Genomic DNA, 922,746 nt, shown 5'->3' with positions numbered 1-922,746 from the left:
CTACACAATTGGGGGGACTTGCCGTAAAAGAAGCGGTAAAAAGAGCCTCCCTATTAGCCGACGACATACAGGAAGCTTATATCGGTAATGTATTATCAGCCAATCTAGGGCAGGCTCCGGCTACCCAGGTCATTAAATTGGCTGGACTGGGAAATATTCCTGCAACAACGGTCAACAAAGTCTGTGCATCCGGAACAAAAGCAGTAATGCTCGCTGCTCAGAGCATAGCTTTAGGTCATCAAGATATCATCATTGCCGGCGGCACAGAGAGCATGAGCAATGTACCCTATTATCTAGATAAAGCTCGAACAGGGTATCGATTAGGCCATCAACAGGCAATTGATGGCTTGATCAGAGATGGTCTGTGGGATGTGTATAATGATTACCATATGGGGTCAGCGGCCGAATTATGTGCTTCTTCTTGTAAAATTTCCCGAGAAGAACAGGATCAATATGCTATTAGTTCTTATAAACGAGCTCAAAAAGCTGAACGGAATGGCAAGTTCAAACAGGAGATCATACCTCTTGAGGTAACCGATAAAAAAGGAAATTCAACAACTATTGACACCGATGAAGAAATAAACAATGTTTTTTTCGACAAGATTCCTTCATTAAAACCCGTTTTTCAGAAGGAAGGCACCGTTACGGCAGCCAATGCCTCTACACTAAACGATGGCGCTGCAGCACTGGTGCTCATGAGCAAAACAAAGGCCGAACAGCTTGGTGTTAAACCGCTGGCCCGTATTTTAGGCTATGCGGACGCACAGCAAGATCCGGAATGGTTTACTACCGCCCCGGCACAGGCAATTCCACTAGCTTTAGAACGAGCCGGGGTATCGGCAAAGGAAGTTGATTATTATGAGATTAATGAAGCCTTTTCTGTGGTATCGATCGCAAATAATCAGCTTCTTCAACTTGATCCCGAAAAGGTTAATATTTATGGAGGTGCTGTGTCGCTCGGGCACCCACTGGGTGCCTCCGGTGCCCGTATTTTGGTAACACTGCTATCAGTTCTGCGACAGGAAGACGGAAACCTCGGCGTTGTAGGAATTTGTAATGGCGGAGGCGGTGCGAGTGCACTCGTAATTGAACGATTGTCATAATAGTAAAGCTTGAAATTGAAAATATGCAACTAAATGCTAAACGGGCACCGCTACTTTTATTTTTTATATCAATCATTTACATATCAGGTTTAAGGGCTCAAACGATCGAAGTCAATCATGTGTTACTCGATAGCTTGAACCACTTGGGTTACAAAATGTATAACGAAACCAACGAACCGGAGCGTTTGCAAGCCAATTACATATTCATTAAAACCTTAGTCCAATACTTAAAAAGTCCGCATTCGATCGACGATACCAACCTGGATACCTTAAAGATGATAGCCATTCGAAGAGAGCCGAAAAACAATTTCCGCATTTTTTCATGGCATATCCGATTAAATGACGGCTCCTATAGATATTACGGAGCAATCCAATGGCGAACAAAAGATGGATCGCTCAGTTTAAAGGCACTGGTTGACAAATCTCCTCTTATAGATAAACCGGAGGAAGCCTCTCTAGACAATAACAATTGGTACGGGGCCCAATATTATGATATAATTCCCATGAAGGGTTTACCTCAGCATTACCTACTATTGGGTTGGCGCGGCACAACACCTAAGGTGACACAGAAAGTAATTGATGTACTTCATCTTACTGAATCTTCCGTTGCATTTGGTAAGAAAATTTTCAAAGACCCTGCATTTGCTACGGCCTCCCGGTTGATTTATAGTTATAATGCCCGTGCTACGATGTTAATGAAGTACGAAAAGGACAAAGATCGGATCGTAATGGATCACCTAGCACCAGCCACACCATCCTTGAAGGGGCAATTTGAGCACTATGGCCCTGACATGAGCTACGATGCATGGAAGATCAAAACCGATTACCTGATATTGGAAGAGGACTTACCACTGAAGAATGAAAACTAAGCGTTCTTTAAGCGCTTTGCATTGGTATAAATTCAACAATGCTATTACAATAATTAGATTTCCTATGATATTTTGTAATTTAGACGCCATGTTTGCTGTCTCATTAAAACAATATCTATTAATAACACCGCTATAGCAAAGAACTCAGAATAGCATACTAAACCTTGCAAAGACAAATTACATATTTATAATACCATAAAATGAAACTACCTTTAATCATATTGATGCTTATGGGAAGTACAGCGCTTGCCCAACCTCCTAAAAACATAACACTTGAGGATATTTTTCAGAAGGGCACCTTTGATACCAAAACGGTGAGCGGCTTACGTTCACTTCGAGACGGAAAAACTTATGTATCGATAGAAAGCAATCCGGAAACTAAAATCGCTTATGTAGCCAAAAGCAACTACCGCGACGGTAAAATTGTCGAAGCGATCTATACCGAAAAGGATATTATATTTAAAGGCAAAAAGCTGCCACTCAGTACAGATTTTAATCAGGATGAAACGAAAGTGCTTATTGCTGCCGATAGTGAACCGATTTATCGCCGATCATCAAAAGCCAATTACTATGTTTTTGATCTAGCTTCAAAGAAAATTACGGAAGTGTCTTCAAAAGGAAAACAGCAGTTTGCCACTTTTTCACCGGATGGTAGTAAAGTAGCCTTTGTACGTGATAATAATATTTTTATTAAAGACCTGCTTAACCTACAAGAAGTGCAAATCACCCAAGATGGGGCTTCCAACAAGATAATAAACGGTGGGGCTGACTGGGTGTATGAAGAAGAGTTTGCTTTTGCAAAGGCCTTTTTCTGGAGTTCTGACAGCAAAAAAATTGCTTATTATAAATTCAATGAAACCGAGGTGCCGGTATACTCGATGACGATATTCGAGCAATTGTATCCACACGAGTATCAATATAAATATCCAAAAGCAGGAGAGAAAAATTCGATTGTAAGCATACATTGTTATCAATTGGCAGATGGGAAGACAACACGCATTGATGTTGGGAATGAGCAAAACCAGTATATTCCTCGCATAAAATGGACGCAAAACCCAAATTTGCTTTGCGTGTTGCGCATGAATCGGCACCAAAATAAGCTCGACTACCTATTTGCGGATGTAACCACCGGCACTTCGAAAGTGGTACTCACGGAGGAAAACAAATACTATATTAACGTCAATGACGACCTCACTTTCCTACAAAATGGCAAGCAATTCTTATTGACAAGCGAACACGACGGGTACAACCATCTTTATCTTTATGATATGGACGGAAACAAGATACGTCAAATAACGGCAGGCGCATGGCTTGTTACCAAATTATATGGTGTCAACGAAAAAACCGGAACCGCTTATTATCAATCGACCGAAAAATCACCTCTTCAGCGTGATATTTACGCCATTGATGTAACCGGTAAAAACAAAAAACAACTTAGTAACTCCCCAGGCACCAATAGTGCCACCTTTAGTACCGATTTTAGTTATTACATTCTAAATCATTCCGATACCCATTCGCCCGCCTATATCACATTAAATGACAAGGATGGCCGTCTTGTACGTGTGTTGGAAGATAATAAGAAAGCCAAACAAATCGCTGACCAATACGGCATAAAAGGTTCGGAGTTCTTTCAATTTTCAACCGCAAATGGCATCAACTTAAATGGCTATCTCGTTAAGCCGGTTGATTTTGATCCAAGTAAAAAATATCCGGTCCTAATGTATGTCTATGGCGGCCCGGGGAGCCAAAATGTAACCGATTCCTGGACCGGATCCAGAAGTTTATGGTTCTATTACTTAGCACAAAAAGGCTACATTGTGGCCTGTATAGATAATCGGGGAACCGGTTTCAGAGGTGAAGAATTTCAGAAATCAACCTATCTCAATTTAGGCAGACTTGAAACGGAAGACCAAATTGAAGGGGCGAAATGGTTATCCAAACAGCCTTATGTTGATCCTGAAAGAATCGGTATTTGGGGTTGGAGCTATGGTGGTTATATGGCATCGCTCTGTATTACCAGAGGTGCCGATATTTTCAAGCTCGCTATTGCGGTTGCCCCCGTCACTACCTGGCGCTATTATGACAGCATTTATACCGAACGATACCTACGTACCCCACAAGAAAATCCGCAAGGATATGACGACAACTCTCCTATCAATTACGCAGATCGTTTAAAGGGCAAATTCCTTTTGATCCACGGTACCGGTGATGACAATGTGCATTTTCAAAACAGCATTATGTTCTCCGAAGCGCTAATACAAGCTAATAAGCCCTTTGAACAAGCTTATTATCCTAATAAAAACCATGGAATTCACGGTGGCAACACCAGCATTCACTTATATGGTAAAATGACTGATTTTATAATGAAAAACTTATAAATATAAGATCGAGATGGCGCAGGGTCGAAAGAATTTCTATTCTGTTTTTTTCCATTATTAGCAGATAAATTTTGTTATAATGAGGCGGTCTAGCTATCTTGCGCCATTTATTAAATACACTAAGGTCACACAAAAAACAAAAAACCAACATTGTAATAAGTTTAAAATCAACCTTTAAACAAATCAACAACATGAATCAAACGAAAACATTATCACAAGAACCACAATCAAACCAGCAAAGTCATCCCAAAGGACTTTATGTACTGTTCACCACGGAAATGTGGGAGCGCTTTAATTTTTACGGGATGCGGGCGTTACTTACATTATTTCTCGTTAACGCGCTTGCTTTTTCAGACAAAGATGCCTCAATTGTTTATGGCGGTTTTCTCGGTCTAAGTTATTTGACTCCCATGATTGGAGGCTATATTGCAGATCGTTATCTGGGAAACAGAAACTGTATCCTACTAGGTGGAGCAATTATGGGTATTGGCCAGTTGTGCCTATTCTTTAGCGGATCAGTCTATGCATCTAATCTCGATCTTGCAAAATTTGTGATGTGGACTGCTTTAGCTATTATTATCGTTGGAAATGGTTTTTTTAAACCCAATATTTCCTCGATGGTAGGCCAACTCTACAATAAAGGAGATAACAGGCTCGACTCCGCTTTCACCATTTTTTACATGGGTATCAATGTAGGCGCATTTCTCGGGATGTCTGTATGCCCTTTCCTGGGTGACGTTAAGGTGGGTGACGTGCGTGTGGTCGAAGCCTTTAAATGGGGATTTCTGGCGGCCGGCTTAGCGATGTTTTTGGGTACCGTTATGTTTTTTTTCCTGAAGAACAAATACGTAACGTCACCCGATGGAAAGCCTGTTGGTGCCAAACCTTCTTTTCATCCCGATCATAAGCAAGCGGAAGAAGAATCGGAAAAGGCAAAATTTACGACAGGCTCAATTGTGGCATCCCTGTTGGTATTGGTAGTTCTGTATATTATTTTTCACTTCCTTTCACTCGATCCAAATCCCATTAAAAGCTGGGTCTACCCTTTTATATACGCTTCGGCCTTAAGCTTAGCTTTTCTGATATTAACGGATAAAACCATTACCAAAATAGAGCGCGATCGTATTGTAGTGATGTACATCATCGCATTCTTCGTCATTTTCTTTTGGTCAGCTTTCGAACAAGCGGGCTCATCGCTAACCTTCGTTGCCGATAAACAGACTGATTTAAACTTCTTGGGCTATCAGCTTCCGCCTAGTTTTATTCAAAACGCCAATTCCATATTCATCATCATATTTGCCCTTCCTTTCAGCTGGCTTTGGCTAAAGTTGCAAAAACGTAATCTGGAGCCAATTTCTCCTGTTAAACAGGCTATCGGACTCTTGTTACTAGCCATTGGTTACTACATCATTGCCGTTCAAGTTGCCAAGATTGGATTGACCGGCAAGCTGGCTGTTCATTGGCTATTCATTATGTATTTATTCCATACACTAGGTGAATTGTGCCTCTCTCCAATCGGGTTATCGCTGGTTTCCAAGCTCGCACCTAAACGTTTCTCATCCCTACTGATGGGCGTGTGGTTTATAGGCAATGCAGCAGGTTACGCCCTAGCAGGTACTTTGGGAGCGTTGATTCCTCCTACAGGGGATAAATTCGAATTTGCCGCGTCTAAAGGGATTGACCTACAGGGAATATTGGACGGAGCCGTAAAACCGACGGCAGAGCAAGTGGCTATATTAGCGCAAGAGAAAATTGATATTGTTTACCCAACTTTTGTAGGCTTCACCGTTCATAATCTATATGAATTTTTCATGGTTTTCGTAACGCTTTCCGGCACAGCTGCACTTATACTGTTTCTTATTTCAGGAATTCTAAAAAAGATGATGCACGGTGTAAAATAATTGGAATGAGCTATCGGAAATAGGCTATCAGCAACAGAAACGAGACATTACTGAAATCTAATAGCCGAAAACTGATAGCTCATAATATTTCCTTATTTTCGTAATTTGAAAACCAAAACTGGAAAGAAGCCGTGTCAGACAGCATCGTTATCATACCCACTTACAACGAAAAGGAGAATATAGAAAGGATTATCCGCAAAGTGTTTTCGCTTTCTTTTCCTTATCACATTTTAGTTATTGACGATGGATCGCCTGATGGAACGGCTGATATTGTAAGGGGTTTACAAGCAGTGTTTAACGGTTCCCTACATTTAGAAGAGCGGAGAGGAAAGCTCGGGCTGGGTACGGCTTACATCCATGGATTTAATTGGTGTCTAGAAAGAGATTATCTGTATATATTCGAGATGGACGCTGATTTTTCACACAATCCGGATGACCTTATCCGCCTACGGGGGGCATGTATCGAAGGAGCCGACCTGGCCATTGGATCACGTTACATCAAAGGGGTAAACGTGGTAAACTGGCCTATGAAAAGGGTGTTAATATCTTATTTTGCTTCGGGGTACGTACGATTGATTACCGGGACCGACATTCGTGATGCCACCGCCGGTTTTGTTTGTTACAAACGCAAGGTACTCGAAACTATACCGCTCGACAAGATCAAATTTGTGGGCTATGCCTTCCAGATAGAAATGAAATTCACCACCTTGAAGTATGGGTTTAAAGTAGTGGAAGTTCCGATCATTTTTACGGATAGAACGGAAGGTACATCAAAAATGAGTACCAAAATCTTTCGGGAGGCCTTCTTCGGTGTTATACAGATGAAAGTTAACAGTTGGTTTAGAAAATACAACAGGCCCTAAAACCTCTAATTTTTTTAGTATTTTTGTTATCAGCAATCAGCTGTCAGTTATCGGCCACCGGCTTAAAGCAGACAGCTGATAACTAAAAACTGACGGCTAAAAGCTTCCAACATGAACGAACATTTAAATCCCAATGCAGAGCACCTTAGCAAGACGGAGAAAGAGGTAGAAAAGGTGTTGCGCCCCCAGGCATTTGAAGATTTTACCGGGCAACACAAAATATTGGAAAATTTACGGATTTTCGTTCAAGCAGCTAAACTTCGTGGCGAGGCGTTAGACCATGTACTCCTTCACGGCCCTCCCGGATTAGGAAAGACAACACTTTCACATATTATTGCGAATGAAATGGGCGTGGGCATTAAGATTACTTCCGGACCGGTATTAGATAAACCCGGTGATCTAGCTGGCCTACTTACCAATTTAGAAGTGGGTGATATCCTGTTCATTGATGAAATCCATCGCCTGAGCCCCTTAGTAGAAGAGTATCTTTATTCGGCGATGGAAGATTTCAAAATTGACATCATGCTCGAAACCGGACCGAATGCCCGGTCAGTGCAATTATCCCTCAGTCCTTTTACCCTTGTGGGGGCCACAACCCGATCAGGTTTGTTAACAGCGCCACTTCGCGCCCGCTTTGGCATTAATGCGCGTTTGCAATATTATGATGCCAAACTCTTAACAACCATCGTACTTCGGTCTGCCGGGATATTACGGACACCAATCAGCGAAGAAGGTGCCTATGAAATCGCCAGGAGAAGCCGTGGCACCCCACGGATTGCCAATGCCTTGCTACGAAGAACCCGTGACTTCGCCCAAATCAAGGGAAATGGCAATATCGATACGGAAATTGCCCAATACGCGCTCAACGCGCTCAATGTTGATGAGCATGGATTGGACGAAATGGATAATCGGATTTTATTGACCATAATCGATAAATTTAAAGGAGGGCCGGTAGGACTGAAAACCATCGCTACTGCAGTAGGAGAAGATGAAGGGACGATCGAAGAGGTATATGAACCTTTTCTTATTCAGGAGGGCTATATTATGCGAACTTCAAGAGGCCGCGAATGTACCGAACTAGCCTACAAGCATCTGGGAAAAACAAACTATCCCAAAGGAAATACGTTATTTTAGCTAGTTGGAATGCAAGATATAAGTATCAAGACATAAGATAGCTATCAATGAGCCCTTCGGGGTTTTTACCATCCCTCCGGGAGGCAGGCTTTTGAATTTTTATTTTTTACTTTTCTAATGAACATCATCATAAGACCACTTGGACTTTCAGATTATAATGATTTAAAAACCTCTATGGTTGAAGCCTATCACGGCACAGCGGGCGGTATATGGCCCAAATCAAGCATCAAACATTTGTTGAGCATCTTTCCCGAAGGGCAATTGTGTGTCGAAGTGGACGACCATGTGGTTGCATGCGCTTTATCGATTATTGTCGATTCTAAAAAAACAGATAGAACGCATTCGTACGAAGAAATTACGGGCAAATACACGTTTAACACCCATGATCCTGAAGGCGATGTTTTATATGGTATCGAATTGTTTGTTCACCCGGACTATAGGGATTTACGCCTGGGCAGGCGCCTATATGATGCGAGAAAAGAACTTTGTGAACAGCTCAACCTGAAAAGCATCATTGCCGGCGGACGGATTCCCAAATATCATGAGCATGCGGATACACTTACACCCAAACAGTATATTGAAAAGGTTAAACAAAAAGAACTCTATGACCCTACCCTAACCTTTCAGTTATCTAATGATTTTCACGTAAAAAAGATCCTAAAAAACTATCTTCCCGAAGACCGTGAATCATTGGAATATGCTACTTTACTTGAATGGAATAATATCTATTACGAACCGAAAACCAGTTCGATTTCACCTACCAAGCAAACCATTCGCTTAGGTCTTATCCAGTGGCAAATGCGCCTTTTTAATAATGTTGAGGCCTTTTACGATCAGATTGAATTTTTCGTGGATGTCGTTAGCGGATATGGTGCGGACTTTGCGCTTTTTCCGGAGTTTTTCAACACTCCCCTAATGGAGCCTTATAACCACTTACCCGAACGGGAGGCGATGCGCATGTTGGCCAAACACACTGAAGAAATCAAAGAGAAAATTCAGCGCTTGGCGGTTTCCTATAACGTAAATATTATCGCAGGATCTATGCCTTCTCTTTCGGCCAATGATCGTCTGTATAATACAACCTACTTATGTCATCGAAGCGGTAAAGTCGACGCCTACAACAAAGTCCATATTACACCTAACGAGCTCAAATATTACGGCATGTACGGTGGAGACAAAGTACAAGTATTTGATACAGACTGCGGTAAAATAGGCATTCAGATATGCTATGACGTCGAATTTCCTGAACTAAGCAGGATCATGGCCGATCAGGGGATGAAAATCCTATTTGTTCCGTTTTTAACCGACACACAAAATGGCTATACACGGGTACGGAACTGCGCACAAGCACGGGCGATCGAAAACGAATGTTATGTGGCCATTGCCGGATCCGTTGGCAATTTACCAAAAGTGAACAATATGGACATACAATATGCGCAGTCGGCCGTCTTCACTCCGTCGGATTTTGCCTTCCCTACCAATGGCGTAAAAGCCGAAGCGACACCAAATGCAGAGATGGTTTTATTAACCGACGTGGATCTCTATGCACTAAAAGAACTGCACGAATACGGTACGGTAAAAACCATGAAGGATAGACGAACAGATTTATATAAAGTCAATCTACTGAAATAAGGATATCGAAAAAAGATCTTAGTTTTTTCAAGATGCTTCCAGCAATTTCATCAGTAATTTTTTTCCTCTACTCTGCATCGCAGCGCTACCATCTTTTAAATAAAAAGTAATTTGCGCGTTTAGCTCATCTTTAATCCACGGAAATAAAGGAACGAGGTTATAAAGTATTTCGATGCAGTTGACCCTTACCGCAACCGGTGTTTCAGATTTGATCAGCCACTCGAATACACGCTCTACCACTTGTTCTTTATGTGTTGTTGTCAAGTGACTGAAAGCTTCTTTACGAATCGTTTTAGCTTTTCTATTGGTATAATTCATCAAAATCTTCGTAAAATGCCGCTGACAACTTGCATTATGTTGATGCGTAAGTTGCTCAATAAACTCGACTAATAAAGGGATAAATCGGTCAGGCGATTTGTTTTCGACAAATTCCAGTATCCAGGCCGCTCGAAAAGCAATGGCTTTCTGCGGATGATAACAAAGCGACAAGAGGTCGGACATGGTATAATGATCTGATATGGCGAGCTGTGCCAGTACTGTGGCTTTCATCTTCGACACATTTTTGGATATTTCCAACAGAAATTGTTCTTTCGTCATTCCGTGCAGCGATAATATTATCATAGAGTGCACCTTTAAGCTAATCCTCTTCACATTACGCTTTCAATTCGCTATCTTTGCCCCCTATGATTAGTGTTTCAAATCTTTCTTTACGCTTTGGTAAACGCGTTTTATTTGACGAAGTTAATTTAAAATTTACACAGGGCAACTGTTACGGTATAATCGGCGCAAATGGTGCCGGCAAATCGACCTTTTTAAAAATTATTACCGGTGATGTAGATCCAACAACCGGATCTGTCAGTATCACGCCGGGAGAGCGTATGGCCGTTCTTAGTCAGAACCACTATGCTTTTGATGAATATTCCGTTATAGAGACGGTTATGATGGGGCATAAAGAGCTCTACAACATCATGAAGGAAAAGGACGCCATTTATGCCAAGGAAGATTTTACCGATGCAGACGGAGAAAGAGCAGGCGAGCTGGAGAACTTATTTGCTGAAATGGATGGCTGGAGTGCCGAAAATAATGCCGCTACCCTACTTAGCAATCTAGGTATTTCAGAAGATCTACATTATAAACTGGTAAAGGATTTAGATGGTAACCAAAAAGTAAGGGTGCTATTGGCGCAAGCACTATTTGGAAATCCGGACATACTGGTATTGGACGAACCTACCAACGACTTAGATATCGATACAATCGCTTGGTTAGAAAACTTTTTGGCAGATTATCAAGGTTTAGTTTTAGTCGTATCGCACGACCGTCACTTTTTGGATGCAGTATGTACGCATATTGTCGATATTGATTTTAGTAAAATGACGATCTATACCGGTAACTATACTTTCTGGTATGAATCAAGTCAGCTGGCCTTAAAACAACGCGCAGAACAGAATAAAAAGCTGGAGGATAAAGTTAAAGAACTGCAGGAATTTATTCGCAGATTTAGTGCAAATGCTTCTAAATCAAAACAGGCAACAAGTAGAAAAAAGGCCTTGGATAAGATCAATTTAGATGAAATCAAGCCTTCTAGTCGAAAATACCCAGCCATTATGTTCAATGAAATGAACAGAGAACCAGGCGATCAAATTCTACAGGTAGAAAACTTAGGCAAGGTATCGAATGGTGAAGTCTTATTCGATAAGGTATCTTTTATGATGAACAAAGGTGATAAGATTGCCATATTATCCGAAAACAGCTTAGCAACTACCGCCTTCTACGAAGTACTTACCGGAAGGGATAAAGATTATAAAGGCGCGTTTAAATGGGGGGTCACCATCAGTATAGCTGATATTCCTATGGATAACGCTGCCTATTTTGAAGGGAAAAATGAAAACCTTATTGATTGGCTGAGGGAATACTCTTCAACAGATCAGGATGACCAATTTGTACGGGGCTTCCTTGGTAAAATGTTATTTAGTGGAGAAGAAGTGCTGAAAAAATGCTCCGTACTATCCGGAGGAGAAAAAATGCGTTGCATGTTCTCGCGAATGATGCTACAAAAGGCAAATTTTTTACTTTTTGACGAACCCACTAATCACCTCGACTTGGAGTCTATTACAGCTTTGAATAATGGGATGAAAGATTTCAGAGGACCGATACTATTTACTTCGCGCGACCATGAGTTAACACAAACGGTAGCCAACAGAATTATTGAACTGACCCCAAAAGGTGTTATTGATAAACTTATGTCCTATGATGAGTATATCAATAGTGAGGAAATAAAGAAGCAACGCGAAAGCATGTTGAAATAAATAAATAGGGTGTCCGAAAAACTTTCAGACACCCTTCTGTTTATTTTCTGTTTTTACATTTCTTAGCTTCGTCAAATGCCCAGCTACTAATTTTAGTCACAGCCTGTTTTATACGTTCCCGTCCTTCTAACGTATTCACATCAATTTCGCAAAAGGTGCTTCCGTTGTTTTTCGCATGTAGTACCAAATAATAAATACCGGCAACCTGTAGCGCAACAATCCCCCTTAAATCTACCGTTGTGTCACTGAATAATGGATCCGTTAACCGAAAAAGGTCACTGCCCAACTCTTCTCTGGCATTAGCGATTTCGCGCATTAACGAGCTTTGTTTACTGATTTCCCAAAGTACAATATTTTGCAGTTCGTCTGCTCCGAAAAAAAAATCGAGTTGCTGGGTCAGCAAATTTGGCAAAGCCACTTGCCCAAAATCTTGCTGGAACGAATCTGCAACATTTATTTTATCAACAAAACTGACCCAATAATCTTTTTCCCGAACATATTTCTCCACCAAGTTGTCGACACTATCAAAATACCTATAAATCAATTTTTTGTTTACACCGGCTATTTGAGCGATCTTATTAACGCCCAAGCCTTGGTAGCCTTCCGTCCGTATTATTTGACCCACTGCACTTAAGAGCTTTAATTTAGTCCGCTCTCTATCCCTAATTTCTCCTTGCGGTCGTTTTCTTTCTTTTTTCATCTATTTATTTCTTGATGGAGCCTTATTAATGTAAAACCTTAAACATCATTTCCTTCAGCAAATCTTCGGCTTCGAGATTAAAGGCATCTACTCCCTTCGACTTTAAATCGTACTCCCGAAGATAGCCAATAATATGAAACAGTTTCATAATCGGATAGTTCCGGGCGGCCAACTCATAATCTTTCACAAAAAAGGGATGAACCCCTAATTCTTTGGCAGCGCTTTGCTGGCTTTTATCAGGCAAATAATGAAATTTCAAGATTTTTGAAAAATAACCGTATAGCGATCCCATCACGACGGGAATCGGATTGGATTTCGGATTAGCAGAAAAATAATCGATGATCTGATTTACCTTTAAGACATCCTTTTTTCCCAGGGCGGTATTCAGTTCGAAAATATTAAAATCTTTACTTATCCCGATATTATTTTGAACGTCTGTAACACCTATTTCCCTATCCTTTGGCACATTGAGCATCATCTTGTCTAACTCATTTGCTACTTTCGAAAGCTCTGTACCTAAATATTCACCCATCATCGCTGCAGCTTGTGGATGGATCTTCATCCCACGCTCCTTTACATACTCATCAATCCAGGGTGCTAATTTATTATCATAAATCTTAGCGGATTCAAGCACAACCCCGCTCTTTTCAATGGCCTTGTATATTTTTTTCCGCTTATCAAACTTGCTATATTTGTACGCAAAAGCTAATACGGTAGTTGTTAAAGGTTTCTCCACATAAGCTTGAAAAAACTCATCTGCCTTATCCCATTTTAAATTCTGAGCCTCTTTTATAATGACAACTTGATAGTCGCTCATCATCGGATATCGTTTAGCTGTATTCAAGATCGTGACCCAGTCTGTATCCTTTCCATATAGAATCGTTTGATTAAAACCCTTTTCAGCTTCACTCAGCACCTTATTCTCTAAAGCATGGACTATCAAGTCAATGTAGTATGCTTCTTCTCCATGCAAAAGATAAATCGGTTTCAGCTTTCTCTTATTGATATCGGCTAAAATGTTAGATGCACTCATATTCTTTTATTAATCTAATGGGCTAACAGGGAACTATCAATTAGCCTAGGTATAGGCTAGACCACGCTGCAAAATAACAATAATTTTTAAGGTTTGACAACTGTCAGCGGTAAGCTTTAAGCGGTAAGCTATAAGCAGTAAGCTTTAAGTATAGGCCTTTGCTACGGTCGCTGAGACTGCTATTTGTGAACAAGGGAACCTGTTAGCAGTGAACCTGTCATACTTCCTACTAACTACTCCCTACTAACTACTCCCTACTAACTACTAACTCCCTTATTAGTGAACAAGGGAACCTGTTAGCAGTGAACCTGTCATACTTCCTACTAACTACTCCCTACTAACTACTCCCTACTAACTACTAACTCCCTTATTAGTGAACAAGGGAACCTGTTAGTAGTGAACCTGTCATACTTCCTACTTCCTACTAACTACTCCCTACTAACTACTAACTCCCTTATTAGTGAACAAGGGAACCTGTTAGTAGTGAACCTGTCCTACTTCCTACTAACTACTCCCTACTAACTACTAACTACTAACTACTAACTACTCCCTACTAACTACTAACTCCCTTATTAGTGAACAAGGGAACCTGTTAGTAGTGAACCTGTCATACTTCCTACTTCCTACTAACTACTCCCTACTAACTACTAACTACTAACTACTCCCTACTAACTACTAACTACTAACTACTAACTATATAACGTACAACTTATAACTAATTAAAAAAATCTCCCTAGCTTTGTATCTTTAAGACATCCGCAAACACGGTCATTATGTTAAGCCCCATTCCACTTAATTTACCCTCCTATCCGCTAAAACTCAGCAAAGATGAACATCGCCTGTTCATTTATGATGAGTTAAGAAAAAAACATCTCTTATTAACGCCCGAAGAATGGGTGCGGCAACATTGGATTCAACATCTTATACAAGCTAAGGGTTTCCCTAAAGCATTGATTCAAAGTGAAGGCGGACTAAAATTAAACTCACTGCAGAAACGCACCGATATCGTAGTTTTTAATCCCTCGGGTAAACGCCTATTAATAGCAGAACTAAAGGCTCCTTCAATAAAAATCACGCAGGCCGTATTCGAACAGATCGCACGATACAATATGGTTCATAAAGTTCCTTACCTGGTTGTGAGCAACGGCTTAGAACACTATTACTGTCTCATTGACCATGAAAAGGAAAGTTACCGGTTCTTGGAAGACATTCCTTTCTACCACGAAATAAAATAAGCCGTTGTTTTTGTAAACAAACGGCTTAACAAAGATATGTCTATTATATATCGTGATCTATCTATTTGGCAGAAACACTTAATTCTACCACATTAGCATAGATAAAGTTCATGGCCTTATGATTAGATTTGACCGGATTCTCCTTTTTAAATTCATCCAGCAATGTAACTTCCAGGTTATCGGTTCTATCTATATCCAATACACCCCCTAAACAAGGATACTTCTGACCTAAATCACCGTCATTGAAGCTCTCAATATGAGCAAAACCATCCACATTAGCATAAAAGTTAGTAAACGTAACCGGCAAAAAGTTATTTGCTTTTACCATATCTTTTAATGTGGAACCTACTCGAATACCTTCTTCCAATTGATAGGGTCCCATTTCATCCGATACGCTCAATTTCACCGCCTTGGTAAAAGGAGCGGTCGTTTCTGCCCAAAATACTGTTACTTCTTCAGGTGTATCTTTGAATACTTTAGTAACGCTCACTTTCTTACCTTCTACTTCCTTCGTTGTATCAGCCAATTTATCGGCGCCAAATTCCTTTTCAAGATCCGCATGGCTATAGCTTAATTTTACTTTACCTATGCCCTCGCAAGTGATTAAATTCGGGTCCTGATCGGCCGCTTTCTCTTCCTTTTTGGAAGCACCACCGCAAGATGCTAGAACAAAGCCGATAAGTGCTAGACTGAGAATTCTTTTCATGTTAATAACTTTAAGTTTTTATAATTTAATATCCTCACGAAGATAATAAAAGCTTTGAGCTATCGAAAACGGAATAGTAACATTAAAGTGACGCCAAACTTTCTTCTAAAATTTTAATCTTCGCAAGTGCATCTGCTTGCTTATTACGCTCATTCTGCACGATCTCCGGCTTCGCGTTTTGTACAAATCGCTCGTTTGATAGTTTTGCGTTCACCGATTTCAGGAAACCTTGTAAATACGTGATTTCATTTGTTATTCGCTCACGCTCGGCCTTCACATCAATATTTTGAGCTATGCTTACAAAAAACTCATCTTTGCCTGCTATAAATGCTGCCGTCCCCACTTGTTGCTCCAAAACGAAGCTTACGTCGCTGATGTTCGCCAATTTTCTGATACTATCTAAATAGTTTTCGTAAGCAATATCGGTATTCACTTTGATAGCAAGTGGAAGTGTCTCTTTAGGAGAAATTTGTTTCGTGTTTCGCACGTTACGTATTTCAGAAACAACTTGCTGAACCACCTGAAAGTCATTTAGAAGCTCCCGATCGATCTTTGAAGCCTTAGGATAGGCTGCCACAATACAGCAATCCAACGCACTCCGACTTCCAAACAATTCATCGTGCCATAGCTCCTCCGTGATAAATGGCATAAAAGGATGAGCAAGGGCCAATACCTGCTCAAAAAAGTCGATCGTAAAGGTCAATAGATCTTTAGCAATAGGCTGTTGATAAGCCGGCTTTACCAGTTCAAGATACCAGGAGCAGAAATCATCCCATATAAGCTTGTAAATGGTCATGAGCGCATCAGAAAGTCTATAGGCGGCGAAATGCTCCTCTACTTCGATCACAGCTTCACTAAAGCGGCTCTCAAACCATTCCACGGTTTTAAGCTCTGCTTTTGTTGCCGGTTTGTTAACCGTTTCCCAGCCTTTAACTAATCGGAAGGCATTCCAAATCTTGTTGGCAAAATTTCGGCCCTGCTCGCAGTAGGCCACATCAAACATGAGGTCATTGCCTGCAGGAGACGACAACAACATTCCAACACGCACGCCATCCGTACCATATTGATCCATCAACTCAATCGGATCCGGCGAATTCCCCAATGATTTAGACATTTTTCGTCCAAGTTTGTCGCGCACGATACCGGTAAGGTAGACATTTTTAAATGGTGCCTTTCCTCGAAATTCGTGCCCTGCAATCATCATACGCGCTACCCAGAAAAACAATATTTCAGGCGCTGTTACCAAATCATTTGTAGGATAATAATAATTGATATCGGCTCCGTTTGGCTCTTTAAATCCGTCAAAAACGGATATAGGCCATAAGCCTGACGAAAACCAAGTATCTAGCACGTCCTCCTCCTGATAAATACCCTTTGTGCTTTTTCCCAAGCGCTCAAACTCGACTATCGCTTCCTCTTCAGTTTTAGCTACAACCCAATCTTGATTTTCATTGTACCAAGCCGGGATTCGTTGGCCCCACCAGAGTTGCCTCGATATATTCCAATCTTTAACATGCTCCATCCAATGGCGATAGCTATTGATAAATTTGTCAGGAATTAGTTTAACCTCGCCACTAAGCACGTAATCCAGTGCCGGCTTTGCAAGGTGCTCCATCTTACAAAACCATTGCATAGATAGCTTTGGTTCAATAGCTGCATCGGTCCGCTCTGAAAAGCCAACCTGCGACTTATAATCTTCAACCTTTTCCAATTGCCCTGCTTCTTCCAGCATTTTAGCAATTTTTTTACGGGCGATAAAGCGATCCTCTCCTACTAATATCTGCGCTTTTTCATTTAGCGTTCCATCGTCATTTAAGATGTCGACAACCTCTAATTTATGCTTCTGGCCCAGTTCATAGTCGTTCAGATCATGTGCCGGCGTTACTTTTAAACAACCTGTACCAAATTCCATCTCAACATACTCATCCTCAATGATGGGTATTTCCCTGTTTATTATAGGAACCAGTACTTTCTTTCCTTTTAAATGCTGATAGCGTTCGTCATTCGGATTGATACAAACGGCCGTGTCAGCCATAATCGTTTCCGGCCGGGTTGTTGCGATGGTGATGTACCATCGTTGTTGGTTATTCGTTGTTCGTTCTTCGTTGGTGTCTACAACTTGATACCTGATATAATACAGCTTCTGGTTTACTTCTTTGCGAATTACTTCTTCATCTGAGACAGCGGTTTTACCCTGTGGATCCCAGTTAATCATGCGGATACCTCGGTAGATATACCCCTTCTTATAAAGGTGAATAAATGTATCAATTACCGCATCGCTCAAGTCGGGTTCCATAGTGAAGCGCGTCCGGTCCCAATCGCACGAGGCTCCCAGCTTTCGCAATTGATCGAGAATAATTCCGCCGTATTTTTCCTTCCATTCCCAAGCGTATTTCAAGAATTCTTCACGTGTGATATCGCTTTTATTGATTCCGCGCTCTTTAAGCATAGCGACTACCTTTGCCTCGGTTGCGATAGACGCATGATCGGTACCGGGCACCCAACAGGCATTTTTACCTTGCATCCGGGCACGGCGAATTAATACATCCTGAATCGTATTATTTAGCATATGTCCCATGTGCAATACGCCCGTGACGTTAGGAGGAGGCATGACAATCGTATAGGGTTCTCTACCATCCGGTATAGAACGGAAAAACTTCTTTTCCAGCCAATAGGCATACCATTTATCTTCGGTTTCTTTGGGGTTGTATGTCTTCGCTATGCTCATGGTATAAATAACATTTAGTATACTATTGTATACATATAAAGAGGTGCAAACCTACTATAAAATTCGCTTATTTGGAAATGGAGATCGGCTTTCAGCAATGAGCTATTTTCGCTAGCAAGTACCATATAATTTTTATAACTGTCGGATATAACTCCTAAAAGCAACAGGTGTTTGCTTTTAGAAAAGGAAGGATTTTTTAGTCAGTTTTTTTATAAAATATTTGTTCTTTTCTCTTTGAAAGAAAAGAACCAAAAGTTCAAGGCTGCACATCCTTCGCTAAAGATTTAGGTCCATCGCTCAAATCATGTGGAGCCGCTCCTCCCTCCAAGCCACGCTTCACTTTTTCACATGATTTTTTTGCCTTGGCTATCCTAAATCTTTTTAACGCTCACGCTGTGAGGCCGTTCTTCCCAACCCCTTGCAAAACCGTCCCGAAGTACTTACATGGCCTTGGAGGATACCGACGCAACGAGCAGCAAAGCATTTGCTCCTCTGCTCATATTGTAGTATCCAAGCGGATTGAGGAAGTGAAACGGCTCCAATACGCGCCAGTGATGCTTTGCCATCAGGTGCAAGGTAGTCTACAAAGCCTTGATGTTTGCCTCTCTTTGCATCAAGGTAAAGAGAGATCAAATTAATATAAACACCTTCATCTGTATGTTAAAGGCGAAACCGACCAAAGGGAGTTCACTGAAGGTAATCCCTATTTTAGGGAGAAAAGCCGATAGTCGTATAATTTTTATATCTTAAGGAAAATTTTTCATTTTATGCGTTACCTTTTTATTCTCTTTACCTTATTATTCTTGAGCATTTATAGCGGAAAAGCGCAAAACACAAACGGCAATAAGGCGGCAAAATTCATCTCGCTCATGGTTGATTCCAATTACAAGGAAGCACTTGATCTTACTTCAGCTGATTTTAAAGCGAAGGTTAACCCAGCGACATTATCAAAGATATGGAAGGGTATTAACCAGCAATTTGGTGCTTTTGAGCAGGTAGAACCACTCGATAGCATTACTAACAATAACAACTCGTTGATACTGCAAGCCACTTTTAAAGATTATATTGTTCCCTTAACATTCCATTTTAACACGAGCGGAGATATTTCGGCATTTTTAATGCAACAACAACCCAAAATCAGGGCCAACACCAATAGGAGTCCGGCTAATTTCCCCGAAGAGGCGTTAAAAATCAAAGTAAATGGAGGTATTATCAGCGGAACTCTTATGACTCCAAAAAATCCGCAAGCGGGTACTCCCGTCGCTTTAATCATTGCGGGTAGCGGTCCTACGGATCGCAATGGCAACAACCTTTATGGCGTGAAAGCCAACAGTTACTTATTATTAGCGGAAGCGTTAGCGGATAACGGCATCGCCAGTTTCCGATACGATAAGCGTTTGATCGGCGAAAGTGTAAACTTTCAGACAAGCCAAAATAACTTGGTGTTTAACGACTTTGTAGATGACGCGGTGATTCTTGGAACATTTCTCAAAAATCAAAAAAAATTTCAAAAGCTGTTTATTATTGGTCATAGCGAAGGTTCAAACATCGGCATTATTGCATCTGAGCAGCTGAATCCGGACGCCGTTGTTTCTTTATGCGGCCCGGGAGAAAATCTTGCTACTGTGTTAGAAAATCAATTATTAACACAACCTTCCTTAGTTAAAGAAGCTACGTCAATTATCAACCTGCTGAAACAGGGAAAAATGACAAATAATGTTCCGGCCGAGCTCAATAGTTTATTTGCCCCGGCTATACAACCCTTCCTTATTTCGTCTTTCAAAATCAATCCCGAAGAAGAAATCACGAAGTTAAAAATACCAATCCTGATTGTGGGAGGCACTACGGATTTGCAAGTACCGACCAGCCACGCCGAAAAGTTAAAAGCAGCGAATCCCAAAGCCACGCTCTTACTTATAAAAAACATGAACCATACACTAAAAACAGCACCTGCAAATAAAGAAGCTAACTTGAAGACTTATTCAAATCCAAATCTCCCGTTAAACAGCGATTTAGTAATAGGCTTGGTTAATTTCCTTCGATGAGGGAGAAGGTAGAAAGGTATAAGGTTTAAGGAAAGCCTTACACCCTATACCCTATCACCTTATGCCCTTTATTACACGTCTATCTTCGCATATTTAGCGTTACGCTCAATAAACTCCCGGCGAGGTGCCACTTCATCGCCCATTAACATGGAAAAGACACGGTCGCACTCCGCCGCATTTTCTATACTTACTTGACGTAAGGTGCGGGTTTCGGGGTTCATGGTAGTATCCCACAACTGCTCTGCGTTCATCTCTCCCAAACCTTTATACCGCTGAACATGTACGCTATCCTCTTTACCGGCACCTTTCAACCGTTGAATAGCTGCCAGTCGTTGATTTTCATTCCAAGCGTACTCATGTTCTTTACCTTTTTTTACTAAGTACAACGGAGGAGTAGCAATATAGACGTAACCTCGCTCTATTAATTCCTTCATATAACGGAAATAGAAGGTCAAGATCAACGTTGTAATATGCGAACCGTCCACATCGGCATCCGTCATAATAATGATTCGATGATAACGAAGTTTTTCCAGATTCAGCGCCTTCGCATCTTCAGGAGTACCGATACTCACCCCTAGGGCGGTAAACATATTCTTAATTTCCTCGTTCTCGTAGATTTTATGCTCCATCGCTTTTTCTACGTTGAGGATTTTACCACGCAAAGGCAGGATTGCCTGAAATTCCCGGTTTCTCCCCTGTTTTGCGGTTCCTCCCGCCGAGTCTCCCTCTACGAGGTATATTTCACATTTAGCAGGATCATTGTTTGCACAATCGGCCAACTTACCCGGCAAACCGCTACCTCCCATTACCGTTTTGCGCTGCACCATATCACGGGCTTTGCGTGCAGCAGCGCGAGCTTGAGCCGCGATGATAACCTTCTGTACAATTGCCTTTGCTTCGCGTGGATTTTCTTCCAGGTAAGTACCCAAAATCTCGCCTACAGCGACATCTACGGCGCCCATTACTTCGTTGTTCCCGAGTTTGGTTTTTGTTTGTCCTTCAAACTGCGGCTCAGCGACCTTTACAGAAATAACAGCCGTTAAGCCTTCTCGAAAATCATCACCTGTAATTTCTACCTTTAGGTTCTTTAACAGGCCCGATTTATCTGCATAAGCTTTCAAAGTACGGGTTAAGCCTCTCCTAAATCCGGCAACATGAGTACCCCCTTCAATGGTATTGATATTGTTCACGTAGGAGTGCACGTTTTCGGAATAGGTATCATTATATTGCAAAGCTAACTCTACCGGTATACCCTGTTTTATTCCTTCCACATGAATGGGGTCAGGAATTAGAGGCTGACGGTTACCATCCAAAAATTTAACAAACTCGCTTAGGCCACCTTCAGAATAAAACTCTTCATGACGTAATGCTCCATCTTCTTGCTCCTCGCGTTCGTCAAGTAGGGTAAGTCTGATTCCTTTGTTTAAATAAGCCAACTCACGCAATCTACCGGCAAGCGTATCATAGCTATACGTGGTAGTCATGGTAAAAATACTTGGATCCGGATGGAAAGTAACATTCGTTCCGGTACGATCGGTTTCACCAATTACTTTTACATCATACAGAGGTTTTCCCTGCGCATACTCTTGTTTAAATATTTTACCTTCCCGATGTACTTCAGCTATCAACAAGGTAGAGAGTGCATTCACACAGGAAACACCAACACCATGTAAACCACCGGAAACCTTATAGGTGTCCTTATCGAACTTACCACCGGCATGGAGCATAGTCATGACCATTTCCAAGGCTGATTTGTTCTCTTTTTTATTGATTCCGGTTGGGATACCCCGTCCGTTATCCTCCACTGTTATGGAGTTATCTTTATGAATGATTACATGAATGTCTGTACAGTAACCGGCTAGCGCTTCATCAATGGAGTTATCAACTACTTCATACACCAAGTGGTGCAAACCTTTCACGCCAACGTCTCCGATATACATTGACGGTCTTTTTCTTACGGCTTCTAAGCCCTCTAATACCTGTATATTATCTGCGGAATAGTTGGATTTGTTTTTGTTTTCTTCGCTCATGTATAGTTTAGTTCCAAAAACACAAAAATACGAAATTTTACCGACTTTGAGTAATTTACTCCTTATATAATAGCTATTTAATGTTCTTTTTTTCTAGATAAAAAAACACAGAGAATAGGATTGGAACGCCTACAATTCCTTTCCTATCCAGTCAATTTTTTGCTGACATACACCTCATAAAATCGGTTTCTCAATATGCATGATTCCCTGGCGCATTTAAAAAAAAATTGCTTAGTATATGATTTTTATGTTAGGTTTGCGTTTTGATTGCATGGAAATTAAACAATAAAGACATAAGATGAACAAACCATTCGCTTCTATAGCAAAAATTTCATTAGGCTTGATGCTGGCTGTGGCGGCAGTATCATGTAATAACAATGCAAATAAACCGGCGGCTAAGTCCGGCAAAGACAGCACTGCTGCCGCAGCCACTGAAGGACAGATCGTATATGTAAACTCTGATTCGCTATTAGCCAATTATGAGTACTTTAAAGATATGCAAGCCAAGCTTCAGGAAAAAGCAAAAAAGACACAGAGCGAGCTACAAGCGAAAGGCAATGCTTTTCAACGTGAAGTGGCTGAGTACCAAAAAAACGCTGCTACCATGAGTGCAGAACAGCGCCAAAGTACAGAAGAACGTTTGGCACGTAAGCAGGAAGAGCTCGGCAAATTCAACCAGAATGCGAATCAGTCATTTGCCAATGATGAAGCCCAAGAACAAGAAAAGTTATACAACAAGGTAGCCGATTACCTTAAATCGCATGCGAAAGAGAAAGGCTATAAATTTGTATTAACTTATGCCAAAGGAAACCCAGGTGTACTGTTCGCAGATGAGAGCCTTGAAATCACCAAAGAAGTGGTAGACGGCTTAAATGCTGCTTATAAAAAGGAAAAGAAATAATTAACGTTTAAATAGGTTATAAGGAAGGGTTGATGAATATCAACCCTTTTTATTTTTAGCACTTACTGTGGCCTTTTCTTCTACAACCGCCGTTGCTGCTGCGATTTTTTTTTGCTTATGAGGTCTCGTTTTTCCGAATGAACCCATCGTGATCTTCCCTCTTTTGGTTTTTTTATCTCCTTTTCCCATACTGAATCGTTTATTTTTTTAATAAAAACTTAGTTAATAAAAGTGATAGTCCAAAGTACAAAATTTCAGGGTAAGAAACAAACCTTTAACAGAGGTCCGATTTCAGCATTTAGTCAATCCGCCTGAACCGCATCATAGCAATATCTCCCATAATAAAATGAAGCGTTTTACCTTCATCGGTAATATCATAACGATTTACCTTTTCGAGCGTACTGATGAAGGTCGGCTCTCCCTGCCCTTCGCAAAACATTTTCGTCATTCCTAAACCTTCTTTAAAGCTTATATTATGACCATCACGATTCAGTTTTCCGAAAAAGTTATTGCAACTGGTATTGCCACTCACGCGGTTACTGTCTACTTCAATTTTTATAAAGGGTTTTTTATTGGGATACAAGCCTTCAAATGCAATGCGAGGACCGCTGATATAGTCCAATTCCCATGTTCCGTTCAATGCATCTTTTTTGGACGTCATCCCCTTTTTCGCTGTACAGGCAGCAACGACGATGGTTAACATCGTGATTAGTATAAAAACTTTTCTCATATAATCATTATTTACAACCGATAAGACTATTTTCAGCACAACAGGTTTAACTATAAAAAGTTTTTTCAACATATGATCCAATCGAGCGTAACAATAAAAAGAACGTTTATTTTATACATCCCACTTGCTGCGCCCATTGGGGCAAGGTGCTTTGGCTTGTCTATTCCGTTGCAACCCGTGGTCAGATGCCCATCCGTGAATCGGAGCCACCCTCTTGCGCAATGGCGTGCCCTTCGTTCGTCGATTCACTGATTACCGTCTGCTTCGCATAATAATGGTGAGGGGCATCTTTGACTGCCGGTTGCTGCCTCCATAGACTAGGCCATTATCGTCCTTTGGAACGATTTTGCAACGGGCTATAGCGCAGGGCATAACGGCCTTCCAGGGTGAGCGTAAAGAAAATTCGGTTAGCAGGGCGTGCTAAAGTGTTATGCGAAAAAGCGAAGGGAAGGAGTTGTGAATAGGGGCGGCTCCGCAGAACAGAGGGATAGGAACCGAATTTTTAGTGAGCACTGGATAGCCTTGATTGTTTGGTTCTTTATGATCAAGCATAAAGAACATATATTAAAAAAGTTGAATAAAATAAACGTTCTTTTAAAATGAGCATTACTCCATGTAAAGTGCAATAAGTCTAACCCATACCACCTATTTCATTTACTGTAATAGAAATTCCTTAACTTTGTAACAAAAGATGACTATGCAAACGAAAGAGCCTTTTGATATTACTCTCAATGAGATTGATTATGCGATCTTCCCGGAAGAAGAGGACATCTATACCGTTTATAAAGATGGTGTCGAATATATGAAAATCATGAAAGACACGGAGAATAGCTGGATTAAATTGGATTCGGAAACCGAGCTACCTCGTTTTGAAGCGGACGATGAAATTAACGCTATTGGAAGAGAAATTATAGCTTACGAAGCTCAGTAGTCACCACACGCACACCCACTTTTTCTTTTGCTAAAGCTAAATGGGCTGCCTTATACCATCCGCTTAATGCGATTTCGCGTCCCAACCAAAAACAACACCAGGTAAATAAAGGAGCCGCCAGCACATCGATACTGTAATGCACATGCTGAATCAGCACCATGCTTCCGACCAATAGCGTGGCTATTAAAGCCAATAGCTTATCCACTCGATTTGGTAAACATAAAAAGATAAGAAACATCGTGGAGGTGTGACCGGAGAAAAAAAGATCTTTGGTAATAAAACCGGCCTTTCCATAGGCAATATTGCTTAACGGATCCACTAGAGGAATTAATCCGGTGGGAGGGTCTAATGCGACCAACGAAATGGTCAGCATCCGCATAAATACAACCAGCAAGAAGCCATATAATGCGGTAATCATAATGGCAGGGCTAGAAAAACACCGATACAAAAGCAACGCTGCCATCCCCCATATACATACAAATATGGGCGTTGATAAATCCATGGTAGGTAAGAGGTTCAGCAACGGATCATATAAAGGCACTCCATCTCTCAGCTCGATATGATCAAAGAATTGGGGCAGCACAAATAAAAGTACAATAAACAAAAGATGGCCAGCGATCAGCCAGCTTTTAAAAGCCCAACTTTGCATCGCCTGTTTCCAGGTAATGGTTGCCGGGTATTCCATTTGAATTAAAGGTTGCATCTCCTCTCAAAAAAACATTTGCAAATTTGGCTTAACATTTTGATAATATGAAATTAATTTTTTCTAATCTATATTTTTTATGCTCAGACGAATAAAGAACAGATTAAATGTAAGCTTCTTTGTAACGTAAAAGTGAGATAAAGCGCTACTATTTCGTATTGCTGTCACCGTTTTTTAACAACAATGACACATTTACTTTTTTAATCTAATTTCCGAAGAATCTTTCGATCGATATAGAACGTCCCAAAGGGCACGATACAAGCCAGTAGAACCTGCCATGTGGTGGTTCTAAATTTCCATTTTTGCTCTATTCCTACACTAAGCGCATTAAAAACAAATAGCAAAAAAAGCGCACCATGAATAGGGCCCATTAATTTAGTTAAAGAAGGGTTATCGAAATAGTATTTCATCGGTACCGCGACAAAAACGAGTATTAATAACGATATTCCCTCGGCTACACCTATCAGACGGAGCGTAGCAACTTTTGATTGTTTCAAGTGTATCATATTATCTAAAATAAGGTCTGCTAGATAAAGGTGAAAATGGCCATGGAATGGCTATAAAAATAATAAACAAGGCTATTGAAAACCATATCAGCATGGTCCTAAACTTTTCTCCATCTTCCGATTTACGCTTAGCTAAAGAAGAGCCAACAGTAAGGACAACCACCGCGCTAAACATCAAGAAGGCATGGAACAGGGCAAAAAATGCTACGTCCCAATTCGACGAGGTCTCCTCGGTTTCCTTCCAGAAATATTTTATAATAGGGCTTTTGGTATAAAGGATAATTCCAAGCACCAGTTGTATGTGTGCAATGGTGGCCGTCCAATGCCTAATTGCATTATCCGTTTTTGAAAAGGGCTTAAGCTGATTAACACCTAGATAGGCACGAACAATAGCGACGACTAGGCTGACTAGCACCAACCACCTGAAAAGAGAATGAAGAAAAATAAGTGTAACGTACATCGTTTTTTAATTAACGAAGCAAAGATATAACAAAACATACTACTCAGTATGTTTTTAGATAAAAAAATTATCTCAGCGAGTTCAAGTAATTCTTAAGTTCCTTTAAATAAGGAACATATACCGATCGATTGTTTTCAAGTTTGCCGAAATTACGGATACCCCAATAACCCGACATAACAAAAAAAGTAACCTGTTTTGCGTCCACGTTCTGTCGTATACGTCCGTCTTTCTTTCCTTTTTCGATCGTTGCGATTAAAGACTTATTCCATTGATTGACGAGTTCGTCAAGTGCTTTCGCAAAACGCTCATTCCAAGGGGCCATTTCTTGCGTTAGATTAGCGGCAGGGCAACCATATTCTACTTTTAGAAATTCGTTTTCCATCAATAGGTGGTACATCATATTATATATGCGTTCTATAGGGTCCTGATCGTTTTTTAAAGGATCAATGAAATTTTTGGCAAAATTAGGTTTAAGAATTTCATTGATAATGGCCAGTCCCATTTCATCTTTATTCTTGAAATGGTAATAGAAGGCTCCTTTCGTTACTTTTGTTGTTGCAAGAATATCATCAATGCTCGTTGTTTGATATCCCTTCGTGTATATGAGTTCAAAGGCTTTTCGTAGAATACTGAATCGAGTTGCTTCCGCCTTTTTCATGCCGGTTTCTTTTGCACAAAGGAAAAAAATTTATTGATAGCAACAAAATGTGAGCTCTTTTCACAAGCAGCGAATTCGGCTCATTTTAAAAGATCCTGCATTTCTCGCCAATGATAAATTTTTACTTTTTCCTTTTGATTTTGTGCAGCCTTTATCATGGCATTAGCCACACGCTCTCCGGCAATACCTCGATATTTTTCAAGCCCCTTCCCTATTAACAGCGGTCCAATAAACCACCATATGGCCATAAAAAATTTTTCCAATGGCCTATTCTCGTCCCGATTTCCCATTAACATGGAAGGTCTGAAAATATGTGTATGATCGAACCCTTGTGCTATGAGATCCCTTTCCACTTCCCCCTTCGTCCTTAAATAAAACACACCGGAGCTAGGATTCGCACCGACGGCCGTCACTAAAAAAACGGCTGTTGCACCTTGTTCTTTGGCTATTTTTGCAGCCAGCACCGGATAGTCGTGGTCTATCTCGTAATATGCCCTTTGATCAGGTGTTTTATTTTTCGTAGTTCCCAAGGTTATATAAACTTCATCGGCTTTAATATCTTCTTTCAGACTAGGTAAGCTATGATAGTCGCCTATTAACAGTTTCAACTTAGGATGATGAATAGTCAATTTTCTCCGAACAACAACCGTTACGACTTCATAATCTGTACTATTGAGTAATTCCTTTAAAAGATACGAGCCTATGAGGCCGGTGGCACCAAATACAACTGCTTTCTTCATCAGCGTAAAATAATTAATGAATTAGACTTATGCTTCCCTGCCATATTAGTGGAAGGTTTCATTCGCAAGACAAATTACTTCTTTTACAGAAGTAATAACGTGCCAAAAAAGTTTTCATTATCGTCGTTTTTGTGAAGTAGCTCGGGCAACTACCGAAAGCTTAAAAATACTTTTCAAAAGCAACTCCATAGGTAAATAATAGGTTTTCTCGATCTGTACGATTAATACGGTTATATACCAAAGAGCCTTTTAAACTAAGCCATTTATTTAGTTTAAATGCAATATCGTTGTTTAATTTAATATTAAAGTCTGCCGCATCGGTGAGCGAAGGTTGGTAGAAATTACTGCCCTGAATAATGATAAGCTCTTTAAAGACAAATTTGTAAAGGAGTCTAAAAGAGTTTCGTACCGTTTGATAATCTATAGGTAACTCATTTTCAAGAATACTGCTTGCGTCATAGAGAAAGCCGTCGCTTATGTTAAGAAAAACTTCGTTTTTGTCAATCAGGTTATAAGCAACGCCGGCTCCCGCCAATAGTTGGTTTCTAATCTTTAAAGAAAAGCTCGTATTGTAATTCACTAAACCCCAATAGAAAAACCGAAGATCTTTCCGATAAATATTAAAATCAAGTGAGCTTGAAAAATCGTTATTTGACTGGCTCCCATCCTGGCGTCCATAGAGCCAGTTATTGTTGAAATTTAGTTTAATCCGCTCTTTTGCGATGGAAAAACGGAGTGCGTTGTTCAATAGAAATGCGCTTTTGTCATTTGTTTTATTAATCGAATTCGTGGACGAGAACTGGACGTAATAATTTGTGCTATCCTGCGTCTGACCGTGTGCGAGGCTAATGAAAACAACAAAGAGAACAGAAAACCATAGCTGTTTGACCATTACTAGACAAACTTAGCCAAATTGACAATAAAACACAAGCTAACCTATTGCTTGGTAAACTCACTTACAAAAGACCTTTTCCGAGTAAAAACCCAAACGCAACAGTGATCCAAACGATTCCCCAAACAAATAAAGGAATAAAATATAAATCGTGCTTTCTACCTTTACGTTTAAGATAAAGCCCCAAGGGAACGATTATAATACCGGAAACTAACAAACTGTAAAGAAACCCACGTAAAGTCGAATTTCCTGCTTCGCCAAAAAGCGATATGCCAATCATTATACATACAATGGGTATTAAAATGGCTAAGATTCCCCAACCTCGATAAATCAACATAGTTATCTTATTTTATATTTCAACAAGTTCAGGATTGTAGAATTTTATTTTTCTCGGCATCAAATTCCTCTTGATTGATTATACCTGCATCTAATAAATCCTTCAAATCAAAAAGTGCCTGTTTCTTTTGTGCCATATCCATACCCGCCTGTACGGCTACCTTTGGCATTTCTGCCTGCATCGGCCCGTCAACTATATCATTTGATTGAGCACCAAAATCGATTAATAGGGCGGTTATCTCGTTGAAACCTTGCATATTAGCATAATCGATAGGCTTTTGCTCCAACGCGTTGGCTAAATCTGTGGTTGCGCCATGCGTTAACAAAAACCGGACAACATCTTTCTTACCATAAGCCGCTGCATAATGCAACGCGGTATTGCCTGCGGCGTCTTGCTTATCAATCGCTGCTCCCGCCTCTAACAGTTGTTTTACTAAAGAAAGATAACCGGATTTCGCGGCCGTCTGTAACAAAGTCTCGCCTGCATAATGCGGTTCAAAGCCTAATATAAAAGTACGCGTACCGGTTCGCGCAATCAATTTCCGAATATAATCCCCGTCTCGGCCATCGAAAGAATCGACCGGCCTTGCATAATCGGGAGACAATCCTTTAGATAGAAATAGCGCCAATAGCTCCTTTTGATTATTGCCACACACGTACCACACCGGTGATATACCTTCGGCCGATTCAGCAAAAATATCAGCACCCTGTTCTACTAAACGTTGCGCAATTAAACGGTTACCTAATTTGGTTGCTAAAAGCAGTGGACCTTCACTATGATCATTCAATATATTGACAGCCGCTCCATTGTCTAAAAGCTTATTAACGATCGGTACCGAGTTCTGTTCAACAGCCAAATTTAACGCCGTATTTCCCTGCTTATCACTCACATTTGCTTCAGCTCCATTATCTAATAGTAATTGCACCATCGGCGGGTACTTATATTGCACAGCAATCAATAAAGGTGATTCCGCCTCATTGTTTAAAGCGTTAATATCGAGTCCGTCAGCGATCAATTTTTCGGCCACCTCCTGTTGTCCGGTTCTTGCGGCAATATGCAATAAACTGTTACCCAGAAAGTCGTTTATTCGTATATCAGCTCCCTGGTTCATTAAAAACAAGGCCGTTTGTTTCTGTTTTTGCAACAAGGCAAAGTACAGGGGCGTTTCTCCCTGATGGTCTTCATAATTCAGATCCGCACCTGATTCAACTAATTGCTTCACTAGATCCAAATAACCGCGATGCGCCGCATAATGTAATGCTGTACGGCCTTTTTCGTCAGTATAACCCACATCAACTTGTTGTTTTTCCAAAAGGATTTCAGCAATCTTCCTTTTACCTCCTTCACAGGCAATGATAAATGATTGAGACATAATACAACTTATTCTTGTGCTAATAATAATTCTACTGTTTTTGATTTCAGATTGTCACCCATCGCATAATCTATCGCTTTTTTATCGGCTATATTTTCTAATTTGGCATCTACACCTTGTTGTAATAGAAATTTCACCTTTCGGTACAGTTCTTTTGCCTTTGGTTCATCATAGTTCAAATCAATCATGCATACCTTATGCAATAACGTGTTGCCTTCATTATCGCGATAGTCGAGATCGAGAGCACCTCTGTGTACCAAGCGCTCCAGTAAGTTGTATGACTTCTCTAAAGCCCAGTCAATTCCTGTTTTTGGCCGATGGTAATAGTCCGACGGCTCCTTAAGGTAACCTCCATGATCTAATAACATATCCAATATTTTATAATTATCATCATTCTCATATACCATGGCGCGCAAAAAACCATTTAAGAGATTCTCTTTTTGTTTGGTTAAAGCATAAAAATCCGGGGTCTGATAATGTAAAAACAACTCCATTATTTTTGCGTCGAATTGTAAAACAGCGGCATGAAAAAAGGCGCTCTCTCCCTGCTTATTTTCAACATTGGGGTCGGCACCGGCTTCCAACAACGCTTTTATCACCTCTATATTCCGCAAACGAACAGCAACATGAAGGGGTGTATTCCCCTCAACATTGGCAGCATTTATATCTAGGCCTTCTGCTATCAACCATGTTACAAGCTCACTTCGATAGGCTTCGGGTTTCATCCCGTAATTACATATCTTGTAAAGAAGCGTTTGGTCGTATTTATCTTTCCGATGAATGTCTGCCCCTTGATCCACTAATATTTTCAATAAGGAGACGGGCGCATTCACCTCAATCGCATAGTTGAGTAAAGTAATCCCCCCTACTTCTTCGTCAATTTCATCGATCCGGGTGGCAAAAGTTTCAAACCAAGCTAAATAACCAGCTAAGTCCTGCAATTGCAGACTATCGATGCGTAAGAATGTGTTAATAATACTATTGTCAAATTTGTCGTATAGATAAAGATCCGTTTCGATCAAACCTTTCCGAATAAAAAGGTCGATTATTTCGTATTGACTCGATTTAATCAACTGAGTGACGGCAGATCCAAGTGCATAATCTTGAAAATCTTTAGCACTTGTAGCCTGTTCGGTTATCGCCTTGAGTTGTTCCGAATCTTTAGCCCTTGCGGCGGATTCTATTGCTCTTAATTCGTCGTTTGTCATATTTCTAATGGGATGTGAACAAAACTAGCGAATTTGCCACTATCGGCTGCCCCTGAAATCAGCTATTTTTTGAAGAGCCGGATAGGGCGTGTTTTCTGTCTACACAGCAAACTTGAAGCTTAAGTTAGGTGGGCACGAGCTGCTAAACTTCTATTTTATTTCACAAAAGTATGTTTCATTTTATATTTGGTATAAATAAGAACCCATCGAAAACTTTTTTTTTGAAATACTATTGCTTTCTTAAAAATATTATCTATATTCACAGAAATGTTACAATTATGAGAGACTAAATTCAATTAAAGTCAGACTAATACAAACACAAGAACAATACAAGCAACCGATCAATACATTTTATTGATAGCAACAGAGAACAGAATTTAAGCCATCAACCAGCTTAATCCCTCGTTTATTAAACATTATTGTGCAATAGATCCTTAGAGGTTTTCTGTTATTCTCAATAACTTAATCGTGTAATCGATCGTAAAGCACTTACCCTATCAATTTATTTACGGACTCGATGCTGTGAAGCAGGCGATCACATTTGTGAAACAAAAAAATGTGCGCTGGGATATTATTGTGCTTTTTGAAAGCATTTGCAGGCCAACCTAATGTAACACAACCCGTTCTTAAACAACAATTTATAACCAAAATCACTTAACATGAAGAAAGTTTTGCTATGCTTAATGTTCTTTAGTCAATGGCTCTTATTGGGAGCGCAGACAAGAAGTATCATCGGAAAAGTATCCGATCAGACGGATGGCCAACCGTTACCTGGCGTATCCATCAAAGTAAAAGGAACGAATACCGGCACTTCCACCGACGAAGAGGGCCGATTCAATTTACAAACCAGTTTAAACAACTTATCGCTTGAAGTTTCATTTTTGGGTTACGAATCGCAAACTGTTACCGTCGCAGCCAATAACAACACCCCTCTTAATATACGTTTGGTTGCGTCAGACAATAAACTGAACGAGGTGGTAGTTACCGCTTTGGGGATTGAACGCAAAGCTAAAAGCTTGACTTACTCTACCCAGACTGTGAAGGGCGATGAACTGACGCGTGTTAAAGATGTAAACCCGATGAATAACTTAACCGGTAGAATTTCGGGACTTCAGATTAACCGCAGCTCGTCCGGGATGGGCGGCTCTGTTAATATTGTCTTAAGAGGTATGAAATCGAACCGCAGTAATCAACCGCTTTATGTAGTAGACGGTTTGCCGATTACCAATACTGCGGGCAGTGGTTCTGAGGGGCCTTTTGGTGGCGGAACAGACAAAGGCGACATCCTCAGCACCCTGAATGCAGATGATATCGCTAGTATCAACGTGTTAAAAGGCGCCTCTGCTTCTGCACTCTATGGCAGTCAGGGAGCCAACGGAGCCATTATGATTACCACTAAAAAAGGAGCGGCCGGGCGTATGCGACTGGATATATCCTCTGGCGTGACAATTGATAAACCTTTTTACTTACCCAAGCTACAATATAAATATGGCCAGTCGACGCCCGATAGTGAAGAAAGTTGGGGTGAAGCAGGCTCCTTTTCAGACCCTGTAAAAGATTTCTTCGATACAGGGACCACCTTTATTAATTCAGTTAGTTTTAGTGGCGGCACGGAAAAGATGCAGAATTATTTCTCTTATGGCAACACCACGAATAAAGGGGTACTTCCAACCAACACATTCGATCAGCATACCGTATCGCTTCGCAATACATCCAACTTCTTCGACAATAAATTGTCCTTCGATGGCAGCTTAATGTACTCCTATCAGAAGATACATAATCGCCCTGCCTCCGGTTTGTATTTCAGTCCCTTAAGTGGCCTATATATGTTTCCTCGCGGGCAGGATTTCGAAAAATATAAAACCTTCGAATACTTTTCGTCGTCAAGAAATCTATATTTACAGGACTGGTGGAATATCAATGCCGATGCTGGTCTTACGGGCACGCACCATCAGCAGAACCCGTTCTGGGTATTGCATCGAAATCCGACTGATCAGAACCGCAACAACATTATCGGCCAGGCGCAACTGCGTTACAATATAACCGATTGGCTGAATGTCACGGCACGAGGGACCCTTAACAAGCGTTGGGATAAGTGGCAACGCCGAACCTATGCCGGTACCCAAGGCGTCATTTCCGGAGAAACCATCGCGGGTGTGCTGAATGATAATGGTCGATATCAACGCGAAGAAGGAGAAAGTACCGCCTTATATGGAGATTTATTAGTCAACGGAAACAAGCAGTTCGACGATTGGAATCTGACATTTACGGCAGGTACGTCCATTAATGATGTACGCGAAAGCGGTTGGATATTGGATCAGCGCCGATTAGCTATTGCCAATGTTTTCCTATTAAGTAATATCTACCGAAATTCGCCCATCACCAGTCTAACAGAAACTGCCAACAAAAGACAGGTTCAGTCGTTATTTGGCTCAGCCAACATCGGTTACAAAGAGAAGGTTTATGTCGATCTCACCGCACGGAACGACTGGTCCTCAACATTGGCTTTCACGCCCAACAAAAGCAAAGGGTATTTTTACTGGTCGGCCGGGTTAACCACCATCCTGTCCGAACTGATGACACTTCCAACTTTTATCAATTATAGTAAATTACGCTTCTCTTACGCACAGGTAGGTAACGATGTAGCCGCCTTTTCAACATTTCCGGTAAATACGTTAGCCACCGGAACACTGACGGCTAATGTTTCTGGCCCGTATAAAGGGCTTCCGCTTAAACCCGAAATTAGCAGAAGTTTTGAACTTGGTTATGAAGGTCGCTTCTTTAACGACCGCGTTAACATAGATTTAGCACTATATAAGACCAATACAAAGAATCAATATTTCTCTTATGACGGCCCCGTCGGCGCGGTATATACTACCGTGTTTCTCAATGCCGGAAATGTCGAAAACAAAGGGATTGAGCTTGCCTTAGGTGTTGACGCGATCAAAACCGAGCGTTTCACATGGAATACGGGCGTGAACTTTACGGCAAACCGCAACAAAATATTAGAGTTGGCGCCCGGCCTTGGCGAACGCTATAGTATTGGTGGCAATTTCAATGTTCTGCGCCTGGGTGGATCTTTCGGTGACTTTTGGGGACGCACATTCTTACGTGATGCGAATGGTACTCTTATCGTGGACGAAAACGGAAGACCTCAAGGCGGGCCCGATGGCTACCTTGGCAATAATAATCCCAAATCTATCATTGGATGGAACAATACGGTAAGCTATGGAGACTTCTCGCTGAGCCTTACCATCGATGGCCGTTTTGGTGGCCAGGTTATCAGCATTACTCAAGGTTATTTAAATTCTTTCGGTGTGAGCCAAGAAAGCGCCGATGCCCGTGATCGGGGCGGTGTAGATGTTCCGGCGGTACAAGCCGATGGCACGCCGTGGCAAGGTCTATTACCAGCACAGGCTTATTATGGTGCAATCGGTAACCGGGATGGAATTATTGAAGGGCAAATTTACGATGCCACCAATATTCGCCTACGCGAGCTTTCTATCAGTTATAAATTGCCGATCAAATGGCGCGCGGTTCAACAAGCTTCGCTCAGTCTTTCCGGAAGGAACCTGTTTTTCTTTAAAAACGATGCTCCCTACGATCCGGAGCTTAACACAACCACCGGTGTCGGAGGCCAGGGTTATGATATTTTTGGCTTACCCACTACCAGAAGTTTCGGTTTAACATTAAAAGCATCTTTCTAATTGACAACATTATGGACACGATCAATAAATTTAAAAAATACAGCATACTTTTCATTGCGTTCATCGGATTAGCCGTCGGTCAGAGTTGTACGGACAAGTTCGAAGAGATCAATACCAGCCCTGTGGGCGTTACAGATGATCAGGCAAACGCCGATTATGCTTTAATAGCATCCTTCCTAGCACAGGCACAACGCGACATTATTCCGGAGGATGTGGGCGAATACCAATTAGCCAATAATTTGTGCAGCGACGCCTATGGCGGTTACTTTGGTGCGCAGGCGCCTTTTGTGGGTAATGCCAATAATCTAACCTATAGCCTAGTGCAAGGTTGGTATCAGGCTATTTGGGTGCAGCGTTATATTAAAGCGATGAATCCGTTATATCGTGTGATCGAATTGACGAAAGAAGATCAAAATTTACAGGATATTTACGCTTTTTCCCTTGTGCTAAAGGTAGCGGCCATGCATCGTACTAGCGATAAGGTCGGCCCGATTATTTATAGTAAGTATAATGTGATCAACGATGATGGCGGAGTCTCTTATGACTCGCAGGAACAAGCCTATACCCTATTTTTTGAGGACTTAAATAAAGCGATTGACATCCTTAAAACGATTCAAAACAAGGAGGATTCTCCGGCCATGCAGAAGGCCGACCTTGCCTATACCTCGAAACGGTATAGCCATTGGCTTAAATTTGCCAATACATTGCGTTTGCGACTGGCTTTACGCATCGCTTATGTCAATCCTACATTAGCTAAAACCGAGGGCGAGAAAGCCCTGGACCCGGTAAATGGCGGTTTATTGGAAAATGTAGTCGATAACTGCTACATCACCTTAAGTGTAGACCATCCCTTAAACATCATCACCAGTAGTTGGAGTGATACCCGACTGGGTGCTCCATTTGAATCTATTTTACGCGGTTACAACGACCCTCGTCTACCCAAACTATTCCTTACCGCAACGGACCCCGCTGTCGCCGGACAATATAAGGGGATCCGTTCCGGTATTAACATTGATGCCAAAAGCCGGTACGACAATTACTCCAAATTGCAACCACAGGCTATGAAGATGCAATTAATGGTAGCTCCCGAAAGCTGGTTTTTGAAAGCCGAAGCGGCATTGAGAGGTTGGAGCAATGCAGGAGATGCGAAAACCAATTATGAGACAGGCATCGACCGGTCTTTTGAGATGTATAATTTAACCGCTCAAGCAAGCGCTTATAAGACTGATGCAACAAGCATGGCTATGCCTTACGTAGACCCGAAGGCTGTTAAGAGCGGAGAAAATGATGTCCCCGCTTCTTCCCCATACTTGAGTAAAATCACAATCAAATGGGATGATGCAGCTGCTAACGCAGTTAAGTTGGAACGCATCATTACCCAGAAGTGGATTGCTATATTTCCGGATGGTGATGAAGCCTGGGCTGAATATCGGCGCACCGGTTATCCTATTCTATTTCCTGTTGTAGTGAATTATAGTGGTGGAACGATACCTACTATTCCCGGCGTTAGACGGATGCCCTATCCGCAACGTGAGTATAACAGTAATAGTGCCGCAGTAGCCGAGGCTGTTGAGATGCTAGGCGGGCAAGATAATGGCGGGACCCGTTTGTGGTGGGACGTTGCTGATAAAACCTTCTAATAATTAAGCTTTAAAAAGGTCTGAATAGTTAAATTATTCAGACCTTTTCTATTGTTTTAAAAAAGTCTGATTTTCGATATTCCTATTATTTAGATTACACAAAATATTCCGATATTTTTTCTTTAACAAAAAAAATTATTATCTTGCAACCTACTGATAAGAAGCCTAAATTTCTTAAACCTGTTCCTAAACGCAGGGCTCAGTTATCGGAAAAATCACAAAGGCTTCTTCTATTTTGCGTTATGGCGCTTTAACCTTTAGGTTTTGCACATGTAATCGCAGACTAGGAAGATAGAGAGGGAAAGATTTATTGTTCTTAAACATATAGGCACCGCTTTAAACGAAGCGCTGTGCCTTCAAAAGATCTTAGGTGATTAGCTTATGGCTTTTCGCTTAAAAGGTTTTGTTCTGTGTTTGTTTGGCACACGCCTGCGGCCCTCTCCCCGAGGGCTGCTTACGGCGTGGCATGGAAAAACAAATACAAATACAAAAAAACCCCGGCACTGCATGCAGTGCCGGGGTTTTCTTTTAGCTTTTTTTACTTAATAAGTAGTAGTATCTTGCTCGGTAACTGTTGTATCCCCATCTTGCGAGCTTTCAGGCGCCTTATCAATCAGCTCCATAAATTGATCCAACTTAGGTGTAATGATGATCTGGGTACGTCTGTTGCGCGTTCTTCCAGCCTCCGTATCATTGCTTGCAATTGGGTTATATTCTCCACGTCCACCAGCAGTAAGTCGCTTAGGATCTACCCCGTAGTCGTTTTGCAAGGCCTGTACCACCGATGAAGCACGCAGCGCACTTAAATCCCAGTTGTTCCGGATGTTCTTCTGCGAAATTGGTACATTATCCGTATTACCTTCAATTAACACTTCATACTCCTTGTAATCCATGATAATCTTAGCAATTTTACCTAATGTTTCGCCGGCAGCCGGAGAAATTTCATAACTACCCGATTTATAGAGCATGTTATCCGAAAGCGAGATATAAACCACACCTTTTAACACTTGAACATCCACATCCTGCATCTCTTCACGGCTCAAGGAGCGCGTCAGATTATTGGTCAACACCATATTAAGCGAGTCGCTTTTAGCCTTGGTATTCACCAAATGCTGGATGTATTTGTTAGAAGCATTAATTTCATCCACTAACTTGGCGATGTTGGCATTGCCCTGGCCGCTGTTGGTTAAACATTTATCCAAAGCCGCCTGTAGCGAGTTTACATTCGACTTGTACTGCGCGATCTGTTCTTCTAGATCCGTTACGCGAGATTTGGCATTCGTCAATTCATGCTGACTATTCAGAAACTTTAAATCCAAGTCCTTATACTTCGTTTGCAACTCGGTATAATCGCTTTGCAAAGCTGTATACTTTTTGTTGCCCACACAAGCACTTGCAAGTAGCGCTATGGCTAGAACTGCAAGGGGCAAACTAAACACTTTCTTGTACATAATTGTTTTCATTTATCAATAAGCAATGTCTTATATGTAAATATCGTGCCAAAAGTAGAAGGCAGTAGGCTATAAGCTATAGGCTTTAGGTTAAATCGTTACATAGAGACGTCCTTGATCCGACCTTGAGCCGTGCTCTATCCGTGTCCTATTCCCCCTATATCCCAGTGATATCCCTATACAGTACGTAAAAAAGCCCAAAACACGGCTTTTTAAGCAATACCTATCGGACTACTATTGGACTCGAATATAGTAAGGATGTGCATCAGTTTATAGACGGCTGCTACAGCTGTTAAAATATGTTAAAGTTGCTAGCCAGGTAGGTTGAGCTTTTTAATTGGCAGAAATAGCAATAAATCCGGCACCGTGTCTGCCAAAATCAACTTTACTTTAAAGATGTTTGGAATTAACTTAATTACAATTAAGACCAACACAATTCCAACTGCTTTTACAGCAAAAGCAAGCGGATTCACTATAATCTCATCTAACTTTATTATAAATATAACGAACATCAACGCTACATCGTCTAACTTTATTACAAAGTTGTATGACTTAGAAACAAAGTCATACGGGTTTGCTTTAATTCCATATAACTTTACTACAATTCCGATCAGAATTGGTACAAAGCCATACGGAAATGAGATGAAGATGACTAACTTCAAGTTAAACCCGAACGTCTTTGTTACAAAGTCAATAGGATCTATGATAAAGACCATCTGTAAAGTTCTTTTAGGACGAAACAGTCCGAGAAAACCTAAAGTCTACAGAGGCACCCAACTTGAAGGATGCATTTGACGGAAGTCGGATTCCTCTGGTAATCGATACCATACTTTAGGCACAACAATCAGCCTGTCAGGATTAGTATTCAACCACGCCGCCCACCAGCTAAAACTACTATTAGAAATAATTGCGTGCTTACAATTACTCATTAATTGCATATCCCGATAGCTCTCCATCCCCTTATTCCAATCTATAAATTTTGCTTCATTATCATTAAGTGGCAGATTTTCCTTGCACCAGGGCATATCATCTGAGAATATATAGAACATAGTGTTTTCCAACCTTTCCTTGATTGTCAAAATTGCCTTTTCAAAATATTGCCGGTCAACAAGCCCCCCTAAATAAGGGTCTTTTAGATAGTCTCCCCTCCTAACATGTATTGCTACACTTTGTGGGCTTTGCTTAAGCTCATTCAGCAACTCAAGGTTTTTCGACGGTTTTAAATCAGGAAAAGTAAAGTCTTTTCTCAATTGGTCGGCAACACGTTCTACATATAAATGATGTTGCCAATAACCCCAGTAAATTTTAGAAGTGGGGTCATCAAACAAGGAAGCGTTATAGGAAAACAGCTTTGCCTCTTCGTAATATTCACCCTTCAAAAACAATAATCTTCGCAATTTACGATATTTCCATTGCCGATTGCGATGGTCAAGCAAATTGACTTCCAATGCAGAGGCACGCTTTAGCCTGATATCAAACACATTTTCTAGTTCAAAACCATTATGCAATTTATATGCTTTAAACTCTCTTATGTCAGCTTTAACAGTAGCAAATTGTTTTTCAAGCGCTTTATAGAAAGCGTACTGAAACATTTGATTTCCTAGCCCTCCTAAAAATCGAACTATTTTCATTGATTAATTTCTCTCTTTTTTCTAAACCAAAAGCAGCCACATCCATAAAACTGCTTAGTTAGCAGTGCATCAGAAGGGTCAATTACTAACCCTCCATCCTCTTCATTTTCTGGAATCAACGCAAATTCAACAAGTTCCATATCCGAAAAAATCGATAAAATTTGTGCCTTGTCATAAATCCGATGTGCATTAAAGCAGATGACATTTTTTGCGCCCAAGGGAACTACAAATAAAAGCGAACCTCCCGGTGCTACCACACGCTTCAATTCGGCTATTGCTTTCAAATCGCCGTCATAATCTAATGGGTCACCATATCGCCCTAAACCGACGTGCTCTATTGTATGCATACACGAAATCGATTTTATACTATTACTCTCAAAAGGCAACCGAACCAAATCCGCTGGCTCTGACTTTAAATTATCCAACACTAGATTGGCAGGCCTATAATCATAGAATTCAACAGGGACAAATGCAGAGAGTATGGAGCAGAAATACAAAGTGGAAGAAATATCAATATGTTTTATCGGATCAATGCCTTTTATAATTCTCGCTGCCCACGCTGGATGGTAGATATAATGCCTATCAAAATTAGTATTAGATGTGTCATCTCCATAGCAGGGATGTAAATTTGACTTATCTAACTCAAATCTCTTAATAGTCATTACCTCCAGTCTGCCAAAAACATCAAAATCTGTACGAAATTTATTTTTATTGGCTTTACCTGAATTCCATTTAATCCTTCCTATTTTCATCATAATTGAATTTATTAATATTTACTCTCCTATCTATAAAAAATAATACGGAGTCTTTCATTTACCTTCTATCTCATGCTTCGCGAGTTGAAAATTAAATTACCTTTGCAAAGTAAATACTAATATCGTTATTTTAGAAGATGAAAGTTGCTTATGTTTTCCATCAAAACAACAAATATACCTATGCTGCCGATACAATTGCTTTAGGTTTTAAACGGGTTTTTTTAGATATTGGTGCTGAATTTCGTTTTTTCAACACAGCGAAACTATCAAAGCTTGGCTTTGAAAAACTTAAATTACGCCTTTATGATCCGGACCTTATCTTTACTTCTATGGAGAATATTCATTTACTCCCTTTAGATTCTTTAAAGCAAAAGAAGTTGGTGCTGTGGGGTCAATTTTATACTCCATGTAATTACGAAGAACAGCTTCACGCTATTACAGCTGAAACTAAATCCTTATTGAATAAATATAAGGACAAACATGATATATTGGTCTGGTCTCAACATGACGATGATATTAATGATCAATTCTTCTCAGAATACGAAAAAGAACTTTGCCTCAAATTTATACAACTTTTGCATGGCGCAGATAAAACATTATTTCTGCCTCCACTTGCTCAACCAACGCATGACTTTATATGGATTGGAAATATATGGCACAGAAAAACGCGTTATAATGCAACAATAGAGCCTCTAAAAAAAGACTATCCGAATTTTTGGGAGTTCACTGAACACGCTCGATTATCACCTGACGAAATTCTTGCCAAGCAACTTTATCGACAAAGTTATTTTGCTCCGAATATCCATACAGATGCTCAAGTTCAATATCGAATTTTAATAAATGAACGTGTCTTTAGTTCTTCAATACAAGGAGCATTTCAAATTTGTGACAATCCGTTAGCAAGAAAATATTTCTCAGAAGAGGAACTTATTATTGCACAACACGTTGAAAACTATCGTGAAATTTTAACATACTTCAAAAACCATCCAAAAGAAAGATTAAACATGATAAATAGAATGACGAAGAAGATATTAAAGGAACATACGTATCATCACCGAGTCTACGAAATCTTTAGGGCTTACGGAATTCACAGCCCATCCTTATTAAGCCATCTAGCTAGTTAAATGGAAAAGCTTTTTTGATCGAGTAAGTAGAAAAGCATAAAGTTTAAACGACGCGATTAAATCTGCGGTTGAAATCACCTTTTAATTAGGCTTTTTAATGTCAATTTTAAGATTCTTCTACTTTGTTTCCATGAAAGCAGTCTCATCTGAAACAAGCTTTTATCTAGGAGATATGGCAAGGCATTTCTCTTTCCCACTTTGTTCATGGCCAGATCGTACCAAAATGCGTATAGTCTCTTTTCAAAACCTACAATCGGAAACTTTGCGTATTGCCTATTCTTCCTCTTCAGCTCCAACAAAAATGCAAAAAATCTTTCGACCGAAAACTTCTCAATTTCCCACGACAAAAACGCGTTAAACATATCGCCAAACTCGCCAATGTCAACTCCAAGCATTCCCAACTGTAGATTCTTCACTTCCTTCAAGCGTGTAACAGCCAAATCATATTTTGTTTTTGAAATATTATTATTGTGAATTCTATAGTATACCAAGGCTTCGTTAAATGTATGGATATCGTACTTATCCGCAATTCTCACAAACAAATCATAGTCCTCTACAGGAGCCATGTCCTTATACCCTCCTAAATCAACCGCTATTTCACGTCTGTACATAACACTGGAATTGATAAATATATTTTTAAAAAACAACAGTGTCTTCAAATCATGTGGCTTAAATTTCTTATGTATTAACCCTTTTTTTAATACACCATTTTCGTCTATTTCAACCGCATTCCCCCCGCATAGGGCTATTGAAGGATTACGCTCCATAAATTCATATTGGAGTTTTAACCGATGAGGCATGGCTATATCATCGCTATCCAAAATTGCAACATATTTGCACCCCGCTTCTTGCAAAGAAAGCATTCTTGCATAAGAAAGTCCTCGGTTTATTTCACTGTCTATAAATCTAATTCGATCATCCGAAAAGGACTTTATGATCTGAGCAGTTTTATCTGTTGACCCATCATTATAAATCAGCAATTCAAAATCTCCAAATGACTGATTTAATATACTTCGGATGGCTTGGTCTATATATTTTTCAGTATTATAAGCCAACATCAGGACGGATATCTCTGGCATATTTTAGTAATTAAGGCTCCTTTCTGTTACTCCTAAGCAAAGCTATGAATATTCAGTGACGTAATTTGATTTATTTTTGACTCGATTCGCGAGAAAGCACAACCAAAGCACTACTTTCATACTCAATTTTTTAACAACTCAGTATAGGATTTCTCAAAGAGCGCTTCAGAAAAATTATTTCTTACCAATTTCATAGCATTAAGCGAAAAATTTCTTAAAAGTTCTGGGTTGTTTGAAATTTCTTCTATAATAGACACGAAACGTGTAACAAGCAAGTCATCGATATCATTTTCTACAAGAAACCCTGTTTCCAGCTTTTCTGAAACATAGTAAGGTATTTCACCAACCGCTGTTGAAATCGGGACAGCGCCATATGCCATGCCTTCTAAGAGAACCATAGGAAACCCTTCAAATATTGAAGTAATCAGTATTAAATGCGCTTTTTTATAATACCGATTTAAAACGTCTTTATTACGTATGGTACCTGCGAAATGAACGAAATCAGCATACATTTGATAATCCTCTTCAAAATTACCGATGATGGTAAAATTAGTTTTAAGTCCTTTTTCCTTACATATTCTGGCAATTTCTAAAACAAGTCTAGGTCTCTTCTCAGAAGAATTTCGGGCTACGAAAATAATTTCGAGCCCTGTCTCTGAACTTTTTTCTAGAACTGACGAGGGTGAATCAACTTTATTCTTTATTATTTGAAAATGACTGGCATAAGAGGGTGAGATATTATGTTCAGAATAAATTTGCCTAAATGCTTGAAGAGCAGCTTCGCCCAATACGATACGTTTATAAAATCGATCAACAGTTTTGAGACTCAGCACTTCGCACCAATTTCTGTCCGGAGTAATTGAGTGGGTTAAATCAACAATTCTTACCTGAGGACTTAAGTACGGTATTAGGTCGTAAAAAAAAACATTGTTACTCCCAAATACAAAGGCATTAGGATTACGGTTAATAATTTTAGATAACACCTTCAACATTGTTTTTCTAAAGGATTTCTTTGTTCCCCACCGCCACAAATAAATCATCAAAGCATTATTTCTAAAATCAGTTTTTATTCCCTTGTCATATTGGACGTCAGTAATTATACATACAGGCTTGAATATTTTGAAAGCCTTCAATATATCAACATGTACTCGTTCGCCTCCGCCGATCTGCCAAGATGGAAAGATAAAATAACAATTCCGTTTATGCCATACTAGCTTAAACAGTATAAAAGGAAATACTATAAGGGAAACGATGGTATGAAAAAGTTTTGATTTCTTCGACATCAACTAAATTGTTAAAATAAAGTATTTAGAATATTGTTAAATCTCACTGCTATCAAAAGCATCATCTAATATTGAATAAAGAACTCCGGTTTCATGGTTCCTTTGAAAATACCTTATAGCTTGATGATTCAGCTCCCGATATAAATCAACATCATTCAAAACTGATGAAATATGTTGAACAAATTGCTCCGCATTATCGGCAATCAAACAGCCATTGTCGGTTTTATTTATTAAACCATCTGCTCCTCGAGGGGAACAGACCACTGGAATGCCATTTGAAAGCGCTTCTAGCACCTTTACTTTTACTCCGGTACCACTTAACATCGGACACACCGATAATCTCGAACGAACATAATAGCCATTTAAATCTTGCACAAATCTATATTTTTGAATTCCTTTAAGATCTGGAACAAAATCAACAATTTTTCCGATTACGCATATGGAAACCGAATCGCTTAATTTCGGAAAAACTTCAGCGAAAAACCAACTCGCAGCCCTTATATTATGGTGATTATCTCCTGCTACATATATTAAATCGAAATTTTTGGCAGATATGGACGTATAATTGCCCGCTAATGTCATAGGGACATACCGTATCCGGCTTTTGCAAAACTGGCTGAACAAATATCTTTCCTCTACAGAAAGCGTCCAGATTTCATCAAATAGATCCAGTCTTCTCATCTCTTCTTTGAACATCTTTCCGATATCCCCTACATCTTGCTCCTGTGCTGTAAGAAAATCATGTGTATCGATGAACAATTTAGCTCCGTTAAACAGCTCTTTATTTTTTGCAAAATCAGCCCAATAGGCATAGCTTATAACGATGTAGTCATATTTATTGTCCTTTAATATCTCCTTTACTCGCTTTTTATTGTATGGATTTACAAAATTCGGAAGTTCTTTATGCTTAAAAATATCCCTATAGAGCCTATGAAACTTATATTTAGCCCAATAGTGAGGAGACAACCAGCTTTTTGGTTTTTTCTCTAATTTGAATACATGCTTAACAGAACTATTTTTTAACAGCTTATCGATCTCGTCGTGGGACAAGGTTCCTGTACTCCAAAAATCAGCACTATACACATAGTCAACCGAAAACTTTTTATACCTAAAATAATTGAGTAGGGTCCAAGCACGAGTAAGATTACCCGCATTACTTTTCATCAAGTTTTGAGGAAAAAAATACAGAACTTTCTTCATTTTCTATAGCTATCTAAGAACTCCCAATATAAGACCTACCATATCAGACAAATCACTAAAACCACGAAAAGTATTAGCTTAACAAGCTTGTACCGATTGAATTGAATAAAATGATTTTTTTTTCGGATACCACTATAATTAAAATGCCTAAACAAACCTGTCCAGAAACCTTGCGACAAGTTTTTGAACAAAACGCCGGAATCGTAATAGATTTTCATCGTTGCCGAGTAGTATATCATGGCTATAGATGGCTTTCTATAGCTACGCCGCAAATAGAAATAACTCGCAATCGCTTCTATTAAAATCACTCCTGGAATTGCAATACCTATTGTGTCCAGATATTCAGGAAAAAACAATCCGCTAACCGCAAGCCCTATTAAAAGAAAAAACAGGCTTTCCGGGGTAGTAGGAAAATCATATCTTGTATATTGGGGATGGAGATGCATTAGAAATGCTGCGCCGTTCCCGTACCGGTAAGACCTTTTGAAGTTTGGTTCTCCATTGTTCCACCACGGATGCCATACTTGTGCCTCGGCCAATGTTTTCAAATTCTTAAAATTATTCCGCGCTCTGAATCGAAGAAAAAAATCAACATCTTCTCCTCCTCCCCCTTTTGGGTAAGCTTCATTAAAACGGATAGGTCCCAATGCCTCCCTTTTTATAGCAATATTAGCCGTTGCTCCCCAAGTATAAGAATCTTTAACAGAGGCTATACTGAAAATATCAGCCGACCCGCTGGCCATGGTTGCTTTGGTAAAAGCGGAATCTGCCGGAGGAAGGCTAACCAAGCCAATAAATCCGATTTCTTCCGGATTTCTATTGATCGCGTCCTGATATATGCATAGCAAGTTTGGTTCTATCTTAATATCGTCGTCAAGAAATAAAATCCAGTCTCCACTCCCGCTATCTATTCCTTTATTTCGGGTTAGGGATGCACCCAGATTTTTTTCGTTTATGATCAAATAAACCTCGTTATTATCTACAGCTTGCAGCAGTTCCTCATTTATCGAAATCGCAGGATTATCTACTATGATGTAAAATCGGACGGTAACACCTTCGGGCCGTATTAATTGGATAATCGGCAAAATATATTCTTTCTGTACTCTAAACGAAGGTACGATAACGTCTATGCTTTTCAACATGTATATTTTTCCAATAGTCGCCTTTAAACCGACAAATTGATTATCAAGCTGACTCTTTAAAAGCTATTTTAAGTTTAAGGTTACAAACCTAGACAAATTCCCCGGCATAGCCAATAAATCACATTGCGTATAAAGGGAATGCAATCGCTCCGGTGCCTCCAGAATGTTATTTTATATCAGAATAGATTACCGATATAGAATTAATTTACTAAGACAACTTATGCCAATTCAAACTGTTGGCCATGAGGGACAGGGTGTACCTCATGATACCCATTTTTGCACTGCTGTATATTCTTCTGTAATGTATTTCTCAACGAAAATCCATGCTTTTCTTCATTAGTACGGGAAGCCAGGCGGTGGGTTAAATGAAATTGTACCGCTTTTAATTTCAGCTTCTTTTTCATTACTCCGCTATTTACCAGCCGTGCAGCTAGCTCTTCATCTTCGTGCCCCCATCCCTGCAGATCGTTATCATAGCCGTTTACCGTAATAAAATCAGCTTTCCAAAAGGCGAGATTAGACCCCCTAACGCTTTTCGAAGAATTTCTCTTCGTTGTAAAAAGCCAAGCCAAAAAAGGAATCCTAAAGGCATTAAACCTGTTCTTAACCCCCTTATTGAAACAAGAAAAATGAATCCGCTCTTCGTCAAAAACAGCAGGCAATAGTTCTTCCTTTATATGTGCACGGGTGCCCCTAACGAAGGTCCGCTTCTCCATCACGCTTAAATGATCCTTTATAAAGTGCTTGTCAAGGATTACATCTCCATCAATCTGAACGATGTAATCGCTTGAAGCAACTTTAATGGCTTTGTTTAAGATGAGTGATTTCCTGAATCCCTCATCTTCATGCCATACATGATGTATAGAAATATTTTTAAGCTTCTTTTTAAAAGAATCGATTAAAATTTTGGTTTCTTTACGAGACCCGTCATCAGCAATAATGATCTCATTTGGCATGTAAGATTGCTTCCGAACGCTCTTTAAACAGAGGTTCAATGCCTGAGGCCAATTGTATGTAGAAATAATTAACGAAACGGATGGGTACATATTTTCTGTCTTACTTAACCAACAGTAAACACTAAACGGACATCAGCCAACTAATGCTACATTAAAAATATTACTGTGTATTAAGTCATTTATCATGCCATTTTTTATAGTGGGAATATTCAGTTTTATTTCAACTTTGCTCCGCTTCCGGTATTCCGTGAGTCAACCTGACTTTTTCCATCAAGGCTATTTCCCGATATCCGTTTTCAGCTTGCTTCCGCCCTTGTGCAATAGTCTTTTCAAAAAAAAGATGGTTATCTTTTTCCTTTGCCCTCGAAGCTACTTCATGATAGATGTGATAACAAACAGCAGCAAGCTTCAAATGCTTTTTTCTTTTATTAATATTAATCAATCTTGCGGCCAATTCTATATCTTCATGCCCCCAGCCTTCTATCGTATTATCATAGCCATTCACCTGTATAAAATCCGAACGCCAAAACGCCATATTACATCCTCGAATGTTTGGATTTGATGGGTCGGTTTTAATTAAAAAGGAGAAAAAAGGTAACCATAATGCGTTAAACCGATGTTTTATCCCCGGGCTAAATGGATGAAATGAAATTTGGCTGCTATCCAGTATCTCCAAAGATTTATTCTTGCTGATTTGAGCTCTGCTTCCTTTTATAAAGTAGTCGTTTTGGGCCGCCTCTATATGATCTTTCACAAAGCAAGGATGAAGAATCACATCTCCGTCAATTTGAATAATGTAATTCCCTTCCGATTCAGCAATCGCTTTATTCAAAATGACTGTTCTCCTAAACCCTTTATCTTCATGCCAAATATGTTTTATCGGAATAGGAAACCTAGCCTTAAACATATCAATCAGCTCTTTCGTATGTACAGTAGACCCATCGTCTGCAATAATGACTTCATTCGGTAAAACCTTTTGGGCCAATACGCTTTTAAGCGACAAACTTAAAGCCTCCGGCCAATTGTATGTTGATATTATTAAGGATGTCGTCGGCTTTTTTTGCTCCATAATCTAAGTATAACGCTCTTGCTAAAGTACTAAACGAAAATGCTACCAAGTTGCTACACTGCTGTCAAAAGCTTTTATAAACGATAAATAATGCGATTAACACGCTTATTTTGCTATTGAGCAGGTTAACTCAACTATTACTTAAGCAAAACATTTACCTTCTCAAAATCCATATTACTGCACAAAAATCCTGCCATGATACATTCTATATCTTCACATTTTGTTCGGAAAGTTTAGTCTTCCTCAGCAAACCATTCGTCTTTCAAGTCGTCAATCTCTCTCCTATCTTTCTTAGTAGGGCGGCCAGTCCCCCGATCGCGTTTTAAAACCGGCGCATGGAACATCGATTTATAACCATATGTTTCTTCTACAGGTGTTAAATCTTCATAAAAAGTAACCGCCGTTTTTGCATCCACACGCTTATCTAACAAATCAAGCACTTTGACTACCTTTTTTTCAATACCTTTTTGAATGTGATAGGTTTCACCCACTTTTACGACATAGGAAGGCTTAATATTTTGACCGTTTAACTTCACCCGACCAGCTTTACAGGCCTCTGTTGCTAAACTTCGTGTTTTAAAAATGCGGATCGCCCATAAATATTTATCAATGCGGAGCTTCTCTAACTCTTTGGCCATAATTTACAAATGTACCCTTTTAAGGGGAAAGCTCAAAATGGAGCTTTTTCTTGTTACTTTTAAAAAGAACGTTTATTTTAACTTCTTTCTTTCTTTTCATTAAGTTTTCGTTTTTTAAGGCATTCAAGCTTTCCCTAAGGGGAAGGTCCGCGAAAGAAAAGAAGCAAAGAGCCGACCGTAGGGAGTCCATGAACACCTTTGAAAATAATGAAGTAGTGAATAAAATCGCCGCTTCCTGCCTACCGCAGGCAGGCAAAATTTACAGGAATGGTAGTGCCTCCCACTGCATGATGTAAATTTTGGAGGCGGCATTTTAGTAGAACGATGGACTTTTACTTTTAACCAAGCGTACTATATCTTCAGCCCTAAATATAGTCCTGTGAGTGGGTAAAACGGCCTTGGAGGATACCGAGGCAACGAGCCGCAAAGCATTTGCATGTCTGTTCATATGGCAGTATCTAAGCGGATTGAGGAAGTGAAACGGCTCCAATACGCGCCAGCGATGCTTTGCAATCAGTTGCAAGGTAGCCTGCACAGCCTTGGGTTTATTCACCCTTGCTTATTTCAAAGGTGTTCATGAACTCATCACTACGTTCTTCGGTTTGTTCCTTTTTGCCAAGAAACCTTCCCCTTAGGGAAAGCTTGAATGCCTTAAAAACTAACTAGTGATGAAAAAAGTTGATTAAGAAAAGTGTTCTTGTAATATAAACACCCTGCATCTATATGTTAAAGCTTGTTTAGAAGCAAGGCATTTAAATTTGATACGCTACCCCCCCTAATCCTTATTAAAAGCGCTGTTCTTAAAAATAGCTCTAAATATAACCCAGATAAGACTACCTGAAAGCACACCTACTACCGCACCACCAAGAATATCAAACGGATAATGAACGCCATTGTAAATTCTGCTGTAAGAAACCAGCAAAGCCCAGAACAATAAAATGATCTTTAACCAATTATATTTTGCAGGCAGTAAGAAGAAGAGAAACGTTACAAGCCCAAATGCGTTGGCACTGTGAGATGATACAAAACCATATTTACCACCTGGACCCGCATCGCTTAAATGAACCAGGCCGGCTAAAGTTGGTTCATGAGAAGGTCGAAAACGTTTCACCAGATTTTTCAAAAGTCCGGAAGCAGTTTGATCACACAAAGTAATAGTTACCGTAATTGCGAGTAGAATATAAATGGTGAATTTCTTATAAATTCTAACTAAAAAAAACACTATCACAGCGTAAAACGGAATCCAGAACAATTTATCACTTGCCCAATACATTATCGTATCAAAGAAAGCATTGTGCTTTCCGTTGATTGCTAGGAATAATTCTGTGTCAAACTGTTTTAAATCTTCAAGCATTGATTTCATTTAATAAAGTTTTTAGGTTAATGTCCGAAATGGATTTTTTATTTCAATAACTGACTGCTATATTAACCTGACGTGACCATGGTATTCAGAATAGCCGTTAAACATTAAATCCTGATGAGATATTTGTACAATTTCAGGACTTTCTTTACTTTGCGTTTAATCAACATTTTATTTGATGCTCTACTTATTTCCCTGAAACAGTATTCCGAAGACAGTCCCGACAAAGATGCATATTCCTCACTGATAATCCTCAGAATTTCTTTATCAAAGGTGAGATCAAGGGTGAGTTTTCCGAAATTTTTAAGTCTTTTAGGTATCTTGATACTAGCATAAACGTTTATTCTATTCAAATCAACCATATAAAAACGATAGGCGCCATTTTCTTGTCTGATCAGAAAATTCCCGGCCGTATTATCAATAAACTGAATACCGTTTTCATGTAGAGCATAGATTAATGCAGTATATTCCTTAATAATCTCCGTTCGTCCGGGAAAATCTCTGTTAAAAAGAACGTCCGCCAAAGTAAAAGCATTTTCGAGGTGTTCACTTATGTAATAACTTGAAGTTAAACCAATGAAATCATGATTTTCGATATAGGCTACAGGTTTAGGCGTGCAAAAATTTTTATCTAAAAGTAACTGTGCGTATTCAAAAGACCTTCTTGCCTTAGACTTTCGGTAAAATTTATAAACATGTCGGTTGATAATGTTATGCTGTTTGAAGGATTTAAAGTTGAATAGTAACCCGCTAATTTCAAAAATTTTAACAACGTTTCTATTTCCGTTACCAATGATTGTCCCGCTTGTTTTAAATTTTTTTAAAGTAAGGATGATTTCCTCGTTATACTGAGAAAAATCTTTTGCAAAAAACACCTTCATTTCACTTATTTCACCGTTTAATCTTTGTTCAAAGCGTTGTAGATTAACTGCATAATTTTTTCATTATCAATATGATTGGTATTAACTGCAAAACTCTTGCCGTTATATGGCGCATAGACGTCTTCATCACTTACAGAAAACAAGCCAATCGTAGGTATGCCTGAAGCACTTGCTAAATGCATTACCCCGCTATCAGCTGCAATGAAGAGTGCAACATTTGCAATAAAGCCTCCCATTTCACGAATATCCGTACTGTAAAAATGAGGAATCTTAAAATTTAGCTTCGATATATTTTCAACGGGTAACAACTCAATAATATTATAATTCGGAAAATTTCGCTGTAATATCTCATAAAATTTCGCCCACCACTCTTCAGGATAACATTTTTCACCCGTTGCGTTGGTAAAAAGACAAATAGTATCCCTGTGGTTGCGCGTTAAATTCTCCAATTTTTCTTTCCCCAAAGCAATTTCAGTTTGGTCTAATTTGAGATCGAGATTCGGAATGGTGGCGGAATTTTCGTTATAGCCTAACTTTGATAAATAGTCTCTTAGGTTATAAATTGAATTTTTAGCCAAGTGTCTATAATCGGAGTATTTAACTTGTATTTCTTCACTAAAGTCACCAAAAAACTTATAGCGTGAACGAGCAAACAGTGTTGATAGTCTACCTGATGAAGAACCCGCAGTTGAGTTGATCACAAGATCGTATTTTCTGGCTCTCAAAAGGGCCCAGCCTTTTAGGTATTTGAATAAATCGCTGAAAGGTTTTTTAGGAAGCTGAATTATTCTATCAATATTTTTATAGTTCTTAAAAATTGAAGGTGACACTCCGCCTTTCACAAAAAGGTCTACTTTACTATCCGGAAAAACATTGATAACTTCCTGAACGAGGGGTGTAATTATCAAAAGATTTCCTAACCGGTGATTAGGCCTCGTAATTAATATCTTTTTTATGACAACATCCTTTTTTTTATCTACTACAGCATGGGATTTCCCAATATCTTTGGTAAGATTTCTCATTACAGCTCTTCTAACAGCATTCGTTTTTTTCATTGTTGCCTGGTGTTACATCTATATTGATCGTATTGTAGTCTTCCCTAATTAGCTACACTCAAAATTAAAAAATCCGGTCAGAATTGCAGATAAACGCATTTAAAATTGGCAAATAAAGTTGAAGTAGGTATTATTGTCTCATCCTGCTTTCGATCTTTTAGTAATTAACAGATGATTTTTATTTCGGTTGACCTTGTGGCCAGGGAAATTCTCAAAATATTCGTGAAGAAAGGTTTTTGCCTGTGCATAAGGTAAAGATATCTGCTAAAAACCCTTCTTTAAACCTATTTTACCAACATAACAACACCTAAAAAGCGAAAAGCCAGGCATGATTTGTACGTTTTAAGGTTTAAGTTTTATGTTATGCTTGTGCTTGAGGTAAGTAGTCATCCAATCGCCTAAAGCCTCCTATCGCTATATCAATAAATTTTACTTTCTTTGTTAAACTTTTTTATTGAAATGACTGCAGAATTAAAAAAACTAATTGAAGAAGCCTGGGAAGAAAGGCACCTAATAGAATTTAAAGAATATAGAGAAGCGATTGAGACCACTATTCTTCACTTGGATGAGGGAACTTTGCGTGTTGCTGAAAAGGTTGCGGGAAGATGGCATATTAACGATTGGATTAAAAAGGCCGTTATTTTATACTTTCCCATCCGTCAAATGAACGAAATTCACGTGGGCCCCTTTGTTTTCCACGATAAAATGAAGTTGAAAACAAACTATAAAGAAGCGGGTGTTCGGGTAGTACCGCACGGTTTGGCCCGTTATGGCGCCTTTTTAGCAAAAGGAGTTATTATGATGCCTTCTTATGTTAACATTGGTGCTTACGTAGATGAGGGTACCATGGTGGATACTTGGGCTACTGTAGGATCTTGTGCACAGATTGGGAAAAATGTGCACTTAAGTGGTGGCGTCGGTATCGGCGGCGTGTTAGAGCCAGTACAAGCTGCACCGGTTATTATTGAAGACAATTGTTTCTTGGGCTCACGAGCCATTGTGGTAGAAGGTGTACGTGTGGAAGAGGAAGCCGTATTGGGTGCAAACGTCGTGCTGACCGCATCTACGAAAATTATTGATGTGACCGGCGAAATTCCGAAAGAGTATAAAGGCGTGGTACCTGCACGCTCAGTGGTAATTCCCGGATCTTATACAAAGAAATTCCCTGCAGGCGAATATCAAGTACCATGTGCGCTTATTATCGGACAACGCAAGGAGTCAACGGATAAGAAGACCTCTTTAAATAACGCCTTAAGAGATCATAACGTAGCAGTATAGCTAACGAATCTGCTGTTGATAAAATGAGAATAGGATATGACGCGAAGCGGGCTTTTCATAATAAAACGGGATTAGGCAACTATAGTCGATCTCTAATTGATGGCATGTGCCGTTTCTATTCTGAAAATCACTATTTCTTATTTAATAGTAAGCCTTCGGTTTTATACAAAGCTGAAGGCTTACATGTTCAGGAAGTGCTCCCTTCGAAAGGGCTTGCCAAAAAGTTTTCTTCTCTATGGCGTACATTTACGCTAAACTCGCTGGCACATCAATATAATCTGGACATTTATCATGGATTAAGCCACGAATTACCTTTTGGCTCTAAAAAAGGGAAAACCAAATGGGTTTTAACCGTGCACGATTTGATCTTTATCCGCTACCCTCATTATTTCAAACCCATCGATCGGAGCATCTATACCTATAAAATAAAAAAAGCATGCCGAAAGGCGGACAAGATCGTTGCGATTAGTGAACAAACGAAACGGGATTTGATGGAATTTCTAGGTATTGCAGCGCAAAAAATAGAAGTTGTGTACCAGAGCTGTCACCCGCAGTTTAGCCAAACAGTGGATGAGGAGGAAAAGCGAGCCGTACAAAAGAAATATCAGCTACCGACAACCTATTTATTACAAGTTGGCACGATCGAAACGCGAAAGAATCTATTACTCACGATCAGAGCTTTAGACCGTATTCCAACCAATATTCATCTTGTCGTCATCGGCAAAGAGACCGCTTATTTACAGCTTATTCAACACGAAATTGCAAAGAGAAACTTACAAAAACGGGTTCTTTTATTGCATTCTGTACCCTTTGACGATTTGCCGGCTATTTATCAAATGGCGCATATTTTTATTTATCCGTCGCGTTTCGAAGGTTTCGGGATACCTATAATTGAAGCCCTACATAGTGGGATACCTGTTATAGCAGCTAGGGGTTCTTGCCTAGAGGAAGCAGGGGGGCCAAATAGCCGATATGTTGATCCGGATGATGTAGAGGGAATGGGATCTGCCATAAATGATATTAATACGAATAACGTGTTAAGATCGACGATGATTAAGGAAGGCAACGAGTATGTACAACGTTTTAATCCAAAAAACCTTGCGGAAGATTTATTCAATTTATACAAGAGTATATGATGAACAATGATATTAACCAAGCACTTCAAGTATTAAAATCCGGTGGCGTTATCCTCTACCCTACCGATACCATTTGGGGCATTGGCTGCGATGCCACCAACCCGGAGGCGGTGGATAAGGTTTATCAGCTAAAGGGGCGCTCGAAAGATAAAAGCTTGATCATTTTACTTGATAATGAGCATAAACTAGCCAGCTATGTTCAGGAAATCCCTGACGTGGCTTATCAATTAATTGAATACACTGAAAAACCCTTAACCATTATCTATGATGGCGCGAAAAATCTCGCCCCAAACTTGGTAGCTGAAGATGGCAGTATTGGAATCCGAATTGCGAAACATCGCTTTTGCGAACAACTGATCCAACGTTTCCGGAAGCCCATTGTTTCTACCTCTGCGAACATCAGTGGCGAACCATCCCCTAAAAATTTCCTAGAAATAAGTGATGAAATAAAGAATGGCGTCGATTATATTGTTGAGTTTGAACAGGATGACCTAACCCCGAAGCAAGCGTCAACGATTATGAAGTTGGATGCTAGCGGTGCATTTAGCTTTATAAGACGCTAGCAACTAGCTTTTAGCTGTAAGCTGACAGGCTAAAAGCTAATACCTAATGACTAATACCTAAAGGCTAATAGCTAATTTTTCGTATTTTTGCCCCACTGATGAAAGAGTACTTGCAACTTCCCGTTTTTGAAACGCTGAGCAATTTGGCCAACCAATACAATACAGAAATTTATGTAATTGGCGGATACGTACGCGATCGATTGATGAAAAGACCCTTCAAAAATGACATTGACATCCTGGTTATCGGAAGTGGTATCGAATTTGCCGAAAAGGTGGGCAAGCACCTAAATACCAAAGTGTCCGTTTTTAAAAATTTTGGAACAGCCATGTTGCGCTATGATCAGATCGATATTGAATTTGTGGGTGCAAGGAAAGAATCTTATCGTAGAGACTCACGCAAACCGATTGTGGAAAATGGATCCTTGGAAGACGACCAAAAGAGACGCGACTTTACGGTTAATGCAATGGCCTTAAGCCTGAACAAACAAAATTTTGGCGAATTGTTAGATCCTTTTAACGGCGTGAAGGATATCCAGATCAGAACCATTCGCACACCTTTGGAACCGGAGGCTACTTTTTCTGACGATCCGCTACGGATGATGCGGGCTATACGTTTTGCCAGTCAGCTACAATTTAAAATCAGTTCTCCAACCTTTAATGCGATTAAATCGCAGCGCGAGCGTATCAAGATCATATCAAGGGAGCGTATTACCGATGAGCTCAATAAAATCATCTGCTCAAAAAAACCGAGTATTGGCTTTAATTATCTTTTCGACACCGGTCTGCTGGAACTCATTTTCCCCCTTATGACCCAGCTTTATGGCGTTGAAATTATTGACGGCAAAGGACATAAAGATAATTTTTATCATACATTGGAGGTCTTGGATAACATCGCCGAAGTGACGGACGACTTATGGTTGCGATGGGCCGCGATTCTGCATGATATTGCAAAACCTGCCACTAAGCGTTTCGATAAAAAACAGGGATGGACATTCCATGGCCATGAAGATCGAGGGGCTCGAATGGTTCCGAAAATATTTGCTGATCTGAAGCTTCCTCTTAATGACAGAATGAAGTTTGTGCAAAAATTAGTGCTACTCCACCTTCGTCCCATTGTACTGGCAAAAGATGTCGTAACGGATTCTGCGGTAAGACGTTTACTTTTTGAAGCAGGGGACGACATTGACAGTTTAATGAAGCTCTGCCATGCGGATGTAACAACCAAAAATGAATACAAACGCAAAAAGTATCGAGACAATTTTGAGCTGGTAAAACAACGTATTAAAGATGTGGAGGAACGTGATCAGATACGAAACTGGCAACCACCGGTGAGTGGCGAGGATATTATGAGATCGTTCAACCTTCGTCCCGGGCCGGAAGTAGGTATTATAAAAAAGGCAATTCGCGAAGCAATCTTGGAAGGCGACATAAAAAATAACCGGGAAGAGGCGCTTGCCTATATGGAAAAGAAAGGAAAGGAACTCGGCCTTATCATACAGTCGTCATAATATGGGACTGCGACTCCTTCGTGCTCCAAAAAACGGCCTTTTCTCCTGGAGCCATCAGCAAGGTTTTCACTTTTTCACTCTCCCTACGAGAGGCAAGTTTTTTAATTATTGAGGTTTTGTTTGTTTTTTTAAGGCATCAATGAGCCCTTCGGGGTTTTTACTTTTTACTTTTGAATTTTTACTTTTTTAGTGATATTAGCATTTTAAAACAAAAACAGGATTTTCTGTCATGGCTATTTATAGGTTTCGAGTTACTTTTGAAGATTACGACGATATTATCCGCGAAATTGATGTGCTCTCAACGCATACCTTTTTAGATTTGCATCATGCAATTCATCAATCCACGGGATATAACCCGGAAGTCTCCTCTTCTTTTTACATTAGTAACGATCAGTGGATGAAAGGTGAAGAGATTGCCTACTTGCCAAGTAAACGCAAGGAAGAGCGCGGAATAGCGCTAATGGAAAATTCCAAATTGAATAAATTTATTGACGATCCGCATCAAAAGTTTTACTATACTTACAACTTTGACAGGCCCTTTGATTTCCACGTTCAATTGATTAAAATATTAAAGGAAGAGAACGGAAAAACGTATCCACTCACGGTAAAAACAGTTGGCCTAGCTCCGAAACCATTTGGTGCCGCTGTTATTCCTACTGAAGCTTCGGCTTTGAAAAAAGAGGACAAAGAAGATTACGACTTCCTCAACGAAACCGAATACGGAATTGATGAAGCCGAGGATATGGATCTAGATCTGATGGACGACGAAGAAACCCAAGACGGCTCCGAAGAAAAAGATGATTTTTCCGGCGAATTTTCAGACAACGAGAATTACGAGGACGACTACTAATTAGCTAGTTTTCAAATTAGCTAATTAGCCAATATTTTCACAACTCTTCATTGGCTAATTTTCAAATTAGCTCATTGGCTAATTAAAAATATTATCAAGACACTCATCACCATAGTAGGTCCTACGGCAATCGGTAAAACGGCTTTAGCTATTGAAGTAGCAAAAGCATACGACACCGCTATTATTTCTGCCGACTCAAGACAATTTTATCGTGAAATGGCGATTGGGACAGCAAAACCGAGTAGAATGGAACTTCAGGCTGCTCCTCATTTTTTTATTGATTCGCTTAGTATATTGGATGATTATAGCGCAGGGGATTTCGAACGGGAGGCCTTGGCCAAATTGGATGACTTATTCAGCTATAAAAATGTAGTGGTGATGGTGGGAGGAAGTGGATTGTTTATAAATGCCGTATGTGAGGGACTAGATGAACTTCCTCGCCCACTACCGGGGATTCGCGAAAGTTTAAACGAACAATATAAAGAGAGGGGTCTGACATTCATACAGGAAGAATTGAAACGTAAGGATCCGGATTATTATCAAGAGGTTGATATACATAATCCTCAGCGTATTATACGTGCGCTAGAGGTGTACGAAAGCACCGGTAAACCTTTTTCTTTTTTTAGAAGAGACAAATCTAATCCAAGACCTTTTCAGATATTAAAGATTGGGCTCAACACGGAAAGGAGCGTCCTATACAATCGTATTAATAAGCGCGTAGACCTGATGATGCAACAAGGCTTATTGGAAGAAGTAAAAATGCTTATCCCGTATAAAAAGCGGCCTCCGCTACTTACGGTAGGTTATGCAGAGCTCTTTGATTATTTAGATGGTAAGTATACGTTAGAGGCGGCTGTCGATAAAATAAAACAACATACACGCCAATTTGCTAAACGGCAGATCACCTGGTTCAAAAAAGATAGTAACACACATTGGTTTGAACCAAGCCAATCAACTGAAATTATTAGTTTCCTTACAGATACACTTAAATAAGTTAAAGTTAATACGATTAGCAACGCAGACGCTTGCTGTATCTTTTGAGTTTTTACTTTTGAATTTTGACTTCAGTGCACTTATCAATTTAAGCCATTTTTTTATTACATTTTTGTTGCACAAAAAAAATAAAAATTTTACATTTGAAACACTTTGTAAAAGTAACAGCTAACACATTATAAACTTAGAACTTTCAAGGGAGCGCATTCTGCTGCTCCCTTGAAAGTATAAAAAATCAATCCGGTACACTTTCTTAAGCTTCCGATTTCAATTGTTGTTTTTCCGAATTAAAGGGTAAGGTCAGTTTTTTGTACGTACAGATACGCATCAAAAAATTTGCAATTACTACAAACCTTTATTACTTTCGTTTGTAATTATTATGCAAGCATAATAAAAACGATAAACCAATTGAAGAACACCTATTTAAACTTTACATTATGAAGAAGATGATTTTAATGGCAAGCATACTTGCCGGTTCGTTTTTCTACTCTGCAAAAGCTCAAGATGATTACAACAAAGGTTTCTATATCAAAGCTGGCGGCGCCTACTTCTTAAAAGTAACCCCTGTTGAATTTCCTGCCATCGGTGGTCAACCGGCAAGAGATAAAGTGTTTAATATCATTCCAGGGAATCCACCAACGCAACAAACGGTATCGGAAAGTACTATTACAGGCTCTTTCGGCGAAGGCTGGCGGGTCGGCTTAACTCCCGGGTATCGCTTTAGTCGAATATTAGGTGTTGAAGTGGGGCTGAATTATTACAACAGTCGTTCACAAGATATGATGCGTCAAAGAGGCAGCCTAGGCGGCAATGAAGTACTAAATTTGCATAATAGCGGCAAGGTCAAGGCATTTGATGTTGCGCCAGCATTAGTAGCTCATATTCCCACTAATAGCAGTGTAAAACCTTACATGAAGGCGGGCGTAATTATTCCTATAGGTGGACATCTTGAAATTACTACGACAGCAAACGACCAAACAGGAAGCGTGGCAGAAAGCATGCATATGACATCCGGTTTACCTCCTAATGCAATAATGACCTTACATAATGTAAAACGGGTTGACCGGATCAAAGCAAATCCTACAGTAGGCTTTCAGAGCGCCGTCGGCTTTGACTGGATGTTGAACGACCGCATCAGTATATATGCTGAACTTGAATATCGAAACATTTCGGTAGGAGGTAAAAAGAAAGAATTACATGAATTAAGCGGCGAATACAATGTTGTTATGAGCGGGCAACCGTTAACAAGTGGTACGCTTAGCAAAGACGCCGCCAGTGAAAGTAGTAAATTAGTAAACTATCATAAAACCATCACAGCAGGCGACAATGTTGCCGGATGGGAGGGATTTGACTCTAATAAACCGGCCGATGAACTGCGTTCTTACATCAATATTGGCGGCTTAGGTGTTAATTTAGGAATTAAGATACCTTTTGTCAATTGACGGCCTTTAGCCCCTCTTTAACCCCATTAGCTAATTAGCCAATTAACTAATTAGCTAATTCATTTTCGTTTTTTCTTATAACTTATCTCGACCTTCACCGTTCCCGACTGAATGATTCCCAATCGACGAGCCGCTTTTTTCGATAAATCGATAATCCTTCCCGAAACGAACGGTCCTCTATCGTTAATCCGTACTTTTACAGTTCGCCCGTTGTCTAGGTTTTTTACTTTAACTTTTGTACCAAAAGGCAGCGTCTTATGGGCTGCGGTCAACTTATATTGTCTGAATTTCTCACCACTGGCCGTGCGTCTCCCCTTAAATTTGTCAGCGTAGTAAGAAGCGCCTCCTCGTTCGTGCAAGCGTGGAGTACACGACGCCAGTAAAAATAAACAGGCACTGAAAATCAGTGCCTGCTTAACTATATCACAAAAATATCTCATTATTCGCTATCTATTGCCGATTGTGGCCAACTATCCTTCTTCTTTCCCCACTTCTTGTTCGGCTTCTCTCCCATTATAAACTCAATTTCCCCGCCATTTATTATATCAGCATGTGTAAAATAAGTCTTATCGTATTTTTTACCATTAAATCTTACTTCCTGCACATATATATTTCTCTTACTGTTGTTAATAGCTTTAAAACGCAATTCTTTGCCTCCTCCGGGCCTAAAAATCACCTCATCGGCAGCTGGGCTGCCTATTACATATTCACTGCTAGCAGGGTTGGCTGGATAAATACCGGCAATGCTCCATACAGCCCAAGCACTCATTTGCCCGCAGTCTTCATTTCCTGCGTAACCGTCCGGTTGATCGTGATACATCGAGTCGACAATCTGCCGCACCCGTTCTTGCGTCTTCCAAGGCTCTCCCAAGAAACTATACATGTATGCTATATGATGACTGGGTTCATTACCATGGGCATACTGACCAATCATACCACTCACATCCGGTGATGTATTCCCTCCCGTTAATTCCGATTTAACCGAAAACAGCGAATCTAATTTTTGACTTAATTTACTATGGCTGCCATATAAATTAGCCAAGCCGCGCACATCGTGCGGAACAAAGAACGAGTGTTGCCAAGCATTTCCTTCTACATACTGCGCTTTCACTTCATCGTGCTCTGACAAGTAAGGATCAAAAGGAACCACAAATTTACCATTGCTGTTTTTGGCTCGCATAAAGCCTGTATTTTTATCAAAAATATGCTGATAAGCTTGGGCCCGCTTGCTGAATTTCCGGTAGTCTTCTTCCTTTCCAAGTTTCTTCGCCACCTGGGCAATACACCAATCATCATAACCGTATTCTAACGTTACGCTTGCACTGTGTCCCATTTTATCCTGTGGCATATATCCATACTTAATATATTCAGGTACACCCCGGCCCGTTTGAAAGGCAGAGGCTAGCATCGCTTTGTATGCTTTTTCTTTATCAATGCCGGGCCAATCTTTTAATATGGCATCCGCAATGACGGGTATAGCATGATATCCCGTCATGGTATTCGTTTCCCAGGTACTTAAATCCCAGACCGGTAACAAGCCGTTTTCATCATAGAAAGCAAGCATACTATTAAGCAGGGCCGTATACTTCTCAGGTTGGGTAATAGTAAATAGCGGATTAAGTGCTCTGAATGTGTCCCACAACGAATAAACGGTATACCTTTGATTGTTATTTGTCATTTTTAGTACGTTGCCACTTGCATTTTTATAGGCCCCGTCAGCATCCGAAAATAAAGAGGGAGCTATACAGGTATGATAAAGTGCAGTATAAAATACACGCTTTAACTTTTCATCAGAAGAAGAAACCTGCACTTTTTGCAGCTCGTGTTCCCATTTATCGGCAGCTTCATTTTTTACGCGCGCAAAGTTCCAATCGCCTATCTCGCCGAGAGCCTGGAGTGCCTTGTTCTCGTCCGTCATAGACAGGGCTACCTTGATTTCAATATTCTTTTGCTGCTCATCAAATACTAATTGAGCACTGATTCCTTTTCCTTTTTCTTCGGTTTTGGCCGCTTTAATTTGTGCCGACTGCACGCCGTGACCCGCTAAGATAGCCTCCTTAAATGGTTGAGAAGTTCTTAGCGCAAAATATACACGTTGTACCTTAGCCCAGCCGGTAGAATAACGGTAACCAACCAATGTGGAATCATCCAAAACCTTCACATAGGTTTCAGTGGGTGAATCCCAATTGAGGTGAAATCCCAAATCCAGTCGCAAAACAGGAATACTCTGATTCGGGAACTGATAACGATGATATCCTACCCTCTCTGTAGCTGTCAATGCTGCCTTTATCTTATTATCAAGTTCAACTTCGTAATACCCGGGCGAAGCTTTTTCGTTACGATGGTTGAAGGTCGCCCTGATGTCTGCAGTTTCATCTTTTAAGGGGTATAGTAAAGGCATTACTGATATATCTAACCAATCGCCAATACCTGTTCCACTTAAATGTGTGTGACTAAAACCCGCAATGTGATTCTCGCTATAGTGATAGCCGCTACACCAATCCCAACCTGCCTGGCCGTTGTCCGGACTCAATTGTACCATGCCAAATGGAACAGTTGCTCCGGGAAAAGTGTGGCCATGCCCCCCTGTGCCAATAAAAGGATCGACATAATCAACTAATTTTCTCTCTTGTGCACTTACAAGCAAAGGTAAACTCAATAATGCACTACATACGAACCGAGAAATATTCTTATTCATTTTAAAGTATTTATGTTAGCCTGATGTTAAGATGGCTAAAATAAAGAATATATTTCAAAAGAGCAGTACTAAAACGATTTAATGGCTTATGGCCTTACAAGTGGCCAATAACAAGGCAATGCACAATACTATATGTTCGACCAGTTAAATGTAGTGTTTTCCGAGATCATAACTATCCCATACAATTATTTGTTGGACTGCTCAATCGTCTGGAGCTTACGATATACTTTCCGTTACTTTTCTAACGGAACAAACTTCATAGAAATGGAGTTGACACAATGTCTGGTATTTTTTGTTGTAAATCCTTCTCCTAAAAACACATGCCCAAGATGCCCGCCACAATTAGCACACACAATCTCCGTTCGCATGCCATCCGGATCAGGAATCCGTTTAACGGCACCTTTTATCTCATCATCAAAACTCGGCCACCCGCAATGCGATTCAAATTTATCTTCAGAGCGATAAAGGGGTGCATTGCATTTGCGGCAAACATACACGCCTTTAGCCTTATTGTCTAGTAAAGCACCTGTAAAAGGTCTTTCTGTACCTTTTTGTTCTATGACCCAAGCTTCTTCTGCACTTAATTTATTATAATTACCGGCCGACTTAATAGTCGTATCTATTTGCTCTTTTGATTCCATTTGTACTTTTTTTTGAGTTGATTTATTTTCGCGCGACGCGTTTTGTGCACAGGCTTGAAAAAACAAACCTAAACACAGCAATAAAACACTAATGTTCCTCATATTGTTCAGCTATTAATACAATATACGAAAAAAGCCCGATTTTTTTTCGGGCTTTCTATTTATGTTGTCAGCTGATCGTAATTTAACATTTAACCTGCAGCTTCCATATCAATGATCTTTTTAATGAAGCTTAGGCTTGTACTTTCGCTAATTCTTCAGCGATAGCAACACCGATTTCGGCAGGAGATTCTACTACACGGATTCCGCATTCACGCATGATCTTCATTTTCGCTGCTGCGGTGTCGTCAGCTCCACCGACGATCGCTCCGGCATGTCCCATTCTGCGTCCCGGAGGCGCAGTCTGTCCGGCAATGAAACCAACCACTGGTTTAGTGCCATGCTCTTTGATCCAACGGGCTGCTTCAGCTTCCATTCCGCCGCCGATTTCGCCAATCATAATAATACCCTCTGTCTCGGGATCGTTCATCAATAACTCTACTGCCTCCTTTGTAGTGGTGCCGATAATAGGGTCTCCACCAATACCAATAGCTGTTGTAATTCCTAATCCGGCTTTTACCGTTTGGTCTACTGCTTCATATGTTAAAGTACCCGATTTGGAAACAACTCCGACATTACCTTTTTTGAAGATAAAACCAGGCATGATGCCGATTTTCGCTTCATCAGCAGTAATAATACCTGGACAATTCGGTCCGATTAAACGAGATTTTTTATCTTTTAGATATTCCTTCACCTGGATCATATCTTTTGTAGGAATACCTTCTGTAATACAAACGATAACTTCCACTCCTGCACTCGCAGCTTCCATGATTGCATCCGCAGCAAACGCGGGGGGGACGAAAATAATGGATACGTTAGCACCCGTAGTATCTACCGCGTCTTGAACCGTATTAAACACAGGGCGGTCTAAATGAGTCTGCCCTCCTTTTCCAGGAGTTACACCACCTACTACATTGGTACCATACTCGATCATTTGTGACGCATGGAACGAACCTTCAGTGCCGGTAAAGCCCTGAACTATAACTTTTGAATCTTTATTTACAAGTACACTCATTGGTCGAATTTTTGTATGGCAAACTTACTAAATTCATTTTAAAATAAGGGAAAGAGATTTAAAATAGCTTTCAGCCAATTGTACGTTTTAAGTTATAAGTTTTAAGCCATAAGCTTTAGGCTGTAGCCTTTAGGCTGTAAGCTATAAGCTGCGATCCTTAAAGATACTTGTTTCGATTGCAAGGGCCCTAGATTTATGTACACTGCAACCAGCCGCAGGGTATCCCGTCGAACAACGAATAACCGGCAACGAATTACCAACAGCCACATTAAATGCCCGCAGAGTGGAACTGCAAATCATATAAGCGCTTATAATAGCCATTTAGATGAAGGAGTTCCTGGTGATTGCCTATCTCCTTTATTTCACCATGGTCGAGCACAATGATTTTGTCGGCTTTCTGAATAGTAGACAAACGATGAGCAATGACAATGGAGGTTCGATTTTTCATCAGCTTGTCAATAGCGGCCTGAATCAGCAACTCTGTTTCAGTATCTACGGAGGAAGTCGCTTCGTCAAGCACGAGGATCTTGGGATCGTGGACCAAAGCTCTTATAAAGGATATTAACTGGGCTTGACCTGCCGACAGAGTGGATCCTCGTTCCCTAACCTGATAATCATAACCGCCAGGTAGACGCTCAATAAATTCATGTGCTCCCACCCTCTTTGCTGCTTCTATCATGGCCTCCCGAGTAATGCTTGGATCGTAAAGACTTATATTATTAGCTACCGTATCGGAAAAAAGAAAAACGTCCTGCAGGACGGTTGCAATTGTTTTACGCAGATAGTTAATGTCATACGACCGGATATCGACACCGTCTAATCGGATCGATCCTTTACTGATCTCATAAAACCTACTAAGAATATTGATGGTGGAAGACTTACCTGCACCGGTTGCGCCGACTAAGGCCAGCGTTTCACCGGCCTTTACGGTAAAGCTCACATCCTTGAGCACCCATTTTACGCTGTGATCGTCAACGATCGGATCCGGTAAGTTTAATTTCTTGTTCGTTTCAATATAATCGTCATAGGTAAACCAAACATGATCGAAAGTGATATCTCCCTTTATTTTTTCCGGTTTTAAAATTCCATCGTTTGGAGTCTTTTCATCCGTATCTAAAACAGTAAAGATACGCTCTGCCCCTACCATTCCCATCTGGAGTGTGTTAAATTTATCAACTAATTCTCGGATAGGCCGAAAAATCATATTGATATACATAATAAAGGCAACCACAACACCGGGTGAGATACGCCCTGCCAAAATAGATTTAGAACCATACCAAACAAGTAATCCCAAGGCGATGGCCATGATAATCTCGATAACCGGAAAAAAAATGGAAAAATACCAATTAGAACGAATATGGGCATTTCGATGTTCCGCGTTAATCGCTTTAAACTTATCCATTTCTTGTTTCTCACGCGCAAAGAATTGGATAATGCTCACACCTGAAATATGCTCTTGCAAGAAGGTATTCAAATTGGATACCCAATGCCTCACATCCTGAAAGGCAGACTTCATGGCTTCTTGAAAGAAATGAGTAGCAATAACCATCAACGGCATCGGTATTAATACAATGAGTGTCAACTCCCAATCAGTATAGAACATGACACCTATGATCACAATCAACTGCAAAATATCACCAATGATTTGTATTAATCCCTCAGAAAATATATCGGCAATGGTTTCCAAGTCCGATATTGTACGGGTTATCAGTCTACCAATTGGAGTCTTATCGAAATACTTCAGCCGAAGATCCGTGATATGATTAAAGGTCTCAATTCGGAGATCGCGAATAACAGACTGTCCCAACGAATTGGTCAGCAAGGTGTGATAATATCTGATAGCGGTTTGAAAAATCAGCAAACCGAACATGATTAAAGTCATGATATTCAGTCCCTGATAGTTGTTCTTTAAAATAAACTGATCAAGGGTATATTCTACCAACATCGGTAAAAGAGGAGAGATACCTGCTACAATAAGGGTGAGTATAACCGACCAAACAAAATAGGTTCGATAGGGTCTTAAATATTTTCCCAGTCTGCGTAACAGTTGGGTGTCATATGTTCTACCTGTTATCTTTGCTTCACTCATTTTTACATTCGCTGCGTTCGGCCCTCAGATATCAGCCTACAGCTTTTTAATTATTGATACACCGTCCGTTTTTAAAGGAACTTTTTACTTTATTTTTCGTCCCAGGGATACAAAACCTCGGTAAGATATAATCCACAAGCAGGCACCGAAACACCTGCCATGCTTCTGTTCTTGCTATTGATGACTTCGTGAATATAATTTAAATCGCGTTTTCCGTTTCCAATTTCCATTAAAGTACCAACTATTGCCCTTACCATATTCCTCAAAAACCGATCAGCCGATATATAAAAAACCAGACGCCCTCCATCAAGCCATTGCCATTCTGCCTTCGTAAGCTGACAGTTATTGGTAAAAACTTGTGTATGTGATTTACTGAAACAGCTGAAATCCTTATATTTCATCATGTGTCGCGCGGCCTCGTTCATCGCTTCCACATCCGGTCGATCCCTTAATTGCCAAGAAAAGCCATGTAGGAATGGATTCTTACCGAAGTGTATATGATACTCGTAAGATCGTTTGATCGCATCAAAACGAGCGTGCGCATTAGGAGCAACAACAAAAAGTTGCTTTACCGCAATATCTGTCGGTAATAGCGCGTTCAAACCTGTCACAATGCGTTCTTCATTGCCTTCAATCGCACCAACCGCATCGTCAAAGTGTGCAAAGAGCTGCTTTGCGTGTACACCGGTATCCGTTCTTCCGCAGCCGACCGTATTAACTGGCACCCGTAATAGGGTACCCAAAGCTTTATTAAGTACCTCCTGCACGCTAATTGCATTTTCCTGTATTTGCCAGCCATGGTAAGCTCCCCCATGGAAAGCAAGTTCTACAAAATATCTTTTCGTTGCTGATTTCACTACCTGCAAACTTAGATAAAAGTAGGTAGATTTTTGACATCCATAAGAAAGACTTTCTCCATATCCAAGGTGTACTTATACCTTGCGCGTTGATACGAATATATTATCTTTGTAGCAATATATATTTTTTACATGATACAACGTATACAAACTGTTTGGCTATTGTTGGCTTCGGTGACTATCCTGGTCTTATTTTTATTCCCATACGCGCAATTTTCTGACAACAGCGGGATTGCCATGGCATTAAAAGTAACAGGGGTTTTAAATAACGCCGGAGGCCGTAATCAGTTGAGCACGTCTTTCACTTTTATCCTTCAGGCAATCGCAACAATTTTATTGGCGGTATTACCGCTGATCACCATTTTAAAATATAAAAACAGAAAAAAACAGGTAAGTCTGATATTAGTTACTCTTTTATTGGTCATTCTCTTTGCTTTTTGGCTGTTTCTGTCTGCTAATAGTGCTGTTGAAACAGTTAACAAAAGTCTCGAGCTAAATAATATCGGTATCGGTGCGTTACTTATCCCTCCCTATATTATTTTTCTACTCTTAGCGCTTAAAGGCATTAATCACGATACCAAACTTATCAAGTCGGCAGATCGTTTACGATAACTGTACCTTTTTGAGGAAATGTGTGAAAAAGAGCGAGAAATCGTCCTTTTTTTAGCACATTTCCCACTCCTCCTCCCAGACAAAATCACCTAATAATCAATTCGTTACATCAGCCAAGCAGGAAATGGTCTAATTTTTGGTAACACAGCATCAAATTTCAGAAAACAATTTAGAAACGAAATTAAATTTTATGATCAAAAACTTTAGACTAAAAAAAACCAACTCTCTAGTCGCTTTAGCACTTTTCGCTTCTGCGCCTGCATTTGCTCAGACCACCCAGGTAAATGATGTTAAGCCATTTGCACCTGAGAGTGAATTTAGAACCTGGTCAATCGGTGTCGGAGCCGGGGTGATTAATCAATGGAACATTATCGGATTAAGAAAGGACTTCGGTTCCTCAGAAAGTCAATTGGGTTATAATTTTTACGTAAAAAAGCAAATTACACCTGCATTCGGACTGAGAGCTGAATATTTAGGAGGAAAATTAAGTGGTAGCGCCGAAGGAAGTAATGATAAATTTTCCACTAAGCTTCCGTGGTCGGCCGCTTTAAGTGCCGACATTACATTGGCGAATATTAGTTGGAGACATCAACAGGGTGTAATTAAGCCTTATTTGACAGTAGGATTGGGAGCACTCAATTACAATCCGACAATAACAATGGGCGGTGTGGAACAAGAGCTTGGCTCAACCACCAAAGCGTTTATTCCTGCAGGCTTAGGTTTTAAATTCGGTGTAGCTAATGGGATCAATATAGATTTAGGTTACCAAGTCAATCTGGCAAATACCGGTACGCTTGATGGTTTAAGCACCAACAAAGTAGATATGTTCTCTTACGTACATGCCGGTCTTGAATTCGCTTTGGGAGATGCTACAAAACCATTCCTAGGCAATCGTAATCCTGTAGTCGATATGCGTAAAGAATACCAGGCAAGTTATGACGAATTAGCGGCAGCTTTGAAAGCACAAAAAGAGGAAAATGAAGCGTTAAAAGCTCAATTAACAACTGATTTAGCAGATGATGACGGTGATGGTGTTGCGAATAAATTTGATAAGTGCCCAGGCACCGCAGCTGATGCAAAAGTAGATGGATCGGGCTGCCCGCTTCCTGAAGCTAAAAAAGTAGTACAACAAATCACCGTAACGGAAGAAGATCGTCGGGTAGTAGATGAAGCTATTAAAAACTTAGAGTTTGATCTAAGTAAAGCAACGATTCGTCCTACATCTTATCCAAGCTTAGATAAGGTGGCCAGGTTATTAGTAGAGAAGAATTTCAGTCTTAAATTGGCAGGACATACCGATAACACAGGTTCAATGAAATTGAATATGCGTTTGTCAAAAGAACGTGCGGAAGCTGTTAAAGCTTACTTAGTAAGTAAAGGAGCTAATCCATCACGTATTGAAGCAACCGGTTATGGACCAACTCAACCAATTGCGACGAATGCGACAGCAGAAGGACGACAAGCTAATCGTCGAGTAGAGTTCACACTTTATTAATGAACATTATCGTTATCTAAAATAAAAAGGACATCAATAGATGTCCTTTTTATTTTAGATATTTTAAGAAACTCCAAGCCTTCCTAACCTTCAGATAATTTTTTTGCTCATCGTTAATATATGCTTCGCGCTCAAAACAAATAGTTCGATAAGCACGATTCGGATCCTTACAAATCCACCATCTTACCAGCCACTCACCAATATACCAAATGTAAAAGGGTAAAATCAACAATTCCAATTGTTGCCTCAGATGAATTTTTTCATGTCTTAACAACTGCATAGAAACCCCTCGATTTCGCAGCGATGTATTCGCAATGACAAAAGGCCATAAAGCCATTGCTTGCACTTTACTGCTTGCCGGGATAATATAGTAAACCTTCATAAGCCTTATGCGCGATCAACTCACCTAAGTTACTAAAAACTGGTAATTACACGAATGCCGCCATAACGAAGATTCATATTTTGATTGGATAAGCTACCGATTGGAATCTTGAAAAACGGTTCAACGGCGATACCCACTTTTCTCGAAATAGGCATTTTTCTTCCCACTGAAAAGTTGAGAAACCCGGAATAGCCATTCCCTTGAAATGGTGTCTCTTCCGCTTTTTCACTGACGTTATTCACTTGGAATTCCGGCTGGCTGAAAGCATAGCCTTCCGTGTTTTGAATTGTCCTATTTGTTGGTGTCCGAGTCAAAAAGTTATTGGTCCGATCTTCATTTAATACCGCAAAAAAGGAAATGCCCGCACTGGCATAAAATTGTTTACTCACCTGATATTTAATATCAATTGGGATGTCCAAAGCTAACAAATTAGTATTTATCGACGTTAGCTCTTTGGTTTCAAGCGATTTTGCATTTAGTGTCGGAGATGCGTCGCTTAGTGAAGCTGAAACGGGCGAATTCATGGTTCCGTTCGATGCGTTGGGTGACGACTGATGGAATCCTAAATCAACCAAAGAAACACCAGAACCAATAGATACTTTTTTGGATATGTTATACGCTACGGTTACCCCCCCTCCCATATTGAAACGTTCTTCTGTTAGCGAGGGCGCAAACACAACGCCTACATTCCAGCGCTTATTTCCGGAATAGTCGGCATTATTCATCAATGCACGTTCAGAAGAATTCGACGACGAGCTGTTCTCCCTCAACATGCTAATTAATGCTTCTTCTTTTTCTTTAGATGTATCTCCGATAATTTTGCCTTTTTGTTGCACTTGCTCCGAATTCGGCTCCTCTCTTTCGATACTAGAGCCATTAGAAGATAAAGCTTCATTTTTCTTTTGATCAAATTGCGCTATGCGATTATCAATTTTGGTTGGTTGTTCCTTATTAAATACTTCTGCGAAAGTAGATGCGCTTTTTCCTTCAGAACCTCTGTTAGATGACTGGGCCAGTACGCTCCCATTACGTTTGTTATTATGCTCAGCACTTGTCTCCCCAGTAATCACCGGAGAGGCTTGTTTCAGCAAAGAATCTCCTTTAGATTCCCCAGATCCGTTATTTTGTGTATAAGTTATTGCAGGTGGAATTTGCCTGTCAACATTATTTCTATTCATAAAAAGCGCCACCCCTAATAAAACGGCAGCTGCCACGCCCCCAAGGTACCAAATTGGTACAACCTTTCGTCCTTGCTTTTGCGTGCTTGCAAATCGTTCCCATGCCCCTTCTCTATAAGGCGCTGAATGCTCTCGCAAGACTTCAGCCATACGATCGATCAGTTCCTTATTATCTTTTTCTTTCATAGTAAATTCTATACTTTATTGTTTTCCTATGGCGAACTCCTCAATATAAAGCTTCCGTAACCGCTGTTTTGCCCGGGTTAAGTATGTTCTGGATGTACTGTCAGGTATATTTAACATTTTTCCAATCTCTTCATGTGCATATCCTTCGATTTCGTATAAGTTGAAAATGATCCGTTGAATTTCGGGTAATCTCTCTAAAAGCTTTAGGATATCTTCTGCAAAGAGCTTGTCGGAAGCATTAACCAAAACCGGTTTAACTTCTTGCTCACCTACATCCTCCATTGCCACCATATTTTTTTGAGATCGTAATAAGTCAATGGATAAATTTGCTGCTATTCTTGCTAGCCAACCTCTAAATGATTTTTCAAGAACATTTCCTTCACCTACTCTGTTGAATCGAGGCAGATTTTTAAACGCTTTAATAAATGTTTCATTTACCAGCTCTTCCGCATCGTATTCGCTTTTTATATACCTTGCCACTACTGCTAACACGTATCCATAGTACTTTTTGTAGATAAATTCTTTAGCCCGTTCCGCATCCGTTTGGACACAAGCATCCAAGGCACTTTCTAGTGTTAATGTCTTCTTTTTACTTAAAAATCCTAAACGGTAATTCACTACAGCAATACTACTAATTGGAAAGCCCCATCTATTTAATTAGCAAATAAACAAAGCTTATTCAAAAATACGCAAACCTGCTAAAAAAGATGTTCTTATTTTTGGTACACAAAGGATTTCCCTGATACACCTTTTTATTTTCAAATTAGCTTGTAGCTGCTGTCAATTCCGTCTCGTAGTTCTTTTTAACCATACATCGGTATAACGATAAAAACAACAAAACGCTACAGCACACGTATTGATAAATAACTAAAAACCGCTAAAATACACTCCTTTTTACGCCTTACTCCTTTGCATATCAGGCCAATTTTATCTAAGTTTGCGAAAAATCAGAACCGAGGTTATTTCGTAAATCAGTATACAGAAGCCCATGTTCTTTCTCCTTCAAGTGAGTACATATTTTAACTAAATGAGCAGCATTTTATCAGAACAGGAAGTATTGCGCCGACAGGCTTTAGATCAATTGATCCAATTAGGAATAGAACCTTATCCTGCAGAGGCATTTGACATTAATGCTAACGCACGGGACATCCATGAAAATTATGATCGCGACAAGCTGAATTATAAAAATATTAGTATTGCAGGTCGTATGATGAGTAGGCGAGTGATGGGAAGTGCTTCTTTCTTTGAACTTCAAGATTCGACAGGTCGTATTCAGGTTTATCTGACAAGAGATGAGCTTTGCCCCACCGAGGATAAAACATTATATAACACCGTCTTTAAAAAATTATTGGATATTGGAGATTTTGTTGGTGTAAAGGGACACGTTTTTACAACGCAGACCGGAACAATATCCATCCATGCAACTGAATTGACATTGCTAGCAAAATCGCTGAAACCTCTGCCGATAGTTAAGGAAGCAGACGGAAAAGTGTTCGATGCCGTAACCGATCCTGAATTTCGCTATAGACAACGTTACGTTGATTTAGTAGTAAATCCGCACGTTCGGGAAACGTTCACCAAAGTAACTAAAATCAAATCTGCCATAAGGCAATTTTTGGATGAACAGGGGGCCATTGAAGTAGACACACCGGTATTACAAAGTATACCGGGCGGTGCTGCTGCAAGACCGTTTATTACGCATCATAACGCACTTGACATCCCGTTATATTTACGGATAGCCAATGAGCTGTATTTAAAGCGCTTAATCGTTGGCGGCTACGATTGGGTGTATGAATTCAGCAGAAACTTTCGCAATGAAGGAATGGACCGAACCCATAATCCTGAATTTACGGTACTCGAATTCTATGTGGCATACAAAGATTACCTATGGATGATGGACATCACAGAGCAGCTCTTCGAGAAGGTGGCGCTAGCTACAAACGGAAAGACCACCATAACGGTTGGCGATAAGGAAATTAACTTTGCAGCTCCCTATAAACGGATCAGCATATATGATGCAATAAAAGAGCATACGGGCTTTGACGTTTCAGGCTTAGATGAGGTGGGATTACGGGATGTATGCAAGCAGCTTCACATCCCAGTAGATGAAAGCATGGGTAAGGGAAAGCTTATTGACGAGATATTTGGTGAAAAATGTGAGCATCATTATATTCAACCCACATTTATTATTGATTATCCGGTAGAGATGAGTCCTTTAACGAAGAAACATCGCAGCAAGGAAGGACTTGTTGAACGTTTTGAACTCATGGTAAATGGAAAGGAATTAGCGAATGCTTATTCCGAACTTAATGATCCAATAGACCAGCTTAAGCGTTTTGAGGATCAGTTGAAGTTAATGGAGCGGGGTGATGATGAGGCGATGTTTATTGATTACGACTTTCTAAGAGCGTTGGAATATGGCATGCCTCCTACCTCAGGAATCGGTATTGGTATTGATCGATTAGCAATGCTGATGACCAATCAGGCAAGTATACAAGATGTGTTGTTTTTCCCACAGATGCGACCTGAGAAAGTTATCAAAACCGCTTCTGTGACTGATTACGAGGCTCAAGGAATTCCAGCTGTTTGGGTTCCTGCATTGCAGAAGATGGGACTTATCACCATTGAGTCTTTAAAAGCAGCCAATCCAAACAAAGTCTTCAATGATTTAGGCGGATTACGGAAAAAAATGAAAATTGAATCTGCCATGCCTACGAAGGACGAGGTGATGGAATGGTTTAAATAAAAGTTGTGAGTTGTTGGTTACGAGTTGTGAGTTTTGTAAATTAAAAAGCTCATAACCCACAACGGGCAACTCACAACTCCGAATGTCTATCCAACGATTTCTTATAGGTCTTACCCGTCTGCTTAATAATAAACTCCTTCCGGAGTAAAAAAGACAATTTGCTACTTAAACGATTGAGAAATCCGGGAATATAAGTCGATTTTCTTTTTTTGAAAGCCAGCAATCCTTCTTTTGCAACCTGTTGTACCGGCATCAGATAACCGCGAAGTTCATTAAAGCCGTCGCCTGCCGTCATTTCCGTAGCAATACCTCCCGGTAAAAATATCGTAAGCGACAATTCTTTATTATCTAGCTCCTGTGAAAGAGCCGAAGCGAAGTTAAGTAGAAACCCCTTAGTACCTGCATAAGCTGCCTGGAAGGGTGTTGGGAAAATTGCTGCCATACTGGAGACGATCATGATACCACCGACAGATTTTTTTTTCTCAAAGTACGCGACCAATTGGGTTGTCATATAGGTAACGCTAATGATATTGATTTGGATCATTTGGTTAAATTGTTCCTTTGGCAGCGCCAAGTGCTTCCCCAAATAGGTAACGCCCGCATTTAAGATAGCTGCATACAAGTCTCGTCGGCTTATAATTGTTTCCAGAATTTCTTCAATCTGCTCGGGTTGGGATAAATCTGCAACAACAATATCAACACTTGATTCCGTTTCACTTTCTATGGTAATCTTCAATTGTTCCAACCGCTCTTTACGACGAGCTAGCAAAATTAAATTCGCGCCATGTTGAACAGCTAACTGCCTCGCCATCTCCTCTCCCAATCCCGATGAGGCGCCGGTAACCAATATCCACTTATCCTTAAAATTTAGATTTTTCATGTATTTGCAATTCGTTATTCATTATTGGCTGTTGGTCAGATTCGGCCATGCGTTTCATAAAAATATCACAAGGCTAAAACCAATAAGCATCATGAACAACTTCATAACCAAGCTTAAGCTTGCGCTGTTGGACCTCCGAAGTTCATTGGAAATGGGGGTTCCTCATGCGTATCAATTTTGCCATTCATGGCTTCATACTTCGCGATATTATCTTGAAAAGCCTTCATTAATCGTTTCGCATGCTCAGGTGTTAAGACGATTCTCGACTTTACTTTCGCTTTTGGAATTCCTGGCATTACGCGAATGAAGTCGACAACAAATTCTGTATGGGAGTGCGTTATGATTGCTAGATTTGAATATATGCCTTCGGCGATATCTTCGGTAAGTTCTATGTTCAATTGATTATCCTGTTCTTCCATATTGATTTAATGGTAAGCATGTATGTCTAAATGATATCTAGCGGTAAAGATAATAAATAGGAAACAAAAAACCCCGAAGAACACTAGCCTTCGGGGTTTTATAATATAAAGTGAATAAACAACTATTAAACTTCTTCTTTAGAAGCCAACAACTGATCATATTCCTCTTTAGATCCAACGATGATACGGTCATAATTACGTAAACCGGTACCCGAAGGGATTAAGTGTCCGACAATAACATTCTCTTTCAATCCTAGTAAATCATCGCGTTTACCACTAATAGCCGCTTCGTTTAACACTTTGGTAGTTTCCTGGAAAGACGCTGCCGATATAAACGATTTGGTTCCCAATGATGCACGTGTAATACCTTGAAGCATTGGACTGGAAGTAGCAGCAATTGCATCACGCACCTGTACCAATTTTAGATCTCGACGTTTCAAACTAGAATTCTCTTCTCGCAGTTTACGTAGAGACACGATCTGACCAGCTTTCAGTACATTTGAATCACCTGGATCAGTTACCACTTTCTTATCGTACATACTGTCGTTCTCCTCGATAAAATCCCATTTGTTAACAGCATCCTTTTCCAAGAAGCGGGTATCGCCTGGGTCTTCGATCATGACCTTTTGCATCATTTGATGTACAATTGTCTCAAAGTGTTTATCATTAATTTTCACACCTTGCAGACGGTAAACTTCCTGAATACCGTTTACTAAATACTCTTGTACGGCAGCTGGCCCCTTTATCGCTAAAATATCGGACGGCGAAATAGAGCCGTCAGAAAGCGGCATACCAGCCTTCACGAAGTCATTATCTTGTACTAAAATGTGTTTAGAAAGTGGCACTAAGTATTTCTTCACTTGCCCATCACGTGATTCTATTTGAATTTCACGGTTACCACGTTTAACACCACCTAACGTTACTACCCCGTCGATTTCTGTTACGACAGCTGGATTGGAAGGGTTTCTTGCTTCAAACAATTCAGTTACACGCGGTAGACCCCCCGTAATATCGCGGGTCTTCCCAGCTGAACGAGGAATTTTCGCGATAATTTCTCCCACTTTTGCTTTACCGGCATTATCCACAGCAATGTGGGCACCAACCGGTAAGTTGTAGGTACGGATTACATCACCTGCATTATCCAAAATTTTGATCGCCGGGTTCTTCGTTTTATCACGCGTATCGATGATTACTTTCTCGCGGTGTCCGGTTTGTTCATCAGACTCTTCACGATAGGTAACACCTTCTATGATCGCATCAAATTCAACCTTACCTGCAAATTCAGAAATAATAACCGCGTTGTACGGATCCCAAGAACAGATTCTATCGCCCTTCGTTACCTTATCACCATCGGCAATGTATAGGAACGAACCGTAAGGAATGTTATTGGTCATCAGTACCTTCTTAGATTCCGGATCAAGAATGCGGAATTCACCTGAGCGGCCCAATACGATGTGCAATTTACCTTCTTCCGTTTCGCGCTCTACCGAACGCATATTCTCGAATTCAACGATACCGTCAAATTTAGCAACGATTTGCGACTCAGCAGCAATGTTAGAAGCCGTACCACCCACGTGGAACGTACGAAGTGTAAGCTGTGTACCTGGCTCACCGATAGACTGAGCGGCAATAACACCAACCGCTTCTCCCATTTGAACACGTTTACCCGACGCAAGGTTACGTCCATAACACAAGGCACAAACACCGCGCTTGCTTTCGCAAGTTAATACCGAACGAATTTCTATACCTTCTACTGAAGAACGCTCTATCTTCTCTGCAATCTCTTCCGTAATATCTTGATCAGCACTAACCAATAGTTCATTGCTTACCGGATCATACACATCGTGCAGCGAAGTACGTCCTAGTATACGGTCATATAAAGGTTCAACGATGTCTTCGTTATCTTTCAGAGCAGTAGTGAAAATACCTCTCAATGTACCACAATCCTCCTCGGTAACGATCATATCTTGCGCAACATCGTGCAAACGACGAGTTAAGTACCCGGCGTCAGCTGTCTTTAATGCCGTATCCGCAAGACCTTTACGAGCACCGTGCGTTGAGATAAAGTACTCGAGTACCGATAAACCTTCCTTAAAGTTGGATAAAATTGGGTTTTCGATAATTTCACCTCCTGACGAACCGGATTTTTGCGGTTTCGCCATCAATCCCCGCATTCCACAGAGCTGACGAATCTGCTCCTTAGAACCACGGGCACCTGAATCCAGCATCATATAAACCGAATTAAAGCCTTGGTTATCATTGGATAAAATATCCATCACATTGGCAGTCAAACGGTTGTTAATACGCGTCCAGATATCGATAATTTGGTTATAACGTTCGTTATTGGTAATGAATCCCATATTATAGTTATTCATCACTTCTTCTACTTCACGTGTTGCTTGCTCAATTAAACCAGCTTTCGCATCCGGAATATTAAGATCTTGTAAGTTAAATGATAAACCTCCACGGAACGCCATTTGGAAACCAAGTTCTTTAATATCATCCAAGAACTTCGCTGCTCTGGCCATACCAGTGGTTTTCACCACATCGCCGATGATATCACGTAAAGACTTCTTCGTAAGTAGCTCATTGATATAACCTACCTCTTCCGGAACTACTTGATTGAATAAAACCCTACCAACGGTTGTATCAATTAATTGCTTAACGATATTACCATCTTTATCCTTTACATTAGTTTTAACCTTAATAAAGGCGTGTAAATCAATTTTCTTCTCGTTATAAGCAATGATAACTTCTTCCGGCGAGTAGAAGGTCATATCCTGGCCTTTTACCACACGCGAATCATCTGTTCTACGTCCCTTTGTAATGTAATAAAGTCCCAAAACCATGTCCTGAGAAGGTACGGTAATCGGTGTACCATTCGCCGGGTTCAAAATGTTATGAGCGGCTAACATTAGTATTTGAGCCTCCAAAATAGCTGCATTTCCTAAAGGCAAATGCACCGCCATCTGGTCACCGTCAAAGTCGGCGTTGAACGCTGTACACACTAAGGGGTGAAGCTGAATCGCCTTTCCTTCCACTAATTTCGGCTGAAAAGCCTGGATACCTAAACGGTGCAACGTAGGTGCACGGTTAAGAAGAACAGGGTGTCCTTTCAATACGTTTTCCAAAATATCCCAAACAATCGGATCTTTACGGTCAACGATTTTTTTGGCTGATTTCACTGTTTTTACAACCCCGCGTTCAATCATTTTACGGATAATAAACGGTTTGTATAATTCAGCAGCCATATCTTTAGGCAATCCGCACTCATGCAGTTTCAGGTTTGGTCCAACCACAATAACGGAACGTGCCGAATAGTCAACACGCTTACCTAATAAGTTCTGACGGAAACGCCCTTGTTTACCTTTTAGGATATCGGAAAGTGATTTTAGTGCACGGTTACCTTCCGTCTTCACGGCATTCACTTTACGGGAGTTATCGAATAATGAATCCACAGCTTCCTGAAGCATACGCTTTTCGTTACGTAAAATTACTTCAGGTGCTTTGATTTCGATCAAACGTTTTAAACGGTTATTTCTAATAATAACACGGCGATATAAGTCGTTCAAATCTGACGTAGCAAAGCGCCCACCTTCCAAAGGAACTAAAGGACGTAACTCGGGAGGAATAACCGGAACGATTTTAACAATCATCCACTCCGGACGATTTTCAATACGCTCGCGTGACCCGCGGAAAGCTTCAACTACTTGAAGGCGTTTTAATGCTTCATTTTTACGTTGTTGCGAAGTCTCATTAGCGGCTTGGTGACGTAAATCATATGACAATTGATCTAAATCAATTCGCTGCAATAATTCTTCCAACGCTTCAGCCCCCATCTTCGCCACAAACTTCTGAGGATCCTTATCGTCAAGATATTGATTCTCCTTTGGTAAAGTATCCAATATATCCAGATACTCTTCCTCCGTTAAGAAATCCATGTACTGGATGCCATCTTCTTCCTTTATACCAGGCTGGATTACGACATATCGCTCATAGTAGATAATCATATCCAACTTCTTAGTTGGCAAACCTAGTAAATATCCAATCTTATTTGGAAGTGAACGAAAATACCAGATATGAGCTACCGGAACAACCAAATTAATATGTCCCATGCGCTCTCTACGCACCTTCTTTTCAGTAACTTCTACGCCACATCGATCGCAGACGATACCTTTATAACGAATACGCTTATACTTACCGCAATGGCATTCGTAATCCTTTACAGGACCGAAGATACGCTCACAAAACAGACCATCACGCTCCGGCTTATAAGTACGGTAGTTAATGGTTTCCGGTTTTAATACTTCACCGCTGGAACGCTCCAAAATAGCTTCTGGAGACGACAAGCTGATCGTAATCGAGGTGAAGTTGCTTTTTATTTTATTATCTTTCTTGTAAGACATAGCTCTTTTTAGTTATGAGTTATACGTAATAAGTTGTACGTACAAATACTTAGGACGTACAACTTAAAATTTAAAACTCTATTCTAACGTGATATCTAAACCTAAGCCGCGAAGCTCATGTACCAATACATTGAATGATTCAGGTACAGATGGCGTAGGCAAATTATCGCCTTTAACGATTGCTTCGTAGGTCTTGGCTCTACCGATAACATCATCTGACTTAACAGTAAGAATCTCTTGTAGAATGTTGGATGCACCAAATGCTTCCAGCGCCCATACCTCCATCTCACCAAAACGTTGGCCACCAAATTGCGCTTTACCACCAAGCGGTTGCTGCGTAATAAGGGAGTATGGTCCGATAGAACGTGCGTGCATCTTGTCGTCTACCATGTGACCTAATTTAAGCATGTAAATTACACCAACAGTAGTTGGCTGGTCAAATCGCTCACCCGTTAAACCATTATATAAATAGGTTCTTCCGGAAGCAGGTAAACCGGCTTTAGCGACCCACTCCTCCACTTCTTCAGTGGAAGCTCCATCAAATATCGGTGTTGCAAACTTCACACCTAGTTTTTGTCCTGCCCAACCAAGAACGGTTTCATAAATCTGTCCAAGGTTCATACGAGAAGGTACCCCAAGTGGGTTTAATACAATATCTACAGGTGTTCCGTCTTCTAAGAAAGGCATATCCTCATCACGTACAATACGCGCTACGATACCCTTATTTCCGTGACGACCCGCCATCTTATCACCTACTTTAAGCTTGCGTTTCTTCGCGACGTAAACTTTAGCCATCTGCACAATACCGGATGGTAGTTCATCACCTACTGTAATGGCAAATTTATCACGACGATAAGCTCCAAGCTCCTCATTCAATTTGATATTATAGAAGTGTAAAGCCTGTTTTACCAGCTCGTTCTTGTCGTCGTCTGTGGTCCATTTAGAAGGGTTGATATTAGCAAAGTCAAGTTCAGCCAACATCTTCTGCGTAAATTTAGCTCCCTTAGGAATCAAAAGCTCTTTGTATACGTTATACACACCTTGTGATGTTTTGCCATTTACAATAGCAAATAATTTATCGATCAGGCGTTCTCTTAATTGACGAACGGCACGCTCATGATTAAGATCCAAACGTTCCAAAGCAGCTTTTTCCTCTTTCTTGTCAGCTTTTTTAGCACGCGAAAAGAGCTTTGTATCAATTACCACCCCACGGATTGACGGAGGTGTTTTTAAAGATGCATCTTTTACATCGCCTGCTTTATCACCAAAGATTGCACGTAAGAGCTTTTCTTCGGGAGAAGGATCGGATTCACCCTTAGGTGTAATTTTACCAATCAGGATATCTCCTTCGCGCACTTCTGCCCCAATACGGATAATACCGTTTTCATCTAAATCTTTGGTTGCTTCTTCAGAAACGTTGGGAATATCAGAAGTAAGCTCTTCTTCCCCGCGTTTAGTATCACGCACCTCCAATTCAAATTCTTCGATATGTAAAGAAGTGAATATATCTTGGCTTACCACTCGTTCAGAAATAACGATCGCATCCTCGAAGTTATATCCTTGCCATGGCATGAAAGCAACTTTCAGGTTACGCCCCAAAGCGAGTTCACCGTTTTCGGTCGCATAGCCCTCGCATAACACTTGTCCTTCAACCACACGTTGTCCTTTACGAACAATAGGCTTCAAGTTAATACAGGTGCTCTGGTTTGTTTTCTTGAACTTGATTAAGCGATATGTTTTAATATCATCGTCGAAAGAAACTAATTTCTCATCTTCGTTCCGATCATAGCGAATTTTTATCTCGTTCGCATCAACGTACTCAACCACTCCGTTGCCTTCCGCATTAATTAAGGTACGGGAGTCACTCGCTACACGGCCTTCCAATCCAGTACCCACAATAGGCGCTTGTGGACGCAATAATGGAACTGCTTGACGTTGCATGTTTGATCCCATTAATGCACGGTTCGCATCATCGTGTTCCAAGAACGGAATCAATGAAGCTGCAATCGAAGTAATTTGGTTCGGTGCAATGTCCATTAAATCTAAACGTTCCGGTTCGATGATTGGGAAGTCACCTTCGAAGCGGGCTTTCACTTTCGGTGTAGTGAAATTACCTTTTTCGTCATATTCTGCATTGGCCTGTGCGATGGTTTTGCCATCTTCGTCCTCTGCCGATAAATAAACGACGGGCTCTTCCACCACTACCCTACCATCTTGAACTTTTCGATAAGGAGTTTCGATAAAACCGAGGTTATTGATTTTTGCGTGTACACATAAGGAAGAAATCAAACCGATGTTCGGACCTTCCGGTGTTTCAATCGTACATAGGCGGCCGTAGTGCGTATAGTGAACGTCACGAACCTCAAAACCGGCACGCTCTCGCGAAAGCCCCCCCGGTCCGAGGGCAGAAAGACGACGCTTATGTGTGATTTCAGCTAATGGATTGGTTTGATCCATAAACTGCGATAACTGGTTGGTTCCGAAGAATGAATTGATAACAGACGATAAAGTACGTGCATTGATCAAATCAGTTGGAGTAAACACCTCGTTATCTCGAATATTCATTCGCTCGCGAATTGTACGTGCCATACGAGAAAGTCCTACCCCAAATTGGGCATATAACTGCTCGCCTACGGTGCGCACACGTCGATTAGACAAATGATCAATATCATCCACTTCCGCCTTCGAATTGATCAGATTTATCAAGTACTTAACAATGGCAATGATATCTTGCTTCGTTAATACTTTGATCTCATCAGGCGTATCCAATTGCAATTTACGGTTAATGCGGTAACGTCCCACATCACCCAAGTCATATCGTTTATCAGAGAAGAATAAGCGCTCAATAATACCACGAGCTGTTTCTTCATCAGGTGGTTCCGCATTTCTTAACTGACGGTAAATGTGCTCTACCGCTTCTTTCTCTGAGTTGGAAGTATCTTTCTGTAAAGTGTTATAGATGATAGAATAATCAGCGTTATTTGAGCTATCTTCTTTAGTGAGAATGATAGACTTAACACCGGCATCTATAATCATGTCGATATGATCGTCTTCCAGAATCGTTTCACGTTCCAGGATAATTTCGTTACGATCAATCGATACAACTTCTCCGGTATCTTCATCTACAAAGTCTTCAACCCATCTTTTCAGAACTCTAGCAGCCAATTTACGGCCAACTAATTTCTTCAAGCCGGATTTGCTAACTTTTACTTCGTCGGCCAATTCGAATAACTCAAGGATATCTTTATCCGAGTCATAACCAATAGCACGCAAAAGAGTCGTTACCGGGAATTTCTTTTTACGGTCGATATAAGCGTACATGACATTATTAACATCAGTAGCAAATTCGATCCAAGACCCTTTGAAAGGAATCACCCTCGCAGAGTATAGTTTGGTGCCATTGGTATGGCGGCTTTGGCCAAAGAATACACCGGGCGAACGGTGAAGTTGCGATACGATTACCCGCTCTGCGCCATTGATAACGAAAGTACCTTTGGGTGTCATATAAGGGATAGTTCCCAAATACACATCTTGTACTATGGTTTCGAAATCTTCGTGTTCTTCATCATTACATGATAAACGTAACTTAGCTTTTAGCGGAACGCTATAAGTTAAGCCGCGTTCGATACATTCCTGAATATCATAACGTGGCGGATCGATGAAATAATCCAAAAATTCAAGCACAAAAATGTTTCTTGAATCAGAAATAGGGAAGTTTTCAGAAAAAACTTTGAACAGCCCTTCCTGGTGGCGGTTATCAGAAGTTGTTTCCAATTGGAAAAACTCCTTGAAAGACTGCAATTGCACATCCAGAAAGTCGGGATAGTCGATGACTCTTTTGCTGGTTGCAAAGTTTACTCTTTCGTTACGAATATCTTTGTTTGCCAAGGGAATTATATTTTAGTTTAAATTAAACTTCACGCGACATGTTTTAACCGAAAGATGGTTCTGTACAGTCCAACAGTATTTTTGGGATAATATAAACGGCAATAGACCCCAGTAGAAATACCGGAGTCTAAAACCATTTAGGATCTCTTTAGATGAGAATTACTTAATCTCAACAACAGCTCCTGCTTCTTCTAGTTGTTTTTTCAAAGCTTCAGCTTCATCTTTAGCAACACCAGCTTTTAATTCTTTAGGAGCGCCGTCAACTAAATCTTTAGCTTCTTTAAGGCCTAAACCAGTTAAATCTTTCACTAATTTAACAACAGCCAATTTCTGACCACCAGCTTCTTTCAAGATTACATCAAAAGATGTTTTCTCTTCAGCAGCAGCAGGAGCATCACCACCTGCAGCAGGGCCAGCAACAGCTACAGCTGCAGCAGCTGGCTCAATACCATACTCATCTTTTAAGATTTGAGCTAACTCGTTAACTTCTTTTACTGTTAAGTTTACTAACTGCTCAGCAAACGCTTTTAAATCTGCCATTTTATTTTAAATTTTTGAATTTACTTTTTTCTATTAAACTATTGTTACTTGAACGGTTTTAATGGTTCCGTTAACCTCTTTCCTGTAAAGTTTTCACCAAACCTGCGATTGTACTTCCACCCGACTTAAGAGCAGAAACAACATTCTTAGCAGGTGATTGAAGCAATCCAATGATATCGCCGATAAGCTCTTCTTTCGATTTCAGAGCAACTAACGAATCTAATTGGGCATCCCCAACAAATACCGAAGCATCAATATAAGCTCCCTTCAAGATCGGCTTATCACCCTCTTTACGGAGTTCTTTGATCAATTTCGCAGGAGCATTACCTGTTTCAGAGAAAAGGATAGTAGAAGCACCTTTTAGCACCCCTTTTAGTTCTTCTGAATCAACTCCGGCTGCTTCTAAAGCTTTAACGATCAATGAATTCTTAGCTACTTGAATTTTGATACCTCTTTCAAAGCATTTGCGACGGATATTGTTAACTTTTGCAACAGTCAAATCAGCAGTATCAGTAATATAGAAATTACCGTAAGATTTGATCTGATCAGTTAAAGCTTGAACAATTTCTTGTTTTTCTTCTTTTCTCATGATTAAATCCCCGCTACTGATTTAGTTTCCACTTGAATACCCGGACTCATTGTTGAAGAGAGGTGGATACTCTTAAAATATGTTCCTTTCGCTGCAGACGGCTTCAATTTCGAAATTGTTTGGATTACTTCCAACGCATTATCATAAATCTTGTCTGCATCGAATGACACTTTACCAACTGAAGCATGAATGATACCGGTCTTGTCAACCTTGAAATCAATCTTACCGCCTTTTACTTCAGTAACTGCTTTACCCACATCTTGGGTAACCGTTCCTGACTTAGGGTTAGGCATTAGGTTTCTAGGGCCTAAAATACGACCCAATCTACCTACTTTAGCCATCACGCTAGGCATGGTAATAATGATATCAACATCGGTCCATCCACCCTCAATTTTGCTGATATACTCATCTAAACCTACATAATCCGCACCCGCTGCTTTAGCTTCTTCCTCCTTATCCGGAGTACACAAAACTAAAACACGTACGGTCTTACCGGTTCCATGAGGCAAGGTAGCTATACCACGAACCATCTGATTTGCTTTACGTGGATCTACGCCCAAACGAACATCGATATCCACGGACGCATCAAACTTGGTAGTGGTAATCTCCTTTACAAGTGCTGCTGCCTCCTGCAAAGTATACGCTTTACCAGCTTCAATTTTGGATAGTGCCGCCTTTTGATTTTTTGTTAATCTAGCCACTTTCTTAAACTGATTTCTGTTAATTAATTGTTCCAGGGTGCATCACCACTTACAGTGATACCCATACTACGTGCTGTACCAGCCACCATTTTCATGGCCGACTCTACTGTAAAAGCGTTTAAGTCGCTCATTTTATCTTTGGCGATAGCTTCAACTTGTTCCCAAGTAACTTTACCTACCTTTTTACGGTTAGGTTCGCCCGAGCCTCCCTTTATGCCTGCTACTTCAATAAGTTGAACAGCAACCGGTGGAGTCTTGATGATAAAATCGAAAGACTTGTCAGCATACACAGTAATTACAACCGGTAATACTTTGCCTGGCTTGTCTTGGGTACGTGCATTGAACTGCTTGCAAAATTCCATGATGTTCACCCCTTTTGCACCTAAAGCAGGTCCCACAGGGGGTGATGGATTAGCTGCGCCACCCTTCACCTGTAATTTCACTAACGCACTGACTTCTTTTGCCATTTTTCGATTTAATTTAAATTACTAAATGTTTGTTAGTAAGTTGGAAGCAATATAACGTAACATTTGTTTTTTTCTCACTCAAGTGGACTAAATTACGAGAAGCCCTTACACTTTTTTAGAGTGCGCAAAAATACAACAAAATTCAGAGAATAACAAAATATTTTTTTGTAAAATCTGAACTTTGTTGTATTAAGGCGAAAAATATTCGTTGGGATCGAGTAATAGAAGATTACTCCTTTTCAACTTGCATATAATTTAGTTCCAGCGGTGTCTTTCTACCAAAGACTTTCACCATCACCTTCAACTTTTTCTTCTCTTCGTTCACCTCTTCTATCTCGCCGGAGAAACCATTAAATGGTCCATCCGTTACTTTAACAGACTCTCCCACATAGTAAGGAACATTCATCATCTCGCCCTGCTCACTCATTTCATCTACTGTTCCCAATATGCGGTTAACCTCAGCTTGTCTCAGCGGAATGGCATTACCAGCTTTGTCACCTAAAAATCCGATGACACTATTGATATTCTTTATAACATGCTCCAATTCTCCATCTAAAGCTGCTTCGAGTAAAACATATCCCGGATAATAATTTCTTTCTTTGGCGATCTTCTTTCCCTCGCGCATCTGAAAATATTTCTCCATCGGGATTAAAACCTGAGGAACCAAATGATTTATTCCTAAGCGATTAATCTCAGCCTCAATATATTGCTTTACTTTCTTCTCTTTACCGCTTACCGCGCGTACAACATACCATTTCAATTGCTGATCTGCCATTCTATAATCCTCCTTGATTTTAGGCCGTCGTACCGTAAAAAAGTTTCAATATTGCACTTGATGATTGATCCATTGCTAGTACAATCAGTGCTATGATGATTGACGCAACAAGCACCACCACCGCTGAATTCTGCAACTCCGACCATGTTGGCCAAGACACCTTCTGAGTCATCTCATGATAGGAGTCTTTTATAAAATCAAGTACATTTGCCATTGTATGATAGAGATATGTTCTTTAGACTTTAGCTAACGGTTCACTGTTAACCTTTTCACGCCAACGAAACCGACTGTTATTTAGCACGGGCACAAGGATTCGAACCCTGATCAAAGGTTTTGGAGACCTCTATTCTACCATTGAACTATGCCCGTAAAACGATTAGCTAATTGGCTTTTCACCAATTAGCTAATGCCTATATGCTTAATTAAGCGATAATTTCAGTTACCTGACCAGCACCTACTGTTCTACCACCTTCGCGGATAGCAAAACGTAGACCTTTTTCCATAGCAATTGCGTTAATCAATTTTACGTTGATTGTAACGTTATCACCAGGCATAACCATTTCCACACCTTCTTGAAGCGTAATTTCTCCAGTAACGTCTGTTGTACGGAAATAGAACTGAGGACGGTATTTGTTAAAGAATGGCGTGTGACGTCCACCTTCTGCTTTTGACAATACGTAAACCTCTGCCTTGAATTCAGTGTGAGGAGTTACACTACCTGGTTTACAGATAACCATACCACGACGGATATCAGTTTTTTCAATACCACGTAATAATAAACCTACGTTATCACCAGCCTCACCGTAGTCAAGGATTTTACGGAACATTTCCACTCCTGTTACAGTAGATTTCAAGTTTTCAGCACCCATACCTAAGATCTCAACTGGATCACCGGTATTGATTACACCACGCTCGATACGTCCTGTTGCAACGGTACCACGACCTGTGATTGAGAACACATCCTCGATAGGCATCAAGAAAGGTAAGTCTGTCAAACGTGGAGGAATAGGAATGTAGTTATCAACTGCATCCATCAACTCCATGATTTTGTCTACCCACTGAGCTTCACCGTTCAATGCACCTAATGCAGAACCTTTGATTACCGGGATATCATCACCTGGATATTCATAGAATGACAATAGTTCACGAACTTCCATCTCTACCAAATCCAACAACTCAGGGTCATCAACTAAGTCAGTTTTATTCATAAATACTACAAGAGCAGGTACACCTACCTGACGAGCTAATAGAATGTGCTCGCGAGTTTGAGGCATAGGACCGTCAGTTGCAGCAACAACGATGATCGCACCGTCCATTTGTGCAGCACCTGTAACCATGTTCTTTACATAGTCAGCGTGACCTGGACAGTCAACGTGAGCATAGTGACGGCTTGCAGTTTGATACTCTACGTGAGCGGTGTTGATTGTAATACCACGCTCTTTTTCTTCAGGAGCCGAGTCAATTGAATCAAATGAACGAGCTTCTGACAAACCTTTATCTGCCAAAACTTTAGTAATAGCAGCAGTTGTAGTGGTTTTACCGTGGTCAACGTGACCGATTGTACCAATATTTAAGTGTGGTTTACTGCGGTCAAATTTCTCTTTTGCCATTTTTTATGCGTATTAGTAAGTTAATTTTTATTTTGGTTCTTTTTTATTTACACTTACGAGCCAATGATGGGACTTGAACCCATGACCTCTTCCTTACCAAGGAAGTGCTCTACCGCTGAGCTACATCGGCTTGTTTGAACAACAAAAAGCTAAAGCCGATACCGGTTTTAACTCTTTGATTCAAGAGCGGAAGACGGGTCTCGAACCCGCAACCTATAGCTTGGAAGGCTATCGCTCTACCAATTGAGCTACTTCCGCTTATTTATGATGATTTTATCGGATGTATGTCATTACAACATCTATTTTATCAGAAAATCCGATCGATGAGTACAAACACCAAACAACATCTAAATGGTGGGGGGAGAAGGATTCGAACCTTCGAAGCCGAAGCAACGGATTTACAGTCCGTCCCATTTGACCGCTCTGGAATCCCCCCAACTTAGAGCCCCCTGCCGGGATCGAACCAGCGACCTACTGATTACAAGTCAGTTGCTCTACCAGCTGAGCTAAGGAGGCAATACTATTAAGAACTTTCTACCCTTTTTGGAACCCTCTTTTCTTGATCTGACCCCCTGTGTTCCCTTTGGGACTGCAAAGATAGACAAGAAAGTATTAATTCAAAAAAAAAGTGAAAATATTTATGCTAAAAAAATGCCCGCCTGACCAAATAGCTTAATTATCAGGGAAATATTTTTCCAAATTTTTCCGCTTTCAGATAACTTCCCTTCGCTACAGTTGTAATGAACGAAAAAAATCCCTCAAGGACTTTCTCCTTAAGGGATTCTTCCAATAAAAATTGAATACGACTAGCCGAGCTCTTCTTCCTGCACTTCAGCCAGCACTTCTTTATGATGTGTCACTTTAGTTCTTGTCTTTGTTTTGTGTTTATTTATTTGCCTACGCAATGACTCTATCGCCAAATCCGTCGCTTCTTCAAAGCTTTTGGCCTGCCCTTTAGCAAAAAGCTGATTCCCTGGGATATTTAACTTAAACTCCGTAATTTTATTAGCTTCGTCTTCCACGTTTTCCAGCTTCAGATAACATTCACCTGCTATGATCTGATCAAAAAACTGATCCAGCTTGTCTACACGACGTTGAATAAAGTCTACCAATTTTCTGTCTGCTTTAAATTGAATAGATTGCGTGGTAATGTTCATAAATCCTCCTTTTTTAAGCTTTGGGATGAGCTTGTTTGTAAATAGATTTCAATCGTTCCACAGAATTGTGCGTATATACCTGTGTTGCGACTAGATTTGCATGACCTAATAACTCTTTAATAGCATTTAAATCTGCCCCTTTATTTAATAACGCTGTTGCGAAGCTATGCCTTAGCACATGGGGGCTCTTTTTTTGCTGAGAGGTTATCAGTGACAAATAACGAATTACTACTTGATAAATAAGCTTTGGATAAGCTTGTTTACCTTTTATAGTAACGACTAAAGTTAAGGAATTGTTATCTAAATTTTCAATTTTTTTTAATTTTAAATATTGTTCGATTAAAAGTTTTAAATGAGGCAGCATAGGCACTATCCTTTCTTTATTTCGCTTGCCTAAAATGCGGATCGTCTGATTATAATAGTCGATATCTTTCTCCTGTAATTGTATCAATTCAGTCAAACGCATCCCGGTTCCAAAAAGCAATTCGATAATGAGCCGATCCCGTTGTCCTTCAAAATTGTCCTGAAAGATATGATCGTGATCCAGTAACTGGTTCAATTTATCTTCTTGGATAACGACAGGTAACTTTTTCGGCTTTTTTAAGGCTTTAACCAATAAGGTAGGATTTGCTCCGTAAAGACTTTCCCTTTGTAAGAATTTATAATAGGTACGTAATGAGGATAATATCCTATTAATGGAAGACGCCTCTAGGCCGCTGTCCATCAGTATCGATAAATAGTACCGCAATTGCTTGTGCCCCACTTCCTCAAATGATATCTGTTCGGCAACCCAAAACTGCAGATAACTACGGACATCTTTTTCATAGGCCTTTAGCGTATGTTCGGAATAATGTTTCTCAAACCGCAGAAAGGACATAAATCGTTCTACATACATATCTTCTTTTTTTGGTGTTGACTTGTTTCTACCAATATTTCATCCGAAACGGACACCCTACTTTAAAACTGCTTATACCGCTTTGCATTTCAGTTCTTAAATATCGTAAAAACAGATCATATTATAGCTGTTTCCTAGCCACTTTACCTTTTACAATGAAAAGTTTGACAATGGCTTTCTTATCAACAATGGTGTCTCCTGCATATTCCGGATTGGCCGCTCGCAATACGAGCTTAGTATGATCTGAGTGCGGAAACAGCAATTTTACGGTAACCAATTTATTGGCTTGCTCATTGGTAACAACCAGATAGGCTTCCCCCCAAAGGATCACTTCCAAGTTTGACACTTCCTTAACGATGATTATATCCCCGCCGGTAAATTTCGGGTTCATGCTATCACCGTATATTGGTAGATAGGCTGTACAATCATTAAAAGGACGAAAATTGACATAAAATTCGGGCACTTCCTGAAAAACATCCGCTCCGTTAAATACCATATCGGGCTGAATATTATAAAAAGGTACTTCTCTCTCTAACGATTCATTTGCCGAGCGAACGTCTTTCCCTCCTTGTCTATGCTTATAGGGTATATTTGATAAAAATGGCGCGCCCTCTTTCTTTTCAAGCCACTTCAAACTTATATTATGATAGTCGATAATATCTTTTGCTAACCGTTTTCCTACAACCCTACCACCGTTTTCAATCGACGAAAAATTATTGACATGTTTGGCAATTCCACCATAAAACTGCTCTAAAGTCATCTTTTTTAACAATCGTGCCTCTTTAAATAAAGGCCCTAATTCCGCTCTATCTAAGTGATCTATCATAATATCAAAAAATATTTTTTATAACATAAAAATATACTATATTTGAATACCTCTAAGGTACGCAATTATGAATAACCATCAATACAATTTTTTTAAACTTTAATTTATGGAAAATCTTCACGAAGCAATCCGAACAAGCAACTTTCGTTACCTAACGGAAGATGCTATCCAAACTCCCTTATCTTTTATCGAAAACTTCTGCTATTTTGAAACAGAGGTGGAAACTTTCAGGAAAGACATCCTTTTTTTTCTTCATGCCGCTACAACAAGAAAATCAGATTTCAACGGAAAGTTTTATGTCAATTCTGAAGACTATGCTTATAACTGTCGACAACTAATTTCAGTCATTGAGGTGCTATGGGTACTGTATCATCAACCTATACCTCAGCTAAGAATTCCGGACACCCATCCCCTTTACCAAAAATCATCTTGGGCAACAGACCGTATCGATATTGAAAAAAGAATAAATAGCGGCGCTGCACATTTCAGGAAGCTGGAAAATCGGGAAATAAACGATATCGGATTTTTTTTGGAAGAATTCTTTTTATATCGTAACCTCAATGAGTGGCGAGAAATTTTGGATGACCTGCTAACGTATGCTTATACCAACGAAAGTATCTTCGATGGTACCGAATTATTGTATGAATCTGTTGCGATTTACGAATACCTGGAAAAAGCAGTCGAAGCAATTTTCTTAATTGCAGATCTAAACTTTAAATACAACAAATCAACCGATGATATCCAAACAAAAGGTGATCAGGAAACAAACCTAAACCCTACTGCGCAAATCAACGGAATCACTTTACCCAGCCCAATTCAAGAAGTACCGTCTTTAGATGACGACACCTTCACCAATAACCTGATACAATATCTCGAAAAATTTTGGAGTCATCTGGAAGAGGGCAATGGAAATCATTCATATGGGCCCGTCATGTTTACAGAAACACTTGAAAAGGAACTCCTGTCCTATTTTGAATCTTTTCATCCTAAATTTCTTAGCCGAAATTTCCGGAGAATTTATATGGGATATCTCGAGCATTTATTTGCAAATGGCACCCCCTGGTATTACCATGAACTACGAGCTTTCACCGCTCATATGGACACATTTTTTGAACTTCTGGAATTGGCAGACCAAGAAACCGCACACTGGCCTCAGGAAGATCGTATAGGATGGGATAAAAACTAAACAAAAAAGCCGTTCACAGAACCTTGTTGTGAACGGCTTATATAATTGACATCTACTTTCTAAACCGTATCTTGGTTCAATGATTGTTTGTAGATCGCTTTTTTAATTTGAGTACGGCGGGTAACAGATTTTTTTTCGTATGCTTGGCGCGCACGAAGCTCTCTTAACACTCCAGTTTTTTCAAATTTTTTCTTAAAACGCTTCAAGGCTTTATCTAACGATTCGCCATCTTTTACATTTACGATAATCATGCTCTTTATACCCCCTTTCTATTGTCAAAATTTGGGACAACAAAGGTAAACATTAATCCGTTAAATTAAAAGCGATTTTCAACATTCTTTCACTTTTAATTCCTCTCCTATTTATATTAGATGGCAATGCAGTAAAAACAGCTTATTTCTTAGTCTCCTTTTAGTAGGGTGGCCCTCAACGCTAAAGACGCAATATGTGTATTGGCATAGGTATATTGAACCTCTGCTTTAACAAAACCGCTCCCTAGCAAAAGGCCAAAGCCACCCGCTGCTACGGTTTCATTAATACTCGATTTAAATAGGTCTCTATATTCATAGCCTGTTTCTTCCACCACATCCCGGACATACGCATCATTAATTTTCAGTTTGAAAACACCATTAGTTCCCAAATCACTTGTTTGATGAACAACTCCCCCATGTCCATAAATCTCTACAAAAGAGTTTACCCGATAGTTAAAAAAAGCTAAAGCCTGTTGTGTTTTAGTGTGATGTGATAACTCCAAGGAAGTGCCCGCTGTACTAAAATAGTCATTATTAAAGGTTAAAAAACGTTCTCCGTTCGGTGTAAAACTCGTCTTGTTTCGCATATATGAAAGCAGTAAGTTAACGGTAAAGTTAGGATCTTCATCGTCAGTAAACCATTGAGAAATATTATGTCGGATAGCCCCGCCCCATGCAGATACATCCACTTTACCCTCATTTAATCCTATCGCAAACGGCATTACTCTCAAAGACAATTCGGTACTTTTTCCGAGCCCCACACTCAGTTGCGGCATGACGAAGGGAGTGACTCCTACGCCGGTGCCGATCCCATCAATCATATTGAAATTTGCGCTCAGATAATCACCCGTAACTGGATTAACTAATCTATTGTTTGTGGCAGGGTCTAATAGAAAAACACTGATAGCACCTCCTTTGGCATCTGTGAACATACCAGGGGTTAAAGGGGCAGCGATTACGTTTGCGCTTTGATATAATTGATCCATGCGAATATAACGATTCCCGTCATTGATAGGAATAATAGCGGTGGATCCTACTAAACTAAAAGACAAATGACCTGCCTGCTTCGGTATAGCCCCGCCTTGCCAGCCCTGATTGAGGGAAAAACCAAAATTAGAAGAAAATAAATTGGTATACGCTGCAAAATAGCTGTTACCAAATCGTTCAATATCTCGCACCTGCATTTCATAGTCTTGCAACGTTTGGGCTTGCACCACATTGCTAATCAGTAGAACGAGTAAAAGCCAGCTACACTTCATTAGCCTAGGAATATAGGACACCCTTAATTTAATCATGATTGGAAGGAATGAGAGTAGCATATCCTATTTGAGAGCTACCATTCGTTAAACTTATGTTGAGAGAATCGTAGTCTGATTCAAGAACTTGAAAAGTTAGCTGCTCTTTTAATGCATCCGATACAGCAGGAACCGTAATTCTCAATTCTTTTTGATTTGACCCTTCTAGCGAATAGGTGGCAAACACTTCTGATTTCTCTCCGAAAAGCTCTTCAAAGACGCCACACACACCTTCTGCCACCGGAGCATCAATTTTCACTTTTGCCCCTTTTCCACCCTTATAAAATGTGAATTTTAACCCTTTTACACACTGCCATTCCGGTCTTTCTGTTACATCCAATTTATCCTCATCGTAGATACGGTCAATCAACCAAGTTTTCTCTCCGCCATTCTGATTAAGTTGTTGAAGGGCTAAATGCAGATAGATGGCCGAACTATTAATCGTATTTCTCAGCGTTGCATTGTCAGCATATGAAAAAATTGCCTTACAGCCGGCGCTTTCAATAGACTTTTGGGCCAAACGCCCCAGCTCAGCCTGATTTGACCAGCTGTTAGTTCCATCAGCATACCGAATATCGATGAAGGGAATCGAGGTTTGGTCCGTGGGTAAAACCAGTTGACTCTTCGACAGGCTATCAGGTTCAACGGCATGTTGTCCTTCCGTGAAATCGCGTTCATTGGTATATACCTTTATATAGGCTACCTCTTCAATGGTTTGCTCGGGAAAGATATAGATATAGTCCATTATGTTACAGACTTTATCGTGCTCGCAGCTTGAGAGGCAAAACAAAAGTAGTCCTAAAAATAGTGTTGTAAAAGCTTTGTTCATATTTAAACTTGTTAACATCTGAGCCAATCTCCCTATGGAGTTGGTATTGCGCTTCTGTATCAACCATTCGGCTCATTATTTAATTGAGATCGGCGCATTGTGTCTTGCATTCCCAGATATACGAATAACGAGCAGGCAATGCATATCGTGATATACCAATAAAAGTAATTTTCGTGTCCTATATCTTTAAACCATAAGGCAATGTATTCTGCTGATCCGCCAAACACTGCAACAGTTAACGCATAAGGTAAACCAACGCCCAAGGCCCTAATTTTTGCCGGAAAGAGCTCCGCTTTGACAATAGCATTTATGCTCGTATACCCACTAACTATTATCAATGCTAGCAGTATCAACCAAAAAGCCTGCCATTTATCTTCGACATGTTGTAAAGCATTCAATAAAGGCACCGTAAAAAGAGTTCCCAGCGCACCGAAAGCGAGTAACAGGGGTTTTCTTCCGATTTTATCCGATAGTAAACCGAAAATCGGTTGCAGTCCCGCGAAAATCAATAAAGCAAGAAACGTGATTAAAGTAGCATCTGCATTAACAAGCCCAACGGTATTAACAAGAAACTTTTGCATGTACGTGGAGTAAGTATAAAAAGCCAAGGTCCCCCCTAACGTCAAACCAATGACCGTCAATATCTCCTTAGGGTGCTGTATTAATAGCTGTAAAGAACCTTTTTTTTCCTGTAGTAGTTCCTGTTGTTTAAAAGCTCTCGTTTCATCCAGATGCTGTCTCAAATACAGGGCCACCACCGCCAAAACTGCTCCGATAAAAAACGGTATCCGCCATCCCCACATAAACAGATCCTCTTCGCTCAGTAAAAGCTTCTGTAAAAGTAACTGGATTCCCAAGGCGATTAACTGTCCTCCAATGAGTGTTACATATTGAAAGCTCGAATAGAAACCACGCCTATCGGGTGTAGCCATCTCGGAAAGGTAAGTAGCCGATACACCATATTCTCCACCTACACTCAACCCCTGCAATAATCTTGCAATTAACAACACAATAGGAGCAATCACGCCAATCTGGTTATAGGTAGGCGAACAGGCAATAATCAATGAACCGAGAGACATTAATAAAACAGATAAAGTCATTGATTTTTTCCGACCAAACCGGTCCCCGATAAAGCCAAATACATATCCGCCTAGCGGCCTCATTAGAAATCCAACAGCAAATATAGCTGCTGTATTTAAAAGTTGCAGGGTACGGTTGTCTCCTGGAAAAAAAGAAGCAGAAAAATAAATGGTAAATGCAGAATAGGCGTACCAATCGTACCATTCAACTAAATTACCGATAGACCCTCCAATAATAGCTCTTAAACGTCTCCTTGAAATAGTACTTGACATATGCTTATAATTGATAACAGTACTTGCTTTAGCTGGCAAATTATAAATTTTATTGATTTTTTCTTATTTTAAGCCCTTCAAATCACTATATAAACACTAACCATTCGATGAAAAGAACAGCATCCAAATTCGTTAACACACTCTTTGGCTTGATGGCTATAATATGCCTTCTGATTCCCCAAACATCAATTAAAGCACAGGACAATCAATTCGGAAACTGGTACGCATGGTTTAATAATATTAAATTCAATGCCAAGTGGGGAATGAATAACGATATTCAATTTCGGGCAGGGAAGAACTGGAACGAAAACTCACTTATCTTAATCCGGCCTGGAGTGAATTATTACGTCAGCGCCAATCAAACCGCTTCAGCGGGGTATGCAACGACTCTTGTGACACACAAATTAACAGGTGATCAGCCGCGATTAACGGAACACAGAATTTGGGAGCAATATATCATCACCGGTAGGCTTCTAAATATCCCTGTTCAACATCGATTCAGACTTGAGCAACGTTTTTTAAAGCGTCCTGATGAAAGCGTTTTTACTCAGAGGGCAAGATATTTTATTAGGGGAATTATTCCTATCAATAGCCCTTTACAACAACCCTTTAATAAGGGATGGTTCCTCGCACTTCAAAACGAATTGTTCTTTAACATTCAAAATAAGGATAATGTTAACGGGAGCCTATTTGATCAAAACAGAGCCTATGCAGCTTTCGGCTATCGATTTTCACAAAAATATGATTTAGAAATAGGCTATATGAATCAATTTTCGAAAAGAAATACCCAACCAAATCTGCTAAACCACATAGCGCAGATTGCCTTCTATACACGACTATAGAAGGCTACTGTAATCATTATTGTATCTTTTCAACAAGCAATTTAATATCCGGATCCTTCATAAAAAGATTCCATATTAAACCGGTGCGTGCATTTTCCAACATAATGGGAACAATTCCTTGGTGAATAGGGTCAAAATTTCCGGAAACCCAGTTATCTTTAAAATTAAATTCATCCCTAAACCCATATTCTGTCCATAAAAAACTTCCCAAGTTTCTGTAATAATTTTTGAGCGCTTCCATAGCGATCGTGGGTGTATATGGATAAGTCGCAATGGCTGCGGAGGGATTAAAACGATTTACAAAAGCCGAATCCTTCCCAACATAAGGCCACAGTAAATTTGTTATGCTCACAAACTGTTCACCGCTGTCCAAAGCTGCCCGATAGTAAATCATTGACAAATCACATTGATTATCAAAATAATTGACCGTGCTATCAATAGGGCTCCTCGGATTGATAGCCAAAAAAGGCAGTTGCTGTTCTATCAGTGAAGTTTGAACGGATCCCGCCACCAATCGGATTCCGTAATAGGTACTGTCGATCATGAATGATTCACGATTATAAAGCTCGGGCTTTTCCCCATTTTTCCCAAAAAGTAACGTATCACTAACAGAGGTCGACAATCTGCCGATAGCAGGACCAACATACTTCAGTGGCTGTTTAAATCCAAGCTTATAGGAGGCGGGAGTAATTGCGTGACTTGGTGAAGCGATTGCTAATAGATAAGCGATCAAGCTACCGTTGTACCCTCCTATTGGCGCCGACTTAGTAAATGAGCAGGCAGGAGACCAGACACTGTATAGATGATAGCCATTTCCTTCCTTCACAAATTTCGTCCAATCCACCCCGTTCCATAGAGAGGAAATAGCGTCTCTCAATTCACTCTCGTCAGCACTCTCCTTATCAAAATAATTTCGAGCAACCAGCAAACCTTGCATTAAATAAGCCGTTGACTCAATATTGGCCGCTATTTCACAAGAATCAGTCATGATAGGCTTACCGGATCTCCCGTTAAGCAATTCCGGAAAAGCGCCATGATAAGTAGTTGCCCTTCCCAAAAATTTAACGATTTTCTTTAAACGATCCAACAGTAGTTGCCGCGGAATAAATTTTCGTTCTACACCAATTACTTGAGCCAAAATGCCAATCCCCGTCCCTTTCACAGAAATACTGGCATCACTAACCAACGGAGAAATTTTATGCATGCCGCTATTGAACTCCGTTTCATTTGTGAAATAGGCGATATGCGATTTCTCAATTGAATTTAACAGGTCTTCATCTCCCGCCAATTTAGTTTCAGCTGTTTTAATTTCCGAAAAGGGCGATTCCCGATACTGATAATCAACCCAAGCGATTTTGTAATAATAAGACACATTGGTGCGCGGAACGAAGTCAGTATACTTGTTAAATGAGATTGGTCTAACGGCAACCGGGACAAAGTTTTGGTTATCTTCAGATCGGTATATTTTGATGTAGCGAATACTGGGCGTGAGGGGTAACTGCCACATAATATCAACGTGTCTTTCATGAGCCTCTACAGATGAGAGTACAGCCTTGCCGGTAAGCTTCATATCGGGGGTTTTAGTAGGCAAGAATTCAATTTGATCAATAAATAACCGATGTTCCTTGCCATCCATATTCGTTCCCTGCTTAAAAATTATACTGCTTATCGGTGCTTGGTTGTCTAAATTCCCTATGCCTTTCAAAGGAATTTCAACCGACAACCACGCATTATCCTGATAGTTCTTTATAAAAGATTGAATTTTAACCTCTTCGGAGATATTTTCACCTTGAGCGAGTTGTATATTAGGTAATTCCGTTTTCGTAGTAGCACTTGAAACAAAAATCTTAAAAATCAATAAGTCGTTGTTTTTGGGTAAATGACCATAATCGCTGCTATAGTGGATAACCGATTTCCACTCACCCTCATTTCCGGAAATATAATTCAACATAAGCGAATTTCCCGGAGTAAAAAAAACACTATCCACTACCGGTAGATGGCCATTCATGTGGTTGATCCAACTGTTACCGGCAAAGGACGACTGTGAATAGTAGTAACTTTTTGGCATCAAACTGTTTTCGAACAGCACCTCGGGATAGTTAGAGGCCTCAGCTTGAATGCTTAATAGAATAGCAAGTAAGAAAAAGTATATTTTGTTCATATTAGCGTATCTTAACAGTCAAAGATTGGAGCAAAAACCAAGCCATGGCATCTTTGACAGCTTTCAAGAATCTCTCTTCTCATTTACCGATAAAATTAGGTCTTTTACCGACAAACTGTGTGCATCCGCCAAGTTCTGTTGAAACTAAAGTGAAATATTCATTTATATTTACAAAAAAAAGATAAAGTATGAACAATCTATGTTATGCAGAGAACAGCAATATACATGATTTTTCTCATACGATCATCAATAAATACTATACATATGAATAACTATAAAGCTCCTCAACATAGGTCAAACTCCGGCAGAGTGTGGGTAGGACTTATTATTATTATCATCGGTTTTTCCATGTTATCAAAAACACTTGGCTTTATATTCGATTTTCCTAACTGGCTATTCTCGTGGCCTATGTGGTTAATTGTTATCGGCTTGGTACTGGGAGCCCGAAATAACTTCAAAAAGCCCTCATCTTTTATATTGATTCTTATCGGTTGTTTCTTCCTAACAGAACGGATGTTCGATGTAAGTCTTGGTAGGTTTTTTTGGCCCGCTTTTATCATACTCCTTGGTTGTTGGCTAATTGCAGGCAGAAACAGGGGCCGCTTTTCCTCTCCCCCTCCCGTTGACCCCCAAAAGGGTCCTTACGGAGAACCATCAAAAGAAACAAGCCCTTTCTCGAATTACAGCCCACCACATCAATCTGATCTTGATTGGGATAGAAGGGTGAGCAGTGAAGCGGATATTTCAACAGAAGATGAAAATCAAGAAGGTTCGGCCCCGAAAGCCGAACCTGATGCATTTTATGAACAGGCTGAACAGTCATCGAGCAAAGTTAACGAAGATTATATCGACTCCGTTTCTATCTTCGGACAGGTAAAAAAGAATATTTATTCTAAGAATTTCAAAGGCGGAGACATCGTCAATATCATGGGAGGAGCCGATATTAATTTAATCCAAGCAGACATTCAACATCCTGTCATTTTGGAAGTCGTACAGATTTTCGGAGGTACAACCATTCTCGTTCCTGCTCACTGGAAAGTAAACCCGGAAATGACGGCTATTTTTGGAGGAGTGGAAGACAAGCGATTTATTAATAATGTAGCTGTAGATAATCGCAAGAATTTGATTATAAAAGGCACCTCAATTTTTGGCGGTATTACAATCAAAAGTATCTAATCATTATCATTTTAAGCATTTATCTAATGGCGTCAACCCCGCTCATCACGTCAAAGCAAAAGCTCATTGCAGTCAGCTGTGTATCCGTTTGGGTAGGTACGCTTATTATACAAACCGGCTTATTGCTTTGGTTTGATTTTAACGTTGAACTCACGCTCCTTGACAGTTTAATCAGCGCCACAACCATCGCAGCGGCGTGTTATATCATTGCTAATAATTTAAATTATTATCAGCCTCGCAAGGAACGTTATTTTTACATTATAATTTGGGGATTATGCTTGGCCGCGATCAGCCTAACCATCAATCGCTATGTGATGCAATATATTATAAGCGACAAATCTTATTTAGCGTTCCTTGATTTATCCCTTCCTATACGCTATTGCACCAATAGCTTGATAATCGCATGGGTAGCAATTATGCAGGTGCTTTGGAACACACTACATGATCAAAAGGAAAATGAACAGCGAAAAGCAGATGCTGAGAAACTGGCTCGCGAAGCGGAACTCTATAATCTCCGACAGCAGCTTCAACCGCATTTTCTTTTTAATAGTTTAAATTCCATCATTGCGCTTATTGGACGAAAACCCGAAGAGGCAAGAAACATGACTTTTCAATTATCTGACTTTTTGCGTGGAACTCTTCGAAAAGACGATCAACAACTTATTCCGCTGAAAGACGAGATTGAACATTTGAAACTCTATCTAGAAATAGAGAAAGTCCGCTTTGGCCATCGGCTAGATACGGATATACTTATGGAGGACTGCGAAGAATGCCTCTTACCTGCTATGATTTTACAGCCTCTCGTAGAAAATGCCATTAAATATGGTTTGTATGACACTACGGGCCAGGTAAAAATTGCCATTTGGGCAAAAAAAGATGAAAACCACTTATTGGTGGCCATTCAAAACCCTTTTGATAAAGAAAGCAGCAACCCCCATAAGGGTACTGGTTTTGGACTACGTGGTGTACAGCGGAGATTATTTTTATTGTTTGGACGCACAGATTTGTTGCAAACTCATCATACAGCGCATATCTTTACAAGCAATATAAAAATACCACAACAATGATTAAAGCTGTTTTGATAGACGATGAACCACTTGCGCGAAGCATAATAAGTGAATATTTAGCCGACTATAAGGAAGTACAAATCGTTGCAGAATGTAATGATGGGTTTGAAGGAGCAAAAGCGATTATGCAATATCAGCCAGACTTGGTTTTTTTGGATATCCAAATGCCAAAAATCAATGGTTTTGAAATGCTTGAGCTGATTGACCAGCAACCGCCTGTCATTTTTACAACAGCTTTTGATGAATACGCAATTAAAGCATTTGAAAAATATGCAATAGATTATCTGCTTAAACCAATCAGCAAGCCGCGTTTCGATCAGGCCATGAATAAATTTCTCCAGCAACGTAATTTAAAGAGCACAACTGAACAGGAGCAAACAAAAAAGATGCTAGAGACCATGAGCCCCTCCCCTTCTTTGGAACGCATTGTAGTAAAAACCGGCAGTAAAATCAACGTAATCAACACCGATAGTTTGATTTGTCTGGAAGCGGATGATGACTATGTACGCCTACATACCACAACAGGAGCCTATTTAAAGAATAAAACAATGGCTTTTTTCGAAAAAGAGCTCGATCCTAACATATTTGTAAGAATTCATCGTTCTTATATAGTACGCGTGGATAGCATTGTGCGACTTGAACCTTTTGAAAAGGAAAGCCACATCGCAATACTAAACAACAACATGAAGGTAAATGTAAGTAAATCAGGCTATTCAAGACTCAAACAGGTTTTAGACATTTAAAATATTTTCAAACTCACCATTAATGTTTCGATATTCGCTGATCGCTATTTTCTTTCTTTTTGTTTGTCATCTGTGCTCAGCCCAAGAAGAAAACAGCAGTAAAATAGTAAACAGATTCAAAAACTATTTCAACAAACATCAGGCTGACTCCATTTATCAACAGTGGAACCAGCACGCAAAGACGACCGTGTCGAAAGCCCAGCTCGACTCGCTGCTAATTAAGCAACTTTACCCACTAGGTACTATAGAAACTTCTTCATTTATAAAAAATGAGAATGACCTCGAGCATTTTAAACTCGTCTTTTCTAAAAAGACCTTGAAGCTCATTTTGCGGGTTGATTCTAATGAAAAAATAGAAACATTCCTTTTCCAACCCTTTGAGGAATCCGTCAATGAAAGAGATACAATACCATCTGTGAAAAAAGAAGATCCCATAGAGGATACAACAGAACATAGGCTAGCAGACGAATCAAAAACAATGGAAAGCACCATTGATAATTTAGTCGATTCACTTGCGCTTCAGTATACGAACGACCCCAGTACTTGTGGTCTAGCCATCGGTATTATTCATAATGGTAAAGCGGGTTACTATTATTACGGCGAAACCACACGGGGTAATAAAACACTCCCTGATCAGGAAACTTTATTTGAAATTGGATCCATCAGCAAAGCTTTTACTGCCACCCTTCTAGCAAATGCAACGTTGACAGATAGTATCCACCTAAATGATCCAATTGTTAAGTATCTCCCGGATAGTATCGCTCAAAACAAAGAACTCGAGAAGATCACCTTTCAAAATTTAGCGACCCATACATCCGGTTTACCACGCTTACCGGACAATATAGTTCCAAGCGAACCCTTAGACCCCTATAAAGATTACGATCGTAAAGCGTTATTTTCCTATCTTAAGAATTATAGCCAAATAAACAAACCCGATTCCGTTTATGAATACAGCAATCTTGGATACGGGATTATCGGAGACTTATTGGCTTATAAAAAGAATTCTTCGTATAATGAATTAATAGAAAAAACGATCTGTGACCCATTGGAATTAGAAAACACAACCGAATTTCCGAGTGGAGATAAATTACCGAAATTTATTCCGACTTATAATAATAAGGGAGAACTGACTCCGCATTGGCATTTTTTGGCTCTGAGCGGAGCGGGATCGTTAAAATCCACAATAAGGGATTTGCTTAAATTTGCCGAAAGCAACATAAACATCCCGAATACTGTACTAGGTAAAGCCATTGCGTTGACACATAAACCGTCTTGGCTGGTTTCGGAAACTCAGGATCTCGGCTTGTCATGGCATATTAATATTGAAAACTTTCAGGAAATTTTCTGGCAAAATGGGGGAACCTTTGGAAGCAGTAGCTTTTTAGCTTTCGTTCCAGGCAAGAAAGTTGCCGTTGTGGTACTTGCAAACGCGGCAAAATCGGTAGATAGTATAGGTTTTTCTATAATAAATAACCTTATCACGAACCGCTGATTTACCCGAAACATCAGCAAGAGAAACCTTAACGGGGAAAAAGACTAATTAATCAGTTATCTTATGCCCCTCAACTCTTTTCAAGAGGTTTTCAATAACTTTAGGGAAATATTGATGCTCCAACTGTTGTCCCTTAAATTTTACCATTTCTAAATTGTCATCTTTTTCTATTTTGAAACGCGCTTGATAAATGATCTCTCCCTCATCAAAGCGTTCGTTTACATAATGGATAGTGATGCCCGACTCCTCCTCCTTATTTTCCAATACAGCCTTATGTACACGATCTCCATACATTCCCTTTCCACCGTAGGCAGGTAGTAGGGCAGGATGTATATTAATAATTTTATTCGGAAACGATTTAAGTAGATTTTCCGGAACTAACCATAAGAAACCGGCAAGAACAATTAAATCTATTTGCATCCGGTTTAACAACTCAACTATATTATCGGTATTATAGAACTCGTGACGGTCAAATACGTGAGAGGGAACTTCAAAGTTATCGGCACGTTGTAATACGTAAGCTTCGGGATTATTAGTCAATATTAAAGAAACTTCCGCGTCGTGGCTATACTTAAAATGCTCCATGATCTTTTGAGCATTAGAGCCGGAGCCGGACGCGAAAATAGCTATGCGTTTTTTCATAAAGTATTTTGTTTTTATACGATGCGCTTTACCGATCAATCTCGCCGATTCCACTTATTGCGAAGGATCGCTAAATTTTATCTAAGTATTTTGCCGCAAAGTTAATTATTATACAGCATTTATTTAGTTTTTGGTCAACATCTCAGCGTAAAATTGGTTCAACCTTCTACGGGTTTCCACCATAATACTTATTTTTACCCTTCAAATTAGTATGTATTCGTATGGGTGCAATCAATAAGTCCAACATACACCATAAGCTTTTGAATGTAAACAGACGCTGTCATTGAATTTATTATAATATTATATATGAAAAGCAATATCCATTCCTGCGCTGCTAACCTTATCGTAGCTTTCGTTTTCTGTTTCGCAAGCGCCTGCGCTCAAAAAACCAACCAGGTTCCAAAAGAAATCCCTGAGTTCACCTTCTATACTGTTGATAAGGATGCTCCTTTCACCCGTAATAATCTTGCTTCCAACGGGAAAAACATCGTTATTCTCTTTTTCGATCCCGGCTGCAGCCATTGTCAGCAAGAAGTCTTGGCGCTTGGCAAAAACTATAATAGCATAAAGAATATCAATCTCTACATGGTGGCCATGCAGGAAAAAAATTTAATCAATGCTTTTATGTCCATGTACGGAGGGCAGCTACGAAATAAAAAAAACGTGACGCTCTTGCATGACAAAAATTATGAGTTTATTGGCAGATTTAAACCGACCCAATATCCCGCAACTTTTGTTTATGGGGGTGATAAAAAACTTAAAAAATATTGGGATGGCGAAAAAAAAACAGAGGAAATCATTAAGGCACTGAACTTATAACCCCGGGATGGCAGTCCCTTCGGAAGCACTCAGAAGAGAGTCGCAACTAATCAATATAAAATGCTAACTTTGCATTTTTTAAAGCATCAATAATGAGTCATCCCGTTAAAATCAAAAACGCATTAATTTCTGTTTACTATAAGGACAATTTGGAGCCTCTCGTTAAACTATTACATAGTTATGGAGTGCACTTTTACTCAACCGGAGGAACTGAAAAATTTATTCGTGACCTTAATATTCCGGTCACACCGGTAGAAGATTTAACCGGATACCCTTCCATCCTCGGAGGACGGGTAAAAACCTTGCACCCGAAGGTTTTTGGAGGTATCTTAAGCAGAAGGTCTCTAAAAGAAGATAAGGAGGCCCTTGAAACTTATGAAATTCCGGAGATCGATTTAGTAATTGTCGATTTATATCCATTTGAAGAAACTGTTGCATCAGGTGCAACAGAAGAGGAAATCATAGAAAAAATCGATATCGGTGGTATTTCTTTAATTCGCGCCGCCGCCAAAAATTATAATGACGTCGTTATCATATCTTCTAAAAACGACTATCGAGAACTAGCGGAGATATTAAAGGAAAACGAGGGTTACACTTCTTTAGCGCAACGGAAATCATTCGCTAAAAAAGCTTTCAATATATCTTCTCATTACGATACGGCAATTTTTAACTACTTCAATAGAGAAGAACCTTTAGAAGTGTTCAAATACAGTGAGCAGAAAAAGACAGTATTGCGCTATGGGGAGAACCCGCATCAAAAGGGAGCTTTTTATGGAGATCTCGATGCGCTGTTCAGGAAATTAAACGGAAAAGAACTGTCTTATAACAATTTAGTAGATATCGATGCAGCTGTTGCTTTGATAGACGAATTTGAAGAACCTACCTTTGCTATTTTAAAGCATACAAATGCTTGTGGCGTAGCCAGCAGAAACAATATACTAGCTGCCTGGAAAGATGCTTTAGCGTGTGATCCTATTTCCGCTTTCGGTGGCGTACTGATTTGCAACCGCCCGATCGAACAGGACGCAGCGGAAGAAATCAATAAATTATTTTTCGAAGTGCTGATAGCGCCTTCGTTCACGGAAGAAGCACTTCGGATATTAGTGAGCCGAAAAAATCGGATTCTACTTCAAAGAAATGATATTGATTTGCCTAAAAATCAATTTAAGAGTCTTTTAAATGGCATCATCGAGCAAGACAAGGACCTGGTTATTGAAAACAAAGAAGGGATGACAACAGTAACGGACCGCGCGCCTTCCGAAGAAGATTACGCAAACTTGTTTTTCGCCAATAAAATCGTAAAGCATACCAAATCGAATACCATCGTATTCGCAAAAAACAACCAACTCTTGGCTAGCGGGGTTGGTCAGACGTCTCGCGTAGATGCATTAAAGCAGGCTATTGACAAGGCTAAATCATTTGGTTTTGATTTACATGGAGCGGCTATGGCCTCCGACGCCTTTTTCCCTTTCCCCGATTGTGTGGAAATAGCCGCAGAGGCAGGTATTGCAACTGTACTTCAACCGGGTGGATCGATCAAGGACAAGGACTCTATTGACATGGCTAATAAAAAAGGGATATCAATGGTGACAACCGGTATCCGACACTTTAAACATTAAAGCATTAATGCTTCAACAATAAAAAGACTAGCACCTAACAACTGCTAGTCTTTTTTATAAGCGCCTCAGAAATACCACTTTACTTAAATCCGTCTGGTAGATAGTATTTATGAACTGCGCAAATGTAGCGTATTTTTCAGGCGCAAACAGCCCCTCCCTGAGTATTAACTGCCTGTAGAATACCAAATTGTTTCCCTTTAAGTATAGCTTCATTGAAAACGAACCAAATTCCGTATCAAGCTGCACATCAGCTGGCTTTAGATCAATAACATAACTTTCAGGCAAGGCAAAGACCAACGAATCGACATCTCTATACCCACGATTTATAAAAAACGGCATCTTTCGTTCATGAGTTATCGGAATGGACGACTTACGGTTAAAAACATTTGGAATTAAGTAGATTCTCGTCCCACTTTTAGGGGCATACTTTTGGATTACAATGCTTAACTGTTCGATTAGCTGCGGACTAAGCCTGTTGTCTTCTTTATAGTTTATATCTTTAAAAGTGATATTATCCACCGCATACAGTTCTTTTAGCCTTTTATCCTGCTCCTGCAACGGAAGTCCTAACATAGCTAGTTGGTTATCGAACTGATTACCATAGAAAGAGGTGGACAATAACCCGTCGATATCTCCCCCGTCACTTAAACGAAACTGCCCATGCCTCTTTTGTAAACTTTCCTCTGTAGACACCTTTGGTGTACGCATTAGTTTCCCACCTTTCTCGGTGCAAGCGAAAACGATCCTATCGTCTGTAAAACTGCCGAGAAAACCAAAGGGCGTTTTTTGGCTTGTACATTCCAACCATATTGTGTCCTTTTTTAGAGGCACTGCTAATATCACATGATTCCCTTGGTCCATGCTGGCAAAGTTTTCATCCATATCGTGTTTTATATCGCCAGCGTTAACAACACAATAGTAAGATGGTATATTAACAATGGATAAAAGAGATTGCATATAGTTGACCAGTGCCTTACAATCGCCATACCCCAACTGCTCCACCTGGCTGGCTGCCATAGGCTGAAATCCTCCTATTCCGATTTGAACACTTACATACCTCATTTTTTCTTGAAGATACCTATATAAAACCCTCACTTTGTCAATATCATCATGAATATTCATTGTTAAAGTGTGAACTTTTCCGACCATTTGCGGAGTTGGTTTTTGTCGTTCAGCTAACAAATTGGTAAAAACCCATCCACCTAACTCTTCCCAATTACTATACGCACCCTTCTTGCCATAATAATAAAACTGTTCAGCCGCAACCTTCACTCGTATTTGGTACTTTTCTTTCGGTGGTGAGAGAGGCTCATTTTTACTTGCCGGAATACCCCGAACTGTCCATGTATAGATTCTTTGCTTATCATTCTTCTCTTCCAGTTTCTGCCCTTCAAAATTGATTTCCTTTATATTGATTCCGTCCGATAACCCACAACGTAACGTATAACTGCTCTGCTCAATGGATAAGTCCCGGGAAGGTTTAGGTACCCAATCGGGAATAACAAGGTTTTGTTTTAATTTCAGTTCATACTCATAACTTACTGTAAAAGGATACTGCATTGCATTTGGAAGAAAATGTTTAACACGATTATCTTCAAACAAGGAAAAATGACTAACCGCACTCTCGTCTATGAAATCTTTTACGCTTATTTTTTTTATTACTTCACCGCTATGATCCTGAAGTATGCCGCTAATCGATTTAATCTGGGTGCTTTTATCGTATAGTATTGCTAGCCTCGCATGTTCCAAACCAGCCCTGTTGAGGATTGTCAGTACTTGCTTAACATGTAAAATAACATCATCGGATGATCGTATATTGACCGTCCATTGTTGATCCCTTACAACGGCATTTGCCCGCTCCGTCAACTTTTGGGGGATCTCATCCACAGGGAAACGGTCTTGCGCAATGCTTTGTACAACTGAAAATAAAAACAGTATGCACGCATAGTATCTGTTTAACATAAACAAGGTTTCTTAAGATCTTCTTATTAAATACGCTTTTTTAGAACGATATCCGTCTTTTCCAGTTGAATAATTCGACTGAAAAACTCCTTTAAACTCAAATATTCATCAGGTGCAAAAATCATTTTGTTGAATCGCAGCACTTGCTCACAACGCAAACGATTATTTTCCAACTTTATGCGGTTAAAAAACTGCCCTCCTCTTTCAGCGAGCACTATATTGACATCCGCGGGCTTCGAGACTAAATCATAAACTGTAGGTAAGGCGATATCCAATTCATAACTCTCTTCTGATAAATTTCCAAAATCCACGGGATAAGTCCTTTCGGAAAGAGTGAACGGATTTTTGCTTATCTTCTTCAAAATGAACGGATTGAAATAAGCATTTTCGGATGGCAAGCTATCAAACAATTTAATAGTTACCTGATAATTTTCTATCAGTCCAACATCCGTGGAATCAATACCTGCTACGTTAGCTTCGACGATTTCCATTCCTACACTTTCTTCCTTTTTCTTCTCAATAAACTGATCAATATTTGGATAACTAGCGATCTCTTTTCTTTTAAGATAGGCCGCGTAATTAAAACTCGCTACTTTTATTTTGCCTCTCAAAATCCCATCATCCGATAGCTCGCCGGTTAGTACATAATTCGTATGACGTTTCATATTGGACTTAATATCAATCCAGTATGAGGGTTTGTCCAATGGCAACACTCGTCCTTGATCGTTTAGGCAACGCAACGGCAGCATACCAAAAGGTAAAAAAGGATCAGACGCATCTAATAAATAACTTTCTCCGTCGACATTTAATTGGCTAATAACATAATTGAATTCCGAAATAACCGGGTTAAGCTTATTTACTATTCCATGCTCTCTGGTCGAAAGGATAACTGCATTGGCATCCAGTCCGGCAGCCGACAGAGCGGCAACCAGTGCAAGATTTATATCAGCTATGTTTCCCTCATGTCGTTCTAAAGCCTTTTTTATTCCAAGTTCACTGAAAACGCCATAATAGGCATTCCATTTAATTTGATTTTTTATGTAGGTATAAATAGCCTTCGCTTTTGCAAGATCATTTATGTCAGCGGATATTATATTCGCCAACAGTTTTTCGAATATTGCTTCTTGTTTTATCTGCCCTCCCAAGCTTCTATCAGTCAACAGCTCCCTATCCACATTTTTCCATTCCTTTGTATAATGATGTTTAGAACCATTTCGTAAATAAACAGTAGCCAGTTCAAAATAAATGGCCGATTTAAAATTAGACGCTGCCGTCATATAGTCTTCTTCGATAAAAGCCGGAATATTCTCCATGATATAGATCATCCGCGAACAGTCAATCGGCCAACCGGGCAAGCGGAATCCCTCCCGAAGTATGGAAGACTTTTGCTCTTTCAATTTATACGGCCCTCTCATGATAACATTATATGTATATGTGGCCGGTATAATCGCTTCAAATTCACTTCTGATTTTAGGAATGTCTGCCTGAAATCGCCAGGTTCTAAAGTTATATATCAAAGGAGAAATGATCCGATAACTGTATTCAATAATGCTACCGTCTTGAATATCGGGCATGCTAAACTTCGTTAATTTGACATATTTGCTTAACTCTTCTTGATACGTATTTTTAGTATTCAACCAAGTTTCTGTTTTTCTACCATCGCGAAAATTATAGGTTACCGCTTTAAGATCTTCCAGATATTCTGCTTTATCGTCGCTTATACGCAAGGGAATCTGGATATTTGCCTGACTAGGATCATCTTTATTAAATATTTTTAACCTTACATGGTGCGTGAAAGCGATATTCAACTCACCGCGCTGATCATCAAAAACAAACATCGCTGTCCCATATTCGTTAAGAACAACAGCATTTGAGATACTATCCAGTTGATAGCTCTTTACGGCTCTTTCTGTATCGCTTATCAGTCCAAAAGAAAAATCCTCTGCTGTTCCCGAAAAAAACTGAAACAAAAGGCAGATCGATAAAAAAAATCTGGTCATGAAATAGGGTTTAGATCGTTAATGAAGTAAATATAGTAAAATAACAAAAAAGTTGTAGAAGCTTACAATAACCCATTACTGAATATTCCCGAATTGTTCGTTTGCTAACCCTCAATAGAGCTTTCCGAACCGTTGTTTTTTTTTCTCGCTATTGTAGCATATCGGGTTCATATTGTGATATTTTTGTTTTAATTTTGCGGACTATATTCAAGAAACATTTAAAAGATTAGCGAATGGGGCTATTTAACTGGTTTACTCAAGAAGTTGCCATAGATTTAGGTACGGCAAATACCCTAATAATACATAATGACAAGGTGGTAGTAGATGAGCCCAGTATTGTGGCTTTCGATCGCACCACGAACAAGGTGATTGCTATCGGTAGGCAAGCCATGCAAATGGAGGGTAAGACCCACGACAATATACGGACAGTAAGACCATTAAAAGACGGTGTAATAGCCGATTTCAATGCTGCTGAATATATGATCAGAGGCATGATAAAAATGATCAACAACGGTAAAGGTTGGTTTTTCCCATCCTTAAGAATGGTGATCTGTATCCCTTCGGGCATTACCGAAGTAGAGAAACGAGCCGTAAGGGATTCAGCCGAGATTGCCGGAGCTAAAGAGGTATATTTAATTCACGAACCTATGGCTGCCGCAGTCGGAATTGGCATAGATGTAGAGGAGCCGATGGGCAATATGATTATTGATATTGGTGGTGGTACAACAGAAATTGCCGTCATAGCTCTTTCAGGGATCGTATGCGATCAATCTATTCGGGTTGCCGGTGATAACTTCGATTCAGATATTGTACAGTATATTCGCAGACAGCATAATATCATGATCGGAGAACGAACTGCCGAAAAGATCAAAATAGAAGTCGGAGCCGCGCTTCCGGAATTACAAGACCCACCTCCTGATTTTGCCGTTCAAGGTCGCGATTTAATGACCGGAGTCCCCAAGCAGATAACCGTGTCCTATACAGAAATTGCCCATTGCTTAGACAAGTCTATTTCTAAAATTGAAGAGGCTATTTTAAAGGCCTTAGAGATTACACCACCGGAATTGTCTGCCGACATTTACCAAACCGGCATTTATTTAACAGGGGGCGGCGCCTTACTCCGAGGTTTGGATAAGCGCGTTCAGGCCAAAACCAAATTACCTGTCCATGTAGCAGAAGATCCACTAAGAGCTGTAGTACGCGGCACGGGCATCGCGCTTAAAAACATCGGCGGTTATAAATTTTTAATGCAATAATAGCATCGATCATCTATGGCGTACATTCATTTATTTTTGGTACGCCATCTTATTATAAATTCCAAAACAACATATGCGCAACCTTTGGATATTCATTAGTAAGTATAATAACTTCTTTTTGTTTATCCTTTTTTTTAGCGCCGCCGTTGCACTTATTGTAAAAAACAACGGCTTTCAGCGGGCCAGTGCATTAAACTCCTCTAATACTGTAATTGGTGGTATCTATCAAAAGATTGATAATTTCACGCAATATTTAAATTTAAAACAAACCAATAAAGACTTATCCGAGGAGAACGCGTACTTACGAAGTCAATTAAAAAGCTCATTATACAGCAAGTTGATTGAACAAGATTCTGTATTGGATTCACTAGGCCAAACACAATATACCTACATCGTAGCCAGGGTTATCAATAATAGCATCCATCAGAAGAACAATTACCTAACGATCAATCGGGGTAGCGAAGAAGGAATCGTTAAAGGAATGGGCGTAATTTCTTCACATGGCATCGTCGGGATTGTGTTGAATGTCTCTCCTCATTTTGCTACCATTCAGTCGCTACTACATGCTGACACGAGAGTAAGCGCTAGTTTAGCGAATAGTAACGCATTCGGCTCTTTGGTTTGGGGCACAGAAAATTTCGATTCGCGCAAAGCAATTTTAAAAGACATTCCCAATCATGTAAAAGTGCGCCCTGGTGAAGAGGTAGTAACTTCCGGCTATTCTTTATTTCCTCCCGGTATTTCTATCGGACGAGTGATAAAAACGGGCAAAAGCGGCGACAGTTTTTTGGATATTGAGGTGAAGCTGAATAATGATTTTAATACACTGCAATATGTTTATGTCATCAAAGATCAGTTCGCAAGCGAAAAACGGCAATTAGAAGGAGACACGATAGCAACAAATGAGTAGGATTTTACTGTTAAATATCATCCGATTTATAGTTTTAATAACTATGCAGGTATTCCTTTTCAAGAACATGGGATACTACAATTTGGCTACACCCTATCCGTATATTCTTTTCTTACTCATGTTGCCTTTGGGTATGCCTAAATGGTTATTATTTGTTATCTGTTTTTTTACCGGTCTTATTGTAGACGGCTTTTATGACACGTTGGGTGTAAACGCGGCAGCGTGTGTAGCACTCGCCTTCTTACGTACAACTTTTATCAGCATCACCGTTCAATTGGAAAATCACGAAACATTCGCCACCCCTAGCATCAGTGAGATGTCTTTTAGATGGTTTTTCATTTATTGTCTCGTATTGTCTCTTTCGCATCATTTCGTTTTAACACTATTGGAAGCGTTCACCTTCAGCAACTTTCATTATACACTCGTTCGTGCTGTTTTAAGTTGTATATTTACGGTACTATTAATTTTACTTTTTTCTTTACTTTTCTATCAAAGAAGTAGACGCTAATATATGGTGTATCCTTCATTGAAAAGCCAATATTCTACTAGCACATGAATAACAGTTTTTTTGAAAGAAAGTACGTCGTTCAAGGAATCTTTATAATAGCTGCCTTTTTATTGGCTTGTCGACTTTTTTATCTACAAATCATCGACGATTCGTATATACTCTCTGCAAACAATAACGTATTAAGAAAAGTTGTTATCTATCCCGCTAGAGGCGTTATTTTAGATCGAAATGGCAAAATATTGGTCCAAAACGAACCGGTTTACGATCTAATGGTCACTCCAAGAGAGGTCAAGCCTTTTGACACCTTGGCACTTTGCGAGCTGATCGGTATTGACAAAGAAGGCTTTGATAAGCGTTATCAAAAAGCTGTCAACTTTTCTCCCTATCGTGCATCCATATTTGAAAAACAATTATCAGCGCAAACGTACGCCAGACTACAGGAGAAATTATTCCAATTCAGGGGATTCTACGTTCAAAATCGAACGGTACGAAGCTATCCGGATTCGGTTGCCGCTCAATTTCTTGGCTATATCAATGAAGTTACGGAAAAAGATATTGAGCGATCCAATAACTTTTACCGTCCTGGTGATTACATCGGAGTAAGCGGGGTGGAGCGTGCTTATGAAGAACTATTAAGAGGCCAACGTGGAGTACAGAATTTAATGGTTGACGCCTTTAATCGTCCAAAGGGGCACTTTATGGATGGAAAGTACGACACCCTCGCAGTCGCAGGAGAAGGCCTTGTCTCTTCTCTTGATTTAGAATTGCAAAAACTTGCTGAAAAGTTCATGAAGAATAAGCGTGGCTCGGTAGTTGCCATAGAACCCTCAACAGGAGAAATTTTGGCCTTTGCCAGCACCCCAAGCTACGATCCGAATCTAATGGTGGGGAGGGAACGGGGTAATAATTACATGAAGTTGCTGAATGATCCCAATAAACCTATGTTCATTCGCCCCATTCAGGCTCAATATCCTCCAGGATCAGTGTTTAAGGTTGTAAGTGCACTCGTAGCGCAACAGGCAGGCATGATCGATGAGCATACCCGATGGAATTGTCCCGGTGGTTACAGTTATGGAGGAGGTAGAGGCTTTATGCGCTGTACTCACGTCCATGGCACGATCGATCTTCCCGCAGCTATTCAAGGCTCTTGCAATACTTATTTTGGCCATGTATATGCAAGAATGATTGATCAACGAAAAATGAAGTCAACTAAAGCCTATTCACTTTGGCGAGATGCTATCATGAAATTTGGTGTCGCCCAGGAATTGGGCGTCGATCTTCCAAATGAGAAAAAGGGACTTCTTCCGACGGCCGACTTCTATTCCAAACGTTATGGAAACGATAAATGGGGTTCAGGATACAATATCTCAAACTCCATTGGACAAGGAGAGGTTGAAATTACCACTTTACAAATGGCCAATATCATGGCAATCGTTGCCAATCGAGGGTATTACTTTCGACCGCACCTGATAAAATCCATCGGAGAAAAAAAAGTAGTAAAGAAGGAGTTTGTTGAGAAAATACCTGTTGGCATCGACCAGAAATACTTTGAGCCGGTTATAGAAGGAATGAGCCGCGTCGTTAAATATAATGCCAATATTCGAATCCCGGATATAGAAATGTGTGGAAAAACCGGTACAGCTCAAAACCCTCACGGTAAACACCATTCCGTTTTCTTTGCTTTTGCTCCAAGGGTAAATCCAAAAATTGCCATTGCTGTTTTCGTAGAAAATGTAGGCTATGGTGCAACCTATGCAGCGCCAATAGCAAGTATGATGGTTGAAAAATACCTAAAAGATACCATCAGCATGTCTAAAGCTGTACAAGAAAGAGTATTGAAAGAAAGCAATTTAATCGTGCCCGAGCCTCCTAAAAATACTACGGAACCGGTTATCAGTAAAGCAAACGGCAATAAACCGCAATCAAGAAAGCGCGAAAGCTATGTTAAACATAATGAAGTGGCAGTTATTAATGAATTGAAAAGGCACATCGAATACAAAAACAGCGAAGGAAGATAACATTCATGAATCAAACAAAAAAAATATACGGTGGCTCTATTGATTGGATAACAGTATTCATCTGGTTGACCCTTTGTATTATCGGCTGGTTTAATATTCGTGCTGCCGTCTTTGACCCACAACACGCCAGTTTAATAAGCCTGAGCACCAATTATGGTAAACAGTTCATTTACATTTTAGTGTGTTTGTTAGTTGCTTGTGCAGTGATGATTATCGATGGTAAATTTTACAATTATATATCCCCTATTCTGTACGGGATTACTCTTCTTCTCTTGGTCATCGTTTTAATCGTAGGACGCAACGTGGGCGGTAACCAAGCTTGGATTCCAATCGGCACCTTTAGGTTGCAACCTTCAGAATTTGCTAAATTGGGCTCTTGCCTACTATTGGCAAGGTATTTAAGTTCACATAGCAATAAAATGCCAAATCTTAAAACTTTGGCATTTGGAGCACTCATCCTTTTTGTACCGGTACTTCTCATCATGCTTCAACCGGACACGGGCTCTGCACTTACCTTCTTTGCACTTACGCTTGTTTTTTATCGTGAAGGCTATGTCTCGGGTCAATTCCTCGCATTCGCATTTATCTGTATCATTCTCTTTATTCTTACGCTACTTTTCTCCCAGTGGTATATCATTGGTGTACTCGCTATATTAGCGGCATTGTCAATCTATATGTTTAAAAGAAGCCGTAAAGTAATTCAGTCAATTGCAATTGCTTTTATAGCCTCTGCTGTTTTTGTATTGCTGGTTGATTTTGCTTACGAACATGTTTTACAGTCGCACCAACGCAATCGGATTGATGTAATTCTCGGAAAAGTAGATGATCCCCGAGGACAGGGTTATAACCTGAATCAATCCAAAATAGCCATCGGGTCGGGGCAGCTTTTTGGAAAGGGATATTTACAGGGAACCCAGACAAAGTATAACTTCGTTCCCGAACAAAGTACGGATTTTATTTTTTGCACAGTAGGTGAAGAATGGGGTTTTGTTGGTTCAATGGTTATTGTATTGCTGTATATGACCTTACTACTGAGAATAACCCAGCTGGCAGAACGACAGCGATCCGCATTTGCCAGAATATATGGCTATGGTGTTGCCTCCATTTTCTTTTTTCATTTTTTTATCAATATCGGTATGACAATAGGCATTGTACCCGTCATTGGTATCCCGCTACCTTTCCTTAGCTATGGAGGCTCTTCTCTACTGAGTTTCACCCTGCTGCTCTTTATCCTACTGAAATTTGACTCGAACAGAAAAGGAGTTGTTTAATAAAAAATCCAGGCACTCAAAGATACCTGGATTATCTCATTGAACAATCGTGTCAAACACTATTAAGCGAATCTTTGCCGCAATATGGCATATAATTTATCCACTGTGGCTTGTTTATTTGCCCAGTTATTCTTTTGAGCATAATTACTCTGCAGGAAGGCATCCGCATCGGCAAAATTATCATAACGGCTTAAGAGCTCAATCGCCTCTGTATAAGCTAAACTATAACCATTGAACAAGTCTTTGATAAATAGCAGCTTGTCATTCAAACTAACAGCTGATTTTATATCCGTAATCCGTTTAGTGGTAGTCGGGGATTCTTGTTTGGCAAAATTACCGGACGCTTGCTGTTCATTCAATATACCTTGCTCTTGCTTACGTTGAGCAGAGAACAATTCGTTTAAGGTCATTGGACGCTTTGGTTCTTCTTGTTTTGGCTCAGGCTTGTTTTGATCATTTGGAATAACAACTGATTTGGCCTCCTCTATAACCTGTTTTGATACGGGCTCCCCTTCTCCCGCCGACATAGTCTCTTTCTCTGTTTTTTCCTTTTCTACTTCGTTTTCCCCCATAAATCCTACACCGGTTCTATCTACTTCTTCCTTCTCTTCTTCATCAGGGTCCTTCTCCAGCATACGCTCAGTATGAATTTGTTGATCATCTTCTTCGCTGCTTTTTACAACCGCTGTTTCTTCAGCCGTATCTTCTGGTTGCTTTCTGTCATTTATAGGATAATCGATCCGTTCTCCTGATTCCCCCTGTTCTCTTCTTTCCTCCTCTTTTTTATCGCGCTTATCCTCTAATTTAAATTCCTCGGCTTTCTCGTCTTCACTTGCTGTGGCAGGCGTAAAATAGGTCTCTTTCACTTCTTGTTGATCTACATAATTCAATGCAGACGTTTGTTCGCCTTCTTCCTCCCTTAAGGTTACTTTTTCGTCTACTGCTTGCTCTGCACTTATTTCAGGTATCGAAATCTCCGGCTTTTCCTCTTTTTTCGCATCAAGTCCTGTCTCGTGTACCTTGCTAGCATAACTTTCTGTGGTATCCAAAGAGGTGAGTTTTTTTAATATCGTTACATGCCCCATTAGATAAGTCATATTTGCCTCAAAAAGTTCCAAATGAAGACCTTGTTGTTCCTTTGGATTTTCCTTTAGAAACTCATACTGTTCAGTCAAATCCTGCAACAGACCACCTATCTTTTCAAAAATGCTTTTCTGTGTTACCATAATATGTATTAACGCTTATTTATCCTAAATGTTGAAGAATATTAGTCAAACTTAGATAAAATAGCATGGATTGGCAAGAGCTATCTTGCTCTATTGGTTATTATTAAGCAACCATGCTTTCTTATAGCGAAGCCACGCGGCAAAACCAGAAATAAATGCCGATATTAGCATCCCTTTTTCTAAGGTGATTTTAGTGTTAAAGAATAAAAACAACAATCCATGCTGTTCAGTGAGCATAATTTCATAAACAAAACAGGCCCGAAAGGAAGTATAGAAGTGATATGTGGTTCTATGTTCTCCGGAAAAACCGAGGAACTGATTAGAAGATTGAGAAGGGCACAAATAGCAAAGTTGGAAGTTGAGATTTTTAAGCCAACTGTTGATACGCGTTACGCGACAACGGAAATTGTCTCACACGATAAGAATAGTATTCAATCCACGGTTGTGGAGATGTCTTCTGCTATTTTATTATTGGGAACACAAACTCAAGTAGTTGGCATCGATGAAGCGCAGTTTTTTGACGACAATCTTCCCGAAGTATGTAACATACTGGCAAATAAAGGAATAAGGGTTATTGTCGCCGGGCTAGACATGGATTATATGGGTAGACCCTTTGGCCCAATTCCAAACCTAATGGCTATTGCCGAACATGTTACCAAGGTTCACGCCGTGTGCGTATGTTGCGGAGCCCCCGCCAACTATTCCTATAGAATTTCGACCGGCAATACCAGAGTGCTCATAGGAGAAAAGGAGAGTTACGAACCTCGTTGCAGAAATTGTTTTTATCAAGGAAATAAATAGCCTAGAGTCACACAATATTCATTTGTTTTTTGCGTTTTTAACTATATACCCAATTGGTATACAGTTTATTTACATCATTTTTGACGTTATATTAACATAAATTTAACACTATATTTTAGAATTTTTTTGTTCTCTTGGCTATCTTTGTTTGAAGTAATAGACAACCATCACATTGGTTTTTATATAAAGATCCTTCTCATAATTTAGGTTTATAATTGGTTAAGTTAAGGCTGTTCGCCCATCGAACAGCCTTACTTTTTTTTATTTTTTTTCAACATTATGTGTACCAAAGTCCACAAAAAGCGGATTTTCTACACAGCAATCCTTTGATTATCAATATAATAGTTACAAAATCTGTATAACAATACCGCAAACTTTATTAAATCATCTTTTGTTAAGCTTTTTGATCGTCAGTTAAGATAACCCGTCACTTGCTGACGAGACAATCAATTATAGTAAAAAAGCAAAGAATGAAACGAAGTCGTTACACCCAAATTGTATTTATCTTAAGCCTAATCCTCCTTGGCTATTACTCAAAAGGCGCTACCGTAAAAACCACACATGCAAGCAATAAATCGGATCTGCTTCTTTCCTATCAGGACACGACCATGCAAGACACGACGAAAAAACCGGTTCTCGATACTATCCGGATACAGGGCGTGGTCACAGATTCTTCCGGCAAACCTTTGGCTAACGTTTCTGTAAAACCTAAAGGTTCAAGGGACAGCGTACTAACGGGCCAGGATGGAAAATATGTTATCAACAGTCCAGCGATAGGCGTGTTAATTTTCACCTCTTCCGGTTACCAAACAAAAGAAGAACCCGTCAATAAAATGCAGGAGATTAATATCGAGTTGCAACTGATAGAAAAACCTGTGGCCAGTTCGTCTCAACCTGCCGCTAACGTTACACCGGATACAAACAAGATAGCCAATGATTCGCTTCGCCGTGACAGCACGCAGGTAAAACCGGACACTGCAAAAACAGATAGTACACAAGAAAAAATTACCGGTGTTGTAAGGGATACAAAAGGCCCCATCCCGGGCGTTAGCGTAACTATTAAAGGCAAAAAAGAAGGCGTTATTACGGATGAGCAGGGCAAATACAGTGTAGCCGCACCAGGCAATGTTGTACTCGTATTTAGTTCTTTAGGCTACGATACGAAAGAGGAGTTTGTAAACAACAGAAAAGTAGTCAATACAACACTTAGTGAGGAGGCTCAAGCTTTAAAAGAAGTGGAGGTAGTTGCTGTCGGTTACGGAACAATGGATCGCTCTAAATTAACCAGCTCTGTATCAAGTATCGGAAGTGATCAAATTGAAAATGATGTATTGCCTAGTGTAACACAGGCTATTCAAGGTAAAGCCGGCGGTGTTCAGGTTACGCAAAAATCGGGATCACCTGGAGGTGGCCTCAATATTCGTGTACGCGGAACGACCTCAATCAATGCAAGCTCCGACCCGCTTTATGTAGTAGATGGAATTCCCGTAAATAGTACCACAAATTTTACAGGTGGAACGAATTTTAATTTTGGCGGCGGTACACAGGGGATTAATATTCTTTCATCTATTAATCCGTCGGATGTACAATCTGTTGAAGTACTTAAAGATGCTGCCTCATCCTCTATATATGGTGCACGCGCGGCTAACGGTGTTGTACTAATAACCACAAAAAAAGGACAGGCGGGCACAAGTACATTTAATTTCAATATGTATGAAGGTTTTTCTGAAGTACCGAAGGAACGTTGGTACGATATGATGAACACAGCACAGTACCAAGATTACATGCGGGATTATTATAAGTATCGGATGGAAATGGATTCTACCGTCACGGCCATCCCGGATCAGATCTTAGCAAACCCCAACATTAACACCGACTGGCAAGATGCTATCTTCCGTACGGCCGCCACACGTAACTATGAATTGTCAGCGAGCGGAGGCAGCGAAAAAACACAATATTATACTTCAATCGGCTATATGAAACAGGGCGGGGTGCTGTTAAACTCAAATTTTAACCGTTTAAGTGCCCGCCTTAATCTTGACCATCAACATAGTGAAAAATTACGTTTCTCTACTTCTATTAATCTAACCAGGGCTATTAATGATCGCGTTCAGGAAGAAAACTCAAAAGAGGGAGCCACAAAAAACGGCATTGTAGCGCCACCAAATATTCCGGTTTATAATCCGGATGGCAGCTACGCCTTCGATGAAGTAAGCACTTCTCGGGAAAATCCAGTAGCCATGCTAGAACTTCCCACCAACAATGCACAGACATTTAGGGTGTTGGCAAACGCTTCGGCTGAATATCGCTTTATACCGGAACTGGCACTTAAAACAAGTTTCGGCACCGATTTAAGTTTTATTGATGAAACTTTTTTTATGCCTCCGCAGGGATTGCGTTCTTTTGCTAGTCAGGGAGGAATAGGTGCCAGACGAAACACCCGTGATCAACTATGGATTAATGAAACAACATTAAGTTTTGACAAATCCTTCGGCGATCACAGTATTAATGCGCTGGCAGGTTTTTCTGTTCAAGAGTCGCGATTGGAATTTGTTGATGCACAACGCTCTAATTTTCCTTCAAACGATATTGAGTACATTTCTTCGGGAGGTGTTATAACGGGAGCTAATTCATATCCTGAAGAATGGGCTATTGCATCAGGATTCGCTCGGGTAAATTATGGTTTTAAAGGAAAATATTTATTTACAGCAAATTTCCGCGCTGACGGCTCCTCTAGATTTGGAGAAAATAACCGGTGGGGGTATTTTCCTTCGTTTGCCGCTGCATGGAGGTTGTCGGACGAGGATTTTATTAAAGATATCAAAGCAATTAGCAATTTAAAACTAAGGGCGAGCTGGGGGATTACCGGTAATCAGAATATCGGCAACTATGCTAGTTATTCGCTTTATACAGGTGGACAGAATTATTTAGGCCTACCTGGGTTCATACCTAATGTTTTGGGAGATAAAAACTTAAAATGGGAAACCACCAAACAATGGGATATCGGCTTGGATTTAGGTCTCTTCGGTAATCGAATTTCCTTATTGGCAGACTACTATTTGAAAAACACCTCTGATTTGCTGATCGGAATACCTGTTCTCACAAATTCGGGCTTTCAAAACAGATTCACCAATTTCGGCGAAATCCAAAATAAAGGGTTTGAATTTGAGCTGTCAACGCAAAACCTTGTGGGGGAATTTAAATGGAATACCACACTCAACATGACGTTCAACCGCAACAAGGTGGTGTCTTTACCTGTTAACAGGATTCTTGGAGGAGTAGGTGAGTTAAATATTGCACAACCGGGACTTCCCCTCGGAACCTTTTATGGATGGAAAATGATCGGTGTCAACCCCGAAACCGGACTGATTGATTTTGAAGACCAAAATGGCGACCCAACCACGCCTACTAATCCGGATGATCGACAAATTATTGGTGATCCAAATCCCGATTTCTTTGGTGGTATAACGAACACTTTCCAGTACAAGAATTTTGATTTAAGTATCATGGGACAATTCTCCTACGGAAACGATGTGTTCAACTATAATTTAGCAACCGGTTTAGAGGGGTATAACGCAAGTAGTAATGGCTTTACCGATTGGACCCGTCGGTGGAGGAACCCTGGAGATATCACGGATGTTCCACGACCAAGTCCAGGCGATCTGAATAACGGTGCTATTTCCGACCGTTTTGTACAAGATGGATCTTTCTTTAGATTGAGAAACATCACCCTAGGGTATACTTTCCCAACTAAAATGATTGAAAATATCAACTTAAGTCGACTGCGGGTTTACGTAACGGTCCAAAATGCCTACGTTTTCACCAATTATCGGGGATACGACCCGGAAGTAGGATCCAGTCATGGCGGTGCTAACACCGGCCTCATTTACGGTTATGATTATGGCAGTTATCCTCAGCCTCGCATATTTACAGCTGGCGTAAACTTAACTTTTTAATAGTTCAAAATAGACTTGAAAACAATGAAGACATTCTTTAATATCGTTATAATAACGTTGCTAGCAGCCTCCTTGTCGGCTTGTAACGACTTCCTTGATAAAGAACCGATTAGCCAGATTACACCCGATGAGTATTTTAATTCAGAAACAAACGCTAATTCAGCCGTAATTGGCATGTACCGGACAATGCTAAACTCCTTTTCTTTTGGCCAGTCCATCATTATCGTTCCCGAATTTTCCGCAGGTCATGTAAGTCATGCTTCGGTCTATCCCGAATACGAAAATTTCCGAACAAATAATATCCAAGTAAACAACCCTTGGACCAATAATATGTGGCAAGCGACCTATGCCACTATCAATGCAGCCAACAATATTATAACCAGGGTTCCTGAAATGCCCGAGAGCAGCATCTCAACTGAAAAGAGACAGCAATTTGTCGGAGAGGCTAAATTTGTTCGGGCGCTCAATTACTTTTTCCTAGTAAGGGCCTTCGGCGCTGTACCTTTAAAGACAACTGCTACAACAGAAGAGGAAAACATAGCGATTCCACGCACACCCATTGATCAAGTTTATCAACAAATTATTACCGATCTACAGGACGCAGCCACACTTCCGGACAGTTATGGCGATGATGCCACATCCAAAGGCCGAGCAACGAGCCTTGCAGCGAAGGCTTTGCTCGCTAAAGTGCAATTATACAACGGTCAGATTACAGGTGATTACTCCCAAGCTGCGAGCCTCGCGCAAGAAGTTATTAATAGTCAACGTTTCACGCTGATACCTGATTTCGCGTCTATATGGACAACGGAGAATACGCAAGAATCCATTTTCGAATTACAATTTGATGATCAAGCAACCAATCCCTTGGCCTCAGTTAGCAACGATAATCCAAGTATGCTCTTTTATGCAAGAGGAACTACTGTATACGAGAAATATGCCGAGGGAGATAAAAGAAGGGACTTCACGGTCAAATTCGGATCGCGCGATCGTTATTATATTGGCAAATTCCCCAAGGCAAGTCCCGCAACACAAAATCTGCCGGTTATTCGAATTGCTGAAATTTTTCTGATACATGCTGAAGCACAGGCGAGAGTGGATGGCACAGTCAGCGATGCTGCCTATCATTCTTATCAAGAGGTACAAAAGCGGGCCGGCCTAACCCCTCCCCCAATAAATTCTTTTGGCAGTATAGAGAATTTCATCACAGCGGTGCAAGAAGAAAAAGAGCGCGAGCTCATGTTTGAAGGTGAAGCTTGGTTCGATTTCTGTAGAACGGGCCTGGCATTGGATCGAATGCTTGTTATAAAAGATCCCAACTACTATCTTTATCCTATACCAAGCAGTCAGATTGTACTAAACGGCGAACTAACGCAAAACCCAGGTTACTAACAGATCGTTAACAATCAGAGTGCATAGATCTTTGTAGATCTATGCGCTTCCTAAAATATTAATAATAATCAGTCTTTCCTCTCCCTCTTATGGCAATTTATTGAAATCGATCGTTGGTTTGTCGCCGTTCGTCGATCTGCTAAATTGTGCTCCAATGGGGGTATAATGACTAAAAAAACCAAAATTATTCAGAAAAAATTTATCCTGCTCACTTCCACCGCTGTAATCCATCCGATATCCGACGCGGGCTGTATTATCAGCAGAAAATTTAGCTCTTTTCACCTCATACCAACGCCCTTCTTTATCAATGACCCACTGGTTTCCGAAATAAACCTTTCTTTCGAAAATTCCCTCCTCAGGTGAAAAATTCTCTAAGAAAGAATGAAAGCCTTTAAGCCAGCTTGATGTTTGAGGTCTACTAAAACTAGCAATTAATTTCCATTCAGCAACTTCAGGTGCGTAGAACCACGCCGTATAATTTGTATAATTATTAGCTACTGGTTCGCCTTTTAACAAAAACCTATAAGTGTTACCAGCTATCCAGTTAAATTTATAATAACTTTGTCCACCGGCTCCTTCATTACCGAATTCACCCGTATGTACTCTTTCACCTTTTTTTAATAGTTTTATTTGATGATCCGGTGGAATGGTTTTCGGATCGTCTGTTTGGAAAGGGCTCCATACGGAAAATAGAATACGTCTTTCACTTTTTGAGTTAACCTGCATACCAAAATAACCACCGCTAAAGCCATTGGCCATAAAATAAGACCCAATAAGGTCATTACCTTCCGGTACTGTTACTTCATTATAATAATACATGATATCCTTTTCAGGCAATTGATAATTCAGATGCGTAGAGGGCCCACGTCTACCCCAATAGAAAAAATTTCCTTCATCATTTTTGACAAAATGAGCACGATCATTAACCGCAGTGCCATGGATTCCTAAATATTCTATATTACTCAAATTAACTGGTCGACCATGTATGTTAATGACTGTATATCCTGTATCACGGATGACCCAGTCGCCCAGGTAAACCATTTTTTTATGCTGGGCCTTCAGATTCACGGTTTTCGTCTCTCCTGCAACCGTAACCCGCAAGGCACTGGGTTCATTAATTTTCGCATCTAACCAAATTGTTAAGGCACCTACTTTTTCTAGCCGTACGAATGTCTTGAAGCCTTTCTTCGGGTCGTCCCATTGTTTGATACCCGCTTTCGAAATTAGATTATCCTTTCCGGAAGTCGTACCCGTTTGCCAAGAATTTCCGCCAATCGGTATTTTCACAATGTTTTCCGGAATGGGCTTGGTTTGTCCGAGACTTTGATAAATGATAATTAACAAACTGCTAAAGAGAAGCACGACGCGTTTTACTTGCATATCATAATTGATTTTGATGGCAAACTACGCGAAATAAAAGAAGATAGAAAATGAAAAGGGGGATCAACCGATTGCGTAAAAAAATAAACGAAAAAAAGGACTGTCTTCTAAGAACGGTAGTGAACAAGATTGAAAAACGTGTCATTGCGACACGTTCTTCAATTTCCGTATACGGTCTTTATTTTCGTAAAATGTATTTGTCAGCCAGCGCCCCGGTTATTTTATCACCGTTCATATCGAGCTGTGTAAGGGTGTTTTCACCTACAAAGTACTTACCGGGTGCATCCCTGCCTCCTTTTAACTCAATCGTGCTCCCATCAATCCAAACATAGCGGCCATCTTCTTCGAAGGACTGACTGTCTCCTTTACCCAAGTAGCTATTTTTTAATGTGTAAGTGCTGTCTGCTTTCAATTCCAACTCGGTATTTATCCCTTCACAATCGGCACAGGGTAGCACACCCTTATAAATTCCAACAACATCTAATGAGTTTTGTGCATTATGCATATCCGCCGTATCAGATGTGGCATCGATTGGTACATACTCCTCAGTCGTAGTGTCGGTAGTATTTATATCCCCGGTGCCTTTTGTTCCGTTATTGCAGCTCCAAAATATGCCGCTGACAAGTACGTAAGTCAAAATTCTTTTAATCATAGCTTTATTTTTACTGCTATTTAGCAAAAGCGATACCAAATCGAAACATTAATTGTCAACTTGTTTCATTGCCTCAATTACAGCTTCGGCTACTTCAATATTAATTGCTTCGTGATCGACCATTATCCATTCACCGTCTCGCTTGATCATTAGGAAGGGTTTAATTCCCGGGTATTGTATCCGCCACGCTGTAGAATCTTTGTATTCTTCAGGATACGCATTAATATTTATAAATGCCTTGGTACCAGGCTCCCGAACAGTAATCGTCATAACAAACTCCTTTCTTTCTTTATTAAAACATTGACCATTGCAAATTGATTGAAAAATTTAAATTTTTATCAAACAAAGACCGTATGAAGAGATACGGCCATTCTACAATTCAAGAAAACAGACCGATCAGGCAGCTGTATACGAACTTGCGAACGGCTATTGATTTTGTACTATAAAATTCATAAGTTAGCCAAGCAAAACTTTTTAGTTAAGCAACACTAAAAACATTCTGAATATATTGTCTGTTTGAGGATAGGAATTACATTTTTATTAAACGAAAACATTGAACAACCAACACAAATCGTTAGAGGAAGTACATCAAAGCGTTGAGACCGATATAAAAGGGTCGCGATTTAAAAAGATCTTGAGTTTCTTTGGCCCCGCTTATCTAATAAGCGTAGGCTATATGGACCCGGGAAACTGGGCGACAGATCTAGCAGGGGGCAGCCAGTTTGGCTATACACTAATTTGGGTCTTATTAATGAGTAACATGATGGCACTGGTGTTACAAAGCTTAACGGCACGACTCGGCATAGTTTGGGGCAAGGATTTAGCCCAGTGTAATCGGGAGACCTATCCGAAAAAAATGAATTTCATTTTGTACATTCTTGCCGAGATAGCTATTGCTGCCTGTGATTTAGCAGAAGTGTTAGGTATGGCAATCGGACTGAATCTTTTATTTGGATTGGATCTCTTATGGGGTGTTGCTATTAGTTTCCTGGACACTTTTCTGCTACTTTATCTTCAACGCTTAGGAATGCGAAAGATGGAAATGTTCATTATTGGTTTGATTTTCATGATTGGCATGTGTTTTCTGGTAGAAATGATTTTGGCGCAACCGGATATGGCCTCTATCGCCAGCGGTTTTATACCATCCATCCCGAACACAGCCGCGCTCTATATTAGCATCGGGATTATCGGTGCAACGGTAATGCCTCATAATCTTTATCTGCATTCTGCTCTTGTGCAAACCCGCAAAATCAATCGAGATGAATCTTCTATTAGAAAAGCACTGAAGTATAATTTTTGGGACACGGCAATTGCCCTCAATCTTGCGTTTTTCGTCAATGCCGCGATCTTGATTCTGGCTGCTTCCGTGTTTCACAAAAACGGCATGAATAACGTTGCCGAATTACAGGACGCGCATAAATTATTAGCACCAACATTGGGCAGTGAATGGGCACCCAGACTATTTGCCGTCGCACTGATTCTGGCCGGTCAAAGCTCAACTGTTACCGGAACATTGGCTGGGCAAATTGTGATGGAGGGCTATCTACGCTTGCGTATTAGCCCAGCTTTACGACGCATGTTGACGCGCTTATTGGCCATTGTTCCTGCTATTCTAGTAATTTATATTGCCGGTGATGACGAAGTGGGACCAATGCTTGTTTTTAGTCAGGTTTTATTAAGCATGCAGTTAGCTTTTGCAGTTATTCCGCTTATCCATTTTGTCAGTGATCGGAAACGGATGGGGGTCTTTGCTATTTCAACGGGTCTTAAAATAATTGCATGGACAATCGCAGCCATTATATCCTTCCTAAACTTTCAGTTGGTATACGAAGAAATCACAAACTGGATTAAAGTATTTAACAACCCTTGGCTGACGGCACTACTGATTATAGGTGGCGTGGGATTATTTGTACTGTTGCTACTAACGGTCCTTTACCCTATAATTAAACTTAAGAAAAAAGTGAATATGGAAGTCCATCCGCCTTTTCAAGATTCTGTATTGGAAACACCCGCTTTCAACCGTATCGCACTAGCACTAGACTATTCTTCATCTGATCCCTTAGTGGTTTCATATGCACTTAAGCTTGCCAAACCCGGCACGCAGTTTATTCTAATCCATGTGGCGGAAAGCGCATCTTCCCGAATGATGGAAGAAGACACAGATGATTACGAGAAACGTCACGACGAAGCAAGAATGTCCCGTTATATTCAGCTTTTTAAAGACAAAGGCTTTGAAACAAGCTTTGAGGTGGGCCATAGAAACCGGGTGAAATTCATTGCCAAGGTATGCAACTATTACCAAGCAGACCTCCTGATCGTAGGTAGCCATGGGCATCGCGGTCTTAAGGACTTTATTTATGGGGAAACCGTTAATAGGCTCAGACACCGCGTCGATATTCCGGTCTTTATTGCCCAATAATCTGCCCGCTCTTCTAAAATACTAAGCAACAGCAGTGTCATCCTTTTTTCTTACCGTTGTTTTACGATGCATATTCCCCCAGTCGGACATTGCCTGCAACATAGGCCGCATCGTTAGGCCAAGGTCTGTCAATTCGTACTCAACGCGAGGTGGCACCACAGCATAGACATTACGTTTTACAATATAATCCTTTTCCAACTCTCGGAGTTGAGCCACCAACATTCGCTCAGAAATGCCGTCAATTGAGTTCTTCAGATCACTATAACGCATTTTCCCATAAGCAAGTCGACAAAGTATGGCCGGTTTCCACCTGCCTCCAATAATAGATAATGAATATGCCATACCGCAAGTATCATTAATTTGCTTCTCATTCAAAGCATTGGTAGATGTTTCTTTTCTCATTTCTTACGTTTTTGTTAGTACCTAACAATTTAATCTGTACTTACAAATATAAAGTTAAGAACCTACTTTTGGTAAAAAAAATTACCAATGGAAAGATTGAAAAACAAGATAGTCTTGGTTACAGGTGGCAGCAGAGGAATTGGTGCCGCCATTGTAGAAAAACTCGCTACAGAAGGAGCGCATGTTTCATTTACCTATGCAAAATCGCCGGAAAAAGCTGAACAGCTCCTTGATAGACTTCAAAAAGCGGGCAAACAAGTAAATGCCATACAAGCAGATAGCGCGGATCCGCAGGCGATACAAAGCGCTATTCAACAGGTTGTATCTGCCTTTGGTCCTATTGATATTCTTGTTAACAATGCCGGTATTTATATTGGTAGGCCCTTTGAAGAGCATACATTGGAAGATTATGAACAAATTATGAATATTAACGTTCGGGCCTTGTTTATAGCAGCATTGGAAACAGTAAAAAGTATGCCCAACGGTGGTCGGATTATTAATATTGGAAGCAATATGGCGGAGAATGCACTGAGTGCACAAACAACACTTTATACAATGAGTAAATCTGCATTAACCGGTTTTACTAGAGGGCTGGCTCGGGACCTAGGACCAAAAAACATCACCGTTAATGTTGTGCAACCAGGTCCAATTGATACAGATATGAATCCTGCAAACACCGAGTTGGCAGATTTTTTACGAAGCAGAATGGCGTTATCAGATTATGGTACCGGGAGTGATATTGCCAATTTAGTGGCGTTCTTGGCAAGTGAAGAAAGCAAGTATATCACCGGCACTTCACTTACCATTGATGGCGGTTTAAACGCCTAGCCAAAGTCATTTACTAACCATCTGGCAGGCCAAGGCTGCCAGATGGCATCAACAAAAGCGCAACCATCGCCTAAACTAATATACTTCTCTTCTACGTCCATCGAATGGTCTTGCTAAATGGAAGTTTTAGTATTATCTTGCAAATCGGTATTGCCCGAACTTCGAAAAAAAAGGGTCAACAGGTTATTGAGAAGATGAGAACTATATTACTCCTACTATTGGTACTAATAAATGTGGGCTGCGATCAAGTATCAAAACGCATCGTTCGTGAAAAAATTGATTACTATGAAGAGATTAAGATTGTCGACAGGTATTTTGTCTTAACTAAAGTAGAAAACAGCGGTGCTTTTTTAAGCTTGGGCAACAACCTGCCCGGAATCGTAAAAATCATATTTCTATCCATACTTCCTGCCCTAATTTTACTATTCGGTCTTTATTACTTAATACAGCAAGAGAAAAACTCAGCCTGGCTATCGGTAGGTATTGCCTTTGCGCTTGGTGGCGGAATAGGCAATCTTTACGACAGAATTCTCTATGGATCGGTCACGGATTTTATGCACATTGATTACCTTTTCATTAAAACAGGTATTTTTAATATGGCGGATGTATCGATTATGACAGGAATGATTTTGATAATCATTGGCTTTTGGGCTCAAAGAAAGAATGAATTAACGCTTTCCGAAATTGAACAAAACACTAAACATAACATTTAATATCGCCATGAGCAAACATGCCTTAGGCTATCAATCATAATAAAGGGAATGATCGACAAACTTGCACTCATTGAAATTAAAGACGGCCGAATCCTATCGACACGCAGCAGAGGGAAAGACACCTATTATCTTCCCGGCGGTAAGCGTGAGGCAGGCGAATCAGATATAGAAGCTCTAATTAGAGAGATCGCAGAAGAGTTGACAGTGACTATAATTCCTGAATCGATCAGATTTTATGGAGAATTCTCCGCCCAAGCTCATGATCATCCAGTAGGAATTATGGTTAACATGCGCTGCTACACAGCATCCTTTCACGGTATTTTGCAAGCGTCGGCTGAAATTGAAGAAGTCGTTTGGCTATCGTACAATGACAAGCCAAGAGTTTCTGAGGTTGATAAGATTATATTTGAAGATCTAAAAGAAAAAGGGCTACTCAGGTAAGCCTAAATTACATTTAAAATTTTGTAGCTGTGAATCAGGCCTATGCACCATATTCTTAAAAAAAACGCATCTTTTTTTTAAGAAAACTTTGGTGAATTCAAAAAAGACACTACATTTGCAGTCCCAAAACAAACGAACGGAAATAAAAAAGCCAACGTTTGACGGTACCATAGCTCAGTTGGTAGAGCAAAGGACTGAAAATCCTTGTGTCACTGGTTCGAATCCAGTTGGTACCACAAAAAGCCTTAGATAACACTGAGGCTTTTTTGTTACACAATTCTCGAAGTGACGAACCAAACCAATACGCATATCAATACAATCTCATTTTGTCGTATTAGATAGTTATTTGGTCGAATATTTTTGCATTTTGCGTCCCGGCTTCTGAACTTTGGAAATGGGAAATCGGTTCTAATGAAAGAGAATAAAAATACCGAAAAACAGGGATTGTTTGTCACCATTCATCTCTCTACCTTTGCCAGAGTGGCGTTATTTTTTCCAAAGCTGAATTTAATATAATAAATTTAGAACAATTGTACGGCCTATTCTTTCAAAAATTATTTTTACAAACCATCCTGGTTATATAAAATCCTTAGTAAGCCGCCCTCTTTTTTACTATGTCGTCTGAGGGCGGTAAAGCTAAGGACAAAATCAGTTAATAAAACGCTCAAAAAACTCGTAAGTACGCAACATCTGGTCTATACGTTGCCTATTATCTCCACTACGTGTAATTTCGTGGGTAGCACCGGGATGCCTCACATATTCAACCGGCCTTCCTAATATCTTTAAGCTTTTATATAGCATTTCGCTCTGTATAACACCCGTACGTAGATCATTCTCACCGTGAAAGATGATATACGGAGTTTTTATATTTGACACATAATTAATAGGCGATTCCCGTTCGATCGTTTGTCTGGTTTTCTCTTCCCAAGGATAACCACCGAAATAGTTCGGCACCAGCCGCCACGCGTTTCCTTCTCCAAAAAAGGTCTTTAGATCATACACACCTCGTTGACTACACGCTGCCTTAAAACGTTGGTCGTGCCCAATAATCCAACTTACCAGATAACCGGCATAAGAACCGCCTGTCAGCAACAGTCTACTCGTATCAGCCCAACCTTCCGCTACTGTTCGATCCAAAGCCTCCAAAACATCTTTGGCAGGTCCCTTTCCCCAATTATCCATATTTGCCCGAAGGAATCTTTCACCATACCCTCCCGATCCTCGCGGATTACAATAGACAATACCATAACCTTTTGCACAGAAAAACTGATATTCATGCCACATACTATTCTCGCCGGGGCCCCACATGGCACTCGGTCCACCATGAATCTCCAGCAATAAAGGATATTTCTTCCTCTCTTGAAAACCAATGGGCTTCATTACCCAATACTCCACTTCCATTCCCTCCTCGTTCTTGAAAACATGCTTTTCCGGCAAACTGAGTTTCCTGTTCTTCAACCAGCTTGCATTGAAAGAACTTATTCTCTGGGTTTGCTTCATATCCATATCGGCTATTTCCAGTTCGCACGGGTTGTTTACACTCGTCTTGGTATAAACTAATACTTTTTTTCCAATCACGTAGTCTTCAATTCCTACATGTTCACTCGATAATTTCTCCAGCTTGGCTCCCCTTAACGAAAATCGATAAAGTGGAATCCCTCCGTTGCTTTGAGCGGTAAAATAAACCTGATCTTCTTTTTCAGCCCATTTGAAGTTTCCCATATTCCGATCCAAGTCAATTGGATACAAGTGTTTAGATTCCGTTAAATCCATCACATGCACACTTGGTACATTCGGTGTAGCGACCATGGATTCGCTATATATCAGATAGTTCCCGAATGGAGATACCGTGTTGATTCTATAAGACAGCTCTTTTTTTCCCAATATTTTTTGAGGAAGAGGATTACTCAAGCTTATTTTATAGACAGCGCTTTCTAATGCACGATCCGGAAATATTGTATCCGAAAGCCTCCCATTAACGACGATTTGGTCGTTGTTGCAAAAATAAGGATCACTATAACTGTTAAAACCCGTCGTGATTGCTCTTGGCGCGGTCTGCGGTGCACCATCTAAAACCGCAATGACGAACAAATGGGTAAAGCGCATTTCACTCGAGGTAGCAGCTTCTCCCTGAAACTGTAGCTTATTGATTACTTTTGCCTTATATTCCCTTTCATTCTGAGCCAGATAGGCCTTTACTTCTGCAAGATTTCCATTTGGATTAGCTTTTGCATCCGACCTTCCGAGATAATGATTATCTCGATAACCGGGTTTTTCACTCAACCATAAAGGCAGTTGTTGCTTCGGATTTAATAGCGAATCCTGCAGGAGCTCTTCCAATTTCAAGGTGGCACTAAATACTATTTTCTTTCCGTCAGGGCTCCATTTTGGTGAGCTTGCACCATATTTAAAATCGGTAAGCTGCATCGGCTCTCCTCCGGATAACGACATTAAAAACAGCTGCGGTTTACCTTTTATCGTCCTAACAAAAAGAATATCGCTTCCCTTCGGGCTGAAAGAAGGCTGACTTGGATTCTGCTCACTATAGGTAAGTTGCCTTAGCTTATATTGTTCTTCCCTGTTCGCCATCCAAAGCTGGTTATCATATTCATAATTATCTACATCACTTTCTCGCCCCTTTATTTTTTGAACATTAAACAGGATCAGTTTTTTATCCGGCGAAATTTCAAGCTGATTGATACGTTGTATGTTAAGCATATCTGTAACTTGAATAGATTCAGTAGGCTGCTGCGCCGTTACCGCACAGCTGATAAAAACAGATAATTTAAGTAGGAGTAGTCTTTTAACCATAATCGAATGAATTACTTGAGGAAAATAAATAAAAAAGGCAAAAAACATGACATGTACCTGGTTTTTTACAAAATCGTACCGTATTGCGTGAGAGGTCCTAAAAAATCATAACCTCTTTTATCGCGTAATAAGCAACACCTTTAGCATCATATCTGGCAATTTAAATCTTTTCTAAATTTTATTTATTATGCAAGCATAATAAATAGTTTTATGTAACTTCGTAAAAAACCATATTGTATGATAGGCCAAATTATCTTTGCGATCATTTTATTGACGGCAATTGCTTTAGTAACTTATAACGCGCGCAAGATTATCCGGAATATCAAGTTAGGAAAACCGACAGATAGGAGTGATCAGCCTGGTGTGCGATGGCGAACCATGCTTCGTGTTGCCTTCGGCCAAAGCAAAATGGCCAAGCGCCCCGTTCCCTTTGTATTGCATCTTTTTGTTTACCTAGGTTTTATCATCATCAATATAGAAATGTTGGAGATCGTTATTGACGGCTTAGCGGGCACCCATCGTGCTTTTTCCAGTTTGGGCGCTCTGTACAATTTACTGATAGCATGCTTCGAGTGGTTGGCTCTTTCTGTACTACTCGGCTGCGTGATCTTCTTACTCCGAAGAAACATTATACATGTAAAACGTTTCTTCGGAGTAGAGATGACCCGTTGGCCAAGAACCGATGCCAATCTTATTTTGCTTGCAGAGATAGCTTTAATGACGGCATTCTTATCTATGAATGCAGCTGATTATAAATTGCAATTGCAAATTCATAGCACATCGATCACCGGCTCTTTCCCGATAAGTTCTCTGCTGCTTCCTTTATTGCCTGAAAATCCGGATTCGCTTCGGGTCATTGAGCGCAGTTGCTGGTGGTTTCACATCGTGGGTGTATTGGTTTTCTTGAATTATCTTCCCTATTCAAAGCATTTACATATTGTATTGGCCTTCCCGAATACTTACTTTTCCAACCTAAAACCGAAGGGTCAATTTACAAATATGGACGCTGTGACGCACGAAGTCAAAGCGATGCTCGATCCTTCCTATGCGCCGCCGGTAAGTGATCAACCTGCACGCTTTGGTGTAAAAGACATTACGGATCTCACCTGGAAAAATTTACTGGATGCGTATACTTGTACCGAATGCGGTCGTTGTACCGCAGTATGCCCGGCGAACATCACCGGAAAATTACTTTCACCGCGGAAAATCATGATGGATACTCGGGACCGTATGGTAGAAGTCGGAAAACAAATAGATAAAAACGGCTCATTTACAGAGGATGGGAAATCGCTATTAGATAATTATATTTCGCGGGAAGAACTTTGGGCTTGCACAAGCTGCAACGCCTGCACAGAAGCTTGCCCTGTTAATATTAATCCCTTGGAAATTATTATGGATATGAGACGATATATTGTCATGGAAGAATCACAGGCACCATCCAGCTTGAATACAATGTTTGCTAATGTTGAAAATAACGGAGCTCCATGGAAATATGCACAAGCTGATCGCGTAAACTGGAGAGAAGGCCTTTAGTTATCGAAAATACAAGGCATAAATATATATCAAGAGGACGCACATCCTTTACACTTAGTCATGATACTTAAATAAAAATAATGGATAACACGCTACATATCCCTACTATGGCCGAAATGGCAGCCAAGGGGAAAAATCCGGAAATACTATTTTGGGTAGGTTGTGCAGGTAGCTTTGACGAGCGTGCTCAACACATCACTCGTGACATTTGTAAGATCTTGAATCATGTGGGCCTTAAATTTGCCATACTAGGAACCGAAGAAGGTTGTACCGGAGACCCGGCTAAACGGGCTGGCAATGAATTCCTATTTCAAATGCAGGCTCAAATGAATATCCAAACATTAAACACGTATGAGATAAAGAAGATCGTAACCGCTTGCCCGCACTGCTTCAATACGCTGAAAAATGAATACCCTGCATTAGGCGGACAATATGAAGTGGTTCATCACAGCCAATTGATCCAACAATTAATTGATGAGGGAAAACTCAAGCAAACGGAGGGAAAACCATTCAAGGGTAAAAGAATAACTTTTCATGACCCTTGCTATTTAGGTCGCGGAAACAACGTATATGAGGCTCCTCGAAAAGCACTCGAAGTACTTGATGCACAGCTTGTAGAGATGAAACGATGTAAAAGCAATGGACTATGCTGTGGTGCCGGCGGTGCCCAGATGTTCAAGGAGCCTGAAAAAGGAAGAAAGGATATTAATATCGAACGGATTGATGAAGCGCTGCAAACCGATCCACATATCATAGCAGCAGCATGCCCCTTCTGTATGACAATGCTCAAAGATGGTGTTAAAAACTACAATAAGGAGCAGGAAGTGCAGGTATTGGATATCGCAGAGATAACAGCCAGAGCGAATGATCTTTAGAAGTTCTTAGCTGTTAGCGATTAGTTTTAGCACTTCATTTCAAAAGACTAACCCCTAATCGCTAAAGGCTAAAAGCTATTTCAATATAATAACCTCTACCCTTCTATTTTTTTGCCTACCATCTGCAGTACTGTTCGTTGCTACCGGTTTACTTTTACCATATCCTTTTGTTTTGATGTTGCTTCCATTAAGCCCTATGGATACCGCATAGTTCTTAACCGATGCTGCACGTTTCTCGGATAACCATTGGTTATAATCCGCTTCACCTGTCGAGTCGGTATGGCCATTGATCTGAATTTGTGCATTCGGGTAATTCTTATTAATGTAGGCCACCATGTTCTTCATTGTTACTTTCGCCTTTTCCGACAGATAAGAAGAGTTCGTGGCAAACAGTACATCGGATTCAAAAGTAAGGACCACCCCTTCGTCTGTTCTGGAAACGGTACCGCCTTCAATATGATCTGGCGTACCACCTGTATTGACAACTTCGGCACCATCGTTCACAATCAGCTTTTTACTTTTACAACTTACGAAAAACGTAGCTGCTCCTAATGCAACAATAAAAGCAATTTTGTTAAGTTTCATCTATAGTTATTTGATTTTTTAACAGGATGAGGCAAAGCATCATCTAACAAACGGTAAAATAACTCAAAAGTAGCATGAAAAGCAAACTTTTCGATAAAACGTAAACCGAAATCCTTTTTACCAAACGAAGGTAGCAACCGATCCACCTGGTAGGGTAGCCGGTACATTTCGTTCCGATTCTTCAAATGTGAAGCTTTGTTCCTCGCTTTCCACATTGACAACAATCAACACCCTCTTTCCCTCAGGAGTTAAGAAGGCCACATTGGGTAAACTATCCATCCATGTAGAGGCTATACGCTTGGATCCCGTTGGAACGAACTTGGAGACATGGCCTATAATATAATAAGCTACATTACGACTTACGCGGTCGCCATCTATGGTTAAAGCCCCTAGGCAGCTGGTACAACCACCGTCGGGTGTATGCGGGTTATAAGAGGCATCAGCTGCCAGATTCCATTCAAGTACATTCCTGCTCCAATTACGCGTAGCACCTATAACAAGCGTAGACACATGCCACTTCAAATCTTCCGGAAAATTGCCGGGACCGCCCACCCATTGTTCGGTAAAGTAGAGACTTTTATCAGGAAAAGCCTCATGCACTTTCGACAATGCTTCAATTTTGCCACCGTACAAATGGAAGGCAGCTCCATCTACATATTTTGCTGCATCTTTATCTGCATAAATTTCCAGCGGGTAGTCGGGCCGATCTGCATTATGATCATATACGATTATTTTGGTTTTTATGCCCGCAGATTCAAAAGCAGGACCTAAAGCCGTTTTAATAAAATCGGCTTGATCCTTTGCTTCCATGTACATACTCGGTGTGTTCCCCGGGTGCAAGGGTTCGTTCTGAATGGTAATCGCATCAATTGTAATACCTTCCTTTTCCATCTCCTTTATATACTTAACAAAATACTGCGCATAACTTGCGTAGTACTCCTTTTTCAGGCTTCCACCTTTAAAGGCTCCATTTGTTTTCATCCATGTAGGAGCCGTCCAAGGGGAGCCCAGTATTTTAAGATCAGGATTGATGGCCAGTATCTTCTTCAGGACCGGAATCAACGTCTCCTTTTCCTTGGCGATCGAAAAATAGTTCAAGTCCGGATCGGTTTTACCCGGTGGCATTTCATCGTAAGTAAATGTAGTGGCACTTAAATCAGATGCTCCAATGCTTATACGGAGATAGTTCACTCGGATTGATTGCTCCTTATCAGCAAAAAGCTCTTCCAGCAAGCTATCCTGCTTGGTGTTCGACAAAGAAGCGATAAGATCGGCACTTCCCCCCGTCAATGTATATCCAAATCCATCAATCTCCTGATAAGTTTCCAACGTGTTTACCACGATATTTTTAGAGGCTTTACTTCCGCCAAAAGACAGCGAAGATTTTTGCAATAAAGCCGAACGGTCTCCTCTGGTTAAATAAGAAGTAATCTCGCTGCCGGTATCGCTTGCTTGTGCTTCGCTACGCTCTTTCTTTGAAAGACCTTGTTTACAAGACAGAAAGATAATCAAGGCCAATATTGCCATATATAGTTTCCCAAACTGCATATCTACCATAATTAGTATCCCGGATTTTGCGTCAATTGCCCATTTCGGTCTAATTCCTGTTGCGGCATTGGCAACAGCAATTTCTCCGTCGTCATATTATAATCCACTGGCTGATTGGTGCGTAAGTCGATTTCATTCAGCCCATTCATTACATCCACCGCCAAACCGGCGCGCTTTAAATCATCCCATCGTTGTGCTTCTTGACAAAGTTCCAGCCTTCTTTCTTTCAAGATGGCCGCTCGTAGAGCTGATTGACTGTTGGCTTCGGAGGGACTGATCTTTGCTCTCTGTCGGATTTGATTTAAAATTTCCCTTGCTTCCGCCGTTCTACCCAATTCATTTAGAGCTTCTGCTTTCAGCAAAATAATATCCCCTAAACGAAGTAGATACTGCCTATTGGAACTGGCCCAACCGCTGGCACTTTTCCACTTATAGGCAAAAGGAACTTCACTATCGGCCCGATTTCCCCAGAACTCATCCAACCAATTTACTTTTTCAAATAAAATGCTGCTATTTTTCCGTACCACATCTGCCTCGCTATCGAAAGCATTTACCAAGTCATGGGACGGAGTTACAAATTTTCGCCAGGTATCCCCACTCAATGACGGTGGCAATAACATCTGCGGACCAAAATTACCCTCGGGAGCGCCAACATATTGCACTTCCAAAATCGACTCGGCATTATTGTAATGCGCCCCATCAAATAATTCCGAAAAATTGGCCAACAATTGATAATTGGCCGGACTGTTTATTACGGCATCGCAATAGCTTAACACGCGGTTATAGTCGCGATCTGGTCTTTGGGCGTGCACTTTCGCCAATAAAGCATTTGCGGCACCTTTTGTTGCCCGAGCCTTATTGATACTGCTTTCATCGGAAAAAGTATCCGGCAGCAAAGCCACTGCTTGTTCCAGGTCAGCAATAATTTGATCATACACCTGGCTTTCAGTTGATTTGGAAATGATGTATTCTTCTGTTTTGCTCGCCTCCACAGGCACCAAGATCAAGGGCACGCCGCCGAAAAGTTTCACTAAATTAAAATAATGAAAGGCTCTAAGAAAATAAGCCTCTCCCAGGATCTGATCCCGTCTTCCGCTTTCGTCCAATTGCGGATCGGAAATACCCGGCACCTTTTCCAATACGGTATTTGCCCGGGCGATCCCTCCATACAGCTGCCCCCAATTGGTGAATAAGCGACCATTTGTAGGAACAATTTGTAATTTATCAACAGCAAAAATCTCCGGGTTATCTCCCCCTGCGTAGTAATTGTCGGATATTACATCGCTGAATATGATGTTGTCCCAAACATAGTATTCCTGCTGCAGCGCGTCATAAGCTCCTGTCAATGCTGCTTCTGCTTCCTTTGCTGTGGTATAAGCATTTTCATTAGTGGCCTCAGAAATCGGCGTTAAATCGGTAAATTTATTACAGGAAATGATGGTTGTCGCAACAAGGCAGACGACCATACCTCTTATTATATGTCGTGTCATATCTATCTTCTTTAAAATGAAACATTCAAGCCAAAGATTAAGTTACGCGTTTGCGGGTACGTTCCGTAGTCGATTCCCACAAAAGTGTTTTTGTTCTGCGTAGCATCATTGGTATTAGTGAAAGCATTAACTTCCGGATCAAAGCCCTTATAATTTGTAACGGTAAATAGGTTTTCGCCCGTTACATATACTTTTACGTTGCTTAGTTTCAACCTACTCAATAATGTTTCCGGCAAATTGTAGCTTAAGGTTACTGATTTTACGCGCAGATACGAACCATTTTCAACAAAACGAGTGGAGTTCCGTGAATTATTGGTATTATCCGGTACAGCTCGCGGAACATTGGTAAGCTGCCCTGGACTGGTCCAACGATCGAGCACCGCCGTTGTTTGGTTCTTAGCATCAATCATTCCTTCCATTTCTACCCGCGTACCATTGTAAATATCGTTGCCTTGACTTCCCTGTAGAAAAATACTGAATCCAAAGTTCTTGTATCCAAAGGTGTTGGTTAGTCCATAAATGAAATCAGGGTTAGGATTTCCAATAATTCGGCGATCATCCGGGGATGGATTGTTGGAGCTTGTTCCGTCGTTTCTTAAATATAGAGCATCTCCCGTCTGCGGATCTACTCCTGTGAACACATAACCATAAAACATGCCGATGGGGTTGCCTACGGTAGTATAACTCAAATCTCCCCTTCCGGATATATTGGCACCGAAAATAGTGGTACCTGCCAAATCGCTTACTTTGTTACGGTTCAATGAAATATTTAGATCGGTTTCCCATTTGAGCGCGCCCGCTAAGTTTCGGGAATTTACCTGAAATTCTAAACCCTTATTTTCCAATGCTCCCGCATTTTGTAAGACATAATCAAAACCCGTTGCTCGAGGTACAGGAACGTTCAGTAATAAGTCGCTCGTCTTCTTTAAATAGGCATCGGCACTGAAATTTAACCGAGCATTAAATACACTGATGTCAAGGCCAATATTGGTTTGCTTCGTCTCCTCCCATTTCAAATTATCATTTTGTAAAGTGGATGGCCGGGTTCCCGGGGATATAACACCTCCAAAGGGATAATTAGCATCACTAGCTACACGCCCCCAATAAGCATATTCACCTACATTATCATTTCCAACAATTCCCCAACCTGCGCGCAACTTTAAATCATCCAACCAGGAAACTTCATTTAAGAAATTTTCCTTTGACAAACGCCATCCGGCAGAAAACGATGGAAAGTAACCCCATTTGTTTTCCGAACCGAAATTGGAGCTATTGTCTGCACGAAAGTTTGCGGTAAACAGATACTTACCATCAAAATCGTAGTTAACTCTCCCGATAACGGAAACATTTGCTTTTTCCCTTTTCGACACATTTGCTATCCGTATCACGGAGCCTGCATTGGGTGTCGTAATCGATGTACCGGAAAAACCGGTACGTTCGGTTTCACTGTTTTCCCACTGGGTTTTTTGTGCCACCATCCCCAGTAAAGCACCGAAATTGTGTTTTTCAAGCTGTTTGTTATAAGTTAAGGTGTTGTCAGCAATCCAGTAATTACGTTGATCGGTATTGTAACGTCCAATACCTTCCTGCGCACGACCATAGCTTGTACGGATCGGATCCAGGAAATATTCATATACACCACTTCCTGCATCAATACCAAAATTACTGCGGAACTTTAATCCGGGAAGAAAAGTGATTTCTGCATAGGCATTTCCTATGACCCGTTGATTTCTATAACCCCGTTCAGATCCATCTGTAAATGCAATGGGGTTTTCCCAATCCTGAAAGGGGTTACTGGTGAAGGTACCGTTAGGATTGTAAATTCCAATATTGGGAGGTGTAGATAAAATCCCCATAATGACCCCTCCTTGATTAACTGCTTGATTGTCGGCCACATCTACATCATGGTAACGCGTATAACCTAAGTTGGTACCTAACGTCAGCCAATTATTCACTTCTTGTTGCAAATTTACCTTAAAGTTATAACGATCCATTTCGGCGCTTCTTACAGCTCCCTTTTGCTTGGTCCAACCGCCGGATAAGTAATAAGTTGTTTTATTGCTTTTCCCCGAAAATGCTAATTGGTAATTCTGGGATGCCCCTTGTTGAAAAACTTCATCTTGCCAGTTCGTGTTGGCTGTGTATCGATCCCAATCCGTGTTTCTTCCTAACGCTGTCATCAACTCCCGATATTGACTCGCATTTAGCACATCGAGTTTACGCCATACAGAAGAAAAGCCGGCATAGGCATTTAGGTCAACGCGAGTCTTCCCCTCCTTGCCTTTCTTTGTGGTGATTAGTACAACGCCGTTTGCTCCCTGCGCACCGTAAATAGCAGCCGATGCGGCATCCTTCAAAATAGACATACTTTCGATATCAGCGGGATTAATCGAACGTGTATCAGCTATCGGTACGCCATCTACTACATACAGTGGGTCGCTGCTCGATGTAATGGAACTCGTTCCACGGATACGAATGTTCAACCCCGCATTAGGTTTACCGCCGGGGGAGGATACTTGCACCCCTGCCGTTTTACCTTGCAAGATACTTCCAAATTGGGTGTTAGGTCTAGACTCAAAAGCTTCTTGTGAGACGACACCTACAGCCCCCGTGATATCTCCTTTACGTTGCGTGCCATAACCTACAACTACTACTTCATCTAGCTCTTGATTGGAGGGCAATAGTGTAATTTCAAGTGTACTGCTTCCCTGTACGGCTTCTTCCTTTACCTGATAACCGATATAAGAGAAAATCAATACCGCATTGTCTGGTGTCTTTAGCGTAAATTGCCCATTTCCATCGGTAGTGGTACCCCCTGTCCCTCCTTTCACCTTAACAGATACACCAGGCAGGGCATCTCCGGATATATCCTTCACCACGCCTCTCACAGTGGTCCCTTGCCCGTAACTTGAGATGCAGATGAAAAATAGGAAAATCATTAGTAAAAGCTTCCTCGACATAGTTTAATAAATTGGTGTAATTAAAATTGTTTACTTGTTAGCTGGCTATTTATTCCGGGACAAATATAGATGGTAAAACAGGAAAAAAACAAATATTTTTATATGTAAATAACTGATATATAGATAATTACAAATTAATTGATACGCTTTAATACCGGAATATAAAGCGGGTCGCAATGCTTGTGTTTCAGCACCTTTCCTTTAAAATAGAAGCATGTGTACTAAATACACTATGATACGCTTTAACACCGTCGATTTTTTAATTTATTAGCGCCCATAATCTACTTTTACTAAGGCTAAAAAAGCAATTCACTCCATCCTTTATCGCCCAATTTCCGAAAGGTTAGTTTCTTCTCTTCTATTTGCTGTTTAATTTTTTTACTGTATGCCCAGCAGGTGCTCTGCCTAATCGATAAGATATCTGATAACTTGTGTGAGGATATTTTTCCTTTGGTAGAGTAGATTAAATAGATAAGGTAGAAAGATTTGTTAATAGGTATACGTATATTTTGCAGGAGCGTATGGGCCGTCGCCGACTCTTCGTAGCCACAGTTCGAACAACGCCTGCTATAAGGTAAATGCCCAGGATAATAAGTGGTGGTTGCACATTTCTTACATTCATAACCTTCCCTCCATTTAAGCTCTGCTAAAAATTTCAGGCAGCTCTCCTGATCGGGATAGAGTTTACTGAATTCCTCAAACCGAACACCTGTTGATAGCACACGCGCACGAGTAACCTGTTCTACATTTTCTTTCAGTTCTTCATTATCTTTATTAAGCAGCGCATTGATCCGTGCTATTTCATCACGCTGCTCCTGAAGGGTATGATTGGCTGAAAAAAGCGCTTCGTTTTGCTGCTCTATAATCGAGGACTTTTCCATAAGTTCTTTGGTGCGCTCCGTCACTTTTGCTTCCAGCTCTCGGTTAATATTATCTTTAAGCTCCTGATTAATTTTCATTTGTTTGATGATGCGCTGTTGCGCGCGATCGCGACTGTATTTAAGCACACGCACGCGGTCACCCACGGCTAATGACAAAAAGGTCATTTCCATAATAAAACAGAAGCTTAATATATAATAGGAAATGATCCCAAAATTCAGCCAAGTGAACCCTAACATAATGAGAAACTTTACGAGATAGCCGAAGAATAGGAAGCCATAGCCAATAACAAAATATCGAGCAGGGCGATAGCCTGTCGTCCATATATAAATTCCTGAACCAAACGCGACAAGAAGTGGCACAGCTTCCAGAAATTTATAATTGAAAAGACTTTTATCAAAAAGCAGGCAATAAGCAAAGAACAATAATCTGGCAGCAATAACAACAGAGATAAAAAAATGCAAGCGAGGGGCCTTTCGGTGCAGCAGCAATAAACGCTGTGTAAATAATAAGGCGAATATGCTCATCAAACATAGAACAATCCCAAAAGCAAATTGATTCCAGTTTGACAGACGGGGCCATAGATAATGATAGGCGATACCGTCTGTACACATTTCAAATAGGGCAACACATAACAGGTAACAAACGTAGTAAAGGTAGGCTCTCTGTCTTACGGCGAAGAACATAACCATATTATAAAAACAGAATATAAAGATCATGCCGTAGAAAATACCGAAACTAAAATACTCTCCCAAGGCATATCCTATAAAATAATCAATGGAACGAAGGACGATGATAACATCTGCTACCTGAGATGATTTAATACGGAAGTAGTAGTCATGCGTTCCCTGTAATTCGTTATACAAAGGAATCACAAAGTTTTTGTGCCTAAAAGGACGGGCAGAAAACGTTAACTGATCACCCAATACGACCTGTGCATATCTGCCTTGCCGGGTGGGAATATAAGCTTCAATCTCATCAATAGTTTGGTCAAAGAATTCTAGAACAAACAACTTTTCCCGCGTATCCCGGTGATCAATGCGTAATTTATACCAATAGTATTTGTTGGTTTCTGTATTCTGTGGAGTGCTGCTTTTATTGGTATTAAATAACGACGCGACGCGAGCTTGCTGAATCTGCTCGAATGTTAACCTATCTGTTGTATCTACAATGGATTTGAGTTCTCCAAAAGTGAACATATGTTGATGTAGGCTATCTGTTAGTAAAACCGGCTGCTGTGCCTGAACCGAAAACAATATTCCGGATAAACCGATAAAGAAAAAAAATGTGATTACACATCGATTAAGCATAAACAAAGATACAGCTTCGGATTAAACACATTTTAACAAACCTATTTTAAAATCAACTGTTCCATAGGAAGAATACGAACTTAAGAAAAAGCATTATGAATAAGGATAAACCGAATATTCAAAAGAACGAAGAGATTCCCAATGATCAGGCCGATCGTGGTAATATAGAAAATTTACGTTATAATGAGCGGGAAGATAGCTTTGAGTACGATATTGATCCGAACACGAAGGACTATCCGAACGAAGAAAGAGAGTATCAACATGAAGATCCTTATGATACTGCTGCGCCGCAGGGGGAAGATGACAATTCGGATTGGGATGAAGCTAATCAGTATGTAGGCGATGAATACGACCCCGACAAATCGTTAGAAACTGATGTCAAAGAGTTAGGCATGCATATCGACAATGGACGGATCACACGCTTAAGTAAAGAGGATGAAAAATTAGCAGAAACACCTGAAGATGAAAGAGATGATCTAGATGAAGAGGGTTATCCAAAACGAGATTAGGACTGCTTATAGGGGCTTTAGCCTTTAGGTGTAGCAATTAATATAAATAAATGCAACAGCCAATGGCTCAGGCCTCACGGCTAATAACTTATTCAAACCCCAGGTTGAATTCTTGTCTTAATTTATCCACTAAAGGATTTTTAGCGACCATTGCCTGATACTTCTCTTGATTGGTATAAGGTTTACGTACGACATTCGATTCGGCTTGTACGGGAATCAGGTCTATAGAAAAATTTTTCAATCTGACCCGTAATTCATTTAGCATATCAATTTTAGATATGGACAATAAATTTTCCTGAATGGCATTTTCTACGATTACCTCTACCTTGAAATCATCCCTGAGTTTAGGAGGATTAGCGGTCATTAAGGTAAAAAGCGTAATCTTGCTTTCGGCCTTCGCTTTATCTGCAAAAGCGTGCCAAACCTTTAAAAAATCGTCATAGGTAAAGTGCTGCTGGTCCGATCCCGTTATATATTCGGGATCAGCGTTAGGATCCGTTTCCTTTTTATCTTTAAAAACGTCACTTAAGCTGGGAATCGAGGACGATAATTTGATATCCTTAAAACTAGGAATCTTCAGTTTTCCCGAGGCTGTGGACTCCTGCAATTTCGGCGAAGAGTCTGCCGGAGACGTGGGTTTCATCGGCTCCTTTGGCGTCGCCGTCACAGGAGGAGGGGCTGAAACCACGTTAACTGCTAAAGTATCAGGTTTTTTTTTTACCGACTCAGGCCGGTTATTCATTTCGATTGCTTGCTTATTAAACTGGATTGCTGATCGGATGTGGCACATTTTTAACAGAGCGAGTTCTACTTGCAGTCGCTGGTTTTTGCTCGTTCGATAATTTATTTCGCATTGATTGGCGATATTTAAAGCCGAAAGCAACAGGCCCACCTCCGCTTGTTGTGCCTGCTCTAAATAGCGTTGACGAATATTTTCACTTACTTCCAATAATTTAAGTGTACTGGCGTCCTTTCCTACTAATAGGTTTCTAAAGTGAGATGCTAAACCCGAAATAAAATGGCTGCCATCAAAACCATTGGACAGTACCTCATCAAAAACCAATAGTGCATTCACCGAATTTTCGGAAAAGATCGCATCGGTTAGCTTAAAATAATAGTCATAATCTAAGATATTCAGATTATCAATAACTGCTTGATAGCTAACGTTCTTATTGGAAAAGCTAACAATCTGATCAAACATGGATAAGGCATCCCGAAGTCCCCCATCTGCTTTTTGTGCAATGAGATGCAATCCGTCCTGGTCATAAGCAACGCCTTCTTTATTCGCTATGTTTGCCAGGTGACCGGCAATATGTTCAACTTTAATCCGGTTAAAGTCGAAAATCTGGCAACGAGATAAAATCGTAGGCAATATTTTATGCTTCTCAGTAGTCGCCAGAATGAAAATAGCATAAGCGGGAGGCTCCTCCAATGTTTTCAAGAAAGCGTTGAAGGCCTGCGTTGAAAGCATGTGCACCTCATCGATAATATAAATTTTATACTTACCGGTCTGCGGGGGAATTCTAACCTGTTCAATCAGACTTCTTATATCATCAACAGAGTTATTAGAAGCTGCATCCAGTTCGTGAATACTAAAGGAATTGCCGTTTTGAAATGACTTACAGGAGTCGCAGGTACCACAAGCCTCTATTTCCGAACTTAAATGTTGACAATTAATTGTTTTTGCTAAAATGCGTGCACAAGTCGTTTTCCCCACCCCACGTGGACCGCAAAAGAGAAAGGCCTGTGCTAACTGACTGTTCTTAATGGCATTCTTAAGCGTTCCGGTAATGTGCTGCTGCCCCACTACCGTTTCAAAGGTTGAAGGCCGATATTTACGCGCAGAAACAATAAAATTATCCATCGGCACGAAGGTACGGATTTTGCCGGAATTAGCCAATCGGCTTTTGTTAGTTGAGAAGTAAAAGTAGTCGAGCCGTTGAGTTGTTATGTTTCTGTTGGACCATCAAATACTCTCCTACTTAACTATTTCTCCACTTAACTACTTAACAACAAGCAAAAGAACGTTTGCAATTATAAAAACATATACCTATCTTTGCGCTCCGCTTTGTGCGGACATTATAATAACAAACTTTTTAACAAAATGCAACAATACGAAACCGTAGTAATTCTTACCCCGTTGTTATCAGAAGAGGTTGCGAAAGAGGTAATTGCCAAATTCAAAAACATTCTTACTGAAAACGGAGCCGAAATTATCCACGAGGATAATTGGGGTTTGAAAAAATTAGCGTACCCTATTGAGAAAAAAACAACAGGGTTCTATCACCTAACAGAATTCAAGGCTCCAGGTGAATTAATCAGCAAACTGGAACTTGAGTACAAACGTGATGAACGTGTTATGCGGTTCCTTACCATTTCGTTAGATAAGCATGCAATTGCTTATAACGAGAAAAAGCGCAGCGGTGCTTTTAACAAGAAACCTGAAACGAAAACTGAGGAGGTAGCAAAATAATGGCAAAAGAGCAAATTCAATACGTTACTGCCCCTAAAGTAGAGGATAACCGTAAGAAGTATTGCCGTTTCAAAAAGAACGGTATTAAATATATCGATTATAAAGACGCAAACTTTTTATTGAAGTTTGTAAATGATCAAGGTAAGATTTTACCTCGCCGCCTAACAGGAACTTCTTTAAAATTCCAACGTAAAGTGGCACAGGCTGTGAAACGTGCACGCCATATTGGTTTATTACCTTATGTAACTGATTCATTAAAATAATCTGGAGGTAAGAACGACATGGAAATTATTTTAAAACAAGATATTAAGAAACTTGGCGAGAAGGATGATATCGTAACCGTAAAAAATGGTTATGGTCGTAACTACTTAATTCCTCAAGGTTTAGCGATTTTAGCTACTCCTTCAGCCAAGAAAGTGCTTGCAGAAAACATTAAACAAGCGCAATTTAAACAAGAAAAAATCAAAAAGGATGCTACCGATCTTGCAGCTAAATTAGAGTCTGTTAAATTAACAATAGGCGCTAAAGCTGGAGAAACCGGCAAGATCTTCGGTTCGGTTAACACGATTCAAATCGCTGATGCTTTGAAAAAAGAAGGTTTTGAAGTTGATCGCCGTCGTATCACTTTTGATGTAGAGCCAAAAGAGCTTGGCGAATATACTGCTAATTTAAACTTACACAAGGAAGTTAAAGTACAAGTTCCTTTTGTGGTTGTAGCAGAATAACGTCCTCCTAAGAACAAAGAAAAGCCCTACCTTACAGTAGGGCTTTTTTTGTGAATATACTTTCTTGGAGTAGAAAAACACCGTAACTTCATTTGATATTGTTTGAGGATTCCAAGATATTAGTAGATTCGGGTAAAATGACATCACTTCTTCGGCTTGCCGGCTTAACGATTAGCTTTTTAACTTTCCCATTCTTCACCTCCACCTCAACGGTCGTCTGCTTAGGAGCATGCAGTTTGAAAGCTACATCGCAGTCCAGCGGCCACGACGGAAGCACATAGATTTTATCTCCTACGGTTTGCAACAACATTTCCTGCAAACCGATCATACCCGAGCCGCCCCAATTATGGTCGGGCACCCAGTCAAAACCCGGCCCCCAGAATGCAGGAAATCGACGAGGTGCATTGCTTAATTTTAATCGATTTAACCGTAAAGCTTCATCTGTTAACCCTAAACGGGCAGCGAATATGTTATCCTGCTTCCAGCCAATATGACTTCTAAATTTCAACGCATCCCGATCGAATTGATAGGTATTACGGGCCGTATCTAAGCCTGGCTTCCCAACCCCATAGAGTCCCCAGGGAAAAACAGGGTATAATTGAGGTGATTCGACATTATTTACACGTTCCCACAGTTTTGCCGGCGCCAGTAAGATACGATTATCTATCGTTCTATAGCTTAAGGGAGGAATACGGGATAGCATCTTTTTCCATTCGGCCTTTCTTGAAGAAGGCAATAATGTATCAGGAAGCGTCAACAGTCCCTCCGTAACGGTTTTCAAAGCTGCTATGGTGGAATTTGCATTGTAAGCCATTTTATAGGTTTCAGCAGCCGATCCGGGATAAAGCACAAGCTGTCCATCTCCATCCAGAGCCTTCCGTCCTCTCTTCTTCGCTAGGTATTGATAATGTTCATCAAAAAACTGTAAACAGCTTTCTATTAAAGGCATATATGGACGAATATTAGCGCCGGTATAACGATGGCTTTCCAATATCATCATGCAGAACTCCAATACGGTATCCCATTGATATTCCAACCAAGCATTATACTCCATTCCCCGATCAAAATCCACAGGCCGCTTCCACCCATATTCGGCCGGATTCGGCAGGCCAAAGTTTTCGATTTGCTCGGTAAAGCTGGCGCCCTTGTGGCCCCAATAGGTTTGCGTTCTCAACTCAGCATTGCTTAATATCCTACGGTAAAAGTCAAATGCAGGCTTCATCAAATCGACATCTCCGCTCTTTAGCATGGGCCAGTATACCAAACGTTGATTTTGAGCCGTATGAGTGCCTCCACCCCAATTCCTGAAATCAGGGGTATAGGTCATTGCCGTATCTATCCTCGACGGATCATAGGTAAAAAGTCCACCATTAAATTTTGTCGGATATACTCCGTAAGCGTTACAAGCCAGCATATACCTAAATAGCTGATAATTCCGGGCCATTTGCCAATCAATATCGCTGGTGTCTTTACTCCCGGGCTTGATGCAGATATAACTTCGATCCCAGAAATTCGCCCACCATTCCTTGTTATGAACAGTAGCCCCCTTATCCTTCTTCGTTTTAGCTAAGAGCAACAATTCCTTCTTCCAAGTATCTACCGATTTTTCTTGTTTTGTATGAAGGTAAATTTTGATTGATTGTTTTTTTGTTGGTTTTTCGGTCGTTAGACGCCACCCCTTAAAATCTGTATCTTGGTATTTGCCTGAAGTTTCACCAGCTTGTTGCATACCTTCACCGATCAGGAATCCACCAAAGGTCAGGTCAGACAAGGGATCGAATAACTTCTTTTTAACACTATCCAGACCTTGTTGTTTCACAGTTACATCAAAAACGGTATTTTCCTTATTTCGATGATAAAATAAAACTCCGCTACTACCTTCGTAACCTACGATATCTTTTTTTGCAATAACATCGCCAGGTGGCGCCCATTTATAGGAATTTGCATTGTTTTCCTTACCTTTTGTGACCCGATCTTGGTACCGCCAATTTTCGTAAGTAGCTGTTACTTGCAGCGGTTTATCAGCCGCAATGTCTACATGAACGATCGGTGCAAACACGTCCACCCACAAGTTGATCTTTGCTGAAATCTCTTCGTTCTTCGCTTCAATATATACGGTCCCCTCCCGAAGCTTCAATTCCTGTTTAAAGGTGCCACCATGAAATGGATTAGGAGATAAGCGCAATCTAACGCGCCCTAATTTCAATAACGTATTGTTTTCGTCAAAGGTTCCGCTGCGCGCAATATAAAATAGCACGTCGTCCTTCTCTGTCCATACATTCAGTCCCACATCCCCTCCCCCACAAGGCATGGATTCGCTCGAATTGTTACTTTGGCTGTTCCATATAATATTATATGAACTTAGATCTACCTCTTGACCAACGGAAAACTTCCAAAGAAAAAAAAAGAATAGGATAAAATATCTTTGCATTATTTTTTCAATTTTTTTTAGCTATCGGCTATACACCTTCAGCTCGCTCCTATCGCTATAGGGCTTTCCATTATCACATCATCACATTGACTAATATCTCCGTATAACCTTCTCAACCACTTCCCTACTTAACAACTTAACCATTTTACCAATTATCCGTTCTAAAGGATGCAACGGGCAAGCCGGCAGTACTAAATAGTTCGCCTCTTACAAAATCTTTAAAGGCGTAACGGACTGCCAGCGGCTTCACTACGGAAGGCGAGCTTAGGATAACGGTATTGCCTTTAATCAATCCCTGCGCCGGGTAAAAGACTTTGTCTTCGCCTGCTATTTCAAAATTATGTAATTCACCTCCAAAAGCGCTTAGACCAAGGGGAGCATGCTTAAAATGTACAATCACCTGTCCTGCTTGCACCTCCATTGATTCATAAGTAGGGGAAGCCCAGGCAAAACCTTTTTTGCCGTATACCTGTGACAAGGCAATTAAAGCAAATCGTTCTCCGCCTACTTTTTTGTTAGCAGGGTGGATACAATTTTCTTCGCCTACATCCATTAAAGAAATCATTTCGCTATTAGGTATTTTCTCCAGTGATTTTCTTTGCGCATCCCGCAAAAAGGCCGAATTATTTTTACCACCTGCATGATAAGGTGGCAGCTGCGCATAATTATACGGTGCGATTTGCGCATAATAAAAAGGGAAATTTCCTTGATTCCACAAGGCTCTCCACCTCTTCACCATGGCCGGAAAAAGCTGTTCATATAGATCAGGGTTTTCATAATTTGATTCACCTTGATACCAAATACATCCCTTAATTGTATAACCAACAATTGGGTGAATCATCCCGTTAAAAAGGGTTGTTGGGGTCCGATTCTTTACCGGAATACTGTCTTTTGGTAAGGAAACCTCCTTAAAATCCTGCAACAGTTCACGATCCATCCAAGCTTCAATAGTTGATCCGCCGTAGCTGCTGTGAATCAGTCCAACCGGCACTTGCAGAATCTCTTGCAGTAAGCGCCCGAAGTAATAGGCGGTAGCACTGAAGTTAGCTACATTTTCAGGATTTGCCTCCTTCCAAACCGACGGTTTGCTATCGTCCTGAGGCTGTAACTGAGAGGATCGAGGCACGGTATATAAACGAAGGTGGTTATTTGCCGAATGAAGAATTGCGTCATTTGACCCGATAATGGGTTGTCCTCTAAAGCCTTTTAATGGCATTTCCATATTTGACTGACCGGAACATAGCCATACTTCACCAATTAGTATGTCTTTTATTGTATGCGGCGTACCGTCATTTAAAGCCAGTGAATAGGGCCCTCCAGCGTCCGGTGTTTGCACCTTAACAAGCCATTTGCCTTTCTCGTCGGCCTTTACATTATATTTTTGATGGTTCCATGAACTCTCGATCGTTACGTTTGTACCAGGAGACGCCCATCCCCAAATAGGTACGGCCGACTGCCGTTGAAGTACCATGCCATCCGTAAAAATGGCTCCCAACCTAATTTCGGCAAAAGCACTGCCATAAATGAAGAGGAAAGAAAGTATAAAAAGTGCTCTTCTCATTTTACTAAATTATTTTTATCAAGACATAAGACTTAAGATAAAGGACATAAGATTTATGTTCAGTTATCAGTGATCAGCTGCCAAGTCGACCCATAGGGTGCGATGTTGATTTCGTCTTACTATTACTCCTAATAACTAACAACCAATAACTAACAACCAATAACTAATAACTAACAGGCATCCAAACCGTCATGTCCGTATGTCCTCTATTACCCCAGGTAAAATAAGGCACGAATCGGAGCGGTATCGTTTTCTTAATGCCCTTGTCTATTTTTCTGTAAAGAACACCGTCCCAATTCTGCTGTTGGTCGATTACCTTTGCTTCCCCTGTTAAAGAGGTAACAGGGCAGTTGTCAATCAACTGGTTTTCTGTCTGAAAGGTCATATCAGCAGGAATTGCTACATCGAATATGCTCTTGCCTCGGGGCAAGTCCGAAGATTCCAAACAATACACAATAGGGCCACGTTTCACGGCTACTTGGTTTCTGCTTTCCTCTACCAATGGGTTAGCTTGCATCAAATGAGCTTCCATGGGCATCTTCAAGAATACAACATCCCCTTTTTTCCACTTTCTCCGTATCATGGTATAGGAGCCTGGTTTCAAAACTTTGTTCACGTCCTGCCCGTTTACCTGAATCATGGCTTGGTCCGCCCATCCGGGAATACGCAAAAACAAAGAAAAGTCATCTTTAACAGCTTCTTCTACCACAACTTTGATCACTCCATCCCAAGGATAAGCCGTTTCCTGTTTTAATTTAACCGTACCCCCATTCGGCAATGACGTCTTTAACTCACTTCCACCGTATAGATTAATCCATATGCCCTCATCCGAAATGCTATAAAAATAATTATGTACCTCTGCAAGGGTCCTTACTACATTTGGCGGACAACAGTTGGACAATGCGATATATGGCACTCTATCTTTCGACCATCGCTGTTTAAAGGGTAATTTATCCGAGTAAGCCAGTGGATTTGTATATAAAAACCGTTCTCCATCTAAGCTAATACCCGATAGAACGCTATTATAAAGTGCCAACTCTAAAACGTCAGCAAACTTTGCGTTACCTGTTAGTAGTAGCATCCTCCAATTCCATAGCATATTTCCGATATTGGCACAGGTTTCATTATGAGCGGTGAAGTTAGGTAATTGGTAGTCTCGTCCATAAGCTTGATGGATCTTCTGGACCTCTTTGGGATCATAAGAAGTGCCATCCGGCGAAACTCCATCATATAGCGAACCACAACCACCGGTTATATACATTTTATGAGAGGTGACGTCCGTCCACATTTTATGGAGTTGATTAAAAAGACTGGTATCACCTGTCTCGGCATAGACGTCCGCAACACCGGCATAGAGGTAATTTGCCCGCACCGCGTGTCCCATTACGTTTTGCTGTTCCCGAAAGGGAATTCGATCCTGATTATCGTCGGTTCCGTCCTCAATCTGGCCTTTTATATCAATTAGGTGTTTTGCCAGCTCCAGGTATCGTTTATCGCCTAAAGTACGATACATCTCAACTACCCCCATATAATGAGAAGGACAAATGGCATTTCGCGCTAAGGTTGGTGAAGCCGATTTGTAAAACCGATAGAGATAATCAGTGGCCTTAATCGCAACATCCAATAGATTACGTTTTCCAGTAGCTCGATAATGTACGCAGGCGGCCGTCATTAAATGCCCAATGTTATAGGCTTCAAAACTTAAGCGATCTTCAAATTGATTTTTTACACCAGTTTTGCGTTGCTGAATCATCGACAATGTATAAATGTAACCGTCTTCCCGTTGCGATAGAGCAATGGTCTTGATCACTTTGTCCATTTTCTTGTCCAGCGCCGGATCCTTCGTAACAGCATATAGACTCGCAACGGCTTCCAACATCTTATAATAATCACCGTCATGAAAAGATGGCCCACTATGACTCCCCGTGTCCAAACCTGCAGCTATTTCAAAATTCTTATAGGCGTGGCTGATATGTTCATCGTTATAAACACTCCATAGTTGCGGAACCATACGTTCTTTGCACACCTCGAATCGGTTTGCCCAAAAACCTTCCGTCCAATGTACCTGGTCCATTCCCACAGGTTTTAATTTCGCATAGGGGCTGGCAGAGGTGTTTACCAAGGCGGCTTCCTGCGCTTTTAAATTAAGAGTAGCACATACTCCTAACCAAATAAGACTTTTTATAGCATTTTTATATATCATCATACATAATAATTGATCAAAGGCAGATCCTCATCTTACCTACCGGGATTACCTCGATGAACTCCCGTTGGTCGGTTTCGCTTTTAAAAAAGGAACGTTTTTCCTAATCAGGTTTTTTAATTTGTGTTACTTTCTTCCGCAGAAAGTAACCAAAGACTCATCGCTTGGAACTTTGCTACGATGGTAGTGCTTCAACCTGCAAGCCGCAAACTTCCTAGGCGATATTTCAGCTGAACGGAAAGCTTTTGCGGACAGCCATATGGCCCCCGAGTATCGGATAAACGGCCTTGGAGGATACCGACGCAACGAGCAGCAAAGCATTTGCATGTCTGCTCATATTACGGTATCCAAGCGGATTGAGGAAGTGAAACGGCTCCAATACGCGCTAATGATGCTTTGCAATCAGGTGCAAGGTAGCCTACACAAGCCTTGATTTTGCTCAACTTTTATCAAGAAAAGTTGAATAAAAAAAACAGTCTTTTAATATAAATACCTTCATCTGTATGTTAAAAGCGAAATCCCTTAGCTTACCTACGGTAGGCTGCTAGGCTCTCGTTGTAAGATACTGCTTCTCATTCATTATCTCATTCACTTATAACTCATCGTTCATTATTTCCATTATCACATTAGCTAATTAATGAATTGGCTAATTAACTTCTTCTTCCATCAAACGCACCGTCCCAATAAGGCCGGCCTTCAACAAAGGCTGCCCTTCTAAACGGAAGGGTGCCGTTGTTTGCGTAATGCGTTTCTCCATTGGCAATGCCTGATCGCCGATCAGTCGATTCGCCCAGGTATTCGTTACAGCTATCTCCAATTGGTTCTCTCCTTTCCGTAAAACCTTATTTATATCAACGCAATAGGGCGCAGTCCATAGTGTCCCGCAGTCCACGCCGTTTACTTTTATGGTAGCGATATTGGCTACTTCTTCCAACTGCAGCCATATTGGCGAATGCTTGCCTTCGTCCTCCCAGCGAAAAGTCGTCTGATAACAGGCTGTACCGGAATAATTCCGTATAGCCGGGTCATCAAACTCGCTCCAGCTTTTTAACTCCTTCATTGTGATTGCTTCTTTTGGCCCACCGTAATCGGGATCAAATTGAACATTCCAGGGGCTATTTAATTTCTTTTTCTCCCGTAACTGCAGCCAGTTCCTTGCTGATTTAGCTTCTTTTAAGTTGGTTTCTTCCTTAAAAAGAACAAATAAAGAAGCATTACGAGCAAATTGAAGCGGAATTTCCGTGCGATCCCCTATGATACGCCATTCGCCCAAGGGCTTCCCGATATTACTTACCGGATCATATAGGTACGGAACTTTACCCGCTACCCGGAATGACACGAGCAGTTTTCGATCTTGCTCCCGTTGATTGGTCAAAAAGTAAATATCTTTTTCATCGGTTCGCCGATGGTTAAAGCCCAAGCCAGTGGCTTCTGAGCCATCCAATTCACTAAAATGAACATCAGGTCGCACTCCGAATTGATTGAATGAAGAGAGCAAATAGGGTGCCTTGATAATCATACCCTTCCCAAGCTTTTTAAAGAGCACGGATTTATTGCCTTCTTCCATTTGCTCGAAAGAGCCGTCCCAGATAAGTGCTGTTATTCGATTCAATTCAGTATCTGCCATCGGGAAACCCGATAATCCCAGCGTACGCAGTGGTTTATTACTTAGTACAACTTTGGCACCTTCAGTGATAAGCTGTTTCAGTTTACGCGCTACTTCCAAGCTCATGGCTTGATCATTCGGCTGCAAAGCATGCCTACCCAGGAGTACCAATATTCCGTAAGCCGCGCCGGTAGGAAGTACAATGCGCCCGTCCTCCACTTTTGCTTGCAACAATATGTCGGGATTAAGCGAATCATAAGTATAACCACGCAGTGCATTCACCCAATCTTCAGGCTGCACCATATTCGCACTTGTACTTACCCCTGCTATTTTCTGCATGGGTAAGCCTTTATTAGCTAACCGGGCTCGCTCCGTCAATACACGCTTTTCACCAAAGATACCCGGTAGGGTTGAGACCATGCGATCAGGAAGAATGGCTCTTCTTGGGAGCTCTTCACCGGTAAAAACAGCCAAATCGGTAACCGGCGTCCCTGCCTGCAGCAGCTGTTGTACACGCGTAGCGTAGTCAACCCATGCTTTTCCTTGCTTCCACCAAGTTTGATCACGCTGAAAATACAGACCAATACTACTAAGTGTCATGCCAGGTTTTCTATTCAGCCATGGATTATGTACGTAAATATGATAGACCAACCGATTTACGCCAAGGGCGTAATTTCGATCTTGCAATGTTTTGAGATTTCCGGGATGCTCATCCCACTCCATCCGTATTTGGGTAAAAGCCTCGGCCTGCACAAGGGGTTTACCATAGATATGAGCGCCGGATACTGCATCGAGCACATCGTTGAACTTGTCGTGCGACGGACTCCTTAACCAAAATTCTCCCATGGGTATGTCCACCGTCTTAAAATGAGCCATACCGTCGGTTAACATTACCGGCGCTGTCGTTTCTGCGCTGAAAACAGCTCCGTGCTTATGTGTAAAGGCTTTTATGGGTTCAAAGAAATTGGTATTTACTACTTCGGCAATCGTTTGGCGAATGTCATACAGATACCGTTCTGAAAAATCGGCACTCGCTATCGGATATCCGGCCATTGCCGGTAAATAATCGACTGGATCATACCCCCTTCTTCTTTTAAATTCATTACGAAAAACGGGCGACCAGTTTTGGCTACCGCATTCCCAGCTATCAACATGAAAAATTTTTAAGACTTGACGGGCTAAGCTATCACCTGCCACATCAATCGCTTTTTGTAACCAGCCTTGCAACTGTATTTCAATGGCTTTCGGGTTCATCTTATCGCATTCCAAGCCTTTACCGTTTCCAGCAGTTTCGTTCATATGCTCGGTTGATGTATGCCCCATACGCAAAATCTTCCATACTCCCGAAGGTGCCTTCCAAGTCAATGTGCCGTCCGCCTGTACAGAAGAAGAGATATTAATCAGCTGGTCTTTCTTGATGCAATCGGTGTCTGCAATTTGCAAAGAAGTGCTTGGCTCACTGATTCGCCAAGCTACGCCTGATTTACCTTCGTATTGATGGATACGCGATGTCGACAATAAATGGATACCCGACAACTTTAAGCTAGGCTTCCATTTTGCTGCGTCCAGGTCTTCTCCCCCCGGTTCGCTGCCTTCAGGGTCATACACAAAACGAAAGTATCGCGCCGTAATCGGTTCTATCGCATGCGTCAGTCCAACATCCCAATCAAGCCAGCCCGCTCGCGGCGGTTTGAGCCGGCTTACTTCCTGAAAATGAATACCATCGTTACTTGTTTGAATGATAAGTCTGCCCGATTGATAGTTAAAACCTTCAACTTCTATTTGGATAGCGCGACAAGTGTAAGGTTGCTTATACGTATACTGAATCCAACAGGGTTCTTTACTGCTAAAATTTTTCTTATTCCCCTTAATTGTTAAAAATTGAGCTTCAGTGCGCGTACTGGTGCTTACGGTGGGCTGATTATCTTCACGTTGATAATCCTTTACTGGCAGAGCAAAAGTCGCTATATCACGGTAATAACCTTGGTAGGCTTCCGGTTGGGGCAATGCCAGTCGCACATCTTTCCCGCCAGCAATAACGGTATCCGCCCATACCACTTTCTGCATCGACAGCTCTGGACTTATCCAACTTCCACCGGCGGTCGCGAAACCGTCTCCCGGCAATAATGCAAGCTTTATTCCAACACGATCAGCTTCTTCCAACGTAAAGCGTATTAAATCCCACCAAGCGGGTGTCATCGTTTCTATTACCGGTTCGTACAAAGGAGGATCCGTTTTACCCTTAATAGGTGCTAAATAAGCGCCCGAAATCCCAATTTCTTTCATCGCTTCCAAATCAGCTGTAATCCCTTCTTTGGAATAAGCAGAATGCATCCAATACCAAAAGACCCAAGGCTTCGCTTGTTCAAGCCCCTGCCCGTTTACATATTCCATATGGGAGGACAGCTTTTCATGCTGCGCAAAAACAACGTGCAAACACAGCATGAATAAAAACAAAAAACAGCTCCCTATTTTTTTCATTTAATCTTTGTTTAATATCAACTTTCAGCTAACAGCCTTCGGCTTTAATTGGTGCCGCTGCTACTGCCTCAGTGAACAAGGAAACCTGTTAGTTGGGAACATGTCTTACGTCCCAGAAAGCCTAGTAACTATTCCCTACTCACTATTAACTATTCCCACAATTCATCACTCATCATTCATCATTCATCACTCACTCCTCCCCCTCTCCATCCATAAGCCAGCACCACTACAAAACAGACTAAAGGCACGATATAACCGATCTGTATACTATCACCGGCATAATCTATTAAGCTACCCATACCATACGGCAAAATAGCGCCTCCTACAATGGACATAATAAGCCAGGATGAGGCAGCCTTTGTTTGGTCTCCTAAACCTTCAATGCCCAGCGCAAAAATGGTGGGAAACATGATGGACATAAAAAACCCGATTGATCCCAATGCATATACTACCGACATCCCTTCACCTAAAATAGCCGCCAAACAGAGAAGAAGGGCAAACGCAGTGAAAAGAATCAGCAGTTTGCGCGACGAAAGAAAGCGTAATAAAAAAGTTCCTACAAATCGACCCAGCATAAATAAGAACCCATAGATACCTAAGTAATAACCAGCTGTCTTTTCGTCTACATTCGCACCCTGCTGGGCCATGCGAATAAAAAAGCTCGTGATGCAAACTTGCGCGCCCACATAAAAGAATTGAGCTACCACACCGAAACTAAGATTCCGATATTTCCACACTGAAAAAAAGTTGCTATTTTCAACATGTTCCGGTTGTTGACCAACTTCCGGAAGTTTGACAAAAAGGAATGCAATTGCTACTAGCAAAAGTACAGTGCCTAAGATAACATAGGGTAGTTTCACCGAGGATGCTTCGTCCATAAAATAATGCAAACGTTCGGTCTCCTGCATAGCTGCCAAGGCGTCTTTACTATATTCTTTTCCAGACAATATAAAGTTGGCTCCTACTATGGGCGCTACCATAGCAGCCAAACCGTTAAAGGAGGCCGCTAAATTTAATCGACGCCCTGCTGTAGCAGGACTCCCCAAAACGGCAGCATAAGGATTGGCCGTGGTTTCCAAGATAGCTAAACCGCAACCGATGATAAAAAGTGCCAATAAAAAAATCTCATAGCTCAAATTGTTTGCTGCCGGCACGAATAGATAGGCCCCACCGGCAAAAACTAGTAAACCAATGATAATGCAGTGTTTATATCCGAAACGCTTCAATAAAAACCCGGAAGGAATGGCCATGATAAAATAGGCAAAAAACACCGATGTGTCGACAAGTGCCGATTGACTATTGGTCAAATTACATGCTTTTTTCAAATGAGGAATCAGGATAGAATCCAGATTATGGGCCATTCCCCAAAGGAAAAACAGGCCTGTTACCAATATAAAAGGCAGTAAATATTTTTTCGCTGATTGTCCCGTTTTTGATTGAGCTAAGGACTCATTTACTAAAATCTCCATTGGTCAATGGGGTTTTAAGGTTTCTTTTTAGCCAATAGAATATGATCGGCAACCAGCACAACCTCTCCACGTTGATTGATGATCTCTACATGCTCCGTTACGGTACCATAGGCTGGATTTTTTGCTTCACTTTTATTGCTTATCGTCACTTCCGCGTGAATGGTATCACCAATAAAAACAGGCTTGATAAAACGTAGACGATCATAACCTTTCGAGAAAGCTTCTGGATTTATCTCGGAGGCTGTTAATCCAATACCAATGCTAAACACCATCGTTCCATGTGCTATACGTTGACCGAATGGTTGCGTTTTACACCACTCTGCATCTAAATGATGCGGGAAAAAGTCTCCGGTATGCCCCGCATGAACAACGAAGTCTGTCTCCGTCAGCGTCCTTCCCAATGTAACACGTTTATCTTCCAACTGATAGTCTTCAAAAAAAATTGATTTAAAGTACATAATGACCGGTTTATGTTAAAATTCGGTTTGTATCGGTATTCCTCCTTGATCACTACTCTGATAAGCCGCTTCGACAACAGCCATCGTTTTGATAACATCTTCTACATGAGCGCTCAACCCATCGCTCTCACCATTTTTATAGCGCATAAGGGCCGCCATACTTCCAATAAAGGCATCAGGAAACCAAGACCCTTCGATGGCTAAAGACCGCCATTGGGGCTCCTCTCCTTTCGCTTGTATACAATATTCAAAGGCGTCAGGAACGCCGTGTGGGTAATTCATTAACAAGCCCATCTTAACTTTTATCGCCCCTTTTGTTCCTTCCCATTTGATATAACTTTCTTGGTGTTGAGGACCAAAATCGTGGTCATGATTGGTATTAATAACCGCCCGTAAGGTGTCCCCATAGTCTAATATGATCGTAGAGCGGGACGAAGACAATTGTTTCGCAGGGTGCTTTAAGGTCTTTGCGAATACACTTATCGGTTCACCAAGGAAGGAACGAATTAAATCGATATAATGAATACTGTGATATTGTATTTCCAAACGTGGATGTACCTTCACCAACGGAAAAAGCTCCCAAGGTGTTTGTACGGTCACCTTAACTTCCATGTCGTATAGCTCACCGATAAACCCTTCTTCAATTAGATAGCGGGCAGCATTTATATAAGGTGCTACGCGCAACTGACAGTTAATGGCTGCGGCTAGTCCTTTATCCCTACAAACCGCTAAAATCTCCTTGCTTTGTTGAAAATAATCTCCCATCGGTTTTTGAATCAGTACTGCACTTTCGTCCGGCAGCTTCTTCAAGGTCTCTACAAACTGATCGGGCATAATGGTAATATCATAAACCGCATTGGGCGTAGCCTGAGCTACAGCTGCTTCCACAGAGTGATATACATGTGGTATGGCGAACCGTCTGGCCAATCGTGTTGCTTTTTCTTTGGTGCGATTCGTAATACCGATAACGTCAAATCCGGCTTTCTTATAGGCTGGTAAATGCGCGTCTCCTACGATTCCACCCGCCCCTATTACAATAATAGGCAACGGACGCTTCGGCAAAACAGCTTGATAAGGTATGTGTATTTCTTTATTCATGATCCAATATATTGATATCCTCTTGTGCCTGTTCCAATAAAGAGGCAATCACCTCATCTCCATTAAGAACTTCTTGTATTAACTGATCGATCCTATTAGCTATAGCTGCCCAATTCTTTTTCCGAGGCAAGGTCTGCGATTGCTCATGCAAGAGCTCAAGTTTATAATAGTAAGGGATCATTTGATTCACAAAGGGATCCTTCCAGGTAGACACACGGCATCCAATCCCTCCGTTTAAGGTAAGCTGTTTGTCCATCTGCCTACTAATGGCAAAACGTATAAAATCATAGGCGATAGAAGCATACTTACTACCAGAGCCAATGGTATAGAGCCAATAAACATTCAGAGACGTTCCCTGCCCGTTATTTCCTGCCGGTACCGATGCAATGTCAATTTTCCCTCTTAATGCCCCTTCTTTTGTTACCTCGCAAACCGAAGCAAAACCAAACCAATTCACCATCATTGCCGCTTCCCCACGTGCAAAGGCAGCACCTGCCTGTACCGACTCATATTGAAAGGAGTTGGGGTGAATACAGTCCGACTGCGATACAAGGGTTTTATAAAACTGCAAGGCTTTCTCCGCTTCTGTTGTATTTAATCGGATTTTTCCAAGCGCATCCACTAAGTTCCCCCCTCTACTCCATAATTGCAGACAAAAATCAAATACAGCATTATGCCCATCAGGATAGAGCGCCACCACACTTCCGTACAATTTATCCATTGGCCGATGGAAGAACTGTGCCACTTCCACATATTCATCCCACGTTTGGGGGACTTTCAGCTCTCTTTTATATTGTTTGTAAAAGGCTGATTTATTTTCTTCTTGTTCGAATAGATCCTTTCTGTAAATCAGGCATTCGGGCCCATCATGAAAAGGTAAACCGACCACTTGCTCATCGAAACGCTGCATGCTGAGGAGTGATGTGCTCCATCCATTAGGATAATCTTCCGGTGGGTTCGCTTGAAGCCAAGGCGCCAGATTGCAAAGCGCATGATCTGTATAAGCTTCACAGATCCAGTCCGTATTAATATGAGCGATATCCCAAACACCTTTTTTTAAACCCTGTTGCTGAATAGTTTCGTTATAAAGCTCATGTAAGTCCATAGCCACCAACTCCACTTCTAAGGAGCAGCCGGTCGTCTTCGCATAAGCTTCCCAAGCTTGCTTCATTGACCGTTCAAAAGGTTCGAACTTTCTCACCGCTATACGTAGAGGTTTATGACTCACGAATCACCTCCCCTCCGAATTCCTTCCAAATCGACTCATTATCCTGTCCTAACATCGGCGATCCAATCGGAGAAATCAGGTATTCACCATCAATTCGGATCGGGCATCGCGTGGTTCGGTAGGTATAACCATCTTGCATTCTTACCTCCTGTATCATCTCCAACGTTTGGAAGCCTTCATGAGTCACCAGCCGATCCCAAGTTAATACCTCTGCACACCATATGTCCGCTGGTTCCAAAAGGTCTAACCATTGTTGGGTGCTTCCTCCTTTTAAATGCACAGCGATAATCTGTTTTATCTCATCGCGCTTATCAAACGCATCAGACACCAATGGGTAGTTTTCGAGATCAGGGCATTTTAACAATTTGCCCAAAACCGGAATGGAACCCATTGCTAAGGCGATATAGCCGTCAGAGCTTTGATAAATTCCATAAGGAGCACCCAGATAGGCATGTGCATTATTCACTTTTGTTCGTTGAGGCAAAGCACCTCCGTCTCTATAAAAAGTCGTAATGGCTTCAAATTGAAAATCATAGGCTGTTTCCGTCATGCTTACCTGCACCAGCGCCGCCTGTTCCGTGCGGGATTGTTGAATTAAACAGGCAAGTATTCCCTGCACAAGATTTGCTCCCGCCAACATATCGACTATAGACAAGCCCATAGGTACTGGACCGTCACCCGCGTTTCCACTGAGCCAGGTTAATCCGGTAAGCGATTGCAATAGCAAATCCTGCCCCGGTCGGTCCTTCCAAGGGCCCTCATTTCCGTATCCTGATATCTCCCCATACACAATACGCGGATTGATCTTTATAATCTCGTTGAAATCAAGCCCTAGTCGTTCCATAACACCTGGACGAAAGTTATGGATCATCACGTCGGCCTGCTTTAATAACTTCTTTATTAGAACAATGTCATCCGGATTCTTCAAATCAGCTGATAGACTTTCCTTGTTACGGTTAATGGCATGAAAAACGGAAGACTCGCCATTCATAATCAGGTCCGTCGTATACAGGCTTCTGCAAATATCGCCTGTTATCGGTTTCTCCACTTTAATAACACGTGCACCCAAATCCGCTAGGCGAAGGCTAGCCGAGGGGCCAGACAAAAATTGGCTAAAATCAACGACTAAATATCCTTCCAGTGGCTTCATCTTATACTATATTGAACTCATTGACAATATCGTCGGTGTCCTCACCTACTTTCGGCGCTGCCTTAGTGGCATATAACTTCTCTCCATTGATACGTATGGGATTTCGGGTTGTAGTCAGCTTTTTTCCGTCAGCCAATATCACTTCTTGTGTCATCTCCAAAACACGGAAGGCTTCGTGATCTAATGCTTGACGATAATTGAGAACCGAAGAACACCAAATGCCGTCTTTTTCAAGTCGAACTCGCCAATATTCTGTACTATTATGGCGAAAATGTTTTCCTAGCTTGCTAATAATAGCATCTCTTTTTTCGAACCAAGAAGATCGGTCTTGATAAGCTGTTAAGTCGCAACCCATGCTGGTTCCTATTTTCATTAAGTCGCCCATTGCCAAGGTCAGGTAACCATCACTTGTTTGATAAACACCGTAGGGAGCACTTAAATAAGCATGTCCGCTTCCCCGCATAGCGCTACGTTTCGGCAACTTTCCGCCATCATTTAAAAAGGTGGTAAGCAACTCAAACTGTAGATCAAGAGTAGATTCCAATAAGCTGACTTCAACCAAGGCGCTTTTTCTTGTCTTATTACGCTTTAATAAGGCGGCCAAAATACCCTGGGTCAGGTGCGCACCGCAGGCCATATCCGCCACTGCTAATCCAAATGGTACGGGTCCATCGCTTTTAGTACCCGAAAGCCAGCTAAGCCCCGACATGGCTTGTATCAGTAAGTCTTGACCAGGTTTATTGGCCCAAGGGCCTTTCTTTCCATAGCCTGTTACCACACCATATATAATTTGTGGATTAATCTTACAGGCCGCATCATACGTTAGTCCTATTTTCTCCATGACACCTGGTCGGAAATTGTGCGTCATTACGTCGGCTTTGGCAATAAGCTGTTTAACCTTTTTGAGGTCTTCCGGGTCTTTCAAGTCGGCAGCATAGGATTCTTTATTTCGATTTATGGTGTGAAAAACCAAGCTATCACCGTCAACAAACAAATTTTTAATAGCGATTTGTCTTCCACCCTCACCCTTACCCGGCCGCTCTATTTTAATAACACGGGCACCCAAATCTGCCAGTTTGAGACCCGCCGTTGGACCGGCCATAAATTGGGCAAACTCTAACACCAATATTCCTTCTAATGGCTTCATACTAATGCTTTAGACTCTTGATAGAGTTCATTTAATTTTTGCAATACGGCTTGTTCGTTTCCGCCATCGATAATAAAATTGCGCACCACATCTCCTGCATGATCCTGAAAAAACATATGGCCGTGGTAACGTGGACGAAGAAAAGCACGCTGCAATGCCGGCAGCGTATTATAAAAGTAATTTCCGCTCATTTTATTGGTGTGTACCGACTGCCAAGCTTTCAGATGCCCAGGTTGACCGCCATTATCGAAATACAGCCCAAGTTGACAAGCCGGAGAAGCCACATAGCGTACATAATCCATCGCTTCCTGCAAGTATTGACATTTAGCCGAAACCGCTAAACCTGTGCCTCCTAAGGTGCTCCGCATGTTTTCCTTTCCATCGAGACTTACCAGATCATGAAAGTCCAGTACGCGAGGGGCGTAGCCATGACGCGCATAATTCGAATACCCATACGCAAAAGGGCAATAGGCAATGTCATCGGTATTGGTCATATACTCATATACCTGAATCGGGTTTAAATGGTGAAAGCGCTTATGCACTTTGTCGGCAAGCCGCTTAAAAAGCTGCAGGGCTCGAACGCCAATAACCTCACTGACGACGTGTTCGTCTGTCTGACAGGGGTCCTCACCCAATGAGCAGCAAAACATATAGAAGCTCATCAGTGTATCGATCGGTATGAGTGCGAAACCGACGAATCCACGATCAGCAATTTCCAGTAGTTCTTCGTAGGTCGCAGGAAGTGTTAACCCATGTTTTCTTAGTAGGTCAGGCCTACTCGATGCAACTGGTGTTGCTGCATCAATGGCCAGCGCCCATTGATGACCATCAAACTGATAACTTTTATGAGAATGGCCTACACTATTTTCTTCGAGATCTTTTAAAAAATGGGATGACAAATAGTCGTCTAAAGGTAAAATGCTTTTAGTACGCGCCGCAAAACCTGCCCATGGATGATCGATGACCAATAAGTCATAGCGCTCTGCCAGCTCCTGAACTGAAAAATCGGCAAAGGCCTGTAATGAGCGCTTTTCCCATTTTATCTCAATCCCGGCGTGCATTTCGCTAAATCGTTGCGCCGTGGCATGCATGGGTGTAACCCCTCTGCTGTGATTCCAAGTAATTCCTTTTAGTTCAATTCGTTTCATTCCTATTTTGTTTAAGCACCTTCGTCTTATTCCTTAGAATTTAATTGCTTTGATTCTTTCTGACTGCTTACTTACGTCTCCCTTGAAAGGCAATAAGTAAAAACTATAGTGATAATCTTTAGCAGGCACTTGATATTGTGGTAAAGGTTGCGAGACTGCCGACCATGAATCGTTACCACCAACGCCCATTTGTATGAGATCGATGTTCAGGGTAATATAGCCGGCATCTTTTAACAGATGATGATACTTGGCTGTCACGATCTCTTCTTCCGTGTAAGGCCAGGCGCTCATGCTCAACAGGCTACCGGCAACAACCAGCAATCCATCATTTTGAGCATTTGACAAATGCATCCAACGAACATCGGTACGGTTGGCATTTTCCTGCGGGTACACATAAGGCTCGATGAATGTTTCAAGCGGCGCCTGATAAATACCGGCGGCAAAGCCCGATCTCCGATCTATATAGTTTTCGGAAGGGCCCTTACCATACCAGGCCAACTGATCGAAACTACGTTTTATCCCCCCTTGCATTCCTACCTTAGGCAGATTAGGTAGCTTGTTCGAAGCGTGTAACTGATAGTTTACCTTTAAAACCCCATCTCCATTAAAGACATAACTAACTTGTACCGAAGCACTGTCTTTGATCAGGTGATAAATACTGGTAACCGCAAGTTGTCCTTTTTGCGTACTGTCTACGGATAGTTCAACTAAGCTTGGTTTTGTCTCATACCAAACCTTTAACAGCTTAGATGGTTTCCAGCCTTTTCGATCATTATCGGTTTGGGGACGGGTGAAATGAGGTAAAAACGGCTGAGCGATTTGCTCCATGCCATCGCTTTTATAAGAAATGAGTGCGCCGGTCTTTTTACTGATAATTACTTCCATGCCGTTATTACTTTGCAGAATAACCTGCTCCTTATCCGACCGACACCTTACTTCTCCAAATTTACGGGGGCTTGTTTGCCCGCTTCTTATACTTGTCAGAGCCAGCTGATCCGTAGCTATTTCATAACCTTTGGCTGCCCACGACTTTTCTTCTGTTAACCGGTAACTGATATTGAGTAAATACTCTTTGTTGTCTTTTAGCTTTGGTAGATATTTACGAAGCAATACAGTGGTGTCTGATCCTGCCTTCAAGGGGTATTTTCCTAGATTTTTTGTCAGGAGTACCTCTCCATCACCAAGTAAGGAAATAATTAGGTCATAACTATCCAAATTGCGAACAGCATGACGATTGAAAATTTGCAATCGCACTGCATTCGTATCGATCAACTTCGTCTCGATCGGTTGATACACATGCTTACATTCATACATAGCCGCCTTCGGTCGGCCATCGGAGGCAACGATGCCATCGATGCAAAAATTACCATCGTGCCTTTTCTCACCAAAATCACCCCCATAGGCAAAATAGGACTTTCCCTGCTCATCTCTTTTTATTAACCCATGATCTTTAAACTCCCAGATAAATCCGCCAATCAATCGCGGATGACTTCTGAAAATATCCCAAAACTCTTTCATATTCCCTGTCGAATTTCCCATTGAATGCGCATATTCGACAAACAAGATGGGCCTTTTATCTCCATTCTGCTGATTCAACAACAGTTCCGGTGTAAAAATCCCGGGATAGAACCTGCTGATGATATCTACATAATATTGATCCCTTGGATTACCAAGTCGATGTGCGTGGTCATTGGGTTTTAGGTACCTCGGGTCGGAGGGATCAATATAACCCTCTTCTCTCGGGCTTCCCATAGCCGGCTCGTAGTGCACCGGTCGTGTAATATCAAAATCATGGATCCACGCGGCCATAGCCGCATTATTCGGCCCTCGGCCTGCCTCATTCCCTAAACTCCAGATAATAATGGATGGATGATTTTTATCGCGCATGACCATGCGACTCGTTCGTTCCATGAAGGCATGTGTCCACTGTGGATCGTTGCTTAGTTTCCCCCCAAGACCGTGCGTTTCGTAATTAGCTTCATCCATTACAAAAATGCCATACTCATCACATAGATCGTATAAATAGGGATCATTGGGATAATGGCTGGTTCGAATGGCATTAAAATTAAATTGTTTAATCAATTGAAGGTCTTTCCTGATATCTTCCCTCGACAAGGCCTTTCCTTTTTCAGGATGTGCGTCATGGCGGTTAACGCCGTACAGATAGGTCACTTTCCCGTTTATCAGTAACTTTCCGCTATTCTTATCAAATTCTATACTACGAAAACCGACACGACAGGTTTTTACCTCCAATATTTTTCCCGTATTATCTACCAATGTCAATAAAAGGCGATATAAATAAGGTTCCTCGTCCGACCATTTTTTAGGGTTAAGCACCTTCGTTTCCAATAAGCCGAATTTCACATTATCGAGTCGTGGGTAGATCTCATTCACAATATCATTGGCGGAGCGCTGTAAAGCCTTTTCAAAAACCGGTTCCCCTTCAGCATTATATAGTTGTGCACGTACACTATATCCGTTGATGGAATCGCCTGTCAAGTTCTCTATGCGTGGTCGTATACTCAGTATCGCATCTTGATAATCCTTATCCAATTTAGCCTGCCAGTGGAAGTCGGCGATGCGCACTTTTGGCTCGGCCAAAAGCATTACTTCCCGTTGGATGCCACTCATACGCCAGTGATCCTGATCCTCTAAATATGATCCGTCGCTCCACCGGATTACCTGTACCGATAGTACATTCTCGCTGGCCCGAAGGTAGGGTGTTATATTAAACTCTGAAGGTAAGCAGCTGTCTTCCCCGTATCCTAAAAACTTACCATTCAGCCAGACTTTAAAAGCAGAGCTTACCCCGCCAAAATGAAGCGTAACATTTAAATTGTTCCAGTCTTCGGGTATCGTAAAGGTTCGCTGATAAGAGCCAACAGCATTATAGTCCTTCGGAACCCTCGGCGGATCAACCGGACGAAATGGGTAGACCGCACTTTTATAGATCGGGATATCATAGCCCTTCATCTCCCAATTGGAGGGCACATCGATTTTATTCCATCCACTCACTTTAGCTTTATAAAAATCCTTCGGCGCATCAGCAGGTTTAGTCACAAAAGCGAACTCCCATTTGCCATTCAATGATAACATTCTACCCGAGCTTTCCCGATTGTCGGATAAGGCGTCTTGTTCTGTACTATAAGAATAGGCCGTTGCACGAGCCGGCTCTCTGTTTACACTCGTTATTAATGGATCTTCCCACGGTTCTGCCTGATATACAGAAGGAACAGGTGGTATGGTGGCTGGAAGACCATCCACGGTTTGGGCACTTAGACTTGCCGAAAGCATCCCACAGATCAAGATTACTAAATTACTTTTTAAACGACAATTGCTTATAATCACGGTTCGTTCTAATTTGCTGGCTAGTGAGTATCAAAAATAAAAGTAGGGAGCTTATCTTTTCTGTAAGAAATTGGCTAGCTGTTATAGGATATTATCATCATCTCGTTCCACTTTCTTCCGCTGAAAGTGGAGCAAAGACTCATCGCTTGGAACTTTGCTACATCGTTAGTGCGTCAATCTGCAAACCGCAAATTTCCTAGGCGATATTTTAAGCAAAACGGAGAGATTATGCGGCCAAGCACAACGGTCAGTTAATGAGAAAGCATCTGATAATTAATAATGTAATCCGTGTTACTTAAAATTTCTATTTCATAAAGGCCTTTACTTTTCTCAACGGCTTTTATTCCTTTTCCGTAAGGCATTACCTTACTTCTTACCCTTAGTATGCCATTTCCTGCGTCAGCCTTTACCTTTATCTCTTTTTTACTGCAATAAAGTTCAATATGCCCGGATGGTGTGGGTACTTTTCCTTCCATCCAATCCAGTCCTCCTAAATTTGGCTCAATCAAAAAGCTTGCATAACCAGGTGCTGTGGGTTTGACACCTAAGTAATACTTTCCGAGCAGATAAATGGGGCTTGCTCCCCAAGCATGACAAAGACTTTTTCCGAAAGGGCGACCGTACATGGCGTAATGTTCCGCTCCTTGCTTATCGGGATTATATTCTTCCCAAAAGGACGTAGCACCTAAGCGCAGCATCCCTCCCCAATAGTTTTTCATTTCCTGTAGAACGTATGTTTGTTCGCCCATAGCGCAGAGCGCTTCCAATTCATAAAAACGCATATAAGGGGTGGTAATCTTTGGTACGGATTGGTTTAGTAAAACATTTGTTTTTACACCTTCCTTTTGCTCTTCGGTCAGGTAGTCGAAAAATATAGCAAACATATTGGTATAACGCGTCACATGATCGCTCGCCTTACCATCTATGCTGCTATGTACAAAGGCGTTCTTATCGGCATCCCAGTATTGTGAGAATATTTTGCTTTTCAGTCGTTTTGCTTCGTCTCGATATTTCGAAGCGTCCTCATTACCGAGCAAGTCGGCACATAAGGCCATTGTTTCCAGACTGCGACAAAATAATAATTGTTCAAAGCTAAGCGCCCCTTTTTTGCTGAGGTTTTCCGCCCAATCGATAAACACCCAGTCGCCGGCCATTCCTTCCATAAAACCTTCCTTATTCCGCCTGCTTAAACAAAAACCCATCAGACTTTGCATTCTGGGATAAACCAACTGAATAAAAGTTTTATCGCCTGTGTACAAGTAGTAATCATAAATACCCAAGAACCAGTAAAACGTATAATCCATAATCGTATTAATATGACTACTAACCGGTTCTTTACCCCGAAGGGCCAAGGTGGTGCGTTTTACGGAAGGACTATCAAAGAAAAGGTAATAATTCATGAGGTAACTCTGGTAGGCGTCACCCGACCAGATCCAGCGATCGCGTTTGATGCCGTCAATAAAAAATTCGCGGGTGGTTAACTCCATCGTATATTTCCCCACATCCCAGATGCGATTCAACTCTTCGTCGGATGAACGAAAACTTCCTTTTGTTTCCAGTGGCAGATATTCATAGAGCATGGAAATGGAATCAATTTTTGTTTGCGCCGAAGGCTCTACATACACATAGCGGAAAGCTTTTGATAAGTTTAAGGTGGAGTCAATGGACTGTTTGCTGTTCACTTGCACGCGATCCAAGGTCTCGCAGCTTTCGGTCGACAAGGCCTCCTCTTCCGATTCTCCATAGTAAAGCGATACAATACCCTCACCTTCCAGTCCGTGAAGTTTTATAAACCCAAAGGTTTCCTTTCCGAAATCTACGAGAAAGCCTTTTCCTTTGACTGCCCGTGACACTGCCTGTCTAGGCGTAGTAGCTAAACGGAACTGTGAAGGACGCTGCACGGGACTCTCGAAATTCCATGAACCTGCTTGCAGCCAGGTAGTACCGGATTGATCGGACGCCTTTCCTGTTTCGTCAATCCATTCCTTATCTTCGTTAGTAACCAACCAAGTACTATCCGACACGATGATCTTCCCCTGAACATAGATGGCCGGCACCCGATCCTGCGCATATACTTTTAGATTGATCTTGTGTTTCCCGGCAGGTACATGAATGGTTTTGGGATAGCCCTCCAGCATTTTTCCATCGAGTTTTACATTATACTGCCCCTCTGTATATATGTTTACATCTTCCGGTTCTTTTAGATCGAAAACCTTATGGAAATCCACCAGCACATAGGGATTGTCCATTCGCCAAAAAGGAGGAAAGAAAGTAGCGCGCTCTGTTCGACGATTCTGCATTTGATTACTTAACCAAATTTCAAAATCACCCGGATACCAAATCCACGTAGCTTTGTTCTGTGCAAATGAAGTGGCATGAATCAAAGAAAGTATTAGAACAAGCCAGCCAAGTAATTGGATCCTGTTTTTTGGACGATATACGGACATGATTTATAAGCGTTAGTAGCTTCAAAGATAAAACTCTTCGAGCTTCTACGACTGTAAGATGTTAACCAGCTTTTGTAGTATATTAGCTAGAAAAATGGAACGTTTCTTTTAATCAACTTTTCTTGATAAAAGTTGAGCAAAATCAAGGCTGGTGTAGGCTACCTTGCAACTGATTGCAAAGCATCATTGGCGCGTATTGGAGCCGTTTCACTTCTTCAATCCGCTTGGGTACTGCAATATGAACAAACGTACAAATGCTTTGCTGCTCGTTGCTTCGGTATCCTCCAAGGCCATTCGTCCCATGCACAGGGCTATCCTAAGGCTGAAGATAATAATACGTTCGGTTAAAAGTAAAAACGCTCCGTTCTGCTAAAATATCGCCTAGGAAATTTGCGGTTTGCACGTTGATGCACTACCACTTGTAGCAAATTTCCAAGCGATGAGTTTATTCACTACTTAGTATTTTCAAGGTGTTCATGGGCTCCCTACGGTCGGCTCTTTGACTACTTTCTTTGCGGAAAAGAAAGTAGTTGGCGGTGTCGCTGCCATTAAGCGACAAAAAAATGGTTAATGCCCACTGAAAATGGCATAAAGCAACATCATGACCACTATTAAACTTCCCCACGCCCATTTCACGGTTTTCGTTGTTTTTACGGCCAGATAAGGTATCACCGCTAAGTCTTCCTTTCTCCCAACAAATGAAAGTAGGATCGCTGCTCCCATCAAGATAACAAAAATATAAAACGATAACAGCAGATAATGCGGCCAAAAAGTATATTTATCTGGCGTAAATACCCATAGATAAGCGGCACCTACTCCCAAACTGAAAGCAGATCCCAAAGAAAGTACAACATTAATGGCCAGACGACTTGTCCGTTTCCAAAATACCGTCAAAAGGAAGACAACGGATAAGGGCGGTGCAATAAATCCGAGTACCGATTGGAAGACGTCGAAGAGATTAAGCCCTTTAATCTGGTCGATCGCCAAGGCCATCATAATAGCAAAGAGACAGCCAACAAGAATGGTTAGTCGCCCTACCCGGACAATTTGCGCTTTACTAGCTGTAGGATTCAGGCGTTTGACATAGATGTCCATCGTGAAAACCGTACTCAATGAGTTTAAGGAAGAACCGATCGTACCCACCAAAACCGCTATCAATACCACAATTACCAATCCATTGAGCCCCGTTGGAAATAGGTTGGTCACCATCGTCAAGTAGGCCTGTGTTGGATCGGCTAGATTTGGGTATAACACGGCGCATAGTACGCCGGTAAGAATAAAAAGAGGGAGCGACAGTATCTTTAACCAAGCGATGAAATTGACGCCTAGCTGTCCTTGTTCCAAGTTCTTCGCTCCTAAGACGGATTGTACCATCGCTTGATCCGTGCAAAAGAAAGCAATCGCAGCCACCGGATAACCTAGGAGAATGGCATGCCAAGGGTAATCTGGATCAGATGCCGGTCTTATGAGGTTCCAGAACCCGCTCGGTACGCCTTTATAGAGAGCCGAAAAGCCGCCCACTTGATGCAAGCCCAACACCGTTAGCAAGCAGGAAACCGCAATCAATAACAGCATTTGAAAGATATTGATGCGGGCAATGGTTTTCAATCCGCCAATGTAGGTAAAGAAGGCTGCAAAAAAGACAAGCACCACCACCGAAATCCACATCGGAACACCCAGTACCTGTCGAATCAGAAAACCTCCGGCAAAAAGCCCGAGGGATAACCAGGAGATCAGCATTTTCACCAATGAATACCATGCCAATATACTGCGCGTTGTATCGCCGTAGCGTTTCCCCATAAACTCGGGTAAAGTCATAACATCGGCTGCTAGGTAACGAGGCGCAAAAACAAGGGCTAACAACAATAAAAACACAAAAGCATACCAATCGAAATTTACCGCTACGATACCGGTCGTATATCCAATGCTAGCAAAGGCCAAAAGCATGGAAGGCCCAACATTGGTTGCCCACATATTAAAGCCGATACTTGCCCAACCCAATGATTTGTTAGCAAGAAACAACGATTCCTGCTGCTTTGCTTTACCTAGTAAACTAGATCGAAGTCCAATGATAAGCAATAACGCAATATATCCGACAATAATTGCATAATCAACCCAGGTCAACTTTGACGCAATACTTTCCATCCTTCAATCCTTTATCTAATTGGGTTCTCTAAACCGAATTCATCATATAGTTCCTGTAGCTTTACAGGGGTTCCAAGGCGTAATGAACGGTCCATCGCTTGTAATAAGATAACGGTACCTATACCTTCAGTAATATCAGGATAAGCAGTGGTCCCGGCCGCTATATTATCGGCGAAGTATTCGAGGTAGTTTTGGTATTCACCGGCGTGATGGCTTTTTCCTTCAAATCGGAAATAGTGTTTTAGCTTATGTTCCCAAGTGATTATCTTTTCCTCTCCCTCAGCGGTGGTGACGGCATAACGCAAATCCATATAATCACCCTGACTGCAGCCTGTTGTTCCCCTCAGAATACAGCTCATTTCGCTATCCCGCATTACGGGTTGAATTGGCCCCGTGTAGGCTCCGCTGACCCTCGCTATACGGCCATCTTTTGCTTTGAAAATGAAATGCATCGTGTCTTCGTTTTTTAATCCTCCCGCTTTCCCGTTACTGCTTAACATGCCGTACCCCATTACCTCTTCAATATCGGGCAGATACCAACGTATAAAATCTACCGGATGGCTTAAGCCGCCATACAACCATTTGAAGTTAGATTCTAAAGACCACGGTTTCGCTAAAAACCAACGATGATCGGCATGATAATAAGCCTCTATCGTAATCAATTCTCCGATTACACCTTTTTCAAAATCGGCACGCTGCCTTTTCATGGGCTCAAAAAAACGCGAACTTTGTCCGATAAAAACTTTTTTTCCACTCGACTGCGCTAACTCCAATAAGGGCTTGGCATCAGCCAAATTATCAATAAAGGGTTTCGTGCAAACCACATGTTTTCCATGCATGAGCGCAAGTTTTACGTGTTCCGCATGAAACTTATCAGGTGTATAAACAGCGATAGCGTCTATTGATTTGTCTTTTAGTAAGTCGCTGTATTGCGTAGTATACGCGTAAAAGTTAAACTCTTCAGCTCTTTGTTTACACAGCGCTTCATTCAGATCACACATTTTTACCAGTTCAATTTTTGAACTGTTCAAGGCCGCAGAAATCGTACTACGGCCTTCACCTAAACCTAAAATCCCTAGTTTTAACATCTTCGTTATTGGTTGTTTGTTATTGGTTGTTCGTTGTTAGTTGTTAGTTATTAGTTATTGGTTGTTAGTTATTAACTATTCGTTGGTAGAAAGCGGCAAATCGATATTGGATGCTGCTTCGTATTCCTTAAACCTTAGAGCCTAAAGCTTATCGCCTATAGCTTTTCTCAAACCGCACAACTCTCAGCTCATTGATCATTCAACATTCACTCATCATTCAACGTTCATCATTCATCACTCAACATTCATCATTCAACGTTCATCATTCATCACTCGATCATTCACCATTCAACGTTCGTCGCTTCAAACCGCACCCAGACTTCTCCTACCTTGGTACCAGGTAAGCCTTCCTGATAAGTGGACATCAAACGATTCCATTCATCGACTCGTGGATTGTTTTCCACCGTTCTTTTATTGAGTTCTTCAAAATTTGCTCCTTCCGGAATATCGATAACCAATAGTAGCTGTCGACCAGCCTTGAACAGTAGCACTTGCTGAAATGCTGCGCGGCAAAAACCCGCTGATACTTCCGGCCATTCATCAAATTGCCGACGGTGATAATCGAGATACGATTGTTGCTTGGCACGATCAGCCACTAGATTGGCCGATAGAATTAGATGATCTCGCTTTCGACTATTTTCCTTACCGTCTGTACATCGCGTCCTATCAAACACATAAAAAGGTTCGCGGACTAACATCACTTCTGCTTTTGGAAACCGTATTTTACTTTGCTCATAAAAGGCAATAGCCTCCTCCTCCTTTCCATAAAATAAAAGGCGATTTCTCCAATGGTATAAACCATCCTTACTTCCAGACTGATTCAGCAAATCAGCCATCAACTCAGCAGATAAGGTGTCACTATCGTTCAATACAAGCTGTACAAATTGATAGGGCTGTCCATGCTGCTGTGCAAAAGAAGAACAGGCGAACAACAACCAAAGGAAACAACAAGTAAGTTTTTTCATATTACTCAAATAACCAATCGATGTTCCGTTCATCAGGTGGCACACCAATATTAGCGTCATAATTTTTTAGTTCTGTAGTTCCATCTATAAATCCCAACAACAAGAGTTGTCCCTTTGGCAGGGTTAAGCTGTGCTTGCCCGCAGCAAAGGAATAGGTGTGAATGTCTACAGCGGGTTGATCGCCTAAGGCTATCGCATTGGCAATAAAGACTTCCGACTGACCATAGTCGTTGGCAGATGCATCGTGTTCCAAATCAGGCGCCGGTGCATATGAATTTTCACTGCGCTCCGCTCCGAAGGCAAGGTCTTTCTGTCTAAAATATCCCACCAATAATTTAACAGGCTTTGTTGTACTAAAGCGAATGGTTGTCAAGGTATCAATCAAGTTTTTGCGACGAACACCTTTTAAGCTCATTAAATCGGGAGCTAAATCCAATATAGTGTCCCCCTGATTGGTATATGGTACAGCTCCTATTCTCAATGGATAATAGGCTAGTCCTTTATCTTCCAATTGAACTTCTACCGAATGAAGCTGATTGACTGCAACGTCTGCTCTTCTGGAATTTTTTTTCAACGAATCAATCTGTTGCCTGAAGTGGACCAACTCTTCTTCATAAAGCGGCAATAACTCTTCCCAAGTTTTATATTTTCCGTCTACGCCGCGAATGGGAATTTTACGTTGCGTAGTCTGCATACTGTTTGCATACCAATAACTGTGACGGGTTAGTTCCGTCAACTGTCGATAATGTTCAACGCTCCGTTCCAGATAGGGTAAGGCTTGCTGTAAATCAATTATATCATTTGAATATTTGTAGCGCAATACCGCAATTGCAGCCCTTGCCTTTTCGGCATAAAAGTTGGCCAAGGCTTGATAGCAATACATATCATTGCGAATCCGTTCAAACTCCTCTTTATTGTGTTGCACCTTACCCTGCACTGCTTCAATCCCCTCAACTGCTTTTCTACCATGTTCTGCCACCTCATCCGCCACTTGTATTGGAGTTTCGCCTACATGCGGTTCTTCGTTCCATTCTTTCTTGGCATAATCGATGATCATCTCTCCCTCGGGTGCTTCCGACTCATAGAGCAAAGTAAAAAGTCCGTAGCGATAAGGGTTGATCAGCTGCGTCATAAACATGCCAAGACTTAATGTTTGGCGGTTACCATCAGTAATGCCATAACGACGCAAAAGCTTAGGGGCAATTTCTCCCATTTCTTCGTAACTTTTTACTATTGCAAGCCCTGCTTCTTTATTGACACCAAATTGCCGCGCAAACAAACCCGACCAATAATCATTCTCCTCAACTTTATCCCGATTGGCTTTCCAAGCGTAGCGTGCCCACGCTTTATACCAGAGCCAATCCCGATCAACCTGTAATAGTCGCTTATTCCCCATATTGTCGATCTTATCGGCGGCATAAGGCCAATCCCAGTAAGACGCTTGTGGATATAAATGCAATCCGTTCGCTTGATACACCTGATGCATGGCTTGCACGCTTTTCTGAATAAAATCCGGTGAACCATAACGGAAGGGCTCTAAATTTGCCAGGATATGTACATTTTGTATATGCACGGGTGCTGCCTTGCTCAATGTACGATGCAAATCGGCCCATTTCCCTCTCGGCGTATACGTTGTTAAAGCCTCACCGTTATACTTAGCCATCGTGTAGAGGTTTTTATAAAGAGGAAGCGCTGCCTTCATCACCCGAGGAGCATCCGTATCATGCGCCCTTAAAACAATCGGTGGTTCTTGCGTTAATCCCAAGCGTTTCAGGCCGTCCTGTACACCGGGAATAATGGTTTTGGTAAACCAATCCACGTCATCTTGCCCTACACCTTCCATCGCTTCTCCAAGGGTAACCAGTAAACCCACATTTGGATACTTCTCCACAAAAGCGGCAATCGACTTCCGGGTATAATCCGCAATCATCGGTATGATGGGGCGATTTCGATCCTGGGTTTTGAGTTGGTGTTTTTCAGCAAATGGTTTGGATATAATAATATTGTAGAACATTTGAATAATCCAAATCCCTCTTTTATCTGCCTCCTCCGTAATGAACTTAAAGATGGCTTCGTTTTTCATGAATGTCTCTTCATCCACTTCTACTGCGTAAGGATATTCGGGTAAGCGCACTAAAGATGCAAAAGGATGTCCGTTCCACAGATAAAGCGAATTATACCGATTTTCCAATAGCATATCCAGATACCGTATCCACTGCTTTTTATCATATAACCATGGAAACTCCGCTGGTGTATAGGGATATTCGTACACCGTTCTTCCCGGCAGATAGTGTGTTTTTTGAATACCGATGGCCGTCCCTCTCAATACCATTTCCGGGTGATCTTCATACTGTAAATCCGTCGGTAATAGGCCACCATTTTCCAGGATAATTTCCGTTAATTTTAACGTCCCGTATAAGATACCACTATCATCCAGCGCTTGGATAGCGCCTACATTTGCACTGAGTTTAATATGAAAACCTTCCTTCTCATCAAGTCCCTCAGCAGGTTTCCATCTTCCTGAAAAATCCGAAACTTTTCCGATTAAAAGTGATCGTCTTTTCGATGTTTTCCCCATACCACTGGAGTCTGTATCCACCTTATATCCCGCCGAGAGTAAAGTTCTCGCCAAGCTATCTACACCATACTTGAAGCGCGGTGCCATATTCTTCGGTACCACTAAAACAAGTTCCTTTTTATGTTCAGACGTAGCTGCTGATGAAAGCGAAAAAAAGGAAAAGTAAAACAATAACGCGAATCCAATATTTCTCATAATTTTTTTATAATCCTTGATAAGCCGGGTTTTGCGTAATCGCCGGATTTTGCTGAATAACTATTTGCGGAATAGGTAATACCGTTTGGTTTTCGTTCTTGATCGGCTTCGTCTTACTTACAACCGCTACCGCCCGGTCGGTCCGCTTCAGATCAAAGAATCGGTGAAACTCCAAGGCGAGCTCTACTCTCCGCTCATGCTCAATAGCTAAGGCTAAGCTATTATATTGACTACTCGGATAAGCATCGCTACCATACAGCGGTAAATTGACCCGCGCCCGCACTTCGTTCAAATAACGGGGATCGTTTGTCGCTTCGGACAACATCAATAATACATCTGCGTAGCGCAGTACCATGAAATTATTATTGCTCAGCTCTTCGCCGGAGGGAGCTGGCGCTTCTTTATCAACCCATTTATTCTGAAATTTAATGGGAATAAAAGTTCCTTCTTTATTGGTATATCCCAGGGATACGGTTTGTTCTCTTCGCGGATCGCCTTCCTCAAACTCACCATACAAGTCGTCCGTTACCTGATTCATTCCGCCACCATACAAGGTAAGCACAAAATTCTCTGTCGGCGCGTACTCACGCCAGTATCTACTAAAAGGCAAATTAGGACTTCCGCCCTGATACTGGATTTCAAAAATGGATTCGGCTGTATTTTTAACATTTGCACCCCACAAAGCTTCATACCGTGGCATTAAGCTAAACTTCCCATAAACCTGCAAGAGACTCTCCGCCGCTTTGTCCTTTTGGTTTAAAGCTAAATAAACCTTCCCCAATAAGGTCAACGCAGCATATTTCGAAGCTTTACCTGCTAGGGTGACGGCCGTGGGTTCGGGTAAATTGGCCGCAGCATATGCTAAATCTTCTACCACAAAGGCATGTACCTCCGACTCCGGTGAGCGCAGGGTGGCATAGCTTTCTTCAACGGAAATCGGCCGGCTCACCAACGGAATATCTCCCCACATTTGCACCATATTGAAATAATATAGGCCACGGAGAAAACGCATCTGTGCGATTACTTCCGTTTTATAGGTTTCGTTGAGTTCTGCGGATCCAATTTTATCCAATACAATATTGACGTTATACAAAGCTTTGTAACACTCTTGCCAAAAGCGATAAACTTCTGTATTAGATGGCTTCAGATTATAGTCTTTAAAAGCCCAACGATCTGACTGAATACCCGCCACATTATACAGGGTTGCATTGTCGGATAGTTGTTCGGCAAAGTAGGATACTGCACTTGTCGGGCCGTAAAAGGTATATAAGGTGGCGTATGCAGCATTAACTGCTAATTCAAAATCCTCAATGGTTTGATAGAAGTTCGACTGGTTGGCATTGGAAATAGGTGCCAGATCGAGAAAAGATTTTCCACATCCATTCAGGACGAAGATGATGGACAGTGATATATATACTTTAAATAAGCGTGTCATAATAATCATTTTTATCCTTAAATCTTGTTTCTAAAAATCGATTTTCGCGCCAAACGTAATAACGCGCGGCAACGGATAAGATCCGTAATCCACTCCTAAAAATGCACCGGATGGAACACTTACTGTTGATGTTGCAGACGGCACCGCATTTGAAAATATATTGCTATAGGATGTCGATTGGTAAGTGGTATTCTCCGGGTCATAATTGGTGTATTTACTCCACAAATAAACGTTTTCTGCATTGGCAAAAATGCGTATTCCTTTTGCCGGTGTTTTTGACACCCAACGTTGTGGCAAGGCATAGGAGATTCGGATGTTCTTCAGTCGAACAAAGGTGGCATCTTCTACCCAATAGCTGGAGAAGCGTTCTTGATAACCTTTAGGATCAACCGTTGGCTTAAAATGCCAGCCATCTCCCGGATCGCTTTCCGATTTCCAATAATTGGATACCTTAGCAAAGGCATTGCGTCCGGCATTCCATATACCATTAAATCGAACCAGCTGATTGGTAATCTCACCGCCAAATGAACCTTGGAAAAGAAAGGATAGCTCAATCCCTTTAAACGAAAAGCTATTGTTCAAACCTACAATAAAATCGGGTTGGTTATTGCCTATAATGGTTCGATCGGCTTCTGTAATACGGCCATCGCCATCTACATCCCTAATTTTTGGATCTCCGGGTTTTGTAAAGCCGTCACCTCTGGCCGGACTCGCTTCTATTTCTGCCTGATTTTTGTAAACACCATCATATATATAGCCAAAGAAGTTTGATATAGGCTGGCCAACTTCCGTTTTTACCTGCACAACGTAATCTGTATAAAGTAGAGGCGCATTACCGGGACCCAATTGCAGAACCTTATTTCTGTTCAAGGACAAATTAAAATCGGTACTCCACTTAAAATCACGGTCTATATTCCGACTATTAATATTCACCTCAAATCCCCGGTTACGTAATTTACCCACATTGGTTAACTGTGTCGCAAAACCGGTGATATCCGGTACGGGTACATTGAGTAAAAGATCATTCGTAACAGAATGGTAGAATTCGGCACTCAAGCGGAAGCGGTCTTGAAGGAAGGCGACATCTACACCCAGGTTTAGCATATTGGTTCTTTCCCACCGCAAATCCGGATTAGGAATATTGGTCAACATTAAACCTGTTGCCAGCTCACTTCCATAAACATAATTGGACGCTCCCAATAGGCCAATCGGACCGTAGTTTGGAATCTGATTGTTACCCGTTGCCCCATAACTTGCCCGTAATTTCAGGTTATTAATTGCTTTTACTGATTCGAAAAATTGTTCATCGGATATCACCCAGCCCGCGGAGACAGACGGAAAATAACCAAAGCGGTTATTTGCTCCAAAACGTGAACTTCCGTCCCGGCGTAATACTGCCGATAGAAAATAGCGATTTTTATAATTGTAATTCACGCGACCTAGATACGATATCATGGCCCATTCGTAGGCCAGGGAAGTTCCACCATTCACGGTTCCCGCATTTAATGTCGGTACCAGATTGTTGGGAAAGTTACCGGCAGAAAGCGCTTGGTATTCATCTCGCTGCTTTTGCACCGTGTATCCTAGTAAGACAGCCAAACCGTGATCATTGAACTGCTTATCATAATTTAAGGTGTTTTCCGACAACCAGTTAAGCATAAATCGAGAGTTAGCGTTTCCCTGTGCAGGAAGGGCCGACGAATACCCATACTTCTGATCTTTATTCCAGAACATTTCGTAACGTGTATTCAGCAGATTTGCATTGATGCTTGTCTTAAATTTAAGCCCATCAAGAATTGTGTATTCAGCAAAGGCATTACCAAGTGTATTGAACGATTTATTCTGCTTGTGAAGTTCTCTTGTGAGTGAATAGGGATGCCATAGCTGCAAATCCGTATATTGCGCAAAACGGTACCAGGTCGAATTCGGGTCCTTAAATCCAAGGTTACCGTTTTCGTTATACACCGGAAATATAGGTGCACTTTGCAAACCTAGACTGATGACATCGCTCTTTCCTTCCGTTCCTTCGGTACGATCGTAAACGCCCGTCACACCTAAATTTAATCCGACGGCAAATCGATCCGATACTTGTTGCCGAATATTGGAGCGCAGGGTTAAACGCTTTAGATAATTCTGATCTAATACCGCTTCTTGATCGAGGTAATTGCCGGAAAACAGAAATTGTGTTTTTTCCGTACCTCCTGAAACAGATAACTGCGCCTGATGCGAAGGGGCTGTACGAAACATAACGTCCTGCCAATCGGTTCCTGTACCCAAAGCAGCTCGTTTCACTGGATCGGTAAAGTCTTCCGGGATTTGAAAAGGCTTGGTTCGAACACTATTTGGATCGCTAGCACTTCTACCTTCTCCCGAGTTGATCCACCCATTGTTATGCGCGTCGACATAATATTGAATGTATTGTTGTGCATCCATCAGATCAATGCGCCGACTCACTTTTTGGATACCATACTCGTAGTTGAAACCGACATGAGTTGTACCCGCTTTACCCAATTTGGTCGTTACCAATACGACGCCATTGGCTCCTCTCGAACCATAAATAGCTGCTGACGAAGCGTCTTTTAGTACTTCCACAGATTCGATATCTTGTGGGTTGATATTATTTAAATTAAAGTTCTCTATAGGCATGCCGTCTACGACGTAGAGCGGATTAGTTCCGGCAGTAATAGAACTCGTTCCACGGATTCGAATGTTCGGCGACTGCCCCGGCGCCCCTTGAGATTGGGAAATGTTTACACCTGCTAACTGCCCTGCCAGCGACTGTGCTACATTACTGAAAGAGCGATCCTGAAATTTTTCGTGACTAATTGATGCTACCGCCCCTGTTACCGCACGTTTAGTTTGCGTACCGTAGCCTACTACAACGACTTCATCAAGGCTTTGCTCTTGCTCCACAAGCTCAATTCGTAGCAAACCCTGTTGCTGAACAGGTACTTCTTTCGTCTCATAGCCAATGGATGAAATAATAAGGCTCTTGGTATTTGGGGAGATTACGATACGAAAACGGCCCTCGGCGTCCGTCACACTACTTTTCGTGCCATCTTTCGTCTTAATTCCCACTCCCGGAAGCGGTTCCTTCGTTTTGGCATTCGTTACCATTCCCTGCAAGGAACGTTCTTGGCTGTAGGCTATCCCCGACAACAGCCAAAGGCTTGTCATTAACATGATTAACTTCATTGAATTAGGTTTATATCCACAATAAAAAAATTCAACGCTCAAATTGGTTTAAGCGTCAAACTTACGTTTTAAACCTACTGAAGTTTTGTAAGATATTTGCTTGCTTGTGTAGGATATTATCAAAGCTCTTCTTACTTTTTTCCCGCAAAAAAGTAAGCAAAAAGCTCGTCGCTTCAAAATTTACAGGAACAGTAGTGCCTCCCAGTACAACTTGTAAATTTTGGAGGCGACATTTTCGAAAACCAACGGATGATGCTTTTAACCGGACGTACTAGCTTTAGCTGTAAAAGTTGCCTTTGCCCGTTATTAGTTATGAGGAGAGGTGGTGCGACTAAAAGCTGACTGCTGATGACTGATAGCCGATCAAAACAGCCTTGAAGATTGTTATGGCTCGTATGCACAAATCGAAAAACAATCCAGATAGGCTGTTAAATTGGGAAGATATTCAACACGATTTCGGTTAAGCTGTAGGCCTTAAGCGATAAGCTATAAGCTTTGGAGGATACGGTCTATGTCCAAAATTCATCGCCCATAACTCCTAATCATCATCATAATATTAAGTACTCACGACTTAAAACTTATAACTTAAAACATCACTCTTTCCAAAGCCTTAACCAACCATACGCGTCCTCCAATCCTGCTTTTCTTTTTATCTCTTCCGATACCATAGGGCCGTTATTTTCCCAAACATTGTTGGGGCCATTGGCATTTTGCAGAAATTTCTCTTTCGGACACCAATTGTTTTTAACAGTAAAATAGGCCGATCCTTCGTCCGTATAAAGGTAAAACCAATGTTCAGGCAAATGGGCATAAGGAGCGGTATAGATGCTATCGATATAGTTATTTTCGATAACAGAGCCTGGTTGCGCAGAGAGTGTATAAATACCGGCTACATCATTCATGTACTTGGCGTAATGGTGAATTTTATTGGCAATAACACGATTATTAGCCATTACATTCACCGTTGGCGTCCAGCCCCAACCTAAACTAATACCTGTATAGGCGATCTCACTGATTTCGTTATGCCGGATATCGGTATTGTTGACATAGCCTGCTCCTATAGCCACACATCCCCAATCTTCCGTTGTGACATTTTTAATGAGGTTATTCTCTACGCTATTATGGGAGGCCACAACCCGCCTGTCCGATGGGTTATAAGGCAGGTGTGTTTCAAACGCCTCATCCGAAAACACACCTAGCAATATACCGGATCCGCCTATATCATGAAACACATTTCCTTGAATCTGATTGTACTGAACTGCTTTATGATAATCCAATCCGGTAGAGGCTAAATGTTCAAATCGGCAATTCTCAAAGGAAGTATGCTGTGCATAAGACACGCTCACCGCAGCTGACGGCCGACCAATCCAAGCTTGATTTTCGAGTCCCTTTTTGTCGGGCGTTCCGGGAATCTTTAGTTTATAAGCGTCCAATAAGTACATACCGGCTTGCAAAGCTACATGTCCTTGCTGTGAGGGCCGAAGCCATGTGCTATGCTGCCAACTGATGCCGGAAAAATGGATATGCTTTACAGGAGCATCTAGCGTGCCCTCTATGCGGAGCAGGGTTTCTAAATACGGAACAATAACATTCGCGGTAGCTAAATGTTCATCTTTTTGGGGCCAATAGTAAAGCTTTCGACGGAGCTTATCAAGATACCACTCTCCCGGCTCATCCAAAAATTGGATCGAATTGCTTAGATAAAAGGCAGAGTTTCCGGTCTCTTTCGATATCCATGGTGCGGGCCAAGGGTGCTCGGATTGTATTTTACTCTCCGGTTGCAAAAATGATAGACGCACGCTATCCCCCTGTACAAATGCTTCTTTTACGCGTAATACAGCAATGGCCCACCATTGATGAATGAAAAACTCCATCCCCGATTGCCAGCTGAACCGTGTCGATTTAGGCTTGGGAATCCAACAGGTTTGGGCTTGATGATCCCAGGATAATATCCTTTCCATGCGATCGCCTTCCGTGCTCTTTGCACGCTTCGCTTTCCGGTTATTAACCCAAAGTTGCCTAAAGTCAAGTACCTGATCACCCATTAGTGGTGCTTCGATTTCCCAAACTTTTCCCTGGGCTGCTGCGGGTAACCCTTCAATTCTTCTATTTACTTTTTTCCAGCCATGCGGCAAGCTGATGCCTCCGCTGATAATCGGATGTGCATTAGCGGAGGCTTTAATATGTGTTGGACTATCCGCCGTTCCTGCATCTTCCGGGCGGATAAAAATAGCTTCATGTAATGTATAGGTTCCATCCTGTAAAATAATGTCAATCCCTCCGGATACCTCCTTGGCCTGTAAGCGCCTCCATTCCCTTGCCTTCCTTAATGCGGCACTTATAGAAGCCAAGGGTGAATCAATACTGCCTCTGTAGGTGTCCTTTCCCTTGGGAGACACCCAAATCTCTGCCCCGCTTACTCCCTGAAAAAGCAGCGTAAATAATAAGTAAATTGGAATGAAGTAGTTGATTTTCATTGTCCTAATAAATAGATCATTGTTTATAACGAACCCCTAAGCTGTAAACAAAAGTTTAAAGCAATATGCTGTGGCGTATTCTCTTTAATCGACTGAGCGGTTAAGGAGGCCATCTGTTTGTAATCGGTACTGATGGTCGTAATACCACCGGCAATGTACTTTTTTAATGGTGCTTCATTGTAAGAAATAATTCCCAAATCCTTACCCAACACGAAAGCTGATGTCGAAACTTTATCCAACAGATTCACCATATCATCATCGTTTACACAGATATATACCTCGCCGCTATTTAATTCAATATGATCCACCTTATCCAAAATAGCACGTTCAAAAGCATATTGCTGACAAAACTTATTAAAGCCGCGCTTAATTTCATTAGGGAGGTAACTCTTTCGATGAAGGATGAGTTTTAAAGTATGGTATTTTTCGAGCGCAGGTAAGGCTTTCTCCAAAGCCTGGTAAATATCCCATTCAAAGTCTTCATAAATCGTACTATGATTCCCTTTAAGTCGTTTCAGGCGCTTATCCAGTAGGATTAATTTGTCTTTTGGAAGTGAGTCGATCAAAGCCTCCGCTTCGTCTTGGTTATCAAAAAAATGAGGCAGTATCACATAGTGGCTATAATCGTGCCGTTGATTTAATAAACGCTTAAACAAGAAAAAATCGTTGTTATATACATAAAAGTCAATTGGAATATAGTTACCTAATGATGCTACCAGTTCATGATAAAAAATACTTTTCCCTTCGCTGATTTTGTTAACCAACAAGCAAATACGACCAGGACTACTGATCTCCGTGGTTGATATAAAATGTCCCTTCCCCGGCACGGCCTTTAGGATACCTAAATACCGCAAGTATTTATACCCTCTATCGGCCGTTTCCCTCGAAATCTCTAAATGATTGGTAAGCTCATTCAAAGAAGGCAACACATTGTCTTTTTGAAACTTTCCTTCTTTAACGGCACTTAATATCGCATAGGCGAGTTGCAGGTATTTTGGCGTTGAAGAATAGTTGTCAACACGGATATGATCAAAAAAAATGCTGTTGTTCATATTATTTTAGTTATTAGCTGTTAGTTATTAGTTATCAGCTAAGAGCTGTCAACGTTCGGCATCACTGCTCGTGCTACTGCTACTTAAAAACACTCATCCCTCATAACTCATCATTCATCACTCATCATTCATCATTCTCACCACCTTCAGTTTCAACGCCGCTCCTTTTAACCCTTTTGCGCTTGCTTTTAAAATGATTTCTCCTGTGTTCGCTTTAGCTTGAATAATAGCTAGGCATTTGCCGTTATACGCTCTCTTTCGGTTTCCTTTCAGCGAGGATAAATCCGCCTGAAAACCATTATCAAGGCCTGCTATAAATCCTGGCCCTTGTATATCAAACACAATTTCATTATCTGCTATAGGTACCGGATTTCCCTTGTCGTCCATGATGTCCACCGTAACAAACGCTAGATCATTTATCCCTGCACGCAATTTATTTTTATCTACCGTAAGCCGAATGCTGGCTGGTGTGGAAGCGGTTTTAATTTCTTTTACTAAAACCTCCTTTCCATTTATGCTGGAAACGGCTTTTAACGTTCCTGGTTGAAAAGGAACTTTCCACGAAACGTGGATATCATCCCCTTGCTTTCGCCGAGTTCCTAAGGATTGGCCGTTCAGAAAAAGCTCCACTTCATCAGCTTGGTTAAAATAGGCCCATACATCAATAGTTTGCCCCGCTTGCCAGTTCCAATGTGGCAATAAATGCAACACAGGCTTATCAGTCCATTCGCTTTGGTACATATAGTATACGTCCTTTGGAAAACCTGCCAAATCAATAATACCGTAATAGGAGCTTCGCGCCGGGAAATCATAAGGCACCGGCTCACCTAAATAATCAAAGCCGGTCCAAACAAAAAGTCCGGTCATAAAATCACGTTGCTTAACGGCTTTCCATGCTTGTTCATGGCTTGTGCCCCAATACGCTGCAACCTGATCATAGGCGGATACGGTAAAATCCGGATTTCCGTTCTTAACAAATTTCTCTTTTGCACTCGGTGGCCAGAACCGTAAGGTATCATGCCCTAAATCATAATGGCCTCGAGTTGCTAACGCAGAGGTCGTTTCCGAAGCGATGAACTTTTGTCCCGGAAAATTGATCGGCAGGCTATCGTATTGTTCATACTTATAATTGAATCCCAAAATATCCAATGCCTTAGCCTGCGCAATAAAGTTCTTTTCCAAATGAGTTTCAGTTAATGCAGCGGTAACCGGGCGGGTATTGTCCTCTCGACGGACAATAGCTACCAGCTCTCTCGTAAGCGCTGTACCGCTGCTGTCGAACTGCTCTCGTATTTCGTTCCCTATACTCCACATGATAACCGATGGGTGGTTACGGTCACGTTTGATCAGGTCAACCAAATCTTGTCGATGCCACTCATCAAAGTCGAGCGAGTAGTCAAACTTATTCTTTTTCTTCCTCCACATATCAAAGGCTTCATCCATCACCAAAAAGCCTAAACGATCGCATAAATCCAAGAACTCCGGAGCTGGTGGGTTATGAGATATTCGAATGGCATTAGCCCCCATTTCCTTGAGCAATATGAGTTGTCTTTCCATGGCCTTCTTATTGATGGCCGCTCCCAAGGCACCCAGATCATGATGCATGCAAACACCCAGTATTCTTTTTCTTTCGCCGTTGAGCGAGAAACCTTCCTTCGCATCAAAAGAAAAGTAGCGAATGCCCATCGGTACCTTATATTGATCCACTAGTTGTTTTCCAACGTAAACTTGTGTTTCGACTTGATAACAATACGGGTTTTCGGGACTCCAAAGGATTGGCTGCGGCACTTCAACTTCAAAGTTTGCCTTACTTGTACCCAAAGGCAGTTGCTGAGGAAAGCTTTTTTTAACAACTGCCTTATTCTCTTTATTAAATATCGTAATCACTATATCTGCCGATACAGCTTTACCTTCTAGGTTTTTAAAAGTAGTCTGCTGTTCGATAATAGCCCGCTCCTTTTGAACCGATGGGCTCCTTACAAAAGCACCCCAATGATCCACCGCAATCTTATTTTTGGTTACCAACCAAACATTCCGATAAATGCCGGAACCCGAGTACCAACGGGAATTAGGTTGCTGGCTATTGTCAACCCGAACTGCAATTACATTTGCTTGTTTACCGACTTTTATATAAGGTGTTAAATCATAGCGGAAGGACGTGTAACCACTCGGCCGTTTTCCAAGGTAGTGTCCGTTAATCCAAACTTCACTATAGCGATAAATGCCGTCAAAGTCGATATATACTTGCTTTCCCTCTATCGTATCGGCTAATTGAAAGGTCTTTCGGTACCATGCAATGCCTCCAGGAAGCGCGCCGCCCTGGTTAGTTGACGGGTGTTCTTTCGAAAATGTGCCTTCAATGCTCCAGTCGTGTGGCAAATCCAGCTCCCGCCAGGTTGCATCGTTAAAGTCTGCCGATTTTGCTTGTGGCTGATCGCCCAAATGAAACTTCCATTGATCATTAAAGCGTGCTTTTCCCCATTCCTGCCCATACAGTGCAAAGGTGAATAAATAGAGAAAGAAGAATGAAGTAATGGCTTTAAACATTTCTGAGAAATTTTATGGTTGTTTTTTTGGGTTTACAGGCGGAGCAACAAACTGCAGCTCACTTTTTCCTAAATCTTTAGAAGTAGCAACGGCAATTCCCCGCTGCTCATCTTTATTCACTGCGCAATAAAAATGATAGACTACGCCCTCGTGCTTCAACACAAAAGATTTATGCGCATATAAGGCATCAAAGGGTTCAGAAGGCTCGATCAAGTTTTCACCTTCCCAATCCGTCCAGTGGACCAGATCTTTGGAAGCTGCAAAACGATTGAACGCACCCTTTCGATCTTGCCAAAAAGCACCGAAATAAAACATAACGTAGGTATCGCCCATCTGTTGAATGACGGCATCACCGGTGATACCTACCGGATGATGGACAAGCGGCTCCTGAAGATAGCGTTTCCAATGGACCATGTCGTCTGAAACGGCCATACCGATCCGCTCAAACCACCGTGTTTTCAGATTATTTTGAGCTGAATCACCATTGGCGTTATAATACATCACAAAACGATGGCCGCTTAGCCGCTTCTTGTCTTCGATCACTGTGCTTTTAAATAACTTACGATTTTCCCACCATCGCACGTCCGCGTCTTTTGCGGTGAATAAAGGTTTTTCCATACGTGTCCACTCATGGGCTATCCAAGGTTTCCCTTTTGTATAAGCCATGCCAACGGAGAGATTACCGGCTTCATACCCTCTACCATCGCCTCCAAAATAAGACATCCAATATTTTCCTTTGTATTTGTTTAGCTCATAAGTACCTCCCCAAGTTATATCCTGTAGGGCATTATATCCGGCCTTTTGATGCGCATCCCAAGCCTCATGATCGGAAAATGACATTAATTTGCCTAAGGTTGTCCATTTCAATAGATCAACACTGCTAGCCAGCCAAGTCTCATAGCCACGTCCATCGAAGATTAAATAGGTCATATACCATTTATCGCCCTTTCTGAAAACCGTAGGGCAATCCATTTTTTTATCATTATTAGGCGGTACCATCACCAAGCCATATTTATACGGTGTTTTAACCTCGCGGTAGATGCTTTCCATCTCTTCGGGTGTCACTGCTACCGCTTGCGCATAAAGAGGAACTCCCTTGCCGAGAAGAATAAAAAGTAAAATAATATATAGGTGTTTTTCCATTTTTTGTATTAAGACTTAGGTATGATAAAGTAAAAATTCAAAAGTAAACCTGCCTGCGGTAGGCAGGAAGTAAAAAAGCCTATTCTCCCACCGTTCATCACTCATCACCCATCATTCATCATTCTTTTTCAGCTTTCAGTCGCACGAACCTTTCTCACAACTCACAACGGGCAACTCGCAACTCATCATTCATCACTCATCATCACTTTAAACCGATAATCCCCCGATCCAATCTGAACGATCATGCGCCCTTGCTCCTTGCCTATTATTTTCCAGTCTGTGTCATTCATCATTTTTCCACTTTCATAAATGGAGGCTCCGTCCTGAACGGGTAAGTAAATCGCGGCTCGCGTATTCGGCGGAATCTTTACTGCCAATTCAAACTGGCCTTTCTCCTTTTTCCATGCTGAACGAATCAAGCCGTAGGGAGAGTCGTAGGTTCCTTCTGCACTGCGGACATCCCCGACTACCTCCGGTCGGATTTCGATTTGATCAAAAGCGATGCTTCCCTCTTCTTGTCTAATCCCCGCTAAGCCCCTGTAAAGCCATTCCATTAAATGCCCTAGCATGAAATGATTATTGGAAACGGTGGGTAACGCTTGCCATGACTCGGTTAATGCGGTTGCACCTTTAGCCAGTTGATAGCCATAGCCTGGCACATCGGTACGGCTGTTCATATCATAAATGACGTCCGACCGACCGGCTTGCTCCAAAACCCGGAGTACATAGCGATAACCAATATCGCCAGCTGTCAATGCGTTATTCCGATTCCGGATGTCTTGAATCAAATTATCCAAAACAGCTTTTCTATAGGAGGGGTCGACCAGCTCCATATAAAGCGCCATGGCATTTGCGGTCTGACTCCCGCTAGCATATTGTTTGGTATTGACATGGAAAAAGGTATCATTAAACGCTTTTTTAACCTCTTCCGCCAGCGATGCGAATGCCACTTGATCTTTCGTTTCTCCAAGCTGCTCGGCAATTTTCATCAATAAACTTAAATTGTAATAATAAATAGCAGTTCCCGTAACGCCCATAGGCGTCAGTTGAGAAACGCCAGGTGGTTTTGGCCCAAGGTCATACCAATCGCCCAAGCCTTGTTTAAGGATATGGTTAGTTGCTTTCGTTTGCAAGTAGCCTATATAACGTTTCATCATCGGATAGGTCGTCTTCAACATTTCTTTGTTCCCATACCACTTGTATAAGTACCAGGGAAGAACGATGCTTGCACTTCCCCATTCCGGTGAATCGCGGAACATGTCGCCTCCCCAGTTGAATTCGACATATTCCGGGGCAATTTCAGGTACCAGGCCATTCGGCAACTGCGACTTCCGCATATCTTCTATAATCTTTTGAAGAAGTCTTTCTATATCGTAGTTGTAATGTACGGAAGCGCCCATGAGATGAGTTTGTTCCAGCCAACCAAGTTTTTCGCGATGCGGACAATCAGTGAATACACTCATCATATTGCTTTTGATTGCCCAATCAATCAGCTGATGTGTGCGATTGAATAATTCATTGGACGACTGAAAAGAACCAACCTGTTGAGCTGCATTGCGAATATGTAACCCTTGTAGACTGATGATTTGAGGCAGTTTTTCACCTGCTGACTGATCTTTTGGTGCTGCACCGCGTACTTCCACATAACGGAAGCCATAATACGAAAAACGGGCTTGCCAACGTTCTTCATTTTCACCTTTTAAGATATAGGTAAAGTAATAAGGACCACCGCTTGCTTTTTGGGTAACGGCTTCTTCTTTCAATAGTTCGCCCGGATATATGCGAACGGTATCCCCACGATTTCCTTTCAGTTTAATCTGCACAATACCGGAAGCATTCTGACCCAAATCATAAACCCAATTTCCGGCGCTTGTTTTTGTAATGGTCTTCGGATCGAATCGCTCCATGATCTTTAAGGGCTCCGTCATTTGGGGGTTAATTTGGGGAGGACCTTCCACTACGACAGCTTGCTTCCAGGCGGTATCGTTAAAACCGATATCATCCCAGCCTTTCTGCTCTAAACGTGCATCGTAATCTTCACCACCGTAGATACTGGAAAAGGTAATGGGCCCCTTATCGGTCTTCCAAGTACGGTTACTGACAATATCCTCTTGGCTGCCGTCTGTATAACGCAACTGCAAACGGCAGATCATCTTTGGATAGCCAAAGGCTACCTTTTGTTTTCGGTATCTCCCTTTTACGGGAGGAATGTAATAAAAGCCATTTCCCAAAAGAACACCGATCGCATTTTCACCTTCCTTTAAGTTTGTAGTAACGTCAAATGTCTCATACAGGGCTTCTTTATCGTATTTAACCCACCCGGCATCTAAAAAATGATCGCCTACTTTATCGCCATTTACATGCACTTCAAAATGTCCTAGACCGCTGATAAATAAGGTTGCTCGTTCTATTGTCTTTTGAACCTGAAATGACTTCCTGAATAAGGGAAGCACATTATTATCCTGATAGGTATCTTTTTTATCAGCTTTTGGCAAGGGATCCCGTCGTTCTTCCGGCAAGTCCTCATAGGCAATCCATTGGCCTCCTTTCCAGTCTTCTTTGGTAGAAAGTCCCATCTGCCAATAGGCGGGTGCTGACCATGTTGACTCATTGCCGTGATTATCCCACACTTTAACTTTCCAATAATAGCATTGAGTGGCCGACAACGGCTTCCCCCGATAAGGAACCTGAATACTTGTACCGCGCTCCACTTTTCCTGAATTCCAAACAATGTGCTTATCATCCGCCCAACTGCCTTGCTGATCCGACACCAGTACCTGATAAGCTACTTGTTTTGTATTTCGTAACTGGCTTTCAAGTTTCCAGCTTAACAAAGGTTGCAAACTTACGATGCCCCTCGGATTGCTTTTGGACTCCACGCGTAGGCCTGTCGCCTTCAAATCAGCGGCAAAGTTATTTCCCCAACAATGAAACAACACCCATAATATAATGATAATCCTACCCATTTTTCAGTTTATAAACCTGGTTAGTACTCGTATAAAGCCTCAGGTTTATGGTTAGCCCTTGTTGCAAAGATAAATGGACTGGAATATATCCGCTTATAACAATTTTTCCTTGTATTGTAGGATATTATCTTTAAACGGCGATCTGGTTTTGAAATTGTAAATTTTTGTTTTTTACATAGTGTTCTTCTTGACTCGGGGAATTCGCCTCCATCTACATGTTAAAGGTGAAACCGACTAACGAGAGTTCACCGAAGATAATCCCTGGGTACCGCACTTGGATTTTTAGGAGGCACTGTTTAATTACTTGATTACCACACATCGGAAATAAAATAACGATATAAACTAGCAATACAATCGTTTCGAAGTTTATCCGGCGCATCTAGGTCCGTTGTATTGCAACCGTTGGTAATCACTACAAAACCATATTTTTTAGCAGGGTCGAAAAACATAGCACTGTATAAGCCGTAAGCGGATCCCGTATGCCCAAGCAAGGTTTTTCCCGGAAGGACTGTTTTTGTAGATAGTAAGGCTAATCCATAACCGCTACTTGGATCCAAAACCGTTTGCATGCGGCGAGAACTGGCCGCTGTGATGAGCTGTTTTCCTTTAAAAGTTCCATAATACATATGCATACCCATATATAGGGCCAAATCCCTAGCTGATATTTTCATCCCTCCTGTAGGAGAAAAAATCGGCGTACTTACTCCCGTTTGATAAACAGCTATTTCTTTCCTTCTCGGAGCATAAGCATCAACAGCTAATTTGAATCCTGCCGTATCATATTCGTATAATTTAACAAAGCAGGTACTGTCTAAACCATCAACCCAATACCCTCCATACAAATTTAACGGATCAAGAATATGCGTCTTCACATATTGGTCAAACCGCTGTCCGGATATTTTTTCCAAAATAGTACCGGCAAGATTAAAGTTTAGATTACAATATTGATAGCCCTCTCCTGGTGCATAATCATGATAACATTTTTCCCATTCCGCATTTTTGTCCGGATTCAGCACATCCAAGGTAAAATAACCATTTTTATCACTCAAGCTGGAACGATGAGAAAGGATCATCTCTAAACTGATTTTCCTATCCGGAAAACGTGGGTTTCTCACCTTAAAACCAATAAGATTACTTACATCATCATCCAAGGATAATTTACCCGCTTCCACCAATTGCATTAAAGATGTCGCCGTAAATGATTTGGAAATGGAGGCAATACGGAAAATATCATGATTCCGGATTTTTTCTTTTGTAGTGAGGTCCTTAAAACCAAACGATTGGTTATACACGATTTTTTCACCTTTTAGCACTGCAACCGATAGGCCGACGGCCTCATACTTTGCCATTATTGCTTTTAGCTCTTTTGCTACTTGTTTTTTCTGAGCATTAGCCGACGGCAAGAGGCATAACGACAGGAGGAATAAAACGATTTTTTTCATCAATTGCTAAAATATGAAGATTGCGTCAACCTATTTATTACTGGTCTATTGTAACGTTTGTAAATTAAAAAAAATCGCTCAATATTGATGAAAAAATTGCATGAAGAACGTAGGTTATTGAATCCCTTCTCAGTACCGAAGCAGATGTTTGTGCAGTATTACAGAGTCTCGTTCGCGAAATCCCCAAAATATCGCACGTAGTTATATTGTTCGCTTGGGAAGCTTAGGTTCATTTCGTTTAGGCAGTAACAGCTTAGGCAGCGATACAGAGGAAGGGGTAATTGCAAGTTGCATCACACGCTTGTTAATTTATCCTAAGCCTGGAGTCAGGTCGGAAATGTAAAATTTAACGTTTGCAAAAGTTAGAGTGTAGGATAAAACCGTCTAAACAAAAGGAGGAGACTGTCTAAGACAAACAGCCCCTTCTTTTGCTTCATTCATAAGTGTTTCCAAATTAAGGAGTTTCGTGTTCTTGCGCCCAAAGCTTTGGTGCATAGGAAGTATATGGTGTTATCCAACGGTATAGTCCATAATTCGCTTCATTCCCCGCCCTAAGAGGCTGATCAAACAATTCGTATATGATAGCCGCTTTAACTTGTGGGTTGTTTTGGCATTTGGCCAAAAAGCTGTTCAAAAAGTTACGTTGTACACTATCCGGATCGGTCCCAGAATTTTTTGAACCTGTCTCAGTAAACCATATTGGTTTGGTGAATTTTGAAGATATATATTGTGTAATATCTGGGATGAAATATGGTGATCCGGCAGCATTGGTTTCCATGTTATCGTACCAATGATAAGCGACAATATCAAAGTTAACACCATAGTCTTCGAGCATTTGGAGATATTTGTAATGTAACCATCCCGCTACGACCATCGTCTCGGCATCAGGATCCGCCGCTTTAATACCTTCGTCCATGCCTTTCAGATGCGCTGCGATTATTTTAAACTTAACCGAATCGTAATCAGACTCATTTCTGCCAGTGCCGGTTTTGATACATTCATTGTCCAACTCATTTCCTAAATTATAGTATTTAAAGTCGTTTTTATATTGACTCCCAAAGTTAAATGCTCTTGTATAGCCGCTTTGATAAGCCGCAGTTTCCGTTCCTGTGAAATTTAAGGTAGCTGTAGGCACCATAGGAAGTAATGTAATTCCCGCAGAATCTGCGGAACTTTTAATTCGTGCGTAAGCGCTCAAATTAGAGATTTGGCCAGTACTGGACGAGAAGGGAACGTCGATTCGGTAAACACCCATATTGAGCTTTTCGAGAAGGTCGATTTGCTTATATGCAGGCGTGTTATAAGCAGCTTGGTTGAGAGGATGTCCATTAACTCCTAACATAAAATCACTTCGCGTAAGTGTGAGCTTTGTGACCGTATTTGTCAAAGAAGTTGCTACTGACTCTTCTTTTAAAGACTCCTTAGAACATGAAAATGTCAGTAAACCAATTAAAACATAATAAAAAAAGGAAGTATTCTTCATATTTTCACAATTAATTTTTTTTAAAGATAAAAGTTTTTTTATGTTTTACGCTTTATTTTTAAATGATTATTTGCACACAAGAGATTATGCAATTATTAGAATTATTAGCATTTAAATACTTAACGATTTCTTAACAAGAATAGCAAGGGCATAGGCTTTATGTTACTGTTTACAAGAGACTCCAGCAACGCTGCAATCCAGCAACTTAAAATAAATATCTTTAGTTTAATAAAAATTTAAATGAATTGTTAATTTGAGTATAGCAGCTGTTTGCGACTCCATATGTTCGAAATTAAGACACTTTGTTGGTAGAAAGCAACTTCATGAACGACAATATTGAGCTAAACAGCTTTATTGGATTATACAAAAAAACTTTAGATAAAAAAGTTTAGTAGAAAGTGATGAGTTTTTAAACCTCAGGAATGAAAACTGACACACCCAAAAGCAAAATTAAACTCAAGACTTTTGATTCGCTAGTGGATGAGCTATAAACTTTACACTACTCCTCTTTTTGAACGTGAATTCAAAATACTTTGTAGAAAACATCGATCTGCAAATGTATACATTATTGCTTTCATAAAAACGTTGGAAGAGCATCCTAAACAAGGAATAAGTTTAGGTAAAGACTGTTTTAAAATCCGAATTGCCATCAAAAGTAAAGGGAAAGATAAATCAGGTGGTGCAAGGCCTATAACACGTGTTCGAATCACCTACGAATCAGTTTATTTGCTTTCTATTTATGACAAATCGGAGAAAGAAAGCCTATCTGACAAAGAATTAATGGATCTATTGAAAGATTTGAACGACTAGCTCAAATTAATCCCTAGTTATAACCATCTTACCGGCAACTTCGAAATCCGGATACCTATTCTTCCCCCTCTATTTTCGTATATCGGATATCTTTCAAAATAACCGAATCACCACCATCTGCTGCAATATGCTGATAAACTTTCTTGGCAGGAATATCGAAGTCAACCTTGCTAAAGGTAATATCTTGTGTATTTACCAGATGGACCATTGAGTCTTGACTAACCAACTTTGCGTTTTCAATAGCTATGTGCCTGGCATCCTTTATATCAAAAAGCCTTTCAGTCTTGGCTCTCACCTGACGAATTTCTACTTTTTCCAACGGAGCTTCCGGGATACCATCTATTCGAACAAAGTGTGAAGCATCTTCAACGATTAGATTACTGATCTGAATATCCCGAAAATGGGGCGTTAGTTCATTAAGCTCAACTTTCTGAGAACGATCTGCAGCCGCTCCCACATGGACAGCACTTCCCAACATATCCCATCGCAGCGCTGTTTCCCCTACACGTAGGCGAATGCGATCATAAAACAACTGCTCTCCACCACCTCCTCGCGGTCTTCTTGTTTTAAAACGGATGCCATTTCCTTCGTTGTTAAAAACACAATCGTGTACATATAATTTACGAATCATACCAGCGGTCTCACTTCCAATGGTAATCCCGCCATGCCCCTTTTCTGCCAGACAATAGCGTACCACCACATTTTCGGTAGGCCTATTAACGCGCAATCCGTCCCAGCCTCTCCCTGCTTTCATCGCCAAGCAGTCGTCACCGGTCTGCAACGTGCAGTATTCGATTAGTACATTCGTCGACGATTCAACATCGATACCATCACCTCTTGGGATGCCAATCGAGTGAATCGTTACCCCTCTTATAATGACCCGATCGCAATATTGCGGTACAATATTCCAGAAGGCAGTGCGCTCAAGTCGGACTCCTTCAATAAGTACATCCCTGCAGTTAATAGGAGCGATAAACATGGGAGGAAAAATAAAACTTCCGTCCTTCCCGTCGTATATACGTTCGGCTACTGGTTTATCATGTGGAACAACATTTTCAATTACATCGTGGGTCATAATTTGTTTCCGAACGGATCCTTCTGCAGGCCCTATGAGCCGTCCCTTACCCGTAATAGCGATATTTTCTTGATTATTTGCGTAAATACAGGCGCCTAAAGACATCACTTCCACACCTTCATTACGCGTGAAGACAACGGGTAAATAATCGTTGATCTCTCCACTAAAATATAGCTCCGCACCCTCCTCAAGGTGCAAATTGACATGGCTCTTCAAAGCAATTCGTCCCGTTTTCCACTTGCCTTTTGGTATGCGTAGTGTTCCCCCTCCCGTAGCGGATAATTCATCGATACCCTGTTGAATAATAGCCGTTACTTGGGCATCTGCTTTAGCTCCTAAGTCCACTATATTTTTGCTTTGATCCGGAAAAACGGGTTGCTTCAGATTTTCCATGGGAAACGGTGCTTTTATCGGTGCAATTGAATCCGGCATGCGAGCCGCGCCAACTTCCCGAGCCGTAGGGATAGCATGCACCTGTTGCTCCTTTTTTTCTTGTCGGCTATTACAAGCTTGAAGCAAGCAAGCCAAGAGCAATATAGCGCTGACAAAAGGCTGGACGAAACTCATGATGCTTGAAAAATTTTCTTCATATAACGTGTATTCGCGCCGAAGTTCCCCCGTACGTCGCGTGGGTTATTGGCATCTCTGGAGCGCTCTATGACCAGCCATCCCTTCCATCCCATATCTTCCAATGTTTTTTTCACTTCTATCATATTCAAGCGTTTATTATTTTCGAGCCATACACCATCTTCATCCGTACAATGTATTTGACAGATATAATCTTTTCCCAAGATCCGCAATTCTTGATGCAGATCACGTCCATTTTTTAAGGCGTTCGAAAAATTGAAATAGCTTCGGATATAGGTTGAACCGATATCATCCAAAAACTTCTTTTCTCCCGCAGCGTCCAGCGCCGTCTCGATGCCAATCGTTACCTTTGCTTTAGCCGCCATTTTTCCGATAACTTTCAAACGCTCCACCAAGACTGGTCGCAGTTCGGGATATTGGATCAAGTCACATTGTATACCCAAAGGAAGGAAAGCAACCTTCACACGCATCGCTTTCATGGTGTCAATGCAATCCTGCACCATTTGCTGGTATGTAGCGCGCTTAGCAAGGGATTGTGCGTAAAAACCAGTCATAGCCAAGGAACATATTTCAATGTTCAGCGCTTTTAGTTTATCCAAGTAAGCCTTCCGAGTTGCCGGATCGGCGAGTTTATTATCAAATGTATCCCGATTACCTAAACCACCCATATCAACCTCCACGCCATCCGCCCCCAATTCATGCGTTAAATCAAGTGCGCTGATTTTTTGCCTTTTCAGCATCATCAAATCTATTACGCCTATTTTATAAGGGTTTTTAGCGGAGGCATAGATTGTATTGGGTAATAAAGCTGTTCCCAAGACCACCGCAGTGGCTTGCTGTAAAAATTTTCTTCGGTCTATTGTTTGTACAATTAACTTCATGAGTAGGAATTGAATATTTTTTAATTGTTTTTTATTAATCGTGTTACTTTCTTCCGCAGAAAGTAACCAAAGACTCATCGCTTGGAACTTTGCTACAATGCTAGTGCATCAACCTACAAACCGCAAATTTCCTAGGCGATTTTTATGTCGAATGTAGGTTTTCTGCAAACAGTTATTTAGGAATTGAGCGTGGGAAAAACGACCTTGTAGGATACGGCGGCAACGAGCAGCAAAGCATCTGCAGAGCCAATCATATTGCTTTACCCAAGCGGATTGACGAAGCGAAGCGGCTGCAATACGCGCCATAAATGCTTTGCAATCAGGTGCAACGTAGCATACAAAGTCTTGATTTTGCTCAACTTTTATCAAGAAAAGTTGATTAAGAAAAAACTTCATTGAAACAACTTCTCTAAATTTTCATAACCTTTCAAGGCATTTCCAGGAAGTTTTTCCCCATTCTTCCCAAATACATAAAGTGCCTTTTCATCTTCGATCGTACATTTACTTTCGTCGTAATTTCCCTGTTTATCTTTTACGGCTTTTTCGTTCAAACCGAAATGTTTGATCATAAAATCATATACCGGTTTCCGCTTGGAAAAACCGAAATCATGTCCATCTTGCGGTAGATGGATATTCTCCATCAGTTCTCGCTTCCCGTAATAACTGTATAGTTTTTGCAAATAAGGCAAATCATGCTCAGGCATATGGGCGGTCCAATCCCCGCCATCAGATATAACAAGCTGTGGATTAGGTGCGGCCATAGCTGCAAGTTCCACATTATTCGTTCCACCACCACACAAATGGATTGGCATGCCGCTTTCACAAGGACATCCTCCATAGAAGTAGGAGGACAGTGAAACGACAGGAATGCTTAATTTAATACGGGGATCGAGGGCTGCCATCAACACGGTTTGACTACCACCGCCGGAGCCTCCGCAAATAGCTACCCGCGAAGTATCTGCATCGGGCAAGCTTAATAAATAATCGAGCATACGTACGGCTCCCAGTGTCTGTACGGTTTGCGATAAGCTCTTTCGATGATCCTCGTATTTAAATTGTAAACCGGATTCGCCCCAACCGAACAAATCGTAACTGAAGGCCATCGCTCCCATTCTAGCTGTCATGGCAAAACGGATTTGTGCATCTTTACGGAATCGATGGCCTTGCCAGTGTCCGTCCGGACTTAAAACGACGGGTATTTTTCCCTTTGCTTTCATTGGCCGATATAAGGATCCGTTCACATAGAGTCCCGGTAATATTTCAAGGGCAATATTCTGAACCGTATAACCATCCATTTTCCGTACAGGTGTAACTATCGGTTTCGAGACAGGCTTAGCGGGTAATGGACTTAATTTTAATGCGTTCCATAATTCTTTTCTAAGGCTGTCTTTCCTTAATTCCCAACTTGCTTTGTCGTGATATCGAGCGGCCAGCGTATCCAGTTTCTCCCAACCTTCTTGCACAGGCCAACGGTAGTATTCGTACTCTTTTAACTTATAAACACCTTCTTTTTCCTTATTCACTTTTAGGTCCAGAGGCGCTAAGACCTGAGATAGGGTCTCATCTACCGTTGGTCTAAACCGCCATAAGGCATAGGTTAAGTTTCGATCTTTTACCTGATTTTCGTTGTATTTGATCTTGACACCGAAGCGAGCCTCAATTTGTTGCAGTACGTCTTTAAGCGGCATCCGGTATTGACGATCGCTGTCCTGCGCGCGAGTTGATCGCATAAAACATAGCTGACTTATTACCAGCGATATGAGCAATATGAACGAAATCTGACCTGTCATAATTAATCTTCCTCTTTCTTATATTCTTCTAACTTAGGAGCTGTGTAGCCCTTTACTTTCGGCCATTCGCCATTCTTAATAGGCAACAGCTTGAGTTTCTTTGGATCAACGACGACATGTTTTATTTTTTGTCGCCTCCAAGTATAAATAAAGTGCAACAAGCCATCTTTCGTTTGGATCACGGCGGGATAGGAATACTGGCTAATGGGTGAATCTTCCAGTATCAATGCGGCCGACCAGTTTTTTCCGTCTTTAGAGACCGATACGTTTAAAGGTGTCCGGGGGCCTTTAGCCAGATTTCCCGGAGGAAGTACATGGTTATAAACCAATACATGGCGACCGTCGGCCATCGTTACCGCATCGGTTCCTGAGTTATTATTCGGTAAGCTTGTTTTTTCGAGTGGCGACCAGGTTTCGCCGTTGTCGGTCGACCATGATTGCACTAAAGCCCGGTTGCGACTACGAGCGAGCAACTGTAAGGTGCGATTACCATGTACGAGGATGCTTGGTTGGATCGCGTCAATACTATCCTTCGCGGCCAAAGGGCCAATTTTACGCCAAGTCTTCGCAAAATCCGGTGTTACTTCGAAATGGATTTTCCAGCCGTTACCTTCGGTGCTGCTGGGGCAAAAAAGTTGTCCGTTATCGAGTAAGACGGGTTTATTTTTCACCGGACCGATATGGCCATTTGGTAGCTTTTCGGCAGTCGACCAGGTTTTTCCCCCATCTTTCGAGCGCTTTAGCATCCCCCACCACTCCGAAGGTTTTGGACCGATTTTATAAAACAAAAGTAAATCACCTCCCGGAATTTGATAGAGCACGGGGTTCCAGGTAGGTAGGCGCTTACCTTCTGCCTGTACGCCGTCTGCAGCCGAAACCGGAGCCGTCCAAGTGCCGTTTTCAAAGCGGCAAACATAAATCTCCACATCGGGATGACGCTCCTTGGTCCCACCAAAAAAAGCGGCGACTAAACCGGTGGGTGTTTCAGCAATCGTTGCTGAATGGCACGACGGAAATGCCGCTTTTTCATACAAAAACTCTTCTTTTAAGATGCCCTGTTTCCACGGCTGTTTTTCTTGAGCATGCAGGCCTATAAATACACCAAGCATAAGCAAGGTTAATAAACTAATCTTCATCTTTTTACCCATTATTTTTCTCCTTTGCTTTTTTCGCCTTTGCCGCATCGACATAGGCTTTAAATAGTTGACGCCAGTTCCGGCCATTTGCATTGAAATACTGTTCAATTTTGGTTTTGTAAATCTCGAAAACAGCAGATATCTGCTTCATACTTTTGTAATCCACCGCCTGCTCCCGTGCCTGCTCGAGGTTTTGCTTGATCACCTCCCGTTCTTTTGCTGTTAAATCGGGAACAATCGCTTCATAACCTTTTGTTGTAAAAGCCACTTTACCGATCGTGTATTTATCCAGAATAGTGCCTACCTGCTCTTCAGTCAAATCTTTTCGCAAACCGTCCATTAATTGTTGATGAACTTCTGTCGGCATGGCACTATCCGCAATGATTTGCCGATCGAGTTCACTTAACTTATTTCCCGTCGCGGGATTGATACCCGCCGGTACCTCCGTAAACGGGTGACTATTGTGCCAATCCCGTACGGCCTTTAGATGCCCGGATATCACCTGCACCACGCGTGCTTCTTTTGTTTTGTCGTGCAACTGCAAATTTTCGACCCATTCCTGTGCTTTCTTGAGCTGCTCGGCATCCGACTTTTCCAAACGCGCCGCATCATCTTGGCCATGACTCGCAAAGGCGAATAGCAACAAAGCAAACAGGAAACTTAAGGTTTTGATGTTTTTTAATTGTTTCATCTCTACAATTTATTTTTATTAGCTATCGGATTTCGGTTATCAGCAATCAGCTTTCAGTCACACAAACCTTTTTCACAACTCACAACGGGCAACTCATCATTCATCATTCATCACTCATCACTCATCACTCAACCAAGTCAACACTGAACTGATACGTTCCGGCTCCCACCTCAAATACACTATGGCTGTTTTCTTTTTTCACAAATCGAAGGCCTTCCAGACCTTCTATTCCTTCTCCATGTTCACGGATTTTTTCCTGATCTGCTGTTGGAAAATAAACCAGCGCGGTTGTATTGCCCGGTACTTCAACCGTCCATTGCAGTTTATCTTTTCCTTTTTTCCAGCTGCTCCGGATCTGTCCATATGCCGAACGATGGGCCCCTTCTACCTGCATGAGCGGGAGACTGAAATCGGGCTTCATAACAATTTGCTTGAAACCCGGTTTATTTGCTTTTATGCCAATTAAATGTTCATAATACCAGATCAGTAAATCACCCAATAGCATCACGTGGTTTTGGGAATTCATGGAAGGATTTGCGGTATCACCATTCCATAGTTCCCAAATCGTTGTTGCACCTTTTTCCACCATATATCCCCAGCTGGGGTAGCTGGTGTTTGTCGCCAACTGAAAGGCTAGGTCAGCACGCCCCTGATTGCTAAGTCCTCTCATTAAGTACTGCGTACCAATGACACCCGTGCTGATATGTCCCTTGTTCTCCTTCGTAATTTTGGTAACGATATTTTCAAAAACCTGCTTTCGGTATTCATTTGGAACCATATCGAAATAAAGAGGAAGTAAATTTGCCGTCACCGTATTATTACTATACTGTCCTAAACTCTTGTTCAAATACTTTTGGTTAAAAGCTTCCTTTATATCCGCTGCTTTGGCCTCAAAGAATTGCTTATCAACCTCATTGTTTACAATATCCGCAAAGCCTTGCATCAGTCGCAACAGCTGATAATAGCTTGCCGAGGCCAATAACATGCCCTCCGTTTGACGTAATGGATCTTTGGAATGGATCAGCTCTTTGGATTCCGGTGGCACGCACCAATCACCATACTTATCCTTTGTGATCAATCCATTTTCTTCATAATTTTCCCACATATACTGTATCCATCGTTTCATGGATGGATAATGCTTCCTGATAGCATATACATCCCCATATTGTTGGTACAGCATATTGGCAACGGTCAAATAGGTTCCCGGCCAAGTTACATTATCACTGTAATAGCGCCAAAAAGCAGGTGCTACATCCGGAATGCTTCCATCCGGCAGTTGAGCACCCTGAATATCGTCCAGCCATTTGGCATATAACTTCGCGTTATCAAACAAAAAACTCTCTCCATAACAACCTGTTGTACGGTCACCAAGCCAGGGCTGTCGTTCGTTCCGCTGAGGGCAGTCAACCGGCATGCCTTTGTAATTTCCCGCAATCCCCCACCATGCATTTTGGTAAATCGCATTCAAGATTGGCCGGTCGCTTGTAAAGCTGCCGGTAGTTGCCAAGGCATCATAAACAACTAAGCCTTGCAAATCGTCTAAGGTAGGTTCCCCCGGATAGCCGCTTATTTCTACGTATCGAAAGCCATGATAAACAAAGCGTGGTTCCCAATATTCCGTTCCTTCGCCACGTAAGGTGTATACATCCGTTACTTTCGCGTCTCTTAAATTAGCAACAAACAAGCTCCCATCTGCTTGAAGGGATTCGGCGAAACGCATCTTTACAGCCGTTCCGGAAGCGCCTTTTACCCGAATTTTCAGCCAACCGGTCATGTTCTGCCCCATATCGACGATATAGGTGTTCTTATGAAGTAGACGAATCGTTTTCGGTCGCAAGGTATCCATTACTTGCATAGGTTCATTGAGTTGTGCACGAGGCATACCGCCTGGTTCCTGTACAAAAGACGCTTTGAGCCAAGTTTGATCGTCATACCCTACCTGATGCCAACCAAGCAACTCTTTCCATGCATCACATTCTTCACCATCGTATTCATTGTTGGTTCGTATGGGGCCGTCCGCAGTCACTTTCCAGGTGTCGTCCGTGCTGATTGTTTCCTTCGTGCCGTCCTCATACCATATATCAAGATTTAAACGCATCTTTGGATAGCCAAAGGTTTTTATTTTATAAGGTTTATAGGCTTGCCGCATGGTGTAAAAACGACCATTGCCTAATATAACGCCAAGCGCATGCTTACCGCGCTGACCAAGGTATTGGGTTACGTCAAACGTATTATATTTTACTTCCTTCGTATAGTCAGTAGGAGCTGGGGCTAGTACTTGTTTTCCTATCTTTTCACCATTTATATAAAGTTCATACAGGCCTAATCCTATGATATAAACCATTGCCCGTTTGACCTTTTTATCCGCTTGAAATTCCTTGCGGAAATAGCGCGCCGATAACCTGGAGAATTGATCTTCACGGTCCCAATCAAAGGATCGATCGAGACCAATCCATCTACCTTTCCAATCATTGTATCGCAAAAGACCGACAGTCCAATAAGCAGGTTCACTCCACCGAGTCTCTCCATCATCTGTCCAAATTTTCACCCGCCAATAACATTGATCGCGACTATTCAGTTTTTCTCCGTTATAGGGTACTTGTATACTACTATCACTTAACACCTTACCTGAATCCCATCGATCGGCGTATCCTTGTTTCAATAAATCCAAAGAAGACGCCACCTGTATCTGATAAGCTGTTTGCATCAGACCCCGTTTACTGCCGATTAGCTGCCAACTCAGTCGCGGAACCTCTTGATCAATCCCCAATGGATTAGTTAGCGATTCACAGCGTAGATCGCTTAACCGCACATCGGTCATCTCGGCAAAAACTGCCGGAAAAAACCATAAAGTACAGAAAAGAAAAACCAATAAACGCTTACTTTGCATGTTATTCTTGCTCGTTAAAATCAAAATACAAGGTCAACTCTTTTGCCCTACTCGGATCTTTTTCATAGTCGTAAAATATGTTTTTCATACCCATTGGGCCTGTATTTTCCCTCTTTTGGGTTTTCGTCCCAATTCCTGAAATCCCTTGCATAAAGGAGATATCACCCGAAGGGAAGACGAGATCATAATTTTTCCACGGGTCTTCCTTAAACGCAGGTGTGTACAGTCGCAGAAAGATATCTTCATCGGGAGTTATTACTTTAAAGGAATGGTTTTTAGTCTTGATACGCGCCCAGTATAGATTCGCGTGATAACCTTTAAATTCAGGATACAACCACGGTGCCTCGCCCGTTTCACTCGTATTATATGCTTTGTCCCATACGCCCAAACTTTGCCCCTTCATCCTATTTTTCCACACGCGATAGGGTCCTCTACCCATATAAGTAACACGCAACATCTCCTTCTCGGGAAGTGAAAAATTCAGGCCAACATAATCGGTGAAATAATCCCCCGGAAAATAACGTACAAAAAGTTTCACCAATCCCGAAGGGTAGAAAGTCCACTCCAATGTATTATAATTTGTTTTTGTGTCGAAAGTTGAAGCAAACACCAGCTTAGCACCGTCCTGATGTAATTGAAAATTGCCAAAGTTATTTATGCCTTGCTGCAGAACGGGACCGTCATGGAAAGGGATCGTTCCTTTTCCATTTGTCACCTGTAACAATTGGCCATTTTGCTTATTCAAGGTCAAGCGCAGCGCTCCTATATGCACGAGAAGTAAGCTATCCCGCTCTTCATGGGTTATTTTATTCGTTCCCTCTTCTTTAATTAATTGGCTGGCCACTTCCTTTGGAATTTGCACGGGAAACGACCAGGTAAACAGTTCTTTTTTATAAGGATCGCGGACTGTAAGATACAAGACCTGATAATTTCGCCAGTTTTGGGGAAGTGTTATATGTAAGGTTCCTTTTTCAAATGGCTTAATATCTGGCGATGTTATAGTCCCACTAACAGAATCAGTGGCTAGGCCATCGCCCGACCAAGTCTTCAACTTCCAGGTAAAGGAACATTGGTTTAGATTGGTAAAGGCATAGCGATTTTCAATGGACAAGACACCATCGAAGGCGGGTGTAATTTCCCTGCGCTCGATAAATACAGGACTCCATATTTCCTTAATGGCGTAGAAGCTCCCCTCCTTTTCGCGATAGGGCCCCACGATACCGTCGGCACCACGATTGCCATCGGTATCGATGGAATCCTTTTTATCCTTTCGTACCACGCCTTGATCGGCGAAGTCCCATAAAAACCCTCCTGCTGAAAGCGGTTCTGACCACATATGTTTCCAATAGTCTTCTAATCCGGCACCGTGACCGCCATCGTACATGCCATGGAGAAACTCGGTAGGCATCACAATATCCTTCCCATGATCGTAATTCCCAATGCCATAATTATATTCTCGGTAGTGTTGCGTCTCGATCCCGCCGAATAATTGCCAGGGGTGTACAACAGGGCGTTGCTGCCTGTCCTCTTGTAGAAAAATGCTATCTAAATCAAAGTTATGGCCGCCCTCGTTTCCATTGGCCCATAGCACGATGGATGGATGATTTTCATCATGAACCATCATCTCCTTTAGCAACTTGGTACCTGTTGAGGTGTCATAATGCCCGTGCCATCCCGCCAATTCATCCATTACATAAAGTCCGAGCGAATCACAGACTTCCAGGAAATGATCGTCGGGTGGGTAATGTGACATCCTGACCGCATTCATATTCATGGCTTTCATCAGCTCGACGTCTTCGATACTTAAGGCTTTACTGGTTGTCCTTCCTGAGCTGGGCCAAAAGGAGTGTCTGTTAACTCCTTTAAATTTCATCTTTACCCCATTGACGTATATACCATCTCGCTGCTTTACTTCCACCGTTCTAAAGCCAAATCGCTGCTTAACCCGATGGATCAATTTGTTGTTATCATATAAGTCGAATATGACTTCATAACGATGAGGGAATTCGGCCGACCATAACAAAGGCTTTTCTATATGGCCTTTAAGACTGATCTGCGCTTGACCACCAGCCAGTGATTGCTGCATAACATTGCCAACGGCCTTACCTTCCAGTGTATAAATTTGTGCTTGTATCCGGTCAGCTTGTCCATTAACTTTTACAAAGGATTCGAAGGCACCATTTGCTAAGGCATTGATCGAAACGCGCGCGATATGCCGTTGAGGCAGTACTTCTAGCCATACGGGACGGAAGATACCACCAAAAATCCAGAAGTCGCCTTTCCGCTCTGCTGCGTTTACCGACTCGTTGGCGGAGTGTTTAGATACCTTCACTTCGAGCACATTCTCTTTTCCGTAATGCAAAAGTTTCGAAATATCGTACTTAAAGGCGTAGTAAGCGCCTTGGTGAACGGGACCGGCCAACTGACCATTAACCTTCACTTCGGCGTCCGTCATCACGCCTTCAAACACGATGTTAACATATTGCGTCTTCCATTCTTTAGGAATCGGAAAGCGATATTTATATAAACCTTCCTCTTTCCCAACCTGCTCGGTTTTATCAAAGCCATAATTATAGTTCCCAAAACCTTCCAACTCCCAATTGGATGGAACGGGAATAGAAGTCCATTTTCCTGCATGAGCTCCGTCTGTGCAATAGAACTCCCAATTTACCCGATTGTCTTTCCCTGTGCCCGATAGGTAAAGGCGTTCCGCTTCTTGGGCTTGGGAAGAGAAGAAAAGGCAGAGTAAGCCAAATAGAAAACAAATGTATACAATAGGCCTCTTCATCTCATTTACTTAAGGGTTCAGCACTGAAGTCTTGAATATAATAAACCGCCTCTTTCACCGGATCTCCCGGATTTTTCAGGTCAAAGTCTTGGTCTGTTGGTGTATCCGCATCGGGGAAGCGCCTCACTTCACCCGTTCGAAAGGCCACACGACTAATACTAGCTACCGGCGCGAAAAATATTTTTGTTCCTTTCTGCTCACCATTGACAGCAACTGTATACGAGCGACTGCTTACATCCAGATTTAACTCAATTTGTAAAGCTTTCCCGTTTTCATACGTACTGAGCTTTGAATCCCGATAACCTGCTTTGATTTTTAAGAGGCTATCCTTGTCCAATATCAAACGTACAGCGGCTTGCCCTTTTGCATCCATGCATTCTATATGGAGGAGTCCGTGATCAACCTGCTGTGGGACCAAGGTAAACTTTACCGATAACTTTTTGCTTTCAGGTACTACGCGTTCTGCCTTTGCATAATCATAAGGGTCTTTATCCCTTAAAGCCAAAACCTTGTTTCCATCAGCTGTTTTCTCCATCTTAACGGGCGCCCAAAGTGGACTGTAAAGGTTCCAATCGTTTAATTCTTTACCATCCGTCATCCGGCTAAAGACTTCTTTGATCGGTTGCGTGACTTCGGAAGTAATCGGAACAGGGACACGGGCTACCCACATATCTTCCTTATTCATACTGTAAGACACCCACATGGCCTGCCCCGGGGGATTACCATTACCTTCCACAATTCCACGCACATACTGCGGACCATAAGATTTATAGTTTCCGCCATAGCGCATAGATGAAATCTCACCATTTACTAATAATAAGTCCTTATAGTGAAGACCATCATCACTAGTGGAAACCGCGAGTGGCCACCTAAATTCAGAAGGGTTGTACACCGTAGCATAGCGCCCATCTTCTGTGCGCTGGCCCCATATTTTGGCATTGCTGTTCACAAATCCCGGTGCGCGCAGCGGATCATACGCCCAGGTTTTACCTCCATCGGTGCTAATCGAAGTCAATGCATGCTTCCATAAGCCCACCACCTGCCCATTCGGAAGGTGGTAGTAATTGAATGCTTTAATAGCGCGTTTCAATGGAATTAAGGGGTCGTCCCGATCTGCTTCCTCTACCCATTGCTGCATCATCAGGGGCTGTGCCAACAGCTCTTCACAGGCTTTCACAAATCCTTTGTCCTTACTTTCGGTAAAAAACGGAAAGGCTGATAACTTTTTATCCCAGGAAGCATTATTACGGATAAAATGAATTGGACCGAAACGACCGTCTCGGTATATCTCACGAATCACCCGCCCGATGCCATTTCCGTCATTCGGATCATCCTTTGCATCCATGGCCACGCCGTAATAGCCTAACACGAATAAGCGATCGCTCTTTGACACATAAAAACCCATGCGCTGATGCATGATGGCGTAGAGGTCTTTGGCAACCTTATCATTTCCTTTCTTCTTCCAACCATCGGGTATTTTATAAGGCGGGAAGACTACCACGGGATCTGACCATTGATAACCATCCTTCGATGTCTGTAATAAACTTTCACTTGGTGGAATATGCTCACCAATGGGATCGCTCAAAAACTCCAAAAAGAATTGATTGTTCCAATAAGCAAGCATGGGTTGATGATTGTAGGTCCAGTTATGTCCTCCTGCCAATTCAGGGTGCTCTCTATTAGCTCTAAATACCTGAATATTGTGTACGCCAACGGCCGGACTTAACTGACCGTGATGGTAATCTACATTGGATAAGGTGGTGCCGATGTATTTTACTGTGTCCTGAGCGGCTGCCTTTCCTACTTGAAGTAGATAGGAGAGGCTAAATACTAATATTGTTGTTTTTAGTTTGAATATCATTTTATAGATTCTTTTAATGACTATCGGGTATCATACCCAAAGCCCTTATTTTTAAATTCGTGTTACTTTTTTCCGCAAAAAGTAACCAAAAACTCCCGGCTTGAAATCTCCTATGAAAACTTCTGCCATTCCTTAGCCTCTTCTATCCGGATATTTCTAGGCCGGATTTATCGCTAACGACCAGTGACTGCCTAGCAAAACCTTCTTAGGTAAACTTTCCGATAGTAATTTTCTTTTATGGCAATCGTTACACCTGAAAACGATATAGTTAAGATTGCTTCACTCCCACGTCATAACCAATCGCTTCGGTTTGCAAGGACGTACATAGTATCGTCACTGCGGGGAGGTACAACGAAAGCAGTCATATCATCCCTTCTTATTCCACTTCCTTTTTCAATCCCTTCAAAACGCCTTTGCTTGCTTTGAAAATGGTACCATGTTTATGCCCTTCAGGAATACTGACCTCGTCGTCGATCGCTTTAAATTGCTTAAAATCCTTTGTACTTACGGCTTTATATTTTTTATCACCATATGAATCGAAATAAATCAGATAATCTTCTCTTGCTTTAACCACACTCGGTCCTTCTGTTTTTTCACCTGAAAAGGGTTGGGAAACATCGTGATAAGGTCCTAAAGCTTTTTCAGCGAAAGCCACCTTTAAATTACGATTTGGCCTTGTATTATCTTTAAGCACCAGCACATAATCTTTCGGTTTTCTTTTGACAATCACGGCATCAATGACACTAAACCCAGGGTCAAGAAAGAGTTGTGCCTTCGTAAAGTTTTTAAAATCCTTTGTAGTGGTATAGTACATTCGGTGATTGTTTTTCTCTTCTTCCACGCCCTTCTCGAAACGATAAGGAATAGTGGAAGCCCATATAATGATGTACCGCTTTTCCTCATCATCATAAAACAATTCAGGAGCCCATACATTTATCGTTTCCGGCTCATGTTCCATAACCGGTATAAATCGTTGTTCCGACCAATGGATCAAATCTTTCGATGCTGCATAACCGAAACCTTTGTCGCCTTTCCAGCTACAGGTCCAGACCAAATGAAACAGGCCATCCGGGCCTCGAACAATTGAGGGATCACGCATTACCTTTTGGGTACCCACCGTAGGTTTAAGAAATACATGGTTCAAATCTTTCCAGTGGTAAGCATCTTCACTATACAACAACCGTAATCCCGCATCCGCCGGCTCATGAAAAGAACTAAACATATATATATTCTTAGAGCAAGAGGCTAAAAAACCTGCCACTGTCACCAACAGCACGATTTTAAATGATGAACGTATATTAACGATGAATGATGAATGATGATTGATGAGTGATGAATTCATAATTTTCAAGGTTTAAACGCTATCCTTTACTCCCCTCCATAATACCAATAACCAACACGAATAACCAATAACGAACAACTAATAACCAACAATTAAATCGCCTCTAAAACCAATACCCAATCATTCCCCTCCTTCTTTCCACCTGGTGCTTCAAAGCTTTGCCCATCTGCATTTTGTATCTCACCGATTGTGGTATATACGCCAGTACGCGGATCGAACCACGAGGCTTTCAGTTTGTCGCTTGATAATCTTGTCGGATTAACTTTAACAGTTCCTCCATTATAAGTATAGATCAACGCATAATCTTTACCTCGGGTTGCGACTTTGTAATCATAGCGTTCTCCGTTTTCTGCCAATAATGACTGGTCGGGCACGCGATCTAAAAAGGATTTTGATAACATCAGTTCCTTTAAATAACGCATTTGTCCGGCTCCTGGATTCTTTATAGCATCTCTCCATAATTCTGTGGCACCGTAAGCTGCAGTTGAATCGTTATCGCTTTCGTTTAGAAACTGCATCACCGAGTTATTACCATAGGTAAAGCCGAAAGCACCGGAGAAGACCGACCAGTAGGCATAACGACGTATATCTTTATCTGTCCATCTCGGTTCTTTCGGATCGTGCAGACCCTGCGGAATCCCCTCATAAGATGGTTCGCCATCTATTGTTGGTTTTGTAGGTGTTAGTTGATAATCGCCTTTTACGAAACGCCAGTTGTCCTCACCATAATGATTGGTTTCATTTGCAGAGGTGTCTTGGTCGTAGCGCCGATGGCCCGACTGGAACATATTGAAGTCAAGCCATGATTCTTGATGAAACCATTCAGATGAAGTAGTGCGCCCTCGAGGATGAAAGGTAATAAGGTGATTAGAATCGAGTTGATTTAAGGTATTTCCAATCGTTTTCCAAACTTCAATTGAATCACTTCCTTTCAAATCGCCTCCGTTTAACCAAATGATATTAGGTGCCGATGCATAGCGCTCGGCCAAGAAAGTAGCATAGGTTTTAGCCTGCTCGCTACTTACGCCGCCCTCTTTTACATTGGTGCCCCAAACCGGCACTAAAGCCAGGTATATGCTTTTTTCGGCCGCTTTTTTAACCGTGTAATCCACTAATTGCCAATAGGCTAGCTGGGTGCTATCTTGCCCGGTTGTATCTCCAATCGCTGGATTTGCTACATTTCCCATTATGAGTGCGGAATCGCCATACGTATTTTTAGCTTTCAACGTATGCAATAGCATCACTTGAATCACATTAAAGCCCTTCTCTTGCCGATCTTCTAAGTATCGGTCGATTTCCTCTTTGGTAAGCTTACTAAATAATAACCAGCCAGTATCTCCTAGCCAAAAGAAGGGCTTACCATCCTCCGTCACAATGTAACGCCCATTTTCAGACACTTTCAAACGTGGAAGAGAATCTTCTTTCTTCTGTTTGTTAGTGCAACTCATAAAGCAGAAAAAGGCCAATATGAAAGCATAGTTGCTAAATTTCATCATAATATGTCGGTTGTTAAGCACGGTGTATCCACACAATGCTTTGGTTAGTATTTCTTAGTTGAATTCGTTGTTTTTTACCACTTTGTAAGTGTTGTTTTCCCTTAACCTTTCCAGTTGCCGGATCAAGGTAAAGCACGATGTATCGCCCCTTACCGTTGGGCAGATCGACTTCCAGTTCGTTTAAGCCGTCAGCGTAAATAATTCGCTCTCCAAATTCTCCTTGCAGCATATACATCCCCGCCTTTCCGCTTGCTTGTGGCTTCATCTGTGAAGCGGCGGATAAAAAGCCGCTGGGTAGTGAGTTTGGAATGCTTGCCAACGAACCTCCTCCCATGAATACCGCCCAGCCATTACTTTCTGCGCCGTTTGCCGAATAGATCACCGCCTTATCAGGGTACTGTTCCCGATAAGTGGATACAGCCTGATAAACTTGCTCGAAGGATGTTTTCTTCGGTTTGAACAACCTGGCCTGCTGTCGTGGTGCCAAATGCTGCCCCCCTTTGGGCTCATAAGTGCTACCATCGGCCTGTTTGTACCAATATCGGATGTCAATCACCTTGACGATTTTATTACGCTTTGCATCGGCCAATATCGCATCCTGTACATCTTTCGTAGTGCTCAGCCCGATTAGCGCCTGCTGCTTGTTTTCTATTTCCCACTCCTCAATGACATCCAGCCAAAATTGAACGAAATGCAACGGTCCGGTATACTCTGCGCCCGTTAACTGCAGTACGCCTTTATTTTCCTTGAAATTATTTAGACACTGCCTGATATAGGCACGGTGGATAGCCGCCCGATGTTGATTACTAACATCATAAAATAGGGCATCCATAAAAATCCGCTTGTCGCCGGCATAGGGTGGAGGTTCAGGAAAACCTGTTTGGTTAATATTATTTGCTGTACGCCATGGAAAATCAGCATAATGGGCGCCCGCTTCGATAATATTATGCTGGAAATAGTTTTGATGAACGAGCAAGATGTCCTGTGCTTCTGCGAGGTTGGCGAAAGTTTTTAATCTCGACCAGTACCACTTATTATATTTAGTTAAATCATACTTACTTAAACCATCCCAAGCGAGTCCTTCACCGCTTCTGGCAAAGGGTAATTCGTAAAACGGAGGCCATACATCGCCGTCCATACGACGTATACGTTCATGATCGTCTCTTCTCCGATCGTACCAAAGCCCATAATTATGTTCAAACGCAACAACCTGCTGATTCTTCAAGGTGTCGACAACGTCCTTTAAATTATCCGTCAGGCCATTTCCTACCTGTCCGGGAACAAAACGGGTGATATGTGGGCGGGCTTTTTCCAGCGCGTAGCGCCGTGCACTGCCGTTCCACCATTGCACATCCTGCCGCTTTCCGGTTAGTACACCTTTTTTACCTACAAGCCAACCATTTTCTATATGTATAGTCGACGGCGATGAAGTAATTGAATTTTCGGCTTTCGGTGAAACCGCAATAATCAGCTTGGCTTCTTTGGACTTTAAAGATATAGAGGTGCGTTCACTAGCTTGATCAATAAATTGACTCAATGTCAGTTTGGGCTTGCCAGCTAATTGGGTTAACTCCTCGGCAACTTCTACCGAGGGGCTGCTGGATGCCTCCGTTTCTTCGGGCATTAAAATTGCTCGTCCGACAGCACGATCATCCAACCGTTGACTTAACTGCGCATAATACAAACTGTAGGGTTTAATATGCTCATTAGATTGTTCCCAATAAGCATTCCCCACAAATTGTGCCCAAGTTCCAAAAGCCCAATTTTGGGCCGTTGGAGGTTGATAACATTCTACGCGAGCAGCCGAACATTGCCAAAACACGCTATTCGCGGCCGCCCAGCCGGCTCCATTCCCGTCCTGTTCCAAATTGGAAAAACGCAGCGCTTGGCCATCAATATTTATACAATCGAACAAGTTCCCAGATGACCAACTATCAACCGCTCCGCTAAAACTGAAAGGTTGTACTGCTTGGCATTGCACAAAGGCATTAGGCCCTGCCGCCATGAAGCCTACTGCATAATCGTGATAACCATATTCTGCATAGAGGCGTTGAAATAGGGTTTGTTGCCCATTGGTAAAAAAAGTATTTCTACGCTGCCCGCCGATCTCTGATATAGGGTCTGTCGATTTACAATCCTCTACGGTTATCCGTTTACCTGTTTCTGCTACATAAACTGCTGAGCCTGCAAAATGTTTAAAATTGACTTGCCGAACCCAAGCATCCTCTACGTTTTCCATTGTTATGGCCGTCCATCGGTGATCTTCATCTTTAGGATTGGAAGCTTCAAAGCTCGACTCCAAACTTATATTTTCAATACCGATTTGCCCAATTCGTCCCTTCCATTGATAGACACTAACTGCTGCTGTATCATAGCGATGATCCAGCGCCGTCGTAATAGGCGCATCAATATAAACTTTGTTTCCTTCAACTTTTGTAATCTTCCGGTCCCAATAGATATCCCTCTGCCCGGGTTTCCATCCCAGGGATGTAATACCACCTCCAAAATGATCGGTCCCTAGGGTTTTAATCCAAGCCGCTGACGAACGCCTATGAATGGTGATTCCATCGCCCGGTTTAAAAGCCTTACTATTTGTCACTTCGAATGCCATGGCATTCACGGGTACATATTTTGTTTTAATTTTCTGTGTATGGCTTTGCGTACTATCCATTACTCCGACAATTCGGATCAAGGTTTCCCGATTGGTGCCGGTGCCAATCAATACGGTTCCATTCTCCGTTGCGCCACTGCCACGTAAGACGATGCCCGAAGCGGGAATCACCAAACTGCCATCAATTTGATAAGTACCTTTTTCAAGCAATATAGCACCTCGAAATCCATTTTGATCAAGCGGCAATTGAGCAACGTAGTTTATGGCCGACTGGATAGTAGCCGTTGCATCGGACGTTTGATGTTTAACCAAGGCCTTTGCTTCCACCAAAGGGATCGCTTCCTCCCCTCCTTTATATCCACTGTAGGAAAAATCAGGAATACGATTGCCCAAACTATCTGCCGTATATACTAATTGATTGCTTTCCCATTTCAACGGCGAATCGAGTGCGTCTTGGGCATAAAGCGTGTTACCCTTACCTAAGCAGAGCGCAAAGGTAAGGGACCACACTAACCAACTACTAAAACCACAATAAACCATATTAAACCAATCGCAACCAGCGATAATCTTAATTCTTTGCTAAAACCGGCTTCACCGTCTTTACATCTACCAGGCTATTCAAATAATTCTCAATATTCGTATAACCATTATCCGTATATTTCGATGCGTCACTTGGATCATTGGGATTTAAACCATTCTTTTTTTCCCACTCATCCGGCATCCCATCCTTATCACTATCCTTATAAGGCGTCCCTTTGTACTCAGGATAGCCGCCTACCTGACTAATATCGGTAATAATACCTTGTTTATAGGAGTCAATTGGCAATCTACGATGTTCAAATTGCGTTTCCGGCAATTTTACATCTTTTAAATAGTTTATCTTTCCTGTTCTTACCTGTTCGATAACACGTGTATCCACCGGATCTCTTTTGGGAAGCGTTGCTCCTACATTTTCCAGAACGTAATTATAAGCTTCTTTGGTAGGCAATATGCTGATTTTAGCCATCGGAAGGGGCTTATCATATTTCATTTTGGCAAAATAGGTCTTGGCAGTTTCCAAACTCATTTCATTTCCATCTTTTCCTTCAATTTGTACGCCGCCATCCCAATTATCTTTGGTAACACGTTCATTCCCTTCAACAATATTTCCGGCTACATGCAATCTACCGAATACCACGTAAGGCAATTTGCTTCTACCCGATTCCGGTTTAATGATGCGATAGCCCACCGGCGAGTCCTTCGGTGTGAGTGGACCGGGCTTGTAATAATTATTGATAATATTATACATGGCCTTATAATCGCCCCCATCCGTTGAACGATGCACCCAGTTGAATACTACATTATTAGCAAAATTGAAAACACCATTCCAGCCAATGGAAGGATTTCTACCTGCATTATCTGCCCATAAATTCCGCATAAACGTACAATTTTCGCCACCTAGGGTACTACCAAAAGCATGGTTCCAGGTGTCTAAAGCTTCTGAGAAAATTGAGTTTTGAATGGTAATATTTACGGTTCCAAGCTTTTCCTCCATCGCTTTCCCGGTACTATCATTATACATGTGGCGATACATCGACATGTTTTCATCCAATCCCCAACTTGCTGAAACATGGTCAACCATAATATTGCCAATCGGATTGCCGCCAATGGCATCGTCTCTTCGTCCAACCCATGTTTCGCCTCTGCGAAAACGCATAAAACGGATAATTACATCATGCGTATTAATCCAAACAGACTCCCCGGCGACACAAACCCCGTCTCCTGGCGCAGATTGACCTGCGATGGTGATATACGGAGCGCGAATAATCAAAGGTGTTTTTAAACGAATAATTCCTGCAACATTAAATACGACGATGCGTGCCCCACCTTGTTCGCAAGCCTCCCGCAATGTACCGGGGCCACTGTCTGCTAAGCTCGTAACTACAATTACTTTTCCACCGCGACCGCCAAAAGAATAGGCTCCGCCCCCCTCAGCACCGGGAAATGCCGGAATATCGGCCTGTGGCAAATCAATGGCCTTCGATGCCCAAGGCACATAGGGTTTCCCGTTTTTTGCTTCTTCTTCAATAATAGGCAGGGCTTTTTGCCAAGCAATTTCAGATTGCCATGCTGCGGCCTTCATCATCGAGTCACTCTTCCGCTTGACATCTTGTGGTATTTTTGGGTATTGGGCATATGTTGTTGCAACGATCCCAATAAAAAAGGGTAGCACTAAAAAAAACTTCTTCATTAGTTTATAGCATTTACTTAAAGGTTAGCTTTTGTTTACCCTACCCGAAAGTAAGGAACCTTGGTTAAATATACAGTATCAAATATCGTCAAGATGACACGAAATATTCTATAGTATATTGACGCGATATTATACAATATTATCTTTCACGAATTTATTACATAGAGAAGGACATTTTTCAATTATTTAGTTGTTATTGCAATCAAGGCTTTAAAAATCGGCAGATAACACTACTATTCTGCTAATAGATCTAGTCAATATCCTATGCTCATTTCGCCGTCTATCATCTAAAAACAAAAAAGCGACACAATCATTAAGATTGTGCCGCGTATCACCAAAAATTAAACTAATGTATTACAAAAAAGAAGAAACTTATTATCAGTCGTTTTGATGCATTTTAATAACCGGCATCTATTTGAATAAGCGGTTCATCACCAATAACAACATTGTATAAGGTAAGATCTGTAAACGAGGTTATACCATGTCCGGTGAGATCTGACCCATCGTAAACCAAAATATCAAAGTTCTCAGAACTAAAGTAGGGACTGTTAAAATTAATCGTATAAGTACCCTTAGGTAGGGTACCTAAAATACCCGAATCAAAGGTGTCATCATTTGTTTCGAAAGTATAAGTGTCACTGCCACTTGTGAATGTAATAATCCAATTGTTGAAATTACCTGTGTAGGGCAAAATAATAGGAACCTCTACATTCTGCGCATAACTACTCTTAAAACTAGCGAGTAAAATAAAGCTAAATATTACCAACCCTCTCACCATTTGTTGCTTTTTCATATTTATTTAATAAAAGGTTAAACATAACATTCAATTACAGCTTATTGCTGATAGTCATAAGTACCACTAGCCCCGGAATAATCCAACCAGCCTTTTGTCTGCGCCAGCCAAGAGTTGTTACTCAACACCGTTGCCGAAAGCCCGGATAGGTAATAGTTGGGACGGAATAGGATGGTAACCGGTGCATTGTTTACGCGATCCCATTCTTGGTCTAATGGTGTCATCACAAAGTAGTTTTGATAAATTGCCTTTAGCTTGGCGATTTCTTCATTAAAGTTCGCAGCATCAGGATCAATCAGGATGTTTCTATCGGCATTGGTCAGCGGATCCCTACCAAAGGTTTTTGATTGCCAGTAATAGCCTGTACGTTTCGTACCATTTATCGGGCTCAAGCCTAGCTTCTGTACCGAATTGCCACTTTCCTGGATATTATCATAAAGCATCCAACGTTGTATATCCCAAAAGCGCTTTCCTTCATAAGCCAGTTCTACCCTTCGTTCGTATAAACATGCCTCCAAAGCAGCGTATTTAGAGGTCGGCATGCCTATTCCGTAATTATTCGCCGAGGGAATACCAACCCGTTGACGAATTTTGGTCAGGTAGTTCACCGCGTTTCCAATCTCTCCTCGAGCAGCATAACATTCTGCTATATTAAGCAACAGCTCCGCATAACGATACTCAAAGATATCCGTACCGGAAAAAGCAAAGCCGGTGCTATCTGCCGCAGGATCGGACATTTTGCGAACTAGTGCAGGGCTATTGGTTTGGTCATTCGCATAATAGGTCACCTTGGTAGATGTTTCATTGTCTTTCCATCTATAGAACCAGGTCGATTTATTTTCGTTACCCTTAATTCCCCATTTTGATCCGGAGAAAGCGAATGTTCGATAGAACCGAGGGTCTCTGTTTACAAAGAAGAAGGTGTCTACATAATTGTCGGCATTAGGGCGCGAACCATCGGCCATTGGAAAAAGATCGAGCATCTCTTTTGGCGCAGCCAGACCTCCACCTCCCCGATAAGAAGCTGGACGAACCTGATTTTCCCATCCGTTATTATAGCCCGCGGAACCGGTGGAAGTATTTGATAGTAAAAAAACCATCAATGCCTCCGGATTAAACGAATTGTCATTTCTAAAGGTCATTTCCGCCCAATCCTTTGCATTTGAACCAAATAATCCATAGCCTGCGCCGGTCAATTTTGTTTCTGCATCCAGGCTGGCTTCCAAGGCCTTTTGCCAACGTTCATTAGCCGGGTTATCCCAATCTTTATTAAACAATGGGCTGGCAGCCGTCAATAGAACACGACTTTTCATAGCCAGTGCACCTGCTGCGGTAAGTCGCCCATAGTTGTTTGCTTCGCCGTCCCATCGCATCGGCAACAGTGCGGCCGCCGAATCCAAGTCCTTCACGATTTGCTCAAAACATGCCGACGAGGTAGCTCTTGGCTCTCGAATGGTTTCATCAGTAGCACTATTTTCTTGGACAGTAGTTACCAAAGGTACACCTCCATAAACCCTAACAAGATCGAAGTACTGTAGGGCCCTTAAGAAATACATCTGTCCTTTGGCGGATCTTTTAAAGGAGTCTGACAGTCCTTGCCCCGACTGGTCGATTCTGCCGATCAGGAAGTTTGCAAATCGTATGCGAGTGTAGGGATTATTCTGTACACTGGCCGTTACCGAGTTACCATAATAGCCGTCGGCTTGTGAGGCTAATTGTAAAGTCTTAGTCGGATTGATATAGTCGCCCACCGTGCCTCCTATTTCTTCTGTCATTCTTGACCGATCGTCTTTATACAATCCAACTACCTGCTGTAGCGGGTTTCGGTAACTCACAAAATAATAGTTATACATCCGGTCGATATACCAACCTGTTTGGAGTTCGTTCTCAAAAATACTGTCGTCGTATTTATCGTAACTTTTCATTTCCTCCAAAAAATCTTTCTTGCATCCGACTATTGTAAGTACGGTCATTGCAAAAATCAATATCTTCTTGTTCATGATGATCAAATAATGGTGTGTTATAAGCCTAAATTTATACCCAAAGACCAAGTTCGTAATGTTGGATAACCCAAGCCCGGTGAATCATACATATTACGGTATTTGTTCGGGTAGGGGTTATATAAATCCCAAAGATTGTTTCCCGAAAGAAAAATCCGTACATTATCTACCTTTGCCTTTGTCAACCACTTCTTTGGCAGGGTATAGCCGATGCTCAAATTACGGACAAACATTCTAAATGTAGGAAGCAAGAAGAAGTCGGAATTTGTTCCACCGAAATCATCGTAATAGGCAATATTGGGATATTTACCATTCGGATTCGTTTCCGGATCGTACATATCGGTCAGATAAATGGACTGCGACCACAACGCGTTTGTGCTGCTGGTACCTTGCTTGACATAATCCAAGTAGTTGGCTCCTCCCCAGGAGGTTGAAATTTGGGCTTGAAACGAAATACCTTTCCATCCCGCAGTCAAATTGGTGGTGATGCCGTAAGTCATGTTTGACTTTTTCAGAATTTCCCAATCTTGTCCGGAATCCTTTTCTATGACGCCATTTGGACCGCCGTAGGTCTGTGTACTTTCATCCAATGCACCTCGAACATCCTCATATACCAGCATTCCCTTTCTCATCTGCGATTTATCGGTAATACCCATAAAATTAGGTTCAGCCCCCTCAATACCCGAATTATTCGCATTTTCCGTCAAATAGTTCCAATAGGCATCAATGTCTGCATCGGTACGTAACATACCGTCGCCTCCGGATGTGTGCTTCCATGTTTTATATCCCCAAACAGGATTGCCATATCCGGTATTACCCACGGCGCGCCGCGTAGTCATTTCAGAGGGATAATCAAATGGTTGATCGAAGTATCGCGTGGTCTTGTAATTACCTAAACCGAAGTTCATACCTACGGAGTAGTTCACCTCATTGACATGGCTCTTCCAGGTAACCGATACTTCGGTTCCCCAAGCCTTTACACCTGCGTAGTTCTGTTCAGCAAAGGCCCCTCCCACAGAGATAGGTACTCCGATAGCTCCGGACATATCCGTTAACATGTCGGTAGTCGTATTGTAATAACCATCAAGAGACATGCTAAGTTGTGACTTCAAAAAAGACATGTCTAAGCCGAAATTACGCTGCACGGTGCGGTCCCAACGAAGGTCCCGATTAGGGTCAGCATCCGGTGTTATACCGGTCGTATACATTCCACCGTTACTTCCAAAGGCCATTCCTTTATCGGTCGCTGCTGTATATAACCGAGTCCATTTCCATGGATTTACATTGTTATTTCCGGTAATCCCGACAGAAGCGCGCACCTTCAAATAATTCATCCAGGCAACATGTTCTGTGAACCAATTCTCATCCGATACAACCCAACCTGCAGAAACGCCAGGGAAGAAGCCCCAGTAATTCTCGGGTGCAAACTTTGTGGAAGCATCGGTACGAAATACAAATTGTAAAAGATATCGGCTCTTATAGCTATAATTAACACGTCCCAAATAAGAAAGTGTTCCACTTTCTGTACGATAGGTGATGCTGTTAGACGTGTTTAAGGTTCCGGCAGATATAGAAGTCCCGTTATATACTCCTCTCGTTGGGTTATCGTAAATCTGGTACCGGTCTTCCCATCCGGCGGTTGTTTTTTCAACGCTGAACATGGCACCAATATCATGGTCGCCAAATTTTTGGTTATAATTGGCAAAGAAGTTCAGCTGTTCATTCTTGGAAGTTGTGTTGTCATAAGTAACGCGGGAATTGGCCCGATTAAGTACCGGATCATCCCATTGAGTGGTGCTAGAGTATAAATGGTTATCTGCCGTATTAATGTTACGAGCCCGTGCTAACAATAGCGGCATCTGAACCTGCTCTGTATTGCCTGACGATTGAATAATTCCATAATTAAATTTGAACGAGAGTCCTTTTAGGAAAGGCACATCGTATTGCAAAGAGAAATTGGCATTATAATTAAAATCCTTATTGGTGGTCTTGGAACCATTATTCAACATATCATAATAGTTCCAATTACTTAGGGAATTATTGCCCGATACATTTCCCAACTTATTGGGCCCTAACGCAGGAGAGACATACTGGTCGACGCCGTTTATATTATACATCCACGGAATGTATTTAGGCATATGCAGTAATACGCTATAATCATTCTGTTCACCACCGACAGCATATCCGTCGCTAAAATTGATCTTTGTAAAGGAGCGCTCTAAATTAGTATTAGCTGCGGCCAATGTAGCGCTCAAGCGTAAATCACTCGCTACCTTCACTTCGGTACCCGCCCTGAAAGTCCACCTATTAAAGTCCTGCGATCCCAGATTGGCACCCTGTGTATAGTAAGAAGCGCCTGTATAATAGGTTGCTTTTTCAGAGCCTCCGCTAACGTCCAATGAGTGCTGCATGGTGTGGGCAGCTCGCCAATCGTTCGCCAACCAATCGTAATTCAGTGATTCCATTTGCGAAAGCTCTGCATCCGAGTAAAAGTAATTGTCGTTCCAACCGAGCGCCCTGCCAAACTTATTGGCAAATTCCCCATATTGCCGAGCGTTCATTACTTTCTCATGGCTTACGGCATCGTTTGTTTGAAACTTAGCGCTATAGGAAATCCGCGGCGCGCCCACTTGGCCTCTTTTTGTCTTTACAACAATGGCCCCTTGGGATGCACGGGAGCCATAGATGGCAGCGCTGGCGTCTTTTAATACCGTTATACTTTCAATTTCTGAAACATCGAGCATATTGAACCGTTCCATAGAAGGCTTGCCATTTTGCGGATCCACCTGAATCACATCGTCAATGATGATCAATGGATAGTCATTTCCGCCATCTTTGCCCCAATTAAATTGTTGCCGGACACTTAAGGTAGCCATGGCTCCGGGTCGGGTACTGCCTCCCGTAACATTCAATCCGGGAACCTGCCCTCTTAGTGATTCAGAAACTGAGGCAACGGGTATATCAGCAAGTTTCTTAACGTCCACTGAAACGATCGCCCCGGTCACATCTTTAGCTCGCTGCGAACCGTACCCTACTACAACTACTTCATCTAATGCGCTATTATCTTCCTGTAGAATGACTTCGATTGAGCGCTGGCCACCCAACGCCACTTCCTTCGATTTGTATCCCACATAGCTGAAAATCAAAACTTCATTCCCTGTGGGTAAGTTCATTCGAAAAACACCGTTCTGGTCAGTCGTGCTAGTGGTTTTGCTCCCCTTTAACTTGATGCTTACACCGGGAAGAGGCTCTCCCTTTTCATTTTTTACGGTTCCCTGAATGTTGATCCGTGCTGCCGTCGCGCTATTTGCGACCTTAGACGTCTTTGCTGTTGATGCACCCCACGATTTTGATATAGTTAAGATGCTACAACCTACCAGCGCCCACAAAACAAATTTGCTCGCGGCAATAACTGTTTTTTTTAATAGTACGTTCATAAGGTTTGGTTATGTATTTTCGGTTAGTTTAAGGCGAAATCAGTTTAATCCTAATTTCGTTGGCTCTGTTGTTTTTCTTTTAGTTTTTTCTCCCATACTTGTCTGGCAATCTTGGTCTCCACGCCTTCCTTTGATAAATAGTTATTGATTTTCCCCTTGTATTTACCAAACCAAGCATGTTTGGCTTCTGATGAACCTGCATCCATTGCCTTTTCCCTTGCTTCGGTAAGATAGCCGAGAATCTGTGCTTTTTGTGTCTCCGTTAAACTGGGAAGCATATCAAGATAGCCTTTATAGGTAATCGGTAACACATTATAGGTCATCTCATTTTTTACCTGCTCAATCTGTTCTTCATTGAGCTCCTTCCCCAAACGCTTCAGGTACTTTCCGTGAAGTTTGACTAGTTTTGCTTGGGCAATCTCGTAAGCTTTCTCTGATTGCAGTTTAGCATCTTCTTTCGCTAAACTTGCCTTATAGGATTGCTCTTTCTGTTCCAATTCAGTATGAATCGTATTTAAATCGCGATATTGCCGTACAATAATCGTCCGAACCGCCAAACGTTTCGCGTCATTTAAATTCAGTTTGTCAACAATCTTCTGTGCTCTTTTGGTAATAACTTGGGTATAGTCGTCTTGTTCAAAAGCATACAGCTTTGGCAATAGGATCACCAAGAACAGCATGATAACCGAGCATATTCTGAGACATTTTTTAGAATCATTCATGGTAATATATTTGGTTAAAGTCCAAAAAACAGTAGTGTTATTATGACATTTTTTATACAAGGAAAAAATTATTCACTCTCCCTTTTACTGTTAATTTTGTGGAACAGATCTATAATTTGTACTATTTCCTTATGGTTAGTAATGCAAATATCAACGCTTACCTGTGTAATTTTTTAGCGATTATTATCTACTTATTATAGGATGTTAGCATAGCTTGAGATCCAAAATCACCGGAATCGATTGCGGAAAAAAGGACTTAATAAAAGCATCAAAATGTACTCGTTATTGAATGTCAAGATTTGAAATAACTAAACCGTTCGATTGAGGCAGTGTCAGCGTTACAACATACTGCCCTGCATTGATCATGGTAGCGGTATTGCTGTATGAATAACTCCACTTCCCAACACGTGAAGGGGTAAAAAGCGTATTTTCTTCGTGCAATAGGCTTCCATCTAACGTTCGTAGCGTCAATTTCCCCTTTATGGGCTGCTTTAGGGTGTTGGCATACCTCAAGGTGATACTATAAGTATCGGCTACGCCCGTCTTGATCGTCCAATCAATCTGAGCGGGTCCGTTCGCAGGAAGTTTGATCGCCTCCTTTTCCAAATAACGGATAGCTGTTGTTCCACGGGAACGCGTTGCGGTGCTAGGCTTATAGGTTATTGACGTTTTCAGATCATGTGCTGATTGGAGCTTACTTACCGGTACAACCATTACGGGCGCTAATGGCGGATTATTTTTTCCAAACGAAAGATGCACAAAGCTATTCTCCTTAAAACGTTTTCGGTAGATTTTCCAGATTGACGGGGTAGGTCCTCCGCTTGCTATTTTCATTTGTGTATCTTCATAATCCGCTAAGCTATTGTAAACGTTACGGTTATCTTTTGGTAGCAGAACATATACGTCAACATCCTTCGATACATTAAAGGAAAGCGACTTTTGTTGGCCCGTCAGATTGGCAGGAAAGCGCAGCCAGGTAGCGCCAAATAGCGCTGGCGGAATTACCGTAAAATAGTCGGTTTTTCCGGAAAAGACTTCGTCTCCGATGTCAAGCCAAGTTGATGGCGACAAATCTACAGAATCAGGATCAAATCTTGCTTGCTGAATAAGAAGTGGTGAAGGTGCAGCTGCTTTTATTTTTTCCTTCGCAGCGATGGCGATAGCTGAAACCAACGCCTGGCCAGCTGCTATCCTTGGAAAGTTAATGACAATGCGTCCGTTCTTTGCTTTTGCTGCATACGTTCTCTTCAATACCTGGTCATGCCCTACTTCGTTCCATATATCAACATTGCTATCCACAATAGCACCATTGATGGCGATATCGAATAAACGCCATCCTTTGCAATCCATCCCTCCTCCGGTGCCAAACCAAGGTTCGATAAAATACAGTTCCACTAGGTAATCCCCGTCCGGCACGGGAAATTGAAAACCCAATTTTTCTTTCCCGTATCGAAAGGTTTGCAGAAGCGACCAATTGCGGGTCCCTTTTATGGGGTCAAAAGTACGCCGCTGACTTGCAAAAGTCGCAGGCAAATTATCAAAACCGTTGGTCCAGGAAGAAGATCCCCAACTGTCATCAGCCGTTAATGGGCGGTCAGCTTCCCAAACATGTCCTTGTTGGTCTACATACCTTGGTCCCCCGCAGTTTACTCGGTAAATATATTTGTACCCGTTCGTGTCTTTTACTTTTTCATCATCTGTATACAAGCGATTAAAGGCGGGCGCTTGCGGTAAGCCCTGTAAAACAATGAGATCTTCCGCAACTACTTTATCTTTTACATAAGCCTTTGCATGCAATACATTAAACATAATCGGCACCTTATTCCACACAAATGGCTTGCCCATTCCCTCCCTTTTCTTTCTTCCTAGTGACGATCCGTTCACATCATTAAAAAGTTCAACTTCGTCACAATTCGAATAAACAGTGATGTCATTTTTTTCTCCGGGACTTTCCCAACGATTGGGCCAGGTATGCGAAACAATATAGACCATCGGCGACTTTCGCGGATCTACAAAGTTTGCCCGATACATATAATAAGCATCTGTAGGTTCATCCCAGGGCGTGAAGAGCCCTTTGTAGTTTACGGGGCCAATACGATCTAGCTCTCGGATTCCTTCGCCTCCCTGCACTCTACCGGGATTATCGTGGGAATTGAATAGCCAAAAGAAATGACCCGCAACACTGTCCTTCACCTTATCGGCAAGTCTTACTTTGGTTTCCATTAACTCACGCATTCGGTCTTCTGTATTGGCGCTCGTTTTCGTAAACGGTTTTTCGGCATGAAAGTCGATGGTACGCCAGGCACCATATTCCCCTACTAAAATTTGCCTTTTTAAATCTTGGTCGTACACCTCGGGATCACCACCATAAGTTCCGGTCCAATTTTGGGGCACATCCCAATCCGTTCCACTTCCACCGTTACAGGTAGTTACCTTTCTTTGTGAAGAGGTAGTAGGGTCTAAATTCCGGATCAGTTCGGTACATTCCCGAGCAAAGGCTTCCGGTAATGTACTTTCGTTTTCCAGGCCCCATAAAATTACAGACGGACTATTTCTCCGCTCGATAACCCAGTCGGTGAGTAACTTTTTAAAATTCGCCTTAAATGAATCGTTGTTAAACCAAATATGTGCCGCCATTTGGGTCCAACTCAGTATCCCCAAACGATCCCAGTGTTCCTGATAACGCAGATTATGTGGTTGGTGCGCGTCCCGAAAAGCATTGAAGCCCCCCGCTAGGATTTGATTAACACGGGCATCTATTTGTTCATTGCTGAAAGCATGACTTCCCCCCAACATGTGTTCATACTCAGCGATTCCATTAATAAAAAAAGGCTTACCATTAATAAAAAAACGTTTATCACTTCCTTTTCGATCTATTGGCCAGCTTATCCAGCGAATGCCATAAGATGTTTCTACCTGATCCACAACTTTACCATCGATACTTATTTGTGAGGTAATCGTATAGAGATAAGGATCTTGGGGCGACCATAGACGGACGAAGTTCTTCAGCTCAAGTTGTTGCCGGATTTCTTCGGTGCTCTCACCGGCAATTGTTCTTTGTTGACGCTCTTCTGCAATTACATTTCCTCCCTGATCTTTTATCTGTTGCATAATCACTGCGTTTTTTGCTTCCCCACCATAATTTTTAAAGCTCGTGTTTAAAAACAGCTTCGCGTATTTGGAAGTAACGGTGGTATCATTCCATATATGCACACCAAAAGGTTCAATGCGAACGGGATCTGTCACATATAAATGCACCGGTCTAAAGATTCCCAAGGGTTGCGAGCCCTCGGAGAAGCCACGTTCTTCCGAGCAGCCACCACATACCCATGGCAAATCCCGTATAGCAGCCGGATGGTCTGCTCTTACAGCAAGAATATTATCTTTGTCAAATCGCACTGCGTCTGTGATGTCTAATGTAAAGGTAGTGCGGCCACCTGCGTGATATCCTATTTTCTTACCATTTAACCATACCGTTGCGTAAGCTCCCACGCCCTCAAAATAAAGAAAATAACGCTTATCCTTACCTTCGTTTTCAACTCGAAACTTTTTTCTATACCAAGCATAACCATGTGTATTGCCATGAAGTAGTCGGCGATAGCCGGCATAAGTATCCCAATTATGTGGCACCTGCACAGAAAGCCAATCTACCGAGTTATATCCGTCTTTTTCAAAGCCGCTAAAGGCCAACGAATCGGTTTCATGCATGGTACTCACCCAATTATCCGTTAAGTCATACTGCTTACGCGGCTCTTGCGCAAGCGCATATAAGTTAAAGCATATACCTATCCAGAAAAGTCCCAGTCTAATCTTTTGCATTGTTAAAATCGTTTCATGATTTGGCGAACTCTACATTGGTTCTTTGCAAAGAGACACGTCGGCAGGCTTAGATCGCTAAGCCTGTGACGGTCTTCACCAACATTGCACCAACAATTAAATCTTCATTTGGAGTTTCTATTGAGTTTTAGACTGCTATCCAAATAATATGTTTGTCCTTTTTCAGTTTGAAATTGGATTTCTTTGTCTCGATATCGAAGGGAGCACTTCCCGCCTGCGTGCGAGAACACTTCCAAATGGGTCAATAGTCCATTTTGCCATTGATAGCTCAATTCGAAACCGCCCCTTGCACGAATTCCTTTAACAGCACCTGCGTACAGCGCTTTTGGTAATGCCGGAAGAATATCAATGCTACCGAGGTGGCTCTGCAAAAGCATTTCCGCCACACCGGCTGCACCTCCAAAATTGCCATCGATTTGAAAGGGAGGATGTGCGTCGAAAAGATTAGGATAAACACCCCCTCCTGCTTCCTCCGGACTCAGCAATCGGCTGACCATTTTATAAGCGTGCTCCGCATCTTTAAAACGGGCCCAAAGGTTGATCTTCCATGCCAAACTCCACCCTGTCCCGCCATCACCTCTAAAAATCAATGATTTTTTAGCGGCATTCATTAATTTAGGACTGTCTTGCCAGTTAATTTCGCTACCCGGATACACCGCCCAAAGATGCGAAACATGCCGGTGCTTATTATCAGGATCATCTATGTCTTCCAACCACTCTTGCAACTGTCCATGTTTTCCTATTTGATTGGGAGCGATTTTTTGGCTTTTTTCCGATAACCTTTGTACAAATTCCTTATCTATATCAAGAATCACAGCAGCGGAAGCGACATTTCTAAACAATTGCCTGATTAGCTGATGATCCATGGTTGGCCCCGCCACCAAGCCTCCTTGTTCCGGAGAATTTGATGGCGTACTAATCAGCCACCCGGTTTTTGGATCGCTAACCAAAAAATGATCAAAAAACAAAGCCGAAGCTTTCATAATGGGATAAGCTTGCTCACGTAGAAAACTTTCATCTTGCGTATAAAGAAAATGCTCCCATAAATGTTGACAGAGCCATGCTCCGCCAGTTACCCATATTCCGTGATTAGGATTATTAATTGGAGCGGTTCCGCGCCATAGGTCTGTATTATGATGTAGCACCCAACCTGGTGCATCATAATACGTTTTTGCCGTCTTCTGCCCTACAACGCTAAGCTCCTTAATCATTTGAAAAAGGGGCTCTTGCAGCTCAGAAAGATTGGTATTCTCCGCTAACCAATAATTCATTTCCGCGTTGATATTGGTGGTGTATTTACTTCCCCAAGGTGGTGTCAGTAAATCGTTCCATATGCCTTGCAAATTAGGCGCCAATCCACCGGATCTCGAACTGGATATCAACAAGTACCTTCCATATTGGACAAATAAGGCCAATAAATTCGGGTCACGCGATTTTACAAACTGTGCAATCCGTTGATCAGTAGGGAGTGAGTTTGAAGTTTTGTCCGCTTCAAACTTTAAAGAAAATTTGGTAAAATATTGTTGATAGTCGTGTATATGCGCCAGTCGTATCGTGTCGTACGGTTTATTTTTGACCCTGTTTAGTTGCAATTTGGCAATCTCCTCAGCATCACCCGACACGTCGTTATAGCTTTTATAATTTGTGGCCGCCGTTAGGAATAAGGTTGCTTGATTAGCACCCAATATTTTAATTTTTCCGTCTCCGACATGGAGTTCTCCTCCTTCATGCCTTACATGCAAAAATCCTACGCCTCTTAGAACTCCTTGTTTAACCTGAACCGAAATCCGAATGGTGGAATCGTCAACTTTTTCCACGTTATAAGTCTTATGGGGAGACGCTAAGGATGCATCAAAACTAATTTGCCGAGGTCGATCAGCTGTTAAGTGAATTGCTAAACACGCATCGGGTGCACTGGAGAAATAGGTTCGTTCGAAAGACACACCATTCTGTACGTAACTTGTTTTGCAAATCGCTTGCTCTACATCAAGTGTGCGTTTGTAATTGCTAAACGGTGCCTGAGCTCTAAAATCCAGCAGCAAATCACCGAATGGCTGATATGACTCCTGGTATTTTCCTACCCGAGGTGCTTCATCGTTTTGTATCCAGTATTTCCACGTATCCGTTAAATAAACTGATTCATCTGCCGTATTTTCCTTTAGAAATACGCTTAATTTCCGACTGGAATCTTTATAGCCTACCAAACCACCTTTGTCATCGTAATTGATCACCTGGATGGCAATTTGATTTTGTGCTTTTACTAAATCTTTGGGAATGGTATATAGCCTTCCTTGATTTGCATCATGAGTAGTGCCGATCAATTTACCGTTAATATAGGTAAAATCCTGATCCCGTATTTTCCCCAAGTCTACAACTAATTCCCGCCCGATCCATTCTTTCGGAACGGTGAAAGTAGTCCGGAGCCAAACGGCGCCATCAAGTCCCTGAAAACCTTCCTTTTCCCAACCGTCTCGCGACGGGACACGCATTTCTCTCCATGTCTTATCCTCAAAATGTTCTTGTGAAGGATTTTTAGGCTGTTGCTCAATTGCTCTTACGGCCGTTAGCCAAGGTTCGGGTGGATCGGAAATAGACTTAGTTCCCATGAAATGATGCCCAGCCAGCTCTTCCGCAGCTTGCTGCTTTCCTTCAGATAATAGCTTTCTAATCTCGCCGAGATAATTCTTTGCGCCGGGTTGATTATAGTTTCTGGGACCACCCGTCCATAACGAGGATTCATTAAATTGAATACGATCCGCTTGTACCCCCCCAAATACCATGGCACCCAATTTTCCGTTGCCAATGGGAAGTGCTTCCGTCCAGGTATTAGCGGGATGCTGATACCATAGTGTTAAATCCTGTCCATACAGATTTCCCCTTATGAACACAATAAAGCAAAAGACGCAAAAGAATCGATATAGTTTTATCCAGCTCATTTTTCTAGGGTGACGGCGTTTTCAGGAGCATCGCTTATATATAAAGGGTTTTGAACAAGACGTAGGTCATTCGCCTTCAAGAGTAAAGCCTCCGTCTCATTACCGCTCGCTTCGAGAAATGTCTTAATGGGTTCCATGATCAAACAATTGGCAATAAAAGCACGTTTTACATTATTGAATTTCAATGTTGCGCTACCGCTAAAACCGGCAGCGGTCCGCAACCCATTGATCTGTAAACCGCTAACATTGGTAGCAGCAATTGCCGGTCCGGTGGAGGGATTAACGGATACATTGGAGAACACAATGCCTTTCGACGCCCGGATATCGAAACCTGTTTTTGTTTCCATCACCATATTGCTGAACGATACATTTTCAATAGGCATCTCTTCCAGTCCATTTAAATAGCCCGCCTGCTCACCTTGCGCAGTAATGTTACTCAAGTGGATATTTCTAAACCTAGGAGTTCGTTCGGAGACCGGCTCCCTATCCGTTTTGGCATACTGCATATCCAGCACAATGGCTTGCTGTTTGATGTTATTCATGACGATATTACTTACTTGGATATCCTCAACAACACCTCCTCTTCCGCGCGCTGTTTTTATGCGGATACCACGATCCGTACCATCGAAAATACAATTCGAAATGACGATCTTTTTTACGTCACCCGACATCTCGCTGCCTATGACAACACCTCCGTGACCTGATAGCATGGTACAGTTGGTGATGGTATAATTTTCAGCGGGACGAGCTTCTTTCCTTCCTGAACGGTCTTTTCCTGACTTAATCGTAATGCAATCATCGCCAACGCTAATGTGGCAGTTGGATATATGGACATTGCTGCACGACTCGGGGTTAATACCGTCGGTGTTAGGCGATGGGGGATTATTAATGGTAACTCCATCGATCGTTACGTTATCACAAAACTCGGGATTGACCGTCCAAAATGGCGAGTTTTTGATGGTAATACCATCTATGCGCACGTTTTTACAATACATGGGTTGGATAAAGGGAGGCCTCAAAAAACCACGTTCCACCCACCCTGGTAAATCCGGATGCAGTACATTCTTATTCAACTTATGAAATTCTTTCTGCCATTTTGATTCGGGCGAGTTCTTTACATGAACTTCAGAGTAAGCCCACCATTTCTTTCCATTCCCATTAAGCGTTCCTCTTCCGGTAATGCGGATATTCTCTGCTTCATACGCGTAAATGAAAGGGGAAAAATTGGCAACCATGGTTCCCTCCCACCGGCTTGGCACCATGGGTAAGTAATGGTCGAAATTATCACTAAAACAAAGTTCTGCACCTGCTTCAATGAAAAGGGTAATATTGCTTTTTAAGTGGATAGGACCGGTAAGATAGGTTCCCGCGGGAAAATAAATGGTGCCACCACCGGCTTGTGAGGCTTTTGCTATCGCTTCTTTAATCGCCGTAGTGGCTAATGCCGAGCTATCGCTTTTCGCGCCGAAATCCAATACATTCAACGCCAATTGTGCTTGTGCAACGAAAGAAAATAATGTACAAAAAAGTAAAAGATATAAGCTGCGCATTTTTTAATTGATTTTAGCGGTCAGTTCGCCCAGGCTTTTGCCGGAGGCAACACGTTTGCCATCTACGAACAAGATAAGTCCTTTGCCTTTGCCATATTTTTTGCCGGTTTTATCCCATAAAACGGTTAATGTTCGACCATGATAGACGAGGTTATCCAAACAAAACCAATCCCATGTATCCGGTACAAGTGGTTTAATGCTTAGGTGATTCGTACTTCCCGGCTTTAAGCCTATAAGATCATTAATCACTAAATCACAAAATCCGGAGTGGTTATAAAAAGTGCTCCGCGGATTATCTCCTTTTAACCAGTATCCGGTTTTCTCATCCTGATACTCGCCAATATATGGTTTCCCATTTTTTTGATGCGAGCGCGCATATTGATGCAGCTTTTCATAGAATAGCTTACGATCTATGCCATCGCGATTTCTATAATTCGTGAGCAAATTTGCCAGTCCTTTCAGCGTCTGGGTAGTGGCAAAAGGCCAGATGGCGCCGTCCCACTCGCAACTATGTCCGGTACCACGTGTACGGAAAGTAGGCTCTCTTCGCTCGGCGGTGGTTAAACCCCAAGGCGCCTGGAAACCTGCAGTATCGGTAAGTTGTAGCCAAGCTTTCGCAAACTCGACTTGATCGGGGGGCAGGTTAAAGTACCAGGGAATAAATCCAATGGCCTCGCGTGCGGCAAGTTGACCATCCGGATGACGTGTACGGAAAAAATTACCTTCGGAGCCCCAAAGGCTGTCAACCACCAACTTTTCAAGTATACTTGCTTTGCGATTATATTTATCAACTAAACTATCTATTTGGAACAGTTTACCCATTTTTGATAAGGCTTGGGCATTGCCAAACATATAGCTATTGATGCTTGGTCGCCTATTTTGTACTCTTCTTCCCCCACTTACGGATTCTTCCATCCCGTCTTTTACATCATACTGCCAGAATAGTCCGCTGGGCAATTGACGTTCGCTTTCCCAACGTTCATAGTCTTTATCCAATAACGGTAGCCATTTCACCAATTGCTCTTTATTTTGTTGCACCAGGTATAAATTATACACAGCATCACTCAACCAGCTACTAAAGGAATGAAATTTTGAAGGTTTAAATGTTGGTTCTTTGATCAACCAGAAATCGATATATTGTTTGATATATTCTTGATTTCTAAGCCACCTTCCCTCATAGATATGATGCCCCAATGCACAACTGATCGCACCATATTTTCCCTCGTGTTTAACCGGTTCAATAAATTCCGTAAAAATGAAGCCATGGGGTGTTTCCTTTAAGTGCTTTCTAAAACTCCACCACCGATAATTATATATTTGTTGAATGGCTGAGTCAGGACATTCAAATAGGGGAATATTTTTCGCCAACCATTCAAACGATTGGCTATTGGACACGAAGTTGACGACTGCTTCACTATCAATGCTATTAAAATATGCCACGTCTCGTTTTAAAGCTTCCGTTGTCAACACGAAAGGTTTGGCTTGTCCAAAAGACGAAAAGCCCAAACCGACGCAGAATAAAAGCAACAACAGTGTATATCTATCTCTTCGTTTCAGTATCATCATTCGCATTATTTTCGTTTTGATCACGCTATGTTCAGCTCAAAGCAATATCGGTAGGAATATCGAGTTGCTTAGCTAATATCGTATAATCTTTGTATAGTTTATCGATTGCCAATTTAACTTGCGCATCGAAGTTTCCAGCTTTTCTCCGACTATACAAGGATATATTTAATCCCCTTTTTTGTAAAAAATATTTTGCAACAATAGGATATACATGATGCATAACATCCATATTGTCGGTTAGAAACTGCTGCACTAACGCCATTTGTTCTGAAAAACCAGAATCATTGCAATGCTGACATAGCCAAACAATCAACTCGGGGAAATAATTACCCTGTATACAGGACAAACCGGCAGCACCTGCTTTTAGCGATTCAACAGCATGTACCATGTAAGCGTCATATAAGCCGAAGTCAGGATTTTTAACCTGAGCCAGTTTAGATTGAATTTGTTTAATATCCAAACAAGTATCTTTGTGATAGATAATCCTTCCGGAAGCAACAAAGCGCCCCAATTGATCAGGATGAAGGACACGTTTATAGGGTTCAGGGCATTCGTAAAAGCCTAATGGAATGTTCTCGGTTAATTCAAACAGTTCAAATATACGTTCCTCGAACACAGCGTCGCTTTCGTCTTCAGCAGCAATTAAACCTGTTATCAGAATGACGGCATCTACGCCTAACGAATATACCTGGCGAACAAAATCTGCTTGGACAGCAATATTCCCTTTAACAGAACTGGCTGCCACGACCGGAATTCGTTCATCTACCTGTTCTACCACCGCCCGAATAACCCGTAAACTTTCTTCTGCAGAAAGTTCAAACATTTCACTCGACTGGCAGTTCGCGAAAAGACCCGACGCGCCAGCCGATATATAAAATTCCGTTAGCTGGCGAAGCCCCTCAAAATCTATCTCCCCATTCTCGAGATAAGGCGTAAGCATAACGGGGATAAATCCCTTTTCTTTCTGTTTCATTTCTATAGATTAGTTCTTTTTTGGCTATCCGATTTGCGACCTTAATATGAGTTCTTCAGCATTCATAACAAGATGCAAATAAATGGTTAGAACAATAGCAAAGTTATTCCCGCTTTAAAGATGTTTCTTATAATATGTTTGCTGTAAATTATAGGATATTAGCGTATGAGGCAATAAGCTGTAAGCTATAGGCAATAAGCAATAAGCCTTAAGCCGTAAGCTATAAGCTATAAGCTATTCATCGTTCATCATTTATAATTCATCACTACTTAACTACTCAACTACTCAACTTTTTAACCATTGGCTAATTATCAAGCTTTCTGCAATCAGTTATCTGCTTTCGGTCGCACTAGCCTCTCATTATCACATTGGCTAATTAACTAATTGGCTAATTAACGACTCCCTCCTTTCCACGAAGATAAGCAGCGAACGTCCCTACCAAATAGATCGTCAATGTGCCAACAACAATGATCATATTAGCGTGCAAGGTGCTTTTGAGATAAGGATAATCTGCCGGAATTAAATACGAGAGACTCGTCCAGATAATTACCAGTATGCCTACAATGGTTGCCAGAATCGCGTCACTGTTTCCGGCATGCTTATTTAGAATTCCCAATAAAAAGAGGCCCAACATACCTCCTGCAAATATTCCCGATAGTTGCCACCAGATGTCTAAAATGCTTTTTACACCGATCATCATAATTCCAGTCCCCATTCCTAGCAGACCAAAAACAACCGTAGCCACGTGCAATAAACGTAAGGTTTGTTTATCATCTTGATCTTTCCTTATATACCGTTGATAAATATCTACCGAAAAAACAGTCGCCGAAGCATTCATTCCCGAACTGATCGTGCTCATGGCCGCTGATAAAATAGCCGAAACTATGAGGCCTATCAGCCCCGTCGGAATTTTAGTTACCATAAAATGGGGCATTACTTTATCCCCATAATCTGCCGGTGTTAAAGTGGCAGCCAATGCTGACAGGTCGTGGGATGACGCCGCTGCACCCAAACGTTCTGCAGCAACTTGCAATTTTATCGGTTCAATTAGCGCTGGATTAATCTCATAATAAGCAAACAAGCATGCTCCAATAATAAAAAACAACAGAGATGCCGGAAGATAGATCCAAACACACAACCAAACGGATTTACTGGCTTCACGAGGCGACGATGCCGTATGATAACGCTGTACATAATTTTGGTCCATCCCAAAGTTATTTAGGTTTATAAAAAAACCATACAGCAGTACCACCCAAAATGTCGAATTTGTAAAATCGGGAGCGAAGCTACCTAAACTAAACTTGCTATTGGTTTGGCCAATCTCCACAATCTTGGGGATTCCCCCTGGCATATTGGAAACAATCAAATAAATAATCAATACGGCTCCAAGTGTTTTAATTACGCCCTGTACCACTTCTGTCCATATAACAGCTTCTATCCCACCCATAACCGTATAGATGATAATACAAATACCCGTAACTAACATAATAGCTTCCATTGAGTAGCCCGTAAGTGCTTGCAAACTGAGCGCAATGCCAAAAAATACGGAGCCCATCCGAGCAAGTTGTGTTAGCAGAAAACAAACCACGGCATAAGTTCTTGCCCAAGGCCCAAAACGATGCTCCAAATGCGTATAGGCGGATACTTCTCCCGAGCTGCGATAGAACGGAACAAAGTACTTAACAGCAATCCAAGCAGCCAATGGCATTGACAGACTAAACACAAAGGAGTTCCAATTACTACCGAAGGCTTTTCCAGGCACTCCCAAAAAGGTATTACTACTTAAAAAAGTTGCATATATAGATAAACCGATCGCCCAACCGGGAATTAACCCAGCCGCTTTTGTGAACTGTTCAGCATTTTTGTTCTTTCTCGAAAACCAAACGCCAACCAATACCATAGCTAACAAATAAAAGGCGATGATTACCAAATCTATAATCGGAAGGTTTTGCATCATTGTAATTAGTTAGTACCCATCTCGTCACCACCGAAGTGACTAAGTCATAAAGGTAAGGACAAGTTACAAAAGTGAAGCTTTTTGACGTTTTGTTCTTCAACATTCTTAGCTTTTTTCTATATGAAATTATCAAGTAACGCTTTTTCTTCCGAAAACCCTAGACAATTGCAATAAAGAAAAGAACGATTATTTTTGTCACTTTCTTCCGCAGAAAGTAACCAAAGACTCGTCGCTTGGAACTTTGCTTTAAACGATAGTGCATCAACGTGCAAACCGCAAATTTCCTAGGCGACATTTTCCAAGGCCAACGATTGATGCTCTTAACCGGACGTATCATTTCTTCAGCCCTCAATTTAGCACTGTGCGAGAGAAAAACGGCGTCGGTGTCCCACAAGGCCGTTCTTCCCACGCACATGCCCTCTGGTGAAAGATAGAGCTAATTCGTCCGGTTAAAAGTAAAGACTCTCCGTTCTAAAAAAATGCCGCCTCCAAAATTTACAGCTAGCACTAGGAGGCACTACCATTCCTGTAAATTTTGAAGCGGCGAGCTTTCTTTGCTTCTTTTCTTTCGCGGAGAAAGAAAGAAGTTAAAATAATCGTTCTTTTAATCTTAACATTCGATTGAATATTACTATCCGAATTCCACGAAAGCAATTTCAATACCATTAAAATAGACACATTTAGAAAGCCAAACAACTAAAATTGTGCTATTAATTTCTCAATCAGGGTGTAAAACCTTACCTTTAGGGCTTAACCTCAAAACTATTAAACTTATGGATCCGTCTTTATCTCCCATACTCATGATTGTAGGAGCTATCATAGCGCTGTTTTTGCTCCTTTATATATTACCGGTGAACTTATGGTTTACGGCACAACTTTCGGGAGTACGTATCAATCTACTGAATCTAGTACTTATGCGGCTACGCAAGGTATCACCTTCTTTAGTGGTTAATGCCATGATTACCTCAACCAAAGCAGGGTTAAACATTACTTCTAATGATATTGAGACCCATTATTTGGCTGGTGGAAATGTAAATAATGTGATAAAAGCACTAATATCTGCTGATAAAGCTAATATTCCTCTTGATTTTAAATTAGCAACAGCTATTGATTTAGCCGGTAGGGATGTATTTGACGCCGTTCAGTTGTCGGTAAATCCACGTGTAATCAATACACCTCCTGTCGCAGCAGTTGCAAAGGATGGGATACAACTGGTCGCCAAAGCTCGTGTAACGGTGCGTGCAAATATTAACCAATTGGTTGGCGGTGCAGGCGAAGAAACAATCTTAGCAAGAGTGGGCGAAGGTATTGTTACCACAATCGGTTCCGCTAATAATCACAAAGAAGTTTTGGAGAACCCTGATAGAATCTCTAAAACAGTGCTGGAAAAGGGCCTAGACAGTGGTACTGCTTTCGAAATCCTTTCCATTGACATTGCCGATATTGATATTGGAGAAAACGTTGGTGCAAAATTGCAAACGGATCAGGCGGAGGCTGATTTAAAAGTTGCTAATGCCAGAGCCGAAGAAAGAAGAGCAATGGCAGTAGCTTCCGAGCAGGAAATGCGTGCAAAAGCACAAGAAGCACGTGCGAAAGTAATCGAGGCTGAATCACAGATTCCGCTTGCCATGGCAGAGGCCTTTCGGAGCGGAAATTTAGGGGTAATGGACTATTATAAAATGCAAAATATACAAGCCGATACGGATATGCGCGAATCCATCGCTAAACCCGGTGCTGAAAACAAAGGAAAAAACAAGTAACATCCCCACTAGTATATAAACGCTTATAACATACAACGTATAACTTAAAACGTTTTCCTAACTTTGCATGTTATATGAGTAATGCAAATCGACCCATCACGGATAGCGATATACTTTACGAGGATAATCACCTGATCGCTGTTAATAAGCGTGCGGGTGATATCGTACAAGTGGATGACACAGGAGATGAACCGCTGGATGAAAAAGTAAAACAATATCTTGCCAAAAAATACAATAAGCCAAACGGCGCATTTCTCGGTGTAGTGCATCGCTTGGATCGCCCGGTAAGCGGGGTCATTTTATTTGCAAAAACGAGCAAGGCACTCGACCGAATCAATAAGATGTTCAAAAGCAGGGAGATGCATAAAACTTATTGGGCAGTAGTTCGTAACAGGCCTGCTCAAACTGCCGGAACTTTGGTTCACTGGCTTGTAAAAAATTCAGGTAAAAATGTAACGAAGGCTTATGATCATGAAGTAAAGGGAAGCCTCCGGGCGGAACTGCATTATAAGTTGATTGGTGAGCTGAATGGTTATTACTTAGTTGAGGTGAATCCGGTTACAGGCCGCCCTCATCAAATCCGCGTTCAACTAGCTTCACTAAATTGCCCAATCGTGGGTGACAATAAGTATGGATACCCTCGTGGAAGTTTAAAGAAGAGCATCTGCTTGCATGCCCGAAAGCTTGTTTTTGAACATCCCGTGAAAAAGGAAGAGGTGAAGATTTTTGCCTCTTTACCCAGAGATGGATTTTGGGAACGTTTTGAGGTTTTTGGGGAGTAGTTGAGTAGTGATGAATTATGAATGATGAGCGATGAGTGATGAATTGCCTTTTTACTTCCTGCCTACCGTAGGCAGGTTTGCTTTTGAATTTTTACCTTTGAATTAGTGAACAGCGAAGTACCTGAATCGTTAAGTAGTTAATTAGTGAGTAGTTAATAGGGAGTAGTGAAGTACTATCCGTAGGGTCGGCAGGCTTTTCACTTTTGAATTTTTACTTTTTACTTTTGAATTTGTAACCATGGAACGAATTTGGATATATCAAGCGGCTAAATCTTTCTCAGAAGGGGAAGAAGCACGTATACTCAATAAATTGGAAGCTTTTACCGATCAATGGGAAGCACACAAAGAAAAACTGACAGCAAGGGTCGAAATCCGATATCATTTATTTATCATTATAAGTGTCGACTTATCGCAGGTGCTGCCAAGCGGCTGCTCAATTGATAAATCAGTTCATCTACTGAAAGAGCTGGAAAGCGAGTTAAACATCTCCTTATTTGATCGGATGCAAATCGCTTATCGCAAGGGAGACGAAATTCAGGTAGTACCCCGTGCAACTTTCGAGCAGCTGTTTGCGACTGGACAAATTAACGAAGATACCATGGTTTTTAACAACTTAGTGGATAACGGGGAGGATTTGAAAACCAAGTGGGAAGTTCCGTTTAAAGATAGTTGGCATGCCCGTGTATTTGCTTAATCGGGAATGCTGCTGTGTCCCATATAGCGAACAATCGCATTCGCTTTTCTATTAATGTAAGAAGTGGGCCTGGCTGGCGACCAACGTCGGGGATTTGGCAGTACAGCGATGATCAAGGCGGCCTGTTTTTTTGTAAGTGATGTGGGCGCTTTGCTAAAATACGCGTGAGTGGCTGCATGTGCACCATAAAGCCCGTCGCCGGTTTCAATCACATTGAGATAAACTTCCAAGATTCGCTTCTTACCCCACAATAATTCAATTAGCATCGTGAAATAACTTTCAAAACCTTTTCGGAGCCAAGAACGACCGGGCCATAAGAAAACATTTTTTGCGGTTTGCTGGCTAATGGTACTCCCCCCTCGCATTGCCTTTCCTGCCTGGTTCTTTTTATAAGCCTCTCGTATCGCTTTGATATCAAAACCGACATGTTGCATAAAATTAGCATCTTCTCCGGCAATTGCTGCTCGTTTTAAATTGTCAGACAATTCGTCATAGCTTACCCAACGCTTTTCCAACTTCCAGTCCTTTCCATCAAATTTGCGTTCAACGCCTCGTTGTAACATGAGCAAGGTGAAAGGTGGGTTGACAAAACGAAAAATCAGCACCCAGCCACCTGTAATAATAATAAAGTACAAGGTCACATATGCTAAGAAAACCCCGAATTTTCTTTGTTGAAGAAGCGTTAGCAGTCGATCTTTAACAGGAAAGGTTTTACTATTTTTATGTTTATACGAACTTTTATTCCGAAATTGATTCTTTTTCGGTGTCCTTTTAATTGCCATTTGATAAGAGGTACTGTTGACTTTTCGTAATTTGGCTGCAAACCTAAAAATAAATTGTGATTATCTCATACTGTATTATTATATCCGCAAGGAAATCGTCTTTAATATGTAGATGAAGGTGTTTATGTTAAAAGAACGATTATTTTATTCAACTTTTCTTGATAAAAGAGTTGAGCAAAATCAAGGCTATGTGGGCTACCTTGCACCTGATGGCAAAGCATTCATGGCGCGTATTGGAGCCGTTTCACTTCCTCAATCCGCTTGCATATTACCATATGAACAGAAGTGCAAATGCTTTGCTGCTCGTTGCCTCGGTATCCCACAAGGCCATTCTGCCCACGCACAGTGCTAAATTGAGGGCTGAAGAAATGATACGTCCGGTTAAATGCATCGATCGCTGGCCTTGGAAAATGTCGCCTAGGAAATTTGCGGTTTGCACGTTGATGCACTATCGTTTAAAGCAAAGTTCCAAGCGACGAGTCTTTGGTTACTTTTTTCATCATTTGTTAGTTTTCAATGGCATTCAAGCTACTTCGTGGTCTGCGGAAGAAAGTGACAAAAATAATCGTTCTTTTAATATTTAACAGTACATTAACATCTTAAGACGACTGCAATTTTGCTAGCTGTTCATCGATCAACTTCAATCCTTCTCCAAAACTATGAGGCACATAATCCAGTCTTTCATACGCTTTATCTAATATAAAACCTGTTCTTTTCGGACGTCGGGCATCTTGCTTAAGCGCTTCTGACTTTTCTTTGCATATAAAGGAAGCATCCAAACGATAGTACGCAGCAACCGCCTCAACAATCTCGCAGATGCTGAACATGTCTTTTCCCGAGATATGATACATACCGGTAGCTTTTCGTTCAGCAATGGTCAAACAGGCCTTTGCTAAGTCTTCCGCTAAAGTGGGCATCCGCCATTGGTCATTTACCACACGGATCGACTGCCCATTTTCCAATGCATCTTTCGCCCATAACACGATATTACTTCGGCTCATATCCCGAAGAACGCCATATACCAAAATTGTACGAACAATAGCCCAAGGGCATGTTGCTTTTTGTATCAACTCCTCCGCCGCAAGCTTATGCTTGCCGTAAGTATTCACCGGGTTAGGTATATCCTCCTCTTCATAAGGGCCTTCTTCACCATCAAACACAAAATCAGTTGATAGGTGAATCAAATGAATGTTTTTACGTTCGCAGACTGCTATTAGATGAGCCACGGCAACTACGTTAACTTCATAGCTCTTTTCGGGCTCTCTTTCGCAGGCATCCACATTGGGCATTGCCGCTGTGTTGATGATAATATCCGGACGATAAGTTTCAATAGCTTTTGCCACTTGTTCATGATGCGTAATATCTAAATCAAGATACCGATAACGGGAGCTCGTCCCAAATCTGTCCGATCCTCGTGAACTTGCTATGTATTCAAACTCCGGAAACTGACCTTGTAGTAAAATATCCGTTATCTTCTGCCCCAATAAACCATTGCTTCCCGTAACCAATAATCTCTTCATGCATATATATATTTAAATGCTCCGGTAAATTGCGATAAACGCATAAACCGCCTATTTTAAAACTACTTTTAAACTTAAGACCGAAATTGGGGCTAATTGTTTAGACCCATCAAAAATATTCTTCTCGGAAGCAAACAATTCGTATGGCAAATGCAACATAAAGAACTTATTTATAAACAGTGGATTAGATTGCCAGCTCCTCAAAAAACGCATCCGGTGCTTATGAAAAGGCACATGATCAAAAGAGTCATTTTTACGAACAAAAAATCTTTTCATTTAAGTATTTGATATTCCACTAGAAAGCGTATTTTTGCAGTCCGAAATAAAGCCCTTAAATGGCAATAAATCTGTACATTATTTAAAAAAACATAGTTTCTTATATGTCCAACACCGGAAAAATAGCGCAAATAATCGGACCAGTAGTAGACGTCAGCTTTGCAGGCGGTGCTAAATTACCGAAAATTTTCGACGCATTGGAAATCGAAAAAGCAAACGGACAACGTATTGTTTTAGAGGTTCAGCAACATTTAGGAGAAGAACGCGTACGTACGATCGCCATGGATTCTACCGACGGCCTTGTACGGGGTATGCCTGTAAAAGATACAGGAGCTCCTATAAAGATGCCAATAGGCGATGACATTAAGGGCCGTGTATTTAACGTAGTTGGAGATGCCATTGACGGTATTAAAGAACTCGATAAATCAAACGGACGTCCTATTCACAATTTACCGCCAAAATTCGAGGATCTTTCTACCGAAACCGAGGTGCTTTATACCGGTATCAAAGTAATCGATTTATTAGAGCCTTATGCTAAAGGTGGTAAAATCGGTTTGTTTGGAGGTGCAGGTGTAGGTAAAACGGTACTTATCCAAGAGTTAATCAACAACATTGCGAAAGCTTATTCCGGATTATCGGTATTTGCCGGCGTAGGTGAGCGTACCCGTGAAGGAAACGACTTATTACGTGAGATGATCGAATCGGGAATTATCAAGTATGGCGACGAGTTCCTTCATAGCATGGAAAAGGGCGACTGGAATCTAGAGCAGGTCGATACCGACGCTTTAAAAGAATCAAAGGCGACTTTCGTTTTTGGCCAGATGAACGAGCCTCCCGGTGCACGTGCGCGGGTTGCGCTTTCAGGACTTACCATTGCCGAATATTTCCGTGATGGTGACGGTGAAGGAGCGGGAAAAGACATTCTGTTCTTTATTGATAACATCTTCCGTTTTACACAAGCAGGGTCAGAAGTATCGGCACTATTAGGACGGATGCCTTCTGCCGTGGGTTACCAACCAACATTGGCAACCGAAATGGGTTTAATGCAAGAACGTATTACTTCAACAAAACGTGGTTCGATTACCTCTGTACAAGCGGTATATGTACCGGCGGATGACTTGACGGATCCAGCTCCGGCAACTACCTTTGCCCACTTGGATGCTACCACTGTTTTGTCGCGTAAAATAGCCGAGTTAGGGATCTATCCTGCAGTAGACCCACTGGATTCAACTTCTCGTATCTTGAATCCTACCATCTTAGGAGATGAACACTATAACACTGCTCAACGCGTTAAGGAAACTTTGCAACGCTATAAAGAATTGCAAGATATCATCGCCATCTTAGGTATGGACGAGTTATCAGAAGAAGACAAGTTGGTAGTAGCCCGTGCTCGTCGCGTGCAGCGTTTCTTGTCACAGCCTTTTCACGTTGCTGAACAATTTACAGGTTTAAAAGGCGTGTTAGTGGATATTAAAGATACAATAAAAGGTTTCAATATGATTATGGATGGTGAGGTTGATGAATATCCGGAAGCTGCATTTAACTTGGTAGGCAGCATTGAAGATGCCATTGCAAAAGGTAAGAGACTGTTAGAAGAAGCAAACGCATAAAATGATAGTATCGCGTGTTGAACATCCGGTTCAGTACGCATGATCTAGTATATATGGAACTTAACATTATTACACCAGACCAATCAATATTCAGCGGACAGGCCCATTCTGTAACCGTACCGGGAAGTGCAGGCTCTTTCGAAATTTTGAAAGATCACGCCCCCATTATATCTACGTTAGAGGATGGAAAAGTCATTATCCGCAACAATAAGGATATCGAAGTCATTATTATTAAAGGCGGGGTGGTTGAAGTACTCGACAATAAAATTACCGTGCTTGCTGAAGGTGTTGTAACTGAAGAAAACTAGAAAAAAAGCAAAAAAGAAAGCCCGGTAGTCAATGATTACCGGGCTTTCTTTTTTACAAGTTTTTTTCCCCATTTAGCAATTTTACGAAGAAAATGGCGAGAAATTATTATGCATACATAAATATGTACCGTATACCAAATTAGGTTTTAGTCTATTTATTGACCATTTATATAGTTAGACAGCTATAATTGACAAAATAAAATTTGGAACGAAACAATATTCATAAAACAAAATATCAAATTTAATAAATCTCCACTAGCTATTGCCTTTGTAATTATAAGCTACTATTTTGGGAAAACAATATATAGTAATAAAACCTATAGTAAAACAAGGCCCGTTGGTCTATACTATTTTGCAGATCAAATAAAGAAAAATAATATATTAAGTGCGACATGCTAACTGAACAAAAAACTGAACTAAACAAGTACAGCAAAGTGTTTACACAGGACAAAACACAACCTGCTGCCCAAGCCATGCTCTATGGCATTGGCCTTACGGACGAAGACATGAATAAAGCACAAGTCGGCATTGCAAGTATGGGCTACGACGGTAACACTTGTAACATGCATTTGAACGATTTGGCACAAGTGGTCAAAAAGGGCGTGTGGGATCACGACTTGGTAGGTTTAGTATTTAATACAATCGGTGTAAGTGATGGTATGAGCAACGGAACTGATGGGATGCGCTATTCGCTGGTAAGCCGCGATATTATTGCCGATAGTATCGAAGCGATCTGCGGGGGACAATATTACGATGGCCTCATTACTATCCCAGGCTGCGATAAAAATATGCCGGGATCTATTATGGCCATGGGAAGACTTAACCGTCCATCGATCATGGTATACGGCGGAACGATTGCCCCTGGGCATTATAAGGGAGAGGATTTAAACATCGTATCGGCTTTCGAAGCACTGGGAAAGAAGATAGCAGGAACCATTAGTGAGGAAGATTTTATAGGAGTCATCAAACATACCTGTCCCGGCGCGGGCGCCTGTGGGGGAATGTATACCGCAAATACTATGGCCTCTGCCATTGAGGCTTTGGGAATGAGCCTCCCCTACTCCTCTTCTAATCCTGCTGTAAGTGAAGAAAAAAGAAAAGAGTGCCTAGAAGCGGGGAAATACATCCGCATCTTATTGGAGCGAGATATTAAACCATCCGACATCATGACCCGCAAGGCTTTTGAAAATGCCTTGCGCATCATTATTATCCTTGGGGGAAGCACTAATGCTGTATTGCATTTTATCGCAATGGGAAAAAGCGTAGGTGTTGAAATTACACAAGATGATTTTCAACGCATGAGCGATACAACACCGGTATTGGCAGATTTTAAACCAAGCGGTAAATATCTTATGCAAGATCTTCATCAACATGGCGGTATCCCGGCTGTTATGAAATACCTTTTAAACGAAGGCCTGCTCCATGGCGACTGCTTAACGGTTACCGGTAAAACCTTAGCTGAAAACCTGGAAAATGTGGAACCGATCAATTTAAAGGAACAGGCGATTGTACAAACTATCGATAATCCGATCAAACCTACCGGCCATTTACAGATTTTGTATGGCAACTTGGCAGAAAAGGGAAGTGTAGCCAAAATCTCCGGCAAAGAGGGTGAGCGCTTTGAAGGACCGGCGAGAGTGTTTGACGGTGAAAAAAATCTAATAGCCGGTTTGGCCAATGGTACCGTAAAAGCAGGCGATGTAGTGGTTATCAAAAATGAAGGCCCTAAAGGAGCTCCCGGAATGCCTGAAATGTTAAAGCCTACCTCTGCCATCATTGGTGCCGGTTTAGGGAAAAGCGTTGCCTTGATTACCGACGGTCGTTTTAGCGGTGGTACGCATGGTTTCGTAGTTGGTCATATTACACCTGAAGCCTATGATGGCGGACTGATCGGATTGGTGGAAGATAATGACATCATTGAAATCGATGCCGTCAATAATACCATCACCCTAAAGGTAGCCGATGAGATTATAGCGGAACGAAGACGAAATTGGAAACAACCTAGCTTAAAAGTAAGCAAAGGGGTTTTATATAAATATGCAAGAACCGTTTCAAGTGCGGCAGAAGGCTGTGTTACCGATGAATAAATCGGGAAGTCTGCACACGTATATAGACGGCTGACAACCGATGACTGAAAGCTGATGACTAATAACTAATAACGAGTAACAAACAACAAAAAGGACATGAATACGCTCGAAATAACAAAAGACACGCCTCAGCAAACACAGGAGGAAAAGGCAAAAACAACAAAAATTTCAGGCTCTCAAGCCGTATTGGAGGCATTTATTGCTGAAGGAGTGGACACCATATTCGGTTACCCAGGGGGTGCGATTATGCCTATTTATGACGCATTGTATGACTATAATGACCGATTGAAACATATATTGGTGCGCCATGAACAAGGTGGTATACATGCGGCGCAAGGCTATGCCCGTACTTCGGGAAAAACCGGTGTTGTCTTTGCTACCAGTGGTCCGGGCGCAACAAACCTAGTTACCGGCCTGGCGGATGCCATGATTGATAGCAACCCTATTGTATGTGTTACAGGTCAAGTATTTGCACATCTTTTGGGCACCGATGCTTTTCAGGAAACCGATGTTATTAATATTACAACACCCGTTACAAAATGGAATTACCAAGTAACGGATGCGTGCGAAATTCCAGCGGCTTTAGCAAAGGCGTTTTATATAGCAAGAACAGGCCGGCCAGGCCCTGTATTAATTGATATAACAAAGAACGCACAACTGCAATTGTTCGACTATGAAGGCTATACCTCTTGCAACCATATAAGAAGCTATCGCCCGGCTCCAATCGTTCGAAAAGAATATATTGCAGCGGCCGCAGAGCTGATTAATCAAGCAAAAAAGCCTTTTGTGCTTTTTGGTCAAGGCGTCATTTTAGGGAAAGCCGAAAATGAATTTAAGGCGTTTATCGAAAAAACAGGCATTCCTGCTGCATGGACAATTATGGGACTGAGCGCACTGCCAACTGATCACCCCTTAAATGTCGGTATGTTGGGTATGCACGGCAATTACGCACCCAATGTCTTAACAAACGAATGTGATGTCCTCATAGCCATCGGTATGCGTTTTGACGACCGGGTTACGGGGCGACTTGATAAATATGCGAAACAAGCTAAAGTGATTCATCTGGATATCGATCCGGCGGAAATAGACAAAAATGTCAAAACAACGGTACCCGTTTGGGGCGATTGTAAAGAGACCTTGCCTTTACTTACAGCATTAGTTCAAGCCAACCAGCACAGTGAATGGGTACAGAAATTCCGTGAGCTTGAGCAGGAAGAAGTAAAAGAGGTCATTCATGCTGAATTGAATCCGGGTGAAGGTGAAATGACGATGGGAGAAGTAATCAATGTGCTCAATGAATTAGCCAATGATGATGCGGTTATCGTAACCGACGTGGGTCAGCATCAAATGGTGGCTTGCCGTTATGCCCGTTTTAAACAGTCGAAAAGCAATGTTACTTCCGGAGGTTTAGGCACAATGGGATTTGGACTGCCCGCAGCTATAGGTGCTTGGTATGGAGCTCCCGAGCGCAATGTGGTAGCAATCATCGGTGACGGCGGTATTCAGATGACTATTCAGGAACTGGGTACCATCATGCAATTTGGTGCGAAGGTTAAAATTTTGATTCTGAATAACCAGTTCCTGGGTATGGTTCGCCAATGGCAGCAGTTGTTCCATGACAAACGTTATTCATTTGTAAACATAACAAGCCCCGATTACGTAGCAGTGGCTAAAGGATATTACATTCCCGGAAAACGCATAGATCAACGAGCTAACTTAAGGGAGGCATTACAAGAAATGTTGAACCATGACGGCTCTTATCTATTGGAAGTAATGGTAGGGAAAGAGAATAACGTATTCCCTATGGTACCGCAAGGAAGTAGTGTAAGTGAGATAAGGTTGAAGTAAGTCAAAAATAAAAAGTAAAAATTCAAAAATAAAAAGGTCCCCTTAGGGGGTGGTAAAAGTGAAAAAATGTCTTTTGGAGTCAACAAAATATATGATATAAAGGAAAGGACATTTCTCTTTTCGAAACAGATTATTTTGTTTGTAAAAGACACAAATTTTGACAGGACTTTTTCTTCAATCTTTGACCAGTTGGTTCGTAGTGCTACATCAGTCGGAGCTAACATAGCCGAGGGTAAATCGGGCTCATCGAAAAACGACTTTTTAAAGTTTCACATTATCGCATTAAAGTCAGCCAATGAAACAATCTATTGGCTCAAACTAATTAGAGAAACATTAAACATAGATAAAAATAAAGCAGATTCGTTGATGTTGGAAGTTGAAGAGATAGCAAAGATCCTTGCAACCATTATCTTAAAAAACAAAGCTGCATAGTTTTTAACTTTTGAATTTTACCTTTTGAATTAAAAAAATGGAAAAACAAGAATATACCATCACGGTTTACACAGAGAATAGCATTGGTATGATCAGCAGAATTGCTATCATATTTTCTCGTCGTAAAATAAACATTGAGAGCTTAAACACTTCACCTTCAGAAGTACATGGCATCCATCGCTTTACGATAGTAATCACCGAATCGGAGGAAGTAGTGCGAAAATTATGTAGACAAATTGAAAAACAGGTTGAAGTGCTCAAAGCCTATTATAATACCAATGACGAGGTCATATGGCAAGAGCAGGCCTTATATAAGGTTCCCACCAGTGTGGTAACTGAAAAAGCGCCTATTGAACGCTTATTACGTGAATATGGTGCACATGCTGTAGTGATCCGAAACGACTACACCGTATTTGAAACTGCGGGACATCGCGAGGAAATCGATAAGTTAACCGAAGCCTTAGCCGAATACAATTTAATTGAATTTGTTCGGAGCGCGCGCATTGCCATCATTAAAGATAGCGAAGGATTCCACAAGAAATTAAAGCAATTTGAACTGGCAGAACCAGCAGAAGAAATTGTTGAGAACGAATACCTTGATAAGCAGGATAAAGTCTTTACGATGTAGTTATGGCAATAAGCAGTATCGACATAGCCCTCCAGGTAAGAAGGAATTTTATTGAGTTGATGGACAATATGACCATCGGGGAACTTAATACCATCCCTTCGGGATTTAATAACAATATTGCTTGGAACTTCGGGCACATTGTAGTGAGTCAGCAAAAACTTTGCTATACACTATCCGGCTTGCCCATAAAGCTAGATGAACAGTATATGCTTAAGTATCAAAAAGGTTCAAAACCTGAAAAATTTATTGATCAGGATGAAATTGACTACTTGAAGGAACAGGCTTACACACTTATCGATGAGTTGCTGGGGGATTTAGAAGCAAGCATTTTCCATAATTTTAATCCCACTAAACTACATTTCGGTCTCGAACTAAAAGGTATAGAAGACGCGATCAATTACTTTCAAAACCATGATGCATTACATCTAGGCTTTGCTACAGCTATAAAAAGAGCGATAATAGGAGAAAAACAAAAGCTATCGGCTAATGCCTAACAGCTAAAAACGTTATAAAATCAAAACAGTAATCGTCAAACATTAGATAAAACAATGGCAAATTATTTTAACACCCTACCACTCAGAGAGAAATTGAACCAATTAGGCGTTGCCGAATTTATGGACATCCGTGAATTTACGGATGGCGTGAGCGCATTAAAAGGTAAAAAAATCGTTATTGTGGGCTGCGGTGCTCAAGGCCTAAATCAAGGGCTTAATTTAAGAGATAGTGGACTTGATGTTTCATATGCGCTTCGTAAGGAAGCAATCGAACAAAAGAGAGATTCATGGAAAAACGCAACCGATAATAACTTTACGGTGGGTACTTATGAGGAACTTATCCCTACAGCTGATCTCGTCAGTAACCTAACGCCCGATAAACAACACTCTTCCGTTATTGATGCTATTATGCCTTTAATGAAGGAAGGTGCTACCCTATCCTATTCACACGGCTTCAATATTGTTGAAGAAGGAAAGCAGATCCGCAAAGATATTACGGTAATCATGGTCGCTCCGAAATGTCCAGGCTCAGAAGTTAGAGCTGAGTACTTACGTGGTTTTGGTGTGCCTACGCTCATTGCCGTGCATCCGGAGAACGATCCTCAAGGTAAGGGCTTAGCTGAAGCTAAAGCATACTGTGTAGGTACCGGTGGTCATAAAGCCGGCGTGTTGCGTTCGTCATTCGTAGCGGAAGTTAAATCAGATTTGATGGGTGAGCAGACCATCTTATGCGGGCTTTTACAAACCGGTTCGATCTTATCGTTCGACAAGATGGTAGAAAAAGGGATTGAACCCGGTTACGCCTCAAAACTAGTGCAGTACGGTGTCGAAGTAATCACAGAAGCATTAAAACAGGGTGGTATCACGGCTATGATGGATAGGTTAAGCAATGTAGCTAAAATCAAAGCATTTGAGGTTTCTGAAGAACTTAAGAACATTATGCGTCCATTGTTTCAAAAACACCAAGATGATATCATGAGTGGCGAATTCAGCCGCACCATGATGGAAGACTGGGCGAACGGCGACAAAAACTTATTGGCTTGGCGCGCCGCTACAGGTGAAACAGCCTTCGAAAAGACGCCTGCAGGGGATGTAAAAATTGGAGAACAAGAGTATTTTGACCATGCCGTATTTATGGTTTCTTATATTAGAGCAGGCGTTGAATTAGCGTTCGAAACCATGGTGGAAGCGGGTATTAAACCGGAATCTGCTTATTACGAATCATTGCATGAAACACCGCTTATTGCCAACACCATTGCCCGCAAAAAGCTATTCGAAATGAACCGCGTCATTTCCGATACTGCTGAATATGGTTGTTATTTATTTGATCATGCTTGTAAACCATTGTTGGCTGATTTTATGAAAACCGTTGATACAGACATCATCGGCAAAAACTATAATGATGGCAAAGATGGAGCGGTTGATAACCAAGAACTAATTGCTGTTAATGAGGCTATCCGCAACCATCCGGTAGAAAAAGTAGGTGCAGTATTACGGAAAGCAATGACTGCCATGAAGGCTATTAAAACAGTGTAAAAAACATCCGGGCCGGTTTTGGAGTTAACCGGCCCGGACAATTTCTAATGTACATAAACAGGCCGAGTTGGCACTTAGTTGCAAAAAAGGCTTGATAGTATAAAAAACCAGTTTGTATAAGTTTGTATTAAAACAACGACACCATATTAAAAAGGCATTCCAGCCCATTCGGCTATGATTAATCCCTTCGTCCATATTACCCATTTAAGTCTTCAATATGCACATGATGTTATATTGGATCAGCTCAATTGGCAAATCCTCCAGGGAGAGCATTGGCTTATTGGTGGAAAAAGTGGTTCGGGAAAAAGTTCATTGGGAAAAGCGCTCGCTGGACTTGAAAAAACAAGTGGCGATATGCAATTCTTTTTCAATAAATCTTCCGCCCTTCCCGCCCGAGTACTGTATGTATCTAACTGGTATCAGTTTACCAACCTGGAAGGCGATCGCAATTTCTACTATCAGCAGCGTTATAATAAACAACAACGCAATGATACCTTGACGGTATATGCTGAATTAATGCATTATGCCAAAGAGGAAAGCCTAGCGTTTGAAGAAGTTGAGAAATACTTAGATCTTTTCGATTTTATCGATTTCAAAAATACGCAGCTCATCGAACTGTCCAGTGGAGAGCATAAAAAATTACAATTGATAAAAGCACTCTGGCTTAAACCGCAACTGTTAATTATTGATGAACCGTATACCGGATTAGATAAAGCGTCGCGCAAAAAGCTAAATCACTTTTTGGAAGAGTTGGCTGAAGCAGGTGTACAGTTGATTCTTATCACAAACGATGAAAACATACCAAACTGCATCAACCGATTTGCGGAAATTGAAAATGGAAAGTTAAAACACCTATCTTCTATTCAAAATTTATCCAAAGATGTGGCTCGCGAACAAAAGCCTTTACCGCATTTCCTTCAAGAAGAGCCGAGGGAATCGGCCGATATTTTCGTCCATATGGAAAACATCCATGTTCGATATGGCGAAAAAGAAGTATTAAAGAATATCAGTTGGACAGTACGTAAAGGCGAAAAGTGGCTTCTGCAAGGGCATAACGGCTCAGGTAAGTCGACCTTGCTCAGTCTTATAAATGGCGATCATCCACAAGCGTATGCAAATGAGATCCATCTTTTTGGCAACAAGCGAGGAAGTGGAGAAAGTATTTGGGATATTAAAGCTCACTTAGGTATTGTTTCGCCTGAATTACATTGGTACTTTGATAAAACTGCGAAAGTGTGGCAAGCGATCGCCTCCGGCCTGTACGATAGTATTGGTTTATTTCGACAGCTAAACTATGAACAACAACAGCGGGTTACCCAGCTATTAGACTTCTTTGAGTTAACAACCTGTAAGGACCGCCTGTTAACAACCTTGCCTTTAGGTAAACAGCGACTTGTTTTATTGGCTAGAACCGTCATCAAAAATCCGTCGCTATTGATATTAGATGAGCCCTGCCAAGGCCTGGATTACGCGCAGACCGAACATTTCAATGCAGTTGTGGACGAACTTTGTAGCTTTGGAAAAACATTGATTTACGTTGGTCATTACGAGACACAACTACCGAGCTGTCTGAAAAACAAAATTGTACTAGAGAAAGGTGAAATAAAAACAATACAAAAGATAGCCGCATATGCTTAGAAAGATGGAACAGACCGTTATTGTCAACCATATACAGCTATCCTAAATATATAGTAGAAATAAAAAAGACCCAGTATGTTACATAATCCTAATCACTTATACATATTCGACACCACGCTTCGTGACGGAGAACAAGTCCCTGGTTCACAATTGACCACGCCCGAAAAAATCATTATCGGTGAAGCACTTCAGGCTTTGGGAGTGGATATTATTGAAGCAGGTTTTCCGATTTCCAGTCCGGGTGATTTCCAAAGTGTAGTTGAATTATCAAAGGTTGTACGCGAACCGATCATCTGCGCTTTAACCCGCGCAAATAAAGGCGATATTGATTGCGCAGCAGAGGCTTTAAAATATGCGAAACGGCCCCGTATCCACACCGGTATCGGGGCATCTGACATGCATATTAAATATAAATTCAACAGTACCCGTGAAGCGATTCTTGAGCGTGCTGCGGAAGCGGTGAAATATGCTAAACAATTTGTAGAAGATGTTGAGTTTTATGCGGAAGACGCCGGAAGAGCAGACAATGTATATTTAGCTCAAATGATCGAGGCAGTGATCGCTGCCGGTGCAACGGTTGTCAATATTCCTGATACCAACGGCTATTGCTTACCTGAGCAATACGGTGCTAAAATTCGTTTCCTAAAAGAAAATGTTAAGAATATCGATCAGGCGATTATCTCCGTCCATTGTCATAACGACTTGGGCCTTGCTACCGCTAATAGTCTTTCGGGAATTCAAAATGGTGCTCGGCAAGTCGAATGCACAATAAACGGCATCGGTGAGCGTGCAGGTAACACCTCTTTAGAGGAAGTGGTCATGGCACTCAAAACACACTATCAAACACTCGGGTTCCAGACCAACATTAACACCAAACAATTATATCCGCTTAGCACGATGGTAAGCCGCATGATGCGTATGCCTGTGCAAGCTAACAAAGCTATTGTAGGACGTAACGCCTTTGCACACAGCTCCGGCATTCACCAAGACGGAGTACTTAAGCACCGCGAAAATTACGAAATTATCAATCCGGAGGATGTTGGTATAGATCAGTCAGAGATTATCCTTACTGCTCGTAGCGGACGGCATGCACTTAAACACCATTTAGAACGCCTCGGGTATACTATTGATCGCATCGATTTGGATCAGACCTATCAGCGTTTTCTCGCACTTGCCGACGAAAAGAAGGAGATTAAGGATGATGATTTGTTGCGCTTAATGGGTGATGAGGCAGAAACCAATTTTAAAAACGGCGTTACTATCAGTTCTCTGCAAGTTATAACCGGTGATCAAAGCGATCCGCAAGCGATCATTAAACTGAACTACAAAGGTACCGAACGGGAAGCAACGGCATCTGGTAACGGCCCGGTGAGTGCTACCATTAAAGCCATCGAAAGCATTATTGGAAGCCATAATGAAATCAAGGAATTTAATATACACTCTATTCATGGAGGAAGTGACGATGTAAGTAAAGTAGATATGCGTGTTATCCATGATAATCAATCCTATATGGGATATGGATTCAGTACCGATATCGTAAGAGCATCGGCTAATGCTTATCTGGATGCATTAAATAAGTTTGTGTAAATTAGCTTTTTCCATTATCATCGGAGTGAGACGAAACAGAGACGAGAAAGCGATAAACTGAGCAGTACTAAATAGCAAGAAAAATTAAAATCTAACTAAATAAAAATGAGCAAGACGTTATTTGATAAAGTGTGGGACTCGCATGTAGTACGAAAGATTGAGGGCGGTCCCGACGTGTTATTTATCGACCGTCATTTAATCCATGAGGTTACCAGTCCGGTGGCCTTCTTAGGGCTTAAAACCCGTGGTATTAGCGTATTATATCCGGAGCGTACATTTGCTACCGCCGACCATAACACGCCAACTATTAACCAACACCTTCCTGTGGCTGATCCGCTTTCAGCCAATCAGTTAAAGGCATTGGAAGAAAATGCCAATGCTTACGGTATTAGACACTGGGGGCTTGGCCACCAAAAAAATGGTATTGTACATGTGATCGGACCGGAAAACGGAATTACACAACCTGGTGCGACCATTGTATGTGGTGATTCGCATACGTCTACACACGGAGCCTTCGGAGCCATTGCATTCGGCATCGGTACCTCAGAAGTAGAAATGGTATTGGCCTCACAGTGTATCATGCAGCCGAAACCCAAAAAGATGCGCATTAACGTAACGGGTTCTCTTAGTAAAGGCGTTACACCTAAAGATGTTGCCTTATTTATCATATCTAAATTAACTACCTCGGGTGCTACCGGGTATTTCGTTGAATATGCGGGTGAAGTTTTCGAAAAGATGAGCATGGAAGGCCGTATGACCGTATGTAATTTAAGTATTGAAATGGGCGCAAGAGGCGGCATGATTGCCCCGGATGAAACTACGTTCACTTACATTAAAGATCGGGAGTTTACGCCAAAAGGTGAAGCATGGGATAAGGCCATGGCCTATTGGAAAACCTTGAAAACAGACAGTGATGCGGTATTCGATAAAGAGTTTACCTTCGACGGCAGCAGCATCGAACCGATGATCACCTATGGAACAAACCCCGGTATGGGAATCGGTATTTCCAATCATATTCCGGATGCGTCTGAAGTAGAGGGCGGTGTGGCCACTTATGAAAAGTCCTTAGGTTATATGGGCTTCCATGAAGGGGAATCCATGATTGGTAAAAAAGTAGATTATGTTTTTGTAGGTAGTTGTACAAATGGACGTATCGAAGATTTCAGAGCTTTTACCTCTTTAGTTAAAGGAAAGAAAAAGGCAGAGGATGTTACCGTATGGCTTGTGCCTGGTTCGCATATCGTGGAAGAACAGATTAAAAGAGAAGGACTATTGGATATCCTGACAGAGGCTGGATTCACGTTGCGCCAACCTGGCTGTTCGGCGTGTTTAGCAATGAATGATGACAAGGTGCCGGCCGGTAAATATGCGGTAAGTACTTCGAATAGAAACTTTGAAGGGCGCCAAGGTCCGGGTGCACGTACCATGCTCGCAAGTCCGCTTGTAGCAGCAGCTGCCGCTGTTACTGGTGTTGTTACCGATCCAAGAACTTTAATTTAATCTCTATGGCTTACGATAAATTTAATATATTGACAAGTACAGCGGTTCCACTTCCAATCGAAAATGTGGATACCGATCAAATTATTCCTGCACGTTTTCTTAAAGCAACTAAACGAGAAGGCTTTGGCGACAATTTATTTCGTGATTGGCGATATAATTCGGATAATACTCCCAAAAGTGATTTCGTTTTAAACAATCCTATTTACGGTGGTAAGATTTTGGTGGGCGGAAAAAACTTCGGTTCCGGTTCTTCGCGCGAACATGCTGCCTGGGCTGTTTACGACTATGGTTTCCGCTGTGTGGTATCTAGCTTCTTTGCGGATATCTTCAAGAACAACTGTCTTAACATCGGCGTGCTACCCGTACAGGTAAGTCCTGAATTTCTAGAAAAGATCTTCAGTGCTGTTTTTGCCGATCCGAAAACTGAATTGGAAGTGAATCTTCCGGAACAAACCATTACCCTTTTGCCAACTGGCGAAAAGGAGAAATTTGATATTAGTCCCTATAAAAAGGACAACTTATCAAATGGTTTTGATGATATTGATTACCTCCAGAATATAAAAGGAGAGATTCAGGACTTTGCTTCGACACTGCCGTTTTAAAGTTTCCAGTTGTGGGTTGTCAGTTGCGAGCGATAAAATAGTAACGGTAGCCGTTGCCGTAGCGGTGACAGTTGCAGTGGTAGTGGCACCTCCGGGAGGCAAGCTTTTTTACTTTGATAGGCGTTAACAGTTGGCGTTTAGGTATTAGATGTAAAACCGGCACGCCTGACAGACTTTTTGAATTTTTACTTTTGAATTTTTAATTAAAAATAAATGAAAAGGAAAATAGAAATAATGGACACCACTTTGCGTGATGGTGAACAAACCTCGGGTGTGTCTTTTTCTATTTCAGAGAAATTAACAATTACACAATTATTATTGGAAGAATTGCTGGTAGACCGAGTTGAAATTGCATCGGCGCGTGTTTCTGAAGGAGAGTTCGAAGCGGTAAAAACAATAACTAGTTGGGCTAAGGAAAACGGATATCTCCAAGCTATTGAAATATTGACTTTTGTAGACAATGGTATTTCTATTGATTGGATGTTGAAGGCAGGTGCAAAGGTGCAAAACTTACTTACCAAAGGGTCTTTAAATCATCTCACTCATCAGCTCAAAAAGACACCTGAACAACATTTTGCCGAAATCGCTGATATTATCGCATTAGCAAGTAAAAAGGGCATTGACACCAATGTGTACTTGGAGGACTGGAGCAATGGGATGAAAAATTCACCTGAATATGTATATCAATATTTAAATTTTCTCTCCAAACAGCCTATAAAAAGGATACTATTGCCTGACACGCTTGGCGTATTGACACCGAGTGAGACCTTTCAGTATATCGCAGAGCTACGGCATAAGTATCCGGACCAACATATCGACTTCCATGCGCACAATGATTACGACTTAGGGACGGCCAATGTACTGGAAGCAGTGAAAGCGGGGGTGAATGGCTTACACTTAACAGTAAATGGCATGGGTGAAAGAGCCGGTAATGCACCTATGGCCAGTGTCGTAGCAGTAATGAACGATTTTCTTCCGGATGTAATGGTTTCCGTTAAAGAATCTGCGATTTATAAAGTCAGCAAGCTAGTTGAAACCTTTTCAGGCATCAGGATTCCTGCAAATAAGCCAATCGTCGGCGAAAACGTATTTACGCAGACTGCAGGTATCCACGCCGATGGTGATAATAAAAATAATCTTTATTTTAACGACCTACTGCCCGAACGTTTTGGCAGAAAACGCAAATATGCGCTCGGCAAAACTTCCGGTAAAGCTAACATCGAAAAAAACTTGCAAGAACTCGGATTAAAGCTTAATCAGGAAGACCTGAAAAAAGTCACACAACGAGTTATTGAGTTAGGTGATAGAAAAGAAACCGTCACTAAAGAAGATTTACCCTATATTATTTCCGATGTACTAGACAGCAATCTATATGAAGAAAAAGTGAAGGTGGAATCATATGTTTTGACGCATGCAAAAGGATTACGTCCATCGGCTACTATCGCTGTCTGCATTGATGGTAAAACAATGGAAGAGCATGCGCAGGGTGATGGACAATTCGACGCATTTATGAAGGCCTTGGCTAAAGTATACGCAAAAAAGAACCTGCGTTTACCAAAGCTAGTAGACTATACCGTTCGTATCGCACCAGGCAGTAGCTCAGATGCGCTATGTGAGACCATTATCACTTGGGAAACTGGCAGTCGAACCTTTGTAACTCGAGGTCTCGACTCGGATCAAACCGTCTGTGCCATCAAGGCGACACAAAAAATGTTGAATATTATTTAGTGTGCTTAGATATAAGTATCAAGACATAAGACACCTGCCTGACGGCAGGCAGATAAGTAGTAAGACAAGAGCCATCGGAGTTTTGACCATCCCTACGGGAGGCAGGTTCTTTAATTATTGATATCTTGTTTGTTTCTTAAAGCATCAATGAGCCCCTCAGGGTTTTTAATTTTTACTTTTGAATTTTTACTTTTTAATTAACACTATGAACTTAAATATCGCTCTTCTAGCAGGAGATGGAATTGGCCCGGAAGTTATCGACCAGGCCGTAAAAGTAGTCAATGCAGTAGCAAAGAAATTTAATCACCAAATCAACTGGACAGCAGCGTTAACAGGTGCTGCGGCAATTGATGCGGTCGGCGAACCTTACCCGGATGAAACCCATGCGGTTTGTATGGCAGCGGATGCGGTGTTATTCGGTGCGATTGGCCACCCCCGCTTTGACAATGATCCAAAAGCTACGGTACGTCCCGAACAAGGCTTGCTTAAAATGCGCAAAAAACTAGGCCTATTTGCTAATGTTCGCCCTACGTTTACCTTTCCTTCCTTAATCGATAATTCTCCGTTAAAAAGGGAGCGCATTGAGGGTACTGATTTAGTGATTTTACGCGAATTGACCGGTGGTATTTACTTTGGTGAAAGAGGACGCAAAGATAATGGCGATACTGCGTTTGACACCTGTACTTATACCCGTGAAGAAATTCAACGTCTTGCCAAGTTGGGCTTCGAAATGGCGATGGGCAGGAGAAAAAAACTATGCTGTGTAGATAAAGCCAACGTATTGGAAAGCTCTCGCTTATGGAGAGAAACGGTACAGGATATGGAAAAGGACTTTCCGGAAGTAGAAGTAAGTTATGAATTCGTTGATGCCGTTGCCATGCGCCTCGTACAATGGCCCAGTTCGTATGATGTCATTATAACAGAGAACTTATTTGGCGATATTTTAACGGATGAAGCTTCCGTTATCTCGGGATCTATGGGCTTAATGCCTTCTTCGTCTATCGGTATTCATACCTCCCTTTTTGAACCGATTCATGGTTCTTACCCGCAAGCTGCAGGAAAAGATATTGCTAATCCACTTGCTACTGTATTATCAGCTGCCATGATGTTCGAAGACGCCTTTAATTTAAAAGAAGAAGCAGCAGCCATTCGAGCAGTAGTCAATAAATCGCTAGCCGAGGGGATTGTAACAGAAGACTTGGCAGGAAAGAATAATAAAGCTTATAAAACCAGTGAAGTTGGCGACTGGTTGGCAGCGAATATTTAAGCGCTTGCCTCAAAAAGATACCAGATTTGTCATTATTTTGACTGCTCTGGTATCTTTTTTAGTAATACCGATGAAATGGATTTAACATTAAACTATAAAACGGCAACCACCCGTTTAAGCGGCGTAATAAATCGCACCCCGCTGGTATACCACCCCAGGCTTTCGGAAAAATATGCTTGTCACGTTTATTTAAAACGGGAGGATTTACAACTGGTAAGATCCTATAAACTTCGCGGGGCTTATAATATGGTAAGTTCGCTAAGTGATGACCAACTTAAACGGGGCGTCGTATGCGCCAGTGCGGGTAACCATGCGCAGGGCTTTGCCTACTCTTGTAATAAGTTAGGCGTGAAAGGGGTGGTTTTTATGCCGGAAATCACTCCAAAACAGAAGGTAACGCAAACGACCATGTTTGGGAATGGACAGATCGAAATTGTGCTCGTAGGTGATACGTTTGACGATTGTTTAAAAGAGGCCCTCGCCTACACTGCCGCCAATAACATGACCTTTATTCCTCCGTTCGATGACTATCGTGTTATCGAAGGACAAGGCACCGTGGGGGTCGAAATTTTGGAAGATCAGCCTGATATCGATATTGTAGTTATACCGATTGGAGGAGGAGGCCTTGCCGCGGGAGTTGGAAATTATTTAAAAAGCGAAAATCCTGCCATCAAAATCTTAGGTGTGGAGCCGGCCGGTGCCCCTTCCATGACGGAAGCATTAAAAGCGGAGCAACCCGTAACACTCAGTGAAATCAATCGCTTTGTAGATGGCGCTGCTGTTAAACGGATTGGTGAGTTGACATTTCCGCTCTGTAAGGAGATCCTAGAAAAAGTAATATTGGTTCCAGAAGGAAAAGTATGTACGAACATTTTGAAACTTTACAATGAAGACGCCATTGTTGTAGAGCCTGCAGGAGCGCTTTCAGTAGCAGCTTTGGATTTCTGTAAAGAAGATATAAAAGGCAAAACAGTGGTCTGTATCATTAGCGGAGGCAACAATGATATCGATCGGATGGCAGAAATAAAAGAGTTATCCCTTTTATACGAAGGCCTCAAACATTACTTCATCGTTCGTTTTCCGCAACGTCCCGGTGCATTGAAGCTGTTTGTAAACGAAGTATTGGGACCTCATGATGACATCACCCGTTTTGAATTCATCAAGAAAACAGAGCGCGAAAGAGGACCTGCACTTGTAGGTATCGAACTTCATAAAGCAGAAGATTATGATGCTTTGTTGAGCCGCATGCGTCAACATCGTTTTGATTTCAAAGAAGTTAATACCGACCAGACTTTGTTTGAGTATTTGATATAAGTTTAACTAATTAGCCAATGTGATAATTAGCCAATGCGATAATTGGCTAATCGGCTAATTAGCTAACTAAATAGTGAATACTACTCCCCCATAGCATACTTTATGCCGCCCAAGAGATGTTTCCGAAAATCCACCTCATCATAACTTTCTTTCGTGTGTCCCAAGCCTGTATAGAAAGCTCTTCCACCATCATAGTTATGATACCAGGCAATAGGATGATTATCTCCATTTTTACCACCTTCATAGCTGGTTTCATCCAGTTTCATTAATACTTTTGTATCTGGATTTATATCTTTATAATTGTACCATTCATCCCATCTGCGCCAAGTATCTGCTAAATGTTCAGTAGCTGGATGATTTTTATCCAACACCAATAGGGTTGCGTCCTGTTGCTTTGGGTGACTCAGAAACCATGCTCCCACCAATTTGTTATACCACGGCCAATCATACTCGGTATCGGCTGCTGCATGGATCCCCATAAATCCTCCACCTTGCTGTATATAATGCTCAAATGCCGTTTGTTGTGCATCATTTAAGATATCGCCTGTTGTACTTAAAAAAACAACTGCCTTATATTTTTTCAAATTATCTTCTGTAAAAACGGAAGCATCTTCTGTATGTTCTGTAGCAAAGCCATTATCTTCGCCAAGTTCTTCGATGGTTTTCGCCCCCTTTTCAATGGAGTCATGCCTAAATCCCGCGGTTTTTGAAAACACGAGTACCAGCGGTTTCACTTGCGAATGGTCGATATTCTTTTCCGATTTACAAAAGGAAAAGCAAATACCCGCAACCCAAATGAGGGCGAAGATAGATGCATAACGTTTTAGTTTCATAAGTTTTATAAAGTTATTAATCAGTTAATAAAAACATCCCTTGAAGACAGAGCATCCCGAGGGGTCTCACGAGTCCTCTCGGGAGCCAAGCTTTTGACTTTTTAATTATTGATATCTTGTTTGTTTCTTAAGGTATCAATGAGCCCTTCGGGGTTTTGACTTTTTAATTCAATAATGAACGATAATAATCCAAGCTTTCAAAAATTTGTTCTTTTTGAATATATAGGTCAAAATCGCAACTTCCTATTTTATTTAGAAGCGCAAAACCAATTTTATCACCGGTGTTCTTTTTATCATTCAGCATATAAGTATATAAAAACTCATATATGGCTTCGCCAAATGAATAGCTTGGGAACAGATGCATGATATAGCTTCGGATCTCGTTCAACGATTCCAGAGACAACCCGTTATGACGATGAGACAAATAAGCTTCACAGATCATGCCTACTGCAATTGCTTCGCCATGAAGCAAAGGAAAGGAGTCGTTTGCTAAAGAATAACTTTCAACCGCATGTCCAATTGTATGCCCAAAGTTTAAAATCTTTCGAAGTCCTTTTTCCGTTGGATCCTTTGTAACAACATCATTTTTTATGGCAACGGAGCGGTAAATATAATCCTCATCCAATTCTTTTAAATCAACTCTTTGTAACTCTCCAAAATAACCCTGGTCATAGATCAACCCATGTTTTATCATTTCAGCAAAGCCAGAAACCATTTGCCGTTCGTCTAAAGTAGCTAAGAAGTCGCTATTAATAAGTACCGCTTTTGGCTGTGTGAACGTGCCAATAATATTTTTTACCCCATCCATATCAATTCCGGTCTTCCCCCCTACCGAGGCATCGACTTGCGATAATAAGGTTGTAGGTATTTGAATAAAATCAATTCCTCGTTTAAAGGTCGACGCAGCGAAACCACCGATATCCGTTATAACCCCTCCCCCCAGATTAATGAGTAAGCTCTTTCTGTCAGCACCAAAATCCAAGAGCATTTTCCAGATACCGATACAGAAATCAATATTTTTATTCTCTTCTCCCGGATCAATTTCTATTAAATCGTATGCCGTTAATTCCGGCATCAACGATGTAAACACGGGCAAGCAGTGCTCGCTGGTATTACGATCGGTTAAGATAAAAATTTTGGAATAAGTGTTTTTATTTAAAAATTCGCGCAAAGCGTTGAACTGTCTCTCAAAATATACGGAATAAGTATTACTTTTTATTTCTTTGATCATTTTTTAGCCTTTAGGGGTTAGGGTTTAGGTATCAGCAGTGTTATTCTAACTGCTAACTGCTAATACCTAACAGCTAATTCACCACTATTTTATATTGTAAAAACTCAATGACATCACCCTTTCTAACTTTATAGCGCTTCCTAAACTCCGTGACGCCATTACAGCTCACGAGCCCCTCACTTACAACAGCTTGTGCTTCTCCACCGTTCTCCACTACATTGACAGCCTTTAGCAATTGAATAAGATGGATATATTCACTATCAAGTGTAAAATTTATCATAAACCAAACCTACATAAAATTCTTAGATGAAAGCAAACGAAAATAACATTTTCTGCTATTAAGCCATCGATTTTTTCTCTAAGTTTGCTCCATGATTTCGCCATCAAAAGAACCACAATCTGTTGCCGCGAGTGATCTTACTTTCGACAACACTGAAATCGCTTTTCGCAGTAAAAGCAATGCCGAATTAAACAGAGCTTATTGGCTGTTTAAAATTATTTCCAGTAATTTTTTGACTAAAGTAGGTCCTCCGGTAACGAACTTTGCGCTTAATATCGGCCTACCTATTACAAGTCTCATCAAGAAAACGATATTTGAACATTTCTGTGGCGGAGAAACAATTGAAGGCTGCGAAAAAACCATTCAACAATTGGCTTCTCAACACGTTGGAACCATCCTCGACTATTCGGTAGAGGGTGAAGAAAGTGAACAAGCTTTTGATCACGTGTTGGCTGAGACCATTCGCACGATCGAGCGCGCTAAAAAGGATACAAACATTCCGTTTTCCGTTTTTAAAGTAACGGGCCTGGGCCGCTTTGATTTGCTGGCGAAGGTAAATGCAGGCGAACCATTGACGGAAACAGAAGCGGCTGAATTTGCACGTGTAAAAAACCGGGTGGAAAAAATATGTGCATTTGCACATCAAGCAGGCGTTGCCGTGTTAGTCGATGCCGAACATTCCTGGATACAGGATACCATTGATGACTTGGCTAGAGACATGATGCGAAAATACAATACGGAAAAAGCAATCGTATACAACACCTATCAGCTTTACCGCCACGATATTTTGGCTGCGTTAAAGGCAGATGTCTACTTAGCTCAAACTGATAATTTTTATGTTGGGGCTAAGTTAGTGCGTGGCGCCTATATGGAAATTGAACGAAAGCGAGCTGAAGAAAGGGGCTATCCATCCCCCATACAACCAAATAAAGAAGCCGCTGATCGTGATTATAATGAGGCTATCCATTTTTGTTTGGACAACCTTGATCGAATAGGTTTTATGGCGGGGACACACAACGAAGCCAGCAGTTACCTCCTAGCAACGGAATTAGATAAAAGAGGAATCTCGAGGAACGATCGTCGCGTATATTTTGCTCAATTATTGGGCATGAGTGACAATCTTAGCTTTAATTTATCCGCTGCCGGATACAATGTGGCAAAGTATATGCCTTACGGGCCGGTAAAAGCGGTAATGCCCTATCTCTTTAGACGAGCACAGGAAAATACATCCGTTGCCGGACAAACCGGCCGCGAACTGAGTCTTATCATAAAAGAAAAAAATCGTAGAAAAAAATAGCCGATGGGACCATCGGCTATTTTTCAAAGAAGCTTTCGCCGTTGAACCAAGAGTTCTAAGGTATCAGGAGCGGTCAATAATTCCGTCTGTATTCCCAGCTTTTTGGCTGTAACAAGATGCTGGGGGCTATCATCAATAAATAATGTCTTTTCCGGCTCGAGCTGGTGTGTCTGCAAAACAAATTCAAAAATATTCGAATTTGGCTTTCTCATGCCTAATAAATGAGAGTAATAATCTTTGATAAAAAAGCTGCTGTTATCTTCCAAGGCATGTTCTTTTTTCAGGTACTCCATAATGGATTGATAGTGGATTTCATTGTTATTACTAAGTAAAAAGGTGTTGTATCGATCTTTTAGTTGCCATAATAATTCGTGTCTACCTTTAGGTACACCTATTAACAAGGAGTTCCATGCATTATCAATTTGTTGGTCTGTTAAGTCAGCTTTTCCCGTAACTTCACGTATCCCATCTCTAAATTGCGCGGCAGAAACTCGTCCCATATCAAAATCATCAAATAAAGCATTTTGTTCGGTATGGGCAAACACTTTTTCTACTCCCTTGACACCCAAATCGGTAAAGGCTTTATGCGCCTTAGCGAAGTCGATCATGAAGATTACATTGCCGTAATCGAAGATAATATTTTCAATATTTTGCATAATTAATTTTAAAATGTGCCTACAAATATGTAAAATTGCACTCGCAAATCAGCAATGGTTGCCGCTCCTATAGCTCAGTTGGTTAGAGTAGAAGACTCATAATCTACAGAGTTATAGAATTGAAAACAAGCTGTTTGAGCTTTGCATCTTGTAAAAACTTTGAGGGTTTTTCAAAGTGAAAAAAGATGATGTTAGCTTGAAAAATTTGTTTAAATTTGCATCACGCATGCAGCAAAAAAATGCGTATGGACCTATAGCTCAGTTGGTTAGAGTAGGACACTCATAATGTTTTGGTCGATGGTTCGAGCCCATCTAGGTCCACAAAAAAACCGTCTTACAAAGAAATTTGGAGGCGGTTTTTTGTTTTTCTGATGCTGATTACCGTCAGCAACTATGCCTTTAGGAAGCCCCCTAAAAGCAGGTTTTACATAATTTTTTGTTGAACTCCACGCAAAACCGTTACAAATACGTTACAGAAATTTTGCGTGCTAATCCAAATGAATTATGGCAACCGTTAGCGCCAAGGTGTTTGAACACCACAAGAAAGCAGATGGCACCTACAATGTAAAAATCTGTGTCCATCACAACAACCAAAGAAAGTACATTGACACTGTACACTATGTAGTCAAGAAGCAATTGACTGCCAAAATGAAGATCAAGGATAATTTTGTCAATAACCTGATCGATGAACAGCTGAAAGGATACCGCAAAGTTATCAGCGAACTCGGCGAGAAGCTTAACTTCTTTAATGCCGAATCCCTTACGGACTATCTCCGTGAAAAAGATGCCGATGTGGATTTTATCAAGTTCTGCGCGGTGCATATCGCTCAGAGTGAAAAAGATGGTAAAAAGGGTACGGCTCACAACCATCGTGTAGTCCGTAACAGCCTGATCGACTATTTTAAACGTGAAGCTGTGTCAATAACAGAAATCAACTCGAATATGTTGCTCTCCTACGAACGCTTTTTAAGAAGTGAACGCGTGATGGTACGCTCCAGTGGACAGAAAGGTCTCACCAAACAAACGATAAGTAAAGGAGTATCTGATAGTGGACTTCATAACCACATGCGAGACATGCGTACCCTGTTCAACGCCGCCCGCAATATGTACAACAATGAAGACCTGGGCATTTACAGAATTAAACATTATCCATTTAGAAAGTACAAAATTGGCTCCGCCCCACTTACTAAAAAGAGGAACAATAACTTAGAGCAAATAAGGATCATCCGCGATTGTACACCAAGACCCGGAAGCCGGGCAGAAATGGCAAAGGAGCTCTATATGCTTTCATTCTACTTATGTGGTATGAATGCGGTAGATTTTTATCATTTGACAAAAGGGAATATCAGAAATGGTAGGATAGACTATAATCGGTCGAAAACCCAAGGTCAAAGAAAAGACAATGCTTTTATAAGCATCAAAATTGTTGATGAGGCCAAACCATTACTTCAAAAATATATAGAAACACTTTCTGCCCGTTATGCAAATTCTGATGGCCTGAACAAAGCCCTAGAAAAGGGAATGAAAGAGTTGCGAAAGATCACAGAAATTGATGGACTGACACTTTACTGGGCGAGGCACACGTTTGCTACTATCGCCCGCAATTCCTGTAGAATGAGTAAAGACGATGTAGCGCAGGCCCTAAACCATGTAGATAGTGAACATACTACAACGGACATCTACATTGAGAAAGATTGGCGCATTGTTGATGAGGTACAACTTAAAGTCGTTACTCTTTTGAGAAAATCAGATGTAAAAGTTACAAAACAGAAAGAAAGATTGACATCCTTAAAAGAGGTTGCATAAAATGGTTCTTACAAAGCCATTAGTTTAATTGAAAACCTTAAATTTGAATATCATGAAAAATCTAATTCTATTTTTCCTGACATGCATTGTTGGTACTGGTGCATTTTTGGCTGGTACGACTATGGAAAATCCTTTACCAGCTTTTGTAGTTGGCTTTGGTGTTTGGCTGTTATTTCTTTATCGTATAAGCAAGAAGTAGAGGATGTTACCTGTATTGATTGCTAAACGCTACCTTTTCCCTTTTATCAGTGAGAAGCGCGTTGGTTGAATGAGTATCAAAAACTTAGTCCAAAAAATAACGCATCGACTTATGATCGATGCGTTATTAAGCCATTTATAATATTAATTTCTAGTAATATGTATTTTGTTGGGGTGTAAAACTTGCCCAACCTGTTGTCCAATCAGTAGTGCCAAAGGCACCGCGGTAAGTAACAATCTCAAAGCCAGATAATCCTGTAAAACTTGCTCCGGATAACAGTATCGAACCTGAATTAGGAAGAAGTTTAGGTGTTGAACCAAGGTCAAAGATACTTGCATCAATTCCTATGTCCTGCCATTTTGGAAAAGTCTGGTTTCCAAATGAAGTTGTTTTAAACCAATCTTCAGCTGTTTGGCTACCAACATTACCACTAGATTTTATTTCTACGCCGATAGGATTTGGAAATGCAGGGGAACCACCTGTTCCGTAACCATTAGTTCCCCATCCATCAACGCCGGCAAGGATAATATTTTTGAGTATCAATTCTCCATTTGCTGCATTTGCCAGGGTTGTTGAGCCATCAATAAATAATCCATTTGGATAGCCTGTAAAAACAGAATTATATATTTTCAGTTTATTATTCCGTCTTAGGTGCATCGCATTCTGAAATTGAGCTGAAATGGTCTTATCTTTATCTTTTTTAGGCCCGATCATAGTCATATTGGAGAACTGTGCTGATGTAAATGGCGTAGAAGATGTGCCTGAACCATCATTATCAACTTCAAATCCATTTGAACCGGATTGATCGGCTGAATTTGCATCACGGATACCAATGCCAAATTGTACAGTTCCACGGAAGCCAAAGTCCACATCAAAATCATCATCTAACCCCCGATATGCAATAATGTGTTTAACATTTACCGTTCCGCCAAACCATTCAAAAGCATCATCCAAACCATATGAACACTGCACATATTCGATAACTGTTCCGCTACCTATTGATCCCATTGTTAAAGAATTCACTTCCTGATTAGGGTTAATTGGCGTACCGGCATACTCGATTCTTACATATTTAACAATGCCGGAATTATCAGCATCATTAGTCCCGCCATGCCATCCTCCATATTGTCCTTCTAATTCCGCTTCACCACTTGGTTGATTATTCACTGCCTTTCCACACAATACCAAACCTCCCCAGTCGCCTGCTTCACGGAAACCAGGTGCTTTTTCAGACGTGAAAACTATAGGCTCTGTAGCTGTTCCTTCGGCAATAATTTTATTTCCTCTTTGTATGATGAGGGTGCCCTTTGTTTCTCTGTCTCCAATGATTACTGTACCTGCTTCAATTTCTAGTGTGATACCTTCTACAGCAGGAAGCCCCTGGGTGTTTTTGGGATCTCTTCCAACTCGTACAAATCCGTTAAGACGGTAAACCTTGTCTTTTGTCCACTTCGTATTTGCCGTGATATTCCCAGCTGACACTTCCACTATAGTTTTTGTTGAACCACCTGGATTTGTTGGGTTTGTTGTTGATCCCGCTTCATTATATTCAATGATGGTCGTTTTTTTGCATGCCCCGAAAATTACTGATCCGAGCAGGCAGAATGCCATTATCCTAAATGAAGAATTACTGATCTTTGGCATGTAAATGTGTTTCTTATTCATATTTATTATATTAAAATTAAAAGGATTTAAAAGATTTTATAGGTTAAGGTTAAGCCGAAAAGACGACCATTTTTAAAACGAGCTATTGCCTGATCATTTAATCGATCAAAACTTCCATCTCCATTGCCATCTTGAAGCAATAAGAATTCCTGATTTAAAAGGTCATTGAAATTTGCTCTTAGACTTATTTTGTTAGAGAATGTTTTGGTTACGGTTAGGTCTACAATGTTCCGGGGCATTTCATAGATATCTGGATATCCGTCATATCCAATATACGCAAGTCGCCTTCCTATCACATTATATAAAAGATTGACTTGCCATTTACTCTTCAGATTGTTGTAAAATAACGCAGTGTTTAAGATATAAGGTGCCTGTCCTTGTAGCGGACGTTCATTTGATTGTCCCGCTGCTATGCTCCCCAATTCAACTCTACTGTTAATATAGGTTGCATTCACTAATAATGTTAAATCATCCAAAAACTTTGACTGTGTTATACCTGCCAATGATTTACGCATTTCAAGCTCTAAGCCTAGATTATTCGCGGATTGGGCATTACCGTATGTAAAAGTTTTTGCACCTCCAGAACCGGCTCCAGGAATAAATACAGTTTCTATTGGATTTGTAAATCTCTTGTAAAACGCGGATAAGCTAATCAATTCGGCTGAGGATGGATACAATTCAAATTTTATATCGTAATTGTCAATTCTGGCTGTTTTTAAGGCAGGGTTACCCTTATTTGTGAAATTGAGGTCAAAATCATAAAAGCTGAATGGTGCCAATTCACGGAACTCGGGACGGTTTAGTGTTTGCCCATAAGCTAAGCGTAGCAGAGATTTTTCACTGATATTATAAGAAAGATTTGCTGATGGCAAAACCCTTGTAATATCATTATTCACATTCACCGGGCCCTGATCATCTGCACTGGATAGGGTTTGGATATTGTTTTCAACTCTGACGCCTGCTACCAGGGTAAGTTTGTCTTTAAAAGGCAAAATAAAATTAGAATAGCCCGCGAATAGCTTGTTAGAAGATGTGTAGTTATCGTTCGGGTTAGATTGTTCATCAATCCTAATTCCTGTATTTGTATTGATATTTTCCCATTGAAATAATGTATCAATTGGCTTGTTGAGCAAGGAATTATCGAACAATGAGGAATTTGCCCTCACATAACCAATATTGCGGGAATTGAACGTTCGATTTTTATCTTCCAAATATCCGCCGATTTTTAAAACCGGCTTGAAAAGTTTGGCTTTTGAACTCAGGTTTTGTTCGATATTAAATGAGCCTGTTTTAACATCCTCATTCATTTTTGAGTAAAAACGGCCTAAAAATTCTGCCGCGGCTGCACCAGTGGGTACATAAAGAATACTTTGACCACTGTTTTCATCTTTATCAGATCGGTAACGTTTATAATCCGGCTGGTCTCTATAAGATTTTCCGTATCCGGCGACCCAATCAATTTTAGTGTTTTCGTTGTTGAATTTGTGATTTCCGGTAATCTGACCAGAATAAACTCCTCTGTATAAAGTATTAAAAGAGTAGCTATCTGGCGAATAACTTGCCTCGAAATTCCGTCCTGTACGATTGGTAAATTGAGAAGTACTCAGCTGATTAAATAGGTTCTTGAACTCAAACGTATTGTTGTTATTCAACTTGAAGGCCCAATTATGTATAATTCCTAAACGAACGTTATAATTGAACTGGTTGTCATCATAATTGTAGATGGCCGAAGAAGTCTGTGAAGTGGCATCGTAAGTATTATAGTCGCCTCTAAATACATCATTGTTGGTTTTTGTGTTGCTATAGCTAAGCGCAGTAATGTTCCCTAATAGCTTATTGTTCAAGTTAAAGCGTTTACTCCCATAAATATTCAATTTCTGATCAAGGTTACCCGTATTTGTAACTGGTGCCCAGCTATTGGCTAAAGCATGACCTGCAGCATTACGCATACTTGAAGAAACTGTTCTTAGATTTGAAGGGAAATTTACAGGGAGGTCATTATCTCCAGTGTTGAAACCGGAAAAATATAGATGTCCTGATGACGGTCTACTGAATTTTTGAAATGTAGCATTCTGACGATAACCAGTACCATAATCAATAGTTAGCCTGTCTTCATCTGGTACGCTCTTTAAAAAAACCTTAACTGCACCACCGGCAAAATCGGCAGGCAAATCAGCTGATGGACTTTTATAAACTAATACCCTATCAATTTGATTGCTCGGAATAAGGTCAAAAGAAAAAGACCTTATATCTGTTTCCAGACTTGGGGCAGCTACGTTATTCAATTGAACACTATTGTAACGTTCTGAAAGCCCACGAATATTTATGAAGCGATTGTCAACAACAGTTATTCCTGGTACTCGTCTTACTACCTGGGCAGCATCAGAATCGCCTGATTTTTGAATGGTCTGACTGGAAATCCCGTTTGCAACAGAATTGGTTTTTCTTATTTCTGCAAAAACTGCCACTTCGGTTCCTGTAAGTCTTCTACCTGAAACAACGACTTCACTTAGAGCAGATTGGTCAGTTTCCATTTGGACATTCAATTGTGTGGTTTGCCCGGCAACAACTTTAATATTTGAAAGAATTTGTTTCTTATACGATACATAAGAGAATACGACCTGGTAGGTGCCGGGATTCACGGTATTTAGGCTGTAATTTCCATCGACATCGGTTGAGCTTCCTATAGATGTACCCTGAATAGAAACAGATAAACCGACAAGGGTCTCGCCAGTAGTTTTGTCAATGACTTTCCCTGAAATTTTGCCGGGTTGTTGTGCAGAAGCAATAGAAAATGTGAAGCTAGCGCTTATTATTATCAGATACTTGCAGATATTTTTTTTAGCTTGATAAATTTTATCCATACTTAAGTAAAGGTTATTGCATTTTTATGTTGCAAAGATTGTTACTTTACTATTTTCGGATAATTATGTTATCATTTAGTTAGGATAAGCTTAATGTTAAATAATTGTTAACATTAAATTTTCGTTAAGAAAGGTTCTTCGATGGAAGGTTAGTATTTTTACCAAAATTTTTCATCAATAAGGAAATAATACCAAACAAGGGGCCAATTGCTATCAATAAGAATACATAATGAGAACCAGTTATCTTCAATAAATTGGAGGTGAGTTGAATACTGATTATAGTGACAGAAAATCCTAAACAATTTGCAATGGTCAATGCCGCTCCTCTGGCATGGCGAGGAGCATTTTCTGCCATTAGCCTGGAGAATAGTGGAGAATCACTTACAGCAAAAATATTCCATAACATTAGAAAGGTGACTAATAATACTATCGATTCCACATTTAAAACAAATGGGGATAAGAGACAACAAATAGCCGAAGACAATAGAAGGAAAGTTGCGAATTTCTTGGAATCAAATTTTCGTGAGGTATACCCGCTGACAATGCAACCGATGCTGCCGCAAGCGATAATCAAAAAGGATAGTATTGGAAGATTTAATGAATGTTGCTTATGCTGATCGGCATAAATGAGTAATATTTGAGGAACGCAAGACCAAAAGGCATAAAGCTCCCAGGTATGTCCAATATATCCGAACATTATAGTTCTAAATTCTCTGGAACGAAAGGATTGAAAAAATGAATCAAACTTTAATATCTCTGTCTTTTTTCTAAACGGGCCATTATCGACAAATAAAAGTGTGGTTAGACCGCCAACGACCGCCAAGACAGATGTACAAACAACAATGTTAGCAGTTACGGCTTCTAAATTTATGCTTTTCAATAAATGAGGGGTAGCAGTGCCCATTACAAGAGCACCAACTATAAATCCCATAGGTTTACCCAAATCAGATTCGTAATGATCAACTGCTATTTTCATACCCACAGGATAAATTCCCGCCAGAAAAAATCCAGTTAAAAATCGAAAAGTGAGTAAACCTTCTAAAGGTAGGGATGGGTATATAAGCAAAAGATTACTTAATGATGCTAATAATGAACTCCAAAAAAAAACGTGAGAAGGCGAATATCGATCAGCGATAGCGAATAAAGCATAAAAGAATGTACCAATAATAAATCCAGCCTGTACCGCGGATGAAAGGTGACCCAATAATACCGAATCATTCGCATGTTGAGTGTTTTCAATAGCCGAATTACCTGCAAACCAAAGAGAAGTACAAAAGAATTGAGAAAGTACAAGAATAGTTAAACGATATTTATACACGAAAATTTATTGTGCTAACAAAATCAATGAACTTGCCCAACCTATTTGCAGAATTTTTCCTGTCACTTTGCTTCTACAATCTTGTTTTGCCACCTTCTCCGCAAAGTCATTAAAAATCATTTTAAAAAGATCAGAAAATGACCAAAAAGCATCCCAGTTTATACAATAGCTCGACCTCACGATAGAGGTACTGCCTTTTATCAGGCCAGCGTTTTCTAAGGCCTTCAGATGTTTTACAACAGACGATTCTACGATTGGCAAATCGTCAATCGATGTTTCACTGATACAATTTTCTTCTTTAGCAAGCCGCATCATAATGGCCATCCTAGCTGGATGGGCCATTGCTCTCATAAATTCAGATAGTTGCTTTTCTAAAGGCTCATAGTCACTTTTTTTTGCTGGCATAGTATTTAGATTTGGTTACGTTTTTTGTACCGGACATCAAGTAGCTGGCAACTTTCTTTTGCAAAAATCTACATATGTCATTGGCCATCTTTATTCTCTTTTATCGTCACATTGAATTGTACTTTATTACCTGCTAATCGATATTCAGATTTTTTGATTTCTTAATTACATTCCCACCATTTCTCTGTAGGAATCTGCTGACAATAAATTTTCAGCCTCGGAAGGTTGCGAAATTTTTATTTTAACCATCCATCCTTGTCCAAACGGATCTGTATTGATCCATTCGGGATTTTTATTAAGCTCTTCGTTGGTTTCAATGATTTCTCCCGAGATTGGCATAAATAGATCGCTTGTAGTTTTTAAAGCCTCCACTGAGCCAAATTCTTCATCTTGTTTAAAAGATGTGCCCGGTTTAGGAAGATCGACATATACAATTTCTCCTAGTTCTGACTGAGCAAAAAAAGTGATCCCAACTAAAGCAGTTTCACCTTCTATTTTAAGCCACGTGTGTTCTTTTGAATAAAGATTGTTTTCTGGGTTTTTCATAATGCTATATTTTAGTATGCTTTTCTTAATCTGTCTGCAAACTCGTTTGGTAAAGGACTTTGTTCAATTGCTTGTGCTGCTTTTTCTACGTCATATTCAAATCGCAAAAAATCAACTTTTATGTTTTCATTTGAAATACCGGATTTGGCTTCCGACAATTCGAGCATAACATAACCACCAAAAGGATTGTTGTCTTTAGGTTTACCGATTGAACCTGTATTTATGATATGCTTTGGACTGCCAGATGCAGCTTGAATAATCCTGTGATATGGCTTGTGGGAGTGTCCAACGCAAAGTATATCTGCCTGAGCTTCTTCCATTAATTGCAGTACATAGGTTTCTTCAGTATCTTCTAAAACATATTCATCTACACTGCGGGGACTACCATGCACCAGCAAAATGTTAAGGGTATCATTATTCAACTTAAATTCCAGACGTATATGTGCGGGAAGTGTAAGTAAATAATTGCGTTCCTGTTTTCCTACAATATGGTAGGCATACTTTTTTCCAGATTCTTGAAGTTCATTTACATTGACTGCTTTAAGATTTAAAACTTTTAGATCATGGTTGCCAGCTAATGTGGCTATTTTACGGGCCCTGATTTCTCTTATAACTTCATTGGGCCAGGTGTTGTATCCTATCAAATCACCAAGACAATAAACTGCGTCTGGCTTTTGCTTCTCAATATGTGCAAATGCGGCCTCTAGCGCCGGTAAATTTGCATGTATGTCTGATAAAAGTGCTATTTTCATTTAATTTTTATTAAGAGGTATGGTAAAAGATACCTCTTCCGGTGGAAGACATTGCTTATCATCACAAACCATATACTCGATACTGCCTTTGACATTAGTCGCTCCTGGTTTAAACTTTATTTTCTGTTGGAATATGACTTGCTTGGAAAAAAAACTCACTTTCATATTGAAAACTTTTTCAAAAGTTGTTGTTGGTTTTGGCTCAATAGTTTTTCCAATTAGGGTAAATGATGAGGAAGGGGCAAATTTGATTGATGTTTTAATAGGCCCACCCTCTGCAATATGCTGAGAATAGAGATGCCAGCCATCATCTATTGTTGCCTTTAAATAAAGTACAGCCTCACTTGCATTGATTTTTTTTGCCGCATAGCTCCACTTTACTGGTTTAAGAATTTGCGATTGAGCGGTAAGTGAAACGGTTATAAAAAATGCTGATAATAATAATCTTTTTATATTCATAGTTTTCTGCTTAGCCATTACGTAACATATCTGCATACTCGTTCGGTAGAGGGCTATCTTCTACGGCTTTAGCAGCCTTTTCTACATCATATTCAAATCTGATAAACTCGACCTTAATGCTATCTTTATTTTTTACTGAACTATCGGCATTAATGGTCAAAATTACATAACCCCCTCTCGGATCTTCGTCTTTTGGCTTACCAATCGAACCTATGTTAATAGCATGTCGATAGTGCTCGGTTCCATCCGTTCCAGAATTTAATATGCGGTGATATGGCTTATGTGTATGTCCAAAAAGCATCACGTCTGCATCAGCTTGTTCCATAATGCGCAGAAGGCTTTTTTCATCCCTGTCCTCAAATAAATATTCGTTTACTTTGCGGGGGCTGCCGTGTACCATCAATATGTTTCTCTTTTCATCATTTAGCTGATACTCTAATCTGATATGTGAAGGAAGGGTTCTTAAATAGGCCCTTTCTTCCGGATTTACGGTTTCATTGGTATAAGCGATAGAAACTTTACCCAAAGCTTTCTCTTCGTCAGTCTTATAGGCGCAACCGCAATCGTCACTGGAACGCCCAATACCCCAATCGTAATTTCCGGCAATGGTAGGGATGCCCCGTTTGCGAATTTCATTGATGACTTCATTGGGCCAGATATTATAACCTACCAAATCACCTAAGCAATAAAGTGCATCTGTGTTACGGGTTTCAACATCTTTAAAAAATGCTTCTAATGCCGGAAGGTTGGCATGTATGTCTGAGAATAAGGCTATTTTCATTTTATTATCTGTTTATTTTTTAATCTTCGTTTATTATTTTAATATTCCGGGAATAAATTTACCTACACTGCCACTTGGTGATTGAATGTCCAAAATCCCGGATAACGTAATTGCTATATCGGAAACTTTAGTCTCAGAATAATCTTTCCCGGCACTGATATTTTTACCGTACCAAATCAATGGTACATGAGTATCATATAAATTGGTAGATCCATGAGTAGTACCGGTTTTAGAACCTGAACTCCCTAACCAGCCACTATTCATCACAATGGTTATATCTCCACATCTTTGATAGTAGAAGCCATTTCTGAGAAGAGATAGCGGACTGTTTTCATTACCGGAAACTAATATTTCTTCTTTGGAGTAAACAGAATTAATGGACTCTTGGGTTAAAAGAGTTCTTTTGATTTCTGAGACAACATCGCTGTAAGAAATGTTCTTTTTTTGGATGATTTTATGGTCTAAATAAAGTTGAAGGTTTTTAAATGCTGTGATTGGCTCTATTCCGTAAACTGTTTTTAAATGGCTGTTGAGGCTATCTACAATCCCACCATTGGCATAGCCGCCAGGGAGTTTATTGTCCTCTAAAAAAACTGGATTTTCCGCGGCACCATGATCCGCAGTAAGGCAGATCACATAATTATCTTTACCTACTTTAGTGTCTAAATAACTTAAAAAATCGCTTAAGTCCTGATCAAATTTAATATACATATCTGCAACTTCAATTGATCTTGGGCCAAATTGATGACCTATATAGTCAGGAGATGAAAAGCTTACGTTTAACAGGTCTGGAACAGTATTTTTTCCCAATTTCTCGCCCTCAATTGCTGCTCTTGCCAGATCAAATGTTAATTTGTTACCATTAGGAAGACTTCTTATCAATCCATAATTGTAGCTTTTTCTGATTGACGGAATGTTATGGGGGAAAGTTGGCGAGGCTTCACCTTTAAATTTACCTTCATAAACAACATCATCCTTTGTGGAGGTTGATTGGTACTTTTCTATTGGAAGTGACGTTTTCCAAATTTCGGATAGGTATTTATCACTTAATTTTTGATTATTAAAGGATGTTAACCAGCCGGGTAGCGCATTTGTATAGTAAGAAGATGAAATAAATCCACCTGTGGTTTCGTCAAACCAATATACTCCCGTGGCATTATGTCCGGCAGTCAGTATTGCTGCCCGATCTTTTAGAGCAACACCAATGACCTTAGACCTGAAATTTGTAGCTAACCTTAGCTCATCGCCCACAGTTGTTGTCAATAAACTACTCGGCGACATTTTACCAGCCTGAGAATTAGAACCTATTGTAGAAACTGAATTATCCGATGTACAGTAAACACTTTTTTGTTGATTACGGTCATACCAGTCATTTCCTACAATTCCGTTTAAAGAGGGGATTGATCCGGTAGAAATGCTTGCATGGCCCGCAGCAGTATAAGTGGGGAAAAAATTATAATTCGTATTCTTATTGGAATATCCCTTATTTACAAGCCTTTTTAATCCACCCTCACCAAAATAATCCCAGTAACGACTAATGTAGTCTGCTCTCATTTGATCCACTACCATCACTACGACCAGTTTTGGTTTGTCCTGACTGGTCTGAGCAAATGAGGATGATAAAAAAAGTAATAGTAGTAAAATGGCAGATCCAAGTTTTTTCATAGTATAATGGTTTAATTTATTTGGATTAATAATGTGTTATTTGATGTGTCTAAGTACTTTCGCCTCTAAATAAAAGATGATTTCCTCAGCAATATTTTTGCTCTGATCGCCAACCCGTTCTAACCTTCGAATGATGGACAGAACATTTAGAGCTTGCTCAGTTTTCTGAGGATGCTTATGAATAAACTCAGCTATATTTTTATTGGCCATTGCATTGATTTCATCTAGCTTTTCGTCCTTTTCAAAAATACTTCTGGCAAGTTTGGTATCCTCTTTTTCAAAAGCATGAAGAACATCGGTTACGATTTGGTTAGCTGCTTTAAACATTTCTTCAAACCTTGTGATCTTCAATAACTCCTTATCGAATGGCTCTTTTTCGCTGATAATAAACTTGCTTATGCCTTCGGAGATATCGCCAATACGTTCCAGGTTATTATTGATTTTTAAGGTGGCCAGAACAAATCTTAAGTCAACGGCTACCGGATTGTATAGCGCAAAGATGTTCTCGCAATCTCTGTCTATTTTCAATTCCATTGAATTCACTCTTTTTTCGTTAGAAACCACCTCTCTTGAAAAATCCTTATCAAAAGATTTAAGAGAATGCAAGGTTTTATCCAATTGGCTAATGACCAATTTCCACATTTCAATGGTATCTGTCTTTAAGAGTTGAAGTTCTGTTTCTAAGTGTGTCATACTAATACATTTACGTGAACTAGCTTTTTAAATATTGTTAGCCAAATCGGCCTGTTATATAATTTTGTGTAGCGTCTTTTGCAGGATTGGTAAATATTTTATCTGTATAATCGTATTCGATTAATTCTCCCAAGTAGAAAAATGCAGTCTTGTCACTAACCCTGGCGGCCTGTTGCATATTGTGTGTCACAATAACGATTGTAAAATCATTTTTCAGTTCATAAATCAGTTCTTCGATTTTAGCGGTTGAAATTGGATCGAGTGCTGATGCGGGTTCATCCATCAATAGTACAGATGGCTTAACAGCAATAGCTCTGGCAATGCACAATCTTTGCTGCTGGCCGCCAGAAAGAGCCATAGCAGATTTATGCAGATTATCTTTTACCTCGTCCCATAGGGCTGCTTTTTTTAATGCATTTTCTACAACTTCTTCAATAGCGGAACTTGATTTTTCACCGTTGATCTTTAATCCAAATGCGACATTTTCAAAAATTGATTTTGGAAAAGGGTTAGGTTTTTGGAATACCATTCCTATTTTTTTACGATACTCATAAACATCGATTTGATTTTTGTAAATATCAACATCATCTATCATCACTTGTCCTTTTATTGTAACATCACTAATTAGATCGTTCATTCTGTTAAAACAGCGCAGAAAAGTAGACTTTCCACATCCAGAAGGCCCAATAAAGGCGGTCACAGTATTTGCAGTGATATTGATGGATACATCTTTTAAAGCCTGCTTGGCTCCATAAAACAAGTCAAGGTTTTTCGCCTTAAGCTTGTATAGTCCATATTGTGGCTCTATTACAGTTTTGCTTTTTTGTACCATCTGTTTCTTAATGTTATGGCTATTCCGTTCAATAAAAATGTAAATACAAGTAATACGATGATACCTGCTGCTGCATTTTCTATAAATCCCAATTGCGGGCGGGAAGTCCAGTTGAATATTTGTATAGGTAATGAAGTATATTGGTCTAATGGGCCCTCTGGAATGAAAGGAACATAGGCTAAGGCACCCACCACAATCAGTGGTGCAGTTTCTCCTATGGCTCTTGACACAGATAGGATAATGCCGGTTAAAATGCCGCCGAAAGAGGCAGGCAATACTACTTTTTTAATAGTCTGCCATTTAGTGGCCCCAAGTCCAAATGCAGCTTCTCTCATAGAATCAGGTACTGCTTTAATGGCTTCCCTGGTAGACACAATAATCACTGGCATAATCAATAATGCAAGTGTCAGAGAGCCAGATAGGATACTATTTCCCAATCCAACAGTCCGAACGAATAATTGAAGTCCCAATATTCCATAAATCACCGAAGGAACACCTGCAAGATTAGAGATATTGATCTCAATAAATTTGGCGAGCTTATTTCTTTTCCCGTATTCTTGAAGATATATACCGGATAAAATCCCTATGGGTAAGGCTATGAGTAGCGTAAAGAGCAACAAGCTTACCATGCCGGCCAATGCAGTATATATTCCAGACTGTTCCGGAAAACGGGATGGCAGGCTGCTGAAAAATGACCAGTTCACACGTGATACTCCTTTGATCAAAATATCCATAATCAATAAGAGTAGTGTTGAAAGCGCAGCACAGGTACATAAAATAGCAAAGGCTTTGAAAAGCCTGTCTTTTGCCTTTGCAGAAAGTAATGCTTTATTCATAGCGTTGCTGATATTTTTTTCTGATCCAAAAACTAATGTTGTTTAATAAAAAGGTAAATAAGAACAGCGTAATCCCTGCCGCAAATATGGTTCTGTATTCTAAAGAGTCCTGAGGTACGTCTCCCATGCTCACCTGAACGATATAGGTAGTAATTGTTTCCACAGATTGGAGTGGATTGAATGTTAACTTAGGTTCCTGACCAGCAGCAATAGCGACAATCATGGTTTCTCCTAATGCCCTGGATATGGCTAAAATCACTGATACGATAATTCCCGAATTTGCTGCCGGAACCAACACTTTGAAAGCGGTTTGAAAGCGGTTCGCACCTAAGCCGTATGAAGCCTCTCTTAATGATTTAGGTACAGCTCTCAAAGCATCTTCGCTGAGCGAAGTAATGTATGGAATAATCATAATACCCATTACAATACCAGGTGATAAAGCATTAAAACCAGATAAACCGGGTATAACTTTTTGCAGTAATGGTGTTACAAATTGCAAAGCGAAAAAACCATACACAACAGTTGGAACTGCGGCTAAAACTTCGAGTAAAGGCTTGACAGTGGCAGTGAATTTTGGAGACGCGTATTCATTGAGGTATACAGCAATCGTAATACCTACAGGTACTGCTAACGTAACTGCAATAAATGTAGTAAGCAGTGTGCCTGACAGCAAAGATAAAATGCCAAAATGCTTATCTTCAAAAAGAGGTGTCCATTGTGTATCGGTAATGAAATCAAAAAGAGAGACTTCTCCAAAAAATTTAAATGTATCAATAGATAGTACCAGAATGATGCCTATTGTCGTTAGTACTGACACCATGCTGCAAAGCAGCATGATGATTTCCATAATTTTTTCTGATTTTATTTTTACGCTAACCATCGCTTACTTTTCTGATAATAACTGAAATAAGTCCACCCCAACAATGGACTTGTTTTCGAATACCGAACCTGATTTAAGATTTTCAAACCGTTTATAAGATAGATCATATACAGAAGTGGGCAGTGGAATATATCCAACCTCTTTGGCTAGCACAGCAGCATTTTCCATATAAAATTTTATGAATTTTTTAACGAATGGTTTGGTTGCAGCTTTAGCATTAACATATATAAATTCTGGTCTCGACAAAGGCTGGTAGGTGCCATTTTGTACGGTTTCTTCTGTTGGATAAATTGCCTTAGCTTCCGCCGTTACTTTTACTGGGATAAGTTTTAGCTTATTTTTATTTTCAGAGTAATACGCTAATCCGAAGTAGCCCACGCCATTTCTATCCGAAGAAACTCCCTGAACAAGCACATTGTCATCTTCACTTGCAGTATAATCTCCTCTGGATGATTTTGCTTTTCCGTTAATGGCTTCCGTAAAATAATCGTATGTTCCAGATGATGTTCCTGCTCCATATAAATTTAAAGGAACATTTGGCCAGGAATCTCTTACTTGTTTCCATGTAGTGACCTTTCCCTGACTTTCCGGAGCCCACATAGTTCTTAACTCCTCAACGGTAATATAATCTACAAAATCATTTTTCGGACTTACCACTATAGCCATTCCATCATAAGACACAGGTATTTCAATAAACTGGATACCGTTCTTTCTGCTTATTTCTAATTCGCTTTTACTTATTGGACGGGAAGCATCGCTGATGTCCGTTTCGCCTCTAAGAAATTTTTTAAATCCTCCACCCGTACCAGATATTCCAACCGTAACTCTTACATTAGGTTCTACCTTTCTAAATTCCTCCGCCACAGCCTCTGTCAAAGGGTAAACACTGCTCGAACCATCAATATTGATTTTTCCATCATACTTCTTAAAGCAAGCGGATAGAGAAAATGCAAGTATCAATAAGAAATATTTGGCTTTGGACGAGTTCATTCTAATAGGTTTAGGCTTTGACAACAGTTTCAGAAGAGTAATATCTTTTCTTAAGCCAGAATGCAACATTTACTAATGCTATCAACGCCGGTACTTCTACCAACGGCCCAATAACTCCGGCAAATGCCTGGCCTGAATTGATTCCAAAAACACCAATGGCAACAGCAATAGCTAATTCGAAATTATTTCCTGTTGCTGTAAAAGCGATGGAAGCATTTTTAGAATAATCCGCTCCGAATGATCTGCCTATAAAAAAGCTGAACAGAAACATGAATACAAAATAAATAACAAGGGGAGTTGCAATTCTCAGCACATCCATTGGGATTTGTACTATTAATTCGCCTTTAAGGCTAAACATAATAACGATGGTGAAAAGTAATGCGATAAGTGTGATGGGTGATATCACCGGTACAAACTTTGTCTGAAACCATTCTTCTCCTTTCAATTTAATTAATGAGTATCTACTGATGATGCCCATAGCGAAAGGAATGCCCAAATAAATAGCTACACTTTCAGCAATTTGAGAGATAGTGATGTTGACTTCAAAACCCTTCATTCCAAATAATGGTGGCAATAGCGTAATAAATACGTAAGCATACACGCTATATAGAAGCACTTGAAAAATACTGTTTAAAGCAATAAGGCCAGCCGCATATTCCCGGTTACCTTCTGCCAAATCGTTCCAAACTACGACCATTGCTATGCATCTGGCTAATCCGATCAATATTAGGCCGATCATATATTCAGGATAGTCTCTTAGGAAAGTGATGGCCAAAATGAACATTAGAACGGGGCCAACAATCCAGTTTAAGATCAAAGAGGTCGTTAAGACTTTCGTGTCTTTAAAGACTTTGCCCATGTTTTCATATTTCACTTTGGCCAGTGGTGGATACATCATCAAGATTAGGCCAATAGCCAGAGGAATGTTAGTTGTGCCGCTGGAAAAAGAATTGATGAAGCCTGATGATGATGGTATAAAAAAGCCAATGGATACTCCGATAGCCATAGCTAAAAAAATCCAAAGAGTAAGATAGCGGTCCAAAAAGCTAAGCTTTTTTCTTTCGGCTACGGGAGCACAATTTGTTGCTGACATATTATAATTATTAATTGTTGTGTAATACTATTAATGGAACTGTGGTGTGTATAGCGATTTTTTTTGTGGCACTATCGTGAAAAATACGTTGTAAAAATCCCAGCTTTCTAGGTACAGCGATTAGGATATCAATCTTATTTTCTGTTGAATATTCGCTAAGACTTAAAATGACCTCTTTACTCCTTAAGTAATGAAATTGAGTACTCAAGTTTTTAAATTTTTCGTGTAAGAGGGTTTCTGTCTCCATCAGGTTTACCAATCCTGTTTCTTCATAGTCGACATTTACAACGTGAAGATTAGCATTAGCTGTCTGCACAATGTTGGTAAGCTGATCAAAAGGTGTTTGCTCGCTAATATATCGAAGGTCGCAAGCAAACATAATCTGACTAATTTTACCGATCACCGCAGTTTCAGGGACAAGCATAAGAGGAAAAACCTGCTCACCAATAAGCGCCATTGCATTTCGTCCGACGATGTTTTTTTCCTTGGCGTGAGATCCAGATAACCCTGCTATTACCAGGTCGATGCTATGCCCATCAATAGTTTCCCTGACCCCTTTAATTAGTGGAAGATCATTGATCATAGATTTTATGTCAACTTTCGATGAAAGCTTAGAAAGCATTTGTGATTTTAAATCATCCAGTTCTTTTAAAGCATTCTCCTTAATATCTTTTAAATCATCGGGTACAGGCACTAATAAATCGTCAACAAGAATTATATCTGTAGCATAACGTTTATTATATGAATGATAAAGGACAATTTTTTCAATACCCCACTGTTCAGCGATATTGCAGGCATATAATGCCGCATGCGTCGCCGGAGGAGAAAAATCCGTTAAGATCAGTAATGTTTTCATATTACTTTTTTAAATGTTCATTCACAAAGCTTTCACTGTATTGCTTGATCATATCCCTTACAATTCTGAATTGATGGATAACCTGATTTTCCGTTCCGGTAGCTTTGGCCGGATCTGGAAAGTTGGAATGCAGTTTTACCGCTTTAGTCGGGAAATAAGGGCAATTTTCTTTTGCGTTGTCACAAACAGTTATTACATAATCGAAATCGATGTTGGCGTATTCATCAATGTTGTTTGATGTATGACCAGAGAGGTCGATTCCATCCTCAGCCATTATTTGTATCGCTTTTGGGTTTACACCGTGAGTTTCTATACCCGCGCTAAAGATTTGTGCATGATCCCCTGCAAAGTATCTTAAATAGCCCTCTGCAATCTGACTACGGCAACTGTTTCCTGTACATAGTATTAACACCTTTTTCATTCCAATATAAATTAGCAGCAGCCTCCACCAGGTGTACAAGATGTACCTCCATCGGCAAGATTTTTCATTTCAACTTTCTGTTTTCCCGTTGGCACACCACATTTGTCCATTGCAAGGCAAGCAGTTGTTTTTGCCAATAGAAGGAAATCATTGCCATCGAAACCTAAATCATACTTACCAATGGTTGCGGACTGATACTCAACTTCAATTTCCAAATCATCCATACCCAAAACCTTTTCCGATAGCGAGATAATATTCAGTAGTTTACCCGCTTTTAAACGGTGCTCGTAGTCGTCGGCATCCCATAACTGAAAATTAGCTACCTTTTCATGTCGTACCGTACCTCCACAATCAATAAAATCTTTGGTAACAATACCTACTTCTGTTACGTGGAAGTGTTCCGGCACCATATCGCCGTGTTCCAATTTAAAATTTACACCTTGTACGGTGGTCAGGATTTCTTTAATTTCTGATAGTTTCATCTTTTTTATATTTAAAGTATTATTGCAATATTGCGATTTTAATGTTCAAAAAATTTTAGCAGCAGTCTGCTTCTCCTTTATAGGATGAAAAGAAGCTACCAAGCTGACCTTCTAGTTTTTTCCATATCGAAGGATTGATACAATAACAAACACTTACCCCTTCAATTGTTCCTTGAATTAGACCAGCAGTTTTTAATTCCTTAAGATGCTGAGATATTGTTGCCTGAGCCAATCCCAATTCCTCTACAAGATCGCCACATATACAAGTATTCGATTGTAAAATCCTTTGGAGGATGGCAATACGAGCTGGATGCGCCATAGCTTTTAATAATAAAGCCAATTCATTTTGCTCCTTCGAGAATATATCTGTTTTTGTAAGTCCCATATCTTTTTTGTTATTGCAATGTTACGATATATTTTGTTTGCTACAAAACCTTTTTGAAAAATAATCGTATTATTACATTATTACGATAAAAAGCATAACTTTAAAAAGTTGACCGAGTTCAAACAGTTAGTAGAATACATCAGTAACGCTACTAAAGAGTTTTTTTCACAACTATTATTTACGGATAATAGGTTACCTTTTTTAAATTTTCCCTATGATAAAAGCACAATATGAAGACAAATTATTAGTAATTGAATTGCTAATGAAGTCGTTTGATGATAACCAAAGTGTAAATTATATCATCAAGCAAGACCACGAAAGGACACAGCGTATCTATGCACTTATGGATTATTCTTTTGCAATGTGTTACCGATTTGGAGAAGTATGGCTATCAAATGATAAGCAAGCCTGCGCTTTGATTTTATATCCTCATCAGAAAAAGACAAGTTTACAATCTGTTTGGTGGGATATAAAATTGATTTTTCAATCCATTGGCGTTAACAGAATAGGTAAAGCCATGAAACGTGAGGCGCTAATTAAGAAAAAACAGCCCAGCGAACCGATGGTTTATCTTTGGTTTATAGGAGTGAACCCCAAGTACCAGCATACCGGGATCGGTAGCCGCCTGTTAAAGGAAGTTTTGGTTGATGCCCAAACAAAGGGATTGCCCATTTACTTAGAAACATCAACGGAAAAAAACCTTCCCTGGTACCAGCGTTTCGGGTTTAGGATATATGATGAATTGGTGCTGACCTACGTGCTCCATTTCTTGAAATATGAACCGGCTAAATAATACTTATTATGCTGGTGTTCGGGACAGAAATGCATATAGTAACCTTTATCTTTTCAGTGCTGGAAACAGGGATGTTTATTTTTTTGCTACCTGGTTATCTAAGCAGGTCGGATGATAAGTCCCGGTTCTGGTACCTGATCCTGCTTTTATTACTGATCGTTTATAATGTGACAGGCGGGCTGCTGCCAGACCCTGATTATCCCATTCCTATTTATGTGCAGAATATTATTGCCTATGGCAGCGGCTTTCTAATGGCATCCTATTTCCCGTTTTATTTTTATAAAGCTTTTGATCTGAAACTACTCCGTTTTCATGCCCTGTATGGTGTGCCGTTTTTTCTGCTGTTACCTTTCCTGCTATTTTTTGTCATTTCCTATTCTATCCACCAGAATCTTTCCCTTTCTATCAAATACGGTATTATTGTACCTTTCTTTTATTCCATCGTGCTACTTTGGGCCATTTTAAGGGCTATCCGTGTCGCCTACCGGGAGAACCGTCGTAAGAATTTCTATGTGGAGGAAATCGTCGTTTATGCTGCGGTCGCTCCCTGGGCATCGATGACCATTATCTCCTATTTTGAGTTCAGTCAATTGACAGAAGCATTGTTTACCAACCTTGGATTTCTGGCTGTTACCGGTATGTTTATCTTTAAATCCGTACGCCAAGACAGGGAATTAATCAGTAAGTTAAAGGATATTTCTGCAAATGGCATCCGGCCGGAAGTCTTTGAGGAAAACTGCTTACGTTTCCAGTTTACTGCGAGGGAAACCGAAGTTATCATATTATTGCATGAAGGTCATCACACCAGTGAGATTGCAGCAAGATTGCACATCGCCGAACGGACAGTAACCACTCATATTCAGAATATGATGACCAAGACCGAAACACATAGCCGTATGGAATTATTACGGAAATTGGAATATGGCGTCTTTGAAGTGTAAATAGAATGCCTTTCTTTGCTAAGTCAATTTACGTAGTATTTAAAAATCTCCTTTTAACGTATTTTTTATCTTGTCGGGGTTGAGGACTTTTGTTGATTAGTTTTATACACCAATCATCTATGTAAATTACTCAATTATGTATGACGGACCTGTTATTTTGTTGAATTGGATGGAGGATAACATTCATCCCCAAAAACTAACCAGTTCACCGCTAATGGGCACAACTGTGCTCTTCTTAAAGGAAGATCTTGCTAACCAAATCAAGATGTTCAGGAAAAACGTATTTAAACAGTTAATCTTCTCTAAAAGAGAGGCCGCTGCCAGTATGAAACAACTGGTCAAGGTTAGCAATACGGTTCACAACTATCTTTATCGCCTTGCGCCTGCGTGGAACCAAAGCCTGCCTGCCGCACAAATAAGAGGCCTTTATATCTATATCCTTAATTTAATGCAGGAGTTACTGGAAGACTTGGGCAGGCTGGCACCCAAGCTATACAGACAGGCTCCAGTAACCCAGCATAGCCTGCCGGAGGTAATGACGAAACTTAGAGGACGCTATCGAATTTTTATATACCAGCTGGATCAGCTGGCTGTTGACAAGAACCTTATCGTACTGGTTAAACAGGGCATTTACCAGATGATCTTTAAAAAGGAAATCAGCCTGCTGAGTGCGGAATACTGCTGCCAGCTGATGACCTTTGTTAGCGGTGCCGTTATCCCAGATACCCAGATGTTCAAAGATATGCTTTGCATAAACGGATTTAACCTGCCTGAATTTTACCTGTACTGCGTCAATGATTATAAAAATTCCCTGAACAATATTCCCAGTCTACATGAACAGCTCGAAATGGTGATGACTGAGCAGGACAAGGTGACCAGCCTGCCGGTAGACATCAAAGCAAAGATGCTTCCAGGCGTCGCACCCATCGGTGAGCAGCTCCGGGGTTTTCTTTTAGAAAAGAAACAGCATATCAAACAGATACTCAAACTACGGCGCATCATTATCCAGGATGACCAGCTGGCTAAATCGATGACGCGCTTAAGGATCAACCTACCGGTTGCCCAGTTCGCACTGTTCATCCGGTTACAGATCGAAAAAGGATTATTGCTAAAAGAAAATATAGGAGAGCTGTTCAACTTTTTTGCTGCTCATTTCTATACGCCGCAAACCCTGTTCATTTCTGCGGAAAGCCTGCGTAAAAAATCGACAGAGGTGGAATTTAGTACGGCACAGAAATTAAAGGCGCACCTGATTGGCATGCTGAACTGGTTGAACGAAAATTATAACTTGTCCAATTACAAGGGCTCATAGCTGCCGTTGCTGAAACTCACTTAGCAGCCCTTGTTCTTTGAGCAGGGTCAGCAAGTCAGCATACCATGTATAAGTAAAATCTTTTTTTTTGCTTAATGTCTCTATTTTGGAATTAATTACATCGGCCAAAGTGACCAGTCCTAAACGACGGGACTGTTCAACGAAAAGTGCGTCCAAGTTCAGCTCAGTCAGCGGTATATTTGTTGAAGTCATAAACTAATCAGGATTTCCGTTTTGAAAATAAATAATAAATATTGATTGTCCGTTAAATTTAGGTAATCATATTTGAATTATGAAGTATACTTCATAATATCCCAGTAATTTCTATTGCAATTTCGCTGGGTGAAGAATGTCCGCAATGAAAACATTATAAAAGCACTTGGCCAGCGAGTACGAGACCTGCGCAACGACAAAAAGCTGTCGATGGAAAAACTGGCCGAACTGTCGGGCATCGACTACCGCCAGCTGTCCTATATAGAACTGGGCCAGACCGACCCCGGCCTGAGTACCCTATATGCTCTATGCAATGGCTTGGACATCACACTGGCTGAACTCATGGATGCCGAAAATCTTAAATAGCCGCTTATTTCTTTAAGCTGAGAAACCGCTTTAATTTCCCGTAAAAACCCCACTTTTTGACAGGGGGTGCCTGCCTCAGGTCACCCCCTGTCCCTGTTTTGGCCTACCCCTTTTTTTTTGCTTTGTCCCGGAAATGATAGTTAAACCAAGATTTTAAGGAAAGCAAAATGAAGCTGAATGACCTGATACACCTGTTAAAAAATGCTGCTCAACAAGGCACTGAAAAAGCCCTTGCAGAAAGCGGTCAGCTACCGGATCAGCTCACCAAAGCCGAAGCCTACCGGCTATATGGCCGGGGCAACGTGGATCGCTGGATCAGCGAAGGGCTGATAGGCCACGCCACGCCCAAAGTTGCCCATTCCCGAAAATGTCTTGACCGGGCCAGACTGGAAGCTATTGCAGCATCCAGCAACCGGATCACTTACCTGCCTGCGGCAGAAAGGTGAACCTATCATTTCCGTCAGGTCTTTGACGTAAGGGGATGATGCATTATCCCGCGAGGAGCGGGAAATTTTGCGAAGGTGAGGTTAGGTACCGCGCCGGTTCGGGCTGCTTATGCAGTCTGGTGCCGGGTAAGGTCAAGCACCAACAACCGAAAGCGCATTGGCAGGCTGAGAGGCCCGTATCGTAGGATACGACGCAGGTAGTCCCGAACCTAATAAACCGGCAAAAGCGGATTGCTCCGGGTTCGTTGCCCGTTGCCGGTTCCAAAAGAACTTCACTTTTTTTACTTCCTCGGGATTTTAATCATGAACATATTACTTACCAGCCACCAGCTCGGCCTGCTCTTACGGGATGCCGCAGAAATGGGGGCCAAACTGGCCCTTGCCAAAACCGGCAGGATCAAGCCCTACCTGAACAAGTCGGAAGCATTCCGGCTTTACGGCCGGAAAAATATTGAGCACTGGATCGGCCAGGGCCTCATTACTTCCCGCAAGGACGGCAACCATTCGGCCACCTGGCGCATCGACCGCATGGAAGCGGAAGCGATCCTCAAATCACTGAACGCTATACGCCATCTCTGAAACCGCTACTAAATAAATACAATATGATAACAACAGTCTTAAATGCCGATTCCGTCAGGGAACAGATAACCCTAGACATGCTTTTGTCCCGACTGGGCTACCAGCCCGCCAAAAGCTCCGGTGATGAACAGTTATACCTGAACGTGTTAAGGGATGCTGAACCCAGCCCGACCTTTGCCATTAATACCCGGCTGGATATGTGGTTTGACCGCTTGACCAAAAAAAGCGGTGACATCGTTGATTTTGGTATGGCCTACTGGCCGGGCTTCGATCAAGACCAGGTGCTGGAAAAGATCAGTCAGCTTTGTGCCTTTTCCCAGAAAGTTCCTGACAGCAGTGGCCGGGCCGGAAGAAAAAGAAGGGCGATCAAAATTCCTTATTACCACATCGCCGAAACCCGGCCGCTCGGCTGTACCTCGGAGATCACAATGTACCTGCAATCCCAAGGCATCTGGGAGATCGCCCTCGGACAGCTTAAAGAGGTCTATTATTATGTCGTTGACGAAAAGCACCGGCGCAAGGATTTTTTTGCTTCAGGCTGGCAAAATGAGAACGGTGGCTGGGAAGTTCGCAGCAGGAATTTTGAAGGCTGCCTGGGCAGCAAAGGGATGACCTTTATACCCGGTGATGAAAACCGTCTGGCCCTTTTTATGGACTATATCAGTTACCTCAGCTGGAAATATGCAAACCGGGCTTCAACCGACAGCATCCTGGTCGTGAACGCCCCCGAATTTTTGCCTGCCGCAAAAAGCAGGGCCGCAAAGTTTGCGGTGGTTACCAATCTTTTTGGTGAGCAGCACCCGTAAGAAAAACTGTTATGAGCCATCTAAGACCAATTCCCAACCAAAATTGATTTGCCATGCCTAAATATGTTGATGTTTCCACGCTGGCAGATATTTCTATCGTGGATTTCCTGGCCCGCTTGGGCCACCATCCGGTTAGAAAAACCGGAAAAGAACACTTTTACCACAGCATGCTCCGTGAAACCAAAAAAGATACGCCCTCATTTACGGTGTGGGATGCCGGAAACTGCTGGAAAGACTGGGGCGGCCCTAACGCAACAGGGATTTTTAAAGGCGGTATCGTCCAGCTGGGCATGGCTTACTGGCCTGATTTGTCCTTTGTGGATGTGCTGAACCGAATACAGGAGGTCTGCGATATGGACACCGCACTGATCCCGGAATACGTCCCGCCTAAAAAGTATGCACCAGATCCTGAAAAAGGAACTTTTGAATGGAACATGGTGGGCGTACGGGAACTCGGCAGTAATTTCGTGCTTAGCCAGTACCTGCATTCAAGGGGACTTTTTGACATCGCTAAAAGCCATCAGGTAAAGGAAGTCTATTACAACCGCAAAAATAATCCTGAGAACACTTCGGTGTATTATGCGGTCGGATGGCAGAACGAAAATAACGCCTGGGAATTTTCCAATGCAAAGGGTTTCAAAAGCTGCATCGGTGCCAAAGGCATCTCACTGATCCCAGGCGATGCGCATCACGTTGCCGTATTCGAGGGTTATATGGATTACTTGAGCTGGCAGAAATTACATCCAGAGACTAGGCCAACAGTTATCGTCCTGAACGCCATCACCATGCTGGGGTATGCCCTGGAAAGGATCAGGAGTTTCCAGACCGTCGATGTTTATTTTGACAACGATAGTCCAGGCCAAAAATGTACGGGATTATTACTAAAAGAAATACCACATGCTGTTGACCGCTCTTATGAGTACCAAGGCTATAACGACTATAACGATAAATTGAAGGCCGATCTGCAAAACATCAACCTCAAAGCCAAAGAATCACCGTCAGAAATCGTAAGCCGTCAAACCGGCCCCAAACGATAACCCCGTTCACCTATCTCTTTATCCAGTTATAAACTATCCAGCTAAACGTATAGCTGTTTAGGTAACTAAGTATTCATCCTTATATATAATGCTATGGATATTCATCTATACCTACAGACAGTCATTTATACGCCTGTTTATCCGACTATATGGATAGCTGCCTATATAGCTAAACTACTATGCCTTTATCTGCCGATATGGATATACAGCTATCCGATTATGTATATGCCCGTTTATCCGTTTATCTGAATAGGCGGTTAGTTTTATAAACAGCTATACAGTATTTGGCATAGCTGTTTATGCAGGCATACAGCTATACAGATAACTGCCTGTCTGGATATTTCCATAACCAGTTAAGCATATACATAACAGCATAGCGTGCTGTGTATGTGGCTATCTGTCTGTACAGTACCAAGCCGCGCCCCAAAATTCAGGTCGGGCACCCCCGTTTTTAACCTGAACGGCATTACCGGCTTTTTTTGTTTTGTATTCGGCAAGTTGTGTTTTTGTCCGTACAGCCCGCCTCCGGCTGGGCTGACCGACAAAAACGAACTTGCCTTAATCTTGCCTAATCCCGCTGGGGAAAGGCAAGACCAAGGAAGAAAAAAGGTCGCAACTCCCTTTTTTTCCGGCAAAGCGTTCATACTACCGCCTATTAGGCAAACCGCCCATTCCAATTTTTAACCCTTAAAAATTTAACGTATGCTATTCAGTTATCCTGTTATGACGAAGGTCATCAGGGCGTTTCCGTGCCCGCTTTTTCCCGCATTAAACAGTTCATTTAAAAGCACTGCCGATGTTTAGACACGGCAGCCTATTCAGCGGCATCGGCGGTTTTGACATCGCCGCTACCTGGACGGGATGGCAGAATATCTTCTCTTGTGAAAGGAACCCTTTCTGCCAGACCATACTACAGCATTATTGGCCTAACACAATTCATTATGACGACATCTTTCAATTCAGCGCAGCTCAGTTTAGGGGAGGCGTTGACATCATCAGCGGGGGATTTCCCTGCCAACCGTTCAGCCAAGCCGGACGGCGAAAGGGCAAAGCGGATGACCGCTACCTCTTCCCGGAGGCTTGCCGAATTATTACAGAAGCAAGGCCCCAGTGGATTGTTCTTGAAAACGTTGCTGGACTTTTCAGCATTCTCGAACCAGACAGTCTATCTGAAATGGAAATTAAAGCGGTTGAGCTTTTTTGTCAGGACGGTGAGCAGCAAGCGGACAGCACCATTATCCGGCTCCAGCGACGGGTCATTGGAAGCATCATTTCAGAAATCGGAGCAGCAGGATATGTACTACCGCAGCTTGAAGACGGCACACCAGTCGTTCTGTGTATTCCGGCTGCTGCCCTTAACGCCCCGCACCAAAGGGACAGGGTCTGGTTTGTTGCCCACGCCGACAGCTACGGAAATGAGCAGCAAGGCAACAACTTTGGCACAAATACAGGAAGGCCGGGAACTGGCCGACCGGAAGAACGAGAGGGGAACCGGGGGCCAGGTGTCCTTAACGGATTTTCTGGTCTACCATACGCTTCAGGCGCAATCAGCACCGTACACACCACCACCGGAAAATACGCCAGTCTCAATATTGCAGCGCCTGATCCGCATATTGCCCACCGCGGAACAGACTGGCGGTACCGCGTTCCCAGCTGGGAAACATGGCCAGCTGAACCCCCGTTTTGTGGCGGAAATGATGGGCTTCCCGTCGAACTGGACGGAATTGCCTTTTCTGCCTGGCGCACCGAGAGCGTAAAAGCCTACGGCAATGCCATTGTTCCCCAGGTCGCCCTGCAAATCTTCCGCGCCATACAGGCTATTGGCCAGTACACTTAATCAGCTATTTATGGGAAACAGCTATCCATCGAAAGACAGGCTTTCCGCACCGAAAATACGCCGCTTTGAACTAAGGCTAAGCGAACCGGAGTTGCAGCAATTCCTGCAACTGGAAAAATCTTTGGGTATCAGCCGTGCGGATATTGTGCGTATCCGGGTGCTGAAAAATTCCGCTAACATGCTGGTAAATGCCAAAGAGTTGATGAAGCAGCTGGACGGCATCGGCGCCAAACTTGGCCGGTCAGGCAATAACATCAACCAGCTGGCCAGGCATGCCAACATACTCCACAACCAGGGCCTGCTCAGTCAAAGCGTAGCCACTGAATTTAACAGCCTGCTAGGCCATTATATTACTGTTCAGCGGGAACTGGAAAAAATCATCAGGCAGATCATCCGCCAAATGAAAAGTTAACTATGATTGTTAAGATACTGCTCCCGTCCGCCACCTTTAAAGGCGTCGGTTATAATACCAACAAAATAGAAAAGGACAAAGGTGAGCTGATGAAGGTGGAAAATTTCGGCGCCCTGCAAGCTCTGGAACATTTGAAGCCAAAGGATTATATCAATTATCTTGAAGCCCGTTCCAGGACAAGCGCCCGGATCAAGTATCCCCAGTTCCATGCCGTCATTTCCTGTAAAGGAAAATCGCATAGCAAGGAGCAGCTGACCGACATTGCCACCCACTGGCTTAAAGGCATGGGCTACGGGAATCAGCCATACCTGCTGGTATTTCATAAGGACACCGGCAACAACCACATTCATATTGTGTCCACCCGGGTTGATGAAAACGGCAAAAAGATCAATGACAGCTACGAGAAGATACGCGCATACCAGGTATTGAACCAGGTCATGGGCATAGACGAAAAAGAGCAGGTCAGCAAAGACCTGGACAAGGCGCTCAGCTACAATTTTTCAACCCGTCCCCAGTTTATGATGCTCCTGGAATCCCAGGGCTATACGCTGAAATTGACGGAAGGGCAATACCGGCTTTTCAAGTACGGCAAGCAGCAGGGCTGTATTGACGTCGCCAAAGTGGATGCTCGGATCAACCTTTATCACCAGAACATTGACCGGCTTGCGCAGCTCCGGGCCATTACAGCAAAATACAGAGTAAGCCATAACCCGGCCGTTATTCCCGTAACACATCCACTGCCTGGAGGCAAGGCGGCCAAACCCACCGGCTATACATCACAGTTGGCCGAACTGCTGGCCTCAAAGTTCGGTGTGCAGGTGCTTTATCACGGTAAGGAAGGGATGCCGCCATACGGCTATACCCTGATAGACCAGGCACAAAAGACCGTCTATAAGGGCGGTGAGCTGATGCCGGTAGCAGAATTTATCAGGCCATCGGAAAACCAGCTCCCGGAACAGGAACGGCCCGTTACCGACGATCCGGTGCCACCCGCTCTGGCGCTTACCAAATGGCCGGAGGTTACTAACGAAGCGGACTACGCAAAGAAACAGGATGAAGACAGTTTTCCGGCCGTACAGGATCAGCAGGCTGAACCTGCCGGTTATATCGAAGAAAATGCAGCTCCTGGCTGGCTGCCGCAGATCAGTCTGGATATTACAGACGACATCGACGACGAGGCCGTATTCGGCCGCAACCGGCAGCGCAAGCGCAAAGCCCGGACAAATACACGCTAAAATTTAAACCCTACAATCATGGTTATACTTATCGGAAACCAGAAAGGCGGTGCCGGAAAAAGCACGCTTACCCTGCTTTTTGCCAACTACTTGACCCAGGTGAAGAAACGAAAGGTCACCGTCCTTGATATGGACTACCAGCAATCGCTGGCCTCAAAAGCCGAAAAGGCGAAGATCCTGGAAAACCAGCCGCTTTACGAAGTGGTGCCGGCCGACCTGAAACATTTCCCGTCCCTGCACAGTGCCCTCAGTAGTCGCTCCGGCGAGATCATCCTGATCGATCTTCCGGGAAAGATGGACGATGATGGCCTGCTGCCGCTGTTCGCAGCCGCCGAACTCGTGCTATGTCCGTTTGCCTATGACGAATTTTCTGTGGACTCAACCCTGCTGTTTGCAATGGTGCTGCGAAAGATCAATGATAAGGCGCCGTTCATCTTCATTCCTAACCGTATCAAGAACACGGTCAAGTACGAGACCAAAACAGAAATTGAAAAGGTGATGCAGCGTTTCGGGGTGATTGCCCCCGGCCTGGCCGACCGCGTGGATTTCCAGCGGATCAGCACGTTCCAAACACCACTGATCCTGTACCCGGTCGTCCTGCCGTTGCTCGACCTGATCTATAGCCAATACCTGGAATGGGAGGAACAAACATGAACCAGATCAAATCACTCGCGGACGAGCTAAGGGAGACCATTAAAAAAGACGACGGTGCTAAAAAAGGCAATCCTTCCAAAACAACGCTTGTAAAAAAAAACAACCATTCAAGACAAGAAAGAAAACCTGCGGATGCCTCACTCGAAAGTCTGTTTGAAAATATCCTGGCCTTTGACCTGACCGGGAAGGAGAAACTGCTGATCCGTCTTGACGACCGTACGATATTCCTGTTGAAACAGCTGAAAATCGCCAAAGCCATTGATATGAACAAGCTGATAGCCTACAGCCTGAAAGATTTTCTCGACCGGCATACTGAACTTATCCAATACATCAAAGAAAACATCAAAACCATCGAATTATGAACTGGACTCAATTTCTGCTCAGCGTTGCCGCTGTTTATGCCCTGTATTATCTGCTCAATATAATTTTTGACCTGTTAAAGTCACGAGCGCAGTCACCCGACGAAGGAGAACAAGATGAACTGGTCTTTTCCGAAGAATACCAGCCGCAGGAGATTGATACTGATGCACCGTCTACCAGCGTCGCACAAACAACGGACGCGGAACCCCAAAGCCGGCAGGCCATTTCTTCCGGCCCGTTGCATACCACCGGCGGGGTAAGCATCAAACAACTGCTGACCTTGGTTCAGGACGACTTGATCGAGTACACCAAAGCTATTCCTTATTAAACACCGATGAAATTTAGGTATCCACTTTTAAAGACAACCCCGGTTGTCTTTTTTTTTGCCCTGCCTTTTATTGGCATGGCCCAAGCACCGCCGGGCATCGGTGAATTTTACCAGGCCAGCGGTGAAATGCACCGCTGGTATTTCAGCCTTTCCGACCTAGTGCTCGTGCTCGGCGCCATCAGCGGCATTCTGGGCGGTCTGCGGGTATATGCTAACTGGCAGTCCGGCAAGCATCATATCGACGCTCAGGTCATGGGCTGGTTCTTTTCCTGCCTGTTCCTCTCGATCATTGGGGCGGCGCTCAAAGCCCTGTTTGGGGTGCATTAAACAGCTATTTCAATTTTTTATTCACTTTTAATTTCTTAATCCATGACAGTAAAAACCAAAAAAGGGTTTGCTATCGCTGCGCTTTCAATGCTCGCAGCACAATTTTCATTTGCCCAGGGAGGCGGGTCAACCGGCATCAATGCCGCCACTTCCTCACTAACCAGTTATATAGACCCCGTATCTACGCTGATTCTGGCTATCGGCGCCGTGGTTGGCCTGATCGGCGGTGTCCGCGTTTACATCAAATGGAACGCGGGAGATCAGGACATCAATAAAGAATTGATGTCGTGGGGCGGTTCATGTCTGTTCCTGGTATTGGTTTCGGTGGTCATCAAGGCTTTTTTCGGCGTATAATGACCGCTAAGTATGCAATCTATAAGGGGCTTCAAAAGCCCCTTATTTACCGTGGATTCAAAGGCAAATTCATTTACTGGGGCATCGGCTCCCTGGCGGGTGGCCTTATTATGGGTGGCCTGATCGGGGCGCTCACCAGCATGTACCTCGGTGGTTTCCTCACTATTGCCCTGATCTGCGCAGGGCTGGGCTATACCTTTTTCCGACAAAAGGACGGCCTGCACGCCAAATCCCGGCATACCGGGGTCATTATTCATCCAGCCCATTTAAAGATCAACCATGCAACGAGAAAGAAAAACAGCATTTAAAATGCCTTATGCAGGTATCGATACCTATAACGGCCTGCACATATTGTACGGAGAGAAAGGCGATTTCTCTATGATCCTGCACATCGATAACCCGGTGCTACAATACGGCGCCGACCCGGACGCCTATACGGCTTACCAAAGCCTGCTGTTGAATATCATCAAGATACTGGGCGAAGGGCATATCATCCAAAAGCAGGATGTTTTTATCCGCAGGCAATACAAGGCCGTACCTGCCGGCGAATTTTTACAGCAGAAATACCATGCGCATTTCGAAGGGCGCGAATATACCGACATCAGAACCTATCTAGTCATTACCCGCCAAGTCAAACGCGGTGCCTTTTACACGTTTGATAAAAAGGTGTTGGCCGATTTCTTCCAGAACATGGCCAAACTTTCCGACCTGCTGGCCAGTGCCGGGCTCAATCCGCGCTTTTTGAACGAGGCAGAGATTAACCGCTACGTGAGCAAGGTGCTCAGCATGGAATTTGCCTCGACCTATACCGCGCTCAATAATATGCGTTGCGGGGACGAGCAGCTAAATTTGGGTAACCTGGCCATCCGCAGCATCAGCCTGGTCAATACCGACAGCGTGGATTTACCGGAAAAGGTAGGCCCTTATATTGAAAAACAAGACAATAAGGGGATGCGGGATTTCCCCGTCGATAACCTTTCTTTTCTGCATGAGGTTCCCGGATACCGCGTCATTATCTATAACCAGCTACTGGAAATACCGGCCCAGCAGCTGACGCTCAATAAACTGGAACTGAAACGCAAACGCCATTCCGGGGTGCCTGATCCGGCCAACCTGATCTGTGTAGAGGACATCGATATGCTGCTGGTCGATGTGGCCAGGGAAAACCAGATGCTGGTCAATGCCCATTACTCGATGGTTGTCTGTGCGGAAAATGAGCAGATCAGGAAGGCAGTCAATTACATAGAGGCCGCACTTTTTCAGCAGGGTATTATACCCTCACGTAACGCCTACAACCAGCTGGAACTGTTCCGTTGCGCCCTGCCGGGTAATGGTGTAGAGTTAAAAAAATACGATTGGTTCCTGACCACCGCCGATGCCGCGCTCTGCTTCTTTTTCAAGGAATCCCTGCTAAAGGATGAACCGTCTGATTTTTTGGTTCGCTTTACCGACCGTCAGGGTGTGCCAGTAGCGATTGACCTATCCGATTTGCCGATGCGCACAGGGCGCATCAACGCGCGGAATCGCTTCTGTTTAGGGCCGTCAGGCGCTGGAAAATCTTTCCTGATAAATTCACTGGTCGAGCAGTATATGCTCTATAATATGGATGTGGTGATTGTGGATACCGGACATTCCTACTCCGGCCTGTGCGCCTATTACCAGGGAAAATACATTACCTGGTCGGACAGTAAACCGATCACCATGAACCCATTCGCCATTGCTGAAAGCGAATACAACATTGAGAAAAAAGACTTTTTATGTACCCTAATCAGCCTGTTATGGAAAGGCGCGGACGGAACGGTAAGCACCGTGGAACGGGATGTGATCGCCAACGTGATTTCTGCCTATTACAGCCAGTATTTTACTGCCGAGACCGGCCAGGAACTTATATCTCATCTGGATTTCAACTCTTTTTATGAGTTTGCCTTAAAGAAAATCCCGCAGATCAAAAATGAGGAACAGATACCTTTTGACCTGGACGAATTCCGGTATGTACTAAAAAAATTCTACCGTGGCGGTGAGTTTGACAGCATCCTGAACGAACCGGCCGATCAGTCTCTGTTTTCCGAGCGCTTCATAGTCTATGAAATTGACAATGTGAAAGAAAATAAAATTTTGTTTCCAATCGTCACCCTGATAATTATGGACGTTTTTATCCAGAAAATGCGTCACCGGACAAGCCAGCGCAAGGCCCTCATAATTGAGGAAGCATGGAAGGCCATCGCGTCCCCGCTGATGGCCGGGTACATTTTGTACCTCTATAAAACCGTTCGGAAATTTTGGGGCGAGGCCATTGTAGTGACCCAGGAGCTGGCCGACATCATTGGCAATGCTGTAGTTAAAGACAGTATCCTGAGCAATTCGGATACTATCTTTCTGCTTGACCAGAGCAAATTTAAGGAGAACTATAAAGAAATAGCCAAACTCCTGTCTATAACTGAAACCGAGCAGAAAAAAATATTTACCATCAACAAACTGGATAATAAGGATGGACGCGGACGGTTTAAGGAGGTCTATATCCGCCGCGGTGCTGTCGGGGAGGTCTACGGCGTTGAAAATTCTATTTACCAGTATCTCACCTATACCACGGAAAAACCGGAAAAGGCAGCTGTTGAAGTCTATATAAAGACATACGGGACATATCAGAGCGGCCTGGAAGCCTTTGTTTCCGATATGCAACAAAGCGGCCTGCCTCTGGACGTCTTTGTGCGAAAGGTCAACAGTGAAGGGCTGCCCGCCGCCGATTCCACTGAATATTTTAAACCTGATTTTGTATGAAACGACTAATTTTAATAACAGGATTCTGCCTGGCGTGCCGCGCCGCTTTTGCCCAGATCTATGTAGACCCGACCACGGCCGGCGCAATGGCCGTCCATTCCGGCGTCATCAACGGACAGCTCAATAAGACCAATGACAACCTGACCCTGATTCAGCGCGGACAACTGGCCGTTACCGGGCAGCTGGTCATCGTGAACGATTTGCAGCAGCAGATTTACCAGGGCCTAAGCGAAGTGTCCGCCGCCGTTCGCTCCCTGCTGGCCATCCAAGACATTGCAGAGATCAGCGCAGATATTGTCATCGATGTGAACAAGGCCGTTAACCTGGCTCAAAGCAACCCTGTACTGCTCTTGTTTGCCGAAGGCGGTGCCCGCGAGTTCAGGCGAAGAGGAACGGCCCTGGCCACCGAGGTCAGCTCCTTTGTATTGCAGGGTGGCGTAAATAACCTGATGGACTCAGGCGAACGCGCCAAACTGCTGAACAGGATCAGGACAGAGCTCATGATCCTGCGGGGCGTCGCCTATGGTATGCAGAGAACCATGTTCTGGGCAAGGCAACGCGGTATCCTTAATTCCCTGAACCCCTATGCAGGCTATATCAATATTGATGTGCAGATCGCAAATGACATTATCAGAAACGCCAAATACCTGAAACAATGAAAGGAACCATCACACTGATTTGCCTACTTTTCGGGCTGCAAGATGCCTTTTGCCAGCTGAACGTGGGGCTGATCCACCAGTTGGTGGCCGAAAGCAAGAGCGAACACAGCAGGCAGGACGAAGCAAAGAACAAACAGGCCGTTACTTCTGCTAACGAAGAAGTCAACAGAGCAGAAATGAGCAAGCTAAAGACAAAGTACCGGGAACTGCAACGCCGTTTCCATACCGTCGGGCTGGCCATCGACGCTGCCCAAATCGGACTGGAAGCCAGCCCTGTTGTTTTGGAGATCATCCGGCAGCAAAACATTATTTACCAGCTGGCCAGTGATAATCCCGTCCTGATCGCGCTTGCTTTTCAGACGGAGAAAGACCTTGCTGACCGGGCAAGGATGCTGGCCAATTATATCGCCGGACTGGCCTTGAGCATCGGCGACATTAACCAGATGAAGGCCAGCGACCGCAAAATCCTTTTCTCACATGCCCTGACGGAGCTCCGCCTGATCGAAGGGGCCAGCAGAGGACTGGCCGCCACTATGATACAGGCAAGCTACAAACGCGGACTGAACCCCTTTGCCGATTTCATAGATCAGGATAAACGGCTGGTCGATGACATTATACGGAACGCCTCGATCATTAAAAATCCATAGCCATGAGATATAAACTTTTTATCGCCGCCGTTTTTTTGTTCATCCGTGCGGGAAGCACAAAGGCCCAAAGCATTGTTTTCGATCCCGGTCATTTTGCGATTGTCAACGAGAATGGTGCCGTACGTCTGGCCGCTGAAAATACACATAACAATTACCTGAACACCATCCGCAACCGGCTGGACGATATTACTCTAAACATCAGTTCAGTGGTGATAGTGCAGACACTGATCCATAATTCGCTTACCCAAGTCAATCAGGCGCTGAAAAGCGGCATTGCCGCCGCCCAGGTCGCCCGGATCAGCGCGGAGATCATTCAGGAAAGCAATACCATGATCGCCATTGCAGGCAGCGAACCATACCTGCTGCTGTTCGCCGAAGATGTTGCCCGGCAGATGAAATCCCGCGGGGTCAACCTGGTCAGCGAGGTATCCGCCTTTGTACTCAAAGAAGGCACTAACGTACTGATGGATTACGAAAAAAGAGATGCGCTGTTACGCAAGGTCATCTTAGAGCTGAAAGTCATGCGGGCGCTTTGCTACAGCATGGGCAGGTCAATGTACTGGGCCAAAATGAACGGCGTACTGAAAACGGCCAATCCTTACCGCGATTTCATCAACCAGGATACCCGCATGGCAACAGACATTATCCGCAATTATCAACTTTTGAAAGAATAAGCTATGAAACATTATTTATTAGCTGCCGCCCTTTTCGCATTGATCGCTCCGGCAGCGGCGCAGCAGGTGATCCGCGACCAGCATATCATTAACCAACAGGAACGTATGGTATTCAAACAGTGGGACAGAAAGAAATTTACCCCAACCAGCGGTTTCCTGGGCCTGAACCCCAACTACTGGCTCACTTGGGCCTGGCACCCAGACTATCCCAAAAAAGACCTGCGCCCATTGGGGCCCATAGGGCCACAGACCCAACGCCTGGCATTTGCCGCTGCGATGCAGAATACAGAAAATGCCTATAAACTGCATGCCGATACCCTAAAGAACACAGCCGTAACCGAGGCGGTCAACTATTCGGCAGTCTTTTCGACCGCCGATCCCTTATGGTTGCTCTATTACCGCTATGAATTTGAACCACTTTTGAACCAACAGGAAGCCGACCTGTTAACGGGCATCGCTGTTAAGGAACGTGACTATCTGTTACGCACTGGCGTCTATGACTGGTACCGGGAAGAATCCGCCGGCATCCGAGAACGGCTTGACGGCGCCATGAATGCCACCCTTGACCGCGGCTCACGCATCCTGGCCTATCACAGGCTTTTTTTGGAATACCGCAGGCTAAATACTTCTTGGGAAGCCAAGAAACAGTATGCCCGAAAATTCCTATCCCTGACCGAATCCGCCGGTAAGATGAAGTCTAGGGAACAGCCCATAGTGCAAAGGGAGGGCTACCGCACCGATCGTCAGATCGCCGACGACATCCTGAGCAAATCCAAACTTTAGATCAACAAGATGAACATAACCAATTTACTGACCGGCACCGCCGGTTTTTTTATGCAATCAGGTTCCGGGGACGTGCCGGACTCCTTTAAAAAGACCTTTAACTTTTTGCAGGGCAACGGGGTGTACGAGGAAGGCATGATGCATTTTTTAAAAGCGATGAAAAATACTATCTGGACGCACTATGATGCCTTTATAGCCGATGCGCAGGCGCTCTCCGCCATATTCATGCTCATTTTTTTCGCTATCAAGTCCTATGAGATGATGTCGGGCGACAAGAAAATGGAAATTATGCCGCTGCTCAGGCCCTTCGGTCTGGTCATGGTCATTCTCTGGTGGTCTACCTTTACCAGGGTGGTCGCTTATCCGACCGACCTGATCGCCAATAAGACCGAGCTCATGTTTAACGACAGCCAGACCCAGGTCAATAACCTGCGGTTGGAAAGGGCCCAGCTCATGGTGCAGGTCGCCGACCAACTGCTTACCGTACAGGCGCAGACCGAGACTGCCAAACAGGAAGCGGACACCTGGTATGAAAATGCCTGGGAGTCGGTCAAGTCCACGGTCAAGGAAGGTTTTGCCGAGGTATGGAACCCGATAGTAGAACTGCGCAACCGCATGCAGGTCGGCTTACAACTACTGGCCAGTTCCATCCTGGAAACACTGGCCTTGTGGATACTGCGTATCTGCGTGTACATCATCTTTATTATCCAGATCATCTTTTCCACCATACTGATAATCCTGGGGCCGTTCTCCGTGGCCATCAGCATTTTGCCCGCATTCAGGGACAGCTTTAGTACCTGGATTGCCCGCTTTATTTCAGTCAACCTGTACACAGGCATCGGTTTCCTGGTGCTGTACATCGCCTCGCTATTCCAGCATTATGCAATGGAGGCCGAAATCAGCCGCTATAAAGAATTGGTCGGCACGTCCGGCGAAAGCCTTGAAAAGCTGGGCTGGTTCGCAGGGAACGGCCTGCTGTCTTTCGGTATCGTGATTGTCACTTTTCTGATCGGCGGGCTCACCATGCTAACCGTACCGAGCATCAGTACCTGGATCGTGTCTACTTCCGGTATCAGCTCTGCCGCTTCCACGATGGGCCGCGGCGCTTCCAATATGTCCAGGATGCTCACCAGAATGATGAAATAATGATTATCAAAAACATAGAGGCCAAAGTGCGCCTGGCCACCTTTTTATCCGCCACCAGTTTTGTAACGGCGGTCATGATCGTCTTGGTCGTTTCCTTTTTCGCCTACCGCCAGGTTGCAGACGCCCGTAAAAGCGTCTACGTTCTGGACGCGAACAGCGTGCCGCTGCTGGCCCGCCAGACCGACGTACAGCTGAACCGCGCCGCAGAATACCGTTCGCACGTCAACCTTTTTCACAGCCTTTTCTTTTCACTGACGCCCGATGATAAATACATCGAATACCAGATGAAAAGGGCAATGTACCTGGTCGATGAAAGCGGTGCGCTCCAATACAACAACCTCAAAGAAAAAGGATTCTTTAACTCTATCCTTTCTTCCAGCGCGGTATTGACCCTGCAAACGGATTCCATTTTTATCGACGAGGGCCGCAGGTATTTCCGCTATTACGGTAAGCAGAAGATCGACCGCCGAAGCTCTGCCATTATCCGCTCACTGGTGACCGAAGGCTACCTGAAAGACTTGGAAATACGCTCTGATAACAATCCCCACGCGGTACTGATTACCCGCTGGAAAACACTGGAAAACAAAGACCTTGAAAATGTACAGAAAAACTCATTTTAAACCTCGCCCTGACCTTTACCGGGAGATAGGTAAAGAGTTCGGGGCCTATTTCTCCCGGTTGGGTGACCTCTGGAAGCGCATCAGCGCCAGGTACCCCAGGCAGATATTTATATTGATGCTGGCTAGTATCCTGTTCTCCGGCGTGCTGGCCTTTACGGTCATGCGGGTAAAAGATACCGCGCCGCTGCCATCCCTTTCCGGCACAGGCACCAACGTGACCCAGGGTTTCGGCCAGATTATCGGCGCCGGTCAGGCGTTGCAAAAAGTGCTCGACCTGCAAAACCAGATCAACACCGTGTTGCACAAGGACAGCCTGACCGCGGCCGACAGCCTTTTGGTCAAAAATGCGATCCGGCAGCTGGAAATCATCCATCACAAACTTAATGTTAAACCAACCCAGTAATTATGAAGATTAATTTCAAGCAACCACGGTATATGCTGCCGCTGATCCTGCTACCTTTCTTGTGCCTGTTTTTTTACACATGGAAAAGCAGTTTCGGCAAGGAAGCGCCCGTACAGCGACAGGGAAGTACGCTACAGGAGAATGTGGCGGACGTTTCCGAAGACGTTAAAAACAAGGGCCTGGAAGATAAGCTGGACGCTTATCGGAAGCAATATAAAGATGCGGACGGTTACACAGCCGTCGGGGAGATCGGCTTGGAACAGACCAGCAGGCAGAACGTGCCCGATCTGTACAATCAGCAAGAAAAGCGTATGCTAGACTCCATCGACCGGGAAATGAAACGGAAATACGGCGCCACTTCCGCCGAACCGCGTAGGGCGCATGCCACATTTCCCGACGCCGGCCCCAAACAACAGCCCCTAAGCACTTACGATACCGACCGTGACCTGGCAACCGCGCTTTCAAAGCTGAAACAGCAGCCGCCCGTAGGTAACGCTTCTAGCAGCCCCGCTCAAACCGATCCCATGAAGATATTCCGGGAACAGATGGCCCTGATCGACAGCATGGGCAAGGCCAACGACCCGGACTACAAAGCGGAACAGGCAAGAGAAAAGGCAATGGTGCTGGCCGAACAGGAACTGAAAAAACATAAGAAACTCAGCGTTTCCAAAACTTCGGCCGCAACGAGGCTTTTCAATACCATTTCGGCAGACAACGAGGACAGTTTTATCCGCGCCATCATTGACCAGGACATCACCGGCTATGCCGGTTCACGGCTCCGCATCCGCCTATTAGATGATATGAATGCCGGCCGCTTCCTGGTCAGAAAAGATACCTACCTATACGCCCAGATCACCGGCTTTACCGGCCAGCGGGTAAATCTTTCGGTCAGCTCTATTTTTCAGGATAACCATATCCTGCCCGTCCGGCTGGACATTTACGATAATGACGGACTGCCAGGGCTGTATGTGCCCGCTTCCGCTTTCCGCGAGTTTTCGAAAGCGCTGGGCAGCGATGCCAGCCAGGGCATGACCATCCAGCAGCAGGCCGAAAATAATAACCAGATGGTCATGAGCATGGTTCAAAAGATGTTCCAGTCCACCACTACGGCGGTGAGCAAACTGATCCGCAGCAATAAGGCGAAACTGAAATACAACACACAGGTCTTCCTGATTGATCCCGAAGAACTCAAAAACAACCAGAACAAGTATTAACCCATTATCATTATGAAGAAACTGATCGTTTTTTTAACGGCCATCCTTTGGGTGGCCAAGGGACTTTATGCACAAGCCCCAGCAGGCATATCCCGCAAAGACCTGCCTGATATTTTAATCAGCCGGGATATTTCCCTGCACTTTATTTCCCCCGAACCTATTCAGTACGTGGATATATCCACGCACGCCATTGCGGGGGACCTGCCCTTAAAAAATGTCCTGCGGTTAAAGATCATACCAGATTCCGCCTTTTTTGGCGGTTCAGCAAATGGTGCTATCGTGACTATCATCGGGGAAAGTTTTATTGCCCAGTATAACCTGCGCTACACGGACGGTGAGGTAATCGCTATTCCCTCCCAGGTCAATATCATGCCGGAACATACCCGACCGCTGGATGTTCCTGGCATCTCCCTTACGTCAAAAGAAATGCAGGATTTCGCTATGCGGATCTCACGTGAACCGGCCGGAAAGACCCTACGGAAGGCTAAGGCTTTCGGCCTACAGGCTAGGTTGAACCATGTATATACCGCTGGGGATCATATTTTCCTCGACATCACCTATTATAATCAGACAAATCTGCCTTACCAAATCGATGAACAGCGCTTTAAGATCGAAGACAAAAAGATTACCAAAGCGACCAATGTACAATCCGTGGAAATTAAGCCGGTATGGCAACTGTACCCGAACACTTCCTTTAAAAAGCAGTATCGGAATATCTATGTATTGAAAAAGGCCACCTTTCCCGGCAATAAGGTGCTGAACATCGAACTGACCGAAAAGCAGATTTCTGGGCGGGTGCTGACCTTGCGACTTAAATATGGGGATATATTAAAAGCAGACATCCTGTAACGTTCTGCTGTTGTTAAGACCCACAAAGGCTGCCTTCGACCTCTAAAACACCAATTACTTATGGAAGAAACCAAAGAACAACAGAGCCTGCACAGGTTCCTGCAATTTGGTATCTATTTGTCCGTTCTGATCGAGGTTTTCCTGTTTTTCTATGCCGGTAAACTGATGACCCAGGACTACACGGACAAATTCAGCCTGCGCTTTTTTGCGATCAGGCTGGCCAGGATACCATTTTATCACCAGCTGCTTTACAGCAAATTGTTCACCTTGACCCTGATCTGCCTGGTTTCTGTGGGTACGCTTAGCCGGAAAAAGAAAGACCTGAACCCCACAAGCCAGATCGTCTATCCACTGGCGGCCGGGCTGATTATTTTCTTTTCGGGCATCTGGTTCCAGGGCAGGCAATCGCCTGCCGTCTGGATGGACGTGGGCTGGTATGATCTGGCCTACATCGCCAGCGCTATTGCCGGAACCCTGTTGATCCACGTGGCAATGGACAACGTGTCCAAAATGATTAGTTCCAAATTGGGTAAGGACAAATGGAACGTAGAGGGGGAATCCTTTATGCAGCCGTTAAAGCCAATCGATACCCCTTACTCGGTAAATATCCCGATGCTGTTCTATTATAAAAACAAAGTGCGAAAAGGATTCATCCCGCTGTCGAATTTATTCAGGAGCCTGCTTTTAATTTCAGTGCCAGGGGGTGGCAAGACGTTTTCGGTTATTATTCCAGTGATTAAGCAATTCATAGCTAAATCTTTCACATTATGCGTGTATGATATAAAGTACCCGGATTTGGCAAAGGTTGCCTATTATCATTACCTGCTGGCCAAACAGAAAGGAAAATGCCTGAACTATAAGTTTCATGTGCTCAACCTCAACGACCCAGAGAAAAGTAAAAGGGTAAATCCTTGGAAAAGGCAGTACCTCAATACGCTTGCAGATGCTTCTGAAACTGCCGAAGCACTGGTAGAGGCAATGAAAAAGGGAGATAAATCCGGTGGTAGTGATCAGTTTTTTACACAATCGGCCATCAATTTTCTGGCTTCCTGTATTTATTTTTTCAGCAAGTATCAAGGCGGCCGCTATTCCAGCCTGCCGCATGTACTTTCCTTTCTGAACCTTTCCTATGAGGAAATTTTCAGTACGCTCTTTTCAGAACCCGAACTGGTATCCCTGCTTTCTCCGTTCAGGAGCGCTTACAATACCAAAGCATTTGATCAACTGGAAGGCCAGGTAGGAACGCTTAAAATCTTTATCAGCCGGCTGGCGACCAAAGAAACCTATTGGGTGTTTTCGGGTGATGATTTTGAGTTGAAAATCAGCGATCCTAAAAACCCCTCGATCCTGGTACTGGCCAATGATCCTTTGACACAAAGCATCAATTCGGCCTGCTATTCCGTTGTGCTCAACCGGGTGACAAAACTGGTGAACACAAAAGGCAATCTGCCCGTAGGACTGGTCATAGACGAAGCGCCCAGCCTCTATATTTTTCGTATTGAGCAGGTGCTCAGCCAGGCCAGAAGTAATCTGGTGGCATCTGTTTTGGGCATCCAAAGCCTGCAACAATTTCAGCAGCAATACGGCAAAGAAACTGCCGCAACCATTACTTCGGTAGTGGGTAATGTGCTATCCGGTTCGGTGCAAAACAAGGATACCCTGGACTGGCTGGAACGGTTGTTCGGAAAAGTGAAACAGCAAAATGAAAGCCTCAGCATCGACCGGCACAAAACATCCATTTCACTAAGCGAAAAACTCGAACCGCTGATACCGGCCGGAAAGATCGCCGCATTAAGGGCCGGGGAAATGGTTGGCATGCTTGCCGCTGATGCTGTAGCGGATTACACCGGGAAGTTTGAGCCCTCGGCCGTTCACTGCCGCATCAACCTGGATGTGAATGCCATCAAAAAAGAAGAACAAAGCTACCGCGAACTGCCGGTTTATTACGACTTCAAAGGCAAAAAAGATGAAGTCCTGAGGCAGAACTTTTACCGCATCAACCAGGAGGTACAGCAACTGGTAAAACAGTTCACCCCCGTACAGCCATCTGCTGCCATGCCCCAGCCCAAAGGCATGATGAAGCAGAGCTTTAAAAAGTAAGCGGAACCCCGCAAAGAAAGTCAATTTATTTTTTTACTAAAATTTAACGTTATGGAAGATTTAACCGGCCATCTGGTCATGGTACACCCCAAATTAGAGAACGATCCGGTACAGCGCCAGGGACAGGTAGGCGTGATTACCAGTGCAGACCTCGTAAAGGACGAGATTTATGTAGGCTTTGGGAACAGCCCTTTGGGCCTGTATTCCACCGATGCGCTGCTGGTGCTGAAACCGCATCATGTGCTGTATGCGGATATACTCACCCATATCAAGGAAATGGATACCCCGGACTTTAAGACGCTAATGGAGATTACCATTCTCCAGGAAAAGAACTCGGTAAACTACCTGCGCGATGCAATGGAGTTGGCAACCACCAATGAAAGGACGCTCGCCTACAGTACCGTGTCCCTACAGGACAAGCTCGGCCTAGTCAGGGAAGAAAACCGGGAACAGCAGCACACAACCGGTATTACCCGATAATCCGCGCCATGAACGGGCACCTAAAACGGGCCTATGTACTGTCCCTGGTGCTGTTGTTTTCTGTCAGTTCCTTTGCGCAGGATGGCACGAACGTCAGCCTGCCTTTGCCGCAGCTGCGGGTTACCTCATCTTTCGGCAAGCGGGTTCACCCAGTTACCGGGCTCCCTGACCTACATAAGGGAATTGATCTTGCCGCCCGCTGCGATCCTGTCCTCAGTGTTATGGACGGTACGGTAATCGATACCGGATTTAACCCCATTCTGGGCAAGTATATCCGTATTGCGCACGGCGAGTTTCAAAGCATTTACGGACACCTTTCTTATATCCTGGTTACGCCGGGCGAACCTGTATCAGGCGGAGAATTTATAGCCGTCACCGGAGCAACGGGACGGGTTACGGGGGAACACCTGCATTTCAGCATACGGTACAGGGGCAGGTACATCAACCCACTGCATTTTTTACGGTCGCTGCTACTGCCCCGGCGGCCACCATCACCTAAATAATTTTTATGGAACCCTATTCAAGATCACTCGAAGATAAATTAAACACGCTTGCAGCTGGCCAGGCCATCGGCCTAACCGCCGCAGAAGCTGCTGTTTACGGCGTGGATTATGCCGACATGCTGCCCGAAGATGAAGACCCCCAGGAGGTGGGACAAGATGACGAATGACAAAATAAAGGCCCTACACGTTCAGGTCGCCGAAAAACTCATTGAACAGCTTAAAGCTGGTACAGCCCCCTGGCAGAAGCCCTGGAATAGTGATAACTTGCCTGCCTTTGAACTCCCTTATAATGCGGTTACCGGTAACCGCTATAAAGGCATTAACACATTCTCCTTATTGCTCAACGGCTATGAAGACCCGCGCTGGATGACCTTTAATCAGGCATCGGCCAATGACTGGAAAGTCAGAAAAGGTGAAAAGGCATCGCTGATCCAGTTCGTTAAGACGACCGACCTGGTAGCCAAAAGGGATGAAAGCGGTAAACCCGTACTCAACGAGGAAGGCAAACCTGTCAAGGTTTCGGTAAAACTGGATCGCCCTATCATTACCACTGCCTGGGTATTTAATGCCGTGCAAGTGAACGGGATACCGGCCCTGCAAAAACCGGACATCAAAACGCTTGACTGGAACCCGATAGAACGGGCGGAAAAACTCATAGTGGGCTCCGGGGCCAATGTTAACCACCGGTCGGGCGACCGCGCTTATTACAGCCCGCTGCGGGACAAAATCACCATGCCGCTGAAAGAACAGTTTGATGCACCGGACAAATACTACGCAACCCTGCTGCATGAACTGGGCCACTGGACGGGCCACAAGGATCGCCTCGACCGAAGCATTATAAACAAGTTTGGTACGGAAGCCTACGCCCGTGAAGAATTACGGGCAGAGATCGCTTCTTTACTAATCGGGCAGGAATTTAGGATAGGCCACGATCCGGGCCAGCATGCCGCATACGTGGACAGTTGGATCAAGGTTTTGCAGGATACGCCCTTTGAAATCCATGCCGCTGCCGCAGATGCGGAAAAGATATTCAACTACCTCACCGGACTGGAACAGAAAAGAGAGGTCAAAGCGGAAGTGAGGGCCCTTCCCGAAGCGCAGCCCCCGAAATACGGCACAGATTCCAAATATCTTTCATCGGGTGATGAAATCGCCTACAACAATACCGTGTACAAAGTTCAGGGCCACTTAAAGCAAGGGCGCCTGCGGATGGAAGACCTAACTACCGGCCAAAACTTTGTCCTTTCCAAAGCCGATAGCCTGTACGATTCCCTGCTCCATGCCAGACAGCACCCGGAGAAACATACGCGCAGCGCAGCGGAAACAGAAATCCCCGTTTCGCAGAAGGCGGAAACGGTCGCCGCTTACGGCATCAGACGCTAAATCATTACGAATTACAAGCATTTAATTATGGAAACATTAATTAAGGAAAACGAGTTGCCCGTTAAAGAACTCGAAAAGCTCGGACTGTACCAGGAAGGTCAGTTGAACCTGAGCAGTGAAGACGTCGATGCCTTGCTGGCGGGACGAAGAACAGACATGCGCAGCATGTTCCATTTAAAGATGGACGGGGTTTCTATCCGACAGCTGGATGCCAAACTATCCCTGAACCGCAACGAGGACGGCACTGTTACGTTGAACCTGCATCCAATCTACAAGGAAGTTAAGCCGCATCCCTTGCTCAGCGCGGAAGAAGCCAGAGTGCTTCTGGATGGCAAGCTGCAATCGGTACAAAAAGTCTACGAACAAGCCGATAAAAAACTGGCGCAGCTGATTATTGAATATGACAAACAAACTAGGGAATTTGTCGCCTACCATCCCGATCAGGTAGAGGTTCCTCTAAAAGTCAATGGGGAAACGCTGTCAGAAGAACAGAAAAAAGCATTCCAACGTGGAGAAGTGGTAGAACTAACGGACGGAACCCGCATCCAACACAGTGCTACCGACAGCAAGGGCATCAGGTCGGACAGAAAGGCAATGATACTTTCGGTATTGTTGGATGGTGGCATCTCTTATCTACTGCTCCGCGGAATTCGCAATCTTGCCGGTAATAAGGACACGCAAAAGGAAGGATATACCAAAGGCTATAACCAGGCCTTGGCTGATAGCATGGTCGGCAAACCCAAAAGAGAAATGGAAATGACCGTAGGTGAGCATTTTGATTATTCCAGAAACTCACAGCAAAGCCGTGGTTACGGACGCACAGCATCACGCTGATGTCTCCGTTCGTCAATACCCACCCGTCAGGCATCAATACCGCAGTGCTGGATTTTTTCAAAGATCGCATACACGTTCAGGATGATGCTTTCCTGTTCTCCTATGAGAACAACTACGGGAAAACCGGGACGGAATATTGGTCGCCCGGTCTGCATAAGGTTCCGGTATCCGTCGGTATCTGGCTGGTACATGAAGGATCACTAGCACAGGTTAGGCACTTGTTTTTAAGCCACTCTGCCGCAGATATTCTTTGCTTCTGCCAGCTTAGTCCGGACTGGTTAACCTTGCCGGGGAACGTGGCCTTTGCAGCTTTAGGGCTGCTGGCCATTGCCGACCAGGTACGCTTCCTGAAAGAATGTTTTGGCAATGCTAAAGTGCATATGCTCTTTGATGCCGAGATTACTGGCAGGGTAACAGACTGTAAGGCCGCATTGTGGCTGTCAGGGAAAGATGCCACATTCAGCATTTTTGACGATATTGTACAGATTGGTTACCGAAGACGAAAATTCAATATTCCTGTACCTGTCTTTTCCCTGCACCGCTTTGAAAAAACAGTTGCCCTGCGCAGTAATATCCGAACACATAAACCCAAAGGCGGCTTCAGCTCTTATTATCAGCTGTTTGTAAATAGCTATTAACACATCAGTAATTGCACCCTGGTTCCTACGGGCCAGGGTGCTTTGCTATGCTTAAAATTCAAGCTGGTCAGGATAATATTAGGAACAAAAGAATAAACCAATTAACAACAATCATCATGAACATTGAACTAAAAAATATCAAATATTACGAATCTTTTAGTGAAGAAACACTGGCTTTTCAGGCCAACCTGTACATCGAAGGCAAGCGTGCGGGAACCGCAAAGAACGATGGCCGCGGAGGCGCCACTTATTACAGCGGAGATAACAAAGAGGGATGGGAGCTTATCCGCCAGGCAGAGGACTACACCAAAACACTGCCCGACAAAAATTATCCTAAAGATGAATACATGGAAGGGTTTTCTATACCTATGAACCTTGAACATTACATTGACGACCTGCTCAATGATTACCTGGCAAAGAAAGACCTGGAGAAAATCCAGAAAAAAGTCATCAAGGATATGGAAAAAGGGATCGTCTTTGGCAAGCCCAATGATAATTCCTGGATCGTACAGACTTTCAGCGTACCGCTTAAAGACGTATTGTCGCATCCCAAAGGCGCCGAGATCGTAAGCAACTCCATAGCTAAAAATATATTTAAGGAACTAAAGGACGGTGTGAAGATATTAAATACAAACATTCCTGAAAGTATTTTAAAGAGGGCCGGGCTGTTTCATGAACAGTATGTAAAACCATTGGTTCAGGATATTGGGCAACAAGGAATGAAACCCAGTAGTGACAGTGAAGAACAAAATAATTCACGAGGTCGGGCAAGGTAGTGGAGAAGACTATAATACTGCAAGCAGCTTTGTCCTTTTGGATTTATTGAACAAATATCATTGACACCCTGGTTCTTATTGGATCAGGGTGTTTTCATATCCTGATTTTAAAGACTTGAACAGTTACTCTTTATCCCAAAAAAAACCGTTACAAATACGTTACGGAACAAAATTTTGCGGTTTCAAAAAAAGTGATTATATTGCTTCTGTAAGTCAGAAATGCACTTTTTGTCCCATAATAGGGCGGTTAGAGTAGAAGACTCATAATCTTTTGGTCCCTGGTTCGAGCCCAGGTGGGAGCACAAAACAAACCCCTCTTTTCGAGGGGTTTGTTGCTTATCCATCTGAGATAGACTATTCATTCGATCCTGATAAACACCTTTTTTATTTTCCGGTGATTCTTTACGTTCCTTTTCAATAGGGCGTACGGAAAATTTTCGCCTTGTAAAACTTTGCACCGCTTTTTGTCCGATAATATTGAAAGTAGCCATCGCTGGAATAAATATCCACATAGCGTGTACACCAAGTTGGACTGGTAACAGGATCCGGTAGCTCGGTTGTCTTCTCCGAATCTGGACGTGTAAGTACAAATAGACCGGACTGCTGTCGGCTGATGCCTTTCACAAAAGTCTTGTTAAGCAGATTAGGAGCATCCGTAAACGCTTTTGTTGTTTTATCAAAGCGATAAACACCTCCATTGGTGCTCACCCATAATATATTAGGGTCGTTTAGGTCTCGGGATAGATCATGCCCATAGGGATTGGCACTGCTGGTTGTGTTCAAACGCCCCCGTCTTTCCGGTAGTTCCGTCAAAGTAGGAGCGGCATCTGTTCCGCCTACCTGCATGGCCATCACAAAATCATTCCCCGTTGCCCAAAGAATATGCTCCACCGGATCATATAAAACGGCATGCGCTTTATTCAATCGAACCGCAGCATGAGTTAAGTTATCGTTTCCAGTAGACGAAGCAAAAAGCAAGACCGAATCTTTATCTGTAGCAGCAACGGCGATGTTTCCATTTGGTAACAATTCTACACCATGCGGATTAAATCCGAGATTATATGCCCATTTCTTTATCCCCCCAGGATAAGAAGCAATCGTAACTAAACCATTTGAACAGGAAGCAACTAAATGGTTTCCTCCCCATACGTTAACAGTGCGGACTTTGAAATCTGTCGGCAGCCCCCAATTGTCTAGCGCATATTGAGAATAGCCTTTAGCTGCCTCGGGTTTCCACGACCATTTCAGCGCAGTGGAGCTATTCCAGTCTTCGACCCCCGGATCATAGATTTCAATTTTATTAGTAGCCTGATTACCGGCCCATATCCAGTCGTCAGTAACCGCTTCCGTCACTCCTTTAGCTTGAGCTGACATGGTTGTGCTTTTCTGTAAAAAAGCTTGTTTATCTTCTTTGCAGCAGGCGAAAATAACGGCCATACAAAAAATTAATAATCTTTTCATTGAATTATGTAGATTAATGAACTTATTCATCGTAAAAACCTAGTAACCCGGATTTTGCGTTAGATTTGGATTTTTTATAATCTCCTCTGCAGAAATCGGATAATAGTTATGAAACGGTTTGATATTTGCCGCTCCTATCGGATTGTCGTCAGCAACCGATTTAACGGCCTCCACCAGCTTATTCCATCTAACTAAATCCCATCTTCGTTGAAATTCACCGGCAAATTCAATGGCACGTTCTTTCATGATCTCCTCACGTAGGTTTTCCTGTGACGGGTTTGCGAGCTCATTCAATTTAGCGCGTTTCCTTACTTCATTAAGCCATTTTGTACTTTCTGCTATATTTCCATCTTCATTATAAGCCTCTGCCAGAATCAATAAGACATCTACGTAACGTAATATATAAAGGTTCTTACCACTTGCTTGCGCATTGGCATCTAGATCCCAAAATTTAGGCCCGAACCAGGGGTGGTCCGGTCTCGGCCATTTGGTAAAGGTCTGCCCATTATAACCATAGCCGAGCACAACATCCTTACGCTGATCGTTCGGTTCGAACATCTTCGCTAATTTAAGCGTTGGCCTGCAGACGCTCCATCCATCGATAATATAATTCCCGAAGTCTACACCTGCATACGTGCTTTTGCCTGGATCTCTCGCAGGCATATAATAGGATACCTGCTGGTGTGTTTTGATATTGGTGGCAGTGGCAGCATCACGAAGAAATTGAACTTCGAAAATGGACTCCGCATTGTTTTTAAAACGATTATGCACATCAAAAACATCGGCATAATTTGGTAACAGCGAATATTGACCACTTTGAACAACCTGTAGTGCGGTTTGCTGCGCATTTGTCCACTCTTTGTTATAAAGATATACTTTAGCCAAAAGGGTCAAGGCCGCTCCTTTAGTTGCCCTACCTACATCGCTCGTGCCATAGCTTAATGGAAGTGTTTCAGCAGCCTCGCTCAGGTCTTTTACAATCTGAGCTCGAACTTCAACTAGTGGTGTTCGTGCAAGCTGACTTACCGCATCTACATTCAGCTCGTCCGTCCATAGCGGAACATCTCCCCAAAAATTAGATAGTATGAAGTAATAAAGAGCCCGTAGAAATTTTGCTTCTCCAACAAGCCGTCCTTTTAATTGTTCGTCAATAGGAGCTTGTGATACGCGGTTGACTACCATATTTGCGTTCTTAATAGCCGTATAGGCTGCGCTCCAAATGCCACCGGTACCTGTATTTCCGGAAGTGAAGGTATATTCATGCGGGATGAGATTGTTTGCATCTTCCGTATAAGAAAGATCGGTACCCAGATCTACAATCCGCCAAAATTCCGGCGATCCATAAATCGTGTTTAAAGATCCATAGACGCCGTTGACGGCTTGTGTACATTGCTCGCCGTTGGTAAAAAACTTATCCGGAGCAATGAAGGTCTTCGCATCTTCGTCCAAGGCTTTTTCGCATCCTCCAATCAGCATGCTCCCAGTTAGCAGGAACATAAACAGATATATTTTCATTGTTATTATTCTTGTTTTCATTGTCACTTTGGATTAAAAGGTCATATTTAGTCCGAGGGTTATTGTTCTACTATTCGGATAGTTCCCATTGTCAGTAGCAATGATTGTTGAACTACTACCGCCACTATTTACTTCGGGATCAAATCCATTATACTTTGTCAGCAGAAACAGGTTCGTGCCACTGACAAACACCTTCATATCTTTAACAAGCCGTTTCAACAACAAACCCTTTAGGCTATAACTGAGCTGAGCTGATTTAAGCCGAAGGATAGAAGCATCATGCAATAATCGGTCGCCCGGTATGTTATCACGTGATTCCACTGCCGGAATATCCGAAGTTGGATTATTTGGCGACCAACGGTCAACCATATACTTGTACTGGTTCGTTAAAGAAGAACCCATCCCTGCGAAAAATTCCATGGCATTGAACATTTTATGGCCTTGACTAAACTGAAAAAAGAAATCAAGCATAGCCCGTTTGTAAGTAAATGTACTTCCAAATCCACCAAACAATTTAGGATTTGCCGGTGCAAGGTAATGGTAGTCCATCGCGTTTAGTGCCCCATCCTGGTTGTAATCAACATATCGTGGTCCTCCGGGTCTATAAAGATTGGCCGTTGAGACCAGGGTTCTCTCCCCGGCAGGCTTGCTCAATTCGGCATCTATTTCTTCCTGACTTTTCCAGGTTCCTGCATATTCAACACCATAATTAGCACCGATGGGTACACCTTTTTCTAAATAACTCGTAAGTACGCCGTAACCGATGCCGGCATCTAAAGAAACTCTGCTGAGCGGACCGATATCGGTTACTTCCTGTCGGTTTGTTGAGATGTTGATGAGTGCGTTCCATGTGAAATTACGATTTCGGATCACATCGCCACTTAGTGAAAAATCAAAACCCTCATTTAATGATTTTCCGAGATTAACAATACGTGATCCGTACCCGGTTTGTGATGGAATCTGAACGGTCAGTAACAAATCTTTGCTCACCATCCGATAATAGTCGGCCGTAAAGCTCGCTCTTCCATTAAGGAATTCAACATCAAGTCCAGCGTCCAATTGAGAGGTGGTCTCCCATGTCAACCCGTCATTGCCAATATTTCCCTGCGTATAACCCAACGCCTGCGTACCTCCGAAAATATACGCATTACTGTTTGCCGATAATGAAGCCAAAGACTGGTAGTTGGCTATACCCTGATTTCCCGATAAACCGTAGCTGACCCGGAGGGAAAGATCGGATATCGCGCTACGGATCTTAGCATGCTCAAAGAAGGATTCATTAGAGATTCTCCATTTGACAGCACCTGATGGGAAAAAGCCCCACTTCTTTCCTGCGGCAAAATTGGAGGCGCCGTCTCTACGACCTGTAAAGGTAAAATAGTAACGATTTTTGTAATCGTAATTAATGCGTCCCAAGAAAGAGACAATCGTATTTTCATCCAGGTTGGAAGCGATGCCCCGATTCTCCTGTTCTGTAATCCCTAGGTTATTGTATTGCGTAATATCATTCGTAAGTCGCGAACCCGAAGCATATAAGCGGTCGATATCCCTGGTCTGGTAGCTCGTTCCAAGAAGAAAATCGAAGTGATGCTCTCCGAAGCTTTTCGTATAATTCGCTGTGTTCTCATTAATTAAGCTACTGGTATTGTAGATATCAGAAGAGGCCGAGCCGTACATAACCTTGTTATAAATCTTGCTTGGCATATCCGAAGGACTGTAGTAATCCGCACGCTGATTGATAAAATTGATACCCAAGGAAGACCTTAGCTTTAACCCGGGAATCGGTTCGTACTGAAGGTAAAAGTTACCAATAACGTTGTTAGCGAGCTGCTTATTGGTGATCTTATTCACAATCGCTACCGGATTATCAATATGTCCTCCTGTATACCAGATAGGATTGAATGTCTCATAGCTTCCGTCCGCTTTATAGATAGGTATAGTAGGTGCTAAAAAAATATAAGAGGATGACCAGCCCGTATTCGATCCTAAATTCATGCTACTAAGCTTCTTGTTTTCGCGGCTGATATTAAGATTAACGCCAAGATTAACCTTGGACGAGAGGTTCTTCGTAAAGTTAAGACGCCCCTGATAACGCTTAAAATCGGTATTCTCAATAATACCCTGCTGGTTTAATACATTACCGGACAAATAATAAGTATAACCATGATCCCCTCCTGCTCCTCCCGACGCTGATAAGTCATAACTTGAAAACGGAGCGTCACGAGTTACCGCATCTATCCAATTTGTACCTTCTTCGCCGACTATATTGATGACTGAATCTACATTCGGATATAGCGCCGGCTGCTTCCCGAATATACGGGCTTCGTTTATAAACTCAGCAAACTCTCTCGCATTCATCATTTCCGGCCGCTTTGCTAGTTGCGATACCCCCTGATTCGTAGAAAAACGAAAATCATTTCTACCCACCTTCCCTTTTTTAGTCGTAACCAGTACTACCCCATTGGCGGCTCGGGAGCCGTAAATAGCTGTTGTAGAAGCATCTTTAAGGATATCAATGCTTTCGATATCGGCGGGGTTAATTGAGTTCAGGTTTGTTCCACTTGGATCAACAATACCATCAATGACATAAATGGGTTCGTTGGTCGCACTTATGGATCTGGAACCTCTCACACGAATGGTAGTAGGACTTCCCGGGGCGCCGTTTGTTGATTTAACATATACGCCTGCTGCGCGCCCCTGCAACATCTGATCAATTCTGGTTGCAGGTAAGTCCGCTAACTTTTCTGTTGAGATGGTACTTACCGAACCCGTCAGATCCTTCCTCTTGCTTGTACCATACCCAATTAGCACCACTTCGTCCAGCATCGTTTCCTGAGGCTTTAATTTAATATATATGGAGCTGGTAGACCCCTGATTGGTAAGTAACTCTTCGCTGTATGGCCGATACCCCACCAACCGAAAATTAAGTCTATAGGTAGCGTTGTTTTGTAAGCCGTTAACCTGAAATAGCCCCTGTTTGTCTGTAATTGTGGTTTTTACAGGCTGATTTTCCCTCAATTGAACGGTTACCGTTACCCCCTCCAACTGTCTACCGGCAGTATCAACAACTACCCCTTTAATACTTGCTTGTTGCTGCGCAAGTCCCGGTTTTGCCAACACGAGCAGCAACAGTAGCCAAAAGCAACACTCAAAAGTTTGTTTCTTCATAAATTGTCTGTTTATCTTATTTTAATTTTTTACACAATAAGAAGCCATACCGCAATTTTTGCAGTTCATCGCTGTTTATATTTTGATTATTTTATTGTTTTCTATGAATCAGGATAGTATCCCCACGTTGATCAAATAAAAGATTATTCATATTACAGATAATAGAAAGTGTAGTTAACAGTGGCATATCTTCGTCGAGGTTACCGGTAAAATACAGATTCTTGACATCCCGATCCTTATAATCAATCGACACCTTATAGTATTTTTCTAAGGTTCTGAATGTTTCTGAAATCGAGGTATTTCGAAATGAAAGAGAAACAGTCGATTCTTCGGTTTTTAAAGATGGTATTTTCTTAAGTGATTGTGTCCGTTTAATTGCAGTAACCTCCACTAAACCTGTTTCCAAGTTTAAACTGAGTTTTTTCCCAGGTATTAAATACGTCTCTTTCTTGAAATCTTTGCCACTATAAACGACTACCTTACCTTTGAGAAGTTTAACATCAGCAGCGTTTTTGCGCTCGAGGTTAACATCAAATACGGTCCCCAGCACCTTCGTGATTAAACTTTTACTTTTCACAATAAACGGAATTCCTGGGTTTGGCTCCACCTCAAAGCGGGCATGCCCCTTCACCAGCTCAATGTTCCGATTGTCTTTGCCAAAATCTTCGTTATACAGAAAAACGCTTTGCGGGTATAGCGTTACTTTCGATCCGTCCACGAGTCTAAGCTCACGCACATCCTTTGAAAAATTCTGTTGTTGAAAAATCTTTGACCGGTGCTTATTTTCGGTTAATAACATTTCCTTTTTTTCAGGGGCTTTTGAAAAGTGTCCAACCAGCGCTCTTGCTATAAGTGCGAACAGAAATACAGCAGCAGCATACTTTATGTAACGGAAAGAATAGTAACTTCTGTTTTTAGGCGTTTCCGTGTTAATCTGTTCCATCAATCGGTATTTGATCGTTTGAAGGTGGTCTGGCTCTCTCTTCATAGTCACATCCTCCTGATCGATCAATTCCCGGATCTGTAAACGTAATTCTCCTTCGTCAGCGGTACCAAAGTACGCGAAGAGAGCATGTAGTTCCTCCGGCGTACATGCATTTTCAATATACTTTTTAAGTAAGGGGGTAATGGGGCGTCGCTGTTTATCCACTTTTTGCTCTTTTATTACCAATATGCGCGAGCAAGAAAAACACACTAATCACTTTTGATTTTTTTTATTTTTTCCTGATTTAACGAAATGCAATCGTCTTATTTCGATTTTTCATGGAGGAAAAAGTTGGGGATGAAGCTTGTTAAATTTATCACCTAGCGATAAACCATATAGGCGGTTACAACGATCATTGCCATGTCGGTGGACTGAAATAGGGTTTTTCGAACGATAGCGGTTGCGCGAACAAGATGATTGCTAACGGTTGATATCGATATATCTAATTGTAATGCCGCTTCTTCATAGCTTTTTCCTTGCAAACGGCATAACTCAAAAACCTCGCGACAACGTGGTGGCATATCGGTCATTGCATCCTGTAATAGTTTGCGGCTTTCTTTGAGGTAATAGTCCTCTTCCGTATGGGTGTAAAGTTCATCAAAGGTCTGTAGAATATGCGTTTGTAGTTTGACATCCAATGCCACCTTTCGATAGAACTTATAAATTTCGTTTTCAGTAACCCTATACAACCAAGGCTTAAGCGAATAATTTGAATCCAATGTATGGCGATTTTCCCAAACTTTTAAGAAGACGTCCTGAAGCATTTCATCGGCAACAGCACTGATCTTCACAAATTTCAGCAATTTACCATAAATCGCCTGGCTGTAATGATCATAAATTTTTCCGAAAGCTACCGGATCACCGGCTTTCATTTGATCTATAAGCTTTTTCTCGGCAAGCACAGTTGAAAAGGAGGTCGTCATAGCGTTGAATTACCAACAGAATATTTCCAATCATCAAAACTAAAGTCCCTTTATTAATAAATCATGAATAAATCTTAATGTTTTATCTGAGCATGAATATTTCCGTCGCCCCTCTTTTGATCAAGAAGCGCCTCAAAATAACCTAAATAATAACTTTTTGAATAGCTGGTTTTTTTTCGGTTATGACAGTAGGTATAAGCATGAAAAGAGCCTTCTTCAAATTGTGGTGGAAGTTCTACTTCGATACGTCCGTCTTTACGATACCAAACCTGATCACTCTTGGCGCCTATGCCGAGCTCGGGACTGATTACAATTAATACCAGTTCATCGCTATCTCTTGCCATTGGATGTGGTTCGTTCGTAAAAAAGACTTCCAGTATACCGGGCGATCGCACTACATCGGCTATGGCAGGCGGGGGTAAAGCTCCCATGCTGATCATTACCCTTTCAGGAACAATCATTTGATCAGGATAGGTGCCTGCAACCGCCTCCTGTATTACTTTTTTTAATGCTTGCCCAAAGGCTTTACTCTTTTTACCATTGCCATATTGGCTCCAACCCTCGTTGATAACAGGACGTAAAGGGTTCAAAAAGGCCATTGCCAATCTCATGCGCTGTTGACTGGCAAGCTTTCCATAAGGTTCTTTTTCCTTTTTCGGTATATTTGCATCAAAGAAAAATTCCATAAGCTATATTATTGGTTATTGGCTATTAGTTATTGGTTGTTGGTTGTTGGCTGTGGGTTGTGGATTATTGGTTATAGAAAGATATTTGGTAGGAGAAACTCGTTTTTTTTGGCTATCGCTAAGAAATAACCATACATGAATACACTCGCCTTCTAATGCCTCGTATCTAACCGTAGCTTCCGCTTGATAGCGCAAAGGTGTGGTGTCTGGCGAATCAAACAGGCCACTACTCACTGTATAACATAAAATATGAACCTGATCATCTAAGGAACCACCCAATCCATAGGTTTTCGGATTCCAGGTTACTTTTATCTGCCCAGGCTTCACTATCTCCAATTTTTCAGCCCCCGCGGTAAATAAAGTTCCCTTGCTGAATTGAATCAAACTATAGTTTAAATGTGGCTCGTTATTTTCGTCAAGTGAAAAAGCATGATCAAAATTCTGCTGAAAAGCAATATTACGCGCAGTAGCTTTGCGTAAGTAATTTCCGAAACCCACCTCCACCACTTTTTTTATAGGAATAAAAAACTCATTTAGTAATTTGAATTTTTTATAATGCAAAACTTGCTCTTCACTTGGTTTACCTTTATTCTTGTAAGTCCGCGAAAAGCCTTTAATATAATTTACACCTCGCCAACGACTGCCAATAATGCTACCTGTTTTACCACTAAAAGGTCCATTTATGCCTTTGTTGTAAGTTCCCATAATTTAGATTTAAATGCCTAAATCGCTTTTCTCTCTGTTGATAGGACTTATGCCCATCGTTTACAATAAAAATAGAAAAAAATAAATTTAAATAGAAAAAGAAATATATAAAAAATGCAGATTTATCGTAAATTGATCGTTTTTTTATCGTAAATTCATCGTATATTTTACGATCATTTTATGATAAAAAAACTATTAAAAAACTATGAAATTGGATATTTAACTATTGTCTTTATAATTTTTTATTCTTTTTTTGTTATGTTTTTTTAGTAGGATAGCAAGAAGCTTTCTGCCACTCATTTCAAGCCCAATCAGCTCTTTAAAAAGCAAATGCGGCGCTAACTAGGAGCTTCACGATCTTATGAGCATTTCCTCACCATTTAAGAAATTTTAATATCTTAGCCCTCTATAACAATAGAAATGCAACTTGAACGGGTTACTACATTCATTTTAGATAAGTTAAGGCACGAGCTTACTGCCTCTTTTAGCTATCACAATGTGGACCATACGCAAGATGTTATGCATGCGGTAAAAGAAATCGGCTCACAGGAGCATATTACCGAGAATGAATTACAGCTGTTATCGACTGCAGCACTTTTTCATGATACGGGTTTCTTAATATCTGCTAAAAATCACGAACTACACTCATGCCATATGGCGCGCAAGTATCTCCCTCATTATTCCTATAGCGAGCAGGATATTAGCCAAATTAGCGACTTAATCAGGGCCACGAAAGTGCCACAGCAACCAAAAAATCACCTGGAAGAAATTATCTGCGATGCAGATTTAGATTATTTGGGGCGAACAGATTTTTTTGAGATAAGCGAAAAACTCTATCGTGAAATGTTAGCGCTTGGCACCGTATCTTCTCATCAGGAGTATATGCAGCTACAATTGGAGTTTCTCTCAAATCATCGATATTTTAGCAATACCGCAAAAGCATTACGTAATAAATTAAAAGAAGAAAATTTAACCAAATTAAAGACAAATTCGGAATCTTAGCAATATGAACTCAAAATCGACGGCGATCGCCCGTGACATTATTTATGTAGTTACGGGTATTTTATTCTGTGGTTTTGCCTTAAAAGGTTTTTTGGTCCCTAATCAGTTTTTTGATGGTGGTATCACCGGAATATCTTTATTAATACACGAAATCTACCATGTTAACATTGCTTATGTCATTGTACTCGCCAACCTTCCCCTCATTATAATGGGCGCCTTCCAGGTAAGCAAGAAATTCGCTTTAAAAACATTGGCCTGCGTTATATTATTAGGTATATGTTTGCTATATGTTCCTTACCCGATTATCACATCCGATAAACTACTGGTTTCTATTTTTGGTGGTGTTTTTATGGGAATTGGCGTCGGTTTATCCATGCGAGGCGGTTGCGCTTTGGACGGTATTGAGGTGCTCGCGCTTTATACCCTTAAACGGAGCAGCTTTACCATCAGTGAGATTATTTTAGGTATCAACATTATTATTTTCTTGATTGCAGCGGTTCATTTGGGACTTCCGACTGCACTCTATTCCATTCTGACTTATTATACCGCATCAAGGGCTATTACTTTCGTAATTGAAGGGCTCGAAGAGTATACAGCGGTTAATATTATATCAGCCCATAGCGAACTGATTAAGGAAAGGTTAGTAAAAGACATGGGAAAAGGCATTACGGTCTATAAAGGTGAGCGCGGCTTCTTAAAAGAAAGTTTTGATGTGAGCCACCCCGTTGATATTGTTTTTACGGTGGTAACTCGATTTGAAGTACGAAGGCTCAAGAATATGGTACATCAAGTTGATCCGCAAGCCTTCGTATATACGAATACCATTAAGGAGGCGGCGGGCGGTATATTGAAGAGAAGAGCAAGGGAACATTAATCCCTTACTATGCAGTCACTTCATAAATATTGACAGGATTCGCTTTGTTTTTCAAGTTTACGGTTCCAAGCGATGAAAAGCCGAACGATTGCTTGGCCTGTTCATAAACATGTTCAGCAACAACGATTTGACCCGCTTTGGCTATGGACTGCAAGCGTTGGGCTAAGTTAACGGCATCACCTATAACGGTATAATCTAAGCGTTTCAGCGAAGCTGATCCAATATTACCGGAAATTACCTCGCCGGTATTGATGCCTATAGAGACGTCGGGCTTAAAGGTGTGATCGCCGGATCGAATCGCCTCAATAGCTGCAATCTTTTCTTTCGTTGCCAGCGCCGCATCAATTGCCCGGTCCAAGTGATACTCTCCTTTAAAGACAGCCATCACCGCATCGCCCATAAATTTATCGATGTGTCCATTGTAACTGATAATTTCTTTCACGATTACATCGAACAGGTCGTTAATCAGTTTTACGACATCATCAGCGGCGACAGTTTCCGTAATGGCCGTAAAACCACAAATATCAATAAACACAACTGTTGCCTCAATGGTCTCATTGATCAATAAGCTTTTTTCAAATTCCTGATGCGTCATAAAATTGAGCACATTCTCATCCACATACATCTTTAGGATATTATTCTCTTTAATGGCCTTTAATGTGCTTTTGATCTGTTCCACATGTCCCAGTGTTTTTTCTATTGTTACATCCAGATCATCAAAATTCACCGGTTTGCAGACAAAATCAAACGCACCTCGATTCATTGCCGTACGGATATTTTCCATATCTCCATAGGCCGAAACCATCACGGCTTTGATTACGGGATTGGCCTCCGGGAGTTTAGTAAGCAAGGTCAATCCATCCATACCAGGCATATTGATATCACTCAAAATAATATCAATATCCTCTTCTTCTTTTAACAATTGGAGCGCCTCCAAGCCATCCTTGGCAAAAACAAATGAATAGATTTGCTCTCGGATTTTCTTTCTAAATTTTTGCCTGATCAAAAGTTCGAGATCTGCCTCGTCGTCTACAACTAATATCTTAGCCATGCTCTTCTAAATTTTTTAATTTTTCCCTTAACAAGTTAAAATCAAGTGGTTTCGTCAAAAAGTCATTAGCACCTAATTGCATCGATTGCCGATAGTTTTCTTCGTCTCCATAGGCCGTAATCATCATCACAAAAGGTGGTGTCCCTCCGTGTTTCTGCCTGATATGCGATAACAAGTCCAACCCACTCATACCTGGCATATTGACGTCAGACAGGATAAGAACAACTTCGGAACCATCGTGAAGAAGATATTGAACAGCTTCTTCTCCAGACAATGCGAACTCAAAAATGATGGATCCCGTTTTGATTTCCTTACGAAATCGCTGTCGGAATAAGGGCTGTATATCGATCTCGTCGTCAACAACTAATACTTTCATTGCTTGTCGGGTATAGTAATAATAAATTTTGCGTATTCTCCTTCTATCGTTTCTACTTTTAACTCTCCTCCGTGCATTTTTGTAATAATATCATAGCTCATAGATAATCCCAAACCGGTGCCTTGACCAGTTGGCTTGGTCGTGAAGAAGGGCTGATATATTTTTTCTAAGACGGCACTTGGTATGCCTAGGCCATTATCGGCCACCGTAATCTTAATCGATGCTTCTTGAGCATCATCAACTATATGTTCGGTAATAACGGTTACTCTTGGCATAAAACTCCCACCTATGTGTTTTCTCTTCTCGTTGACAGAATAAAAAGCATTATTGAAAAGATTAAGCAGCACACGGCCGAGATCCTGCGGTACCACTTCAATGGAAGGCAAGGCGGTGTCAAATTGAGTATCGATAGTGGCATTGAACGATTTATCCTTGGCTCTCAAACCGTGATAACTCAATCTAACATATTCATCCGCTAGTGCATTAATATCGGTCATTTCTTTTTTTCCACTGCTGCTACGAGAATGTTGGAGCATACTTTTGACGATACCGTCAGCCCTTTTACCATGAAAATTAATCTTGTCTAAGTTCTGCGTTAGGTCTGCTATAATTTCTTCTGCCTCCTCTTGTTGAGCTCCTTCCAGTGCCTTCAGAGGCCCTCCTTTCAATTCGTTCAATAGCTCGATACTCACTTCCGAAAAATTGTTCACAAAATTCAGGGGATTCTGTATCTCATGGGCAATACCGGCCGTGAGTTCACCTAAAGAGGCCATTTTTTCCGATTGAATAAGTTGGGCTTGGGTATTTCTTAATTCGTCGAGCGTCACTTGCAACTCTTCTTTTTGTTTAACCAGCTCGGTCGTGCGTTGTGCTACTTCGTGTTCTAAATCGACTTTCAGCTGCGCCATAATCCGATGTTGCGCCTCTTCCGCTTCGCGTCTAGCCCGTTCCCTCTCTAAAGCTTTCCGTTGATTTCTGTTCACGAGCCACATACCTCCGTACCAAAGAACGCCAAACAACACGGCACTCTCGAAAAAATCATCTGTTTTTTTGTAAAATGATGAAAAAAACTCCCGGACAAAAGAGCTGATAAATGAAAGGATAGCATAAGGCAGTATCGAAAAAATCATGTGCCTTCCCGCCTGTAATTCCTGTCTGCGGTAAACAAGGTACAATAGAGCAAATAGGAAGACTTGTACAAGCAAAGTAACCAAATAAGTGCTTGAAACAACGTCAAGGATGATCAATGCGATACTCACATAAAAGCCAAACTGAAGATATTTAGCCAAATCGTAATCTACCTTTTGATAGTTGACCTTCTTTTTAAGGAAACTAATCAGGAGAAGTGCAAATATGGGCTCTAGTGTCATAAAACAAAGGTTTAGCTTGCCAATAAGTAGCTGTTAAAAAAACTATAACTTTTTGCTCAAACATAGATAAAATCACCTGCACCTACAACAACAATTCGATGGAAGGCTAAACTTTTTGCGCTACTTCTTGTTTTAGACAATAGTAGATAGTGAAGGGGGCGAAACGTAAAAATTATTGATCAAATTACTGTTATGTTAGAAAGATTTGCAAAATGGGCCCATGAAATAGACCATGAATGGACGGGCTATTCCACCACTTATGACAAACAATCGTTCATTGTCTTTGACAACTTAAAGAATGAGGTTGCTCGTATCGATTATAATGACGGCCGATATGACATATCGGGTAACAACACACCAATTGTCGAAAAGTTAACCAATATGACGCAACACCGGCATTAGTTATCGTGGCGTTATTTTCAATGAAAAAGTAAAAGGGCCATTATAGGGTTCACCTGCCATTTGATTTTCGCTAACAACGATACGGTAGACTCCGGGTTCTTTTATGTTATACTCCATGGTTGGGCCAAAAGGCCCGTCTGCTACATTATTAGGAAGAAAGATCTGAGCAATACGAACATTTCCATTGGGTTCGCCGGGTTTAACAGAAGCGGATAACTTTCCAAGGTTTTTTACATTAAATGAAAATACCACATGTTTTCCCTTTTCCATCCTGGCTTCTTGGGCCGCCTCCCCATTAATCAGTTGTAGATTAATGGAATCTCTATTGTCCTCAAGTGGTGCCACTGAGGCGGTTGTTTTATCAATGTCGGCAGCATCGGTTTCATTAGTCTGATCTGTTGTTTTACTATTATTGCAAGCTGCGAATAAAAAGAAAGAGAGTATTACTGAAAAGCCAGTTATTGTAATTGCTTTCATTAAGATACAAGTTTTGATTTATAACGTAACAGCAGGATTTTTGAATTGTTTCAATGTACAAAAACCATGAGGGAAGACTTTCTCTTGTTTTACAAATAATTTGCAGTTATAAAGTGAATTACTATCTTTGCCGACACAAATTCTTTTGGGGGTTTAGCTCAGCTGGCTAGAGCGCTTGCATGGCATGCAAGAGGTCACCGGTTCGACTCCGGTAATCTCCACTAAAATGATCCCGCAACCGGCGGGATTTTTTATGCTCTTTTGATCCGCTTTTTCACTTATCGGCTATTGTCTCAATAACCTTCCCTAGTATATTATTCTAAGATATCAGTGTTTCAGTAAACACATTGTAAGGCTAAAGCACGCCATATGAACAAGGTGAAGCAATTTGGTTAAAACATCATTTCACGCCAATGAATTTTAGCAATACTATAAAAAAATCCCCGCCGGAAATGACGGGGACTTTTTATGGTATGTTCTCTTTCGCTTAGTTAAAAGTATACTTAAACCCAATACTGAAACGGGAAGGTTCAAAATCCGACTCGTCCGTTAGGTTCCACCAAGGTTTCCAATCAAAATGGAAAGCTAAAGGAGCAGAAGGCACTTTATATTCCAAGCCTAAAGCAGGGCGGATGGCAAAATACGTTTTATTACCAAACGGTCCCTGGTCAATAAAGCTTAGTTGCGGACCTACACCGATATACCAGTTAAGCCCTCTCGCTCCGCTAATCGCTTGGTTATACGAATAATCCGCTCCAAGCAACACATGGTTATCGGCAAATAAAACTTGCACATTAGCAGCATCTTTTGAGTTAAAAAAATGCTTTAATTGCGGTCCAACCAAAGTACGTCCATCCCCTAAATCAATACCTAAACCCAAGGCATTGCGGTATTGCGCTTTGGATTCCTGTGCTAAGAATACAAATAAAAAAACAGTTAATAAAGATAAAAATCGATTTCTCATAATAAATAATTTTGTTTTTAAACTAATTTTTTTACATCCACCAGATGTATTTTGTCCTGTTGTAGCAAATTTCTTGCCAAAGATACACAGATTTTCACATGCGCAGATTCAGTTCGGCCAGTGCGGCGATTACCTTCGCCATCGGTCGGTTTCGAGTTTAAAATATTAAATGCGAATCCCTGAATCCCAGCTGATTTAGTTGACTTTGAAATAGGTTTGAAAGAGATATGCTTTGGTATTAAAAGTCACATTGCTCAACAACTAGGGCTGCCGCTCCCAGCAGCTGCACTTCTTTAGACAAGTCAGACACGGCAATGGTGGTTTGTTCCGATAACCTGGGAATGCAGAACTCGTTAATTGCTTGATGAATCGGAGCCAACCATATCTTACCGGCCGCTGCCCCTCGTCCACTTAACACAATTCGTTCGGGATTCATGATATGAATCAGTGTTGCCAGACCTTTGCCAATCATAAAGCCGCCCTCAGCAAGTAGAGAAACCGCCAAGGGATCACCCGATCTCGCTGCATTCAATAAATGTTCGCCGGAAAGATTATGATCGTCCTGAAAAAGTTGTTCCAATTTAGACTTTGCGCCTATCATCATCTCTCTCTTCGCTTTTTCAACTAAAACCAACAGGGAGGCATCCACTTCCAAACATCCGCGTTTGCCGCAGGAACATAGGTTATTACTATTTGCCAAAGGGATATGGCTAAACTCCCCGGCGTAACCGTTATGCCCACTAAAAAGCGCGCCATCTACAATCATGCCCAATCCGATACCCCAGCCGATGTTGACTACCATTACATCTTTATAACCTTTAGCCGTGCCAAAGTTTAATTCAGCCATCGCAATAGCACGTGAATCATTGTCAACATAAACAGGGAGTCCCAGCTTTCTGCTTAAATGTTTTGGCAAATGCTGATGATCGGGGAAAAACGTATGATTAATCCCCTCCTTCATATTGTATACACCGGGCATGGCAATTCCTACACCTAAAATCTGATCGGCCGGCAGCTTGCTTTCCGTAAGAACTTGCTTGATACAGGCAACAAGATTATCAATTGCGATCGGATTCTGCGAAATTTCTAAGCGAAAGGATTTTATGGGTTGAACAAGCTCATTTCCGAGATTAAATATACAGATCCGTGTTTCAAGCTGATCAACAGCTACTGCTAAAATAAAGCTGTTTTTTTCCCGGTTCAAAAGATAGGTAATTGGGCGCCTTCCTCCTGTTGAAGGAGCTAATCCATACTCAACAATATATCTTTCTTCCAATAGTGCTAATACAGACGATGACACAACGGGTAAACTTTTAGATGTCATCGTACATAAATCGGCCAGCGATAAGGCACCATTATAATATAGTTGCCTTAGAATAGCTTTTCTAAGGTGTTGTTGTTTTAGTATTTTTGCTGTCAAACCGGTTAGTATTAATAATTATCTAAAATTAAACAATAATCACGTATTGTCCTAATATTGATTTTCATTCGAATAATCCGTCTTTAAAAGGTAATGAAGTTTGCTTACCTGTGCCGACTGAGCTTATTTACCCATATCCTTTTGAGCGGCAGCCAAGCAGTTCATTTATCATCCACCATGCAGCAATAGCGTTGCCAAATTCAGAAATCGACCTTACTCCCTCTCAAACAACTATTTCATTTAGACGTTGTCCGTTAATGAACATTAATTGTTCATTAACGGACAATCAAATATAAAAAAGAAACGGGCCGAAAGATCTTTCGGCCCGTTTCTTTTTATTAAATAATACTAAATATTTTCTTCGACTAGCTGTTGTAGCTCTAATATTTCACTGCTTCTCCTCCGGGTTTCACCGGCCAATTTTGCATCAGTAGCTAACGATTTACCGTAAGATGGGATCATCTCTTTAAATTTATGTTCCCAGGTTTTAACTTGTTCGGGGAAGCATTTTTGCAACAGTTTGATCATAATAGAAACTGAAGTTGATGCACCGGGAGAAGCACCAAGTAGAGCAGAAATAGAACCGTCTGCACTGCTTACCACCTCGGTACCGAATTCGAGCACGCCGCCGTGCACCGGATCTTTTTTAATAACCTGTACACGCTGTCCGGCTATTTCTAATTCCCAATCTTCTTTACGAGCCGTCGGCACGTATTCCCGCAGCGCCTCTATTCTATCGTCCGGTGATTGTCTAACCTGATCTATTAAATATTTAGTCAGCTTCAGGTTATCTAGTCCTGCCGCCAACATCGGTCTAATATTATTAATCTTGATGGAAGCCGGTAAATCCAACCATGATCCATTTTTAAGGAACTTTGTGGAAAAGCCAGCGTAAGGACCGAAAAGTAAGGCCTTCTTACCATCGATGATACGTGTATCAAGATGCGGAACAGACATCGGTGGAGATCCAACCGCTGCCTTTCCATAAACTTTCGCTTCATGTTGAGCGATGACGTCCGGGTTGGTGCATCGAAGCCATTGACCGCTTACCGGGAAGCCACCGAAGCCTTTCCCTTCTTTAATATCTGATTTCTCGAGTAAAGGCAAAGCACCTCCACCAGCACCGATAAATACAAACTTTGCAATAACCGTGCGTTTACGCTTGGTTGTGCTATTCCTCACTTCAATCTTCCACCTACCATCCGATAAACGCTCTAAATCGCGCACCTCATGAGCTAAACGAAGTTTAAAATTAGGCTGCTTCTTTAAATATTCAAATAGACAACGAGTAAGTGCTCCGAAATTGACATCCGTACCAATATCCATTTTTGTAGCTGCAACCGGTTGATCAGGGCTTCTACCTTCCATAATCAAAGGAATCCATTCCTTGATGGTAAGCTGATCCTCGGAATATTCCATTCCTCTAAAAAGATGATGATCCTTCATTGTCTCATATCTCTTTCGAAGGTAAGAGACATTAGCATCTCCCCAAACAAAACTCATATGAGGCACACTTCTTATAAATTGAGCCGGATTCTTCAGAACTCCCTTGCTTATCAATTGCGCCCAAAATTCTTTTGAGACTTCAAATTGTTCTGCAATATTAATGGCTTTTTTAATTTCGACGGAACCGTCCGGTAATTGTGGCGTATAGTTTAATTCACACAGGGCAGAGTGTCCGGTCCCTGCATTGTTCCATGCATCTGAACTTTCCGCTGCTACTTCGTCTAAACGTTCAAAAACCTCTATACTAGCTTCTGGCTGAATCTGGTTTAACATGATGCCCAAGGTAGCGCTCATGATTCCCGCACCTATCAATACAGCATCCTTTTCTTGAATGGTGTTTTTGTTACTTTTAGTCATTTCAATCTATGGTTTGCAAAAATAACACCATCCGATTACATTTTCTTAAAAAAATAACAAAAGAACAGAATTATTTACATATATAATACAAAGTGACTTCCGTCATGGTTTTGCAATTATTCGTTACCGCCATTTTTTTATCCAATACAGCAATCATGATTTTTAATCGCTTTTTCCAGCTCGGAGCACTTCTCTGGAAATGACCATTTTTTGTATTTCGGAAGTACCTTCTCCTATCGTACAAAGTTTCGCGTCCCGGTAAAACTTTTCCACTGGAAAATCCTTGGTGTATCCATATCCACCAAAAATCTGAACGGCTTCTGTAGCAACCTTCACAGCTACTTCAGAGGCATAATATTTAGCCATAGCGGAAGCTTTCGTTACAGGGATTCCCTTGTTCTTCCATTCTGCAGCTCTTTGTATTAAGAGTTCAGCCGCTTCTACTTCAGTAGCCATATCCGCTATTTTGAACGATATCGCTTGGAAATTTGCTATTGGCTGTCCGAATTGATGGCGTTGCTGACTATATGTGATAGCTGCATCCAGTGCCCCTTTGGCAATTCCCAAGGCTAGAGCCGCTATTGATATTCGTCCGCCATCCAATACCTTCATCGCTTGCTTAAAACCCTCTCCCTCCAGGCCCAATAAATTGCTTTTTGGTACACGAACATTGTCTAAAATAAGTTCAGTTGTTTCGGATGCACGCATCCCCAACTTATTTTCTTTTTTCCCATGCGTAAAGCCAGGTGTACCCTTTTCGATCATGAACGCAGAAATTCCACCTGACTCACCTTTATTACCCGTACGGGCCATCACCACCGCAATATCCCCGCTCTTTCCGTGGGTAATCCAATTTTTGGTTCCATTAATAACATAATGGTCGCCCTCTAAAACAGCAGTCGTAAGCATATTTAATGCATCAGACCCTGTATTCGCCTCAGTGAGCCCCCAAGCACCGATCCATTCCCCCGAAGCTAGCTTCGGCAACCAGCGGGCCTTTTGCTCTTCATTTCCAAAAGCAAGCAGGTGTCCGGTGCAGAGTGAATTATGCGCTGCCAGGGAAAGGCCGATCCCTCCACACACACGCGCAATTTCGACTATTACATCAACATATTCGTGATAACCGAGTCCAGCCCCGCCGTAATGCTCAGGCACCAATACCCCCATTAGTCCCAAAGCCCCCATTTGACCAAACAATTCGCGAGGAAAAATCTGCTCTTCGTCCCATTCCATAACATGTGGAAGAATATTTTTTTGTGCAAAGTCACGTACCATTTCCCGAATCATGGATTGATGGTCCGACGAGAAATAAGATGTTTCTCTATTTTCAAGCATAATAATTTATAATATGGTAATATACAATAATAACCAAATTATATCTTAAAAAAGAATATAAAATCAATATTTAAAAATAACAAAACAGTATTTGGTATAAAATCAAAGCCTATTCGTTTAGAATCGTATTAAGTTGTAAGTTATAAGTTTTGCGTGATACGTAAGGGTTAGTAGTGCAGCAATACTTTACTATCCACTCTTAACAATTGATCAGCGCTTAGGAGAGATTTTCGTAACATTCTTTCTAAACACGTGTCTTATATTCGTTAAACACATTTAATGCAATCAAAATGATAAAGAAAATTTCCATATTCTTACTCTTATTATCTGCCTTAACCATTGTAAAAGCCCATAATAAAACGGCAGAAGAACAAGGCAAACAATCCGTGCTATTAAAGATGAACCTAAAAAAAGGTGCTTCTTATCTTTTTAGCACCAGCATTGACCAACTCGTCAATCAGGAAGTGATGGGAAATCAGATGGACATCAAGCAACAAACGCAGGTAGATTATATCTATGAAGTGGTTGAGAGCAATACTCAGGGTATGAAAATCAAGAGCACTTATCAAACGATGGCAATCAACATGGAAACACCTCAAGGAAGCTTTCATTTCGACTCAAAGCGTACAGACAATCCGGAAAGCCCGCTAAAAGCAGTTGGAAAAATGGTCGGCAAAAGCTTTGTTATGTATTTAAGTCCCGAAGGCGAAGTGACGAAAGTCGAAGGCATGCAGGATGTTTTGAATTCCATTGGTGGAGAAGCAAGCACGCAACAGTTGTTGAAACAGCAATTTAGTGATTCGGCTTTCATGAACATGATGAATGTCTCATTAAATATCTACCCAAACAAAGAAATTCAACCCAATGAAAGCTGGCAGAAAGACTTCAAAATGCCAATGGCCGGTATGATGGAGATGGACCTGCAAAACCAATACACCTTAACCGCCATCAATGGAAAACAAGCTGATATTTCAGTACATTCGACGATTAAATTAAGCCCTCTCGACTCTGAAAGCCCTTTGGGCAATATGCAAATCAACCTTACAGGGACTCAGGATGGCAAGGTTCAAGTGGACAGCTCCACTGGTCTTATCAACTCGAGCACAATAAATCAACAAATCAGCGGTGACATCTCCGCACAGGGGATGAAGATTCCTATGAAGATTACCTCTAAAATTACATTAACGGGAAAAGCGTTGTAGGGTTGCTGAGTAGTTAAGTTTGGAAGTCGTTAAATAGGGAAATAGTTGAGTAGGAAAGTAGTTAATTATTCGTAAGTGTTTTCTTTTTCGGCACTCATGAGCTTCCTACGGTCGGTTAGCCGATGTGATAATGGGAAGGGCTGGTGCGACCGAAAGCTGATTTCCGAAAGCCGAAAGCCAACTTTCGAAAGCTGCTAGTAGATAAGTTTGGAAGTCGTTAAGTAGCGAGCTGTAACTACTATTCAACGACTTAACTATTCAACGACTTAACTATTCAACAACTCAACTAATAATTAATAACTAACAAGGGAGATAAGCTGATTGCTATAGGGCAAGAGACGTTGTCTCCCGTTTAAAAAATCTAAACTTATTACAAAACTATATCCTGCTATTATTCCACCAAGTTGCTGAATCAGCTTACTAGCAGCGACTACCGTTCCCCCGGTTGCCAGCAAATCGTCATGAATCAAAACGCGAGCGCCCGGTTCAAAAGCATCGGTATGCATCTCTATAGTAGCTGAACCGTATTCCAGATCGTAGGATTGTTTGGTTGTTTGAGCAGGTAATTTCCCCTCCTTCCTTATCGGAACGAACGGTATTCCTAGATGATTTGCCAACATCAAACCAAACAAAAAGCCCCTACTTTCAATGCCGGCGACTACATCAAAGGGTACCTCTTTTAAGCGTGTTGCAAACTCCTCAATCACGAGATTACACAGATGGGCATTTTTTAGTATTGGGGTAATATCTTTGAATACGATACCGGGCTTGGGAAAATCTACAATATCTCGAATAGTAGCTTTCAGCAGATTGTCAATCATTGATCAAATATTATATAAGGTGCAATTTTACGCAAATATTTCCCATCGAATACAGGAATTCGTGATAAATCTTCCAAGCTTTTATAGTTACCGTGTTGATTTCTATAAGCGACGATCAGCCGTGCATACTTCGCTTTGATATAAGGATGCTTCCGTAACTCGTCAAGACTTATGCTGTTAATCGCGATGCGTTTTACATCGGTACTATCAACTTTTAAATAGGGTTCAATTTGTTGGTATCTTATCGTATCCATTCCATATACCTCCCGAAGTTGCGAAACTGAATAGAAACCGCCTAATAAATCGCGGTAACGAATGATGCGCGAGGCGAACACCGGTCCAATTCCAGGCAAGGGAAGCAAGGAAAGGCTGTCTATCTTGTTTAAATCCAATACGGAAAGCACGATCTGCGCCTTGCCGGATGTAGGTATTTTTTCTATAGGATGACGAATAGGGAAATCACTTTGAGATCGCGTTGCTGTCTCTACGCTTTTGATAGTTATATAGGGTTCGAGACGTTTATAATCATCCTGTGAAATTGTATATATTTTAAGTAGGTCATCTTTTTTCCTAAAACGGCCTCCCTTCGCCTCAAAATTCTTAATATTCTTAATTTGGCGTTCTTTAAGTCCCAGCTGTTGCCACTTGATTATTGGTAGATCATTCGGATCGAATTTGAAATAATGTGCGACGGCCTCTTGCTTTGATGCTTGTGCGCCAAGCTCTTCGGAGCGGTCAATCTCCACATCCTTCCAATCCGCTTCCAAGACTTCGATACGGGGACTATCCGGTTCATAAAACATACTGTACAGAAGCGGAATCAGCCATATAACCACGATTAAAAAAAGTAAACCGGAAATGCCGTTCAACTCTCTTCTGTGAAAGCCAAAATGCCTTTGCAGTCTTCTCAACATTTTTGATTAGTTTTTATTCCCAATTAAATAATATACAGGAATGCCCATCAATACAATAATCAGTCCCGGCCAAGTAAAGGTAGGCTGGTAAATTAGCAGTCCGATACAAATTGAGAACGCAGCTATGACGTAAATAGCAGGAAGCACCGGATACCCAAAGGCTTTATAGGTCCGGGGTATATCAGGTCGTTTCTTACGAAGAATAAATACGCCGATGATCGTTAACGCATAGAAGATCAATACGACAAAAATCACATAGTTCAATAAGTCGCCATACTTACCTGTCAAGCAGAGTGCCGAAGCCCAAACGCATTGAGCCCATAGCCCCCAGCCAGGTACTTCGAACCTGTTCAGCTTTCCTGCTTGTTTAAAAAAAACACCATCATTTGCCATGGTATAGTAAACGCGTGCTCCGGATAATATGAGTCCGTTGTCGCAGCCAAAAGTCGAAATCATAATCATAACAGCGATTACGACGGTACCGACATTGCCGAAAATGGCATGAGAAGCCACAACAGCGACGCGATCAGCCGGTGCAAAAGCGATATCCTGTAAAGAAACCGTAGCTAAATACATGACATTGGTAGACACATAAATAACTGTCACGATCAATGTGCCTAAAAAAAGGCTTAACCCTATATTGCGTTCAGGGTTTCTTATTTCCCCTGCTATGAATGTCACATTGTTCCAGGCATCACTGGAAAACAAAGAACCCACCATCGCTGATACAATTGCTGCAAAAAGTGCGGCTCCGCTGATATTGACAAACATCTCGCCACTGAAATCCCATGTTTTAGGCGTCCAGGCATCTGTCCAGTTCAAATTCCATATTTCCGATTTAAAAGCAGTTATCAATCCCAGGATAGTCAATCCCCCTAAAGAGAGTATCTTAACGATGGTAAGCACTGTTTGCAAAATCTTACCATTTTTTACGCCTCTTGTATTAAGCCATGTGAGCAAGACAATCACGGCAATTGCTGTGATTTGGGCCGCATTTAACTGAAATATATTATACTGATATAAGATGTGCTCATCACTTACTGCCGGAAAAAGGTAAGCCGTAAATTTAGCGAACGCAACACCAACCGCTGCAATAGTCCCTGTTTGAACAACGGCAAACAAAGCCCAACCGTACAGAAAAGCAATCAGTCGATTATAGGCCTCCCGAAGATAAACATATTGTCCTCCGGCCTTGGGGAACATGGCAGAAAGTTCACCATAGCTTAAGGCTGCCGTAAGCGTAATGGCACCGGTAAGCAGCCATATAATAATCAACCATCCGGCACTTCCAACCTGACGTACAATATCGGCGCTAACAATAAATATGCCTGAGCCTATCATGGATCCAACCACCAACATGGTCGCATCTAATAGGCCTAACTCTTTTTTCATATGATTTTCGGATTGTGCTTGATTCATCGTGGCTTCGGGTTATTCAAAACGAATGTAGAAAAATATTTTTGTGATTTTTTAAAAAAATAAATTTGATTATCTCGATAACCCTGTTTATTTTCAGCGAATTATTTTATTTGTATTTGCTGCTGAGAGCTCGAGTAAATAATGATTGCCATCTGTGTCAATATTATTTACATCTCGGTTTCAGCGAATTATTTTACCTTACGTTGGGTAACGGAGCCATTTAGATAAAACCTTTAGATACATTATAAACTCAATTGAAATTATGGATTTTCTACACAGTAATTTAATTTACATCATACCGATGTTAGGGCTTATAGGAATTTTGGTCATGATCGGCAAATCAAGATGGGTCAGCAGGCAGGATGCAGGTGATTCAACCATGCAGGAATTAGCTGGTCATATTGCGAATGGTGCCATGGCATTTTTAAAGGCCGAATGGAAGATATTGTCTTATTTTGTCGTTATTGCAGGTATATTATTAGCGTGGTCGGGCACCTTAAGTCCGTATTCCAGTTGGGTTATCGCAGTCTCATTTGTGATTGGAGCGGTTACGTCGGCCTTTGCCGGCTACATCGGGATGAATATTGCAACGAAAGCCAATGTACGGACTACCCAGGCGGCTCGCACGAGTTTGGCGAAAGCCTTGAAAGTGTCTTTTACCGGTGGTACGGTTATGGGACTCGGCGTAGCCGGTTTAGCCGTCTTAGGTCTTGGTTCTCTATTTATTGTCTTTTATACCATTTACGTTATCAATACAAATGGCGACATCAATGGGCTAGAGATGGAGAGAGCATTGGAAGTATTGGCAGGATTTTCTCTAGGGGCCGAATCCATTGCGCTATTTGCACGTGTTGGAGGCGGCATCTATACCAAAGCTGCTGATGTGGGCGCAGACCTTGTCGGAAAAGTAGAAGCGGGCATTCCGGAAGATGACGTAAGGAACCCTGCAACCATTGCCGATAATGTAGGCGATAATGTGGGCGATGTGGCGGGCATGGGAGCCGACTTATTTGGTTCTTATGTGGCTACCATCCTTGCTACGATGGTCTTAGGAAGAGAAATTGTCTCCGACGATAATTTCGGCGGCATTGCACCAATTCTGCTACCCATGCTCATTGCGGGCCTAGGCCTATTATTTTCTATCGTCGGTGCATCTTTGGTAAAGATCTCCAACGAAAACGGAAATGTACAAAAGGCACTAAATGTGGGCAACTGGAGCTCCATTGTATTGACAGCGATCGCATCTTTTTTCGCGGTAAACTGGTTATTACCGGACACAATGGTTATCCGGGGATTTGAATTCACCAAAACCGACACTTATTTAGCCATCGTTGTTGGTTTGATTGTAGGGGCACTCATGAGTATTATCACTGAATATTATACAGCCATGTCTAAAAGGCCGGTAAGATCTATTGTTCAACAATCATCGACCGGTCATGCAACCAATATTATTGCAGGTTTAGCAGTAGGGATGGAATCTACTGTTCTTCCTATTCTTGTCTTAGCCTCAGGTATTTACGGATCTTACCATTTTGCCGGCTTATACGGGGTTGCAATAGCAGCGGCGGGCATGATGGCGACCACAGCCATGCAACTAGCTATCGATGCCTTCGGACCCATCGCCGACAATGCAGGGGGGATTGCTGAGATGAGCCAGCTCCCAGAGGAGGTGCGCGGCAGGACCGATAACCTGGATGCCGTCGGAAATACCACCGCAGCAACCGGTAAAGGTTTCGCCATTGCCTCTGCCGCCCTAACCTCTTTAGCTTTATTTGCAGCTTTCGTTGGAATTGCCGGCATCGATCAGATAGATATTTACAAAGCCGATGTGCTTGCCGGCTTGTTTGTTGGCGGTATGATTCCTTTTATCTTTTCAGCCTTGTGTATCTCAGCCGTAGGCAGGGCCGCTATGGATATGGTACAAGAGGTTAGAAGGCAATTTAGGGAAATACCTGGAATCATGGAATATAAGGCCAAACCCGAGTATAACCGATGCGTTGAAATTTCGACCAAAGCCTCGATCCGGGAAATGATGTTACCCGGCGCCATTGCTCTTATTGTGCCGATTGTAGTTGGTTTCAGTTTTGGTCCGGAAGTATTGGGAGGCTTGTTAGCGGGCGTCACGGTTTCAGGTGTCCTCATGGGAATGTTTCAGTCCAATGCAGGTGGCGCCTGGGACAATGCCAAAAAGTCTTTCGAAAAAGGCGCTCATATTAACGGCGAAATTTATTATAAAAAATCAGAACCTCATAAAGCATCTGTTACGGGCGATACAGTGGGAGATCCTTTCAAAGACACTTCCGGTCCGTCAATGAATATTTTAATTAAATTGATGTCAATTGTGTCACTTATCATCGCTCCTCATATCAATGTTAACAAACATACGATTAGCAGTAAACAAGCAAAGCCAAAAACAGAAGCCTTTCAGACGGCAACCAGCCGACAGAATGTAACAAATACACAAAAATACGACCTATAACCCTTCGAAGGCGCTAAAATAACTTAGCGCCTTCTTTGTTTCTCAAATAAAAGTTGTAGGTTTGACTTTCTTTTAATAAAAGATAATGATTTTAAGTAAAAAAGACATCAAATCACCCAAACATTACATTATTTTAGCAAAATCACACCATATTTTAACAATAAATACAATTCACACAACCACAAAGTAAAAACCACATTTATGTTTTATAAAAAATCGATCCCCTCACTGATTAAGGAAGCACAAGAAAGTGGAGAAGGCACCTTAAAACGAACCTTATCAAGTTATCATCTAGTAGCTTTAGGAGTTGGCGCTATCATCGGTGCGGGACTTTTTTCACTGACGGGCATTGCTGCTGCGGATAATGCCGGACCGGCTGTTATACTTTCGTTTATCATTGCAGCTATCGGGTGCGGCTTTGCCGGTTTATGTTATGCTGAATTTGCATCTATGATCCCGGTTGCCGGGAGCGCTTATACCTATTCTTATGCCACCATGGGTGAGTTTATTGCCTGGATTATCGGTTGGGACCTTGTCCTGGAATATGCCTTGGCCGCAGCAACCGTATCGGTAAGCTGGTCGCAATATTTTTCTCAATTTTTAGCCGAAATCGGCATCCACCTGCCTGCTTCTCTCTTGCATGGCCCATGGGAAGGTGGTATGATCAATATCCCGGCTATCGTCATCGTATGTCTTTTATCGCTCTTATTGATGCGAGGAACACAGGAATCTTCTTTTGTGAACAACCTTCTTGTGATCGTGAAAATAGCGGTTGTATTAATATTTATCGCCTTAGGCTGGAAGTTTATCAACCCGGCAAACCACAGTCCTTTTATCCCTGCAAATGCCGGAGAGGAAGCTTTAAAAGCCGGCAAAATAGGTTTCTTCGACTTTTTTAGTAGCCCCGACTTTGGGCATTTTGGCATTAGCGGTGTGCTAAGAGGTGCAGGTGTTGTATTCTTCGCATTTATTGGATTCGATGCCGTCAGTACTGCGGCACAAGAAGCTAAAAATCCTCAAAAAGGAATGCCTATCGGTATTATCGGTTCATTACTTGTTTGTACACTATTATATGTGGCATTTTCTTATGTGATGACAGGATTGGAACATTATACCGCCTTTGAAGGTGATGCAAAACCTGTAGCTACAGCGTTTGCTAAAACCGGTTATACATTTTTGAATTTAGCGTTAATGATAGCGATTCTGGCCGGCTATACTTCCGTTATTCTGGTGATGTTACTGGGACAGAGCCGCGTATTTTATAGCATGAGTAAAGACGGTTTATTGCCGAAGTTCTTCTCTGATCTCTCTAAAAACCAAACACCATGGAAATCTAATTTACTTTTCATGGTCTTCGTCAGTATTTTTGCCGGTTTTGTGCCTGTTTCTGATTTAGGCCATATGGTAAGTATAGGGACATTATTTGCTTTCACGCTTGTCTGCATTGGTGTAATTATACTTAGAAAAAAAGACCCACAGTTAGATCGGCCTTTTAAAACGCCGCTTGTACCCCTCATTCCAATCTTGGGTATTATTATTTGTGTTACGATGATGGCTGGCCTTCCCATAGAAAGCTGGGAGCGTTTAGCGATCTGGATGGCGTTGGGTATTATCATCTATTTCGGTTATAGTAAATCACATAGCCTTGCACGACTGGCAGCTGAACGTGATAACACTCCATAAATAAAAGGGCCGGCCGGCCCTTTTATTGTGAATAAGGAAATCGTAAATAGCCAACGCCTGCTTTTGTGTTGCATCGCCGTACATCAAATGGGCAACTTACACGTTCTCTAACAATCCGGTCAGCTAAATATTCGATTCAATTAAGGCAGGAAAATATAGCCATTGGATATAAACCAAGTTTTATATAAGTTTGATTTATAAAACCAAAAACATGTTTTTCAACATTAAGGAAATTGCGTCTGTTACGATGATCCTTTTTGCGATCATCGATATATTAGGATCCATTCCGATTATTATTGATCTCCGTCAAAAAGCAGGAAAAATTGAATCAGGAAAAGCAAGCATTGTGGCCATGGTACTCATGATCGCTTTTCTCTTCATAGGTGAAAGTATGCTGAAGCTTATCGGAATTGATGTTGCTTCTTTTGCAATTGCCGGCTCATTGGTTATTTTCTTTATTGCTATGGAAATGGTTCTAGGGATGACTTTCTTTAAGGATGACAGCTTTGAAACGGCTTCCATCGTGCCTTTAGCCTTCCCGCTGATCGCCGGAGCCGGAACCATGACCACCATTCTCTCTCTTAAATCAGAATACGCCACACAGAATATCATTGTCGGCATACTGATTAACATAGCTATCATTTATATTGTATTAAAAAACACATATCGCTTGGAAAAGCTTTTGGGGCGTACGGGATTAGCTGTGTTAAGAAAAGCTTTCGGAGTAATCCTGCTGGCTATTGCTATCAAACTTTTCAGAAGCAATACAGGATTGTAAATTCAAAAGTAAAAAGTAAAAAGCCTGCCTCCGTAGCGATTCTACAACTTGTTTTCAGCGCTCGGCTATCGGCTTTCGCCAGTGTTACTGCTACTGCCACTATTACAAACCGACTGCCACGACCCTCACTATTAACTGTCCCCTACTCCCTACTCCCTACTAGCTCACTACTAACTATTCCCTACTCACTACTAGCTCTCCTTCAACTTGCTAAGCAGGGGAAAAATTCGTATTTTACGGGAAAACCGAATTTTATATGGAATTATACTACTCATTCTCTGTACTTATCGTCCTTTCAGCCGTTTTCTCTTATATAAACGAACGGTTTTTAAAACTGCCTTCTACTATTGGCGTTATGGTGATTGCCCTTTTGGTATCATTGGGTCTTATTCTGACCGACAAGATTTTCCCTCATACCTTTCAGGAATTCTCCACCTTTATCTCCTCCGTTGATTTTACAGAAGTGCTCATGGGAGCGATGTTAAATTTTTTATTATTTGCCGGGGCAATCCATATCCGGTTAAGTGACTTGAAAGAGCAAAAGGCGCCGGTAATGGTCTTTTCTACTGTAAGTGTTATCATCTCTACTTTTGCCGTCGGCTTTATGTTATTTTACATCTTGCAATGGTTACACATGGGAATACCGCTCATTCAATGTTTACTCTTTGGCGCACTGATCTCACCAACTGATCCAATAGCCGTTTTAGGTATTTTAAAACAAGCAGGTGTTCCCAAATCATTGGAGACAAAAGTTGCCGGTGAATCCCTCTTCAATGATGGGATTGCTGTTGTAGTTTTCATTATTATGTTACAGCTTGCGCAAGGTGAAGATGTAGATTTATCGTTCGGTAGCATCTCCTGGTTGCTCGCGAAAGAAGCGCTTGGCGGTGTAGCACTGGGATTACTACTAGGTTATATCGCCTCTAAAACAATAGGAAAAATCGACAATTATAAAGTGGAAGTTCTGATTACCCTTGCGGTGGTAATGGGTGGCCACCTGGTGGCAAGTGCGATACATATGTCCGGCCCCTTAGCTATGGTAGCCTCCGGGTTAGTGGTTGGAAACTACGGACGCAGCTTTGCGCTAAGCGAAGTGTCTAAAGATTATTTAGATAAGTTCTGGGAATTAATCGATGAAATCATGAATGCCATATTATTCCTGATTATTGGCTTTGAACTCATTCTTATAACGAATATTGGTGACTATTGGTTGATCGGTATAATAAGCATCGCAATGGTTTTGCTAGCTCGCTTTGTTTCGATATGGCTGCCGGTTAATATCATTCCGATGAAGACTAAATTTAATAGGGCAACGATTACCATTCTTGTTTGGGGAGGTTTAAGAGGTGGTGTATCCGTAGCGTTGGCACTCTCTATAGATAGCCATTTGAATAAAGATTTATTGCTTTCGATTACTTACTATGTTGTTCTTTTCTCCATCCTTGTACAGGGTTTAACAATTGGTAAGCTAACCAATAAGGCCCGGCAAATTGCAACCGAAGACGTTTAGTAAGTTACAACGGATTTTTAATGAGCCGGGCAACGAACATGGTATCCGCCCGGTTTTCATACCCTTTTAAGAGCGTCGCCCGCTCAAGGCGCAAACCTAATTTTTCTGCAAAAGCGACTTGTTCTTCATTTTCCGCTCCATATACAGAACAAGTAATATAGATTAAGGGCTTATTCACTTTCAAATGTCGTATAACATTTTGCAAAATACGCCGCTGCAAATCAACAAAATAACGCAACTTCCCCTCGCTAAACTGTTGCATCATTTCCGGGGTCCTACCCCAAGTTCCCGACCCTGAGCACGGCGCATCCAATATAATACCATCGAAAGTATCGTTCCCAAGAATAATGGACGGATCTTTGGTAAGATCAATAATTTTTCTCCGATAATCCTTAATGGCTGCTTTCTCAAAACGTTCATCCAAATTTCTCAATATGCTGGATCGAACATCGCTCACTAATAAATTGACCCCTGGGTAAGTTTGCATTAACAAGAGCGATTTTCCTCCCGAAGCGGCACATGCATCCCACCATTTTTCACCCGCTTTCGCCTCAAAATAGTCGCCGGTTTGCTGCGACGATCGATCTTGCACCTCATACATCCCACGAAGTTCTTCATACTGATCAAGCTTCGTCCCATTTTCCAGCGCAAGGCACGACCGCCCGATTCGCTCATAATTGATTTGGTTACGTTCTAAGCACTTTAAGACAATGCTTTCAGCTCCCGGACGAAGCCTTAAAAAAAGCTTGGGCTGTCGAAACAGACTCTTTAGGAAAAGACCGGTATCCAAATCTGCTGACACGTGCGCTATCAAAGGAAAAACCTCATGAACATCAAAAGAAAAACGATTGGCTAATAAAAGTAATTTTCCATCAATCGTCTCTGTTATTGTATGACTCAAAGCAGGATCTAACAGAGCCACGACATCGCTTTCCGTGCAGCACAGGTATTCGGCAATAGTTAGACGTTCCAATACCGGCAAAGCCGGTAGCCCCTCACCTAACCGAAAATAATTATAGCTCCATCGAGATAGCGTACGCCTATCATTCGATCCCATTTGTCGGTTTTCCTTAAAAAAAAGGGTAAGAAACCTGGAAAGTGGTTCCTTACCCTTTACATAGGTATCTAAAAGACGTTCAAAGCTTCTTAGTTGCTGTGAAAGACGTTTTTCATTCATTAATTTTTCCTAAAAGGGTCTATAAAACTGGCCATTAAAGCGCAATAAACGTACACTGGTATTGATGTAACCTAACGCTGGATCATGTACGAATTCAAAGCCAATGGAGGCTCCCATATGTTTCTCTTTGACAAGCTTCTCGGCATAATCCGTTGGATATTTAGCTAATAAGCGGCCGAAGAATACGCCGGTATCGTATCCCTTAAAGGCAAATTCTGAAGGAATCACTTTAAAGAGCGAAAAATAGTCTTTTCTAAACTGCTGTACTTCCGGTTTTTTTTCATCAATAAAATAGGAAGAGCTTATACAGGTACGAAGTGCCGATAAATATTCCGGATTTAAATCCAGCTTACTCCAGTTGGGATGACCGATAAGTGAAATGTCATAAGCACTCTCCGTTTTCAACTTATTTAAACTTGCCAACAGCTGAGCAATAAAAAATTGGTTAGTCGAAGCATTTATAACTATATTTTTTCCAACGGTATTTAAACTAGCCTCTATCTCGCTTAATTCGTTGAGTTCGCTGTATTTCACCTCTTTTTTATCCAGTGCTGCACGAAGAGGAACGAGGAGCTTTTCACTATCCTCATCAATATTGTTTAATATTACTACGTGATCTCCGATTTCATATTCCGAAGCAATATAATTTGCCAAGGTCTGCGCATGCATGTCAATCGGAGGCGTTACCGTTACCAATTTGTTTGTCTGATATTGAGAGGGGCTACGAGCCGCCAAGGGTGAAATCTGCAATTTACCGCTAAGATTCGCCACATCACTGAACGCGTTGATTTCAGTTGGAAAGACCGGGCCTACAACTAATGCGGCCTCTGTTATGCTTTTCCCTACCGCTATTTTTCTGACCTCAGCAACATTATCACGCGTGTCCAACACATCAAGTTTAAAATTATCGCCGCTTGACGTAAGGTTATCCAAGCCTAACTTGAAACCCTGGTAAAAATCCAAGGCTAAGCTAGACCGCTCCACATCCCGTTTATTCGGTACAGAATCGATCACTTTGTCCAACTGGAAAGGTAGTAACAGTGCAATATTATTGAAATGTGCACGCTTCTCCACAGCCTCTTTCTCCCGATCTTTAACTTTCTTGTCCGGCGTTTCCTTAGTGGGTTCTTTTGTCTCCTTACGGCCTCCCGGTCTCAGGACCTTAGGCGAACAAGCTCCCAGCACACTCAAAAGCAGTGCAAAAACCAGTATTTTACTCCCACTCAATGGTAGCCGGTGGTTTTGAACTAATATCATAAACAACTCGGTTTATCCCTTTTACGTGATTAATAATTTCGTTTGATATTTTTGCTAAAAGATCATAAGGAAGGTGAATCCAGTCTGCTGTCATCCCATCCAAAGATCCAACGGCTCTGAGCGCAATAACGTATTCATATGTACGCTCATCCCCCATTACTCCTACCGATTGCACCGGCAAAAAGATAGCACCGGCCTGCCAAACTTTATTATACCAGCCCGACTCGCGTAAGTTTCTGATATAAATGGCATCGGCTTGCTGTAAGATATTAACTTTTTCGGCGGTAATTTCGCCCAGGATTCGTATGCCCAATCCAGGTCCCGGAAAAGGATGGCGGCCTAAAATAAGTGGATCGATTCCCAAGGCAGCTCCTACCCGTCGCACTTCATCCTTAAATAGGGTATTTAAAGGCTCCACCACTTTCAGTTTCATAAAATCGGGAAGGCCCCCTACGTTATGATGCGATTTAATGGTGGCGGAAGGACCTTTAACGGATACCGATTCAATGACGTCCGGATAAATAGTTCCCTGCCCCAACCACTTCACTTCCACGCCTTCCGGCAGCTCTTGCTGCACTTCGTGCGCTGCACTGTCGAACACGTCAATAAAGGCACCGCCAATGATCTTTCGCTTTCTCTCGGGATCGGTTACCCCTTTCAACTTATCATAGAAAAGTGCTTTTGCATCGATACCTTTGATGTTTAATCCCATGTGTTTATACGAATCGAGCACTTGTTCGAATTCGTCTTTACGAAGCAAACCATTATCGACAAAAATGCAGTGCAGGTTCTTTCCAATTGCCTGGTGTAAAAGCACGGCTGCCACGGAAGAGTCTACCCCTCCCGATAGTGCTAAAATTACATGGTCATTTTGAAGTTTATCTTTTAGCTCTGCAATTGTTGTTTCAATAAAAGTATCCGGCGTCCAGTCCTGGCTGCAGCCACAGATATTCAGCACGAAATTCTCCAACAACTTTTTCCCGTCCAAACTATGGGTCACTTCGGGATGGAATTGAATACCATAGGTATTAGAATCCTTAATATGATACGCCGCTACCTGCACTTTATCCGTACTCGCGATAATCTCGAAACCCTCCGGCACATATTTAATGGTATCACCATGTGACATCCATACCTGAGAATCTAAAGGAATACCTTTAAGCAGGGCACTTTCTTGATTAACGAACAGTAAGTTTGCACGCCCATATTCTCTGATTTCAGAAGGCGTTACTTCGCCCCCCGAATGTTGTGCGATATACTGGGCTCCATAGCAAACGCCTAATAGCGGAATTTTTCCGTGAAATTGATTAAAGTTGATTTGTGGAGCATCATCCTGACGAACAGATGAAGGACTGCCCGACAAAATTACACCTTTTACATACTCGTCAAATGTTGGAAGATGGTTGAAAGGATGTATTTCACAATATACATTTAGCTCTCTGACCCGGCGAGCGATCAACTGTGTGTACTGCGAACCAAAGTCAAGAATAATAATTTTTTCTTGCATGGGCCAAAGTTAGGTATTTTGTTTACTTTTTTAGGGCAAAAAAACAAAAAGCTTGCTGTAGTCTTAAGGAATTCGCCTTTAACTTTTGGATGAAGGTGTATATATTATAAGAACCTTTTTCTTTCTTAATCAACTTTTCTTGATAAAAGTTGAACACGTTTTTCCCGTGCGCAAGGCTTATTAGGGCTAAAGAAATAATACGTCCGGTTAAAAGCATCAAATGTTGGTTTCTGAAGATGTCGCCTAGGAAATTTGCGGTTTGCACGTTGATGCACTACCGTTGTAGCAAAGTTCCAAGCGACGAGTTTTTGCGTCACTTTTTGCGGAAAAAAGTGACTAAAGAAAACGTTCCTTTTAAAGCGAAACCGACCAACGGGAAGCTCACCGAAGGTAATCCCTGGCTGTTGTTTAGCTGGTAAAAAGGCAAAATTACTCTACGACTACTCCCATCGAACAGAATTTCTCGATACGGTCATTCACAAGTGTATCAATCTGTCTATCATTTAGTTCGACGATATCTTTTATAAGCTGTTCTTTTATTGTGTTTGCCATTTGCTCAGGGTCTTGATGAGCACCGCCTAAGGGTTCAGGCAATATACCGTCAATAAGGCCATTGCTGTACATATTCTCCGCAGTGAGTTTTAAGCACTCCGCAGCTTTTTCTTTATAATCCCAGCTTCGCCACAATATGGAGGAGCAGGACTCGGGCGATATAACCGAATACCAGGAGTGCTCTAACATATATACTTTATCTCCTATACCGATACCGATCGCTCCACCGGAAGCACCTTCACCTATAATAATACAGATAACAGGGACCTTTAAAACCGACATTTCCAGTAGGTTTCTGGCAATCGCTTCAGCCTGCCCACGCTCTTCGGCCTCAATACCCGGATAGGCACCCATGGTATCAACGAATGTAATAACTGGTTTTCCAAACTTTTCAGCCATGCGCATTAACCTTAAAGCTTTCCGATATCCTTCCGGGTTAGCCATACCGAAGTTACGGAATTGACGTTCTTTGGTGTTTTTCCCTTTCTGATGACCAATAATCATTACGGAATGACCGCCCAGTTTCGCTAAGCCGCCAACGATAGCCTTATCGTCACGCACATTGCGGTCACCATGTAATTCTACAAAATCTTCACAGATCATCTGAATATAATCAAGCGTTTGCGGTCGATCTGCATGACGTGCCATTTGCACTTTTTGCCAGCCGTTCAGATTGCTATAAATTTCCTTGCGGGTTTCCTCTAATTTCCCTTGCAGTTCGGTGATCGTGGCAGACATATCCACCTTTGTCTTCTCAGCCACTTGGTTCACCTTCTCAATTTGCATTAATAAATCAGCAATCGGCTTTTCAAAATCAAATGTTGTTTCCATAAAGAAAATTTGGGGTTGCTAAGGTACGGATATTTTTTTATTAGCCTAAAAATTCTTTCAATGTAGGGCGGTAATAGGTGTTAGCTGTTAGGTTTTAGGTATTAGGTATTAGGCGGTCAGCAGTCGGCTTCAACTTAGTTCAGCTAAGTCGAAGCCTATCTCGGAATGCAATTTTAGTTGTGAGGCGCGGATGTGAGTATCTCCAGCACAAACTGATGCGTATAACGTATTACTTAGAACTTAAAACCCATACTGTTTAGAACATTTCCAAATAAGGCCTTAAGTCCTAAAGATATACATTTCATCTCTTTTTTTTGTAAATTCGCCTCGCTTTAATAGCTGATAATGAGTGCAGCAAAGCAATTTAGCTGGGTTTGTTGCTCCACAACAGCCCCTAAAGCATTGTAAAATCCAAATAAAACATTTATAAAATGGCATTTGACATTGAAATGATCAAAGCGGTTTACGGACGCTACGAGAGCCGTATAGCAGCAGCCCGCAAAGTTGTCGGTAAACCTCTTACTTTAACTGAGAAAATTTTATATGCCCATCTTTGGGATGGTGAAGCAAATGAGGCTTATGGCCGTGGAAAATCTTATGTAGATTTTGCCCCGGATCGTGTAGCAATGCAGGATGCAACAGCACAGATGGCCTTACTTCAATTTATGCAGGCTGGCCGGCCACAAGTAGCCGTTCCTTCGACTGTACATTGTGATCACTTAATCCAGGCCAAAGTTGGTGCAGAAACTGATTTGGCAGTAGCAACCGATCAAAACAAAGAGGTTTATGATTTCTTAGCCTCGGTGTCAAATAAATATGGTATCGGATTTTGGAAACCGGGAGCAGGTATCATTCACCAGGTCGTATTAGAAAATTATGCGTTTCCCGGTGGTATGATGATCGGAACAGATTCGCACACACCAAATGCGGGCGGTTTAGGTATGATTGCTATTGGCGTCGGCGGTGCTGATGCTTGCGATGTAATGGCCGGGCTCCCTTGGGAGCTAAAATTCCCTAAACTGATCGGTGTAAAATTAACCGGCAAATTAAGTGGCTGGACAGCAGCAAAAGACGTTATATTAAAAGTTGCAGGCATTTTAACTGTAAAAGGTGGAACCGGTGCCATTGTGGAGTATTTCGGAGAGGGTGCGCGTTCTTTATCGGCAACGGGTAAAGGCACTATTTGTAATATGGGTGCAGAAATTGGTGCTACAACCTCGATTTTTGGTTATGACGAAAAATCGGAGGCCTATTTACGTGGTACCGATCGTGCCGATATAGCTGATTTAGCAAATGGCATTAAAGAACACCTTACAGGTGACGCTGAGGTGTATGCAAATCCCGAACAATATTTCGATCAGGTAATTGAAATTAACCTTTCCGAATTGGAGCCTCATATCAACGGTCCTTTCACGCCTGATTTGGCTTGGCCTATTTCAAAATTTGCAACTGCTGTTAAAGAAAACGGTTGGCCCGAAAAATTGGAAGTAGGCTTAATCGGTTCTTGTACAAACTCATCTTACGAAGACATCAGCCGCGCAGCTTCATTGGCACAACAAGCAGTAGAGAAGAATTTAGTTGCTAAATCAGAATACACGGTTACGCCAGGCTCGGAACAAGTTCGCTATACCGTTGAGCGTGATGGTTTCTTAGAAACTTTCGATAAAATTGGCGGTGTTGTTTTAGCCAACGCTTGCGGACCTTGTATTGGTCAATGGTCTCGCCATGGTGCCGAAAAGAAGGAAAGGAATTCGATTATCACTTCTTTCAACCGTAACTTTGCGAAACGTGCCGATGGGAATCCGAATACACATTCCTTTGTAGCTTCTCCTGAAATTGTGACGGCTTTGGCCATATCAGGATCGCTATTGTTCAATCCTTTAACGGACACACTGACAAACGAAAAAGGTGAGCAAGTTAAATTGGACGAGCCACAAGGTCTTGAGCTACCGGTTAAAGGTTTTGCTGTTGAAGATGCCGGGTATCAAGCCCCTGCCGAGGATGGTAGCCAGGTTCAGGTAATCGTAAGTCCAACATCAGATCGCTTACAACTGCTTGAACCATTTAAAGCATGGGAAGGTACAGACCTTACCGGCTTAAAGCTGCTTATCAAAGCAAAAGGTAAATGTACGACGGACCATATTTCAATGGCAGGACCATGGTTAAAATACCGTGGGCACTTAGACAATATTTCAAATAATATGTTGATAGGAGCTATCAACTATTTCAATGACTCCGCTGATAATGTTAAAAATCAGTTAACAGGGTCATATGGTCCAGTTCCTGCGACGCAACGTGCCTACAAAGCGGCTGGAATAAACACGATTGTTGTAGGAGACGAAAACTATGGAGAAGGCTCTTCCAGAGAACACGCGGCCATGGAACCTCGTCATCTCGGTGTTCGTGTGATATTGGTCAAATCCTTCGCCCGTATTCATGAGACAAATCTTAAAAAGCAGGGCATGTTGGCATTAACCTTCAACAATCCTGCTGATTATGATTTAATCAAGGAGGACGATACGATTGATATTATCGGTCTAACTGATTTTACACCTGATAAACAATTAACTGTTGTATTGCATCATACAGACGGAAGTGAAGATCGCATTCAGGTGAATCACACGTACAATGCACAGCAAATAGAGTGGTTCAAAGCCGGTGGTGCTTTGAATATTATTCGCAAGAATCAAGCTCAACAGGCTTAAAAAAATAAAGGTGCTCTTTGGGGAGCACCTTTATTTTTTTTGCTATAAGCGATTAGCTTTAAGCTTATTAGCTTTCGGATATCAGCTGTCAGCTTTCAGTGGTAACCGACCGTAGGAAGCTCATGAGTACCGAAAAAAGCAAACACTTACAAATAATTGGCTCATCGGTTAATTATCAAGCTGTAAGCCCTAGGCAATAAGCTTCAGCTATTACCAAGTTATAAGTTCTAAGTTATAGGTTTTAAGTAGGGCATCTACTACTGCCAGTGCTGCTGGTAATCACATCACATTGGCTTATCGGCTAATTGGCTAATTAACTATTTTCCTACTCAACAACTTAACGTCTCAACCACTTCCCCATGCTCCCTCCTTAACGACTCGTCTTTTAACTAAAATTTCACATAAAATTAATCCACAGCTCATACGTGATTCCAAACTTTGGTAAAAACACGTTTACGACCATGGAAAGCTTCAAAATTGAAATCACTGACAATCAATATTTGATACGTTTACAGCGATCGGAATTTGACCTAAACTCGCTTTATACTTTATTGAAAAGTCTAGGTGCGGAAATACCATTTAGAAATTACCGTGTAGATTTAGATGATGACATGATTAAAAGTCATCGAAATGATGAGGACTTTGGCGATCGCTTTGACTATTTATTGGATAAATAGTCGTTTAAACGCATAATATTTTTTCATTTTTTTAGTAGACCCCAAAAAAGAGAAAAAAAAGCGAGAATGAGCTGCCAGGTCGTTTTTTTTTCAAAAAAGAAGCTTTTAATAAACTAGTTTTTTCAGCCATTGTTAAAATCTATTTGCATTATTAGAAAATATTGATTTATATTTATACCGAATCGGAGAACTTAAACTTAAAGATTTGACAATGGGAGATTTTGACAACAAAGAACGGGAAGAAGTTTTTTCAAAAAAGGTTAGAGCAGGAAAGCGCACCTATTTTTTTGACGTGAAGGCCACGAGATCGAATGATTACTATGTAACCATTACAGAAAGTAAAAAAAGACTGGAAGACGGCGTGTTTGTAAAACATAAGATTTTCTTGTACAAAGAAGACTTTGAAAAGTTTGCCGAAGGACTTAATGAAACTGTTGACTATATTAAGGCCCATCAAGAAGTAGTTGAAAAACGTTATGAGTTTAGTGAAAATGGCATAACAGCTGACGCTAAAAAGGATGACGATTTTTCGTTCTAAAGACTGCTTAATTGACTGAAATCAATTAAGAGCCTCAACCATTTGAGGCTTTTTTTGTTTACCAAGCATAACCATTAATCTTATATATTTATGCGCTGGAAAGGCAGAAGAGAAAGTGACAACTTCGAAGATCGAAGAGGTATGTCCGGAAGAGGTTTAGCAGTTGGTGGCGGAATCGGGGCGATAGTCATTGCGCTAATCGTCAGTTTTTTAGGAGGTGATCCCGGACAGGTGTTGCAACAGTTACAAACTGCTGCGCCGCAACAGGAACAACCCGTAGAAATCAGTGAAGAAGAAAAAGAGTTAACATCCTTTGTCAGGACGGTTTTAGCTAGCACTGAAGATGTCTGGAGTCATCTTTTTGAGCAAGAAGGCGCTGCCTATCAAACGCCTACTTTAGTCGTGTTCCGCGACCAAACTGCTACTGAATGCGGCGCAGGCATGACCGCCATGGGACCTTTCTACTGCCCTGCCGATCAAAAACTCTTTATTGACCTAAGTTTCAACGATGAACTAAAAAACCGGTTCGGTGCTCCGGGAGAATTTGCAATGGCCTACGTTATTGCCCATGAAGTTGGCCATCATATACAGCATTTGAATGGCACAATGAATAAGGTGCAACAAATGCGTACCCGTTTAAGTGAGAAGGAGTATAATAAATTATCCGTTAAGCTAGAACTACAAGCGGATTTTTTAGCCGGTGTATGGGCACATCATGCCAATAAGTTAGAACAGCTACTCGAGGAAGGTGACATTGAGGCCGGCTTACAAGCGGCCAATGCAATAGGAGATGATAAACTTCAAATGCAGGCTCAGGGTCAGATTGTTCCCGACGCTTTTACACACGGGACATCAGCGCAAAGAGTTTACTGGTTTAAAAAAGGTTATCAAACAGGAGATGTTAACCAGGGAGATACTTTTAATAACGATCGGTAGAGCTTCCCGCGCCCTAAATGTCATTTTTTTAAAAGGGGTTAAGACTAAAGTCGGACTTTGATTCTATCTATTTCTTCTATAAAGACTAGTAGCCAACGAGAACCGAGCTCAGCAAAGGTAAGAAGCAAATTTATCCTGTATACGTACCGTTTTCATGCATATAAAAATAAATTTGTCTAAGTTTGCGGGAGGGTCGCATGGATATTTCTCGCATTTGAGAATAGCCTCGACCAGTCAGGGTGATAATTACGATTTAAAATCACACATTCAGCAAATCAAATTGTTCAATTTACATGACTCAAGATAGCCGTTCAAGCAAGTTTATTCCCGCCTTTCCTGCCATGTTGAAAGGAAAATGTCCACGTTGTAGACAGGGCAATATGTTCAAGAGCTTTTTCTCCAATACAATGTATGAAGAATGCGGCCATTGTGGTTTAACTTTTGAACGCAACCCAGGCTACTTTTATACAGCCATGTACGTTACCTACGTATTTAATGTAGCAGAAATAGTAACGCTTGGAATAGCGACGTTCGTTTTATCCGGCGGATCTGACAATCCCTGGTTATATGTTGGCATAATCATTCCGGGAATTTTGCTTTTGGCTCCTCTCAACTATCGATACTCGCGCATTATACAAATGTATTGGTTAGATCCGACGCTCAAATATAGACCGGATTTATCAGGAAATAAAAACGATCAGACACCCGCATAAAAAACAGCACCTATTGGCTTTTTCGAATATTCCTGCGTGCCAAGCCTAAAACAAGCGCGACAATGGCAAGCACCAATAGTATGTAAATCAAGTTTCCCACGGCATATACAAAAGTACCCAAAGCCCACCCAATCAACAATATAATAGCAATAATATAAAATAACGCTCTCATAATATCCTGTCTAATACAAGAACAACCATTTAAGTATATCTTTTGTTTTCCGGCATCGGTCATCACAATAAATCAATTCGCATATCCACATTCATTTCTCCCTTACCGTCAACTATGTTTTTATGTTCATTGAATGACGAACAGCCTTTCGGTCATTGCATATGAGACCAATTTTATCTATTTTTGCAAATAAAATAGAATAATTCCATTAGCTTGAGGCAATTACGAGGATTAGCAGGGAAAAAGAAAAAAACAAGGTTTTATACGCTCAACCAAACAGATTTCTAATGCAACAATCTATATTATTAAGTGGTCTAAAGTTTCAAATCACCATTCAACGTCTTTGCCAACAGTTAATTGAAAATCATCATGACTTCAAGAATTCAGTGATCATCGGTATCCAACCGAGGGGCATTTACTTGGCAAAACGGATACGGGAAGAACTACAAAGAATATTACAGATCGACTCCATTTTATTCGGTGAGCTTGATATTACTTTCTATCGGGATGATTTTCGTCGCAAAGAAAACGGTCCGCTAGTTCCTAACAGTACAAACATAAATTTTGTGATCGAGAACAAAAAAGTCATCTTGATCGACGATGTACTGTGGACAGGCCGGACGATCCGATCATCGTTAGATGCCATACAAGCTTTTGGCCGCCCTGAAAAGGTGGAATTACTGGTACTTGTTGATCGCAGATTTTCAAGACATCTGCCCATTCAGCCAGACTATATTGGCATTCAAGTGGATTCCATTAATTCGCAACGGGTCATTGTTAACTGGCGCGAAACGGACACACAAGACCAAATCATCCTTCTAACAGAAGAAAACAATTAGAAATTTTTGATTGCATATACAATGGCAGAAACAGCACAACAGCTAAGCACCAAACACTTATTAGGCATAAAAGACTTGTCCGCAGAAGATATCCACCTGATATTGGACACAGCAGCCACTTTTAAGGATGTCATCAACCGCCCAATCAAAAAGGTACCTTCATTACGTGATATTACAATTGCCAATGTCTTTTTTGAGAACTCGACACGCACCAGACTGTCCTTTGAGCTCGCCGAAAAACGTCTGTCGGCAGATGTCATCAACTTTGCGGCTTCTTCTTCTTCAGTCAGCAAAGGCGAAACACTCATTGACACGGTAAATAACATCTTGGCAATGAAGGTAGATATGATTGTTATGCGACACCCTTATCCCGGTGCAGGCGTTTTTTTAAGTAAACATGTCGATGCCCAAATTATAAATGCAGGAGATGGAGCACACGAGCATCCAACACAAGCCTTGCTCGATGCGTTTTCTATAAGAGAGCAATATGGCGATGTTGCCGGAAAAAAAGTAGCCATTATTGGCGATATCTTACATTCAAGGGTCGCCCTTTCCAATATTTTATGCTTACAAAAGCTCGGGGCCGAAGTACTGGTATGCGGTCCTACAACGCTTATTCCTAAATATATTACTTCGCTGGGCGTTAAAGTGGAGCATGACCTGCTCAAGGCGCTTCACTGGTGCGACGTAGCCAATATGTTACGAATTCAGCTGGAGCGTCAGGATATCAATTATTTCCCCTCTTTAAGAGAATATTCGATGCTGTATGGTTTGAATAAAACGATACTTGAATCCTTAGATAAAAAGATAACCATCATGCACCCCGGGCCGATCAATCGTGGTGTAGAAATTACAAGTGATGTGGCCGACAGCCAGCATTCGATTATTCTGGATCAGGTTCAAAATGGCGTAGCAGTGAGAATGGCTGTATTGTACCTCCTTGCCGGAAAACGTGTTTAAGGAAGCATCAATCAAAAATATTTATCGTACACATTATTTCACAATTATTGCCGTTATAGTAAGAGGTTATTAACATTTGTTAAGTAATAGTGTACAAAACTTCATAACATCCCATTAATTTAGCATAAAAAGAATTTGAACAACATGTTTAATAAATTCACTCGTATTAGTCTAGCACTTAGTCTTTTCGCCAGCAGTGCCCTCGCCCAACAAAGTGCTTGGCAATCTCTTAACCAAGCTTATAAAACAGGTATGGAGCTGTACGAAAGGGGAAAATATGCCTCGGCTTATAACCAGCTTGGTAAAGTTGAAACCATCCGTACCAATACGACTATACAACAAGATGAAAGTGACCAAATTTCATTACTGAAAGAAAATGCACGTTTTTATCAAGCGGTTTGTGCGCTTGAATTAGGCAATCACGATGCCGAAGGCCTATTTCTAAAATTCATAAAAGATCATCCAACAAGTGCCAATACGAAAGCTGCCTACTTTCAGGTAGGACGATCCTATTTTGCAAAAAAGAATTATCCGAAAGCGATTGAATGGTTCAAGAAATTAGACGGTGGAAATCTAAGCGGTTCTGAAAACACCGAATATCGCTTCAAATTGGGTTATTCGCTCTTTATGACAGAAGATTATAAAGCAGCAAAACCCTTATTTGAACGCCTAAAGGAAGAAAGAGGCCAATATCAAGAGGCTTCCATCTACTATTATGCTTATCTGTCCTACCTGGATGCGGAATATAAAATCGCATTAAAAGAATTTGAGCGTTTAAAGGGATCAAAAGCATACGAGAACAGCTATCCATACTACATCGCGGCGCTCTACTTCCTCGACAAACGTTATGATGATGTTCTTTCTTATATACTGCCCATTTTAGAACGAACTAAACAGGAGAACGAAACAGAGATTTTCCGTATCGTAGGTGCCACCTACTTTGCTAAGAACGACTTAGCCAAGGCGAAAGAATACTATGACAAATTTCAAGCCCAAGATCAAGGGAAAACCCAAAATAATCAAGATGATTATCAGATAGGATATATTGCCTACAAGAATGGCAATTATGAGAAAGCTATTAAAGAACTGGAAAAGTTAACGGAACCGGACGCTTATTTCCAAAGCGGAATGATCATCTTAGGGGATTCCTTTTTAAAATTAGGCAACAAAGAGAGTGCTCGTAATGCTTTTTTCAGAGCATCGAAACTTGATTTTGATCCTTCCATGAAAGAGCAGGGACTGCTGAATTACGCTAAGTTGTCTTATGAGCTGGAATTTCACCAAGTAGCCTTAGACGCCACCCAAGAGTACTTGAAAACCTACCCACGTTCTAAAAACCTCGACGAGGCGAAAACGTTGCTGGCAGAGGTTTTATTGAGTACAAAGAATTATCGATCGGCAGTGGATATCCTGGAATCCATTCCGAAAAGGACCAAAGAGGCAAATGCCGCTTATCAAAAAGTGACTTACTTCCGCGGTTTGGAATATTACAATGAGCGGGCTTTTGAAAATGCCATTTCGATCTTTATGCGTTCTGAACAGAACCCATACGATCCGGAACTCCTAGCTTTAGCAACCTATTGGAAAGCGGAAGCGATGTACGAAGTCAGAAAATACGGTGAAGCCACAACAAATTTCAGCAAGTTTCTGCAGTATCCGGCAGCAAAAAACACAGACGTTTATAATTACGCCAATTATGCACTTGCTTATGCGGCCTTCCGTAACGATAATTATCGTACTTCTGCCAACTATTTTGCTAAATTTCTAAATAGTGGAGAGCCCATTGAGCTGAATACAAGAAATGATGCCATTGCGCGTTTAGGCGATTCATATTTTATGTTGAAGGATTATGGTAATGCGATGGAGCAGTACAATAAGCTCATGAGTACAAAAGCTAAAACACAGGATTATGCTTTGTTTCAAAGTGGTATTATCAGGGGCCTACAGGGCGACGCCGATGGCAAGATCAGTATTATGACGGATTTATTGGCGCGATATCCCAACTCCAACTATGCAGACGACGCAAACTTTGAGATACCCTATACTTTTTTCCTTAAGGGAGAAAATGAAATAGCGATTCAAGGTTTACAGGATATGATTGAGAAATATCCACGCAGTAGCTACGTGCCGAGAGCACTTGTCACCATTGGTTTGGTTCAGTACAATAGTGACAACAACGACGCTGCGGTCAGAACCTTTCAACGAGTAGTTGAACAATATCCAACAACAGAAGAAGCAAAACAGGCGTTAAAGTCGATACAGAATATCTATATTGATAAAGGGGATGCGCAAGGATTCTTGGATTATGCAGGCACAACGGCCATTGGTGATTTGTCGACGGCTGAACAAGACAATATTACTTTTCAAGTAGCAAACAATTACTTCTCCAGAGGTGATTATCAAGCAGCTATTGAAGCAGTGAATGCCTATTTCGATAAATTTCCGAAACCTATACAGGAAAAATTTGCACGTTTCATACGTGCGGAAAGTTTGTACAAAACCGGGCATCCGCAAGAAGCTTTGCATGACTTTAACATTATTTTGAACGATTGGACAAGTGCCTACACAGAACGAACCTTATTGAGTGTGTCCAATTTATATCTTGATCAAAAGAAATATAACGAGGCGATTGCACCACTGAAAAAATTAGAGCTTACTGCTGAGTATAAATCGCACTATAACTTTGCCATCAATAACCTGATGGTAGCCTATTTCAATATTCATGACTTTGACAATACGCTTATGTATGCGCGATATGTGAAGGAATATGAAAAGTCTTCTGTTGAGGATAAGGCAAAAGCAGATCTTTATGCTGCAAAAGCGCATATGTTAAAAGGCGACTTAAGCACTGCCCGAAAGGAATTAAATCAGGCGGTAGCCAACAGCCAAACGATTGTCGGTGCAGAAGCAAAATACAATATCGGTAAGTTACAATATGAAGCTGGCGAATATAAAGCCGCTCAGGAAACCGCTTTCGATTTAATTAAGAATATGCCGTCTTATGACTACTGGGTTGCGAAAAGCTTTATTTTATTAGCCGACTGCTATACAAAACTAAAAGATGAATTCCAGGCGAAAAGTACTTTACAGAGTATTATCGAGAATTACGAAGGTAAAGATGATATCATTCCTACAGCAAAAGAACGTTTAGAAAAATTAACCGGAAAAAAAATAGATACTAAGAAAGTAACAGATAGTGTAAAAACAGAAAGCGATTCTACTGCGGTAGACAGTACGGAAACTGACAGTACTACTTTAGATTCATCCGCGGTTGAGAAACAAGCTTTATAAATAAGTTCATTCATACTATCTAAATAACGAAATACCATGATATTGAATTCTTCAATGTTAAAATATACATTACTAATCGGCTTAGGTTTTTGTTCCTTCGTTGCGTTTGCGCAAGAAGAAGAGCAAGTACCGCAAGAGGAGGCCAAAGGAAATTTAGGGGAAATTGAAGTTGTTCGGGACTACAAACCTATTTTGGCTGATGCGGTAAAAATCAGACAAAGTCCCGACCTCACGAATAATCGTAAATACCTGTCTAAACTTAACTATTCTGTTTTCGACAGAAAACTAGATATCAATACGGGAACACATCGCTTAGAAATACAACAATTGCCTGCGATGCGACCAGATATATTAACCAATAACTACGCGAAAATAGGGGCCGGAAACTTTAACACCCTCTTAGGGGAGGTCTACATTAGTAACGGTGAAGATCAAGCACTTCAAGTAGGCGGTTTTGCAAAACACCTCAGTCAAAAAGGATCGGATTACGAGGGGCAGAATTTTAGCGAGCAAAAAATCGGGTTATTCGGAAGAAGTATCTTAGACAGAATAACGTTGAATGGAGAAATCGGCTTTAATCGTTATGCAACGCGATATTATGGTTTTGTTCCCCTTCAGCCGGAATTAAACACCGACCCTACGAAGCAGCATTATAACGACCTTTACCTTAAAGGAGAATTGAACAGTAATTATGAGGATAACGAAGAGTTGTTAAGCTATTCGCTTAAAGTAGATGGATACCTGTTCGGCAATGCTTTCTCAACGAAAGAAAATTCCTTTGCCCTCAGTGCTAACATCAACAAAAAAGTCAACGCTTTTAATGTGGGGGCGAATGTTTCGGGAGATTTTACCAGTCTCAAGAGTAATGATTTAAGCTTAGGAAATCATATCGCCCGTTTGAATCCCTATATCCGTTTTCAGGGAAAGAATTATAAATTGACCTTGGGAGCTACTTTAGTAAGCGAATTTGGCGGGGAAGAGAATAGAAACAATATTTTCCCAACTGTCGACTTTGATTTCGCCTTAGTGCCAGAATATGCGAGCATATATGCCGGTGTGAAGGGAGATGTTGTTAAAACCTCATTCCGGTCGTTAGCTAATGAAAACCCTTTTCTTACGGAAAGCCCTTTCCTGGACACAACAAGCAATAGCCTAGTTGTACGTAATATGTTGGAAAAACTGCACGTTTTTGGAGGATTAAAAGGCAATGCCGGCGCTACCTTTGGTTATAAAGTTGGCGTCTTTTACAAACAAATCAGCGACCTGCCTTTTTACGCTATTCAGCCTAATTCACCTTCAAGATATGATATCATATACGATCGTGGAGAAAAGAATAAAGTCTTTGGTTTAGAAGGAGATATTAACGTCCGCGTATCTGAAGCGGTCAGCTTAGGCGGTAATTTATTGTTTAACGAGTATGATTTGGAAAATGAAGCTGAAGCTTGGTATATTCCAAAATTGCGCCTCGCTGCTAATACTCGGATCAATATCAGCAAAAAGGTATACATAGATGGCGAGCTTTTCTTCAACGATGCGATGAAAGCTAAAAGTTATCAGCAATATGCCGGTGTAAGCGGTACAGATCCAAATGCACCTGTTACTGTATCCATGCCATCGTTTGTTGATATTAGTGCCGGATTGGAATACCGCGCTACAAAGCAGATTGGCGTATACGTCAGGGGAAATAATTTACTAAACAAAGGTTACGAACGCTTCTTATACTACCCACGCTTAGGCTTTAATATAATAGGCGGTGTAAACGTTTCGTTTTAATTGTTAAGCTTTCTAAATTTGCCGACTCAAACGAAAGAAGGAATGTTTAATTTAGGCCAATACTTGCATCAACTCTTACTTATACATCCACAAGTCGGGGTACCGGGTATTGGTGTTTTCACCAAAGCGCGCATTGCAGCTCGATACGATGAGCAATTAGAAAAGTTTTTGCCTCCTACAAGCAGCTATTCGCTCATTCCTCACGCAACGACCGATAATTACCTAGTTGACTATGTTGCTAAATCCATGCACTTATCCAATGAGGAAGCAATTGACGTTGTCGATAAAACAGTAAATCGTTTGCTGACTGATATTGACGAACAGGGTGAAGCGAAGTTAGAGCCAATAGGTTATCTAAAGCAAATGGATGGAACGTATACGTTGATTTCAAAAGAACTTCAATCGTTTTGGGGCTTACAGCCGGTGGATGATTATAAAGAAGAGTCTTTACCGGAAGAGTTACCGGCTGTACAGGAACAGCCCGATACGATACTACAAGAACCTGCGATTCCTACTGAGCCGGAACAGCCTGAAATTAGCTATGAGACCGTAGCGAACCAAAGGGAAACAAATAATAATGTTTGGCTTTGGGTAGTAACCGGCATTATCGCTATCGGGCTAGCTGCATTTTTATTCTGGAAGCGTCAGGAGCCCGGTATTCCGCCGCATCAAAACGAAATTAACGTTGCCTTGAAAGATACAACGAATGGCTCAGCAAACACAGCAAAGGACACATCCACTAACCTACCAGATACAACGACAACCGGCCTTCCGGCCGACTCTTTAGCCGATTCGCTGAATCAGCGTGTATCTAAAGAAGAAAAAGAGCCGCTTGTACGAAAGGCATCAAAAGAAAAACCGTTTTCAATTGTAATCGGCTCGTTTAAAACCATGAAATTAGCGATTGAACAAGCAAAATATTTTAGAACGATCGGTATTAATGCATTTGTCCTGGAAAGCAATATGCCCAATAATAGAAAAAAGATATGCTATGGGTCCTATCCAACTAAAGAGGCTGCAAAGGAGCAATTGGAAAAAGTTAGGAACGAGATAACGAAAGAAGCATATATATATCCCTAGTGTATAAATGCCGGGAATAAATTTTATCTTGGTACCGATATTAAACAAACAGTGTAAAACAAAATTATTATTTATAAAACATGTTTTTATTACAAGTTACAGACACACCCGCTACATTGGACTCGATGCTTACCGCACCGGGCCCTTCTACTGCACCGATTGAAGATTTAAGTTTGTTAGACCTGCTTATTAAAGGAGGATGGGTGATGATTCCTATCGCCATTCTCGCTTTCTTGGGTTTGGTAATTTTTATAGAAAGGTACTTGACCATAAAAAAAGCTTCCCGTTATGATTCGAATCTTATGATTCAGGTCAAGCAGAACATCATGTCGGGCCGTTTGGAGGCCGCATTGGCGCTTTGCAGGAATAGTAACGGACCTTTAGGGGCCATGCTTCAAAAAGGGCTTACCCGTATCGGTAGACCCATTAAAGATATTGAAGGAGCGATTGAGAACGTCGGTAAACTGGAAGTATCAAAACTTGAGAAAAATATTAATATATTAGGTATCATTGCAGGTATTGCACCAATGCTAGGTTTTGTTGGTACAATCATTGGGGTGATTACAATTTTCCATGAGGTCTCCATAAAAGGAGTAATTGAAATCGGCACCGTATCCGGAGGCTTATATACAAAAATGATTACTTCTGCATCCGGACTCATTATCGGTATTATTGCCTATGTAGGGTATCATATATTGAATATGATGGTTGACCGTTTAATTCTTCGCATGGAAACAGATGCCATTGAGTTTATCGATCTATTGGACGAACCAGGCAGCTAAATTGGTTTTTGGCATTACTTCCACTGAGATTTGAAACTTTCAGGCACCGGTAATGTTCAGGGCCATTAATTCAAAAATGTATTTCCAATGAATTTAAGAAAAAGACACCATAGACCAGCTGCAGAGGTCCACACATCGGCCTTAAACGATATCATGTTCTTTTTGCTACTATTCTTTTTATTGGCCTCGGCAGTTGCCAACCCTCAAGTAGTGAAACTCTTGTTGCCCAGGTCACAGTCGGGAGAACAGTCGGTAGCTAAACGAACCATAAGCTTGTCAATTAATAAAGATTTGCAGTACTTTGTAGAAAAAAAACAAGTATTGCTCGATCAATTGATGCCCACCCTACAAAGTTATGTACAGGAAGGGCAGGAATTGACCGTGCTTTTATATGTTGATAGAACAGTAGCAATTGAAGATGTGATTCAGGTGATGGACATTGCCAATAAGTTAAAAATAAAGCTTGTTTTGGCCACCGAACCAAAAGAGAAGAGTTAGGCATTTAAATCGGAGAGTGTGCGATGAATCATCAGCATAAACAAGACAACAATTACCCCAAAGCTTTTGCAATATCGGCAGGCGTATTTGCTGCGTTCCTGCTGTTAAGTTTTTTTTGGATGCTGAGCCAACCAGCTGTTGAGTTTGGAACCGGCGGGTTAATTGTGAACTATGGTACCGTCGACGAAGGAATGGGCGATGATTATATGAGCTTGGATGAGCCTTCAATGGATCCCAACGCTAATCAAACACAACCTGATAAAGTTGTACCAAATGAAGAACCTACACCGGTAGCCTCGCAAGAAACCAATGATAAAACAGTGGTTACACAAGACGTAGAGGATGCCCCCGCGGTGGTGACTAAAGAGAAAGCAAAACCGACTTCTACTACACCTACCATTACACCGGAGAAGAAGGAAAGCAAACCGACCGTTAACCCCAACGCCCTTTATACCGGCAAGAAGAATAAAGGAGTGGGTGTTGGCGATGGTACGGGATCGACCCCTGGGAATCAAGGTAGTTTGCAAGGGAATAATATGGCCACTAATTACGGTGAGGGTGGCTCGGGTAATGGCCTTGTAGGCTTACCCAACAGATCTTTTGCAGTAAGGCCGCAGATAGAAGATAAAGGTCAGCTTTCCGGTCGGATTGCGGTAGAAATCACAGTAGATCGGAATGGCGTGGTAACCCGTGCGAGAGCAGGTGCTAAAGGCACCACCTTGTCAGACGCTTCACTTTGGGAAAAATGTGAAGCGGCGGTTAGAAATGCACGGTTAAATGCAACCGACGGAGGACCTGAATTTCAATCGGGTATTGTAGTGTTCAACTTTAAAGTAAAGTAAGCACTCGTTTTCCATATCATGAACTATATTGAGGTAATTGATTATCTATACGGCCGTCTTCCGATGTTTACACGGGACGGCTCTTCTGCTTTTAAGAAAGATCTAACCAATATTCGCGCACTTTGTGCGGCCTTGGAAAACCCGGAAAAAGCATTCAAAGCTGTACATATAGCAGGCACTAATGGCAAAGGGAGCAGCTCACATATGCTGGCAGCGGTTTTACAAACAGCTGGATATAGAACCGGTTTATATACCTCTCCTCACCTTTTGGATTTCAGAGAGCGAATAAAAATTAACGGGGTATTGATACCGCAGGCCTACGTAATCGATTTTGTCAAAAACAATCAATCGTTGATCGAAACGATACAGCCTTCTTTTTTTGAGGTTACCGTCGCCATGGCTTTTCGTTATTTTGCTGATATGCATGTTGATATTGCGGTTATTGAAACCGGCCTAGGTGGTCGGTTAGATTCCACAAACATCATCAGCCCGATCGCTACTTTGATTACCAACATCGGTTATGATCATATGAACATGTTAGGGAATAGCCTAGCGGAAATTGCCTATGAAAAAGCCGGCATCATAAAAAGTCATACGCCCATTGTTATCAGCGAGCGGCAACAAGCTATAGAACACGTTTTTATCAATCGAGCACAAGAGTTGGTGGCACCCATTTTCTTCGCCAGTGATGAATGGAAAATAGATGAAATCGCAGTGGACACCGAGTTCCAATATCTAAAAGCAATACCTGAAAAAGAAAAGCCGTTTGAGACCTTGGAGCTGTGTTTGGATTTAAGAGGAAGCTATCAACAGAAAAATCTGCCTGGTGTTCTTAGCACGATCCGTATATTGAAGGAAATTGGTTTCACCGTTTCCGAAAACGAACTAGTCGATGGTTTAGAAGGGGTTCAAAAACTTACCGGTTTGATGGGCCGCTGGCAGAGGTTGTCGGCACAACCCTTAACGATATGCGATACGGGACACAATGAGGACGGCTGGAAAGAAGTAATTAAAAATATTACCCGTACACCCTTTGAAAAACTTCATATGGTTATTGGAGTAATGCGCGATAAGGACCTTGAGCACATGCTAACCTTGCTTCCTAAGGAAGCCAATTTCTACTTTTGTAGCCCCGCTTTCCAACGGGCTCTTCCGGCAATAGATTTGCAGTCACAAGCCGCTAATTATGGATTAGTTGGGGAGGCCTATGATAGTGTACAGCATGCTGTAGAAACTGCCGGACAAATCGCGTCAAAAGAAGATCTGATTTTTATCGGGGGAAGCACCTTTGTGGTGGCAGAAGCCTTGCCACTCTTTCAATGAAATTTGTTAGGGTAATAATATAAGATGGCGTCAAAAAAGTGCTACGTTTGAATAACACTTTTTTGACACCTCTTTATCTCTAAATTATTTTCCTTCTCTCGAAAGCGAATAAGGCACGTCCTCGTTTCCGACACCACGTGTCTTGTTCGGTTGACTGCCCATCTCAAACTGAATGGTTGCTCCTTTTACCAGTTCTTCATGCGAAAAGAAATTTTTAGTATAGGCTTTGCCATTAAGTAAAAGCTTAGCAATAAACCTGTTATCTAAACTATTATTAGGGGCATCCAAGCTAATCTCTTTCCCTGTGGGCAATTTAATCTTAGCATGCTTAAATAAAGGCGCTCCGATAACATACTGGTCGGTTGCAGGCGCCACCGGATAAAAGCCCAATGCTGAAAACACATACCAAGCCGAGGTCTGCCCATTATCTTCATCACCGCAATACCCATCAGGGGTAGGCAAGTACATTCTATTCATGGTTTCGCGAACCCAATACTGTGTTTTCCATGGCTCGTTCGCATAGTTGTATAAATAAATCATGTGTTGAATTGGCTGATTCCCATGAGCATATTGACCCATATTTGCAATCTGCATTTCTCGAATTTCATGAATTACCTGCCCGTAATAACTATCATCGTAAATAGGCGGCAACGTAAATACGGAATCCAGTTTATTAGCAAATGCTTCTTTACCCCCCATTAAATCGATCAGTCCTTGTATATCATGAAATACGGACCAGGTGTAGTGCCAACTATTCCCTTCGGTAAAAGCGTCTCCCCACTTGAAAGGATTAAAAGGTTTTTGGAAATTTCCATCTTGATTTTTACCCCGCATTAAACCCGTTTCAGGATCGAATAACTTCTTATAATTTAAACTTCTTTTTTTATACAGTTCAATTTCCTTTTTTGGTTTATTCAATTTCTTAGCAAGCTGATATATGGCAAAATCATCATAGGCATATTCCAAAGTCCGAGCTGCATTTTCATTGATGTTTACATCATAAGGCACGTAGCCCAGTTTATTGTAAAAATCAGCTCCTGCACGACCTACCGCAGTTAGCGGACCGGCATGATTGGCCCCATGCAGCAAAGCTTCATATAAGGTTTCAATATCGTAGCCGCGTAGACCTTTAATATAAGCATCAGCCACTACAGACGCCGAATTATTACCAACCATGACATTTCTTAAGCCGGGACTTGCCCATTCAGGAAGCCACCCACTTTCTTTATACGCGTTTACCAAGCCTTCTTGCATTTTGGTATTCATTTCGGGGTACACGAGATTCAGGAATGGAAATAGACACCGAAACGTATCCCAAAAGCCTGTGTCTGTGAACATATACCCCGGAAGTACTTTTCCATTATAAGGGCTATAATGCACTACCTTTCCATTCGCATCATATTCAAAAAACATGCGTGGAAATAAAAGTGTACGATATAAATTTGAATAAAAAGTACGCACCTGGTCAATACTGCCCCCTCCTACTTCTACCCTACTTAAAGCCTCATTCCAAACATCCTTACCCTCCTGTTTCAAGGTTTCAAAACTCTTATTCCCAATTTCCTTTAAATTTAATGTCGCTTGCTCATGACTTATAAAAGAGGAAGCGACTTTGATGTTGATCTGCTCACCTGCTTTGCTAGTTTTGAAGTGTATCAGCGCTCCAACATGTTCTCCGGTAGACTCTAAAATTCCACTTCGAAGTGTTTCTCCGTTAAAAACAGCAACACCGTCGAAGTCCCGATCAAATTCCATCACAAAATAATTCTTGAAATTTTCCGGTACTCCTCCACTATTCTTAGTAGAATAACCAATAATTTTGTTCTCATTCGGAATCACTTTGATATAAGATCCTTTATCAAAAGCGTCAATTACGACATAAGCACTGTCTGTTTTCGGAAAGCTCATTCTAAACCGCGCTGCTCTCTCCGTCGGAACGATCTCTGTTGTTACATCATGATCAGCTAAATAAACACTATAGTAGTATGGAGTTGCGACTTCTGCTTTATGAGAAAACCAGCTTGCACGGTCATCTTCTTTAAAACGGGCTGCCCCGGTAACCGGCATAATCGCAAACTGGCCATAATCATTCATCCAAGGTGATGGTTGGTGGGTTTGCTTGAATCCCCTGATTTTATCAGCATCGTATGTATACATCCAACCGTCGCCCATTTTTCCGGTTTGCGGCGACCAAAAATTCATACCCCAAGGGCGAGCTATCGCCGGATAAGTATTGCCGGTTGATAGGCTGTGTTTTGACAGGGTACCCACAAGCGTACTTACATAATCGACAGGATTCGACACAGTTTTCACTTCCTGCCCACAAAGCGTGGAAGTAACAAGGTACATAGAAAATAAAAGGATAATGCGTTTCATTAGATTTTAGTTTTGCTTGATTCAATATAGTGCTGACTTTGGTTAGTGAAAAATAAGCTCACGGAGCTAATATATAGAAAATTTTCAATATTGCTAAAACGTTAAAGCTATAAATTGCTTAGAAGTCGCAAGCTCGTTCCGGAACAGATGGCTGACGAAGCATTCTTAACGTCAAACAACGTTTAGCATTCGCTATTAAATTTCGGATGGAAACTTCTGCAAGCGAATATTGAGCGAAACTAAAAAGTACCGTGCGAGTCGATTATTTTGCATATCCATAATACTATTACCTAAAATTTCTCTCCTAACACCTGTATTTTTATTAAACAGGTCAAAACCCTGTAAGCGGATCGCCAGCATATCATTTTGTAGAAAAGACTTCTCTATGTAGACATTGAGCAACGTTGGGTTTGCGCTAATCGAACTACTATACCCGGAGTTAAAATTTTGCGAAAAATCGGCACTGATAATCCATTTTTTAGGAAGATAGCCTTTCCCACCAAAACCAAGACTAAATGTATTAGCGCCCGCGTCCATAAAAGATGGAATATTATACCTTATCTTATTTATCGTATAACTGCTCCGTAAATCAGCCTCCAACAAATCTTCAATTTGAAAGTTGACCTGCAAATTTTGGGAAAATATCATGTTTCGGCCAACATTTCTCACATTATTGATATAAGTTAGATTATTGGTGTAATCCATTGAACCATTCAAATTGAGCGTCAGCACCTTTCCTGCCAGCGGCGCACTATAATGATAAAAGCCTCTTAAGTCATAATAGCCATTTGCATTTAAAAACGCTGTTTCCTGTATGGTGCTATTAGGTGTACTTATCCGATTTGTCACTACTTTATCCTGTATATGCGTAAAGGAGAAATTGGTAAAAAGCGAACTCCCATTTTGTATGTTGAAGCTTCTGTACTGAACACTCACCATATTCATAAACTCCGGTTTCAAATTAGCATTTCCAACTACAATATACTGTGGATTTGATACATCCCTAATTGGTTGAATTTGTGTAAATGCAGGCTGGTTGTTTTGTCCTCTATAATTTAACGAGAGGTTGCTGGTCTTATTAATCGCATATTGCAAGCGGGCACTGGGAACAAAGTTCAAATTATTAATATGCGTTACCACGTCTCTAGAAGGCGTTTTCCCATCCAACTTCGTGGGTTGCAAGGCAAAGCCAACGGTATACTTCAGTCGATCAAGACTGCCCTGGTAATTAATACCGAATTGATGCGTCTGGAAAAGGTAATCGTAATCAATACTTAAAGAATCTACCAACGACTCCCGAGCAGTAACAGAATCTATATCGAAGGTATTTCTAGCATTTGCAATGGAGTTAGATTCATATTGATAATTCAACTCCAAATAACTTCGTTTGGTTACCGGCTCCATATAAGACATACCCAGTAACATACTTCTATTATAGCTGAAGTTGCCTACCCGTTGCAAAAACTGCCGGTATCCGACCTGAGGATTATTATAACCTGAATCAATACTCGTTGAAAAATCATTTGCCACATCGCTTCTGGTACGCTTATAATACTCAAACTTCGCGATTACACTTAGGTTTCTACCTCTTGTCGGAAAACGATGATTATAAAATAAATCGATATCAAAGTTCGGATCACTATACGTGCCCGAAGTTTTATAAAGCCTGTCTGTGAACACTCTTTTATCCGTTATTGCGCTGTGGCTCTCATTTAATAAATCATTTGTAATATAGGAGGCCGTAGGCGTGATTTTCAAGTAATTTGCCGTATCAATATTCGCCTCCACTGTCCATGTAAGCTTATGCTTGATATTATCTGAAAGTGACTTTACTTCATCGAGGGAATTAATCTGCCGATTTTGATAAATACTGGTTAATCGAGTTGTTCCGATTGTTTGATTTCTACGCTTCGTAAATGTATAGCCCCCATAGACAGATACCCCTTTTGCCACTTCGTCCCGATAGTTCATGCCTATGGAGCTTGCACTATTGATACCATCCCCTCCGTCAATCATGCTACTTAAATCAGTGCCATCACGGCTACCGGCTCCACTGATATCGCCAAAGCTAAATAAGCTGGTATTCGTATTATTAGTGGATCCTAAAATAGATACTTGCTTATTCCCTTTAAACTTATTAGCCGAGAAACTACCGATATATCTGCTATGCGCCTTGTCATTCGCATCCACACCGCCTCCGGCGGTAACCTGACCGAAAGTTCCAAAATTTTTATCTTCTTTAATGGTGACATTCAACACTTTTTCCGGTTCTGTATTTTTGATGCCGGTTATGTTAGCCTGATCGCCATAGTCATCTATGATCTGCACATTTTCTACGATCTCCGCCGGTAGGTTGCGTGTCGCGGTCAACACATCACCATCAAAAAAATCCTTTCCATTTACCTTCACTCTGGTAACGCGCTGCCCCTGCGCGTCAATATTCCCATTTCTGTCTACCTGTAAACCCGGCATCTGCTTGATCATTTCCTCTAATAGAGCGTTCTTACGAACGGAATAAGCCTTTGCGTTATATTGAATTGTGTCTTGCTTGATCACAACCGGAATAACGCCATATACGGCTATTTCCTGCAGTTCATGTGGTTGCTCCTTCAAATTAACGGTTACAAGCTCCGTTATGGGCAGTAATACATTGGAAGTATAATGCCTTTCGAATAATTGAAAGCCAATCAGGCTAAAGGTTAGTTTAAAATCACTGGCCGCTACCTTGTTAAAAATGAAACGTCCATGCTCGTTTGTGCTGGCCATCATTGTATCACTTTTTGCGTAGAGCCGAACAGTCACACCCACAAGCGGCCTGCCGGTAGAATCTTGCACTACACCGCGCACCTCTCTTGTCTGTATCTGTCCCTTTGCAATTGTAACAAAAGAAAAAATCACAATTATGCAAACCAATGCCCTGTGCATATAATATTTTAATCCTACCGATGCTTTATTAGTAACGAGAAATAACTTTAAATCTTATAAACACTCTAATATAGTTGAATTAATGCTTATTTCATCTGCAAATATTTTTTTTATCCATAGGTTGGGGCCTGTCTGATCGGCGATGATACCGATCCAGCTGACGCACGTTAGCACATAAGCCGTCAAAAAATTTACAGAGTTGTTGCTTAGTCATAAAATTTAAAGATGGATATTTAAAGCGATCGGCTCTGTAATTTATATTATGGTATTTATGATTCAATAAAAAAAGGAAAGCCCTAGTTTATCACTAAAGCTTTCCTTTTAAAAAATTATTAACAGCGCTTACTCCGCGTTATAACTTACTTTAGGTATATGTTTGTCGATTTCCCAACGGCCGGTTCCCTCTTCTCCAATAACATCAAACATTTCTAAAATTCTTCTTGCTACATATTCTTCTTCAATTTGTTCCGCCAAGAACCATTGAATAAACTGAAAGGTAACAAAATCTTTCACTTTAAAGCATTTTTCAGCGATGTTGTTAAATTGAGCGGTCACATGCATTTCTTGTTCCAACGCCAATTCAAAAACACTTCTGAAAGATTCGAAATCCTTTGGTACGTTAACAATTTCCGGCGAAATGGCCTTTCCTCCACGATCGTTAATATAATTAAACAGTTTCAGCATATGGTGGCGCTCTTCATCAGCCTGTTTGGCAAAATAACCCGCGCTGAAATCGAAGCCTTGATCATCACACCAAGACGACATAGCTAAATAAATAGCAGAGGAATGCGCTTCCACTTTAACCTGCTCATTTAATATTCTTTCTATTTCTTCATTTAATGAAGTTTTTAATCTCAATAGATCTTTCATATTCAAAATCGTTAATACTTAGCGGCGATAAAATGCCGTTAATCTTTATACAAAGATAACAGAAACGAGACTTAAGTTGCTTAAAATAAAATCAATACGTATTCAGTCTAAATTACTAAACCGCATTAACACATTCAAAGACGGCCTCGTCTCCTAGACGAGGGAATGCAATAAAGCGCTCAATGGATGAGGGGGTTACGACCGCTAGACCTTGATAACTAATAACTTTGCAGGGAAGATACTTTCAGACAGTCCTTAATGACACCAGGTAATTCCATCATAAATTTAGCCCCTTGCATCAGTTCTTTTAATCTCACTACTTCAGTCACATTCAACACAAAGCAACGTTGAGATCTAAAAGGCATCAAAATGGTTAAATCAGAGCTTGAAGTAGGCGCACATAACAATTCATCGACAGCTATGGTATCCACTTGTTTTCTAAAACTTATAAAATCGGCCACTTTAAAAGGCGTACAATCACCTGCAAATTCCAACCAGTAGCAGTTTTTATTGCTGCATTGTAATACAGCGCCATGTTCTGTTCTAAAAATCTCCTCTAAACTTGCAAGACCACAAAGCATATTCTGCAAACATTTTAATTTTACCAATGCGAATATAGCGATTATGTATAATCAGTCCAAATTAATGAATATTATTTTTCACTATTTCTTGCTGATTGAGAAGCGTTTCTAAATAATTCCGAACAGAGACCCTCCCCGACTAGCTAATTGATCAACCCGTTTTTCGATTTCGGGCACCTTTTCCAGAGGTGGTGCATGGTGAGGTTTGTTACGCGCGTCAATAATCAGTGGCCCCTTACATCCCCAATGCTTATACTCGACAAAGCTATTGACGCCATAAATATCATGCGAAGGATTGCTTCGTGTAAAGCACACCCAAACGAAATTATTGATATTTTCAGCCGTAAATTGCAGATCATCGCAAAGCACAATTAAAGCAATGCCGCTTAAATCCATGGATGTGAGCTCTTTTGCAAACACTTCCAGTTCGTCTTTCGCTTGCGGATAAGCAGTGAAAGGAGCTGCCTGAACAGCCAGTACACCGGGGACTACTATTTTTTTTTGTGCAAAGTTCCTGGGAAAATCTAGGCCGGCAGGCATTTCCGGCCACAAGATCCTCTTTACATTCCCCGCAGCGGCAAAGACTACCTTTGATCCCGAATTAAGTCCTTCGCCGCTATAATCGAGGGTATCTATCGTTGTCCGTGTATGAAAGTGAAGATCTCTTGCAAAATCCATTCGTGACAGTACATGCATAAGAAAAGCCGGAATATCATGTATATTCAATGAAGGATTATCCTCTTTCGCCGCTATAAACAAGTATTTAGCTAAACTTAACTGATTTTTTCCCAATACTTGATTGGCTATGGTTAATATCTCCTGCGGTCTATCGATTTTAAGATAAGGCGTATATCGTTCCGAACCAATGGCAAAAAGCAGCGGGTGTACGCCAGCCGCATCCACGGCATGAACAGCATGCAGACCATTGATTTCCTTAGGAATAGCCGGGCCGCTAATTTCATGAATCAATTCGCCAAAGCTTGTGTCTTCTTGTGGAGGTCTACCGACTACCGTGAAAGACCAAATAGCATGCTTGCGGTAATACACGTTATGTACATGCATCAGTGGGAACGGATGTACTAAGCTATAATAGCCAATATGATCACCAAAAGGCCCTTCGGGTTTATTTTCATTGGGATACACTGTTCCTGTAATAACAAAATCGGCATCGGCGGAAATACAAAATCCTTCACTGTCGTAAAAATAGCGAAACCTTCTGTTACCAAGTGCACCCGCAAAAATCATTTCTGAAAGCCCTTCCGGTAAAGGCATTACGGCTGCCAAAGGGTGAGCAGGGGGCCCTCCAACAAAGATGCTCACTTTGAGTGGTTTTCCACGTTCGTTGGCCTTTGTCTGATGCACACCTATTCCCCTATGGAGTTGGTAATGAAGCCCTACTTCCTTGTCTTTTATATAATCATTTCCACCAAGTTGGATACGGTACATGCCTAAATTGGCCTGCATAATCCCAGGCTTTGTCACATCTTCCGTATAAACCTGGGGCATGGTAACAAAAGCCCCCCCGTCCATTGGCCAATTAACAACCTGCGGTAATGCACTGATCGTCGTCTTACCATAGTTTATCGGACTATTCTTACCAACTTTCATGGGTAGAGCCGACAATGCATTTAAAGAAATGCTGGCATATTTTAACGGGTTTTTAAGCGCTCGCATGGGATCCATTTTAAGATCGACCATCAATTTCATTTTATGAAGGGTATCCCTAAACATGAAGCGCGACCGCTCGAGCGTACCAAACAGGTTAGACACCGCAGGAAATTTGCTCCCTTTTACTCGCTCAAACAGAAGAGCTGGGCCACGATGCTCATATACGCGCAAATGAATCGCAGCCATTTCCAAATACGGATCCACCTCCTCTTTAATCCGCACTAGGTGTCCATTTTGTTCCAAATCTCTTACACATTCGGCTAAGCTTTTATATCCCATGTAATTTCATTTCTCTTGGCGCCAAAATAGACAAAAAGCCCTTTTTTCACAAATATTTAGTCCTTATCTTAAGCCACAGTAATAGCTTCGGAGCGAATAACCGAGGCCAGCGAAACATCTACGCCCGTATAAAGAGATAGAGGCCTTCGCAGTTTGGCCAAAATTCACATTAATGCATAGCAATTGTTACTGCTTTGCCTTTTTACGAATTTGAATATTTGTTATCTTCGTTCTTAGGTCGTCATTTGCTTTCGTCGTACTTTTAAGGGTACTATAAAAGGCTTCACGTTATATCTAAGGCATTTCTATGGATGAAATACGAAGGCGCTTTGGTGAGATATCAGAAAAATATGACCAAGAGCGCGAACAATTAATCCCCTGCTTTCAGGACTTCTATCATATCAGTCTTCCACTGATACAGAACCATTACCATGCAGAAAATCTGTTGGATATCGGAGCGGGAACCGGCTTATTTTCTTACTTCGTCTATCAAGTTAATCCAAAGCTAAAGTATACGCTGCTCGACATATCGCCTGAGATGCTTGCTGTTGCGAAGAGACGGTTTACCGGTTTAAGTCACTTTTCTTACCTGGAGATGGATTACAGGGAACGTTCTCTTCCCGGAAAATATGATATCATTATTTCTTCGCTCTCAATCCACCATTTAACGGATCAGGAAAAATCCATTCTTTACCAACGGATCTTTAAAGCTTTGAAGCCAGACGGCTTGTTTATTAATGCCGACCAAGTAAAAGGTCGTACACCGGCGATCGACAATTTTTACCAAGATCAATGGCGTCGTTCGGTTATTGAATCAGGACTGAGTCAAGAAGCCATACAAAATGCGTTTAAACGGACTGCTATGGATAAGCTTGCTCCCCTATCCTGGCAATTAAACGAGTTGCAACGGATCGGCTTTAATGAAGTGGATTGTATTTACAGATACCACAACTTTGTAGTCATGATTGGCAGGAAGAGCTAAAATTTAACCGCATTTACTCCAAATCTATTCAGAAAGTCGACACCCTCATCCGATGTTAAGCCTTTGTATTCAGCATAAGAGTATTTATACAGCACTTTGACGATACCTGCTGAGTAAATTAACCGAGCGCAGGGTAAACAAGGTGATAACGTAGTATACAAGGTTGCACCTTGTAAACCTGCTCCATTTTTTACCGCATATAAAATGGCATTCTCCTCGGCATGTAAAGCCAATGAACAACTTCCTTTGGAATCGCGAGCACACCCTTCCAATGGCCACTCTTGATCGCAGTTATGCGTCCCGGACGGAGGTCCGTTATATCCGATCGATATAATTCTGGTATCCTTTGCCAATACTGCCCCTACATGCGCCTTTACACAATGAGAGCGTTCGGCAAGCTCGAGTGCCAAATTCATAAATATTTCATCAAAACTAGGTTTTGTCATCTCTTCTGATTGTTACATTGCAAAACTGTTACAGAGCCACTTAATGATAAAAAAATAGGGGCCTCAAGCGTAAATAACTTTACTTAACAGTGTTACAAAAATAGAATTAAAGCCCAAAATTCCTGTGACTTTTTTCAACAGAAACTTCCATTTAATATTTTTTTCTTATACTTGCAGCTCAACCAAGTAATGAAAATATGATTGAAATAATCATTTCCGGTGTTGGTTTAGGAATTATTTTATCTTTTCTGACCGGCCCGGCTTTCTTCGCATTACTGAAAACAAGTATAGAAAAAGGCTTCTATGGTGGTCTTTCTTTTGCATTTGGCGTATTCGTAGCCGATGTCATGTATGTAGCACTTGCCCTATATGGATCTTCTTACATTGCTCGTGAAAAAGAGATTCTTTTACCTCTTGGCATTATTGGCAGCTTTGTATTACTAGGTGTAGGCATTCATTATATTCGCAAAAAAGTCACCATCAAACGCACGAAGTGTCTATCTAAAAAAGAGCATAGTGGGTACTTTATTAAGGGGTTAGCCATGTGTATTTTCAACCCAACACTGCTACTTTATTGGATTAGTGTGACAAGTGGCGTTGTTTCTATCAGTAATACCTTTGATTTAAAGCGGATCGTACCTTTTTTTGCTTGTGTACTTTTCACTCAGTTAGGCATTGATTCGTTGAAAGCTTTTTATGCCGACAAGCTAAGTCATAAAATCGAAGAATGCACATTGAATAAAATCAATAAGTTCGCCGGTGCGCTCATTATCGTTTTTGCTTTGCGATTGATGTATGAGTTGGTGTTTACGCATACGATTATCTAAGGAATAAGGAAGTAGTTAGTTTAGTTAGTAGGGAAGCTGTATGGAAGGTTTTTACCTCCCCTATTTTAACGGTACCATTTTCGTCGACTGCCCATAAGCAACGGATTAGCTATTCGTTTATTCTAAAAATCCGGGTAGCATACATTCATATGCTCAAGAAAACTTTTTATTAAAAAAACAGGCTGAGATAAACCCGACCTGTTTTCCATCTTTTGCTATTTAGCTTTTAACTGTACTAAGCCGAGTAGTAGGCACGTACGTTTTTACCTTCCACCCAATTCATAAAAGCGCGGTTGACTACTTTGTTCCCACCAGGCGTCGGGTAATCCCCTGAAAAGTACCAGTCGCCTTTATTCTTCGGACAAGCGATATGTAAATCTTCCAACTTTTGGTAAATCACTTCTACCTTTGCTTTGATATCAATCGGAGTCACAATACGCGCAATCTCAGCTGATATTTCCTCATATGTGAATGGTTCATAAATAGCTTTGACATGATTTGGCACCAATGTTTTATCCATATCCAATGATTCCACACATTTTTGATATACGTCATCAATGATGTAATTCATGCCATTTTTTCGCAATAGTGAAATGGCAGCCTCAAAAGCAACAAATTCACCCATTCTAGACATATCAATACCATAACAATCAGGATAGCGTATTTGCGGAGCAGATGAAACAATGATAATCTTCACCGGATTTAAGCGATCCAAAATTTTCAAGATACTTTGTTTTAAGGTCGTGCCACGTACGATGGAATCATCAATGGCCACAATGGTATCCTCACCGCTCTTCACCACACCGTAGGTTGTATCGTATACGTGAGCCACCATATCTTGCCTATCCGCATCCTGCGTAATAAAAGTTCGTAACTTCGCATCTTTAATGCTCAGTTTCTCAAAACGAGGCGATATATTAAGCATATCCTCCAACTCGGTGTCCGATATCTTATCAGTCCGTTTTAATAAGGTATCTTTCTGTAATTTACGAACATACTCGTTAATTCCATCCGTCACACCATAAAAAGCTACTTCAGCAGTATTTGGAATAAAGGAAAAAACGGTATTTTTTATATCGTGATTGATCGCTTCTAAGATACTGGGGCATAACAACCTTCCCAACTGTTTCCTTTCCTGGTAAATCTCGGCATCGCTACCCCGTGAAAAATAGATACGCTCAAAAGAACAGGACTTTTGTTCTTCCGGTTCCCGAAACATTTCTTCGGTAATTGTTCCATCTTTTTTGATAATAAGCGCATGCCCCGGTTTAATCTCGCGAATATTTTCAAATTTGATATTGAAAGCGGTCTGAATAGCCGGGCGTTCTGATGTAACCACCGCTATTTCATCATCATAATAGTAGTACGCCGGTCTAATCCCTGCCGGATCGCGCATAACGAAAGCATCTCCATGGCCGAAAATACCACTAATGGTGTAGCCACCGTCCCATGTTTTTGCAGAACGACGAAGAATATTGGCAACGTCAAGATTTTTTGCAATAAGCGCACTTATTTCAACATTGGAATATCCTTCTTTTTTAAATTTATCAAAAAGCTCTTGGTTCTCGGTATCCAAAAAATGGCCTATCTTCTCCAAAACCGTCACAGTATCAGCCTGTTCTTTTGGATGTTGCCCCAATTCAAACAATTGTTCCAATAATTCATCGACATTAGTCATATTGAAATTACCGGCTATTACTAAATTACGACTCATCCAATTGTTTTGTCGCAAAAAGGGGTGGCAATTTTCAATGCTATTTTTGCCATGGGTTCCATAACGCAAGTGTCCCAGTAGGACTTCGCCAACAAAACTCATGTTCTCCTTTAACCAATGGGAATCTTGAAAGAGTTCGGGTTCAGCTTGTTGAATAGCCGCAAACTTCCGTTGAACATATTCAAAAATTTCCGAAACAGCACTTGGTCCCATTGCTCTATATCGGCTGATATACCGATTACCCGGCTTAATATCAAACTTAATGGTGGCAATACCGGCTCCATCCTGGCCTCGGTTATGTTGCTTCTCCATTAATAAATAAAGTTTGTTGATGCCGTACAGAGAGGTACCGTACTTCTCCTGATAATAAGAAAGAGGCTTTAGCAAGCGGATTAATGCGATGCCGCACTCGTGTTTGATTGAGTCACTCATAGTTGGAATTGAGCATGCAAAATTACATATTTAAACAACTTTGCAAAAAGAAAGCGACCTAAAAATAAACACCCCTATGTAAAAAAATTGGAGCCTCTCCCATCAAGAGGCTCACTGATTCAAACACTGCTGCCTGAAGATATTGGTTTGGTTAATTAGAGTTTCTCACCATGTTGACTAATATCTAATCCCATTTCCTCCTCTTCAGGAGAAACACGTAACTTGCTGATCGCGTTTGTCACACGCAATAAAACAAATGCTACAATAAATGTATAGGCTACAGACCCTATCAATCCTATAAGTTGCGCCCAAAACAAGGAGGTTTCGCCAAAAAACAACCCATCGGTGGCCACTATTGGGTTAACGTGCTTTGAAGCAAAAACGCCTGTTAGCAACATACCAACCATTCCGCCAACACCATGACTTGGAAAAACATCCAACGTATCATCCACATTCGAACGTGTAGTACGCCATTCAACCAGTAAATTACATATAATTGCCGTCACAACCCCTATAATCAACGAATGCGGAACCGTAACAAAGCCCGCCGCTGGGGTAATGGCAACCAAACCGACTACTACGCCGATTGAAACGCCCAAAGCGGAAGGCTTCTTCCCCCGTGCCGCGTCAAAAAAGATCCAAGCCAGTGCCGCAGCAGCCGATGCTGTAGTGGTTGTGGCCAGGGCTGATGCGGCCAAGTGATTTGCTCCAAAAGCAGAACCTGCATTAAAACCAAACCATCCGAACCATAATAGCCCCATACCAATTAAAACATAAGTAACACGGGCGGGATCATGTCCATTGCTATTCCCCCTCTTCAAGAAGATGGCAGACATGAACGCAGTTACACCGGCCGACATATGCACCACCGTCCCTCCTGCAAAGTCTAACACCCCCATGCTTGCCAGCAGACCTTCGGGATGCCAGGTGGCATGGGCTAAAGGAGCATATATAAAGACGAAAAATAAACAAACAAATAAAATATAGGAAGTAAACCGAATACGTTCAGCGAAAGCTCCTGTTATAAGCGCAGGTGTGATGATTGCGAATTTTAATTGATACATAGCAAAGACGGCCAATGGAATCGTAGGAGCTCCCACCCAATTTGGTCCGTCCAACACGCCCTTAAACATAAAAAAGGTGCAGGGATTTCCGACAATTCCGTGCCATGATTCGCCAAATACCAGACTAAAACCGAATACGACCCAAATAACGGCCACGATGCACATACAGATAAAACTTTGCAGCATGGTCGAAATTACATTCTTTTTCTTCACCATCCCCCCATAAAAAAAGGCCAATCCCGGAGTCATGATCAATACTAAAGCGGTAGACGTTAGCATCCAAGCCACATCTGCACCATCGTATTCCGCAGTAGCTCCACCCCCAGATAGAGGAACTGATGGAAAAATTAGCGCCAACAGCACTACAAGCAAAAGAAAAATAAAAGGAACAGTTGATTTTTTCGAATTCATATTATATTTTAACATAAGTTGGACCAAATATATACAATATTTCAAAAACAAAACACATATTTGTATTTTTTTAATACAAAAAATCAAAATAAATTAGAAATAACACAAAATAAAAAGAAAAACGTACATGAAAATATAAAACCACACCAAAAACAACACAGAATGAATTGATTTTCGAGTAAAAAACAGCAAATAAAAAAGAACAAAAAAGAAAGTGGAGAAAACAATGAAAAAAGAGAGCGGTTTAAAATCGATTAACTAGCCATAGGCAGGGACCGGAATGCTTGCCAACTACTTATTTAACCAAAAATCAAAAAACGCTAGTTTTAAAGTAAATCAAGCAGAAAAGCGGGGAATATTCCAAACAGAAGCGTTAACAAGCATAAAAGAAAGGCTACAATAAGCAAGCCGTTCATTGTTCCCGACTGCTTCGGTTCCATGTTTGTATTTTTTAGAAAAGCTTGTAGGGGAATCTTGAAATAAAAGAATAAGGCTACAACAGTAGTAATGGCCCCGGTAATCAATAGAAATAGCCAAGCCGGATTTGCGTTGCTTTCATAGGCATTAAGTACAGCCGAAAAGGTAAGCAATTTAGCGACGAAACCTACTGTCGGTGGTAAGCCGACGAGTGACACCATAAATAAGGTTAACACGCCCATAATTAACGGATTTGATCTCCCAAGTCCTTCGTATTGCGTAATTTCCGTAAAACCAAACTTTTCTTCCAAATAATCGGCAAGCATAAACACGCCCATATTCATTACCACATAAGAAACCAAAAAGAAAAAAAGAATCGGAAATGAACGCTCAGCATCCGTTAATATAATCATAACCAGAAAACCTGTGTGTCCAATGGATGAATAAGCCATCATCCGCTTCATATTACTTTGTCTAATCGCCACTAGATTCCCTAAAAGCATACTAATTATAGCGATGACAGCCAACAGGTAAAACAGCGGCATCGGTAATGCTACTGTGCTTTGAGACCAAGCTAAAACAAAGCGTCCTAAAAGCATAATTGCACCTACTTTTGGAGCCGTTGACAAAAAAGCGGTCACCGGTGTAGCTGCTCCTTGATAAACATCCGGACTCCAAAAGTGAAAAGGAACAAAGGATAGTTTAAACCCGATGCCCGTTAATACAAAAAGTGCGGCAACGATAAACACGGGGAGCGGCATGCTCATCAAGCTGGCTAAATGTTTCGGGTCAACGAAATTGAGACTTCCGGTATATCCATAAAAAAAAGAAAGTCCATACAGCATAATCGCTGAGCAAACCGTGCCGAACAAAACATATTTCATGGCGGCCTCACTCTGCTTATTATTCCTCGATAAATAAGCCACCATAATATAGGAACCTATGGATACCATTTCTATTGTTATATAAGCCATCAGCCAATTCACAGCAACAACCATTAAATTTAAGCCAATATGAATCGCCAACAGTACGCTCAGTAAATCATCTATTTTCTTTGGGTGCTTTCTCAGCGGCTGATTATAATACACGAACACACAAAACAGTAAGCAAACTACACTAACAAGTGCTTTGAGTGTTGCTCCATGCGTATCCGGTAGAATCATTCCGAAAAAAACGGGTTCAACAGCAGGAGAAAAGCGCTGCATAACTGCGGTAATACCAGCCAGGGTTATACCTATGAAAGTAAAACACCAAGTAAGCGTGGATTTTTCCTTCCGTGCAATGCCTGAGAAAATAGTCATCAGAAAAGTAATCGTCAATATAAATTCGGGCAAAAGGAAAGGCAACCCTTCCCAAACGCCGTTTAACAAATTACTGATTTGCGGAATATACGCTCTCATAAACAACACTAATGATTTACGCGACTGACCAGTTCGATTAAAGAAAGTACGGAAGCATTTATCTTGTCAAAAACAAGGGATGGCATAATGCCAAATAACAAGGCTAATAGAACCATTGGAACCAGTGCCCACGTTTCTCGCCGACCAACATCCGTCAATGCAGCCTCCCATTGGCTTCCTCCCTTTAGACGCGTATGCCCAAAAAACATACGTTGCAAAGTCCACAAAAAATAAGCGGCGCTTAATAGAATACCTACCGCTCCACCAATAGCCATCCACCTAGGGAGAAGACCATTAACGCTCTCAGCGTTAAACGCGCCAATAATCGTAAAAGCTTCAGCGATAAAAGCAGAAAAACCGGGAAGTCCTAATGATGCAAAAAAAGCGATCGCCACGAAAGCCGTGTATTTTGGCATGATAGAGGCCAAACCTCTAAAATTATAGATCATCCGATCGTGCACGCGATCATACAAAACCCCCACGAGGAAAAACAACATAGCGGACAAAAATCCATGGCTGATCATTTGAAACATTGCCCCACTAATCCCTTCCGGTGTCAATGATGCAAGTCCCAAGAGTACAAATCCCATATGAGAAACGGAAGAATAGGCTACCAACCTTTTCAGGTCTTGCTGCGCCAACGCGTTCAGTGCCCCATAAATGATTGAGACTACACCGATCAAACCTATCCACCACGAACCGTTGAACGCAATATCAGGAAATATACTATAGCATATCCTGATGATGCCATAGCCTCCCACCTTCAACAATATGCCGGCCAGTATAATAGATATTGGAGTTGGTGCCTCTACGTGCGCATCAGGCAACCACGTATGCAGCGGCACGATAGGAACCTTAATTGCAAAAGCGATGAAGAGGATAATAAATCCGAGTAGTCGAGCCGATATTCCGAACAACTGATAGTTACCGATCCAGGAGAATAGAGCACCATCGACGTAGTTCTTACCATCCATCATGTGTAACAAATTGAAGGTATGATTGCCGGTGACGGGGTCGGTAACCGAAAAATATAAGCCTACCATGACCAGCAACATGAAAACTGATCCAAATAAGGTATACAAAAAGAACTTAATAGCCGCATATTCTCTCCTTACCCCGCCCCAAATACCGATAAGAAAATACAGAGGTAGTAGCATGACTTCGTAAAACACGTAAAACAGGAAAAAATCAAGCGCTACAAAAACGCCCATAACTGCGGTATTTAGCAGTAATAAGAGGGAGAAGAATCCCTTCAGTTGCTTATCGATTTTCCATGAAGCGATTACCGCTATCAGCATAACCAGAGCGGTAAGAAACAAAAACAGCACGGAAAAGCCATCCACGCCAACGAAATAGTCGACCTCCAAGCTTCCTAAACTACCCAGCTCCAGCCTGATCCATGGAAGTTTTTCCACAAACTGATAACTCTCCAAAGCGGAAACCCCAGGTAACTTGCCATCAAAGGAAGCGTACATATAAGCGGCAAGCAATAGCTGTATTACACTTATGCTTACCGCTATATACTTATATATCGTTTTATATACCGTAGGTATCAGCAATACAAACAGAGCAGCACATAGGGGCAAGAAGATTAAGACAGACAATAAGCTCATATTTTCAGGTTAAGGATTAAAAACTTTTAATCCAACAAATAACACAATTAATAAAACTAAAAACATACTAAATATATAGTATTGTATTTTCCCCTTTCTGGAGCCACGTAATACTCCTCCCATTAAAAAAGCGCCTTTTCCCAAACCATTAACAATAGCGTCCACGAAGTAGCGATCAAGCCATTGTGCAAAATTGGCAAGCGAACGTATAAAGCCTGTAGCCGCTCCTACAACGCCGTCAATTACGACACGATCTATCGCATATAAAATCTTTGAAAGACCAAGCAGGGGTTTCACCAATCCTTTTTCATAGATTAGATTTAGATGCCATTGAGAAAAGGAAAACCGGTACAAAGGCCCCTGAAGACCTACTTTTGGATATCTTCCTTTTGCATACCACCTCCAAGCTATGAAAATCATTACAATAGCCAGCCCGTTAACTGCTGCAGGAATTACTGTATGATATATATTGACTCTTTCCAACGTTTCCGGCAACTCAAAACCTTTGATCAGCCAAGTATCTTCAAAAATTAACGGATTGTATGAAAACAGTGGAAATAGCGAACACAAGCCCAGAAACAACATAGGAAACAGCATAATCTTAGGCGCTTCATGAGGCTGGTATACATTTTTATTATTTTCTTCAAGCCGCAGCTCACCGTAAAAGACCTTGAAAACCAACCTAGCGATATAGAAAGCAGTTAGCGCACTGGTAATTAACAACGATATTGGTATCAGCTTCCACCAAGCAACTTGCCACTCAGACCACTCAAAAGAAAATATCAGGATAGCGTCTTTTGATAGATAACCTGCCGTCAAAGGTAGACCTGCCAAAGCAAGCGCAGCTACCAAGGTCAATCGAAAAGTCTGCGGCATATATTTCTTTAATCCGCCCATATTCCGAATATCCTGTGGATCTATCGTAAGGTTATGTTTTGCCTTCAAATGTTGCATCTCATGTATGACTGCTCCTGCAGAAAGGAAAAGTAAGCACTTAAAAAAAGCGTGTGTCACAAGATGAAAGATAGCGACGCCAAATTGACCAATACCAATGGCCACCATCATAAAACCGAGTTGTGAAATGGTTGAGAAAGCCAGGATTTTTTTTATGTCCTGCTGGGTCAACGCAATTGTGGCCGCCATTAGCGCAGTAAAAGCACCAACCGAGCCGATCAGCAAAAGCACTTGATCGTCGAAAAGGGGAGCTATTCGCACCAGCATGAAAACACCCGCAGCAACCATGGTAGCCGCATGGATTAGGGAAGAAACGGAAGTAGGGCCCTCCATGGCATCCGGCAACCAAATATGAAATGGAAATTGGGCCGATTTAGCCATTGCTCCAAGAAAAAACGCTCCTCCTGCGACCGTCAACCAGATAGCTGGCATGGTATGTTCGTCATATGTCCATTGGAGCCCATTGTTTAAAGCTTCCCTGACCATTCCTCGATCTCCAAAAAGAGCGACTAAATCCAGTGTTTGAAATTGGGTATAAATAATCGCTATGCCTACTAGAAAACCTAAATCACCAATCCTATTAATGAGAAAGGCCTTCTTATTAGCCTTAATGGCAGCCGGTTTCGTAAACCAAAAACCAATTAACAAGTATGAGGCAAAGCCAACCAATTCCCATCCTATGTACATCAGTAGCAAGCTATCCGCCATCACCAGTCCTAACATGGCAAAGCAAAAGAGGCTTAAGTACAGCCAATACCGATGAATACCGGGGTCACCTTTCATATACTTCATAGAATATATATGAACTGGCAGTGCAATAACACAAACCAGCAACAACATGATGGCCGATAAGTTATTTAACAGTATACCTGCGCTAAAAGTATTGTTGCCAATTTGAAACCAAGAAAGCTGTTCATGGACTTGTTCCCTATTCCAAACCCTAACAAATACAAAAACAGCGGCTACCAAGCTGACGGAGATAGCCACGGTAGCAGGCACTCCGGTTCGCAGCCGCTTGCCGGCAATAGCCGAAACAAAAAAAGAAAAGAGCGGAGCTAACAGCACAATCAGTGCCGCCAAAACAGGTATCGATAGCTGATTTAGTTGCTCCATTAATCTTTTAAATCGTTAATATCGTCAGGGTTAATGCTTTTATAGTGTTTATATACGTTCAATATAATAGCCAGCGCGACAGCCACGGCAGCAGCAGCCAAAACAATGGCAAATAAAGCAAAAGTTTGCCCCCCATAAAATGTACCATCATACCTTCCAAATGCCACTAAATTCAATACCGCGGCATTGATCATCAATTCGATACCAACCAATACCAAGATAGCATTCTTCTTTGCGAGAACAGCATACATTCCGGTGGAAAACAATAAGGCACTGACGATTAGAAAATGGCTTAGGCTTATCACTGTAGTCGCTTCTCCTTCCTCGCCAGGTGAGCAGCGCCCATTAATGCCATCATTAAAAATATCGAAACTACTTCAAAAGGTAATATGAAGCGAGTCATAAGATTGATTCCTAAATGATGTATTGTATTATCATGATGTTGTATTAGCAGTTGCTTTTCCTTCGCATCCGTTATCCATTGCGGTTGGTTAGTCGCCACTTGCCATACTACTGTCAACAGAACTGTAAACAGCGCAAGAGAAACCATTCCAGCCTGCCAGGAAGGTAGGGAAAATACCCCCTTAAACCCTGACTGCAAATCATTTAACAGCACTTTATTTGATAGCATAAAAGCAAAGAGCATCAATACCAGTACGCCGCCAACATACACGATTACCTGTGTAACAGCCACAAAATCAGCAAGCGCAAACACGTAAAGTCCCGCAACGGCAAACAGGGTTACAAAAAAAAGAAACAGGCTTCGTACTAGATTCTTCATCGAAACAATCAGTATAGCAGATCCTACGGCAGTGAAAGCCAACACATAGAATAGAAGTAGATTTATATTCATGACTTCCGTTTTGCCGCCTCCTTTTCAGCTTGAAAACGCGCCAATTCGGCCCGCTTTTCTTCGATTTCTTCGTCCGTCATCTCCGAAAACTGATAAATCAGGTCCGATAAATTTGAAAAGCTCCGATCGTAATTATCAGTCATGGTGATACATTCTGTTGGACACACGACGGTGCACAAACCACAATACATGCACTTGGCCATATCGATATCGAATTTAGCCGCATATAAGCGCTTCACACTTCCGTCAGAAGTCTTTCCGATGGCCTCTGTCGCCTTAATCGCTTCGATGCTGATGCAGTCTACCGGACAAGCTTTGGCACAAAGGTCACAGACAATGCAATCATCAATCTCAACATCTAATTGGTATCGGGCAACTTCCGGTATCGGTATTTCCTGTTTAGGGTATTGAATAGTGGTAACCCCTTCTTGTTTTTCAAAATAATTTTCCTGTTTGATATCCAATTCTTTACGTGCCTTGCGCGCAGCAAAAAAATGCTTAAGAGTAATACTTAACCCCTTAAGTGCTGTTCCAAACGCATGTAAAGTTCTTTTTAACATATTTCTTCTTAGCTGTAAGCTATAAGCACTAAGCTTTAAGCTGTTCGTTCATCATTCACTCATTTCAGCTATTGGCTTTCAGTCGCACAAGCTCTTCTCCTATCACGGAATTGGCAATTTATAAGGCTATAGGCCATATGAATAAGCTTTAAGCTACACAAACCCCATCATCACATTGACTAACCGACCGTAGGGAGCTCATGAGTACTGAAAAAAGCAAACACTTACGAATAATCGGCTAATTCTCAAATTGACTAATCAACTATTCAACCATATTCATCGTTCATCATTTATAATTCCTGCCTACCGGCAGGCAGGCATCATTCAATACTAATAAAACTCTACTCAACCACTTAACTACTAACCGACCATAACCAAAATTCGCCAGATACCGGATATTGCCATACATAAAAAGGCCAACGGTGTTAATACCTTCCAAGATAAACTCATCAATTGATCCACACGTAATCGGGGGAGCGTCCATCTAATTAAAATCTGAATGCCAACAATTGTTAAGGTTTTCAGTAACACCCAAACAATCCCCCATACTATTCCCGTTGTCCAAGCTGCCAATTTCAAGGCTCCTATATTTGGCAGTGGTGTGTTCCATCCGCCCAAAAAAAGCACTACGCCAATCATGGATACCAAAAACATCAAACAATATTCGGCCAGAAAGAAGAAGGCAAAGCGTAAGCCTCCATATTCCGTATGGTAACCCGATACCAGTTCCGATTCCGCTTCCGGAATATCGAAGGGGGCCCGATTACACTCAGCCAACGAAGCGACAAAATAAATGATGTAAGCTAATATTAGATGAGGTGCTTGAAAGATATTCCACGCAAAAAAACCACCTATTTCACTTACATCCCAAAAACCAAGGAAAAGTAGACGTTCATTTGTTAATATTCCTTGATTAATGGTCATCTCCTGCATATCCAGTGTCTGCGTTATCATTACTGCAGCAATTAAGGCTAAACCCGCCGGTATTTCATAAGAAACGATCTGTGCAACTGCGCGCAGCGATCCCAATAAAGAAAATTTGTTATTAGAACCCCATCCCGCCATCAGCACCCCAATAGCCTCTACTGATATGATCGCAATTACATAAAATAATCCCAAATTGAGTGCTGCCGGTGCCACATTTGGCGCCCAAGGCATAGCTGCGAAACCTAGGTATACCGCAACGAATACAATAACCGGAGCAGCTGCAAACAACACCTTATCGCCGCTAGCAGGTGATATAAACTCCTTTTGCAAAAGTTTAAGAATATCGGCAATCGTCTGCAAGCTGCCAAATTTACCGGTTTCCATAGGACCCAGTCGATCTTGCACAAAGCCTGCTACTTTGCGCTCGGCATACACGGCAAAAAGCGTAAACCCAGCTAAGAAAGTAAACAACAGAATGGCAACCAGAATATATATGATGTAAAAATTCAAGACAAAATTTGCACTAATTGTAATAAATGCAAACTTAATGATTAAGCATGAAAATACTAAATGGAAAATAAACTTATTTTGAATGATTCTAATAACTACTTATTCTGTAGAGCTGAGCGTGGTTATGAGTTGCAGATACCGGTATAAGGCGGTAAGCTCTAAGCTGTAGGCGTACCGAATTACCCTAGCCGGTTATAAGTTCTAAGTTATAGGTTTTAAGTAAGAGCTTTTGCTACTATAAGGCCGTAAGCTATAAGCTCTAAGCTGTAGGCGTACCGAATTACCCTAGCCGGTTATAAGTTCTAAGTTATAGGTTTTAAGTAAGAGCTTTTGCTACTATAAGGCCGTAAGCTCTAAGCTGTAGGCGTACCGAATTACCCTAGCTGGTTATAAGTTTTAAGTTATAGGTTTTAAGTAGGGCTTCTGCTACTATAAGGCCGTAAGCTCTAAGCTGTAGGCGTACCGCTGCTACTGCCTGTGTTACTGCAACTATTATCACATTGGCTTATTATTCACTGTCTAATTACTTTCAAGGCTTTAATGAACTGACTTCGTTCGGTTATCACACTAGCTATTCACGATTTTCCTACTTAACAACTTAACTACTCCCTATTTAACTATTCCCCATTAACTGCTCCCTAATAAAGCTCCTTCAAATGCTTATAATTGCTCTTAACGGTATCAAGCACTTCATCCATTCGTCCATTGAGTATCATTTTTCCCATTGTAATGGCATAACCCTTCATCTGAGAGAATTCTATCTTCGGCGGCATTGCCAACGAGTTCGGATTCGTTTTTGCGTGCACCAATACGGGTCCTTGATAAGCCAACGCCTCCTTAATGCCCTGCTCTACCTTATCCGGTTCATCGATGCATATTCCCTTCATACCCATCGCCATGGCAACCGTTGCAAAATCCGGATTGTACATATCTGTTTGCCAATCGGGCAAGCCAGCCACTTCCATTTCCAACTTTACCATACCCAGTGAACGATTGTCGAACACAATTACTTTTATTGGAAGATTATACTGAACAATCGTAGCTAAATCACCTAATAACATTGATAGTCCGCCGTCACCACAAAATGCGATCACCTGTTGATTAGGCCGGGCAAAGGCGGCACCAATAGCCTGCGGCATAGCATTGGCCATCGAACCGTGATTAAATGAACCAAGTAATTCCCGGTTAGCGGTAGCTTGTATAAATCGTGCTCCCCAAACACAGCTCATGCCGGTGTCAACCGTGAATATTGCATCATCTGTGGCTAACTTATCAATCGTATGAGCTAAATATTCGGGTGATATATTATCCTTTTTCCCTCTGTCGTTCACATAAGTCTGCTGCGTCTCTTTTACTTTTTCATAAAGCTTCAATTGCGCTCGTAAAAAACTATCATCTTGATTTTGGTCCAACAGTGGCAACAGTGCTTGCAAGGTATGTTTAATATCGCCCATTAGTCCCATTTTGAGCTTAGCCCTACGTCCCAGCCGTTCCGGCTTTTCATCAATTTGAATAATACCACAGCTTTCCGGCATAAAGTCTTTATACGGAAAATCAGTTCCCAATAATACAAGCAGATCTGATTCGTGCATGGCATGGTAGGCGGACGGCAACCCCAAAAGTCCAGTCATTCCGACTTCATTCGGATTGTCGTATTGCACATACATCTTACCTCGAAACGAATAACCAACTGGTGCATTTAATTTCTTTGCTAAAGCCACTACCTCGTCATGGGCTTCTTTACAACCAATACCACAAAAAAGGGTAATCCGTTGATGTTGATTCAACAATTGCGCGAGACTTTGTAATTCTTCGTCATTTGGACGTACTACGGGCCTTTGTTTTAACAAGCTAGTTTCCGTCAATATATCAGCAGCATCTTCCATGGCTACATCACCAGGCATACCAATAACCGCCACACCTTTTTTACTATAGGCATGTTGTAAGGCTGCCTGAAGCATTCTCGGAAATTGTTTCGGCGTCGTAGCTATCTGATTGTAAACACTGCAATCGTCGAATAGCTTAATTGTATTTGTTTCCTGAAAGTAATCAGAACCCATTTCGTCGGTATGCATAGTTGACGCAATCGCTAATACAGGAGCCCCGGATCGATTGGCATCATATAGGCCATTGATGAGATGTACATGTCCAGGACCGCTGCTGCCCGCGCAACAAGCGACACCATTCAACTCAGCTTCCGCAGCTGCGGCATATGCTCCTGCTTCTTCGTGGCGAACATGTACCCATTGCATCTTGCCATTTCTTCGTACGGCATCATTTACCTCATTTAGGCTGTCGCCCGTAACTGCATAAATACGTTTAACTCCTGCGTCCCAAAGGGTTTCAACTAGCTGATCTGCCACTTTTTTTGCCATGATAAAAAATTTAAGGTTGTTAGTAAGATCTAGTAATAACAACACATTGGCTTATTAGTTTGGGCAGCGATAGTTCTGAGTATATAATAGACGATTAAAATTAAGCAAATTCAACCCAATTGCCGTCAGCTCGGATAATTTCTATCAGCTCATTCAAAGCATCTGCAGACTGCACGTTTTTCTTCACAACCTCTTTTCCCCGATAGAGTGTCACCCTATCGGGCCCTGCACCCACATAACCGTAGTCTGCATCGGCCATTTCACCCGGACCATTTACAATACAGCCCATAATGGCTATCTTTAATCCTTTCAGATGATTCGTTCGGCTCCTGATCATTTGCGTGGTTTCCTGTAAATCGAATAAAGTGCGACCACAACTTGGACAGGAAATATATTCAGTTTTTGAAATTCTCGAACGCGTTGCCTGCAAGATAGCAAACGACGCGGATGCAAGCTTATCGGTTGGAATGGAAGCTGCATCAATCCATATACCATTGCCCATTCCATCTATCAAGAGCCCTCCTAAATCAGTTGCAGCATATAATTGCAGTTTAGAAATAGGTTCTTCAGGACTCATCATATCGCCTACCGGTCCGCTAAATTCTACCGGATCATAAGATCGCTTCACAATAACCGGCATCTCCAGTCCCCAACTCCTTAGCTTTACAAAAAATTCCCGTTGATCGGCCATACCATGCAGCTGTCTTGTCTCCAAAACAAAAACCAGGGTTTGATCCATCGGTAAATTTTCGAACGCTTCGCTTTCTAAGTCATCGTGAAAAATGCGCACCAAATTAAGATTGGTATCACGTTCACTAGCATTTATATAATCATGGAGTGTATATAATGGATGCGCATTCTCTTTATTCGTTAAACCCAACCAGGTGGCAAAGTTGTAAACCTGTTTTAAGTTTCCCGGCATGGTAAAGGAGGGCAAATTATCACCAAAAAAAACAAAATCAACGGATTGATCACCCATATGATATTTATCCAACAGGGGGTCGTATATATATCCGATATCCTTTAATACCATAGGGTCTATCAATCGCTTGTTAGATAAGTCAGCCACCACACGGGGGACCATTGATCCGCCGATAAAGGCATTCACCTCTTTCGTTTCATGTCGGCTGCCCAAGTTTTCTACGATAAGTTTCGAATTAGTTACAATTTCTTGTGAATAATTGATCTCCAACACTTGTTCTGCACGTTTTACGTAACGGTTTACTAATGCTCTAGCCACCGGTGCCTCCAATTCCGGCTCTTCTGTTAACGATACCCTCACCGTGTCTCCAAGTCCATCTTCCAATAAGGTACCGATCCCTACGGCCGATTTGATTCTCCCATCCTCTCCATCGCCCGCTTCTGTGACACCTAAATGTAAGGGATAGTTCATCCCTTCGGCCACCATCTTTTCCACGAGCAAACGATACGCTTGTACCATCACCTGCGGGTTACTTGATTTCATTGAAATGACGAGGTTGTAATAATGAAGATCTTCACAGATGCGGATAAACTCGAGTGCAGACTCCACCATACCTTCGGGCGTATCGCCATAATGACTCATGATTCGATCCGATAAAGAACCGTGATTTGTACCGATTCGCATGGCGGTACCATACTCCTTACAGATTTTTACCAAAGGAGCAAACTTGGTATAGATTCTCTCTAGCTCTGCCTGATAGGCTGCATCGGTATAAGTCAGCTGGTCAAATTTCTTCTTATCAGCATAATTTCCGGGGTTCACTCGTACCTTTTCAACAATACGCGCTGCTACTTCTGCCGCATTTGGCGTAAAATGAATGTCAGCAACCAGTGGGACTTTGCACCCTCTTTTGAGTAGCTCTTTTTTTATCTCAGCTAAGTTTTGCGCTTCCTTGATACTGGGGGCCGTGATCCGCACATACTCGCAACCGGCCTCCACCATTCGTAACGTCTGTTCAACAGAGCCCTTGGTATCCATCGTATCCACCGTTGTCATACTTTGAATGCGGATCGGATGCGTACCTCCCATCGGAACATCGCCGATTTGCACCTCTCGTGTAAGCCAACGCTTATAATGCGTCAACGATTCACAATATTTTCCGGGGAGCGTTAATTTTTTCGTTAAATCCATAACCTGTATGTGTTGCACAAAGTTAGGTAATTTTCCTATCTTTAGCCATGGAACAACAGATTACCTTACCTATATTAACTAATGAAGAACAGCGGGTATTGGGTTCTTTAATGGAAAAAAGCAAAACGACACCCGAATATTATCCGCTAACATTAAACAGTTTGACAGCGGCTTGCAATCAAAAATCATCGCGGAAGCCTGTCGTGCAATATGACGACGACACCGTTATAGCGGCATTGGATTCTTTGCGGAAGAAAGGTTTAGTTGCTACGGCTACCGGAGGCACCAGCCGCACCATTAAATACAGACATACCTTAAGTGTTTTATATCCGATTATACCCGCCGAAGTAGCTATTTTATGTCTTCTGCTTTTAAGAGGTCCGCTAACCGTTGGCGAGATCAACAGTAATTCCGGCCGGCTTTACGAATTTGAATCATTGGCAGAAATTCAGGAGTATCTAGATAAGCTGAGCAAAGAAGCGGAACTGCCTGCCATGATTATTCAAGTTCCCAAGAGACCCGGACAAAAAGAGGTTCGTTATATGCATCTTTTTGGTGGCATGCCTGATTTTGAAAGCAGTGAATTCAATGAAGTGTCTGCTATAAACATCCAAGATACAGGCGTGTTGGAAGCTCGCTTAGCCAAGGTAGAACAAGAACTTGAAGAATTAAAAGAGGCATTTGAAAAGTTAATGAAGGAGCTTTATTAGGGAGTAGTTAAGTTGTTAAGTAGGAAAATCGTGAATAGCCAATGTGACAATTAGCCAATGAGCAAATGTGACAATTATTCGTAAGTGTTTGCTTTTTCGGCACTCCTGAGCTCCCTACGGTCGGTTAGCCGATGAGCTAATTGGCCAATGCGATAACGAAGGGCCAGTGCGACTGAAAGCTGATTTCTGATAGCTGGCTAGTTGTCCAATGCAATGACGGCTCTTACTTAAAACCTATAACTTAAAACTTATAACCGGCTAGGGTAATTCGGTACGCCTATAGCCTAGGGCCTATAGCTTACGGCCTTATAGTAGCAGAAGCTCTTACTTAAAACCTATAACTTAAAACTTATAACTGGCTGGGGTAACAAGTTCACTTATTAACGACCTAAAGCTAAAGCTTACAGCTTGAACACTTCAGCTACGGGACTAAATAAATAAATTTTGCCGGTCGCTATTTCTTCGCATCGAAAACGGGTTCGATTTTTTTCCCCTTTTTTAAAGATTCGTCCATTGGGAAGTGCAAAAGCACTACCCAATGCTAGTTCTTCCACCCTAACATGCCCATTTTTAGGATGATCATATTGTTTCAATATACGATACAACGTTAGATCAGAGCAACTGGAAGCAGCCGGATTTGCCAAGTAACTTAATACCGCTTGTCTCACATCATCTGGGAACACCTCCATTTCAAAAAAAGGTTTCATTAATAATTTAAAATTCTGTTTCCATTCTATACCATGAGGTTTTGCCTTTGTTCTGTGTTCATTCCAAGTTTTCAGATGCGCGAATTCATGCACTGTTGTTACCAAAAAAGCATAGGGGTTCAGGTTATGGTTGACCGAGATACGATGTCCTTTGTCTTTGTACGGCGATCTGTAATCACCAAACTTAGATGTCCGGCTTTTGCTGATCTTAAAAAGGCAGGGTGCTTGATGAATCCAACGGGCAATTATTGGGGCAGCCTGCTTCGGAACATATTTTTCTAATGCTAACCTTGTTTTTTCAATCATTTTAAATACGACGCTAAAAATAGCAAGATATTCAGAATAAACAAGGCTTTCACGGCAAGTTCCGGAACACCTAATATTTACATTGGAATAATGCCTGTAATAAACGAACGTTTTTCTTAATCAATTTTAACTATCGCGCTCTGGATAAGCTCGACTCGACACGAAGACACTTTTGTCTATTTTAACAATTGGAACACCAATAGAGAGGAAAAATAAGCCAAAGCCGTCATGTAGGTCAACTGGATAATTGGCCACTTCCAACTTTTAGTTTCCCGATGTACCACCGCGATGGTACTGATACATTGCATGGCAAAAGCATAAAATATCATAAGAGAAAAAGCCGAGGCTACCGTATAAATCGGTTTCCCTGTTATACTATCCTTTGAGCTGAGCATCTTTTGTCGAATTGTTGAGGTATCGTCTTCAGGTTCTTCTACACTATAAATGGTAGCCATCGTTCCCACAAAAACTTCACGTGCAGCAAAAGAAGTAATCAGCGCTATACCAATTTTCCAGTCGAAACCCAAGGGTCTTATAGCCGGTTCAATCGTCTTTCCCAAGATACCAACGTACGAATTCTCCAGCTTCTCTGCTGATTCCAAAAATTGCCGTTCCTCTTCCGAGTAGTTGTTTACGTAATCTTCAGTTTGATATTTTTCTTCGATAGCCTCCATTCGTCCCGGAGGACCGTAAGTTGCTAGCACCCACAAAACAATGGACATGGCAATAATTACCTTCCCTACCTGCAAAACAAAAGTCTTCACTTTCTCGTACATAGTTAAGAAGACATTTTTCCACCGCGGTGCCCGATACACAGGCAATTCCAGGATAAAATAGGATTTCTCCTTGGTTTTGATGACTTTTTTCATAACCCAGGCAACTACAATGGCTCCTATCGTACCTATTAAATACATGCCCATCAGGGCCAAGCCTTGCAGATTAAAGAAACCCCAAATCTTATCGTTTGGCACAACCAAAGAAATTAGTAAAGTATATACCGGTAAACGTGCCGCACAGCTAATGAGAGGCGTTACCATTATGGTAATAATCCGATCTTTCCAGCTTTCAATATTTCTCGTCGCCATAATAGACGGTACGGCACAGGCTAAACCGCCGATCATTGGCACGACCGCCTTTCCGTTCAACCCAACTTTTCGCATAATCTTATCCATCAAGAAGGTGATTCTGGCCATATAACCCGTGTCCTCCAAAATGGCAATAAAACCAAAGAGAATGGCAATCTGCGGGATGAACACCAATACCCCGCCCAGCCCTGCTAAGATGCCGTCCAATAAGAGATCAGCTAAAACTCCTTCGGGGATATACTGTCTTCCTATTTCATCCAGCCAGGCAAAAAAACTTTCTATTAAACCCATAGGATACTCGGCCCAGGCAAATATCGCTTGAAAGATGAGTAAAAGAATAGCCAGGAAAGAGACAAAACCCCAAACCCGATGCGTCAAAATACGATCGATTTTACCTGTCGGTGTTTCCGCTATATTCTTAGGCATTTGCTTTACCGATTCCTGTAAAACCGTGCTAATAAAATCATATCGAGCAATCGTTTCTTTGGTTTGCGAATGTTGAGGCTGGAATGCGTTTGCCTGTTCCAGCGATTCGATATGGTTGCTCTCTTCCTCGGTAAGATAATCTAGTATCTCATGTTGATGAGCAAGTAAAAGCGCTACATAATCTTCCTTTATACGAATATCCTGCTTTATCTGCGAGATCAGTGCCGGAGCAATTTCACAAACCTCAATACTTTGCTTTTGCAGCGCAATGCCGGGTGCGTCTGCAATAGCCTGCTTTAATAATTCTATATTCTCATTTTTTCGGGCACTGATAGGCACCACTTGTACGCCCAACTTTTGAGACATTTTATCTACATCGATCAGGATTTTTTCTTTCCGAGCGGCATCCGACATATTCAGCGCCAAAATAATCGGAATTTTAAGATCCGCAACTTGCGTAAACAACAACAGATTCCGTTTAAGATTGGTAGCGTCCACCACCACCACGATCAGATCCGGATGAGAAGCATTTTTGGGATTCGTCAATACTTCCAGCACAATTGCCTCATCCCGACTTTTAGGATAAAGGCTATAACAACCCGGCAAATCGATGATTTCCACATGCTTTCCGTTTGGAAGTTTAGTGGTTCCTGTTTTTTTATCAACGGTAATACCTGGAAAGTTCCCAACTTTTTGATTGAGTCCGGTCAGACTATTGAACAAAGTTGATTTACCCGTATTCGGATTCCCTACTAACGCTACTCTCATGAATATCTGTACTTATCTATCTATATTTTACAATCCCTCAACAATAATAGTTGCCGCTTCTTCCTTTCGCAAACTAAGCTGATAACCGGCAATCGACACCGCAATGGGATCTCCCAAAGGAGCCACCCGTTCAAAAGTAATCCGTTCTCCCGGTAAACATCCCATTTCCATAAGCTTTATGGAAAGGTTTAGGTCAGTAAAATCTTTAATAATACCGGAACTTCCGATTTTTAATGCTGTCAGTTTCATCCGTAAATATTTTTTATCTCTAGTCGACGGTCGACCTGCCGGTAGGCAAGGCTATATTCAAAACCTAAAGGTTTATGAATACAGATTCAACATCCGACATCGTGAAATGCGACATTTCCCTAGGTGCCTTTCCAATCCGTCGACAGTGACGACCCACAGAAGGCAAGGAGCCTTGTCGCAAACAAATCCAAAGGTAAGCTTTATTTAGAATGATTCAAAAAAAGATATTAGCTTCTTACAAATTCACGACTAAATCAGCGCTTCATAAACTCATAGCTATCGGTTCACGGTTCTATAGTGTTTACTAATTGGCGGGCAATTACATCCTTTTTTGAAAAGTCCGCAAGAACTAAGCAAGAGGCATAAGCCAACTAAAAAGAAAAGGATATACCTATTGTTCATATAAATTTTCATTCTATGTTAAAAAACTCAGATACTTCTTGTTTTAACTTTTCACGTTATATTTTTGCTGCCCTATAGCTTCTATGCAACACGAGGTACGAAAATAATCCCATACCCGTACCAGTCATGTCGGCAAAAACATCCCACCAATCACCGCTACGATAGGTAAAGAACTGATACTGTAAAAATTCTGTAAGTAAAGCAAATATTGCCGAAAAAATGAGCGCTTTCAAAAAAATACCGAATTGAGGCTGATGAGTTTTCTTTTTTCTTGCGTAACCTAAACAGAGCAAAACCGAAAAAACAAAGAAAAATCCAGTATGTACCAATTTGTCCATTCCTTCAAAGTGCGGTACTTTTTCTGTCGTGTTATCCATTGGCAAACAAGTAAGTAACAATACAACTACGGCCCACAAGATGGCCCATATAAAATGCTTCATAGCTTAGCGCAGGGGGAGAATAAAAGTATCATTCTATAAAATGATCAAGAAATAAACCAATAGTAAAAAATTAAAGCGATAGACTACTATTAAAAGAAGCAATCTATCGCTTTCACTTGTCTCGTAATACGTAATATTAATGACAAAATCGAATTCGGTAAAGCAGCGTATTAAGCTCCTACCAATGCTTGATATGCTTCAGCAGAAAGTAATCCGTCCAGCTCTGCACTATTACTGATTTTCACTTTAATAATCCAACCGTCACCATAAGGGTCATTGTTTACCAATTCCGGCGACCCATCCAACGCTTCATTTAAACTTAACACAGTTGATGTCACCGGCATGTACAAATCAGAAACGGTTTTTACTGCTTCCACCGTACCAAATACGTCATTAACAGCCACCTCATCACCCACCGTATTGATGTCTACAAAAACGATATCGCCTAATTCACGCTGAGCAAATTCAGTAATTCCTATGGTTGCTTCATCGCCCTCTACACGGATCCATTCGTGGTCTTTCGTGTACTTTAATTCAGCTGGAAAATTCATTATTATTTTGTTTAGTGCTTTAGTAACCCTTCTTCGTTAAGAAGACCGGTATATTCATGTTGTTTTTTTGCCAAACTTAGATAAAATTGCTTTCAAATGCAATTTTCATTGCGTGGCTCTATGCTTTAGCCCCTGAGCGGGATGGGGAACTTGTTAGTAGGGAATAGTGATTTTTAGCTATTAGTTTTTAGCTATCAGCTTTCGGCTATTTGGTTATAAGTTCTAAGTTATAGGTTTTAAGTAGGGGCTTCTGCTAATGTGGTAACCATTATCACATTGGCTCATTCACCAGTTGTCAGTAATCAGCTTTCAGTCGCACAGCCCTTATCACATCATCACATTGGCCAATTGGCTCATTATCACATCGGCTAACCGACCGTAGGAAGCTCATGAGTGCCGAAAAAGCAAACACTTACGAATAATCAACGAGCTTTCAGTAATCAGCTTTCAGCTTTCAGTTGCGCTAGCCTCTCATCATCACATTGGCTCATCGGCTAATTATTCACTATCTGTTTTTATTATTAAGGTGTTCATGAGCTCACTTTGTTCGGTTATCACATTGACCAATTAACGTCTCAACAACTCAACTATTTCCCTACTCAACTATTTCCCTATTAACTACTCCTTACTGCAATAATATCCTCAAATTGAATCCGAAGTTGCTATAGGCCGTTGCATAGGTTTGCGAAGTATAAGGCTTCACTGCATTGCTATCGAAGAACATTCGGATATTAAAACGATTATTGAACATATAATCGATAGACGGTCGGTAAGTAATATTTTTATTTCCTGAGGCCATTTCAGAAAACTCGGAATCGGACCGGTATACCAAGGTTTTCATATCATTGATAGCCACATCCAGTTTAAAGGTCAAATCGTTTGAAACTTTTCTATCTGCAAACCAACCAAAGGGAAATCTAAAATTAGCAACACGATAGCCTGCCCCCAAAATGAAGCCTTCATCCAGTAGCTGTGCCAATTGACTGTTCTGTAGGCTAAGGCTTAAAGTCCGAGCCTTCCTATATTCCGCATTGGCTGTTAGGTTATTCTTGAAACGAGCGTTGAAGCCAATCAGGGGTAAAAATTGCTCTTGTAAAGTAATTTGTGAGAATTGATATTGTGGCAAAAAGTTTCCATTGACATCTCTCACCGAAGACGCGCCATTCGTTTCACCATATCGAATAAGTGTGGTGTAACCATTAATATTATAGAGTGTTCGATAACCATGTACCAGTTCCAACGAGGATAAATAATCGCTAAAGAAAGGATATTTCGCCAATCCATTATACATAATACGCCAGTTAGGTATTGGTATACGCGGGAACACACCTAAGCTCTGCTTCTCCGGGCTTTTGCCTGTATAAGCCGCCAGAAAAGCGCCAACTACTACGTCTTGTGCCGTATTTCCATATCCATCAGCAAAATCGCCGATCGTTCCTTCCGAATTGGGATTTAATTGTCCCAATCTTCGTGAGATTGTCCCTCTGTTTCTTTCAAAAGTTCTGAAAAGCTCATCTTTGTTCGAAAAGGCCGTTTTCAAAGAGAGATACGATATACTGTAATCCCCTGCTGTAACCGGTGTTACCCGCTCAAATCCTTGCGTATCTTCGTTAAAGAGCACTTGCGTGGTAAAATTTCTATTTTCAATCCGCGTAGCTGTCAAGTCGATCCGTAGATCCTTAAAGGGCTCCAGTGTAGCGCGGATACTCAAATCCTCGCGTAAAGACTTCGCATAAAGTTGCGTTTGCAGGCTATCGGTACTCAACCATCCATTGGCAATCGCTTTTCCCAATATATCCCCTTGTCCACCAAAGATGAATCCGAAGCCCGGGGCATTCATATCGAAGTCCAAACCCAGCATATTTGTTTTCCCGAGATATCCGGGTAAAAACGTTCCATCAACCCTGGTGTAAGCAGCGTTAATATCCTTAATGCCGGAAACAAAGTTTGCCAGGATTTCAGTTCCTTTGTTCGGACTTCGTCCATTTCGCGCATCCCTAAAGAAAGGGAATTTATTAAAGAGCCCCAAAAGATTGAACCGCGGATTTAGTTGCAAGGTCCGCGAGTTCTGAATCGTATTTCCGATATTCAGGTTCGGGTCGTTGATTGCCAATAAGGGTTGGGTCTGCCAAGCGAACTGACTTCCATAACGAGCGGCTACATTGATCCAATCAAGTCCCGGAATTTTATCCAGCGGCACATTATAGGTTAAATTCATCATATGGTTATAGTCAGTCGTTCTCCCCAACTTCCAGAAGTTTTCCCATAAAGTATCCCGCTTTAAGCCATCCAAACGTCCCTGCGGTTCATCTATAATAGAATAGTTAGTAGCATTAAAATCCAGCTTTAGTGAGCGAGTAAGATTCCAGCTAATACCATATAGCCGCGTCATCGTAAAATTCTTATTATAGAGGGTACCTATATTACCGGCAGGCAGGTAGTTATCCGGTGAACTGCCAGTACGAAGTGTGTTCTCGGTGTAAAGTCTTTGTACATCAATCCGAAAATTAATAAAAGAAGGCATCAAATTAAAGTTCAGATCACTTAATAGACGAGTATATCTTCCTTTAAATAATTTCTTCAGCGGTTCTATGTACTTATCTTTATTTTGCACATAATCGTAAGATAGTGAAGCGCGATAATTGTTTTGAACGGATTTCTCTGTCAAATAATCACGATGGTAAAACTGTGAGAAAGCATAGGAGACGCTAAAGTTCTCGATATCCCATAAACGTACCGGTTTTTCGTTATCCATACGCAACTTCCGCACGTTCATGAAGCTGATACTTTTGCGCGTCGTATAATCCTGCGTCAGGCGCAGAAGGGAATCTTTTTGATTATCATTCAGTCCATCCAGTGCCGATTTCATTTCAATGTCCGGCATTAAGGGATTGTATTGTGGGGTACGCACCTGACTTGAATAATTAAAATAAAAAGGAATTCTGATGCCCGTGCGTTCGGGGAAGAACTTACCCAGTTCCACACTACTTGTAAAGTCAAAAAATCGATCTTCCGTCCGATTTCGCTCATTGATTCGCGCGTCGATTGCACCAAAGCCAATGGTACTCTTACTTCCAGAAACCGTCACATCCGCGAAATCGGCCAATTTAGCATTTAAACGAGCTGTTGCGGCCCATCCCCCCTTATCCTCATAATCGGTCAAACGTAATTCATTGAACCAAATAACACCTGATTTCTCCATCCCGTCATCATTTGCATTATTTTGTCCTTTCAACGGATTTTTGACACCCAGCATATAGAATCTGATTTTACTGATGTCCGGTTGTCCTTTAATCGTCACGGTATTTGTGCCATCCACAAAGCTATAGGGCAAATTGATCGGCCAAGGACTACCATCGGGTAGGGTAGCTTTATTTCTTGCTTCTTTTGCTTCCTGGAATAGCTTAATTTCGACATTCATACGATTACTTGACGGCCAAATGGCGTCTGGATCCCGGCTTCCCGGCGTCGTTACTTCGAGTGGCATTTCGTACTCATAATAGTTTTCGATGCCATCGGTTCCCACCCTTATAAAACCATGTAAATCTCCACTTCGCAACTCATCGCCTTCCGCGTGAACAAACATCTGCAAGCGTTTGTAAGCTCGAAAGTCATTGGTGGAAGTACGATAGGCCGCTTGTCCATAACCATCTCGCAACCGGTTGACGGTGACCGACAAAGCCTGCTCATTCAATTGTACATTTGTGTTATAATTGCCATAATCGATCTGTCGTTCGATGCCCGGAGGAACTACGTACGGAATCGGTTGCCTGTTCCCGTTTTCTTCAATACTAACCGCCGCTACTTCAATGGTAGAATTGTCTAAACCCGGATTATTTAAAGTTGGATCTGCAATGACTTTTGTAGGCGATCGTTCCGAATTGAATCGCCGCCATTCGCCCCTTACCAATTGTAATCTCGCCATTCTTAGGATAGACGTATCCGCGAAATTTGTCATGAACATCCGTATAAAGCGAATAGACTTAAAGTCTTGGGGATCGCCTGCCTTGGATTCGTATTGCGTAATTGGAATGCGTAGTTGATACCATTTCACATTTTCCTTCTTACCATTGGCCAAGGTAACGGGTGCATCAATCATATCCACAATAAAGTTCTTACCCACCATCATATCCTGCGGACGAACAGAAACACGGTACTGATAATACTCGTCGATCTGGTTCATGGTATTATCCCGATTGACATCCTCCCCATCGGGTAATAAGGTAGATGCCGACGTATTGACTCCATCTCCTGCTCCGGCCTGCTCCGCAGTTTTGCTATTACCCTCCGTCCCGTTAAATCGCTCATACCGTTTTAGAATACCGGCATTCTGCGCATCCAATTCGGCACTTCTAAAATAGCTGAAGTTATCGCTTGAGGGGTCGTTATTTAACTCCTGTAAAGGTTGCGGGTTTAACGTTGCACTAGCTTGCGACAGAAAGTTCGAAAAATGATTTCGTTCGTCGGCATCGTTCAAGGCATCTAAGCCGACATCCTGTAATGCGCGTTGATCGGGATTATTCGCGAAGGCCTGCACCATGGGTTGCAGTTTAGGAACTCTTCCCCAATTGGTTAGGTCCATTTCTGCATAATTGCCATTCGTAGGCAGTGCGTTTTCCACGGCCCGACGTCCGTCTTTTAAGATATCTTCCGAGATATTTCCCAAGTTGAAATAAAGATCCCCACCCTCATCCTGTGGTTTATAAATGAACGGATCCATCATCCAAAGCTCGATAAATTCGATATTTTGTGCTTCAAAATCAGGCGTTTGAATTTGTCGGAACATACCTCCCCAGCGGGATTTGGGATTGGTTAAGGTACCATCACTGTTTACACCTGAAAGCGTATAGTTATAAGGGCCTCTTATTGTAGGATAAAAACTGAGGTCAAGTGTAGACATGAACAAAGGCTGTCCGGTAACCGTTTGCTTATTCGGAAACACCTCCTGTTCCAATACCTCCCGTACGTAATGGTTCGACAATTCCGTTAAATTACCCCTAATATTCGCAGGTGTAAGACTATTATCATTCCGATAAAAAACCGGATCAATATTATAGAAGGCTAGTCGGGCCCTGTTGTAGCCATAGCGTAAATCATTAGATAGCTGTGACTCGGGAAACAATTGAGGCGTACCCGAAATTTGCCAGCTATAGGCGCCTTTTAAATCAATTATAGACCGACTGTTTTCAAAATCATCAATATAGCTGGCGCCATTTCTGGATCCGGCGATATTGGTTGCCTTCGAATGTCCCGGTATCAGATTAGCAAATTCGCCATAGAAGGAAATAGTAGATTCCTCACGTGTATTAATAAATGGAATTTTATCCACCATACGCGTAAGCCATCGAGAAGGAGCGTTATAGTTCACATCAAATCCCCAAATGGTATTGGAGATTGGTTCTTGCGCTAAATTGACTTTTTGCGTTAGTGGTCGTTCCGATAAATTCATAATAGTACCGCCCAGTTGAAGCTGGTCGTTCACCATATAATCTAATCGGGACCCAAATAAGGTCCGTTGTTGTAAGCCAAAGAGTTCATTGTTTTCCATCTTTATTCGAATGGCCTGCCCGGATCTTAGTAGCGCCTCATTTAAGATGCGTACCCTTCCAATTTCGTAATCCACCGTAAAGTCTGCCCCTTCTTGCAAGGGAATCCCACCTGCATAGACCTGTACCGACCCTCGGGGGATGTTAATCGCTCCTAGCTGGAACTCCGATCCTGCTTCGGATTCATAGGTGCCGCGTATTGCGTATCTATTTTTGTTGGCAAACAGTTGCTGTGCAACCACCTTGGTTGAGTCATAGAGTTCTTGAAACGCATACCGCTCTGCCAACTGCTCCTCTCCCGGGGCGAATAAGCTCTTCAAATCCTTTCCGAAAGGTTCCACTACCGGGAATACAACCCTTCCATATTCCGGGTCGATCGTCAGGCCTTCCAAAAAGTCAAAAACCCCGTCAGGCTGTCGATCATTCTGTGGATTAAGTCGGTCCAAGCCTGTCAACTGCAGCCATAATTTGTTGGTGGTATTTTTCCCTTCAAACATCACCGGCCGTTCAACCCCCGTTTCGTCTTCCAGTCTAAAGACATTCAGAATAAAATTATTTCGTCCTACCCGATAAGCACCGATCGAGTAGATGTTTTTCATCATTAGGTCCCAAACAGGTAAATTAGGCTTCAATACTTCATTTTTCAACAACTTGGTAAAGAGCACCTGTGGATTGGATGGGGTAATAGGAATATCCGTAGAAAATTCGCCTACCTGGTATTCCCTCCCGTTGGCTGTATAGCGATAAGCAACCGCCAGTACCTGATCAGCGTTTAATGGTGTATTTAAGGAAATATATCCCAACCGTCGATTCACAGTATACTCCTTTTCCGTTAATTTCCGTGCATTGGAAAGGCGAGCATAGTTGTCGTTAGCTCCACTACTTTGGAAAAGGGCGGCAACAGCATTTGATGAGCTATAGCGGGCATCGGGGTATTGCTGTTGCAAAATCTGCAAGAGCCGGTTCGACTGTTCAGGAAAGGCAGGGTCGCCTACCACACCCGCCGCCGGTAACTGAGAACCTCCCGGCTGATTAAACATCGGATTCCAGGGGCGACTTTCTCCTAGGTCCATAAAAGCCAATACATCTCGGCTATTTTCGATCGAGTTACTCCTATTCGTAACCCAAACTTCGATCTGCGTAATATTAACATTCGTTAATAATAAAGGAGCATTGGACATTGCTCTATTATAATTGTCGCGAAAGTACTGCGCAAGGAAGTAATGCTTGTTCTGTTCGTACTCGTCAGCTTTCAACGAAAACTCATTTTGCTGCGCGCCATTGGTAATAGTGATCTCCTTGCTTTGCGATCGTTGCTGTGAAAAGACACTCGTTACCCCCAATTTACCAAATTGCAATTGCGTCTTTACACCGAAAAGAGCTTGTGTGCCTGAAATTAATGTAGAATTTAAAGGCATACTTACATTACCCACTTCGATACGACGAATGATTGCGTCATCTTTTCCCACGTAGTCAAACTTAATCTGATTTTCAAAGTCGAACTGCGCCTCCGTATTATAATTGGTAATGATGCGCATTCGATCACCGATCTGACCGGTTAAGTTCATCTGGATACGCTGATCGAAATCAAATCCGAATTGCTTCCGTTGGCGCTCATTGAACATGGGATTATCGTTTTTATTATATTGTCCCATAATGGTAGCATCCACACTTCCCCTAGGTATAATATTAATCGTATTTCCACCAAAAATCTTCTCGAAAGTAGGGCTATTCACTTGAATACTAGGAATCCATCCATCTTTCCGCGCACGTCTGGAAAAGTCATCCGACAGCTCTCGCCAAGTACGTTCTTTCAACGATTGGTTTTCATATTGCTGATATTCGTCAATACTCAAGTACTGTGGCGGACGGTACATGCTGCTTCCAATATTATCTCGAATGATATATTGCCTACCAATGGGATCAAAGTCTATTTCCCTTTTGATAGTCCCGGGCTTACGAAGATGAATACCATTATCTCGTTGGTATAAATTTAGGAAAGGTTCGTCCTTAATGGGATAAAGCACTCCCGTACTGTCACTTACATTCTTAGTACTATCTCTATTAGTTGATAATGCCGGCTTTTGCCGGGCCAAAACATCTATCGCCCCCGGAACTGAAAAGAAAAAAAGAAAAAATAGTATACTCGAAAAGGTATTTCTCACAGCACAGGTAAATGAATGTACTTGCTTTATAATATAATTGATAACTTGAGTTCAGGCCATTACTATGGCTTAAAAAAACACCACCAATTCAGGTACAAACGAACAAAAAAGTGCACACATGGCCTTTGTTCATTTTGTTCAGATTTTAGCCAAGAAACACTAATTCGTAGATAATTATTTTTCCCCGTGTATAAGAAGAGAGGCCTTCTTTTTTATTCAAGGAGCAAAGCCATTAGCTTTGCTTTTAGATTGTCAGGTGTATTACGAAGGCTATCAAAAATAGCTTCCGACCGGAGCTACACGTTCGACCCAAGCCCCCGAGCTTGCCTGAAGTACGTATTCACTCAGACCGACTTCGGGGCTGTCAGGAGCCCAATCATACGTATAACCTAAGCGAGTCCAAGGATAATGAAAATCAGCAGAACCGGAGAGGGTTCTATAATAAGCAAAAAGAATATAATTATTGAACCAAGTGTTATAAGTTTCTGAAACGTTATTACTTAATACTGCCCCTGCTGTCCGTGTAGCAACTCTCGGATCTCCAGCAGGTCGATACAGGCGTTCGGGGTTTACCCACATTTCCGCAATATGTGTGTTGCTTCTTTCGTTGGCTGGAGGCAGACCTAAGAGCTGACAGATACGCATGGTCGTATCACTGGTAGTCTGTAAGTCTTTGCCAATGCGCGCTTTCATTTGTTGAGGAATAAAGACCCAAGATTCGCCCCATACGTTCGTAATGGAATCTCCTACCGGGTAGCTGTTCGGATAGCGCATAAAGCTGGCTAATAAAACATAGTCTTTCCCATTGATTGTTTTCCATTGCAGCGCCGTGTTCTCTTTCGAAATTTGCCAAAGTGTGTCAATGACTTCCGAACTATCGGCTACCATTGCATCCAAAATAGCGTGTTGATAAAGTTGGGCCATTGTAAGTGACGGAACTTCCGGGGTCGGGTTGACGGGATCATCCTTTTTACATCCGCCAATGAAGATCAATATGAACAAGACACATAAAATTAAGCAGTTACGGTTAATTGTTAAAATACGCATAAAATTATTAAACGAATTAAGTTAAAAGAAGGCTAAAATATCTAATTCGGTTTATTTCCTATAATTCAGAACCTCAAGTTTCATCCTGACGATTTTCATCACTTAGCTGAGAATCACGCATATTTTGACAAGAAACGGCAGTGAAAGTCGAAAAATCATGATCTAAAGTCGCTTATTCATCTTGTTCATTTTCTTGAGCAATAAACGATCTAAACTACCGGAAAACCTGTAGAAAAAATAACTCATTTATGAGGATTGTAGAACCATACGGAATCAAGCAATTTTGTTAAGCTAATGTGTATTACAGAAAGAGTCCATAAAGTATTTTATTAGCCCTTTACCTGAACAAACAGAAACGTATTAAATAACAAGTTGGATTATGAAAAAGTTAATTGTTTGCTGTGCCCCCCTGATTTTTTTGTGTGTGGCCAGCGTGAAAGCGCAAAGTTTATTTGATAAAGTAGACCAAGCATTAAACAAAGTAGAAAAAGCATCTAACACAGCCGATAAAACAAAAGGAACCGGTGATAAAGTGTTAGGCTTTTTTAAGAAAAAGGAAAGTGCGGAAGAAGATTTTACGACCATTAATATTTCCGGTATTAACCTCACGAATCTTAAAAAGCTAAACGAGCAGGTTGAGACGTGCAAGGGAGTCGAAAGTACCAAGATGAAATTCAGTCCATCCGGCTCTGTGATCTTAGTAGACTACGAAGGATCGGCAGAGGATTTACTCACTGCCATTCAGGAGAAATCAAAAGACATTTTTACCGATGAGCACATTGAAGGTTTGGACGAACACTCGATCACGATTAACCTTAGTAAAGAAAAATAGTTGAATAGTAGAGTAGTTAAGTTGTTGAGTAGGGAAATAGTTAAGTTGTTGAGACGTTAATTGGTCAATGTGATAACTAGCCAATGAGCCAATGTGATAATTAGCCAATTAGCCAGTGTGACAATTAGCCGATGAGCCAATGTGACGATTATTCGTAAGTGTTTGCTTTTTCGGCACTCATGAGCTTCCTACGGTCGGTTTGCCGATGTGATAATGAGCCAATTGGCCAATGTGATGATGTGATAAGGGCTGTGCGACTGAAAGCTGATTACTGACAGCTGGCGAATGAGCCAATGTGATAATGGTTACCACATTAGCAGAGGCCCCTACCTAAAACCTATAACACAGAACTTATAACTGGCTAGGGTAATTCGGCACGCCCCTACGGCTTAGAGCCTATAGCTTACGGCCTTATAGTAGCAGAAGCCCTTACCTAAAACCTATAACATAGAACTTATAACTGGCTAGGGTAATTCGGCACGCCCCTACAGCTTAGAGCCTATAGCTTACGGTCTTATAGTAGTAGATGCCCTTACGTAAAACCTATAACACAGAACTTATAACTCCGAATAGCCGAAAGCCGATTTCTGACAGCTGATTACTGATAGCTAACAATCAACAGCGAACAATTAAGAATTGAGTAGGGCGTTGTGCGTTAACAACTACTTAACCATCGCCCTACTCAACCACTTAACAATACTATATTAATCCGTACTGAGCCAAAGCTGATTTCGTCGTTGCTACATCGACATGTTCAACACCCTGTATACCCAGTTGGCAAGCCGCCTCAATAAAGACCGGGCGATCGTCTAAATAGACGATTTCTTCAGGCTTTACCTGTGCCAGATCGATTGCAAGTTGATACATATCCATATCGGGTTTTCGCATATGCACAAAACAAGAAGAGGCAAAAACATCAATAAAACTCTTTAGGTCAAATTGCTGAATGCGGTAGTCGTTCAATTCCCTGCCTTCATTATTCACGGCGATGGTGAGAAGATGATGCTTCCGTTTTATGGTACGGATCAATTCGATCATCTCGGGATAAGGTTGCGACTTTTGCATCATAAATGCTTTAATATCCTCTCGTGTAAAATTGCGTGGTTTATAGAATATTAACAAAGTCAAATATTCGTCCAAAGTAGATTTACCTGACTCATAGGCGTCAAAGATGATACGATGTCTTCCATTCAGTTCCTCAAAATCAAGTCCGAATTTGATTGCTGCTTCTTTACGAGCTTCTGTATCCCAGCCATTTGTTAAAAACACTCCTCCTATATCCAGAAAGAGTGCTTTAATGGTGCTATTGTGTTCAGGCATTAGGAAACCACCTCCTTGCGTTTCTGTGCAAGCACGTCCATCAAGCTATCAAAAGGTTTAATAAATTTCTGAATCCCTTCTTCTTCCAGGTGTTGCGTAACGTCGGAAAGCTTAATGCCAACAATATCTTCCAATTTGTACAGCGTATAACGTGCGTGCTCAAGGTCATCTTTTAAGCGTGCTGCGGGGTTGCCATGATCGCGATAGGCATTCAAGGTTTCTTTTGGCAAGGTGTCTACTGTTTGTGGGCCGATAAGTGCTTCAACATACATTAGATCATCATAGGCTTTGTTTTTCACACTGGTGCTGGCCCATAGCAAACGCTGTGGTTTAGCACCCTTGGCTTCCAATTCCAGAAAACGATCAGACATAAAAAGTTCGTTATAAATACTATATGCCACTTTAGCACTTGCGATTGCGACCTGTCCTTTAATCTGCTTTGCCGCTGTAGCTTTACTCGGATCATTTTCAGCAACCTCGTCTAACATCGTATCTACCATTGTGTCGATGCGACTTAAAAAGAAACTTGCTACCGAGGTTACTTTTTCCAGGGGTTCTCCTCTTTCTGCCCGTTCTTCTAATCCTGCAATATAAGCTTCCGCTACTTCGCGATATCGGTCTAAACCAAAAAGTAGCGTTACGTTGATATTAATGCCTTCGCTTATCAACTGTTTAATGGCCGGCAAGCCTTCCTTTGTGCCGGGAATTTTAATCATCACATTCGGACGGTCAAGTGCTTTCCAGGACGATCGTGCCTCTGCAATAGAGCCTTCGGTATCCAATGCCAAACCGGGTGAAACCTCTAGACTTACGTAGCCATCCAGTCCTTTGGTCTGTTCGTAAACCCCCTTAAAAACATCAGCGGCATGCTGAACATCCTCAATAGCCATTTTGAGAAAAATTTCCTCATTCGACATATCCGTCTTTCCCAATTCACTGATGGTATCATTATAGTCTTCACTACGTGCAATCGCTTCTTCGAAAATTGCAGGGTTTGAGGTAACTCCTCTTAAATTGTCTTCGTCTATCAATTTCTTCAATTCACCGGATTGAATAAACGATCTTTTGATATAATCCAACCATATACTTTGGCCGAAATCAGGGATCTTTGCTAATGGATTTTTCATCTGATTAAATTAGACTTTTAGTGGCGATGAAGCTATCAGATTCATTCATACCCCTGTGTGGTTTGAATAAATCATGATGGTTTCATCTGATTAAATTAGACTTTTAGTGGCAATTCAGCTTGCATGAGCCGCGTTAATCACGCTCTTTTTTGAGCGGTAGCTCATGCAGGTTTCATTATAATAATTATTTATTTGTGTCTATTTCCAAAGGTATGCATGCTGCCTTCGGTGGCAAGAAGCCATCGGAAATCAGCTATCAGCTTTCGATTATCAGTCGCTCGAACCTTTCTCACAACTCACAACGGGCAACTCATAACTGATCACTCATCATTCATTCGTTCATCAATTATAATTCATCACTACTAAACTAATTCCCTACTCAACGTTTCAACAACTTAAGGGCTCGCTCGTAAACATGCTTGGCAGTAAAACCAAAATGTGTCATCACCGCTTTGCCTTCACCCGATTCACCGAAGGTATCGATGCCTATTACATCTCCGTCTGCACCAACATACTGATACCATAGTGGCGTCACACCTGCTTCCACGGCTAACCGTTTGGCCACATGAGGTGGCAGAACCTGCTCACGATAGGCCTGATCCTGTTGATTAAACAGTTCAAAGGAAGGCATACTGACAACCCTGGCGCCAATGCCTTCCTTCGTCAGTTGCTCTTGCGCTTCTAAAACGAGTTGCACCTCCGACCCCGTGGCTATAAGAATAATATCAGGGGTACCATCGGTGTCACTTAAGACATAGCCGCCTTTGCTTAAATTATCGCCGGAAGCGTAACGCTGCTGATCGATAACCGGTAACTTCTGTCGCGACAAGATGAGTGCTACCGGCCCCTTTAGTCGACTCATAGCAACTTTCCAGGCCGCTATCGTCTCAAAAGCGTCTGCCGGCCGTATGACCGTCAAGTTGGGGATTAACCGCAAAGCCGAAACATGTTCAACCGACTGATGCGTAGGGCCATCCTCACCTAAGGCAACACTATCATGCGTAAATATATAGGTGACCGGTGCTTTCGTTAAGGCTGCCAAACGAATGGCTCCTCGCATATAATCCGAAAATGTCAAAAAGGTACCGCCATAGACACGCGTACCCCCGTAAGAGGCCATACCATTTAATATTGCGCCCATACCGTGTTCGCGGACACCAAACCAAATGTTGCGTAAGTCGTAATGTCCCGGCTGGAAACTTTCATCTCCTTTAACAGGCGTATTGTTCGAACTTGCTAAATCCGCTGAGCCGCCAATCAACCAGCTTATGTTTTGGCGCAATACTTCCAATACCTTTCCCGAAGCCTCTCTGGTTGCTAGCGCATCCGCGGCATTGAAAGTAGGCATCCCATTATCCCAGCCCGCTGGCAATTCACCTTCAAAGCTAATTTCAAGGTCCTTCGCTTCTGCTTCAAAAACTACTTTATAAGATGTAAATTGCTCGTTCCATGCCTGTTGCAATTCAGCTCCTTTTTGTCCTCGGCCCAAAAGGTAATCGCTCACTTCTTCCGGTATAAAAAAGTTTTTCTCCGGGTCCCATCCGAAAAACTCCTTCGTTTTCTTTAGATTTTCGATACCCAGTGGATTGCCATGTACCTTATTCGTTCCCTGTTGCGGACTGCCATAACCGATAATCGTTTTAACGGATATTAAAGAGGGTTTTTCGGTTTCAGCCTGCGCTGCTAAAATGGCCTGCTCAATGGCATCCAGATCATTGCCATCCTCTACCGTTAAGGTTTGCCAGCCATAAGCCCTAAAGCGTGCAGGCACATCCTCTGTAAAGGCCAAGCTGGTCGGCCCATCGAGGGAAATCGCATTATCATCATATAAATAAATAAGCTTGCCCAACTTGAGGTGTCCTGCTAAAGATGCCGCCTCTGAAGCGACCCCTTCCATTAAATCGCCGTCGCTAACAATCGCATAGGTATAATGATCTATTAAATCGTAGCTCTCTTTATTGTATTTCGTCGCTAAAAACCGCTCAGCAATAGCGATTCCAACGCCATTTCCAAACCCCTGCCCTAGCGGACCGGTAGTCACCTCAATTCCCGGAGTCAACACCGATTCCGGATGGCCGGGTGTTTTTGATCCCAGTTGCCGAAAGTGTTGCAGTTCAGTCAGCGGCAGATCATATCCGTATAAATGCAATAAACTGTACAATAATGCCGAGCCGTGGCCGGCAGAAAGAATGAAGCGGTCGCGATTCGGCCATTTAGGATCTTTCGGATTAAACCGCAGAAAACGATTCCATAAAACATATGCCATGGGCGCGGCTCCCAGCGGAAGCCCGGGATGGCCCGAATTTGCCTGTTGCACCATATCGGTCGCCAGGAAACGGATGGTGTTAACACTCAGTCCGTCTAAGGGGTTACTGTTTTCTTTAGTCATGGATAACTTTTTATGATCATTCAATTTGGACCCACCTTTGTATGTTCAGCTTTTGCTAGAACTATAACAAATTTAAGCAGCTTCGGTGTTGGATTTTTCTATATAACGTAATAATTGACTGATTGATTCTAATCATAAAGTCATAATTGTTTTAATTCAAATTCAGAAAACAGTGCTTACGCTTCACAAATTTTCGGCATTTAATTTGTAATGATTTCGGCATCCAGCTCTTGGGCTATTATAGAAATAGTCTATATTTACAAACCAGTTCAAAGAAATTAGGTTAAATAATGGGAGACTCCTTTACAAATGCGGCGTACAACCCTTTTGGGAATGATGCCGACTTTTTGTTGCACAATTTGGTTTACGACTCAGCGGTGGCTATTTATGCCTGTAATACCGAAGGCACCATTATTTTTTATAATACTGCTGCAGCCACCCTTTGGGGCCGAACGCCCAACCTGCAAAAAGACCGTTGGAGTGGTGCTTACAAGGTCTATAGCCCCGATGGGAAGAAACTGGCTGAAGAAGAATTTCCGACTGCTTTAACGGCTAAGGGTCTAAATCGCACCGATCAATCCGAAGTAATCATTGAACGACCTGACGGGACAAACCGAAAACTCTTGGTGTTTCCCAAGGTGCTTTATAACGCCGCTGGTGAAATTACCGGCACTCACGCTACACTAGTTGACATCAGTGACCGTACCCCCTTGGAAGAGCGGCAAGCTTTCCTTTCATCCATTGTCGAATCATCGGATGATGCTATTGTCAGTAAAGACCTTCAGGGTATTATTACTAGTTGGAACATTGGTGCCGAGCGACTTTTCGGCTATACAGCGGAAGAAGTAATGGGGAAATCCATTACCATTTTAATCCCCAAACCGCGCTTAAGTGAGGAAGATTATATTTTAGGGCAGGTCCGTAAAGGAGAAAAAGTTGACCATTATCAAACGGTACGACTCAATAAATACGGAAAGGAAATACTTATATCGCTCACCGTGTCCCCGATTAGAGACAAGCAAGGTAAAATTATAGGTGCATCCAAAATCGCCCGGGATATATCGGAAGAAGTGAAGGTACAAAATGCTATCTATCAGTACACGCGGGATTTGGAAACCCTCAATTCTATCAGCCGGGCTATCTCTTCGAAATTGGATGTACAGAGCACTTTACAGCAAGTGACAGATGCGAGTAAAGAAGTGACCGGCGCAGCCTTTGGTGCATTTTTTTACCATTTAGTTGAGGTAGATGGAACAATAAAAACCCGATTTACCGTATCGGGTTATCCAGCCGAAGCACTTAAGCATTTGGAAATGCCGCGCGACACACCCCTGCTTCACCCAACCTTCAACGGCAATGAGATTGTACGATCCGACGACATCAGAAAAGATTCCCGTTACGGTCAAAATTACCCTTACTACGGAATGCCGCATGGTCATCTTCCCGTCGTGAGTTATTTGGCGGCTCCCGTTGTTTCTGCCAAAGGGGTCGTAATGGGCGGACTGTTTTTAGGACATCCGGAGCCCGGCAAGTTCAATGTACACCATGAAAGCTTGATCAGTAACATCACAGCCCAAGCAGCCATCGCCCTCGACAATTCCAGGTTATTCGAAGAGGTCAAGGCCTTAAGCGCAAAGAAAGATGAGTTTATCGCATTAGCCAGTCATGAGCTTAAAACACCACTTACAAGCGTTTACGGCTATCTGCAATTGTTGGAAAAGAAACCCGACAGTAAAATGGCGTCTCTGTTTGTTGATAAAAGCGTAAAACAATTAGACAAACTAAACAAATTGGTGTCCGAATTATTGGATATTTCCAAAATCGAAGCTGGTAAGCTTCAGTTTAATACCGAACTGTTCGATCTTGGCGAGCTGGTCCAAGAAACCGTAGAGTCTTTTCGCTTTTCCGTCAATAGCCACGATATTTCGTTGAACCGCCCCGCATACCCGATTACCATTAAAGCCGATAAACAACGAATCGAACAGGTTATCGTTAACCTCTTAAGCAATGCCGTTAAGTATTCACCGAACGCCAATGAGGTTTTTGTCCAATACGAAAAGAAAGAAACCGTTGCTACCATCAGCATCCGAGACGAAGGCATGGGATTGACGTCTTCTCAACAACAACAAGTCTTTACCCGATTTTATCGTGCCGATAATACTTCGGGTATAGCAGGGTTAGGAATCGGGCTTTATCTTTCCCGGGAGATCATTGAACGACACGATGGTAGAATCAACGTTGTTAGCGAATACGGGAAAGGCAGTGAATTCGTTATTACACTTCCATTACCGAAAACACCTTAAACCCTCCTCGGCCTTTAACAGGTCCATATTTGGTCGTATGAAGCTATGCCTCGGTTACCCTCATACCCATGCATTTTTTTGGCAAGGTTTTTTCTACGTCCTAATAAACAGATATTATCCTAGTATAATCCACTCGTCCGATCCCACTATTGCGGAATCATAATGTCCATTTCGGGGGCATTATCGATACGGCATGATATTATCATAGTTAAATCCAATAGTTTAACTAAAAGAGAATCAGCTATGTTTTTTCACGACAGAAGATTACAGTACAAGGTTCGGGTTGATAAGCCCAACCCGCAATTCGCGCGTTTGTTACAACAGGCAATCGGCGGTATCGAAGGAGAAATTAGAGTATGTCTACAGTATCTTTTCCAAGCTTGGGGCAACCGGGGGCCGGCAAAATACAGAAACATGCTTTTGGAGACGGGAACGGAAGAAATTTCGCACATCGAGATGTTGTGTACGGCCGTTGCCTTAAACTTGGAGGGAGCGAAAGGCTCTATTATTGACGAAGTGGTGTCGTCCAATCCGGTAACAGATCATGGGGGGAATGGACCCTCGCCACTACCTTTCTGCCGGTTTAGCGGCTATGGCTGCCGATGCCAACGGTGTACCGTTTAACGGCTCTTGGGTGGTAGCAAGTGGTAACCTAGCAGCAGACATGCACGCAAATGTCATGGCGGAAGCTACCGGGCGTACCTTAGCCACGCGTTTATGGGAATCAACTACCGATCCAGGCATGAAAGACATGCTAGCCTTTTTGATTGCGCGTGATACCATGCATCAAAATCAGTGGCTAGCCGTTCTCGAGGAATTAGGTGGCCCAAGCGCGCATCCTATTCCGAATAGCTTTCCGCAGGAAGAAGAAGTTAGCTCCGTTGCCTACTCCTTTATTTCTACTAATATTAATATGCCCGAAAAACCGATTGCTCGATGGACCGATGGAACCTCCATTGACGGCAAAGGCGTTTTTACCTACGAGCATGGCACACCCATGGGCGAGGAACCTATGCTAGCTCCCCCCATTAGAGAAGGTTATGCCCAAGCTGAACAAATGATAAACAAAAAAGATAATATATGAAATTTATCAGTAGACGCGTTCACGCTATGTTAGACTATATAGTGGGAATCTTATTAATTCTTGCTCCCACCTTACTGGGTTTTTCCCATATCCCGGGGGCAAAGTACAGTGCTATCATTGCCGGTGTTTTAGTATTGGGTATGGCTTTACTTACCCGACATGAAGGCGGAGTTGCCAAGGTTATTCCGATGTCAACGCATTTGGTAATGGATGTCATCTTGGGCATATTATTGGCCTTATCGCCTTGGCTGCTTAATTTCAGTGATCAGGTATTTTTGCCTCATCTCATCGTCGGTGTATTCTCCATTATTGCCGGCCTCTGCACCGTGCCCGCCAGTCAACATGGTGTGGCCCAGGGCGGCGTCTTAAGTTAAACTAGCAGGCTGCCTCCCATAAAAGGCAGCCTGCTTTTTGAATCTACGAAATTCACTCATGTGAACAAAAAATTGAAATATTATGCTAGTAAGAATCTTCCCCCGAATACTGCACGCCGTATTAGATTATGGCGCTGCCTTACTGCTAATAGCTGCCCCCTTTCTTTTCCATTTTAGCGAGGAGCGACCGGCTACTATGCTGAGTATGTTGTTTGGTGTAATGATTTTAGGTATGTCCTTGTTAACAAACTATGAAGGAGGTGTACGGAAAACCATTCCCATGGACATACATCTATATGCCGACATCTTCGGAGGCGCTTACTTGGCCTTATCGCCGTGGTTATATTTATTTTCAGAAACTACCTATGCTTTTCATCTGCTGATGGGTATCGGATTATGCATCTCCGGCTTAATTACCGTTCGCGAGTCGCAACGGATTGTTATGCCAAAACCAGGTGATCAACATATATATACTTCAAAAAAACAACGGAAAAGAAATGTTAGCATTAATGGATAATTTTCCATCGCATGTGGTGGCTTATCGGGCGCAAGGAAAAGTTAACGGCGAAGAATACAAAGAAATTGTAGTGCAGCGTATCGCCGAGGTTGCGAAAGCTTATCCTCAAATCAATTTTATTGTATTGCTAGAAACGGGTTTTGAAGATTACAGTCTTCAGGCCCTTTTAGAATATATTAAAGTCAGTTTTGAACACTTTAGCAAATGGAATCGAATGGCCATCGTATCCGATCAGCAGTGGGTTCGCAAAATCTACGATATACTCAGCCCCTTGGTACACGGTGAAATCCGGACTTATCGACTGGAAGATCAGCAAATAGCCTGTGAATGGGTTTCAGCGCCATTGCCCGCTTAGTTTTAGTCCACAAATCTACCATGTTTTGGTATGGCGATTTTATCAAATTCTGTTATCAAACGACTCAAACCCATGGTTAAATCCTTTCCCTCCATTGCCTCACCATGTCCGGCAATTAAGAGAGCAGGCCTTAGCTGTTGTAGCTTTACGGCTGAATCATAGGCTGCTTTCCAGTTAGTCGTCAAATATCGCGGTGGCCCATTAATCTCCTTTTTTTGCATCAACACCTTATAGAGTGCATCTTGCCTTACCGTCACAATGGCATCGGCAGACAATAAAAGACGATCTCCTTCTCGGAACAAAGCTATTTGACCCGGAGCGTGTCCCGGTACGTGTATCCATTGCCAATCCGATAAAAAAGGTACTTGGCCGTCTTCCGGTAAAGGGAACAGTCGTTCCTTAATATCGATCGATTCATGTGGATAAATGGCCGCCAATTTCGCCAACATACCCCCTTCCACTGAAGTATCCGGCTCTGGATAGTCCTGTAGCCCTGTTAAGTAAGGGAATTCCAAGGGATGCGCAAAAACCGGCACATCGGGCCAATGGGTCAATAAGTCGACTACATTTCCCACATGATCAAAATGCCCATGGGTCAACACGATAGCTGCCGGAGGATGTTCGTCAAAACGAGATCGAGCCACCGCTATCATTTCGTCTGCACACTTCGGCATACCGGTATCCACCAAAACCCATCCTTCTTTTCCAACTTCACCAATCATGACGATATTAACAATTTGATTGGTATAGTAAAACACATCCTTGGTAACTTCTTGTCCGCTATTGCTATTGACCGATGTCATCGGTATAAATTTATTATCACTGTTCTTTTTCATCATGTACTTTAATTTTTTTAAGCGAAAGAAGGAGCACTTGGCGGTGCTCCTCCGACTTGAAGAATTAGAAAGAAATTAGGGATTAATTTGAGTATTCAAAGCTTTCGCATCTTCCAAATGCGCTTCAAGGGTTGGCAATTTTTCGTTCGCCCAAGTCCTCAAAGCACTGTTCGGTACACCGCTCTGACTCGCTGCCTCGGAAAATAACAAAACCGCATCTTCGTGCGATTTCACCATGATCTGCGCAAAAGCTTTGTCAAAAGCTTCTCCCGTAAGTGGTGTCAGCTGGTCTAGGTTCGCCTTTTCCTTCGCTGCAAGTTCCATGGGCACCGTAAAGCCCTGCGTCTCCGCTATCGCTTTCAACTCTTCACCCGCTTTCCCGTGATCGTTCACCATAAGCTCTCCGTAACTTCGCACGGCTTCAGCACTTCCTTTTTCAACGGCCTGCGCTCCTGCCATAATTTCAAACTGATTGCTGCTCGCAGCCGTCGAAACAAAAGTTTGGTTATCCATCATCACCGGGTTGGTGTCATCATCATCACTGCACGATAAGACGAAATGGCTTATCGTCAAATACACAAACGCAAAAATCAAATACTTTTTCATAGGCAAATTTTATTTATATCAGAAGTATACGCATGATCCATGCCTCGAATCTTCATTTTTATCGTTTAATTGAATAATACGGAAATCAGTATCGTATCCTATTCCAGCCTGATACGATTCGGTCACCCCATTTCCCGGCAAGGTTTTCTCTATGTCCTAAAATTACCATAGCGATGCCTTTTAAATTTTAGTATTCGCATACGAATCGCCTGAATCGGTGTAATGGCGATCACAACTTAATGTATCAGTAATTCAATCACGGGATTCGTTGGATCGGCTATGACACGAGCGCGCCCTCCAATTGGAATGGTTATCATTGGAAGGGTATGGCCAAAATCGATATTGGCAATAACCGGAATACCGTCGAGTTGCTTTTTTGTCTTGATAATTTTCGTAAGAATCTCTTTGGTCATCATCGAGTTCTGTTTAAACCGACCAATAGCGAGCGCTTTTACCCCACTAAAGCTAGGTTGATTGAGAAGCGCTTGCAACTGGTTTTGAACGTTTTTATAATCTTCCGGACCGTTGTCTTCCAAAAAAAAGATACTGTCACTTGTATCAGGCAGATACTCGCTGCCCTGTAAAAAGTTAAAAGTTAAGAAATTCCCTCCCAGAATTTTCCCTTCCACATCTCCTTCATTAATTACCCAATAACCGGGATTATCCAACTGTTCATGTTCCCATATAGAATTATAGTAAAATAGCGAAGGGCTAAGGCTTATCGGCTTATCGTCAAAAAGACATGCGCGAAAATAATCGAGAGAGAAACCAAGATCTTCTCCCGCACTCAACATATTGAAATGAGGGCCGTAGTAGGTCACTACATCGGTTTTAGCATAGACGGCGTTTATTAGAGCCGTGATATCTGACAAACCACAAAGAATTTTAGGGTTGTCTTTTAACAATTTATAATCTATATAGGGCAATAACTGGTTAGATGTTGTTCCTCCGGATACCGCTAAAATTGCCTTCACCGATTTATCTTCGTAAGCTCGATGTAGATCCGCTAAGCGATTGTCTATGGTTGTTGATCCAAACTCATCTATTTCATGGACGTGATCTCCAAAGCTTACCGTTAAACCTAATTCCTCTAACCTCTTCACGCCCCGAATACGCATCTCTTGCGTTAATTTGGGCATTAAGCTCTGTGCAGGGGCGATGATTTGGATGTGATCACCGGGTCTTAATTTGTCTACGATCATTCGTTGCTTTTCCTTTTTATATACAAGAATCTCTCCAAGCAAAAGCATGATTGACAGGTCTTGCGAGCATATGCAAGCCCTTAATCAAACCGTATTGAACAACTATGTAGGGACCTGTGTTGATTAGCTTCATCAGGCTATTCCTTTGGCGGCGTCGACCATATGACACATGCATCTTCTATGCTATAGTAGTGTAAGTTTTTCAGTACCATATAAAAATCATTCCAAATGCACACTATATCATCAACACGTTCATTCATCCCGACGGTGCCTACATGCGTGGAACGTTATCGCACTAAAAAACACCAATCTTTTTTGAGTTATATCTTTTTAAGGATACCGGCACTATTCTGATGCACCATTGAATAGTATAGATTTTAATTTCAATGGGGATGGATATATGGATAATATAATGGGTCGGCAAAGGGTTTATATCACGCACGTGATGCCCACTATCGATAATGGTACCTATCCCTCAAAAGCAGTGATAAATGATGAAACTTCCTTTACCGCTGATCTTTTTGCTGACGGACACGACCAAGTATCTGCAAGCCTTTTCATAAAGGCGCAGCATGCAAACGAGTGGCAGGAGGTTGCCATGCAGCATGTGATCAATGATCATTGGGCAGCAACCTTCCGCTTTCCCGCGATAGGTGTTTACTTTTTCTGTATAAGAGCTTGGGTCAATCACTATGCTTCCTGGATCAATGGCTTGCAAAAGAAGGTAGAGGCCGAACAAGATGTTTACGTTGATTTGCTAATCGGCGCAAATCTGCTCGAAGAGGCCACAACCGAACTTCCTTTATTGCTCCCCGAACTGCAAAAGTGGGGAGCGGTTTTGCGACAAGGCGCAATAGAAAAGGATTTACTAAAGACATTAAAGGAGGAGACATTACCCATTATGCGGCAGTACCGCTTAGAGCCCTTTACTTCTATCACCCAAGTTTACAAAATTGAGGCAGAACGTCAAAAGGCTGGTTTTAGCACCTGGTATGAGCTTTTTCCACGATCCACCGCTGAGATACCGGGACAACATGGAAGCTTCCAAGACGTCAAGCGGCTATTACCGAGAATCGCAAAAATGGGCTTTGACGTGCTTTACCTCCCTCCTATTCATCCCATCGGTGAAGTGAAAAGAAAAGGAAAGAACAACGCACTTATCGCTAATCCGGAAGAACCCGGGTCACCTTGGGCAATCGGTAATCGACATGGCGGACATAAAGCGATTCATCCGCAACTGGGCAGCTTAGAAGACTTCCAGGAACTAATCATATCAGCCAAGAAATATGATATCGAAATAGCCATGGATATCGCTTTTCAATGCGCCCCCGATCATCCCTATGTGCAGCTCCATCCCAACTGGTTTAAATGGCGACCTGATGGATCCATCCAATACGCTGAGAACCCACCAAAACGCTATGAGGACATCCTACCTTTCGATTTTGAGACATCCGACTGGCAAAATCTATGGAGCGAACTAAAGAGTGTCCTATCCTACTGGATTGCTATCGGGATTAGCATTTTCCGTATTGATAATCCGCACACCAAAGCACTCGCCTTTTGGGAATGGGTGATACCGGAAATTCGGAAAGACCACCCGGCAACTATCTTCCTAGCAGAGGCTTTCACCCGACCACGCATTATGGAGCAATTGGCAAAAGGAGGCTTCAATCAGTCGTATACTTATTTTACCTGGCGAAACACCAAATGGGAGCTCGAAACATACCTGTATGAGCTCACAAAAACTGATATGCGATACTACTTTAGGCCATGTTTTTGGCCTAATACGCCCGACATTTTACCCCCCATGCTAAGTGAGGGTGGAGAAAATGCCCATATCATGCGTGCCATCCTCGCAGCAACGCTTTCTGCCAATTATGGCATTTACGGCCCGGTTTACGAATTTGGTCTCAATGAAGCGCATCCGGGAAAAGAAGAATACACAAACAATGAGAAGTATGAGATAAAGCATTGGGACTGGAACGCACATACGCGGATAGGCGAAATCATTGCACGACTTAACCGGATCCGGAAACTGCACCCCGCATTACAAAACACGTATAATATTGAGTTTGCGGAGGTACAAAATGACCAGTTGATCTGTTATGTAAAAACGGATCAACGCAAGCAGGACCGGTTAATTATTGCCGTGAACCTTGATCTTTTCAATAGCCAGGGAGCCTTCGTTAAGATTCCATTATCGGCCCTTCATTTAGATGCTGATAAGCCCTATCATTTATTCGATCTGCTAAGCGGAGACAAGTATGAATGGTTTGGCGAATGGAATTATATAGAACTGAATCCTTACCTCATGCCTGCCCATATTTTTTATGTAACTCAATAAATTGTTATGAAAAACGGCCAATTAGACAACCAACTTCACTGGTACAAAGATGCCATCATATATGAGTTGCACATCAAAGCGTTTCGCGATGGAAATGGCGATGGGGTGGGCGACTTTGAAGGGCTGCTTCAAAAACTTGATTATTTACAGGACTTAGGTATTACCGCCATTTGGTTACTCCCATTTTATCCTTCGCCCCTTCGAGATGATGGATACGACATAGCCGACTATTATAACATCAATCCGGCATACGGTAACATCAAAAAATTTAAACGCCTTCTTAGAGAGGCACATAAACGCGGCCTAAAGGTAATAACTGAGCTCGTTATCAACCATACCTCGGATCAGCATCCGTGGTTTCAACGAGCGCGAAGAGCTCCTAAAGGCTCCGGACTTCGAAATTATTATGTGTGGACCGATGATCCCAATCGGTACGCCGAGGCACGGATTATTTTTCAAGACTTCGAAAGTTCCAATTGGTCGTGGGATCCAATTGCTCAGCAATACTATTGGCATCGATTCTTTCATCATCAACCTGATCTTAATTACGACAACCCCTTGGTGCAAAAGGAAGTGTTCGATATTCTAAATTATTGGTGCGCCATGGGGGTAGACGGCTTTCGATTGGACGCTGTCCCTTACCTTTTTGAGCGAGACGGCACTAATTGCGAAAACCTACCCGAAACCCATGCCTTTTTAAAGAAACTACGGGAGCACATAGACCTGCATTACCCAGGCACCCTTCTTTTAGCGGAAGCCAATATGTGGCCGGAGGATTCTGCCGCTTATTTTGGAGCCGGAGACGAATGCCACATGAATTACCATTTCCCCATTATGCCGCGGATGTTTATGGCATTACAGATGGAAGACCGATACCCCCTGACCGATATTTTTGAACAGACGCCTTCCATCCCTCCTACCTGCCAGTGGGCAATTTTTCTGCGGAACCACGATGAACTTACATTGGAAATGGTAACCGACGAAGAGCGTGATTATATGTACAAGGTTTATGTCAAGGATCCTGTAGCCAGAATTAATTTAGGGATCAGGCACCGATTAGCCCCTTTATTAGAGAACAATCGAAAGAAAATTGAGTTGCTTAATGCCTTATTGTTTTCATTACCGGGTACTCCCGTAATCTATTACGGAGACGAAATAGGCATGGGCGACAATTACTATTTGGGCGACCGAGACGGTGTTCGTACCCCTATGCAATGGCATCCCGATCGTAACGCAGGCTTTTCTGAAGCTAATCCGCAACGATTGTACCTCCCGCTCATTCTAGACCCTGAATATCACTATGAATCAGTCAATGTTGAATTACAATCGCGCAACACCTCTTCTCTACTTTGGTGGATGAAACGAATGATCAGCACTCGTAAAAAGTATAAGGCTTTTGGTCGTGGCGACATTCAATTCGTGTACACGGAAAACGCTAAAATTTTAGCCTTTACAAGAACATATGACAATGAAATTATGCTCGTAGTGGCCAATTTGTCCCGCTTCTCGCAGGCTGCGGAGCTATTTCTAGAGACTTACAAAGGGTTTGCCCCGATCGAAATTCTAAGTCGCAACCGCTTCCCTGTCATAAAGGAAGATATACCCTATTTTTTCACATTAGGCCCTTATGCAAGTCAAGTGTTCTTACTCGAAAAAGCACATCCGGAGCTGGCGGATGAAGCAAGATTACATTTAATCGAGATAGACGAGTGGAAAGAGCTGTTAGACGAGCCTGTTATCGAACAACTGGAAAACCGTATTCTACCGGATTACATCATGAAATTACGTTGGTTTGGAGGAAAAGGCAAGGGACCTGAAAATTTCCGAATCATTGATCACGCTACTATTGGCTTGGAAGAAGGAACCGCCTTTTTATTGCTTATCGAGGTATCTTATCATGATGGCTTACCGGAAACCTATCAATTGCCTGTAGCTTTCGGCAAGGGGCAATTTTCCTATCGTTTACAAGACAATTGCCCGCAATCAGTAATCGCCCATTTGAAAGTAGGCCACACGGAAGGCGTTCTTTATGACGCCATTTATGGAATTGAGTTGCAGCATGCCATCATCGCCAATATGGTTGGTAACCGACACATAGGTCAAAAAAACGGACAAATAAGCTTTTTGGGAAACAAAAAAGTAAAAAAACATATCAAGGAAAATCCAAGGCCCAGGCCTCGTGTATTGAGTGCAGAGCAGAGCAATACTTCTATTATTTACGATAATACGTTTTATCTTAAAATCTATCGAAAGGTCGACGCAATCATTAATCCCGACGTGGAAATGATCGCCTATCTTTCGGGAACGGCTCGGTTCAAGCACGTCCCCGCTTATTTAGGTAGAATACAATGGGAATTTAAATCAGGCCATACGATGGTTTTAGCCATGATGCAGGAAATGGCCGTAAGCAACAGCGATGGATGGACTTATATGCTCGATCGCTTAAACGATTTCAATGAAAGAGTATTGTCTCACGCTGATCCCAATTCACTGCTGGAAGAAGTAAAGGGAAAGCTATTACTTCCCTTAAATTTTGATGAGATACCTAACAACATGAAACTGCTGCTGGAAGGCAATCTTGCAGAATTGGTAAAGCTGTTAGGTATAAGAACTGCCGAAATGCATCTCGCTTTAGCAAAACCAACGGAACTACCCGAATTTAAACCTGAGCCCTTTTCGCTCCATTACCAGCGCTCCCTATATTCCTCACTCCAATCACTGGTGCGAGCAAGCTTTCAGAGTCTTCAAAAAAATATGGAAAACCTAAGTGCAGAGGTTCAGGAAGAAGCAAAAGAAGTGCTGTTACTCCGTGAGAGAGTCCTCAGTACCATGAAACGTATCTATCAGCATCGAATAGATGCTGTCAAAACCCGAATTCACGGAGACTACCATTTAGGTCAGGTACTTTTTACGGGCAAAGATTTTTTAATACTCGACTTTGAAGGCGAGCCGGCTAGAAGTTATAGTGAACGGCGCTTGAAGTTTTCGCCCTTACGTGACGTAGCCGGTATGTTGCGCTCCTTACACTACGCTGCCTTCGGCAGCCTGCTTCTTGATAACCAGATCCGAGAGGACGACATCAAAACGCTAACTCCATTTATCGAGCAGTGGTACCACTATATGAGCGGCTTTTTCATGCGTGCCTACCTTGACAAGGTTAATGAAGCAGCATTTATACCAACCCGGTTGGAGGATCTACAAATCATGATGGACGTATATTTGCTACAAAAGGCCGTATATGAACTGAATTATGAGATTAACAATCGTCCCGACTGGGTACTCGTTCCGCTCCGAGGCATTAAATCCATTTTAAAAGAAGTTTAAGGCATAAAATCAACGATCATGAACACCGCTCCGCATACCGACCCTAAGTCACGTTTCACCGCCTTTGATCTCAGTTTGTTTAAGGAGGGCAAACATTACCAGCTTTACGGTAAGTTGGGTGCTCACCTTGCTAGCGAAACGGATGCACAAGGAGTTCACTTTGCTGTGTGGGCGCCCAATGCCGAACAAGTTTCCGTTGTCGGCGATTTTAACCATTGGGATCGAACGGCTAATCCGATGGGGCGAAGACCTGATGATTCCGGAATATGGGAGCTATTCATTCCCGATCGGTTGGAAGGTGAGTGTTACAAATACTATATTAAAGGATACAATGGCTACGAAGTGGAAAAAGGCGACCCCTACGCGTATGCTTGGGAAGAACCGCCGCGGACTGCATCACGAATTGCCCACTTAAACTATGCCTGGCAGGATGAGTCGTGGCTAGAAAAACAAACGCGCACCGATATCTTCACCGTTCCATTGAAAATTTATGAAACGCATATTGGTTCATGGAAACGCCACAACGATGATCCCACAAGCTTTTTAAGCTATCGCCAGTTGGCTTCAGAACTACCAACTTATTGTAAGGAACTTGGATTCAGCCATGTCGAGTTTATGCCCGTGATGGAACATCCGTTTTATGGCTCCTGGGGCTATCAGGTTGTGGGCTACTTCGCACCAAGCAGTCGATATGGATCGCCACAAGACTTTATGTATCTCGTAGATACGTTGCATCAGCACGATATCGGTGTCATACTGGATTGGGTACCCTCACACTTTCCAACAGACGAGCACGGTTTAGGTTATTTTGATGGCACCCACCTCTACGAACACGCCGACCCCAAGAAAGGCTTCCATCCCGACTGGAAAAGTAGCATCTTTAATTACGATCGAAACGAAGTGCGTTCTTTTCTGATCTCCAATGCCCTCTTTTGGTTAGAAAAGTACCACATTGATGGCCTACGTGTCGACGCCGTTGCCTCTATGTTATACCTCGATTATTCGCGCGTCGAAGGTCAGTGGATTCCGAATAAGTATGGAGGTAGGGAAAATTTAGAAGCTATTCAATTTCTGCAAGAGCTAAACGAGGCCGTGCATCTATATTGTCCACGGGCCTTTACAATCGCAGAAGAGTCAACCGCTTGGCCTAGAGTAACAGCCCCCGTACAGCTTGGCGGTTTGGGTTTCGATTTCAAGTGGATGATGGGTTGGATGCATGATACCCTATCTTACTTTCAAAAAGACCCTCTTTATCGTCGTTATCATCAAGGTCAATTAACCTTCAGCATGGTTTATGCCTATTCAGAAAAGTTTATTCTTCCTTTATCGCATGACGAAGTAGTGTATGGAAAAGCATCTTTGTTAAAGAAAATGCCGGGCGATGCCTGGCAACAATTTGCTAACCTTCGTTTATTATACGCTTTCATGTACGGACATCCGGGCGGAAAAATGATTTTTATGGGGGGTGAGTTTGGTCAGTCGCACGAATGGAAACACGATGATGGTTTGAGCTGGGACGAATCTCTTGGAGCGCCCAATCGGGGGCTCGTAGCGTTTATTCAGGACTTAAACAAGCTTTATCAAACCGAACCGGCGATGCATGTACACAATTATGATCCCGCGGGTTTTGAGTGGAATGCAATAGACGATGCCGTTAACAGTGTTATCAGCTGGATTAGAAAAAGTGATGAGCAAGATGATAGTCTTTTATTTGTAGCTAACTTTACGCCCGTAGTGCGTAAAAATTACCGCATAGGTGCACCCAAAAAAGGATTTTATAGTGAAGTCCTTAATTCAGACAATCTCAAATATCATGGAAGCGATGTGTTAAACGATGCAATTATTGAAACTGCCCCTATTCCTTATCATGGTCGGACACATTCTTTGTCCCTAATATTACCTCCGCTCGCTGTGATTGTGTTGAAATATCAATATGACGAATAATCTGCTATGCGCGGCTTAGCTCAATAAAGCTTTGCGTATGGTACCGTATCAAATTATCGATAAAAAGCCCTTTGTTATCTCACGACAGCAAAGGGCTTTTGGAAAAAATACTAAAAACAACACGTCACATAGATAAAAACAAGAATCCTACCATTCTTACAGTTGCGGGTAGGTAACCTATATTTTTTTATTGTCGTTAATCTGGCAAAAAAAACCACGATGTCATCTCGACAACGTGGTGGCACTAAACTTTACAATTTAGAAGAAAATTTATTTATCTATAATGTTTGCCATCAAAAACAACTTCCTTTAGCTGTCCTTCGTGATCGACAAGCACTTGCTCCAATCTATATATCCCTTCCTTATTAGAAGCCAATAACTTCACTTCCTTCACAAGCGACTGAAATACACCGTCTCCTTCCAAGGCTGCTCTAAGCGAAGCGGTAAGGTTTAGAACAGCTTCATTTTTCGTTGTTTCTTTTTTAAGCACCATTATTTTTGGGTTTACGTGCGAACTGCATCTAATCTCAAGAAATTCTTGATACCATAATGTTCATGCAGCCATTGCTTTTAGGTACTACTGTTAGAAAAACAGGAACATTCGTTCCACTTAATCGGGTGCGAATAACACGCCTTTCCCTGTTCGTGATCGCTGCATTCACCACCTGATGATGATAGGCAGGCAAGGAGGCGCATAAGACATCCCAGACATTATATCCTCTAACGCTCCTTTGATCACAATTAAGTAATTTAGCCGCTGTATAATCGATATCCAGAATCATTAGACGCGGGTCTACGTCTAACGAGCCTGAGTCACCAATCGGTTTCCACCGAATGCCGCCTCGCGGCCGTGTAGGTGGTTCGCTTAAAGAAAGTTTATTCATGTTTATAAGTAACAGGTAGGTAAGCTATTGCCAAAATCGTTCCAATAGAGGCGCACACCATAGGTGCCCTTAGTCAAATCTTTCTTCTGCGTCCAATACAAGGCCGCTACCACTAAGCATGATCTATAAAGAAGACAGACGTGATTTTTTTTTAGAACAGCGGCACCAATTTATTGGTCAGTCGGTTTTTGCATATTACCCATTCGCTCCGTTGCCGCTTCGTCCGTACTTAAGTTTCCGATGGCGACTTGCATTTTGTTTTTAAATCCGGCGACCACCATATCTTCTCCTTTCATGAGCGCCTCGTAGCCTTTTCTGGCAACGAAAGCTGGATCTGCCAACTCCTGCTCTTGGACAATCTTTGATTCTTCCATATCTGCTTTCCTAAAGAAATCGGTATCGGTTGCTCCGGGTAATAGCGACGTTACCGTCACGCCGGTATCCTTCAATTCGCTACGGATTGCCTCGCTAAAGAAATGAACAAAGGCTTTAGTACCATGATACACCGCCTGATAAGGGCCGGGAATTTTGCCTGCTATTGACGATAAATTTAAGATCTTACCATAACCTCGTTGTACCATATCCTTGACAAAAAATTTGCTGAGCACGACACAAGCACTAATATTTAGATGTATGATGTCCAACTCGCGCTGCAATTCCGTTTCTATGAACTTTCCATACACCCCTTGTCCGGCGTTGTTTATCAACACATCGATATCAATGCCATAAGCCTTCACTTCCTCGTATACAGAAAAGGGAGCATCCGGGTTAAAGAAGTCGGCGACCACCGTAATAACCTCTCTTCCGTTAGTACGTAATTCTTCGGCAGTCTGAACCAGCTCCTGCTCGTTTCTAGCCACCAACACTAAATTGTAATCATTCTCTGCAAACAACTTTGCCAGCTCCAAGCCAATACCGCTGGTCCCGCCGGTAATTAAGGCGTATCTTCCTGTATTTTCTCTATCGTTCATAATATCAACACTTTACTTGTTCCTTTTTTTATTATCCATGTTACTATTGCCGATCGATTCATCTTCATCGAACGACTTTGGTTCCTTCTTACCTTCCTTTTCCGTCGCTAATGCGGAATCCCCGACCGATTCATCCACATCAAACTGGGTGGGTTTCGGTGTTGGTTCTTTTTCATGCTTTTTCATTTCCCTAAATGTTTATGGTTATTCCTTTATAAGTAAACCAATATGTTGCCAATCTCCGTTTGCGTTCTATTACACCATACAGGGTAGGTAAAAAACAACGCATCGATTTTGGTATGGATGCAGTGTCCTAATTAGCAAATTGATGTGTTTATTTATCAAGGCAATGAACAGTATTGCTTGGGTTTGGCTTATGTTTCCACGCGTTTCCACATAACCGAGGTAGAGGCCGAGTCGGTCTTAAAGAGCATAAAAAAGGCCCGGTAATGTCCAGGCCTTTTAGCATCTCTTAATCATTACCGGACGTTTTCACGATTTTGTTGTAAATCCCTAAAAGTAGGAAAGGAGCCGCCCATTGCCCTACGAAAAGAGCACTATGCTTGCATCCCATGCATTTTAAGGTTAACGATGCGCCCATCGAAACGACAGCAGCTGCCAAAAAAACTGTCGATGGGATCTTTGCCGTTTGATTTTCGATTTCCTTTGTGTGTTGCCCTTCGTCGGGCGTTCCAAAATTTGCCATAACTGCATGTTTTTAAAGTAGATATTAAAACAACGACCTAAATCGCTTAAAGTTTTTGAAAATTTCATTTAGCATATCAAATGCTCAGGGAACTCCCGGGGCCGCCCATTTCGTCAACTAAAATAGCTCCTATGCTATCTTTGCTCGCTCCCATTTTTATTGAACATTGTGTCCAAAATATTGCCACGGTTATGAATTAAGAGCCTATTTATCTTAAGTGAAAACCGATACCGGTCAACGACTTAATTACACACTTGTTACACATTCTGTAGAATTCAGGCTTGTGTTGAGAATAATGGCGCAGCTATTGTTGCAAAACTATAAGCTAAAGACAAAGCCCATTTTATGGAAAAGAAAGTTGTTATTCTTGAGGACGATGCCGACATTCGCGAAATCATCGAATACATTTTAGTAGAAGAGAAATTAGCCGTTCAAAGCCACGCACGGGCAGAGAGTTTTTGGAAGGATGTTCAAGATAATCACGCCGATCTCTTTTTGTTGGATGTGATGTTGCCTGACGGAAACGGGATTGACATATGCAACCAACTGAAAGCCAATCAATCTACCTCACATATACCCATCATTATTATGTCGGCGCACCATCAACTCATGGGCGATGGTAAATGCCCCGCAGAGGATTTTATCAAAAAACCATTTGATATTCACGATTTTGTACAACGAATTCAGAAGCAGCTGTTGTAAATACGATCAGGTGGCAAACCAACGAATGACTTAATTAGCTTTGAGCAGTGAATGGGATAATAGAAATACTTCCGTTTCTTTCTAAAACGGCATACTTTATTTGGTTCAACTGTTCCAGCCCATGATTAAGACGAGCTGCTTCCATAATATCTTCTTCTTCCACACCTGCTCGCTTCATTCGCTCTTTCAAAGGTTGACCTTGATCAATTAATATCAGGGGTGTCCCTTCCAGCATCTTATCCAACCGTGGAAAACGCCCCTTAAATTTGCCCAAAATCATATCGAGCCCGATCAGCACCGTAATGAGAATCAAACTATTCGTCATTGAAAAATCTTCGCCCAACAACGCTTGTTGCGTAGCTTCTCCTATAATTAATAGCAAAACAAAATCAAAAGTTGTCGTCTCTGCTAAACTACGTTTGCCCAATACCCGAAAAAGTACCAGCAAGAAGAGATAAATGGCAATACCTCGTATAATTGGATTCATCGTATTTAAGGATAAATAAACTGATTGATTTGAAAATTGTGGTGATTAACTTCCCATGTTCCCTTTGCGCTCCCCGGTTTTTGTGCATGCAAATAGAAATGGAGAATAGTTTCCCCCGTTTTATCAACGTTAAAAGTATAAACGACCTTTCCGTCGGAAATGATGCTCTCATTTGCCTCCGGTACTATCTTTTCGATTTTAAAACAATCGAGGTATTCAATTGGAATAGCTACCTGCACATTGGCTTGATTCGAAAGACGAAGGCTAACATCCATCTCTTTCTGATACCGTAGATAACGTTCATACTCCACTGTGATATCCCCGTTTACTATTTTTCGGGCACTTAAGGGCCCTTCACCGAACAACCCAAGAGCTGTCAAAATCATTAAAATCAAGATGAGCAGACCACCCACTTTTTGGGTCTTCCATCCCTTTATATGCAAGGATAGATCTTCTTCGAGTGTTAACGAGTGGTTTACTCTTTCAATTGCATTGTTTGCGCTCATATCTTTTTTTAAGCTACATACACGATTAGCCCGCCGATGCCTACGTTCACTTCTCAAAAAGATCGGCTTTAAATAAACAGAAAACAAACCCGATTGTTCTACCACTTATCAGTGGAATTTATTTTCGCCCGTATGACGTCAAATAGATTTCCAAGGCCTAACATCGTCTCCAGGTATCCTTTACTTTTTGTTCGGGCTCTTTATCCTTTTTCCAAAACTGTATCATTTATAGCTTGTTACTAAAGGGAAGCAGATTGTTGCTATCGGAAAAAATTAAGTTATGAAAAAGGATAAAAAAGCGGTCGACGCTGAAAACGAAGAAAAAAGGCAACAGGCAGAGGCGAAGAAGAAAATGGATCAAGAGTTAGACGATGAGATCGAACAGAGCTTTCCTGCCAGTGATCCACCCTCCTATTCACAGCCACATCACCATAAAAAGAGCTAAAAATCAAACGCGGATGCTGCTAACAGGGTAGAACCTGCGTAACAGCGCCAATGTATAACCTCTTCGGATATGGATTTCGATGGTACAACAAAAAGTAGATGTCTGTCGCTTTCTTGCCTCATTGTTGTATATAAATCAAAACAATTAAAAAGTAAGAGCGCTGGCTCCCGTCGCACCATGAGCTTGCCAACTAACTGCAGTAATTTGGCCAATGTTTTGAATTTCTTCTGAGGGTAAACCAAGGGCACAAGCGCGATCCTATGAAGAAAGAAGAAATAAAATTGACGGACATACAACGTATCCTATTTGGAGAAACGCCCGCGGCCTTTATGCTAGAAGTGTTCATACGGACGATTATTATTTATTTGGCCTTATTGCTTGTCCTCAAACTATTAGGAAAACGCATGACGGGGCAGTTGACGATAGCGGAAATGGCGGTGATGATTACCATGGGTGCCATTGTGGCTGTGCCTATGCAAATCCCCGATCGAGGAATTGTACAAGGGATAATCATACTGCTGCTCGCGGTCGCTTTTCTACGGGGCCTTAATTATCTTTCGTATAATCGCCAAGCGAGCCAGTAAGAGCGAAAAATTCGAGCGCATTAGTCAAGGTAATATCGATACGTTGGTTGAAAACGGAGTCCTATGCCTGCAAAATATAAGAAGCACTACATTGACCCGAGAACGCGTTTTTGCACAATTGCGTTCCGAGCATATCGTTCATCTAGGTCAGGTGAAAAGACTTTACATTGAGCCCAACGGCAGCTTTACCTTAATTGAAAATGAAGACGACCTCGCCGGTTTATCCATTATTCCTGCGAACGATACGGCTTACCTACATCGCTTTCAGCTTACCGATCAAACCGTCTGCGCTTACTGTGGCTTGGATCAGGGCAAAGATACAAGCTGTAAAAATTGCGGGAAGTCCAGTTGGGTGCAAGCCATTTATCGAAGTGAAAAACCGAGTCGCGAAAGTTCTTTCTAAAGCCGGCTACAAATGCGATACAATATCAGGCTCAAGTTGTCTACAGCACCTATCTTCGCAAAAATTTTTTCTTTTGTCTCATCGATCAATCTTTTATTGCTTGTTAAACGTTTCGAGATTTCCTTTGTAGTATAACCCTCGATTAATAGATCCAGTACCTCATTTTCCTGATCGGTTAAGGCAACGTTAGGATTAAATGCATCCAAATAATTTTCGTAAGGTGCCAAACGTTCAAAAAACAAAAAGGGTAAAGATGGATCGATAAAAAAGTTGTTTTTTTTAACAACCCTTAAAACCTGCGGAAAATCATCTAAATTAAACGTACTGGAAAGATAACCATGCGCACCTAGTTTTTTAAACAGGGCTGGTCTTTGTAGGTTCGAAGCAATATCATAAACTATTACTTTCAATCCGGAGGCAACCGCTTGCTGAATGCAATTTTGCCATCGTTGATTTCCGTACTGATCCACAAAACAAAGCAGTAATTCCGTGCTCTTCGGTAAGTCATCCAAGTGTTGCCCGGCAAATACAACGTCTAAATCGTGTTTTTCGAGGGTCTTTTTTACGCCTTCCCGATGGATCGGATTATAATCTACGACAGCAATCTTCATGTTTCAAATTTAACTAACAATTAAATACTGTCATAGTAACAAAATAATAGTCATTGTAGTTTCTTTCTTTAAAAAAAATGACTTGGGAAAAACCGTGGAATTGTTTAAAGTCAATTACACACTGTAGTGATTAATGGTATTAATGAAATGGTCGATATCGAAAGGTTTTTCGATAAAATCGCGCACACAATGCTCCGTTTCAACTAAATTGCGCCTACCGTGTGCTGACATGAGTACGACTGGAATGTCCTTCGTTTTTTCATCCCGATAGAGCTCTCGACAAAGATCGACACCATTCCCATCCGGCAACATGATATCTAGCAAAATGAGGTTCGGTTTATTACCTTGTATACGTTGCCTAAACTCTTTTACATTTGCACAACTTTTCACATCAAATTGTTCATTAACCAATAGATATTCCACTAATTCTCTTATATCTTTGTCATCTTCTACAACGATTATTTGTTTCATGTATGTAAACTGATTAGTATCTTTTGACTTCATTCTTAGAACGGGTTGGCTCTTATTCATCAGGTTAGACAATAATAAGAACATGCTTAACGCTCATGTTTTCAAAAACAAGAAGAAATCCGTATTGTTTTAGCTTACACGAAAAAAAATTAGCTGTAGGTAATGATCTCCCCCAACCAATGTTTGTATACCTAAAAAAGTAATTCTATATTCCTATAGAAAAAGTCGTAAGTTTTGCTAATTTAGTTTCTGAAGATAAACCGGGATCTTAAAACGCTACACGATGCTATTTTCAAAACTTCGCCTCAAATGTTTCTATCTATCTTTTGCGATTTTTCATATCCTCTTATGCGCGAATGCCCAACAGAAAGACAACAAGCCGGAGCGAGTTGCCTGGTTTCAGGATTTAGCCTTCGGTATGTTTATTCATTGGAACGTAGACGTCTCCTTGGGTGGTGTTATTAGTCACTCCCTAGCCGGTGCATCGGACGATTATGTGAATCGCTACATCGAAGAGCTTCCTCATTTTTTCAACCCGAAGGAGTTTAATCCCGACGAATGGGCGATGATGGCCAAATTGGCAGGCATGAGATATGTAGTATTTACCGCAAAGCATCATGCCGGTTTCTGTATGTTTGATACCAAGACAACGCCCTTTAATGTAATGAATACGCCTTATAAAGGGGATATCACGAAGCAGCTTATTGACGCCTTTCGAAAGCAAGGCATCGCTATCGGCATTTATTTTTCGCCGGAAGATTTTTATTTCCTTCATCGCCAGAAACTTCCTTTAGGTCGCTTACAGCATCCTATGCATTATCCGGCAAATAACAAAGCCTTATTTGACTATGATAAAGCGCAGTTGAAGGAATTGCTAACCCATTATGGAAATATCGATATCCTTTTCATCGACGGCCCGGGAGATGGACTTCGCGAATATGCCTGGAGTATCAATCCTGATCTGGTAATTACGCGCGATCTGATGAAAACACCGGAACAGCGTATTCCTGATGTTCCCTTACCTCGTCCGTGGGAAGCCTGTTATACGATGGGCACTGACTGGCAATATAAAGCCACCAATGATCCGCAGAAAAGCGGCACGGAAATCATTAACATGTTAATCGAAATTCGAGCAAAGGGCGGTAATTTTCTATTGAACGTGGGACCAAAACCAAATGGATCCATGCAAATAGAACAGGAGAACCTGCTTCGTGAAATAGCCCTTTGGAACTTTGCCAACAGTGAATCAATTTATGAGGTAAAACCGCTACCTATTGTACGTGATGGCAATATCTGGTTTATACAAGCAAATAATAATAAGGCTATTTACGCCTTCGTTACCCGTAAAGAGCCGTCCGACTGGGCTTACGGCACCCGGAGAAACTTCTTACTTCCCTATATCATCGGAAGTGAACAGACCAAAGTGAGTATACTGGGTTACAAAAGTGAGCTAGTTGAGTACCAAGAAGGGTTATCAGCAAAAACAATAGCTAGCACAAGCCCGGCCGGCCTCGCTGTGAGTGCTGTCAATGGGCAACGTTTCTACACCAACAATCAATGGCCCAATCCAGTCGTACTGAAAATTGAGTATGCGCAATTTAAAGAGCCCCAAAATTCAAAAGTAGAGAGATCGGAACTAGAAGGAGCCAAATAAATTCGCTTCAACCTTCATCTGCTGTTATTCCTTCTCGGGTCATGATAATCGGCTCGATGGTGCCATCTGACCTATAGTAAAGGGAGTTGAGGCAGACCGATCGTCTGTGACTGCCTCCTCCTTCTAAAGCTCCATTATGATAAAAAAAATAAGATTTTCCTTGAAAATCAAGTGTCGCCGCACGATTCGTTTCACAGTTATAGGGCATCTTATTGATAACTCCTTTGAAATCCCACGGCCCATGCACGGTGGGGCTCATGGCATAGGCTATGTCTTCCGGAAAACCATAACCATACATCAAGTAATACCATCCATTCCGCTTAAAGACGTGTGCCCCTTCCCCAAATGCGGGGACATTCACCACTTGGATGTCACTGTCCAACTCGATCATATTCGCCTTCAACTTCGCGTAATAACAGGTCGTATTTCCCCAAAATAAATAAGCTTGTCCGATGTCATCGATGACCACACTCGGATCCAGGTTTGCCTTTTCCGTTGTGGGACAGGGTAACATATCGCCGGTAATCAGCGCCGACCCTTTAGCATCGGTAAATGGACCTGTTGGCCTATTGGACACCGCTACACCGATTGCTTTTCCGAAAATTGATCGATGGGAAACGGCTACATACCAGTAAAAAATGTGATCACGACACACCACATTAGACGCGAAGGCATCACCCGAAGCCCAGGAAAAATCGGTCGCCTTTAGTGGAGTCGGATGCTCTTCCCAATTCATTAAGTCGTTCGAAGAAAAACAGCACCAATCGTTCATTACATAATCATCAACTCCAGGAGGCGGATCATCATGCCCGGTGTAGAGGTAGACGCGATCACCGTAACTTATAACTGTTGGATCAGCTGTATATTTATGTTTAATAATGGGGTTAAAGAAAGCCGTCATAGCCACACCTTGCTGTTCCCAATAGAAACCTCCGATTCTTGCTAAAAGTTTTGCATAAAAGAAATTAGCGGTATTTACTTTTCTTCGTTCTCATCAATGACCGGTCTTTTCCGCCAATAATTAGCCAATAAAGATCCGGAAATATTCATCCATGGACTGAATACAGCAGCGGCTAAACCTACGGTTGCCAATTTACCCATACTTCCTGCTAAGCCCGATGCCATCCCACCATTTTGTAAACCTACTTCAAAAGCAATGGTGCGGGCGGAATTTTTATCTAATTTAAAAAGGCGGGCAAGCCAGTAACCGAAGAAGTAACCAGCACCATTATGCAAAACCGAAGCCAAAAATAAGAGCAGCCCCACTTGTAACAGATGCTCCCTGCCGGCAGCGGTAGTTACCGTGGTGAAATAAACAATGCCAAACATCGATACATAGGGCACTAACTGATCAATACGCTTAAAGCGGAGATAAAGAAGGTGATATAGTCCGCCCACAATAAATGCCCCCGTAAAAAAGTTCAGGACAGTCAAAGATTGGCCGGCCGGCACCGAGAAATGCGAGGCTAATAAATCCCATAAAAATAGCACCTGCGAGAAGAGCCAACCGGCGCAGACGAGTCCGATGACGACCACAAGCTTCTTTCGTGCGGACTTGGCCGTTTTGAGGTAATCATGTAACAGGGCCGCTCCTATAGGCACGATGACGATCTGTATAATTTCCAGCATCATCGGCAAAAATTTCACTTCAATCAATGTCCCTGCCAGCAAACGCATCAGCAAAGGCGTTAAAAAAGGTGCCGCCAGCGTGGCCATCGCCGTAACCGTTACCGATAAAACCAAGTTTGCCCGCGCGAGGTATACCATCACGTTGGAAGCCAAACCGCTCGAACAAGAGCCTATGAGAATAATGCCGGCAGCGATTTCGTCATCAAAAGGGAACAAACGTGTCAATAAATACCCAACCAAAGGCATCACCGAAAAATGGCAGATTAAGCCAATCAAAACTCCTCTGCCCGTACTACCTAGACCCGAAAAATCACGAATGCTCATTTGTATTCCCATACCGAACATAACGAGCTGTATAATGATTAGGATTAACCATTTATTCCTCAAATCCACTTCACCCCATTGCATAAAAGCTCGTGGATAAATCATGGCCGAAACGACTGCAACAATAATCCAGGCTGTGTATTGGTAATTTCTCAGTATATCGATGCTTCCGATACCCACCGCTAGGCCCAAGGCGGTACAAACCGCAGCAGGTTGCCAGATGGCTTCGTTTTGCAACACAATCCCAAGTAATAGGAGAAGGGCGGCAATGCCACTTACTCCCAAACAGGCTCTTCGTAAATGCATCATGGGCATCCTTAGACTAAGTTTGCAATATATTGGATGGCATTAGGAGGACTGGCTAAGATCGGTACCCCCTTATCTTCATCTGCTAATGTATCAACCACTCGTGCCATACTTGCTTGGGCTAATAGAATAACATCCACTTCCTGCGTCAGTTGACGCAATGCTTTTGCTACTAATTCATCGTGTTTAGCGGCATCACCACCCATTAAGGCTTCAAATGCGCCCTCACATAATCGTGCATTTATTTCAATTTCCTTTCCTAGCAAGGCAGCTCTTCGTTGCACCAGGTCGGCTGTTGGCTCCAGGGTAGTTCGGAGCGTTGCGATAACACCTATCCGTTTACCTTTCTGTACAGCCAGGTCGGCCATCGGTTGATCTACCCTAAGTACCGGCACCCTGACAGTGTCGGCTGCCGCCTCTACCGCAGCACCGATGGACGAGCAAGTAACCAGAATATAATCGGCACCTGAATCTTCCGCTGAGGCGACATAATCTGCCACCCGCTTGGAGATGGACGGCGTAAGTTTACCGCCTCGTGCAATAATATTCTTCACCAAACTATCATCTACAATATTGAAGAGATTTACGCCCGGCAAATATTGCTGGCATAGTTGCTGAAATACCGGAATCAACGTAGCCGACGTATGAATAAGTCCTAAAGTTTTTGGTATCATATCATAAAATATTTAAGAAGCGTTCGCGCCCCATAGCTTAATAAAATAATGTTCATCCCCTACTTGTCCTCCCTTGAAATTAATTTCTATTCCATCCAAGGGTGTGTTAGGTGCGAAGGCCCGGCATAAAGGTGCACCGGGTGAAAACGGAGCAATCATCTCTACTGCTTCTATTCCTAAAGCACGCGCAATGAGGCTTGAGGTATCGCCTCCTGCTACGCCAAGACGTCCCAAATCAGTAGTCCTTGCAATATAGCGAGCAATTTCACCTAACACTTGCCCGTGAATGCGGGCTGTTTGTGCACTTATCTCCGTTTCGGCATATCCTTTCTGACGCAGCAATTCACGCGTTTCCGCAATTCGTTCATCCTCTTGACCTAAACTGGTATGCAGAATTACGGGAAAGCCCGCTTCCATAAAAGCAAGCGTTTGTTCTATACAGCTGCGCATAAGCGTTTGTAAATCGGCAGCGGGATCAACAGCAGAAGCAGGAACAGCGACTGCCCGAAAACCATGAAGAAGCGCATACTCGATTTGCTTCGCCGTTACAGGCGAGCAACTGCCCGAAAGTACCAAAAGCTTTCCGACACGGTTTAAAGCTGGCCAATCCACCGTTTGTTTCGCCACCCCCCTGGTCTTCCAATACATACCGAAAGCCATTTCTACGCCTGAAGATCCTATTGAAAACAGGGGTTTCTCCAGTGTGCCGTATGCATCCAGCACCTCGGCGATCGGCATTAAATCCGAAAGATGAAGAGCATCAAAAAGCACCATCGGAATTCCCAGGTCTAAGCATGCCTGCGTTTTTATCCTAATTTCCTCCACCCCCTGATGAACCGATAAAATGTCCACCAAGCCAATGGGTAATTCCGTTTGTTTGGATAAATGCAAACGCAAATCCGCCTCTTGCATGGGTGTAACGGGATGGTAACTGATAGCAGGGTGGCGATCCAGGCGATAAATATCGCCTCGACTACCGATTCCCATTTTGGCAAAAAGGTTACCGAATAAACAAAATCTTCCCAAAGGCGGGGCAGCCACCAATAAGGGAACAAGGCGGGGATTAAAGACACTGATCCCAACTTCTGCGGCCGTACCGATACTCCCTATTTGCGGCGAGGAGTCGAAGGTTGAACAAACTTTGTAATGCACATGTCGAGCTCCCAACGCTTTTAAAGCAGCAAAGGCTTGCGACAACTCGTTTCCCATAGCCACCGGATCCATGGTTCGCGTCATGCCGGCAACACCAATAGCCTGTATCCCGGGATAGCGTGCCAACTGTTCAACGTTCGGCACATCAATAAATAATACGGTTTTTAACCCCGCCTGATTGAGACATTCTAAGGCATCGGTAGATCCGGTAAAATCATCACCATAATAGGCGAAGAAAGGGGCCTGCATTGCATCCATGTTTATTGCTGACCAAATTTTTGAACCGATTGGGCAAATTCAGGATATAGTCGAACGGCCTCTTCCATGGAAAGTCCTTTAACCGCGCCCTCCCAAGCCTGTTGCAAGGCCACCACACCCCCACCGGGACCTTTGGGATGCGCCATAATCCCGCCTCCTGCCATGTACAATAAATCAATGGTTTTCGTACGCCTGTAGGTTTCAAAGGCTTGCCCTCCCCACTGACCGGAAGATACCACGGGCAATAATGTTTCACGAGAAAATAAAGGCGTTAAGCAAGCTTCGATGGACTGTACCACCGAGTCATCCGATTCCCAGAATTTATTCTGAATTCCATTTACATGTAGCTGATCTACGCCTGCCAAGCGCCAAAGTTTTTGGTAGGCCGTAAATTCAATACCCAGCAGGGGGTGCCTATTCAGCATACCCCAACCATTCCGATGACCGTGGATAACCAATGCACCCTGATCACATATTTTTTTTACGCCGGCAAGGCCAATACTATTGATACTGAGCATGGCGCAGGTCCCGCCTGCCCTGACGATATAGTCATAACGAGACAACATGCTATCCAATTCATCGCTAATGTTAAAAGCATACATGACCTTTTTCCCGGTTTTGTCCGCATGCGTATTGATGACACGCATAATGGCGTCAACCCGATCTTCCAACTTGGAGTTAGCTGCTGCTGATTGCAGTTCGTCATCTTTTATGAAGTCAATACCGGCCTCCACCAAGGTTTTCACCAATTTAGCACTATCCGAAGGGCTCATGCCAATACTCGGTTTAATAATGGTGCCGATCAAGGGTCGTCCGTCCACCTTTGTACTTGCTCGGGAACCGGCCACTCCAAAACGAGGCCCCTCAAAATGAGCGACATAGGCGGTAGGAAATTGGATATCTAATAATTTTAAGCCCGTGAACTGACTGAGCTCATAAAGATTCCCTTGCAAAGTGGAAATAAGCACCGGTAAATTATAGCCAAAATTTTCTATCGACCAGGAGATTTCGATATAAGCTCGTTGATACCGTTCGGATGTGAACTTCGGGCTCGGAATGGCCGGCTGTGAAACCGATCCCAGCAGGTGAACGCTTTCCACACGCGCAGCAAAGCGTCGCTTTAGATCTTCCGTTTCACCGGGAACTGACACAAAGGTACCCGATGATTGTTCGCCCGCCAAGATCAAAGCCGCTTTTTCCGGATCAAAGGGAGTTTCAATATAGTATTTCGCAATAATTCTTTTCATAGCCTATTGAATCGACCTAATCCGTTAGATTGATAATCAGTAAGCTATGCGTAAAAAGGTTCTTTGCCGTTTTACACCTATTGATTATCCACTAGTCAAACAGATTAGATTTATACTGACAAATTTATCAGCGAGAACAATAGTGCTATTGTAGTATGTATGCAAGCTATTGTAGCATATTAGCTTTTTGCATACAGCTATTTCTTTCAGTCCGTCTTGAGCAATTGGTATTGATACTTTCTTCCGATTTTTTGCGCATCCACAAAACCGTTCTTCAAGAGGTAATTCATCCGCACCGCCAAAGCGTTCTCCAGTTTGTATTTATCCCGGTCCGGTTGCGCCTGATGGATTTCGTTTAAAATGGCATCGCGGTCGCCCGTTCCTAAACGTGTGAGCGCATAGGCAATTTTTCTATCCAATTTACCGAAAGGGTCGAATTTTTCAACAGGCACCAGAACACCTCTCCTCCATTTCGCTGGGGAAGAAACCGCCTCTTCTGTTGCAGCATCCATCATTTTGGGTTCATGAAAAACAGAAATTTGCTTTCGTTTCTGCACGATATCAATGGTACATTGTATGGCGTCAATTTCGGCACGAATACTTTCAGCGAACTCTTTCAGAAAGGCGATTGTTTGCTCATCTAATAGCGGATTTTTTGTCATGAGATTAATTTAGGTTGATTCTACTGAGACAAAAGTAATAAGTTCGTTAGTTAAAAAGAAAAAATTGAGACCCAATTGTGAAAAAACTGTATACCAACCAGTTTCATACTACGTGAACACCGCTTCCCTGTGTAAATTATTGAAATAATCACAGTATACGTCACTAAAAAGAAATAAATAATTCTTAGCTTGCAAACAAAGTAAGTGAAATTTACGTCTATACGTTTACCTAACATGAAATGCATATGAGTGAATGGAAATTAAAAAGATCATGGCGACAGATTAAAAATCAGATAAGAACGAAATGGAGTGAGCTCACGGAAGATGACCTATACTATGAAGAAGGTAAAGAGATCGAGCTGGTTCATCGTTTAGAGCAGAAAACAGGAAAAAGTAGAGAGGATATCGTTGACTATCTCAATCACCTCTCCTTTATTTCCGATCTTAAATTAAGAGCTTAACGAACAACAAGGGGCTAAAATGGGTAACCAGGCCCCTTGTTTCACTTAAGGCGTGGCTTTCCCTTTCTGATCCCAATGGTCTTTAATGAGGCGTCCTTCCTTGTCAAACTTAAGTCTTCTAGCGTATCGTTCACCCCGTATATTCCCATTCGCATCCTTCTTGCCCATAAAAAGCAAAATAGGCCTCCCCTCTTCATCGGTTTTAAACATCAGATCGTAACGCTGAAAAGTTAATTCCACCAAAGATAATGGATCATACTTTTTACGCAGCAGCTTCAAGATCGGTTCCTTCAATGCCATAATCGCAGTTCTTTTTTAAGATAACCCAATGTACCGGTTATTGTTTGGCGTCAACTACAGTCTACACGAAATTGAAACAGCAGATAGGTAATCAAATCGTTTCGTCTAAAGAAAAAAAATATCCTAACAGGATGAAACAAAAGTTTTGCTTCTTCGTTTTATTAAGATGATTAAGTCCGATTTAGTCCCTTAAGGGTACTTTGTAAACCGGAAGAGACAACAATTAATTTATTAAATAGTACTTTTACGAAAAAGCGCTACAAATTACAGGAGAACGATAACATGACGATCAGAAACTATGATGCTGAATTTTGCGGAAAAATACCCCTACATAATGTTAATTTAATTCAGCCTCATGGTTATCTCTTAGCTTTAGATCCGGAACATTTGGAGATCGTACAAGTGAGCGAAAACATTCAGACGCTATTTAATCAGCCCTTAGACACGGTTATTGGAACCTCCATCAATGATTGGCTGGACGAACCGCTGCATGCCGAAAAGCTTACCGGCAATCACTTCAGCAGTCAAAAGATTCCATTTCACCTACGTTTGGCCGACAGCTTATTTTTAGCGCTAATCCATATGAAAGGCCCTTATCTATTAGTAGAATTAAGCCCCACAAGCGAAGAAAAAAGTTTTTTGGAAATTTATCAAGCGCTTCGGTATAATTTTGCAGAGCTAGAACAAAAGCATGACCTGCCCACACTTTTATCAGCTACGGCCCAACAATTCCAGCTACTTTCAGGTTTTGATCGCGTGATGATTTATCAGTTCGATGAAAATTGGAATGGAAAAGTCGTTGCGGAGGCAAACCATAGCGGGAAGGTGAGCTATTTAGGCCAACAATTCCCGGCTTCCGATATTCCGAAGAGCGCAAGAGAACTCTATAAAAAAAGCCCCTATCGCTTGATACCGACCTCCCATTATGAACCGGTAAAGCTTTACCCGATTATCAACCCACTCAGTATGTCGTTTGTTGATTTGTCTGATTGCCATCTACGGAGTGTTGCACCGGTGCATTTGGAATACCTGCATAATATGGAAGTAGATGCCAGCATGTCTGTGCGGCTTCTCGTAAATGATACACTTTGGGGGCTGATCTCCTTTCATCATAATACACCGCGTTACCCGGATTTCGAAACCTGCTGTCAGTTTGAGCTACTGGCTGATTTTGTTTCGAAACAACTTGCCAATCTGTTAAATGCCGAGACCTTTGCTTTCAACAGCACCATCTCAACTCATAAAAATGCTATCCTTCGCAATCTATACCGCGAAGTTTCCCTTGAAAAAGCACTTTTTGATAACGAATATCATTTATTGAAACTATTTAGTGCGCAAGGGGCCGTATTAATATACGACAATAAATACTATAGCACCGGCGCTGTTCCAACCGAAGAGCAATTACAAAACCTTGTCTTTTGGTTACAGGAAAAGCAATTAGAACCGGTTTTTGTTAGTAATAGTATGACAAATGAATTTGAAGAAGCGCAAGCGTACTCGAATATAGGCAGCGGTTTATTGGCCATCGAAATAGACAAACACAAGGGAAATTATCTGTTGTGTTTTAGATCTGAACACCCTTATACCATTGACTGGGGAGGAAATCCAAACGAAGCCGTGAATTTCGAGCAGGATGCCGGCACTTATCATCCACGTAATTCCTTCCGGATTTGGAAACAAGAGGTGAAGAACTCATCCATCCCTTGGAAAGAAGAAGAAAAAGAGGCAGCTCACGCCATCCGACTCTACCTATTTGAGTATTTAAGTAAAAATGCGCAGGAATAATTATTATTATTGCAGTATCATCTTTCTATGACCGAAAAAAAGGATATAAGAGAAACGGCCCATTATATAGTAGCCATTGGAGCCTCTGCCGGTGGCTTAGAAGCTATCAATAGCTTTTTCGATGCCGTACAGGATTTTTCACAATTATCTTTTATCATTATACAACATTTATCGCCCGATTATAAGAGTCTTTTAGTGGAATTGGTTTCCAAGCATACCCAAATGAAAGTGCTGGAAGCCAAAGACAATATGGCGGTGGAGCGAGCGGCTATTTATGTCATCCCTAATCGGATGAGCATGACCATTCATAATGGGACCTTATGCTTAGCCGAAAAAGTGGTCAACAATGTTCCCAACAACGCCATTGATATTTTTTTGGACTCGCTGGCAAATGACCAACAGGAAAGGGCCATTGCGGTCATCCTCTCCGGTACGGGAAGTGATGGGACCAAAGGTATTCAGGCTATAAAAAAGAACAAAGGCTATGTGCTCGTACAAGAGCCGAATACAGCTAAATTTGACGGCATGCCTAATATGGCCATTATGAGTGGCTATGCGGATGCGATATTACCTCCTAAGGAAATGCCTCAGCAGATGCTGGATTATATACAGCTCATGAATGGGGAAGATGAAGCGCTGAGCGGTGAGCTGAACGATCAACAGGTGGATCGTATTTTAGCGCTGGTGCATGAAAACAGTGATCGCGACTTCAATTATTATAAAACGCCGACGATTATCCGCCGTATTTCGCGGCGCATACGGCTGCAGCAAATAAAAAGCGTTCAAAAATACATCGAATTCCTGGAAGGAAATGCGGACGAGGTGCATAGTTTAGCAAATGATTTATTAATCAATGTGACGCGTTTTTTTCGGGACCCCGAAGCGTTCCGTTACCTAGAAGAACAAGTTTACCCATCGCTGGTCAAGCAAAAAGCAACCGGGGAGACCTTTAAGATATGGGTTTGTGCCTGTAGTACCGGCGAGGAAGCCTATTCATTGGCCATATCGCTGGATCAATACCTTCAGCAGACGGCAACTCGGCTTCCGGTAAAGATTTTTGCCACCGATGTCGATGAAAGTAACATTCGACTTGCCAGCAGAAATCGATATCCCTTATCCATTGAAAAAGATGTACCCTCTTCGATATTGAAACGCTATTTCACGCTAGAGGATAATCACTATACCGTTATACCACGTATTCGAAAGCAAGTTGTTTTCGCTCACCATAATGTCATCAAAGATCCGGCTTTTATAAAGAACGATCTGATCAGTTGTCGCAATATGCTGATCTACATGAACAAGGTATTGCAAGAGAAAATATTGTCGATCTTTCATTTTGCCCTGAAACCGGGCGGTGCCTTATTTTTAGGACCCAGTGAAACCACCGGGGCTCTTGAAAACGGGTTTGAACAAATATCGGGCAAATGGAAAATTTTCAAAAGATCACCACATCAACTGAAAAAGTACTTGGGTGAATATGGCAATGCACTTGGTACCGTCAGCACTTCGTATGTTCCCAGGAAAGCCACTGAATCACTGAGTGTTAGTGAAAGCCTTCGTCGTGATTTTCAACAACTCATGTTGGACGAACTCGGTTATACCGTTATCTATATAGACGGCTACAATGAGGTCAAAGAAACCCTCGGCAACTACCACAATTATTTGAGCCTTCCCAAAAAAAAGCTGAATTTGAATATCCTCAGTATGGTTCCCGAGGAGGTAAAACTACCATTGAGCAATGCCATACGTGAATCGAGACAAGAAGGAATAAAAGTATCGTTGACCGGCTTAAGCTTCCATAAGGATGACCAGATCAATCACGTCAATATTCACATACACCCAGCGGCACCTCCACACGAGCATTTATCCATGCTGGTCTTTATTGATGTAACCATCCCGCTGCGGGAACATGAACCCCTATCGACGTTTACGCCGCGCAGCGATTCGCCGGATGAAAAGCGCTACATTCAAGAGCTGGAAGAGCAATTGAGCGAAACACGTAATAATTTGCAATTGGCGATAGAAGGATTGGAGACAACCAATGAAGAACTCCAGAGCTCCAATGAAGAATTATTATCCAGTAACGAAGAGTTACAAAGTTCCAACGAAGAGTTGCAGTCGCTCAATGAGGAGTTGCATACATTAAACACGGAGCACCAGCTGAAGATTAAGGAGCTCATCGAGTTGAATGATGACCTTGACAATTACTTCAAAAGCACGGAGGTCGGTCAGGTATTTCTGGACAAGGATTTAAAAATCCGGAAGTTTAATCCGCAAGCCATGCGCCTAATTAATTTAATAGAAGGTGACATCGGACGGCCCATCGGCCATATTTCCAATAATCTTGCCAATGATAACCTGTTGGAAGATATTAAGAAAGCGCAAAGCGACAAAGGCTTTTACGAAAAAGAGGTGCAATTACAGGATAGCCGCATCTACCTTATGCGTATTTATCCTTTTGTTCGGCGCGACAAAGAGATTGATGGCCTTGTATTAAGCTTCATTGATATTTCCGCTTTGGAAAACCTGAACAGCATCATCAAAGCCGTATTTGATGCCAGCTTAGAAGCCATATTTGTGCTAGCGGTCAATAAAGACGCTTCAAGCCCCGATCAACAATTTGCCTTGCTCACCCAAAATGAAGCAGGAATCAATCTGTTAGATAAACTAGCTATTCATAAAGAACATCCGTCCTTTTTCGGGCATTTAAGCAAACGCCTCGGCCAGCGGGTCACCAAAAAACTACTTGACACCTATTCTTCCGGAACTGCTCGTAAGATTGCCTGTAATTTACAGATCGACAACCGCGAACAGTGGTTTGAGATAAGTATGGTTAAAATGAGAGACGGCCTGGCGCTCACGTTTAATGATATTACCCTGCAACGAGAGACGACAGACAGACTGCGCAAAAACTATAATGAACTGGTTGTTACCCGCGAACAGTTAAAGAATCTGAATAGTGGCTTGGAAGACGAGGTAGCGAAAAGAACAGCGGAATTGGCCCTCAGCGAAGAACGTTTTCGGTTGGTAGCTCGTGCCACCAACGACTGCATACGCGATTGGGATCTTGTTAATAATACGGTATGGTACAGCGATAATTTCTATTCCATCTTCGCCTATAAGTCGGAAGAGAATTTAAAGGAAATCAATCAATGGTTCAGCAAAATCCATCCCGAGGATGTGAAAGCTGTACGAAAAGATTTGCTTAAAGCGATTAACCAAGGTGCCGAACAATGGAGCGGCGAATATCGTTTTCACAAAGGGGATGGCTCTTACTGCCACGTGTTCGATAGAAGTTTTATCCTGAATAATGAGTCCGGTATGCCTTTTCGAGTAATCAGCTCATTAATGGATGTAAGTACATTAAAAGAAGCCGAGTTAGCTACCAGGGAATTAGCTACCAAGAAGGATGAGTTTATGAGCATTGCCAGCCACGAATTAAAAACGCCTATTACGAGCATGAAAGCCAGCTTGCAGCTTATCGATCGACTAGCGGAAAAAGGCGGGCCCAATGGTATGCTTAAAACATTTGTAGCGAAAGCTAATCAGCAGGTCGACAAGATTACTTTCTTAATCGAAAATCTGCTGGACGTAACGAAGATTCAGGCAGGGAAGATTATCTTACAGAAATCAACGTTTAACATCAATGAATTGATACAAGATTGTGTGTACGAGGTAAAAAATATGGGGGGCCATACGATTCAAATACACGGCAATATAGATGTCGATGTATATGCCGATAAAAACCGCATTGAGCAGGTATTGATTAATTTTTTGACCAATGCCATCAAGTATTCGCCCAAAGCGGACAAGGTTGACTTATTTACAGAACGGAACGAGTCCGAAGTGAAGATTTCGGTAAAAGATTACGGCATCGGCATACCACAGGAAAAGCTCGATCTGGTATTTGACCGCTTTTTCCGCGTAGAGGAATCCTCGTCACAATTTTCAGGACTGGGTTTAGGCCTGTTCATTTCGTCGGACATCATTAAGCGTCATCAGGGTCAAATCGGCGCAGTCAGTTCACCGGGCGAAGGTTCCACGTTTTGGTTCAGTCTACCCATTCAACAGGCCTAGCTTGGATTTTGCTTCCGTCGCACTCGCAGCGCTTCCTTTATCCCCTTGACGTCGGCTTTCCACTTGGGCAACAGCCACACCATGATGGTTTCTTCGAGTAGATCTAAAGTCGTCAAGGCGACCGCGATATAAAATAAGGGTAAAGAAGGCGTGGTAAGAAAAAATGACGGTATTAAGAAAAGTGCTTGGGCAACGGCGGCCACTTTAGCGAGGTAGGTATGAAAGCTGGTAAATTTTCCGTAACGAATCAACGCTGAGCCAACTTGAATGAGAAAGAGAATAAGCAATACGAGTATCCAACTATACTCCCTGTATAGGAAATCCTTGTGATAGACAAATAGCCCAATAACGGCCACCAATATGGTTAAATCGTCCGCAATGGAGTCCATCTTGGCGCCCATAACACTCACAACCTTGTACTTTCTAGCCAAAAAACCGTCGATGGCATCGGTAAAAAAGCTGAAGGCTAGTAACCATTTGAACCAGTTAAGCTGTTCAGAAAAGATAAGAAACAGGAGAAAAGGAGCGGCTATTAAACGATAAAACGTAATGCCGTTAACCATATAATAGCTTCCCTTATGCATATACAAGCCTTTTTGCACTAAAAAAGACGGCCCAAGTTTCTACCTAGGCCGCCTTGACTTTTTTAATTCCTTCGTTGGCATTACCCAAATCAGGTTCAATGGGTTTATTCTCAGGCTTATTAAAAGCCACCCCTTTAAAAAAATCTATATAGATAACATAGTGGTTTCTTTTTTGTTTGGATTTTTTTTTAAAAAAGCTAAAAGCTTTACGCTATAGGCTATAAGCTATAAACAGTGAATAAGGGAATTGTTAATAGTGAATAGTTTGCCCTACGCGTAACGTCCTCCTGCTATTGCTATCGTAACTGTCAGCCATTCCTATGATAAGTCTGCTCAACGAATGAACCATTCAACCACCCAACTATTTAACAAGCCAACCATTTAACTACTCAACTATTTAACGACTTAACTATTTAACAACTCAACCATTTAAAGCCCCAACTACTCAACTACCGCCCACTATAAAACGTTCCTCCGTGTGGGTACTCAGCACTTCCAAAGGGTCGCCAACCTTAACAAAACCACTACCTTGATGTATAAGATTCTGTCCGAATAGAATTTTCTTTTCCCTTGAACGGTACGAGGCCAATGTTTTTAACGGTTCTTTCGCCTTTTTTGCACTTTGTTGATCAATTGTAGTCATCACACACCGCGCACAAAGCTTAACGCCGTAAAAATCGATCGTGCCACCAATCCGTATATGGTTCATGCGATCCTCTTCAAAGGCAATGCCCCCGGTAAATACGATATTAGGCCTAAAGCGATTCATGGGAAGAGCGATCTCCATCCGGGCGTTTAAGTCATCCAATGATGCTTGTCCTATCATCAAAAACGGGTAAGCATCCGAAAAAGAAGTAATCATGCCTTTAGGCGCGTAGCGTTGATCCACTTCGCGCTTGGTACTGTCCGGCATATACACCAATCGGCAGGTCAAGCCCAGGGCATCACTAAACCAGGCATCCACCTCACGGCTCACGGAAACCGCTTGACAAGTATCTTCCCAGATGACAACTTCGCTTAATTGAGCTTCAACCGGCTCAAAAGGTATATGCATTTCCCCCCGTTCAGGATGCGTTACCGACAAGCCATCACCCCCTATCTCAAGCTTAAACAAAGCCATTTGCGGGTGGACGCGTTGCGTAAGAAATTGATTGTTTTCATCGATCAACATCCATCGCCGATCGTATTTAAAGCCTCTATCGGTGACTTCGGCCTCCGAAAGCGAAATACCGCCCAACGATTTGACTGGATAAATAAAGAGTTTGCTAATTGTTAACATAGGCTATGAGTATAGTAAACAAAAATAGAAATGCTTTTTTGTTTTTTAAATTAATGCAGATATCTCGTTTTTAGACTGCTTCACTCCTTTCCAGACTCCACTTCTTCAGTTCGCCTGCCTGCGGTAGGCAGGCAATGACGTGGATAGGAACATCTCTGCGAGGAGGCACGACAAAGCAGTCTATTTGTAATACTTATAAAATCTGTCCTCCTTTTTCTTGGAAATCGAGCTTCAGCCGTTGATATCGTTCCAGATCAATGGCACGGGAGGCGCGTTCAATAATACCAGCTTTAAATCCCAGGTCAAGGGCATCATTGGCTGTATAATAGACGCAATAATCGGCTGCAAGACCACAAACTGCTACTTCTGTTACACCTCTTCCCTTTAAAAAGTCCGCCATACCTGTCGATTTCTTCCTTCCATTATCAAAAAAGCCGCTGTAGCTATCAATATGTTGATCCATGCCCTTTCTAAAAATAGCTTCGACCGCATTCGTTGACAGTTTCGGTGCTAAGGCCGCTCCCGCTGTTCCCTGTACACAGTGTACCGGCCAAAGCACTTGCTCCAAGCCATTCCATTGAATTCGCTCAAAAACCTGCTTTCCCGGATGTTCAGTAAAAAAACTTTTATGATTTGTCGGATGCCAATCCTGCGTAGCTACTACTAACTTGTAAGACGATTGCAATTCATTGATAATCGGAATAACTTCGTCCCCTCGTTCCACCGCAAGAGCGCCTCCCGGCAAAAAATCGAGTTGTATATCGATAATAATTAGTGCTTTCATTTCAGATACTATTCACTTACTTTCAAAAATACGTATTTTCCTTTTAGGCTATAAGCCTTAGGCAATAGGCTTTAGGCATTAGCTTTTAGCTATCAGAAATCAGCTTTCAGCCACTAGCCTGTTCATTATCACATTGGCTAATCAAGCTATAAGCCATAGGCAATAGGCTTTAGGCATTAGCTTTTAGCTATCAGAAATCAGCTTTCAGCCACTAGCCTGCTCATCATCACATTGGCTAACCGACCGTAGGGAGCTCATGAGTGCCGAAAAAGCAAACACTTACGAATAATTGTCACATCATCACATTAGCTAAATTAACTACTCAACGACTTAACCACTTAACTATTCAACGACTCAACTACTTAACCACTCAACGACTCAACTACTTACAATTCAACCAAAACCGCTCCATAACTTCCTGTTATACCCTATAAAAAAAGCTCGTTTAAATCTGATACAGATAGCACCTAGATTTGCCACCATGGAAAAGATAAAAGAAACTTTTACAGATGATGAGACGGCCCGGCAGGAAGTTTATCGGTTGACAAAGTACACGAAAATCCTTACATGCCTTATCTTGCTATTAATCGGGTCGTGTATTTATATCCTCCATGGCAGGACCGTACAGGTTCCCATAGTCGGCCCTAATGCGGAAAAAACGACAGCAGGCGACTATCTATCCTACGTAAGTGAGGCCGTAATCAGACCTTTCGACAATAGTAAAGAAGGTGAACTAGCTGCTTACGGCCATCGATTAATCACGGAAACCTATAAATATCTAGGTCCGGAAGTAAAGGAAGGAATGGTTACCGGTAACAATCTAGCCTGCTCCAGTTGCCATCTAAATGGAGGCACCAAAGCTTACGCTGCACCCTATATTGGTCTGTCCGGCGTTTTCCCTATATACATCGGACGCGAAAATAAAGTTGAATCTCTAGAAGAGCGCATCAATGGTTGCTTTGAACGAAGCATGAACGGAAAAGCTATTCCGGTTAATAGTAAAGAGATGCGCGCTATGATCAGCTACATAAAGCATCTCAGCCGAGATGTCGCAATCGGTAAGCGTATCGAGGGGCAAGGATTCGTTCAACTAAACAAACCCAATCGAGCGGCTGATAGGATAAAAGGAGCCGCTGTATTCAAACGATATTGTATAACTTGCCATGGCGAAAATGGACAGGGTAACCGTCGAGGTCAAAGTGGTGATGGAAAAGGATATCTATACCCTCCGCTTTGGGGCAACGATTCTTTCAATGACGGAGCAGGCATGGCCCGTTTATTGACAGCGGCTCGATTCATCAAAGGGAATATGCCCTTGGGCGCAACTGCTGAAAACCCGATTTTAACGGATGAAGAAGCCTATGACGTAGCTGCTTATATCAATTCCTTTAGCAGACCGCAAAAAGCAAATAAAGAATTGGACTATCCCGATCTGACCAAAAAGCCAAAGGATTGCCCTTATCCGCCTTATATAGATCAAGTTACCATAACACAACATAAATTAGGACCTTTTAATTTTTAACATTAATACCATATCGATCATGAAATCATTGAAACCATTTATTCTCGCTACTGCTTTATTTTTAAGTCTAGCATCTTTTGTTTATGCCCAAGATAGCCAAGCCATTATCCGTAACAGGGCTTATCAAGGCGCCGAGGCGATCCAACCTCGGTATCGCGCCATCTATCAACTGGATAGTAACGCTCCGGCTACCATCGAAAAAGCCATACGGAACATCAACAATGTACTGCAAGATCCGCGACTAAAAGAAAAAATCGAAATAGAGCTGATCGCTTTCTCCGGAGGTACGGAAGCGTACCTAAAAAATGGCAAATATGAAGCCGCATTAAAAAGCTTAATCGATCAAGGCGTAATTGTAGCCCAATGTTTAAATTCTTTAAAGGAAAGAAAACTGAAAAAAGAAGAGTTGTATGACTTTATTGCCTATGTGCCCAGTGGAAATGGCGAGTTGGTTATTCGCTCAGCCCAGGGCTGGACGATTATTAAGCCTTGATCGCTTACCAATCAGAACACACAGGAAACAAGACACAGATCAGGAGAACAAACACGATAACAATCAAAACATGAAGACAACATTCTTTTTTATGGTAAGTATACTCGCCTTTCACTTGGCTAAGGCACAACAAGATCACCATTATGATCCACCTTGGAATACGCCACCGGAATCGAGTGTTCAATTTACCGTACCCGGTATAAACAATGTACCTGATTTGTATGGTGATGTGGAAGATCCGCAACTCGTTGTATTCTTCGCGGGTAATCAATTTATGTGCATCGATGAATTACTTAGTGGATTTAAGGAGAAGCATCCCGAGTACCAACGCATCTTTGCTGAAACACTTCCGCCCGGTATACTGGCAAAGCAAATAGAAGGCGGTTCGCTGACTATGGGTAATCTACGGATTACACATCGACCCGATGTTTATACCGCAGGAAAAAATCGCATCACGGAGATGGCAAGCTATTTTGATCGCACAGAAGTCTACGCGTACAATAAATTAGCCTTAATGGTTCCAAAGAAAAATCCGAAAAAAATTAAGGCCTTAAAAGATCTAGGAAAAAAAGATATTCGGGTCAGCATGCCGAACCCGGCTTGGGAGGGAATCGGGCGTCAGATTGAAGCCGCCTATAAAAAAGCTGGGGGAGAAAGTTTGCATAAAACCATCATGCAGACAAAAGTAAAGAACAACAGTACCTATTTAACGCGCATCCATCATCGCGAAAGTCCACTGCATATATTATACGGACAAAGCGATGTGGCTCCCGTGTGGTACTCCGAAGCTTATTATCAGAAAATGATCGGCCACCCGGTTGAATTGATTCCGATAGCGGATGAACAGAACATACGCGCGACTTACATGGCTGGTAGATTGAAGCAAGCACCCCATCCCCGAGCCGCTGCCGATTTTTTAGACTATCTAACCTCCGAGGAGGCAAAAGCGATCTACAAGAAATATGGCTTTGAAACCGACTAAAAGTTAGTCATGGAGCAAGGCAGTCTCGCTTTTAAGACAGCCTTGTTCTTTTTATTATTTACCACCTTTGATTACGCGGAGGGTGGAGCAAGTAAACTAATACTTACGTTTCAAATAGGCTTGCGATGTTAAAGAGATTAGATTATGTTTTAATGCTTCCAACACTAAACCCACTCTACTTTTCACACCAAATTTCGCAAACAAGCAAGCCCGATAACCGTCGATTGTTTTAATGGAAAGGCACATGCAATCAGCTATTTCATGGTAATTTAAGTCGGAACAAGCTAAACGAAGAAACTCCAATTCTCGGTCTCTTAAGTCCATCCAATCTGTATTGGAAGCCTGAAACCCCATGTTTGTCAGGTAATTGTTGTAATAACCCTTCATCCATATCTCCTGAAGTGCACCTTCCAATTCTTCTAATTCTATATTTTTTTGCAAATACGCACAGCAACCGGCTCGGATCATTTTCATAACACTGACCGAATCGTCGAGCCCGGAAATCGCAACCAATTTAACGTTTGCATATTTTTTTTTGACGCGTGCTGCCACCTCATCTCCGTTCATTTCAGGCATGAGCACGTCTATTAACAAAATATCTGGTACCGATTCCCCTTTGTCTAACTGTTCAAATAGAGAGAAACCGCTATCCGCCAGTAAAGTCACCTCAAAACAAGAGAAAGAGCTAATAATAATTTCCAAGGACTTTAACACTAACGTGTGATCCTCCACAATGCCAATGGTTGCTTTCATAGGCTACCGAATTATAGTTGATCGAACCAGGTTGGATTCGCTTTCCTAGCTTTATAATTGATGAATAAAGTAACTGAAATTATTTCGGTTCATCAAGTATAATAGCCACTATTATCGGGCCGGAATGATTAAATGCGAAATTGTGAGAAATATTCTCAATGATCACAAGCAAATAAATCTGGTATTTATTGCAGGCTTCTATTAAGCCTATTATTGGTAATAATTCTTGAGTAGATGGATCGATTTAAAATCCAGGATATCGGTGATATCATAAGTCGAAAGTGAGGTGGAAGCATAGGTTTCTAGATTATTCAGTTCTACTTCTTTATTAACCGGATTTTCTGTGAGGACATAACGTTCGTTCAACTGAATCAGGCTGACATCGCCTATCGTGAGGATTTCTGCCTTGAGCAGTTTTCCAAGGGATTCTAAACTTAGGGGCATAACTGTATTTCAATAAGATAGTTGGACAAAATTACGCTATTTTATTTTAAAAAAAATGACTTTTATCATGTTTTCCTTTTTAAATGAGCATCACGTCTACCTAATGATTGGGCTCAGAAGATTATGTAGCGACGTCCCCTTATACAAGTTGCACATCATTTCCTAACATTTATTTATCAATTAAATAATATTTCATTTTATTAAAAATAGTTATCTTTTCACTTTAAAATTATTAATTTGTATTTTTATTATGGACGGGATTACAGTGAATTTTCAGGTGAGACAGGGGCAACAACAGTATATCACCATACCAAAGGAGCTTTCCAAAACTTAAATATTAATAGAATGAAAAAAACAGTCTTAGTAGTTGTAAGCGTGTTATGTTTAGCAGCCTGCAAACAGGTAGAAATGAACGCCCCTAATGATTCAGCTAAAGCAGCCTCCTTACAAGCAGCGCCTAATCTGGCCTTGCTCGCCAGTGGAAACCCTTTTAAGGTCTTATCCTTTAATGTCAGGCATCATGATGACAGCGATCCACAAAGCATTGATGAGCGAAAGGAAAGTATCCGTCAGATTATTGTAGACAGTGCCCCCGACGTGTTTGGCGTACAGGAATTTTCTGACGACTCCTTCGAAACGTGGTTTAGAGCCCAAATGGCTGATCTGGGTTATGGCGAATATTACGACACAAGGATCACCGGCACACCCAAAGCCATTTTTTATAAAAATGTACGTTTTAGTCTTCAACGAAGCGGCACCTCACGATTAGGCGCCTCACCTATCATTAATACCGCTACCTGGGTGGTATTACAAGATAAAATCACCTCCAACCGATACTTTATCAGTAACAGTCATTGGCAATATGATTCGCAAGCTATACGAATTGAGAATGCGAAAGCGCTGGCGGCCTTGGTAAAGCAAGAGAATACGGACAACCTGCCGGTGATTGTGTTTGGTGATTTTAATGCAAAGCCTGGTACCACCGAAATTTTAAATCTCAAAAATGAATTGGACGTGGTAGATGCCTTGGGAGATAGCTCAGGCGACTATACCTTTCACGGCTGGGATGCTACAGGCAGTTCCAAATTGGATTGGATCATGAGCGACAGAAGCATGGCCTTCACCTCTTCACGTGTTATTACCACCAGCTATAACGGTTATTGGCCTTCCGATCATTGGCCCATCATGGCTACTTATGTCCCTTGCATCTTTGGCGGTCCGCACAACGATGTCAATGGCAAAAGCAGCAGTGCCGGTACCAACTTTTATTTTGCCGATGTAAACGGCGACGGGAAACAGGACAAGATTTATTGGAACCCCAGCTATGATAGCGGTAGGCCACAAGTATTCCTTTCCAATGGAGACGGCACTTTTGCCGCTTCGGCAATTGCGCATGCCGCCAGCGCTTCCTCCCTAAGCACTAGCCGTTATCATTATGCGGATGTGAACGGCGATGGTAAGGCCGATCAGATTTTATGGGATCCAAACTTAAATGCCGGTCACACCCGTGTTTATCTGGCGACCACGGGCGGTAATTTCAGTTCGACGGTTGTGGATAATCCCGAAGGAACGAGCGCAGGCAAGACCACGATATTTCATTTCGCCGATGTGAATGGTGATGGCAAGGCCGATAAAATTTATTGGAACTCGACTTTCGATTCTGGTAAAACAAGAGTATACCTTGCCACGTCGGGCGGCAACTTTAGTAGTACGGTAGTTAACGGTTCAGAAGGCGCCAGCACCACCGCCGGCACCACTTTCTATTATGCTGACGTAAACGGTGACGGCAAAGCCGATAAAATGCTATGGCATCCAAGCTTAAACGCCGGAAAAACCATGGTGTATCTCTCCGATGGTGATGGTACCTTCACAGCATCCAGCGCCTTCAGCAATTCAGGCGCCACCAGCGTTTCGGCATCCACGACCTTCTATTTCGCCGATATCAATGGTGATGGCCGGGCCGATAAAATCTACTGGCGGCCGGATCTATATTTGGGCAAAATAAAAGCCTATTATTCAACTACCGGTAATACCTTTGATGGCCCTATTTATTCACTAAGAGGCACCTCGCAGAGCACCAATACCAACTTCTATTATGCAGACATCACTGGTGATGGAAAAGCAGATCAAATCCGATGGAATTATGCGGAAAATGAGGGTAACCTACGGAATTACTTCGCTAAGTAATCTTATTTAAAAGGGGGTGTCTATTTCCATCATCGTCGTCATTACTTCGCCGCCGTTCTTCTGGTTCCCAATGACGACGATGTCAAAAAAGCAGATTGTTTCGTCATTCTCCCTCGCAATGACGCGTTTTCTAGGTGTTCACCACCTTTTGACACTCCCGTTTTTACACATAATAGGCGGATGTCCGCTTCCACCCCATCAACCGTAATATTTTGTGTACGACCTGTACTATTTGCTAAACATGACACCTATTTGCCAAAATAGTTTTACCGCCGCTATTTTTTTCCGTTCGTTGCGCATCGTTAAAAACTTTCCTGTTTTCTTCTACCCAAGTCTTCGTAGCAGTCTGTATCACCGCTCCGCTTAAATCGGTGCATTTGCCCCCAATCGCTCAGCGTTTGAAATACATCTTGAAGCGTTCCGACATATTTGGTAAGATAGTATTCGATGCGCAGGGGACGTAGCTTCATGTTAATTTTTTTCTGCACAAGGCCATGCAGTTGCAGATGCCTGAGTTCTTTCGCCAGGCAATGGGCCGATATGCCATCAACCGCATCCTGAATATCTTTAAACGTGCAAACTTCTTTTGAAAGTGCAACAATAATCCGTAGCTTCCACTTCCCGTTCAACACACACATTGTCTCTTCGAGGAAATCAAGTTTAGCGTCATCGAAATAAAACATCGATCTATCAACGGAATCAGTAGTCATAGCCATAATTTATTTGTCCATTCAATTGCAGACAAAAAAATTGCAATTATGCTTCCAATTATCCATTGATCACTTCTCCCCCATTTACATGAATCACCTGTCCGGTTATAAAAGAGGCGTCGTCAGAAGCTAAAAATACATAAGCGGGACCGAGTTCTGAAGGCTGCCCAGCACGTTTCATAGCGGTTTCACTACCAAACTCCTGAATCTTTTTCTCGTTGAATGTCGATACAATCAGCGGTGTCCATACAGGGCCGGGAGCCACACCATTTACTCGAATGTTTTTTTCACTTAAGTTTGTAGCCAATGATCGTGTAAAAGTAGTAATCGCACCTTTGGTCGACGAGTAGTCGATCAGCGCAGGCGAGGATCGGTAGGCCGTAACTGATGTTGTGTTGATAATGCTATCGCCCGCGGTCATGTGTTCCAATGCTGCTTCCGCAAAATAAAAGTACGCATAGATGTTCGTCCGGAAGGTAATATCTAGTTGCTCATCCGTGATATTCTTCACATCCTTTTGCGGAAATTGCATGCCCGCATTATTTACCAGCACATTTAATTTGCCAAAATGCGCCACGGCCTGTTTTACGGCATCTTTACAGAATGTACTGTCTTTGACGTCACCTTTTATTAATAGGCATTTTTGCCCGGCTTCCTCTACTAACTGCTTTGTTTTCTCAGCGTCTACATCTTCATCCAGGTAAACAATGGCAACATCTGCTCCTTCCTTGGCGTAATGAACAGCAACAGACCGTCCAATACCGCTGTCACCTCCCGTAATCAAAGCGACTTTTCCTTTCAGTTTTCCTGCGGCCTTGTAGGTGGGTTTTATGTATTCAGGCGCGGGGTTCATCTCTGCTTCTATCCCCGGCTGGCGGTGTTGCTTTTCCGGTCGATTGTTTTTTGTGTTTTCCATCATCCTAATAAATCTTATACTGTTTACGAATGATGTATTAACAACCATGGGCCGGACTTGTTTACATTAAGATCCGCTCATTGAATTGCCGTAATTCTCAAAATATGTAAACTGTGACAGATATTGTTCTTTCTCTAAGTCATTTTCAGCGAAAAGCAAATCAATATCAAAAAATTCGTCAAGACTAATAATGTCATTTTTATTTTCTTTCTTCCTATAGCCAAGTCTCCAGCGCATATAATCCCGGTGCTCGCGTAGACCCATATAAAGTACAACGAGGTTAAAATGGCGGCCGTCTTTCTGAATAATCCGTGCTAACTTCTCAAGCGCTTCAAAAGAGCCTTCCAATACACCTAAAAACCTTCCTTGTAGCTTGGACGAAAATAAGCCTTCGGCATACAACAAGATTCCGGTAATATCATGAATGGGGTTATAAAAGGTTGCTTTTTGATCTATTTCTCGGAGCTGATCGACCGACAACAAAGACGTAGCTTGGCTCGTATAGATTAATTGATAGGTTTCTTCTTTCATAAGGTTGTTTTAGTACGATAAAAGAAGAACCAAAACCATGCCGCCTTTGTGATGTGGTCATTTACACGGTTTTGCGACGACACAAAACAAATTCAAAATAAACCTGTTGACTTCTATGGGAACCCATATAGAACATGGGCGTCCATACATTTACTTAAAAAGAAAAACAATGGAAAACACAAAAGTTAAAGCAGAGGTATTAAATGATCTGATCGAAATCAACAATGATCGGATCGCCGGTTATGAAAGAGCCATCGAAGAATTGGATGACGCAAATACGGATCTGGCAGCTCTTTTCCGGGATATGATTCAGGAGAGTCGGAACTACAAAATGGAACTGATATCAGAAGTTCAAAAGACCGGTGCTGAAATTGAAGAAGGCACCACGGCGAGTGGCAAAATTTACCGAGCTTGGATGGATGTAAAAGCGATGTTCACAGGAAGTGATCGCAAGGCGGTATTAGCGAGCTGCGAAGGAGGCGAAGATGCAGCACAGAAAGCGTACAAGATGGCAATTGAAGAAAGTGAACTTGCGCCAGACACCCTTGCGCTTATTCAAAAACAACAAGCGAGTTTAAAGCTGTCGCACGATAAGATTAAAGCTTTACGCGACAGCGAAGTGTAAGTATATAACGGAATTGCCTTTTAGTGTTTGGTTATGGTCGTAAAAATGAATCCCTCATAAGAGGGATTTTTTTAAAGGACGGCGTTAACATATTTGCGTTTCAATAGACAATTACAATACCAAAAAAGATGTATAGCTATTTTGTTACGGAGATTTCAATATATATAGGTTATCGGAGTATCAATTTTGGAAAATCGATCGCGAATGATGACCCCATTCCTTCTTCACTTTTAACATTTATGGATCCAAAATGATCACTGATAATCTTCGAAGCCACGAAAAGACCGATACCCAGTCCTTTATATTGGGAATGAGCCATATCGCTGCGATAAAATTTTTCAAAGATCTTCGCTAGCGTTTCATTCGACATACCGATACCTTCATCTGCAACCGTAATCCGCACGACATCATCTTGAACAGCTGTCCTAATCGATATGGTTGTTCCCTTTTCGGAATATTTGATAGCATTACCTACAATATTAGCCAACGCCTGTTCAATGCGATTTTTATCGATTTGCATTTCACAGTCGGCACCTAATTCATACAAAATTTTATGGGCAGGGGCTAATAATTTAAAAGACTCGATGACCGACAACATAAAATCCTTGAAGGGCACCCACTCTTTATTGTACGTAAATTGGCCGTGTTCTATTTTAGAAACATCGAGCAACTGCTGCGTAAGCGTCACCAGTTTTCCTGCCTGCTTTTCCACCTTTTGCAAGTGACCGTACAATTTAATCTCATTGGGATCAACCAGCCGCAACGAAATTTGTGATAAAGCTCTCAATATTGTAATTGGTGTATTCAATTCATGACTAGCTATTGATAGGAACTCACTTTTCTGCTCGCTTAAGTACTTCGCATGTATGAGTTCAAGCTCCTGTTCCTGATTAGTTGAACTGAGTGCGGCATTTCGCAATTTTAATTCCTCATACGCACTGATTGGCCCTTGCAGTTCAATCTGCCGTTTAATAAGAACCATCTTTTGTTCGTCCATCTTACTGGATGTTGGAATTGCCATCTGTAGCAAAACAAAACCCTCTTGCTCTGAAAAGCTCGCTTCCATTAAAGGCACTAGCTTACGCGCGTAATCAAAACCCTCATTATGTTTTGGAAAGTCTTCATCAATACGAAAGTGCAGCTTCGCGCTGAGTGCATAGCGGTCTTTCACTTGTGTAAAGCCAATGGTACAGGCACCTTCAAAAGCTTTATCCATAATTTCCCTGCTGACCTCGGACACTGCCGTAGCAAAAACTGTTTGCGTAGCCACCGTCAATTTAATCAATTCGGCTACTTGGATCGACTTTTTATAAGCGAGCGTCAGATCCATTTCATTTTCGAGGGTAATATAGGCCAATTCAGTCATTTTACATATTGATAACAACAACAGACATGTCATCGGTTTGTCGGGCATAGTCTTTATAAATAGCTGCGGCCAAAACGGAGGGATCATGCCGGATTATTTGCGGATATTTGTTAATCTCCCATCGCGACCGGATGCCGTCCGAGCATAGAATCAATTTGCTATAATAGCGTATATCTAATATGTGGTCGTTCATAGTTCGCGGAATGTTATGTCCAATAATACCATTATACGGAAGCTGCGTTTTTGAAAGTGCAGCGCCCTGTAATCTCGTTGAGATATTACCAACACCGGAAATTTTCAAATGTTTTGTTTTCGTGTCAAGTACCGCAACTGTCGCAACCAGGCCCCGTGTTTTGCGTACTTCCGGATGTATGAACTGGATAATTTCCGTTGGCGAATCGAAAGGACAACGCTTAAACGCTTCCACCGCAGCGTTCATTGCTAAATTAGCGTCCGGCCCATGCCCCAAACCATCAGCTAACATGAATTTGATGTTGTTTCCAATGATTTTTTTGTAAAAGCCATCCCCACTGGTGAGCTCGCTCGGCTTGGCAATCACGAGCGGTCGTACATCTACGGCAACCTTTTCTTTTTTCCGCACCGTATGTTTATATACTCTGCTGAGCACGATAGTTCCCCAATTTGGTTGGGAAAACAAATCAAATTCGTCTGATAAGCGCGATATGCTACCCAAACCATGCCCCAAGGTACTTTTGGTTGATACACCGTCCGCCAACATCGATTTAGCATCCTTCATGCCCGGCCCATTATCGATGCAAATCAGTTCGACATAGCTAAGATCAGCATCGCCCATAATGCCTGCTAAAATCTCGCCACCTTTTGTATATTTGTGTAGATTGGAGGTTAATTCGGCCAGTATTAAATCAATTTTATCAATTTTTTTCGGATCAAAGCCCGCCGAAGCCACCATGCTGTGTATCTCTTTCTTTAAGATGGAAAAATAACTCCGGTCTGCAGCAAAAAAGCGCTGATGCGTAGCGTCAACCATTAGCCCATTTTGTTATGGTAACCTTCGTTCCAGCTCCTAATTCACTTTTTATCTCAAATTCATTCACGAGCCGCTTTGCGCCCGGCAAGCCCAGTCCTAAACTTTTACCGGTAGAATAGCCATCTTTCATGGCCAGCTTGATGTCCGCTATTCCCGGCCCCTTATCATTAAATGTGAGCCTTACACCGTGTTGTCGACCTAAAGAGACGATCTCGATCAGTACATCACCGCCGTTAGCATAACGTAACATGTTCCGCACAAGCTCGCTTGCCGCCGTGATGAGCTTCGTTTGATTCACCAAACTCATCTTAATTTTTACGGCGTACTCCTTTACCCGATTACGAAAGGGCACTACATCCTGCTCCCTGCCGATAGACATATTGTCTTTATTCAGCGAGATAATCTTCGTTATCATTTGTAGGATCTGTTTCATCTTCTTCTGTCAACTGAACCTTTGATCTCAATAGATCCATGCCTCTTTCCACATTTAGCGCCGTGTAGACACCCTGCAAGGGCAAACCAAGTTCAACCAATGTGATGGCCACTGCGGGCTGCATGCCTACCACAACTGTTTCCGCATCCAATAACTTAGACATCACCCCTATATTACCAATGATTCTACCCATGAAGGAGTCAACGATACTAACGGCTGAGATGTCAATCAATATCCCTTTTGCGCCGGTTTTACTTACCATTTTTACCAAGTCGGACTCTAACTCCAGCGCTAAGCGATCGTATAAATCTACCTGAATTGTGACCAGTAAAAACTGGCCCATTTTCAATATTGGAATTCTATCCATCACTTATAATTTAAACCAACGGAATTACCTGCTGACCACTTTTTTTACTTCTAGCTTTAATGATGTAAAGGCAAATGCCAAGGCACTGGCGAGGGACGCCTTGGTAACAATGCCGGTTAAGTCGATACCCAAATGAACGATCGTTTGCGCAATTTCGGGACGGATCCCGCTGATGATGCACTCCGCTCCCATCAAACGGGTCGCACTGACCGTTTTGAGCAGATGCTGAGCGACCAGCGAATCGACTGTGGGCACGCCCGATATATCTAATATGGCTATGCTGCTGCCAGACTCAACGATCTCCGTCAGTAAGTTTTCCATGACCACCTGTGTCCGCGCGCTGTCTAAAGTACCAATAATCGGCAAGGCCAATATGCCATCCCAAACACGAATAACCGGCGTCGATATTTCGCTGATTTCGTCTGTCTGGCGTAGAATTACCTCCTCACGGCCTTTTATAAAAGTTTCGAAGGTTACGATGGAAAAGCTGTCAACCAAACGGCTAACATTCAATGTTGCGGCTAATAACTCAGCAGGATCTTTAATTTCCTCCTGCAAAACTTGCAGCAAGGCTTCCTTCAGGCTCATAATATAGAGGCCCGTTTCTCTCGGGCTAAAGCCTTGTTTAGCTCTAGACAACGATATGCCGCCTAATAACTCAATCACATGGTCGAAATCCGAAGATTCGGGACTGCCTAGATTTTTCTCGTTTATGCTTTTTATCAGCGCCTCAACCAATTCGTCCGACTCTTCCCGTAACTCTTCATTGCTGATTAAGTCCTCCCTTAACAACTCATCGGCGAGCTGGTTTTTCATCCAGCGATCGGCAATTGCCGCCTTTTTCTTCTTAAAGATTTTTGTGATTTCTGCTGCCATCGTATTAGTTAAATTATTTTGTAATGTTACAGTATTTTTCACAAAAAAGAAAATTGATCAGCTGATTCTCATCCGCTAAATATTTTTCTGTCACTTTTGCAAACCGGGCCTTCGCTGCATTGCCAGTACAGCGCAGATATAAAATGCCAACTTAATGTTTGCCATTATTCGGTTTATGAATAAGATCAGCTGTTTCGACTATCCTTTAAGAGGTTAGCACTCCCAATATAGAAGCCTAGCTATAGCCATGGTATAAGATCTTTACCACTGATTATAGCATTTATCGTGTTAGTTTGAGAAATAATGGGAGTTTATATCCGGTTCGGGAAATAGTGTTATCAATTTGGACAATTATTAAGAGGTAAACATTTACGAATAAAAACAAAGAGGCCCTATTCCGAAGAATAAGGCCTCTTCTTCTATGTGAACTAGTCTAAAGGCTATTTAAATAGTTGACAACTTCTTCTCGTGTTTGGCCGGTCTTCTTTTGAAGCTTACCGATCAATTCTTCTTCCTGTCCTTCTGCATAGGTTAAATCGTCATCCGTTAATTCACCCCATTTCTGTTTCACTTTTCCTTTCAGCTCGTTCCACGAACCTTTTAATTTTAAATCGTCCATAACCTGTCTCCTCTTTTTGTTGTTTATTTAATAACGCCGCCCATGCCTATTTGTTTGAATAATATTATGACGCCTGTTTAGATCTGAAAAAGGACTTTTTCTTTTTCTGATCAGTGCCTATCAAATATCCGAAGGGCTGTAAGGCCGGAACATTATCGCAAATGATCTTAATGATCCCAAGCAGCGGAATAGCCAATACCATACCCCCTATGCCCCAAATCAATTCGCCCAAAACCAATGCGATGATCGTGAATAAAGGATTAATATTCACTTGATCACCTACTACCAGAGGCTCTAGAATATAAGTTTGCACAAATTGAACCACCAGGTAAACAACGAGTACGCCAATGATCTTATCGCTTCCGCCTCCTTGAGCAACCGTAGCTAATACCGTAAGGGAAGTTCCCGTTATATTGCCAACAAAAGGGACTATTTCAAGCACTCCACAAAGAATGGCAAAAAACAGCGCATTTTTTACACCGACAACACTAAAGCCGATGCCGTAGAGGATCCACAACATGACAATCATCAGGGCAAGCCCGGCTAAGTAATTCTTAGAAACATCGGCGGATTTATTGATGATTTTTTCAGTTTGATTTTTCTTGGTATTATCCACCAACTTAAGGATGAAGTTTTTTAATCGAGAACGATATAGAAGAAAGAGAAAGGTATAAACCAGTACCAACAAGCTGTCTACCAAAATACTCATGGTGCCACCGGCAAAAGACAAAATCGTACTGCTTCCTCCGCTACTTCCGATCGACTGCTCCGCCTTATCCACCAACGCTGCTTGCTGGTCCGAAGATATACCCAAAGTCTGGTTTATCCAAGACTTTAATTTTTCGAACAGGACAAGCACCCGTTCTTGCATGCCGGTCAGATTTTCGGAAAAATCACTTAAACGCCAAACTAACAAGGCTATTATTGTTGCAAATGCAAGCACAATCAACAATACACCAATTAATGAGGAAAGGGCTCTATTTAGCCCCCAGTCTTCCAGCTTTTTCGCTATACCAACAAACAACGTGACCAACACACCTGCCAGCGCTATGGGAATAAGAAATGGCTTTCCGATATATAATATGGCGATAACCAGTACAAGTAAGAGTAATTTGTTAACTGCTAGTTGGATTTTAATCATATCGAATTTTTTATGGTAATGAGCTTGCCAAGGCTTAAATTGTTGCTTTTATTGATAGCCATGATTTGGTAAACAAAATATAACATAAAAAGTTGTATCAATAGTTTTTGAGCTTATGTTATCGAACGTACCCACACCTATATCGCCACGTAAACGACCACGCTACAGGTGTGTTAAATTAGTCGGTTCAGATGGCCGCCCGCCTTTGAATATTTCGTCTGCTTCCTCTTAATGGAACAATCCTGCCGCATAGGCGGGATCAACGTGCGATTACTATTATGGCGGGAAATAATGCCTTGAGAATAGCGCAATGCACCTATCTACATTGCCGACTAAAAATTATTTTATCAACTTATTGATATTGTTCAACTCCCCAAATAGCACGAGGATGTCACCTTCCTCCAAAATGGTGGTCGATTTTGCAATACCCGTCACCTCCTTAACGGTGGCTGTTGTGCCTTCTACATTTCCTTTGCGCTGTTTTATAGTGGTCAATACAATCACTTTATAAGCATTGGTAAGGTCTGCTTCTCGTAAGGTTTTTCCAATATAGCGTTCAGGAACCACCGCTTCTACAATACTGTATTTTTCAGAGATTTTAAAGCTGTCAACGATGTCAACATTGTCAAGCCTCACGGCCAGGCGCTCGGCCGACTCTGTCTCTGGTCGGATATATTCGTCGATTTGCATGGCCTCCAACACGGTTAGTTGCAGCTCCGAAACAACGCGGCCAATGATACGTTTGACTTTCAATTGTTTGAGCAGAGCGGTTGTTAACAAGGAAGCGCCTTCATCTTCGCCAATTGCTACAATAACAGCATCACTGTCATAAAGCGGAAGTGCACTTACAGCATCTCTATCGGTTGTATTGAGGCATACGGTATGCGTTATCTTTTCCTTTAGGTTTTCAACCTTCGTCATATCACGGTCCACACCTATTACTTCGTGCCCAAGCGCAGTCAGTCGAATACTTAACGCCTTTCCGAAATTACCTAATCCTAAAACTATATACTTCATTGATTGTGATTTGATTATTTATTTTAGGCATGCACAGTACCTACAGGCATTATTTGCTAGAACAAAACTTGCTCCTGCGGGTATCTATATTTTTTAAACGTTGTCTCTTTTATCAATGCAACCAACAAGGTAAGTGCACCAACCCGACCAACAAACATACTGGCCGCTAGAACCATTTTCCCGCCGTTACTGAGTTTCGGTGTGACGCCCAGACTCAACCCGGTAGTACCATAAGCAGAAAAACACTCAAATGCCAGCGATTGGAAGCTTTTATCGCCGTCAGTAAGCGATATAAAGAAGAAAGCTAGTCCGATCCCCATGAAGGACAGAAAAACTACGGCGGATGCTCTTTTAAGTGAGTCGGTTGATATTTCCCGCTTAAACACTTCTACCCGATCCTTACCTCTCACCAAACTAACCACATTCAATACAATAATGGCAAAGGTTGTGGTCTTAATTCCACCACCGGTAGAGGCAGGAGAAGCACCAATCCACATGAGCAACATCATGATTACCACCGTGGGCATTCCAAGATTTTCCATGGGTACACTATTGAATCCGGCGGAGCGCGGACTTGCCCCCATAAGAAAAGAGGTGGTCAATTTTCCTGCCAGGCTCTTATGTTCGGCTAATGTGTGGTGATATTCTAACAGCATATAACTGAGCGTACCAAAAATAAGTAATATAACGGATGTCCAGGCAATCAGTCGTGAATTGAAACTTATTATCCAGGCTTTATACGTAAAAGGTTTAGCGTAAACAACCCGCATGAAAATATTGATTACCCAACGTTTAATGAAAGCAAAACTGTTGAACATAATACCAAAGCCAAGCCCTCCAAAGATGAATAAGAAAGATGTCACCCAAATTAATGGATAATGAAATCGTAGCTCTTCATGATTCAGGCCGCCTGGGATAATAGAAAATCCCGCATTGCAAAAGGAGGACACTGCATGAAATATCGAAAAAAACAAGTGATTGACACCGAGCTTATTGGCAACATCCGCAGTATAGAAGTAAATCAGAATTGCTCCGAGAGCTTCAACGGAGAATGTTATAAGAATGATCTTCAGCAAGGTATTAATTACGGAACCCAGCTTTTTTTCACTCAGTAACTCCGTATACATCAGTTGATTTTTATACGAAAAACTGCCGGAAAAAAAATAGCCGAAGAAACCGGTAAAAGTCATGATTCCCAGGCCGCCAAGTTGTACAAGTATCAACAATACCCCCTGTCCGAACATGGAAAATTTTGCAGATATATCCACTACGGAAAGCCCTGTAATGCAAACTGCGCTTGTCGCCATAAATAGCGCATCTACAAAACTAAGTGACGCACCAACCGTTACTTTGGGCAATAAGAGCAGGGCTGTTCCTAACAACACTAAGAAAAGAAAACTAATTACAAATAACAAGGTAGGGTTGAAATAAAAGCGATCAAAAAACAAGCTATTTTTTGAAATTTCAACCAATAGAACAGCGAATATTCCGACAAAAAGCCATTCACCCTGCCGAAATAAGGCCTCTGCTGAAACCGGACCGAAAGTTCGTTCAGCGACTATAAACCAGCAATAGAGGCCCAAAAGTAGGTCGGTATACTGAAAGCCGGCTTTTTGATACTTAAAAAAGAAGCGAAGAATTGCTTTTAGCAATAGAAGGAGGGCAAATCCATAAAAAATAGCCTTAATGGTTACGCTTAAGAACGAGGCTACCTGAGGATCCGAATTATAACCAACATGAACAAGAATAAATAAAGAACCTATTAAACTCACGTATAGCATGAATAAATCCGTATACTTTAGTCCTTTTATCAGCTTCTCTTCTTCTAAAAATTTCATTGACCTTGTCGGTTTATTTGTAAACAAACTTAACGTTTCCAAACACATTTCACGAAAAATTGTCCCAGTTTCTCTTTTTTGCTTTTTCTGAAACCATATTTTTTTCGCTTTTTAATTTGAATTTCAATAATATGCTTCTACTTTTAGCATATTTAATAGATTTCTAATCCATAAATTAATTAATCATGCAAGATTTATCAATTGAAAATGTAGGTCAAATTGAAAAGCATTGGGACAAGTTTATTGATTCGGTCGTTGCTCATGCACCGGGGTTTATTTCCGCAATCATATCAGCCATTCTGATACTGTTAATAGGCTTATGGATCATTAAATTACTCAGCCGATTTATCGAAAAGATATTCGAAAAACAGCACATCGATGTTTCAATCAGGCGCTTTTTGGGCAACTTGATCAACTGGGTGTTGAAAATCATGCTGTTTATTGTGGTAGTTACCCAGCTCGGTGTGCAGACATCCACTTTTGTAGCTATTATAGGTGCGGCAGGTTTAGCGATAGGCTTAGCACTACAAGGGTCATTAGCGAATTTCGCGGGCGGTGTATTAATACTAACATTAAAACCTTTTAGAGTTGGCGACTTTATATCCACTGCCAGCGGAATTTCGGGTACCGTACAGATTATAGATATTTTTAATACCCGGTTAAACACACCACAAAATCAGGTTATCGTCATACCAAACGGTGAATTATCGAATAGCAGTATTACTAATTATAGTGGAATGCCAACACGACGTACGTGGTTTGATATTGGAGTTGGTTACGGTAGCGACTTGAAAAAGGCCAAAGAGGTTTTGCTTACCGTAATTAAGAACAATGAATTCGCTTATGATGAACCGGCGCCTCAAGTGGTGGTGACAGCGCTTGGCGATAGCGCCATCAATTTGTCCATAAGGGTCACCACTTCAAATGAAAACTTCTGGACGATGCATGAACAATTAATTATCGACTGTAAGGAAGCACTGGATGCCGCTGGTGTCGAAATTCCCTTTCCCCAGCGCGATGTCCATTTGATAAATAAAGATACTTAAGGGTTTTACTACCTATGAGGGTGTCAAAACGATGCGGTTTCAGGCACCCTCCTAAAATAAAAGATAATTATTATTTTAGAAGCGCTTCCGAAAAAGAAATGAAGCTTTTATATGGACATTTATAAACTAATTGAAAAATTTAATATATCGTCGGAGCGCGAGGAATATGGTTTAATTCATGAAACTGTAGAAAAAGGCATTTACTTCAAGGGAACAAATCTTTGGATTCTGATCTTTGCCATCGTTATCGCCTGTGTGGGACTGAATGTCAACTCAACGGCCGTAATTATCGGCGCCATGTTGATTTCTCCGCTGATGGGACCTATTCTCGGAATGGGATACAGTTTGGCTACCTATGACTTTAAGTTATTCCGAAAAGCCCTTGCAAATTTCGGCTTCGCGGTTGGTGCCAGTCTTGCCACTTCCACCTTGTACTTTTTGCTAACCCCGCTGAGTGAAGCTCACTCTGAATTACTTGCACGTACACAGCCAAATATCTACGACGTTATCATTGCTATGGTAGGTGGTTTAGCAGGTATCGTCGCCCTTTCCAGTAAACAAAAAGGCAATGTGATTCCGGGGGCGGCGATCGCGACGGCCTTGATGCCTCCACTGTGCACAGCAGGTTATGGTTTATCGACCGCCAATTGGTCATACTTTTTTGGAGCCTTTTACTTATTTACTATAAACACAGTCTTCATTGCAGCGGCAACCTTGGTAACTGTCCGCTTTCTGAAATATCCAATCTGGCATCAAACCGAGGAAGGCCTTAAGCAACGCGCGAACATGTGGGTGAGTATTATCGTCACAATAACCATGATACCGAGTATATACTTCGGCTACGTACTTGTCAAACGGGAGCGGTTTAAACAAGAAGCGACTCGTTTTATAAAAAACGAAACGTACATCGAAGGAGATTACCTCTTGAAGTCGGATATCGATCCTTTGCAGAAGATTATCCATTTAACTTATGGCGGAAAGCTCATACCCGAACCCACCAAGAAAAAGTTACAGGAAAAATTAAAGAACTATACCTTGATGGATGCACAAATCACTATTCAACAGGGTTTTTCCTTTGCCGATGCGGATAATGATTTGCTTGAGCTAACCCAGCAACAGGCAGAAATAAACCGACTACGCTCCGAATTGTCACTCAATCTAAAGCGCCAAGATAGCATACAGCAGCGTAGCCTTTTAGGACAGCAACTTTTAAAGGAGTTGAAGCCTTTATTTCCGGAAGTGCAGGCATGTGCTACAGCAGAGCAAGTTTTCTACAACGATTCGCTGAAAATGCAACGCTATCATTCGTTAACACTTCAAAGTAGGGATATCAAAAAAACGTTTGCAAACAAAGAACGTATTACGACATGGTTCCAACATCGCTTGCAACTAGACTCTATTCGGGTGTACATCGAAAGAGCCTTATAGCGGCTCGTAAAAATACGGCTCATGCCAATAATTCATCAAAATGAATAGGCAGCCTATTGATGCGCTTGCCCGTAGCGTGGAATATTGCGTTTGCAATCGCCGCGGGCATGGCGACTAAGCCGATCTCGCCAACTCCCTTCGTGCCTAACTCATTAATCAGCTCATCTTTTTCATCCGCAAATATAACTTCCAATTGGTGAATGTCCGCATGGGTGGGAATATGGTATTCGGCCAGATTAGGGTTAACATATTTACCGAGATTTTCGTCGATAACAGACTCTTCGTGAAGTGCTTTACTAATGCCCCATACCATCGATCCACTTATTTGGTTGCGTGCCGTTTTTGGATTGATAATTTTACCGGCCGCTACAGCGGTAACGGCACGAGTAACTACAATCGTTTTTAAGTCTTTGTCTACCTCCACTTCTACAAAGGATGCGCTATGCGTCATTTTACTATATTTTCGCAGCTTCAACAAGTGAGGCTTTCCCATTTTGGTGGTTTTGATAACCTGTCCCTTATTAGCCGCAACAATCGCCTGGAAACTGACATGCACAGACGGATCGTTCCGCAGTGAGATACTTCCATCTTTAAAGGTTATATCTTTTTCAGCAACGCCAACCAGCGGTGACTCAGGCATCTCCTTTGCTTTTTTCAGCAGTTTTTCCTTAAGGGCCTTCGCAGCCATAACGATCGCCACACCGGTAGAACTGGTCATCGACGAACCACCTTGAAACATGGAAAAAGGCTTTTTGCTGTCTCCATACCCGAAAATCACGTCTTCAATAGGCAATCCCAATTCATCTGCGGCAATCTGGGTCATCACCGTAAACGTTCCGGTTCCAATATCGGTAACCGCATTATTTATCTTCAATTTTCCTTCTTTTGTTATCATAGCCTGCACGCGCGACGGAAACTGATAAGCGTCCCACACACCCGTTGCCATACCATAGCCAACCAGCTTATTACCACGTTTCATGCTGCCCGGCTCGGGGTTACGCTCGCTCCAGCCGAACTTGCTTGCCGCCTGTTGGTAACATTCCCTGAGTGCTTTGCTAGTGAAGGGCTTTCCGGTTGATGGATCGACCTCTGCATAATTACGCAGCCTTAATTCAAGCGGATCGATGCCTAATTTGTATGCCAACTGATCCATTGTGCATTCGATGGCATGCATAGCGGTTACACCGCCCGGTGCCCGCATATCGATAGGTGTAGATAGATCAAGGGGTACCACCTTGTATTCAAACCGTGTGTTGGCTATCGGATAGAGGCGATGGCTCCAAGAAGAAATAACTTCGGTGTAATCTTCATAGGAAGACGTTTCCACAAAAGCCGCGTGACGGGCCGCCATCAACCTTCCATTTTCGTCGGTAGCGAACTGCAGTCGCTGCATATTTTGTGGCCGATGCGCCAAGGTGAACATCTGATGGCGATCCAGCACAACCCGGACATTGCGTTTAAGATAAAGAGCCGCCATTACCGATAAAAAAAGCTGATATTGAGGTCGCAGGCCCGAACCGAAGGCTCCGCCCACATAGGGTGCCAATACACGCACGTCCTTATAGCGAAGACCGAAGACATTGGCTACGAAAAACTGATTGTTGATGGTACCTTGCGTTTTATCATAAATAGTCAGTTTGCCATCGCCTTCAAACACGGTTGTGGTTGCGAAAAGCTCCATCGGGTTGTGATGTTCGATGCCGTGCTGATATTCAGCATCAACTTTAATCAGTGCTGCATCATAAACCTTTTCAAAGTCACCCGTAGGCGCCGGTGGCGGTGGTTTCAACGCCGTAGCGATTCCTTTTTTGGCCGCTCGTGCTGCACCCAAATTGGCCTCAACAGAGGTCACGAATGATTCCTCTTCATAATTCAGTTGAACGAGCGTTGCCCCATAGCGGGCCATCTCAAAATCTTCCGCCACAACCAATGCCACGGGCTGGCCGTTAAACCGTATTTTATCGTCGCATAATGGTTTGAAAACCGTACCGGGAGGCGCATCCATATCGGCATATTGCAGGTCGAACCAAGCAAGGCTTGGCCGGTTCTCGTGCGTCAATACCTCCACCACACCCGGCAACGCTTTTGCTGCGCTGGTGTCAATACGAATAATTTTGCCTTTGGCAATCGTACTACTGACTACGTATCCATACAGTAATCCCGGCACCTTGTAATCCGCTGCATATTCGGCAGCACCGGTCACTTTCTGCCTTCCTTCCAAGCGGCTAAGCGGTTGTCCTACGCTGGGTTTCATTGCCATAATCTTGCCTATTAAATCAAAGTGAAGGTTTTGCACCCGGTCGCTGTGACTCAGGTTCCACGGCCATCATACCATTACGGATGATCGCCCGTTTGGCTAATTCTATTTTAAAGCTATTGTGTTCGTATCCTTTGGCGCCCCGTAAAATAACAGCTGCTGCTTCAGCGAAATTTTCAGGTGTCGCTGCCTTGCCTTTTAGCGACTCTTCGGCTTCGGCAACCCTCCAGGGTTTATGCGCAACACCGCCTAAAGCGATCCGCGCGTCCTTAATCACATCACCATCCAGTTCAAGCCCGGTTGCCACAGACACGAGGGCAAACGCATACGATTGCCGGTCGCGCAGTTTCAAGTAGGAATAATTTTGCTCAAATCCCTTTGGAGGTAAATCTATCGAAGTAATCAACTCGCCATGCTGCAAATTATTATCAAGGTCAGGCTGATCACCGGGTAATCGGTGAAAGTCGGCAAACGGAATACGCCTTTCGCCATTTGGGCCGGTTACGTTCACAACCGCCGCGAGAGCTGCCAAACCTACGCACATATCCGAAGGAAAAACGGCGATACAGTGCTCACTTGCTCCCAAAATGGCATGTATGCGATTATATCCGTTGATCGCAGCACAACCGGAACCCGGAACCCGCTTATTGCACGGCGCATTGGCATCGTAAAAATAATAGCAGCGTGTTCGCTGCAACAAATTACCACCATCGGTCGCCATGTTACGTATCTGCGCAGAAGCCCCGGCAAGGATCGCTTTAGAAAGCAAAGGGTATCGCGACTCAATCAAAGGATGATAAGCCGTATCGGCATTAGTAACCAATGCCCCTAATCTCATGCCACCGTCCACCGTTTTGGTGATCGCGCTACAATCCGGCAAGTGATTAATATCGACCAACAGCTCGGGGTGCCTCAGGTTATATTTCCAAATATCAATGAGATTAGTGCCGCCGGCAATAAAAGCGGCGTGGGTATTGGCGTTAACGGCACGTACGGCATCATCCGCATTTTCAGCTCGCAAAAAAGCAAAGTTATTCATACAGGCCTCCGTCCTTTACTTCCATAATAGCATCGATGATGCCAACATTGGCGCCACAGCGACAAAGATTTCCGCTCATCAGCTCCTGCACCTCTTCCCGCGTCTTTGCCTTTCCTTCTTTCAGCAAACCAATTGCACTGCATATTTGTCCGGGGGTACAGTAGCCGCACTGAAAAGCGTCATGTTCAATAAATGCTTGCTGCATTGGATGAAGTTGCGTATCACCGGCAATGCCTTCTATTGTTAAGATCTCAGCGCCATCTTTTAACACAGCCAACGTCAGACAGCTTAGGATGCGTTTGCCATCACAAAGAACGGTGCAGGCACCACATTGCCCATGGTCGCAGCCTTTTTTTGTCCCCGTGAGGGTTAGGTGTTCGCGCAGGGCGTCCAAGAGACTTACCCAGGGCAATACCTGCAATTTATACTCTTCCCCATTGACCCTTAAGCGAACCGTTTGCAGTCCGTTGAATTGCTCTTTATTTTCCATTGGATTCGATTCTAACCAAAACCTATGCTCCCTGAAAGCACGTCATTTGCTATCCATTGAACAATTTGCCTTTGCGATAGTTTCGGATAATTTGCAGAACCGTAGAAAATCGATATGTTGGTTACTAGGTGTGCTGGCTCTGTTGCTACCCAAAATGAAACTTCCCGGACAACTACTTGCGAGAACAGGAAAATTTCTTTAAGTTTGGTTATATTTGACTTGACGAAACCAATATAGCCTACCATAAGCATTTTTTGAGGGTGTTAAAATAGCAAGTGTCATGAAAGCACGCCCTACTGATGAATTTTCTGTCGATCGCTTCCGTAAGGGGGACGAATCTGCTTTTGATTATCTGTTCAGGCAGTTATACGGTCCGCTATGTACCTTCGCCGAAGGAATCGTCGGTGATGAATATATTGCTGAAGAACTCGCACAGGCTGCTTTTATCAAATTATGGAAAAAACGGAGCGGATTTGCTTCGCTATTAAAAATAAAAGCCTTTCTGTATATCGTGATAAAAAATGACGCCTTCAATCACCTCAAAAAAGAAAAAAGCAGGCTCAAAATAGAACAGCAGCTTTCCCAAAAACTGCCCTTCTCGGAACAGGACATTACCGATCGCATCATTTATACGGAGATGATGCTTATCTTGGACCGCGCAATTTCCGATCTACCGGAACGATGCAAAAAGGTAATTGAATTGAGTTACCACGATGAAAAATCATCCAAAGAAATAGCCGAGGCAATGGGTGTATCTGTCAGCACTGTTGACAATCAACGGGCACGGGGCATTCAATTGCTGAAGAAATCACTTGCAAAGGTTGGCTTACTCTCTTTTCTCCCTATTTTATTGGCCTAACCAAAAATATCGTTTTGCTTTTAGAGATTTTTCCATTGGCGTTGTTTTTATATAAAAACGTTGAGCAACCCTAATGTTTCAAAATCTGAATGTGAAAAACATAGAAAAGACGATCGAAATGGCAGCTTTGCTGCACCGGTACCACCAACAGCAATTGAATGAGACCGAACGGCAGAAACTGTCCGAATGGCTTGAAGCCAGTCCCGAAAACCGTGCCCAATTTAAAAGAGTGCTGAGGGAATTGAAAGGCGAGCACAGATTCATTGGATCGAAATACGATCTCCGTGTTGAGGCAGCACTCGATCGGGTTAAAGGGAAATTAAATAAAAGTGCCGGACAGTCGTATAAGCGCTATCTGCCTTACGCTGCTGCCGTTGCACTCATTATACTTTCCACAATCATCTATCAAACAAATTATGGCGCTGTGGAGATACTGACCGCAAAAGCGGAAACCAAGAAGCTTTATCTGGCCGATGGTACGCAAATCGTTCTCGAACCGGACAGTAAATTGAGTTACCACAGATCATTCGGAAAGTCTAACCGAAGGGTGACGCTGGAAGGCGGGGCCTATTTCAGGGTGGCAAAAAATGAACGACATCCCTTCGTTGTGTCCGGCGAGACCGTTAAAGTAGATGTGCTGGGGACCTCCTTTCGGTTAAAAAATTATACCGGCGATGAAGAGGCCAGGGTACTGGTGACTTCCGGCAAGGTTAGAGTGAAGGCCACACTGCGATCCGCTCCGGCCGCTGTGCTGGAATATGGTGAAGAATTGGTGTACAACAAACATGAAAAGCTGAAGAAGAAGAAATACGACAAAAAGGAGATAGCGAAGATTGATGCCGGCATTACGGTGTATGAAGGTGAAAGCCTTAAAAAGATCATCCGGGATCTGGAACGGAGTTACGGTGTCCGGATCGATTGCGCGCAGGAGCTGCAAGAGCGCCTCTTCTTCGGCGATTTGAATACTACCGGAAAACTATCTTTCTTTCTGGATAAACTGGCAATGACCGTACATGCCACATGGAAAAAAACGGGCGATAATCAATATAGCATTCAACAAATTAAATAGTGTACATATGATCTGATGAAAAGATAAAATGACAATCGCCTGCTTAGAGCAGACGATTGATCCTAGACAATAAATCAACGGGAGAAACCTTTCACCTTTTGCTCCCGCGAATATGCTAAACTTAACCATAAATGTATGAATAACTATCTATACCGACAAATACAAGGATGGAGGCTGGTAGCGTGGATGTTCCTGCTAATCTTTTTTCAGCCGCTGCTGTCCTTCGCCAACCACAATGCCGATCCACTTCTGAACAAACGAATATCCGTTAACCTGCATAATGCTTCGCTCAAGGAAGCGCTGGACTTATTATCGGAGAAGACCGGGATTGCCTTTGTGTACAGTGATCTGTTCAGCAACCGGACCGAACGTGTAAACATCAATGCGAAAAATATTTCTGTGCGGGAAGTGCTCGATAAAATGATCAACGCAAGTCTATTTTCTTACACCGTCATGGGAAAAGAAGTAGTCATCAATGCCAAAACTAAACAACAGCAGATCCGTGGCCTGGTAACTGACCAGACAAAAGCACCCCTGCCCGGGGTTTCTGTCCGGATTAAGGGAACAAATCAAGGCACCAGTACCAACGAGGATGGTCGTTACGGCCTCACCGCTCCGGCGGACGCGACATTGGTATTTTCCTTTACGGGTTATGTGAAACAGGAAATCCCCATCAGTGGAAGGAACGTGATTGATATCCAGTTGAATGAAGACAACAATGAACTGAATGAGGTGGTAGTGACCGCCCTGGGAGTCCGTAAGGAGCGAAAAGCGTTGGGATACGCGGTTACAGAGGTAAAGGGTGAAGAGATAACCACGGCAAGAGAAAATAACTTCGTGAATTCGCTTGCAGGAAAAGTAGCTGGCTTGGACATAGGAGCTACCTCGGGTGGCGTTGGTGCCGCCAGCAACGTAATTATACGGGGTGTATCCAGTATCGGCCAGGGCAATCAGCCGCTGTATGTTATCAACGGTGTACCGATGGAAAGCAAGCCCGTCGGTCGGTTCAATACGAATCCGAACGGTAATTCGGGAAGTCAGTGGGACAACGCGCCGGATATGGGTGATGCGATCTCCAATCTGAACCCCGACGATATTGAAACCATATCGGTGCTTAAGGGCGCAGCAGCTTCCGCTTTATACGGCTACCGTGCCAAAGCGGGTGTCATTATGATTACAACCAAAAGCGGCAAAGGAAACAGCATTGATTTCAGCTCCAATTATGTGGCCGAACAGGTCATGAACATGACCGATTGGCAATATGTATATGGGCAGGGTTCAAATAATGCCAAGCCGATCGATCAGGCGGGCGCAGCCCAAGTAGGAGGTTCCAGTTGGGGCGCACGTCTAGACGGAAGTCAGGTAGTGCAGTTCGATGGAGTCGAAAGGCCTTATGTGGCCCAGCGCGACAACCTCAAGAACTTTTACCGTACCGGCGGGAGCTGGACCAATACACTGGCTTTGAACAAAAGCTTTGATTTCGGGACGGTCAGACTTTCGGGAAGCAACTTGGATAACCGCTCGGTTGTGCCTAACTCGGGCATGGATCGGCAGACCTTCAACTTTAGCGGTGTATTCGATCCGATCAAAAACCTGAAAATTGATGCACGGGTCAATTATATCATGGAAGATGTGCAAAACAGGCCTTATCTATCAGACGGGGCAGGAAATGCCAATTACAATGTAACCTTCCTTCCAACCAGCGTTAATGTGACGGATCTCAAACCTTGGGTGAACGCGGATGGAACAGAACGCGCTTACAATGCAGGCAACACCTTTGCAACCAACCCATGGTTTGCCGCCTATGAATTCCGGAACAATACCAAGCGCGAACGTACCATCGGTTCCATTACGGCGCGATATGATTTCGATAGCGGTTATTTTATTCAGGGCCGTGTGGGACGGGATAACTACTCCAACAAATACACCAATGTGGTACCGAGCGGAACTGCCTATAGGCCCTTGGGTTCAATGACCGAGCAGATCACGCTTTTCTCCGATCTGAACGCCGATTTTCTGGCGGGAGGGTCCTTCTCTGTGGATGATTTTGTCATCACACCCGCCGTTGGTGCCGCCTTTCGGCGAACGAAAAGCGAACTCTCCATTCAGAATGGACAGGATTTTTCCGTTGCCGGCTTGTATAATATTCTGAATACCGTAAATAAAACCGTAGGCTTTGTGCCGAGCGATCAGGAAACGCAATCCGTTTACGGAAATGTCGAGTTTTCCTACAGAGATATGCTCTATCTTACCGGTTCCTTGCGCAGCGATTGGTTCTCTACACTGGCAACACCGGGCATTGACAATAAATTGAATACCGTCTACCCCTCGGTAAATGCTTCCTTTGTGTTCTCGGAGCTGTGGCAACCGAGCTTCCTTTCCTTTGGCAAAGTGCGGTTGGGCTACGCTACAGTTGGACAGGCAACGGACCCTTACAGAACCCAGTTGATGTACAATTTCCTTAGCGAAACGCTCAACGGAAAACCATTGGGTAATATTATCAACACCGCCATACCCAATTCGGGCTTAAAAGCTTCCTCCGCATCTGAATTAGAATTCGGTGCAGAACTCAGCTTATTCGATAGCCGGCTGAATGTGGATGTATCCTATTACAACAAGCAGTCCAAGGACGAGATCGTCGACGTCACCACGTCAACCACAACGGGCTATCAAGGTGCCGTACTGAACGTAGGCGAGATGGAAAATAAAGGTGTTGAACTTTTGTTAACGGGACATGTATTCCGCAATCCGGATGGATTCAACTGGACCACCAGCTTTAACGGCACCTTGAACAACAACAAAATAAAATCCCTGGCCGAAGGCACTACCGTGCAGCCCGTGGCCACCTCCCGGTCAAACGTCGGTTTCCTCCAGCATCGCGAGGGTTTGCCAGCTTTTCAGATTATGGCCTTTGACTTCAGTTATGACGAAAACGGAAATATCATGTACTTACCGAACGGGGCACCCGTACGGGGTGAATTGAAGCCTTACGGTTCAGCCATGCATAAATGGATGTTGGGATGGAATAATGAGTTCCGGTACAAAAATCTAAATTTTTCCTTCCTGATTGATAGCAAGTGGGGAGGTAAGATCTTTTCGGCCACCGATTACTATGGGTATATCTTCGGTCTGCATCAGGCCACATTGGAAAACAGAGAAGGCAGCTTTGGTGAAAGCGGGGTGGAAGCATCGGAATATTACAGTCAGTATGCCAATAATGTATCGAAACAGTTCGTGCAGGACGCCAGTTTTATCAAGTTGCGCCAGATCGTCATCGGTTATACCTTTCCTTCTGCTATGTTCAATAACAAGATCAAATCCTTGAACATCAGCGCGGTGGCGCGCAACCCGTTTATTTTGATGAGGCGAACGGATAACATCGACCCCGAAGCGAGTTACAATGCCAGTATACCGGGCTTGGAGTTGGGTGGAGTGCCGCCTGTAAGAACCTTCGGACTTAACTTAAGTGCTAGATTCTAAATCACGATGATATGAAGAAGTATATAATCCATAAATTATATGTAACGGTGCTAGCCTGTTTTTTTGCTGCGGGCTGTACCAGCGATTTTGACGAAATCAATACCGATCCCACGGCTTCGCCGGGCAGCGGATTTAACCCGAATTACCTGCTGACAACCGCGCAGCTGACCTATACCGGTAGTAATGATTTCGCTTATGACACCTGGCGGGCCAACCTCATTTACTCGGCCACCATGATGCAGGGGATGGCAACGGTTGTTTCTTACTGGGCCGGCGATAAATACCAGAATAACCCCGGTTATACCTCGGCCTACTGGGAAAGAGCCTACGATGAACAGATCAAACGGATTGTGGACATTGTTGAATTCACTAGGGATAAACCCGAGTACAATAATATTCATCAGGTGGGTAGAATCTGGCGAGCCATGGCTTTTCAACGGATTTCGGATCTGTATGGGGATATACCCTATACCGAAGCAGGAGGTGCTTATTACACCGGAATACTTTACCCAAAATTTGATAGTCAACAGAGCATCTATACGGATATCCTAAAAGAAGTTGACGAAGCGATCAATGCGATCAATCCATCGGGCGATGCGGTAACCGGCGATGTAGTTTTCAATGGCGATCTGGCTAAATGGAGACGTTTCGGTTATTCGCTGATGTTGCGTATGGCCATGCGTCTGACCAAGGTGGATGAAACGCTGGCTCGCAGCTATGTAGAGCGAGCAATCGGCAATACAATGGAAGGGAACGGAGACAATGCTTTTCTGTTGCATGATGAAAGTGGAGGCAGGGCTACCCAAAATAGAAACAGCCAGGTGCTGCTGGGTGATGGTGGGCAGGAAAACTATTATGTAAAGTGGTCGGATACCTTTATTGACTTTCTCCGACAGCATGAAGACCCCCGATTGGACAGAATTGCCGTAAACAACATCTATATGTCGGAGGGGTCTAAAGAACAGAACCCCGGATACGTAGTGGGCGGAGCGTCCCAAAAGGGTATGCCGAACGGCAAAGACCTCAGCAATAATCCCTTGTACCGGATCAATGACGATCCCAGCTATACCGGCTTCCCCGATTATTCATCGCCGCATCCGCAAATGATTGCTCGTAATGCGCCTACTTTCATCTTTACGTATGCAGAATCGGAATTTTTGCTGGCTGAAGCAGCCGTTCGATGGGGCCTGGGCAATGCTGCCGAGCATTACAAAAATGGTTTAAAGGCCTCGCTAACCTTTTTGTCGCAATGGGGCAATGCGTTGGCGATTTCCGATGGCGACGCGGAGATGTATGCTTCAGCGCACCCCTTGAATATGGCCAACGCCCTGAACGATATTGGCAATCAATATTGGGCCAACGCTTGTACCAGTTTTAATTTTTATGAAGCATGGTTCAATTGGCGCAGAACGGGCGTTCCTGCCCTAACACCGGTCAATTACATCAATAACGCAACCAACGCTACGATCCCAAGACGATTCCCTTACCCCATCGCAGAGGAGAATACGAATCCCGAAAATTATCGCGCTGCTTCAGGTGCCGTTATCGGAGGTGATTTATTAACCGGAAGAGTATGGTGGGATAGCGAATAAGGAGTAATTACTATAAAAAGCGCCCGGCATCTAAAATCACCGGGCGCTTTCATTTTAACTCCCAAACTTTTGTATTCGGTAATTAAACGTTAAAATAAAGTAACGGGCTAGGCGATCACTTTGCCGGTCAACAATTTCATTATCGAACACGTCTCTGGAGATTCCGGTGTTTTCATTGAAGAGGTCAAAGCCTTCCAAGCGTACCGTTCCTTTGTTTCCCTTAAAAAACCGATACTCCACGTATACATTTAATAAGGTAGGATTTGCATTTGTGGCATTAAATCCCTTATTGATGGTTTTGGAAAAATCATAACCCACCGTCCAATCGTTAAAGAGGTAATTCCGACCTCTCAGACCAATAAAAAGTTGATTGGTACGGCGGTCGTCAAAAGTTGATGAACTATAATGTGTGCTGTTGATGGTGTAGTTAGCATTGAGCTCCGTATCTATAACATCATCCAGATCGATCCTGAATTTAAGCCCCTGCCTAAATTCCGTGTTTTTTCCGATGTTCCTTTCATTATTTGTAAAGGCAATGTTATTGCTGTAGTTTACATTTCCATAATAAGTAAGCGTATATTTCCGGTTGTCAAAAGGTTTCGATATCGAATAGTTGCCCCTGGCGGTATAGAATCCATCGGTGTTCATATAGGTAGTAACCTCCTTTAAACTGTCCGGAATAATTTCTTTGGTGGTGACAATCTTATCCCGTGTCTGAGTAAAACTGAGTTTAGAGAACAATACATAACCTGTTTCCCAATTCGCTTGCCGATATTCCAGTCCTATGTTATCCGTATATTCAGGCTTGAGGTTCGGGTTACCCGTCACCACATTCTGGATATCCGAATTATCCGTAATAGGCTGCAGTTGATTGAATGCCGGTTGGCTGCTACGTCCGTTATATTTCGCGGTCAATTGATGTTTCTCCGAAAATCGATATACAAATCTTGCATTGGGAATCCAATTGAAAGAACGCTTATAGGTATTCGTGTTCCGGGTCAGATCAGTACCTTCCAATACGGTGGGTTGCGCCATTAGTCCCAAATTGTATTTAAACTTTTCCCGATTGGTACGCCAGGTGAGCCCTAGCTGATTGGTGGTAAACTTATAATTGAACGCATTACTCAACTGCGGGTTATACATCCAAGTATCCGCCGAATCAATATCATTTACCTCCTTTGTATTCTCGGTTGATCTTCTGTTCCACTGATAACTGGCTTCCAGTACGGTATGTTCCGTAACGGGCTCCATATAGGATGCCTTCAATCGGAGGTTTGCGGTTTTATTATGATTAAAACGAAATTGGTGTTGGCGCTCATAACCCTCTCCCAGCGAATCGACAAAATAGTATTCGTTACTTACCTCCTGCTCTTCCTTTCCGTCAGCATAACTTAAATCTCCACCTGCACTTAAATTCCGACCCTGTTTCGCAAACTTATGGTTATAGAACCATTCAATACCATAAGAGCCTGATTTTGCATGCTGCTCCAGCTGGCTATTCCTTACGGAAGATGTATTCAATAAATTAGTCGTACTTACCCCCTGACCGGTAGCCCGACTGTTTTCATAACGGATCTCGGGTTCAACCTTCAAATAATTAGCCGTATCCGGGCGGTATTCCAGGTTCCAATCCAGTTTATATTCTGATTGGCTGTTATAATCGCTGTTATTTTCATCCTCCATACGCGTATAATCGCGGTAAAATTGCTGACTGGCATTACGTTCCTGCTTTCTGTTAACGTTATTATTAAGACGAAGACTTCCATAGGAGGTCAATTGCTCGCTCCAGTTATCCCGGTAGTTCATTTTGAAGGATTTGGCATCCGTTAAGCCGGCAGATCGCGCCGAAGTATTGTTAATCGAGCCATCGACCGAAATCTGCTGATCTTCCTTAAACCTGTTGCCTCGCAAACGACCCGAATAGCGGTCAAAAGAGCCCACTCCACCACCTACTTTTGCAAAGTAGCCATTCCTTTTATCAGGCTTCGTATTGATGTTGATAATTTTTTGGGATTCCCCGTTCTTCACACCCGTTACATTTGCCTGTTCGCCATAATCATCAATAAGCTGGATATTCTGTACAATATCAGCCGGAAGATTCTGCAGTGCAGCCGCAGCATCGTCGCCAAAAAAATCCTTACCGTTCAATCGCACCTTCATAACAGGTTCACCCTGTGCCGTTATGTTTCCATCTGCACTCACCTCCATACCGGGGAGTTTACGAACCATTTCTTCCACCGCATCCCCTTCCCGTACCTGGTAAGCCATGGCATCAAACGCAATCGTGTCTTCCATCACCGTTACCGGATGAACACCTGTAATTTCTACCTCGTCTAAAAAGTTAAAAGCTTCAGCCAAGATAATGGCCGGAATCTTAAATACCGGTTCATTGTCATCTATCGTATATTTCCTATTAAAAGAATGGAAACCAATCGTCGAAATCGCCAGCGAAAGCCTTTTTGCCTTTACATTTATAAATGCAAAAAGGCCCCGCTCATCGGTAACGGTAATCATCGTATCCCCAGGTGCTATAAGTTTTACCAAAGCTCCCGGAATAGGCTTACCCAGGCTATCTTGGGCAAGCCCCTCCACGCTGTGTTTAACCTGTCCAAGCCCTTGATTGACAAGTACAAAAAAGAACGCGCATAAAAGGATTATTTTCATTTAATACGACTATAAAACAGGTTTTACGTGAGCTTCGTCTACTAAACTATTTAAATAATTTTCGATATTGGTATAGCCGTTAGCGGCGAACTCCTGCCCATCCGAGGTCTTATTGGCATCTAAACCACTCTTCTTTTCCCATTCGTTCGGAATCCCATCCGAATCGCTGTCTATATAAGGTTTTCCTTCATAAGTCGGATAACCACCAACCTGACGGATATCCGTAATGATCCCACCTTTATAGGAATCAATAGGGAGCCTCCTATGCTCAAATTGTGTAGTTGGTAATTTCACACTCTTCAGGTAATCGATTTTCCCGGTTTTCACCTGCGCAATCACACGCTTATCGACCGCATCACGGATTGGTAAAGTGGCGCCGGCATGCTGTAGTACATAATTATAAGCCTTTTCAGTTGGCAAGATATTAATCGCTGGCATTGGTAAAGGAGTATCAACTTCCATTGCATCAAAAAAGGATTTTGCCTGGTCAAAAGTTAACAATTCGCCATCCTTTCCTTCAATCTGTATTCCGCCATCCCAGTTATTTTTTGTAACCTGCTGGTTCCCTTCCACGATATTGCCTTTTACATAAGCCCTGCCAAAGACAACATAAGCGAGCTTACTCCGCCCCGATTCAGGTTTGAGAATTCGATAACTAATGGGCTTGTCTTTCGGCGTTAAAGGCCCTGGTTTATAATAGTTATTGATAATATTATATTGCGCCGTATAGTCGCCGCCATCTGTGGAGCGATGCACCCAATTGAAAACAACATTATTGGCAAAATTGAAGACGCCGTTCCAGCCGATCGACGGATTTCGTGCCGCGTTGTCCGCCCAAAGGTTCCGCATAAACGTACAATTCTCGCCACCTAGGGTGCTTCCAAAAGCATGATTCCAGGTATCCAACGCTTCCGAAAATATAGAATTCTGGATGGTGATATTGACTGTTCCGAGCTTAACTTCTTTTTTACCTGTGCTATCGTTATACATATGCCTATACATCGACATATTCTCATCCAGTCCCCAGCTTGCAGAAACATGATCAATCATAATATTTCCGACTGGATTTCCCCCAATGGCATCATCCCGTCTTCCTACGTTTGTCTCGCCTCTACGAAAACGCATATAGCGGATCACCACATCATGCGTGTTAATCCAGACCGATTCTCCTGCCACACAAATACCGTCGCCCGGAGCCGATTGCCCTGCAATGGTTATATAAGGAGCCCTTATAATCAAGGGGCTTTTTAACCGTATAATTCCGGACACATTAAAGACAACCGTTCTAGCACCTCCCTGTTCACAGGCATAGCGTAATGTACCCGGGCCACTGTCGGCCAAACTGGTAACCACATAGGTTTTGCCACCTCGTCCACCAAACGAGAACGCACCTCCCCCTTCAGCACCCGGGAAGGCCGGTATTTTGGCCTGCGGCAGATCGGTTGGTCTACCGGCCCAAGGTATGAAGGGCTTTCCCTCTTTCGCTTCCTGCGTTATTTTAGGGAGTGCCTGCAACCATGCGCTATCCGATAAGCGCATCGTCTCATCCATCAATACCTTCGTAGCTTTCTGTACCTCTTGGGGGATTTGCGGATATTGCGCCCAGGCAATGCGGCTCATCAATAAGCCCGTTACCAACAGAAAAGCCAGTCTCGATGTAAGCAACTGTATTCGAAGTGTTTTTATCTGCATAACATTAAGTTTATACGATAAAATAAGGTTATATTACCCGAATAAAAAACAATATGCGGATGAAGCGCGATATTTACCGATTGAAGTAGGAGTATTTATAGATGAACCTACCTCACCTTAAGCCCGCTATGCGGTGGTCCGTAACTGGGTGTTAGCTATTGCCCGAGCCAAATTTTAAAATTTGGAGTTTTCTGGCTGCTGATAACGATATCTGATCCATCCGCTAGGGCCGGATGCAGCATTAATTTCAGGCGTCCTTTAAAGTAAGGGTGAATTTCATGTACCGCATCAATATGAATGATAAGTTTACGGTTTACATGAAAAAATAACTCCGGATCCAATAGTGTCATCAAGTCATCCAGCGAATAATCGACAGGAAAGTTCCTGCCTTCTTTATCCACTAACAGCGTAAGCTTATTGCTCGAAAAAAAGTAGGCAATCTGTTCGATTTTGACTGGCTTTATTTTCGTCCCGATTTTTACCATAAACCTGGTTTTATAAGGCTGCTTTTGAATCTGGATTACTTTCACCAATTTATTAAAGTCGATCTCCGGTAATTGCGGTGCAGGACGACCGAGCATCGTATTCATTTTCTTAAGACTTTTTTCTAGCTTTTCATACTGTAAGGGCTTTAACAGGTAGTCAATGCTATGGAATCGAAAGGCGTCTAGGGCATATTGGTTATAGGCTGTGCAGAAAATAATGGGCGATTGGATTTTCACCTCATTGAATATCTCAAAGCACAATCCGTCGGCCAGGTGCACATCCAGAAAAATGAGATCGGGCTGCCGGTTTTCCGAAAACCATTTTATTGATGCGCTGATAGACGACAGCACGGCTAATATGCGTATCTTCGAATCGTATTGTCCGATCAGTTCAATCAACCTTTCGACGGCGGGTTCCTCGTCTTCAATTACTAAAACATCCATCATTTACACGTTTTTTCTGATTATTCCTCCATTTCAAATAAGGGCAACTCTACTTTATAATGCGGACCATCTATTTGAACAACTGGTAGTTCATCCGACAAATGCATATAACGTTTACGGATATTATCCATCCCCGTCCCGGGCTTATTATGATTAGCCAAGGATAATGGCTGGTAATTATTGATAACCGTTAAACTATTCCATTTCGTTAAACGAACATCCACTACCAAAGGCGTTTCTTTGGCGATCACATTATGTTTCACGGCATTTTCAATGAGCATCTGTAGCGCCATGGGCGGTATCGCCAATGGGTTGCTTTCATCAATTGTGACCTCTAACGTGACGCGCAGCGCCTTACCGAAACGTTGTTTCAACAAATGGACATAAGCCTGTACGAAAGACAACTCAATGTGTAAAGGTACGAGGTCTTCTTTCCGGTATTGCAATATATAACGATACACCTCGGCAAACTTTTCCAGGAAGTATTGTGCACTTTTGCCATCCTTTTCAATCAGTCCGGCCAGTACATTTAAGCTATTGAACAAAAAATGAGGATCAACCTGTAAACGAAGTGCATCAAGTTGGCTGCGCAGATGCCTTTCATTGAGTAGGTTTGACTTAACTTCCGCCTTCTTCCACAGCATCATAAAATAAATACCAAAATTGATCGACAAAATCGGTATGATGAACAGTAGGCCATAAATGTTGAGCACCAGCATCTGAGCATGATCGGGTGGATCCTCGTTCACCCATCGCTTAAAAAGGTAATACGTCAGATTAATAACAGCTAACGAAAATATACTACTGCATATCAATTGTAGAAAAAACCTTGCGGAAGGGTGTTTAAGCCAAGGAACCGATTGGTCCAACAAGCGGTAGAGATATCGATTTCCAAACCACAATAAGATAATGACAAAAAGTATCCATAGCAAAACCACGGCATATAGCACATCCAGCTCATCACTAAAAACCTGCACACCCACAAACACCGCGAGCGTGATCAGTGCGATCGCAATGATGTAAATTACAGTTGATTTCGACGATCTTGCCATATTTTCTTCAGAATGAAATTTCTTTTATTTTATCCCATGTGAAGTAATTATAAACTCCATTTTTTGACCGGATAATTACTCCCCAATTTCTGTCACTTACATCATTCTCCCACCCGAGCAAATATGTTTTCCCATTGTTAAGCAACACTTTTGTATAGCGCTCTTGCTTTGGCACCAGTTTCCTGATCTCGCGGAAAGGAATCTGGTAATGCAAGCCATCTCGGCGCCCTTCCAACAATTCCATATCCCATTCTTCATCCAGATCGAAAATACAGACTCCCTTTACTTTTTTATTATCTTTTGTCAAGACCTCTGCCTGTAAACGTTTTGGTTTAATATAATCACGATAAGACAAGCCTTCTTTGGGCTGTTCTGTAAATTTCACCGACTCAAAGGCCTTCCATTCAACCACCACTCTGCCCAAAATGGGATGCATCACGACAATTCCCCTGATGGATGTACCTACATCACGCGTTCCTTTTAACCGATATTTCTTCCCATCCTTTAACGTAATTTTAGCAGCGTTATCATCTTTTTCAATTTGTAGTATTCGTTGAAACGCATAGCGCTTAAGTTTTCCTACACCGTCTATTTTCCCCGTCAATTGATGGCTGTCAAGGTACTTGTATTTGTCCCATTGAATAAATCCGGTAATTGCACCTTTAGAAGTATATACCGTTCCATAGAGCGGCTCACCATTGGCAGCTCTCATATCTTTTGGCATTTCGCTGAATTCAATCGAACCTATTTCGTCCCAGTGTATCGTACGCGAATCACCTTTGTAATAGACAACGATGCTTCGGCCTAAATGCCGGTTGTCCTTCTCTTCCTCGGCCACCCGTAATTTCTCGCCATTTTTGAAATAGATCTGGGCTTCCCTATCGCCTTTTACATGGATCATGCTGATATCTCCGAAGCGGCATAATATTTCGGCCTGTCTTTTTGGATTTTTATCTTTCCATAGGCTCATAAATTTCCAATCGAGCTCTTTTTCGTTTCCGGTATTGAGGAGACGCTTCCGCTGCGGGCCCGATAGGTATCGCCATGCGTTATGCGTCGTTTTGCTGACAACAAGCACATCGCTCCACAGACGCTGATGGGCGCTCCATTTGATCGGACCGGTATAAGCCTGCTTATTCTTCAACGTTACTTTTCCATAGATAAAGCCTTGGTACTGAGCACGACAATCTACTGGATAAAAAAAACACAACATCATAAAGCCAACACTTCGAAAAAAAAATCCTAACCGCATCCAATAAGGTGTTATCAAAATAAACTTCTAAATAAAGGCATTCGTCTAAACTAGACAAGTTAAACAAGATCAATCAGGATTTTGGCCTTATGAATCGGGATATTTTCTTTATCAAGCATCGATATGCTCAATTTGCCTTCAAAAACAAAGAACTACTAGAATGTTCGCTTATTTTCACAGCTTTTAAACTATTTTAACTGATCCGTCACCACGTGATATGTTGGGTCCTCCAAAATGTTCACTTCGATCAGGTCTTCGGCATTTTGCAGCAATTTCCGGCAATCGCTGCTCAGGTGCTTAAGATGCAGTGTTTTCCCCGCCTTTTTATACCTTTCGGTGAGTTTGTTTAACGCTTCAATTCCCGACATATCTGCTACTCTACTTTCCCTAAAATCAATAACAACCTCCTGAGGATCATGCAGCACGTCGAACTTTTCATTGAAAGCCGTTATCGAACCAAAAAATAGCGGCCCATAAATTTCATAATGCTTCGCACCCTTTTCATCTATATATTTTCTGGCGCGGATCCGCTTGGCACTCTCCCAGGCAAAAACCAGGGCCGATATTACAACACCTATCAATACAGCGAGCGCAAGATTATGAAGCAATACCGTAACAGCTGCTACCAGCACACCTACAAAGATATCCTGCTTCGGCATTTTTCCGATCATCCTAAAACTGATCCACTCAAAAGTTCCTACGGCCACCATAATCATTACACCCGTTAATGCCGCCATAGGTACTTTCTCGATTAAAGGAGCACCGAACATGATAAACACAAGTAACATCACAGCAGCTACCATTCCGGATAAACGTGCCCTGGCACCGGCAGAAATGTTTATCAGGCTTTGTCCGATCATGGCGCAGCCGCCCATACCCGAAAATAGTCCGCTCAGCATGTTTGCGGCACCCTGTGCCACACACTCTTTATTCCCTCTTCCGCGTGTTTCGGTAATTTCGTCAATTAAATTTAAAGTGAGCAGGCTTTCAATTAAGCCAACCCCTGCCATAATAGCGGCATAGGGAAAAATAATCTTCAGTGTCTCGAAGTTAAATGGAACGGCAGGCAGATGAAAGGGCGGAAAACCACCTTTAATCGAAGCTATATCGCCTACAGTTTTAGTTTCCAGTCCGAGACCAATCACCAGGAGAAAGACCACAATAATTGCTACTAAAGATGCAGGCACAGCTTTGGTTAACTTAGGTAGAAAAACCATTATGGCGATGGTAAGTGCCACTAACCCCAGCATCATCATCAGCGGCTGCCCACTTAGCCAGACCACTTCACCATTAACGTCGGCTTTGAACTGATCCAGTTGCGACATAAAAATAATAATAGCCAATCCGTTCACAAAACCAAACATAACAGGATGTGGCACCAAACGGATCAGCTTCCCCAGGCGTAACAGGCCCACAAGGATCTGAATGGTACCGGCAAGTACCACCGTAGCCAGCACATATTCTATCCCATGTGATTTTGCCAGAGCGACAATTACGACAGCTACAGCACCCGTTGCGCCGGAAATCATTCCCGGTCTTCCGCCAAAAATAGCCGTTATCAATCCCATAACAAATGCGGCATATAAACCGACAAGCGGCGGCAGACCGGCGATCATTGAAAATGCAACGGCTTCGGGGATCAGTGCAAGTGCTACCGTTAAGCCGGCTAAAACTTCGATTTTGTAATCGACCTTTTGCTTAAAGTCGAAGAGACGTAAGTATTGATTCATAATACGATCGTAAAAAGTAAAAAAATAAAAAGAATGCGATTATTTATCGGAGAATATCCATAATAACGACCTGCCACTATAGGACTATAGTGATTAAAAGGGGAAAAACATCATTCTCAGGGCGGAGTAACCTGACTACTTTGCTTTTTTCTGGTCATGGTTACAAAAATAGAAATAATTCCAAAACGATGAAATATATAGCATTTTTTTTAGAAAAGTCCTATAAGCACTAGGTGATAAATTATAAGTGTTAGACAGCGTCAATACCATTATCGCATTAGCTCATCGGCTAATTAAAACTTTCCTACTCTACTACTCCTCTACTCAACAATTTAACTAATCTCACAACCGGCAATAAGCAACCCTAAATTCATCACTCATCACTTTAAAAAACCGACTCCTCTACTTAACTCACGCAGCTGAAAACACATAACTATAAAGCTAAATCATTCAATTGAAATATTATTTAACAACGAGTTATTTTCTTAATAAACAACACTTTAATAAAAAAAAACATTAGTTTGAAATATCGTTATAACTATTTTTTGATTCGATTTAAATCAGGCGAATAGCTAGTTTTAGCAATCAATATAAGTAAACCGATTAATAGCTTTTACCTTTATATGAACCAGAAAATTCTAGTTGTAGGCAGTTCCAATACAGACATGGTAATTAAAGCGGCTAAGTTTGCATTACCCGGGGAAACGATTTTAGGAGGCGAGTTTTTTATGAATCCGGGAGGAAAGGGAGCAAACCAGGCGATCGCCGCCTCTCGATTGGGTGGTGATGTAACCTTTGTCGGCAAAGTCGGCAGCGATATATTCGGCCGCCAAGCATTGCAGCAATTGACAAAAGAAAACATCGAAACGCGTTTCGTTATAGTCGATCATGAATATCCGTCCGGCGTCGCCCTGATTAATGTAGATAGCAAAGGACAAAACTGCATCGTTGTTGCGCCGGGTGCAAATGGCCAATTGCAACCTGCTGATATAGATCACGTTTTATCGGAAGTACCCCAGGAAAACTTAGTATTGGTACAATTGGAAATCCCCATTGATACTGTCACCCACCTGATCCGCAAAACAGCCGAATTGGGTAACCGATTGATACTCAATCCGGCTCCTGCACAAAATTTACCCAATGAGTTATTCGCTTCCATCTATACCATCACTCCCAATGAAACCGAGATCGAATTGCTCACTGGGATACGTGTTAAAGACATAGGTTCTGCCAAAGCAGCCGGTAGCAAGTTATTGGACCTAGGGGTACAGCAGGTCATCATCACACTTGGATCACAAGGCGCTTATCTCCATACTAGTTCAATTTCCAAACTGATTGCAGCACCAGAGGTGACTGCGGTAGATACCACTGCTGCCGGCGACTGCTTTAATGGAGCGCTTGCAGTGGCTTTGGCTGAGGATATGGGTATGGAAAGCGCCGTACATTTTGCATGCAGGGCGGCCGCGATTTCCGTTACCCGTATGGGGGCACAACAATCGATTCCATATCGCAAAGAACTGCAGCAGCGCTAGTTACCGGCCAACCTATACAAACAATACTAACCATCAAATTATGAATACAATACCCATTAAAATCTGTACGGCCATCTGCGCCTTTAATTGGGCAATAGCAGACCCCTGCTTCGCTTCACCCGTACCTTCATTTATTCGAAAGGAATTTGCGCAGCAATCCATCGCGTCCGGAACCGTTCGGGACGGGAATGGCCAACCATTGGAAAACATTAACGTCACTTTGAAAGGGAGCGCTGTTGGAACGCAGACCAATAGCCAGGGGCAATACCGCTTAGCCATTCCGACCGCTACAGGCATCTTGGTTTTTTCTGGTATTGGCTATACCGCCAAGGAGCAAACCTTACAGGGATCGGGCACCTATGATGTAGCGCTCGATGAAAATACGGCAGACTTGGATGAAGTAGTAGTAGTAGGCTATGGTAGCCAGAAGAAAAGCCAGATAACCGGTGCCATTGCATCTGTAAGTTCTGCGGAAATCGCCGCAGTGCCTGTTACATCACCCGACCAAGCACTGCAAGGTCGGGCGGCCGGTGTGGATGTAGTAGCTAGTGGGAATGCCCCTGGACAAGGCGCCACCATCCGCATTCGGGGTGCCAAGTCGATAACAGCGAGCAATGATCCGTTGTTTGTGGTTGACGGCATACCCATTTCCGGTGGTCTGAATGATATCAATCCCAATGTTATCGAGTCTATGGAAGTACTAAAAGACGCCTCTGCAACAGCAATCTATGGTGCGCGTGGTTCGAACGGCGTTGTACTGATCACGACAAAACGAGGGCTTGATGGCAAAACGCGCATCAATTATGACACCTATTTTGGCTTGTCGAGCATCTTGAACAAAGTGGAAGTCCTAGGCTCGGACGACTGGGTAAAATATAAAAGTGCCTCCCGCGGAACCGACGTATTGGAGGATCTACTCGATCCTATCGAGCTCAATAATTATCAAGCAGGCCGCAGTGTCGACTGGCAAGATCTGGTACTTAGAAAGGGTAGGCAGCAAAGTCATTCAATTGGCGTGTTAGGAGGTAATGCCAAAACGAAATTTGCACTAAATGCCAATTTTTTAGAACAACAAGGCATCGTAAAAAGTTCAAGTTTTGTCAGGGGTTCTATACAAGCCAATCTCGATCACCAGATCAATGATCATTTTAAAATAGGCTCATCTACCCTTCTTTCCATGTCAAAAGAGCAAATCCAGAACATGACACAAGTTTTGGGACAAGCGATGCGCATAGGGCCTCTTGGCGACCTTTACAATCCCGACGGATCTTACCGTATGTTTCCTACCAGCGAAGCCTTACTGGCCAATCCGATGCTCGATCTCGAAAACGACATTAACCGACGTATCCGCACGCGTATTTTTGCCAGCTTGTTCGGCGAATACGAGTTTATGAAAGGTTTAAAATATCGCCTCAACTTCGGGCCTGATATTACCTTTGTTGATGAAGGCAGAATGATCGGCACGAATACTTCCACCATTCAAGGTGGTTTAAATAGAGCCTCCAATGCGAAGATGGACACAAAAGCCTACACACTTGAGAACCTACTTACCTACACCAAAAACTGGCACGATCAGCATAACCTTGAAGCAACCTTATTACAAAGTATTCAGCAACAGACTTACGAATCCAACTCCTTAGAAGCCCAAGGAATACCTTCGGAGGCCATGTTATGGCATGATTTGTCTGCAGGTCAGATCCGGAACTTCGACTCCGATCAACAGCAGTGGTCTATTTTATCTTACATGGCCCGGATTAATTATGGATTTAAAGATCGATACTTGTTGACGCTCACCGCGCGTAGAGACGGGTCCTCACGATTCGGACAAGACAGAAAATACGGCTTTTTTCCTTCCGTAGCTGCTGCATGGCGTCTTTCGCAGGAGAACTTTCTGAAAAATACAAGCTTCCTAACTGATCTTAAACTACGTGCCAGTTATGGCGAAATCGGTAATACAGCGCTAGACCCTTATCAGTCACTTGGCCGTTTAGTACGACGCTCGTATATGTACGGCTCAGAAATAGCACTCGGTTTTGAGCCGGGTACCTTACCAAATGCCGATTTAATGTGGGAAACGTCCAAGCAAACCAATATCGGTATTGATTTCGCTTTGTGGAACAGCCGTCTATCGGGGTCGGTAGAACTCTATAATATCCGGACTACCGACCTACTGCTTAACCGCGCGCTTGCACCACATACGGGCTACCAATCGGCCATTACCAACATCGGCTCTACTGATAATAAGGGTTTTGAATTGAACCTATCATCCATCAATCTTGAGCTCCAAAGTGGATTTCGCTGGACAACCAACCTTAACCTCGCGATCAATCGCAATAAAATCATCGACCTCTATGGCGATCAGCAAGATGATGTGGGAAATGCACGCTTTATTGGCCAGCCAATTAATGTGTATTATGATCTCCAATTCGATGGCATTTGGCAGGAAGATGAAGCAGAGCAGGCAGCTCGCTATGGCCGTACACCAGGGCAAATTAAGGTGCGCGATACGAACAACGACGGGCAGATCAATGCAGAAGACCGCGTGATCCTCGGCACACCCTTCCCCAAATGGAGCGGTGGTATTACCAATAATTTCCAGTACAAAGGTTTCGATCTATCCGTCTTTTTAAATGTACGGCAAGGCTTTTTGATCAACAGTGGCATATATGCCCTAGATAATCTAGAAGGAAGATATAACCTCCCAACCTTTGTCAACTATTGGACGCCGGAGAATCGCAGCAACGATTTCCCCAAGCCGGTAACTCCGGGTGCCAACAACCCCAACCTGAGTACCCTACGATATAAGGATGGATCTTTCGTACGCATACGAAATATCAATTTCGGTTATACCTTCAAGCCAAATCAATTAAAACATTTGCGTATGGAATCACTGCGCATCTATTTAAGCGCTCAAAATCCCTTCACCTTTACAAAATACAAAGGATGGGATCCTGAGGCAGGTAGCGAAGTAAACAGCTACCCAAGCGCAAAATTGTTCTTACTTGGATTAAATGTCAGCTTTTAACCAAAACCAACTATGAAAGCGAAATTATCTATATCGGTGTTGCTGCTCCTATGCATGCAAGCCTGTAAAAAAGACTTTTTGGACGAAACCCCACGTTCCGTGCTCAACCCCGTCACCTTCTATGTGGACGAAACCGCGCTCAATGCCGGACTTAATGCCGCTTACGCAGACTTAAGGCCTATTTACGGCGAAAATGAAGAACCCTTTCGATTAACCATTCTCGGTACGGATATCTATACCCATGGAAAAGGAACGCAGGGTTTACCCTTTAATATTTACGATCCGGATCTAAATGCATTCTCTTCCGAGGTAAATTTCATATGGTCTAACTGTTATAAGATCATCAACGTTTGTAATACCGTCAACGCCTCGGCCGAAAATATCGATATGGATGAGCAAAAAAAATTGCAGATCGTGGCAGAAGCCAGGTTTATCCGGGCATTAGCCTATTATTGGCTAGTTCAGCAGTTCGGTGATGTACCCCTAAAGCTCAACCCTACAGTAACCGTTGAAACAGAAGCCGAGAGAACACCGACTCCTCAGGTTTACGAAGCCATGATTGCCGACTTAGTCTTTGCGACAGAGCATCTAGCGCCCAGTTCGTCGCAGTGGGGACGTGCGCGTAAAGGCGCCGCACAACATTTGCTCAGCAAAGTGTACCTATTGACACACGATTGGGAAAATGCCGCTCGTTATGCGCAAATCGTTATCAATGACAAAACGAATTATGCCCTCGAACCTGTTTTCAGTCGGATTTTCCATCACGAGAATCAAGAAAATAAAGAAATTATATTTTCTGTACAATTTGAAAACGACCCGACCAATTCCGGTAACAATGGTAACAGAACGCACCTGTATTTTCAGAATTCATATTCAGATATACCGGGCATGACACGTGTACTTCAATGGGGAAGACCATTTTCGCGCTATGCACCAACTGCCTACCTGATGAGCTTGTACGACGACGAGCGCGACCAACGAAGTGATATCTGGCGTACCTTCGACGATTATTACTATAATTTTGAAGCGACGTTGCCTGCAGGGAAGTCGGTAGGTGACCCTGTGGACGAAAGCTGGCGAAATAAAATCGAATTTCACCCTACCTTGCTCAAATATTGGGATCCTACACGACCTACTGTAAACGAAGAGCGTGGGAACAAAGACTTCATCGTTTTCCGTTTAGCAGAGACCTATCTAATTGCCGCCGAAGCACTCATGATGGCAGGTAAAACCAATGATGCCGTCAGCTATTTCAATGAGGTTCGCAAGCGAGCCAGCAGAACGGGTTATAACCTATCCATTAACCCCTCTGATTTAAACATTGATGTGATCCTTGAAGAACGTGCTCGCGAATTAGCCGGCGAAATGCATCGCTGGTTCGATCTGGTACGTACAGGAAAGGCGCTTGAGCGAATCAGGGCTTATTCGGCCGCGGGCCAGCAGATACAACCCTACCATTTATTGCGCCCTATCCCGCAAACACAAATTGATCTGTTAACCGTGCCTTTTGCACAGAATCCAAACTACTGATATGAGACCAACAAAATGGCTTGTTTACCTGTCCGTTTTCTATATGCGTGCCATGGTCATCTATGCGCAGACCCCTGTTATACTGGACGCCGATATCGATTCAGATGTTGATGACGTAGAAGCATTGGCCATGCTGCATCATTTGGCAGACGATGCTAAAGTATCACTGTTGGGTTTAATAGTAACGAGTGACGATCCATATGCAGCCCTTTGTGCCAGTGCCTTTAACACCTACTTTGGAAGGCCGCACTTGCCGATCGGCGTGCTCAAAAATCAAGTTGCGCTCCATAATCACTCCAAGTACACCAAACAGATCGCTCAAAACTATCCCCGCAAATTGCAGACACTATCAACTGCTGAAGATGCCACCACCTTGTATCGACGCTTACTTGCATCCAGTGCCGATTCGTCTGTTATTATCATAACCATCGGCCACCTTTCCAACTTCAGCAATCTGCTCGCTTCCAAACCGGATGAGATTTCGACTTTATCGGGGAAAGCGCTTGCCGAAAAAAAAGTTAAGAAATGGGTATGTATGGGCGGTCAGTTCCCGGAAGGAAAAGAAGCCAATTTCTATCGCCCAGATCCAGCCTCAACCGTGTATTGCGTAACTCAATGGAGTCGGCCGGTTACTTTTGCGGGCTGGGAGGTGGGTGAAAAAATAATCACCGGCGGAAGCTATTTGCGTGATCGCTTACCAGCGGGTAGCCCCGTTCGTCAAGCCTATGCATTATATAATAATTTCAAAGGCAGGCCTAGTTGGGATCAAGTAGCAATTTATGTCCTATGTAGTGATGCCGATAATTATTTCGAACAAATTGGCAATGGCCGTTGTGAAGTGCGTCCCAACGGAAGCAACTATTGGCGATCCGGCGAACCAAGCAATCATCATTTTTTGCGCCTTCGAAAAGGCGCAAATCTTGTTGAGCTGGCGAAGAAAATGGATGATATGGCTATTAAATAATCAAGAAGAACTACTACAAATTTGCTTTTATGTTCATTTTAGATAACTACGCGCTTGCAGTCACCTTTTGCTTTGTAACGATGTTGTGTTGGGGTTCCTGGGCCAATACCGGCAAACTTGCCGATAAGGGATGGCGATTCGAACTCTATTATTGGGACTATGTATGGGGCGTTTTATTACTTTCGGTGCTTTCCGCCTTTAGCATGGGAAGTATCGGATCTGCGGGCAGGTCTTTTCTAGACGATATCCATCAGGCCGATTATGCCAATATCTATAGTGCTGTCTGTGGTGGTGCTTTGTTCAACCTTGCAAATATCTTGTTGATGGCTGCCATCGCAATCGCCGGCATGTCAGTAGCCTTTCCCGTCGGCATCGGTATCGCACTTATTCTAGGTATTATCGACAACTATATCGCACAGCCGTTGGGGAATCCCGTGGTATTGTTTGCCGGTGTCCTCCTAATTGCACTAGCCATCGTTCTGAATGCCATAGCTTTCGGAAGGTTAAACCGATCCGATAAACGTCTATCTACAAAAGGATTGCTAACTGCGATAATAAGTGGTTGCTTAATGGGCTTGTTTTACGGATTCGTTGCCAAATCGATGGCCACTAATCACAGCTCACCGGAGCCTGGCATGTTGACACCTTATACCGCAATTGTTTGTTTTTCGGTTGGGCTGTTATTGAGTAATTTAATACTAAACACGCTTTTAATGAAAATACCGTTGGAAGGACAACCGCTTACGTTTGCGGACTACTTTAAAGGAAGCACAAAAAGTCATGTCATGGGCCTTTTGGGTGGAATGATTTGGTGCTTGGGTATGTTATGCAGTATTATTGCCTCTGATAAGGCCGGGCCCGCCATTTCCTATGGCTTAGGGCAAGGGGCCACGATTGTCGCCGCCATTTGGGGTATTTATATCTGGAAAGAATTTGCCAAGGCTCCACCAGGTACATTGAAAATATTAAATTGGATGTTGATTATATTTGTTGCGGGGTTGACCCTGTTGATAACCGCTCGCATTATTTAAAACGCGCGTTATGAGGAAAGCTTTTCTTAGCTATGCCAGATTCGTCATTTGGATTATGTTATTTCCCCTTTTTGTAGGGGGAACCACGAAAACTCAGCAGTCAGTAGCCAAATGGACAACATTTGAACAAAGTTTCCATAGTAATAAGCAGTATGGCAACCCCTTATATGAGGTCGGTGTATTCGAGATTACCTTTACCTCGCCAAGTGGGCGTGAAAAAACGGTAGATGGATTTTGGAATGGCGCATCAGATTGGTTGGTAAGATTTATGCCGGATGAAACAGGGCGCTGGAAGTGGACATCCCGTTGCTCAGATAGCACCAACATGGGTTTACATAAGCAGGAAGGGCAATTCAATTGCGTTGCAAACGATCAATCCAATGAGCTCCTGCGACACGGCCGGGTTTTACACAACAAAGGAACTTACTATTTATCACATGCAGACGGAAAACCGTTCTTTTGGGGCGGATGTACCGCATGGAACGGTCCGCTTAAATCAACCGAGGCCGAGTGGAAAGACTACCTGGCACACCGCGCATTAAACGGTTATAACTTGATTCAATTCGTCGCCACTCAATGGAGGGGCTGCGATAAAAACAGCTTAGGGCAGGTGGCCTTTGAAGGTAGCGGCTACATTGCGATCAAACCGGAGTTTTTTAAGCATCTCGATCAAAAAATCGACGAGATAAACGCCCACGGTTTAGTAGCTGCACCGGTATTATTGTGGGCATTAGCAACAGTTCAAGGAAGAGAGCTCAGCCCAGGCTATTATCTACCTGATGAGGAAGCCATCCTCTTAGCCAAGTACCTAGTTGCCCGATATGGAGGACATCATGTTGTTTGGATTTTGGGAGGTGATGGCAATTACGTCGACGAAAATGAAGGACGATGGAAACGCATTGGCCGTGCCGTATTTGCGGGTAAACACGAAGCGCCAGTTGCACTTCATCCCGGCGGTCGTTCTTGGATCGGCGACGCTTACAATGGCGAAGACTGGTTGGACATCATTGGTTATCAATCCGGACATGATAACAGTTTAGGTTCAGTTAACTTTATCAATCGTGGCCCCATAACCAACCGATGGGCGCAATTGGCACCCCGCCCGATCATTAATATGGAACCGCTTTATGAAGAAAGTCAGCGCAATATCCAGCCGCTCGATATTCGAAATGCAAGTTATTGGAGCCTCTTCAACGCCCCTACAGCGGGTATTAGTTACGGAACCACGGGACTTTGGTCATGGCTTCGCGTTGGCGAAAAAGTATTAAACCATGGTTTTGCCGGTGCAGAAGCGAGCCGATGGAGGGCGGCAATGTCATTGCCTGGCAGCATTCAGGTTGGCTACCTGATCCGATTGATGCAGGGACTGCCCTGGTGGGAACTGCGGCCGGCAGCTGAGTTATTGGCAAAAGAGTCAGTATCGGCAGACCTCTCGGATTACGTATCTGTAACACAAACCCGCAATCGAGAAACAATAGTGGTTTATTTACCTCGAGTCAGAAAAGTTGTTTTAAATAACGTGAACGGAAATTCCTATCGCGCAACCTGGTTTTCTCCTGCAACAAATAGATGGGTAAAAGGCAGTCTCGTCCACAAGGAAACACTACTGGAGCTTAACCCGCCACCGTCCGACCAAGACATGGTGATTGTTTTAGAAAACAAAAAATCAATCTTATGAACTCTACCTAATTAAGACTATATTAGAGCACGTTGCATACGTTTCTTTGCGTCATCGCAGCTTCAACCATCGATCTCAAACAGCTATCCTATGGCCGGTATTGCACAGCTAAGTACACTTATCCGTTCGCTTTCCAAATCAGAGAAACGCTATTTTAAATGGTCTTATACCCGCGGGAATAACGACAAAGTATATCATTACTTGTATCGTGTTATCGAAAAGGGTGTTAGGGATCCAGCCTATATAAAAAATAGGTTAGAAAAGAATTTCCCAGACGCAAAGCTAGAACCTGCGTGTAAGCATCTGTATAAAATGTTGATGCGTAGTTTACGCAGTTTCGAAGCTGATAAATCCACCGAAAACAGACTTTCCAATCTATTAGGGGACATCAAGATACTCTTCGATAAAGGATTATATGAATTATGCTTTTCCGAATTGGATAAAGCAAAAAAGCTGGCTTTGAAGCACGAGAAATTCGCTTTCTATATTTTATTGGCCAAACAAGAACTTTTATATCTCACGAATCTGGAGTTTCCCGGCATTGATGAAAACGCACTGATACAAAAGCAAGAAAAGATTGTCGACCTATTATACCATGAGCTGTACATTAGCCGACACGCATCGCTGTACGAATTACTAATGTTCAGGTATCAAAAAAACGGCAACGTCAGAAGCGAATTGGAAACCACAAAATTGAATGATCTCCTGTTGGAAGAGTTTCAAGTGAACGCCATGAACAAGTATACTTCGTTTGAATCCGAAAAATTACATCTTCACTTTCAGTCTATTTACTTCTTAATGACGGGCAGCCCAAAGCAGAGTTTACAAATATTCGAAGAACTAAATGTTCTCTTTCAAAAAAACAAACAGCTTTGGGGCGACTCGCCCGTCCATTACATTTATATGTTACATGGTGTTCTTACCAATCTCTATCTGACAACTAGGAACAAAGAAATGCCTTACTTCTTGCACGAATTGGAAAAAGTTGTGACCGACAGCGAAAGTGTTTTACTTTTGCGAGATCACATGGTATATTTCCACCGTTTAGGCTTTTTACAAGCAACAGAAAATTTTTCTGAAGCGAATGAACTAGCCAAGCAGTATGAAAATCGATTTTTATCAAAGAACCTAGTTGTTGCACCGAATGCATCAGCGGAGATGTCTTTCCGTCTGTCAGTTCTATATTTTTGCCTTGGCAAGTTTCAGCAATCCCTCCAGCTCGTCAATTCCGTATTGAATAGCGCAGGTCTATTCATTTCCCTGCAACTTTACATTCTTGGAAGATTGTTGCACCTGTTAATCCATCTGGAGTTGGAAAATGATGATTACCTATATTATGAAATTAAGTCTGTAGAGCGAAAATTAAAAAAAGGTAAAAAACTATTTACGCTTGAGAAAATCACACTGCGCATGTTAAAAAAATGGCTGACGCTTGAAAATAAAGAAGAACTGCTATACGACTACCGGAACGCATTATTAGACTTGGAAAAAAACGACTATGAGAATCAGCTGCTCCGCCAGTTCCCCTTTCAACACTGGATAGCCAGCAGACTGCAAAAAAAACTGATTTGTGAGTTAGTGTATTAAGCTCCTATGAATTAGCTTTTAGTTTTCGACTTTCGTTAGTGCTCCCGCTTCTGAAACTGCTACTAATAGGGGCATAAGCTCAAAACTATGGCATTAGGCAACACCAGCCCCATCATCACATTGGCTCATTGGCAAGGTAGAAGCACAATTATTATTCGTCGAAACTAGTTATTAAAAGGATAAAACAAGGAAAACTTGCGATGAGAGTTTTCGGAATGCTAAAGCAACGGTAGGCATCTCCTACATTGTTCGGAACAACCCTAGGAGACGCCCCTTACTATCACTTACCCTCCTTCGCCACCGTTGAGATGGCTGAGGCTACAATACCCGCCGTAGCCAAATAACCGGCTATGGTAACTACTGTTGCCGGTAAAGTAATGGGAGCCGTTAATAAAGCCGCTCCTACTGCACCCAAGGTTAAACCGATAGTTCTTATCTTTTTAAAGAACTTTGGCGTGGGGGATTTAATTCTTTCTGTTATTTCGTTCATTTTCGTTATTGGTTATTCGTTGTTAGTTATTGGTTATTCGTTGTTGGTTATTTGTTGTTGGTTATTGGCTTTTGGCTTACAGCCTATGGCCTACGGCCATTCTCCAAAAACTCCATCCGCTGTCGAAGTAAATTATAATTCGCTTTTAAATCCGCTTTCAAGAGCTGTATGCTTGCTTTCATTAAAGCTACATCCTGCTCCATTTTCCGGAAGTTTCCATGTAATTGCTTTAAGAAATAGGCTATGATTGATAATAAAATACTGATGATCGTTCCTAATAAGGTTATTAATTCTAATGATTTCATTGTTATTTAGCTTTTAGGGGTTAGAAATTAGGTATAAGCTATCGGCTTCCGGATGTCAGCTATCAGCGATCAATAAGATGTAAGCTTTAAGCTTTATGTAGCCAAAACATTATCATATTGGCTAATGATCACATTGGCTAATGATCAAACTACTCCCCGCGGCAGCACATTCAGCTAATAAAGGATACACCCTTTTATATGCGTCCGCGGAATGCAGTACCCGATAGTCTCCGTCAATAAGCTGATAATAACTTCCGGTTAAGGGGCAACCACGGGTGTCGGTGTGGTAATTGCCGATATGGAAGAACACCAAACTGAAATTGGGAATACCTCTGATTTCTACCATTCCCTTATGCATGGAACTGTATCGGCTCTGATATTTCGCATTCATACCAGCAAGCTTATTCAAGCCGAGTTGATAGGTTCCGGCCGGAATGGCCGTTTCTCCTAGGATTTTTTCATCCCGTATTTTATCTTCCAAGATATAGCACTGGAAGAGATTGTCAATGTATAACTGGCCGAGGGTCGTATGGATGCCTTCGGCGATTCTTATTAGTTTAATCATCGTTTTTGTTTTTAATTCATTTACTTTTTCTTTTCTCCCAAAAGAAAAAGCTAACAAAAAGAAAAGTCGCGACTGCAAACTTTTCTACAACGTTTCTGCAGTTACTTGGCTTGTGACAACCGAAAATTTTGGAGGTCGCCTTTTAGCTTATGATAGTTATCTCTTCGACAACGTACTATTCACGGCTGTAAGGTGAGTACTCATGCCATTGAAATTCAAAATTCATCATTCATAATTCCTGCCTACCGGTAGGCAGGCATCACCTGCCTCTAGCTTTCGGCCATCAGCAGTCGGCTATCGGCAGGTAAGCTTCATTATCAAATTGGCTCATCAGCTAATTGACTAACGCCCTACTTAACCACTCAACTACTCGACGACTCAACTACTGAACGACTCAACTACTGAACGACTCAACTACTGAACGACTCAACTACTGAACGACTCAACGTCTCCACTATACCAAAAACGCTCCCATATACCTGCTGTCGGAAAAAAACTTATTGTCGCGGCGGCTCACGCAGACATATACCTGCAAGGTACTTCCGGGGGGTTCTGCCTCTAGGTTAATACTTATAGACTCTGTATCCCGAAAAGCCTCTTCCATCGCCATACTTCTTGCGGCTACATGATACGCCATCAGATAGACGCGATCGTCGGCAAAGGAGTTAAGAGAAGGCCACCAGCGCCAGCTCAATACCAACCGCTTTTCCTCGACGCTAAGCTCTGCATCCAAAATATTCGGCACCTTTCCCTGACTGATTATCACCTCCTCGGGCCTGATATATAGGTCCGGGTAACTTCCGCCTATGGCGTTGCGCATGGCATGGCCGACAGCCATATTCATCGCGGCCGTTCTTGACTTTACCCGATACGAAGCCGCAAAGCCTAGGTAAACCATTTCCTTCAAAGGTTGAAGGTAAGCCCCCACCAAAGCCATTTTTGCCCGGATGGTGAGTTGCTTTTGGGAAGGCGGCTTAAGTGATTTTTTCGGTTTACTACGGATGTAAAAACCGAAAGGTCCCAGGCAGCCCACCATATTGCCGAATGTGCCCGAAAAAGTTGTCATATTGATAAATCTTGCCATTTGTTTTTCGTTTAAAAAGCTTGCGCCATCAGGCGCAAGCCGGGTTCAACCATTACTTACTCGAGTGTGTGCGCACCCACGTAGATCGTTTCCGAAATGAGCAGTCCGTCGCGACTGGTGGTAAAAAGCCACACATCCGCCGTATGCCCTGCGGTATCCGCATCGAGCGGAATCTCCACCTGTCCGTCCGAGCGTCGCACAATGTCGTCGGAGGTATAAAACAGGTTCAGCTCCCGATCGTACAGCAATGGATACATTTCATCGTCGGCATGCCCGTTGAATCTATTGGTAGCGGGATTCCACGAGACGGTTGCTATGCCGGGGGTTATATTCACCACTGGATTGCGAGGCTGCAAGAGTGAGCCGTTGCTAAGCCTGACCTTGCTATAATCAATGGTAAAGTCGGGATATTCCCCCGCCACGGCGGGCAGGTTGCGCGCCATCACCAGATTGAATAGTGTTGCCCTGGAGGTATCCAGGTTGGCGAAGCCGATTTGCATCAGGCCGCGCAGCGGCAGCAGAAAACGCCCCATGAGGCCGAAACGCTGCTGTTGGGCCAATTGGCTCTCGGTATAGGGCTTTGTCCGCTTCTTGCTGAGCCCGCGCATGTAATGGATACTCCGCCAGCTACTGCCGATCACGCTACCCACTTTTCCAGAAAAGGTGCCGATTGCACCGTTGACAAATTTTGCCATGTTCTTTTCTCCTTTTTTAGTTAAAAATTAAACCACAGCGTCTTTGCAATACCGGTATTATTACGCTGACGGAGACAAACATAAAAAGCTCTTTATCAACATCCTATAGCACCGGAACGCTTGTCCTGCAAGTGTCCTGCAGAACCGATCTTTTGTCCGGTAAGTGTCCTGTAACTGTCCTGTAGCCCTTTCGGAGATGGCCTCTATGTTTGGTGCCAATTTGAGCGGAACTGAATGGGCACTCGTTGGGGCGGTTCCCCAAGGAGCTCGCATCAAGCGCCCATTCAGGACCCACTGATATAGCAGGCACCACCGAAGCCAGTAGGAAGCCATATAGAAGCCGATAGGGAGCCGGCTATTCACCCCGGTAATACCTCCGGCAGCGGTCGATGTCGCTTTTACGGAACTGGCGTTTTCGGTTTACGTAACTATGAATCGGTAGCATCCCTTGACCGGTGAGACGCGATATGGTTTTCTCGGACACACCTATCCGCTCGGCCGCATACCTTGCGTCGTGCAGCGTGTCTTCTTCTTTTTCCTTCAGCTGCTCACTGGGATCAGAGGAGGTAGCGCTTAGCGTCTTGAGCGCATGGAGTAACTCCTTTAACTGCTCCTTTTGGAAATCTATAAAATTACTGGTAAGAAAATTTTCAATATTGGTAAACTTGTCCTGAATAGTTTGTAATTGAGTTAAAAGTTTGTCAAAATTGTTCATTGCTTGTCTATAAGTGGAGTAAAGAAGTAGTACTCTCCCTTGGGATGCGCTCGCTGTCACATTACATTGAATACGACTCCTGTAAATAGATTTTTAGGTTTCGGGTGAAAGACAAGAATGCCTAAAGATAATTATTTATCCAATTATAGGCAGTTTAAGACAAGTATAGAAGATATCATCTTTAATCGAAACATCCAGTTTCGCTTTATCTTCGTAATAATCGATCAGCCTGCTCTTCAAATTTTGCAAGCCAATATGCAAATGTTCCGCGTCGTTACTTTTCTTTATTTTATTTTCAGTAGTAAATTGGAGCGTGTTATCGATTCGACGTATTGTTATTACTGCGGGTTGTCGTTTGTTATCTAAAATACTATGCCCTATCATGTTTTCCAACAATACAATCAGACTTATGGGCATACACTTTTTGTCGAGAAGTGTATGGTCGATATCACAAAATACTTGTACGTCACCGTTTCGTAGCCTAGACGCTAACAATAGCAAGCGCATAAAGCGCAGCTCATCCTGCAGCGTTACCCATGTTAATTTTTCCATTTGCATCCCATGGTATCTTAGCATGTAACGGATCAGCTCAATAATTTTAACCGCTTTTTTAGGTTTGGTGGGTATCAAATCTTTTGCTAAAGATAGCAAGTGGTACCATAGATGGTGAAAAGCCTGTCTATTTTCAGTCTGTATCTGTGAAGCTGTTAATTCCTGCTCCAGATCATCGCGCACCCGTTTTGTCACCCAGAGCTTTGACAATAAATGAAAAGCCTGCCAACAGAAGTAATAGCCTAAATTCAAGCCTGTATATAAAACCCATGGCCCTAATACGGCTTTCTTGTGATACAATTCACTGAAATCAAAAAATGCAAGGGCCATCCGCACTTCCATTCTTCCGGCCAGTACGCTGATAATTACCGCTATCAGAAAAAGCAATAAGCTTTCACCTCCAATAAAAAGTGGCACTTTCCACCACCACCCTTTTATATTGGAGAAGATATGCGGAAAGAGGTATCTTATATTCAAATGAAAGGCAGCATAAATCAAACCGTAATAGATCAACTGGTTCAACAATATGTTTGCATCCGGCGCGAACAAGTCTGCCTCAAGGAGCCATTGTTGGTAACTGATCAGCGCAACCACTAGTACAAGTGTAAACCAGAATGATTCGATCTGGTTCTTTAACCGACTAATAACCTCGAAGGTATTTTTCCGTTCAATATTTCGTTCCATCCTTAAAGTTCGGTTTAGAGAAGATACGTCTTGAACGATGAAAATCGGCCAAAGCCTCCAGGTAGGTATCGCCGATTTTGATCGGCAAATCAACACCATATACACGAATCTGCTTCGCTTCCAGATTAATGCTCCGGATGTGTCGTCGATTCACCAAAGCGCTCCGACTCGAGCGCAAAAACAGGTTCATGTGAGCAATTTGCAGCTCCATAGACTTCAATGATGTGGAAACAATCCACTTTGTCTTTTTAGCTTTCGGTGTATATACGTGACAATAATTACCATCGGATAAAATACACGGAACTTGGGCCATATCTAACGCTTTATGCTCATTCTCGTCGGCTTTAAAATAAACCACGAAGTCTTCCTGAGCATCCAAGTGCGATAGCGAAATTTTTTTGAGTAGCCGTAAGGTATACTCTTCTCGCAGCGGCTTCAGCAAGTATCCGTCCACCCCATGGTTATAAGCCGACATGGCATATCTATCATAATGCGTAACCAATACAAAATAATGAAAGTGCCCATTAAGTATATCCTGTGCTTTTAAACCATTAAAATCAGGCATCTCCTGATCGCAAAAAAGTATATCCACCTTCAGATTTTCTTTTATGAGAAAATCTAATGCACTCCTCACCGAAGTGAAGGTTTCGAGAAGTTTGATTTGATTAAAAGATCGAAAGTGCTGAGCAATTAAAGCTAAGTCTTTCTTATCATCATCAATAGCAATTGCTGAAAAAGACATTGTTCTAAGTTTAAGTGTTAGTTTTCATTTAGGTCCTTAAATATACCAATATGAAAAAAAATTAAAAGGAAAAAAGGCTCGGTTTGTAAGAAAAAACCGCCAGTTGGTCATTTTTTAACACACTTTTTACTTTTCAAGGCAGATATTGAGCTTATCTAACAACAAATCAATTATACTATTATGAAAATAATCGTTAAAAAGCTGCCGATTTTAATCTGTTTCTTAATCACCTATTTTGCCTTGAAGGCGAAAGAACAGCAAGCGGATCATGCCGTTGAGATGCTGCAGGTGCCTACACCTGAACGGGCTCAATTAACAAATGATCAGGACATCCAAAGTGACAAAGACAAAGAATGGTCAACGATCCGCTATTATTTTTTTGTACGCAGCACACCTGTCCCGACAATGTCAGAGCGGCAACTAAACATACTAGCTAATTACGGGGAGTAAGTAAAATGAAGAGCCTGAGACATAGTATCTACCTATTGCTTGCATCTATACATTTTGCTTTAATTATACTATACAACCTTCATAGTATACTTTCCGAGCATGGGCAATACCCGTTGGAGCGCTTCGTTCGGATAGTGAACGGAATACCGCTCATCCGTCAGTACTTAATCTGGAGCGGTACCGAAACGGTCTATGGTTTTTTTGCGCCAAGCGTAGGCAGCCAACATATCCTATTGCTATATACAAATGATAAAAATGAGGTAGTTAGTTATCCGATATTCAGCAGTAAAAAGGGTCGATTCCGCTATGTAAGCTTTCTCGCGCAGCTAGATGATCGACTTCGCGATACGGACACGCTGTTGCAAAGCTACGGTAAAGCGCTTTTGAAAGGGCTCGTAAAGCAATACGAGAAACGGCCTGACGCAAAGCAGATTAAATTGCTTGAATTATACGTAGCAATTCAGGCCACCCTTGCCGAACCGCTCGCCCGACTTCGCTACAAAAGGATCTATCACTTATCGTTATAATCTACCTTACTATGAGTTGGCAAGCATCAGGCTACCATTCAAAATTGGCGCAGCGCATATTGGCCATCGGCTCAGGCACACTGCTATTCATCTCCATGTTAAGCATATGGAATGATCTTCCGTTGCTATACGGAGCCGATGCACTTTTCCCAAGTGAACTACTCTATTTCCGAAATGATTTTGAATTAGGAGTCGGCCTGCAGCTATGGAGTACATCAGCCTATGCGGTAAAAGCGCTGGGTCTTCTGTATCTGGTACTATGCGTACTGTTCTGTTGTAACATTGGTGGCCGTTATACATCTCTTGTTCTTCTGCTCTTACATTTAAGTTTCTTTAGAGGGACTGTATTTTTTACTTATGGTTTTGATCAACTAGCTACCATTGCCTTGTTCTATTATATGATGTTACCATTAAATGGAACCTTGTGGATGTTTCGCATGCATCTATGTCTCATTTACTATTTCGCCGGATTAGACAAAATGCTTGGTCCTACTTGGTGGAATGGAGAAGCCTTATATAAGGCGCTGACTCTTCCCTATGGGCATCAGGCACTATTACCTCTTTTTCAGTATTTGGCGCAATGGCCTTTACTGTACAAGATTAGCGGCATCGGCATTTGGGCTTCCGAGCTTATCTATCCCCTATTCTCCTACATTAAGGATGGACGCTATGCGTTATGGTATGCGATTACGCTTCACCTGTTAATCGCCTGGCTCATGCAACTTCATTTATTTTCAGGTCTCATGCTTGTACTGAACCTCGCAGCCTGGCCTCCAAAAATATTATATCGTATGCTCCACATTCATAGCGATTTATTGAACAAAGCAATTGCGCAATTATGGAACAAAATAAAGAGAAAGGAGGCCATCGACAAAAACTATAACTAAAAGACAAGAATATCCTCCCTGTTTGGATGCGCTAGCAGGGAGGTTTATTATTTATCCAATGACAAAGCAGTAAAGTTACATTACACATGCAAAGATTATTCGATTTTTGGGAGCGTTATATGCATATCCCGGATGATGCCCGCCTGTTTTTGGAAAACCATGGGCTGATCAGGCAATATAGAAAAAGTACCATTTTCAGCTCACCGGACGAACCAAAATACTACTGGTGTTTTACCTTGGAAGGCTTGGTGGCCGGATTACATTATGCAGAAGATGGCAAAAAAGGCAGCTTCCGATGGCTTTCCATACCGAACAGCTATTTCACGGGAACCGAGCACACCTTTACGCGGAGAGCCGGCAACGTTTATACCACTTTCCTAAAAGATAGCACTGTTTTTCAATTGCGTGCCGATGCCGCCTCCACCGCACAACAACGTTATACCGCTGTATCGGAATTATTTCATATTCTCAAACAGCACCAATTAACCCGTTTGCGTAACCATGTTTTGTTGTTACAAACAAGCGATTATTATGAGCGTTACCGTATGTTGGTGGAAGAAATGCCGGAGATCATTCACCACTGTGATGTGGGCATTCAACAAAAGTATGCCAACCTTTCGCATGGAACTTTCTATCGAATGAAGAAACGCTATCTAAATCAGCGGTAGTCATTATTTTCTACCAAACTTGGAAGCATTTTTCTTCCGAGCACCTAATAACTTAGCCTTGTACAAAAACCAAATATTATGAAATCATTTTCCAATCAACACCCTCGCAGATTTGCAGTATTTCCGGGCAGGCCGGTGTGATCTCTTATTCCCAGTAGATTTTCTCAAGATGAGAGAAAGTAAAAGAAGTCATAATAAAAATCAAAAAAAACAAGGAGGATAATATGTATACTCAATTAAAAAAAGGTTTAAGCTTTGCTTTTGCACTGGCGATGGCAATCATGGTATCGGGCAACGCCTATGCTACCGAAAAAACAGATAAAGAAAGTAAAAAAGAGAAGGCTCGCGTAACAACCACTTATTATTTTCACAGTAATAATCTGAGTGAAGCGGCCAATCCGGCCCAGTGGAGTACCACTCCCAGCGGCTTTAATTGCGCGGGATCTCCAGAGTTACCATGCCAGATTACGCTCGTTGATGAAGATATCGAAACTTATCTGGAAGATAAAGATCCGTCCGACGTCATGGCCGATCCAAATGTAGCCAAGCGTCCACAACAATAATAGCCGGCAGTCCTGTGTTAAAAGCCTGTACCGATTTTTGGTTACAGGCTTTTTCATTAACGGGGATTTTGTGGCATCCCGGTCCGATCGATAACGTCCTCCGGTATAGGCAGTGCATATCTCAGGTCGTTTGGAGGCAATTCGTAAATTTTTCCTTCCACCTTTCTTCTTATACCGATATTTCTATCGTCTTTATTCAAGCGTTTGATATCCGCCCAGCGCAGCCCTCTCATGAGCAGTTCTTTCCTTCGTTCGGTGAGCACGATATCCAGTGCTTCGGATGCGGACGAAGCGGTCTTGAATTTGTATAGCGACGTACCGTCTTCTACTTTCCATCTGGTTTTCAACAAAACGTTCAGATAAGATAGCCCTCCGTTTACATCGCCTTGGCGTATAAGGCATTCCGCCAGTTGTAAGTACAGTTCATTAACGGATAATCCGGAAAACAGTGCCAGGCCTCCGAAATAACTTCCGCGGAAACCAACTGTACCATCCCCGTTATCCCTGAAGAATATTTTTCTCCGCAGATCATCGGCAGCATAAGAGCTGTATAGATTTGAGTCTATTTTGGCACGATTGATATTCAACGCCTGCGGGGCTGCCATATAACTTGCAAATATCACCTCCTTATTAAATTCTTTGATAGGAAACAAAGCATCTCCCTGCAGTTCGTTATAGTCCATCAAGTCATTTTTCAACCGCAAACTAAGCTCACTGTAGTGCAAACAATTGGTGTAATCTCTCATGTAGAGATAGGCTCTTGCAAGCATACCATAAGCGGCGGCCCGGGATGGCCGCACCGGGTGTACGGACGAATCTTTCAATAACAGGGCAGCCTCACTCAGATCCTTAATGATCTGTTGATAAGTATCCGCTAAACCGGCTCTAGTTGAAGGAATGTTAAAGTCGGCATTCAGCCGCAGGGGAATCCCCGGCTCATTGTTTGCATCTTCCATATCATAAGCCTGTGCCCAGACTGTGGCGATGTCGAGAAACGTTTTCCCACGCATAAAAAGAGCCTGCCCCTTAAGGTCATCCCACTCGTTTGTGTTATTATGATTTCTATCGATATTTTCGATGTTCTCCAACACCACGTTCGACCAATAAACGATACGGTAAGCGAAGAGCCATGCATTTGCGGAAGAGGAAAAAAGATAGTCTTTTTCCCAAACGTACATTCTCCGTAATCCTTCATCGGCCAATGATCGCCAGTCGTTGGACGTGAGATAATAGTCGTCTGCACTCACCTCCCCTTCTCCGATCGTAAGTATCATATTATTATAATCGTCTAACAGTCCCTGCAAGTCGTTCAATGTATGCGGAATTACCAATCGTTTATCGGGTACCTTGTCCAGATATTTTTTGCAGGAAAAAAAATTTGAAACGCAAGCTATCAACAGCAATACAGATATTTTTTTCATCTTATTATTTACTTTTTAATGGTTGATGAGAGCTCGAGTAAATAATAATTGCCCTGTGTGTCCATTATTATTTACATCTCGGTTTCATCTTGATAAATTGTTCTTTAAAGGTGAAGAAGCCATCAGATTTATTTTTCATTTTTTGAATGTTTTTCAGTAGCGTTCAAGAGAGCGCTATGCTTAGTTCATCCGCTGTGTGGTTTACTTAAATCATGATGGTTTCTTAGATCAACAGTTATAGATTCATTCTTAAACCGAGGGAGATGCTTTTGGCCGGAGGAACAGCATTTGCCGAGCGGTACTCGGGATCTATATTCTCCTTATTGGCGCGCCATAATATCCCGAGGTTATTTGCATTCATATAGAACTCCAGGCTTTTTATACCCATTCTGGTTACCAACTTACGGTCAAGACGATAAGACATCGACACATACTGTAGACGGATATGGTCGCCACGCTCCACAGTAACATCGGAATTCGCATAAAGATTGTCCCTGTTTGCCATTGCCGGATATAACATGGCAGGAACATCTGTAAACTGCTCGTCCCCGGGTTGCTGCCAGCGATGCGCGTATTCGGGATGCCCTCCGCTCCCCGAAGAAAACAGATTGTAATAATGAATGGCATTACGTCTGTAATAATACCCCAACTTGAACAGCACGCGGACGGTAACCGAAAAGTTCTTCCAACCAAATGTATTCCCCAACGAGCCGAAAGCTGTGGGCAAGGCAGGACCACTGTATACCAGATCATGCACCGTAGTGGAATCTCCAACTATAGCACCATAATTCTTGCTATCCCTACCGTTGATCACGCCTATAGGTTCGCCGGTTGCTCCGTCGAGCCCGCGCCATTGATAAGAGTACACACCATACAGGGGTTTTCCGACAAAACCTGACAGGTTCGGCGTAACACCCGTGATATAATCCCTGCCCCTCAGGGAGTTTTTATAATAGTCTACATACTTATCCCTGTAAAAGGTAAAGTTGAGCTCACTTGTCCAGTTGATCGGTCCGTTTAAATTAAACGAATTGAGTCTCAGGTCGACCCCTCTTCCTTTAAAGGAAGCCACGTTCCGAACCACCGTTCCCGAAATACCCGTAGTATAATCCATCGGATCTGGGCCGAACAGATCGGTTGCATACTTCCGGTAAAAATCGATGCTGCCGTTCAGCCTGTTGCCCTTCAATCCAAAATCAGCCGCCAGATTCGTCATGCCAACCTTCTCCCAACGGAGATCAGGATTGGCATGCTGTGATATGGTAGCCATCGGCCCGAGCGTATAGGGAGAAGAAGCCAGGGGACCGACACGGTAGGAAATAGTTGTCACCGCACTTCGGCCAAGGTCTACATTACCGCTGAAGCCATGCGTGAAACGCATTTTCAGATAAGGTATCAGCTCCGAACGATAAAACCGTTCTTCACTTAGGTTCCACGCCACACCGGCCGACCATAGAAGGTTCCATTTATCGTTGGTATTCACACCGAAAAGATTGGACGCGTCCCTCCTGCCGCTCAGACTTAACGTATACTTACCCGCTAAGGTATATGCGGCATTTGCGAAGGCTGACAGGAACCGGTTATTGGCATGTGTAAAATAAGTATTGTTCGGTATAAATTCGTTGATGCCATTGGTAATATTACGATAAGGACCGGTAAAATCCACATTTGCAAAAGTTAGAATATCGGGATTATAACCGTAGATCCTGACATGGTCACCAGTTGCCGTTCTTTCCTTGGCCTCTCCACCCAGCACCGCGTGCAGGCGATGCCTGCCCCACAGCTTATCCATATTAAGCTGCGCCCGAAGATTGTGTGCGGCCATTTTATTTCGGCCCGCATCCAGAATCGCCCCCAATGGCACGTGGTGATCGATATTTCCCGATATTGGGTCAATATGGGTAAATTTATTGATCATATCCCGGGTGAAATAGCTATCCCTACCGTATAGCATATCCTCTGTTCCCGTCTGCTGCTCATATTGATACCGCAGAACCAGACCCAGCCAGGGCAGCACTTTATAATCCGCATCGAAATTCAGGAGTATATCCGTTAATCTGCTATCCAGATCGGTATGCCGATAATCGTCCAATAGATAATAATTCCAGTCCAATAACCTTCCACCGCCCACTGTGTCGAGATATTGCTGTCTGTAAAACCGTGTTACGGACAGGGCTTCCCCCGCACTATTGGCCAGGGCAGTATAGGGAGGCAATACATAGTTACCCATTCTAACGGTACCATATACCGGTTTGCCATTCGTACTGCCCATTTGTGTAAAATAAATCCCCGTGTTGATCTGTAAGGCCTTAACCGGCCGGTACGTATTTCGGAAGCTTGTGTTGAACCGGTTATATCCGGCAGATAGATCGGAAATATTCCGATCGTAACCCATCGAAAAGTACCAGGAGCTCTTATCTGTCCCACTGCTCAGATTAATCGCGTACTGCTGATTAATGGCTGGTCGGTATATATAATCGGTATAATCGCGCCTCAGATCCTGTTTGCCCAATTGTTCCAGCAATGCCTTTTTTTCGATGTCGCCCATTTCTCCTGCCCGGTGTTTAAAAAGAATTTCGTAAACGGGCGAGAAAGCCACATGCCGCACAGAGGCTGTATCTGCAAACCTATAACCTTTATCGAAAAGAAACTGTTCCACCTCTATGTACTGTGAGGGAGTCAGTTGTTTCGGATAAAACAGGTCGGGCTTGTCCATGAACGTCACGTTCGCATTGACTTCAATAGCAAGCGGTTGATTAAGTCCCCCTCTTTTCGTAGTGATTACCACCACGCCATTTCCTGCCCTCGTGCCCCATATCGATGAAGCGGCAGCGTCTTTTAATAGTGTAATGCTTTCCACATCATTGGGGTTGATGTTATTGATATCGCCGTCATAGGGAAAATTGTCAACAACCACTAAAAGCTCTTTGGGACCCGTGAGTGAGCTCTGCCCTCTAACGGTCATTCCTCCGTTTACGGTAGACCGGTCTACGCTGAGCCCGTTGGCCACTGATTCCAGCCTCTCCAGAATACCCGTAGCGACCTGCTCGTTCAATTTATCTTTATCAATAAAATCAAAGGCCCCCGTAGCCCGTTCTTTAGGTAGTACCTGATAGCCCGTTGAAACTTCGACCTCTTCCAAACGAAAGGCGTTGCTTTCCAGCTGAACGATTAACGGTTCGTTCAGGGGGATTTTGCACCTTACTTCCCTGCTCTCGTATCCCAGATGCGATACTGACAGGACGGGTTCCTCCTCATTGATACGCAGCGAAAAAACACCAGCTGAATCCGTCCGTACACCCACGGTCGTGTTTTTTATTTTCACACTGGTCCCGGCAATAGGCCGTCCATTTTTATCGGTTACTTTACCCTGCAAGAGATACTGTGCAGCACTTAAATGCGGGATCAGGTATATGCCGATAATGCATAAAAATTTTGTCATTTTTAAAAAGGTTTAGATCGGTTGTTTATAACAGCTTATTTTTATTGATGACCAGCTTTTTCAGATACCGCTCTTCTTTTGTTAGTTCCAGTCCGTAGCCGATAAGCTTACTTCTGAGCTCACCGAGGTCTTCCGGATCAAACGCAAGGTTGATATCGATTTTGTAATCAACACCTGACTCATTGATTATCGGTGGCAGATTTTTGCTATTGTTGAGCCATTTGACTAGCAGGACAAAAGGTGCATTCCGCAGTCTGATGCTATTGTTCTCCCCATCATAAGCTTTAAGGAGGTCACCGCCTTTTGTTTTTAATCTGCCGGTACTGCTTTTTTTAGATCGCAGCACCAGACATTCCGTTTTTACCGCTTCTACGCTCGCATGATAAGGCGTTGCATTGTTAAGCTCTTCCAATATCGATGGGTACAATTTTTCTACGTTTGACTTTCGAAGTTGGAAATCGATACTGTATTTTTCTGCTGCTGTTTCGTTCAATAAAAGGGAATCATCACCGGCTATGTTAAAGAGAAAAGACTTATCGTTGAAATCATCGATTAGGTGTCTGCCAAGCACCATATAAATTCGCAACAGCGAATTGTTAAAAAATGCCTGTCCGTATTGCTTCCCGTCTGCTATTCTGCTTCTGGCGCCGACCGGCAAGCCCTCTACCTTTCCTTTCACCACAATGGCATATTTTTCGAGCGATAGTTTTTCGGGAAAATCCGGCAACAAAAAAAGGGGCCGATCGATATCCATGTCTTTTTTCGGATCGATATTCAGCTCATTACCAATAATCGCTTCTTTTACATTATGCTCCGTTACTTCTCCGGAGGTAGATAACGCCATCACTTCACCTTGCCGGCCTATCCAAATGATATGCGGCAACATCTTATGCGGAAAAAATTGGTTAAAAACTATCGGTTGGTCAACAATGGAAAGAAGCTTCAATTCTTTCAGGTACTTATTGCTCTTAATAAAGCGCCTCACCAACTGTTGTGATTCATAAGTAATCGGAAGTATTTTCACGTTACTGTTGAACCGTCGGTTCAGGCTGTCCAACTTCGGCATGGCTGCTATACAGCTACCGCACCAGGTCGCCCAAAAGTCCAGAATAATAAGCTTGCCTCTGTAATCATTGAGTGTTACGGTAGTGCTTCCCTCCTGCCCTGCTTTTACCATTTGCAGAGGCATATGCCATAAAGCTTCTGGAATGGTATCTCCTATTTGCAGGGGCTTGATAGAATCCGTGGATAAAGCAACGCCGTGGGCAGCCTCCGGAGAGGAGGACTGCCGGGCGTGTGCCAAACAAACACAGAACAAGATCTTTAGGGTTATAAGGTATACGGTGTAAGGTTTAAGGACGCAGAGGCCACTATCTCTTGTGATCGCGACCTTGCGGATCGCCGTCATTTCGACCGTTTGGAGAAATCTCCAAACAAACGCCATCAAGTGTCCGACTCGACTACTATAACTATTATTACTACTTAACTTGAATTGGGCAAAGAGCTCCCTGATGTAGCTTGTAAAAAGCTTCATTTCTGTAATGATTTAGATTGTTCATGTAAAATAATTTGGTTTGAAAATCCTTTACAGTGGGGCGCCTTCACCGAAAGAAGATGAAGCCATAAAATGGCCAACCACCTCGCCTATTCGGGAGCGCTAAAGATGTTTCTTAAACAGAATTTTTTGTTAGGTTTAGCTATCATAACTCGTTCTATTAACGAGCCTCTGCGGTATATAGAACCAGACTATAGCTGGGCCCTATCAACCATACTGCAGGCTTCCGACGGCCGAACGGAACGGATTTACGATAAGGCCCGTGACGCTATAGCTATGCAAAAGTAAGCAAAAGTCGCCACAGGCATTAACTTACCGTCTCGTCCGTTCGCAAAATGTCGGAATTTGCAGTCGAGACTTTTTATTAGTGCCTTTTTAAGAATATAAGAACATGCTTTATGCAAGCCCTTGTTATTCATAACACAAATATAAATAATAAATATCAAAAAAAGAATTTATTTACCTCTTTTGTTGTTAATAACGCCCCGAGATTAGCCTAATGGCTAATTTGAACAAAGAATTAATAAGAAAAAATATTTTTAAACTGCTAGACTACTCAGGATTGACAGATCTTGCATTTGCTAACGTTCTTGATCTCTCAGAAAAACAGTTAAGATTAATTAAGAACGAATCGGCGGAATTCAGCATCGACGATATAAACAAAGCATGTGACTTTTTCCGAAAATCCATATCAAGTATAAATAATAAGGAGATAGAAGTCGATCGGAAGTTTCGAGATAAACTTATTACCCAACATAAAAATAATCCAGAATACAGCATTATTTTAGAAAAACGGCCTTCCATTACTTATGCGATAAATTTCGAACTATTTCACAACGAAAAGTTTGCAACAGAAGGTATTGGTATTGGAAGTATCAAAGCGCTTTTTGAAGATCGAGGCTGGAAATTTTCAAGTGGCTATATCTCAACAGCAATGGATCGAAATTCCGACAGGATAAAGCGAATACCGAATCCTGAAAGAGCAGGTTGGTATCTATATAAGCTGAGATGAATCAAGAAAGGAGCTCTAGACATCTATATCCATATGTAGAATAAGATGATGGCTAATCGAGATATACTACAATCCAGACCTATAAGCGAGCAGAAATTTTCGCATATGCTGGCTTAAAAAATGAAACGAACAACATTAACCGGTCACTAAAGGTTCTCGAAACAATGAATTTGGTTGAAATGACAATCAAAGATAAACCCAGGAGCAGTCTACAGATGTATCAATTGACCGACAAAGGAAAGGAATTGTTAAGGAAAGTCGGGGTCGAGATTTGAGCTATGTATAATTTTTAAACGAAATAAAATATAGAGAGAGAATATTTTGGCATTGTGAGCGCCATCTGTATTAATAAATAAGCATTTACAAGAAGCATAACGCACGAGAAACGTTTTAGATCTAAAAAAAACCGGTAATAGATTAATTTTCTAGCTTGCGTGCATTCTCCGTTAATTCCATTGAAATTAATCCATCCATTCTTTTTGTTTTATCGTTAAATAACTGACATTGAAAACCTAGTGATTCATAAAACGGAATAAGCCATTCAAAACGATCTGAATCCTGGGGCGAGAGATCTCCATATATTTTTTTTATGTCAGCTTCCCTAGCTTCTGCTAATGCAAACTCTATTAAAGCCCTACCATAACCACGGTTACGCTCCTTTGAAACAAAATCTACTATTTTGAGATCATTTCCAAATTTTTGAAAATCTATCTTACTATCGTAAAATGAATTATCGCTATTTTCTCCTAAAAGATAAATGGTATCAAACATCTCCTCCTTTCTGTAAATCACCGAAACAATCTCACCCTTTTTTGTTAATAGTAATTCACGTTTTTCACTTTTATTGTTTTCGATAATATACTTTATGCGGAGCAGGCGGTTATTTAAGAGTTTATTCTCATTCGAAAGTTCAGCTATCTCTTCTCTCAATTCGGTTCTCATTTTATAAGATTCATGCAGTTTGTTTTTCTCATCATTGAGTTCTTCTTTTAAAATAAATCTGGCAACTCGCTTTAAAAAAAACTCATTCATGATGTGTAACGGCAATAATATAATATTTATAAAATTCATAATAATGAAGGATTATGTTGATCGATAACAGCAGCCGTATTTACGGTGTGTGATCCTGAATTGGTAGTGTAACTTAATATTTGCTTTCACAATCCCATATCCCTAACCAAAGTAAAGTTTCCAAATTTCTTCCTGGAGATTTCAGAATTAGGTGAGTAGAAATCAAAGGTTCCTGAGTCATTTAAGAAGCCGTCATAATATATTTCTAAGTTAAATTCAGATTTTGCATTTTGTTTTGAAGCGCGACATACCATAACACCTAAAAAGCGTAAATTCTTACGACTCTTACTTTTCTCGAAACAAATATTGTATCCAGTTGTGTGCAAAGATTTCACTGATGGGTAGGTGAAAGCGTCTACATCGTTGCTACAGAAAAATTGTTTATAGATTGCGTGGGAAATCCTATATTTATATTCCTGTCCTTGTGGAACGTAGCGCGTGAATTCTTCTCTTAGGAAGTTTGACATCATTGCTATTTTAGCGTTCTCAAGTTCATCAAATTCGGGGAAGTGATTGTCTATGTGAATTTGAGAAACACGCATCTGACCAACGTTTTTGTAGACAATTACAAAAAAATAGTCTCCTTCAACACAATTTGTTTCATACATGGCATTGGAAAGCTCACTTGATGCATAAAGAACGGATTGGTTAACATCATTTAATCTTCCTCTCACTTTTATTTTTGATTCCGGCGTTTCCCAAACATCAGATTCGTTACGGATAGACTCAAAGTTCTTAGTATAAATATTTTGCACGTCTTCATTTTTCAACTTCCTAATACGATAGAAGAAAAATTTTTGATGTTCATGAGTATATGTATCAGTTTTAAGAAAAAAGGTCGCTTCTTTGCCTCGGAAATTAACATAAAATAAACGTGAAAGTTCTTGTTTTAAGCGATCTTCTGATATTGTACGTGGGTCAACTGTTCTTTTGAAATTACCTATTCTGTCTTGTATCTCTTTGATATGAATAGTACTAAGGCATTTTTTAAATATATCCACTTGGTGCTGTTCCATCGATAAAATTAATTTTTCAAATTTATAAACTATTTATGAGAGAGCTATCTGTGTCATTGACAACACACCTTAAAATAATAAGGGATTTCTTTTTCGGGCACTAAAATTGTTATAAATTTGTGAACAGCAAACTAAACTCTCTGTAATGAGCCAGCAAGACTACATCAAGGATATTGCACGTTTCGGGTTGGAAAACGATCGTGAAAAGCTGTTGGCTACATTGAACGAGTTTATAGATCACGCTAAGAGTACCAAGAAGATTAATTTTGCTCTGCAACTGCAATCTATCTTAAAAGATGCAGTACGTAAGCAGGAAACTAGTGGCATGTTAAAGGTGGGGTCTCCATCGCACTATCAACAACTGACGGATAGAGAAACGGATGAACTGATCTTGGAAAAGCTCACTTCTGATTATTCTTTAGAAAATTTGGTATGCCCACCCGAAGTGAAGGATAAATTGCTTAACTTCTTAAATGAGCACAGTCATGCCGAGCTATTGAACAGGCACAATTTACCTCTATCTAACAAACTACTACTACACGGTCCATCAGGCTGTGGTAAAACATTAGCGTCCTATGTGATAGCTGGTGAGCTGAAAAAACTCATGATTGTGGTAAATCTGGGCGCTATCGTTTCTGCCAAATTAGGCGAAACCAGTAAGAATCTGGCTAAATTATTCAGAAAGGCAGCACAAGAAGATTGCATCATCTTTATTGATGAGTTTGACTCGTTGGGTAAGGTTCGTGATTATAGCCAAGATCATGGAGAAATGAAGCGTGTGGTAAATACCATCTTACAGCTTTTTGATTACCTACCGCAAAGCAGCATGGTGATTGCTGCCACTAACCAAAAGAACATGCTTGACGAAGCGCTGTTACGCCGCTTTGATGTATCCATTGCTTTTGAATTGCCTACCAAAGAAGAAATTTATCAGCTGATCGACCTTACATTGAAGCAGAGTGAATTTTCCTTCGATAAAAAGACTATAGCAAACAACATTATTAAGGAGGCCGAAGGCCTTTCCTACTATAGCATCCAAAAGACATTGATAAATGCGATGAAACGCAGCCTGTTTGGAACAAATAACTCCAGAGCTTTAAAGCCGAAAATCGACACCTCAATCTGGAAGCAATTGGTAGCGGAAGAAAAAGAAGCGTTGACTGTATAGATTACCCCTCTGTTTCCACCTCTGCTTCGCCAAAGGCTTCGGAAATAGCAATTGTCTCATTCGCAGCGATCATATCATTGTATAAATCACCGGTAAGTTTATTTTCCTTCAGCATCTCCTCAATTGTAATTGCGATTGAAAATAGATTATCCCTCAAATAATAGTCTTCTTGTCCCGGGCGAAGTTGTGGGTGAACACGACAATGTACGGCTAACTTAAATGTTGATTGCTCTTTTACCAACTCGTCCATGTTTACCGGAAAGCTGATTTTCTGAACATTGGTGTATGGTATAGGTTTACTTACATCACGCCCATTTTGCGACCACATACTTCTATTTACTTTTATCCGAGAACGGATATGTTTTTCCTTCGCTAAAATATCTGTTCCTGATTGATTTTTAAAAAAACCAAACGCCATGTGTAATGGGCAATAGCCCTGCTGATTTTCCAATACCGGCTTAAATTGGAAACAGAGTGTAGCAGTTATCAGCAAAATGCCATTTTTCTTTCCTAGGTCACGCTGTGTTAAATATGCTGGAAAGTTAATTGGAATAACCTTTAATTTCCCAGAATCGATTGTCTCTTCGACAACTATTGTTAAGCGGTTCTCATTTGAAAAGACAGCTTTTTCTTCATCTAACAACCCATGTCCAAGCACATTGTGTTGGAATATACTTTGAAGATCAATTAGTTTATCACTGGAGCTGTTCACAAGAAGTGCTTTGATTGATGCTGCTTTTAACGAGGGATATTGCTTCTGGATTTGAACGGCTACGTTGGCAGCCAATGGTGCAGAAAAGCTTGTTCCCATATGCTCGTAAAAGCTTTCCGTTGGGTTAGCAGATAGTAAGTCAAGGCAACTAGGTCCAACATCGGTCAACCGACCGTTTTTGTCATAACCATAATCTCCACCGCATTCTATAAAGTCCGGTTTAAAAAGTGATCGATTTACTTTTGCCCCATTTGGCAATAAATGAAAGGCAATATGTCCTTTACGAGAATATATTGTTGGATATTCTTTGCCATTGGAAATACCATGGTGTGCACCATTTTTCAAAGAATAAGAGGCTGCCCCAACAGTTACATTGTTCATCGATTCCCCTGGTACACATAAATTCATACATTCTTCATCGAAATAAGGAATATGATAACCATTTGTTTTCATTATAGCATCCCCGTTATTACCTGAGCTGATAAAAATCAAGCAGTCGTTTTCATAAGAGAACTGATCAAGTGCATAGGCGTAGGTCGAATAATCTTCATTATACTTTTTATGTTGGCGATAACCGATGGTCAATGTAAATATCTTAAGTTCCGGATAACGCATTTTAGCTAGACGCAGTTTTTCCAACACCTGGTTTTGAGAAATATAGCCGCCAGCGGCGCTTAGTGTTTTAATAGGAAGTATCTTAGCGTCTGCCACCATCCTTCCTTTGTAGCTCTGAGCATATGGCTTCTTACCTAATGCAGCAAGTGCGGCAACAGCTGTTCCATGTCCCCTCCCACCGTCTTGCTCATCCGCATTAACTGGCTCTGATGTCAAGTTAAGATCTTCATCAGCAATTACGAGTGGAGCAAGCGGTGTTTTTGCACTGACACCTGTATCAATAATTCCTATTAAGGGTAAACGATCGCCGTTAGTGTTACTTATCTCGAAACCATAACTGCGTTCAACCAAGTTAAATTGATTCGGTCTTACTAAAGTAGCTAGTGAAGAAGTTACCTGAAATATAATATCGTAATTCTTAACTATTTCTTGAAGCTGATGTTCATTAAGATTGCTGACTTCTAAATTCTCGGTCGCTTCGTCTAAAGAATACAGCAATTGATTTGCAGTCAGGTATTCTTTCAAAGCCGCCAAAATTGTCTGTTTCTTTTCTTCTTCCAACGTTATTCGTGTTAGCCTGAAGTTCATCAGAGGCTCTGGTGAAGCTTGTAAAATATCGTCGCTTGTCAATAACTGAAAAGATCGGACAAATAATATGTTGCTGGAATAAGAAGCTTGTGAGTTTTGTTTGCTTTCCTTATAGATAAATCCTTGTACGCTCGCGAGAAAGTCTTGAAAACGATCACTGATAATAGCGAAAAGGACAGTTGTCCCGAAATTGCATACTTGCACAGCTTCCAATCCAAAATAATTATAATAAGATTGAAAAAATTCGTTAAGCGAATATTGGGACTGAAAGTCAATCTTAATATAATCAATGTGATAAGGAATTTTTAGATCAGGATTCCGTTCTCGCTTGCGGGTACTTGTATCGTTATTCCATCTCTTTAAATCTGCCCGGAAAGTCTCGACCATATGGAAATAGTTTGGATCAGCGTTCTCTTCGCGAGCATCTTCTCCGTACCCATAATTGAATTTTAATACTATAGGTGGTTCTATTTGCTTATTTGTATTAAGCTTTACATGTGGTTTATTGGCCATAATTTAAAAGGTTTAAGTATTTCGATCTGTAGCTTTACAGCCCTAGGTGGTTATTCGTTAGTTGTCTAAGCTATTGCTGGCAGCGGATCGAATATGACTTATTACTTTTTGATTTGGTTTAGTTAACATTTTAGTTTAGTTCTACTAAGTTATAAATTACACAACATTTCTCCAAATATGTGAAATTTGAGAAATACAATCTCCTATTCTAACATACCTAATACAGGTTTAATAAGGACCAAACAGATTCACTTTTCTTTCAAGCGGATCCATACCGGCGCATGGTCGCTGCTCTTTTCCCATCCACGGACATGCCGGTCGATGCCACCCTCGATTAACCGGGGCGCAATTTTGGGGCTCAGCAAAATGTGATCCAATCGGAGGCCTGCATTACGCCCATAGGCATTCCAGAGGTAATCCCAAAAGGTATAGACTGCCTGATCGGGAAATAGCCTACGGACGGAATCCATCCATCCCTGTTTGAGCAGAGATTTAAATTCCTTTCTTGCCTCCATGCGGTACAGGGCGTTGTTTTCCCATTTTTGGGGTTTGTAAACGTCCAGCTCTGTAGGGATAATGTTAAAATCACCGATTAAAATGGCGGGAATGTCCATTTTTATTAGCTGGGCAGCCCGTCTTTTAAAGCGTTTGATCCAGGCCATCTTATAGTCAAATTTAGGCCCGGGATAGGGATTGCCGTTGGGCAGATACAAACAGGAGATAAGCGTGTCATCAATGATCGCCTCGAGGTACCGGCTATGGTTATCTTCCACGTTACCGGGAAGCACGCGGGTCACCTCTGTGATCTCTCCCAATTTTGATAAAATTGCCACCCCGTTCCAGCTTTTCTGTCCGTGCCAGATAGCTTGGTAACCTGCCTCTTGGATGGCTTTTAAGGGAAAGCGGTTTTGGGGCGCTTTGAGCTCCTGCAAACACACCACGTCGGGCTCTTCTTCCCGTAGCCAGCGGAGCAGAACGGGTAAACGGCCATTGATGCCGTTGATATTGAACGTAGCAATTTTCATGAAAGAAAGCGGGGGAGTTATCGGAAACCGGCTATTTTTTCAGGTGCTTTATGATTTTCTCCCGATCGTTCCCCACAGCTTTTATCGCATCTTCCACATCGGCACGGCTCACGCCCAGTTCTTTTACAAGGTAATCGATTTCGTAGCGTTCATCGCCCGCTACCCTGCTACGGTCCCTGCCGTCCCTTTTGCTTTTATCATCTGCCATAATATTCGTTTTTCCTTTTCTAACAAGTGCAAAGCAAAAGTGTTTAACTGAGCCGCTGAAATTAAACAAAAGCCCTATCCGTATTGTTCCGGAATATATGGCAGATCAACGATCGAAACGAAAATTGCCCGAACGCATCAGGCCTATGCTCTGCACTTTGGTAAAGGAGCCGGTAGACAGCGATGCCTATCTATATGAAATCAAATGGGACGGTTATCGCATCATCTCCTTTGTGGAAGATGGAACGGTGCGGATGGATTCGAGAGGTGGTCTCAACTATACTTCCAGGTATCCGCTGATTGAAAAAGCGCTCCGTAAGCTGAAGCACAACGTCATCATCGATGGCGAGGTGGTGATCTTCAATGACGACGGGAAACCTGACTTTGATGCCATACAGCTCTATAATGGAAAAAGTACGCCCATCAGCTATTGCGTGTTTGACCTGCTTTGGCTAGACGGAGAGGATCTGCGGCATTATCCGCTGATCGAACGGAAGGAACTGCTGAAAAAGCTGATCAGCGGACACGAAGTGTTGCGCTTCAGCGAAAGTTTTGAGGACGGCCGGGCTTTATACCGAGAGGTGCTGAATATGAACCTGGAGGGGATAGTGGCCAAACGAAAGGACAGCGAATACCTGGAAGGCGACCGCAGTTATAACTGGCTGAAGATCCCGACACGGAAACGGCAGGAATTCGTTATAGGAGGCTGGGCGGAGTCCGATAAATCGCGCTCTTTCAAACACCTGCTCTTCGGTGCCTATGAGAAGGGTAAGTTCCGTTGGATCGGCCGCAGCGGCGGAGGTTATAAGCAGAAAGATATGCCCGGTATTCTGAAGAAACTGAAGGAACTGGAAATCGATGAATCGCCGTTCACCAATCAGGTACTGGATACCAAGGGAGCTAAAACCCATTGGGTAAAACCGCTATTGGTGGCCAACTTTGAATTCGCTACCTGGACGAAATCGGGTCGCATCCGTAAACCCGCCACCTTCCTGGGCTTCCGTTATGATAAAAGGCCCGATCAGGTGGTACGGGAGGTGCCGGAATCTGCCGCATCGGTAGAGGTGATTGCCGAAAAAGTGGAAACGCTCCCTACCGATGGCAAGGGTTCCCTGCCGGATGGAAAAAAGGTTTATCTCAATGAAAGCAGCAACTGGCAACGGGTGGACGAATCGATGGAAGGCAGGGAAGTTTCGGACTTCCCGATGAAACATTGCACGGTGAAGCTGCACGATATCGGTCGGGAGCTCTGGAAAGGCGTGGCCAAGGGAGACCTGGTTTTATATTACAACAGGATTGCACCCTACATCTTACCTTACCTGAAAGACAGGCCACAGTCGCTCAATCTGAAGCTGACGCATGCCGGAGGCCCGACCACTTTTATCAAGGACATGGAAAACCGACAGCCTGATTGCGCAGCTATCTTTACCGATGAACGACGGGTGAAAAAGAAAGGAAAGCGCGACCGGATCGATTACCTGGTATGCAACAATCTGGAAACCCTGCTCTATATGGTGGATTGGGGATGCGTGGACATCAATCCATGGGCTTCGCGTGTGCAAAAGCCCGATGAGCCGGATTATATCTGGCTCGACCTGGACCCGACGGTTTCGGGCAGGAAGACGGAAGATAAGGGTTTTGAAATGGCGGTTGAGGTGACGCTTGCGGTAAAGGAGGTATTGGATTCGCACAGTCTGAAAGGCTACGTGAAGACTTCGGGCAAAACCGGTATGCATATTTATATTCCCTGCAAAGGGTTCACTTTTACGCAGAGCCGTGCCATAGCCAATGCCCTGGCGGATGAGGTGCATGCGTTGGTTCCGGACAGCAGCACGCGCAGCGAAACGATCGATCACCGTAAAGGCAAAGTGTATATTGATGCCAACCAAAATGATTATGCCGATACACTGGCGGCACCTTATTCGGTACGCCCTTATCACCTGCCGATTGTCAGTACGCCGCTCGATTGGAAAGAAGTGAAACGGGGCCTCGACCGCTATGCTTTTACCATGGAGACAATCCCGGAACGGCTGAAAAAGAAAGGTGACTTGTTTAAAGGGCTGACGGCTCTAAAAATTATAAATAGCAATCGGATAAAACTACAGTGGCTGTTGTCTTCATAAGAAATAAGGTAACTATAAGTTAATATTTTTAGTGTGTAATCCATTAGATATACCTGTATAAAATCGGATTATAAAAAGGCATAGGTACCGGACCGGTGGTTACTTCGATTTAACCTGCTCTTCCAGATAGCTTGCGATTGCCTGCAACAGTCCCGGTGTCAGCTCTTTTGACGTGTCGGCAGTCGGATCTACCAGCACGGCCCGGTAATTCCGTTCCTCATCGGGTTCGAAATGCACCGGGGTGCCGTATACGTCCACCTCGATCTTATGGGTATAGCCCATCCAGCGGATACGGCTTTCGAAACTATGTTCGGTATTCCGGTAATTTACGGTTATGAAAAAGGATTCGTCCATCTGTTCTGTTTAAATAATTCCAAGCCTTATATTTTTTCGACCCGCTTTTTTACATCAAGAAGGAGCTGCCTGATTTCCTGTAGGTCGGTTCGGGCTTGAGGCAGTTTGTCGGTCTGGTGCTTTACATACTGCCAGATTTCCAGTACTTCCTCGACTCCTACGGTATAGGGCGCGTAATTTTTATTGAGCGAGCGGAGCAGTACGGTACCGTCCCGCTGCAGGGTAACCTGCTTGAACACGAAATCCCGTTCACCTTTGAGGATAACGATGCACAGGCTGTCGGGCTTCAGGGTTTTCCAGTCCTGCACATAACGGGCCACCACATCGCTCCCCTCGGGAACGGGCAGCATCGAATCGCCCGTAGTGGGGAACATCCGATAGGTACCCCCGGCCGGAAGGTTCGGCAGCGAAAATTTGGGCAGCGCCGCCAGAAACTCGGGATCGGCATGGCCCGCGGCATAGCCTGCCTTGGCCTTTACGGGTACATACTCCATGTTTTCCTTATTATCGGGCGTAACGGTAATGGAGAGTACGCGCAGGTTCTTCCCGTTGATATATTCCTTTGCCCCCGTTTCCAGCTTGCGCAGTTCGTATTCGCTCCAGCGGCCCAGGTCCTGCCGGAGCAGGTAATCAACGGGGATTCTGAAGAACTCGGACAACCGGATCAGGTCGACCAGCGGCGGATTTTCGGTCTGCCCGTTCTCCAGTGCGGTATATTTACTGCGTGTAAGGCCCAGCAGCTGCGCCAGGTGTTCCTGACTGTATTTTTTGCGGTTGCGGAGAAACCGGAGATTGCTTCTGAAAAAAACTTTTGCAGCTTCCATTTTGTATTGTTATTATTGATGACATTCATTTTGTCACCAATGATGACAAAGTTAAAAATAAAATCGGGATATGGAAACCTCGTTGAAGAAAAAGTCAGTGGTGGAGGAGCTGCGGAAAATGATTCTGGCAGCGGAGGGTTTTTCCGCTCCGAACGGAAGCGATGAACTGCCCGGGGATCTGGGGCCGATGGAAAAGGCCTTCCCGATGGGTACCTTTCCGCTCGGGGCCATCCATGAATTTATCAGTAACAGTGCGGAGGAAGCGGCGGCATCTACCGGCTTCATCGCCTGCCTGATCGGCCGTCTGATGCAGCGGAAGGGTCCCTGCCTCTGGGTGAGCATCGGCAAGCGTTTGTTTCCGCCCTCCCTGCTGGGTTTCGGCATTGAGCCCCACCGGGTGATCTTCATCAACCTGCATGGGGAAAAGGATGCCCTCTGGGTGCTGGAGGAGGCGCTCAAGTGCCCTTCGCTTGCCGCTGTGGTGGGCGAAATCCGCGAGCTGGACCTGACGGCCTCGCGCCGCCTGCAGCTGGCCGTGGAGCAGAGCCGTGTTACGGGCTTTCTGCACCGCTACCGCCCACGCCGCCTGAACAACCTGGCCTGCGTCTCGCGCTGGAACATACGCCCCCTGGGCAGCCTGCAGGACGGACGCCTGCCGGGCATCGGCCACCCGCTGTGGGAAGTGCAGCTCGGGAAGATACGCAACGGAAGGCCCGGCACCTGGCACCTGTGCTGGAAGGCCGGCAATTTCCGGCACATTGCGCCCGATGCCCCCGTTAAAAAGAAAGTTTATACACATACCGGTACCTGATGAAAAGATATGTTGCGATAGCATTCCGTCATCTGCTCACGGATGACCTGGCCATCCACCGGCCGGAACTGCGCGGAAAGGCTTTTGTACTGGCCGCGCCTGAGCGGGGGCGTATGGTGATCCGGGCCCTGAGCCCCGCGGCAGCGGCGGAAGGTGTTACCGTGAATATGGTACTGGCCGATGCGCGTGCCCTTTATCCCGATCTGGAGGTCTTCGATTATGAGCCCCACCGTGCGGAAAAATTGCTGAAGCGTCTGGCCGAACAGTGCCTGCGCTATACGCCGATGGCGGGCGTCGATCTGCCCGACGGACTGATACTGGACGCCGGCGGCTGCACCCACCTATGGAAAGGGGAAAGGCCCTATATGGGAGAGATTGCGGGGAAACTGAAAGGCGCGGGCTATGATGTGCGGATGGCCATGGCCGACACCATCGGAACGGCATGGGCCGTGGCCCGTTATGGAACGGATGGCGCCGTGGTTGCTCCCGGCGGGCAGCCGGCGGCCCTGATACCCCTGCCTCCCGCCGCGCTGCGTTTGGATGGGGCCATAACGGAACGCATGCAGAAGCTTGGCTTTACCCACATCGGTGATTTTATCGGCATGCCCCGTACGGTACTGCGCCGCCGTTTCGGTGAGCAGTTGCTCAACCGCATCGGTCAGGCGCTGGGCACCTCTCCCGAACCGCTGGAACCGGTGCGGCCGCCGGCACCTTATGCGGAACGCCTGCCCTGTCTGGAGCCGGTACGGACGCGAAAGGCCATTGAAATGGCGCTGGAGACGTTGTTGGAAATGCTTACACAGAATCTGCTGAAGGATGGGATGGGGCTGCGGAAGGCGGTTTTCCGGTCTTTCCGTATAGATGGTAGGGTACAGCAGATCCAGATAGGCACCGGCCGCCCTTCGCGTGACCGGCACCATCTCTTCCGCCTGTTCGGCGAAAAGATCGGCACCATTGCCCCCGGTCTGGGCATCGAGCTTTTTATACTGGAAGCGCCCGTTGTGGAGGATCTCGATGCCCGACAGGAGAAGTTGTGGAACGATGGCGGTGCCTATGAAAGTACGGAGATCGGCAATCTGCTCGACCGGATCGCCACGCGTGCCGGCCACGATGCCATCCGCCGCTATCTGCCGGATGAGCACCACTGGCCGGAGCGCTCCATCAGGCCCGCCACCTCTTATGACGAACAGCCGGCCATCCCCTGGCCCATCGGTGAGCCGCGCCCGATTTACCTGCTGCCCGAGCCGGAGCCTATCCGGGTATCGGCTCCCGTGCCGGATTACCCGCCCATGGTTTTTGTATACAAAGGGAAGAGGCATAAGGTAAAAAAGGCGGACGGGCCCGAGCGCATCGAAAGGGAATGGTGGATCGAGACGGGTCCGCAGCGCGATTACTACCGTGTGGAAGATGAAGACGGCGCACGCTACTGGCTCTTCCGATCGGGGCATTATGATGGCGAGGGCGAGCCGGAATGGTTCATCCATGGTTTTTTTGCTTAACGGTTTATGGATTATACGGAATTACAGGTCACTTCGAATTTCAGTTTCCTCCGCGGTGCCTCGCACCCCGAGGAACTGGTGGAACAGGCCGCGGCGCTCGGTTATGGGAGCATGGCCATAACCGACCACAACACCCTGGCGGGTATTGTGCGGGCACACAGCGCTGCGAAAAAGCACGGTCTGCGTATCATCCCCGCCGCACGCCTCAATCTTGTGGACGGCCCTCCCCTGCTGGCCTACCCGACGGACAGGGATGCCTACGCCCGTCTCTCGGCGCTGCTGACCGAAGGCAACCGGCGGACGGAAAAGGGGAAATGCGAGCTCTATAAGGCCGATGTATACCGCTATGCAGAAGGGATGATCTTTATTTCCCTGCCTCCCGTTGATCTTGATGACGAATTTGATTTCGGAGAGGATTTCAGAAGGGAGCTGCTGGAATATAAAAAGGCCTTCGGCCGGCAACTCTATGTGGCGGCCTCCTGGCTGTACAGGGGCAGCGACGCCAAAAGGCTCTACCGCATAGGGGAACTGGAAGCGGATTTCGGCATACCGATGGTGGCCACCAACGATGTGCATTTCCACAGCCCCGAGCGGCGGCAGCTGCAGGACATCGTGACCTGTGTGCGCGAAAAGAAAACGATCTACAATGCGGGTTACCTGCTTTACGGGAATGCGGAACGCTACCTGAAGCCCGCCGGGGAGATGGAACGCCTTTTTGGAAAATATCCGCAGGCCATCGAAAACACCCGGCGGATCGCGGAGGCCTGCCGCTTCAACCTCGACAGTCTGAAGTATGTGTACCCGAGGGAGATTATGCCGGACGGGCGCACGCCCCTGGAGGAACTGACCCGGCTGGCGTGGCAGGGAGCTTACGACTTTTTCGGTGATCCGCTGCCGGAAAAGGTTTCATCGGCCATTGAACACGAACTGAAATTCATTGCGGAGATGGATTATGCGCCCTACTTCCTGACGGTATATGACATTGTACGGGAGGCCCGCTCACGCGGCATCCTCTGCCAGGGCCGCGGCTCGGCCGCCAACTCCACCATCTGTTTCTGCCTGGGCATCACGGCGGTGAACCCGACGAAGTTTGACCTGCTCTTCGAGCGCTTTATCTCTTCGGCCCGGAACGAGCCGCCCGACATCGATGTGGATTTTGAGCATGAGCGGCGCGAGGAGATCATCCAGTATATTTATGAAAAGTACGGACGCGACCGCGCGGGCATTGTGGCTACGGTGACCCAGCTCCGCCAGAAAGGCGCGGTACGGGATGTGGCGAAGGCCATGGGCATGTCGGTGGATGCCATCAACCGCCTGTCGAGCTCCATCTGGGAGTTTACCGACGAATGGTTTGAGGGCGATCGCATTTCGGAGCACGGCTTCAACCCGAAGGACCCTCACCTGGTAAAGGTGCTGGAACTCACACGGCAGTTTATGGGTTTTCCGCGCCAGCTGGGCCAGCATACGGGCGGTTTTGTGATCACGGACGGTAAACTGACCGACCTGTGTCCGGTGATCAACGCACGGATGGAGGACCGTACCAACATCGAATGGAACAAGGACGATATCGATGCGCTGGGCTTCCTCAAGATCGACGTGCTGGCGCTGGGCATGCTGACCTGCATCCGCAAGGCCTTTGATCTGGCACGGGCACATCACGGGCTGGAGCTGACGCTGGCCACCGTACCGCAGGATGACCCCGAGGTGTACGATATGATCAGCGCGGCCGATACCATCGGGGTATTCCAGATCGAGAGCCGCGCGCAGCAATCGATGCTGCCGCGCCTGCGGCCGCGGAACTTTTACGACCTGGTGATCGAGGTGGCCATTGTACGGCCGGGCCCGATCCAAGGGGATATGGTACACCCCTATCTGCGCAGGCGCAACGGTGAGGAGGAGGTGGAATACCCCTCTCCCGAGCTGGAAGCGATTCTGGGCAAGACACTGGGCGTGCCCCTCTTTCAGGAACAGGCCATGAAAATCGCCATTGTGGCCGCGGGCTTCACCCCTGCCGAAGCGGATGAACTGCGGCGCAGCATGGCCACCTTTAAGGCAAAGGGTCTGGTGAGCCGGTTCGAAAGGAAGCTGATCGACGGCATGGTATCACGGGGCTATAAAAAGGAATTTGCCGAAAGGGTGTTCCGCCAGCTGGAAGGTTTCGGAAGCTACGGCTTTCCCGAAAGCCATGCGGCCAGTTTTGCCCTCTTGGTTTACGTTTCCTGCTGGCTGAAGCATCGCTACCCCGACGTGTTTGCCGCAGCGTTGCTGAACAGCCAGCCCATGGGCTTTTATGCCCCGGCGCAGATTGTGCTCGATGCGCGGGAGCATGGCGTGACGGTAAGGCCCGTTGACGTCAACTTTTCCCATTGGGACAATACCCTGGAGGAGAAAACAGGCCCCTACTGCGCGCTGCGCCTGGGTTTCAGACAGGTTAAAGGAATGAACCGGGAGGAAATGGAAGCGCTGGTACGGGCGCGGAAGAGACCTTATACGCACATCCATTTCCTGCCGGATGCAGGGGTTTCCATCGCTTCGCTGGAGCGCCTGGCGGATGCCGATGCGTTCCGCTCGATGGGCATGGACCGCAGGCGGGCGCTCTGGGAGGTGTCGGCCCTGCACGATCGCCCTGTCGGCATTTTTGAAGGGCAGCCTTCGGCGAGTACGTTGGAAGAAAAGGTACAGCTGCCGGCAATGTCAGAATCGGAACATGTGCTGCAGGATTACAGCTCGCTGGCACTTTCACTGAAGGCGCACCCGGTGAGCTTTATCCGGCGGCAGCTTTATGAGCGGGGTATCCTGACCACGAAGGAACTGGACCGCTGGCCCGATGGCACGCCTGTTCGGGTGGCCGGACTGGTGCTGGTGCGGCAGCGCCCGGGAACGGCGGGCGGTGTCTGTTTCATCACGATCGAGGACGAAACGGGCGTGGCCAACCTGGTGGCCTTTGCGAGTCTCTTTGAACGGTACCGGAAGGAAATCCTCTACTCGCAGCTGTTGATGGTAGAGGGTAAACTGCAGCGCGAGGGGCAGGTTACCCACGTGGTGGCCAAAAGGCTCTACAATCTCTCCGGGCTGCTCACATTGCTCGGTCAGAAGGAAAGAAAGCAGGCTGAGCTGCGGACGCTCTCGCCCGCCGATGAAAAAGACGGCCATGTCTTCCCTGCCAAAAACAAAAGGACGCAGGTACGGGTTGATGCTCAACTGGAGCTGTTTCCGAAAGGACGGAATTTCAGGTAAATTTTAATTGAATGGAGATGCAGGGGAAACTGTTTGATGATAACCGGCAACTGGTACTGCCACGGGAACTGATGGACTATACGCCCGGCTTTCTGGAACGGCCGGAGGCGGATACGCTGCTTACTTTTTTATTGCATAATGTGCCCTGGCAGCAGACCAAGGTTAAGATGTACGATAAGGAAGTGCCAACGCCCAGATTGACGCATGGTACGGAGACCGCCCCCTACGGGCGTGATTTACCTGCACTGGCTGTTGCGGGAGACAGTCTTTACCAAGTATATGCAAATACACTATACGATAAGATAACCGAACTTGATCGGCATTCTCCGAAACATTGGGTGATAGATCTGAGAAACAACCGTGGTGGTGTGGTCTGGCCGATGACGACCGGGCTTAGTAAATTGCCATTGTAGCTGTAGCTATTTTAATTCAGAAATTATCCATATTTATGCTTGTATAAGTAGGTGCGACAAAACATATTAAAGGCTACTGCAAACAACATTATATAAGTGCCAAAGCCTCTCCTACTACGGCATCCGAAAGAAACCGATAAACGCGATGAAGCGCTAGCTATTAGTTAGAAAATGGCATTTGCAAAAGTGTTTAACAGAGCCCCCACCGATAAAAGATTTTTTAAATTCGGTACTGAACTGAAGTCGGATAAATATGCACGTACTTATCCAACTTCAGAAAATGGATAGCGGAAGAAAGATTTCTTGAATGGAATCTTTCTTCATTAATTACATTGCTCTACATTCAGCAGCGCACTGCTTACAGATATCAGCGCATTCTTTACAATGTTCCGTATCATGCTTCGAACATTCATTCCCGCATTCTTCGCATATATCTGCGCAAATTCTACAGATATCTCTTACCTTGTCACTTCCTAAGCTGATCAATTGAGCAGCTGCATAACATATGGCAGCACATTGCATGTCGAGCTCGATACAGCGTGCCATCATTTTAATGTTCTCTTCCTTAGTACAAGATGAGGCGCAATGATTGCAGATTGCGGCACAGCGCAAACATGCGTCGATACATTTCTGATACTGATGATAACCATTCATAATTACTGTGTTTTAAAGGATTAAAAAAATGAAACTGAAATTTCTCAAATTGCTTATATGCCATGCAGGGGCCAATGTGGCGCCGTATAAGCAAGATACTCGGGCCGTTCAATCGTAACTTCCGCTTGCATAATAGTCATTTGTTGCCTGAGCACTTTTGCCATAGGGCATTCGTCCGGCGACATGGTTGAACCGTCCGGATAGTACGCTTTCCAGGAACCACACCAAAGGTCTTGGTTGATTTCCGGTTCTCTGCCCCACAACTCGGCCGCAGCGCGATTATAAAATGTAATACGACCGGATGGATCACATGTATACATCGCAACAGGTGCGTGATCCACAAGTAGATGTTTTGGAACAGCTTGCTCTTTACCGGAATTACATGAACTGGATAATTTGTCCATAGCGTTTCATTCACAAAGGGTATTGTTTGGCATACACTCGACACCCAACCCTCTTTCCAACTTCTGATTTTATTTCAAAGAACAGTCAACAAATCTGAAATGTTCTGTGCCCGATGAATTTCGTTCTGTATATAGTTGCTTCATGCTAATTGAACGGGACACGCTGTAAAAACTTTCACATAAAAAAGGAAGTGTCTAAAAGTCCATCATCACGCCAACCAGAGGAACAATATATATGCGAAATCTATTAGATTAACGAGGATAATGAATTGCTGATGATCGACTATTATTTTATTCCGGGCGGCATTCTTAAAGAAGTAAACTTTATCGCCAATGAAACGACCGGCTTAAACGCAGATGGTAAAACTTTAATCGGATAAAATTAAAGTCGCTGCTATCCTGATATGGTATGAGTTGATATACTTTTATTTCCTAGACGAGATAAATAGCGATCAATAGACCCAAGAGGATACTCCAAACTAAGGGGTCAGAAAAGAGAAATTTAAGATATTTCATAGGTTATGTCATTTATATAGGAACAGTTTGAATTAGCATCCAAACTATTCCTGCATTAAATTAAGCTGTACCTCTAATCACTCTCAGCAATATCGCAATGATGGCAATAATCAACAACGCGTGAATAATTCCACCATCTGCATAACCGCCAAAAAAACTAATTGCCCAAATGATTACCAGTACCACGGCAATGATATAAAGGAAATTTCCCATAGTGTTTTTGTTTTGTGTTAACTAGTAATAATTTTTGTGGCTATTTTGTTTCGGAAATTCTATCACAGGATGAATTCGCATATTCTACGTGGTAGCCGGAATCATTGCAAATCGATAAAACATTTCATTGGGCCTGTAAGTTATTATCCTAAATAAATTAACAAAGCAGGATTTGCCAATCTTGATAAATCAGAACGATAAACAGATAGGCGTCAGTTAATACTAAAATTTAAACAATATGAGCACTGATAATTTGCACGGAGAAAACGCTATTCAAAAATTACGCGAGATGGTGGATAAAATTAATATTGGTATGTTATGTTCTAATGTAGCAGAGGAAGCATTGCATGCTATCCCTATGAGCCGACAAGAAGTAGATGAAAACGGTGCGATCTATTTTCTCTTTTCGTCAGAAAGCGAAACGTTTCAAAACGTCCAAAAAAACAAAAATGTAAGCCTTTTATATTCAGATATTAAAAATTATAATTTCCTTAGTATTAACGGTACGGCTGAAATTTCCAGCGATAGGGCTCGGATTGATAGGTATTGGAATAAAATGATGGAGGCCTGGTTTGAAAAGGGAAAAGATGATCCGACCATTCGAATTTTAAAAGTTACACCTTTAGCAGCCCATTATTGGGATAATAAAACCAATAAATTGGTAACTTTCTTTAAAGTTGCGGCAAATGCCCTAACAGACAGTCAATCAAATATTGGAAGACATGGCAATTTGGACCTTTAATCCAATGTATAGTAAAAGTGAAGCACATCTTCTTCTTCCGTAGGGTTTGTTTTCCTATAAAAATCGACAGCGTAATCGTCTATTTTGTCGGCCTGTACAAAGACCTCCGAATAACCATTCTGCCGGAAGTAAGATTTTGTATGCATAATCAGGGCATTTCCTATGCCTTGCCGTTGCCATAGGCTGGCGACTGCTAAATCAAAAATGTAGGCCAACGGTTCTGGGAATAGTATTGATTCAAGGTGTAAGCGGTTAACCCTCCTATTACGGAACCCTCTTTCAGAGCTACAAATACATGGAAGTTTTCCTTCGCCAGCAACTCACGGAGATATTCACTTGTTGGCATAGAAAATTTTTTCATTTCGAAAACTGCTTCAAACAGGATAATAAGATTTTCGAAACAGGATACATCGGTGACTGACAACTTCTTGATAAGCAAATCATTCATCATATTCTTTTATTTTTAGTAACGTAAATATCGAATTAATGCAGCAACACCTGTTGTACAGTGCCCTTCAAAATCTACATAACTGATATAATGCCGACTAAAACTGATTATTTATCTTCTTTGGACGTGCTACCGTCCGGATTCAATATTACTGTCTGTTTTTTTGATCCATTAATCACATTGAAGTGATAGTCATTCACATTGTTTCGTTCACCAACAATTTTTTGAAGGTTCACAGATACGGATATTTCCTTATTTCGGTCGAAATCTTTATTCGTATTCTCGTACAACATTATCAACTGGACTCCCATTGGAAATGACTCTTGTACGAGACCATTCCAAATGAACTGAAATGACGCTGCGGCACCCCCGCCTTTTACTGTGACATCCAACATATCATTCTTCCGGACTACCTGCAAAATTTCGAAAACGTTTTCCGAATTTCGAGCCTTCATCGTGTTGATGAACAGCTGGTTCCCTACGAAGAGGTTGGTTTCCAATTTATATGGCTCTTCAATATGCGTTTCGTTGTTCGCCTTTCCGCAACTGAAAAAAAATACTGAAAACAAAGCGAGCATAAACACTGATGGCCTAAGTAGCGGTTGATTTTTCATATTTATGGTCTTAATCGTTAGCAATTTCTTAGAATCAAACACTTTTTATAGTTGATTCGCTACATGAACGTAAAAATAAAACCGTTAGAATAATCCCTTGAATGATACGCAAATACCATTTATTCCCCCTATAGACATAATAGCTATCATTTGCAGTGGCGCAGAAGACTCGTTAAGTTATTGGTGATCTGTTCGATCGTTAGCTTTTCTGTGTCGTACTCAATGTCCGCTGTCTCTTTCAATAGTGGTTGAATATTTTTAAAGTTCCGGATAATCTCGTTCCGTTCTGCTACGGTCCGCCCGTAAGCATTCGATTGCCGCTCGGAAACTCTTTCAAGTATAGTTTCAATTGAAGCAGATAGTAAAATAATGTAATCGAAAAATTTATAGAATTTGGATTGATTGCTACAGCATCCGGAAATGAAAAGAGCGTCCTCTTTTGTTGACTCCAAAAAATCATACATCTTTTCTTCGTTTAATATCCACTCTCTATCGGATTCAGAAAATACTTTCCAATTATTGTAATCGGTGTCAACTGCGCGGTAACCGCGATTTCGTAAATTGGTTATTATCGAAGATTTACCGGTTCCGGACATTCCCGTTAAATAAATACGCTTTGCCGATGAGGTAATTGATAGCATATGATAGCATGATAAGTTTGCCTTCAGAAATTCGGTACTAAGCCTTTTCTCTTTACCTAGATATTTGATCGAATTTTTTAATAGAAAGCGGTTTAAACTGTTGTAAATTTAGTACTCACCGATTTAGTTTTTTCCGTTGGTATTTATCAGTTCGAACTTTAACTCCGCGAGCTTTTTAATTCTTTGAGACCACTGTCTTTGAAGCAACCAGAGTTGGCCTGTAAATACAAGGCCGATAAAAGCAATAGATAATATCCTAAAAATAGCCACATCCAATCCGTAAATGAAAAAAAACAGCATACCACCCGTGAAGATTATTCTCGAGCATAAAGAGCCCCATTTAAATCGCTTGAGTTTTTTTAGATATACGGCTATTGAAGTTATTATATTATCACCATATACAAGATTTCTTGCGGCCAAATAGCCGGTAAAATTAAAGGCAATTGCTTGCAGCACACAGATTATAAGTACCAGGTTAGCTGCCAAAGGTCGCTTTTCACCGTCAAACATATTGTAGTATACACATAAGATAATTAGCCACGAGCCGATTTCCAGTAACAGCTGTTTTCTGATTCCTTTAAGGATTGGATGAGATTTTTCTGTAAGCATTTCTGCCAGTGCTTCATTCGGCTTTATTTCAATGGGCTGTGCTGCCCAAAGGCTTTTCATTTCTTCAATTCTCATGATTGCTAGTTAATAGTGTTCTGATTTTATCTTTTATCCGGGAAACCCTCACGCAAACATTGTTCTCTGTTATGCCTATGATCTCTGCGATCTCTCTATAACTATACTCATCGAGGACTAAAGCTATAATGGCACGATCTCCTTCTGCCAATAGTTTAATTGCAGCCATCAATCGGTCCTTACGATCGGCTAAAGCTCCGTCCTCGTTTTGGGGCGACATTTCCGGCACTTGATCCACATAGCTTATCACATTTTTTCGATCAGTCCTGAATGTTGCAATAGCGGTATTAAGAGCAATGCGATAGATAAATGTGCTAATTTTTGACTGCCCCCTGAAATCATCAATAGAACGCCATAGCTGAAAAACGATTTCCTGAAATAGATCTTCTCGATCAGGCGGTGTGTCTCGGTATAATCGACAGACCTTATGAATGATTCCCTGGTGGACTGAAACAAGTTGTAAAAATTGATCTTCATTCATACTATGGGCATGCGTTCTGCTAAGATATCAATACTTTTGCGACTGTTTCCGTCTCACCTTATCCTTTCTAGCTTTTCTATTCTTTTATTAAGCGCACCAACGCTATCAAGAAGTACGTGGTTCTGCCGTTTCAATGAGTCAAGCTGTTCGACGATCTGTTCGTCTCTAATAATCGACCTGCCTTCCGGAGAAGATTCGCGACCACATGCGCTTATTGCGAAAAGAAAAATCATGGCTAGTGCTCTCATATTAATAATTTTTGGAGGTTAGTTGCATTTTATGGGGGAAACCTTACAGGTTGCGTCAGAAATTTTTAGCTTTACTCTTTTATTAAGAGCGAATTGATACCTGATATCGTAGCCATTCTTTTCTTGGTCATAAGCGAATTATCGTCAGAAAATTGTAGCGGTATGTTAGGTAATAGCTCTTGCTGGTAGGTGGAGTACAATTTGCCATCCGCTAGGTATATTTGCAGCATACCATAACCGCCATCCAGCGTGTAGGTGCCTACATAGCCTCTTTTCTACAGCTGAAACTTAATGAAAAAGCTCTCGATCCACGATCAAGAGCCTTTACTTTTCTTATAGGTGTTAATGACCAAATGGCCGGCTACCGTATCATCTCCTCTGGTTGGTAAAACCGGACCGTGATCAATTTTTACCGAAGATTGAGGTATCCGGATAAAAGGTAACTACGCCTGTTGTAATATCGTGAATGCCGCCGACTATTCCGATTTCGCCGCTTTCTATCATTTCTTTTAGAATTGGGCTACGCTCTATTATCGATTTGACCGAACGGTTGACATTTATAGCAGAGACCCTTTCAACAAATTCGCTATTTTTGGAACTACGGTTCTCCTTTGTGGTCAATTCTTCATCAACAGCGGGTCTAATTTTCGAGAGTAAAGCGGTTAGGTTTCCCATTTCCACATGATCGCATGCGCCTTTAATTGCACCGCATTTGGTATGGCCTAACACGACAATTATTTTTGCACCCGCCACTTTGCAACCAAATTCCATGCTTCCTAAAACGTCTTCGTTAACAATATTACCGGCAACCCGGATACTGAAAACATCGCCCAAGCCTTGGTCGAAAATCAATTCGGCGGATGTGCGACTATCGATACAACTTAGAATTACAGCGAAGGGATGTTGGCCGTCTGAGGTCTCATTTGCTTGTTGCAAAAGGTTTCGATTGATTTTTAAATTATTAACAAACCGTTTGTTGCCCTCTTCCAATAGGTTTAAGGCCTTTTGAGGTGTTATTGCCTGTTGATCTTCTTTTGTTAGCGTTCTCATTTTGATGTTTTATGTTGTGCAATCTATGAAAAACGTTAAAAAGTTGAAAGCAATTCACTGCCGTCTTTTCACAATAAATAATTCGTATATGGTTATAGCATTATTAGCAAGGGCATAGGCTGTTAAATGAGATCGAAGCCGACCGATTGGTCTGACTGATTCCACAGTTGTTAAACTACATGCATATCCCAATTATTGGGCAGCATTACGCGGTGATTTAGAAACTGCTCGAAGGGTATCTCTAGCGCTGCTTTTAGCAACAATACAGCATCTGCTTGCGGATCTATCCAATCACAGTCAAAAAATTCGACAACCATAGGTACCCAAATTGGATCGTCAAGACTAAATTGGAGCGGAGCATAAAGAAAGGTTATGCCTTTTGCGTGAAGCTGTTGCACGATGTCTGGAGTAAGCGTTACAATCATATTTAATTTATATCTATAACTTGCAGTGATAACGCAAGCAATACAGACTTTCTAACAAATTCACAAGCCATCATGTTTGTAGAGGATAATTTATCGTTTATCATGATGCCCTAAGTCATAATTTGTTGGCAGAAAAAAAGGAAAAAGCTCCCGATCCTTGATCAAGAGCCTTTACGTTTTTCATAGGGTGTTAAAGTATTGCGTATATTGAAGCAATAGAAGTGCCAAAACATACCCATCACACATTTGTTACATGCTCCTGTTTATTGCCTATCGCGTTATAGGTAACTAATAGCCGCCGGTCTCAAACATTTCAATCGCTTTTGGGGTTTTCTTGTTGATAATGGCTATAAATGATTTTGATTTCTAACATGGGAATTGAAGGAACGAGATACTAGAAAAACGCTTGACGATTTAATAGAAGGCAAACTTAACATGTACTTGTAGCCAAGTTAAGCCGAAAAACAATGATGAATCACAAAAATTTTAAAAAAAAACTGATTGGTGGATTGCTGATTATCTCTTCAACGGTAATGATTTACGCATGTGGATGCGATAGTCAATCGCCCGACGATGTCCAGGAACAGTTTGATGCCGATACTATAGACGCACCAAAGGCGCAGGACTCCACGCTCAGTGAAAAAATGTATCCGATGCAAACCGACAGTGTTGCCGAAAAGGATGCAAGTAAACCGTAAGGCCGTACACCCTATCTTCCGGGGCACATAGCAGTAAGAACAACCATTGGAATGCGATGGTGCTACCCAGTTTGAACTTCGGGTATTGGGACGCGCCTGCAGTGCTTTTTTGGTGCCGAGTATCAGCACATTCTTTTTATTCCATAACCAGTCTTCTACCGCTCCTTCGAAACCAAAAAGCTCTGGTATAGCTTGGTGGGAGGCCACTTGAATCCGCTCTGCATCAGGGAACCGCTCGAGTATTTCGCGTCCTCTCGGATATGCCATAACCTTTGGCTCGTGGTATATTCTGCTGATTGATAGCAACTGACAGATTTTATTATCCTCTAGCATGAATTAGTTCCCTTCGAATTAAATTTGGATATAGTTTGGCAAACAAATCGACTTATCCGAAAATGAACTGATATTCGGCTCCCTTCGATACGAGATCAACTCAACAGTTAATTATTTAGATTCCTCATTTCCGATAGATTGTTGTATCTTTTCGTTTTTATAATTTCTACTGGTTAATGCCACGCCCATACTGAAAACTACATGAGCCAATAGCAGATGTCCATAATACCGGTTAAACGGAATCGGAGGCGGGATTTGGATGAAACTTGAATACCGCTTTCCAAATTAATATTCCCGACAAACCACTAAGTACACCGGCAATTAAACCTTGCTTTATACCGGGATTGGTTTTTGTCTGTTTCCATATTTGCTGGAAAACGAAGGCCATACTGCAGCCCATGGTGAAATGCATTGTCCAGCCACTTATACGAGCGAGTTCTTTTTCTTTTGTTAATTTTTCGACCATTTCAGCCAAAAGAGCTGGTTCCTCAAATTTCTCGCCCTTTGACGCCGCTACCATATAGCTAAATAGTGTCATCAACGTTGTTCCAACGGTACCTGCAACTATGGGATGATGTTTTTCCATAATATGTGATATTATTTTCAACTGACTATATAACATTAACAAGAACACCTTGTTATAGTTTGACTACCGATCGCAAATGGATCTTTAATCTCTACGTATCAACTTAGCGCATCTAAACATATGCAAATGAGTGAACATCAATTGTCCTTACTTATAAAAAGTATAAAAGACTTTTGAAACTTGAAACAGACGGTTTGAAAATAGTACTTTACCAAACATTTATTGAAGATCTGCAAACATTGTTGCGATTATGAGGTTTGGCAACTAATCTAAAACCTTCTTGTGTTTGCATTGTTGTGGCAATAGTTGTTTACACAAAAGTTTTAGTTTGCAAGTTGTTCATAGTAAGAGCAAAGCCCCTATGGCGGGGCTTTGCTTTTTTAGCCTCCGCAAACACTAAGAAGTTTAAATCGTTATTTATAGGTATCAGACATATAACAGATGGAACAGGATAAAACGAATAGTTCAAAAACGACAATGGAAACAAATTATGCCAAGCATGAAGATAATCCAGGATTACCGAAAGTGGCTCTTGACGAAAAGGATGACAAAAAAGTTGGCTTTACGATCCACTGGTCGATTATTGTTGCCGTAATTGCGCTGGCAATAGCCTATTTTTTCTTTAGGTAGTAAGAGAACAGATTTTTATACTATGGCGACATCAATTAGCCTTATTGAACAAAAGGAGCGCTGTACTTATTCGATAAAATAACCGCGCACACTTTAAAGTGTAGGGAATAAGCCCCCTGATGAAGAGCTTTGGGACCAATAATCCGTTACTATCGTTTGAAGCAAGGAATAATCCAACGAACATTTATTTTTATATTTTTAATAGGCATATGAAATCGGATAAGAAGAAAGAAGTAGCTAACGAACCGGCAGCTACTCCGCGGCAGAAGGAAAAGTTTGAAAAAGAAAAAGCCAAGCAGATCGATAAGGACGAACCGCAATTTGATCCGGACTCTGATGGAGATACCACCGGAAAAAGTGAAGTCTTAAGAGAAAAGAAAGTACAAAAAAACTAGAACAGCCAAACTGAAAGTAGTGTATTAGGTGAAGTAATTTCGGATTCAAACTACGCTGAGATCTCTTATGCAGCTCATTGCTAGCACCTATTTCGGCAACTGTATATAAAAAGTAGTGCCTTGGCCTTCTTCACTTTCGAAGGTTATAGTGCCTCCATGCCATTCGATAATCGTTTTAATGATATGCATGCCCAAGCCTGTGGAGCTCTCGCCACCAAGGCCTCTACGTCTTGCCGGGCTGAACTTATCAAATAAAGTTGCATGATATTGTTTAGGGATGCCAATTCCGGTATCGGCAATGGTTATGTAAATAGTTGTGTCACTTTCATCAAGTGAGATTGTAATGCTGTCGTCCGCTCTCGTAAATTTAAGGGCATTAGACAGGAGATTGTTTATTACTTGTGGCAACTTCGCTTCATCAATCTCGGCGTAAATGGATTTCTTATTACAATGAAAGCGTATCGACCGATTCAATTCTACTTGCATTCCGGCATACTCCTCTATCATACGCTGAACTAACTGCACCACGTCTGTCCTCCTTTTCAGTAATCTGATTTCCGCGGTCTCCAAAAATTCCGTATCCAAAAAATCGCGTATCAGATGTAAGCATTCCCTACTTGCCCTGTCAATTATGGATAGAAATTTTTTGACTTTAACATTATCGGGATCTACTTCCCGATTCAAAAGCACCGTGATGTTTGTTATAAGTCCAATGGGACCGGCGAGATCATGCGACATGATACCCAAAATAGCATTTTTTTTATCGTTGTGTCTATTTAGGTTTTCATTATGTTCTTTATAAAGGCTAATGTCTTCTGCGTGTCCTACCAGCAGTTGATTGTCGTCATCACGTACTAAATGCGGTTCAATTCGGAACCAATATTTTTTTTCATGCAAAACAATTCGACATTCCAGACTGTGAACTACCTGACCGTTTAAGCAATCGAGCAATTTCTCTTTTACATATTGCCTATCTTCGTAATGAACTTTCTCAAACAGAAAAGCAAGATCTAAGTTGTCGCTCGATCGTCCAAAAAAAGATTCGAAAGCAGGATTAACATAAGTAAACCTGTTTGTTTTGCAATCATACGAGAAGAAGAGCAACTTAGAACTTTCAGTTAACGAGGTGATGGGCGGCAATATAGTCATAAGAGAAATAAATAAATCTGTTCGCGGGTGCTACAAATATATTGTAACGTTTTTTGATACGAGTTTATTGTTTAACAGATTATAAATCAAGCTTTAACGCATTGCACATCAAGCCCAAAAAGCGATCGATCACAAAGTTGTCCTATCTTCGTTATTTATTAAGGCGATTCCAAAAGGTAGGGCAACATGCACTATTGGTTTACAGATCAATAAGTAGTTTTAACAATTTCAACGTTCGTAGTGTTCTTATGCGTAAGAACAGCCGGCAACTCTAACTAATGTTATCAAACGTTGATCGAGAGAAAAGGTTTGTGCCGAGATGCTATTTTTACAAATAAAAACTACATCTATGTGCTACTGAGGTCGGAAGTGGATTCGAACCACTGTGAGATCTCTTGCGGAGCTCTGCCTAACCACTCAGCCATCCGACCTGTTTTGTGGAAACAAATCTAAGAATGTTCGGCTAGTTTGCACTACCCAATTCCTGCCCGGAATTTGCACAAATAGCGTTGCTTATTCCAAAGGGTATTGAATATTATTTAGAATGTATCTAAAAAATTTACAGAAAGGTTATGCATTTTTCATCTTAAGGCATTAGCTTCGTGGCATCCAAACACATCCAAATGAATAAACATCAATTATCCTTACTGATCAAGAAGTACCAAAGACTTATCGAGCTTGAAAAAAACAGTTTGAAGAAAGCACTTTACCAAACATTTATTGAAGATTTACAAACATTAACATGATTGCCCTGTTGTTAAAGTAGTTGTATACATTAAAAGTTATAGTTTTACAAGTTGTTTTAGTAATAGCAAAACCCCTGATTCAAAAGGGGTTTTGTTTTTTACAGCAGGCACATCCGCTGGTGGAGTACTGCCTTTATAACACTGTTTGATCACACACCACTTGATGGTGCCGCTTATTTTATCCTTCATCACATCTCCATAAACCGTCGATACGGGTTACCACATCCAATGAGAATTTCTGGATCATGCAAGAACAGTTAATCATTAATTGCAAAGAAGCGTTGGATGCGGCAGGTATCTCGGCTAAACTGAGATCTATGAAGTAAAAGATAATTATTATTTTAGAAGCGCCTTCCGAAAAAGAAAGGAGCCTTATATGGATGTTTATAAACTAATCGAAAAATTTAATATATCATCAGAGCGTGAGGAATATGGTTTAATACACGAAACGGTAGAAAAGGGAATTTACTTCAAAGGAACGAATCTTTGGATTCTGATTTTTGCCATTGTTATCGCCTGTGTTGGACTAAATGTGAATTCAACTGCGGTAATTATCGGCGCTATGCTGATTTCTCCATTGATGGGCCCTATTTTGGGAATGGGGTATAGTTTAGCTACCTATGATTTCAAATTGTTTCGAAAGGCGCTTGCCAATTTCGGCTTCGCCGTAGGTGCTAGCCTTGCGACCTCTACATTGTACTTTTTACTTACCCCGCTGAGCGAAGCGCACTCTGAATTACTAGCACGCACGCAACCAAATATATATGATGTTATCATTGCTATGGTAGGTGGTCTAGCAGGTATCGTAGCGGTCTCCAGTAAGCAAAAAGGAAATGTGATTCCGGGAGCGGCCATCGCAACTGCTTTGATGCCCCCACTATGCACTGCGGGCTATGGTTTATCGACTGCTAATTGGTCATACTTTTTTGGAGCCTTTTACTTATTTACTATAAACACGGTGTTCATTGCGGCGGCAACCTTGGTAACTGTGCGTTTTTTGAAATATCCAATATGGCATCAAACCGAAGAAGGCCTTAAGCAACGCGCAAATATGTGGGTCAGCATTATTGTGACAATAACCATGATACCAAGTATATACTTCGGCTATGTGCTTGTCAAACGGGAAAGGTTTAAACAAGAAGCAACTCGTTTCATAAAAAACGAAACTTATATCGAAGGAGATTATCTCTTAAAATCCGACATCGATCCCTTACAGAAGACGATCCATTTAATTTATGGCGGAAAGCTGATACCCGAACCCGCAAAGAAAAAGCTACAGCAAAAGTTAAAAAACTATGCATTGATGGATGCAAAAATCTCCGTTCAACAAGGCTTTTCTTTTGCCGACGCGAATAATGATCTGCTTGAGCTGACGCAGCAGCAAGCGGAAATAAATCGCCTACGTTCCGAATTATCACTCAATCTAAAGCGCCAAGATAGCGTACAACAGCGAAGCCGATTAGCGCAGCAACTCTTAAGCGAGTTGAAACCCATGTTTCCGGAAGTGCAGGCATGTGCTACTGCTGAACAGGTCTTCTACAACGATTCCTTGAAGGTGCAACGCTACCATTCGTTGACACTTCAAAGCAGCGATATCAAAAAAACGCTGGCCAGCAAAGAACGTATCGCAACTTGGTTCAGGCATCGCTTGCAACAAGACTCCATTCGGGTATACATCGAAAGGACCTTTATGTAACTTCTGAGCCCTATCAAATACCTAATTCTTAGAGCTCAAATGTTTAGCGGAATGGCGAAGCAGGTTCTAAACAAAAGTGCTATCCGTGCTGTTAAAGACTATATGGCCTGGAACAACAAAAAAACTGAACAGATGTAGCAGATCCAAAAACTATAAATTGCAGACATTTTAAGTGTAACCAACAAGGCGTCTAATAAGAGGCCTTGTTGGTTTTCGAAATATCAGCCACAGGAACGCCAGCTATCTGAAAATCTGCTACTTTTAAAAATTAAACGTTTTATGCAATTAGTGAAAGATGCATCATGCTTGGAGAATTAAATAAGAAAGAAATAGTCGATTTATTGAAAAGCCAATTCATCGGCCGGCTTGGATGCCACGCAAATAGCAAAACTTATATAGTGCCAATCAACTATGTATACCAAAATAATGCGATATATGCTCATTCCGGTGAAGGTAAAAAAATAGAAATGCTACGGAAAAATCCACGCGTCTGTTTTCAGGTTGATGAAGTTGAAAGCATGTTCAAGTGGAAAAGTGCTATTCTTTGGGGAACCTTTGAAGAACTGAAAGACATGGAGCGTCAACAGGCCATGCAAGGCCTCATTCTACGTATTATGCCAAACACCAATGATCCGGGACGGGACCCTTCTCACGCGATAAGTCCTGAGCTTCGGAATAGCTTGATCGTTTATCGAATAAATATAGAAGAAGGAACCGGACGCTTTGAATCTCATGAGGAGCAATAGGGTGGATAAAAGAAAATATCGATTAGTACCTTTTGCCAAACCAAAATCCGAGACCAATCAACAAGGCAATACCGCCTAGCAACCAAACCTCATAAGGTTCGTATGAAACTTGTTGCGCGTTCCGGTTCTTATCGGTCGCTTGTCGACTCGATTCCTCCATTTTATAGCCCTTGACCGAAGTAGACTTCCCTGCTTCTTTTCCTACGGGAGCATTCTGCCCAGTCGTTCCGGGATCTTTCGACCGCCGCCCTGATCTTGCCCGACCTTCAACAGGTTTTCGAGGTCCCGCCACCGCTTTCGCAGTATTACCCTTTACAGAGGTGAATGAACTTGTATGAATTTTACCCAACTGTTCTATCAGATTACTTACCAGTTCCTTATTTTCTGTACTATTAGCCGTTTGCTTTAGGAAATCTGTCAAGGCCCCATTTCCAAATACATTGTCAGCGCAGGAAAGTCCCGTTTCTTCAGTAGTTTTCAGGTATTCGGTTACCAGCTGCTGCAAACGCTGTTCATCAGGCTTCCAGTAGTTTTTCCTGACCACTTCCAACATCCGTGCTAGCATCGTCTGGTAAGCATACATGTTACCGGCTTTTGCAAACCGCTCTTTAACGTCTAGGTCGTACCGATCATTGACATAAGTATCCATCCAATCCTCCCATTTCTGTGCATCGATCGCCTCCGGCGTTGTTACCTGCCACCCCCACATATTATCTGCCACCTGGCCGATCATCCGTGCTCCGGCATATCCTTCATCCAGCATTTTTTCAATCCATTTGGGATTAAGATAACGGGCATTCATTTCCCTTCCGATGAATTTGTCCAGCGATTCCTGGCGGGTATTTCCCGGGTCGGCCAGGTTGGTAATCATCACATCGGGCGACGCCCCATCAACATGGCGTACCGCCATCGCCATCCCACCCAATGCCTGAAAAAAATCGTCGTTATCCAACGCGCCGTAAACATTGGTAGAGCGGCTATGAACAACTGCCTTCGTCCCGGATAAGGCACTTTTAAAAAGCGATACCGCTAGGTCCTTTGCTGTTTCCAGGAGTTCCCCATCCGGTATGTTTCCCCAAAGACCCTGCCCATATAAATGTCCCATCCGGTTAAAGTAAACGGCCCCAACCTCCTGGTCTTTTTTCCACTTATCGGAGGCCTGAACCACATCGTTCAAGCCGTTTCCGTAACTTCCGCTCTTCGTGCTGAACAGGCGTATACTAGCCAGCTGACGGGCGAGGGTAGTGTCTTTGAGTCCGGAAGACAACAGCTTGTCCACACTTTGGTCAATATGTTCCCGCAAATAGTTAGCACCATCTTGCTTATAAGCCAAAGAAACCGCTTTATCTAATAACAGCATTAGATTGGGAAATAGGTCGCGATACAAGCCGGACGGCGTGATGACCACATCGATACGCGGTCGCCCAAGCGCAGTATCTGCAATTGCTTCTACTCCTTTCAACCGCCCAAAGCCATCATAAGTAGGTTTTATCCCCAATAAACTCAATATCTGAGATTCCATAATACCTTCATGGCGGATGGTTTCCACCGACCATAGGTTAAATCCCACCTTATCCGGATACTGCCCATCGTGTCTGCCACGGTAATCAGCGATCAACTGATTAGCAAGCTTCTCCCCTTCCCGATAGGTGTCTATGGTAGGGATACGGTCGGGATCAAAGGAATAAAAATTCTTTCCTGTAGGCAATGCCGAAGGATTCCGGATGGGGTCATTACCTGAACCCGCTTCTATATACTTTCCGTTAAGGGCTGTCATCAGTGCATCCAGCTCTCGTGGTCCACTGATCATAATGCGCTGGTAAACATCCATGAGTAGCACGGCAAGGGAATCCTTGGGTATCCCTTGCATCCGCCCAACGATAGCTTCCGCCGTTTTCATCGCCATCACCGAATCCGGTGATTGCCCAAAGGTATGCATTCCCATTGGGGTAAGCGTCTCCTGGATTTCCTGCAGGTAATGTTCCAGTCTTTGTACATCTTCTGCTTTAATGTCGCCATCAATACCTAGATCCTTCCCTATATTTGCCTCCCTGGCCAGCCGATTGATTGTGCGCAGGTGAACAGCCGCGAGTGCTTCACTTTTGCCGGAAGCCACATCATAATCGTTGATGGCTCCCGCAAGTTCACGCAACTCGGGTCTTAAGGTGGCCTGATCAAAGGGCGGCGTTAAATGATCAATAATCACGGCCATTCCACGCCTTTTGGCCTGTGTTCCTTCCCCTACATTGTCCATAATGTAAGGATAGATGTTAACCAGGTTACCCATCAGCGCTTCCGGAGCATCGTCATCATCAAACCCTACTTCACGTCCCGAAAGCCATTCCTGTGTTCCATGTGTTCCCAGATGGATGACCGCATCGGCGGGCATACCTTTTTGTAGGTACAGATAAAAGGCAACGTATTGGTGATGTGGAGGAAGCGAAACATCGTGGTACAAGGCCTGAGCGTCTTCGTCCCAACCCCTTGCCGGTTGGGGCATCAGGTTAATATTGCCGTAGGCGATTCGAGGCAAAACAAAATAAATCTTTCCCTTCGGATCGCGCCAGGTCATGATCTTCGAGTCTTCGGGTTCACCCCACTTTTTTATCACCTGCTTTTGGAAAGCAGGATGCAACTGTCCGAACCATTTTTTATAGGTCTCCACCGGAACCAGTACGGGCTGCGTTTCCCGGACCAATCTATCCAGTTCCGCCGGCGCCCAGGTGCCGATGTTACGGCCTCCGTTCATGACGTCATCAAACACGGCACCTGAATCAGGAGCTTGACCACCAAGGTCATATTTCGCTTCGTCCATACGTTTTAAAATGGCTGTCAGGCTCTTGGGCAGCACATTCAGGTAACTGGCACCAATATTATTTTTACCCGGATGCCCGTTATAATAGATCAGCGCAATTTTTTTATCCCGATTTGCTAGGCTTTGCAATCTTGACCACGCCTTTACACGCCCCACCAACCTTCGTATACGGCTTTCAGGTGCGTATTTGACGCGGTATCCGGCTGCACCGGCGGGTGCCACGGATTCGGTAGTTGCCGCTATTATCGGCTGTATCTGACCGCTTAGTTCTTGACGGGCAAGCGATAAGGCACGTGCCGCAAGTGGTATTCCCAAGGAGGAAGCATGCCAAGTTGCTGTATCGTCACTGATTGTGATAGCATTAATTACCGGTACACCCATACGAGAAAATGTTGCCTGAAGCCGTTCATTGGATGCTCCCGGCAAAGACGAAAAATTCAACAGGACCGATAAGCGAGAACGTCCGTCGGCATCCAAACAATGATCTTTGATTGCCCGATCAAGTGGATGGCCAAAAAAGGGCATCACATCAAAGCCAGCCGTATCTAAGGCGTCCGCATAAGGCTTCATATACTCCCACTGACGGGTAACTGCTTCGTAACGAAACATATACAAACCTACCAACGGGCGCTTCCCCACTCTTTCGGCCTGGGCATATCGCTCAAAGTTTGCATATACCTCCCCACTTCGAAGGGAAACAATGCCATTTTCGGGAAAAGAGACGACCGGCTTTACCGGATAGGTCGATTCCAAATGTCTATTCAACAGCATTAGTATCATATTGGCCAGATTATCCGGGCTGGGATGCTCGAAATAAGCAGCCACTTTCTGGTCGAAACGAATGCCCTGCTTGCCATAACTATCCGCTTCCGGCGTGTTACCAAGCGCATACACATGTCCGCCACGTTTAACGATGCGCTGTAGCTCAGCAGAAAAACGCTGTAGTACGACCGGGGTATGCACATAGCAGACGGCTAGATCTGCACCTCCCACATCCGCTGCGGCATTTCCGTCAATGGCTGTTGACACCAGATAGGCATCGGTGAAGCCAGGAAGCTTGTGCAGTTGGGCAATTGCCTCGGCAACAGGTTTACTATAATTTTCGGAAACCAGTATCACTATCTTTTTTGGTACAGGCGCACAAAAAGCCTCCAACGCAAAGCACAGAACAAGCTGACTCCATAATACGATACGAATAAATACTATTTTACTGAACATTTTCCGGCACATAAATAATCTGTCCATCTTCCAATTGATAGGCCGTACCTAAGCGTTCGCCATGGCCGGCAGCTTCTTGTTGCGATAATTTCTTAACTTTGATTTCCCTTCCCTTCTTGGAGATGATTTCCATTTGACCCTGTGCATTTTTCTTTGTTAAGGTTACCTCCGTATTGGGATCGAACAATTCCAGCACGTTGAGCGCCGTCATCAACGCAACGATCATAGCAACAATGAGCACTACACTGATATCGAAAAGGTTCGCAATTCCGCTTATGGGATCTTCGAGAGGTGTCTGATCCTCCCTACCATGGTGTACTCTTAATAATTTCATGCTAAAGCGATTGATTGTAAACGAGGGAAGAATCGGTTTCCGCTTGCTTTAAACCGGCAAGCCTTAAACGGGTTTCTGCTTCTACTTCACAGGTCAGAAAATCTGCATGCAGCCATTTTTCCCATTTCAAGCTAATCAGGTAGGCCACCGTTCCACAGATCAGTCCGATAATGGTAGAGGTAAAGGCAGTCAGCATATTACCTGACATGGCGGCCATATCGCCACTGGACAAGGAAGACAGTGCCTTACCCATGGGAATCAGCGTACCGACCAACCCGATGGATGGCCCCGTTTTGATCAAAAAACGAATGTTGTCTAAACGGTTGTTCTGCCTTTTTTCCCAAGAGCGAACCAGTTCCGTCAACCGGATATCGGGATAGGGGTTTTCCGTTAGTAAAGCGGTTATTTCGCCTTCATGCTGAGCGAAAAATGTATGAACAGCTTCCCTGGGTTTTCGTATGCGCATCAACCAAGTGCGCAAAAAGGCCCCAATACTGATCAGTGTCCAGACGACCATGCCAAAAAGTGCAAATAGAATCGGGGCATGCAAAAGCTCTGTGAGCTGAAAGAGAAAACGATCAATAAATTCGGTCATTTTTTTTAGTTTTTTGTTTTACAATTGATAAGATATTCCCGCAAAAACACTCCTTCCTGGCGCATAGTAATAACTGGTCGGGGAGGTATAGCTTCCGTAATAGCGTTTATCGAACAGGTTAGTCACATTAACGTTCAGTGTCAATGGGCCGATGGCCTTGCCGAGCCTGATGTCGAAAACTGTCACTGCAGGCATGGTTCTTTCCGGTGTGTTTTCCAGATCGCCGTAATAAGCTCCCGTATGTCGGCCCCAAAGGCTCAGATGAAATAGTTGCGTGCGATCAAATATGAACGCTCCACTCATATTGTGGGATGGGTTATCACTCATATCATTTCCTTCATATTCCGGGTTGGTTTCGTACCGTTTTATCTCTGAGGAATTATAAAAGTAGCTTGCCTGTACCGAGAAGTCTGGAGTTAAGCGGTAACGGGCAAAGCTTTCCGCTCCCCATAGATTCACTTTTCCAATGTTGATATACTGCCTTATCGGCAGCCCCTTAACATCCAGGTAGGCAGGCACTTCGTTCGCATCTATTAGCACTGCGGCAAGAAAATCACTGTATTGAGAAGTATAGAGTGTACCGGAAAGTTCCAATTTGTCTGATAGTTGGAAATCCACACCAATATCATAGGAATACCGCATCCGCTCGGGTTTCAAGCGCGGGTTCCCCAAACGGAAAGACGAGCCCAAGGGGGCGGCGTTGTACATATAGAAACTGCTTGGTGCTCGGAATCCGGTAGCGTACACCGCTCTTATACGTAGGTTACGTAGTAGGTCATAACTGATTCCCACTTTGGGATTGACGATGTCGGAACTAGCGTTATCGTAAGAGATGGCTATATCATTGCCAGACATATTGTCAAAGAATTTCCCGTTTCGGTTAGCCCAATGGTCATACCTTAGTCCTATGTTAGCATGGAGGCGATCTGTAATATCCAAATCGTCATTAACGAAGAAAGAAACGAAATCCTGTCTGCCGGTAAAATCCTGAATACCTTGTTCGTAGTAATATTTACGGGATACTACTTCGGTAAATCGGATGTCCGCTCCCACCGTAACCACATTTGCTCCCCAAGTGCGATGTACTTTAGCGATCAGTCCGTAGGTGTCCAACGGCACCCGTGAATCGTAATAGCGCTCATCAAAAGCATTGCTTTCCTGATTCCATTTAATGGCGTTCGACTCACGATCCTGCACATTATAGTAGACAAGTACATCCGGAGCGTATAGGGCTGCCGGATTGGTATAACGTAGCTGGTAATTTCCCGCAGCACTACGATCGTCGTAAATGGTAGTTGTACCCGATAAAGGCTGTTGCAGATTGTAATCCGCTATGGCCGTAAGGGTTCCTGCAGACAGGAAATGATAAGATACTTTGGCATTCACATTGAGCAGTTTCATGCTCGGCTTTACATAATAATTCTTCCAGAGGCTGTCGGCCATATAAGCATAACCATCCGTTTTCTTGTATTCCGCAAATACTATTGCCCCCCACCGATCGGAAAACTGCTTGCCTGCCTTAACACTTGCCTGATAGGTATTCATCGAACCGTAGCGAAAATCTGCGCCAAGGGTAGGCTTATCCGAAGGGCTTTGCGTAACGAGATTGATGGTACCTCCCATGGAATTAGAACCATAAATCGAAGAGCCCGGTCCCCTTACCACTTCTATGCGTTCAATGCTATTCCCTGCCAGACTGTTCCATTCGGAAACTCCTCCCGTATAGGCGTCGTTGATGGGCACGCCATCTTTCAATATCAGGGTTCTATTTGCCGATCCGGTTCCGCGCATGATGACACCGGTATGCGTTCCGGTAGTTGTTAGGCCCCGAGAGCGGTCGACTGAAACACCTGGCAAATAGGCCAATGCCTCGTCTATCGTTTGGATCTGCCGGAGTTCGGGGGCACCTTTTTGTAATACAGAAACACTTGACGAAATTTTTCTGAGTTCAATTGGTTTGGCGGAGGCAGTCACCGAAATAAGGTCCAACATATTGACTTTGGGGTGAAGAACCCAATGATACGAGGGGGATGAAATAGAATCCACATCAACCTCCACAGATTGATAGTTGATATGCCGTAAGGTAAAGAATTTGATCTGCGACCGGGAGATCGCAAAGTTACCGCTGCTGTCAGAAGACGCGACGGTCCCCTTTTCACGAATTTCGACTGTAACACCGGCGATTGGTTTATTTGCGGAATCGGTCACTAATCCGTTCAGGTCTGAAGGTTTGGCATTTTGAGCAGATACAGGTAGATGAAAAACAACTAATAGAAAAAAAATAACAACGGATAAGAATTGTGCAAACCGTTTGGAACAGTTTGTAAAATATTCAGAATACTTCATGAAAATCAGCTATAATGTGTCGTAAATATCGGACGGATATGATTATGCAACTATGTGTATTTAAAAACGAATTAAAGGCATGAATAGGAAGCAATTGCTTTAACGATCGATCATAGCGAGCACTTACAAACCATTATGATTCGCACCTCGGCCTACCAAACCTCGGCGACCGACGATTGAAAGTATGCCAGCTATTTCTCCGGCTTCTATTAATTTGATTTTATGTAAATCAAGGCGTCAAGACGATGCCTAGATGAATGGTTTAATCAATATGTATGAAAAATTGCTTAATAACGGCTAGGGGGGCCGCGTAGGTAAAGGGCGTCACAACACCTAAAATAGCGAAGATCTACTGGCAACATATTGAATGCATCCGCTACTGGAGGTATAAGAAAGGTGAAAAGCAGTTCACAGAACTCGCCGCTCCCCAGCAAGTGAAAGGTACAGATCTTACACTCCTCCTGATGTTGGTAAATTTTAATACCGTGTTTGTCGCTGCTCGCCAAACAGCCTGCATGTTCATGAAAAACTTTTGCCACATGAACAATCAGCACTAATGCCAATAGCATATGGGCAATAATTTTCTTGTCAGCGATATTCTTTAAAACAAACACACATCAAAGATAAACCCATTCCGACAAATATGCAACTATATTGCATTTTAATTTAGAGACATGTATGATTCAATGTATTGGCAGTGTAATAACCTGTACCAATTTTTTCTACAGGAAACAAGGTAATCTTATCAACTACTTTTTATATCCAGGCATCTGTGAATACTCTGGGATAAGTAGTTCAATTTCATCTCAACCATTGGCATCTTCAATTGTTGAAATTAAAGGACAACATTTTCTAACATCTTGTTTATGGAAAAAAGGGGGAAAAAGAAGTTAATGCCCAGGGCATTTCAGATATTGAAGGCTTCAATCAACGGGTTTATGGAGCATAACGTTACGAAAATGAGTGGTTCCTTAGCCTATTATACCGTATTTTCGATGGCTCCCTTATTGGTACTCGTTATCGCCTTGTGCGGCTTCTTTTTAGGGAGGGAAGCGGCTGAGAATCAAATATACGGCCAGTTGAGTACTTTTCTTGACAAGAATACGGCCTTGCAGATACAGGAAGTGATAAAGAACGCGAACATCAATGGCAGCAGTACCACGGCCATTGTTATAGGTGCCGTAACGTTATTGATAGGGGCCACCACGGTTTTTGCCGATATTCAGGATTCCATCAATCACATTTGGGGCATCAAACCCAAACCGAAAAAAGGATGGTTAAAAATGCTTCAGAACAGATTCCTGTCCTTTTCGGTGATTATAAGCTTAAGCTTCATTTTATTGGTATCTCTGCTTATAACGACCTTTTTGGACAGCTTCAGTGACCGATTGAGCGTTCGATATGAAAATGTTTCTATTGTATTCTTTTATATATTAAATCAGATCATAACGCTCGCTGTTATCTGGTTTATCTTTGCGGTGATTTTCAAGGTGCTTCCCGATGCCCGTATACGATGGAAAGATGTACTTACAGGCGCTTTTGTTACTGCAATCCTGTTTATTTTGGGAAAATTTGCCATCTCGTTCTACATTGGCCGGAGCGGTGCAGGAGACGCCTTTGGTTCTGCTCGTTCTCTTGTAATTTTACTTCTATGGACGTATTATTCGGCTATGATCCTTTATTTCGGTGCAGAATTCACCAAAGCCTATGTGATAGCATATGGTTCCGAAATCAGACCGAACACCTACGCCGTTACCACGAAGGAAGTTGAAATAGAAACCGGAAAGGCATCCGTACAAGAGAGTGATGAGAAAGCAAAGCAGGTTCTGAAAGGATTGTAGCACACGAGTGTTACAGCGAAAATCGGTTACATTTCATGAAAGTTCTCACTTTTTAACAATTGGCGTTATTCTTTTATACAATCAATCCGGCATAAAATCCTTGCATTAAGCGCAGCCGTATATACCCTTAATGTTATTTGTAGGAAAATACCGGCGCAGCCTGGCCATTTTAAAAGAAAGTGTTGCCGAATGTTGCTCGCCCAATAAGGGCTGGCTGCCGTTGGCTGCTTGTATTTTTCTGATCGTTCTTGTTCTATCCGTATTGGCAAAAATAGATCAGCAAAAATTGCCTGCGGAAGAGAATGAGCTGACCGGCCTAACTATCCTAAAAAGGCTCGAAAATGATTTGGCGAAGGAAAACGCGGTGATTCATCAATTCGACAGCAAAATAGTTGCTTTGCTGGACAGTATAGAAGCGACCAAATTGTTAGTAAAGCACACACAAACGAAAAAGTTTAGCAAGTTATGGCGAAGCAAACTGCAAACGATTAAAAATTACACTGAAATTCCTATATTCCAATTTAATCAAATCCCAACTTTTCCGACAGACAACCGTTCTTTAGACAGTTTGATTATTTTTTACAACCAATTGCACACCGAAAGAGCGAAAACCCAAGCAGCAGATTCGGAAAGTGGAGTATCCTTAAGCCAAACGCTTATACAAGTTCGGTTAGCGATTCTGACATCATTAGATTCCATGCTAAGACTAAGTCCTCCCGGGCATAACTACCCCTTATCACCCTCTTTGATAAACCGGTTGAATAGCTTATTAAAATCCCGGGATGAAGCGGCCAACCGATACGAACTCATGCTACACCAATATCAGTCGTCTTTTGACCAACTACCAAAACAGCTTGTCACATCCATTGAGCTAACAGAAGCTAAACCTTTAAAACCATTAACGAATCGAAATCTTTCCCGATCACCTTTCCGGTTCGCTGTTATTTCATTTTTGCTCTCGTTACTAATAAGTCTTCTCATTATTTATTACAAAAAATATCGCTTTCCATTCGTATTAAGAACTGCGGATTTAACGAGTAACGACCAGGCCCATTTTCACGTCTGGACGGACATCGATTCCAAAAGGAATCTTCTCAATCTAATAAAAAGCAACTCCTGGTCTGCCGGAACCATCGTCAATATCACTGCCCTGACGTATTCGAGCTACCCGAAAGAATTACAAGAAAATTTAATCGAGCCGCTACTGAAGACTGGCGTGCGTGTGGTACTTATACACCTTGCGCCCATGGGAGATGAACTCGAAGTCTATAAAGATCGAAAATTCCTACAAGATTATGTGCGGGATCCTTCTGTACACATCGAAGAAATAGTACATCGTGATAGGGCTTTGCCACTTGACCACATTTTTTTCAGTCCCCCATCCTTAAAGGCGAAACAGGAAAATTCACTTTTAGTCTCCGATGATTCGTATTGGTCCTTACAGCGCAGTCTACTCAGTGAACGTTTCAAATTTCTTCTACAGGTGCTCAAAAATGATCATTACTATGTATTGATCCTACAGCCGCCCCCCATTGATCCGGTATATTTTCCATTGTACTTATCATGCAGCGATATGTATCTAAATATTTTTAAGTATAACGCCTGTAATAGGCGATCCGCCGAAAAAATAGCTAGGCAAGGTGCCGGTCAGGATAAAAAGACAATCAATATACTGGATAAATCCACTATATATAAACAATTAAATCAAAGAAAGCATGAAAAAAACAGCCATTAATTTAGGTTTGGCCGCCCTATTTTCAGCGGCCACCATCTCAACCTATTCGTTTGCAAGTGGTAATCCGATAAAAAAGGAGACAACGAAATCTGTGAAAGCCAAGGAATCTTTTAACAACATTGAATTCGGTTTTGACAAAGCGACTATTTCAAGATATTTTGAAGCCGAACTGGACGAACTGGTAGCAGTAGCAAAAGAAAATGGTTACGCCATTAAACTCAGCGGACATGCCGATGCTATAGGTGAATATGTTTACAACTGGAAATTATCTAAATCGCGTGCAGACCATGTTAAAAATTATTTAGTAAACAAGGGGGTAAGCGCTTCTAAAATTGCCGCCACCGAGTTCGGCGACACCAAACCCATTGCTTCTAACGCCACCGCGGAGGGCCGGAAAAAAAATCGTCGGGTAGAGATCGAAATAGTTGATTGAATATTTTTGAGAAAGAGCAGGCCACTTAAACGTGACCTGCTTTTTTTTATGTCAGATTTTACCGGCAACCACCATTTGATCTAAGCTAGGTACTTCAGCCCCGCCCTCTTTTTCGATGGTAATGGCAAACATTTCTGCTCGCTGCACCGTTTTCATCTGCTGCACTGCCTCTAAACTTCCTTGATTGAAAACGCCTGCACTTACCGGTTTTCCGTCAATAATGGCCCATAACTGATATTGTTTTCCTTTCGGTAGTACCGCTAATTGATTAGGCGCCAAATAAACTTCTTTTGTAGTCGTGTTCCAATAGATAGCAGCCGCTCTTCCTTCATGGCCCGGCACCCCCTGTAGATCCAGTTTCCGTATGCCCGGTTTAGCCACAATTGCAAGCTGTTGCCGGAGTGTATCTGCCCGATCTCGATATTGCGTGAGCTCAGCGTTTAAAGATCGCTGTTGGGTGGCCATTAGTAGGATTTCCGTTTTGAGTTTATTAACGGTATAAAGATGGTAGATCGCTCCCAATATCAATAATATGATTGCTGCTGCAGCGACAAAGACGGCTGTAGAGCTTCGGCGTTGCCTGCTATCGTGGATGGGTATAATCTCCGATGTTGACGATGCAATTGAGTCCGATTGGGTATCTCGATCGCTTAATAAACCTTCTTGCTGCAAGGTTTGTAATATGCGGTTCTTACTCTCTGCAGGCGGGGTGGAAGCATTGGCTTGAGCGAAGCGTTCCATTCCTTCCTGAGCTTCCAACAAAGCTTGCTGTATTTCCGGATATCGTATACATAGGTTCTCCAGCTCACGAGCTTCTGCTTCGCTGGCAATACCGAGCGCGTACATCTCAATAATTCCTGACGATATGTATGCCTTTATATCCAATTTAATTCAATATTTGTCGTAATTGTGCCAGTGCTAACCTTGCTCTTGACTTTACCGTTCCCAACGGTATGTCCAATTCTTTTGCTATTTCTTCTTGTGTATATCCTTGGTAATACGCCAATTCGATAATAATTCTGTGCTCATCCTTCAATTTATCCAACCCATTGCTCAGGCCCAAGTGATCGACCTTCGTATGCGTTTCATTTCCTCTTACATGCGTGCCGGGTTCCAAGCTGTCGGTATGCTGTTCTTTCTTTCTCATCCCCGATCGCAAATAATCAATGGCTACATGACGCATGATATTGAGCATCCAGGTAAACAACTTTCCCTTGCCTACATCATACTGTTCAATATTCTTCCATACTTTTACAAAGCCCTCCTGCAATATATCGGTTGCCTCTTCGCCCTCCCCTACTATACGCTGAATAACCCCGTAAAAAGCGGCAGCATAGCTATCATATAGGTAACTGTACGCCTGCTGATCCCTGCGCTTTAGGAGGGCTACCAACTCTTCTTCTGTATAGACGGATTTTGTTGACAAAGATAATCAGATAAAAATCTAGTAAATATAGTTAACTTTTTCACTTTACAACATGTTCCTCTATGCAATTGTTTTGGTTGTCGTCTCGAAACCATATACGGTAAAATTTGTAGATAGGATTTATAAATTTCATATTGTGCTGTATTTGTGCATTACGCCCATTAAGATTAGCATCGCCATAGTCGCTGATGGATGAGTTTCGTAACTTTTTTAATACAGGGATCTTGTGGTCAACCAAGATTTACCTCATTTCGTATATATAAAATATAGTGGAGCTAGATTTTTGGTAGCTATCAGAAAAGTTACAAGTATTATGAAAAAGACAGTTGTGATCCTTGAGGACGATACAGATATTAGAGAAATAATAGAATATATTTTGCGAAAAGAAGGGATGAAAGTGAAGAGTTATAATAAGGCTAAGAGTTTTTGGGCGGAGGAACACAGCGACGCCAGTTTATTCTTGCTGGATATCCGTCTGCCCGACGGTAACGGATTAGAAATATGTTGCGACCTTCGATCTCGACAAGAGACGGCAGGTATCCCTATTGTTATGATGTCCGCTCATACCGATCGCATTCTTAATAGCGATTGTATACCCGCCGATTTTATTAGAAAGCCGTTTGAAATCGACGATCTGGTGAGTCGAATAAAGCACCTTATACGTTAACCAGGATCATTATGCAGCCAAATCTACAGCGAGTGCCGGTAAATATAATGCTATTTTCTCACGGCCATAGAGATCAGTATGCCCGATAAAGAGATTAAGTTTAAGGTCGGCTTTACTTACCTTGAACTGGAAGAGAAGGAAGTATCGAAAGGGAAAGTAAGATACCGGATACGATTATCGGAGAAAAAAGGTAACGATGTCCTTACCTTGGAAGCAAACATCATGTTACATCATGTAAAGCAACTACATCTATTTACCGGAAATATACTGCAAGAAAGGCAAGAGGAGATTAGCACACAGGAGCGGTTAGTAGCCCGACGAATGGAACGGCTTGAACAGCTCTATCGTGAATCGGAAAGCCTAGGTTTTTTCACACTGGAAACCATTGAGCAATTAAGTGCATTGGGTATTCCGGTTATTTCCTTCTTGGCGGCAGAACTGAGAATGTCCGCTCAAGAGCTTAAAGATTACTTGGCACTGAATAACCTGCCTTTCATTTTTTTTAAAAATTTATACCAAAAAGGAAAAGAAATTATTGATTCCAATATATGAGACCAATGACAAGCCAAAATCACGCTATATGTTTCCTAATGGTGTCCACGAAATCCGTAATATTGAATGGCTTGCATATAAAATCGTCAGCGATAAATTCACCGGCCTTCGCTAAATTATAATGCGCAGACATCATGATAACGGGAATATGGCGAGTCCGACTATCCTGTTTTAACTGATTACATATATCCATTCCGTTACCATCGGGTAACTTGACGTCGAGTAGAAAAAGGTCGGCATCCATGTCCGATATCTCATTTAAAAATGCGGTGGCACTGGCGTAGCTCTGTACTTCGAAGCGCTCTCTAAGTAAGATCAAAGCGATAACCCGACGGATATCCGGATCATCTTCCAGCACCATAATTTTGGTTCCCATATATGCCAATTCTGTTTTAGATCTATTAGCAACTCAATCGTACATCTGCAATAGGCGACCGCATTGCCATAAGCCTATTTTGAATCCCAAATATATGCATCCTTTTTAGCGCGACAATAATATATGGTGCTTTTTTTCAGAATCAAACTATAGATAAAATTTATCAAGAAATCGAATATTATTCAGTTTTGACTATTAGCGGCATTTAGCGTATAATAGCACTCATTTCAAAAAATTATTAATCTTGTCATTTAAGGGATACATTTGTATACTAAAGATGACGTTATGACTAAGATACAATCGCAAAAAAAATTAAAGCATGAGCAGGTACAGTATATCGAGTTTCTCTCAACTGATATTAATCGAGCCAAAAAATTTTACACAGATAGTTTCCGTTGGAAATTACGGATTACGGGCCGGGATACACCGCTTTCGAAGGCGACTATGTTGATGGCGGCTTTACTTCCGGCGAGCCAATTAACGGAAGTATTTTAATCGTTCTTTATTCGGAAGATATTGAAACAAGCAAGCGTAAGGTGATAAGTGCCGGAGATGTTCTTGTGAAGGATATCTTTAACTTTCCAGGGGGTAAGCGCTTTCATTTCACGGACCCCGATGGTTACGAGCTAGCGGTGTGGTCAGAATAATCCTATTTAAGCGAGTTTGTTCGAAAATCTGCGTATCATTCGTTTTCTCAATGTATCACTTTTTATTATAAAAGGTTTTTAAGGCGAAGATATTGCAGTAATATAATCGTTTTGCCGTCCTTAATTTCGCCGGTTTCCATCATACGGAGGGCATCGTCAAAAAAGAGTTCCAATACTTCAATGTTTTCTCCTTCGTGTTCCAAGCCACCTCCAGCTGTGATTTTCATTTCATTCGTGTATTCTGCTATAAAAAAAGATAGCATCTCCGTTACGGAGCCTGGCGACATGTAAGCCTCCAATACTTTGGTGATATTTGTAACCTTATAGCCCGTTTCCTCTTCCGTTTCTCGGCGTATACAATCTATTGCATTATCCTTATCCAATAAACCTGCACAGGCTTCAATTAACATGCCGGTTTCGTTGCCGTTTATAAAGGTTGGTAATCGAAACTGCCGAGTTAGAATGATCGTTTTTTGCTCTCTATTATAGAGTAAAATGGTGGCACCATTTCCTCTATCGTAAGCTTCTCTTGTCTGAACCTGTTTTTTCCCGTCGCCTTTTAGGTACTCGTAGGTAATTTTCTTCAAAATATACCAATTATCAGACAAGATTTCTGTCTTTAGGATTTTCACATTACTCTGCATCGGGAACATCTTCGATATGATAGTAGATCTTTAATCCTCTTTCTTTTGCAATTCGCACATCTTCATCTGCGCCTTTGGATGCCCCTTCTATCCGAAGTACGGCATCACATTTTTCAAGTAGGCGATGAGCCACCGGATATTGCACCTCCTCCCATGCTTCGTCGCCCGGTTTTGTAGAGCCTGCAAGATGGATAAGAGGGAGTGCGACCCATTCGCCAATGATAGGAACATGGCCTTTTCTAAAGAGTGGTAAAGCGACCGATTCAAGTTTATTTAAATTTTGCCGCATTAAGTTTACATCATCGTTAGTTCCGCTTCGGTAAGGACCTGCAATAAGTATGAACATAGTTTTTTATTTTGTTACAAAAAAACTGAACGGACGTAAGAAAAAAAATAATGTAGTTTAAGAAATCCTTTTTGTTCTTTTATTTCTTCGCAGCATACTCAAAAATTCCGGTGTGATACCTAGGTAGGAAGCAATCTGCTTTTGTTTAACCTATTTTACTATCTCGGGATACTTGCTTAAGAAAAGATTATATCGTTCATTAGCCGGGAGCGAGAGGTTTTGAATAACGCGAAGCTGTTCTCTGATGTATGCATTCTGCATTATTATTCTGAAAAACCTTTCGAACTTTGGAATTTTGATGTACAATTTATCCAGATCGGCTTTTAACAATTGCAGCACAACGCTATCTTCTATTGCTTCAATATTGAGCATGGCGGGCTGTTCATTTACGAAACAAAACATATCGGTAACCCACCAATCTGTGATAGCAAACATAATGGTTGATTCTTTCCCAGTTTTATCTCTGTAGTATGCTCGCAAAGCACCCGATTTAACGAAGCTGATCTCTTTACATACCTGCCCGTCTTTTAAGATCATGGCTCTTTTGGAAACTTTCTTTTCTTTCAGGAGCGAGGTAAAGTAGGAAATTTCATCCGTATCCAGTGAAATGTGTTTGTTTATGTTTTTCAAGACTACATCGTAGGCCATGGGCGCGTCTCTTAAAATGAAAGCACAATATCTAAATTATTTTTCATTGTTCTCAAGAAAACCTAAAGTTAGTAAGGTTCCAAACGATCTTTGTAACAGTGCTTCAGGGATGATATCGATTTCGTATTGATGGTATCTGATGGTAATTTCTTCGGAAGTATGATTCAGGTAATGACGGAATAGTAAGCGTATCGGTGATTATGTGGTCCGATCTAATGGAATCGGACCACATGAAATAAGTCCGCAGGGTCCTATTTTTTTGTTTTTGCTGAGGCTACGGCTTCGCGAAGTGACTTACCGGGTCTAAATTTAGGGACCTTGGTAGCCTTTATTTTAATGACGGCTCCAGTGTTGGGGTTACGTCCACTACGGGCGGCACGCTGGCCCACTGTAAAGGTTCCGAAGCCTATCAACGACACGCTCTCGCCTTTTTTCAAGGTTGTAGTAACCGAATTAGTGATACTGCTCAGCGCTTTTTCTGCCTGAACTTTTGTAATGCCCGCATCTGCGGCAATCTTTGTGATAAGATCAGCTTTGTTCATTGTAATAGAGTTAAGTTTACAAATCGGCAAACCAATAGACCTAATACCCATTGGTTTTATATGCCATAAATATAACTTTTTTATCTACTGTCTCCAAAAGATATATTAGCGAGCGAGCGTCTTTTGTTGAATTATCTATGATATTTTCAATATTATGCAGGTTGTTGATACGCATTATCGAAATTTTGAAACGCATTGCCTTTGTGGATAAAATCGATTTTCCTTTTTTTGTATAAACCCATTATAAATGATTCACATGCGCAGCTGCCTAATTATTAGCCTCCTCTTAGTCTATTATACAAACACGTTGTTGGCTCAAACACCAACCGTAAACCGCCAAAAATTCGACAAAAAAGCCGGCGCGGATTTAAACTACCGCAATGATATATTGGAAATAAAATGGCCTGCCGGGGATAACCGCTATGGCCAGGTTGAACTTAATATGCAAGCAGGGAAACCCTTGTTCAGTCGTATTTTGCTGACGAAAGGCAAAGTGAGCAAACTTATCTCATCGAATCTGGATCCATCTTTTCTTCTGACTATCGGTAAACGGGATTTAGTCTCGCAGAATGGCTGGAATATCTTTTTTGATAAAGTTCCCCAAAAGCCTTATAACACGCATGAAGTAAAACTAGAAAAATCCGACGCGACGGTGGAAACCATCGGTAGTCGCACCGTAGTAAAAATCTCTTCGCTTAAGGCCGATCGCTTTAGCGGCGACCTTGAGATTACTTTTTATAATGGCAGCCCGCTTTTTAATGTTGCCGCTGTCATGTCTACAAATGCAGATTCTTCTGCCATTGTTTATGACGCCGGTTTGGTAAGTCGTGAGCCGGAATGGAAAAGTATATCCTGGATTAACACAGCGGATAGCCTGCAAACTACGGATATGATTGCTACGGATACTTCCAAAAACGTGGCGGTTAAATATCGCAGCATTGCCGCAAAGGGAAAAGAGGGTATTTTGACGCTGTTTCCTGCTCCACATCAATACTTTTATCCATTGGATGAGGCCTTCAACTTGAAATTTACCTGGTATGGAAACAACTATCGGAAAATGGTTGATGGATATGGCATCGGAATCCGACAAGACCTACAGGGAGATAAGCGATTTGTTCCCTGGTTCAATGCTCCTCCGGGGACCAAACAGCGCCTGAACTTTTTTTGCATGTTGAGTACGGAAGATGAAGACAATGCCTTCGCTGCCATAAAAAAATTCACGCACAATGATGCCTATGTAAAACTTCCCGGATATAAAACCATGTCCAGCCATTTTCATAATGAATTCATCATGAATGTTGTACTGGCAAACAAACCCATTCCGGAAGTCCCTGACTTTGTCACCGTGTTTAAACGAATGGGAGTTGACATGGTGCACTTAGCAGAGTTTCACTATACCGCGCACCCTAAAGGACCTGATGAACAACGGTTAAAAGAGCTGCATGCTCTTTTTGAACAATGTAAACGCTTATCAGATGATCGCTTTCTTCTGCTCCCTGGCGAAGAGCCCAATGAGTTCTTTGGAGGCCACTGGCTTGCTCTCTTCCCCAAACCGGTTTATTGGATTATGTCTCGTGAAAACGGAGCGGCCTATTCAGAAAACCACCCTTCCTATGGGAAAATATACCATATTGGAGACAAGAAAGACATGTTGAAGCTTCTCGAGCAAGAGCAGGGCCTTGCATGGACCGCTCATGCACGCACTAAAGGTTCGGTAAACACACCCGATCTTTATAAAAATGAGGACTTTTTTAAATCGGATCGCTTTATGGGTGCCGCCTGGAAGCCTATGCCCGCCGATTTATCTTCGCCAAGATTAGGCAAACGCGTGCTGGATTTAATGGATGATATGAATAACTGGGGCTTAAAAAAAACCGTTATTGCTGAAGCCGATCTTTTTACGATAACGCCCGAAAACGAAATGTATGCTCACATGAATGTGAATTATTTGATGCTCGACTCGCTACCTAAGTTTACCGATAGTTGGGATCCCATACTCAACAGTATGCAAAAGGGCCGATTTTTCACTACAACCGGCGAGGTATTGATGCCACGCTTAACCATCAACGATAAACATTCGGGTGAAACTATAACGCTCGATAATTCAGGAATGGCCACCATTGAACTGGCACTAAATTGGACTTTCCCCATGAATTTTGTAGAAGTTATCTCCGGCGATGGACAGCAGGTATACCGGGAAAGGATCGACTTAACTAAAACAGAAGCCTTTGGTTCGCAGGTGCTCCGGTTTAAGACCAAGCTTGAGAAACGCGCATGGGTACGCCTTGAAGCTTGGGATGTTGCCGCTAATGGAGCCTTTAGCCAGTCGTTTTACATAGCGGAGTAATCCGGTAAATGACGGCAGTTTCATCGGGCGCTCCCTATAAATTTATAGTTAAAACTCACTCGCCGTAAGCCTTTCTGTCCGATGAGCAGAACGCATTTTCTAAAGAACGGGAGATTATTACCTGTGTAGACATCTTTACTTAACAGCTCTCCATCGTCGATTGCTCCTGACCGGTATTGCTTGCCCATTGGCAATGCAGTTGGCATCATCCCCTCTTTCCATTTTGAAACTTTCTTTTTTTACTCATCACACTAAAGAAAAAAATGCGGTACGTAAATCCAAGTTCCCCTTATTATCGTAAGTCTCTTTAAACAATTGCAAACGCTAAATAAATTATCTATGAATGATTATTATTTAAAGGAAAAAGAAACTTTGTATAGTACAGAGAACTTAACTACTTCGTCATTAAAAAGACGTTCCTTTTTGAAATATGCCGGCGCCAGTATGGCCGTTACAGCAATAGCCGTTACAGGCTGTAACAAAGACGATGATGACTTCCCGGGAATGGATGAAGGTGTGTATTTGGGAAAAGGAGATATTGCCATTTTAAACTATGCTTATGCATTAGAACAATTAGAGGCAGCTTTTTATACGAAGGTTGCGGAAACACCTTATAGTGGTATTTCGGAGCTGGAAAAAAATTTACTGACCGACATCCGCGACCATGAAATTGCGCATCGCGAGTTTTTCAAAGCGGCTTTGCAAGCGAACGCTATTCAGGATTTAGAAGTTGATTTTTCATCCATTAACTTTGGCAGTAGGGATAGTGTACTGGCCACAGCGAAAGTGTTCGAAGACCTGGGTGTATCGGCTTACAATGGAGCAGGACAATTGATTGAGAAAGGAGAATATTTACTATTGGCAGGCAAAATCGTCTCGGTGGAGGCAAGGCACGCTGCCTTAATTCGTGATCTAATTCAAAACGGAAGTTTTGCAGGTAGCGATGTAGTGGATATGAATGGGCTTGAAAAATCGTTAAGCCCGACAAAGGTATTAACAGCTGCCGCCCCTTTTATTAAAACAAAAATAAACGCAAGAGATTTACCCACTTATTAACTTGACTATTATGAATCTTTTTGAAATAATTAAGCAAATTGAAAATGTGGATGCTGAAATCCACGAGCGATTGAATCCACGTCGGGCCGCGATCAGAGCCCTCAGCACTTTCAGTGCAAAGGTAGCATTGGCGGGTATACCGCTGGCAGTGAGTACCATGTTTAAAAAAGCATATGGACAAACAATTCCACAGAAAATAGTAGACGTTCTAAATTTTGCCTTAACCCTTGAGTATTTAGAAGCCGAATTTTACACGAAGGGCCTTGCTGCCGGCGGATTAATCCCTAATGCAACGGCCAGAGGTGCTATAACGGTTATCAAAGACCATGAAGACCAGCATGTAGCATTTCTTAAAAGCGCGTTAGGGTCAGCCGCAGTGTCAAAACCGACATTCGATTTTACTGCCGGTGGTGCGTTTTCCGATGTGTTTACAAATTATGATACATTTCTCGCTGTTGCCAACGCCTTCGAGGATACGGGTGTAAGGGCTTATAAGGGTCAAGCAGGTAATTTAATGGAAAACGATGATATTCTTCGTTACGCTTTAAATATACATTCGGTGGAGGCCAGGCATGCATCGCATATCAGACAAATGCGCAGAGCGAGAGGGGGTGCTGCAGCAAATCTCAAGCCATGGATCACCGGGGCTAACGACACAGGCGTTGGTGCGGTGGATCCGATTTATGCGGGCGAAGACAATAAAGTACAGGCAGGTGCCGATATTACGACATTGAATGGTGTGGGAGGAAAAATCAGTATAAACGCTGCAACGGAAGCTTTTGACGAAGCTCTTTCAAAAGAAGCGGTGCTTCAAATTGCCGGGCTTTTTATTGTGAATTAACCTTAAACAAAGGGGATGTTATGTGTAGAGGGGGAAGTGTCCAAAAGGGCACTTCTTCTTTCTTTTACTTCAGTGCTTTTTCATAATTTCAATATCGAAAAAGTCATGATCGTTCATTAGCGCCCGAAGGTTGGAACTGCTTATTTATTCAACGGTCTCCTGTGGAAAAAATTGAAATAGACGGACAAAATTGCGACTAGGCCAAAACATACGCCTGTTGTTATATCTATGAATTCAGCATTTGTACTGCGATCGAAAAGTTTGTCGCACACATACTTAATAAATGAATTGGGCAAGTTACGTTCGCCCAACTTATCCTTCACCTGCCATTGCCAATCTGTTATGGGACAATAGCCAAATCCGAACCAGAACCCTAACACCAACCATGAGCATGCCGTTAAACACACCATATAAAAGTGAAGTTTCCGCGTTACTTCCCATATCCAACCGAAGAGATTAAAAACTATTATTAAGATGTGGATGATTGTAAAAAGCAGATCAAGTAGATGGAACAGATTACTTGCATAAGCAGGAAGGCGTTGAAGTGCCCTTGAACTGCAAAGCCCCCAAAAAGTCAGACGCTTTATGGGGGACTTTATCACACTATTTTTTCTCTGCAATTTTTTGGATATGATCTAAGTGCGTGCGCAGCACGGGGAGTGTTTTATCAATAAACTGCTTCATCTCCGGATCCTGCACCCTGTTGGAAGCTTCTTCAAAAAGTGTCACATCTTTTTTGTGATCCGCCAACATTTCTTCCACATAAGCTTTATCGAAATCGGCACCTGTCTTTGCGGAGATTTCCTGCATCTTCTTTTGCTTCTCCTCTGCAGGCGCTGCGGGAAGCGCAATGTTCTTCTTTGCAGCGAGCGCCTTTAACTCTTCATTGGCTTTTGAATGATCTTTCACCATCATAGCCCCAAACTCCTTAACTTTTGCGTCCGACGCCTTCTGCTCGGCTAGTTTCCCCAATTCTACCTCAGCAAGACCACCGCTTGCCGCTTCGGTAGCAAATTTCGCATCCTCTGTTTGCGCGGCAGTTGTATCGGTGGACATTGTCGACGTGTCTGCCATGGATTCGTTAATACTGTCGGCGGTTTCTTTTGCATCCTTGTTGGAAGCATTACCGCAACTACTAAGGGCCAGTATAATACAGGCCGCCCATAAAATTAACCTATTTTTCATAAGATAGCTATATGTTTACACTAGAACAGTGTGTACAGGGAAAATGTTCTGGATTTTTTACTAGTTTTGATACGGGATTTCAAAGAAAAAAGTTGCACCCTGTCCCGGAACGCTTTCTACGCCTAGTATGCCATTATGTTTTTTAATAATTTCGGAGACAATATATAGACCGAGTCCAATGCCTGATATATTGTCGTTTCCCTTATTAGTTACCCGAAAAAAACGATTAAATATTTTTGACTGGTCTTCAGCCGCAATACCAACTCCGTAATCTTGTACACTTACTTTGACGCCGTAGCCTAGATCTATCGCTTTTATATGTACTGCCTTACCTTCAGGAGAATACTTAACCGCATTTGAAATTAAATTAGTCAGCACTTGATTGATCCGATTTTTATCTGCGATCAGGTACGGAATCTTCTCTTTATGAAAAATCAGTTTGTGATCGATACTGATGGGCTGTAAATCTTGAATACAGTCATCGATCAATTCATTCAAGTCTATATCGCCTAGTTGCAGCATCAAGTGCCCGCCGGAAATATTAGAAGTATCAAGCAACAGGTACACAAGGTTTGTTAACCGATCTACCTGCTTGCTTAGTTTATTGATAAAAGAAGCAGGTGTATCGTCTGTCGTACTTTTTTTTAATAACTGAGTATAAGCCTTTATACTAGTAAGCGGTGTCTTTAATTCATGGCTAGCCACACCTATAAAATCGTCTTTCATTTTCTCGACTGCTTTTTGTCTGGTAACATCGACTGACACTACCACCGCAGACTCCGGCTTCCCATCCGAATTAAAAATTGGTGATACGTGATTATTGACCCAAATCAAGGATCCATTTTTACAAATTAGTCTTTTCTCAATCTCATAAGGAGTACCCTCTGCTACCATTCTACTGAAGAGAAGATTATTGCGTTCCAAATCTTCAGGATACATCAAATCAAGCACCGTTAATTTCATCATTTCTGAAGGACTATAACCCAGCATTTTGCAAAACTGATCATTTGTAAAAACAACTTCGCCTCGAAAATTCAGCCGAAGGATTCCCACGATGCTTTGATTAACGATTGCCCGATAACTCTCTTCCGATTTTCGCAGCGCCTCCTCTGCCCGTAGTCTTTCATATCGATTCCAAAAGCGATTTGCCAATTCGTTGCCCAGTTTAATTTCAGTATCTAGCCATTTACGGGGTTTACTATCGTACAGATTAACCATACACAGCCACCGGCCGTTACGGATCAGCGGAATGCTGATGAAAGAGGCAATACCGCGCATGGCATATCGTTCAAAGCCGGGATGGGCTGAGCCTTTTAAATCTTCTACAATAAAGTTTTTGCCTGCTCGCATGGCCTGTTCCCAACCAGGCGAAATATAGTCTGCAATAGCATACACACCTTTTATCGAATGAAAGCCCTTTCTATGCCACTCATGTACAACGGTTGCCTGTTGCTCTGACTGGTCAATTTCTGCAAATGCACAAAAGCCGAGGTTTAAGTAATTCCCCAATCTTTCACAAAAGATTGTAAGGGCTACCTCCGCACTATCGGCGCGGGAAAGTTGCTCTCCCATACCGGCAAGCTCGGCCAAATCCAAATCTTCACGCCTTTGAGCGGTGATATCTTTAAAAAGGATGGCCACCTGATTGTCTGCCGGTTCTCCCACTCGAAAGGCGTATACGTCGTAAATGCGATCCAATTGACTTGCGACCATTTGGAAGCGCTCCGGTTTGCCGGTCAATGCGATGCGACCATAGACTTCAAACCACAGGTTTTCATGCAATGGAGCGATATCCCGCATTCGTCGCCCTTCAGCATCGACAATTCCTGTCAGTTGCTCGAATGGTTCATTAACTTCTATGAATCGATAGTCGACCGGACGCTCTTGGCGATCAAAAATCACTTCAATTATGCAAAAGCCCTCATCTATGGAATTAAAAAGATTATAGTAGGTTTCGTCCGATAATTTGAACCGCCTTTGGGTTGATAAGCTACTTGATGTAGCGTTGCCACGACGCACAGATGAGTGCCCCTGCCTACTTCGGTCTTCAGATTTGCCGTATGTGCCATGCTCCGTTTTCTCTTTATCTTCCATATAAGTATAGCCGGTAATTTTCAGGTAGAGCCCTCAAAATTAACTCGTAGCTAAATGTTCTTATACAACAATTCAAGCAAGCTAATGTTCTTTTGTCCTCAACTAAATAAACTTAAAGACGAAATTGACGGAGGCCTTCATGAGGCTTCGGATTTAGCCATAAATGTTTCCGGCACAACGAAATTTAATAGGCTCACCTAGGCGTTTCGTCCGCTATTTGTGCATTTCGTAGAAAATAAAAGGAAGAACGAATCACCGAAACTATTTTTGACTGTTAACATTTTTCAATATGGATAAAAAGACGAAAAATATTGCCCGGATCATTGCTATCGCTATGATCATCGCCGTACTCTATACGGAGTCCTCTTGCCAATCCGGCCTTAGTAAGAATCATTTTGACAACAATGACACCCATACCCTAGACGGTTCTTTTACTGATAAATATTGGGTGCTCACTGATTTTAAAGCCGAGCCGGGGATCGATTGGGATATAGATGGCGAAATCGAGACGGATATTTTGGCAAAGCTTGATCCCTGTGATAAAGACGATGCCATTATATTCCGTAACGACAATAAAATATACCGACATCTTGGGAGTGACAAATGTGACGAAGAGGAGGAGGTCGAAAAAGAAAACGGCACCTGGAAATATATGCCTTCCACGAAAGAACTGACGATGACCGATGATCAACAAAAGGCACGGGTTTATGTTGTGGCCGCAACGAATGCGAACACCCTGGTACTTCGCCATTATTTAGATGGCAGTGACGGACGACATCTTCTAACCGCTACGTATAAAATCAAATAATCAGACTTTTGACATTGGGAAGGTAATTCCTTCCCACGCTCAATTCCACCCCGTTATCCAATACGATAAAGGTTCTATGAATATCTTTATACAGCTCACGCACATGAGCCAAGTTGATAATTACCGACCGATGTATACGAAGAAACAGAGCAGGATCAAAGTGTTGAAGAATGGCGCCTATGCCAACGGAACTTATGTAAGTGTTAGCAGTAGTATATATCTCGGTATAGTCGCGATCAGCCTTCATGTAAACAATATCTACGACTCGGAGATTCACAAAGCGCCTTCTACTTTCTACCATCACATGGTCGGGATATTTTCCGTTACGCGATGAAAAATGCGAGACAAGATTTGGAAGGAGCTTAGGTATCGGTCCGATTCTGGTTATGGCGTCGTTGAACCGATCTTTGGTATAGGGTTTTAATAAATAGTCGATAGCATTTATCTCAAAGGCTTGGATAGCATATTGATCAAACGCCGTTGTAAAAATAACCTTCGGCACATGTTCCACCCGTTGCAGAACTTCAAAGCCATTTAATCCAGGCATTTGGATGTCCAGGAAAACCAGTTCCGGTTCCAACATATTAATATATTTTACCGCTTCGATACCATTATGGCATTCGCCCGCTAGCGAAAATCCGGCATGTTCTTTTAGGTATTGCTTAATGAGCAGCCTCGCATGCTCTTCGTCATCGACGATCAAAACAGATTGTTTGGACATAAAACCTAATGTATTATGTTAACATCAAATTTAGCATAATTTTCTACAAGCGGTAGCATCGTCTGTTTAATAACAAATGTGACCGACAAATCATATTTCCGATTTATTCTTAAATTGTACAATGATTTTTATTACAAGCGAAATGCAACGTAATCCATCCATATCCAATGCAACACGTCAGGAAATCCTGCTTTTTGTTTCATGTTTCCTTATAATGAGCATCCTTTATGCAACCCCAAGTCTCATAAATACCAGTGTGACAGCTCGCTATATCAAGGAATTATTAGTCGACTGTCTGTTTATGGCTATAGCCTGTTTACCTGTATGGTGGCTACATTTCCGAAGGCTAGCTCATTGGTCGTTAAAAAAAAGATTTTTCCTTCACCTATTTAGTGCGGTTTTGTATTATAGTATCTGGATGTTGTTATATCAGCTCTATAATCCGTTGGATGGAAAGCTACCTATGACCAATCAGCAGATATTGCAGAATTTAGGTCCGAATTTACTTTTTTATATCCAAGTATTCAGCATCCTCCACATGTATCATTTTTTCCGCGAGCGGGAAATGCAAGTCCGTCTTGAAAAGGAATTACGAGAACTTGCCTATCGCGGCGAGATTAACGCCTTGAAAGCGCAGATACAACCTCATTTCCTATTCAACACATTAAGCAGTATAAGCGCTTCACTGCCTCCGGAACAGGAAAAAACCAGGGTATTGATAGCTCGCTTAGCCGACACTTTTAGGTATGCACTGCTATCAACGAAAGAAGCATTTGTGCCACTTGCAAACGAGCTTAGTTTTATGGAAAAGTACCTTTCGCTCGAAAAAGTGCGATTTGGCAAACGTCTTCAGTACCGGATAAACATAGCCCCCAACGTTCCTCAAATACAGATCCCTCCAATGTTGTTGCAGCCGCTGGTTGAGAATGCTGTAAAACATGGCATTGAACCGGCATTGGAGGGAGGAGAGATAGAGATCTCGTGTATAGTAAAGAGCAAAAAGGTTTGGATTAAGGTAAATAATACCGGCAGTGCATACCCCGGATCCCTCGAACAACTCTTTCAGCGTAAGGGTGTTGGTATTTCAAACACAGCCAAAAGACTGGAGCGACATTATGGCGAAGAGCTAGCTGTTTCTCGTAACATTTCGCAAGGATTATGCTTTGAATTTTGCATTCCAATCCCGACTAACCAATAAAGATTTACTCCGCTTCAGTTATTTTCTGATTCTGTTAGTAGATTTCTCATGAACACGTTGAACAACCGCCTCAGCCAGTGCTGCCGGCTCTAAAACAGCAGAGGGATTATTATCCCTGATCACAGCCAATGGCATTTGAGGGAATTGCGAAGAAATGGGACTCTGACTCATGACCAGACCGCATCGTTTTTCAACGGCAACGGCCCCTTTCAAGCCGTCATTGCCCCCACCTGATAAAATAATAGCAATGGCGCGTTCTCGAAACGTTTCGGCAAGAGAAAGAAGAAAGATGTCAACGGCCCTGTTAATGTCTGATTCCTTTGGCCGCGGCCTTTTCAACAGCTTTCCGTCAGCACATTCCAAATAACTATCTTCGGTAATAACATATATATTTCCCGATGCGAGCTGCACATCCTCCTTCACTGCGATAACTCGATAAGGCGTATAACGTGCTAAAATAGCACTCAAATTACTGACATACCCACGCGATAAATGAGTGATAGCAACAAAGGCAATATGAAGAAAGGGCATTGATTCAAAAAAGGTCTGCATGGCCTGTATCCCTCCACTCGATCCGCCTATTCCTACAAGAAAGAAATCATTTGCTTCTGTCTTCATAACAGCATAGAACTCTCGTGTTTATCGCTTCTATGGAAAAGCGGGCTATCGGAACACGATGTTAGTAATCGCTAAGTACAAAGGACTTATATCCAAGCGTGCTCGTCCGTTTGCCCTTCTATTTCCCAAGGTTCCTTTTTTAACTTAGACTTAATGGCTTCTGTCAACTCGCTTTTCATATGGTTGAAATGTTCAATTTGATCTACCGCCTGCTTTCGAAAACCTTGCGCCAGGTTTTTCATTGAATTAGCTGATTTTTCTCTTGTATATTCACCTTTATCGGGTGCAAATAATATCCCAATAGCTATTCCAGCTCCCAAACCTGCTAAAAATGTAATTACTCTTCCAACGTCGTTCATATTTCTTGTATTATCAGCTCATTAAACTTGCGATGTTTTTTATAAGACAATATTCAGAAGCAAAAGTTTGGTTATTACCTCAACAACTCGCATATCGTCTTTAGAAGACAATATAAGAATTTACAAGCATGCAAGAAAAAAACAAGCAATCAACTGCGGAAAGGTTATTCAAGATCCGTTACAAATATTAGCCAGCTTAGCTTTGAAAAAAAAGTATGGTGTAAGAGACAATAATTTTAGGATCTGCTCGTTTTATTGTTTCGATAATTACTATAAATATACGCGGCATTTGGGGGAGCTAGGTCCAATGCAAAAGCAAAGATACCTATCCCCCAAATGACTGCACCAAAGAGCTTTGAACATCGACCTTCATTAGCAACCACCACATCATCCAAATAAAGAAAATTCATTAGGACATCAATCAGATCCGCTTTATTTCTATGATTAAGCCTCCAATCTTTCCATTATCTCTTTTGTATCTTTATAACGACTGGTATCGTACAGTACCCATTCGTGATTGCCACTAATCAGTGCTTTTATCGACTGGATGTAACGAGTTAGCTCACGATCCATTTCTTCACCAAATGAAGGAAGAGTACGTTCCAATTCCTGCAAGCGCATTAGATCAGCATCATGTATATGCAGGGATTCCCTTATTGCTTCTTTAAAGGATAACTTCTTTTCTTTTGCCAGGATGATCACTATATTTTCTGCTCCCTCTTTGTTGAGTTCTTTGCCCAGGGAATGAATATCATTAGCCCAGCTAGCCGTTCTAACTGCCATCAGCAGCATTTGTTGGACCACAGGATGCTGGTAGACATAGAAAGGAAAACTAAACTTGCTTGCCAAGGAGAGCAAGCAGCAACACACATTACCACCGGAAAAATAAGGCCTCATTTTCATATAATCCGCTAGACTTAGCCCCTTCTCCGTTTTAATCAGCTCCGCTTCCATTTGCCAAGACTTGAGCATTTTTAACATCTCTTCCACAAACCATCGCTGCCAATCTTGATCCGTATGTTGCTTTATTTGCTGCCAAAGATCACTAAAGCAAGCACCAAGGTTATTGCCGATACGCATCGGTACCGTTTTATGATGAATAAGAATGTCGATTACGTCATCCTTCAGGGATGTTAAAATTTTTTCGTTATGATTGCTTGGATTTACCATCATATCATCAGCAATGAAAAACAAAGCCGTCCAGCATCCTACCAGATACAAACCGGTTTTATCGGCGAAGGGAAAGGTTCTGGCAGCCCACCAAATATATTTTTCTTCTCTATAACGCTGAACCGATTCTTCCGTAGAAAGAAGTCCAAAGCTACTAATCCAGTTGAAAATTTCATCATGGGTTTCTTCGACAAAAGGCGAAATGCCAAAGGAGAATGGATAACGAATTTGACGAAAAATTTTTTCCATTTTGTTTTGTGTTTAGTATAATATCCAACAAGATTTTATTTTCGGAATGTCAATAACATTATTTATTTTTAAGCTTACTTGCAATCTGCCAATTATCGAACGACAGATGATAAAAAGAGAGCAACCTACGGATCACATTTTCAATCAAAATGTCCGGACAGGATGCACCACTTGTTAAATGTATTACCACGGAATCCGATGGCAAATAGTCTTTAGTCAGCTTTAATTGCTGATGGTGAATATCCCAATGTTCTATCGCTGTCTTTGACAGCAAGCTTTCACTGGCGGAAATAAAATAAGTAGGCAGCTTTGCCTCGCATAATTCTACAAGATGAGATGTGTTAGAGCTGTTATACCCACCTACTACAATTGCCAGATCGGCATCCAGCGACAACATTTCTGTTACGGCACTTTGGTTGTCATGCGTAGCATAACAGAGGGTATCCCGCATATTCGCAAAGTGATCGGCTATATGATCATTTGTCAATTGGTAATGTTCTACCATGGTCTGTTGCAAAAAATCAGCTATTTGCTGTGTTTCGTTAGCAAGTAAAGTAGTTTGATTTACTACACCGATTCTCTTTAGATCTTGCGTGACGTGAAAGCCTTTGGAATACCGTCCTTCAAATAGACTATAAAAGTCAGCCGAGGGCCTTCGATTCCTGATGAAGTCGGCTAATAGTTCTGCTTCCTTTAGGTCTTTAATAACCATCGAAGCACCGACGCTTCTACTGTGCGAAAAAGTAGCTCTCGTTTCTTCATGGTCGGGTTTTCCATGCACAATCACGGTATAACCTCTATCAGCTATTTGAGATACTCTTGTCCACACCTTTTCGACAAATGGACACTTACTTCGGTAATATATCCGGTTGATTTTCTTCCGCTTTAGCATCTGCCCTACTTCCACTGTTGTGCCAAAGGCTGGTATAATGACTACATCCGCAGGCGTTATCTCCTCCCATGGAATAAGCTGTCTGCCATAGGTATCCATAATAAATTTAACGCCATTTTCCTGAAGGGCTTGGTTTACGTGCGGGTTATGGATAATCTCGCTCAATAGATAAATCCGCTTATGTGGATTTTCTTGTATGGCAGTATATGCAGTTTCAATGGCGTTCTCCACACCATAACAAAAACCGAAGTGACGAGCCAGATTAATCCGAACTTTTCCAAAATCAAGGATAGAAGGGCTGAAATCCTTTTTTAGATGATCACGCTCCTGCCTGCTTTTCTTAATAGCCGTAACCATCTCACTTTTATACGCGGTTGGAATATCAAAGACTTTCATGTTTGACCAGCTTTTGTATCATCCGTTCCTGTTGAAGCATTTCTTTTACAACCGCTTTGATTCCATCTTTATCAAAGCCACATTCCTTATGCAATTCTGTTACTTTACCGTGTTCGACAATACAATCGGGAACGCCTAATATCCGTACGTCGGCGTGATAATTATTAATTGCCATAAATTCCAATACCGCACTTCCCAGCCCACCGATTATTGTACCATCCTCAACGGTAATCAGCTGTCGGTAATGCTGAAAAACATGGTGCAAAAGATGCTCGTCGATCGGCTTCACAAATCGCATATCGAACAGTGCCACATTCACTCCATCCGCCTCCAATTCTTCACAGGCCTCCAGGGCGAAGTTCCCAGGGTGACCAAAGGAAAGAATGGCAAGATCCCGCCCTTCACGAATTTTCCGACCGGTGCCGATCTTTATTTTTCGGAATGGGGTTCTCCAATTAGGCATTACTCCCTTTCCCCTCGGGTATCTGATCATAAAAGGCTGTGTGAGTCCGGAAAGTTGCGCAGTATACATCAGGTTTCGCAATTCAGATTCGTTCATGGGAGCGCTGATAATTAGGCCCGGTAAGCATCGTGAATAGGAAATATCGTATATGCCATGATGGGTAGCGCCATCTTCCCCTACCAGTCCTCCTCTATCAAGGCAGAAAATAACCGGTAGCTGTTGCAACACGACGTCATGCACGAGCTGATCATAGCCTCTTTGCATGAAGGATGAGTAAATATTACAGAATACCGTCATTCCCTGCGTAGCTAGTCCAGCAGCTAAAGTTACCGCGTGTTGTTCACATATGCCTACGTCAAAGGTTCGTTCGGGCATCTTCTCCATCATAAATTTGAGAGAAGAACCGGACAGCATGGCAGGCGTAATACCTACAATTTTATCATTGCGCTCGGCGAGTTCGACCACGCTATGTCCAAACACATCTTGGTATTTGGGAGGTTGCGGTCCATCAATGATCGCTTTCTGTATCTTCCCCGTGACCTTATCAAAAAGTCCGGGAAAATGCCATAATGTTTTTTCCTGTTCTGCCGGTGCATAACCTTTACCCTTGGTTGTAATTACATGGAGTAATTTAGGGCCCGGAATATGGCGCATGTACTGCAATGTTTCCACTAATTTCAATACATCATGTCCGTCCAGTGGCCCAAAATAGCGCAAATTTAATGCCTCAAAAAAATTTGCTTGCTCGGATAGCATGCTCTTGATTCCTGACTTTGTTCTATGCAGCAGCTCTTTAGATCGTTCCCCGACCAGTGGTAACTTCGTGATTGTTTTTCCTACATTTTTACGGAACTTGTTATAAGTTCCGGTTAAGGTCAGGTGTGTCAGATAGTCTTTTAAGGCGCCCACATTCTGATCAATGGACATGCAATTATCATTTAGAATAACGATTAAGTTGGTATCTGACGCACCGGCATGATTGAGCGCTTCGAAAGCCATACCTGCCGTCATGGCACCGTCACCTATCACCGCAATGTGCTGCTTATCGTGCTGTCCACTAAGTTTGGCAGCGAGCGCCATACCGAGGGCGGCAGAAATAGACGTCGAAGAATGGCCTGTTCCAAATGCATCGTATACACTTTCCTCTCTGCGTGGAAAGCCACTGATGCCCTTATGTTTGCGATTGGTATGAAAAGTGTCACGTCTCCCCGTTAGGATTTTATGACCATAAGCTTGATGCCCTACATCCCAAATTAGCTGATCGTAGGGCGTATTCATAACATAATGCAGGGCAGCCGTTAGCTCAACCGTACCTAAACTGGCTCCGAAATGTCCTCCGTGCCTGCTTACAGTTTCGATTATGAATTCCCTTAGTTCGTCACATAACTGGGGAAGTTGCGACCTTTTCAACTTTTTAAGATCGGTGGGATTATTGATCTGGTCGAGCAAAGACAACTTGGTTTTCTTCATAACGGCGTACAATTTGACGGTGATTATATAATCGTAGATTTACCTATTTAAGACTGTCTTACTAATAAGGAATTCGCCAATTCCATCAGCTTTTCCTTTTTATCAGCTTTTCCTTTTTAAAAACAGGCACATCAATCTCTTCTAGATTACCGAAGGCAATTGCTGTATATGACTCGATCGCTTTGGTGGCCCATTGATCTACCTCCAATGCTTTATAACTGTTTATAACGGCTTGGACTTTATCTTGTCCCGTTTGTAAGAAAGCTTCCTTTAACATTATTTTCTGTTTGAAGTCGGCCACTTCAAAAGCTTTGACCAGCAACACCGTTTTTTTGTTTTCCAAGATATCGCCCCCTACCTGTTTCCCGGTCCGGGCAGTCAAACCAAAGGTATCCAGATAGTCATCCTGTATCTGAAAAGCAATACCAATGTTCTTGCCGAATTCATACAAACTGATCTGTTGTTGCTCATTCGCACCACCCATAATAGCTCCGCACTGAGCTGCACAGCCCAACAGTACCGATGTCTTCCTTGTGATCATTTCCAGGTAATCGGCATAATGTACAGCGTCCATTTCCATCTTTTCTAAATCGATATCCATCTGCTGTCCCTCGCAAACCTGTTTGGCCGTTTCTGAAAACAATTCGACAATATGCGTTCGGTGAATTAAGTCCACTTTGTTGAGTAACAAATAGCAATAGATAAATAAGGTATCGCCGGCGAGGATGGCTGTACCTTCGTCATATTTTGTATGTAAGGTAGGGCGACCTCTGCGCAGGGGGGATCGATCCATGATATCATCATGAATGAGCGTAAAATTATGAAAGAGGTCGATTGCATGCGCTATTCTATAACTATCGGATCGAATAGGAGTAAATAATTCATTGGCCATCAAGCAGAGAGCGGGCCTTATCCTCTTACCGGGTAAATCCAAAAAATAATTGATAGATCCGTAAAGATTTGAGGGGGTAAGCGGGAACACTAACGAATCTCTTTTTTGCTGATAGAGGTCAGATATTGCTGAAAAAGAATGCATGGTATCTCATAATTTAGTGAAGAAAACCGACTCTCACGGAATTTACGGCCAATCAGAAATTATAATCCGTTTATTCTAAATTAACTAATTTTGCAGGAAGAATAAATGTTCAACTTGTTCAGTTTTTCTTTATTAAGAATCTAACACCAACAAAGTCGCTAACAAACAACGTGTTAAAAACACCACACAAACTTGCTTTACCAACAAATAAAAAATTACCCAATTAATTTCGAACGGTTGCGCGTTAAATTAATATAATATCAATATTAACTATAGCTTTCGATCATAACTAATACCGTACGGAAGACGCCTATTTACGATTGGTAACTTGGGTACTTTCGGCCAAACCATAGACAGTTCAACTGACAGCAGCATCAGATATCTCTAATTAATTAAGCGATCTTAGGATAAGCTCGAGACTAGAGATTTCCATAAGAGGCCCGTACACATATCCTACACGAATTAATAAGTTAATTAGTCATTCACAAAAAGGGCTTTACTTGTTCGTAGCTTTCTTTTTTGAGAGAAAGAACTCGTTGTTTGCTTTAACGACAAAAAAGCCGCCCGCAGTAGCCCAAAACCATTCTTGCATTGGATTTCAGAAAACCGAACATCTCTTGTAGGCTTTGGATTACCTACTTTTTAAGCAAACAATAGTATGGTGGTTATGTATTTTTAAATAAGTAAACGGTTTATGAAAGTGGAGTGGAGTAAATTGGTCCGACAGTTTACACTAGCAGGTCCTGAAAGCGACATAACTAATCAGCTTCGCTTGGCTTTAGAAAGTTCGGCACTAGTCGCACCGATTGATGATGTTTTGGTCTTCAGTTATACATTTGATATAAGTGAAACTTGTCGAGAAGCAACCGTATATTATTAACCTGAAGCTTTTGAAAAATGTTATTTTTATAAGTCCCAACGGTAGAGGTATGCAATTGCAGCTGTGCGGCAATATCGCTTAATCGAAGACCTTTGACCATCAGTTTACAAACCTCTAATTCGCGGTTAGACAATAATTCAAATGGATTACTTTGTATCGATTTACCTTTTTTGAGCCGGCTTTCCCAAATCATATCTTTTATCGCCGTACTGATATATTGCTTACCAGCCGACACGTTGCCGATCGCTTTTCTAAGTTCTTGGTCATTTGCCGTTTTTTGTATAAATCCATGTGCTCCCTGATCTAGATATCGCAGGGCATACAGATGTTCGTCAAAAGCGGTAAACATTAATACTTTAAGATAAGGCTTTTTTGTTCTCAACAGGGAAATCATATCAAGACCTTTGCCTCCCGGGATTTCGATATCCAAAATGGCCAAATCAATTGGATAGTGGTCAATCAGCTCAGTCGCTTTGCCCCATGTTTCGGCTTCGTGAATAACGGGATTTCCGAACATTTCCTTAATAATAAAAAGGACACCTAACCGGATAACACTGTGATCATCGACTAACAAGATATTCATTTTTATTCGTTATCGTTAAAACAATACTTACTTTAATTTATTGGTTTAGGTTGACCGGATCAGTAGTTTAACGAATAATAACTATATAATAATGCGTTGACTTATGTTGGCGTAGTTTATCTGTTGTGACGGTTAAACGAATGAATAGATGCCGTATTTTTTGCGATTCGATACACCTTGATGATGAACTTTCATTTGCTTTTGCTTGAACCTCGTTCTTCACTTGTAGAGGGATATATCAGGTGTTTTTTTTTCCGCGTTCTAATTAGAGCTCCAATACAGTAAATTCCGTCCTTCTATTCAGTTGATGTTCTGCTTCTGAGCACTTGATGCCATTAACACAACGGTTCAACAACTTACTTTCACCGTATCCCTTGGCAATCATCCTATCTCTAGCAATTCCTCGGCTGACTAAATAGTCGACAGCAGCCTGTGCACGTTTTTGAGAAAGCGTCATATTATATTTATCCCTTCCTCTGCTATCTGTGTGGGATGAGAGCTCTATTTTTAGGGTCGGATTGTCTTTCATGATTTTTACGAGTCCGTCCAAAATAACCGCGGCATCTTTACGGATATTAAATTTATCAAAATCATAATAGATATTATCCAACCGGAAAGTCTTCCCTTGTTTTAACTGATCTAGGTATAAAGCAACTTTCACCGTATCGCCTGGATTTAATCCATTGGTATTAGTAAATGCCGAATCGGCAATGTAGCCAACTTTTTCGCCTAATACTTGATAAGCCTGCTCTACATCCACTTCAAATTCAAATCGACCTGCCGATTCGCTCGTTTTCTTAGCCAATAAGGTACCTTGTTCATCAAGCAAACTAACGTTTGCGTCAGCTAAAGATTCTTCGGTCTCCTTGTCGTAAGTTACTCCGGCAAGCAGCACCGTAAATTTCGGTTTTAAATAAGTAAAAGAATATATATCATCACTACCCAAGCCTCCTTTTCTATTTGAAGACATAAAACCCGCCTCGGTGAGATTGGTAATATCGTTAACCGTGTAGGCAAAATCATCAGCAGGAGAATTAACAGGAAAACGCATATTAACCGCCTTAGACCAAGTTTCTTTAGCTCCCATTGCGGTAAAAACATCTAGATTCCCCATACCTGGCCAACCATTACTTGAGAAATACAGAACACCTTCCTTTGTTATACTGGGAAACATTTCGTCCCCGGTACTGTTAATCATCGGACCCGCATTCTTAGGTTCACCCCATTCACCGTTCAACAAGCGCTCACTATACCATATATCAGTTCCGCCTTGTCCTCCCGGCATATCCGAGACGAAATATAATGTTTCACCATCTTGACTCAAGGCAGCATGGCCCACCGAGTATTCGTTTACCCGATTGTAGGCAAAAGGAGTCTCGTTCCAGGTACCATTATCATTTGTGTAAATATATAGTTCCAAGTTTTTGGTACGGTATCTTTTTCTATCCTCTTTCTCCTTTTGTACCTCTTTACCGGGATGAGTACGCGTTACATAAAGTGTCGTTCCTTCTTTATTAGACGCCACGGGCCCCACATGATAAGGTTCATTGTTAAATGACGCCTCTGCAATGTTTGATTCCTTCAGGATGTTTCCTTCGTTATGCTTCGCGCTATAAACTCTTAAAAAAGGATTACCCGTCCATCCGTAAACATTCTTGAACATAATAGCATCAGGTTCCCCAACATAATAAACTTTATCTCCAACGGTATATCCTCCAAATTCTGCCAAGGCTGTGTTTACAGAAGACTCGTTTCTTAACTTATGCGTAGTCGGTTGCTGCATCCAAACAATGGCAGAATCGCATCCTTTTATTTGCAAATCAATTTCGCTTGTGCTACCGGATTTATTCGCATATTCCTGAAAGACCTTTTTTGCCTCGGCATATTTTGCATTAGCCTTTAACACTTCAGCATATCGTAATTTGTTAATCGGATTGCTTGTGCTATCTTCCAATACACGGACATACCAATTCTCCGCCATTCCGTAATTATTCATCTTCCTATAGCAATCCGCCAAATTTTCCAAATCACTTTGCCTCGGTTTTTTACTATCTACCAAGCGCTCGTATAACTGGGCGGCCTTCGCAAATTGGTATTCATTATACAGTTGATTTGCCCGATCGCGCAGCGTAGGTTGTTCTTGTGCTTGTACCCCCGATCCTAAAAGGATGAGCACTAATAAATAGGGATATATGTATAATTTCTTCATTGGATTCTGCTTTAGCTGATTAATTCATTACCTGGCCTAAAAGAATCGTGGACTTATGAGTCTATAACCACTTTGAGGAAAGGTTAAACCAATAGTGACCTCATGTGTCCCGTTTTGCACAGAGCTCAAACGGCTTAATATGTGGTCGTATGAATAACCGATTCGCAAGCGTTCGGTGACGTAAAACTGCGCCACACCTGTAATTGCATTAGAGCTTCTCAGATTCTGCTGTCCGTTAGCGTATGATTTACCCATTTTCAATCCCATTCGGTATCCTGCTCCCAACCACACTCGTTCCCCGAAGATAAACATGGCATTCAAATCAACATTTGTGGGTCCCTTAAAATCCTCCATAACCATTACACTTGGTCGGAGTTTCATATCTTCTGATAGATCAAACAGGGCTCCTCCAATCAAATACATATGGCGTTTACGCTTTAAGTTGGAAGTGGCATTCGCATCCCAACGGAAAATATTATTGGATTGATCACCGGAAAGCAGATCCATCATGGAGACACCTAAATACCAACGAGGGTTATAATAGTAAACGCCAAAACGTATGTCCGGAATAGTACTATTGATTTTTCCCGGTGGAATTGTTGGATCGCCCGGATAGGTTGTTCTCAGTTCATTTCCATCCAGTCCGTATTGTGTAATACCTGCCCCGATTCCAAAACTTAGCCTTTGGGTATCTTCAGCATCTAAGCGCAAACGATAAGCATAATTGGCATAGACGGAAGTAGCACTTTGTGCCCCCAATTTATCTGCAGTAACTTGCAAACCTACGCCTGTATTCTTATTCATCCCCAGCACGCCGTCTATTGATGCCTGTCCCGTTTTTGGCGCACCATCAATACCAGTCCACTGACTACGCAAAGCCATTTGCGCAAACCATTCCTCTTTGTAACCGGCATAAGCGGGGTTTACACTCAGTGAGTTAAAAATGTATTGCGTGAATTGGATATTTTGCTGAGCCTTGACCTCTCCCAAACCGAGCGCCAATGTCAGTACGATGACTAATCTCTTTATATTATGCTTATCCATAGCGTTTTATTTTCATTCGAATCCTTTGCTTTATGAAGCAATGTGGTTTGTAAGGCCTTGTCCAAAAGGTTTTCCATTTTCTTTTTGGACAATCCTTACAACCTATGTCCAATATCTACTGTCTCTTTAATAATACCCAACCTTTTTGCGTTTCCACTTTATCTTCCTTAATCAGTTTGATCAAGTAATAGTAAGTACCTTCATTCAGGTTCTGACCATCCCAATTATTATTGTAATTTGGATTATTATATACTTCATTGCCCCAACGATTGAACACATAGAGTTCAACCCGATCATAGCCTTCTATTCCCATAATCTCAAACTGGTCATTCTTACCATCACCATTCGGTGTAAAGGCATTCGGTATGAACAATGGGTTCGGAATCACATTAACCATGACAGTGGCAGCATTACTTACATTGCCTTTTTCGTCTTTCACTGTATAAGTGAATCTATCCGTACCGACATAACCCTTATCCGATGTATACGTCACCGTTCCGTCTGCGTTTACTGCAACTTTACCGTTCTGAGGCGCATTCACAATTTCTACTGAGGCGACATTCAATGGCCATCTAGTAGCTCTATCATTTGCCAACACATTGATGGTAACCGGTGTTGCCGAGGTTGTTTCCGCTTCGTCATCCGCCGCTTCCGGTAATTGATAATCAACCGGTATTTCCGGTGTTTGATCCTCATCATCCGGATCTTGCGTAACCGGTTTATCTGGACCCCAAACTTGGATACCATTGCTAATTACTGCCGGCGCTTCTGCATTAACCAATCCCGTTATCTTCATCGTAATCGTTCCACCTCTAGCTACTTTTGTATTAGCTATGACAGTAGCTGTATTTCCATTACCGCTTGCTGTACCATTACCTGAAGTCACTTCATACCCGGTAATGCTTAATCCTTCACTTGGTAGTTCAGCAATATTGATTACTTTACCACTCAAAATATCTGAAGGACCATTGTTCGTGATAGTTACGGTGAAGCTGGTAGACTCACCCGCTTGGACTCTCGCCTGATCCGCTACTTTTGTAATACTCAAGTTTGATACATAATCAACTGGTATTTCCGGTGTGTCGTCTTCATCGTCCGGTTCTTCTGTTGTCGGTTTGTCCGGACCCCATACGCTGATACCATTGGTTATGGTTGCCGGAGCATCGGTCGCTACCGTCGCGGTTACCTTGATAATAATGGTTCCGTTAACAGGAATTACTTTATTTGTAGTAACCGTTGCAGCTGTTGCATTTCCGCTAGCTGTTCCATTACCGGAGGTCACTTCGTAACCAGTGATGCTTACGCCGCTTCCCGGTCTTTCAGTTAAGGTAATCACCTTACCACTAGCGATTTCAGCAGGACCATTATTCGTGATTGTTACCGTAAAGCTGGTGCTTGTACCAGCCACCACCCTTGCTTGATCTGCAACTTTTGTTATGCTTAATTGCGCGTCACGATCAACAGGTATTTCCGGTGTATCATCTTCATCATCCGGATCCTCTGTTATAGGTTTATCCGGACCCCAAACGCTGATACCATTGGTTATGGTTGCCGGAGCGTCAACCGCTATTTGTGCAGTCACTTTCACCACGATGGTTCCATTAACCGGTATGTTTGCACTGGTTGTCACCGTAGGCGTATTACCTGTTCCATTGATGGTTCCGTTACCTGATGTCACTTCGTAACCGGTAATGCTTACACCATTTCCTGGTCGCTCTGTCAAGCTAATCACTTTTCCGCTAGGAATAGCCGTCGGACCTTCATTGGTGATTGTCACAGTAAACGTAGTACTTTCGCCGGCTTTTACTCTCGCTTGATCGGCAACCTTGGTTATACTTAAGTTATAAGGTCTTACAAAGTTTACAACAACCGGGCTACCACTGATACCCATTCCATCTACCGTAGCTGCAATAGTCGCTTGACCAGCACTTGTACTGGTTATACGTACTACTGCTTTACCCGCTGCATCCGTCGTTGCCGTTTGCTGGCTGGTAGTGCCGTCAACGTTCGTGATATCGAATACCACATCCTTGTTAGCAATTGGATTTTCAAAGGCATCCACAATGGTGGCTGTTGCTTCGTTATAGTCTACACCGTCCGCTACTGCTCCGTCCTTCGTTACTTCCAGCTTGCTCTTACCAGTGTCTGTGGGGTTCACTACAAAGTTCACAGTTACTGGACTACCATTGATCGCTGTGCCATTTACTGTCGCTGCTATCGTCGCCTGACCTACTTTTGTGCTGGTCACACGTACCACCGCTTTACCTGCCGCATCCGTGGTTACCGTCTGTTGGCTGGTAGTGCCGTCAACGTTCGTGATATCGAATACCACATCCTGGCCTGCGATCGGGTTATCGTTCGCATCCACTATCGTGGCCGTTGCTTCGTTATAGTCTACGCCGTCCGCTATTGCTCCGTCTTTCGTCACCTCCAGCCTGCTCTTGTCATGATCAACAGGACCCGCTACGAAGGTTACCGTTACCGGACTGCCGCTGATGGCCGTGCCGCCTACCGTTGCTGCAATAGTTGCCTCACCTGCTTTTGTGCTGGTCGCACGTACCACCGCTTTACCTGCCGCATCCGTCGTTACCGTCTGTTGGCTGGTAGTGCCGTCAACGTTCGTGATATCGAATACCACATCCTGGCCTGCGATCGGGTTATCGTTCGCATCCACTATCGTGGCCGTTGCTTCGTTATAGTCTACGCCGTCCGCTACTGCTCCGTCTTTCGTCACCTCCAGCCTGCTCTTGTCGTGATCAACAGGGCCCGCTACGAAGGTTACCGTTGCCGGACTGCCGCTGATGGCCGTGCCGCCTACAGTAGCCGCGATAGTTGCCTCTCCCGCTTTTGTGCTGGTCACACGGACTATCGCTTTACCTGCCGCATCCGTGGTTACCGTCTGCTGGCTGGTAGTGCCGTCAACGTTCGTGATATCGAATACCACATCCTGGCCTGCGATCGGGTTATCGTTCGCATCCACTATCGTGGCCGTTGCTTCGTTATAGTCTACGCCGTCCGCTACTGCTCCGTCTTTCGTCACCTCCAGCCTGCTCTTGTCATGATCAACAGGACCCGCTACGAAGGTTACCGTTACCGGACTGCCGCTGATGGCCGTGCCGCCTACCGTTGCTGCAATAGTTGCCTCACCTGCTTTTGTGCTGGTCACACGGACTATCGCTTTACCTGCCGCATCCGTGGTTACCGTCTGCTGGCTCGTGGTGCCGTCAACGTTCGTGATATCGAATACCACATCCTGGCCTGCGATCGGGTTATCGTTCGCATCCACTATCGTGGCCGTTGCTTCGTTATAGTCTACGCCGTCCGCTACTGCTCCGTCTTTCGTCACCTCCAGCCTGCTCTTGTCATGATCAACAGGACCCGCTACGAAGGTTACCGTTACCGGACTGCCGCTGATGGCCGTGCCGCCTACCGTTGCTGCAATAGTTGCCTCACCTGCTTTTGTGCTGGTCACACGGACTATCGCTTTACCTGCCGCATCCGTGGTTACCGTCTGCTGGCTCGTGGTGCCGTCAACGTTCGTGATATCGAATACCACATCCTGGCCTGCGATCGGGTTATCGTTCGCATCCACTATCGTGGCCGTTGCTTCGTTATAGTCTACGCCGTCCGCTACTGCTCCGTCTTTCGTCACCTCCAGCCTGCTCTTGTCATGATCAACAGGACCCGCTACGAAGGTTACCGTTACCGGACTGCCGCTGATGGCCGTGCCGCCTACCGTTGCTGCAATAGTCGCCTCACCTGCTTTTGTGCTGGTCACACGTACCACCGCTTTACCTGTTGCATCCGTCGTTACCGTCTGCTGGCTGGTAGTGCCGTCAACGTTCGTGATATCGAATACCACATCCTGGCCTGCGATCGGGTTGTCGTTCGCATCCACTATCGTGGCCGTTGCTTCGTTATAGTCTACGCCGTCCGCTACTGCTCCGTCTTTCGTCACCTCCAGCCTGCTCTTGTCGTGATCAACAGGGCCTGCTACGAAGGTTACCGTTACCGGACTGCCGCTGATGGCCATGCCGCCTACAGTAGCCGCGATAGTTGCCTCTCCCGCTTTTGTGCTGGTCACACGTACCACCGCTTTACCTGCCGCATCCGTGGTTACCGTCTCCTGGCTGGTAGTGCCGTCAACGTTCGTGATATCGAATACCACATCCTGGCCTGCGATCGGGTTATCGTTCGCATCCACTATCGTGGCCGTTGCTTCGTTATAGTCTACGCCGTCCGCTACTGCTCCGTCTTTCGTCACCTCCAGCCTGCTCTTGTCGTGATCAACAGGGCCCGCTACGAAGGTTACCGTTACCGGACTGCCGCTGATGGCCGTGCCGCCTACCGTTGCTGCAATAGTCGCCTCACCTGCTTTTGTGCTGGTCACACGGACTATCGCTTTACCTGCCGCATCCGTGGTTACCGTCTCCTGGCTGGTAGTGCCGTCAACGTTCGTGATATCGAATACCACATCCTGGCCTGCGATCGGGTTGTCGTTCGCATCCACTATCGTGGCCGTTGCTTCGTTATAGTCTACGCCGTCCGCTATTGCTCCGTCCTTCGTTACCTCCAGCCTGCTCTTGTCATGATCAACAGGGCCCGCTACGAAGGTTACCGTTACCGGACTGCCGCTGATGGCCGTGCCGCCTACCGTTGCGGCAATAGTTGCCTCACCTGCTTTTGTGCTGGTCACACGTACCACCGCTTTACCTGCCGCATCCGTCGTTACCGTCTGCTGGCTGGTAGTGCCGTCAACGTTCGTGATATCGAATACCACATCCTGGCCTGCGATCGGGTTATCGTTCGCATCCACTATCGTGGCCGTTGCTTCGTTATAGTCTACGCCGTCCGCTATTGCTCCGTCTTTCGTCACCTCCAGCCTGCTCTTGTCGTGATCAACAGGGCCCGCTACGAAGGTTACCGTTACCGGACTGCCGCTGATGGCCGTTCCGCCTACCGTTGCTGCAATAGTTGCCTCACCCGCTTTTGTGCTGGTCACACGTACCACCGCTTTACCTGCCGCATCCGTCGTTACCGTCTGCTGGCTGGTAGTGCCGTCAACGTTCGTGATATCGAATACCACATCCTGGCCTGCGATCGGGTTATCGTTCGCATCCACTATCGTGGCCGTTGCTTCGTTATAGTCTACGCCGTCCGCTACTGCTCCGTCTTTCGTCACCTCCAGCCTGCTCTTGTCGTGATCAACAGGGCCCGCTACGAAGGTTACCGTTACCGGACTGCCGCTGATGGCCGTGCCGCCTACCGTTGCGGCAATAGTTGCCTCACCCGCTTTTGTGCTGGTCACACGTACCACCGCTTTACCTGCCGCATCCGTCGTTACCGTCTGCTGGCTGGTAGTGCCGTCAACGTTCGTGATATCGAATACCACATCCTGGCCTGCGATCGGGTTATCGTTCGCATCCACTATCGTGGCCGTTGCTTCGTTATAGTCTACGCCGTCCGCTACTGCTCCGTCTTTCGTCACCTCCAGCCTGCTCTTGTCGTGATCAACAGGGCCCGCTACGAAGGTTACCGTTACCGGACTGCCGCTGATGGCCGTGCCGCCTACCGTTGCGGCAATAGTTGCCTCACCCGCTTTTGTGCTGGTCACACGTACCACCGCTTTACCTGCCGCATCCGTCGTTACCGTCTGCTGGCTGGTAGTGCCGTCAACGTTCGTGATATCGAATACCACATCCTGGCCTGCGATCGGGTTATCGTTCGCATCCACTATCGTGGCCGTTGCTTCGTTATAGTCTACGCCGTCTGCAATTGCACCATCCTTCGTTACTGCAAGATTGCTCTTCGTAAAGTCTACTTCTTGAGCAGTAACTGTTAATGTAGCTTGTGCAGAAATCACATCACATCCTGTAGTTGAAGAAACAACTACACGATAAGTGTATACTGTACCCGCAGGAACCAATGGAACCGTCAAGCTCAAGCTACTGTTTGTTTCACCCGGAAGCGCTGTCCAAGTAGTTCCTTCCAGTTGTTCCCACTGATAAGTCAAACCAGTTCCTGTAGCGACAACATTAAAGGTAGCCGTGCTTCCCGGCGCCAACGTTAAATTAGCGGGTTGTTCTGTTATTTCCGGCTTATCATTAATAACCAATTTAACCGGTATACGCTCACCGTAACAGATTTCACCACCGGTATTTGTACGGAAGGCTACTACTTCATAAATAACTTCGCCCGTTTTATCCGTCGGTGCTGTAGTTGTTACGGTCGCTCCTTCACCTATTAGATTACCTTCATCGTCAAACCAGCGCAATTGCGTATTTGGTGCTGCTGTAGCGGATAAGGTAATTTCATCACCCTGACAGTAGGCAGTACCATCAACCGGTTGGATATCGGTTGGTGCCGGTAATTCGAGATTTGCACCATGTATGCGCAGACCGTTTGCCAGTAAACCAACTGCTTCATATTGTTCAATACGAACACGGTCGAAATCAGCACCTGCAATAAATTTAAATTGTTGTATTGTTGTACTTCCAGGGAATAAGGTGATATCTAATATCGCTCCTGTTTGACTTCCGTCATTATTATTAGTTGCACCGTTGTAAGTACCAATATTTAAGCCTCCTAAGATGCTTGCATCTAAGATTGAATTGTTTCCACTTAGCCATACGGAAACGGTATCACCTTGTTTACCCCCATTCGGGAAGATTAATTCTTGCCATACTTTACCCAATACATTGACTGTTCTCTGTAGCACAGCGTATGTCTCCGGATTGCCATCTACAGCATTGCCGGCATCGGAAACGCCACATAATAAGCATATACCATTGGTACCATTTGTTTGCGCATTTGCCTCCAAACAATCATCATTGATCACCTCGGTTACATTAACAGTAACCGTTACTTTTGGCGATTCACAAAGTGCCCCCACCTTGCTCCGAACAGATACCTCATATGTTTTAACGCCTACCGGCAAGTCATTTGGCACCGTAAAGGTTGCTCCTATAAATTCGGCAGGTGTCCCGTTATTATCATATGTCCAGACAATCTCATAATCTGCAGGATCGCCTGTTTGTGTTTCGCCTAAAGCGGCGGTTATATCGATGCTTTGACCTACACTTACAGTCACCTCTGTTTGTACACGCGGTGCTTCAACAGTCGCATTTACATTGATAGTTACTGACACCGCAGCGGATGCATCGCCTTCGCATACATCATCTCCGGATACAGTCACATAGAACGTATTTACACCTGTTGCTAATGTAGTTGGCATAAAGCTAGCTCCTTCTACCGGTGTATCAGATAAGTCAGCCGTTGTATACCAACGGAATATTGGGTTGGTAACGGTCGTACTGCTGGCCGTGAAGGTCACCTCTTCACCTGCGCATATATCAGTAGGATAGGTCGCTATATCTATATCTCCCGGAACTCCCTTACGGTTAATGGTAAAGGTTACAGAAGTTCTATCAGCCGCTGGTGTCTCGCAGTATTCATCGCTGCTTACACCCACAGTATACGTATAGGTACCAGGCGTTAAGACTAGTTCCAAAGTACCGTCTTCACCACCTGTAACAGCTGCTCCTGCACCATCATACCAATGGAATACCGGATTAGTTAACGTAATAGCAGCATCAACCGTTGCAGCTAGCACCACATTTCCAGCGGGGTCTGTACAGATACCGGTGCTCGGCGTCTGGCCATTAATCGTTACCGTAATTGGTTCAGTGAACACTGGTTTCACACCGGCAGTAATTGTAGTACGTTCACCACTTATACAGCCTCCTGCATCCCGTGATTCTACCAGGTAGCTAACGCTCGCTGTAACATTGTGAATAACAACAGCGTTGGTAGTTACATCATGACTAATTAGAGCCGGATCCGTTATCTCTACGCCATTCGCATCATAGAAATGGTAGGTAATGCTTGGCTGGCTATTTGTAAGCGTAAAGCTTGCATTTTCACCTTCGCAAACTAAAAGATTAGTTGTATCAAATGTCGGTGCATCCAGTTCACTGCTCACGGTTACATCCACCGCTCTTCCTGATTCATTTTCACAATAACCATCTGCTGACATTGTTACATAGAAGGTGTATGGAGTTGCATTTATTGGTAAACCGGTTATAGTTAATACTCCCGTTGCCGCGTCTATCGCATAAGTGATGCCCGCTACAGTTCCGTTGACAATCTCAACCGATTTATCAGCCGTGCTGTACCATTTGAATATTGGGTTTGTTACATTCGCGTCACTCGCACTAGGAGTTAACACTACCGGCGATCCGAAACAATGCGCCCCCTCTCCGATTACATTGATATCAGTGTCAACTGCTTGTTTGTTGATAACAAAAGTTACTGATTTGCGATCAGCAGGTAAGCTTTCACATACATTATCCCCACTCACACCGACCTGATAGATGTAAGTTCCGGCAGCTAATACACCTAAGTTTAAGGTACCATTCTCGCCACCACTTACGGCTGCCCCTGCTTCATTATACCAGTGGAACACGGGGTTAACAACGGTACTGGTTGCGCTTAACGATGCCGTCAATACGACTTCTTCATTTGGCTCCAAGCATAATGGCGCCGTAGGTTCAGCTCCATTTACCAATATGTTATTAATATCCGCTTCAACAGCTGTTGGTTTAATGGTAACTGTGATTGCTATTCTAGCGCCTACTTCGCAACCTTGGCGAACCGCCTGTACATAGAATGTGTGTTCGCCGGCAGCCAAACCATCAGGTAAAGCGAAACGGAAACCATCGGAAGTAGTCAATTCATTACCGCCTTCAGCAGCATCAAAGATTTTATAAACTGTACAATCATCAACTTTGTTCAATTCAATTGAATCGCCCAGGCATAATTTTAACTCACCATCCGGGTCCACTACAGGACTAATGGTTGGCTTTAAGTTGATATCGTAAATATTGGTTGTATTACCCAATACACTAGCTACACTTCCATAACTGATACGTACTCGATCAAAAGGTTCGTTGGTTGGCGCAACAATAATTGCTGCCCTTTGACTGCTGCCAAGTAAACCCAAGAGCTTAAGATTTAATAAACCGCTGTCCTCATCCAATGGTTCACCTACTGGTGTTTCACCTAGGTAGCGTTGAATCGTATAGCCTTTCAAAAGCTCAAGTTGTAAGATCGGATCATTAGGCACTTCTGTAACGATGCGGATCGAATCGTTCAGCTGACTTTGTGTTTTGAACGCTACGGTTAAGAATGCTTCATTCAATACAGCTGCAGCTCTTGAAATCGTTGCAAACGACGTTGTATCATTATCTACCGCATTCCAAGCATTGCTTACAGAAGAAGTCGCACTTAACGCTCCTAAGCCAATATCCCTCACTCCATGTAATACATCAATCACGTTCGCTTTAACACCAGGAACCACAGGTGCACAATTGTTTGTTGTGCTATTCTGCGTAACGTAAGCTCCGTACACTCTTGTATTCTGTGCAACACTTAATACGGCCGCTTGTATAACACGTACTCCTTTATAATTTTTAGGACCACTATTATCTGCTGGTACAAAAGTAAACTCAGCAACATTGTCGCCTACTAATAAATCTAGCAATCCGCCTTGTACATTTTGTGGTCTTCCTATTTCATTTCCATCTGCATCTAAACCTACTACCGAAACACCCGATATAAGACCCACAGCACTCAGTTCTTTACCAAATTTCACGCTAACCGGTGTTCCAGCTTCTACTTCTTGCGCAAATAGCAAATTTTGGCGAACGCTACCGATTCCGGCTACGCCCAATAATGTTCTTAGCGTAGCATGTGTTTGCGGGTTACCATCTACTGCATTAGTCGGGTTCTCTACATCTCCTGTAAGCACCGCACTCCAAGTTTGCGTATTGGCGTAAACCCGTTCTACCAATGGAGGACAAGCATTCTCATCGTATACGGTTATTACAACCGTTGCAGAAGCCGAGCAACCACCATTCGTTACAACAGCTGTATAGGTATATACACCAGGTGTACTAAATGTTGGATTTAAATTAGTAGTTACATTACCATCATTATCATACCATGTTGGTGTTAGACCAGTAGGATCTGTTGTCACACCTGGGATTTGAACAGCCTCTCCCACTTTAGCGGAAATAGCTGCATTTCCATTTATTGTAATCTCAGGGGTCGGATTCACCGTGATTACCAGGTCAGTAGAAGCAAGGCTTGTACAACTGGTGTTTGGATCAGTTACCATAACCGTGTAGGTGCCTGCCTCATTAACGGTGAGTGTTTGCTGCGTTGCACCTTGAATTTCAACACCATCCTTAAACCATTGGTTTCCAGCGGTAGCACTCGAAGTTAAAGTAACTTCAGTGCCGGAGCAGATAGCCGCGTCGCCATCTAACTGAACAGTTGGTTGAGCAGGACGTGGATTCATTTGCACAGCAAAACTTGCAGACACTGAACTTTCACATCCACCCGCATTCAAAGCAATTACCGTATACTGGCCGGCAGTGCTCACTTCAAGGTTTGCACTGGTTTGCCCGGTAATTTCCACCCCATTGTTAAACCATTTATACGAATCGGCATTGCCACTGGCTACGAGGGTAGTGAAACCTCCTTCACAGAAAGGATTGGCTCCTGTAGCTGTGATGGTAGGTGTTTCAGGCATCGCCGACACCGTTACGCTAATCTGAGCTGGTGGATTATTAAAGCAGAATCCGTCACCTTCAACCACTACGTAATACGTGGTATTGACTTCGGGATTCAGGGTAATAGATAATCCGGTTAACGGTGTACCGGAAAGATCCGCAGTGGTATACCATTTCACCGAACCGGCGCTAGGTGGCGTTGTTAAACCGGAGAATGCTGCGGTCAAGGTAATCTCTTCGCCGGCACATATCGGATTTTCAGCCCCGGCAAGTGTAATATTAGATGCATCAATTGGCGTACAATCCGTTGGCATACTATGCGTAGCCGTTTCTGATTTATCGGCCGTATTATCTTCGTTTCGATAAGTTGCTGTTACACTATTATCGATGGACGTAACAACCGTTGGGTCAATTGTATTGACACGTACCGTAAAGGTATATGTCTGGGTTTCTCCAACAGTAAGTGTCGGAATTGTTAATTCAAGATTATTTCCGTTTTGCGTAAAGTCGCCAGCACTTTCAAGCGTCGTATTTTGTGGAATTGCATCTACCAAATTAACATTTGTTAAGGCTTTATTACCATTATTGGTTACCGTAACCGTATAAGTGATTACATCATTCGATACAGCTCGTCCACTATTTGCGCCATCGCTCGTACCGGTCAGTGCTAAATCTAAATCGTGAAGAGGCGTTACATCCAACGGTGTGCCGGTTGTACCGGTAGTATCCGGTTCACTTGGTGTTGTATTATCAACCGGAGGGAAGCTTTCAATAGGTGTGGTCAGTTCATCACTTACCACAGTCGCCAAGTTCCGGATTACATCGATACCGGTCAAATCTTCATTTACTTTAACCGTAAATATCTGCGGAGTGGAAGTCTGACCTGCCGCTAAACTAGGTATCGTAAATGTTACGGTATTGCCAGCAAAACTACCTCCTGAAACGTAGGTAAGTCCCGCAGGCAAGACATCGGAAATCACCACATTGGTTAGATCCTGATTTCCATTATTTCTTACATAGATTGCATACTCAACCGTCTCACCTCCGCGAACAGCCGTACTATCAGCACTACCGTTAACCTTATAAGCTTTCCAAGATACCAGGTTGTCGGCTGGAGCTACCGGAATAACCGTACCTGTACCACCTGTATCATTTGGTTCAGTCGGATTTGTATTATCTACCGGCGGGAAGCTTTCCGTAGGCGTACCAACCTCATTGCTTGTCACAGCGGCGACATTTCTAATCTCTGTAAGCCCGGTTAAATTAGCTTTCACCTTAACCGTAAATACCTGAGGGCTTGAAGTTTCACCAACAGCTAAAGTTGGTATCGTAAAGCTTACAGCGCTGTTCGCCGATGTCCCACCTGACACGTACTCAGTTCCGGTTGGAATAGGATCTGTAATATTTACGTTAGTCAGGGCTTGGTTACCCGTATTTCGTACATAAATGGTATATTCAATTTCTTCACCACCACTAACAGACGTGATAGAAGCATCGCCATTTACTTTATAAGCTTTCCAGGACACGAGAGATGAAATTTGATCTACAGGAATATTAGTTCCGGTAGGTCCGCTTGTATCCGGATCTGTAGGAGTAGCATTATTTGCAGGCGGATAAGTTGGTTTACCAGGGTCATTGGCATCCGTTTTTACAAAAGCCGTATTACTAATTTGAGTAACACCGGTTAGGTCGGCATTTACGGTCACCTTAAAGCTCAATGTAGTGGTAGCACCTGCTGCGACAGCCACATTCTCGAATGTAACAGCATTGCCAGCCAACACACCGCCCGATCCGTCGACATAGGTAGTATGGGCCGGTATTGTATCTGTTACAGACAATCCTGCCAGATCCACCGTACTCGTATTTCTAATATGGATCGTATAAGTTACTTCTTCACCTCCTTTTACTGAAGCAATAGAAGGATCGGCATTTACCGCATAGCTCTTCCAAGCTACGAAATCTGATACCGCGTCACAATCTTGCTGAATATAATAGAGCCTTACATTCGGAACCACGGTAACACCTACCAACGATCTTAAACGAATCGCCAGTTCATCTACTGCTACATCAGGTGACACACTGATTTCGGGACTAGCGCCGTTGTTGAATAATTGCAATAGGTTAACATTTCCGACAACCGCATTCTCTAAGGTTTCAACATACACTTCCTGTCCGTTGTTATATCCTACCACATCAATTCTTCCAAAGACACCGGCATCCAATGTTCCTGTGCCAACAGCCATTTTAATTTTTAAAATGCTGTTTGCTTCGATTTCTTTGTTGAATTGAACATTTTGTTGAATAGCTCCGGCAACGCTTAATGCACCTAGGCTAATCTCAGAATAGTCACCGTTATTATTATTGTCAAGTACACGATAAGGATTCTGTACTCCATAATTTCCAATACCTGTTAGGCCAGCGGTTAAACCTGAACCATCAAAAGAAGTGGTAAATGCTTCTGCACAACCTTCAAAGTCGGTTTCATAGCACATACCATAAACATTCATGCTGTTATTTTGTCCCAATAACAATGCGTCAGTATGGTCTTCAATGCGAACACTTTGGTAGGCCGTGTTAGGTGTGATAGCTAAGTAGTATCGCCCTGCATTATCCTGAACGACACGAATTTGCTTATTCGGATTCATACCCGTTGTTGACCCTGTAAATGAATCTTCGCTCGATCCTGAAACTACAGTAGCTCCGCTCGCATCTTTTACATAAACATGGAAGTAGTGATTACCTAGCACGACGTTATTCAGAATATCCGTCAACACTTTACCTACACTTCCCGCTAACAATGCGTCTAATAACCCGCCTTCGATATCAATGCGTATATACGACGTAGTACCTGCTGCAACCGGGGCAGCATAACCGAATTCCACATGACCTGAATATTTGGTTACACCTGCGTCCGAACGAATCGTTGCATAACTATTATGATTTCCGTCAAATAAGTTCTGCAAATCGTCGGTATGTTCAGCGCTTACCAAATCATCGGCGCAAACCGGGTTCCGATAAGGAGGTTCCAAGAAATCCGGGTCAGGACAATTTTCAGAGATTCGACTTACTCCATAAAATCTCAGAGGAGCGCTGGTATTTATACTTGCTACCGATTGCAAGCCAAATTGTACGCGGTCGTACACAACACCTGGTGCAATGGTCAATTGGATGATGCCGCCCGTATTAAGCAGCCCTAAAAGGTCTAGATTATTGATCAGTGAGCTTTGAAGTGGTTGGTTATATACTTCATCATCTCCATTAAATAACTTAATTCGGTAAGATCCTGCCAAATCTACGTTTAAAATCCCTGGCTGATCTAATTGTACCCGTAATCTCAGTGAATCTGTTGCAGCTGATTTTGTTTTGAAGTAGATATTTTGATACACGGTAGCACCGACGCCTGCGACACCTAAATTGATGGTGGAGTAATTAGATGAATTTTCATCGATTGCATATTGTGAATTGAAAACACCTCCTTTACTGATATCCAATAAATCTAAAGTAAGTCCCGAACCATCGAACGAAGTAAAGGTTGCTTGCTCGCAAGGATTGAACTCAGTTTCTCTGCACATGCTGTAGACGTTCATGGTAGCGGTGTTATTACCACCGATCAATGCGGCCAAACCATGCGTGATACGAACCGATTGATAAGGGACATCAGCCGTCACTGCTATGTAAAAACGACCATTAGCGTCTTTGACTACTTTTACCGCTTGATCGCTAAAGCCGTCGACGCTGGATGCGTTATATATCTGGTTACCGTTAGCGTCTTTCAGCATCACTTCAAAATAGTGATTGCCCAGTAATAAGCCACCAGCTAAATCGGCCAGGGCACCGCCTAAACTTCCTCCTAATAAGGAGTTCAACATATCATCTTCGAAATCGATACGGATATAGGACGTTTCTTTTGCGGGGATAGCATTCGGATAAGCCAGTTCAATGTGGCTGCTAAAGGCACCTAAGCCTAGCGCTGTACCTGTACCGGCATATAACGTAGCATACGTATCGTTTTTCCCATCGATCGTATTAAGAGGGAAGTTCGTGTTTTCGAAACTTGTTACCGTTGTTCCACAATCTTGGTTATTAAACGGCGGTGTCGTTACGGGTGGATCTTGTAATTCCGGATCCGGACAAGCTGCACTGAAACGCTCAATGCTGAATACCTGTAATGGATTATTAATGACGTTTGCACTCAACAAAGACTCAATACCTACCGCTACACGGTCGAAAGGTCTTCCGGGACCAAATGGTAAGGATAGTACTTGTCCGCCTTGTAATAAATCGAGCAAGTCAAGATCAGAGACCAGTCCATCTCTAAGTCGTTGCGAGAAGACTTCTTGGTCACCGTTAAAGGCTTTAACCACGATACTTCCCAATACCTCGGCAGATAAAGCAGAACCACCGTCCATTCTCAACTTTACGCGGAAGTGATCTGTTTCCGCCGATAACCCATGGAAACCGACATATTGATAAACGCTTGCTGCTATACCCGCAGCGCCAATACTAATAGAAGAAGCAGTATTTACATCACCGTCAATTGCGTTTTGCGCATTGCTTACACCTGCATTGCCTACACCCAATAAATCTAATGAAATGCCATTAGAGGCTGTGTAAGTGACAAAAGCTTGCTCACAAGGTTCAAAACCTGTAGAATAGCAAGCGTGGTAAATATTCATATGTTTGACCGTTCCAACTCCTAACAAGGAAGAAAGACGTTCAGTAATTCTAATACTACTGAAAGCGGTATTAGAAGTAAGAGCTATATAATAGTGACCATACTTATCTTGTACTATTTTAACTTTTCCTTGGCCTTGAGCACTCAGGCCGTTTTCACTAAACGCCTCATTACTAGACCGTGTCAAAACCGAAGTAGCTCCATTTTTAGCCTCTACTGTAAAATAATGGTTCCCGAATAAGGTACTGCCTACTACATCATTAAGCAATCCCCCCAGAGTGCCATCAAGTAACGCGCCCAAAACCTCATTGTCGAAATCAATCCGCACATAGACAGTTGTATCGGCAGGTATCGGCGCACCAAGGCCCAATTCAATATGACCGGAATAGGCGCCTAAGTTTGCAGCAAGTCCTGAGCTTGCTTCTAATGTTGTATAAGAATTGGTTCCACCATCAGCTGCATTAAAAGGAAAGTCTGCATGTTCGTAGGAGATTACAGTATTAGCACATGCTCTATTGTTTCCTAGCATATGCTCATTGCCACCGGTGAACGGAGGATTTGGATCTACGCATGTAAGAGTGGACCCAGCAGAACCATAACGTTCGACATGATAAATTCTTAAAGGCGAATCGGCTAATCCCACATTCGCAATAGCACTTATCCCTATCGAAACGCGATCGAAGGGTACTCCAGGCCCGAAAGGAATTGTTACAGGGTTTCCATTTTGCAATAAACTGAGCAAATCCAAACCGTTGATCAAACCTCCTTGCAATTTTTTGCTATAAACTAGTGTATTACCGTTATAAGCTCGAACCTCATAATTCCCTAATAAGCTGATATTTAAAGCCCCGCCCCCAATTGCAAGCTTAATCTTAAAATAATCTTGCTGACCAGAAAGACCATTAAAATAGAAACTTTGGAAAACTGAATTTCCGACTCCCAAGGTTCCTGCAGTTAATACAGAGAATGAACTAGTGTCCGCATCAATAGCTCTTTGGGGATTTTGAACGACATCGGTCAACGAAGCCGTAATGCCGGTGGTTTCACCCACGCTTGCGAAATTAGCAACACCGCAGGTAACGTCGTCAATAGAAAATGCATTATAGACGTTCATTGTGAACTGACCGATTTGGACAAGTCCGTCAGGAAAGCGAAAGATTAACTTAACTGCATTATATTGATTCAAACCATTCGGGGTAACGGCCAAATAGTAATTACCACTACCATCAACAAGCATCTTGGTGAGAACCTCTGTATCTATTTTAGTTCCAACTCCGTCATCAGAATCAGACGCGCCACTATATATTTCTGCGGTAATTGAAGAGCCAGCCAGCCCTAGGATATCACCCAAACTTACATTTGCTGCATTTAGCGCTGGTTGAGATATTCTAATTAAAGTGGTTGTACCTGCTGGCCTACTTGTAGGAAACTTTAACTCTAGTGCAGCATCACTTCCCCTTACAACGATGCCTAAAGCCGCTACACGATCTGCCATTACAGTAGCAAATTCACTTTCGGTAGGTATTGCTGCATTGTTTTTGTTAGTAACGCCGCCATCGCCCGGAAGTAAACTCAATCCAATAGGAGTCAATTTTTCAGCACTAGGTGTCCAAGTCGCATAAGATTTCGTTTGCCCATATCCCTTTCCGGTCATACCAAATACGGCAAAGAATACCGCTAGGACAGTAAATACAAAGTGGGAAAAAGATTTTCTGAACGTAAAAGTTGTTTCCATACAACAGCTGTTAAGTAGAATGTCTATTTTTGAAGAATAATCCAAATTCAGCTATCACTCCGCATTAAAATGAAAGCATATTAAAAAGGCAACTATAGTTTCCCTCCATGCAAACATTTTCATTCGAAACCGATAACAATAAATTAGTGAACTATTCGTTGTATAAATGGTGAGTAATTAGTGATACAATACACACAGTATTACTCATTATTATCGCATAATAATTGTCATACAAATGTATTTCACCAAAATGAAGAATTAGTTGTTCACAATGTTCATTTAGAATTAGGCGTGTTCACGGTGTTCACTAATACAAATTCATGTTCAGTTTGTTCAGTTTTTAAAACAAACAACACATTTATTCACAATTTTTTCACACTAATCACACTGTTCAGAACTTACTTATCAATAATTGATTGCTAGGTTATTGATGTAAAAAGATTGTTAAAAAGCTATAAAACAAAGGATTTACATATTAAGTAGATGGAAAACACTAACTGCTCTCCTACTTTACGCTCTCAAGAAAAAAAAGTGCTTTTAAATTTTGCGAAAGAAATTTTCATTTTTATTAAGCTTTCTGTTTTTGTTAACCAAAACTTTAACTCTTATCTTTATCACACGGTGCATTAACACAGTTGTTGACCAAAACAGAAAGCATGAAGATATTTTTACAACCTCATATTCAAGAGTTAAAAAATAAGGTATTAGAAATTGCGAAGATTGATAACATCATCGCCGCTGATTGCTATAAACTTGCATTGGATATCTCAACCAAAACGCACAAAACGATCAGTCAAACGACGATCAAACGTGTATACGGTTTTGCACACGCCCGTTATGCGCCCTCTACTTTTACGTTGAATGCGCTATCGCAGTATTGTGGTTACGATAGTTGGACAGACTTCATCAAACAGATGGAGACGCAAAAAGATGATTCCAAAGAACATATTACCTGGAACGAAATCGCACAAGCTGCACATAATATCACACGTTTTACCATCCAAACAAATAAACATAAGTGTGGAATTTCCTATTTATATACCATTGAACGGCAGTCGATCACAGATCATATTCAGCGTTTTTTAGAGACCGATACCACGGGCTGCATTATCAGTGCACCTTCAGGAATGGGCAAAACGATTGGTATCACGCATTGGGTAGATAGGCAATTGGCCGCAAACCATGTAGAAAACAGGAGTAACATTTTTCTACATGTGAACAGCTCTTCGCTCTTTTTTGCTGCGGGTTTTGGATTTCATAGCAACAAATGGCTGGCACATTTACTTAATTTTCCTCAACAACAACATTTTGAAGATTTTATCTTACAGTATGAAAAGGGAGCACCGGGAAATTTTTATATCATCATAGACGATTTCAACAATAATCTTATCAATAATCGATTATTTGACATTGTTTTTAAACAACTGATTGATATGACGGTCTATCTATCCAATTATCCCTGGATGAAGATCATCATTACGCTTCGTCCCTCTACTTGGCAAAAGTACGGGCACCTCATCGAAAATCATTCAGAAATCAATAAGCTCTGGTTTACCGATTTCCCTTGCAGCAAACGCGCAAATGCCGTTAACCTACCAGCCTTTACAAGCCAGGAGATCCATGAATTAATTGACAAGATTAGCAATGCCAAGGCTATCGACACAGATTATGCCAGAAAATATTTTCCGGTAATTAGCTTGCCCTTACACTTTCAATATTACTATCAGTTAAAAGGTGATAGTCTGGGAGTTGATCAACTAAATCCGGCAGATGAATTTGCAATTGCCTCTTTATACTTACACAAGAATATTCTTAAGGGCGCATTGGCTGCTGAAAAACAGGTTATGCTCAGCCAGCTGATTAGAATGGTGAATTTTTCGGATGATCACGCATACATCAACAAAAAAGAAGCATATGCCATTATTAAAGAAAATAACAGCATTTATAGCGAACTTTTGCATGCAGGCATCCTTTATGAACATCAAGAAGAAAAAGGTACGAGAGCCGCTTACCAGATAAGGTTCAAGTCGTTAGTTCTTGCTTCCTATTTTATCACTCAGGATGTTCTCGACAAACAACATGGGCAGGTCGATAAAGCCTTGATCGATTGGGTTCAAAGCAGCCCTTATACGGATAGCATAAAACTTACATTATTAAAGTGGTTTATCATTTTTTCACTTGAAACAGGTGATTTGGATATTTTCAACCACATGCAAGACGTTGAGTTCATTGAACCCTATCAAGCTTCGCTCATTTTATTTACCTGTAGCAACCTCGATTACGTAATAAATGCCAATCCAGCGATCGGTAGCACCCTTAATCGGGCTTTTGCCAACTCAGCCTTTATTGATATCGCCCTGGACCATATACTATTGGAAACAGAATATGAGCTAGCACTTAAAAAATTGCTTCAATATCATATTTCTCCACAACAAAAAATTTTACTTCACACTTCACTAGCCTTTTTTGAATTGCTATATCTGCGTGATGAAGAGACCTTGAAACATATTGAAATATTACGTTCAATGCCTCGAGAGCATTTTGCAGACTTTTCATTGAATCCCTTGCTCATTATCGAAAATATCCACCATTATTATCGGCATAACGTTTTAAAAGAAGATGCCATTGACGAAATACGTTTATTTTGCCGTTATCCTGAGCGGAGCACAAATCTTGTACATAAACAACTTATTTATGTCTTGGGCTACATTTTGTTAAAGATTAAAACTTCGGAGGAAATCACCTTGCAATATCTTCAGATTGTAAATCAGTATGGCTTGGATATGAATAGGAAAGTGACCAGCGACTTTAAAGCCTGTATTCAGCTGGCATTCGCCGAACGATATCTAGCGATGGATCAAACAGACCTTGCTTTACAAGCAAAGGAAGAGGCTGTACAGACAAATAGCTCCCACACGATCAATCGACTACAATTAGGCTTATTGGATCTGGACTTGTTAAGAAACCAGCATAGAGATTTCTTGCACCTTGCCCGCCAATTAATATTGATTTCAAAACAGTTTAATCTGAAGTTTTACGAGGCAAAAGTCAGAGTTTATGTTCTTTCCTCATTACAAGAAGATCAAAAGAGTTTAATAGCAGAACATCAAACGGCTTTGCAAGCCTTGTTCGAGCACAGTCGATATAAACCGGAAAGTTTTTATAACCTCCGTAAGGCCTCTTTAATCAATTCTTCGACGGTAAATTGAGCTATGTTGCTTTTTTGAATTTCGGTTAGTACTTTTTCAGCTTGCGCTTTATTGAAACCAAGCATTACTAAGGCTGTAAGAGCCTCCTCAGGCACAGACTGATGTTGGGGAACCGATATCAGGGTGTCGGCGCCCTCTTTCTTTAACTTGTCTTGCAGCTCTAATATAATGCGTTGCGCAGACTTAGGTCCGATTCCTTTAATGCGTTGTATTTGCTTTACATCGCCTTGGACAATAGCGGTTTGGATTTCAGTTGGCGTAATCGATGACAGAATCATTCGTCCTGTACTCGCTCCAATACCCGAAACAGACAGTAAGTGATTGAATAATTTACGTTCTCCTTCTTCTGCAAATCCATATAGTGAATGAGCGTCCTCTTTAACCTGAAAACTAACATAGAGCTTACATTGCTCACAATCCTTGATCTTACCGAATGTATACAAAGAAATGTTAACATGATAGCCGACGCCATTCACATCCAGTACCACATACGTGGGACATTTGTATACCAGTTTTCCATTTAAATATTCGTACATTTCTTTAGGTATTAACCTTTAGTTGTTAGTATAATTACTAGCTAGTTGGTTATCACCGACTAGCTAGTTAAAAAATCTACTTCTTTTTCTCTTTCCCTACCGCTTCTTTCTCTTTGGCTTGCACGTCGACGACCGCAATAGTGACCATATTCACAATTTCTCGGACAGAACTGCCTAGCTGTAAAACGTGCACCGGTTTATTAAGTCCCAACAAAATTGGTCCTACTGCCTCTGCTTCTCCTAACTCTTGCAATAATTTATAAGCAATATTACCTGATTCTAAGGTAGGGAAAACCAATACATTGGCGGGGCCGCCACTCAAATTGGTAAACGGGAAATTCTCTGCCAACATTTGACTATTAGTGGCAAAATTGGCCTGCATTTCTCCGTCCACTACAATATGAGGATATTTCTCATGCAGCGTTTTAACTGCATTACGCATCTTTGTAGGGATCTCCCCTTCGTTTGAACCAAAATTTGAGTAGGACAACATGGCAATTCGCGGGTCAATATTCATTTTCTTGACCGCATCATGCAGGAGTACCGTGATGTCTACCAATTCTTCTTCAGTTGGATTTTTGTTTACAGTTGTATCTCCAAAGAAAACAGGCCCTTTCTTTGTTAGCATCATATACATACCTGCAACGCGGCTACCTGAACGAGTACCAATGACATGCAGTGCCGGACGAATAGTTGTCGCATAATTTTTTGTCAAACCGGAAATCAGGCAATCTGCTTCACCGAACTCGACCATACTTGCGCCATAGTAGTTACGATCTAACATAAATTTATTAGCTTCTAACAAGGTAATACCGCGACGTTGCCTTTTTCTATAAAGTGCCTCTACATATTGTTTAAATTTTGGCGTATCGATCTCCTCCAACGGATCAATGATTGTAACATTTGGTAGGTCTAAAGCATGCTCGGAGATGATACGCTGGATCTTCTCCTTTCTACCCAGCAGAATGGGGTGAGCAATACCTTCATCTTTAACGATTTGGGCTGCTTTTAGGATTTTATAGTTATCTGCCTCCGCAAAAACAACACGTTTAGGGCTTTGCCGCGCTGCAGCACTTAAGTCGCGCATTAAGACGTCATCTAAACCTAAACGCTTTCTAAGATTTTCTTTATATGCTTCCCAATCTTTAATTTCTGCCCTTGCAATACCGGATTCGATAGCTGCCTTCGCAACAGCAGGGGCAACTTCCGTAATCAAACGCGGATCAGTTGGTTTAGGTATGATGTAGTCTTTACCAAATTTGAGGTTGTTTATATTATAGGCGAGATTTACAGATTCCGGCACCGGTTCTTTCGCCAACTTCGCAATAGCATATACCGCCGCTAATTTCATTTCTTCGTTAATACCTGTAGCTCGTACATCAAGGGCACCTCTGAATATATAAGGGAAACCTAATACATTATTCACCTGATTTGGATAATCAGAACGGCCTGTCGCCATGATAACATCCTTACGCGTTTTTACGGCCAAGTCGTACGCGATTTCAGGATTTGGGTTTGCCATGGCAAAAACAATGGGATTTTTGCTCATGGTTTTTAGCATATCGGCTGTTAGTACATCGGCCGCAGAAAGGCCGATGAATACATCGGCGTCTTTAATAGCCTCTTCTAAAGTATGAATGTTCCGATCAGTCGCAAATTCACCCTTTAATGCGTCTAGGTTTTCCCTATCTTTTCTTATTACACCCGCCCGATCAATCATCACAATATTTTCCGGCTTTGCACCTAGCGAAACATAAATACGTGAACAAGAAATAGCAGCAGCCCCAGCTCCATTAACAACGATTTTAACTTTTTCCAGCTTTTTCTTTTGTAACTCACAGGCATTGATTAAGGCAGCACCGGAGATAATGGCGGTACCGTGTTGATCGTCATGCATAACCGGAATAGACATTTCCTCTTTTAATCGACGCTCAATCTCAAAACATTCCGGCGCCTTGATATCCTCTAAATTGATTCCTCCAAACGTAGGTTCCAATATTTTAACCGTGCGGACAAAATCATCTACATTCTTGGTATCAAGTTCTAAGTCGAAGACGTCAATATCGGCAAATATTTTAAACAAAAGACCCTTTCCTTCCATAACAGGTTTCCCCCCCTCAGGTCCGATATCACCCAGTCCTAACACGGCAGTTCCATTGCTGATAACAGCCACCAAATTTCCTTTGGCTGTATATTTATAGACATCCTCTTTATTGGCGGCAATTTCCAAACAGGGATCAGCAACGCCCGGTGAGTAGGCCAATGATAAATCTCGTTGCGAATTCGTTGGTTTGGTAGGTATTACGGCAATTTTACCCGGACGGCCGTTAGCATGATAGTCTAGCGCATCTTGCTTACGATTAATTTTGCTCATTTTAATTATTTCTTTTATTCTATATTCTTTCTCATTTTTACCAACAATCGTATTTGTATGGCAAATCTGATGAAGCACCAAAGGTAGGAAGTTTTGTGAGTACTACCTAGCATTTCACCTATTGATTTGAGCAAGTGTTAAGATCATGGAAGGAAACGCGAATATATGCCCTAATCGGTATCACTTAACAGCGATGCCGGCTTAAAGCACCTATGAAGTATCTTTCGTGTAACCTTAAAGTACCTTCTCTGTAAATACATATTTTTGGCTCGTACATTTGCTTCATGTCTATTTAAACCCTAGCTATGATCAGATGAGGAGGTTAAGGATGCAGCAGTACATGATGATTAACGAGGGCCTATGATATAGTATAAGTTTTGTTAAAAATCTGTTAAAAAACAGAAGTAAATGAATAAATCGATAAATTAGCGATTTATAAAAAATTCGACAATCACTATATGAGACAGCTCAACCGATATTTACTTTTTGCTATTTTATCGTTTTACAGCCTACAAGTCTGGAGTCAATCCCGACAAAAAGGAATTAATTTAAATACCATTGTTGAAAAAACCAATACCTTAGCTACGCAGCAACCTATTGAAAAAGTTTATCTCCATTTTGACAAACCCTATTATGCTGTGGGCGACACCATATGGTTTAAATCTTATTTGACCAGTCATCATCAACTTTCGAACCTTAGTAAGGTTGTCTACATAGAGGTGCTCAATAGCCGAGATTCCTTAATGAAAACCTCCATGATTCCCAGCAATAACGGCACGGGCAATGGAAGTCTCGTTTTAGATCCGCTTATCTATAAACAGGGGAATTATCGCATTAGAGCATATACAAAATACATGATGAATTTTGACCCGGATTATTTTTTTAATAAAAATATCATTATTGGAGACGTTTTCAATAAAAGGGTAAAAACTCACGCTAGTTTTGTTGCTGCCCCTGGAGGAAAAGCAACAACTGTTAACGGCCGGATCCGCTATACAGACGAAGAAGGGAAGCCATTAATAGATAAACGGGTTTCCTGGGAACTTATGCGCGGCACAAGCAGCTTAAGCAAAGGAAGAGGTAATACTGACAAAAATGGCTATTTACAAGTAAGTCTATCGAATGAGCAACAACAGGCTTTAAAAGACGGGATATTAAATACGTCCATCAGTTTAGACAATAACCGTTCCGTTAACACAAGTTATCAACTACGTGGGGCATTTCAGACACCGGATGTCCAATTTTTTCCGGAAGGAGGATATTTAATTGCCGATTTACCGAGTGAAGTTGCCTTCAAGTCGATAGGAGGTGATGGATTGGGAATGGCTATCACAGGCAAAGTGGTAGATCAGCAGGGCCAAGAAGTTGCAAGCATTGAGACCCAACATCTAGGCATGGGCAAATTTAATCTAACACCTAAAGCAGATGCCGTGTACACTGCAAAAGTTACTACCGAAAATGGCGCTACGTACAGCTATCAACTTCCGAAGGTGCGGCCTTTCGGAACGAGTTTAGCCATTGATCCTTCAGACAGTTTAAACATAGCTGTGAAAATAATTTCGAATGATCTTTATCTACAACAAAATCAGAATAAAGTTTTCTCATTAGTCGCGCAAAGCGATGGTGTAATTTATTACGCAGCACAAACTCCTTTGAACAGTGCGAGCATCAATGCCTCCGTACCAAAAAATAAATTTCCATCAGGCATTGTACAATTCACGCTACTTTCTCCTTCCGGTATCCCTTTGAGTGAGCGACTGGTCTTTATTCAACGTGCTAACGAACTTAAACTTACATTAAGCTCCGATAAAAAAAGTTATGCAGCGAAGCAGGCCGTTCAATTACATTTAAATGCATCCACGGATAGCTCACAATCCGTTGGAACTTTTTCTGTTTCGGTTATTGACGAGTCGAAGGTTCCTTTCAACGAAAATGCAGAGACAACAATTCTTAGCAGCCTGTTGTTAACCTCAGATATCAAGGGTTATGTGGAGCAACCGAACTATTACTTCAAAAAAGTAACACCTGAAACTCGCAGCCATTTAGACATACTTATGTTGACGCAAGGGTATCGCCGTTTTGATTATAAAGATATTATCGGTGATAAAATACCTCCTGTTTCTTTCTTACCGGAACAGGGCATTGATATCACCGGCACACTCCGCCTATTAAACGGAATAGCAGTACCTAACGGCAAACTCGAATTGAGCATAGGCAATGATAAGAAGACAGTTGAAACTTACTCCGATGAACAGGGTAACTTCAAGTTTAGCAATGTTATGTTTACTGACTCGGCACAGGTCACTATCAGCGCAAGGAACAATGAGAACTATAAAAATTTAAAGATCACATTGAATGGAGACGCATTTCCTGCTATCACACCAGGTTTCACCGCACCGGACGAAATACTTAATATAGATAGTACATTAACGCCCTATCTTAAAAATAGTGCAAGGCAGTATCGAACTGAGCGGCTTTTAGAAGAAGTCGTTATTACGGAAAGAGTAGCACCAAAACCTCGCCATACGCAGTACCCGGCTTTATCAGGCTTAAGCCCTATCCCTGACCACCTGATTGACGGCGCTCGATTCACCGGTTGTAATCTGCTTATTAATTGCTTACAGACAGCCGCAATGGGTTTAACCTTTATGGACAACAACTTTTACATCACACGAGATTATAACCAAGGAAATCGGACACCGGTACAGGTGTTTTTAAATGGAATGGCCATTGATGTGAATGGCATCAATACCGTCAGTCCGGCAGAGGTGGAGTCAGTGGAGATATTTTTACGTGATGATTTGGGCACTGTAAACAGAACCTACCAAAGCAATGGCGTATTGGTGATCAACACGAAAAAGAAACCACAAGGTACGCGCATCAGCAAGGCTGAATTGGAAAATCTTTTGCCAAAATCTAACATCGTAACGATTACACCTTTAGGCTACCAAGCTGAACGCAGCTTTTACCTACCGAAATATACGCCAACCAGTACTCCCGGAATCGATTGGCGTACCACCGTTTATTGGAATCCGGATGTTATTACCGATAGTCAAGGGAAAGCGAGTTTCCAATTCTATAATGCTAGCGGCCTAGGCACTTATAAAGCTGTGGTAGAAGGCATCGATGAGAACGGCAATATCGGGCGGGCTGTTTATCGTTACAAGGTGGAATAAAAACAATCGTCAATGTGATAACCGCACAAAGTGGGTTCATAACCTTGCGATTACAATTAGCGAGTAGTTAGCCAATATGCAAATGTTGTATTGGCTAACGTTCTCTTTTTTTTCCGATTAAAAGTAAACCACATACACCTGCACAGGTAGCTAGCCCGTAGATTAGAAAAACCAATATACTGGGTAATTCGGGATGCAGCATCATGTAAATAATTCCAATAAAAGATATAAACCCGGAAACCATCGCGATCAGTGGTAACGATTTTTTCATACTTAGTAGTCTTCGATATTCAAAGCTAGGTAAAATCTTTTTAACAGCGTCCATTCTTTAATTTTATCGCCACATAAAAATGACAAAGTATGTATAGATAAGCTGTGTTAATGACTTGCAAATGAAGGGCATTTTGTCTATGTTTGTGCCCTTAAATGAAGAGATCTTAAAATGGGTAACAACCAGCTAAATCCCTCTTAAACAGCTTTATGCTCTGTTACTTAGATTGAAACTGCGTCTATAATTCATACATGAATGAACTTAAACATAAATTTTCAAGAGAAATTTGAGGAACGCCATATTGCGCCGAATAAGCAAGATGTTCCTGAGATGCTTAAAACTATTGGCGTTAATAGCATCGATCAGTTGATTGATGAAACCGTTCCAACTAAAATTCGTTTAAAAAGTCCCTTAAGCTTACCACCAGCTTTAACTGAAACGGGATATTTACAGCGATTGAAGCAAATTGCTTCTAAAAACAAAGTGTTCAAATCTTACATCGGCCAAGGATATTACGATGTGATTACACCCAGTGTTATTTTGCGAAATGTATTTGAAAATCCAGGCTGGTATACACAATACACACCTTACCAAGCTGAAATAGCACAAGGCAGATTACAGGCGTTATTAAATTTCCAAACGGTTATCATTGACCTTACCGGTATGGAAATAGCGAACGCATCCTTATTAGACGAGGCAACTGCTGCAGCAGAAGCGATGTTTATGCAGTATAGCCTACGTAAAAATAAAGATGCCGATACTTTTTTTGTATCAGAGAATGTTTTTCCACAAACCTTAGATGTATTAAGGACACGTTCCGTTTCTTACGGCATCAAACTTTTAGTTGGTGATCATACTTCGATCGAATTTAATGAAAATATCTTTGGAGCTCTAGTCCAATATCCGGCCGGCGACGGTAAGGTATTTGATTACCGCAGCTTTGCTGAAAAAGTTCATGCACATCAAGCAACTTTGAGTGTTGCGGCCGACCTGATGAGCCTTACCTTGCTAACGCCACCGGGAGAATGGGGAGCAGACATTGTGGTTGGTTCCTCGCAACGCTTTGGTGTCCCTATGGGTTTTGGCGGTCCTCATGCAGCTTTCTTTGCAACAAAAGACGCTTATAAACGTAATATTCCCGGTAGGATTATTGGGGTCACCATCGACTCATCGGGGAATTACGCGCTGCGAATGGCTTTACAAACACGTGAACAGCATATTCGACGGGACAAAGCTTCCTCTAATATTTGTACGGCGCAGGCGCTTCTTGCTATTATGGCGGGGTTTTACGCCACCTATCACGGACCACAAGGCTTACGCGCTATTGCAGAAAGAATTCATGGACTAGCTGTGCTTTTGTCTAATACGCTTACATCGCTTGGCTATAGACAAGAGAATGAGGCCTATTTTGACACGCTAACCTTCCATCTTGGGGATTTATGTAATCCGTTACACGCAGAAGCGCTGAACCATGAAATGAACTTTCACTACCAAGGCGAAACCGTCCATATTTCATTAGATGAGACTACCAGCTTGGAGGATATCAAAGAAATTGTTCGTGTTTTTGCGAAGGTAAAAGCAAAAAATTTGGCGGATGTTGAATTCAAAACATCAGCACTGGAAAGCGTAATCCCAACCGCGCTACAACGTACCTCGGCCTATTTAACGCATGAAGTGTTTAACACGCATCATGCTGAGCACGAAATGCTACGCTACATCAAGTCACTCGAAGCTAGAGATTTATCGCTCTGCCATTCGATGATTCCACTGGGATCTTGTACGATGAAGTTAAACGCTACAACCGAAATGATACCTGTATCTTGGGAGTCGTTCAATAGAGTACATCCTTTTGCCCCCATCGATCAGGTTGGTGGTTATATGCAAATGCTTGACGAGCTAAACCGGTGGCTTTCTGCCATCACCGGCTTTGCTAAAATGAGTTTTCAACCCAATTCGGGTGCACAAGGTGAGTATGCAGGTCTCATGGTTATTAGAGCATACCATGAAGATCGAGGCGACCATCACCGCAACGTCGTGCTCATTCCATCGTCTGCACATGGTACCAACCCGGCCTCTGCTTCGATGGCCGGCATGAAAATCGTTGTTGTAAACTGTGATGAGCGTGGTAATATTGATGTGGCCGATTTGCAATCCAAGGCTGAACTGCATAAAGATAATTTAAGTTGTTTGATGGTTACCTACCCATCTACCCATGGGGTATTTGAAGAATCGATTATCGATATTTGCCAGGTTATCCATGCAAATGGCGGTCAGGTATATATGGATGGTGCCAACATGAACGCGCAGGTTGGTTTAACAAGTCCTGCAAGTATCGGCGCAGATGTTTGCCACCTCAATCTTCATAAGACTTTTTGTATTCCGCACGGTGGTGGTGGCCCCGGGATGGGACCTATTGGTGTTGCCGAGCATTTAGTACCCTTCTTACCTGGCCATGAAGTGGTTAATATTAATGAAGGCAAGTCTATCTCTGCCGTTGCAGCAGCACCGTTTGGATCAGCTTCTATTTTACTTATCTCGCATGCTTATATCGCGATGATGGGTGCCGACGGCCTAACCAATGCTACTAAATTTGCTATTCTTAATGCCAATTATATTAAGGCTAGGCTTGAACACGATTATAAAATATTGTATGCAGGCGCTAGTGGCCGATGTGCCCATGAAATGATTCTCGACTGTCGAAGCTTCAAGAGTTATGGTGTTGAAGTAGGCGATATTGCTAAACGCTTAATGGACTACGGCTTCCATGCACCAACGGTGTCTTTCCCTGTTGCCGGTACGCTTATGGTAGAACCGACAGAATCGGAGCCAAAAGCAGAATTAGATCGTTTTTGCGATGCGCTTTTGGCTATCAGAAGGGAGATTGCTGCCATTGAGTCGGGAGCGGTGGATAAAAACGAAAATGTATTAAAGCATGCGCCACATACTTTGGCAGTAGTTAGTGCCAATGAATGGAATAGACCTTATACAAGGGAAGAAGCCGCATATCCTCTCCCATATGTTGCTGCACATAAATTTTGGCCCGCAGTAGGAAGAGTGAATGATTCTTACGGTGACCGCTCTTTAGTATGTTCTTGCCCGCCTTTAAGTGAATATGAGGAGGCAGCCGCGAGCTATTAGGAGGTAAGCGGTTAGGTATTAGCTATTAGTTGTTCGCTAATGGCTAATACCTAAATGCTAACAGCTAATTAAACCGTTTTCACAAAACGTTCGTCGTAATTTTCTATATCAATAATATAATGGTTTTGAATGAGGAAATCAAAGAGTGGTTTGGCTTCCGGAGATACCGGCATATTTTGAGTAGTTATGATTTCATTGTTTTTTCTATCTAGATAAGGATAAACATACAGCTTTACGTTTTTACTGAACATGCCACTCACGTAGGCTAACAACTCATCAGCATAACTTTCACCGTAGTTTTTGGAGTTGAAGATATTACGGAGATTGGAAATATTAGTAGAAATACCGACATTGTTTGGTTTAAACTGGGCAAGGAATTCAGCCAATTTATGATTTCTCGTGAAATTAGACACCAGAATATGATTCCCCGTAGCACATAGTTCTTCAGCTCGCTTAGCGAAATATTCCAAATCTTCGTTACTCAGGACGGGATGATCCTCCAACGCGTTTGACATCAGCACCTCAATCATAACAAGAAGATTTTTATCCTTGATTCCCAGGTTGCGCTTAAACTGATCAACAGCCAAATTGAATAAATCAAAATTTGGATTGGATTTCTGTTTATATTTTGTTCTCAGAATAATAACATCCTTTTTGTAAAGAAAGTCTTTTGCCTGATGTGCATGCCCCTCTTCGTCGAAGATTGCAGCCCGTGAGAAGCCTTTAGCGATGAGGTACAAATTAACCAGCCGTTCACTCACATTTTTAAATGCAGATCCATTCAGCTTAACTAAGTCGATTTCAACCGATCCCGCAGCTAAATTGTCCACCAGGCTTTCAATCATCGTTTGTACATCATGAATATAAAAATAAGCCGCGAATACAAGATTAACACCTAATACCCCTAAAACTTTTTGTTGCAATGAAGCGTCGCTATCTAAGAGGCGTACATGAAAAATAATATCATTTGGCTCCCCTCCTACTTCCGATTGAAAGCGAAGTCCAATCCACCCATGTGGATCGTTCGTTTTACTAAAATTCAAGGTAGTTACCGTATCGGCAAAGGCAAAGAACTTACGGTTCTGATATTTAGGCCCTTTCAGTCGATCGGTAAGCAGCTGGTATTCATGATCGAGCATCTTCTCCAAACGCGAACTACTCACATAGCGTCCGTTTGCCTCAGCGCCATAAATGGCATCGCTAAAAGCCATATCGTATGCACTCATAGTTTTAGCGATGGTTCCCGACGCCGCTCCAGCGGTGAAAAAATTTCGTGCTACTTCCTGTCCGGCACCTATTTCCGCAAAAGTGCCGTAGATCTGTTCACTTAAATTAATTTTTAGCGCTTTACGCTTATTTTCCAAAATCTCTCTTGCCATGGGGCAAAGGTAAAGATTTAGTTAAGAGTTCTAAACGATGAATGAGGAGTTTTTTACAACTCATAAAGCGCATAAAAGAGTGCTGCCGTATGAAGTGCTTGGCCAATCTTATTTTCTTTTAGTAACCTTTTGACGTCATCAACTGAATAAAGCAAAATCTCAATTTCTTCCTGATCATCCAAAGCCTGTTCTTTCACTTTCACCCCACCTTTAGCCACATAAGTTGTCGTAATATTAGTGCTCGTTGCAGGGTTAGGATACAAATCCACGAGTTTTTCCATTGTCGTGAAAGCGTAGCCGGTTTCTTCCAGCATTTCGCGTTTAGCAGCAGTCAGTGCATCTTCACCTTCATCAATGACTCCTCCCGGTATTTCCAAAAACTCTTTACCAGCGCCATGGCGATATTGCCTTACTAAGATTATTTCGTTTCTTTCAGTAAATGCTACCACATTTACCCAATTCGGATATTCCAATACATAATATTCCGGCACGATATGGCCATTAGGCATTTCGCACGAATCTTTTCTTAAGACGGCCCAAGGGGCCTTTACTAAATATTCGGATGTTAGGGTTTTCCACTTCATGTGTTTAAGATAGATGGGAGGCGTATTAGTTTTGAATTTCTTTTAACCGTTGTAAGCAGTTTTTTAGGCTATCCCGCCAATTCGGTATAACCAAATTGAATTGCTTTTTTATTTTTGATTTATCCATTACAGAATACGCCGGACGCTTCGCTTTTGTAGGAAAATCAGCAGTTTTAATCGGAAACAGGCGGATATTGGTATTGCTCAATTCAAAAACGGCATAGGCGAAATCGTACCAACTTGCAACTCCCTCATTGCTATAATGATAAAGACCGTATTCATCTTCTGTAATATTGTTATCAATAATTTTGCATAAGACTTCGGCCAAGTCGCGTGCATAAGTAGGAGTTCCGACCTGATCTGCCACTACCTTGAGTTCCTCGCGATCTTGAGCGAGTCGCAGCATCGTTTTAACAAAGTTATTGGCATACTCAGAATATAACCAGCTTGTACGGATAATAATATGCTTATTCCATATTTGCTGAATGGTCGTTTCGCCATCTAACTTAGTTTGTCCATAAACACCGGTCGGATTGGCAATACTCGTTTCCTCTAACAGACCCGTTTGATTACCTTCAAACACGAAATCAGTAGAAATATGAATTAAAATTGCATCGAAGCGTTTGCATAACCTGGCCAGGATACCCGGTGCTATCGTATTGATTTTACTTGCTTCCTCTTTTTCATCTTCCGCTTTATCAACGGCGGTATAGGCCGCACAGTTGATAATATGACTGGGGTTATACTGAATGAACCATTGCTCCAATTGAGCTTCATTACTAATATCGGCCTCTTTCGATGATAAAAAAACCATGGCCTTATCTTTGCAAACGGATTGCAAGCACTGCCCCAGTTGCCCCTGGCCTCCTAGTACTATAATTTTACTCATTTTTTTATTGACAATTAAACCTATATCTCTTCTTCGATCATTATACGTATAAAGAGATAACTATTTAGTCATTACTACGGGTTTTATAAAACCATTTTCGTCAAAATACATTCTATCTATACAGGTAACGCGGTGGTGGGCACTCGTTTCTCCTAAAGGACGACGGTGATAAACGATATACCACTCGTCTTTTTCTTTTCCTTGTATGATGGAATGATGTCCTGCGCCTGTAGCAATAGCGGGGTCCTGCTGTAAAATTGTTCCGATTCGTTTGAAAGGGCCGAAAGGCGAATCGGCTATCGCATATGCTACTTTATAGTCGGGCCCGGTCCATCCACCTTCCGACCACATAAAATAGTATTTTCCATTTCTAACGAACATAAAGGGCCCTTCGACATAGCCTTCCGGTGTTACTTCCCTATAGGTAGTGCCATCTTCAAAAGGAGCAATCCCGGTAAAATCATCTTTTAATTTTACCACATTGCAATGCCCCCATCCCCCATAGTACATATAATAAGTTCCATCAGTATCTTTAAAGACGAATTGATCGATTGGTTGAGCGCCATTCACTATTTCATTGATTAGGGGTTTGCCGAGTAAATCGCGATAAGGGCCCTGTGGTTTTTCAGCCTCCGCCACACCAATTCCACCAACTTCGCCTTCATGAACATCATTTGCGCCAAAAAACAGGTAATATTTTTTATCCTTCATTAAAACAGCTGGCGCCCACATTGCCTTTTTTGCCCACTTTACCGCAGCAGTGTCAATTATTCCGGCGTGTTTTTTCCAATTTTTCAAATCTTTGGATGAGAACGCGTCCATAAACACCTGTTCTTCGTAAGGCGCTGAATAAGTTGGAAAAATCCAATATTCATTGCCATATCTAATACCTTCGGGATCGGCATACCAACCATCGAAAATCGGATTTGTTTGCGCTTTACCAACTGAAGCGGCTAAGAAAAAGCTTAGTAAAAGAAGTGCTGCGTAATAGCGATAAACTCGAATCATTTCAATCAATATTATCTGTTTAAGATTTCAATAAATAATGTGCCTAAAAGTAACAAATTAATGCGACTATCCTTTATATGCTAAATCGATTTTCTAATTTAAATCGGGCGGCAAAGAGTTTAAGCAGCTGAAAAAGAAAAATTTTTATTCATTTGTTTTTGTTCTTATGTTTGACTATTAACAGCATATACTACCTATGAACGTTTTTATATATAGTCTCTCTTTATTAACTATTTGTTTTACCCTCATTCCCCTTATTAAACACGAATATTGGATTTTTAGGGTTTTCGATTATCCGCGATTGCAAAAACTAGTATTGACAGCCATTTGTTTTGCACTATTACTTGGTTATTTTGACCGTTCGGTAATCTTTGACTGGATTGCACTTACCGTGATCATGATCAATGGCATTTACCTATCGTCACAAATTATGCCCTTTACGCCGCTTGCAAAAAAGCAGGTATTATATGCCAAAGGCAATATACAAGAGCAATCGGTGAGTTTAATGGTATCTAACGTTTATCAAGACAATAAAAACACTGCAGGGTGCTTAGGAGAAATAACCCGGGCTAATCCCGATGTTGTTTTATTGCTTGAAACCAACAAGCGATGGGACCTTGAGACACGCAGTTTATCCCAAGAATATCCTTATCATGTACGCGTGCCCTTAGAGAATACGTATGGCATGCTGCTATATTCCAAATTACCATTGTCAGCTACCAAGATCGGCTATTTGGTTGAAAAGGACATTCCTTCGATTCATTGCGTATTAACGCTCCGGAGTGGACTTGAGGTGCAATTATATGCTGTGCATCCTACTCCCCCTGTGCCGAATGAAAACCCACGATCTACGGAACGGGACAAAGAACTGTTGCTAATAGCAGAGTTAGCTAAACGAAGCAGTAGACCGGTTATTGTCATCGGCGATCTAAATGATGTAGCATGGAGCTATACAACGGAATTATTTTTAAAAATGAGCGGATTACTCGATCCACGCCGCGGCAGGGGATTTTACAACACGTTTCATGCACATTATCCCTTTTTGCGTTTTCCACTTGATCATGCCTTTTTCTCGACAGATTTCAAACTTAGGGAGTTGAAACGACTATCGAATTTTAATTCTGATCATTTCCCTATCTTTATAAAAATACAATATGAAGCAAAGGCTTCAGAGCAACAAGAGGCTTTGATACCCGATGCCGAAGACATACAGGAAGCAACAGAGAAAAAGCAAGAGCCGACAGAAATTTAAAACGAGCGAGTTTAGTTGGTTTATCAAAAAACGATGAGGTAAGGAATGATGTTAAGAAAACACTATATGCTACAGCATGTAGAGAACGACATGAATAAACCAAGCTTATAAGCGGGTTTCATGGCCATTAAAAGACAATTTATTCTAATGAAAAAAATATTCGCATCAAGGGATACGCACGGTTTCGATTGGATCGATTTAACAGATCCTTCTATGGAAGAAATCCTGGACATAAGCAAACGATTTGCATTACATGAAACATCTATTAAAGATTGTATGCAGCCCGACCACTTACCGAAGCATGAAATCGTAGACGGCTATACCTTTATAATCGTCCGAGTATACACACAGGACCCCATGAATGACGCGGATACCATACAGGAATTAACAAATAAAATTGCCATTTTTTATACTTCCGACTATGTCATCACTGTTCATAGAACTGAACAACCTCTTATCGCCGACTTTAAAGCCAAAGCGATAGATGCAGGAGGCTGTAAAGACACCATATGCATAGTAAACCGTATTGTACGGGCGTCCTTGCTTACTTTTGAAGAGCCTAGCGTGAAGTTGGCACAGTCGTTAGATTATTTTGAAGAGAATGTTTTCCTGAAGCAGCGCAAGGCACCTGTTTTAAGAGGGCTTTATTATGTAAAACGAAAAGTCGATGTGATCAAACGTCTCTTGATCTTGTCTTATGAGATTATCGATAAAATAGATACTCCCAAACAACGAAATATCTATACCCGGGATTTACGGGATCAATATGTGCGAATGCAAAATATATACGACAATCTTTCAGAGAATACCGCACAGCTTCTATCGGCTTACTTTTCTATCGCTTCCCATAGAACAAATGAAATCATGCGCATATTAACGATCTTCTCTGTTTTTTTTATGCCATTAACGTTTATAGTAGGTATATACGGCATGAACTTCCATTATATGCCGGAACTTAACTGGCACTTAGGATACCCAATCGTAATGCTTGTCATGGCGATTATCACCTTAGCTATTTATTTTTGGTTTAGAAAAAAAGGATGGCTATAGTTATAGATTTTTTGAAACTTCGATTAATCCCGCAGACCAGGACAAGCCAACGCCGAAACCGGCAACAATAACAGAGGCCTTTTCTTCTGTTAGATCGTCCTTGCAATAGTTTTTCAATGCAATGGGTATGGTAGAAGAAACGGTGTTTCCACCATCACGTAGATTGATATAGAACTTTTGAGGAGATATTGTTAAGCGTTCTCGCATCACTTTTAACATGTGGGCATTTGCTTGATGAAAAATAAACTGCCCAACGTCCTCCTTCTTTACAGCGTTGAGCGTAAGAACTTCCTCAATAAAAGGAGGCACCACGGTGCTGGTGAAACGGAATATTTCGGGCCCGTTCATATAAAGATTATTTTCAGTATAAATATTGCCTCTACCATAAAGGTGCTCCACAGCTTGGCCATCAACAGGAAATCGAGTACCACCGTTCTTAACGATTAATTTATTATACCCCTTTCCGTCGGTACCAAATTTGAATTTATGGATTCCGTTGTCATCATTTGACGAAATAACAGTTGCGCTTGCCGCATCGCCAAAGATCGCTCGATTAGACCGGTCTTTCCTATTGATATATTTTGAGTAGGTATCTGTTGTTACCAATAACACGTGATTAGCTTGGCCGCTTTCTATGAAAGCTTTCGCCATACTCAAGCCATAGGTATAACCCGAGCATCCCAAATTGAAATCAAAAGCGCCCACTGTCTTGTTAAGAGCCAGACGATCCTGCAATATACAAGCCGTTGACGGCATAATATACTCGGGGCTTTGGGTACAATACAAAATATAATCGATTTTAGCCTTATTAATGCGTTTAAAAAGTTTTAGGCAAGCTTTTTCGGCTAAGTCCAAAGCGGTTTCATTTGTTCCGGCAACATACCGACTACTTATACCTATCTTATATTCAAACTTAGAAAAATCATAATCCGGAAATTCCTCACTAAGATCTTGGTTGGTAATTTTTTGTTCTGGAAAATAGTATTCTATTGCTTGTATTCTAGCACCCATAAAAGGTTTTATATTAACAAAATTTCAATAAAGAGTGCAAACCTACTCCTTTTCAGGGTATTTTCCACACAACCGACAAAGAAAATTACATAAAAGTGGCGGAGAAAAATGGCTTTAAATCAAACTCTGAAACGGTATTTGGTTCAAAAAATCAACTAAACACATCAAACAAGATATTTACAACGGATGACGTTGTTTATTTAATAAATAAAAGAGTCTTTTGTATTTTTACTATTCAATTGATCAAACGTTAGCTGATTTAAAGGGAATACGAAAACTAAACGTAGAACCTTTTCCCTCTTCACTCTCTACGTAGATGTCTCCATGTTGCAATTTAATCAGCTGGTAGCAGATATACAGGCCCAAACCGGTGCCAGGCCTTGCATTTTCCTTTCCCGCTTGATAATATTTAGTAAATAATTTGATCTGTTGTTCTTGCGGAATGCCAATACCGGAATCTTTAATACGTACCGTAAGTTCCTGCATACCGTCTTGCTCACCTTTTTTCATTGTGCAATACACCTCCACCCCTCCAATGTCCGTATATTTAATGGCATTCCCAAGTAAATTGATGACCACCTGCTTCAGTCGAAAAGGGTCGCCATAAACCATCTCGTCCTGAGAACCGTCAAAACTAAAATTTAAGGATATATTTTTCTTAATGGCTATGAAGCGCATGGTTTCTACCGTTTCCTTAATTTCATGAAATGGAGTAAAAGAAACAACTTTAAGTACTTCTGACTGTTGGCTTTCAACTTTAGTCATATCCAAAATATCATTCACGGTATCCATTAACATATCTGAAGAAGCTTTTATTGAGCTTACCATACGGTTCTGCTCAGCGGTCAGCGGTGTATTTTTCATCAAATAAACGAACCCGGTTATCGCTGTCAACGGATTTCGAATTTCATGGCTCATTGTAGCAAGCATTTCCGATTTCTGTTCCGCAAGCGCAATAGCACGAGCGTTTTCAACTTTATACTGATCTTCTGCTTTAGCAGCTTTTTTGATATAGAACAAAAGAAGCGCAACAAAAATCAGCACCATGATAGTGGCAGTAATCGTAAAACTGTCTAAATCATCAACAGCTTCTTCATATTGAGCTAAGGTTTCCCGTTGATTTCTTTCCCAAGTCAATAAGTAATTATCTTTGATTTGATCGATAAGCTGCCGTAATTGTATGATGAGTGATAAATTCGAAGATATGAGCTGTTGTTGAGATTGAGCAAGTAATGTATGTTCTTTGCTTAACCTTTCCAAGAGCTGTTGCTGCCCTTTTTCATTCTGAATCTGCAACTCTCTTGCAATCGAATCCCGCACAGCATTTTCCCGCGCAACGAGTAGTAACTTTGTACGAAGTGTATCTGAACCGGGGGAGAAAACTTGCCTTAAACGTTTTAAGAACCCTTTTTTCTTGACCGCTGACGCCACTTCCCTTATGATGGTATCTTGCTCTGCATTTCGGCGTATTTGTCTTCTTTCCTTAGCTATCCTAACTTTGCTGTTCCCAAAAATATTTTCATCCGTACTTTTTATCAGTAAAGAGTCGAAACTTTTCTTTAGCGCGAAAACTTTGAGCGAAAGATCCAGCTTTCCATCCACATATTTTTTAAATTCTCTTTCGTCCAATGAATTGCCTAGACTGTCCGCCAATATTGGATATTCGTGCAAAATAGTATCGATTTTAGCAAAGACGCTCAATACTTTTCGTTGATACTCATCGAGTTTATCACCATAGCCGTAAAGACTAGCTTGCTGAAAGTCATTTTCGGCGCTACTTAGCTCCAGTAAGACATTACTTATTTCGCCTGTTTCGGGAGGTGCTTTAAGTTTTACGCTTAAATAAGCCAGCTTCTCTGCAATGGAGTGTCTTAAAAGAAGCGAACCGGCCGTGAGTAAAAACACAAATATTAAGAAGACAAATAGTAGTCTTTGTAGAATACCGGAAGTCTTCTCTCGTTTTCTTTGCACCTTAAACTTCATAGATCATCATTCTATTTATCCCCTTCTTTTCTGCCACCTATAATGACGCATTCCCGTATACCAACCTACAACATACTACTCCCCATATGATCCAAATCGTTAACGGGTCTCCTGTTTACCAATCCTAATCTTATTTTAATCTGTATCTAATATTAGACAGGTTAACTTTGCAAAGTTAAACTAAAAAATATATTATGCTTTATTCAATATTACTAGGTGTCATTGGCGGGCCTGAATTGGGTGTCATTGTTATTGCATTGTTATTGCTCTTCGGCGGCAAGAAAATCCCCGAACTGATGCGTGGATTGGGGCAAGGCGTACGTGCCTTTAAAGAAGGACAATATGATGAAAAGCCAACACCCGAGCCTGCAAATAAGGAGGAATCAGCTTCTAAATAAAAGTGTAGCCATGAGATTGAACGACTCTTCTATCGCAGCAAACTGCTTGTTCTTTGATTCTATCAAGTCTTGTTTCGGAACTTTGATCGCTTTTAGATATTGATCATAGAGACTTTCAATGGCTACAACATTTTGCAGATTCTCCACCCCCCAAGTACCGAGATAGCTATTTAGCTTTTTAACATTTATTCCGACGTAAGGAACCGCATAACTCATGGCTGTTATGGCGCCGTGTAAACTGGTACCGATGTAACATTGCGCATTGGCAATTAAATACATAATGTCCCAAATAGTAACGTCGTTAAAAAATTGAGCATCGCCGTCCAAATGAGGGAAAATCAATTGCAAAGCTTCGTCATCATTATGATTTGATGCTTTTCCTATCGGGCATAAACAGATGTCTGCCCCGGTTTCATGGTGAATAGCATTTAGAAGTGCAGCTATTTTTTCCTCTTTTTGTTTTGCGTGATTTCGATTAATCTGAAAAAACACATATTTCCCTTTTTTTAACGCCACAAAATGCCGCACATCAATATTTACCAATTCGTCCAGGTGTTCAATAGCGTAAAATTTAGACATAAGGATAGCCGAATCAGGGTATAATTTCGTCTCGACTCCCTTATTTTTCAGATTTTTCCGGGTAATGGTGTCTCGCACGGAAAAATAGTCGACATTCTTTAGTTTCTGCTGTAAGCCCTCTATTTTAGTGAAAATTTGCTCTGGTATTTCCGAACCACCCAGTGAATTGAACAAGACGTGATCAACGCTCTTAAAATCTGTTTTATTGAACACAAAAGGAAGCACCGTTTGTCCTTTCAATTTGCGTTTCGCCCATTTATTAAGGTCAATAAACTTCTCTAAATGATGCTGGTAACGCCTTATTAACCGATACCTTTCATTCAAAGCCACCAACAAAGAATTCCAAGTGACTGCGATAGCCTCGCCTCCCGCAACGATGATATTGGCTCTTTCATTGTTCGCATTACACGCACGATAAAATGCCTGTATATCTTGAGTCGGTTTTCCTCCCAAATCGCTTAAATCGCTTTCTATCATTCCAAAATATCCGATATCTAGCGGGTGTCCATATGTTTTTAATTGTTGCTCGATGATAATCGGGAATAATAAATCGCCGTAGTTAAATCGGTCAAAAGCCCCTATAATTAATATTTTATTCATTTGTTAGCAATTTAGCCGGTTATTTTCTGTTTTATCTTGTCCATAAAATTACGCATCAATATTTTTTCATCTGCACATAAACCGAAGAAATAGATGCTCAATCCAAAAACAAATCCCGTGAGCGGGATCGTAATTAAAAATCGATAATGATAGTGGATATATTTTGTTGCCAATACGCCTACGAGTAAAACTATTATTAACGGAATAACTTCCCGATAGACTACTCTTGACAAGTAAGTGCGAATGGATAAGCCTCCTAAATGTCTTAAAAAGAACATTCGTAGCACACAGGCTATGAATTCAACAACGGCATAACTTATGATGACAGCATATACCGGGTAATGAAGTGAGAGTAAAATATAAGCAATTGGCAAATTTAATAGCAACGTAGTACCTACCACTATCTGATAATATTTAATATTGCCAATAGCTTGTGCTGCCGATTGCAAACCGATTGTTAATTGATTGATCAGGGTAGCTATGAGAATAAGCTGACAGAAAACGACCGTATGTGGTGGTACATTTTTCAACCAAAGTTTCAGGATCGCTTCCATTTCAAAACAAGCCGGAACGGCAATAACCGCGAGCAAGAAAAAGCCGAATTTGCTGGCCATCATAGCCAGACGTAACATTCTCGGCCGATCATTGGCCCCTTCGCTTTTCATAATTTGAGGATTGAGTGCTCGCAGTAAGGTTGCGGAAAAAAAGTTAAGTTGGGCCGCTACTTGATTAGCGATCCCATACGCTGCATTGATAACGGCCCCTAAAAATATATTCAAGAGGATGGCTAGACCCTGTGTTCTTCCTAGCCCACATAGTGTACCCAATAGATTCCATCCGGCGAAAGTGGACAACTCCTTTAATAATGGCTTATCAGCTTGTACTGTAATTCCACTTAAAGAACAATCAGCATACTTTCGTAAACAATAAAAAGCATAAAGTAAGAAACTGACAACACTAACGAGAGCGGTAAGTGCCCCGTAAACCATTAGTCTGTCATAAGAAAGCACTGTTAATAATAAGGCAATTCCCAACTTCAATAATGTTTCTATTACATTCACGACAGCCACCCAGATCATGTTCTCATGAGCAATTAAAGCCCCATTAAAAGGAACAACCACTACATTAAAAAAAACGGTGGCCGCCATAAAATGATAGACAAAGCGTGTTGCTTCCAGTCTATTCGCCGGAATATTCAATGTTCCGTTAAACAAGAACAAACCCGCGATTTCCAGAGCGGCTACGATAATAATAGCAATTACAATATGTAATAGCATACTATTACTAAACACACGTTTTTGCATCGCTAAGTCGCCCGCTCCTTGGTAAAATGACAAAAAACGCTGTGTGGATGAGGCCATGGTGGTATTGAGGAAGGACAGCATCAATACAATACCCGCAACCAAGTTAAACAAGCCGTAATCAGTACTTCCAAGTATATTTAGTACTATTCTTGTCGTATAGAGCGTTATGCCGGTAGTAACCAACATTCGTAGGTAAAGTATGGATGTATTAAGAGCTACTCTATTCGCTGCACGCATTTGTTAGTTTTAGTTACCTTTGTGTTGGCCTTAGAAGATATATAGTCAAACCCTTCGTCTCCTTTTCAAGCTACGAAATTAATAACACGGCCATACCTATATAAAAATCGTGCCGTTCCTCTTTAAAAATTGAACTATTGGACTGAAAATTGTTAGTTAAGGGAAAACGTTATACATCCATGGTTGAATTTTCCATTTGCATACCTGCTTATAAAAGCCGATACCTACAATTGTGTATAGAAAGTATTTTGCAACAAACCATCGATAACTTTGAGTTGATTATATTGAACGACTGTTCCCCCGAACCTGTAGATCTTATCGTGCAACAATTTGAGGACAATCGGATACATTATTACCGCAATGACAAAAATGTCGGAGCCATTAATCTCGTTGACAATTGGAATAAGTGTTTATCGCTAGCCAAGGGAAAGTATCTGATGATTATGGGCGATGATGATGAATTAGAGCCGGATTATTTGCAGGAGTTCTCGAAACTTATTCAACAATATCCAACATTAAATGTATATCATTGTCGAAGCAAAATAATCAACGACGAAGGTGAAACCATGATGCTAACACCGGCACATCCGTCGTTTGAAAACGTATATGATAGCATTTGGCACCGCTTGGCTCAGTATCGTTCAAACTACATTTCTGACTTTGTATATCGCGTTGAACCACTTAGAAAGCAAGATGGATTTTATAAGCTCCCCCTTGCCTGGGGTTCGGACGATATAACAGCTTTTATGGCTACGGGACAACTCGGTATTGCACATACTAATAAGGCTGTTTTCCGATACAGAAGTAACGCTTTGTCCATCACCTCAACGGGAAATAACTTACATAAAATGGAGGCAAACATCGGCTATGCGAACTGGTTAAGAGCATTTCTTAGTGAAAAACCAGCTAATGAAGAGGCTCTTGTTATTCACAGGTATCTTGTGAAGAAGCAAGATTATCTCATGAGCAAAAGAAAAATTTTCACGATGGCGCTATCCATGCGCTATTCCCTATTTGGCAATTTTTGGCTGTGGCTCAAACACCGTCGCGTGTTTGACATACAAATAAAGGATATTTTTATTGCCGCAGTAAAGAGTATAAATTTAAGAGAAACGAAATAGTGAAGATTGTATTCAACCCGCCGGATAATAAAGAAAATCAATATATCAGCTTAATGGTCGCCCCATTACGTGAATCGGGTTTTGAGATCTACCCGTTGGACAGTTTCTTTTCGTCATATAAGCATTTCAAATCAATTGATCTAGTGCATCTTAACTGGTTCGAAAATGTTGATGACAGCAGTTTTTTTGTCGCTTTTCGGAGTTTTTTCCGAAAAATGGTTGTACTTCTAGCGATTAAATTATTTAGAAAGCCGCTCATATGGACCATGCATAATCGAAGTTCGCATGAAAAAGGCCTTCGTTTCTTTAGTCGCACCCTTACTGCCCTGCTTGTCAAATGGGCCGACCGCATCATTATTCATAGCCATGCCTCAGCCAGTATATTAGCACAACGCGATAGACAAACCACTGCCAAAATCATATACATACCCCATCCAAACTTTATTAGCGTATATGGACCTATTCAGCCGGGCCCGGAAGATTCCAACTTATTAAAGTTGCTTTTTATGGGAGTCGTTAAGCCTTATAAAAACATTGAATTGTTGATTAAATTAGCATGGGAATTTAACAAGGAATTACAATTGACCATAGCCGGAAAGCCTTCGACAGATAAATACAGACAAGAACTGGAAAAGATGGCTACAGGTACGGATAACTTAAATCTTCAGTTACGTTTTATTGACGACGCCGAAATACCCAGCCTCTTTAGCGAAGCCGATTTATTAATATTACCCTATGATTTAGAAAGCAGTTTAAATTCGGGCACTGCTATTCTAGCATTTTCTTACGGAAAAACTGTGATTTGCCCCCTTATTGGTACAATAGCAGATATGGATGAAATGCATGCTGATATGCTTATCTATAACTATGACGACAAGCATGAGCACGAACCTATATTGAGAAAAACCATCGCCAAGGCCGTTGCGTTAAAGAAGCATAGCAATCATATTTTTAAGGAAAAAGGGGATCGATTACTTAGGTACGTGCAATATCGAAATAATAACCATCAAATCGGAGTGGATTTAATCCGTACGTATAGGGAACTTTTAACGGATAAATTCAATAAGAACACCTAATTTGATGAAAGAAAACATAAACTGTACCTCTGATAGATGAAGTATCATCGCGCTAAGATAATTTATTATCATGAAAATACTCTATATAAATGCCTTATATAGCCCCCTTATACAGGGGGGAGCAGAAATCTCCCTAAAAGCTATTGCGGAGGGGATGCAAGCCGCCGGGCATGAAGTTGCTGTACTGAGTTTAAAGCCCACAGGTGATTTGAGCACAGAAGAGATTGACCATATAAAGGTTTATAGAACGGCATTAAAAAATTTATACTGGCCTTTTGAAAAAATACGAGCAGGAAAACTAGATCGAATGTTTTGGCATGCACGGGATCGATACAATGCAGCCATGAGGCAAGTCGTTAAAAAGGTTATCGAGAAAGAAAAGCCTGATATTGTTTCATGTCATAATTTAGTTGGCTGGAGTGTTGCAGTTTGGGATGAAATAAAAGCTGCGAATATCCCAATTGTTCAGGTACTCCACGATTTGTATTTGCTATGTCCAAACAGTGATATGTTTAAAGATGATGCTTCGTGCGACACGCAGTGTTTTAGTTGTGCTTTATTAAGGCAAAAGCATAAAAAATTGTCGGGTAAAGTAGACGCGGTGATTGGTATTAGTAAGTTTATTCTGAGACGCTTTGAACAGTATCAATACTTTGATAAAGCCAAAAAATACGTCATATACAATACCAGGGAAATACCTGAAACGCCATTACCACAGCCAAGAGCGCATGATACTAATTTCACCATTGGCTATATAGGCACCTTAGCAGAAAAGAAGGGGATTGAATGGTTATTAGACCAATTTAAACGCCTTTCGATCAATGCTCAACTACAAATTGCCGGTGGTGGAAAAGAAGACTATGAGCGCTTCTTAAAAGCCAAAGCCGAGGGTGCGAATATTTCGTTTATCGGCTATACAGATCCGGCGGCATTTTATAAAACTATTGATGTGTTAGTGGTTCCATCACTTTGGCAGGAACCCTTAGGCATGGTGGCAATAGAAGCGCTTGCTTACCATCTGCCGGTTATTGCGAATGCCGTGGGAGGTTTACAAGAGACCGTTATAGAGGGCTTTAATGGGTTATTGTGTACATCAGAAGAGATGAACTCGTTGGGCGATGCGATACAGCGTTTGTATGACGAGCCCTTATTGTACGATACCTTGGTAAAAAATGCGCGCAAATCGGTAGAAGCTATTCTCAGCAAACAAAGGATGATAAATGAGTATTCAACTGTATTAAATGAAACGATCCGTGGAAGCAGGGCATAAACGTTATTTTTTAACAGAGCTATTATTCTGTTTAGCCATACTGAGTGTGTTTCTACCGTGGAAAGTATACCCCATTGTGTTTCTTCTTGCATCGGTTATATTTTTTATCAGCGCATATCAATTGGATCCAAAAAGCCTGAAAAAGTTCCTGCGGCAACCCTGGTTTTTAGCTATCAGTGCGTTCGTTCTCTACGCCTGCGGAAGCTTCTTCCTTACAACAAATGGACAACCGCAAATACGGGACAGCCTGATAAAAATGCTTATCAATATCTGTTTTTTTATAACCGGCATTTACCGGTTAAATCAGCTTGACAAAGCAAGTCTTGTCCGTATAATCGACTGGACGATGCATATTATCTTTTTACTGTGTTTTATACAATTACTTGTATACCATCAAGCGTTCCATTTTCATTTGTTAACAGGTGCCTCTTCTTCCGCTAAGGGCAGCGCTCTATATAATAAAGAATTATTTTTTTGGGGATTAAGTGATAAAAATATGTTTGGAGCCAGACTGGCCTTATTAGGCTTCACCTACCTCTTAATTCCGCTGGTAAGGGATTCCCGTATAAGTTGTCTGCGGATCTTACTTGTTTTTTTGCTCGCCTTTCTTTCACTATCGAGAACGCCTATCGTAGCTTTACTCATTGGCGTGTTTCTTGTTTTTTGGTTTTTTGCAAAAAAGCCAATCAGAGCTGCTTTGCTTGTTGGTCTATGTGCATTGACGCCTTACCTATTTGTAAAAGTTTTACGTGTAGACACACTCACGGCTTCCAATGATGGTATGGGGGTACGAATAACTTATTGGAAGGCCTTTTTTCAACATTTTGATGAAATCCGTCCGTGGGGCAATGGTTTCTTGAAGGGAGGGGATTTTTTACGGCGACACGCAGCTTACTACCATGGTGAGCCTCATATTCACAACACTTTTTTGTCCAATTACCTAGAACTTGGTATCGTAGGATTCATCTCTTATTGCCTCTTCCTTTGGTTTTTTTATCGCTACTGTATACATATGAATAATCTCCGCAGTTTCTGGCTGGCAGTATTTTTGCCTCTACTAGCCATTATGATGATTCTTTATTCAGGATATGATAACGACATCATACTTTATTTACAGTTGGCATTTGTATTGGGAACTTTTCAAACAATAGTTAAGGAAAAAATAAAAATCGGATTTTAAATGAACACAAAGGTGCTTATTGACGGCAGGTGGGCAGGAAATACAGGAATTGGCAGGCTGTACCGAGAGGTAATGGACAGAAAACCACCACATGTAGTGGGTGAGCATGTTAAAAGCAATATGCGATTGGGGAGCCTTTATTCCCCCTTCATGTTGGGAAAAGCAATCCGTTCTTCTACTGCAGACATTTTCTACAGTCCATCCTTTATGCCACCCGCTTTCTCCAGCATACCTTTTGTCATTACGATACACGACTTGATGCACTTATTTTATTACTCTCCTCTACATAAAATATACTATCAACAAGTCATTGCGCGATTAGCAAAGAAAGCAAAAAAAATAATCACCGTTTCACACCACAGCAAACAGCAACTGGTCCAACTTCTTGGTATTGATGAACACCTCATTACCGTCATTTACAACGGTGTAGACGAACGGTTTATTCAGAATGAGGAGCGTATAAAGCTTGACCGTCCTTACCTATTGTATATTGGTAACCGGCGCAAGAATAAAAACATTCCTGCAATGATTCGCGCTTTTGCGCGTGCTGCAATAGATAAAGAGATAATTTTCGCGCTTTCGGGTGAGCCTGATACTTTCTTGCTTCAAGAGGCAGAGCGTTCGGGTGTCCGCGAAAGAATAAAATTTTTAGGTTTCATACAAGAAGAGACTTTGCCACAACTTTATAAGGGTGCTTTGGTCACTCTTTACGCATCCTTAATGGAAGGATTTGGATTACCTATATTGGAAGCGATGGCATCCGGCACGCCTGTTTTGACGTCAAACGTCAGCTCACTTCCGGAAATAGCCGGCCCCGGTGCTTTATGCGTTGACCCTTTCAATATTAACGAAATGGCAAATGGAATCGAGCAATTGGTTAACAATAACGAACTTAGGAATTATTATATCGAAGAAGGAAGGAAACGAATAAACGCTTTTCAGTGGGAACATACCGCAATTCAGACCTGGAAAGCAATACTTTCATAACTCGTAGAGCATGTCAAGATGAAAAAAGTGCTACTTACAAAATTCTGGTTTATTTCTATGAGCCTCATTCTTTGGTGCTGTTCATGCTGCCAAACAAAGCCGAAATCCAACAAGGGCGCCGATACCAAGAAAACCGAAAACACACAAGTTTATCAGGTGTTGAATGTACAAGCCTTTCAAGCGAAAGGAGACGGTAAGGCAGATGATACGGAAAATATACAACGAACCATCAAGGCGGCACAAAGAGGAGATACTATTTTGATCCCGGAAGGGACCTACTTAGTAAAAACACTGGTTTTGAAGTCGGATATTAATATAAAATGTTTAGGGTTATTAAAACAAGTTCTTCCGAGCGACACGCAGAACTTCACCCGTGTTGTCCAAAATTCCTCCGCTCCTCTATTCTTTGGAAGAAATTTAAGGAACGTAAACCTGCGTTTTCGCGCATTTACCGTAAACGAAGCATTGTATGTCTCAAAAAGCACCAATATTCGCATTACAGATACCCACATCAAAGGAAATGACAAAAAAATATATGCCTTTCCCGGCATGCTGTTTTATGAGTGTGATACCATCGCTATTAGGAACAGCAACATCACCTCCTACGGTTCCGCGCGCCAGTCAGCCTCGACCTATCAAGCAGGAACCGGGATTCGATTACTATCTTGCAGTAACATTAAGATCGAAAACAATAAGATAATAAAAAATGGCGAGAATGGTATTTTTATGCACGGAAGCGGCAGAGCAACTATAAAAAATAACCACATCGCGTACAATGGAATGAGTGCTATTCAGATTGGCTTCGGGAAAGCAAAAAAAGAGCAGTACTTTGACATTTCCAACAATACATTGAATCATAACGCGGCTGATGCTATTGATATCAACAATAAAATAACTTCCGACCCTTTTCCCATTCACTGTATTATAAAAAGCAACAGGAGCTTGAATAACGGATTTGTTGCAGGCAAATCAACAGTGGACGGATCGGGATTGGCTACTTTAGTTAATGTAAGCGAAGTTCAACTCTTCAATAATAGATCGCAGCGATCGAATCGCCCGGCACTTTACTTAGAACGCTGCGGTATTATCCAGGCCGAAAACAATATCACTGATAATAAAGTAGAAATTGTAAAGTCGTTTAATACGATTTTTTTAAAGAATAACACGTTCGATGCCTTAACTGCACTTGCAAACACGAAAGGTACTACTTTACAATTAGCAGGGAATAAGCTCCGAACTTTATTGCTACCAAATGGTATTACGATAGATTCGCTCATTTTAACCCGTAACTTGCTTACCAATGCGAGCTTGAATATTAACCTGCAAGGTCGTGTAATACTGAACGAAAATAAGATTTTCAGCAACCAACCAACCGGCGCCGTCCTACTTGTCAAATCAAAGAGTGCTTCACTTGCAAATAATAGTATAAAGAGTACTTCCGGTTATGCTATTACTGTTAGAAAGACAGCCGATGCAGTTCGTCTGGAACACAATATTATCGAATCGGTTAACGCTTGTATTATAGATGAAGGCTCCAAGAACTTAGTAGTAGAGTTTAACGAACTTATTTCTCTTCAGGGTGGAAAATTAAATAGAACATTAATAAGCCAAAACCCTAACAACCTTATACTGAGAGGCAATACGCATAAAGGTGGCAAAACGGACAACTCAATTCGTTTAGAAGGTACCGGACACGCCTATATTGCCGACGAGGAAATTGTTAGCGGATATCCTGATTATGGTAGGGTTGTTGTTAAGAAGTTGTAGTTAGAAATGAAAACGATATTATATATTCCCACCCTAAATGCCGGAAAGTTATGGGCAGACGTAATTCAAAGCATTAAGACACAGCTTGTTCAACCCGATAAGGTTGTAATTATTGACTCCGGCTCAACCGATGGTACACTGTCGCACCCTTCCATGAAAGATTTCGAGATTATCCACATTGATAAAAAAGATTTTGACCATGGAGGGACGAGGCAGATGGCGGTTAATCGCTTCCCCGATGCTGACATATACGTTTTTCTGACACAAGATGCAGTCCTTGCCAATGCGCATTCCCTAGGCAATCTAATAAAGGTATTTGACGAAAATCCTCAAATTGGAGTAGCTTACGGACGCCAACTTCCACATATTGGAGCGAAAGGATTAGAAGCTCATGCCCGGCTATTTAACTACCCCGCACACTCGCAATTGCGCGGGCTGGATAATAGAAGTAAGTATGGTATTAAAACGGCCTCCTGCTCAAACTCTTTTGCTGCCTATCGGAGAACAGCATTTGAAGAAGCCAGTGGCTTTCCGAGCGGCACTATTTTGGGAGAAGATGTTATAGCAGCCGGGCGTATTATCTTAAATGGTTGGCAACTTGCCTACCTCGCAGATGCGCAAGCCCATCATTCCCATAGTTATTCGGTAAAAGAAGAGTTCAAACGATATTTCGATATCGGCGTTTTCCACGCCACCAATGCGTGGATATTTCAAAACTTTGGACATGCAGAATCGGAAGGTTTTAAATATGTAAAGTCTGAATTTTCTTATATCGTTAAACATCATGTTACTGAACTTCCAAAAGCTTTTTTCTCTACCGCCGCCAAATGGTTCGGTTACAAGCTTGGACTGGCCCATAGATATTTACCCGCCTTTTGGAATAAATGCTTTTCCATGCATAAAGCGTATTGGAAATGATCTCAAAGCAATATGGATCGCTAATCGAACCCTCCATTTTGTGGAAAAAAATCCCCACTTATTATCGCTAACAAATTGAAATTGAATCTAAAAAGTGGGTTTAAATACCTATAAACAGGCATTCGGGGATTTGGCATATTTCTTGGCTTTTGCTTAACATATAATTAGAAGAGACATGTTAAGAGATTCGCAAATACAAGAAATGAAGCAGGCTACCAGTGTAGATCAAAGCATTGTTGTGCCTAATGTGATGCTAAGAACATCGTTTACCAGTTTAATTGAAAACAATTTTTTGCACTATGCAGACTTCCCTATCATTCTTATTAATAAAGGTGAAGCGCTCGATATAACGTCTAAATTTTTCAAAAGAAGCTTTGATATCGTATTTTCTCTAGTGTCTTTGATTCTTGGCTTTCCTCTATTTTTATTAGTTGCCATTATTACCAAGCTAAGCTCAAAAGGGCCCGTTTTTTACAAACAAGAACGTATCGGCTTACATGAGAAACCATTTTTCATCTATAAGTTTAGAAGCATGTATATTGATGCGGAGAAGTTTGGTCCGCAGTTAGCTCAGGATGTAGATCCACGTATCACACCATGGGGAAGGCTGATGCGTAAAACGCGCCTTGACGAAATTCCGCAATTTTGGAATGTGTTAAAAGGTGATATGTCAATTGTTGGTCCTCGTCCGGAAAGAGCACATTTTATTAAGCAAATTGTAGATAAAGCCCCGAGCTATAAAAAATTATTGACTATCAAACCAGGTATTACTTCTATTGGACAGGTTAATTTTGGATATGCGCAAACGGTTGATGAAATGTGTGAGCGGATGTTATTAGACTTGCAATATTTACAAGGAATTAACTTCTTTGCCGACCTCCAAATAATTTTTAAGACGGTAAAGGTCATGTTTCAAGGAAAAGGTAAATAGATATTAGGCATCATTTTTGTAAAAATGTTATAGCATCTATCTATTTATATAATGAAAAAACAAACTATTGGAGACAGCAATTCCAAACCACCTTACATAAACCACACCATACTAGATAAGAAGAGAAGCTTAAGGCCTTTCTCTTCTTTTTTGCATACACAAAGCGGTAAGCCAACCTCTCCAAAAGAGGGTATATTGAATTATGTATTTTATTGTGACCAACCGTCGCAACAAAACTATGCAGTCATTCAATTTCGGAAATTAGTCATTGAGAATAGCTATCACCTTAACATCAAACAACAAAGCAATCTGAACGATGACGAGATCAACAACTTTATTAATTACACTTACATTCCTTCAGATAATCTCCATGATACGCTTGCACAAATTTTAGTAGATTTTATGATCAGCCAACCCGATGCGTTATTGATTATTGAGAAAGATACGGGGCTTTTTCAAGTCCTTTTAAAAAGTTTGTGGAAGGAATTTACAGCACTTTTTGACGTTCAGGGGCTTTATGATGGCTCTTGGGTTTCAGTTAAGCCTGATTTGGATTACAAAGCCTATTCTTTGCGGCGAAAATCCAAACTATAGGCCAGGTATATTTTAGCTGAATATACTTCACATGTAATATAAAGTTTGTGCACTGACCTTTCTCTATTGCCTCCATATAAAATAGTTACGCAATCGGTTGCGTTGATTATCTTTTTGTTCTATTTTAGCTCCTTACAAATATTATAAACAATCACGTTCAAAAAAACGCTTTATTTATGTGTGGAATTGTAGGCTATATTGGGCATAGGGATGCCTGGGAAATAATAATCAAAGGGTTAAAAAGATTAGAATACAGAGGATACGACAGTGCGGGTGTCGCACTTGTAAATGGAGAAATGAACATTTACAAAAAAGCCGGTAAAGTGAATGACCTCGAGCGCTTTGCAGAAAATGAAGAACTGTCCGGTAGTTTAGGAATGGGGCATACACGATGGGCTACTCATGGAGCACCGAGTGACAGAAATGCACACCCCCATCTTTCCGGGAGCCAAAAATTAGCTATCGTTCACAACGGAATTATAGAAAATTACGCTGCAATCAAGGAAATGCTTGTTCAAAAAGGACATACATTTTTAAGCGACACCGACACGGAAGTTCTTATTAAATTAATAGAACAGATTCAAATGGAGGGTGAATCTGATTTGCGAGAAGCCGTTCGAGTTGCATTGACACATGTTACAGGTGCTTTCGCCATCGTAATCTTAAGTAAAGAAGAACCGGATTTATTGATTGCTGCCAGGAAAGGGAGCCCTATGGTAATTGGAATAGGAGAACATGAATACTTTGTTGCCTCTGATGCATCGCCGATTGTTGAGTATACGAAGCAGGTATATTATCCTGATGATAATGTGCTTGTATTTCTTAACAGAGAAAATATGGAGATAAGAGACCTCGCAAATCTGAAAATTACTCCATATATTCAAGAGCTTGAATTAGAACTGGAAGCGTTAGAGAAAGGTGGATACGAACATTTTATGCTTAAAGAAATTCATGAGCAGCCGCGTTCCATTGCCAACTGTATGCGCGGACGAATCCATGCAGAGGAAGCACGAATCAACCTTGGAGGAATAAGCGAATACGCCAATAAATTTTTGCAGGCACAACGGATTATTATTGTGTCTTGCGGAACTTCATGGCACGCTGGATTGGTAGGTGAGTACCTAATTGAGGAATATGCACGGATACCAGTGGAGGTAGAATATGCTTCCGAATTTAGGTATAGGAATCCTATTATCGGTAAAGACGATATAGTTATTGCCATTTCGCAGTCAGGCGAAACAGCAGATACGATGGCAGCGGTAGAGTTAGCAAAAAAAGCCGGAGCAACGATCTTTGGAATATGCAATGTTGTCGGATCTTCTATTCCACGACTATCGCATGCCGGGATGTATACCCATGCAGGCCCGGAAATCGGCGTCGCTTCTACCAAGGCCTTTACGGCGCAGGTGACCGCGCTTTCACTTTTAGCCCTTTATATAGCAAAGCATAAAGGCAGTTTGCCTTCCTCCAGAATTGCGACCTTACTAGCCGAATTGCAAAAAACACCGGATCTCATCACAAGCTGCTTAAAAAGCGAGCCACTTGTACAATTAATTGCAAGCGAAATTAAGGACAGTACGAATTGCTTATTCCTTGGCCGCGGTATCAACTTTCCTGTAGCACTTGAAGGTGCACTTAAACTAAAAGAAATTTCTTACATTCATGCCGAAGGCTATCCGGCCGCAGAAATGAAGCATGGTCCGATTGCTTTAATAGATGAGCAAATGCCTGTTGTAGTTATTGCCACTAAAGATTCTTCGTACGAAAAAATTATCAGTAATATACAGGAAGTGAAAGCACGTAAAGGTAAGATCATCGCTATTGTAACCGAGGGAGATACGGTCATCCGAGACATAGCAGATTATATCATCGAAATTCCGTTTTGTGAAGAAGCATTAACACCTATTTTAGCCACAATCCCGCTGCAACTGCTCTCCTATCACATTGCCGTTATGAGGGGTTGCAATGTCGACCAGCCTAGAAACTTGGCAAAATCAGTAACGGTAGAATAATGGTTAAGATTTTAAAGCGTCCAGCACAAGTACCCGTAGAACCACCAACGGGTACTTATTGTGCTTAGACTATTCACACATGAAAAACGTCGATATGATATAAGTTTATATTCTTTGATAAAAATACAATTTATTTTTTATTTTAATAAAAAAAATTCAAATATTTTTTCAAAGTGTTACTTATTTACAAAAAGGAACAGTTGGTACACAAACAATTTTGGTTTTACAAGCTGCTATCCTAGCTGTCAGCTGTTGGTGTACCCTGTTTTCCGTATCATTTTCTCCAATTCAGTCCTCACACTTTCTTCACTTACTTGTTTTTGAAGAAAGCCGTCAGCTCCTGCCTTCAAATATTTGGCGGCGTAAAGTTCTTCCTCAAGTGTAGAAAAAACCAATACCTTTGTTTCGCATCGTTTCTTTTTGATAAAATTCAAGGTCTTTTGAAAACTTCCATTTGGCATTTTGATATCTAATACGATTAAATGAAAGTCTTCTTTTTGCTACCATGTCCAATACCCCCTGGTAGTTATCCGTTTGTCTAATAATGGCTTTGGGATATTGCTTTTGAATAATAAGGGAAATACCCAACCTAACAATAGAATGATCGTCGGCTATTAATATGTGGGGCGTGGCCATAAATTCATCAATTAGTAGCTTTTATAAATTCAAGTCTTACTGTTGTTCCGCTTCCAAGGGACGACTGTACAGAAAGTCTTCCCTTTTGCATATCCATAAAATCTCGGCAAATCATTAACGTAATCCCAATTCCTGTTTCCCCTGCAGTCCCAAGGTACTTGATCTTACCTGGATTATAAATATTTTTGAGTGTTTCTTCATTCATTCCTATTCCGGCATCTACAATGTCAACATATATTCTGCTATTATCCATTTGTTCCAATCTAATAGAGATACTTCCTCCCTTATCAGTAAATTTAATAGCATTATCCAGCACATGCTTAATAACAAACTGGGTCAGCATTGGATAACCACTAGCGCGCATTACTTCTTCATAATAAGAAACGGAGACTGTTATTTGCTTTGCTTGGATAGCAGCATTATGCTGTTCCAATACGGAAGCTATAATGGCTTTCAAATTAAGTGCTACGGGGTCCTCATCTAACACCACCGATTGCTCTCTTGCCCAAACAACGGTTTTGTTAAACCCCTCCAACTGCAGCTCGGCTGTTTTTTTTAATTCCGGTAATAGCTCCAAAAACACCTCGTCGCCAATTCCGCGCTTTAAATAGTTATCTACAAACCAAATTGTATTTCCCAGAAAACCTCTCAGGTCATGCACAAGTAAACTAATCCACTTTATTTTCAATTGATTACTCTCCTCCAACTTCAAGATAGTTCTCTCTTGCTCTGCGATGACTGCTAATAGTTCCTCTTTACTTTTTGATAGCATTTATAACAAATCGATTAGAAAACACCAAACCCGTTGTTCAAAAATATTGTCTTTTTGATGTTTATCGTTAAAGCTAATATTTTTTCTGCGCATATTTATATAAAATAATAAAACACTCAAATGCCTCTATTTGTTAAGTATTTATCAACACAAATTTTTATGAACGAGCCAATAACTGTTCCTTTATTAAAAAAATTGAAGGAAAACGGATTTACTACATTAATAGCAAGTGCCCGGGACGGCGACGACTTAGTATACATTCCGAGCAAAGAACCTGAAAGAGGGGAACTTATGGACGATGCGTCCGTTACAGCGTTAAGTGAAAAGGAGTTATTGGGTATAGACGAAGTACTTAATAACTTTTCTTATTATCAAGAGAAAGGTATTGAAATCGAAATTGATGCAGGAGAATAGAGAAATCAGTTATGCGTTTAAGGCGTCATAAAAGCCGATGATTGCCGTTACGCGGCAGTCATCGGCTTTTTATTTACTTTTTTGCACTCATATAAAAGATGAGCTCTCCTCCGTTCATTAAATCAGCGTGTTTTAGCTTATAGCTCTTAACTTCTTCACCGTTTAGCGTTACTTTCTTAACAAAAACATTTTTATCTGACTGATTAATCGCTTTTACTATGAGGGTGTTCCCATTGTCGAACTGTAATTTTGCATTTCGAACGGCGGGGCTTCCCAACCAATATTCGTCAGATGCCGGAGCCACCGGATAAAAGCCTAGCGAACTAAAGATGAACCAAGCACTCATTTGGCCGCAGTCATCATTTCCACCTAAACCGTCTGCCCCATTGTGATATTGATGCTTAAGAATCATTCGGATCTTTTGCTGAGCCTTCCAAGGCTCACCTGTTATATTATACAAGTAAGCTACGTGGTGCGAAGGCTCATTTCCATGCACATAATTCCCGATAATGCCATCTCTTGTAATATCTTCCGTATGTGCGAAGAACTCATCTGGCAAATGCATACTAAACAGCGAGTCTAAATAGCGGGACAAACGCTTCTTACCGCCCATATTGACCATCATTCCTTCAGGGTCGTGAGGCACATACAAACTAAAGTTCCATGCATTCCCTTCAATAAATCCTTGTCCATCGGTCTTAAGTACATCAAAATCGCTTTTAAAGGTGCCATCAGTCATCCGCGGACGCATAAATCCAACGGAAGGATCATATACGTTTTTCCAATTGGATGACCGTTTAATAAAATCCTGATACACATCCATTCTTCCCAATTTTTTAGCTAACTGAGCGATACACCAATCGTCATAGGCATATTCGAGTGTATTGGATACAGCGGTTCCGGAAATATCGGCAGGAACATATCCTTTGTCGATATAGGCACCGATACCTTCATAGTTTCTGGCATTTGCAGTTTGGATGCAAGCCTCTAATGCAGCCAATGCATCCCCTTTATAAACACCCTTTATGATAGCATCTGCAATAACCGATACGCTGTGATAGCCGCTCATGCACCAGTTATCATTCGCATAATGCGACCAAATAGGAAGCATATGCAAAACACTTTGTTGGTAATGTGCCATCATAGAAGCTACCATATCGGCGTTTCGTTTCGGATTGACGAGATTAAGATAGGGATGAAAAGCTCTAAACGTGTCCCACAACGAAAAAGATGTATAATTCGTGAATCCTTCCGCCTGATGCACTTCTTGATCCAAGCCTTTATACTGACCGTTGTTATCCATGTACATTGTCGGCATAAGGGCCGCATGATACATTGCCGTATAGAAGTTAATACGATCCTCATTAGTTGGAACATCAACAACGATCTTTTGCAACTCCTTTTCCCATAATTGCTGTCCATGGTGTTTAACTCGGTCAAAGTCCCAATGTGGAATTTCAGCTTGCATATTAGCCAGCGCATTTTGCATACTTACAGGACTTATGGCAAATTTTATTTTGACCTTTTCTCCCTCTTCAGTACTAAAATCGAAGTGCATTCTGAGTTTTTTTCCAGCAAGATCCGGAAAATTTTTCTCTTGATTGAATTTTCGCCAAAAGCCTTTGTATACCTGTACAGGGTCATTATTTTGGATACCATATTCTTTAAAAGGCTTCGAAAAACTCATCGCAAAGTAAACCGTTCGCGTTCGCCCCCAACCATTAGTTTGTCTATAACCGGTCACTAAACTATCATTGACTACCCGTACAACAGTCCATACGTTCTTATCATCATAGTTGTAAATTCCAGCCATCAAATCGAGAATAATATGACCATTACTTGATTTTGGAAACGTATATTGGTGAAATCCAACCCGAGCAGAGGTAGTCAATTCTGCCAAAATCTGATGATCATCTAGTTTTACCCGATAGTAATTAGGTTCTGCAACCTCATTATCATGGCTGTAGGCTGAACGATAACCATTTTCAGGTTGATCACTCGTTCCCGGATTCATCTGCACGTCTCCTGTGGTAGGCATAATTAAAAAATCGCCTAAATCGGAGTGGCCTGTTCCACTAAAATGCGTATGACTGAAACCTACGATTGTAGGATCCGCATACTGGTAACCCGCACAATATTTGTATACTTCCCCATTATATTTCCCATCCACGGCATACGGAATGGTATCGGTATCCGGACTAAGCTGTACCGAACCGAACGGTACCGTCGCTCCGGGAAAGGTATGTCCCATTTTTGCTGTTCCGATAATTGGTTTAACATACTGCACCAACGATAAATCTTGCGCATATGCCCCTATCGGGAGCATAAGAAAAATCAAGATTTTCTTCCATTTATTCATATATAGTTACTTATTTATTATCCACTGCTATCTTAAAGAGTACCCAAAGGGTTCGCTTCACTACACCTACTTCTTAAAATAAGCCATTTTAGTGTTAAAAGCGAAATATTTTTATAAAACGTTAAGAGGAATACGCTATTGCTCTTATAATAAAGACAGCCGCAATCCTTATCAACAAACCAAAATGAGGATTGAACGGCCGTCTACGTGTAAATATATTAGCTAATTGTTGGTTTTTTTGCATACTCAGCCCATAGTTCGTCTACGGTTTTACCGGTATTCTTTTCCCAAAAAATATCCGAATACGTTTTAGTACGCATTGCTGCATCTAGTTTTTTAATCGTGCCCCTTTTTATGTTTTTTTCAACCCAGTAGAAGAAGCGGGCAGTTATCCGATATGCGTTTTCATAAGATTGTTTTTCGTCAAATTCCGGTAGTTTCCAGTTTGCCCCTTCGTTGTCGACACCCAAAGTAAACCTCACGTAATCCGCAATCCCCTCTGTTATCCAGCCTGGCCCCGCACCGTCCGGATAAGATTGGACGAGGTGCATCACTTCGTGCGTAACGACATCTACATCACCTGGATTCTTCTTAAACCATAGGGGATTAAAACGTACGACACCTCCAGCCGCAGCAGCAACACCTTTATAATCGGGATCAATTACAAAAACAACCTTCCTTGTCGTTTTCTTATTATATATTTTAGCCTCTTTGGGATAATTTATAAAAAAGACTTCAACAAGCCTCTTTTTAACCACCGTATCGAAGTCCACCGATTTGTTAATAAATATCAAACTATATTTTCCCTGCTTCATTGTATCGACAGACGTAGCTATTTTTATATCTTCATCTACTGCATCCCAGCGATTTTGAGCATGAGCGACCTGACACTGTATATAAATGAACCCGATTAGTGAAAGTACTTTGAATTTTGAAATAAACATTATTGAAAATTTTAATGCATGACCAGAAGCCTTTTAAGCAACGTGTCTTGCTGCGTTTTTTGGTTTCGTTACTAATTGCTTGATGAAAACGAAAAAGGATATGCTTTTGCGTTGGTCCCCCTCGTTTTATTGGGTGTTTTATCCATTTGAAATAACAACTGACCACCATCTAAAATACGTTGGTGGCTTATCCAATTTTGATCAAGAGCCTTACCGTCTAACAAGGCGTCTTTGATGTAACGGTTTTCATTATTATTTTGCGGCGCCGCAATTTCGAATCTTTTACCGTTCTCGAGGCGTAATATTACTTTTTTGAACAAAGGGGCACCCAAAACATATTGATCAGTGGCAGGACATACCGGATAGAAGCCTAACGCGGAAAATACATACCATGCCGATGTTTGGCCGTTATCTTCATCTCCACAGTAGCCGTCAGGAGTAGCTAAGTATAATCGGTTCATAACCTCTCGTACCCAATATTGGGTTTTCCAGGGTTGCCCCGCATAGTTATAAAGATAGATCATATGTTGAATAGGCTGGTTTCCATGAGCATATTGCCCCATATTAGCGATCTGCATTTCCCTAATCTCATGAATAACACCTCCGTAATAGCTATCGTCAAAGGTGGGCGACTGGTTAAATACAGAATCGAGCATGGTTACAAAAATCTTTTCACCACCCATTAAGTCGATAAGTCCCTCCACATCATGAAAAACACTCCAGGAATAATGCCAGCTGTTACCTTCGGTAAACGCATCTCCCCACTTAAGCGGATTAAAAGGCGACTGAAAAGAGCCGTCTTTATTTTTTCCCCGCATTAAATTCGATTCTTTATCGAACAGATTACGATAATTTTGACTGCGTTTTGCATACAATTCGATTTCCTTCTTTGGCTTTTTAAGTGCCTTTGCCAGTTGATAAATGGCAAAATCATCATAGGCATATTCCAATGTTCTCGCCGCATTCTCATTAATCTTTACATCGTAGGGAACATAGCCTAAACTGTTGTAGTATTCAACGCCCTTTCTTCCAACGGCAGACATTGGCCCCTCATTATTGGCGCCATGAATCAAGGCTTCATATAATTTCTCAATGTCATATCCCCTTAGGCCTTTTATATACGCATCAGCTACAACTGAAGCTGAGTTATTACCGACCATAATATCGGCAAAACCAGGACTACTCCATTCAGGTAAAAATCCCCCTTCTTTGTAATCATTAATAAGCCCTTCTTGCATTTCTTTATTGATGGAAGGGTACATCAGGTTTAAAAATGGATAAAGAGCTCTAAATGTATCCCAAAAACCTGTCCCGGCAAACATGTATCCTGGAAGAACTTCACCATTATAAGGACTATAATGGACAATTTTGCCCTTTGCATCTACTTCATAAAGCTTATTGGGAAAAAATAGCGTACGGTATAAGCAGGAATAAAAAGTTTGCAATTGATCAACACTGGCACCCTCTACCTGCAGTCTGCCCAGCTTCTCATTCCATACTGCACGTCCTTTGCCGGCAATTTGATCGAATGAATCATTGGCGAGTTCTTTCAAATTAAGCAATGCTTGTTCTTCGCTAATGAAAGAAGAGGCCACTTTTGCATGTACCTGATCTGTCTTTCCACGCACTGAAAACCCTACAATGGCACCTGCGTGATCAGCAGCCAATTCCGTTCGATTGGTATATTTCGTTGAATCGGCCCAAGTTGCGAAATTACTGAATGGTTTATCAAAAACGATTACGAAATAATTTTTGAAATTCTTTAGCTTTCCTCTGCTGTAACGGGAAGAATATCCAACGATCATATTCTTTTCCGGGATTATTTTTACCTTCGAACCACGGTCAAAAGCATCCAGTACTACAAACGCACTATCGGTTTTGGAAAAAGAGAAACGAAACATAGCTGCTCTTTCGGTAGGCGTTACCTCGGCGGTTACGTCATGGTCTGCCAAATACACGCTGTAGTAATAAGGTTTAGATACTTCCGCTTTATGCGAAAACCAGCTGGCTCGGTCCTCTTCATCAAATACCGCTTTACCACTTATCGGCATAAGAGAGAATTGTCCGTAGTCGTTCATCCAAGGGGATGGTTGATGCGTTTGCTTCAAACCTCGAATTTTATCAGCCGCATATGTATACTGCCAGCCATTGCCATTCTTACCCGTTTGCGGTGTCCAAAAGTTCATTCCCCAAGGCAATCCAATTGCAGGATATGTATTTCCGTTAGACAAGGAAACTTTTGAGTCGGTGCCCATTAAGGGGTTTACATAGTCGACCGGGTCGACCATTACCTCATTACTTTGCGCGCATGCAGGCTGCAGGGCCCCTAAGCCACTGATCATGAAGACAGCAAAAGCATACGCCTTTATTTTATTTATCATCATATCTTGTTATCGTCTTTCATTATAAACGCCAAATTCCGCTATGGCAGGTGCTTCTTTGAAACTACCAAAGCGGGCTCTTAATTTTTGTGCCCAAACAGTATCAAAACGAATAATCTTCACGCGTTTTTCATCGCGTCCATTTGCTAAGGGTGTCCATTTTCCTTCTGCATAATACTCTAATGTATAAGCCGACACATTGGATTTCTCTTCTGTTATTACCACGCTATTGAACGGCTGTTCTCTTCCCAAATCGATCTCTAGCCAAGGTTCTTTTACACTTGGATGAGCGCGCCAGAAGGTGCTAAATTTATCGTCGTTGGCAAAGTCCATAATATTCATGTCATAGCTCCAACTACTATTAGCTGACTTCATTTTAGCCAAATTGGATGAAATAATTGGCCCATCGTTGGGTGGTAATGTTGGTAGATTCTTTGGTCTTTGGTAAAGCTGCCCTATTTTCTTTAATGATTCGAGAGCATTGTCATCGATTATACCATCACGATTTGGAGCTACATTCAGAATAAAATTACAATAAACCTGATTAAAAGGTATAAGGTTGTCGTTCACTAAACTTTCTACATCTTTTAAGGAAGAAGTTGGAAAAGACGACTTCCAAAACCAATTCGCCTGTAAAGGCAAACAAGAAAGTGCCGGCAATTTATTTTGTTCTTTCGATATATGCTGCCCTGCTCCTTGTTCGTAAGATTTTATATCTGTATAGAAAAGTGCTTCTGTGGGATATTTCGCAGCGTTTAAATCCATTACCAGACAATTTGGTTGTAGGGTCTTTATAAGTCTATATATCTCCTCAAAGGGTACATCGTCGTAAGAAATACGTGACCAAGGTGCGTCCCATCCATCGATAATTAGTGCCTCAATTTCTCCGTAATTAGTAAGTAGTTCAGTTAATTGGTCTTTTACCATCTTAATATGCTCGGTTGTTATATGGCCCGGTCTAAGCTGGTGATGGATATCCAAAATGGAATAATACAACATGACCTTCAGTCCTGCTTTACGAAAGGAGGTGACGTAAGCTTTTACAACATCTTGTTTCAAGGGACTATTCATTACGTTATAATCGGTTGTCTTCGTATCCCAAATAGCAAAACCGCTATGGTGCTTGGTTGTAAGGCATCCGTAACTCATGTGCGCGCTTTTCGCAGCCTCTGCCCATTGATCGGTATTTAGCCGCTTGGGGTTAAAAATGGCCGGTGATGCATCAGGATCAGCCCAGTCATCTTCCATATACGTAGGTATATTATAATGGATGAACATACCGAATGCCAAATCAATAAAGGCTTGTTGCCTATCCTTGAGTACGGAAGAATTCTGCTGTCCATAGGCAACAGACCAGCTTAAACTAATGGCAATGACTACAGCTAGAATAGATTTTGTTTGCTTTAGGTATCGTATCATATGCTTTTCATAATGGCTTGTATTGGTATCCATGGATGCAAATGAGGTTTCTTTGCATCCATGGATCAAATGTACTTAATTGTAACCTGGATTTTGTTGAAGGTTAGGGTTTAAATCTCTTTGTCTTTGCGGAATAGGAAAAAGTGCCTTAGTTGGGTCGCTTGGTTGATGATCCCACCAAGATTCTGTGGTAAATTTGCCGAAGCGAATAAGGTCGTCCCTTCTGAATCCTTCAAATATAAACTCTCTCCCGCGCTCAGCCAACAATTCGTCCATAGTTAGCGTGCTTGTAGTATAGGCATGGGATGGCCAATCACTCTCGGAGAATGCCCGTTTTCTACATTCATTGATTAATGTTACGGCCTCTTGCGTTGCAACGCCTCCGTTCTTTCGCATAATAGCCTCAGCTTTAGCAAAGTAAATCCATGATAGCCGGTAAATATTCCAGTCAGTATTATTATAATTTGGATCAACCGGAGTTCCGTCAATACCCACCACTTGATTTCCCAGCTTATATTTATTAAAGCGCACACCACTGTTTTCTTCCCCTTCACTCATATTAGAAACAGTAGATCCGGATTTATTCTTTCGAATATTATCGACAAACACCAAAGGTTGTCCATTATATTCTTCAGAACCCGTAACGGGTACTCCTGTTCCAAAGTTATACATAGGCCCTTCCAATAGCCATTCTCTCTTTCTTAAATCTTGATCGGAATAGTTTGTAAATACACCAGGGATAACTACAATTCCGTCATTTCCGTTCCTTCCACCTCCATAAATTTCTCTCTGTTTAAAATGATAAAATTCGCTGGGCCAGGAAGGTTGAAAATTAGCCGTTGTATAATCATAGGCAATGGAAAATATTACTTCCTTAGACAAGTCGTTCGTCGTGTTATAAGTATCGATAATATTAGGATCCAAAGCCATAATACCATTTTGTGCTCCACCATCTCCATTAATTAAATGATCGGCTGCAGCAATACAATCATCCCAGCGAGCAGTTCCCGTCCAAACCTCTGCATTGAGATACAACTCTACCAACATCGCATACGCGCCAGCCTGAGACATTCTGCCCAACATTTCACGAGAAAGCTTGGGTGCTTGATTGATGTTCTCCAGAATTTCACTTTCCACAAAGTTAAACACATCCTGACGGGAGCGGGTCTCCGGCTGAGCGGGCTCTCCTACCTGCGTTACGATTGGGATATTGCCAAAAAGATCCATTAATTTTAAATAATGGAAAGCTCTTAACAATTTTAGTTCTCCAATATAAGCAGCCTTCTCTTCCTCTGTTATTCCCATTGCAGCAACATCCCGCTTTTCCAAATTTTCGATAGGATCGTTACACAGGCCCATCCCCCAATACATTAAGGACCAAGCATTGTTCAGCCCCCCTTCATCCACGGTCCATGCATGGTAGTGCAGGCGTTTCCATTTCCCTCCGTCTTCTCCATGCCGACCCTTTGTAGGCCAAGCCAGTTGATCGCCAGAAAGTTCTGCAGGTCTCCACCAGCCATCCTGGCCAGAAGGCGTTACCCATGCATTCGCGTGAGTATAAGGCCTCAGCACTGCCGACACAACTTCATTTCTGTTATTGTAGAAATTATCTGTAATCATTTCATCATAGGCATTCTCATCCAACTTGGTACATCCGGTCAGTAGTAATGTGCCTACCAATATTTTTTTTAATAATGATTGCGTTTTCATCAGTAATTATTTCAATTTAAACTCCGATTGCTATACATATGGTTAAATCAGCCTATTAAAAGGCGAGATTAACTCCGAACAAGAATGATCGCGTACTTGGATAAGAACTCCTATTGTCAATACCTAATCTTCTATCGTTGTCGTCGGGATTTCCGATCCCCGTGTCGGAAACTAGATCAGGATCGTTACCTGAGTACCCCGTAATGGTCGCTAAATTCTGTCCTGTTGCATAAACCCTCAGGTTTTTTACCAATCTTGTAGGGAGCTTAAAGGTATAGCCAATGGTGATTTCATCAATTTTCCAATGACTACCACTTTCCAAATAATAGTCAGAATACATATAGGTGTCATCGATATCCTTATACTTGGTGAATGTTTCTTTTAACAGATTACCACTCCAGGTTTTGTTACCATAACTTAACGCCATGGTATTCAGGATATCGTAAGCAAATTTCCCGCGCATAAACACCCTGAAGTCAAATTGTTTATACCTAAAGCTATTCGTTAATGATAAGTAATATTTTGGCACCGCATTTCCGATAGGAGCCAAATCGGTTAGGTTTCTATCCTTCGAATAATTAATTTGGTCGTTTCGAACGGCCTCTCCGTTCCGATTATAAAACAGCCACTTACCATCTTCCGTGAAACCAGCAAAACGTTTTCCCCAAAATTCACCAACTTTTTCGCCTTCATAAGTAGTAAAAGCCTCACCCAAAGCACCGGCTCCACCAATTGTTCCATAATTCGCATATTCCACTTTATAGATATCATTGGAATAGGAATCCAAGGTGTTCTTTGTGGTGCTGGCAGCCAAATCAATCGTCCATTTGAAATCCTTTTTATCGACTGCTTGATAGCTAAAGGCAACTTCAATCCCTTTAGAAGAAATAGAACCCACATTGGTATAAATCTGGTCTCTGATATAAGGCGGTTGCGGAGAGGTGTAGGTATCAAGCAAGTCTTTCGTCGTCCGTTTGAATACATCGATGCTACCACTGAGTTTACTATTAAACAACGTATAATCAAGACCAATATTGGTTTCTCTTTTGGTTTCCCACTTAAGATTTGGATTAGGATTCCGATTGGGGCCATACGTTTCTCTGTAATAACCATCTGGATAAAGGTATCTTCCACCGCCTCCCAAGGTAACACGGGAAGCATTATTCGCAAAGCCAGAGTTTCCCGTCTCCCCATAACCTGCACGAAGTTTCAGAAAATTCACAAAGGTGATGTCCTTCATAAACGCTTCCTCGGACACGGTCCACCCCACGGATACCGCAGGAAAATTTCCCCATTTGTTGTTATCGCCAAAACGAGAAGAACCTTCATGACGTAAAATAAACTGCGCCATATACTTGTTGTTAAAAGTATAATTTATCCGCCCGAAAAAGGCTATAAGCGTGTTGTCGTTTTTAAAGCTTCCCATGCTCGCTTTACCATCAATTAAAGCCGTCCCCTGGCCTAGATTATCTTCGTGAAAAAGGTCGTTGATAAACCCGCGATTTTCTGCACTCAGGCCTTCTTCTTTATAATATCGGTAGCTGTATCCTGCAATAGCTGTCAAATTGTGTTTCTCCGCAATGAGCTTTTGGTATTGTAAAGTAGGTTCAAAAGCGTAAGATTCTGAAAGAAAATCGCTCTTTGCCGCCCATGCTCCTCCTGGATAATCGGTGTTTTCTAACGATGCTTCGCTGTTTTGGGGAGCGTACTGGCTATCATTCCATGATTCTCGCTGGTACGAGCCAAAAACTGAACCTTTCAATCCAGGCAATAACTCCAGATCTGCTTTAAAATCACCGGAAGTAGTTTGTTGCTTCCTCCAAGATGTTTCTTGCATTAAGCGAGCATATTCATTGGTGCTTATTAGATCAAAACGATAAGACCCATCATCATTAAAATTGGATAAAGTTGGATTTTTGAACACTTCGCTTTCCCATCCGCCACCGCCTAGTCGATTTTGCTTATTGAAATTGGTTGCCAAATTTAGCATGACGTTCAAGCGATCGTCTAATCCTTTTTGATTGATATTCAATCGCGCGCCATATTCCTGACGAGTGTTAGCTAAACTTATGCCCTCTAGATTCCGGTAGTTCACACTTGCTCGGTAGTTGGTATTACTCGTTCCTCCGCTCATAGCAAGATTATGGTTATTCGATAGGTTACTATGATTAATCAGCATGTCATAGAAATCGGTATTATGACCAAAATCTTGCTGATTAATTTCGCCGCTATTTACTTTATCCCGAAACTCTTCTGCTGATAAGGTGTTTGGTCTCCTGGCCACATATTCCTTTCTAACATAGTTATTGTAAGTAAAAGAAGAGGCACCTGCCTTCCCTTTTTTTGTAGTCACTAAAATAACACCAGCATTGGCAGTAGATCCATAAATAGCGGCTCCAGAACCATCTTTCAACACGTCTATCGATTCAATATCGTCCTGCTGCAATAGGTCCATATTTCCTCCGGGAATACCATCAATTACATAAAGTGGGCTGGCAGATCCGGCAACACTTACCACGCCGCGCAACTGAACCGCAACTGCCGTATTCGGATTCGATCCACTCGTACGTGTCACCTGCAAACCTGCCACCTTTCCCTGAATGAGGTCCAAAGGGTTTCTTGCACCGCTTTGCCTGAATTGAGCGGTATCGATGTGCGCTACAGCAGAAGTCACCTCTTTCTGTTTTAAAGTCCCGTAGCCTACAGAAACGGTGACCTCTTCCAGTGATTGCACGTCTGGGCTCAGTGATACATTAATGATCATTCGATTACTGACAGGCTCCTCTTTTGTAAGATATCCCAAGTACTGAAACTGCAATACTGAATTTGCCGCAGCAGCTAATTCGAATCGGCCATTGGCATCTGTTTGGGTTCTGCTCTGGGTTCCCTTTATACTGACAGTCACTCCCGGTAAAGGGCTTTTATCATCAGCGCTTATCACTTTACCCACGACAGTTTGCCTATTGCTTGTTTGTCCGTAGCTATAAATACTACATAACAGCAAGGAAATTAATATACTAATTTTGAGACAGCTGAGCCATACAACCTGTACGTAATGCTGTCCGCCGAGCCACTTCCAATGATTAGTGTGTTTAAATTTACTCATATGAATTTTGATTGGTTATAAAGTTGTTTTGTTAATAAAAACGTTTTAGCTTTGCCTAAACACTAGCTATAGCAAAGAGATCATTATTTCTATCCCGAAAGTTTAACAGGCTTAAAGTATTAGTCTGATTACTCGCGTAAAGGTAAGTCTAGACGAAAGAAAAAGTTGTCAACCAAATCATAACAGATTGTTAATAGAATCTTAACAAGACAATCAACGAAAATCAAATGGTTAAAGAAAAGATTAATCGATTGTTGTTACCGTCGATCATTTTATATCGATCGATTGCTATCTGCTGTATGGCCATTCTCATTGTTGTTCAGGCAAAACTCATATACAACACCTATGAGCTGAAGAATCGCCAATATAATCTAGATGAAAAAGAACTTATCAACGACGCTTACAAACAGGCGATTCGGAATGAAGTCTTATTTCCTGGTGGTGCGAAAATCCTGAAGCAACATATAGACAATAACCTGGTGAAATTCCAAGAACTTTACACCAACGGGCCAAAAGAATTTGAAGCCTTTCAAAAGCAGGTCAGTGAAGAGCTATACAAAGATCTTACCCGCTATAGCACAATGGATAGTTTATTTCGGGCAATCCATACGCAACTTGCACTGACAAACGATCTACAATTCCTTCTTATTTTAAACAATATCGCCATTACTTTCGATGGTATTAGCTATATACCGATATACCATAAAGGTGTTTTTGGCGATGCTCCGGTTAATATTCGTGAGGTAGGCCAGGGGATGCTGATTGATGGTGATTTGTCCTTCGCTAATCGGGAAAATTTGGTCACAAGCATCAGCATTTCAGACCCCTCGCCCAATACCTTACAAGTTAGCTTTAGTTTATACGTTGATCAATACAATAGGCAAATAGCGATTTTAAAACAGATGGTCCCTACCCTAAGCTTGTCTTTGATGTCCATAGCCTTTGTGTTGCTCATTTATTACTTTACGTATAGGAATTGGCTGAAACAAAAAAAATTGGCGGATATGAAGTCTGATTTTCTGAACAGTATTACACACGAGTTCAACACACCCATTTCAGCTATTCTTGTAGCGAACAAAAGTCTGCAAAATCCGGACATCATAACGAATTATACACGAGTCAACACCTTGACAGGCATTATAAAAAGGCAGACAGACCGCCTTCAAACCTTAGTCAATCAAGCATTGGATATCACTTCGATGAGTAAGGAAAATATTGAAAAAGAATCACATGACTTGGAAAAATTGTTGGAAGAAATTATAAACGATTATGAATTGAAAACCCCGGAGAAAGTTCAAATTCGATACACTGCTTTTACATCTGGCTCGATCGTCCCGCTAAATAGATTTCTCTTTACCACAATGCTCTACAATATTTTCGATAATGCGTTAAAGTACAATAACGCTGCTATCAAAAATATAACCGTAATAACGGATTGGAAGGAAGGACACTTAACTGTTTCAATCAAAGATAATGGCATTGGAATGGCAGAGAGTACGATTTCACATATTTTTGAAAAATTCTACCGTGGAAAGCATAATTTACAAACCGGTGGTTTAGGTTTAGGTCTCTTTTATGTGAAACAATCGTTAGAAGCGCACGGATGGCGACTACACTTACAAAGTCAAATTGGTGTAGGAAGTGAATTTTGTATCTTTATCCCCTATCATACCAATAATACAGGCTTATGAAACATAGTTTACTTTTCGTGGAAGATGAACAAGATCTTGGAAATGTTGTCAAACAGTATTTAGAGTTCATGAACTTTAATGTTATCTGGTGCATGAGTGCTCATGAAGCGCTTCTACATTATCAACAAAGTCACAGTTATGACCTGCTCATCATTGATGTACAGTTACCTGATTACAATGGTTTTGAACTGGCGGAAAAGATAATCAAAGAGAATAAAACCCAAGCGTTTCTTTTTCTAACAGCAAGAAATGAAAAAAAAGATCGCATACACGGACTCCATATTGGAGCAGACGATTATATCAACAAACCATTTGACATTGACGAGCTGGTATTAAGAATAAAAAACATCATTAAGAGAAATAATAAAGAAATACGCCCTGAAATACTTCCCGGTGAGTTGCAAATCGGTGATCTCATTTTTCAAAAGGAGTTATTGAAGTTATCGTTGCCAAATAAAAAAGCAGTATCACTTACCCTAAGGGAAGCGGAGCTACTGGAGTATTTACACATCAACAGTAATCGTATTTTAAAAAGGGAAGAAATTCTGCTACACTTATGGGGCGAAAACGATTATTTCTTGGGAAGGAGCTTGGATGTCTTTATTTCCAGGCTTCGGAAGGCCTTGACACATTCCACTCGCGTCAATATTGAAAACGTGTATGGCGTTGGATTTATTTTCAGTGTTTCCTAATCGTAGATCAATTGAGGTTCGTTATACCCTTCTTTTTTCCTTTTTTCACAATGAAAGCTACTTAAAACATCGTTAGAAAAAATAAAGAAACCTGATTAATATTCAATGTTGTCGTAAATTCATCGTAAATCTATCGTAAATTGATCGTAAATTTTACGCAGTATTTACGATGAGTTTATGATAAGAAAACGATCATTTTGAAGATTTTCCTATAATCTTTATTGTTTCTGTTATATTTCTTCTTACTTTTTATAAAGAAGCCAGGAATAAGCAATCCGCCAGCCTTCTCGACAAGAACTGAGGGACTTTTTATCATTCGTATTTAGAAGCGAATCGATATTCCCTCTTCTTCACGTTCAAATACCCCTTTTCCTTTATCAAATTAACCACATATTCATTATATCGATTAACACCCCATTGATTTAAATGGCTTTCATCCAAAAAGCAGCTATCAGGCAACTTTAATACTTCATTCGCATTCCTATAAAAGCCATATTTAGAAAAAAATGCATCAGCATAGGCATTATTGGTAACACGTGCATATTTTGCCTGCGGAATAGGCGATTGTAGAATGATATAGGGAATATTCCGTTGCCGCATTTTCGCAATGATGTGTTCAAAAGCATCGACCTGATTTGGCAGAAAAGAATAACTCGTTGCTTTAAATTCTTTCTTTCCTTTGAAACGACCTTTTGATTCTACATACCCACCTGAAACATACAAGTCGCCGGTGCTGCTTGGATTCTTCTCAACAAAACCTTTATTGAATCCAAAAGCATCTGCAAAAACTCTATAAAACAGCGTATTATACACACTGATATTATTTTGAGCCACGCTTAAACGTACGAGTTCTTCATCAAGCTCGCCATTTGAAACCAAATCTATAACCGACTCTATCCCATCGGATTTGAACAGAACGGGGTAAACGTCAATAACAACCAATTTAGGTCTGAATTTAGCAATATACTTATCGAATAGATATGCAGTTTGAACAGGTGTTTGTGCGGAAGAGCCTAAATTAAAGAGTTTCCAATCATATTGCTCGAAAATTCGAGGATCATAACCACGATAAGCATGAGAGGATCCCACAACAAGCACATCTACATTTCTATCAATTTCTTTCGCTTCGTTAAATCTTGTGTAAGAGTACCCCACGCCGCCCAAAACATAAGGTAAGTTTGATCGAACGGAAAAGGGAACAAAGCGTCCAAAAGCGATGATTCCCAAGCAACAAATAATGCAAGCGACTCCAGCAAAAGCAATTAAGGATATGAAGAACTTTTTCATGTTAAAATTGAAAATATATAAACTCTGTTCCTCCTGTTTGCATATACATCAAGATGACAAAGAGCATGATAGAATAGAAAGACCATCTTATGATTCTCGGCCAAATAAAGCCGATTTTTTCGATTGCATAATTCTGTTCTCGCCCAAGCCATTCTATCATGACAAATGGTATAATGAGCAGGAAGCAAATGAAGGTACCTCTTAACTCGTTCGATTGTAAAGGAATATATCCATCTCCAACATGTGAAAATATCCCGCCAATATAACTAAAGGCATGATCGAGGCTTGCGGCTCGAAAGAAGATCCACGCCAGCACCGTTAAAATAAACGTAGTTGCTATCTGGAGCAATTCTCGCCAATTAGGGAACAAACGTCCCTTAGCAACAATATCGAGATTCGACCGGTTCGTCCTGAAAATTATGGACGGCATAATGAAGAGCGCATTCAATCCGCCCCAAACTATAAACGTCCAATTCGCACCGTGCCAGAATCCACTTACCAAAAATATGATAAATGTATTGCGTATGCTCATCCATAGACCTCCCCTACTGCCTCCTAAGGGTATATATAGATAATCCTTAAACCATGACGATAAGGAAATATGCCATCTGCGCCAAAATTCGGCAATATCTCTCGAAAAGTAAGGGAAGTTGAAGTTCTTTAAAAGTTCAAAACCAAACAGCCGTGCCACCCCTAAGGCAATATCAGAATAACCAGAGAAATCGCCATAGATTTGAAATGCGAATAAAACAGCGCCTATGATTAGCACGCCACTGGAGTAAGCAGATGAATTGTTGAAGATCATATTTGCATATTCCGCACAATTATCCGCAATAACGATTTTTTTAATAAAGCCCCAAAGAATTTGTCTCAATCCGTCAACAGCTCGCGTATAATCAAAGTTCCGCTTTCTCTCTACTTGAGGCAACAAATGCGTGGCCCTTTCGATTGGCCCCGCTACCAGGAGCGGAAAAAAACTGACAAATAACGAGTAATGCACCCAATTCGTGCTAGGTTCGATCTTTCTGTTATAAATATCCAGTACGTAAGATAATCCATGGAAGGTGTAAAAAGAGATGCCAACAGGCAGAATAATGTTCAACGTCGATATATTCGGATTAAACCCAAACTGGCCAACGAGATCAGCGAACGACTCTACAAAAAAATTATAATATTTGAAGAATGCGAGAAAGCCTAGATTGATTCCTATACTTAAAATAAGCCAAAATTTTCTACTTTTCTGACTTTCGGCACGATGAATTGCCAAGCCGGAGAAGTAGTCGAGAAAAGTAGAAAAAGCAAGTAAAAACAAAAAGCGCCAGTCCCAACAACTATAAAAATAATAGCTAGCGATCAACAAAAGTATGTTTTGCTGCTTGAGGGACTTGTTTACGACAAACCAATAGAGAATGAAAACAATGGGTAGAAAAACAGCAAAGCTGATGGAGTTAAACAACATATTGTCACCGCTTTAGTTAATAAAATCTTATTTTAGCGAGAACAATATTAAAGTTATTTAGAATGCCTACCAATCATTCTTCCCGGAACGTACATTTTATGTTGCTTACATCACATTTATTCTCAAATTATCAACGAGAATCTCGCAACCATTCATCATAAATAAGATGAGAATAATTTTGCAGATGGATACACCTTACATACGAATAATATCTCCTGTTTTTACGGATTCATCACATGCCAAAGCAATACGTAAGCTATTGATGGCGTCGATATTAGCTTTTGTTAAATCTACATTCTCACGTATAGCCTCCAGGAAAAATCGCTGTTCCCTATTACACAACTCTTGATGATCAGGTTCATCCTCCAAATTAATCCAAATATCTTTGTGAACAAAGTTATAATCCGCATCTATTTGAGCGTTATGTACTTTTAGAGATTCCGTCTTTGTATGCGATTCTACTGCATCTGATTTTCCGGTTTTTGATGCTTCTTTTGCAACGATGGACACGGAGCCTTTCGGCCCAATCACATCTTTTACAAAAAAGGCCGTCTCGCTTATCATCGGTCCCCAACCCGCCTCATACCAACCTACTGATCCGTCTTCGAATTTAATTTGCAGCTGTCCATAATTGTAATTATCCGAAGGAATGTCCTGAGTTAGCCTCGCGCCAATTGCACTTACTTGAACGGGCTTCGCATCTGTCATTTGGCACATAACGTCAATATAATGCACACCGCAATCGACAATAGGGCTTAAACTTTTCATTAAGTTCTGGTGTACTTTCCACATATAACCGTGGCTTTGCTGGTTTAAATTCATGCGCATTACCAAGGGTTTACCAAGCTTCCTCCCTTGCTCAATAAACATCTCCCAAGAAGGATGATAGCGCAAAATATAACCGACAACTAGTTTTTTATTATATTTATTGGCTGTAGCCACTACCCTTTCTGCTCCTTCAATGGTATCTGCTAAAGGTTTCTCGATAAAAACGTGACATCCTGCTTGAAAAGCCTTAATCGCAAAGTCTTCGTGCGTATCGGGGTAAGTAGCTATGCAAACAGCATCCGGTTTTGCTAAACGCAAGGCCTCTTCATAATTGTCATATAGCTCATACAAACCACCTAGTTCCTGGTTTAGCACTTCTTTACTTTTACCGGTGGAAACCAATCCGCAAATCTCGAATTTATCCATCGAATGATAGGCTTTGGCATGTGAAGCCCCCATATTACCGCAACCCACCACTAAAATTTTGATTTTCTCCATAATTTGTCAACATTTGCTTTTAATCTTGCAAGATAGCTCTTTCAAAATTATTTTACTCGTTTTCGGAAAACATGAGTTAATACACTATATTTTTCTACATTTAACGAAGTTAACGGTGATGCATAGCACTTGATCGATACATAAAATATAATCGACTCGAAATTGCAGCATTTTTTTCTTTTTAGAGCCGTCTTGGCAGAAGAATTGTTAAGGTACACTTATTAAATGGATTGTTATGGAACCGCAGAAAATTCGAATCCTTTTTGTCGACGACGAGGAACACAATTTGATCTCTTTCAAAGCTACTTTTAGAACCAGATATAAAATTGAAACAGCCATTGGTGGTTTAGAGGCGATTGAAAAACTTAAGAATCTTGAGTTTGATATTATCATAACCGATCAGCGAATGCCTAGGATGACCGGTGTTGAATTCCTCGAGCAGATCATACAGACACACCCCGACCCCGTCCGCATCCTTTTAACCGGCTATACGGATATGGCTGCTGTTATTGATGCTATTAATAAGGGAAAGATTTTTCATTATCTCACCAAACCTTGGAATGAAGAAGAGTTGGATAGTACAATTCAAAAAGCCTATCAGTTATATTTGGAGAAAAAAAAGATGAAAGATGAGAATCAGTTATTGTCCATTACCAATGAACAATTGGAATTTTTACTTCGACAGAAACTCCTCTCCTGATTGGACATTTTCGTTGTTTAGTTGATTATCATTTGGTTGAACTGTGGGTATCTTAATAATGAATTCACATCCCTTACCTTCTTCAGTAACCAGGGAGATACTACCATGGTGCTTCGCCACCGTTTGTGAAACGATTGCAAGACCTAATCCCGTTCCCTCTCCTACATCTTTGGTTGTAAAGAAGGGGTCAAATATTTTATCTTTTAACTCTTCTTTTATCCCTACCCCATTATCTTTTATAGAAATATATACCAAATCGTCCTTATAGTACGTTTTGATAGTGATTTTCCCTCCTTGCTTTCCTTTGAACTTTTCGTCAATGGCATGGAACGCATTGGTTAACAAATTTAAGAAAACCTGATTTAGCTTTCCCGGGAAACACTCCACATATGGAATTTCATCGTAATGTCTTTTAACGTTGATCCTATCTTTAAACATGCTGTTTAAGATGACTAAAGTGGATTCAAGTCCCAAATTAATATCTGCCAGTTTTAAGTCGTCTTCGTCCACCCTTGAAAAAACCCGTAAGCTTTTTACGATCTCCGCTGTTCTAAAAGCCCCTTCTTGTATCCCTTTTAACAATAACTGAATCTCCTCTTTTAAGAACGCTAAATCAATATCTTCTTTATAACTCTCCAGCTCGGCAATCTTTGACTCCTCGGGAATATCCTTGAATGCTATTTCCTCAACAACCTTCAGCGCCTCAATTAATTGATCCACATCTCTACTTAAAGGCTTTATACTGCCGGTTACAAAGTTTATTGGGTTGTTAATCTCGTGAGCAATGCCTGCAGTTAACATACCTAATGAAGCTAGTTTTTCGGATTCAACCAAATGAGCCTGAGCTTGCTTTAAATTGTACATGGCCTCATTTAAACTCTCATTAGTTCTTTTCAGATCTTTGGTTCGTTTATCAACTTCCGTTTCCAATAATAGATTTTGCTCCCTTATAATTCTCGCATTCTCTTGTGATATTCGCAACGCCTGCGCTTGCGATGCCTCTTTCTCTTTTCTATAGAAATTTATCCGATCAGCCAATGCAAAAGAAAGTAATGAAATCTCTACAATCGAACCAATCTCTAGAATATAAGCGGTGAATCCATTGTAAGGAATTAGGTTAAAATTACGGAGAACAAACGCTATAACACATGAAAAAAACAAGGTAAAAGCAATTAGAAAAAAAACTGCCGGTCTATATCCTTTTTTACGGATCTGATTAACGACATACATCACATATATAATGCCCAAAGAGGCCATTGTTTGCAAAACGATGGCCCCCTGAAAAACATCGAATAGGCCAATGAATAAACCTACGAAATAGCAAATAACGATTACGTTAATTCCTTTATCGAGTTTAGGGGTATTTGTTTTCGTATGTAGAAAAGTCTTGATGAATGCGATCGTGGCTAAACCGGAAAGGAAGGGAATAATAATAGAACTTCGACTTGCCATCCAAGGGCTATTGGGCCAAAGATACATATAAGCATATCCTTGAAACATTGCCTGCGTAAGTCCTACAGTGAATATATAAACAATATAATAGATATAACTGCCGTTGCGTGTAGAAAGGCCAATAAATAGATTATACAGCATCATGATCAACACTGCCCCTGCATACAATCCGAACAAAAGGTTTTTCGTTGACATTTTTGTCGAGATGACTTCCTTGCTGCCGATATAGAGAGGCAACTGCATCTGATCGTTTGAAGAAACGCCGAGGTAAATGGTTGCGTTACTTGCCTTTTTCACATTGATTGGAAAGATGTAATCGGGCGCATAAACCGCTCTTTCCTCAAATGGTTTATATTTTCCTAAAGTATCGATTAAAACGTCACCATTCGAATGTTCAAGGAATAAAATGGCTTCATCAATTGTTGCTTGCTGCAATAATAAATATAAATCTTCATCGTCGGTATCATTTTGAACGGTAAATTTTAGCCAAACCCTGTCTTTTGTTGCTCCTAAATTGATAATACCGTCTTTTGGATAACCTGCAAAGTTTTGTTGCTTAACGGAATTAATAGGCAGCTTCTTTGAAGCGTCTTTAAAAATAGAAATATGACGATTTAATAAAAGTTCGCTACTCGCATTGTTAAACCGGACTACACGGTCGCGTTGGAAGGTATGACCTATTTTGCAAAGGCATAACAGCGCGACAAGAGGTATTAAAAAAGTTCTGAATTTCGAAAAGATACTAACGTTTTTCATTGCTTTCAGTCTTTTTTATGTTACATGACTAAGGAAAATTTGGAATAACGAGATCATAAGTGACAGGATACTCACCTTTCGGGCCTCGCTCCAGTACTTCTTGGTGGGGCCTGTCTCTCAAAGACAAAATTTTTTCCCTTTCCAGATCTGTTGCTAACGACAGGTCATTTATGTTCTCCATACGCATTACGGTCGCAATTAAATCATCTTTTGGATAGTAGAACAATCCATTGTTCCCCAACGTCTTTTCTACCTTACAACCCAATCGGATTCCCATTTTAACTGTAATAGGTGCACATAGTACAAAAAGACTAACAACTGGCAGCTGCTTGGTGATTGCGACCCCAACTCGCGACAGAATATAACTACCGATTCCCATGCCAGCTACTTCCCTTGAATTCCACAATCCGCAAATTTCGCAAGTTCCTCCACGAGCTTGGTCATGTTGTATTAGGTCGTATATTTTAGCATCATATCTTCCAATTGCAGTTTCTATAGGCAGCGCATATTTACTATTGGCCATTTGGACGCGAGCACCGCCATATACCGTTTTTGTTTCCGTATTTTCTACTAAGATAACAATAGTATCTCTATCGTCCACCCAATCTTGCCGATTAGAAGTAATCTGGCTAATGCCAAAAATTTCCAATAATTTTCTATGTCCAATTATGAACTTTTCGCATGCTTCCGGATCATCTGGTGCTCTAAAAGTTCGTATATGGATCATAGTTAATCAACTTTAGTGTTATGAATTAACTCTTCGAAATCAACAAAATACCGCCCGGAATCATTAAATTGATCAAGAAACACCCGTCTTACCACATCAGTAACCATTGCGCCGCCCAACGTGACAGCTGAGGCCAACTGTGGCCATCCAATGATGGTTTTTTTCATATAATGGAGTGATAGTTTCATTGCTTCAGAAACATTTTCAAACCCTATTATATCCACTAAATACGCTATCTTTTGCTCAAGGTCCAGTTTTTTTAGTTGTACTTCCATGTCTTGAATGGTATAACCTTCTATTTTTTGAAGTCGTCCATGAAGAATGGGGCGGTCTCTTTCTAAATCAAACCGCTCTATATCCAACATACCCTTGTCGTTTGTATCCATGATTACCGGTATACCATACGCTCTTGCTTTCAGTCGACTAATAATTTTAATGTCAATACCATCGCATTCTTCAACCAGCATGTCTAGTTTTCCTCCTTCGAGTAAGAATTGGTCCATATTGCCGGTATCTAAACCGTGCGTAAAACAAAGCACTTTGATATATGGATCTAACTCAGCGATTTGTCTTGCAGCAGTAATAACCTTACTCTGTCCTAAATCCTGTACACCAACACGGATACGATTCATATTACTTAATTCAATTGAATCGAAGTCGGCCAAGCGTAGCTCTCCGCAACTCCGCTCCATTGCTAAAGTCAATGCTATACTTTGCCCAACGGATAATCCAACTATTCCTACTTTCTTTTCCTTTAGCACATTGATCTCTTCAGGCTTAATCTTATATATATTTCTGCTGGTCCTAACCTTTACAAATTCAGGCTCATCCAATAAATGTATAATTTTATTTAACCAGGGATAATAAACCCATGCGCCAAAATCAAAAGATGAAGATGGATATATATAAGCATCTATATATGTTCTGAGCTTCTTTTCATCGAAACTCTCCGACGGATTTTCGATCTTGATCAATTCAGCTAACTGCATATCAATGGTATCGATTATTTGTACGGCTCCTTCAATTGCCAATAACTTATCCATTTCTTTGCTATCCTCAAGATGCCTTCTTCTAAAAATAATAGGCCGAAAATTATTCCCGACGGCCTCTTGTCGTGTTTCTCCCATTTGATGATTTTATAGCACCTATATTATATAGATAATCCAAGATCTGATGAACGATCTTCGTTACTCTTGAAATTTCCCGATGACCGCAGCGAATTTATCCATGGTAATAGGCTTTTCTACAATGGCCTCTATTACCTTGTATTTCTGCAATCTTTTTATTGTATGTTCATTATTAGACAAGGAGAGAATAATGATTTTATAGCGCTCTTGAATCGATTTTGGCAGATCTATAAATTTATCTAAAAACTCAAAACCATTCATGATCGGCATCATAATATCCAATGTTATAAAAGAAATAGACGCGCTTAGGCTTTCTTCGTTACTTTCTATGTATCGAAGGGCAAGTGTAGCGTCATTAAAAACCTTTACGTCCGAGCTCTTTCCACTAAAACCAATCACTTTCTTTACAATGAGACAATCAATCGGACTATCATCAATAACTATAAAAGGATATTTCATTTATCTAACAATACATTAATATTCAATTCAAATTTTCCATCTAACATTAAATCACTTTGTCGGAATGGTCACAACGAACTCAGTGCCAACGTTTTCAACGGAGTTCACTATTATCTGCCCCCCTAACTTCGTTAAAATATTCTTAACGTTATAAAGTCCGAGCCCGCTACCAGCCTCGAGCAAAGTAGCCCTAAAAAACAACTTAAAAATCTCGCCTAGATATTTTTCCGGAATACCTATTCCGGAGTCCTTTACAACAAAAGTAGCAACACCTCGCTCTACTCCCATTTCCAAGTGCACATATTTGTAATTGTAATCCTTCTTTTGATATTTAAAGGCGTTAGATAATAAGTTATTCAACACTAACTTTACAGAAACCTCATCCGACCTAAAAACATCCGAGTTATTGATCGTTATTGTAAATCGGATGCCTTTCGCGTTCGCAATAGCTTCATACATTACCCGCAGATCGTCAGCTAAAGTGTTAAGGTCGATATCCATGATATTAAACTCACCTCGCCGAACACTGTAATAGTCGTGTATTGTCAAAATATAGCGATCAAGCTTTTCGGCAGAATTGACTATTATTTGCAAAAGTTCACCAATTTCACTAAGATCACTTATATCTTGTGCCAGCTGAGCAGCGGCCATTATGCCTGCTAACGGCCCACGGATATCATGGCTTACACTATGAGCAAATTTATCCAGTTCGTTATAAGCTTGTTCTAATTCTCTGTTCTTTACGGATAGCAATGAGTTCGTTAAATAATACCTATTGGCATCGGTTATAACAGCTGAAATTGCTTCAACCGACCACGGCTTTTTCACATAACGATAAACATTACCTTTGTTTATCGCATCTATTGCGGTATTTAAATCGTCCGTATAAGCTGTTAGCAGAATTCTAACCGGTAACGGATAGATTACTCGAATCTCATCCAGAAAATCTGTACCCAATTTGTCCGGCATCCGTTGATCTGTAAATATAATTCGCAGATCAGGGTGCTCTTCCAATATTTTAAGTGCCTCGTTTGTATTTTCAGCAACAAAAATCTGATAATCCAGTCGAAAATATGCTTTAAATGCAACCAAGTTGTTCACTTCATCATCCAAGTATAAAATTTTTATCTCTTCATTCATACTGATCAACTCGGTTTATTTCTTTGTCCATTTTTATGAAATGTTATTTGCACAAGTAAAGATGGAACAACTATAATTTTTATTTTAACACTTCGCTTGTTGACATTTTTTCTATACTCATTTTTTAGAACAAATAATTGGAAGGAAGAGGTTCCGTTAGAACCGATTCCCAGCAAGTTCGGAAATGTTTGTTCAAAAGAGCAAAGGGCAACGGATTGCTTTCTGCTATTGCTATAATCTCGTGCGCGGGGACTTGAAGATCTTTTGCCAGTAGCGACACAATCGGAACCCCTATTTTACTCAAGTTATTGATCTGCCCGCTTGTTATCAAGCCGCTGTCTTTAGATTCTTCGTAAACATCATTCAACATACGCTTTTTTTCTTTTATTTCTTGATGGTGGTAAGCAAGTGCCTCGCCCTTTTCTTCTAAAAAGGATTTCAAATATTCATAAAGCACGCTCGTTTGCTCGATATTCAAATATATACTGCATACTTTACTTCCTTCACCAGACCATTCATTTACCGACAGTAACAAATTGTTCTGCCTTATATGATCGTCCTTTGTAGGCTTCAGATCGATAAAAGATTTCCCTGGTGTTTGTTTTATCCTCAAATCCTTCATTAAAAATATTCTAAAAAAACGTAAATCTTCATAACGGTTGGACGTAAAAGTTCTTTTTAATGTCAAACTTAAGCAATTTAAATCACAAAGAATCACGCCATTTATCAATATACAGATCGATCTTACACAAAATACAATCTTCCTTTATTTCTTCATTGGCAATTGGCACAGTTATCGATACACAAAATATTAAAATATTCTTCATATCGATTAATGCGAATAAAGATATTTTATATTTGCAATAGGTATTTTTTTTATGATCAGTATTAGAAATGGTTTAATTGGATTGGGATTCTGCAGGACGATGTACGCAGAGAATAAACAAAACTCTATCGAAGGCATTTATGATGGTATTTATAACAACATATCCGTGTCCTTAGAAGTGTTTGCCAACGGTTACATAGCACGAGTAGAAAACAATCTGGAACACCAATCCTTTACTGATCTTGGGAGCGACATCAAAGTTTCATCTCCGCAAGACGGCACTAAATTGTCTGATATAGATCTATCAACCATTTCGACATTATCAACGACATCTTCATACCGGAAGGAAACCATGCTAAATACAGCAGCTGAAATCCGAAGTATCCGTTCGGAAGTTTTAACAATGCAAGACATCCTCCATTCCCTCGAGAAATTAACGACCAATCTGCAAATCAAAGAACGATCAACTCCGCGATAATGACCTTAAATGGCACCAAACTTAAAAAAACACATTCCACACACTGGAACATGTTGGTTTCATCTTCGTTAACGCGTTAATTTGCCACACAAATTAACAATTATTATTTTAGTTATATTAAGGGAAAAGCCGTAAAATCAAACAGGAAAAATCCTATACGTACGGCTGGCTAATTATACAGATATAACGTTCTGCCGGATAGCTTCCAATACGAGACCTACTCTACTTTTAACCTGGAACTTTTCAAAAAGAGCTGCTCGATAGCCGTCGATCGTCTTGATTGACAAAAACATTTTCGACGCTATTTGTTGATAGGTTAAGTCACTACATGCTAGTTCTAAAAACTCACGCTCTCTATCTTTCAAATCTATAGAGTCCTTATTAAACATCTCCTGATAACACATATTTGTCACATAGGTATTATAAAATCCCCGTAGTAAAATTTCCTTTAATGCCAATTCCAGTTCATTGGGATTCATATTTTTCAAAAGATAAGCACAACACCCTGCCTTAATCATCCTAATTACGTTTTGCGAATCCTCCATCATGGAGAGTGCTGCCATCTTAATACTTGGATATGTCTTCCTAATCGTTGAAACGATCTCAGCTCCTTCCATTTCAGGCATGTTAACGTCAATCAACAGAATGTCAGGTAAGGGGTTCTGAGATTTTAGCTTCTGTAATAAGTCGGGTCCATTAGATGCATATAATATCACTTCAAAATCCGGGAAGGTATTGACAAACATACCTACAGTTTTCAAGAACAATTGTTGATCGTCAACTATACCGATAGTTCCTTTCATCATATGTTTACCCCTTTTAATAAAATACGTTGCTTAACTAACAAATCTCGTTCCATCGACTTAAAGATTACTAAAGATTAACAAATATGATTTTTTGCAATTCTCTATCAATCTTTCAATACTTCTGAATTTTCTTTAAAGATATAACACAAAAAATAAACTATCACTATAACAGGAAAAATACTTCAAATGTATGGCTCCATTTTCCCATTTTAAGCACAAGTGCAACACAGTGCCTAACAAGTACTTTATTAATTCCCATATTTTCATACCCAAAATTTCCTATTTCCTTATACAATCCGCTTTTACGCCCATTTTCTTAGGATATACTTGCGAAATTTGGAGAGTAATTAAATTATTAAAAACATCTATTATTATGTCAAAGCGCATTTTACTTTTACCATTGGTATTATTCATTTTATCATGTGATAAAACAGAAGATCCTGGAGTAGAAATCCCGAAAACCATCGATCAAACGCTTATCCGTACGGTATGGAATACCGTTTCGGAAAAATACGAGTACAAAGCGAGTGATGGAACCACTGTCTATCAAAGCAGTAAAGTATACGAAGATTTTAGAAATAAAAGTATACAGTATAACTTTAGACCTAACGAGGCAACTCCGGACGATCATCGGGTGACAAAGTTGGACAAGTTTACGAACAAAACCGTGTGGGGAAAATGGGATATTTCTCGAGAGGATAAGAAAGACTATGTAAATATTACGTGGGATTCGGGAAAATTAGATAAATATGAGGTTACCGCTTTTACCGAAAAAACGATGAGCTGGTTTATTGTTTCAACTGACAATACGGATTTACAGTATAAGGAGAATGGGGAAACAAAAATCGCAGCTAGTCGCGAAGGATCTATCGAACTACATTGTCCTTGTCGAGATTAACACCCGGCATCACACTAAGCAGCTTTTCTTGTTAGGGCCATTTTTGGAGATGGTATTACAACTTCAGAGCATTGGTCTTTAACTTTAAAATAATGACAGAAAAAATAGTTAAACGCGCAATTCGACTATCGAATTGCGCGTTTAACTATTTTTTCTGATTTCAACAAAACGTTTCTTGCTTTTACACACTCATTTTTTCTACATCTGTGTACATAAAAGCTTTCACCGCCCGAATAAGTTTTTCACTACTATAATTTTATCAAAACTAAAGTAGAATAGAACTTATACATTAAGAGGCCTATGTCTCAAAAAGTTTAAACGCTTTATGGAATCGTTTTTATGAAGAGAAATGACAGCTTAACTGGTATCAAATAGGTTGCAATGTAATCTTTTCACAGGGTTATCAGAATAGCCAAATAGATTTGTGTTTAAATGTGGTAATATCAACGATTCGGTGAATCAGACCTTTAACGATAGCCTAATATTTGTTATTTAGCCATCAAAGACCTTCGTCATTCACAACTCAAGAACCATTTATGTATAACAAAAGAAGTGTAAGCAGAAATATTAGTCTAATAGGTACTATTAGTTGACGTTCTTCTGTTTCTTGGCTTTTGATTTAATAAAAAGGGAGCAACGGAGAGGTTCCAAATTTAGTCAAAAACTTGCGGTATATACTTAGAAAAAACAAAACAATTGCCAAAACATTGAAGTTCTACCTAAACTTGTCTCAGGGATGGCGATACAATATGTAAAGAAGCACAAACGTCAGGTGCTATGAGAACATTAGTTATGGAGAACTTATTGCGAATGGGAATTTGTTGCAAGTATTAATTAATTGTTCTTAATATTAATCTGAAATATGCTATCGAAAGAAGTACACGTTGACGGATGAAATATATCGGTTACCATAAGCAAAGATAACATAAGATCCGATCCAAAAGAAAAGGGAGGAATTCCTCGTTGTAGATCAAATACTGCCTTAAATATTATTGTAAATTTATAAACTAAACTCTATTAGGGACAGTACCAAACAGATTGTGCAGACTAAGACAACATACTTAATAAGCATTTTCCTCACCTTTAATCATGTTAATCACCGTCTGTAAAATAATTCTCATATCAAGCCAAATAGACCAATTTTCCAAGTACCATACATCATATTCTACGCGCTTTTTCATGAGCTCAGGATCCTTAGTTTCTCCTCTGAAACCGTTCACCTGAGCCCATCCTGTAATACCGGTTTTTAGAAAATGTCTTACCATATATTGATCGATAATCTCCCTATACTGTTTGGTTAACGAAAGCGGATGTGGCCTTGGACCCACGACGCTCATATCGCCAAAAAGAACATTAAAAAATTGAGGAAGTTCGTCTAGGCTAGTTTTCCTAATAAAGCGACCGATCCGCGTAACTCGATCATCATTTTTAGTCGCTTGTTTAGTATCACTTTCATCATTAACTTTCATGCTTCTAAACTTATAGCAATAAAATATTTGATTATTTCGCCCATCCCGTTTCTGTTTAAATAAAATTGGCCCAGGACTTTGAATTTTAATAATAAGACCAATAATAGGATATAGCCAACTAAGTACAAATACAATTACCAATAGGCTGAATATAATATCAAAAATGCGTTTTTTAAATCGATTCTCTATTTCTTCCAAGGGATCGTGCCGCATACTGATAACCGGAAACTCCTCCATGTAACTGAGTTTGAATGGTGTAACGAGCGTACCAGACAAGTCCGGCACAAATTTCATCCGTACACACTGTCTTTCGCCTTCTCGCAATAATACATTAGCATTCGCCATGTTTTCTGGAGTTAAGGGCACATATACTTCTTGAATTCCACTTTTAGCGGCCACTTCAATTTGCTGACAAACCATGGGCAACAACCTACCATCTTCTCCAATGGCTAACTCTTCGTTATCATCAAGGAAACCGTTAAAGTCATATTGGTTTTTTTTCTGTTCGAAAAAAGCAGCCAGACGCAAACCCATTTTGTTCATTCCAAGTACCGCCACAGGCTTGCTCGCTTTGAAATAACGTAGCAATCTATTCTCAAAAAGAGTCCCTAGAAACCGACTAACAAATAAACAAAGAGATAAACCAACATACATAATAAGCAGAAATTCCCTTGAAATGGCCTTTTCTTTAAAAAAAGCCGAGTAACAAGCGAAAAGTGCAAAATGTAACAAAAAACTTTTCAGGGTACTAGAATATATAAAATCAATTCTTCTGACGGTTTTTTCCGTATAAAGTTTACAAAAAAAAGATGCGACCAGCCAAATCAAATTACTGATGACCAGACCATCCATGTAAATACCTCGAAGGCCAACATTACCCACTAAATAGTAGAAGGTACCTAGATAAACGACATTAACAATCAGCAAATCACTAATAGCCAGAATAAATATCAATAAGTATAAATAACGTGTTTTCATAAAGGATAGATGAAGTAAATATTAACAAGATCGATATAATGGAAAATAGAGGGGGTCTGGAGTCAGTCCCTTTTTAATCTTATCGTGAACTAATTCATTATAAACCACTTCATCGGCAATAAATTTCCATATACTGAAATCGAAGAGATTATCTGAAAAACCAGTCTTAAAATGATATAAAGAATCATCTTTTCCACCCACTCCACTACCTAAATGCAGAAATTTTGCGTCTTCTGCCCGTCCTAAGAGCGTTGTTTCATCAAAAATGAGTTTCATTGGTGAGTCTTTTAAAAATTCATTCCGTGTACCTGCCAAGTGAAGTTGCACAATGTCATTGGTTACCGCCACCATCGCTCCTGCGACAATCTTACCCTCATAATAGGCGAGTAATAATCGAGGCTTGTAATCAATAGCACACATAAACTTTTCAAAATAACTATCTTCAAATAAGTATTTTGAAATTGCTCCAACCTTCAACATATTTTCATGATAAATTGCAATGAACTCCTTTAACTGCGTATTTGAATTAGCCTGACGCACTTCAAATCCCTTTCGACGTAGTTGGTTGATTTTTTGTCGTATAGGTCGTCTATAACGTAGTCGCTGTTCGTCCAAAGAAATTCGGAGATCAATAGCAACGGTCTTTCCAAGTTCCAGAACATGACCGCCCACAATACTTTCAAAGATTTCCTTTTGTTTAAACAACGGATGAAGGACTATAAAACAACAAACAATACGCTCCTTAAGTAAGAACTGTTTTAATGCATTCGAAAATCGTCGCATAAATCCATTACTCAATAAACCAACACTATCTAGATTGGTTAAAGCACCGGTATATCCATAGACGGAAGTGCAGTCAAAATAGGACGTTTGTTCAATTTTCCGCTTAATTAGTGGCAAGCTTAAAAATCCATCATCTTCCTGATAAACAAAAAGAATAGGATCTCCTTCTATATTTATCAAATGATAATCATAAGTATGATAGACATCATATTGATTAGCCTCTTTAACATAATAATTCCATTGATCGCGTTCGCTCACACTACCTATCTTGATTCCTAAAGTTTTCGCATTTGAAAATGTATTAGCTAAAGAAATGTCCATGTTTCATGTGTTTAAAGAAGGTATTCAACAGATCATATTAATATAAAGCCGATGACAGTACAAAGATATCGCTAATCGCTATCGATTAGCGTATCTCGTTAGTACATGTTACACTATTGTAAATTTTCGTATAACGAAAGTAGAAATGTGAAAAAAGGTTACCAAATAAGATTCTATCTTGTAAAAAAAAGAGAAACACTTCACATTTACTTCATTACAACAGGATGTTTATTGTAGTAGGTGAAATCTTTGAACTGCTGATTTTTATCCTCGATCTGCTTAAAATACTCATAGGTAATTTTTAACCCTTCAGATCTAGACACCTTTGGCTCCCAGCCGAGTATTTGCTTCGCTTTGCTTATATCAGGTCTTCTTTGTTTTGGGTCGTCTGTCGGTAGCGGTTTACAAATGAGGCGTTGATCAGCCTGTGTCAAACGTAGAATTTCTTCACCAAATTCATTGATCGTAATCTCATCAGGATTTCCGATATTCATGGGAAGTGCATAGTCACTAAAAAGCAGCCTATAAATACCTTCTACCAAATCGTCAACATAACAGAAAGAACGAGTTTGCGAACCATCGCCAAAAACTGTCAAGTCTTCTCCCCTTAACGCCTGTCCTATAAAAGTCGGTAATACCCTGCCATCATTTAAACGCATCCTTGGGCCATACGTGTTAAAGATTCGAACTATTCTAGTTTCCAAGCCATGGAAGGTATGGTAAGCCATAGTTATTGCTTCTTGAAATCGCTTAGCTTCGTCATATACTCCTCGGGGCCCGACAGGATTCACGTTTCCCCAGTACTCCTCAGGTTGAGGATTAACCAGTGGGTCACCGTATATTTCTGATGTAGAAGCCACCAAAATTCTAGCTTTCTTTTCTAAAGCGAGTCCCAACAAATTATGTGTACCTAAAGAACTTACTTTAAGTGTCTGAATAGGTATCTTAAGGTAATCGATAGGGCTTGCTGGTGATGCAAAATGAAGAATGTAGTCAAGCTTCCCCGACACATGGACAAAATTCGATACATCATGGTGGTAAAATTCAAAATTTGGCAGTTTAAACAGATGCTCTATATTGGCTAAGTCACCTGTTATGAGATTGTCCATCCCAATAACCTGAAATCCTTCCTGGGTAAATCTATCACATAAATGGGATCCTAAAAATCCGGCCGCGCCGGTGATTAATACGCGCTTGTTTTTCATTAGTTATTATTTTAATGATTGATAAAATTGAATTACGGGAATCTTTAAAAGTTATCTTTATGTTATATTTTTCTAAAAATTTAGCACTTACAAAAATTTATCTATCTTTGCGTGTCAGATTTACACTAGCAATACAATTTCTTTGGTACTCCTCCGTTATTAAATAGCAGTGATCAACGTTATTTTTTTAATCCAACCGTAACAAATAGCGTTCACTTTAGGTAGAATACGATCAACCATTGTCTTCTTTTGCCTTAAGTTTTCGTTATTATTACACAATTCAACACTTAAATGAAAAAAAATTTCTTTTTAGTTTTCGTTACAGCAGGGGCATTGTTGTGCTCCATCTCGTGCTCTAAACAAGATTTAACCGAAGAAACCCAGCTTACCGAAGGTCCAGAAACAACAATGGCAACTGCAAGCACATCATCTCGGGTATTTTTCGAGGGTGTTAACGGACACCCAATGAATCAAGCTCCTTACACGTACACATCGCCAGAAGCTCAGATTAATTTAATTAAAAGCTTGGGAATGAATGTATATCGTATTGATTTGCCGGTGAATTCAAAAGGAGAAGTCAATGTACCCCATCGCCTTGATCGCCTAAAAAAAGCAGCTGACGCCGCAGGTGTTACGTTATTGCCAATGATTGCCACCCCAAATTTAGAAAATTTCAAATATGACGAAGGCTACTATTATCGAAAAGGCCATGCGCTCGGCTCTAAATTTGCTAAACTCTACGGTGAGTATTTCACTTATTATAATATCGGAAACGAGCTAGATAATAAATGTATTTTAAGTAGCAGCAAAGCTGGCGATAAGGCTGCCCATTATGATATAAAAAAATTCAGACGTATAGCAGCGTGTCTGAGAGGTATGAATGATGGTATAAAAATATATGATAAAACGGCTAAAACAATGATCAATGCTTCTTGGATGCACTATCGTTATTTATCTATGATAGAAGATCTTGGTATTCGATTTGACATTGTAGCTTACCATTGGTACGACGAAATGGAACAACTTGCCAAACAATCATATAATATCGATGATTTCACAAAATTCTTGTCCTCCAAGTTCGAAAAACCTATTTGGTTTACTGAAATAGGCGTCAGAGACAATACAGGCACAGGGTCCAGAAGCGTACAATACCAAACCAGCTTTTTCAATAGCTTTATTACTAAATGTAGAAACAATCCTCAAGTGCAAGCTGTAATTATTTATGAATTATTTAATGAGCCACACTTGAGCTATGTCCAAGAACAACATTATGGCATTTACAAGTGGTTATCACTTTACACAAGTTACGCTCCGAAACCTTTTGCTGCAGAAAGGCTTAAAAGCTTAGCTCAATAATTAACACAACTAACAAATAAACAATCAGTTTGATCACTGCCCTTTAACGGCTAACGATATGTTGGCCGTTTTTTGCTTTATCTACTAACAAATCAGTATAAATTGCGAAATACGATTCTACATTATGCTTGTTATCGAATTTGGCGGCGTAAATTCTGCAAGACTCCTTTTTAACCGTCAACAGCTCAGGATTTAACAAGATCTTTGCAAGCAAGTTCACCAAATTATCTTTTTCCGGCTTAAAAAGCCAAGTACACTTCTCATTATGAATTTCTGTAAGCCCTCCACTAGCGGCCATACATACCGGCACCCCATATGCTAGCGATTCTACTGCTACGCGGCCAAATGGCTCATGCCATTGAGAAGGTACAATTGTCATATCAACACTATTATAGAACGTCTCAGGTCTCGTTTTTCCCAAAAACTTGTGCTTCACATCTTTCAATTCTTCTTCCATTTGATCGATATAGGCTTGCTCCCCTACACCCGCCACCATAAAGCTGAACTTACCAGGACATCTATTTTGCAGCTCCCTAATTTGGCGCACCAAATAACTAAACCCCTTATCTTCAGCGATTCTACCAATGTAACCAAGGGTAAGTTGAAACCTTGATTTATCACTTATTTCAGTTGGCATTTCCACGGCATTGTAAACAACTTGCTTTTGGCGGGCTGATAAAGTCTTCAGGAAAGCGTTGTGTTTGTTTAAGATAAAATTAGACACACCGACATACATATCAGGACAATTTACCTGCATTTTTTTTATCCTCTGCGTAACTTTGCATTCAGCACAGATCTCATCACAGTTCTTACTATTATTAAACATATTTGTCTTATGACACAATAGATAATAATCTCGCATGGTATGCACCAAAGGAATCTTCAAATTCTTAATCGTTGACCAAATCACTGGAGAAAAACCCATAATATTATTAGTGTGAACTACGTCAGGTTTAATTTGACGTAATATCGACTTTATTTGCCAATGATAAAATGGGTTAAAAGCATCAAGTAGTAGCCAAACCATCTTTATAAGCTTCACATGCTTTTTGGGCTCATATGGCGAAAAAACATTTCTATGCTTAACTCTAATTACAGTCACTCCGTTTATCCGTTCAGCTTTATTTTGTTCTCCGATGCTTATGACGTAAACACTGTTGCCTTTCTCAACAAGTCCTTCCGCCAGTAATTTAACTGAAATCTCAGCACCGCCAACAAAGCGTGGATAATAGAAGCTATTGAATATAACGATCTTCACAGTCTTTTTGTTGATTTTTGAGACCCCTTATTTACTCAAATAGTTGTTTGCTGCGAAACTTCTGTATTTACTAATTACGTAGTCTCTGATTCGCTGAACAAATTTAGCTTCATCAAACCCTTCCGCATGAGCGCGAATAAAATAAGGATCAAAAACATATTTATCAAAATTAGTAACCGCTTCACATATAGCCTCGGCACTTTGCTCGTTGAAAAAGACGGCTGTTCCTTTAGCGTTCGAACCATTTACAGCAATCATCGTATCCAGAACACCTCCTTTGCCGTAAGCAATCACCGGTCTCCCCGAAGCATTCGCTTCAAGGGGAGTAATGCCGTAGTCTTCCAGTTGCGGAAAAATCAGGGCCTTACATTTCGCATAAACATCAGCCAGCTCAACGGAACTTAAACCACTCAAAAAACTTACATTTTTTGGTGCGATAGCTTGCAATTCCTCTTTACGCGATCCCTTGCCAACCACAATTAACTTCTTATCTGGCATTCTTCTGAAAGCTTCTATTACCAAGTCAACCTTTTTATAGGGTTCAAATCTAGATACCACTAAAAAATAGTCGCTAACATTAGCTGCAACATAAAAATTTTTGCATTTCACAGAGGGGCTAATGATTGTAATTTCCCGCTGTGGCTCGTATGCTTGGACAATCCGCGGCAACACTTCACTCGAATTTGTAAGAAACCACGTAGTTCGCTGAGCAGAGCGTCTTTCCACACGTTTCAATTGGTCAATAACGAATTGATATGCTATTTTCTTTATACCTTTTGCGTTAGCCACACTTTCATATGATTCCGGTCGCCAAACTAATCGAAAGGGCGTGTGGCAATAGGTGATTACTAACGCATTTGGATTTGTTTTTACATATTTAGCACAGTGTGTAGCAGACTGCAAGATAACATCATATGAAGTTAGATCAAGCCGTTGCATTGAAATCAGCCCGAAAGGAAAAAACAACTTTTTCATCATCTCTTCTTTTTTGATGTACTTTCCAAACCAGCTGGTCCGTATATCTGCATTCCTAAATTCATCATAGCTTGCATCCGGATCGTAACTAAGGGTGTATATGGGGGCAGAGGGAAACGCATGATGGAAACTCAAAGCAACCTGCTCCGCTCCTCCACGTCTTACGATATCGTCTTGTACAATAGCAATGTTCATGGCTTTTAAACTTCATTAGTGATAAAACACCTTTTTCGAACGAAAAAGGTGTAGATTAAAGATGATCTATTACCTGCAACAGCTTATCTGTTGAGTTATTCCACGTAAAATCACGACTTCTCTTTAAATTCTGCAAACGCATGTCCGCTTTCTTTTCTTTATCCAACTTTAAAAAACTTCTAATAGATTCTCGTGCAGCGTCTAAGGAATTTGATCGGAAGTAGAGCGCACCGCCTCCCGCGATCTCCTTAAAAACTTCGATATCCGAAAGGATGAGTAAACAACCACTTGCCATTGCCTCCACTAGTGGCAGGCCAAACCCTTCATACAGCGATGGATTAATGAGTGCCTTCGCGTTTCGATACAGTAAGGATAATTCTGTATCATCACATTTTTCTTTAAACTCTACATTAGGCAATTGCTGCAGCTCTACCTTATTAAAAGATTTAGTCTTCCCTCCCACAACAATCAATCGTTCCTTTTGAAATTCTTCATCTGCGAAAAGTTTTAGCAACAATTGAAGGTTCTTCCTTGGATCTTGTGAACCTACAAATAGAAAAAAATCATCTTGCAAAGTTTCTCTTGACTGGAGGCCATCAATCATAAATCTTTCCGATGGCGCGTTGTAGATAACCGAAATATCCAAATTCGGTTTCCGAAGCCTTTGTTGAATTTCCCGTTTGGAAAACTCACTAACGGTTATTACCTTATATGCACGGTTAACCAATCGAGGCACCATGAAATTATAATACATACTAAAAGATCGTGTGAACCAAGTTGGATTGACAGCAAAAGACATGTCGTGTACACATATGATCTGTCTTTTACTAAACAACGTCCCGATATTGCATAGACTTACGATTACATGATTTTGTTCCTTTTTGAGGTATCTTGGTAATTCAATTTGCTCCCAGAGGATAGCGTTTTTAAATGACCCGAATTGAAGAATGCGTTCGTGAGGCAATTCGACTTTTTTCAAGTCGATTGCTGGCGGAACTAAAATTTTAACATCTTTACGGGCTTGTATTAACCTTTTTGTAATCTCTAAAGCATACCGTTGCACACCCGTCAAGCGCTGGGATAAAAATTTTCCGTTAATATAAATAATCATGTTGCTGTCTTTTACGACTGTTATTTTGACTTATTCCTTTTAATAAACTGTTGATAGGTATAAAAGGCTGGCTTTTTATAGTACTGCAAATCTTTTTCGAAAATAAGACCATAATGTGCTTCGTGTGGCAATTTCGATTGCAGGGCAGACTCGTCAAAAAGCTCATAAAAAAAGAATCCTTTAACAATACCTTGTTGCAGAATTTTAGACAAACTGTTCTCTAGATAGCTGTTTTGCCTTTCAACACTTTTGGTTAAGGTTCCCTTATATATATTAAATTCCGTAATCCAAATTTCTTTGTCATACTCTGCTATTAGTTTAGGCAGAAAATTACCGTACGGTTTTACCACATTCGTTATATCGCCCATGTTATCGTACCAGTGATATCCAATAATATCATAGTTCACCCCATAACTCTTTAGCAGCTCTAAATAGTACCAATGTGTCCAAGCAAGCGATAGGCTTACACGTATGGTTGGCTTAACAGATTTCATACCATCTATAAAAGCAGCCAAATTCCACATCAGATTTCTACTTTTTGCGAGGTCATAATGACCAGCTTTGGTTCCATCCGTTGTTCCTTTCTTTTTAAGCAGACCAATTTCCAGCTCGTTACCTACCTCAACCACATCTAATAGATGATAGTACCTTTTACAAAAAACTTTACCTTCATTGAACAACATGTCGTAGACCGCTATTGAATCAGTATCGCTGCGATTAAATTTGGGAAAGACAACGGGCAGGATTGAGACGCCAGACTCACGCAACGCATTAACAAATTTTCTAAATTTCACTTCATGACGAATTACTCCTTTTGGATCAAGCGGTACATCCATTCGATAAGACTTGATTCCTAGTTCTTTTAGAAACAATACTTGCCTATCCCATGTTGTTTGTTTATATGCCTCCTGTGTTAGCGGATGCCCATTAATACCCCAAACAAATTGTTTAGACGTTTGCGCCATAACACAATTACACACGCACAGGTTAACGAACCATATCATAAAAGAATAAAAATACATGGTTGCTTAAATTTGGGTTTTAGAGCTTACTAGTGTTTGATTGCTCATTCAGAAATTTAAATTTGTCCATTACAAAAGACAGAGCAAGATAAATCCACAGCGAGGGATAGGCAAATTCTGGCACCGAGGCCATCATGATAAGGAATAAAATAATCAATCCTGCATAATATGCAAATGCTAAATCTCTGCTTGTCGCTTTAAGCGATCGATTATAAAAGAAAAAACCCGAGAATGTCAGGACCCCAATCCACCCATTATTTACCAAAAGAGTTGTAATGAAGTCTGTTGAACGAATATAGCCGAAACCAATACCAAAAGCTCTGCTCCACGTTGAGAGTTGTAACCAGAAGCCGAAATGGTTTTCAATTTTCCCACTTCTACTTCGGCCCGAGCCACTATCGAGCTTATTTCCAAAAACGGAATCGTAGATTGAACTGGCCTTTTCCTGAATAGCGTCTATTTGTAAAGCAGCCAACACAAGCAACACTGCCAACAAAACATAAATAATTTGCTTATATCTCTTCTTATATAAAAACCAAGCAAAGTGAAACAATACCATAGCGCCGTAGGCAGTCGTTGAGAAAGTCAACATTAGGCAGAAGAATAAGAGACTCTGATCGAATTTGCGCTTAAGACCATAACTTAATGCCCAAAAAGGAAAAACACTAAAGGCGAACATTGATGGTTCTCCCGTTAAACTTTTCATTCGTATAAGGCGCAGACCTGGTATCGGTGCCGTTTGTATTAACGACGCGGAGTTCTCTCCGAATTGCCTATTAGTGATAAAATCTCCTTTCATCCCTGTGGCGAAATAGAAAAAAACCTCATATAACCCATATAGGCAAAACACTCGCAAGCCCCAGTAGATGTATTTAATCACAGAATCATCAGCGAAGTATTTCACTGCTAAATATACGATGTAAGCGATTATGAGATAAAGTGCCTGTGTCAAGTGTGACCCTCGATAAAAATCATCTAGGTACTGTCCGGAATTAACTAGCAGTAGGCCTGCGTTCAGTGGCACGTGATTAAGCAGGTTTAAGAACTGCGAGATTACACTGAAGAGAGCGAAAACTATCAAAAAAACAAAGAGTTCTTTTATAAACAACCATTTATTTGCCCCCGCTGGAAGTGCAATTATCAAAGCAAACATTCCAGTCACCAGAATCGTGATGATAGTAGTTCCTTGCACTGCGGGAAGAAGCACAAATGACGTTATCGGAAAAAACAGCATCATAAAATTAACCCAATTCCTAAAAAAAGGAATTACGTCTAGGTGATCATTTTGCAAAGCTGAACAATTTTCGACTGATATATTATGTGGTTTCACTTTTTGATATTATATATTAGACGATCTTTTCAAAGTAATTTTTCTTTTCGTCTTAGCATGGATTCGTTTAGCCTACAACAAGATAAAATTTTGACTATTAGCTTCTAAACAGATTGAACCAGTTACTTTTACCCGATGCCTCTTGCTCATATCCATACCCATATCCATAAACGAAATAACCAGTTCCTTTTAAATCAATATCATTTACTACCAAATGCATTTCCCCAAGCTTATTTTTCCGCTTTAAATCGTTGATAAACTCAAATTGCTCTTTTTTAGTATAATTATGTCTGCACACATAGATCGTCATCTCAACATATTGTTGGATGATAAAAGCGTCGGATACTAAGCCGACGGGTGGGGAATCTACAATGATGTAATCAAATTGCTTTTTCAACTCTTCAAATAATGGCGCTACCCGCTCATGAAGTAAAATTTCCGCAGGATTATCAATTCTGTATCCGGCAGAAAGTAAAAAGCAATTCGCATTGGAACCACAAGATACAATGACATCTTCCGCTTTAGCTTGTCCGTTGACAACTTCTGCAAAGCCAGGTATTTGTTCACTAAGCCCCATCATAGAAGCCAACTTTGGTTTACGCAAATCCAATTCAATGAACAATACTTTCTTTCCAGTCATGGATAATGCATTTCCTAAATTGAGCGACATAAACGTTTTACCTTCTCCATTAATACTTGATGTGACCATCACTATCTTTGAGGCTTTGGCCTGTAAGGCATAGTAGAGATTCGTTCTTAAGCTTCTAAACCCTTCGGAAACTATTGTATTTGGTAAGCCGCTACCTATTGCCAATTTTTCTGTGCTTGGGTTATGTCCAATTTTACCAATGATTTCCACATCCGTATATTTTTCGATGTCGGATTCCGACTTCAGCTTAGTTCGCAAAAACTCCTTGCCGTTAATAAGACCAAATGGTAAAATAACCCCCATAATAGCGGCCATCATATAAATAATGCTTGGTATGGGCTTTACTGGTCCGTTCGTACTTTTTGCTTCATCCACTATTTTAGCAGACTGAGCGTTAGATGATTTGGCAATAGTTGCCTCCTCTCTTTTTTGCAGTAAATAAACATACAGCTGTTGCTTCAATTCTTGCTGTCTACTAAAATTAACGAAAGCCCTTTCTCTAGCCGGCACTTTACTGATTTGACTATTAAAGCCGCTGTTTTGTCGACCTAATTCAGCAGTGGTTAATTTAAGCTCCTTTCTATAAGCACTTATATTCTGCAATAAATTGCCTCGCTCGGAAGCAATTTGATCTTTTAAATTTTTCAAAACAGGATTTGAATCCGTGTAAGAAAGCTTCTTTTTTTCATAGTCTTGGATCAATGTATTATATTGGTTTAAAGATGCCGCAAATGATGCATTCTGAATTACCGTTGAACTGGGAATCCGTTGATTCTGCGGATTTCTCACATAACCTTCCAGCTCACTCATTACCTTTAGTTGAGCCTCTTGTTCTTTCAGACGGTTATAATATTCGTTGGCATTTCCGATTAACATTTTTGACTGCTCTGATAAGTCCGTTATCCGATTGCTACTTCGAAAGGTCTCCAATTGCGCTTCCACGTCGTTCAGTTCAGAAGCAACCAAAGCGAGACGATCATCGATAAAAACAAGCAAACTATCCGCAATTCGGATTTTTTCATTACTATTATCAATTAAGTAACGTTCCATCAGTTTTTGCAAAATCAACTCCCCTCGTTTCGGATGCGGATAAAACAACTGTAGATTCACTGTAGTTGCCTGTTTATCACTCAATTCAGCCACATAGCTTGCCAGTATACTGCTTACAGCAGCATTTTCAGACACAACATTAACAAGTAATTTCTTACCTACCGATAGTTTCTGAGCAACCGGCTGCAGATGCAGGTCATACTGTTTCGTTGACACCGGTTCACCAATCGCAAGCACCTTATCCAATCCTTCGTCTTCATTCTGTACCCTAATTTTGCTTTTTTCCAAAATTTCTACTTGGAAGGTGCGTTCTTTAATAGAGTCGGTTTTCGGATTAATAATTGATACATCAAGTGGTGATTGATCAAATAACTCGACAAATCTCAATCCCGATTTTTCGCCAACCTTAATGTTTAACTTCAATTCTTTGACTACTTCTTTCACAAGCTTTCTCGAAGTGAGTACATCCAACTCGTTTAACACATTTTCACTAGGTTTAAGCAAAGCTGAAAGTCCATTGTCGTTTGCAAATGAGGTAACGGCCTTGCTCTCAGTCATATTTTTTTGATCTTTCAGCATCAGCACGCTAGACACCATATATTGCGGCGTAGCATACTTAAGATAGAGAAATGCCAGGCCAACGAAGATTGCAACGCTTAACACGAATGCCTTCCAATAGCTCAGCATATGCACGATAAACGATTTCATTCCTTTGTCTTTTTCCATAACGCAAAGCGCTTTAATGTTTTATAATTATGAATCTTCAAATATTTAACGAAAAATCGCTATACCAAGAGAAACCAGTGAAATGAACACACTGATGTAACGAGCTGACCCCGTGTCCGCATTGATTAACCTAGTTCGTGTGGGTTCAACATACAAGACATCATTTTGTCGAAGATAAAAATAAGGCGAGTTAAAAATTTCTTTCGAAGTTAAATCCATGGTAACGGCAACCGCCTTACCAGTCTCATCTCGCCTGATCAACATGACATTATTTCGCTTTCCATATACCGTTAAATCTCCTGCTACGGCTACCGCATCCAATACAGAAGTTCGTTGGTTGGGGATAATAAATGTACCTGGTCTGGTCACTTCTCCAATTACCGACATTCTAAAGTTAGCAAAGCGCATACTTACCGTTGCTCCCTTATAAAACTCTTCTGCTTTAGCTGCGACTTTATTTCTAGCCTCGGTTAATGTCAAGCCAGCAACTTCAATTCTTCCCAGTACTGGAATATCGATGGTCCCATCATTAGCTACCATATATCCTGTAATCATTTGATTATAGCCGCTTGTACTTATATTCCGAGCGATCCCTGGAGTCACGTTATTCCCGTTATTGATAGCTTCAGATGCCTCAAGGTCAACTGTATTAACTCGAATGTTTAATACGTCGTCCGACTGGATCTTTACTTCTTCAAATTTGGTCAAATTGAACTCTGCCCCTGATTTAACCTGCGGCATATCTTGAAAGTACCGCAGCTTCTTCGTGTTTCCACAGGAGGATAGACTTAAAAGAGCGACCAAGAGATAGAAGCTAAACCTAAACTTCTTATTGCATGTTGTTTTCATATTATTTTTCATTTTTGATAGGTAGAAAGATTAAACGATTTGGTTGTAAATAGATGTGTCTTTACTGAAGAGATTTAAATACATATGATCTATTTTTGCCTTTGAAAGAAATTGCACAGCAGTGTCAGAGTTTTGCCGAAAATTAACGGCTTTCAGAATCACTTCAAGACTGTCAATTTGGTTAATATCATAAACTTGCAATCCTAATGAACGTAAATAGGGGTACATGAAGTTATCCGTATTCATAAAGACAAGTTTGCCCATTATAAATGCCATCCATATATTCCCCATTCCGATAGGACGGATCGAGTTACTTATAAATATGTCATACCGGTCAAAAAAATCGATGTAGTCCGAAAAACTCATAAACTTGTCGAGATAAGCAATGCGCCTATCAGTATAGCGGGTTTCGATTTCACGCTTGAGGAGCGTTGTATACTTTGCATTGCCATAACTTACAGGTATAAGTATCTCTTTTAAATGTGCATGTTTTATTTTCTGTAAAGCATCAAGGTGGTTATTGGCTGCTACGCCAGAGTTTCCGAGAACACATTTCATTTCATTCACCTTTTTTTTAGCCTGGCATCCCCTTTCAACAAACTTGGCGCGCAAAACCTCTACATCATATTCAAACATATAGGCGAAGTTTTCATGCTTTGCCTTAAGCCCTTTAATGTGCTTAATAGCATACTTATATTCAGGTTCAATCCATGTCAGAACATAATCTATTTTACTATAAGTTTTAGCCATACCGGCCCTGCGGATTACGTTTTTGGGGTTCCAATAGCCAAAATTGAAAGCGAAGCGTTGGTTATTAACTTTTCGCACTAGATCTTTCGTTAGTTTCTCATATAATGGAAAGTCTACAAGGTCCGAAGTATATAGATCCTTTCCCCAAATCATCCAATTCAATTCGTTAAATTCATTTTGAAGAATCCAATCATGCATTTCGCTGGTTAAACAGTGGATAAAAACTTTTTTGTATTTCCTGGTATCGCCGATCAACAGCTTATCACAGAACCGCCCGTATATTAAGTCCGAACGCCTAATAAATTTCAAGGGGCCGCAATCCCTTACAACAAAAAGATTATTTTCTAATAATCCAAGAGCCTCCAGCTTCTCAACAAACGGGTCAAAAAATTTCTCATCATCTATTAAATGTAAATTCATGGTACTAAAAATGAAGACGACTGATAGAACACCTCAAATGCAACGGTTCTTGATAGTATTGAACATATCCGACAATTCTTTTTCAATATTGCTTTGTTAATTATTCTGAACACGTAAAAGGATTCGGCACACAAAGTCAACTTCCTCAAACGATAGATTATTATAAAGGGGCAAACATAAAACCCGTTTAGCCATCTCTTGTGAAACTGGAACGCTCGTTGCGTTAACATAGGGTAAAGTATGTAGAGAGGGGTAAAAATACCTACGAGGATATATTCGATTATTTTTGAGTTCATGTAGACTTTTCACTAAATCTTCCTCAGAATTAAAAATTATAGGATAATATGCATAATTAAAAATCCCATCCACGTTCACTTTAATTTTTTTTCCATTGAATGATTGTAGTCGTTCTTCATAATAATCATAAAGTTCTTTTCTGTATAGACTGATTGATTCGATATAAGGGAGATTGGCCAGTCCCATGGCAGCATGAAATTCTGAATTCTTTCCATTGATACCCAATTCACTGATCTCATCTACATTGCTGAAGCCGAAATTTCGCATATAAGCAATTTTTTTGAGTAATTCGGGCGTAGAAGTGAATACAGCGCCCCCTTCGATCGTATGAAATACTTTAGTAGCATGTAAACTTAACGTGCTAACATCACCATAACTAAATATTGACTTGCCTTTATAAAGAGTACCAAAACAATGAGCTGCATCATAAATGACCTTAAGGTTATGCTTTTCCGCTATTGCTTGTATTTTCTCTATCTCGCAAGGGTTTCCATACACATGCGTTGCTAAAATGGCTGATGTTTCAGAAGTAATGGCTTCCTCGATTTTATTAGGATCTATATTTAAGGTATTAGGATCTATATCAACAAATACCGGACGGCATCCTTCCCAAACAAGTGCACTTGTTGTTGCGACGAAAGAAAAGGGGGTGGTTATCACATCCCCTCGTAAATTAAGAGCCTTAATCGCTATTTGCAATGCAATTGTACCATTGTTAACCAAAATCATATGCTTTACATCTAAAAGCTCCTTCAATCGAAGTTCTAGATGGTTAACCAAAGGCCCGTTGTTTGTTAGCCACTGCCTACTCCAGATATCCTTGATATAGGCAAGATATTCCTCCATTGGCGGCATAAAAGGTTTGGTAACTTGAATCATATGTTATTTTTATAATGCGTATAGTTATTGACAACGATTCGTTAATAAGTGTCAACTTTATTTCTGAAAATTAGTTTCTTGGTGTAATACTTTGCTCGCTGCAGCAATTGTAACGGATCGGTAGTTTCCAATCCAAGTTCTTTCATCACGGTATGAACGTCCAGTATCGACGCACCCTTTCTATTAAGCATCATCTCATACAAGCTTCGTGCATAAATTCGCCTTAGATCACTATCCCAAATACCATATTCATTGAGATGCGCCGCAATCCGAATCCGGAGTTCAACATAATTATTAATAATTCGCTCCCTTCCGTTCTTATCTTTCGGTCGGGAAACAGAATTTGATTCCTCGTAAACGCGAGCACTTAATTTAGTATCATAACAAGCTCTAGCACCTGCTTTTAACAATCGAAATAGCAGATCGTATTCTTGAGATGAATCCAGTGCCTCATTCCATCCACTCACTGCAACCACTGCACTGCGCCTATACAAGTTAGCACTTGTAATCCCTGCTTGAGATCGCAGTATTGCATGCCAGATGTTCATCTGCGGATTCATAATAAAATCCTCTTCTTGAGCAGCGTTAAGATAAATTCGTGTAAAAGATCCTATCACGATATCAGCGGAATCACTAGCTAAATCTAACTGTCTTTGCCATTTTCCTGGGAGCATCTCATCATCCGCATCAAGGAACTGGATCCATGTTCCTTTTGAAGCCCGTACTCCGTTATTTCTAGCGTAACAGGCCCCTTTTTTACCTTCAAACAGTGATTTCACCTTATAGGGATATCGATGCACGTAGTGATCAATCACAGCCTGCGTATCGTCTTCTGAATTATTATTAACTAAGATAAGTTCCCATCCGTCATAACCTTGTTTCAACACGCTTTCTACAGCACGGGATAAGAAGCTTTCACTGTTATAACAAGGAATTATTACGCTGACCATCATAAATAAATTAATGACATTATTCTAATTAAGTGCTGGATTTTCTGTAAGGATAACTGGTCAAATCTGAAAAAAGATAAAGCTTCGCCATTCCACTTACAGTAGTTTTTCTCTATAAAAAGCTGTAGTCATAAAAATTATCAGCCTCAATAACATTGCAAAGATTATTAAATCGATAGTAAAAAATGCATTATCAAGCGATTATGATAACAAATAGCGCACATCAACGAAATATTGTAGATAGTTTCACATATTAGCACGAAATAGCACAACAGTTGTAGATTGTTAATTAGGCTAAGCATGCCAAGAGGATTCCAACGTTAACTACTGTACAACCGCCAGTTGAATACCCAATACTCACCATATACAGCCTTATGCTAGACGAGTTCAAGAAAATTCACTGGTTTACTCATCAGCAGTGCTTTGTCTACCAAACTGAAATTTAGGGCGGTTTGGCTAATATAACCAACTGAAGAAATGTGGAGTTGTTGTATGACCTGACCTAATAGGTCCAATTTATCAAGAACTAATGCATTTCTTATAATAAGCGTTTTTTCGGCTAACAAAGTCCCAAGGTAGAAGTCTTCATAAGATAGTTGCTTAAAACCAAAATCATCCGAGATAATCCGCAATGACAAGGATGGGGTGCTTCCGCTAGCATGTGTTTTCACAATAGACGGTGTAAGATCATACCAATAAGTACAATCAACCAATTCCATACCGATACTTAGATACCAGCTCAAGGCTTGGCTGTTCTTTTCAAAGACCTGTAACTGGAACAAATAATTGCCCGTAGGCAATGTTTGTTGAATATCTGCAAGCCCGCTGGCTAAGAGTCTCGTACCTATTCCACTTCCACGCAGCCTGTTATCTACAACAATATGTTTGAGAAAAATGACTCCTTCAATAAATTGGAAGCAAGCAAAGCCAGATAACTCTCCGGAATTCACATCATATGCATAATAAGTAGCATATAACGGATGTTCTAAAACTGAGTTAAAAAATTTCTTATAGCCCTCGTCTCTGTGTACAAAAAAACGAGCGACATTTGGATCATAGGCTGTCTTTAAAGAATCACAGATAGCATCAACCAAGCTCCCGTCTGTTTTTTTTAAGCGACGAACGTCATACATAATCAATAAGTTTAAAAGCGAATAACGTCAAAATCGGCTCCATCTCCCCCATAAAATGCAATAATACGTTGCTTTGATAAAAAAAGAAACAGAAAGATTAATATGTGGAAAAAGCGTATAAATTTGGATACATCAGTCACGTTTTTACTCTCATAAAAAGTAAAAAACGTTAATAATCAGCGGTTAATTCACAGCCGCACATTTTACGGCGCACACTTTTAGTGTAAAGTACACACATAACCATAAAATATGCTACAAATCGTTAGCGCGCAACAAAAAAAGCGTCCAACACCCTAAATTTGACTGATTTTAAAGTTTATCATAACATCTCTTACTGAAACGTGTCACATACGATCAAAAACGGAGCGGTTCTATTTTTATATAAAAGGCCAAAAGAAAATGAACAGAAACGAAAAACAGTGGATAGCACTTTACACACGGCATAAATGGGAAAAGAAAGTCCATCAGCTTTTGCTACATCAGGGTATCGAGTCGTATTGTCCACTAGTAAAAACTAAAAAGCAATGGGCTGACAGAAAGAAAATAGTCGAATTTCCCCTTTTCTCATCTTATGTATTTGCGAAGGTAGACACACTGGAACAATATCGGATACAACAAACAGCTGGTGTAGTAAGTATTGTATACCATTGTGGAAGGCCCGCCTATATAACTGCCAATGAGATAAATCGTATCCAAGATTTGCTGATAGCGGAGGATCGTGAGCTCGAAGTTGTTCCTTTTGACCAAGTTGGTATAGGCGACAAAATCAAAGTAAGAGAAGGTATCTTATCCGATTGGCAAGGAGAAGTCATTACAGTTAAGGGAAAATCGGTGGTCATGGTTTTGGAGCAATTTAACTGTGCACTCATTGCAAAAGTGAACGTTTCTCAGCAGAACTTGTTACTAGCCTAACGTGTACAAAAAACAGTATTTATTTATAACTCTTAATCGAATAATCCCATAAATCTAACCTAAATGCAGATAACTATGGACAAACATTATGGCCATATCATTGAAAAAATAATCAGGCGTAATGGTTACAGCATAAGCGAATTAGCTCGACTGACCAATGTTAACAGGCGGTCTATTTATAACTGGTTTAATCAGAAAAGCTTAAAACCTGAAATCATTTTCCGCATTGGTTGTGCGTTGAAGCATGACTTCTCGGAGGAATTTCCCGAATTGTTCACCGAAGATGAATTCCAAAAAGTGATCTCTCCGGAGAAAACGTCGTCTGATGAACTTCCCATTTTAAACGAGGGCGGAAGTACTTATTGGAAAGACAAATACATAAAAATACTCGAAGAGTATAACCGTCTACTTGTTAACCAGGTAAAACAGGATCCGAAAAGCAATAAGTAAAAGAAATTTTAACATTCCATTACATCTTTTTAGTAAAATTAATTATTTTGCAGTTCAGATTTACAAAACATAGGCTCCTTAAATAATACTTACTTATGGCAATTAGCACTTTGGATTCCGCAATTAAAGAAAAAATTGATCAGTGGCTGAACGGAAACTACGATGAAAGCACCAAAAAGTCCATTCAGCGACTAATGGATAACGAGGACTGGGAAGAATTAAACGATGCATTTTACAAAGAACTTTCTTTTGGAACAGGAGGATTACGAGGAATAATAGGGGTTGGAACAAATAGAATGAATATCTACACGGTTGGTAAAGCAACCCAAGGGTTAGCAAATTATTTAAAGAAAACCTATCCTGACCAACCGATATCAGTAGCAGTAAGTTATGATAGTAGAAACATGTCTATCAATTTTGCGCAAACTGTTGCAGATGTATTCTCGGCAAATGGTATTCTTGTCTATTTATTTAGCTCCTTAAGGCCTACTCCGGAACTGTCATTTGCTATTCGAGAGTTAAAATGCCAGAGCGGCGTTATGATTACTGCATCACATAACCCAAAAGAATATAATGGGTATAAGGCATACTGGAACGATGGCGGGCAGCTAATTTCTCCGCATGATAAAAACGTAATAGATGAAGTCAGCGCTCTTGCTATCGATCAGATACAGTTTGGCAAGAATCCCGCATTGATTCATCATATTGACAACGAGGTAGATCAGTTATATATTAACAAGTTGGCCAGCCTCTCGTTAAGGCCAGCAGTGATAAAGCAAGAAGAACAGCTTAAGATTGTATATTCGCCTATCCATGGTACAGGAATTACTTTAGTTCCGAAGGTGCTGGATAAATGGGGCTTTCGCAATATTCATATTGTTGAAACACAAGCAAACCCAGATGGCAATTTTCCTACAGTGATTTATCCGAATCCCGAAGAAGAGGATGCCATGTCCATCGGTCTGCAAGAAGCGATACAGCTCGATGCCGACTTATTACTGGCAACAGATCCTGATGCTGACCGCGTAGGCGTAGCGGTAAAGAATCTGGCAGGAGAATTTCAACTACTTAATGGAAATCAAATAGGCTCACTTTTAGTAGATTATGTTTTAAGCTCAAAGAAGGAGTTGGGCAATCTATTCCCAACTGATTACACTTGTAAAACCATTGTTACAACCAATTTAATCAGCGACATCGCTCGTAGTCACAACGTACAGTGCTATGAAGTGCTAACAGGATTTAAGTACATTGGCGAATTGATGACCAATCTTTTAAATAAAGAGAAATTTCTTGTTGGCGGAGAGGAAAGCTATGGCTATCTTGTCGGTGATTTAGTGAGAGATAAAGATGCTGTCGTATCGTGTGCTTTTATCGCCGAAATGACCGCTTATTATAAAAGTCAAGGGAAGTCGCTCTTTGAAGCATTAGTTGACTTGTATATAAAGCATGGTTTCTATAAAGAAAAGCTCATTTCTTTAACGAAAAAAGGTCAGAGCGGTGCTGAAGAGATTAAATTGATGATGCAAAAACTACGAACAGAGACACCGCGAACATTGGGTGGCACAGCTGTCGCCTTATTAAAAGACTATGAAAATGGAATAACGACTGATTTGACAACCAATACTCAAGAAGTTATATCTCTCCCCAAATCCGATGTTCTTCAGTTCGTTCTGACAGACGGAAGTGTAGTTTCCGCTCGACCATCGGGAACCGAACCAAAGATTAAGTTCTATTGTAGCGCAAAACTTCCGTTGGATGCCATAGAAAACTATCAAAAGATCAGCGAAGATCTAGATCAAAAGATCAACGAAATGATGAATGATTTACTGATATAATACAGATCAAATATGCTGGATAATCTTGGTTATTATCCAGCACATATTTTATTCTCGGTTCGCCTTCTTTCCAAACACGACTTTCATTTTTTCCAAGTTCATCGTATGTTTTATATATACCCTTAAACTGAATACCTTTAGTTTTTGCCATAACGATAGCTCGCTTCCATAAAGTCGAATCATATGCAAAGCATATCGTGAGGGCTCAAAGGTATTTAAATAATCTCTAATAGCAGCTCTTTTCTCGCCAAGTAGCTGATGGGCCGTTCCACCTCCAACCCTTTTTGCTTTTTTTATCAACTCTTGCATCGATTTTCGGGCAGGGTGAAATATTTTCACATCTTCACCATGTATGATAGAAAAACCGCAATCTGACGCTCTCCTCGCCCACTCGTAATCACCGCCCGAAAAGAGGTTTTCGTTAAAAAGTCCGACCTTGTCGAAAACATAACGATGGCTGAACATGTTACCAGTGACACAAGCTTTGCTCGCATTTATTGTTTCGGCTTGTTTAAAAGCGAATACCTTCTCATAAAGTTCTGCATCGGTTGGTCTTTGTTCATTCTCATAAAAAACTTCAATAGCACCACCAATGCGATCACATGGTTTGTCATTAAACAACCTAATTGCATTATATATCCAATTTTTATCAGGAATACAATCTGAATCTGTGAAGCCAAGTACATTTCCTTTAGCTAATCGAATGCCTGCATTACGCGCTGCATAAGATCCAGACTTCCCCTCATTTATAATGCAGAAGTTTTCCGGTAAATCATTGATTATTGGAGAAGGAGCCGAGTCGCTTGGATCATTGTTAACAACGATTACTTCAAACTTCGACATAGGCCACGATTGTTTTTTTAGATGGCTAATACACAAAGCAAGCCTGGACCAATCTCTATAGGTAGGTATTATAATTGATACGAAGGTATTTGATAATTCTTTCATTTAGCACGGAACATTTACTTCTTTTGAGGTTTAAGATGTAATATTAACTCTTGCCCGACCATTTTATATATTATTGCAGCGAAAACAGCTATCATAATTATACCGACTATGATGAAATTCACATTTGCTATATTAAGTAATAAGAATCCTATGCCATAAGCCATCGAGGAAGCTATCACAGGGGCCTTCACCTCATTTATTAATTCCTGGGTACTTATTTTAATATCCAATAGATACTTAAAGGCATATTGTGCAACTATCACATTGAAAATTTTATTAAAAAAAACGGCCCATGCTGCTCCGATGATCCCACCGATATAAACACCATAGGCAAGTGTAGGAATATAAACAATTGCTTTTACGATTTGAAGTTTCATTTCCAAGCCTGGTCTACCTAAGGCTCGTATCAAAACAGTATTGCTATTTACTAGCATCTGAATCATAATTGAGGCAGCCAATATCTGTAAAGGGATAATAGAAGCATGCCACTTCTCACCAAAAAAATTCAATACAAACGGTTCTGCTAAGGTAAAAAACAACAACATGACCGGAAATACAATGATACAATTGTAGCTTACGACCTTTAGATAATACTTTTTAATGGCTGCTGGCTCTGACTGCTTCTTACCATAAAGTGGATACATTACATTGTTTATAACCGCCATCAAGCGGCTTCTAAACAAATCGGTTAATACAAAGGCGAAAGAATATGCACCTAACAATGCCGCTGAAAGAAATTTTCCAATTAGCAAGTAATCAATATTGTTGATAATGTAGTTCACGAGATTCGTGCCGGATGCAAGCACACCAAATCCGAATACATCTTTAAAAGCCTGTTTATTCCATTGAAATTTCGGATGCCAGTTAGTAGCCTTAAAGTAAAATGGGATTGCGAAGGTTACGATAGCAAAAGAATTGAAAGCTAATGACCATACTCCCGCTCCGGCAAATGCAAGAATAATAGAGAGAATGCCTGCCACTATATTAGCGGCTCCTTCTATACTGGCAATTTTTTTAAATTCCATCTTTTTAGATAGCTGAGCTTTATTAACCAAGTTGATGGGGGTAAAAAGGATACCTAAACTGATCACAGGAATCAACAACCTTAACCGCTCTTCATGGTAGAACCCGACAGCTAGCGGGGCGATCACAAAACTCATCAGAAGAAACAAGGCAATTGACCATATCAATCCTGTCCAAAATGCGGTATGAAAATGCACGGGCTTTAAGTCCTCCTCTTTTCTTTGGATTAAAGCAGCGCCAAAACCTAAATCGGTGAGCACCTGTACAAATCCCGTAAAAACAGTAGCCATACCTATTAACCCAAATTGTTCCGGCAATAGCAATTTGGCCAATACTAACTTAACTATAAACGCGAAAGACTGATTAATTATGAGCTGAGCGCCGTTCCAAAAAACTCCTTTCAACACTAAACTTTTCGAACTATCCATTCTTCGTTTCTTTTTTGTGCTTTTTTCAGCGGTAAAACTAAGCGTTAAATTTCGAAAATAACATAGTGAGAAATGAACGTTCTTTTAGTGAGAAAAGAATTTAAAAAAGCAGGTTTTATGCTATTTATTTAATATGTCCTTATAGGAGAAAAATCGATATAAAACACCTTACACAGCGCACTTTAGCGGTTAAATTTCAAAAGAGTAACGGGCACATGTACTCATATTTACTCAATTTTACTCAAAAAGAAAACAACTGTCTGCAATTAAGCAAGACTGCGGATGTAAACACCTATGTTTGCAACATGATGTATCAGGAAAAGCTTGTAAGAACTAATAAAGCACGCAGTCTTTTAAGGACAGCTTTAAACTTTAGCGTAACAAGTTGAATTGTAATATGAAAGAAAACACTAAACGCCTTCAATTCCTAGATAGTTTACGTTTTTTTGCCGCTTTGGCTGTTATAATCCAGCATACATTTGAGCGCATATCTCCTCAATTTGGGTGGTTTTGTTCGAACTATTTTCAATTCGGTGCTTTTGGTGTTTGTTTATTCTTTCTATGCAGTGGTTTTATTATCCCTGTTTCGATAGAGAAACATCAATCTATTAAGAAATTTGCCATTAGTCGAATTTATCGCTTATATCCCATTTTCTTGGTCAGCCTCGTACTGAAAATATCATTAATCCTACATAGAGATGTTCACGGCGTTGATCCCTCCCTAACGAACATTCTAGCCAACGTTTCGATGCTCGCCAAATTTATCGGACAACCGTTAATTGAAGCTTCTTATTGGACGCTGAACTTAGAGATGGCCTTTTATATAATCGTCGCAATACTGTTTAAGTTAAATCTTCTCAAACACAGTGTTGCGCTAGCTGGTGCTGGGCTTTTGGGTGTTTCCTTGATAGGGATCGTAGGTATTCATATCCTACATCTTTTCGATGGTGGATGGCTATTGGCATTTTATTTAGCTACAATGTTTGTGGGCACTCTTTACTATAGATATTTACATCACCAGTTATCAAAAACCGCATTACAAGCAAGTGTTGCGACAGCGATAGTGACGTTGGTTATGAATAGCTATTTTGTTTTCGGTAGTCAGGTGCCTAACCCAAAAAATTTCGGTGGGGAGAGCTTTTTACCAGTTACTAACGCAATATTGACGGCCTATCTTCTTTTCACAGTTTGTTACTATTTTAGAAATAAATCTTATCCTCAGCTGTTCACCCATTTGGGAGCTATTAGCTATTCACTATATTTAAACCAAGCCATTATACTCACTTTAGTTTTGTCTAACATTCCAAACCCTGTACTAGCGAGCACCTTGGCTATCAGCCTAACATTTATAGTTTCGAATTACACTTACAAGTATATTGAGGTACCATTTATCAATGCTAGTAAACGGATCATTAGCGCACCAAAACCGGCAGAGAATACCACCTCGAAAAAACTAGCCAAAGCAGTCATTAAACCGTCTAGCGAGGTATAAGAACACGACTTTATTAGCTCTTTTTTATCGCTCCGCCCGGCTTTTCGATTGCAGAAAATCATGATAAGCCAAGGTAATTCCATCCTTGAGATCAACTTTATGCTTCCAACCCCGTTGATGTAATTTAGTAACGTCCATAAGTTTTCGAGGTGTACCATCTGGCTTGGACGTATCATAATTTATTTCTCCTTCGAAGCCAACCACCTCCTTGATCAATTCAGCAAGCTCTTTAATAGTCAAGTCTTTTCCGGTACCCACATTTATTAATTCCTTCTCAGCGTAATTTTCCATTAAAAAAATACAGGCATCCGCTAAATCATCCGCGTAAAGAAATTCACGCTTAGGTGTCCCCGTTCCCCAAATAGTAACCGAAGTGCTTCCTGCTACTTTTGCTTCATGAAATCGTCTGATCAGGGCCGGTAATACATGGGAATTTTGAGGATGGTAATTATCCCCTATTCCATACAGATTAGTAGGCATCACGCTTATAAAATTACATCCGTACTGATCTCGATAAGTTTCACACAGCTTAATGCCAGCAATCTTGGCAACCGCATACGGTTCATTCGTATATTCCAAAGACCCTGTCAATAAATACTCTTCTTTTAACGGTTGAGGCGCTAACTTTGGATAAATGCAACTACTTCCTAAGAACAACAGTTTCGTGATCTTTTGTAGGTAGGATGCATGGATAATATTACATTCCATTATTAGATTATCATACAAAAAATCTGCTCTATATGTATTGTTAGCAATGATACCGCCTACTTTTGCTGCAGCAAAAAAAACATATTCAGGTTTTTCTTTCTCGAAAAAATTCAGGACGCTCGCTTGATCGCGGAGGTCCAATTCAGAGGAGGTTCTTGTAATAAGATTTGAATATCCAGCGGATTTTAAATGGCGGGTGATAGCACCGCCTACCATTCCACGATGTCCGGCAATATAGACTCTTGAATCTTTTTTCATATTATAACGTATTGCATGAAGAGCCGCACTAGCGGCTCTTCATATCAGCAGGTTGTCAAACGAAACAGCACCGTAGACGATCACTAATTAGCAGATAAAGCCACTGCATTTAATTGCCTAGGTGTCTTATCTGGCCCAACAGCAATGATGTTGTCAAAAATCACGCGCGTGCCTGGTCCAATCCCACTTAAAGCTGATTTCATGGCAGCGCTTAAAGAATTACCACTGGTGGAAAGTACGATGGCATCTGCACGTGGTTTAGCAATAATCATGGTAAATTTAGTAATGCTGAATTTTGCATCAAAATCAAAATTCTCCAAATTTGCAAATAGCGCATTCTGGGCCTTTAAAGCTACAGAAGCCATGGTCCCACCAGATTTCCCTCCAAACTTTGCAATGGGGTCGGGAATCCGTTTCACTCTAAAATCCGTTGAGCTTAAGGTCTGTACTTTACCTGGCGCAATCTCTGCCGATACGGATATTTTAGCGGTTCCAGGAGAGGAGACCCGCGCTACATACTTTCCATTAGCACCAGACAAACTTCCACCACTCATATTCACTTTGATTTTATCTGCAGGGGTACCTGGAGCTGATACCGATAACGGGTTATCCACACCGATATATAATACATTCATTTTATCAGGAGACACAACTGCCGACGGCCGCGACACCTGATAGCGTTGTTCCGGTGTTCGATATTCCTTTACCGTTCCATCGGTTTGTTTAACTTTAACGATGCCCGTCCAGGTAAATACCCCTTCCCGAGAAGTATTCACGTTATAAACGCCTTTACCATTACTTACTTGTAAAGGGCTTCCATTCACGGAAATCGAAGGATCAGACTTCGAATCGTAGGCCGTTAGAAAAACTTCAGCTGTGTAGGGTTGCCCCTGAATCAAGTACGAACTGGGGGCTACCGCTACTGCAGCAAACTGGTCCAAGTTTACGACCGCCTGATCCATTTTTCCTAAGATCCGTTTCACTACATCGGATTCGGCATTTTGTGCATCAGTCTGTATTTTTGTTAAAATGGCCATCGCTGCCGTTAAAGGGGTTCCATCACCAAAATTAATCTCTTCCCATTTTTTCTTTCCATTCCCCCGTTTCTTTAGATCATCAGCCGCAACCAATGAGAAGGTTACGGTTCCTCTATCCTTTTCGTCCAATAATGCCAGTAGCTTCTGGCGTGTTTGATTTATTTTCTCCTTTAATTCAACACCTTTCTTTTGATTAAGCATCAAGCCTGGGGCTATGTCTGTATTATCGCGCTGTGATAAATCGCCAGTATCCTCATCATAACCTCCTCCTCGTTTTTCAAATTCCTTTTTTAACGTATTGATGTAATCGTTCAGCGTTGCTACAATCGCGCGCGCTTGTTTAGCCTTTTCATAAATTGGTCGGGCACGTTCAGGTTCTTCCTTCAGTTTGGTATTTTCAAAAGCGGCAAACAACTGTTCTACAGAGGTGTTTACATTCGCTCTTGAAGTTTCTAAACTATCATTTATATTTTTAAAGGCATCTAAAACGGTATCTGATACATTTAAAGCCAACATGGCCAGCAATACCAAATACATGATATTGATCATCCGTTGCCTTGGGGTCTCTCTTCCTAAAGCCATTAATTACCTGTTTAATTGTCAATGAACACTTGCCTAATTACATACGCGGTTGATTCATCGCGCTTAGCATGTTACCATAAACAGCATTAAGTGCCGCCAGATTTTTTGCCAACTTATTAACTTCATCTTTAAACATTTTGGAATCGTCTAAAGATTCATTGAAGTTCTGCATGGTAGCGCTCAAATGTTCATAAAACCGGTTCATGGATTGGAGGTGCGTGGTTGAATCCTTCAATTCACGCTCGTACATCGCATTTAAGGAACTTAGGTTTTGTGTCAATTTGTGTACTTGCTCGTGGTAACCACGTGTATCCGAATTGGATGAAGACATGGCGACCAGATTAGCCGATGCCTTTTCGAAAGCAGCACTTAAATTATCAAATTTTGATGAAGCTAAGCGTAGTTTTTCCGTAAACTCGTTAGCAGCAAAGGAAGCGTCGGACATGCTATTGATCGCTGTTACCTTATCATTAAAAGAGCGAAGTCCTTGACCTAAACTGGCAAGTGTTTCCGGACCAACCTGCGCATCAGCAAAGATCTTATCTAAGGCAATGGTAGTAGAATGAGCAGGGTTCTGTATTGCCTGACGCGTGGAAACTTTAGGTAATTCGCCCTGATAGTCGTCTGCTAACTCAGGATATACGCGTTCCCATTCAGGTTCTTTCGGCGGGGGATTTAATCCCATTAAAAAAAATAAAAGCGCTTCTACACCCAAACCTGCACCGATCATGTAATTCGCCATAGTCCCACCGATATGGAGTATCTTAAACAGGGCTCCTAAAATGACCACACTTGCTCCCCAAGAGATCGCAACGTGGAGCCAATTTGAATTTTCTTTCTTCTTCATACATTAATTATTGGAAATATTTATTATAGCTTTTTTTAAAAAAAATGTAGGATATGCCAACCTGCACATTTAGTCCGGGAAGCACATTATACGGAAAAGAATCTAAATCATCTCGCAGGTCAGGGATCTCAACAGGATCTTTTTCATAAATTTTTATTGCAGTTGATGCTAGTGGAATGTAATACCCGACATTAACAGCCATATTCAATCGTTGCGACAAACGTAAACCATTAACCCCTGTACCAATATAGGGCCTAAATTTCCCCCATTCTACCACATAGTCTGTTAACTGATCAGACGTTTTGTTCGATCCTACGTAACGTTCAAATTTGTTTTCAAAAAAATAGCCCAACCCGGCACTAACAATCCACTTACGGGCTATCCAACTATCTTTACCAACAAGAGGTTGCCAATCAGCCAATAAAGTCACGTCAGAACGATTGATTTCAAACACCCTTCTACCAAACTTCATTTTAGCAGAAGGAAAAACACTTGCTCCTAAACGGATGTTGAATGCATCTGAAATCGGATAAGCCCCCTCAATCCCGATCCCTCTTGTTCCTACCTGAATACCAACAGCTGGGTAAAAGCTGGAATAATCTTCCCAAACTTGCGCTTTTACCTGTAGACCGGCAAGTATGGTAAACAAAAACATCAAAACTTTCTTCATTGCTCTTCTCCCTCCTTCTCTCCGGCTTGCTGTTCAGTGCCCGAATTAAGCTGCCGAGGCTGTTGTATTTCCTCTTTCACTGGCGACTTTTCTTTTTGTGAATGCTGATCTGTTGACAGTAAGTCCTCCGGATTAACCCCTTTAGGGTTCCTCCATAATCGTGCTTTATAAAGCTTTATTTTATCTTCTATATCGCCAGTTACAGCCGAATCTTGGCTTTGCTCGCCCGTGGCGTATTGCATTTGTTGACTAGGCGACGATTGCCTGACGATCTTACTAGCGAATTTACGTTGAACAAACAGGTCATCCATCGTCATATCGTACAATTCCCTATCCGGGTCTGACACATCAATCTGAACTAAGGTATACCTCAATTGCGGAAAGTAAAGCCAAAAAGCCGGCGTTTCACCTACTGATTCTGCTAGTTCTTCCGACGTATTAATGGTCATCAAAGGTGCGACTCCGATAATCCTGGTTTCTAGCTTCCCTCGTTGTTTATCGAAGAAAATATCCTCTTTAATACGGAACTTTGTTACTTTTTCGGGATTGAATTCATTCAACGTCATTTGGGCATCGATCTGATTCCCTTCCTCATCGAAAATAGGAACCAGTACACTATCCGTAAAACGGGCTTCGCCTTCTCTTGCTGTCAATTTAGTTTTGAAACCATCATCTTCCGGGTTATACGGCGTTAATTTACCTTCTTTAATACTTTTCATAATGGCCTCCATCAGGGAAGCTCCGGGAATGGCAAAGATGTAGTTTTCCTTATCCTTCAGATCGATATCTCTCCAAACACGTTTATAGAATCTGATATTCTTCGGATTAACTTTTGGATAAGCAAAAGGTACGGCATCATGCAGATCATTTACTTGATAATAGCCGTCCGTTTGCGGAACAGTGTCTACTAATAAGGCACTGTTATTGCCTTGAACGGAATCTGGTAAAGCAGTCCAGTTAGACGTGCTGTTATAGCCCGTCGTATCAAGTGGTTCTTGAGCGAGTACCCCAGAAAGACAAAAGAACCCTAATATAGTCATTAAAAACGTTTTCATCCTATTTCTTTTATTCATTTTTGCTCGTTTTATAAGCATTTATGTACCTTCGGCGCTTAATTTTTATATTTTCTGGTTTTTACTTGCGGCGTTGTCATTTCAAAAGCCGACATTACACATCGGAAACCAATATAAGAATGGGCTTCGTCTTGTTGTTCGTAATTTCTTGTATCGCTATCCAGCATGCCACCATTATCCTTCCAAGATCCACCTCTCACCACTTTTCGTTTCAAGGCATAGCTAGCGTTATCATCTGCGTCATATAGTAAAACGGGATTTAAGTCATTAACAAATTCAACGGCTGAAGGACTAAAAGCATCCAACGTCCATTCAGACACATTTCCAGCCATGTTATACACCCCAAAAGCATTTGGTGTATAAGCTTTTACCGGAACGGTAAATGTAGATCCATCTCGCGAATAGGTACCCTCTCCCTGTTTAAAATTAACGGCCAATTTTTTCTTATCTGATTTTCGATCCTTTATCGTTAAACGGGTACGTCGGATTGTATCGGTAGGGTCCAATTTTCCTTCGGCTGCATATTGCCACTGGGCTTCCGTAGGCAAACTGAAGGTTAGCTGGTAGCCTTTTAAATAAGAATTCTTCTGTAAACTGGCCATAATTTCCTTCCCCCGCCAATCTGCATAAGCTCTGGCTTGTTTCCAACTGACACCTACAACAGGATTATAGTCAAACGACTGGTGATCAAAATAATTTGCATCCATTGCGGTCATCTGTGCATTTGGAAAATCTTTGGACCAAATATTATCAACAGGCATGACGTGGACTGTATCCGTTACATATTGATTATTATTTATACCGTCCATTTTGAGGTAAGAAAACCGATAAATCAACAGCTCCTGATTCAATACCCTTTTACCTCCTTTCATGGTCATTAAGGGACGTAATTTTTCTTGAATTTCAGGATTTTTATTTTGCCATAAGGGTGAATTCTTTTTAACGACGCTCCAATCAATTAATCTTTCTCCTTTCACGTCATTCGAGTCATCTGCGGCCTGTTCTAAGAAATACTGATCATCTTCTAAATAATCGACTACAGCAATCGAATCGGCAACCCAATTGACAAATTGGCGATACTGTTTATTGGTCACCTCTGTTTCATCAATAAAAAATGCACTTAAACTTACATTTTTCCCCACGTCGCTACTATCCTGCGAACTTTTGTAAAAAATTGTTCCTGAAGGAATGTAGACCATACCCGGAGGTGCAGGTAAGCGATTACCTCGAAAGGTTGAAACTTTCGGAGCATCGTACAACCGGTTCGATTTACAGGACGTCAATAACGACGTCCCGATCAAAAAGCTCCAAAGAGCGATAGGCTTAACCGCCGCATTGATTACTTTTATTGCTTTTAACATAGGTATCTATTTTACAACTCTGTACACTCAAATTTATAGCGAATAACACAATTCTCTACAAATATGAAAGATTATACCACTTTTGCAAAAAGTAAATTCACTTTTTTATCCAAAATGATGGAGAATTGTATAAATGTGTATAAACACAGGCATACGTCGTTAGATAAGACAGTAAGGTGTAATTAAAATGTTAGAAATTTGAATTACTGAACTGGAACTGTTTGCCAAGATGCATCATTTTTAGGCAAACTTTTTTTCTTCTTTAGCCGTTCGCCGAAGAGCAATTTTGTCAGAAAGGGTATCCTATTGCATAGTAATCGAAACACAATAGGTAAACTTAAGCCCAAAAACAAAGATGTAACAAAATAAATATTGATACTTTCTACTCCTAAAAGTTTCAAAGATATCCGCCCTCCTGCTGTTCCAAATGGATGATAAAGAAATATCTCATACGAATAACCGCCTAACCAAGCAAGGGATTTGTTGTTAAAGCGCATTCTTATTAACGTAATTGCCCCACTAATTCCAACAATGACAGTAAGCGTCTTCACTATTAAAGCATCATCCCAATTACCCTCAAAATAGATATATTGCTGAAAAATAAAGGACAGGAAAAATATGGCTGACACGCCAAATAGAAATTCCTTATTATAGAATAGTTGATCATAAAACCGACGTAGTCCTAATCCTAGCAAAAAGAACACTAGTAAAAAGGGAACTCGATCTAAGCTGAAAAAAGGAAGACTAATAATATCCGAGAGAAATAGCACAATGCTGAATAAAAAAATAACGAGCCAGCTAACTATACTGTTCATCATGGCATTGTGTTCAATATAAGTGATGATGATAAATACAATAAACATCCCTTGCACGAACCAGAATTGACCATAAGGCAAAACGAATGGCTTCCAAAATTCATCTATTGAGAGATGCGCGTTCGTTCCGGGCGTGATTGCCTGGAAAACACAAAAAAAAGTTGCAGCGAAAAAAAAAGGCACCAATAACCTTGCCACTTTCCTCTCCAAAAATGTCCTTTCCCGCCCTAAGGATAGCGGCTTCATGGCATAAACAAAGCCCGAAATTACCGTAAAAAGTGGCATTCTAAGATATTCAAATAAATAGTAGAAATATCGTAACCAGGAGCCGTCGTCTACTTTTAATCCGTTCGTTTGATCACTTCCAATAACATGTCCCGCTACCATGAAAATAATGGCTATTCCTCGCAGACATTCAATCCCTTTGTCTCGACCTTGAATTAATAAATATTTCGATGAGTTGTTTACCATGAGCTTATCAGTAAGTTCCTTAAAGTTCTGTTACAAAAGTATCCTTTGCAGCCTTCTCCACAATACTCAATTTACGAGCTAAATTTCACAGTGTTAATTATATATCACAAAAAGTACTCATTATCGTGATACGATTTTACAATTAAGTCAAAACCCTTTAGTCTTTTGATACGAATTTTTGGCAATAGGTTCAACTTATTACTTTAACAATATTGCGCTTTATAGCTTCTAGTACTAATCCTGTCCTACTTTTCACATTGAACTTATTAAATAAACTAGCGCGATATCCGTCGATCGTTTTAATCGAGAGAAACATTCTCTTTGCAATTTCATGATAGTTCAGGTCACTACAGGCAAGCTCCAAAAATTCCATTTCCCGCTCAGTCAATAGAATCGGACTTAGCGTTTCCTCCGTGTTCTCTACCTTGATGAGATGCGAGTTGTAATAACCCTTCTTCCAAATTTCAGTGAGGGCGAGCTTCAACTCTAAGGTGTTCATTGTTTTTGGCAGGTATGCGCAACATCCTGCGCGAATCATTTTTAAAACACTGAACGAATCATTTAACACCGATAAAGCGGCTAATCTAATATCAGGATAGGCTTCTTTCACTGCAATAACAACGTCCGCCCCACTCATATCAGGCATTAGCACGTCGATAAGTAAAATATCGGGGTGGCTATCTTGTCTTCGAAGCTTTCGCAGTAAATCTTTCCCATCAGAAGCATAGAGAACAACTTCCATGTCAGTCAGATTGTTAATCAACGTTATTAATGACTCTAAAAATAGCGTTTGATCGTCTACAATACCAATACTTATTTTCATTTGCTTCCTTTCTAAAAAATGATTAGTTCACATGCTTCATTGCATTTGTAATTAGATAATATATAATATTTTTTACATCACATTCTCAAATCACTATTAAGCAGAACTAATTTCTTCTTATTTAGCTATTGCTTGTTCAATATGTAGCTAAAATTAAATCAATCTTAACACTGATTTTTAGGTTTTGGAAATCAAAAATATCGAATAATATTGTTTCAGGCAATTACGATCTGTTTAAGTAACACGTTGTAGAAAGCTCTTATACATTTTTTTACACGGTTGCTCCATACTCAGCAATGATGAATTTCAGATGATAAATCCGTTATTCAAGCTGCTCGTATCGTCTTAAAGAAATCATTATTGATCATCATTTCATCTACGCCCCACATTAGATTAAAAAAAAATTTAGTGAGTTGGTACTAATGCCAAAAAAATGAAACTATATGTTTATAATAATCATGCAAATCTGTATACTAAAGTGTTGGTTTATTTGTTAGTCTATAGCAAAAAAAAACCACCCGCTAGCGGGTGGTTTCTAATAATCCTTTGCAATTATTTAACTGCCGATTGCATGTACCTGAAATCCTATTTCTTCCAATTTTTTCTTATCTAGTAAATTTCTGCCATCAAAAATTTTTGCAGGCTTCAACATGCTATCGTAAATACGCTGCCAATCATAGTCTTTAAACTCATCCCACTCCGTTAGAATTGCTACTGCATGAGCATCCTTACACGCTTCGTAAGGGTCATTCTGAACCGTAACCAAAGTTTTATTCTCTTCAGTCGATCGAGTAGCCAAATAGTCTAAGTCAATATAAACCTGTTGTTCAACCACTTTCGGATCATAAACTGCTACCTGCGCTTGTTCATACAATAAATGATCCGCCACATAAATCGCAGCAGACTCTCGCGTATCATTGGTATCCTTTTTAAAAGCCCAACCTAAGAATGCAATTTTTTTTCCATTCACTGTGTTATAGAGCGCTCGTATAATTTTATTGGCAAATCGCTTCTTCTGATGATCATTCATGATGATTACCTGTTCCCAATAATCCGCTACTTCAGTTAGGCCATAACTTCTAGCAATATACACAAGATTTAAAATATCTTTCTGAAAACAGGAACCTCCAAAACCGACTGAGGCTTTTAAAAATTTAGGGCCAATGCGACTGTCTGTTCCTATCGCTCGTGCCACTTCGTTAATTTCCGCTTCTGTATGCTCACACAGTTCGGATAATGCGTTGATTGAAGAAACTCGTTGAGCCAAAAAAGCGTTTGCTGTTAACTTAGATAACTCAGATGACCAAACATTGGTCGTAAGGATCCGCTCCCTTGGCACCCATCGACTGTAAACATTAACTAGGGCTTCGATCGCAGTCTTTCCCTCTTCATCTTGATCACCGCCAATTAAGACACGATCCGGTTCTAACAAATCTTCTACGGCCGTTCCCTCAGCCAAAAATTCAGGATTTGAAAGAATTTGGAACCGAACACCATTACCTGTATGATGTAATATATCTCGCAAGGTACTAGCCGTGCGTACTGGCAATGTCGACTTTTCTACTACAATCTTATCCGTAGTACTTACTCGGGCAATTTGCCTAGCACAAAGTTCGATCCATTTTAGGTCAGCAGCTTGTCCTTTTCCCGCACCATAGGTCTTAGTAGGCGTATTTACAGAAATAAAAATCATATCTGCCTCGTCTATAGCTTTGTCTACCTCAGTTGAAAAGAAAAGATTACGACCGCGGGCCTCAGCCACAATATCGCTCAAGCCAGGTTCATACACCGGGATCTTATTCACATCCTGATCGTTCCAGGCAGCAATCCTTGCTTCATTAAGGTCAACCACTGTTACCTGTATGTCCGGACATTGTTTGGCTATTACCGCCATGGTGGGGCCACCAACGTAGCCCGCTCCAATACAGCAGATTTTTTTTACTGTCATTTTTATAAACGGGATTAAATTTTAGTAATTAAATTTCATTTATTCACAAGAGCTCTGCCGCAAAGATAGAAAAAGTCTACGGGCGAATTCAAAACACGATGTTACATTTATTGCACGAAAAATACCCAAATTCTGCGGAAAAGTCATCCTGCCTATGATCGTGTTACACTACTACGTATAGGCACACGTCTTACACCATCAATTATAATAACACCTAAAAGAACACCAAAAGTATTAAATATTAAATCGTCTACATCCGGAACTCCGACCCCCATAAAGTACTGACCAGCCTCAATACAAAAACTTAAAAAAAAACCAAGAAACAATATTTTTCCGTAATGTTTAATCCCGAATACAATATATAAAAATAGTGATAAGGGCGTAAACATCACAATGTTTCCTATTACATCCAAATAGACGTTGCTCAGATCTCTCATATGTGTATATAAATACCACTTCGTTCGAAAAGGAACTATTCTTAGATCCTCAAGGTGCCGTCCCCACATTGGGCTAGGTCGTCTTGATGCGAAAAAAACCACATAAAGTAAAATAAAAAAATACAGCACACACCAGACTCTCCAAATCCATTTCATGATACTATCCAAAGTGGTAGAATTAAATATAACTCTCTCCAAATTGTTTCGCCGCATCAGCTACAACTTGTTTAACTTCTTGCTCGCTGTCGATAGGGCAAATCAACAATGTATCGTTTGACTCAACCACTATATAATTATGTAAATTCTTCAGTACTACTTTCTTATAACTTGGTACGTTCACCATGCAATTGCTGCTGTTATAAAGAATTATATTGTTGGCATCCGGTATTAATACGTTACCCCTATTATCCTGTTGGCTTAACCCATAAACGGAAGTCCATGTGCCCAAGTCAGACCATCCAAAATCGACGGGAAGGACATAAACCAATTCGCTCTTTTCCATGACGGCATAGTCTATAGAAATATTTTCGCACATAGGATAATACGCTTCCAAGAAAGCCTTTTCTTCAGGTGTGTTGTATTTTTCCCTTCCCACTAAAAATATGGCATTTAGCTTTTCTTCATGTTTTTCCAATTCGGCAAGAATGGTCCGCACATTCCAAATAAAAATACCTGCATTCCAGAGGTATTTATCACTAGCTACATACTCCTGTGCTACCTGTAAAACAGGTTTTTCCCGAAAAGAAGCCACCTTGTTAAACTCTGTAAATCCATTCAGCGTTTCATCACTAATCTGTATATACCCATATCCCGTATCAGGCCGAGACGGTTTTATCCCTAAGGTAATTAAAGCATTACTGTTTTCAGCTGCATTTAATGACCGCTCAATATCTGCTAGAAAACGCTCCGTATCTTGGATCAAATGATCGGAAGGTGCAATAACAAGTGTTGCATTCGGATTTAACGCTTCTAATTTATGGCAAGCATAAGCGATGCAGGGTGCTGTATTGCGCATGGCTGGCTCACCGATAATTCTGTTCTCATCAGTAATTCCCAACTGTTCTTTTACTAGTCCAACATACCTATGATTCGTCAGCACATATATATTTTCTTCAGGAACAATTTGTTTAAATCGATCATATGTGCTTTGAATTAATGTTTTACCTAAACCAAGCACATCAATGAACTGCTTAGGAAGCGATGTTCTACTAACTGGCCAAAAACGACTACCCACACCGCCGGCCATAATTACAACATAATGGTTTTTATTCATATATATCTTTTATTACAGAATGAAAAAGAGCTTAAACAGTTAATTCTTTCCATAAATCTTTAGGATAGGCACCCTCTTCTATCAGGCTGGAAAGTTCCTTCTTCACTAACGGCTTATCTTCTTGATAGGTTACTCCAAAGCAAGGCGCATCAATCGGAATCACCTTAAAAGTTGCCATACCCTGTTGCAATATAACTTGTGCGGCTTCAGGTATTAAAAACTCAGCCTTCGGATCCATCCTATTCTGTTCAACAAAAGTAATAAATAAGGGCTCGAGTAAAGAAAATATAGCTGGCGTAAAGCCCCAGAAATTCATTGAAACAAGATCGTCTACTTCCAGTTGCCCAGGTGTTCCATCTTCTTGAACAAACTCAATGGTATTTGCAGCTTTTCTATAAACTTTTGCTCGCTCATCTAATCGTTTTAATTCGCCACTATCTGATACAGCGCAAACGCCCCTTGTTACCGGACCACTATCTGATAAAGTCTTATCTATCTTATATCCTAATAATGCAAAGTGATCATCTTTCGCATCGTTCGCTAAAAAATTCGCCATCTGCTGAAAGGCTACTAGACTATAAAAATCATCGGCATTAATTACGCAGAAGCGCTCTTTTACTAAATTTCTGGCTGCCAACAGTGCATGTCCCGTTCCCCACGGTTTACTACGTTCAATATAATCGCTAAAACCGTATTCTGATAACTGAGGTTCTTGAAAAGCATATTCCACTTTTACTTGATTTTTTATAGAATTTGCAAACTTTTCTTCAAAAACGCTTTGATGTTCTTCCCTTATAATAAAACATACTTTTCCAAAGCCTGCACGTATTGCGTCAAAAATGGAATATTCCAAAATTGTCTCGTTATTTGGCCCAAAACCATCAATTTGTTTGTTTCCTCCATAGCGGCTTGCCATTCCTGCGGCCAGAATTACTAAAGTCGGTTTCATTTTTCGTTAATTTAATCAATTTTATTATTAGAAAAAAAATATTAGCCCCTTCATTTTACAAATAATCTCGCTAATGATATATCGGGGATGAATATCGGCAAATAATATTTTTTTTGTGTGAGGTGTACATAAATTGTATATAAACGGAACCCTTTTGAGTATTACTATCCATTTAAAATCAGCAAATAAACGTGCCTTGTCAACCCAGCTACAACAGCTCATGATTTCTTAACCGAAGGCGTCCTAGATCTTTGTAAGCGTTTCCACTTTTAACATATTTGAGAATTTTATGTAATTGCCTATCATGATGCAGATCTGTCCCTAAAAAATCATACATGCTGTTTTCGATTAAGTAATGGGCGGCCTCTGCTGCTTTCTGTCCATAATATCCAATCGGAGAAAGTAAATTTAACTGTAATGCGCACCCCATTTCCTTCAGTTGATGGTACATTATTAGCCTTGAATGATAAAAATTATAGCGCTCAGGATGAGCTATAATTGGCCGATATCCTCTTTCAACAATGTTTGCAATTGTTCGCTCCAATTGAATAGGTTCAGCCAACCAAGGTACTTCAACCAGCAAATGATTGGTGGGAAACGGTCTTAAATGCCTTCTATCCAAGAGCAAATCAAATTTTTCACCCAGCATATATTCTGCTGATGAATGTGTATAAACATCTCCCAAACCAGCCTCTTCCATTTCAGTATATAATTTATTGTGGGCATAATCTATTGTTTCTTGCGTATTAGGAAATACCTCATCGTATATATGGGGTGTCAATATGAACTCTTTCAAACCAAGAGACAAAAGCTTTTTTAGAAACAGCAACGATACGGAAACGTTTGGTGCTCCATCATCAATGCCTGGCAGCAGGTGTGAATGTATATCAACTCCAACCCACTCTAGATTCGCATGTCCGCTTCGTCTAAACAAATTAAACATCACCGTTCTCCTCATCAACATAAACGATTTCCGCATCAGTATATTGTACTTGTTTTTTGCCGCTTATCTTTGTAAGCGTTGTACATAGCTAACCAACACTTCCCACCCTTTCGTATAATTGCCCGTTTTTATATCAGTTAGTATCCATAACCTCCATTAATTGTTGCTCCAGCTTACCTTTGTATTACCATGGCCGATACCTTGTTAAAAACTGATTCATCACGAATTTCAATCCTTGATATTCTTCGGGGCTTCGCCTTGTACGGAATTATCCTTGCTCACGCGGCATCTATATATCTTCTTGAATTACAATCCGAAGGAAAAAAAATCGGCAATGAAACGGACCTTTTAATCAAGAGTTTCTTAAGTTTTTTCGTAGAAAGAAAATTTTACTTAATATTTTCCTTCTTATTCGGCTTAAGCTTTTATATCCAATTTAGAAATGCTAAAAGAAAGGGTCAGCCATTTACAATCAAGTTTATATGGAGGCTGTTTGTTTTATTTATTATTGGTTTACTGCATAATCAATTTTATGCTTTTGATATATTGCATATCTACGCCATTATCGGTTTGTTACTTATTCCTGTTAGACATCTGAATCAAAGACATCTTCTATTCATAATAGCAATTTTAGTTGTTGCAGCTTGCTTATCTTCCGAATTCGGCCATCATATTAAAAGTTCTTCTTCCATGTCCTTAATAGCCAATTTAGGCTTCTCGCAACGTATTATCCATCAATTATCGTCCGGTCATTTCCTGATGATTCTTAGCTTATTCTATCTTGGTTACTGGGCCGGTACAGTTGATCTATTTAATGCTAAGGGTTTTCGTACTGAGCTATTAAAAAAATCCTTACTTCTGTGGTCGCTTGCACTTGGCGTGTTTTTAATTATTGGCAGTACGTTATATTATACAGCTACGTTGAGTGCCTTAAAAAGTCTATGGCTTTCATTCTGCTACATCGGCGGCATCTGTTTACTTTATTGGTACAGAAAAAAATGGCGGCTTTTTTGGTCAGCCTTGGAAAATTTAGGCCGCATGGGTTTAACGAATTATGTATTACAAACTTTTTTCTTCTTTCTTCTCTTTGAATTTGGCTATAAACAAGTAAAAAATGGAGAATTGCTTTCCATTATCATATTAGCCAACTTATTCTATTTTGCACAAATCATTTTTTCGATTTATTGGTTCAAAAAATTCAGCTTTGGCCCGCTTGAATGGATCTGGCGAAGCACTACCAATTTATATAAAAACCAGCCTCTTCAAAAAAAGAAATTACATTCAATGGTAGAACAAGACGCACCACTTAGCCAATAAGACAGCATTGATCATTCCGAATCTATTCCGTAAGTTTGACCTCCATGTTATCTATTTTAGAGGAGCCACAACTACCCATTCAGCAAATCCTTTCAAAAGTTCAGGATTCATTAAAAAAACACCCCAATTTATTGGTTAGCGCTTCTCCGGGGGCAGGAAAAAGCACCTTGCTTCCTTTGCGTTTATTGGATGAACCATGGCTCAAAGGCAAAAAAATTCTATTACTGGAACCCCGTCGTTTAGCTGCAATCGCGATCGCAGGGAGAATGGCATCTCTATTAGATGAAGATATAGGAAAAACCATAGGTTATCGGATTCGATTTGAACATAAAGTAAGCAATAGCACACGGATAGAAGTGGTAACCGAAGGTATTTTGACGCGCATGATACAAGATGATAATGCCCTCGAAGCATTTGGTTTAATTATTTTTGATGAATTTCACGAAAGAAGTATTCATGCCGATACTGCGTTAACACTCTGTCTGGAAACGCAAGAAATCTTACGCCCGGATTTGCGATTACTGGTAATGTCAGCAACGCTCGATTTACCTAATCTGGCACAGTTATTAAAAGCTCCAACTATTGAATGTCCTTCGAGAACACATCCGATAGATATTATCTATACAGGAGAGCAAAACTTGGAAAGTCTTCCGTCTTTATGTGTTCAAACTATATTGCGAGCACTTCATGAAACCATCGGAGACATACTTGTCTTTCTTCCTGGACAGGCGGCGATTAACCGATGTAAAGATCTCTTGAAAATAAAAAAGACAACTGCAATTATCCATTGCTTATATGGGCAGCTCTCAATAGCAGCACAACAAAGAGCCATCCTCCCCGATGAAAAAGGTGGTCGGAAAGTCATCCTGGCAACCTCCATTGCCGAGACCAGCCTCACGATCGAAGGCGTTCGCGTCGTTATTGATAGTGGCTTTACGCGCCAAGCAATATTCGACGCTAAAACTAATTTGTCAAGCTTACAAACGGTTAGTATTAGCCTCGACTCAGCAATCCAGCGAAGTGGTAGGGCCGGTAGACTTGGCCCTGGAACTTGTTATCGCATGTGGTCTAAAACACAAGAGGCTAAAATGAAAACCTATCGCAATCCGGAAATTATCGATGCGGATTTGATGCCTTTAACCTTAGAACTGTTCAAGTGGGGGATTTCATCTGTGGACCAGTTAAAATGGTTAACACCACCGCCGCTCGAACGATTTCTGCAAGCACAAAAGATCTTAACTCGTATCGAGGCCATCATGGATGGAAAGATAAGCGCTCATGGCAAAATGATACATCGTTTACCATGCCATCCCAGGTTAGCGCATATGCTATCCGCAGCAGCATCCGAAAAATTACATTTGCACTTAGCAACAGACATTGCTGCTCTTCTAGAAGAACGCGATCCCCTAAGTAATACGATTGAAACTGACTTAAATTTGCGAATCGAAGGATTAAGAAGAGCGAGAAAAAATCATACGTATTATCAATCTTTCTCCAAAGTGATTAAGATTGCCGCCTATTATAGAAGGCTATTTGGTATTGAAGAGAACAATGACGATCCCGATCCTTACGTTAGTGGATGCCTTGTGGCCTATGCTTATCCCGATCGCATTGCCCGCAAGATAGAGCAGGGCAGCAACCGCTTCTTCATGGCCAATGGACGGAAGGCAACGCTCCTTCTAAGTGATAGCTTATGTAACGAAGACTTTTTGGTCATAGCCCATATTGATTTTCGAGGAGGAGAGGGCAAGGTATTTCTTGCCGCTCCACTAAAGAAAGAAGATGTTTTTCCTTTGACAACACACGATACAAACATTCAGTGGGATTCAAATAACGGGGCTTTCCTTGCAAGAGAAGAATGGAAAATCGACAACCTAATCGTTCAGACAAGGCCATTACAGCAAATCCCCCCCGATCTGGCCACCGAAGTGCTTTTAAAGGTAATAAAGAAAGAAGGGCTACATTTACTTAACTATACGACGGAGGTTGAACAATGGCAGAATCGCGTAATGAGCTTGAAATTCTGGGATCAGAAAGCATATTGGCCTAAAGCTGATACCGACAGCTTGCTTAATTGCGTAGAAGAATGGCTAGCGCCCTATCTTACTAAGTGCCGAAAAGCAGAGGATTTGAAAAAGTTGGACCTAATTTCGATATTGGTCCATTGGCTTCCCTTTGAGCTGCAAAGAAAGCTGGAAAAACTGGCACCAACCAAGCTTACAGTGCCCAGTGGATCTCAGATTAGGCTTCGCTATTTACCAAATGGCGAGTCGCCAATCTTGGCAGTGCGTTTGCAAGAAGTTTTTGGTCTACTCGAAACGCCTACCATCAATGACGGAAAAACGCCCGTATCCCTTCATCTGCTTTCTCCCGGTTTTAAACTTGTTCAAATAACCGCGGATTTAAAAAGCTTCTGGAGCAATGCTTACTTTGAAGTCCGAAAAGAGCTTAAAAGAAGATACCCCAAACATGCCTGGCCTGAAAATCCAATAGATGCGCCGGCCGCGCGAGGCGTCAATAAGCGAATGTACCCTTGAGTTTAGCTATCTATTTTCTACCATGGTAATTTGCATAAAATTTCATTGAGCACTTAAAATGGATTTCCAAATGGCACCACCTCCTAACATAATTCCGGCACCAACAATCACTGCTACTAAACCATCATCAGCTCCTATTCCCAATAAAGCGATTCCAAAACCAACAAGTGTTATCGAAAAAGCAATAACTTTTATACCGAATATATTTTGCTTCACAGAATCTTGTCGCTCGTTATACTCATGTATGGATTCCTCTTTTTTTGAAAACGCCGCATAATGTTGCTTTCGGTTGATCAATTCAAATAGTACTAAAATAGCTAAGGGCAAACCTACTCCGAGGCAAGTTTCCAGAAAGCGATCTAACCTTATACCCATAATAAATGGTGCGCCTATTTTCATCCATATGCTTACCACTAAGCTGACAATAGATGCAAAAACAATCGATTTTGCGGTCTGTTTCTTAGAAAACAATGACCAAATCAAGGGAGCGAAGAGTGAACCGCCCGCTATTGCCGCCGTGCTCAATACCATTTCAACAATTCCGCCAACTTTAGGTATCAGAATAGCAATAACCATTGTTAGCAATCCAAAAAGCACAGTGAAGACTCTTGCAACCCATACTAAGGTTTTGTCAGAAGCCTTCGGAAAAAAAATTTTTTTATAAACATCATTCGCAAAAACCACTGCAACTAAATTCAGTGTAGTGTTTGCTTTGCTTGCCGTAGCCGAAATCATTCCTGAAAGCACCAAGCCCACTAAGCCTGCAGGCAACACTTTTTGTGCCATCATCATATAAGCTCCTTCCGCTTCTATGCCCTGTAAATTGGGATTAATCACACGGTAAAGCATGGGAGGTAACATCCAAATAAACGGACAGATCAAATATAACCCTGTAAATAAAAACGCCACCTTACGCGCATTCTTCTCATTGGAAACACTGGTATAACGTTGCACATAGGGCCAGTTTCCTCCTATATAAATAGTTTGATATAAAAGAAAAGCAAAAAAGAATCCTATACTGTACTCACTGTTAAAAAAGTCAAAAAAATGGTCCGGAGCATTGGAGGCAAATGTCTGGATACCCCCTGCATCCTTTAGTGCCAGTGGAATTACAATTAATACCGCGGCAGATAAAACTACAAATTGCACCACATCTGTTACCAAAACGGCCCAAAGTCCTCCCGCAGCTGTGTATAAAATAATAATACCTCCAATAATAAGCACGCTGGCTTCAATAGAAATCCCCGAAGCAACATTTACCATCTTCCCAACTGGGTATAACACAGCCGCCACAGAAAACAAGCTATACAATAACGTTAAAGTAGTATAAAATTGTTGCGTCTTTACCCCGAAACGAACACCGATGTATTCTGCGGCAGTAAGCGCACCTGTTTTCTTCCATCGATGAGCAATAAAAATTGCTGTTATCAACCCACCTAGCATCATGGTTAACTGTATACCATTAGCCACGAAGCCTCCTTGATAAGCAATTGATCCCCATACAACAAAAGTACCAGCCGAAAAGTAGCTAATAAATAAGGAGAGGCCATTAATCCACCACGGTGTTTGCCCCCCAGCTTCAAAAAAAGTCGATGTATTTTTACTTCCTGAATAAGTAAACACCATTCCAATACATAAAATCAGAAGGGCAAATACAGCCATTACTACATAATCGATGTTATTCATCACAATCTAGGTCTTTATTTGTTAAATACAATTATCTTTGAGCATAACAGCGTATTCCAAATAAGGCTGCCGGAACGTTATTCGAAGGATGTGCCATGCTAACAATCAATTTTTCTGTTTCCACGGAACCATCGAATAATATAGCATTGATCGTTTGAAAATTATCTTGCTTTTCATATATAGTATTTCCCTTATCGTCTAGAATCTTATACGCTCTCACACAAAAAGGCATCACGCGTTCCGGGTGGGTCATTAGTACCGATTCCATTGGATGATCAAAATCCGTATCAAAGAAAAGGACCAGCTTACTTATCCTTTGTTTTTTATTCCAAACAATCTCGATGGATGGATTGGGATCTGTCGGATCCGCAACCCAGGCATTGCTTCTAACAGTTGGTCTATCTACACCATTTATAAGAAACCTAGGATCGAAAATATGCAATCCTTTAGAGACGCTTAACAATATATTTTGCCCTTCCGGCCTCCGCGCCGGACACCAAAATTCGAATGTGTCAACGCCCATATTTAAAGGCGGGATTTGCTTTCCATAATTTGACACGGCTTTATTTACCCCATTAAAAACAGCAACCAATCCCGTAGCCCGCTGTTCCGTATAAGGAAGTAAAATATTCGGATTATCTTTAAACACAAGGAACACGTATGTAGGATCAACCAGCGTCAGGTCAAAGGTTAATTCCAATAGTTGCTCTCCCTCGTTCAAGTCGAACGTTTGACTAGTCAGCAGCATATCCGGCGTAAAATTCCCTATTCTGCTGCTTTTTCGCAACTCCACCACTAATGTAGTATTACGAGTAGCCTTGACGGTTATTTTAAACGATGGGCACCTACCACTGGGTATAGGCAACAATTGGGCAGCAGCAATAAATAAGGGCTTCCACTGAACATCTATGGCATCAAACCCATTAAACTCCCACACAGAAGAAGCATTTATAGACGCTTGCTGCATCAAATCTAAGGGATCAGCCTGCTTTATATGCGGTATATAATGACCTATCTTTATTAATTCCCGTTGTAGTGTGTCTATTTTTTTTTCCTGTAAGAGTGCCGCCGGATTTAATTCGAACTGTCTGCATAAAACAGCTGCCATCCCCACCGCTTCCCCAACGTAGGCACTTGTAGCCATCACTCTAGTCGCTCCAAAAGCCACATGGCTTACGCTGATAATTCGTCCCGCCAGAAATAAATTCTTAATATTACGACTATAAAGGCAGCGATAAGGAATTTGAAAAACTCCTTTGCTATGCCACTGGTCACAAGCATTATTTTCACCGAACACGCCGTCCGCAGGATGTAGATCAATAGACCATCCGCCATAAGCCACGGCGTCCTCATGTTTTCTTTGCTCCACTAAGTCCTGTTGTGTCAACATGTAATCCCCTTCAAACCTTCTACTTTCTCTTTTCCCCGGAATAGCACCTACCCATTCCAAGGTCATCGTATCAGCTTCCGGAAAATTTCCCGAATTCTTGATATAATCCCACACACCATAGACAATCTTCCACAAATCCCATTTTATTTTCTCGCTATCATGCACCGTATCCATTCTGCCCCCATGCTCTACCCACCACAATTTACATCCAAATTCTTTGGCATTAAAATTCCTAAATCTGGGAATTTCTTTCGTTACATCCATTGCAAATGACGGCGGTATAAATTTAACCGGCTTACCAACATCTTTACTATAAAAATATAGGCTATGACCAAGTAATTCTCCGTATACAGCTCCGGGAGCCATCAGTTCACCAAACTCTTCTTTGCTTTCGGCCCCCATTCTGAAGGCTGCGCCCGCTAAAAAGCCAACAATACCGTCTCCGGAAGCGTCACAAAACAACGGTGCCTGAAGCTGATATTCAATGGAATTCTGACTACAAAATGCTTTCAGTGCCGAAATATGATCGGGCCCATCTTTCTCCACCTCATATACCATCGTATTCAGCAATAGGCTAATATTGGGTTCTTGAGCCACCTTGTCTAAAAGAATCATATCCAAAATAACAGGATTTCCTTCCGGATTGCGGTAAGTATTTTCCACCAATAATTCATCAACCACCCCTCCCTCTCGGCTCCATCGGTTGTTGTTACCCATATGAGAAGTAGCCCCTAATATCCACAACCGGATCTCACTGGAGGCATTACCACCAAGTACGGGGCGATCTTGTACAAGCACCACCTTGGAGCCTTTGCGCGCCGCCGTAATAGCTGCACAAACACCGGACAATCCACCACCAGTTATAACAAGATCAGCCTTTAGTACTTCTACATACTTATTCCTTCCTGCTGCTACGAATTCTTCTTTAAACTTCATCTGTTAATATTTATTGATATGTAATTTTATTTTGTCGGTAGCTTCGTTTCTTATTATTTGTTTCAATCGCATCCCTAAATGGTTATAAGCTCACCAATCCTTTTTTAAACATTTTCCTATTATTGCCGTGGAAACTTCATTCGTAAATTTCATATCGATGTCCTGGCAGCAGCCTAAAGGACCAACCTAAATTTTTATGCTTTGCTTCCAGTTCAACCTCTTTATTCGTCGCCAGATCTTTCACCCTCACATTTTCCTTGATGATGCCTTTTCCTCTTTTATTAACAGTAGATTTTCCGCTGCCATCCGGAAAATAGAAATCATACAAAAATGCTCTTTCTGATACCGGATATATATCTGCGTAAAACGCATCGCCTTGTTTCCTTACTAAAATCCCGTCCCCACCTACAAATAAAGGTAACTTGTCGGTAGGAAATTCATATTCCTGCAATGTACAAGGCCCATTAAAAACGGTCCCTTTTTCAAAATCTATCCACCTCCCTGCCGGCAAGTAGACATCCCGAGAAGTAGCGGTGGCATAATCATTTCCGTACACTGGAGTAGCCAATAAAGATTCACCCAACATCCAAGCATATTGCCGGTGTTCCTTCCCCGCTAAATAATACGTATTTGTATCTGTAGGAAAAGCAATTGGCAACGGTGTCATCGTATACGGATAACCTTCTTTAAAACTTTTAACTGCCGCACTATAGAGATAAGGCGCATATTGGGTATGCCAATCCGCTGCTTTCTTGACTGCATCCTTATAATGGGTATTTGTAATATTCCATGGACCTAGTCCCATCGCCATCACCGGGCTTACAGCTGCCAGCATTGCATTTCTGGCAAAATATAGTTCTTGATCGTTCGTAAGCGGCAGTTTTAAATATTTACCCGCCACAATATCTAGATAGACAGCAGATACACCACTTGCAGCATAATTCAATCCATTAATAAGGGGCCGATCCTGGTCATGACCATATTGGGTATCCTCCAGACGTAAAATATCACCAGGCACAGCATAAGCTCCGTTTCTGGCCATTAGTAAGTATTCTTTATCAATCAAGGCCCGATTCACCTCATCAACCTTGGCGTCATTATTTAACTTGGCACCGTCCAATAACATGAGATCTTCCTTAAATCCCTTCACTCCCCATTTGTCTGCGCCCCTCACGTACCAGTCAATCGCTCGTCTATTCCCACCATTTAGCAAAAACACGTTTCCCTGCGGAAAAACGACTTTATAGGTCTCCGGATTCATCGCGGCATCCGTCACAAAATAGCTTGAATCCAAACCCTGCAAGGTGAAAGGCCCATCGTTGGCCTCATAAAAGTTACCCTGATATTGCCGAGGAGCTTTAAAATTAATACGCAATCCCACTAATAAATCTATTCCCCGCTCAGCAAAAAACTTTTTAAAGCCTTTCACATCGGGGTATCTCGGAGAAGGCAATCCATCCTTTCTCCCTCCTTCCTTCAGGTCATCCCATATACCAAAACTTGTTGTACTGCCTTCACTTGGATTTTTTCTTTCTCCTTTCCAAAACCCCGAACCTACCACGGCCCATTTAGGTCCAAACCCATTTTTCAAATAATGATCCAAATCTTCTTGCACCGAATGCTGAAAAGTATTCCATCCCAATGAGCCAAATGCTTCATACCCCAATTCGAAAAAGCGGTATTTTGGTTTAATATCTGGGTATCCTTCCTGAATTTTTAGTTGCTTATAACTACTGTAGATCGTTCTCGGCCTACCAAGAAGATAATAAATTTTAGCCTCCTTAACACCTACAGCACCTAAACGGTTTTCTCTATCGCTAATCGCTACCCGTTTTGTTCGCTTTTCGAAAAGAACCTGCGCAAATTGATTTTGTGGAAAAATAGAGAACGTAGAAATAAAGCGATGCCCATTGTCCCGATTGCCAAAATCATCCTCTATAAAATTACGAATGGCCATGTTGTCTCCATAACCTCCATGATCGCCTAAGCCATAGGCCGGGCTAGCAGCAGCGGTACAAAAATCGATCGTAAACAAGCTATCCACTTGATTGGATATAAACGGTTGCAGTTTTAAGGCAACATAATTTGTATCAAAGAAAACACTCAATCGCGCTTTCATGCTTTGCTCATTTTCAACAGCCAACTGCAACAGGCTCTCCTCTTGTTTTAATATTCCTTTCGCATTAGCAGGAAGTGGAGGTCTTTCCGCTCCTTTTGCAAAACGGATTCCAGCTTGCGCGTGTGGCGATATAGCCTCAATGTGCTGCCGGTTTAATAAAATACCATAGCGCAAGCCCTGGGGTATGATAAAAAAAGTATAGTGATCTCTTCTGATAAATAATGTATCAGGCAAGTTTGTGGCCTTCGCAAATAAGCAGGCGAAACAACATAAAAACAAAAGACCTTTATTTTTCATCTAAAATATCACCCTTTACTAAAATTTTTCCTATGTAGATTTGAGCATGCGCATATTTCTCCGGATGCGCGGTAATATCATCTAGTTGATCCGCTCCTAAAATCTCCCTTTTGTCAGGTATTATTTTATCTATACTAAACGTCACCTCATGTTTTCCAAGTGAGGTCTGTAACATAAAAAACTGTCCCCTGTAACGGTTGTTACAATTAATATTAAATCGGTTAAGTACGGCTTGCCCTTCAGACACAACGTTGTAACGCACACCTTTATCAACAAGCAGTTGCACTTCTCTGCCATCCAGCGTCACCTTAAGTTGTCCAACTTCCGGACCCCCTATGTCGAATAAACCAACAGCATCTCCTTCAAAACGGATCGTGCAGCTGGCTCCCGCTTGATCGGCTGTCATGACTGTAGGAAACCACACGCCAAACTGTTGCAGTTTTCCGGTAGTCGGAATCTCTTTCCAATCATCCGAAAATATTGCGCCTTCTTGAGGGCTTATCCATTGCGCTTGCTCCCAGTTATCAACATACAGTGCAGAAGGCAAATCAGGCGCAGCCTCTTTTCCTGACACAAAAAGCTCAAGTGCAGCACGAAACATCCTTACTATCGCAGCAGCATATAAGTTTCCTCCAATCGGTAGTGGGTGAACGCCATCTTCGGTAAAAATTGGTTTTCCAAGTTTATTTCCAGCATCACCTTTTGCTATCAGTTTTTCCTGTTGTACCATCCAAGCCGGGTATAAAGCCATGTGTACCGAAGGCAACTGATAGTGATCGGCCAGTTGTTCTATTTTAGCAATATGGGTTAAAATAGTTCCTTCTTGGTAGGCCTTTAGTTGTCCTACCGTCGCTGCATAGATCAAGCAGATATCGATTTGAGGATCAGTTTTTTTAATTTGCCGAATAATCCCTTCCATTCCTTGCGGAAAACCACCATTTGCAGCAAACTCTATAAAAACGAGGTCCGGCTGCTTTGACAATAATTGGTCGGCCACTCGGCAGGCTCCTAAATCAGCGTCCGTTCCAGGAATTCCTGCTGTTAGCTCAACAAGTTCATTATTGGGCAATAACACTTTAAGAAGTTCTGTAGTCTGTTTACGATACCCTTTATCTGCCTGTGTAATACTTCCCCCAATATATCCCACACGTAGCTTTTTTCGCTCCCTGGCTTTTTTAAAAAAATTAGCCGCTCCCTTTCGCAACTTAAACTCGTCAATCCCCTTAATCTGTAATGCTCCTGTTTTAGGCAAGTTCTGCTCAGCTATGCCGAGCTTGTTGGCAACCTTAAACGCCAATGAATCTCCCACTTTATTCAAGCCTTCTTGGTTGTAATGAATCTCGTCCGTCATTAAACCGCTGTCTATAAAACGATTTGTTCCTTCAAAAGCGATATACACCGAATCCATCTGTTTAGCTACGTGGTCTTGACTGACCCGTACCTGATCAAAACCCAATCTCGGATGGTTATTGTAATAACCGGTTTTAACTATAAAAAATGGCGTACTCGCATGCATGGCTGTTCTAAATCGTACGATCAGTTCTTTAAGACTTCGCTCGTATGCTGCTTGCGCTAATTTCCCGCTATTAATCGCATTAGCGTCTCTCTCCCCTTGTAGCCAAATAATACCACTAAGTGGCAGGCCGGTCTTTTTCATAGCGGCCTCTACTTTGCGTAAAGCATTATTAAACAATCTTCCGGAAACCGCCCATGTCCCATAATTATCCAATTCGGCTTTTTCATGACAGGAGCTCCCTCCTCTGGAAGCTGGCACTAATACAATCGTATCGCCCGTAAGTTGATAAAAAGTATCAGCAAAAGCGGGCCAGGCACTTCCTGAGCTTGCTGATTCAAAATCCAACTCATTAGCGCCCACGGGATCAATCAGCGGTCTTAATGAGTCTGCTTGGTAAACATATTCATAAGCCACTCCCGGCATTATAGCAGGAGCTAAAGAAGCATTGCCCTTTCCTACACTATTGCTCTGGCCGGCCACTAAAAACAAGTACTTAGCCGCCTCCACTTTCCATATAGCGCAGCTCAACAATAAGAAAATGTAACAAAATTTCAACCTCATTATAAATCAATCAATAGTAATAGCCGCTTCCTTACTAAAATGTGCCAAACCGTAAGAAAAAGTAAGTACATCACCTTTTTTTATTTGGTATGGTAACTCTTCCAACTTCAATCTTTTCTTAAAATACAAGGCATCTGTTCCTTCCTCTTCCAGTACCAGTGTCGTTTCATCTTTGCCATTTTTAGTTACCCGTATCTCGGCTCGTTCTTGTACCAAAGGATTTAAGTTCAGTGGTACAGCCAGTTGCACTAGGAGTTCTTTATTCTTTGATTCGCCAACTACGCTCAATTTTGTTAAATCGTAGTTCCGATAGGCAATCCCTTCCATCCAGGCTGTGTTAAAAGTGACCCAACCTTCCGTATGGCCGGGATCTCCTCCGTAAGAATCATACGGATATACATCCTCCTTCGGTGAACCATCCAACACCCCTCTTACCGTTTGCAACATGCCTGCTCCGCCTTCATATTCCTGAAACCAACCTAGGTCGGCCCCTTCAAAATCAGTGCAAGCATCGTAGCTATAATGCCTGCCAGCGGGATTTCTACCAAACACATTATCAATCTGTCCTACCGCTATTTCTTCTAATCGCTTGTTCAGCTTCTCGTCAGTCAACACCTGTTTTGCAACCAAAGCAGCTACCGGAAATCCAGCAATATTACCGGGCTCATTAAAACTACCATTCGGATTAAACGTCGGATCGTTGGCCGATTTAATATCAGGGATTACCCATTTATCTTCTTTATATTTTCTAAAGTCCCACATATTATCCGAACGTGAGATGGCCACCTCAGCCCACAACCTTATCTTTTCAAGCAACTTTTTTGGTGCCTTATCGGGATACTGTTTTAAAAAATAACCCAACGATTGCATCGTTACGTACTCATTCATTCGTTGTCCTTTCGTAGTTGCAGGATCCTTCCAATCCACATTGTCAACAATCCACTGCGTTTGCTTCATCGCTGCATCCCAGTAGCGTATAGCATCCCTTCTTCCTTCGCGTTTAGCGACTTCAAACAGCATTAGGTTTGGCACAATTGAGTGCCCTGGAGGAAACTGCCCCTTACCCGTTCCCATAATGGTATAAGTTTGAAAAAGATTGGCACTATGCTCAATATCATGCCAGCGCCATCGATTATTGTCAGCGGTTTCCCAGATAGCAAACACATAGTCCCTTGCTTCTTCATATACCTCTCTCGGTATATATTCACTTAAATACGGATATGCATATAGGAAATAAGCCAATTGTTCCTTTAATAAGGTATGATTCACTTTTCCCCTCAAGTAAATGTCTACTGCATAATATATGAGACGAACAATTTCCGGCGTATTTTCAGGGAGCCTTTTCCTCAAACCAATATATTGTCCTTCAATGGGCATGCGATCTACCGAAAAGGCGTCAGGATTCGAGAAATACAGGTTGATTAAGGCTTGTAACTCAAAAGAAAATTGATGGCTATCCCGCCAAGCGATTCCTAGAAAAGGGCAACCTGCATCTTGCACCGTTGGTTTAAAACTGTTTGTATTTCCGTACCAACACCTATCATCTATCATAAACTGTATGGCTGGTTTATAGGAAACACGCTCGATTAAATAGGGAGCTATTGTAAAAGGGAAAGAGACACCTACATCCTGCCCTTTAACAATTATTTTATAACTGGACGAGCCCTCTGGATTAAAGGCCGTAAAATCACCTATTTTATTTTTTATCACCCCTTCAAACAGCATTTTGTCTTCATCCGCTTTCGCGATAACAAAGGGTGTTCCATTCGCAGCAAGTGGGGCCGTAAACCGCTTTACTGCACCTGTATTATAACCACTTTGGTTTACCATTACGGGTTGCCGCTCGTGAGCAAAGACTTCTAATTCACCCATCACCGTATTATTCTTGGGTTTATACTCAACTACTAACTTACTGGCAGTAACCGGTGTAAACGTTATCAGCTTTTTCGCTGGCAGTACATTAACAAAAACCTCCTTCTTTTCAGAAACGTTAATCGTAAAGATCCGAAGGGTATCTGTTCCCTTAAAACCTCTAAGAAGTATACGATCAATATTGAACGTCCCCTGCAAGTCCACCTCTATTCTATTAATAGGAGCTGTCGGGTAAGCATAAAACAAGGTGGCATCCTCCCCGTCGACAAAGTGTTCGCCAGGATTATCAGAAATTTTAGGAGTAACGGAAACCGGCTTTCCTTTAGCAAGATTCAGCATCTGCGCTGCAAGCTTATTGAAAAACAATAAGCCTGCAAACAAAAAACAGACTGTTAACTTTCGATTTATCATTGGTTTCATCCGTAAATAACTAGTTCGTTTGTATTATATTTTTGCACTCATAAAACGCATAAGCGCTTTTTTATCCATTGGGAGGTTTGTCAATCAAGTTTTACTACTCTTAAACCATAGGCTGGAATGTGCATAGCTATCTTATTTTCTATCTGCGCCCTCTTGCGCAAAACCACCCCTGTTTGATCTAACAAAACCAGCTTTCCGGTTGGCTTCCCTAGCTTATGCTCATATAGGCCGTCGGTAGTCAACTCTATCTGTTGATCTTCTGTGCTGTTATTCATCAACACAACATAATAGGTATCGTTCGCGATACCTTTGGCGCAGAAATAGTCGATTTTCTCATTCGTTAACCGGATCGTTTTTTTTGGAAGATGTAGTTCCACCTCTTCATTAAACAAGCTGCCTGTTGCAAAGCCATAAGGCTGATGAGGGCCAACTTTAGGGGTTAGAAATCCTCTTGGAAAAGCAATCAGCTGATTTGTTCTTAAGGAAGCCTCCGAAAGGAGGTAATCCATGATCCATCCGATCTGCCACCAGGCATGATGCGGAAACGGTCCGGGTCCTGCATTCATCGTACTCCAATAGTAAGAAGCAACGTGACTAGCCGGATCAACAAATGCATCTCTTCCCCATGCCGCAGCACGTGCCATATCAATAAAAATTGAATCTTTCGTAAGTTCGAACATCCTCACAAACATACCCGCATGACTGGCCAATAAAATTGGACCGGAGACATTAGCAGAACCAAAGATTCCACCATGCTCAAAGCTTAAACCAACTTGACTAATTTGCCAGTCTTTCCACTCGGTCCCCTTAACATGCTTATTTGTCTTCGAGGGAATGGGGTGTGTATAAATAGAAGTTGTATACAAACGGGCCGTTTCGATAGCCGCATTTAGATAAGCTTCTTTTTTAGTGATGTCATACAAGTCAAGAAATGCCTGCGCTGTCTGGCCTGTTGCAAAATCCGGTGCAAAACGCACATCCCCGCAAACCCCCAAAAACGAACCTTTATTTACCGCTTCCTCCATCAACCAATCAGCGCCTTTTTTAGCACCTTCCAAGTATTTTTTGTCGCCCAGCAAACGATATGCAACCACTAATCCATAAAAAGTCGGTCGTCGGTCCGTCAATTCCTTAAACACCGGATGCGTTGTCTTACGATCATAAGCAACTTCCCATCGTCCATCCGCCTTTTGCCAATCCAACAACTTATCTCCGCCCGCCCGCAAGCGTTTTAACAGTTCCACGTCTTGCGGCTGATATAACAGTATATTTCCGAGATCAATCATTGTATAATAAGTCAGAGCGATGGGTTCCACGTAGTCGCCCCATTCTTCGGTAAAACGCTTGCCTTTCCACAAGTAATACTGGCCAATTGCAGCGCCCTGAAAAAAGCCGGTATCCTGCTGTTGCTGAACCAATTTAAAGTTGCGCGCATAAGGAAGTCGTTCTTTTTGAAGTACCATATCACCACTTAACTTGGCCGTCATCCACATAGCACCGTAGTCTGAATTTTTAACCGCATCGCGGTCAGATCCAGCGATGGGTCCCAAGTATGCTTGCGCGCCTATTTTTAATCCCTGGTAATCATAGGTGTTCCAAAGAGAAGTCGATTTATTCTTCAGATAGTCAACCATAGCACCAATGCGATGGGTGAGTGATTCATTCGTGTTTTTTAATGCTAGAAAATCTTTGAACCGATAAATATCATACACTGCGTGCTTATAAAGCGCAAACCAGTTATCCGTATTTAATGCATATCTAAATCGAAAAATGCGCTGCTCGCCCGCATGCATGTAGGAGCTATCTTCACCTAAAACGGGATGATATAAGGTAGGCGAAAGCTGCCCCGTACGGTTCATTAAAGACAAGCCCAAGCGCCATTTACGTTGCGTGATGGTATCCGACTCCCAAGGATCCCTTCCTGTCCCCGGTGCCGGTATTACTGCCAAACTTAGACCATTCAGCTGCTGCACGAGCGGAGCTAAGGTGCTAGCGACCCGCTCGCGCACAATAACCGGTTTAGCTGGTATACCCTGTCCGTAACCGTATGCTAGCATTAAATTTGGTTCCAATTTTTTTCCTTGGAAGTAACCCGGAAGGATCGCCCATTTTAAATGCTGCTCTTCTATCGGATACAGTGTTGGGCTCGCTATGGCATAATATCCAGCCTTTTTCGCCGTAAGGCGTATCTCCACCAAAATGTCTTTCGCCGAACTGTCTAACTGCCATAGTGACTCCAAGGAAAGTACATCCGTATCCTGCTTAAAGCGCAGTTTACCACCAACCCGATCAACTTTTTCAGGAAAAAACGAAATCGGATTACCCGCCGTATTTAAGGGAACTGGCTGAAGCGCCTCTTTCCACATCTTCAAATTATGCGGATAAGCTTTAAATAAATTAATTTGATAAGCCTGCCCATTAGGACTGCTTGTATCTGGTACATCTTTGCTGTACAATATCGTGTATTCGCCCAGCGTATTAACTACCGAATCGGCGTGCTGCCCATCTTTTAAAATAAGTTGATTCAACCGATAGCCCTGTGCTGTCTTCGTCCACTGCAACTTAAGATACTCATTTTCCAAATCTACATTAGATTGAGCAAAGCCGGTTAAACTTAGAAGAACCAAGCTGATACAAATAAATAGGCGATCATTCATAGGGATTTCTTTTTCTCAATTTGTCATCACTTAATTCCATTCAGGGTTTTGCACCAACTGATCATTAGCATTTATTTCATCCTGCGGAATGGGAAAATACCGATATTTCGCTTGCACGTTCCGTTGCGGATACACATCGTTTGTTGCTGTCGGGATAACCGTCATAAATTTACCGGTTCTTGTCAAATCATACCAGCGATCGCCTTCCGCAAAGAACTCCCATGCTCGCTCTTGTATTACCGCATCAATAAAACCTTCATTTCCTAAGCCAGGCGCTATCTCTTGCAGGCCAGCGCGCGTACGAACAGCATTTAAGTAAGAGTAAGCCAGCGCTGTTGGCCCATTTAATTTTGCTTCTGCCTCCGCTGCAATTAAATACACATCGGCCAAGCGCAAAATGGGAATATTCCGAATCGTTCCGGTTGTAGACACCGGATCCTGGTATTTTTTAATTAAAACTGCTTGCGGCGTAAAAGGCGAAATATTCCTTTGCGGAACCCATTTTCCATCCCTATTCAAGTAAGTAGTATCCAACAACCGCCTTCTTTGATCGCTCGGGTCAAAAGAATTGAAAAATGACATATACGCAAACATAGAACCGAAAGATGTACGGGCATATTCTACTCCCGCACTACCCGATGGACCGCAAAGTCCAACCAATTGGTGGCCATTTCCCGGCGAAATAGGATCGCATTCATAAGACCAGATCATTTCCTTTCGCGCATCTTCCTCCTTTGTATACGCGTATAAATCTACCACATTCGGTATGAGCGAATAAGTTCCCGAACTGATTACCAATTGTGCTTTTTCCAGTGCAGTCGACCAGTCTTCGTTATACAATGCCACTTTCGCATAAAGTGCATAAACAGCTTCCCGCGAGGGCCTTCCGGGCACTATCGACGGGTAGGAAGGTAAACCTGCGGCATACGCATTGTCCAAATCGCTGTATATCTGACTGTACACATCCGACACTGCGCTTTTAGGTGTATAAGCATCTGCCTCCGTTACACTAGGGTTAATCTTTATGGGAACTTCACCGAAGTTCTTTGTAAGCATCCAATGGTAAAATGCTCGCAAAAAATATGCTTCACCTAAAATTTGCTTTTTCCTATTTTCATCCATGGTAATTTCCGGCACCTTTGTAAGTACCCAGTTGGCCTGTTCAATACCACTGTAGCAGGAGGTCCAGATTTGCTGTGGCGATTCATTTAATCTGCCCTGACTTCGCTGAATCGTGTACGTTGGATCTAGCGTAAAAAGAGTCAGTGAATTTCGACCCACCACCGCACGCGGAAAAATCTGATCACTGCTCAGATCGGGCACTAAGGTTGCGGCCGGCCCCGAATACAAACCTCCCATGGCGCCGTAGGCTGCGAGAAGACCTTTCTCAGCATCCGAAGCTGTTTTGTAAAAAGTTTCAGTAATAATAGAAGAATAGACATCTTCCTCCATGCTGCAGGAAATATAGGTAGAAGTTATTATCAATACCGACAATAATTTCCAAAGTTTTTTATATTGAAAAGTTTTCATCTGTTTACATTTTTGTTTATTCATTATTGCATGTTTCTAAAGGCATTATTCATAAGTATTTATTTTCAATGGTATTCATGAGCTCGTTTACTCATTAAATTGGTATTCTAAGGTATTCGTGAGCTCACTTCGTTCGGTTCACTCGGTTCATGCTGCCTCTGGCGGTTTAATGGTTAGATGGAGCCTTCGTGTCGGGTTCATCTGCTTACTTTTTAGAGAGCACTTAAAAATTCACCTGAATACCCGCTATGAATGATCTGGCTTGCGGATAAACCAAATTATCAACCCCAATCTCCTTGTTTGAACCTGCAAAAGTGTTTACCTCCGGATCATAACCCGAATAATCAGTAATTGTAAAAAGATTATTGCCACTTACGTATATTCTCAGATCACGCAATACACCTTTTAGTCCTGACAATCTATATCCCAAAGTCACATTACGTAAGCGTAGGTAAGAACCATCTTCCATGGAGTAATCGCTTATCGGCAATCTTCCCCCTACGAAAGGACTGACATATTGATTGCTGTGATTCTCCGGTGTCCAACGATTCACCACCCCTTTAAATAGATTCCGTTGCCCGATGGGGTTTTCAAATGACAGTCTACTGATGTTATAAATATCATTGCCCTGTGTTCCCGATAAGAATACGCTCAAATCGAAGTTTTTATAGCTTAAATTGGTAGAGAAGCCATAAATAAATTTAGGATTAGGGTTTCCTGTAATGATTTGGTCATTCGAATTAATAATTCCATCATTGTTGATGTCCTTTACTTTATGCCCACCTACTCGGCCATCGTAGCCCGGAACAATCTCCTCTGCACTTTGGTTGATTCCATCAAAGACGTAGGTTTTAAAAACACCAAGTGGCTCACCCACTTTGAGCAGTGTATAATTTGTAATGAACCGCTCCTGTGTCACGCCGCCATCTAAATCCAGCACTTTATTTCTGTTTATCGTCACATTAGCCGCTACCGACCACTTGAAATCGCCCTCAAAAATTGTCGCATTCGCCGCCAGTTCTACTCCTTTATTCTCCAAGGATGCATAATTCCCCGTCATGGTAGGATATCCGGAAGATAAAGGAAGGGCCAGCACATATAGTAAATCGTCTGTACGTTTATGATAATAATCTCCTACAAACGATAGCCGATTGTTAAATAAGCTAAGATCCAGCCCAATATCCAATTGCTTCGATTTTTCCCAGCGTAAATTTGGGTTCGCAATACCCATCGGCCCGATCGCGGTAAGCCATGTATGATTCATATTATAGCCACCATTAGAAGCTACCGTTGCGAGCGACTGATAGGGTATAATACCCCCAGCATTTCCACTGATACCATAACTAGCGCGGAGTTTTAAATCAGATATCCCATTTATATCCTTTAGAAAAGGTTCTTCAATTACTCGCCAGGCGCCGGATATAGCGGGAAAAAAGCCGTATTTATTATTAGCTCCAAATTTGCTTGATCCATCCACACGTGCTGTAACATCCAAAAAGTATTTGTCTCTAAATCCGTAGTTAACCCGCCCCATATAAGAATCCAATCTTTGCGACGTTCTTTCGCTCAATACCATCCGGTTTAAAGCAAGCTGTAAAGCTTCATTTGCCGTCGCATCATTTGGAAAGCCCGTTGCGCTGATCCTGTTCATTTTATATTTTTCTGTTTGCGTAGCAAACAAACCCGTAAATTTCAAGGAATGATCTTCACCAATTTTAGTTGTATAGGTTAATAAACTCTCATGTAGCAAGTTAAGATAGTCGCGATTTTCCTTCGACCCCGAACCCGAATTCTCATTAATATCAGCAGCATTTAAAATAGACAAGGGAGAGTAGTTATCATATAAACGGTTCTCAATATCCGAATTAAAGGAGGCTCTGTAAACCAAACCCGGCAAAATCGTATATTCGCCAAATAAATTGATCAAGGTCCTTTTAATATTATTTCGCTGTAAGATTTCGGTGAAATTGAGCGGGTTTACTACCTCCCTATACCTGCCATTTCCTTGCTCGCCAAATGGAAATACTGAACCGTCGGGTTTATACGCCTGCAATACTGGTGGAGCACCAACAGCTGCTCCCAAAACACTTCCGGTTACCACCCCGCCACCATCTAATGTTTCGGCACCCGCATTAACACCATTATTCGTAGAATAACTACCTAAAATACTCGTTCCTATTTTCAGGCGATCACTAATTTTATGATCCACATTTAAGCGATACGAATAACGTGTGAAATCAGAATTCACAATAATTCCATCCTGCTTAAAATAATTTAAGGATAGCGATAACTGTGTTTTTTCGTTACCTCCATTTATAGCTAACTGTTGGTTATTAATAGGAGCACTTTGAAAAATTAGATCCTGCCAATCTACGCCCTCACCCAAAGATGCAGGATCTGGATAATAATTATCTTTAAACACCTCATTCTCTAATGTAGCAAATTCAGTCGCATTTAATAGATCAAGTTTTTTACCTACCTTCTGTATCCCATAGTAACTCTCCAGCGCAATGCGGGTAGCACCTTCTTTGCCTCTTTTTGTAGTAATCAGTACTACGCCATTCGCCGCCCGCGCACCATATATAGCAGAAGCCGAAGCATCCTTCAGTACCTCGACCGATTCAATATCATTCGGGTTAATCGTAGAAAGCGGACTGACATCATTAATACCCCCACTGTTTGAAATCTGTATTCCGTCTACAATATAAAGCGGTTCCGAATTACCATTGATGGAGTTCGTTCCCCGTATCCGTACACTCACATTTCCTCCCGGCGAGCCTGAATTTTGATTAATCTGAACACCTGAAACCCGCGATTGAAGTCCTTGCGCCACATTCACAACCGGCATCTGGGTCAGCTCATCAGCTTTTACGGAAGCAATAGAACCCGTCGTCTCGATTTTTCGTTGGGTACCATATCCCACTACCACAACCTCATTCAATAATTCCTTTTTTTCTTTCAACAGTACGTTAAGTAGTGTTCGATTTTCTTGAAACGTTTGGGTTTGCGTTTCGTAGCCGACCAACGAAAAGGTTAGAGTTCGGTCAGAGGGTTCTAATTCAAGTATGTACTTTCCCTTTGCGTCCGTTTTTGTTCGCTGTTGTTTCCCAGCCACCGATATAGTAACGCTAGGTAAGGGTTGTCCAGTTATTTCATCCGCAACTACACCTGAAATTGTTCGTTTTTGTTGCGCTGACACGGTTCCCATTCCGATTAGAGCGCAGAGAAAGATTAAAAAAAGCCTACACATGGTTTCATTAATTTAGTTTTAATTGGTATGGTCTGGTCTGGTAAGAAAACCACATCGCAATATTAGGAAATCAATTTCAAATTCCAAACATTTTTTTTAATTTCGCTTGCCAAAGTGTTTTTATAAACCAATTATCTTCAAGAAAACCTGGTTTGCTTTGGTAGGAATAACACCTTAACGTATATGGAAACTAAAAACCTGCAAGAGAACAGAGATTCTTCAGTGCAACGAATGAAATACCTACAGCTCGTCGACCATATATTGCAATTAATTGAAAGGAGTGAACTACAGTTAAACGAGCGCTTACCCTCACTTAAGCAATTTGAGCATCAGTTTGGTATCAGTAAGGAAACGGTTCTAAAAGGTTTGAACTATCTGCTCGAAAAAGGAATTATTGAGTCGGTTTACAGAAAGGGGTACTATGTGCGGAAAAAATCAGTTGATCACAGTTTTCGCGTTTTTCTCCTGCTTGATAAAATGAATCTTATGCGAGACAAATTTTATCATACGCTGTTTGAAGCCATTAAAGATAAAGCAGATATTGACGTTTATTTTCATCATCATAATTCCAAGGTTTTCGAAAAACTTATTACCGAAAACATTCACAGTTATACGCATTTTGTAATCGCGGCTTACCTTAAAGAGGATGTTTCTACCATATTAAATAGCATACCTGCTCCTAAAAGGATCTTGATAGATTTCGACCAAGCTCATCTTCAGGGAAATTATTCTTCCATTTATCAGGACTTCAAGTCTGATATTTACGATGCACTATCGGAAGTTGAAGCGCAGCTTGCAAAATATAAGCAGTTGATATTAATTGTGCCACCTGAAGCGTTTCATGCTCGTTTGGTCATCGAAGGTTTCTTGCAATTCTGCCAGGAGCATCAATATCCTTATATTATTCAACACGAGATTTCGTCTGCCAACTTTTATAGAGGCAATGTATACATAACCTTTAGCAGGTATGACACAGATGATGTAGCACTCATCAAACTTGCTCGCAGAAAAAAATATCGTCTAGGCGAGGATATTGGTTTAATTTCCTATAACGACACGGACGTCAAGGAAATCCTGGAAGGAGGCATTACTGTAATTTCATCTGATTTTGAGGCGATGGCAAAAAAAGTAGCAGAAACTATTGAAGGAAAAAAAATTATTAGACATCGTAATCCAACAAAGCTAATCTTAAGAAACTCTCTTTAATATAGGCCTATTTCGTGCGACGTAGTTCAAGAATAATTTTTCTCCATCGTATAACACCTCGCTTTTTTGAGAAATAATGCTCCAAAAGTGTTGATTGACAAACCGTTTCAAAAACCTACATTTGCTTACCTAGCGAAATGTGATGCTAACACTATTTTATATTTATATGCGATACCGAGGGGAGGTCACCATCGTGCTCCGGGAAGTAAAGGCGGAAGAAGTGAATAATTTAGTCAACGCGCTTAACTTATTAAGCGACAATGGAGAGGTTTTTTACAAAAAGGCCGTACCAGCAAGTATCAACTAGCTGTACCACAACGAATAACGCTAACCATCATGATAGAGCGAATTGCTTCGGCAATTCGCTTCAATTTATATTCGTTTACTTTTAATATTATAATTTTAAGCGTATATGCATACGTGTTAAGAGCCAGGCAAATCCAAGCATAAGAAAAGCCCATATCATCGAACCTCCTATCGCCAATAATTGACTGGATGTTTGCTTATAAAAAAAAGAGATCCCCCAACCCCAACAGACGAAATAAATGACATCCGGAGCCAAATAGGTTGTTAAGGAGTTTCTTCCTGCAAAACGAAATAAATTACCCCAGCGCGTACTATATCTTTTTATATCAACCAAAAAATATAAAAAAACATATATTAAAAGACTTATACCATTACAGACGAATGCCCAGCTTGGTGTCCCGCCAATCTTAGATAGAATAAAGGGAATATTGCCGTCAAGTATTACCTCAAATACCGAATTGATCATTTCGGGCCAAACCAGTACCCAAGGTAGACCGTATATTCAATATAACAAAAAATCCATAAACAAAGAGGTGATTTGTCCATCAATAGGAGGCAAGCTAAAGCAGCAACAAAATGTCCCCAACCTATTAATCCCTTATTCAGTCTAGAACGGATCGCATATGGCGCTGACACTCCCACTATAAATAAAAAGCCGGGAAACACCCAATCCGCCAGTTCCATTCCATCAACATTCACCTTTGTATGGAGCAACCAAGCAGGGACTCCCGGTTCGAACAAATCGTTCACAAACAACATCAGCAGCAACGTAAGACCACGCATGATATCAACTGACAAGATTCTTTCGGAAGCAACTTTCTTTACGTTCATATTGCTATGTATTAGCTTTAACGGAGTTGTTGATTTTTTGATGGTCTATAATTTTTCTTCTTTTTATTATTCCATTCCTTAGGCTGCCATTGATAGGTATTAAATCGATATGCAAAATTATAAAACAACTCAATCTGGATGTTCAGTGAGGTGCCAGATGTGTCCAGACACGGTTGTATCTATTCTGTTCTTCTCTTTAAACCCGATTAAAACCCACTCAGATCATCTCCAATCGGGTATTAATTCAGTGCCAAGGCCAAGTGAACCTAATTGATCGCCAAGAGAAATAATAAAGGCCGTATGTGATGGATACTGGCTTTGGGCAATGACACCAATAGGCAAAAAATGGAACAAAAGTAGGTATATTATGGTTCGCAGCAAGGCTTTTTAAATGACCCAATGAATATAGCAATATCTAGGGTATCAAGCAATTACAAGTTAATTTTTTTTTTCGTCTATGTTAGATTTCCCTTTCTTATATAGCCGAAATGATCTTTTTATTATCTTTGCATTGATATCGTGCGAATGCTGTTTATGCCTAAAATAGATCAACATATTCTTTACGAAGATGAGCACCTAGTTGCTATCAATAAACCATCCGGCTATTTGGTAGAGGCCTCTGCCAAAGAAAAAAGAGCATTGGAAGAAATGCTGAGTGCTTATTTAAGTGAGAAGCATCATAAGGACATACAAACACGCGCGGTCCATCGGCTTGATCGCAGGGTAAGTGGATTATTACTTTTTGCTAAGACGACTGTGGCTCTCGAAGGCATGATAGCGCTCTTTAAAGCCAGACTGGTTGAAAAGACTTATTGGGCTATTGTCGCGAATCCTCCTCTTATCCCATCTGACAAACTAGTTCATTGGCTGACGCGCGACAAAGAGCAGAACATCAGCTATACCCATAACGAACCCCAACCCAATAGTGTCAAAGCAGAATTGGCTTATCGCCTCTTAGAAAAAGCGGACGATTTCTTTTTAATTGAGGTATATCCCTTTACGGGTCGCACACATCAGATCAGAGCACAGTTAGCAGCCATCGGTTGTCCCATAGTTGGCGACTATAAATACGGCTTTCCACGCGAGAAGCCCAGAAGAGCTATCGCCCTGCATGCCAAGCGATTGCATTTTCCACATCCTATCGACCATCGATCGGTTTACTTGGAAGCGCCGATTCCCGACGCACAATTATGGAATAGCTTTAAGTATATTCTTTCTCTCTAGGCTAGGCGAACTTAATCAGAGCGTCTTTCTTGCGTACGATAGGTACTAGGCGAGACACCACAAAGTCTTTTAAATACCTTATTAAAATAAGAAGGATCTTTAAATCCAAGTTCAAAGTTGATCTCTTTTATGGAACGACGTGTAGTAGTAAGAAGCCGTTTTGCCTCCAGTAAGGTTCTTGCCAGCACAATATCATGTACAGAAGAACCCAACACCTGTCTGGCAATCTTATTTAAACGCCAAAGCGGCACATTCAGTTCTTTTGCATAGAAACTCGAATCCTTACGTTCTTTGTAATATAGCTCGACATTTCTTTTCAAATGCTTTATTAACGTCCATTCTTCTTTTAATAATCGGCTATCTCTACTTCTCATCTGAATGGCCTGTGGATAAACCCAAATTAAATTGATTAATTTTGCAATTAGAAAACCCAAAGATTCCTGCTTCCAATTTCGCTCCAATATTTCCCAAAGCGATTTAAAATCCAATAACTGTATATCATCCGGATCAAAAAAAACTTGAGGTATGAACAACCACTCCAATAAGATGTTCTTTCCCCTATTTTCTGTTGAATTAATCAGAAATTCTTCCGTAAAATGTAAAATATACCCTGTCTGCGGCAACTTAACAAACGATACTTTTTGGCCGGGCATCATATAAAATACTCGATTAGTTATGAGCTCATACTCCTCACAGTCGATCTTTAAAACACCTTTGCCCCCTGTTATCCAAAGAATTATATAGCATTCAGCATCAAGTATTAAAGCTTCTTTGATTCGATTGTGTCCCTGAATACGCGTTAGCCTTGGATTTAATGGCATAGATTGAAATTGTATTTAAATTTTTGTTAAAATAAAGGAAAAAACAATCATCATGCTAAAGAGTTTTAGAAATGGAGAATGGCTTACATAATGGACATCGGTGCTTGTCTGCCAAAAACGGCAATGTACTAATGACAGAGATCTGTAATGAATATATGGGAAGTAAACGTTTTACATAAGCATCTCATTAACGACCCGATATTCTAAAAATGTAATCCTATCACTATAGTAACTAACATCACTTTCCGCCTGATATACAAGTTCTTTCGATTGAGCCTCGTTCCAAACACCATGCAGGAGTGTAAGTGCTGTAAGTTCATTTATTGACATCATCTTCAGGCAGATGGCGGCCAGCAAGTTAACCCCTGACCGGGCATCTATCTGTAATCCAAATTGAATGGCTAGTTTTTGAGCAAGGATGATACCATCCCCATGGGCTAACTGTATCAAGCCTTCTTTCTCATCAGCTTGGGTAATATCCGAACGGAGCTTAGGCATAAAAAGCTCCCAATTTTTCTGCTTTAAGAAACCATGTTCACCCGCTCTTAGTTTATAAATCTCGGTTGAGGGACTGAAGGTCCGCAAATACGCTTCGATATCATCCAAGTATATGTTGTGATCATTATCAACGAAGAAATCGGAAATTCCTGTTTTATCATAGGATCCTAATTTCATATCGCCGTCCATAAAACGGCCTTTTCCCGGAGCGCGAATATATTTTCCGTAAACAACTCCACTTATCCCGCAACTTTGATAATGAATTTCCAATAGCAAACTATTGGCCTCGATGTCATCATGTACGTAAAAGGCGTTACCTTCATCAATAAGCAAATGTTTATCAGTCATTTTAATCATATTTCGGACTCGTATAAATCATTTAATTGGACAATTTAATAGATTAGATCAACCCTCTTCAGGAAAAATTTATACACAAAAAGCTTCTAAGGTACATAAACAGCAAATGTACTATATGAATGCTTCGCAAACGGGTGTTTTTATCACAAAAAAGGGTACTTTTTTCACGCTATTGCACACTAGCCGTTGCTCACTATAGTAAAACAGGGAATAAAGAAATTGCTTATCACAATATCATGACTGTGATTAATAGAAATATCAGACGTAATTTACATCACTAAGTGCTAATTAATAGCTGCGTTTCGTAAACAATTTCATCTCCAGAGATAGTATCAGGCTGTTGATCATTGCTTATACAAATAATATCGTGTTCTTGTTATCCGCTGTAAAACGGAATGTGCGATCAGAGTTCGAATTACACTTCAGAAAATCTTTGACAATTCTGAATGGTTAGGTCAAATAGAATAATATGTTTAATCCAAAACTTAAACATCGCATAGCCGATTAGCTCTCATCGTCTTTTGGCATTTCCGAGATTTCATCAAGGCAAACGATGTCTCCTGGCTGGTTAATCAAATAGTTTATATCATAATAATGCAATTTGCCTAATCTATTAGCCACATCATAGCTATAAATTGCCTTAATATGCATCATGACATCACCCTCTTCATGCGGGCTATAAACATACGTCATAGGTTGCGAAGGAAATGCTGCAAACTCCTTATCATCAAAAAAAATAGCTGCATGGAACATTGCACCATGAATAGGTCCTTTTTCTAAAGAATGGCAGAAGTGGCCGATATCGATTTTTGTCACTAAATGATTTACTGAAAACAATTGAATCAGGTAAACCTTTGAAGCATTTGTTTCAATTCGTTTTTTAACAAAAGTTATTTCCTTTGTATCCATACAGCGACATTTGAAAGCACCTTTTTAATTAAAGATAACACAACTTAGCAGTAATCTTTGTCTTCGGTAACATTTTTTCTGCAATTTTGTTAAAATTTATTTTAGCAAGCAAAAACGTCAAACACCTCGAGATCTTAAAAAGTCTCATATCCTCGCGTTAACAGAGAAATTCTAATAATAGCATGGTTTTTTGTATATTTGGTAGTTAATAAGCCTCGTTTCATGCTAAATCAAAAATACAACTTTTTCCTGTGCATTTTCATAATAACGGTTGCTACGTCATGTATGCAAAAAATTCTTGATTCAAAAGCAAAATCGGACTTAAAAAGTGCCAATTTTAAAGCACTTGTTAACGGGGACTCCACTCATCTATACGTTTTAAGGAATACAAAAGGCATGGAAGTAAGTATTACGAACTACGGTGGCCGAATTGTTTCCCTTTTAGCGCCCGACAAAAATGGTAAATTATTGGACGTTGTTCTAGGCTTTGACAATATCCAGGACTACCTTGCTAAACCAAATTCTTTCGGGGCTATCATGGGACGTGTTACTAACCGCATTGCCAACGGCACTTTTTTATTAAACGGAGACACCATTAAAATAGACAAAAATAACGGACAACATGCCATCCATGGTGGGAGTAAGGGGTGGCGTCAACAGGTATTCCGAGGCTCACAACTGAGCGACAGCGTGCTGGTACTTTCCTATCTTTCACCTGATGGAGAATCCGGATTTCCGGGGAATGTTAAAGTAAAGGTGCGATATACGCTCACAAACGAAAACGCCTTAATCATCAATTACGAAGCAGAAACTGATAAAAGTACCGTTATCAATTTAACAAACCACAGCTTTTTTAATTTAAGCGGTAATCCTCAAAAAACAGTGCTTGACGATATTCTCTTTGTAAGAGCTAAACATTTTACCCCGGTAGATTCCAACGCCATTCCTACAGGTGAAATCCGCTCTGTCTCTAATACCCCTTTCGATTTTACCGTTCCAACCAGTATAAGAAGCGCCATAAATAGAGATAGCACTCATAAACAATTGGTGTTTGTATCAGGTTTAGATCACAACTGGATATTAGATACAGATGGAAATCTAGAGATTCCCGCCGCAAGTGTATATTCTCCCACAAGCGGTATCAAATTGACCGTTTTCACTAACGAGCCCGGATTACAGGTTTATACGGGTAACACGTTAGATAAGACGCAAAAAGGAAAAGATAATATTCCCTTTCAGAAATATGGCGCTATTTGCTTGGAAACGCAACATTTTCCCGACACACCCAATCAACCAACCTGGCCATCCGTTACGCTAAACCCCGGTGAGCAATATAAAAGCACTTGTATTTATCAGTTCAGTATTGAATAGCTACCTTATACCATTGCCTCTCAAAGCCTTTCCTGAAATCACAAAATAATTTGTGAATATCTGCGCGATATCGTTACTTTGTTATTTAGATTTAATAAAAATAATGTATTTCAAGAGGCTCCGTCCATGAAGAAAGCTAAGAAAATCTTTGCCTGGTTACATTTATGGGTTGGTTTAACAGTAGGTCTCATCTTTAGCATCGCCGCAGCTACCGGAGCTATATTAGTTTTTGAAGAGGAACTCGACCCCCTACTCTATCCATCTTTATATTACGCACAGTCAAACAATGATGCTTATCAACTCCCTTTATCCATTGACAGTTTATATAACTTAGCTCTTCAATATGCGAAGGGTGCAGCAATTAACTCTTTGGTAATACGAGAGAAAACGAACCATCAAGAAGCCGTATTCTTTCAAACTCGGGGCGATCGTTTGACACGACACCTTTTCTCGATTAATCCCTACACCGGAAAACTTCAACAAGATATCAAAGGAAAGCAACATCTCTTCACATTTTCAGAAGAGCTGCATAGACAATTGCTAATGGGTAAAACAGGAAAAGTCATTACAGGCATCTGCTGCCTGTCTTATTTAGTCATTTTAATCACAGGATTATTCTTATGGTGGCCTAAAAACAGTAAAATTCTTCGACAACGTTTAAAGATAAAATGGGATGCAAAATTTAAACGCGTAAATTGGGATTTACACGCAGTAGCAGGTTTCTATAGCCTTCCTATTTTGTTTCTAATCGCCTTCACTGGGCTAACATGGAGCTATAAATGGTTTAATAATGGCATTTTTTTTATATTTGACGGGAAAGGACCTCAAAAAGAGCTGATTCACAGCGGAGAGAATAAATCGCAGCAAAAAGGATCACTCGAGCAAATATACAGTCAAACCCAAAGATTGCTTCCTTATTCAAGCGATGTAACCTTATATTTTCCGGAAGACGCGATAAATCTCGTTCGCGTGAGCAAAGAGCAACATCATGCGTCAATAGCTAATGTAGTAGACCAGTTATTTTTTGATCGAAACACAGGAGAACTTGTCAAAAAAGAATTATATGCCACGCGTTCAAAAGGTATGAAGGTACGGCGTTTAATTTTTCCTATTCATACCGGCAGTCTTTACGGTTTACCGACTAAATTACTCGCATTTCTTTCTTGCCTAATTGGCACCAGTCTTCCTATAACAGGATTTATCATTTGGCTAAAAAGAAAGAACAAGAAGAAAAATTCAAAGATCAAGAAGCAGGTTCATAACCACTACGAAATAGTGAATTAAGCTTCGCCAAATATCAGTTCCTCCGCATCTCTTCTTTCAACATACCGCATCTCCCGTTAATTATTCGATTGATCGTTCTCAACCATCAATTTGAGAATTAGAAACCAATATTTCCAAGCAATAAAAGTGCTTTTAAAGGCACATAAAGACCGAAATTTCACATTCTCACATTTATCACATTTTATATACATTTTTATACATATTTTTACACTATCCGACCGAAACTTAGAGAATATGTTGCGAGCAACTAATTTTTTCCGCCCGATCCTAGCGTTTAAGAGCACCATATCTCCATGTTTCTTCAATACTTAAAAATTGAAATATGAAGCAGGTTTTACGTAAAATTTTAAGCAGCGCTATAGTGCTAGCAGCCTTTGCGTGCGGCAAAGATCCCTTTCCCGGAGGTGGCGAGAGCAATCTAGAACCCGTTCCGCCGCCTGACACATTGGTAACGCCGAGACCTGATACCTCAACGACAAAAAAATTCTTTTTTGGCGTAAACGGGCATCCACTTAATCAGGAAGCATATGCCACCTTATCGTCCGGGGAGCAGATGTCACTATTGAAATCACTTGGAATGAATATTTATCGAGTAGATTTCACGGTAACAAGTCAAGGGAAAATCATTCCGAAGCAAAGGTTTGAGAAATTACGCTTAGCCGCCGATTCGGCAGACATAACAATTTTACCGATGCTGCCAGATGCTAAGCTCGATTACAACGGCACCGAGGAAATAGCATATCAACAGGGATATGATAGAGGTTACGGTTTTGCACAGGAAAATGGAAATTACTTCACCTATTACAATATAGGTAACGAACTGGACAACGACTGCATACTTCCAAAAAAGTCCGGAAAGGTTGCTGAACATTACGACTCCAAAAAGTTTAAAATAATAGCTGCACATTTAAAGGGTATGGACGAGGGAATAAAGGCCGTTGACCCAACCGCTCAAACGATGGTAAACGCTAGCTGGATGCATTATAAATACCTTCAAATGTTAGAGCAGTACGGTATAAATTACGATATTGTGGCCTATCATTGGTATGGTGAAATGGAAACCATGGCATCAAGTACTTACAATATAAATGATATTACGCAATTCCTCAGTACTCAATTTTCAAAACCTATCTGGCTAACTGAAATAAATATAAGAAACCGTACAGGAGAGGTATCCGACCAAGTGCAACGCGACCTTTTAAATACAATAATAGGTAAGTGTAAAGAAAACCCTCGCGTTCATGCTGTTATCATCTATGAATTATTTAACGAACCGGTTTTCAACAGCATTGAATCATATTATGGTCTCTATGATTGGGAACAACCTTATAAGAAATACAAACCGAAATTATGGGCAGCAGAACAAGAAAGGAAAATCGCCGGCCTATAAAAACACTGCTTATCTCTGGCGAGATAAGCAGTTTCTACATTGATCAAGTATCCAACCGTAACCTTAGTAGAAGTCTTATTTCTATAGAATAGATCCGTTTGTTTTAATCCAAATCAAAGCTAACTATAAAACAAGGTATTTATTGCCTTAGCTGTAATATGTGTATCATTTTGTATAAAAATGAGCAATCAACCTCAGAAACAATTCATCAAATACAGTCTACATCCTTCTTGACGAGCATTTTTAAATCGTCTCCATCCACTTTTAGCCAAGTATAATTTGACAAATCATTTAGTTCAATGTCTTCCTCACTTTCGAGACTAGCCGTCAAGACCCATCGTGCATTAATTCTAACATAGGGTATCCTAAACAAATTGCTATACTCAATCTTTTTTCGCAATGACTTACTTAAATTTTCAAGGTTAGATGACATTATATTTATCTATAACACTAAATTACAAAGCAATCAGCATTATCCATAAAATAACTGTAATATACCTGAAAACCACTAGACTTTTCATGTTTTCACCGAGAAAACAGGACTGTCTACCGAGTTCTTTCCTACACCCACCTAATACGCGTCGCAACTAATTAAAGCATTTCCTACTTTTGAACTAAATAAAAAAAGAGAACGACATTACGCTTAAGAAAGCAATTCACAGTCACATTGATACATATATGATCCCTGCTTGACCATGCCAAGGAACCGGCCGTCTTCAGGGATTTTCGATTTTAAGAGAATCAACAAAGCACAATGAATCCAAGTAAATTCTCGTATTTTTACCAGGTAGTAAAATGAATCACTCGCTTTATGCCTATTCTGGTCTATCTGTGGCTCTTGTTTCTTCCCTTGGCGGCATTTGCCTTTAACGACAGTGCGATCTACCGTCATTATAACTATACCTTGCAAAATGGATTGCCGTTTAACAATATACGGGATATTAAGCAGGACAATACCGGCTTTATTTGGATCGCAACAGAGAATGGTTTAAGCCGTTTCGATGGGAAGGTGTTCAAAAATTTCAGCTATGATGTTTCATCGCCTCAAGGCTTACTGGGTAATTATGTACAAACAATCCTGATTGACAAAGAAGGAATACTTTGGGTTTCTTCCAGAAAAGGTGTCAGCAAATATAATAGCACAACCGAATCTTTCACACACTATCCAATCCTGGCCTCTGTCAAAGGTCAATACAAAATGGACGTAGGTTGTATAAGCAACTCAAACGACAAAAATGTTTTATGGATTTCTGCCAACGGCTTGGGCGTCTATCGCTTTCGCAAAGAATCCGGATCTTTTACAAGATATACCACGCAAAATCTAGAAGGTTTGCGCTCCAACATGGTAACGGCTATATTTGAAGACAGCCAAGGCTTACTATGGATAGGCAGTCAGGATGCGGGGCTACAGGTGTTCACACAACACAACAAAACCCTAAAGCCCTTTTATCCAATCCAGTCTGCCTTAAACCAAAAACCTTTCTGCCGTATACATAACATATTCGAAGATCCCGCAGGAAACATTTGGGTGGCAACCGACAGTGGCCTCTTTACTTACCGTCGACATAGTGCGAAGGGGCAATGGATTACTGCCCAAGCTTTAGGTACGCCTCATAACCACTATTTAAGTGTGGCTTGCCATAACAATAAAGAATTTTACTTAGGCATCCTAGACGGCGGGGCTTTCCATATACATTTTGAGGAAAGCACAGATCATAGGATTGTTATCAAGAAAGTTTCACGGGTAGATGAAAATGATTCAAAACCCGATGGCCTACATAGAAGGTCAATTACAAGCTTATTTTTTGATCGAGACGAGAATTTATGGGTAGGTTCATACGGCGATGGGGTATTCCTTATCGCCAAACCCATATATCCATTCTTTAATCTTCATGAAAATCAACTAAATCTCGTCAATAAGGCGGATCAAAATGTTCGTTTTTATGGCTTGCTGGAAGATGTTGCAGGGAATCTGTTTATAGGAACAGACGGTCACGGTATCTTTAAACTGGATTATGAAAACAAGCTACTGAAACACTACAAGAAAGAAAAGAACCGGTCATCATCCCTATCGGATAATGCTATACTGGCTACATTAAAAGATCACAACAACCAACTCTGGTTCGGCACTTATCGTGGTGGCCTTATGCGCTATAATACTCGACAGGACAATTTCACTCATTTTAAAGCGGACCCTACAAAGGAAGGGACGCTTGGCTCGAACGATGTCCGTATTATATTTGAAGATATGCGGCATCAACTCTGGGTAGGCACCAACGGAGGCGGGCTTAACAAACTAAACTACTCTACACAAAAATTCACCACCTTTGTCCCTCAAAATAGCACCATCCCTTCCAATGACATCCGTTCAATCGTTGAAGACAAACACGGGAACCTTATTATTGGCACCTACGGAGCCGGCATCACCTATTTTGAACAGGAAAAAGAACTTTTTCATCCCTTTTTTCCTGAGGGCGGAATCTTTGACAAATTAAAATCGGAGGTTATATACGATCTGGCCATTCTCCATGATGGGCATTTATGGATCGCAACGGAAAGTAACGGGCTATTGGTGTATGATATGGAGAAGAAGCACTTCGTTCATAATTTTCATGAAAGAAACGGCTTGGTAAGCAATACCGTCCTCGCTATTCAGCAAGACAATCAAGGGCACTGTTGGGTAAGTACAATACAGGGCTTATCCAGCATTGACTTAACGTCAAAGGCAATTACTAACTATGGTGCTAACTCCGGCGTGCAAGAGGGGACCTTCAACCCACGAGCAGCAATCTATAGTGAAAAAAGAAATCAACTTTTCTTCGCTGGTACCGGAGGACTAACCTATTTCAACCCAAAAAACGTAAATTATCAGCAACCCCAGAGAAGCATCATTTTGACGGGACTGGATTTACTGGGCAAAGAGATTACTTCTTATCCCAATAGGCTAATAGCTGCGCAAGAGCAATCATTAAATGACAAAAAGAAACTAACGCTTCCATATAACTATTCAACTTTCACGCTACATTATGCTTCACTAACGTATGGACAATCGGGTCAACATCGTTTCGCTTATAAATTGGACGGTTTAGATGAGCGCTGGAACTATGTCGGTAATGAACAGGCAGCTACTTATCGCTATTTGCCTCCCGGAAACTATACGTTTCAGGTAGCACTGGAACAAGGCGGTCAAATCCTTAAGAGCAGCATTAAACAACTACATCTCGAGATCTTACCTCCATGGTATAAAACATGGTGGGCCTATATCATCTATTTTATTTTAGCAGGCGCCATTCTTTATTATTACCGCCGACACCAATTGCAAAAACAGAAGCTTAATTATCAGCTCAAAATCAGCCAGTTGGAACGGACTAAAGAACAAGAAATAAACGCTTTAAAAATAAACTATTACACCCGACTGTCACACGAATTCCGTTCCAGTTTAACGCTCATCCTTCAACCGGTTAAGGAGCTACTAAACAAAAAGGATGCGAATTCAGATCAAGATCCTTCTGTTAAGACCCTCTATGTAAACACCAACCGCCTACTAAGGCTCGCGAATCAAGCACTAACGTTTAGAAAAGACAATCTAACCAAAGAAAATTTGCAAATACAGTCGACAGACTTGGTCAACCTGATTCTGGAAGTATTAAATTGCTTTAATCACCAAGTTAAACAAAAGAATCTGTCAGTCACTTTTCATACGCAATTTGACGAGCTTTTCTTATTGATAGATCGTGAAAAAATCGAAATGGTCCTATTTAACCTGGTATTCAATGCCATTAAATTCACCAAAGAAGGGATATTGGAAATTAAACTTGCCAAGCTTGATCAGATGACGATTTTACTTAGTATAAAAGACAGTGGCTGTGGTATCGATAAACAAATTGGAGAGAAACTGTTTGAGCCCTTTGCTCATCATGAATCCTTTAATAAAAGCACTTTGGGATCAGGTTTTGGCGTTGGGTTGTGGATGGTTAAATCACTTATCGAACTACATGATGGCCGTATTTACTATGAGAGCGAATTGGGTAAAGGAACCACTTTTTATATGGAACTTCCCATGAAAGCCTCAGCCACGAGCACTAGCAGTGTACAGTTAAACCCCGGTAGTATTCCAACGGTTCTGCAACTGATGGAACAGGAGAACAAACCTCCGCTTCCCATGACCGCCAAAGCAACTTCCTTTTATAAAATATTGATAATTGATGATGATGTGAGCTTAACCAATTACCTCGAAAGCATGTTATCTAACTACTTTGAGGTATATGTGCAACACGAAATATCCGGTGCCTACCGCTTATTAGACGATAATCTACCGGATCTCATTCTTTGTGACATCGTCATGGAAGGGAGTAATGGAATCGAATTTTGCAAAGAGGTAAAAACAGATCCTTCCCGGAGGCATATCCCGATCATTTTGCTAACAGCGTCACATAATACGGAAACCAAATTGGAAGGCATACAGAGTGGCGCGGACGACTATATTACAAAACCTTTTGACATTGATGTATTAATAGCTAAAATACAAGCTATAATAAAAAGTAGAAGCGATTTAAAAGACTATTTTTTTCATCATATTACTGATAATGCCAAATTTCAAAAAATCAGTAGCGAAGACCGGGAATTGCATGACAAGTGTTTGCTTATCATAGAAAAACACCTTACCGATCCTAGCTTCAATGTACATAAACTTGCCGACGCCTGCGGCTTTACTTATGCTACCCTAGGTAACCGCATTAAAGAGATACATAACCTCAGCCTTAATAGTTTTATCAGAACCGTACGCTTGGATATTGCCGCGCGTCTATTTCTCAGCTCAGAGAATACCATCTACGAAGTAGCCTATCAAGTAGGCATCCGCGATCTCAAGTACTTTAGAGAACAATTTGCAAAGCAGTATGGCATGAACCCCTCCGAGTATATTAAGAAATACAGAAAACCTTTTCACCGCGTTTACCATGCGAAATAGGATTTCACATTGTTCTTAAACACCTTTAAACTTTAAAAAGGCGATTAATAAAAAAAAGCACAGATGATCCAGATAGACCCTGTTAGGGTCACTTTCTTTGATTGTTCTACGAATGCCCCCCCTTTTTTTTTATTTTACCCCTCACTACCGGACGGGGGATAAACGACATTTGCTCCTCACTACCTAATCGATTATAGCAAGCCTAGCGCATGCTTCATCGGTTTCGTTTATTCTAACCAACAGCATTATGAATTCTATTTACAATCAAACACGAGGATTTGCACGAACATGTTTGGCACTGACTACCTTTTATATCTTTGCCATTCACAGTGTACAGGCCGCTGTTATTCCAACCAAGCTTGGAGTTAAACAGACTAATGTAAAACAACAAGCCATCGTAGGTACAGTGGTAGACGAAAGCGGAAACCCGCTCCCTGGAGTCAGTATCCGCGCAAAAAATGGACAAGGTGGGGGCAGTACCGATATGCAAGGAAAATTTAGCATACAACTCTCACCTACAGAAACGACTTTGGTGATCAGCTATGTAGGTTATCTAACGCAAGAGGTAACCATTGTCCGCAATCAGGCCATGCGTATTGTCTTACAGCCCGATGCTCAAGCACTTAATGAAGTGGTTGTTGTAGGCTATGGAACGCAAAAGCGAGCAACAGTGACTGGATCTATTTCAGAAGTAAAGGGAGCTGATATGGTCAAAAGTCCGCAACCAAACGTATCCAATTCACTTGCCGGGCGGTTTTCAGGATTGGTCGCCACCAATAGAGGTGGAGAACCAGGCTACGATGGCTCCCAAATACGTATTCGTGGTGTATCAACAACCGGCAATACCGATGTGTTGATAGTGGTAGACGGTGTGCCCGGTCAGGTCGGCGGGTTAGAGCGATTGGACCCTAATGATATCGAGAGTGTAAGCGTACTCAAAGATGCCTCCGCGGCCGTCTACGGAAGCAGAGCCGCTAATGGCGTTATTCTAGTAACCACCAAAAAAGGCAGCAGCGGCAAACCCACGGTCTCTTATAGTTTCAATCAAGGTTTCGCTTCCCCTACCCGATTGCCAAAGATGGCCGATGCGGCCACCTATGCAACGATACGCAACGAAATAAGTTATTATAACAACCCGTCCGGTGGTCTGTTTCAATCCTATTCTGCTGATGAGATTGAGAAATTCAGAAATGGATCCGATCCCGAGAATTATCCGAATACCGACTGGCAACAAGAGGTATTGGCTAATACTGCCTTACAAAGCCAGCATAATCTCTCTGTAAATGGAGGATCAGAGAAAGTAAAATATTTTGTCTCGGCCGGAACACTCAAACAAGATGGTATTTTTAAAAACGGAGTAACCAATTTCAAGCAGTATAACTTCCGTTCCAATATCGACTTGGATGTAACCGACCGCTTCAAAGTGGGCATGTCCTTAGCGGGCCGCGAAGAAAAACGTTTGTTTCCCACGACCGGGGCAGGTGATATTTTTCGCAATTTATACCGCGCCTATCCTACCGTATTACCACGTTACGCCAATGGTTTACCAACCACGGGTATAGAGAACAATAACCCGATTATGATGGTAACTGATGCCGGCGGAACGAATCAGAATCCGAAGCAAATTTTTAATGGTATTCTTAGAGCATCTTATCAATTACCGGTTGAAGGCCTTATGCTCGACGGCTTTTTTTCCGTCGATCGCTCTACAGAATCGGGAAGAAACTTTATTGTTCCTTACCTGGTATATAATTATGATGCAACCACCGGAATCTATCAACCACGCACCGTTGGCGAGTCTAAAGCACAATTACAACAATTTCAAGAAAATACATCCCTAACTACCTCGCATATTAAATTAAATTATGAACGCAGTTTTGGCTCCCATAATATAAAAGCTTTTGCGGCTTATGAGCAAAGTGAACGGACACTGAACCGAATGGAAGCCGGACGCCGTAATTTCCCTTCTTCGCTTACCCCCGAACTATCACAGGGAGGAACTGCGTTGGAAGACCGCACGAATGCAGGATTAAGCTGGCGGGAAAGCCGCAAAAGCGTGATTAGTAGGATCAACTATAATTATAAGGAAAAATACTTAGTAGAAGCCCAACTCCGTGTGGATGGTTCATCCATCTTTCCAAAAGACAGTCGTTATGGTTATTTCCCGGGTATTTCCGCAGGTTGGCGCATTTCACAGGAAGATTGGTTTAAAAACAGAGTCAAATTCATCGATGACTTGAAGTTACGGGCCTCCTATGGTGAGCTAGGCGGTGATAATGTAGGAGCGAATCAATTTGTTAACAACTACATTTTTGGAAATTATTATACCCTTGGCAATAGCATATATCCTGGAATTGATTTAAACAAATTGGCCAATCCGAACATCACTTGGGAGGTCTCCAAAAAAACAGATATCGGCTTTAACGCGCAATTTTTGAAAAACTTCAACATGGAATTTATTTATTTCATGGAGAAGCGCTCTAAAATACTTTTACCTCGTAATGCTTCCATTCCAGGCAGCACCGGTATCGTTAACCCATTTCCAACCAACGACAACACGCCTCTTGTTCCCTCTGAAAACATAGGTAAAGTTGACAATACCGGGCTAGAAGCCACTTTAGGTTATCAACGAAATGGCACGGTCAATTTTGGCATTGCAGGTAATATCACCTATGTCAAGAGCAACGTAGTTTTTAGAGATGAATCACCCGCAGTTTTACCTCATCAAAGTCAAACCGGTAGGCCACTAAATAGCTATCTTTTGTATCGTAGTGCCGGCATTTTCCGTAGTCAGGAGGAGCTGGACGCCTACCCACATGTTGCGGGAGCAAAGGTGGGTGATTTAATTTTGGAAGATTACAATGGCGATGGTGTCATTACTGCCGATGATATGGTGCAAACCAATTTAGGCAACATTCCACAGTTGACATTCGGTTTAACGCTAAATGCTTCGTACAAGCAGTTTGACCTCTCCGCCGTATTTGCAGGTCAAGGGAGGGTGCGTCAATACATTTTAGCCGAAGCCGGCACCATTGGCAACTACTTTAATACCTGGGCAGAAAATCGGTGGAGCCCGGAAAATCCCAATGGTAGCTATCCACGCGTTGACGAACGAGCTTCTTCCTCCATCAGCGGCGGATTATATAAGAACGATTTTTGGTTGTTTAATACGGCTTTTGTTCGTTTGAAAAATGTAGAATTAGGGTATACGCTGCCGGAAACACTGATAAACAAGATAGGCATCAAATCATTAAGGTTTTTTGCTAGTGGATTTAACCTTTTTACCGTTACGAAACTGAAAGACTTTGACCCTGAAGGTTCAAGCGAGAGCGGCCAATTTTATCCGCAACAGCGCATTATCAACATAGGCGCCAATGTACGTTTCTAACCTTTAAACGCTAAAAACATGAATACCATATATAAAACAAAATTAGTTGCCTTAGCAGCGTTGGTACTAACAACGGCTGCGTGCAAGAAAGATTTCCTCGATGTTACGCCAACAGACAAAGTATCGGATACAGCTGTTTTAAGTGATTCCGTCTTATTCGAAGCATTTGTCGTCAATCGTTACCTTGGCGTACGGCTTATTGATAAGGAAGCTGAAGGAACGCCTCCCGGCTTTGGAAGAGGTTTTGAGTATGCTATGTGGTCGTCGCTATCGGACGAATCGATTTACAACAATGACGATAACACTTGGTTTATTCAACGCGGACAGCTTTTACCGGAAAATACAGGTATCGCCGGCACCTTTTGGAAACGGAGTTATCGTAGCATCCGTGAATGTAATTACGCCTTAACTCATATTAGCGAAGTTCCGATGAGCGAAGCCCACAAGAATTTATTGGTTGCTGAACTGAAATTCATCCGAGCCTTCCGCTACCACGACCTGATTCGAAATTACGGAGGAATCGTTTTGTTGGGTGATAAAGTAGTCGAGTTAACGGATGATTTCAGTGATCCCAGCTTATTTAAAAGGGAAGACCTAGCTACCAGCTTAGCTTATGTTTTATCCCAATTGGATGAGGCTGCTGCCGGACTTCCGGAAAATAATAGTAATAGCTGGCTTCGTGGTCGCGCAACGAGAGGTGCTGCTTTAGCACTTAAATCTCGCTTAACGCTCTATGCGGCCAGTCCGCTTTATAATGTTGGGACTTGGGAAGCGGCGGTTCAAGCAGCCAACGCTGTCATTGCGCTAAATCGCTATACTATCTCACAAAATGGTTACCGCGCACTTTTCCGCAAGACGAGTGATGATAATGAAATCATTTTTGCCCGTTATTATTCTGTTGGGGCTCGACATGTTCCCATGGAAATTGCAAACGGCCCTAATGGCTACGACGGCTGGGGAGGCAATGTACCTTTGCAAAATTTAGTAGACGCCTACCGCATGGCTAATGGAAAGTCAATTTCTGACCCTACCTCAGGGTATGATCCACAAAATCCTTATATTGGACGTGATCCTCGTTTCTATCAAACCATTTTTTACAACGGAGCCGGTTATCGTGACCGAAATGTTGAGACTTTCCGTCCCGGTGGCCGTGATAGCCAAGACGGCCCGTCTAACTGGAATACCAGTAAAACCGGTTATTACCTACGAAAATTTATCGATGAAGACATGCCGATTAATAACCCTTGGAATATTGCAGGTTTACAACCGTGGATTTATTTTCGCTACGCCGAAATACTCTTAAACTTTGCAGAGGCGGCGAATGAACTTTCCGGACCTGATGCAATACCTGCAGGTGCCAGCTTTTCAGCGCGTGAAGCTTTGAATCAAATCCGTAGCCGGACGGGTGTTGAAATGCCTGCTGTGCCCGCAGGTTTAAGTCAAGAGGCTTTCCGAGAACTTGTGCGTAATGAAAGGCAAATTGAATTAGCCTTTGAAGAACACCGCTTCTATGACGTTCGTCGTTGGAAAATCGCAGAGCAGACAGAAAACGTACCTGCTTATGGTATAGAAATCACCAAAAACGGAAGCACCTTTAATTATACACGTAAAATTGCGCTTGATGGCAGAAGTTTTGCGGCGAAACACTATTGGTTGCCGATCCCTCGAGAGGAAATCCAAGCGTCCAATAACACCTTGCAGCAAAATCCCGGATACTAGCAGAAACGGTAAATTTATATTTAACTAACAAACAGCAGTTCATGAAAGAATTTGTCAGCATACTGATGGCCATAATCTTCGGATTATCGGCTATGGCCCAACAAAAAGTACTTTTTAATGATCAATGGAGGTTCCACTTAGGGGACATTTCGCAGGCCTCTGAAAAATCATTCAACGATCAAAGCTGGCAGCGGGTAGTATTGCCCCATGATTGGACCATCGCCGGCCCTTTTGATAGTCGGTGGGCAAGTGCTACCGGCTACCTTCCAGGTGGCGTCGGTTGGTATCGCAAAACATTTAAGCTATCATCACAAGATATCAAGAGCAAACACAGTATTTATTTTGACGGTGTCTATAAAAATGCAGAAGTTTGGGTCAATGGCCATTACTTGGGTAAACGTCCCAACGGCTTTATCCCCTTTTTTTATGACCTTAGCCCGTATCTAAAGAGTGGAGAAAATGTACTGGCGTTAAAGGTAGACCACAGTCAATTTGCTGACTCCCGTTGGTATACCGGCTCCGGCATTTACCGTAACGTATATCTTATCAAGCAGCAGCCGCTACATTTTGCCACTTGGGGGATTACGTTTCAAACCCCTACCTTGAACGGCAGGGAAGCAAATGCAACAGTGGATATTGATCTAATCAATGAAGAGGCCTTAACTTCCGATGTGACACTAACGGTTTCTTTGTTAGACAAAAGCGGTAACACCGTCGCTCAAGAAAAACAGCAAGTCCATTTAACCGGCAGTAAAGAACAGCAAACAACCGCCAAATTACATCTTTTAAATCCCAATCGATGGTCGATAGAAAATCCTTATTGCTATACCCTGGCTATAGAACTTACAAAGGCTAATAAAGCCGTCGACAGTTATCAAGAGAAAGTGGGATTCCGAACTTTTCGATTCGATGCCAACAAAGGTTTCTTTCTAAACGATCAGAACATGAAACTAAAGGGAGTTTGTATTCATGACGATGCAGGCGCCTTGGGAGTTGCTACTTTTGAGAGTGTTTGGCGCAGAAGACTTAAAACATTAAAAGAAGGTGGAGTAAATGCGATACGTATGAGCCATAATCCACACGCTGACTTCTTTTACACTTTGTGTGATGAACTCGGCCTATTAGTGATGGATGAAGCTTTCGACGAATGGGAATTTGGTAAAAACAAATGGATCTCGGGATGGAATGTAGGCAGCCCCGGAAAAGACGGCTATCATCAGCATTTTAAAGAGTGGTCCCAAACCGATGTCAAAGACATGATCCGAAGAAACCGAAACCGGCCTTCCATTATTATGTGGAGTATCGGTAACGAGGTTGATTATCCCAATGATCCTTATAGTCATGAAATCCTGAGCGGGGGGAACAATCCACAAATTTATGGAAAGGGTTATTTGGCTGACCATCCGCCGGCCAGTCGACTTAGTGTGCTTTCAAAATCACTGGCAGAAGCTGCAAAGAGCGTCGATTCTACTCGCCCCATTACAGCGGCCCTGGCAGGTGTAGTCATGTCAAATACGACAACCTATCCTGAAAACGTAGATATAGTTGGCTATAACTATCAAGAGTATCGCTATGCAGCGGATCACGCTAAATACCCATCACGTGTTATCTATGGCAGTGAAAACGGTATGCAATATAAAGCTTGGCTTGCAGTAGATACAAACGATTATATTTCCGGACAATTTCTATGGACCGGCATTGACTACCTCGGCGAGGCTGGCAAATGGCCTACAAGAAGTAATGGCGCAGGGCTATTAAATCTCGCAGGTTTGCCAAAGCCGGAGTATTATTTCAGACAGAGCTTATGGGCAACAAAACCCATGGTTTACATTGGCACCTCGCCTATTCCCGATGGCGATGATAGCGGTATCTGGAGTCACAAGAAAGCGGATCCCATTTGGGAGCCTACTTATGGTAAACGGCAGAGAGTTACTTCTTTTTCAAACGCTGAAGAAGTAGAACTCTTCCTAAATGGAAAGTCATTAGGAAGAAAAGCAAAACAAGATTTCAACACCGGTTACATCTATTGGGACATCCCCTTTGAACCTGGTACGTTGGAAGCAAGAGCCTATCTTGATCAAAAACAGGTCGCTACTTACACGCTACGATCTACTACCAAACCGACTCAACTAGCTTGTCGGATTTTGAACGAGAACGAAACAGATAAATTAAAAGAGATATTGGTGCAAGCGGTTGATGAAAATGACAATCCCGTATACATGGCTAATGATGCAATAGAAGTACAAATTGACGGGCCGGGTGAGTTTAAAGGAATGGAAAATGGAAATCATCAAAATCTAACAAGTTATTTATCACTTCGTAATCAGTTGCATCACGGGAAAGTATTAATTTATATTTATAAACAAGAGCCCGATAAAAATGTAGCTGTAACCATTAAATCCGCTTCTTATCCGGCTGTAAAAATGCAGCTCTAACATCGGATTCTTACAGTTGTTTCTTGCATACAGCTTAATAATAAACCCCTATTTTCAGGTATTACCATTTCATGGATAGCAAATATATTTGCTATCCATGAGCTTTCAGCAATCAGCTTTCGGTTTTCAGCTTTAGATAGTCTGTCTGTCGGTTATAAGTTCTATGTTATAGGTTTTAAGTGATCGGCTATCAGAGGTCAGCTTTCAGTCGCGCTAGCCCTTCTCATTATCACATTGGCTCATTAACAAGCTGTCAGAAGTCGGCTATCAGCTTTCAGTCGCACTAACCCTTCTCATTATCACATTGGCTATTAAGCTATAGGCCATAAGCTATAAGCAGTAAGTGCTAAGCTGTAGGTGTTACCGAATACTGCTGCTACTGCAACCATTCAACGACTCAACTATTCAACTACTTCTTAACTACTTCTTAACTACTCCATCATTTAACGACTCGCCAATTTTCACCGAAAAATCCCTGCTATTTACCGAGTTCTCCGCATAGCTCACCTAATTTCACTCGAGCCGCATGTTCCTTTGCTTTACCTTTGAATCAAAGAACAAAATATAACAGCAAATAATAAAAAATTAACCCTTTAAATCGTAAAGTCATGAGAACCTCCATTAAATCCATCATCGCTGCCATTATAGTTATTACTTCAAGTGCTTTTGCTAATGCTGCAACAACAGATAAAAACTTAAATACAGCAGAAAGCACTATCCATGAATACATAGATGGTATTACCTTAGGCCGTACAGAAAATCTGGAAGAATTATTTACCGAAAACTTTAAACGTAACACCGCGGGTAAAGGTGTTGTTCATAGCCACACCAAAGCACAGGTAATTAATTTTTTAAAACAGAACAAAAATTTAAAACAAAATTGTAAAACCCAATACAATGTAATCGAACAAAGTGCTCAATTTGCGCTTGCGCAGATAGAAATGAAATACCCGGATTTTACAAAAGTTGAATATGTTCAATTATGTCGAGAAGGCAACGGATGGAAGATCAACCAAGTAACTACTACTTATAGATAGGTCGTAAGCGTTTGCAGAAGGTCTGAAACAGGAAACAAATACGAAAAAAGTAAGCCACGTTTTAAAACCGTGGCTTACTTTTTACGTATATAAGTCTCCTATTATTCCACGTCCCACCACATACGCGAAGTCATTCGATCCCCGTTACGATAACGGGAAACCGCTTCATTATAGTTCGCGGTATTGATCGATGCTTCGCTGGTTGGATACGTAAAACGACGGGGCACCTTGCCATTCGTCACATTATTAAAATAGTTTACTTCTTTTAATATTGGATAGCCTGAACGCCGATAATTTGTCCAAGCCTCGTACTCATCCATAAACGTTGCAATCCAATATTGCGTATTAATTTGTTCCAACGCCTGATTGGCATCAAATGGGTTAGCAGTTAAGTAAGCTGTGGCCTGTGACTCTGTGATGGCCGGTGACGCCCCCAACTGGTTCATCTGCAAGATGGCCGCTTTTACCCCTTCGTCGTAGTAGGTCTTGGCGTCACCTCCTATCCAACCACGATTTGCTGCCTCAGCCAATAACAGTTGCGTTTCTGCATGAGTCAATAGAAAGCTTGGTGCATCCAAACGCGCGTAGGTATAACGATTCACAATCGAATAGTTGTTAAGATTTCCCGGCCAGTTCGGCGCTTTTGAAATATCCGTTTCAGCGCCCAATTCATCATAACCGTTTGGCATACCTAATTGCTTGGAAGCTGTAGTATCTCCCAAATCATAGTTTGCATTCCCGTAAGCCAATTGAGGTGCTTCAGCTACCGTAGCGATATAAATAAGTCGAGGGTCATTGGTGCCTTTTAATTGATTGATAAAAGCCTCGCTCACCCGCGATGCGTTAGCATCTTGATAAACCAATACCTTTCCGTATGCATTGGCCGCATCCGTCGTATTTAACTGATGCTGCATCATGGCATTGTCATCATTACCGGTAAATACACCACCTTCTAATGCTCGGTTTACCCATTGACTACCGGTTTGAGGGTCTACCTTTGACAAACGCAGCCCCAAACGCACCATGAAAGAGTAGGCAAACTTCTTCCATTTATCAACGTTACCGCCGTAAATTAAATCAGCCGTCGATAAAGTATTGGCGGCATTCGCGTCTAGCGCACTTGCTGCCTCGTCCAACTCTTTATATAAATCATGATAGATTGCCTCCTGGGTATCATACTTCGGATAGCCAACACCATCCAAGTAGCCCAGCCCTGCTTCGCTATACGGAATATCACCGTATAAGTCCGTCATCTTTTGAAAGATTGCAACACGCATAATACGGGCGATGTGATAAGCATTAGCTTTTGCAGGATCGTCTTTGAATTTGCTGAGCACCATGGTAATGTCTTTCACAGCATTTGGATAATCACGATCCCAGTGTGCAGCATTATAAGCCGCATCATAGGTATATTTATCACCGTTCCAATAACTTTGTGTAGAAGCGAGGTGCTGCACCATGGTAGCACAATAGATTAAACCGTTTCGCCAAACATTATAATCAGTGCCTGCATGGTACACTTGAGCTGAAGAGAATAATAAATTATAATCCATCCCATTCTCCGGGATTGCATTAGGATCGGTATTGATTGCTTCAAAATCCTTGGTACAGCTCCAAAAGGTAGTCGCTGCCAAAGCCAAGGTCAATATGAACTTAGAATATCTCATTGGATAATATTTTTAGAACTTAACATTAAGATTAAAGCCAAAACTTCTTACAGGGGGATTGGATGTAGCCTCTAGCCCCTGTGCATTTGAATTGTTGTAAGCAGACTCCGGATCGATGTTCGGCGTGTGCTTCAACAAGGTCGCCAGGTTGCGGGTAACCAGTGAGATAGTAGCAGCCTTAAAAGGCATTTTTTGCAAAAAGCTACTCGGCAAGGTATAACCCAACGATAACTCACGCAACTTAATAAAACTTGCATCGTATACAAACTCTTCCGCAATGTTATTATTGATGGCTAAATTTTGATAATAATTTTGTGCCGGTACCGCCACGGTATTCGGACTGCCATCTTCGGTAACGCCGGCTCCAATAACTCCACCTTCACGTCCATTTAGTGTTTCTTTATGCAAACCCGCATTATATAAAAGTAGGTTGGTCGCTGAATACAATTTGGCGCCAAACTTAAAGTCGAATAACGCAGACAAAGAGAAGTTTTTGTATTTGAATTGATTGGAGAAGCCACCGGTTGTTTTGTAAACGCCCGAACCTAATGGTACGACACCATCCGTACGTAACGGATTACCGTCCGAACCATAAATAATATTCCCCTGATCATCCCGTCTATAGGCAAAACCCATAATCTGGCCATAACGCATACCAACCACATTACTCACGACCACGCCACTTCCGTAAGCCGCCTCTGACCCCTGGATGGTCAAGGCATTTACACCTTCACCTAAATACTTAATTTCACTATCATTAAAGGCCAAGTTTAAGCTTGTATTCCACGTAAAGTTGTCGTTTTGGACAGGTGTTCCTGAAATCAATCCTTCGATACCCCGATTACGCACCTCACCAATATTCTGAATAGCTGCATTAAAGCCGGACGCTGTACTCGTACTGATGATGGCAATATCGTCCTTTGTATCTTTTTGATAAACTGCAGCATCAAAGCTTAAACGATTATTGAAAAACTGCATATTTAAACCAGCCTCATATTCACGAATTTGAACGGGCCGCAGATTCGTGTTCGGCACGTTCTCATTTTTTACGTAACCCAATGGCACTCCGTCCTTATCATAAGTTCGTAAAGAAAAATTCAGTAAATTCTGATAAGGAGTTGTTCCATTGGACGATTCAGCATAAGAGGCTCTGAATTTGGCAAAGCTGATTGCTTCCGGTAAATCGAAGGCCTCACTGAATACGAAACTGGTGCTCACTGACGGATAGAAATAGCTGTTGTTACTAGGGTTTAAAGTGGAGAACCAGTCGTTTCTTCCTGTGAAGTTCAAGAATAGAAAATCCTTATAACCAAAGTCTGCCGTACCATAAAAAGAGTTTACTCGAAAACGCTCGTACTCGGGCACATATTTAGTATTCGGTGCATTGATATTATTAATATTATACACATAAGGCACAATAAAAGGTCCCGCGGCACCGCCTAACAGGCCGTAGGCACGGTTAATGTTGTCCTGGTGATTACCGCCTAACGACGCGTTGATACTAAAATTCTCACCGATTTTCTTATTCGCGGTAATCAAAAAGTTGGCGTTCAGTTCGCGGAAGTTACGCTCATATTCTGTCAGCTCGCCTCCATTTGCATAAGCCGTTCCGGTAGGCGTTACCTTTCTAAATTGAAAAACATAACCATCCCTACTCACTTGTCCCTGAATAGATAACCAGTCTAAGATATCATACTTCAATGTCGCCGCCCCGGTTAAACGGTTACGATCCGTATTGTTCTGATGTTCGTAGGCTAAAAAATATGGATTGTTAAAGTAGAGGTTTGTTCCAGGAAGCAATTCATTCCCGTCAGCGTTACGGTACGGATTTAGCCACCGAATGTCGTAACCATTTCCTAAATACAAGGTTGAAGCATTAATATTCGTAGAGTTATTAGCTAACAAAGCCCGATTTTTTACCTGTTCAAAGATATAATTCGCAGTAATGGTCAACTCTAGCTTATCAGTAATCTTATAGCTGGTATTCGTGTTAATTCCCTGTTGCTTCATGTTCGAATTGGGAATGTTGGGATTGTTATATAAGTTCGATAAGCCAACGCGGTAACGCACCTTCTCACTACTTCCGGCAATAGCAACTGAGCTTTGGTTATTGATACCGTTTCTATAGAAATTCTTCCAATTATCCGGCCCGGGAGAATAGGTATAAGTATTACCTAATAAATTCACTGCTTCGGAACCATCAAATCGGGGCCCCCAGCTGGAAACAGCTGAGTTAAGCGCGGAAGTTGCCGAAGTAGGTTTCACCCCTTGCGTACCTTGTCCGTATTCGTTTTGAAAATCTCTGAAGTCGATAATATTGTTCAGGGTGAAGTTGTTATTCAGCTCAACAGATAAGGCCTCACCCGCCTTCCCACTTTTTGTGGTGATTAAGATAGCACCATTACCGCCACGGTAACCATATAGAGCTGAAGCTGCCGCACCTTTCAATACTTGAATGTCGGCAATGTCATCGGGGTTGATATTCGATAAACCATCACCGAGGTCGAGTCCGCCGTATTGTCCCGCACTGCCTTGATTGGTATTGTCGAACGGCACACCATCAATAACATACAGCGGTTGGTTATTGCCCGTCATCGAAGCATTACCTCGGATCACAACCCGACTGCTACCGGAAGCTCCCGTGGCATTATTCGAGACACTAACCCCGGCAACTTTACCGGTAAGGGCATTACCCAAGTTTACATCACGCGATTGGGTAAACTTATCCCCCTCTACCCGGGTGGTGGAATAACCCAAAGCTTTCGATTCGCGTTTAATCCCCAACGCGCTTACGACGACCTCATTCAGCGCATTGGTTTCCGGAGCAAGGGTAACGTTCATTATTGGATTATCACCAACAGCCACCTCCTTTCGAGTATAACCGATATAGGTGAAAACAAGGATTTCTCCTTTTTTCGCTTTGATTTCGTAGACTCCGTTGGGCGAAGTCTGAACGGATTGTTGCTGTCCCTTAACCATGACGGTAACGCCGGGTAATGGGCCTGATTCATCTTTCACCGTTCCTTTAATCGTTTGCTGTGCATACAATTGAGCTGTACTCAGCAAAAAGAAAAATACAGCTCCAAGGAGCATTTTGTAGTACTGAAACATAGTTTAAAAATTACAATATTTAACTTGTAGAGGGACCGATAGCGCAAACCGGTCAAGCTATAACCTAATCCCAATAGAATTAAACGTTTTAGCAACAATTATTTTGCCGTACTTGCACTGACTATGCGTTTAAACAGATAAAAAAATTTACGCCGATGAAACGGGCTTATATATTCAGGTGATTCATTTAACTGGCCTCCGAATTATCAATTGTTATTCAAACACTTAACCAGTTATAAAATATATACAGATATATTGATTGTCGATTGATCCTTTTTTGACAAATAACAGAGGATGATCCTTGCCCGCACCTGCCAACCACAAAAATCTCCACAAAGTGTAGAAAAATGCCATCGTTGGCAACACGGTTAGGCGGATTACTTTGTGGTCCAATCATACATTGGAATGTGAGCTTTTAATAAGTAATGCCGAAACTATTTTATTATGTGAGACTTTCGATGCCCAGCGATAAAATAGAAACCTTTGCTTTGCATCCTTCTATAACAACAATTAAAGGTCATATGTTACTTTGTATAATCACATATTTTCCTTTAATTCGAAGAAAATTTAAAATGTATGCGAAACCTATTCCTAAAACTAACAGGCATACCATTGGTTATGATATGCCTTTGTATTTTTTCCTGCTCAAAAGACGATGATAATCTACGTGAAGAAATTGACAACTTAGAAGCCCGGGTGTCAGACATAGAGAATCAGCTTACCGAGATTGATAATACGTTGATAGAACTAAAAGAGCAGGGAAAACTAAATCAAAACGAAATAATGGCGTTAAAAGAGTTATCCACACAGCTCTCTGAAATTACAACAACAATTAAGAATCAAACCAATTTACAAGCAGATAACATTTTGAGCCTCAAAAAAGCGCTCGAAAATAGCCAGAGTACGGTTCAGTATGAAGAGCTAAAAAGCAGCATAAAATCGATACAAAATGTAATCAACGATAACTATGCTGAACAAAAGCTGACAGCCGAAGGTACTCTACATCTCCAGGAGTCTGTCGAAAGATTATCTGACGAGCTCAACAAACTGAAAGCTATCGAAAGTACGCAAGAAATCGTAGGTAAGATAGAAAAGGGTGCTTTTACCAAAGGTTCCTTGATTACACTCTTCGAAATGGACACAACGCTTTCCCAAACTGGAAGAAGTTTCAACGGCACTATAAATGATAACTTAGGGTCTTTTTACATCAAGGTAAAAAATTTAAAAGGTAAATTGGCCCGAGTAGTCGCAGATGGCTTTTTCTACAATGAGGTCTCGAATAAAAATTCTATTTCCAAGATTTCACTTACAGGCTTAATCAAAATTGATTCCTCAGAAATAATCAATGTAAACGTTCTCACGCATTTAGAAGAACCTCGAGTCAAATACCTCATGACTATAGAAGGAAAATCCTTTGATGAAGCAAAAAAGCAAGCCGTGACAGAGGTGTTGGCATCGTTTGGCATCAGCAATCCAGGCATTACTCGAGCAGAAAAGGTATCTCTTTTTGGAACATCAACATCAAACAATATTGCACTAGCACTAAGCACCATGTTAGTAGGTTTTCGATCAGAAAGTCAGTTAGTAGAAATACTTAACGATATCGCACAGGATTTACAAGATGATGGGACGCTAAGTAATGTTGATCTTGGTAACGAAATTTTTTCCCATCTATATTATCTAAATAAATCTTCTGTAGTAAATCAAGTAAAACACAAATACACAGGAATCTACCCTGATTCAATTTTAAACAACATCTCACTTGATTATATAAGTGCTTTCACCAACTTAAATTTGTATACAAAAACACGTGATCTAATCCAATATCCCGCTGCCAGCAAGACCACTTATCTCGGATTAAATAGCTTAAATACAAATGTCAACAATATATCTTCCAGTGTATTTGAAGCATCCTCAATTGTAAGTACAGAAGCACTTAAGTTGAAAGTCGAAATTTCCGCGGATTTTTCTTCTACCGGCGAATCCTATCTGAGTTCTTTATTAGGTACCCTACAGGGTTGGACTATTATTCCCGTTGGTAACAACCGCATTATTTTAGAATCGACAGGAGCTGGTCTTAATACCGTAGCGCTTACTATTCAAACACCAGCATCAAATGCTGTACTTAACATCAAATATTATGAGAATGGCGGGGAAACACCTACGAGGACAAAAACGCTCACTTTGAGTTATTGATTATAAATTCAAGAAAAGAGAAAACATTCGGATGTTTTCTCTTTTCTTGAATTTATGAACGTCTCTAATTCTGAAAGAATGCTTTATAGATGCATTCATTGGAATAAATAAATTTGTGCCATTACCTTATCGTTTCAAACCATTTAAAAAGGATTTTTTAATACCAAGCGAGAAATAAAAGAAACGATCATCATGTTTACTATAAGCGTTGGCGTAGCCATCCATTTCATCGCCAAAATAGAAGCCGAGTTGCGCATTTGTATTAACCGCCCAAGTAGGACCACTTATGAACTCCCAAAAGGAATATCAATACCTACAGTTCCGAATAACACTGAAAACACTTGCTACTACAATTCTGCGATCGGCCGTTTTGAGAACTGAATTCGCATAGAACGCAGCACGTACAAAGCGATCTGCTGCTCTATTCGTTCCCGGCAGCATGACGGTTCCTCCGATTTCTGACCAATATTCATTTAATGCTAACTGCTTTTCAAAAATAGGTGAGTTTGTCATCACGTTATAAGACGTATCATGATGGATCACCAGTTTGCCTTTAATATATTCAAAAATAGCATTGTCTCCTGTTCCATCCGAAAGTGATAGATGCAAGGTAGTCAAGCGCTCCTGCACATTTGCCGTTATAATCGTGATTTGCTCATCTTGAAGAGCGTCCTACAGCTTCTGATACGGTTGCGAAATTATCAAGTACATACTGTGCCCATAGTGCAATCGATAAACCAGATGTTTTGGTTCCAAATAGGATATTCAGTCTCGGCCAACCACAAGATATTAGCTACCAGCCCCTTCTCATCATGCCATCCGTTGTGGAAATATCATAGCCACAAGCAATTACACTTCCATATTTTGATTTCCATTGGATGGATTTTGGTCCCACCTCCCCGCTTCGTTCCATCCCGCGTGGAAAAATCCGGAGGTTTGTAAGAATATCATCTTTCCAATCCATAGAACGAGCTGTTAACAAAGTGCCATTCGTACCCTTGTAGACCACGCGTGTGCAACTTTTTACATCCGTTTTAACCGAACAAACAAAAAGTATGAATGCTAATAGTATTGATTTTCTCATAAAACGATTTGATAAACAACTTGGTTGTTACGTATTGAACAATAATAAATGCACAAATGTTCTGACCGAGCTCAATTTGTGCATTTATTAATTAGTCTCTGTTTTCCCGAGGGACTTTATACTACCGCTGTTCTAGTTCATTAGCTAGTCTCGCCATACTCGCTGCAAAGAGTGTATCCACTCTTACTTTCGCATCTAAAGCCTTTTGTTTCGCTTCCTCCGGATTTTTGGCAAGTGCCATAACTGCCGGTAAAATCCGCTTCACATCCTCCGGTTTATCTACATCGAAATACCATTCATCCAAGCCAATATCCTTCCACATGATTCCTTTAGAGGTTTGTTCTTCAAACCTACCAACCAAAGCGGGTATACCGTTTCCGATACACATAATTGGGGAATGCATTTCCAACCCAAATAAACCGGCCGACAGTCTATAAGTACTCACGGCCTCATCCGTTAGCCAGTAGGAGTCTTTCCAAACAACTTTATTACGTACATCTTGTGGCAATTTGTCCATAATAATTTGGTTTCCCAATTTTACCTGAGTTCCGTCCTCCGGACATACCAATACTTTCATTGGTGTCTGACGTACCACTTCAATAATCGCTTCACGAATCGGTGCATTATCATGCTCACGCATTTCCTCATTGCGTGCATTTTTGCGTTCATCAAATTTCGCTTTCTTCTCTGGAAGTTCCCACCATGGGGTATAACGTTGCCGAGGAATGGCACATAAAAAGTTACCCTCCTCCAAATCATGCTGTTCAAGAAATTTCCTGGCAGCCTTTTCATTACTTAGATCCACCGCAAAAGCTCCATCTGGGCCAAATTCCATAACCGGGCAGCGCGCGCCATGTTCTTGCGCAAAACGAAGCGATATTGAATCCCGGAAATAGCAAAATTGTGCCGTCGTGAGCAACTCAATATTCTTCGTCAATGCAGCTTCCTGTCCAGAAGTCGGCGGACCGTAAAATCCAGGAAATGTAATTCCATAAATGCCATACGGTTTACCTGTTTCTTCTTTCCACCGAGCGATATCTTTAGCGGCAACTAAGGAGGGTCCCGAGCCATGCAGTAAAAAATCGCTCTCCTGCCAGGCTCGCGCCAGATCGGCTTCACCTTGTACAATCTTGACGTGTGGAAAACGCTTTCGTAACATTGGTTCTACGCCGTTATTGATACTCATAGGCCACAAGCGCACTTCCACATCCGGCAAGTGCTTTTCAAGTAAGGCGAGTACGCCAGGGGTGTGGCCAATATCACCTATGTTGACCGTTTGCCAAGATGAACGAAGTAATACAACTTTTTTCCTCAAACTTCGCCCAAACAAATTCTGAGATAGGAGTACACTTGCAGTCAATGTTCCTAAATTCTTTATATATGCTCTTCGTGTTAACATAAAAATTCTTTTTAATAATTTGTCTTTAATTAATACCCCGGATTCTGTTCCAATAGTGGATTAACATCCATATCCAATTGCGGAATAGGCAACAAGGTATGATGTTCTTGAATTTGTGCATTTCGTCCAAAGCCGGTATCTGCTTTAATGGCTTGTAGTAATTGGCCGGTTCGTATTAGATCAAATCGTCTGTTATTTTCGAAAGTTAATTCTAATCGGCGCTCCAGCCAAACAGCCGCTCGAAAAGACTCATAATCAAGACCACTCAGTGCATTAATACCTGCGCGTTGTCTCACTCGGTTAAGTGCTTCATATGCTTCCACAGACGGGCCCCCATCACGCTCATTACTCGCCTCGGCATAGATCAACAATACGTCCGCAAATCGTAAAATCGGAAAGCTGGTTCCTTCCCCACCATTTGTTGTCGCCGTTTTGTCCCAGAGTTTTTGGAAAGATACCGCATTGGCGGGATTCGGATCAGTAACCGATAATTCAACCGTCTTTCCTTGATAGCTGTAAGAGGTAATAAAAGAAACTGCTTTCCGTTGATCGTTGTCTTGATATAAATTAAAAAGATTTGCTGCTACTCGTGCAATACCGGCACCACCGCCTGGATAAATCGGCGCGGAGCGAATACCATACCCTCTCCCCAAACTATGTCCCCGTACGTCGGTTAAATATTGAACTTCAAATACATTTTCTATACCTCCCCTCGCCTGTAACGAAAAGGCTTGGGCAAAAGTTGGATAAAGATCATAAACCCCTTGATCCATCACTTCCTTTGCTTTAGCCGCTGCCTGTTGCCAATAAGGTGAACCGCGGTCTGTGCCCGCTCTAGTAAGATAAACCTTCGCCAAAATACCTTTGGCGGCACCTTGCGTCGCCCGCCCTTTATCGATTCCGTCATATGATAGTGGAAGTACCTGTTCGGCTGCTAACAAATCACGCTCGATAAGTTGATATACTTCGTCTATAGAGGCGCGGGCAACTTCCAAGCCTTCCAAGCCATCCGTTTCAGTTGTCATAATAGGAACGCCGCCGTAAAGGCGTACCAAATTAAAATAAGCCAATGCCCGTAAAAATTTTGCTTCGGCAATATAACGCTGCTTCAGGTTTTCATCCATCGCAATCGCTGGCAATCGATTGATAACAATATTACACCGATTAATGCTCGTATAAGCAGCTGGATAGAAGCGAATAAAAGCATTATCCGGTGTTATATCATAGCGCCACAACAGCGGGCGGTTAGCGTCCCCCGTCAAAAACGGAACAGCATCATCGGAAGTAGCTAAATCAATAAAGACATCCGGATTACTTATACTCGCATAGCAAGCCCCCAACGCAGCCTTTGCATCTTCCGCGGTTTTATAATACGTAGCGTCTGTTAAATTGGAAAGGGGTGTTACATCCAATCGGCTCTCACAGCTAAACAATATCATTGCCAAGCATGAGAGCGAAACGGCCGTTTTTATGTAGCCTAAAACTACTCGTTTCGTATATGTCATATTTTCCATATTAAAATTTAACATTCAGTCCCAACAAATACGTTTTCGCCGCCGGATAGGCCCCATAATCAATACCTTGGCTTATCGTATCACTTCCGAACCTGTTTACTTCCGGGTCATACCCGGTATAAGAAGTGATCGTAAAGAGGTTTTGACCCGTGATATAAATACGGCAGGAACTAACCGAGAGTGACCGCAACCAACTGGTAGGCAAAGTATAACCCAAAGAAATATTTTTAAAACGAATGTAAGACCCATCTTCCACATGGAGTGTGGAAAGCAATCGAGACCCACCAGCCGCGTTGGCCCGCGGCACCGAATTACTGGGATTGGTAGGAGTCCACCGGTCTAACACACGGGTTGACTGGTTATTTCCTCCCGTCATATTCATTTGGTCAAAAGTGCCGTAATTAAGAATCTCGTTGCCAAAAGTGCCTTGAATAAAGATATTTAAATCAAAACCCTTATAAGAGATCGTGTTATTAAGGCCACCAAAAGCGTCCGGGTTTGCATTCCCGATAATCGTACGGTCCTCATCATTAAAAATACCATCACCATTAATGTCGGCATAGTGTATATCACCGGGCTTTGCGTTAGGTTGTGCTGAGGCTGCAATTTCGTTTTCATTTTGAAAAATACCCTCCATTTTAAACCCATAAAAATTGCCTATAGGCGTTCCCACACGCATTAAAATCGGACTGATATTTGTTCTATGCACTTGTGCATCACTACCCGCTCTAAACTCTGTGCGATTATCAAGCGCAAGTACCTTATTTTTATTGAATGTTATATTGAAAGCGCTCGTCCAACGAAAACCACCATGATCAATGTTGGTACTATTCAATGCTAGCTCAACTCCCTTGTTTTGCACGCGACCGATATTTTGAAGCATTGAAGAAAAACCCGAATTCGTGGGTACTCCCACACTGAACAAGAGATCCGAAGTTGTTTTCACATAATAATCACCGGTGAAGGATAGCCGGTTATCAAAGAACCCAAGGTCCAATCCAATATCAAGTTGCGCGTTCTTTTCCCAACGTAAATCCGGGTTGGCTATTCCCTGAGGTGCATTACCTGTTAATAATGCTCCGCCCAACACATAGGGAAGCGGTGTAATATTTGCCAAAAAACGGTAATTATCAATTTCCTGGTTGCCGGAAAGTCCATAACTGATCCTAAGTTTTGCGTCTGATAAATATTTCAAATCCTGCATCCAGGTTTCATTCCGTACTTTCCAAGCAAACGCACCGGAGGGGAAAAAACCGAACTTATTATTGGTGCCAAAACGAGAGGATCCATCCCTTCTACCGGTGAGTGTCAGTAAGAACCGATCGTCAAAACCGTAGTTGACTCGTGCGATATATGAAATCAATCGCCACTGGTTTACACCTGAGCTAGCCGGAATAAGTGTCGACCCGGCTCCCAAATTGTGATATTTAGCAAAGTCATCATTGAAAGTATTGGCATTGGCCGTGGCCGTTTCATAATCAGACTGCTGATAGCTGTACCCTAGCAATGCGTTAAGTTGATGAATCGATCCGAAAGTGCGCTCATAAGTCAAGGTATTTTCGTTTAACCAGTTGATAGTTTGTGCAGATGCGACAGAAGCGCTGCCACCTAAGCTCGCACCTGTAATTACCAAGCGTGAAATATAATTGCTCGCCTTATTGGACTGTAAATCGGCGCCCAATGTAGTTTTAAATCTCAGATGATCGCTGATTTTAAATTCTGCATAGGTATTTGCTAAAAATCGAATCAAAGAACCTTTGTTGGTGAATTCCTGTGACATTGCATAGGGATTATCAGCCCCCAAACCATTGAGCGGTCCCTGGTTACTAAAGTAAGCTCCATCGGAATTCCATACCGGAAAAGTTGGCGAATAGTTCAAAGCTGAAGAAACCACACTTTCATAAGCGGTATTTCCCGCTATTTCCGTACGCGCGCTATTACTGGAAGTGTGTACACCCTGTGCAGATAGCCCCACTTTCAGCCGACTTGAGACATCACTATCTACATTTGTCCGAAGTGAATAACGTTTAAAATCAGAACCAATAACGATACCGTCTTGTCCATAATAACCAAGCGAAATGGCATAGCGCGTTTTTTCGGAGCCACCTGATATACCTAATTGATGATCTTGTATAGGCGCTTTGCGCAAGATGACATCTTGCCAATCTGTACCTTCACCTAAGCTTGAAGGTAAGGGACGTTCGTCACTGCTCCCGTCAAAATAGGGTGCCGATGCATTATTAACATTGGCATCATTGACAAATTCTGCAAACTGCCGGGCATTCAACAGGGGGATTTTTCGTCGTACGCGCTGCTCTCCATAATAACCGTCATAACTCACAATGGATTTTCCGACTTTTCCTCTACGTGTAGTTACCATGATGACGCCATTTGAACCTCTCGATCCGTAAATAGCTGTCGCTGACGCATCTTTCAGGACCTCCATTGATTCGATGTCGTTGATGTTAATAGAGTTGAGATCGCCGGTCGGGAAGCCGTCAATAACATATAAAGGTTCATTGCCTGCGTTAACGGAACCTGTGCCACGAATGCGTACCGTAGTGGCTCCCCCGGGCCTAGCCGAGTTTGTGGTAACATTGACGCCCGCCACCCGCCCTTGCATGGCGCGGTCTAAGGCCACAATAGGCGTAGCGCGAATGTCCTTCTCCCCTACGGTAGATACTGCTCCTGTTAAATCTCCACGTCTCACCGTACCGTATCCCACTACTACTACTTCATCTAATGCCGACTCCTGTTCGGCCAACGTCACATTAATCTGCGTACGCTGCCCAATTGACTCTTCCTTCCGTTGGAAGCCGGTAAACGAGAACACGATGAACGCTCCGTCCCGAACAGATAATGAATAATAGCCATCACGATTCGTTATCGTACCTACTTTTGGATGCTCCTTAACAAAAACAGAGACCCCTTCCAAGCCTCTTCCATCTTTGTCTGTTACACGTCCTTCTATTATTAACTGTGACAGCCCCGGTGGCCTTAGGCTTACCCCTCCAAGAGAGGATCGCTCACTTAGTTTTAATACAACAGTTTTTTCTTCTTTCGAGACGATTTCTACCTTTAAAGGATAAAAGCACTGCTTTAATACCTCTTCTATGGGCGTCTCTTTTACGTCGATAGACACCTGTTTCAGGGTGTTAGAACGATCAACATTATAGATAAAATCATAGCCGGTCATTTTTCCTAACCGCCGCATTACTTCTTTTATCGCAACGTTGTTAACCTTTAAGGTAACTCGCTGCGCCAAGCTGATCGCATAACAATGGCTACAGATGATGGTTAAGATGAAAATGAGCTTCATTACCGCTATTAATTTTAAGGAACAGCGCAAAAGTGCAACACTATCCCATGCAGTATTTTTTTTGTACATTTGATTATTAGGTTTGTTTAATACGAAAAGGAATTGACCTAATGTTCAGCTTTAAGCTACTGATCCGGAAGTGTTAGCGCATTTCCGGTCAGCTTTTTCTATTACTCAGACATAATCGTCACCCTCCTTCCTTTTATTTCGTAAGTAATCTCTCCCGTAGCAGCTAAACTGCTTAACAGATGCTGCAGGCTCTTCCTTTTAGAAAAAGTACCAGCGAAAATCTTATCCTCCATATCTCCCACATAAGTAACATCGATCTGATACCAGCGTCCTATTTTCTTCATGATATCAACAATATTTTCATCGTTAAAGACAAAATATCCGTTTTTCCATGCAAGCGCGGCTTCTATGTCCGCTCGTCCAATATCCAATCGATCATCAGCCACATAAGAACGGGCCTCCTCTCCTACTTTTAGCACTTGTTGTTGATGGGCCGTTCGGACTTGAACAGCACCTTCCAATAACGTTGTTTTCATTGCTAGCTCATCTTGATACGCCTGCACATTAAATTTTGTTCCCAAAACATGGATAGTCTGTTGTCTAGTATTCACAATAAAGGGACGTCCAACGTCATATACAATTTCGAAATAGGCCTCACCTGTTAGTCGCACATTACGCGTGCGCTCAGTAAACTGCGAAGGGAACGCTAAAGAAGAATTGGCATTTAACCATACGAGCGAACCGTCAGGTAAAACGACTCGATACTCACCGCCTATCGGCGTCGCGATGGTATTGTAATTGGCAACAGGTTTCCTCCCGCTTACAGTTGTATAATTACAAGTAATTTGGCCGTCAGCAGTTTTAGTAATCCGCACCCCGGCACGCGAAGTGCTTTCTCCGGCAGATAGGCGATCCAAATCGACCGTCGAGCCATCATGTAACTTCAACTGCGCTATCGGGCGGCCAGGCGGAATCATTTGCTTAACTTCTTTATGGTTCTTTTCGTACATAAATAACCCTCCCATGCACAGAAAAATCAGTATAGAAGCGGCCATCCAATAGACCGTTCTTTGTTTTTGTCTTTTACTATTCACCACCATTCGCCTCTTAATACGGTCCATGCTAGCTTCAAGGTCGTAAGCTTTCATTTTCGCTAACCACGAGCTCACCTTGGAAGGATCATTTAATTGTTCAAAAAGTAGCTGATTGGCTTGGGATGTCTGACGCCAAACGGCGATTTCCTCTTCCTCCTCTATAGAAAGCGGCTGCTGCAATCGTTTCGAAAGTAAATAAATAATACGTTCCTGTTTATAAAAGGCCTTGCTCGTCATGTTCGGCAAATTTTTACCTTATATACGACAAACGAAGAAAGACGTACCTATTCGATTACTTGTTTTTTTAAGAAAGAAAAAGGTGAATGCATAAGAGTCCCGAAACACTTCCTGCAAATTGCTTTTTCAGCATTCTTAAAGCTCTTACTTTGTGGTTTTTTACCGTCTGTATAGATAGATCCAAGGATTGAGCAATCTCTTCATTCGTTAGGCCTTCTACAAATCCTAATTGCATCACATGCTTACATTGAGAGGGTAGATGCTGAATTGCTCTATATAATTCCGCCAACACCTCAGTATGGATTAAATCATGGAGATAGTCCTGTTCAACTTCTTCACATTGATCAAGCCAAACGCTATGTCTTTTGTGTATTCGTCCCAGTGTTTTGATAAAGTCTAGGCAGGCATTTCGGGTAGCTTGATATAGAAACGCTTTCAGATGTGTCTCATTTGTTAACACCTTCTTCTGCTTCCAGAGACGAAGAAATAGCGATTCGATAATATCTTCACTTTCCTCATCCCCTACATATTTTGCTGCGAAGAAGCGAAGCGCAGCGTAGTACGTCCTATAAGTCTGTTCGAAAACAGCATTGTCACCTAAATTGCATTGACCATCTTCGATATGCATTTCGATGTTTTATAATTGGTTAGAGAATAAAGGAGTATACGAGAAGCTCCCTTTAGTAAAGGTATAAAAAAGAAATCAAATAAAAAAAGCTATCAGCCATTCGGCTTTAGGTCCCACGCTAACAATAAAAAACCAATAACTAACAACCAATAACTAACAACTATTAACTAACTACTAACTATCTGCTAAAAACTCTTCCAATACCTGGTGAAGATTATCAAACATACGATCAACGAGCAAAGATTGACGAATCGACTCATGTGTCTGTACACCCCAGCACATCAACCCTGCGGCCTTTGCCGCGGTTGTTCCCGTTACAGAATCTTCCAGTACCAGACAATCCTGCTTGTCTACCCCTAATTGCTCTACACACATTAGGTATGGCTCAGGGTGTGGCTTCGTATTTTTAACCTCCGTACGCGTCACTAAGCACCTAAAATATTTCATCAAATCATGAGCTTCCAGATAATAAGTAGCAACTTCCCGCTTGCTGGAAGTAACAAGAGCGATCATGATTTCTTCTTTATGCAGATAGTTAATCAGCTCTTTTGCTCCTGGCATTAATGGTACTAGCTCTTCATCGTATTGCTGTGCTACTTTTGATTTGACTTTTGTCAAGAACTCATTAACATCCGGTTGAAAATTGTATTGTTTTTGCAGTACGTCAATTGCTTGGACATCGGTTTTACCCGCAAGTGATGTAAGCCAGCATTCACTGTCTAGTATAAAGCCATACGTAGCCAACACCGCTTTCCAAGCCTTATAGTAAAACCACTCTGAATCTATTAAAGTTCCGTCTAAATCAAATAACACTGCCTTCGGTTTTTTTAGCATCATATTTACCGTATTTATTTATCTCACTATAGCGGATGCAAAATGCGAAGAAAAGCCGAATTTACCTTATTAAATAAAATTTTTGTCAGTTAAGATTTCATAATTAAATTCTAGAAGATAAATATGTTCCTATTTTGACGCCAACTAAACATACTTTGGTACGGCTATTGTGCTATTATGGATAGTATTGATTTTAAACGCATTTACTATGGAAATTACAACAACTACTGTCCACGATTTACATTGGGATTTTCCAAGTTCGCAAGACTTTTCTGCTCAGATTACAAACAATAAAATCACGAAACTTTCCTTCCAGGACGTAGGGGAATTAACCAATTCACACCTCGATTCAATTAACGAGAAATATCTTCGCAACGTTCATCGGGCACTTAGCAATCTGTTTCAACATCTCGATCAAGTACGTAGCCTAGGAAATCTTCCGCAAAAAGAGGAAGAAGATACCACCAACGAAACCGATCGCGCACAGCAGCTCCGATATCTTCAAAGAGACGAGAAAGATATGCTGGAACACCGGGAGAATATTATGAACCGCATCCGGAAGTTATAATACCTATAAGTTCTATACCGCAACGGGGGAAACACATAAAACTGAAGGAGAAAACTAATATGCTATGTAGATGGAATTTATGCCTGTTTAATATAAGCTGCTTAAAAAGGGTTCTACTTTTGAAGTAGAACCTTTCAAGATTATCCTACACTTAATGCAAGCTTATATTGCACTAGCCAGGGTATCCACTTCTGCCTCTCTAAGCCAACGATTATATCGCCTTATATCATCAATTCTACCACGGAAATAGTTCTGTGAATTTTCATGAGAGCCTTCGTAATTATTACTGTAACCCATCGTTTCAGGAGGCTCCAACGGGTCGAATGTGCGATTGCTCTGATAGTTGTTCGTGAGCACCGTATTACCGTCTACCAGTACCTCGAGTGTTGATTTGCTTTTTGACCAACGTACCAAAATATGTTGCCACTGTCTACAGGCAATAACCTTTGGTGTCGCGATCCTAACATCCCCCTCTGCCCAATATAGGTTCATCGAGCTATCCGGGCTTATAATAGTAAACCAAACCGCTGTCGAGGTCAACAACAGGCTCAAAATGATGAGATCCCTTGTTTCAACCACTAATGAGTATAGTCGCGAACAATATGTTCAACCATACAAAATAATGATATTTTTTCATAAGATTGTGATAAATCTATAATTGTTTCTACGCTAACGTCCAATATAGTAGGAGAGCCAACAAGGGGATAAGCTATCAATTTAGCACAAAAAGCCAGCCATTTCCACTACAGGAATTAACGAATAGCGAAATGGCGAAAATGTGTGCAATTGGCATGAACTTCCAATAACGCTCACATTTTACAAGGATCGGAAAAGAAAAAAGTTAGTGGGTAAATCATCAATTGATGGAGCGGTTAAAAAGCGACTTTTTTACCGCTATTGAAAAATAAAACATACGGTCATTATGTTTACTAAAGGCATTTGCATAGCCATCCATTTCATCCCCAAAATAAAGCCCTAATTGTGCATTTAAATTCACCGACCAAATCGGTCCCGACAACGTGTAGCCAAACGGCACATCAACCCCTACATTAATAGGAACAAACATTCCGCTACTATTATCCTGTCCCGTTAAATGCAAATTGGTTTCTGCACTTTCTCCACCTCTATTGGCGTCTACATCATTATGAATAAAACCTAAACCGGTTCCAATATAAACGTTTCGTAAAATGGCGCGCCAAGCATGCTCTCGAATATAATTTAACTCAAAGTTATCCGTGCTTCCCGCGCTAAGCAGGCCCATGCGGGCTTTCACATTAAAATTTGCACCTAGGTAATTATTAGTGGATTGCCTACCAGTTCGATCATTCGCAGCCAATCTTCCCACCATGCCTTGTACACCGGCGGATAGATAGGGAGACATCATATAATCAAAGCCAATATGGTAACCCACTTTGAAGGGTTTCTCTTTCATCTCTCCGTGCAATTGTGTCACACCAGACCCTAATTCCACCGCTACTCCCCGGCTAAACTGCGCATATCCTTCTCTTCGTGAAAGAATCAGCAAGAGAAATAAAAGCAAGAGAACTTTATGTATCGAAAAAAAAACTTGTCGTACAGCCATTGAAACTAAAGTAAAAAAATAAATGCAAATTTCACGGCGTAATGAATAAATGCGTAATTACTTTGTATACTAAGGGCTGAAAAATGTGTAGTTTTTGCCGGTAATATGTAAAAACGGAATAGCATGGCAATACTATCCCGTTTATCTTAAATGATTAATTTTATTTTTCCCACCAAACTTTCGTCATGATATCATCACCACCGATCCGATTAGCCGCTTCCTGGTAATTCGTTGGATTTGATCTGCGGATTTCTGTTGGATACATGAAACGGGTTGGCATGACACCATCATGTAGCATATACTCTGTTTTCGGAAGTTCCGGGTAACCGGTTCGCCTATACTCAAACCACTGCTGATAATCATTATAAAATAGAGCAATATACTTTTGTTCCATCAACTGCTTCATCGTTCCATTGAATGCTACCACGGGATGGTTTAGATAGCCTTGGGGCATAACACCATTTTTCCACTGGGTGATCCCTGCAGCAACACCTTTTTCGTAAGCTGCTTTTGCCGCATTTAAATCTCCCCGTTCCAAAGCTACTTCCGCTTTAATAAGCTCCACCTCGGCATAACTCATCATCACTTCAATAATCTCCGTCCCCAAAGTGGTATAAACCATGAGGTCGGCATTCGGCTGACTTGGATTGAAATTGAATTGCGAGGCATCACCGGAATGGGCGGCCGGTACGCCTTTGTAACCGATATCGACGGGCTTACCCCCTTCTAAACGGCTGGCCCCTGTCATAAACAAGCCACGCCTCGGATCTTCTTGTGCATTCAGTAAATCGACAAAGAAGGATGCCATAGCCTTAGCATTGGCATAATCCTGCCTTCTGCCCCAGGCATAATCGTAAGGGGAATTTCCTGTAATGGTTACAAAGGCAGCTTCAGCATTACTTGTGAACACCGGATATTGATCCGGATTATCGATTATTGTTTGCAACCGTTCATAGCTATTCATTTCCGTTCTTTTAGACATGCGCAGCAATAAACGCATCAACAAGGAGTTATTAAAACGCTGCCACTTCGTCTTATCGTTACTATAAAGCAGATCCTCTCCAAACATCTTGGAGTCATCTGTCGCATAAATGGTATTCGCCTCTTCTAATTGTGCAATAAGGTTTTCATAAATTTCCTGTTGTGTATCAAAGCGTGGTTGACTGATACCTTCAGCTGCCTTCATTGCCTCAGAAAAAGGGACATCTCCGAAACTGTCGGTGAGAATCCCCATTATATAGGCCTTTAAGGTGGCCGCTACAGCTCTGTACACAGGTAAATTGTAATTGTCGGCTGCAGTTTCCATCTCCCTAATATTGGCCATCCACTTATAACACGTATTCCAAGTTCCATTTCCTGAATTTTCATTCAAGTCATAACGGTGAATCCCATTAGAAACGCTTGGATGGGGAATGCATACCTGCATCATCTGCCAATCAAAGTTGTAGCTCTGCTCGGTAAAATAAGTGCTCATGTTGTAGATAACGGGGGTAAGCATACTACCTGGTGATACCACCTCCAACTTATTAGGATCGGTATTAATTTCTTCAAAGTCCTTTGTACAGGCGCTCATCCCTAAGAAGGATACAATAGCCAATGTTTTGATATACGGTTTTAGTTTCATCAGTCAACAATTAGAATTTTACATTTAGATTCATTCCCCATGTTCGCGGTGTAGGCATTTGTCCCATCTCCACGCCTGGAATAATCGTGGCTCCATTTAAAGCTGCCGTCTCCGGATCGAAAATCGGGAACTTGGAAATCATCGCTAAGTCGCGGCCAAAGACCGCAATACTCGCACCGCCCACCCGAAGTTTTTTACATAACTCCTTGGGTAAAGCGTATTCAATACGTGCTTCCCTTAATTTAACATACGAGGCATCAAAGCTATTGGTTTCTACATTGGCTCTTCTATAATAATCAGCATACCAGGTATTAATGGCCACCGGTGTTGTATTAGGTGAATAACTGCCATCTGCGTTTTGCACCACACCATCGCCAACGACGGTACCGGTTTCCCGCCCCAATAAAGTATGACCTAACTTACCCTGTTCAGTCATTTTATGGTGACTTTGCGAATAGACAATCCCACCATATTGTCCATCAATCGATATGCTTAAACGCCAATTCTTGTAAGAGAACTCATTCTGAAAACCACCACGCCATAAAGGGTAAGCGTTACCTATTTTCTCTATATCAGTAGGTCGTAACGCCAAGCCCGTTTTTGCATCAAATACCACTTGCCCGGCCTCATTACGTACTAAACCGTAGCCATAAAGGTCTCCAATCGACCCGCCCTTCGTGGCGTAGAAATATACCGTACCACTTTCGGCATAAAGCTGTTGGTCTACTCCCATATCTTCGCTCAAAGTCAAAATCTTGTTTACATTCTTTGCCCACGTAATGGTGGTATTCCAATTGAAATCTTTACTGACTATAGGTTTGCCGCTCAGTAAGATTTCAACACCCTGATTCTGGATTTTCCCTGCGTTGATGAAGCGCTCTTGATAACCTGTTGTCACATCTAATGGAACTCGCAACACTTGATTTACCGTATTATTCGTATACAGGTTTACATCTGCATTGATGCGGTTATTAAACAGCATGAAATTCACACCCCCCTCCCACGAGGTTGAAATTTCAGGCTTAAGATCGTCATTGAACAAGATAGCAGGTGCACCGGCCGAACCAGGAAAAGGCGAAGTTTCAAAATAGCTGCGAGTACGATACGGATCGGTATCGGTGCCCACTTGAGCCCACGACAAACGTGCTTTGGCAAAAGAGATCAATTCAGGCAATTCGAATAGATCACTCAAAACATAACTTGAACTCACCGAAGGATAGAAATAGGAATTGTTGCCATCGGGTAAGGTAGACGACCAATCGTTTCTTCCGGTTACATCTAAAAAGATTTTATCTTTCCAACCGATATTGATCAAACCATAAACACTATGGGTTTTACGTTCAACAGTTTGGTTTTCGGCCACAGCCTGTGTTAGAGCATTAGACAGTTTATAGATACCCGGAACCATCAAACCCCGTGCAACTCCATTACTGGTTCTGATTTGATTATGCATAAAGTTTGCCCCTACCGACCCTGTAAAAGAGAAGTCCTCGCTTAATTTATCACGATAGGTCAACAATCCGTCCGTATTGGTCTCTTTGAAAAACACATCTTGTTGTTTATAATACCCTTGGGGGAAATTTGCCGTATTATAGGGTCGTCGTTGCTCGCGCTGATCCTGCCTCATATTTAAGCCGGAACGGAGCATCAATTCCCATTTACTGTTAAAGCTATAGATACCCTGCAAGTTCCCTTCCAAGTTGGTACTGCGCAGACTATTGGTCATCTCATAGGCAATTAAGAAAGGGTTCTCAATAAAGGAGCTAAAAGGATGGATTTGTTCTATGTTTTCCATGCCGGGCTTCCAAATGGGACGATACCAATCCAGATCAACATTCGGATTTTGGAAGATCATAAAATAGCCGATCGACTGATTGTTATAACCTGTACCCGGGAGGTTATCGCTGTTCTTATTAGTAAAAGACAACTTCGCGTTCAACTTCAATTTCTCGGTCAGTTGCGCGCTGGTATTCAAACTCGCCACTAAACGGTCGAAACCCGTGTTCGGCATAATCCACTTATTTTTGGTATGCGTAATGGAAGCTCTCGCCGAAAATCGATCGGTTGCTCCATCCAAGGCTACGCTATTAGTAAAGTTTGTTCCCGTGCGCCAAAAGCTTTTGATATTATCCTTGTAAGGTACCCATGGCACACGCGTGGCCGACTGTGCACCCGTTGCGGGATCGTATTGGAAATATGACTGACCGTCAAACTTAGGTCCAAACGCACTGGAGGTAGAACCCGTATTCGCTCCATCTTCCGATAAATCATACGAATAGTAAAGCTCACCTGCGGCGTTGCGGTTTTGCACGCCTTGCCCATATTCATACTGATAATCAGGCCAACGCAAAATATCGCTGATGCTGGTATTGGAATTGATTGTAATGCCAATCCCCCCTTCATGTTTAGCGCCTGATTTAGTGGTAATGATCAAAGCTCCGTTACCAGCTCTGCTACCGTAGAGAGCGGTTGCCGCGGCTCCTTTTAAGACGGTGATCGACTCAATATCGTCCGGATTAATATCGCCTAAACCGTTTCCGAAATCGATTGGAATATCTTTATCCGCACCACTTGCACCCGCACCATAAGCCTGATCAACTCCCGAGCTGATATTTCCATTGATCATGGGGATACCATCCACCACAATCAAGGCCTGATTTTTGGCTGGGTCGAGTGATAAATTGCCACGCAAGTTAATCCGCGAGGTATTCAGCGGACCCGAGCTGGCCTGTGTAATATTTAAACCAGCTACTTTTCCTTTAAGGGCTTCTGACCAATTGTTTGGCATCGCTTCGGTCAAGTCTTTATTATCGAGCTTAGATACCGAATAGCCCAGCGCTTTTTCATCCCTTTTGATACCCAATGCCGTTACCACCACTTCGCTTAAGTCGGTACTTGCACTGCCAAGTGAAATCAATAAGCTTTGATTATCCTCCGTAAATCTGGTGGAATACGGCTGATAACCCATGTACTGAAAGCGTACTTCCGCTCCTCGTGGTACTTTTACCTGAAATTTTCCATTGACATCAGTCACCCCGACGGCCTTACCATCAGCTATAATGGAAACGGAGGGAATCGTTTCGCCGGTTTCGGCCGACTTTACCAGGCCTGCAAGTGCAATTTCTTCCTGCGGTGCTTCTGTTAAGTGAATGTGGTTGTTTAGTTTTGCCAAACTTATCTGATTCGTAACACTGAGGCCTGCCACCAATAAGCTTGTAAAAAAATAGGGTTTAAAATGTTTCATCTGTAAATAGTTTTAATCCATCGGTAAGATGGAGCTTACCATATTTAAAATTTACATTTCCCAGTGTAATGAAAATGAAATTTTAAACATGGACGGTTCATGCTACCTTTTCAATTTGGCGCAAGAATAGCCCTATTATGTTAAGTGTAGGTTAACTTACTATTATCCGTAAAAGTTACACGGACTCGTTACAATTGTCCGGTATACTCATTACAATTTGTCTGGTATTTTATTACGTAGATAAACCTCAATTGTCCATTTTTTAGGACAAGGGAATATACCTGTCGAGGATTTCATTTCTAATTCCGCGCTAATCTAACTGAAAAACGACGAAAACATTTGGCACAGGATTTGAAAATAATAAGATAGGTTTAGGTTGATTAAAAAAAGACGAACGTCCGGCATCCCCAAAAGCCGGACGTTCTCATTTCATAGCACCGACAAAGTGTACCTCCAGCCTACCACCGAAAGTCAAAAGTCGATTTAACATTATTATTGGCTTCGATTTCAATGCTATAATTGTCATTTATCACAAGCCTGGGCAGACCTTTAGGCACTAAATCAAGCATGACCTGCTCAAAAGGATTTAGCGGTACTATTTGACCGCTGGCTACTAGCTCTTTTCTTCCATGCTGAATACGATAAAGCGAAACCTTTGCCTTATTCGAGCGTACTTCGCCGAAATTAGTCACCTCCACAACAAGCCTCTTATTATCTTTTAAAATCGGTTTTCTTGCTGATAAGATGGACTCATGATAAACTAGCCAAGGTGCTCGCGTATATCCATAAAGCAGCTTTCCCTTCTTTGATCTGCCAATCAGCTTAGGAGCGAACTCCGTTTCTGTAATGCCATGCCCTTTCGCGTCAAACCGGACGATTAAATCCTTACCATGTGCTTCTGCATCCAAAGCGCTACACCCGCCGCCATAGTTAACTTGGTCGGAAGCACCGAAACGTAAGCTTTTCACATCCACCTCTTCCAAGGGATTGAAGCCAGGCTCTGCCATAATCTTCACTCGTATTTCTTTGGTTTTATCCGTTGGCATTTTTTTGTCAAGCATACTGATTAACAAGCCCGGATTTAGCGGAATGGCAATATTTTTAGAGCTATGCATATCATTACCTTTATCAAAGTCTTTCTCTACATCGATCACCGCAAAGTTTGCCTGTATGGCCCTACCGTGGTAATCTTGCAATACTTTCATCCGCTCGAATTTATACCATGCTTCCTTTGTGCCATCTTGATGTAAAGCGATTTGATTCGTATAGGCCTCTCCAGGATCCGTTATCCAGTTAACGCCATCTTTTGATCGTAAATAAAAGGCAATTCTACCCAGCCAATCGTTCACTATTAAATGATACTGAATGTGATCACGCCAAACCACCGGGTCTTCAAATTCGCCTTCCACGTCTGGATATACACGTCGATCGCTTACCTGATAGAAAGGAGAAAGGCCGTCATTGCTAAACCAGACACCCCCTCCCCTACAGACCATGAGATAAGAACCATCCCCCCGTTTAGCAAAGGTTAGATTAGACAAACCTTCGATAATTTTTCGATCCCGTTTATCAAAGTGAAAGGTATCCTGCTTCCAAGGGCCGTTAAGTGAAGAAGCCGTATACCGTTTATCAATAACATATAACACATAAGTACCGTTTTTCAACCGGAAGACTTCGGGATTATGCCCAGCGCCTATGGTGTCCTTAATGCTATAGGGTCCGTGCATCTGTTTACTCACGGCGTGGTATACGGTCGACCGTGGCCATTGGTGATGGCCCTTCGGCCATTTTTCATCCCAGCCGCAAACATACAGGTTATAAAGCTGCCCAACACTGTCATAAACAATGTTACCGCCCCAATAAGAGCGTTCCTTATCTTCTATCCCATTATCAATATAGCGTTTCTGTACCCCCACAGCGCCCCACAATCCAGTTTGCCTATGGCCTTTAACCATTGGCGAAAAACGGTCGATGAAACGTCCGCCCATCACTAAACTGTCCCACTTTGTAGGACGGGGACGCTCAGTAACCTGACCATATACCAGCTTACTCAGTGTCAATAAGGTATAAACCGTGTAAATTAAATATTTCATATGTATATCATTTGTTTTTTATGGCACTCACGCTACATCGTGATTACTTTTATTTTAACTTCTTTCTTTCTCCGCGAAAGAAAGGAAGCAAAGAAAGCTCGCCGCTTCAAAATTTACAGGAGTGGTAGTGCCTCCCAGTGCTCGCTGTAAATTTTGGAGGCGGCATCTTGTAGAACGATCGGCTTTTACTTTTAACCGGACGTATCATTATCTTCAGCCCTAATATAGCCCTGCGCGTGGGTAAAACGGCCTTGGAGGATACCGACGCAACGAGCAGCAAAGCATTTGCAGTATTGTTCATATTGCACTATCCAAGCGTATTGAAGAAGTGAAACGGCTCCAATACGTGCCATGAATGTTTTGCCATCAGGTGCAAGATAGCCTACAAAGCCTTGATTTTGCTCAACTTTGATCAAGCAAAGTTGATTAAGAAAAAAGTTCCTTTTTTAAATTAACTTATAAATAATTTTAATAATTCGGGTTTTGCTCCAATACACCTTCACTTTTATCGATTTCCGTTTGCGGCAAAGGCCAATGATAAAAGCGCTCTTCAAATCGATACGTAAGGATACCATCTTTCACATTATTGAGCACCTCTTCTGCTATCCGCCAACGCTTCAGATCAAAATAGCGCAAGCCTTCAAAAGCCAACTCTAAACGGCGTTCCTTGCGAATAGCCGCTCGCATTGCTTCCTTGGTCAAACCCGCAGCTAGCGGATCCAACTTGGCACGTAAACGTATCGCATTTAAGGCCTCTAACACCTCCTGTGTAGGCCCTGAAAGCTCATTCTCCGCTTCTGCAAAAGAAAGCAATACCTCCGCGTAACGCAGCATAACCCAGTCTTGCTGACTTTGTGTCGAATAACCATAAGGTATCAGGCCCGGCGTCAGAAATTTCTTTAACCCGTAGCCGGTAGGCACATTATTGGAAGGCCGATGGACAACACCGTCAAAATTCACCACCTTATCAAAAATCGTCAGGTCTCGACGAATGTCACCTGGTTCAAATGCATTAAAAAAGTTAGGTAAGGGGCTAACCACCGCCCAATCACCATACCATTGATCCATTGGCGTTGCATTATTGGGTGCTAGAAACTTGATGGAAAAAATAATTTCCGGATTACCCTCTTGTGTACCGTCCCTAAAGGTGCTCTCAAAGGAGGGAGTCAATGTATAACCGGCCGCCATGATTTCTTTTGCCAAGGTACTCGCCTCGCTTAACAAAGCGGGGTCAGGCGTTCCATTTTCATCATAGGCCGCATAAAGTAACACCCGTAGTTTTAACGCTTGTGCGGATGTTTTAACTATATGGCCATCTCCACTAGCGTAAAGAGTTGATCCTAAATTGGCAATGGCTACGTCCAAGTCAGCAAGTGTCTGCGCCAATACATCCGCTTCAGCAGCCTTTGGCTGAACTTGATTTTCCAAAGTGAGCGGCTCCGTTACCACAGGCACTGCACCATAACAGGCATAGAGCATATAGTAGTAGAAGCCACGCATAAAGCGAACCTCCCCCTCATAGCGCGAACGGGCAGCTGCATCCAATTCCGCCCCCTCGTAAGCACTTAATTTAGAAAGAAAGATATTGGCCCTGGCTATGCCACTATAACATGCATTGTAAATATCAACAATATATCCTCCCGAGGAAGGAAAAATTTCACCGCGCACAATGCCTTGGCTGCCGTTATAATTATGTTGACCGTAGCCATTATCCGTCAACACATCCCAATTAGGACTACCATAGGAAAAGATGCTATTTTGCAACTGCCCATAAATAGCGGTTAGTGCCATATCAAAATCGGCTTTCGATTTCCAGTACTGATCACCCGTTAAACGATCCAAGGGATCTTTATCAAGAAAATCTTTACTACAACCACCCATGCTTAACAGAAAAAGGGTGGTACACATCCATAATATATACTTTTTCATCGTGTTCAACTTAAAATTGCACATTTAGACCAAACGAATAGATTTTGTTTTGAGGATAGCCTACGAAAACACCATTTCCGCCCCGCTCCGGATCCAAACCCGGATAATCCGTAAGGGTAAACAAGTTGTCGCCCGAGAAAAACAGACGCAGCTTTCTCAAACCTATCCGCTCTACTAAATTAGCCGGGAAGGTATAACCGATCGTGATATTCTTTAACCGTAAATAAGAAGCATCCTGTAAATAATAGCTAGATGTCCGCCGCACTTTTGCCGGTGCATCAAAACCCCAATATATTCGCGGCATCGTTGTCGACGGGTTTTCCGGTGTCCACCGATTGCGCCAATCGGTTGTGGGTGGCGATCCCTGAATAAAAGGTACCGTGCCCCAATCGGCGACATAAATTTTTCTCCCCTCTACCCCTTGGAACATAAAGGAAAGATCGAAGTTCTTCCAGCTAGCGTTGCCCGTAAAGGCATATTCAAACGAGGGATATTGACCCCCGAGATAAGTCCGGTCATCATCATCGATGATACCGTCACCATTTTGATCCTTAAAGATCAAATCACCTGGCTGTGTATCGTCATTATATTGACGGGGAGATGCCTGTATTTGTTCTTCGCTTTGAAAAATGCCGATCCACTCCAACATATAAAAAGTATCCCAAGGACGACCTTCCTCCTTAATTGTATTACTGCCAATTTCGCGCTGCCCGAACTTCACCAACTTATTTCGGAAACGATCAATGTTCCCACCAAAACTATATGATAAGCCTTCTAAAGCGCCTGATTGTACGCGTCTACTATAACGCAGCGCAAGCTCAATACCCTCATTCTGCATGGTACCACTATTGATATTTGGCGCTGTAAGCCCCACTACACCGGTTAATTGGGATGGCCGAAGAATATCGGAAGTTGTTTTCCGATACCAGTCTAGGGTAAGATCCAAACCGTTTAAAACAGCCAAGTCCAAACCAATATCGGCAATTTTGGTCGTCTCCCAAGTAAGTAGCTGGTTCGCCAAGGCCGTCTGCGCCGCACCGGTGCTTAAATTGGCATTATCAAATGGATAATTGCCGGTATAATTTAAAATATCTTGGTAAGGATATGGGTATGTTTCCTGATAAGCATATTGATAAGGTGAGCTACTCCGGATATCAATATTGATATTCTGATTTCCCAATTCCCCATAGGAGCCACGGATTTTCAGGTTATTCAACCAGCTCAAATCTGCTTGCTTCACAAAAGATTCTTCGGAAACCCGCCATGCTCCGGACACAGATGGGAAAGCCCCCCAGCGATGGTCGTTGTGCAATCGGGAGGTTCCATCATAACGCATGTTTACTTCCAATAAATAGCGTTCCTTATAATTATAGGTAAGTCGACCGAAGAATGAACGCATCGCCCACTCGTAGGTAGAACCGCTTGAGTTCTGCACTGCTAACCCCCCGGCATCCAACTCCTTCAAGTCCGTACTGAAAAAGTCGCGGCGATAGCCATATAAGTATTCATGCTTATTTGCTTCCTGGCTGAAACCAAGCTGCGCCGATAATTGATGACTGCCTGCAAAAACATCGTCATACTTTAAATAAGTAAATAAGTTGGTATATCGATTTTCGCTGTTGTTAACCCCAAGTCCCTTACCACCTACATCTAAATCTGTCGCGAAATCACCTGTTTGGTAATTATACAGCGGCACTACCGGACGCCAGTCTTTCGATTTGTCAAAGTCCGCAACAATAGCCGCTTTAGAATACCAGTTCAATTTTTTACTTAACTGCACATCCAACCAGCCTTGCAAATTAACGGAGTAGTCGCGATTCTTCCAGAATACCTCGTTCTCCACAATAGCCAACATGTTTTTATTGTTATACTCAAAATCATAGGCTTTAAATGCATAACGTCCATCCGGAAGCTTTGGCAAATACGTAGGAGCCTGTGATATGGTAGCAATAAAAGCATCTTGTGCTCCTTGACGAGGGCGGGAAACATCGCCTTGTTTTACACTTATGTTAGCCCCTATTTTAATATGGTCGTTGATAGAAGAACCAATATTAAAACGGGCATTGTACCTTTTGTATTCAAAACCCTTCATCACGCCGGGTTGATCAATATAACCCAATGATAAATTGTAGTGCGTACCACCGGTACCACCGCTGATTCCGAGATTATGTGTTTGTACAAAAGCAGGATTGAACATAATATCCAACCAATCAGCATTTGGATACTTCACCCTATCGGTTACATTCCGATATAAATCGATCGCTTCCTGAGGATATAAGCCGGCGGTATTGCCATTATTCAATCTTGCCTCATTCCAAAGTTCCATATATTCGGCCGAGTTGGTAATGAGATCGAACAATCTTGTAGGGGTGTGCACGGCACCATTAAAGGTATAGTCGACCACAAAACCGCCGGACTGACCTGCTTTGGTGGTCACTAAAATAACCCCGTTTGCTGCTCTAGATCCATAGATCGACGCAGAGGCAGCATCTTTCAATACCGACACGTTCTCGATATCATTGGGGTTAACGTCGTTTAAGCTTCCTTCTACCCCATCAATCAACACCAATGGGTTAGAACCTGCGCCACTGAAAGTACCTTGCCCACGAATTCGGACAGACAGCCCCTCGTTTCCGGGTTCACCCGAATTCTGTACAACACGTAGACCCGGCACCTGTCCTTGCAACATGGATGCGGCATTGGTTACCGGTCGTTTCACCAACTCTTCTCCACTCACGGTCGCTACGGCACCTGTTAAGTTCGCTTTCTTTTGGGTACCATATCCCACTACAACTACTTCATCAAGGTTAGCAGGATCCTCTATCATGACCACTTCCAAAAAGCTACGATTATTCAGCGATACTTCCTGCTCTTGGTAGCCGATATAACGAAACACCAGCGTCGCATTGCTCGGTACCGAGATGGAAAAAGTGCCGGTTTCATTCGTTGAAGTACCCTTACCCGCAGCGTTTTTCAGCAACACTGAAACGCCTCCCAAGGGCAACCCCGCCTTATCCCGTACGATTCCCTTTATGGCAAGCTGCTTTTGTCCACGTGCACGCCTTAATACCACATTATTGCCTGACGCCTCATAGCTAATACGTAAAGGATCCAACAATTCGTCCAATAATCCGCCCAAGGGCCGATCCTTAGCAATAATCGTTACAGTCTGATCGACATTAATGAGTGCCGGACTATAAATGAAGTGAATGTTGAAAGCCTGTTCAATGTCTTTTAACAAAGCTTGCAAGGAGACATCTTTTTTTGAAAATGTGATGCGCTCATTGAGTATTCCCTGCCCATGGGTATTGGCCGCCCACGTGCTCCCCAGAAGGAATACTGCCATTAATAATTGTAATGTGCCTGTCCTCATGACAACAATAAATGTTGATTTTTTTTCCATACATTTGGATGTTAGGTTTACTGAAAATTTAACAAATAGCCCCCAAACCACTTTGACGAGCGGTAATAAATTGATGGGCTGAAACTTACCCGCTAATGATGTTCCAGCAGCTTTAGCGGGTTTTTAGCATGCTTGGTTACGTTCTCCTGTTTATTCTTTTCATATCGGTTTTATTGTTGGTTTTTTAAAGTAAATATGACCATACCGTCTTCCAATTGATACCGCGCTTCAACAGCTTTGGCAATTAAGTCGAGCTTCTCCTGCAAAGAAACCTTTCCTAAAAAAGCCGTAATCGTTCGATTCGTCAAAACTTGACTTTCAATCCGCACAGGCACACCATAATATTCCTGTATGATTTTAGCCACCCTATCCATTGATATATTTTGAAAATCAAAGGCTTTTTCAAAATCATCCTGCATGTGTAAAGCTTCTCGTGAAGGTATAGCAACGAGTGAATGATCCCCTTGCGTTCGCGTTTCTTCGCCCGCTTTTAATAGCAATCCATCGGATTCATCGGGTCTCGATTTAGCCCGGTGTATTCGTTCCTTGACACGGACAGAGCCGCTCGTTACTACCACATGATGGTCTGCTACGCCTGGTTTAGCATCTATGAAAAAACTCGTTCCCAAAACCACTGTGCTCAATTGATCCGTATTAACGACAAAAGGTTGCTGTTCATTTTTAGTAATATCAAAGAATGCCTCTCCCGTTAGGTACACCGCTCTTTTAACAGCAAAGGAGTCGACCTGATAGCTTAGTTGCGACTTTGGTTGCAAGATAACGGTAGACTGATCCGGAAGTTGAACCAGTAGGGCCATATCTGCCGAATTCTTCACTTGCTTTACGCCTCCATCTTTTGCAATAACCACTTCCAATTTGGTCGAACGGGTAACTAATCCCTTCCACAATATAAGTCCGGACACAAGGACGATCAGTGCCGCAGCACTCCATTTATAGAGCTTTCCTTGCAGGGCGCCTATTTTTTTTGTTGTAACATTGCCCGCATCAAAGGCTTTATCTAGAATATTTTTTTGTAAGTCGTCCGTTCCCCCGTTTATTGGCTTTATCTGCATATGCAACAACATCTGTCGCGCTTCTTCTGCAAAGGGAACAAGTGCCGGAAAAAGAACAAAAACTTCTTGCCAGTGCCGGTCGCTATCCGGCCGTGGAAACCTCACCCAGTCAGCAAAATTGTCATCAGTTAAAAAATCGACCGTTTTATAATGTCTATAATGTTGCATGTGGCGTTCAAGCGCTGTCTCTAAAACTATATAGACATCAAAAAGCAAAATCTACTCATGCTTTTGCTTTTTTTTGAATAAAAATAGTTTTGGGATGTTAATTATTAGGTATTGGTTATTAGTTGTTAGTTATTGGTTATTGGTTATTGGTTATTGGTTGTTAGTTGTTGGTTATTGGTTGTTAGTTGTTAGTTATTAGGAATTAGCTTTCGGTCAGCGATGGGTCGTACATAGCCTATGCCGGTTATAAGTGCTAAGTTATACGTTTTAAGCAGGAGCTTGTGCTATTGCTTGTGCAACTGTAATGACTTGTCCTGCTACCTATGTCCTGCTACCAGTGTCCGTTTAAGGCTTAAGAGTGCTAAGTTATACGTAATTAAGTAAGGGCCTGTGCTATTGTAACTACTCGTTCCACTGTAATAATACATTATTAAAGCTGATGGCTGAAAGCTGACTGCTGATAGCTTTTTAGTTATAAGTGCTAAGTTATACGTTTTAAGCAGGAGCTTGTGCTATTGCTTGTGCAACTGTAATGACTTGTCCTGCTACCCATGTCCTGCTACCAGTGTCCGTTTAAGGCTTAAGAGTGCTAAGTTATACGTAATTAAGTAAGGGCCTGTGCTATTGTAACTACTCGTTCCACTGTAATAATACATTATTAAAGCTGATGGCTGAAAGCTGACTGCTGATAGCTTTTTAGATATAAGTGCTAAGTTATACGTTTTAAGCAGGAGCTTGTGCTAGTGCTTGTGCAACTGTAATGACTTGTCCTGCTACCCATGTCCTGCTACCAGTGTCCGTTTAAGGCTTAAGAGTGCTAAGTTCTACGTAATTAAGTAAGGGCCTGTGCTATTGTAACTACTCGTGCCACTGTAATAATACATTATTAAAGCTGATGGCTGAAAGCTGACTGCTGATAGCTTTTTAGTTATAAGTGCTAAGTTATACGTTTTAAGCAGGAGCTTGTGCTAGTGCAACTGTCTGTACACACAGGGCAATTATTATTGACAAGTGTTTACATTTTCAGGTGTAAATGAGCTTCGCTGCCGCTTCGGTTATTTACTCGAGCTCTCATCAACCAAAAGAAAATAATAGGATGAAATTAAAAAACATTCATGATTCACTATATTTACCTTATGCCCACATATAAAGAGGATCATACAATACCCATTATCGGAATCCATGGGTTTCGAAAAGGACAGATTGCCGGTCGTGAGGAAATCATATTCAATGAACTTCATGGTAAACGGCTAATCGAGAAGCCTCATAAACACGACTTTTTTATTATCATCCTCTTTGATCAAGCACAGGGAACACACAATATTGATTCGATAGATTATCAAATCGGCAACCATCAAATACACGTTTTATTTCCGGGCCAGATGCATAAATGGGATATAGAAACAGGAACCACCGGATATCAACTGATGATCGAACGTTCATTTTTCGAGCAATTTGCTCCCTATTTCAGGTTTTCCTTTACCAACTACCAAAATCACCCTGTTATTCAATTGACTGATGAGGCCTTCCAATTGTTATTATATGAGTTTAATGCTATCAAGCATGAATTAAAGAATGATCGTTCACTCGTACATCTGATCAGCGCTCGCGCTGCAGTCATTGCCGCAATTGTTAGTAGAGAAGCAGAAGGCACGTTCACCGAGTTCAAGGTTTATCAATCCAATCCCCGGCTAGCTAAATTCAACACCTTAATAGATGAATTTTTCAAGGAGCAGAAGCTAGTGACTTTCTATGCAGAACAGCTACATATTTCACCCAATTATCTGAATATCCTTTGTAAAAAAAACCTAAAAGTTTCAGCAACACAGCTCATACAGCAACGAGTATGTATCGAAGCAAAAAGAATGCTACAAAGCACAAGCCTTTCCATTAAAGAAATTGCTTTCGAACTCGGTTTCGTAGATCACGCTTATTTCTCCAACTTTTTTAAAACCCAAACAGGAATAACACCTTCGGCTTTTCGCGAAACAGATAAATTTCACAAGTAATAGCAGAAATCCTTCACACCTTATAAAAAGTAGGCATCGTACCTTTGTCATTAGGTATCGTATAATTTGAACGTGAACAAACAATAAAAAGATGAATCATTCAATGCTATCACGTAAAGAATTCCTTAAAAACGCAACCATAGGATTTGCAGGCTTATCACTCACGCCAGGTGTGGTCAATGCACAGGTTAGCAAAGGAGCAGCGGAGAGAAAAGAGGAAAAATTAATAGAGGCCGGTAATTACACGCTGAAGAATGTTCGCTTAGAAACTGGTTTCGAGTACGAAGACGGCGAAGTGGTTGCCACCAAAACAGCGCTTTTTTCCATTGAAGTAGCAAATAGAAAAATCAGAAAAATTAGTCCTAATCAGTCCACTGCGGAGGCAATTGATGCCAAAGGCCTACTTATGCTCCCTTCCTTTAGGGACATGCACATTCATCTTGATAAAACTCTCTACGGAGAAAACTGGCAGGCAGTAAGAAAAAGGACCGGTGGCGTAAAAGGAATGATTGCCCTTGAGCAGAAAATATTGCCCGAAATGTTGAAAAATTCAACTTACAAAGCAGAAAAACTTATTGAACTTCTTCAATCGAAGGGAACATCCTTTGCAAGAAGCCATGTCAATATCGAACCAACGTCGAAGCTAGATTCCTTAAAGCATCTTCAAAACGCATTAGAAAACAAAAAAAATGGTTTCGGAGCCGAGCTGGTCGCATTTCCCCAACACGGCGTTTTTTATACCGATACCGTTCCCTACTTGAAAGAAGCAGCTAAAACCGATATAGATTTTATTGGCGGACTGGATCCTTATTCAATCGATGGCGCAATCGAAAAGACAATAGATTTTACCGTACAACTTGCGCTCGACCACAACAAAGGCATCGATATACACCTACACGAATCCGGAGAATCTGGATTGAGAACAGTAGAATACCTCATCGATAAGGTAATCGAAAATCCGAGGCTAAAAGAAAAAACTTACCTGAGTCATTGTTTCGTTCTTGGGAAGCTAGATGCTAGCAAACAGGAAGAAATCGCTGAAAGGCTTGGTGCCGCTGGAATAGGCATTGTTTCTACGATACCTTTCGGAGGACTGATCATGCCGATTCCCATCTTACTAAAGCACAAGGTGAAAATCATGACCGGGAATGATAGCATTATCGATCACTGGAACACTTTCGGAACGGGAAGCGTACTGCAAAAAGCGAATCTAGCTGCACAATTGTACGGATACACCACCGAATTTGACTTATCGAGAATTTTAAAGCTGGCAACCGCCGGTCCGCTTCCCTTGAACGATCAAGGGGTACAACAATGGCCTAAAGTGGGTGATGATGCTAATATAGTTTTCATCGAGGCCAGCTGTTCTGCTGAAGCTGTTTCGCGGGTTTCACCTGTTAAATCACTCATCTATCAAGGCAATATTGTCTTTTAAATTGAAAATTTTCAGCACTTGACAAAAGTGCTGAGGAGACTGATCATTCAAAACTAATTGAATTATGAAAACAATATTTTTTGTAATGATGCTCATAACGACCGTTACCTCATGTAATTTAACGATGCCGGAAAGTACAAAAAAGATCTTGAACAATCAGGACATTCTAAACCTAGTAGAAAAAAACGATATACAAGGCGTTTCTAAAGCACTGCAAAACGGAGCGGATGTAAACACAAGAGATAAGAGCAAACGATCACTGCTCTTGATCGCGACAATCAACCATCAAACTGAGCTGGCTAAACTGCTGGTAACGCAGGGAGCGGACGTCAATCTACAAGCAGATAACCAAGACAGCCCTTTTCTTTATGCCGGTGCTAGTGGACAAACCGAGCTGGTACAGTTATTTCTGAATCACGGAGCGCGTTTCGATATCTTCAATCGTTATCAAGGAACGGCGCTTATTCCCGCTTGTGAGCGCGGGCATATCGAAACCGTTCAACTATTAGCTAACACCAAAGGATTCCCGATAGATCATGTCAATCGCTTGGGATGGACCGCCCTGATGGAAGCCGTACTGCTAGGTGACGGAAGCGAAAAATACCAACGGATCGTACAGATCCTGAAAGACGCAGGTGCCAAGCTAGATATTCCCGATCATCAAGGTGTAACACCGCTTCAGCATGCACAAACCAAAGGATTTAGAGAAATTGTCAAGATCTTGCAACCTTAGTTATTTGTCAATACAGGCTTGTTCCTTTAGCTAAAAAACAACAATACGAAAAAGAAACACCAGTAAGCAATCAGTGTTTCATAGTCCACTTTTTTCTTGAGCGCAACCAGTGCCCCGCGCAAAAGATTGTAAACCGATTGATGATTTAGATTCATCATTTCAGCAATTTTTTGTTGTCGGAGGCCTTCATAAAACCGTAAATAAAGAATTTCCCGCTGACGAGGTGAAAGCTGATCGATATAGGACTTCAAACGCTTTCGAACAGCGGGGGGCGTTGCAGTCTGTTCATCCAGTTCGATAAAGAAGTCGGGAAATTGATACTCAGACTCCTGAAGCTGCTCTTTCATTTGCCACTTCGGAAGTTCACGGCCTATTTTATTTCGAACAGCCTTCATCAGGTAAAATTTCAAAGAAACCGGCTGCTGCAAGTATTGCCTTCGCCTCCATATAAAAAGAAACACCTCTTGTACGCAGTCCTTTACTAATTCCTCATCTGTGCACAAGCGCATGCCATAATCGTAAAGAGTGTCTGTATAACGCCTCACTAGGGCAGTGAAAGCCCCTTGTTGCCCATCAACCAGTCCATCCCACATAGACCGATCATCCCATGCCGATTGCTCTCTCATAATTGGTTATTTGATTCCGATTCGTTAGTTTTCCATCGAAGATGTTACAAAACTAATTATACCGGGAGAGAAAAAATTACAAGATATAACCTAATCTATCAGCAATTTTAGCATTTTATGAACCGTCTACCTATATTCCGAATGATTTCGGAACATTTTCATCACCAATCGGAGTCTATCAATCTGGGCGCATCCGCTCGATATAGGTAGCGGGTTGATTACGCGAGCTTTTCTTCAGTTCGAAAGTGTCAAAAAGTTCACCCGAAGCCTTATAGGCTTTATAGATTAATCGATCGTGATTAACATGAATGATCTGAAATAACTGTGTATGAGAAGCCAACTTATCAGCCCATTGGTTATCCGAGCCTATCTCATACATTTTTGGCCCCGCCACGGACACCAAATACATAGGGCCACCGGCACTTTTTTTCGACTTTCCGACTGGCAAATTTCTACCACGTCCATAGGTATGATCATGTCCTTGCATCAATATATCAACATGATATTTTTCAAATAATGGTTGAAATAGCTCACGAAACTCCTTATTATCCCTTCCTTTCGCTGTCGAGTAAATTGGATGATGAAAAGCCAAGAATGTCCACCGCTGCGGATTATTCTTCAAAACCTGTTCCAACCAGTCGAATTGTTTTTTACGCGCAAGACTATCCTGCACAATCATTTGCGAATTCAGGGAAATCAAGCGAACATTGGCGTAATCTACGTAGTAAACACTTTCCTGCATTCCTTTCGGCCCATTCGTAGGTAAAGTGTACTGTGCTTTCCAATGTGGATCCAACCTTAACATTTGCTGTTCATCACGCTTATACTCATGATTACCCGGTGTCGGCACACTCGGTATCATACCATTGATGAACCCACCGCCGAAATGCCATTCACCCCATTGCTCATCGTTGTTCGACCGATTGATCAAATCGCCTGCATGTACAATAAACCGCGCATCGCCTTCGGTAGCAAATGCCTTTCGAATTACTCTAGACCATTTGGATTTAATATCATTCTGCGCATCACCCAAGTAGATAAAAGAGAAAGCCTCTTCTTTCGCAGGAGCGGTTCTAAATTGAAACCATTCGCTCCATAAAGTATCACTCCCCACACGATAAGCATAGAGCGTATTTGGTTTAAGGTCACGAAATGTCACTCGATGATAATGTGCAGCCGCATATTCCTTATCTATCAGACTGTTCGTTGTTGCTTGGAGACGACGTGCTTTGGGTGGTTCGAGTCCCGGAGCACTCATTTCCTCGGCAATTTCCGCCCAACCGGTAACTATTGAAGTATCCGTACGCCAGGTAACAGACTGTGTGGTAGTCGGATCCTCGGCCCAAGTCAATATGACGCGGTCCGGATACACCGTTGGTTTAAATAGCTGTGCCTGTACCTTGCCCGTTACAAAAAAGAAAAGACAGCAGTAGCAAAAGAATTTGATGTGTGCGCTCATAAATGTAAGCTGAATAAAATCAGGTTGCAATGCAAATATACCGGTCGTAATATTAAGCAAGTATTAAGTTATCGGACCAATTCCCACGAAAAAGCCTTGGCTTAAGAGCCAAGGCTTTTTAATTTACTCGAGCTTATCCCCTATGTGATTATTTTCTCTTACGTGCCACCAAGCGGTAGGTTCCTACTTCAGTTCCCGTATCAGCTAGCATGGAAAGATTCAATTCTCTTTCGTTGGCCTTTAGTTTTATCAATGTACGATTTCCTTCTTTTGGGCCCCCACCAATGATAATGGGATAACTGTGACCTTCCTGCGGTTTGTGTACACCGTAGCGATGGGTATGTCCTGAAATAACCATATCAACTCCGTACTTTTCAAACAGCGGCGAGAAGAGCTTCCGACAATGCATAGTTCCATGCCAGTCGCCTGAATGGAAAGGAGGAATATGCATTAGTACCACGCGAAAGGCAGCTTCCTTTGCACTTTTGCTTTGTAACTCGGCTTCCAGCCAGCGTGCTTCCTCTTCCCTAAAGACATCAAAGGCGGCCAACCCGTCGTATTCCACATCGTCGTCTACTTTGTCTTCCCCCGTATCCAAAGCAATAAAATGCACCGGTCCACGGGTAAAAGAAAAATAAGGCTGATTATTTATATTTTCAAAATAATCAGTCAAATGGTAAGCGAACTTTCCACGCGTCTCATGGTTTCCACGAACAAATAAAAAAGGCTTTTCTGACGCAAATATTTCCGTACACGGCTGAATCAGGTGATCAATCAGTTGTTGTTCACTTTCCTGATAGTCGAACATGTCTCCATTCAAAAAAACAAAATCAAAAGGATCCGTGCCATTTAACTTCATGAGCTGACCAAAAGAAAGAGGCCGATCGTGAATATCATTAAAGATCAGCATGGAGACTTCCCTATTGGAAGGATCGGGTGTAGTAAACTGATAAAAGTCGCTAAAGATCGTTTCCCCGAATGTTTTCTCATAAGGTTTAAACATCTGTATCTCGCGCGAACACACGCGATAACGATAAGTAACGCCAGGTTTTAAATTCCGGAGCGTAATTCGATGCATGGTATTGTTCGCAACCACCAAACCCAATACGACAGCCTGCGCTTTTCGTTGCTCGCCACCTTTTACTTCCTGAAATTCTACCCAACTATGGCTCGGTTTAGCAGTTATCCAGCAGATGGTCATCGCATTCGCCATTGGGTTTTGCAGGTACGGCTTCGTAAGAAACACATGGCTTGCCTGAGATTCTGCACCGATCCAGGCCGGAGCAATAAACCCTATCGCACTGCTTTTAGAAATCACCGATACAAAAGCCCTTCTATTTAATTTTGTTGTCATGCCAGTCATTCTTTAGGATTAAAAATTAGGATTTTGCTGTAATTTAGGATTCTTTTGTATTTCCCCAATGGGAATAGGCGCAAAATAGCCCTTTACATTAAATTGGCGCGGTGCCACATCAATTATTTTGTATTGATAGGTGTAAGTCTTCCGGTCTGCATTGAGCTTCGCCAAGATATCTATTCCTTTTGCCGGTACGTTCATTAAACTTTCAGCAATCAACCAGCGTCGCATATCGAAGTAACGATGCCCTTCGAAAGCCAGTTCATACTTACGCTCATAACGATACAGATCGACCAAAGCCTGTCCACTGACCGTTGAGGTCGGCATGCCGGCACGTGTTCTTACCGTATTGATTGCTTCCCGGGCCTCTGATTCCCTGCCTAAAGCGAGTGCGGCTTCGGCATAATTCAACAAGATTTCGGCATAGCGAAAAATGATCCAAGGCTGCTCTCCGCGAAAAAACTGTCCATCTACATTGATATCCAGAAATTTTCGGGTATAGTAGCCCGTGATGGAAGCATTCCAATTCTCAATCGGACTATAACGGGTGTCCACGCCCCATACTTCCTCAATTTTATTGGTGGAGGCATTATATACTTCCTTACGCCCCGTTTGAATCACATTGTCGGGATCCAGCGCCGCCGCGTCTGTGGGCCGCTGTCGCCATTTGGCACCATTATATAAAATAGACGCATAAAATCGCGGATCACGACCTACATATGGATTTGCTGCATCCTCCGGATTATTCCAATCAAAAGGAGCGCCATCCCGTTTTTGATAACCCGAAACAAAGTTCTCTATCGGCAAGTTGCCACCCCAGTTATGATAACCATTTGGTCCGTTCCATAAATCCACGGATGTACCTTTCAATTCTTTGTTATGCAGAATGGCAAAAATGATCTCCGGATTATGATTGTCTAAAAATACTCGCCCATAATTTTCGGTAGCAGAATCTGTAGGTTGGTATAAACGATGCGGCCCTGGGTTATCCAACAGATCTTTGGCCGCCTCATAAGCTCGCTGCCACCGTTCCTGCCGGTTACCACCTACATAGCCTACCAAAGCATTGCTGTTTGCAGCTTTATTATATAGATCACTTGCTGCATATAAAAGGATACGCGATTTAGCCGCCATGGCGGAAAACTTGGTAGCCCGTCCCTTATGATCCGCCCCGTAACTTTCCGGCAATAACGCAATCGCTTGATCGCAATCAGCCACAATTTGCTCAACGCAGTCTTCAAAAGAACTACGCTCTACAAACATTTCCTCACCACTGTCCAAGCCGAAAGATTTAGTAATCAACGGTACCCCGCCAAAATGACTTACCAAATTCAGGTAAAAATAGGCGCGCAAAAAATAAGTTTCTCCTAACAAACGATTTTTCATCGCTTCGTCGGTAAACGGCACATGATCCATATTTTCAAAAAGGAGGTTACAATTCCGGATCGCCTTATAGTACGGTTCCCATCGTCCGAACTGGGTTAAGGTTCCCATATTTTCCGGTGTAAAAGTCCCTTTTAAAACGACGTCCGTGCCCTTATCACGTAGGTACATCCCTTCATCTGTAATGGCGGTATGCATCACCTTCCAACTATCGATAAAGGGGTCCCACACGTCCACATACAATTCATTTACATACGATTGTACCAAGGCAGGATCCTTCCATACGTCCGCATCGGAAATGGAATCCATGGGTTTCCGATCCAAAAAATCGTCCTTACAGGCACCGAATACCAAAAGGAAAAAAAGTACCGCAATATTATATCTTTTATTCATGATTTAGCTTTTAGAAAGTGAGATTAGCACCTATATTGTATATTTTAATTTGTGGATAATATTGCCCTGATCCGTTTCGAATTTCAGGATCAAAAATCTTCATTTTATCCCAGGTAAACAGGTTTTGTCCACTGAGATAAAAGCGTAAACCTTTCAGCTTGATTTTTTCAATCACGTGTGCCGGAAGGGAATAACCAACCTGTAAGGTCTTCAGACGAACATAATCGGTATCCCATAACCAATAGGAGTTCGATTGGGTGATCCAATATTCTCGACTATCATATACACGGGGAACATTCGTGTTCGGATTATCCGGTGTCCAGCGATTTTCTACAAAAGCAAGGGGAAAATTCCCGATCAGGCCCGACTCGGTTCGCACATATTGCGAGCCTCCGGTAGCGCCCTGAAAAAGCGCCGAAAGATCAAAGTTTTTGTATTGCAAATTAATATTCAATCCGAAATTCCACTCGGGGAAAGAAGGTTCAAAACGGATACGGTCCAACGCATCTATTTTGCCATCTCGGTTAAAGTCCTCAAAGATCACATCTCCCGGGCGGGCACCTGACCAATGAGGATAATTTTCCAGCTCCTCTTCATTTTTGAATACCCCGATGGCATGGTAATAGAGCCCGGATCCAATGCGAGAACCGGTATATTGTTGGTATGCCGGGATATTTTGGGATTCATCCCAAAACAGAATCTTGTTGCGCGCAAAGGAAACGGTGCCACTGATGTCCATTCGTAAATTCCCGAAGGTATTCCGATGGCTTAAAACCGCGTCAAAACCTTGATTACGAACTTTTCCCAAATTTTCATCCGGTAATGTAAAACCGATATATTGTGGTATCGATTGTGCACGCGGAATCAGAATTTTATCGCGGTCCGCTCGGAAATAATCAAATTCCAGTCCGAAACGGCCATTCCATAATTGGGCTTCTACGCCTAGATTTAAAGTATTAGCTACTTCCCAAGTTATGCTTGGATTAGCAACTCTAACGGGATAGACGGAGGGGTTTAGATTCAGGTTATCTCCAAAAATTGCGCCATCATGAAAGCTATAATTGCTTAAGAATTGATAGTTTGCTACCATATCATTTCCCATTTGTCCATAAGAAGCCTTCAACTTCATGAAATTGACGGTTTTCGTATACTTGTTCCAAAAGTGCTCATTGGATAAGACCCAACCGGCTGACACTCCGGGAAAGAAGCCATAACGTTTCCCCGCGGGAAAGTTTTGTGAACCATCTACCCGAAAATTAAAGTCGAACAAATAGGTGTCATTATACTGATAAGAAAGACGGCCGAAATAATTTCTTCGGGCAAATTCATAGCCGTGCCCGTCCACTTCACGCATATCCTGCCCCCCCCCGCAAAGAGTTGATCGACCACCGACGAAATGAAATTCCGACGATAGCCCCTGATATCTGTACCTTTATCTACATTCTGCTCATATGCCACAAAACTATTAAGGTTATGCTTTCCGAAGCTTCGTACATAGTTGATTTTTGTATTAAAGAGCACTTGCTGATCTTGATTATAACGTTCAGTCAGTTCCGGCGAATTGACGCCCCGCTGCGCAGGCACCAGCTTTGGCTCGTTATTTTCATCAAAGCCACCAAAGGAATACAAGGTCCAAGGCTTTACAAAATTTTTGCGGTGCAGCACCTCTACACTCGCTGCATAGGTTCCATCTACAAATAAGCCTTCAACTCCCGGAATCTTGATTTTATAACCAATAATCGCATTCCCGAGGTTAATCACATGGTGGTTATAACCCGCTTCCTCTGTGGATGTCACTACGGGGTTGTTACCTCCTTCAATATCCGGCCCAGGGAGGCCGTTTGGCCAAACGGCAGTCTCCGTTGGCCGCCCGCGTTGAATAAAACGGAAAATGTCCCCAGCTCCACGCGGCGCATAATTTCGGTTGGTATGCCGCCCCTGCAAATCAAAGCTCAATTGTATATATTCGTTTACCTTCGCATCCAAATTAACCCGTAAGTTTTGTTGCTTATAATTGGTTGCACTATTTCTATACACGGCATCTTCATATTGAGAACCCAGGGAGACGAAGTATTTAAGGCTTTCTGATCCTCCCTGTAGACCTAGATTGTGCCGATTCTGTAAGGAAAGCGGTTTAATAACCGCATCGATCCAATCCGTGTTCGGATGCGTATAAGGCGATGAACCATCGGCAAATTTTTGGATATCTTCTGCCGAAAATTTAATAGGCTGCCCCGCATATTCAAGAATCTCATTGGTCAGTTGCGCGTATAACGGTGCATCAGCCATTTTGGGCATTCTCGTTGGGGTCACAAAACCCTGGTTAAAGCTATAGTCGAGCGTCGCCTTTCCGTCAATTCCACGTTTTGTTTTTACTAGGATAACACCGTTCGCTGCTCTGGCACCATAAATGGAAGCAGAGGCATCTTTTAATACAGAAACGCTTTCGATATCGTTCGGATTAAGTTTATCAAGGCCGCCTAATAGGCTAGGAACACCATCCACTACTATCAAAGGGCTATTGTTTCCCATCGTATTCTGTCCGCGAATAAACAGTTCGGCACCTCCGGATCCAGGTTCCCCTGTTGTTTCCAGTCCGGTAATCCCCGCTACACGTCCTGCCAGCGTATTGGCTACATGGGTCGTAGGCGCCTTATTGATCTCTTTCCCCGAAACCGTTGCAACCGCTCCCGTTACTGTGGCTTTCTTTTGTACACCATAGCCAACCACTACTACTTCACTCAAAGCGGCACCTTCTTCATGCAATTGCACATCGATCGTTTGCTTTCCTTCTACCGGCACTTCCAATTGTCGATAGCCCACATAAGAGAACAAGAGTACATCACCCTTAGCGGCCTGAATACGATAATGCCCTTGACTATCGGTATTCGCACCCTTACCACCGCCTTTCACCAGCACACTGGCTCCCGGTAAGGGGTTTCCCAAGGTGTCGGTTACACGACCGCTTACCAGCAGTTGTTTTATAGCATCACTCTTAGCCTTCACATTGTTGAGCGACACGGCGATGGTATGGTTAATTTGTCGGAAAGACAATCCGGTTTGGGTCGCAAGCTCCACCAAAATATCCGATACCGCATAAGTTCCGGAGATTGAAACCGGACTTTTATAACTATCCAAGGCTTTTGGATATAAGAATTTATAGTTTATTTTCGACTCCAACACTTCGAGCACTTGCTTAACGGTTGCCTGTTTCATATCCAAGTGAACGGTCAGCGTTGCGAGTCCCTGTGCTTTTCCTGTAGTGGCAAAAGAACAGGATAAGCTTATTATAAGAAACGCAATAATGGTTGCGATACGCATAACTATCCTAATTACTACTTGTTGTAGTATTAATTTCATAATTTTGAGTGTTTAATGAATATTGAGTTCGTTAATCCGTAGCAGCTTTTCTTACCGGCCAAAGTATTGTTAAGCTGCCGTCGGCGGGAACATTATCCGATGTTCCCGCTTCTTTATGTATTTTATGCTATGTCGGTTTCATTTTTATTATTTTTGAGGTTGATCAATTAAGGACACTTTCCGTCTGTAATGACGATTTCATTTCCGTTAGTTGTATACCGCAGCTTCAAGACAAAAGCCAACGAGTTTAACACATTATACAAACCGGTATTGGTATGCTCCCCGGCTATCACGCAATTCTTTAATTTTTCTTTATCAATACGGATCGTTACACCATACCAGCGCTCCATTTCGCGTGTCGCCTGCCAAAGGGTTTTATTATTTAAGTTGAGCACCCCATTTCGCCAGCTCGCGCTTACCGAGGCGTCTACGGCTTTCACAGCAGATAAACCCATTCCTTCCAAGTACTCAACTTGTTGATTCGGTGTCAATACCCGCTCCTCCTTTTCACCGGTTACTTTCACTTTGCCCGACTGTACAGTAACCACCAAAGGCTCATGCTCAAAAACTTTCATATTAAAAGCGGTTCCCAATACTTGCGTAACAAGCCTTGAGGATTGCACGTAAAAGGGTCTTTGGTTATCTTCTTGTATCTCAAAAAAAGCCTCTCCTATTAACTTGACTAAACGAACGGAATCATCAAATTGCTCCGGATATACCAATTTACTGCCTGCGTTTAACCACACCCACGAACTATCGGGCAAACGCAGCTTGGTGCGGGTACGGGCGGGATTCGTTAATGTCTTCCATACCAATGTCTTTGCGGATTCCGAAGACAAGGCTTCTCTCTTTTTCAAATAATTTAGCAAGACCACACTTCCAACAAGCAATAAAGTGATGATAGCTGCCGCCTTCCAGAAGGGCAAGCTCCTCGATTTGCTTGCCGCCACGGTACTGATGGATTGTTCTCGCAGGTGCTGCAACACATCCTCTAAACGAGCTACTTGCTCGTCGTCCAAACGATCCATATATTGCCCCAGCTCTTCGAAAAAAGCCTGAGATTCTTCCGCTGAAAGGTTATCAAACCAATTAATCAATTCCAACCGCTCTTCCTCCAGCAAGGTGCCGGCTAAGAGTTTATGGATATATCGGTGTGTCGTATACTTCATGTCTTTATGATAAAGTGTATACGAACAAGGAGCCCACATCCCCCTCTCCCTTTAAATTTTTTTTTATTTCCCTAGAAAAAGACCGACCACGAAAAGGTAAGCTAAGTCAGTATACTCGCGTAGGTAGCGCTTTAAGAATGCATTTGTTCGTGCCATATGACGTTCGATGGCTTTAGGTGTAGTATTTTCAAGCTGAGCGATTTCTTTATAGCTCAACTGTTGTTCGCGGCTGAGCCGGAAAATTTGCTGCTTTTCCTCCGGCAATAACTGTAAGGCTTCTTGCAATTTATCGTTCAGTTCCTTATGATAAAGGTTTTCAAGCACCGTTTCCTCCAAGCATGGTTCCGTAGCCCTTTCCTGATTCCAAACCTGTTGAAGTTGTTGTTTTCGTTTTAGGTCGACAAAAAGGTGGTGAGCTATCTTGCGCAGGTAAGCCTGTAGTGATTTGGATGGATCGATCGACTCGCGCTTTTCCCAAAGCCGTACAAATGCATCCTGACAAATGTCCTCCGCCAACTGAAAATCAGTCGAAAGCAATTTAAGCTGAACCAGTAGCCTCAGGTAAAATCGATCATAGAACAACTGAAAAGCACGCGTATCTCCCTGCCGAATAGCATCCGCTAAGGCCGTGTCAGAAGGGCCAGCTTTGCAACCAACGCCTTCAGCATGCTGATTTTCGCTTAGCTTTTCGATATCCATATCAACAGGCAAAATGAGCCAAAAAAGATGTCTTTTATATTAAATTAATATTAAAAATGCTTTTGGGTTTATACTCGGCTTTGCATAAATTTATGCATAGACACGGATTGAGGCAAACATAGGCAATCCCCGCACGTTATGCAAGTGGTACGATGTGTGATTTGCCCCGTACGTTAAAAAACAAATTGCTAACTTTAAACGCCCAATATAGACAGCTATGGACAAATTATTGCTATTCCCTTTGCTTTTATTCTTCCTTGCCTGCTCTTCCTCTCGCCAAGAAGCTGACACCGCTGACGACACAAAAATAATATTAAAAGATGCCGTGGTAATTGATGGAACCGGTGCGGCCCCCCGTCAAGCCGATATAGCCATTTTCAATGGTCTCATCGCAGCGATTGATTCCCAATTAGATACAAGCGATGCAAAAGTGATCAATCTCGCTGGAAAAACAGTTCTTCCTGCTTTTATCAGTGCACATGTACATATCGGCACCTTGAAAGGAACATCAGCCAGCGCGGAAAATTTTACACGGGGAAACATACTGCGCCAGTTGCGAAAATATCAACAATATGGCATCTTACAGGTCCTTTCTATGGGCACCGACCGACCGTTGTTATTTGAAAATCAACTATACGATTCGCTCAAAAATGGGCAATTGGACGGTGCGCGACTGTTTTCAGCGGGCATTGGTTTCAATGTTCCCGGAGCGGTACCCACCGGTTCGCCCATGGATCTACTCTATCGGCCAACAAACGCTTCAGAAGTACCTGCCTTGATGGACCAATTAATGCAATATAAACCCCAAGCTGTCAAAATATGGGTAGACGATTTCGGTGGTACCGCAAAAAAAATGGACCGCTCTATATACCAAGCTATCATCCAAGAAGCTCATAAGCACAATATTCCCGTGGTAGCGCATGTGTACAACCTGGAGGACGCCCGTCAACTCGTTGCCGATGGTGTCGACGTGCTTGGCCATAGCATTCGCGATCAATTAGTGGATGACGATTTATTAACCCAAATGAAAACCAATCGAGTGGCCTATATTCCAACACTCACGCTCGATGAGTTTGCTATCGCCTATGCCTCGGATCCCGAATGGATGAACGATCCATTCTTTAAACAGGCATTGGAACCGGGTGTCTACGAAATGCTCAGTGCCCCCGATTACCAAAGCCAGGTAAAAAAAGATCCACAATACGAAAGAAAAGTCTTAGCCCTCAAAAATGCGCTGGCGAACGTATTGCGCATGGCAAAAGCAGGCATACTGGTGGGGTTAGGCACCGATTCCGGTGCCTCGCCGACCCGTGTACAAGGTTATGCTGAACATCGCGAACTGGAACTGCTTGTACGCGCAGGCCTAACACCCTTAGAAGCCATTTCCATTGCCACGCAAAATGCCGCTAAAATCCTCCGCATCGACAAGCAATATGGCACCATCGAAAAAGGCAAAGTGGCCGATTTACTTATTTTAGAGGCAAACCCATTAACGGATATCAGAAACACCCATCAAATTGATGGGGTAATGAAGGCAGGGCAATGGATGCCTAGGGAAGTAGTTGAATAGTTGAGTCGTTAAATAGTTAAGTCGTTAAATGGTTGAGTCGCTAAGAATAAGTTGAATAGTTGAGTCGTTAAGAAGTAGTTGAGTCGTTGAACAGTTGAGTCGTTAAATGGTTGCAGTAGCAGCAGTATTCGATGACGCTTATGGCTTATAGCTTAATAGCCAATGTGATAATGAGAAGGGCTAGTGCAACTGATAGCTGATCACTGAAAGCTCGTTAAGACCCTAACTTAAAACCTATAACGTAGAACTTATAACTGGATAGGCCATGTGCGGTTGAAAGCTGACGCTGACCTCTGATAGCCGATCAGCAGCAGTATTCGGTAACGCCTACGGCTTAGCGCCTATAGCTTACAGCCTTATTAGTTGCACTGGCAATAGCAAAAGCCCTAACTTAAAACTTATAACTTAAAACTTATAACGTAGAACTTATCGCTCCACAAGCTCCTTTACCTGCTCGCCGTAATAGTCTGTCTGATGGCTATTCAATTGCAGCAATTGATACCATTTCCGGAAGGCTCCTATAAATACCACAAGCATAAGCAGCATCGCCAGCGTCGCCAATCCGGCCAGCAAGTATTCTCCATGAGGAAGATAGATATCAACGATTTGCAGATAGCCTGCCCAAAAAGTGATAAAAGCCATAAAAACACCGGGTACGGCCGCACAGACTGCATGTTTCCCACGATTTAAACGGATCAGCATCGTCGTACACACAATCAAACCACAAGCAGCCAAAAGTTGGTTGCTGATACCGAACAAAGGCCAAATACTGCTTACATTGCCGGTATAAACGAGATAACCCCAAGCGAAAGTAAAAAGCAAACTACTGATCACAATTCCCGGTATCCAGTTCTTATCATTGAACTTCGGCCATACAGTGCCCAGCATCTCTTGCAAGAAGAAGCGCCCCACACGCGTACCGGCATCAATAGCGGTTAAAATAAAAACCGCCTCAAACATAATAGCAAAATTATACCAGTAGGCCATAAGGGTGTCCATCCCCGGGATCTTATTAAAGATATGCGCCATACCCACGGCAAGAGAAACGGCACCTCCTGTTCTACCGTGAAGATCTACCCCAATCTTTTCCGAAAAGTAATCGATATCGACCCCATGTAAGGCAGGATGGGCGGCTAAAAAGGCGTCGTATCCTTCTTTCGGCGTATTGATAGCAAAATAATCCCCGGGCATCAACGTACAGGCGGCAATCAGCGCCATCAGCGCTACGAAACCTTCCACCAACATGGCACCGTATCCTACAAAAAGAATTTCGCGTTCATGGGCAATCATTTTGGGGGTTGTCCCCGTCGCGATTACCGCATGAAAACCCGATATAGCCCCGCAGGCAATCACAATGAAAATAAAAGGAAGTACCGGTCCTCCAATAACCGGCCCACCTCCATGGATGAAAGAAGTAAGTGCCGGCATTTCTAAAGTGGGATGGATGAAAATAACCCCAATGGCTAACATCACAATGGTACCTATCTTGAGATAAGTCGAGAGATAATCTCTCGGCACTAAAAGCAGCCATACCGGTAATACCGATGCGATAAAACCATAAGCAGGTATGGCAATGGAAATGGTGCCAATGTCCCAGCTGAATAGCTTATTGATCGCTTCATGCTGCATCAAACTATGACCGCCAATAATTCCGGCAATCAATAGCACGCCCCCCAGCATACTCGCAAATAAGACACTGTTTGCTTTATAGCGCATGATCAAACCCATGATAATCGCGATGGGCATCGTAATCAACACCGTAAAGAGCGACCACGAGGCTTCGTGCATCGCGTTAATACAAGCCAAAGACAGTCCTGCCAATGTTAAAATAAGAATAAACAAGATGGCAAAGCCCGCTACTGTCCCCGTGATCTTACCGATTTCTTTGGACGCAATGGTGGCCAGGCTCTGCCCTTTATGGCGCACCGATGCAAAAAGCACCACCATATCATGCACACCACCCCCCAGTACACAACCAATAAGTATCCAAAGCGTCCCGGGCAAATAGCCGAACTGCGCAGCCAAAACCGGCCCAACCAACGGCCCCGCTGCAGCAATCGCCGCAAAGTGATGCCCAAAGAGAACATTCTTATTGGTTGCCACATAATCTTTGCCGTCCGCAAATTCAGTCGCCGGTGTAACATGCTGATTATTGAGTTTCAAGGTTTTGTTTGCCAGGTAAATGCCATAAAAACGATAGGCTATGGCAAATAGGAGAATAGACGTAAAAACGAGGGTGAGTGCATTAATACCGTTTAGCGATTCCATCGATTGGTCATATTTGGGTTTACAATAACGTGATACACAAACATAAGTAAAATACGCGAGATTACGGCGACCTCAACCGCTAACAGCAAGCAGGCTTAAACATGCCATTTTCCGGTACGTACAACTATTTCTTAACCTATCCGTAAAGTTAACATCATGTCAACGGGCTTTCTTTGTTCGAACAATCTAATCGATCCAATGATCAAGCGAAATTGCCAACGGCATAACCACGCTAAGGGATAAATTTATAGGTATTGAATAGTACATTTTGAAGATGCGCCCGTATTATAAAGGTATGAACAAAAACCTTTGTAACTCAGCGAAAAAATGGTAATAGGTGTAGATATAGGAGGCACTAATATTCGTGCCGGATTGATAGAAAATGGTGTTGTTATTCATCAAAATCAATGCGCACTGCAAAACAAGGATTCAATGGAGGCTACGCTCTACCAACTTATAGAAACAATTAAACCACTAACCACCCAAGCCGTTGAAGGAATCGGTATTGGCGTTCCATCAGTCGTGGATATTGAACAGGGCGTGGTATATGATGTAGCGAATATTCCTGCTTGGAAAAGGCTTGAATTGAAACGAATTGTACAGGAACGGCTTCATCTGCCCGTGAAGATAAATAACGACGTGAATTGCTTTACCTTAGGCGAATATCACTATGGTGTCGCAAAGGGGATAGGATCGCTTATTGGCGTTACAATCGGAACGGGTATGGGGGCAGGGCTAATACTCAATCATCAGCTTTATATGGGCCATAATTGCGGGGCCGGCGAAATCGGGCTCTTACCTTACCTGAATAAAACACTGGAAGAATATGTAGGCAGTCAGTTTTTTATGGATCGTATGCAAAAAAGTGCAGAAGAGATCGCAAAAGAAGCTATTGGAGGTGATCATCAGGCAATGAGGCTTTGGGAAGAGTTTGGCCTTCACGTTGGCGAGGCACTGAAAATAATGCTTTACGCCTACGATCCTGAAGTGGTCGTATTAGGCGGGTCCATCTCCAAGGCCTACCCTCTTTTTAAGAAAAGCATGGAAGAGTCAATGAGGTCTTTTGCTTATTCCAACACCTTACAAAAGGTGCGCGTGTTGGCTTCCGAGCATTCGCATATCGCACTTTTGGGCGCAGCCTCCTTAATCCAATTTGATATGAATGTATTTGCAAAGGGAACTAGGATTTAATGGGAGATACATAAATGTAATATAACAATTTGCGGGAAAAAGATCGGTGTTGGCTATTTATGTTTAACTTTATTGTACGTATTGCTTATCAGGATTTAAGACAAGCTTTTAATCGAAATACATGCAAATGAATCCTACCGATATAAACCTGATTCAATAAATAACATAAGAGGTGATGCATAGATGGCAAAGAACTAATTTTTAAATAGCGATGGTTTACAAAGTGATTCTGCTCCTCGATTTTGCCGAAGAGTACAGCAAGAGCCTGTTGAAAGGTATAAAAGCCTACGCCAAAGAGTCCGGAAAATGGCTGTTTTGCTCCATGCCTTTGTTTCATCGGGAAACTTTGGGCATGTCAGGGATTTTGCGGTGGGCAAAAGAGTGGGGAGCGCATGGAATCATTGGTCAGCTATACAATGATCCGGAAATCGACCGGTTACTGGATGCCAATATTAAAGTTATCGCGCAGGATTTTAAGGAGCGTTTTCATAACATTCCCAATATCACCGGAGGCTATTTTGAAGCAGGTGCCATGGCCGCAGAATATTTCTTAAAAAAGGGCTTTACCCACTTTGCTTTTTATGGGTTCAAAGATATTGTCTGGTCGCGAGAACGGGCTACAGGATTTGAACAGCGATTGGCATATGCGGGATTTTCGGTACACTATTTTGAACATACCGGGCCTACTGCCGATGAATTATGGTACTACCGCCCCAGCGCGTTGAGTCGGTGGCTCAAATCGCTACCGAAACCGATTGCTTTGATGGCCTGCGATGATAATCAGGGACAACATATTACGGAAGCATGTCGGTTATCCCATATCCGTATTCCCGAAGATATTGCCGTATTAGGGGTTGACAACGACGAAATGATCTGTGAACTCTCCGATCCGCCCTTATCAAGTATTTCATTAAATGCAGAGAAGGGCGGGTATCAAGCGGCACATAGGATGGAACAAATGATCCTGACAGACACCTATAATGGTGAAGATATTTATGTCGGACCACTGCAGATTATTACTCGCCAATCCACCGATATTTATGCAACTAACGACATCCAAGTGGCGGCTTCTTTAAAGTATATCCATCATAATATTGAGAAAAACCTGTGTGTACAAGATGTATTAAAGGTGATTCCTTTATCCAGGCGTGTATTGGAGAAGCGATTTTTGGAATGTACGGGAATGCCTATCTACAAGTATATTTCGACCTTAAGGATGGAAAAATTTGCCGAAAAAATCCTACAAACAGATCATGCAATTTATGAGATTGCGCTCGATTTGGGTTACGAGGACAGCAAAAATGTAGCACGCCAGTTTAAACAGATCTATGGTTGCAGCCCTTTCGTCTTTCGTAAGAGACAACAGCTAAGGAGGTAAACTAAAATATCTTTACTTCCCCATTGACCGATTGCAATTGAATCCGGGCGTTCTGATCCTCTGGATAACGGACCGTGATCATTTTAACCTCATATGGGAGAAGAGAAAGGTAATTATCAGACCATAAAACAGGCAATACATTATCCGTCAATGACTCATTCATTAACTGTAATTCGTTGAAAAAGGAAAGCTTGTCACTTGTGTTCTTTAGTGTTATTTGCCATACTTGATAGGCTCCTTCATTCCGTAAAAATTTCTTAGCCATTTCGAGCTTAACAGGCGGTAATTCAGATAAGGGACGAAAATTTGCAAATTCCTTGCTCGGTGTATAAAACCAAGAATAGGTGTTCCAATCCAGTCTGTCCATCTGCGCACTCAGCCAATAAAAATTGTCGGCTACGGTTTGTCCATGCTCATTCAAAACGGCTAAATGCAGGAAAACGACCGGCTCTTGCTTGCCTGATGGAACCTTTATAAGCTTAACAACATGATTTGCTTTCATTTGATCAATTGGTATTACCTGCCGGCTGATCAACTGTGACTGCAGATTGTATACTTGTACAAGCAATTGGTGTTTCCGTAAATCTTGCCGCGTATCATTACTGAGGTAAATCGATCTATCATGATAGTTATATAAGGGGAGGATGGGTTGCAAGGCCTTCTTCGTACCAAAGTAAGCAGCATTTGGCATCAGGTAATAATCATATAGCTGCCAGTAAAATTCGGGCCAAGGCGAGTTTAACATCCACTGAACCACACCTCCTGCCTGTTTTCTATTCATAACATGTGCTTCAAACATTGGGCGAATCGCCTCATAATTTAACAGTTGTGCTTTAAAAGCCAGCGTTGCCAGATTAGGACTAGGGCCATATCGCTTTTGCAAGGCTTCTAGGTAGATAGACAGGCTAGCAAAATCCTTGCGTCCGGAGTGGTAGTTCCATACTGCATTGTCGGCCGGCCAACGGTATGCCGGCGGAATCATTTTTTCGATGCTTTTAATGGGCGGGATTTGTGGGCCTGGACCGACCTCCGAGTTGAAACCGTAGGCACCTCCTAATTTTTTGTCCTCGTACCAGTATACGGGAGGCACGTATTGATAGGGTCCATTCATTTTCATGCCCGATTTTCCCGATATCGTACTAGTAAACTCGCCCGCAGAGATCAGAAATGGCGTAGTCGGCGCATATTGCGCCAAGGTGTCCAGATAACGTTGTTCCAAATCCGGTGGGGGCATGGCATCACTTCCACCAAGCCAGGTGAGAATACTTGGATGGTTGCGCAACCATTTGACCTGATCGCGGAAATAAGTCGCTAATAAATCTTTTTCTTTCGGCATCAACTTGATGGCGTAGCGCTCAACCCCTTCATTGATGGGCAGGTTTTCGTCCCCTGCTTTCATCTCGAGTGGCAGACCCAAATAATCCGGCCACTCCCATTGGCAGCTCCATCCGGGCATCACTAGAATGCCGTACTGGTCACAAAGATCGTATAGATGCTGATTATTAGCCCATACGCCTTCCAATCGCAGGGCGTTAAGCCCCATATCGTGCACATATTGAATTTGTGCATGATCTTTATCAGGAAGATAACGCAAAAAAAGATCATCTACCCAACCCGCAGCTTTGATGAGTATATCACGACCGTTTATTTTATAATGTCGCCCCTGGTTGCTGTTTCGATAAGTTTCGATTTTGCGGATCCCGAACGTGAGGTAGTTGCTATCAGAAAGCTCTTGGTTTTTATTGTAGAGTTTTACAGCTGCTTTATAAAGAGATGGTGCTCCTAAGCCATTAGGCCACCAGAGCTTTGGATTTTTTATTTGAAGCTGTGGGAAGTCACGATCGTCAAACGAAACTATCCGATGGGCGAAGGGTTCGAGAACGATCTGTTTTTTTAGCTGCTGGCCGGCAATACGAAGGGCCAAGGTAATTTGCTCGGGCCTGTCGCTTGCATTTCTTAATGCAACTTGCGCCTTGAGTTCCGCATTGCTGGTATCGCAAACATCAAAGTCGCTCTCAACAAAAACGTCTTCTATAAAAACGGATCCGCTGCGCTTCAGCCGGATATCGCGAAAGATGCCCATAAAGTGATCGGCCGGTGTGGGCGCCCAGTCTACGAAGCCCATATAAAAATCGCGCACCTGTGGTGGATAAATCTTAATGAGCAGTTGGTTTTCGCCTTCTTTAATGGCGCGGCTCACCGGCAACGCAAATTGTCGGAAGGCACCGTAGATGCTGTCCTTATCGGCAATTAACTGCTGGTTAAGCCAAATATCCGCGCGATAGTTGATGCCGTCTAAATAAAGGATGACCTGTTCTTCCGAATTTAAGTTATGGATATACAACGACTTTTTGAACCACCAAGGTGATTGAAAGACTTGCGCAGGAATGCTATCCATGCGCGTGCCTATAAAAGGATCGGGGTAAACACCTGCTTCTACCAATGCCCCAAGCACGGTGCCAGGCACCAAGGCCGGATACCAGTCTCTTTCTACAACATGTGCCAGTACCTCCTTCACTTCGCTGCCCACCACTTGGCTCGAAGCCATCACCCAGCCTGAATCGAGCACATTTTCGGCAATAGGCAATGCGGTTGAAGCTTGTCTGCAGCTAGCCGTTAGCAGGCAAAAGAGGAAGCCAAGCTGTAATCTCAATGCAGTCGAAAATGACATCATTAGGGTAGGTTTAATAAATCAGTCAACGGGCGACCAACATTCCCGTTGGGTTCTTGTATATGTAATAGTGCTGCCAACGTAGGCGCAATGTCTGTCATTAAAGTAACGCGATTACTGGCTCCCTGCTTAATGCCCCAGCCCATCCATAGCAACGGAATATGCGCATCATAAGGGTTCCAGGTTCCATGACCGGTACCGGTCTGCGATGAATTACCACCTTTCCATTGCGGATAAGGGATGATGGTAATGACGCCACTACGTTCGTAATGATAACTATTAATAAGGCGTTCGCGGATTGGCTGAGCAATGGTGGCAGTGGATAAACTATCCATATCCACAGCATAAGCCACGCCTTCTACTCTGCGCAAAGCGTTTACCAAAAACGATCGTATGGCGGCTTCATTCAGTTCTTTTGCCGCTATTGTCGCATGGTTGAGATGTATTTGGTAGTTAGCGGTGCTGATAACCAGCGAGTCATAGCCAAATTGCTGTTTAAGTGCCTGATTGAGATAATCCGCACTCGCCTCTTGCGGCATATAACCGCCCGCACCTTTGTGATCAATGAAAAAGGGATTATTATGCGAGGCACCATGGTCTGCGGTTAGAAAGAATGTGTATTCACCTTTTCCTACTTCCCCGTCGAGGAAATCAAAAAATTCAGCCAAGTCCTGATCCAACCGCAAATACATATCTTCCACTTCCAGGGCATTGACACCAAACTTGTGACCAATGCCATCGGTAGAGGAAAGACTGACGGCTAAGAAATCGGGCACGTGTTCCGGGTTATTCCCAAGACGTTCTTGTTTCACCGCTTCTTTTGCAAAATCAAGGGTATAGCTATTTCCAAAAGGCGTGTCCCGAATGACTTCCAAACCATTCTTTAGTAAGGTCTCCGCCGGTATGGGGAGCGTAGGTGATGCCGTGCCTTCCAAGTGGCCTTCGTAGCGGTTATTGTCCGGGCTGCTTTGCTTATAGCTCTCAATCGGATAAAGTGTGTTCCATCCTTTTTCCAAGTATTTCCGAGCATGTTGCCGGCCATTGAATTGTTGCACCCATTGGGGTAAGGCTTTTAGGTAATAGGTGCTGCTGACCCAAGAAGCGTTAGGGCCAAACCAGTAAGCTGCATCGGCAAAATGGCCCGCGGGCAAAATACTGCCCCGGTCTTTTATGGCAATTCCGATCACTTTGCTGCGAAAATTGGTAGCTAATTTCAGTTCATCGGTAATCGTTGAGACCAGTAAATTACGCGGCGACATATGCCCCTTTCGGCCTTCTACGCCAAGCCCTTGAACCGTAGCATCTTCTGTGCAATACATGCCTTGCCCGGTGTGTTCAATAATGAAATCATTACCCGTGATCCCATGAATCGAAGGAACGCTACCGGTATACACAGCCGTGTGCCCGATAGCGGTAACGGTTGGAAGGTGATCAATATAGGTATTCTCGTGGCTAAAACCGGTTCGTAATATGCGTTTGAAGCCGCCTTCTCCATAGCGATCATAAAAACGATAAAGGTAATCCCAGCGCATTTGGTCGACAACCAAGCCCACTACTAGTTTTGGTCGTTTAAGCGCCTCCGTCTGTGCAAAGCAGCTGTAGCAATAAAAGCCGCAAAGGAAGAAAAATAGAAATCTTTTATTCATTTTCTTGTTTTTTTATCGCTTCCCTTTACCGTTGAGATAGCGTAATAGTTTTTCGGGCTCGTCTGTTTGTATAATATTGGCGCCTTTTGCAAGAAACTTGTCCAACTCGCTTAGGTCCGCTTGTTGTGCGATCATTTTATCCAGATCACCCAAGGTATTCATCCAAACGTTGGCACCCTTGTTTTTGATATGAGCTGTTACGGTATTGGTGTAAAAACTTTCGTCCAGGTGCACAATGCTTGGCTCAAACAGCGCAAGCGCCTTGTCAGCTTCTTTTAGATCGTGTGCCCTTGGCATTAGTTTAAGGGAGGAGTCGGCAGCCGTTACTTTTGCCAACTGCTTGTAATCACTGTCGAAAAAGATCACTTCCCGCTGCGCTTTTGCTTTAGCAACGGTATGCAGGATGGGATCCAACTTGTCTGTTTTAAGATCCAGATCCAGTAAAATTTTCCCCTTTGCTAGCTGTAAAGCTTCTTCCAAGGTGGGAATATGGTAGCTGGTTTGTTTGCCCCGGTGCTTCAACTGTAATCGGCTTAGCGCCTGAAAAGTAAAGCCTTCCGCATCCCCCTTTCCATTCGTTGTGCGGTCGATGGTTTGATCATGCATCAGGAAAGGAATACCATCGCTGCTTACCTTTACGTCTATTTCAACAATATCTACACCCTGTTTAATGGCGGCTTCAATGGCTGCAAGCGAGTTTTCCGGTACTTCGTGATGTACTCCGCGATGCGCGGCCACTAAGATTTTATTCCGATGTGGTTCCGCCAAAGCCTTCAGCGTCGCTTCCAGATGACCGTGTTGATGACTTTCTACCAATCCAAGGCTATCCATTACAAAGATCCGGCTCGACTGCCCATAGGTGCTTCCCGTAGGATCGGGATAGAGCAGCTCCACAAAAAATGCCTTATAGCCCGCGCTGGGAAAGTCAAAGGAATAATGAAGCTGAGCCTCGTTTCCCACGTAGTTCTTTTGGCTGAATAACCATACATTATTGCGTAAGTCAGCATCTTTAGAGGAGGCTTCCCAAACTTTTACACCCTGTAGCTTATCGGGAAGAATTTTCAACGCCAAATTTACTTTCTTCCCTTCAGTATTGATTTGCCATTCGGCAGGCGGGTATCCTTCATCCCGGAGCGTTAAGGCAAAAAAGGCATTCAACGCATTAAAGGCATCTTGTCCGTCTCCCAAATTATGCCCTACGTTAGGTACATAATGCAGCAAATTGGTTCCCGGGATACTATCGTAATAGTGTTTTATATTATCAACCACCCAATAAGGATCGTTGGTACCCATAAAAATCATTTTAGGCATTTTCAACGCCTGTCGGTAACTATAGGGATCAACCATTTGCAGGAGTGTAGCGCCGGCTTCACTTTTTGCCTGCTGCGGAATACCTAAGTTTACATAATCCTGAATTTCAACACTGTATTCTTTCCAGGTTTCAATTTGATAATCCAGACTTACGGGCATATTCAGCACATCAATCACCATTGGAGCAATTGCTATGACGCGTTGATCACTGGCCCCTGTCAGCCAAGTTGTCCATCCCCGTTTGGAAAGGCCTGACACCACAAAACGATCAGCAGGCACCATCGTATGTTTTTCAGTGAATTCCGTAACCGCATCCATGGCTTTAACAGCACTTTTTACCATGGGAAAAAGTAAAGGCCATGTGTAGTCGCCCTCTTTCTGAAACTGATGAAAGGTATAAGAAATGAGCGCATCTTCTGTCAGCCCATTGAATAGCGGTTGGTTGGGTGTTTGTTTCAATAGCGCTACACAGGCTCCATTTTTTTCTGCAAGGGAGCTTAGGTTCACTGTTAACGCATCCTGCTTATCGGTCCATCTTGGCTGTCCCTTATCCAGCGAACCGCCACTGATAAATAATAAGGCAGCACTTTGCTTTAAATTTTTCGGTACAATTACACTGAGCTGATGCGTCCAAACGATGTTTCGCCAGGTTTGAGAAGTGAGTAGCAAGCGATATACCTTCGTCTCGTTGCCAAGGTTCAAGGTATCGTGTATGATCCATCTATACGTATCATCCTCTTTCTTTAGATACTGCTGCAACGCATTTTGGGGCGTCACAGCAGTTTGGGCAAAACTGAGCCCTATATAAAAAAACACATGAAAAATTCCCGTCAGTAAGCGCTGTTTCATTCTCGCAATTTAATTAGTAAGGATTATTGGTATCTTGTAACAACCAGCATTTCGACCAAGCACTGTTTTTACCATCAGCCTGTGAAAAAGCGGTGGTCGATAATCGATCTAAAGCCTCTTGTACATGTTGCCCGTTCATATTGATTTCATCCTGCATGTAATAAAAGCGCAAGGGAAGGGCCCGCCTAAGCGCTACCGGCCCCGCTTGCAACCGAGGGTAACCGGTTCTTCGATAATCGAACCAAGCCTCCGTTGCGGCCGTCCAACTAGCAATCCACTTTTGGGTAATCAGCTGTTCAAGCGACCCATCAAAACGAACCCCTTCTGTTTCAATATACGCATTATAATTGGCGGCTAGCTGCCAGGCATCTAAAGAAGCCTCAATGGCCGCATTATAATGTTCGGCGGCATTACCCGTATTCCATCCCTTCAGTGAAGCCTCAGCCAGTATAAAATGCACCTCGGCTGCTGAAAGGAGCCGTGCCTTTAGTAAAGGTCCGGAAGCTTTCCGATAGCGCTCGTTTAAGTAAGAAACATGGGGATTAAATGAGGTCTGCCCCGGTGTTGGGTTTAAATTATAACTGGATGGCAAATTGGAGTAAGAAGGCGGAATACCTACATAATCCGGATCGGTATCAACGGAGGTATTGGCTACCATATCGGGCGACAAGTATCGCTTCCCATTGCTAATGCGATCGGTGCGCGGGGGTAAAGTGGCATCAACAACCAAAGGAATCTCCACTTTTTGGGCCCATATCGTCAGGCGGGGATCATCCAGTTGCTGCAAGGTGTTTACCAAAGTGGCACACATCTTCAATCGACGGAAATTCGACCCACCCGTATCGTCAATCTCGGTATTACTAGGCCAGGCATTGGCGCTTGTGGTACCGGGGTAGCTCATCGCAGCATCTTCATCCGCCGCTAAGATCAGCGGGTATTGATCCGGATTCGTTGCGATTTTCTCTATGCCTGCCTGCGCAAAAGAGGCTTCCTTAGCCGAAAGACGCATATAATAACGCAAGGCCAGTGAATTGGCAAAACGCCGCCAAGCCGCTGGATCACCATTATAGAACAGATCCGCCGCCGCTTCGATACCCGTATAAGAAGAAGCCGGTTGCGAGAGTAAATTGTTAGCGGTTTCCAATTCGGCTAAAATGCCATGATAAATATCGGCCTGGGTATCATATTTGGGCGTAAGATACTGTGGGTCATTTAAATTCCCTTTTAACGCATCGGTGTAAGGCGCATCACCCCATAAATCGGCAATAAGCCCAAAGACATAGGCTTTCATCACCAAGCCAACGCCCTGATGAAAGGCCTGTCCACTTTCTTCGGCACGGTTCATGAGAAGTTGGGTGTTACGTAAAATATTGTAGTAGTCTGTCCAGCTTTGGCTGCCCGCCCAATCATAATCGTTGTGGCTTTCAAACCAAGCATCTTTTTGCGTATGTTGCACAACACCGGCGATATCCTGATAGCCTAAATTGGTATACAGCTTCCCTGTTTCGCTCAGTATCGTTGGCAAAATAAGGTTAGGATTCACCGCCGTTTCATCTACCCCATTGGGATTCACATTCAGATCGTCCAGCTTCTTACAGGAAAACAAGAGTATTGCTATCAAGAGTAAGTAAGCGACCGGCGTTTTTATTACGTTGTTCATGGCTTTATTTCTTGTTGGATAACTAATTAGGTTAAAAAACCACTGCTATTTTGAAACCGATCGGCATGACCCACGGGTTTACATTATAGCGTTCAATCCCTTGTTTGAACTGGGTACCTGCCTGTGTTCCGGCTCCGGGTTGAAAAGCCGTTTCGGGGTCGATCCCGATTTTCGATTTCGTCCATAAGATAATATTACGACTGTAGATGGAAACGTTGGCCGATTGCATACCCAGCTTTTTAACGAAGTCGCCAGGCAGCTCATAACCAAGCGAGATTTCCCGGAGCTTTATAAAGTCGGCATCAAAGGTAGCAGCGCTCATAAAGTCCCAGGGGTAATTATCGCTCAAGGGTATGATTTTAGTACCTTCGCCCCCCAAATTTTCGGTATAGCCAACAATATTGCCATCGTCATCATATTGTGCGATAACACCGGGGTTAAAAGCGCCGAAGTTATAGGTCTGCCCTTCCATTGTAAAAGGAAGCCCACCGCTTTCGGGGGTTGGTCCGCCCACAATGCGGAACTGGTTGCCACGCACAACCACCAGGTCATTGTTCACCAGGTAATCACGTAGCGCTTGCCCGCTCATACCATTTGGATTGATCAGCTGGTCAAGGAAGCGCTGCGTTTTCATGTCCGATTCATAATAGCGATAGGTTTGGGAAACGAATTTGCCTCCTTTACGCCATTCGAGTGAGAAATTCAGGCTAAAGCGTTTATAGCTAAGGCCCGACTGTAAGCCGATGCTAAAATCGGGATTGAAATTACCGATTTTGGTGCGTGTATTGGTCATCGATATACTCTGCCAGGAGCCATTTTCGTCAAGGATCGGATAACCATAATAAGGCGAATTAACGTCTTTCACTGTAACGAGTTCCGCATCGTAGAGATCACCAATTTCATCCCCTATATAGGTACGGGCACCGCCCTTGGCGTCCGACCATAACTCATAGTATTCCAAGCCATCTGATAATTCCATAATGCGTGTTCTGTTTCTCGACCAGTTGACATTGATATCCCAATTCCAGTTGGTCGACTTGATCGGTGTGCCGCCTAAACTGAGTTCCCACCCTTTGCTTACCAATAAGCCGGCATTGATGTTTTTAGAGGTATAACCACTGGAGCTGGGCAATTGAATGGGAATAATCTGGTTCCGATTATCCACTTTATAATAGGTGCCGGCAAAACGTAATCGATTATTAAATAAGGCAAAATCCAAACCACCTTCGTAGGATGTACTTTGCTCCGGCTTCAGGTCGGGGATGAGTAAAGCGCTCGAAGAGCCAAGGCGAACCACATTACCCCAGGGGTCCATATTTTGTAAAACGTTGATCAAGTTATAGGGACTCGTGTCATTACCGGCTCTCGCCCAGCCACCGCGCAATTTCAACAGATCGATCTGATCGGGTAATTTAAAAGCATCATTCAATAATACACTTAAGGAGGCGGAAGGGTAAAAATAGGAACGATTGTTTTTTGGCAAGGTGCTCGACCAATCGTTTCGCGCAGTTAAATCCAGATAAATGAAATCTTTGTAACCTACGTTAATTAATCCATATATACTGTGAATGGCTTTTTCACCGATGTAACTGTTGTAACGTAAACTTGTCGGAGCGATATTGGATAAGGTATATAAGTTGGGTATTGTTAAACCGCTTCCATTAATCGAGGCATTGATGACATTTTCATTGCGCTGATAGCGGGTGTTTCCGCCTATTGACGTATTAAAGCTCACATCGTTAAAGCGTTTCTGATAACTAGCGAGGAAATCAATATTCTGTTCCAGGTTATTTAAGTTAGTGATACCGTAGGCTCCTTTCGGATCATTGGAATAGCTATACGGAACTTTGGTTTCTCTCTTTTCGTGATAAAGATCGAGTGCATAGCGTCCCATTAAACTTATTTCGGGCGTAATTTGCCAATCGGCACGTATATTACCGAAAACGCGATCGCGCTTAAAGGCATTGTTCACTTCATAGGCCAGAAAATACGGGTTATCATAGTCGCCCAAACTTTGCGAACGCTGCACCACCCCCTCTTGTCCGGGCAGCCAATAGTCTTTTAAATCCAAAATATTAATATGAGGTGCTACGGCATAAGCCCATTGAAGGGGGTTGGTACCTCGGTTACCTGCGGGCCGATTATCAGAGCCATTACGACTGAAATCAATTTGCGAGCTGAGCTTAAGTTTATCGGTCAATTTCAAGCTGCTATTGAGGTTCAGTGAATTCCGACTCAGATCGCTATTCGGAATAAGGCCTCGATTCATCATATTAGAATAAGAAATCCGATAAGTAATCTTCTCCGTATTGTTAGCGATGGACACCCCATTAATAGAGGTAATACCCGTTTGTACAAATTCTTTAATATTGTTCGGATGAGAGACCAACGGCATGGCGACAGGGTTACCCTCCGCGTCTAGCGGACTGTTCCATTGAATGGCTTGATAGCCACGGTCAAGTTCGGGGCCTAAAGCGCCTGCCGATCCTTCTTCAATGGTGAGCGTCCCATTAGGAGTACTTTCCGGCGTAAAAGGAATAACCCCTGCGGCGAAGCGATGATGCATATCCAGGTATTTGTACGGCACATCGAATACCGTATTGCTGGTCACATTAATTTGCACCTTATCTAAACCGCTACCACTTTTGGTGGTGATCAATACCACGCCATTGCCCGCCCGTGAACCATAGAGCGCCGCGGCACTCGGCCCTTTCAGGATCGAAATGCTTTCAATGTCATCCGGATTTAGGCTGGCCAAGGCATTTCCATAATCTACGTTGTTGTCGGTACCTACCTGACTGACATTATTAATCGTGTTGGCAATCGGTACACCATCCACTACGAAGAGCGGTTGGTTATCCGAACTCAAGGATTTTGCTCCCCGAATGACCATGCTAACGGAAGAACCGGTTGAGCCCGTAGAGCTGATACTAACGCCTGGCACCTTACCGGTAATGCTATTGAGTACATTATCCTGTGCCACTTTGTTAATATCCTTGCTGCTCAACTCCCCTACCGAGTAGCCCAATGAGCGTGTCGAACGCTTGATGCCTAAGGCGGTAACCACCACCTCATCCAGCCCTTCCGTCCGTTCTTCCAAGGCCACGCGCAACATACGTTGGCTACCTACGCGTACTTCCTCTTCTTTATAACCGACAAACGTGAATACGAGAATTGCTTGTTCATCGGGTACTTCAATACGGAAGGTACCGTTCATGGAGGTCGTAGTGGTTCTTCCGTTTTCTTTAACTTTAATACTAACACCAGGGAACGGCCGGCCATCGGTGGCCGAAGTTACCACGCCCTGAATAGAGATAGCCTGCCGGTTGACGGAAACGGCATCTGCGTGCGCAGCGGTAGTCAGGGCTCCGTTCCCAACCGAAGCCGACGCGCTTATCGGTAGTCCGAGCTGGTACAGCACCGCTAGCGAACAAATGAGCAGTTTGGGCGTGCTTGGTAAATTGAATTTCATAAATTCCTTATTTTGATTTTTTCCCTTTTTACAGCAGATGATTTTGTTAGCTGATCAATTATACTACTACGGATAAGTAAAAAAAGGCTATCAAATACAATGGTAATTTTGAAATAATTACTTGTTTAACAATACGTTGTTGTTTTGTTAATATAATATTAACGTTAAGCAATGAGCATTTTAGGTTTTAGCTGATCGCGTAATAACTGCTTTGCTTTTACCAGCTGATTTTTGACCGTATTCTTGGAGATGGAATAACTGTCCGCTATTTCCTGATAGGATTTACCATCTACAAAACACATATAAATAATTTCCCGTCGTTTATCGCTTAAGGCATTCATCGCGGTTTGGATCATACGATAACGCCGCTCCCTTACACCAATGGGGTCCTCTTTTTGGCAACTTTCGTTGATATAGGATTGAAAAGCAATGCGATTTCGTTTTTCGCGCTTGATGTGGTCGAGCACGAGATTACGCAGGCAAGTAAATAAAAAGGAACGGAAGTTCTGTTCGGGCTTTATCCTGTTTTTGTTATGCCAGATCTTGGTAAAGAGATCATGCACCATATTTTCTGCTTCTTCCGTATCGCGAAGCATATGCATGGCAAATTTAAAAGCATCCAGTTTGTAGGCTTTGTACAATTGATTGAAGGCATTGTTGTCGCCCTGCTTCACTTGCTGCAGGAGCGTTGCATGTAGGTCCGTTGACATAAGCTGTTTAATTTGATTGTTCAACGAAATTATCGGTGAAAGCTCCTCCTTGGTGACGCATTTTGCGCTTAATAAACCTCAATCTGCGTCAATCCTAAAATTTTGATTTCAAGTAGCCCGATTTGAATATTGCCGCGTATGATATAATGAGCATCCGATTGGTGAAGATGCTAACTTAAGACAAACCTGCGTATGATGCGACATCATTTCATTTTTTATGCGATCTTTTTATTATTCAGTATAACGCTTCGAGCACAACCTAAAGTGGCGGAAGCGACCCTGATTTTTCCTTTGCAGGCAAAACATGTCCACGGTAGCAGTTTGGCCGTTTTACCGAACGGAGATGTATTAGCGGCCTGGTTTTATGGCAGTGGAGAACGAGGGGCCGATGATGTTTGCATTATGGGATCCAGAAAGCGCGCAGGAAGCAAAACTTGGTCCACGCCTTTTCTAATGGCCGATACGAAAGGTATCCCGGATTGCAATCCTGTATTGTTCTTGAATCACAAAAAGCAGTTGTATCTCGCGTGGATTGCCGTACAGGCGAACCGTTGGGAGCAGTCGATCTTGCGTTATCGCGTAGCTGATGAATATGAAGGTAGTGCGGCCCCCAACTGGGGCTGGCAGGACAATATACTCTTAAAACCCGATAGCAGTTTTGTGCAGGAACTTAAGGAGAAGTTATCGATGTTGCCCGATCAACAACATGGCTGGGCAGCCTACGCACCACCTTATGATGAAATGATCGTAACCAATGCACAAGATCCCGCCAAACGTAGCTTCGGTTGGATGACACGCATTAAACCCTTGCTATTGGCCGACAATAAAATATTGTTGCCTTTATATTCCGATGGCTTTAACTGCTCTCTCATCGCCGTATCCGAAGACGATGGAAAAAGTTGGCGACCAAGTAAACCCATCGCGGGCCGGGGAAACATCCAACCCGCTTTAATAAGACGGAAACAGGGCGATATTATAGCTTATATGCGCGACAGCGGGGATGCGCCCGCAAGAATTCAACAAAGCATCTCAATGGATGGCGGTGAAACATGGACGGTAGCAAGAAAAACGGAGATTCCCAATACCGCCAGTGTGGAGGTCATTCGCTTGCTCGATGGGCGGTGGCTATTGGTAGGTAACGATGTGGATGATGGACGCTATCAACTCAGTTTGTATTTATCCGAGGACGAAGGCACTTCCTGGAAACTCAGCACCCTGCTTGAAGCAGACGACAAGAAAAAACTCTCCTGTTCTTACCCGTCAATCGTCCAATCGACCGATGGCTTTATCCACCTCAGCTATTCTTACCATGTGACAAGCGATAAAAAATCAATAAAGTATTTAAAAATTTCTCCCGATGATATTAAATAAAAAGAAGATTTACCAAGTGTTGCTTCTATGTTTGGCTCTTCAACCTTTTGGATGGCGAACGGCTATTGCCCAGGATCGGTTCAAACAGGAATATGCCATAAAATATTACACCCATGATCGAAAAACGAATAGTGCGAAAGTTTTGAGTGATCGAAATGGGCGGATTCAATTTTTGCAGACAGGTCGTTTATTAAAGCCTTTTGATGGCAAATTGCTCTTTCCGGGCAGGCTATCGGCCGACATCACTTATCGTTATGACTCCTTGGAAACTTTTAGAGATATCATCCTATATCAAAACAATTTTGTGTACCTGACCAACCAACTGGTTTATAGCAATGCCTGGGCAGGAACCTGTTTATTTAAACATCACTTGCCAAAGGCAAAATTTTTGGAAATGGACGAAACGGGAAACGTTTTTCTGACCGATGGGCAACAGATCAGATGTTATGCGATGGATGGAAAAGTGCTCGCAAATGCTCGCGTAGATGATAAAATTAAAGCCGTACACTATGACACGCGAAATCAGCTTTTTTGGATGCTCAGTAATCAGGCCCTATATAGTTATAGTTTACAAAACAAGCAGGTACACACCGTTTATCGGGGGAGTGATTTTAGCTGCTTTACGCTTAATGAAACCGGAAAGCTACTGGTCCTTGCCAAATCAGATCGGTATAGCCTATTCAGTATAGAAAAGTCAACGGATGGACAAGTAAGGATGATACAGCAAGGCGACTGGGATGATCGGCTGCCGGCGCAACCGGTGAACACAGTTCAGTATGTCGATGGAACGCTTTGGTTTGGATCGATGCACGGGGCTTTTAGGCAACAGGAGAATGGGACTTTTGATTATTATCAAAGTGGCCGCTGGTTGCCGGGCGACACGGTATATTCGCTTGCCAAAGGGCCGGAATCAACGGTGTTAATAGCTACGAACAAAGGTTTGGCCCGCTTGCACCATAAAGCAATGAGCTTGGAAGAGAAAGCCGCCTATTATGACAAACAAGTGCGCGAGCGGCATATTCGATACGGTTTGAATGCGACACTGAAAGGCTTGAAGGAAGGAAATTTACGAACAGGCATTTTGTCCGATTCTGATAATGACGGTTTATGGACGTCTATGTATCTGGCAGCGGAGGCCTTCCGTTACGCTACGACCAAAGATTCCGATGCCTTGCTGAATTGCCGCGAATCTTTATTGGCCATGGAGCGCCTTTATAGCGTGAATCCTTTAAAAGGCTTTCCATCACGATCATTCGAACGAATCGGTCACAAGACAGATCTTGCCGATAGCAAGGTTTGGTTGGATGCGCCTGATGGTTGGTGGAGCTGGAAATCCACTACCAGTAGTGATGAGGCAATTGGTCATCTTTTTGTTTTTTCGGTACTGGCCGAGGTGGTAAACGACCCTTGGGTGAAAGAAAAAGCCATTACACTGATGGATTCCCTGATGTCGCATATTGTGGCTAACGATCTTTATCTTGTTGACCATGACGGAAAGCCGACGTTGTGGGGGAAGTGGAACCCCGCTTATGTCAATCAATTTCCGACAAACATAGGCGATCGAAAATTAAACTCATCCAACATCATATCCATGTTACAATCAGCCTATTACTTCACTAAAAAAGAAAAATACCGAGATAAGGCGTGGGAATTAATGGACAGGCACGGATACTATGAAAACCTGATGCGGCCGATGAAAGGTATTGGACAAGCCGATGAAAAAGCTGATGATTATAGCAAGATGCTTTCTGAAAGGTGGAATCACTCCGACGATGAGATGTATTTTTTAGGCTATTGGGGCTTGTATCGCTATGCTTTAAATGATACATTAAAGAATAATTTTCGAAAAGCAATTCTGGATCACTGGGAATTCGAACGACCGGAAAAAGATGCGCTGTGGAATTTCTTCGCTGCTATGGTTGGCGAAAAGAACTTTGACAGGGATGCATCCCTCTGGTTTTTGCGCGAATTCCCCTTGGATCTGATCAACTGGCAAGTGACGAACAGTGCCCGAAAAGATATCAGGCACTTGGAGGAGAATTTTATGAATCAAAGCACGGATGCCGTTCTTTCGCCCAAAGAGCGTCCCGTACACCGACATAATCGAACGACGTTTATTTTGGATGAAGATAGCAACGGAACGGAAGAGTTTAGTGCGGGTGATATTTGGTTACTCCCGTACTGGTTCGGACGGTATTTGGAAGTAGTGAAGTAGTAGCAGTGACAGTGACAGTGACACCTGCCTACTGGCAAGTAGACTAACATAAACCAAAGCTGACTGCCGATGGCTCGCCGATAGCAGATTGCTACAAACCTGTTACAAAAGCGATTCTTCTTTTGGCACAAGCTTTGATTAGTTATTAGTAAGGTTTAGGTTGATTAAAAATAGAAAAACGTCCAAGCATCCCCAAAAGCTGGGCGTTTTTCATTTTAAGGCAGCGGATCCGGAGGCGTCGCCTTGGCAGGATCGAAAATTGCAACCGCTACCCTGAATCTGCATTAAAATACTGTAATTAGCGAGTCAGGTACTTAAAAAGCTTCATTACCTTTTTTGGAACTATATTGCTAAAATTTTGTTGCGCAGGTGGGATTGAAGTATCAATCCCAGGAAAATAATTGACGCCAAAAGTAGATTCAATGCTATTTGTTTGGTATGGTTCCGACAGCAATTTATAAGTCGTAATAATATCTACATGACCGGAAGCGACAGCTTTAGGCAAAAAAGAACTAAAAAAGGCAACTTGTTTGTCTTGATGTAAATCACCTGACTCGGGACCATCATTAGCATTATTAAAACCAATCCCTCTAGCGTTACACTCTGATATAATGATGCGTTTTCCCCATTTTGCGTATAAGTATTCAAAAATGCTCCCGTATAATCCGTCAGGCCAATTTCCGCGGTCCATATTTCGTTCCATCTCATCATACCAGTGCCACGATATGTAATCGACATTCGGCATGACGCTTAAATACTGACTATACAACCAAACTGGACACCACCCCATACTAGCGGGCGTAGATATTTTTAGATTAGGTCTAAGAGCTTTAGCGGCGTCGTGCATTCCCTTAAAGTAAGCTTTTGTCACCGCAACCTTTTGAGGCCAAAAGTGAGATTGGTTTACACCTGATGTGTTATCTTTTTGAATGTTACGGAATAGCTCGGGTTCGTTGCCCAATTCTAAAACATGCAAACCATTATTGAGTAAGGTGTTATTGAGGTTTAGAAAGCCAGCAGTCATATTATAACCTGACATTTCCGCCTGTGGGAGTAGAGCGTCCAATTCTGATTGAGTAAGTCCCAGATCAATGTCGTTATTTCTCCATGCATCGCCCATGAATTGATGAGATTGATCAATCAACAAAATGATCAAACGCATGTTTCTGGCAACGGTTTCTGCTAACACTTGCTCTACTGCCGCTTGCAGCATACCATACCCTGGTTTATCCGCGCTTCCCGAGTTCGTTGTATTAACGCCAATACGAACGGCATTGCCTCCCATTTCATGCTGAATAATATCAAGTTGTTTATTTAGTGGGACGGAATTGGAGTAATTGGCACTTACTGTAGGCCTATTTTCAGTCCAACTGCTTACGGCACCAAAAGCAAACTTATGCAAGATTGATGGTTTTTTTTGATTATTCCAATTGGCTAGCATAATTAAATATCTACAGCAATGACAGCTTTTGTTTTTCCATTAATTTTTTTTATTGAGATAATAGCGTCTTTGCCTGCCGGAACACCATAATCCTGATTTCCGCTATAAGGTATACCCGCCAATGACACCGTTCTAACGATGTCGTCACTGTTCGTTATAAGTAGTGTATATTCAACGTTGTCTATAATATTCTGTAAGGTATAAGTCGTATGATTGGAGATAGTAGCATAATAATTTTGCCGAACAGACATATCAATCGTAGTCCCTGTTATTTCTCCTGCAATTATAGACGGCACATTATTTATTGCCGCGTGTGTATGATCGGTACGCGCGGCAGTCGTAGCTCCTCCGTATAAACCGCCACTAGGGCCGACTGGTGCTGCATTGATTGCATTTCTAGCCGCAGCCTGATTAGAACCAGCTGCAATAACCGCAGGTTTATCGGTTATTTCGTTCCATGATACTGCCATTTTATTTCATTTTAGTGTTTATTATACTTCGGTTTAAGATCGGCTCAGACACCTATTAAACAGAGAGCGTTTATTAATCTTACTAAATTAATATAATTATTTTAAAATCAAAACAAAAAAAACAAAAAAATCAGCTTACTTGAAAGATTTTATACTATAATCCATCCGCAAAGCTTCCGTAGTCCAGTAACTTTAGGAACCATTGTCAACACTTAGAAACCTGTCGCAAAAATATAACTAATATTAAATGATTAAAAACAGAAAAACGTCCGGCATCCCCAAAAGCTGGGCGTTTTTTATTTTAAGGCAGCGGATCCGGAGTCATCGCCTAATTAATATACATAAGGTCCTAACCTCTTCTCATACTGATCGCTAATGTAAAAATGATATAGCAATTTGATTAGAAGTAGACCCTTTCTCTGTCAAAAAGAAATAATTCGTAATATTGCAAAACATTTGCTAAATCGAATTAGGAATAAAAAGAAACTATTCGTAGCGAATCAACATATGTAAGCTAGCTAACCAAGCTTTTTAGAACGAAATGAAAAACCGACGAATTACCACATTTGTAACCGATCCTTTAACCGATTTCAAGCATTTTCTATTGCATATTACGGAGAATAACAACTTGGTGCTCATTAGTTAAACGTCATTATAAACACAAAACAACTCTTAAATTTATGACAAAACACAGCAAATGGATTGCGCTATGCAGCATCCCCATCCTCAGCTGCACGGTGGCTACAGAAAGCCTTTATGCAGCTGCCCGGCCGGTTATTCGGTCAGCTTATGAAACATCGCTTCAGCAACGGACGATCCGTGGAAAGATCACGAATGCAAACGGAACAATGCCACTGATCGGTGCCAGTATTAAAATTAAAGGCATGCAGGGAGGTACCTCAACCAATCAAGATGGGCTCTTTGAGCTGGCCTTACCTCAAACGCCGGTAACACTCATCATTTCATCGATTGGTTACATCACCAAAGAAGTCGCTGTTACCGATCAGCAAAATCTAAACATTCAATTACAGGAAGATGCCAACAACTTAGAAGAAGTGGTGGTGGTTGGTTATGGCTCATTGGATAAACGCGAGCTTACCAGCGCAGTATCCAACTTAAAACAGCGTGACTTGGTTGCCGGCACGGTATCGCCCTTACTGGCCATTCAGGGAAAGGTTCCAGGTCTAAACATCGCTTCCAATAACGGCTCTGATCCGAACGCCAGCGTTTCCATTCAGCTCCGTGGTGTCAATTCTGTCAAGGCCTCACAAGGACCTTTAGTCGTTATTGACGGTGTTCCCGGCGGCGATATCAATTCCGTTGCCAAAGAAGATATTGAATCCATTAACGTACTTCGAGATGCATCGGCTGCTGCAATCTACGGTACACGAGCCTCCGGTGGTGTGATTTTGGTTACTACCAAGCGACCACAACCCGGTAAGGCAACCGTTAACTTTACATCGGAGTATTTTATTGAAAGTGTTCGTAAACGACCCGATGTCCTTTCAGCAGAAGAATACCTTGCCCATGGCCTTGGAGAAGACAATGGCGCTCGTACCGACTGGTATGACGTCATCACAAATAAAAATCCCTTCAGTCACCGCCAAGTGGTAAATGTAAGTGGTGGTTCCGAAAACGCCAATGTGTACACCACCTTTTTCAAACGCGACGCCAAAGGTATATCAATTGGTTCGCAACGCGGGGAAATTGGTGGAAGGGTCAATACCAATTTCAAATTCTTCGATGGACGTGCGGAATTGAGCACCAATGCCAGTTACAATCAAGTAGATGCCGATTTCCCCGGGAACAGTGCGCCAGGCAACTTCCGTGACGAAAACAACAGCCTCTATAATATCGCCATTGGCTTAGACCCCACTATCTCACCATACGACCCATCGGATCCCTCCGGCTATAATGTCTTAACCGGAGGCTATAATACCTGGAATCCCTTGGCAGAAGTGATGTTACGTAAAAAACAAAATCAATATCGCTACCTACTGGCCAATGCCACCTTAAAAGTAAACCTGACGGAAGACCTTTATACAACCGCTATGGTGGGTATCAAAAACAACAGCGAACATCCCAGTTTCTTCCGTTCGGCCCAGCACCGTGTCTCGCGTGAACAAAATGTGGACGGTTATGCCAAACAAGAATACAAACGTTGGCAAGACCGTATAGTCGAGTGGACAGTAAACTATAGCAAGCGTTTCGAAAACCATCAGATCACCGCGGTAGCCGGTTACAGTTATCAGGACTTCAACGGACAGGGGTTCTGGGCGGAAAACTCCAACTTTCCGGTTGATGGGCTGGAAGAACACGATATGGGTTCAGGTACCTGGCTGGCTGATGGCCGTGCGGGTTTGGGCTCTTGGAAGGACCCATGGGTTAAACTGGCCGCTTTCTTCGGACGCGTTAATTATTCGTTCAAAGATCGTTATATCATCACAGCCAATCTCCGTCACGAGGGCTCTTCCAAATTCGCTCCTGGAAATCGCTGGGGCACCTTCCCCGGTGTATCGGCAGGTTGGCGGCTCAGCGAGGAACCTTTCATGCGTAAGCTTTCTTTTATTGACGACATCAAGATCCGCGCTGGTTACGGTGAAACCGGCAACGAAGGTTTCGGTGCCGAGGTATCAACCCGGATGTATTCGGCCGACACCTGGTGGCCGTTCGCCGGAAACTGGAACCGTACTTTTGGTGTTAAACACAACCAAAACCCGAATATCCGTTGGGAAATCAAAAAAGAATATAATGTCGGAATGGATTTCACCATTCTGAATAATAAATTAAGTGGTCGGTTCGACTACTATAAGCGGGTTATAGACAATCTGATTTATGAAATCAGTGTATCACAACCGCCCGCCATCCATGATAAAACAACCATGAACGTGGGCAGCATGGAAAACCAAGGTTTCGAGTTTGAATTAAATTACAATGTAGTAAACAAGAACGATTGGACTTACACTACTTCCCTTGTGGCCTCTCATAATAAAAGTAACTTGCGCACACTCTGGGGCAGCCAGACCTTTATGGACGATAAAAACTTCCCCGCACCTGGATCTCCGGGTACTGCAGTACGCCTTTATCCCGGTGAAGCGATTGGCCAATTCTATATCTGGCAATTTGCAGGCTTCACCGACGATGGTCAATGGCTGTTATATAACAAAAACAACGAAGTCATTCCGGCAAGTGATAAAAAACTCGATGATAAACGCTTCATCGGCAATGGTATCCCGAAATTACAGTTATCATGGAATCACGCCATATCCTACAAAAATTGGGACGCCAGCATCTATCTCCGCAGTTGGTTAGGCTATGATGTATTTAACATGACCAAAATGTACTACGGCATAGCCAATGTAACCGGTAGAAATGTATTGAAAAGCGCCTATGATGAACTTGCCAATGTAAAAGGTGAAAAACAATTGAGTGATTATTGGCTCGAAAACGGAAACTTCCTAAAGGTAGATGCCATTAGCTTGGGTTATACGTTTAATAAAAAATGGATCGGCCCCTTTAAAAATATCCGTGTGTATGCAACCGGACGAGATCTCTTCGTTTTCACCAAATACAGCGGTCTTGATCCCGAAATCAATATCAACGGCTTAACACCCGGATTTGAGGAGCTCGATGTGTATCCACGCACGCGCACCTTTATGTTCGGTTTACAGGCGAGTTTTTAACCTTTAACAAATGCAATGATGAACAAGCTTTTCACATATACCTTATTATCGCTTTTGGTACTGCTAGGCAGTTGCACCAAGCTCGATCAGGAATTTTATAGCCAGGTCACTCCTGAAACCTTTTTCAAGAGTGAAAAGGACATTCTGGCCGCCCTCAACCGTCCGTTTACCCACGCCCGCTGGTATATGGGTGAAGACCGCTGGCAGTTACAGGAACAAACGGCTGACAATTTTGCCATTACAACGAAAGGACCCCACTGGTACAATGGCGGTACGAATGAACGTTTTCATTACCACACGTGGACGCCTGATGAAGGATGGATCTGGGGAACCTGGCGTGGTACATTGATGGGCATCGCCCTGGCATTGGACGCACGCAGTGATTTGGAGAAGTTGGACTATACCAAATTTGCTTTGACACCGGAAGATCAGACATCCCACGTAAACCAGCTTAATACGCTGATTGCCTATTTCTATTTACGCGGCCTAGACTATTTTGGAGGAATGCCTATCTTCAATAACCTGGAAGGAGAGAGTTTACCGCGCAATACCGATCAGGAGGTCTTCAATCACATTGAACAATTATTAAAAACGGCTATGGCGACTTTGCCCAAGAAGGAAGCCGGACAGAAGGAAGCAGGTGAGTTGAAGCAAGCGGCCGCAGCCATGATGCTAACCCAACTCTATTTTAACGCCGAGGCCTACATTGGTAAACCTATGTACGCCGAAGCCCAGCAACTAGCACAGGCTATTATCGATGGTCAATACGGCTCTTACCAGCTCGATCCGACCTGGTATGGCCCGCACAGCTTTAAAAACAATGAATCGCCTGAAATCATCTGGTCCATCCCTTCCGAGTTCAACAAGCTGCAGTACGATTGGTTTTACGGCAATTTCTATCATTATAACAGCCGACAATATTTTGATCAGGATATGGGGGCCGACAACGGCACGCATTTAAGCCCGTCCCGGCGCCCCGATTCCAGCTTATATAAAAATGAGTGGAAACTGGGTTCACCATTTGAGAAGTTTGATGCAGCTGATCTTCGCAAAAGGTCATACCACTATTTAGGAAGCGGCAATTACGAAGGTATGTTTTTGAACGGGCCGCAACTGAAACCTGATGGCGGTGTAATTGTGGGCACCCAGGAATATAAAGACAGGGCACTTGTGCTACGCGACCAAGTGGGGCGTTTCAGCGAGGTTGGTCCAGGTAAAAAGTACAGCGGTATTTCTCAGCTTCCTTCTAAAATGTCGGAGGGCGAAGAGAATACCGGTATTCGATTAGTAAAAGTGCCCATTCCCACTTTAGCCGAAAACACCTTGCGTTGGGGAGCAGATAATCCGGTTTTGCGACTGACCGAAGTGTATTATATACTGGCCGAATGCAAATGGCGCAGCGGAGATCTGGCCGGTGCTGCCGAACTCATCAATACCGTACGGAGGCGCAATTTCGAGAATGGGGTAGATCCCAATCCGGTACGTGTCGATAATTTCGATAAATACCGCTTTTTAGATGAGTGGAGTATCGAGTTTCTGGGCGAAGGCCGCAGACGTACAGATCTGATCCGTTGGAATATGTTCACCACCGAAAACTGGTGGGATCATCAAGCCTCGCAATCTGATCACCTGAAACGGTTCCCGGTACCCACACAGGCTATTTCCGGAAACAATAATTTAACCCAAAATCCGGGATATTAATATTTCAGACTTCGAAAACCTTGAAGAGGCTACATAGCCTTTCTTCAAGGTTTTTTCTCGTTATCAGCAGACCGATAAAAACGTAAAAAAAACAATTATTTTTCCAAACATTCATCGTGTACAAGTGTTCACTTTAATGTACATACTTCATATTAGTCTAATTGTTCAGAGCTCTGGTGAAAACTGGAGCTTTTTTCTTTCGAACAAACCAAAAACGTTCTTTTAAAAACATAAAAATTGTTAATTCCATAGGAAAGAGCGAAGCTTGGTATAGCTTTTGTAACTAACTAGCTATCAATACCAACCCTTATGTGTTTAACGTTAGAATCATTAGGTTTCCTACTGGAAACCGATGTGCAGACTGACTGTACAGGAACTTTTAGATATATTGCATTAGAAAACGATCATATTATTTCCGAAAATCCCATCACAAAGGAACTTGAAGTCAACAACTTACAAGTATACGAATGGGAATCCTTGTCGCTGAAGCATTTAAAAGGTATTTTCCACGGAGAGCCACTAGCTGTACTACAGGAAGAGTAGTAACTATACGACAAAATGGCACGGACTTTGCAAGCGTATATGTAGGTTTAGGTTGATTATAAAAAATGGCGAACGCCCAGCACCCCAAAAGCTGGGCGTTCTCATTTATTTTTGAACAACCTCCACCGCCATCGTCATATGAATGCAAGCTCAAGGAAGGATGGGTACGATGTCCGCTCAACACTGATGGGAAGTGCGAGCCAAATCTTCGACTCTTTATATTACTAATTATAATCGTAACATAAAAAAATAGCAGAATTCCGGTATTGCGATTAGTTGGTAGAGTAACTAATTTGGCTATTCACAAAATAACGCTTTTTATAAACTGTTAAATTAAATTGTTAAATCATGGAAACAAAACCAGCAAAACAACCGATTTCAGTCCACTCGGAGTCAGCAGAACAGCTCCTTCCATTAGACACCGAGACCCTGTACAACACCTACGGAGGGTCTATTTTTCCATCAGCGCCCGAAATTTATGACTCGATTGTAGACTTTGTTAGGCGCGGCATCAAAGCACTGCTGTAAGCAAACAATTTCCGTTTATTAAATGTATTGTCTTATAATAAAGACAATAATTATTGGATGCCTACCCAGCGCATATCTTAGTCTTGGGTAGGCAACAACTTACTTACTATGAGCCAAAAATTGATATTTCCTGCAGATATAGTTGAATATACTGCAGAACAGCATTTCTTTGCGCATAATAATAGAAGTAGAATTATTTATCTCACGGTACTCTTTGCCATTCTCGCTGCTTTTATATCCTTGTTTTTTATCCGCGTCAGCGTTAGTGTCAATGGCGGAGGCATCCTTACCTCAGCCACCGAGAGAAATACCATTAAAGCACCTGTTTCCGGCCGAATCGACCAAGTATTCGTCAAACTCAATCAAGAGGTCAAAGCAGGCGACACCTTATTTCGTATACAAACCAATATCTTAGAAGAGCAATCGGGCTATTTAAGTAAAAGAAGTGCAGAACTACATCAGCGCATTAGCGATCTGGAGAAACTCACGCAATTAGGCAACAGCGTCAGTACAATAAAAAGCCTGCCGCTATCATCACCTCTATATCGGCAACAATTCAATCTTTACAGACAGCAATACCTAGAGGCACATTTACAGCTGGATAATGCGCGGACAATCTACCAGCGTAATAAAACCTTGCATGAAAAAAAGGTGTTATCAGATGCCGAATTCGACAAATTTAATTTTGACTATAAAACAGCGCTTAGCAAACAAAAGCTGTTGGAAGAACAACAAATTAGCCAATGGCATACCGATTTGAATCACCTTCGAACTGAGTTAATGGAGCTGTCTTCTCAAAACGAAAAGTTTGAGCAAGAGCGAGATCTATACACCGTAAAAGCACCTATTGACGGGTCATTGCAACAATTAAACGGCATTTCTCCGGGTAATTTTGTCTCCGCGGGCGAGTCGGTAGTAGAACTATCGCCCAGCTCGGGCCTCATCGCGACCGTAAATGTCGCACCGAAAGACATCGGTTTATTACAACTGCATATGCCGGTCAATTTACAAATTGATGCTTTCAATTACAACGAATGGGGTATGGCCAAAGCCAATGTGATCGACATTTCAAAAGATGTTTATCTAAGTCAGGATCGCATGCCGATGTTTCAGGTCAAATGTAAACTAAAAAATCATTCACTTTATTTAATGAATGGCTATGAAGGTCGTTTAAAGAAAGGCATGAGCTTCCAAGCCCGATTTCAGGTAACGAAACGGACGCTTTTCCAGCTGCTTTACGATAAAGCGGATGATTGGTTAAACCCGGCAAAAAGAAGCACTTCTTCCGTATAAACATAATAGCGCTCCTGATGAAAAAAATAAAAGTTAAGCAGCACGACATCACTGATTGCGGCGCCGCCTGCCTGGTTTCTATCGCAGCCCATTACCGATTGAAACTTCCCATAGCGCGCATCCGGCAACTGGCCAATACCGATAAAAAAGGCACCAATGTGATGGGCATGATCCAGGCCGCAAACAAGATCGGTTTTACCGCAAAAGGTGTTAAGGGACCGTTCGATAGCCTCTTCAAAATACCACTTCCGGCCATCGCCCACATGGTGCTAAAAAACGGCCTGCATCACTACGTGGTACTCTATAAGGCCGCCGATAAGTATATCGAAATAATGGACCCTGCTGATGGCCGACTTCACCGTTTAACCCATCAGGAATTTCAAAGCCAATGGAGTGGCATACTCATCTTGTTAGCTCCCGGGGAAGAATTTACAGCACGTACCGAAACCGTCTCCGTTACCAGCAGGTTTCTCTTTCTGCTAAAACCTCATCGTTCCACCTTGTTTCAGGTGCTATTTGGTGCTGTAATCTACACAATCCTTGGCTTATCAACAGCCATCTTCGTACAAAAAGTTGTAGACCAAGTACTGCCCAATGAGAACCTCAATCTACTCAATTTGATGGGGCTTATTATGGTTGTGCTTCTCTTGCTGCAGTTTTTCATCAACCATTCCAAAACTATTTTTACCTTGAAAAGCGGCCAGCAAATTGATGCACGCCTCATACTCGGTTATTATAAACACCTACTGCGTTTGCCTCAACAGTTCTTTGATACCATGCGCGTAGGCGAAATCATATCACGCATCAATGATGCAGTTAAAATCCGAACCTTTATCAACGACGTACTGGTAAATTTTGCGGTGAACGTATTCATTGTCATCTTTTCCTTTCTCTTGATGTTTACCTATTACTGGAAACTCGCCTTGATTATGGTTGTCCTAATTCCTATTTATGGCATCATCTATTACATTTCAGACCGACTGAACAAAAAGACGCAGCGCGCCTTGATGGAGCATTCAGCCGATCTGGAAACTCAACTGGTTGAATCCGTAAACGCCGCAGGTACCATCAAGCGTTTTGGACTAGAAGACTTTGCGAATATTAAAACCGAAAATAGGTTTATCAAACTTTTACAAACGGTTTATCGCTCTTCTGTCAATGCCCTTTGGATTACCAATTCGAGCAGTTTCTTTTCCGGATTGTTTACGGTTATTCTACTGTGGGCCGGTGCCAACTTTGTCATTGAAGGGCATATAACACCGGGAGAACTTTTATCATTCTACGCGATCATCGGCTATTTCACATCCCCTGTAAGCAGTCTTATCGGCATGAACCGCAGTATACAGGACGCAGTAATCGCTGCCGACCGACTTTTTGAAATCATGGATCTGGAACGCGAAGAGGAAGAGAACAAGGCGATTCTATATCCCGAAGATATCGGCGATATTACCTTCAAAGACGTTACGTTCCGATACGGTTCGCGCGCCCCGGTGTTTGAACACCTCCATCTGCAGATTAAAAAAGGACATATTACCGCCATCGTAGGCGAAAGCGGTTCCGGAAAAACAACCATACTATCGCTCCTCCAACGAATATATCCCATAGAAGAAGGCGGTATATTCATCGGGCAGTTAGACATTAAATACATCACAATAGAAAGCCTCAGACAATCCATAGCCGTCGTCCCGCAACAGATAGACCTTTTTGCGGGAAATGTCATCGATAACATTGCCGTCGGTGATCTCTCACCAAACATTAATCGCATCATTGAGATATGCACGGTATTAGGAATGATGCCTTTTATTGAGAAACTACCTGGTGGCTTTAACACCTATTTAGGAGAAAATGGTACGGCTTTATCAGGAGGACAAAGGCAACGCTTAGCCATCGCTAGGGCATTATACAGAAACCCTGAAATTCTGATCCTCGATGAAGCCACTTCTTCCTTGGATTCTTCTTCCGAGCAACATATACAAGAGGCAGTCAACCAACTACGCAGCCAGGGAAAAACCATCATATTAATTGCACATCGACTAAGTACCGTTATAAATGCCGATAAAATCATTGTCATGCAGAACGGACAGGTAATTGAAGAGGGTGGGCATCGCGAGCTTATGGAGAAAAGAGCAGCCTATTATGCCATGTGGAAACCACAAACACCATTTTTAGAAGATAACGTAATATAATAGCAAAGATACAAACCGTAAAGATCTCACAATCATGAAACTATTTATGTACATCGATCGTGTTAACCGACTACACGAGCTCATCAAAAGGAAAAGTACCGGAAAACCGGAAGTCTTGGCCAAAAAATTAAACCTTTCCGTGTCCAGAGTATACCAAATTATCGAAGAACTGAAGCTTATGCAAGTTCCCATCGCCTATTCGCGTACGTTGCAGACTTATTATTATACCAACGATTATGAAGTTTCCATCGATGTACAATTACGTCCATTAGAGGAAAAAGAATACTACCACACCTCAGGAGGAAGCCTCTCCGAAAAAGTACTTTATAAATCGCATCTTCACTTTGCCTTAAACTATTGTTACAAAAAAAAATTGGCAATCCTTGGTTCGCTACAATTTTATTAGAGTGGAACCTTTTATCTTGGTTTTATTAAAAGAAAGTCAAACCCCGGGCTATAAGCGGGATGGTTGAAATTTAAACGTGACATTATGAAAACAACAGAAATGGAAAATCTTGGCCTACAAGAGCTAAGTTTACAGGAAATGGAAGAAAACACAGGCGGTTTATTCCCAATCGTTATTGGTGGCGTAGTAATCACTGCTAAAGCTGCCGGTTGGATTGGCGCGGGCGTAGCTGCTGCCGGTATCTTCGGTGCGGGCGTTTATTCCGGTTACAGATCAGCTGCACAGTAAACATTATTTTTGTTTAATCGTTAACAAAATACTAAATTTAAACTATGGAAGCGTTAGCATTAGATTTAAAAAAAATGGGGTTAACAGAACTTTCAGCCGAAGAACGGGAAGAGGTTTTAGGCGGGTTACATCCTTTCCTCGTTATTGGCGGTGCTGCTGCTGCAGGCGTCGCTATTTACGAAGCAGGGAAAGCTACCGGCGAGTTCATCTATTATTTAACTCATTAATAAATTTGTTATGGAAAAGTATGCCTATTTATTAGAAAACAAGTTCGTCAAAATAGCCTTAGTAGGTCTTTCGATTTATTTCATCTATAGATTTGGCAAAAGCTGCGGCGAGTTCTTGTATTATATTACGCACTAATTCAATATGCGCATATAATTTCCAACCTTTTTAAAGAAGGGTGTCTAAAAGATGTTACTGTGCCCAAGGCGTAGAAAATATCTTTAGACACCCTCTTTTCATTACTAATAGCGGCTCACGTGCCTCATCCAAAGCTTATCAAGCAGACAAGCCGATTCATTTCGTAGCACCTATAGCTTATTACATCAAGTCATATCCGTTAATTTCCCAAAAAAGAAATTTAAAAAAACTTTAAAGTTTTATTAATATTGCCATAACTATAAACTTGATAGCCTTTTGATAATTTTGGCTCCGTTATCTATAGTCTTGCTATGGCGAAGCTGTCTTATAAATCGTATGATGAACATGAATTGATACGGCTCATGCTGCGAGACGACTACGCGGCTTATTTAGAAATCTATGAACGCTACTCCCGGCCACTTTATGCACATGCCTGTAAAAAATTGAACAATCGGGACGAAGTCAAAGATCTGCTGCAAGAGGTCTTCGCGGCACTCTGGCAAAACCGCAGCTCACTAAGCCCCCAGAGCCCCTTAGCCGGCTATCTCTATGCCACCCTGCGATACCGCGTTATTAAATTAATCGCTCATAAAAAAGTGGAATCGGTTTATTTTGAATCCCTCGCAGCGGTGAATACACACGACAATACCACGGCAGACTACCTGGTACGGGAGAAAGAACTCGGCCAGTTGATCGAAAACGAAATCGTACGCTTACCCGAAAAAATGCAGGAAGTCTTTCGTATGAGCCGTCAATCCCATCTCTCCCACAAGGAAATTGCCCAGGAACTCGGCCTTTCAGAAACCACCGTAAAAAAACATGTGAACAATGCGCTAAAGGTACTCCGACCCAAATTTGGAACCCTGCTCTCCATCGCCTATTTCCTCCTTCCGTAGAGCCCGTTTAGAATTTATCTAATCATTTTCTTATGCCTCTTTTTGGCTGCACCTGCGTTAATTTATCGAGATAGGCTTCCGGCTGTCCCTGCTAAATTTGCCTTGGTTCACTCAAAAATAGCCTATAACAAATTTTACAATACAAATTTAAACAGGCTCTTAAATTTTTTATTTTCTTTTACGCCCTAAGGCGCTGTTGCAGTACTATCTCTATAAAAACGCGATATGAACAAAAAAATAGCACCTATCCTACTCAGCTTCCTGCTCCTTAGCCAACTTCTCGTCTTCGGACAATCCGCAGATTCCGTTGCCGTACTTAATAAAGAATGGAAAATTATTCCCATCAAAAAAGGCGTCACCTGGAAACAGGGCCATTTTGAAAAACTCTTTGGAAGCCAGCAGGAAATCAACCTAGTGGAGATCGACCTGAAAAAACACCGAAAGAACATCCACCTCGCGGCTGATCCAAAAGAGCTGAAAAAAACCTCCGAATTTGCCACAGAAGCAGGCGCTTTGGTGGCTATCAATGGCGGCTTTTTTGATATGAAAAATGGCGGTTCCTGGGATTATGTAAAGGTGGATAACCACGTGGTAAATACCACCAAAAAGAAAACGGACCGTGCCAATGCGATCTTATTGATCGATAAAAAAGCCATTGAAATACAACCAGATTCAGCCGTAAACTATGAACAGAGCACCAAACCGAATATCCTCCTATCCGGACCTCTATTAATCCACCGCGGACAGGATGCAGCACTTGCCAACAATCCCTTTAACACCAACCGCCATCCCCGCAGCGCGGTAGCCATTACCCGCAAGAACAAACTAATCTTTCTGGTAGTAGACGGTCGAAACAGCCAAGCCGCGGGCATGAATTTAAGCGAATTAACCCAAACGCTACGCTGGTTAGGCGCAAAACATGCGATGAACGTAGATGGCGGAGGAAGCAGCACGCTCTACGTGAAAGGAGCAACGGCAAATGGTGTCGTCAATCATCCCAGTGACAACAAGCAGTTCGACCATGAAGGACAACGCCCTGTAGCCAACATTATTTACTTGAAAGAATAAAATTAATTTTCTCTTACGCCCAGGGGAAGACTTAAGGTACTATCCCCTAAAAGCAACCCCGCAGTACACATGGAGGAACACGAAGACATTAAGAAACTGTTGAAACGCTACCTCGCCGGCGAATGCACGCCGGAGGAGCGTATGCGGGTGGAACAATGGTATGGGCAATTGGATATCCAAGCAGAAGAACCTGCTAAAGAGCAGGTAGAAGAAGATATAATCGACATAAGAGATCGCTTGAGGAGATCCCCGATTCGGCGGATAGCCCCTTGGTATCGCTATGCCGCAGCCGTTGCCGCTGTGCTGCTACTAACAGTGGGTATGTATTATCAATTTAAGCCATCTGACCGATTTAAAAGTAGTAGCAAAACCGCTACCATAGCAAGTCAACCCGATATCGCACCGGGCAGAAACCGGGCCATCCTTAAGCTAGCCAATGGCAAAGAAATCATATTAGACGGCAGTCCGAATGGGGAAATTGCGCAAGAGGGTACGCATGCCATCTTCAAAAATGTGGATGGGGAATTGGTTTATCAACTCGGCGGAGCCAATACAAGCGACGCAACCATACCCCGGTTCAATACCATGCGTACCCCACGGGGCGGGCAATATCATTTAGTGCTGCCTGATGGTACCAAGGTGTGGCTAAATGCGGCTTCCAGCATAACCTACGCCATTAACGGCAACTTGGGAGAGCGACTGGTAAAGTTAGAAGGCGAAGCCTATTTTGAGGTGGCGAAAGATGCGACACGCCCCTTTCGCGTCGAATCCAAAGGGCAAATCGTCGAAGTCTTAGGTACGCAATTTAATATCAACAGCTACCTGGATGAACCGGTGGTGAAAACCACATTAATAGAAGGTTCTGTTCGCGTAGCCGAAACCGCCGAGCACAAGACTGTCATGCTCCGGCCCGGGCAACAGGCAGCGCTCGACCGCCAAAGCCACTTATCCGTAAAACAAGCAGATGTTTCGGATGCAGTAGCTTGGAAGAACGGCAAATTCAGCTTTAACCGGGCAGATATCGGCATGGTGATGCGGCAGCTATCCCGTTGGTATGATGTAGAAGTCGTCTTTAAAGGCAAAAAGCCGGAAATTACCTTATCAGGAGAGGTATACCGCAATACACATGCGTCCAAGGTTTTGGAGATTCTATCCTTCTATAAGCTCAATTGCCGGATCGAGACTGTTAACGGTGTCAAACAAATTATCATTCAATAAAACAAAGAAACCGATGTTAAACAAAAAAATGAACACGATGAAACCGTAAAGATTACCTAGAAAGGCTTCATAAAAAAGCGTCTTCTGATGGCAGTCAGAAGACGCACATGCTTGAGCCAATGATTCGAAGAACTTAAACAAATTAAATTAAACTCAAACCTTACAAAGTTAATGAAATTAGTATTTCATGCAACGGCTACGTCATTACGGTGGCCGCCTCCACGAACATTTAATCAACTGAAATTCATCATGAGATTTCAACTAATTGTCGGTTTACTGCTTTCGGTATTTATCCAAGTGAGTGCATCGACTTATGCACAAAATGTGTCGTTGAAAGTAACGAACATGCCCTTAGACCAAGTATTCAAATTGGTCGAAAATCAAACGGAATATGTATTCCTTTACGATGATCCGAGTTTCACTACCGAGAAGGTGAGCTTAAACCTGCAGCAAAGACCCATAGAAGAAGTATTGGAAGCCTGCTTAAAGAACTTACCCATCTCTTATAAAATTGTCGATCGCAATATTCTCTTTAAACGAGATGAAAGGCAAGTCGAACCCAGGAAGCCAAGCCTCCAACCGCAGCCAGTTAGCGGACAGGTAAGGGATACGACAGGCAATCCACTGACGGGGGTCAGCATTATCGTAAAAGGAAGCACACGCGGCGTAACAAGTGATACACAAGGACGTTTTCAGTTACCGGTAAGCACGGGCGATGTGCTGGTTTTTAGTTTGATCGGCTATCAAAAGCAGGAGCTTAAGATGACAGGCCAAAACCAGCTGCAGGTAGTCTTGAAAATCGATTTGTCGGATTTAGAGGAAGTGGTTGTTATTGGTTATGGTCAGCAGAAAAAGCGCGACCTCACAGCGGCAGTATCATCTTTCAAACCGACCGAAGAAAATGCGAGACCTGCATTAAGTCCGGACCAACTGATACAAGGGCGCATGCCCGGCGTCCAGGTGAGCGCCGGTTCCGGTAGCCCGGGTACGGTAAATCGGGTATCCATCCGTGGTATCGGCTCTTTGAGTGCAACGAACGAGCCGCTCTATGTAATCGACGGAATACCCGTCGTGAACCAAAATGCTGCTTTACTGAATTTTGGTGAAAACATGAATCCGCTCGCGCTGTTGAATCCGAGCGACATCGAATCGGTGGAAGTGCTGAAGGATGCAGCCTCGGCAGCCATCTACGGAAGTCGCGCCACCAACGGCGTCATCCTCATTACCACCAAATCAGGCAAGGCCAATCAAACCAAGTTTGGCGTTGACGCTTTTACCGGTGTATCGGTAGTGCCCAATACGGATAAAATGAAAATGGCCGATCCGGATCTGTACCTGTCGGTCATCAATGAGGCGATCGACAATTTTAATACACAGTACGATTACACCCCCGGTGCTAAAAATTACATGGAGCGCAAGGAAAACCCCTTTCCGGGCGAACCGGGCACCGATTGGTTTGATCTGATTACACGTCCGGCCCATACCACCAGTTTGTCCTTATCCTTCACCGGTGGTACCGATAAAACCAGCGTATACTTATCCGGCAATTACCTCAGTCAGGAAGGAGCCTTTATCGACCAAAAGTTTACGCGTTATACCGGTAAACTCAATTTAACGCATAAGCTTTATAACTGGCTCGAATTCGGGGCAAACACCAGCTATAGTTATTCCAAGAATAAACGCGTGCCGGGATCGAACCTAGGAACCACCATGATGGGGCGTTCTTTGCTCCAACGTCCTTTCGATCGTCCTTTTAAGCCAAATGGCGAATATTATTTAGGCGGTACCGACGAATTGATCTATCACAATCCTTTCCAGATTATCAATGAGCAAAACGTATCGCTGGATAATTACCGATTTTTGGGATCTTTCTTCGGTACGGCCACCATTACGGATGGACTGAAATTCAAGACCATGCTAGGTACCGATCTAACCTATACCCTTGACAATATTTACTATGCCGAAGACCATCCTTATGGAACGGGCATCGGCGTAAAATACGACAATCGTCGCTTTACACCCAATATCTTATGGGAGAACACCTTGAATTACAATAAAACCTTCGATAAACTTAGTGTGGAAGGATTATTGGGTTACTCCTATCAGCGTCTCAACCTGTCCAGCTCCAACATAGAAGGTAGCGGTTTTCCTTCTCCTTCCTTCCAACAGCTTTCGGTAGCTGCCTCCATTCTTTCGGCAGGGACTAGCTTGACGGAAAGTGCTTTGATGTCGATATTCGGTCGTTCCAATCTATCTTGGGATGATAAATACTTACTGAGCCTATCCTTACGTGCGGACGGTTCGTCCAAGTTCCATCCGGATAAGCGTTGGGGCTACTTCCCATCGGTATCCGCCGGCTGGAATATCTCCAGCGAACCGTTCTGGTCGCTTGCCGGTACAACAGCCAAAATTCGCGGCAGTTATGGTGAAACGGGTAATCAAGATGGTATCAGCAGCTACGCTTACCATGCCCAAATGAGCGGAGGACGCAATTACAATAATCAAAGCGGTATCGGTGTCAGCACTAATGGTAACCGCGATCTGACCTGGGAAACGGCCCGACAATATGGAGCCGGCTTAGACCTTGGTTTGCTCGGTGGCAAACTGAATCTGACGGCCGATTATTTTATCAAGAAAACAGATAACTTATTATACAGCAAACCCGAGCCTTCCACTTCCGGGTTTACTTCGATCATCAGCAATATCGGCTCAATGGAAAACAAGGGTTGGGAGTTTTTGCTGAACGCACAGGTCCCGCTAGGACCCGTACAATGGTCATCCGACTTCAACATCTCCTTTATCAAAAACAAGCTGACCTCCCTGATTGGTGACGAAGCGCTGTTAATCGGCGCTAACATGACCCTGCAGGTCGGGCAGGAAGTAGGTAGCTTCTATATGTATAAACAGCTCGGAATTTACCAGTCGGACCAGGAAGTGCCGGAATCACTCTATAAAAATGGGGTACGTGCGGGCGATGTGATGTATGAAGATTTGGATGGCAACGGAGCCATCAATGTGTCCGACCGACAAATTGTGGGCACTGCCAACCCGGATTTCTACGGTGGATGGAACAACAGTTTCCGCTTTAAGAACTTCGACTTCAACATCTTTTTCACCTATTCTTACGGTAACAAGGTGTATGCAAGTTATCGTGTCAACACCGACCGCTTGGGTAGCGGTTTCATGAATATGACCGAGCGAGTAGCTAATGAGCGTTGGACCGGACCTGGAACCAGCAATACAACCCCGCGTGCCATTTACGGCAATAGTTGGAATACCCAAAATTCTTCCCGCTTCTTAGAGGATGGTTCATACATACGCTTACGGGCATTAAATTTTGGTTACACCTTGCCAACACAGGTTGCAAATAAAATCGGCATGAAACGACTACGGGTATATGTACAGGGTGATAACCTACACCTGTGGACCAAATACCGCGGCTTTGATCCGGAAGTAACCAATGATTTCGATCCGCAATTTATCGGACAGGACAACTTGATCTTGCCACAACTGCGAAGCTTCAATATCGGCGTTAATATTGGATTTTAATGAAGAAAAAATTAAGCATGTATAAAACAACAGCAATTACCGGCATCTTGGCAGTCCTGATGCTGGTGTCCTTCTCTTCTTGTACCAAACTCGACTTCTATCCGCAAACTTCAGTAGCACCTGAAACGGTAAGCGAGCGCGACATGGATGCCTTGTTAAACGGTATGTATAATGCCGTGCAAAACAATCAAGGAAGAGAATCCTACATTATGTTCGATTTAGTAGGCGGCAACCTGATTAATGCTTCGGGCGGAAGCGAGCTCGCTTTTATCCGTAACATCCTGCGTACCGACTACAATTTGGTCAACAACAACTGGAGTGGCCTATACCAGTCGCTGTACCAGGTCAACAACGTCCTCCATATCATGGCCGGTTTGCCGCAATCTGACAAACGCACGCGGATTGAAGGTACCGCCCACTTCTTCCGTGCTTATATCTATTATAATTTGGTAAGCCGATGGGGCGACGTGCCCTTAATCTTGGAAAACACCACTGAACGCGTATCGCGTGATCCTTCGAGTGCTGTGTGGAGCCAGATCGAGGCCGACTTAGCGATAGCCCTGGAAAAAGCACCGGCTTTCGAAGGTGACTATTACTACGTATCGCAGCAAGCAGCAAAGGCTTTGCTAGCTCGCGTCCTGCTCGGACAAAACAAACTGGCAGAAGCGGCCCAAGTGGCAGAAGAGCTGATTGCCTCCGGGAGCTTTTCATTGGATCGATTCGACAAAATATTCAGGCATACGGAGAACACCGAAGAAATATTCTCCTTTAAAAATCTAACCGAAGAATCGAGCATTACCCTGAGCACTTTATTTTATACTTATGCGCATGACGTAAGCGGCTCATACGTTTATAAACCAACCGATGAAGTGATGAACCTATTTGAGGAGGGCGACAACCGCAAAGATATGAGCATCGCAACGGTGAGTTCACTGAATGTAATCAATAAATACCCCAGCGGCCAAACAGGAACCGACCCCATTCCGGTTATCCGCCTGGGCGAAATGTATTTAATTGCAGCCGAGGGGAAAGGTTTGGCAGGACTGCCGCAGTTGAACGCATTGAGAGCCGCAAGAAACCTCTCGCCCATCAATCCTTCCAACGAGGCCGAATACCAAGCAGCCGTAGCCCTCGAGCGGCGACGGGAGCTACTCGCAGAAGGTTTTCGTTGGTTCGATTTGGTCCGCACGGGTAAAGCCGTGGAGGTGTTGGGTATTGAAGACTATCGAACCAAATTTCCGATACCCGATTACGAGCGCGAGGTGAATCCGAATCTCACACAGAACGAAGGTTACTAACCCATTAACAGCATCAAATATGAAATTAAACATAAAGCAACAGGTATTAGGGTTTATTCTCGCCCTTAGCTTCCTCGCGGGTTGCGAAAAAGACGAGAAGGGCACGGTCCGGATTCTGGATTACACACGAAGCGAATTGACCCTTCGCCTGCAAGAAAACAGCACGCTGATTCATCGCGTATATAGCGATACGACCTTAGAATTACACCCAGGCGTGCAGGAGACGGACATTCACTACCAGGATATAAACGGCCATACCATGCGGATATTTATAGTAGAGGCCGACATGAATCAGTCCACTATTCAATTACATCCCTTAACACCCAACGGCGCAACCGCCTATGGCCGTCAATCCGTTCCGGAAATGGTAGAACATGTAGATTCGACATCCAAGGTGCTTTTTGCTTCCAATGCCGACTTCTTCAACGCCACAACAGGCGAGCCGCGTGGCATTGTATACTTATCGGGGCAAGCCATTCGTAGCACCATTCAGGCGGGCTGGACCTTTTTCGGTATCAGCAAATCAGGCCAATTAATGCTGGGAGATGACGCTGATTATAGGGCACAAAAAGCCGAGATCTTCCATGCCCTAGGCGGCCACCAACGCTTAGTAAAAGACGGTGAACCGATAAGCCACACAGACGCTTCCGTAGAACCTCGTACCGCGGTAGGATTTACGGCAGACCATAAGTTATACTTTATGGTGGTAGACGGAAGGAAATACGATTACTCCTATGGCATTAACTTTACCGATCTGGGCCAGCTCATGCATGCCTTAGGCGTCAAGGAGTCGATCAACCTCGATGGTGGCGGTTCGTCCACCTTTCTCATAAACAATCCATCAAGTACGTCATACGAGATCAGAAACCGTCCTTCGGACGGAACGCCGCGGGCAGTTGCTAATGGATGGGCTATTGTGGCTACCGGAAATTAGTTGTTGGTTTTTAGTTACCGGTTGTTAGTTGTTGGTTTTTAGTTACCGGTTGTTAGTTGTTGGTTATTGGTTATGAGTTGCCGGTTGTGGGTTCTGAGAAGAAACGCTCATAGAAAAAAACCTACTTAACGTTTCAACTACTTAACAACTCAGCGTCTCAACGATTTAACAACTTAACGGATTAACGGTAGCCGTTAACCAATTAGCCAATTAACCAATTGGCTAATTGGTTAATTGGCTAATTCACCCGTACATCCAGTAACTTTAACCATCCCTCCGTTGTCACCTCATCGTCAACCGGAAGCTCTATGGCCGGTTTATTCCCTTTGGACGTATCCACTATCGCTACAGCCCAAGCATAAGTGCCGGCGGGTAAATCTACCGTTGGTTTGAAATCATAAGACACCGGATTTCCGATTAACCAATTGGAAGGTTCGCTGTTGGTATCGACAAACACCTTTTTCACCTGGTTATTCCCGTCCAAAAGTGCAAAAGCAACCTTATACTTGTAGTTCCATTGCGGGATATTATTGGGAAAATAGCCCCAGCCCATATTTTTCCAACGATGGCTAATAGTTACCTCCGCTCCACGATTGACATTTTCGGGTAGGTATAGCTCATCGGGATACAATCGGTAACCACCTTCAGACACAAAACGTTGCACCAGCGAAAAGGCTTTCTCAAACCAAGAAGCGGTTTCCCCACCAACACGAAAATCCATCATATTGACATGTGCTTCGGCCGATGCGTCAAACTCTCCCTGTCTTACATCTTCGGGATGCCCCTCGCGGTATTTACCACTTGGGTCAATCCAATAGCGGTGTGTGCCCGTGGTAATCCAACCGCCCTCCATAATAATCGGGCGTTTATAATTCCATGTTTTAGCAAACTGCTTTTCCCAGCTTTGATAATAATCAGTCATACCGAAAGCATCGTGCCGCAAGCTGTATCCTTTGTTAATCGCACTCACTAATAATTTGTCGCTGTTCGCATTGGGGGCTCCCCAACTCGCCGGATGCCCAACCAATCGGTGGTAATTAATCACCAAGGGAACCTTGGTAAAGGTTCGCGCGTACAAGTCGGTCACCCAATTAAAAACCTCCTCTTTAAGTCTTTCTGTATTTTCACCCGTAGAAGTCGCAGGATCTTCATAGATCACATTATGCGCCTCTCCCCATTTGCCTAAACCATAAGCATCAATAAATGCCGTACGATCGGGATCGTTAAATTCGGTGGCTAAAGCTTCGATGAACTTAGCATAATATCGTTGGAAAACAGGATCCTGTGGTATGGGGGTTTTCCGGTCAGGAAATCGTGCGTTCTCTAAATAATATTTCGCACCGGCGTCGAAGACAAACTGTGGTGTATTGGCACCCTGATCACGTCCATCTACTACAATACGGAAAGCGATGGGCACACCCCGCTTTTCCGCTCCTTTGATTAATTTTGCGATTCGGGAAGTAGAATCATTCCAGGCATAAACTCCGTCGCTCGGGTTCAGGGATGCCCAGCTGGTACGGACATAACAGGCCGAGGCGTAGTCGATGGCCTTTACTTTTTTACCTAAGTCCGGTACATAAAATTCCGTATCCCAATACGATTCATCGGCGGTACGCGCCGCGTACATCACCCAACCATTTAAGGGATTGCGCAACACCGAACTGTCGTTATAGCTAGGTTGTACTAGCGTATTGTCTCCATGATCGCTTGTTGCATAATTAGTAATTTCTTTCGAGCAGCCAAATGACTGAAAACCGAGAATCAGCATCAACGCAGATTTGATGACCGTCTTACCATCTAATTTTGTCATAATTTTTACTTAAAGATTTATATTTAATTGATTTATGGAAATAGCATATTTACGAATCGTCATAAGTGTGTATCATTCGCTATCCGCGTCTATTGGCCATATCCGGGATTCTGTGGGAATTCAGCATCACGGTTCGCATCGATAATCACCTGTGGTATCGGCCACAGCGCATGATAATCCTGTATTTTACCTTTGATGGCATTGTTGTACATCCTTACGCGATCAACCAGCTTCTTGGTACGCACCAAGGTAAATCGTCTACTTTCCTCTCCTACTAATTCCCGGATACGCTCATCCAACAGAAAGTCCATCGTCATCGCACCGGCGTCGATTAAAGACGCCCCCGCACGTGCCCGTATTACATTGACCGCCTCGGCTGCTTTGGCCGGGTTATTTTGCCCGAGGTAAGCTTCTGCAAGCAACAAGTAGGTTTCCGCTAAACGAAATTTCATGCGGTCTTTATAACTGCCGGTGAGGCTTAGGTTCTCAGCCCGGCCATAGAAAAACTTCGTTACCGCGGGGAATAAGGACTTGGTTGTGAACCAGGTTTGTTCCGTGATAGTCGCTTTTTTACCGTACAAGGAGGCCTCATTTACGTTGTTATAATACCAATTGCGTTTAATATTATAGTTTGAGTTACGTATGTCTGTTGCATCAAAAATACCGGCAACATTACCTGTAGCATTGGTTCCTTGAGTGCCTACCCACCATTTCATCGGAACGATTTGCGCCAGGCCACGTCCACCTAAGGTGTCGGCCAGCACAAAACCTAACACATCCTGATACTTAGGATTCCACGCCCTGCGTGTCCAATCATCCGAGTTGGTGCCCCCACCTACCGTGTTAAATTCAAACTGCAATACCCAGATGCTTTCCCGGTTGCCACTTGATTGCCTATTTTGATTATTTTCGATAAACAGGTCGCTAAATACATCCCCGGCCGTATTTTGTTTGGCTCCGAAACGATTTTTCATCAACTCATAGCGTCCGCTATTAATGACGGCTAAGGCAGCTTGTTCAGCCAGTTGGTATTCGCCCTGTAATAGGTACATTTCACTCAATAAGTGATAAGCCGCCCATTTCGTCAGTTTACCATCTTTAACCTGATCCGGATTTTCCGGAAGATGTTCCGCTGCAAATTGCAGGTCAGCCACAATATGCTCCAGCACTTCAGCTTTGGGTGTCCGGGTAAAATTCAGCTGAAAATCATATAAAATAGTTTCTACATACGGTACATCTCCATAGAGGTACACCAGCGTACGGTAAGCGTAAGCGCGAAAGAATCGGGCCTCTGCCTGAAAACGTGCTTTATCCGTCGGCGCATCCCAGTTGGTGTTTTGATCCGCATATACCAGTATTTCATTTGCCGAAGAGATCAGGTGATAAGCCCAATTCCAATAGGTTGTTACAAACTGCTGGGAGGGCGTCAAGGTCAGGTTAGCAAAAGGCATCAACGAAGCGTCGCTGTTGATGACATCCACAATATCCGTTGCCGCCTGCAAGGCTTCATACGGACAAGCACCATTGTGGATATAAGCGCCCCCTTCTCCATAGGTATTATACTCCGAACGGGTCAATGCATATAGTCCCGCACTGCCCACCTCAAAGCCATACGTACCGGTAAAGGTGTTAGTAGGTGCCAGCTCTGTCTTCAAGTCTTCTTCAAGAAAATCTTTACACCCATTCAGGGAAATGAGTATTATAAAAGCTAAGCTTATTTTTATAAAAGTCTTCATTTGCATATGTTTAATTCCGTATTCCTATTGATTAGAAAGTTAAATTCAGTCCGAGCATATACGACCGAGCCGTCGGAAAAGAGGCCATCCAACTGTTATCGTAATTGAGCACCTGTCTGATATTCGAGAAGGTATGTAGGTTATTGACACTCACATTCACATCAATGGCGTTTAAGCCTACCTTACGAGCGGTTTTTTGCCCGATCCGGTAACCGAACGTCATGTTCTTAATCGCTACATAGGAAACCTTTTTATAATAGCCATGCCCAAAGCTATTGGTATAGCCCGGAGAAACGATGCCGGCTGTTGGGTTTTCAGGTGTCCAATAATTGGCACCATGTACATAATTGGTTATTCCAAAAGTCCACGAGCCAAAATTAGCCAGGTTATCATCGCGCCAAACACCAAACACACCGTTTATCAGACATGAAAAGTAAAAATTCTTGTAGTTTATCCGATTACCTATTGAGCCGGTGAAGCTTGGCATTTTGGATCCGATAATTTTCCGATCATTCGCGTCAATGTATCCATTACCATCTACGTCCTCCAACCTGGCAGATCCCGGCTCCGCACCCGTCTGGATTTCGCGCTCTTTTCCGTTCGCGTCGGTGAAAGAATACGTATCACCTGCTTGCCAGATTCCCACCATGTTGTAATCATAAAAAACCCGTAAAGGTTTATCGATAAACCAGTTATTGGCAATATCATCTAAATGGTCGCCCCGTAGTTCAACGATTTTATCGCGGTTTAGCGAAAAATTAACATTAGAACTCCATTGAAAATCTTTTTTTTCAATATTCACCGAGTTCAAAGCTATTTCAATTCCTTTATTGCGGGTTTCCCCTACATTGTCCCAGATTCGGTTATAACCGTTCATAATTGGCACCGTCCGCATCATCAGCAAGTCTTTGGTTTTAGATCGATAGAGGTTAATAGCACCCCCCAGGCGATTGTTAAATAACTGAAAATCCAGACCGATATTAGCCGTATAAGTCGTTTCCCATTTCAGGTTCGGGTTACCAACCCCATCACCCGCCAGATACGCCGTATTCACCGCCGTACCACCATCGCCCCAGATGTATTTCACGTTCGAATAGAGGCGATCCAGCGTTCGATAAGCCGTGATTGCCTGATTCCCATTAGCTCCATAAGAAGCCCGCAATTTTAACATGCTCACCCAATCAAGATTGTCCTTTATGAAATGCTCTTCGCCCATATGCCATGCCAGGGCAGCAGAAGGGAAAAAGGCATATTTATTATTCACGCCGAAGACCGAAGCACCATCGGAGCGGCCCGTTAAGGTGGCCATATATTTACCTTTATAGGCATAATTCAGTCGGAACATATACGACAACATTGCTGTTTCAGACAACCCGGACGACATGGTTATATTGCGTTCGGCGGTATTCATCATATAATAGCTCGTATTGTCCGTTACGAAGCCATCCCCGCTCTGGGCAGCGCTGATGCTTTTATTCTCCTGTATACTAAACAGCGCGGTTGCGTCAAAACGATGATTATTGATTTCGCGTTCATATTTGAGCAGATTCTCCCAAGTATAATTGGTTGTATGCCCATTGCTAATACGGGCGCTTCCACCCACTTGTCCCGCTTGCTCCCTCCCGATAAAGGTATTACGTCCATAATAGGTGCCTGTAAAATTGCTTCGATAATTGTATCCGTAATTGGAACGGAATGACAAACCCTCTATCGGTAAACGAATATTCGCATAGGCACTGAGGAAAAAATTCCGATTCGTTCGGTCTTGATCCGCATTTACGTTGAGCATGGGGTTGGTGATCAGTGAATACTCCATCGGCTCGTACACATAATTACCCGCGTCATCTTTGTATTTTCCGTAAGGGCTCTGCTTGATAGCATGTTCGATATTCGGCGTAACACCACCATCCTCTCTTTGTACAAACTGAACACCTATGCCGGTTGTCAACCAATCGTTGAACGTTTGGTCGATATTTGTAGAGAGGTTATAGCGCGTAAGTTTTGAATTATAAACCACACCTTCCTGACTCAGGTAAGCTGCCGCGGCCATGTACTTCGTTTTTTCTGTTCCACCAGATATGCTGAGCTGGTGATCGGTGGTCAGTGCCTTCCGGAAAATGTAATCCTGCCAATCGTGAGTAATGCCTTTGATGTAGTTCTCCCGCTCCGTAAGACTGATGATATTTCCGCTCACCGGATCGAGCAGCTCGCCGGTATAACCCTCTCTTAAACGACCGATATCCTGTTGCAGTTTGATGTATTCCTCCGGCCCCATCACGTCAATCCGTTGCATCGGTTCGGCCATTCCAAGCTGCGCTCGGTAAGCCACTTGCGGCTTTCCTTCCATACCTCTTTTAGTCTGAATCAGTATAACTCCATTAGAGCCCCTCGACCCATAAATTGCCACCGCCGAGGCATCCTTTAATACCGTCAGGTTTTCAATGTTATTGGGATCGAGATCCGTTAAGGAGCCACTATAGGGAATTCCATCCAGTACAATTAAAGGCGAATTACTTGCTGATAGTGAATTCTCTCCGCGGATGAGCAACGTTTGGTCTTGCCCCGGTGCAGCATTGGTGGTGGTAATGCTAAACCCGGCTACCTGTCCCACCAATCGGTCCATTAAATTGTTGGTAGAAACCATTTCCAATTGTTCCTTGCCAACCACTGAAAGACCGCCCGTCACGTCTTTCTTCTTCATGCTGCCATAGCCCACCACCACCACTTCATTAAGTTGCTGCTCGCCCGCCATCGTTATATTCATTATGCCGGACGGATTTACTGCCACTTCTTGGTTGATATAGCCGATATAAGAGAAAATCAGTGTGGAGGATGGCGAAGCTTGAAGCCTATAGTTTCCATCTGTATCCGTTACGGTGCCTGTACGCTGATCTTTAACCCGAACGGAAACACCTACAAGGGCTTCGCCGCTTTCATCAACCACTTGTCCTGTAATTTTAATCAGTTGTTGTTGCGAATAGAGAGGCGTACCTGACAGCAAAAAGAGAGCAAGTATCGCCCAGAAGCCTTTCAGCTTGATGCGATTTTTTTTAATCATGTAAATTTAGATTTAGAAAAGGTTAACGTTAAAAAAGCAGTTACTTCTTATGTCATCCTATATATTTAGGTACGTGATGACCGTTTATTTTGTTGGATATTATTTTCTATAGGCAAATAGATTTTATGGTTAAACTTAATTTACTATCGGCACCTGTTTAGGTACTACGATAATTGGCTTACGCTGCAAAACTAAGCGAAGCCCTTAATAGGGATGGTATTGATTTGTACAGAAATGGTTCTATTTTGTACGGGGCAGTTTTAAGTTTTAGGTTTTAGGTTTTAAGTTTTAAGTGGGGCTTGTGCTACATTCTCCACAAAATTCTCACTCATCACCCATCATTCATCACTCATCACTATTCCCCTACTCAACGATTCAACTAATCAACTAATCTCACAACTCAACTTTCTTCCTAAACTCCGTTGGGGTCACTTCAAATTGCTTTTTAAAACAGATGCTGAAATACTTGGGGCTATTAAAACCTGTCAAATAAGAAATTTCGGATATGGTGAGATCAGATTGTTCTAATAATTGTGCGCTGCGTTTAAGTCGTATATCCAAAATAAACTCCTTAATCGACATGCCGAGTATGTCGTTTATTTTTTGGTATAAGAGCGTGCGTCCGATTCCCATATCAGACACAAAGGATTCGACATGATAATCCATATTACTCATATTTTTTTCGATGTGTTCCATTGCCCTTCGGAGTAGGTCTTCGTCGGCAGAAGAAATGGTAATGTTTGCAGGTTCGGCAATATATTTTTTACTATAGGACGCCTTCAGTTCATTTTGGTTTTTTATCAGGTTATCTACCTGCTTAAGCAGATAATCCATATCAAAGGGTTTATCTATAAATACATTCGCTCCACTTTCCAGTGCTTTAATTTTGTTTTCCGCATGCTTGCCCAACGCCGATAGTACAATGATCGGGATATGACTCGTTTTGATGTTGGAACGGAGTTTTCGGCAGACAGCAAAGCCATCGGCTTCGGGCATCATCAAATCGGTAATCACCATTTGCGGAAATATCCGTTCGGTTTTTGCGATGCCCTCATAACCATTGCAGGTAGCATATACATTATAATGCTCCGATAATCGTTGCTCCATATAAGAGCGTAGGCTGGGGTCATCTTCAATGACAACGATACTATTCGCTTTACGCCTTGATTTATCAACCGCTTGTGTCTCTGCCGATTCAACCAACATATTGTCTATTTCTGCTATCGTATATTCATATGATCCCGGCTTATCGCCCGTTTCCTCAGTATTAGCAGTAAATGGCAAAATCACCGTAAAAGTAACGGTAGAATCGGTCGAGTATAAGCTGACTTTCCCCGCTAAATAGCTAACCAATTCTTTCACAATGGACAGACCTAATCCGGTACTTTTTTCAAAAGCCGGCTTTCCGATAGACAACCGGTTGAAAGATTCAAATATCACGTCTTTCTTATCGTCCGGAATCGTCGCGCCGGTATTGGTAATAGCAACTGAAATATAATCGCCGTGCAATGGCGGAATTAGTCCGCACGCTGCAAGTTCTTCCCGTCCCGCTCTCTTTATTTTTACACCAACAAAGCCATTTTCGGTTGTGTATTTTATAGCGTTAGAGAATAAATTAGTGAATATCTTTTCGATTACATCGTAGTCAAATTTCGTATAGAAACTCTCCATTTCGGATTTCAAATCTGTTTCGATTCCCTTTTTATTGGCATAAAGTTCGAACAACGAGAAAATATCGCCAATGTACCGGATAATATCGCCCAGTTGCTGATTAACCGTAATTTTTTGACTTTCTATTTCTCTGAACTGGAGCAATTGGCTGATCATTCGTTGAATGCGATTTACGTTCTTTTCGATGAGTTGTACATAGGTCGCCGCAGATCGATTTTCTTGTAAGGTTTCTTTCAATTGTTTCAAGGGGTCGACTACTAAGGTGAGCGGTGTTTTCAGATCATGCGAAATATGGGTAAAGAAATTAATCCGCGCCTGCGTCAGTTCTTTCATATTTTGTTCTTTGAGTTGCTCCATTTCAAGCCGATGCTCGAATATCTTTTTATTGGTGAAATACCTCCAGATAAAATAGATAATGAATAGTACGAGTAACATATAGGCGATGTACGCCCAGACAGACAAAAATGGAGACGGCTTTATCCGGAAATACAAAGCAGCCACATCATCGCCCCATAAACCGTCGTTATTGGCAGCTTTTATTTGGAAAATATAGCTTCCCGAAGGTAAATTAAAAAATTGAACCGACTTCTGACCTCGGGCGAGCGTGAACCATTTATCCGAAAGACCCAACATCCGATAAGCATATCGGTTTTTTTCGGCTTGCAGGTAACTATTAGTGGAAACCCGTATTTCTATATTCGACTGTTTATGAGAAAGCACGATCTTGTTGTCCCTATCATCTGCATAAGAAAGGGTAGCAATGTCTTGCTTTAGCAGTGCATTTTTGTCTCCCGGAACTGCCTTTTTGTTATTAATCAATAGATCGGTAAAAAAGACTTTCGGTTTTTGGTTATTTCGTGTGATCTTACGGGGTGTAAACATAATGAACCCATTGGTTCCACCAAATAACATTTCGCCGGTCGAGGTTTTAAAACACGAACGTGCATAAAATGTACCGCAAAGATTTGTAATATCAACCGGAAATTTGCTAATCCGTTTGTTACCGTCTTTATAACAGTATAATCCGTCATTGGTACCGAACCAGACATCCTTTGAATCGCTATCTTCCAGTATGCCAAAAACGGTTTTTGCCGATAAGCCTTCCTTTTCGCCAAAATTGACATAGCTTCCGTTGCTGTCCAACCGGTTAACCCCTCCCCCACGTGTTCCAAGCCAGATTACCGAATCTGATGTAACGGCATAGGAACAGAGATTATTTACGGCATAAGGTGCGTTGGCTATATAGTGGTGTTTTAAAATGCGTCTGGTGCGAACGTGTACAATATACAATCCGGTATGTGTTATGAGCCATAGCTGATCACCTTTATCCCGAAAAAGAGTTTCAATCCGCAATCGCATCGCCTTCCCCTTGGCATCAACGAGCGAGACGACTTCTATCTTTCCATTTTTTGTATTCTTGTATATCAATTCCGCATCCGGATCCGTCATCCAAATACCCGAATCAGCTTCCATGGCGAAATCGTAGACATTAAGAGGTTGTGAGCTTATCGGATGATTAATCGGCAATTCCACAAAACGATGTCGGTGCTCATCAAAATGGGCCACTCCCCCGTTAAATGCTGAGCTTTGCAAGCTCATACTATTTTTGTCGTAGTGCAGGCTTTTAATCATATTCGATCGTATACCACTTTTATTTTCCTGCGTGTAATATGAAAAATGATCTGTTTTTCTATTCCAGTAATTTACGCCCCCGCCTTCGGTACCGATCCATAAATTACCCTGCGTATCTTCTTCAAAGCAGCTGACGATCGGATGATTTAAACCTCCTAAAGTCGGTTTGAAATAATTGAGATCATTATCGAAAAAAGTCATGTAAGCCAATTTCCCGCCATACATACCGATCCATATACCCCCATCCGGATCCGGATAAATAGACCAAACCGAATTATTTGGAAGCGAGTACGGATAATGCAAGTTGGATCGAAGCAAACGTGTCTCTTTTTTAAGCGGGTCTACCAAGAAGAGACCGGATTGCGTGGCGACCCATACAATATTTGATGCATCCAGGTAAAGGCTCTTAGTTGTGGCCGACTTTCCGTCACCGAGAGCGAGTGTGTACTGTTTTTTTACCTTCCCTTCCCGGTCGCACTCAAATAATCCGTGGCTATGCGTCAGTATATACGTCTGCCCCTGATGCACGATTAAATCCCTTATCACATAATCTGTGTTTCCCAGATCAGCAAATAAATGGTATCGTTTAGTCTCTTTATTTACCCGGTACACTTTTCCTTTTGAAGCAACATAGGTGTTATTTTCTGTGTTTATTAAAGCCGATATGGCGAGCTTTGATACGAGCGGATATTCGGTTATTTCAGCTAAACGATCCGGATGGAACGATTCGATTTTATTATTTCTGACCAACCAGATCATCCCATCTTCCGCGACCAGCAAGGTACCGATATTGCCTTCCAATATGCGGTCAAACCGTTGGCTTCGGTAATTGAAGCGTAGCAGTCCGTGGTTTGTAGCCACGTATAATCTTTTAGCCTGATCGGTAATTACTTGCCCGTAGTTCCAGTATTCGCCGGGCGAATAGCTTGTAACGAGGTCATTCATCTGTATAAAAGAATGACCATTATATACGAACAAGGCGTCATATCCGCTAAACCATATTCTACCTATACTGTCTTTGGTAATGCTATGGATACCCCCGTAGTAAGAAGTCTCCGGCATGGCATGAAATCGATAATCCGAAAGAGAAATGGCAAAACCGGTCCACGGCAGTAAGAAGAAGAATAGGAAGATCAACAACCTCATAAATGAAACAATTAGGTTTATTTTAGCAAACGTAGCGACTACGTAAAGCAAAGATAGCATATTACGGTTAGCTATCAGCAGTCAGATATCAGATATCAGATATCAGCTTTAATAATGTATTATTACAGTGGCATGGACAGTTGCTCTAGCACAAGCTCCTACTTAAAACCTATCACTTAAAACTTATAACTAAAAAGCTATCAGCAGTCAGCTTTTAAAACAAGCCATTACAGTGACACGGGAGGGGAGCCCGGTCGCAAGGGGCTAAAAGATTGTTGCAAGAATCTTTGTAAAACCAACTATAGGGAGTAGGCATAAAGCCTACCCCTTATAAATTGACACAGGTTAACACATCACTACCAACCCGGATTTTGCGTGATACTACCATTCAATGAAATTTCATTAGCAGGAATAGGCCATAAATAATCTCGGGAAGGATTGAAATTTCTTGTTTCGACCAACACATAATTATTATAATCACTGCGACTGCTATCGAAGTTATTGAAGATTCCTAAAGCCCTACCTGGCATAACTTGCTCCGCAATCCGCCACCTGCGAATATCAAATAGCCGGTTATCCTCGACAGGGAATTCCACATGGCGTTCCCGCCTAACAAGCTCCCTTAACGCATTTTGATCGGGATGCGTCGCGGTTGTAGCCGCTGGCATGTTAACGCCATTCCGTTGCCTTACCTGATTAATAGCATCGTAAACCGATTGATCGATCTGGCCGCTTTCGATTTTTGCTTCCGCATAGGTTAGCAGTACTTCCGCATAGCGCAAGATCATGACATCAGCCGCTGAGCTTGTTTCCCATCCCCCACTGATGGTGGTAGGCACGTATTTTTTATAGTAATAGCCCGAGAATGAAGCATTGGACTGTCCGAGTGCATCCGGCGATCCCGGTTTGGTAATATCAATTACGGTATTGTTAACCTGTGTACCGGGGACCACAATGGTTAACGTTAAACGAGGATCGCGATTTTCAAAAGGACGGTTGGCATCATACAAGGGTGATTCATCAATCGGCAACCCATCCACACACTCATAAGCATCTACCAGTGATTTTAACGGCACAATCTGCCCCCAACCGGCAAGACTAGGTGCACCGATCCAAGTCGCATTGGGATTAGGGTACACATTGGGTAGGTACTGTGCTGAGACGATAATTTCTTTACTTTGCTTATTATCACCATTAAACAAACTCAGGTAATTATTGTCGATTTGATAGACGCCTAAATCCATCACCTGTTTGGCCGTTTCAGCTGCCTCCTGCCAACGTTCGTTATAAAGTTCCACCCGTGCTTTTAAGGCCAATGCCGCACCCTTGGTAATCCGTCCGTACTCGCTCGCTGCATAGGTTTCCGGTAAATCATTACTAATATCACTGAGTTCATCCAATATAAATTGAACAACTTCAGCCTTCGGTGTTTTCTCAATATCAAATTCTTCCGGCGCTTGGATGTGGGTGATCAGGGGCACATCGCCAAATAAACCCGTCAGCTGTTGATAGGCATAGGCTCGTAAAAATCTTGCTTCGCCCAGCAGACGTGCCTTGATGGCCGGATCGAGATTCGGTACACGGTCAATATTGTCAGTCACATCATTTGCCCGGGCCACCTGTTGATACAGATTTTTCCAGAAATTGCCAAAGGTACCGGTACCTGGCGTGGCACTGCCATTGGCAACAAATTGAATATCTACCGGCCAATTACTCCACGAGTAGCTATCATCAGTGGCACAAGAAATAAAAAAACGTTCGTTAGAACCTAGATAGCGGTAAATCTCAGTAACTGTACGTTCAGCATCCTCTTGCGACGACCAATAGGTTGTATTCCCCAGGTTATCCAAGGGCTGTCTATCCAAGTCTTTCGAACAGCCGGCCATGCAAAACAAAATGGCCGCTGTCAGTATTTTTATATAGCTTTTATGTATCATGTTATTGCTGGATATTAAAAGTTTGCGTTTAAACCAAAAGTGATTGTTCGTACCTGCGGATAGTATCGAATATCATTCGGTGCTTCCGGATCCACATCTTTCGGTAAAGAAGAAAAAGTTAACAGGTTCTGGCCGGTAGCGAAAATCCGCAAGTTGCTGATAAATGTTTTTGCTAAAATGGATTTAGGCAACCGATAGCCAATCGACACATTCTTAAGCCGCAGATAGGCGCCACTTTTAACCCAGAACGACGAAGGTTGATAGTTTACCGCAGAGGTAATCAACCGGGGGAAGGCCGCATCCGTATTTTCCGGTGTCCAGCTATCTAACCAATTACTGCGAATATTACCGTCGAGGTTTTCCCTAGCCTTTTCAATATTAAGCGTATTGACGTCCACCTTCCCAACACCTTGAAGAAAGGCACTGAAATCAAAATTCTTATACGATGCGCCCAAGTTAATTCCGTAATTATAACGAGGAATATTGCTACCCAAATAAGTAAAGTCATTCACAATATCAAAAACTCCATCATTATTCAGGTCCTCGTAGATCAAATCGCCCGGCCCAACGGACGGAGAAATAACCGCATGCTGCGCAACCTGTTCAGCCGTTTGGTAAATGCCAGCCACCTGATATCCGTAAAAGGCACTGATAGGCCTACCGACGAAATTACCCGTTGCAATATTATTGCTATTGATTGTCACCTGGTCAGCTCCTTTCAGATCCGTAATCTCATTACGTACATCCGAAACGTTCAAACCGATGCTGTATTTAAATTCATCACCCAACTGGTCTTGATAATTCAGAGCAAGCTCCCATCCCGAATTCTTGACAGAAACTGCGTTTTGTACCGTTGGCTCCAAGCCTACCGACGAAGGAATGGGTAAGTTGAACAAAATGTCCTTTGTTCTCTTATCGAAGTAATCGAAGGTAACATTCAGTTTTTTGAACAAGGTAAAGTCCAATCCAAAGTTGGCAATATTGGTGGTTTCCCAGGTAAGCCCACTGTTCGGATAATTCCGCAAACCCGCGGTTTGATAAAGTACACCACCTATCGGATAACTATTTAAAAAGTAGTTGGATTGATACGGATAATTACCATCAATATTGTCTCCTAAGGCTCCACCGCCGAGTGCATCATTACCCAAGACACCATACGACGCCCTCAGCTTTAGATCCTGCACAAAAGAAACATTCTTCATGAAATTCTCCTGCGATATCCGCCAACCGGCAGAAGCAGAAGGGAACCATCCCCAGCGTTCACCATCTGAAAAGCGCGAAGAACCATCCCGACGAATGTTTGCCTCAAAAAGATACTTATCATTAAACGTATAATTGACTCGTCCGAAATAGGAGATTAAAGTATATTGCTCCGCACTACCGGTAGCTACCTGACCATCGGCGGCACCGGCATCAATCTGGCTTAAGTTGCCATTCGGTAAATTGAGTCGCATACCACTCAAATTGTCCGTATATTGATTTAAATACGAAGCTCCACCCAGTAATTTGATATAGTGTTTGGAGAAGGTTCTTTCGTAATTGGCCAAAGCCTGATAGTTCTCATTGCGGTATCCTGTATAAATCTTACGGATGTCGTTCCGACCGATTGGTGCATCCAGATTAACATAGGTAAACTGCTTCGTATGTTGACTATTATACATCGTCTGCATATTATTCGATGCAATAGCACTTAAAGTCATACCTTCAACCGGACGATAATTAAGGCGAAGATTGCTGGTATAAAGTTGATCTTTCAAACTATACAAACCGCCCTCTTCCTGAAGGCGCAGCATATTATTTTCGCCCCGCAAAGCCCGCCAATTTCCATTCTCGTCTTTGCTGGATTGGATCGGCGTCACCAAATAAGCTTGGCCAAACTGAAACCAGGCAGCATCTCCGCTAGGTGCCTGCGGTTCATCCCTGTTGGCAATACGGGCAGAAAGATCCGCATTGAAGTCGAGCTTATCCGATATCTGGAAATCAGTATTCAAGCGTAAGGTAAGGCGATCAAAATTCATGCTTTTCACCAGCCCTGCCTGGTCAAAATAATTGCCCGAAAATCGATATTTCGTTTTTTCGCTTCCCCCGCTGAGCGATACATTATGTTGCTGTTGGAAGCCCGATCCTGATAACACATCTTGGTACCAATTGTTGTCCGGATAAGCAATCGGATCCCGGTTGGGGTCATTATAGGCATTAATACGATCTTGCGTAAACTGCTCAGATCCTCCCGAATTGGTATACATAAGATTCACCAACCGCATATAATCCTGCGCCCCCACAAAATCCGGCGTGCGAATGGCCTCTTGCCATCCAAAATAATTGCCATAGCTAACCTGAGGCTTATTAGCAGCCCCTCTCTTAGTGGTTACCAAAATCACCCCATTTGCTGCACGCACCCCATAGATGGAAGCAGCGGCTGCATCTTTCAAAACAGATACCGACTCAATATCGTTGGCATCAATGTCATTCAAGCTGATGGTATTATCATAACGAACTCCATCGATTAAAACCAAAGGACTATTATCATTTAAGGTTCCCAAGCCGCGTATACGCAATGCACCTTGGTCGCGCCCCGGTTGCCCACTACTGGTGGTAACTGTTAAACCGGCCGACAAACCTTGCAAGGCTTGAGATGCTTGCCCAACGGGTTGTCTACTGATATCCTCTTGTTTAATAGTCGCTACCGAACCGGTCAAATTCACTTTCTTCTGCGTGCCATAGCCAACAACCACTACCTCATCTAAGCCCTCGGCTGCCAGCTGCAGCCCTGTTCTCAGTTCCTTTTGCCCGGTATAAGCCAATTCAGTCGTTTCATAGCCCACATACGAAAACACCAACACCTCACCATTCGCTATGTCGACCTGATAACGGCCATTAGCGTCCGTCACCGCTCCCCTGTTTATCCCCTTAACACGTACGCTCACGCCTGGCAGCGGGTTCCCCGCTTCATCTACCACCACACCGCTTACCGCTTGCTGTTGCATGGGATCGTTAATAACGATCAGGTTATTCTCCAACAAGGTATAAGAAATACCCTTCTTAGCCAGCACCCGATCTAAGACTTTCACAACCGGCTCTTGTTCAGCTGTTATCGTTACATCATTTTGGGTAAAGACGGCATGCTGGTTAAAGACAAAACGAAAATCCGTCTTCGTTTCCAGTTCATTCAGCAGATCGGCAATGCTGGCCGATTTGAGCTTCAGCGATACCCTGCTTTGCGCTTTCACCGCTGAGTATGCCTGGAGCTGCACTAGCAGCAACAGGATCAAAGTAACTTTCATGGTTATTAGGATTTGAAAAAGCAAACGCTTTCTAATAACACCACTTAGGTGCGAAAAAAAAATCATATTTTTACTAGAATTAAGTTAAAGCCAGCTTTCGCCAAAAAGCTGGTGTGATTTTGATTTAATTATACATCTTGTGGAAGCTGCCCGCCGCAGCTTTCACTTTTTAGGTTGGGGGTATCGTTTCGTTCATACTTAGGTGGTTGTTAAAAATTAGTCATATATCATTATTTTATCCGATGCTTGTTGATAGCTAAAATTACTGGCCATTTTCAGCGCTCTTAAGATCTGGCCGATATCTTCTTTCTCAAAGACGGCATTAAAGCGCAAGGCAGGCGCCCGCTTTCCCTGAAATTCAATTTCGACACCATATTTTCTTTCCAATGTACGGGCCAACTCTTCAAATGGCGTATTCTTGAACACCAATTTATTATCCAGCCAACTGGTCTCGATTGAAAGCGTGTCTTTTGGATAAAAAAAAGAGATGCTGGACCGTTCGATTATCTGCTTGGAGGGAGCAGCCTCCTTGGCTACCAGGTTATAGATCGTTAACTTTTCCGACGGTTGTAAGCGAACCGTTTTCTCTGCCTCACCTTTCAAAGACACTTCTACAGCCCCTTCAATCAAGCTGGTTTCCGTTTTATTTTCATCGGGATAAGCCCGCAGGTTGAAGGAAGTGCCCAAAACTTTCAAATGTGCATGGAGTGTACGCACAATAAAGGGACGTTTCTCATCTTTCGCCACTTTGAAGAAAGCTTCACCTACTAAGTAAACTTCGCGCGTGAGCGAATCGAACGTCTTTGGATAAGTTAAGCTGCTCGCCGCATTCAAGGTAACGCTCGTGCCATCTTCCAGTACCCAGGTCCGTTGCTGATTCGCTGTAGAAACCTCCTGATCCGGGTTCCACGCCATCTGATAGAACCAAAAGGCTAAAGAAACCAGAACGAGCACGGCTGCCGCTGCCGTTAAACGCCATAAAAAACTCGGGATTAGCTTTTTAGGAGCAGCTGGCGACTCTATCTTACTCAGCACTTTATTAAACAAGTCTTTATCGCGCTCACTAGACGTTTCCTTACGATTCCAATACTGATGTAGCAGCTGATATTCCGCCTTCAGTTCGCTGCTACTTTCCAATAAATCCTTAAGCTCAGCGGCTTCTTCCACAGTCAGTTGATCACTCAGTTCCTTTGCTAATAAATACTCAAATCGTTGATGCAGCATAAAATAAAATGGAAGAGATTCAAATAAAAAATCGGTCCGTATTTTAACAGACAGTTTTTTGACAGGAAATGCGTACAAGAAAGAAAAAAAAAGTTATAAGTTTTATGTTATAGGTTATAGGTCTAAGGTAGGATTTCTGCTACTGCAACTATTCAACTACTCAACTACTTCCCTACTCACAGCTAATACCTAATACCCCAAGAGGCAAGAAATAAAAAAAGCAATGTAAAAAGCTTATTCTTTGTAGCAAAGTAATCCCGTTTATTATAAGCTTGTAGCCATTCCCGTAATTTTTGAATTGCCCGGCGCATATGGGTTTGCACTGTTCTTGGAGAGATGTCTAACAGATCGGCCACTTCCTGGTATTTCATGCCATCCTCCTTGATCAAACGAAAAACGAGCAAGGTTTGTGTCGGTAAGCGGGCAATGATACCATCCATTTTCATAAAGAACTCTTTTTTTTCGAGTTCGCTGTTCGGATTACTCGTGTCTACCAATATCACTTCATCTGTTAGACTGGTTTGTAATTGCAAATGAGAGTATTGCTTCACATGATTCAGCGCCCGGTTTTTTACTGCCATAAAGAGGTAAGCTTTCGGATTTGTGACATGCTGTAATTCGGCCCTTTTATTCCAGCAGGCAACAAATACATCGGAAACAATTTCTTCCGCAGCATGTTCATGATGAATGATGGTATGGCAAAAATTGATGAGGTTACGGTTCAACTGAAGAAAGAGAAGTTCGAACGATTTGATATCATTCGAAAAGCATACTTGATCCCACAAGTATTTTAGTTGCACGTTAGGTTGGTCAGTCATACATCCTTCTCGAACGTCAAAGATACACTTTATGATGAAAAAATCACGCTCGTTCCAGATTAAGTTACGATCAGCTTTCAATGGCACATAACCTGTGCTAGTTATAAGTTTTACGTTTTAAGTTAGGGTTTTTAACCATTCCCTACTCACAAATAGTGAACAAGGGAACCTGTTAGCAGGGAACCTGCCATACTCACTACTCCCTATTACCTACTCACAAATAGTGAACAAGGGAACCGGTTAGCAGGGAACGAGACCCTATTAACTACTCCCTACTAACTACTCCCTATTAACTACTAACTACTCCCTATTCACTACTCCCTATTCACAACTCACAAATAGTGAACAAGGGAACCGGTTAGCAGGGAACGAGACACTATTAACTACTCCCTACTAACTATTCCCTATTAAAAAGAATTGAGTATATTTGCATTAGAACGATATTTAAACTTCATATTCGATAATGAACAATTAATTAAGATGAAACCGTCATAATCCGCAAAAATCACACAATGGAATGATTAGATCATGACAGCTTCATCGCCAATAAAAAAATTAAACGGATGAAAAATTTAGAACGCATAGTACTAGATCCAGCTGTAATGGGAGGGAAGCCTTGCATAAAAGGTGTAAGGGTAACGGTTGGTACTATAATTGGCTTATTAGCCTCAGGATATTCTAATGAGGATATCTTGAAAATGTACCCCTACCTCCAAATTGAAGATTTAAAGGAAGCACTAGCCTATGCAGCTTGGCGCTCAGAAGAAATTGAAGTACCTTTAGCTATAGCATGAAAGTGCTAGTTGACATGAACTTATCTCCCGAATGGGTTGATGAGTTAGCAAAGAGCGGTATAACGGCAATACATTGGTCCACGGTCGGCAGATTTAATGCGCCCGACAAAGAACTTATAAGCTGGGCACAGAACAATGATTGTATTATTTTTACGCATGATTTAGATTTTGGAACTGCCTTGGCGCTTACCGGAGCCATAAAACCAAGCGTAATACAAGTCAGAACGCAAGACGTAACTGTAAAAAATCTTAGGTCAATGATTGTATCAGTATTAACAGAACATCTTGAGATACTAACAAATGGTGCATTAATTATTATCGACGAATATAAAAAGAGAATAAGAATCCTACCCCTAATTTAGCATCTGCAAATACTATTCAAAACTCCAAATTCCTCTACTCTACAATTTAACTATTTCCTATTCCCTACTCACAAATAGTGAACAAGGGAACCGGTTAGCAGGGAACGAGACCCTATTAACTACTCCCTACTAACTACTCCCTATTAACTACTAACTACTCCCTATTACCTACTCACAAATAGTGAACAAGGGAACCGGTTAGCAGGGAACGAGACCCTATTAACTACTCCCTACTAACTACTCCCTATTCACAACTCACAAATAGTGAACAAGGGAACCGGTTAATAGGGAGCCTGGCATTTCCACTATTAACTACTCCCTATTAACTACTAACTACTCCCTATTAACTACTAACTACTCCCTATTAACTACTAACTACTCCCTATTAACTACTAACTACTCCCTATTACCTACTCACAAATAGTGAACAAGGGAACCGGTTAGCAGGGAACGAGACCCTATTAACTACTCCCTACTAACTACTCCCTATTAACTACTAACTACTCCCTATTAACTACTAACTACTCCCTATTAACTACTAACTACTCCCTATTAACTACTCACAAATAGTGAACAAGGGAACCCGTCATACTCACTATTCCCTACTCACAACTCCTCAGTGAACATGGGAACCTGTGAGCATGGGAACCACATTAGCTAACCGACCGTAGGAAGCTCACTCCTCTACTCAACAATTTAACCATTCCCTATTAAAAAGAATTGAGTATATTTGTTTGTATTTAAAGGTAGAAGGTTATGGACAGGATAGTATTAGAAGTTGACTCATCTCTAGCTAAAGTTTGGAGAAACACCACTCCATCGTTAAAGGCCAAATATGAAAAAAAGATTGCGTCAATATTAAAGGAAATGAAAGAAGTCGAGTTCGAAAGGCTTTTAAATAAGGCTGGAAAAGTTGCAGCCAAAAATGGGCTCACAGAAGATGAGTTGAACAATTTATTGAATGAAGAAGACTGATTTTTATATTTTAGACACAAATACATTAATTAGTGCGATTATACTTCCTGATTCCGTTGCCCGAAAAGCATTCGATAAAGCTAGAATATCAGGTCAAATTGTTGTCTCAAAAGAGACACTGGACGAATTCAATGGTGTTCTAGTACGGCCAAAATTTGATAAATATATACCCTTGGATTTACGACTGGAAATTATTGAGGAGTTCGAATTTGTAGTAAAGCATATTAGTCCTAAATATACCATAACCGATTGTAGGGATGAGAAAGACAATAAATTTCTTGAATTAGCTTTGACGGTAAAGGCGAAAGCAATTATTACCGGAGATAAGGACCTGCTTACATTAAACCCCTATCACGATATATTGATTATAAATGCGAATGAGTTTCTATTAACCAACTAGAAAAAACGTATAACCAGTGAACCTGTGAGCATGGGAACCTGTCATACTCACTACTCCCTATTAACTACTCACAAATAGTGAACAAGGGAAATTGTGAGCAGGAAACGATACACTACTCCCCGTTCCCGTTAACTATTAACTACTCACAACTCCCTCACCCTGTCAATACCCCGGGTTTTGCTTTAAATCCGGCTCTACCCGCAATACCGTCTGGTGAAAAGGCCAAAGGTAATTGTAAGGGGCGAAGGTCCGATTTTCAATTCTCAGCGAAACCTCATTTCCATTCACCATCCGTTCAAAAGCTTGCTCATCCCCTTTTCGAAGCTGTGCAATTGTTTCTCCTTTCACATGGCACCGTAGGTGTTATTGGTTTCGGCTAAATATGGCGCCCAAATAGCAATAATTTTTGAAATCAAAGTCAATGAAAACGGCCAGAACACACCTATATGGCGGAACTCTGGCCAGCAAGCCCTCCCAAAAAAAGGCCGTTAAAATCCATTGAAAATTGGGTAAAGCCCTTCACTTGTGAAACCCTTGTTTACATAGGCGTTCTGAAACGAGGTCTGCTCAAAAAGCTCATAAGTATTTCGGTCTAATTTTAGCTCTTTCAATGCAGCGACGTCATCTTCGCCACATACACCGCTTTCCATGAGGTCTAACAAACCATATTTCAAAAGAGTTCGCATTGTTTTGGCAGCTTGGTAACCGTATTTTCCGGTGATTCCCATTAAGTTCCCACAAAACAATGCACCTTTATCTTTTAGGCGTCGAAAAATACGCTTGTCAAACTCTAAATTATATTGCAGTTCGATAAAAACGGGTGTGAGTTGGCACTCCCGTATCTGCGATATTAAATCTGTAACAAGCCAATTGAAAGAGGGTACCCAATTAAGGAAAACAAATTCTGTTTTTTGATCCGCAAGTTTTAGCCACGCAAGCTCCGTTTTTTTAGCAACGGTATATAAGTTAATAAAGGGAGATTTTACAATTGTTATCCGCTCACAAGGAGATAAATTGACTTTGCGTTGATGATCGGCAATCGGTAAAATGAGTTCGCTGTATCCCAACATCGCCAAACCATCGACAATTGTAGTTGCACTGACTAAATCTTCAGCAGGTAGAAGTGTCTCTCCAATATACAGACTGATATCCGTATCGAATAATTCCGCAGGAGGAACCATTAAAGTATTACTTTTTGTAAAAAATGAAATCATAATTTTTAGATTGTAAAAAACGTTTCGGCATTAATTATCGGCTAATTTGTCGTGTAAAAGCGGTTACCGCATTTAGGGCACCAAAATCTTCTTTTATAGAAAGGGAGAATGGTTTTCACAAAGACACTTCGTGGAATGCGATAGTCCGTGAGATTATTACATTTTGGACATCTTGCTTCATTAGCAGGGGTTGTTTTGGATTGCATGGTTGACTATTTGTTATTTCGAAGATTACTTCCTGTCGGTTTTCGCGTGATTTGGTATGCTAAAAAAATGAACAAAATGAACTATACTTTATCAGCACCAATTTCCGATGTTTGCATTGAACTATTTTACTCACAAAATAGCTCCATTTGAAGGCACAAAATTAGGGTTCAGCTTTATGCAAAGCTAGAGACCCCAGGGTTCTATTTTCACATAATTTCACTATTTAGCGCAAAATTCGCAGCACTTGTCGCAGTAAATTGCAATATTTGCAATATGCCTTCGCTTGCAACCTTTATCGCAGGTTTTTTGATGTCTGTAGCAATGATACCTCCCTTTGCCGGTGCTGCAGAGACCTTGTACCTTTCAAACGATTCGCTAGAGAAAGCGATCGCCCTTTCTCGCTTTATTACAGTGGTTGAAGACCCGTTTGACACGCTGAGTCCCACAAAGCTTATACAAGATTCGCATTTATTCAAGCCGTTGGCGGATCTCCGGCTGAAAGACCCAACGCATACTTTTTGGCTAAAAGTTGAGCTACGCACGGCCAATAATCTTACCGACAGGCATTTCGTAATTAATTATAGTAATTTGACCTTTACCGACTTATATCAATTCAAGCAAGGCAAGCTACTTTTGTACCATAAAGGCGGAGCTTTCCGCTCACAGGCCGAAATTGCCGTCGGCGATGGTCGCTTTAACTTTAATATCAACTTAGTGCCCAAAGGCAACTATATTTTATTACTAAAAGTAAAACATACCAAAAGATATCCCCCCATCATCGACTTTGAACTGCAGTCGAGGTACAATTATTTAACCTATCACCGAAGCATTGATTTAACAAACGCATGGTTGCAAGGTGCTATTGCGGTTTTATCTTGCTATGCCGGCCTATCGTGGCTCATCAATCGTTATCGGCCTTTCTTGTGGGTATTTCTATTTATATTAGGTGTTGGTCTCTATAGTTTCTCTTTACAACCTGCTTTTATTGATTTGGCCTTTCCAACAATGCCCGAGCTAGGCTGGCTCTTAGTTCCGCTATTTTTACATATTGGCATAGTTGGTTTCTATCTACTAATGATAGACTTTTTGGACATGAAGAAAAATGCACCTATATTTTACGCTTTCGGGCATTATATTAAAGTCGGCATTTTGATTTTTTCTGCCTTAGCCATTGGTCATAATTATTTGACATCAAACTATTACTTAACCAATCAGTTCAATCTAGCTTTTTCGGCTATTCATCTATGCTATATAAGTCTTATGCTTTTCATGCTTTGGCGTAAATTAGATAGCAGTCAGTTTTATTTAGTATATGGTATTTTCGTATTTGCGCTTGCTGCTGTGGCCATTGTGGTGAGTTCCTTGCTTTTTAGCGAACAAAGCTTCCTTTACGCACCGCTCATTACGAAAACAGCAATCATGCTCATCACAATTCTTTTTCTAACCGGATTGAATCAAAAACTGAGGATACATGAGACGGAAAAGATTAAGGCATTAGAACAATTAAACGTGTTGAGTAAGCAGCAGCATACACTTATCGAACGCAAAGTAGAAGAACGTACCCTCGCACTCCAGAAAGCAAACCGAACACTGCAACTGCAGCAGGTAGAGCTGGTGACCAAAAAAAACCATATCGAAACGCTTATGGATGAATTGAATCATCGTGTCAAAAACAATCTTCAAATGCTTTACAGTTTAAGCACGCTTCAACTACCACGTGCCCAAAATCAAAAAACAAAGGACATACTTAACGAGATGCGCGGGCGCATTCGGGCTATGATTTTAGTTAACGAGCATTTGAATATCTACCGAGAAGGGTACTCACTTCCCTATCTTTTACTGGTTGATGAAATCAAACAGCATTTGCAACAAATTTACGATCCTGCAGAGAAAGTCCAAATTCGGCATGATATTCCAGCGGATATTTCCGTTCCACCGACGGCTTCCCTTCCTTTTGGGCTGATCGTAACAGAACTAATCACAAACGCGTTTAAACATGCCTTTACTTCTCACCATCCGCAGCCTATTATCCACCTCACTTTGCTGTCATCGCTCGAGCATATCCAATTTATATATAGAGATAACGGCAAAGGAGCATCCCATCTACGTCTCCGTGAATCCATGGGGATTACATTGATTGAAGATTTAACAAGGCAGCTAAAGGGCACTGTCACCATACAGCACACATCCGGTTTTAATTTTATTTTCACTTTTCCCAAACTTTCATTACATGCGCATTCTAATCATTGAAGACGAAGTTATCATTGCCCGTTTCATTGAAAAACAATTGCAAAACAGCTACGGCTTTGAAACAGCCATTGCACTATCCATCGATGAAGTAGAATTACTCGTTCCCACCTTTCAACCCCATCTGATTTTGTGCGATATTGAGCTGAACGACCGAATGAACGGCATCGCCCTAATGCATCAATTGAAGAAGCGCCATAACTTCGAACTTATATTTATCACTTCCTATCAGTCGATGCAAATGATTAACCGTGCGTTTGAGCTTGAACCGGCTAACTACATTATTAAGCCTTTAGACGAAGGCCGCTTATATGCAGGTATTTTGCCCACAGTTAAACAAATGCAAGAAAAATTAAGTCTTCGAATCGAAGAAGCAAATCCTATCATAAAACATCTTAGCACCAACGAAGTAGCTATATTAAAGCTCATTGCGAATCGAAAAACAACTAAAGAAATCGCATCCCTGTTACACCTAAGTCCATATACCGTCAAAAATTACCGCCACAAAATCTGCAGGAAGCTCAATTTGGAAGAAGAGAACAACGCACTTTTAAGCTGGTCGCTCAAAAATTACCATCTTCTATCAGAAGGTTGAATCGTCGCATACGTTTTGAAAACCAAAGTTTAACGTTTATCATGAAGAAGCAAATGCCCGACCTATATAGTCGGGCATTTTCACTTCTAAGGCTTATCCTCTTTTGTAACGCTTGATACCGCCGAAGCCACAATACCGGCTGTAGCGAGGTAACCCGCAATGGTAGTTACCGTTGCCGGTAAAGCGATCGGAGCAGCCAATAGTGCCCCTCCTATCGCTCCTAAAGTTAATCCGATCGTTCTAATTTTTTTAAAGAACTTCGGTGTTGGGGATTTGATTCTTTCTGTTATTTCGTCCATTTTCGTTATTGGTTATTCGTTACTAGTTATTCGTTATTGGTTATTAGTTGTTCGTTGTTGGTTATTGGTTGTTGGCTTTACGCTGTAGGCTATAAGCGTTAGGCTCTCGCAACTGGCAACTAAAAACTTCATTCATCATTCAAAATTCCTGCCTACCGGCAGGCAGGCATCACTCATCATTTATTTCCGGCTTTCGGATGTCAGCTGTCAGCTTTACGCTGTAGGCTATAAGCGTTAGGCTCTCGCAACTGGCAACTCACAACGCGCAACTAAAAACTTCACTCATAATTCATCACTTATAAAAAGCTACTCAATCACTCCTCCTCTCTTCAAGAAACTCCATCCGCTGTCGCAGTAAATTATAGTTCGCTTTTAAATCCGCTTTCAAGAGTTGTATGCTTGCTTTCATTAAAGCTACATCCTGTTCCATTTTTCGGAAATTTCCGTGTAACTGCTTTAAGAAATAGGCTATGATTGATAATAAAATACTGATGATCGTACCTAATAAGGTTATTAATTCTAATGATTTCATCCGTTTATTTTCTTTTTAATGGTTGATGAGAGCTCGAGTAAATAACCGAAGCGGCAGCGAAGCTCATTGACACCTGAAAATGTAAACACTTGTCAATAATCATTGCCCCCGTGTGTCAATGTTATTTACATCTCGGTTTCATGGTTATTTAGCTTTTAGGGGTTAGGAATTAGGGGTTAGCTCTCGGCCATCAGCAGTCAGCTTTCGGCTTTATGCTGTAGGTTATAAGCGTTAGACGCTATTAAGCACTGCTGCTACTGCTACTATCCAGCCATCACATTGGCTAACCGACCGTAGGGAGCTCCTATGAGTGCCGAAAAAGTAAACACTTACGAATAATTATCACATTGGCTAATTATCACATTGGCTAATTATCACATTGGCTAATTATCACATTGGCTAATTATCACATTGGCTAATTATCAAACTACTCCCCTCCTCAGCACCTTCCGCTAATAAAGGGTACACCCGTTTATACGCATCCGCCGAATGCAGTACCCGGTAGTCACCATCAATGAGCTGATAATAGCTTCCCGTTAATAGGCAACCTCTAGTATCCGTATGGTAATTGCCAATATGGAAGAACACCAAAGTAAAATTCGGGATACCCCTAATTTCCACCATGCCCTTATGCATGGAACTATATCGACTTTGGTATTTGGCATTCATACCTGCCAACTTATTCAAACCCAGTTGATACGTTCCGGCCGGGATGGCTGTTTCACCTGGGATTTTCTCATCCCGTATCTTATCTTCCAGAATATAGCATTGGAAGAGATCATTGATGTATAACTGGCCGAGGGTTGTATTCGTGCCTTCGGCGATTCTTAATAATTTAATCATGTTATTTAGTTTTTAGGGGTTAGAAATTAGGCGTTAGCTCTCAGCCATCAGCAGTCAGCTTTCGGCTTTATGCTGTAGGCTATAAGCGTTAGACGCTATTAGGCACTGCTGCTACTGCCACTGCTACTATCCAGCCATCACATTGGCTCATCATCACATTGGCTAATTATTTCAGGCTTTCGGATGTCAGCTATCAGCTTTATGCTATAGGCTCGCACTTGCCACCGCGACTGCCCCTGCTATTATTTTACAACTTAACTATTCAACAACTCAACGACTTAACTAACCGTCGACTGAACTGCACGCATGTTTAAAAGAAGGCAGCACAAGGCTGCTCTTCCAGGGATCATGCTTAGGCTAATTCGAGCTGACCGAGGTATTGACTGTTAGAAGCTTGTTTTCCGTCCCTATCCAACGCAAAAGCATAGAGATGAAAGGTATTGCCCGAAAACACGGCCGGTAGTTCCAAAGTCAGTTCCTGCTCTTGCCGTAGCGCATTGCGGAAAGTGGTGAAGGTGTCTTCCGTTTGATTATAGAGTAAGATAAAAACCTGATCGTCTACATGTCCCATTTCAGAAACGGCACTGGTATCTACCCAGGTAAAGTTGAACGTGTTAGCCGTACTGGAAACAACCTGCATACCGATCAACTTTTCCAAAGCCCCTTTGCTAATCTCAATTTTTGAAAAATCAATTGCAAAATCCGGGTACTCTCCCGTAACCGCATTGGCCATAAAACTGCGCATTGCCTGGTTATAGCCAGTGCTTCGGTTATTTCCCTTATCATTAAAACCGATATTCAATACAGTTTTCATAGGCCTTAGGAAAGAAACAGCCATTCCAAAACGAGCGCGCTGTGCCGCCTGTTTGGGGGAGTTGGATTTAGATTTAAAGCGCGACAGACCACGGAGGTAGCCGATGCTACGCCAGTTGCTGCCGATTACACTACCTGCTTTGCCAGAGAACATGCCATTGACGCCCTGTTTGTACGTTGCCATAATTTTAATTTTAAAGTTTAACCATCTTGTTATCGAATACGCTTCTTATACCGGTATTTTCGTATCCATGCAGCAAACATAATATCGTGTGTTAGACAGAAGTATTAATGGGATAAAATGGGTGGATATGGGAGTAATTGGGGTGATATGAGATATTTATTCACTAGTGCCAGTTTTCAATGGCATTCATGACTCCCTACGGTCGGTTCGATTCCGCTATGTCATTTCGACCGGAACAAAGTGTGGCGGAGAAATCTGTTCCCTCCTTGTCATTTCGACCGCAATGAAGTGCAGTGGAGAAATCTACCGTAGCGCAGAATTTATTAATTTAGAACCTAACTAACAATCTTCGATTATGCAATATGGTGGCTGCGTTTACATACTAACAAATAAAAACAGAACAACCCTGTATATTGGAGTAACGTCTAATCTTCGAAATAGAGTTTATCAGCATAAAATAAAATTTTACCCCAATTCATTTTCTGCTCTCTATAACTTAAATATCTGTATTTATTATGAGTCCTTCGCTCGAATTGAAGAGGCTATCGCAAGAGAAAAGCAACTAAAGAAATGGAGCAGGAGTAAAAAGGAAGCTTTGATTTATAAATTAAATCCTAGCTGGAAAGATCTCTGGGAAGAAATAAAACTGTGGTAGCGAGATATCTCGATTCCGCTATGCTCCACTCGATATGACAATCGTTAATGTCATTTCGACCGCAACGAAGTGAAGCGGAGAAATCTGTTCCCTCCCTGTCATTTCGACCGGAACAAAGTGCAGCGGAGAAATCTCACACCCCCCCAACAGCATTTCAACCCTACAAAATACCATCTCCCACACTGCTGCGAGATTTTTCCGACAAGGCTTCGACAGTGCTCCGACAAGCCTCCGCTTATTGTCGAAGCACTGTCGAAGAACAGTGGGAGAACCGTCGAACAACGATTGGAAAACTCATTGTCCAAACCATTGTCTGGTATCCATATGCGCCGAACTGCACTGAAACCACTATCAACGGACAGTCAGAGAAATCACATTCGTTCGCGATATCGTCGCTGCTCCATAAGCTTTAGCAGATCTTCTTTCTTAAAACGTAACGCTCCATTTGGTCCATACGGTTTCAATCGGCCCATCGCTATCCAACGATAGTAAGTACTATCGGTAATTTTAAAGTACTTTAATACCTGTTCTTTATCCAAATAATCATTCAGATTATCTAGCTCCTGTGTTTCATGCTTGGCTAAGGTCTCTTCCAATAAGCGTTCAATTGTTTTTAAAGATTGATAAATTAGGTTTAATTGCTTCATGTTGTTCTGCGGATTTTGCTAAACCACACAGGGTGAGCCAAACCATCTACCCCAAAAGACGGTCCTTTAGGTTTATGAATTAACACTCTATTTTATTAGCAATAATTTTAAGGAATAAATCCGTACTTAGCAAGAGGCGGTGGGGGTGTAGGCTATAAGGAATAAGATATAGGCCTAAATTCAGCACTCATAATTCATCACTAATAAACCTAATTAACTACTCAACGACTCTACTACTCAACAATTTACCCCCCAAATCCGCAACTGTAATCGATAAATCCCATTCTCCTCTTTTCTGCTTAAAACGAAAGCATTTGGATAAAAATGTTGCAACTGGCTCTCTAAATTAGCCAAGCCCCTACTCGTACTTGCTAGCGGCTTTTGTCTTAAACGGCGAATCTTATTAAAAGTCGTAATTTCCAGCACGCCACCCTTATAAGTCAATCTCAGTTCAGCCGCTTCCTCCTTTTGGTTGACAACGCCATATTTTAACATATTTTCCATCAATAGCACTAAACACATCGGCAGGCAAGGCAAGTGCGCTACCTCTTCTTCCATCTGTACAGAAACGAAGATGTCACCATAACGAAGCCGATACAGCTTCATCAAACGTTTACACTGATCCAGCTCGTTTTTAACTTCTATAAAACCATCCTTAGGTACCAGTAGATAATATTGCATCATATCCTGTATCAGAACGAGCCCCTCCTCGGCCTTTTTAACATCAATGAGCATTAGGCCATCCAAAAAATGATAGCAGTTATTCATAAAATGCGGGTTCAATTCGGCCTTTAACCAACGTTGTGATAACAGCATAGTCTCATGTCTTAAGCGCCTGTTTTCGGCGCTTATCGCTTTGCTCTGTACCAAATAATAATACCCCGTGCTGAATGGCCAATAAGCCAAAAAAGGCAACACAAAAGCAGATAGGTTATAGGGTATTAACAACCAATCGTTAAAAGAACCGGCAAAAGAAATTCGCAGGTTTCCAAAAAGCATGCTTATTACCACGAGAAACACTACCAAACAAAAAATTTGCGCCACCAATAACCAGATAAAACGCCGCACTTTTCCCTTTTCAACACTAAACACTTTGGGCAACCAATAGTAACTATTGGCATAAAAGAAAAAGATCTGTATGCTAAAAAAGAGTACACTGTTCCACACATTCTTACTGTAACCGCTTTCAAAGCCAAGCAGTTGGGTGCTCACAACCATAAAACAGAGCCATACCAATACATGCATCAGCAGCCCTCCGGCCAAGCGTCCATTTATTTTTTGCAGCAATCTTAAAAAGCATATCCGTATTTCCAACATCACTTAGTTTGCAGCTTATGCAGCCATTCCTTTACCTGTGCGCTGTAACTGCGACTGATATTCGCCTTTACTCCATCGGTTAAATAAACCACTGACATCTCCTGTATCTTTATAATAGCGTTGACCGCAACAATATAAGATCGGTGCGTACGCAAAAAACCGCCAAAGCGCTTCAAGAACAGTTCCATATTATCCAGCGTATCCCGATGCAAAATAGGTTCCCGGCTTCTCTTACAAAAAAGGTTCACATAATGCCCATAAGCTTTGATACAAATAATATCTGCTATGGCAATAAGCTGCTGCTCTTTATTGCCCTTATTTTTCACTACCAAACAATGGCCCATCAATGCATCAGTCGCTACGCCATTCGGCCCCCGTTCAAGTTCGGCCATCTCTTTTAATACCTCCTTTTTATCCACAGGCTTTAGTAAATAACCATCCGCATGTACTCCAAAAGCCGCTAGGGCATATTCTTTATGACCGGTTAAAAAAACAAAACGTTGGCAATAAGGCCGTAACAAGGGAGCCGCCTCTACACCATTTAAATCGGGCATTTCAATATCACAGAATATCAAATCAATTTTACCATAAGACCTAAGAAAAGCGAGCGCTGCAGCGATATCCGTAAAAGCCCGTAATACGTTCAATCCATCAATCTGTTGAAGCCGCTTCTCTATTGATTTCAAAACAGGATAATCATCATCAATGAGTATAGTGTTGATCATAATAAGTTTGGTTTGTGGATCAGAAACAGGAAAAATAACAAAAACTACCATGTATGTCAAATAAATAGTCACTGGTGACATAATCCTTACCGTTCGCGCCATTTCTAACTGAGAAAATCGGGAGATAATGATCTTTATTCCGATACTAAAAAACAAACATGATGACAAAGCACAATATCTTGAGCGGCCTAAGCCTGTTTGCTTTCGCTGCTTTGTTAAGCCACACCTTTCAGCAAAAAATGGTAACCGTTCATCTTCCAAAAGCCGAGCAGATTGCAATGCCGATGGAGTTGGGTGCCGACCAGTACGCCGCTGCCGGTATCTTTGTTCAGGGAATAGTTTTTCCGGATCGACCGGTGGAGCCTACAAAGGATCAATATACCACGGAACAGATTGCGTTGATTTTATCCTATCAATAAAAAAGCTTCAGTATAAGTCTCATGAAGCCTATTATATTTCTATTGGGCGTGAGCCTGCATTTTGGAATAATCCTGTGGAATAATTTTCAGCATAGCTATTACGCATACTACAGAACCAGACAGGAAGAACCGAGGGCGCTTACAGAAATCGTGCACATCGGCCAGCACGTATTTGAACATTCCATTTTACGGGTTTATGCAAAATTAACCGGCAATGACATGCCTTACGGATTTTTCGCGCCAAATATTGGAAGCCAATACGTCACCGAGTTTCGTCTTTATAATAACCGGGATAGCCTGCGTTTTACACTCGGCAATCCAAAGCTAAAAAATCGCGAAAGCTTAAACCGTTATTCAAGCTTTACCCGTTTATTTGAGCCTTTGCTAAAAGAAGCCGACAGATCTGATAAACATACAAACTTAGAGCCAGCATACAGTCGCGCCGTCGCCGGCAGTATGGCCCGGTATCTTGGTAAAAGCGATCCAAACATCAGCCAAGTGAAAGTGTCGATCTATCTCTATCAGGAGCATGATAGCCTAGCACAAGACGCCTACTTTTTGATTTTTCAGCGTACGATTAACCTATAGAAGATATGATTTTTTCGTCTTTCAAAAAGCTGCCTTTACGGCAGCTCGACTTTCAATTTCCTTTACGCGTAGGTACGGCCGGTTTAGCCGGTTTAGCTTACTATACTTTGGGAGATGATTTCAAGCTGTTTTACACGTTTGATGGGCTGGTTGATTATACCCTGCTCGACATCAAAAAAGACACGCTGTTACCGGGCATCCAAGCGATTGAAAAAGCCATTGATAGCAAGCACTTTTATCAAGGATTAAGCTTTACTTATTATAGCTTGGCAGGCCTGTTAGCGATCGGCTTTGCTACGCCATTGGTTGCATGCATTTTGTTATTATTACATGCCTGTATATTTACGGCTGTTCCATTGTTCAGCTATGGTTTCGACTATTTTTGCCAGATCGGCCTTTTTTACTGCCTTCTTTTCCCTACTTATCGTAGTTATAGCGTAGATAAATACCTATGGAAATTAATACCGGCAAGCACTCCTACACTTTACCGCTGCCAGCGTATCTTACAGATACACCTATCCATCGTTTATTTTTTCAACGGACTCAACAAAGCGTTCGGCAGCAGTTGGTGGAATGGCCAGGCACTTTGGAAGGCACTTCACCTCCCCTACTTTAACAGCGCCCAATGGGATGTCGGCTTTTTACCTCATTGGCTTTTAAGCGCGGGCGGAATTTTGGTGCTTCTCTTGGAGATTGCCTATCCGCTCAATCTTTTGCTTCGTCGTTTACAGGAGCCATTTATTGGTAGCATTATCATATTACACCTGCTGATCAGTATTTTCTTAGGCCTGAGCCTTTTTTCGCTAGCTATGATTTTGCTCAATTACTGCGCCTGGTTCCATCAAACGAGAAAACATATAAACCCCAATTATCAATTACCCAAGGTTTGCAGGGAGTGAGCCCTCAACAGACCCTATCTAAAAAAGAAAGGAGGAACGCCATGTTTTACATGAGCGGATTTACATAAATAAGACACCTAACCTAATGTTAGCCTAGTTATTTAACCTTTACAAATAAACACATGCAAAGATTATTCGACTTTTGGGAGCGTTACATGCGTATCCCGGATGATGCCCGTCTGTTTTTAGAACGTCATGGAATTATAAAACAATTTACGAAAGGCGCTATCTTCAGCCAGCCCGATGATGCACGCCAATACTGGTGTTTTGTGCTCGAAGGACTGGTGGCAGGTAACCACTATCGTGCTGATGGGCAGCGTATCGTACGTTGGCTATTAGTCCCCTATTCATATTTCACGGGTACCGAGCATCTCTATACCAAACGGTCTGGGAATGTACATATCGAGTTCTTAAAATCCACTGCACTCTTTATGTTGCGCAATGAGATTGCCGTGGAAGGGCAACGGCGCTTTTGGTCTATATCTGAGCTATTTCATATTCTCAAACAGCACCAGATTAATCGCTTGCGTAAATATGCACTTATTTTCCAGCAACCCAGTCACTATCAAAAATATAAATTATTGGTGGAAGAATTACCTGAAATCGTGGCCCAGACCACCAACGAACAACGATGGCATTATCTACAAATAAGCAAAGGTTCTTATTATAAAGTCAAAAAAAGATACCTAAGACAAGGTTAAAAAAATAAAATTTAGTACCTTTAACCAATTCTAATACGATGAGAACTAACACATTAGAAGTATTTGCAATACTAAAGCGCTTATCAGGCATGGACGAAGCAAGTGCGGAAAAAGTCGTTAAATACATGGAGGATGCCAATGAAGCAGAAATAGTACGTGCCGTAGAACGAAGAATCGAACATTTAGCTACAAAGGAAGATTTGGCAAATCTGAGAGCAGAAATGAAGAGTGACTTTTCTTCCACGATCAAATGGATGTTTATCTTCTGGGTAACCCAATTGGCAGCTATGTTCGGTTTTCTCTTCTACTTCTTGCATAAATAACCTAAGCCCTGAATTGGGGAGGAGATACCTTTATCTATTCTGTGAGAATTTCATTACTGATCACCCATTCAAAACACTCTTCCTAAAGATCTTTAGGGTTATAAGGTATACGGTGTAAGGTTTAAGGACGCGCGGGGCCTTGCCACTACGCGTCACTGCGAGGAGTTTACGACGTGGCAGCCTCCCCCACGTCACCGCCTTAACCATATTCCTGTCAGCATTTCTACCGCAACGAGCAAATTTATACGCGAATTCCCAGCACCTTTTTATGCAATTTTTAGCAGCAAAAAACTACCAAAAGCACCTTCAATACTTCTTAAACCAGGTTTTCCTGTAACTCGCGAGTTACAGGAAGTTTTTTCATTTATTTTTTGTACACAGCCAATCCGGCTGACAGGCTTTACTCCCTACATCACCTTGATCCCGTTGCAGAGTGGGATGAAGAATCTTCGAGCGCTTGGCATGAACGCCTTCATCATTAAATAATTCACTCATCAACACTAACCGCTTTCGCATACTAGCATTTACATTTTAAAGCCTCTCTCCCATCCCTTTATAGAAAAGGGATTTGATGATCGCATAAAAAACGTAAACGATGCATTTCGTCCACCAGCTGTGAACTATTTTTCTCCTCAACACCTAATAACTTAGCCTTGTACAAAAACCAAATATTATGAAATCATTTTCCCATTATTATCCACGCAGATTTGCGGTATTTCCGGGTAGGCCGGTGTACCCCTTATTCCCAGTAGATTTTCTCAACATGAGAGAACGTACAAGAAGTTATAATAAAAATTAAAAACTAAAAAACAAGGAGGATAACATGTATACTCAATTAAAAAAAGGTTTAAGCTTTGCTTTTGCACTGGCGATGGCAATCATGGTATCGGGCAACGCTTATGCTACCGAAAAGACAGAGAAAGAAAATAAAAAAGAGAAGGTCCGGGCGACTACCACTTATTTTTACAACGGACCTTCCTCTTCGTTGAACGACCATGTGGCCAATCCGTCCAATTGGAACCAAAATCAGCAGCCGGGCCTTTCTTGCGACAATCCAACTCAAATACCTTGTAGCTTGGAGGTTCCGGAAGACATGACGCTGAATGAATACCTGGAAGAGCTTGGTTCTCCGCAGGCCATTATTGACGAATCGGCAAAAGGACGCAACTAGGATTAGCGTTCATTTTGCGGAATCCCTCCCAGCCTTATCACGTCTTCCGGAATGAGAATGGTAAAACGGGGATCTCCAACGGGCAGCGTATATCGTTGCCCGTTCACTTCTCTTTCCAACGTGATCTTTCCACCCAAGTGATTGATGCGTTTCACATCAAACCATCTCAGTCCTCTGAATAGCAGTTCCTTTCTACGCTCCTTCAAAATCAGGTCCAATGTTTCCTGAGCATCAACTGTTTGATAGGGTTTGAAAAATCCGCGTTGCCATCGTTTTTCCAATAATTGATTCAGAACAGACAGGGCCTCTCCTACTTCTCCAAGGCGTATCAAAGCTTCCGCCTTGATCAACATCACCTCATCCACAGCAATTCCCGAAAAGTACGCGCCCCGACCTCCCCCATAACTGCCCTTGAAGCGGTAGGAACCGTCTTCATTTACTCGGAAAAAGGCCTGTTTGCGTAGATCTCTATTATCATACAGCTTAATGAGGTTACTATCAACCTTAGCCACCGCTTCATTTAATGAGTAATAAGTGAACAGGAATTTGAATAACAGCACTTCCTCATTATCTTCGGAATTAAAGGGATAATCTGCCTGTACATCAATCTCATTGAAATCCAGTAAAGAGACTCCCTGCAGGGCTTTATCGGCATAAATAAGTGCATTTTCGAAATCCCCCATAAAAAGATAGGTCCGTGCCAACAATCCGAGCGCGGCCGATCTGCCCGGCCATCTTCTGTTCGGTTGCCTTACAGGCAAGTTTACTTCGGCCTCCTTCAGATCTTCCAATATCTGCCTATACGTTTCTTTCAGATTCGCCCGCTCACTTTTAACATTGAAATCCGAGGACAGACGAAGCGGTAAGCCCAATTTCTCGTCGGCGGTATTTTCATCATAAATCGACGCCCATATACCGGCCATCTCCAATAAGTTAACTGCCCGGTGAAAATGCGCCTGCCCTTTCACATTCTTTAACTCTTCATTTAAGGCTTGTTCGGCAACCCCTTCCAGCACCACATTGCAATGGTAGATACTTTTATAACATTTGCGCCAACCATCCTCAATATAACATAATTCGGTAAAAGACCCATCTTTCCACCGGTACAGATCCCATTCCGTTTCGCATCCCAAACTTTCATAGTCGTCATCGGCCAGATAAAAATCAGCGGACGCAATCTCTCCCTCAGATGGAGAAATATCAATTTGCGAACTTTCATTCAATAAGGCCTGAAAATGTTCGGCATTTACCGGTACTGCCAGCTTTTTATCGGGCTTTTCCTCCAAAAATTTTTTGCAACCGGCTAGCAGGCCAATCAGCAGTATAAAAAAGATAAGTCTATTTGTACAGTTTTTCATGTTGATCTTTTTTTTGTTATATCATAGTTGAGCACGTATTCCCAGGGCGTATGCACGCGGCGGTACCAGGGTATTACCACCGCTCGGAAACTCCGGATCAATACCTTTTTTGTTTGCACGCCAAAGAATACCCAAATTGTCCGCATTTAAGAATGCTGTGAAACTCTTCACGCCAATTTTCCGAAGAAAGCCGGTATTCAGTTTATACGACAGGTTCACATACTGAAGTCGTATATGATCCGCCCGTTCCACCAGAGGTTCGGTGTAGCGATAAAAGTTATCCCTGCTCGAACTTGTGGGATAAACCATCGACGGAATATCTGTATATAATTCGTCGCCCGGTTGTTGCCATCTTAACGCAAAATCACTGTGTTGCTCGCCCTGTGAATAAAGATAGTAGTAGTTTATACTGCTGCGCCTAAAGTAATGGCCCATTTTATATACAATGCGGGCTGATAAGCTCAGGCTCTTAAAAGTAATCGTATTACCAAGTGACCCAAACCATACGGGCAGCACCGGGCCATTATATACCAGATCGTCCAATTGCGTACCGTTTCCATAAAGCTGGGTGTAATTGCTGCTAACCTGATCATTAAGATAGCCCCTGGGATCTCCGGTTTCAGGGTCAAGCCCCGCCCACCTGAATGAAAACACCGAATACACCGGCTTTCCGATAACACCGGCAATTGAACGCTCCGTAACGAAGTCCCTTCCCCGAGTTGAGCTAAGGTAATAGTCAACTACTTCGTCTCTGTTAAAACTTAAGTTCAACTGACTCTGCCATGAGACTGCGCGACCCTTTATGTTAACCGAATTCAATTGGATATCCATACCATGCCCTTTCATTTCCGCTACATTCTTTGTGATATTGCTGCCAACTCCTGCCGTGGGGTCCATTACCTCCAGTCCGAAAAGATTCTTCCCGCGTTTCAGATAATATTCTATGCTGCCGCTCAGCCGGTTATCCCGAAAGGTAAAATCTATTCCCATATTTGTAGTTTGCACCGTTTCCCAGCGCAGGTCAGGGTTTGCGTAGTTATCAAATCTTGCATAGGGAAACCTCGTATTCCGGTTGATACCAACATACCAAATGGTGCTAACGGCACTCATGGCCGGATCGATATTGCCGCTATACCCATGCGTTAACCGGAGACGCAGATAAGGCAGCATGCTACTTTTATAGAAAGATTCCGCACCAATATCCCAGCTGCCACCTATCGACCAGAGCATGTTCCATTTGTTGTTTGTATTTAAGCCGAATAGATTAGTGGCATCACGTCTCATGCTTGCCGAAAGGGTATATTTCCTTCTGAAAGTATAAGCCCCATTTCCGTATACCGACACAAAACGCAAAATCCGATCATCCAACTGCTGGTTGTTCGGAATAAAAGAGAGACTTCCACTAACAAAATTCGGATATTGCCGTGTATAGTCTACCTGGCCGAAAGTGAGATTGTCGTCTTTCAATCCATAGATACGATATTGATTCATTGCGGTATGCGACTGCCTTATCTCACCACCGATAATTGCGTTGATCTCATGATCTGACCAAGCGGTATTGACATTAAACTGGGCTCTGCCGCTATGAGAAGCCAACGAAGATGACGCAATATCCGCAATACTGCCTTTGGGCACGATATAGTTCACAGCTCCCGAAACCGCGTCAATCTGACTGTAGGAATTGATGAGGTCACGCGCAAAATAGCTTTCTTCGCCCCGCTTGTTGGTCCGTTCTATCAGTTGCTTTTCATATTGATACCTGCCATCAAATGAAAACCATTCCGAGATGCGATAATTGAAACCGGTGTTGAGCAGAACATCCGTTCCATCGGTACTGTTCCGCATATAACGGTAATCCTGCAAGGGATAATAATTCCAATCCAGCAGTTTGCCATCTTCGGCCAATGCATCCAAGTAAGGCTTTCGCTTCTGATAGATCGGCAGTGCATTTCCCGCTGCATCTGCAAACTCGGCATAGGGGTAAAGATTGTAAGTAGCCATTCCGATACTTCCGTAAGCAGGTTTCCCCGAGCGATCAGCAGTACGTGTAAGATAAATATCGGAGCTGACAGTAAGTTTCGGTAGTGGCCGCCAAGTGTTCTCGAAACGAATATTCACCCGTCGGTTCAGTTCGTTTAGGTTGGAATTATTGCCATCATAACCCAATCCCATACCCCAGCTATGTTTGTCTGTACCCCCACGCATGCGTAGGGAATACTGCTGATTGAGCCCGCTACTATAAAAGTATTTATTATACTGATCCCTCACATCCAATGCGGACAAACGCATACGCTCCGTTAAATAATTCGCCGAGTCGATCAGTCCCGCATTCAGCTGGATTAGTTTCTCAACAATCGGACTGAGTGGCAGCTTTCCGATACTGTTGATTCTTGAGTTATAATAGCCTTTGTTGAACAGGAGCTCTTCGACCCCGATATAGTCGGCTGTTTCCATTTGAGGGAGATAGGAGAGATCAGGTTTCGTTATGAGCTGAGCACTCGCCACCACATCTATTGTGAGCGATTGATTAAATCTGCCCTTTTTTGTGGTGATCACAATCACACCGTTTCCGGCGCGGACGCCCCAAATAGACGCTGCGGCGGCATCTTTTAATACAGTGATATTTTCAACGTCGTTCGGGTTGATATTGGTAATATCGCCTTCGTAAGGAAAATTATCCACAACAATCAGCGGTTGCTTAGGTCCTCTGATACTGCTCAGTCCCCGGATCATCAGCCTTCCGGAAGAATTGGTACTATTATCAGCGATCAGACCGTTGGCAACGGCCGGTAGGCGGCTCAGGACGTCAGTACTTACCTGCTCGCTGAATGTTTCATTGTCTATAAAGGTAAAAGAACCCGTCGCACGTTCTTTTGCAATCCTTTGATAACCCGACGATATGGTTACCTCTTCGAGCTGTTGTTCGTCAGGCTCTAAAGCTATAAGTAGTTTATCAACCGTCCGGCCATTAAGGTTTTCCCTTTTTGTAATAAAACCGATGTGCTGGATAAATATCAGTGAATCTTTCACGTCTATGAGTGCTTTAAATTCGCCCCGTGCGTTCGTATTGGCAATGGTTGTTCCATCGGACAGTTTTATATTTGCCGCGCTGATCGGTTGATTGTCTCGAGAGGAAATTACATGTCCGGCAATTCTTGACTGCGCATGACAGGTAAAGCTGATTAAGGCACACCATAAGATAATACATAATTTCATTTTGTTCAAGTTGAAGGTTATAGGTCAGATTTTCTAATAACAAATACGTCTGTCTCAATCTCTTCTTTCGTTAACGTCAGGTTATAGCATTTAAGTTGTGCTATTAGTCGTTCAACATTACCAGGTTCCAGCTGTAAGGTGAGGTCAACAGGGCCTTTTATGCCTGTTGCGTCTACCAGCAGATCATCCGACCGGCCAAAAACAAAGCTGTTGATTCCGGCTACCAGGTATTTTATGGGATAACCTTTTAAACGGACAGCATCTCCCGGTTTACTTTTAAAGAATGTATTCATTTTAAGGGAGTCGGTACCTGATAAAAAGCCAGGTTCTTCAGCTGTGTGGCGGAGCACATAACAGTTACGTTTTCGCTTTTCGATCATTCCCTTCCAGCCACTGTACCGGTTTACTTCATTTAGCATGTTTTTATATACCCTGTTCATGTCAGCTACCGTGTCGGCCGATAGTGAAATTGTATAAACCATCCCCAATCCCGTCGTGTCCCGGGCAGCTATATATCTATCTTTCGATGAATATAAGATTCCCTTTCCGGCAAACAGCTTGCGGGCCAGATAATCGTAAATGCCAAGTAGCGGTATGTTACATAGCGCCAGACCAACGGCCGCCCCGTTGTTATTCCTATGTATCTTAGGGCCGACCGGCAAGCCCAGATAAGTTTCTTCAATAAAGATGCTATGGTGTCTGACCTTATTGGAAACCAACAGATCGCCTTTTAAGAACAGAGGTTTAGCGGCATCGATATCCCGTTTCATTTTTAGTCCAACGGTTTGGTTGTCAATTATCCCCGATACATTTATAGCGTTAACCGCATCAGGTCTGGTAGTAGCCCTGACAACGCCCTTCTGATCAATCCACACACAATGCGGAATAAGCTTATGGTAAAAGTACTTCTTCAGCATATTATCATCAGTTATGGAGCCTATATTCAGGTCTTTTAGCAATTTGTTGTTTTCCAAAAATTGCCGGGCCTTGTCAGATGGTTCATACGTTACCGATAGCACTTTGAGCTCTGTTTCAAATTTCGCCTGTAGTTGATGTAAATCGGGCATTGCAGCTACACAGGCCGTACACCACGTAGCCCAAAAGTCCAGTATAATCAGCTTACCTCTGTAATCATTGAGCGTTACGGTAGTGCTTCCCGCCCGCCCTGCTTTTACCGTTTGTAAGGGCATGTGCCATAACGCTTCGGGAATGGTGTCTCCTATTTGTAGCGGTTTAATAGAATCTGTGGATAAAGCCACGCCGTGGGCAGCCTCCGGGGAGGAGGACTGCCGGGCGTGAGCCAAACAAACACAGAACAAGATTTTTAGGGTTATAAGGTATACGGTGTAAGGTTTAAGGCCGCGCAGTGGCCTCCCGATTCTTATAGGTTCGTAGGCACCATTTTGCGACGAAAAAAGGTATCTGTACCTAAATTTCCAGCACTTTTTTATGCAAATTTTAGCGGTAAAAAAGCACCAAAAAATGCCTTTGACCCTTCTTAAGCCCCATTTTCCTGTAACTCGCGAGTTACAGGTATTTTTTTCAGTACTTTTTTGTATACGCAATGGTCGTAGCGAAAAACTGTTCGTTGAGAAAAAAACAGTATTTATCACTAATCGCTCACACTCCTGCCTACGGCAGGCAGGCATCATTAGCGAACGCTTGCGCGCCGTACCTACTATTTTATATGTTCGAGAGAGGGCTTGAACTGATAGTTTCCCAACAGCACACACCCCTCCCATTAAGCGTAAAAATGCTTTCATTTTGGTCGATTTAATTCGATTTAGGTGTTAAAATCTTAAATAAACCGACCCACATGTCTTTAAGAAGACGCAAAAATTTGCTGGTTTAGGACGAAGCCTGTATCTTTATGACTAATTGCGATAACCAAAAGAACCGGCCTATCTTAAAAACCTAAGCAAAGCTTGGTTTACTTATAACATAGGGTCGGCAACAGACTGGAATATGGCCCTTTTATGCCTGCTTCGGGTTGAGCGTCTTTTGCTCTTCCTCTATGCTATCCGCAGTCTGTTTATCTTTTGGCTACCTTATTCGGGTGAAGTGATAATGTTCTTTAAGTGGTTTTGTAAGGATTTGGGACGTGGCCGTAAGGTGCCATTATTAATGCCTGGCATCACAAATAATTTGCGGCTTAAATAGTTGGTTGGTTTGGTTTGTATCGTTCTCATAACACTTAGAGTTTATATGAACGATGTCAGCTCCGAAGCTTTGAAAATATGACTATTGGTTTAACAACCAATAGGACGAACTCCAAAGCTCTGGTAGTGGTACCGCTAAGAACCCCACGACCGAAATCATGGTTCCACAGAGTCTAACATGGAGAACGCCCTATTGGATAATATCTACAAAGATATAAAATTCCAATAAAGGCGACTCCACGATCAACTCACATGGAAATTTTAGCGGTTTTCTACTGTGAGTAACATCGTTGTAAAGAAGCTTATAAACACTTCTCTCCTATTGTCGCTATAATCTAATTACAAAACAAATATATAAAAAGTTTGAGTCATACACAAACTTTAAAAGAAGATTTTTATGGCAAAGAAGAAGACTCCAAATAAGAAAAGTAGTAACAGAATCAAACAGGTAGCAAAAGATGTGGGGGCTTCATCCCGACTTATATCGTTATGGGTAGACGTAGACTATACAACTGTTAGTAGCTGGAACTCAAACAATTTTCAACCAACTGATGATAATTTGAATCAAATTGGCGAATTGCTGGAAAAGGATAATAGGGATCTTCTAGAGCCCCAAGGACGGATAAATACAGGGTTAGCAAAAGCACTAGAGGACGAGCTAAACAGACTCCATAAAATTGAGGGCTTACCTTACGAAGTTGAGCATTTTGACGAAAAGAAAGGCAAAGTTGTTATGGTTAATAACCCGACGCTAATTGCAGCTTTAAAGAAATTTGCCAAGGAGTATAAAAATAAGCAAAAGTAATTTTTTCAATACGATATAGCCCGAGCGAGAAAAATGAAAATTTGATAAAGAAGTTGCAGGCTAAAAAGAAAAGCCATTCAAGGAATGCCTTTATATATACTAGGGAATCCTTATTTCTTCTTCTTTTTAGCCAGGTCAGCGCGAACTTTTTGGACGAAGTCTAATTCAACAACCGCCAATTGTGCTATTTTAACATCGTCAAAAGTTGTTTGATTTATTAAGTTTTCGATGAATTCGTAACTTTTCTTTGCTTCACCTCTCCGAAACAACGGATCTCGCTCTTCTTTAAAAAATTTTGTTATCGTTTCCATAGCTTCAATGAATTGATTCTCTAATTTACGCAATTGCACCAACACTCGCAATTGATTAAAATATCTGCTTCCAGACAGATCTCCATCGGAAACCGATTTTATTTCCTTTAGAATTGTTAAGACAGCCTCTAATGGACTATCATTTACAAAGTTAGCTAATATTGCCAATATTTTCTCCTCGGGTTTATCAGACTTAAGAAATATTTTATAGTCTACCGAGGAAAACGCTACGAGGTTATACTGGAATTGGTGATCTTCCGTTGCAAAAGCGGTTGCCATCGTCACTTTGGCCGAACCGATAAAAACAACATATTGCTTTACGGGCAGCCGATACCTCCGCTGCAACATTACACTATACTCAGCCATCCGGAACACCATATCGGCCTCATTCTTTGTCTGATACTCCACGTGCAACACATAAATCTTATCCGACGCATCTTTTACCTTTTTGAGTAGATCCGGCTTGCGTTCTTTTGTGTGCTGCAAATCATCAGGCAGTTCTTCACTTTCTACTATATCGAGTTTTAGGAGATGTTTAACGATACTCGGCAACACTGCCTCCATGTTCTCACGGAAGATCTTGTCATACTGATTCGCTTGCTGTTTACTTTGACTCATTTCGATTCAGGTTATCGCAAATATAAAAAAATCTAATATTTTTAGCAAAACGATGGTTGGTTTTTTATCTTTTAAATATTTCAACTTACCCTACTATAAGAAATTTATAACCCAACTATTCACAGGAAAAAGTTTATAAAGTAACCGCCATTGCAATAGTCGAAGCCTATTGGTCAGTAAGCAAACGGATTATTGAAGAAGAACAGCATGGAACCCACTGTTTTATTTCACCTTTCTAGCTATCTCTCCAAATTCAGCAGACACTGCCTGCTAAATATACATAATCTCATTATCAGTTACTTATGAGAGTAAGGAACAAAAATGCTCGCAACTATTATCTTAAAGAAGCAGCAGAAACATGCGCAATAAAAAGGCCCCGGCAGTTTGCCGAGGCGTTTTCTCTATATTTTTTAGGCTTAAGCTTTATTCAGCGTTATACAGATCATGCAAATAGTCCTCATTTGGGTCATTCAATATAGATTCACCGTCAACGTCTTTGTAGCTTAAAGTAAATTCTCCACTTTTATCTCCACCTGCTATAGCCCTAACGCCATCTATCACGCATAAAAAGCCAAAAACACCATGATCTATCGACAGCCTTACGATATCGACAACCATATTCTTGTCTGCAGCATCCAATCCGTTATACCATTCTGACAACTTTTTATATAGGTCTTTCGGTTTTCTTCCCGGAGGACTCTCCAAAGCAGAAACAACTCCTTTAACAGACGATTCCGTTACAGCAATCTTTAACGCATCAACAAATTGTTCTTGAGTCATAATAATTGTTATTTTGTAAATACGCTAGGATACGTTACCTTATTTAGATTTATCAAATCAAGTATGCTTTGAACAGGAGCATTCGCATTGTTACGTAAATCGTATACATCTTTTGCAAGCTAATCCCTTGCTGTACCCGTGAACGAACCCCTTCGTGGAGCCGCCTCTGGGAAGAGCTATCCTTGTAAACATCAACACTAGTGCTAAAATCAAGAAAATCCATACGCGATAATAAAAAAACTGACTAATGAACAGTCGGGACAAGCTCTTAAACGACGCTCTTTCTAAGCGGATCCAGATAGTTAAAATTATTTCCTTCAAAGCTCTCTTCCAATCGTTCTATTCCATATCTTTTCTTGAAGTCAACCTCATTTTCTGTAACTGGAATAAGCCAATAAAATTTAACAGGCTTGAATTCTTTTGAGTTTAGAGTTTCAAGGTCAGGTCCATCTAGATAGGGCAACGAAATAAGTCCATAGCAGCAATTAGATCCATTTTTCCAAGGCCTTCCGAAATTTACAGTATGCCAGAGACCCAGTTGCTTTCCAAAATTATGATAATGAGCTATCGCCGTCAATAATTCTACTAAAGATTCATCCTTAGTAGAAGAAAACAGATGCATTTCAATCTGGGTTTCATTTTTGCGATTTGACATGCAGCAAGTTGCGTAGGTCCACATCTTTCGTGATTTGGTAGGAGCAAATTCCAATATACAAAAGTCTTCTCCCAAATCAGACGCCGGCCCTTTTGCCCAAGTTTGCATGCTAAAGCCATCTCCCCACACCGATGCATAATGTTGTATTATTTGTTTTTTATAATCAGATATACTATAATCCATGTTTTTTCTTTTGTTCTCGAGAATATCTCGAGGCATCCGCTCCCTGTTTGTTAGACTCCGCTCTCGGCTGTAGCTTCATCCTTGTCCTATCATTAGCACTAGCTTTCCTTTCGTCAGGTGTCATTTGATAGCCAGGTTTTTCACCTGTTTTCGAATCACTCTCATAATATCTCTTCACTAGTTCCGGTTCATGGTCCACTACTTCATCAGGACTAGCTTCCATCTCCTTTCGATCTGCTTTTGTTGGGTATTGCCATAATGCTTCCTTCGGTTATAGGGTTCTGCTGGTTTATCTACAACTTCCTTTTGCCCCTCACTATTATTCTCTCTAATTTTAGCGGACTCGCTTTTGGCAATTGGCTTATTGAAAACACTATTCACCCTCGTGTTATCCTGAACCGATGTAACATCGGAAACACCACCTCTTCCCGGATAGGTATCTATCGCATGCTTAATCGTTGCTCCTGCGACTATACCCGTTGTCACAACGGCCACTGTCTCAACGGTAAAGTAGCCTGCAATGGCTTCTATTACAGGAACAAGAAAACCCCAAGCTGGCTTTGGAGCCATCCCATCCGGGTCGATAAACCGTATTGGATTATCAAAAGCATAGCTATAAGGGGAAAATCTCCTCATCTGCTCCGCCAACGGATCCACGCTTCCCCATCTACCGATCACCGGGTCATAGAACCTAGCCCCGTAATCGTACGTCCTTTTGCACGTTTTTACGTTTCCGACAAAGTTTCTTACCGCTGGTTCAGGCTGCTATCAAAGAACGCTTCTTCTCCCCAAAGATAATATTTTCAGCGGGTTATGATAGCGGTATTTTATGGTTGGCAACGCCACTTGTCAAAGCAAAGCGACCTCTCGGATTCGGCATGGAATTGGTCACCAAACTATTGGGCGTTTGCCAATATGTGTAAAAAAAATAGTCCTTCAATAAAATCGTGGAATTCTATTTTTTTAATTAATTTTGTATCCAAATGAATACATGCAATAGATGTACTTTATTGAAAAGACGATAGAATTTGACAAATGGTTTAGAAAATTGAAAGATTTGAGAGCAAAGGCTAAAATATTGTTCCGAATCCAAAAATTAGAAACCGAAGAACACTTCGGAGATTGCAAACCCGTGGGTGATGGGATTAGTGAATTGAGAATTAACTATGCAAAAGGGTATAGAATCTATTTTAAAGAAGCTGACGGGAAAATCATTTTGTTATTAACCGGAGGAGATAAATCCTCTCAGCAAAAGGATATTCAAAAAGCGAAAGAATTAGCGAAGCAAATCACGAATACCATTAAAAAACTAAAAAGCGGCGAGTAATTTCGAATAAACTAAAAAGATAAAAAAATGGAAACATCAAAATTTGATATAGCAGATTATTTAGACAGTAATGAGATGATTGCTGAATACCTTAATACAGTTTTGGAAGATGGTAATGATTCTGAAATAATAGCTGCAATTGGACATATAGCAAAAGCGATAGGCATGACTAAAATCGCAGAAGAAACTGGACTAAGCAGACCAAGTTTATATAAAGCATTATCCGATGGCGCGAAACCTCAATTTGGAACAATCATGAAGGTATTAAAGGCTGTTGGTGGACAGATACAGATTAATCCAATAACTGCTTAAAAAGGTTGTGCTACAGCGTAATCCTGGATTACTGGAATTTACTACTATATCAACTCAAATTGTAGGACAACAAACATTTTATGAAACGTTTACTTTTAATGCCTTTATTCCATCTTTATTTTATGTCTAATACGCTTTACGTTCAAGATTCTCCGGAAGATATAGCGTTGAAGTTTTTTGATATATATGAAAAAGAAGATTCGGATAAATATCCACGGCATATCTTCTTCAATTATGTATTCCGTTGTTTTACCAGCACTAAATGTTGAACCTCCAATTATAGAATATGTACAATAAATACCAAAGCCCGATCTTGCGATCAAGCTTTGGCACTTAGATTATTCATAGTATCGAAGTTAACTCAAATCGATATCACTTTCCCTGCCAAAACCAGACTGTAAGATTTACGATTAAACTCAGACAAGCAACATATATCAAGACTTGAGTTGGTAAAAAAAAAACAGCCAGGAAAAGTAACACCAATGACAATCCAACATCTATATATAAAGATCTATCCGAAACAGATATTTTCCTTTTAATCAGCAGATAAACATCTGTCAACAAACCAGATAGAGCAAATATTCCTAAAACAAACAGAACTACTTTCCAAAAAACCCCGAAACCATAAAAATAGATCAACACAAAACAACCCAGTAAATAAAAAACAGTATTGGGAATATTACTCCTTTTAAAGACCTTACCTAAGATATCTATAGATCTCATCCATTTAGATTAATGCGACGCCATATTACTCCTTCTTTTGTAACAAATTTTATCAGTCCGTATTTTAAATGCCAATACAGATGTTCCTCCGTATTGACATTATCCTTTGTATGTAATATTCTAAACCGATAAATACCATTAGCAAGCTTATATTTATCCAGAGATTCAATATTAAAATTTTTAAAACGCTGCATCATAATAATGTTATTATAAGCTATGAATAGAGAAACGGAATCTGGATTTTTTTTTATTAATGAAACAAATTTTCTTCCGTCAAGTTCGCCATTTGGTAAAGTTCCATTGGCCTCTTCTATTTCGCCATATAAAATTCTATACTTTCCGCTATGGGTCAAAGGATTCCATTCGGTATAGCCGATATCCTTCCTTAAAATATAGGAAGTATCTCTTTCTCCTTTATTCGATTCAAATATTAAGGTATCCCCTTCTTTATAAACCGCTAGAAAAGATTTTTCAAAACCGCTAAAGTATACATTCCGTTGACACGAAACGAACAATCCTGCTATCAGTAATGCTGACATTAACTTTTTCATCATTCAATCACATTAACTTGAATTCCTTGGTTTTTCCAATAATCGATTATGTTATTCAGCCACGACCCAACTTCATGCCCACCCAATTTGCTATCATTACTTTCCCTTTGTATTCCCCATTCCGCTCCGTTGATTTTTTGGTAACTTGAATTACCAAACCATTTTGCAGATTTACCTATTGAAGAAACCATATCACTTTTGGTTGAAAACTGCCTGCCATTTATTCCTTTTGGATGATTGAAACTTCCTGGTTGATGAGGAGAGATATAATCTACGAATTCAAGCCCCTCGTTGGCGAACGAACCCTTTCGTGTGCCTATTGCATAACCTACTATGCTACAGAAGTGTAGCTTGATAATAGAAAACCGCTCGTTAATAAGAAGCGGCCTCACTATGTCATAAATGTAAGAATCGTTAAATTCTTTTTCTCAGTTAGATCGGCACGGACTTTCTGAACGACGTCAATCGATACCTCAACAATATCCAGTTTAAGAGATGTTTGACAATCCCCGCTAAAACCGCTTCCATGTTCTCACGGAAAATCTTATCATACCGATTCGCTTGCTGTTTATCTTGACTCATTTAGATTCAGACTCAGGGTTATCACAACCAGATTAGTATCTTCTTTTCTTCGATAACATATACGAGGCGGTGCCTGTCCGTTATTTTTCTTGACCATTCATTTGTTTTGTCCTGACCTAATGGCTTGGGGTGGCCTATAGCTCTATTCTTTTTTGCGTACCAAAACAGTACACAAATATACGCTTTTTCCTACAAGACAACGACCGTGGACAATACTTAATTTAGCGAGGAAGATATGATATACTTTTTAAGCAATTCATAGGTCTGTCGCGATATAGCTACTCGATCCTGCCCTATTGGTCCCGCCCAATCGTCCTCCACTTCAAATTGATCAGCGGGAAATAAGACGTCAATTTGTTCCGAGGCAGGCATAAAAAATATGTCTGATTGCGCCATTACCGTATACAACCCACCTTCACGTACAACTGACCTAAACGCTGATAAACCAATCTCAAATAGGCCACCTCGCACGCGTAACAGGTAAAAACGTTTTGATAGCGGTTTATTTTTATCTTTCCAAAAGTCTTTTGAAATCAACGATCCTCTGTCTTTTTTTTCGAATTTATAGCCGAAATAGGAATCCAACATTGTTTGCAACTGATTTCCCTCTACAAGATAATAATCACCTTTTACATCATAAACTATTGTGACATTCTCATTAAAATCGTGGACTTTAGCCAAAATAATGGAAGGAATGTTTAACAGTTTTGCTTTGCCTTTGTCATCTGTTGTCAAAAAAGCGAATGCGGAACTGTGCCGATTGAGTATGTAGCTGTAATAATAATATATGATAAGCACCCACGCCGCGCCACTGAACATGGGTAAAGGGTCTACGAATAACAATTTTGTAGGAATAGCCAGAAGGGAATATATAAAGAAAGCGGAGGAGAGCAAAAAACCCGCAATTAATAAAGGATAGATGGACTTCAATTGTGTAACGGTGCTTTGTGGCAACTTAGTAATCATTTCATCTATGTGCTGGATAAAATAGCTGTTTGTACACTCCGTTAAGACGAGATAGGCCAAATAGCAGGATAGCACAACCAGTATATTTTCCCGATCGGGGTACGCATCCATGATAACACTAAAATAAAAACTAAAAAAAAACACCGTAGCGCCTGCCAACCTTAGCCAAAAGCCAGGAAGTTTGCTTTTAATGGATTGATAGATTTCGTTACGTATAGAATTAATCATAATTATGGAGGTTTGGTATACTCTAAAATAGGGATTTCTTACTAAACAAACAAATAAGTAACATCAACCCTGCTTTTGTAAATCTTGTTGATAACAAGAAGGCGAATAATTTTCTATATTTCTATCGGTAAATTGGAAGAATATACAAAACAATGATAAACTGCTAACAATGTTAAAGATATTTTATAATTAACAAACAAATAAACCTACTTAATGCTTCATAATCTTACAAAAAACGAAGTGACTCCATTTTTGAGTACACTTCGTTCACGAGAACTTTATTTAAGCGATTCTTTCAACACCGCTGCCGCTTGTAGCAACGCACTCTGTACAGCCGGCACGTGAGCAATGGGATTGAGCAAGCCGTAATCATGGATCATTCCTTGTACGCGAGTCAAGGTAACGGGTACGCCTGCTTCGCTCATCTTGCGGGCATAGGCTTCTCCTTCGTCCCTTAATATGTCATTTTCCGCAGTTTGTACCAAAGCAGGAGGCAAACCTTTTAACTCTTCCAGACTGGCCTGAATGGGTGCTGCATATTTTTCCGCTCTTTCTTTAGGATCTGTCGTATAATTGTCCCACATCCATTTCATTAGCGAGGTCGTCAGAAATCGATCTTTACCAAATTTTTTATACGTAGAGCGACTAAAATCAGCATCGGTTACCGGCCACAGCAATACCTGCTGCCGGATCTTCGGTCCTTGCTTGTCTTTGGCCATCAAGGAAACCACGGCAGCCATGTTACCGCCAACACTGTTACCAACCACTGCTAGTCGAGTAGCGTCTACATTGATTTCATCACCATGCGCTGCCACCCATTTAGTTGCGGCATAAGCTTGATTAATCGCCACCGGGTAATGCGCCTCCGGTGAAGGGGTATAGTCCGGAAAAACGGCCACTGCTCCGCTTTTCACAACCAAATCGCGCACTAAACGACGGTGTGTAGGATAATCGCCCAAAACCCATCCACCTCCATGGAAAAACATAAATACCGGTAGTTTGCCGGACGCTCCTTCGGGTCTAACTACATGAATCTTCACATCATAACCATCCTGACTAATTATTCTTTCCGATTCTTCAATGCCCGAATAATCTACATCCACAGATTTTTGAGCACCCACTAAAATCAGTCTCGCATCCGCCGGTGAATGTGCTTCTACGGGCTTTCCTCCGCTGTTATTCAAGGCCTTTAAAAAAGTACGGATCTGCGGATCGATCCGTAGATCCTGATCTGCAAGGGGAGATTGTGCTTTTGCTTCATTGAAAGAGACTATAGCTGCCACAGTCAATACGATCATTGTTTTTAATGTTTTCATTTGTCTATTTTTTTAAATTAATTGTTTACTATTCAGTACAAAATAAAGCTTTAAAAAAGCCTCCTTATTATCTACAGGAGGCTTTTCCCTAATTTTAAGCTATCAGCGTTGCATTCAGTTTAATTTCGAAACTAAAAGCTCCACTTACCGGGCAGGTCTGTTCTGCGTTTTTGGCTATTTTTTGGAATTCTTCCTCTGTGATTCCCGGTACTTTTGCCTGCAGGTTTAGTTCCGACAGCGTAATCTTGCCATTGTCAAGTGTAATGGTAGAAGTAGTTTCCAGTTCGTCCACGGTATAACCTGCTTGGGTAAGATCCAGGTCGAGCTTCATGGTAAAACATCCGGCATGTGCTGCTGCTAACAATTCTTCCGGATTGGTACCTACGCCCTCGGCGAACCGGCTATTGAACGAGTACTGTGTTTTGTTTAAGGTGGTGCTTTGGGTAGTTAAATGACCTGCTCCTGATTTGATGTCGCCGTTCCATACGGCTGTTGCTTTGCGTTTCATTTTTGTTTGATTTTTGAGGTGAATATTAATTTTAATCTAGTTGTTTTGTACTATTTAGTACAGTTTTAATTAAATTTTTTTATTGAATCGGTTCCAAATTCATTTTCATCAATGCGAGCCGTTTTTCCGGATCAGTGACCATGCGTTTGGTAACATTAAAGCCATTCCATAAATTGATCAGGTAAGTTGCAAGCAAGGCCGGCTCATAGCTGCTTTTTAATAATCCCAGTTCTTTTCCTCTCACCATAGCTTCCTGAAAAATAGATTCTAACAAACCAAGGCTTTCAGCCGCAACTGTTTTCAATCCGGCATCGCTCTCACTGATCTGCACCAGGGCGTTACCAAAATAACAGCCGCGTTCTCCAACCGGCGACTCGGCACCCGCCAACGAGAAGAAAAACTCCCTGATCAATTGAACGGGATTTTCACAGCTCATCACCGCCTTACGGAAATCCCGGAAATATTGATCGGCTACGCGCTTCATCGATTTTTCAAAGAGTTCCTGTTTCCCTCCTTTAAAGGCGAAGTAAAAACTCCCCTTTCCAATACCCATCGCTTTCAGCAAATCGTCGGCCGAAGCGTTCTCATAGCCCTTTTCCCAAAAGACCCCAATCGCCTTATCCAGCACCGCTTCTTCATCGTATATTTTTGGTCTTCCTGCCATCTTATTTTCCTTTTGACTCTGCAAATATAAATACTTTACCAATTAGTACAAAATTATTTTTATTTTTTTTATCGTTATGCTGTCTTAATTCTTCGTTTCATCATACGTGTAAGTAGCTTGGTTTAGACAAGGGTACCCTTTTGTAATATTATATAACTTTATATCATGTCCTTTCTGCTACGTTCTTCAATTTAAGATGGTTTTTGTATTTTTGTAATTAAGCTACAAATAAATGGTGGCAGAAGGAGGTTATTTATGCTATCCGAGGCTAGGAAGTTACATGTTATTAAAGAAGTGCTTAAAATAAAAAACGAGGCTACGCTATCGGCGCTCGAGGACTTTCTGAAGAAGAACAAAGTAAAAGCAAAAAAACAAAATCGAACTGAATCTGCATTTAGTGAGTTTTCCGGCATATGGACCAAAGAAGAGGCTGAGGAAATTGAAAAGGCTATAGAGGAGTCTTGTGAAACTATAAATCCCGATGACTGGAAATAATTTATTACTAGATACAAATATAGTCATTGAACTGTTCAAAGGAAATCCGATAGTTATTAAGAAACTAAGCGACAGGGAAAAAGTCGATATTCCGCACGTGGTTTTGGCAGAGTTACTCCTAGGAGCCTACAGATCATCCAATCCGAAGAAACATTTATCCCAAATTAGAAGCTTCCTAAGTAAATGTAATGTTATACGCGGTGATATTGATACCGCAGATGCTTACGCTGTTATTAAGGCGGCGCTCCTGAAAAAAGGAAAACCTATTCCCGAAAATGATATCTGGATAGCTAGTATTGCCAAACAACACAACCTTACACTAATAACCAAAGACAAACATTTTAAAGAGATCCAAGATGTACAGATTGAAAGCTGGTAAATAACGTTAGAAAAAGAGATTAATATAGCTACACCTTCATCGCCTTTTCTATAATACGTCACTCTCAAATGGAACCAGCTTATACTCTACCCCCTAAAAGGGTTGCAGTAGGATGGCAGTAACGCAGACCCTTACTTAAAACTTACAACATATAACTTAAAACTTATCCCTACTTAGCAATTTCCTGTCCAAGTGCCTTAACTTTCAGTTTCGTGACCTTAAATGGCCTTTTTACCGCTGCATGTGCCGCTTGCTTAGCCACTTCTGCTTCTTCCTGTGTCACTTTTTCAGGACGATAACGATCAGTTGGGGCTTCTTCGTCAAAGAATGACTCAAACCAGGTACAAGCAGCAATAAATCGACCTATGTGCAGATTCAAATGATAACCGTCCCTAGTGAGATCTTCGCCCAAGAACGTTGTCCGGGCATTTTGAATGGCCGTTCCGGACGGTACCAGCAGATCAAAACCGAACTTCTTCTTGGCTTCTGCGGACGCTTTCATAATTGCCCGATACATCACTTCCTGATTTTTCCCATAGTTAGCAAAGCCCGCATGCGTCGAATGAGGAGCATAAGCCCAGGTTTGATGCCATATATATTTTACGTTAGGCCCATTCACACTATCTAAGAAGTGCTTGATAGCCGTAAGTGGTTTTACATAGCTGTCAAATTTGCCCGATAAAGGACTCGCCTGTTGGAGAGAGACATAGTCCCAAGGTTCGCTTTGCAAGGCCATAAGGATGCTTGTTTTCTCGTGGGTTGATTTAAGGCCGTCAGCATCGATCTTTCTGTAGCGATAGGCGTTTTTGTTCTCCTGTATATTTTTCCAATGGAGTGATAGCGGTGCACCGCCGATATATAAGTTTCCGATTATAATCTTTTTCCCGGCGGCATCAGCCAATTCATGCAGGTACTGCTCTACCGCATCTTCAGAAAAACTGTTACCAATAGCTAATATCCGTAAGGTATCGCCAACAACTGTTTGCCCATACACCGCAGATAATGGGGCTAATCCTATCAATAAGACCGTTAATATGTGTTTTATCTTGCGCATAATGGTAAAGGTAAAAATTATTTGTTAGGTTTTAGTTGTTGGTTATTGGTTGTTGGTTATTGGTTATTGGTTGTTAGTTATTGGTTGTTGGTTGTTGGTTATTAGTTATTGGTTATTTAAACCTTGTACCTTAAAGCTTACTGCTTATAGTTTACGGCCTTGAGGAGTTGTGAGTAGGCAACAGGGAGTAGTTAATAGTGGAAATGCCAGACGCCCTACTAACAGGTTCACTATTTAGGGAGTAGTTAGTAGGTAACAGGGAGTAGTTAATAGGGTTTACTTTTTTTAGGACATGACATAGTGAAAATGCCAGGCTCCCTACTAACAGGTTCCCTTGTTCACTAAGAGTGGCCGGTTGTGGGCGATAAAATCTAAATCACCCTAATCTAAATACTGAAAAATGTCTCCATTTTTTTATTGTAATTGCACTTTAAGCCGTATCTTTGTTAGCATACACAAAAGTGATGACGACACTGACCGTAAATATAGATGACCAAGGAGCAGAGCGGAAAGTAAGAGCGCTACTGGATAAATTGGGACTGAATTATTCCATCAATACGGATAACAGCACTTACAGTTGGTGGGAGGATGAGCTTTTGGTAAAAGAATTGGACAAGCGCTCGAAAGACTTGAAGTCAGGCAAGGATAAAGGTGTTTCTTTTGCCGAGGTAAAACAACGTTTGCTGAAATAAGGAACGAGGATTACCTAAACCATGCCTAACACAGTTATTATATCCTCAGTTGCCGAAAAAGAGTTGCAAGATTCTTTTGATTGGTATGAAGAACAACAAGAGGGATTAGGTGAACGATTCCTTGATCAAGTTGAGGCAGCAATAACAACCGTAGATAACAATCCCGAACTATTTCCTATAAAAATCCGATCCTATCGTCAATATGTTGTTTCTACCTTCCCCTTTGTCATTGTGTATGAATATCTCCCAAAAGAGCAGCTTGTATACATCCTTCATATATTTCATACCAGCCAAAATCCAGCAAAAAAGATGCAGCCTTAAGGAATGCCTTCCATAACTATTATCAACAAGGGTTAAACAAGGAAAAAAGGTAACCTTTGACGTGTCGGGTGATAGCGTTATGCCAAGTTCCCTTGTTCACTAGTGTTGTGAATAGGTAACAGGGAGTAGTTAATAGGGGAAATGCCGGGCTCCCTACTGCCAGGTTCCCTTGTTCACTGAGGAGTTGTGAGTTGTGAATAGGGAATAGGTAACAGGGAGTGGTTAATAAGGGAAATGCCAAGCTCCCTACTAACAGGTTCCCTTGTTCACTGAGGAGTTGTGAGTTGTGAATAGGGAATAGGGAGTGGTTAATAAGGGAAATGCCAAGCTCCCTACTAACAGGTTCCCTTGTTCACTAAGGAGTTGTGAGCAGGTAACAGGGAGTAGTTAATAGTGGAATGCCAGGCTCCCTACTAACAGGTTCCCTTGTTCACTAGTGTTGTGAGTTGGTAACAGCGAGTAGTCAGCAGCAATTTTACAACCGTCGTTAACAATACACATTTTTCAATTTATAAATCATCATTTATTCTCATTTATACACATGAAATGAGGAAATAAATTCACAAAATGTGAATTTTATACACATTTACAAAACATATACTCAAAAAAATAGACAAAAAAATAATATTTCATTAACATTTCACGTAAAACATTTAAAATATTATCACGTTATTATAATGTTATTTACACATAACAGCCATTTACGATGATATTGAAGCCTTTCTTACTCACTTTTACCTTTTCTCTAGCCATTTTTTCGCTTTTTGCACAAGATTCACTTTATCATTTTAAATTGGAAGCGCAAGCAGGCGTTACCTCCAAGAACCATGTTCCCTTTTGGTTAAGATCTAACCAGTTTGGGTCGGGCCCCTTAGACGGCGCTTCCGGTAGTTTTATCGTCGGTGGGACTAAGCATTATGAAAGTAATTACCAAAAGGGTGGCAAATTCTTCGACTGGGGAGCTGGTTTCGAGGGTCGGGTAAATGGTGGCAACCGGGGCCAGTTTATCTTATTGGAAGCCTATGCAAAAATACGTTTAGCCATGTTTGAGTTAAAAGCCGGTCGTACGAAAGACGTAATGGGCTTAAATGGCGACACCACGCTAAGCTCCGGTAATTTTGCCGTATCCGGCAATGCACTCGGTATCCCGAAAGTAGCGATCTCTATTCCGAAATATTATACCTTACCGATATTTGATGGCTTGTTCGCTGTTAAAGGAAATATTGCACACGGGTGGGTGGGACGCATGCCTTTTCGAAAAGAGCAATTTGCCGACCCCAACCATCCTTACATTCAAGACGGCGTTCCTACTTATTTCCATCAAGCCTCCTTATACGGCCGTATCGGCAAATCGGAATGGCGCACTAAAGTCTTTTTAGGCATTAACCACGAAGCCTATTGGGGAAATGAGAAAGCAATTTATGGTAATTATTTTGGCTTGTCGCCTATCGAAACTTTTTATCACGTTTTGATTGGCAAGACTTACCGCTTTGGTGGGGGAACGGGTTATACGAAAATAGGTAATCAACTTGGTTCGGTAGACCTTGGCTTCCAATATGATTTTGATAAAGTCAGCCTATTGGTTTATCGGCAAAACATCTACGATGTAGGAGCCCTTTCCAGGCTCGCTAATATCCGCGACGGCTTAAATGGCATCACCCTGACGAACCGATTATATCAAGACGACATTCATAAAGGCTTTCAATGGAAGAAGATCTTAGTTGAGTTCTTATATACGAAAAACCAAGCGGGCGAAGAATGGTCAAAACCCACTAAATCGGGAGATGAAGATTATTATAACAACAGTTATTATGTATCCACCCTATGGTCCACGTCTATGAATAGTGTTATGTTGTTTCTAGCTTTGCTGTATGAGCAAAGAAGAAAAAAGATCGCAGATGCTATCGGTGATAGCAGATTGGCAGCAGAGCGGGAAAAGTAAGAAGGCTTACTGTTTGGAGAAAGGTATCAATGAAGCTACGTTTTATTACTGGTTTTCGCGCAGCAAAGAAAACGACACGTGCAGCGGTCGCTTTGTAGCAATGGAAAAGTCCGTCAAGAAAAGCGAAGTTGAAGTTATCTATCCCAATGGGGTGCGGATCAAGGTAGATACCGATCTTGGTTTACTTTCCCGGCTGATCCGTCTTTACTGATATGTTTTCATTGGGGTCCTCTCACCGGTTCTACCTCTACGATGGGCATTGCGACATGCGCAAATCATTTGACGGACTCTGCGGGCTGGTGATTTCGGTGATGAATCGGCAGCCGACCAGCGGTGAGGTATTTGTGTTTTTGAACCGTAGCCGTACCCATATCAAACTTCTGCACTGGGAACACGGCGGCTTTGTCCTTTATTACAAACGGCTGGAGCAGGGTACTTTTGGTACATCCTCACTTAAAAAAGGTGAACTGTCATGGAGCGATCTGGTATTGCTCATCGAGGGCGTCCAGGTTGTAAAATGCATACAGAAAAAACGCTATTCATTGCCACAAAAACAGCTTTTCTGATTGCAGGAACGCAGCTAAAACCGTATCTTTAGGGTATGGAAACAGCGCTGGAAAATCTATCAAAAGAGGAGCTTTTGGAGCTTGTTTCCACCCAGACCCTACAGATATCGTCGCTTTCCGAAGACCGGGAATCGCTGTCCCGGGAATCATCTGTAAAAGACGAAAAGATCGAATATCTGGAGTCCCAGCTTGCCATGTACAGGCGTATGCAGTTCGGCCAGAAGCGCGAACGCTTTGAAGGCGATCCCAACCAGACTGCACTCCCGTTTGAGGCAGAGCCTATAGCAGTAGAGCAGCAACAGGAGGAAATCAAACAAAAGATCGAGTATACCCGCAAACGCCCAAAGCATAAGGGACGTGCGAAGTTACCTGAACATCTATCTGTAGAAGAGATCAAGATCTATCCCGAAGGAGACCTGTCGGAAATGGTCTGCATCGGAAAAGAGATCACCGAGGAACTGGAGTGCGAGCCTGCAAAGTTTTATATCAAACGCTATATCCGCTATAAATACACGCCTAAAAAGGGAGATGGCGTACGTATCGGCGAACTTCCAGAGCGTGTCATCGACAGAGGTATCCCCGGAGCAGGCCTGTTGGCGATGATACTGACAGGAAAATACGTCGATCATCTCCCCCTGTACCGCCAGAAACAGATCTTCGCCAGAGAGAACATACAGATCGCTTCTTCAACGATCGAAGGATGGACAAAGGAATCCCTGATAAAACTCCAGCCGCTTTATGAACAGCTTGTTTTTGACATAAAGTCAAAAGGATATCTGCAGGTGGATGAAACCAGAATAAAAGTATTGGACAGTGACAAAAAGGGCGCTGCCCACCAGGGCTGGTATTGGGTGTACCATGCCCCGCTGGACGGTATGGTGCTGTTCGACTACCAGCCCACGCGCGGGCAGGTGGCCGCAAAGAAGCTGCTGGATACCTTCAAAGGCTACCTGCAGAGTGATGGGTACAAGGTCTACGAAAAGTATGGGCAGAAAAAAGATGTTACGCATCTGGCCTGCTGGGCACACACAAGAAGGGAATTCGAGCGTGCTTTGGATAATGACCGCCCAAGGGCAGAAAAAGCACTTCTGATGATACAGGGGCTCTATAAGATTGAACGAAGGGCAAAAGAAGAACAGCTTACCGCAGAGCAGGTCAAAGAACTGCGTCTTGAAGAATCCCTGCCCATCATCAACGAACTGGGCAAATGGATCTTTCAGGAGATAAAAAGCACACTCCCCAAAAGCCAGCTCGGTAAAGCAATGGCTTACGCATACTCCAGATGGGATGCCCTCTTAGCCTACCTGTATGATGGGAATCTGCAGATCGATACAAACCAATGCGAAAATGCCCTTAGACCCTGTTGTCTGGGTCGCAAGAACTACTTATTTGCAGGTAGCCATCAGGCAGCACAACGGGCCGCTATGATCTATTCCTTCTTTGCTATATGTAAAAAGCATGAAGTCAATCCGTTCCAATGGCTGAAGCATACTCTGCTAAATATTGCATCAATAAACCATAAAAACATAAAAGATCTGTATCCGCAGAACTATAAACAAATTATGCTCAAATCAAACACGTAGTCCATAGGACGGATACATAAGACCGGTTGCTCTGGGCCGGAAAAACTACCTCTTCGCAGGTAGCCATGAGGCAGCACAGCGATCGGCAATGATCTACTCGTTCTTCGCTATCTGCAAGAAGCATGAGGTAAACCCCTTCAAATGGCTAAAGCATACTTTGCTCAACATACCCGCCATCAACCATAAGAATCTAAAAGATCTTTACCCGCAGAACTATAAACAAATTAGCGACAAATCAAATATGTAGTTCGTCGGGCGGCTACTATATATGTTTGACCGCGTTCCGGGAGATGCCCGAAATGGAGCCTATCCTGCGGTTGCTGGTCCCATCGAGATGTAAGGTGATTATCTGTTTTAAGTCCATCGGATCAAGTTTGTTGGCCATGTCGCTGTATTTATATGATGCGACAAGGTAGTCCCTGATCTCCTAAAGTGGCACAAAACGAACCGTAACGCAATGGTCAATAGCAATCTGAAATGGCATCATTTAAACCGTAATTACTGGCACTTGTCTCGTCCTAGAAAAACTTTACAGTAAAGATTACAATTTTTCAATGACAATATTAGTTTAAAAAATGTCTTTCTACCAAAATATAAAATAAATATGATATGAATATAATGACTGGTACAACAATACACCACATTACTAAAAGCTGCAGGTCATATTCAAGGTGATAATGTTTCAATAACACCAAATTAGAGAGCGCTAAAAAAGGGCCATGGATAAGATACAAACTGTATGATATTTTCCCTAGAAATGTTGGAACCTTGGAAGATAAGGCCAAATCGAGATTACTCGGTCGCCCTTCTAATCTTAACTTCACCAATAGAAACAGGAAAATAGAAAACAAAACGCCAAACAGAACTTGTACCACTGGTGTTGCAGGAAAATGAAAATGTGCCAGTATTAACACAGGTATAAATGACAACAAATTAATATATAGGTATATTTTCTTCACTTGTATTCGATACTCATTGAAAGAAAAATAGGCAGCGATGACACCCATTAAAAATAGCAAAATAAATTGAGGAGAAGAAAAAGGCACTAATTTGTATAAGAAAGCTGTTAATAGGAAGAAGAAACAAAGCATTACAAAAATGTTCTTTTCTCTCCAAAGATACAACATAATAGGAAAAAGAAAATAAATATGCCATTCTGTAGCTACGCTCCAGTGAGCACCATTGATTTTATAAAGCCAATCTCTATTTAGATTATGAATCAATAAAAAATGGGCAAAAATATTTTCTGCGTTGATAGGAATTTTCGAATCCCACGCTGTTCCGCTAATTTTTTGTAAAGTTGGAATAAAGATGATAGATAAAATGCTTAATAAAAGGGCAAAATAATAAGGTGGAATAATTCTTTTAGCTCTCCTTTTAATATATCGTTTAAATCCGCCTTTCATTTGCAAATTGTTTCTAACGACTGGGATGGCAAGACAATATCCGGAAAGTACAATAAAGACAGAAACAGAAATATACCCAACTGATGTAAATTTTTGCAATACATTAAGTGCAAAGTTCGGAGAATACTGCACCTTATATTGAGTAAACAACATTGCGTGGTAAAATGCAACAAACAAAGCGCTATAACCTCTGATACCGTCTAAAAATCTATTCGTATTTTTGCCATTTTTTATATATTTAATATTAACCAAAGCTCCATTGTATGCCCGACGAATTTAAATTAAGGGGCTGACTAAATCATTTACATACTATCTTAACATATTATTCCAAAACCAACAACTTCACGTCGTTTATGCACCTCTGTTTGTAAGCCAATTTTCGCGCTTCCAATAGTTTGTGTTTATCTACCCCCCGTGATGAAACCATATACTTTGGGATATTTTTTTTTAATAAAAAAAGCAAGGAATACTCCTATCACAATAGTTGAGACAGGTGCTATGAGATAAACGCAAAATTTTGAAATCGATGTTACCCCGAAGACAGACATAAGCCCCTTCTTAATCATAGTTAATACGGGCTCATGAAAGACATAGATGAAAAAAGAATTTGAAAAAAAGGAGAATTGCTTTATCAAATTCTTGGCATACAACAAGTCGTACAAATTCCACAAGCTTAACATACCGACAATAATACCTAATTTGTACAAAAGAGTTATTCCTTCATTACTTGTACCTGCTCCAATAAAATAGGAATTTAAGCCTGACAAAATTATCCATATCAATAGAATACTTTTAGTAAATAAGGAGTTATCATTTGTCTTAACAAGAACATGCTTAAAATATATCGCAAAAAGACTTCCACTCGAAAAGAACAGTAAACTCTCTATTCTGACAATATAGAAAAAAGAATAGTTTAGAGACCAAAAGAAGGCTAGTATAACGATCCAAATACCATATGACTTCTTTGTAAGAAAATAAAGTGCAGGAGATATAATACACAATAGAAATAAGTCTTTTAAAAACCACAACTGGTAGGCAATTGGCCGCAAAATGATCCTACCAACGATCTGCTCCAAAGAATAAGATGTCAGTAAATCCTTTGAAAAAAACCGACTAAAAGGTGGCAAACTTTGGAGTACATAAAAAATGGCAAAGCTAAATACAGACCACAATAAATACGGCAATACTATACTCTTAACCCTTTTTCTTAACTTATCGATATATGAACGCTTGTTTGGGTAATAGTTTATAAAGAATAGGTATCCAGAAACAAAAAAGAAAGACGGCACCGCTATTCTTGCAATAACTTGCGATAAAAACAATTGAAGGAGATAGAAAAATCCCAAACTCCCGGAATTCGACTTAAGCGTTACATCAGGCCCATAAGCATGTAAAAAAACAACTAATAGTATTGAAATAAAGGAAATTACTACAAGCTTTTCGCTAAGAAATTTGTTCATTTATGTTACTAAAATAACCTTGTTCTTTTTTTAAGATATGTCAGAATTTCCCTAATCCTGCACTTTATTAAATATTTTTGCGACTATTACTTCCAGAGAAATACAATAAATTTTGATAAATGATTTTGTTGCTGATCGTTACGTCGCCGTTAAAAGAAATTTCTACTGCTCCATTTCTAATTAACTTGAATTTCGGTGTGCCTTCGACTGCAGGGACTTTGAATGATTGAATTCCTGAACCAAACTCCTTGGAATATTTCTTTCCAGCGATTTCGATTTCCAAACGGCCTGGCTTTGTTAAAAAAGCTAACAACTCAATTTCGTCTTTCGGTTCGTCACTTCCTCTTGCCGGCACAAACACCTTTTTCTGAAGGCTATTTTCGGGTTTAGCACTCGATGTACTATTACGATAAAAATAGTATAAAACATCTCTCTTTATCACAGGCATTCTGCCAAGCTTAAACCAAGACACATAGAACGCTGTTAGATCATAAAAGCCGTATTTAGTTGCTGTGTTAGGCGAGATCATAGTATTCTCGGCATAATCGTTCCACGTAATCAGCTGAACCCAATCTGCGTCTCCCTCAATTGCGTTCATCCACATTAGTCGAAACGCCGCACTGTTATCTGCTTCCCAATAAGCATACGCCCTAGGTCTGAAATCTTGTGGTGCGACTGGCATCATCCAAACTTCCGTTGAACCGGCGCTATTGAGATTACGCCGTTGTACCTTGACTTTGCTGAGTATATTTTTTGCTCTTTTGGGTACTTCTTTCCAAGTAACTTGTCTGCTCGGAGATCGTACACCCCAGTCCGACATCCCGTAACTTATTGAGCTAAATTCTTCGGCATATTTTGCCCACCCTTGAAAAACTGGGACAAAAGCAATGTCAATTCCTTTTCTATGCATGTTATTCAGCCAAGCTTTCCACCAAGAGGCAGTTTTTTTTTGAGCATTGTACGGTGCTACAACCAGCCTACCATCTTCTAACCTATACGCAGACTTATATTTACTTAGTGTAGAAACTATGTCTTCAAGTTGATCAGGATTTTTCCCAACTACCGAGTTCATGTCAGGCATTATCATTATTTTAAAGTTCCTATCGGTGTTTTGAGCTACACTAAACAACATTTTTGTTTTCTCCCAATGTCTACCTGTGAAACTTAAAATATTACAAGCAAATCCATCAATACCAATATCAGTGGCCAATTTAATTTCTGCACCAAAGTCTATCGCCCTCCAATTCGGCGAGCTATTACTGGCTCTTGGTAATGGCCTTGCTCTTAAATATCCACCGTATTCTTTATGTTTACCTTTTTCTCCAAGTGGATTTAAATATTGCTCAGAGTAGTAATCAGACTTTGGATCTTTGTTGTCTATTGATATAGGAAATTGAGTAAAATAATGCGCAAAAACTTTTTTTTTTGATTTTCGCAAAATGGATATAGAGGGTCTATCAAAAGGCAAGACGTCTTCGTTTTGTCGAAAATCATTTTTAAACTCGACTTGTTCACTTTTAGACAGCGATCCTAAATCGAGGCCAATAATCCCTAAAAGACAAGAAAAAAAAACAAACGCTTTCATATATCAATTTTTATTACAACGTTAATTTTACTATTTATAAGATGCATTAATCATCTTTTATTGAAAAGATTTTGAAAAAAGGTCTTCTTCTTTTCTTCTGTATGATAGTATCCATAGTTATATCCATAATATCCACCGTTGTTTTCACTAACATCATTGAGTATTATTCCCATATTCTTCATTTTCCCTTCCCGTCTCATATCTTCTGGTAGACCTAACAAATCTTGAGGGGTATGGTTTGCTCTTACAACATATAGGGTCACATCACAATGATCGCTCAAGAGTTGAGCATCAGTCACCGCTCCTATAGGGGGAGCATCAACAATTACGTAATCAAACCGTTCCTTAGCAAGATCTAACATCTCCTTGACTCTCGGATTTAATATCAATTCAGCTGGATTTGGAGGCATTGGTCCACAGGGACCAAACATGAGATTTTCAGCGACTTCTGTAATGAAAGCATCTAATGACATGTTTTCGTCGACAATAAAGTTACTTATCCCAACCCCTGTTTTACTTTTATAAGTTTTCGACAATTTCGGTTTCCGCAGGTCAAACTCTAGGAGTAATACTTTTTTACCAGAAACAGCATAAACATTTGCCAAATTTAGGGAAGTAAACGATTTACCCTCGCCTGGCATACCCGATGTAACTAAAATAACTTTGTCCTGCTTACTCTTGAACATAAATTGTAGATTCGTCCTTAGTGCTCTAAACTGTTCGGCAAGAGCTGATCGAGAAGATTTGAATTCAATTAAATCCACATTTTCTATAGCATGCCCCAGTTCCCCTAGCACAGGTATTTTTGTTCTTAATTCGACATCTTTTCTACCTGTCACCTTATCATTTAGTAAATCTTGAGCGTAAATACGGCCTGCCGGAATTAAAAGGGCAATAAATAATGCCGCCATCCAGATCATTGACTTCTTAGGACTGAATGGTGTCCGATCTGCCTTAGGAGGGTCTATAACTCTTATTCCCGCTATATTGGAAGTATTTGCTACTGCTGTCTCTTCTCGTTTCTGGAGAAGAAAAAGATATAATTCCTGCTTTAGTTGCTGTTGCCTAGATAAGTCTAAAAAAGCTCTTTCTTGTGCAGGTACATCTTTAATACCCACCTGCAGGCTAGCTGTTCTCTTTTCAAGCTCTTTTTTACTTGTGTTCAAAGATTCTCTCGTATTCCTAATATATGCTGCGATATTTGACTTAACAGATGCAATCCTTTGGTCGGCATTGACTACAAACGGATTGTCAGGCGTAAATGAGAGCAGCAGTCTCTCGCGCTCTAAAATTTGGTTATTGTAGCTAGATATTAATGAATTGAACGCCTGATCCATTTGTCCACCTAAGATTGACCCTGAAATAAGACTTTTCTTCTTTTCATCTTTGATTAGCTCGTCAACAGCATCTAACACTTCCATCCTCGCCTCAATATCTGTTAATTCCCTTATATATGTACTATTGTTTTCAAGCAGCAACTGAGATTGGGCAGAAATATTTGCGAGTCCTTTACCCTGCATAAAATCTTGAATATTTTGTTCTATTAACTCGAGTTCAGAATTGACTAGTAAAATCCGCTTATCGATAAATGCTATCGTACTATCTGCTATCCTGCTTTTGTCCTGCATATTTTGTCGTGTATACTCCTTTATAAAATTTGACAAAATATATTCTCCCTTTTCCCTATCAGAATAGTCTAATTGCAAATCTATAATCGTTGTCAGTTTGCTTGTTAGGTTTGCTGTTAGGGATCCAAGCAACTCAGCTGCCCTATTATCAACGTCTGTAATAACAACAGTATACGTATCTGAAGGACCGACGTCCTTACTACTTTCTCTTTTTATTATACATGCCCCTACTCCATCGACATTAAATATTCGCCCTATTTCTACGACAAGAGTCTTTACCTCTTTAGACCTTTCGCTCATAAACTCTAATCGAGCCTTATTATCCGTCGTAATACTAAATTCAAGAGTAGTTTTCGTCGGATTCTTTACACTTTCGACAATTTCGAATGAAAAAGGAGGATTAAAAATTTCCACATCTTTAACTGATCCCTGTTTAAACCATGTTACATTCAGCTTTAGGTCTTGAACCAATGATTCCATTAGAAATTTGGTCTTTAGAACCTCAACTTCATTATCTACACTATTTTTTGTACCCAATAAGCTTCCTAAATCCATACTAAGCTCAGCCCCGCCCCCATTGGATGATGTGTTGTTATCCTCTATTAAAAGTTTTGCCTTTACGTGGTATTCCGGTATTGCGATATATCTTACATAAAACCAAGCGATCGTAACACATAAAATTAAGCTAAAGGCCAGCAAAGGCCATGACTTGAAATATCGCATCGCATAGTTTCTCAAACTTGTTGACGGGGTATTACCCTCCTTGCCCCAAAAGTTCAGATCGTTAGTATTATTCATTGAAAAAATATAAATTATAATCTTGTTATTATTAAAGCCGCTGTTGACAACAATGAGGCAAATATCGCTATCACACTAAATCGTGAAGCATCAGCTGACGCTATCTTTCCCTTACTAGGTTCGACATATATGATATCATTTTGCTTTAGATAGTAATAAGGAGACGTGAACAATTTTGAGTCGTTTAAATTAAAGCGCACCATCTCTTTACCATGGGCTGTCTCTCGTATGAGCAAAACATTCTCTCTTTTTCCATAAATCGTTAAATCTCCAGCTAGGCCAATTGCATCAAGAATATTAACTTTCTCATTTGGAACTGTATAGCTTGAAGGTCTTGCAACTTCTCCGATAACCGTAATTTTAAAATTCACAAATCGAACCTGTACCGTCGGCTTGACAAAAAAAGCCACTGCTTTTTCTCTTATCAAATTACGCGCCTCATAAGTTGTCAGGCCGCC

At 41.9% G+C, this 922,746-nt stretch carries 739 protein-coding genes, 9 tRNA genes, 5 pseudogenes and 1 riboswitch (2 of these 754 only partly in view); of the genes and pseudogenes, 296 read left to right on the top strand and 457 right to left on the bottom strand.

Translation table 11 applies throughout. The annotated features are described in order from the left end of the window. The 7 genes from ACH11B_RS13270 to ACH11B_RS13240 all read left to right on the top strand — a co-directional run. Positions 1 to 1,103 carry the 3' portion of an acetyl-CoA C-acyltransferase gene (locus ACH11B_RS13270; RefSeq protein ID WP_149105370.1) on the top strand. Its footprint begins 79 nt before the window's first position, so the window shows 1,103 of its 1,182 coding nt (coding positions 80–1,182); its start codon lies beyond the left edge, outside the window; the stop codon is at positions 1,101 to 1,103. A gap of 23 nt (positions 1,104 to 1,126) precedes the next feature. After that, complete coding sequence (locus ACH11B_RS13265; RefSeq protein WP_289553633.1) at positions 1,127 to 1,972, top strand: hypothetical protein; 846 nt, start codon at positions 1,127 to 1,129, stop codon at positions 1,970 to 1,972. Positions 1,973 to 2,172: 200 nt separating this feature from the next. Then, complete coding sequence (locus tag ACH11B_RS13260) at positions 2,173 to 4,350, top strand: S9 family peptidase (protein WP_377612278.1); 2,178 nt, start codon at positions 2,173 to 2,175, stop codon at positions 4,348 to 4,350. Between the two features lie 191 nt (positions 4,351 to 4,541). Then, positions 4,542 to 6,251 carry a peptide MFS transporter gene (locus ACH11B_RS13255; protein WP_130856968.1) on the top strand — a complete coding sequence of 570 codons (1,710 nt, stop codon included), beginning with the start codon at positions 4,542 to 4,544 and terminating at the stop codon, positions 6,249 to 6,251. 131 nt (positions 6,252 to 6,382) lie between these two features. Beyond that, on the top strand, positions 6,383 to 7,114 hold the full coding sequence (locus ACH11B_RS13250; RefSeq protein ID WP_377612280.1) for a polyprenol monophosphomannose synthase: 732 nt from the start codon (positions 6,383 to 6,385) through the stop codon (positions 7,112 to 7,114). A 111-nt stretch (positions 7,115 to 7,225) separates the two neighbouring features. Beyond that, a complete protein-coding gene (gene ruvB, locus ACH11B_RS13245) occupies positions 7,226 to 8,248 on the top strand; it encodes a Holliday junction branch migration DNA helicase RuvB (RefSeq protein WP_013665745.1) in 1,023 nt (340 codons plus the stop codon). 117 nt (positions 8,249 to 8,365) lie between these two features. Then, positions 8,366 to 9,880, top strand: coding sequence for a carbon-nitrogen hydrolase family protein (locus ACH11B_RS13240; protein WP_013665744.1), 1,515 nt, complete (start codon positions 8,366 to 8,368; stop codon positions 9,878 to 9,880). Positions 9,881 to 9,907: 27 nt separating this feature from the next. Here ACH11B_RS13240 and ACH11B_RS13235 read toward each other — a convergent pair whose 3' ends face one another. Then, complete coding sequence (locus ACH11B_RS13235) at positions 9,908 to 10,501, bottom strand: hypothetical protein (protein ID WP_130856961.1); 594 nt, start codon at positions 10,499 to 10,501, stop codon at positions 9,908 to 9,910. Positions 10,502 to 10,563: 62 nt separating this feature from the next. Here ACH11B_RS13235 and ACH11B_RS13230 point away from each other — a divergent pair, with 62 nt between their 5' ends. Next, on the top strand, positions 10,564 to 12,186 hold the full coding sequence (locus ACH11B_RS13230; RefSeq protein ID WP_377612283.1) for an ABC-F family ATP-binding cassette domain-containing protein: 1,623 nt from the start codon (positions 10,564 to 10,566) through the stop codon (positions 12,184 to 12,186). A gap of 40 nt (positions 12,187 to 12,226) precedes the next feature. Here the strand turns inward: ACH11B_RS13230 and ACH11B_RS13225 are convergent, their stop codons facing one another. Continuing rightward, positions 12,227 to 12,886, bottom strand: coding sequence for a TetR/AcrR family transcriptional regulator (locus ACH11B_RS13225; protein WP_013665741.1), 660 nt, complete (start codon positions 12,884 to 12,886; stop codon positions 12,227 to 12,229). 25 nt (positions 12,887 to 12,911) lie between these two features. Next, a complete protein-coding gene (gene holA / locus ACH11B_RS13220; protein WP_013665740.1) occupies positions 12,912 to 13,919 on the bottom strand; it encodes a DNA polymerase III subunit delta in 1,008 nt (335 codons plus the stop codon). Between the two features lie 773 nt (positions 13,920 to 14,692). On the opposite strand from holA, the gene ACH11B_RS13215 reads away from it, so the two are divergent. Beyond that, a complete protein-coding gene (locus ACH11B_RS13215) occupies positions 14,693 to 15,154 on the top strand; it encodes a type I restriction enzyme HsdR N-terminal domain-containing protein (RefSeq protein ID WP_130856957.1) in 462 nt (153 codons plus the stop codon). Between the two features lie 61 nt (positions 15,155 to 15,215). Here the strand turns inward: ACH11B_RS13215 and ACH11B_RS13210 are convergent, their stop codons facing one another. Next, the gene (locus ACH11B_RS13210; protein WP_149105366.1) at positions 15,216 to 15,860 is read right to left on the bottom strand and encodes a hypothetical protein; all 645 of its coding nucleotides are present in this window, start codon (positions 15,858 to 15,860) and stop codon (positions 15,216 to 15,218) included. Between the two features lie 82 nt (positions 15,861 to 15,942). Further along, complete coding sequence (locus ACH11B_RS13205; RefSeq protein ID WP_377612285.1) at positions 15,943 to 18,588, bottom strand: valine--tRNA ligase; 2,646 nt, start codon at positions 18,586 to 18,588, stop codon at positions 15,943 to 15,945. Between the two features lie 767 nt (positions 18,589 to 19,355). Between ACH11B_RS13205 and ACH11B_RS13200 the strand changes: the two genes are divergently transcribed. Then, complete coding sequence (locus ACH11B_RS13200) at positions 19,356 to 20,633, top strand: DUF3887 domain-containing protein (RefSeq protein WP_377612287.1); 1,278 nt, start codon at positions 19,356 to 19,358, stop codon at positions 20,631 to 20,633. Positions 20,634 to 20,704: 71 nt separating this feature from the next. Here ACH11B_RS13200 and gyrB read toward each other — a convergent pair whose 3' ends face one another. Then, positions 20,705 to 22,663, bottom strand: coding sequence for a DNA topoisomerase (ATP-hydrolyzing) subunit B (gyrB, locus tag ACH11B_RS13195; RefSeq protein ID WP_013665735.1), 1,959 nt, complete (start codon positions 22,661 to 22,663; stop codon positions 20,705 to 20,707). Between the two features lie 298 nt (positions 22,664 to 22,961). On the opposite strand from gyrB, the gene ACH11B_RS13190 reads away from it, so the two are divergent. After that, on the top strand, positions 22,962 to 23,564 hold the full coding sequence (locus ACH11B_RS13190; RefSeq protein WP_130856952.1) for an OmpH family outer membrane protein: 603 nt from the start codon (positions 22,962 to 22,964) through the stop codon (positions 23,562 to 23,564). A gap of 39 nt (positions 23,565 to 23,603) precedes the next feature. Here the strand turns inward: ACH11B_RS13190 and ACH11B_RS13185 are convergent, their stop codons facing one another. Then, a complete protein-coding gene (locus ACH11B_RS13185) occupies positions 23,604 to 23,753 on the bottom strand; it encodes a 30S ribosomal protein THX (RefSeq protein WP_130856950.1) in 150 nt (49 codons plus the stop codon). A 109-nt stretch (positions 23,754 to 23,862) separates the two neighbouring features. Continuing rightward, entirely contained in the window at positions 23,863 to 24,294 is a 432-nt protein-coding gene (locus ACH11B_RS13180) for an META domain-containing protein (protein ID WP_041388196.1), read from the bottom strand. A gap of 697 nt (positions 24,295 to 24,991) precedes the next feature. On the opposite strand from ACH11B_RS13180, the gene ACH11B_RS13175 reads away from it, so the two are divergent. Beyond that, positions 24,992 to 25,225: a hypothetical protein gene (locus ACH11B_RS13175; protein WP_013665731.1), complete on the top strand. Its 234-nt coding sequence runs from the start codon at positions 24,992 to 24,994 to the stop codon at positions 25,223 to 25,225. Here the strand turns inward: ACH11B_RS13175 and ACH11B_RS13170 are convergent. The 9 genes from ACH11B_RS13170 to ACH11B_RS13130 all read right to left on the bottom strand — a co-directional run bounded on the left by ACH11B_RS13170 (position 25,203) and on the right by ACH11B_RS13130 (position 32,101). After that, positions 25,203 to 25,928: a phosphatase PAP2-related protein gene (locus tag ACH11B_RS13170; RefSeq protein ID WP_404274029.1), complete on the bottom strand. Its 726-nt coding sequence runs from the start codon at positions 25,926 to 25,928 to the stop codon at positions 25,203 to 25,205. The genes ACH11B_RS13175 and ACH11B_RS13170 overlap by 23 nt on opposite strands. Positions 25,929 to 26,128: 200 nt before the next feature. Next, positions 26,129 to 26,434, bottom strand: a complete 306-nt coding sequence (locus ACH11B_RS13165; RefSeq protein WP_130856946.1) for a DUF3817 domain-containing protein — start codon at positions 26,432 to 26,434, stop codon at positions 26,129 to 26,131. Between the two features lies 1 nt (position 26,435). Further along, on the bottom strand, positions 26,436 to 26,894 hold the full coding sequence (locus ACH11B_RS13160) for a hypothetical protein (RefSeq protein ID WP_013665728.1): 459 nt from the start codon (positions 26,892 to 26,894) through the stop codon (positions 26,436 to 26,438). A gap of 67 nt (positions 26,895 to 26,961) precedes the next feature. After that, a complete protein-coding gene (locus tag ACH11B_RS13155) occupies positions 26,962 to 27,552 on the bottom strand; it encodes a TetR/AcrR family transcriptional regulator (protein WP_377612289.1) in 591 nt (196 codons plus the stop codon). Positions 27,553 to 27,632: 80 nt separating this feature from the next. After that, the gene (locus ACH11B_RS13150) at positions 27,633 to 28,292 is read right to left on the bottom strand and encodes an NAD(P)H-binding protein (protein WP_377612291.1); all 660 of its coding nucleotides are present in this window, start codon (positions 28,290 to 28,292) and stop codon (positions 27,633 to 27,635) included. Between the two features lie 160 nt (positions 28,293 to 28,452). Beyond that, positions 28,453 to 29,184, bottom strand: coding sequence for a DUF481 domain-containing protein (locus tag ACH11B_RS13145; RefSeq protein WP_377612293.1), 732 nt, complete (start codon positions 29,182 to 29,184; stop codon positions 28,453 to 28,455). A gap of 64 nt (positions 29,185 to 29,248) precedes the next feature. Then, positions 29,249 to 29,521 (bottom strand): hypothetical protein, encoded by a 273-nt coding sequence (locus ACH11B_RS13140; RefSeq protein ID WP_013665724.1) that lies wholly within the window; start codon positions 29,519 to 29,521, stop codon positions 29,249 to 29,251. 28 nt (positions 29,522 to 29,549) lie between these two features. Continuing rightward, positions 29,550 to 30,893, bottom strand: coding sequence for an ankyrin repeat domain-containing protein (locus ACH11B_RS13135; RefSeq protein ID WP_377612295.1), 1,344 nt, complete (start codon positions 30,891 to 30,893; stop codon positions 29,550 to 29,552). Between the two features lie 8 nt (positions 30,894 to 30,901). Further along, positions 30,902 to 32,101 carry an ankyrin repeat domain-containing protein gene (locus tag ACH11B_RS13130; RefSeq protein WP_377612297.1) on the bottom strand — a complete coding sequence of 400 codons (1,200 nt, stop codon included), beginning with the start codon at positions 32,099 to 32,101 and terminating at the stop codon, positions 30,902 to 30,904. Between the two features lie 659 nt (positions 32,102 to 32,760). On the opposite strand from ACH11B_RS13130, the gene ACH11B_RS13125 reads away from it, so the two are divergent. Together ACH11B_RS13125 and ACH11B_RS13120 are read left to right on the top strand one after the other, a co-directional pair. Continuing rightward, positions 32,761 to 35,808 carry a SusC/RagA family TonB-linked outer membrane protein gene (locus ACH11B_RS13125; RefSeq protein ID WP_377612299.1) on the top strand — a complete coding sequence of 1,016 codons (3,048 nt, stop codon included), beginning with the start codon at positions 32,761 to 32,763 and terminating at the stop codon, positions 35,806 to 35,808. 11 nt (positions 35,809 to 35,819) lie between these two features. After that, on the top strand, positions 35,820 to 37,448 hold the full coding sequence (locus ACH11B_RS13120; RefSeq protein WP_377612301.1) for a SusD/RagB family nutrient-binding outer membrane lipoprotein: 1,629 nt from the start codon (positions 35,820 to 35,822) through the stop codon (positions 37,446 to 37,448). Between the two features lie 542 nt (positions 37,449 to 37,990). Here ACH11B_RS13120 and ACH11B_RS13115 read toward each other — a convergent pair. The 4 genes from ACH11B_RS13115 to ACH11B_RS13100 all read right to left on the bottom strand — a co-directional run bounded on the left by ACH11B_RS13115 (position 37,991) and on the right by ACH11B_RS13100 (position 41,285). Further along, complete coding sequence (locus ACH11B_RS13115; protein WP_013665719.1) at positions 37,991 to 38,899, bottom strand: OmpA family protein; 909 nt, start codon at positions 38,897 to 38,899, stop codon at positions 37,991 to 37,993. 311 nt (positions 38,900 to 39,210) lie between these two features. Beyond that, the gene (locus tag ACH11B_RS13110; protein WP_377612303.1) at positions 39,211 to 39,615 is read right to left on the bottom strand and encodes a hypothetical protein; all 405 of its coding nucleotides are present in this window, start codon (positions 39,613 to 39,615) and stop codon (positions 39,211 to 39,213) included. Positions 39,616 to 39,660: 45 nt separating this feature from the next. Beyond that, complete coding sequence (locus ACH11B_RS13105) at positions 39,661 to 40,530, bottom strand: alpha-1,2-fucosyltransferase (RefSeq protein WP_377612305.1); 870 nt, start codon at positions 40,528 to 40,530, stop codon at positions 39,661 to 39,663. Then, positions 40,527 to 41,285 carry a DUF268 domain-containing protein gene (locus ACH11B_RS13100; protein ID WP_377612308.1) on the bottom strand — a complete coding sequence of 253 codons (759 nt, stop codon included), beginning with the start codon at positions 41,283 to 41,285 and terminating at the stop codon, positions 40,527 to 40,529. Before ACH11B_RS13100 ends, ACH11B_RS13105 begins: the two co-directional genes overlap by 4 nt. Before the next feature lie 137 nt (positions 41,286 to 41,422). On the opposite strand from ACH11B_RS13100, the gene ACH11B_RS13095 reads away from it, so the two are divergent. After that, positions 41,423 to 42,409, top strand: coding sequence for a glycosyltransferase (locus ACH11B_RS13095; RefSeq protein ID WP_377612310.1), 987 nt, complete (start codon positions 41,423 to 41,425; stop codon positions 42,407 to 42,409). A gap of 74 nt (positions 42,410 to 42,483) precedes the next feature. Here the strand turns inward: ACH11B_RS13095 and ACH11B_RS13090 are convergent, their stop codons facing one another. The 10 genes from ACH11B_RS13090 to ACH11B_RS13045 all read right to left on the bottom strand — a co-directional run bounded on the left by ACH11B_RS13090 (position 42,484) and on the right by ACH11B_RS13045 (position 53,072). Next, entirely contained in the window at positions 42,484 to 43,488 is a 1,005-nt protein-coding gene (locus ACH11B_RS13090; RefSeq protein ID WP_377612312.1) for a glycosyltransferase family 2 protein, read from the bottom strand. Positions 43,489 to 43,610: 122 nt separating this feature from the next. Further along, positions 43,611 to 44,771, bottom strand: a complete 1,161-nt coding sequence (locus ACH11B_RS13085; protein WP_377612314.1) for a glycosyltransferase family 4 protein — start codon at positions 44,769 to 44,771, stop codon at positions 43,611 to 43,613. A 36-nt stretch (positions 44,772 to 44,807) separates the two neighbouring features. Then, positions 44,808 to 45,971: a glycosyltransferase gene (locus ACH11B_RS13080; protein WP_377612316.1), complete on the bottom strand. Its 1,164-nt coding sequence runs from the start codon at positions 45,969 to 45,971 to the stop codon at positions 44,808 to 44,810. Between the two features lie 35 nt (positions 45,972 to 46,006). Continuing rightward, a complete protein-coding gene (locus ACH11B_RS13075) occupies positions 46,007 to 47,113 on the bottom strand; it encodes a glycosyltransferase family 2 protein (RefSeq protein WP_377612318.1) in 1,107 nt (368 codons plus the stop codon). Positions 47,114 to 47,331: 218 nt separating this feature from the next. Further along, positions 47,332 to 48,159, bottom strand: coding sequence for a glycosyltransferase family 2 protein (locus ACH11B_RS13070; RefSeq protein WP_377612320.1), 828 nt, complete (start codon positions 48,157 to 48,159; stop codon positions 47,332 to 47,334). 130 nt (positions 48,160 to 48,289) lie between these two features. Then, a complete protein-coding gene (locus ACH11B_RS13065; RefSeq protein ID WP_377612321.1) occupies positions 48,290 to 49,138 on the bottom strand; it encodes a glycosyltransferase family 2 protein in 849 nt (282 codons plus the stop codon). 233 nt (positions 49,139 to 49,371) lie between these two features. Next, the gene (locus tag ACH11B_RS13060; protein ID WP_013665707.1) at positions 49,372 to 49,776 is read right to left on the bottom strand and encodes an RNA-binding S4 domain-containing protein; all 405 of its coding nucleotides are present in this window, start codon (positions 49,774 to 49,776) and stop codon (positions 49,372 to 49,374) included. A 775-nt stretch (positions 49,777 to 50,551) separates the two neighbouring features. Next, a complete protein-coding gene (locus tag ACH11B_RS13055) occupies positions 50,552 to 51,139 on the bottom strand; it encodes a phosphatase PAP2 family protein (protein WP_377612323.1) in 588 nt (195 codons plus the stop codon). Between the two features lie 104 nt (positions 51,140 to 51,243). Then, the gene (locus ACH11B_RS13050) at positions 51,244 to 52,017 is read right to left on the bottom strand and encodes a lipopolysaccharide kinase InaA family protein (RefSeq protein WP_377612325.1); all 774 of its coding nucleotides are present in this window, start codon (positions 52,015 to 52,017) and stop codon (positions 51,244 to 51,246) included. A gap of 17 nt (positions 52,018 to 52,034) precedes the next feature. Next, positions 52,035 to 53,072 carry a glycosyltransferase family 9 protein gene (locus ACH11B_RS13045; RefSeq protein WP_377612327.1) on the bottom strand — a complete coding sequence of 346 codons (1,038 nt, stop codon included), beginning with the start codon at positions 53,070 to 53,072 and terminating at the stop codon, positions 52,035 to 52,037. Between the two features lie 459 nt (positions 53,073 to 53,531). Here ACH11B_RS13045 and ACH11B_RS13040 point away from each other — a divergent pair, with 459 nt between their 5' ends. From ACH11B_RS13040 to ACH11B_RS13010, 7 genes are all read left to right on the top strand, one after another. Beyond that, the gene (locus tag ACH11B_RS13040; protein WP_013665703.1) at positions 53,532 to 54,350 is read left to right on the top strand and encodes a 2,3,4,5-tetrahydropyridine-2,6-dicarboxylate N-succinyltransferase; all 819 of its coding nucleotides are present in this window, start codon (positions 53,532 to 53,534) and stop codon (positions 54,348 to 54,350) included. Between the two features lie 23 nt (positions 54,351 to 54,373). Continuing rightward, positions 54,374 to 55,486, top strand: a complete 1,113-nt coding sequence (locus ACH11B_RS13035) for a glycosyltransferase family 1 protein (protein WP_013665702.1) — start codon at positions 54,374 to 54,376, stop codon at positions 55,484 to 55,486. Then, a complete protein-coding gene (locus ACH11B_RS13030) occupies positions 55,483 to 56,049 on the top strand; it encodes an L-threonylcarbamoyladenylate synthase (RefSeq protein ID WP_013665701.1) in 567 nt (188 codons plus the stop codon). The genes ACH11B_RS13035 and ACH11B_RS13030 overlap by 4 nt, the downstream gene beginning before the upstream one ends. A 98-nt stretch (positions 56,050 to 56,147) precedes the next feature. Next, the gene (locus tag ACH11B_RS13025) at positions 56,148 to 57,557 is read left to right on the top strand and encodes a CCA tRNA nucleotidyltransferase (RefSeq protein WP_377612329.1); all 1,410 of its coding nucleotides are present in this window, start codon (positions 56,148 to 56,150) and stop codon (positions 57,555 to 57,557) included. Between the two features lie 229 nt (positions 57,558 to 57,786). Next, the gene (locus tag ACH11B_RS13020; protein WP_013665699.1) at positions 57,787 to 58,407 is read left to right on the top strand and encodes an IS1096 element passenger TnpR family protein; all 621 of its coding nucleotides are present in this window, start codon (positions 57,787 to 57,789) and stop codon (positions 58,405 to 58,407) included. A 33-nt stretch (positions 58,408 to 58,440) separates the two neighbouring features. Continuing rightward, entirely contained in the window at positions 58,441 to 59,400 is a 960-nt protein-coding gene (gene miaA, locus ACH11B_RS13015) for a tRNA (adenosine(37)-N6)-dimethylallyltransferase MiaA (RefSeq protein WP_404274033.1), read from the top strand. A gap of 437 nt (positions 59,401 to 59,837) precedes the next feature. After that, on the top strand, positions 59,838 to 60,842 hold the full coding sequence (locus ACH11B_RS13010) for an outer membrane beta-barrel protein (RefSeq protein WP_377612331.1): 1,005 nt from the start codon (positions 59,838 to 59,840) through the stop codon (positions 60,840 to 60,842). Between the two features lie 59 nt (positions 60,843 to 60,901). On the opposite strand, the gene ACH11B_RS13005 is transcribed toward ACH11B_RS13010, so the two are convergent. The 6 genes from ACH11B_RS13005 to truA form a co-directional block, all read right to left on the bottom strand. After that, entirely contained in the window at positions 60,902 to 61,282 is a 381-nt protein-coding gene (locus ACH11B_RS13005; RefSeq protein WP_013665696.1) for a septal ring lytic transglycosylase RlpA family protein, read from the bottom strand. Beyond that, positions 61,282 to 63,540 carry a GH92 family glycosyl hydrolase gene (locus ACH11B_RS13000; RefSeq protein ID WP_377612333.1) on the bottom strand — a complete coding sequence of 753 codons (2,259 nt, stop codon included), beginning with the start codon at positions 63,538 to 63,540 and terminating at the stop codon, positions 61,282 to 61,284. Before ACH11B_RS13000 ends, ACH11B_RS13005 begins: the two co-directional genes overlap by 1 nt. A gap of 233 nt (positions 63,541 to 63,773) precedes the next feature. Next, on the bottom strand, positions 63,774 to 64,181 hold the full coding sequence (locus tag ACH11B_RS12995; RefSeq protein ID WP_198140337.1) for a methionine-R-sulfoxide reductase: 408 nt from the start codon (positions 64,179 to 64,181) through the stop codon (positions 63,774 to 63,776). Positions 64,182 to 64,413: 232 nt separating this feature from the next. Further along, the gene (gene sucD, locus ACH11B_RS12990) at positions 64,414 to 65,295 is read right to left on the bottom strand and encodes a succinate--CoA ligase subunit alpha (protein ID WP_013665693.1); all 882 of its coding nucleotides are present in this window, start codon (positions 65,293 to 65,295) and stop codon (positions 64,414 to 64,416) included. Between the two features lie 268 nt (positions 65,296 to 65,563). Beyond that, complete coding sequence (locus tag ACH11B_RS12985; RefSeq protein ID WP_377612335.1) at positions 65,564 to 67,384, bottom strand: ABC transporter ATP-binding protein; 1,821 nt, start codon at positions 67,382 to 67,384, stop codon at positions 65,564 to 65,566. A gap of 89 nt (positions 67,385 to 67,473) precedes the next feature. Further along, positions 67,474 to 68,241 (bottom strand): tRNA pseudouridine(38-40) synthase TruA, encoded by a 768-nt coding sequence (truA, locus tag ACH11B_RS12980; protein WP_013665691.1) that lies wholly within the window; start codon positions 68,239 to 68,241, stop codon positions 67,474 to 67,476. 132 nt (positions 68,242 to 68,373) lie between these two features. Between truA and ACH11B_RS12975 the strand changes: the two genes are divergently transcribed. Both ACH11B_RS12975 and ACH11B_RS12970 read left to right on the top strand, forming a co-directional pair. After that, complete coding sequence (locus tag ACH11B_RS12975; protein WP_377612337.1) at positions 68,374 to 68,853, top strand: DUF4293 domain-containing protein; 480 nt, start codon at positions 68,374 to 68,376, stop codon at positions 68,851 to 68,853. 190 nt (positions 68,854 to 69,043) lie between these two features. Next, on the top strand, positions 69,044 to 70,348 hold the full coding sequence (locus ACH11B_RS12970) for an OmpA family protein (RefSeq protein ID WP_377612339.1): 1,305 nt from the start codon (positions 69,044 to 69,046) through the stop codon (positions 70,346 to 70,348). A gap of 49 nt (positions 70,349 to 70,397) precedes the next feature. Here ACH11B_RS12970 and ACH11B_RS12965 read toward each other — a convergent pair whose 3' ends face one another. The 3 genes from ACH11B_RS12965 to ACH11B_RS12955 are packed head-to-tail and all read right to left on the bottom strand — an operon-like array spanning position 70,398 to position 72,712. Then, positions 70,398 to 70,730, bottom strand: coding sequence for a hypothetical protein (locus ACH11B_RS12965; protein WP_013665688.1), 333 nt, complete (start codon positions 70,728 to 70,730; stop codon positions 70,398 to 70,400). A gap of 32 nt (positions 70,731 to 70,762) precedes the next feature. Beyond that, complete coding sequence (locus ACH11B_RS12960; RefSeq protein ID WP_377612341.1) at positions 70,763 to 72,094, bottom strand: hypothetical protein; 1,332 nt, start codon at positions 72,092 to 72,094, stop codon at positions 70,763 to 70,765. Positions 72,095 to 72,109: 15 nt separating this feature from the next. Continuing rightward, complete coding sequence (locus tag ACH11B_RS12955) at positions 72,110 to 72,712, bottom strand: RNA polymerase sigma factor (protein ID WP_130856895.1); 603 nt, start codon at positions 72,710 to 72,712, stop codon at positions 72,110 to 72,112. 409 nt (positions 72,713 to 73,121) lie between these two features. On the opposite strand from ACH11B_RS12955, the gene lysS reads away from it, so the two are divergent. After that, a complete protein-coding gene (lysS, locus tag ACH11B_RS12950; protein WP_130856893.1) occupies positions 73,122 to 74,840 on the top strand; it encodes a lysine--tRNA ligase in 1,719 nt (572 codons plus the stop codon). A 70-nt stretch (positions 74,841 to 74,910) separates the two neighbouring features. On the opposite strand, the gene ACH11B_RS12945 is transcribed toward lysS, so the two are convergent. The 19 genes from ACH11B_RS12945 to ACH11B_RS12855 form a co-directional block, all read right to left on the bottom strand. Continuing rightward, entirely contained in the window at positions 74,911 to 75,720 is an 810-nt protein-coding gene (locus tag ACH11B_RS12945) for an SDR family oxidoreductase (protein ID WP_013665684.1), read from the bottom strand. Between the two features lie 113 nt (positions 75,721 to 75,833). Further along, positions 75,834 to 76,139: a DUF3467 domain-containing protein gene (locus tag ACH11B_RS12940; protein ID WP_013665683.1), complete on the bottom strand. Its 306-nt coding sequence runs from the start codon at positions 76,137 to 76,139 to the stop codon at positions 75,834 to 75,836. Positions 76,140 to 76,264: 125 nt separating this feature from the next. After that, entirely contained in the window at positions 76,265 to 80,545 is a 4,281-nt protein-coding gene (gene rpoC, locus ACH11B_RS12935) for a DNA-directed RNA polymerase subunit beta' (RefSeq protein WP_013665682.1), read from the bottom strand. 78 nt (positions 80,546 to 80,623) lie between these two features. After that, the gene (gene rpoB, locus ACH11B_RS12930) at positions 80,624 to 84,433 is read right to left on the bottom strand and encodes a DNA-directed RNA polymerase subunit beta (protein WP_013665681.1); all 3,810 of its coding nucleotides are present in this window, start codon (positions 84,431 to 84,433) and stop codon (positions 80,624 to 80,626) included. 159 nt (positions 84,434 to 84,592) lie between these two features. Then, positions 84,593 to 84,973 (bottom strand): 50S ribosomal protein L7/L12, encoded by a 381-nt coding sequence (gene rplL / locus ACH11B_RS12925; RefSeq protein ID WP_130856890.1) that lies wholly within the window; start codon positions 84,971 to 84,973, stop codon positions 84,593 to 84,595. Between the two features lie 70 nt (positions 84,974 to 85,043). Continuing rightward, the gene (gene rplJ / locus ACH11B_RS12920; protein WP_013665679.1) at positions 85,044 to 85,562 is read right to left on the bottom strand and encodes a 50S ribosomal protein L10; all 519 of its coding nucleotides are present in this window, start codon (positions 85,560 to 85,562) and stop codon (positions 85,044 to 85,046) included. A 2-nt stretch (positions 85,563 to 85,564) separates the two neighbouring features. Next, positions 85,565 to 86,263, bottom strand: a complete 699-nt coding sequence (rplA, locus tag ACH11B_RS12915; RefSeq protein WP_013665678.1) for a 50S ribosomal protein L1 — start codon at positions 86,261 to 86,263, stop codon at positions 85,565 to 85,567. 23 nt (positions 86,264 to 86,286) lie between these two features. After that, positions 86,287 to 86,730 carry a 50S ribosomal protein L11 gene (gene rplK / locus ACH11B_RS12910; protein WP_013665677.1) on the bottom strand — a complete coding sequence of 148 codons (444 nt, stop codon included), beginning with the start codon at positions 86,728 to 86,730 and terminating at the stop codon, positions 86,287 to 86,289. Positions 86,731 to 86,959: 229 nt separating this feature from the next. Continuing rightward, positions 86,960 to 87,505 carry a transcription termination/antitermination protein NusG gene (nusG, locus tag ACH11B_RS12905; protein ID WP_013665676.1) on the bottom strand — a complete coding sequence of 182 codons (546 nt, stop codon included), beginning with the start codon at positions 87,503 to 87,505 and terminating at the stop codon, positions 86,960 to 86,962. 19 nt (positions 87,506 to 87,524) lie between these two features. Continuing rightward, positions 87,525 to 87,719 carry a preprotein translocase subunit SecE gene (gene secE, locus ACH11B_RS12900; protein ID WP_013665675.1) on the bottom strand — a complete coding sequence of 65 codons (195 nt, stop codon included), beginning with the start codon at positions 87,717 to 87,719 and terminating at the stop codon, positions 87,525 to 87,527. Positions 87,720 to 87,803: 84 nt separating this feature from the next. Beyond that, positions 87,804 to 87,874: transfer RNA gene (locus tag ACH11B_RS12895), tRNA-Trp, on the bottom strand. Positions 87,875 to 87,927: 53 nt separating this feature from the next. Further along, the gene (gene tuf, locus ACH11B_RS12890; protein ID WP_013665674.1) at positions 87,928 to 89,115 is read right to left on the bottom strand and encodes an elongation factor Tu; all 1,188 of its coding nucleotides are present in this window, start codon (positions 89,113 to 89,115) and stop codon (positions 87,928 to 87,930) included. Positions 89,116 to 89,173: 58 nt separating this feature from the next. Then, a tRNA-Thr gene (locus ACH11B_RS12885) sits at positions 89,174 to 89,245 on the bottom strand. Between the two features lie 55 nt (positions 89,246 to 89,300). Then, positions 89,301 to 89,373, bottom strand: a tRNA-Gly gene (locus tag ACH11B_RS12880). A gap of 94 nt (positions 89,374 to 89,467) precedes the next feature. Then, a tRNA-Tyr gene (locus tag ACH11B_RS12875) sits at positions 89,468 to 89,551 on the bottom strand. Positions 89,552 to 89,558: 7 nt separating this feature from the next. Then, a tRNA-Thr gene (locus ACH11B_RS12870) sits at positions 89,559 to 89,631 on the bottom strand. 290 nt (positions 89,632 to 89,921) lie between these two features. Further along, positions 89,922 to 90,272 (bottom strand): ribosome hibernation-promoting factor, HPF/YfiA family, encoded by a 351-nt coding sequence (gene hpf, locus ACH11B_RS12865; RefSeq protein WP_013665673.1) that lies wholly within the window; start codon positions 90,270 to 90,272, stop codon positions 89,922 to 89,924. A 13-nt stretch (positions 90,273 to 90,285) separates the two neighbouring features. Next, positions 90,286 to 91,167, bottom strand: a complete 882-nt coding sequence (locus ACH11B_RS12860; protein ID WP_013665672.1) for a tyrosine-type recombinase/integrase — start codon at positions 91,165 to 91,167, stop codon at positions 90,286 to 90,288. A 121-nt stretch (positions 91,168 to 91,288) separates the two neighbouring features. Further along, positions 91,289 to 91,993 (bottom strand): S24 family peptidase, encoded by a 705-nt coding sequence (locus ACH11B_RS12855; protein ID WP_377612344.1) that lies wholly within the window; start codon positions 91,991 to 91,993, stop codon positions 91,289 to 91,291. Between the two features lie 106 nt (positions 91,994 to 92,099). Between ACH11B_RS12855 and ACH11B_RS12850 the strand changes: the two genes are divergently transcribed. Further along, positions 92,100 to 93,179 carry a hypothetical protein gene (locus ACH11B_RS12850; RefSeq protein WP_377612346.1) on the top strand — a complete coding sequence of 360 codons (1,080 nt, stop codon included), beginning with the start codon at positions 92,100 to 92,102 and terminating at the stop codon, positions 93,177 to 93,179. Positions 93,180 to 93,238: 59 nt separating this feature from the next. On the opposite strand, the gene rpsU is transcribed toward ACH11B_RS12850, so the two are convergent. The 4 genes from rpsU to ACH11B_RS12830 all read right to left on the bottom strand — a co-directional run bounded on the left by rpsU (position 93,239) and on the right by ACH11B_RS12830 (position 96,906). Next, positions 93,239 to 93,430: a 30S ribosomal protein S21 gene (gene rpsU, locus ACH11B_RS12845; protein WP_013665669.1), complete on the bottom strand. Its 192-nt coding sequence runs from the start codon at positions 93,428 to 93,430 to the stop codon at positions 93,239 to 93,241. 149 nt (positions 93,431 to 93,579) lie between these two features. Continuing rightward, positions 93,580 to 94,689 carry a DUF6588 family protein gene (locus ACH11B_RS12840; protein ID WP_157622228.1) on the bottom strand — a complete coding sequence of 370 codons (1,110 nt, stop codon included), beginning with the start codon at positions 94,687 to 94,689 and terminating at the stop codon, positions 93,580 to 93,582. A gap of 28 nt (positions 94,690 to 94,717) precedes the next feature. Beyond that, positions 94,718 to 95,470 carry a hypothetical protein gene (locus tag ACH11B_RS12835; RefSeq protein ID WP_377612348.1) on the bottom strand — a complete coding sequence of 251 codons (753 nt, stop codon included), beginning with the start codon at positions 95,468 to 95,470 and terminating at the stop codon, positions 94,718 to 94,720. Positions 95,471 to 95,613: 143 nt separating this feature from the next. Next, positions 95,614 to 96,906 carry an MFS transporter gene (locus tag ACH11B_RS12830; RefSeq protein WP_377612350.1) on the bottom strand — a complete coding sequence of 431 codons (1,293 nt, stop codon included), beginning with the start codon at positions 96,904 to 96,906 and terminating at the stop codon, positions 95,614 to 95,616. Positions 96,907 to 97,013: 107 nt separating this feature from the next. Between ACH11B_RS12830 and ACH11B_RS12825 the strand changes: the two genes are divergently transcribed. Next, positions 97,014 to 97,748, top strand: a complete 735-nt coding sequence (locus ACH11B_RS12825) for a DUF2490 domain-containing protein (protein ID WP_013665665.1) — start codon at positions 97,014 to 97,016, stop codon at positions 97,746 to 97,748. Positions 97,749 to 97,764: 16 nt separating this feature from the next. Here the strand turns inward: ACH11B_RS12825 and ACH11B_RS12820 are convergent, their stop codons facing one another. Continuing rightward, complete coding sequence (locus ACH11B_RS12820) at positions 97,765 to 99,909, bottom strand: glucoamylase family protein (RefSeq protein WP_013665664.1); 2,145 nt, start codon at positions 99,907 to 99,909, stop codon at positions 97,765 to 97,767. A gap of 264 nt (positions 99,910 to 100,173) precedes the next feature. Here ACH11B_RS12820 and ACH11B_RS12815 point away from each other — a divergent pair, with 264 nt between their 5' ends. The 4 genes from ACH11B_RS12815 to ACH11B_RS12800 are packed head-to-tail and all read left to right on the top strand — an operon-like array spanning position 100,174 to position 104,387. Beyond that, positions 100,174 to 101,085, top strand: a complete 912-nt coding sequence (locus ACH11B_RS12815; RefSeq protein WP_165447018.1) for a LiaF transmembrane domain-containing protein — start codon at positions 100,174 to 100,176, stop codon at positions 101,083 to 101,085. 26 nt (positions 101,086 to 101,111) lie between these two features. Further along, positions 101,112 to 102,152 (top strand): sensor histidine kinase, encoded by a 1,041-nt coding sequence (locus tag ACH11B_RS12810; protein WP_130856880.1) that lies wholly within the window; start codon positions 101,112 to 101,114, stop codon positions 102,150 to 102,152. Continuing rightward, the gene (locus tag ACH11B_RS12805) at positions 102,149 to 102,895 is read left to right on the top strand and encodes a LytTR family DNA-binding domain-containing protein (protein ID WP_013665661.1); all 747 of its coding nucleotides are present in this window, start codon (positions 102,149 to 102,151) and stop codon (positions 102,893 to 102,895) included. Before ACH11B_RS12810 ends, ACH11B_RS12805 begins: the two co-directional genes overlap by 4 nt. Positions 102,896 to 102,917: 22 nt before the next feature. Then, positions 102,918 to 104,387 (top strand): serine hydrolase domain-containing protein, encoded by a 1,470-nt coding sequence (locus tag ACH11B_RS12800; protein WP_377612353.1) that lies wholly within the window; start codon positions 102,918 to 102,920, stop codon positions 104,385 to 104,387. Positions 104,388 to 104,435: 48 nt separating this feature from the next. Here the strand turns inward: ACH11B_RS12800 and purN are convergent, their stop codons facing one another. Then, positions 104,436 to 105,029 carry a phosphoribosylglycinamide formyltransferase gene (gene purN, locus ACH11B_RS12795; protein WP_130856878.1) on the bottom strand — a complete coding sequence of 198 codons (594 nt, stop codon included), beginning with the start codon at positions 105,027 to 105,029 and terminating at the stop codon, positions 104,436 to 104,438. A gap of 306 nt (positions 105,030 to 105,335) precedes the next feature. Between purN and ACH11B_RS12790 the strand changes: the two genes are divergently transcribed. Both ACH11B_RS12790 and purH read left to right on the top strand, forming a co-directional pair. Next, entirely contained in the window at positions 105,336 to 105,848 is a 513-nt protein-coding gene (locus tag ACH11B_RS12790; RefSeq protein ID WP_013665658.1) for a peroxiredoxin, read from the top strand. Between the two features lie 92 nt (positions 105,849 to 105,940). Next, positions 105,941 to 107,467, top strand: coding sequence for a bifunctional phosphoribosylaminoimidazolecarboxamide formyltransferase/IMP cyclohydrolase (purH, locus tag ACH11B_RS12785; RefSeq protein WP_130856877.1), 1,527 nt, complete (start codon positions 105,941 to 105,943; stop codon positions 107,465 to 107,467). Between the two features lie 54 nt (positions 107,468 to 107,521). Here purH and ACH11B_RS12780 read toward each other — a convergent pair whose 3' ends face one another. Both ACH11B_RS12780 and ACH11B_RS12775 read right to left on the bottom strand, forming a co-directional pair. After that, positions 107,522 to 109,429, bottom strand: coding sequence for a DUF3857 domain-containing protein (locus tag ACH11B_RS12780; protein ID WP_377612355.1), 1,908 nt, complete (start codon positions 109,427 to 109,429; stop codon positions 107,522 to 107,524). Between the two features lie 26 nt (positions 109,430 to 109,455). Continuing rightward, positions 109,456 to 111,429 (bottom strand): DUF3857 domain-containing protein, encoded by a 1,974-nt coding sequence (locus tag ACH11B_RS12775; RefSeq protein ID WP_377612357.1) that lies wholly within the window; start codon positions 111,427 to 111,429, stop codon positions 109,456 to 109,458. A 233-nt stretch (positions 111,430 to 111,662) separates the two neighbouring features. Here ACH11B_RS12775 and ACH11B_RS12770 point away from each other — a divergent pair, with 233 nt between their 5' ends. The 5 genes from ACH11B_RS12770 to rodA all read left to right on the top strand — a co-directional run bounded on the left by ACH11B_RS12770 (position 111,663) and on the right by rodA (position 117,392). Further along, the gene (locus ACH11B_RS12770) at positions 111,663 to 112,685 is read left to right on the top strand and encodes a rod shape-determining protein (RefSeq protein ID WP_013665654.1); all 1,023 of its coding nucleotides are present in this window, start codon (positions 111,663 to 111,665) and stop codon (positions 112,683 to 112,685) included. 73 nt (positions 112,686 to 112,758) lie between these two features. Continuing rightward, positions 112,759 to 113,595, top strand: coding sequence for a rod shape-determining protein MreC (gene mreC / locus ACH11B_RS12765; RefSeq protein WP_013665653.1), 837 nt, complete (start codon positions 112,759 to 112,761; stop codon positions 113,593 to 113,595). 43 nt (positions 113,596 to 113,638) lie between these two features. Continuing rightward, positions 113,639 to 114,103 carry a rod shape-determining protein MreD gene (locus ACH11B_RS12760; protein ID WP_377477919.1) on the top strand — a complete coding sequence of 155 codons (465 nt, stop codon included), beginning with the start codon at positions 113,639 to 113,641 and terminating at the stop codon, positions 114,101 to 114,103. Between the two features lie 44 nt (positions 114,104 to 114,147). After that, positions 114,148 to 116,121 (top strand): penicillin-binding protein 2, encoded by a 1,974-nt coding sequence (gene mrdA, locus ACH11B_RS12755; RefSeq protein ID WP_013665651.1) that lies wholly within the window; start codon positions 114,148 to 114,150, stop codon positions 116,119 to 116,121. A gap of 5 nt (positions 116,122 to 116,126) precedes the next feature. Next, complete coding sequence (gene rodA / locus ACH11B_RS12750) at positions 116,127 to 117,392, top strand: rod shape-determining protein RodA (RefSeq protein WP_377612360.1); 1,266 nt, start codon at positions 116,127 to 116,129, stop codon at positions 117,390 to 117,392. 62 nt (positions 117,393 to 117,454) lie between these two features. Here rodA and ACH11B_RS12745 read toward each other — a convergent pair whose 3' ends face one another. Beyond that, positions 117,455 to 118,618 (bottom strand): hypothetical protein, encoded by a 1,164-nt coding sequence (locus tag ACH11B_RS12745; protein ID WP_377612362.1) that lies wholly within the window; start codon positions 118,616 to 118,618, stop codon positions 117,455 to 117,457. Between the two features lie 219 nt (positions 118,619 to 118,837). Between ACH11B_RS12745 and ACH11B_RS12740 the strand changes: the two genes are divergently transcribed. From ACH11B_RS12740 to ACH11B_RS12730, 3 genes are all read left to right on the top strand, one after another. Beyond that, the gene (locus ACH11B_RS12740; RefSeq protein ID WP_013665648.1) at positions 118,838 to 119,419 is read left to right on the top strand and encodes a thymidine kinase; all 582 of its coding nucleotides are present in this window, start codon (positions 118,838 to 118,840) and stop codon (positions 119,417 to 119,419) included. 470 nt (positions 119,420 to 119,889) lie between these two features. Then, positions 119,890 to 123,375, top strand: a complete 3,486-nt coding sequence (locus tag ACH11B_RS12735; RefSeq protein ID WP_377612364.1) for a SusC/RagA family TonB-linked outer membrane protein — start codon at positions 119,890 to 119,892, stop codon at positions 123,373 to 123,375. A 24-nt stretch (positions 123,376 to 123,399) separates the two neighbouring features. Next, the gene (locus ACH11B_RS12730) at positions 123,400 to 124,764 is read left to right on the top strand and encodes a RagB/SusD family nutrient uptake outer membrane protein (RefSeq protein WP_377612366.1); all 1,365 of its coding nucleotides are present in this window, start codon (positions 123,400 to 123,402) and stop codon (positions 124,762 to 124,764) included. A gap of 87 nt (positions 124,765 to 124,851) precedes the next feature. On the opposite strand, the gene ACH11B_RS12725 is transcribed toward ACH11B_RS12730, so the two are convergent. The 3 genes from ACH11B_RS12725 to ACH11B_RS12715 form a co-directional block, all read right to left on the bottom strand. Further along, entirely contained in the window at positions 124,852 to 126,144 is a 1,293-nt protein-coding gene (locus ACH11B_RS12725; RefSeq protein ID WP_377612368.1) for a DUF3472 domain-containing protein, read from the bottom strand. Between the two features lie 178 nt (positions 126,145 to 126,322). Then, positions 126,323 to 126,796, bottom strand: a complete 474-nt coding sequence (locus tag ACH11B_RS12720; protein ID WP_377612370.1) for a copper resistance protein NlpE — start codon at positions 126,794 to 126,796, stop codon at positions 126,323 to 126,325. A 48-nt stretch (positions 126,797 to 126,844) separates the two neighbouring features. Next, positions 126,845 to 127,066: a hypothetical protein gene (locus ACH11B_RS12715; protein WP_377612372.1), complete on the bottom strand. Its 222-nt coding sequence runs from the start codon at positions 127,064 to 127,066 to the stop codon at positions 126,845 to 126,847. A 283-nt stretch (positions 127,067 to 127,349) separates the two neighbouring features. On the opposite strand from ACH11B_RS12715, the gene ACH11B_RS12710 reads away from it, so the two are divergent. Next, on the top strand, positions 127,350 to 129,215 hold the full coding sequence (locus tag ACH11B_RS12710; protein WP_377612374.1) for an Nramp family divalent metal transporter: 1,866 nt from the start codon (positions 127,350 to 127,352) through the stop codon (positions 129,213 to 129,215). Between the two features lie 21 nt (positions 129,216 to 129,236). On the opposite strand, the gene ACH11B_RS12705 is transcribed toward ACH11B_RS12710, so the two are convergent. Continuing rightward, the gene (locus tag ACH11B_RS12705) at positions 129,237 to 129,617 is read right to left on the bottom strand and encodes a helix-turn-helix domain-containing protein (protein WP_013665641.1); all 381 of its coding nucleotides are present in this window, start codon (positions 129,615 to 129,617) and stop codon (positions 129,237 to 129,239) included. 87 nt (positions 129,618 to 129,704) lie between these two features. Between ACH11B_RS12705 and ACH11B_RS12700 the strand changes: the two genes are divergently transcribed. From ACH11B_RS12700 to ACH11B_RS12685, 4 genes are all read left to right on the top strand, one after another. After that, on the top strand, positions 129,705 to 130,445 hold the full coding sequence (locus tag ACH11B_RS12700) for an SDR family NAD(P)-dependent oxidoreductase (RefSeq protein WP_377612376.1): 741 nt from the start codon (positions 129,705 to 129,707) through the stop codon (positions 130,443 to 130,445). 194 nt (positions 130,446 to 130,639) lie between these two features. Beyond that, positions 130,640 to 131,158, top strand: a complete 519-nt coding sequence (lspA, locus tag ACH11B_RS12695; RefSeq protein ID WP_377612378.1) for a signal peptidase II — start codon at positions 130,640 to 130,642, stop codon at positions 131,156 to 131,158. A 48-nt stretch (positions 131,159 to 131,206) separates the two neighbouring features. Next, on the top strand, positions 131,207 to 131,599 hold the full coding sequence (locus tag ACH11B_RS12690) for an NUDIX domain-containing protein (protein ID WP_377612380.1): 393 nt from the start codon (positions 131,207 to 131,209) through the stop codon (positions 131,597 to 131,599). Positions 131,600 to 131,762: 163 nt separating this feature from the next. Further along, a tRNA-Phe gene (locus ACH11B_RS12685) sits at positions 131,763 to 131,835 on the top strand. 412 nt (positions 131,836 to 132,247) lie between these two features. On the opposite strand, the gene ACH11B_RS12680 is transcribed toward ACH11B_RS12685, so the two are convergent. Beyond that, positions 132,248 to 134,410, bottom strand: coding sequence for a S9 family peptidase (locus ACH11B_RS12680; protein WP_377612382.1), 2,163 nt, complete (start codon positions 134,408 to 134,410; stop codon positions 132,248 to 132,250). 237 nt (positions 134,411 to 134,647) lie between these two features. Here ACH11B_RS12680 and ACH11B_RS12675 point away from each other — a divergent pair, with 237 nt between their 5' ends. Together ACH11B_RS12675 and ACH11B_RS12670 are read left to right on the top strand one after the other, a co-directional pair. Continuing rightward, on the top strand, positions 134,648 to 135,943 hold the full coding sequence (locus tag ACH11B_RS12675) for a 4Fe-4S dicluster domain-containing protein (protein WP_377612384.1): 1,296 nt from the start codon (positions 134,648 to 134,650) through the stop codon (positions 135,941 to 135,943). An 80-nt stretch (positions 135,944 to 136,023) separates the two neighbouring features. Then, positions 136,024 to 136,818 (top strand): (Fe-S)-binding protein, encoded by a 795-nt coding sequence (locus tag ACH11B_RS12670; RefSeq protein WP_377612386.1) that lies wholly within the window; start codon positions 136,024 to 136,026, stop codon positions 136,816 to 136,818. 75 nt (positions 136,819 to 136,893) lie between these two features. Here the strand turns inward: ACH11B_RS12670 and ACH11B_RS12665 are convergent, their stop codons facing one another. From ACH11B_RS12665 to ACH11B_RS12645, 5 genes are all read right to left on the bottom strand, one after another. Then, positions 136,894 to 137,403 carry an OmpA family protein gene (locus tag ACH11B_RS12665; protein ID WP_013665634.1) on the bottom strand — a complete coding sequence of 170 codons (510 nt, stop codon included), beginning with the start codon at positions 137,401 to 137,403 and terminating at the stop codon, positions 136,894 to 136,896. Between the two features lie 117 nt (positions 137,404 to 137,520). Continuing rightward, the gene (locus ACH11B_RS12660; protein ID WP_404274028.1) at positions 137,521 to 138,960 is read right to left on the bottom strand and encodes a glycoside hydrolase family 30 beta sandwich domain-containing protein; all 1,440 of its coding nucleotides are present in this window, start codon (positions 138,958 to 138,960) and stop codon (positions 137,521 to 137,523) included. 2 nt (positions 138,961 to 138,962) lie between these two features. Beyond that, positions 138,963 to 140,441, bottom strand: a complete 1,479-nt coding sequence (locus ACH11B_RS12655) for a RagB/SusD family nutrient uptake outer membrane protein (protein ID WP_377612390.1) — start codon at positions 140,439 to 140,441, stop codon at positions 138,963 to 138,965. 11 nt (positions 140,442 to 140,452) lie between these two features. Further along, complete coding sequence (locus tag ACH11B_RS12650) at positions 140,453 to 143,401, bottom strand: SusC/RagA family TonB-linked outer membrane protein (RefSeq protein WP_377612392.1); 2,949 nt, start codon at positions 143,399 to 143,401, stop codon at positions 140,453 to 140,455. Between the two features lie 296 nt (positions 143,402 to 143,697). Further along, positions 143,698 to 145,590 (bottom strand): 7TM diverse intracellular signaling domain-containing protein, encoded by a 1,893-nt coding sequence (locus ACH11B_RS12645; RefSeq protein ID WP_377612394.1) that lies wholly within the window; start codon positions 145,588 to 145,590, stop codon positions 143,698 to 143,700. A 95-nt stretch (positions 145,591 to 145,685) separates the two neighbouring features. Between ACH11B_RS12645 and ACH11B_RS12640 the strand changes: the two genes are divergently transcribed. Next, complete coding sequence (locus tag ACH11B_RS12640) at positions 145,686 to 146,099, top strand: hypothetical protein (RefSeq protein ID WP_377612396.1); 414 nt, start codon at positions 145,686 to 145,688, stop codon at positions 146,097 to 146,099. A gap of 88 nt (positions 146,100 to 146,187) precedes the next feature. Here the strand turns inward: ACH11B_RS12640 and ACH11B_RS12635 are convergent, their stop codons facing one another. Then, positions 146,188 to 147,963 (bottom strand): DNA polymerase III subunit gamma/tau, encoded by a 1,776-nt coding sequence (locus ACH11B_RS12635; protein ID WP_377612398.1) that lies wholly within the window; start codon positions 147,961 to 147,963, stop codon positions 146,188 to 146,190. 240 nt (positions 147,964 to 148,203) lie between these two features. Here ACH11B_RS12635 and rpsF point away from each other — a divergent pair, with 240 nt between their 5' ends. The 3 genes from rpsF to rplI are packed head-to-tail and all read left to right on the top strand — an operon-like array spanning position 148,204 to position 149,297. Beyond that, the gene (gene rpsF, locus ACH11B_RS12630; RefSeq protein ID WP_013665627.1) at positions 148,204 to 148,572 is read left to right on the top strand and encodes a 30S ribosomal protein S6; all 369 of its coding nucleotides are present in this window, start codon (positions 148,204 to 148,206) and stop codon (positions 148,570 to 148,572) included. After that, positions 148,572 to 148,835: a 30S ribosomal protein S18 gene (gene rpsR / locus ACH11B_RS12625; protein ID WP_013665626.1), complete on the top strand. Its 264-nt coding sequence runs from the start codon at positions 148,572 to 148,574 to the stop codon at positions 148,833 to 148,835. Before rpsF ends, rpsR begins: the two co-directional genes overlap by 1 nt. A gap of 18 nt (positions 148,836 to 148,853) precedes the next feature. Beyond that, positions 148,854 to 149,297, top strand: a complete 444-nt coding sequence (gene rplI, locus ACH11B_RS12620; RefSeq protein ID WP_013665625.1) for a 50S ribosomal protein L9 — start codon at positions 148,854 to 148,856, stop codon at positions 149,295 to 149,297. A gap of 88 nt (positions 149,298 to 149,385) precedes the next feature. Here rplI and ACH11B_RS12615 read toward each other — a convergent pair whose 3' ends face one another. The 13 genes from ACH11B_RS12615 to ACH11B_RS12555 all read right to left on the bottom strand — a co-directional run bounded on the left by ACH11B_RS12615 (position 149,386) and on the right by ACH11B_RS12555 (position 173,072). Then, the gene (locus ACH11B_RS12615; RefSeq protein ID WP_377612400.1) at positions 149,386 to 151,728 is read right to left on the bottom strand and encodes a DUF5703 domain-containing protein; all 2,343 of its coding nucleotides are present in this window, start codon (positions 151,726 to 151,728) and stop codon (positions 149,386 to 149,388) included. A gap of 145 nt (positions 151,729 to 151,873) precedes the next feature. Further along, a complete protein-coding gene (locus tag ACH11B_RS12610; protein ID WP_377612402.1) occupies positions 151,874 to 153,289 on the bottom strand; it encodes a sialate O-acetylesterase in 1,416 nt (471 codons plus the stop codon). A gap of 163 nt (positions 153,290 to 153,452) precedes the next feature. Next, positions 153,453 to 155,495, bottom strand: a complete 2,043-nt coding sequence (locus ACH11B_RS12605; protein WP_377612404.1) for a glycoside hydrolase family 127 protein — start codon at positions 155,493 to 155,495, stop codon at positions 153,453 to 153,455. Between the two features lie 643 nt (positions 155,496 to 156,138). Next, complete coding sequence (locus ACH11B_RS12600; RefSeq protein ID WP_377612406.1) at positions 156,139 to 159,579, bottom strand: glycosyl hydrolase; 3,441 nt, start codon at positions 159,577 to 159,579, stop codon at positions 156,139 to 156,141. Between the two features lie 179 nt (positions 159,580 to 159,758). After that, a complete protein-coding gene (fucP, locus tag ACH11B_RS12595; RefSeq protein ID WP_377612408.1) occupies positions 159,759 to 161,048 on the bottom strand; it encodes an L-fucose:H+ symporter permease in 1,290 nt (429 codons plus the stop codon). A 14-nt stretch (positions 161,049 to 161,062) separates the two neighbouring features. After that, positions 161,063 to 161,506 carry a MaoC/PaaZ C-terminal domain-containing protein gene (locus tag ACH11B_RS12590; RefSeq protein ID WP_013665619.1) on the bottom strand — a complete coding sequence of 148 codons (444 nt, stop codon included), beginning with the start codon at positions 161,504 to 161,506 and terminating at the stop codon, positions 161,063 to 161,065. A 15-nt stretch (positions 161,507 to 161,521) separates the two neighbouring features. After that, complete coding sequence (locus tag ACH11B_RS12585) at positions 161,522 to 162,604, bottom strand: Gfo/Idh/MocA family protein (RefSeq protein WP_377612410.1); 1,083 nt, start codon at positions 162,602 to 162,604, stop codon at positions 161,522 to 161,524. Continuing rightward, positions 162,597 to 163,805 (bottom strand): extracellular solute-binding protein, encoded by a 1,209-nt coding sequence (locus ACH11B_RS12580; protein ID WP_377612412.1) that lies wholly within the window; start codon positions 163,803 to 163,805, stop codon positions 162,597 to 162,599. The genes ACH11B_RS12585 and ACH11B_RS12580 overlap by 8 nt, the downstream gene beginning before the upstream one ends. A 16-nt stretch (positions 163,806 to 163,821) precedes the next feature. After that, a complete protein-coding gene (locus ACH11B_RS12575) occupies positions 163,822 to 164,982 on the bottom strand; it encodes a CaiB/BaiF CoA transferase family protein (RefSeq protein ID WP_377612414.1) in 1,161 nt (386 codons plus the stop codon). Between the two features lies 1 nt (position 164,983). After that, positions 164,984 to 166,129, bottom strand: a complete 1,146-nt coding sequence (locus ACH11B_RS12570; protein WP_013665615.1) for a CaiB/BaiF CoA-transferase family protein — start codon at positions 166,127 to 166,129, stop codon at positions 164,984 to 164,986. Continuing rightward, entirely contained in the window at positions 166,126 to 167,277 is a 1,152-nt protein-coding gene (locus tag ACH11B_RS12565) for an extracellular solute-binding protein (RefSeq protein ID WP_013665614.1), read from the bottom strand. The genes ACH11B_RS12570 and ACH11B_RS12565 overlap by 4 nt, the downstream gene beginning before the upstream one ends. A gap of 33 nt (positions 167,278 to 167,310) precedes the next feature. After that, the gene (locus ACH11B_RS12560) at positions 167,311 to 170,625 is read right to left on the bottom strand and encodes a glycoside hydrolase family 2 TIM barrel-domain containing protein (protein ID WP_377612417.1); all 3,315 of its coding nucleotides are present in this window, start codon (positions 170,623 to 170,625) and stop codon (positions 167,311 to 167,313) included. A 251-nt stretch (positions 170,626 to 170,876) separates the two neighbouring features. Further along, the gene (locus ACH11B_RS12555; protein ID WP_377612419.1) at positions 170,877 to 173,072 is read right to left on the bottom strand and encodes an alpha-L-rhamnosidase C-terminal domain-containing protein; all 2,196 of its coding nucleotides are present in this window, start codon (positions 173,070 to 173,072) and stop codon (positions 170,877 to 170,879) included. 132 nt (positions 173,073 to 173,204) lie between these two features. Between ACH11B_RS12555 and ACH11B_RS12550 the strand changes: the two genes are divergently transcribed. Further along, positions 173,205 to 173,420: a hypothetical protein gene (locus tag ACH11B_RS12550; protein ID WP_377612421.1), complete on the top strand. Its 216-nt coding sequence runs from the start codon at positions 173,205 to 173,207 to the stop codon at positions 173,418 to 173,420. Positions 173,421 to 173,639: 219 nt separating this feature from the next. Here ACH11B_RS12550 and ACH11B_RS12545 read toward each other — a convergent pair whose 3' ends face one another. The 13 genes from ACH11B_RS12545 to ACH11B_RS12485 all read right to left on the bottom strand — a co-directional run bounded on the left by ACH11B_RS12545 (position 173,640) and on the right by ACH11B_RS12485 (position 197,783). Beyond that, entirely contained in the window at positions 173,640 to 175,217 is a 1,578-nt protein-coding gene (locus ACH11B_RS12545) for an SLC5 family protein (protein WP_377612423.1), read from the bottom strand. Positions 175,218 to 175,228: 11 nt separating this feature from the next. Continuing rightward, positions 175,229 to 176,305, bottom strand: a complete 1,077-nt coding sequence (locus ACH11B_RS12540) for a Gfo/Idh/MocA family protein (protein WP_377612425.1) — start codon at positions 176,303 to 176,305, stop codon at positions 175,229 to 175,231. A 281-nt stretch (positions 176,306 to 176,586) separates the two neighbouring features. Next, positions 176,587 to 177,270 (bottom strand): L-rhamnose mutarotase, encoded by a 684-nt coding sequence (locus tag ACH11B_RS12535; RefSeq protein ID WP_404274027.1) that lies wholly within the window; start codon positions 177,268 to 177,270, stop codon positions 176,587 to 176,589. 1 nt (position 177,271) lies between these two features. Beyond that, a complete protein-coding gene (locus ACH11B_RS12530) occupies positions 177,272 to 180,043 on the bottom strand; it encodes a hypothetical protein (RefSeq protein WP_377612429.1) in 2,772 nt (923 codons plus the stop codon). A 7-nt stretch (positions 180,044 to 180,050) separates the two neighbouring features. Further along, a complete protein-coding gene (locus tag ACH11B_RS12525) occupies positions 180,051 to 181,478 on the bottom strand; it encodes a RagB/SusD family nutrient uptake outer membrane protein (protein WP_377612431.1) in 1,428 nt (475 codons plus the stop codon). A 30-nt stretch (positions 181,479 to 181,508) separates the two neighbouring features. Next, positions 181,509 to 184,673: a SusC/RagA family TonB-linked outer membrane protein gene (locus ACH11B_RS12520; protein WP_377612433.1), complete on the bottom strand. Its 3,165-nt coding sequence runs from the start codon at positions 184,671 to 184,673 to the stop codon at positions 181,509 to 181,511. Positions 184,674 to 185,266: 593 nt separating this feature from the next. Continuing rightward, positions 185,267 to 187,150 (bottom strand): right-handed parallel beta-helix repeat-containing protein, encoded by a 1,884-nt coding sequence (locus ACH11B_RS12515; protein ID WP_377612435.1) that lies wholly within the window; start codon positions 187,148 to 187,150, stop codon positions 185,267 to 185,269. 23 nt (positions 187,151 to 187,173) lie between these two features. Further along, positions 187,174 to 188,202: a transcriptional regulator gene (locus ACH11B_RS12510; RefSeq protein WP_377612436.1), complete on the bottom strand. Its 1,029-nt coding sequence runs from the start codon at positions 188,200 to 188,202 to the stop codon at positions 187,174 to 187,176. 117 nt (positions 188,203 to 188,319) lie between these two features. Beyond that, positions 188,320 to 190,749, bottom strand: coding sequence for a beta-galactosidase GalB (gene galB, locus ACH11B_RS12505; RefSeq protein ID WP_377612438.1), 2,430 nt, complete (start codon positions 190,747 to 190,749; stop codon positions 188,320 to 188,322). A gap of 12 nt (positions 190,750 to 190,761) precedes the next feature. Beyond that, positions 190,762 to 191,892, bottom strand: coding sequence for a glycosylase (locus ACH11B_RS12500; RefSeq protein ID WP_377612441.1), 1,131 nt, complete (start codon positions 191,890 to 191,892; stop codon positions 190,762 to 190,764). 185 nt (positions 191,893 to 192,077) lie between these two features. Continuing rightward, the gene (locus ACH11B_RS12495; RefSeq protein ID WP_377612443.1) at positions 192,078 to 194,858 is read right to left on the bottom strand and encodes a family 78 glycoside hydrolase catalytic domain; all 2,781 of its coding nucleotides are present in this window, start codon (positions 194,856 to 194,858) and stop codon (positions 192,078 to 192,080) included. Between the two features lie 308 nt (positions 194,859 to 195,166). After that, positions 195,167 to 196,300: a serine hydrolase domain-containing protein gene (locus ACH11B_RS12490; RefSeq protein ID WP_377612445.1), complete on the bottom strand. Its 1,134-nt coding sequence runs from the start codon at positions 196,298 to 196,300 to the stop codon at positions 195,167 to 195,169. 454 nt (positions 196,301 to 196,754) lie between these two features. Continuing rightward, positions 196,755 to 197,783, bottom strand: coding sequence for a glycosyl hydrolase (locus ACH11B_RS12485; protein WP_377612447.1), 1,029 nt, complete (start codon positions 197,781 to 197,783; stop codon positions 196,755 to 196,757). Between the two features lie 480 nt (positions 197,784 to 198,263). On the opposite strand from ACH11B_RS12485, the gene ACH11B_RS12480 reads away from it, so the two are divergent. Further along, a complete protein-coding gene (locus ACH11B_RS12480; protein WP_377612449.1) occupies positions 198,264 to 198,593 on the top strand; it encodes a hypothetical protein in 330 nt (109 codons plus the stop codon). 55 nt (positions 198,594 to 198,648) lie between these two features. Here ACH11B_RS12480 and ACH11B_RS12475 read toward each other — a convergent pair whose 3' ends face one another. From ACH11B_RS12475 to ACH11B_RS12370, 22 genes are all read right to left on the bottom strand, one after another. Further along, positions 198,649 to 200,235, bottom strand: a complete 1,587-nt coding sequence (locus ACH11B_RS12475) for a glycoside hydrolase family 28 protein (protein ID WP_377612451.1) — start codon at positions 200,233 to 200,235, stop codon at positions 198,649 to 198,651. After that, positions 200,232 to 201,215, bottom strand: a complete 984-nt coding sequence (locus tag ACH11B_RS12470) for a sugar phosphate isomerase/epimerase family protein (protein WP_377612453.1) — start codon at positions 201,213 to 201,215, stop codon at positions 200,232 to 200,234. The genes ACH11B_RS12475 and ACH11B_RS12470 overlap by 4 nt, the downstream gene beginning before the upstream one ends. A gap of 314 nt (positions 201,216 to 201,529) precedes the next feature. Beyond that, entirely contained in the window at positions 201,530 to 202,867 is a 1,338-nt protein-coding gene (locus ACH11B_RS12465; RefSeq protein ID WP_377612455.1) for an acetylxylan esterase, read from the bottom strand. 62 nt (positions 202,868 to 202,929) lie between these two features. Continuing rightward, positions 202,930 to 204,063, bottom strand: a complete 1,134-nt coding sequence (locus ACH11B_RS12460; RefSeq protein WP_377612457.1) for an exo-alpha-sialidase — start codon at positions 204,061 to 204,063, stop codon at positions 202,930 to 202,932. Between the two features lie 4 nt (positions 204,064 to 204,067). Further along, positions 204,068 to 204,754, bottom strand: coding sequence for a DUF3826 domain-containing protein (locus ACH11B_RS12455; protein ID WP_377612459.1), 687 nt, complete (start codon positions 204,752 to 204,754; stop codon positions 204,068 to 204,070). A gap of 124 nt (positions 204,755 to 204,878) precedes the next feature. Beyond that, the gene (locus ACH11B_RS12450) at positions 204,879 to 207,644 is read right to left on the bottom strand and encodes a family 78 glycoside hydrolase catalytic domain (protein WP_377612461.1); all 2,766 of its coding nucleotides are present in this window, start codon (positions 207,642 to 207,644) and stop codon (positions 204,879 to 204,881) included. 1 nt (position 207,645) lies between these two features. Continuing rightward, complete coding sequence (locus ACH11B_RS12445) at positions 207,646 to 210,432, bottom strand: glycoside hydrolase family 2 TIM barrel-domain containing protein (protein WP_377612463.1); 2,787 nt, start codon at positions 210,430 to 210,432, stop codon at positions 207,646 to 207,648. A 1-nt stretch (position 210,433) separates the two neighbouring features. Next, positions 210,434 to 212,293, bottom strand: coding sequence for an exo-alpha-sialidase (locus ACH11B_RS12440; protein ID WP_149106303.1), 1,860 nt, complete (start codon positions 212,291 to 212,293; stop codon positions 210,434 to 210,436). Positions 212,294 to 212,669: 376 nt separating this feature from the next. After that, positions 212,670 to 213,635: a glycoside hydrolase family 43 protein gene (locus tag ACH11B_RS12435; RefSeq protein ID WP_377612465.1), complete on the bottom strand. Its 966-nt coding sequence runs from the start codon at positions 213,633 to 213,635 to the stop codon at positions 212,670 to 212,672. A 92-nt stretch (positions 213,636 to 213,727) separates the two neighbouring features. Continuing rightward, on the bottom strand, positions 213,728 to 215,131 hold the full coding sequence (locus ACH11B_RS12430) for a glycoside hydrolase family 140 protein (protein ID WP_377612467.1): 1,404 nt from the start codon (positions 215,129 to 215,131) through the stop codon (positions 213,728 to 213,730). Between the two features lie 13 nt (positions 215,132 to 215,144). Continuing rightward, positions 215,145 to 218,252, bottom strand: a complete 3,108-nt coding sequence (locus tag ACH11B_RS12425) for a DUF6298 domain-containing protein (RefSeq protein ID WP_377612469.1) — start codon at positions 218,250 to 218,252, stop codon at positions 215,145 to 215,147. A gap of 58 nt (positions 218,253 to 218,310) precedes the next feature. Then, a complete protein-coding gene (locus ACH11B_RS12420) occupies positions 218,311 to 219,972 on the bottom strand; it encodes a polysaccharide lyase (RefSeq protein ID WP_377612471.1) in 1,662 nt (553 codons plus the stop codon). Positions 219,973 to 220,369: 397 nt separating this feature from the next. Then, complete coding sequence (locus ACH11B_RS12415) at positions 220,370 to 220,765, bottom strand: hypothetical protein (RefSeq protein WP_377612473.1); 396 nt, start codon at positions 220,763 to 220,765, stop codon at positions 220,370 to 220,372. Between the two features lie 41 nt (positions 220,766 to 220,806). Then, positions 220,807 to 222,765 (bottom strand): RagB/SusD family nutrient uptake outer membrane protein, encoded by a 1,959-nt coding sequence (locus tag ACH11B_RS12410; RefSeq protein WP_130856429.1) that lies wholly within the window; start codon positions 222,763 to 222,765, stop codon positions 220,807 to 220,809. A gap of 20 nt (positions 222,766 to 222,785) precedes the next feature. After that, on the bottom strand, positions 222,786 to 226,202 hold the full coding sequence (locus ACH11B_RS12405) for a SusC/RagA family TonB-linked outer membrane protein (protein WP_377612475.1): 3,417 nt from the start codon (positions 226,200 to 226,202) through the stop codon (positions 222,786 to 222,788). 50 nt (positions 226,203 to 226,252) lie between these two features. After that, positions 226,253 to 226,924 carry a DUF3826 domain-containing protein gene (locus ACH11B_RS12400; RefSeq protein WP_377612477.1) on the bottom strand — a complete coding sequence of 224 codons (672 nt, stop codon included), beginning with the start codon at positions 226,922 to 226,924 and terminating at the stop codon, positions 226,253 to 226,255. A 282-nt stretch (positions 226,925 to 227,206) separates the two neighbouring features. Beyond that, complete coding sequence (locus ACH11B_RS12395) at positions 227,207 to 230,743, bottom strand: malectin domain-containing carbohydrate-binding protein (protein WP_377612479.1); 3,537 nt, start codon at positions 230,741 to 230,743, stop codon at positions 227,207 to 227,209. Positions 230,744 to 230,865: 122 nt separating this feature from the next. Then, positions 230,866 to 233,697 carry a glycosyl hydrolase family 95 catalytic domain-containing protein gene (locus ACH11B_RS12390; RefSeq protein WP_377612481.1) on the bottom strand — a complete coding sequence of 944 codons (2,832 nt, stop codon included), beginning with the start codon at positions 233,695 to 233,697 and terminating at the stop codon, positions 230,866 to 230,868. Beyond that, a complete protein-coding gene (locus ACH11B_RS12385; protein WP_377612483.1) occupies positions 233,694 to 235,247 on the bottom strand; it encodes a glycoside hydrolase family 28 protein in 1,554 nt (517 codons plus the stop codon). Before ACH11B_RS12385 ends, ACH11B_RS12390 begins: the two co-directional genes overlap by 4 nt. Before the next feature lie 3 nt (positions 235,248 to 235,250). Next, the gene (locus ACH11B_RS12380) at positions 235,251 to 236,813 is read right to left on the bottom strand and encodes an MGH1-like glycoside hydrolase domain-containing protein (RefSeq protein ID WP_013665577.1); all 1,563 of its coding nucleotides are present in this window, start codon (positions 236,811 to 236,813) and stop codon (positions 235,251 to 235,253) included. Positions 236,814 to 236,844: 31 nt separating this feature from the next. Further along, entirely contained in the window at positions 236,845 to 237,786 is a 942-nt protein-coding gene (locus ACH11B_RS12375) for a dihydrodipicolinate synthase family protein (RefSeq protein ID WP_013665576.1), read from the bottom strand. 388 nt (positions 237,787 to 238,174) lie between these two features. Further along, positions 238,175 to 239,743 carry a sodium:solute symporter gene (locus ACH11B_RS12370; protein WP_246860253.1) on the bottom strand — a complete coding sequence of 523 codons (1,569 nt, stop codon included), beginning with the start codon at positions 239,741 to 239,743 and terminating at the stop codon, positions 238,175 to 238,177. A 773-nt stretch (positions 239,744 to 240,516) separates the two neighbouring features. Here ACH11B_RS12370 and floA point away from each other — a divergent pair. From floA to ACH11B_RS12355, 3 genes are all read left to right on the top strand, one after another. Beyond that, positions 240,517 to 241,503 (top strand): flotillin-like protein FloA, encoded by a 987-nt coding sequence (floA, locus tag ACH11B_RS12365; RefSeq protein WP_013665574.1) that lies wholly within the window; start codon positions 240,517 to 240,519, stop codon positions 241,501 to 241,503. Between the two features lie 74 nt (positions 241,504 to 241,577). Then, a complete protein-coding gene (locus ACH11B_RS12360) occupies positions 241,578 to 242,285 on the top strand; it encodes an RluA family pseudouridine synthase (protein WP_130856420.1) in 708 nt (235 codons plus the stop codon). 238 nt (positions 242,286 to 242,523) lie between these two features. After that, positions 242,524 to 242,979, top strand: a complete 456-nt coding sequence (locus ACH11B_RS12355; protein WP_377612486.1) for an ABC transporter ATPase — start codon at positions 242,524 to 242,526, stop codon at positions 242,977 to 242,979. On the opposite strand, the gene mtgA is transcribed toward ACH11B_RS12355, so the two are convergent. Beyond that, positions 242,976 to 243,761, bottom strand: a complete 786-nt coding sequence (gene mtgA, locus ACH11B_RS12350) for a monofunctional biosynthetic peptidoglycan transglycosylase (protein WP_013665571.1) — start codon at positions 243,759 to 243,761, stop codon at positions 242,976 to 242,978. The two genes, ACH11B_RS12355 and mtgA, sit on opposite strands and share 4 nt — an antisense overlap. Before the next feature lie 209 nt (positions 243,762 to 243,970). Here mtgA and ACH11B_RS12345 point away from each other — a divergent pair, with 209 nt between their 5' ends. Beyond that, complete coding sequence (locus tag ACH11B_RS12345; RefSeq protein WP_377612488.1) at positions 243,971 to 244,345, top strand: hypothetical protein; 375 nt, start codon at positions 243,971 to 243,973, stop codon at positions 244,343 to 244,345. 15 nt (positions 244,346 to 244,360) lie between these two features. Here ACH11B_RS12345 and ACH11B_RS12340 read toward each other — a convergent pair whose 3' ends face one another. Next, a complete protein-coding gene (locus tag ACH11B_RS12340) occupies positions 244,361 to 245,281 on the bottom strand; it encodes an SDR family oxidoreductase (protein ID WP_377612490.1) in 921 nt (306 codons plus the stop codon). 380 nt (positions 245,282 to 245,661) lie between these two features. Here ACH11B_RS12340 and atpD point away from each other — a divergent pair, with 380 nt between their 5' ends. From atpD to ilvA, 15 genes are all read left to right on the top strand, one after another. Beyond that, a complete protein-coding gene (gene atpD / locus ACH11B_RS12335) occupies positions 245,662 to 247,167 on the top strand; it encodes a F0F1 ATP synthase subunit beta (RefSeq protein ID WP_013665568.1) in 1,506 nt (501 codons plus the stop codon). Positions 247,168 to 247,220: 53 nt separating this feature from the next. Further along, positions 247,221 to 247,475, top strand: coding sequence for an ATP synthase F1 subunit epsilon (gene atpC, locus ACH11B_RS12330; protein WP_041387300.1), 255 nt, complete (start codon positions 247,221 to 247,223; stop codon positions 247,473 to 247,475). A gap of 392 nt (positions 247,476 to 247,867) precedes the next feature. Beyond that, positions 247,868 to 249,562: a dihydroxy-acid dehydratase gene (gene ilvD, locus ACH11B_RS12325; RefSeq protein ID WP_013665566.1), complete on the top strand. Its 1,695-nt coding sequence runs from the start codon at positions 247,868 to 247,870 to the stop codon at positions 249,560 to 249,562. A 96-nt stretch (positions 249,563 to 249,658) separates the two neighbouring features. Then, positions 249,659 to 251,410 carry a biosynthetic-type acetolactate synthase large subunit gene (gene ilvB / locus ACH11B_RS12320; RefSeq protein WP_377612492.1) on the top strand — a complete coding sequence of 584 codons (1,752 nt, stop codon included), beginning with the start codon at positions 249,659 to 249,661 and terminating at the stop codon, positions 251,408 to 251,410. A 66-nt stretch (positions 251,411 to 251,476) separates the two neighbouring features. After that, positions 251,477 to 251,842, top strand: coding sequence for a four helix bundle protein (locus tag ACH11B_RS12315; protein ID WP_149105323.1), 366 nt, complete (start codon positions 251,477 to 251,479; stop codon positions 251,840 to 251,842). 37 nt (positions 251,843 to 251,879) lie between these two features. Continuing rightward, a complete protein-coding gene (gene ilvN / locus ACH11B_RS12310) occupies positions 251,880 to 252,470 on the top strand; it encodes an acetolactate synthase small subunit (protein WP_013665563.1) in 591 nt (196 codons plus the stop codon). 2 nt (positions 252,471 to 252,472) lie between these two features. Beyond that, entirely contained in the window at positions 252,473 to 252,964 is a 492-nt protein-coding gene (locus ACH11B_RS12305) for a DinB family protein (RefSeq protein WP_130856414.1), read from the top strand. Between the two features lie 54 nt (positions 252,965 to 253,018). After that, positions 253,019 to 254,500, top strand: a complete 1,482-nt coding sequence (gene ilvC, locus ACH11B_RS12300) for a ketol-acid reductoisomerase (protein ID WP_013665561.1) — start codon at positions 253,019 to 253,021, stop codon at positions 254,498 to 254,500. 174 nt (positions 254,501 to 254,674) lie between these two features. Next, on the top strand, positions 254,675 to 256,138 hold the full coding sequence (locus ACH11B_RS12295; protein WP_377612495.1) for an ATP-binding cassette domain-containing protein: 1,464 nt from the start codon (positions 254,675 to 254,677) through the stop codon (positions 256,136 to 256,138). A gap of 75 nt (positions 256,139 to 256,213) precedes the next feature. Then, positions 256,214 to 257,725 (top strand): 2-isopropylmalate synthase, encoded by a 1,512-nt coding sequence (locus ACH11B_RS12290; RefSeq protein ID WP_377612497.1) that lies wholly within the window; start codon positions 256,214 to 256,216, stop codon positions 257,723 to 257,725. A gap of 105 nt (positions 257,726 to 257,830) precedes the next feature. After that, a complete protein-coding gene (gene leuC, locus ACH11B_RS12285; RefSeq protein WP_377612499.1) occupies positions 257,831 to 259,225 on the top strand; it encodes a 3-isopropylmalate dehydratase large subunit in 1,395 nt (464 codons plus the stop codon). A gap of 5 nt (positions 259,226 to 259,230) precedes the next feature. After that, entirely contained in the window at positions 259,231 to 259,827 is a 597-nt protein-coding gene (gene leuD / locus ACH11B_RS12280) for a 3-isopropylmalate dehydratase small subunit (RefSeq protein WP_013665557.1), read from the top strand. A gap of 213 nt (positions 259,828 to 260,040) precedes the next feature. Beyond that, complete coding sequence (locus tag ACH11B_RS12275) at positions 260,041 to 261,555, top strand: alpha-isopropylmalate synthase regulatory domain-containing protein (RefSeq protein ID WP_013665556.1); 1,515 nt, start codon at positions 260,041 to 260,043, stop codon at positions 261,553 to 261,555. Between the two features lie 205 nt (positions 261,556 to 261,760). Then, the gene (gene leuB / locus ACH11B_RS12270) at positions 261,761 to 262,822 is read left to right on the top strand and encodes a 3-isopropylmalate dehydrogenase (protein ID WP_013665555.1); all 1,062 of its coding nucleotides are present in this window, start codon (positions 261,761 to 261,763) and stop codon (positions 262,820 to 262,822) included. Positions 262,823 to 262,897: 75 nt separating this feature from the next. Next, positions 262,898 to 264,136: a threonine ammonia-lyase IlvA gene (ilvA, locus tag ACH11B_RS12265; RefSeq protein ID WP_013665554.1), complete on the top strand. Its 1,239-nt coding sequence runs from the start codon at positions 262,898 to 262,900 to the stop codon at positions 264,134 to 264,136. An 80-nt stretch (positions 264,137 to 264,216) separates the two neighbouring features. On the opposite strand, the gene ACH11B_RS12260 is transcribed toward ilvA, so the two are convergent. The 3 genes from ACH11B_RS12260 to ACH11B_RS12250 all read right to left on the bottom strand — a co-directional run bounded on the left by ACH11B_RS12260 (position 264,217) and on the right by ACH11B_RS12250 (position 266,480). After that, the gene (locus ACH11B_RS12260; protein ID WP_377612502.1) at positions 264,217 to 264,969 is read right to left on the bottom strand and encodes a ThuA domain-containing protein; all 753 of its coding nucleotides are present in this window, start codon (positions 264,967 to 264,969) and stop codon (positions 264,217 to 264,219) included. Positions 264,970 to 265,132: 163 nt separating this feature from the next. Continuing rightward, entirely contained in the window at positions 265,133 to 266,200 is a 1,068-nt protein-coding gene (gene aroB, locus ACH11B_RS12255) for a 3-dehydroquinate synthase (RefSeq protein WP_377612503.1), read from the bottom strand. A 73-nt stretch (positions 266,201 to 266,273) separates the two neighbouring features. Then, positions 266,274 to 266,480 carry an RNA-binding S4 domain-containing protein gene (locus ACH11B_RS12250; RefSeq protein ID WP_377612505.1) on the bottom strand — a complete coding sequence of 69 codons (207 nt, stop codon included), beginning with the start codon at positions 266,478 to 266,480 and terminating at the stop codon, positions 266,274 to 266,276. 91 nt (positions 266,481 to 266,571) lie between these two features. Here ACH11B_RS12250 and ACH11B_RS12245 point away from each other — a divergent pair, with 91 nt between their 5' ends. Beyond that, on the top strand, positions 266,572 to 267,777 hold the full coding sequence (locus tag ACH11B_RS12245; protein ID WP_013665550.1) for a proline dehydrogenase family protein: 1,206 nt from the start codon (positions 266,572 to 266,574) through the stop codon (positions 267,775 to 267,777). A gap of 23 nt (positions 267,778 to 267,800) precedes the next feature. On the opposite strand, the gene ACH11B_RS12240 is transcribed toward ACH11B_RS12245, so the two are convergent. Further along, complete coding sequence (locus ACH11B_RS12240) at positions 267,801 to 268,433, bottom strand: HAD family phosphatase (protein ID WP_013665549.1); 633 nt, start codon at positions 268,431 to 268,433, stop codon at positions 267,801 to 267,803. A gap of 247 nt (positions 268,434 to 268,680) precedes the next feature. Here ACH11B_RS12240 and ACH11B_RS12235 point away from each other — a divergent pair. The 3 genes from ACH11B_RS12235 (at position 268,681) to ACH11B_RS12225 (ending at position 270,438) form a co-directional block, all read left to right on the top strand. Beyond that, positions 268,681 to 268,754: transfer RNA gene (locus tag ACH11B_RS12235), tRNA-Ile, on the top strand. Between the two features lie 183 nt (positions 268,755 to 268,937). After that, positions 268,938 to 270,239, top strand: coding sequence for a site-specific integrase (locus tag ACH11B_RS12230; protein ID WP_377612507.1), 1,302 nt, complete (start codon positions 268,938 to 268,940; stop codon positions 270,237 to 270,239). Between the two features lie 52 nt (positions 270,240 to 270,291). Beyond that, complete coding sequence (locus tag ACH11B_RS12225) at positions 270,292 to 270,438, top strand: hypothetical protein (RefSeq protein ID WP_377612509.1); 147 nt, start codon at positions 270,292 to 270,294, stop codon at positions 270,436 to 270,438. Positions 270,439 to 270,588: 150 nt separating this feature from the next. On the opposite strand, the gene ACH11B_RS12220 is transcribed toward ACH11B_RS12225, so the two are convergent. From ACH11B_RS12220 to ACH11B_RS12130, 19 genes are all read right to left on the bottom strand, one after another. Continuing rightward, positions 270,589 to 272,103, bottom strand: a complete 1,515-nt coding sequence (locus tag ACH11B_RS12220; RefSeq protein WP_377612511.1) for a hypothetical protein — start codon at positions 272,101 to 272,103, stop codon at positions 270,589 to 270,591. Positions 272,104 to 272,129: 26 nt separating this feature from the next. Next, complete coding sequence (locus tag ACH11B_RS12215; protein WP_377612513.1) at positions 272,130 to 274,967, bottom strand: TonB-dependent receptor domain-containing protein; 2,838 nt, start codon at positions 274,965 to 274,967, stop codon at positions 272,130 to 272,132. A gap of 124 nt (positions 274,968 to 275,091) precedes the next feature. After that, the gene (locus tag ACH11B_RS12210) at positions 275,092 to 276,285 is read right to left on the bottom strand and encodes a nitrate/nitrite transporter (RefSeq protein ID WP_377612515.1); all 1,194 of its coding nucleotides are present in this window, start codon (positions 276,283 to 276,285) and stop codon (positions 275,092 to 275,094) included. Positions 276,286 to 276,291: 6 nt separating this feature from the next. Further along, the gene (locus tag ACH11B_RS12205) at positions 276,292 to 276,690 is read right to left on the bottom strand and encodes an ArsR family transcriptional regulator (protein ID WP_341831475.1); all 399 of its coding nucleotides are present in this window, start codon (positions 276,688 to 276,690) and stop codon (positions 276,292 to 276,294) included. Between the two features lie 165 nt (positions 276,691 to 276,855). Then, positions 276,856 to 277,236, bottom strand: coding sequence for a glycine cleavage system protein GcvH (gene gcvH / locus ACH11B_RS12200; protein WP_377612517.1), 381 nt, complete (start codon positions 277,234 to 277,236; stop codon positions 276,856 to 276,858). Between the two features lie 11 nt (positions 277,237 to 277,247). Further along, positions 277,248 to 277,988, bottom strand: a complete 741-nt coding sequence (locus tag ACH11B_RS12195; protein ID WP_377612519.1) for a metallophosphoesterase family protein — start codon at positions 277,986 to 277,988, stop codon at positions 277,248 to 277,250. Then, on the bottom strand, positions 277,989 to 278,447 hold the full coding sequence (locus tag ACH11B_RS12190) for a protein-disulfide reductase DsbD domain-containing protein (RefSeq protein WP_377612520.1): 459 nt from the start codon (positions 278,445 to 278,447) through the stop codon (positions 277,989 to 277,991). Positions 278,448 to 278,457: 10 nt separating this feature from the next. After that, on the bottom strand, positions 278,458 to 279,228 hold the full coding sequence (locus ACH11B_RS12185; RefSeq protein ID WP_377612522.1) for a metallophosphoesterase family protein: 771 nt from the start codon (positions 279,226 to 279,228) through the stop codon (positions 278,458 to 278,460). 33 nt (positions 279,229 to 279,261) lie between these two features. Then, complete coding sequence (pafA, locus tag ACH11B_RS12180; RefSeq protein WP_377612524.1) at positions 279,262 to 280,893, bottom strand: alkaline phosphatase PafA; 1,632 nt, start codon at positions 280,891 to 280,893, stop codon at positions 279,262 to 279,264. A gap of 36 nt (positions 280,894 to 280,929) precedes the next feature. After that, entirely contained in the window at positions 280,930 to 281,586 is a 657-nt protein-coding gene (phoU, locus tag ACH11B_RS12175) for a phosphate signaling complex protein PhoU (protein ID WP_377612526.1), read from the bottom strand. 37 nt (positions 281,587 to 281,623) lie between these two features. Beyond that, on the bottom strand, positions 281,624 to 282,418 hold the full coding sequence (gene pstB, locus ACH11B_RS12170; protein WP_377612528.1) for a phosphate ABC transporter ATP-binding protein PstB: 795 nt from the start codon (positions 282,416 to 282,418) through the stop codon (positions 281,624 to 281,626). Further along, positions 282,394 to 283,254, bottom strand: coding sequence for a phosphate ABC transporter permease PstA (gene pstA, locus ACH11B_RS12165; RefSeq protein WP_377612530.1), 861 nt, complete (start codon positions 283,252 to 283,254; stop codon positions 282,394 to 282,396). The genes pstB and pstA overlap by 25 nt, the downstream gene beginning before the upstream one ends. Beyond that, positions 283,247 to 284,101: a phosphate ABC transporter permease subunit PstC gene (gene pstC, locus ACH11B_RS12160; protein ID WP_377612532.1), complete on the bottom strand. Its 855-nt coding sequence runs from the start codon at positions 284,099 to 284,101 to the stop codon at positions 283,247 to 283,249. Before pstC ends, pstA begins: the two co-directional genes overlap by 8 nt. Before the next feature lie 36 nt (positions 284,102 to 284,137). Continuing rightward, positions 284,138 to 285,094: a PstS family phosphate ABC transporter substrate-binding protein gene (locus tag ACH11B_RS12155; protein WP_377612534.1), complete on the bottom strand. Its 957-nt coding sequence runs from the start codon at positions 285,092 to 285,094 to the stop codon at positions 284,138 to 284,140. Between the two features lie 40 nt (positions 285,095 to 285,134). Further along, the gene (arsB, locus tag ACH11B_RS12150; RefSeq protein ID WP_377612536.1) at positions 285,135 to 286,217 is read right to left on the bottom strand and encodes an ACR3 family arsenite efflux transporter; all 1,083 of its coding nucleotides are present in this window, start codon (positions 286,215 to 286,217) and stop codon (positions 285,135 to 285,137) included. Between the two features lie 10 nt (positions 286,218 to 286,227). Then, positions 286,228 to 287,073: a universal stress protein gene (locus tag ACH11B_RS12145; protein WP_377612538.1), complete on the bottom strand. Its 846-nt coding sequence runs from the start codon at positions 287,071 to 287,073 to the stop codon at positions 286,228 to 286,230. A gap of 1 nt (position 287,074) precedes the next feature. Further along, complete coding sequence (locus ACH11B_RS12140) at positions 287,075 to 287,494, bottom strand: arsenate reductase ArsC (protein WP_377612540.1); 420 nt, start codon at positions 287,492 to 287,494, stop codon at positions 287,075 to 287,077. A gap of 11 nt (positions 287,495 to 287,505) precedes the next feature. Further along, complete coding sequence (locus tag ACH11B_RS12135) at positions 287,506 to 287,976, bottom strand: DUF6428 family protein (RefSeq protein WP_377612542.1); 471 nt, start codon at positions 287,974 to 287,976, stop codon at positions 287,506 to 287,508. Positions 287,977 to 288,031: 55 nt separating this feature from the next. Further along, the gene (locus tag ACH11B_RS12130) at positions 288,032 to 288,361 is read right to left on the bottom strand and encodes an ArsR/SmtB family transcription factor (protein ID WP_377612544.1); all 330 of its coding nucleotides are present in this window, start codon (positions 288,359 to 288,361) and stop codon (positions 288,032 to 288,034) included. A 214-nt stretch (positions 288,362 to 288,575) separates the two neighbouring features. Between ACH11B_RS12130 and ACH11B_RS12125 the strand changes: the two genes are divergently transcribed. The 3 genes from ACH11B_RS12125 (at position 288,576) to ACH11B_RS12115 (ending at position 291,407) form a co-directional block, all read left to right on the top strand. Continuing rightward, positions 288,576 to 289,154, top strand: coding sequence for a GNAT family N-acetyltransferase (locus ACH11B_RS12125; RefSeq protein WP_377612546.1), 579 nt, complete (start codon positions 288,576 to 288,578; stop codon positions 289,152 to 289,154). An 8-nt stretch (positions 289,155 to 289,162) separates the two neighbouring features. Continuing rightward, complete coding sequence (locus tag ACH11B_RS12120; protein ID WP_377612548.1) at positions 289,163 to 290,095, top strand: LuxR C-terminal-related transcriptional regulator; 933 nt, start codon at positions 289,163 to 289,165, stop codon at positions 290,093 to 290,095. Positions 290,096 to 290,231: 136 nt separating this feature from the next. After that, positions 290,232 to 291,407, top strand: coding sequence for a hypothetical protein (locus ACH11B_RS12115; protein WP_377612550.1), 1,176 nt, complete (start codon positions 290,232 to 290,234; stop codon positions 291,405 to 291,407). On the opposite strand, the gene ACH11B_RS12110 is transcribed toward ACH11B_RS12115, so the two are convergent. Then, positions 291,402 to 291,620, bottom strand: coding sequence for a hypothetical protein (locus tag ACH11B_RS12110; protein ID WP_377612552.1), 219 nt, complete (start codon positions 291,618 to 291,620; stop codon positions 291,402 to 291,404). The two genes, ACH11B_RS12115 and ACH11B_RS12110, sit on opposite strands and share 6 nt — an antisense overlap. A 129-nt stretch (positions 291,621 to 291,749) precedes the next feature. Here ACH11B_RS12110 and ACH11B_RS12105 point away from each other — a divergent pair, with 129 nt between their 5' ends. Continuing rightward, complete coding sequence (locus ACH11B_RS12105) at positions 291,750 to 291,986, top strand: helix-turn-helix domain-containing protein (RefSeq protein WP_377612554.1); 237 nt, start codon at positions 291,750 to 291,752, stop codon at positions 291,984 to 291,986. 167 nt (positions 291,987 to 292,153) lie between these two features. Next, a complete protein-coding gene (locus ACH11B_RS12100; protein ID WP_377612556.1) occupies positions 292,154 to 292,432 on the top strand; it encodes a hypothetical protein in 279 nt (92 codons plus the stop codon). Positions 292,433 to 292,564: 132 nt separating this feature from the next. Here the strand turns inward: ACH11B_RS12100 and ACH11B_RS12095 are convergent, their stop codons facing one another. Continuing rightward, positions 292,565 to 292,708 (bottom strand): hypothetical protein, encoded by a 144-nt coding sequence (locus ACH11B_RS12095; protein WP_377612558.1) that lies wholly within the window; start codon positions 292,706 to 292,708, stop codon positions 292,565 to 292,567. A gap of 27 nt (positions 292,709 to 292,735) precedes the next feature. Between ACH11B_RS12095 and ACH11B_RS12090 the strand changes: the two genes are divergently transcribed. The 31 genes from ACH11B_RS12090 to ACH11B_RS11940 all read left to right on the top strand — a co-directional run bounded on the left by ACH11B_RS12090 (position 292,736) and on the right by ACH11B_RS11940 (position 317,150). After that, the gene (locus ACH11B_RS12090) at positions 292,736 to 293,011 is read left to right on the top strand and encodes a hypothetical protein (protein ID WP_377612560.1); all 276 of its coding nucleotides are present in this window, start codon (positions 292,736 to 292,738) and stop codon (positions 293,009 to 293,011) included. Positions 293,012 to 293,034: 23 nt separating this feature from the next. Further along, positions 293,035 to 293,817 carry a hypothetical protein gene (locus tag ACH11B_RS12085; RefSeq protein ID WP_377612561.1) on the top strand — a complete coding sequence of 261 codons (783 nt, stop codon included), beginning with the start codon at positions 293,035 to 293,037 and terminating at the stop codon, positions 293,815 to 293,817. A gap of 53 nt (positions 293,818 to 293,870) precedes the next feature. Next, positions 293,871 to 294,854: a toprim domain-containing protein gene (locus tag ACH11B_RS12080; RefSeq protein WP_377612563.1), complete on the top strand. Its 984-nt coding sequence runs from the start codon at positions 293,871 to 293,873 to the stop codon at positions 294,852 to 294,854. Between the two features lie 796 nt (positions 294,855 to 295,650). Further along, entirely contained in the window at positions 295,651 to 296,691 is a 1,041-nt protein-coding gene (locus ACH11B_RS12075; RefSeq protein WP_377612567.1) for a DNA cytosine methyltransferase, read from the top strand. 10 nt (positions 296,692 to 296,701) lie between these two features. Beyond that, on the top strand, positions 296,702 to 297,103 hold the full coding sequence (locus tag ACH11B_RS12070; RefSeq protein WP_377612569.1) for a plasmid mobilization relaxosome protein MobC: 402 nt from the start codon (positions 296,702 to 296,704) through the stop codon (positions 297,101 to 297,103). Positions 297,104 to 297,105: 2 nt separating this feature from the next. Next, positions 297,106 to 298,338: a relaxase/mobilization nuclease domain-containing protein gene (locus tag ACH11B_RS12065; protein ID WP_377612571.1), complete on the top strand. Its 1,233-nt coding sequence runs from the start codon at positions 297,106 to 297,108 to the stop codon at positions 298,336 to 298,338. Positions 298,339 to 298,356: 18 nt separating this feature from the next. Further along, positions 298,357 to 298,992, top strand: a complete 636-nt coding sequence (locus ACH11B_RS12060) for a ParA family protein (RefSeq protein WP_377612572.1) — start codon at positions 298,357 to 298,359, stop codon at positions 298,990 to 298,992. Further along, positions 298,989 to 299,354, top strand: a complete 366-nt coding sequence (locus ACH11B_RS12055) for a hypothetical protein (protein WP_377612574.1) — start codon at positions 298,989 to 298,991, stop codon at positions 299,352 to 299,354. Before ACH11B_RS12060 ends, ACH11B_RS12055 begins: the two co-directional genes overlap by 4 nt. Next, positions 299,351 to 299,680: a hypothetical protein gene (locus tag ACH11B_RS12050; RefSeq protein ID WP_377612576.1), complete on the top strand. Its 330-nt coding sequence runs from the start codon at positions 299,351 to 299,353 to the stop codon at positions 299,678 to 299,680. The genes ACH11B_RS12055 and ACH11B_RS12050 overlap by 4 nt, the downstream gene beginning before the upstream one ends. Before the next feature lie 6 nt (positions 299,681 to 299,686). Further along, complete coding sequence (locus tag ACH11B_RS12045; RefSeq protein WP_377612578.1) at positions 299,687 to 300,007, top strand: DUF4134 family protein; 321 nt, start codon at positions 299,687 to 299,689, stop codon at positions 300,005 to 300,007. A gap of 42 nt (positions 300,008 to 300,049) precedes the next feature. Then, positions 300,050 to 300,361 carry a DUF4134 domain-containing protein gene (locus tag ACH11B_RS12040; protein ID WP_377612580.1) on the top strand — a complete coding sequence of 104 codons (312 nt, stop codon included), beginning with the start codon at positions 300,050 to 300,052 and terminating at the stop codon, positions 300,359 to 300,361. Then, positions 300,361 to 300,669 carry a hypothetical protein gene (locus ACH11B_RS12035; protein WP_377612582.1) on the top strand — a complete coding sequence of 103 codons (309 nt, stop codon included), beginning with the start codon at positions 300,361 to 300,363 and terminating at the stop codon, positions 300,667 to 300,669. The genes ACH11B_RS12040 and ACH11B_RS12035 overlap by 1 nt, the downstream gene beginning before the upstream one ends. Further along, the gene (locus ACH11B_RS12030; RefSeq protein ID WP_377612584.1) at positions 300,641 to 303,139 is read left to right on the top strand and encodes a TraG family conjugative transposon ATPase; all 2,499 of its coding nucleotides are present in this window, start codon (positions 300,641 to 300,643) and stop codon (positions 303,137 to 303,139) included. The genes ACH11B_RS12035 and ACH11B_RS12030 overlap by 29 nt, the downstream gene beginning before the upstream one ends. Beyond that, positions 303,136 to 303,798, top strand: coding sequence for a hypothetical protein (locus tag ACH11B_RS12025; protein WP_377612586.1), 663 nt, complete (start codon positions 303,136 to 303,138; stop codon positions 303,796 to 303,798). The genes ACH11B_RS12030 and ACH11B_RS12025 overlap by 4 nt, the downstream gene beginning before the upstream one ends. Next, positions 303,795 to 304,445 carry a hypothetical protein gene (locus ACH11B_RS12020; protein ID WP_377612587.1) on the top strand — a complete coding sequence of 217 codons (651 nt, stop codon included), beginning with the start codon at positions 303,795 to 303,797 and terminating at the stop codon, positions 304,443 to 304,445. Before ACH11B_RS12025 ends, ACH11B_RS12020 begins: the two co-directional genes overlap by 4 nt. 2 nt (positions 304,446 to 304,447) lie before the next feature. After that, positions 304,448 to 305,119 carry a hypothetical protein gene (locus ACH11B_RS12015; protein WP_377612589.1) on the top strand — a complete coding sequence of 224 codons (672 nt, stop codon included), beginning with the start codon at positions 304,448 to 304,450 and terminating at the stop codon, positions 305,117 to 305,119. Positions 305,120 to 305,122: 3 nt separating this feature from the next. Continuing rightward, positions 305,123 to 305,902: a hypothetical protein gene (locus ACH11B_RS12010; RefSeq protein WP_377612591.1), complete on the top strand. Its 780-nt coding sequence runs from the start codon at positions 305,123 to 305,125 to the stop codon at positions 305,900 to 305,902. 9 nt (positions 305,903 to 305,911) lie between these two features. Further along, entirely contained in the window at positions 305,912 to 307,048 is a 1,137-nt protein-coding gene (locus ACH11B_RS12005; protein ID WP_377612593.1) for a plasmid transfer protein, read from the top strand. Then, on the top strand, positions 307,048 to 307,668 hold the full coding sequence (gene traK / locus ACH11B_RS12000; protein ID WP_377612595.1) for a conjugative transposon protein TraK: 621 nt from the start codon (positions 307,048 to 307,050) through the stop codon (positions 307,666 to 307,668). The genes ACH11B_RS12005 and traK overlap by 1 nt, the downstream gene beginning before the upstream one ends. Beyond that, the gene (locus tag ACH11B_RS11995; protein WP_377612598.1) at positions 307,646 to 308,071 is read left to right on the top strand and encodes a hypothetical protein; all 426 of its coding nucleotides are present in this window, start codon (positions 307,646 to 307,648) and stop codon (positions 308,069 to 308,071) included. Before traK ends, ACH11B_RS11995 begins: the two co-directional genes overlap by 23 nt. Positions 308,072 to 308,073: 2 nt before the next feature. Further along, positions 308,074 to 309,285, top strand: coding sequence for a conjugative transposon protein TraM (gene traM, locus ACH11B_RS11990; protein ID WP_377612600.1), 1,212 nt, complete (start codon positions 308,074 to 308,076; stop codon positions 309,283 to 309,285). A gap of 12 nt (positions 309,286 to 309,297) precedes the next feature. Continuing rightward, complete coding sequence (gene traN / locus ACH11B_RS11985; protein ID WP_377612601.1) at positions 309,298 to 310,134, top strand: conjugative transposon protein TraN; 837 nt, start codon at positions 309,298 to 309,300, stop codon at positions 310,132 to 310,134. A 60-nt stretch (positions 310,135 to 310,194) separates the two neighbouring features. Beyond that, on the top strand, positions 310,195 to 312,234 hold the full coding sequence (locus tag ACH11B_RS11980) for a TraM recognition domain-containing protein (protein ID WP_377612603.1): 2,040 nt from the start codon (positions 310,195 to 310,197) through the stop codon (positions 312,232 to 312,234). A gap of 78 nt (positions 312,235 to 312,312) precedes the next feature. After that, positions 312,313 to 312,714, top strand: a complete 402-nt coding sequence (locus ACH11B_RS11975) for a hypothetical protein (RefSeq protein WP_377612605.1) — start codon at positions 312,313 to 312,315, stop codon at positions 312,712 to 312,714. Positions 312,715 to 312,818: 104 nt separating this feature from the next. Then, entirely contained in the window at positions 312,819 to 313,217 is a 399-nt protein-coding gene (locus tag ACH11B_RS11970; protein WP_377612607.1) for a M23 family metallopeptidase, read from the top strand. Positions 313,218 to 313,222: 5 nt separating this feature from the next. Next, on the top strand, positions 313,223 to 313,384 hold the full coding sequence (locus ACH11B_RS11965; RefSeq protein ID WP_377612609.1) for a hypothetical protein: 162 nt from the start codon (positions 313,223 to 313,225) through the stop codon (positions 313,382 to 313,384). Next, positions 313,374 to 314,600: an ArdC family protein gene (locus ACH11B_RS11960; protein ID WP_377612611.1), complete on the top strand. Its 1,227-nt coding sequence runs from the start codon at positions 313,374 to 313,376 to the stop codon at positions 314,598 to 314,600. Before ACH11B_RS11965 ends, ACH11B_RS11960 begins: the two co-directional genes overlap by 11 nt. 27 nt (positions 314,601 to 314,627) lie before the next feature. After that, positions 314,628 to 315,434, top strand: a complete 807-nt coding sequence (locus tag ACH11B_RS11955; RefSeq protein ID WP_377612613.1) for a DUF4099 domain-containing protein — start codon at positions 314,628 to 314,630, stop codon at positions 315,432 to 315,434. Beyond that, the gene (locus tag ACH11B_RS11950) at positions 315,434 to 316,072 is read left to right on the top strand and encodes a hypothetical protein (RefSeq protein ID WP_377612615.1); all 639 of its coding nucleotides are present in this window, start codon (positions 315,434 to 315,436) and stop codon (positions 316,070 to 316,072) included. Before ACH11B_RS11955 ends, ACH11B_RS11950 begins: the two co-directional genes overlap by 1 nt. A gap of 116 nt (positions 316,073 to 316,188) precedes the next feature. Continuing rightward, the gene (locus ACH11B_RS11945; RefSeq protein ID WP_377612617.1) at positions 316,189 to 316,848 is read left to right on the top strand and encodes a hypothetical protein; all 660 of its coding nucleotides are present in this window, start codon (positions 316,189 to 316,191) and stop codon (positions 316,846 to 316,848) included. 202 nt (positions 316,849 to 317,050) lie between these two features. After that, positions 317,051 to 317,150 (top strand) — tRNA-Ile (locus ACH11B_RS11940). Positions 317,151 to 317,262: 112 nt separating this feature from the next. Here the strand turns inward: ACH11B_RS11940 and ACH11B_RS11935 are convergent. The 7 genes from ACH11B_RS11935 to ACH11B_RS11905 all read right to left on the bottom strand — a co-directional run bounded on the left by ACH11B_RS11935 (position 317,263) and on the right by ACH11B_RS11905 (position 326,291). Continuing rightward, positions 317,263 to 318,309 (bottom strand): DUF6528 family protein, encoded by a 1,047-nt coding sequence (locus tag ACH11B_RS11935; RefSeq protein ID WP_377612619.1) that lies wholly within the window; start codon positions 318,307 to 318,309, stop codon positions 317,263 to 317,265. A 39-nt stretch (positions 318,310 to 318,348) separates the two neighbouring features. Beyond that, entirely contained in the window at positions 318,349 to 319,845 is a 1,497-nt protein-coding gene (locus ACH11B_RS11930) for a RagB/SusD family nutrient uptake outer membrane protein (protein WP_377612621.1), read from the bottom strand. 12 nt (positions 319,846 to 319,857) lie between these two features. Then, the gene (locus ACH11B_RS11925; protein WP_377612622.1) at positions 319,858 to 322,992 is read right to left on the bottom strand and encodes a SusC/RagA family TonB-linked outer membrane protein; all 3,135 of its coding nucleotides are present in this window, start codon (positions 322,990 to 322,992) and stop codon (positions 319,858 to 319,860) included. A gap of 91 nt (positions 322,993 to 323,083) precedes the next feature. Beyond that, entirely contained in the window at positions 323,084 to 324,142 is a 1,059-nt protein-coding gene (locus ACH11B_RS11920; protein ID WP_377612623.1) for a FecR family protein, read from the bottom strand. Positions 324,143 to 324,297: 155 nt separating this feature from the next. Then, on the bottom strand, positions 324,298 to 324,900 hold the full coding sequence (locus tag ACH11B_RS11915; protein WP_130856401.1) for an RNA polymerase sigma factor: 603 nt from the start codon (positions 324,898 to 324,900) through the stop codon (positions 324,298 to 324,300). Between the two features lie 74 nt (positions 324,901 to 324,974). Further along, entirely contained in the window at positions 324,975 to 325,586 is a 612-nt protein-coding gene (locus ACH11B_RS11910; RefSeq protein WP_130856400.1) for a DUF6266 family protein, read from the bottom strand. Between the two features lie 15 nt (positions 325,587 to 325,601). Continuing rightward, on the bottom strand, positions 325,602 to 326,291 hold the full coding sequence (locus tag ACH11B_RS11905; protein ID WP_377612625.1) for a DUF6266 family protein: 690 nt from the start codon (positions 326,289 to 326,291) through the stop codon (positions 325,602 to 325,604). Positions 326,292 to 326,711: 420 nt separating this feature from the next. Here ACH11B_RS11905 and ACH11B_RS11900 point away from each other — a divergent pair, with 420 nt between their 5' ends. Next, positions 326,712 to 327,293, top strand: coding sequence for a hypothetical protein (locus ACH11B_RS11900; protein WP_377612627.1), 582 nt, complete (start codon positions 326,712 to 326,714; stop codon positions 327,291 to 327,293). Between the two features lie 4 nt (positions 327,294 to 327,297). Beyond that, on the top strand, positions 327,298 to 328,167 hold the full coding sequence (locus tag ACH11B_RS11895) for a YitT family protein (RefSeq protein ID WP_013665537.1): 870 nt from the start codon (positions 327,298 to 327,300) through the stop codon (positions 328,165 to 328,167). 7 nt (positions 328,168 to 328,174) lie between these two features. On the opposite strand, the gene ACH11B_RS11890 is transcribed toward ACH11B_RS11895, so the two are convergent. Genes ACH11B_RS11890 through ACH11B_RS11880 form a run of 3 tightly spaced genes read right to left on the bottom strand, consistent with a single transcriptional unit; the run spans position 328,175 to position 330,964 of the window. Continuing rightward, entirely contained in the window at positions 328,175 to 329,218 is a 1,044-nt protein-coding gene (locus ACH11B_RS11890) for an adenylate/guanylate cyclase domain-containing protein (RefSeq protein WP_130856398.1), read from the bottom strand. After that, complete coding sequence (locus tag ACH11B_RS11885) at positions 329,211 to 329,594, bottom strand: response regulator (RefSeq protein WP_377612629.1); 384 nt, start codon at positions 329,592 to 329,594, stop codon at positions 329,211 to 329,213. Before ACH11B_RS11885 ends, ACH11B_RS11890 begins: the two co-directional genes overlap by 8 nt. Beyond that, entirely contained in the window at positions 329,591 to 330,964 is a 1,374-nt protein-coding gene (locus tag ACH11B_RS11880) for a sensor histidine kinase (RefSeq protein ID WP_377612631.1), read from the bottom strand. Before ACH11B_RS11880 ends, ACH11B_RS11885 begins: the two co-directional genes overlap by 4 nt. A gap of 192 nt (positions 330,965 to 331,156) precedes the next feature. Between ACH11B_RS11880 and ACH11B_RS11875 the strand changes: the two genes are divergently transcribed. Next, positions 331,157 to 331,366: a hypothetical protein gene (locus ACH11B_RS11875; protein WP_013665533.1), complete on the top strand. Its 210-nt coding sequence runs from the start codon at positions 331,157 to 331,159 to the stop codon at positions 331,364 to 331,366. Here ACH11B_RS11875 and ACH11B_RS11870 read toward each other — a convergent pair whose 3' ends face one another. Then, positions 331,367 to 331,843: a hypothetical protein gene (locus ACH11B_RS11870; RefSeq protein WP_377612632.1), complete on the bottom strand. Its 477-nt coding sequence runs from the start codon at positions 331,841 to 331,843 to the stop codon at positions 331,367 to 331,369. 147 nt (positions 331,844 to 331,990) lie between these two features. On the opposite strand from ACH11B_RS11870, the gene ACH11B_RS11865 reads away from it, so the two are divergent. Beyond that, a tRNA-Ala gene (locus ACH11B_RS11865) sits at positions 331,991 to 332,064 on the top strand. Between the two features lie 266 nt (positions 332,065 to 332,330). Here the strand turns inward: ACH11B_RS11865 and ACH11B_RS11860 are convergent. The 4 genes from ACH11B_RS11860 to ACH11B_RS11845 all read right to left on the bottom strand — a co-directional run bounded on the left by ACH11B_RS11860 (position 332,331) and on the right by ACH11B_RS11845 (position 337,425). Next, on the bottom strand, positions 332,331 to 332,807 hold the full coding sequence (locus ACH11B_RS11860) for a hypothetical protein (RefSeq protein WP_377612634.1): 477 nt from the start codon (positions 332,805 to 332,807) through the stop codon (positions 332,331 to 332,333). A 238-nt stretch (positions 332,808 to 333,045) separates the two neighbouring features. Beyond that, on the bottom strand, positions 333,046 to 334,227 hold the full coding sequence (locus ACH11B_RS11855) for an ROK family protein (protein ID WP_130856395.1): 1,182 nt from the start codon (positions 334,225 to 334,227) through the stop codon (positions 333,046 to 333,048). Positions 334,228 to 334,575: 348 nt separating this feature from the next. Further along, entirely contained in the window at positions 334,576 to 336,090 is a 1,515-nt protein-coding gene (locus ACH11B_RS11850; RefSeq protein WP_149105313.1) for a malate:quinone oxidoreductase, read from the bottom strand. A 162-nt stretch (positions 336,091 to 336,252) separates the two neighbouring features. Next, the gene (locus ACH11B_RS11845) at positions 336,253 to 337,425 is read right to left on the bottom strand and encodes an acyl-CoA dehydrogenase (protein WP_377612635.1); all 1,173 of its coding nucleotides are present in this window, start codon (positions 337,423 to 337,425) and stop codon (positions 336,253 to 336,255) included. A 290-nt stretch (positions 337,426 to 337,715) separates the two neighbouring features. On the opposite strand from ACH11B_RS11845, the gene ACH11B_RS11840 reads away from it, so the two are divergent. Then, positions 337,716 to 338,627 carry a DUF6263 family protein gene (locus ACH11B_RS11840; RefSeq protein WP_377612637.1) on the top strand — a complete coding sequence of 304 codons (912 nt, stop codon included), beginning with the start codon at positions 337,716 to 337,718 and terminating at the stop codon, positions 338,625 to 338,627. Between the two features lie 293 nt (positions 338,628 to 338,920). On the opposite strand, the gene ACH11B_RS11835 is transcribed toward ACH11B_RS11840, so the two are convergent. Genes ACH11B_RS11835 through ACH11B_RS11825 form a run of 3 tightly spaced genes read right to left on the bottom strand, consistent with a single transcriptional unit; the run spans position 338,921 to position 341,754 of the window. After that, positions 338,921 to 339,448 carry an adenine phosphoribosyltransferase gene (locus tag ACH11B_RS11835; RefSeq protein ID WP_377612639.1) on the bottom strand — a complete coding sequence of 176 codons (528 nt, stop codon included), beginning with the start codon at positions 339,446 to 339,448 and terminating at the stop codon, positions 338,921 to 338,923. Continuing rightward, positions 339,445 to 340,362 (bottom strand): helix-hairpin-helix domain-containing protein, encoded by a 918-nt coding sequence (locus ACH11B_RS11830; RefSeq protein WP_377612641.1) that lies wholly within the window; start codon positions 340,360 to 340,362, stop codon positions 339,445 to 339,447. The genes ACH11B_RS11835 and ACH11B_RS11830 overlap by 4 nt, the downstream gene beginning before the upstream one ends. A 6-nt stretch (positions 340,363 to 340,368) precedes the next feature. Then, entirely contained in the window at positions 340,369 to 341,754 is a 1,386-nt protein-coding gene (locus tag ACH11B_RS11825; protein WP_198140335.1) for an APC family permease, read from the bottom strand. Between the two features lie 289 nt (positions 341,755 to 342,043). Here ACH11B_RS11825 and ACH11B_RS11820 point away from each other — a divergent pair, with 289 nt between their 5' ends. From ACH11B_RS11820 to ACH11B_RS11805, 4 genes are all read left to right on the top strand, one after another. Beyond that, a complete protein-coding gene (locus ACH11B_RS11820) occupies positions 342,044 to 344,260 on the top strand; it encodes a sodium-translocating pyrophosphatase (RefSeq protein WP_149105312.1) in 2,217 nt (738 codons plus the stop codon). A 201-nt stretch (positions 344,261 to 344,461) separates the two neighbouring features. Next, a complete protein-coding gene (locus tag ACH11B_RS11815; RefSeq protein WP_013665521.1) occupies positions 344,462 to 345,943 on the top strand; it encodes an amino acid permease in 1,482 nt (493 codons plus the stop codon). Positions 345,944 to 346,154: 211 nt separating this feature from the next. Then, positions 346,155 to 346,721, top strand: a complete 567-nt coding sequence (locus ACH11B_RS11810) for a MarC family protein (protein ID WP_013665520.1) — start codon at positions 346,155 to 346,157, stop codon at positions 346,719 to 346,721. A gap of 256 nt (positions 346,722 to 346,977) precedes the next feature. Further along, positions 346,978 to 348,231 carry a sodium:proton antiporter gene (locus tag ACH11B_RS11805; RefSeq protein WP_130856388.1) on the top strand — a complete coding sequence of 418 codons (1,254 nt, stop codon included), beginning with the start codon at positions 346,978 to 346,980 and terminating at the stop codon, positions 348,229 to 348,231. 4 nt (positions 348,232 to 348,235) lie between these two features. Here the strand turns inward: ACH11B_RS11805 and ACH11B_RS11800 are convergent, their stop codons facing one another. From ACH11B_RS11800 to ACH11B_RS11785, 4 genes are all read right to left on the bottom strand, one after another. Further along, on the bottom strand, positions 348,236 to 349,408 hold the full coding sequence (locus tag ACH11B_RS11800) for an RsmB/NOP family class I SAM-dependent RNA methyltransferase (protein WP_130856387.1): 1,173 nt from the start codon (positions 349,406 to 349,408) through the stop codon (positions 348,236 to 348,238). A gap of 9 nt (positions 349,409 to 349,417) precedes the next feature. Continuing rightward, positions 349,418 to 350,665, bottom strand: coding sequence for an ABC transporter substrate-binding protein (locus ACH11B_RS11795; protein ID WP_013665517.1), 1,248 nt, complete (start codon positions 350,663 to 350,665; stop codon positions 349,418 to 349,420). Beyond that, positions 350,622 to 352,172, bottom strand: coding sequence for a glutamine-hydrolyzing GMP synthase (gene guaA / locus ACH11B_RS11790; protein ID WP_013665516.1), 1,551 nt, complete (start codon positions 352,170 to 352,172; stop codon positions 350,622 to 350,624). The genes ACH11B_RS11795 and guaA overlap by 44 nt, the downstream gene beginning before the upstream one ends. A gap of 429 nt (positions 352,173 to 352,601) precedes the next feature. Then, positions 352,602 to 353,555, bottom strand: coding sequence for an acetyl-CoA carboxylase carboxyltransferase subunit alpha (locus ACH11B_RS11785; RefSeq protein ID WP_013665514.1), 954 nt, complete (start codon positions 353,553 to 353,555; stop codon positions 352,602 to 352,604). 431 nt (positions 353,556 to 353,986) lie between these two features. Here ACH11B_RS11785 and ACH11B_RS11780 point away from each other — a divergent pair, with 431 nt between their 5' ends. From ACH11B_RS11780 to ACH11B_RS11760, 5 genes are all read left to right on the top strand, one after another. Next, positions 353,987 to 356,260 (top strand): aconitate hydratase, encoded by a 2,274-nt coding sequence (locus ACH11B_RS11780; protein ID WP_377612645.1) that lies wholly within the window; start codon positions 353,987 to 353,989, stop codon positions 356,258 to 356,260. Between the two features lie 461 nt (positions 356,261 to 356,721). After that, positions 356,722 to 356,937, top strand: a complete 216-nt coding sequence (locus tag ACH11B_RS11775; RefSeq protein ID WP_013665512.1) for a hypothetical protein — start codon at positions 356,722 to 356,724, stop codon at positions 356,935 to 356,937. A gap of 211 nt (positions 356,938 to 357,148) precedes the next feature. Next, positions 357,149 to 357,475, top strand: a complete 327-nt coding sequence (locus ACH11B_RS11770) for a DUF3276 family protein (protein ID WP_013665511.1) — start codon at positions 357,149 to 357,151, stop codon at positions 357,473 to 357,475. A gap of 90 nt (positions 357,476 to 357,565) precedes the next feature. After that, complete coding sequence (locus tag ACH11B_RS11765) at positions 357,566 to 358,411, top strand: neutral zinc metallopeptidase (RefSeq protein ID WP_013665510.1); 846 nt, start codon at positions 357,566 to 357,568, stop codon at positions 358,409 to 358,411. Positions 358,412 to 358,704: 293 nt separating this feature from the next. Then, entirely contained in the window at positions 358,705 to 359,124 is a 420-nt protein-coding gene (locus tag ACH11B_RS11760) for a DUF983 domain-containing protein (protein WP_013665509.1), read from the top strand. Positions 359,125 to 359,134: 10 nt separating this feature from the next. On the opposite strand, the gene ACH11B_RS11755 is transcribed toward ACH11B_RS11760, so the two are convergent. Next, positions 359,135 to 359,296, bottom strand: a complete 162-nt coding sequence (locus tag ACH11B_RS11755) for a lmo0937 family membrane protein (RefSeq protein ID WP_130856384.1) — start codon at positions 359,294 to 359,296, stop codon at positions 359,135 to 359,137. Positions 359,297 to 359,583: 287 nt separating this feature from the next. Between ACH11B_RS11755 and pyrR the strand changes: the two genes are divergently transcribed. From pyrR to ACH11B_RS11710, 9 genes are all read left to right on the top strand, one after another. Beyond that, on the top strand, positions 359,584 to 360,135 hold the full coding sequence (pyrR, locus tag ACH11B_RS11750; RefSeq protein ID WP_013665508.1) for a bifunctional pyr operon transcriptional regulator/uracil phosphoribosyltransferase PyrR: 552 nt from the start codon (positions 359,584 to 359,586) through the stop codon (positions 360,133 to 360,135). Between the two features lie 21 nt (positions 360,136 to 360,156). Beyond that, positions 360,157 to 361,095, top strand: a complete 939-nt coding sequence (locus tag ACH11B_RS11745; RefSeq protein WP_013665507.1) for an aspartate carbamoyltransferase catalytic subunit — start codon at positions 360,157 to 360,159, stop codon at positions 361,093 to 361,095. A gap of 144 nt (positions 361,096 to 361,239) precedes the next feature. Further along, positions 361,240 to 364,386 (top strand): tetratricopeptide repeat protein, encoded by a 3,147-nt coding sequence (locus ACH11B_RS11740; protein WP_130856382.1) that lies wholly within the window; start codon positions 361,240 to 361,242, stop codon positions 364,384 to 364,386. A gap of 54 nt (positions 364,387 to 364,440) precedes the next feature. Beyond that, positions 364,441 to 366,159: a hypothetical protein gene (locus ACH11B_RS11735; RefSeq protein ID WP_049794982.1), complete on the top strand. Its 1,719-nt coding sequence runs from the start codon at positions 364,441 to 364,443 to the stop codon at positions 366,157 to 366,159. Positions 366,160 to 366,201: 42 nt separating this feature from the next. Beyond that, positions 366,202 to 367,239: a hypothetical protein gene (locus ACH11B_RS11730; protein WP_377612648.1), complete on the top strand. Its 1,038-nt coding sequence runs from the start codon at positions 366,202 to 366,204 to the stop codon at positions 367,237 to 367,239. A gap of 80 nt (positions 367,240 to 367,319) precedes the next feature. Beyond that, positions 367,320 to 368,021 carry a MotA/TolQ/ExbB proton channel family protein gene (locus tag ACH11B_RS11725; RefSeq protein ID WP_013665503.1) on the top strand — a complete coding sequence of 234 codons (702 nt, stop codon included), beginning with the start codon at positions 367,320 to 367,322 and terminating at the stop codon, positions 368,019 to 368,021. An 87-nt stretch (positions 368,022 to 368,108) separates the two neighbouring features. Next, positions 368,109 to 368,519, top strand: coding sequence for a biopolymer transporter ExbD (locus ACH11B_RS11720; RefSeq protein WP_013665502.1), 411 nt, complete (start codon positions 368,109 to 368,111; stop codon positions 368,517 to 368,519). 23 nt (positions 368,520 to 368,542) lie between these two features. Continuing rightward, positions 368,543 to 369,361, top strand: a complete 819-nt coding sequence (locus tag ACH11B_RS11715) for an energy transducer TonB (protein WP_130856379.1) — start codon at positions 368,543 to 368,545, stop codon at positions 369,359 to 369,361. Positions 369,362 to 369,379: 18 nt separating this feature from the next. Next, entirely contained in the window at positions 369,380 to 370,684 is a 1,305-nt protein-coding gene (locus ACH11B_RS11710; protein WP_013665500.1) for a folylpolyglutamate synthase/dihydrofolate synthase family protein, read from the top strand. Between the two features lie 84 nt (positions 370,685 to 370,768). On the opposite strand, the gene ACH11B_RS11705 is transcribed toward ACH11B_RS11710, so the two are convergent. The 5 genes from ACH11B_RS11705 to ACH11B_RS11685 form a co-directional block, all read right to left on the bottom strand. Then, on the bottom strand, positions 370,769 to 373,060 hold the full coding sequence (locus ACH11B_RS11705; RefSeq protein WP_377612650.1) for a GH92 family glycosyl hydrolase: 2,292 nt from the start codon (positions 373,058 to 373,060) through the stop codon (positions 370,769 to 370,771). A gap of 195 nt (positions 373,061 to 373,255) precedes the next feature. Continuing rightward, entirely contained in the window at positions 373,256 to 375,958 is a 2,703-nt protein-coding gene (locus tag ACH11B_RS11700; RefSeq protein ID WP_377612652.1) for a TonB-dependent receptor, read from the bottom strand. Positions 375,959 to 376,327: 369 nt separating this feature from the next. Continuing rightward, positions 376,328 to 376,855 carry a ferritin gene (locus ACH11B_RS11695; protein WP_013665497.1) on the bottom strand — a complete coding sequence of 176 codons (528 nt, stop codon included), beginning with the start codon at positions 376,853 to 376,855 and terminating at the stop codon, positions 376,328 to 376,330. Between the two features lie 218 nt (positions 376,856 to 377,073). Continuing rightward, positions 377,074 to 377,436: a DUF6686 family protein gene (locus tag ACH11B_RS11690; RefSeq protein WP_013665496.1), complete on the bottom strand. Its 363-nt coding sequence runs from the start codon at positions 377,434 to 377,436 to the stop codon at positions 377,074 to 377,076. Positions 377,437 to 377,544: 108 nt separating this feature from the next. After that, positions 377,545 to 379,383, bottom strand: a complete 1,839-nt coding sequence (locus ACH11B_RS11685) for a UbiD family decarboxylase (protein ID WP_377612654.1) — start codon at positions 379,381 to 379,383, stop codon at positions 377,545 to 377,547. A gap of 307 nt (positions 379,384 to 379,690) precedes the next feature. On the opposite strand from ACH11B_RS11685, the gene ACH11B_RS11680 reads away from it, so the two are divergent. Further along, complete coding sequence (locus ACH11B_RS11680; protein ID WP_013665494.1) at positions 379,691 to 380,365, top strand: trans-aconitate 2-methyltransferase; 675 nt, start codon at positions 379,691 to 379,693, stop codon at positions 380,363 to 380,365. On the opposite strand, the gene ACH11B_RS11675 is transcribed toward ACH11B_RS11680, so the two are convergent. Continuing rightward, on the bottom strand, positions 380,362 to 380,811 hold the full coding sequence (locus ACH11B_RS11675; RefSeq protein ID WP_013665493.1) for a dCMP deaminase family protein: 450 nt from the start codon (positions 380,809 to 380,811) through the stop codon (positions 380,362 to 380,364). The two genes, ACH11B_RS11680 and ACH11B_RS11675, sit on opposite strands and share 4 nt — an antisense overlap. A 197-nt stretch (positions 380,812 to 381,008) precedes the next feature. Between ACH11B_RS11675 and ACH11B_RS11670 the strand changes: the two genes are divergently transcribed. Beyond that, complete coding sequence (locus tag ACH11B_RS11670; protein ID WP_013665492.1) at positions 381,009 to 381,638, top strand: LysE family translocator; 630 nt, start codon at positions 381,009 to 381,011, stop codon at positions 381,636 to 381,638. Between the two features lie 235 nt (positions 381,639 to 381,873). Here the strand turns inward: ACH11B_RS11670 and ACH11B_RS11665 are convergent, their stop codons facing one another. The 11 genes from ACH11B_RS11665 to ispG all read right to left on the bottom strand — a co-directional run bounded on the left by ACH11B_RS11665 (position 381,874) and on the right by ispG (position 398,094). After that, positions 381,874 to 383,784, bottom strand: coding sequence for a class II glutamine amidotransferase (locus ACH11B_RS11665; protein ID WP_149105303.1), 1,911 nt, complete (start codon positions 383,782 to 383,784; stop codon positions 381,874 to 381,876). A gap of 155 nt (positions 383,785 to 383,939) precedes the next feature. After that, positions 383,940 to 385,259: an ammonium transporter gene (locus ACH11B_RS11660; protein WP_013665490.1), complete on the bottom strand. Its 1,320-nt coding sequence runs from the start codon at positions 385,257 to 385,259 to the stop codon at positions 383,940 to 383,942. A 326-nt stretch (positions 385,260 to 385,585) separates the two neighbouring features. Then, entirely contained in the window at positions 385,586 to 387,076 is a 1,491-nt protein-coding gene (locus tag ACH11B_RS11655) for an NADH-quinone oxidoreductase subunit N (RefSeq protein WP_377612657.1), read from the bottom strand. An 8-nt stretch (positions 387,077 to 387,084) separates the two neighbouring features. Next, positions 387,085 to 388,689, bottom strand: a complete 1,605-nt coding sequence (locus tag ACH11B_RS11650; protein WP_377612659.1) for a NuoM family protein — start codon at positions 388,687 to 388,689, stop codon at positions 387,085 to 387,087. Between the two features lie 9 nt (positions 388,690 to 388,698). Then, entirely contained in the window at positions 388,699 to 390,756 is a 2,058-nt protein-coding gene (nuoL, locus tag ACH11B_RS11645) for an NADH-quinone oxidoreductase subunit L (protein WP_377612661.1), read from the bottom strand. Further along, positions 390,756 to 391,061: an NADH-quinone oxidoreductase subunit NuoK gene (nuoK, locus tag ACH11B_RS11640; RefSeq protein ID WP_013665486.1), complete on the bottom strand. Its 306-nt coding sequence runs from the start codon at positions 391,059 to 391,061 to the stop codon at positions 390,756 to 390,758. The genes nuoL and nuoK overlap by 1 nt, the downstream gene beginning before the upstream one ends. Then, a complete protein-coding gene (locus ACH11B_RS11635) occupies positions 391,058 to 391,609 on the bottom strand; it encodes an NADH-quinone oxidoreductase subunit J (RefSeq protein ID WP_377612663.1) in 552 nt (183 codons plus the stop codon). The genes nuoK and ACH11B_RS11635 overlap by 4 nt, the downstream gene beginning before the upstream one ends. Beyond that, positions 391,606 to 392,169, bottom strand: coding sequence for a 4Fe-4S binding protein (locus tag ACH11B_RS11630; RefSeq protein ID WP_013665484.1), 564 nt, complete (start codon positions 392,167 to 392,169; stop codon positions 391,606 to 391,608). Before ACH11B_RS11630 ends, ACH11B_RS11635 begins: the two co-directional genes overlap by 4 nt. A gap of 360 nt (positions 392,170 to 392,529) precedes the next feature. Next, positions 392,530 to 393,624 (bottom strand): NADH-quinone oxidoreductase subunit NuoH, encoded by a 1,095-nt coding sequence (gene nuoH, locus ACH11B_RS11625; RefSeq protein WP_377612840.1) that lies wholly within the window; start codon positions 393,622 to 393,624, stop codon positions 392,530 to 392,532. 620 nt (positions 393,625 to 394,244) lie between these two features. Further along, positions 394,245 to 395,981, bottom strand: coding sequence for a ubiquinone-dependent pyruvate dehydrogenase (locus ACH11B_RS11620; RefSeq protein WP_013665482.1), 1,737 nt, complete (start codon positions 395,979 to 395,981; stop codon positions 394,245 to 394,247). Positions 395,982 to 396,081: 100 nt separating this feature from the next. Beyond that, positions 396,082 to 398,094 (bottom strand): (E)-4-hydroxy-3-methylbut-2-enyl-diphosphate synthase, encoded by a 2,013-nt coding sequence (gene ispG / locus ACH11B_RS11615; protein ID WP_207303758.1) that lies wholly within the window; start codon positions 398,092 to 398,094, stop codon positions 396,082 to 396,084. A 47-nt stretch (positions 398,095 to 398,141) separates the two neighbouring features. On the opposite strand from ispG, the gene ACH11B_RS11610 reads away from it, so the two are divergent. Beyond that, positions 398,142 to 398,804 carry a YceH family protein gene (locus ACH11B_RS11610; protein WP_377612665.1) on the top strand — a complete coding sequence of 221 codons (663 nt, stop codon included), beginning with the start codon at positions 398,142 to 398,144 and terminating at the stop codon, positions 398,802 to 398,804. A gap of 401 nt (positions 398,805 to 399,205) precedes the next feature. On the opposite strand, the gene ACH11B_RS11605 is transcribed toward ACH11B_RS11610, so the two are convergent. From ACH11B_RS11605 to ACH11B_RS11575, 7 genes are all read right to left on the bottom strand, one after another. After that, positions 399,206 to 399,817, bottom strand: a complete 612-nt coding sequence (locus ACH11B_RS11605; RefSeq protein ID WP_013665479.1) for a hypothetical protein — start codon at positions 399,815 to 399,817, stop codon at positions 399,206 to 399,208. Positions 399,818 to 399,993: 176 nt separating this feature from the next. After that, complete coding sequence (gene feoB, locus ACH11B_RS11600; protein WP_377612667.1) at positions 399,994 to 402,096, bottom strand: ferrous iron transport protein B; 2,103 nt, start codon at positions 402,094 to 402,096, stop codon at positions 399,994 to 399,996. A gap of 27 nt (positions 402,097 to 402,123) precedes the next feature. Next, positions 402,124 to 402,345, bottom strand: a complete 222-nt coding sequence (locus ACH11B_RS11595) for a FeoA family protein (protein WP_130856364.1) — start codon at positions 402,343 to 402,345, stop codon at positions 402,124 to 402,126. Positions 402,346 to 402,803: 458 nt separating this feature from the next. Beyond that, positions 402,804 to 403,187: a VanZ family protein gene (locus ACH11B_RS11590; RefSeq protein WP_013665475.1), complete on the bottom strand. Its 384-nt coding sequence runs from the start codon at positions 403,185 to 403,187 to the stop codon at positions 402,804 to 402,806. Positions 403,188 to 403,357: 170 nt separating this feature from the next. Next, entirely contained in the window at positions 403,358 to 403,738 is a 381-nt protein-coding gene (gene gcvH / locus ACH11B_RS11585; RefSeq protein WP_130856363.1) for a glycine cleavage system protein GcvH, read from the bottom strand. A gap of 625 nt (positions 403,739 to 404,363) precedes the next feature. Then, complete coding sequence (sprA, locus tag ACH11B_RS11580) at positions 404,364 to 411,449, bottom strand: cell surface protein SprA (protein ID WP_377612670.1); 7,086 nt, start codon at positions 411,447 to 411,449, stop codon at positions 404,364 to 404,366. A 273-nt stretch (positions 411,450 to 411,722) separates the two neighbouring features. Next, positions 411,723 to 412,496 carry a hypothetical protein gene (locus ACH11B_RS11575; protein ID WP_013665472.1) on the bottom strand — a complete coding sequence of 258 codons (774 nt, stop codon included), beginning with the start codon at positions 412,494 to 412,496 and terminating at the stop codon, positions 411,723 to 411,725. A 379-nt stretch (positions 412,497 to 412,875) separates the two neighbouring features. Here ACH11B_RS11575 and ACH11B_RS11570 point away from each other — a divergent pair, with 379 nt between their 5' ends. Then, a complete protein-coding gene (locus tag ACH11B_RS11570) occupies positions 412,876 to 413,328 on the top strand; it encodes a hypothetical protein (protein ID WP_130856360.1) in 453 nt (150 codons plus the stop codon). A 699-nt stretch (positions 413,329 to 414,027) separates the two neighbouring features. On the opposite strand, the gene ACH11B_RS11565 is transcribed toward ACH11B_RS11570, so the two are convergent. The 3 genes from ACH11B_RS11565 to tkt all read right to left on the bottom strand — a co-directional run bounded on the left by ACH11B_RS11565 (position 414,028) and on the right by tkt (position 418,164). Beyond that, entirely contained in the window at positions 414,028 to 414,648 is a 621-nt protein-coding gene (locus ACH11B_RS11565; RefSeq protein ID WP_130856359.1) for an HAD-IA family hydrolase, read from the bottom strand. After that, on the bottom strand, positions 414,648 to 415,775 hold the full coding sequence (tal, locus tag ACH11B_RS11560) for a transaldolase (protein ID WP_377612674.1): 1,128 nt from the start codon (positions 415,773 to 415,775) through the stop codon (positions 414,648 to 414,650). The genes ACH11B_RS11565 and tal overlap by 1 nt, the downstream gene beginning before the upstream one ends. A gap of 379 nt (positions 415,776 to 416,154) precedes the next feature. Then, the gene (tkt, locus tag ACH11B_RS11555) at positions 416,155 to 418,164 is read right to left on the bottom strand and encodes a transketolase (protein ID WP_377612676.1); all 2,010 of its coding nucleotides are present in this window, start codon (positions 418,162 to 418,164) and stop codon (positions 416,155 to 416,157) included. Between the two features lie 290 nt (positions 418,165 to 418,454). On the opposite strand from tkt, the gene ACH11B_RS11550 reads away from it, so the two are divergent. The 6 genes from ACH11B_RS11550 to ACH11B_RS11525 all read left to right on the top strand — a co-directional run bounded on the left by ACH11B_RS11550 (position 418,455) and on the right by ACH11B_RS11525 (position 422,797). Beyond that, complete coding sequence (locus tag ACH11B_RS11550) at positions 418,455 to 420,467, top strand: PAS domain S-box protein (RefSeq protein WP_377612678.1); 2,013 nt, start codon at positions 418,455 to 418,457, stop codon at positions 420,465 to 420,467. A gap of 243 nt (positions 420,468 to 420,710) precedes the next feature. After that, positions 420,711 to 421,091 (top strand): manganese catalase family protein, encoded by a 381-nt coding sequence (locus ACH11B_RS11545; RefSeq protein ID WP_377612680.1) that lies wholly within the window; start codon positions 420,711 to 420,713, stop codon positions 421,089 to 421,091. After that, the gene (locus tag ACH11B_RS11540; protein WP_377612682.1) at positions 421,021 to 421,551 is read left to right on the top strand and encodes a manganese catalase family protein; all 531 of its coding nucleotides are present in this window, start codon (positions 421,021 to 421,023) and stop codon (positions 421,549 to 421,551) included. The genes ACH11B_RS11545 and ACH11B_RS11540 overlap by 71 nt, the downstream gene beginning before the upstream one ends. Next, positions 421,548 to 421,925 carry an SPW repeat protein gene (locus ACH11B_RS11535; RefSeq protein WP_377612684.1) on the top strand — a complete coding sequence of 126 codons (378 nt, stop codon included), beginning with the start codon at positions 421,548 to 421,550 and terminating at the stop codon, positions 421,923 to 421,925. The genes ACH11B_RS11540 and ACH11B_RS11535 overlap by 4 nt, the downstream gene beginning before the upstream one ends. 82 nt (positions 421,926 to 422,007) lie before the next feature. After that, positions 422,008 to 422,442, top strand: coding sequence for a hypothetical protein (locus ACH11B_RS11530; protein WP_377612686.1), 435 nt, complete (start codon positions 422,008 to 422,010; stop codon positions 422,440 to 422,442). Further along, positions 422,423 to 422,797: an STAS/SEC14 domain-containing protein gene (locus ACH11B_RS11525; RefSeq protein ID WP_377612688.1), complete on the top strand. Its 375-nt coding sequence runs from the start codon at positions 422,423 to 422,425 to the stop codon at positions 422,795 to 422,797. The genes ACH11B_RS11530 and ACH11B_RS11525 overlap by 20 nt, the downstream gene beginning before the upstream one ends. 2 nt (positions 422,798 to 422,799) lie before the next feature. Here the strand turns inward: ACH11B_RS11525 and ACH11B_RS11520 are convergent, their stop codons facing one another. The 3 genes from ACH11B_RS11520 to ACH11B_RS11510 form a co-directional block, all read right to left on the bottom strand. Next, complete coding sequence (locus tag ACH11B_RS11520; protein WP_377612690.1) at positions 422,800 to 423,636, bottom strand: MBL fold metallo-hydrolase; 837 nt, start codon at positions 423,634 to 423,636, stop codon at positions 422,800 to 422,802. A gap of 72 nt (positions 423,637 to 423,708) precedes the next feature. Further along, positions 423,709 to 424,239, bottom strand: a complete 531-nt coding sequence (locus ACH11B_RS11515) for a DUF4142 domain-containing protein (RefSeq protein ID WP_377612692.1) — start codon at positions 424,237 to 424,239, stop codon at positions 423,709 to 423,711. A gap of 236 nt (positions 424,240 to 424,475) precedes the next feature. Further along, positions 424,476 to 425,489: an LD-carboxypeptidase gene (locus ACH11B_RS11510; RefSeq protein WP_130856350.1), complete on the bottom strand. Its 1,014-nt coding sequence runs from the start codon at positions 425,487 to 425,489 to the stop codon at positions 424,476 to 424,478. Between the two features lie 352 nt (positions 425,490 to 425,841). On the opposite strand from ACH11B_RS11510, the gene ACH11B_RS11505 reads away from it, so the two are divergent. From ACH11B_RS11505 to glgB, 3 genes are read left to right on the top strand one after another with little or no spacing between them, the layout of a single operon-like run. Continuing rightward, entirely contained in the window at positions 425,842 to 427,785 is a 1,944-nt protein-coding gene (locus ACH11B_RS11505) for an alpha-1,4-glucan--maltose-1-phosphate maltosyltransferase (RefSeq protein ID WP_377612694.1), read from the top strand. A 6-nt stretch (positions 427,786 to 427,791) separates the two neighbouring features. Further along, entirely contained in the window at positions 427,792 to 431,109 is a 3,318-nt protein-coding gene (gene treS, locus ACH11B_RS11500; protein WP_377612697.1) for a maltose alpha-D-glucosyltransferase, read from the top strand. Between the two features lie 18 nt (positions 431,110 to 431,127). Next, complete coding sequence (gene glgB / locus ACH11B_RS11495) at positions 431,128 to 433,053, top strand: 1,4-alpha-glucan branching protein GlgB (RefSeq protein ID WP_377612699.1); 1,926 nt, start codon at positions 431,128 to 431,130, stop codon at positions 433,051 to 433,053. A 274-nt stretch (positions 433,054 to 433,327) separates the two neighbouring features. On the opposite strand, the gene ACH11B_RS11490 is transcribed toward glgB, so the two are convergent. The 5 genes from ACH11B_RS11490 to ACH11B_RS11470 all read right to left on the bottom strand — a co-directional run bounded on the left by ACH11B_RS11490 (position 433,328) and on the right by ACH11B_RS11470 (position 435,614). After that, positions 433,328 to 433,546, bottom strand: coding sequence for a hypothetical protein (locus ACH11B_RS11490; protein WP_130856347.1), 219 nt, complete (start codon positions 433,544 to 433,546; stop codon positions 433,328 to 433,330). 34 nt (positions 433,547 to 433,580) lie between these two features. Continuing rightward, positions 433,581 to 433,937, bottom strand: a complete 357-nt coding sequence (locus tag ACH11B_RS11485; protein ID WP_130856346.1) for a hypothetical protein — start codon at positions 433,935 to 433,937, stop codon at positions 433,581 to 433,583. Positions 433,938 to 434,107: 170 nt separating this feature from the next. Beyond that, complete coding sequence (locus ACH11B_RS11480; RefSeq protein WP_149105297.1) at positions 434,108 to 434,908, bottom strand: SDR family oxidoreductase; 801 nt, start codon at positions 434,906 to 434,908, stop codon at positions 434,108 to 434,110. Between the two features lie 12 nt (positions 434,909 to 434,920). Beyond that, entirely contained in the window at positions 434,921 to 435,094 is a 174-nt protein-coding gene (locus ACH11B_RS11475; RefSeq protein WP_165446985.1) for a hypothetical protein, read from the bottom strand. Positions 435,095 to 435,380: 286 nt separating this feature from the next. Continuing rightward, positions 435,381 to 435,614 carry a hypothetical protein gene (locus tag ACH11B_RS11470; RefSeq protein WP_013665452.1) on the bottom strand — a complete coding sequence of 78 codons (234 nt, stop codon included), beginning with the start codon at positions 435,612 to 435,614 and terminating at the stop codon, positions 435,381 to 435,383. Between the two features lie 345 nt (positions 435,615 to 435,959). On the opposite strand from ACH11B_RS11470, the gene ACH11B_RS11465 reads away from it, so the two are divergent. After that, complete coding sequence (locus ACH11B_RS11465) at positions 435,960 to 436,316, top strand: response regulator transcription factor (RefSeq protein ID WP_013665451.1); 357 nt, start codon at positions 435,960 to 435,962, stop codon at positions 436,314 to 436,316. A 34-nt stretch (positions 436,317 to 436,350) separates the two neighbouring features. Here the strand turns inward: ACH11B_RS11465 and ACH11B_RS11460 are convergent, their stop codons facing one another. Then, positions 436,351 to 436,803: a DUF421 domain-containing protein gene (locus ACH11B_RS11460; RefSeq protein WP_013665450.1), complete on the bottom strand. Its 453-nt coding sequence runs from the start codon at positions 436,801 to 436,803 to the stop codon at positions 436,351 to 436,353. Positions 436,804 to 436,808: 5 nt separating this feature from the next. Beyond that, positions 436,809 to 437,309, bottom strand: a complete 501-nt coding sequence (locus tag ACH11B_RS11455; protein WP_130856344.1) for a hypothetical protein — start codon at positions 437,307 to 437,309, stop codon at positions 436,809 to 436,811. Between the two features lie 280 nt (positions 437,310 to 437,589). On the opposite strand from ACH11B_RS11455, the gene ACH11B_RS11450 reads away from it, so the two are divergent. From ACH11B_RS11450 to ACH11B_RS11440, 3 genes are all read left to right on the top strand, one after another. Continuing rightward, on the top strand, positions 437,590 to 437,754 hold the full coding sequence (locus ACH11B_RS11450; RefSeq protein WP_013665448.1) for a hypothetical protein: 165 nt from the start codon (positions 437,590 to 437,592) through the stop codon (positions 437,752 to 437,754). A gap of 260 nt (positions 437,755 to 438,014) precedes the next feature. Continuing rightward, on the top strand, positions 438,015 to 438,338 hold the full coding sequence (locus tag ACH11B_RS11445) for a hypothetical protein (protein ID WP_377612701.1): 324 nt from the start codon (positions 438,015 to 438,017) through the stop codon (positions 438,336 to 438,338). A 43-nt stretch (positions 438,339 to 438,381) separates the two neighbouring features. Continuing rightward, on the top strand, positions 438,382 to 438,741 hold the full coding sequence (locus ACH11B_RS11440; RefSeq protein WP_377612703.1) for a YetF domain-containing protein: 360 nt from the start codon (positions 438,382 to 438,384) through the stop codon (positions 438,739 to 438,741). Here ACH11B_RS11440 and ACH11B_RS11435 read toward each other — a convergent pair. Next, entirely contained in the window at positions 438,738 to 439,352 is a 615-nt protein-coding gene (locus ACH11B_RS11435) for a LuxR C-terminal-related transcriptional regulator (protein WP_130856341.1), read from the bottom strand. The two genes, ACH11B_RS11440 and ACH11B_RS11435, sit on opposite strands and share 4 nt — an antisense overlap. Before the next feature lie 114 nt (positions 439,353 to 439,466). Further along, positions 439,467 to 439,823, bottom strand: a complete 357-nt coding sequence (locus ACH11B_RS11430; RefSeq protein WP_041388145.1) for a PleD family two-component system response regulator — start codon at positions 439,821 to 439,823, stop codon at positions 439,467 to 439,469. Between the two features lie 283 nt (positions 439,824 to 440,106). On the opposite strand from ACH11B_RS11430, the gene ACH11B_RS11425 reads away from it, so the two are divergent. Beyond that, positions 440,107 to 441,477 carry an alpha-L-fucosidase gene (locus ACH11B_RS11425; RefSeq protein WP_377612706.1) on the top strand — a complete coding sequence of 457 codons (1,371 nt, stop codon included), beginning with the start codon at positions 440,107 to 440,109 and terminating at the stop codon, positions 441,475 to 441,477. Between the two features lie 7 nt (positions 441,478 to 441,484). On the opposite strand, the gene ACH11B_RS11420 is transcribed toward ACH11B_RS11425, so the two are convergent. The 6 genes from ACH11B_RS11420 to ACH11B_RS11395 form a co-directional block, all read right to left on the bottom strand. Then, entirely contained in the window at positions 441,485 to 442,378 is an 894-nt protein-coding gene (locus ACH11B_RS11420; RefSeq protein ID WP_377612708.1) for a glycoside hydrolase family 43 protein, read from the bottom strand. 74 nt (positions 442,379 to 442,452) lie between these two features. Beyond that, a complete protein-coding gene (locus ACH11B_RS11415) occupies positions 442,453 to 443,739 on the bottom strand; it encodes a bile acid:sodium symporter family protein (RefSeq protein ID WP_377612709.1) in 1,287 nt (428 codons plus the stop codon). 8 nt (positions 443,740 to 443,747) lie between these two features. Then, entirely contained in the window at positions 443,748 to 444,410 is a 663-nt protein-coding gene (locus tag ACH11B_RS11410; RefSeq protein WP_130856338.1) for an aspartate/glutamate racemase family protein, read from the bottom strand. Between the two features lie 12 nt (positions 444,411 to 444,422). After that, the gene (locus ACH11B_RS11405; protein ID WP_377612711.1) at positions 444,423 to 445,820 is read right to left on the bottom strand and encodes a four-carbon acid sugar kinase family protein; all 1,398 of its coding nucleotides are present in this window, start codon (positions 445,818 to 445,820) and stop codon (positions 444,423 to 444,425) included. Between the two features lie 2 nt (positions 445,821 to 445,822). Then, entirely contained in the window at positions 445,823 to 447,067 is a 1,245-nt protein-coding gene (locus ACH11B_RS11400; protein WP_377612713.1) for a ribulose-bisphosphate carboxylase large subunit family protein, read from the bottom strand. A 206-nt stretch (positions 447,068 to 447,273) separates the two neighbouring features. Beyond that, the gene (locus ACH11B_RS11395) at positions 447,274 to 447,729 is read right to left on the bottom strand and encodes a soluble adenylyl cyclase-like protein (RefSeq protein WP_377612715.1); all 456 of its coding nucleotides are present in this window, start codon (positions 447,727 to 447,729) and stop codon (positions 447,274 to 447,276) included. 245 nt (positions 447,730 to 447,974) lie between these two features. On the opposite strand from ACH11B_RS11395, the gene ACH11B_RS11390 reads away from it, so the two are divergent. Further along, complete coding sequence (locus tag ACH11B_RS11390; protein WP_013665436.1) at positions 447,975 to 448,190, top strand: CsbD family protein; 216 nt, start codon at positions 447,975 to 447,977, stop codon at positions 448,188 to 448,190. A gap of 45 nt (positions 448,191 to 448,235) precedes the next feature. Here the strand turns inward: ACH11B_RS11390 and ACH11B_RS11385 are convergent, their stop codons facing one another. Continuing rightward, the gene (locus ACH11B_RS11385) at positions 448,236 to 448,490 is read right to left on the bottom strand and encodes a hypothetical protein (protein ID WP_013665435.1); all 255 of its coding nucleotides are present in this window, start codon (positions 448,488 to 448,490) and stop codon (positions 448,236 to 448,238) included. A 282-nt stretch (positions 448,491 to 448,772) separates the two neighbouring features. Here ACH11B_RS11385 and ACH11B_RS11380 point away from each other — a divergent pair, with 282 nt between their 5' ends. Together ACH11B_RS11380 and ACH11B_RS11375 are read left to right on the top strand one after the other, a co-directional pair. Then, on the top strand, positions 448,773 to 450,275 hold the full coding sequence (locus tag ACH11B_RS11380) for a GAF domain-containing protein (RefSeq protein WP_377612717.1): 1,503 nt from the start codon (positions 448,773 to 448,775) through the stop codon (positions 450,273 to 450,275). A gap of 27 nt (positions 450,276 to 450,302) precedes the next feature. Continuing rightward, on the top strand, positions 450,303 to 454,352 hold the full coding sequence (locus ACH11B_RS11375) for a chemotaxis protein CheB (protein WP_377612719.1): 4,050 nt from the start codon (positions 450,303 to 450,305) through the stop codon (positions 454,350 to 454,352). Here the strand turns inward: ACH11B_RS11375 and ACH11B_RS11370 are convergent. The 3 genes from ACH11B_RS11370 to pncA all read right to left on the bottom strand — a co-directional run bounded on the left by ACH11B_RS11370 (position 454,349) and on the right by pncA (position 456,999). Further along, on the bottom strand, positions 454,349 to 454,936 hold the full coding sequence (locus tag ACH11B_RS11370) for a CDP-alcohol phosphatidyltransferase family protein (protein WP_377612721.1): 588 nt from the start codon (positions 454,934 to 454,936) through the stop codon (positions 454,349 to 454,351). The two genes, ACH11B_RS11375 and ACH11B_RS11370, sit on opposite strands and share 4 nt — an antisense overlap. 49 nt (positions 454,937 to 454,985) lie before the next feature. Beyond that, positions 454,986 to 455,080: riboswitch (TPP riboswitch) on the bottom strand. Positions 455,081 to 455,381: 301 nt separating this feature from the next. Then, the gene (locus ACH11B_RS11365; RefSeq protein ID WP_377612723.1) at positions 455,382 to 456,215 is read right to left on the bottom strand and encodes an MOSC domain-containing protein; all 834 of its coding nucleotides are present in this window, start codon (positions 456,213 to 456,215) and stop codon (positions 455,382 to 455,384) included. A gap of 193 nt (positions 456,216 to 456,408) precedes the next feature. Then, positions 456,409 to 456,999, bottom strand: coding sequence for a bifunctional nicotinamidase/pyrazinamidase (gene pncA / locus ACH11B_RS11360; protein WP_377612724.1), 591 nt, complete (start codon positions 456,997 to 456,999; stop codon positions 456,409 to 456,411). 481 nt (positions 457,000 to 457,480) lie between these two features. On the opposite strand from pncA, the gene ACH11B_RS11355 reads away from it, so the two are divergent. The 3 genes from ACH11B_RS11355 to ACH11B_RS11345 all read left to right on the top strand — a co-directional run bounded on the left by ACH11B_RS11355 (position 457,481) and on the right by ACH11B_RS11345 (position 459,996). Further along, the gene (locus ACH11B_RS11355; protein ID WP_377612725.1) at positions 457,481 to 458,521 is read left to right on the top strand and encodes a c-type cytochrome; all 1,041 of its coding nucleotides are present in this window, start codon (positions 457,481 to 457,483) and stop codon (positions 458,519 to 458,521) included. A gap of 19 nt (positions 458,522 to 458,540) precedes the next feature. After that, complete coding sequence (locus ACH11B_RS11350; RefSeq protein ID WP_377612727.1) at positions 458,541 to 459,014, top strand: DsrE family protein; 474 nt, start codon at positions 458,541 to 458,543, stop codon at positions 459,012 to 459,014. A 70-nt stretch (positions 459,015 to 459,084) separates the two neighbouring features. Next, positions 459,085 to 459,996 (top strand): molybdate ABC transporter substrate-binding protein, encoded by a 912-nt coding sequence (locus ACH11B_RS11345; protein ID WP_377612728.1) that lies wholly within the window; start codon positions 459,085 to 459,087, stop codon positions 459,994 to 459,996. A gap of 96 nt (positions 459,997 to 460,092) precedes the next feature. Here ACH11B_RS11345 and ACH11B_RS11340 read toward each other — a convergent pair whose 3' ends face one another. Then, a complete protein-coding gene (locus ACH11B_RS11340) occupies positions 460,093 to 460,749 on the bottom strand; it encodes a response regulator (RefSeq protein ID WP_130856330.1) in 657 nt (218 codons plus the stop codon). 210 nt (positions 460,750 to 460,959) lie between these two features. Next, positions 460,960 to 461,193 carry a hypothetical protein gene (locus ACH11B_RS11335; RefSeq protein WP_289553749.1) on the bottom strand — a complete coding sequence of 78 codons (234 nt, stop codon included), beginning with the start codon at positions 461,191 to 461,193 and terminating at the stop codon, positions 460,960 to 460,962. A 345-nt stretch (positions 461,194 to 461,538) separates the two neighbouring features. On the opposite strand from ACH11B_RS11335, the gene ACH11B_RS11330 reads away from it, so the two are divergent. Then, on the top strand, positions 461,539 to 463,380 hold the full coding sequence (locus ACH11B_RS11330) for an FG-GAP-like repeat-containing protein (protein ID WP_377612729.1): 1,842 nt from the start codon (positions 461,539 to 461,541) through the stop codon (positions 463,378 to 463,380). Between the two features lie 302 nt (positions 463,381 to 463,682). Here the strand turns inward: ACH11B_RS11330 and ACH11B_RS11325 are convergent, their stop codons facing one another. From ACH11B_RS11325 to ACH11B_RS11315, 3 genes are all read right to left on the bottom strand, one after another. Continuing rightward, complete coding sequence (locus tag ACH11B_RS11325) at positions 463,683 to 464,090, bottom strand: winged helix-turn-helix transcriptional regulator (RefSeq protein WP_377612731.1); 408 nt, start codon at positions 464,088 to 464,090, stop codon at positions 463,683 to 463,685. A 58-nt stretch (positions 464,091 to 464,148) separates the two neighbouring features. Beyond that, complete coding sequence (locus ACH11B_RS11320; RefSeq protein ID WP_377612733.1) at positions 464,149 to 465,009, bottom strand: SDR family oxidoreductase; 861 nt, start codon at positions 465,007 to 465,009, stop codon at positions 464,149 to 464,151. Between the two features lie 63 nt (positions 465,010 to 465,072). Then, entirely contained in the window at positions 465,073 to 465,537 is a 465-nt protein-coding gene (locus tag ACH11B_RS11315; RefSeq protein WP_377612735.1) for a BLUF domain-containing protein, read from the bottom strand. A gap of 169 nt (positions 465,538 to 465,706) precedes the next feature. Here ACH11B_RS11315 and ACH11B_RS11310 point away from each other — a divergent pair, with 169 nt between their 5' ends. Further along, complete coding sequence (locus ACH11B_RS11310) at positions 465,707 to 466,162, top strand: PA2169 family four-helix-bundle protein (RefSeq protein WP_377612737.1); 456 nt, start codon at positions 465,707 to 465,709, stop codon at positions 466,160 to 466,162. Positions 466,163 to 466,331: 169 nt separating this feature from the next. Here ACH11B_RS11310 and ACH11B_RS11305 read toward each other — a convergent pair whose 3' ends face one another. The 9 genes from ACH11B_RS11305 to ACH11B_RS11265 all read right to left on the bottom strand — a co-directional run bounded on the left by ACH11B_RS11305 (position 466,332) and on the right by ACH11B_RS11265 (position 474,828). Next, positions 466,332 to 467,528, bottom strand: coding sequence for a sensor histidine kinase (locus ACH11B_RS11305; RefSeq protein ID WP_377612739.1), 1,197 nt, complete (start codon positions 467,526 to 467,528; stop codon positions 466,332 to 466,334). A 1-nt stretch (position 467,529) separates the two neighbouring features. Continuing rightward, entirely contained in the window at positions 467,530 to 468,537 is a 1,008-nt protein-coding gene (locus ACH11B_RS11300) for a SpoIIE family protein phosphatase (RefSeq protein WP_377612741.1), read from the bottom strand. Then, positions 468,530 to 468,952 carry an anti-sigma regulatory factor gene (locus ACH11B_RS11295; protein ID WP_130856320.1) on the bottom strand — a complete coding sequence of 141 codons (423 nt, stop codon included), beginning with the start codon at positions 468,950 to 468,952 and terminating at the stop codon, positions 468,530 to 468,532. Before ACH11B_RS11295 ends, ACH11B_RS11300 begins: the two co-directional genes overlap by 8 nt. Further along, positions 468,924 to 469,337: an STAS domain-containing protein gene (locus ACH11B_RS11290; protein ID WP_377612743.1), complete on the bottom strand. Its 414-nt coding sequence runs from the start codon at positions 469,335 to 469,337 to the stop codon at positions 468,924 to 468,926. The genes ACH11B_RS11295 and ACH11B_RS11290 overlap by 29 nt, the downstream gene beginning before the upstream one ends. Before the next feature lie 24 nt (positions 469,338 to 469,361). After that, on the bottom strand, positions 469,362 to 470,255 hold the full coding sequence (locus ACH11B_RS11285) for an STAS domain-containing protein (RefSeq protein ID WP_377612745.1): 894 nt from the start codon (positions 470,253 to 470,255) through the stop codon (positions 469,362 to 469,364). Positions 470,256 to 470,646: 391 nt separating this feature from the next. Then, positions 470,647 to 470,832 (bottom strand): CsbD family protein, encoded by a 186-nt coding sequence (locus tag ACH11B_RS11280; protein ID WP_130856317.1) that lies wholly within the window; start codon positions 470,830 to 470,832, stop codon positions 470,647 to 470,649. 64 nt (positions 470,833 to 470,896) lie between these two features. Continuing rightward, positions 470,897 to 471,973 (bottom strand): AI-2E family transporter, encoded by a 1,077-nt coding sequence (locus tag ACH11B_RS11275; RefSeq protein ID WP_377612746.1) that lies wholly within the window; start codon positions 471,971 to 471,973, stop codon positions 470,897 to 470,899. 339 nt (positions 471,974 to 472,312) lie between these two features. Beyond that, complete coding sequence (locus ACH11B_RS11270; RefSeq protein WP_377612748.1) at positions 472,313 to 472,990, bottom strand: potassium channel family protein; 678 nt, start codon at positions 472,988 to 472,990, stop codon at positions 472,313 to 472,315. A 56-nt stretch (positions 472,991 to 473,046) separates the two neighbouring features. Beyond that, positions 473,047 to 474,828, bottom strand: coding sequence for a TrkH family potassium uptake protein (locus ACH11B_RS11265; RefSeq protein ID WP_377612750.1), 1,782 nt, complete (start codon positions 474,826 to 474,828; stop codon positions 473,047 to 473,049). A 185-nt stretch (positions 474,829 to 475,013) separates the two neighbouring features. On the opposite strand from ACH11B_RS11265, the gene ACH11B_RS11260 reads away from it, so the two are divergent. Beyond that, positions 475,014 to 475,874: a mechanosensitive ion channel family protein gene (locus tag ACH11B_RS11260; RefSeq protein WP_377612752.1), complete on the top strand. Its 861-nt coding sequence runs from the start codon at positions 475,014 to 475,016 to the stop codon at positions 475,872 to 475,874. A 111-nt stretch (positions 475,875 to 475,985) separates the two neighbouring features. Beyond that, complete coding sequence (locus ACH11B_RS11255) at positions 475,986 to 477,302, top strand: DUF389 domain-containing protein (protein WP_377612754.1); 1,317 nt, start codon at positions 475,986 to 475,988, stop codon at positions 477,300 to 477,302. A 19-nt stretch (positions 477,303 to 477,321) separates the two neighbouring features. On the opposite strand, the gene ACH11B_RS11250 is transcribed toward ACH11B_RS11255, so the two are convergent. Genes ACH11B_RS11250 through ACH11B_RS11240 form a run of 3 tightly spaced genes read right to left on the bottom strand, consistent with a single transcriptional unit; the run spans position 477,322 to position 481,088 of the window. Next, positions 477,322 to 479,562 carry a xanthine dehydrogenase family protein molybdopterin-binding subunit gene (locus tag ACH11B_RS11250; RefSeq protein WP_377612756.1) on the bottom strand — a complete coding sequence of 747 codons (2,241 nt, stop codon included), beginning with the start codon at positions 479,560 to 479,562 and terminating at the stop codon, positions 477,322 to 477,324. A 16-nt stretch (positions 479,563 to 479,578) separates the two neighbouring features. Continuing rightward, positions 479,579 to 480,598, bottom strand: a complete 1,020-nt coding sequence (locus ACH11B_RS11245) for an FAD binding domain-containing protein (protein WP_377612758.1) — start codon at positions 480,596 to 480,598, stop codon at positions 479,579 to 479,581. Beyond that, on the bottom strand, positions 480,591 to 481,088 hold the full coding sequence (locus ACH11B_RS11240; RefSeq protein ID WP_130856311.1) for a (2Fe-2S)-binding protein: 498 nt from the start codon (positions 481,086 to 481,088) through the stop codon (positions 480,591 to 480,593). The genes ACH11B_RS11245 and ACH11B_RS11240 overlap by 8 nt, the downstream gene beginning before the upstream one ends. Positions 481,089 to 481,368: 280 nt before the next feature. Here ACH11B_RS11240 and ACH11B_RS11235 point away from each other — a divergent pair, with 280 nt between their 5' ends. The 4 genes from ACH11B_RS11235 to ACH11B_RS11220 all read left to right on the top strand — a co-directional run bounded on the left by ACH11B_RS11235 (position 481,369) and on the right by ACH11B_RS11220 (position 488,088). After that, entirely contained in the window at positions 481,369 to 481,947 is a 579-nt protein-coding gene (locus tag ACH11B_RS11235; protein WP_377612760.1) for an RNA polymerase sigma-70 factor, read from the top strand. A gap of 91 nt (positions 481,948 to 482,038) precedes the next feature. Further along, positions 482,039 to 483,016, top strand: a complete 978-nt coding sequence (locus ACH11B_RS11230) for a FecR family protein (RefSeq protein ID WP_377612762.1) — start codon at positions 482,039 to 482,041, stop codon at positions 483,014 to 483,016. Positions 483,017 to 483,151: 135 nt separating this feature from the next. Then, positions 483,152 to 486,496 carry a SusC/RagA family TonB-linked outer membrane protein gene (locus tag ACH11B_RS11225; RefSeq protein ID WP_377612764.1) on the top strand — a complete coding sequence of 1,115 codons (3,345 nt, stop codon included), beginning with the start codon at positions 483,152 to 483,154 and terminating at the stop codon, positions 486,494 to 486,496. A gap of 11 nt (positions 486,497 to 486,507) precedes the next feature. Then, positions 486,508 to 488,088: a SusD/RagB family nutrient-binding outer membrane lipoprotein gene (locus ACH11B_RS11220; protein ID WP_377612766.1), complete on the top strand. Its 1,581-nt coding sequence runs from the start codon at positions 486,508 to 486,510 to the stop codon at positions 488,086 to 488,088. A gap of 54 nt (positions 488,089 to 488,142) precedes the next feature. Here ACH11B_RS11220 and ACH11B_RS11215 read toward each other — a convergent pair whose 3' ends face one another. The 6 genes from ACH11B_RS11215 to ACH11B_RS11190 all read right to left on the bottom strand — a co-directional run bounded on the left by ACH11B_RS11215 (position 488,143) and on the right by ACH11B_RS11190 (position 497,407). Further along, positions 488,143 to 490,752: an outer membrane beta-barrel family protein gene (locus tag ACH11B_RS11215; protein ID WP_377612768.1), complete on the bottom strand. Its 2,610-nt coding sequence runs from the start codon at positions 490,750 to 490,752 to the stop codon at positions 488,143 to 488,145. 9 nt (positions 490,753 to 490,761) lie between these two features. Next, positions 490,762 to 492,372 (bottom strand): polysaccharide lyase family 1 protein, encoded by a 1,611-nt coding sequence (locus ACH11B_RS11210; protein WP_377612842.1) that lies wholly within the window; start codon positions 492,370 to 492,372, stop codon positions 490,762 to 490,764. Between the two features lie 227 nt (positions 492,373 to 492,599). Further along, positions 492,600 to 493,376 carry a LytR/AlgR family response regulator transcription factor gene (locus ACH11B_RS11205; protein ID WP_377612769.1) on the bottom strand — a complete coding sequence of 259 codons (777 nt, stop codon included), beginning with the start codon at positions 493,374 to 493,376 and terminating at the stop codon, positions 492,600 to 492,602. A gap of 17 nt (positions 493,377 to 493,393) precedes the next feature. Continuing rightward, positions 493,394 to 494,425 carry a sensor histidine kinase gene (locus ACH11B_RS11200; protein ID WP_377612771.1) on the bottom strand — a complete coding sequence of 344 codons (1,032 nt, stop codon included), beginning with the start codon at positions 494,423 to 494,425 and terminating at the stop codon, positions 493,394 to 493,396. Between the two features lie 7 nt (positions 494,426 to 494,432). Further along, positions 494,433 to 495,677, bottom strand: a complete 1,245-nt coding sequence (locus tag ACH11B_RS11195) for a hypothetical protein (RefSeq protein WP_377612773.1) — start codon at positions 495,675 to 495,677, stop codon at positions 494,433 to 494,435. 188 nt (positions 495,678 to 495,865) lie between these two features. Further along, positions 495,866 to 497,407 carry a SulP family inorganic anion transporter gene (locus tag ACH11B_RS11190; RefSeq protein WP_377612775.1) on the bottom strand — a complete coding sequence of 514 codons (1,542 nt, stop codon included), beginning with the start codon at positions 497,405 to 497,407 and terminating at the stop codon, positions 495,866 to 495,868. Between the two features lie 623 nt (positions 497,408 to 498,030). On the opposite strand from ACH11B_RS11190, the gene rbsK reads away from it, so the two are divergent. The 7 genes from rbsK (at position 498,031) to ACH11B_RS11155 (ending at position 508,754) form a co-directional block, all read left to right on the top strand. Continuing rightward, positions 498,031 to 498,939, top strand: coding sequence for a ribokinase (rbsK, locus tag ACH11B_RS11185; protein WP_377612777.1), 909 nt, complete (start codon positions 498,031 to 498,033; stop codon positions 498,937 to 498,939). Positions 498,940 to 498,979: 40 nt separating this feature from the next. Further along, positions 498,980 to 501,964 carry a SusC/RagA family TonB-linked outer membrane protein gene (locus ACH11B_RS11180; RefSeq protein ID WP_377612779.1) on the top strand — a complete coding sequence of 995 codons (2,985 nt, stop codon included), beginning with the start codon at positions 498,980 to 498,982 and terminating at the stop codon, positions 501,962 to 501,964. Between the two features lie 12 nt (positions 501,965 to 501,976). Next, positions 501,977 to 503,494, top strand: a complete 1,518-nt coding sequence (locus ACH11B_RS11175) for a RagB/SusD family nutrient uptake outer membrane protein (protein ID WP_377612781.1) — start codon at positions 501,977 to 501,979, stop codon at positions 503,492 to 503,494. 1 nt (position 503,495) lies between these two features. After that, a complete protein-coding gene (locus ACH11B_RS11170; protein ID WP_377612783.1) occupies positions 503,496 to 504,458 on the top strand; it encodes a nucleoside hydrolase in 963 nt (320 codons plus the stop codon). 29 nt (positions 504,459 to 504,487) lie between these two features. Further along, complete coding sequence (locus tag ACH11B_RS11165; protein WP_377612785.1) at positions 504,488 to 505,489, top strand: GRP family sugar transporter; 1,002 nt, start codon at positions 504,488 to 504,490, stop codon at positions 505,487 to 505,489. A gap of 10 nt (positions 505,490 to 505,499) precedes the next feature. Next, positions 505,500 to 507,167, top strand: coding sequence for a DUF4038 domain-containing protein (locus ACH11B_RS11160; protein WP_377612787.1), 1,668 nt, complete (start codon positions 505,500 to 505,502; stop codon positions 507,165 to 507,167). 90 nt (positions 507,168 to 507,257) lie between these two features. After that, positions 507,258 to 508,754, top strand: coding sequence for a hypothetical protein (locus tag ACH11B_RS11155; RefSeq protein WP_377612789.1), 1,497 nt, complete (start codon positions 507,258 to 507,260; stop codon positions 508,752 to 508,754). Between the two features lie 280 nt (positions 508,755 to 509,034). Here ACH11B_RS11155 and ACH11B_RS11150 read toward each other — a convergent pair whose 3' ends face one another. The 8 genes from ACH11B_RS11150 to ACH11B_RS11115 form a co-directional block, all read right to left on the bottom strand. After that, a complete protein-coding gene (locus tag ACH11B_RS11150) occupies positions 509,035 to 509,244 on the bottom strand; it encodes a hypothetical protein (protein WP_377612791.1) in 210 nt (69 codons plus the stop codon). A gap of 83 nt (positions 509,245 to 509,327) precedes the next feature. Then, positions 509,328 to 509,549 (bottom strand): hypothetical protein, encoded by a 222-nt coding sequence (locus ACH11B_RS11145; RefSeq protein WP_377612793.1) that lies wholly within the window; start codon positions 509,547 to 509,549, stop codon positions 509,328 to 509,330. Between the two features lie 121 nt (positions 509,550 to 509,670). Next, positions 509,671 to 510,114, bottom strand: coding sequence for a DUF5675 family protein (locus ACH11B_RS11140; RefSeq protein ID WP_377612795.1), 444 nt, complete (start codon positions 510,112 to 510,114; stop codon positions 509,671 to 509,673). A 454-nt stretch (positions 510,115 to 510,568) separates the two neighbouring features. Then, entirely contained in the window at positions 510,569 to 511,198 is a 630-nt protein-coding gene (locus ACH11B_RS11135; RefSeq protein WP_377612797.1) for a DUF6266 family protein, read from the bottom strand. 56 nt (positions 511,199 to 511,254) lie between these two features. Then, positions 511,255 to 511,893, bottom strand: a complete 639-nt coding sequence (locus ACH11B_RS11130) for a DUF6266 family protein (protein ID WP_377612799.1) — start codon at positions 511,891 to 511,893, stop codon at positions 511,255 to 511,257. 355 nt (positions 511,894 to 512,248) lie between these two features. Then, positions 512,249 to 512,608, bottom strand: a complete 360-nt coding sequence (locus ACH11B_RS11125) for a hypothetical protein (RefSeq protein ID WP_377612801.1) — start codon at positions 512,606 to 512,608, stop codon at positions 512,249 to 512,251. Between the two features lie 135 nt (positions 512,609 to 512,743). Beyond that, positions 512,744 to 513,844 (bottom strand): hypothetical protein, encoded by a 1,101-nt coding sequence (locus tag ACH11B_RS11120; protein WP_377612802.1) that lies wholly within the window; start codon positions 513,842 to 513,844, stop codon positions 512,744 to 512,746. Continuing rightward, complete coding sequence (locus tag ACH11B_RS11115) at positions 513,828 to 514,586, bottom strand: LytR/AlgR family response regulator transcription factor (RefSeq protein ID WP_377612805.1); 759 nt, start codon at positions 514,584 to 514,586, stop codon at positions 513,828 to 513,830. Before ACH11B_RS11115 ends, ACH11B_RS11120 begins: the two co-directional genes overlap by 17 nt. Before the next feature lie 180 nt (positions 514,587 to 514,766). On the opposite strand from ACH11B_RS11115, the gene ACH11B_RS11110 reads away from it, so the two are divergent. The 5 genes from ACH11B_RS11110 to ACH11B_RS11090 all read left to right on the top strand — a co-directional run bounded on the left by ACH11B_RS11110 (position 514,767) and on the right by ACH11B_RS11090 (position 517,681). Beyond that, a complete protein-coding gene (locus tag ACH11B_RS11110; protein ID WP_377612807.1) occupies positions 514,767 to 515,036 on the top strand; it encodes a hypothetical protein in 270 nt (89 codons plus the stop codon). 5 nt (positions 515,037 to 515,041) lie between these two features. Then, on the top strand, positions 515,042 to 515,563 hold the full coding sequence (locus ACH11B_RS11105; protein ID WP_377612809.1) for a hypothetical protein: 522 nt from the start codon (positions 515,042 to 515,044) through the stop codon (positions 515,561 to 515,563). Between the two features lie 11 nt (positions 515,564 to 515,574). Continuing rightward, positions 515,575 to 516,450: a hypothetical protein gene (locus ACH11B_RS11100; protein WP_377612811.1), complete on the top strand. Its 876-nt coding sequence runs from the start codon at positions 515,575 to 515,577 to the stop codon at positions 516,448 to 516,450. An 86-nt stretch (positions 516,451 to 516,536) separates the two neighbouring features. Further along, complete coding sequence (locus ACH11B_RS11095) at positions 516,537 to 517,118, top strand: hypothetical protein (RefSeq protein WP_377612813.1); 582 nt, start codon at positions 516,537 to 516,539, stop codon at positions 517,116 to 517,118. Between the two features lie 224 nt (positions 517,119 to 517,342). Then, the gene (locus tag ACH11B_RS11090) at positions 517,343 to 517,681 is read left to right on the top strand and encodes a hypothetical protein (RefSeq protein ID WP_377612815.1); all 339 of its coding nucleotides are present in this window, start codon (positions 517,343 to 517,345) and stop codon (positions 517,679 to 517,681) included. A gap of 56 nt (positions 517,682 to 517,737) precedes the next feature. On the opposite strand, the gene ACH11B_RS11085 is transcribed toward ACH11B_RS11090, so the two are convergent. The 3 genes from ACH11B_RS11085 to ACH11B_RS11075 all read right to left on the bottom strand — a co-directional run bounded on the left by ACH11B_RS11085 (position 517,738) and on the right by ACH11B_RS11075 (position 524,078). Next, positions 517,738 to 519,102, bottom strand: coding sequence for a RagB/SusD family nutrient uptake outer membrane protein (locus tag ACH11B_RS11085; RefSeq protein ID WP_377612817.1), 1,365 nt, complete (start codon positions 519,100 to 519,102; stop codon positions 517,738 to 517,740). 235 nt (positions 519,103 to 519,337) lie between these two features. Then, complete coding sequence (locus ACH11B_RS11080; protein WP_377612819.1) at positions 519,338 to 522,544, bottom strand: SusC/RagA family TonB-linked outer membrane protein; 3,207 nt, start codon at positions 522,542 to 522,544, stop codon at positions 519,338 to 519,340. A gap of 25 nt (positions 522,545 to 522,569) precedes the next feature. After that, the gene (locus tag ACH11B_RS11075) at positions 522,570 to 524,078 is read right to left on the bottom strand and encodes a TlpA family protein disulfide reductase (protein ID WP_377612821.1); all 1,509 of its coding nucleotides are present in this window, start codon (positions 524,076 to 524,078) and stop codon (positions 522,570 to 522,572) included. A 93-nt stretch (positions 524,079 to 524,171) separates the two neighbouring features. On the opposite strand from ACH11B_RS11075, the gene ACH11B_RS11070 reads away from it, so the two are divergent. From ACH11B_RS11070 to ACH11B_RS11060, 3 genes are all read left to right on the top strand, one after another. Then, positions 524,172 to 524,387, top strand: coding sequence for a hypothetical protein (locus ACH11B_RS11070; protein ID WP_377612823.1), 216 nt, complete (start codon positions 524,172 to 524,174; stop codon positions 524,385 to 524,387). 211 nt (positions 524,388 to 524,598) lie between these two features. Further along, positions 524,599 to 525,111, top strand: a complete 513-nt coding sequence (locus tag ACH11B_RS11065; RefSeq protein ID WP_404274026.1) for a hypothetical protein — start codon at positions 524,599 to 524,601, stop codon at positions 525,109 to 525,111. A gap of 71 nt (positions 525,112 to 525,182) precedes the next feature. Further along, the gene (locus tag ACH11B_RS11060) at positions 525,183 to 525,386 is read left to right on the top strand and encodes a Fic family protein (RefSeq protein WP_377612844.1); all 204 of its coding nucleotides are present in this window, start codon (positions 525,183 to 525,185) and stop codon (positions 525,384 to 525,386) included. Between the two features lie 142 nt (positions 525,387 to 525,528). On the opposite strand, the gene ACH11B_RS11055 is transcribed toward ACH11B_RS11060, so the two are convergent. Both ACH11B_RS11055 and ACH11B_RS11050 read right to left on the bottom strand, forming a co-directional pair. Then, positions 525,529 to 526,182: a hypothetical protein gene (locus ACH11B_RS11055; RefSeq protein ID WP_377612827.1), complete on the bottom strand. Its 654-nt coding sequence runs from the start codon at positions 526,180 to 526,182 to the stop codon at positions 525,529 to 525,531. 86 nt (positions 526,183 to 526,268) lie between these two features. Further along, the gene (locus ACH11B_RS11050; protein ID WP_377612829.1) at positions 526,269 to 527,198 is read right to left on the bottom strand and encodes an RES domain-containing protein; all 930 of its coding nucleotides are present in this window, start codon (positions 527,196 to 527,198) and stop codon (positions 526,269 to 526,271) included. 145 nt (positions 527,199 to 527,343) lie between these two features. On the opposite strand from ACH11B_RS11050, the gene ACH11B_RS11045 reads away from it, so the two are divergent. After that, positions 527,344 to 528,366, top strand: coding sequence for an AAA family ATPase (locus ACH11B_RS11045; protein WP_377612831.1), 1,023 nt, complete (start codon positions 527,344 to 527,346; stop codon positions 528,364 to 528,366). A 1-nt stretch (position 528,367) separates the two neighbouring features. Here ACH11B_RS11045 and ACH11B_RS11040 read toward each other — a convergent pair whose 3' ends face one another. The 3 genes from ACH11B_RS11040 to ACH11B_RS11030 all read right to left on the bottom strand — a co-directional run bounded on the left by ACH11B_RS11040 (position 528,368) and on the right by ACH11B_RS11030 (position 532,027). Continuing rightward, positions 528,368 to 530,794: a S8 family peptidase gene (locus ACH11B_RS11040; RefSeq protein ID WP_377612833.1), complete on the bottom strand. Its 2,427-nt coding sequence runs from the start codon at positions 530,792 to 530,794 to the stop codon at positions 528,368 to 528,370. Positions 530,795 to 531,042: 248 nt separating this feature from the next. Continuing rightward, entirely contained in the window at positions 531,043 to 531,819 is a 777-nt protein-coding gene (gene xth, locus ACH11B_RS11035) for an exodeoxyribonuclease III (protein WP_404274025.1), read from the bottom strand. A gap of 31 nt (positions 531,820 to 531,850) precedes the next feature. Next, the gene (locus ACH11B_RS11030) at positions 531,851 to 532,027 is read right to left on the bottom strand and encodes a DUF3606 domain-containing protein (RefSeq protein WP_289553357.1); all 177 of its coding nucleotides are present in this window, start codon (positions 532,025 to 532,027) and stop codon (positions 531,851 to 531,853) included. Here ACH11B_RS11030 and ligD point away from each other — a divergent pair. Next, the gene (ligD, locus tag ACH11B_RS11025) at positions 532,008 to 534,149 is read left to right on the top strand and encodes a DNA ligase D (RefSeq protein ID WP_404274024.1); all 2,142 of its coding nucleotides are present in this window, start codon (positions 532,008 to 532,010) and stop codon (positions 534,147 to 534,149) included. The genes ACH11B_RS11030 and ligD overlap by 20 nt on opposite strands. A gap of 99 nt (positions 534,150 to 534,248) precedes the next feature. Here the strand turns inward: ligD and ACH11B_RS11020 are convergent, their stop codons facing one another. Both ACH11B_RS11020 and ACH11B_RS11015 read right to left on the bottom strand, forming a co-directional pair. Then, the gene (locus tag ACH11B_RS11020; protein WP_377613438.1) at positions 534,249 to 534,503 is read right to left on the bottom strand and encodes a hypothetical protein; all 255 of its coding nucleotides are present in this window, start codon (positions 534,501 to 534,503) and stop codon (positions 534,249 to 534,251) included. Between the two features lie 26 nt (positions 534,504 to 534,529). Then, entirely contained in the window at positions 534,530 to 535,327 is a 798-nt protein-coding gene (locus tag ACH11B_RS11015; RefSeq protein WP_404274023.1) for an XRE family transcriptional regulator, read from the bottom strand. Between the two features lie 70 nt (positions 535,328 to 535,397). Between ACH11B_RS11015 and ACH11B_RS11010 the strand changes: the two genes are divergently transcribed. From ACH11B_RS11010 to ACH11B_RS10995, 4 genes are read left to right on the top strand one after another with little or no spacing between them, the layout of a single operon-like run. Next, positions 535,398 to 536,138, top strand: coding sequence for an ImuA family protein (locus ACH11B_RS11010; RefSeq protein WP_149105780.1), 741 nt, complete (start codon positions 535,398 to 535,400; stop codon positions 536,136 to 536,138). Then, the gene (locus ACH11B_RS11005) at positions 536,138 to 537,637 is read left to right on the top strand and encodes a Y-family DNA polymerase (RefSeq protein WP_404274022.1); all 1,500 of its coding nucleotides are present in this window, start codon (positions 536,138 to 536,140) and stop codon (positions 537,635 to 537,637) included. Before ACH11B_RS11010 ends, ACH11B_RS11005 begins: the two co-directional genes overlap by 1 nt. A 6-nt stretch (positions 537,638 to 537,643) precedes the next feature. Further along, complete coding sequence (locus ACH11B_RS11000) at positions 537,644 to 540,874, top strand: error-prone DNA polymerase (protein ID WP_404274021.1); 3,231 nt, start codon at positions 537,644 to 537,646, stop codon at positions 540,872 to 540,874. Positions 540,875 to 540,891: 17 nt separating this feature from the next. Then, complete coding sequence (locus ACH11B_RS10995; protein ID WP_377613433.1) at positions 540,892 to 541,287, top strand: hypothetical protein; 396 nt, start codon at positions 540,892 to 540,894, stop codon at positions 541,285 to 541,287. A gap of 707 nt (positions 541,288 to 541,994) precedes the next feature. Here the strand turns inward: ACH11B_RS10995 and ACH11B_RS10990 are convergent. Both ACH11B_RS10990 and ACH11B_RS10985 read right to left on the bottom strand, forming a co-directional pair. After that, positions 541,995 to 542,345 carry a PAS domain-containing protein gene (locus ACH11B_RS10990; protein ID WP_377613432.1) on the bottom strand — a complete coding sequence of 117 codons (351 nt, stop codon included), beginning with the start codon at positions 542,343 to 542,345 and terminating at the stop codon, positions 541,995 to 541,997. Between the two features lie 576 nt (positions 542,346 to 542,921). After that, positions 542,922 to 543,074, bottom strand: a complete 153-nt coding sequence (locus tag ACH11B_RS10985; protein WP_377613431.1) for a lmo0937 family membrane protein — start codon at positions 543,072 to 543,074, stop codon at positions 542,922 to 542,924. A 238-nt stretch (positions 543,075 to 543,312) separates the two neighbouring features. On the opposite strand from ACH11B_RS10985, the gene ACH11B_RS10980 reads away from it, so the two are divergent. Further along, positions 543,313 to 543,816 (top strand): pyridoxamine 5'-phosphate oxidase family protein, encoded by a 504-nt coding sequence (locus tag ACH11B_RS10980; protein WP_377613430.1) that lies wholly within the window; start codon positions 543,313 to 543,315, stop codon positions 543,814 to 543,816. Here ACH11B_RS10980 and ACH11B_RS10975 read toward each other — a convergent pair. From ACH11B_RS10975 to ACH11B_RS10935, 9 genes are all read right to left on the bottom strand, one after another. After that, the gene (locus tag ACH11B_RS10975; protein WP_377613429.1) at positions 543,813 to 544,031 is read right to left on the bottom strand and encodes a GNAT family N-acetyltransferase; all 219 of its coding nucleotides are present in this window, start codon (positions 544,029 to 544,031) and stop codon (positions 543,813 to 543,815) included. The two genes, ACH11B_RS10980 and ACH11B_RS10975, sit on opposite strands and share 4 nt — an antisense overlap. After that, entirely contained in the window at positions 544,010 to 544,267 is a 258-nt protein-coding gene (locus ACH11B_RS10970) for a hypothetical protein (protein WP_377613428.1), read from the bottom strand. The genes ACH11B_RS10975 and ACH11B_RS10970 overlap by 22 nt, the downstream gene beginning before the upstream one ends. Positions 544,268 to 544,371: 104 nt before the next feature. Continuing rightward, positions 544,372 to 544,878 carry a hypothetical protein gene (locus ACH11B_RS10965; RefSeq protein WP_377613427.1) on the bottom strand — a complete coding sequence of 169 codons (507 nt, stop codon included), beginning with the start codon at positions 544,876 to 544,878 and terminating at the stop codon, positions 544,372 to 544,374. Between the two features lie 146 nt (positions 544,879 to 545,024). After that, positions 545,025 to 545,519, bottom strand: a complete 495-nt coding sequence (locus ACH11B_RS10960) for an AAA family ATPase (protein WP_377613426.1) — start codon at positions 545,517 to 545,519, stop codon at positions 545,025 to 545,027. Positions 545,520 to 545,642: 123 nt separating this feature from the next. Next, positions 545,643 to 546,203: a hypothetical protein gene (locus tag ACH11B_RS10955; protein WP_377613425.1), complete on the bottom strand. Its 561-nt coding sequence runs from the start codon at positions 546,201 to 546,203 to the stop codon at positions 545,643 to 545,645. After that, entirely contained in the window at positions 546,193 to 546,684 is a 492-nt protein-coding gene (locus ACH11B_RS10950) for an RNA polymerase sigma factor (RefSeq protein WP_130856293.1), read from the bottom strand. The genes ACH11B_RS10955 and ACH11B_RS10950 overlap by 11 nt, the downstream gene beginning before the upstream one ends. A gap of 53 nt (positions 546,685 to 546,737) precedes the next feature. Beyond that, on the bottom strand, positions 546,738 to 546,932 hold the full coding sequence (locus tag ACH11B_RS10945; protein ID WP_377613424.1) for a hypothetical protein: 195 nt from the start codon (positions 546,930 to 546,932) through the stop codon (positions 546,738 to 546,740). A 402-nt stretch (positions 546,933 to 547,334) separates the two neighbouring features. Further along, entirely contained in the window at positions 547,335 to 547,982 is a 648-nt protein-coding gene (locus tag ACH11B_RS10940; RefSeq protein ID WP_377613423.1) for a carbonic anhydrase family protein, read from the bottom strand. A 170-nt stretch (positions 547,983 to 548,152) separates the two neighbouring features. Then, positions 548,153 to 548,407, bottom strand: coding sequence for a hypothetical protein (locus ACH11B_RS10935; protein WP_130856285.1), 255 nt, complete (start codon positions 548,405 to 548,407; stop codon positions 548,153 to 548,155). 467 nt (positions 548,408 to 548,874) lie between these two features. Between ACH11B_RS10935 and ACH11B_RS10930 the strand changes: the two genes are divergently transcribed. Next, the gene (locus ACH11B_RS10930; protein ID WP_377613442.1) at positions 548,875 to 549,105 is read left to right on the top strand and encodes a hypothetical protein; all 231 of its coding nucleotides are present in this window, start codon (positions 548,875 to 548,877) and stop codon (positions 549,103 to 549,105) included. An 18-nt stretch (positions 549,106 to 549,123) separates the two neighbouring features. Here ACH11B_RS10930 and ACH11B_RS10925 read toward each other — a convergent pair. Both ACH11B_RS10925 and ACH11B_RS10920 read right to left on the bottom strand, forming a co-directional pair. Beyond that, positions 549,124 to 549,438: pseudogene (locus ACH11B_RS10925) on the bottom strand (spore photoproduct lyase family protein); the annotation flags it as partial. 232 nt (positions 549,439 to 549,670) lie between these two features. Next, entirely contained in the window at positions 549,671 to 550,024 is a 354-nt protein-coding gene (locus ACH11B_RS10920) for a hypothetical protein (protein WP_377613422.1), read from the bottom strand. A 477-nt stretch (positions 550,025 to 550,501) separates the two neighbouring features. Here ACH11B_RS10920 and ACH11B_RS10915 point away from each other — a divergent pair, with 477 nt between their 5' ends. Together ACH11B_RS10915 and ACH11B_RS10910 are read left to right on the top strand one after the other, a co-directional pair. Then, positions 550,502 to 550,654: a hypothetical protein gene (locus tag ACH11B_RS10915; RefSeq protein WP_377476939.1), complete on the top strand. Its 153-nt coding sequence runs from the start codon at positions 550,502 to 550,504 to the stop codon at positions 550,652 to 550,654. Between the two features lie 209 nt (positions 550,655 to 550,863). Continuing rightward, a complete protein-coding gene (locus ACH11B_RS10910; RefSeq protein ID WP_377613421.1) occupies positions 550,864 to 551,049 on the top strand; it encodes a hypothetical protein in 186 nt (61 codons plus the stop codon). Positions 551,050 to 551,136: 87 nt separating this feature from the next. Here ACH11B_RS10910 and ACH11B_RS10905 read toward each other — a convergent pair whose 3' ends face one another. Together ACH11B_RS10905 and ACH11B_RS10900 are read right to left on the bottom strand one after the other, a co-directional pair. Continuing rightward, positions 551,137 to 552,198: an ATP-binding protein gene (locus ACH11B_RS10905; RefSeq protein WP_377613420.1), complete on the bottom strand. Its 1,062-nt coding sequence runs from the start codon at positions 552,196 to 552,198 to the stop codon at positions 551,137 to 551,139. Between the two features lie 360 nt (positions 552,199 to 552,558). Continuing rightward, positions 552,559 to 552,629, bottom strand: a pseudogene (locus tag ACH11B_RS10900). A 691-nt stretch (positions 552,630 to 553,320) separates the two neighbouring features. Here ACH11B_RS10900 and ACH11B_RS10895 point away from each other — a divergent pair. After that, the gene (locus tag ACH11B_RS10895) at positions 553,321 to 554,640 is read left to right on the top strand and encodes a DUF389 domain-containing protein (RefSeq protein ID WP_013665398.1); all 1,320 of its coding nucleotides are present in this window, start codon (positions 553,321 to 553,323) and stop codon (positions 554,638 to 554,640) included. A 302-nt stretch (positions 554,641 to 554,942) separates the two neighbouring features. Next, positions 554,943 to 555,386, top strand: a complete 444-nt coding sequence (locus tag ACH11B_RS10890; RefSeq protein ID WP_377613419.1) for a pyridoxamine 5'-phosphate oxidase family protein — start codon at positions 554,943 to 554,945, stop codon at positions 555,384 to 555,386. Positions 555,387 to 555,408: 22 nt separating this feature from the next. On the opposite strand, the gene ACH11B_RS10885 is transcribed toward ACH11B_RS10890, so the two are convergent. The 5 genes from ACH11B_RS10885 to ACH11B_RS10865 all read right to left on the bottom strand — a co-directional run bounded on the left by ACH11B_RS10885 (position 555,409) and on the right by ACH11B_RS10865 (position 563,308). After that, positions 555,409 to 559,419: a cobaltochelatase subunit CobN gene (locus tag ACH11B_RS10885; RefSeq protein WP_377613418.1), complete on the bottom strand. Its 4,011-nt coding sequence runs from the start codon at positions 559,417 to 559,419 to the stop codon at positions 555,409 to 555,411. Next, positions 559,409 to 559,753 (bottom strand): DUF2149 domain-containing protein, encoded by a 345-nt coding sequence (locus ACH11B_RS10880; RefSeq protein ID WP_377613417.1) that lies wholly within the window; start codon positions 559,751 to 559,753, stop codon positions 559,409 to 559,411. Before ACH11B_RS10880 ends, ACH11B_RS10885 begins: the two co-directional genes overlap by 11 nt. Position 559,754: 1 nt before the next feature. After that, a complete protein-coding gene (locus ACH11B_RS10875; RefSeq protein WP_377613416.1) occupies positions 559,755 to 560,348 on the bottom strand; it encodes a MotA/TolQ/ExbB proton channel family protein in 594 nt (197 codons plus the stop codon). Positions 560,349 to 560,366: 18 nt separating this feature from the next. Continuing rightward, positions 560,367 to 562,694 carry a TonB-dependent receptor gene (locus ACH11B_RS10870; RefSeq protein WP_377613415.1) on the bottom strand — a complete coding sequence of 776 codons (2,328 nt, stop codon included), beginning with the start codon at positions 562,692 to 562,694 and terminating at the stop codon, positions 560,367 to 560,369. Between the two features lie 287 nt (positions 562,695 to 562,981). Then, positions 562,982 to 563,308 (bottom strand): hypothetical protein, encoded by a 327-nt coding sequence (locus ACH11B_RS10865; RefSeq protein WP_377613414.1) that lies wholly within the window; start codon positions 563,306 to 563,308, stop codon positions 562,982 to 562,984. 252 nt (positions 563,309 to 563,560) lie between these two features. Between ACH11B_RS10865 and ACH11B_RS10860 the strand changes: the two genes are divergently transcribed. The 3 genes from ACH11B_RS10860 to ACH11B_RS10850 all read left to right on the top strand — a co-directional run bounded on the left by ACH11B_RS10860 (position 563,561) and on the right by ACH11B_RS10850 (position 566,703). Continuing rightward, entirely contained in the window at positions 563,561 to 564,535 is a 975-nt protein-coding gene (locus ACH11B_RS10860) for a YihY/virulence factor BrkB family protein (RefSeq protein ID WP_377613413.1), read from the top strand. 130 nt (positions 564,536 to 564,665) lie between these two features. Further along, positions 564,666 to 566,270 carry a hypothetical protein gene (locus ACH11B_RS10855; protein WP_377613412.1) on the top strand — a complete coding sequence of 535 codons (1,605 nt, stop codon included), beginning with the start codon at positions 564,666 to 564,668 and terminating at the stop codon, positions 566,268 to 566,270. Further along, entirely contained in the window at positions 566,251 to 566,703 is a 453-nt protein-coding gene (locus ACH11B_RS10850) for an OmpA family protein (RefSeq protein WP_377613411.1), read from the top strand. The genes ACH11B_RS10855 and ACH11B_RS10850 overlap by 20 nt, the downstream gene beginning before the upstream one ends. Before the next feature lie 51 nt (positions 566,704 to 566,754). Here the strand turns inward: ACH11B_RS10850 and ACH11B_RS10845 are convergent, their stop codons facing one another. Both ACH11B_RS10845 and ACH11B_RS10840 read right to left on the bottom strand, forming a co-directional pair. Next, positions 566,755 to 567,588: an anti-sigma factor domain-containing protein gene (locus ACH11B_RS10845; RefSeq protein ID WP_377613410.1), complete on the bottom strand. Its 834-nt coding sequence runs from the start codon at positions 567,586 to 567,588 to the stop codon at positions 566,755 to 566,757. Between the two features lies 1 nt (position 567,589). Next, positions 567,590 to 568,129: an RNA polymerase sigma factor gene (locus tag ACH11B_RS10840; protein ID WP_377613409.1), complete on the bottom strand. Its 540-nt coding sequence runs from the start codon at positions 568,127 to 568,129 to the stop codon at positions 567,590 to 567,592. A 313-nt stretch (positions 568,130 to 568,442) separates the two neighbouring features. Here ACH11B_RS10840 and ACH11B_RS10835 point away from each other — a divergent pair, with 313 nt between their 5' ends. Continuing rightward, positions 568,443 to 568,796, top strand: coding sequence for a response regulator transcription factor (locus ACH11B_RS10835; protein WP_377613408.1), 354 nt, complete (start codon positions 568,443 to 568,445; stop codon positions 568,794 to 568,796). A gap of 78 nt (positions 568,797 to 568,874) precedes the next feature. Beyond that, the gene (locus ACH11B_RS10830; RefSeq protein ID WP_377613407.1) at positions 568,875 to 569,348 is read left to right on the top strand and encodes a hypothetical protein; all 474 of its coding nucleotides are present in this window, start codon (positions 568,875 to 568,877) and stop codon (positions 569,346 to 569,348) included. Between the two features lie 19 nt (positions 569,349 to 569,367). Here ACH11B_RS10830 and ACH11B_RS10825 read toward each other — a convergent pair whose 3' ends face one another. After that, a complete protein-coding gene (locus tag ACH11B_RS10825) occupies positions 569,368 to 569,724 on the bottom strand; it encodes a response regulator transcription factor (protein ID WP_130856263.1) in 357 nt (118 codons plus the stop codon). 395 nt (positions 569,725 to 570,119) lie between these two features. Between ACH11B_RS10825 and ACH11B_RS10820 the strand changes: the two genes are divergently transcribed. Next, positions 570,120 to 570,371 carry a VOC family protein gene (locus ACH11B_RS10820; protein WP_377613406.1) on the top strand — a complete coding sequence of 84 codons (252 nt, stop codon included), beginning with the start codon at positions 570,120 to 570,122 and terminating at the stop codon, positions 570,369 to 570,371. A 65-nt stretch (positions 570,372 to 570,436) separates the two neighbouring features. Here ACH11B_RS10820 and nudK read toward each other — a convergent pair whose 3' ends face one another. The 4 genes from nudK to ACH11B_RS10800 all read right to left on the bottom strand — a co-directional run bounded on the left by nudK (position 570,437) and on the right by ACH11B_RS10800 (position 572,551). Next, positions 570,437 to 571,015: a GDP-mannose pyrophosphatase NudK gene (gene nudK, locus ACH11B_RS10815; RefSeq protein ID WP_377613405.1), complete on the bottom strand. Its 579-nt coding sequence runs from the start codon at positions 571,013 to 571,015 to the stop codon at positions 570,437 to 570,439. After that, a complete protein-coding gene (locus tag ACH11B_RS10810; protein ID WP_130856261.1) occupies positions 571,005 to 571,361 on the bottom strand; it encodes a DUF4406 domain-containing protein in 357 nt (118 codons plus the stop codon). Before ACH11B_RS10810 ends, nudK begins: the two co-directional genes overlap by 11 nt. Positions 571,362 to 571,511: 150 nt before the next feature. Further along, positions 571,512 to 572,009, bottom strand: a complete 498-nt coding sequence (locus ACH11B_RS10805) for a Crp/Fnr family transcriptional regulator (RefSeq protein ID WP_377613404.1) — start codon at positions 572,007 to 572,009, stop codon at positions 571,512 to 571,514. A gap of 251 nt (positions 572,010 to 572,260) precedes the next feature. After that, complete coding sequence (locus ACH11B_RS10800; protein ID WP_041387273.1) at positions 572,261 to 572,551, bottom strand: HU family DNA-binding protein; 291 nt, start codon at positions 572,549 to 572,551, stop codon at positions 572,261 to 572,263. 247 nt (positions 572,552 to 572,798) lie between these two features. Between ACH11B_RS10800 and ACH11B_RS10795 the strand changes: the two genes are divergently transcribed. Beyond that, entirely contained in the window at positions 572,799 to 574,898 is a 2,100-nt protein-coding gene (locus ACH11B_RS10795; RefSeq protein ID WP_377613402.1) for a hypothetical protein, read from the top strand. 20 nt (positions 574,899 to 574,918) lie between these two features. On the opposite strand, the gene ACH11B_RS10790 is transcribed toward ACH11B_RS10795, so the two are convergent. Continuing rightward, positions 574,919 to 575,107, bottom strand: a complete 189-nt coding sequence (locus ACH11B_RS10790; RefSeq protein WP_377613401.1) for a hypothetical protein — start codon at positions 575,105 to 575,107, stop codon at positions 574,919 to 574,921. A gap of 130 nt (positions 575,108 to 575,237) precedes the next feature. Between ACH11B_RS10790 and ACH11B_RS10785 the strand changes: the two genes are divergently transcribed. Together ACH11B_RS10785 and ACH11B_RS10780 are read left to right on the top strand one after the other, a co-directional pair. After that, positions 575,238 to 575,954, top strand: coding sequence for a ferritin-like domain-containing protein (locus tag ACH11B_RS10785; RefSeq protein ID WP_377613400.1), 717 nt, complete (start codon positions 575,238 to 575,240; stop codon positions 575,952 to 575,954). A gap of 10 nt (positions 575,955 to 575,964) precedes the next feature. After that, on the top strand, positions 575,965 to 576,795 hold the full coding sequence (locus ACH11B_RS10780) for a ferritin-like domain-containing protein (RefSeq protein ID WP_130856258.1): 831 nt from the start codon (positions 575,965 to 575,967) through the stop codon (positions 576,793 to 576,795). Positions 576,796 to 576,935: 140 nt separating this feature from the next. Here ACH11B_RS10780 and ACH11B_RS10775 read toward each other — a convergent pair whose 3' ends face one another. The 3 genes from ACH11B_RS10775 to ACH11B_RS10765 are packed head-to-tail and all read right to left on the bottom strand — an operon-like array spanning position 576,936 to position 580,074. Then, positions 576,936 to 577,397, bottom strand: coding sequence for a DUF2784 domain-containing protein (locus ACH11B_RS10775; protein ID WP_377613441.1), 462 nt, complete (start codon positions 577,395 to 577,397; stop codon positions 576,936 to 576,938). A 1-nt stretch (position 577,398) separates the two neighbouring features. Beyond that, positions 577,399 to 577,980, bottom strand: coding sequence for a DUF4142 domain-containing protein (locus ACH11B_RS10770; protein WP_377613399.1), 582 nt, complete (start codon positions 577,978 to 577,980; stop codon positions 577,399 to 577,401). 60 nt (positions 577,981 to 578,040) lie between these two features. After that, a complete protein-coding gene (locus ACH11B_RS10765; protein WP_377613398.1) occupies positions 578,041 to 580,074 on the bottom strand; it encodes a PAS domain S-box protein in 2,034 nt (677 codons plus the stop codon). A gap of 289 nt (positions 580,075 to 580,363) precedes the next feature. On the opposite strand from ACH11B_RS10765, the gene ACH11B_RS10760 reads away from it, so the two are divergent. After that, positions 580,364 to 580,882, top strand: a complete 519-nt coding sequence (locus ACH11B_RS10760) for a lipocalin family protein (protein WP_377613397.1) — start codon at positions 580,364 to 580,366, stop codon at positions 580,880 to 580,882. On the opposite strand, the gene ACH11B_RS10755 is transcribed toward ACH11B_RS10760, so the two are convergent. Continuing rightward, positions 580,875 to 581,603 carry a LytTR family DNA-binding domain-containing protein gene (locus ACH11B_RS10755; protein WP_130856253.1) on the bottom strand — a complete coding sequence of 243 codons (729 nt, stop codon included), beginning with the start codon at positions 581,601 to 581,603 and terminating at the stop codon, positions 580,875 to 580,877. The two genes, ACH11B_RS10760 and ACH11B_RS10755, sit on opposite strands and share 8 nt — an antisense overlap. Positions 581,604 to 581,724: 121 nt before the next feature. Between ACH11B_RS10755 and ACH11B_RS10750 the strand changes: the two genes are divergently transcribed. Next, positions 581,725 to 582,801: a sensor histidine kinase gene (locus tag ACH11B_RS10750; protein ID WP_377613396.1), complete on the top strand. Its 1,077-nt coding sequence runs from the start codon at positions 581,725 to 581,727 to the stop codon at positions 582,799 to 582,801. 18 nt (positions 582,802 to 582,819) lie between these two features. On the opposite strand, the gene ACH11B_RS10745 is transcribed toward ACH11B_RS10750, so the two are convergent. The 10 genes from ACH11B_RS10745 to ACH11B_RS10700 all read right to left on the bottom strand — a co-directional run bounded on the left by ACH11B_RS10745 (position 582,820) and on the right by ACH11B_RS10700 (position 611,154). Continuing rightward, complete coding sequence (locus ACH11B_RS10745; RefSeq protein ID WP_377613395.1) at positions 582,820 to 583,419, bottom strand: chemotaxis protein CheB; 600 nt, start codon at positions 583,417 to 583,419, stop codon at positions 582,820 to 582,822. A gap of 86 nt (positions 583,420 to 583,505) precedes the next feature. Next, a complete protein-coding gene (locus ACH11B_RS10740; RefSeq protein WP_130856251.1) occupies positions 583,506 to 583,778 on the bottom strand; it encodes a YtxH domain-containing protein in 273 nt (90 codons plus the stop codon). Positions 583,779 to 584,222: 444 nt separating this feature from the next. Continuing rightward, positions 584,223 to 585,197 (bottom strand): hypothetical protein, encoded by a 975-nt coding sequence (locus ACH11B_RS10735; protein ID WP_377613394.1) that lies wholly within the window; start codon positions 585,195 to 585,197, stop codon positions 584,223 to 584,225. Between the two features lie 58 nt (positions 585,198 to 585,255). Next, positions 585,256 to 586,485 (bottom strand): 4-hydroxy-3-methylbut-2-enyl diphosphate reductase, encoded by a 1,230-nt coding sequence (locus ACH11B_RS10730; RefSeq protein ID WP_377613393.1) that lies wholly within the window; start codon positions 586,483 to 586,485, stop codon positions 585,256 to 585,258. Beyond that, entirely contained in the window at positions 586,472 to 588,418 is a 1,947-nt protein-coding gene (gene dxs, locus ACH11B_RS10725) for a 1-deoxy-D-xylulose-5-phosphate synthase (protein WP_377613392.1), read from the bottom strand. The genes ACH11B_RS10730 and dxs overlap by 14 nt, the downstream gene beginning before the upstream one ends. An 85-nt stretch (positions 588,419 to 588,503) precedes the next feature. Then, positions 588,504 to 589,454: a polyprenyl synthetase family protein gene (locus ACH11B_RS10720; protein ID WP_377613391.1), complete on the bottom strand. Its 951-nt coding sequence runs from the start codon at positions 589,452 to 589,454 to the stop codon at positions 588,504 to 588,506. 824 nt (positions 589,455 to 590,278) lie between these two features. After that, the gene (locus tag ACH11B_RS10715) at positions 590,279 to 590,917 is read right to left on the bottom strand and encodes a response regulator (protein ID WP_377613390.1); all 639 of its coding nucleotides are present in this window, start codon (positions 590,915 to 590,917) and stop codon (positions 590,279 to 590,281) included. A 265-nt stretch (positions 590,918 to 591,182) separates the two neighbouring features. After that, positions 591,183 to 593,126: an OmpA family protein gene (locus ACH11B_RS10710; protein ID WP_377613389.1), complete on the bottom strand. Its 1,944-nt coding sequence runs from the start codon at positions 593,124 to 593,126 to the stop codon at positions 591,183 to 591,185. Positions 593,127 to 593,162: 36 nt separating this feature from the next. Next, positions 593,163 to 594,170: a type IX secretion system membrane protein PorP/SprF gene (locus ACH11B_RS10705; protein WP_377613388.1), complete on the bottom strand. Its 1,008-nt coding sequence runs from the start codon at positions 594,168 to 594,170 to the stop codon at positions 593,163 to 593,165. 115 nt (positions 594,171 to 594,285) lie between these two features. Beyond that, complete coding sequence (locus ACH11B_RS10700; RefSeq protein ID WP_404274020.1) at positions 594,286 to 611,154, bottom strand: Ig-like domain-containing protein; 16,869 nt, start codon at positions 611,152 to 611,154, stop codon at positions 594,286 to 594,288. A gap of 656 nt (positions 611,155 to 611,810) precedes the next feature. On the opposite strand from ACH11B_RS10700, the gene ACH11B_RS10695 reads away from it, so the two are divergent. Beyond that, entirely contained in the window at positions 611,811 to 614,363 is a 2,553-nt protein-coding gene (locus ACH11B_RS10695; protein WP_377613457.1) for a hypothetical protein, read from the top strand. On the opposite strand, the gene ruvA is transcribed toward ACH11B_RS10695, so the two are convergent. Together ruvA and ACH11B_RS10685 are read right to left on the bottom strand one after the other, a co-directional pair. Next, on the bottom strand, positions 614,315 to 614,899 hold the full coding sequence (ruvA, locus tag ACH11B_RS10690) for a Holliday junction branch migration protein RuvA (protein WP_377613458.1): 585 nt from the start codon (positions 614,897 to 614,899) through the stop codon (positions 614,315 to 614,317). The two genes, ACH11B_RS10695 and ruvA, sit on opposite strands and share 49 nt — an antisense overlap. Positions 614,900 to 614,975: 76 nt before the next feature. Then, positions 614,976 to 617,273, bottom strand: coding sequence for an NADP-dependent malic enzyme (locus ACH11B_RS10685; protein WP_013665367.1), 2,298 nt, complete (start codon positions 617,271 to 617,273; stop codon positions 614,976 to 614,978). Between the two features lie 458 nt (positions 617,274 to 617,731). Here ACH11B_RS10685 and ACH11B_RS10680 point away from each other — a divergent pair, with 458 nt between their 5' ends. Continuing rightward, a complete protein-coding gene (locus tag ACH11B_RS10680; RefSeq protein ID WP_377613459.1) occupies positions 617,732 to 620,449 on the top strand; it encodes a carboxypeptidase-like regulatory domain-containing protein in 2,718 nt (905 codons plus the stop codon). Positions 620,450 to 620,543: 94 nt separating this feature from the next. Here the strand turns inward: ACH11B_RS10680 and ACH11B_RS10675 are convergent, their stop codons facing one another. Further along, positions 620,544 to 620,720, bottom strand: a complete 177-nt coding sequence (locus tag ACH11B_RS10675; protein ID WP_165446977.1) for a hypothetical protein — start codon at positions 620,718 to 620,720, stop codon at positions 620,544 to 620,546. A gap of 255 nt (positions 620,721 to 620,975) precedes the next feature. On the opposite strand from ACH11B_RS10675, the gene gcvP reads away from it, so the two are divergent. Next, positions 620,976 to 623,858, top strand: a complete 2,883-nt coding sequence (gene gcvP / locus ACH11B_RS10670; RefSeq protein ID WP_130856241.1) for an aminomethyl-transferring glycine dehydrogenase — start codon at positions 620,976 to 620,978, stop codon at positions 623,856 to 623,858. 68 nt (positions 623,859 to 623,926) lie between these two features. On the opposite strand, the gene ACH11B_RS10665 is transcribed toward gcvP, so the two are convergent. Genes ACH11B_RS10665 through ACH11B_RS10650 form a run of 4 tightly spaced genes read right to left on the bottom strand, consistent with a single transcriptional unit; the run spans position 623,927 to position 627,718 of the window. Next, positions 623,927 to 625,237 carry a hypothetical protein gene (locus ACH11B_RS10665; RefSeq protein WP_013665364.1) on the bottom strand — a complete coding sequence of 437 codons (1,311 nt, stop codon included), beginning with the start codon at positions 625,235 to 625,237 and terminating at the stop codon, positions 623,927 to 623,929. A 53-nt stretch (positions 625,238 to 625,290) separates the two neighbouring features. Next, positions 625,291 to 625,821: an NUDIX hydrolase gene (locus ACH11B_RS10660; protein ID WP_013665363.1), complete on the bottom strand. Its 531-nt coding sequence runs from the start codon at positions 625,819 to 625,821 to the stop codon at positions 625,291 to 625,293. A gap of 25 nt (positions 625,822 to 625,846) precedes the next feature. After that, positions 625,847 to 626,710, bottom strand: coding sequence for a dTDP-4-dehydrorhamnose reductase (rfbD, locus tag ACH11B_RS10655; protein ID WP_377613460.1), 864 nt, complete (start codon positions 626,708 to 626,710; stop codon positions 625,847 to 625,849). A 60-nt stretch (positions 626,711 to 626,770) separates the two neighbouring features. Continuing rightward, entirely contained in the window at positions 626,771 to 627,718 is a 948-nt protein-coding gene (locus ACH11B_RS10650) for a glycoside hydrolase family 43 protein (protein WP_377613461.1), read from the bottom strand. A gap of 196 nt (positions 627,719 to 627,914) precedes the next feature. Here ACH11B_RS10650 and ACH11B_RS10645 point away from each other — a divergent pair, with 196 nt between their 5' ends. Together ACH11B_RS10645 and ACH11B_RS10640 are read left to right on the top strand one after the other, a co-directional pair. Then, positions 627,915 to 628,970: an endonuclease/exonuclease/phosphatase family protein gene (locus ACH11B_RS10645; RefSeq protein ID WP_377613462.1), complete on the top strand. Its 1,056-nt coding sequence runs from the start codon at positions 627,915 to 627,917 to the stop codon at positions 628,968 to 628,970. 147 nt (positions 628,971 to 629,117) lie between these two features. Further along, complete coding sequence (locus ACH11B_RS10640) at positions 629,118 to 630,020, top strand: CorA family divalent cation transporter (RefSeq protein ID WP_377613463.1); 903 nt, start codon at positions 629,118 to 629,120, stop codon at positions 630,018 to 630,020. Here the strand turns inward: ACH11B_RS10640 and ACH11B_RS10635 are convergent, their stop codons facing one another. Together ACH11B_RS10635 and ACH11B_RS10630 are read right to left on the bottom strand one after the other, a co-directional pair. After that, the gene (locus tag ACH11B_RS10635) at positions 630,021 to 631,031 is read right to left on the bottom strand and encodes a 3-oxoacyl-ACP synthase III family protein (RefSeq protein WP_377613464.1); all 1,011 of its coding nucleotides are present in this window, start codon (positions 631,029 to 631,031) and stop codon (positions 630,021 to 630,023) included. A gap of 243 nt (positions 631,032 to 631,274) precedes the next feature. Then, on the bottom strand, positions 631,275 to 633,014 hold the full coding sequence (locus ACH11B_RS10630) for a sensor histidine kinase (RefSeq protein ID WP_377613465.1): 1,740 nt from the start codon (positions 633,012 to 633,014) through the stop codon (positions 631,275 to 631,277). A 194-nt stretch (positions 633,015 to 633,208) separates the two neighbouring features. Here ACH11B_RS10630 and ACH11B_RS10625 point away from each other — a divergent pair, with 194 nt between their 5' ends. Beyond that, positions 633,209 to 633,412 carry a twin-arginine translocase TatA/TatE family subunit gene (locus tag ACH11B_RS10625; protein WP_013665356.1) on the top strand — a complete coding sequence of 68 codons (204 nt, stop codon included), beginning with the start codon at positions 633,209 to 633,211 and terminating at the stop codon, positions 633,410 to 633,412. Here ACH11B_RS10625 and ACH11B_RS10620 read toward each other — a convergent pair. Continuing rightward, complete coding sequence (locus tag ACH11B_RS10620) at positions 633,398 to 634,591, bottom strand: polysaccharide pyruvyl transferase family protein (RefSeq protein WP_130856236.1); 1,194 nt, start codon at positions 634,589 to 634,591, stop codon at positions 633,398 to 633,400. The two genes, ACH11B_RS10625 and ACH11B_RS10620, sit on opposite strands and share 15 nt — an antisense overlap. An 11-nt stretch (positions 634,592 to 634,602) precedes the next feature. Then, positions 634,603 to 636,132: an oligosaccharide flippase family protein gene (locus ACH11B_RS10615; protein WP_130856235.1), complete on the bottom strand. Its 1,530-nt coding sequence runs from the start codon at positions 636,130 to 636,132 to the stop codon at positions 634,603 to 634,605. Positions 636,133 to 636,311: 179 nt separating this feature from the next. Here ACH11B_RS10615 and ACH11B_RS10610 point away from each other — a divergent pair, with 179 nt between their 5' ends. From ACH11B_RS10610 to glmS, 10 genes are all read left to right on the top strand, one after another. Further along, a complete protein-coding gene (locus ACH11B_RS10610; RefSeq protein ID WP_377613466.1) occupies positions 636,312 to 637,253 on the top strand; it encodes a glycosyltransferase family 2 protein in 942 nt (313 codons plus the stop codon). Next, positions 637,253 to 638,329: a glycosyltransferase gene (locus tag ACH11B_RS10605; RefSeq protein ID WP_377613467.1), complete on the top strand. Its 1,077-nt coding sequence runs from the start codon at positions 637,253 to 637,255 to the stop codon at positions 638,327 to 638,329. The genes ACH11B_RS10610 and ACH11B_RS10605 overlap by 1 nt, the downstream gene beginning before the upstream one ends. 70 nt (positions 638,330 to 638,399) lie before the next feature. After that, positions 638,400 to 639,599 carry a glycosyltransferase family 4 protein gene (locus ACH11B_RS10600; RefSeq protein WP_013665351.1) on the top strand — a complete coding sequence of 400 codons (1,200 nt, stop codon included), beginning with the start codon at positions 638,400 to 638,402 and terminating at the stop codon, positions 639,597 to 639,599. Further along, entirely contained in the window at positions 639,571 to 640,779 is a 1,209-nt protein-coding gene (locus tag ACH11B_RS10595; RefSeq protein ID WP_377613468.1) for an O-antigen ligase family protein, read from the top strand. The genes ACH11B_RS10600 and ACH11B_RS10595 overlap by 29 nt, the downstream gene beginning before the upstream one ends. Continuing rightward, positions 640,780 to 641,766 carry a glycosyltransferase family 4 protein gene (locus tag ACH11B_RS10590; RefSeq protein ID WP_377613470.1) on the top strand — a complete coding sequence of 329 codons (987 nt, stop codon included), beginning with the start codon at positions 640,780 to 640,782 and terminating at the stop codon, positions 641,764 to 641,766. Between the two features lie 57 nt (positions 641,767 to 641,823). Next, positions 641,824 to 643,533: a right-handed parallel beta-helix repeat-containing protein gene (locus tag ACH11B_RS10585; protein ID WP_377613472.1), complete on the top strand. Its 1,710-nt coding sequence runs from the start codon at positions 641,824 to 641,826 to the stop codon at positions 643,531 to 643,533. Between the two features lie 6 nt (positions 643,534 to 643,539). After that, the gene (locus tag ACH11B_RS10580) at positions 643,540 to 644,451 is read left to right on the top strand and encodes a glycosyltransferase family 2 protein (protein ID WP_377613473.1); all 912 of its coding nucleotides are present in this window, start codon (positions 643,540 to 643,542) and stop codon (positions 644,449 to 644,451) included. 175 nt (positions 644,452 to 644,626) lie between these two features. Then, positions 644,627 to 645,382 (top strand): sugar transferase, encoded by a 756-nt coding sequence (locus tag ACH11B_RS10575; protein ID WP_377613474.1) that lies wholly within the window; start codon positions 644,627 to 644,629, stop codon positions 645,380 to 645,382. A gap of 51 nt (positions 645,383 to 645,433) precedes the next feature. Beyond that, a complete protein-coding gene (locus ACH11B_RS10570; RefSeq protein ID WP_377613476.1) occupies positions 645,434 to 645,976 on the top strand; it encodes a DUF6934 family protein in 543 nt (180 codons plus the stop codon). 176 nt (positions 645,977 to 646,152) lie between these two features. Continuing rightward, the gene (gene glmS / locus ACH11B_RS10565; protein ID WP_013665344.1) at positions 646,153 to 647,988 is read left to right on the top strand and encodes a glutamine--fructose-6-phosphate transaminase (isomerizing); all 1,836 of its coding nucleotides are present in this window, start codon (positions 646,153 to 646,155) and stop codon (positions 647,986 to 647,988) included. Between the two features lie 245 nt (positions 647,989 to 648,233). Here glmS and ACH11B_RS10560 read toward each other — a convergent pair. Continuing rightward, positions 648,234 to 648,476 (bottom strand): annotated as a pseudogene (locus tag ACH11B_RS10560) (response regulator); the annotation flags it as partial. Between the two features lie 155 nt (positions 648,477 to 648,631). Beyond that, positions 648,632 to 649,396, bottom strand: coding sequence for a sensor histidine kinase (locus ACH11B_RS10555; RefSeq protein WP_377613477.1), 765 nt, complete (start codon positions 649,394 to 649,396; stop codon positions 648,632 to 648,634). A 159-nt stretch (positions 649,397 to 649,555) separates the two neighbouring features. Between ACH11B_RS10555 and ACH11B_RS10550 the strand changes: the two genes are divergently transcribed. Continuing rightward, a complete protein-coding gene (locus ACH11B_RS10550; protein ID WP_130856226.1) occupies positions 649,556 to 649,810 on the top strand; it encodes a hypothetical protein in 255 nt (84 codons plus the stop codon). A 73-nt stretch (positions 649,811 to 649,883) separates the two neighbouring features. Here the strand turns inward: ACH11B_RS10550 and ACH11B_RS10545 are convergent, their stop codons facing one another. The 6 genes from ACH11B_RS10545 to ACH11B_RS10520 all read right to left on the bottom strand — a co-directional run bounded on the left by ACH11B_RS10545 (position 649,884) and on the right by ACH11B_RS10520 (position 661,729). Continuing rightward, positions 649,884 to 652,169 carry a GH92 family glycosyl hydrolase gene (locus ACH11B_RS10545; RefSeq protein ID WP_377613478.1) on the bottom strand — a complete coding sequence of 762 codons (2,286 nt, stop codon included), beginning with the start codon at positions 652,167 to 652,169 and terminating at the stop codon, positions 649,884 to 649,886. A gap of 218 nt (positions 652,170 to 652,387) precedes the next feature. Continuing rightward, entirely contained in the window at positions 652,388 to 653,113 is a 726-nt protein-coding gene (locus tag ACH11B_RS10540) for a basic secretory protein-like protein (RefSeq protein WP_377613479.1), read from the bottom strand. 71 nt (positions 653,114 to 653,184) lie between these two features. Then, a complete protein-coding gene (locus tag ACH11B_RS10535) occupies positions 653,185 to 655,497 on the bottom strand; it encodes a GH92 family glycosyl hydrolase (RefSeq protein WP_377613480.1) in 2,313 nt (770 codons plus the stop codon). Positions 655,498 to 655,503: 6 nt separating this feature from the next. Beyond that, positions 655,504 to 656,946 (bottom strand): alpha-L-fucosidase, encoded by a 1,443-nt coding sequence (locus ACH11B_RS10530; protein WP_377613481.1) that lies wholly within the window; start codon positions 656,944 to 656,946, stop codon positions 655,504 to 655,506. A 42-nt stretch (positions 656,947 to 656,988) separates the two neighbouring features. After that, entirely contained in the window at positions 656,989 to 658,623 is a 1,635-nt protein-coding gene (locus ACH11B_RS10525) for a RagB/SusD family nutrient uptake outer membrane protein (RefSeq protein ID WP_377613482.1), read from the bottom strand. A 55-nt stretch (positions 658,624 to 658,678) separates the two neighbouring features. Next, the gene (locus ACH11B_RS10520) at positions 658,679 to 661,729 is read right to left on the bottom strand and encodes a SusC/RagA family TonB-linked outer membrane protein (protein ID WP_377613483.1); all 3,051 of its coding nucleotides are present in this window, start codon (positions 661,727 to 661,729) and stop codon (positions 658,679 to 658,681) included. A gap of 227 nt (positions 661,730 to 661,956) precedes the next feature. Here ACH11B_RS10520 and ACH11B_RS10515 point away from each other — a divergent pair, with 227 nt between their 5' ends. Continuing rightward, on the top strand, positions 661,957 to 663,420 hold the full coding sequence (locus ACH11B_RS10515) for a sensor histidine kinase (RefSeq protein WP_377613484.1): 1,464 nt from the start codon (positions 661,957 to 661,959) through the stop codon (positions 663,418 to 663,420). Then, a complete protein-coding gene (locus tag ACH11B_RS10510; protein WP_377613485.1) occupies positions 663,417 to 664,112 on the top strand; it encodes a response regulator transcription factor in 696 nt (231 codons plus the stop codon). The genes ACH11B_RS10515 and ACH11B_RS10510 overlap by 4 nt, the downstream gene beginning before the upstream one ends. 312 nt (positions 664,113 to 664,424) lie before the next feature. Here ACH11B_RS10510 and ACH11B_RS10505 read toward each other — a convergent pair whose 3' ends face one another. From ACH11B_RS10505 to ACH11B_RS10495, 3 genes are all read right to left on the bottom strand, one after another. Further along, positions 664,425 to 665,399, bottom strand: a complete 975-nt coding sequence (locus ACH11B_RS10505; protein ID WP_377613486.1) for a hypothetical protein — start codon at positions 665,397 to 665,399, stop codon at positions 664,425 to 664,427. A 1-nt stretch (position 665,400) separates the two neighbouring features. Further along, on the bottom strand, positions 665,401 to 666,858 hold the full coding sequence (locus ACH11B_RS10500; RefSeq protein ID WP_377613487.1) for an MBOAT family O-acyltransferase: 1,458 nt from the start codon (positions 666,856 to 666,858) through the stop codon (positions 665,401 to 665,403). A 195-nt stretch (positions 666,859 to 667,053) separates the two neighbouring features. Then, complete coding sequence (locus ACH11B_RS10495; protein ID WP_377613488.1) at positions 667,054 to 668,124, bottom strand: Gfo/Idh/MocA family protein; 1,071 nt, start codon at positions 668,122 to 668,124, stop codon at positions 667,054 to 667,056. A gap of 235 nt (positions 668,125 to 668,359) precedes the next feature. On the opposite strand from ACH11B_RS10495, the gene ACH11B_RS10490 reads away from it, so the two are divergent. Continuing rightward, complete coding sequence (locus ACH11B_RS10490) at positions 668,360 to 668,824, top strand: response regulator (RefSeq protein ID WP_013665329.1); 465 nt, start codon at positions 668,360 to 668,362, stop codon at positions 668,822 to 668,824. On the opposite strand, the gene ACH11B_RS10485 is transcribed toward ACH11B_RS10490, so the two are convergent. The 6 genes from ACH11B_RS10485 to ACH11B_RS10460 all read right to left on the bottom strand — a co-directional run bounded on the left by ACH11B_RS10485 (position 668,798) and on the right by ACH11B_RS10460 (position 675,107). Further along, the gene (locus ACH11B_RS10485) at positions 668,798 to 671,032 is read right to left on the bottom strand and encodes a 7TM diverse intracellular signaling domain-containing protein (protein ID WP_377613489.1); all 2,235 of its coding nucleotides are present in this window, start codon (positions 671,030 to 671,032) and stop codon (positions 668,798 to 668,800) included. The two genes, ACH11B_RS10490 and ACH11B_RS10485, sit on opposite strands and share 27 nt — an antisense overlap. A 28-nt stretch (positions 671,033 to 671,060) precedes the next feature. Continuing rightward, on the bottom strand, positions 671,061 to 671,759 hold the full coding sequence (locus ACH11B_RS10480; protein WP_377613490.1) for a hypothetical protein: 699 nt from the start codon (positions 671,757 to 671,759) through the stop codon (positions 671,061 to 671,063). 2 nt (positions 671,760 to 671,761) lie between these two features. Continuing rightward, positions 671,762 to 672,886, bottom strand: coding sequence for a ThiF family adenylyltransferase (locus tag ACH11B_RS10475; protein WP_377613491.1), 1,125 nt, complete (start codon positions 672,884 to 672,886; stop codon positions 671,762 to 671,764). Between the two features lie 60 nt (positions 672,887 to 672,946). Next, on the bottom strand, positions 672,947 to 673,345 hold the full coding sequence (locus tag ACH11B_RS10470; RefSeq protein WP_377613492.1) for a response regulator: 399 nt from the start codon (positions 673,343 to 673,345) through the stop codon (positions 672,947 to 672,949). Positions 673,346 to 673,396: 51 nt separating this feature from the next. Further along, the gene (locus ACH11B_RS10465) at positions 673,397 to 674,485 is read right to left on the bottom strand and encodes a hybrid sensor histidine kinase/response regulator (protein WP_013665324.1); all 1,089 of its coding nucleotides are present in this window, start codon (positions 674,483 to 674,485) and stop codon (positions 673,397 to 673,399) included. Between the two features lie 124 nt (positions 674,486 to 674,609). Further along, on the bottom strand, positions 674,610 to 675,107 hold the full coding sequence (locus tag ACH11B_RS10460; RefSeq protein ID WP_041387263.1) for a hypothetical protein: 498 nt from the start codon (positions 675,105 to 675,107) through the stop codon (positions 674,610 to 674,612). A 256-nt stretch (positions 675,108 to 675,363) separates the two neighbouring features. Here ACH11B_RS10460 and ACH11B_RS10455 point away from each other — a divergent pair, with 256 nt between their 5' ends. After that, a complete protein-coding gene (locus ACH11B_RS10455) occupies positions 675,364 to 675,789 on the top strand; it encodes a hypothetical protein (RefSeq protein WP_377613493.1) in 426 nt (141 codons plus the stop codon). A 173-nt stretch (positions 675,790 to 675,962) separates the two neighbouring features. Here ACH11B_RS10455 and ACH11B_RS10450 read toward each other — a convergent pair whose 3' ends face one another. Beyond that, on the bottom strand, positions 675,963 to 676,595 hold the full coding sequence (locus ACH11B_RS10450) for a response regulator transcription factor (protein WP_041387262.1): 633 nt from the start codon (positions 676,593 to 676,595) through the stop codon (positions 675,963 to 675,965). Positions 676,596 to 676,968: 373 nt separating this feature from the next. On the opposite strand from ACH11B_RS10450, the gene ACH11B_RS10445 reads away from it, so the two are divergent. Beyond that, a complete protein-coding gene (locus ACH11B_RS10445) occupies positions 676,969 to 677,493 on the top strand; it encodes a hypothetical protein (protein ID WP_377613494.1) in 525 nt (174 codons plus the stop codon). A gap of 1,061 nt (positions 677,494 to 678,554) precedes the next feature. Here ACH11B_RS10445 and ACH11B_RS10440 read toward each other — a convergent pair. From ACH11B_RS10440 to ACH11B_RS10430, 3 genes are all read right to left on the bottom strand, one after another. Further along, the gene (locus ACH11B_RS10440; protein ID WP_377613495.1) at positions 678,555 to 679,940 is read right to left on the bottom strand and encodes an undecaprenyl-phosphate glucose phosphotransferase; all 1,386 of its coding nucleotides are present in this window, start codon (positions 679,938 to 679,940) and stop codon (positions 678,555 to 678,557) included. A gap of 21 nt (positions 679,941 to 679,961) precedes the next feature. After that, positions 679,962 to 681,044, bottom strand: a complete 1,083-nt coding sequence (locus ACH11B_RS10435) for a GNAT family N-acetyltransferase (protein WP_377613496.1) — start codon at positions 681,042 to 681,044, stop codon at positions 679,962 to 679,964. 206 nt (positions 681,045 to 681,250) lie between these two features. Beyond that, positions 681,251 to 682,249: a UDP-glucuronic acid decarboxylase family protein gene (locus tag ACH11B_RS10430; protein ID WP_377613497.1), complete on the bottom strand. Its 999-nt coding sequence runs from the start codon at positions 682,247 to 682,249 to the stop codon at positions 681,251 to 681,253. Between the two features lie 291 nt (positions 682,250 to 682,540). On the opposite strand from ACH11B_RS10430, the gene ACH11B_RS10425 reads away from it, so the two are divergent. After that, entirely contained in the window at positions 682,541 to 683,605 is a 1,065-nt protein-coding gene (locus ACH11B_RS10425; protein WP_377613498.1) for a glycosyl hydrolase, read from the top strand. 43 nt (positions 683,606 to 683,648) lie between these two features. On the opposite strand, the gene ACH11B_RS10420 is transcribed toward ACH11B_RS10425, so the two are convergent. The 11 genes from ACH11B_RS10420 to ACH11B_RS10370 form a co-directional block, all read right to left on the bottom strand. Next, positions 683,649 to 684,863, bottom strand: a complete 1,215-nt coding sequence (locus ACH11B_RS10420; protein ID WP_377613499.1) for a glycosyltransferase family 4 protein — start codon at positions 684,861 to 684,863, stop codon at positions 683,649 to 683,651. Between the two features lie 27 nt (positions 684,864 to 684,890). Next, positions 684,891 to 686,033: a glycosyltransferase gene (locus ACH11B_RS10415; protein ID WP_377613500.1), complete on the bottom strand. Its 1,143-nt coding sequence runs from the start codon at positions 686,031 to 686,033 to the stop codon at positions 684,891 to 684,893. 55 nt (positions 686,034 to 686,088) lie between these two features. Further along, a complete protein-coding gene (locus tag ACH11B_RS10410; RefSeq protein ID WP_377613501.1) occupies positions 686,089 to 687,144 on the bottom strand; it encodes a glycosyltransferase family 4 protein in 1,056 nt (351 codons plus the stop codon). A 20-nt stretch (positions 687,145 to 687,164) separates the two neighbouring features. Further along, entirely contained in the window at positions 687,165 to 688,109 is a 945-nt protein-coding gene (locus tag ACH11B_RS10405) for a glycosyl hydrolase (RefSeq protein WP_377613502.1), read from the bottom strand. A gap of 76 nt (positions 688,110 to 688,185) precedes the next feature. Beyond that, complete coding sequence (locus tag ACH11B_RS10400; protein ID WP_377613503.1) at positions 688,186 to 689,403, bottom strand: hypothetical protein; 1,218 nt, start codon at positions 689,401 to 689,403, stop codon at positions 688,186 to 688,188. Between the two features lie 190 nt (positions 689,404 to 689,593). Continuing rightward, positions 689,594 to 691,921 (bottom strand): GumC family protein, encoded by a 2,328-nt coding sequence (locus tag ACH11B_RS10395; protein ID WP_377613504.1) that lies wholly within the window; start codon positions 691,919 to 691,921, stop codon positions 689,594 to 689,596. Positions 691,922 to 691,966: 45 nt separating this feature from the next. Further along, positions 691,967 to 692,770, bottom strand: a complete 804-nt coding sequence (locus ACH11B_RS10390; RefSeq protein ID WP_377613505.1) for a polysaccharide biosynthesis/export family protein — start codon at positions 692,768 to 692,770, stop codon at positions 691,967 to 691,969. Between the two features lie 30 nt (positions 692,771 to 692,800). Continuing rightward, positions 692,801 to 693,940, bottom strand: coding sequence for a TDP-N-acetylfucosamine:lipid II N-acetylfucosaminyltransferase (locus ACH11B_RS10385; RefSeq protein ID WP_377613506.1), 1,140 nt, complete (start codon positions 693,938 to 693,940; stop codon positions 692,801 to 692,803). A gap of 96 nt (positions 693,941 to 694,036) precedes the next feature. Further along, the gene (locus tag ACH11B_RS10380) at positions 694,037 to 695,116 is read right to left on the bottom strand and encodes a DegT/DnrJ/EryC1/StrS family aminotransferase (protein WP_377613507.1); all 1,080 of its coding nucleotides are present in this window, start codon (positions 695,114 to 695,116) and stop codon (positions 694,037 to 694,039) included. A 41-nt stretch (positions 695,117 to 695,157) separates the two neighbouring features. Continuing rightward, the gene (locus tag ACH11B_RS10375) at positions 695,158 to 696,069 is read right to left on the bottom strand and encodes a glycosyltransferase family 2 protein (RefSeq protein ID WP_377613508.1); all 912 of its coding nucleotides are present in this window, start codon (positions 696,067 to 696,069) and stop codon (positions 695,158 to 695,160) included. A 374-nt stretch (positions 696,070 to 696,443) separates the two neighbouring features. Continuing rightward, complete coding sequence (locus tag ACH11B_RS10370; RefSeq protein WP_377613509.1) at positions 696,444 to 697,199, bottom strand: GNAT family N-acetyltransferase; 756 nt, start codon at positions 697,197 to 697,199, stop codon at positions 696,444 to 696,446. 399 nt (positions 697,200 to 697,598) lie between these two features. On the opposite strand from ACH11B_RS10370, the gene ACH11B_RS10365 reads away from it, so the two are divergent. From ACH11B_RS10365 to ACH11B_RS10355, 3 genes are all read left to right on the top strand, one after another. Then, complete coding sequence (locus tag ACH11B_RS10365; protein ID WP_377613510.1) at positions 697,599 to 698,111, top strand: UpxY family transcription antiterminator; 513 nt, start codon at positions 697,599 to 697,601, stop codon at positions 698,109 to 698,111. 75 nt (positions 698,112 to 698,186) lie between these two features. Beyond that, positions 698,187 to 698,561, top strand: coding sequence for a helix-turn-helix domain-containing protein (locus ACH11B_RS10360; protein WP_377613511.1), 375 nt, complete (start codon positions 698,187 to 698,189; stop codon positions 698,559 to 698,561). A gap of 95 nt (positions 698,562 to 698,656) precedes the next feature. Continuing rightward, positions 698,657 to 700,396 carry a phospho-sugar mutase gene (locus ACH11B_RS10355; protein WP_377613512.1) on the top strand — a complete coding sequence of 580 codons (1,740 nt, stop codon included), beginning with the start codon at positions 698,657 to 698,659 and terminating at the stop codon, positions 700,394 to 700,396. A gap of 48 nt (positions 700,397 to 700,444) precedes the next feature. Here the strand turns inward: ACH11B_RS10355 and ACH11B_RS10350 are convergent, their stop codons facing one another. After that, positions 700,445 to 701,344 (bottom strand): glycosyltransferase, encoded by a 900-nt coding sequence (locus ACH11B_RS10350; protein WP_377613513.1) that lies wholly within the window; start codon positions 701,342 to 701,344, stop codon positions 700,445 to 700,447. A gap of 14 nt (positions 701,345 to 701,358) precedes the next feature. Then, positions 701,359 to 702,795 carry a lipopolysaccharide biosynthesis protein gene (locus ACH11B_RS10345; RefSeq protein ID WP_377613514.1) on the bottom strand — a complete coding sequence of 479 codons (1,437 nt, stop codon included), beginning with the start codon at positions 702,793 to 702,795 and terminating at the stop codon, positions 701,359 to 701,361. 397 nt (positions 702,796 to 703,192) lie between these two features. Between ACH11B_RS10345 and ACH11B_RS10340 the strand changes: the two genes are divergently transcribed. Beyond that, positions 703,193 to 704,287: an acyltransferase family protein gene (locus ACH11B_RS10340; protein WP_377613515.1), complete on the top strand. Its 1,095-nt coding sequence runs from the start codon at positions 703,193 to 703,195 to the stop codon at positions 704,285 to 704,287. A 24-nt stretch (positions 704,288 to 704,311) separates the two neighbouring features. Here ACH11B_RS10340 and ACH11B_RS10335 read toward each other — a convergent pair whose 3' ends face one another. From ACH11B_RS10335 to ACH11B_RS10275, 13 genes are all read right to left on the bottom strand, one after another. Further along, entirely contained in the window at positions 704,312 to 705,253 is a 942-nt protein-coding gene (locus ACH11B_RS10335; protein WP_377613516.1) for a GDP-L-fucose synthase family protein, read from the bottom strand. Between the two features lie 83 nt (positions 705,254 to 705,336). Next, positions 705,337 to 706,872 carry a gliding motility protein GldM gene (gene gldM, locus ACH11B_RS10330; protein ID WP_377613517.1) on the bottom strand — a complete coding sequence of 512 codons (1,536 nt, stop codon included), beginning with the start codon at positions 706,870 to 706,872 and terminating at the stop codon, positions 705,337 to 705,339. 37 nt (positions 706,873 to 706,909) lie between these two features. Continuing rightward, a complete protein-coding gene (gldL, locus tag ACH11B_RS10325) occupies positions 706,910 to 707,719 on the bottom strand; it encodes a gliding motility protein GldL (RefSeq protein WP_377613518.1) in 810 nt (269 codons plus the stop codon). Between the two features lie 7 nt (positions 707,720 to 707,726). Further along, positions 707,727 to 708,389, bottom strand: coding sequence for a hypothetical protein (locus ACH11B_RS10320; RefSeq protein ID WP_377613519.1), 663 nt, complete (start codon positions 708,387 to 708,389; stop codon positions 707,727 to 707,729). Next, positions 708,386 to 709,462: a gliding motility protein GldN gene (gene gldN / locus ACH11B_RS10315; protein ID WP_377613520.1), complete on the bottom strand. Its 1,077-nt coding sequence runs from the start codon at positions 709,460 to 709,462 to the stop codon at positions 708,386 to 708,388. The genes ACH11B_RS10320 and gldN overlap by 4 nt, the downstream gene beginning before the upstream one ends. Positions 709,463 to 709,500: 38 nt before the next feature. Then, a complete protein-coding gene (locus ACH11B_RS10310) occupies positions 709,501 to 710,823 on the bottom strand; it encodes an SUMF1/EgtB/PvdO family nonheme iron enzyme (protein WP_377613521.1) in 1,323 nt (440 codons plus the stop codon). A gap of 203 nt (positions 710,824 to 711,026) precedes the next feature. Further along, positions 711,027 to 712,109 carry an acyltransferase family protein gene (locus ACH11B_RS10305; RefSeq protein ID WP_377613522.1) on the bottom strand — a complete coding sequence of 361 codons (1,083 nt, stop codon included), beginning with the start codon at positions 712,107 to 712,109 and terminating at the stop codon, positions 711,027 to 711,029. A gap of 190 nt (positions 712,110 to 712,299) precedes the next feature. Then, entirely contained in the window at positions 712,300 to 712,932 is a 633-nt protein-coding gene (locus tag ACH11B_RS10300; protein ID WP_377613523.1) for a response regulator, read from the bottom strand. A 556-nt stretch (positions 712,933 to 713,488) separates the two neighbouring features. Continuing rightward, positions 713,489 to 714,880 (bottom strand): UDP-glucose 6-dehydrogenase, encoded by a 1,392-nt coding sequence (locus ACH11B_RS10295; RefSeq protein ID WP_377613524.1) that lies wholly within the window; start codon positions 714,878 to 714,880, stop codon positions 713,489 to 713,491. A gap of 152 nt (positions 714,881 to 715,032) precedes the next feature. After that, a complete protein-coding gene (locus ACH11B_RS10290; RefSeq protein WP_404274019.1) occupies positions 715,033 to 715,473 on the bottom strand; it encodes a VanZ family protein in 441 nt (146 codons plus the stop codon). A 22-nt stretch (positions 715,474 to 715,495) separates the two neighbouring features. Next, positions 715,496 to 716,590, bottom strand: a complete 1,095-nt coding sequence (locus tag ACH11B_RS10285; protein WP_377613526.1) for a mannose-1-phosphate guanylyltransferase — start codon at positions 716,588 to 716,590, stop codon at positions 715,496 to 715,498. A gap of 31 nt (positions 716,591 to 716,621) precedes the next feature. After that, positions 716,622 to 717,539, bottom strand: a complete 918-nt coding sequence (locus ACH11B_RS10280) for an NDP-sugar synthase (RefSeq protein ID WP_377613527.1) — start codon at positions 717,537 to 717,539, stop codon at positions 716,622 to 716,624. Between the two features lie 208 nt (positions 717,540 to 717,747). Beyond that, the gene (locus tag ACH11B_RS10275; protein ID WP_377613528.1) at positions 717,748 to 718,518 is read right to left on the bottom strand and encodes a tyrosine-protein phosphatase; all 771 of its coding nucleotides are present in this window, start codon (positions 718,516 to 718,518) and stop codon (positions 717,748 to 717,750) included. 153 nt (positions 718,519 to 718,671) lie between these two features. Between ACH11B_RS10275 and ACH11B_RS10270 the strand changes: the two genes are divergently transcribed. Together ACH11B_RS10270 and hrpB are read left to right on the top strand one after the other, a co-directional pair. Further along, on the top strand, positions 718,672 to 719,799 hold the full coding sequence (locus ACH11B_RS10270; RefSeq protein WP_377613529.1) for a DUF418 domain-containing protein: 1,128 nt from the start codon (positions 718,672 to 718,674) through the stop codon (positions 719,797 to 719,799). Between the two features lie 44 nt (positions 719,800 to 719,843). Beyond that, positions 719,844 to 722,336, top strand: a complete 2,493-nt coding sequence (gene hrpB, locus ACH11B_RS10265) for an ATP-dependent helicase HrpB (RefSeq protein WP_377613530.1) — start codon at positions 719,844 to 719,846, stop codon at positions 722,334 to 722,336. Positions 722,337 to 722,378: 42 nt separating this feature from the next. Here hrpB and ACH11B_RS10260 read toward each other — a convergent pair whose 3' ends face one another. The 8 genes from ACH11B_RS10260 to ACH11B_RS10225 all read right to left on the bottom strand — a co-directional run bounded on the left by ACH11B_RS10260 (position 722,379) and on the right by ACH11B_RS10225 (position 740,528). After that, positions 722,379 to 724,022 carry a sodium:solute symporter family protein gene (locus ACH11B_RS10260; protein WP_377613651.1) on the bottom strand — a complete coding sequence of 548 codons (1,644 nt, stop codon included), beginning with the start codon at positions 724,020 to 724,022 and terminating at the stop codon, positions 722,379 to 722,381. A 31-nt stretch (positions 724,023 to 724,053) separates the two neighbouring features. Further along, positions 724,054 to 726,348 (bottom strand): FAD-dependent oxidoreductase, encoded by a 2,295-nt coding sequence (locus tag ACH11B_RS10255; RefSeq protein ID WP_377613531.1) that lies wholly within the window; start codon positions 726,346 to 726,348, stop codon positions 724,054 to 724,056. 136 nt (positions 726,349 to 726,484) lie between these two features. After that, positions 726,485 to 728,701, bottom strand: coding sequence for a hypothetical protein (locus tag ACH11B_RS10250; protein ID WP_404274018.1), 2,217 nt, complete (start codon positions 728,699 to 728,701; stop codon positions 726,485 to 726,487). A gap of 52 nt (positions 728,702 to 728,753) precedes the next feature. Beyond that, the gene (locus tag ACH11B_RS10245; protein ID WP_377613533.1) at positions 728,754 to 730,841 is read right to left on the bottom strand and encodes a sialate O-acetylesterase; all 2,088 of its coding nucleotides are present in this window, start codon (positions 730,839 to 730,841) and stop codon (positions 728,754 to 728,756) included. Between the two features lie 6 nt (positions 730,842 to 730,847). Further along, positions 730,848 to 733,133, bottom strand: coding sequence for a hypothetical protein (locus tag ACH11B_RS10240; protein WP_377613534.1), 2,286 nt, complete (start codon positions 733,131 to 733,133; stop codon positions 730,848 to 730,850). Positions 733,134 to 733,213: 80 nt separating this feature from the next. Continuing rightward, positions 733,214 to 735,790, bottom strand: coding sequence for a glycerophosphoryl diester phosphodiesterase (locus tag ACH11B_RS10235; protein WP_377613535.1), 2,577 nt, complete (start codon positions 735,788 to 735,790; stop codon positions 733,214 to 733,216). Between the two features lie 30 nt (positions 735,791 to 735,820). Then, positions 735,821 to 737,320 carry a RagB/SusD family nutrient uptake outer membrane protein gene (locus tag ACH11B_RS10230; RefSeq protein WP_377613536.1) on the bottom strand — a complete coding sequence of 500 codons (1,500 nt, stop codon included), beginning with the start codon at positions 737,318 to 737,320 and terminating at the stop codon, positions 735,821 to 735,823. A gap of 223 nt (positions 737,321 to 737,543) precedes the next feature. Then, positions 737,544 to 740,528 (bottom strand): SusC/RagA family TonB-linked outer membrane protein, encoded by a 2,985-nt coding sequence (locus tag ACH11B_RS10225; RefSeq protein ID WP_377613537.1) that lies wholly within the window; start codon positions 740,526 to 740,528, stop codon positions 737,544 to 737,546. A 225-nt stretch (positions 740,529 to 740,753) separates the two neighbouring features. Here ACH11B_RS10225 and ACH11B_RS10220 point away from each other — a divergent pair, with 225 nt between their 5' ends. Together ACH11B_RS10220 and ACH11B_RS10215 are read left to right on the top strand one after the other, a co-directional pair. After that, positions 740,754 to 741,776, top strand: a complete 1,023-nt coding sequence (locus ACH11B_RS10220) for a GntR family transcriptional regulator (protein WP_013665272.1) — start codon at positions 740,754 to 740,756, stop codon at positions 741,774 to 741,776. Between the two features lie 142 nt (positions 741,777 to 741,918). Then, positions 741,919 to 742,083: a hypothetical protein gene (locus ACH11B_RS10215; protein ID WP_377613538.1), complete on the top strand. Its 165-nt coding sequence runs from the start codon at positions 741,919 to 741,921 to the stop codon at positions 742,081 to 742,083. 87 nt (positions 742,084 to 742,170) lie between these two features. Here the strand turns inward: ACH11B_RS10215 and ACH11B_RS10210 are convergent, their stop codons facing one another. Continuing rightward, positions 742,171 to 742,548: a hypothetical protein gene (locus tag ACH11B_RS10210; RefSeq protein WP_377613539.1), complete on the bottom strand. Its 378-nt coding sequence runs from the start codon at positions 742,546 to 742,548 to the stop codon at positions 742,171 to 742,173. Beyond that, positions 742,545 to 742,913, bottom strand: coding sequence for a hypothetical protein (locus ACH11B_RS10205; RefSeq protein ID WP_377613540.1), 369 nt, complete (start codon positions 742,911 to 742,913; stop codon positions 742,545 to 742,547). The genes ACH11B_RS10210 and ACH11B_RS10205 overlap by 4 nt, the downstream gene beginning before the upstream one ends. A 534-nt stretch (positions 742,914 to 743,447) precedes the next feature. On the opposite strand from ACH11B_RS10205, the gene ACH11B_RS10200 reads away from it, so the two are divergent. Next, the gene (locus tag ACH11B_RS10200; protein WP_377613541.1) at positions 743,448 to 744,137 is read left to right on the top strand and encodes an RluA family pseudouridine synthase; all 690 of its coding nucleotides are present in this window, start codon (positions 743,448 to 743,450) and stop codon (positions 744,135 to 744,137) included. 11 nt (positions 744,138 to 744,148) lie between these two features. Here ACH11B_RS10200 and ACH11B_RS10195 read toward each other — a convergent pair whose 3' ends face one another. The 3 genes from ACH11B_RS10195 to ACH11B_RS10185 all read right to left on the bottom strand — a co-directional run bounded on the left by ACH11B_RS10195 (position 744,149) and on the right by ACH11B_RS10185 (position 746,722). Then, positions 744,149 to 744,958 (bottom strand): helix-turn-helix domain-containing protein, encoded by an 810-nt coding sequence (locus ACH11B_RS10195; RefSeq protein WP_013665268.1) that lies wholly within the window; start codon positions 744,956 to 744,958, stop codon positions 744,149 to 744,151. 171 nt (positions 744,959 to 745,129) lie between these two features. Further along, positions 745,130 to 745,804 carry a hypothetical protein gene (locus ACH11B_RS10190; RefSeq protein ID WP_377613543.1) on the bottom strand — a complete coding sequence of 225 codons (675 nt, stop codon included), beginning with the start codon at positions 745,802 to 745,804 and terminating at the stop codon, positions 745,130 to 745,132. Positions 745,805 to 746,317: 513 nt separating this feature from the next. Next, positions 746,318 to 746,722 carry a hypothetical protein gene (locus ACH11B_RS10185; RefSeq protein WP_130856167.1) on the bottom strand — a complete coding sequence of 135 codons (405 nt, stop codon included), beginning with the start codon at positions 746,720 to 746,722 and terminating at the stop codon, positions 746,318 to 746,320. 285 nt (positions 746,723 to 747,007) lie between these two features. Here ACH11B_RS10185 and ACH11B_RS10180 point away from each other — a divergent pair, with 285 nt between their 5' ends. The 3 genes from ACH11B_RS10180 to ACH11B_RS10170 all read left to right on the top strand — a co-directional run bounded on the left by ACH11B_RS10180 (position 747,008) and on the right by ACH11B_RS10170 (position 750,767). Beyond that, a complete protein-coding gene (locus tag ACH11B_RS10180) occupies positions 747,008 to 748,093 on the top strand; it encodes an aldose epimerase family protein (RefSeq protein ID WP_377613544.1) in 1,086 nt (361 codons plus the stop codon). A 126-nt stretch (positions 748,094 to 748,219) separates the two neighbouring features. Next, positions 748,220 to 749,377: a PepSY-associated TM helix domain-containing protein gene (locus ACH11B_RS10175; protein WP_377613545.1), complete on the top strand. Its 1,158-nt coding sequence runs from the start codon at positions 748,220 to 748,222 to the stop codon at positions 749,375 to 749,377. Between the two features lie 322 nt (positions 749,378 to 749,699). Beyond that, positions 749,700 to 750,767: a glycosyl hydrolase gene (locus tag ACH11B_RS10170; protein ID WP_377613546.1), complete on the top strand. Its 1,068-nt coding sequence runs from the start codon at positions 749,700 to 749,702 to the stop codon at positions 750,765 to 750,767. A 208-nt stretch (positions 750,768 to 750,975) separates the two neighbouring features. Here the strand turns inward: ACH11B_RS10170 and ACH11B_RS10165 are convergent, their stop codons facing one another. Then, entirely contained in the window at positions 750,976 to 751,200 is a 225-nt protein-coding gene (locus tag ACH11B_RS10165; protein WP_377613547.1) for a hypothetical protein, read from the bottom strand. Between the two features lie 378 nt (positions 751,201 to 751,578). Here ACH11B_RS10165 and ACH11B_RS10160 point away from each other — a divergent pair, with 378 nt between their 5' ends. From ACH11B_RS10160 to ACH11B_RS10140, 5 genes are all read left to right on the top strand, one after another. Further along, positions 751,579 to 755,736 carry a two-component regulator propeller domain-containing protein gene (locus ACH11B_RS10160; RefSeq protein ID WP_377613548.1) on the top strand — a complete coding sequence of 1,386 codons (4,158 nt, stop codon included), beginning with the start codon at positions 751,579 to 751,581 and terminating at the stop codon, positions 755,734 to 755,736. 247 nt (positions 755,737 to 755,983) lie between these two features. Further along, positions 755,984 to 759,124: a SusC/RagA family TonB-linked outer membrane protein gene (locus tag ACH11B_RS10155; protein ID WP_377613549.1), complete on the top strand. Its 3,141-nt coding sequence runs from the start codon at positions 755,984 to 755,986 to the stop codon at positions 759,122 to 759,124. 18 nt (positions 759,125 to 759,142) lie between these two features. Beyond that, complete coding sequence (locus ACH11B_RS10150; protein WP_377613550.1) at positions 759,143 to 760,843, top strand: RagB/SusD family nutrient uptake outer membrane protein; 1,701 nt, start codon at positions 759,143 to 759,145, stop codon at positions 760,841 to 760,843. A 41-nt stretch (positions 760,844 to 760,884) separates the two neighbouring features. Continuing rightward, positions 760,885 to 763,278: a sugar-binding domain-containing protein gene (locus tag ACH11B_RS10145; protein ID WP_377613551.1), complete on the top strand. Its 2,394-nt coding sequence runs from the start codon at positions 760,885 to 760,887 to the stop codon at positions 763,276 to 763,278. A gap of 608 nt (positions 763,279 to 763,886) precedes the next feature. After that, complete coding sequence (locus ACH11B_RS10140) at positions 763,887 to 764,315, top strand: nuclear transport factor 2 family protein (RefSeq protein WP_013665257.1); 429 nt, start codon at positions 763,887 to 763,889, stop codon at positions 764,313 to 764,315. Between the two features lie 101 nt (positions 764,316 to 764,416). Here the strand turns inward: ACH11B_RS10140 and ACH11B_RS10135 are convergent, their stop codons facing one another. Together ACH11B_RS10135 and ACH11B_RS10130 are read right to left on the bottom strand one after the other, a co-directional pair. Then, positions 764,417 to 765,982, bottom strand: a complete 1,566-nt coding sequence (locus tag ACH11B_RS10135) for a SusD/RagB family nutrient-binding outer membrane lipoprotein (protein ID WP_377613552.1) — start codon at positions 765,980 to 765,982, stop codon at positions 764,417 to 764,419. Between the two features lie 12 nt (positions 765,983 to 765,994). Continuing rightward, positions 765,995 to 769,093 (bottom strand): SusC/RagA family TonB-linked outer membrane protein, encoded by a 3,099-nt coding sequence (locus ACH11B_RS10130; RefSeq protein ID WP_377613553.1) that lies wholly within the window; start codon positions 769,091 to 769,093, stop codon positions 765,995 to 765,997. Positions 769,094 to 769,669: 576 nt separating this feature from the next. On the opposite strand from ACH11B_RS10130, the gene ACH11B_RS10125 reads away from it, so the two are divergent. Beyond that, on the top strand, positions 769,670 to 771,289 hold the full coding sequence (locus ACH11B_RS10125; protein ID WP_377613554.1) for a hypothetical protein: 1,620 nt from the start codon (positions 769,670 to 769,672) through the stop codon (positions 771,287 to 771,289). A 306-nt stretch (positions 771,290 to 771,595) separates the two neighbouring features. On the opposite strand, the gene ACH11B_RS10120 is transcribed toward ACH11B_RS10125, so the two are convergent. From ACH11B_RS10120 to ACH11B_RS10085, 8 genes are all read right to left on the bottom strand, one after another. Next, positions 771,596 to 771,919, bottom strand: coding sequence for a linear amide C-N hydrolase (locus ACH11B_RS10120; RefSeq protein ID WP_377613555.1), 324 nt, complete (start codon positions 771,917 to 771,919; stop codon positions 771,596 to 771,598). Between the two features lie 163 nt (positions 771,920 to 772,082). Next, positions 772,083 to 772,373 carry a linear amide C-N hydrolase gene (locus tag ACH11B_RS10115; protein WP_377613556.1) on the bottom strand — a complete coding sequence of 97 codons (291 nt, stop codon included), beginning with the start codon at positions 772,371 to 772,373 and terminating at the stop codon, positions 772,083 to 772,085. Positions 772,374 to 772,494: 121 nt separating this feature from the next. Further along, positions 772,495 to 773,772, bottom strand: coding sequence for a polysaccharide pyruvyl transferase family protein (locus ACH11B_RS10110; protein ID WP_377613557.1), 1,278 nt, complete (start codon positions 773,770 to 773,772; stop codon positions 772,495 to 772,497). A 29-nt stretch (positions 773,773 to 773,801) separates the two neighbouring features. Beyond that, positions 773,802 to 775,277, bottom strand: a complete 1,476-nt coding sequence (locus ACH11B_RS10105; RefSeq protein WP_377613558.1) for a RagB/SusD family nutrient uptake outer membrane protein — start codon at positions 775,275 to 775,277, stop codon at positions 773,802 to 773,804. 10 nt (positions 775,278 to 775,287) lie between these two features. Beyond that, positions 775,288 to 778,674: a SusC/RagA family TonB-linked outer membrane protein gene (locus tag ACH11B_RS10100; RefSeq protein WP_404274017.1), complete on the bottom strand. Its 3,387-nt coding sequence runs from the start codon at positions 778,672 to 778,674 to the stop codon at positions 775,288 to 775,290. A 101-nt stretch (positions 778,675 to 778,775) separates the two neighbouring features. Then, positions 778,776 to 779,945: a FecR family protein gene (locus tag ACH11B_RS10095; protein WP_377613560.1), complete on the bottom strand. Its 1,170-nt coding sequence runs from the start codon at positions 779,943 to 779,945 to the stop codon at positions 778,776 to 778,778. A 67-nt stretch (positions 779,946 to 780,012) separates the two neighbouring features. Then, the gene (locus ACH11B_RS10090; RefSeq protein ID WP_377613561.1) at positions 780,013 to 780,573 is read right to left on the bottom strand and encodes an RNA polymerase sigma-70 factor; all 561 of its coding nucleotides are present in this window, start codon (positions 780,571 to 780,573) and stop codon (positions 780,013 to 780,015) included. 174 nt (positions 780,574 to 780,747) lie between these two features. Then, positions 780,748 to 781,410 (bottom strand): HAD family hydrolase, encoded by a 663-nt coding sequence (locus tag ACH11B_RS10085; RefSeq protein WP_377613562.1) that lies wholly within the window; start codon positions 781,408 to 781,410, stop codon positions 780,748 to 780,750. A 205-nt stretch (positions 781,411 to 781,615) separates the two neighbouring features. Here ACH11B_RS10085 and ACH11B_RS10080 point away from each other — a divergent pair, with 205 nt between their 5' ends. Then, complete coding sequence (locus ACH11B_RS10080; protein ID WP_377613563.1) at positions 781,616 to 781,975, top strand: hypothetical protein; 360 nt, start codon at positions 781,616 to 781,618, stop codon at positions 781,973 to 781,975. 162 nt (positions 781,976 to 782,137) lie between these two features. On the opposite strand, the gene ACH11B_RS10075 is transcribed toward ACH11B_RS10080, so the two are convergent. The 9 genes from ACH11B_RS10075 to ACH11B_RS10035 form a co-directional block, all read right to left on the bottom strand. After that, the gene (locus ACH11B_RS10075) at positions 782,138 to 782,554 is read right to left on the bottom strand and encodes a LamG-like jellyroll fold domain-containing protein (RefSeq protein ID WP_377613564.1); all 417 of its coding nucleotides are present in this window, start codon (positions 782,552 to 782,554) and stop codon (positions 782,138 to 782,140) included. Between the two features lie 277 nt (positions 782,555 to 782,831). Continuing rightward, positions 782,832 to 783,557 (bottom strand): hypothetical protein, encoded by a 726-nt coding sequence (locus ACH11B_RS10070; RefSeq protein ID WP_377613565.1) that lies wholly within the window; start codon positions 783,555 to 783,557, stop codon positions 782,832 to 782,834. 160 nt (positions 783,558 to 783,717) lie between these two features. After that, complete coding sequence (locus ACH11B_RS10065) at positions 783,718 to 785,181, bottom strand: SusD/RagB family nutrient-binding outer membrane lipoprotein (protein ID WP_377613566.1); 1,464 nt, start codon at positions 785,179 to 785,181, stop codon at positions 783,718 to 783,720. Between the two features lie 10 nt (positions 785,182 to 785,191). Further along, a complete protein-coding gene (locus tag ACH11B_RS10060) occupies positions 785,192 to 788,425 on the bottom strand; it encodes a SusC/RagA family TonB-linked outer membrane protein (RefSeq protein WP_377613568.1) in 3,234 nt (1,077 codons plus the stop codon). Positions 788,426 to 788,883: 458 nt separating this feature from the next. Continuing rightward, positions 788,884 to 790,518 carry a glycoside hydrolase family protein gene (locus ACH11B_RS10055; RefSeq protein WP_377613569.1) on the bottom strand — a complete coding sequence of 545 codons (1,635 nt, stop codon included), beginning with the start codon at positions 790,516 to 790,518 and terminating at the stop codon, positions 788,884 to 788,886. Positions 790,519 to 790,709: 191 nt separating this feature from the next. Next, positions 790,710 to 790,871, bottom strand: coding sequence for a hypothetical protein (locus ACH11B_RS10050; protein WP_157622214.1), 162 nt, complete (start codon positions 790,869 to 790,871; stop codon positions 790,710 to 790,712). A gap of 115 nt (positions 790,872 to 790,986) precedes the next feature. Then, a complete protein-coding gene (locus ACH11B_RS10045; protein WP_377613570.1) occupies positions 790,987 to 792,447 on the bottom strand; it encodes a RagB/SusD family nutrient uptake outer membrane protein in 1,461 nt (486 codons plus the stop codon). Between the two features lie 10 nt (positions 792,448 to 792,457). Continuing rightward, positions 792,458 to 795,850, bottom strand: coding sequence for a SusC/RagA family TonB-linked outer membrane protein (locus ACH11B_RS10040; RefSeq protein WP_377613571.1), 3,393 nt, complete (start codon positions 795,848 to 795,850; stop codon positions 792,458 to 792,460). A gap of 170 nt (positions 795,851 to 796,020) precedes the next feature. Beyond that, positions 796,021 to 797,091, bottom strand: coding sequence for a FecR family protein (locus ACH11B_RS10035; RefSeq protein ID WP_013665210.1), 1,071 nt, complete (start codon positions 797,089 to 797,091; stop codon positions 796,021 to 796,023). Between the two features lie 1,115 nt (positions 797,092 to 798,206). Between ACH11B_RS10035 and ACH11B_RS10030 the strand changes: the two genes are divergently transcribed. The 3 genes from ACH11B_RS10030 to ACH11B_RS10020 all read left to right on the top strand — a co-directional run bounded on the left by ACH11B_RS10030 (position 798,207) and on the right by ACH11B_RS10020 (position 801,268). Continuing rightward, entirely contained in the window at positions 798,207 to 799,100 is an 894-nt protein-coding gene (locus tag ACH11B_RS10030; protein WP_377613572.1) for a helix-turn-helix domain-containing protein, read from the top strand. A 91-nt stretch (positions 799,101 to 799,191) separates the two neighbouring features. After that, positions 799,192 to 800,535 carry an amidohydrolase gene (locus ACH11B_RS10025; protein ID WP_377613573.1) on the top strand — a complete coding sequence of 448 codons (1,344 nt, stop codon included), beginning with the start codon at positions 799,192 to 799,194 and terminating at the stop codon, positions 800,533 to 800,535. A gap of 64 nt (positions 800,536 to 800,599) precedes the next feature. Next, positions 800,600 to 801,268, top strand: coding sequence for an ankyrin repeat domain-containing protein (locus tag ACH11B_RS10020; protein WP_377613574.1), 669 nt, complete (start codon positions 800,600 to 800,602; stop codon positions 801,266 to 801,268). 26 nt (positions 801,269 to 801,294) lie between these two features. On the opposite strand, the gene ACH11B_RS10015 is transcribed toward ACH11B_RS10020, so the two are convergent. The 8 genes from ACH11B_RS10015 to ACH11B_RS09980 form a co-directional block, all read right to left on the bottom strand. Next, on the bottom strand, positions 801,295 to 801,894 hold the full coding sequence (locus ACH11B_RS10015; RefSeq protein WP_013665206.1) for an RNA polymerase sigma factor: 600 nt from the start codon (positions 801,892 to 801,894) through the stop codon (positions 801,295 to 801,297). 178 nt (positions 801,895 to 802,072) lie between these two features. Further along, positions 802,073 to 803,353: a fibronectin type III domain-containing protein gene (locus tag ACH11B_RS10010; RefSeq protein ID WP_377613575.1), complete on the bottom strand. Its 1,281-nt coding sequence runs from the start codon at positions 803,351 to 803,353 to the stop codon at positions 802,073 to 802,075. Between the two features lie 148 nt (positions 803,354 to 803,501). Beyond that, a complete protein-coding gene (locus tag ACH11B_RS10005; RefSeq protein WP_377613576.1) occupies positions 803,502 to 804,707 on the bottom strand; it encodes a metallophosphoesterase in 1,206 nt (401 codons plus the stop codon). Between the two features lie 18 nt (positions 804,708 to 804,725). Further along, positions 804,726 to 806,486: a RagB/SusD family nutrient uptake outer membrane protein gene (locus tag ACH11B_RS10000; protein WP_377613577.1), complete on the bottom strand. Its 1,761-nt coding sequence runs from the start codon at positions 806,484 to 806,486 to the stop codon at positions 804,726 to 804,728. A 10-nt stretch (positions 806,487 to 806,496) separates the two neighbouring features. Beyond that, the gene (locus tag ACH11B_RS09995) at positions 806,497 to 807,840 is read right to left on the bottom strand and encodes a SusC/RagA family TonB-linked outer membrane protein (RefSeq protein WP_377613578.1); all 1,344 of its coding nucleotides are present in this window, start codon (positions 807,838 to 807,840) and stop codon (positions 806,497 to 806,499) included. Beyond that, positions 807,732 to 809,846: a SusC/RagA family TonB-linked outer membrane protein gene (locus tag ACH11B_RS09990; protein WP_377613579.1), complete on the bottom strand. Its 2,115-nt coding sequence runs from the start codon at positions 809,844 to 809,846 to the stop codon at positions 807,732 to 807,734. The genes ACH11B_RS09995 and ACH11B_RS09990 overlap by 109 nt, the downstream gene beginning before the upstream one ends. A gap of 167 nt (positions 809,847 to 810,013) precedes the next feature. Further along, on the bottom strand, positions 810,014 to 811,015 hold the full coding sequence (locus ACH11B_RS09985; RefSeq protein WP_377613580.1) for a FecR family protein: 1,002 nt from the start codon (positions 811,013 to 811,015) through the stop codon (positions 810,014 to 810,016). Positions 811,016 to 811,078: 63 nt separating this feature from the next. Further along, positions 811,079 to 811,714 (bottom strand): RNA polymerase sigma factor, encoded by a 636-nt coding sequence (locus ACH11B_RS09980; protein ID WP_289553855.1) that lies wholly within the window; start codon positions 811,712 to 811,714, stop codon positions 811,079 to 811,081. 217 nt (positions 811,715 to 811,931) lie between these two features. Between ACH11B_RS09980 and ACH11B_RS09975 the strand changes: the two genes are divergently transcribed. After that, positions 811,932 to 813,284, top strand: a complete 1,353-nt coding sequence (locus ACH11B_RS09975; protein WP_377613581.1) for an amidohydrolase family protein — start codon at positions 811,932 to 811,934, stop codon at positions 813,282 to 813,284. 426 nt (positions 813,285 to 813,710) lie between these two features. Here ACH11B_RS09975 and ACH11B_RS09970 read toward each other — a convergent pair whose 3' ends face one another. Next, a complete protein-coding gene (locus tag ACH11B_RS09970; RefSeq protein ID WP_377613582.1) occupies positions 813,711 to 815,552 on the bottom strand; it encodes a carbon starvation protein A in 1,842 nt (613 codons plus the stop codon). Positions 815,553 to 815,879: 327 nt separating this feature from the next. Between ACH11B_RS09970 and ACH11B_RS09965 the strand changes: the two genes are divergently transcribed. Continuing rightward, positions 815,880 to 816,743 (top strand): ROK family protein, encoded by an 864-nt coding sequence (locus tag ACH11B_RS09965; RefSeq protein WP_013665193.1) that lies wholly within the window; start codon positions 815,880 to 815,882, stop codon positions 816,741 to 816,743. Between the two features lie 211 nt (positions 816,744 to 816,954). Continuing rightward, a complete protein-coding gene (locus ACH11B_RS09960) occupies positions 816,955 to 818,121 on the top strand; it encodes a DNA-binding transcriptional regulator (protein WP_013665192.1) in 1,167 nt (388 codons plus the stop codon). Position 818,122: 1 nt separating this feature from the next. Here the strand turns inward: ACH11B_RS09960 and ACH11B_RS09955 are convergent, their stop codons facing one another. The 6 genes from ACH11B_RS09955 to ACH11B_RS09930 all read right to left on the bottom strand — a co-directional run bounded on the left by ACH11B_RS09955 (position 818,123) and on the right by ACH11B_RS09930 (position 830,440). Continuing rightward, positions 818,123 to 820,795 (bottom strand): glycosyl hydrolase 2 galactose-binding domain-containing protein, encoded by a 2,673-nt coding sequence (locus tag ACH11B_RS09955; protein WP_377613583.1) that lies wholly within the window; start codon positions 820,793 to 820,795, stop codon positions 818,123 to 818,125. Beyond that, entirely contained in the window at positions 820,795 to 822,438 is a 1,644-nt protein-coding gene (pafA, locus tag ACH11B_RS09950) for an alkaline phosphatase PafA (protein WP_377613584.1), read from the bottom strand. Before pafA (ACH11B_RS09950) ends, ACH11B_RS09955 begins: the two co-directional genes overlap by 1 nt. Positions 822,439 to 822,450: 12 nt before the next feature. After that, the gene (locus ACH11B_RS09945) at positions 822,451 to 824,598 is read right to left on the bottom strand and encodes a PhoPQ-activated protein PqaA family protein (RefSeq protein ID WP_377613585.1); all 2,148 of its coding nucleotides are present in this window, start codon (positions 824,596 to 824,598) and stop codon (positions 822,451 to 822,453) included. Positions 824,599 to 824,611: 13 nt separating this feature from the next. Continuing rightward, positions 824,612 to 826,258 carry a SusD/RagB family nutrient-binding outer membrane lipoprotein gene (locus tag ACH11B_RS09940; RefSeq protein WP_377613586.1) on the bottom strand — a complete coding sequence of 549 codons (1,647 nt, stop codon included), beginning with the start codon at positions 826,256 to 826,258 and terminating at the stop codon, positions 824,612 to 824,614. Positions 826,259 to 826,289: 31 nt separating this feature from the next. Beyond that, a complete protein-coding gene (locus tag ACH11B_RS09935; protein ID WP_377613587.1) occupies positions 826,290 to 829,730 on the bottom strand; it encodes a SusC/RagA family TonB-linked outer membrane protein in 3,441 nt (1,146 codons plus the stop codon). A gap of 164 nt (positions 829,731 to 829,894) precedes the next feature. Continuing rightward, positions 829,895 to 830,440: an RNA polymerase sigma-70 factor gene (locus tag ACH11B_RS09930; protein ID WP_013665186.1), complete on the bottom strand. Its 546-nt coding sequence runs from the start codon at positions 830,438 to 830,440 to the stop codon at positions 829,895 to 829,897. Between the two features lie 192 nt (positions 830,441 to 830,632). Between ACH11B_RS09930 and ACH11B_RS09925 the strand changes: the two genes are divergently transcribed. After that, the gene (locus tag ACH11B_RS09925) at positions 830,633 to 831,811 is read left to right on the top strand and encodes an exo-alpha-sialidase (protein WP_377613588.1); all 1,179 of its coding nucleotides are present in this window, start codon (positions 830,633 to 830,635) and stop codon (positions 831,809 to 831,811) included. Beyond that, complete coding sequence (locus ACH11B_RS09920; protein ID WP_377613589.1) at positions 831,798 to 834,026, top strand: hypothetical protein; 2,229 nt, start codon at positions 831,798 to 831,800, stop codon at positions 834,024 to 834,026. The genes ACH11B_RS09925 and ACH11B_RS09920 overlap by 14 nt, the downstream gene beginning before the upstream one ends. 298 nt (positions 834,027 to 834,324) lie before the next feature. On the opposite strand, the gene ACH11B_RS09915 is transcribed toward ACH11B_RS09920, so the two are convergent. Together ACH11B_RS09915 and ACH11B_RS09910 are read right to left on the bottom strand one after the other, a co-directional pair. After that, a complete protein-coding gene (locus ACH11B_RS09915) occupies positions 834,325 to 835,428 on the bottom strand; it encodes a hypothetical protein (protein WP_377613590.1) in 1,104 nt (367 codons plus the stop codon). 41 nt (positions 835,429 to 835,469) lie between these two features. After that, positions 835,470 to 835,937, bottom strand: coding sequence for a hypothetical protein (locus ACH11B_RS09910; protein ID WP_377613591.1), 468 nt, complete (start codon positions 835,935 to 835,937; stop codon positions 835,470 to 835,472). A gap of 680 nt (positions 835,938 to 836,617) precedes the next feature. On the opposite strand from ACH11B_RS09910, the gene ACH11B_RS09905 reads away from it, so the two are divergent. From ACH11B_RS09905 to ACH11B_RS09835, 15 genes are all read left to right on the top strand, one after another. After that, positions 836,618 to 839,620: a SusC/RagA family TonB-linked outer membrane protein gene (locus tag ACH11B_RS09905; RefSeq protein WP_377613592.1), complete on the top strand. Its 3,003-nt coding sequence runs from the start codon at positions 836,618 to 836,620 to the stop codon at positions 839,618 to 839,620. Positions 839,621 to 839,635: 15 nt separating this feature from the next. Beyond that, positions 839,636 to 841,321: a RagB/SusD family nutrient uptake outer membrane protein gene (locus tag ACH11B_RS09900; protein WP_377613593.1), complete on the top strand. Its 1,686-nt coding sequence runs from the start codon at positions 839,636 to 839,638 to the stop codon at positions 841,319 to 841,321. A 309-nt stretch (positions 841,322 to 841,630) separates the two neighbouring features. Beyond that, positions 841,631 to 841,864: a hypothetical protein gene (locus ACH11B_RS09895; protein ID WP_377613594.1), complete on the top strand. Its 234-nt coding sequence runs from the start codon at positions 841,631 to 841,633 to the stop codon at positions 841,862 to 841,864. Positions 841,865 to 842,212: 348 nt separating this feature from the next. Beyond that, the gene (locus tag ACH11B_RS09890; protein ID WP_377613595.1) at positions 842,213 to 842,392 is read left to right on the top strand and encodes a hypothetical protein; all 180 of its coding nucleotides are present in this window, start codon (positions 842,213 to 842,215) and stop codon (positions 842,390 to 842,392) included. 108 nt (positions 842,393 to 842,500) lie between these two features. Further along, on the top strand, positions 842,501 to 843,685 hold the full coding sequence (locus ACH11B_RS09885; RefSeq protein ID WP_377613596.1) for an HlyD family secretion protein: 1,185 nt from the start codon (positions 842,501 to 842,503) through the stop codon (positions 843,683 to 843,685). A gap of 17 nt (positions 843,686 to 843,702) precedes the next feature. Further along, positions 843,703 to 845,871: a peptidase domain-containing ABC transporter gene (locus tag ACH11B_RS09880; protein ID WP_377613597.1), complete on the top strand. Its 2,169-nt coding sequence runs from the start codon at positions 843,703 to 843,705 to the stop codon at positions 845,869 to 845,871. Positions 845,872 to 845,905: 34 nt separating this feature from the next. Beyond that, entirely contained in the window at positions 845,906 to 846,277 is a 372-nt protein-coding gene (locus ACH11B_RS09875; RefSeq protein WP_377613598.1) for a hypothetical protein, read from the top strand. A gap of 84 nt (positions 846,278 to 846,361) precedes the next feature. Then, complete coding sequence (locus ACH11B_RS09870; RefSeq protein WP_013665176.1) at positions 846,362 to 846,565, top strand: hypothetical protein; 204 nt, start codon at positions 846,362 to 846,364, stop codon at positions 846,563 to 846,565. Positions 846,566 to 846,609: 44 nt separating this feature from the next. Beyond that, a complete protein-coding gene (locus tag ACH11B_RS09865; protein WP_013665175.1) occupies positions 846,610 to 846,792 on the top strand; it encodes a class IIb bacteriocin, lactobin A/cerein 7B family in 183 nt (60 codons plus the stop codon). Between the two features lie 447 nt (positions 846,793 to 847,239). Next, the gene (locus ACH11B_RS09860) at positions 847,240 to 847,824 is read left to right on the top strand and encodes an RNA polymerase sigma factor (RefSeq protein WP_377613599.1); all 585 of its coding nucleotides are present in this window, start codon (positions 847,240 to 847,242) and stop codon (positions 847,822 to 847,824) included. Between the two features lie 225 nt (positions 847,825 to 848,049). Beyond that, positions 848,050 to 848,892: a phosphodiester glycosidase family protein gene (locus tag ACH11B_RS09855; RefSeq protein ID WP_377613601.1), complete on the top strand. Its 843-nt coding sequence runs from the start codon at positions 848,050 to 848,052 to the stop codon at positions 848,890 to 848,892. Positions 848,893 to 848,961: 69 nt separating this feature from the next. After that, the gene (locus ACH11B_RS09850; protein WP_377613602.1) at positions 848,962 to 850,110 is read left to right on the top strand and encodes a FecR domain-containing protein; all 1,149 of its coding nucleotides are present in this window, start codon (positions 848,962 to 848,964) and stop codon (positions 850,108 to 850,110) included. A gap of 171 nt (positions 850,111 to 850,281) precedes the next feature. Then, entirely contained in the window at positions 850,282 to 853,659 is a 3,378-nt protein-coding gene (locus ACH11B_RS09845) for a TonB-dependent receptor (protein ID WP_377613603.1), read from the top strand. Continuing rightward, positions 853,659 to 854,957, top strand: coding sequence for a RagB/SusD family nutrient uptake outer membrane protein (locus tag ACH11B_RS09840; RefSeq protein ID WP_377613604.1), 1,299 nt, complete (start codon positions 853,659 to 853,661; stop codon positions 854,955 to 854,957). Before ACH11B_RS09845 ends, ACH11B_RS09840 begins: the two co-directional genes overlap by 1 nt. 19 nt (positions 854,958 to 854,976) lie before the next feature. After that, complete coding sequence (locus tag ACH11B_RS09835) at positions 854,977 to 855,891, top strand: phosphodiester glycosidase family protein (protein WP_377613605.1); 915 nt, start codon at positions 854,977 to 854,979, stop codon at positions 855,889 to 855,891. A 238-nt stretch (positions 855,892 to 856,129) separates the two neighbouring features. Here ACH11B_RS09835 and ACH11B_RS09830 read toward each other — a convergent pair whose 3' ends face one another. The 8 genes from ACH11B_RS09830 to ACH11B_RS09795 all read right to left on the bottom strand — a co-directional run bounded on the left by ACH11B_RS09830 (position 856,130) and on the right by ACH11B_RS09795 (position 874,207). Then, positions 856,130 to 857,701 carry a DUF4832 domain-containing protein gene (locus tag ACH11B_RS09830; RefSeq protein ID WP_377613606.1) on the bottom strand — a complete coding sequence of 524 codons (1,572 nt, stop codon included), beginning with the start codon at positions 857,699 to 857,701 and terminating at the stop codon, positions 856,130 to 856,132. Between the two features lie 89 nt (positions 857,702 to 857,790). Continuing rightward, entirely contained in the window at positions 857,791 to 859,437 is a 1,647-nt protein-coding gene (locus ACH11B_RS09825) for a RagB/SusD family nutrient uptake outer membrane protein (protein WP_377613607.1), read from the bottom strand. Positions 859,438 to 859,468: 31 nt separating this feature from the next. After that, positions 859,469 to 862,495 (bottom strand): TonB-dependent receptor, encoded by a 3,027-nt coding sequence (locus ACH11B_RS09820; RefSeq protein WP_013665165.1) that lies wholly within the window; start codon positions 862,493 to 862,495, stop codon positions 859,469 to 859,471. A gap of 393 nt (positions 862,496 to 862,888) precedes the next feature. Beyond that, positions 862,889 to 866,944, bottom strand: a complete 4,056-nt coding sequence (locus ACH11B_RS09815; RefSeq protein ID WP_377613608.1) for a response regulator — start codon at positions 866,942 to 866,944, stop codon at positions 862,889 to 862,891. A gap of 356 nt (positions 866,945 to 867,300) precedes the next feature. Then, entirely contained in the window at positions 867,301 to 868,881 is a 1,581-nt protein-coding gene (locus ACH11B_RS09810) for a RagB/SusD family nutrient uptake outer membrane protein (RefSeq protein ID WP_377613609.1), read from the bottom strand. Between the two features lie 14 nt (positions 868,882 to 868,895). Further along, positions 868,896 to 872,165: a SusC/RagA family TonB-linked outer membrane protein gene (locus ACH11B_RS09805; protein WP_377613610.1), complete on the bottom strand. Its 3,270-nt coding sequence runs from the start codon at positions 872,163 to 872,165 to the stop codon at positions 868,896 to 868,898. 216 nt (positions 872,166 to 872,381) lie between these two features. Beyond that, complete coding sequence (locus tag ACH11B_RS09800; protein WP_377613611.1) at positions 872,382 to 873,389, bottom strand: FecR family protein; 1,008 nt, start codon at positions 873,387 to 873,389, stop codon at positions 872,382 to 872,384. A 182-nt stretch (positions 873,390 to 873,571) separates the two neighbouring features. After that, on the bottom strand, positions 873,572 to 874,207 hold the full coding sequence (locus tag ACH11B_RS09795) for an RNA polymerase sigma-70 factor (protein ID WP_377613612.1): 636 nt from the start codon (positions 874,205 to 874,207) through the stop codon (positions 873,572 to 873,574). Positions 874,208 to 874,770: 563 nt separating this feature from the next. Here ACH11B_RS09795 and ACH11B_RS09790 point away from each other — a divergent pair. The 4 genes from ACH11B_RS09790 (at position 874,771) to ACH11B_RS09775 (ending at position 876,738) form a co-directional block, all read left to right on the top strand. Beyond that, on the top strand, positions 874,771 to 875,001 hold the full coding sequence (locus ACH11B_RS09790; protein WP_013665159.1) for a DUF433 domain-containing protein: 231 nt from the start codon (positions 874,771 to 874,773) through the stop codon (positions 874,999 to 875,001). Then, on the top strand, positions 874,998 to 875,363 hold the full coding sequence (locus ACH11B_RS09785; RefSeq protein ID WP_013665158.1) for a DUF5615 family PIN-like protein: 366 nt from the start codon (positions 874,998 to 875,000) through the stop codon (positions 875,361 to 875,363). Before ACH11B_RS09790 ends, ACH11B_RS09785 begins: the two co-directional genes overlap by 4 nt. 756 nt (positions 875,364 to 876,119) lie before the next feature. Next, positions 876,120 to 876,338 (top strand): hypothetical protein, encoded by a 219-nt coding sequence (locus ACH11B_RS09780; RefSeq protein ID WP_013665157.1) that lies wholly within the window; start codon positions 876,120 to 876,122, stop codon positions 876,336 to 876,338. Continuing rightward, positions 876,325 to 876,738, top strand: a complete 414-nt coding sequence (locus ACH11B_RS09775; protein WP_377613613.1) for a putative toxin-antitoxin system toxin component, PIN family — start codon at positions 876,325 to 876,327, stop codon at positions 876,736 to 876,738. The genes ACH11B_RS09780 and ACH11B_RS09775 overlap by 14 nt, the downstream gene beginning before the upstream one ends. A 162-nt stretch (positions 876,739 to 876,900) precedes the next feature. Here ACH11B_RS09775 and ACH11B_RS09770 read toward each other — a convergent pair whose 3' ends face one another. Continuing rightward, positions 876,901 to 877,086 carry a hypothetical protein gene (locus ACH11B_RS09770; protein WP_377613614.1) on the bottom strand — a complete coding sequence of 62 codons (186 nt, stop codon included), beginning with the start codon at positions 877,084 to 877,086 and terminating at the stop codon, positions 876,901 to 876,903. A 140-nt stretch (positions 877,087 to 877,226) separates the two neighbouring features. Further along, entirely contained in the window at positions 877,227 to 877,952 is a 726-nt protein-coding gene (locus tag ACH11B_RS09765; RefSeq protein WP_377613615.1) for a hypothetical protein, read from the bottom strand. 480 nt (positions 877,953 to 878,432) lie between these two features. Here ACH11B_RS09765 and ACH11B_RS09760 point away from each other — a divergent pair, with 480 nt between their 5' ends. Together ACH11B_RS09760 and ACH11B_RS09755 are read left to right on the top strand one after the other, a co-directional pair. Further along, the gene (locus tag ACH11B_RS09760; protein ID WP_377613616.1) at positions 878,433 to 880,409 is read left to right on the top strand and encodes a histidine kinase dimerization/phosphoacceptor domain -containing protein; all 1,977 of its coding nucleotides are present in this window, start codon (positions 878,433 to 878,435) and stop codon (positions 880,407 to 880,409) included. After that, a complete protein-coding gene (locus ACH11B_RS09755; RefSeq protein ID WP_377613617.1) occupies positions 880,390 to 881,001 on the top strand; it encodes a response regulator in 612 nt (203 codons plus the stop codon). The genes ACH11B_RS09760 and ACH11B_RS09755 overlap by 20 nt, the downstream gene beginning before the upstream one ends. 86 nt (positions 881,002 to 881,087) lie before the next feature. Here ACH11B_RS09755 and ACH11B_RS09750 read toward each other — a convergent pair whose 3' ends face one another. The 4 genes from ACH11B_RS09750 to ACH11B_RS09735 all read right to left on the bottom strand — a co-directional run bounded on the left by ACH11B_RS09750 (position 881,088) and on the right by ACH11B_RS09735 (position 883,672). Then, on the bottom strand, positions 881,088 to 881,300 hold the full coding sequence (locus tag ACH11B_RS09750; RefSeq protein ID WP_377613618.1) for a hypothetical protein: 213 nt from the start codon (positions 881,298 to 881,300) through the stop codon (positions 881,088 to 881,090). A gap of 310 nt (positions 881,301 to 881,610) precedes the next feature. Further along, a complete protein-coding gene (locus tag ACH11B_RS09745) occupies positions 881,611 to 881,832 on the bottom strand; it encodes a hypothetical protein (protein WP_013665150.1) in 222 nt (73 codons plus the stop codon). Positions 881,833 to 882,231: 399 nt separating this feature from the next. After that, a complete protein-coding gene (locus ACH11B_RS09740; protein ID WP_013665149.1) occupies positions 882,232 to 882,675 on the bottom strand; it encodes a DUF5675 family protein in 444 nt (147 codons plus the stop codon). Positions 882,676 to 883,027: 352 nt separating this feature from the next. Further along, positions 883,028 to 883,672 (bottom strand): DUF6266 family protein, encoded by a 645-nt coding sequence (locus tag ACH11B_RS09735; protein ID WP_013665148.1) that lies wholly within the window; start codon positions 883,670 to 883,672, stop codon positions 883,028 to 883,030. A gap of 355 nt (positions 883,673 to 884,027) precedes the next feature. On the opposite strand from ACH11B_RS09735, the gene ACH11B_RS09730 reads away from it, so the two are divergent. Beyond that, entirely contained in the window at positions 884,028 to 884,327 is a 300-nt protein-coding gene (locus tag ACH11B_RS09730) for a GIY-YIG nuclease family protein (protein ID WP_013665147.1), read from the top strand. A 371-nt stretch (positions 884,328 to 884,698) separates the two neighbouring features. On the opposite strand, the gene ACH11B_RS09725 is transcribed toward ACH11B_RS09730, so the two are convergent. From ACH11B_RS09725 to ACH11B_RS09715, 3 genes are all read right to left on the bottom strand, one after another. Beyond that, on the bottom strand, positions 884,699 to 884,974 hold the full coding sequence (locus tag ACH11B_RS09725) for a helix-turn-helix domain-containing protein (protein WP_377613619.1): 276 nt from the start codon (positions 884,972 to 884,974) through the stop codon (positions 884,699 to 884,701). Positions 884,975 to 885,211: 237 nt separating this feature from the next. Further along, entirely contained in the window at positions 885,212 to 886,261 is a 1,050-nt protein-coding gene (locus tag ACH11B_RS09720) for a sensor histidine kinase (RefSeq protein ID WP_377613620.1), read from the bottom strand. 29 nt (positions 886,262 to 886,290) lie between these two features. Next, on the bottom strand, positions 886,291 to 887,016 hold the full coding sequence (locus tag ACH11B_RS09715; protein ID WP_377613621.1) for a LytR/AlgR family response regulator transcription factor: 726 nt from the start codon (positions 887,014 to 887,016) through the stop codon (positions 886,291 to 886,293). 158 nt (positions 887,017 to 887,174) lie between these two features. Here ACH11B_RS09715 and ACH11B_RS09710 point away from each other — a divergent pair, with 158 nt between their 5' ends. The 6 genes from ACH11B_RS09710 to ACH11B_RS09685 all read left to right on the top strand — a co-directional run bounded on the left by ACH11B_RS09710 (position 887,175) and on the right by ACH11B_RS09685 (position 891,117). Then, a complete protein-coding gene (locus ACH11B_RS09710; protein ID WP_377613622.1) occupies positions 887,175 to 887,435 on the top strand; it encodes a hypothetical protein in 261 nt (86 codons plus the stop codon). Between the two features lie 21 nt (positions 887,436 to 887,456). Beyond that, positions 887,457 to 888,023 carry a hypothetical protein gene (locus ACH11B_RS09705; RefSeq protein ID WP_377613623.1) on the top strand — a complete coding sequence of 189 codons (567 nt, stop codon included), beginning with the start codon at positions 887,457 to 887,459 and terminating at the stop codon, positions 888,021 to 888,023. A gap of 5 nt (positions 888,024 to 888,028) precedes the next feature. Beyond that, entirely contained in the window at positions 888,029 to 888,922 is an 894-nt protein-coding gene (locus ACH11B_RS09700) for a hypothetical protein (RefSeq protein ID WP_377613624.1), read from the top strand. Between the two features lie 122 nt (positions 888,923 to 889,044). Next, positions 889,045 to 889,623: a hypothetical protein gene (locus ACH11B_RS09695; protein WP_377613625.1), complete on the top strand. Its 579-nt coding sequence runs from the start codon at positions 889,045 to 889,047 to the stop codon at positions 889,621 to 889,623. A 38-nt stretch (positions 889,624 to 889,661) separates the two neighbouring features. Beyond that, positions 889,662 to 889,946 carry a hypothetical protein gene (locus tag ACH11B_RS09690; RefSeq protein WP_377613626.1) on the top strand — a complete coding sequence of 95 codons (285 nt, stop codon included), beginning with the start codon at positions 889,662 to 889,664 and terminating at the stop codon, positions 889,944 to 889,946. An 823-nt stretch (positions 889,947 to 890,769) separates the two neighbouring features. Then, entirely contained in the window at positions 890,770 to 891,117 is a 348-nt protein-coding gene (locus ACH11B_RS09685; protein ID WP_377613628.1) for a hypothetical protein, read from the top strand. Positions 891,118 to 891,119: 2 nt separating this feature from the next. On the opposite strand, the gene ACH11B_RS09680 is transcribed toward ACH11B_RS09685, so the two are convergent. The 4 genes from ACH11B_RS09680 to ACH11B_RS09665 all read right to left on the bottom strand — a co-directional run bounded on the left by ACH11B_RS09680 (position 891,120) and on the right by ACH11B_RS09665 (position 897,880). Beyond that, positions 891,120 to 892,475 carry a RagB/SusD family nutrient uptake outer membrane protein gene (locus tag ACH11B_RS09680; RefSeq protein WP_377613629.1) on the bottom strand — a complete coding sequence of 452 codons (1,356 nt, stop codon included), beginning with the start codon at positions 892,473 to 892,475 and terminating at the stop codon, positions 891,120 to 891,122. A 21-nt stretch (positions 892,476 to 892,496) separates the two neighbouring features. Then, positions 892,497 to 895,691 carry a SusC/RagA family TonB-linked outer membrane protein gene (locus ACH11B_RS09675; RefSeq protein WP_377613630.1) on the bottom strand — a complete coding sequence of 1,065 codons (3,195 nt, stop codon included), beginning with the start codon at positions 895,689 to 895,691 and terminating at the stop codon, positions 892,497 to 892,499. Positions 895,692 to 895,708: 17 nt separating this feature from the next. Further along, complete coding sequence (locus ACH11B_RS09670) at positions 895,709 to 897,454, bottom strand: TlpA family protein disulfide reductase (RefSeq protein ID WP_377613631.1); 1,746 nt, start codon at positions 897,452 to 897,454, stop codon at positions 895,709 to 895,711. A gap of 285 nt (positions 897,455 to 897,739) precedes the next feature. Then, positions 897,740 to 897,880 carry a hypothetical protein gene (locus ACH11B_RS09665; protein ID WP_165446969.1) on the bottom strand — a complete coding sequence of 47 codons (141 nt, stop codon included), beginning with the start codon at positions 897,878 to 897,880 and terminating at the stop codon, positions 897,740 to 897,742. A gap of 367 nt (positions 897,881 to 898,247) precedes the next feature. Here ACH11B_RS09665 and ACH11B_RS09660 point away from each other — a divergent pair, with 367 nt between their 5' ends. After that, positions 898,248 to 898,655, top strand: a complete 408-nt coding sequence (locus tag ACH11B_RS09660; protein WP_377613632.1) for a hypothetical protein — start codon at positions 898,248 to 898,250, stop codon at positions 898,653 to 898,655. A gap of 110 nt (positions 898,656 to 898,765) precedes the next feature. Here ACH11B_RS09660 and ACH11B_RS09655 read toward each other — a convergent pair whose 3' ends face one another. The 5 genes and pseudogenes from ACH11B_RS09655 to ACH11B_RS09635 form a co-directional block, all read right to left on the bottom strand. Further along, entirely contained in the window at positions 898,766 to 899,584 is an 819-nt protein-coding gene (locus ACH11B_RS09655; protein ID WP_377613633.1) for a hypothetical protein, read from the bottom strand. Between the two features lie 423 nt (positions 899,585 to 900,007). Continuing rightward, positions 900,008 to 900,364 carry a hypothetical protein gene (locus tag ACH11B_RS09650; protein ID WP_377613634.1) on the bottom strand — a complete coding sequence of 119 codons (357 nt, stop codon included), beginning with the start codon at positions 900,362 to 900,364 and terminating at the stop codon, positions 900,008 to 900,010. A gap of 268 nt (positions 900,365 to 900,632) precedes the next feature. Continuing rightward, a complete protein-coding gene (locus ACH11B_RS09645) occupies positions 900,633 to 901,202 on the bottom strand; it encodes a suppressor of fused domain protein (RefSeq protein ID WP_377613635.1) in 570 nt (189 codons plus the stop codon). Beyond that, positions 901,192 to 901,425 carry a hypothetical protein gene (locus ACH11B_RS09640; RefSeq protein WP_377613636.1) on the bottom strand — a complete coding sequence of 78 codons (234 nt, stop codon included), beginning with the start codon at positions 901,423 to 901,425 and terminating at the stop codon, positions 901,192 to 901,194. Before ACH11B_RS09640 ends, ACH11B_RS09645 begins: the two co-directional genes overlap by 11 nt. Positions 901,426 to 901,757: 332 nt before the next feature. Further along, a pseudogene (locus tag ACH11B_RS09635) lies at positions 901,758 to 901,910 on the bottom strand (RHS repeat domain-containing protein); the annotation flags it as partial. A 292-nt stretch (positions 901,911 to 902,202) separates the two neighbouring features. Between ACH11B_RS09635 and ACH11B_RS09630 the strand changes: the two are divergent. Next, positions 902,203 to 902,529: a type II toxin-antitoxin system RelE/ParE family toxin gene (locus ACH11B_RS09630; RefSeq protein WP_377613637.1), complete on the top strand. Its 327-nt coding sequence runs from the start codon at positions 902,203 to 902,205 to the stop codon at positions 902,527 to 902,529. 27 nt (positions 902,530 to 902,556) lie between these two features. Next, a complete protein-coding gene (locus ACH11B_RS09625; protein WP_377613638.1) occupies positions 902,557 to 902,841 on the top strand; it encodes an addiction module antidote protein in 285 nt (94 codons plus the stop codon). A gap of 719 nt (positions 902,842 to 903,560) precedes the next feature. On the opposite strand, the gene ACH11B_RS09620 is transcribed toward ACH11B_RS09625, so the two are convergent. The 8 genes from ACH11B_RS09620 to ACH11B_RS09585 form a co-directional block, all read right to left on the bottom strand. Then, entirely contained in the window at positions 903,561 to 904,118 is a 558-nt protein-coding gene (locus tag ACH11B_RS09620) for a hypothetical protein (protein ID WP_404274016.1), read from the bottom strand. After that, positions 904,115 to 904,507, bottom strand: coding sequence for a hypothetical protein (locus tag ACH11B_RS09615; RefSeq protein WP_377613640.1), 393 nt, complete (start codon positions 904,505 to 904,507; stop codon positions 904,115 to 904,117). The genes ACH11B_RS09620 and ACH11B_RS09615 overlap by 4 nt, the downstream gene beginning before the upstream one ends. A 40-nt stretch (positions 904,508 to 904,547) precedes the next feature. Beyond that, entirely contained in the window at positions 904,548 to 904,697 is a 150-nt protein-coding gene (locus ACH11B_RS09610) for a hypothetical protein (protein WP_377613641.1), read from the bottom strand. A 21-nt stretch (positions 904,698 to 904,718) separates the two neighbouring features. Beyond that, positions 904,719 to 904,835, bottom strand: coding sequence for a type II toxin-antitoxin system YoeB family toxin (locus tag ACH11B_RS09605; RefSeq protein ID WP_404274032.1), 117 nt, complete (start codon positions 904,833 to 904,835; stop codon positions 904,719 to 904,721). A 78-nt stretch (positions 904,836 to 904,913) separates the two neighbouring features. Then, a complete protein-coding gene (locus ACH11B_RS09600) occupies positions 904,914 to 905,891 on the bottom strand; it encodes a hypothetical protein (protein WP_377613642.1) in 978 nt (325 codons plus the stop codon). A 278-nt stretch (positions 905,892 to 906,169) separates the two neighbouring features. Then, on the bottom strand, positions 906,170 to 907,207 hold the full coding sequence (locus ACH11B_RS09595; protein ID WP_377613643.1) for an alpha/beta hydrolase: 1,038 nt from the start codon (positions 907,205 to 907,207) through the stop codon (positions 906,170 to 906,172). Between the two features lie 94 nt (positions 907,208 to 907,301). After that, positions 907,302 to 907,715 carry an OsmC family peroxiredoxin gene (locus ACH11B_RS09590; protein ID WP_013665129.1) on the bottom strand — a complete coding sequence of 138 codons (414 nt, stop codon included), beginning with the start codon at positions 907,713 to 907,715 and terminating at the stop codon, positions 907,302 to 907,304. 79 nt (positions 907,716 to 907,794) lie between these two features. After that, the gene (locus ACH11B_RS09585; protein ID WP_041387222.1) at positions 907,795 to 908,379 is read right to left on the bottom strand and encodes a TetR/AcrR family transcriptional regulator; all 585 of its coding nucleotides are present in this window, start codon (positions 908,377 to 908,379) and stop codon (positions 907,795 to 907,797) included. A 294-nt stretch (positions 908,380 to 908,673) separates the two neighbouring features. Between ACH11B_RS09585 and ACH11B_RS09580 the strand changes: the two genes are divergently transcribed. Next, positions 908,674 to 908,874, top strand: coding sequence for a hypothetical protein (locus ACH11B_RS09580; protein WP_404274015.1), 201 nt, complete (start codon positions 908,674 to 908,676; stop codon positions 908,872 to 908,874). Beyond that, positions 908,861 to 909,253, top strand: a complete 393-nt coding sequence (locus tag ACH11B_RS09575; RefSeq protein ID WP_013665126.1) for a type II toxin-antitoxin system VapC family toxin — start codon at positions 908,861 to 908,863, stop codon at positions 909,251 to 909,253. Before ACH11B_RS09580 ends, ACH11B_RS09575 begins: the two co-directional genes overlap by 14 nt. Before the next feature lie 169 nt (positions 909,254 to 909,422). Here the strand turns inward: ACH11B_RS09575 and ACH11B_RS09570 are convergent, their stop codons facing one another. After that, positions 909,423 to 910,307, bottom strand: a complete 885-nt coding sequence (locus ACH11B_RS09570) for a DUF4886 domain-containing protein (protein WP_377613646.1) — start codon at positions 910,305 to 910,307, stop codon at positions 909,423 to 909,425. Positions 910,308 to 910,771: 464 nt separating this feature from the next. Here ACH11B_RS09570 and ACH11B_RS09565 point away from each other — a divergent pair, with 464 nt between their 5' ends. From ACH11B_RS09565 to ACH11B_RS09535, 7 genes and pseudogenes are all read left to right on the top strand, one after another. Then, positions 910,772 to 910,999 carry a hypothetical protein gene (locus ACH11B_RS09565; RefSeq protein ID WP_377613647.1) on the top strand — a complete coding sequence of 76 codons (228 nt, stop codon included), beginning with the start codon at positions 910,772 to 910,774 and terminating at the stop codon, positions 910,997 to 910,999. Between the two features lie 21 nt (positions 911,000 to 911,020). Then, positions 911,021 to 911,320: a type II toxin-antitoxin system RelE/ParE family toxin gene (locus tag ACH11B_RS09560; protein ID WP_377613648.1), complete on the top strand. Its 300-nt coding sequence runs from the start codon at positions 911,021 to 911,023 to the stop codon at positions 911,318 to 911,320. Positions 911,321 to 912,026: 706 nt separating this feature from the next. Then, positions 912,027 to 913,262: a hypothetical protein gene (locus ACH11B_RS09555; RefSeq protein ID WP_404274014.1), complete on the top strand. Its 1,236-nt coding sequence runs from the start codon at positions 912,027 to 912,029 to the stop codon at positions 913,260 to 913,262. After that, positions 913,219 to 913,473, top strand: coding sequence for an IS66 family insertion sequence element accessory protein TnpA (gene tnpA, locus ACH11B_RS09550; protein ID WP_013663484.1), 255 nt, complete (start codon positions 913,219 to 913,221; stop codon positions 913,471 to 913,473). Before ACH11B_RS09555 ends, tnpA begins: the two co-directional genes overlap by 44 nt. 1 nt (position 913,474) lies before the next feature. Further along, positions 913,475 to 913,828 carry an IS66 family insertion sequence element accessory protein TnpB gene (gene tnpB / locus ACH11B_RS09545; RefSeq protein ID WP_013668143.1) on the top strand — a complete coding sequence of 118 codons (354 nt, stop codon included), beginning with the start codon at positions 913,475 to 913,477 and terminating at the stop codon, positions 913,826 to 913,828. Between the two features lie 35 nt (positions 913,829 to 913,863). Continuing rightward, a complete protein-coding gene (tnpC, locus tag ACH11B_RS09540; protein ID WP_134089258.1) occupies positions 913,864 to 915,411 on the top strand; it encodes an IS66 family transposase in 1,548 nt (515 codons plus the stop codon). Between the two features lie 16 nt (positions 915,412 to 915,427). Next, positions 915,428 to 915,658: pseudogene (locus tag ACH11B_RS09535) on the top strand (IS66 family transposase); the annotation flags it as partial. A 316-nt stretch (positions 915,659 to 915,974) separates the two neighbouring features. On the opposite strand, the gene ACH11B_RS09530 reads toward ACH11B_RS09535, so the two are convergent. The 5 genes from ACH11B_RS09530 to ACH11B_RS09510 form a co-directional block, all read right to left on the bottom strand. After that, complete coding sequence (locus ACH11B_RS09530; protein ID WP_377612060.1) at positions 915,975 to 917,069, bottom strand: acyltransferase family protein; 1,095 nt, start codon at positions 917,067 to 917,069, stop codon at positions 915,975 to 915,977. Between the two features lie 149 nt (positions 917,070 to 917,218). Next, a complete protein-coding gene (locus tag ACH11B_RS09525) occupies positions 917,219 to 918,277 on the bottom strand; it encodes an acyltransferase family protein (protein WP_377612058.1) in 1,059 nt (352 codons plus the stop codon). A gap of 67 nt (positions 918,278 to 918,344) precedes the next feature. Further along, positions 918,345 to 919,862, bottom strand: coding sequence for a glycoside hydrolase family 71 protein (locus ACH11B_RS09520; RefSeq protein ID WP_377612056.1), 1,518 nt, complete (start codon positions 919,860 to 919,862; stop codon positions 918,345 to 918,347). 50 nt (positions 919,863 to 919,912) lie between these two features. Beyond that, positions 919,913 to 922,288: a GumC family protein gene (locus tag ACH11B_RS09515; protein ID WP_377612054.1), complete on the bottom strand. Its 2,376-nt coding sequence runs from the start codon at positions 922,286 to 922,288 to the stop codon at positions 919,913 to 919,915. A gap of 14 nt (positions 922,289 to 922,302) precedes the next feature. Beyond that, positions 922,303 to 922,746, bottom strand: the 3' portion of a protein-coding gene (locus tag ACH11B_RS09510) for a polysaccharide biosynthesis/export family protein (RefSeq protein ID WP_377612052.1). 330 nt of this gene lie beyond the right edge of the window; the window shows 444 of its 774 coding nt (coding positions 331–774); its start codon lies beyond the right edge, outside the window — the gene reads right to left on this strand; its stop codon occupies positions 922,303 to 922,305.

Source organism: Olivibacter sp. EAT-5, assembly GCF_044784325.1.
GTDB lineage: Bacteria > Bacteroidota > Bacteroidia > Sphingobacteriales > Sphingobacteriaceae > Olivibacter > Olivibacter oleidegradans.
Note: the sequence above shows the minus strand (reverse complement) of the source record. Positions and strands in the feature narration are given on the sequence as shown.

Excerpts from the sequence above, each read along its gene's own strand:
- ACH11B_RS11270 (WP_377612748.1), bottom strand. The coding sequence starts at position 472,990 with ATGAAGTATATAGTTTTAGGATTAGGTAATTTCGGAAAGGCGTTAAGT.
- ACH11B_RS11180 (WP_377612779.1), top strand. The coding sequence starts at position 498,980 with ATGAATACAATACCCATTAAAATCTGTACGGCCATCTGCGCCTTTAAT.
- hpf (WP_013665673.1), bottom strand. The coding sequence starts at position 90,272 with ATGAACATTACCACGCAATCTATTCAATTTAAAGCAGACAGAAAATTG.
- ACH11B_RS10100 (WP_404274017.1), bottom strand. The coding sequence starts at position 778,674 with ATGTACAAAAAAAATACTGCATGGGATAGTGTTGCACTTTTGCGCTGT.
- ACH11B_RS11660 (WP_013665490.1), bottom strand. The coding sequence starts at position 385,259 with ATGAATTCGAAAAAATCAACTGTTCCTTTTATTTTTCTTTTGCTTGTA.
- ACH11B_RS11020 (WP_377613438.1), bottom strand. The coding sequence starts at position 534,503 with ATGGACGAATCCTTTTTCATAACCGTAAATTACCGGAATACCGAACAT.
- floA (WP_013665574.1), top strand. The coding sequence starts at position 240,517 with ATGGATCCGTCTTTATCTCCCATACTCATGATTGTAGGAGCTATCATA.
- ACH11B_RS10175 (WP_377613545.1), top strand. The coding sequence starts at position 748,220 with ATGAAGAAAGCTAAGAAAATCTTTGCCTGGTTACATTTATGGGTTGGT.
- ACH11B_RS12440 (WP_149106303.1), bottom strand. The coding sequence starts at position 212,293 with ATGATATTCAAACTAAAAACAACAATATTAGTATTTAGCCTCTCCTAT.
- ACH11B_RS10795 (WP_377613402.1), top strand. The coding sequence starts at position 572,799 with ATGATTCACATGCGCAGCTGCCTAATTATTAGCCTCCTCTTAGTCTAT.
- ilvN (WP_013665563.1), top strand. The coding sequence starts at position 251,880 with ATGGAAAAACAAGAATATACCATCACGGTTTACACAGAGAATAGCATT.
- ACH11B_RS11945 (WP_377612617.1), top strand. The coding sequence starts at position 316,189 with ATGAACATTGAACTAAAAAATATCAAATATTACGAATCTTTTAGTGAA.
- ACH11B_RS10895 (WP_013665398.1), top strand. The coding sequence starts at position 553,321 with ATGGATGTTTATAAACTAATCGAAAAATTTAATATATCATCAGAGCGT.
- ACH11B_RS09955 (WP_377613583.1), bottom strand. The coding sequence starts at position 820,795 with ATGATGTCATTTTCGACTGCATTGAGATTACAGCTTGGCTTCCTCTTT.
- ACH11B_RS12080 (WP_377612563.1), top strand. The coding sequence starts at position 293,871 with ATGCCTAAATATGTTGATGTTTCCACGCTGGCAGATATTTCTATCGTG.
- ACH11B_RS10780 (WP_130856258.1), top strand. The coding sequence starts at position 575,965 with ATGAATCTTTTTGAAATAATTAAGCAAATTGAAAATGTGGATGCTGAA.
- ACH11B_RS09665 (WP_165446969.1), bottom strand. The coding sequence starts at position 897,880 with ATGAGAACGATACAAACCAAACCAACCAACTATTTAAGCCGCAAATTA.
- ACH11B_RS12470 (WP_377612453.1), bottom strand. The coding sequence starts at position 201,215 with ATGAGTCTTTGGTTACTTTCTGCGGAAGAAAGTAACACGATTAATAAA.
- ACH11B_RS11760 (WP_013665509.1), top strand. The coding sequence starts at position 358,705 with ATGACTCAAGATAGCCGTTCAAGCAAGTTTATTCCCGCCTTTCCTGCC.
- ACH11B_RS12965 (WP_013665688.1), bottom strand. The coding sequence starts at position 70,730 with ATGAAGGTTTACTATATTATCCCGGCAAGCAGTAAAGTGCAAGCAATG.
- ACH11B_RS10610 (WP_377613466.1), top strand. The coding sequence starts at position 636,312 with ATGGTTGAATTTTCCATTTGCATACCTGCTTATAAAAGCCGATACCTA.
- ACH11B_RS11575 (WP_013665472.1), bottom strand. The coding sequence starts at position 412,496 with ATGCGTATTTTAACAATTAACCGTAACTGCTTAATTTTATGTGTCTTG.
- ACH11B_RS09730 (WP_013665147.1), top strand. The coding sequence starts at position 884,028 with ATGCAATATGGTGGCTGCGTTTACATACTAACAAATAAAAACAGAACA.
- ACH11B_RS13075 (WP_377612318.1), bottom strand. The coding sequence starts at position 47,113 with ATGTTGAAAAGCATAGACGTTATCGTACCTTCGTTTAGAGTACAGAAA.
- ACH11B_RS09525 (WP_377612058.1), bottom strand. The coding sequence starts at position 918,277 with ATGAACAAATTTCTTAGCGAAAAGCTTGTAGTAATTTCCTTTATTTCA.
- ACH11B_RS11905 (WP_377612625.1), bottom strand. The coding sequence starts at position 326,291 with ATGGGAACTTACAACAAAGGCATAAATGGACCTTTTAGTGGTAAAACA.
- ACH11B_RS11650 (WP_377612659.1), bottom strand. The coding sequence starts at position 388,689 with ATGAGCTTATTGTCTGTCTTAATCTTCTTGCCCCTATGTGCTGCTCTG.
- ACH11B_RS13045 (WP_377612327.1), bottom strand. The coding sequence starts at position 53,072 with ATGAAAAAAACGAATGCTGTTAGAAGAGCTGTAATGAGAAATCTTACC.
- ACH11B_RS11195 (WP_377612773.1), bottom strand. The coding sequence starts at position 495,677 with ATGCGGTTAGGATTTTTTTTTCGAAGTGTTGGCTTTATGATGTTGTGT.
- ACH11B_RS10990 (WP_377613432.1), bottom strand. The coding sequence starts at position 542,345 with ATGGACAAATTATCCAGTTCATGTAATTCCGGTAAAGAGCAAGCTGTT.
- ilvA (WP_013665554.1), top strand. The coding sequence starts at position 262,898 with ATGGATTTAACATTAAACTATAAAACGGCAACCACCCGTTTAAGCGGC.
- ACH11B_RS12500 (WP_377612441.1), bottom strand. The coding sequence starts at position 191,892 with ATGGAAAAACACCTATATATTATTTTACTTTTTATTCTTCTCGGCAAG.
- ACH11B_RS13170 (WP_404274029.1), bottom strand. The coding sequence starts at position 25,928 with ATGCAACCTTTAATTCAAATGGAATACCCGGCAACCATTACCTGGAAA.
- ACH11B_RS13110 (WP_377612303.1), bottom strand. The coding sequence starts at position 39,615 with ATGGTCTTTATCATAGATCCTATTGACTTTGTAACAAAGACGTTCGGG.
- ACH11B_RS11375 (WP_377612719.1), top strand. The coding sequence starts at position 450,303 with ATGACCGAAAAAAAGGATATAAGAGAAACGGCCCATTATATAGTAGCC.
- ACH11B_RS09695 (WP_377613625.1), top strand. The coding sequence starts at position 889,045 with ATGCAAAGATTATTCGACTTTTGGGAGCGTTACATGCGTATCCCGGAT.
- ACH11B_RS09945 (WP_377613585.1), bottom strand. The coding sequence starts at position 824,598 with ATGAAACAGCGCTTACTGACGGGAATTTTTCATGTGTTTTTTTATATA.
- guaA (WP_013665516.1), bottom strand. The coding sequence starts at position 352,172 with ATGCAAGAAAAAATTATTATTCTTGACTTTGGTTCGCAGTACACACAG.
- ACH11B_RS12640 (WP_377612396.1), top strand. The coding sequence starts at position 145,686 with ATGAATAAGGATAAACCGAATATTCAAAAGAACGAAGAGATTCCCAAT.
- ACH11B_RS11030 (WP_289553357.1), bottom strand. The coding sequence starts at position 532,027 with ATGGCAGATGATAAAAGCAAAAGGGACGGCAGGGACCGTAGCAGGGTA.
- ACH11B_RS12805 (WP_013665661.1), top strand. The coding sequence starts at position 102,149 with ATGATTAAAGCTGTTTTGATAGACGATGAACCACTTGCGCGAAGCATA.
- ACH11B_RS12665 (WP_013665634.1), bottom strand. The coding sequence starts at position 137,403 with ATGAAACTTAACAAAATTGCTTTTATTGTTGCATTAGGAGCAGCTACG.
- ACH11B_RS09815 (WP_377613608.1), bottom strand. The coding sequence starts at position 866,944 with ATGAGGTTGTTGATCTTCCTATTCTTCTTCTTACTGCCGTGGACCGGT.
- ACH11B_RS09555 (WP_404274014.1), top strand. The coding sequence starts at position 912,027 with ATGATATTGAAGCCTTTCTTACTCACTTTTACCTTTTCTCTAGCCATT.
- ACH11B_RS13175 (WP_013665731.1), top strand. The coding sequence starts at position 24,992 with ATGCAAACGAAAGAGCCTTTTGATATTACTCTCAATGAGATTGATTAT.
- ACH11B_RS11080 (WP_377612819.1), bottom strand. The coding sequence starts at position 522,544 with ATGACAAAATTTTTATGCATTATCGGCATATACCTGATCCCGCATTTA.
- ACH11B_RS11140 (WP_377612795.1), bottom strand. The coding sequence starts at position 510,114 with ATGATTAAACTAATAAGAATCGCCGAAGGCATCCATACGACCCTCGGC.
- ACH11B_RS10160 (WP_377613548.1), top strand. The coding sequence starts at position 751,579 with ATGCCTATTCTGGTCTATCTGTGGCTCTTGTTTCTTCCCTTGGCGGCA.
- pstA (WP_377612530.1), bottom strand. The coding sequence starts at position 283,254 with ATGAATAAAGCATTACTTTCTGCAAAGGCAAAAGACAGGCTTTTCAAA.
- ACH11B_RS11525 (WP_377612688.1), top strand. The coding sequence starts at position 422,423 with ATGTTAGCATTAATGGATAATTTTCCATCGCATGTGGTGGCTTATCGG.
- ACH11B_RS09735 (WP_013665148.1), bottom strand. The coding sequence starts at position 883,672 with ATGGCAACGTACAAACAGGGCGTCAATGGCATGTTCTCTGGCAAAGCA.
- ACH11B_RS11170 (WP_377612783.1), top strand. The coding sequence starts at position 503,496 with ATGAGACCAACAAAATGGCTTGTTTACCTGTCCGTTTTCTATATGCGT.
- ACH11B_RS10230 (WP_377613536.1), bottom strand. The coding sequence starts at position 737,320 with ATGAAAACTTTTCAATATAAAAAACTTTGGAAATTATTGTCGGTATTG.
- ACH11B_RS11950 (WP_377612615.1), top strand. The coding sequence starts at position 315,434 with ATGTCTCCGTTCGTCAATACCCACCCGTCAGGCATCAATACCGCAGTG.
- ACH11B_RS10515 (WP_377613484.1), top strand. The coding sequence starts at position 661,957 with ATGGTTAAAGAAAAGATTAATCGATTGTTGTTACCGTCGATCATTTTA.
- ACH11B_RS10740 (WP_130856251.1), bottom strand. The coding sequence starts at position 583,778 with ATGAACGACGTTGGAAGAGTAATTACATTTTTAGCAGGTTTGGGAGCT.
- ACH11B_RS10850 (WP_377613411.1), top strand. The coding sequence starts at position 566,251 with ATGAAAAAAACAGCCATTAATTTAGGTTTGGCCGCCCTATTTTCAGCG.
- glgB (WP_377612699.1), top strand. The coding sequence starts at position 431,128 with ATGAACACCGCTCCGCATACCGACCCTAAGTCACGTTTCACCGCCTTT.
- ACH11B_RS12385 (WP_377612483.1), bottom strand. The coding sequence starts at position 235,247 with ATGCGCAGCTTATATCTTTTACTTTTTTGTACATTATTTTCTTTCGTT.
- ACH11B_RS11570 (WP_130856360.1), top strand. The coding sequence starts at position 412,876 with ATGAAAAAGTTAATTGTTTGCTGTGCCCCCCTGATTTTTTTGTGTGTG.
- ACH11B_RS11100 (WP_377612811.1), top strand. The coding sequence starts at position 515,575 with ATGAGTTGGCAAGCATCAGGCTACCATTCAAAATTGGCGCAGCGCATA.
- ACH11B_RS10675 (WP_165446977.1), bottom strand. The coding sequence starts at position 620,720 with ATGAAAAAATCGTTACCACTGATCGCGATGGTTTCCGGGTTTATATCT.
- lysS (WP_130856893.1), top strand. The coding sequence starts at position 73,122 with ATGAGCAGCATTTTATCAGAACAGGAAGTATTGCGCCGACAGGCTTTA.
- ACH11B_RS12510 (WP_377612436.1), bottom strand. The coding sequence starts at position 188,202 with ATGAACAACAGCATTTTTTTTGATCATATCCGTGTTGACAACTATTCT.
- ACH11B_RS10940 (WP_377613423.1), bottom strand. The coding sequence starts at position 547,982 with ATGAGAACGCTAACAAAAGAAGATCAACAGGCAATAACACCTCAAAAG.
- ACH11B_RS09590 (WP_013665129.1), bottom strand. The coding sequence starts at position 907,715 with ATGAAACGCAAAGCAACAGCCGTATGGAACGGCGACATCAAATCAGGA.
- ACH11B_RS11740 (WP_130856382.1), top strand. The coding sequence starts at position 361,240 with ATGTTTAATAAATTCACTCGTATTAGTCTAGCACTTAGTCTTTTCGCC.
- pyrR (WP_013665508.1), top strand. The coding sequence starts at position 359,584 with ATGCAACAATCTATATTATTAAGTGGTCTAAAGTTTCAAATCACCATT.
- ACH11B_RS11745 (WP_013665507.1), top strand. The coding sequence starts at position 360,157 with ATGGCAGAAACAGCACAACAGCTAAGCACCAAACACTTATTAGGCATA.
- ACH11B_RS10340 (WP_377613515.1), top strand. The coding sequence starts at position 703,193 with ATGAAAGAAAACACTAAACGCCTTCAATTCCTAGATAGTTTACGTTTT.
- ACH11B_RS11845 (WP_377612635.1), bottom strand. The coding sequence starts at position 337,425 with ATGCTTGAAAATAGAGAAACATCTTATTTCTCGTCGGACCATCAATCC.
- ACH11B_RS12015 (WP_377612589.1), top strand. The coding sequence starts at position 304,448 with ATGAGATATAAACTTTTTATCGCCGCCGTTTTTTTGTTCATCCGTGCG.
- ACH11B_RS12715 (WP_377612372.1), bottom strand. The coding sequence starts at position 127,066 with ATGACGATTACTGTTCGGGAGCCTGGTACCAAGGCATTTATAAATATT.
- ACH11B_RS10115 (WP_377613556.1), bottom strand. The coding sequence starts at position 772,373 with ATGAGAAAATCAATACTATTAGCATTCATACTTTTTGTTTGTTCGGTT.
- ACH11B_RS10525 (WP_377613482.1), bottom strand. The coding sequence starts at position 658,623 with ATGAAAACGCAATCATTATTAAAAAAAATATTGGTAGGCACATTACTA.
- ACH11B_RS13235 (WP_130856961.1), bottom strand. The coding sequence starts at position 10,501 with ATGATAATATTATCGCTGCACGGAATGACGAAAGAACAATTTCTGTTG.
- ACH11B_RS13105 (WP_377612305.1), bottom strand. The coding sequence starts at position 40,530 with ATGAAAATAGTTCGATTTTTAGGAGGGCTAGGAAATCAAATGTTTCAG.
- ACH11B_RS09670 (WP_377613631.1), bottom strand. The coding sequence starts at position 897,454 with ATGAAAGCATTTTTACGCTTAATGGGAGGGGTGTGTGCTGTTGGGAAA.
- ACH11B_RS09745 (WP_013665150.1), bottom strand. The coding sequence starts at position 881,832 with ATGAAATCATTAGAATTAATAACCTTATTAGGTACGATCATCAGTATT.
- ACH11B_RS11245 (WP_377612758.1), bottom strand. The coding sequence starts at position 480,598 with ATGAATAACTTTGCTTTTTTGCGAGCTGAAAATGCGGATGATGCCGTA.
- ACH11B_RS12315 (WP_149105323.1), top strand. The coding sequence starts at position 251,477 with ATGTCTTTTGGAGTCAACAAAATATATGATATAAAGGAAAGGACATTT.
- ACH11B_RS11680 (WP_013665494.1), top strand. The coding sequence starts at position 379,691 with ATGGATGAAATACGAAGGCGCTTTGGTGAGATATCAGAAAAATATGAC.
- ACH11B_RS11145 (WP_377612793.1), bottom strand. The coding sequence starts at position 509,549 with ATGAAATCATTAGAATTAATAACCTTATTAGGAACGATCATCAGTATT.
- ACH11B_RS10935 (WP_130856285.1), bottom strand. The coding sequence starts at position 548,407 with ATGATTGTAACGCTTACTCCAGACATCGTGCAACAGCTTCACGCAAAA.
- ACH11B_RS11775 (WP_013665512.1), top strand. The coding sequence starts at position 356,722 with ATGGAAAGCTTCAAAATTGAAATCACTGACAATCAATATTTGATACGT.
- ACH11B_RS12125 (WP_377612546.1), top strand. The coding sequence starts at position 288,576 with ATGATAAAAGCACAATATGAAGACAAATTATTAGTAATTGAATTGCTA.
- ACH11B_RS10905 (WP_377613420.1), bottom strand. The coding sequence starts at position 552,198 with ATGACTATATTGCCGCCCATCACCTCGTTAACTGAAAGTTCTAAGTTG.
- ACH11B_RS09755 (WP_377613617.1), top strand. The coding sequence starts at position 880,390 with ATGCGCATTCTAATCATTGAAGACGAAGTTATCATTGCCCGTTTCATT.
- ACH11B_RS09890 (WP_377613595.1), top strand. The coding sequence starts at position 842,213 with ATGGAAACAAAACCAGCAAAACAACCGATTTCAGTCCACTCGGAGTCA.
- ACH11B_RS09610 (WP_377613641.1), bottom strand. The coding sequence starts at position 904,697 with ATGAGTCAAGATAAACAGCAAGCGAATCGGTATGATAAGATTTTCCGT.
- ACH11B_RS12850 (WP_377612346.1), top strand. The coding sequence starts at position 92,100 with ATGGAAAATCTTCACGAAGCAATCCGAACAAGCAACTTTCGTTACCTA.
- ruvA (WP_377613458.1), bottom strand. The coding sequence starts at position 614,899 with ATGTACGAATATTTAAATGGAAAACTGGTATACAAATGTCCCACGTAT.
- ACH11B_RS09880 (WP_377613597.1), top strand. The coding sequence starts at position 843,703 with ATGAAAAAAATAAAAGTTAAGCAGCACGACATCACTGATTGCGGCGCC.
- ACH11B_RS13120 (WP_377612301.1), top strand. The coding sequence starts at position 35,820 with ATGGACACGATCAATAAATTTAAAAAATACAGCATACTTTTCATTGCG.
- ACH11B_RS11135 (WP_377612797.1), bottom strand. The coding sequence starts at position 511,198 with ATGGCAAGATTTATCAATATGACAACTTTTTCGGGCACATTCGGCAAT.
- ACH11B_RS10575 (WP_377613474.1), top strand. The coding sequence starts at position 644,627 with ATGTTAAGAGATTCGCAAATACAAGAAATGAAGCAGGCTACCAGTGTA.
- ACH11B_RS10145 (WP_377613551.1), top strand. The coding sequence starts at position 760,885 with ATGAAAGAATTTGTCAGCATACTGATGGCCATAATCTTCGGATTATCG.
- ACH11B_RS09795 (WP_377613612.1), bottom strand. The coding sequence starts at position 874,207 with ATGACTGACCAACCTAACGTGCAACTAAAATACTTGTGGGATCAAGTA.
- ACH11B_RS11595 (WP_130856364.1), bottom strand. The coding sequence starts at position 402,345 with ATGAAACTGACAGCATTAAAAATCGGAAGTTCCGGTATTATTAAAGAT.
- ACH11B_RS09900 (WP_377613593.1), top strand. The coding sequence starts at position 839,636 with ATGATGAACAAGCTTTTCACATATACCTTATTATCGCTTTTGGTACTG.
- ACH11B_RS12070 (WP_377612569.1), top strand. The coding sequence starts at position 296,702 with ATGGGAAACAGCTATCCATCGAAAGACAGGCTTTCCGCACCGAAAATA.
- ACH11B_RS13065 (WP_377612321.1), bottom strand. The coding sequence starts at position 49,138 with ATGGAGCAAAAAAAGCCGACGACATCCTTAATAATATCAACATACAAT.
- ACH11B_RS10210 (WP_377613539.1), bottom strand. The coding sequence starts at position 742,548 with ATGATCAATTCGGTATTTGAGGTAATACTTGACGGCAATATTCCCTTT.
- ACH11B_RS10710 (WP_377613389.1), bottom strand. The coding sequence starts at position 593,126 with ATGAAGAAATTATACATATATCCCTATTTATTAGTGCTCATCCTTTTA.
- ACH11B_RS09700 (WP_377613624.1), top strand. The coding sequence starts at position 888,029 with ATGATTTTTTCGTCTTTCAAAAAGCTGCCTTTACGGCAGCTCGACTTT.
- ACH11B_RS12065 (WP_377612571.1), top strand. The coding sequence starts at position 297,106 with ATGATTGTTAAGATACTGCTCCCGTCCGCCACCTTTAAAGGCGTCGGT.
- ACH11B_RS10485 (WP_377613489.1), bottom strand. The coding sequence starts at position 671,032 with ATGAAAAACGTTAGTATCTTTTCGAAATTCAGAACTTTTTTAATACCT.
- ACH11B_RS10205 (WP_377613540.1), bottom strand. The coding sequence starts at position 742,913 with ATGAACGTAAAGAAAGTTGCTTCCGAAAGAATCTTGTCAGTTGATATC.
- ACH11B_RS10345 (WP_377613514.1), bottom strand. The coding sequence starts at position 702,795 with ATGGATAGTTCGAAAAGTTTAGTGTTGAAAGGAGTTTTTTGGAACGGC.
- ACH11B_RS13145 (WP_377612293.1), bottom strand. The coding sequence starts at position 29,184 with ATGGTCAAACAGCTATGGTTTTCTGTTCTCTTTGTTGTTTTCATTAGC.
- ACH11B_RS10295 (WP_377613524.1), bottom strand. The coding sequence starts at position 714,880 with ATGACAGTAAAAAAAATCTGCTGTATTGGAGCGGGCTACGTTGGTGGC.
- ACH11B_RS12405 (WP_377612475.1), bottom strand. The coding sequence starts at position 226,202 with ATGAACGTACTATTAAAAAAAACAGTTATTGCCGCGAGCAAATTTGTT.
- ACH11B_RS09775 (WP_377613613.1), top strand. The coding sequence starts at position 876,325 with ATGAAGAAGACTGATTTTTATATTTTAGACACAAATACATTAATTAGT.
- ACH11B_RS09820 (WP_013665165.1), bottom strand. The coding sequence starts at position 862,495 with ATGATTAAAAAAAATCGCATCAAGCTGAAAGGCTTCTGGGCGATACTT.
- ACH11B_RS11420 (WP_377612708.1), bottom strand. The coding sequence starts at position 442,378 with ATGACGGCTTTCTTTAACCCCATTATTAAACATAAATATACAGCTGAT.
- galB (WP_377612438.1), bottom strand. The coding sequence starts at position 190,749 with ATGTTTAAAGCCATTACTTCATTCTTCTTTCTCTATTTATTCACCTTT.
- ilvD (WP_013665566.1), top strand. The coding sequence starts at position 247,868 with ATGCTAACTGAACAAAAAACTGAACTAAACAAGTACAGCAAAGTGTTT.
- ACH11B_RS11315 (WP_377612735.1), bottom strand. The coding sequence starts at position 465,537 with ATGAAAGAAGAAACCTATCAATTAATCTATACGAGCCAAGCTACGTCT.
- ACH11B_RS12290 (WP_377612497.1), top strand. The coding sequence starts at position 256,214 with ATGTTACATAATCCTAATCACTTATACATATTCGACACCACGCTTCGT.
- ACH11B_RS11365 (WP_377612723.1), bottom strand. The coding sequence starts at position 456,215 with ATGTTAACAATTAGCAAACTCTTTATTTATCCAGTCAAATCGTTGGGC.
- ACH11B_RS09655 (WP_377613633.1), bottom strand. The coding sequence starts at position 899,584 with ATGAGTCAAAGTAAACAGCAAGCGAATCAGTATGACAAGATCTTCCGT.
- ACH11B_RS11275 (WP_377612746.1), bottom strand. The coding sequence starts at position 471,973 with ATGATTAAAATCCAACTAGCAGTTAACAAATTACTCTTACTTGTACTG.
- ACH11B_RS11900 (WP_377612627.1), top strand. The coding sequence starts at position 326,712 with ATGCAACTTGAACGGGTTACTACATTCATTTTAGATAAGTTAAGGCAC.
- ACH11B_RS12535 (WP_404274027.1), bottom strand. The coding sequence starts at position 177,270 with ATGAAAAAACTTACTTGTTGTTTCCTTTGGTTGTTGTTCGCCTGTTCT.
- ACH11B_RS10730 (WP_377613393.1), bottom strand. The coding sequence starts at position 586,485 with ATGAAAGTCTTTGATATTCCAACCGCGTATAAAAGTGAGATGGTTACG.
- ACH11B_RS11875 (WP_013665533.1), top strand. The coding sequence starts at position 331,157 with ATGTTAGAAAGATTTGCAAAATGGGCCCATGAAATAGACCATGAATGG.
- ACH11B_RS11890 (WP_130856398.1), bottom strand. The coding sequence starts at position 329,218 with ATGGCTAAGATATTAGTTGTAGACGACGAGGCAGATCTCGAACTTTTG.
- ACH11B_RS10470 (WP_377613492.1), bottom strand. The coding sequence starts at position 673,345 with ATGAAATATCCTTTTATAGTTATTGATGATAGTCCGATTGATTGTCTC.
- ACH11B_RS13095 (WP_377612310.1), top strand. The coding sequence starts at position 41,423 with ATGAAAGTTGCTTATGTTTTCCATCAAAACAACAAATATACCTATGCT.
- ACH11B_RS09645 (WP_377613635.1), bottom strand. The coding sequence starts at position 901,202 with ATGGATTATAGTATATCTGATTATAAAAAACAAATAATACAACATTAT.
- ACH11B_RS12400 (WP_377612477.1), bottom strand. The coding sequence starts at position 226,924 with ATGAATGATTCTAAAAAATGTCTCAGAATATGCTCGGTTATCATGCTG.
- ACH11B_RS12185 (WP_377612522.1), bottom strand. The coding sequence starts at position 279,228 with ATGAAAATAGCCTTATTCTCAGACATACATGCCAACCTTCCGGCATTA.
- ACH11B_RS09650 (WP_377613634.1), bottom strand. The coding sequence starts at position 900,364 with ATGACTCAAGAACAATTTGTTGATGCGTTAAAGATTGCTGTAACGGAA.
- ACH11B_RS10215 (WP_377613538.1), top strand. The coding sequence starts at position 741,919 with ATGCTAACACTATTTTATATTTATATGCGATACCGAGGGGAGGTCACC.
- ACH11B_RS09680 (WP_377613629.1), bottom strand. The coding sequence starts at position 892,475 with ATGAAAAACTGTACAAATAGACTTATCTTTTTTATACTGCTGATTGGC.
- ACH11B_RS10665 (WP_013665364.1), bottom strand. The coding sequence starts at position 625,237 with ATGGCAAGAGAGATTTTGGAAAATAAGCGTAAAGCGCTAAAAATTAAT.
- ACH11B_RS11880 (WP_377612631.1), bottom strand. The coding sequence starts at position 330,964 with ATGACACTAGAGCCCATATTTGCACTTCTCCTGATTAGTTTCCTTAAA.
- ACH11B_RS11505 (WP_377612694.1), top strand. The coding sequence starts at position 425,842 with ATGGATAATATAATGGGTCGGCAAAGGGTTTATATCACGCACGTGATG.
- ACH11B_RS12435 (WP_377612465.1), bottom strand. The coding sequence starts at position 213,635 with ATGAATTCATCACTCATCAATCATCATTCATCATTCATCGTTAATATA.
- ACH11B_RS11515 (WP_377612692.1), bottom strand. The coding sequence starts at position 424,239 with ATGAAAAAGTATTTGATTTTTGCGTTTGTGTATTTGACGATAAGCCAT.
- ACH11B_RS09565 (WP_377613647.1), top strand. The coding sequence starts at position 910,772 with ATGACGACACTGACCGTAAATATAGATGACCAAGGAGCAGAGCGGAAA.
- ACH11B_RS12995 (WP_198140337.1), bottom strand. The coding sequence starts at position 64,181 with ATGGAATCAAAAGAGCAAATAGATACGACTATTAAGTCGGCCGGTAAT.
- ACH11B_RS12355 (WP_377612486.1), top strand. The coding sequence starts at position 242,524 with ATGGAACGAATTTGGATATATCAAGCGGCTAAATCTTTCTCAGAAGGG.
- ACH11B_RS12680 (WP_377612382.1), bottom strand. The coding sequence starts at position 134,410 with ATGGTTAAAAGACTACTCCTACTTAAATTATCTGTTTTTATCAGCTGT.
- gcvH (WP_377612517.1), bottom strand. The coding sequence starts at position 277,236 with ATGAAAAACCCAGAAAACAATCTTTATTCAAAAGAACACACGTGGCTT.
- ACH11B_RS12540 (WP_377612425.1), bottom strand. The coding sequence starts at position 176,305 with ATGTTAAAACTAGGGATTTTAGGTTTAGGTGAAGGCCGTAGTACGATT.
- ACH11B_RS09940 (WP_377613586.1), bottom strand. The coding sequence starts at position 826,258 with ATGAACAACGTAATAAAAACGCCGGTCGCTTACTTACTCTTGATAGCA.
- ACH11B_RS11235 (WP_377612760.1), top strand. The coding sequence starts at position 481,369 with ATGAAAGCACGCCCTACTGATGAATTTTCTGTCGATCGCTTCCGTAAG.
- ACH11B_RS10275 (WP_377613528.1), bottom strand. The coding sequence starts at position 718,518 with ATGCGGAAATCGTTTATGTTGATGAGGAGAACGGTGATGTTTAATTTG.
- ACH11B_RS12230 (WP_377612507.1), top strand. The coding sequence starts at position 268,938 with ATGGCAACCGTTAGCGCCAAGGTGTTTGAACACCACAAGAAAGCAGAT.
- ACH11B_RS11050 (WP_377612829.1), bottom strand. The coding sequence starts at position 527,198 with ATGGAACAGCACCAAGTGGATATATTTAAAAAATGCCTTAGTACTATT.
- ACH11B_RS12005 (WP_377612593.1), top strand. The coding sequence starts at position 305,912 with ATGAACATAACCAATTTACTGACCGGCACCGCCGGTTTTTTTATGCAA.
- ACH11B_RS11705 (WP_377612650.1), bottom strand. The coding sequence starts at position 373,060 with ATGAAACGCATTATCCTTTTATTTTCTATGTACCTTGTTACTTCCACG.
- ACH11B_RS12705 (WP_013665641.1), bottom strand. The coding sequence starts at position 129,617 with ATGAGAAAAGAAACATCTACCAATGCTTTGAATGAGAAGCAAATTAAT.
- ACH11B_RS13205 (WP_377612285.1), bottom strand. The coding sequence starts at position 18,588 with ATGAGCATAGCGAAGACATACAACCCCAAAGAAACCGAAGATAAATGG.
- ACH11B_RS13070 (WP_377612320.1), bottom strand. The coding sequence starts at position 48,159 with ATGTACCCATCCGTTTCGTTAATTATTTCTACATACAATTGGCCTCAG.
- ACH11B_RS11895 (WP_013665537.1), top strand. The coding sequence starts at position 327,298 with ATGAACTCAAAATCGACGGCGATCGCCCGTGACATTATTTATGTAGTT.
- rbsK (WP_377612777.1), top strand. The coding sequence starts at position 498,031 with ATGAACCAGAAAATTCTAGTTGTAGGCAGTTCCAATACAGACATGGTA.
- ACH11B_RS11715 (WP_130856379.1), top strand. The coding sequence starts at position 368,543 with ATGAATCATCAGCATAAACAAGACAACAATTACCCCAAAGCTTTTGCA.
- tkt (WP_377612676.1), bottom strand. The coding sequence starts at position 418,164 with ATGACTAAAGAAAACAGTAACCCCTTAGACGGACTGAGTGTTAACACC.
- ACH11B_RS09935 (WP_377613587.1), bottom strand. The coding sequence starts at position 829,730 with ATGAAATTCAATTTACCAAGCACGCCCAAACTGCTCATTTGTTCGCTA.
- ACH11B_RS11125 (WP_377612801.1), bottom strand. The coding sequence starts at position 512,608 with ATGAACAATTTTGACAAACTTTTAACTCAATTACAAACTATTCAGGAC.
- ACH11B_RS12275 (WP_013665556.1), top strand. The coding sequence starts at position 260,041 with ATGAAAAGGAAAATAGAAATAATGGACACCACTTTGCGTGATGGTGAA.
- ACH11B_RS11480 (WP_149105297.1), bottom strand. The coding sequence starts at position 434,908 with ATGAACGATAGAGAAAATACAGGAAGATACGCCTTAATTACCGGCGGG.
- ACH11B_RS13005 (WP_013665696.1), bottom strand. The coding sequence starts at position 61,282 with ATGAGATATTTTTGTGATATAGTTAAGCAGGCACTGATTTTCAGTGCC.
- ACH11B_RS12260 (WP_377612502.1), bottom strand. The coding sequence starts at position 264,969 with ATGAAACTAAAACGTTATGCATCTATCTTCGCCCTCATTTGGGTTGCG.
- ACH11B_RS12025 (WP_377612586.1), top strand. The coding sequence starts at position 303,136 with ATGAAACGACTAATTTTAATAACAGGATTCTGCCTGGCGTGCCGCGCC.
- ACH11B_RS10765 (WP_377613398.1), bottom strand. The coding sequence starts at position 580,074 with ATGGAAGATAAAGAGAAAACGGAGCATGGCACATACGGCAAATCTGAA.
- ACH11B_RS10170 (WP_377613546.1), top strand. The coding sequence starts at position 749,700 with ATGAAGCAGGTTTTACGTAAAATTTTAAGCAGCGCTATAGTGCTAGCA.
- ACH11B_RS11405 (WP_377612711.1), bottom strand. The coding sequence starts at position 445,820 with ATGGATGCAATGCAGGCCCCTTTCTTCGCCTATTATGGTGATGATTTT.
- ACH11B_RS12575 (WP_377612414.1), bottom strand. The coding sequence starts at position 164,982 with ATGAAGCCACTGGAAGGATATTTAGTCGTTGATTTTAGCCAATTTTTG.
- ACH11B_RS11300 (WP_377612741.1), bottom strand. The coding sequence starts at position 468,537 with ATGGTTGACGCTACGCATCAGCGCTTTTTTGCTGCAGACCGGAGTTAT.
- ACH11B_RS10800 (WP_041387273.1), bottom strand. The coding sequence starts at position 572,551 with ATGAACAAAGCTGATCTTATCACAAAGATTGCCGCAGATGCGGGCATT.
- gcvH (WP_130856363.1), bottom strand. The coding sequence starts at position 403,738 with ATGAATTTTCCAGCTGAATTAAAGTACACGAAAGACCACGAATGGATC.
- ACH11B_RS10465 (WP_013665324.1), bottom strand. The coding sequence starts at position 674,485 with ATGAATGAAGAGATAAAAATTTTATACTTGGATGATGAAGTGAACAAC.
- ACH11B_RS10035 (WP_013665210.1), bottom strand. The coding sequence starts at position 797,091 with ATGCAACATTATAGACATTATAAAACGGTCGATTTTTTAACTGATGAC.
- ACH11B_RS13200 (WP_377612287.1), top strand. The coding sequence starts at position 19,356 with ATGCGTTACCTTTTTATTCTCTTTACCTTATTATTCTTGAGCATTTAT.
- ACH11B_RS10930 (WP_377613442.1), top strand. The coding sequence starts at position 548,875 with ATGATGAATCACAAAAATTTTAAAAAAAAACTGATTGGTGGATTGCTG.
- ACH11B_RS11385 (WP_013665435.1), bottom strand. The coding sequence starts at position 448,490 with ATGGCATTGAAGGAACCGATCTTGAAGCTGCTGCGTAAAAAGTATGAT.
- ACH11B_RS10045 (WP_377613570.1), bottom strand. The coding sequence starts at position 792,447 with ATGAAAAAGTATATATTATGGATGTGTACCACCCTTTTTCTGTTAAGC.
- ACH11B_RS10700 (WP_404274020.1), bottom strand. The coding sequence starts at position 611,154 with ATGGAAACAACTTTTACGTTCAGAAAATCTTTTTCCCACTTTGTATTT.
- ACH11B_RS10375 (WP_377613508.1), bottom strand. The coding sequence starts at position 696,069 with ATGATGGTCAGCGTAATAATTCCTTGTTATAACAGTGAAAGCTTCTTA.
- ACH11B_RS11220 (WP_377612766.1), top strand. The coding sequence starts at position 486,508 with ATGAAGAAGTATATAATCCATAAATTATATGTAACGGTGCTAGCCTGT.
- ACH11B_RS09925 (WP_377613588.1), top strand. The coding sequence starts at position 830,633 with ATGATGCGACATCATTTCATTTTTTATGCGATCTTTTTATTATTCAGT.
- ACH11B_RS11630 (WP_013665484.1), bottom strand. The coding sequence starts at position 392,169 with ATGTTAAAAAGAACTTTACATGCGTTTGGAACAGCACTTAAGGGGTTA.
- xth (WP_404274025.1), bottom strand. The coding sequence starts at position 531,819 with ATGAAAATTGCTACGTTCAATATCAACGGCATCAATGGCCGTTTACCC.
- ACH11B_RS10245 (WP_377613533.1), bottom strand. The coding sequence starts at position 730,841 with ATGAGGTTGAAATTTTGTTACATTTTCTTATTGTTGAGCTGCGCTATA.
- ACH11B_RS11830 (WP_377612641.1), bottom strand. The coding sequence starts at position 340,362 with ATGTTGAGAAGACTGCAAAGGCATTTTGGCTTTCACAGAAGAGAGTTG.
- ACH11B_RS10630 (WP_377613465.1), bottom strand. The coding sequence starts at position 633,014 with ATGAAGTTTAAGGTGCAAAGAAAACGAGAGAAGACTTCCGGTATTCTA.
- mrdA (WP_013665651.1), top strand. The coding sequence starts at position 114,148 with ATGAATAACAGTTTTTTTGAAAGAAAGTACGTCGTTCAAGGAATCTTT.
- ACH11B_RS10355 (WP_377613512.1), top strand. The coding sequence starts at position 698,657 with ATGGCAATTAGCACTTTGGATTCCGCAATTAAAGAAAAAATTGATCAG.
- ACH11B_RS10370 (WP_377613509.1), bottom strand. The coding sequence starts at position 697,199 with ATGTATGACGTTCGTCGCTTAAAAAAAACAGACGGGAGCTTGGTTGAT.
- ACH11B_RS12690 (WP_377612380.1), top strand. The coding sequence starts at position 131,207 with ATGATCGACAAACTTGCACTCATTGAAATTAAAGACGGCCGAATCCTA.
- ACH11B_RS10890 (WP_377613419.1), top strand. The coding sequence starts at position 554,943 with ATGCTTGGAGAATTAAATAAGAAAGAAATAGTCGATTTATTGAAAAGC.
- ACH11B_RS11345 (WP_377612728.1), top strand. The coding sequence starts at position 459,085 with ATGAAGACAACATTCTTTTTTATGGTAAGTATACTCGCCTTTCACTTG.
- ACH11B_RS11205 (WP_377612769.1), bottom strand. The coding sequence starts at position 493,376 with ATGATGGATGTTTTAGTAATTGAAGACGAGGAACCCGCCGTCGAAAGG.
- ACH11B_RS12670 (WP_377612386.1), top strand. The coding sequence starts at position 136,024 with ATGGATAACACGCTACATATCCCTACTATGGCCGAAATGGCAGCCAAG.
- ACH11B_RS12035 (WP_377612582.1), top strand. The coding sequence starts at position 300,361 with ATGACCGCTAAGTATGCAATCTATAAGGGGCTTCAAAAGCCCCTTATT.
- ACH11B_RS11965 (WP_377612609.1), top strand. The coding sequence starts at position 313,223 with ATGGAACCCTATTCAAGATCACTCGAAGATAAATTAAACACGCTTGCA.
- ACH11B_RS10085 (WP_377613562.1), bottom strand. The coding sequence starts at position 781,410 with ATGATGCTAAAAAAACCGAAGGCAGTGTTATTTGATTTAGACGGAACT.
- ACH11B_RS11290 (WP_377612743.1), bottom strand. The coding sequence starts at position 469,337 with ATGGATAGAATTCCAATATTGAAAATGGGCCAGTTTTTACTGGTCACA.
- ACH11B_RS11695 (WP_013665497.1), bottom strand. The coding sequence starts at position 376,855 with ATGAAAGATCTATTGAGATTAAAAACTTCATTAAATGAAGAAATAGAA.
- ACH11B_RS10260 (WP_377613651.1), bottom strand. The coding sequence starts at position 724,022 with ATGAATAACATCGATTATGTAGTAATGGCTGTATTTGCCCTTCTGATT.
- ACH11B_RS12840 (WP_157622228.1), bottom strand. The coding sequence starts at position 94,689 with ATGAAGTGTAGCTGGCTTTTACTCGTTCTACTGATTAGCAATGTGGTG.
- ACH11B_RS10600 (WP_013665351.1), top strand. The coding sequence starts at position 638,400 with ATGAAAATACTCTATATAAATGCCTTATATAGCCCCCTTATACAGGGG.
- ACH11B_RS09970 (WP_377613582.1), bottom strand. The coding sequence starts at position 815,552 with ATGGAATCGCTAAACGGTATTAATGCACTCACCCTCGTTTTTACGTCT.
- ACH11B_RS13210 (WP_149105366.1), bottom strand. The coding sequence starts at position 15,860 with ATGAAAAGAATTCTCAGTCTAGCACTTATCGGCTTTGTTCTAGCATCT.
- pstC (WP_377612532.1), bottom strand. The coding sequence starts at position 284,101 with ATGGAAATCATCATGCTGCTTTGCAGCATGGTGTCAGTACTAACGACA.
- ACH11B_RS09910 (WP_377613591.1), bottom strand. The coding sequence starts at position 835,937 with ATGGCAGTATCATGGAACGAAATAACCGATAAACCTGCGGTTATTGCA.
- ACH11B_RS11000 (WP_404274021.1), top strand. The coding sequence starts at position 537,644 with ATGGATTATACGGAATTACAGGTCACTTCGAATTTCAGTTTCCTCCGC.
- ACH11B_RS12555 (WP_377612419.1), bottom strand. The coding sequence starts at position 173,072 with ATGTCCGTATATCGTCCAAAAAACAGGATCCAATTACTTGGCTGGCTT.
- ACH11B_RS11730 (WP_377612648.1), top strand. The coding sequence starts at position 366,202 with ATGTTTAATTTAGGCCAATACTTGCATCAACTCTTACTTATACATCCA.
- ACH11B_RS12395 (WP_377612479.1), bottom strand. The coding sequence starts at position 230,743 with ATGCAAAAGATTAGACTGGGACTTTTCTGGATAGGTATATGCTTTAAC.
- ACH11B_RS11655 (WP_377612657.1), bottom strand. The coding sequence starts at position 387,076 with ATGAGAGCGTATATTCCGCAAATCAGTAATTTGTTAAACGGCGTTTGG.
- ACH11B_RS11095 (WP_377612813.1), top strand. The coding sequence starts at position 516,537 with ATGCAAAGATTATTCGATTTTTGGGAGCGTTATATGCATATCCCGGAT.
- rfbD (WP_377613460.1), bottom strand. The coding sequence starts at position 626,710 with ATGAGTAAAATTATAGTACTAGGAGGCCAGGGGCAACTGGGGCAGTGC.
- ACH11B_RS10460 (WP_041387263.1), bottom strand. The coding sequence starts at position 675,107 with ATGAAGGATTTGAGGATAAAACAAACACCAGGGAAATCTTTTATCGAT.
- ACH11B_RS10835 (WP_377613408.1), top strand. The coding sequence starts at position 568,443 with ATGAAAAAGACAGTTGTGATCCTTGAGGACGATACAGATATTAGAGAA.
- ACH11B_RS12655 (WP_377612390.1), bottom strand. The coding sequence starts at position 140,441 with ATGACACGACATATAATAAGAGGTATGGTCGTCTGCCTTGTTGCGACA.
- ACH11B_RS09630 (WP_377613637.1), top strand. The coding sequence starts at position 902,203 with ATGTACTTTATTGAAAAGACGATAGAATTTGACAAATGGTTTAGAAAA.
- ACH11B_RS12960 (WP_377612341.1), bottom strand. The coding sequence starts at position 72,094 with ATGAAAGAAAAAGATAATAAGGAACTGATCGATCGTATGGCTGAAGTC.
- ACH11B_RS10010 (WP_377613575.1), bottom strand. The coding sequence starts at position 803,353 with ATGAGCGCACACATCAAATTCTTTTGCTACTGCTGTCTTTTCTTTTTT.
- ACH11B_RS10290 (WP_404274019.1), bottom strand. The coding sequence starts at position 715,473 with ATGAAATGGATTTGGAGAGTCTGGTGTGTGCTGTATTTTTTTATTTTA.
- ACH11B_RS12570 (WP_013665615.1), bottom strand. The coding sequence starts at position 166,129 with ATGAAGCCATTAGAAGGAATATTGGTGTTAGAGTTTGCCCAATTTATG.
- ACH11B_RS13115 (WP_013665719.1), bottom strand. The coding sequence starts at position 38,899 with ATGTACAAGAAAGTGTTTAGTTTGCCCCTTGCAGTTCTAGCCATAGCG.
- ACH11B_RS10915 (WP_377476939.1), top strand. The coding sequence starts at position 550,502 with ATGGAAACAAATTATGCCAAGCATGAAGATAATCCAGGATTACCGAAA.
- ACH11B_RS11550 (WP_377612678.1), top strand. The coding sequence starts at position 418,455 with ATGGGAGACTCCTTTACAAATGCGGCGTACAACCCTTTTGGGAATGAT.
- ACH11B_RS11735 (WP_049794982.1), top strand. The coding sequence starts at position 364,441 with ATGTTAAAATATACATTACTAATCGGCTTAGGTTTTTGTTCCTTCGTT.
- ACH11B_RS10825 (WP_130856263.1), bottom strand. The coding sequence starts at position 569,724 with ATGGGAACCAAAATTATGGTGCTGGAAGATGATCCGGATATCCGTCGG.
- ACH11B_RS09520 (WP_377612056.1), bottom strand. The coding sequence starts at position 919,862 with ATGAAAGCGTTTGTTTTTTTTTCTTGTCTTTTAGGGATTATTGGCCTC.
- ACH11B_RS10025 (WP_377613573.1), top strand. The coding sequence starts at position 799,192 with ATGAATCATTCAATGCTATCACGTAAAGAATTCCTTAAAAACGCAACC.
- ACH11B_RS09585 (WP_041387222.1), bottom strand. The coding sequence starts at position 908,379 with ATGGCAGGAAGACCAAAAATATACGATGAAGAAGCGGTGCTGGATAAG.
- ACH11B_RS12810 (WP_130856880.1), top strand. The coding sequence starts at position 101,112 with ATGGCGTCAACCCCGCTCATCACGTCAAAGCAAAAGCTCATTGCAGTC.
- ACH11B_RS10005 (WP_377613576.1), bottom strand. The coding sequence starts at position 804,707 with ATGACAACAAAATTAAATAGAAGGGCTTTTGTATCGGTGATTTCTAAA.
- ACH11B_RS12345 (WP_377612488.1), top strand. The coding sequence starts at position 243,971 with ATGGCAAAGCATTCATGGCGCGTATTGGAGCCGTTTCACTTCCTCAAT.
- ACH11B_RS09570 (WP_377613646.1), bottom strand. The coding sequence starts at position 910,307 with ATGCGCAAGATAAAACACATATTAACGGTCTTATTGATAGGATTAGCC.
- ACH11B_RS11770 (WP_013665511.1), top strand. The coding sequence starts at position 357,149 with ATGGGAGATTTTGACAACAAAGAACGGGAAGAAGTTTTTTCAAAAAAG.
- ilvB (WP_377612492.1), top strand. The coding sequence starts at position 249,659 with ATGAATACGCTCGAAATAACAAAAGACACGCCTCAGCAAACACAGGAG.
- ACH11B_RS12240 (WP_013665549.1), bottom strand. The coding sequence starts at position 268,433 with ATGCAAAATATTGAAAATATTATCTTCGATTACGGCAATGTAATCTTC.
- ACH11B_RS11915 (WP_130856401.1), bottom strand. The coding sequence starts at position 324,900 with ATGACGACCTCCTTTTCAACTGTGCTTGCCGAGAAAAAGCTTATAGAT.
- ACH11B_RS11430 (WP_041388145.1), bottom strand. The coding sequence starts at position 439,823 with ATGAAACAAATAATCGTTGTAGAAGATGACAAAGATATAAGAGAATTA.
- ACH11B_RS12225 (WP_377612509.1), top strand. The coding sequence starts at position 270,292 with ATGAAAAATCTAATTCTATTTTTCCTGACATGCATTGTTGGTACTGGT.
- ACH11B_RS10280 (WP_377613527.1), bottom strand. The coding sequence starts at position 717,539 with ATGAAACCGACTTTAGTAATTCTGGCCGCAGGAATGGCAAGCCGCTAT.
- ACH11B_RS11690 (WP_013665496.1), bottom strand. The coding sequence starts at position 377,436 with ATGCTTTGTGGTCTTGCAAGTTTAGAGGAGATTTTTAGAACAGAACAT.
- ACH11B_RS10350 (WP_377613513.1), bottom strand. The coding sequence starts at position 701,344 with ATGAAAGAATTATCAAATACCTTCGTATCAATTATAATACCTACCTAT.
- rpsU (WP_013665669.1), bottom strand. The coding sequence starts at position 93,430 with ATGATTATCGTAAATGTAAAAGATGGCGAATCGTTAGATAAAGCCTTG.
- ACH11B_RS09625 (WP_377613638.1), top strand. The coding sequence starts at position 902,557 with ATGGAAACATCAAAATTTGATATAGCAGATTATTTAGACAGTAATGAG.
- treS (WP_377612697.1), top strand. The coding sequence starts at position 427,792 with ATGAAAAACGGCCAATTAGACAACCAACTTCACTGGTACAAAGATGCC.
- ACH11B_RS10305 (WP_377613522.1), bottom strand. The coding sequence starts at position 712,109 with ATGGTAAACAACTCATCGAAATATTTATTAATTCAAGGTCGAGACAAA.
- ACH11B_RS12010 (WP_377612591.1), top strand. The coding sequence starts at position 305,123 with ATGAAACATTATTTATTAGCTGCCGCCCTTTTCGCATTGATCGCTCCG.
- ACH11B_RS09850 (WP_377613602.1), top strand. The coding sequence starts at position 848,962 with ATGGAGGAACACGAAGACATTAAGAAACTGTTGAAACGCTACCTCGCC.
- ACH11B_RS12465 (WP_377612455.1), bottom strand. The coding sequence starts at position 202,867 with ATGCGATCAACTCGCGCGCAGGACAGCGATCGTCAATACCGGATGCCG.
- ACH11B_RS09785 (WP_013665158.1), top strand. The coding sequence starts at position 874,998 with ATGAAAGTGCTAGTTGACATGAACTTATCTCCCGAATGGGTTGATGAG.
- ACH11B_RS11610 (WP_377612665.1), top strand. The coding sequence starts at position 398,142 with ATGGAACAACAGATTACCTTACCTATATTAACTAATGAAGAACAGCGG.
- ACH11B_RS11725 (WP_013665503.1), top strand. The coding sequence starts at position 367,320 with ATGTTTTTATTACAAGTTACAGACACACCCGCTACATTGGACTCGATG.
- ACH11B_RS12455 (WP_377612459.1), bottom strand. The coding sequence starts at position 204,754 with ATGAAACAATTAAAAAACATCAAAACCTTAAGTTTCCTGTTTGCTTTG.
- ACH11B_RS11055 (WP_377612827.1), bottom strand. The coding sequence starts at position 526,182 with ATGAATTTTATAAATATTATATTATTGCCGTTACACATCATGAATGAG.
- ACH11B_RS09985 (WP_377613580.1), bottom strand. The coding sequence starts at position 811,015 with ATGAAGTATACGACACACCGATATATCCATAAACTCTTAGCCGGCACC.
- ACH11B_RS10270 (WP_377613529.1), top strand. The coding sequence starts at position 718,672 with ATGGCCGATACCTTGTTAAAAACTGATTCATCACGAATTTCAATCCTT.
- ACH11B_RS10015 (WP_013665206.1), bottom strand. The coding sequence starts at position 801,894 with ATGAGAGAGCAATCGGCATGGGATGATCGGTCTATGTGGGATGGACTG.
- ACH11B_RS13100 (WP_377612308.1), bottom strand. The coding sequence starts at position 41,285 with ATGATGAAAATAGGAAGGATTAAATGGAATTCAGGTAAAGCCAATAAA.
- ACH11B_RS11565 (WP_130856359.1), bottom strand. The coding sequence starts at position 414,648 with ATGCCTGAACACAATAGCACCATTAAAGCACTCTTTCTGGATATAGGA.
- ACH11B_RS12970 (WP_377612339.1), top strand. The coding sequence starts at position 69,044 with ATGATCAAAAACTTTAGACTAAAAAAAACCAACTCTCTAGTCGCTTTA.
- ACH11B_RS11335 (WP_289553749.1), bottom strand. The coding sequence starts at position 461,193 with ATGCCCCTAAGTTTAGAATCCCTTGGAAAACTGCTCAAGGCAGAAATC.
- ACH11B_RS13265 (WP_289553633.1), top strand. The coding sequence starts at position 1,127 with ATGCAACTAAATGCTAAACGGGCACCGCTACTTTTATTTTTTATATCA.
- ACH11B_RS12100 (WP_377612556.1), top strand. The coding sequence starts at position 292,154 with ATGAAGCTGAATGACCTGATACACCTGTTAAAAAATGCTGCTCAACAA.
- ACH11B_RS12815 (WP_165447018.1), top strand. The coding sequence starts at position 100,174 with ATGAATAACTATAAAGCTCCTCAACATAGGTCAAACTCCGGCAGAGTG.
- ACH11B_RS10660 (WP_013665363.1), bottom strand. The coding sequence starts at position 625,821 with ATGAAGTGGAAAACCCTAACATCCGAATATTTAGTAAAGGCCCCTTGG.
- ACH11B_RS10950 (WP_130856293.1), bottom strand. The coding sequence starts at position 546,684 with ATGAATGAAGATCAATTTTTACAACTTGTTTCAGTCCACCAGGGAATC.
- ACH11B_RS12410 (WP_130856429.1), bottom strand. The coding sequence starts at position 222,765 with ATGAACAAGAAGATATTGATTTTTGCAATGACCGTACTTACAATAGTC.
- ACH11B_RS12215 (WP_377612513.1), bottom strand. The coding sequence starts at position 274,967 with ATGGATAAAATTTATCAAGCTAAAAAAAATATCTGCAAGTATCTGATA.
- ACH11B_RS12430 (WP_377612467.1), bottom strand. The coding sequence starts at position 215,131 with ATGATGAAATTTAGCAACTATGCTTTCATATTGGCCTTTTTCTGCTTT.
- ACH11B_RS12375 (WP_013665576.1), bottom strand. The coding sequence starts at position 237,786 with ATGAAACAGAAAGAAAAGGGATTTATCCCCGTTATGCTTACGCCTTAT.
- ACH11B_RS11850 (WP_149105313.1), bottom strand. The coding sequence starts at position 336,090 with ATGACTAAAAGTAACAAAAACACCATTCAAGAAAAGGATGCTGTATTG.
- ACH11B_RS12475 (WP_377612451.1), bottom strand. The coding sequence starts at position 200,235 with ATGAGTTTCGTCCAGCCTTTTGTCAGCGCTATATTGCTCTTGGCTTGC.
- ACH11B_RS11255 (WP_377612754.1), top strand. The coding sequence starts at position 475,986 with ATGGACATTTATAAACTAATTGAAAAATTTAATATATCGTCGGAGCGC.
- ACH11B_RS11510 (WP_130856350.1), bottom strand. The coding sequence starts at position 425,489 with ATGCTTTTGCTTGGAGAGATTCTTGTATATAAAAAGGAAAAGCAACGA.
- ACH11B_RS11200 (WP_377612771.1), bottom strand. The coding sequence starts at position 494,425 with ATGGCAAGATCGTCGAAATCAACTGTAATTTACATCATTGCGATCGCA.
- ACH11B_RS12590 (WP_013665619.1), bottom strand. The coding sequence starts at position 161,506 with ATGTACTTTAAATCAATTTTTTTTGAAGACTATCAGTTGGAAGATAAA.
- ACH11B_RS12945 (WP_013665684.1), bottom strand. The coding sequence starts at position 75,720 with ATGAAAAATCTAAATTTTAAGGATAAGTGGATATTGGTTACCGGCGCC.
- arsB (WP_377612536.1), bottom strand. The coding sequence starts at position 286,217 with ATGTCAGCAACAAATTGTGCTCCCGTAGCCGAAAGAAAAAAGCTTAGC.
- gcvP (WP_130856241.1), top strand. The coding sequence starts at position 620,976 with ATGAACTTAAACATAAATTTTCAAGAGAAATTTGAGGAACGCCATATT.
- ACH11B_RS12075 (WP_377612567.1), top strand. The coding sequence starts at position 295,651 with ATGTTTAGACACGGCAGCCTATTCAGCGGCATCGGCGGTTTTGACATC.
- ACH11B_RS12245 (WP_013665550.1), top strand. The coding sequence starts at position 266,572 with ATGATTTCGCCATCAAAAGAACCACAATCTGTTGCCGCGAGTGATCTT.
- ACH11B_RS10285 (WP_377613526.1), bottom strand. The coding sequence starts at position 716,590 with ATGAATAAAAACCATTATGTTGTAATTATGGCCGGCGGTGTGGGTAGT.
- ACH11B_RS10450 (WP_041387262.1), bottom strand. The coding sequence starts at position 676,595 with ATGATGAAAGGAACTATCGGTATAGTTGACGATCAACAATTGTTCTTG.
- atpC (WP_041387300.1), top strand. The coding sequence starts at position 247,221 with ATGGAACTTAACATTATTACACCAGACCAATCAATATTCAGCGGACAG.
- ACH11B_RS10680 (WP_377613459.1), top strand. The coding sequence starts at position 617,732 with ATGAGACAGCTCAACCGATATTTACTTTTTGCTATTTTATCGTTTTAC.
- ACH11B_RS12055 (WP_377612574.1), top strand. The coding sequence starts at position 298,989 with ATGAACCAGATCAAATCACTCGCGGACGAGCTAAGGGAGACCATTAAA.
- tnpB (WP_013668143.1), top strand. The coding sequence starts at position 913,475 with ATGTTTTCATTGGGGTCCTCTCACCGGTTCTACCTCTACGATGGGCAT.
- ACH11B_RS12585 (WP_377612410.1), bottom strand. The coding sequence starts at position 162,604 with ATGAATAAAGAAATACACATACCTTATCAAGCTGTTTTGCCGAAGCGT.
- ACH11B_RS12545 (WP_377612423.1), bottom strand. The coding sequence starts at position 175,217 with ATGGAAAGTATTGCGTCAAAGTTGACCTGGGTTGATTATGCAATTATT.
- ACH11B_RS12250 (WP_377612505.1), bottom strand. The coding sequence starts at position 266,480 with ATGATAAATTTTACACTTGATAGTGAATATATCCATCTTATTCAATTG.
- ACH11B_RS10490 (WP_013665329.1), top strand. The coding sequence starts at position 668,360 with ATGGAACCGCAGAAAATTCGAATCCTTTTTGTCGACGACGAGGAACAC.
- ACH11B_RS10425 (WP_377613498.1), top strand. The coding sequence starts at position 682,541 with ATGAAAAAAAATTTCTTTTTAGTTTTCGTTACAGCAGGGGCATTGTTG.
- rplJ (WP_013665679.1), bottom strand. The coding sequence starts at position 85,562 with ATGAGAAAAGAAGAAAAACAAGAAATTGTTCAAGCTTTAACTGATCAG.
- ACH11B_RS12195 (WP_377612519.1), bottom strand. The coding sequence starts at position 277,988 with ATGAAAATAGCACTTTTATCAGACATACATGCAAATTTACCGGCGCTA.
- ACH11B_RS12295 (WP_377612495.1), top strand. The coding sequence starts at position 254,675 with ATGATTAATCCCTTCGTCCATATTACCCATTTAAGTCTTCAATATGCA.
- ACH11B_RS12050 (WP_377612576.1), top strand. The coding sequence starts at position 299,351 with ATGAACTGGACTCAATTTCTGCTCAGCGTTGCCGCTGTTTATGCCCTG.
- ACH11B_RS09705 (WP_377613623.1), top strand. The coding sequence starts at position 887,457 with ATGAAGCCTATTATATTTCTATTGGGCGTGAGCCTGCATTTTGGAATA.
- ACH11B_RS13000 (WP_377612333.1), bottom strand. The coding sequence starts at position 63,540 with ATGAATAAGAATATTTCTCGGTTCGTATGTAGTGCATTATTGAGTTTA.
- pncA (WP_377612724.1), bottom strand. The coding sequence starts at position 456,999 with ATGAAAGCACTAATTATTATCGATATACAACTCGATTTTTTGCCGGGA.
- ACH11B_RS12445 (WP_377612463.1), bottom strand. The coding sequence starts at position 210,432 with ATGAAGAGGCCTATTGTATACATTTGTTTTCTATTTGGCTTACTCTGC.
- ACH11B_RS12940 (WP_013665683.1), bottom strand. The coding sequence starts at position 76,139 with ATGGAAGAACAGGATAATCAATTGAACATAGAACTTACCGAAGATATC.
- ACH11B_RS12860 (WP_013665672.1), bottom strand. The coding sequence starts at position 91,167 with ATGTATGTAGAACGATTTATGTCCTTTCTGCGGTTTGAGAAACATTAT.
- ACH11B_RS10050 (WP_157622214.1), bottom strand. The coding sequence starts at position 790,871 with ATGGCACGTATTGGAGCCGTTTCACTTCTTCAATACGCTTGGATAGTG.
- feoB (WP_377612667.1), bottom strand. The coding sequence starts at position 402,096 with ATGAGAGTAGCGTTAGTAGGGAATCCGAATACGGGTAAATCAACTTTG.
- ACH11B_RS12515 (WP_377612435.1), bottom strand. The coding sequence starts at position 187,150 with ATGAAAATCAACTACTTCATTCCAATTTACTTATTATTTACGCTGCTT.
- ACH11B_RS11355 (WP_377612725.1), top strand. The coding sequence starts at position 457,481 with ATGGAAAAGATAAAAGAAACTTTTACAGATGATGAGACGGCCCGGCAG.
- ACH11B_RS11825 (WP_198140335.1), bottom strand. The coding sequence starts at position 341,754 with ATGAAAAAAGAGTTAGGCCTATTAGATGCGACCATGTTGGTGGTTGGA.
- ACH11B_RS10320 (WP_377613519.1), bottom strand. The coding sequence starts at position 708,389 with ATGAAGAAAGTTTTGATGTTTTTGTTTACCATACTTGCCGGTCTACAG.
- ACH11B_RS11485 (WP_130856346.1), bottom strand. The coding sequence starts at position 433,937 with ATGAATAAACTTTCTTTAAGCGAACCACCTACACGGCCGCGAGGCGGC.
- ACH11B_RS10195 (WP_013665268.1), bottom strand. The coding sequence starts at position 744,958 with ATGCCATTAAATCCAAGGCTAACGCGTATTCAGGGACACAATCGAATC.
- ACH11B_RS11260 (WP_377612752.1), top strand. The coding sequence starts at position 475,014 with ATGCAAGATTTATCAATTGAAAATGTAGGTCAAATTGAAAAGCATTGG.
- ACH11B_RS13025 (WP_377612329.1), top strand. The coding sequence starts at position 56,148 with ATGAAAGAGTACTTGCAACTTCCCGTTTTTGAAACGCTGAGCAATTTG.
- ACH11B_RS10505 (WP_377613486.1), bottom strand. The coding sequence starts at position 665,399 with ATGAAAAAGTTCTTCATATCCTTAATTGCTTTTGCTGGAGTCGCTTGC.
- ACH11B_RS11090 (WP_377612815.1), top strand. The coding sequence starts at position 517,343 with ATGTATACTCAATTAAAAAAAGGTTTAAGCTTTGCTTTTGCACTGGCG.
- ACH11B_RS12530 (WP_377612429.1), bottom strand. The coding sequence starts at position 180,043 with ATGAGAAATATTGGATTCGCGTTATTGTTTTACTTTTCCTTTTTTTCG.
- ACH11B_RS11910 (WP_130856400.1), bottom strand. The coding sequence starts at position 325,586 with ATGGAATTTTTCTTTGATGCAAATATACCGAAAAAGGAAAAAGAACCT.
- ACH11B_RS12045 (WP_377612578.1), top strand. The coding sequence starts at position 299,687 with ATGAAATTTAGGTATCCACTTTTAAAGACAACCCCGGTTGTCTTTTTT.
- ACH11B_RS11460 (WP_013665450.1), bottom strand. The coding sequence starts at position 436,803 with ATGAATCCAATTATACGAGGTATTGCCATTTATCTCTTCTTGCTGGTA.
- ACH11B_RS12645 (WP_377612394.1), bottom strand. The coding sequence starts at position 145,590 with ATGCTTAATCGATGTGTAATCACATTTTTTTTCTTTATCGGTTTATCC.
- ACH11B_RS09995 (WP_377613578.1), bottom strand. The coding sequence starts at position 807,840 with ATGCGTGAAGTGGACGGGCACGGCTATGAATTTGCCCGAAGAAATTAT.
- ACH11B_RS10455 (WP_377613493.1), top strand. The coding sequence starts at position 675,364 with ATGATCAGTATTAGAAATGGTTTAATTGGATTGGGATTCTGCAGGACG.
- ACH11B_RS09760 (WP_377613616.1), top strand. The coding sequence starts at position 878,433 with ATGCCTTCGCTTGCAACCTTTATCGCAGGTTTTTTGATGTCTGTAGCA.
- ACH11B_RS09810 (WP_377613609.1), bottom strand. The coding sequence starts at position 868,881 with ATGATACATAAAAGCTATATAAAAATACTGACAGCGGCCATTTTGTTT.
- ACH11B_RS11960 (WP_377612611.1), top strand. The coding sequence starts at position 313,374 with ATGACGAATGACAAAATAAAGGCCCTACACGTTCAGGTCGCCGAAAAA.
- ACH11B_RS10965 (WP_377613427.1), bottom strand. The coding sequence starts at position 544,878 with ATGAAAAATCAACCGCTACTTAGGCCATCAGTGTTTATGCTCGCTTTG.
- ACH11B_RS11470 (WP_013665452.1), bottom strand. The coding sequence starts at position 435,614 with ATGGCAAATTTTGGAACGCCCGACGAAGGGCAACACACAAAGGAAATC.
- gyrB (WP_013665735.1), bottom strand. The coding sequence starts at position 22,663 with ATGAGCGAAGAAAACAAAAACAAATCCAACTATTCCGCAGATAATATA.
- ACH11B_RS11175 (WP_377612781.1), top strand. The coding sequence starts at position 501,977 with ATGAAAGCGAAATTATCTATATCGGTGTTGCTGCTCCTATGCATGCAA.
- ACH11B_RS10240 (WP_377613534.1), bottom strand. The coding sequence starts at position 733,133 with ATGAAACCAATGATAAATCGAAAGTTAACAGTCTGTTTTTTGTTTGCA.
- ACH11B_RS10745 (WP_377613395.1), bottom strand. The coding sequence starts at position 583,419 with ATGAAGACAGAAGCAAATGATTTCTTTCTTGTAGGAATAGGCGGATCG.
- ACH11B_RS11010 (WP_149105780.1), top strand. The coding sequence starts at position 535,398 with ATGGAAACCTCGTTGAAGAAAAAGTCAGTGGTGGAGGAGCTGCGGAAA.
- ACH11B_RS10030 (WP_377613572.1), top strand. The coding sequence starts at position 798,207 with ATGATTCACTATATTTACCTTATGCCCACATATAAAGAGGATCATACA.
- ACH11B_RS11160 (WP_377612787.1), top strand. The coding sequence starts at position 505,500 with ATGAGGAAAGCTTTTCTTAGCTATGCCAGATTCGTCATTTGGATTATG.
- ACH11B_RS10715 (WP_377613390.1), bottom strand. The coding sequence starts at position 590,917 with ATGAATATCTTGTTAGTCGATGATCACAGTGTTATCCGGTTAGGTGTC.
- ACH11B_RS09765 (WP_377613615.1), bottom strand. The coding sequence starts at position 877,952 with ATGATTTCATTTTTTACAAAAAGTAATACTTTAATGGTTCCTCCTGCG.
- ACH11B_RS09980 (WP_289553855.1), bottom strand. The coding sequence starts at position 811,714 with ATGGATATCGAAAAGCTAAGCGAAAATCAGCATGCTGAAGGCGTTGGT.
- ACH11B_RS12830 (WP_377612350.1), bottom strand. The coding sequence starts at position 96,906 with ATGTCAAGTACTATTTCAAGGAGACGTTTAAGAGCTATTATTGGAGGG.
- ruvB (WP_013665745.1), top strand. The coding sequence starts at position 7,226 with ATGAACGAACATTTAAATCCCAATGCAGAGCACCTTAGCAAGACGGAG.
- ACH11B_RS09830 (WP_377613606.1), bottom strand. The coding sequence starts at position 857,701 with ATGACAAAATTAGATGGTAAGACGGTCATCAAATCTGCGTTGATGCTG.
- ACH11B_RS12305 (WP_130856414.1), top strand. The coding sequence starts at position 252,473 with ATGGCAATAAGCAGTATCGACATAGCCCTCCAGGTAAGAAGGAATTTT.
- rpsF (WP_013665627.1), top strand. The coding sequence starts at position 148,204 with ATGCAACAATACGAAACCGTAGTAATTCTTACCCCGTTGTTATCAGAA.
- sucD (WP_013665693.1), bottom strand. The coding sequence starts at position 65,295 with ATGAGTGTACTTGTAAATAAAGATTCAAAAGTTATAGTTCAGGGCTTT.
- ACH11B_RS13215 (WP_130856957.1), top strand. The coding sequence starts at position 14,693 with ATGTTAAGCCCCATTCCACTTAATTTACCCTCCTATCCGCTAAAACTC.
- tuf (WP_013665674.1), bottom strand. The coding sequence starts at position 89,115 with ATGGCAAAAGAGAAATTTGACCGCAGTAAACCACACTTAAATATTGGT.
- tnpC (WP_134089258.1), top strand. The coding sequence starts at position 913,864 with ATGGAAACAGCGCTGGAAAATCTATCAAAAGAGGAGCTTTTGGAGCTT.
- ACH11B_RS13260 (WP_377612278.1), top strand. The coding sequence starts at position 2,173 with ATGAAACTACCTTTAATCATATTGATGCTTATGGGAAGTACAGCGCTT.
- ACH11B_RS10400 (WP_377613503.1), bottom strand. The coding sequence starts at position 689,403 with ATGATGCTGTTTTTTCCGATAACGTCATTTGTGCTTCTTCCCGCAGTG.
- ACH11B_RS09825 (WP_377613607.1), bottom strand. The coding sequence starts at position 859,437 with ATGAAGACTTTTATAAAAATAAGCTTAGCTTTTATAATACTCATTTCC.
- rplL (WP_130856890.1), bottom strand. The coding sequence starts at position 84,973 with ATGGCAGATTTAAAAGCGTTTGCTGAGCAGTTAGTAAACTTAACAGTA.
- ACH11B_RS09710 (WP_377613622.1), top strand. The coding sequence starts at position 887,175 with ATGATGACAAAGCACAATATCTTGAGCGGCCTAAGCCTGTTTGCTTTC.
- leuC (WP_377612499.1), top strand. The coding sequence starts at position 257,831 with ATGAGCAAGACGTTATTTGATAAAGTGTGGGACTCGCATGTAGTACGA.
- ACH11B_RS10955 (WP_377613425.1), bottom strand. The coding sequence starts at position 546,203 with ATGAGAATTGAAGAAATGAAAAGCCTTTGGGCAGCACAGCCCATTGAA.
- ACH11B_RS11130 (WP_377612799.1), bottom strand. The coding sequence starts at position 511,893 with ATGGCAAAATTTGTCAACGGTGCAATCGGCACCTTTTCTGGAAAAGTG.
- ACH11B_RS13125 (WP_377612299.1), top strand. The coding sequence starts at position 32,761 with ATGAAGAAAGTTTTGCTATGCTTAATGTTCTTTAGTCAATGGCTCTTA.
- ACH11B_RS10580 (WP_377613473.1), top strand. The coding sequence starts at position 643,540 with ATGAAAACGATATTATATATTCCCACCCTAAATGCCGGAAAGTTATGG.
- ACH11B_RS11935 (WP_377612619.1), bottom strand. The coding sequence starts at position 318,309 with ATGAAAAGATTATTAATTTTTTGTATGGCCGTTATTTTCGCCTGCTGC.
- ACH11B_RS11800 (WP_130856387.1), bottom strand. The coding sequence starts at position 349,408 with ATGAATGAAAAACGTCTTTCACAGCAACTAAGAAGCTTTGAACGTCTT.
- ACH11B_RS12775 (WP_377612357.1), bottom strand. The coding sequence starts at position 111,429 with ATGACCAGATTTTTTTTATCGATCTGCCTTTTGTTTCAGTTTTTTTCG.
- ACH11B_RS09750 (WP_377613618.1), bottom strand. The coding sequence starts at position 881,300 with ATGGACGAAATAACAGAAAGAATCAAATCCCCAACACCGAAGTTCTTT.
- ACH11B_RS11490 (WP_130856347.1), bottom strand. The coding sequence starts at position 433,546 with ATGGTGCTTAAAAAAGAAACAACGAAAAATGAAGCTGTTCTAAACCTT.
- ACH11B_RS10090 (WP_377613561.1), bottom strand. The coding sequence starts at position 780,573 with ATGCATATCGAAGATGGTCAATGCAATTTAGGTGACAATGCTGTTTTC.
- ACH11B_RS11670 (WP_013665492.1), top strand. The coding sequence starts at position 381,009 with ATGATTGAAATAATCATTTCCGGTGTTGGTTTAGGAATTATTTTATCT.
- ACH11B_RS10200 (WP_377613541.1), top strand. The coding sequence starts at position 743,448 with ATGCCTAAAATAGATCAACATATTCTTTACGAAGATGAGCACCTAGTT.
- ACH11B_RS10395 (WP_377613504.1), bottom strand. The coding sequence starts at position 691,921 with ATGGAAAAAGACAAAGGAATGAAATCGTTTATCGTGCATATGCTGAGC.
- ACH11B_RS11105 (WP_377612809.1), top strand. The coding sequence starts at position 515,042 with ATGAAGAGCCTGAGACATAGTATCTACCTATTGCTTGCATCTATACAT.
- ACH11B_RS09930 (WP_013665186.1), bottom strand. The coding sequence starts at position 830,440 with ATGTCAACGGACCTACATGCAACGCTCCTGCAGCAAGTGAAGCAGGGC.
- ACH11B_RS09675 (WP_377613630.1), bottom strand. The coding sequence starts at position 895,691 with ATGAAATTATGTATTATCTTATGGTGTGCCTTAATCAGCTTTACCTGT.
- ACH11B_RS12735 (WP_377612364.1), top strand. The coding sequence starts at position 119,890 with ATGAAACGAAGTCGTTACACCCAAATTGTATTTATCTTAAGCCTAATC.
- ACH11B_RS10480 (WP_377613490.1), bottom strand. The coding sequence starts at position 671,759 with ATGATCCATATACGAACTTTTAGAGCACCAGATGATCCGGAAGCATGC.
- ACH11B_RS09865 (WP_013665175.1), top strand. The coding sequence starts at position 846,610 with ATGGAAGCGTTAGCATTAGATTTAAAAAAAATGGGGTTAACAGAACTT.
- ACH11B_RS13080 (WP_377612316.1), bottom strand. The coding sequence starts at position 45,971 with ATGAAGAAAGTTCTGTATTTTTTTCCTCAAAACTTGATGAAAAGTAAT.
- ACH11B_RS10585 (WP_377613472.1), top strand. The coding sequence starts at position 641,824 with ATGAGCCTCATTCTTTGGTGCTGTTCATGCTGCCAAACAAAGCCGAAA.
- ACH11B_RS10150 (WP_377613550.1), top strand. The coding sequence starts at position 759,143 with ATGAATACCATATATAAAACAAAATTAGTTGCCTTAGCAGCGTTGGTA.
- ACH11B_RS09560 (WP_377613648.1), top strand. The coding sequence starts at position 911,021 with ATGCCTAACACAGTTATTATATCCTCAGTTGCCGAAAAAGAGTTGCAA.
- ACH11B_RS13230 (WP_377612283.1), top strand. The coding sequence starts at position 10,564 with ATGATTAGTGTTTCAAATCTTTCTTTACGCTTTGGTAAACGCGTTTTA.
- ACH11B_RS12720 (WP_377612370.1), bottom strand. The coding sequence starts at position 126,796 with ATGATTAAAAGAATTTTGACTTACGTACTTGTCAGCGGCATATTTTGG.
- ACH11B_RS10310 (WP_377613521.1), bottom strand. The coding sequence starts at position 710,823 with ATGTTAAAAGCAATAAAAGTAATCAATGCGGCGGTTAAGCCTATCGCT.
- ACH11B_RS10060 (WP_377613568.1), bottom strand. The coding sequence starts at position 788,425 with ATGAAACATTTTAAACCCTATTTTTTTACAAGCTTATTGGTGGCAGGC.
- ACH11B_RS10500 (WP_377613487.1), bottom strand. The coding sequence starts at position 666,858 with ATGTTGTTTAACTCCATCAGCTTTGCTGTTTTTCTACCCATTGTTTTC.
- ACH11B_RS11310 (WP_377612737.1), top strand. The coding sequence starts at position 465,707 with ATGGAAAACACAAAAGTTAAAGCAGAGGTATTAAATGATCTGATCGAA.
- ACH11B_RS10520 (WP_377613483.1), bottom strand. The coding sequence starts at position 661,729 with ATGAGTAAATTTAAACACACTAATCATTGGAAGTGGCTCGGCGGACAG.
- ACH11B_RS10020 (WP_377613574.1), top strand. The coding sequence starts at position 800,600 with ATGAAAACAATATTTTTTGTAATGATGCTCATAACGACCGTTACCTCA.
- ACH11B_RS10720 (WP_377613391.1), bottom strand. The coding sequence starts at position 589,454 with ATGCATTCTTTTTCAGCAATATCTGACCTCTATCAGCAAAAAAGAGAT.
- holA (WP_013665740.1), bottom strand. The coding sequence starts at position 13,919 with ATGAGTGCATCTAACATTTTAGCCGATATCAATAAGAGAAAGCTGAAA.
- ACH11B_RS11720 (WP_013665502.1), top strand. The coding sequence starts at position 368,109 with ATGAATTTAAGAAAAAGACACCATAGACCAGCTGCAGAGGTCCACACA.
- ACH11B_RS12565 (WP_013665614.1), bottom strand. The coding sequence starts at position 167,277 with ATGAAACGAATTGAACTAAAAGGAATTACTTGGAATCACAGCAGAGGG.
- ACH11B_RS10360 (WP_377613511.1), top strand. The coding sequence starts at position 698,187 with ATGGACAAACATTATGGCCATATCATTGAAAAAATAATCAGGCGTAAT.
- pafA (WP_377613584.1), bottom strand. The coding sequence starts at position 822,438 with ATGAATAAAAGATTTCTATTTTTCTTCCTTTGCGGCTTTTATTGCTAC.
- ACH11B_RS10125 (WP_377613554.1), top strand. The coding sequence starts at position 769,670 with ATGCGAAACCTATTCCTAAAACTAACAGGCATACCATTGGTTATGATA.
- ACH11B_RS10650 (WP_377613461.1), bottom strand. The coding sequence starts at position 627,718 with ATGATTCGAGTTTATCGCTATTACGCAGCACTTCTTTTACTAAGCTTT.
- ACH11B_RS12205 (WP_341831475.1), bottom strand. The coding sequence starts at position 276,690 with ATGCCAGCAAAAAAAAGTGACTATGAGCCTTTAGAAAAGCAACTATCT.
- ACH11B_RS11545 (WP_377612680.1), top strand. The coding sequence starts at position 420,711 with ATGTTTTTTCACGACAGAAGATTACAGTACAAGGTTCGGGTTGATAAG.
- ACH11B_RS11955 (WP_377612613.1), top strand. The coding sequence starts at position 314,628 with ATGGAAACATTAATTAAGGAAAACGAGTTGCCCGTTAAAGAACTCGAA.
- ACH11B_RS12380 (WP_013665577.1), bottom strand. The coding sequence starts at position 236,813 with ATGATGATACTGAAACGAAGAGATAGATATACACTGTTGTTGCTTTTA.
- ACH11B_RS10055 (WP_377613569.1), bottom strand. The coding sequence starts at position 790,518 with ATGAAATATTTAATTTACACGGTTTATACCTTATTGACACTGAGTAAG.
- ACH11B_RS12725 (WP_377612368.1), bottom strand. The coding sequence starts at position 126,144 with ATGCAAGTAAAACGCGTCGTGCTTCTCTTTAGCAGTTTGTTAATTATC.
- ACH11B_RS12820 (WP_013665664.1), bottom strand. The coding sequence starts at position 99,909 with ATGAACAAAATATACTTTTTCTTACTTGCTATTCTATTAAGCATTCAA.
- ACH11B_RS11045 (WP_377612831.1), top strand. The coding sequence starts at position 527,344 with ATGAGCCAGCAAGACTACATCAAGGATATTGCACGTTTCGGGTTGGAA.
- pafA (WP_377612524.1), bottom strand. The coding sequence starts at position 280,893 with ATGAAAAAACTTGGATCTGCCATTTTACTACTATTACTTTTTTTATCA.
- ACH11B_RS13085 (WP_377612314.1), bottom strand. The coding sequence starts at position 44,771 with ATGTCGAAGAAATCAAAACTTTTTCATACCATCGTTTCCCTTATAGTA.
- ACH11B_RS12760 (WP_377477919.1), top strand. The coding sequence starts at position 113,639 with ATGCAGGTATTCCTTTTCAAGAACATGGGATACTACAATTTGGCTACA.
- ACH11B_RS12390 (WP_377612481.1), bottom strand. The coding sequence starts at position 233,697 with ATGAGCTGGATAAAACTATATCGATTCTTTTGCGTCTTTTGCTTTATT.
- traM (WP_377612600.1), top strand. The coding sequence starts at position 308,074 with ATGAAGATTAATTTCAAGCAACCACGGTATATGCTGCCGCTGATCCTG.
- mreC (WP_013665653.1), top strand. The coding sequence starts at position 112,759 with ATGCGCAACCTTTGGATATTCATTAGTAAGTATAATAACTTCTTTTTG.
- ACH11B_RS10385 (WP_377613506.1), bottom strand. The coding sequence starts at position 693,940 with ATGAATTTACATTTAATAGATGATGAGAAATTTTTTGACCCGTTTGTT.
- ACH11B_RS10165 (WP_377613547.1), bottom strand. The coding sequence starts at position 751,200 with ATGTCATCTAACCTTGAAAATTTAAGTAAGTCATTGCGAAAAAAGATT.
- ACH11B_RS10760 (WP_377613397.1), top strand. The coding sequence starts at position 580,364 with ATGGATAAAAAGACGAAAAATATTGCCCGGATCATTGCTATCGCTATG.
- ACH11B_RS09690 (WP_377613626.1), top strand. The coding sequence starts at position 889,662 with ATGAGAACTAACACATTAGAAGTATTTGCAATACTAAAGCGCTTATCA.
- ACH11B_RS10785 (WP_377613400.1), top strand. The coding sequence starts at position 575,238 with ATGAATGATTATTATTTAAAGGAAAAAGAAACTTTGTATAGTACAGAG.
- ACH11B_RS10645 (WP_377613462.1), top strand. The coding sequence starts at position 627,915 with ATGAACGTTTTTATATATAGTCTCTCTTTATTAACTATTTGTTTTACC.
- ACH11B_RS11620 (WP_013665482.1), bottom strand. The coding sequence starts at position 395,981 with ATGGCAAAAAAAGTGGCAGATCAGCTAGTTGAAACCCTTTGGGACGCA.
- ACH11B_RS10040 (WP_377613571.1), bottom strand. The coding sequence starts at position 795,850 with ATGGAAAAAAAATCAACATTTATTGTTGTCATGAGGACAGGCACATTA.
- ACH11B_RS10910 (WP_377613421.1), top strand. The coding sequence starts at position 550,864 with ATGAAATCGGATAAGAAGAAAGAAGTAGCTAACGAACCGGCAGCTACT.
- ACH11B_RS11295 (WP_130856320.1), bottom strand. The coding sequence starts at position 468,952 with ATGATAACGAAGATTATCTCGCTGAATAAAGACAATATGTCTATCGGC.
- ACH11B_RS11395 (WP_377612715.1), bottom strand. The coding sequence starts at position 447,729 with ATGACAAAAAATCCGCTATTAGATGAGCAAACAATCGCCTTTCTGAAA.
- ACH11B_RS10920 (WP_377613422.1), bottom strand. The coding sequence starts at position 550,024 with ATGGAAAAACATCATCCCATAGTTGCAGGTACCGTTGGAACAACGTTG.
- rpoC (WP_013665682.1), bottom strand. The coding sequence starts at position 80,545 with ATGTCTTACAAGAAAGATAATAAAATAAAAAGCAACTTCACCTCGATT.
- ACH11B_RS09800 (WP_377613611.1), bottom strand. The coding sequence starts at position 873,389 with ATGCTGCATCAACGATTTGAGTATTTATTAGCAAAGGAACTGAGTGAT.
- ACH11B_RS12030 (WP_377612584.1), top strand. The coding sequence starts at position 300,641 with ATGCAACGAGAAAGAAAAACAGCATTTAAAATGCCTTATGCAGGTATC.
- ACH11B_RS11535 (WP_377612684.1), top strand. The coding sequence starts at position 421,548 with ATGAAATTTATCAGTAGACGCGTTCACGCTATGTTAGACTATATAGTG.
- ACH11B_RS12460 (WP_377612457.1), bottom strand. The coding sequence starts at position 204,063 with ATGAAGATTAGTTTATTAACCTTGCTTATGCTTGGTGTATTTATAGGC.
- secE (WP_013665675.1), bottom strand. The coding sequence starts at position 87,719 with ATGGCAAATGTACTTGATTTTATAAAAGACTCCTATCATGAGATGACT.
- ACH11B_RS11805 (WP_130856388.1), top strand. The coding sequence starts at position 346,978 with ATGGAATTATACTACTCATTCTCTGTACTTATCGTCCTTTCAGCCGTT.
- ACH11B_RS09875 (WP_377613598.1), top strand. The coding sequence starts at position 845,906 with ATGAAACTATTTATGTACATCGATCGTGTTAACCGACTACACGAGCTC.
- ACH11B_RS12340 (WP_377612490.1), bottom strand. The coding sequence starts at position 245,281 with ATGAAGAGATTATTGGTTACGGGAAGCAATGGTTTATTGGGGCAGAAG.
- ACH11B_RS11120 (WP_377612802.1), bottom strand. The coding sequence starts at position 513,844 with ATGGAACGAAATATTGAACGGAAAAATACCTTCGAGGTTATTAGTCGG.
- ACH11B_RS11840 (WP_377612637.1), top strand. The coding sequence starts at position 337,716 with ATGATAAAGAAAATTTCCATATTCTTACTCTTATTATCTGCCTTAACC.
- gldM (WP_377613517.1), bottom strand. The coding sequence starts at position 706,872 with ATGGCTTTAGGAAGAGAGACCCCAAGGCAACGGATGATCAATATCATG.
- lspA (WP_377612378.1), top strand. The coding sequence starts at position 130,640 with ATGAGAACTATATTACTCCTACTATTGGTACTAATAAATGTGGGCTGC.
- ACH11B_RS13030 (WP_013665701.1), top strand. The coding sequence starts at position 55,483 with ATGATGAACAATGATATTAACCAAGCACTTCAAGTATTAAAATCCGGT.
- ACH11B_RS13255 (WP_130856968.1), top strand. The coding sequence starts at position 4,542 with ATGAATCAAACGAAAACATTATCACAAGAACCACAATCAAACCAGCAA.
- ACH11B_RS11190 (WP_377612775.1), bottom strand. The coding sequence starts at position 497,407 with ATGAATCAATACTTACGTCTCTTCGACTTTAAGCAAAAGGTCGATTAC.
- ACH11B_RS11210 (WP_377612842.1), bottom strand. The coding sequence starts at position 492,372 with ATGAGCCGCATTGCCTGGGCGCAATATCCGCAAATCCCCCAAGAGGTA.
- ACH11B_RS12060 (WP_377612572.1), top strand. The coding sequence starts at position 298,357 with ATGGTTATACTTATCGGAAACCAGAAAGGCGGTGCCGGAAAAAGCACG.
- ACH11B_RS10530 (WP_377613481.1), bottom strand. The coding sequence starts at position 656,946 with ATGGATACCAATACAAGCCATTATGAAAAGCATATGATACGATACCTA.
- ACH11B_RS11305 (WP_377612739.1), bottom strand. The coding sequence starts at position 467,528 with ATGACTGAATTGGCCTATATTACCCTCGAAAATGAAATGGATCTGACG.
- ACH11B_RS11455 (WP_130856344.1), bottom strand. The coding sequence starts at position 437,309 with ATGAGCGCAAACAATGCAATTGAAAGAGTAAACCACTCGTTAACACTC.
- ACH11B_RS10300 (WP_377613523.1), bottom strand. The coding sequence starts at position 712,932 with ATGAAAATAAGTATTGGTATTGTAGACGATCAAACGCTATTTTTAGAG.
- ACH11B_RS11115 (WP_377612805.1), bottom strand. The coding sequence starts at position 514,586 with ATGTCTTTTTCAGCAATTGCTATTGATGATGATAAGAAAGACTTAGCT.
- rplK (WP_013665677.1), bottom strand. The coding sequence starts at position 86,730 with ATGGCAAAAGAAGTCAGTGCGTTAGTGAAATTACAGGTGAAGGGTGGC.
- ACH11B_RS09845 (WP_377613603.1), top strand. The coding sequence starts at position 850,282 with ATGAAATTAGTATTTCATGCAACGGCTACGTCATTACGGTGGCCGCCT.
- ilvC (WP_013665561.1), top strand. The coding sequence starts at position 253,019 with ATGGCAAATTATTTTAACACCCTACCACTCAGAGAGAAATTGAACCAA.
- ACH11B_RS12020 (WP_377612587.1), top strand. The coding sequence starts at position 303,795 with ATGAAAGGAACCATCACACTGATTTGCCTACTTTTCGGGCTGCAAGAT.
- ACH11B_RS13130 (WP_377612297.1), bottom strand. The coding sequence starts at position 32,101 with ATGACAAACGACGAATTAAGAGCAATAGAATCCGCCGCAAGGGCTAAA.
- ACH11B_RS11410 (WP_130856338.1), bottom strand. The coding sequence starts at position 444,410 with ATGATACCAAAAACTTTAGGACTTATTCATACGTCGGCTACGTTGATT.
- phoU (WP_377612526.1), bottom strand. The coding sequence starts at position 281,586 with ATGACACACTTAGAAACAGAACTTCAACTCTTAAAGACAGATACCATT.
- purN (WP_130856878.1), bottom strand. The coding sequence starts at position 105,029 with ATGAAAAAACGCATAGCTATTTTCGCGTCCGGCTCCGGCTCTAATGCT.
- ACH11B_RS11785 (WP_013665514.1), bottom strand. The coding sequence starts at position 353,555 with ATGGAAACAACATTTGATTTTGAAAAGCCGATTGCTGATTTATTAATG.
- ACH11B_RS11340 (WP_130856330.1), bottom strand. The coding sequence starts at position 460,749 with ATGAAAGCAACCATTGGCATTGTGGAGGATCACACGTTAGTGTTAAAG.
- ACH11B_RS11325 (WP_377612731.1), bottom strand. The coding sequence starts at position 464,090 with ATGACTACTGATTCCGTTGATAGATCGATGTTTTATTTCGATGACGCT.
- ACH11B_RS11320 (WP_377612733.1), bottom strand. The coding sequence starts at position 465,009 with ATGATGGAAAACACAAAAAACAATCGACCGGAAAAGCAACACCGCCAG.
- ACH11B_RS13010 (WP_377612331.1), top strand. The coding sequence starts at position 59,838 with ATGAAGAAGATGATTTTAATGGCAAGCATACTTGCCGGTTCGTTTTTC.
- ACH11B_RS09515 (WP_377612054.1), bottom strand. The coding sequence starts at position 922,288 with ATGAATAATACTAACGATCTGAACTTTTGGGGCAAGGAGGGTAATACC.
- ACH11B_RS11240 (WP_130856311.1), bottom strand. The coding sequence starts at position 481,088 with ATGGAAAATAAAGAGCAATTCAACGGACTGCAAACGGTTCGCTTAAGG.
- ACH11B_RS10000 (WP_377613577.1), bottom strand. The coding sequence starts at position 806,486 with ATGAATAAAAGATATAATATTGCGGTACTTTTTTTCCTTTTGGTATTC.
- ACH11B_RS10830 (WP_377613407.1), top strand. The coding sequence starts at position 568,875 with ATGCCCGATAAAGAGATTAAGTTTAAGGTCGGCTTTACTTACCTTGAA.
- ACH11B_RS10495 (WP_377613488.1), bottom strand. The coding sequence starts at position 668,124 with ATGGAGAAAATCAAAATTTTAGTGGTGGGTTGCGGTAATATGGGGGCT.
- ACH11B_RS10805 (WP_377613404.1), bottom strand. The coding sequence starts at position 572,009 with ATGGCCTACGATGTAGTCTTGAAAAACATAAACAAACACATTTCACTG.
- ACH11B_RS12190 (WP_377612520.1), bottom strand. The coding sequence starts at position 278,447 with ATGAATATAAAAAGATTATTATTATCAGCATTTTTTATAACCGTTTCA.
- ACH11B_RS10380 (WP_377613507.1), bottom strand. The coding sequence starts at position 695,116 with ATGATTCAAGTTACCAAACCTTTTATGCCGCCAATGGAGGAATATCTT.
- ACH11B_RS12600 (WP_377612406.1), bottom strand. The coding sequence starts at position 159,579 with ATGAAAAAAATAGGGAGCTGTTTTTTGTTTTTATTCATGCTGTGTTTG.
- ACH11B_RS10625 (WP_013665356.1), top strand. The coding sequence starts at position 633,209 with ATGCTTTATTCAATATTACTAGGTGTCATTGGCGGGCCTGAATTGGGT.
- ACH11B_RS11450 (WP_013665448.1), top strand. The coding sequence starts at position 437,590 with ATGAAAAAGGATAAAAAAGCGGTCGACGCTGAAAACGAAGAAAAAAGG.
- ACH11B_RS12605 (WP_377612404.1), bottom strand. The coding sequence starts at position 155,495 with ATGATGATATATAAAAATGCTATAAAAAGTCTTATTTGGTTAGGAGTA.
- ACH11B_RS10390 (WP_377613505.1), bottom strand. The coding sequence starts at position 692,770 with ATGAAAACAACATGCAATAAGAAGTTTAGGTTTAGCTTCTATCTCTTG.
- ACH11B_RS13155 (WP_377612289.1), bottom strand. The coding sequence starts at position 27,552 with ATGAAAAAGGCGGAAGCAACTCGATTCAGTATTCTACGAAAAGCCTTT.
- ACH11B_RS10065 (WP_377613566.1), bottom strand. The coding sequence starts at position 785,181 with ATGAAACTAAAACCGTATATCAAAACATTGGCTATTGTATCCTTCTTA.
- ACH11B_RS12610 (WP_377612402.1), bottom strand. The coding sequence starts at position 153,289 with ATGAGAAGAGCACTTTTTATACTTTCTTTCCTCTTCATTTATGGCAGT.
- ACH11B_RS12790 (WP_013665658.1), top strand. The coding sequence starts at position 105,336 with ATGAAAAGCAATATCCATTCCTGCGCTGCTAACCTTATCGTAGCTTTC.
- ACH11B_RS10880 (WP_377613417.1), bottom strand. The coding sequence starts at position 559,753 with ATGAAATTATTAAGAGTACACCATGGTAGGGAGGATCAGACACCTCTC.
- ACH11B_RS13055 (WP_377612323.1), bottom strand. The coding sequence starts at position 51,139 with ATGAAATCAATGCTTGAAGATTTAAAACAGTTTGACACAGAATTATTC.
- ACH11B_RS10140 (WP_013665257.1), top strand. The coding sequence starts at position 763,887 with ATGAGAACCTCCATTAAATCCATCATCGCTGCCATTATAGTTATTACT.
- ACH11B_RS09740 (WP_013665149.1), bottom strand. The coding sequence starts at position 882,675 with ATGATTAAATTATTAAGAATCGCCGAAGGCACGAATACAACCCTCGGC.
- ACH11B_RS13225 (WP_013665741.1), bottom strand. The coding sequence starts at position 12,886 with ATGAAAAAAGAAAGAAAACGACCGCAAGGAGAAATTAGGGATAGAGAG.
- ACH11B_RS10440 (WP_377613495.1), bottom strand. The coding sequence starts at position 679,940 with ATGAAAACACGTTATTTATACTTATTGATATTTATTCTGGCTATTAGT.
- ACH11B_RS12415 (WP_377612473.1), bottom strand. The coding sequence starts at position 220,765 with ATGAAAAAGCAACAAATGGTGAGAGGGTTGGTAATATTTAGCTTTATT.
- ACH11B_RS12740 (WP_013665648.1), top strand. The coding sequence starts at position 118,838 with ATGCTGTTCAGTGAGCATAATTTCATAAACAAAACAGGCCCGAAAGGA.
- ACH11B_RS11710 (WP_013665500.1), top strand. The coding sequence starts at position 369,380 with ATGAACTATATTGAGGTAATTGATTATCTATACGGCCGTCTTCCGATG.
- ACH11B_RS12120 (WP_377612548.1), top strand. The coding sequence starts at position 289,163 with ATGCTGGTGTTCGGGACAGAAATGCATATAGTAACCTTTATCTTTTCA.
- ACH11B_RS09835 (WP_377613605.1), top strand. The coding sequence starts at position 854,977 with ATGAAATTAAACATAAAGCAACAGGTATTAGGGTTTATTCTCGCCCTT.
- ACH11B_RS10430 (WP_377613497.1), bottom strand. The coding sequence starts at position 682,249 with ATGAAAAACAAGCGCGTATTAATCACCGGCGCGGCCGGATTTTTAGGA.
- ACH11B_RS10640 (WP_377613463.1), top strand. The coding sequence starts at position 629,118 with ATGAAAAAAATATTCGCATCAAGGGATACGCACGGTTTCGATTGGATC.
- ACH11B_RS10735 (WP_377613394.1), bottom strand. The coding sequence starts at position 585,197 with ATGGAAAAAATTTTTCGTCAAATTCGTTATCCATTCTCCTTTGGCATT.
- ACH11B_RS12485 (WP_377612447.1), bottom strand. The coding sequence starts at position 197,783 with ATGAAGAATACTTCCTTTTTTTATTATGTTTTAATTGGTTTACTGACA.
- ACH11B_RS12525 (WP_377612431.1), bottom strand. The coding sequence starts at position 181,478 with ATGACACGCTTATTTAAAGTATATATATCACTGTCCATCATCTTCGTC.
- ACH11B_RS13150 (WP_377612291.1), bottom strand. The coding sequence starts at position 28,292 with ATGAAGAAAGCAGTTGTATTTGGTGCCACCGGCCTCATAGGCTCGTAT.
- ACH11B_RS09595 (WP_377613643.1), bottom strand. The coding sequence starts at position 907,207 with ATGAAAACATTAAAAACAATGATCGTATTGACTGTGGCAGCTATAGTC.
- ACH11B_RS10855 (WP_377613412.1), top strand. The coding sequence starts at position 564,666 with ATGTTATTTGTAGGAAAATACCGGCGCAGCCTGGCCATTTTAAAAGAA.
- glmS (WP_013665344.1), top strand. The coding sequence starts at position 646,153 with ATGTGTGGAATTGTAGGCTATATTGGGCATAGGGATGCCTGGGAAATA.
- ACH11B_RS10255 (WP_377613531.1), bottom strand. The coding sequence starts at position 726,348 with ATGAAGTTTAAAGAAGAATTCGTAGCAGCAGGAAGGAATAAGTATGTA.
- ACH11B_RS11925 (WP_377612622.1), bottom strand. The coding sequence starts at position 322,992 with ATGAAGAAACAAACTTTTGAGTGTTGCTTTTGGCTACTGTTGCTGCTC.
- ACH11B_RS13180 (WP_041388196.1), bottom strand. The coding sequence starts at position 24,294 with ATGAGAAAAGTTTTTATACTAATCACGATGTTAACCATCGTCGTTGCT.
- ACH11B_RS12085 (WP_377612561.1), top strand. The coding sequence starts at position 293,035 with ATGATAACAACAGTCTTAAATGCCGATTCCGTCAGGGAACAGATAACC.
- ACH11B_RS12745 (WP_377612362.1), bottom strand. The coding sequence starts at position 118,618 with ATGGTAACACAGAAAAGCATTTTTGAAAAGATAGGTGGTCTGTTGCAG.
- ACH11B_RS11685 (WP_377612654.1), bottom strand. The coding sequence starts at position 379,383 with ATGGGATATAAAAGCTTAGCCGAATGTGTAAGAGATTTGGAACAAAAT.
- ACH11B_RS11110 (WP_377612807.1), top strand. The coding sequence starts at position 514,767 with ATGAAAATAATCGTTAAAAAGCTGCCGATTTTAATCTGTTTCTTAATC.
- ACH11B_RS10620 (WP_130856236.1), bottom strand. The coding sequence starts at position 634,591 with ATGAATAAAATATTAATTATAGGGGCTTTTGACCGATTTAACTACGGC.
- ACH11B_RS10970 (WP_377613428.1), bottom strand. The coding sequence starts at position 544,267 with ATGATGAATGATTTGCTTATCAAGAAGTTGTCAGTCACCGATGTATCC.
- ACH11B_RS12855 (WP_377612344.1), bottom strand. The coding sequence starts at position 91,993 with ATGATAGATCACTTAGATAGAGCGGAATTAGGGCCTTTATTTAAAGAG.
- ACH11B_RS10135 (WP_377613552.1), bottom strand. The coding sequence starts at position 765,982 with ATGAGATATTCTAAGTTCATATTGACCTTGGCTTTGGCAGCGACTACC.
- ACH11B_RS09725 (WP_377613619.1), bottom strand. The coding sequence starts at position 884,974 with ATGAAGCAATTAAACCTAATTTATCAATCTTTAAAAACAATTGAACGC.
- tal (WP_377612674.1), bottom strand. The coding sequence starts at position 415,775 with ATGAAAAATCCATTAGCAAAGATCCCTGATTTCGGCCAAAGTATATGG.
- ACH11B_RS11155 (WP_377612789.1), top strand. The coding sequence starts at position 507,258 with ATGGCCGGTATTGCACAGCTAAGTACACTTATCCGTTCGCTTTCCAAA.
- ACH11B_RS12780 (WP_377612355.1), bottom strand. The coding sequence starts at position 109,429 with ATGTTAAACAGATACTATGCGTGCATACTGTTTTTATTTTCAGTTGTA.
- aroB (WP_377612503.1), bottom strand. The coding sequence starts at position 266,200 with ATGATCAAAGAAATAAAAAGTAATACTTATTCCGTATATTTTGAGAGA.
- ACH11B_RS10185 (WP_130856167.1), bottom strand. The coding sequence starts at position 746,722 with ATGGATACAAAGGAAATAACTTTTGTTAAAAAACGAATTGAAACAAAT.
- ACH11B_RS10540 (WP_377613479.1), bottom strand. The coding sequence starts at position 653,113 with ATGTTTATTTCAAAATTCAAAGTACTTTCACTAATCGGGTTCATTTAT.
- ACH11B_RS11445 (WP_377612701.1), top strand. The coding sequence starts at position 438,015 with ATGAAGAAAGAAGAAATAAAATTGACGGACATACAACGTATCCTATTT.
- ACH11B_RS13240 (WP_013665744.1), top strand. The coding sequence starts at position 8,366 with ATGAACATCATCATAAGACCACTTGGACTTTCAGATTATAATGATTTA.
- purH (WP_130856877.1), top strand. The coding sequence starts at position 105,941 with ATGAGTCATCCCGTTAAAATCAAAAACGCATTAATTTCTGTTTACTAT.
- ACH11B_RS11820 (WP_149105312.1), top strand. The coding sequence starts at position 342,044 with ATGGATTTTCTACACAGTAATTTAATTTACATCATACCGATGTTAGGG.
- nudK (WP_377613405.1), bottom strand. The coding sequence starts at position 571,015 with ATGCAGAGTAATGTGAAAATCCTAAAGACAGAAATCTTGTCTGATAAT.
- ACH11B_RS09965 (WP_013665193.1), top strand. The coding sequence starts at position 815,880 with ATGGTAATAGGTGTAGATATAGGAGGCACTAATATTCGTGCCGGATTG.
- ACH11B_RS10860 (WP_377613413.1), top strand. The coding sequence starts at position 563,561 with ATGGAAAAAAGGGGGAAAAAGAAGTTAATGCCCAGGGCATTTCAGATA.
- ACH11B_RS13035 (WP_013665702.1), top strand. The coding sequence starts at position 54,374 with ATGAGAATAGGATATGACGCGAAGCGGGCTTTTCATAATAAAACGGGA.
- ACH11B_RS10405 (WP_377613502.1), bottom strand. The coding sequence starts at position 688,109 with ATGGCGCAAACGTCTAAACAATTTGTTTGGGGTATTAATGGGCATCCG.
- ACH11B_RS10535 (WP_377613480.1), bottom strand. The coding sequence starts at position 655,497 with ATGATGATAAATAAAATAAAGGCGTATGCTTTTGCTGTCTTCATGATC.
- ACH11B_RS10225 (WP_377613537.1), bottom strand. The coding sequence starts at position 740,528 with ATGGGAACCGTGTCAGCGCAACAAAAACGAACAATTTCAGGTGTAGTT.
- rpsR (WP_013665626.1), top strand. The coding sequence starts at position 148,572 with ATGGCAAAAGAGCAAATTCAATACGTTACTGCCCCTAAAGTAGAGGAT.
- ACH11B_RS11370 (WP_377612721.1), bottom strand. The coding sequence starts at position 454,936 with ATGCATAAGGGAAGCTATTATATGGTTAACGGCATTACGTTTTATCGT.
- gldL (WP_377613518.1), bottom strand. The coding sequence starts at position 707,719 with ATGAAGAAGAAAGAAAATTCAAATTGGCTCCACGTTGCGATCTCTTGG.
- ACH11B_RS09660 (WP_377613632.1), top strand. The coding sequence starts at position 898,248 with ATGGCAAAGAAGAAGACTCCAAATAAGAAAAGTAGTAACAGAATCAAA.
- ACH11B_RS09575 (WP_013665126.1), top strand. The coding sequence starts at position 908,861 with ATGACTGGAAATAATTTATTACTAGATACAAATATAGTCATTGAACTG.
- ACH11B_RS12825 (WP_013665665.1), top strand. The coding sequence starts at position 97,014 with ATGAAAAGAACAGCATCCAAATTCGTTAACACACTCTTTGGCTTGATG.
- ACH11B_RS10770 (WP_377613399.1), bottom strand. The coding sequence starts at position 577,980 with ATGAAAAATAGGTTAATTTTATGGGCGGCCTGTATTATACTGGCCCTT.
- ispG (WP_207303758.1), bottom strand. The coding sequence starts at position 398,094 with ATGGATTTAACGAAAAAATTAACGCTCCCCGGAAAATATTGTGAATCG.
- ACH11B_RS10445 (WP_377613494.1), top strand. The coding sequence starts at position 676,969 with ATGTCAAAGCGCATTTTACTTTTACCATTGGTATTATTCATTTTATCA.
- ACH11B_RS12770 (WP_013665654.1), top strand. The coding sequence starts at position 111,663 with ATGGGGCTATTTAACTGGTTTACTCAAGAAGTTGCCATAGATTTAGGT.
- ACH11B_RS12700 (WP_377612376.1), top strand. The coding sequence starts at position 129,705 with ATGGAAAGATTGAAAAACAAGATAGTCTTGGTTACAGGTGGCAGCAGA.
- ACH11B_RS12090 (WP_377612560.1), top strand. The coding sequence starts at position 292,736 with ATGAACATATTACTTACCAGCCACCAGCTCGGCCTGCTCTTACGGGAT.
- ACH11B_RS11465 (WP_013665451.1), top strand. The coding sequence starts at position 435,960 with ATGGAAAAGAAAGTTGTTATTCTTGAGGACGATGCCGACATTCGCGAA.
- ACH11B_RS10235 (WP_377613535.1), bottom strand. The coding sequence starts at position 735,790 with ATGAATGATCGCCTATTTATTTGTATCAGCTTGGTTCTTCTAAGTTTA.
- ACH11B_RS11605 (WP_013665479.1), bottom strand. The coding sequence starts at position 399,817 with ATGATTGAAAAAACAAGGTTAGCATTAGAAAAATATGTTCCGAAGCAG.
- ACH11B_RS13160 (WP_013665728.1), bottom strand. The coding sequence starts at position 26,894 with ATGTACGTTACACTTATTTTTCTTCATTCTCTTTTCAGGTGGTTGGTG.
- ACH11B_RS09620 (WP_404274016.1), bottom strand. The coding sequence starts at position 904,118 with ATGATGAAAAAGTTAATGTCAGCATTACTGATAGCAGGATTGTTCGTT.
- ACH11B_RS11005 (WP_404274022.1), top strand. The coding sequence starts at position 536,138 with ATGAAAAGATATGTTGCGATAGCATTCCGTCATCTGCTCACGGATGAC.
- nuoL (WP_377612661.1), bottom strand. The coding sequence starts at position 390,756 with ATGGAGCAACTAAATCAGCTATCGATACCTGTTTTGGCGGCACTGATT.
- ACH11B_RS09790 (WP_013665159.1), top strand. The coding sequence starts at position 874,771 with ATGAAAAATTTAGAACGCATAGTACTAGATCCAGCTGTAATGGGAGGG.
- ACH11B_RS11350 (WP_377612727.1), top strand. The coding sequence starts at position 458,541 with ATGAAATCATTGAAACCATTTATTCTCGCTACTGCTTTATTTTTAAGT.
- ACH11B_RS12130 (WP_377612544.1), bottom strand. The coding sequence starts at position 288,361 with ATGGGACTTACAAAAACAGATATATTCTCGAAGGAGCAAAATGAATTG.
- ACH11B_RS12800 (WP_377612353.1), top strand. The coding sequence starts at position 102,918 with ATGTTTCGATATTCGCTGATCGCTATTTTCTTTCTTTTTGTTTGTCAT.
- ACH11B_RS12675 (WP_377612384.1), top strand. The coding sequence starts at position 134,648 with ATGATAGGCCAAATTATCTTTGCGATCATTTTATTGACGGCAATTGCT.
- ACH11B_RS09640 (WP_377613636.1), bottom strand. The coding sequence starts at position 901,425 with ATGGAAGCTAGTCCTGATGAAGTAGTGGACCATGAACCGGAACTAGTG.
- ACH11B_RS13050 (WP_377612325.1), bottom strand. The coding sequence starts at position 52,017 with ATGAAGGTGTTTTTTGCAAAAGATTTTTCTCAGTATAACGAGGAAATC.
- ACH11B_RS11860 (WP_377612634.1), bottom strand. The coding sequence starts at position 332,807 with ATGAGAAATCGATTTTTATCTTTATTAACTGTTTTTTTATTTGTATTC.
- ACH11B_RS11150 (WP_377612791.1), bottom strand. The coding sequence starts at position 509,244 with ATGAACGAAATAACAGAAAGAATTAAATCCCCCACGCCAAAGTTCTTT.
- ACH11B_RS11870 (WP_377612632.1), bottom strand. The coding sequence starts at position 331,843 with ATGAAAGCAATTACAATAACTGGCTTTTCAGTAATACTCTCTTTCTTT.
- ACH11B_RS10635 (WP_377613464.1), bottom strand. The coding sequence starts at position 631,031 with ATGGGTGCTAGAATACAAGCAATAGAATACTATTTTCCAGAACAAAAA.
- ACH11B_RS11225 (WP_377612764.1), top strand. The coding sequence starts at position 483,152 with ATGAATAACTATCTATACCGACAAATACAAGGATGGAGGCTGGTAGCG.
- ACH11B_RS10190 (WP_377613543.1), bottom strand. The coding sequence starts at position 745,804 with ATGACTGATAAACATTTGCTTATTGATGAAGGTAACGCCTTTTACGTA.
- ACH11B_RS11635 (WP_377612663.1), bottom strand. The coding sequence starts at position 391,609 with ATGAATATAAATCTACTTCTATTCTATGTGTTGGCTTTCACTGCCGTA.
- ACH11B_RS13060 (WP_013665707.1), bottom strand. The coding sequence starts at position 49,776 with ATGGCCAAAGAGTTAGAGAAGCTCCGCATTGATAAATATTTATGGGCG.
- ACH11B_RS09805 (WP_377613610.1), bottom strand. The coding sequence starts at position 872,165 with ATGAAAGTTACTTTGATCCTGTTGCTGCTAGTGCAGCTCCAGGCATAC.
- ACH11B_RS10810 (WP_130856261.1), bottom strand. The coding sequence starts at position 571,361 with ATGTTCATACTTATTGCAGGTCCTTACCGAAGCGGAACTAACGATGAT.
- ACH11B_RS12110 (WP_377612552.1), bottom strand. The coding sequence starts at position 291,620 with ATGACTTCAACAAATATACCGCTGACTGAGCTGAACTTGGACGCACTT.
- ACH11B_RS13135 (WP_377612295.1), bottom strand. The coding sequence starts at position 30,893 with ATGTCTCAATCATTTATCATTGCCTGTGAAGGAGGTAAAAGGAAGATT.
- ACH11B_RS11530 (WP_377612686.1), top strand. The coding sequence starts at position 422,008 with ATGCTAGTAAGAATCTTCCCCCGAATACTGCACGCCGTATTAGATTAT.
- ACH11B_RS13020 (WP_013665699.1), top strand. The coding sequence starts at position 57,787 with ATGGCTATTTATAGGTTTCGAGTTACTTTTGAAGATTACGACGATATT.
- ACH11B_RS11400 (WP_377612713.1), bottom strand. The coding sequence starts at position 447,067 with ATGAAAAGAATTATTGCGAAATACTATATTGAAACTCCCTTTGATCCG.
- ACH11B_RS11075 (WP_377612821.1), bottom strand. The coding sequence starts at position 524,078 with ATGAAGCTTTTTACAAGCTACATCAGGGAGCTCTTTGCCCAATTCAAG.
- ACH11B_RS10410 (WP_377613501.1), bottom strand. The coding sequence starts at position 687,144 with ATGATTATTTATATTAACGGAAAATTTTTATCCCAGCGCTTGACGGGT.
- pstB (WP_377612528.1), bottom strand. The coding sequence starts at position 282,418 with ATGGTACAAAAAAGCAAAACTGTAATAGAGCCACAATATGGACTATAC.
- ACH11B_RS09715 (WP_377613621.1), bottom strand. The coding sequence starts at position 887,016 with ATGATCAACACTATACTCATTGATGATGATTATCCTGTTTTGAAATCA.
- ACH11B_RS12495 (WP_377612443.1), bottom strand. The coding sequence starts at position 194,858 with ATGGGTAGGATTATCATTATATTATGGGTGTTGTTTCATTGTTGGGGA.
- ACH11B_RS11415 (WP_377612709.1), bottom strand. The coding sequence starts at position 443,739 with ATGATGCATTTACGAAGAGCCTGTTTGGGAGTAAGTGGCATTGCCGCC.
- ACH11B_RS13185 (WP_130856950.1), bottom strand. The coding sequence starts at position 23,753 with ATGGGAAAAGGAGATAAAAAAACCAAAAGAGGGAAGATCACGATGGGT.
- rodA (WP_377612360.1), top strand. The coding sequence starts at position 116,127 with ATGAATCAAACAAAAAAAATATACGGTGGCTCTATTGATTGGATAACA.
- ACH11B_RS13165 (WP_130856946.1), bottom strand. The coding sequence starts at position 26,434 with ATGATACACTTGAAACAATCAAAAGTTGCTACGCTCCGTCTGATAGGT.
- ACH11B_RS11065 (WP_404274026.1), top strand. The coding sequence starts at position 524,599 with ATGGCTAATTTGAACAAAGAATTAATAAGAAAAAATATTTTTAAACTG.
- ACH11B_RS10365 (WP_377613510.1), top strand. The coding sequence starts at position 697,599 with ATGAACAGAAACGAAAAACAGTGGATAGCACTTTACACACGGCATAAA.
- ACH11B_RS10945 (WP_377613424.1), bottom strand. The coding sequence starts at position 546,932 with ATGAGAGCACTAGCCATGATTTTTCTTTTCGCAATAAGCGCATGTGGT.
- leuB (WP_013665555.1), top strand. The coding sequence starts at position 261,761 with ATGAACTTAAATATCGCTCTTCTAGCAGGAGATGGAATTGGCCCGGAA.
- ACH11B_RS11215 (WP_377612768.1), bottom strand. The coding sequence starts at position 490,752 with ATGAAAATAATCCTTTTATGCGCGTTCTTTTTTGTACTTGTCAATCAA.
- ACH11B_RS09975 (WP_377613581.1), top strand. The coding sequence starts at position 811,932 with ATGGACAAATTATTGCTATTCCCTTTGCTTTTATTCTTCCTTGCCTGC.
- atpD (WP_013665568.1), top strand. The coding sequence starts at position 245,662 with ATGTCCAACACCGGAAAAATAGCGCAAATAATCGGACCAGTAGTAGAC.
- hrpB (WP_377613530.1), top strand. The coding sequence starts at position 719,844 with ATGTTATCTATTTTAGAGGAGCCACAACTACCCATTCAGCAAATCCTT.
- ACH11B_RS10590 (WP_377613470.1), top strand. The coding sequence starts at position 640,780 with ATGAACACAAAGGTGCTTATTGACGGCAGGTGGGCAGGAAATACAGGA.
- ACH11B_RS10870 (WP_377613415.1), bottom strand. The coding sequence starts at position 562,694 with ATGAAGTATTCTGAATATTTTACAAACTGTTCCAAACGGTTTGCACAA.
- ACH11B_RS11675 (WP_013665493.1), bottom strand. The coding sequence starts at position 380,811 with ATGACAAAACCTAGTTTTGATGAAATATTTATGAATTTGGCACTCGAG.
- ACH11B_RS11540 (WP_377612682.1), top strand. The coding sequence starts at position 421,021 with ATGGACCCTCGCCACTACCTTTCTGCCGGTTTAGCGGCTATGGCTGCC.
- ACH11B_RS11250 (WP_377612756.1), bottom strand. The coding sequence starts at position 479,562 with ATGGCAATGAAACCCAGCGTAGGACAACCGCTTAGCCGCTTGGAAGGA.
- ACH11B_RS09920 (WP_377613589.1), top strand. The coding sequence starts at position 831,798 with ATGATATTAAATAAAAAGAAGATTTACCAAGTGTTGCTTCTATGTTTG.
- ACH11B_RS10595 (WP_377613468.1), top strand. The coding sequence starts at position 639,571 with ATGAAACGATCCGTGGAAGCAGGGCATAAACGTTATTTTTTAACAGAG.
- ACH11B_RS09885 (WP_377613596.1), top strand. The coding sequence starts at position 842,501 with ATGAGCCAAAAATTGATATTTCCTGCAGATATAGTTGAATATACTGCA.
- ACH11B_RS10110 (WP_377613557.1), bottom strand. The coding sequence starts at position 773,772 with ATGTTAACACGAAGAGCATATATAAAGAATTTAGGAACATTGACTGCA.
- ACH11B_RS12220 (WP_377612511.1), bottom strand. The coding sequence starts at position 272,103 with ATGAATAAGAAACACATTTACATGCCAAAGATCAGTAATTCTTCATTT.
- ACH11B_RS12985 (WP_377612335.1), bottom strand. The coding sequence starts at position 67,384 with ATGAGTGAAGCAAAGATAACAGGTAGAACATATGACACCCAACTGTTA.
- ACH11B_RS12660 (WP_404274028.1), bottom strand. The coding sequence starts at position 138,960 with ATGGTAGATATGCAGTTTGGGAAACTATATATGGCAATATTGGCCTTG.
- ACH11B_RS10570 (WP_377613476.1), top strand. The coding sequence starts at position 645,434 with ATGAAAAAACAAACTATTGGAGACAGCAATTCCAAACCACCTTACATA.
- ACH11B_RS11330 (WP_377612729.1), top strand. The coding sequence starts at position 461,539 with ATGAAAAAAACAGTCTTAGTAGTTGTAAGCGTGTTATGTTTAGCAGCC.
- ACH11B_RS10475 (WP_377613491.1), bottom strand. The coding sequence starts at position 672,886 with ATGGGAGAAACACGACAAGAGGCCGTCGGGAATAATTTTCGGCCTATT.
- ACH11B_RS11810 (WP_013665520.1), top strand. The coding sequence starts at position 346,155 with ATGTTTTTCAACATTAAGGAAATTGCGTCTGTTACGATGATCCTTTTT.
- ACH11B_RS10995 (WP_377613433.1), top strand. The coding sequence starts at position 540,892 with ATGCAGGGGAAACTGTTTGATGATAACCGGCAACTGGTACTGCCACGG.
- ACH11B_RS09895 (WP_377613594.1), top strand. The coding sequence starts at position 841,631 with ATGTGTTTAACGTTAGAATCATTAGGTTTCCTACTGGAAACCGATGTG.
- ACH11B_RS12370 (WP_246860253.1), bottom strand. The coding sequence starts at position 239,743 with ATGATGCAAAACCTTCCGATTATAGATTTGGTAATCATCGCCTTTTAT.
- ACH11B_RS10985 (WP_377613431.1), bottom strand. The coding sequence starts at position 543,074 with ATGGGAAATTTCCTTTATATCATTGCCGTGGTACTGGTAATCATTTGG.
- ACH11B_RS10335 (WP_377613516.1), bottom strand. The coding sequence starts at position 705,253 with ATGAAAAAAGATTCAAGAGTCTATATTGCCGGACATCGTGGAATGGTA.
- ACH11B_RS11085 (WP_377612817.1), bottom strand. The coding sequence starts at position 519,102 with ATGAAAAAAATATCTGTATTGCTGTTGATAGCTTGCGTTTCAAATTTT.
- ACH11B_RS12360 (WP_130856420.1), top strand. The coding sequence starts at position 241,578 with ATGAGTAATGCAAATCGACCCATCACGGATAGCGATATACTTTACGAG.
- ACH11B_RS10550 (WP_130856226.1), top strand. The coding sequence starts at position 649,556 with ATGAACGAGCCAATAACTGTTCCTTTATTAAAAAAATTGAAGGAAAAC.
- ACH11B_RS10695 (WP_377613457.1), top strand. The coding sequence starts at position 611,811 with ATGAAGATATTTTTACAACCTCATATTCAAGAGTTAAAAAATAAGGTA.
- ACH11B_RS10875 (WP_377613416.1), bottom strand. The coding sequence starts at position 560,348 with ATGACCGAATTTATTGATCGTTTTCTCTTTCAGCTCACAGAGCTTTTG.
- ACH11B_RS11425 (WP_377612706.1), top strand. The coding sequence starts at position 440,107 with ATGCTATTTTCAAAACTTCGCCTCAAATGTTTCTATCTATCTTTTGCG.
- gldN (WP_377613520.1), bottom strand. The coding sequence starts at position 709,462 with ATGAATAAAAGAAATAGGATGAAAACGTTTTTAATGACTATATTAGGG.
- ACH11B_RS12975 (WP_377612337.1), top strand. The coding sequence starts at position 68,374 with ATGATACAACGTATACAAACTGTTTGGCTATTGTTGGCTTCGGTGACT.
- ACH11B_RS13090 (WP_377612312.1), bottom strand. The coding sequence starts at position 43,488 with ATGCCAGAGATATCCGTCCTGATGTTGGCTTATAATACTGAAAAATAT.
- ACH11B_RS10130 (WP_377613553.1), bottom strand. The coding sequence starts at position 769,093 with ATGTTTCAGTACTACAAAATGCTCCTTGGAGCTGTATTTTTCTTTTTG.
- ACH11B_RS10080 (WP_377613563.1), top strand. The coding sequence starts at position 781,616 with ATGGAAATTACAACAACTACTGTCCACGATTTACATTGGGATTTTCCA.
- ACH11B_RS12140 (WP_377612540.1), bottom strand. The coding sequence starts at position 287,494 with ATGAAAAAGGTGTTAATACTATGTACAGGAAACAGTTGCCGTAGTCAG.
- ACH11B_RS12615 (WP_377612400.1), bottom strand. The coding sequence starts at position 151,728 with ATGCAAAGATATTTTATCCTATTCTTTTTTTTTCTTTGGAAGTTTTCC.
- ACH11B_RS12135 (WP_377612542.1), bottom strand. The coding sequence starts at position 287,976 with ATGAAACTATCAGAAATTAAAGAAATCCTGACCACCGTACAAGGTGTA.
- dxs (WP_377613392.1), bottom strand. The coding sequence starts at position 588,418 with ATGAAGAAAACCAAGTTGTCTTTGCTCGACCAGATCAATAATCCCACC.
- ACH11B_RS10545 (WP_377613478.1), bottom strand. The coding sequence starts at position 652,169 with ATGAATAAATGGAAGAAAATCTTGATTTTTCTTATGCTCCCGATAGGG.
- ACH11B_RS12835 (WP_377612348.1), bottom strand. The coding sequence starts at position 95,470 with ATGGACTATATCTATATCTTTCCCGAGCAAACCATTGAAGAGGTAGCC.
- ACH11B_RS12520 (WP_377612433.1), bottom strand. The coding sequence starts at position 184,673 with ATGAAGTTAATCATGTTAATGACAAGCCTTTGGCTGTTGTCGGGGATA.
- ACH11B_RS10220 (WP_013665272.1), top strand. The coding sequence starts at position 740,754 with ATGGAAACTAAAAACCTGCAAGAGAACAGAGATTCTTCAGTGCAACGA.
- ACH11B_RS10615 (WP_130856235.1), bottom strand. The coding sequence starts at position 636,132 with ATGCGTGCAGCGAATAGAGTAGCTCTTAATACATCCATACTTTACCTA.
- ACH11B_RS11765 (WP_013665510.1), top strand. The coding sequence starts at position 357,566 with ATGCGCTGGAAAGGCAGAAGAGAAAGTGACAACTTCGAAGATCGAAGA.
- ACH11B_RS11475 (WP_165446985.1), bottom strand. The coding sequence starts at position 435,094 with ATGAAAAAGCATGAAAAAGAACCAACACCGAAACCCACCCAGTTTGAT.
- ACH11B_RS09780 (WP_013665157.1), top strand. The coding sequence starts at position 876,120 with ATGGACAGGATAGTATTAGAAGTTGACTCATCTCTAGCTAAAGTTTGG.
- ACH11B_RS10685 (WP_013665367.1), bottom strand. The coding sequence starts at position 617,273 with ATGAGCAAAATTAATCGTAAGCAAGATGCGCTAGACTATCATGCTAAC.
- ACH11B_RS11280 (WP_130856317.1), bottom strand. The coding sequence starts at position 470,832 with ATGGACGATTTAAAATTAAAAGGTTCGTGGAACGAGCTGAAAGGAAAA.
- ACH11B_RS10180 (WP_377613544.1), top strand. The coding sequence starts at position 747,008 with ATGCAAAAAATTCTTGATTCAAAAGCAAAATCGGACTTAAAAAGTGCC.
- ACH11B_RS11390 (WP_013665436.1), top strand. The coding sequence starts at position 447,975 with ATGAGTGAATGGAAATTAAAAAGATCATGGCGACAGATTAAAAATCAG.
- ACH11B_RS11795 (WP_013665517.1), bottom strand. The coding sequence starts at position 350,665 with ATGATATTAGTTCAAAACCACCGGCTACCATTGAGTGGGAGTAAAATA.
- ACH11B_RS12115 (WP_377612550.1), top strand. The coding sequence starts at position 290,232 with ATGTATGACGGACCTGTTATTTTGTTGAATTGGATGGAGGATAACATT.
- ACH11B_RS10755 (WP_130856253.1), bottom strand. The coding sequence starts at position 581,603 with ATGTCCAAACAATCTGTTTTGATCGTCGATGACGAAGAGCATGCGAGG.
- ACH11B_RS11070 (WP_377612823.1), top strand. The coding sequence starts at position 524,172 with ATGGCCAACCACCTCGCCTATTCGGGAGCGCTAAAGATGTTTCTTAAA.
- tnpA (WP_013663484.1), top strand. The coding sequence starts at position 913,219 with ATGCTATCGGTGATAGCAGATTGGCAGCAGAGCGGGAAAAGTAAGAAG.
- traN (WP_377612601.1), top strand. The coding sequence starts at position 309,298 with ATGAAGAAACTGATCGTTTTTTTAACGGCCATCCTTTGGGTGGCCAAG.
- ACH11B_RS09855 (WP_377613601.1), top strand. The coding sequence starts at position 848,050 with ATGAACAAAAAAATAGCACCTATCCTACTCAGCTTCCTGCTCCTTAGC.
- ACH11B_RS10105 (WP_377613558.1), bottom strand. The coding sequence starts at position 775,277 with ATGACATATACGAAACGAGTAGTTTTAGGCTACATAAAAACGGCCGTT.
- ACH11B_RS09685 (WP_377613628.1), top strand. The coding sequence starts at position 890,770 with ATGTATACTCAATTAAAAAAAGGTTTAAGCTTTGCTTTTGCACTGGCG.
- ACH11B_RS10095 (WP_377613560.1), bottom strand. The coding sequence starts at position 779,945 with ATGACGAGCAAGGCCTTTTATAAACAGGAACGTATTATTTATTTACTT.
- ACH11B_RS12450 (WP_377612461.1), bottom strand. The coding sequence starts at position 207,644 with ATGCAAAGTAAGCGTTTATTGGTTTTTCTTTTCTGTACTTTATGGTTT.
- ACH11B_RS09600 (WP_377613642.1), bottom strand. The coding sequence starts at position 905,891 with ATGATTAATTCTATACGTAACGAAATCTATCAATCCATTAAAAGCAAA.
- ACH11B_RS11995 (WP_377612598.1), top strand. The coding sequence starts at position 307,646 with ATGTACAGAAAAACTCATTTTAAACCTCGCCCTGACCTTTACCGGGAG.
- ACH11B_RS10790 (WP_377613401.1), bottom strand. The coding sequence starts at position 575,107 with ATGATGCCAACTGCATTGCCAATGGGCAAGCAATACCGGTCAGGAGCA.
- ACH11B_RS10555 (WP_377613477.1), bottom strand. The coding sequence starts at position 649,396 with ATGCTATCAAAAAGTAAAGAGGAACTATTAGCAGTCATCGCAGAGCAA.
- ACH11B_RS11435 (WP_130856341.1), bottom strand. The coding sequence starts at position 439,352 with ATGAAGATTGCTGTCGTAGATTATAATCCGATCCATCGGGAAGGCGTA.
- rplI (WP_013665625.1), top strand. The coding sequence starts at position 148,854 with ATGGAAATTATTTTAAAACAAGATATTAAGAAACTTGGCGAGAAGGAT.
- ACH11B_RS12730 (WP_377612366.1), top strand. The coding sequence starts at position 123,400 with ATGAAGACATTCTTTAATATCGTTATAATAACGTTGCTAGCAGCCTCC.
- nusG (WP_013665676.1), bottom strand. The coding sequence starts at position 87,505 with ATGGCAGATCAGCAATTGAAATGGTATGTTGTACGCGCGGTAAGCGGT.
- ACH11B_RS11520 (WP_377612690.1), bottom strand. The coding sequence starts at position 423,636 with ATGATGAAAAAGAACAGTGATAATAAATTTATACCGATGACATCGGTC.
- fucP (WP_377612408.1), bottom strand. The coding sequence starts at position 161,048 with ATGGAGATTTTAGTAAATGAGTCCTTAGCTCAATCAAAAACGGGACAA.
- ACH11B_RS11165 (WP_377612785.1), top strand. The coding sequence starts at position 504,488 with ATGTTCATTTTAGATAACTACGCGCTTGCAGTCACCTTTTGCTTTGTA.
- ACH11B_RS11015 (WP_404274023.1), bottom strand. The coding sequence starts at position 535,327 with ATGGAAGCTGCAAAAGTTTTTTTCAGAAGCAATCTCCGGTTTCTCCGC.
- ACH11B_RS11885 (WP_377612629.1), bottom strand. The coding sequence starts at position 329,594 with ATGAAAGTATTAGTTGTTGACGACGAGATCGATATACAGCCCTTATTC.
- ACH11B_RS13040 (WP_013665703.1), top strand. The coding sequence starts at position 53,532 with ATGACTGCAGAATTAAAAAAACTAATTGAAGAAGCCTGGGAAGAAAGG.
- ACH11B_RS10980 (WP_377613430.1), top strand. The coding sequence starts at position 543,313 with ATGAGCACTGATAATTTGCACGGAGAAAACGCTATTCAAAAATTACGC.
- ACH11B_RS11040 (WP_377612833.1), bottom strand. The coding sequence starts at position 530,794 with ATGGCCAATAAACCACATGTAAAGCTTAATACAAATAAGCAAATAGAA.
- leuD (WP_013665557.1), top strand. The coding sequence starts at position 259,231 with ATGGCTTACGATAAATTTAATATATTGACAAGTACAGCGGTTCCACTT.
- mtgA (WP_013665571.1), bottom strand. The coding sequence starts at position 243,761 with ATGGCAATTAAAAGGACACCGAAAAAGAATCAATTTCGGAATAAAAGT.
- ACH11B_RS12635 (WP_377612398.1), bottom strand. The coding sequence starts at position 147,963 with ATGGATAATTTTATTGTTTCTGCGCGTAAATATCGGCCTTCAACCTTT.
- ACH11B_RS12145 (WP_377612538.1), bottom strand. The coding sequence starts at position 287,073 with ATGAAAACATTACTGATCTTAACGGATTTTTCTCCTCCGGCGACGCAT.
- ACH11B_RS09860 (WP_377613599.1), top strand. The coding sequence starts at position 847,240 with ATGGCGAAGCTGTCTTATAAATCGTATGATGAACATGAATTGATACGG.
- ACH11B_RS10705 (WP_377613388.1), bottom strand. The coding sequence starts at position 594,170 with ATGGATAAGCATAATATAAAGAGATTAGTCATCGTACTGACATTGGCG.
- ACH11B_RS13190 (WP_130856952.1), top strand. The coding sequence starts at position 22,962 with ATGAACAAACCATTCGCTTCTATAGCAAAAATTTCATTAGGCTTGATG.
- ACH11B_RS09960 (WP_013665192.1), top strand. The coding sequence starts at position 816,955 with ATGGTTTACAAAGTGATTCTGCTCCTCGATTTTGCCGAAGAGTACAGC.
- ACH11B_RS11380 (WP_377612717.1), top strand. The coding sequence starts at position 448,773 with ATGACGATCAGAAACTATGATGCTGAATTTTGCGGAAAAATACCCCTA.
- ACH11B_RS11975 (WP_377612605.1), top strand. The coding sequence starts at position 312,313 with ATGGTACACCCCAAATTAGAGAACGATCCGGTACAGCGCCAGGGACAG.
- ACH11B_RS09870 (WP_013665176.1), top strand. The coding sequence starts at position 846,362 with ATGAAAACAACAGAAATGGAAAATCTTGGCCTACAAGAGCTAAGTTTA.
- ACH11B_RS11755 (WP_130856384.1), bottom strand. The coding sequence starts at position 359,296 with ATGAGAGCGTTATTTTATATTATTGCTATTATATTGTTGATTGGGTGG.
- ACH11B_RS12420 (WP_377612471.1), bottom strand. The coding sequence starts at position 219,972 with ATGAAGAAGTTTTTTTTAGTGCTACCCTTTTTTATTGGGATCGTTGCA.
- traK (WP_377612595.1), top strand. The coding sequence starts at position 307,048 with ATGATTATCAAAAACATAGAGGCCAAAGTGCGCCTGGCCACCTTTTTA.
- ACH11B_RS12650 (WP_377612392.1), bottom strand. The coding sequence starts at position 143,401 with ATGTCGAGGAAGCTTTTACTAATGATTTTCCTATTTTTCATCTGCATC.
- ACH11B_RS10415 (WP_377613500.1), bottom strand. The coding sequence starts at position 686,033 with ATGAACATTGCTATTGTACAAGACGATATCGTAAGACGTGGAGGAGCG.
- ACH11B_RS10750 (WP_377613396.1), top strand. The coding sequence starts at position 581,725 with ATGATTTTTATTACAAGCGAAATGCAACGTAATCCATCCATATCCAAT.
- ACH11B_RS09905 (WP_377613592.1), top strand. The coding sequence starts at position 836,618 with ATGACAAAACACAGCAAATGGATTGCGCTATGCAGCATCCCCATCCTC.
- ACH11B_RS11780 (WP_377612645.1), top strand. The coding sequence starts at position 353,987 with ATGGCATTTGACATTGAAATGATCAAAGCGGTTTACGGACGCTACGAG.
- ACH11B_RS11815 (WP_013665521.1), top strand. The coding sequence starts at position 344,462 with ATGTTTTATAAAAAATCGATCCCCTCACTGATTAAGGAAGCACAAGAA.
- ACH11B_RS13140 (WP_013665724.1), bottom strand. The coding sequence starts at position 29,521 with ATGTTGATTTATCGAGGTTGGGGAATCTTAGCCATTTTAATACCCATT.
- ACH11B_RS09990 (WP_377613579.1), bottom strand. The coding sequence starts at position 809,846 with ATGAAATTAATACTACAACAAGTAGTAATTAGGATAGTTATGCGTATC.
- ACH11B_RS11980 (WP_377612603.1), top strand. The coding sequence starts at position 310,195 with ATGGAAGAAACCAAAGAACAACAGAGCCTGCACAGGTTCCTGCAATTT.
- ACH11B_RS11930 (WP_377612621.1), bottom strand. The coding sequence starts at position 319,845 with ATGAAAACAAGAATAATAACAATGAAAATATATCTGTTTATGTTCCTG.
- ACH11B_RS12480 (WP_377612449.1), top strand. The coding sequence starts at position 198,264 with ATGAGCTATAAACTTTACACTACTCCTCTTTTTGAACGTGAATTCAAA.
- ACH11B_RS10510 (WP_377613485.1), top strand. The coding sequence starts at position 663,417 with ATGAAACATAGTTTACTTTTCGTGGAAGATGAACAAGATCTTGGAAAT.
- ACH11B_RS10155 (WP_377613549.1), top strand. The coding sequence starts at position 755,984 with ATGAATTCTATTTACAATCAAACACGAGGATTTGCACGAACATGTTTG.
- ACH11B_RS09840 (WP_377613604.1), top strand. The coding sequence starts at position 853,659 with ATGAAGAAAAAATTAAGCATGTATAAAACAACAGCAATTACCGGCATC.
- ACH11B_RS11835 (WP_377612639.1), bottom strand. The coding sequence starts at position 339,448 with ATGATTGACAATCTGCTGAAAGCTACTATTCGAGATATTGTAGATTTT.
- ACH11B_RS11665 (WP_149105303.1), bottom strand. The coding sequence starts at position 383,784 with ATGAGTGACTCAATCAAACACGAGTGCGGCATCGCATTAATCCGCTTG.
- ACH11B_RS11590 (WP_013665475.1), bottom strand. The coding sequence starts at position 403,187 with ATGAAGCATTTTATATGGGCCATCTTGTGGGCCGTAGTTGTATTGTTA.
- ACH11B_RS10435 (WP_377613496.1), bottom strand. The coding sequence starts at position 681,044 with ATGGACATTTCTTTAGCTAATACATTTTCAAATGCGAAAACTTTAGGA.
- ACH11B_RS10070 (WP_377613565.1), bottom strand. The coding sequence starts at position 783,557 with ATGGCTGTACGACAAGTTTTTTTTTCGATACATAAAGTTCTCTTGCTT.
- ACH11B_RS10885 (WP_377613418.1), bottom strand. The coding sequence starts at position 559,419 with ATGTTCAGTAAAATAGTATTTATTCGTATCGTATTATGGAGTCAGCTT.
- ACH11B_RS11265 (WP_377612750.1), bottom strand. The coding sequence starts at position 474,828 with ATGAAATTTTTAGAAGAAGAGAAGCTGATAAAAGGACTAAAGTATACG.
- ACH11B_RS12040 (WP_377612580.1), top strand. The coding sequence starts at position 300,050 with ATGACAGTAAAAACCAAAAAAGGGTTTGCTATCGCTGCGCTTTCAATG.
- ACH11B_RS12490 (WP_377612445.1), bottom strand. The coding sequence starts at position 196,300 with ATGAAAAAAATCGTTTTATTCCTCCTGTCGTTATGCCTCTTGCCGTCG.
- ACH11B_RS10960 (WP_377613426.1), bottom strand. The coding sequence starts at position 545,519 with ATGCTATCAATTACCTCATCGGCAAAGCGTATTTATTTAACGGGAATG.